A 922746-nucleotide genomic window follows, 5' to 3' on the forward strand; every position below is an offset into this window, starting at 1 on the left:
CGCAAGTGTTCGATCATATAATCAAAATGATTCAGATTTCTCCAACAATGCTGGAAGTGTTGATATTGAAGTTCTAGACAATGAAGCACCTAGCATAAGTGAATTTGATGATGTTATATTAGATATAAACACAGGATCTCCTAATATCGATTTCACGGTAAACGATGCCAATGTTAATGCGAGTAGTTTAACCGTAGTTGCAAGCAGTTCTGATCAAAGTTTGGTTCAGGATGCAAATATTACTCTTGGCGGTGGTGGCGCCAATAGATTCTTACAAATCACACCCGAAAATGGACAATTTGGTTTAGTAACTATCAGTGTTACTGTATATGACGGAACATGCAGCACAACAGAAAGCTTTGAATTGTTTGTTGGCAATGTGTGGTTGGGAAATACTACTGTTTGGGACGCTGCCAATAACTGGTCTGCAGGAGTACCTTCTGATGTGATTTCTGCTGTTATTCCTAGTAATCCTTTAGGGAGTAATTTCCCAGTAATAAATGGCACCGCTGAGGTCAACAATCTAATTATTAATGAAAATGCAAAAATCACTGTAAATGCAGGTAGAAATTTAGAAGTTTATGGTAATTTAACCAATTTAGGATCAGAATATACCGGAAATGGGAATGTAACAATGGTCGGAACTAACACCCAATGGATCATGGGTAAGGTTAACGGTTTAATCATCAATAATGGCAATGGTGTGAATCTGGAAGATGATCTTTCTACCAACAGATCTATTAATATACAAAATGGTCAGCTATACGTTGGAAATAACAGCTTAACCATCAGAAATCCTATTAGTGGAAATGCCAATAATTTGATTATGGATGCTACTTCTACTTTAAATGTTGAAGGTACAACCGCAGGAATTAGTATTCCTTCAACCATCAGCACCTTGAGAAAGTTACTATTGAATAATGGTAGTGGTTTAAGTTTGGATGGAAATATTCAAATCACGGATACAATAAGCTTATCAACCGGAACTTTCAACATTGGTAGTAATAGTTTGCAAATAAATGGATACAGTGAAAGTACAAATGGTCGATTGGCTTCAGCTAGTGGTTCTGTACTTACGATTACTTCTAATGATGATGCTGGAAAAATTATTTATGATAATAGTCTAAATGAATTATCGAGATTAGTAATAAACGTAGAAAATGGCAATTTTGAGATTGAAAATCCAGTGACAATTAATACGCAATTAGAATTAATAGCTGGGAAATTAATAAGTTCTAACGGACTTGTACATGTTAATAATACTGCAGAGAACGCATTATTAGTTTCACAAGAAGCTTTTATTGCCGGAACTTTAAGAAGATGTGTTATTGCGGGAATTGACTACACTCTTCCAGTAGGAAGTATGGATAATAAAGAGGCTGTTGAAATCCATTTCAACTCCATGTCTGAAAATAGCTGTATAGATGTATTCTTTAATGAAAGCGGTTCAAATCCAAGCTTTGTAGATATAGCCGATTTAAACCTATCGGTTGGTGGAAATTTAGTAGAGCAATTATTAGATTATGGATATTGGACAATCAATCCTACTAATGCATTAGGAGTTTATAATTATGATATTTCAGTAACTTCAAAAGGTCATCTAAACGGAAATGAAACTGGAAATCATATTCTTCTAAAACGTGAAGATTCAAGTGCTGACTGGGAGATTTTGGGAGAGTACTCAGCAAAAAATGAAGACGGAAACTTTACAAATCCAATTACAGTCAGCCGCTCAAATTTAACTGGATTTAGTGACTTTGCAATTGGCGCATCATCTGCAGGACCACTTCCAGTAGAATTAATTTACTTTGAGGCAGAGCAAAAACAAAATGGTGTTTTACTAGAATGGTCTACAGCATCCGAAAAAAACAATTCTCATTTTGAAGTTCAGAAATCTGCTAATGGAAGTGTTTTCGAAACCATAGGAATGGTAGATGGAAATGGGAATAGTTCAAATGTAATTGATTATGCTTATACTGATTTAAGTAAACATGGAAATATTAGCTACTATCGTTTACAGCAATTTGATTTTGACGGTAAATCTGAATTTTCGGATATAGTAAAAGTGGAGTTTGAATCTAAACTATTAAATATAAGCCTATCACCCAATCCTGCAACCCATTACATAAACATTAAGTTTGATAAAGAAGTAGGTAGTTCAATCATTCAATTTGTAAATGCAAGTGGGCATATTGTTAAAAAAGAAAGCCTAGAAGAGGGAACTAATGTTCAGTTAGATATTTCAGACCTTTCTACTGGTTATTATCAAATAATTATTTGGTCTGAAACTGAAAAAGGCTTAGTGTCTAGTAATAGTAAACTAATTAAAAAATAAGTAATAAAGGAGCTTAGAGCTCCTTTATTTAATTAATCCGCTTTAAAATTGTAAGATGCAGTAAATAACATAATTTGAGTTTCTCTTTTTCTGGTAAATGTCTGCTCAAAACCAGGTCCGAAATTTTCTCCCCTGAAATTACGGGTATCAAATAAATCCCTGAAGCTGGCACTTAAGGTCAATTGCTTATCAAAGAAATATCTTTGCAAACTTCCATCTATATAATAACGGGCTAAATCCCTTCCTTGCGCCTCAATCTCAGGAGCAAAATAATTACCAGTGAATTGTAAGTTAATATCCAAAGGCAAACTAATATCTGTTGTTACCTTTGCATACCAAGAAAGTCCACTATTAGGCTCCTCTGCTCCAATATTTGTACCATCAATAATAGATTGAAATATGGAATAACTAGCATTCACATTCCACCAATTAGCTATTTCCGTGGTGTTTATAAATTCCAAACCATAGAAGTTACCAGTATTCAAGTTCTGGGGACCTCGATAAGAAATACCATCCTCTACCCTTACAATCCAATCAACTTGATTATTTATTCTTCTGTAAAAGGCATTTGTTGTTAAGGTAAAACCACCATTTTGGTACATGTGCCCAAGTTCAAAAGAATTAATATACTCTGGCTGAAGATTGGGTTCTCCTACCCTTACATTTAATGAATCGGCAAAATCAGGGAATGGGTTTAAACGCCAAGCTCTAGGACGATCAATTCTTCTGGAATAAGTAGCTTTTACAGTATTATTATCATTTACATGATAAGCTAATTGCACGCTTGGAAAGAAATTCAAATATTGTTGACTATTAGACAGATCCTCTTCTTCTACTAAAGAAGTATTAACATTTGATAACTCATTCTCTAAAATTGTTTGCTCTGCTCTTAACCCGACTGCATAATTAAAATTTGGCAAGCTATCTGAATAAATACCATACAATGCATGAATCTGATCTTGATAAATGAACTTATTACTTATACTATCATAAGGACTGATTTCACCAGAATTTTCTACTAGTCCATAGATATAATCATTATCGAATTTTCTGAATATTGATTTATATCCCATTTCTAAAAGACCTCCTATAATAGGCGTTGCATAGTCCACCTGAATCACTGATGTATTTCTAAATTCATCGGTAGTACTTCCTTCCGTTCTGTTAGGATCCCCTTCAGCAATCAGTCTATTGTTATAGATGGCTATATTTTGATCTTCCACTTGATCTCGGATAGAAACACTTGCTGATGCCCTGAAAAACTTATCTTTATCATCAAAATCTCTCTCATAAATCAAAGCATTGTCATAGGTATAATTCTCTTCAGTTTCGGTATTATTTCTGACATATCGAGTCAAAAACTCTTCCGTATCAAGATTTTGTATAAACGCACTGCTGGATTGAAAATCATTTTCATCCTCCGTATTAAATACACCCTCAATACTCAGCTTATTTTGACCCCAAAAATAATCACCACCATAATTTATTGTATGTTCTTGATCCTCGTTTCTACTCTCCTGTTCTTGTCTGAAAAGTTCATTTTCACCATCAAATGAACTTCTTCTTTCAGTTTCTCTACTACCCACTCTTGGCCATTGCCTAAAGCTATAGCCACCATAAACCGCAAATTTGGTAGTCCTTCTTGATAAACTAACGTTTGCATTGGTTCGCATTCTGGTTCCCATAGTAAGTTCTGCTCTTGCAGTTGTGCCCAAGTCTTCCCCTCTTTTCAACTTTATATTTATAACACCACCATCTGAGGAAGCATCATACTTTGCATTGGGATTATTGATGATTTCAACTTCTTCAATTGCACTTGCTGGAATTTGCTCCAAATCTGAGGCTAGGGCTGAATTTCGTCCATCTATCAATACATTGGTGCTTCCACTTCCACGTAAAGACACACTTCCGTCATCAGACACATTTACTGAAGGCGTATTTCGTAAAATATCCAATAAAGTTCCTCCAACATTAGCTATGGTTTGGTCTGGTTTTATAGTCATTCCTTCCATAGTTGCCAAAACGGGTGTTTTTCTTTCGTTTCCTTTCACTACCACTTCTTCCATAATTTCTTCCTCAACAGCAAGACCTATTTCACCCACATCCAAACCACTTTCAGGAATATTTACTTGTTCTTCATGGTCTTTATAACCTACAAATGAAACCACCATTCTGTATTTACCCGATTCAATGGGTATGCTAAAACTACCATCATCTTTTGTGGTGGCACCCGTAACAGGCGAATTAGAGTTTTCTTGATAAAAAGCGACTTGCGCAAAAGGAATTACTTTCCCGGAATCTGGGTCTGAAACCACCCCTTCAACCATTGCATTTTGACAAAAAACTGGGTGTATAAATAATATGGATAATACTGAAATTAAAATATACTTCATTAGACTTTTTCTATGTCGGTACATTAAATTGAACTGCCAAGAAATGTAAAAGTTTAATTTCCTGGCCATTTTCTCAAAAACTTAATGTAAAACAAGATTTATTAAAACTATATAATCATTGTTTTCAACTCATTCATTTTAAACGTTTTGTTATTTTCCTTGTTAATGCTGAAATAATTAAAATGAATAAACAAACCTCAATCTTCTGGGGAAAGCTTTATCAGCGCCTTCTTTCAGAAAAAATGAAAGAAAGAAGCGAAAAGGTGATCATCATCATAGCTATAATTGGATTTTTTATTCATTTAAGCTTAATTATATTAAATAAAATCGGATTATTTGAATCCACTTATTCAAGCAGTCTTCTGGATAATCCAATAGCTTCTATTTATACTCCTTTTTCGTTTATTTTAGTTTATGAGGTGTATTTATTAGTGTATTTTCTTCCAAAATCCATCACCATTTATATTGGTAAGCAGTATGAAATCATTCTTTTGGTGTTAATTCGCAGATTATTTAAAGATTTATCTCAACTAGACCTAGAAAGCAGTTGGTTTAGCAGTAAGGATGATTTGCAGTTTACCTACTACATTGGAGCCTCACTTTTAATTTTCTCATTAATATTTATATTCTACTATCTAAATGGTAAAAGAGCTTCCGTTCAAAAAGGAGAAATTCCTCAAAGAGAACAGACTCAAAAATTTATTGAAACCAAGAAGAGATTTGCTGTATTGTTAATCCCTGTTTTATTTGGATTGGCTGTTTATAGTTTTGGGGATTATTTTTATCAAGTATTTTTTACTGCCTCCCATAGCATAGATTCCATTAAGGACACCAATAATATATTCTTTGATGAATTTTTTACCATTCTTATTTTAAGTGATATCTTATTGTTATTGGTATCTTATACCCATACCTCAAGTTTCCGGTCTGTCATCAGAAATTCAGGATTTGTGATTTCTACTATTTTAATTAAAATTTCCTTTAGCACGGATGGCATCTTAAATGATATATTAGTGGTTTCGGCCATCACATTCGGAGTATTGATTTTATGGATTCACAATTTCTATGAAAAAATAGAGCTCCCAAATGAAACATAATTAGATTTCCGCCATACATTTTAACTCAATTGCAATGGGCGTGGGTAAAGCGTTTACCTCTACAGTAGTTCTGCAGGGTTGTATATCTTTGAAATACTCAGCATAAACTTTATTGAAAGAGGAAAAATCTTCTTTCATATTGGTTAAAAACACTTGCACGTCCACCAATTTATCCCAGCTACTTCCACAGTCTTCCAATATCATCCTTACATTTTCAAAAACAGATTCGCACTGGGCTTCAATATCATAAGAAATAATATCTCCTTTATCATTTAGCTCAACACCTGGAATGGTTTTACTATCCTTTTTTCTGGGACCAACTCCTGATAAAAACAATAAGTTACCCACTTTACGGGCATGAGGATACAAACCAACTGGTAAAGGTGCACGGTCTGAATTTCTGATATTTTCTTGCATTATTCTACAGTTTTTGGTAATTGATTTTTCACTCTTTTTGCCTGATTTATATGTCTTTTGGTATGACGCATCATAATATACAATTGCTCTCCCACATTAAATTTCAACAATTTACTAAGAGGGCTATAAGTATGCACATGTTGATGATCATATGCACAAGCCTTGCGAGCAATACTAATGATTTCCTCTTGTAATTGTAAAAATTCTTTAAGGGTTTCTGTTCCATTTTTCACCTTATTTTCATTTGTAGGCTTGAAAATTTTAGGAGCTGGCACTTTCCATTTGTATTTTGGATCCACACCATAAAGAAACAACTTTCCAGTAATAGAAAAGTTGATAGGGTATTCAATGGTTTTGACTTCTGCTTTTTGCAATCGCTTCTCTATGTCTTTAATATAAATCGAATTTGCAATGATGATATGCTTCAAACATTCCGCAATTGACCATTTATCAGGTACGGGTTTCCAAACTAACTCTTCTTCGCTTAAATCTTGAAACTCATTGATAGTAGTTTCTTCTATTTCTTTTAAGTCTTTAATTACATCTTTTAGCCAAATCATATTTGCTTATCGGATTTTGAGGAGAAAGGTTAGTGAAATTAACACTTTATTCAATCATTGGGTAATTGCAAATAATCCAAATCATTATTAGTATCCCATAGTCGCAATACCTCTATGGTATTTGATGTGATTCTGTAAAAGATCAAGTATTTTTTCAAGGGCTTTACTCTAACATCCTTATACTCTGTGATTTTTCCAGATTCAGGAAAAAGGCTTAGTTGAAATACAGAATGATCAAATTGCTGTTCAAGTTTATAGCAATAATCAAAGTTCTTATTACGATTACTCCAATATTCGTAAATATCAAGTTTATCATAAATGGCTCTTTTAGACCATCTTATTTCTTTTTGAACCATTCCTCTACTATCCTTTTTGCCTCCTCATTTGAATGAGAACCTTCTGATTCAATAGATTGAATTCCATTTTCAATCGCATTCTTTTGATTATCAGATAATTGAAAGACATCTTTAGAATTTGACTCAAAATCAATTAAATCTATAATCTCTTTAAGCAAATCTTCATTTTCAATTTTCTGAATCCTTTGAATTAATTTTTCCTTCAACATTTTATTGTGCATTTAACAAAATAACAGAAACAAGATCATTAAAGTTGTTGAAATATAAAATTAAAACAATCATTTCTTCTGAATAAATTCATCCATTTTGGTTGAATACCAGTTACCAAAACCACGAGTCTCAATTTCATGCTGAAATCCCATTAAATGGCCTCCATCATAAATTTTTATTACTGGTTTTATATTAAATTCATATCTATTTGATTTAGCATCCTGAGCTGTGGTGATTTTGTCCTCTTTCCCTGCAAAAAGTAAAATGGGAATATCAATAGCCTTCCATTTTTGGATATAGTCTTCAGATTTAATTGGTGAAAAAGTCTCTTTTCCCTTTACAGATTTTATCCTTTGAATATGATTCTCAGGATTATAGACGAATGCATCATAAATCAGAAAGTCAATGTTCCCCTTGATTTCCTCAAAAGCATAGGTTGTTACCATCGTCCCCATTGACCATGCCCAAATACCAATGTTTTTATCTTGAAATCTACTTTTAGTGAAATCTACTATCGCTTTTAAATCATTTGAAAACTCAAGATGGAATAGATTATTTGGCTTAATTTCAAAATCAGAACTTTTGCCAAATCCTCGATAATCAAAGGTGATGACAGTATAGCCTAAATTCGCCAAAATGGAAGCATGGTAAACGTAAAAGGACATATTCCCAGCATCGGGATATGCTAAAATCAGCACCTCATCTTTCTCATTATCAGGATTAGGTGCATAAATCCAAGTATTCAAATCAAATCCGTCTTCTGTAGTAACCGTTAACTCTTCATATTCCCAACCAATGGAATGGGGAGTTAAAGTATATTCTCTATCAGGATCAATGGCTAGTAGGTTAAACGGGAGGAAAAGGAGGAATAGAATTATTTTCATGGCTATAATATATAATCTGTACATTTTTTGACTTTATAAAATTCATAGAATAGCTATAATGAACGTTCCTTAATAAATATTGCATTTATAAAATAATTCGTATTTTTATAAAAAATAATTATGGCTTTATCCTTAACAGCTAAAACAATTGACAAATATTTTGGATTTCTCTCTCAACTTGATAATCGGTCGAAAAAAAACTTGATTATCAAATTAACTGAATCTATCGAAGAAAAAGAAAAAAAAGGAATCAGTTTAAAAGATATATCAGGAGCATGGGATGATTCTCGTGAGTCAGATGAAATTATTGAAGAAATCAGAAAATCAAGAGTTGAGAAACAGGATAATATTGATTTTAATGAAATACCTACCTGATACTAATATCTGCATACATTTTTTTAGAGGGAAATTTGGTGTAGCCGAAAAATTTGAAATGGCTAAAGCTGAAAATTGTGCAATTTCAGAAATAACCTTAGCTGAACTAGTTTATGGTGCCGAAAACAGTCAGAATCCTTTAAAAAATCACAAACTTGTTGAACAATTATGCGAAATCGTTTCAGTTTTACCTATTTATGATGCAATAACCATTTATGGAAAAGAAAAAGCTCGATTAAGAAAGACTGGGAACATGATTAGTGATTTAGATTTATTTATTGGTTGTACGGCAGTTTAGAATGAATTAATTATGATTACCGAAAACACAAATGAATTTGAAAGAATTTCAGGCATAAAACTTGAAAACTGGGTTGACAGAACTAAATAAAATAAAATGCCCGAAATCATTGACCTTAGCCAAGAAATTTATGAAGGAATGCCAGTTTTTAAAGACCTTCCTCAAGTCAAAATGGAAATCCATAATTCTCATGAAGAATGGGCTGGAATTAAAAATCCTGAAAAGCGTACACCAGCTGTACATAAATTGGAATTGGGTGAACATACCGGCACTCATGTAGATGCCATAAACCACATGGCGCCACAATATGAAGGGCAATCTATTGATAAAATGCCTTTATCTATGTTCTATACAGAGGGGATTTGTTTAGACTTCTCACATAAAAATCTAGCAGAATTAATAGAACCACATGAAGTTAAATTGGCTTGCGAAAAAGCTAATGTAGAAATTAATAAAGGTGATACTGTTCTACTTTACACTGACCATTACAGGAAACATTTCAATTCGGAAAATTGGGGAAATGGCCTGGTATTTCTGCTGAAACTGCTCGTTGGTTAGGAGAGCAAAAGATTTCAGCTTTTGGGGTTGAAACCATGTCTCCAGGTGTTAGAAAAGTCTCCAATAAAGAAGTCCATGAAATTTGCGGTGAATTAGTCTTCACACATTATGAAAACATGATCAATCTGCATCAACTTATCGGAAGAGGAAGATTCCGTTTTATAGCATTTCCTTTAAAAATAAGAGGCGGAACGGGTTCTCCGGTTAGGGCTGTGGCTGTTTTTGAATAAAAAAGCGATGACCTCTCAACCATCGCTTTTTATTTCTTAGCTATTCATTATATCTTCAATCTCATCAATTTCAATCGGAATATTGCCCATCATGTCGTGATGACCATCTTTAGTGATGACTACATCATTTTCCAAACGAATGCCTAAGCCTTCATTTTGGATGTAAATACCAGGCTCAATAGTGAATACCATACCCGGTTCAAATTCTCTATAAATATTGCCCACATCATGTACATCCAAACCAATGTGGTGAGAAGTGCCGTGCATGAAATATTTTTTATATGCTGGATTTGCTGGGTCTTGATTTTTGATATCCGTTTTATCCAATAAGCCCAAGCCTAACAACTCACTTTCCATCAATTTGCCCACTTCTTTATGGTATTCAGGAATTCTGTTACCTGGTGTTAAGATTTTATAACATTCCTTCATTACCCTCAATACCGCATTATAGACATCTTTCTGGCGTTGAGTATATCTTCCGTTAACTGGAATAGCACGAGTCATATCGGCATTATAATTACCGTATTCTGCTCCCACATCCATCAATAGTAACTCACCGTCTTTGCAAACATCCTTGTTCTCTATGTAATGCAAGACACAGGCATTAGCTCCAGAGGCCACAATTGGTGTATAAGCAAATCCTTTAGAGCCTTGTCGTACAAATTCATGTAAAACCTCAGCTTCCACTTCGTATTCCTTGACTCCGGGCTTAACAAATTTCAAAGTCCTTCTGAAGGCATCCTCTGTAATTTTACAAGCTCTTTCCATTTGAGAGATTTCCTGTGGATCCTTAATCGCTCTTAAATCATATAAAATAGGCGCTGCTTTTCTGTATTGATGAGCAGGATACCTTTCTTGTAACCATTTAATGAATCGCATATCCCTAGTTTCCACAGGAGTAGCATTTCTGATATGCTCATTGGTGTTGATGAAAACTTGTTCGGCTTCTGCCATTAAAGTATTGAAAACGGTTTCAAATTGTGATAACCACATCACAGTTGGGATACCTGAGGCAGCTGTGGCTTCTTCTTTGGTGTATTTATGCCCCTCCCAAACGGCTATGTGCTCGTTGGTTTCTGTCACAAACAAAATCTCTCTCCAGTTATCATTATCAAAATCTGGAAATAAAACCAAAATGCTTTCTTCCTGATCTATTCCCGTCAAGTAGAATAAATCACTGTTTTGCCAGAAGGTCATAGTACCATCTGCATTCATGGGCATCACATCATTGGAATTGAAAACTGCCAAAGAACGAGCTGGCATTTGTTTCATGAAATTTTTGCGGTTCTTTATATAAAGAGATGAATCTAAAGTTTTGTATCTCATAAATTTAGTTTTTATATCAAATAAATCGTTTTTGCTTCGTAAATTTCAAATTTACATTTTATTATCTCATTAGACATGTTAAAACAGGCTTTTTTCAAGACAATCTTCTTCATAATCCCTTTTTATCTGCTTTCGATTGCAGTTTTAGCACAGGAGAAGTATTGGCTGGAATTTAATATTGAAGATCTCAATATAAAAAGCAGCCAAATAGAATACTTAAAGGACAGTCTAAAAAAACAATTTCCTAAAGATTTGGTGTTTCATTATCAGTCGAAATGGAATCCTGTAGTGAGTATTTCCACCAAGGAAAAAAATGTAAGCTCCTTACAAGAATATGGATTTGTGAAAAGTCTAAAAACACAAAAAGAATTACAACCTCTATCCATTGAAACTTTAACGCCAATAGAATATTCTTATGCACTGGAACAAATTAAGGCTCACTTCATAACCGATAGCATGGGATTAAGTGGTAAAGGTGTGAAAATAGGTGTAATTGATGGTGGTTTTATGGGTGCAGATGCAGAACCATCCTTAAAACACCTAATCAAGAATGAGCAGATAAAATTTTTTCAGGACTACCTTTTAAAAGGAAATGATTATCCTTTCTATGGTAAAAGAATAGCCGGAGATGACCACGGAACTCAAGTTTTAAGAATGATAGCAGGATCTGATAATGGAACTTCCATAAAATACGGTATGGCTGAAAATGCGGAGCTATATTTAGCCAGAACAGATCACGGCATAAGGGAAAGAAGGTTAGAAGAAGATTATTGGGTTCAAGCAATTGAGTTGTTCCATGAAATGGGAATTCGATTGATCAATTCCTCTCTGGGTTATACGGATGGATTTGATAAAAGAAAAGAGAACCACAGTAAGAAAGAAGTAAATGGAAAAAGCAGTATGATTACTAAAACTGCTCAAATGGCTGCAGAAAAGGGAATGCTAATCGTGAGTGCTGCGGGAAATGATGGGCATAATAAGTGGGAGATTTTGTCTCTACCTTCAGATGCAAAAGATGTATTGACTGTCGGAGCAGTTCGTTTTGATGATTGGTCTAAGATTTATTACTCTTCCATAGGGCCTGAAAAATTGGATTATATTAAACCCGATGTAGCTTGCTTTGCTGCAAATGGCACTTCATTTTCAGCTCCTGTCATTACGGGATTAGCAGCTTGTATATGGGAATATGATAGTACATTGAGCAATCTTGAAGTCATCAATCTGATTAGATCAGGCAGCCATTTAAATGAAACCCCCAATAATTATATAGGTTATGGAGTCCCAGATAGCAAAAAAATCATTGGACTCTTAAAACAAGAAACTCCACCATCAAACTTAAAATCTATTACTTCTGATAAAGATTATATTGAAATTGAAATCCCAGATGGCATTGAGGTAGTAGTGGTTTTTCATAAAGAGGATTCAAGAAATGTAATAGAACAACAAACTGTTAAAATTGAAGAAGGGCAAACCAACTTAAAAGTTGATAAAATAGATAAAGCTAAAATTTCTACTGTCGTGGCTCAAGATCAGTTGCATTTAGAAATCAAATGGGAATGAAGCTATTTAGAGACAATCTTATCAAGTTCCCTTCTTAATCTTAACAAATTTGCTTCATGGACTTCTTCCTCGGTAACCTTAATTCCTCCAAAAGTACCTGATCTTGGAGCTCCCAATAATACATTTTGAATAATTCCATTAGCATCAATAGAAAAAGTAGCTGGAAATGGAAACACACTCTGAAATTCTCCCACTTCTAATTTTAATAACTTTCCAGCATTCACTTCCTTATCAGAAGGGATCAGATGAATATTTGAATTGAATTGATCGGCATATTTCTTTAGCTTATCAGAAGTATCATGTGCCAATACAATAAAACGAACCTCAGGATATTCTAATGACAGTTTATTCAATGCTGGAATAGAGCTAATGCAAGGAGCACACCATGAAGCAAAAAATTCTAACAAAACTGGTTTTGATGCTGTCAGCAAATTAATTTCATTACCATAATAATCCTTAAAACTGTAATTACCAATTGGTACACCATTGATGGAATCAGAAAAACTATTTAATTCATAAAACTCCACTTTATCTTGATATTCTGCCCCATATTTATTTTTCATAGAAACAGCAAAGTCTTCTAATTTATCTGCATATTTCTCATCTTCTTTTGAATTACAGTTTGATAGAAGAAAGAAAGTAAAAGCAAAAAGAAAATACTTGGGTTTCATAGAATACTAGATTTTAAACAATAAAAAAGCATCTAAATTTCTTTAGATGCTCTTCAATAAATTATTATTAAGTAGCTACTTCAATACTAGAATAAATTAAAACTCAATCCAAATCTAAATGGAGTTGTTTGGGTGGCAACGGGTACCTCAGCATTATTTAAAGGACCTCTTCCAGGATTGAATAATTCAGAAAAATCATATTCAAAATGAGCTCCAAAACCTGCTATACCAATTCTAAAATGGGCTCCGTAGCGGAATTGATTTAACTCAAAGCTTTCTTTTTGCTTAATTTTCTTAGTTTGTTCGTTTTCTACATATTTGATTTTAGTTTTCCCATTAATCAAATATCCTATACTACCCCCTGCAGATAAAAATAACCCACCATCGTCAATTTTGTCTTTATTGAAATAATATCTGAATTCTAGTGGAATATTTACATAATTTGATTCAAACTTAGATTTCTCTACAAATCCATTTGGTCCAGTCAAATCCTCACCAATGGTTTGAAGCCTTACATTTCTTAATTCGTCTGTTCCTGAAACCACTCCTAAAGTTGTAGAATCACCATCAAAGGCAAATTTGTCAAAGGAGAAATTAAAGCCAGCATTAAAAGTTAATTTAGAATTAGATATTTGTATAGGATACATATATCCAATTTTGAAGGAATTATTACCAAAAGTTCTCAGATTTAAATCCTCTACGTCATTATTGTACAACATATTTAAACCAAAGGATAATGTTAAATCCCCTTTTAAATCAGGTCTAGGCCCAAAGGTATTTTTTTCCTTTAAATTTTGGGCATTTATCGTAGCCGCAGCTGTAAGTATCGTTAAAGCAAATACGAATAATTTTTTCATTGGTAATGTTTTGAATTTTACTTTTGAATAACAAAGATAGCGTTTTATGCAGAGGATAAATAAATATTTCCTTTTTCTTATAAGAAATTATTTTCTACCTTTGCAAGCTCATTAGCAAACGTAGTTAATGATAAGATATTGTTTTCAAAAGCGAAAGCAAAAACCGAATCACAAAAAATGGCCTCGTAGCATAACTGAATAGTGCACCACATTACGGCTGTGGAGGTTGCAGGTTTGAATCCTGCCGAGGTCACTAAAAAACCGCTTAGGATAATTCCAAGCGGTTTTTTTATTTAATTCCCTTTAAACTCAGGTGTTCTTTTCTCTAAAAAGGCTTTTTTTCCTTCCTTATAGTCTTCTGAAGTTCCTGCTATTTGCTGAGAGTATTTTTCATATTCCAACATATCATCTAATGATGAAGTTGCTGCTTTATTCAACATTTTCTTAATCATGCCAATTGATTTAGTTGGCGCTTTTGCAAAATAATCAGTATATGATTTTACAGCAGAATCTAATTCATCATCTTTCACTACTTTATTGACAATTCCTAACTCATAAGCCTCTTGCGCAGTAATTTTAGTACCCATTGCACATAATTCAAAAGCTTTTTGATAACCTACCAAATTAGGAAGGAAGAATGAAGAACCAGAATCAGGCACTAATCCAATATTGATGAATACTTCAATCATCTTAGAAGATTCAGCTGCCACAATCATATCAGCCGCCAAAGCTAATGAACAGCCTGCCCCTGCTGCTACTCCATTTAATCTGGCAATAATCGGTTTGGGTAATTTGCGCATTGCCCTGATGATGGGATTATATCTTTTCTCTAATGAGTTATAAAACATCTTATCATCTTCATCACGAGCAGATTTCAAATCCTGACCAGATGAAAAAGCTTTCCCCTCTCCTGTTATGACTACTACCCTTACTTCTGGGTCTTTCCCAGCTGATTTCAAAGCATCTTGAAATTCATAACTGATACCATCATTAAATGCATTGTAAAAATCAGGACGATTAAAGGTGATGGTACAAACACCATCTTGAAGTTCGTATTTTAAAAACTCGTACATTATTTATTTTTTATTAATTAAATATCAAAATTGTGAGGAAATTTACAAAAAACCCAATCAGGAAACCAAACCATACTTGTCTGCTGTCATGAGCCGCTAATTTTAATCGGGCACTTCCTACTAATCCACAAAACAAAAAGCACAAAGCAACTGCATAGTAAAAATTAGAAGGCTCCGATTTTATAAGTAGCGCTAAGTAAATTCCCGTTGCTCCAGCAATGGCAATCGAATGGGCACTTACTTTCCACCAAATGGTAATTATTGTTAAGATTATGATGCTAATGGTTACCGATAATAAAATCACGGTCACCAAATTTGGGAATCGAAATTTTTCCCAAAACAGATAAGTAGTTGCCCCATAAAAAATAGCATTAAACAAAAACGGAAAGACTCGCTCTTTTCTGTCTTCCATATTTAGATTGCTAATATTGCGGGTAAATTTCAAAAGTAAAATCCCCATCAAAGGAATGAGGAAAGTGGTCATAAAAACCATGGACATAAAACGCCAAGCCAAATCTCCAGACATATTTAAAGCATAGGGAAGAAAAAATAAAATCCCTAAGAAAATATAGCTTGGAATAAGCAAAGGTTGAAAAACTATTGATATGAAATGCGCCCAGAATTTACTCACTATAACTCTTTTCTTAATCGTGCAACAGGAATATTCAACTGCTCTCTGTATTTAGCAACTGTTCTTCGGGCAATTTGATAGCCTTTTTCCTTTAATAATTTTTCTAATTTATCATCTGATAATGGCTTACTTTTATCTTCCTTATCAATAAACTCCTTTAAGGTATTTTTCACTTCTCTGGAACTCACATCCTCTCCAGAATCCGTGGCAATTCCTTCTGAAAAGAAGAATTTCAATGGGTAAATACCAAATTCAGTTTGAACGGATTTACTATTGGCCACTCTGGAAACCGTAGAGATATCCATATCAATTTTTTCGGCTATGTCCTTCAGAATCATTGGACGCAATTTGCTTTCATCCCCTTCCCTAAAAAACTCATATTGATATTCTAAAATAGCCTGCATAGTATTTAATAGCGTAAACTGACGTTGCTTAATAGCATCAATAAACCATTTGGCAGCATCCAATTTTTGCTTAACAAAACCAACAGTCTCTTTTAATTTCTTATCTTTTTTATCGCCTTTATCGTAGGCTTTCAGCATTTCAGAATAGGAAGGACTAACCCTTAAATCGGGTGCATTTCTTGAATTTAAGGTAATAACCTGTTCACCATTTTGATTAGTTAAAATAAAATCAGGCATTAAAAATTGTGTTCTTACTGCCCCTGAACCAGAACCACCTGGCTTTGGATTTAAACGCTTGATAGTATCGATTGAATCCTTAAATAGAGATTCATCCTCAATATCGAGCTTCTTCACTATTTTTTCATAATGCTTTTTAGAAAACTCCTCAAAGCATTCATCGATGATTCGATAAGCTAACTCTACTGCATCAGATTGGTCAATTTTTCTTTCCAGTTGAAGCAATAAACATTCCTGTAAATTACGGGCAGCAATTCCTGCTGGATCAAAATCCTGAATCTTAGTCAAAACGCTTTCTACCTCATCTTCATCAGTATTCACATTTTGAGAAAATGCCAAATCGTTAACAATAGCATTGATTTCCCTACGGATATAACCATCGCTTTCAATACTTCCAATTAACTGCTTTCCGATTTTATATTGATGTTTATCTAAACCCAAAAAACCTAATTGCGTCATTAATTGGTCATTCAATGTGGTACCCATAGCAATCGGCATCTCTTTCTCCTCCTCTTGCCCATTTCCATCACCTTGCATTCTGTAGCCAGCTTCATCATCATGCAGGTAATCATCTATATCAAAATCATCTGTAGCCTCTTCTTCATAATCATCCTCTTCATAATTATCTTCTTCGGGCTCTTCTTTCCCTTCTTCCAAGGCTGGATTTATCTCCAATTCTTCCTCAATTCGTGTATCCAACTCAGCAGTAGGCACTTGTAACAGTTTTATAAACTGAATTTGCTGAGGGGACAACCTTTGTCCTAAGGATTGTGAGAGTACTAATTTTTGCATAAATCTATTTCACTAAAAATTGTGCCAATGTTCTTACTTCAAATTTATTTTAAATTCTCGAATTAAGCATTAAAAATTTAATTATATGCACATTATATCTTTGATAAAAAGCCAATAATATCGAATTTTGGCGAATTAAAATTTACAATTTATAAACGCAATAATTTTATGACTGTTCCGGCAAGAATTAAAATCAATAAACTATTATCTAGTGAAGCTACTGAACAACAAGCAAATGTGAAAGGATGGGTAAGAACGAAAAGAGGTGGAAAACCTGTTTTTTTTATTGCGCTTAATGACGGCTCCACTATTAATAACATTCAAATTGTGGCTGATCCGGAAGTAATTTCAGAAAATATTATAAAAGATATCACCACAGGTGCTGCCATTAGTGTAGTCGGAAAAGTGGTGGCTTCTCAAGGGGCAGGTCAATCCGTTGAAATTTTAGCAGAAAATATTGAGGTTTTAGGAAAAGCAGATCCTGAAAAATATCCATTGCAGCCTAAAAAGCATTCTATGGAATTTATGAGGGAAAAAGCTCACCTCAGAATGCGAAGTAGTACTTTTAGTGCGGTATTTAGAATTCGTCATTCCTTGGCTTTTGCCATCCACCAGTTCTTCCACGAAAAAGGATTCTATAATCTACATACTCCTATCATCACCGCCAATGATGCGGAAGGTGCAGGAGAAACTTTCCATGTGACTAATTTCGATCTGGATAAAATCCCGATGACGGATGATGGAAAAGTGGATTATAAGCAGGATTTCTTTGGCAAAGAAACCAATTTAACGGTTTCTGGTCAGTTGGAAGGCGAATTGAGTGCCATGGCCTTAGGTGAAATTTATACTTTCGGACCAACTTTTAGAGCTGAAAACTCCAATACTACTCGCCATTTAGCTGAATTCTGGATGGTAGAGCCTGAAATGGCATTCTACGATTTAAATGACAATATGAATTTGGCAGAGGAGATGCTAAAGTATGTGGTGAAATATGCATTGGAAAACTGCAAAGAAGATTTAGATTTCCTAGCCAATAGAGCTGATGAGGAAGATAAACAAAAACCACAAAATGAGCGTCAGGAAATGGGCTTATTGGAAAGATTACAATTCATTTTGGAAAATGATTTTGAAAAAGTAAGTTATACTGAAGCAATCGAAATCCTAAGAAACAGTAAGCCAAATAAAAAGAAAAAATTCAACTACATAATCGAAAGTTGGGGAGCAGATTTGCAATCAGAACACGAAAGGTTCTTGGTTGAAAAGCACTTTAAAAAGCCTGTGATATTATTTGATTACCCAAAAGACATCAAAGCTTTCTACATGCGTCAGAATGATGATGACAAAACGGTAGGTGCTATGGATATTTTATTCCCAGGTATTGGCGAAATAGTGGGTGGCTCACAAAGAGAAGAAAGATTAGAAAAGCTGACTCAAAGAATGAGAGAAATGGACATTCCTGAGGATGAATTATGGTGGTATTTAGACACCCGTAAATTCGGTACTGCTCCTCATAGCGGATTTGGGCTAGGTTTTGAGAGACTTATGCTTTTTGTAACAGGAATGGGAAATATTAGAGATGTGATTCCATTCCCAAGAACACCGGATAACGCAGATTTTTAGATTACTGACAGAGGCTTATTGAATAGATAAGCCTCTGTTCATTTAATTACTTTTTTAGAGCTAAGAACTACTTTTTATATGATTATTACGAACATTAAATCACTTTACGGTACAAGAGAAACCACGCAATTGCTAAGAGGAAAGGAACTAGCTGATTTCCCTTCAATAGAAAATGCATTCTTAGAGGTTAAGAATGGAATGATAGTAGATTTTGGTAAAATGGAAAATGCCAAAATAGACGGTAAAGAACTGTTCGATGCTAAAGGAAAGTCTATTTTACCAACTTTTTGTGATTCACACACACATATTGTTTTTGCCGGCAGCCGTGAAGATGAATTTGTGCACAAAATAAAGGGACTAAGCTATGCTGAAATTGCCGCTAAGGGTGGCGGGATTTTAAATTCAGCTAAACGATTGGCTAAGACTTCCGAAGATGAGCTTTTTGACCAAGCTATGGTTCGAGTTGATGAGGTAATGCACCTTGGAACTGGTGCTTTGGAAATAAAAAGTGGTTATGGATTAAGTCTGGAAGCTGAGCTCAAAATGCTTCGGGTAATCAGAAGAATAAAAGAAACAGTCAATATTCCTGTAAAATCCACATTTTTAGGTGCACATGCTTTCCCAGAGCCCTATAAAGAAAATAAAGAAGCTTATGTAAAGCTCATCATAGATGAAATGTTGCCTACCATAGCAGATGAGAAATTAGCAGATTATATTGATGTGTTCTGTGAAACAGGTTTTTTTGATGAGAAATTAAGTGAGCAAGTCCTGAATGCAGGTGCAAAATATGGATTGAAAGCAAAAATTCATGCTAACCAATTGAATAATAGCGGAGGAGTTCAACTAGGAATTAAAACCAATGCCCTTTCTGTTGACCATTTGGAAACTTTGGGTGATGAAGAAATATCATTATTGGGCAAGCATGATATTATCTCAACTTTACTACCATCCGCAGCATTTTTCCTAAGAATGGGCTTTCCTCCTGCTAGAGAATTAATTAATGCTGGAGCTGCTATTGCTTTAGCAACCGATTATAATCCAGGCTCTTCCCCAAGTGGTAATATTCCATTGCTAATTTCTTTAGCCTGTATTCAAATGAAAATGACACCTGAAGAAGCTTTTAATGCGGCTACTTTAAATGGTGCTTATGCTATGGATGTAGAAAAAGAAGTGGGTTCCATTACTAAAGGAAAAAGTGCTAACTTAATCCTCACGAAGGATATTCCATCTTTGGCTTATATGCCTTATGCATTTGGCTCTCAGAATATTGAAAAAGTTATGATAAAAGGAGAATGGATATAAATCACTTTCAACTTTTTGAGGAAAAAGATTTAAATAGCTATTTAAAGCCTAGAGAAGGAGAAACCAAAATTGGCGAAAAAATCAGCTACGGAGCTGATTTTAAGAACTCAAATGCCCGATTTGTCCTATTGGGAATTGAAGAATCCATTGGCGTTAAAGGAAATTTGGGTGTTAGTGGTACTCACACAGCTTGGGAAGCATTTTTGAATTCTTTTCTCAATATTCAGCACACCAACAAATTGAATGGTGAAGTTATTCACTTATTAGGAAATTTTAATTTTCAGGAATTGGCTAAAAATGCTAATTCTGTTGAAGATTTTAGAAAATTAGTTCCTATTATTGATGATACAGTATTTCCTTTGATACAAGAAATTTCAGAAGCAGGAAAAATTCCGATTATTATTGGCGGAAGTCATGCCAATGCTTATCCTATCATAAAGGGAGTAAGCTTATCAAAAAATGCTGCCATTAACGTGATGAATTTGGATGCGCATGCTGATTTCAGAGCTTTGGAAGGCAGACACAGTGGCAATCCTTTCAGCACTGCAAAAACAGAAGGATTTATGGCAGACTACAGCATATTAGGTTTATATGAAAATTACAACAGCCAAAATATGCTGGATGAAATGGCAAAGCATAAGGGCATTCGATACTACTACTGGGAAGATATTTATTTAAGAAAGAAAATCACTTTTGAAGATGCTCTAGCTGATTTCATACAACTCAACCAAAATAAAGCCTGCGGAATTGAATTGGATATGGACAGTATAGAAGGTGTATTAAGCTCAGCCATGACACCCTCTGGTTTTTCCACCAAAGAAGCCAGATATTATGCTTACAAAAGTGGTCATAATTTAACTCCTGCCTATTTCCATATTTGTGAAGCTGCAACCGAATTAGAAACTGGTTTAAAAGAGAATAGTACAGGTAAATTACTCTCTTATTTGGTAAGTGATTTTGTTAAGGGTGTAGAAGAGAGGTAGAAGAGAGAATCAATACTTCAAAATATCCTCCAAAGTCTTCTTCATTTGTTCCATGCAATCAGGCGTAACTTCTCCCAATTTATTAACAAATCGGTCTTTTGAGATAGAGCGGATATGAAATACCAAAACCTCTGACTTTTCCTTCAATCCATTTTTAATGTCAGGTTCTAAAACAGGATTTCCTTTATATTCTTTAATCTTGGTGGTGAGTGGACAAACTATTATTGTGCGTAAAAATTCATTAGCCAAATTTCCACTTAAAATGACAACAGGCCGAAATCCTGCTTGCTCACTTCCTTTAACAGGGTTTAAGTTCACATTCCAAATTTCAGCCTGCTTCATGCTTCATCAGTATCTTTGAGTTGCTTCCAGTAATCTTGCATACCTTCTTCTGCCACAATCATGACATCTAAGTCATCTCCTGCCATTTTGTAGGACTTAGCATATTCTGCCTTTTCTATATTTTCTAAATAGACAGTTAAGGCCTTTTCTATCAATTTATTCTTAGGCATATTCAATTCATTAGCCTTTTTGGCCAATAAATCAACGACATGTTTGGGAAGTGTTGTTGTTATATTCATGTCTATTTTATATTTGTATATCACAAATATAATACAAAATTATAGAATTAAAAATTCAATAAATTTGATTTCGCAATGAACATTAACCAATATGATGACTTATGTAAATTTATAACTAAAATGCACTGCCTCTAATTCTTCTGCAGGTTTGGTTGACCTATAAAAATCAATTGCATAATCATCATCTTTCTCGGCTTGTACAAAGACCTCTTCAAATCCACTTTGTTTGCAATATTCGTTAGCAAAAGCGATCAATTTACTACCTATCCCTTTCCTTTGATAACTTGTTGATACAGCCAAATCATAAATATGAGCAATGGGTCTTTCTGAATAATATTGATCCAGCACATATACCGTTAATCCAGCAATGACTTTTTCATTACTTTTTGCGACCACAGCAAGAAAATGTTCATTATTTAAAAGCTTTTGTAGATGAGTTTGACTTGGAACTACAAATTTTTCCATTTCAAAAACATCCTCAAATACTGAAATAAGTGCCAATAAATCATCTATTCTATTGGCTTGTATGATTTGTATTTCAGTTTCCATATCAAATCACTCTTAATATATAATAAAGCCTTATTACTCTTAACTCTGAACTCCAAAACTATCATTGCCAATCAAAGAAGGTTGATTGAATCTTCCATCTTCATCCCTATTTTCAAGGTTTAGAACACCTCGTGGGCAAACAGAGGAACAAACCCCACAACCCACACATGAAGAACGGATAATATTTTGACCTCTTTGAGCGTACCAGCGAACATCTATACCCATTTCGCAATAAGTAGAGCAATTCCCACAAGAGATACATTGGCCACCATTGGTAGTAATTCTGAACCTGGATTTAAAACGCTGAACTAAACCTAAATACGCTGCCAAGGGACAACCAAACCTACACCAAACCCTGTTACCCATAAAAGGATAAAAACCGGTACCTATCACACCAGAAAAAATAGATCCAATTCCAAAACCGTAAACCGCTCGGATACTGTAAGTATTCATACCCAAAAGTTGAGAGCTACCAGTAAAGTAAGTGTATAGCACAGCCGCTGTCATGACTACTGCAAAAACCAATACTCCATGAATTAGCCATCTTTCTATCTTCCATGCTCCTAAAGATTTATCTGATAATTGTCTGTAAGGATCCCCTAAAGTTTCAGCCAATCCTCCACAACCACATACCCAACTGCAGTACCATCGTTTACCATACAAATAGGTAAAGATTGGAACTCCCAATGTAAATAAGGCTATTCCCCAACCCAACATAAATAAGCCAATCGTACCTGCTTCAACCATTTCATTTAATCGATAGTCAAAAAAGAAGCTGTAATCCAAAGGCCACATATTCTTTAAATCCATATATGGTTGATTCAATCGAACCAGTATTTCAGGAATAACAAAGGCAAAAGCCAATTGAAAGAACATAACGGAGACAGTCCGAACCATTTGATATGGACTATGTCGGTATTTTATAATCATCCTAATACCCATTACCAAGATGGCTAAAGTGTAAAGAAATCCATACATAAACCATTGACTCGCAGGATTTCCACTTAGCATTTTACTAAGAGGATCCACCATCACAATCCATGAAGTCATATATTCTGGAAACCAGTAAAGAAACACATAAAAGCTTATTAGAAATGTTCCTAATAAGATCCCAATCCAACCTCGATTTTTGAGGGCACTATGAAAAATTCCGTCATTTTTAATTCCTGCATGCTCTGTTTTCAACTTAGGCAATAAATACATGATGGCTCCAATAATAGGAATACCAATTGCTAGAAATAACCACAACCATGGGTTTTGAACTACAGGACCAACTTCAGATTGTTTAGCAATAGTAAATGCTTTATTGTTAATATTGTCTTTACTAAATCCTTTTTGCGAAATGATGGAATTATTGACATCTGAAATTACCTTTTGTAATTGAGCAACAAGCTCTTCAGAGGACTCATACTCTCTGCCTTCCATCCATCCAGTATAATCTTTAAGCTGTTTCAATTGCCATTCCTCGGCTTCACCAGAAGGCTCTCCCAATGCTTTATCAATTGAAGATTGTTGAAAAGATTTAACATTAGCTGATTTAGCAATTTCCTCTGCCAAACTAGGATTGATTTCAAATCTAGATTTTATTTCAGTATTAGTTTCATTTAAAATTGATTTAAAATCACTGACGAAAGCAAATTGATTACTGTACTTTTTACCATATATATCTTCTGCAATTTTATCAACCGAAGTAAAAGCCTCTTCACCAATTGATTCTTTCAATACATTTTTATCTAATTGATATTGCCCTAAAAAGAACAATGACAAAAAGGTAAAAAAACCAATAGTAAAGACTACCAAACCAATTTTGTGTATTATTTTTAAACTCTTCATATTTCAATTTTAGAATAATCCCAATACTTTTTTTCTACTCAATTTCACTGCCTCATTTGGATATCTTTCATTATACATGCCCACCAATTCATCCTCATATCTTTTGAAAAATTCAGGATCAAAATTAGCCTCTTTCAGATTTTGAAAGACCTTTTTCATCGGCCATTTATCCCTTATCATTTTATCGCAAACTTCATGACGATACCTTACTCCCATCAAATTCACACCCTTTAAAGTTTTATCTTCTTTATGAAAAACTAAGCGAATAGATTTTTCTCCTTTTTCATGTTCCCAATAAAAATGCTCTTCGGTTTCTTTGTTAGGTTGATTGGCTACCTGGCCATAAGTTTGATATTCTATATCCAAAAACTTTGCGGAATTGAACCAAATCCCTGGCTGATAGGAAGTTTTTGTTCCGCAGATGGTTTGCGCAAGGGTTTCTCCATGCATTCTGCCTGTGTACCAAACTTGCTCGATTGGTTTTCTGTCCTCTGCAGGTGCTTTTTCAAACTCAGCACAATCTCCAATAGCATAAACATCAGGCTGGTTGGTCTCGAAATATTCATTGACTTTTATTCCTCTGTTGGTTTCCAAGTCCGTGTCTTTCAGAAAATCAATATTAGGTGAGACTCCTACAGTAAGCCCAACGAACTGAGCATCTAATGCTCCTCCTCCTTTTAATTTCACTCCTTTTGCTCTTCCATTTCCATCATCTATAATTTCTGTAATCTCCGAATCGAGCATCAATTTAAAACCATGTTTTCTAATGTGTCTATTGATCATTTCCGATTCTTCGGGAGGCAATACATTATTCCAGAAACTACTTTCACGAACTACAAAAGTGACCTCAATATTGCGGGTATGGAACATTTCGCCCATTTCGATACCAATCAAACCTCCTCCCACAATAACAGCCTGCCGAGTTGTTGGAGAGTATTTTTCCATCCCTTCTAAATCTTGATAACTGTAGAGTCCTTGTACTGCTTCTAAATCTTGGCCTGGCCAACCAAACTTATTGGATTTTGAACCAACAGCTAAAACCAAGACATCATACTTGATATTTTGAGAAGTTTTCAGTTTTAACTCCTTATTTGTAAAATCAATTTGCTCTACATAATCAAAAACCAAATCAATCCTATTTTTCTTCCAAAAGAAATCTTCATAAGGCTTGGTGCTTTCATATTTCATATGGCCCATATAAATGTACATCAAAGCCGTTCTAGAAAAGAAATGCTCCGTTTCAGCTGATATGATTGTGATGTTATCTTCACTATGTTTGCGGATGTGCCTTGCGGTAGTTACTCCTGAAATGCCATTTCCAATGATGACGATATTCCTCATAGGGTCTTTTTTATGGTTTTGTATAATCTCACATCAATATTAAAGCTATTAAAGCTAATCAATTGTCAATTCGAAGACAATAAAAAGTAATCCAAACTTAATAACTTATCGTATCTTGAAAAAAAACTATTAGGATCATGAAAAAATTTAATTTAATTATTGTTGTCATTTTTTTATCTAGCCTTAGCTTGATGGCATACAAACAAGAGATTAAGGAGTTTAATAAAGAAGCGGATGTATTCTTGAAAAAGTATGTCAGTGATGGAAAAGTGGATTACAAAAGATTGAAAAATAATTTTGAAGATGTCGATAAATTATACAAATCTTTGGAAACAGTTAATATTAAAGAATTAAGCAAAGATGAAACTAAAGCTTTATATATTAATGCATATAATATTATTGTAATCAGACAAATAACTGAGTACTTCCCATTGAAATCTGCTTTAGATAAAAATGGCTTCTTTGATAAGGTTAAACACAATGTAGGAGGAGAAATGCTAACATTAGATCAAATTGAAAAGGGAAAGGTAATCATCCCATTTCAAGACCCAAGGGTTCATTTTGCATTTTCCTGTGCAGCTGCAAGTTGTCCTGAATTAGCTGATTTTGCTTTTACAGCTGATAAATTAGAGGCTCAATTGAATGAAAGAACTACAAACTCAATCAATAATCCTGACTTTATAAAGGTAAATACAGGTGAAAATTCGGTAGAGCTATCCAAAATATTTAAGTGGTATGAAAGAGATTTCAAAATGAAAGCTGATGGAGCATTAGATTACATCAATCAATATAGGAAAAATAAAATCCCTGAAAATTATACCATAGATTACTATGAGTATGATTGGGCTTTAAATATTCAATAAAAACAAAACTTTCCCAGAGCTCATACTTTGGGAAAGTTTTGTTTTTTTAATCATTCTCTTCTTCACTTATTTCTTCAGTAACTTCTTCCTCAACTTCAGATGATTCGGGTGAAATGTCTCCTGAATAATTAAACACTTCAATAATAGAGCTTTCAATCACCTCAGGCACTTGGAATGAAACTAACATATTATTTAAGCTAAGATATATTCTATCGTAAGCTTCTTTTACATTTTTAGCAGTTACTATCATTTGGTTAGTGATTTTCTTTTCTTTTCCGCTTTCTTCTGCTACATAATAAACCACCTTGCATTTATGCCAGATGTCAGCATCTTCATAATGGAAAACATCTACTATTTTACTTTTGCTAATGCCAGTAATCATAAACTCACCTCTCACACGTTCACCCATTTCTTCATACATGCGAGTTTCCGCTTCCGTAAAAGAAACGGCATCAACCAAATAAGGCTCTGTAACGGACTTTAAACGACCGTTTTCATCTTCTTTTTGGTATTTTACTTTGCACAAAAACCACTGCTTCATAATCTTATTTTTCAAATTGAATTGCGAATATAAAGGAAATCAAAATCGAATGGAAATGGCTCATGAATTTGTTTTAACTTTGCCCAATGGAAAAAAGCAAAATCGTTCTCCCCTGCCCCCCTTATATCGCTCCTGTTCTAAGACAGGAAATTGAAAACCTAGGTTATAAAGTAACTCACGAAGGTCCGATTGGATGTTGCATTAGAAGGTACCAAAACCGATTGCATGCATTTAAATCTTCATCTCCGAACTGCTAATAAGGTTTTATTTCTGATCAAATCATTTAAAGCAAATAATCCAGATAAATTATATCAACAACTTTATCAAGTGAAATGGGAGGACATATTAGATGAGAATGGATATTTATGTATCACTTCCTATGTGAACAATGAAAAAATATTAAACACTCAATTTGCCAATGTTAGGGTAAAAGATGCCATAGTAGATCGATTGAAAGACAAAACTGGTACAAGACCAGATTCGGGTCCGTTAAGAGATCAAATGGTAGTTTTTCTACATTGGATGGAAGATCAAGTCTCCATATATCTTGATACTTCTGGAGAGACTATTTCCAAACATGGTTACAGAAAAATACCTGGAAAAGCCCCGATGAACGAATCATTAGCAGCAGCTACTATTTTATCTTCTAATTGGAAACCTAATCAAACATTTATCAACCCGATGTGCGGTTCAGGAACTTTAGCCATAGAAGCAGCGTGTATAGCTGCCAATAAAGCTCCAGGGCTAAATCGAGAGAAATTCGGATTTCATTACCTCAAAGGATTTGACCTGGAGGCTTGGGAGAAATTGAAAGAAGAGGCTATTCAAAATGAAAAAACAATTGAATGTAAAATTATTGCTGGTGACAACAGCAGAATGGCCATACAAGCTGCAAAGCAAAATGCGGAGGAAGCAGGTGTAGCCGATGCTATCACATTTGAGAAAAAAGATTTTAGGGATAGTACAATCCCTGAAGGAGAAGGCGTTGTTTTTCTTAACCCTGAGTATGGGGAAAGATTAGGCGAAGAACAGGAATTAGCAAATGTATATGCTCAAATAGGTGATTTCTTCAAAAGAGATTGTAAAGGAAAAACCGGCTATATATTCACTGGAAACATGAATTTAGCTAAGAAAATTGGCTTACGAACCAAAAGAAGAATCCCTTTCATGAATGCCAAAATTGAATGTAGGTTGCTGGAATATGAACTATATGCCGGAACCAAAAAAGATAAAGGCTAAAGAAATCTTTCGAAATTAATTTTCATTGGCTTATATTTAGAAAATGCAAATTAGCAAAAAGGAAAAAGAGACTATTACGAAAGCCCTTAGCTATTGGGAAAATAGTGGTTTAATTGAGGCTCAAAAGGCAAGTGAGCTTGATAAGAGTATAAAAATCAAAGCCTTCAACTGGCAATCTTTAGCTTATTATTCTTTCCTATTTGCTGTGGTAAGTTTACTCATTGCCGTAATCAGTATTTTTGCAGACAAAGCCTTACTCGATTTAATCGACTCATTAATTTCCACTTCTTACATCACAAAATCAATCACTTTCCTAGCATTGAGTGCACTGTTCTTTTGGTTTGATTATCGTTATAACTTAAAAAAAATCCGCAAAAAATACAGTAAAGAGGTTTTTGCATTTTTAGGATGTATATTCTTAGCCATTTCCACAGGTTTCATAAGCTTTATATTTGGAATGGGTGAAAATCCTGGAGTTTTCATTTTAGGATTGGCATTACTTTATTTCATATTAGCTGTATTCAGAAACAAAGAACTGCTTTGGCTCTTTGGGATAACTGCATTGGTGATTGCTTTTGGAGCCATTACCCATAACCTTGGGAAAGATAATTACTTATTTATCGGAATGAATTTCCCTTTGCGTTTCACCATTTTTGGAGCGCTAATTTTATTGGCAACATATCTCATTAAGAATTTCCAAAAATTGAAGCCTTTTGTGGAACCTACTTATTGGAGCGGACTAATTATCTTCTTCATGTCCCTTTGGTTTTTAACGATATTCGGAAATTATAATAGTTACGAAAAATGGTTAGAAATTAGACAATATTATTTGTGGTGGTACAGCTTACTTTTACTTTTAGCTAGTTTTGGTGCTATTATAATTGGAATTAAAAAAGAGGATACCTTACTCAAAAACATTGGTATTTCCTTTATTTTCTTAAATCTCTATACCCGCTATTTCGAGTATTTTTGGGATGAATTACATAAAGCACTTTTCTTTGGTATTATAGCAGTTACTTTTTGGTTGATTGGCAAGAAAGCGGAGAAAATTTGGGATAGGGAAGGAAAATAGTACATATTCTATGAATTAAAATCAGTCTACCAACATTTCCTTATTATAAGGTACAGGCAATTCTATTCTAAAACATGCTGATTTATTTTCATCCAAATGAATCTGTCCACCCAGTTTAGAAACAGCAAGCCTCACACTGTACAAACCCAATCCTAATCCTCTTTTGTGCTCAGTAGCCACAAAAAACATATTGAATATCTTATCCCTCACTTCAGGATTTATACCCAATCCAAAATCCTCAAAAATAATTTGATAGGTATTATCTCTTTTATTTTTTGAAAATTCTATTATCACATTTGGCTTTTCAGCACGCTTAGAAAATTTAATTGAATTACTAATTAAATTTGATAAAACAACCTTTAAATGAACGGAATCAGTTAAAATCTCCTCATTTTCAGCCTTCAGTTCAATATTTTTAAATTGCTGCCAATCCTCATTATCAGGTATATTCTCTTTGGCTGCATCTATAATTAGGTTTCGTAGATTATATTTTTGTAAAACTATCTTTTGTTGCTTAAGCTTATTTATCTTTTGAAGATTAAACAAAATATTATTCATTCGCTCTGCAGTCTCATTTACTTTCGTAAAATAAAATCTCGAAGCCTCTTCGTCAGTTTCTTTCAAGGCTAAATAACATAACCCTAAAATGGTGGAAACTGAACCTTTTAAATCATGAGCTGCTCTATAAAAGAAGGTATCAAATTCATGTTTGGCGATCTTCAAATCATTATTTGCCTCTCTCAATTCTTGGGTTCTTTCATCTACCATTTCTTCTAACTGAAGATTACTTAGTTTTAATTCATCATTTTGCTTTTGAATAATATCGTTTTTATGTGCAATCTCACTATTTTGTTGGCTAATCTCCTCTTTCTGGTGTGTCACTAAAGATTGATTTTCTAACAATCGCTTATTTGCAATTTCTAGCTCAGAAGTACGCTCTTCTATTTTAATTTGTAATTTCTTTCTAGATTTTTTTAAAAACCTTATTCGAAGTTGAATGTATGTTAATATTAACAGAACTAAGATTGCAATAAAAAGGACTTTAAACCAAGTAGTGGCCCAATATGGAGGAGTAACACTTATATAAAGTTCTTTAATATTGCCAGACCATTTCCCATCTGAGTTGGTGCCTTTAATTTTCAAATTATAATCACCAGATGGTAAATTAGTAAAAGAAAAATGCCTCCTATTCTTATTGTAAATCCAATTTTGATTAAAGCCCTCTAATATATATGCATATTCAATTTTATCTGTAGAAGTTAAATCAGTACTGGCAATTTCAAAGGATAATAAATAGTCATTATAATCTAATGAAATAGAATCAATAGTAAAATCATTAATCGTCTTTTCACCAGACTCGCTAATTACTTCAGCTGAAACAATATTTATTCCAGGTTCATAATCACTTTCTTTTATATCCTCTGGTCTAAATACATTTAAACCATTAAATCCACCTGCAAATATTCTTCCATCTTTGAGGGTAGTTATTGACCCCTTAACAAACTCCTCACCTTGAAGTCCATCAGAGCTGTCATAATTTTTAAATTCTTCAGTTTCAGGATTAAAATATGATATACCTTTGAATGTGGTAATCCAAAGACTTCCATTTAAATCCACAGTTATTCCTGCAATATTATTATTAACTAAGCCTTCTTCTTCAGTAAATGATTTAAAATGAATTTCACCTCCAGACTCAATCAATTTAGCTAATCCTCCTCCTCCAGTTCCTATCCATAAATTCTGATTATTATCTTCAATGATTGTCCTGATTATATTATAATTAATACTGTTAGAATCATTCTTACTATACCTAAAGTGCTTAAAATCATCGGTATCTGGTTGATACAAGTCCAATCCATAATCTGTACCCACCCAAATCCTATGTTTACTATCTAGATAAACCTTATGCACCCTATTATTAGAAAGAGATGATGGGTCATCAATATTATGTAAATATCTTTTAAATTGTTCCGTTTTCTTATCAAAGACCACTAATCCACCATCTCCTAATAAGCCAATCCAAAGCTTTCCGTCATGGGATTCGATCACACTTTCAATAAAATTAGTGGTAATTGATGTAGAGTCGCCTGCTATATTTTTATAGGATATTAATTCTCCTGTATCTCTGTTAAATTTTGACAATCCAAAATTCCACAATCCAACCCAAAGGATGTTTTCAGAATCTTCAAATAATAGCCAACCTCTGTCATCGGGGAAACCAGAAAAACTACTTAAAACTTGTTGAAATTCAATTTGATTATCATCTTCAATAATTTTATCAATCCCTGCGTCATTCGCTACATAAATATCTCCTCTACTATCCTCAAAAATGAAATTTACAGCATCATCTGAAATACTAGTTGGGTCATCCTCCTTGGGTTGATAAAGGTCAAATTTATTTTGGTTTAAATTAAAAGAAGAAACACCTCCACCATGAGTACCTAGCCAATAATTGTAAGATTCATCTTGAAAGATTTCAACAACATTATTGGAAGGCAGAGCATTAGGGCTATACTTTTTTTCATCGAAATGATTCTTTGTTTCAAAATTAGAGGTGATGTAAAATAGTCCGGAACCAAAAGTACCCAACCAAACCCCACCTTTATCATTTGGATAAATTTTACGTGCATAAACCTCATTATCAACAAACTTTAAATCTATTTGCTGAAAATTATTATTACCATCCTTTTTATAAAACAATCCACCTAATTTTGTGGCCACCCATAAAGTTCCTTGAGCATCATAATACAAATCTCTAATATCATCATCCTTTAGACCATTATCCCCTTTCTGAAATTTTTCGACTTTATAGGTTTTTGTATTTACTTTATGAAGCCCTTCACGTGTCCCAACCCAGATTTCATCATCTGCTTCTGCTTTTGATATACAATATATCACTGAATTATTTAAAACAGGAAAGTTTTCAGGAGTGTTAAATCGATTAGAAAACTCCTCATTGACAAGATTCAATTTATTCAAACCGTTTTTAGTTCCTAGCCAATAAATTGAATCCGAAAGTTGAAAAATTGTATAAATTACGTTATCGCTGATTGAATTTTCAATCTTAACATCGTGAGTAAAATGTTTAAAAACAGACTTTTTATCAAATTTATTTAATCCCCCGCCATAAGTACCTATCCATAAATTTCCATTTTTATCTTCTACAATATCTTTAACATAATTATTACTAAGGCTTGTAGAATCATCAATTCTATATTGATAGTTAAGAAAATTCTGACCATCATATCTATTCAGACCATCTTGTGTTCCCAACCACAGAAACCCATTACTCCCTTGATAAATAGTTTCGACTATATTTTGAGAAAGCCCGTCACTGACATTTATATTATCAAAATCAGTATTCTCAAGCTGATTTTGAGCCCAGACTGGAAAGGTTAAAAATTGTACTATTAACAGATATAAAAATCGCATAATTGGTTCATTAAAATATCAAAGTAGCATAATATCTTAATAAAATCAATCATTTTCGATTAACAGTTGATTCAGTACTATAAAGGTATGATTGTATTATTTGGCAATCCTATAGCTCGGAAGCTTTGTCCAAAACCATTTTAATCAGCGTATCAATAGTTTTATCTGAGTTTTTTGAAAATTGATGTGTCATCCTATTTGCTACTATTGCATTACAACTTAATACCTCATGACCCAATAATCTGCCCATAGCATAATAGCCCGCGGTTTCCATTTCAAAATTGGTCAACCATAAATCTCCATAATGGAACATTGATAGGCTTTCCGCTATATTTGGGAAGCGAATTGGAGCTCTTAATTGTCTTCCTTGCGGTGCATAGAATCCAGGACAAGTCACTGTATTTCCTATATTCATTCCATCTGAAAAATGCTTAAGTAAGGAAGAAGAACCTTCAACACAATAAGGCCTAAAGGGCAAACCAATTTCTAATTGTAATGCTGATTCTACATTAGATTCTGCCTCGGTTCTTTCTAAATCATAAAACTGCATTAAGGTATCTATTCCTATTGCAAATTGTGAGGCTAATAATGAATCAACTGGTAGGTCTTGCTGAAGACCTCCGGATGTTCCTATTCTAATGATTTTTAAGGACTTTTTCTTAGCTTTATTTTCCCTTTTCTTAAGATTTATATTCGCGAGGGCATCCAGTTCGGTCATCAAGATTTCCACATTATCGGTTCCCATCCCAGTGGACATTACCGTAAGCTTTCGTCCTTTATAGGTTCCAGTATGCGTAATAAACTCTCTTTTGTTCATTTCAAAAGTGATTTTATCAAAATATTGACTCACTTTATGGACTCTTGAAGGATCACCCACGGTAAGAATGACATCTGAAATATCCTGAGGCCTTAGACTCAAATGGTAAACGGAACCGTCCTTATTCAATATTAATTCTGACTCAGGATATTTCTTCTCCATATTTACTGAATTTTAGTCTTTTCTAATTTACCTTGAAAACCTTTATAAGGATCATAACCATTAGTGTTCTTTTGGTAATATCCTGTTCCGTTATATTCTCTTTTTTCAGGATGCTCTTTACATTCGGTAGAGCAGGCACCTTCCATTTCCCAACCGCATTTTTCACAAATAGGAACATGAACATTGCAAGTTGGATTAGCACAATTTACCATTCTGTCAGAGTTAGTTCCGCAAACAAAGCACTTAGAAACTACCTTAGGATTCACTTTGTTTACATCTACTGAAAGTCGGTTATCAAAAACATAGCATTTTCCCTCAAAATCCTCACCCTCTGCTTCTAATCCGTATTTGATAATTCCACCATGTAATTGATGAACATTTTCAAAACCCTGCTCTAATAGAAAAGCACTTGCCTTCTCACATTTTATACCTCCAGTACAATAAGTCACAATCTTTTTGCCCTTGTATTGCTCCAGCTCATTGAGTTTATCAGGGAAATCCCTAAAATTTTCAATGTCTAGTGTAACGGCATTTTTAAATCTACCCAATTCATGTTCATAATTAGAACGGACATCTAATATCACTATATCCTCCTCATTTTTAATCATTTCACGGAATTGTTCAGGCTCAACATAAGCTCCTGTTTTTTTCCTTGGGTTGATATGAGAAAGACTTGAATGTACAATTTCAGGCTTATGCCTAACATTCAGTTTTTTAAAGGTATGTTCAGGATGGAAATCTTCTTTGAAATCAGTATCTGCGAATCGAGGATCCGCTTTTACTCTTTTCATGTATTCGTCCACATTTTCTGTAGAACCCGAAACGGTTCCGTTTAGTCCCTCTTTTGAGATAATGATTCTACCTCTTAAATCGAGTTCCAAACACATTAAATGATGCTCATCCCTGAATTGATCAGGATTCTCTATTTCCGCATAGCAGTAATATAGAATTACTTTGTATTGGTTTTCTGTATTGTCCATAATTTCCTCCTTAGTGTAAATAAGGTGATTTTACAAATGTAATTAATTAATTTTCAATCGTTTGTGCTGGATTTCCAAAAACGGTTTCTCCATCTTTAACATCTCTGATCACAACTGAACCTGCTCCAATATTCGCTTTTTTTCCTATTTTCACTCCTGAAACAACTGTTACTCCAGAACCAATAAAGGTTTCTTCTCCAACAGTTACCCCACTATTTATCTGTGTCCCAGCTCCAACCTGCACATAATCCCCAAGTTCTACATTGTATTCTATGATAGCTCCAGAATGGATCAAACAGTGATTAGGGACTTTTGAATAAGCTCCTAAAACAGCTCTTGCATTGATAAAATTTCCATAACCCAAATGTGCTGAATCCGAAACAATTGCCTGCGCATGAATAGCATTAGCTGGCATTGTTTTTCTGCGGTCGTTCAGCATTTTGGTCATTTTTTTACGTGCTTTCATATTGTCTTCCGCCACAAAAGCATCGCATTTTTTTCCAATATATTTTAAATAACCGTCATCATCTGTTTCTCCCAAAACAGATACGAAATCAATCTCGGTGCCGTGCATTTCTTTATCATCATCCAAAAAGCAATAGATTTCAACATTATTGCTTTTAAAAATTTCCGCTGCAGAAGGCCCAATTCCTTTAGCTCCTAAGATTATTACAGGTTTTTTATCCATAGTTAATTTTTAGAACTGCAAAGTTAAGGTTTAAACATTCCTTGCGCAATAAAGAGGTTCCTATTTTAACTAATTAGAGCTCTTACTTTATTTATATAGAAAATTACATTAACAAATAGATATAATCAGACTTAATACAAGAAGTTGCCATTTTAAATGGAAGGACAACAATTTTAAGATCGCATAATTGCCCGTGTAACCATTACAATTACTGCAATAAGGAACATAACAATAGATATTTTATTGATACCATGCATCATTTTCAGATTGAAACTGCTGGGTGCATTGGGGTCTTTTTTACCAAATAATCTTTTAAAATAACTAAGCACAGCACCTAATTGAAAATAAGATGACCAGTGATTAGAAGTATTATTTTCTTGATTTGAATTTGATTCCTTTAACATAACTAAATTTTATTTCTAAGCTAACAACTTTAAGCCTCTTGTGGTTCTAACCATTTACCATCTTGCCTGATAATTTCGATTAATTCGTCTACTGCTTTCTCAGAAGGCACTCCCCTTTTCATAACTTCTTGGCCTTTATACAAGGTGATTTTACCTTTTCCTGAGCCTACATAGCCATAATCTGCATCCGCCATCTCACCTGGTCCGTTTACAATGCAGCCCATAATTCCGATCTTCACGCCTTTCAAATGATTAGTTCTATTTCTGATCATAGCAGTAGTTTCCTGTAAATCAAATAAGGTTCTACCACAAGATGGACAAGAGATATATTCTGTTTTGGATATTCTTGTTCTACTTGCTTGCAAAATATTAAAAGCCGTTTCGTTTATGGCTTTATCACCCCCACAGTTTTCAGCAGCTACAAAAACCCCATCACCAAAACCATCAATCAATAAGCCGCCCATATCGGTGGCTGAGTATAATTGTAGTTTTTCTAATGATAAGTCTTGATAAGCTCTACCTATCACAACCGGAACATCACAAGCTTTTTGCATCAATTCCATGAACAACCTTCGTTGCTCCGCCATTCCGTGCTTGTTATAAGTATCAATTAATAAAACAGCAGTTGGGTCATTTTTTAATCTTGATATCAATTCATCCGATAAATCAGATAAAATAGCGTATATGAAGTTTAATTTAGGGTGAGTTTCAACTCCTTCTAAATAATCTTTTGGATTGATAAAAGGGAATCTTCTTTCTTTATCTTTTTCCTTTAGCCAAATTTTATGAGAATGTACAATACCTAAAGTGCCTGGAGTTTCAAAATCTACAGTCTTATCATTGGTAAAAATGTAATCGCAAGCAAAATCAGAGATTGACCATTTATCTAAAGGAACTGAGTAATTATAACCTACACCAAAAAATGAAGCGGGTGTGATATTCTGTTTCAAAGAAAAATCAGCCATGACTATTGGCACTTCTTTACCACCAATATTAGCTACTTGTCTACTATTTCGTTTTTCATATTCATATGGATTGAACAGACAATTATCTATTAATGGAATTTCATCATGTTCTGCTCTATCATTATATCGATCTGCTAATACTTTGGCAACTGGAATTTCTTCTTCAGGTTCTTCTGTTAAGGAAACTCTAATGGTATCCCCTAAACCATCTTCAAGCAAAGTTCCAATACCCACAGAGCTTTTAATTCTTCCATCTTCAGCTTCACCAGCTTCAGTAACTCCCAAATGCAATGGATAAGGTTTTAAGCCTTCTTCATCTAGCTTTTGTACCAACAATCGATAAGCCTGCACCATCACTTGCGGATTACTGGACTTCATGGAAACTACTATATCATAGAATTCCATTTCCTCACAGATTCTGATAAATTCCAAGGCAGATTCCACCATACCAAATGGTGTATCACCATAGCGGCTCATAATACGATCCGAAAGTGAACCATGATTAGTTCCAATTCTTATAGCAGTACCATGTTCTTTGCAGATTTTAACTAATGGCTTAAATCGTTTTTTAATTCGATCCAATTCAGCCTTATAGCTATCGTCTGTATACTCTATATTTTCAAATTTCTTTTTATCGGCATAATTGCCAGGATTGACCCTTACTTTTTCGACTATTTTGGCAGCTAATTCTGCTGCATTAGGTGTGAAATGGATATCGGCTACCAAAGGAGTATTGTAACCTCTTTTCTTTAAGCCTTCTTTAATGGCTCTCAGGTTCTCTGCCTCTTTAATGGAAGGAGCAGTAATTCTTACCAATTGACAACCTGCATCTATCATTCTAATGGACTGTTCAATGGAACCTTCAGTATCCATTGTATCAATAGTGGTCATAGATTGCAGCACAATAGGATTGTCCCCTCCGATTGTTACATCGCCTACCCTAACTGGAATTGTTTTTCTGCGCTTATAAGCGACTAAACTATTACAATACTGCTGAAAATTTTTAGTTGAGATTTCCATATTTTAATTCCTTCCACCAATTTAACTACAAAGTAAACAAATTGTTAGTATAACAACTATTGTTAATTGTTTAAATTGTTGGAAAAACACTGGAAATACCTATAAAAATGGCTTTGCTACAATTTCATAATAAAATCGATAGGCTATCTGAATATTGTCATTCAATCATTTTCAATTATATCCTCTAATTTTTTGAGTCTTTTTTCCAATGTTGACAATCTATTTTCTAAAGGTGAAACAGCTTTATAAGGTTGGTAAATGCCGATCACTTTAATATATCTTTTGATATCCTTTAAAAGGATCTTAGTTCTATTAAAGAAAATAAATTCATCCGTTAGTTGGGTAATTTTACCAATTATTGATTCATAATATAATTCTATAACAAATAGCTTATTCTTTATGGGATCTTCATTTACCCCAAATATCAATTCATTGCTATTACAATAAGCATTTTCATTCAATTTAGATGCTTCTAAAATTATCAATCCATTAGGAAAAAAATTAGCGAATTCTTTATTTTCATTAAGCGACTCTCTTAGTTTATGATCAGTCAAGATATCAGGTAAAACAAATCCACTTAGTTGATTAACTGTTATATTTTTCTTTAGTAAAGTATCAATAGTTACCTGAAAAACTTCGGCTGTTTTTATAATGGTCTCTATTTTCGGTTCAGCCCTCCCCTCTTCATATGAACTAATCACTCCTCTGCTAACATCAATTACATCTGCCAATTGAGATTGAGTTAATCCTCTTACACTACGTATTTTTTTTATATTCTCACCATATTTTGACATATTCTAACAATTTAAATAACAATACTTTGCAAATAATATTATCACATAATGCAAATACTATTTGCAAATATAAATATTTTCATGGATATTGTGCTATGATTTAGCCGTCATATCAATTTAAAAAATAAAATGAACCGTAAATGGATCCCAATTTCAAGAAAGTTAAAAAGTTAGTTTTGGAGCTTGAGTCTGTAATTCTACATGAAAATGAATTGGATAGCTTATTAGTAGTGGAGAACGAAGAATTAGGGGTAAAAAACATGGTGATTGGTGTGGCATCACCAATTGTAATTATTGAGCAATACCTATTTGAAATAAAAGACGAGGGCAATATATACAAGCAATTACTTATTAAAAATCGAGACATTGTGCACGGTGCTTTTGTATTAGATGAAAAAGGCGAAAAAGTGATTTTTAGAAACACCTTACAAGTGGAAACTTTAGACCTTAAAGAATTAGAAAGCACAATTAATTCATTGGGACTATTATTATCAGAGTACTCCAATGAACTTGTTTCATTTTCAAAAAACTAAATTTCAATTATGAATGTACTAAGTAGATTATTTAAAATCGGACAAGCTGAAACCAATTCAGCAATAGATAAATTAGAAGACCCTATAAAAATGGTTGAGCAAGGCTTACGTGATATGCGTGAAAATCAAGATGCCGCCATGCGTTCTTTAGCAGAAGTTAAAGCAATGCATATAACAAGATCGAGAGAGCTCAACCAATCTAAAAGTGCAGAGGAAGATCTAAAGAACAAATCTGTGCTTTTGTTGAAAAAAGCCCAGCTAGGTGAAATTGAAAGTGAAAAAGCAGACAGTTTTGTGAAAGAAAACCTAATAAGAAAAGCACAATTGGCTAAAGAAATTCTTTTAATGAAAGATGAAGTGGCTAACCTAGAGAAGCAAGTAGCAACCTTAGAAAAAAATGTGAATAGCATAAAATCAGGTATCAACCAATGGGAAAATGAGCTAAACACTCTGAAAGCAAGAGTTAAAGTAAGCAGTGCTACTCAGAAAATCAATAAGCAAATGACTAATATGGATAGCCATAGCGTAGTTTCAATGTTAGAAAGAATGAAGAGCAAAGTAATGCAAGATGAGGCATTGTCACAAGCTTATGGTGAAATAGCTGAAGCCAGTGAAACCAATGAAGAGAAAATGAACAAAGCCATTGAAAATATTTCAGTGGAAGATGAATTAGCGCAAATGAAAAAGCAATTAGGGATATAATTTTTCAGAATGAGCAACTAGACTCAAAAAGCGAGTACGAAATTAAAACACAACTGAAAAAAATATTTTTAATTGTAAACTATGGAAAACTTAATAAATATAGCTTTTGCACCTGCTAACTTCATTTTAACTCTGTTAGCTGCATTGATGGTACTTTATTGGCTTTTGATAATTTTCACGGGCTTCGATTTAGATTTCTCAAGCCCAAATGTTGATGTTGATACAAATACAGGAGCAATAGATGCCGGTGAAATAGAAAGTCCTGGATTCTGGAACTCTTTTTTATCGTTTTTTTATATAGGTGAATTGCCGATAATGTTCATTATTACCATTGTAGTATTCTGTATGTGGTTAATTAATGTAAACATCACGGCTATACTAGGTATAGAAGATAATATATTTGGATTTCTTCTATATATACCTGGCTTAATTGTAAGTATGCTCATTACAAAAGTAGTTGCTAAGCCCTTTGTTAAGCTATATGCCCAATTTAACCATAAAGGAGAAGTAGCCATTGATTTTATTGGCAAAACAGGAAAAGTACTCGCTCCAATAGGATTCGATAAAATTGGGCAATTAGAAATACAGGTAAATGGCGATGTGATAAAAGTTTATGCTAAATCCATTGATGAAGAACAAGTTCCATTTAATGAAACAGTAATTATAATAGAAGAATCACCAGACAAGAAGTACTTTCTTGCACAGAAATATCCATAATAATTTAAACTCAAATCTTATGATTGAATCATTTTACGTAGTTGCCACAATAGGCATCGTTGTTTTATTTGGGCTAGGAATCTGGCTCATCTCAATGTACAAAAAAGTTAGCCAGGGGCGTGTTTTAGTTCGTACTGGACAAGGAGGTGTCAAAATTTTCTTTAATGCAGGTATGGTAATCCCTATTCTGCATAAAGAAGAAATCATGGACATATCTGTCAAAAAACTGGAAATATCCAGAATGATGAAAGACGGGTTGATCTGCAAGGACAATATGCGAGCAGATATTAAAGTAGCTTTCTTTGTAAGAGTCAATAAATCTGTGCAAGACATAGTGAATGTTGCGCAAACCATAGGCTGTGAAAGAGCTTCTGATCATGAAACATTAGAAAGCCTTTTTGAAGCTAAATTCTCTGAGGCACTGAAAAGTGTGGGTAAGAAGTTTGAATTCATAGAACTATATGAAGCTAGGAGAGAATTTAGAAATGAAATCATTGACATTATAGGTACAGATTTAAATGGCTATGTTTTAGATGATTGTGCCATTGATTATTTAGAACAGACTAATGTAGTAAACCTTGATGCTGACAATATCTTAGATGCTGAGGGCATCAAAAAAATTACGGAATTAACTGCTGCTCAAAAGGTTAAATCTAATTTGATCCGTAGAGATGAAGAGAAAACCATCAAAAAACAAGATGTTGAAGCTCGGGAAGCTATTTTAGAACTTGAAAAGCAACAGAAAGAAAAAGAAGAATCGCAAAGAAGGGAAATTGAAACAATTATTGCTCGTGAGCAAGCAGAAATTGATACTGTAAGCTCTCAGGAAAGGCTTAAATCTGAAGAAGTTAGAATCAGAACAGAAGAACAACTTGAAATACAAAATGAAAACAAGCTTCGTCAGGTAATTATTGCTGCTAAAAATAAGGAGAGAGCAGAAGCAGTCGAAACTGAAAGAGTTCAAAAAGATCGTGATATTGAGGCTACTGAAAGAGAAAGAATTGTCTCACTAGCTCAAATTGAGAAAGAAAAAGCAGTGGAGCTTGAAAAAAGAAATATTCAAGATGCCATCCGCGAGCGAGTGGTGATGGAGAAAACGGTTGTTGAAGAACAAGAAAAAATCAAAGATGTTGTTGCTTTAAAAGAAGCGAATAGATTAAAAGAAGTTGCAATTATTAATGCTGATAAAGAAGCAGAGCAACACTTAATTGAGGATGTAAAAGCTGCAGAATCAAGAGAGCAAGCTGCTAAGTTTGATGCCCAAAAAGTACTCATTGAAGCGGGCGCTAAGAAGGATGCTGCTGATATGGAAGCAGAAGCAAGAAAGATAATTGCAGATGCAAAAGCCAAAGAAGAAGCTACTATTGGAATGTCCGAAGCACAAGTTATGCATGCAAAAGCTGACGCCAACGAGAGACAAGGTACCGTGGATGCAATAGTAGTCGAGAAACTCGCAGAAGCAAAAAGGAAACAAGGACTAGCAGAAGCTAGTGTAATCCAAGAAAAAGCAGTTGCTGAAGCAAAAGGAATTCATGAAAAAGCTGAAGCAATGAAAAAATTGAATGATGCTGGTAAAGAACATGAAGAATTTAGACTGAAACTCAATAAAGAGAAAGAAGTACAACTTGCAGACATTGGCATACAAAAAGATATTGCTAATGCACAAGCTCAAGTACTATCTGAAGCATTTAAAACTGCGAAAATTGATATTGTCGGTGGTGATAATACTTTCTTTGACAATCTTATCAAGCAAGTTTCTAACGGAAAGGGAATTGATAAATTAGTAGAAAACTCAAATACACTTACGAGCTTCAAAGATTCTATTTTTGGTGGAAACGGTGAAAACGGTGAGCAAACTGATTTGATCGAGAAGATTAAAAATATGGCTTTCAAATATGGAGTTACAGCAGAAGATATAAAAAATCTATCTATTGCAGCTTTAATTGCCCGAGTGCAAATGAAAGCTACTGATGAAGATAAAAGCTTCTTGTCGAACATAAGTAAGTTTGTTAGTGGAATGGGTTTAGATCAAAAAAAACTACAATAAGTTAATTACCCAAAAACATAATATTTATAGGCCATCCCTATAAAAAAACATTCAGCTTTAGCTACTGGCTTTAAAAAACAGCCAGTAGCTAACTTTGAATACCAACAATTGCCAAAAAAAATCACCATTTAGGATAAGGGAATAAACCGATTATGGATAATAATATTGAAAGAGGTACCTACGAGATTATTCAAAACCGACTACAAGAGCAACGTGAAAATCTCGTTGACAAGCTTCAAAAACTAAATAAAGAACGCCAAAATATATTTGGGGCTGTCGAATTCAAACTTCTATCAAATGTTCGTATCAAAACTGAACATAATTGTCTGGCAAGAGATATTATCTCTATTGGCGATATTTGCCTATTTGGATATAATGTTAGATTAGGTCTTAAATCAATTCTTGAAATTGATGATGTATTTAGCGTATTCAAATTTGAAAACGATGAATTTCATCCTATTTCCTCAGATATATTAAAGGACGATACTTTTTCAGAAGAACTTCAGAACCTTTATAAATTCTATAGAAACACCCAATTTTCACGCTTTTTTAAAAAAGGAAGTTTTCTGTATTTGGTCTTTCAATTATCTGAAAGCCCTACCGATATCAAGGCATTTAAATGGCTTATAGAAGATGAGAAATTAACCTTTGTAGATTCACGCAGTGCCGCTGAAGTAGAATTCCCAGCGCAGCATGAGTTTGAGTGGACTAAAGCCACTAGAGACATGCAAAGAACAGGTAAAAACCCGCATATTTCTATTGCCGATAAAGTTTTTGTTGAAACAGTAAATGGTAATTTGACAATTAAAATTGAAGATAATACAGATGATGGGGAAGGAATTTATAGTGAGGATGTTGAGCAAAGAGATCAATCATTAGATGATGCTGAAGTATCCTATTGTGATTTAGGCAATTTAGTATTACTTAAAATAAAGCCTTATCTAGAAAGTAATCGCTATTTCATTTTTAACTACCGGGTTAAAAAAGTAGTTAGGGTAGATACGCTAAAAGACGCAGGAATATTGTTGCCAGATGAGCAAGGTATAATCTTGTCTAACGGCTATTATCTACAAACCGGTGAAAATAAAATATTTGATAGGCGAATAGAAGGGGTGAAATTTTTAAGAAAAATTCAATCTCCAAATGGCGAGGATTACCTATTCGTCTTTTATGAAGAGAAAAACCATGATTTCGTAATTCTCTCCTATAATGTAATCGAACAAACCGTTAAGACTCCGATATTCTGTAATGGCTACACTCTTTTTGCAAATGGGGAAATGTGTTACTTCAATACTGAAAAAGACCCAAGTAAAACTCATCTAATCCAAATTTGGCAAACACCTTATACCAAAGAATTAATTCCAAATGATGAGTTTAAAGACCATGAACTTTACAAAATAGGAAATATGCAGATTGTAAATGCCATGGCTGAAATACAAGAGCTTTTAGTTTTATTAAGTAAAGAAGACAGTTATAATGGGCTCTATGAAGACATTGAAAAAAGAAGTCAGGGCATATTAGACGGCTACTTCTGGTTAAAAAACGACTCACCCGAAGGTTTAAACCAACCTATAAAAGCGGTCAAAAAAATTGCTGTTTCTGCTATTGATGAATTTGAAAAAGTAGTAGAGATCCGTAAAAAAACCAATAACACACTAGAAGAAACAAAAGTTAAGGTAGAAAAAATATTATTTGATACCCGAAGTGCCAATTATGAAACGCTAGAACAATATGTCTCCTTGCTTTCGCAAATGAGAAGCATAAGAGGCGAGATTATTGGCTTAAAAAATTTACGCTATATTGATTTGGAGCTGGTAGAGCAAATGGAAAATCAGATAGCTGAGAGAGCTGATGAACTTTCGGAGGCATGTGTGCAATTTCTATTAAAAGACAATGCACTTGAGTACTACCAAAAACAAATGAACTCCTTAGTGGAGTCTGTTGAAAAACTCACTAAAGTAATTGATGCAAAAGAATTGGAAAAAGAGTTTGATGAGCTCTCACTTCAATTAGAATTACTAATTGATATTGTCAACAACCTTAAAGTAGAAGACACCGCTCATTCTACCCAAATTATAGAAAACATCTCATTAATATTCGCACAGCTTAATCAGCAAAGAGTTGCTCTAAACAATAAGCGTAGACAATTGGGTGAGCGTGAGGCCAGAGCAGATTTCCAAGCCCAAATGACCCTTTTTGAGCAATCAATTGTAAACTATTTAGATTTAGCAACTGACCCTCAAAAATGTGATGAATACTTAACTAAATTATCCATTCAGTTAGAAGAATTGGAAAGCAGATTTGTAGATTTTGATGAGTTTACTGAGAAAATTAGTATAAAAAGAGAATCAATTTACGCTGCTTTTGAATCAAAGAAAGTTAACCTAACTGAAGCGCGGAATAAAAAAACAAATTCTTTATTTGGATCAGCAGAACGAGTTTTAAAAGGCATTAAATCACGAGCTGCAAGCTTTGAAACTGATGTCGAAATCAATGGTTATTTCGCTTCTGATTTGATGATTGATAAAGTCCGTGATGTGGCTGAACAATTGGAGAAATTAGGTGACTCAGCAAAATCAGAAGATTTATTGAATCAACTTCAAGTATTGCAGCAAGAAGCCTTAAGAGCTCTAAAAGACAAAAAAGAGCTATTCGAAGATGGTGATAATATCATTAAATTAGGAGAATATCGATTTTCAACCAATAATCAAAAACTAGATTTGGCTCTGGTAATAAAAGAAAAAAAATATTTTTATCACTTAACAGGCACTTCTTATTACGAACCAATAGATGCTACAAAAATCCATGACTTAAAGGATGTATGGGAACAGGAACTGCCCTCAGAAAACAAAAAAGTTAATAGAACGGAATATTTAGCATGGGAAATGTTCAATAGACTTAATCAGCAAAAAAAATATACTGATTTAGAATTAAAAGAAGAAATTAATCAATACACAGCAGCAAATTATGGAGAAGGTTATGTAAAAGGGGTTCACGACCATGACGCACTCTATATTCTCAAAACCCTATTGAAAAAACACAATGATTTAGGATTATTACGTTTTTCCCCTAATATTAGGATTTTAGCTCAGTTATTTTGGCATTTTACTCATCCAGATAAAAAAGCTTATTTCAAAAAACAATTTGTGCTAGTTAATTTATTAAAACAAGCATTCCCAAATCCAAAAGAGCATACTCATTTAATAGAAAGCCTCACTGCTGCTATTCAAAATTTCACGGAAGAGAATCATCTGTTTCAAACAGTTAATACCCGTCAGGCTGCAATATATTTAGCAGAGGAACAGATTACTGATGGTTTTGTAATGGATAAAGCCGCTTTCGATATATTAAAAGCATTTAAAAAAGAACTCAAATCTAAAAATGCTGACCTAAATTTTAAGGATGCGCAAAACCAGCTAAATGACCACCCGGCAGAAAATTGGCATCTATGTAAGCAATGGGTTATTTCCTTTATTGAAAACAGTAAATATGAAAGTTCTGAGGGTACAATCAATGAGGTTGCAGGATTTATAATGACAGATTCGGCCGATAGTAAACAGGTACAGACTATCTCTGGTGTAGAAAAAATAGATAATTTAAAAGCTTTAATTAGTCATAATGAGCAGGATAATGATAAATCCACAAAATCCTATCATTTCGATTATCATGAATTTGTAAATAGGTTAACCCAGTTTGTACAGGAGGTAAAACCTCGGTATATGGAATTGCAAAAGCTTAAACATGAATTAGTTGAACAAAAAAGAAAAGCCTTAAGATTGCATGAATTCCAAACTCAGGTATTGACCTCTTTTGTAAGAAATAAATTGATCAATCAGGTATATTTTCCTTTGATAGGCGCCAATTTTGCCAAGCAAATGGGGGCTTACGGAAATGATAAGCGTACCGACCGATCTGGTATGCTATTGTTAATTTCTCCTCCTGGTTACGGTAAAACCACCTTAATGGAATATGTAGCAGATCGCTTAGGATTGATATTTATGAAAATTAATGGCCCATCAATTGGGCATGAAATCACATCTGTTGATCCTGGAGAGGCGCGAAATGCTGCTACCAGACAAGAGCTGCAAAAACTAAATCTAGCATTTGAAATGAGCGATAATGTCATGCTCTATTTAGATGATATTCAGCATTGTAATCCTGAATTTTTACAAAAATTTATTTCATTAGCAGATGGACAACGTAAAATTGAGGGAGTATTTAATGGAGAATCAAAAACCTATGATTTTAGAGGTAAGCGTTTCTGTGTAGTGATGGCTGGAAATCCATATACAGAAAGTGGAGATAAATTTCAGATTCCTGATATGTTATCCAATAGAGCTGATATTTATAATCTAGGTGATACGGCAACCAATCGTGCAGACTTATTTAGGTTAAGTTTAATAGAAAATGGTCTTACATCAAATACTTATTTAAAATCCATTACGCAATATGGTCTGGAAAATTTGTATAAGTTGGTTAAGCACATTGAAAACGATGAACAAAACATACCCGATATGGAGGGCAATCTTTCTCCTCAAGAGGTGCAAGATTGTTTGAAGGTATTGGAAAAGGTCATGTATATCAGAGATGTAGTATTAAAAGTAAATGCTCAATACATCAGTTCTGCAGCAATGAGTGATGATTATAGAGTAGAGCCTCCTTTTAAATTACAAGGTTCATATAGAGATATGAATAAACTTATGAGTCAGGTAGTTCCTATTTTAGAAGATAAAGAGGTATATCAATTATTGATAGATCACTATCAAAACGAATCTCAAACCTTAACTTCTGATGCGGAAGCCAACCTATTAAAACTAGGAGAATTAATGGACGATTTGGATGAAGATAAAGCTAAAAGATGGAATATAATAAAAGAGACCTTTGTGAAAAACAATAAAATAAAAGGTCTAGGGGATTCAGATAGAATGTCTCAAATTATTGGACAGATGACCTTATTTGTTGAAGGATTAGAAAATATTGAAAAGGCTTTAACTAATCGTAAAAATTAAGATAAATGTAATTGATTTAAAGTGATATAATATTGATGGTAATGTTAACAAATAAAAATCTATCCCTTCATCTTGTGAGGGTCTTGTCTGGAATAGAAAAAATCTGTGATATAAACGCTATCGTTTTCAATTTTATAAATTATCTTAAAATTGCGCTCAATCAATCATCTATGATTCTCTTGAAGATGTTCTAAATCATTCTCCTTTTGACCTTTGTAGGGATTTAAACCTAAGCTATCTGCACGATTGAATAAGTTCTGAATTAATTCTGAAACTTTTTCAGTAGGGATTTCTAATTGTTCAATAGCAAAATCTAATGATTCTTCAAGACTTAAAAGGGATTGGTCGGAATAAATTAACTTCATATACCCATTCTATTCCTTAATTCCTTTTCTGCCTCCTCTCTATTATAAACCTTTCCAGATTTTATGTCTTCATTAGCCTTTACTGCTCTAGATGTTAGTTTTTCTTTTAAGACAGGATCGATTTTTTGTTGCTCATCTTTAAGAACAGATTCTAGTTTTTCAATAATTTTTTCATCATTGATGGTAAGTATCCCTTGAATAAATTGAAGTTTTCTGCTTTGTATATCCATAATCCAATTTAACAATTTTAATTTATAAAGAATTCTTACAATTTAAAGGATTTTAAAACCAATATGTTTCAGTTCATCAATTCTGGAATCATCAAACCCACCCTATCCGCTCAAAAACTTCATAAACCTTTAAACCGAGATAGGCATCTGTAGCGGCATAATCAATTTGTGCCTGAGTAAGCTCTGATTTTTCCCAATTAGAAGTTTGCTGCGCTTTTGAGATTCTTTTTTCCAAAAATATTGCCGTCAGATTTTTGGCCCCGCTTTGAAGCATTCCATTTTCCCTTGCAATGGAACCAATATCCTCAAAGCCGGATGGTCTGAATTTTCTGAGTTTTTGTAGATCTTTTAAATCATCATGGATAGCAGCTCCCGTTTTAATAATAGAAGGATCCTCAAATATTCTCACTAATTCACCATGAAAACCACACATTAAATTTCGAATGAGAAAAACTTCGTCTTCAGTTGCCAATTGAATAAGTGAAACCGGATTATAATGCCCTTTTTTAAAAACGGGTTTTGCTTCAGTATCAAATCCCAAAATTTCCGCTCTCCACAGCTTAGGTATTACCTCTTCCCAATCTTTATCTTTTTCCACCAATGTAATTTCTCCCTCAAATTTCCAAAGGGGTAGATCATTGATTTCTTCTTTCGAAATCTCCTTTACAAAATTCATTTATCAGTAAATCTTCTAATTTTAATATTAAGATATGCGAATAATATGGTCATAAATGGACTTATGATATTGAAAAATGCATAAGGCGCATATGTCCAAGTAGATACTCCTAAAACTGATGATTGAGTAGCACCACAAGTATTCCACGGAATCAGAACACTGGTAACCGTACCTGAATCCTCTAATGTCCTACTCAATACTTCCGGCTTTAATCCACGCTCTCTGTAAGTCTCAGCAAACATTCTTCCTGGCACTACAATCGCCAAATATTGATCAGAAGCAGTCACATTAAAGAAAACACAAGTTCCAGCTGTAGAGGCTACTAATGAGCCAGTTGAGTTTGCCAATTTAATAATCGATGCAGTAATCACTCTTAACATATTGGTGGATTCCATTACTCCTCCAAAAACCATCGCACATACAATCAGCCAAATGGTATTTAACATACCTGCCATTCCGCCAGTGGAAAGTAATTCATTAACCATCTCATTATTAGTGGTAATACTTATATCTCCATACATAGATACCATAACAGCCTTATAAGACTGCTCGAAGAAGTTTCCAGTTCCACCAGCAATAATTTCAATTACTTGAGGCTGAAAGATAATGGCAAATGCACCCCCTAATAATGAGCCAATCAAAAGAGCTGGAATTGCAGAGATCTTTTTTACGATCATAAATATTACTGCTGCAGGGACTAAAAATAGCCATAAATTAATATTGAATTTATCCTGAATGGCCGCTTGCACTAAGCCTACTTGCTCAATATCAGTTTCGGAGCTATTCATAAAACCTAAGACCAAGAATATAATCAAAGCAATAACAATGGATGGCACGGTGGTGTAGGCCATATATTTAATATGAGTAAACAAATCTGTTCCAGCCATAGCAGGTGCAAGATTGGTAGTATCACTCAATGGAGACATTTTATCTCCAAAATAAGCTCCTGAAATAATGGCACCGGCAACAACACCTTCACTCATTCCCAAAGTTTGACCAATACCTAATAACGCCAAACCTAATGTTGCAATAGTACTCCATGAGCTACCTGTAGCCACTGATACGATAGCGCTCACCACACAAGCTGCAAAAAGGAAGATGGTAGGATTTAATATATTTAAACCATAGTAAATCATGGCTGGTACTATACCGCTTAGCAACCATGTACCTGCTAATGACCCGATCAATAACAAAATTAAAATAGAAGACATTGCCGAACTAATGCTACTTACTATGCCATCAAGCATAGTGGTTAGATTTAAAGCCAACCTTTAAGGCAATGATTGCAGCTATTCCAGCTGATAATATCAAAGCTATCTGGTTGGAACCGTCTAAAGTACCATCACCGAAAAAGTAAACATTTAAACTTAAAAGAGAGATTAAAAATATTATTGGAATCAGTGCTTGTAGTAAGCTTGGCTTGAGCTTCTTGTCCGTCATGTATGTTAAATCAAAATAATAATTTTAAATGAATTCGAAATATAATAAAAATAAGTTATCAGTCAGCAAGCAATTCGTGTAATTCCTGTCCTACTTGTGTGCCAATAGCAACACCCATCCCTCCTAGCCTTACTCCAATAGCGATTTTATCAGATACTTTTTTGATGATTGGTGATTTGGTTTTACCAAATGCCATGATTCCCGACCATTCCATATCAATTGAAAATTCTTGATTAGGTAAAATCAATTCCTTCAAATCATGTAAGATAGCCGATTTAATTTTAGGGTTAATCCCAAATTCAGTGGTATCTTCAGTAGATTTATCCAAATTTCTTCCCCCTCCAATCAACACTCTTTCCCCCACATTTCTGAAATAAAAATAGCCTTCATCATAATGAAAAACACCTTTAAATTTTAATTTTTCAACAGGATGAGTAACTAACACCATTCCTCTTCCAGGATTGATATCTTCATTATTAAACCATTTTTCTGCAAAAGCATTAGTGCAAATGGCAATATTATTTGCTTTTAATTGAAAAGATTGATTACCCAATTGACAAATTAATTTCACATCATCATGATCTTCTTCAAATTCAACCAATTCACAGCCTGTAATGATTTTAATGCCCATCTCACTACATAAAGACCACCAGCTTTTAATCATTTTACCAGTATCAATCTGGCCTTCAAAGGGATTAGAAATGATGGTTTCGATATCATTTTTATTGAAACCAAATTCATTGATCAATTTCGGTTTTAAGCTGTAAACATCATGATTAAAAATACTTCTGAGTAGTTGATTATAATGATCTAAATATTCTAAAGCAGGAAGTTCCGCTTTTCTTATAACTTCAAAGCCTCCATTCTCCTCAAAGCCAATATTCTTTTCTCCTAATATATTCCGAAGAGCTAATAATCCTTTCCATCTTTTCTCTACTAAAGCCAATTGCTCATCATTACTAAGTCCCTTTCTGTCATCAACTAATTCCGTCAGGCTTCCAAAACAAGCAAAACCAGCATTCTTTGAACTTGCTCCACTAGGAAATATTCCTCTTTCAATAATAGCAATCTCGGCTTTAGGTTTTTTCTTTTTCAAATGGTAGGCTGTAGAACACCCAACAATTCCTCCACCAACAATTATATAATCATATTTAGATAAACTTTCTCTCTCCCAAAAACTCAGCATGCATAATAAATTTTAATCATCAGTTGAAAAATAGGTCTATTTCAACGAGATTGCTGTATTAAATGAACAAAATTTTAAAAAAATCACGCTCAAATTCAATTCAATCTGATAAACAATCAATTTCATGAACTTATCATCCATTATTAACAAGGCACAGCATTCAGGATTTTATTTATGGCTTCTTAATCAAGGATTGAACAGAATGATTCCTTTCAACAAGCCTCATGGCTTTAAAATCACGGAGATTTCTCAAGATAAAATCAAAACAAAACTACCTTATAAGAAGAGGAATTTGAATCATATTAAAGGAATTCATGCCTGTGCTATGGCTACCATTTCAGAATACACTACTGGCTTGATGATTTTATACAAGCTAGATGTAAAAAAATATCGCATTATCATGCAAAAACTGGAAATGGATTATCATTTCCAGGCAAAGATGGATGCATTTGCAGAATTTTCAATTGATGATAGTTGGGTGAAAAATGAGGTTGAAAAACCTTTAGAAAAAGAAGATGCTGTGGTGATTCCTTGCGAGATAAAATTGTACGATAAAAGTAAAAACCATCTAAGCACTGGAAAAATTTACTGGCAAATTAAAGAATGGAAGAAAGTGAAGACAAAGCTTTAAAAACAAAAAGCCTGCAAAATATTAATTTTGCAGGCTTTCATTTATTTGATTTTTATATTGGCTAATTTTCAAATTCAGAAGGATAGCACTTAATATCATTACATCTTTCACGAATCATTTCATAAGCTTTCAAATCTCCTAGTTCTCCAGCTTTACTTAAGTCAAGGCAACCTTCAGAAAGTTGACCATATTCAATTCTTAAAACACCTCTTAAATAGTAGGCGTCAACATTATCACTGTCTTTTTCAATTATCTTAGTACAGTCATTTATGGCATCTTGATAAGCTTCCAACTGCTGCTTTGCTTGACCTCTTTTATAATAAGCATCTAGATTATTTTCGTTAAGCTCAATGGTTTTAGAGTAATCATTGATTGCTCCATAATAATCCTGTAACAAGTACTTAATATTTCCTCTTTCAAAATACGCCTCTGAAAAATCTGATTTTGACTCAATCGCTTTATTATAATCTTTCATTGCACCATGAACATCTGCAAATTTTTGCTTGATATTACCTCTCATATAATAAGCCTGATGTGCTTTTGGATCTAATTTAATAGCCTCATTAAAGCTCACAATAGCTTCCATATATTCCTTCTCCTCAAATTTATCGATGCCATTTTCAATAAATTCAGCAGCCTTTTTCTCTTGAGCTGATGCTATGGAAATGCAAAATCCCATTACAATACCCAAGACTAATATTTTTGATAATTGATTCATAATGATAATTAATATGTTGAATGATTTTGATTGCAATAAGTTTGCCAATATTGTAAATGAAATCAGTTCTAGTACTTTATTCAAATATAAAAATAAGTTTATACAAAATAACAGCTAATTTCAAGCTGACCTTACATACTTTATTTCTTTAAAGGAAACAACATTTTATAGTCTGCTGAGACTTTTCCCTTACTGATATTAGCTAATTTACCTTTTAAAATTCGTTTTTTAAAAGCCGAAACATGATCTGTAAAAAGTATTCCTTCAATATGATCATATTCATGTTGGATAACTCTTGCTACAAAACCATCATATTCTTCTTCGTGCTCCTCCCAATTTTCATCAAAATACTTAATTCTGATATTGGGTTTACGGTTTACATCTTCTCGAATATTTGGAATACTCAAACAACCTTCTTCAAAAGCCCACTCTTCTCCCTCTTCATCCAAAATCTGAGGATTGATAAAAGCCTGCTTTACTTTAGGCTGATCTTCCTCCTCATCAATTGGGTCAGTATCAATCACAAATAGTCTTAAATTCTTTCCAATTTGAGGAGCAGCTAAGCCAACTCCATTTGCATTATACATGGTTTCAAACATATCATCCACCAATGTTTTTACATCCATCTCACCCTTCTCAATATCTTTTCCTTTTGTTTTGAGAACTGGATGCCCATAAGCTACTATAGGATATATCATAATTTAATTTTCTTCTAAAAATTGTTGTAAAATAATTGCCGCACTAATTTTATCTATATTACCTGATTTCTTATTCCTTTGTTTCCTGTTGGAGCCAGAATGAATCATCGCTTGCATAGCTTCTTGCGAACTGAAGCTTTCATCTTGCAAATGTAAGGGCATTGTTGGGAATTTCTTCTTAAAGAGGTTAATAAATGCATCTACATGACGAGTAGCATCCGTAGCTTCTCCTTCTTCGTTGGTAGGATAACCACAAACCACAGTTTCTACTTCTTCTTTTATGAAATAATTGGTTAAATACTGAATTAAATCTTTGGAATGAACCATTTCTAATGGTGAGGCAATGATTTTCATGGGGTCTGTTACTGCTAAACCTACCCTTTTAGTACCATAATCTATTGCTAAAATTCTGGGCATTTTTAATTTAGTCGAATTAGCGAATCGAATTTCTTTCTAACTGATTTTTCCAACATTAAGGCTTTTGGAAATAGCACTTCATTCTCAATTTTGGCATGAACTTTAAGTTTTTCTTCAAACCTTTCTAATTCTGAAAAAAGTACTTTTACATTTAATGGGGAATCCTGACTTACAGGATATTGATCCATCAAAAATCGAATGCCTTTCATTTCATCATCATGCACTTCATGATCAATAGCGAATTTCTGCATATTGAAGTTGGGGTACTTATAAAAAAATGCAGATGGATTCTTCTTTTTATCCTCAATAGCCTTGAGCTGAGAAATATATTCAAAAAGCGTATCTTCTTCTTCATAAATATGATGTACGAAATCTTCCACAAATAATGGGAAAACATCTTTAATCTCTTTTTCCACAGATGCTATATGAGGAGATATGCTATTCAATTTATTTACCAATTTTACTAGAAAGGGTAAATCCTTTTTAATAAAAATAAAGTGAGCGTGTTTTAGATATGTAATGACTAAATCTATTGGAAAAGACAACAATCTAATGTTCTCAATTTCCTCATTTTGATTTATTTTCTCTAATTCTGAAACCACATAATTTAAATCAACTCCTTTTTTAGAACATACTTTTTCAAGTGAATCTTCTGCATATTCATAGTATTCAATACCTAAATAATAGAGAACGGATGCAAAAACGTAATTTTCTGCAACTAATTCCTTTATTTTCTTTTGAGAGTATTCCACATTAACTAATTTAGGTATTTTACAAAGGTAATTGAATTTTAAAGCTTTTCAATCCAACGATTTGTTAAATTGTTGCGTTATTTGTTAAAATAAAAATCTCTAAACGTGAATAATAACAAAAATAGTTCATTTCAAATCAAACTGCCCATCATCATATTCTCGACTTTGGCTGCAGGCATATTGATTGGTGCCACTATGGCAAATCCTTCTTCCAATAAAGATACTGTTTTAGAGGGAATTACAAGAATTAAAGAGATTCTTTTACAAGTTGATCAAAACTATGTTGAAGAAGTGGACACTGACAAATTGGTGAATAGTGCGATTGAAGGAATAGTAAAAGAACTTGATCCACATACTTCCTACATTCCAGCAAAAGACTTGGAAATGGTTTCGGCCGATCTAAAAGGTAATTTTGAAGGAATTGGTATTGAATTCAATATTTTTAATGACACGCTTTATGTAGTTGCGCCACTTAGTGGATGAACCGTCAGAAAGTGCAGGATTACAATCAGGAGATAAAATTATAGCCGTAGATGGTAAAAACATAGCAGGGACCGGTTTAACCAACAGACAAGTCCATGAGAATTTAAGAGGTGAAAAAGGCAGTGAGGTAAAATTAAAAATTATGAGATCGGGATTAGCTGAGCCTGTGGAATATAAAATCATTCGAGATAAAATCCCTCAATTTTCTGTGGATGTGAGTTATATGGTAGATGATGAAATCGGATATATTAAAGTAAGCCGTTTTTCTGCCACTACTTATAATGAATTTATGGAAGCCTTAAATAAATTAGAAAATCAAGGCTTGAAGAAATTGATATTGGATTTACAGGACAATCCAGGCGGTTATATGGATAAAGCTATCAGTATGGCAGATGAATTTTTAAAAGATAATGCCATGATAGTTTATACAGAGGGCAAAGAAAAAAGATACAATTCTGAAGCCAGGGCTATAAAAGAAGGGGAATTTGAAGATAACCCTTTGATTGTTTTAATAAACGAAGGAAGTGCATCTGCTTCTGAAATTGTTTCCGGTGCCATTCAAGATAATGACAGAGGTTTGATTGTTGGTAGAAGATCATTTGGCAAAGGCTTAGTTCAAATGCCAGTTCCATTAAAAGATGGTTCTGAATTGAGATTAACCATCTCAAGATATTATACACCTTCAGGAAGATCAATTCAAAAACCATTTGGTGAAAACCCTGATGAATACAGAGATGAGATGAGCTATCGCTATGAGCACGGTGAATATTTTGTTGCGGACAGTATTCAATTTGATGATTCATTAAAATACACCACTTCTGATGGAAGAATAGTATATGGTGGAGGTGGAATTATGCCCGACTATTTTGTTCCACTAGATACTACTCAAACTTCAACTTATCTAAATAGACTGTTTTTGAGCAATACCTTAAGACAATACACTTTCTCCTATTATGAGAAAAATCAAAAAATGTTGGAAAATATGGGCATGGAAGGATTCATTAAGAACTTTCAAGTAACCGACAAAATGTTAAATGAATTAACCAGCTTAGCTAAAACTAATAATGTTGAATTTAATGAGGAAGGATTTAATAAATCCAAAGAGTTGATAAAACTCTACAGCAAGGCTTACATTGCCAGAAACATTTGGAATAATGAAGGCTTCTACCCTATCTTTAATCAGCAGAATGAAGTCTTCCTAGAAGCACTTAAACTTTTTGATAGAGCTGAATCTTTGGCTAAGAAATAATTTTTTAGAACTTATAATATTATGGCATTTTACGTAAGAAAAGGAAACGTTCCACCTAAAAGACACACTCAATTCAGGCAACCAGATGGAAGTTTGTATGCAGAAGAATTGGTGAGTTCTTTGGGATTTTCAGGTATTTACTCAAATCTATATCACATCAATCCTCCAACACGAGTAAAAGAGATTAGAAAGTCTGTGGCTTATGGAACTAAGCCTGATAAAGATTTAACACTTCAGCAAATACACTTAAATACTTCTGGCGTTAAAAATACAGGCAGTGATTTTTTAGACAGCCGAAAAGTATTATTGATGAATGATGATGTTTCCATGGCGCTATGTATGCCTAGCCGCCAAAGCATGGATTATTATTATAAAAATGCTGAAGCAGATGAGTTATTGTTCATTCATGATGGCAGTGGCTATATGTATTCCCAATTTGGAAAACTAAAAATCCAAGCAGGAGATTATGTAGTGATACCAAGAACCACGATTTATAAATTAGAATGGGATACAAGTGATATTCGATATCTAGTAATAGAATCAGCAAGCCCAATTGAAACGGTAAGCCGATATAGGAATGAATTAGGTCAACTTTTAGAGCATTCTCCTTATTGCGAAAGAGATATTCATCCTCCGCAAGAGTTGATCACAGAAGAAACCAAAGGAGATTACCATGTGAAAATTAAAAAAGGTGGTTATATCCATAATTACGTATATGATCACAGTCCTTTTGATTTAGTAGGTTGGGATGGTTTTTTATATCCTTATACCCTATCCATCCATGATTTCGAACCTATTACAGGTAGAATTCATCAGCCACCTCCCGTACACCAAACTTTTCAGGCAGCAGGTTATGTGATTTGTTCTTTTGTGCCAAGGTTGTTCGATTATCACCCTGACGCCATTCCTGCACCTTACAACCACAGTAATATTGATTCTGATGAAGTATTGTATTATGTGGAAGGTAACTTTATGAGCAGAAAAGGAATCGATAGAGGTTCATTTACGCTTCATCCTGGTGGACTTCCTCACGGACCACATCCCGGAACAGTAGAAAAAAGCATAGGGGCAAAAGAAACTGAAGAACTCGCTGTAATGTTAGATACTTTCAGACCACTTTATGTTACAGAAGAAGGTAAAGACTTTATGGATAAGAAATATCCGATGAGTTGGACGGAATGATTTCTAATAGACAAATTAATATTGAACCTTGTAGGATTTATTTAAACCTACAAGGTTTTTTTGTTCTGACTGAACTGAAACTATTGATTTGTGTTCTATTTTTACTGAAAAAGAAAATATCATTTAGAAATCCATTCATGTACGCTATAGTTGATATTGAAACCACAGGAGGCTATGCAGCCCGAAACAGAATATGCGAAATCGCTATTATTTTGCATGATGGTGAAAAAGTGGTCAAAGAATATCAAACTTTAATCAATCCTGAAAGACATATCCCTCCACAATTATCAGCTATTCATGGTATAAACGACCAAATGGTGGCAGAAGCTCCTAAATTTTATGAAGAAGCTAAAACCATTCATGAATTATTAGAAGGGAATATTTTTGTAGCGCATAGTGTAAATTTTGACTACTCTTTCGTGAAAGCTGCTTTTCAAGATTTGGGATATGAGTTGAAATTGAAAAAACTCTGCACTGTCCGATTGAGTAGAAAAATTTTTCCTGGATTAAAAAGCTACAGCTTAGGAAATATTTGTGAAAATAGAGGAATAAAAATCAATGACAGACACCGAGCCTTTGGTGATGCCATTGCAACAGCAGAGCTTTTTACCCAATTGGTTCAGCATGATGGAGATGAAATCATTGAAAAATCATTAAAGAAAAATGCTTCTGTTGTTAATATACCTGAAAATCTGGAAAGAACAGTTTTTGAAGCATTGCCTGAATCGCCAGGCGTTTATTATTTCCTAAATCAGAAAAGCCAAATCATTTACGTAGGTAAAGCCAAAAACATTAAAAAGCGGGTAAGTAATCATTTTGGTGGGAGTAAGTTGGAGGTAGCCAAACAAGCTTTTCAAAGTCAAATTCATCATGTAGATTATTATTTAACTGGCAATGAATTGATTGCGCTCCTACATGAATCACATGAAATCAGAAAGAATTGGCCCCGATATAACCGAGCCCAGAAGAATAACAGCCCTGGTTATTCCATATACCTATATGAAGACAGACAAGGCTACAAAAGATTACAACTAGGCAGGAAGCAAAATGGTATGCAAAGTTTGATGCGCTTTCCCAATCATGCTTCTGGTTTTAGTTTTTTAAATGAGGTCAGCAAAAGACTAAAAATTTGTCCAAAGTTTGCTGGTATACAATCAAGTCCTGGAGCTTGTTTTGATTATAGCTTAAATCTTTGTGAAGGAGCTTGCGCTGGTGAAGAACCGGTCTCTCAGCACAATGAAAAAATTCAAGCTTTTATAGATCACTGCATAGCCGAAAAAAGTGATTATCTATTAATTGGAGATGGCAGAAATATAAATGAATCTGCTTTTGTATTAGTAGAAGAAGGATTCTATAAAGGTTTTGGTTTTTATACTCAGGAAGATACTATTGAGCACTGGGAAGAATTCAGCAATTATCTGATTCAATATCCCGACCATCCTGAAATTTATAAGATATTGAGCAGCGAACATGCTACTAAGCATTATAAGAAAATTAAGAAGGAGGTTTTTTTGAAAAGGAAGGAATCGGCTTGAAATTGGCCTTTAAGTCGAGAAAATCATGAACTCAATAGCACTTAAGAAAGTACTTTTTGCTTTCATTTTAACCCAATCTTTTTTCTTGATAAAAAAGATACAAAAAATCAAGAAAGTTTAATGTCAGCCAGAGGCTGACCAGCCTCTGGCTGGCTTCCACGCACGATGCCAACGCTGGCCCGCTAAACTTTCCTCCCTCCCGCTTTTCCGAGTTCCTCGGAAGTGGTCGAGTTAATTCTTTTGATACTTTAATGTTGAAATTTGTGATATTGTTCTCATTAAAACTTGTGATATTATCCCCTTGAAGGAACAAAAGGGGTATTTTCTAGTAGGATTAAACGAATATCAATTGCTGTTAATTTTTAAACGTACATTCGATCCTTTGGGCGCTAGGGGGCGCTAAACCTTCTTCATTTTAAACCTTTTCTTCAACTCTTCCATCTCTTCTCTGAAGCGTTTATCCACTTGCATCATGTCATTAACTGACTGTACTGCATGGATAACGGTTGAATGGTCTCTGCCACCAAAGTGGTAGCCTATTGATTTTAACGAATGATTGGTGTGTTCCTTACAGAAATACATGGAAACCTGACGAGCAATCACGATTTCTTTCTTTCTGGTTTTCGCTTTCAAATCATCAATTTTCACTGCGAAGTGTTCAGCAATTGTTTTTTGAATGAAATCGATGCCTACTTCAGACTCGATATCATGCACGATATTTTTCAAAGTCTGCTTGGCTAACTCCAAATCAATTTCCTTTCGATTTAAAGAAGCGTGGGCAATTAATGAAATCAAGACACCCTCTAATTCCCTGATATTGGTGTCAACTGAATAAGCCAAATATTCGATTACATCTTCTGGAATATGAATACCATCACTTTCCATTTTATTTTGGATAATGGCAATTCTGGTTTCCAAATCAGGTTGTTGCAAATCAGCAGTTAACCCCCATTTAAATCGGGAAAGTAATCTGTCTTCCAAGCCTTTCAAATCCCTAGGCGGGCGGTCAGAAGTCATGATGATTTGCTTACCATTCTGATGTAAATGGTTAAAAATATGGAAGAATATTTCCTGAGTTCTCTCCTTACCTCCTAAAAATTGAACATCATCAATGATTAAAGCATCAATGTGTAAGTAGTAGTTGGAAAAATCCTGAATTTTATTATTCCTTAAGGCATCGATAAACTGATTGGTAAATTTCTCGGAAGAAACATACAAAACGAATTTACCATTTAAAGTATCCTTTATTTCATTTCCAATGGCTTGCACCAGATGGGTTTTTCCCAATCCTACTCCACCATAAATCATCAATGGGTTGAAAGAAGTGATACCTGGTTTTTTTGCCACAGCATATCCAGCTGATCTAGCCAAACGGTTACAATCTCCTTCAATAAAAGTATCGAAAGTATAATTAGGATTGAGCTGAGAGTTTTGCTGACTAAAATCAACACCATTTAAAGCAAATGGATTTAGGGGTTCTTCTCTTGGTTGTTCTTTAGGCTTATTGGATTTATTATTATTCGGTAAATTGATAGTAAAAGGTTTATACTTATCATTTCCCTTATCCACTATAACCGAGTATTCCAATCTGCCTTCAGGTCCAAGCTCCTGATGAATGACTTTCCGCAAAATATGAACATAATGCTCCTCCAACCACTCATAAAAGAACTGGCTCGGCACTTGAATCGTTAAAACGTTATTTTCAAGCTTAATAGGATCAATAGGGGAAAACCAAGTATTAAAACTCTGCTCCCCTACTCCCTCCTTTATGGAGTGAAGACAATTATTCCATACTGATTGACAGTCTTTAACCATTCACACTAATACTTGACGGATTGTTTATTTGAAACCCTGATTTTATATCAGGGCTGACAAAAATGATAAAAAAATAGGGAAGAAAAAAATGCAATTTTACTTGACAAGCCATTAAATGCAATTCAGTCAATTTATGTTCATAAATCAGCTGAAAATTCTTTAAAAAATTACATTTTATTATTTAAGGTCTTTTCCCTCAATTGTTTAAATCTACGCAATATGGCAAGAATTGCGATAACATTTACCATTTATAAATTTAACATTTAAGTATAGCAGGAAATGTATTAACTTTAAACATTGAAACGACAAGATTGGAAATGAGCGACACTAAATTATTTAAAGATTTTGAAAAAAGTTCTGCCATAGATTGGAAGAATCAAATCATAAAGGAATTAAAGGATAAGCCCTTTGAAAACCTAATCAGCAAAACGCCTGAAGGAATTTCGATTCAGCCTTTTTATCATAAAGATACGGCTGAATATTCAAAAATGAATATTCAAAACCCACTGCAAAAGATGAATGAGGCTTTACCTCCTCGTTATTGGGCGAACCAAGCCAAAGTGGTAGTGAATAGTGAAAAAGAAGCCAACCAATCTGCTTTGGAAGCTTTAAACGGTGGTGCTGAAGGGATTATTTTTGTAATAGATAAAGCTGATATAAATCTGAAGACACTATTAAATGATATTCAGCCAGAATACTGCATGATTTCATTTGAATCCAGCGAACCTTATTATTCTTTAATATCTCAATATTTAAATTTCATTAGCGCACACGATATTGATAGCCATAAAATAAGCGGCTTTTATCATTGTGATATTATCGAATGCAGGGATGCAGGCATTATTGGGATAAATGATCATGACTTTGAAAGTATAGCTGAATTAATCCGACATGCAGATGAATATCCAGATTTCAAACCATTATGCATCAGCAGCAATTTATTTCATAATTCAGGTGCTAATATCACCCATGAATCAGGTTTATTGCTTTCAAAAGCAGTAGAGTTTTTTGATAAGCTGACCGATTTAAAACTGGGACTAAATCAAATTCTGAAATCCACGGTTTTTTCAGTTGCAGTAGGAAGCCATTTCTTTTTTGAAATTGCTAAGCTAAAAGCACTAAAATTCAATCTGTTGAAAATTGCAGAAGCTTACGACAGCAAGACTAATCCAGACGATCTATTTATTCATTGCAATACAAGCATCAGAACTAAATCAGCCCTTGATTTCAATGTAAACCTATTGCGTAATACCAATGAAGCCATGGCTGCTGTTTTAGGTGGATGCAATAGTTTATGGGTACAGCCACATGATGAAGCTGCTGGTAAGCCAGCTAGTAAAACTTTCAAAAGAATTGCTTTAAATGTTTCTAATATATTAAAAGAAGAATCTCACTTAGATAAGGTAGTTGACCCGACCAAAGGTAGCTACTATATTGAAAATACAATTAATGAGATTTCAACTTCTGCCTGGAAAATATTTACCGAATTTGAAGATGATGGCTCCTATAATCATCATTATGAAAACGGGAATGTCCACCAAATGATTGATACGGATGCTGGCAAAGCAGAACAAAATTTATGGGCAAGAAAAGACTTAATGATAGGCGCCAATACTTATCAATTGATAGGTGAAAAAATTAGTGCTTACTTGGATACAGAAGAAAGCGGAAAAAGCTTAGAAGCCAAAAGACTGACAGCGACAATTGAGCATATGCGATATAGAGTGGAGAAATTGGTGGAGGAAAAAGGCGAAAAAGCCAGACCAATGGCTCAAATCATTTTATTGGGAACTGACCCGATCAGCAAAGCCAAATCAGATTTTGCTTACAGCTTTTTAGGAATAGCTGGAATTGGTATTTCATCTGAGGAATTTAGAGATAGGTTGGATGAAAATAATAAACTAGATGAGAATGCAGCCATAACTGTTTTATGTTATGCTGAAACTCCTGAAAATTTAGAAGAGTACATTGCTAAACATAAAGGAATTCTATTAATAGCTGGACAAGAACCGAATGAAGAAGAATTGCAAAAAGCTGGCTTATATGGATGTATCAACCGAAAAGTTGATACCAAAAGATTTTTAGACCGATTATTAAAAGACTTAGGAATAGAACTGATATGAAACCTGATTTTTCACAGATTAAAAATATAGATATAGATAAGGCGGATCGCACAGCAACCTCAAGACCAGAATGGAAAACAGCTGAAAGCATTGTAGTTCCTCCTGTAATTGATGCCTCCACTATTGAAGGTGCTGAACATATTGGTTTTATTGCAGGAAAAGCTCCTTATTTAAGAGGTCCGTACAGTACAATGTATGTGCAAAGACCTTGGACTATTCGCCAATATGCTGGGTTTTCCACGGCTGAGGAGTCCAATGCATTTTATAGAAAGAATTTGGCAGCAGGACAAAAAGGACTTTCCGTTGCTTTTGATTTAGCCACACACAGAGGCTATGATTCCGATCATCCAAGAGTTGAAGGTGATGTTGGGAAAGCAGGAGTTGCCATCGACAGCATTTTAGATATGAAATTGCTTTTTGACCAGATTCCTTTGGATAAAATGTCAGTTTCTATGACTATGAACGGAGCGGTAATTCCGATTATGGCATTTTATATAGTAGCTGCAGAAGAGCAAGGAGTAAAACCTGAGCAACTATCAGGTACCATTCAAAATGATATTTTGAAGGAGTTTATGGTGAGGAATACTTATATCTACCCTCCTGCCCCATCTGTTCGGATTATTTCAGATATTTTCGAGTACACCAGTAAAAATATGCCGAAATTTAATTCCATCAGCATTAGTGGCTATCACATGCATGAAGCAGGCGCCACAGCAGATTTGGAATTAGCTTATACTTTGGCAGATGGATTAGAATATATCAGGGCTGGATTAAAATCGGGATTAACCATAGATAAGTTTGCCCCTCGCCTATCTTTTTTCTGGGCAATTGGCATGAACCACTTTATGGAAATTGCAAAAATGCGAGCCGGTAGATTGCTTTGGGCTAAGATTGTAAAACAATTCAATCCTGAAAATCCAAAATCTTTAGCATTAAGAACACATAGCCAAACTTCGGGCTATAGCTTAACTGAGCAAGACCCTTATAACAATGTGGCCAGAACTTATATTGAAGCAAAAGCAGCTGTTCTGGGACATACACAATCATTACACACCAATGCTCTGGATGAAGCCATTGCCTTGCCTACAGATTTCTCGGCTAGAATAGCACGAAACACACAATTATTTCTACAGAATGAGACCCAAATCACCAAGACGGTTGACCCTTGGGGAGGTTCTTATTATGTAGAATTTTTGACTGACCAACTAGTTAAGAAAGCCTGGAAATTGATAGAGGAAGTAGAAGAAATGGGCGGAATGACGAAAGCCATTGAATCAGGACTTCCTAAAATGAGAATTGAAGAAGCTTCAGCGAGAAAACAAGCAGGAATTGATTCAGGAAGGGAAGTCATAGTGGGCATAAACCGCTATCAGACGGATGAAGAGAGTGATATTGAATTACGTGAGGTAGATAATACAGCCGTTTTGAAATCTCAGGTTAAGCGACTAGAAAAATTGAAAGCGGATCGAAACGAAGCTGAAACGCAAACTGCTCTAGAGAAGTTAGCAGAATGCGCCAAATCAGGAAAAGGTAATTTATTAGAATTTGCAGTAGAGGCAGCCCGAAAAAGAGCTACATTAGGTGAAATCTCAGATGCTATGGAAAAATCATTTGGAAGACATAAAGCAACTATTCGCTCCATTCAAGGAGTTTATTCTGGAGAAGCAGGCAATAGCGATGACTTTAAAAAAGCCCAAAAGTTAGCAAATGATTTTGCTGAATTAGAAGGCAGAAGACCTAGAATTCTGATTGCAAAAATGGGGCAAGATGGACACGATAGAGGCGCTAAAGTTATTGCCACCAGTTTTGCTGATTTGGGTTTTGATGTGGACATCGGGCCATTATTCCAGACTCCTGAAGAATCAGCTATGCAGGCAGCGGAAAATGATGTCCATATTGTTGGCGCATCAAGTTTAGCTGCCGGACATAAAATGCTTATTCCTAAATTAATCAATGAATTAAAAAGGATTGGCAGAGAAGATATTATGGTAATTGCAGGTGGCGTAATTCCACCTAAAGATTATGATTTCTTATATGAAGCTGGGGTAAGTGCTGTATTTGGTCCTGGAACAAATATAGCTAAAGCAGCAAGTCAGATTTTGGAGAAGTTGATGTCTGAAGAGGAAGAAGTATAATTTAAAAAATTCTTAACAAATCAAAACCAAGCTGGTTTGATAAAATTAATCAAATATCAATATATGAAACACCTAAAACTAATATTGCCCATTACTGCCATAGCTGTAATCCTTGCCTGCGGAGGTAACACAGAGGAAAAGAAAACTGAAACGGAAGCAAAAACTCAGACTTCTGATTCAACTAAAATTGCTAGAGACAGTTTGCTTTCAACTTTAAACCTTCCTGAAGGATTTGAAATTTCTATTTACGCGGAAGTAGAAAATGCACGTTCAATGGCATTATCTGAGAGCGGGACTTTATTTGTGGGTAACAGAAGTGAAGATAAAGTGTATGCTGTTCAAGATACTGATGGTGACGGCAAAGCAGATAAAAATTATATTTTAGCGGAAGGCTTAAATATGCCCAATGGAGTCGCTTTTAAAGATGGTGACCTTTATGTAGCGGAAGTTAGTCGTATCCTGAAGTTCTCTGATATTGAAAACAATTTAGAGAACCCAGAGTATGAGGTGGTTTATGACCAATACCCAACTGATAAGCACCATGGTTGGAAATATATCGCTTTTGGTCCTGATGGTAAATTGTATGTGCCTGTTGGAGCCCCTTGCAATATTTGTAATAATCCTGATAAGCCAATTTATGCTAGTATTACCCGCATGAATCCTGATGGAACCAATATGGAAATTTATGCAGAAGGTGTTCGAAATACAGTAGGCTTCACTTGGCACCCAGAAACTCAGGATTTATACTTCACTGATAATGGAAGAGATATGATGGGAGATAATATCCCTCCTTGTGAGTTAAATGTAGCGACTGAAAAAGGGCAGCATTTTGGATATCCTTTTTGCCACGGTGGAACTATTCAAGACCCTGAATTTGGCGATAAGAGAGATTGTGATGATTTTAAAAAGCCTTATAGAAATCTTGGTCCGCATGTGGCTCCATTAGGGATCAAATTTTATACGGCTGATTTATTCCCAGTAAAATATAAAAATCAAATTTTCATAGCAGAGCACGGAAGCTGGAATCGTTCTGAAAAAATAGGATATAGAATTCAAATGGTAAGCAATACCTTGGATGGAGAGCCTACTTATAAAACATTTATTGACGGTTGGTTAAATCACGAAGAACAGGATGCTTGGGGAAGGCCAGTGGATGTTATTCTAAATGATAAAGGTGAAATGCTTATTTCTGATGATTTAGCAGGGTTGATTTATAAAGTGACTTATAAAGGATAGAACTATTATTCTAAAAGAATTGAAAAAGGTTGAGTTTTGAATAGCTCAACCTTTTTTTGTGTTTTTATTTTGATCGATTTTATAATTTTAATATCTGTAGAGACAATGTTTTTTCTTACATTTTCTTACATTCTTTTTGCTTGAACAAAAAGAAACAAAAATTCAAGAAAGTTTAATGCTTCCACCCTCAATGCCCACGCTGGCCCGCTAAATTTCCCCCCCTCCCGCTTTTCCGAGTTCCTCGGAAGTGGTCGAGTTAGTTTTTTTGGTACTTTATGGCAAAAAACCGCCATTTTGCTATAAAATACTGTTTATCCATTTTAATTCACCTTCAACTAACAATTAGGATAATCCATGGCAGAAGTGAAAACTACCATGGGTAAATTGATACTCAATCATTAGGAGGTGTAATCATAATATGCGCTCTGTGTGTTCCAGGATCCATAATCCATGCTCCTCCAGGCACTAAAGGTCTGATTGGCAAGCCTGTTGATTCTGCTGTGGCAAATGGAATATAAACCACATATCTCAAATTAGCATTCTCCACTTTTCCAGTTTCAGGATTGTATTTTCCTTCTTTTCCGGATAAGACATGAAGAGTAGTTGGATTATCAGGCATTTTCAATTTTCCAGATTTTGCTTCCTCCTCTCTTATTTCAAAAATAGCATCAGGTCTTTTGCCTTCCGCTCTCAATTCATCTCCCCTCTTCATGAAAGGATGTAAATCTTTATGATAACAGGCAACGCTAAAGCCTTCTTTATTAGGATCATCCGCAATGCAGATTTGTTCATTTGTCCCTTCTCGCAATAGCACCTTATTGCCTTCTTCATCAAAACCATAAACAGTGGCTCCCTCCTGTTTTTCAGGTGGTGCGGCTTGAACAGCAGCTGCAATTTGTCCTTCCTTATCAGGAATCTGTGCCTGACACGATAAAAGGCTAAAAATAAAAATCGGGATTAGAAAAAGTAGTTTCATAATTTCATTCTTTAGTATAAAATTTGAATACAATTTAGTTAATTAGATTTTATTCTCTAAATAAGACATAATAGATGGCAATTTTACCGCTTTCAATCCTTTCATCTTGGCACAGGATAAAGAAATAACTATTATTGTATTTCCAAAAACCATAGAAATATGAATATTAAAAATGTCACGCCTCATATAGTTGCTGTAGTTTTATTTATCATTATCAATTTAATTATGTATTGGCCTATTTTTATGGAAAATAAAGGGCTAAATCAAAATGATATATTACAAGGTGCGGGTGCTAATCAAGAAATAATTGATTATAGAGCTAAGACAGGTGAAGAAGCCTTATGGACTAATAGTATGTTTAGTGGAATGCCAGCTTATTTAATCAATGTACAATGGTCAGGTGAATTAACTTATTATGTCTATAAAGCTGTCAGCTTATGGCTACCGAGTCCGGCTAGTCATACTTTTGTGGCCATGTTAAGCTTTTATATCCTCCTATTGGTCTTCAGAGTCAATCCTTATTTGGCAATTGGAGGTGGAATTGCCTATGGTTTAAATACATTTTTTTTGATTTCAGTTGAAGCAGGACATATTTGGAAGGTAGCTGCCATTAGTTTGATGCCTGCTGTTTTAGGTGGAATAATTTTAGCCTTTAAAAAGCAATATTTATGGGCATTTATACTCACTTCTCTAGCAATGGCGATGGAAATTCGTTCCAATCATTTACAAATCACTTACTACTTATTATTAATCGTATTGGTTTTCGGACTTTTTCAATTAATCAGTGCTATTAGAAATAAAACACTCCCTGATTTCTTCAAAGCTTTTGGTGTATTGATTTTAGCTGTATTACTAGGTGTTAGCACTAATATTGGAAAAGTTTGGACTGCTTATGAATATGGCAAATATTCTATAAGAGGGCCAGCTGAATTAACCTCAAATACAGAATCATCTGGTGGTTTGGACAGGGATTATGCATTTGCTTGGAGTAATGGTATTTGGGAATCTTTCACTTTTCTAATCCCTAATTTTTACGGAGGCGCTAGCCAAGAAGAAGTTTCCATGAGCTCTGATTTAGCAGAAGGATTAAAACAAAGAGGTGTAGGAAGCGGACAAGTTAGATCAATAGTCAAAAATGTCCCTACTTATTGGGGAGATCAGCCATTTACAAGTGGCCCATATTATATGGGAGCTATCGTTATTTTTCTATTTGTTTTGGGAATAATTCTTGTCAAAGGGCCTGAAAAATGGTGGATAATTACGGCTTCCATTTTAGGCATTGTTCTATCCTGGGGGAAAAACTTTGAAGCATTTAACTACTTTATGTTTGATTATTTTCCGGGCTACAATAAATTTAGATCTGTTTCCATGACAGTTGCTATTCCTTTCCTTACAATGCCTCTATTAGGATTTTTAGGGGTCAAAAAATTGATAGAATCGGATTGGAAGGACTGCAAAAAGAAACTATTAAATGCAATAAGCATAACTGCTGGTCTTTGTTTATTAATGGTAATAGCATCATTTATGATGCGATTTAGAGGGGCTGTTGATGCTCAATTGGCAGATCAGGGATGGCCAATAAAACTGATAAGTGAACATAGAGCTTCTATGTTCAGAACAGATGCTTTTCGATCCTTCTTTTTTATCATATTGGGTGGAGGAATTCTTTATTTCTGGAAAGCCGATAAACTGAAACAAAATTTAGCCATCGGGTTATTTATTGGTGTTCTATTAATTGATTTCATTCCTGTGGGAAAACGTTATTTGAACGATGAAAATTTTCAAAAAAATGTGAAAAGCAATTTCTTTCAAAAAACTGATGCTCATCAAAGAATTTTACAGGATGATGGACATTACAGAGTTTTAAACCTGAATAACCCATTCAATGAGGCTAAAACATCTTATTATCATTCCAGTATTGGAGGCTATCATGGTGCAAAAATGAGACGCTACCAGGATTTAATCAACCTTCACATTCAACAAGAAATGAATGCTTTAATTGAAAAATTAAGAAGTGGAAGCACAGATTTAAGTGAGTTTGGAGTATTGAACATGCTTAATACCAAGTATATAAAGTTTGGAAATCAAGCTGGACAAGTCATTCAAAACAATAATAGCTTTGGAAATGCTTGGTTTGTAGAAAATATACAACCAGTGAAAAATCCTGATGAAGAAATTGAAACTTTAGGACAAATCAATCCGAATGAAACAGCTGTTATCAATCAAACTCGATTTGATATTCCTCAAGTTGATTTATCAGAAGGAAATATCAACCTGAAAAGCTATGCTCCTAATGAATTGGTATATCAATCTGATAATACCCAAACAGGTTTGGCCTTATTTTCAGAAATCTATTACCCGAAAGGATGGAAAGCTTATATAGATGGAAAAGAAGCTGAAATTTTACAGGCAAACTATGTGCTGAGAGCATTAGAAATTCCACCAGGCCAGCACGAAATCCGTTTTGAATTTAAACCAGCAGCTTATTATACTGGAAATACCATAATGATGATAGGTTCTATTATCTTGATTATAGTACTCATCGGAGGAATTGTTTATTCATTTATTTCTAAACCTGACGGTCAATGACCGACTTATTATTTGAGGACACAAAGAGCAAGGATTAAATTTTCTACCAAAGAAAATAATTCGAGGCAAAATTTAATCAGATGAAAACAAATTTGACATCCCTAATAGTCTGCACCTATAATCGACAAGAATATTTACCAGAATGTTTGAACCATTTAGCTGAGCAGTCAGCTGAAAAAGCAGATTATGAGGTCTTAATTGTAGATAATAACAGTACTGATAATACGGCAACTATTGCTCATGAATTTATAAATAGTAATCCTGATTTGAATGCTCATTACTTTTGCGAAATGAATCAAGGGTTAACTTTTGGCCGAAACAGGGGCATTAAAGAGGCAAAAGGAGAAGTATTGAGTTTTATTGATGATGATGCCTTTGTAGAATATAATTTCATCAAAGAGATAAAATCCTATTTTGATGAAAATCAGGACGTGAGCGCTATCGGAGGTAAAATTTCACCTGTTTATGAAGCAGAGGAACCAAAATGGATGTCAAAATATCTTTTAACTTTAGTTGCTGCTTTAGATATGGGAAACTCTCCTAAAAAATTTAAAGGTACCAAATTTCCTATCGGAGCCAATATGGCCTTCAGATCAAGCGTTTTTAAAAAGTATGGCCTTTTCAATACCGATTTGGGTAGACGAGGAGATGTACTAGAAGGAGGAGAAGAAAAGGAACTGTTCTTAAGGCTCAAAAAACATAAAGAAATAATTCATTATGTACCTAAAGTAAAAGTGGATCATATTATTCCTGAAAAAAGATTGACAATGGAATACATAAAAGGTTTGGGAATAGGTGTTGGTAGTAGTGAAATAAAAAGACTAAAAAGAGCTGGGACAACCAAATGGATTAATAAAATACTTAGTGAGTTAATTAAAATTTCTGCTACAATACTCTTGTTCTTTATATATTTGTTCAAAGGTAGGTTTTCTGCCGCTTCGATGTTGATTAAATTTAGGTTTTGGGTTCTAAAAGGCATGCTAAAAAAAAGAATAGTTTAACCATATGAATATTTTTAAAACGTCAATCCAAATTGCCATTGAAAATATATTTCTCACTGCTTTCTCTATTCTTAAAATTATAATTTTAGTAAGAAAAAAAGGTGCGAAAATTAATAATTTCACTACTAAAAAACATTTCATTGTGTTGGGTAATGGCCCGTCATTAGTTCATGAGCTCAAAGAAATAGACAAAATACCAAATCAAACAGAAGTGATTTGTGTTAACCACTTCCCTTCTACTGATCAATTTGAAATTATAAAACCTAATTTTTATGTTACAGGTGCTCCTGATTTATGGCTAGATGATATTGATCAAGAATTTGTTGATAACAGCAATAAATTATTTAAGAATATTGCTAAAAAAACGGAATGGGATTTTTTTTTATTTATACCATTTGAAGCAAGGAAATACAAGAGGTGGCAAAATCACCTTAAGGGAAATCCCCATATAAAAATTAAATATTACAACAATAATGCAGTGGAAGGTATAAAAAGCTTTAATTATCTTTGCTATAGAAATCAAATAGGAATGCCAAGGCCCCATAATGTTATGATTCCTTGTTTAAGTTTGTGCCTTCAGCCAAATGTAAAGGATATTTTATTGTTAGGGGTTGGACATACTTGGCTAAGAGATTTAACAGTAACTCAAAATAATGAAGTGCTACTAAATCAAAAACATTTTTATGATAAAGATACATCAAAAGCAAAGCCTTTGGATAAAAGAGGAAAAGGAAGCAGAAACCTTTATGAGGTATTAAGTAAATTTACTTTAGCCTTTTATGGTTATTTTATTATCAAGGAATATGCTGATAGTATGAATGTGAAGATTTATAATGGAACGGAAGATTCTTTCATTGATGCTTTTGAGAAAAGAAACATTGAAAATTATTTGAAAAACGTATAAGAAATGAATAAAGGATTTAATTTTAAATATAAAGTGCCTAAAACTGTTGCGGAAATAGGCTGTAATCATAAAGGCGACTTTGAAATAGCAAAAGAATTGATTGATTTGGCTAAAGAATGCAAAGCTGACTACGCCAAATTTCAAAAAAGAAACAATAAAGAATTATTATCTAAAGATCAATATGAAGCACCACATCCTAATCCAGCCAATTCTTATGGCGAAACTTATGGTGCCCATAGAGAATATTTAGAGTTTTCCGTTGAGCAGCATGCTGAACTGAAAAAATACTGCGAGAAAATTGGTGTCGGGTATGCTACTTCAGTTTGGGATGTTACATCAGCAAAAGAAATTATTTCCTTAAAGCCAGATTACATTAAGGTACCTTCAGCATGTAATAATTATTTTGATTTATTAAAAGTATTAAGGGATGAATACAAAGGTCAAGTGCACGTATCCTTTGGGATGACAAATCATAAAGAGGAAGAAGAAATAGTGTCTTTCTTTGAAGAAACTGATCAGGCAAAAAACCGATTAGTCATTTATGATTGCACCTCAGGTTATCCTGTTCCTTTTGAGGATATCTGCATGCTGGAAATCAATAGAATTTATGAAACATTTGGGGATAGAGTTGCTGAAATAGGATTTTCAGGACATCATTTAGGTATTGCAGTGGATATTGCAGCCTATACTTTAGGGGGTATGTGGATTGAAAGACATTTTACAAAAGATAGAACCTGGAAAGGGACAGATCATGCGGCTTCACTTGAACCTACAGGAATGAAAAAATTAGTGAGAGATTTACATGCTGCATATAAATCATTGACCTTTAAACCAACTGAGATTCTACCAATAGAAGAAGTTCAACGCAATAAATTAAAATTTAGGAATTGAAAAAAATAGCTTTTATACCGGTAAGAGGAGGAAGCAAATCAATTCCTTTAAAAAACATTAAATTACTTAATGGTAAACCGCTTGTTTATTATGTATCTAAGGCATTGCAGGAAAGCTTATTAGTAGATGAAGTGGTAATTGCTACAGATAGTGAAGAGATTGAATCCGTAGTGAACTCTTTCGAATTTTCTAAAGTAAAAGTTTATAGTAGAAAAAAAGAAAATGCAGATGATCAATCTTCTACTGAAAGTGTGATGTTGGAATATATTCAGGAAGCCTCACTTCAGAATAATGATATATTTATATTAGTACAGGCTACTTCTCCTTTTACTAGTTCAACAAATTTTGATGAGGCCCTAAAATTATATAAAAAAGGTGATTTTGACTCCTTGCTGACATGTGCCAGAATAAAAAGATTTTTCTGGGATGAAGATGGAAAGCCAATCAATTATGATTACAGAAACAGACCTAGAAGACAAGATTTTAAAGGAAACTTAATTGAAAACGGTGCTTTTTATATCAATTCTGTTGGAAACATAATTAAAAATAAAAATCGACTCTCAGGTAAAATAGGGATTTATGAAATGCCTGAATATACCCAACTGGAATTGGATGAACCCTGGGACTGGCAGATTGCTGAAGAGCTTATATTAAAATATAGCAACATATCTCAAAAGAACAAAAGCCCCATTAAGCTTGTTTTGTCGGATGTAGATGGAGTGCTTACAGATGCCGGAATGTATTACTCTGAAAACGGTGATGAGTTAAAGAAATTTTCTACTTATGATGGAAAAGGTTTTGAACTATTACGAAACAAAGGCATAAAAACAGGTATCATGACAGCCGAAGATGTTTCCTTGAATAGAAAAAGAGCTCAGAAACTTAAAGTAGACTTTCAATTCCATGGTATAAAAGATAAAATCTCTCAATTACAATCAATTATTCAAGAAACAGATATTAAAGCAGAGGAAATAGCCTACATTGGTGATGACATCAATGATGAGGAAGTATTAAAAGCAGTAGGATTAGCAGCATGTCCTGCAAATTCCGTCTCAAAGATTAAGGCTATTCCTAATATAATTAAACTCCAAAAATCTGGCGGAAACGGTGCATTCCGTGAATTCGTGGATGAACATATTTTAAAGCAATTCATATGAGTACTTGTAGCATTTGCGGAAGCAAAAACATCAAGGTTTTCAAGCATATTACCAGAGATGATTTTTCACTTACCTTTAAGAAATGTAAAGTATGTAATCACATCGAGCAGATTCCTGAAAAAGAAACTGATATATATACGAGTGGTGAATTTTCTGAAAAATTTAGAGATAGTGCCGTACCTTCTGCAATGAAAATCAAGGAGCTTGATAAAAGGGCACTCAAAAGATTTGATTTCTACAAAGAGTACTTTCCTGAAACAATGAATACAGCCCTTGAGATTGGCAGCTCAATTGGTTCATTTTTACATATTTTGAAATTAAATGGAGCCGAGGTTGAAGGGGTAGAACCAGATAAAACTTTTGCAGATTATTCTCAACATCAATATGGATTCTCTCAACATGGAGTCATGCTGGAAGACTATCAAACTTCTCAAAAGTTTGATTTCATTTGTTCATTCCATGTAATTGAACATGTGCCCGATCCGCATGATTTTTTGAAACGACTGAAGAATATAGCGAATGAAGGAGCCACCATATTACATGAATTCCCTTCAATGGAGATATTTTCTTGGGGTGATTTAAAAAACACGTATTGGGAACCACACTTACAATATTTTAATGCGGCAAGTGTTTATCAATTATTTTCGCAATATTTTAAAGTGGAAAAGATTGGGTATTATGGCGCTGCCCTTTTCATAGTTGCTAAAAATGAAAAACCCGAATTCAATAAAACTGTCTTTAATAAGTATAAAAGAAAAGCAGCATTAATTAAAAACTTAATAAAAGTCACCCCATCCCTAAAAATTAAGAAGAAAATAGACCTTAAGGAGTTTGGTTTTCGACTGTTTACTGAGAAAAACAATTATATTCAAAAAGCTAACTATTTTGGAAAGTACACTTTAAAAGAATTTAATTACGTAAGAAAAGAAAAAAATAAGGGAGGAAAAAAATTATTTCAACACCTAACCTACTTTAGAGGCTGGGAAAATGCTGGAGATACTGTTTTATCTAAAACAGTAAGAGATACTTTTAATCAAAAAGAGTCTATTCAATGGCAATTAAACAAAGTAACAGAAGATGTTACTGAAAAAAGCATTGTTCATTATAATAGAACTGAACATATAATTATTGGAGGTGGTGGCTTATTTCTACCTGATACTAATAAAAATGATAAAAGTGGTTGGCAATGGCCTATAAGTCCTGATTTACTTGAAAAAATTTCAGTTCCAATTTCTTTATTTGCAGTGGGGTATAATTATTTCCCAGGTCAAAAACCAAATGATTTATTTATTAATAATTTAAATGCGATTGTTAGGAAAGCCAAATTTGTTGGACTTCGAAATTCAGGTAGCATTGAAGCTGTTAAAAATTTAATAGATACTGATTTAAAAGATAAAATAGTGTTTCAGCCCTGCACAACCACAATTATAAGACAACTTAACCCAGAGCTTCCTAATAAAAAGAAATCGAAAAACATTGCAATAAATATGGCTTTCGATAGATATGAAAAAAGGTTTGGTTCAAATATTTATGTAGTGTTAGATCAAGTTGCGCTAGCCTTAAAGAAATTAGAAAAAATGGGCTATAAAATTCAACTTACAGGCCATTTGCAAGAAGATAATAAATTCCGAATTTTATTAGATAAGCATAAAGTCTCTTACCAATCGCATGTACTTCAGTTTATGACTCCTAATGAAGTGTATCAATTTTATAATGAAATGGAAATCGTTCTAGGTATGAGAGGCCATGCCCAAATGATACCATTTGGTTTGAATTGTAAAATCGTTACACTTTCTACCCATAACAAAATGAAATTTTTTGTGGATGACCTCGGAACTCCTGAATTATCGGTTGATCTTAAAGTAGATTTTTCAAGTATAAAAGATAGAATATTAAACTCTGTTGATTTATTAACAAATAAAGAAGAATACTACGCAGATCTGTTTTATCAAAAACAACTAAATTTCTATTCGATCACACAAACCAATTTAGGACAAATACTGGAAAAGTAGCTTTTTATAGGATTACAAATCATCTTTTGCGAAATAGACCTTTGCTGCCTTCATAACTTTCGGTGCAATTTAAAGGCCAATATCATAGTTGGAAAAGCCATAAGCGCATACATTCCATCAATTAATTCTATTACCGCTCCCAATGAAGCAACAGATCCCCAGATTACCAATCCGATATAAAAATACTGATACCAGCGCACATTTTGCACTCCAAACAAATAAGAAAAGCATTTTTCATCATAATATGAATACCTAAAAAGAGAGGTCACTGCAAAATTATATAAAAAAATAGTTAACAGGCCAATAACCAATTTCATTTTGGCTTTTTCAAATGCTATCGTAGGCAAAATCTGTATTATCATCAATAATTAAGGAATTGATATTTTATATTTCCCAATAGAAAAGTTGTATTATAAAAGTAATTTTTACTTTCAAGTTTAAAATTTCATCACAATGATAATAACCATTAAAACCAATACCATCTAATAATAATTAAAATTCATCTTAAAAATATCTTATCACTTAAAAGCAACTAATATTTTAGCTTTTGTTTTGTATACTTTAGCTTTTTATATATTTTTCGAAAAAATAACTAACACTATAATGCAACAAAAAAATCTACTTATACTATTTATTACAATACTCTGTATAAATATTGGATATTCCCAATCCATAAATTCTGCAGGAAATTCAAATCAATTAATAAATCATCAAATAACATGGTCTGTGGGCGATGTTTTTGCCAGTGCAAATGTAAATATTGCCAATGGGGGTTTAGCGGAAGTTATTTCAATAATTGAACAGGAAGAAAATATAACTGCAAATCAAAGTTATAATAATTTTCAATTATCAATTTACCCTAACCCTGCAAATGATCATGTTAATATAAGCTTAAGTGATAATATTAATGATGCTGAAATTCAATTAATCAATTCATCAGGAGCAGTGTTAAAAACAACTAATAAAAACCAATTGAATTCAAACACTCAAATCCCAATAGGTGACCTGGAAAACGGTATATATTTTATAACCATTTCAAACAAGAATTATAATACTAAAACATTCAAAATACTTAAAAAATGATGAGAAAATTTTACACTAGTTTAATCTTCACCCTTTTTACAAGCATACTATTTGCTCAAGCTCCTGAAGGGTTTAATTATCAAGCCCTTATTCGAAATAGCGATGGGGAAATTCTAACATCTTCTGAGGTTAATATTTTAATCGAAATAATTTCGGATTCTGAGACAGGCCCTATTATATACTCTGAGAATCATCTGATAGAAACAGACGGAAATGGAATGGTTCGATTTAACCATTGGACAAGGGACAGCAAATTCAGGTGATTTCTCAAATATTGATTGGGGAAATAATAGTCATTTTATACAGACCTCATTGGACGCAGCAGGAGGAACTGAATTTGAGACTATTGCACTCACTCAATTAATGTCCGTTCCTTATGCAGTTCATTCTAATTCAACGGGGAATTTCACTGGAAATAATTTGGAAATTAGTGGGAACGGTTCCAATGAAGATATGATAACATTAAAAAATGATAATTACAGCAGAATTTCAGCTTATGCAGCTAATGATGATTTTGAATCTGTAGCTTCATTTGTAGGACGAAGATCGGGAGGCACTATTGACAAGCCGACCAATATTAGCCCTGAGCAAAGAATTTCAGGAGTTTATGGTAGTAGTTACCTAAATAATGACTATGAGGTTTCAACTGCAATAGAATTCTTTTCAGGTAAAGAATCTGGAAATAATGGCTCATCCAGTTACATCAAATTTGGTACCACTGGTATAGGTTCAACTCAAAGGTTAGAGAGAATGAGAATTACTGAAAATGGAAATGTGGGAATTGGAACTTCGAATCCTGAATATAATCTAGAAGTAGAAGGGTCATTAAATGCAAATGAAATTTATCTTAATGGTGAATCCCTAAAAATTAATGAGATAAATAATAGACCAATTGAAGTGGTTGGTTCAGGGCAAAATGAAAATATGATAACTTTAAAAAATAATAACTACAGTAGAATTGCTGCATTTTCCGCAAGTGATGATTTTGAATCGGTAGCTTCATTTGCAGGAAGAAGGTCAGGTGGTACTGTTGATAATCCTACCAATATTAGCCCTGAGCAAAGAATTTCGGGATTATATGGTAGTAGTTACTTAAATAATGACTACGAGGTTTCAACAGCGATAGAATTCATTTCCGGAAAAGAATCTGGAAGCACTGGCACATCCAGCTACATAAAATTTGGCACCACTGGTATTGGTTCAACTCAAAGACTAGAGAGAATGAGAATTGCTGAAAACGGAAATGTGGGGATTGGAACAAATACACCTAATTATAATTTAGATGTAAATGGAACTCTAAATGTAAGCGAGATTTATCAAAATGGAGAATTGATTGATTTAAATCAAGAAATCAATGAACCAATTGAATTAGTGGGGTCAGGTCAAAACGAAAATATGATTACATTAAGAAATGATAATTATAGTAGAATTGCTGCCTATGCTGCAAATGATGATTTCGAATCTGTAGCTTCATTTGTAGGAAGAAGGTCAGGTGGTACTGTTGATAATCCTACCAATATTAGCCCTGAGCAAAGAATTTCAGGATTTTATGGAAGTAGTTACTTAAATAATGAATACGAGGTTTCAACTGCAATAGAATTCATTTCCGGAAAAGAATCTGGAAACACTGGCACATCCAGCTACATTAAATTTGGTACCACTGGTGTCGGAGCAATTCAAAGAGTGGAAAGAATGAGGATTGCTGAAAACGGAAATGTAGGTATAGGTACTACAATCCCAAAATCAAAATTGCAAGTAACTAATGGTGATATTTATATAGAAGATGCATCAAGTGGTGTTATTATGACTTCTCCAGATGGAAATTGCTGGAGAATGACAGTTGATAATACTGGAAACCCACAATTTAGTTCAATTACTTGTCCGGAATAAAATCTGAAGTTTATTAAATTATTAAAGGGAGACTGTTTAGTACTCCCTTTTTTATTTTAAATCATCCTTTGCAAAATAAAGCTTCGCTGCTTTCATGACCTTTGGTGCTAATATAAAGGCTGAAATCATGGTTGGAAAAGCCATTAAGGCATACATACCATCTATTAATCCAATCACTGCTCCTAAGGAGGCAATTGATCCCCATACTACCATTCCAATGTAAAAATACTGGTACCACCGCACATGTTGGGCTCCAAATAAATAGGAGAAACATTTACCACCATAATAAGAATAGCTAAAGAGAGAGGTAATAGCAAAAATAAATAATGCTAAAACTAACAAATACCTTCCACCCCACAGAGAATCATCAAAAGCTTTAATGGTTAAAGTTACTCCGCTTATGCCTTCCGTATGATCTTGCCATATTCCTGTAATCAAAATAGCTAGTGCCGTCATGGTACAAACAATAATAGTATCAATAGCCGGTCCCATCATGGCTACCAAGCCTTCACGAACGGGTTCATTTGTCTTGGCAGCTCCATGTGCCATTGGAGCAGTTCCTATCCCTGCTTCATTTGAGAAAGCCGCTCTTCTTGCCCCAGCAACCACTATAGCTCCAACTGCTCCACCTAAAACTGAATTAGCCGTAAATGCATCTACAAAAATAAGTTTTAAATATTGCGGTACTAATTCATAATTCAATACCAAAATTGCTATAACTGAAACTACATAAATCCCTACCATAAGAGGAACCATACGTCCTGCTACAGTTCCAATTCTTTTAATACCTCCTAAAATCACCATAGCCACTATGATAGCTAGAATGAATCCAATGGTTAATTTAATTCCAAAAGTGAGTTCAATTCCCATAGGCAATAAAAGCCCCTCTCCTATTGCAGCCGTCAACTGATTAGATTGAAAACTAGGGATAGTTCCAAACATACCGGCCACACAGAATAAAACAGCTAAAGGTTGCCATTTTTTGCCTAAACCTTCACGAATCACATACATGGGACCACCTTGCAGATGTCCAAGGGAATCTTTCCCTCTGTACATTACAGCTAAAGTGCAAGTAAAAAATTTAGTAGCCATTCCAACAAATGCACTTACCCACATCCAAAATATAGCACCAGGACCTCCCATAGTAATGGCTACCGCCACACCACTAATATTTCCCATTCCTACTGTGGCTGCTAATGCAGTAGAAAGTGCTTGGTAATGGTTGATATCTCCTTCACTTTGGTCTTTATCATATTTACCTCTTAGAATTTGAATCGCGTGTTTTAAGTAGCGAAAAGGAAGAAATCGGGAATAAAGGAGGAAAAAAAGTCCTCCTCCCATTAATAATAATAAAAGGGGCGTACCCCACATCGCATTACCAAAACCTACTAATATTTCTTTTAAAGTCATCTATTTTGAAATCTATGAATTGCTAAAGTAGTAAAGAAATAAAGAATAGAAATATTCTATAAATAAAAAAATATCCCAATGCTCGAGCAGTATAAGGATTATTGGTAAATTATGTATCTTTAAAAGATGAAAAAAAATGTCTATACTGTATTTCTCTTGCTGTTTATTAATTATTCAATATCGGCACAATCTATCAAGCTAGAAGGTCTACAGGAAAATGAATATATAGGGGATGTCAACTTAATGCCAGATTCTTCGCTCTTGGCCTTATCCGTCATCAACGACTATAATACTGTAAAGCGATACATTTATCAAAATGATCTTTGGGTTGAAGAAGAAAATTCACTCACTCAATTAATAAATAGTCTATCTAATCAACATAAACATCTACTTTTTTCTATAGACTACAAGAAATTAATAGTACTCATCACTGAAGGCAAGGAAAATAGAGCTTATCTATTCTCAAAATTAGCTGATGATAAATGGAGCCTACCAACAGAAATACTAAAAAACTTGAGAGGAGAATTTAAACATTCCCCACCAAATATTTCAGTAGACGGTCTGAAATTTTACACCACAGCTTACGGTCTTTCGGCTAATGAACTTTTAATTTATGATGCACAAAAAGAAACACTGGAAAAATCAATTAAAATTGATGAATTTGACCGAATCAATCAAATATTTCCCTTAAACAAGTCCGCTTTCATTGTAGGCGCACTAAAAAATAAGGACAAAATCGATTCCTACTTTTATATTCAGATTGAAAAGGACGGTAGCTATACCGCTCCTCTTTACATACCTGAACTAGTACCAGATAAACCTTCTGACTTATTCAAAATTTCTGTTAGTCCTTTCCCAGGAAGGATAATTGTTCAAAATCAGGAAAGTAAGCAAATCTCCATGATCGAGGTAAACGAAAGAATAGCTGACCAATGGTTTCAAAAATCGACGCCTAGGCAAGAATTCAGTCGTTTAGCAAGGCAGGAAGCTGAAGCAAATAATTACGTTTCACCAAAAGGCCAATATCATGCTCTATTAATCGGAAATAACGTTTATAAGGATCAATCGCTTAATCTTGAAAAGCCAATTGAAGATGTATTGAAATTGAAAAACATTTTGATCAGTAAATATACTTTTGAGGAAGAAAATATAAACACCTTGACCAACGCTTCTCGATCTCAAATTTTAACGGCACTTTATGAACTGCGATTAAGACTAAATCAAGATGATAATCTACTGATTTTCTATGCAGGTCATGGTTACTGGGATTCGGCAGTGGAGCAAGGATACTGGTGGCCAGTTGATGTTGAAAAGAACAATCCCTCCTGTTGGCTTTCAAATAGTGACTTGAAAGAGCAAATTAGAGCTATCTCAACAGCACATACTTTATTGATATCTGACGCATGTTTTAGTGGCGGAATATTTAAAACAAGAGGTGTTGAAGATTTAAGAGACGCCACTACAAGTATTCAACTCTTGTACCGTATGCAAAGTAGAAGAGCAATTAGTTCTGGAACTTTATCTACAGTACCCGATAAGTCTGTTTTCTTTAAATATTTATCCAAATATTTAGAGGAAAATGATACTAAATACCTACCTTCTACTGAACTGTTCACAAGTATTAGAAAAAGTGTTTTAAACAATAGTCTTACTGTTCCTCAAGATGGCGTAATCATGGGAGCTGGTGATGAAGGTGGTGATTTTATTTTCATTTCGAATAAGTAATCAAAATACTGATAACTGATTCATGATGAAATGAGGCTGTCCAAAAAGGACAGTTTTTTTTATGCCGCTATTTTCAGATACCCACATCCATTTTCACTTATTTTTTGCTGTCCATGGATTTTCGACTTAATTTCTGTGGACATTTTATGATAAGGGGCATTTTTACCAACTCTTGGTAATTCGGCATCTGATTTTGATGTTAAAATCACATTATTGGCTATCATTTTCCTGAAGTTGTGACCTATTGCCATCAACAAAAACTCTAATTCTACTTTTTCTAATCCTGAAAATGTAAAACGGTTAAATTTATTGTTGCTTTTTAATTGACCAAACACAGCCTCTGGCTCTATTGGTCTTTTACTTCTGTGCTCAAGTCCTTTTTTGCTTGTTAAGTTTTCTCTGGCCTGCCGTTTTAGAAGGTTTAATCTGTGGTTTACCTCTATTCTTCTGTTACCTATAGCCTTATGGCAAGATGTTCTCAATGGACATTGCTCGCATCTTTTTGCTTGGTAGTAAGCGACTTTAGACTCATAACCGTTAGTTGAAGTGCGTTTCCCCTCTCCAATTTTTTCCATTCTTTGCCCCATGGGGCATACGTGAAAATCTTGCTCGGCATTATAGAAGAGGTTTTGTGGAAGAAACGGGTTGTTCTTCATCTTTTTCTTTTGCTCTTTATGGAAGTAATTATACTTCACATAGGCTTCAACACCTTTTTCTTCAAGCATTTCATAATTTTCTTCGCTGCCGTATCCTGCATCGGCCACTATTTCTTTACTCTGTTTATGGTAGAGTTCTTCAAAACCGGTCAAATGTGATTTTAAAGTAGTGGTGTCACCAGGTGTTTGATGGATGGAAACATGGGTGATAAACTGATTTTCTGTTGATATTTGGGAGTTATAAGCAGGCTTTAATTGGCCGTTTTTCATGTGGTCGTCTTTCATTCTCATGAATGTGGCACCCTTATCGGTTTTGCTGTAGGATTTTCGCTTGTCCAATATTTCCAAGTCCTTTTCATACTTCTCTAACTTTGGAAGATGCTCCTCTTGAAGCTTTTGCAGTTCTTTGGCAACTTTCTTTGATGGCTCCTTTAGTTTTTTGTTGAGTAGCGAAAGTCTTTCCTTTAACTCCTTCGAATCAATTTTTTGGGGCAATTCCTCCTTATTGACTTCTTGATTGTCTGATAAAATACTCCTTTCAATATCCGATAGAACGCTATTGATTTTTGTTTCCAGCTTGTCTTTGTACTTTTCAACCGAGCCCCGCCAAACAAAGGTGTATTTATTCGATTTAGCCTCTATTTTTGTTCCGTCAATGTACTGGACATCAAGGCTGACATACCCCATTTCCACCAGCATTTTCACTACCTCTGCAAATAAGGTCTTGATCGAGTCTTTTAAAATTTTACCACGAAAATCATTGATCGTCCTGAAATCAGGAGTTGAATTTCCCGATATAAACATAAAATGAATATTCTCATGGAGTGCCTTGGCTATTTTTCTACAGGAATACACATTGGAGAGATAACTGTAAAATAAAACCTTGATCATCATCCTGGGATGATAGGCCGATGTCCCACCTCCTTTGTACTTCTTAAGAATGTCGCTGATATCCAATGAATTGACCACCGAGTCAATTAAACGGACAGGATGATTTTCAGGGATTTTATCAAAAATGTTTACTGGAAATAATTCTGGGCAATTGCCTGTTTGATTTTTAAAAACTATCTTAGCCATCGTTGTATTTTGTACGACTCTAAAATAATATTTTTAGAGAAAATCAACAAACAAAAAAGGGTGTCTCGACTTTTCGGACACCCTCAATTTTCATTTATAATAGCCGAAGTTTTAAGCCTCCATTAATTACAAACCCATCAACGGGAGCGTATATATCTCTAAACTGTGGATTTTCTATATTACCTCTATACACAGTATCAAAAGCCGTTTGCCTGGTGTCTGTAAAATTTTCAAAGTTTAGAAATACTGAAAACATTTCACTAAACCTCTTTTCAGACATTAAGCCAAAAATCCAATAGGACTGCCCTATTTCGCCATCATTTAGCTTTTGTGGACTGAAATAATATGCTTCTAATCCTAACCAGAAATTCCCATGCTTTTCATACATCAACACATTATTTAATCGATGTTTTGCTACCAGTGGCATCTGAACAGTAGCATTATTGTTGGTTCTATTAACATCTGCGAAAGTATAACCTGTGAAAAGCTTAAAATCTTCATAACCCCACTTCAAGTTTAATTCTATTCCTTTAGAATCAATAAAGCCAGCCGATTGGTTAAATTCAAATTGATTTTGAACTGGAACCAAATTCAATGGATTCTCTATTTGAGTATAGAAAAATAAAGCATTTGATGTTAACGATAACTTTTCTGTAAAGCTATAGCTATAATTTATATCAAAATTTGCTCCATAAGACCTTTCAGCCGATAATTCAGACCTATTCAGGGGTCTCACACTTTGAAACTGCAGAGTCTCAGCTTCTTCAGAAAATACGGTTGGAGTTTTATAACCTAAGCCACCTCCCATGCGAAATGTAAGCTGAGTTGTTGGGTTGTACATTAGCGATAATCTTGGTAATGGGAAAAATCCATATTGATTATTGTAATCCAATCTTAAACCACTCTCCACTGCAATATTTTCGGAGAAATCATAAGTGTTTTGCAAAAATATACCTGTGGTATTTTCCTGGAAATTATGGATAAAACCGCTACCACCTTCGCTTTGATCAAAATTATCAGTCCATAAATTTAATCCACCAATCCACTCTGAGTTTTCCATTACATAATTGAAGTTTAACTCACTAAATGAAGAAAACTGCAATCCTGAAAAACTGTAATCTGGAATTTCTATTCTTCTATCAAAATAACTAATGCTATTTTTAAAGGAAGCCTTAAAATTATCTGTAAAAGCATGATCAATTAAAACCTGACTAGAGACACGATCCGTTTCATTTAATTCATAATATGGATTATTGACATCCTCTCCATTTATAAAATTAATATTCCCACCCAAACGCTCCTCTTTCACCATATTTAAACCAATTTCTATTGTAGTTTCTTCTCTAGGATAAATGAAAAGTTTGGGATTAAGGGTGAAACGGTCAAACTCTGGTATTGCCGTTAATCCTATACCTGCTGGATCATAGGCAGTACCTTTATTATAGGATGCGAAAATTGTGGTTCCGATTTTCTCATTTCTATTGGCATAAAAACTGCTAACATCCAATCCTAATGCTGATGTTCCATTAAACATTATACTCAACTCAGGCTCACTTTTAGGATCCTTTGAAATCAAGTTAACTAATCCAGCTATGGCACCTCCACCATACAAGGTAGAGTTGGCACCTTTAATAACCTCAACCTGCTTTAAATCCAAAGGGGCTATTTGCATTAAGCTCAAACTACCTGAATAACCAGAAAAAAGTGGTAATCCATCACGCAAGAGTTGCGTATATTTTCCATCCAATCCTTGAATCCGAATACTGGAATTATAACTTGTAGCAGAGGTTTGCTGCGTTCTTATACCTGTACTTTCATTTAACAACATTCGGATATCGCCCGGTTTCATATTGCCTTTCTCCGCTAGTTCTTCCCCGGCAATCACTTCTATTCTTGTAGGAATATCATCGATGGTTCGGCTGAACCTAGTGGAACTCACTACTACCTCCTCCATTTCATCGTGCTCGTGATGAAGCTTAAATGTTAAAGTAGCAGATGGATTATCCAGCGGAAAGGTCAATCGTATGGATTGCGGCTCATATCCTACGAAACTTATTTTAAATTCGTGTTGACCAGCGGGAATATCACTGATTACAGTTTTTCCATTGGTGTCAGTTACACCTCCAAGCTATAACTTTTCAGCATAGATAGTGGCTCCTATCAATGGTTCTTCGCTTTCTTCGTCTAGTACTAAAGCGGTAAATTGGTATTGGGCATAAAGATCTAGGCTATTGATAGTCAATAGCAAAGCACTAGCAAAAAATACTTTCTTAAGCATAATAAATACAGATTAAAATAAATGAATTAATTGAATCACTTTATTTGAAAATAAAATGTTGTTGAATTCTTATTATGATATCTGCATGGGTGGCTTTAACAATCTGAAATGAGCTTCTTTTTTAAGATAAGTTTCAAGAAAAGGAGAATAGATATTTGATTTTACCAAATGATCATTAAGTGCAATTAGAGGAGTATCTATTATAATATTTCCAGTACAATTCCCACAATTAAAAAAGGGGGAACATGGAAAATCCTGTTGATGGCTCTTGGGTTTTTCATTTTCACAAGAAGTTAATTCATTATCTGTACAAAGATCTTCCTGCTCACAGCAAAACGAAAGTGAGCTGGATAATACGATCATGATGAGTATAAATGAACTAATGCTCTTCAAAGTAAAATTTCACGTTTTAATTAGTACAAAATTAGCTCATTTTCTCGTAAAGCCTAAAGCATGTATAGCTAAATCTCATATCAACTATAAAATAGAGCCTCTACCCTTCAATCAATTTCATCAATTGATCTTATAAAACCTATAAATTATTTTTATTTGGATTGATTATAAATAGTGTATATGTTTGCAATATTATTTTTAATCAATCTAAATAGACTTAAATGAAAATAATTATTACCACTCTAATTTCTTTTATGCTTGTAGCAAAGCTTTTTGCTCAGGTTAGCATTGAAATTACTGATCAAAAAGGAAAGCAATTAGAGGAAGTACTAGTTAAAATTGTAAGTACAAACTCTTCACAGGAAGACTTAAAATGGACTAATAAAAACGGGCAAACACTATCAAAACTAAATCCCCCACTCGCTATTCAAGTATCGCATTTAGATTATGAAAGTATAATCGATACCATTAAGACATCAGGAAATCACCAATTTAGACTTACCGCAAAGAATTTAAATCTTAGAGAGGTGGTCGTGACTGGACAATATGAACCAGAATCAGCAAAAAATGCGGTATATAAGGTGAGAAGTATTGGAAAGGAACGATTTGAAAGACAAGCTGCCAATGATATTCAAACCGTACTTTCTCAAGAATTAAATATCCGCTTTAGCCGGGATAATGCTACTGGTAATGCAAATTTGCAGATGCAGGGTTTAAGTGGGCAGTATGTCAAAGTTTTGGTAGATGGAATCCCGCTTAGCGGTAAAAGTGGGACAAATAATGCCATTGATCTTAATCAAATTGATGTTAATAATATTGAGCGAATTGAATTAGTGGAAGGCCCAATGGCTGTAAACTATGGAGCTGATGCTTTAGCGGGTGTTATAAATATCATTACCAAAAAAACCAATCAGGATAGACTAGCAGTAGGAATCACCATTCATGAAGAAAGTGTTGGAAATGACTATTCTTGGTTTGCTGAAGGAATTCATTCCCCTTCTGTGCAGCTAAGCGGTAAATTATCGAACCAAATTAGCGCTATGGCCAGCTCCAGAAGATATGTTTTTGGAGGCTGGGTTGGTCAAGGAAATGAAAGAAACAGAGAATGGCATCCTAAAAATCAATGGCTGCATAATGCTAAGCTTAATTATACAAATAAAAACTTAGACCTTAACTATTCCGCGCAATTGATGCAAGAGGAAATCCTTAATAGAGGAAATATTAATAACAATAATCCTTTGCTCGACCCTTTCGCCATTGATGAAAGTTACAATGCCAATCGATTGATGCATCAGCTACAAACAAATTTCGATATTGGAAACTGGAATATTCATTCTGCTAATTCATTTACAGATTATAGCAGAATAAGTACAGAATTTCAAACCAACTTGGTTACCCAAACCGAAAGATTAACTACTGACAGCCAGCAAGATACTATTTTCTATAGAGATTGGTTTAGTAGAAATACCTTTCAAGGAACTATTGCTAGCCTAGGCCAATGGAAAATAAATGGACAATTAGGTCTAGAAGTTCAATATGAACAAGCAGGTGGAACTACACTTAGCAGCGGTGATAAGGATTTATGGAATAGTGCAGTTTTCATCTCCACTGAAACAAAGTATGGCAATGCACTAAAAATCAGACCTGGAATTCGCTATACAGTCAATAGCATATTTGAAACTATTCCTACTCCAGCTCTTAATGTCAAATACAGTTTTTCAGACAAATTACAATTAAGATTGGGCTACGGTAGAGGATTTAGAGCACCGTCCATAAGAGAGCTCTATCATGAATTCATAGATGCCAATCACAACATTTTAGGTAACGAAAATCTGATTCCTGAAACATCGCACAATTTCAATGCGGATGTAAACTTTGAAATAAGCAAAGGCCAAGAATTAAATATCAGTGCCTTCTATAATGATATCAGCAATATGATTACCTATTTTATTCCTCAGCAAGCTACAGCAGCCACTACTTATCGGAATTTAGAAAGTTTTAGAACGAACGGAATCAATGCCAGATGGAATTACAATTACAAAAATTTCAATTCTAATTTAGGTTTAGCCTATATCGGTCGTTTTCAAAGACTATCCGCTGAATACGAAGTAAATGAAATGCTTTACTCCCCAGAAGCGAATGCCAACATCAACTATGAATGGCAAAAACCCAAGATTAATTTTGGCCTTTTCTACAAGTTCACCGGAGCAAATCAAGCTTACCGAGAAATCTTAAATGAAGAAAATAACACCCAAGTGGAGCTCCAACAAATGAATGCTTTTCACTGGTTAGACTTCACCCTTTCGAAGGCTTTTGATCATGGATTTCAAATATCTACTGGTATAAAAAATCTGACCAATATCACTAGCATACAAAACAACTTCACGGGAGGCGGAGCCCACAGTGGCAACAATAATGGACAAACGGCCATGGCTTACGGAAGAAGCTATTTCCTAAGAATTAATTATCAGTTTAATCAATAAAAATAAATAAAGATGAATAAAATAAGTACCATTTCTTTAATGCTCTTAAGCTTTCTAGTTGCGCTTACTGGATGTGAGGAAGAAGAGCCAGTTGCCCCTATTAACATAAATTTTAATAGTACCAGTATCAATATAAATGAGGAGAATCAAGAAGCTCAAATTGGTTTAGTCTTTTCGCGGGCTGCCAATCAAGCTGGTAATGTTTCGGTAAATATCAATACCTCAAATTTAGTTTACGGAGAGGAGAATGATTTCTATACTGAGCCAGCAGCAGAGGGCGGTGAATTGATTCTTAATTATGAATCAGGTCAGAGTGAAATTAGCTTTATTATAAAAGCAGGTAGCGGACTTAATATCGACAGCGATGAAAATATTGAATTTATGATCAACTCAGCAGAAACTTTTCAAATCGGTCAAAATGGTAGTATTGAGGTAGCCTTTTCCGAAAATTTCATAGCAGAATCAGGCACATTGGAAATGAATGCCGGTGGCCCAGAATTCACCCAGCAGGCTTTTGTTGATCTAAGCAAAATCAACTCAACTTCCATAGATAAAAACACATGGGATTTAGGTTTTTATAATGGTGATGGATACCATGTAATGCTAAATTCTACAGCGCAAGTGATGGCAAGACCACTTGACAAAACAGATTTAAGCACTGTTACTGCTGAAGATACTGTTGGCTTTGCTAGTACAATGCAAATTGGTTTTACTGCTACACCTCCTGCTGCCGCTTGGGTGGACGAACCGAATGGAGATTTTAGTCAAACAGCCATTGCCCCCATCTCTTCAAATGAAGCCGAAAACAAGGTTTACATCATCAAAAGATTGGGTGAAGGAAGGGATTGGAAAAAAGTAAAAATCACTCAAAATGGTGATGGGTATACCATTGCTTATGCAAATATCGGTTCTAACGATATCGAAACTAGCGAAATCACTAAATCAGAAAGCCATAACTTCATTCATTTTGATTTGGACAATGGAACTACTGATTTTGAGCCTAATAAAGAAAGCTGGGATTTTATGTATGGAACCTATACTGAAAAGTTCCCTTTCGGTCCGAATGAAATCCCTTACAGCTTTAATGATTTTATAATACTTAATCGTCATAATACTTCTGCTGCCATGGTAATGGTAGAAGGAAATACAACCTATGCCGATTTCAATCTGCAACAAATTGAAGAAGTCAGTTTTAATAATGCAGTTAATGCTATTGGCTCCTCTTGGAGACAAGGCGGAGGACCAAGCAGTGCACCAGCTGTTTTTGATGATAGGTTCTTTATAGTAAAGGACAGCCAAGAAAATTATTACAAAATAAGATTCATCAGCATGTATGATGAAAACAATGAAAGAGGCATTACCACTTTTGAATTTGAAATCCTGAAGTAAACATGGGAAAGTTCATTAGCATATTCTTCATAATAGCTCAGTTAAGTTTAGGGAGCTTATTTGTTTATGCAGGTGTTCGGAAATTTATACCGAGCCCTGCCCGCAAATCCTCCTCAACTGAATTGGTGCCAGGAAGCACCAAAGAACATATGATAAAATTCATAGGTGGATTAAAAGCCAATAGCTATTTCTGGCCATTTTTAGGTATAGTAGAGATAACGGCAGGCTTATTATTAGTAAGCCAGTTTTTTGCCGTTGCAGGGCCTTCCTGCTTATACCAGTAAGCTTAAATATCTTTCTATTCCATATTTTCTTAAAGCCAGATGATGTGACTGGTGGAATTATGTCGGCTCTTTATCTGCTGATCAATATTTTGATAATTACTAAAAAATACAAAAGCTTAAAATCAATTTTATACACAAATAAACCCTTTCAATTATGAAAAAAGTAAGTTTAATACTCATGCTTGCAGTATTCGTGATGAGTGCTCAAGCGCAGAAAAAGAAAAAAGCCAGCGACATTAAAGCCATAAAAGATATGTGCGGTTGCTATGAAGTGGAATTCAATTTTGCAGAGACCTTCTCTCCTATCAAAGATTACGAATACCATGATAACTACCAATCAGGAGCATTGGAATATGTATTTCCTGTTTCGGAAACCAAAGATAAAATCGTACTTCAGCATTTATTAGTGATTGGTGACACGATGATTATTAAACACTGGAGACAAGATTGGCTTTATGAAAATACTGATCTCTATTCATTTCACAAAGACAACACTTGGAAATATCAAGCATTGGATAAAAATGACGTAAAAGGACAATGGACTCAGAAAGTTTATCAAGTAGATGATGGCCCTCGCTATGAAGGAACTGCAACATGGGTTCATGTTGATGGCAAGAGCTACTGGGAAGCAAAATCAGATGCTCCGCTTCCAAGAAGAGAATTCTCTAAAAGAGATGACTATAATGTAATGGCCCGTGAAAACAGACATGAAATCACAGAATACGGATGGCTGCATGAGCAAGACAATCAAAAGGTGCTGCGTGAAGATGAAGATGAGGAAGATAAAGTATTGGCTTGGGAAAAAGGCTGGAACACTTATACTAAAACAGAGGACGATAAATGTGCGGTTGCAAAAGAATGGTGGGATGAACATGAAGCTTATTGGGCAGATGTAAGAACTGTTTGGGACGAGCTATTTGCTTCAAAGAGTACTGTGAAAATCAAGAAAAAGGTAGAAGATAAAGTCTTGTTTATGCAATTATTTGATTTGCAAGATGAGTTGTTAGCAGAAGATTACGAAAGCGAAAAAGCCCAAAAAGAAATAAAAGCAGTCATTCAAAAATATTTGGATAGTGAGCAAAGACTGACCATGAATTAAGTGATCCTTAAAATAACCCATTAAAATCAATCGATTGTAAAAAGTCCTCAGTGAGTCGGTGTTGTGGAACCCTCCACCGGCTCCTTTGAGGCACAAAAAGCCAAGTAACATGTGTGAAAATAAAAATTCCATCACCCTTTTTGAATCCGGAAGAAATAAGATAAGCTACTGTAAAGGCTGTAAAAGTTACTCTCTCATATATAAAACCACTTGTTTTAGCATACCTGAAGCACACTATGAAGAATATCACACTCTTCTAAAATCATTAAGCCCTAAAGACTTTCATTATTTTATTGAGGAAAATTATTACACTTTAATTAAAAACCCCATTTACCCAGTGGGTTTTTGCCTTTCCCCCGAAGATGCGACATCGCTTATTGAAATGATGGAACAAGCCAGATTAGTAGAGGAAGCATTTTCAATTTTATATAATTAGCGAAAAAGTTATTGATAAAATTTATTAAGATTTATTCTAAATAACTTGCAGTATAAAAACTCATCTTTCATATTTGTGTTGTTTTTAATCAATCTAAATAAATATAAAATAAGTAAATAAAATAAGATGCGTAAATTTTTACTCCCGATACTTTTATTAATCGGATTACAATCAGCTTTTGCACAGCAAAGCAATATTTCAGGTACAATTTCTAAAACTGATGGTAGCCCTATTGAATTTGTTAATGTTGCCTTAAAGGAAAAAAACACTGGCGCAGTAACTGATCAAAACGGTCAATATACAATTTCAAATATTGCTCCGGGCAGATATACATTAGTTTGCTCTTTTGTAGGCTATCAATCTGCTGAAAGAAAAATTCAAATTAAAAAAAACGAAAGCTTAAATATCAATTTCACATTGGAAGATGATGCACTTCAATTGGATGAAATTACGGTTAGCTATACCCAAAAGAATAAATTCCATAGGGACAGCAGTTTCATAGTTTCAAAATTACCTTTAAAGGATATCGAAAATCCACAGGTATATAATTCCATTCCAAAAACAATCTTGAAGGAACAAGTCGTTACCAATATGAATGATGCATTGAAAAATGCCACTGGTGTCACCCGTTTATGGGAATCTACCGGAAGAGGTGGAGATGGTGCTGAATTCTATTCCATGAGAGGATTTTCAGTGCAGCCGACTTTAGTCAATGGAATGCCCGCTATCAATAATGCTGGACTTGACCCTGCTAATGTGGAATCCATTGATATTATCAAAGGTCACTTCCGGAACATTATTTGGCAGTCCTGTAATATCATATGGAGGAATGATCAATATCACGACCAAACAGCCATATGAATCCTTTGGTGGATCAATCAATTACATTACTGGTAGCAATGGATTAAACAGAATTGCAGCAGATGTGAATTCTAAAATCACTGATCAATCTTTCGCCAGGGTTAACATGGCTTATAACAAGCAAAACTCTTTTCAAGATGCCGGTTTTATTGAATCTCTTTTTATAGCACCATCATTTAAATTTAAGTCTTCTGATAAATTAACATTCTTAGTGAATACTGAATTTCAATCTTCAGAAAGCGCTAATGCTCCAATGCTATTTTTGAATAGAAATGCTGAGCTTTCTTATGATAATATCAATGTGTTTGAAGATGTGTATAGGCGATCATTTACCTCAAATGATTTAACTATAAAGAATCCTTCTTTTGGCTTGCAAGCTCAGGCCTTATACGAGATTTCTGATTACTGGACTTCTCAAACGGTTATTTCAAGAAGCAATACAAAGGCAAACGGCTTCTATCACTATCTATGGGACTTAACAGATGGTGAAAATTTTGCCCGATACATTTCAAAACGAAATAGTGAAACGAATACTACAAACATCCAGCAAAATTTCCTTGGGGATTTCAAAATTGGTGGATTAAGAAATAGAATCGTGATAGGTTTAGATTACTATAATTCTATTCTCAGAGACAACAGTTCTGGATACGTGCAAAATGGTACGGTTAATATTCAAACACAAGAGGATACTGGTGTACTAACTGCAGCAGGAACAAATGCATTACTGGAAGAAAATTTTGCTGGGATAAATGAAGCCACCAATGAAGTGATGAGTGCCTACATTTCTGATGTAATCAATATCACTCCTGCCCTATCAGCCATGGCAAGTGTAAGAATTGATCGATTCTCAGGTAAACCCTCTATTTATGCTGCAGAACCAATAGAAGAACAATATGCCGTTTCTCCAAAATTTGGATTGGTATATCAGGTTTTGGATGAAAAACTTTCTGTTTTTGGGAATTATATGAATGGATTTGTCAACAAAGCTCCTCAGCAAGTTGCGGATGCCGATGGCTCTAACCCTAGATTGAAAAGCTTTGATCCTGAAAATGCGAACCAGTATGAAGGAGGAATTAAATCAAATTTTTTCAATAATAGAATAAGTGCATCAGCTAGTTACTACCATATTACGGTAGCCAATAGATTAATGACTGATCCAGAAAATATCAATAATTCTATCCAAGGTGGTGAAGTGGTAAGTCAAGGATATGAGGTAAGCTTAACCGCAAACCCAATTGATGGTTTTAATCTGATAGCAGGATATAGCAATAATGAGAGTGAAGTAACAGAAGATTATGAGGCTTCAGGCTATTTGGGATTGAGACCGGAAGAAGCAGGACCTGCAGAATTATTCAACTTCTGGGCAAGCTATAGCATTCCAAGTGGGGATTTAAAAGGATTAGGAATTGGTTTTGGAGGTAATGCTGCTAGTGAATACAAAACAATCAACAGAGCCAATACGGGCACCTTTGTATTACCTGCTTATCAAGTATTTAATGCTTCTCTTTCCTATTCTACTTTTCAGTATGATATCATACTAAAAGCAAACAATATAACAGATCAGCGATACTATTCAGGATGGTCAACAGTAACACCACAAAACTTAAGAAATTATTCCTTGAGTTTAAATTTTAAGTTCTGATTTCTTACACTCTCTTAAAAGTAATCAGTAACTATAAACCAATAGCTCAGGCTCAAGCCTGGGCTGTTCTGGTTTCTTCACCATTGAAAGAAAGAAAATAATGAAGAAAATAACCAATAAAATCCATCTCATTTTAGGCTTAGGATCAGGTCTAGTTGTATTTATAGTTGCTATTACAGGATGCCTGTGGGTTTTCAAAGAGGAAATAAAAGCCATCACACAAGAAGAACTCAATATTGAAAACTCGAATGATGATTTCCTCAGTATTACTGAAGCAGAGACGATTGCTCATACCGTTTATCCAGACAAATTAATACATGGCATTCTCTATGATGATACATCACAACCTATTGAGGCTATATTTTACCAAGCCGAGCCGCTATTTTATAGCTCTGTATTTATTCATCCCACTCAAGGTGATATTCTTAAAACAGAAAACCATTTAACAGGCTTCTTTGCATTTATATTAGATGGTCATATACATCTTTGGTTACCAGAAGCCATCGGAACCCAAATTGTAAAATGGTCAACAGTTCTATTTTTACTATTAGTGATAAGTGGAATTTATCTTTGGTGGCCAAGAAATAAAAAGAATAAAAAACAACGATTCAAATTTGATTGGAAATCCACAACTAAATGGAAAAGGAAAAACTTTGATCTCCACAGTATTTTTGGTTTCTATGTCAGCATATTCGCATTGATTTTTATTCTAACTGGGTTAATAATGGCTTTTCCCATCGTAAATAAAGCCGTTTACCGGGCGATGGGCGGCCAGAAAGAAGCTACCTTCCTCATTCCCGATGGTTCCAAACGTGAATCTACTGATGCGCCTAAATCCATAGACCAGCTATTGGAAAAATTACAGAAAGAATATCCTACTGCTATGGACTATGAAATTCATCTTCCTCATTCAGATTCATCCGCCATTTATGTGGAAATTTCCAATGAAGACGGAGTATTCTACAATTCTGACTTTGTATTTTTCGATCAAAACACTTTTGAAGAGATTCCTTCAGGCACTTATTACGGAAAGTATGCTCAAGCTAATATTCCAGATAAATTAATACGAATGAATTACGATACACATATAGGGGCAATTGCCGGCCTCCCTGGGAAAATAATTGCTTTTCTGGCAAGTTTAACGATTGCTTCTTTACCAGTAACAGGTTTTTTATTGTGGTACGGCAGAAAATTTAAAAAGAAGAAGAAAAAAAGAATTAAGAACAGAGAACTAGCTCAAGCCTGATAGGAAAATTAGGTAGAACTTTTTTACTAGTCCTAAATGTGGTCGGGCATAAAAATAATCCTTTATGCCTGCCCCCCTTTCATTGCTTTTTATATTTTTGCCACATGGCAACAATATCAGTTATCCAAAATAAGCTAATCAACCCACTTCAGCACTATCTTGAAGAAATAGATCTCCGAACTGATTTTCTTAAGATAGATATTGACTTTAAAAAAATCTTCCATCAAAACACTTCATATTTCGATCAATTAGCTGAGGAAATGGAACTAAAATGGGATGAGTTCCTTGAAAAGGATTTAGGTTTTTCTTTCGAGTTGCTGCATCTTCAACCTACAGAATACTATTTGTTCTTTGAGCCTGAATATCATTTCAACCGCTATAGGCTCAAAACATTAAGAAACAGTTTTTATCAAGATATCCCCTTCTTTGATTTGCAAAAATGGAGAACTTATTGTCGTTCTAAAGAAAAGGAAGCTTTTAAAGGCGGTTTAACCAATGAAATTTGGACTAATCCACTAGCTGAGAAATTACTAGGCAAAGCCGATGAGCAAGGCTATTTCGGTGGCAACGGTAGTCCAGGCTGGAAATTGCATGCCATTGCCAATTTCTGCTTAGATTTATACTGTCATCAGCATAAGATTAAATTCCTGCGATTAACTCCTTACGATAGCTTTATGGCGCAAGGAAAAATTGAATTACTAGGGAATTCATTAAAGTTAAGGAAACAAGAACAGCCCATTCAACAAATGATGAGTCGGAAAATTGGGTATGAAATTCCCGGAAATAAAAATAAGGATGAAATAGTTGATAATTAAGCTAACAATCTACCTCAAAATCGTTTATTGGTTATATGAATAAATTTCTGTTTTTCTCCTTCATTATCGTATTGATATATCTTCCCAAATTCTCATCTGGACAATGCCTTGAACAATCCACAGCCTATAAAGCAGGAGAAGAAATATGGTATGATGTCAAATACAATTGGGGCGTAATTTGGGTAGATGCTGGTGAGGTAATGTTTGCCGTAGAAGATGCCAAATGGGAAGGCTATGATGCACATTGGTTCAAAGGCTATGGCCGTTCCATGCCCAAATGGGACTGGGTGTACAAAGTACGGGATACATTCGATGCCATTGGCACACAGGAACAACTCAAACCGTTATATTTCCATAGAAATACGAGTGAAGGCAGTTATAAAGTCAACAATAAATATTGGTTTGATAAGGAAAAGGAAATCATAAAAGCAGAGGTGTATAATTCCGATGAAGAGGAACTGACCAAGAAAAAGGTTCCCTATGATGACTGTCTATGGGATGTGCTTTCTGCTATTTATTATGCTAGAAATCTCGACTTCACAAGCTATAGTTCTGAAGAAAAAATTCCATTCAATTTGATTGTAGATGGAAAAGTTCATAATCTATATGTCCGCTATTTGGGTAAAGAACAATTAGAAATGCCTGATGAAAAAGTTTATAACACCATAAAATTCAGTGCCTTATTGGTGGAAGGTACCATATTCGATGGTGGCGAAGACATGACCGTCTGGGTAACTGATGATAAAAATAAAATTCCATTAAAAGTACAGGCTAAAATACAGGTTGGCTGGGTAAAAGCATTTCTAAAAAGCACAAAAGGGTTGAAATATGGTGAAATTACCCCTGTCAATCCCTAAATTGCAGGCTGAATATGGAACAGCAAACAATAAATAATATAGCGGAGATTTGCCATCAGCAAGAAATTGAAAAAGCCATTATATCTCCAGGTAGCAGAAACGCTCCTTTAACGCTGGCATTTGTCCGACATCCTAAAATACAATGTTTTTCCATAAGCGATGAACGTTCCGCTGCTTTCATTGGAATGGGAATGGCTCAAGCTGACAGAAAGCCAGTTGCTTTAATTTGCACATCAGGATCAGCTGCGCTCAATTACGCACCCGCTATTGCTGAAGCCTATTTTCAAGAAACTCCTTTAATTGTGATTACTGCAGACCGACCACCCGAATGGATTGATCAATGGGACGGACAAACCATCCGACAAGAAAACATCTATGGCAAGCATGTTAAAAAGAGCTACAATATAGCTGTTGATTTGTCACATGCTGATGCGCAGTGGCAAACTTACAGAGTTATTAATGAAGCGGTTCTAGAAAGTAAAACAGGAGTTCAAGGACCTGTGCATATTAATATTCCATTTCGTGAACCATTCTATCCTGAAAAGTCTGAAAACTGGAATTATGATCAGAATGTTAAGATTATAAAAAGCATTGTTGGAGAAAAAAGACTGAATGAAAATCAAATCAGCCAACTTCAAGCAGAATTAAAAGAGAAGGAAAAAATTGCTTTTGTTTTAGGGCAGGACGATTATAGCGTAGAATTTTTACAAGCTCTTGATCAAACTTCCCAGCAAGTGAATATACCTATTTTTGCAGACGTTATTTCCAATGGTCATGGATTAAAAAACGCTATTCATTTGCCTGACAGTATTTGTATGTCCATGCTTAAGGATTCTAAAACTGAAGTAATTCCAGATTTAATTATCAGTTTTGGTAAAAGTATTATCTCCAAAAACCTTAAATTGTTTTTGCGAAAAAATGTAAAGGCTCAATGGCATGTACGCAATCATCACGCATTTATTTCTGACCCTTTTCAGTCATTAAGCAAACAAATTGAAGCTGAACCTATTTCCATTTTACAGCATTTAAATAAAAGTTCTTCTGCTGAATTTTTAAAATTATGGAAGGATAAAAACACAGAAGCAGAAACTAAAACCAATCAGTTTCTAAGCACTCAATCATTCAGTGAATTTTCAGCTTTACAGGATATAATTAAAAAATTACCCGAGGACAGTCATTTGCATTTGGCCAATAGCTTGAGCGTTCGATATGCCAACTTTATAGGGATAAAGCAGGGCCGAATAAAAATATGGGCAAATAGAGGCACTAGCGGAATTGATGGTTCTACAAGTACAGCCATTGGTCATGCCATTTCGCAGAAAGACCAAAATCATTTCCTTATCACAGGTGATGTAGCTTTTTTTTACGATAGAAACGCCTTCTGGCATAAATATCCGTATCCTAATTTAAAAATCATTCTGCTTAATAATCAAGGTGGCTCCATTTTCAGAATGATTAAAGGCCCAAATCAACAAGCTGAGTTAGATGAATTCTTCGAGACTGAGCAAAGACTGGATGCCAAAAGTTTATGCAGTGAATTGGGGATAGCTCACTTTTCTGCATTTGATGCAGAAAGCTTTGAAACTATTAAAGATAAATTTATGAAATATCCTCAGTCTGCCATTTTGGAAATTAAAACGGACGCCAAAATCAACCAAAAAATATTCGAAGACTTTAAAAAACAATTGATATCATGAGTAAAATTAACTGGACAACGGTAAAAAAATATACCGATATAACCTATAAAAAGGCAAATCACGTAGCCAGAATAGCATTTAATCGACCTGAGGTTCGTAATGCTTTCCGCCCAAAAACAACCGCTGAACTTTTTGATGCTTTATTGCATGCCCGAGAAGATGATGACATAGGAGTAGTTTTGTTATCTGCTGAAGGCACCTTCACCAAAAGATGGGAAATATGCATTTTGCAGTGGCGGAGACCAAAAAGCCAGAGGTGAACAAGGATATGTTGGGGATGATGGAGTTGCCCGATTGAATATTTTGGAAGTGCAAAGATTGATTCGATTTATGCCTAAAGTGGTGATCGCAGTAGTGCCAGGATGGGCCGTGGGTGGCGGTCATAGTTTGCATGTAGTTTGCGATATGACTTTAGCTAGTAAGGAGCATGCTATTTTCAAGCAAACTGATGCTGATGTCACCAGCTTTGATGGTGGTTATGGGTCAGCCTATTTAGCAAAAATGGTAGGACAAAAAAGAGCTCGTGAGATCTTCTTTTTAGGTAGAAACTATTCTGCGCAGGAAGCTTTTGATATGGGAATGGTGAATGCCGTAGTTCCGCATAATGAATTGGAAGATACTGCCTTCGATTGGGCTCAAGAAGTATTAGGTAAATCTCCTTTATCTATTCGAATGTTAAAATTTGCTTTTAATGCTACGGATGATGGCATGGTTGGTCAGCAAGTATTTGCCGGTGAAGCCACTAGGTTAGCCTATATGACGGAAGAGGCTAAAGAAGGTAGGAATGCATTTTTGGAGAAAAGAAAACCTGATTTTGAGAAGTTTAAGCGGGTTAGTAATTGAGAAGATTTAAGACTTCTTAGTCAGAATTATATAATGAGTATGAAAATATTTTTTAAAAAATTACGTATATTTAATATATGGATTGGAAAAGTCATATCATATCAGACAAGAAGATTTTATTAGGAAAACCAACAATCAAAGGGACACGAATATCTGTAGAATTCATTTTAGAAAGATTAGCTGATGGATGGACAGAAGATAAAATTTTAGAGTCTTATCCACATCTTAAAAGAACAGATATTCAAGCAGTTTTTTCCTACTTGAATGATTTTGTTAAAGATGGATTGATGGTTGAACTTAGAAATAAAATGGAAGAATGAAGTTTTTGGCAAACGAAAACATTCCATTTCCAAGTATAAAATATCTAAGAAATCTAAATATTGATATTAAGGCAATTGCAGAAATTTCTCCAGGAATATCTGATGAAGAAGTTATGAAATTAGCTATCAATGATAAAAGTACTATCATAACTTTAGACAGTGATTATGGAGAATTGATATTCAAGTATGGCTATAAACCAAAACAGGGAGTTATATATTTTAGATTATTAGAACTTGAACCTGAAGAGGTTGGCAAAGTTTTAATTCAAATGATTGAAAATAATATGGTTTTCAACAATTATCTCACTGTAGTAAATAAGAATTTCATCAGACAAAGACCATATTAATAGGTCTTGGCTACAAAGCCAAGACCTATTCTTTTTACCCCATCGCCAGCGTCCCGCTGGTGATGGATACTGGTGCCTCCGGCACGGAATAACTACTTGCTCTCCAGCATAATTTCAGCATTTCATAGCCAATAAACGCCTGAAGCGAAAGTAGTTTCCACCAGCCAAAGGCAGGCGGAAGTGTGCTTTTTTTGCTTGGCTAAAACAAATGGTGGGTGACACACTTTAGGAACCTTAATTATGATCAATTTCCTTCAGCCTCAAGCATTTTATCCTGTTTAGCAGTTTGCAAATTATACCAATCAATCTTTCTAGTAAAATACATGGTCAATCCTAAAATCACAGCTAATCCAATGCTTCCAATTAAAAGAGAATAATCGGCTAATTGAAGGGTTACATATACAAATCCATAAATTCCTATCAAGGTCAGAATAAGGACAATTACTAATTTACGAGCTTTGATAATGTACAGCGCATAAAAGGAGATCATCCCGACTATTCCAAAAGTGGAAATGGCATAGGCTAAATTAAAATTAGAATGCTCTGAGATGGAAACCAGTAAAATATAAAATAGACATAAAGCAAGCCCGACCAAGATATATTGAAATGGATGGATTTTCTTTTTATTAATAACTTCTACTAAAAAGAAAACCAAAAAGGTAAGCGCAATGGTCATGACAGAATATTTGGCTGAACGCTGAGCTTTTTTATAATCATCCACTTCATTCAGTAAATTAACGCCAAAAGCAGAAGCATCCATTTTATCTTTCATGCTCCTCCCAGACCAACTTTGAGGATAATTTCTATTCAATTCCAACACATTCCAATCTGCTATAAAACCAGCCTCAGTTACATCCCTGTTCTTTGGTAAGAAATTCCCTTTAAAACTTGGGGAAGTCCATTCCGATTGCAAATTTACTTGAGTTGTCCCTCCCACCGGAACAAAGGTTAGATCCTGGCTTCCTTGTAAAGCCACTGAAAATTTAAAATCAATTTTTTGATTCTCTTTAGAAGAAATATTCTCAGGATAAATGGTAATGCCAGACCTAATCAAATCAATTATTTTACTGCCTGATTCTACTTTTAGGCTTTCCTCTCCCCATATAAAATTGATATTGTTCCGTATACCCCTCAAATCAGAAAAGCCGATAGTAAGAAAAGCCTTTTCGTACTGAATTTCTTTTAAGTGATTTTCATCGAAGCTAATATCCATATTAAATGTTCCGTTCACATTTAAATCAGAATCATAGACCACTACATCATATATTCCCCTGTTTAATACTTGGGGCTTTAATTTACCGTTAATGATCAAATTTTGAGGTAAAACATAATGATAAACAACACTTTCTACAATTTTACCTTCCTTTTCATGCTCATATAAAAGCGGTATGGTCAAAATCGGTCCATTGATCTCTTGACTGTTTGCCCATTTACTACTGACTTCTTCAATTGCCTCTTGCTGTAGACTTTGTCTTTCAGTAATTACATCATTAATCATTGCTGAGGGTATCAGCAAAAGCAACATTAAAATTGTGATAGTTAATAGTTTTAGCATGACTGAATTTTTAAGCCAATTGCTCATTTTCTCGAATAGATTGTTTTCATTTTCCATAATATCATTATTTAAGAGCACTTTGTATTTCAAAGCATGTATACAAAAAAATTTATTTGTTGTTTAGTAATTTTTCTATTGCATCAATATGTGCTTTAAAAGCATTCTTGCCTGCTAAAGTAGCCTTATAAGTGGTGTTAGGCTTTCTGTCCACAAAATCTTTTTCAAAACTGATATATTCTTTTTTCTCTAGATTTTTAAGGTGACTGGCCAAATTTCCATCTGTAACCCCTAATAAATCTTTTAAAGAAATAAAATCTATCTTGTCATTGACCATCAAGACGGACATTATTCCCAAGCGCACTTTATTTTCAAATGCTTTATCAAGACTGTTCAGTATATTCTTCACGATCCGTACTTCAAACGCATTCTAATTCCGTAAATAATATGTAAAATCCCAAAGCCAGCAGCCCAAAAAATTAAACCATAACCTATGAAATATAACCCTATTAATCCTAATATGATTTGAGCTATTCCCAGACTTTGAATGTCGTGTAAAGTATATTTACTAGCATTGACCAAAGCCAATCCATAAAAAATTAATGTTAAAGGAGCAATTACACCCATATATCCATTAATTATTAAAATTAGGCAAACCAAGCCACCTGTAACCAATGGGATAGCTAAATTTACTAATAACAATTTAGCATGTTTATTCCATAGTTTCTGAGCTTTCTTCTTACTTGTTCGGTGGGTTAATATAATCACAGAGCCAATGGATAATATTAATGTAGCTAGAGCCAATAAAAATATATCCCTAATGGTTTCAGGAGATAAATAAACAACTTTAAAGCTATAATAATCTGTATCAAGATAGATATAATGATAAGCTATGAAAGCAGAAACTAATGCGATGATTCCCGCTACTACACCCGAAATACCACTTAAAGAAATAAAACGACCAGAGCGATCCATCATTTCTCTTATTTCCTTTATGTCTTGAAGATATTTTTCTTGATCCATTTTTTTACTTTGTAATTCAAAGTACAATGAAATAAATTAAATTTACAAATGATTGAAAAAATATTTTTATCAGAACGGACTAATTATTTCTGAAATCATCCCACCATTCTTGTCTTTTTTCCCTACGTTCTTCTCTCCTGTCCCTTCTCTCCTTTCGCCTTTTACGTTTAATTCTATCTTTTTTCCTTTTGGCTTTTGTTTCGCGCGTGATGGCGTAATGAATGGAAACAGTAGCAGGAAATTCAAACCAATCTTTATGATTGATATGATATGCAGGTTTAATATCAGCAGAAATGACTAGTGGGACAGCAGGGATTTTCCATTCTATTCCCCCCATCAAATCATAGCCATAAGTAGAGCCGTATTCTTTTAAGCCTCCTACATGAATGCCCGCTCCAAAAAATAAATTAAAACCTTGTCCAGTAATAGGTAAATGATATTTAGGAATAACTGCAAAATTGTAGGCATCTGATTCTAAATCAGTAATGGCTTCAGCACTAAAGCGGGGTAAAATTCTTTGCTTAACACTTAACCCATACCTAGCATCACCAATTCGTAATCCAACTGCTATTCCATATTTTTGAGCTGATAACTGAAAGCATATCAGCATCAAAATAAATGAGAGTTTCATTTTCATTTTGGATTAACGAAAACAATAAGGACTTAGTATTAAACTATAAAAGGCAATAAAAAGTAAAAAAAATGCCAACCCTATTCTGAGTTGGCATTTTTTTAAAGAATCTAATAATTTACCTTTTACCTCTAATTATCTCGACCCATCCATTTTGCACATTACCATCTACAGTTAATTGGTAGAAGTAGATACCATCAGGATTATCACCACCATCCCAAAGGTTGCTTGATCGGTAGTTACTATCTCTATAGACGATTGTTCCAGTTCTATTAGTTACTATCAATTCAGCACCATTATCAGGTAAATTTAATATTCTAAATACATCGTTTTTACCATCATTATTTGGCGTAAACACATTAGGAATAAATGGACTTCTGTCAAAATCAACTGTGATATCTGAAGACCCTTCACTGTCAAATACTAAACGGTTTCCATCATTACCACATCCAAACGAGTCATAGTATTCAACTTCATAAACACCTGGCAATAGATTATCAAAAGTAATGGTTTGATCTGATCCAAAATCAATTGGTTCCGAAGGCAATACATAATCTGAACTATTATTACCACCTAGAGGCGTCAATAAAAATATTTGAGCAGAATAACCATTGGCACCAGAAGTAGGCTCAACCAATCTTATACTAATAGAACCATTGGCTCTATCAGGACGAGATGTTGGCATTGGGTTCATATCGGACCTCTCTCTGTCAACCCCTGGAGGCAAATTAGGTTCAGGCACTAACTCAACATTTAATTGTGCTACAGGCGCATCAATAAACACACTTGCATTTTCAGACTCAATTAAACTATTACAATTATCAGGCTGTTGATTAAGTTTCACAATATAATCTCCTCTTGTAATCATTCCATAAATACTTTGGTCAATAATAAACCTGCCACTTTCAGGAATAGTATTAAGCGTAAATGTTTCAGTAGGATCTATATCATTCCCTTCATAAACTTCAATATTTAAAGGAATTGTTTCATCTGCTACAATATTGAATAATTCAATAGAACCAGACTCTTGGAAACAAGCCACATCATTTGATTCAATATCAAAAGAAGGAACAATGGCTCCACCATTTATCGTTACAAAATTATCTGCTGAACAAGCTTGATCATCATCAATTGCCCGTACAGTCCATCTGTATCTTGCTCCTTTTTCGAATGGAATATTATTATCAACATCAAATTGTGATATAGTGAATTCTCTACTTCCATTCGTATTTATATCTAATAAGTACTCTGAAGTAATGGTATCATTAACCTTATTTAAAATCAGATTATATGGCCCAGGTACATTATCGATAGTTGTTTGATCGATAGTAATTAAGATACCTTCTGGATCATCCACACAATTATTTTCAGGATTAATTTCAGTTACCAATGCTCTAACTTCATTTGGTGACACAATTGACCTTATATCAAATGTTTCAGAACATCCATTATCATCTGTTATAGTCAACTCATTTACATTCCTTGCCAATCCAGAAATATTTCTCTCCTCATCAAGTTCGATTACATTTCCATCAATAGAATAAACATAAGGAGCTACACCTCCGGAAACAGTTGGCACATTAATCTCACCAATTTCCTCAGCCACCGTACAACTTGCTTGTGTAATTAAAGTTATATTTCCCTCTAGATCAATCGGTTGGCTTAAGTGTTCAATTTCCACCTTAACAGATAACTCACATTCAGAAGAGCCCGCCTGATCACTTACCAATATACTTTGTCTGGCAGGTAAATTAGTAATTGGCTCACCTGAAATAAATTCTCTCCATATAGTCCCGTCCAATGAATAAAATCCACTGCTTATTCCATCTAGCTCAATTGTAGCTGAACCAGTAGATTCTCCGAAACAGGTAATATCGGTTTTATCAGTAACAGTAGCCGTAAACCCTCCAGATCTCTCAATATTAAAGTTTCTACTGCTTGGTTCGCATAATCCAGGGTTATCCACATTTGTAACTACTAATTCAAAAAGACCTAAAGTGTCTAGCTCTGTAGTCCAAGCTCCCGAATCTGTAGTAATGGAATCAACCACCACTCCAGCAGTATCTAATATTTCATAAAAATACTCGCCTTCTAATTCGAAGTTTACCAATATTTGCGCTCTTGTAGTATTACAGCTAGGCTCTACTACTGTTAAATCTAATGCACTATTGGAAACCTGAGTCGGTTCGTTAATAATGATATTCCTTACAGTGTCTACCTGACAACCACCAGAATTAGTAAAAGCCATTCCATAAGTTGCCGGAGCTAAATCTGTAAATAAACCAGTGGTATTCGTTTCAATTTCAGTATCTGTGCTATCCAATAAAACGAAATCAAAAGTTCCATCTATAGTAACCTGAATTTGGCCTACAGGATTATCGCAAGTAGCATCAGAAGTGTTGACTAATGGTAAAATAGATTGCTTTTGACCAATTAAAACTGATTTACTGTCCTCACAATCATTATCCTTATCTCTCAATATTACTTCATAATTACCTGGTAAAAAGTCTGCATCCACTTCTAGTAAATTGCCACTACCAGGATTGGTTGCAGTCACAAATATACTATCAGTAGCTGATGACTTCACCGTTACTTCTAAAGTGCTTGCATTGCTTACATTCTGAAGGAATAAGAAAATTTTACCATCTTGAACTCCTTGACATGTAGCATCCTCCGTAATTGTAGAGAATTTGGTATCCGCACATTCGAAATTTAAAAATTCAACTATTACATCCTCTGAATCAGTACAAGAAGGAATACCTGGGTCTGTTACTGTATAAGTAAAAGTATAACTGCCAGAGGCTACTGATGTAAAATCAGCATCATTACCAGTAATCACAGCACCACTAGCATCAGTATCTGTCCAAGTTCCTCCGCCATCTTGACTTCCATCTAATAAGGTTGTTAAATCAAATGGATTATTTACTAGATTTACTTCTCCAGGGGTTCCAATATAGTTTCCAGCCGTAGGTGAAGTAGGTTCTGATATTGTAAAGACATTACTTACTACCGTACAACCAGCATCATCAATAGTTAATTGATAATCCCCTGCTAAATCCAAGCCCGATAAATCTTCAGTTCCTGGGTCTGTAAATCCTGTTGGACCAGTCCAGCTATATGTTGTTGGACCTGTATATGCTCCAGTAATCACTACATCAATAGCACCTTCTGAACCACCACAAGTCTGTATGTTTGTAATATTCGTTTCAGTAGTAGCATTATCAATATCAAATGAAGCATCTTCATTTAAAATCTGAGTTAAAACAACTTCACAATTAGTGGTAATATCAGTGACAGTAATAGTGTAGTTACTTTGAGATAATCCTGGTATTGTATATGTAGCAGTTCCTGATGCTACTAAGTCAGGTGTACCTCCATCAACACTTACTTCATAATCATTCCCCACATCAGCAACATTGATTTCAATTGCACCATCAGATGATCCACAATTAGGTTCTGTAATTGTGTTAATAGTAGCAGCAATTTCATCTACTGGATCAATAGTAAAGGTTTCTGATTCTGTACAAGCTCCTTCTTCTACAAAAACTTCATAATCTCCTGGAGTCAATAAATTGTAAGAATAGGTGTCAGAAGGGTCAGCGTCAGATCTTGATCCACTTACTTCAGTGCCTGTATTCACATCTTCTATATAATAATTATAAGGTTCAGTTCCACTAGTAACTTCAATATCAATACCCCCATTATCTACTCCACATTCTGATTGTGCATCAACAGATAGAACATTAATAGTATAAGCTACTGGGTCAATTACAGTGTAAGTATCTGTAACTTCACATGCTGTATTATCAGATGTAACAACTACTGTGTAAACTCCAGCCTCTAAATTAGATATATCTCCATCTGTGGCCCCAGTTATAATATTACTATATCCGTTCGAACTAGACCAATCAAAAGTAAAAGTATCACCTGTAAATGTACTATTAGCTGTTATTTCTAGTGACCCATCAGTTGCTCCACAACCTGAAGTAGAATTGTTAGTATCCAAAGTTACTGAAAGAGAATTTACATTTACTGTTACATCTGCTGTAGCATCTGAACATCCTGCTGAGCCTACTGTGTAGGTAAATACATAGGTTCCCGCTGCTACTCCGTTAAAGTCGGCCGTTGAGGTACTCCCATCGCCCGGCTGGCTGATCGTTACCGCTTCCGGGTTTCCTATCGCTGCCGTAAAGCTTCCAGTTAACTGAGGAGTGCCTCCCAATACATTATATAAGTTAAAGGCTCCATCATTGTTACAGGCATCCGCTGTTCCGGCTGTTCCTGCATCCGGTAAAGCACTCACTTCCACCGTTAAGATGGCCGTTGATGGGCTACACCCTGCCGCTGTTACCGTATAAGTAAAAGTATAGGTGCCTATAGCGGTCGTTAAATCTGCTTCCGCTGTCGTTCCATCACCTGATTGTGTTACTATGCCGGTCGCTGGGTTACCCACATCTTCTGTAAAAGTTCCGTTGATATCTGGTGTGCCCCCTAATGCGGAATACAAATCAAATGCATTTGCATCCTCACAGGCGTCCACTGTCGCATCCAATCCTGCATCTGGTGCCTCGCTTACAGTGATCGTTACATCTGCTGTACCATCTGGACATCCTGCTGAGCCTACTGTGTAGGTAAATACATAGGTTCCCGCTGCTACTCCGTTAAAGTCGGCCGTTGAGGTACTCCCATCGCCCGGCTGGCTGATCGTTACCGCTTCCGGGTTTCCTATCGCTGCCGTAAAGCTTCCAGTTAACTGAGGAGTGCCTCCCAATACATTATATAAGTTAAAGGCTCCGCCATTGTTACAGGCATCCGCTGTTCCGGCTGTTCCTGCATCCGGTAAAGCACTCACTTCCACCGTTAAGATGGCCGTTGATGGGCTACACCCTGCCGCTGTTACCGTATAAGTAAAAGTATAGGTGCCTATAGCGGTCGTTAAATCTGCTTCCGCTGTCGTTCCATTACCTGATTGTGTTATTATGCCGGTCGCTGGGTTTCCAGCATCTTCTGTAAAAGTTCCGTTGATATCTGGTGTGCCCCCTAATGCGGAATACAAATCAAATGCATTTGCATCCTCACAGGCGTCCACTGTCGCATCCAATCCTGCATCTGGTGCCTCGCTTACAGTGATCGTTACATCTGCTGTAGCATCTGGACATCCTGCTGAGCCTACTGTGTAGGTAAATACATAGGTTCCCGCTGCTACTCCGTTAAAGTCGGCCGTTGAGGTACTCCCATCGCCCGGCTGGCTGATCGTTACCGCTTCCGGGTTTCCTATCGCTGCCGTAAAGCTTCCAGTTAACTGAGGAGTGCCTCCCAATACATTATATAAGTTAAAGGCTCCATCATTGTTACAGGCATCCGCTGTTCCGGCTGTTCCTGCATCCGGTAAAGCACTCACTTCCACCGTTAAGATGGCCGTTGATGGGCTACACCCTGCCGCTGTTACCGTATAAGTAAAAGTATAGGTGCCTATAGCGGTCGTTAAATCTGCTTCCGCTGTCGTTCCATCACCTGATTGTGTTATTATGCCGGTCGCTGGGTTTCCAGCATCTTCTGTAAAAGTTCCATTGATATCTGGTGTACCCCCTAATGCGGAATACAAATCAAATGCATTTGCATCCTCACAGGCGTCCACTGTCGCATCCAATCCTGCATCTGGTGCCTCGCTTACCGTGATCGTTACATCTGCTGTAGCATCTGGACATCCTGCTGAGCCTACTGTGTAGGTAAATACATAGGTTCCCGCTGCTACTCCGTTAAAGTCGGCCGTTGAGGTACTCCCATCGCCCGGCTGGCTGATTGTTACTGCTTCCGGGTTTCCTATCGCTGCCGTAAAGCTTCCAGTTAACTGAGGAGTGCCTCCCAATATATTATATAAGTTAAAGGCTCCATCATTGTTACAGGCATCCGCTGTTCCGGCTGTTCCTGCATCCGGTAAAGCACTCACTTCCACCGTTAAGATGGCCGTTGATGGGCTACACCCTGCCGCTGTTACCGTATAAGTAAAAGTATAGGTGCCTATAGCGGTCGTTAAATCTGCTTCCGCTGTCGTTCCATCACCTGATTGTGTTACTATGCCGGTCGCTGGGTTACCCACATCTTCTGTAAAAGTTCCGTTGATATCTGGTGTGCCCCCTAATGCGGAATACAAATCAAATGCATTTGCATCCTCACAGGCGTCCACTGTCGCATCCAATCCTGCATCTGGTGCCTCGCTTACAGTGATCGTTACATCTGCTGTAGCATCTGGACATCCTGCTGAGCCTACTGTGTAGGTAAATACATAGGTTCCCGCTGCTACTCCGTTAAAGTCGGCCGTTGAGGTACTCCCATCGCCCGGCTGGCTGATCGTTACCGCTTCCGGGTTTCCTATCGCTGCCGTAAAGCTTCCAGTTAACTGAGGAGTGCCTCCCAATACATTATATAAGTTAAAGGCTCCATCATTGTTACAGGCATCCGCTGTTCCGGCTGTTCCTGCATCCGGTAAAGCACTCACTTCCACCGTTAAGATGGCCGTTGATGGGCTACACCCTGCCGCTGTTACCGTATAAGTAAAAGTATAGGTGCCTATAGCGGTCGTTAAATCTGCTTCCGCTGTCGTTCCATCACCTGATTGTGTTACTATGCCGGTCGCTGGGTTACCCACATCTTCTGTAAAAGTTCCGTTGATATCTGGTGTGCCCCCTAATGCGGAATACAAATCAAATGCATTTGCATCCTCACAGGCGTCCACTGTCGCATCCAATCCTGCATCTGGTGCCTCGCTTACCGTGATCGTTACATCTGCTGTAGCATCTGGACATCCTGCTGAGCCTACTGTGTAGGTAAATACATAGGTTCCCGCTGCTACTCCGTTAAAGTCGGCCGTTGAGGTACTCCCATCGCCCGGCTGGCTGATCGTTACCGCTTCCGGGTTTCCTATCGCTGCCGTAAAGCTTCCAGTTAACTGAGGAGTGCCTCCCAATACATTATATAAGTTAAAGGCTCCATCATTGTTACAGGCATCCGCTGTTCCGGCTGTTCCTGCATCCGGTAAAGCACTCACTTCCACCGTTAAGATGGCCGTTGATGGGCTACACCCTGCCGCTGTTACCGTATAAGTAAAAGTATAGGTGCCTATAGCGGTCGTTAAATCTGCTTCCGCTGTCGTTCCATCACCTGATTGTGTTATTATGCCGGTCGCTGGGTTACCCACATCTTCTGTAAAAGTTCCATTGATATCTGGTGTGCCCCCTAATGCGGAATACAAATCAAATGCATTTGCATCCTCACAGGCGTCCACTGTCGCATCCAATCCTGCATCTGGTGCCTCGCTTACCGTGATCGTTACATCTGCTGTAGCATCTGGACATCCTGCTGAGCCTACTGTGTAGGTAAATACATAGGTTCCCGCTGCTACTCCGTTAAAGTCGGCCGTTGAGGTACTCCCATCGCCCGGCTGGCTGATTGTTACCGCTTCCGGGTTTCCTATCGCTGCCGTAAAGCTTCCAGTTAACTGAGGAGTGCCTCCCAATATATTATATAAGTTAAAGGCTCCATCATTGTTACAGGCATCCGCTGTTCCGGCTGTTCCTGCATCCGGTAAAGCACTCACTTCCACCGTTAAGATGGCCGTTGATGGGCTACACCCTGCCGCTGTTACCGTATAAGTAAAAGTATAGGTGCCTATAGCGGTCGTTAAATCTGCTTCCGCTGTCGTTCCATCACCTGATTGTGTTACTATGCCGGTCGCTGGGTTTCCCACATCTTCTGTAAAAGTTCCATTGATATCTGGTGTGCCCCCTAATGCGGAATACAAATCAAATGCATTTGCATCCTCACAGGCGTCCACTGTCGCATCCAATCCTGCATCTGGTGCCTCGCTTACCGTGATCGTTACATCTGCTGTAGCATCTGGACATCCTGCTGAGCCTACTGTGTAGGTAAATACATAGGTTCCCGCTGCTACTCCGTTAAAGTCGGCCGTTGAGGTACTCCCATCGCCCGGCTGGCTGATTGTTACTGCTTCCGGGTTTCCTATCGCTGCCGTAAAGCTTCCAGTTAACTGAGGAGTGCCTCCCAATATATTATATAAGTTAAAGGCTCCATCATTGTTACAGGCATCCGCTGTTCCGGCTGTTCCTGCATCCGGTAAAGCACTCACTTCCACCGTTAAGATGGCCGTTGATGGGCTACACCCTGCCGCTGTTACCGTATAAGTAAAAGTATAGGTGCCTATAGCGGTCGTTAAATCTGCTTCCGCTGTCGTTCCATCACCTGATTGTGTTATTATGCCGGTCGCTGGGTTTCCAGCATCTTCTGTAAAAGTTCCATTGATATCTGGTGTACCCCCTAATGCGGAATACAAATCAAATGCATTTGCATCCTCACAGGCGTCCACTGTCGCATCCAATCCTGCATCTGGTGCCTCGCTTACCGTGATCGTTACATCTGCTGTAGCATCTGGACATCCTGCTGAGCCTACTGTGTAGGTAAATACATAGGTTCCCGCTGCTACTCCGTTAAAGTCGGTCGTTGAGGTACTCCCATCGCCCGGCTGGCTGATCGTTACCGCTTCCGGGTTTCCTATCGCTGCCGTAAAGCTTCCAGTTAACTGAGGAGTGCCTCCCAATATATTATATAAGTTAAAGGCTCCATCATTGTTACAGGCATCCGCTGTTCCGGCTGTTCCTGCATCCGGTAAAGCACTCACTTCCACCGTTAAGATGGCCGTTGATGGGCTACACCCTGCCGCTGTTACCGTATAAGTAAAAGTATAGGTGCCTATAGCGGTCGTTAAATCTGCTTCCGCTGTCGTTCCATCACCTGATTGTGTTATTATGCCGGTCGCTGGGTTTCCAGCATCTTCTGTAAAAGTTCCATTGATATCTGGTGTACCCCCTAATGCGGAATACAAATCAAATGCATTTGCATCCTCACAGGCGTCCACTGTCGCATCCAATCCTGCATCTGGTGCCTCGCTTACCGTGATCGTTACATCTGCTGTAGCATCTGGACATCCTGCTGAGCCTACTGTGTAGGTAAATACATAGGTTCCCGCTGCTACTCCGTTAAAGTCGGCCGTTGAGGTACTCCCATCGCCCGGCTGGCTGATCGTTACCGCTTCCGGGTTTCCTATCGCTGCCGTAAAGCTTCCAGTTAACTGAGGAGTGCCTCCCAATACATTATATAAGTTAAAGGCTCCGCCATTGTTACAGGCATCCGCTGTTCCGGCTGTTCCTGCATCCGGTAAAGCACTCACTTCCACCGTTAAGATGGCCGTTGATGGGCTACACCCTGCCGCTGTTACCGTATAAGTAAAAGTATAGGTGCCTATAGCGGTCGTTAAATCTGCTTCCGCTGTCGTTCCATCACCTGATTGTGTTACTATGCCGGTCGCTGGGTTACCCACATCTTCTGTAAAAGTTCCGTTGATATCTGGTGTGCCCCCTAATGCGGAATACAAATCAAATGCATTTGCATCCTCACAGGCGTCCACTGTCGCATCCAATCCTGCATCTGGTGCCTCGCTTACAGTGATCGTTACATCTGCTGTAGCATCTGGACATCCTGCTGAGCCTACTGTGTAGGTAAATACATAGGTTCCCGCTGCTACTCCGTTAAAGTCGGCCGTTGAGGTACTCCCATCGCCCGGCTGGCTGATCGTTACCGCTTCCGGGTTTCCTATCGCTGCCGTAAAGCTTCCAGTTAACTGAGGAGTGCCTCCCAATACATTATATAAGTTAAAGGCTCCATCATTGTTACAGGCATCCGCTGTTCCGGCTGTTCCTGCATCCGGTCCAGCAGCTACAGCTATTCCTGTGATATCTGTTGTGCATCCATTATCGTCAGTAACTGTAACATCATATGTACCAGGTGAAAGTCCAGAAATATCTTGAGTAGTCTCTGCGTTGCTCCACAAATAAGTATAAGGTGGAGTTCCTCCCGTAACATCAATATCTATTGAACCAGATCCTAAATTATCACAATCATCAACAACAGTATTAACACTTGCTATTAATTCTGCTGGTTCAGTAATTATTAAACCAGTAACCAATTTTGGGAAAGCACTAGCATCATCACTTACTCTAACCCTATAAGAATTAGATCCTCCTGCAGCAGCTATTAAGTCAGGATTATCATTTGCCTTAATCCCAAAACCTGGAAATGGCGGAGTATAACTAACAGAACCATCTGACAAACTTATATTATCATTCAATTCAATTGAATTATCAGATGTACCAGTAATAGTTGCGATTGCTATTTCACTACTTCCATCCCATATAAAAAATTCGACTGTGTAAGGTGGTGTACCAGAAGAAATATTCAAAGTAATTTCACCATCAACTCCATCAAAACAGCTTACATCTTGAGTCACAGATGCATTTATAGTTAATTGAGCATTTGCTATTTGCGGAGAAATGGCAGATAATAACCCAAAAAATAAAATAAATATTGCCTTGTAAATCTTTCCCATACTTATAATTTTAATCCTGATAGTTGCCTTGTTTCGCAAAGCATGTTAGAATCTGAAAATTTTACTATAATTTTATAAACCTTACCCTTTTCTACATCAGAAAATTCAATTTCTGAATTTCCACTTCCTATCTTCTTCTCTTGAGAAAAATATTCACCTTCTTGAATATAAAATAACTCAGCAGTAAAAGAACCAGCTGTTTCGACATCTATAAGAAAACTAGTTTCTCTAATTTCTTTCATTTCAAGCTTTGAATCACATGATTTAAAATCAAAACTTGAGAGACCGATTACGGTCAAGAGACAAAAACAGAGTTTCAATATTTGAATATTCATTTCGGATTAGTTTAAAATCAAAAATACAAAAGTGTAATATTAATAATCTACAAATCTACGGTCTTTTGGTACATATCACATAAATTCGCATAAAGAAAAACATAATTAATTGAATTTACATACATACGGAACAATTTTCTTATTCGGATTTTATAGCAATTCAAATATAAGTGATTCAGTTTTCTAAACAATAAAAAACAAGTAAAACTTTAAGTACATTAACCTAACTTTCTATCAAACAGTAATTTATATCGATAATTAGAATTTTTACAAATACGGATTATCGTGGTTTCCACATAGGATAAAAGTCTTGATTTTGTATCTTTGCAGAAAATCGAAGAATTTTAAATAAAAATAATAATATGGCTTTTGATATAGACATGATTAAAGCTGTTTATGCTGGAATGAGTGAAAAGATCGCTGCAGCTAAACAGGTAGTCAACAAACCTTTAACCTTATCTGAAAAAATACTTTATTCTCATTTGTGGGATGGTAATGCTAAAAACGCATTTCAGAGAGGTAAATCTTACGTAGATTTTGCTCCTGATAGAGTCGCTATGCAGGATGCAACTGCACAAATGGCACTTTTACAATTTATGCAAGCTGGAAGAGATCAAGCTGCCGTACCTTCTACAGTACATTGCGATCACTTAATCTTAGCTAAAGAAGGTGCTAAAGAAGATTTAAGAAGCTCATTAACTGCTTCAGGTGAGGTTTTTAATTTCTTGGAATCGGTTTCTAACAAATATGGAATTGGCTTCTGGAAGCCAGGTGCAGGTATTATTCACCAAGTAGTTTTAGAAAATTATGCATTCCCTGGTGGAATGATGATAGGAACCGATTCCCATACTGTAAATGCTGGTGGTTTAGGAATGGTAGCCATTGGTGTTGGTGGAGCTGATGCTGTAGATGTTATGGCCGGAATGCCTTGGGAATTGAAATTCCCTAAATTAATCGGTGTGAAGTTGACCGGAAAATTAAACGGTTGGACTTCTGCCAAAGATGTTATATTAAAAGTTGCCGGAATCTTAACTGTAAAAGGTGGAACAGGTTCAATAGTAGAATATTTTGGCCCTGGTGCACAATCACTTTCTGCAACTGGTAAAGGAACAATCTGTAATATGGGTGCTGAAATTGGTGCTACTACCTCTACTTTCGGTTATGATGATGCTATGGAGCGTTATTTAAGATCAACTGATAGAAATGATGTTGCAGATGCAGCAAATGAAGTTCGTGAGCACCTAACAGGTGATGATGAGGTTTATGCTAACCCTGAGCAACATTTCGACCAAGTAATTGAAATTGACTTATCAACTTTAGAGCCACATGTAAATCTGTCCGATTCACGCCTGATAGAGCTACTCCAATTTCTCAATTAAAAGCTGAGGCTGAGAAAAATGGATGGCCAACTAAAGTTGAATGGGGATTGATTGGTTCTTGTACCAACTCTTCTTACGAAGATTTATCAAGAGCTTCTTCTATTGCCAAACAAGCTGTTGAAAAAGGCTTGAAAACAAAATCTGAATTTGGTATCAATCCGGGTTCTGAGCAAGTAAGATTTACTGCTGACCGTGATGGTCTTTTGAAAATATTTGAAGATTTAGACGCAACTATTTTCACCAATGCTTGCGGCCCTTGTATCGGACAATGGTCAAGAACTGGTGCTGATAAAGGCGAGAAAAACACTATAGTTCACTCTTTTAACAGAAACTTCTCTAAAAGAGCTGATGGAAACCCTAACACTCACGCATTTGTAACTTCACCAGAAATGGTGGCTGCAATTGCAATAAGCGGTGATTTAGGATTTAATCCTTTAACTGACACTTTAACAAATGAAAAAGGAGAGCAGGTAAAATTAGATCCTCCTTTTGGAGCCGAATTACCTGATGCTGGTTTCGCAGTTGAAGATAATGGATATCAAGAGCCTGCCAAAGATGGTAGCACTGTAGAAGTAAAAGTTGCTCCTGATTCTAAAAGATTACAATTATTAGAAGGTTTTGATGCTTGGGATGGTCAAAATATCACAGGTGCCAAATTACTTATCAAAGCATTAGGTAAATGTACAACTGACCATATTTCTATGGCTGGTCCTTGGTTGAGGTTCAGAGGTCACTTAGATAATATTTCTGACAACTGCTTGATTGGTGCGGTAAATGCCTTCAATGAAGAAACTAATAAAGTTAAAAGTCAGATCACTGGAGAATACGGAGCTGTTCCTGCTACTCAAAGAGAGTATAAAGCGAAAGGAATTCCGACAATAGTGGTTGGAGACCATAATTATGGAGAAGGTTCTTCAAGAGAGCATGCTGCCATGGAGCCTAGACATTTAGGTGTTAAAGCTGTTTTGGTTAAATCTTTCGCTCGTATTCATGAAACTAATTTGAAGAAGCAAGGGATGTTGGGATTAACTTTTGTTGATGAAGCTGATTACGATAAAGTGCAGGAGGATGATACTATTAACTTCCTAGACCTTGATCAGTTCGCTCCTGATAAGCCACTTACAATCGAATTTGTTCACGCAGATGGCAGCAAAGATGTTATAAAGGCAAACCATACTTATAATGATGCTCAAATTGAGTGGTTTAAAGCAGGTTCTGCATTGAATAAAATCAAAGAAGAAGCGAAAGCTAGAGGTTAATATTAAGATTATAGAATCAAGAATCAAGAATCTAGATTCAAGAGTCAGATTAAAAGGAGTTTTCATTTGAAAGCTCCTTTTTTATGCTCTATTATTTCCTGTTTTCCTCGCTGGGACACCTTAGATATTCAAATAATAAATATTTTAGTCAAATAGTCTAAAAATATCCAAAAACAAGTTAAACGAAGTTAAATAAGGGTATAATATGATAGAATCTATTTGCTTAGTTCATTAATGGCTAACTCCCCAACTTTCGCTTTAGCGAAAAAGCGGGCTGGAGGGTTCCCGAAAGCTTTCGGGAGGCGGGCAGGCGTTGGCATTTGCGGGAAGAAGCATCATTTTACCTAGTCCCGATAGGTATCGGGATTGCCAGCCAATAGCTGGTCAGCCTCTGGCCGACATACTTTTTCATCAATGGAAAAAGTATGAATGGTAAAGCTAGCATTATTATGCAAAAATCAGCAGTATTATGCTTAATTCTGCTTTCTGGGACACTATAAAATATAGAAAAAGTGCTCTTAAACCAACAAAAAGCAGTACTACAATTTTACCGAGGAAAACAGGAGATTATAGAGTCAAGAATCTAGATTCAAGAGTCAAGAGTCAGGTTAAAAAAAGTTTTCATTTGAAAGCTCCTTTTTATGTCCCATTATTTATACTCAATCCATATTTAGAGGAAATCTAATTTCAGATTATCATTCAACCCAACTTTATTAGATAATATTATGTATAATGCATACAATTGAAAAAGAAATAAACATGAAGGATTTAATAACACCTAATAGATCATTAGCGATAGAAACAGAAAAGAAACTAAATCAGCAGATTGAAATGGAAGGCAAATCATCTGCCTACTATTTATCCATGGCTTCCTGGTGTGAAACCAAAGGATATGTGAACTCAGCCAAATTCTTATACGACCATTCAGATGAAGAAAGAGGTCATATGTTGAAATTATTCAGCTACATCAACGAAGCTGGTGGACATGCAAGGCAACCTGCTATCAGTGAAATCAGACATGAATTTAACAGCTTGAGAGAAGTATTCGAGCTGATTTTAGAACATGAAATTAAAGTAACCAAATCTATTCATGAATTGGTAGATCATTGTTTCAGCACTAAAGATTTCACTACTTTCAATTTCTTGCAGTGGTTTGTTACCGAACAGAGAGAAGAAGAAACCATCTCAAGAAGAGCATTAGAAATATTCGATATCATAGGTGAAGAAGGTATGGGATTATGGCATATCGATATTGAATTAGGGAAATTGCATGGAATAGATACTGTCGAAGAGTAATTCTAGTTTCAGTTTTATTTATAAGCCCTCATGATTAATAATTGTGAGGGTTTTTATTTACCCATCCACCCCAACATATCCCCCATCAAATTTTCAAAATCCACATCATGATGGATTTCGTGTTTGGATTTTGGATAGCTTTTGAAGGTGAATAAGTTGCTGTCTTTGGCAAATTCAGCTGTTGCATCATGGGAAATGATCTTATCTAGCTGTCCGTGGGCTAAAAATACTTTGTGCTTAAATTTATGGGTATTATGAATTAGGTACTCCCCCCCTTTTGTGATGGAAGTAAATAGTTTAGCTGAAACTTTATCATGGATTAAAGGATCATTTTCGTATTTTTCAACCTCCTCTTTTATGCTGGAAATATCCTTGGCTTTTAGTCCAGATGGCTGTATTAAACTTGGAATAATATCCGCAACCCAATTCCCTAAATTCACTTTCCATTTTGGTGGATCAAAAGCCAATTTAATCCACGGTGAAGTCGCTATACCTGCAGTGATTTCATCTGATTGATCTTTTGCCAAATAATTCAAGACTATATTCCCTCCCATGCTGTGTCCATAAAGATATAATTCAGCATTCAAATAATCTACCCTGACATATCGAATAAAATACTCTATATCGGTTAATAACTGCTCCATACTTGGGGCATGTCCTTTTTTGCCTTCTGAATTGCCATGACCTCTTAAAGTTAGGGCAATAACAGAAATTCCTTTTTCATTGAAATATTCTGCTACCTTTTGAAATCTTCCAGCATGCTCTCCAAGACCATGAACTATCAAAACAATCTTCTCAGGATTTTCAGATTGTATATATTTTTGAACTTCTAATGATAAATTATCTGAAGTTTTGAAATGTGAGATTTTCTTATCCATAAAGGAATTTAATTTAATACGATATAAATAAATGCTGCAAAGGCTGCTCCGCTTAAAGGACCAATTATTGGGATCCAGCTATAAGCCCAATCGCTACTACCTTTACCTTTAATGGGTAAAATTTGATGCATTATTCTAGTGAAGTCCCGAGCTGGGTTTATAGCATAACCTGTAGTTCCTCCCAAGGCCAAACCAATCACCCATACTAAAATGGCAACAGGTAAAGCTCCCAAATCACCCAAACCAATTGGAGTGCCATTTGTATCCATCAATTGAGGCGGGGTAGAAAACAGAATAACTATAATGAGAACAAATGTTCCGATAAACTCAGAGATGAAATTCGTCTTTACGTCTCGAATGGCTGGAGCAGTGGCAAATGGAGCAAATAACAAGCCTTGATCATCTGTAGCTTCAAAATGCCTTTGATAAATTAGCCAAGCACAAAAAGAACCGAATGCTGCTCCTAAAATCTGAGCTGGAATATAAATCCACAAAAGATTCCAGGCGAAATCACCTGTCATTGCTAGTGCTAAACTTACTGCTGGATTTATGTGAGCTCCACTATGACTAACCTGCGACTACTACCGCTATAAAAACTCCAAAAGCCCAAGCAGTAGTTATTACGATCCATCCCGATTGTGTACCCTTAGTTTTGGGTAAAACTACATTGGCGACAACCCCAGAGCCCATTAATATTAATAAAAATGTACCTAAAAATTCTGCTACAAAATAGTTCATCTGTTTTTATGATTCTAACCAATCTTGGCTGCGGTCAACAGCCTTATGCCAAAAATGCAATAATTTTTTAACTTCTTCTTTATCCATTTCAGGATTATAGGATTGTTCTGCTTCCCAAAGGGATTGCAAGGCGTCCATATCTTTCCAATAACCTACTGCCAAACCTGCTAAAAAGGCTGCTCCCACCGCAGTCGTCTCGGTTATTTTTGGACGCGTAATGGTGCAATCCACCAAATCAGATTGGAATTGCATAAGAAAATTATTTTCGGAAGCTCCACCATCTACTCTCATTTCCTGTGTTTTATGTCCTGCATCTTTTTCCATGGCAGCCAAAACATCATTTACCTGATAGGCAATAGCTTCCAAAGCAGCCCGTGCCATGTGTGCTTTTGTAGTTCCTCGGGTAATTCCAAAAAATGTACCTCTAGCATCCTGATTCCAGTAAGGCGCACCTAATCCTGTTAAAGCCGGTACGAAATAAACGCCTTCATTATCTTTCAATGAAGTGGCCAAGGCTTCTGATTCACTTGCTTTGCGGAAAAGCTCCAAACCATCTCTCAACCATTGAATGGCTGCTCCTCCTATAAAAACACTGCCTTCTAATGCATATTGAACCTTATCTCCTATTTGCCAGGCAACAGTAGTCAGTAATTTATTATTGGATTTAACGGGTTCATCTCCTGTATTCATCACCAAAAAGCAACCCGTTCCATAAGTGGTTTTCGCCATTCCTTTTTCAGAGCAAAGCTGCCCGAAAAGTGCGGCTTGCTGATCTCCCGCTATTCCTGCAATAGGGATTTTATGAGAAAATAAATCGCCAGCCGTGGTGCAATAAACTTCGCTGCTTGACTTTACTTCAGGCAACATAGACTCAGGAATCTCAAACAACTCAAGTAGCTCTTTATCCCACTTTTTCTCGTGGATATTAAAAATCATGGTTCGGCTGGCATTGGTGATATCTGTGAAATGATGTTTGCCAGAAGTCAATTTATAAACCAACCAACTATCCACAGTCCCAAAACATAATTCTCCATTTTCGGCTTTAGCCCTTGCTCCGTCTACATTATCTAAAATCCATTTAATTTTAGTGGCAGAAAAATAAGCATCTATAATCAGGCCTGTTTTATCATTGATCTTTTCAGATAAGCCCTTCTTTTTTAGTTCATTGCAATAATTTGCAGTTCGTCTGTCTTGCCAGACAATGGCTTTATGAATAGGCTTTCCAGTATTTCTATCCCAAACTATGGTGGTTTCTCTTTGATTGGTTATCCCAATTCCTGCAATTTGAGTGGGTGTAATATTGGCCTTGGTGATGGCTTCTGTGGCAACTGAAGCTTGAGAAGTCCAGATTTCGTTTGCATCATGTTCTACCCAGCCTGATTGCGGGAAAAACTGTTCAAATTCTTTTTGGGCAACCGCTACTATCTCGGCTTTTTCATTGAATAAAATTGCTCTTGAGCTGGTTGTTCCCTGGTCGAGGGATAAAATATATTGAGGTTTTTCCATAGTATTTATTGTAGTTTATAAAAATAAAACTTCTACTCTTAATTCAAACAGTGATATTTTAGTTATTCTCTTTGAGCAGATATTTTACCTATTTTAAAATCATTGAATATCCAGTTTTCCTTCCTTTCTTTTTGCTTGAACAAAAAGAAACAAAAATTCAAGAAAGTTTAATGTCAGCCAGAGGCTGACCAGACTTTGGCTGGCTTCCACCCTCAATGCCCTCGCTGGCTTGTCTGCAAAAGCAGGCTTGCCTGAACAAGCTGGCCCGCTAAACTTTCCTCCCTCCCGCTTTTCCGAGTTCCTCGGAAGTGGTCGTGCTATTTCTTTTGCTACTAATTAGCGATATATCTATTTTCTACTATCAAATAAAGTTCTCAAGCACAGGGCTCACCAATCTAGGACAGGAAAACTTCGTAAGCTTTCTCAAATTGTATTCTTAATAATTGTCAAATAAACCACTTTAAGATTCAATCAAATATCGCATTGCCAATTTATTAAAATCTTTCAATTGCTTTTCAATCCATGCTACTTCTTTTCCTAATTCTTTTGCCATTACCTCTGCTACTTTAGGTGCCATATCCATACTAGCTTGAGCATCTAAAAAAAGTATTCTGATCCTTCTAGCTAACACATCCTCCACCTTCATGGCCATTTCATTTCGACAGGCAAAAATCACTTCTGCTTGTGTGTAGGGATATTTGGGATGCAAAGGCTCATTCCATTCTGAATTTTCATCCTGCAACTTTTTTATGGCGATTCTGTCGGCCCATAAACCCCTAAATAATCGATGGACTTTTCATTAGAATAGCCATGAATTTTTACATCTGCTGAGGTACTATCCTTAAGCTTTTCACCCGTTATTTTGGTAAAATACTCCACTGTATCCTCTCCCATTTTACGGAAAGTAGTCCATTTTCCACCCGTCAGCGTTATTAAATTACTATCCGATACAATGACTTTATGGCTTCGAGAAATCTCTTTCGTTTTTTCACTTTCATCTGTTGGAGCCGCAAGTGGCCTTAGACCTGCATAAACGGAAAGCACATCACTTCTTTGAGGCTTTTTGGTCAAGTACTCTTGTGCAGTTGCTAAAACAAAGTCAATCTCTTTTTCTAATGCAGCGGGTTCCAATTTTGGTTTTTTACGCATAGTATCAGTAGTACCCACCACTATTTTATCATGCCAAGGCACCGCAAATAAAACTCTACCATCACTGGTTTCTGGGATCATTAGGGCATCTTTCCCAGATAAAAACGAACGATCTAAAACCAAATGAATGCCCTGACTTGGTCGGATCATTTTCTTGGCTTTAGGATTATCTAATTGCAATATCTTATCAGCAAAAACCCCAGTAGCATTGACTACCATCTTTGCTTTAATGTCATAACTATTTTTTGAAAACTGGTCTTTGACAGAAAGTCCGGTGATTTTACCTTCGCTGTTTTTATTGAGCTGATTTACTTTGAAATAGTTCAGAATAGCTACTCCTTTTTCATCGCAGGTTTGTGCAATATTCAATGCCAATCGAGCATCATCAAATTGCCCATCATGATAAACCACACCACCTTTTAGGCCTTCTTGCTTGATGGTAGGTAAACGTTCGATGGTTTTTTTCTTTGAGATAAAAGTAGACTTTCCCAAGCTTAATTTACCTGCCATCCAATCGTACATCTTTAAACCAACAGTATATTTCAAACGATCGAAAAAAGTATAAATAGGAATTACAAAAGATTGGTTATGTGCTAAATGAGGAGCATTTTTCAATAATCTACCTCTCTCTTTTAAAGCTTCCAAAACTAAGAAAACATCTCCTTGCGCTAAATATCGAACTCCACCATGAACTAGCTTCGTACTTCTACTGCTTGTCCCCTTGGCAAAATCAGATTTTTCAAACAACGCAACACTCAATCCTCTGGAAACAGCATCTAAAGCAACACCAAGTCCGGAAGAACCTCCTCCTATCACAGCAATATCCCAAACCTTATCCGCATCTGAAATTTGCTTTATGTTTTCTTTTCTATTCATTTTGTTTCGTTTGATTCAAATATAACACTAAAAGAAACATATCAAAAGAATAAAATTACTTTTCCTTTCTTTTTGTTTGCTTTTAGTTTCTTTTTATGACTTTTAATTCTATTTTTGAATCATATGACAATCGCAGAAAGACATAAATTTATATTAGACCAACTTCAGCAAGAGGGCTTTGTTAGTGTTAGCGATTTAAGTGATTCACTAGAAGTCACTAAAGTAACGATAAGAAAAGACTTAAAGCTTTTGGAAGACAAAGGTTTGCTTTATCGTTCACATGGAAGCGCTACATTAGTTTCGCCCTATGTAAACGAAAAGCCCGTTGATGAAAAGGAATTGGTGAATGTTGAAGAAAAACAGGCGATTGCTAAAACTGCAGTTGAATCCCTGAGAATGCATGAAGCCATTATTATTGGCTCTGGAACTACGGTTGGAGCATTTGCTCAAGCTATCCCCAGAAACTCTAATCTTACAGTATTAACTTCCGCTATGAATGTGACCATGGCATTATTGGACTGCAAGGATATTGAAATCGTACAATTAGGAGGCGTAGTGAGAAAAGGCAGTTCATCAGTTGTGGGGCATTATGCCGAAGAAATGATGCAAAGTTTTGCTTGTAGCAAATTGTATTTAAGTGTAGATGGCATCAGTTTGGAACATGGCTTTACTACTTCCAATATGATGGAAGCGCATTTGAATGCAAAAATGATTGAATCCGTTCAAAAAACGATTGTTTTGGCAGATGCCAGTAAGTTTGGTAAAAAAGGATTTGGTAAAATTTGTGATCTAGAGGATGTGGATCAAATTATTACAAATAAAAGTGCTTCTAAACAATTTATTACTACATTAGAGTCAAAAGGGATTGAGGTTATTTTAGTATAATAATTGTTGTTTATCTGATTCAATATTATTAACCTAAAACACCTCCATAGTTATTAATAATCCTATATTTGCATAGCATAATAAAAATTCAAAATACCTTTGAAAAGAATCTTCATCATACTATTTCTATTCATCTTAATTTTAGCAAGCGGATACGGAATCTATTACTATTGGGATAAACAAAAAAGCTTAGATGCCTGGTCTCTAGTACCCGAAAACACCTTTTTAGTTTACGAAAATAAAAACCTCGTAAGTGCCTGGAACAACATACAAGAAAACCCCATTTGGGAAGATCTTCAAAATATTGAATATTTTGCCTCTCTAAAAGAAAATTTTGAAGCTTTAGATAGTTTATCCGGAAATAGCGGAATGTTGGATGAAGTTTTTAGGAACAATCAATTACTGATTGGGATGTCTGTGATTTCCAATGATGATTTCGATTTTGTGTTCTATCAAACTTTAAAAAACACAGAACAGATTGAAGTTATTAAGAAAATAGAATCAAAATTTAATGAATTTGAAAAATCTGAAAGGGTCTATAATAAAAATACCATTTATGAATTAAAAAGCAAAGAGAATGAAAAAACCTTTAGCTATGTCCTTTTAAGAGGGAATTTTGTAGGTAGTTTTTCACCGGTACTGGTAGAGGATGTTATCAGAAATCTGGAAAAAGATGAGGACAATTTCAAAGAAAGCATAAACGAGGTATTCAAAATCGCTAATTTCCAAGATGATTTAGGCAACCTTTACATCAATTTTGATAGGCTTGATAAAATTATAAAAGTATTTACTAGATCAAATCAAAATACTCTATTTGATATTCTTTCACGATTTTCAGAAGGTGCATTTTTAGATTTATTTATAGATAATAACGATTTATACCTAAACGGCTTCACTTTTCCGCATGATTCTGTCAGTTATCTTAATACCTACAGCAATCAGCAGGGCGGGGATGTCACTTTGGAAAATTATTTCCCTTCGAAAACAGCTTTAGTGTTGCACGAAAGATTTAATGACGCTAAGGCTTTCCAAGATGAAAAATTTAAGTTTTGGAGCAATATTGACAGTGAATTTGGTCAGAAAAGAAATCTCATTGCAGAGCAATATGATACTGATTTCAGGGAATTCCATCAATTTATGGCTGGTGAAAATGCACAAGCTGTTTTAAATAGCAACCAAAATTTAAAAGAAAATAAAAAGCTTATTTTCATCAAAATGAATGATAAAAATGAAGGCTTGAATAAATTTAACAAACTTGCTGAAGAGGCTGCAAAACAAAACCAAGATACGCTCTATTATGAATTCTATGCAGAGAATGAAATTAGGGAGTTGGTCATAGATGAATTCCCCTATTTCTTATTGGGTAAAAATTTCAAAGGGTTTTCGCACACTTTTTTCACCTCCATTGATGATGTGATGATTATCAGCAATGACATCCAATCATTAAAGGAATTAATTTTGGATATGGAAACTGAAAATACATGGGGAAAATCCATAAAAGAGAATCAGTTTATTGAAACTACCCTTCAGGAATCAAACTTAAATGTATTTATTAATTTACCTCAAGCCTGGTCATTATTGCTGAATAATCTAAATGACAAATGGAGAAATAATTTTACTCAAAACGAATTTCCAATCAAAAACTTTGACATGCTGGCCATTCAGTTCAGTCATGAAAACGACCGTTATTACAGTAATGTGGAAATCTTACATTCTGATAATAGAGTAAATAATGAAATGAAATATTTCGATGAGGTAATGCAAGTTGAAATAGACGCACCTATCATCAGTAAACCCTATGTGGTCAAAAACCATAATACAGGCCAATTTGAAACCCTAGTGCAGGATTCTGCTTTTAACCTTCATCTGATTTCAACCAATGGTGATGTTATTTGGACAGAACCATTAGAGGCTCCAATCATAGGTGATGTATTCCAAATGGATTATTATCAAAACAACAAATTGCAATATGCTTTCGCTACAACTGAAAAAGTATTCCTATTGGATAGAAATGGTATTGCATTAGAGTATTTCCCTAAGGCTTATGGTGACCAGAACATTGAAAATCAATATTTTAATATAATTGATTATGATAAAAGCAAAACCTACCGCTTGCTAATTGCTAAGGAAAATGGAGATATTTATTTAACTAGTAAATATGGTGATATGCTTGGCGATTGGAAACCTTTGAAAATGCGTGATAAAATTGCTGCCATGCCTGAACATATCAGAATTAGAAGTAAGGATTTTATGGTGGTTCTTCAGGAAAATGGAACTGTAAAAGTCATGAGTAGAAATGGCGAAATGAAGCCAAATTTCCCAATTAACATCAATGATAGATTATCTGACAATTTATTCTTCGAAATTGGAAATAGCTTTGAGACAAGCTATTTAGTGACTATTACCAATGGTGGCGCAATAGTCAAAACCAGCTTTACAGGGCAGATAAAGGAAAAGGAACAACTTTATATGCCAAATAAAGAAACCTTATTCAAAATTGTTAAGAATGCTAGTGAAAGAAGCTATATACTAGCTAGGCAAGACCTTAGCAGAGTAAGTTTATTAAAGCCTTCTGGAGAAATGATGTTTGAAAAGGATTACATCAATCAAGATGAAATGGAAATCCAATATTACGAACTAGCTCCTAATAAAGAAATCATTGCTGTAACTGATAAAAAACAAGCTTTCACTTATCTTTACACTAGTGAAGGTAAATTAATCAATCAGCAACCAATAGAAAGCATTGACGAAATAGCTATGATTTATTATAATAAAGATAATGAAGTCCATGTCTATAAGTGTCATGAAAACACCTTCAGTATACTAAAATTTAATATTTAAGAATGAGATATTTTTTAATTTTATTCATATTTTTTACTCATAGTGTTATTAGTCAAAATGAAGATACTGAGCCATTGTCTCCCAATAGCCTAGAATCTCCAAAATCTACCGTAAACATCTTTCTTAAAAACCTTCAAGAAGATGATTTTCATCCTGAAGTTGCAGCAAAAACACTTAATCCAAAATTTGTAAAAGGAAAAGACTCAGAACAAATCATCACTCAGTTAAAGCAAATTTTAGATGGCGCAGGAGTATTAATTGATATAGATGAAATTCCTGACAACCCCAATTATGCGGATTCAACTGATCAAAAAAGATACTATTTATCAGAATTCGAGTTCCCAGAAATCTACCTTGAAAGAAGTAATGGCAAATGGTATTTCAGTAAAAAGACCATTAATACGACACCAGAATTACATCAACAAGTTTATCCATTCGGTACTGATAAACTAATGAATATTTTGCCCAAAATGGGTACTCAAAAAATCTTAGGACTGCATGCCTGGCAATACTTCAGTATTTTAATCCTAATAATAATCTGCGTATTAATTCATAAAATATTAAGCTGGTTTTTTGATTGGTTAATTTATCAATTATTGAAAAATAAGGGCTATGGAAATATTGCACATGAATACATTATGCCCGTTGCAAGACCATTTAGTCTGTTAATTATAGTAGGAATTCTAGTGATTTTAGTTCCTGTACTACAATTACCGATTACATTTAATCATTACTTTATATTATTATTAAGAGCCTTGATGCCACTTTTTGGTACCATGATGGCTTACAAATTGGTAGATATCCTGGGTGAATATTTGATGAAAAAAGCCGCCCAGACGGAAACCACAATGGATGACCAGATTGTACCTATTCTCAAAAGGGTATTAAAGATTTTCGTCATTATAATTGGTTTCCTTTACATCCTCAACAATTTAAGATTTGATATTACCGCACTCCTGGCTGGTATTTCAATTGGTGGTTTGGCTTTTGCTTTGGCAGCTCAGGATACTATCAAAAACTTCTTTGGTTCTTTGATGATTTTATTTGATAAACCATTTCAAATTGGAGACTGGGTAACCGCTGGCGATATTGATGGAACTGTAGAAGAAGTAGGTTTTCGTTCAACAAGAGTCAGAACATTCAGAAACTCATTGATTACAGTGCCTAATGGCAAATTAGCAGATATGGCAGTGGACAATCATGGTTTAAGAAAATACAGAAGATTCTACACCACTATTACCATCACTTATGATACACCCACACATATAATCGAATCCTTTACTGATGGTTTGAAGAAAATAGTAGAAGAACATCCCAAAACATGGAAGGATTTTTACCATATCTATTTCAATAACATGTCTGCTTACTCTTTGGATATCATGTTCTATGTATTTTTAGACGTTCCTACATGGGGAGAGGAATTAAAATACAAGGAAGAGATTTTGTTGAGTATAATGAAATTGGCAAAACAACTGGGTGTCAATTTTGCTTTCCCTACGCAAACGTTGCATATGGAAAACTTCCCAGGACAGCCCTCGTTATCTCCAGAATATCAGGAAAAGCATCAGGTGTCAGAAAAGTTGAAAAACTTTTTTCCACCGTCAAATCCGAAATAAATTCTAATTTTAAATCAAAAGTTAAAAAGAGAAATTTATGAGCAAGTCTAATAAATACAGATTCGGCACTAAAGCCATACATGCTGGTGTTGAGCCTGACTCAGCTACTGGAGCCATCATGACTCCTATTTATCAGACCTCTACTTATGTTCAATCATCTCCAGGAGAGCATAAGGGTTATGATTATAGTCGTTCTCAAAACCCAACAAGATATGCTTTGGAAAAAAGCATTGCGGCTCTAGAGAATGCTGATTATGGACACTGCTTTGCGTCCGGACTGGCTGCAATAGATGCTGTTATCAAAACATTAAAACCAGGTGATGAAGTAATCAGCACCAATGACCTTTATGGTGGAACTTACAGAATCTTTACTCAAATATTTCAAGATTTCGGAATTCATTTCCATTTCATTGATATGTCTGAAGCTTCAAATATCGAGAAACATATCACAGAAAAAACTAAACTGATTTGGGTAGAAACTCCAACCAACCCAATGATGAATATCATTGATATAAAATCGGTTTCAGATATCGCAAAGAAACACAATATATTATCTTGTGTAGACAATACTTTTTCTACTCCTTATCTACAAAACCCATTAGATTTAGGTGCTGACATAGTGATGCATTCCTTGACAAAGTATATTGCTGGGCATTCAGATGTAATTATGGGTGCATTGGCTACAAATAATAAAGAATTATCTGAGAAATTAGCCTTCATTCAAAAGGCCAGTGGCGCTGTACCAGGCCCACAAGATTGTTTCTTGGTTTTAAGAGGCATCAAAACTTTACATCTCAGAATGCAAAGGCATTGTGAGAATGGCGCAGGGGTTGCTAACTTTTTAAAATCTCATCCTAAAGTGGACAAAGTGTTTTGGCCAGGTTTCAAAACACATCCCAATCATGATATTGCTAGCAAACAAATGCATGACTTTGGAGGTATGATTTCTTTTAGCTTGAAAGAAAATACTCAGAATGCAGCTTCAGAAATCTTAAAGAAATTTGAATTATTTAGTTTAGCCGAATCATTAGGTGGAGTTGAATCCTTGAGTGGACATCCTGCAACGATGACCCATGCCAGCATACCGAAAGCAGAGCGAGATAAAATAGGCTTATCAGATTCTTTAATTCGATTGAGCGTGGGAGTTGAAGATTTAGAGGATTTAATTCAAGATTTAAAGCAAGCATTATCTTAAACTGAAATGAAGCTAAAGCGCTACAGAAGCAAAAGAAAATATGAACCCATTTTACCAGGGCCGCGAGAATGGCCTGTGGTACGATTAAGTCGTAATAAAAAAGAATTCCTAAAAGAAGTAATTGAAGAGGCTTATGAGCGCATCAAAAGCAATACAAGAAATAAAACAGCTCTAATTGAGGAGCTAGAAACTACTTTATACAAGGAAAAAGCCAGAATTAGACAAACTCCTTGGAAAGTTGACCCCGATGATGAACATCAATTTTGGGGAAAAGTGAAAGATGAACTCCTCGAAATTTCTCAGCAGAAAGCAAAAGATGAAGATAAAGCTAACAACATTCTTCGTAGCATAATTGACCGTTATGCTCATGAAATTGCAGGGAATTTTAATACCAGCCATTACAGATTTGCACGGGGTGTGGCAACTTTTGGCTTTAACAGATTACTAAATGCCGCAAGGATAAAAAAATTAGGTGGGTTTTGGAGCAACGAGCTCACCATGAATGATAAAATCCAAATTAATGGAGAAGTTGAAAGACTCAGAACCTTAGCCAAAAAGGGAACAGTAGTGATTGTCCCTACTCATTCCAGTAATTTGGACTCGATTTTAATTGGATGGGTTATTTATACTTTAGGCCTTCCTCCTGTTATTTATGGTGCTGGACTTAATCTATTCAATATTAGCATCATATCTTATTTCATGAATAGTTTAGGTGCTTATAAGGTAGACAGGCGTAAAAAGAACATGATTTATCTTGAAACCTTGAAAGCCTATTCTGCACTGGCATTGAAAAAAGGATGTCAAAGTTTATTCTTCCCAGGCGGAACCCGCTCCAGAGATGGAAGAGTGGAGAAAGAACTAAAATTAGGACTTCTTGGAACTGCCATTGAAGCACAAAGAGCGAATTATCAAGAACATGGTAAAGAAGCAGAGAAGGTATTCATTGTACCGGTCAGCTTGAATTATCATTTTGTTTTAGAAGCTCCTAGTCTTATCCGACAATATCTGGAAAAAAGAGGTCAAGAACGCTATTATGTAGAAAATGATGAGTTTTCATCCTCCTATAAAATTATAACTTTCCTATTCAAATTCTTCACGAAAGGCTCCGATATTTCTGTTTCAATAGGTGAAGCAATGGATATCTTAGGAAATAAAGTAGATGAGGAAGGAAGAAGCTTTGATTCCAAAGGAAGGCAGATTGAACCGCAAGATTATTTCATTTTTCAAGATAAAATTACGGTCAATAAACAAAGAGAAGCTGAGTATACACGAATGCTTTCCAAAAAGATTGTGGAGCAATACAGCAAAATAGCGCGTGTTTTCTCTAGTCATTTGATTGCATTTGTTGCTTTTGAAATCATTAATAAGCATAATAAAAAACTAGACTTGTTTTCTTTATTACGCTTACCTGAAGAGGACTTGGTGATTAATTATGGTGAGTTTAGAAGTACATGCCAGAGAATAAAAAATAAAATTGATGAGCGGATTAAAGAAGGTCGAATGTCACAGGCCGAACACATGGAGGACACTATTGATAACATCATCGAACATGGTTTAATAAATTTAGGAATGTATCATTCTAAAAGACCTTTAATCAAGACAAAGGAAGGGGACATAACCACAATGGATATGAATCTTCTATATTTTTACAGAAACAGATTAGACGGATATGGGCTCGAAAAACACATTTGATAAACCTATAGGGGTTGTTGGTGCGGGTAGTTTCGGACTATCAGTAGCTAATCTTTTAGCTGAAAATTCAGAGGTTTTACTTTATGCCAGAAATCCTGAGGCACTTGAAAGCATCAATAAAAAAAGGGAATGGAATGATTATCCAATTCATCAAAACATAAAAGCCATTGATGATTTAGAGCAATTAGCTAATTCCTGTGATATCATTTTTCCTGTGGTGCCATCTGCTAATTTTAGGGAGATGATGAAAAGTCTTTCTCCTTTTCTACACCCTTACCATATTCTAATTCATGGAACCAAGGGATTAAATCTAAATCTTCCTGAAGGAAAAACTTTAGATAGCATACAAGTCCTTGAAAGGCATCATATCAAAACCATGAGTGAGCTGATCATGGACGAAAGCGTAGTGGTAAGAGTCGGTTGTTTGGCTGGCCCAAATTTGGCAAAAGAAATTGCACAAGGTTTACCTGCTGCAACTGTTGTAGCCAGTCCATTTAATGAGGTAATACAGATAGGGCAACAATTACTTAGGAGCGACAGATTTCAAGTTTATGGTAATCCTGATTTGATTGGAATTGAACTTTGTGGGGTCTTGAAAAACATCATTGCAATAGCTTCAGGTGCACTGACAGGATTAGGATTAGGGGAAAATGCTCGTTCATTATTGATTAGCCGTGGGATGGCCGAAATGATTTACTTAGGAAAAGCATTAGGTGGTGATGTTCGTTCATTTATCGGTTTGGCTGGCATAGGCGATTTGATGGCTACCTCCCACTCTACTTTAAGTAGAAATTTTACTGTAGGAAGAAGGTTGGCCGAAGGTGAAAGTTTAGAGAATATTTTAGGGGATATGCAGGAAGTAGCCGAAGGAGTAAATACCATTATGATTGCGAAAAAGATTGCGGAAAGTTTTAAAGTTCGTGCACCCATAACTGAAATATTGCATAGAGTACTATTTGAAGGGCTTACGATGGAAGAAGCGGTTCAGTATCTAATGAAATATCCACTTAATGTGGATGTAGATTTTATCTAATTCCGACTAAAGCAAATTAAAAATCCATTCTATTTCTCATATAAAATTTTATCTTTGTGGTTCGCTAAAAAATTTGGTAGCTGAAATAGATACTTGCTCGGTTTTTCAATATTTTGGACAAACCAATACAAAATATAATCAGCATACCAATTAACTTTTTAAAGCTAAAATTTAAATAAATATGGGTAAAGTAATTGCAATTGCTAATCAAAAAGGAGGAGTAGGTAAAACAACATCAGCTATTAATCTTGCGGCAAGTTTAGCTGCTTTAGAATATAAAACGCTGATTGTAGATGCCGATCCACAGGCCAATTCTACTTCTGGAATAGGTTACAATCCCAAAGAAATCGAAAGCAGTATTTATGAATGTATGGTGGACGAAGTTGACGCTCAAGACATCATAGTAGAAACTGACTTAGATTACTTGCATATTTTACCTTCTCATATCAACTTAGTAGGTGCTGAAGTTGAAATGGTGAATATTAAAAACCGTGAGGAAAGAATGCGTGATGCGCTTAAAAAAGTGCGTAAAAAATATGATTTCATTATCATTGATTGTTCTCCTTCTTTAGGTCTAATCACCATAAATGCTTTAACAGCTGCAGACTCTGTTATCATCCCTGTACAATGCGAATATTTTGCGTTAGAAGGATTAGGTAAATTGCTCAATACAATTAAGATTATCCAAACGCGTTTGAACAAAGATTTGGAAATCGAAGGCATTTTATTAACCATGTATGATGTGCGACTTAACCTTTCCAACCAGGTGGTGGACGAAGTTAAACAGCACTTTAGTAAAATGGTATTTGAAACTTTGATTCCTAGAAATATTAAATTGAGTGAGTCACCAAGTTTTGGATTACCAGCTATTGCCCATGATGCTGAAAGTAAAGGAGCAATTAGCTATTTAAATTTAGCAAAAGAAATAATTAACAATAACGGATTAGGAAAATAGCGGATGGCGAAGAAAACCAGAAAAGCATTAGGAAGAGGCTTAGGCGCTCTTTTAGAAGATTCTAACACAGATCAAAAATCATCTTCTAACAAAGAAAATAGAGATATTACTGATATCTCTAGTGGGGCTTCTATTAATGAAATCCCATTAGACCAAATTGAGGTGAATCCATTTCAGCCTCGTACTGATTTTGACAAACAAGCTTTAGAAGAATTAGCTGAGTCCATAAAAGTTCAAGGTATAATTCAACCTATTACGGTTCGAAAATTAAGCAAAGACAGTTATCAACTTATTTCTGGGGAAAGAAGAACACAGGCTTCAAAATTAGCGGGCCTTGACTCAATCCCAGCATATATCAGAATGGCTGATGACCAGCAAATGCTGGAAATGGCCTTAATTGAGAACATCCAAAGAGAAAATCTTAACTCTATTGAAATTGCCTTAAGTTATCAAAGGTTATTAACTGAATGTGACTTAAAACAAGAACAGTTAGGCGATAGAGTTGGTAAAAACAGAACCACTGTTAATAATTATCTAAGGTTATTAAAGCTTCCACCAGATATTCAATTAGCTATTAGAGATAAAAGAATTAGCATGGGTCATGCGCGCGCTATTATCAATATAGATAGTGTAGATAAGCAATTGGATGTATTCAAACGAATTCTGAAGGATGATTTATCTGTAAGGAAGGTAGAAGCCTTAGTTAGAGAATTAACTAGTGGTGAATCGAACGAAAAGGAAAAGCCAGCAAAAGCTGAGATGCCTTATGAAGCGAAGCAAGTACAAAGTAAGCTTTCTTCCCATTTTGGCACAAAAATTGGAATGAAGATCGATAAAAATAATAAAGGAGAAATTAAGATTCCATTTCTGTCGAAGGACGATTTAAATAGGATTTTAGATATTCTTTCAGTTGAATTATAAAATGCGCATTCTTTTATTCATTTTCATATTTTTAGTTTCTGTTTTGATTGTTAAGGGTCAAGAAATTCAACCTACGGATTCGACTTTTCTTCAACTTGGTGACGGAAGTGAAGATATAGAAACATTTCAAATGGAAGACACTACCCATTCTCCTAGGTTAGCAGCCTTATATTCTGCAATATTACCCGGGATGGGTCAGTTCTACAATGAAAAATATTGGAAAATTCCGATAGTCTATGCTTTAGGTGTTTTAGCTGCCTCGCAAATAAAAAATAATCATCAAAATTATCTACTCTTTTCAAATATTTACTTCAATATTAATAATGGAAATGAGGAGGAAATAGAAAATTATCTAACAAGATTTCCTAATGTGGAAAGTGCTCAACGACAAATAGATAGATACAAGAGAGATCGAGATTATTGGATTATTCTATCAGGCTTATTTTATGTACTTCAAATAGTAGATGCGACAGTAGATGCACACCTGAGAGAATTCAATATTAATCAAGATTTAAGTTTAAAAATAAAACCAAGTATTCAGAGTAGCCCATACAATAATATGCATGCAGGCTTATCATTAAATTTTAGATTAAAATAATAATGAAGATACTTTTAATTGGTCATGGAAAAATGGGTAAAGCCATCGAAGAGTTTGCCGTACAAAGAGGGCATAGCTTGGTGGCTACTGTTGATGTTAATGACACTTTAATGCCTACTTTAGCCGAACAAGCGGATGTAGCCATTGAATTTACCCATCCTGATGCAGCTTTTGAAAATATAAAATTCTGCCTTGAGCATAATTTACCAGTTTTATCAGGCACAACAGGTTGGCTGGATAAAATGCCAGAAATTGAAAAAATCTGTAAAAAAAATAATGGAACATTTCTCTATGCTTCAAATTTTTCAATTGGCGTAAATTTATTTTTTAAATTGAATAAATTTTTGGCTAAACTTATTAGTCCACAGAGTCAATATAAACCTTCCATGATTGAAGTTCATCATACTCACAAAAAAGATGCTCCAAGTGGGACAGCTATTACATTAGCGGAAGGCATCATTGATGAGCATAACAACTATAACGCTTGGAAAAATGATGCAAAAATCAAGGAAGGAGAAATTCCCATTTCTTCAGAAAGAATAGGTGAGATTCCAGGTACTCATAAAATCACATATAAATCAGAAGTTGATCAAATTAGCATTGAGCATGAAGCTTACAGCCGAGATGGGTTTGTTCAAGGTGCTGTGTTTGTAGCTGAATGGCTTCCAGACCAAAAAGGAATAGTTAATATTGATGACTTCTTAAAACTTTAGAAAATGAAAATTCCATTTTTCAATAAAAAGAAAAAACCTGCAAAGCCAAAATCTAAAGTTAGAGAATGGGTAGACGCATTGGTTTTTGCCGTAATTGCTGCCACACTGATAAGATGGGCAACTCTAGAGGCTTTTGTAATCCCTACCCCTTCTATGGAAGGAACACTTTTAGTTGGTGATTATTTATTTGTAAGTAAATTACATTACGGACCTAGGACTCCAAGAACCCCTCTACAACTTCCATTAACACACAGAAGGTTTTATGGTACTGAAGATGTTCCTGCTTATTTGGATTGGATTCAATTACCTCAGTTCAGATTACCAGGCTTTAGTGAAGTAAAAAGAAACGATGCTGTTGTTTTCAATTACCCTGAGGAATTACAATACCCTCTAGACTTAAGGGAATACTATATCAAAAGATGTGTTGGGCTTCCTGGTGATAAATTACAAGTTAAAAATTCGGAGCTATTCATAAATGATGAAAAAGCTTTCGTTCCTGAAAATATTCAATTCAGCTACTTCATTAAAACTGACCAAACTATTAGAGACCGAGTTTTTGAGGAATACAATATATGGGATAAAATGTATGAACCAGGCTACGGCTACAGGGTTCATGCAGAGCCTGAAGAGATTGAAAAAATGAAGTCACTCCCATTTGTAGATGACATCATCTTCTCTCCTACTTATAAAAATGGCGAGATTTTAAGCACAGATAGTAGCGATGTTGATCCGGCTACATTTCCAAAAACACCTGAAACCAGCTGGAATAAAGATTTTTACGGGCCGATTGAAGTCCCAAAAGAAGGGCAAACCATAAAAGTCAACCATCAAAACTTATTGATGTATGGTGATGTATTGCGTTATTACGAACATTTAGAGGATGTTCAAATTAAGAATGACAAGCTCTTTATAGATGGTCAGGAAGTAACTGAATATACCTTCTCACAAGATTATTTCTTTATGATGGGTGACAACAGACACAACTCCTGGGATAGCCGTTTCTGGGGTTTTGTGCCTAAAGACCATGTGGTTGGTAAAGCATTATTTATCTGGATGAGTATGGATCCAAATGAATCATTCTTTAGTAAAATTAGATGGGAACGTTTATTCTCTGGAATTAATTAAAATAAAAGGCTTTGTAACTGTTCATACACCATTAATAAAATGTTCAAACTGGGATTTCATTTGGCACAGCTCTTTTTTAATGTTTTTACCCAAAATCAATTATTTAAAGCAACTGAAATCCCATGAAGACTTTAAGGTGAAAACACCTTAAAGAGGGCGTAGTTGAATGAGAGATTTTCTTTACTCCGCCCCTGTTTTGGTGTTTTCACCAAAATAATCTTGAATTCAAACTAAATATTAACCCTCTTGAATTTAATTTGAGAGGGTTTTTAGTTGATAATCAATTAATAGACTTGTAAAGGTCATTTGTTATGCAGAATTTTGCGTTCCCGATGAATCGGGATATCATAGTTAACACAATATTATTCATATGAATAAAAAATCAAGCCCTTCCAACCAAGAGCTCAACAGCTATATAATTCAAGACGAAACTGAATTATTAAAACATCTTACTTCAGCTTATCCTAACAAGAAAAAAGCCCTCTTAAAATCAGTAATGGGAGGTGGTCAAATCAGAATTAACGGAGACGTTATCACTCAATTTAATCATCCACTTAAAAAGGGGGATGAGGTTCAAATAAATTGGGCTAAGCCTTCTAAAAAAGTTAAACTTCAGAAGCTTAATATTATTTATGAAGACCAAGATTTAATTGTAATTGAAAAAGAAGCCGGCCTGCTTTCCGTTGCCTCTTTGAAAGAAAAAAAGAAAAATGCAGTTCAAATTTTGAAAGAGCATATGGAAGCTATCGACCCTAGAATTAAAGTCTACATCATTCATCGATTGGAAAGAGAAGCTTCAGGAATCTTGCTTTTTGCCAAAAGCAAAGAAATACAAGAAAAGTTACAAAACCACTGGGAAGATTATGTGATTGATAGAAAATATGTAGCAATAGTTGAAGGTAAAATTAAAGAATCCTCACATACTTTAAGAAACTATTTGAGGAGCAATAAACATAATCAGGTGTTTATAGTAAATACACCTGAAAACGCAACTGAAGCTATTACGCACTTTAAATTATTAAAACAAAGCAATGCATACTCAATGCTCGAATTTAAGCTTGAAACAGGCTTTAAAAATCAAATAAGAGTTCAAATGGCGCATTATGGCTTCCCTGTAACTGGAGATAAAAAATATACAGCTAAGAAAAATCCACTAGCAAGGGTTGCTTTGCATGCTAATTTGATGGAAATTAAACATCCGATAAGCGGTGAACATTTAAAGTTCGAGTTGGTTCCTCCTTCTAACTTTAGGAATTTAGTTGCAAAAGGTTAAATTGATATTATGCCTAAAAAGAATATTCTAACTTATGGAAATTTAGCAGAAGGTTTTCAGGCTTTTATAGCTAAAGAATACCCAGAACTGAATTGTTTGCTTCCTAATGACAAACAAGAAGTAGAACGATTACTTCCAAAAGCGAATTATGTTGCGGGTTTCAACTTTTTATCCAACATGGATATAAATCACCTGAAATGGATTCATTCATTTGGCGCAGGAGTTGACAGTTTTATGGAGTTAACTCTTCCAGAGGATTGCGTTTTAACGAAAACCAAAGGAAAGATGGGCCAGAGAATGTCAGAATATTGTCTCACTTATATTTTACAGGATCTAAATAAAACTGACTTATATAAAATTAACCAGGCTACAAAAAAATGGGAACAAGTTGTTCCTAAATCCTTATCAAAACAAAGCGTGATGTTTTTCGGGACTGGAAATATTAGTACTGACATAGCCCAAGTGCTGCAGCCCATGGTCAAAAACATAGTTGGAATAAACACAAGCGGTAAAAACAAGGAATTCTTTGATGTTTGCATTTCTTTCGAAAAACTTGAATTGAGTAACATTGAGGCTAATTCTATAATTATCAATACACTTCCTGCAACAGAAAGTACACTAAATCTATTTAATGAAGACTTTTTCTCTGGACTTGAAAATGTTCTTTTTATCAATATAGGAAGGGGGAATTCTGTAAATGAAGAAGACTTAATAAAGGCATTAGACCGTAAGAATTTACGTCAAGCCATTTTGGATGTATTTAAGGAAGAACCCCTCTCTCAGGAATCTCCTTTATGGGAACATCCTCAATGTGTTGTAACACCACATATATCTGGCATCACCCTTTTAGAAGATGTTAAACAAAGCTTTAAAATAGCTTATGAGGCTATGAAGTCTGGGGATGAAAGCAAATTATTGGTAAATACTGAAAAGGGATATTGAATTTTTTAAATTAGACCTGTCAGGTTACATTCAGAATAACATGAAAATAGGAAACCTGACAGGCGAAAGGATTTTTTAGAATATTATATTAAAACGGTAATTCATCATCCTCACTTGGCGGTGGTGTTTCTTGAGGACCACTTGCCCCGCCCGTAGCCTGAGGCGGATAATTATCATTTTGTGCATTTGGAACTCCACCGACATTACCATCTGAAGCTCTATCAACAGCCCAAATTTTCACATTGGTATACCATTTTCCATTAAATTCCCTACTATCAATATTGATTTTAGCAGTTAGTTCTTCTCCTTGCTTGATGTTAAATCCATCGATCTTATCTCCCCAAACTTCAGCACAAACTTTCTTGGGATACTGCTCCTGAGTTTCAAATATATAAGACTGCTTTCTCCATTCTCCATTTCTACCTTGTCCTTTTTCTTCAGGTAAAATATCAATAACTTTTCCTTTTAATTCCATTGAAGTAATTTTAATAATTGTGGCACAAAAATGTTAAAATATATTTCCCTCACCTAATCAATTTCGGATTTTAAACACTAAAAATATTGGTTTACAAAACAGTCAGTACTTTCTTTGCAGTACAATATTGACAACAAATTATAATGATCAAAAATTTAAGAGTTTTAGCCATTTTAGAAGGTATTTCCTATTTACTACTTGGTGTTACTATGCCATTAAAATATATGATGGATATGCCACAGCCTAATTATTTTGTGGGAATGGCGCATGGCGTTTTATTTATTGGCTATTGTGGCTTAGTGCTTTTTATAGCTATCAAAAGAAATTGGACTATGAAACTTACACTTTTATCACTAGCTGCTTCTTTAATTCCATTTGGTACTTTTTATGCTGATTGGAAATGGTTTAGAAAAATGGAGAACAGTCAATAATAGTTTTATTCTCAGAGCTCTCACTCCTGGATAATCGAAGGTTTTGTCAAAAAAAATTCGATGTGAAATTCTATAAAAAAGGGAATTACAATAAAAAAGGCAGGTCTTTTATAACCTACCCTTACCCTTGTTGCATTAGATGCAATTATTTTTTTAAAGATTACAGATTTATCCAATCTAGGTTTTGTCTGAACATCTGTAAAATATTAACAAAAAAATTAAAGTCCTCTTAAATTAATTACATTTTTAGTTCAATTCGCTAGTATTTTGCATCCATATCAAGTTTGAGAGCTAAAAATATACAGGAAGTTATTTAGGGTATATAAAAAAATACCTGAAGAAGTATTCAGGTATTTTAATCGTTTAAGAGTAAGTAAAAGGATCTATTTAAAACTAGATACTCCCGAACCAGCTAAGGTTTCTGGAATGCTAGGTTTAATGACTATATCTATCCTTCTGTTAAGTTTTCTACCTGCTTGGGTTTCATTATTGGCTAATGGCTTACTTTCACCATAACCTTTAGTACTAAATCTTGATTTATCTCCAGAGGTATTTGCATTTAAATAACTAAGAACTGCATCTGCACGCTCTTGTGATAATTTTAGGTTTTGTTCGTCACCACCTTGAGAATCGGTATGTCCTTCTACAATGATGGTAGCATCGGTAAATAATCCCATTGCTTCTTGCAATTTCGTGAGCTGTGCATAATCTTCTTGCTTAATTTCTGCCTTATTCACATCAAAATTAATCCCAATCATTCTGATGATGACATCATTTTTTTGACGAAAAACCTCGGCTTCTTCTTTGCTGAAAATCATTTGTACTTGCTCGAATTTAGAATTGATCTCATTCATTCTATCTATTCGAGTCTGAAGAGCAGCTTGTCTTTTTTTACCTTCAAGTGCTTCTTCAGAAAGCGTTCCTTCCATATCAGAAATTATGCTTTGCTGTTCAGAAAGCATTGCTTTTTGGTTTTTAATAGTCATTTCTTCATTATAAAGAGATGACTCTAGGCTGGCAATTCTTTGTTTATCGTTTGTGATTTTATTTTGAATTTCAGCAAGTGAACCTTCAACTCCTTGGTCAAATCTCAAATTCATATTTAAGCTTTCTCCTATTTTTGTCAAGGGCTCATAGCTTAACAGAAGATAATCTTCAGTCTCGAAATCTTTATCATCCAATATTTCTTCTTGTTTTGCAATGTGCATGGCCAGAAGTACTTTGTATTCAGCTTCTTTGGCTAAATATCTAGCATGATCTGTATCGTATCTGTTTTCAAGCAGCTCTTTTTCCGCTTGGCTTATCAGGTTTTTAGCTTCTTCGAAAGTCTTGGGTGCTTCTTTATAAATTTTATTATCATCAGCCTGCTCTAATAATCTTTTCGCATTGGTTAAATAGTTGGCTTTAATAGATTCTAATTCAGCTTCTCTATATAAATTTGTGGCTTTACCCGCTCCTTCTTTTGCATCATCAGCATCTCCTTTTTCCAACTGTTCAGCTGCATCTTTCATTTCTTCTTCCGCATCTTGCCACATTTCTTTTACAAATTGTGAAGCTTCTGCATTCATGGCATCTCTTCTGGCGGATAGGGCACTAGAAAACATAACACTACTTACTTTGGTGTTTTCAGTAGCTTCCTGAAATTTAGCTTCAGCTTTATTAATGCTTTCTTTGATTTCTGATAACTCTCCTTCATTTTCATATTTCTTTTTAGCCTCATTATATTTTTCTAATGCTTCCCCATAAGCCCGTGGCGACAAAACATCTGCTTGAGCATTTTTTGCTTCCAACATGGATTGATTTACTTCTTGAAACAGATTTACTTGTAAATCTTGGGCTGAGAGATTTACCTGAAATAGAAATAATGTAATTAATGCCCCGGTTATTTTAATTGATAGATTTTTCATTTTCACCTTTTTTATAAAGGTCGGTTAAGGCAAAGAGTAATGTATTACATCTAAAAATTTAAATGTTACATAAATCATATGTTTAAATAGAATATAAATCTAAAAACCCTTTGAAGGTAGCAAGTAAAAGATTCCTAAAGATTTATAGGATTTAACTGAGTAGTCTAATCCCAAATAATGCTTTTCAAATAAATCCTGAAAACCAATACTATTCATTAATATATGTGTCAAAAGCTTAAAATCCTTATCTTTGCACCTTTAAATTTTTACACCTCATGGATTTAACTACTTTAAGTGCTATCAGTCCCGTTGACGGACGTTACAGAAATAAAACCCAGCAGCTTGCCCCTTATTTTTCAGAATGGGCATTGATTAAATATAGGGTTCATGTTGAAGTAGAGTATTTCATTGCGCTTTGCGAATTACCACTTCCCCAATTAAAAGAATTTGATCATACACTTTTTCCTAAAATGAGGGCACTGGCTTCTAATTTCAATGAGGAGGACGCTTTAGTGATCAAAAAAATTGAAAAAACCACCAATCATGATGTAAAGGCAGTTGAGTATTTCCTAAAACAAAAATTTGATGACTTAGGAATAGGCGCACAAAAAGAATTTATTCATTTTGGACTTACTTCTCAAGATATAAATAACACCGCCACTCCCCTTTTATTAAAGGATGCAACAGAAAAGGTGTATTATCCATTCCTCAAAGAGATTAAGGACATCTTAGCCAGTTATGCAATTGAATGGAAGGATGTGCCTATGCTTGCTAAAACCCATGGTCAGCCTGCATCTCCAACTCGATTAGGTAAAGAAATTGCAGTTTTTGAGGTGAGAATGGCAGAACAACTCAACTTAGAGAAACAAATCCCTTTTGCAGCTAAATTTGGTGGCGCAACTGGTAATTTTAATGCTCATCATGTTGCTTATCCTGAAATTGACTGGAGAGCATTTGGCAACAACTTCTGTGAAAAATATTTAGGACTGAAACGCTCAGAGCCTACTACTCAAATTGAGCATTACGATCATTTAGCTGCCCGATTTGATTCATTCAAGCGATTGAATACGATTTTGATGGATTTAAGCAAAGATATTTGGCAATACGTTAGCATGAATTATTTCAAGCAGAAAATAGCAAAAGATGAGGTTGGTTCATCCGCTATGCCTCATAAAGTAAATCCTATTGATTTTGAAAATGCTGAAGGAAATTTAGGAATCGCCAATGCTATCTTTGAGCATTTGTCAGCAAAACTTCCGATTTCAAGATTACAAAGAGATTTAACCGATTCTACAGTTTTAAGAAATATTGGAGTCCCATTAGCTCATGGATTAATTGCATTTGAATCATTGAAAAAAGGATTAGGTAAATTGGAATTAAACCCGGCAGCCATAGAACATGATCTAACAGAAAACTGGGCTGTTGTGGCTGAAGCTATTCAAACTGTTTTAAGAAGGGAAGCTTATCCTGCGCCTTATGAAGCACTAAAAGCTTTGACCCGTAAGAATGAGAAAATTACTCAGTCGACAATTTCTGAATTTATTGATAGTTTGGAAGTTTCAGATTCTATAAAAAATGAACTAAAAGATATTACGCCTTTTAATTATACAGGAATCTAATTCACGATAAATTTATTGACTGCATCCAAAAGATTTTTAGCTTTTGGTGCAGTCATATTTTCACCTTCTTCTTTATCACCAACTAAAATTCCCCTTACTCCCACTTTCTCTGCTGCCTGAATATCTCTTAATGAATCTCCAATCATAAAAGAATGTTCAGGGTCAATAGACCACTTTGCAATAGCTTTCTCAAGCATGAGGCTATTAGGCTTTCTAAGTAAGGATTCAGTTGAAATTGGATGATGGAGACAGAAGTAAATATCATCAATTAGACCGCCTGTTTGGACCTTTAAATAAGTGTGGCACTTCAACACATCTTCTTCTTTATATAATCCTTTTGCAACTCCAGCCTGATTAGTAATTACAATTAATAAATAGTCTGATTCTTTTAGAATTTTTAACGCTTCCTTAACTCCATCTAAAATTTCAAAATCATTAATCTTAAATGTATAATCACCTCTTTCCCTATTTAAAACACCGTCTCTGTCCAAAAATATACATTTATGTAATCTCATAAAATTCTTTTATTAATTGAACAGCAATATCTGAAAAGATTTTATAGTTTTGAAGTTCATTTGGATTTATGAAGGATAATTTAGTCATCATACCTACTTACAATGAGCGTGAAAATATAGAAGATATAATTCGCGCTGTTTTTTTATTATCGAAAAGATTTGATATTCTTATCATCGATGATAATTCACCTGATGGAACTGCAGAAATTGTAAGAGCACTCCAAGAGGAATATAATGGTCAGCTACATATCATTGAAAGATTAGGCAAATTAGGATTAGGAACTGCCTATATTGAAGGATTTAAATATGCTTTAAAGCATGGTTATCAATATATTTTTGAAATGGATGCTGATTTTTCTCATAATCCTTTAGACCTTTTAGAATTATTAAAATCATGTCAAAAAGATGATGTACAACTGACTATAGGTTCCCGTTATAAAACAGGTGTAAACGTAGTAAATTGGCCTATGTCTAGGGTACTAATGTCCTACATGGCTAGTAAATATGTACGATTTATTACAGGGCTACCAGTTTACGATGCAACTGCAGGATTTATTTGTTATCATCGCTCTGTTTTAGAGACAATTGAACTTGAAAAAATTAAATTTATAGGATATGCCTTCCAAATTGAAATGAAATTTAAAGCCTGGAAGCATGGTTTTGGAATTGAAGAGGTACCAATTATTTTTACAGACAGAAGTAAAGGCGTTTCAAAAATGTCAAAAAAGATATTTAAAGAAGCAATTTTCGGTGTAATTCAGATGAAAGTTAAAAGTTGGTTTAAAAAATACAAACAAGCAAATACTCCTGCTTCCACACAAAAAGCTACTGCTCAATAATTTCCTTGAGAGATTCAGGATGTATATCATGCTTACCATCGAATTCAATATGCTTTATTTCAATATTGAGTTTCTTTGTTAAATCACTTTGCTCCTTCTTCCTTTCCTCATTGATGAATTCATCATCAGTACCGCGCAGCATATAAACTTCTTTACCTTTCAATTTATCACCTAAGCCTGAAAAATCAATATCAGGGGGAAATGCCCCAGAATGTAGAATTAACCTTTCAAAATGAAAATATAATTTCTCAGCCCATCGACAAACAGTAGCAGAGCCTTGAGAAAAACCTAATAATGTAATTTTAACATCCTTTGAAACACCTGATAATACTTCATCCGCTACTGAATTCAGATAACTAATGTAATTCTCAATATCTAATAGTCTTTCTTCCTTAGTCATCCATGTACTACCGACACGTCCAGAAAAACCTTCTAAATAAAACCTAGATAAACCACCAGGAGCTATAATTACTCTATTCTTATTGGAGATAGAATTAAACTTTCTAATGAAGTATTGAGGAAGCTGCCCATAGCCATGCAAAACAAACCATATTTCTTTAGTAGCAGATGAGATGGGCTCACTTTGATAGAAAACTGCTTTCTGTTGAAAATCTACTGTTTTACGCATTAAATAAAGTAAAAATTTGAGAATAAAAAAAGCAGGTTAAACCTGCTTTATTAATCATTAAAATTATGAAAAGTAAAAGTTAACGCTTAAATCCTAGCACACTGCCTCCACAATAATTGGAGCTCCCTTCAAATGTAAAAGTTATATAATAAATTCCCGTTACCTGACATGGAAATGCAATACTAGATAAAGTAGAACCTTCATACTTAGTTGAAGCTACTTTCTTTCTATTTGAATCATACAATGTTAAAACAATGCCATCAGTTGACTCACCATCATTACATATCATTATCTGGTATGTTGCTCCTTTAGTGAAAACATAAGAATATTCCACTTTGTCTTTTGCCCCACCTTGTCCATCAATATTGTAGCTTTTCAAGAAAGTAAATCCTGACTGTAACTTAGGAATACATGCTTCCACATGTTTTTCAGTATCACACTGAGCATAAGTTTGCTGAACAGAGGCTGTTATAAATATAATTCCTAATGCAAAGATTAGCTTTTTCATATAATTTCTTAGTTAATAATGTTCTCTCTAATTTCGTAAACCTGATTTCTTATCGCTTCGATATTCTCATCATTCATTATGATTTCACTTGTGCTATTGTCCTTAACAACAAGCATGCCATCTACCACTTCGTAAGTAGGTTCACGATAAACAGTCTTAATCTCAATCTTATTAAATTCATCCTGAAGTTTCACAAATTTATCTGATAACTGCTTGATATTAGGATCGTTATCTTTATAAAAAGACATTAATAAAACCACATTATCCATAATCACCTTTTGTTCAGCTATCGTTTCTTTTAGCTGCTCGTTATCTGGATTTTTATCAGATACTCTTGACACGATATAAAGAGCTTCAAGCCATCCACCAGATAACAACAAGATACTTAAGTTAGATCTCTTCTGCTCTTGAAGATAATTATTAATATTGTTGAAATTCTTAGTTGTAATTAAAAGAAGAGAATCCAAATTCTTACTATTGGTTGCTAATCTTTTGATAGTTCCAATATCAAAAAACTGACCAATACTTAAATCATCTGCTAATGATTTGATTGAATTCAGATAAAATAAAGCATCCTGATTCTGTTCATATATATTGGTATAACCTAAATCAGTACCATAAACTCCTAAAGCCAATGCCTTTTTATAATTGCTATTATAATCAGAGATCTTTTCAGGATCATTTAGATAACTCTTATCATATTTGGTATCAGATTCTTTTAATAAAGTCGAAATCTCTAACGGAGAAGGTATCTGTTGAATAATATCAGAAATCACATCCTCAGATATAGAGGGTTCCTCAATTTTAACAGAATCCAGTACTCCGGATATTTCATCTGCCGAAGGTTTCTTCTTCGAGTCACAGGAGACTAGAAATGCAAATACTACACCTAATCCCAAGAGTATGTTTTTCATAAAAATGTTTTTTATCATAACAAAAATAGAAATTCCCTTAGTTAATACAAATTCTCTTTTTTTAAATATTTATTTTTTTGACCTTCTCTTCTATCAAGACATTGCAATAATAGAAATTTAAAAATCAAATTACGATTCTTTCTTTTTCAATTTAATGTTACCAAAGAATTTAATTGCCTTTCCAAACAGTTCAAAGTATAAGGTAATATATAAAATTAAAGACATGAACCATATTACAAGTATATTAAAATAAAATGTATCAATATATGTTCCTGCAAAATACTTTTCAGGCGCAAAGAAATGTGTCCTATAATTTAATGGGTTATTAGGTTTTGCTGGCCTATTAAAAACAGGATCAATCTGTTGAATTAATTGCCCCTTGAACTCTATTACCCTATCTTCCACCGTTAAATTCCTCACCAAATCAGCTAGGCTCTCATTATAGTACATATCTTTAGCTTCATTCAAATTAAAGTCATAAGAAGAATCATTTTCCAAATGGAACTGTAACGTTTCTTTCTTTTTAACTGCCAGATTGAATTCATTGATATAGTGATCTCTCAATTGATCAGCATAAGTACTGATCTTATCTATTTTTTCTTGATTGATAGACTCAGGATTCAATAACTTTTGCAAATCTTCCCCTTCTAAATTTCCTTTGAAAGGTTCTTTTTCCAGAGCATTATAGATTACAGTGGTTGCATACTCTGTTTCTTCAATTGCCCCTTCATCTTGATCTCCTAGATTATTTTCAATTACCCTTAATTTCTCTCTTATTTTTTTTGTTAAAAATGATGATTTAAAATCAGCAGTCTTTTCGTCTGACTCTATCTCATAGAAATATTCCTGATAACTATTATTTTTAAACATGTCTACTGCTAGTGCTTCGTACGCCCAGCGAGAAGTCATTAAATCAGCCACCACAGGAACTTTCCCTTTTGTACTTATAAAGTCATTCAATTTATCAAAACTGAATAATAAGCCACTCAAAATCATTTGAGGAATGAGCAATAATGGTATTAAAATATATACAGTTACTGCAGACTTGAAAGCTGCACTCACATTCAATCCTAATACATTTGCAAAGCAGGAAGTTGTAAATAAAATTGCCCACATGCTAAATGTGGCATCCCTTATTTCAAGTACTAAAACCCCAATTACAACATAAGTTAAAGTTTGAATAGCTGATAAAGTAAATAGAATTGTGATCTTTGAAAACAAATAACTATTCCAACTTAAATTTAAAAAGGACTCCCTTTTCAATATTTTCCTGTCCCGTATAATTTCTTCAGCACTTACTGTTAAGCCCATAAAAAGTGCTACAATAATACTCATCAACAGAAAAGCAGGTAAATTATCATTAAATCTGAAGATGTAATCTTCACCTGAAGGAGCACTTCTGTATTTTATAATAAAAGCGAGTAAGAGGGCAAGAAACGGAGCCTCAAGTAAATTGATAAGTAAATATTGCTTATTACTTAATTTTGAAAGCGTATCCCGTATAGTGAATATAACAGTCTGCTTCAATTTATTTGGAATAGACAAAGTAGACGGTGGAGCTTCTGATTCCTCTTTTACAGGCTTATGATTGAAATGATCAAGGTAGAAATCTCTCCATTGACTAGGGTTTATTTTCCGTTTATTGGTTAATTGCCCATATTCATCCACCACCTTCGCCTCTACTATATTAAATATCTGCTCTGGGTTTACATTACCACAGGTAGGGCAAACTCCTCTATCTGCATCAACTTGATTAGTTGTTTTCTTAAAATAAGTAACGGCCTCAACAGGATGACCATAAAAAATTTGATACCCACCCGTATCCATTATAATCATCTTATCAAACATTTTGTAAATGTCCGATGAAGGTTGGTGGATTACCACAAATATCAATTTCCCCTTTAGGGTTAATTCTTTTAATAAATCTATTACATTCTCTGAATCTCTGGACGATAATCCTGAGGTAGGTTCGTCCACAAACATCACCGCTGGCTCTCTAATTAGTTCCAGTGCAATATTCAATCTCTTTCTTTGCCCTCCAGAAATAGTCTTATCTAGAACCCCACCAACTCTTAAATCTTTTCTTGCTTCTAAGCCAAGATTTTCCAAAGTATCCATAACTCTTTTATGGATTTCTTCTTCTGACATTTTAGCAAAACAAAGCTTAGCGTTATAATACAAGTTTTGATAAACTGTTAATTCCTCAATTAATAAATCATCTTGAGAAACGTAGCCTATAATACCTTGCAATTGTTCTTGATCCTGATTAAGGTCGAGCCCATTAATCTTGATTTGACCTGATGTAGGTGGTTGGATACCAGCTAAAACATTCAATAAAGTTGTTTTCCCAGCACCTGAGGCTCCCATAATACCTATAAGTTCGCCCGGGCCTTCGAAAACGTTTACATTTCTTAGCCCTAATTCTCCATTAGGAAATTGTAAAACAATATCTTCAGCATTGAAAGATAAATTTACCTGCTCTGCGTCAGATAAAAATTTTCTAATCAATTCAGAATAGTATAAAGCTGCTCCTTTAGGAGTTTTTATGGTACTTCCATGTGAAAACAGATAAACAGAATCTGTTTTCATGATGAAGCCATTTAAATTGATTTCCTCACTACCTGTATATTTCACGAAGTACATGTCCACACTCCTAACATTGAGGAATAGTATTTCACCATCAATATCAGCATGAACATGGAGACCATCGTCAGCAGGAGTTTCATTATTTACAATAAGAATATCTTCAAACTGATCTAAGTCGGCAGTATCACTTTTAATGACAAAACTTTCAACTAATTTAAATTCATCTTTTACGATGTTAAAGACATTGGAAACCGTATCAATGATTTCCATTCTTTGTGGAGTGAAGTTTTTGTCAGCAGAAACCATTTCCAGAAGCTTGATAAGTACAACTACTTTTTGCTTCTGGGTTAGAGTTTTATTAATTTTTTTACAAATGGCTAAAGTTCTTACTGAATCTCTAACAGATGTAAGTTTTTTCTTTTTGGCTTTTCCGTCCTCTTCTTCTTTTTCTGGCTCTTCTCCCCAGCCTACCAATTTATCATAAAGCTCTAAATACTCTTTAATAGAGTCTTGGTCAAGCTCTTGCTGGAAAAAACCAATTACGAAATTTCTTTCCTTCTCGGTGGCTCCTCCATCCTGCTTGGTAATTATTCCAAATAATTGAGTTAAGGCTTTGAGTATCTCTTCACTCATATAAAAAGACGGTTTTTATAGCTTATTGATAAAAATAATAGGCCATTTTTATTCATGGCCCATATTAAAAAATTAATACTTAAAAGTATTAATTAATAGGTTTTAAATTCAAAAGGAATTTCAACCAACTCTGAAAATTCTTCCCCAGCCTCTTCCATATCTTCATCATCTTCATGAAAATACCAATCAATAGTTACTCCATCAATATCTTCTAAAGAGGATAAAACATCTAAGATTAATTTTGATGAGGCCGTGTTAAAATATTCTAACTTAAAAGTAAATAATGTTTCAGGATTAGGATCTTCACCATAAGCTGCTATCCAATCCAAAATAGGCTGATAAAATTCAGCCGAATCTTCGGGTAAAGAACGACCTGAAATTTCGAAAATGCCATTTCCTTTATCTAATAATATTTTCGGGGTATCCTCTGTTCCTTCAAGGTTAATGATTTCCATATTTAATTTTATGTTTTAAATTTAAAAGTTAAACTAAAATTTAGATTTTAAAATCTTAAGATTGTAGTGGTTAAAGAAAAGAAATGAAATCCTTCACCCATATCTTCAAAGTCATATTCTAGTTTTTGACCAGACTTACGCGCCATATCTACAAAACCTAAACCTGCACCACCTTTGTTAGATAAACTATTAGACTTAATAATATCTTTGTATTTTGCTTTCAAGCCGTCTTTATCTAACTCATTGATGTCATCTATTCTCTGTTTAAGAGATTCTTTAGCATCAGTATCTACTGGATTGCCACTTGTTACTACATATCGGTCATCTTCCTTCCCAATAATAAAGATAGCTGCATTGCGCTTAGCTGAAAGTGGATTAAAATCATCTGAGTGCTTAACAATATTCTGCAAGCATTCCACCATTACATTAAAAACTTTACGCTTAATGCTTGACTCCTCACCCATAGAATCCATGTTTCGCTCTGCCATCGCTAAAACTGATTTAGTAATCTCCTGAGTAAATTCCCCCTCGTAAACCAATATTAGGTTTCTGGACAGCATGGTTTTATGTAGGTCGTATATATACTTCATGTTGTTATTAGGTTAATAAGCCGTTTCAAATTATAGCCCAATTCATTTCAAGCCTTAAATTAAATAATTTTATTTATAATTAAACTTTTCCCAGTTAAAATCTAATGCCTATTAATAGCACATCATCTGTTTGTTTGTAGTCTGCCTTCCAGTTTTCCCATGCTTCATCAAATATAATATGCATTTCGTCCATTGATTTACCATGATGGTCGACTATTGTCTGTCTCAAGCGCTTAGGTCCAAATTTTCTGTTCTGCGGCCCTCCAAATTGGTCAGGGAAGCCATCAGAACAAAAGAATACAGAATCTCCTGCTTTATATTTAATTTTATGATTATCAAAGTTGGTTTGATTTCTGTAAATACCTCCTCCAATTGGGAATTTATTTCCTTTAATTTCATCCAATTCTCCATTGGCATGCAGATAATATAATGGACGATGAGCACCTGAATACTCGATTTGATTGTTCTTCTTATCAATCTTACAGAAAGCTATATCCATTCCGTCTTTGGTGGTAGAATCATCCCTATCTTGTCTTAAAGTTGAAGTAACTCCAGCATCTAGCTTATCTAATATAACACCTGGGTCACTAATCTTTTGAGATCTTACAATATCATTCAATAAGAAATAACCAATTAGTGAAATTAATGCACCAGGAACTCCATGACCTGTACAATCAACAGCAGCAATATAAATCACATCATCTACCTCAATGTACCATGGGAAATCACCACTTACTACATCCTTCGCTTTATATAAAATAAAAGAATCAGGTAGTTTCTGTCTGATAACCTGATTATTTGGAAGAATAGCACCTTGAATCCTTTTAGCATAATTAATTGACTCAGTAATTTTCTTGTTTTTACTGGCAATCTCTAATTCAATTAATTTTCTATCGGTAATATCGTGAGAAACCACCAAAATAGACTCCAATACTTTTTCCTCGTCATATTCAGGAATAGCATTTACTTGCATTACCCTATCTCCCAATTCTGATGGAAAATCTACTTCCTCTGTAACTTTCTCATTTTGCTCCCTAACTTTTTCTAATAGCTGAGCCCAAGCTTCCACTATTTTAGGTTCTATATCGGCTTCATGTAATCCTTTTTGTATTACTTCATCAGGACGTTTGCCGGTATATCTCTCGATCATTGGGTTCACATAGAAGAACTTACCTTCATTATCGATTCGAGTAATTAAATCTATAGAGTTTTCAGATAGGGCTTGCATTTTACTTCTCATGCGCTCCTCTTGTTCCGCTCTTCTTCTTTCCGTAATATCTCTGGTATTGAATATAATCCCTTGAATGGCTGGATCTTCCAATTGATTTGAACCTGTTACCTCTACCCAAACATATTCCCCATCACTATTCATGTATTGGTGTTGCATAGTAATAGATTCATCTGGATTGTCCACTAAATGTAAGAACTGCTTATGAACTTCATCCCGTGAATCTGGATGAACTTTATCCAGCTCTGTAGTATCTATTATATCCTCTTGTCTGTATCCTAAGATTTTCTCTACTGATGGTGAGATGTAACGAACAATTCCGTCTTTCTCATAAATTGTAATAACCTCAGAAGCATTTTCAAGCAATAGCTGCATACGTTTTTGCGTACGGTTCACTTCTTCGATTTGATCCTCTAGCCTTTGGTTCGTACGCTTCAGCTCTTCCTGTGTAGCTTCCATTTCCTCAGCATTCTGTCTCAATACTTCTTGCTGTTCTTGAAGCTCTTGACTCATCGTTTGTGATTCTGCCAGAAGTTTTCGAGTTCTTTCATTTACTTTAATATTGAAGACTGTTCTAGCTATAATTAAGCTGATTTCCTCAACAAATTTAATCTGACTAGAATCGAATTTATGGAATCCAGCAAATTCTAAAACACCATAAACTTTTTGATCTGTAATTAAGGGAACAATTAATATACTGCTTGGTCTCTGATCACCCAACAAACCAGAAGTTACACTTACATAATCGTAAGGTATTTCTGTTCTCAATAAAGTATCCTGTTCAATTGCAGATTGTCCAACTAAGCCTTCAGCAAATTTAAATTGCGCTTTTAAATATTTCTTTTTGTTATAGGCATAACTTGATTTCATTTCTAGAAATAAGTTATCAGTATCATCATCATTTAGAACATAGAAAGCACCTTGAATAGCATCAATTTTTTTGGTGACATACATTAAGATTTCATCTCCAAGCTGTTCTAAATCATCATTAGATCTTAGAATTTCTCCAATTTCAGCAACACCTGTAACAATCCAATTTCTTTCTTTATCTCTTTTCTCAGCTTCTTGAATTGAATCCCTCATGTTAATCAAGGAATTACCTAAAGTATCTTCTTCAGAAATAGGTTTAAAGTCAGCTTTAAAATCTCCGTCCCCGATCTGTTTAGCAAAATTAGCTGTGTTTTTTAAGGAAGATACGTATCCATCTAATATCAAAGCCATTTCACCAATCTCATCATCAGATTTTTTAGGAACACTGTTTGGTAAAATACCTTTACCTAACAGTTTTAAAGTTTCCTTTAATGATAAAATAGGATTAAGTAATACTCTGGAAAAAATTATTGAAATAATTAAGGATAAAAAAAGTATAATGACTCCAGTGTATGTAAACTTCTTAATCAAACCATTTAGTTGTTCTTTTACCTCTGCCTCATTCACATGAGATGCAATCCCCCAACCGACAGATGGAATACCATTCCAAGCTGACAATACCTCATCACCATTATAGTTTACATCTTTTGCATACCCTTTCTCACCCATTGCGGCTTTTTGAACACCAACCGAAGTTTTATCTTTTATGGAAACTGCAGATGGCGCTAAACTATCTGCTACTTGTTTTAGGGGTGAAAGAAATAATGCTTGATTTTCATTCTGAGCTGTTAAAATACTTTCATAGGTTTCAAATTCAGTAGAATTAGTTCTAATAATTTCGAAGATTGGCTCCATATTTTTGATCAAAACTAACAAACCAGCAGGGCTGTTATAATCATCAATTAAAGGCATACCGTATAAAACCAACTCATTTTCACCATATTGCTCGGGTTTGTTAAAGGTGCCTGTATTTATTGATGAATTAAAAAAATCTTCATCCAAGCCTTTTAAATTTTCACCTTTTGAAAGTGATTCTATTGAATTATTTGAATTAAAGATTATTTCTCCATTCGTATCAGTAAGTAATACTGCATAAATGGGGTAATTCTCTGCAAATGGTCTTAATTCAGATTCTACTTGATATAAAATAGCAGTTTTTAAGCTATCCGCATTCAATGTGGTGTCTTCCTCCTGATATTTCCTAATACCAGATTGAATAGATAATAAGCCTGAAATATGTTCGGCATTGCTTATTAGACCTTTAAATTGATTATCAATTTTCTCTGCTTTTTGAGAAGTGTGAGACATCAATTTATCAAAATTCAATTTCTCAATTGAATCTCGATTCATGTTATAGGTGATAAAACTAACCGTGATAACACTTACCAGTACCACAAAAAGTAGAATTGCAGTAATTTTAGTCCCGATTTTTATGTTTTTAAACATATTGAATTCTTTGATACTAAAAAATGAATTATTTTTCTTCTGTTTCTTTTTGTTTCCCCTTGCTCAAGTCATTTGCAATTAATGCCAATGATTTTTCAACTAAGATTTCATGAGATTTACTAAACTCCTTAAAAGAAGCAATTTCTGCAACTCCCAATAGTTTTTGATCTTTCATGATAGGACATAAAATTAAATGTGCAGGATTTGATTCCCCTAATCCTGACAAAATTTTAATGTATCCTTTAGGAATATCTGAGATATTAATGAGCTTTTTTTCTTTCGCAACTTGTCCTGCTAAGCCTTCTCCAAACTCATAAGACACTGTCTGACTCTCAGGTAAAACAAAGGCATAAGCTGCAAAAAGAGAGATAATATTTTTATTTCCTTTTTTATCTGCCACATAAATTGCTGCCTGACTAGCTTCTAATTGGTCAGCCAAATAGGATAGCAATTTTTCAGCTTTTAATTTATTATCAGATTCCTTTTTAATTTTAGCATTTATCTCTTTTAACTCTTCATCAACATCCCCTTCTTCACTTTTACTGTTTTTTGCCTCTTTAGAATCTTTTTTCTCCTTAAATTTTTCAATATATACTACATTACTTTCATTTTCATCATTCTTATTGAAGAGATGCAATAATATTGCAATGAATCCTAAAAATACGGACACACCCGTGAATACATAAAGTTCATCCAATACTGGTTTTAGTTCAGGTACCTCCATTAGGCTTATAAGGTGTGTCTGATTTGCAATCCGTTCTGGAAAAATAAATAGATAATAAGCTAGCCCTATAATGCTTAATGTAAAAAGCAAGGAGGTAATAAGTGCTAAATTTTTGTACAATGCTTTCATGTGTATATTACAAATTTTTTAACGTCACCCCTATAAATCAGGGAAGGTTATGGAATTAGCTATAAATTTTATTCCTACACAAAGTAGAAAAGCTATCTTCAATTAAAATATTAAGATGCCAATAATTTATGCTCATTTCATAAAAAAATACTTATGTGGTAGAAAAAAGCCGCTTTATTTAATCCGATAATTAAAAATCAGAATAATTCTAAACTCTTTTAATTAATAAAACCACATTTTATGCGCTACGATTTTTAGTCGCTCTAATTTTAAAAAAACATCTGCTTGCTATATGCAAACATCACCAAATATATATAATTGTATTGCTTTTCAGGCAATAATTTAAAAATCATTTATACAATTTATCCAATTCCTTTAAGAATTGAATAATCTCTTGAACTTTTAAAGTGTAATCAATTTCAGTTATTTTTCTTGCTGCAGTGGGCATGGTATCAATCATACATTCCTCTGGGTCTTGTATAATAGTAAGCCCTTTTCTGTCTTTAATTCTCTTCATTCCCAATGCACCATCTTTATTCGCACCTGATAATAAAATGCCAATTAATTTATCCCTATAGTTATAAGCTGCTGTTTCTAAAGTTATATCAATTGAAGGTCTTGAATTATTAAACATTTCTTCGGTAGATAAGGCAATAGAATTGCCGAGTTCTATAGAAAGGTGATAATTAGCTGGTGCTAAATACACCTTACCTCTTTTGATATTTTCCTTATCATATGGCTCAACAACGGGCTTAATACTTTTTATGGACAATGCCTCCACAAAACCATTGCGCACGTGTTTTAATCTATGCAAGCATAGGATAATAGGTAAGCTGAAATCGGCTGGAATGGAAGATAGAATTTGGGTTATCCCTTGAAAACTACCTGCTGATCCTCCGATTACTATCGCTTTATATTTATTATCAAGATTAAATCGAGCCATTGAGTACTATTTTGTACAGACCTCAGTCTTTAATTTTCTTATAAATTTTTTCCTCATTGTTTACCACAATGAACTTATTGGCGATTTCACACCAAATTAAAGATTCCTTGGAGCCGATTACTAGGTAACCATATTTGAATAAACTTTCGTGATGCTTTTTTAACACTTCATTTTGCAGGTTTTGATTAAAATAAATCATCACGTTTCTGCAGAGAATTAAATCAAATTTATTGAAGACCACACCCTGAACTAAATCATGTTCTCTGAAAGACACATTCTGGATCAAGGATTTATCCATTACTGCTTTCCCATTTTCTTCTTTAAAGTAATCTTTGAAATTATTCTTGCCTTCAAATCGGATATAGTTTTTTTCATTTAACTCCATATTTTTCATGGAGTAATGTCCTTTTTTAGCTTTTTCTAATATAACCTTATCAATATCGGTAGCAATAATTTTAGCTTTATCAAGTATCCCCATTTCCTTTAAAAGTATGGACATAGAAAATACTTCTTCACCGGAGGAGCAGCCGGCATGCCAAATACTGATAGTATTGTGATTCAATAAGATATTTGGAATCACGTTATCCCTTAATTCTCGCCAAAATGGTGGGTCGCGAAACATTTCTGTAACGTTTACAGTAATCTCCGCTATAAATTCATCAAAAAAAGACTTATCATCCTTTAGTCTTTTGATTAATAAATCAGCAGACCCAAATTTATAGAGCTCCATTATTCGAAGTATCCGTCTTCGAAAAGAGGACATGGCGTAATTGGTAAAATCATATTTGTATTGCTCCTTTACCAATTCCGTAATGCGTCTCAAATCCGATATTTCTATATCCTGTCTATTCATGTGGATTATGCATCAGTTCTACTTAAAATCATTATACTCTTTCAATTAAAGGAAAACCATTGAAAAAACATCCTTTATGTATGTTTTATGTAAAAGTTTCTATAATTCTTCCGCTTACTTAAAAAGAATTTAAGATTATTTAAATGTCTTTAATATTAAGATTAATAAATTATATCTGCAATAATAAAGAGCTGTTCTTACAAATTGTTAGACAATTTATGATTTTCGACCAATTTTTTTGCTTCTCAGTTTTTTCTGCATTTCATATTAATAACTTTGCCCTTCTGGAAACGAAAAAAAACTATGCAAAACATTTTATTATTGGGTGCAGGCAGATCTGCTACCTCATTAATCAATTACCTTAAAAAAAATGCCGAAAAGGAAGAATGGCATATTAAAATTGGAGATTTCGATATAAACTTGGCTGAAGAAAAGGCTGGTGGACATCCCAACACATCATTTATTCAATTTGACATTTTAAACGAAATTCAAACCAAAGATGAAATAGCGAAAGCTGATTTAGTGATTTCCATGTTACCGGCCCGGTTTCACCCAAAAGTTGCCACTGCTTGTGTTGATTTGGGAAAGCATATGGTGACGGCTTCTTACAACAGTCCGGAAGTAAATGATTTGTCAGACATAGCTAAAAGCAAAAACACATTGATTTTAATGGAATGTGGTCTTGATCCAGGAATAGATCATATGACAGCTATGGAAGCAATGAACAGCATCAGAAAAAAAGGTGGGAAATTAACTTCTTTCAAATCCTATACTGGTGGTTTGGTTTCTCCTGAAAGTGATAATAACCCATGGCACTATAAATTCACTTGGAATCCAAGAAATGTTGTCTTGGCAGGACAAGGAACTGCTCGATTTATAAGAAATGGCAGATACAAATACATTCCTTACCATAAACTATTCAGCAGATATGAAAAAATTGAAGTTGCAGAATTAGGAGATTTTGAGGGCTATCCAAATAGAGATTCTTTGGCCTACAGAAAGGTCTATGGAATAGAAGAAATCCCTACTTTAATTAGAGGGACTTTCAGGAAAGCTGGATTCTGTGATGCTTGGGATGTTTTTGTACAACTGGGCGTTACAGACGATACTTACAAGATGGAAGGTCTGGAAGAAATGACAAAAAGAGACTTTATAAATGCCTTCCTAAAATATGATAAATCAACTGCAGTAGAAGATAAATTATGTGAAAGCCTTCATATCAAGAAAGATTCTGATGTATTCAAAAGATTGGAATGGATGGGGATATTTGAAGACAAGCAAGTTCCAATCACAGAAGGAAGTCCTGCTCAGGTGATGCAGGCCATAATGGAAGAAAAGATGAGCCTGGATCCTGATGATAAGGATATGATTGTGATGCAGCACCAATTTGAATATGAATTGGATGGTAAAAAATATCAATTAGACTCTTCTATTGTTTCTATTGGTGACGATCAGAAAGAAACAGCCATGTCAAAAACAGTAGGCTGGCCATTGGGTATTGCCATTAAAAACATTCTAAATGGGAATATAAAATTAAGAGGTGTTCAAGTGCCAATTAAAGAGGAAATTTATGCTCCAATTTTAGAAGAATTACATGGAATGGGTGTGAGTTTTAATGAAAATGAAAGAGAAATTGATAGCTAGAATATCGTCAAGAAATCTTTCATTAATCTGATATATGAGGGATGGAAATCATTATTTTCATCCCTCACTATTACTACTTTCTTTTCTATTTTTGATTCCACTTCTCCCCTATCGTACAGATTAAAAAGCCTTATTATTTTACTTTCCGCTTGGTGTCTTAATTCAATGCTTCTCTTGCATTGAAATCCTATTGCCTTCATTTCCTTTTCAAATAATGACATTTCATAGAAAGGAAGCATAATATGTGCTTCTCCATTTTCAGCCAAATTCAAATCTATCCCCTTAGCTAATGATGTAAAAGACAGTTGATTGGTATGATAGGCTATATTCTTCCCATGATTTGTTTGAGACTGCATGTTGTTTTGAAAAAATGGAGGGTTAGAAAATATCAAATCATATTTGTGATTTGCATTAAACCAATTAAAATCGGTAAAAATGACTTCTAATCGATCCTTCCATTTAGAATTCTTAAAATTATATTGAGCCTCTTCATAAGCTAATGGGTTTATTTCTACTGCATCAATTTTAATATCAGGATATCTTTGTGCTAGCATCAAAGATAATACTCCCGTTCCTGTACCTACCTCCAAAACTGATCTTACATTTGAATAAATCTGGAGTGAAGCAGCAAAAACCGTTGCATCAGTCGTGATTTTAGCCGGACTATTTTTCTGCTGAACAGAGAATTCCTTGAATTGAAATATGGACATTATTGCTTTTTTTGGGCTCTCCTAAATATGTAAAATCCAAACAGAAAGATGATGCCAAATAAAATGACGATGTATAAATAGTTAAAATCTCTATCTGCCTGATCACCATTATTAGGTTTTCCGTAATAGGTGAAACCTGCCCAATAATAAGGTGATTTTTCTAAATTATTAACTGATTGATCTTCTAAATATGAGATTTTAGCATTTTTAATAGCTAATGAAGGAGATTGGCTATTTTGCAAATCCTCATAAAAATGATTCATTAAATTGAAAGTGGCAAAATCATTAACTTTCCATTGGGTCATTAAAATATTTTGTACTCCTGCAAAATGAAAACCTCTGGCTAAACTCATTGGTGTTGCCCCTTTAATTATTTTCCCTACCCCTGTTTCGCAAGCACTTAAAACTACCAAACTTGCCTCAAAATTCTGAGCGTAGAGTTCTGGCAAAAGTAATACGTCATCTATAAACTCTATGTAGGCAGGAACTGAAAAGCTACCACCTGAAGCATGAGTTGAAAGATGTAAAATATCAAATTGGTTTGCATTTTTAAGGAAATTAGCTTTAGTAGCATTTGCATTTCGATCTATTTTACCTTTAAACTTATCACGAATCATTTCAGCTTCCATTTCAGAACTCTTCAAGTATCGATCTGTATTCTTATAAATAGGAAAAACTCCATAGATACTTTCTAAGCTGATTCCTTTTTGATTCTGTTGATAAAATTCTAGCGATAAATTGTAAGTAATAGTGTGATCCGTCAACCAAAACGGTATTTTACTGAAATTGCTATGGTTAATTTCTTTACTAATTAGTGCTTCAAATGGCAAAAAACTTAGCAATCCATCCGGAATGATTATTAAATTCTTATTCTTCTCATTGATTTCATTTCCTAATATCTGATTAAACCTAAATGATTGACTTACGAAATGTGGAATATCATTATTTATAAGTGATGGTGACTCAAATAATTGTATGAACCGAACCAATTCATTTTTAAAATCTTCACTAGCATTATTTTTGATCCAACTGATGTTTGATTGGTCAATTTTAAAGGAATATAAATCTTCCCCTCCAAAGAAATAGTAAAGAAGTTGAGCATCATCGGCTTGTAATTGTTTCTGCAGAGAATCAAGTTTTATTGTATTTCTTAATTCAGAATGAGAATATTTCTCATTTATTAGATTTTGCACTTCACTAATTTTAAAGCTTAATTCGATAAACTTTTGATTAAGATTTGATTCACCCTCTTCATTTGGATTTGAAAATTGCTCTCTAACCAGTTCCCCAATCAAAGATTGTTGCTCTTTCAATAACTGTTGTTGAAATTGCAGCAAACTGTCATTAGGATATTGTTCAATTAAGGACTTTCTATTTAAAGAATTTTTTAAAACCCTTGCTTTATTTTGTTCTGCATAACTTAATGCCTTCCACATTAATGAGTCGTTATCAGATTTTTGAAATTCCTGATATAATAATTGCAAACACTTTTCACTCCGTTTCCTGTTGGAGGTTTGATAAATTAATTGTGATTGTGGATCGTTAATTTTGTTCATTAATAAACCCTCAACATAAAAGCTTAAATCATAGTAGCTGAGTTTAGGATTTAATCCCTCTGAATATTGGGCATATGCATCAAAAATGTCAATAAATGTATTCTCAGGATAAAGAAGAGATTTATTCTTTCTAATTTCTTCAATTTCAATATTAGGAAGTAATAATTTGAGTGCCTTATTAAGTGATTTAAGAGCACTATCTTTTTCTAATTGAATATAATGAAAACTGGATTTCTCTACATAGAATTTAGCCAATTGCCGTGGGCTCTTTCTTTCAATTAGGCGCAATTCAATCTCTTCAAAAACTTTCCCAACAGCATTAAAATCTTTCTCCTTGAGCAATAATTGCGCTTTATTTTTAAGACTGGAAATAGATTTTTCTTTCTGATTGTTTATTCTCTCTTGAGCTTCCTCATTCATCCCAAGTGCCAATAGATTGGTGGCAATATTATTTTCAATTAGTCTTTTTTGAGCATCGGTTATATTCCCATTCTCAAGATGATTTTCCAACAATTTTAGGGCTTCATGATAATTTCCAATATTATGGTAAACCACCGATAGATTAATTATTCCTGATGTGTAAGCTTCATCATTTTGATCTGATTTGGACAATTCCATATAATGGGTAATTATATTTTCTGCATCCGCAAAATTCCCAGTTATGGTCAGTAAATTCCCAAGTGGTTTCAGACAATATTCTATAATGTCATAATTCGCTAAATCAAAATTCTTGTACAGACTCCATGCTTTTTGATAGTGCTGAATAGCATCATAATGCTTTTCATATTCTTTCAAATAATAGCCCAAATTGCAACGCAAAATTAGCAAAGCCAACCGTTCCTCATCTGATTTCAGATTGGAATAACGTTCCCTGATTTTTAATTGATAAGTATTGATTGAGGTTAATGAAGGATAATCTGCAACTAACTCATCCAAATCATGATAGATGCTATCACTTAAATTTTGAGCAGTGGTCTTAAAAGAAAATAAACAGATTAATAAAACAGATATTGAGAAAATTAAAGATAACCTGCCAGACAATTCAAAAATCATAAGCTATTAAAATTTCCAACTAGCATAGAACTGCCATTGATGAGTAGGTGCTGCAAAATAAAGATGGTAACGAATACCAACACTTGGCCCAATCCTAACTTTTCCAACATTCACATCCAAGAAAGCCGCACTATTGAAATTAGTGAATGTATTACTGATAGTTTCTTGTTCAAAAGTATCTTGCTCAGGATCTCTTCTTTCAAAATCTTCAATCTCCACTACCTCTGTATATTCACCTATTGTTTCCCTTTCTTCTTTAGACCGAATATCCCATTTCACCTGTAGTCCAGCACCTACTGCTAAAAAATCTGTTAAATTATATCGATATGAAGTAGGCACTAAATAAAAACTCAAATTTTGAAATTCTGATTGTTGCTCATAATCATAAACTTCAGTAAAAAATTCATCTCTTTGAATTCTCTCAGTATAAGTCCTGTTGCTGGTAAAATTATTGGAACCAATCATGACTTCTGATTGCCAATACCCTTTATAGGCCTGATAACTAGATAATGTGGCACCAAAAAACCATTCATTATAATTTTCAAGGCTCCCAATTCGCATAACTCCTGCTTTTATTCCAACAGAAATCCCAGGTCTAAAACGAGTGGTCGCATAGTTAGTGATAATAGGTTCATTTTTATCAAAATAAATAGCCGTCTGGCTTTGAGTCTTTTGCTTCTTGATTTTACCTTTTAGCGGAATTTTATAGCTCACAAAGCCTTTAGTGGAATCATAAGAATTCACTCCTTTTTGATTGCTTCCTGGCAGATAAATATTCTTAAATGTAAAAACGATCTTATTTTCCAAAAAGGTAGTATCGAGGCAACTGTATGCCACATCTTCTTCGGGACAAATCTCACACTTTGGATAAAAATCTAAAAGTTCAATTTCCTTATGATCAAATATTTCAGGAACATCAGTTTCTAAACGAACAGTATTTGCAGGACCCTCTCCATTATTTTGAAACTGAATTTTATACTTAAAATTTTTCTGATTCCGATTTCTAAAATCCATTAAATTGGCATTTGTGGTCATCTTATTAGGATCATGAGAAGTTACAATTTCCATCTCCATTTCCTTAACACTATGATTCGCAGAATTAGAATTTGGAACATACACACTTCTAATACTTATAATGGCACTGGTGTCTTTCAGCATTTCAGGAGTAGTTCTTAATTGAAAGAAAATATTTCGCTCTTCTCCTGGCTCGAAATCAGAAAATCCAATTTGCTTCATTTCTTTAAATTCCTTTTTAGAATCTTCAATTTTCTTTTTTAGTGCCTCCTGATCGGTAGTATCCTGAATTAGTATGGGGGGTTTAAATGAAACCTCTTCATTTGATGCCAACATAGATTGGAAAGGATTAGTATCTTTTACCGCAATTCTATCTTCAGTTACAATGGGATATTCACCATGATGAGTCCTAACATCTGTTAATTGAAAATTATCAGACTTATACTTAGATTCATTATAAAAAAAATACAGCTTACCATCCATTAATTCATCATATGGATTTTTATAAGTTAAAACCACTACTAAATCTTCATTTGGAATGGGTTCTCGGTTTTTAGTGAAATCTATGATATCACCTTCATTCAAAAGAGAAGCCGAAGCATTGGATTCGGAACTTACAGTATCAATTTTTACACTTTCAGGTCTGGTTGTAGGAGTTTTACCAGCATCATAATTATTCGTCACCCACAGTTTTACATCATAAACCCCATTCTCTTTATAAGTATGTGCTGGTTTTTCTTCCTGACTAAATTCACCGTCTCCAAATTCCCAGAAAAATGTATAATATCCCTTGGGAGCCCCTGATATTTGAATTAAAGGAGGAGTATCTACATCAAAATGGACACTATTCCCTTTTACAATAGATTGAATTTTTGCTTCTCGATTAAGTGTATCATTTTGAAGCATTTGCTGGGACAAACAAATTTGCGAGCTGATAAGAAAAAGGAAAATAAATTTATACATGGACATTTAAGGAATTAGGCTCAATTTTGAAATTAATAAATTATCGGACAAAAAAATAGAATTTATCGATTAATAATACTTTTGTAATTATAGGTTATGCTTGAAAATTCCTTCTTCTCTTTCTTAAATACTCTACTACAAAAGACCAGGGAAACACAAACCATAATAAAAAGTAAAAATACCCACTTAGATTTCTTATTTGTATAAAACATGATTTAGACTTTTAAATGAGAAATGGCATTGCAATATTCTTGCAAAGCCATTTCAATAATTAGTTTCTATGGCAAGGCATCGATAGCATTATAAACATCGCTCTCAGTGCCAATTATAAAATCATCCTCTTCAAAAGTATATACATCACCATCTTCAACTGTTTGAGGCTGAATTGAATATTTCCATTCACCATCTTCTTCCGTTACAAAGATTACATGCATTTCCAATCCAATTGGAATCTCACCATAGTGCTCTGAAAAAGAATTAGCATTCTCATCGAAAGTATCTAACTGAGCTAATGCATAAGGCTCTCCATCATAGTATAAGTAAACTGAACTATTTTGAATATGATAACCATCAGGAACTATTACTTCTAAGGTTGTTTTCGGTCTTGGGTCATTGTAAAAGCGGTCAACATTAGTCCATCCAAAACCTGACAGAAAACTGTAATATTGATCACCCTCTACAAACAAGTTGCCTGCTCCATCAGCACCACCTCTATCTTCATCCCAGGCAAGGTTATCATTGTCATCAATTTGGCCATTCCAAAGGGTCATTTCTTGATCAGGTCCCCCTGTTAGGTCAGTAGGTATTACTAATTTCATATGATTTGAAATTTCCAACTGATCTCCATTTTGAGTAACATTAATATAAAACTCACCTCCAGAAATCAATAAAGCTTTACTGCCACTCTCTTTAAGCCCCATAGTAGGCTTGTTAGTAGTTACCATGCTACCTGCATCAAATATTTCAATAAATTCTAAATCTACTGTACCTGTAACATCCTCACCATTTAATTTCAATGTCCCTTCAAATATCTCAAGTGCTACTCCCTTTTCTGATTCGAATTGAATTCCATCCTCTGCTTCAAACTGCGCCTCCTGTCTGATCTGATCAATAGCTGAGGTTTGGAGCTGCCGAAACTCCTCAGTAGTGGGCGCTTCAATAATTTCATCGGGTACAACTTCATTTACGTCATCCTCATTATTGCACGCGTAAAATGATACCATTGCCAAAAGGCAGATTGCGAATAAGTTTTTTAAATTTTTCATAGTCATTTATTTTTTTGATTCGCCCTTATATCAACAGTACTTATGAGTTGTTACCCCCATTTGATATATTTTTTTTACTTTCGTATAAAAACCCCTCATTATGCCCGTGAAAAATCATCCTGATCAATTTTATATTGAAGGAATAAAGCAAAATGACAGCAAAATCATTAGGGAAATCTATGATCGCTTTTCAGAGAAAGTCATTCACTTTATTTGTAAAAATAGCGGCAATGAATCTCAGGCAGCAGATATTATCCAAGAGGTTTTAATTACCATTTTTAAACAAGCTAAAAACAGTGATTTGACCTTAATCTGTCCTTTTGATGCCTATTTTTTTCTGCTTTGTAAAAGAAAATGGCTCAATGAATTAAAAAAGAATAGTAGAACACAGGTAACAAGCGGCAGTGAACATTTATCTATAGTTGATAATGCTTCAGAAGCAGCAGAGGAAACAATACTTCTCTCAGAAAAAGAAAGTTTGTTTAATGAAATGTTTCAAAAGCTATCAGATGCATGCAAAGATTTATTGAAAGCTTCTTTTAAAATTAATAATATGGAAGAGGTAGCCAAAAATCTAGATATATCGTATGCCTACGCCAGAAAGAAAAAATCATTATGTATTGGAAAGCTTACTGAACTAGTAAGGTCATCTCCAAAATACAATTCAATTAAAAAAGACTGAATATGAAAGACCAAGACTACCAAATATTCGAATCTTACCTCATGGGTGATTTACCAGAAGATGAGGTGATTACACATGAAAAAAGACTTCAGGAGGATCAAGATTATAAAGAGTCTTTTGAAATTTACAAATCATTAAACCAGCATCTAGAAAATAAATATAAAAATGAGGAGAAATTAGAGCAGTTTGAAAATTCAGTTTCTGATATATCTGAAAACTATTTTGCTTCCAGAAAGAAAACAAAATTTGCTTGGGTGAAAATGGCAGTAGCTGCTTCCATAATAATCGCAATTGGTTTATATTTTCTATTAGGTGAGATATCCCAGCCTCAATACCAGGAAATTGCACAAATTCCAACCATCCATTTAACAGAGAGAAGTGTTGATGGAGAAATTTATTTGCAAGCTGAAAATGCTTTTAATCAAGAGCAATATTCAGAAGCAATCAAATTATTTAATCAGATTCTTGAAGAAGATAATCAGAATCAATCAATTAGCCTATACCAAGCTATTGCTTATATGGAAATTGATTCAACAAATAAAGCTAAAAAATTGTATGATAACATTATTCAGAGAGAAAATGCCTACAGTGAAGAAGCGCTATGGTATGCAGCTCTTAATGAATTAAAAAGAGAAAATTATACGGCTTGCGAAGAGTATTTATTAAAAATAAGCCCCTCTGCAAGCCGCTATGAAGATGCTAAAAACATTCTTGAAAATTTATAAAATGTAGGCAGGGCTTTTTAAAAATAGAACCTGAATGATAATCCTCCACCAAACCATAAACGAGGATCGGGTGCAAAATCTAAAGAGGGTTTCATATCGATTCCAATTACAAAGGGAATTTCTGTCAATGTATATTCTAAACCTAAAATTGCGTCTAACCCAAATGTGAAGCCTCTACCTCTATCATTAAAATAGTAATTAGGACGGGCAATTTCACCATCAAAAGCACCTATATGACCACCGGCACCATAGTACCAATTCAAATAAGGCACATCAAATGCATTGGCATGCCTTTCATATAAGCCAGTAATTTCAAAACCACCCCTGTAACCAGATAATAATCCCTCTAAGGCATCTGTTTTATTGATAAAATGTTTTCCTGTGATGGCTGTTGGAAAACCTCCTCTGAAACCAACTGCAGTTTTATAATCCTGGGCAAAAACGCTGCTTGACCCAATTAATAAAAATACTAAAATTAACAATTTCAAATTTCTCATAAACCTAAATTTTATTCAACAACTGCTGCAAACGAAATAAACATTATTCTGTTTACCTGTTTTCAAAACCTTCATCAATTAGGTGAGGACCATTTTCTGCTTTAGCAACTGCTAATCGATCGCAACGCTCATTATCAGGATTTCCTGCATGACCCTTCACCCAATGGAAGTGTAAGTCATAACCATTTGAAACCTCCAAATATTGCTTCCACAAATCAATATTTTTCTTGCCCTTAAAGCCTTTTTTAACCCAACCAGACAACCAACCCTTTGTGATAGAATCAATTACATACTTTGAATCGCTGTAGATATGAACAGGATATTTTTTAGTTTTTAAACTTTTCAAGGCTACGATAATGGCCAGTAACTCCATTCTGTTATTAGTCGTTTTTCGATATCCAGCTGAGATTTCTTTTACTTTTTCTCCAAAGCGTAATACAATACCATAGCCTCCAGGACCTGGATTTCCTAAAGCAGAGCCGTCTGTATAAATGGTAATCATTAAAAGAAGTTTTTAAATAGTTTGATAGAGATTGCCAATAGAATAATCCCAAATACTTTTCGCAATATACTAAATCCTGCCTGCCCGATTTTTCTCTCTAACCAACCACAAGTTTTTAGGACTACGAAAACCAAAATCAAGTTAATCACCACTCCTATTATGATATTGTAAGTTTGATACTCTGCCTTTAGTGAAATTAAAGTGGTCATGGTTCCAGCTCCTGCAATGAGTGGAAATGCTATCGGCATAATGGAAGCACTGCTAGCAGAAGCTTCCTCATGTTTAAACAAAACAATACCTAGCACCATTTCCATACCGATTAAGAACATCACAATGGCACCTGCAATAGCAAAGGATGCTACGTCAATTCCAAAAAGCTTTAGAATGGACTCTCCTAGGAAGAGAAAAACAATCATAATGACACCTGCCACTATCGTAGCTTTTCCAGATTGTACATGACCTAATTTTTTTCTTAGGTCAATCACAATAGGTACGGAACCTAAAATATCTATCACTGAAAATAGAATCAATGACACTGAAATAATTTCTTTAAAATTGAGCATATTGTAAAATTTTGCGCAAAAGTACGATAAGAAAATCAGCTTTCAATTCATTTTGTCAAATCGTAACAAGAAATTAATCAAGTCTATGTAGTGTTGGTTTGGAATAGCAGGAAAATTAGCAATTCGAAATGTATTATCTCTTAGGTCTCCATATCCATTCCCTAAGATAATACCTTCTTTTTCAGCCTCTTCTTTTAGTTTTTGAACAACATCAACTTCACCTTTTAGGCAAAAAACAGTATCTGATTGAAATTCATTTGAATGTACTAAAGAATTTAACTTTTTGATCTTTTGAATTTCATTGTAAAACAGATCTTTTCTTACCACCAAGTTTTGATGAATTGCTGAAATATTTTCAACATTTTGCATCAAACGATTCAGCAAAAAGACATTAGAGATATTAGGAGTATGATGGGTTTGATTATTTTGGGCATTCTTTATTATAAAATTGAAAGAATTATAATGTTCATTTTCATTAATTTCTTTGGCTTGATTTAAAGCTTTAGGACTCACGACCATTACAGCCAATCCAGCAGGTAGTCCAAAGCACTTTTGCACGGAAGCATACCAAATATCCCCTAAATCCCAATCAAACTCATAACCTGCCATAGAGGAAGTAGCATCATAAGCTATTAAACTATTGGGAAACTTAGTACGGAGTTGCTTTTGGAATTGCTCTAATATTGCAGTTCCATTTGAGGTTTCATTATGTGTGAAAGCCAATAACTCTGCATTTTTATCTACAGATTGAAGGGTTGGATTTTCTTCAAGACCGAATGATATTGCCTCGGAGGAAGAATGAATTTTTTGGGTATAACTCCACCATTTTTCACCAAATGCACCATTGAAAAAATGATAGGATTTATTTAAAATAAAAGATTGTGCAATGATTTCCCAGCATTCCGTTGCAGAAGAAACCACTACAATCTCGTAATCTAAAGGAATATTTAATTTAGATTTCAAGAGGCTTTTGGTAGTAGAAAATAATTCTTGAAAACTATCAGACCTGTGATTTCGCTCCAGAATCCCCAAATCTATAGCCTCTTGAAAATACCCAGCCACTTGTGGGTAAAGTTTTGAAGGGCCAGGGTAGAAATTATAGTTCATCTAAATTATTTGCCTGTAAACTCTGGTTTTCTTTTCTCCACAAAAGCTTTCATTCCTTCGGTTTGATCTTCAGAAGCAAAAGTTAAATAGAAGTTCTTGCGTTCGAAATGCAAACCTTCATCCAAATGCGTTTCAAATGCTCGATTAACAGATTCTTTAGCCAACTTAGCGGCAACTGGTGACATCTGTGCAATTTGCGTTGCTAATTCAGTTGCTGCTTCCAAGTACATCTCTGTAGGCACCACTTTATTGACCAAGCCATAATGCAAAGCTTCTTCAGCACTAATGAAATTACCGGTTAAGACCAACTCCATTGCTTTAGCTTTACCAATTGCTCTGGTTAACCTTTGTGTTCCGCCTGCACCTGGCATTACCCCTATTTTAATTTCAGGCTGACCAAATTTAGCAGATTCCGAAGCTACAATCATATCACAAGTCATAGCTAACTCGCAGCCACCACCTAGTGCAAAACCTGAAACTGCTGCAATTAATGGCTTTTTAGTTTTTTTGATTTGATCCCAGGTACTGAACTGGTCAACATTGAGCATATCAATTGCTGTTTTGCCTGCCATCTGTTTAATATCTGCCCCGGCCGCAAAAGCTTTTTCATTTCCTGTCAGAATAATAACTCTAACATCATCATCTTCATCCAATGCTTTTAGAGTATCCTTCAATTCAGTCATCAACTGTAAATTCAAGGCATTCAATTCCTTAGGTCTGTTAAGGTTGATAAGTGCAATATGCTTTTTATACTGTGTTTTTACTGTTATGAATTCCATAGTGTAAATATGAAAAAGCAGAGGTGTATAAAAAAGAAAAACCTTCTTTTTTCAAAGAAGGCTTTTCGTGTTAAACAGGTGTATGAATAAAATTTGTGTTTGTAATAGTATATACTTTAACCAGTGAAAAAGTAACCACCCATTAATAAATTATTTTATCTATTTAAAATAAACAAACGTAATATACTTATTTACAGGTACTTACAACTAAATAAATTTTTAAAAATTTCTGAAATAAATTGGTTTCCAGATTGAATTGATTTAAAACTACTGTACAGTTTCCTGCTCAGTACTTTCTTTTTTGCTCTCTTTGCTTCTTTTCTTCTTATCCTCAGTTAAGTAATCATTTATTTTAGATCTGATCTCTTGATTGGATAAATTGTGGTAAATGGTACCATTACGTGCAACTGATAGTTGACCAGTTTCTTCTGAAACAATCAATATAACAGTATCGGTAGCTTCTGACATCCCAATGGCTGCTTTGTGTCGCAAACCAAATTGAGCAGGCACATCTTTTTCCGTAACAGGTAAAACGCATCTTGCTGCTGTTATTCTTCCTTTATGAATAATAACGGCTCCATCATGCAATGGACTTGTTTTATTAAAAATAGAAATCAATAATCTTTTTGAAACAATAGCATCTATCAAATCACCTGATTCAGAATAAAATTTTAACTCAGAGCCTTTAGAAAGTACAATCAGAGCTCCTGTATTAGTTCCTCCTAAGGATTTGGAGGCCTCTATTAAAGGAGTAATATTAAATTCATCTCCTCTTTTCCTTTTTTTCCATGGAAGATTGGATAAAAACCCATTATCAGAATTAAATGAGGTTGTTTTTCCTAAAAGCAATAAAAATTTCCGGATTTCTTGTTGGAATAAAATAAGAACTGCAATAACTCCAACCCCCATAAATTGACCCAATATGGCTGAAAGCAATTCCATTTCTGCTGCTCTGACAACTAAATAGATCAAATAAAGGGACAAGAAACCTACAAAAATTCGGACAGCCACACTACCACGCATTAGGCTATAGACTTGAAATAACAGAAAACTAACAAGCCCTATATCTAGTATGTCAACTATACTAACTTCTAAAAACCCTATGTTAAAACCTAATATCAATTTTTCAATTTGTTAAATAATTTTACAGTCTCTGCAGCCTCTTTTACATCATGAACCCTCAAAATATTGGCTCCATTTAATAACGCAACCATATTTAAGGCGGTTGTACCATTAAGTGCATCCTTTGGTTCCGAACCTAACAGTTTATAAATCATAGACTTTCGTGAAACCCCAACTAGTAATGGATAATCTAATTCCTTAAAATAGGTCAAATTATTAAGCATTTCATAATTCTGACCTAAGCTTTTTGCAAATCCAAAGCCAGGGTCTATAATAATATCATTCACCTGTAATGAACGAAGTTGTTCAATTTTTTTACTTAACTCATAAACCACATCCTTTACCAAATGATTATATTCTGTTAAACTCTGCATAGTTGCTGGAGTACCACGCATATGCATCAATATATAAGGTACTTGAAGCTTACTAACAATTTCAAACATCTTTTCATCCAAATTCCCTCCGGAAACATCATTTATTATAGAAGCTCCATCCTCCACAGCTTGTTTCGCAATTTCAGAGCGAAAAGTATCTATTGAAATTACGATATCAGGAAACTTTTGGATTAATGTTTTGATTAAAGGAATAACTCTATCCAGCTCTTCAGACAAAGAAACCTCTTCCGCATTTGGCTTAGTGGAACATCCTCCGATATCAATGATATCCGCCCCATCTTCCAACATTTTCCCTACACTCTGTACGGCCTTATCTAGATCAATATTTCGCCCCCCATCGTAAAAAGAATCAGGGGTAGCATTAATAATGCCCATCACCTTCGGGTGAGATAAATCCATCAAGTTCCCTTTAAGGAGAAGTGTTTTTTTATGAGAAAATGCTTTATCTTTCGCTTCCAAATATTATTAAAGTAGAATTATTAAAAAAAACGTTAGTTAATGACGCAAACCGAAAGCGAATATAAGCAAGTTATTGCGCTGTGTAAAGATGTTTTTGAAAAGAAAACCAAAGATTACGGTACAGCATGGAGAATTTTAAGATTACCTTCAATCACTGACCAAATTCTTATTAAAGCTCAGCGGATTAGATCCATTCAAGAAAAAGGTGAGCAAAAAGTTGAGGAAGACATTAAAAATGAATTTATTGGCATCATCAATTATTCAATAATTGCTATAATACAGGAATCTCTTCCAAAAGATGCTCCACTTGAAATATCAGTTAAGGATTTAATGCCGAAATATGAAGAGGTTGCAGAGGAAACTTTGCAATTATTATTGAATAAAAATCATGATTATGGTGAAGCTTGGAGAGACATGAGAGTGAGCTCTATCACAGATATTATTTTAATGAAATTATATCGAGTGAAACAAATAGAAGATAATCAAGGTAAAACCATCATATCCGAGCCTATAAAGGCCAATTATCAGGATATGATTAATTATGCGGTATTTTGTTTAATCAAATTTGAAGAAGAAAGATAGTATGAAGGTAATAATCGATATTGTAAGGTACATAGTAGGTGGTTTATTCATTTTTAGCGGATTAGTTAAAGTAATTGATCCAGTCGGTACAGCTATTAAATTAGAAGAATATTTCGCTGTTTTTGCTGGTGATATCGCTGGTTTTTTCTCCGTTTTTGAACCCTATGCCTTAGTTATTGGGATAATCCTAAATGTTTTAGAAGTAACCTTAGGAGTAGCCCTAATTATTAGATGGAGAGTTAGATACACCATGAACCTACTTAGTATCTTGATTGTCTTTTTTACTTTTCTAACTTTCTATACTGCTTATTTCAATAAAGTAACGGATTGCGGTTGTTTTGGAGATGCCATTACTTTAACTCCTTGGCAATCTTTCACTAAGGATGTTATTTTAGTAATTCTGACTGGTTTCTTATACCTCAATATTAAAAAAATAAAAGAAAGCACCTTTGGACCAAAAAACATCATAGTGGTGAGTGTAACAGCCATTAGTTTCTTGCTTTGCATTTATTCTGTCAGACATTTACCGCCAATTGATTTTAGAGCTTATAAAGTAGGGACAAATATTCCTGACGCTATGGAAGCTAAAGAAAATCCGAAATTTCAATACACTTTTGAAAAAGATGGTGAAGAAATAAAATCTTATGAATATAAATCAGAAGAAGAAGGATATAAATTAGTAGGCCATGAAATTACAAATACTGAAGCATCAACTCCAAAAATCACTGATTTTGCAACATGGAATGAATCTGGTGATAAGACTGAAAATGTTTTGACTGGAAAGAAATTATGGATAGTTGCTTATGATATATCAAAAGCAAATACTGCTGGATTAATTGATATTAATGATCTTCTATCTAGACTTGGGCCTGAAATCAAGCCTATCATACTAACGTCTTCATCAGCAGAAGATGTTTTAAAAGTAAGAGCAGAAAGAGGAATGAAAACTGACTTCTATTATGCTGATGCCACTGTATTAAAAACAATTATTCGTTCAAATCCAGGATTAGTCTTGGTAGAAGATGGAACGATTAAGGCAAAATGGCATTTTAATGATGTACCAGACCCATATGACATTACAGAAAAATTAAATTGATGCGATATTTCCTAATAGGCCTACCAGGTAGTGGCAAAAGCCACTGGGGAAAGATCTGGTCAGAAAAATTAAAGGTTCCTTATTTTGATTTGGATGAAATCATCCAAAATAATGAGGGCGAAAGTATCTCAGATATTTTTAAAAACGAGGGAGAAGATTACTTTCGAAATCTAGAAACTTTTTATCTCAATAAATTAATAGATAACTATACAGCATTATTGTTATCCACAGGAGGAGGTACCCCTTGCTTTAACGATAACATCAACCTAATGAATAACAAAGGGTTAAGTATATTTTTAAATCCTTCCATAGAGGAAAATGCTGCCAGAATTTGGAAACCTGACAAGGGAAATCAAAGACCAATGTTCAATAATTGCAATTCCTTAGATGATGTTCAGAACTTATTAAATGGATTAAAAAATAAAAGGCTTTCTTTTTATAAGAAAGCCAAAATTGAATTGAAAAATTGGGATACAGAATCACTATTAAATTTAAAATGATTTCCCTAATGTGAGTCTAACACTGGATATATTGGATTCAGATGTAATTACATCACTTCCAGGATAAGCTGTGATCTCTGGATTACTAAAAGTGCTTATCCTGTAAGTAGCATCAACAAAAAATCCATTCTTTCTCATTATCCCTAGCCCAGCAGAAACTGATTGTCTATTATTATCGAAATTTCGATAAGGGTTATCAAAATAGGCAAACCCAAGTCTACCTCTTAAAATATTCCATCTACCTTCCGCTCCTACCTTTAAATTAAATGTACTTTGCAAGTCATTTCCAACATCGGGTGTATCACCTCCAAAAGCACCATTTGAACTACTATATCGAGCTGAAGCATAATCTACATATTCTAAATCAGCGGTTAGAAAACCGTACTTAGATATGAAAGCAGTGGCACCAACAGATATTTTCTGTGGTAACCTTAAACTATAAGCAGGAACTTCATTTACTACTTCCTCTTCATAGCTAATATTTTCCTCTCCTGTTTCAGGATTAAATATGAAAAAGCTTTCCATACTAATCTCCTGTGTTTCGGTTAATGAAATAAATGTAGGAGTAGTATAAGAAAAACCTAAATTCAATATATTTAACGGCTTATAAATAGCACCGATAGTAAAAGCAGCTCCAGTTCCAGATATAACAGTTTCCTCATTTAACTCCATATAATTCAATAAATTATTGGAAGGGGTTTCTCTAAAATTTCTGACTTGTCTGTAGTTTAAGAAATTTATATTTGCTGAAGCTCCTAAATACAATACATCATTATAATTAGCCCCATAAGATAAATCCAATGTAGTTAAACCACTATAACTATCTATATTCTCTGTCTGATCAGATGACTCCGTTAAATAACCATCAGTGTCTCCATCATAATCATATCGATCTACAATGAGATTATCATCATTAGTGGAGAACGTTTGAAGCAAATAGGTTTGATATGCTAAATAGGTATAAGTATCTGAATTAGCCACATCACTAATTTCATTTTGAAAATTAAACACTCTAAAACCGTCATCTGTCAAGAACGGAAATAAGGCACTTTCTGTAAAATCATAAATGATACCGTCTTGGTCTTGTTCTACAGTACCCCTATAATTTATATTATTATAAAAACTTTGCTTTTGATTTATAGCTACACCAAATGTACCTGAAATCCATTTAGAACCTGCATATTCTTCATATCTATTATGAAAAACCATCCCCATGTTAGGAATTTGAAAATTTCCTCCCATGTTTTGAGTGCTTTCCCCTTCATAACTTGCACTATAATCCCCAATTCTCAAAACTGGAGAAAAAGCCCAGGCAGACCGGTTATAAAATCCTAAACCTGCTGGATTACCAGAAATACTACTTATATCCCCACCCAAAGAAACATTTGCTCCACCTAGCCCAACAAATCTTGCAGAACCACCACCATCAGTCTGACTAAAGCGAACAGCATCAGCGGTATAAAGAGAAACTTGGGCAATGGAGTTAAAAGAGCATAATACACTTATAAATATTGTAAAGAAATATTTGAGCGTTTTCATCGGTTTAAAAGTTAATAGTGCTAAATTATTTGACAGAGTTTTTCTGTAAACTTTATAAAAAGAATAAAATTAAAGGATAAAAAAAGCACCTAAGGTTAGGTGCTTTTAAATTTTATCATCCACCTCTTCCACCTCTAGATGAAGAGCCACTTCTTGATGATCCTCCACTGCTTCTTGAGCTACTACCGGATGAACGGCTACCTGAAGAGGATCTTCCTACTGAGCTACTACTTCTTGAGCTTGAAGAAGATCTACCAAAAGAAGATGAACCTCTACTTCTACTAGAATTTGATGATCTACCGTAAGAAGAATTACTTCTACTTGATCCTGAAGATCTACCAAAGGTTGAATTACTTCTACTGGAACTATTTCCGAATGTAGTATTTCTACTACTATTGGAGCTTCTTCCAGAAGAGTAAGATGACCTATTAGTTCTTGAACTATTATAGTATCTAGAACTATTATTAGTCGCTGAATTTGTTCTACTTACACTTGAAGCATTATTTGAAACAGCTCTCCCTCTATTTCCTGAATAAGATGCAGTTCTTACATTATTATCTGAAGTTGAACGTGCATATTGTGCAGTTCTCGATGATCTACTGTAAATTGAATTACTAGTATTATTAACCCTAGCAGTTCTAGTTGCAGTCGATCTATCTGATACGTTTGCAGTTCTTGCAGATCTATCAGAAACTCTTAAAGCATTTCTACTTCTTTCAGTTCCAGCATTTCTACTCACATTATAACCATCAGATGAATTTCTAGTCCTACTACTTGCCACTCTAGCATTTGAAGCTGATCTACTTACTCTAGGGGTACTAGTATAAGTTCTACTTCTTCTATTCAAATTATTATCAGCTAAGTAATGTCCATTATAAAGGGCTGCATTGTATCCATTATAAAATCCATGTCTGTAGCCATTATTATAGCCCCAGCCATAAGATCCACCCCAAAATGGCCTTCTCCAAGGATTTCTGAAAGCATAAGGGCTTCCCCAATAGGGATCGAAAAATGGATCATAGAAAGGATCATAAAATCCTCTGCCATATCCCATAGACCAATATGAACCACCCCATGAGTTAAATCCAAATCCTACATTAAAGCCCGGACGAAACATGAATGGATCATAAAATCCTCCATACATCATTGGGTTCATTCCTCCATACATCCATGGATCATTCCATCCATACATCATTGGATTCATTCCACCATAGTAGTTATGAATTTGGGTTTGGCCGTTTCCTTGCGGATTTTGACCTCTTTTTGCAGCATTCTCATCATAGTACCAACCTTGCTCTTCAGATTGCTCCGCTGCAGGTGGTGCTTGATTCAATTCTGCATTTTTTTGTTTTTCCTTATCTTTAAGATCATCAAAACCGTTGTCAGACGATTCAAATTGATCATATGCGTAGCCTGATTTTTTCAATTCCTCAGCCTTACGCTTTTCTTCTAAGGCAATTTTCTCGTTCAATACCTTTCTATCTTTAGAGGTAAAGTACAAGTCATCATTTTCTACTTTAAGATCAGATTGTCCAAATCCGACCTCTGGCATAAAAAATATGCTAATAATTAATATAAAGCTTAAGGTTTTCATGGCTACATAATTTAATGTTTCTAATTTTACAACGATTATTATTGTAAATTGATTTCAATATATGAAAATCTATCGAGATAATAATCAATAATAATGATACAAACTTCATACCAAAATTTATAAAATGGCCAAAGTATTACCAAAAAGAAGTGAGGATTACTCACTATGGTACAATGAATTAGTAAAAAAAGCGGATTTAGCGGAGAATTCCGCAGTTAGAGGTTGCATGATCATTAAACCTTATGGATTTTCCATTTGGGAAAAAATGCAAAGGGAATTGGATGATATGTTTAAAGAAACAGGTCATCAAAATGCATATTTCCCTTTATTCATCCCTAAATCATATCTCAGCAAAGAAGCTGACCATGTGGAAGGATTTGCAAAAGAATGTGCTGTAGTCACACATTATCGTTTAAAAAATGACGAAAATGGTAAGGGAATAGTGGTAGATCCAGACGCTAAATTGGAGGAAGAGCTTATTGTAAGACCTACTTCTGAAACTATTATTTGGAACACATACCGAAATTGGGTGCAATCATATCGTGATCTACCATTATTAGTCAATCAGTGGGCTAATGTGGTTAGATGGGAAATGAGAACCCGACTGTTTTTAAGAACAGCAGAGTTTTTATGGCAAGAAGGCCATACAGCTCACGCCACTAAGCAAGAAGCCATTAAGGAAACCGAGCAAATGATTAATGTTTATGCTGATTTTGCTGAAGAATTCATGGCTTTACCGGTGATCAAAGGTCTCAAATCTGAAAGCGAAAGATTTGCAGGTGCATTGGAAACTTACTGCATAGAAGGTTTAATGCAAGATGGAAAAGCACTACAAGCAGGAACATCCCACTTTTTAGGTCAAAATTTCGCTAAAGCTTTTGATGTGAAATTTGCCACAAAAGAAGGTAAGCAAGAATACGTTTGGGGAACCTCTTGGGGAGTAAGTACGAGATTAATGGGTGCATTAGTAATGGCTCATTCAGATGATGAAGGATTGGTTTTACCTCCTCGATTGGCCCCAATTCAGGTCGTGATAGTGCCAATTTATAAAACAGAAGAAGATCAGCAAAAAATTGCTGAAGTAGCTGAAAAACTGAAAAAATCCCTAAAACTGAAAAGAATTTCTGTGAAATTTGATGACAGAGATACTCACAAGCCAGGCTTCAAATTTGCAGAATGGGAATTGAAAGGGGTTCCGTTGAGAATTGCCATAGGGCCAAGAGACTTAGAAAATGGCACAGTAGAATTGGCCAGAAGGGATACGAAAGAAAAACAAACAGTCAATATTGAAGGAATTGAATCTGTTATTGAAGACACGCTAGAGTTGATTCAGCAAAACATCTACAAGAAAGCCAAAGACTACAGAACAGCAAACACTTATAAAGTGGATACTTATGAGGAGTTTAAAACACAATTAGAAAAAACCGGTGGTTTTATAAGTGCACATTGGGACGGTACGGCCGAAACGGAAGAAAAAATAAAAGAAGAAACCAAAGCTACTATCCGTTGCATTCCATTAGATGCAAAAGAAGAAACCGGAAAATGTATTTATTCTGGTAAACCATCAAATAAAAGAGTGCTTTTTGCAAAAGCTTACTGATTTTAATTATTTTTAGCATTAATTTCACACTATGGTAGGTATAATTTTTCTTATTCTCGCAGGTTTATTGCTCATAATTGCTGAACTAATCTTTGTTCCAGGAACTACTTTTGTGGGTATAATCGGACTTTTACTCACCATAGTGGGAATCTTTATTGTATTTGATGATTATGGAAATACAGCCGGCTACTGGACTACTGCGGGTACGGCTGCAGTAACCATAATTGGCATTGTTTATAGTTTTAAATCAAAATCATGGGACAGATTTTCCTTAAAATCGAGCATACAAAGCAAAGTAAATGATGAAGATATTTTCACTTTTCAGGTTGGCGAAAAAGGAAAAACGGTTTCTGATTTAAAACCAATTGGAAAAGCCGAAATTTTTGGCAAGATTTACGAAGTCAGAAGCAAAGGCGAGTGGATAGGGGCAGGACAAGAAGTCGAAATAATCAGAATAGATTCTAAAAGAATATTTGTAGAACCAACTAAATAATATGGATACATCGTTAATTTTTATTGTAATAGCAGGAATAGTCTTATTTTTCGTATTCCTGTATTTTGTGCCTATCAACCTGTGGATAACCGCAATATTCTCAGGTGTGAAAGTAGGCTTGTTCGAACTGGTTTTTATGCGAATCAGAAAGGTTCCGCCACGAATTATAGTGGAATCGATGATTACCGCCACAAAAGCCGGCTTAGAAGTCACAACAAATGAACTGGAAACCCACTATTTAGCGGGTGGTAATGTCCCCAATGTAATTAAAGCATTAATATCTGCAGATAAAGCAAATATCACTTTAGGATTTAAGCAAGCTACAGCTATTGATTTGGCTGGTAGAGATGTTTTTGAAGCGGTGCAAATTTCGGTTAATCCGAAAGTAATCACTACTCCTAAGGTGGCTGCAGTTGCAGCTGATGGTATTCAGTTAATTGCCATAGCACGAGTTACAGTTCGAGCCAACATTCAGCAATTAGTGGGTGGTGCTGGTGAAGACACTATTTTAGCAAGGGTTGGAGAAGGTATTGTAACTTCAATCGGTTCAGCTAATTCTCATAAAAACGTATTGGAGAATCCAGATAAAATTTCAAAATTAGTATTGCAAAGAGGTTTGGATGCTGGTACTGCTTTTGAAATTCTATCTATTGATATTGCAGATGTGGATGTAGGAGCCAATATTGGAGCGAAACTACAAACTGACCAAGCATCTGCCGACTTGAAAGTAGCTGAAGCAAAAGCAGAAGAAAGAAGAGCGATGGCGGTTGCAGAAGAGCAAGAAATGAAAGCCAAAGCACAAGAAGCTAGAGCAAAAGTAATTGAAGCTGAAGCGCAAGTTCCTCAAGCAATTGCTGAATCATTCAGAAGTGGTAATTTAGGAATTATGGATTATTACAGAATGCAGAATATTCAAGCGGATACAGATATGAGAGATTCGATATCAGGAAGCGATAAAGGATCAAGTTCGGCTAAAAAATCATCTGGCGGTAAAAAAGGAGATGATAAATAAGGCATAATATTAATTCTATTAAATGGCTCAACTTGATGATAGTTGAGCCATTTTTTTTATAATAAAATTAACAGCAAGACTAAGCTTTCCTTTTTAGGGGTTGCCATTTTAAGTAGGTTCCCGAACGCCATAACCACTCTAGTGAACCGTATAAAAAATACTTGAGCCATATTCTGCTCAATAGAATCTGGAGAACAAAAATGATGATACCGAATACAAATAATTCTGTGGCACCCCAACTACTGAAAACTGATCCAAAAGCCCATGCAGAAAACAAAATGGCTCCAATGACCCCTTGCATTTCATAATTTGTCAGTGCCATTCGACCATAAGGAGATAATACGTCAAGGTATTTGCTAAAACTGCTGGTATTATACAGAATAATAAATCCCATCCCCAAAGCAGCTGAAAAAAATACTAAATTGAGATCTCCCAAAGTTTTAACCACCAACATCATCGCAGGTATATATTCATCACCCGGTCTCATTAATGACCGCACTTCTACAGCAGGCAAGAGGCTTTCAATCCAATTCAGGAAGAAGGCAGCTACTGCAAAACCGACAAACAGGAATAGATTCCGTCTTTTTCTTTCACCCAGAGTCTCAAAAAAGCGGACTCTACCCACAACCAATCCTAATATAAACAAGGCAAAAGTAACATAGCCTCGCCCATACATGCCAAACTGATAATTTAGCTTCCCTTCAAATCTTGCAGCATAATTGTGCTTTACAGAATTAATAAAAGAGGGGTTTTGGATATGCGGTGGAATTTCCCTTGCTTCAAGAGAACCGCTTTCAGTTGGGTTTTCTGCAGTTTGCGCTTTCAAGTTACTATTATGAATGCTAGACTGGATAGCTCGAGGCGTTCCAATTAGCAGAAGAGCAGCCACCAGTAGTAAACTCCAGTTTCTCAGAGAATAAAGAGGGATCAATAACAGTCCAAAAACGGCATATATGGAAATGATTTCAATACTGTAAAATGAATGGCCAACTACTCCAATCAGTAACAAAATGAACATCCTCCATATAAATCGTTTTCTAAAATCTATCCCTTTTTTAGCCGCCCTGTCCATCTGAATAAAAAAACTGAGTCCGAAAAGAAAAGCAAAAATATTGATAAACCTGCCCATAATCAGATTACTGCCAATCCATTGAATCGTTTTATCCATTTCCGGAAAGCGAGTTTGAGCTTGCTCAACTGAAACTTCAAATATTCCGAAATTTTGCAACATATGCATCAGAATAACACCCAGAAGGGCAAAACCTCTTAAAGCATCTAGGACTGTAATTCGTTTTAAAGGTTGGGTTAATGTGGTGGGTTGACTCATATTTTTCATTTTGATACACTATTTTTATATAACAAATGTAGTGTCCTCAATTCATCTCTTACTTATACAGAATACAGCTTAACCTACCAATTTTACTGTTATACTACTTCATGATCTGAAGGCTTTCTAGCCAATCCTTCACTTCACCTTTTACTTCCTTGCGTTTTTCACCCTCCATTACAAAATAGATTCCGTCTCTTTCTACTCCACCTATAGTCGAATAGCCTTCCAGAATAGTACTCTCAGGACAAAGCTCCTTTACGGTATTAAAACTACTTCCCACTCCATACCCAGCATTGGTATTAAATGGGATGACTGTTTTACCACTAAGATCATATTTGGTCAAAAAGCTTTTCATTGGTGGAGGTAATTGCATATCCCAGGTCGGGAATCCTATGAAAATGATATCATACTTTTGGATATTTTTAATGTCAGTTTTGAGAGGAGGTAAATATCCAGTTTCATTTTCTTCGTCCACTTGAGAAACTATAGCATCATAATCTTCTGGATAAGGTGTTTTCAACTCCAGTTCAACAACTTTCCCACCTACTTCCTCATAAATCATCTTGGCAACAGCCTGAGTATTATTCGTTCTGCTTAGGTACACTATTAGCACATCATCAGACTTATTTGCTTCATTCACGCTCTTATTTTCTTTAGCCTGGCTGCAAGCACTAATTGGTATAATGAAGAAAATACCGACCAAGAAATAATTAAGAAATTGCATTACACTGTAGTTATTTATCATAGTTCTACTTTGTTCAGTTTGATGCTTTTCCCCAAACCTGTCAGGTTTGTGTTTGATGTTATTGATGAACATAGTATTTTACTACTTCAATTACTTACTAAAAACCTGACAGGTTTCAACTGTTTATCCTACTTGAAAAAGTGAGGATAATCACTCCACTTATTTCCCACTATCGCCACCTAAGAGCTTCGTAAAGGAAAGAGCGCTAAGCTTCCAGTTTCCATCTTCTTTCACATATACCTCAGTCACTTCGAAAGGATTAGTGACTTCATTTCCACCGACTACAGCTAAAAGTGTAATGTTATTCAATAAAATGGCGGTATTTCCCATTACATTAACCGATACTTCTTTGACATCTGCTTTCTTATACCAAATACCTCCACTTTCAATCACACTAAGTTCCTTTTCCTTGCCCCAGCTTCCTCCCATGTGGACGAAGACTGATTGCTCATGAAATAAATCATCTAGTTGACCTACATTTTTATCCGCCATCCAATCCCATTTCTTTTTGGATAAAGCCATGATTTCCTCTTCTACATCTTTTATATTGGAAACAGTTAATTCAATACTATTAAATTCTTCCTCCTTTACTGGTTCAAGCCATTCTGTAGGCTCATTACCTGTAATGGCAAGGTAAGTAACGCCTGTCTTAGGGGTGGCGGCATGCCAATGTTCCACATCCGGTTCGCATTTCACCACATCTCCCTTTTGTACGGTTTGCACTTGCTTCCCTCTTTCCTGATAAAAACCGATGCCTTCTGTGATAATTAATTGCTGTCCGGCAGGATGCTTGTGCCAATCGAGTTTTGCTCCTTTACCAAAAACAGCCTGTACAATATTGTAATCAAAGGTTTTATTAGCGTCACTCACATGATAGAGCCAAACATCACCAGTATGGTGGACATTGGGTGCTTTTTCTCCTTGGGGAAATGTTGAATCATCTTGTGCATTTACTTGCAAGCAAAGCAATAAACTGAATAGAATAGCGGAATAACTTATGTACTTTTTCATCATAACAATATTTATATTTCAATTCGTAGTGTATTAATACTTAATCAAGTCCTTTTTCTTGTAGCCAATTGAACATAAGCTCGGCAATCTTTTCATTGTTTAAATCAGACATGGGAAAGTGACTATTCCCTTCAATTCCAATATCTGGCAAATATACCAGGGTCACATCACCGCCATATTTATTGACTACATTGCTCCATTTTTTAGCCATAGCCAAAGCTGCCCTCCATTGCTCTTGTCCTGGATATTGCACAGGCTCTGTGGGAATATAATCACCGTAATAAATAATAATCGGGATTTGTGTTAATTTCTTGAAATCCGACATGGGGACCCCTCTGGCACTTAACTTTCCACCAACATATGAAATGGGGTCTGGTATTTCATTTTCAGGAAAAACAAAATTACTGCCCGGCTCATAGGAGACAATGCCTTTTATATTATCATTTTGAAGTGCGGTTAACCATCCCTGACCTCCACTATGCGAATGAGTTACCAATATGCCAGCACCAATTTTATCAAATAATGCGGAGACTGCATTGATGTTAACTTCTATGCCGAGAGGGCCAGTATCTGGTGTCATCTGTCTGTAAAACTGGTTTAAAGCCAGTGAATCTTGAGGAAACTGGCTTCCTTTGAAAAACTCATTATCAATTCCCAATCGGAAAATCCCAAACCAGAGCTGATCATCAGGTTTGGCTGTAATAGTAGTGGGTTCTGTACTTCTCCCTGCTTTTCCTCTCCTTGGTTGATCAATCAAATAAACGGGAAACTGCTTTCTTAGGAAAATATTCTGAAAACCTCCTCTGCCATCTGGGGTAGTCTCCCAGGTTTTAGCTGATTGCCCGTAACCATGCCAAAATATCAGTGGCAGCTTACGTTTATCCTGTGGGATTTGATAGAATACATAAGCGTGATCACCGTGCAAAGTCTGTCCTTCTGAAGCTTGATTGGAAGGATTAAAATAACCATGGCTTATAGGATCAAAGGTGCCTGAAGCTTTTACAATTTCGCCACCGACCATAAAACTACCTTGTTCCTCAATAATTAAGGGTTGCTTTTGTGCATGACTTGGAAAAACGGTCATCATCAGAACCACAGCAAGAAAAGCAAAGAATGAAATGTTATTTTGATAGTACATAGTATTCTTTTTGGTCAACAAGCATAATTTACATAATTATTTGAGAAAATTTTGTTCGTCAATCATTAGCCAAGTCCTTAACTTCAATTATCAATGACAGCTACTACAAATTTGAACCTCTTCTTATTTAGATTACTTATACATTCTACTGCTATTCTTACCAATTTTACAGATTAACCAATTGAGGCGCAGGAATTAAAAAAGTATTGTATTAGTTTTGATAAAAAGTAGATGCTATGGACGAGATACAAAAATTTGAAACTGTTAGCCAATACAATGCATACAACAATCATGAAACACTACATCCTTTAGTAACGGTTGTTGATTTCTCAAAGGCTGATCCAAGGTATCTAAAAAAGACATATTTCGGTCTGTATCTTGTACTCTTGAAAGAGGTAAACTGTGGGGATTTAAGATATGGAAAACAAACTTATGATTATCAGGAAGGCACTTTGATATTCGTTGCACCTGGGCAGGTCATTTCAATTGATAATAACAACCAACTCTATCATCCCAAAGGCCATGGAATTGCTTTCCATCCAGATCTTATCAAGGGCACTTCATTGGGCAAACAGATTGATCACTATTCGTTTTTTAGCTATAAGGTAAATGAAGCACTGCATGTTTCTGAACGCGAGCGAAAAATGGTCATGGACTGTTTTTCCAAAATCAGCTATGAACTAGAGATGAATGTTGACAATCACAGCAAGAAATTAATTACCTCTAATATTGAATTGCTCTTAAATTATTGCGATAGATTTTATGACCGCCAGTTCATTACCCGTGACAATGTGCATAAAGGAATTTTGGAAAGGTTTGAAACTTTACTGAATGCTTACTTTTCTTCTGACAAACCCGAAACTATCGGTTTGCCTTCTGTGGCTTATTGCGCAGATGAACTCAACCTATCATCAAACTATTTTGGTGATTTGATTAAAAGGGAAACTGGTAAATCTGCTCATGAGTTTATTCAACTAAAATTAATTACAGTAGCAAAGGAAAGAATATTTGATCCTAATAAATCCCTTAGCCAAATTGCTTTCGACCTAGGATTTAAATATCCGCAACATTTTACCCGTGTTTTTAAACAGCAAGTGGGAATAAGCCCGAAAGAGTATCGGAATTTGAATTGAGACCAGTTCTTTCCAGAAAACTACTTATGAAGCATTGAAAAGCATTTTAATAATTGAAGAAAGTAAAATGCTTTTCTAGGATTATAGGCTGCAGCTCCTTCATATCTATATCCTAATATTTCTCATTTCCTCAATCTTTTTTCTTATTTTCGGGCATGTCTAATACAATAAAATTTCAAATTATAGATGTATTTACATCAGAACCTTTTGGTGGAAATCCTTTGGCAATATTTGATAAGGCAGATGGATTATCGGCTGAGCAAATGCTCAAGATTGCTAAAGAATTGAATTTATCCGAATCGGTTTTCCTTAATCAAGCGACAGCAGAGGCAGATGTGAAAATGAGGATTTTCACACCTGGCATGGAATTACCAACCGCAGGTCACCCCACTATCGGAACTGCTTTTTATTTATTGAAAGAAAAAGGGATTCAGCCTAAAAAGCAGAATGAATTACACTTAGAACAGAATATTGGAAATCTGAAAGTACAATATGAAAAAATTGGAAATGAGATTTCGAAAATATTAATGGAACAACCGCTTCCTAAATTTGAACAAACATTTAAGGATAAAAAATTGGTGGCATCACTTTTATCCATTGAAGAGAATGAAATTGAAGAGGATTTCCCATGCCGGATAGTAAATTGTGGAAATCCATTTTTGATGGTCCCTGTCAAGACTTTAAGTTCTGTTCAAAACCTTAGGCTCAATAATGAGCTTTTCAATGAAATACTGGACGAAATATTTATTACTGGAGTGATGGCTTTTACCTTGGAAACTGATCATCCTGATCATCTAACGCATAGCCGAATGTTTGCCCCACATATAGGTGTACCGGAAGATCCGGCAACCGGGAGCGCACACGGGCCATTAGCTTGCTATTTACACAATTACAATATGGCCGATTTGAGCGAACTGTCAATTGGTGAACAAGGCTATGAATTGGGAAGACCAAGCCAGATTAAAATGAGAATTGTGCAAGAAGATGGAAAGATATCAAAAGTGTTGGTGGGCGGTTCATGTGTTCCTATAGGAAATGGAGAAATCAGGATACCAGAATAAATGGAAAAGAGAAAAATTCTTTTTGTTTGCCCCTACCCTTTTGATGAAGCACCAAGTCAAAGATTTAGATTTGAGCAATATCTGTCAATACTCCAAAAACATGGATATCTGTATCGGTTTGCTCCTTTCTTAAACCTAAAAGCTTGGAATATTTTATATAAATCAGGCAATAGTATTCAAAAACTACTTTGGCTGAAAATATCCTTTTTAAAACGTCTAGTTTTATTATGCCAGCTCCGTCCATATCACTATATTTTTATCCATCGGGAAGCTAGCCCTATTGGCCCTCCTGTTTTTGAATGGATAATTCACTTTATTTGGAGAAAAAAAATAATCTATGATTTTGATGATGCCATCTGGCTGGAAGACCCGAATGAAAAAGGCAGCTGGAAAGCCAGAATAAAATGGAAGTCTAAAGTGAGAAGCATTTGCAAATGGAGTTACAAAGTAAGTTGTGGAAATGAATACTTGGGAGAATTTGCTAGAAAATTTAATAATTATGTAATCATCAATCCTACTACCATCAATACTGATTATCATAAAGAAATGGTGGTTTCAAAACCCAATAAAATAGTGATTGGCTGGACGGGGACTCATTCTACCATGCAATATTTAACTCCATTATTAGCTATTTTAGACAAACTTTCAGAAGAATATGATTTTGAATTACGAGTAATTTCCAACCAAAAGCCTGATTATGATGTCAACTATATGCATTTTATCCCTTGGAGGAAATTAACCGAGATAAAAGATTTAAACCAACTCGATATTGGCATCATGCCACTAACGGATGATATCTGGAGCCAAGGTAAATGTGGATTTAAATTATTGCAATATATGGCTATAAAAAAACCTATTGTTGCATCCCCTGTTGGGGTAAATAAAAAAATAATAGATGAAAGCCAAGCGGGTTTTTCAGCAGAAAGCAAAGAAGAATGGGAAAAAGCGCTTTCAGAATTACTAACTGATCATGCATTAAGAAATCAATTAGGAAAAAATGGTGAGAATTATGTAAAGAATAATTACTCAGTTCAATCAAATCAAGAAACTTTTCTGAGATTATTCAGCGAGCTTGCTTAAATATTTAAATTTTTAATTAAAAATCAATACTTTTATACATACGTACCACTAAAAATTAAAGAATATGAAAAGAATATTTACTGGAATAATAATCGCCACTTTTTTATTGGCTAATGTAGAATTCACTAAAGCTCAAAGTTTTGAGGAAGTGGTTGAATCAGGGGTTGCAGATGCAAATACTTATTTAGGCCACTATATGAATCCAGTGGCTAGCTCGATTGGAAATGGATTAGCAAATGGATGGTATAATACTGCGAAGCCGCATAAAACATTAGGCTTTGATTTAACATTTAATATAAACATGGCTACCATTCCTGATGCAGCTAAAACTTTTGAATTTGTAGAAGCAGAATACGATAATATTTCACTTGCAAATCCCGCTAATTCAAGCTTACCAACTTTTATTGGTGGAAGTACTGACCAGAATTTGGTAATAAGTGGAAACAGAGAAGTTGCAGGAGGTCAATCAATTGCTTATGACGAAACGATTGGAGCCCCGGATGGAATTTTAGATGATTTGGATTATCCAGGGCCATTAGCTATCCCTACCCCAACAGTGCAATTGGGAGTTGGTATTGTTAAAAATACTGATTTAATAATTCGATTTACCCCACAAATTAGTGTTGGTGATTTTGCATTTCAGTCTTTTGGTTTTGGAGTAAAACATGATTTCAAGCAATGGATACCAGGAATGAAACTTCTACCTTTTGATTTATCTGGATTGGTTGCATTTAACAGATTAAACACCACCTATCAAATTAATGAAGCGGAGGGACAAGTTGCAGAGTTTGGTGCAAGTGCAACCACTGTTCAGGCTATCATTTCCAAGAAGTTATTATTCTTCACACCTTATGCAGGACTTGGATTTAATATAGTTCGATCGAATTTTGCAATGAAAGGAGACTATCAGTTTGATGGAGGAAGTGAACCATACACTGTAACTGATCCAATTGATTTGTCATTTGACGGAAGCGGTGAACCAAGATTTACTATCGGTGCCAGAGTTAAAATCCTTTGGGTATTAGCTTTAAATGTTGATTATACAATCCAAAGGTACAATACATTATCTGTTGGATTAGGTTTGAACATTCGATAATAAAGTTAAGGAAAAATTTAGTTAATAGCACAAATCATACCTTTGGTCTGTGCTATTTTGCTTTTTAAGGTAAAAACATACATTGAATAATAAAATTTGATATTTTAAGTTAATATTGCAAATCAACTAAATGACAAACAATTATGAAGAGTAAATTATTAATTCTATTCGTTTTATTTTTTGCACAACAAGCTTATTCTCAGGTAGGATCGGGAAGTATGTTAATAGGTGGTAGTGCACAATTTCAAAATTCTGAAAACGCTGATTTTCAAACAATAAGAGTATTACCAAATGTGCAGTATTTTATTAGTGATAACTTTTCTGTAGGTGGTAGCCTTGGTTTCACTACGCAAAGAGACAATTTAGGAGAAGATGATTATGTAAGAACTAATACTCTTTCAATTAGCCCTGAAGCGAGGTATTATGTAGGATTGGGTGAGAATGTACATTTATACGGAGCAGCACGTTTCGGATTTGGTTTTGGTGGTTCCACTTTCATTGATGGAAACGACAGAACTGAAATAAACGATAGGTCTACTTTCAATTTAGGAATCAACCCTGGTATACTTTTTACCCCAGGATCAAGTATTGGATTTAATTTTGAATTAAATATGATTTCCTTTAGTAGAAATGCCGTAACACCTGCAGGTGGTAATACAACCACTGTATCAAATGGGTTAACGTTAGGCATCAATACATTTGCTCCAACGTTTGGTATTTACTATATCATCGGAAATTAAACTAGAAAAATCTTTAACTTAAAGCCTCACTTGATCCTATCTCGAATGAGGCTTTTTACTATTCTGAAGTCATACTTTTAAGGGTAAATAGATTTTAGCTTTAGTCCATTCCCTCTCTTTACTTTCAATATTTATAGTCCCGCCAATTTTCTTTAAAACTTCACGGCTATTGTAAAGTCCCATTCCATTTCCAGTTGAAAGTTCAGTTCCCCTATAAAACATATCAAAAATGAAAGGCTTTACTTTTTCCGAAATTCCTATCCCATTATCAGTTAATTCAATTAAATGAAAATCCTCATTTCGGGTAACTCTAATATCAATTTCAAATTTATCTTTTCTACTGTCTCTATATTGAAAACTATTTTTCAACAAACTTTTTAAAATAATACCAAACCTGTCTGAATCGGTTTTCACCTTATAATTATCAGCAATATCAAAAGTTACTTTAGGATTTATATCATAAATATTATCTACAAATAAAACCATTTGCTCCAAGACATCCCTAAGGTTTACCTCTTCCAAATTCACATGAGTATGAATATTGGTAGCCACATTGCTAATATCACTTACAAAACCATTAAGCAATCTTAAATTAAGTCTTAGGTGATGCTTTAATTCATTAACAGTTTGTACATCTGAAATCTCTATAACCTTAAGTAGACCTTCTAATGAAGCAATAGGCCCTCGAATATTATGGGAAACGCTGTAAAGGAATTTATCAAGCTCATGATTTATTTGATTTAATGCTAAATTCTGTTTAGTGATCTCTTCCGAAAAATGCATATTTTCAGTCCTATCTTCTAAAATGAAGATAAAACCTTCACCTAAATTATGTTGTTTCCCAATTGAGATGGCAGTGGCATTTATAAAAATTTCATCCGATTGTTTTACATTATGAATTACAAATGAAAAATTAACATACCCTCCTTCTTCATTTAATTTTTCAATCTTATTCCAAAATTGGGAGATATTCTTTACATAAATTGCATCTAGAAAATTGAAGTTTTTATCAACCCCACGTCCAAATAAAATTTTAAATTTTTCATTAAACCAAACTGATTCAAATTCTTTATTGGTGTGTACTAGCCCAATTGGTAAAGTATTGAATAGTTCTTTATTGATTGATATATCTTCAAATGGATGTTTTTGAAAACCGTTTTTATAATCAATATTGGGCTGAGAATTACTCAATTCAATTATTTGAATTAGTGCTTTCCTATTAGTTTGATAAATTGGATTAAATAAAAATATTTTCTCACCCTGATTGAATTGAGATGATTGAATTTCATCTTTTCCAATAATTTCGGTTTCAAAAAAGGCTAATACTTTTTCTAGCTCAACTCGGTTTTTTGCGAATTGCTGATTTACGTTTAAATACTGATGAGTATCAATATCAATAATAAACATGGGGTTTTTCCCATTTTCAAAAAAATCAGTAAAAGTCCAAAAGCCTTTTTCCATCTCGGTTTTAACGGATGAACAGTTTTTTTGATTTCTCTTCAAATCTTTTCTCAAATCCTGAATCATGAAACAAAATTAGGGCTGATAATAGGAAGAGAAAAACATGATATCAGCAAAATATTACAATCCTAGAATAGGCTATTAAAATTTTAAAGACTGAAAATCAATTAATTACCTCATATTTTTCTAAGTAATTATACTTAAAAATATAAGAAATGATTGGTATTTCTATGAAGCACCAAATTCAAAAAATTAAATTTTAATCGAAACAATACAATATGTAACTACATGGAATATTTTCAATATCACTAGCAATTTTTAAAGATTTGATGGGGTTTCATGGAATGAAGCTTATCTTTGCTTAAAGAAAAAATTTCAGGAAATATGTACGGAAATCTTCAAAAAAGACTACAAGGCGAACTTGAACAATTAGAAAAAGACGGTCTATATAAAAAAGAAAGAATAATTACCACTCCTCAGGGAGCCTCAATTAAAACTGATACTGGAAAAGAAGTTTTAAACTTTTGCTCCAATAATTATTTAGGGCTTTCCTCCCATCCAAAAGTTTTGGAAGCTGCCAAAAACACTTTGGACACACATGGATTTGGAATGTCATCTGTAAGGTTTATTTGTGGTACGCAGGATATTCATAAAGAACTCGAGAAGAAAATAGCTGACTTCTTAGGCATGGAAGATACTATACTTTACGCGGCTGCATTTGATGCAAATGGGGGTGTATTCGAACCAATTTTAGGTCCTGAGGATGCTATTATTTCAGATTCTTTAAATCATGCGTCCATTATTGATGGGGTAAGACTATGTAAGGCTGCAAGATATCGTTATCAAAATAACGATATGGCAGATTTAGAGGAACAATTGAAGAAAGCTAAGGATGCTAAAAGCAAAATCATTGTAACTGATGGCGTTTTCTCAATGGATGGCTATGTGGCGCAATTAGATAAAATTTGTGACTTAGCTGACAAATATGATGCTTTGGTAATGGTAGATGACTGCCATGCTACAGGTTTTATTGGTAAAACGGGTAGAGGCACCCATGAGCTCAACAATGTTATGGGCAGAGTGGATATTATCACAGGAACTTTAGGAAAAGCCTTAGGCGGTGCAATGGGCGGTTTCACTTCAGGCAAGAAAGAAATCATTGATATGTTGCGTCAAAAATCAAGACCTTATTTGTTTTCCAATTCCTTAGCACCTTCTATAGTAGGAGCTTCAATAGCGGTTTTTGATTTGTTGAGTAGCTCGACAGAATTGAGAGATAAATTAGAAGACAATATCAATTACTTTAAGGAAAATATTAAAAAGCAGGCTTTGACATCAAGGATGGAGATTCTGCAATTGTTCCAATTATGGTATATGATGCAGCACTATCTCAAAAATTTGCTGATAGACTTTTGGAAGAAGGCATTTATGTAATTGGTTTCTTCTATCCGGTAGTACCAAAAGAACAAGCTAGAATAAGGGTTCAACTTTCTGCAGGACATGAAAAAGAGCACTTGGACAAAGCAATTGAAGCCTTTACGAAAGTGGGGAAAGAATTGGATATTATATAAAAAAAGAAAATCCAGAGCAGTTAAAATTGCTCTGGATTACTTTACAAATCACAAATGATATATCGCTTCCTGTTTAGCTTCATATATCTTAAACATTGCCCTAATATATTCTTCCATTTCTTCTGAAACAGATTTTATTTTTTTAGAAATCTCCTTCAAATCATCCTTTTCAAACTTATCCATATCAATCAAATTGGTTAATCCTTTCATGGTAACCACTGGTCTACGCATAACATGAGAAATATCAAAAATCATCTGATCCAATACACTTCCATAAGCCTTTTGAATGGTGAAATCCTCCACTACACCTAAACAACGATATTGACTCGTCTTTACTTCTGAGATATGAAGTTTGATTAGAAAATATTTCTTCTCCCCATTCTGATTTGAACAAGAATAAACATATTCCATGCTTTGCTTATCCCTTATTTTTTGGATTAATGTAAAAAAATCAGATATAGGCATACTTAATAACTTACTCATCCTTTTTTCCACAGAACATTCAGTGGTAAAAGCCGGATGTTTACGCATTAGGTTTTTACTGAAATTATTATATAAAAGCTCAAGATCTTCATTGATTTCAACCTCAAAAAAAGAAGCAGGTAAATTTTCAAGGTTCAAATAATCTGGTAGGCTGTTTTTTTGGTTAGTTAAATAATCTCCGTATAAATGATTAATATACTCACCTATGGATTCCATATGCTTCATCATTCTATCAAATGAGTCTTCAATAGATTTGGTGAAAATCGTACCAACTATTCCTTTAACCTTATTTTTATCTACAATAGGATAAATGAATAATTGCTCCTCATTGATATATGATTTAAAAAAACTAATATTTCGAAATAGAGTATGAAATTTCACATTGGGAACAAAGATCACTTCTTGGTTCAATTTAGAGAATCGAGAATTAAAAAGATGGTGGTCAATATTTATTTGAATGTAAGAGGATCTTTCTAAATCATATAATTCATGATAGTCCTCATCCCACAATATTAAAAATGACTGAGATGCCTGGGAAAGCTCAGCTAACATTTTCAAAACCGGGTTCATCTTATTATGTAAAATTTGATGCCTAGGCTGAAAATAAGGATTGTTAAAAATTTTAGGTAAGCTCATAGGCAAGAGGTTTTGAAGTTGAGTATTCCCTATATTACATAAGTATCTTTTAATGTTCTTACAACTAAAAAAACCCTCAAAGACGGGACAAATGATACCTTAACAACAATAGGGGAGAAGTTAACTATCACTTTAAAATGTCCCGCCCTTTCGGGTGATGTCGTTAATATATAAAAAGGTCTTGGTTGAATGCGCAATGCATTATTCCTTAACTACATTTCAAAGGTAGTACAAGGAAACTTTCTAAAAAACACCATAAAAGGGGTATTTTAAATTATTTTAGGGGTATTTCAAACCCCATTTCTAGGGTAATAAAATTTACATTTTGGGTGTAATGCAGCAAATATGACTAATAATATTTAAAGATAAACTTTAAAAAAATGGTTTATTAAACACTGAATATCAATTATTTACAATCCACTACTATTAAATTGTAATTCAGCATAAAATTGAGTCAATACCTCTTTTTTTATATAAAAACACCCCATTTTTAGTGTGAATACCTCCATTTCTACAGTAAAATCTACCTACAAAATAATTTGAGAAACCCCTAAATGGGTGTTTTTCAGTAATTTAAATAAGCCTAATATTGTGGTATCAATTTAAAATGAAACACTTAACAACAATAATATGAAAGCTTTAAAAACAATTAAGTACGCATTAGTAATAGCAGCATTATTCACTTTCTCAGCTTGTGAATTAATTGAAGAGCCTAATATGGATGAAACTACTTGTACGGGTTGTAGTGAAACCCAACAAGGAGAAATTGATTAAAAGCAACCAAAACCTTTCTAATTTAGCCTCATTATTGTAATTTTATCAATGATGAGGTATTTTTTTATCTTTTTAATATTTCTCCTTCCGTTACTTGCTTTATCTCAAAGCGAAAATAAATCTTATTTAGAAATCGCTAAAAATTTTCGAACAAATAATCAATTTGACTCCTCTATTATTTATAGTGAAAAAGCACTTGAGTATTATAAAGAAACTCAGGACTCTATAAATATTGCAAATACATACAATAATTTAGGGCTTACTTACATAAAAATTAATAATAGAAAAAGTGCATTAAATAATTTCTATAAGGCTATAAAAATTAATAAAAGCATTAAAAATTATACAGACTTAATAGGGAATTATAATAATCTTGGAAATTATTACATTTCTGAAGATTTAAATTTAGCACTTCAATATTATCAAGAAGCTGAAATACTTCTACCAAAAGATAAAAAAGATAAAAAATCAGCCATTATAAATATGAATATTGGTACTATTTTCTCATCCAATGATAAAGAATATTTTAATTATGATTCTGCCGTTTATTATTATTTGAATTCTTTAGAATCTTTTAAGATAATAAAAGACTCAATTAATCTTGCTTTATTATATCATAATTTAGGCGTGTTGTATGAAAGAAAAGAAAACTATCAAGCAGGTTTAGATAGCTATAATAAATCCTTAGAAATTAATAATGCTTTAGATGATAAATACCGATTAAATCAAACTTACATGAATGTTGGTAATATTTACTTAAAACAAAAAAAATTCAAAGAAAGCCTCAATTATTATGAAAAAAGCTTAGAATTAGCTGAATACCTTGGTGATCCAAATCGAAAAATGAACCTATACTCTAATATGGTGAAAGCTAAAATGGGTATAGGCCAAGTAGAGGAGGCATCCTTATTGTTTCAAGAATACAATCATTTGCGTGACTCACTTTTCGACAGTGAAAAGATGCAGGAAGTAAAAGACTTGGAAACAAAATACGAAACTGAAAAGAAAGAAGCTGAAATAAAAGAACAACAGCTTGCCATAGCCCAGAAAAATTTTCAGAAAAACCTTTTTTTAGGCTTGAGTATTGCTTTGGTGGTCTTAATAATTTCAACCATCTGGTTCTTTATTCAAAAGCAAGAGTACTTAAAAAAGCTTAAGAACGAGGAAATCTCCAATATGAAAACCGAGCAGGAGTTGAAAGAACTCAATGCTATGATGCATGGGCAAGAAGAAGAAAGAAATAGAATTGCTAGTGATTTGCACGACCGATTGGGGGCAAGATTATCTTCCATTAAATTACTATTTCAGTCCGAGCAAAATGAAACTGCTCATATCCTTAAAAGTAAGTTATTGGATAATATCAATGAGGCCATAAAAGAAACCAGAGAAATATCCCATAACCTCTCTACCGATATGTTAACCCGCTTTGGCCTTGAAACTGCCTTAAAAGATATGGTGAGAACTATAAATGAAGCAGAAAAAATAAAAGCAGACCTTGCCATTTATGGATTACAAAAAAGACTCCCCCTAGAAGTTGAGCGCAATATCTATCACATCGCCTTAGAATTGATTAATAATACTATTAAGCATGCGGAAGCTCAAAACATCACCCTTCAAATCAGCCAATCTGAAGGAGAAATCAATGTTTTTTATGAAGATGATGGAAAAGGATTTGATGTTCAAAATGTAGTGGATTCAGGAATGGGTATGCGAAGTATTTATGCCAGAGTAAATACTATCAGTGGAGCGGTTTACTTTAATTCAAAACCAGGAAAAGGCATTAATGTAGTGATGACCATTCCAGTAAAAGAAAACATGGAGGAAGAAAAAGAAAATCAGGATGATACTACCTTAAAATCTAAAATGGCTTGATTTTTTAGCGGTTTGACGGTTCCAAAACCATCTAACCGCTATTCTGTAAAGCTAGATATGTCTCTTATCGGTCAGACGGTTCCAACCGTCAGACCGAAAGCCAACTTTGAGAGATTAAATAGTGATATTCAGTACTATTTCGACAAAGTGTGAGAATTATAAATCTCAACTTGAATCATCCAACCTAACTGGCAGATGCGGTTTGACGGTTCCAAAACCGTCTAACCGCTACTCTGCATAGCTGGATATTTCTCTTATCGGTCAGACGGTTCTAACCTTCAGACCGAAAGCAAACATTTCTATGTAAGCAATTTCAAAATTTTGTCTTCACTTATCACTTTATATGATTCTTTATAAAAATCATTTTCAGAAATCCCTATCAGTTCTTTTGCTAAATTTTGATTACACAAACTTCCATTTCTGAATCCAGCATAATCAAGAAATGATGAAAACTCCCAATCTTCCATCTTTGATACTAAACCAGCAACCATTGGGTTTTGATGAATATAATTAAAACAAATAAATGGGTAGTCTACATCTTTACCATCCAATAATTTAAATTTTGTCCTTTTTCTGAAAATAGAACCAGAATTATTTTCTTGCTTATTTATTGCTTGGGTATAACTACTGATTAGATTCCGAAATCCATTTTGCAATGAACTAATTTTAATATTTCCAGTATCTCGTTCAATAATAGAATTGCTATTTGAATAAATAAGAAAATGGAAATGATTATCCATTAAAGTATAAGCTAAAACATCACAATATGGGGCTACTAGGCTTCTAAATTTTCTTAAGAAGTATAATTTGTTTTCTCTATTGTAAAATACTTTTTCTTGATTATTCCCTTGGTTATATACGTGATAAAAGCAATTATTTAAAATTAACATACATATTCAATGATAACAGGACCTTTTAAAAAATGTAAGGTTTAAAATTGAAGAACAAAGATTACAAACTAAATTAATAATCATTTTTAATTATTACAAAGCAACCTAAGGTTGATTTAAGGGTAGAATCCTTTAAATCAAAGAGCAAAAGCGGTTTGACGGTTCCAAAACCGTCTAAAGGCTATTCTGTAAAGCTAGATATGTCTCTTATCGGTCAGACGGACTAAACCGTCAGACCGAAGGCAAACTTTGAACAATTTAATAGTGAAATTCAGTACTTTTTCAACAAAGCGTAAGAATTATAAATCTCAACTTGAATCATCCAACCTAACTCTGTAAAGTTTATACTGCGATGCAAATACAGTTAGAACCGTCTAGTCATCCTTTAAAGAGCAAGCAGTTCCATCTATTGCTTAGTTTAAACCGTGAGACCGAAGCGAAAATTTCCGCTTACCCTGCGATGTGGATGCGGTTTGACGGTTCCAAAACCGTCTAACCGCTATCTGTAAAGCTAGATGTTTCTATTATCGGTCAGACGGATTAAACCGTCAGACCGAAAGCAAACTTCGGACGATTTGATTATCAAATTCAACACTTAATTCAGCCTATATTTTTATCTTTGCCTTCTATGAAAAAATTACGCATTGTTTATATGGGCACTCCTGATTTTGCGGTGCCTGCCTTAAAGATTTTAGTAGAAAACAACTATGATATTGCGGCTGTCATAACAGCTCCCGACAAACCAAAAGGACGTGGACAAAAGCTATCGCAATCTCCAGTAAAGGAATATGCTGAATCAGCAGGACTTAAAATCATGCAGCCCACCAATTTAAAAGACCCTGATTTTCAAGCTGAATTAGCTGCTTTAGAAGCCAACCTGCAAATTGTTGTAGCTTTTAGAATGCTGCCCGAAGCAGTCTGGTCTATGCCTGAAATAGGGACATTTAATCTGCATGCTTCCCTCCTTCCTCAATACAGAGGTGCTGCCCCTATCCATTGGGCGGTTATGAATGGCGAAACCGAAACAGGCTTAACTACTTTTTTTCTCAAACATGAAATAGATACAGGCAGTATCATTCTACAGGAAAAAGAGTCTATCTCCCCTACTGATACTACTGGGGAAGTCTATAACAGGCTCATGGAAAAAGGTGCTGGTTTGGTATTAAAAACAGTGAAGGCCATTGAAAATGAGAGCTATGAGCTAAAACCTCAAGATGAAAATCAAACTTTGAAGCATGCGCCTAAGCTTTTTAAAGAAAATACAGAATTAAAATGGACAGAGCCTGCTGAAAAACTCTACAATTATGTAAGGGGATTAAATCCATTCCCAACTGCATGGGCAATTATTAACGATAAAAAATACAAAATCCATCAATCCTCCATAATTGATAAGGATTCAAAAGGTGAAGCTGGAAAATTAATCACTGACCATAAGAATTATCTTCATATTCAATGTAATCCAGGGGTTTTGGCTTTAGAAATAATTCAGCCAGAAGGCAAAAAAAGAATGGGGATTGCGGATTTTTTTAGGGGGAACAAACTCTAATTATGAATTGGTAGTCCTTTCAATAATCAAATCCGCTGTCTTTTGGGAGGTGTTTTCATCTCCCATCATATCTTTTAAAACCTTATAGTCTTTAAATACTTGATCTCTTTTTTGACCATTAGGGAGTATATGCTCCAATTCAGCAGCAATATTTTTCACAGTGAATTTCTCTTGAATCAATTCTTTTACGGCTTCTTTTTGGAGAATCAAATTCACCAATGATATAAATTCTACTTTTACTACTTTCTTAGCTATGGCATAGGATATTTTACCTGTTTTATATACTACAACTTCCGGTACATTAAACAAAGCAGTCTCCAAGGTAGCAGTACCCGAAGTCACCAAAGCAGCTTTAGCATTTGATAGTAAATCGTATGTTTCATCAAATATCAGGCTCAAATTGGGTTGATTTTCAACTTTTGCATACAACGACCTATCCAAATTTTTCACTCCAGCTACCACAAAATGCTCATGAGGGAATTCTTGGGTTACTTTTTGCAAATTATCGAGCATATGTATAACCTCTTGCTCACGACTTCCAGGTAAAACAGCTATAACATCTTTATCCTTAAAGGAGAAATCATCACTAGGCTTAAAATCACGAATAGCATCCAATAATGGGTTACCTACATAATCTACTTTAAAACCATATCGCTTATAAAAATCCTGCTCGAATGGCAGAATCACATACATATAATCGACATTCTTCTTGATTTTAAGGGCTCTTTTTTGGTTCCAGGCCCAAACTTTAGGTGAGATATAGTAGTGAACAGGAATATGATAAGCTTTTGCAAATTTTGCGATCCTCATATTAAAGCCTGCATAATCAATCAAAATAATGGCATCGGGTTTAAATGCTAAAATATCCTCCTTGCAAAACTTAATTTTTTGACGAATAGCTCCTAGGTGCTTTATCACTTCCCAGAAACCCATATAGGCCATCTCCCTGTAATGAGTTACAAGCTCTCCTCCAGCTTCTTCCATTGCATCACCTCCCCAACAGCGGATTTCCGAATCAACTTGCTGTGATTTCAGTGCTTTAATTAAATTGCTGCCATGAAGATCTCCGGAACGTTCACCAGCAATGATATAATACTTCATCTTTTAGGATTGGAGTTTTAACCTAGATAGCCTTTTTCAAAAGCCATTTTAACCATATGAGAAACATTTTTTGCTTCAAATTTCTGTAATAATAATTTTCGATATGAAGTAATGGTATTGGGAGCTAAGTCCAATTTTTCAGAAATCTCCCCTGAAGTATCCCCTTCACTTAAATGTTGTAAGATTTTTCTTTCCGTATCGGTTAATTTAACTCCTCCTTCCGACTCACCATAAACTCTCATTTTCATGGCCATTTTCGCCATTACATCCTGAGAAAAATAGGTTTTACCTTCCATTATTCTTTTAACGGCAGAAAGGATCTCTGCTTCGCTCACATTTTTGAGTACATAACCATCAACTCCAACATCCAAAGCATTTTGAATATAACCTTCCCTATCAAACATAGAAAGAATTAAAACTTTTGTTTTGGAGAATTTCTTCTTGATGATTTCAGTAGCCTCTATGCCATTTAAGACAGGCATATTCAAATCCATGATTACTACATCCACCTCATTATCAGCCAAGAAATCGAGAACCTCCTGGCCGTTTGAAACTGTTCCTAATATGGATAATTCCTTTTGATTTGATAGTATAGAGGACATACCACTTGCTAAAATTTCGTGGTCATCGGCTATTAATAATTTTATAGGATAGGAAATTTCGCTCATACTCAAATCTAAAATTATTCAATCTGACTTACAACATTATAAGTAGAATTAAATTGAATAATTTTAAGTACAGTTGATTATAAAACTACAATTTTGACAATCTATACATTTTAAACAGCTTTTTATATTTAAAATAAAAAGGAAACTATAATTTATCTAAGAAATAACCTACACAGTTTCAGCACCTACACGTGTGATATCATTATTAATATTATCGCTTTCTACCAGACCATCTCTCATTCGAATTATCCTGTGGGCATATTGTGCAATATCATCTTCATGGGTCACCATCACTATGGTATTCCCCTGATCATGCAGTAATTGAAACAATTCCATGATTTCATAAGAAGTTTTAGTATCTAAGTTTCCAGTTGGCTCATCAGCTAAAATTATACTAGGATTATTTACTAAAGCTCTGGCAATGGCTACCCTTTGTCGCTGACCACCGGAAAGTTCATTAGGCTTGTGATAAGCTCTATCCCCCAGCCCAACACTACTCAAAACCTCTAGTGCCCTTTCTTCTCTTTGAGATTTACTGAATCCAGCATAAACTAAAGGTAAGGCAACATTCTCCAAGGAAGATTGTCGTGGAAGCAAATTAAAAGTCTGGAATACGAAACCAATTTCCTTATTCCGAATTTCAGCTAAGTCATTTTCTGATGTTTCGCTTACATCTTGCCCTGCTAATTGGTAATTACCTCTAGTTGGTGTATCTAGGCAACCAATAATGTTCATTAAAGTTGATTTACCTGAACCAGAAGGCCCCATAAAAGCAACATATTCTCCTTTATCTATATTGATGGTTACTGACTTCAGTGCTTCAACTGTTTCAGTTCCCATTTTATATATCTTAGCAATGTCTTTGGTTTGGATTACAGATTGTCCCATTAATTTTATTATTCATTGATAGTTTAAGATGAAAATTTAATTCAGAAGTATGGTTTACACAATTGATTTGTGATAAACGGAAATTACCATGGCATTTGTTCCATCTCCTCCTTTATACTTTCGTATTCTTTAGAAAATTTCTCCCATTCCTCTGTCGATAATAAGCCTACTAAATCTTCATAGGCTTCTTCAGCATAATTACTCAAATTTAATTTTAAAGCTTGCAAAGCATAAGCTTTCAATAATTCAGTACTATTGGAATTTAAACGACTTGCCTGAACTAAAATTTCATAGGCTTTTTCTGTCTCATTATTTTTATTGAAATAATTTGCACTTAAAAGTATGGCTGATTCAAAGTATGGATTCTCCTGCCCAACTCTCTCCATCATTTTAATAGCATTCTCATTATCTCCTTCCTTAGTTTTTTTATACGCTTCCCAAACCAATTTATAATTATATGGATATTTTAGCAAATCATCTTCTTTGACCTCTTCCTCCAATTTTTGATCTTGAGTAATAGCAGCTAACAAGGCAAAAAGGTTGTTTTGATATATCTTTAATCCTTTTTCTTTTTCTGGTATTTTAATTGACAATAATTGATTTTTTGCTTGTTGAAAATTCTCCTTCTCAATCAAAATTTCAATCTCATTTAATTTCAATAGAGCCAGAAAAGGAGAACCATTTAATTGATTTTCAATTAATTCAATTTCGTTTTCTTGCAGTGAACTGTTAGTTTTCAACCATAAATATTTAAAGCTATCGGGAAGTTTGGATGGATTACCTTGTAAAAATTGATAAAGAGGGTCATTCTCCAGCAATTGGGTAGAAATAGATTCAGTATCCAATTGTCTTTCATATACTTGAGCAGCCTCAAACAATCTTTTATCCAAAATCAAAGCAATTGTACGATAAGTAGTAGCTTTGCTCATTTTCAGTTCCGCAGCTTCTTCAAAATGCTCTGCAGCCTCAGAATATGCTTTTTGCTCCATTAACCACATGCCATGCAATAGATAATAAAAGCCAGCATCTGAAATATTATCATTTTCTAACTGATTCATTAAACTATAAGCATTATTTATTTTACCGGCATAATTCAATCTATAGGAAGAGGCATATTTCAAGGATTTATCAAAATCTTTATTTTCAGAAAACTTACCAAGCCAATTGATGGTATCACCCTTAAAGTCCTCATTATCTATAGACTTATTTAATGTCAGATTGAAAATAAAAGAAAAATCATTGTAGGTTAGGATTTTTGGCATTTTGGGAGCCTCCAAATCAATACTATCAATAAATGCTCTTTTTCTATTAGCCAAAGCCAAATAATTAGCTTGATAAGCAATAGTTTTACCATCTAATGAAGATTGTTCAGGTAAATCTTCATCAATTCCATTCTTAGCAAATAATGCAAGTCGATTTACTGTTGCAACATTTGCGGCTACCCCTCTTTTCGCTGCTCTTTCTGCAGCATCAAAATAAATAAAAGAAGAGTCCGTCTTATTCAACTTTTCAAATATGAGCCCTTTCATATTTAAAATATAAGGATTGTCAGGAAAATCTTTTTGGGCATCTTCTAAAGTAAAGAGCGACTCAAAAATGAGATTAGAATTGATTTGAGCTTGTATTTTATTCAAATAAGATTGTACACTTGGTCTTTTGAAATTTGCCTGGGAAAAGTAAGAAGAAGCTTCCGCCCATTTTTCATTTTTATATTCTCTTTTCCCTATTTCAAAGTTATGCTTGTGAGATGTTTTGGCATATTGCCGTGCCACTTTAAAAGTTGTAGTAGCTTTTTCTTCTTCTCCTATATAGGCATAATAATCAGCCAATCCATTATAATAGCCCGAAATTGCCTGGTAGTAAGGCAAATAAGAAACTCTTAAAATCAAAACAACCACAATTCCAAAACCTACTGCCCTTACTAAATTGTATGGAATATTTACAGGTCTGAAAACCACAGGATATATCCCATGGCCAGCCTTAAGAAGTGCAACAAAATTATAAAGCACATAAAAGAAAAATAATACTCCAAAACCCAGATGAGAGAAAATAATCATATCCTCAAAAGTATCCATGAGTGGATCATTTCCATTCCTAAAAATCCAAGTCATTACGGAAAAAGCCATTATACCTAAAGCCAGATAGATATACCCTCCTAATGGTCTAAAAATCAATTGCTTTTCAATTAACTCACTTCTTTTACGGAATCCCCAAATACCGAATACTGCAGAAACACCAAATAATAAAAATTCATTAAAATAAATAATCTCAATATCTATTAAATTATCATTTTTGGCGAAAGTTAGCCCTACATAAATAAGGTAGAGCATCGTGATTACAATAAAATGCAGAAGATTTGAACTACCGTCATTATTCTTTTTGGCTGCCAGCAAATAAAGAATATGCAGAATGATATCATAGGCAACATTGAATATAAAAATAATGGTTAAAATAACTGGAACTATAATACCATGGTGAGCCATAAAGATTACAGGTGCTTCTATTGTAGAGCCCATAATTACTAATGAAAGCAAGACTATTAAAAGCACTGCAAATATGAGCCATCTTTGGAACAGTCCTGCATTTTGCTTGAAAGCATGTATATAATATCCAGTTACTAAGAAAAGACCAACAAAAAAGAAGGTAAACAACTGATTATCAATGCCAAAAATATTTAAGAATTGCAGCTTCAAAGTGATTAACCATACTACAAATACGGATTGAAAAATGATAAACCACCATCTACTTAAATAAGTGGCAGCTGTCATCAAAATACTAAAACAGCAGAAAATAACCGCTATTAGCAGATATGTACCACTTATTTGAAAGCCAGAATCTAATGAAAGAAAAGACTGGAAAATTATATAGCTTCTGGCAGGAATCTGCAGATCAAACACAAAATCCTGGACATTATGTAATGACAATTCTACACTCTGTGTTTTCCTGGCTACTTCCTTTGGGAAGGCAATATCATAACTATTGTATTGAGAATAGAAACTATAACTCATTGATAAAAAGAAAACAAAAAGGAGCACTTGATAAATGCTCCTGTATTTCCCACGCCAGTCTTTCCAAAAATTTAAATTATTCATTATTCTTTTTATTCAATTACTTTAGGTACTCTAAAATAGTCTTTATCCTTTTTAGGAGCATTTTTCAAACCATCCTCATGTGAAATTTGCCCTTTAATCTCATCTTCTCTTAATTGGTTGGTTTCAAATGTCATAGCTTGCAAGGGCTCTATATTGTTTGTATCTAGTTCCTGCAACTTCTCCACAAAAGAAAGCATATTATTCAAATCTTTCAGCATTCTTTCTTCAGATTTTTCATCGAATTGAAGTCGAGCTAAATGCGCAATTTTTTCTAATGTTTCTTTATTAATGCTCATCTTATTTGTCGGTTTGCTATTTCATTTGAAATGACATCATAAACTTTGCTTTTTAACGAAGGTATATCCTCCATATTGAGTCCTTTTGTAGGTACTGGTTTATGATAAATCATTCGCATTTTCCTTCTGCTTATTAAAGGAATTTTTTCATCCGGTAAAATTATCCAATTATCTGGAAGGCTCACAGGTACAAGTGGAATTTGTTTGGTGATTGCAGCTCGAAATGCTCCGTCTTTAAATCTACTCATTTCAGGAATTCGTTTTGATATTATTCCTCCTTCAGGAAACATCACTAAGGATCTATCTTTTCCCATTTTCTCAATTGCCTTATTCAATGCTTTATAAGAATTGGTAGGACTTGCCCTATTCACCGTGATATGCAATTTACGAAACATATAACCAAACAAGGGTACCTTGGCTAGGGAACTTTTACCTACATAAACGACAGAATGGGGTGCAAATCCAAAGCTCACAATATCTAAAAGGGAAAAATGATTGGCACAATAAACGTATTGATTCTTTGGATTAATTAACTCGATACCTTCAATTTGAGTTTTTATCCCTACCAAAAATAAGGCTACTTTAGCCCATAATTTATTAAGAAAATAACAATGCTTATGCCATGATTCTTTGGAAATAATAATCAAGAAAAAAGGAAATAATAGTAAAAATAAGCCAATGAAAACAATTGCGCACCAAAACGTGTATATCTGTTTGAAAAAATGTTGCATACTTAAAAGCCTAAAAATAGCTAATGACAAAAAATCTAAAAAATAAGGAAATTTCCATTGGCTGGGATGTTGGTGGATGGAGTGGTAAGAATCATGGTTTCTGTGTTTTGGAATCTTTAAATAACGAAATTAAGGTTTTAATAGCAACAAAATTAAATGTATACCAAATAAAAGAAAATATTGAGAGAATAATAGATGAATTTCGAAACACTCATCATATTACTTTAGGTATAGATGCCCCTTTACAATTTCCTCAATTATTTAAGAATATAATTAATCAAAACCCTATTAACATTTTCAATTCGATTCAAAGCCATGAAAAAGAAAACCCAATAGCTTGGAGAAAAACAGATTTATATATTAAAAAACATTTTGGCAAAACTCCTTTAAGTGCTTCTTTTAGCTTCTTAACTAGCAATGCCACGGTTGCTATTTCCCTAATTGGGGAGCTAAAATCGAAATATAGTGAATTCTCAGTTTTGCCTTTTGATGAGGAAAGCAGTATCAATGCAATAGAAGTCTATCCTGGATTATTAAAAAGCAATAACTTAATGAATAATCCAGTTTTCAAACAGTATCAGAAAATGATAGAAAGCAAAATTTTTGATAAGATTGAAGGATTTGACTATTACTTTCAAGTCGCAAAAGAAAAAACGGATATTGCAGATGCCGTAATATGCGCTTTATATGGATTGGGATTTAATGGTCAATATGATGCTATCCCCAAAATAAAAAATGAGATTCCAAAAGAGCATTTACATTCAGCCATAAATGAAGGTTGGATATATCATCCCGATATACTCTGATTCATTTTGAAGGCCAATTTCTTAGACTTATTATTAAAACGGATAAACAATATTATCGCAGTTACACTTAATCCAATTAATAATCCATACCAAACCCCTTGTTCACCAAATCCCAGGGAAAATGCCAATAAATATCCAGCTGGCAATCCAATCACCCAATAGGCCATAAATGTAACGGCAGTAGGTAATTTCACATCACCCATGCCCCTCAATGCTCCCAATCCAACCACCTGGATACCATCAGAAAGTTGGAACAGAGCAGCAATTATTAATAAAGAAGATGCGATGGGAATAACTTCCTGGTCGGAAGTATAGAGCATCGGTAAATAGTCATTCAATACCATAAATAGTAAACCCGTGAAACTCATGAATATTACAGCCATTAAGAAACATGTAAAAGCAGCAATACGCATAGTAGGGATATCTCGTTGACCAAGCTGATTCCCCACTCTAACCGTGGCTGCAGCTGAAATACCAGTAGCCATCATATAACTGATGGAGGCTAAATTCATAGCTACTTGATGAGAAGCCAAAGGAACTGCCCCCATCCATCCAATCATAATAGCAGCAGAAGCAAAAGCTCCTACTTCAAAAATGTATTGAAAACCTGTAGGCACTCCTAGGTTTAGTAATTGCTTAAAAGAAAGTGGATTCCAAACCGTCACTTTGAAATATTTCCAATACACGGCAAATTTCTTATAATACATAACAAATAATGCCATTACAATAGCCATTAAAATTCTCGAAATAAGGGTTGCCCAGCCTGCTCCCTCTAACCCCATTGGTTCAAAGCCTAATTTTCCAAAAATTAAAATATAATTGAGTACGACATTAATAACATTAGCACTTATGGTGATATACATTGCCTGTTTGGTCAGGGATAATCCTTCAGCAAATTGTTTGTAGGTTTGAAAAATCATAAAAGGCAATAAGGAAAATCCAATGATAGCCAGATAAGGTTTTGCCAAAACCACAACCTCTTTAGGCTGATTTAAAATATCTAATATAAAACCACCAAAGAGCAAAATCGAAAATAGAAGTAAGCCAAAAATGAGGTTGATAACAAAACTATGTTTCATATATCGCATGGCAGAACGATGATTCCCTTCGCCATCTGATTGAGCAACAAGTGGGGTTAGACCAAAAGAAATCCCAATTCCAAACATCATGGTAACACTAAAAACAGCATTTGCCACAGAAACAGCAGCTAATTCCTCGGTACCTACCCTACCTACCATTACGGAATCTGCAGTGCCTACTAAAACATGACCCAATTGACTCAAAACCACTGGGTATGCAAGTAGATAATTGCGTTTAAAATGTTCTTTAAAATCTTGGGCTTTCATTTTTTAGCATTCAAAATGCAAAACTAGCAATATTATGGAAGTAAAAGAGCATGATAGACAATTAGAATATTTGAATAAAATCAAATACATTTATAAAATAAGAGGATTCAATCTTCAATCACAAAATTGAATCTCCAATAAACTTGATTAGAAAAAACAAATACTCAGAGGAAAAGCTCAGTTAATGAGGTTTAAATTTGGTTACTTGAAAATATATAAATACAATTCTGTATAAACAACATAAAATATAAATATTTATATTATCTTTATCTTATAATAAATTGTAATAATTCAATCGTTATGGATACTGCAAAAAAACTTTTTCAACTGCTGTTCTTGGTATTTATCCTTTTTACTTTCATACATTTTGAAACAAATGCTCAGAGCGTAAAAAAGCTTAACAAATATGTAGAAAAAGCTGAGAAAAAATTTGAAAAAGGAAAATTTGAAAAGGCACTAAAATTTGCAAATAAGCTAGAAAGCAAGAGTACTCAGAAATTTGGTGCTGAAAATCAGTTTGTAGCTGTGGCAAAACTCAAAAAGGCCAAATACAATTGGGCTCTAGGACAATTTAAAAATTATTTTGAACTCAATAAAGATGCATTACTAATTAGCGAAAAAACCAATGGGAAAAACTCAATCAGTCATGGCATTAACCTAACTGATGCAGCACAAAACATGGTGAACTATGGTAATTATGTTAAAGCTTTTAACTACTTAGAGGAAGCCATTGATTTATTTGCAGACACTAATGAGGCGGATGAATTATATATGAGTGAGTTAAAACTCAAAAAAGCAGAAATTCTTATTGCTATCGGAGACTACAACAAAGCCTTAAAATTAATCAATCAAGAAGAAGCCTTCTTTTTGCAAAGAACGCTTGACAAGGATAACAACCTAAAAAATAATCAGCTTGAAAAAAGATATGAAGATGCTGCCAGAATGATTACCTTAAAAAGTAATGCCCTTAGACACAAAGGTGAAATAAGAAGAGCTGACTCAGCTTTTTCTACTGGTGAAAGCTGGATAAAGGACAAGCTTAATAAAAGGAGTAAATACTTCGCAGACCATCTTTATCATTTTGCTGAATTCTTAGAAGAAAATGGTACTAGAGATTTGCCTTATAGCTATTATAGTGATGCTTACATATATTCCATCCCATCAAATGGTTCAAACCACCCTTCAACTATTAAATATCTCGAAAAGCTAATCCTCAATACCATACGGGAAAATAATATAAGTAAAGCCATGGCTTTTTATAAAGATTTAGAAAAGATACTTAAAACGGAATTTGACAAAAGCAGCTCTCATTTCGTAAAATTAGCTACTATCTCTTTCGAATCAGACCTACGAAAAGGAGATATTAAAAAATTGGAAAAAGAAGCTTCAAAATTATCAGATGATAAAAATCTTTTACCTGAAGATCATCCCATAAGAATAGATTTATTAAATACTTTAGTCAAAGTTGCCTCAGCAAAAAACAATTATAAGAATGCTGCAGATTATTTAAATAAAATCATAGAAATTAAATCAGTACTATACGGAGATACTAGTATCACTACTGCTTACAGTAAAATAGAATTAGCTCACCATTGGGTAGATTACACTGATCAATTCGAAGAGGCAGTTTCAATCTACGATAAAGAATTCTTTGGAAAAATAGATCATCAAATCACAAACAAGCATTATAAATACGTAAACCTTTTAAATCACCTTGCTACTACCTACCAAATTGATGACGATTATGAGAAAGCTTCAAAAATATTGGATGAAGCTCTTATGGCTACTAGAATGAAATATGACAATCGAGATATTGATTTTGGTAAGGAGTTAAATTTAATCGCTGATCTACAAATCAAAATTGGAGAATATGAAAAAGCTGAAGTCAATATTGCAGAGGCTTTAAGTATACTTGAAAATTTTGATAGTGAATTTACTATAGTCTACTACATTATGGCCTTGGAAACGCAGGCCAAACTTTTATCCATTAAAGGTTATTTTGATGAAGCTGAAGATGCATTGGAATTATCTCAAAAACTGTATTCCAGAACAATTCCTAGTCCTGAGTATAATCCACTAATTGCTTCACAGGAATTAGCCTCCGTTTACCTGAAGGTAGGTGAATATGGTGAGACAGAGAGAATTCTTACGAAAGCATTAGATAGAAATGTGGAATTATATGGTGAAAATAGTCGTAAATTAATTTTACCAATGGTGGATTATGGTAGGCTACAATTGATAAAAGGTGACTATACTAAAACTGAACAACTGGGAAGAAAAGCTTTAGAAATTTCAGAAAATACTTTTGGTGAAAAGTCAACTAAAAATGCACCTGCGATACTTTTACTTGGTGAATTATACGAAACTTTAGGTGATTATGATAAATCTGAAGAATTCTATAGCAGGGCGATAACAATTCTAGAGAATCAATTTGGACGAGATCATGTGGATGTTGCCACCTCTATCTCAAAACTAGCTATTGTCAAGTTTTATGAAGGCAGTGAGGATCCTCAAGAGATTGAAGATTTGTTGTTTGAAGCCAAAACCATTATTGGTAAAAGATTCTCGGTCAAAAGTCCTCTTTATGCTGATTTATTGAAAGATATGGCTAGGTTTTTTATATCTGAAAATAAATTGGAAGATGCATTAAGCTTTTTAAAACAATCTGAAGACATATGGAAAGATAAAGCTGGCAGAAGAAATAATATTAAAGCAGCTGATATTCATATTTTAAGAGGTGACATTTTCTATAAACAGAGAAAATGGAGTGATGCTGAAAGTGAATATAAAGAAAGCCAAAAACTAAACGAAAAATTCTTTAATGACCAACATCCTGAATATGTAAAAGCTACCTCTCGTATGAGTAAGGTTTATTATATGGATGGAAATCAAAGAAAAGCAAAAAGTTATATTGAAGAGGTAATGGAAAATTACAATCTCTTCATAAAAGACTATTTCCCTGCATTAAGTGAAAGGGAAAAAACTAAATATTGGAATACCATTAGAGATGACTATGACTATTTCAATACGATGGCCTTAAGCATGCACGATCGCTATCCTGAAATGATAGAAACGGTCTACAATAATGCATTAAAAACCAAAGGACTTTTATTAAGCAGCTCTATCAAAATGCGAGAGCGAATCTTAAACAGCAATGATTCAACTTTAAAAGTACAATATTTTGATTGGCTTGATAAAAAAGAAATGCTCTCCAATGCTATCTCGATGAGTAAAGAGCAACTTAGCAATGAAAATATAAACCTAAATCAATTAGCCAGAGAAGTAGAACTAATCGAAAAATCACTTAGCCAGCAATCCGAATTATTCAGTGAGGGTATAGTGCAGCAAGAATATAACTGGGAGCAGATAAGAGGAACACTGCAACCAAACGAAGTAGCAATTGAAATGGTTAGGTTCAGACATTTCGATCACTATATCTCAGATTCAGTGGTTTATTTAATGTTAATCTTGAAAAATGATGAAAAAAGTAAACCTGAATTTGTAGTCATGGAATCTGGTAATGACATGGAATCAAAATTCTTTAATAATTACCGAAATGCCATCAAATTCAGAGTGGAAGATAAGTATTCCTATCAAAATTTTTGGGAGCCCATTGAAAAAGCAATTGGTCAAAACAAAACTATCTATTTATCACCTGACGGAGTTTACAACCAAATAAATTTGGAAGCTATTCCAATTGGAAATGACCAATATCTAATAGATAACTCAAATATTGTATTGGTAAGTAATACAAAGGATTTATATCTGAGGGAGAATAAAAGCGAAACGGCTGAAGAAGAAAAAACAGCTTTACTCTTTGGAGACCCTAAATTTTATCTTGCTTCAAGACAAGAATACATTAGTGAATTTAGATCAGGTGCTACTCAAATAAGCGATTTACCTGGGACAAAGAAAGAAATAGATGCATTAACAAAATTATTTGAGGCAAACGGATGGTTCACCTCCAATTATTTAGATGAAAAAGCAGCAGAAGAAAGGGTGAAAGAAAGCAAAAGCCCTAAGGTATTTCATATTGCCACACATGGCTTCTTTACTGAAAAAGAAGATAGAAATCAGAGCAATAGTTTTGAGAACAAACAAATGAGCGAAAACCCTTTATTAAATACAGGTTTAATGCTGAAAGGAGCAGGTGATGTATTAGCTAAAACGCGTTATAATTACAATATTGAACCAGGCATTTTAACAGCATATGAAGCCATGAATTTGAATTTAGATAAGACAGATTTGGTAGTGCTCTCAGCTTGTGAAACAGGTTTAGGAGAAGTTCATGGAGGAGAAGGTGTATTTGGGCTGCAAAGATCTTTCCTAGTAGCTGGTGCCAAAACTTTAGTGATGAGTTTATTTAAAGTTTCTGATGAAGCTACAGAGAAATTGATGGTGTCTTTCTATGAAAAATGGCTGGAAACTGGAGATAAAAGACAAGCCTTCATAGATGCCAAAAAAGAAATCCGAAATGAATATAAAGACCCAATTTACTGGGGGGCTTTTGTGATGATAGGGATTTAGGTGTTGAAGTGATTACGTTTTGAAGTTTTTATGTTTCGATGTAGGTCAGTACCGAAGGTCAGACTGGAAAATAGCTTTATACATACGTTGGGAGTTAGAAGTAGGAAGCCTAAAGTTGGGTATGTAATGATGGGCTTAGAATGATTGATTTTAAATTTTATTTTAAAGCCCTTCCAGATTTTGAAAACCTGAAAGGGCTTATTTTGAGAACTATAGAGTATTATTTCTCGATGTCCTTCTTCTAATCTCTAATGAAATTAGACCAGGTCTGAACATTGTAAGCTATCAGACTTGGTTTAATTTTATTTTCAAAAGCTTATTGCTTTAAAATCTTAGCAATTTGTTGTTTGCCTCTATGACTAACCACTATTCTGTACATTCCTTTTGGCATTTTCTTCATATCAATATCATGGCAAATACTATTGCTTTCAGCCTCATAAACCACCTTTCCATATTGATTATTTAGGCTGATTTGATATTTATCATTAGAACTTATATCGAAACTTGTAGGCTCCATCTCAACCGTCAGGGTTTCTTCAACAGGGTTAGGAGAATAAGTAAAATAACAGACAGGACTTCCACAGTCATCACCAGTAACTGTCACATATTTTGGACGGTAATTGGAAACACCACATTCATTATTAGCACGAACAGCAACAGAGCCACTGGAACTACCCGTTACCAATAAAACCTGATTACTTGTAGTTGAGGAAGTATGGTGGAAGCTCCAACCTGAAGGAATATTCCATGTATAGCTGTTTGCTTCCGCCTGCGAAGAAACGGAATAATATTCCCATGCATTGGGTACCACATTACTTGATCCTTGCATCAATGATGGATTAGCTGGCAACCTTTCTACCCATACCTCTTTTTCAACTTCAATATTTCCGCAACCATTATTTATAGTTGCTCTTATCCAACCATCACCCCTTACAGTTGATGAACTTGATTGTACTGTAACTGAATTATTATTTGAAGTAGAAATATTTATATTATTGCTTGTTTCCCAAAAAACGGTTGCACCTGTGGGTAAATTATTTAAGTTAAAACTGCTGTTAAAAGGGCAAACTGTAGAAGTTCCGGACAATGTTATGAATGCAGTTCTGTTAGTAAATAAAGAATGTGTTGAAATGATTGAATGGAAGCGTTCTGATTGTCCAATTGTAATTCTATTTAAACAACTAACGCGCGAATATGACATAATATTATTAACATCAGGACTAAAAGAAGAATCCCCTGTATAAATACAATTGGCATCAACTTTCCCGCTTAAGCAAGGATCTGCAGGTGTATCACAAACTAAATCACCACAAGTTGAACAATTAGAGCCATTAATATTCTCGGAGCAATTAAGCGGGTCATTACACCCTCTACCAGAATGGGTATGAAAAAGACCTAAACAATGTCCAAACTCATGGCTAAATACTGAAGTGCCCACATAATACCCACCTATGGCTAATGCAATACCTGGAATAGCTGAAGCTCTTGAGTATGTATCATTTGGTGATAACATATAGATGTCAATAGCATTAGAGTGAGTATTTGTATTTATAAGTTGCGAATAACTATCAAATGTTATTCCGTTATAATAAGAAGTATTTCTAATATCTGATTGGCCTATTAACCGAATAGCAATATTGTGGACTGAAAAATCCTGACAAAGAAGGTCTATCCAGTCACTAACCTGTGTATTAGTTAAACCACCTGTCCCATCTGTTTTCTTTAATACATGAACATAAATATTGATAATTTTGGCAGAATTATAAAGAGAGGATGACATTTGTCTAGAATTTATTTCATAGACTGAGTTATCTGACTCTTCTGTTTTACATTGCCAAAATTGATCAGATTGGGCGGAAATACCCTGTGAAAATAAAAAAAACAAAAAGAATGTTAGATTACAATTTTCAAAAAATTTCATGTTAAACTATTGCTTGTTGATTTCTAATATTTCGATTTCTTTATACCCAGGCAGTCTCCAACCACAATTCCAAGTCGATTCCAAAATTTTATAGCTTAATACAACCTTAAGGCTATCAATCTTAAAAACGGAATCTAAATTAACAGGTGAGTAAGAATCTTGATCATGTTGAATTAACCAACCACAGCCATCTACACTAGGATCCCCCTCATAGAAAACCAAAGCTTCCACATCTCTTTGCCCCTCAGGGATTTTGTCAATTTGCTCTTCAGGAACTTTGTCAACTGGAGATTGACTTTCGCAACCAAAAGCATAAAGGCCAAATAAAGAAAGGACCAAAATATGACATATAGTTTTATGTTTTGTAATAACTAGATTATTCATATTTTCTAATATTTTAGTTAAAACTACTTTAAAAGTGCAAAATAAACTCTACAGATACAAATGTTTGTATTATAACTTCTAGATTATATTAGCTCCTTTCAATTTAACCCACATTATTCATGAAAAGGGTATGAAAAATGAAGATAATATGTTTAAACTAATTGATTATCAATATATTAAACCAGGGTTAACCCCGATAATTTATAAAAACCTAATAGCCCAAATTTGGGTGTTTTAAAATTCATTTTTTAATATGAAAATTGTAGTGTAACTATCTAATTATTGGTTTTTTATAAATTGTCTGTCCTTCGGACGAAAAATTTATATGAATTTTTCGGGTTAAGATTCGTCTATTTTTTACCCATTTCAACTACAGAGTTCTTATCCAATGAAAGGATAAAGCCATTAATCAAGTATTCACAGACTTTTGAACTGAATATCAAAAGAGATAACTTCGTACCCAATATGTCAGTTTGAAATTTCAGACTCCTACCTACGGAGACAGTGTTGAACTTATCCCTCTTTGCGGTACTACCCTTCTCTTTATTGAAGAGAAAGGAAAATTTGTCTTTGACAAATCAGATCTTTAATTGACATTTAAGCAATAAGCTAATCGAGTTTTTATATAATAGTCATAAAAAATAACTTGCTTCCTCATATCTAGGAAAAAGAAGAAATGAAAATCCGAGAATATCCATACACTTAAGGGGGGGGGAGTAGAAGTCAATTCCTCTCTTTTTACTAATGAAGTAAAATTTTTGCTTAATTATATACTTCTATAATAATTTTAGCTTACTGGTAATACCAAGTTGCCAAGAAACAATTTTATTTCTCGCTATTCTTCTTCCAATCTCTAATGAAATTAGACCAGGTCATAGGATTTAAAAAATTATTAGGTGGGACTATGCCTGTCATTTCATAAAGACGGGCATATCTCCATTGATCATAATAGGGACTATTTTGTTCGTATTGCTTATCCAATAAACTATTAAGATCTTTTTTAAAATCATCTAATTGCCTTTTCTGAATGTCAGTTAATTCTTTCTTCACTATGGTATTTGTAAAATAATCAACATCTGGCAAAGGGTAAACCCTTACCTCTTCTAAAAGTACATTTTCCTGTACCATCAACTCAATTAAAGAATAGGTTTTCCCTTCCAATAATTTAGGGATGATAAAAGTTGAATTTTGATATCCTACACTTCTAAAGGTTATCGTATCACCAGGATAAGCTAGAAATGAGAAATACCCTGAATTATCCGCTACAGTACCACTTTTACCATCGCCAATCAAAACTGTAGTAAATGGTACAGGCTCCATATTTTCAGCATCTAGGATTACCCCTGTCATATTAATGGGGTCATCTTGCTGTGCAACAGCTGAAAAGCTGAATAAAAAAATGGAAACGAAGAATATCAGACTATTTCTCATAATATTAATTTTTGATTTTCATTATCAAGTAACTGCCTGTTTGGCTCTATTTAATGACCCCAATTGTATTTGTCCAGTGTTTCTAAACAAGCATTCAACAATTGAACGGAATCTAGTATATCTTGTTTATGAGCCATCTCAATTACTTGATGAAGATTTCTGGTTGGAATAGAAATAGCACCAGCAATTGCTCCATTTTTACCCATTCTTTGTAAACCAGCAGTATCCGTTCCACCAGCAGTTAATATTTCAGGCTGCCACTTTATGCTGTTTCTATCTGCAGTTTGTTTCATAAATTCCACCATTCTGTAATCGCATATAGTCATAGCATCTAAAACCTTAATTGCCGTTCCTGCACCTAAGGAAGTGACTTTTTCGTGCTCTTGAGCTCCAGGTAAATCAAAAGCAATAGTAGTATCCAATGCAATTCCGAAATCAGGATTAATCTTATGGGAAGCTACGTTAGCACCTCTAAGTCCTACCTCCTCTTGCACCGTAAAGACTGCATAAACATCATAGGGGTGATCTCTTAAGGTCTTTAAGGCTTCAACCAAAACAAATACAGATACTCGGTTATCAATAGATTTGCAGTTTACACAATCGCCCATTTCAATCAAGCCTCTTTCTCTGGTAACTGCATCTCCTACTGAAACTATCTTTTCTACTTCCTTTTTATCCATTCCCAGATCAATAAAGTAGTCTGTTGTTTTACTGACTTTATTTCTTTCTTCGGTGGACATCACATGAATGGGCTTTGAACCCATCACTCCTATTACATCTTTTTTGCCGTGCACAATTACGCGCTGGGCAGTAAGTGTTTTAGGGTCAAATCCACCAAGCGTTGTGAACCTCAAGAAGCCGTTGTCGTCAATATGAGTAACCATAAAGCCAATCTCATCCATATGGGCAGCTACCATTACCTTTTTGCCTTCAGGATTGCTTTTGGCTCTTTTAATGGCGTGTACGTTACCCAGGTTATCCACCTCTACTTCATCCACCAAAGATTTTACTTCGCTGATTACTAAATCTCTAATCCTTTTTTCATGCCCTGGAGCTCCTGGGGTTTCACATATTTTTGAAAGTAGTTCTATATTAAAATTTTTCATTATAGCTTATTTAATTTTTCCAAAATTAATTGAATTCGGTAGTTATCAATAATTGTGAGGGAAAAGATTCACAGAAAACAAACGGAAAGCCAAAGGCTTTTTTTTTCTTTTAACCACAGAGATCTCAAAGATTTTCACAAAGAACACAATAGAAAATAACCTTACTCATTTTCTTAATATAACATTAAGGATACGGCTTCAATTCAAGAAAAAAATAATGTACACAAGTAGTGGCAATCATTGCAGAACAATAATTACTTTCACTCACTTCTAATATTTGTCAGGCATAAAGGTAACTTTCGCCTTAGCGAAAAGCCTGATAATGGTCTTAGCTCGCTAAGAAACCTAATTCAGCAACAACACAGTCGTTAATTTTAAATGTCTTAGCGAGATGCTAAGACTAGGGTATAGTGTACATTGAACAGGAATACGATATTTGCAATTATCTTTTCGCTTTAGCGAAAATCCTATTGTTTTCCCTGCCTGCGGCAGGCAGGTTTTGCTTCTATTGTGGTAAAGAAGTATGGTTTTGAGTGTGAAATAAGGTTAGTTACTTTCTGCTAATCCATTAGGTCGTTCCTACGGAACTTGGAGGAGTGCTAGGATTTAAGTTACCATATGGTCGTCCCTCTGGGACTTAATATACAGTACTACAATCATGCAATTTGATAATAGTATTAAGACTTACTACCATTCAGCCCCAGCGGGGCTAACTTATGGTAATAATTGGACCAAACTGCTTATCTAAGCTCCGGAGGAGCGACCTTACTGCTTATTTTCGGGAAAAATAATGATATTTAGGCATAAAAAAAGCCGATTGGCGACCAATCAGCTTTACATTCAGAATCTATAAATTAAAATTATACTCTTCTGACACCAATGGCATTTAAGCCTTTTTTACCATCTGTAGTTTCGAAAGTAACTTTATCGTTTTTCTCGATATCGTCTTCTAAACCACTTACGTGAACGAAAATTTCGTTCTCTGTTTCGTCTTCAATGATAAATCCAAATCCTTTGTCTTCATTGAAGAACTTTACTGTTCCAGTACTCATAAAATAAATTGTTATTAATTATAAATTTGAGGCAATATACATTTTTTGATTTATTCTGTTACTATTGTTGGAAATTATTTTTATATGAATAAAATATGAAACAATTAATACTACTCCGCCATGCCAAGTCAAGTTGGGATTTTCCACACCTCAATGATTATGATCGCCCACTAAATGATAGAGGTAAAAGAGACGCTCCAAAAATGGCTCAATGGCTTTCTTCACAAGCTATCAATGCGGATTTGATTATCAGCAGTGGTGCTGAAAGAGCTAAAAATACAGCAATAGCTTTTCAAGCCTTATTGAATATCCCTCTGGAAATAGATGATCAACTTTATCATGCGGGCAGATCTAAATTATTGAATTTCATAAAGCAGACTGACAATAGCGTAAACTCCTTGATATTGGTAAGCCACAACCCAGGACTGAATGATTTAGCTGATTATTTGCTTTCTGGTTTCCCAGATAATATTCCTACGACTGGGATTGTGAGTTTGAAATTGAATATACAAAAATGGAGTGAAGCTTCTCCTAAGAATGCTTCGCTTGATTTTTTTCAATATCCTAAGAATTTGTGATGGTTATAATTCAAAAGATTCTGTCTGTATATCAATGTTCACGCCAGGTTCTGGATGGTGGTTTTAATTGCTCATCCTACATCATAATATGCACAAGCCTTTCCCTCATATAAAATTTTTGAAAAGCTTATTATAAAAAAAGTCTTTTAGAAATGAAGATAAAATATTTTCAAAAAAATATTCTACCACAATGCAGAGCATGGGAACGGTCTCCTAACAAAAAGGCAAACATTACCCCGCCAAAAAATGTGTAAGCCAAATTAAAGAAATAGTGACTTTGGAGGTCTCTTTTTTCATTCAGTCTCTTTCTCAAAAATATGCAGTGTATTATCTTGAGTATGTATGAACATTCTATTCTCATTTACTTGAATACTACCAATACCTCCATTTTTAGGTTTAAAGTCATGTTTGTAAACCAAATCCTGCTTATCCCAATCTAAAATACCGACTTTAGCTTTATTATCTCCTAATGTTTGAGTAAAATAAAATTTATTATTTAAGGCTGCACAACGGTGATCATGTATGGCATCAAAACCATTTGATTTTATTAATTCATTGCAGTCCCATTCCTCAATTACGAGAGTTTTCGTGTTAATACGACAAAGTGTATTTTCAAAACGTGAGGAAAAAATATAGTCACCATCTTGAAAAACTTCATAACAGACACCTTCAAACTTTTTTAATAACTTACCAGTATGAACATTTAATATATAAAGTCCTTTATTTTTATTACCAGTAATTACAAAAAATAATTTATCATGACTGCATAATATTTGACTGTGTAAGTTTCCTTTGCTTGAATTAGATAATACAGAATATTTATTACTCCAAAGTTCATTTCCATTCATTGAAATATCATGGAAGTAAATTGATCCATCCCCAGTACCTTCTTGTTCAGCTTGAACTAAGCCGTTTTCTAAAAACAATTTAGGTTCACCATGCTGAATAACTGGGACAATGATTTTACGTTCTAACTCAAAAATAATTTCATCTCTATTATCAATAGTTAAATATGATTTATAATTAGACTTATACCTATAATAAAATTTCCCTTTAATCTTTTTCTCTACACCTTTTAAAAAAGAATGAAAAAAAGTGATCTTATCCTGAAAATAATAGATACCATTACTATAACGCCCAATTTTGTTCGTGCGTTTAGCTAATTCAAGCGTTAGTATCTCTTGATAGTAAGGTAAAAACTTGAAAACCTTTAAGTAGATTCTGTCATATTTAATACAAACAATTTCTTTATCTATGTATAATACACCACCTATAATTTTTTTTACAATAAAATTCATTATTTAAAAATCAAACTACAATTTAAATTAACAAATTCATCAATTTGATTGTCAGTAACAACATCATCAGCATCACTTATCTTAAAAAATCTTCCAGCTGGCACGCATTTCGCGTTTGCCCTTCCTCAAAAATGATCATTTAACTGAATTACTTCACCTCAAATCCCTCCTTATGCTCCTCTTTTCCTAAAGTGAATTTCAATTCATATTTCCCCTTAGAAATAAAATCATCTCCTATTTTACAGTTCCAATCAACCCTTTGATAGCCTTTGGATAATTCCTCTTCCCAGGAAGTTAAACTTTTGCCTTCTTCGTTCAAAACTTCAATTTTTACTTTAGCCCTTTTGTCTGAATTATGGAATAGCGCTATTTCCATTTCTGGTAAATAAGCTTTTGAATAAGGATGCGATTTTTCTCCCCAGTTTTTGCTGAACCGGATATCATCAAGATCAAAAGTCACTAACTTATTCTCTTGATTTTGAGAAATTTTATGCAATGGCTTCACATCCGTAACATAAATGCTTCTGCCATGAGTACCTACAATTAAATCCAAATCTCTTGGATGAACTATCAAATCGTAAGTTGCCACATTTGGAATAGCTCCCATGTGCTGCCAATTTTCTCCATCATTGAAGCTAGTATACAATCCATGATCAGTTCCGATATAAAGCAAACCAGCCACTTTAGGATCTTCATAAATTACATTAACCGATTCTTGAGGTAAATCACCTGCAATTGATGTCCAATTTTTACCGAAATCAGTGCTTTTATAGACGTAATTATCAAAATTATCATTTCTATAGCCTGTCATAGAAAGATAAACCGTGGCTTCATCATGTTCTGAAGGATGAATACTGCTCACCCATAAATCTGCTGGAAGGTTATTATTGATTTTTTGAATGCTCTGCCCTTCTTTCATCAACCAAACATTGCCATCATCAGTCCCTACATAAACAGTTCCGAATTTCAATGGTGATTCAGCAATTTCCGTAATAGTTGCAAAAGGAACATTTCCTTCTTTGGCGTCATTAGTTAAATCGCCAGTCAATGCAGTCCAGTTATCGCCTTGATTTAAGCTTCTATAAACCTTCTGAGCCCCCATATAAATAATATCAGGATTGTGCTGACTCATCACTACAGGAGTTCTCCAATTAAACCTTAATCTATCTTCTCCTATATTATGATTAGGCGTGATATATTGTCTTTTTCCACTTTCTCTGTTAATTCTGAAATAGTTGCCAAACTGAAAGCCAACATAAACAATATCCGAATTTCTAGGATCAGCGCTTACGAACATTCCATCACCACCAAAAATACTTTCCCATCTTCCTCGTACATTAGGAACAGTACGAGAACTTCCCACCATGGTACCATTATCCTGTAATCCTCCGTAGATATTGTATGGTTCTTCCATATCTACATTTACGGTATAAAATTGACCTACTGACATGCTGTTTTTATGATCCCAAGTAGCTCCACCATCATAAGTGATGTAAAGTCCACCATCATTGCCCAACATAATATGCTCTTCATCTTCAGGATTAATCCACATCGCATGATGATCTACATGCACATCTCCAACTGAATCAGTTCTATTAAAAGTCTTTCCACCATCTCTGGAAACTACAATTGGAACGCCCATTACATAAATGATATCAGGATTCTGAGTAGCTATTCTGATCTCTCCGAAATAATAACCATAAGTGTAATAAACCCCCGAAAGGTCATAATCATGTGTTTTTTGCCAAGTAGCTCCCCTATCGGTTGATTTGTAGACCACAGACCCTTTCACATCTGTATCAAATAAAGCCTGATTGGCATCGCCCAAATAATCACATAAGGCTTTCGGTTTATAACTACCTGATTCAATGTCTTTTTTGACATTTACAGCATTATATTTTTCAGGAAAGTTATTATCCTTCAAATATTGATTTAAATCTTCATTGTTTAATTTAAGAAAATCCTTCACAGACATTTCCAAGAAATCAGCTGGGGCTAGTCCCTCTTGCTCTTCTTTTTCTTTTTTAGTTTCTTTTTGATAATCAATCAAGGCATATAAAATATCAGGATTAGATTGAGAAATGTCCAACCCAATTCTTCCAGTAAATTCATCATCTTCCATTCCATTCATAGATAGACTCCAGTTTTCACCGCCATCTGTTGACATATAGATTCCTGAACCTTTCCCATTTCCAACAAAATCCCAAGCATATCTCTTTCGTTCCCACATGCTTGCCCATAATAAATCAGGATTTTCCGGGTGGATGATTAGATCTATAGCTCCGGTTTTATCATCAACATACAATGTCTTTTTCCATGTTTCACCACCATCTTTGCTTTTGTAAACTCCTCTTTCTTCATTATCTGAATATAAACCTCCCATTGAAGCTACCCAAACGGTATTAGGATCTTCAGGATGAACCACAATTCTTCCAATATGCTGACTGCCAGGCAAACCGATATGTTCCCAGCTTTGGCCTTTATTAGTGGATTTATAAATACCAGAACCTGCATAACTACTTCTGCTGGAATTATTTTCTCCAGTTCCTACATATAGAATGTTTTCATCGCTAGGAGCCAATGCTATATCTCCTAAAGTAAGCGCTCCCACATTATCAAAAATTGGCTCGAAGCTGATCCCATTATTTTTAGTATGAAATAGACCACCCGAAGCATAAGCTATATAAAATTCTTTGATGTTATTTTGGTTTACTGCAATATCGACAATACGTGCCCCTTGAATTACAGGCCCGACATTTCTTGCGGGGTAATTCTTCAAAACCGAAGATTCCGCTAGTTTTTTTCTATTTTCAATTCCTTCCAGGATGGAGTTTGCATCGGTTGGTTCAACCTGACTCAATAAGAAAAAAGGTGAAAATAACAGTAAAGAAAATGCTAATAATATTCGTGTCATAGTGATGAGATTTTTGTCTATGACGAATATCGAAGATTTATTGGAATTATATCATTTAAAATATATAGTCGGGTAAAATCGAGGATAATATGAAACTCAATTCGCTTTTTTAAAATAGACTCTTACTTGAGGTTTGCTATTATCAACCTTTTGCTTTTCATACCAAATAGTATTGTTAGCAATATTGAATGTTATAAATGGTTTTTCTTGTTCTTTCTGATCATAAAACTCTATCTCTGTAAGAGAAGTATTAGCCTTCCAATACCCAACATTTTGGTCACCCTTATCACTTCCATTATAAAATCTCCCATTATCAGCTAGCAATATCCATCTTTTTGAAAAAGCATATTTATCAGTATTATCATAACCATTAATGGTCATTTTATCAATTACCCACTTTCCTATTAAAGCATCTTCTTCAGCTATCTCAATTTCAGGTAATTCCTTTTTCCTATTTAATGTGATATTAAAATGATTGTGCTTATCAGTTAAATAAATTAATTCATCAGAAGCTTTTACCTTCCATGTTTTAATATCATCAAACGGACTACCTTGCATCATAATCAATTCACTCTTATCAGGATGTACCATCCAAGCTTTTTCACTTACTGAATCGAGTAAGCCTACTTGATATGTACCCTCTTCTTTGAATATCAGGTAACGAGTATTATGATCTAAATAATCATTGATCATTTCATGGCCATTTGCTTTCACAGAAGCTACATACCATTTCCCCATCAACATTTCAGGAGGCGTAGTGTATTTACAAGCTGATAAAACTGAAATAAAAAGGATTACAATTATAAATGATTTATTCATTCAGCTAATACTTTCAGATTTGGATTCATAATATATATTAAAGTACAATTTATTCAAGAAAAAAGTTTTGTGGAAATTAATTGGAGTTTTATTTCGAAAGCCAATTGTCAAATATTATATAAGTATATTCATTTTGTAAGAGATATCAATTTTATAGATTATCTTTTCTAAGAGATTATTTAGAATACGTTATCTAAAGCAACCAATATTAGAAAAAAGCTGTTTTGTATTTAAAAATATATGAAGTAAATTATATATTGATACGTAATAACTTATTTTAACATTAGTTTTGTCTGTAAAACAAAAAGCTAATTCCTGAATAATTAAAAAAGTATGAAAGTCACATTAGATATAAATGACAACAAAGCTGCTGCTTTTCTGAATTTTGTTAAAAGCTTGGATTTCATTCATATACAAACACAGGATGATTATCAAGAGCCCACTAAAAAGGAAATTCTTGAAAGCATAAATCAGGGAATGAAAGAAGTGCAGCTTCACAAGGAAGGTAAAAAAGAGCTTCAATCTGCGAAGGATTTTCTCAATGAGCTATAAAGTACTTACTACTTCTGATTTTAAAAGAGATTCGAAAAATTTAATTAAAAAATACAAATCTCTAAAAGAAGAGTTACTAGAACTTATAGATTCACTGGAGGAAATCCCAAACCAAGGCACACCTCTTGGTAATGATTGTTATAAAATCAGACTAGGGATCAAGTCAAAAGGGAAAGGAAAGTCTGGTGGAGCAAGAGTAATTACTTGCGTTAAAATATTAGATGAATTTGTTTACTTACTCACTATTTATGATAAATCAGAAAAAGATAATATTACTGACAAAGAATTAAAAGAACTTATCAAAGGATTAGATTAACCCCTAAAACCTCACCATCATCTGTACTTTCACCTCCGATCTTGTATCCCCTTCAATTTCTTCATTGCCAGTACCCACTGTAAACCGATCTACATATCTGAACTGAGCATATCTTGCCCAGATTTGGAGCTTTTTTGAGAATTTATACTGCAATAAAGCATAAGACCGACTTCCTGTATATTGATAAGCTGGAATTGAAAATGCATAAAGCACGTCCTTTTCATAGACGTATTGCCTGTTTTCAAAATTATCGGTGTCAAAAATGGAGTAGCGTGTGCTCAATCTGAATCTTCCAAAATCAAAATTAATATCTTGAATTAATGCCATGCCATTGGAATATTCTCCTTGCAATAAGAATTCACTGAACTGAGCTCTGGTTTTAAGGGATACTATACCTTTCGGGCGAACATCTAAGTTTAATATATAATTCCTCTTTTCTGCATTCGCTAGACCGTATAGATTTGGATTACCTTCCAAATCAACATTTCGCTCTTTATTTTCCACTCTAGCTTGTGCATACAATTTTATCTGTCTGCTAAAACTATAAGCTATTCTTCCTAAAAATTCATTTCCTTTTGATGGCCTATCAGCCCTAAATCTTAACCAAGGGAAATTAAAACGATCGTAATATCCTGAAAAAGTCAACTTTTTGAATGGCTGAAATTTCATCCCCCAATAAACTCCATTTTCATTAATGTTTCTGGTGCTTTCACCAAATGCTGTTCCATAGAATGTATGAAAATCTCTGTCATAGTTTCTGACAATAAAACTAGTCTGCAAACTTGGAGTAATGGAAGCGATGAACCCACCTATTGCTCCTATTCCACCCGAACTGCTGATGGCACTTTCACCAAATAAATGGAAATTCCGCCAATAATAGTTTGCAAATAGTCCGTAATTCTGATTTTCTGTACCCCCAAATTCAAACTGATTATACTTATTGGGTTGACGGAAAAACGGTCTATCGTAAATGGTATGGATATAATTAAAGCCAATATTGAGGTTCTCTCTTTTTGTATTAAATAATAAATTACCTCCAAAATTCTGTGCTTCAATAGCATTTTTCCCAGCCAATTCCGATTCCGTTCTATGGAAGCCTGTGAGCCTAATAGACGTAAAAAACTCCTCCGCACTCTGAGCAGAGTCCAATTCAACATTTCCATTGATGGGATTATAGCTGTAAAATGTAGTAAGGTCTAAATAATCATTCAGTTCAATTGTGGTGGCTACTCCTCTAAAAAAGTTGGTCTCCAAAACTGAGGTATATGGCAGAATACCTAGATTACTTCTTCTGGCGGTGGCAACTGTTTGACTCCCCTTCCCAATGGCAAAACCTGCTCCAAATAACAAGGATTGCCCAAACTGTAATTGATAATCGCCCAAAACGATATTTTTTAGTCTTCCCTGATTTTCCAATTGTGCATGAAAAGACCAAAAATCCATTCCATATTGATCCTTGGTCGGATCCCATTTAAATTGTTCACCAGCATCTTTCTCAGTAGTGAATCCGATACTAAAATCATCCGTATGTTTTACTCTAAATCGAGTATAAATCCTGTATGGGTCTCCCAAATATTTTCTTTCTCTTTCATCGGTAGAGACATAACCCCGCTTTTCCTCTAAAGTCCTATCCGATCTAATGATCAAATAGTTATTCTCCTCATTTATAATCCTTTGCAATAAAGGACGATTATCGGCTTGTAGACCAGTTTCTCGAACTTTTACAAAAGGAAGTATTTCATAGATAGTCTTAAGATCAAATTCAGGTATAGCCTGTAATTCATAAATACTCAATAAGTCTCCATTCTTTGCCCGATGATCTAAAAATTCATTGATTTGGATATTGGAAAGTAACAGCAATGACTGCAAATCTTGTCGGTTGGCATTATTAAGGTTTATAGGCGATTGGTAGAGTTGAAACAAAGCCTCATAAATATCTTCATAATTGGTATTTTCATCTTGAACAGAGAAATTACTTTCTATAAAATCTTCCAAATCAAACTCTTGCTCTTGAGCATTAGAAATAAAACAACTCAAAATACTTAAGAATATAACCGAGTATATGAAAAGTACTTTTCTCATTTCTTCCTCAATTTATAATGCATTGAAAGACTATGAGAGAAACCCATTTCCGCATGATTACCGAGTGCGTAATCCCATTGAAAACTTAAATATTTGAAGCCTAAACCATAGAAAGACTGAAAAGAATTACTATTTACTCCTGTTCTCAAATAAAACTTATCTAAAAAATTATATTCAGCACCCAACTTAACCAAAGCTGGCTTCACAATATCTTTCTCTATTTCTCCATTCAGCATGAAATAATCCCTTGGACGATAGGAAACACCAAGTTTCAAAAGTGTAGGCACTCTTTGTTCAACTTCAACATTTAAGCTTGATTGGGTAATATTTAAGGCTTGCGCACCCACTACTAGTTGGGGAGTTATGGAAGCAATACCACCAAAATCAATGGAATAAGTTTCTTGAGTTCCAAAATCCAGTACTTGATACTGAATATAATTAAGCCTTCCACCCAATTTGATAATGCCTAGTTCTGTAGCATAGCCTAAGGAAACTTTATGTTCGTTATAGATATCATCACCAAAGCGAAAAACGTTTAAAGCAGCATGTCCAAAGGGTAATTTAGCGGTAAATCCAGCTGCCATAAAATCCATCCCAGGCATACCAAATCTATTTTCATAAGTTGCACCAGCATCTAAACTTTCGGAAGTTGTTATGCCTGCAGTATTTTGAAATGAAGCCCAATAGCCTTCCATAGTGACCGATGCATCGCCCATTCCAATAACCCTGCTTGATACAGGTGCATAGATTGATTGTGCATGACTTTGGAATATAGCAAAGAATAAGATGGGGAGTATTAGGTTGAAACTTTTCATGCACTTAATTTAATTATAAGCTGAAAGTGATTAAATTAGCTTAGAGCCATAAATAAAATGAAAGTGAAAAATTATAAAAAATATTGGATATGCGCAATTATATTAATATGCTTTCATTATAATAACTATGCTCAAACGGATTCATTATTTTATGAATCGGGAGAATTAAAGGCTTATGGGCAGACACAAAATGAGCTCAAGCATGGTGATTGGAGGTTTCTCTATCCAAATGGCGAGATAAATTCCAAAGAAGAATATAAGGAAGGTAAATTAGATGGAAGAGCCATTAACTATTATCCAAATGGACAGATTTCATCGGAAGAAAAATGGGTAAAAGGTGAACTAGAAGGTAATTCTATTTACTACCATAAAAATGGCCAGATTGAAAAGCAAGGCGAATACTTGAACAGCAGTTACCATGGCCAATGGGATTTTTTCTATGAAAATGGTAAGTTAAGGCAAATTGGCAATTATGAAAAAGGGGTTCCTGACGGCCCTTGGCAATTTTTCAATAAATCAGGTCAAATTGTGCAGACGGGTGATTATAAAGATGGAAAGGAAGATGGATTCTGGCAATATTTTGATAATAAAGGACGTAAAACCTATGAAGGTCAATATAAAAATGGAGAAAGAATAGGTGATTGGTACTATTACAACCGATTTGGAAAAAAGAAAAAGGTAGATAAATCAGAAATAGATTAAATTCCTGATTTCACATTAATGAAGAACCCCCCTTCATTTAGTGCATTGATTGAATATTCTAATCTTAGTACTGCATCATAATAAGTAACCAAATCTAAACCAGCTCCATAACTATAGATATATCGATTAGACAGCAATGGACTTACTGTCGTTCTACTACTTTCGGGTAAATTATTTTGTACATAGCCGTGGTCAAAAAACACTTTAAAATAAGCTGCAATTGGCACTTTTCTGAATTGCTTTAAGGGCATTAATTTCCCTAAATTAGCTTCAATAGAAAATAACCTTTTCTTAAATTCAGTTTTATTCATCACATAATGCTGACCTTGAATTACATAAAGTTCATAACCCTTTAATAGGTTATTAGCAAAACCAAGTCCTTGCATATTATTATATGGCTGAAATCTAGGATAACTTGTATAAGCTGAAAGCGAGGAAGCAATGTTGAAATTATATTTTAAAGGTTTAAAATGAGCTACATGTGCTTGCGCATAACCTTGATTTATATCGTTAAATATGCCTAATCCAATCTTAGCCAATCTCCCATCAATCAAAAACCCTTTTAAAGGATAATTATTCCTGTCTCTGAAATCCCTTCTGAAAATATAAGTTAGTCCAAAATAATCCTGTTCTAACTCCCCATCTCTACCTAGATAATTTTCATTAAACTGTAAGATTTCATCAACTATAGTAGTTCTAGAATAAGTCAATCGCACTGAATGGGTGTTATAATAAGATTCTCTATAATTGAAAAACAGATTACTCGTTAAGGTATTAGAAATTATCTGTCTGTCATTATCATCTCCATATATACTATCTGCATCAATAAATAATCTTTTATTCTCAATATTGGTATAGTCTAACTGATCAAGTTCACTAAATGAGAAATTCAGCCCCATTCCAAAGGTTTGATCCTTGTTGAGATAAGGGATATTATAACCGAAATAAAAACGTCTTTTAAATCCAAACTGCGCCATAGCTGATAGTTTTTCATTCAGCCCTCTTACATTAAATTGATCAAACTTAAAGCCGTATTCAAAGCGGTCGGTTGCAGCATCCTGATTAAAAAGCCAATCACTAAAATTTCTATCTGCAAGTTTAAAAATTATACTAGGCCATATATACCAACGCTCTTCAACAAAGAAAATAATCTTTACATGATTTTCACTCCCCTCAATAAATTCAAGTTCCGCATTAACTGAATTGAACAATCCTGTATTAAATATTTTATTCTCATCTAACTTAATTAGCTCCTTTAATTCTTTAAAAGGATGGCTTACGTTAGCTTGTAAATCTATTTCTCGAGTAATAATTTTTCGTTTGGTCTTTTTATTACCCTTAATTTCAATTTTTTCAATAAAAAGAATTTGATTCTGCAGACTATCTTTGGTTTTATTTATAACTTCAAGATTTCCCAATTCAGTTTCAACTGACACTTGACTTTTTGCGTTATGAAGAGAAATTAATAAAGAAAAAATAGAAATTAAGCTCAAGCTGAAAATGCTTTTCCTGCTTAAGAAATAATTGATATCAATATTTATAGTCGAAATTTTGATTACTAAATACTTTAAATTTTATAAATAGAGCAGTTGGTGAATAATATAAGAAATACAATCACAAAAATCATACGAAAGGTAGCCATTGTTCCAGTTTTATTTTATCAATATGGCATTTCACCTTTATTCCCGTCTTCTTGTCGCTTTACACCTACTTGCTCAGAATATACAAAACAGGCAATTCTAAAACATGGTTTGATAAAAGGTTCGAAATTATCAGCAAAACGGATTTCCAAATGTCATCCTTGGGGTGGTTCAGGTTATGACCCTGTACCTTAAATCCTTTTTTCTGCTTTTAAAGATTGAAATATAAAATAAAACCCAGCCAGTACTAAAGGAATACTAAGCCATTGCCCCATATTTAAGGCTAAGCCGTCTTCAAAAGCCACTTGATTTTCTTTTATAAATTCATATAGAAATCTTAAACCAAAACATGCAATCAGGAAGATACCAAAAAGTCTTCCATCTGCCAATCCGCTTCTGTTTTTATTCCACAAATAAAATAAAAGTAAGAAGATGAAAAGGCAGGATATACCTTCATATAATTGAGCTGCATGCCTCGGAACGCCATTTCCATAAGTGATAGCATATATAAATCCCCCTTTTTGACTGTATTCAAATTCAGCGTCTTTTGGGAAATTCACATGTTGACTTATATTTGATTCTTGTAATTTCTTCAACAATTGGGTTTCAGAAAACTTTTTAACGTCCTCTAATTTGTTCTTTTCATTATAAGAAACGATTAACTTTACAGGATAGTCAAAACTACTCTCAAGCGAGCCTTCAATTAAATTAGAGGATTTAATTTTTTCAACTTCAACATCTTCTATCGCACTGGTTAAATAGTTTAGCCTTAGTTCCACCTCGCGACCAAAAACAACGCCATACGCTTTATCAGTTGGCTCACCTATAATTTCTGAATTCATGAAATTACCTGTCCTTATTAAGGCACCAGTTATAGCCACCACTATCACAATCCTGTCCAATATCCATAAGTAGCTTATGTCATTGTATTTTCGAGCAAACAAATAAAGGGCAATTAAAATTCCTGCTGCTCCACCATGACTTGCTAATCCACCTTCCCAAATTTTAAGGATGTCTAAAGGATTACTTAAATATCGAGCTGGCTCGTAAAATAATACATGGCCTAGTCGCGCTCCTATGATGGTGGCTATAACCATATAAAGCGTTAACACTTCAACTTGCTTCTCCTTTTTACCTTCCTTTTTGAAGATATAAAACATCACTTGTTGAGAAATAATAAATCCTAAGGCAAAAAGTAAACCGTACCACCTTAATTCGGTAAATCCCAAATCCACAATATACGGTTTGGGTGACCACACAATATAGCTAAGCATATTCAATTTTTGTTTAGCACAAAATTAGGGTAAAAACAGAAATCTCAATGGTTTATTCTGTTTTTTCCAGTTCTTCTAATTCTTCTTTGAAAGATGAAGACAAGATTGGAAACCTACACCATGTTTTTGGATCTACATTATAGTCATCTAAATGAAAGGAAACAGCAATTCTTTCTCTTTTCCATTGATTTCGTGACCAAAGTTTGAAAAATTTCTGAATTGCAGGTTTTAAAATATTTTGATCTCCTTCCCATGAAGTTTTCAAAATCTTAAAAATCTCTACTGGAGAATATCTTTCTCTTATGGCCAGTTCTTCTATTTTTTGCAAGAGCGGATAAGGCATTAAATCCGTTTCGTCAGATTGAGATTGGTCTTCAGGTCTTAATTCTGCAGTAGGTTGAAGGCTATTGACATAACTTAAGGATTTATATCCCAGGCTATTTTCTGCCCATTCCAACCATTGAATGATAAACGGCTTGTCGATTGCTGCAATTGGAGCAATGCTCCCGCTTGTATCTCCATCCATAGTAGTATAACCAACACTGCCCTCACTCCTATTGGAAGTGGTCAATAATAAAGCATTTTTAATATTTGCCAAAATCCAAATAATAGGGGAACGAGCTCTGGCTTGAATATTTTGTAGGGCAATATCGTCCATCTCCCAGTTTAGTTTCCTACCAATATTATCTGATATTTTTTGAGTATATCCTTTTACTTCATCATCAATATTCCAATGATAAAATATAGCCCCAATTTCGTTTGCAAGTTTTTTTGCTGATTCGAAAGTAGCATAACCTGAATTTTCAGTGCTCTGATATGCAGTAGTTAAAATCCTATTGGCAATTATCTTTCTCACCTCCTTTTCGGCCTTTAGCTCCCCATACCAATCATCTTTATGAATTTTATTAAGAAATTGCTCTAAGTCAAGTTCTTCAATTCCCAAACGAATCATTTCAGCAACTAAAATAGCTGAAGTAGAAGAATCAGCACCTCCACTTAAAGAAAGAACAAAACCATTACTATAGCTTTTTCTAAGGTAATCGAATAGTGCTAAACTAACTGCTCTCCTAAATTCTTGATTAGGATTGGATTCAAATGGATCAGCAATTTTTGAATGATCTTTTTCAGTATCCCAAATCCCCAGCTGATAATTCTTGAATGACAATAATTCATTTCTGAATTTCAATTCCCCATTTTTAGCAATCATCAATTCGCCATCATAAATCATCCTACCTGCCTCATTTCCAAGAAGGTTAGCGTATATATAGGTGCACTCATACTTTTGAGAACTACTCACTACCAAATCTTGTCTGCTTAAAGATTTATCAATAGCAAAATGGCTAGCGGATGGATTGAGAATTAAATTTACTCCTCTCTTACATAATCTATTGGCTGGTCGATCTTCCCTCCAAGCATCTTCACAAATTTCAAAGCCAATTACATAATCTTCAAATTCTATTACATAATCTCCTAAAGGAATTTCTTTCCCATTCAAACTTATTTTGTCCTTTTTACCGACATCCCAAGCTGTAAACCAACGGGGCTCATAATGTACCCCGTCTCTTGCTAAATTTTGTTTTGGAATAATGTATTGAATTTCACCCTCTGAACAAAAAGCTATGCAATTGTATAGCCTACCCTCAAAATTTATGGGTAATCCAGCTGTAAAGGTAAGCTTAGGGGCATTCGGAAGTATTTTTTCAGTTAAGGTCTTTAAAGCTTTTTCCCACAACCAATCACTTAAAAATACATCCTCACAGCCATAACCACAAATGCTTAACTCTGGAAAACACAATATTTTAACTTCTTGCTTGTAAGCATCATTTAAAGCTTCTAAAATATTGTGAGCATTTCCATCCCAATCCATTGGGATTTGATTAATTGTTGCACCTGCAATTTTCATATTACTTTTTTTAGAATAACTGGTTGATGGCGTAAATCTATATAAGCTTTAATTTTCGACATGCTTTGAAGGCCGCATTTTGTTCTGCTTTCTTTTTATTAAGTCCAGCCCCTTTTGCGATTTTTTCACCATTAATTATAATAGCTGCTCTAAATTCTTTTTTCATCCCCTCCTGCCTGTAATCCTCAATGTCAAACCTTATCGATTTATTTTCTTTTTGAGACCATTCAATAAGAATACTTTTATAATTGGTATTGTTTTCAATTATCTCATCTAAATCAAAATGAGGGAGAATTAGCTTATTGATGATGAATTTTTGACAATATTTATATCCCCTGTCAATATAAACTGCACCTATGAAAGCTTCCATCATATCTCCATAGATTGATTTAAAATGATAACGGCTTCTGGAAAAATTAGATTCTAGCATTTGGCTGATTCCGATTTTTTTTGCTAATAGACTTAATGATTCACGATTTACTATTCTTGAACGAATTTCGGTGAGAAAGCCTTCATCTTTAAATGGGTATTTTTTGAAAAGGTAATCAGCTACTACAGCTCCTAGAATTGCATCACCTAAGTATTCAAGTCTCTCGTTAGAGGCTCTAAACCCATTTGGAAGAGTTTTAGCTATACTAGAATGCTGTGTAACTAGTCTAAATAATTCTAAACGAAAAGGCTTGTAGCCTACAATTGATTTAACCGCAGCTACAAGCCTTTTGTCTTTTTGATCTAATTTTTTGAAGGAAGTAAAAAATTGCCTAATCAAAGTCGGAAATTAATCTAACTTTCTTAATATGATCGAAGTATTGTGCCCTCCAAAACCGAAGGTATTGCTCAATACAGTTTTCACTTCTCTTTGTTGTGCTTTATTAAATGTGAAGTTCAATTTAGAATCGAATTCATCATCATCAGTAAAATGGTTGATCGTAGGAGGAACCATTTGTTTTTCAAGAGCAAAAATACATGCTAAAGCTTCAATTGCACCAGCAGCACCTAATAAGTGGCCCGTCATTGATTTAGTTGAGCTAATGTTTAAGTTATAAGCATGCTCTCCAAAAACTTTTTTGATAGCCATAGACTCACTTAAATCCCCTAATGGAGTAGAGGTTCCATGAACATTGATATAATCCACTGCAGTAGGATCAATTTCAGCATCCTCTAATGCATACTTCATTACATTCGTTGCTCCCAATCCCTCAGGATGTGGGGCCGTCATGTGATGAGCATCAGCAGACATTCCTCCACCAACCACTTCTGCATAAATTTTAGCCCCTCTGGCAACCGCATGGTCATATTCTTCTAGAATTAAAGCTGCGCTACCTTCTCCTAAAACAAATCCGTCTCTATCTTTATCGAAAGGACGAGATGCTGTACTCGGGTCATCATTTCTTTCAGATAATGCCTTCATAGCATTAAATCCTCCAACTCCAGATTCTGTAACAGAAGCTTCTGATCCACCAGAAATGAAAACATCCGCTTTACCTAAACGAATATAATTATAAGCATCGATCAAAGCATTTGTTGCAGATGCACAAGCTGAAACCGTTACAAAATTCGGTCCTCTAAATCCATATTTAATGGAAATTAGCCCTGCGCAAATGTCAGAGATCATCTTAGGAATGAAAAATGGATTAAAGCGAGGATTTCTATCGTTTGAAACGAAATTATCAACCTCTTCTTGAAAAGTTTTTATGCCTCCAATTCCTGAACCCCAAATCACTCCTGCCCTATCTAAATCAATTTTAGATAAGTCAAGCTTAGAATCTTGGATTGCCTGCTCAGCGGTAATCATACCATACTGAGTGAACGGATCCATTTTTCTTGCTTCCTTTCGGTCAAGATAATCCTCAGCCTGAAAGTTTTTTACTTCACAAGCGAATTGCGTTTTAAACTTGGACGCATCAAATTTAGTAATGGGACCGGCTCCGCTTGTACCCAAAGCCAAGTTCTCCCAATATTCTTCGACAGAATTTCCAATGGGCGTCAAAGCACCCAGTCCCGTTACAACTACCCTTTTTAAATTCATAAATGAATTTTGAGCTATTAAATTATTTTACGTTTTCTTCTAAGTAAGAAATGGCCTGTCCAACAGTACCAATGTTTTCGGCTTGATCATCTGGAATAGAAATGTTGAATTCCTTTTCAAACTCCATGATCAACTCCACTGTGTCCAGTGAATCTGCTCCTAAATCATTGGTGAAACTTGCTTCTGCAGTCACTTCTGACTCTTCTACTCCTAGTTTGTCAATGATAATTGCCTTTACTTTCTGTGCTATTTCAGACATTATTTTAGAATTTTAGTTTTAAATACTCCGCAAAGAAATGTATTTCCCTCATTAATGTCAAACTATTTTTTTCCTTTCGTACAAGTATTTTGCTTTCCGGGCTAACTTTACCCTACAAGTTTTAGATTAAATTGAAATATTTATAACTTAATACTATGAACAAACAACTTTGGCAAGATACTTTCAGTGTAGATTTTCAATTATTAGCTATCTCATCCTCTTTAGCTGATTTTCAAATGGCATGGCATATCAATGAACATACACATTTTTCTTTGAAAAGAGCAAAAGACCATCTTATAGAATTGAAAAAAGGTCACTATCTCAATACATCTTGCTTTCAACATCAAACAGAGAACATTTCCATAAAATTACTGAAAAATAAATTAAATGAAAGCGAAGCGTCTCAAGCTTTTCTTATTCCCGAAATGAAAAACATCGACTATTTCCTTTTAATCCAAGATGATACTGAAGAATTAGAAATACTTAATGTAAAAAGTACACTAAGTAAAATAAAAAATGTAATTTTGGTTCAAATTTTAGATGCTAACCGACTAAAATCGGTGGTTAACTTAATGACTTAAAAAGTCTAAATTAAAATTTTCCCGATAACACGCTAATGAAGCGTCCAGATAAATTCGGGATTTGTTGCGACACATAAAGAAAAAATTAAACACATGAAAAAAGAAAACATCAAATTCAACAAATCAAAAATTGTAGCAACCGTTGGCCCAGCTTCCAACACTAAAGAAATGTTACAAAAATTAGTAAAAGCGGGTGCGGATGTTTTTAGACTTAACTTCTCTCATGGTGACCATAAGGTACATCAACAAACCTTACAATATATTGAAGAGATCAATAAAGAATGGGGGACAAATATAAGTATCCTTCAAGATTTACAAGGACCTAAAATCAGGTGTGGTGAAATAAAGGACGGAAGTGTTGAAATAAAAGAAGGTGATGAACTTATCATAACCACCAAAGAAATGGTGGGGGATGCTAAAAAAGTCTCCACCACTTACCAAGGCTTACCTTCAGATGTTAAAAAAGGTGATACTATTTTAATAGATGATGGAAATATTCAGCTCGAAGTAATTTCATCTGATAAAACCGAAGTAAAAGCTAAAATTATTTATGGTGGAGATTTAAAATCTAAAAAAGGAATAAATCTACCTAATACTAATGTTTCAGCTCCCAGCTTAACAGAAAAAGATTTAGAAGATTTAAAGTTCGGTTTAAAGAATGAAGTAGATTGGATAGCTTTATCTTTTGTACGTTCAGCAGCAGATGTTCTGGATTTGAAAAACAGAATTCGATATAATGGTAAAGAATGTAAGGTGGTAGCTAAAATAGAGAAACCGGAAGCCTTAAAAGATATTGACAACATTATTGCAGCTACTGATGCTGTTATGGTGGCCCGTGGTGATTTAGGAGTGGAAATTCCGATGGAAGATGTTCCTTTAGCTCAAAAAATGATCATTAGGAAATGTAATGAAGCTTGCAAACCTGTGATAGTGGCTACTCAGATGATGGAAAGCATGATTGAAAATCCTCGTCCTACTAGAGCCGAGACTAATGATGTGGCCAATGCAATTTTAGACGGGGGTGATGCCGTAATGCTATCAGCTGAATCTGCAGCTGGACAATATCCTGTTGAATCGGTTTTGAGTATGTCCAATACTATCGCTAGCATTGAAAAACATGATTCTATTTATCATAAATATGGTCATGTCTCAAGAGAATCCATTACTTTTAATAGCGATAATTTAGTACAAACTGCCTGCAAACTAGCAGAAGAAACAAATGCAAAAGCAATTGTAGGGATGACTAAGTCAGGATATACAGCCTACAGATTAGCTAGCCATAGACCTAAAGCTGGTATATTCATTTTTACTCCCAACCATGACTTATTGGAAACCATCAATTTGGTATGGGGAGTGAGAGGATATATTTATGAAAATTATGAAAGTACTGATAAAACCTTTGAGGATATTGAAAAAACCTTAAAGAAAGACAACCATGTTCAAAGTGGAGATATTATTATTTTAATGGCTAGTATGCCTATTAAAGAGAAAAATAGAACCAATATGGTGAAAGTAACAGAGGTGAAATAAATTCATACTATTTCAAAAAAATAGCCATCGGAAAAATCCAATGGCTATTTTTTTATCCTATTCCATAGAACAAACTAAAAATATCCTCAGGTTATTTAAATTTATTTTTAAGATTTTGAAATGCATTTTTAAGACCATCTAACTGATTTTCCGCTTTGGATTTTAATTCCTCCACATCATCCTCATTAGCATTTTCTACTTTATTTATAAAATCTTTAGCATCCTCAATTTTAGATTCTAAATCCTTAGCTTCTTGACTTCCTTCCAGCTGACCTTCTGCATAGGCACCTTTAGTTTCAGCTTTCAGTTTATCAAAATCAGCTTTCCATTCTTCTACTTGTGAAACAAGTTTTTGCTTTAAAGCATCTTTAGTATCCATAATTTGTTGGTTTTTAGTTAAAAAAGTATATATTATTTAACCCATTCGAATAAATATTGTTACAAGTACACGGAATTCTAACTTATTCTCTTTTATATAACTTTCTTTTTTAGAGGGATTTCAACAAATATCAAAGTACCCTCTTTTGACTCAATAGTCATTTTTCCAGAAAGGCTTTCCGTTCTTTTATGCATATTAAAAAGGCCGAAACTTCTATCAGAATTAAGCTTTTCATCTACATCAAAACCTTTACCATTATCCTCAATTGTCAGTTGTAAAATATTATCATGATGGGTCAACTGAACAAATACTTCTGATGCCTCAGCATACTTAATGATATTGTTTAATGATTCTTGTGTAATCCTAAAAAGGTTGTATTCAATATTGAGATCAGCAATTCTTTGTTCAAGATTAGTATATAAATTAAATTCAGTATGATCTATAGAGGAGTTGAGTTCATCAATCAATTCTTTTAGTGTAGCAACAAAGCCGAAATCCTCCACAGATTTAGGTATTAATTCGTAAGCAATACTTCTTGTTTCTTGTAAACCCTTTCGTAAAAATCTAACACCACTACGAAATTTTTCAAGCTCCTTTTCGGTAATTTGAATAGAATTTTGATCCAAAGACTCAAAATTCATCAAAGATATTGTAAGCGTTTGTTGCAGACCATCATGAATATCACGAGCAATCTTACTTTTTTGTCTATCCTCCGCCTCAATAACTGCTGACATTATTTTCTCCTCATGATTTACCCTATCAGTAATATCTTGACTGACCATCAAAAATCCACTTTGTTTATCTTTTGAATGAAGTGGCCCTATGACAGTAGAAAACCATTGAAAATTTTCGTAAAAATTAAATGCCCTGGTAATAATATTATGGTTTTTTTTTGTTTCAGACACCTTAGCCATTGTTTGTAGAAACTTTTTAAGTTCATCTTCGGGCAAGAAGTTCGAAATATTCTTCCCTACACTATCTGTGGTCAAGGCACTACTATCTTGATTAATTTCAAGAATATTTCCATCCATATCAGTATGAATTATTTGTGCAGGAACATTATTGGCAATAATCTTTAGTTTTTCAGTGGTTTCTTGCAATTCTTTAAAATAGAAATCTTTCTCCCTTAATGCTTTCACCATTTTATAAGCATTATCAATATCAAATTTTAGTCCATCATAATTGTCTGATTTCTCGTGAAATCGGTATATGTTCACCTTATTGATGGCCTGAAGCATTACATCTTGATTTACTACACCAGTTAAAAGAATTCTAGCCACCTTTGGTTGAATATTCTTAATTGCTTGCAAAAATTCAATGCCATCCATCATAGGCATGATTTGATCAGTCAAAATAACATCAACTTCATTATTTTTAAGATATTCTATGGACTTATTAGGATCACTAAACCCTAAAATTTCATAATAATCTTCTAAATTAGCCTCTAGGATAGCAAGATTAATTTCATCATCGTCAAGATAAAATACTTTTGGTTTTTGATTATTATTGTCTTCCATGATACATTTTTTACAGTTGTATAAAGTTATTATTATATTTCGGAATGATAAAAGTTTTATTAGTAGATGACCACCGTTTAATAAGAGACGGCATTCGGTTTTACCTTGAAAAGGATGGGCATGACATTTCGATTGCAGGTGAAGCTAGTGATGGCAAACAGGCATTAATTTTTTTACAGAATAATCCTGAAGTGGTAGATATTATGCTTACTGATATAAGTATGCCTGAAATGAACGGTGTTGAATTGGCAACAGAAGTGAATAAAAGTTTTCCTTCTGTTAAAATCATTGCACTTACTATGATTAAGGATAGTCAGTATGTAAAACAAATGCTACAAGCTGGAGCTTCAGGTTACCTACTGAAAAATGCAAGAGAAAAAGAAATTGTGGATGCAGTGAAAGCTGTTTATAATGGGGAATCTTATTATGCACAAGAAGCTACAAAGGCCATTATGGATTTCATGAGCAAGAAAAAACAAGACTCTGATGTGGTAGCTATCTCCAAAAGAGAAAAAGAAGTTTTAAGGTTGATAATTGATGAATTAAGTAATCAGGAAATTGCAGATAAACTTTTTATAAGCATAAGAACCGTAGAAGCTCATAAAAGAAATTTAATGGAAAAAACAGGTTCAAAAACCTTAGCTGGCTTGGTTAAATATGCTATCAACAATTTCTTATTCGAAGATTTATAATCAACATAACAAAATGGAAATGAGGTTTTTATGACAAAACTTATCAACTCAATAATATATTCATTTCCAATACAATTGATTTTGAATCACTTTAAGAAAAATCAATTGCTTTTATTATGTTGGGTATTATTATTCTCAGTAATTAATGGTGGCTTCGGTAAAAGTTTGGGTATCCCTTACCTTTTTCTATCCCCTGAATATTTAAATGAAGTTAATCACCAGAGCTATTTCATTGTTGGTTTAACTTTAGGTGGTTTAATTGTCGCTTTTAATATAGCAACTTATATTTTGGACGGCTATAAGTTTCATTTTATAGGGACCATTACTAAGCCTTTCTCTAAATTTTCATTGAATAACGCTATAATCCCACTTGCTTTCTTAATTAACTACATCATTCAAATCATAAATTATCAGATGATGTATGAGTTTATGGGGTTCTGGAAAGCTTTAACTTTAAGCATTACGTTGCCATTGGGTGTTTTTGTATCCATATTCATATTACAACTCTATTTTTGGTTTACTAATAAGGATTTTCGTGAAGTATTGGCAGAAAGAGTAGAAAAAAGAATTAAGAAACTTAAAATTGGAAGAATTGCTGCGGTAAAATATCATAAGGATTTAAAAAGTAAGCAGGCAAAAGTTGAAGGATTCCTAGATCTTAGGTTAAGATGGATTAGAGTCAGTAAAAAAAGTAACCACAAAGTTTTTAATGTAATTACTGGAATTTTCGACCAAAATCACTTGAATACCGTGATTGCGGAATTATTCATTTTTATAATTATTTTAATTCTCGGAGCTTTCCGCGATTACCCTGTCTTTCAAATACCTGCTGCTGCCAGTGCGGTTCTGTTTTTAAGTATTATTTTAATGGCTATTGGAGCTATAACTTTTTGGTTTAGATCATGGGCCATTACCGGAGCAATTGCCATCTTTTTCCTTATCAACTTTCTTACAACCAGAGAATTTCTAAGTAAAACTCATTTTGCCCACGGTTTAAATTATAATACTAAAGCAGTAAATTATAATCAAAAAAACATTGATAAACTTACGAATCCAAAAGCATTAGCAAAAGATAGAACTACAACCCTAGAAGTACTTAATAATTGGAGAAGTCAATTCAGTGAAAAACCTAAAATGATACTACTTACAGCAAGTGGTGGGGGTCAAAGAGCTGCATACTGGACCATGAATGCATTGCAAAAAGCTGACAGCATTACAAATGGAAATCTATTTAAGCATACTGTGAGCATTTCTGGTGCTTCAGGTGGGTTAATTGGTGCTGCGTATTTTAGAGAATTGAAATACATGCAAAAGAAGGGTCAAACACTCAACGTCTATAACCCAAAGTACCTTAACAATATTGGAAAAGAAGCCCTTAATCCCATTATTTTTAGTCTTTTGACTAATGACATTTTTATCCGATATCAATCTTTTGAGTATGGAGGATATAGTTACCCAAAGGATAGAGGATATGCATTTGAACAAAAACTAAATAATAATTTAGAAGGCGTTCTAGATAAACGATTAAGCGACTATAAAAATGCAGAACTAAATGCAGAAATTCCTATGCTATTCTTAGCTCCAACCAGTGTAAACGATGGAAGGAAGCTATATATAACACCCAATAGCAGCTCCTATATGTCCAGTAAATCAATCAGAGATGATTCTTTGAATGCTCTTATGGATAATAGAAGTATTGACTTTTTAAGAATGTTCAAAAATCAGGATGCTAAAAACTTAAGTTTTATAACAGCACTTCGAATGAGTGCATCTTTCCCTTATATTACGCCTAATGTGAATCTTCCAAGTGAACCTAGTCTGGAAATTATGGATGCGGGATTAGCTGATAATTTTGGAGTGAGTGATGCCGTTTTATTTTTATATAACTTCAAAGATTGGATAGCAGAAAATACATCTGGGGTCATCATTTTAACTATTCGAGATTCTAAAAAAGCCGCAATAATCGAGAAAAAACAAAATTTATCTATACTCGAAAAACTATCTACCCCAATCAGCAATATTTACAATAATTGGTCGAATGTACAGGACACTCGTAATGATTTATTAATTGAATACGCTTCAGAATGGTTTCAAGGAGACTTAAACCATGCTATGCTCACTTATGATGCCGGAGTTGCCTTTTCAGATGACAGCCTTGATAAAATGAAACATATTGAAGAAAGAGCATCCTTAAACTGGAGACTAACAGGCAGGGAGAAATATAACATCAGAAATGCTATCAATAGTATAGAAAACCAAAAGACATTATATTGGCTAACTCAATCATTAGAATCATCGGCTGATTGATGCAAAACCAATCTTGTTTTAGGTAATGCATCAGGATATTTTTTTTGAATAAAGACTAGCATTTTTTCCCTCACCAAACATCTTAAATCCCATGCTGTGGGTGAATCCTTTGCTGACATCAACATTCTAATTTGCATAGTTTTTTCAGTACAATCAGTTATTTGAAGTACTTGCACGTTTTTATTCCAAAGGTCAGTTACAGCCAAAATGGATTCGAATTCTCTTCTCAATTCATCTATTGGTACGGTATAGTCCGTATACAAAAATACACTCCCAATAATATCTGTTGAATTTCTTGTCCAGTTTTGGAAGGTTTGCTCTGTAAAATAAGTGATAGGCAGAACTAATCTTCTTTGATCCCAAATTCTTACCACCACATAAGTTAAATTTATTTCCTCAATCCAACCCCACTCCTTTTCAACAAATACTGCATCGCCTATTTTAATAGGCTGAGTAAAAGCAATTTGAATGCCCGCCAATAAATTCCCGATGGTTTTTTGTGCCGCCAAACCGATAATAATACCCGCAACTCCTGCTGAAGTTAAAAAAGTAGCACCATATTTTCTTACGCCATCGAATTGTAATAAAAACAAACTTAAGCCTATCATGACAATTAGAAAAATGATGATCTTCCTAACAAATATTACCTGCGTTATTACTTGTCTTTGCTTGAGATTATCTGATTGGTTTACATTAAATTTTTGATTGAGAACATCCTGCAAAAAATAAACTAAACGAACCGCTACAATCGTAAATGAGGCTATGATTAAAGATTCTGTTATCAACAACAACCATTCCGTTAGATTTTTGTGCAATTCAAAGCTCGGAATCAAATTATGCATAATTAATCGAGTAGACGGCCGTGAGCCATAAGCCCACGGTGCGCCTCTCACACCACTGTACGTACGGGTCTCGTATACAGCGGTTCATTGAATGACTACTTGCGTCCTTAAGTAATAGGAAAGCATTGATTCATACCCTTTTCTCCTAAGTCTTGACAAAGTGATAGTGGTGATCAAGATTGGACTTTGGGCTACTGCCCAGCCTCCTTTTCTCGTCCTGCTCCATGCGTATGCCTGGCCTTTATCAATCCCTAAGCGAATTAAGTTTTTACGTTTTCTCTCTGGCTTTTTCCAGTCGTGCCAAATACAATATCGAAGTCGGTTCCTTAGCCACTCATCGAGGGCTTTGAGCTTGACTTGTATGCTCGCTAGGCGGTAATTGTTTACCCACCCCCTGCATATTTCTGCCAATTTCTTGAGACGTTCTTCAAATTTGTAGGGTCTGGTTTTCTTGGTAATCCCTTTGAGTTTACGCTTGAGCGAACCCCAACTGCTTTTCTTTGCTACCAATTGGTACTTGCCTTTATCACCTTTCTTGTAAGTAGGTACAAACCCGTGACCAAGCAACTCAAAGTTGCTCGGTCTTCTGATTCCGCTTTTCTCCCTATTGATAGGTAGTTTTAGCTTACTTTGTAAAAACAAATAAACCTCATTCCCTATCCTCTTGGCTTCTGCTTTTGATTTCGTGTATATACTGAAATCATCTGCATAGCGGACGTATCTGTATCCTTTTCTTACAAATTCCTTGTCCAGCACATCCAACATAATATTGGATAGTAATGGACTAAGGGGTGAACCTTGCGGCATTCCTTTCCTACGCTTCATTAGCTTCCCGTTAATTAATATCGGGGCTCTAAGCCATTTGCGGATTAACCTCAAGGTAGTACGGCATTTGACCTTTTGGTAGAGGAGTTCCAGTAGGACAGCATGGTCTACTTCATCGAAAAATCCCTTAAGGTCTATGTCCACTATGTCCTGATATCCATCATTGATGTACTTCAAGGCTTGTGTCACTGCCTTATGGATATTCTTCTCTGGTCTAAACCCGTAGCTGTGGTCTGCAAAGTCAAGTTCATACTTGCTCATCAACACTTGGCTAACGGATTGTTGCAGCCACCTGTCTGTTACTGTGGGAACTCCCAACAGTCTTACTTTACCATTGCTTTTGGGAATCTCAACACCTCTGATAGCTTGCGGTACATAGCGATGGTTCAGGATGTCGGTCAATATCCTGTCCCGATTAGCCTCAATATGTGAGGTTAATTCCTGGACTGGCATGCCATCTACTCCTGATGCTCCTTTATTGCGCACCACTTGGCGGTACGCTTTGAGCAGATTCTTACGCTTAAGTACTTGTTCTATCATATGCGTTAATCTGTTACAAGCTGTTTGCTTAAGGATAGGCTACCCACAATTAGCGGACTCCTATCCGAATTAAAACAGCATTCAATGTTCGGTCCTTCATTGACTTGTGAGGCTTCCCTGCTTTGCAAGGCTCGTTGCTGTCAATTACTATGACCTCTGCTGACTTCTCTTTGATGTTCCAGACATCTAGAGACCTCCCTAGGTAAGGCACTTATCTTTCTCCCTATTTCTGCTACATCTACTCAATACCACTGACAGCACGGCCTTTGCAATGATGTGCTTGCTCGACCACGGTTGTTGAGCCTCCGTATGTAGTTTCTGTTCGTCAGAACAGGGATTTGCCGTTTGGCTTCCTTCAGTCAATGAATCGCTTCAACCGACCTTGCCACTTGCTAGTATGCTTCGCTGCTCGCATACAAGGGACTTGCACCCTCAAGATAATCTGAGTATCTTTCAACTCGTGCCATGCTAGGCACACACATGGGGATGAACAAGAATATACTACCATTAAACCGGTTTTCCAGTAAACTAATGAACTCTGTATCATCCTTTTTATTGAGCAAGAAAAGTGTTTTAAAAAAAGTATAGCGAATTATAATCCCAATTACAATTGATATGGCCGTGAATAATAACAGCCTAACATACGGTTGTTCTATTCCAAACGAATTTAGATACTCAATCATCGATTCCCATTACTACTTTATATTGTTAAAATTTATTTCGGTGCAAGTACAATTTTCCTAAGATAGCCTGTCAATTTTCAGAATCAAAAAATTTTAAAGGTCATCTAAGTTTTTATTGATATAATTGCAACGAATAAAAAATCAAAACCAAATTTTGAAACTGAAAAGAAGAAGGAAATTAGTAAAGTATTTAAACATTTTAGATCAACCGATCAGGTTTAATCCTTTCGTTTTTAGTCGGATTTTTTTATTATGGGCTCTACTCGGATTAATAGGTGGGGTAATTGCTGGTGTTTATTGGATTACACTTGAATTTCTAACTCACAAATTGACGGTTTTTAGTGATTGGCAAGTAATCCCTGTAATGGCAATTTGTGGGTTTTTAGCAGGTCTCATAATTCACTTGATTGGTGATCCTGGAGAAATACATCTAATTGTAAATAATATTCGGTTCAATAAAGGGAAGCTTGACCCTAAAAACAACCCTTCAATGATACTTTCTTCTTTATTATGTGTTGCTTCGGGAGGAAGTCTTGGCCAGAAGCCCCTTTGGTACAAGTAACTGGTTCCACAGGCTCTTGGATAGGGAAATTGTTTCGGCTTAAAGGTGAAGAATTAAGATCATTAAGTATTGCTGGAATGGCATCAGGTTTTACTGCTTTATTTGGTGCTCCTTTGGGTGGTAGTTTATTTTCGTTGGAAATACTTCACCATAAACACGCAGTTGAATATTACAAAGCAATCATTCCCGCATTTGTGGCTAGTTGTTTTAGTTACCTAGTATTCGCCTTAATTATCCATTTAGGACTTGGGCCAATATGGGATTTATCAGCCTATGAGTATTCCGGGATTTTTGATTTTGGGTATGCCGTTTTGTTTGCAATGATTGGGGTTGTTTTTGGGTGGGGATTTATTTTTTGCACCAAATTATTCAAATCAATTTTCAAAAAAAGACCAATCCCTATTTATATCAAAACTTTAATTGGTGGGATTTTACTTGGTATCATTGCCTTTTATTTTCCAATAACCCGATACTTTGGACACCATGAAATTAACGAACTATTAGCAAGTGATTTTTCATTGACCTTACTGTTTGCTATTCTGATTTTTAAAATTATAGCCATTTCAATAACCGTGACTTCGGGTTGGAGAGGTGGATTTATTATTCCGCTATTTTTCGTAGGTGCAACGTTAGGTATAATCATTCACCAGATTTTCCCAGTTATTAATCTTTCATTGGCAATTGTAAGCTGTATGGCAGCTATTAATGCCTGCGTTACGCGAACTCCTATGAGTACAACCATTTTATTAGCAACACTAACAGGATTCGGACATTTCATTCCAATATTGTTTGCTAGTTTAACCGGATATTTTTTGGCTCCAAAAATACCTTTTATAAGCTCACAGATGAAGAGTGAATAATATGAAAGATAAATTAATTCCTTTAGTTTCAGACTCCATAAATTAATTAACTTCAGAATACTTTTACGCTAAATAAAGCTATCGTTTAAAATTCTTTAACTTTACGAAAAAGAGCTTAATAAAAGCTAAAATCATATTATTTTTTAGTGTAATGCTACAATTAAATGTATTAAATATATCGTCACAATTCCTGCAAAGAACACGTACATTTGAGAAACCAAAATTAAGATTTTTAAAAAAATGAATTTAACTATTGAAAACATAGTATTAGTTGGCTCACTCTTGTTATTTATAAGCATTATTGTAGGCAAGACTTCTTATAAGTTTGGAGTTCCCACCTTATTACTCTTCCTTATGATTGGAATGATAGCAGGTTCAGACGGACTTGGAATCGAATTTGATAATCCTGAAATCGCTCAATTCATTGGTATTATATCGCTTAACTTTATATTATTTTCGGGTGGTCTAGATACCCATTGGAAATCTGTTAAACCAATTTTAAAAGAAGGAATCGCATTATCGACCTTGGGCGTATTACTCACAGCAATTTCACTTGGAACTTTTGTTTGGTTGCTAACTGATTTTACGATTTACGAAAGCATGTTATTAGGTTCTATCGTTTCCTCAACAGATGCAGCAGCTGTATTTTCAATTTTACGTTCAAAAAGCCTTGCGCTTAAAACCAATCTTAGACCAACCCTCGAATTGGAAAGTGGTAGTAATGACCCGATGGCCTACGTATTGACTATTGCATTTCTGACCTTGGTAGTCAATCAAGACCAGACAATTGCCTCCATCATCCCTCTATTTCTCCAACAAATGATTTTAGGGACTGTTGCAGGTTTTGTATTTGGAAAAATCAGCAAATTCATTATCAATAAAATTAAGCTTGACTTTGAAGGTCTTTATCCTGTCTTGGTAATTGCTTTGATGTTTATTACATTCTCTGCAACAGATGCCGTTGGGGGTAATGGTTTCCTTGCCATTTACATTTGCGCAGTATATCTAGGAAACCAAGACCTTATTCATAAAAAAACCATTCTAAAAATGTTTGATGGTTTAGCTTGGCTAATGCAAATTGTGCTATTTCTTACACTGGGCTTACTTGTTTTCCCTTCCGAAGTCATTCCTTATTTAGGAATAGGAATGCTTATTTCATTGTTTCTAATTTTAATTGCTCGTCCAGTAGGGGTCTTTCTCAGCTTAATATTTTTCAGAATGAAAATGAGAAGAAGATTTTACATTTCATGGGTTGGCTTGCGTGGAGCAGTACCTATCGTATTTGCAACATATCCACTATTAGCAGGTATTGAAAAAGCCAATATGATTTTTAATATAGTATTTTTTATTTCAGTTACTTCCGTCCTAATTCAAGGAACTACTCTATCCATAGTAGCCAAATGGTTGCATGTGGCCTTACCAGAAAAGGTGAAACCTATTTCTGCTATCGATAGGTTTATATCTGATATTCCTAAAAATGCTATGAAAAAAATTAAGTTAAATTATGATTCAAATGCAGTAGGTAAAAAAATAGTTGAATTAGGGTTTCCCAAAACAGCAATAATTTCAATGATTGAAAGAAATGATAATTATACTATTCCTACTGGCGCCACAATTTTGGAAGAAAATGATATCTTAGTAATTCTTTCTGAAAATGAAAAAAGTATTGAAGAAGTTGAACAATGTCTAGAATAATTTTATTGAGCCACCATTATGACTAAAAGATTTATAATACTTGTTGACTTTTCAGAATATTCAACCAATCTCATGAAATTTGCTTGCGATTGGAGTTTGAAAACAAATGCAGAAATTCATCTAGTGCATCAAACTTTAGTTGCTCTACCAGCATTAACTGATAATCAAAGCAGACAACAAATTACGCAAGAGATCAATAATGAAGCCTTGAAAAAATTGAAAGGACTTACAAAAGATTTGATTCCTAATTCTATAAAAGTTACTTTTTCAGTTTCAGAGCGTAATTTGTATAATGTTTTACAAAAGCTAGTAGCTGAACCATTTGATAATTTAATTTTTACTGGACTGAAAGGAACAGGTTTACTCAAAAAAATATTAATGGGCAGTGTAGCACTAAAAGTCATTGATACTATACAGAATATAGTGGTGGCTATTCCTAAAGAACTAAGCAGTTTTTCACAAGAAAAAATATTTATAGCGGTAACAGAGAAGCATCCATTAAACATTCCGGAATTAAATCACTTTTTAAATTTCATAGATAACGATAAATCAAAAATTACTTTTTTTCATTTGGCTAAACCCAAAGAAAAAACAGAGAATATAGAAAACCATCTTAAAGATTTACAAGTATTATTCTCAGATAGATTTGATGCTAATTATAAAATCTTTGAAGGTGAAAACCCTTTTAAAGATATTAAGAAAGTTATAAATAGCAATATTGATGAATTGTTAGTTGTTCAAAAAGGTTCACGATTGTTAACAGACCAGCTTTTCAGGAGATTTTTAATTAATGAATTAGTATATGAAGGGCAAACACCCTTGATTGTTTTACCGTAAAACAAGGATTATGACAGACCCAACTTTACAAATGTATTTGCCTGCCTTTATGGTCATAGCAACTTGGTTAATTGTTTTTTGGAAGCAGTTTAGAAAAATATCTAGAATTCCAGAACCAGAACCTACTACCCAAAAAATAGTTGAATACAATCGCTTAAAACGCATCAGTCTGATTTTTTGGATTATCTTTTCTCTGTTTGGTGTGATGACCCTCATTTATTCTCTAGTACCTGAATTTTATTTTGTATTCTTACCGCTAGATATATTCCATCATCCTTTAATAAATGTAATAGGTTTATTAATAATGAAAATTGCTATTGTGTTAATAGTGGTTGCTCAAGTCCATATTGATAAAGAAATATATAAGTATTCACGTAACATTGAAAGTTTATCAGCAATGGAGCTTGTTCGATATTCTGAGAAAATGCTACTTACAGGTATGTTAGTTCTATTCGTTGGCTTTTTCACTACCATTACCAACATCATCGGTCTCCTACTAGTAGTGACGGGAGTTATCATTTATCTAAAATTATTTTTCTTTAATCCACCGCATCAACTTCAAAATTGAATAAATTTATTAGTCTATATTTGTTACGTGAAAGCGAATAGTATCAGAATTTTTAGTGTAATATGTTTAATGACGATTTATTGTTTTTCAATAGGCGTTGTTACAAATTCCTTTACATATTCTGATTTTCAATCCAACAAATTTTCTTCTTCACAAAAAAAAATTGTATCAGATTTTTCAACCAATCTGTTTCTTCATGCTTCTCAACATGAAAGTTCGGTTAATAACTTAAATAATTTTCCAGCCCCAACATTCAAGAACCATTCCCATGAAAATTGGGCTATAGCCAAAGCAACTGAACAGCTTTTTAATACGGAATTTTCTCAATACATCACATCCTTTTCGAGAAATATTTTAATAAACCATAGAAAATCTAACCTCATTTTTCCCTTTCAATATTTTTGGTAATTTATTTCTTCATCACTCAATATTATTCAATTGAACGATAAGGAATAATTATGAAATGTTTTGCATGTCAGCAAAACACATTTACCACTTTTAGAACACTTAAATACCAAAAGAATGGAATTAGATTGGGGAACAGCCATAATCGGCTTTGCTGCATTAGTTATATGCGCTATACCTTTTGTTTTTGATTATAGAAATAGAAATAAGAAAACAAAACACCTTAAATTATCGCTTACTAAACTCGCTGAAAAACATAATTGTGAAGTGAATCAATATGAGCTATGCGGTAATTTTATTTTAGGAATAGATGAAAACAGGAACTTTCTTTTCTTCTTTAAACAACCCAAAACAGAAGAAGGAATTTCTCAATATATTAACCTTGAAGAAATTCAGAAATGTGAGGTTGTTAAGAAAACAAAAACTGTAAAAACCGACACTGAAAATCTTACAATTGTTGAACGTGTTGAAATGAGTTTCATACCATCAAACAAAAACAAAGCAGAACAAAAAATTGAATTGTTTGACAAGGAAAAGAACATGCAATTAAACGGTGAATTACAATTCGTTGATAAATGGTCAAAACAAATTAACAAGCATCTTAAATCCAAAAAGTAAATAAAAAACAGCCCTTTAGATACTTAAAAGGGCTGTTTTTCCAATAATTCAAAAATATTCAATTTCGGTAAGCTTTAATAAAATCCACCCCTAGCTTAAGGTAGGTTAAAGTTTATCTTTTGTCTGATTAATAATATCTTTAAAAGCTTCTGTGGAAGAGAAGAAAGCATCGCTTAACTCCTGAGCAGCTATATCTCCAAAATTTTCCACTCTGGTATATTTTTCTTCCAGCTCACTTTGAAGTTTTTCCAGCTTCTCCAAATTTTCTGAAATCTCTTCCTTTCTATCTGCTTGCGCGTTTCTTGCTTCTGCTTTTAAAAGCTCAAATTCTGTCTTTAATTCATTTATTTTCTCTGTAGAAGAGTTCTTAAATTCCTCAAATTTTTCCATTAATCCGTTTGATTTAAATTAAAAAATTATTCAAATGCTGGAATACCTGTAATCTCTTTTCCTAATATCAACAAGTGAATATCATGTGTACCTTCATACGTTATAACGGACTCTAGGTTTGCCATATGTCGCATCATAGGATAGTCTCCTGTGATTCCCATACCGCCATGAATCTGTCTGGCTTCCCTTGCAATATTTAATGCCATCTCTACTGCATTACGCTTTGCCAAAGAAATTTGAGGCGTGCTTGCCTTACCCTCATCCATCAATTGAGCCAGTCTATAGTTCAATAACTGAGACTTGGTAATCTCCGTCAACATTTCAGATAACTTCTTCTGAGTTAACTGGAAAGAAGCAATTGGCTTACCGAATTGAATACGCTCTAATGAATATCTTCTAGCTGAATCATAACAATCCATTGCCGCACCGATAGCTCCCCATGCAATACCAAACCTGGCAGAATCCAAACACTTCATTGGTGCTCCTAATCCTGACTTCCCTTCCAATAAATTTTCTTTAGGAACTTTTACGTTATCGAATACTAATTCTCCAGTAGTGCTTGCTCTTAATGACCATTTCCCATGAGTCTCTGGCGTTGTGAATCCTTCCATTCCTCTTTCTACTATCAATCCATGGATTCTACCTGATTCATCCTTTGCCCAAACTACTGCTACATCGCACTTAGGAGAATTGGAAATCCACATTTTAGCTCCATTCAAAAGATAATGATCTCCTTTATCTTTAAAATTTGTAGTCATGCCACTTGGATTAGAACCATGGTCTGGCTCCGTTAATCCAAAACTCCCCAGCCATTCCCCTGATGCTAGCTTGGGTAAATATTTTTTACGCTGAGCTTCATTTCCAAATGCATAAATCGGATACATCACCAAAGAGCCTTGCACGGAAGCGGTAGAACGCATCCCTGAATCACCTCTTTCAATTTCTTGCATAATAAGTCCATAGGAGATATAATCTAATCCCCCTCCCCCATATTCTTGTGGTATTGTGGGACCAAAAGCCCCAACATCACCAAATTTCTTTACAATCTCATAAGGAAAATGAGCATTTTGTGCCCACTCTTCAATATTCGGACTGATTTCCTTTTTTACAAAATCTCTTATTGATTGCCTGATCAGTTTATGCTCTTCTGTTAGTAATCCATCTAAAGCATAAAAATCAGGTGACTCAAATTGATCGGTTGATTGATTAGTCATATATATTTAGTCGTTTTTATTTTTGTAGCTTTGTTAGCTCAATTGAATAACGCAAATTTAAAAGTATTTTCAACAATCCTTCAAAAAAGGTGAAAATTGCCAAAACACATATTTTTTAACTTATGAACAAAGATCATATCAATAAAAGTTTAGAAAAACTGAATCTTAAGTACCAATCAATGGGACAAGATTTGTCAGCCTATCTGGACGGATTACTTTTATCCAATTATACCACCTATTGGGATTATATCAATGTAGATACTTTATTGACCTTACAAAAACCCAAAACTGACTTCCCTGATGAAGAAATATTCATCATGTATCATCAAATTACAGAGCTTTATTTCAAAATGTGCTTAAATGAAATGGAGCAAATAGCCAACAACGGACAAATTATTGGTGAAAATGGAGAAGATTTAGGCTGGAATGAAAAATTAGATGTTGATTTCTTCATTAGAAGATTAAATCGCATGAACCGCTATTTCGAAACCCTGACCCAATCTTTTGACATCATGGTGGAAGGAATGGAAAAAGAACAATTTCAAAGGTTCAGAATGGCGCTTTTACCCGCAAGTGGTTTCCAATCTGCTCAATACAGGCTAATAGAATTTGCCTCCACACCATTAATCCAATTGGTAAGGAGGGAAAAGAAAAATGACTGCAAAGATGCTTCAATTGAGGAACAATATGAGCATATCTATTGGAAACAAGGTGCAACTGAAGTAGAAACAGGACAAAAAACCTTGACTTTAGAGCAATTTGAAAAAAAATACAAAAATGAATTTATCACTTGGATAAAACGTTTTGAGCAAAAAAATATCTATCAAAAATATTTATCATTAGATAAGGAATCAAAAAACAATAAAGAGCTGAAAGAAGCCATGAGGAATTTTGATTTAAATGTGAATGTTTTTTGGCCATTAGTTCATTATAAATCTGCAGTTAGGTATTTACAAGAAAAAAATAAAAATATAGCTGCTACTGGCGGAACAAATTGGCAACAATATTTGCCCCCTAGGTTTCAAAAACGTATATTTTTCTCCGAATTATGGTCAGATCAGGAAAAAGAAGAGTGGGGAAAAGGTTGGGTAATAAAACAAATTTTTGGAGAAGAATAAAATGAAGTTACTTTTCAGTGTCATGTTGATTCTAACCCCTTTTATGCTTTTTGCACAAAGCAAGGAGGTAAAAGTCTATTTTGATGATGAAAGAGAACATTTAAAAGAGCGTTATTTTGTTAAAGATTTAGATCCCAGCATCCTTTACGGATCTTATGAATCCTATTATATTTCAGGTGAGCTTAAAAGTAAAGGACAATACATTGATAATGAAACCTATGGTCAATGGAAATACTACTATGAAAGCGGAAAATTAAAAATGCAGGGGCAACTCAAGAATAATTCCAACCATGGTTTATGGTATTATTACTTTGAAAATGGAGAGCTCCGAATGGAAGGAAGAATTTATGACGGACTACGCCAAGGAGATTGGAAATATTATTATGAAACTGGCATTTTAAAAAGTGAAGGCGAATATGTGGACGACATCAAAAATGGGCTTTGGTCTTATTATACTGAAACAGGAGGTTTAAAAGCTAAGGCTATTTACAAAAAAGGGGATGGAATTTATAAGGAATTTTACTCAAATGGGAATTTAAAATCTGAAGGTTTTATAAAAGACGAAAAAAGTGATAGCCTTTGGCGAAATTATTATAAATCAGGTAGCTTAAAATCAAAAGGTAAATACTCAGAAGGTGCCAAAGAAGGAAATTGGGTTTACTTTTATGAAGATGGCACTATTTCCGGAGAAGGTGATTATATCGATAACTTAAGTCATGGAAAATGGGTTTACTATCACCCAAATGGGCAAATAAGTGCTGAAGGAGCTGAAAGAGAAGGAAAAAAAGAAGGATTTTGGAAACTCTATTTCGAAGACGGAAGATTGAAAGGTGAGGGAGTTTATGATGGAGGAAGCGGAGATTATAAAGAATTTTATGAAAGTGGAAAATTAAAATTAAAGGGAGCAGTAGTAAATGGCAAAAGCCAAGGAAAATGGGAATATTTTTATGAGTCGGGTGAAAAAGAAGGAGAAGCAGAATTTGAAAAAGGCAAAGGAGAATATACTGGATATTACCTTAATGGTGACAAAAAAATGAAAGGTACTATTGAGGAAGGTGTTAAAGTAGGTACCTGGGAATTATATGACAGCAAAGGAGAATTAGCAGGATACTACAAGCCGATTTATGAAGACTATGAACCATTATTAAGAACCGCTAAGAATAAAAATGAATTTTCAGGAAACAGTCCACAATACACCAAGCCAGACTATCGCTATAAATCAAAAGGGAACTCATACTTTAAATCAAGAAATAATGATTTCCCAACGTTAATACTACAAGCAAATCCTTTTAATATGCTTTTTGGTGATTTACAAGTTTCCTTAGAGTATAATATCCAGCAAAGGATTGGTTATGAACTTTTATATCACACCTTTAGAAATCCGTTCTTTGTCAATTCCTTAAACTTACGAGCAGGCGATAATTTTTTCGAAGGTTTCGGTTTCAGTTTCCGTCAACGCTTTTACCATAAGGACACAAAATTGGGAATGCCCTATTTTGGCCATTCTATATCCTATACCAATGTAGATCGATTTAAATATTATGAAGATATTAATCAGCAGGATGTTGTTTCAGCAGAAATGAATGCACAAGGTGTACGCTATGGCCTTTTAGTTGGAAGTAGAATTTTACAAAATTTGAATGACAATGGATTCACATTTGACATCAACTTAGGCATTAATTTCAATTACTATTTCTATGGAGAAGTAAAAAATGAAGGCCAGAAAAATGAAATTTTTGATGAATTAATCCAAAATCCATTTCAAATTCAACCCATTGTGGGGCTTTCTTTTGGCTACGTTTTTAAGCTTAAGAATGTAAAAACCCTAAATCCATAGCTCTTATTCAAATAAATAATGATAGAAAAAGAAGTAGTTCTAAAGCCAGAAGAGGCTTTCAACGAAGAAGAGGTTTTGGCAGTTATCCAGAAAAAGCTAGGATTAAAATCTGAGCAAAATTTCAGAATTGCCAAACGTTCCATTGATGCCCGTTCAAAGGAAGTGAAAGTCCGCATAAAAGTAGATATCGCAGACAATGAAGCACTCCCAAAAAGAATAAATTATAAAATTGAGGACTTGCCTAATGTTCATGATGCCAGCCAATCCGCAGTAATTATTGGCGCAGGGCCAGCAGGATTATTTGCTGCCTTGAGATTAATTGAATTGGGATGGAAACCCATTATCCTAGAAAGAGGAAAAGATGTAAGAGCCAGAAGAAGAGATTTAGCCGATATCAATAAAAAGCATATTGTAAATCCTGAAAGTAATTACTGCTTTGGTGAAGGTGGTGCAGGCACTTATTCAGATGGAAAACTCTACACTCGCTCCAAAAAAAGAGGTGATATCTATCGAATATTAGAAATATTGGTTGCCCATGGCGCCAAAGAAGACATCATGATCGATGCCCATCCCCATATTGGCACGAACAAACTGCCTAAAATTATTCAGAATATCCGCGAAAGCATTTTAATGCATGGTGGCGAAGTTCATTTTGATACAAAAGTGACAGGCTTTAATCTTGAAAAGAATGAGCTTAAATCTATTTCTACAGCTGATGGTCAGGAATTTAAAGCTGATGCTTTTATCTTAGCAACAGGTCATTCTGCAAGAGATATATTCTATTTATTGCATGAAAATAAAATCTTGATTGAAGCTAAACCTTTTGCTTTAGGTGTAAGAGTAGAACACCCACAAAAAGTTATAGACCAAATTCAATATAAATGTGAGGATAGAGGGCCTTATTTACCGGCCTCTTCTTATGCTTTAGTGCATCAGACTTATTTCAAAGATAAACAGAGAGGTGTTTTTTCCTTTTGCATGTGTCCTGGTGGTTTTATAGTTCCTGCCGCTACTGAAAGTGGCGAGGTTGTTGTAAATGGAATGAGCCCTTCAAGAAGAGATTCTCGATTTGCTAATTCAGGAATTGTGGCGGCAATTGAGCTGGAAGATATGCAAGAATATGAACATCTAGGTCCATTGAAAGGCTTAGAATTGCAAAAATCAATAGAACAAAACGCCTGCAAAATTGCAGGAAACACTCAAACTGCTCCTGCTCAAAGATTAATTGATTTTACTCAAGGACAGATGAGTAAAGATTTACCCGAAACTTCTTATCAACCTGGACTACATTCCGCCAGAATGGATGAAGTTTTACCTCCATTCATTGCAGAAAGATTAAAAACTGCTTTTAAGGCATTTGGCAAAAAAATGAAAGGCTATTTTACAAATGATGCTATTATTGTAGGAGTTGAAAGTCGAACCTCCTCCCCTGTCCGTATCCCTAGAGATAAAGAAACGTTAGAACATACAGAAACCAAAAGACTTTTCCCGTGCGGAGAAGGTGCAGGCTATGCTGGAGGAATAGTTTCAGCAGCTATGGACGGAGAAAGATGTGCGGAAAAAGTGGTAGAACTTTATAAAATCAAATCATGAGCAAAAAGACTGTAATCATAGGTGCTACTACCAATCCTTCAAGATATGCGTATTTCGCAGCAGATAGATTAACTAATGCTGGACATGAAATTGTACCAGTTGGAATTAAAAAAGGTGAAGTTTTTGGAGAAGAGATTCTGGATATCAGAGAAGCTCCAAAAGTGGAAGATGTAGATACTATTACCCTTTATTTAGGTGCTAGACACCAACCTGAATATTATGATTATCTGCTTAGCTTAAATCCCAAAAGAATCATTTTCAATCCAGGAACTGAAAATCCTGAATTGGTAAAGCTAGCTAATGAAAAAGGGATAGAAACTGAATATGCTTGTACTCTAGTGATGTTGGGCAGTGGAGTCTATTGATTTAAACTAAGGAATTAAAAAGAATAATTTGCACTTTTTATAGTAAATTAAATTACCAATAAATTTTCTCTGTTAAGATAATTAAAGCGTAATAAAGGCTTATTTTAATATTAACAGTCTTTCATTCTCACACTCCTATCTTCGTGAAAAATTAAAAAAACATGAAGATTAGAGACCTTGCTATCCGTAAAAAATTCATTCTATCCTTTTCCCTATTGCTATTTACGATGCTAATCGGTGGATTAGTTGTCGGCTATCTATGGAGTCAAGTAGATGAATATCAGCAAGTAAAATCGGATGTTGCCGAAACCATGATGCGTTTTGATAATGCACAAAAAATTGAACAGGACTTCCTCATTTTCGGCTGGAAAGAAATTGACTTTTTAGAGGATGGAAAAAGCAAATTCACCCAACAGTTTTTTAATCAGGTTGAAAAAGTTGAGAAATCATTAGAGCAAAAAACCAAATCTGAATTCGTTAATGATAAGGACTTAGCAAACGATTTTAGTTCAATCTTAATCTCCATTAATAGCTACAAAAAATCTTTTGATGACTTAAGAAAATTACTTTTCACTAGAGGTTTTAAAGATCATGGTTTAGAAGGTGAAATGAGAAGCTATGTTCATGATCTTCAAAATTGTGAATCTGCAGAAGAAAAAGTATTCGCATTTAGCCTCAGAAGACATGAAAAGGATTTTGCCTTGAGAAAGGATTTGGGCTATACCGAAAAATTACATGATACGGCAGATCAATTTATAGAGTTTGTTAAAAGTGCCAGTCCTGAAGAATTCCCGCACATGACAGACCGTTATAAAACCCAAACCATAGAGGCTATTAGAGCTTACAAAAACCACTTTGATAATATTGTACAAACTGAAATCGCTATCGGTCTCAACGAAAAATCAGGTCAATTCCTTCAACTAAATAGGAATAAAAAAGAAACCGAACCTAGGATTTCTTTACTTTATCAAAAAATTAATGAGCAAAATGAATCATTAAGACAAACCGCTTCCTTTGTAATTGGATTTACACTTTTAATTTTATTGCTTACCGTTTTTGCATTGGTATATTACCTAAGGAAAACAGTCTCCAAACCTATCATTAAGCTGGATGATATTGTGAAAAAAGTACTGGCGGGAGACAGCAATGCAGGAAAAGAGTTAATGCATGAAGGCAAGGATGAAATTGGAAGCTTGAATAGAAACTTCAGTTTGATGCTAGATAATCTCAGAGAAAATTTAAAATTAATAAAAGATAAAAATGAATCTTTAGAACTGAAAGCAAAACAAGATGAAATCAGAAGCTGGAATATTGAAGGATTAAGTCATTTCTCAGATTTAATGAAAGGAAATAATACCAACTTGGGTGAATTTGCTGATTCAATCATCAGCGAAACTGTAAAATATCTAAAAGCAAATCAAGGTGCGTTCTTTATTTTAAAAGATGAAAATGAAGAATCCATCATGGAATTAAAAGCTTGCTATGCTTTCAACAAAAAGAAATATATCCATAAAAAAATTGCAAAAGGTGAAGGCTTAATAGGGCAAACTTGGCTAGAAGGAGAAGCGATTTATATGACGGATGTTCCTTCCTCCTATATCAATATCACATCTGGATTGGGAGATGCACCTCCACGTTCCATTATGATTTTACCGCTTAAAACCGAACAACAAATTGTAGGAATTCTAGAAATTGCTTCCTTTCAAGAATTTGAAAAGCATGAACAGGAATTGCTTACTGAATTGGGCAATAGATTAGGAAGCGTAATCGAATCCATTAAAATGCAGGAGAAAACGCAAAAACTATTGGAAAAATCTCAGGAAATGACGGAGCAAATGCAAGCTCAAGAAGAGGAGATGCGCCAAAATATGGAAGAATTGCAAGCTACGCAGGAGGAAATGAATAGAAACCAAAAATCACTGAATGAGGCAATCAACTTAAAAGACTTACAAATCAATATGATGAATAGCCTTTTGGGCAAAGTTTATGAAGGTGTTATTTTCATCAATACTAATTATCAAATAGTGGCTTCCAATAATTATTTGATAGAAGACCTACATTACAATGAAAATGATTTGACGGGAAATAATCCTGAATTGATATTCAAAACTTCTTTGAAAAAGAAAATTGAAGCACTTCAAAACGAGCCGAATTTCATTTTAACAGGTGTGTCTGAAAGACAGGAAGCCAAAATCATGGATAAATTCAGTAACATCTTCGATTCCCGATTTGTGATTACTAAAATAGAGCATAAAGGAGAGGTATTCCATGCAGTGCTTTTTAATAAAAAAGAAGCGGAATATGGTAAAAGAGTATTGCAACATCTCTTTCAAACCAAGTAAAAATTAAACTTTTTGGGTAATAAACTCACTGGAATTCAAGACTTCTATTTCGCTGAAATAGAAGTCATTTTTATCTTCGGTCAATATCACTTTACATCCAACTCTTTCAGCAGCATAATATTCAAACCCATCTTCTAAATCATGAATTTTTTTATTTGTTAAAGCTTTTTCTACTCCATTTTGGTCGGCATCAGCAATATTAATATGCTGGCATAATAAAGTGATTTTCTCTTTGGCTTTTGCCTCATTTACTTTCTTGGATGTAAAGAAAAAAGCAATTGCTAAGCAAATAGGAGAAGTATAAAATTGAAACTCAGATTGACCTGCTAAACTTAAAATTCTAGCACTGTGGTTAAAAAGTGGGTATTCTTTATTGAGTACGGACACAAGGATATTGGCATCCAAAAAGACTTTCATTTTTTGGAAGATAAATATTCAGCTTTCATATCTTTTCTTTTTCGGGCTTTAGTGTGATATTCAGCTTTTCCTTCTGCAACTTGATTAACCCAATCAGCAACTGGCAATTCATCTAATGATTTATATTCACCAGTTGTGATTTGCTTGTAAAGAAACTCTGTAAGGCGTGACAAACTGATATTATTTTGCTCTGCAAATTGCTTTGCCTTGCCAATAATTTCTTCATTAAAAGATAAAGTTACTTTAGTGTCCATAATCTATTTTATTTCAATACCACCAACTTAATATTTCTATACGTATAAAACAAAAAGTAGTTAAGAATATTCCACTAACAAGTTTTTTCGCTTCAGCGAAAATTCTATTGTTTTCTTCAATATCTTTTGTGGTTAAAAAGTAATGTTTGCTTGTTCTATTATCGAAAGCATATTTCCACCACAAAAGAGACAAGAGAACACAAAAGAAAATAACCAAGGTTATTTTTCAAGAATGTAGTGAAAGTTGAGGCTTTAAAGCCAAACTTAATAATATTGAGGCTGTTTCCATGGTTGGTGTGCCACCAACCATTTCCCAAATAAGGCTATCCAGATTTTCAGCTATTATTACAGTGCCCCTTTAGTAGAAGGCAAATCATTTAGTCTACTTTCATCACGACTTACCGCCATTTTGATTGCCCGAGCCCAACCTTTAAAAATAGCTTCAATTTTATGATGTTCATTATCACCCGTAACTTGAATATCTAAATTACATTGAGCTGCATCAGAGAACGATTTAAAGAAATGAAAGAACATTTCAGTGGGCATATCCCCTACCATTTCCCTTTTGAATTCTGCTTTCCAGTTAATCCAAGGTCTTCCTCCAAAATCTATCGCTACTTGAGCTAAAGCATCATCCATAGGTAAAAGAAAACCATAACGGTAAATTCCTTTCTTATTACCTAAAGCTTCTTTAAAAGCCTCTCCCAAGGCTAAAGCTGTATCTTCAATGGTATGGTGTTCATCCACTTCCAAATCACCATCAACTTGAATAGATAAATCTAATCCTCCATGTTTCCCTAATTGATCCAACATATGGTCAAAAAACTTCAATCCAGTAGAGTTCTCAGCTTTTCCACTTCCATCTAAATTTAATTCGATTTTGATATCGGTTTCATTCGTTTTTCGTGAAATAGAAGCAGTCCTAGCTGGCATGACTATATAGCGAGCAATTTCTCTCCAATCTTTAGAAGATAATGTAGCCTCTGGCAATTCATCTCCAATAAAAATAGATTTTGCACCCAGGTTTTGAGCTAATTGGACATCTGTTTTACGATCACCTATCACATAACTATTAGCTAAATCATATTCATCTGAATAATATTGTTTCAGCATAGCTGTTCCTGGCTTGCGAGTATCTTTCCCTTCTTTCTCAAAGCTCCTATCAATATGTTGATCAGCAAATTTAATTCCTTCAATCTCCAATTGCTTTAGCATTTTATTGTGAGCTGGCCAAAAGGTATCTTCTGGATAGGATTCAGTTCCTAGCCCATCTTGATTGGTTACCATTACTAATTCATAATCTGAATTTTGAGCTATAAACTGTAGCGCACTAATAGCAAAGGGTAAGAATTCTAATTTTTCTAGAGAATCAACTTGAAAATCAGTTGGCGGTTCTTGAATAATAGTTCCGTCTCTATCTATAAATAATACTTTTTTCTTCATTTTTTAACTATTGAGATTCCAAAATTAGGGAATTGGAATTGAATTAAAACACATTCATTAAAATGATGTAAGGATAAAATTTGCAAATGCACAAAATTGTTCTGTTTATAGATAAATTTCAAAATTTTATCGAATTATTTATAATTGTAAATATGAAGTAAGTTTTTTAGCATATATTCAGGATTTGAAAGAAAAACTACAACACCTATATGCAGCTAAAACTTTTATTCGGAATAATACTTTATACAACATGTCTTTTTTTCACACACTCAAGCTTTAGTCAGGAAGTCATTCTCCATCAAGTCAATAAAGAATATCAAATCGGGAAATCTCTACAAATTTTAGTAGATAAAAAAAAGTCTATCAATTTTGAAGACATAAAGTCTGGTAAATTTGATGACAAATTTGAGAAGAGTGAAGCGGATGTACCTAATTATGCCTATTTAGATGCTAACTTTTGGTTTAAAATTAATTTGAATGACCAGTCATCTGAAGACAGCCGTTGGTATTTAGAAAGTTCTCGAACTCAAATTGATACTATAAAAATCTATTTTGAAAATGAAGAGGGCGACTATACTGAATACGCTTCAGGTGATTTATACCCTTATGACAGTAGAATAATCAAACATAAAGACTTTGTTTTCCCTATTCCAAAAACTGGAAATGGAAAAAAAACTATATATGTATGGTGCAAAGGAAATTTCTCCAAGCAGTTTCCATTCACCATAATTGAAGAACGAACATTTGCAGAAGCCTCTCATAAAACTGACCTTACTATGGGGATTCTATTCGGAGTTTTTATTGCCATGGTGATTTACAATTTGTTACTGTTCTTCAGCCTCCGTAGTCTAACCTATTTGTATTATGTCCTCTACATGGGCAGTTTTCTTTTGGCTATGATGGCTTTGACAGGTTATGGCTATGAAATGCTATTCAATTATTGGTTGCGTTTTGCCAATATCAGCAATATGTTTTTCATTGCATTGACTGTACTTTTCGCCAGTCAATTTACCAGACGATTTTTAGCGGTTAAAAAATATTCAAAGATTTTTCATTATGCGCTATTTGCTCCTGAAGCTTATAGCATCTTTTTAATTATTGTAAGCTTAACTGGAATATGGGTCGATGGATTTGTTTTATTTGCAAGTAAATCTGCAGCTTACTGTGGCATGATAGGTGTTTTAGTTTTCCTTCCAACGGGTATCGGAATTTATAGAAAAGGTTCAAGACCAGCTTACTTCTATTTAGTGGCTTGGACTGCTCTTTTTATTGGGGTAATTATTTATGTATTGAAAAATAATGCGATTTTACCTCAGAACACTTTTACAGATATGAGTATTATCATTGGGGCGGTTGCAGAAGCAATTCTTTTATCACTGGGTATGGCTGATAGAATTAAAACCCTTGAAAAAGAACAAAGAGCGGCAAGAGATAAAATGATTAGCACACTTCAAGAAAATGAAGACTTGATTAAAAATCAGAATCAGATTTTAGAGCAGAAAGTGGCAGAACGTACAAGTGAAATCATGGAAAAGAATGTAGAAATTGAACAGCAACTAGAAGAAATAGCAGCTCAACGAGATATGTTATCCGCCACAAAACTTGAGCTAGAAAGACAAAATGATAATGTGACTTCAAGTATAAATTATGCACAGCGAATTCAAAAAGCTATGCTCCCACAGGAAGACCGTATCCATCATGTTTTCAGGGAAAGCTTTATCATGTTCAGACCGAGAGATATTGTAAGTGGTGATTTTTACTGGTACACTGAAATAGAAGGTAAAAAAATATTTACTGTGGCTGATTGTACAGGGCATGGAGTTCCAGGGGCTTTTATGAGTATGATCGGAATTAATCTTCTGAATGAAATCATAAATGTGCGGAATGTAACTGATTCAGGAAGCATTTTATATAAGCTGAATGAAGGCGTACAAAAATCATTGAGCCAAGAATCATCCAGCAATAAAGATGGCATGGATATGACTTTAATCGTATTAGATGAAGAAAAGAAAACGATTCAATTCTCTGGAGCCAAAAACCCATTGATTTATGTTAAAGATGGTGAGTTTAACATTATCAAAGGAAATAATAATCCGATAGGTGGGATTTCAAAAAATGGCAATAGGGATTATGACACCCATACTATTCATTATGAAAAAGATATGATGATATATATGTTTTCTGACGGTTATCAGGATCAATTTGGCGGACCTAACGATAGAAAATTCATGGTAAAAAGATTTAAAAATCTTTTACATGATTTGGCAGATAACCCTGCTGAAAAACAGCTTGCAATTCTTAATAATGAATTAGACTGTTGGATGAAAAATACTAGACAATTAGATGATATTTTAGTGGCAGGAATAAGGCTGTAATTTACACTTACAGCCTTATTTTTAATTTTGTCTTAATTAGAAACCTCTTCCTTCTCACAAAATTCTAAATCAATAGTCCTTTTATCAATATCAGTAGCTTTAACTCTTACCGTTACGGGATCACCAAGCGTAATCATGCGTTTATTGTTCCTTCCTATGATTCTGTAATTCTTTTCATCAAATTCATAGTAATCATCCGTCATATCAACTAAACGAACCATACCTTCGCATTTAGTTTCTATGATTTCCACAAAAATACCCCATTCAGTCACACCTGTTACTAAGCCATCAAATGCTTTATCCTCCACAGAAGCCATAAATTCAACTTGCTTATATTTGATAGAAGCTCTTTCAGCATCCGAAGCTCTTTTCTCCATTTCAGAAGAATGTAAACATTTAGATTCATATTCTTCTGCATTTACAGATTTCCCTTGATCTAAATAATGCTGCAACAATCTATGCACCATCACATCAGGATAACGCCTAATAGGAGAAGTGAAGTGGGTATAATATTGAAAAGCCAGACCAAAGTGGAATGAATTTTTAGTAGTATATTTTGCCTTTGCCATGGAACGTATTGCCAGACTTTCTAAAACATTCTGCTCTGGTTTACCCTGGATTTCGTTCATTAATGAATTTAATGACTTGGCAACTGCTTTTTCTTCTATCTCTAATTCGTGACCAAATCTTTTTGCGAAAATGGAAAAAGTGCTCAATTTCTCAGGATCTGGATAATCGTGTTGACGATAAACAAAAGTCAATTTCTGGTCACCTTTTTTCTTGGTCGCAATAAATTCAGCCACTTTTCTATTGGCTAAAAGCATATACTCCTCCACCAATTTATGTGCATCCTGTCTAACTTTTGGAATAACACCTAATGGCTTTCCATTTTCATCCAGTTTGAATTTTACTTCAACCGATTCAAAAGCAATAGCCCCGTGTTTAAAGCGAGTTTCTTTTAATTTCTTTGCAATTGAATTTAGAGTTGTTAATTCTTCCGCATGATCACCAATTCCAGCTTCCAAAATTGCCTGAGCTTCTTCATAGGCAAATCTTCTATCGGAATGCGTCACCGTTCTGCCAAACCATTCATTATGAATAGTTCCATTATCATCTAGCTCAAAAACGGCTGAGAAAGTGAATTTATCTTCATTGGGTCTAAGCGAACAAAGTCCATTGGAAAGCCTTTCTGGTAACATCGGGATAGTTCTATCCACTAAATAAACTGAAGTGGCTCTGTGGAAAGCTTCATCTTCCAATAAAGTGCCTGGTTGAACATAGTAGGTTACATCCGCAATATGAATTCCGATTTCATAATGACCATTTTCCAACTTTTTAAAAGAAATAGCATCATCAAAATCCTTAGCATCTTCTGGGTCAATAGTGAAAGTTGTGGTATCACGCATATCCCTTCTTTTGGCAATTTCCTTTTCAGGTAATTGATCACTGATCTTTTCAGATTCCCTTACCACTGCCTCTGGAAATTCCATTGGCAATTCAAATTCAGCCATAATGGAATGAATTTCTGCTTCATTCTCTCCTGCTTTTCCTAAAACTCTGATTACTTTAGCTTCAGGCTTTCGATCTAAATCTCCCCAGCTTTTAATCTCAGCTATTACTTTATCCTGATGCTCTGCCCCACCCAATTTATCGTTATTGATAAAGAAATCGGTATGTATATATCGGCTGTCTGGAATCATGAAAGCATAGCGAACGGATTTGTCAATTCGTCCTACAAATTGAGTTTTCGCTCTTTCTACTACCTCAATTACCTTCCCTTCTTCCCTGCCATCTTTGTTTTTCTTAGTAACAACTACTTTTACAGTATCCTTATGAAAAGCACCTTTCAGTTTTTCGGTTTTCACAATAATATCAGTTTCCCTATCTTCAGAAATGATGTAAGCCAACCGAGGATTCACATGATCTACTTTACCAATAATAAATTCCGGTTCTTTTATAGAGACATAAGTTGCTCTGGAAGCTTTTTCAATTTTCCCTTCTTTCAGTAATTCTACTAACACTTTATCAATTAAGCGCTTCGCCTCAGCCGTATTGCTGCCAATTGCTTTGGCTATATTTCTTACTGTAAATGATTTGTCTAGATTAAAATCTAAAATTTGAAGAACTTCTTGTTTTAGTTCAGGTATGCTTTTAATTATTCTTTTAGGCTTTTTTACGCCTTTTTTATTTCTTTTTTTACTCATGTTTAAATTTAATATGTTTTGAAAAGGATGTTATTAAGTGAATATGAAGAAATCAATAAATCACTCATCCTTAACTTTAATGATTTGCTCTTCTTGCAAGATGGGTTGTCCATTCATTTTTAGGTACAATTGGCAAGTGAGCACTACATCTTTTTCACAATATTCGGCAATTCTTTTTAAATCACCTTCTTTATAATATACTTCATATACTTGACTTCCGTCAATATCGTCTTTACTTGTGGGCAAATCAAATATATGCGCCAATAAATCTAATTTTGTATAATGCTTTCGGTCTCCAAACTTCCACATTTCCAAAGTGTCAAGATAAGGCGTTTGCCAAGGCTTCAATGATGAAACGTCCAATACGGATGGAAGTTTTAAGCCATTCACCAAGATCCGTCTACAAATATATGGAATATCAAACTCTTTGATGTTATGTCCGCAAATGACGGAATTTGTATCCTCCACTTTTTGCAAAATTGGAATAAGCTTACTGAGTAACTCTGTCTCATCTTCATCTGCTAAGGTTGTGACTCTTAACTTTCTATTTTTCTCATTTCCGAACATCCAACCCAAAGAGACTACCACAATTTTCCCAAATTCCGCATAAATGCCTGCTCTAGGATAAATCTCTTCGGCTGTTTCTTCATTTCTGGTAAGAAAAGAAGCTTTATGCTGCCATAAGGATTGTTCTTTTTCGGATAAATCAGTGAAATTCTCCGTTTGAGGAACGGTTTCTATATCAATAAAAAGTATAGCCATTTTGGTTGATTTTAGGTTGATATTCGATTTAAATTATGGAAAATATTGGAAAGAAGGAAAAATGGAACCAAGAAGTTTGAAGACGATAGAGTGTCCATTGTCCATCCCTAAATAGTATTAAGGTCAGAACTGCATATCTGGGAGTTAAAAAATTTGTTAACTGGAGTTTCAAAATGTAACATATAATTTTAGGTGAGGTTAAATCAATTAAACTATAACTAAAAAATTTAACTATGGCAATTAAGAGAAAAGTAACAGCAAATTGGAAAGGAACTGCAAAGGATGGCGGAGGACAGTTAAGCAGCTCCAATAAATTTTTTGACAATACTCCTTATTCATTTAAAGGTAGATTTGAAAATGAAGATGGGAAATTAGGTACCAACCCAGAAGAGTTAATTGCTGCTGCTCATTCGGGTTGCTATGCCATGGCATTGAGCGTGGCTATTTCTCAAGCAGGTCATACGCCTGATGAAATTGATGCTCAAGCTGAAGTGGTTTTAGATAAGGAAGGTGATGGTTTTGCTATTAAAGAAATAAAATTAACAGTAAAAGGTAAAGTAAGTGGTTTGTCAGAAAAAGAATTTTTAGAAATGGCAGAAGGCGCTAAAGAAGGATGCCCTATTTCAAAAGCATTAAGCGCAGTTCCGATTTCATTGAATGCAAGCTTTGGTTCATAATTTTAAAGGCATGGCTTTACGTCATGCCTTCTTTTTTATTACCCCACTGGTTCATCTAATAAATAGAAGTCAATAAATTCTCTAACACAACCGTTGCCGCCCTTAGTATGTAAAACTAAATCTACGGTTTCTTTAACTCGTATAACTGCATCAGCAGGACAAGCAGAAAAACCTACTGAGTTCATGACTGCTAAGTCGTTGATGTCATCGCCTATAATGGCTACTTCAGATAGTTTAATGTCTAGTTTTTCACACCAATCTAAAAGGATATCAATTTTAGGCTCGCCTCCTACATATAGGTTTTTGATATTCAGCATTTCAGCACGGACTTTCACCATCTTGATTTTATGAGCGGAAGAAATAATACCCGTTTGAATGCTAAACTTCTCTAAGGCTTTTATAGCCATTCCATCTTTGGCATTGTATTTTTTGAACTGATCGCCATTTTCAGTAAAGAACATTCCCGCATCAGTCATCACACCGTCCACGTCCAAAATCAAAAGTTTGATGTTTTTAATTTTAGATTTATCGACAAACATTGGTCTGCAGAGCATATTAGCATAATCTAATTCATTTTCAGCACAAAAAAGCTTTAAATCACCTACTGAAAGTTGATCCAGTCTTTGGATGTTAAAACCATCTAAAAAATCAGCCATTGACTTTTTTTCTCTGGCTAGATACGCTTCTATGTTTCTTTTCAGTAAATCCATTGGTGTTATTTATTCAAGTCCGTAAAAGTACTAATTCTTATTGGGTTTCTATTTTAGATGTTAAATAGAATGAAAATGTTAGTCCTTAAGATTCCAGTTCTCTATTATTGCTTCCGCAGATATATCACCAATAAAAAGCTGATACTGTCGAACCAATTGGGCTTTATACATGGCACTGCCTGGAATGAATTCAATATTGTTTTCTTCGCAATAGCTTTTTAAGAAATTAGGTTTGTTATCCTTTTCGGGCATATTATGACAGAAAAGCATTTTACAATTGCTTAGCAATTCGGAAAAGCCTTTTGCCTCTAAGAAATTAGGCTGAGATGAAATAGGAGTCGCATCTACTATTAGATCATAAGGAGCTGATATTTCATCAGCTTCAATTCCTAAGTCCTCTTTTTTAGCTTTCACTTTTTCAGGATTTCTTCCCGTCAGCATGACTTTCAATCCCAATTCTTTCAACACATGATAAGCTACACCGGAAACTCCGCCATTTCCATATATCGCTGCTGTTTTAATGGAATGAGCAGTTGATTTTAAAGCCTTTTCTAAAGCAGTTTTTAAGCCAATCGCATCGGTATTGTAGCCAAAGAGTTTTCCTTGTTCATTCACCACAGTATTCACTGCCAAAGTTTTTTTAGCGATTTCTTCCACTTCATCCAGATACGGAATAATCTTGGATTTTAGTCCGTCTTTACCTGTGACAGCACCGCCTCTTGAAATAGGTGAACGTAATAGCTCAGCATAGACTTTAGCTGTAATGTCATGCGGGAAAGTAAAATACACCAAATTCCGATTGAGCTTTTGTAAAGCAGTATTATGTTTTTCAATGGAGTTGGCACTTCCTGAGGTGGAGAAAATGAATTGGGAGGTGGGATTTAGGGGCACTTGAAATGGGTTAGTTTTCATATCTATATTTTTGATATTTCTGCATTGTGACCTGTCAGGTTTTAATTAATTCAGTTGAACAATTTAGGATTGTTTATTCAATAATTGCAAATAGAAACCTGACAGGTCTAGATTAATTCTGTTTAGATGTCTTTTAAAGCACAAACGAAATTCTCTATAAATTTATCTTTGGAATTTTCTTCTAAGGCGTCTAATGACAGAAATGGATTCAAGTCTTCCAATTCTACCAATAATAAACTCCCGTCTCGTAGTTTGCAGGCATCCACTCTTTGGATTCCTCTTTTCATATTATTCCATTGAATAAATCTTTGGGCAAATTTCAAGTCTTCTTCAGTGGCTTTATAAGTTTTCAACTCCCATCTTTTGTTTTTGTTGGGTGCATAAAGTGCATATTTAAATTCATCATTAATGAAATAGAAAGAAACTTCATATTCGAAATCTATAAATGGCTGAATCAACTTTTCCTCAAGTTTTGTGTTATTTATTTCTTCTTTACTGACTTTTTCCATTCCGATGGAATCAGCCCCATTTTTGAGTTTGATGATGTATTGATCGGAATTAGGGAGTAAATGAAGTTTATCAAGACTATTAATAGTAGGGATTACAGGGAAACCTTGTTCAAATAAATCCAGTAAATATTGTTTCCCCTTCATATCTGCTTTGCCATCAAAGGAATTGAAAGTGGGGATTCCTTTTTGCTTTACGGCTTTTACAAATTCATTGAAATAGTCTTGGTAATAAGCAACTGGCCCAGTATTTCTGAAAACCATAAAATCAGCTTTATCCAAAAAAGCCAAAGCTTGTTGTGGATTGCCAATCAAAATATTGAAATGATCTTTTAGCTGAGAAGTGATATATAAATCTTCTTCATAGTAATTTCTGCCTTTGGCTGGATAGTAAAGGTCTGTGATGTAAAGTAAAGCCGGGTTCTCAGACATAATTTTTCTTTGTAATTTGGATGAGGCTGTCCAAAAAGGACAGTTTTTTTTATGCCGCTATTTTCAGATACCCACATCCATTTTCACTTATTTTTTGCTGTCCATGGATTTTCGACTTAATTTCTGTGGACATTTTATGATAAGGGGCATTTTTACCAACTCTTGGTAATTCGGCATCTGATTTTGATGTTAAAATCACATTATTGGCTATCATTTTCCTGAAGTTGTGACCTATTGCCATCAACAAAAACTCTAATTCTACTTTTTCTAATCCTGAAAATGTAAAACGGTTAAATTTATTGTTGCTTTTTAATTGACCAAACACAGCCTCTGGCTCTATTGGTCTTTTACTTCTGTGCTCAAGTCCTTTTTTGCTTGTTAAGTTTTCTCTGGCCTGCCGTTTTAGAAGGTTTAATCTGTGGTTTACCTCTATTCTTCTGTTACCTATAGCCTTATGGCAAGATGTTCTCAATGGACATTGCTCGCATCTTTTTGCTTGGTAGTAAGCGACTTTAGACTCATAACCGTTAGTTGAAGTGCGTTTCCCCTCTCCAATTTTTTCCATTCTTTGCCCCATGGGGCATACGTGAAAATCTTGCTCGGCATTATAGAAGAGGTTTTGTGGAAGAAACGGGTTGTTCTTCATCTTTTTCTTTTGCTCTTTATGGAAGTAATTATACTTCACATAGGCTTCAACACCTTTTTCTTCAAGCATTTCATAATTTTCTTCGCTGCCGTATCCTGCATCGGCCACTATTTCTTTACTCTGTTTATGGTAGAGTTCTTCAAAACCGGTCAAATGTGATTTTAAAGTAGTGGTGTCACCAGGTGTTTGATGGATGGAAACATGGGTGATAAACTGATTTTCTGTTGATATTTGGGAGTTATAAGCAGGCTTTAATTGGCCGTTTTTCATGTGGTCGTCTTTCATTCTCATGAATGTGGCACCCTTATCGGTTTTGCTGTAGGATTTTCGCTTGTCCAATATTTCCAAGTCCTTTTCATACTTCTCTAACTTTGGAAGATGCTCCTCTTGAAGCTTTTGCAGTTCTTTGGCAACTTTCTTTGATGGCTCCTTTAGTTTTTTGTTGAGTAGCGAAAGTCTTTCCTTTAACTCCTTCGAATCAATTTTTTGGGGCAATTCCTCCTTATTGACTTCTTGATTGTCTGATAAAATACTCCTTTCAATATCCGATAGAACGCTATTGATTTTTGTTTCCAGCTTGTCTTTGTACTTTTCAACCGAGCCCCGCCAAACAAAGGTGTATTTATTCGATTTAGCCTCTATTTTTGTTCCGTCAATGTACTGGACATCAAGGCTGACATACCCCATTTCCACCAGCATTTTCACTACCTCTGCAAATAAGGTCTTGATCGAGTCTTTTAAAATTTTACCACGAAAATCATTGATCGTCCTGAAATCAGGAGTTGAATTTCCCGATATAAACATAAAATGAATATTCTCATGGAGTGCCTTGGCTATTTTTCTACAGGAATACACATTGGAGAGATAACTGTAAAATAAAACCTTGATCATCATCCTGGGATGATAGGCCGATGTCCCACCTCCTTTGTATTTCTTAAGAATGTCGCTGATATCCAATGAATTGACCACCGAGTCAATTAAACGGACAGGATGATTTTCAGGGATTTTATCAAAAATGTTTACTGGAAATAATTCTGGGCAATTGCCTGTTTGATTTTTAAAAACTATCTTAGCCATCGTTGTATTTTGTACGACTCTAAAATAATATTTTTAGAGAAAATCAACAAACAAAAAAGGGTGTCTCGACTTTTCGGACACCCTCAAAGTACTTTTAAAGGTATATTAGAATGCTGTGTGCAAAATAATCCCTTGCCGTACAAAATTTTCGTTTTCATAGCCAGCAAAGTAATTCAAACGAATTGGTAAGAATGATGATGTGAGCCCAAATCCCAATTCATAATACCTTGGGCTTTCGGCAGTTTGTAAGTAGTTGGCCATAACATATGATTTCAATCCAATTTTCTTCAAGAGTGGTATTCTGCCCAGTATAGCCCCGTCAAAATCATGTTCAAAATTTGCTCCCGTAAAATAATTTGAGGTGCTGTATTGATAATATTCAAGCAGCTGGTAAGCTAATCCAAATTGCTTTTGATTTTGAATAATAAAAGTTTCATTGCCCATGAAGTGGAAATAATCAATTGGCGTTAAGTTATTGCTGTTTAAATATTGACCATAAGTAAGGCTCAATTTACTAAAACCTATAGCACCCACGTCCCAAGAATCTGATATATTTCCCCAAATTCTGGTGTATTCGCTATCCATTCTCCCTACATCCAAACCTATTTTGAAAACAGGAAACTTGGAACCCAAAGGAATTTTTCTTCCATTAATTAAATCAAATTTTCTATTGTGGTGATAGGTTAACAATAAGCTTGATTCCCATAACTCATTGGATGTAAAGTCTCTGTATTCATCTTGAATAAAAGCTTGATTTGGCATGTATGTACGAACTTCTTCCTCGCTGTACCAACTATAATCTGAGTTATTTTGCAAAGGAGACCTGCTATTGTAGGAACCTCCAAGCGATATATCCAATCCATTCAAAATTTCTCTTTTCCATTTGATCGCAATAAAATCTTTTTGATATAGCTTCAGATAATTTAATTTATTTTCTAACGAATAAGTTAAATTCCAGATGTTAGCAATAGATGTATTGCCTGATATTTGATCAACTGTGCTACCGCCCTCAATTTTAATTTCACTAATGTTTTTGGGATTCAGTTCGTAAGCAAAACCACCTTTATAGTAGAAAGTGTTACTTGCAAAACCATATCGAAGTTCACTATTCACTGCATATCTGTGATTATTTTTAAATTCATTCTTATAATGTAAATGTGGCTTGAGAACTCCTCCTTCTATTGTATTAAAAGTGAAAACACTTAAATCTAGATTCAAATTATCATTTAATTCAATTTTCTGAGTACTCATGGTTTTATTATAAAATTGCCAAGGACTCAGTTTTTCATCCCTCTTTAACTCATTCAGTAATGAATCATTTTCTTCTTTTTCGAATTTGAAAATATCATCTTTCAATACTTTAATTTTTTGGTAGGCTAAACTTTCATCCGTAGTGAGTTCAATGGGGCGTGTATTGCTCCACCATTCTTCATCTTTTTTTACTCCTTCACTTGAGACCACCTTATTTACTAACTTATTTTCTTCTGGTGTTTTAGTATCAACTTTATAATCGTAGAAGATGTTATGATAATAGATATCAGTTTTTTCACTCCCCTTATTTAAGATGAAACTGGAAGAAAAGGGAAAGTAGGTATTAATTGCATCATCATTGATATATTGAATATTGATTTCGGCATCTCCCAAAAGACTTTTTAAATATAAATGAGATTTTAAAATCCTCCAGCTTCCATCAATAATGTAAATTTCACCGGTAAAAGTAGTGCTCCCTTTCATTTTAGGAATTAATTTTATTTTATGAACCGTTTCTCCAGCTTCTTCGAACGTACCGATATAATCATAATCATAAAACCCGAATGCATCACCTGCAATAGGGGAAACAATACGGTTCATTGCCATTTGACTTCCAACCGCAAATGGCCTGTTTGTGTATAGATTAATAAAAAGGGAATTATTTTTTGTTACAGCTGATGTGTCTCCTAAAACAAGAGATGCCAATAATGTTTCCGTTTGATTTTGAATGTCGTATTGATATACTTCATTTACTGATTCGGATAAATAGAAAACCCCCTTTCTGGGAGTTAACATTGTACCAAAAAAGTTTACAGGATTCCCGCTATTACTTTCTGATTTACCAAAAAGCTTTGTGTAGATTTTATAGCTTATATTTTCATGTTCATTTAAATAAGTTTTACGTTTATCCTGTGCATTCCGAATGATTTCATAAGCAGGGTTTTCTGCCTTAGCACTGACTTCTACGGCATTTAAAAATACTTTTTCCACACTTAAGGTAGGATTAATCTCCAATCGCTCATTTGCTTTTATAGATATTTCCCGAACCTCACTTTTATACCCAATAAACTGAAAACTGATTTTATGATTGCCTGGGTTTAATTTCAGTGAATACTCTCCATCGTAATTAGTGGAAGTCCCTAGTGCTTTTCCTAAAACCACTACATTGGTGTAAGGCATATTTTCACCGGATACGGATTTTACGGTGCCATAAATCTCAGCTGATTGCGCAAATAAGGAATTATTCCATACAATCAAGAAAAGGAATATAAATCCTCTTGAAATAGCTTTAAACGGAAATCTAAAAGGATTTTTTCTCACTAAGGCTTGGTTAGAGCCAATGAAAAACTGGTGCATATTGATAGTTTGATTTTTAAAAATGTGAATATAGTTGATTTTTTGTAAGCCTTTCTAACTTTCAACTAGAGAATTAATCAATTTTAAAAATAAACCCTCCAATTCAAGGACAATTCTGAATTGGAGGGTTAATACCAAACTAAATTATGAAAATAATATTTTAATTATTGTAAATCACCTTTTACTACTTTTATTTCTTTTACAGCTTGGTTTTCAGTCAACTTTCCTGACTTCAGTTCATTAAAAGTCTTCCCTTTTACTTGCAATTCAATTGATTCAGGAATTTCACAGCCTTCGCATCTTGTAATACCCACTTTGAAAATCAATTGTTCAGTATTAGCCAAACTACTCACATTCTTGCCATATTCTATAATATTGCTCTTTAACTCTTCTTCAAATGTCGGATACATGCTTTTGATTAATTTATCTCTTTCTTCCTGCGATAAATTTTCTTTGTCTTGTGTTGGTACATTCCAACTTTCATTTCCGGCTCTTACTGAAGATACCATATCCATATAGAAAATCACTCCCAAACCATCAATTTGCTCATGAGGCATTCCGCCATTTAAATAATAAGTGTCAGACAAATCACGAGCATATAGCCTTTTTAAAATGGTTTGAAATAGGGTAATGTCCTTTTCCAGTGGTTTTACTTCTTTCTTTTCATTTACCACAATTCGACTTTTAGCTTCTTCTCTATCAATTTCCCCTTCTTGAAAAGCCCTAAGATCTTTCACCTCTGCCTCAACAGATAATCTGTTAATCTTCAATCGCTCTACTCTACCTGCATTACTGTAAAAATTCACATCTCTACCTTTTTCCATTACCAAAATCTTATCTGAGTCTTTCAGTTGACTGATGAGATGACCATAATCCAATAAGAAGTCAATAACATTTTCAGTATTTTCCATCACTTTTCCCTCTCTCATACTGTCCATTTCCTTAATTTTGAACTGAGCTCTTTCCATAGCTACAGCCGCTCTTTTTTCTAGTTCAGCTTGACGAAGCGCCAGTTCCTCTCTTCTTTCAGCCCTCTCTTTTTCCATTTCGGCTCTAGCCTCCGCCTCCAACTCTTCATCATCAATATCAATTTGGATATCTTCAATTACTTCAAAACTTTTGGCAATGGCATCAGAAATATCAGGCATTGGTGGCATCTCAGGAGCGAAAGCAAATCCAAAAATATGATTTTTTGGTAAGGATAAAATCACACCATAACCTTCAATATATTGGGTTTGCTTATCTCTACTGTCATTACTCCAGTGTCTGGAATTGCTATCATTCACCAAACTGTTCAATACCGTTTGGGCCACCTTCAAATCTTTTTCCATCTTTTGGTTATCAATTTCTTGAGCCAAAGTTGTGCCTACAAAAAGGCATAGTGCTATTATTAAACTATATTTTTTCATCGTTCTATTATTTAAATATTTAAAGCCTCATCCTTAATCCTTCTCTAAAGGAGAAGGAGAAAAAGGGGAGAGAAGTTTTAATTAAAATTTTTCTTTAAGTATTAACTTTATTTCTAGTACTAGCTTTTTCTAGTGCAAGCGTCCGCTTGTGCTTTGATTTTAAAAGTCCTTATTCAATGTTTCTGCGGTTTGACGGTTGGAACCGTCTAATCGCTATTCTACAAAAATGGTGTCTCCATTTATCGGCCAGACGGTTCCAACCGTCAGACCAAGGGTTGAGAGTTTTTTATTTTTTCTCAATAAGCCTGCTCTTCTTGTTGATTACTTGCCAGGCTATTAATCATTTGCCCTGTTTCAATTTTGAATAAATCTTTATCTGACTCCATTAATTCCATCTTAGCAAACAGATAATCCATATCCTCTTTTCGCTGTTCTTGTATGTAATCAGCAAAATTTGTCAAAAGCTTTTCTGTATACACTTGCTGTTGTTCATTGCTCTCCTTCCAGTATGTTTGCATCATTTCCACATTACTTTCCTGTAAACCAGTTAGGTAATTATTGATCAACTTCTTGTTTTGCTGACTTTGTTGGGTCAAATAACTCTCCAATTCTTGCTTATCTTCTTTTCTTTCAGCATCCAGTTTCTCTTCATAATTGCTCAAAGCCAAATTGACCATTTGCTGGATTTCCTCTTTATCCACCTGCTTATCAGGCTGAATTTCATTTTCAAAAGCAATTCTAAACGCTCCATTTTGATTACTGATTTCAAGACCTGTAAACTTGGCAGCTACCATCAAAATTAAAAGTGAGGCGGCAATTGAAAGAAACCATTTAAGTCCATTATGAGAATTATTCTTTTCAGTATTTTTATGCACATTAAAAAACGGAGGAGCGCTTATTTTTTCATCTTTCCAATTTCCCATTATTTCTTTTCCACTTTGAAAAGCATCCAATTCTTCTTTCAACTCAGGATTTTGAGTCAGTTCCTCTTCAAAAGCTCTCCTTTCTTTAGGATTTAACTCATCATAGAGATAATCCATCATTTTCGCTTTCCAATCTTCAGTTTTCATATCTTATACTTTTTTCAGTAATGTTTTCTTTTGCTAATAATTTTCTCATGTGGGAAAATGCGTAATACAATCTTGATTTGACTGTATTTTCAGAAGTGTTTAATGCTTCTGCTATTTCCCTAAATTTTAAACCTTCATACTCCTTCATGATTAAAACTTCTCTTTGATCTTTACTGAGTTGCTGAAGGCATTTGGTCAAAATATCACCCAACTCACCTTGCAAATAAGTTTGTTCCGGATTACTTTCTCCTGGCTTTGAAACTTCCCAAGCTGGGCTACTTTCTTCTTCTTGCTTAGGTAAAAGTTGGTCGAAACTCACCCACCGATGTCTTTTCCCCTTCCTACTTTCCTGTCGGCAAATATTGGTGGCGATAGTGTAAATCCATGGTTTAAACTTATCACACTCTTTTAGCTGCCCGATTTTATGATGCATCGCAATAAAAGTTTGCTGTGCGGCTTCTTGAGCTAAATCTGCTTCTCCAAAATATTTGTAAGCATAATTGTAGATGCGAGGATACCATTCCCTTACCAACTCCCCTTGGGCGTAAGTGTCACCAGTCTGAGCTTGTGATATTAAATCTTCTTTTTGCACCCCATACATCGTATTTAATTCAATTTATGACTTATTTGAATTTAGGATGATAGCTATTGTAAAAAAGTTTTAATTGATGTGATTTATTTTTGAATTGCATAATTTTAGGTTTCACATTAATTAAATTTACTTCATTTCAATAATGATCATCACCTAAAAAATAAAAAGGAGCAATGAAAGAATCTTCTTAATCCAACTGACCTAATATGATTTCCTTGGACATGTATATTGAACCACAAAAGTGACAAGAGAAACCAAAAGAAAAATTTACTACAGCAAATTTTTGAGAAAGACTCATTAGGTCTGAAGGTTTGGCTAGAAGTTCTTCAGTATTATCAATAAAGTGTATTCCAATATTTCAGCTTAGCTGAAAACTTTTGTGTTCTTTTGTTTCTCTTGTGGTTAAAATAAATTTTATCTGTTTTCACTTTCTGAAATAAGTATACCAGATTTGGTGCGTTTGATGTTATGATGATTTTAAATTAATCAAAAGTGAAAAACAGTTTTAATTCAAGCATTGGTTTGTGAAAATAGAAGCCGTATATTCATTAAAGTATTTAAGCTTCAAATAATGCCGTTAGACAAAAAATATCTAAAGCTTCTTTCAGAAAAATATCCAAATCAATTATCCGTTTCGACAAAAATTGTTTCCCTTAGTTCCATTTTAAATTTAACGAAAGGAGCGGAAATTTTTATCAGTGATGTACATGGAGAACATGAGGCCTTTCAACATTTGATGCGAAATGGATCGGGAGTCATCAAGCAAAAGATTAAGGATTTATTTAAGGATGAGCTTTCTTCAAAAGATATCGCTCAATTGGCCACGCTCATTTATTATCCTAAAGAAAAGCTGGAATTAATTAAAATGAATTCTGATAATCTGAAAGCATTTTATACTCATACTATTTTTAGATTAATAAAACTGACTAGGGATTTTGCCTCTATTTATGCCAGTAAAAAATTGCAAAGTTTATTACCCAAAGGATTTAATGAAATCATTACCGAATTAGTAGCTGAAAGAGATTTAGGCGAAGAAAATGATTATTATGAGCATTTAATTTCTAGCATAATTGAAATAGAACAAGCCGATGAACTGATTATCCAACTTTCCTTTTTCATTCAAAAATTAGCCATCCATAAAGTACATATCATAGGGGATGTATATGACAGAGGTCCTGGTGCTGAAATTATAATGGATGAGCTGATGAACCATTACTCAGTCGATTTTCAGTGGGGCAATCATGATATAGTGTGGATGGGTGCAGCCTGTGGATCGGAAGCTTGTATAGCCAATGTACTTCGGCTTTCCCTTCGCTATGCCAATACCAATACATTGGAAAGAGGCTATGGCATTAATCTATTACCTTTGGCATCCTTTGCATTAGAATATTATAAGAATGATGAGAGCATTATTTTTAACCCAAAAGTAGCGCCAGATGAAATCCACAGTAGTTCTGAAGAATGGTTGAACCGACTGATGCATAAAGCCATTTCCATCATCCAATTTAAATTGGAGCATCAACTGGTGAAACGAAGACCTGAATTTGGAATGAATGACAGGCTTTTTATGTCTGAAATTGATTTGAAAAAAGGTAACGTTCAATTAGAAGGCAAATCCTATCCTTTAAAAGATCAATACTTTCCTACCTTAGAAAATGGCTATTTAACAGAATTACATCCAGAAGAAAGGTTTTTAATGGATCAATTATTGGAATCTTTTCAGAAAAGCACAAGACTGCAAGCGCATGCCAAATTCCTATTCGAAAAAGGCAGTATGTACAAAGTTACCAATAAAAACCTATTGTATCATGGTTGTATTCCATTGAATTCAAATGGATTGTTAAAAGAAGTGAGAATTGACCATAAAGTTTATAAAGGAAAAGCATTGATGGATTATTTCGATAAGCAAGTGCAATTGGCTTTTGCGGCAAGAAATGAATCAGAAGAAAAAAAGAAGGGAGTAGATATTTTGTGGTATTTATGGGCAGGTCCCGACTCCCCAATCTTTGGAAAGCATAAAATGGCTACATTTGAGCGTTATTTTATAGATGATAAAAGCATACAAGAAGAGCATAAAAACTATTATTATACTTATCGTGATAATGCCGAAACATGCAAAATGATTCTAAAAGATTTCGGTTTAGGCCAAGATGCAGTGATTTTGAACGGCCATGTACCAGTATCAGTCAAAGAAGGCGAAAGCCCTATAAAAGGCTCTGGTAGATTAGTGGTTATAGACGGTGGATTTTCTAAAGCCTATCAAGACCAAACAGGGATAGCAGGTTTTACTTTAATGCATAATTGCTATGGTCGGCAATTAATTGCGCACGAAGCTTTTGAAAGTCAGAAAGTAGCTATTGCAGAGGAGAAAGATATTGCCTATGGTGAAGTTTTCCTCAATCAATCAGAGAGCAAACAACGCATAAGGGATGTTGATGATGGAGAAACTATTCAAGAAAGAATTGATGATTTGAAAGAGTTATTGGAAGCCTACAGAAGCGGTGAAATTAAAGAAAAGACCGTTTAAAAAACTTATTCATCAAAATACTCTATAGCTATCATTTAAAATTTAAATAATTATTTATAACCAGAAATAATTATCCTTCCGTTAAAAGTGGAAATATTAAAAAGATGGAAACGCAAATTTTAAAGAAGGAAGATTTAGTGAATGTCAACTTTACTCCAAATGAAGTTATTAAAGATCAGGAAGGGAAACAAAATTTAATGTCAGAATTGGTCAGAGCCCAAGCTTTAGGCAATTTAGAAAAGATTAAAGTAAAAATAATTTTTCAATTGAAAGAGGGAGGAAAAGGGGAAGTGGAAACAACTGTATGGGGAGTAGGTGAACACCACCTCATGCTGAAAGGTGGTATTCATCTTCCCATAAGAGCAATTGAAAAGATTATAATAATCTAAAAAGATTATTTAAACTCATTCACTGCATCACTCAAGTCATATACTTTTGCGTTTGGCAATATACTCTTTACAATACTAAATCCAGCTGCTGATCGATATCCGCCCGCGCAATGTACTATGACTGGTTTTTGCACATCAATTTCAGATGCTCTTTCCCTTAATTCTGGAAGAGGGATATTTTTAGCCGAATCAAAGAATTTTCCATCATCTACTTCAGATTTATTTCTGATATCAATGATGGTATAGGCATCAGGATTCTTTTTGAAATCTTCTAAATTCACCAGTGGATCGGACACTATCTCTCCTTTTGGGTTTATTACACCCGCCACTAAATTAGCTTCGTAACCAATTTTAGCTGCCCTGTAAATGGCAAATTCCAAATCTTTTTGATTCTCTGCAACCAAGTAGTAAGGTTCATCTGGTCCGACTATTGATCCTAACCAAGTTTCAAATTTATCTGCTTCCTTATTTTGGATATTGATAGCCCCTTTCAAATGCCCTTTTTTAAATTCTTCCTTTGCTCGGGTGTCAATAATTAATTTACCCTCTGGAATTTCAATTCCATCTTTCTTATCCGCATTTTTAACTGCCTCTTCAAGGGAAGCAGCTCCTTTTCTATTTACCTCCACACTATTGGGGAAATATTTCGGGATAAAGGATTGCCCTTCTAAGAAAGCATCCACAAATTTATCTTTATCCTTTATTTGAAAAGCCCAGTTATTTTCTTTCTCATTGGCAATGGTACTGCTTAATTCACTGCTCATATTTTTCCCACAGAGGGAACCGGCACCATGTGCAGGGTAAACAATTGTATCGTCTGATAAATCGGCAAAAACATCATTTACTGTGTCATACATCATGCCCGCCAATTCTTTTCTACTTACTTGAATATTTCCGGCTCCTTCCCTTAAATCAGGGCGCCCCACATCCCCTACAAATAAAGAATCTCCCGTGAAGACTGCTTTTTGAATACCATTTTCATCTAAGAGTAAATATGAATTATGATCAGGAGAATGTCCAGGAGTGAATAAAGCTCTAAAAGTAGCATTACCAATCTTCACTTCATCACCATGCCCAATATGTTTGAAGTCATAGTCAACTCCCACTTTTTCATTCACATAAATATCAGCTCCAAATTTCTCTTGAAGTTCTAAATGACTACTAATGAAATCGGCATGAGGATGAGTTTCAAAAACCGCTACAATTTCTGCGTTATATTGCTTTGCAAAATCTAAATAAGGTTTAATATCTCTTGATGGATCTACTAAAGCCACTTTTCCTTCACTTTCAATGGCGAAAGAACCTTGGGCTAAAGCGTCATCATAAAAATGTTTAATATTCATAATTGTTTCGTTTTTTTGCTATTAAATGGAACGGACAAATTAAAAATAGGATAGTAACATTAGTTACAGAGAGTGTTAATAAGTGAATAGGTGATTAAATGATTATATGATTAGGTTTTTAAGTGTATGATTAAAAGAATAGCTAATTCAGAAGTAATAAGATAAAACTAAAAAAGGGGCTACAAGCCCCCATTTCCCAATCAACTACTCCCCTATTATTACATAAATAACTCTTTAAAAATCATAAATGAGCCCATAATTAGCACAAACCAACCAAAGCCCTTTTTCAATTTTTGACCGTCCACTTTGGTGGATAAAAATGAGCCTATATAAATACCTGATGCGGCAATGAGCGTGAACACTCCTAAAAATGCCCAATCGATATCCCCGCCAGATTGGATATCTCCAATAAAACCAATCAATGATTTAGCGGCAATAATTAAAAGCGAAGTACCTACCGCTTCTTTCATCGGTAATTTGGCTAAAATAACCAAGGCAGGAATAATTAAAAATCCACCTCCAGCTCCGACTAAACCGGTTAGGGCTCCTACTATTACTCCTTCAATAATTATTAATGGATAATTGAATTTTTGAGGGGTATCTACATCCTTTAATTCTTTTTTCAGTTCTTTTCTATCTTTAATCATAGAGTAAGAAGCTGCTATCATTAGAAGGGCGAATAAAACCATGATTCCAATAGATTTGGTAAACTCAAATCCGTTGATGGTAAAAAAGGTATCAGGCAAAGCGGGGACCAATAATAGTCGTGTGAGGTAAACCGAAATGAAAGCGGGAATGGTAAAAACAATACCCGTTTTGTAATTAACTAATCCTTTACGAGCATAATTTACTCCTCCTAAAAGTGAACTAAAGCCGACTATAAAAAGTGAATAAGCCGTAGCCGTTACTGGATTAACTCCTAACAAATATACTAGAACGGGAACGGTCAGTATAGAACCTCCTCCTCCGATCAATCCCAAAGAAATACCAATAATGGCTGCGCTTATAAATCCTACTATCTCTATCAATGTCATAATATAAATCAATTTTTTGACAAAAGTAGAGGGTTAAAAATGCTTAAGGCGTAACAAATGTTACTGCAAAAATTGAGAAGTATAATAAATGTTATGTTTTGCTATTTAATACGCATGCAAACAGAAAAAGGCTTTAATTGTGAGAATTTAATTTAAATATTTCTTCAATTTAGAATTGAAATACTTCTCACCAGAAAATGTCCATCTGTCAACCACTATACCCTCTGGATTTACCAATATGTAATTGGGGTAGGAAATAACTTCATATTGATTTAAGAGTTCTGACTTACCAGATTCCACTTCCCACAATACTGGCCAATTGATCTCTAATTGTTTATTGGCGGCCATAGAATACCATTTGTCTATGTTATTATCTTCATTTAAAGTAATGAATTGGATATTTTGATAATCCTTCAAACTCTCAACAATATGCGGTAGTGCTTTCCAACATCGTCCGCACCAAGTTGCCGCTATATCAATTAATAAATATTGACCTCTAAAATCAGCAGTATTAAAAGCATTTCCATCTTTATCATAACCTACAAAATCTATAAAAGCTTTATTCTTTTCTAATTTATTCTTACCAATCGAATTAATGTAGGCTTGAAATTCAGGGATTAATGATAAATTATCATCTGAAATCAATTTATAAATTTCGAGAAATTCTTCATCAGAAAAACCTATAAAATTAAAGTATCTATCAATATATCTTATAGGGACAATAGAATTTCTATTTGAATTAAAAACCTCCATAAATTCTTCAAAATCAGATGCATCTTGTAAATTCTCAAAAACCACATGACTTTCCGAGCCATTAACTATTATCTTTTTTTTGAATAGACCTTGTTCAAAAAGCACATCTACTTTTCCTTCCTCATACCAAAAAGGAAATAACTTTCCTTTTGGAGAAATCAAAAAACCAAATTCAGGATTATTAACAGTTAATTCTAATTCATGGGTTTTTTTATCAGGATTAAAACCATAATTTTTGCTCTGAACATTTAAATAGTAGCCCTTAGGAATTTCCTTATTGCTTTTAATAGTAAGGTTCACTGACTTTTGAGAGAATGCCGCAAAAACAAAAAATAATAGTAAAAATAAGGTTGAATAAATCTTCATAGTTTTTTCTGGCAAAATATATAAGCAATTTAAAAAATGCAACTAACGAGTTAATTTTCCTTCCTAAAAGGAATCAAAGCCATAACCATAGCATGTTCATAATAAGCCTTTCTGTCAATTTCTCCTTTGGTTAAAATACCAACTGCTCCATCTTTTTGCTTAGAGTTTGACCGTCCGAAATACTGATCATCTGCTGCCCCGAGCTCTACTCCTCCCCTCACCATATTAGCTATAGGTTCAGGAAGGTAAAATATTGCTGTTTGTGCTTGGCTTAATTTTTCATTTGAAAGGATGACTATCCAAGCAAAAGCCTGCATGCCGAAAACATCATCATGGATTCCGCCTTCAATACCAACCCAATATTCAGCATTTGGAAACTGATCTTTTGCATTCTTTGCTCGGTTTCGAGCTCCGTCTAAAGTTTCTTTGTTCGACATCGGTTGATCTCTTACCTCAGAAGGGACTGAAATGCCTTCAAAAACGAAGCTTTCATTTTTAAACATTCTGTGAAATCCTGCCTGAGTAGCTTCAATTTTAACTGGGTTTTTAGAGGCTATGATTATTTTTTGAAACATAGTAATTTTGGAATTAACAATATTGGCCGAATATAAGAAAAGCCAGACTTTTTAGCCTGGCTTTTCAATTTGAAATTTATATTGATCTGTTATTGATATATTAAATCAAACCTGTCCAACTTCATCACTTTATCCCAAGCCGCTACAAAATCATTCACGAACATTTCTTTTGAATCAGCTTGTGCATACACTTCCGCTAAAGCTCTTAATTCAGAATGAGAACCGAAAACTAGATCTGCTCTAGTAGCTGTATATTTTTGCTCACCCGAGTTTCTATCTTTTCCGATAAATTGCTCTTTAGTATCGTCAGTAGCTTCCCATTCAGTGCTCATATCTAATAAATTCACGAAGAAATCATTAGTCAACTGCTCTTTCTTATCAGAAAAAATGCCGTGCTCAGAACCATCATAATTAGCCCCTAATGCTCTCATCCCACCAATTAAAACCGTCATTTCTGGTGGTGTTAAAGTCAATAGTTGAGCTTTATCCACTAATAATTCTTCAGTAGAAACAGAATATCTAGTTTTTAAATAGTTTCTGAAACCATCGGCCATAGGCTCTAATAAGTTCATAGACTCAATATCTACTTGCTCTTGTTTAGCATCCATTCTGCCAGGAGTAAAAGGTACTTTCACGCTATAGCCAGCATTTTGAGCTGCTTGTTCTACTGCAGCAGCACCACCTAAAACAATCATATCCGCCATTGAAATTTTTCTATTACCGGAAGTTTTATGAAAATCTGCTTGAATATCTTGGTAAGTTTTCAACACTTTTTGCAATTGTGCTGGATTGTTTACTTCCCAATCTTTCATTGGTGCTAACTGAATGTGTGCGCCATTTGCCCCTCCTCTTCTATCAGAATTTCTATAGGTAGATGCAGAAGCCCATGCTGTTGAAACCATCTCGCTAATGCTCAAATCTGAATTCAAAATTTGAGATTTTAGTTTAGTGATATCATTAGCGTTTACTAATGGGTGATCAACCGCTGGGATTGGATCTTGCCAAATGAAATCCTCTTTTGGATATTCAGGTCCTAAATAAGTAGTATTAGGTCCCATATCTCTGTGAGTTAATTTAAACCAAGCTTTTGCAAATGCATCATTGAATAAGGCAGGATTCTCTAAAAATTTGCGAGAGATCTTAGCATATTCAGGATCTTCTCTAAGAGATAAATCCGTAGTAAACATAGTGGGTTTATGCTTTTTAGTTGAATCAAAAGCATCTGGCACCATAACTTTAGGGTCTTTTGCTACCCACTGATGAGCACCTGCAGGGCTTTTGGTTAATTCCCATTCGTTCTCAAACAAACTCATCAAATAACCATGACTCCATTTTGCTGGGGTATTAGTCCATGTAACTTCCAAACCAGAAGTAATGGCATCTTTTCCTTTTCCTGATTTGTAAGTGCTTTTCCATCCAAATCCCTGCTCCTCCATATCAGCAGCGGCTGGGGCTTTTCCTACATTGTCAGCCGGACCTGCTCCATGAGCCTTTCCTAATGTATGACCACCCGCTATCAAAGCTACGGTTTCTTCATCATTCATACCCATTCTGCCGAAAGTCTCTCTAATATCATGAGCGGCTGCTATTGGATCAGGATTTCCATTGGGACCTTCTGGGTTTACATAAATTAAGCCCATTTGAACTGCTGCTAAAGGATCTTCTAAATCTCTATCTCCAGAATAACGTTCTTCATCACTCAGCCATTTTTCCTCAGAGCCCCAATAAACATCCAGTTCTGGCTCGTAAACATCTTCTCTACCCCCTGCAAATCCGATGGTTTTAAAGCCCATATCTTCTAGGGCAACATTTCCAGTTAAAATCATCAAATCAGCCCAAGAAATTTTGTTACCATATTTTTGTTTAATTGGCCACAATATTCTTCTGGCTTTGTCCAAATTCGCATTATCTGGCCAGCTATTGATAGGCGCAAATCTCTGCTGACCAGAGCGAGAACCCCCTCTACCATCTCCGGTTCTATAAGTTCCTGCGCTATGCCAAGCCATACGAATCATAAAAGGTCCGTAATGCCCATAATCAGCAGGCCACCAATCTTTTGAGTCTTTTAACGTTTTAGCAATGTCCTCTTTCAATGCATAGTAATCAAGACTGGAAAAGGCTTCCTTGTAGTCAAAATCCTCTTGCATAGGAGTTGACATATCGGAATTCTGTCTTAAAATACTCAAGTCTAATCTGTTAGGCCACCAGTCATTTAACTGGCTTGCTTTCATAGCCGATCTACTTTTTTTAGTAGCTCCGGAATAGCCGTCTGCCTCTGCAGATTTCTCTCCATCATTTTGGCATGCTGTAAACATGAATCCAATGAGGAAAATCCATAATATAGTAGTTAGTCTTTTCATATATGTTTTATTAAAAAAATTAATTTGAGCAAAAATAGAATATAAATTAGATGTACCTACAATCAATTTTGACGATTTTATAAATTGCATAATAGATAAAATCAATAATTATCAATTAAACACAATTAGATTAATAAAGCTTAATGAAAACAGTAAATGAAACATTACTTTTTTGCAATCAATCTGAGTATATCTGCTTTCCCTTTGTGAAATTCTCCTTCTGATAGGTTAGTTTCCAGTACTTGCAGGTATTCTATTTTCAATTCTTTAAAATCTTCACGAAGCATTTCCTCTGTGTAAAGCATTTCAATATTTTTAGGACCGCCCGAAGAATTATCTAATTGTTTAGGATTAAAGGCTTCCAATACCAATTTCCCGCCTGGCTTTAACCATTTGATAGCCTTCTGATGTGCAATTTTTCTTAAACCTTCCGGAAAATGGGCATAAATCAAAGCCACGACATCAGCGGTATTGTCTTTAAATTCTTTTTCAACAATATCAGCTACCTCAAAAACAGGATTTACCTTTTCTTGTTTGGCAAGAGTGCTTGCTTTTTCTTTAGCGGAAGGACTAAAATCAAAGGCATTAACTTCCCAGCCTAGTTTGGCTGCAAAAACTGCATTTCTACCTTCTCCATCGCAGGGTAAGATAATTCTTCCAATGGGTAAGAGTTTTAAAATTTCTCGCAAAAATTCATTCGGTTCAGTACCATAAATAAATTCCTGTTGCGCATATCGTTCATTCCAAAATTCTTTCATTTCTTAGATTTTAGAGACTAGCTTTAAGAAGCTAGTCTTCATTATTTAATTAATTTTGAGGTAAAAAAAGTTTACTCCCCACTAATAGTTGAACATCATCAATATGACCTGAAGCTAAGGTTTCCTCATTTATAAAATGAAGATGAATTCGACTGCCATTGTGGGTATAAATCCCTTCTTCTTGACTATTAGCCCACACACCCACTATTTTCACATTAGAATTATCAAGCTTAAATTTTCTTTTCGCTTTTTTATGAGCTTGATGTCCGTGCATACCTGCTCCTTCTTTAAACATGATATGATAATCCAAATCTTCAATCTGAGCTTCCATATAAAAAGGAAAAGACTTTTCATGATCTAAACCATTTTCAATTGCTTTTTTACGAATGAAATCTTCAATCTTTTTGAGTCCTTTTATTGGTTCTTCAACTTGCACAGCACTATATAAATCAGCACTTCCGTAAGCTAAAAAAACCGCTTTCACTACAGAATCTTTTCTGTAAACCGCTTGATTATTTTCAATAGTACCCGTATAAACCGTACCATCAAAAATTGTGATCTCGCCCTTCAGATCTTCAATTGGCCCTAAAGCCATTAATCCTTTTTTATCTTTCAGGCTGTCTAAATCCGCTTTAGCAGAAAAATCTTGCTCTTGCATCATGATATCTCTGCCTCCAGCATATTTGAGCCAAGAGGATTCTTTATTGTTTGATGGTGAACAGGCAATTAAATGGGCGATTAGAAGTAGTATGAATAATCTTTGCATGTTAGTTAAGTGGTTAAGATATAATCTAATTTAAATTAAACTTCAAACGCTAAAATTAAAAAAAGCCGGCATTAACCGGCTTTCTTTACATTCTATTTTTTCGGAATATCGCAGTTTCCACTGGAGCAACTTCCTCCACCGCAACCTTGATTAAGCAAAGCCAAAATGGAAAACAGCGCTCCTATGCCTCCTGCGAAAACATCAGACTCAGTTATCCCTACGAATACTAGATATAAGCCTATTGCCAACCTGAGCCAGCGCATAAAAGTCCAGGGGGTATGTAATATGGTATTGATCATGCTATTTTTCTATTCAGTGAAGTCCAGGCTCCACCATTATACACTTTTTCATAGCCCTTTGATTTTAAAATACTCTTGGCTGTGCCACTTCTCATTCCTGAAGCACAGCAAGTGATGATAGCTTTATCTTTATTTTTCAATTTAGATAGATTTGAATCTAAGCTTTCCACAGGAATGTTCATCGCATTTTTAATATGCCCGCCTTGGAATTCTCCCTTCGTTCTCACATCTAAAATGATAGCCCCTTCTGCTGCTACTGCTTTCAAGTCAACTGATGGGCCTAATCCGAATAATTTTCTTAAGAAACTCATAAGGCCATTGCATAATTTTCTGCTGCAAACCAAGAACCTCCATTATGGCAATTAATTCCTTTTGATTGTAAAATTTGTTGTGCCATTCCACTTCTGTTTCCTGAAGCGCAGCACAAAATAATTTCTCCCTCTGTTTTCGCAATTTCTTCAGCTCTAGCTTCTACTTCATTTAAAGGGATATTGAGTGCATCTTGTGCATGTCCCATTGCAAATTCTCCTTCTGACCTTACGTCAATTATTGTTTTATTTGAATTTTTCATTTGTATCTTCTTTTTTGAATTACAATGCTAAGTAACGGACTTTCAATTTATAGGATAGTAACAGAAGTTACAAAGGGGTTGAATAATTGAAATTGGTGAACGGCTAAAAGTGATTTGAAAATGAAACCATGAGGAATTTTATTTATTTCTAATACTATTTAAATATTCATCAGCAGTCATGACTGGAATTAAAGACTCCTTGAAATCCTTTCCATTTCTAGTAATTATAATATTACATTCAGAGTCAATTGCGCCAAAATATTGAAGCGAATTTTCAAAATCTTTAAAAGATGAGTTTAATCCTTTTTCAATTGTATGTTCATCCAGAATACATACTTCACTTAAAATTTTAAATTTCCTAAGTTTTTCCTTAGCAACTTGGGGTGATTCATATTTTGAAATTAAATAATTTACCGTAGCAAAAGAGGTTGGTGAAACTACCATTGTCAACTGTCCTATATCAGCTAATGTTGCAAGTCTTGCTACGGAATCATAAAAAGGATATCTTTCACCAAGAAAATCTAACATTACATTAGTATCAATAAAAAGCTTGTCCTTCATTTATATTTTTCGATTAGATAATCTGAATATTCCTTTTTGTAATCCACATCAGCTGGAATACTTTTCCCAGTGCTTATACTCTTAACGAATGGAGAAATTTCAAAATCATCATTGTTTTCTTCTACAGTTAATGATTTTAAGTAATACTCCACCATCCGTGAAAGACTTATTTTCTTCTCAGCAGCATATTTTTTCGCCTTTTCTATTACTTCCTGATCGAGTTTTAAGGTCAATTTTGTGTCCATAATTTCTATATTATACGTACAAATATAATAAATATAAACGTATAAAAAGATTTATATTAAGAATCATAAAGTATAAAAGTACAATACTATAACCTTGTATTAATTAGGATTAAGTTATTTTAAATTAATTATTACCATTTTTAATTAACTTTTCATGAATAATGTTCGTTAAAGTGTGTATTTACGTGTTCAAATTAAAAATGAATAATGACTATCTTATAAAATCCTTTAAAACGCATTCTTTTATGAATTTATTAAGGACCCAATTATTAATTGGGTTCAAATCATAGTATATTTTTAACCTTCAAGAAAATAATCAATTATTAATCTTCAAAACCCATTTTTATCTCCCATCTCATTTAATGAAAGTGATTTTTAACGTATATTTGCAAAATACAAAAAGCACTTTTCGATGATTCAAAGAATTCAAACCATATTTTTATTAATTGTAGGATTAGCTATGCTGGTATTTTTATTTGCGCCACTATGGCAAAAAGTGGATACTAACTCTGGAGCATCTTACACTTTAACCGCTTTTTACCTTGAAACCGTTATTACTCCTGAAGAAGGTGTGAAAAATGAATTCAATCCTTATGTAGTTCCTGGTATATTAGGAATTTTGTCTGTTTGCGTAGCTTTTATTGCCATTGGAATGTACAAAAAGAGAATGCGCCAAATTATGCTTTCCACTTTGAATTCCCTCTTAATTGGAACGGCATTGGGACTTTCTGCATACTGGTTCACTCAGGCAGAAGGCAATATATTACCTGGTATACAAGGCACTTATAGTTATGGTTTATTCTTACCAGTTATAGCTTTAGTGTTTAATTCGCTTGCTGTCCGTTTTATTAGAAAAGATGAAAGATTGGTACGATCTATGGATAGGTTAAGATAATTTATATTTAATCCTTTTGACTTCAGTATGGTTTAGATTAAATTTTTGAAATTATTACATAATCTTGTTTGTTTAATTTTTAATCTTTAACCCAATACAATTACTTTTTACTGTAAACGATGTATGTCCTTATTTTGAGGTCTACTGCATAAGGGATTAAAGAAATCACTAAACTAAGTGTAGAAATTAGTATCAAATTATTTTCTGTTAGATAAGAAATCAATTTGATATTTAAAGACTACTAAAAAATCGAACCATTACAATTATCATAAGAGGTAATATGAATAAAGGCAAAAAACTATTAATAGTGGACGATGACCCCTCATTTAATGAGATGCTCTGCAATTACCTACTAAGAAATAATTATGAAGTTGAATCTGCTCACTCAGCTCAATCAGCTTTAGAATTATTAAAAAAACATGCTTTTGATTTGGTGCTAACCGACTTTAGGTTACCCAAAATGAATGGATTAGAACTAATAGAAGTAATAAAAAAAGACCAGTCTCAGACTCCAGTAATTCTGATCACTAACTATGCAGATATAAGAACAGCCGTTCAATCCATAAAATTAGGAGCGTTCGAATTTGTGAATAAGCCAGTTAACCCTGATGAATTACTTAAGACTATTGAAAAGGCTCTTGAATCTAAATCCAAACCCAAAAACTCAGATACAAAACCAAATAAAGCGTTCACTCAAAATAAACAATATATAATAGGAAATAATCCCCATAGCCTGGAATTATGGAAGCAGGTGAACATTGTTGCTCCAACGAAAATGAGTGTTTTGATTTTGGGAGAAAGTGGGACGGGCAAAGAATACGTAGCAAAAAAAATACACGAATTAAGTAAAAGAGCTGATCAGCCTTTTATAGCCATGGATTGCGGTGTTTTATCAAAAGATTTAGCTGCTAGTGAATTTTTCGGGCATGAAAAAGGGGCATTTACAGGTGCGCTAACAGATAGAAAAGGGCAATTTGAATTAGCCAATGGTGGCACACTATTCTTGGATGAAATTGGTAATTTACCTTATGAGGTTCAAACTCAACTTTTAAGGGCATTGCAAGAAAAAGTAATTCGGAAAATAGGCGGTGATAAAGAAATAGAAATTGATGTAAGGATAATTGCCGCCACAAATGAAAAATTATCAGGAAACATACAGCAAGATGCTTTTAGGAATGATTTATATCATAGAATTAATGAATTCGAAATCTACGTTCCTTCTTTAAAAGAAAGAATGGATGATTTAGGAGAGTTTCTTGATTTTTTCTTGAAAGAAGCAAGTGAGGAATTAGGAAAAGAGGTAAATCAAATTTCGGAAGATGTACTTGAAATTTTTCAAGATTATACATGGCCAGGAAACCTAAGAGAGCTAAAAAATATCATTAAAAGAGCTGTATTATTATCCGATGCACCTACAATTGATGTACAGCATTTACCTGTTGGGTTTAATCAAAAACAAGAACTCAACTCTAAATCTTCAGAAGAAGATACGAAACCTACTCAAAATTCTGGTTTAGATTTGAAGGAAATTCAGGAAAATCAAGAAAAGGAGGCTATTAAACAAGCCCTTATTCAACACAAATACAACAAATCGAAAGCCGCAAAAGCATTGAATATTGACCGAACAACTTTATATAAGAAGATCAAATCATATAATATAGATTATTAAACTATTCAATACCTTCCACTACTTGTTTTAATTTTGGCAGTAGACTTTCTGCTTCTTCAAAAGCCCTTTCATAATTATTAAGTCCCACATAAACTTCTATGCTTTGAAAAATCTCACTATAATCTTCCAGATTGATTTGTTCAAAAGCAGATTTCATTTGATGTGCTAAAGTTGAAAGATTTTCAGCATCCTTTTGACTGATTGCTTGCTCAAACCCCTTTAATTTTTCATCTAGAGACTGCTTAAAATCTGATAATAATTTGTCATAATTGGCTTGATCTTTTCCTGCAAAAGCCCATAAGCCTTGATATTTAGGAGTTTTTTCCGTTTTCACAACTTCAACCTTATTGAAATATTGACCTAAAAGACTTAGAATATCAATGGGTTTGAATGGTTTAATGATTACATCTGAGAACCCTTTTGACAACACCTCTCCTTCTTTATTTTTCAAAACATGTGCAGTTACTGCAGCTACTGGCATTTCATAGCCTAATTTCCTTATCAACTTAAAAAACTGGACCCCATTCATACCAGGTAAACTAATGTCAGTCATAATAAAATCCACTTCTTTTTTTGTTGATTTTAAATAATCTAAAGCTTCCTCAGCGTTAATACAAACTTTAAAATCATACACACAATCTTTCAAAATGTTGATCATTAATTTTGCATTCCAGGGATCATCTTCCACTAAAAGTAAATGGATATCATATTTTCCATTTGAAATTTCATTGCTATAAACTTCCCCTTGTTGTTCGACTTTTTCAATTCCACTATCAATATGAACTGGAAAAAATAAATGAAAACGAGTTCCTGCTTCTGGAACACTTTCAACCTTAATTTCGCCACCGAAAGCTTCAATTATATCTTTACTTATGGTCAATCCCAAACCAGAGCCAGTTAAACTGCTTGATTTGGCATGTTCACCTTGCTCAAACTGTTTGAAGACAAGCTCCTTCTCAATATCTGTTATCCCCTTACCAGTATCCTCAACAACTATATGTAATTCTTGCTTGCTTTCATTTAATGACTCTAGGTAAAATATTATTTTTACGTATCCTGATTCTGTAAATTTCACCGCATTCCCAATCAAATTGATGAGGACTTGCTTCAATTTCAAACTATCAACCCATACTGAATTTTCCTTAAGTTTATCATCTACCTCTATTTCAAATTGAAGCGATTTCTCTAAAAATTTATACTTGAAAACTTGATGAAGTTCATTGGCTAAATAAGGGATGTGAACTGCTGTTTTCTCTATTTTAAAATTACCAGCATCTATTTTAGACTTTTCTAAAATATTATCTATCAATTCACTTAAATAACGATTTGATTGAGAGATAGCTGCTATATATTCCTTTTCGTTATCACGCATCTCAGCTTTAGAGAGTAAATGTGTGAAGCCCATAATATTATGAAGAGGGGTTCTGATTTCATGGCTCATTTTAGCTAAAAACCCCTCTTTAGCTTGCGCCAAATTAAGCGCCCTTTCTTTTTGAAGTTGGAGGTTTTTCCTCAGCTGGTTGGCTTTTGTGATGTCCTGAGAAATTAAAAAAAGAAAAATTGCGCTTAATAAAATCCCTACTCCACCTATTATGAAAATTCGCTGTGTTGCTTGATTAGTTTCTTCCAAAACTATGACAGAATTACGCTCATTTTTAGTACGCTCCTGTTCTAAAATTTCCCCTACAATTATCTTTATGTTATCAATCAGTTTTTGATCTTGCTCATACAACTTAAGCTCTGCATCATTAAGCTGATATTGTAAATCTATTTCTTCGGTCAAAACATCCAATAAAATTGCTTTAACTGCAATTAAAGTGGTATCAACGAAATAATCCCTGACGATACTTGTATCAATAGATAACTCTAAACTATAATCAATTTGCTCTTCAATGGTCCGTATGGTATCCACTTCTATATTGGGCTTACCAAATAATTTCCTGAAAAAACCATTTATCCCTTTGAAGTCATCTGGCTTTCTAATAATCTCTTGTCTTTCAACTGAATCTAAGGATGCAACCAATCGTTCCTTTCTTAATAATGCTTTTTCTATAAAAGCCGAATCTTGCAATTGCCTTCCAATACGTTTTAAGGCTTCGCTTGTAAAAAAAGCATTGCTTTGCTCCTTTTTTAATCTCAAAATAATATTGAGATACTCAGATTTTTCTTCAACTATCCGATTTAAAGAATCTAAGTTCTTGAGTTGGACACTATCATTTAAAAAATCACTTTCAAGTGATTGAATGTGACTCTTTACAATTTGCATCTTCTCATGATAAGAGTTTAGCATATTGCTATCATCTGTTAAAATAAAAGTATGAAAGAAATTATCCGCCTCTATTATTTCCTGAAATACCTTATTAACCTTGTTGCTTTTATCATTTGGCTCGGCTATAACCTTTATAGATTCATTTATATTAACGTAATTAAGATAACTCCAATAGAGCAGGGAAAAGGAGCTTATTCCTATGATAAGCAAGACTATAAAAACTTTTATTCTTGATGAAAACATGTATTTCTCTCCTATAATTACTTTAAATATCCTGAAACTAACAAAAACCATCCCATCAAGAGGATATATTAGTAAGTGTTTTCCAAAACAGTACAAACTTCCGCCTCAATTATTGAAAGATTTGAGAATATCCTTTTAATCAAAACGCCATAAATTGACCAATAAAAACACAAAGTGTGGATTTATCCTACATAATTAAATAATAAAAACATTAAAATAGCCCTTTTAAACTAATTAATGCAATGGTATGAATTTTGGCTTTCTAAATACAAAACTTTTTAGATTATGAAACCAAAAGACCAAAACTCAAAGGTAAATTCCGTAAACAGAAAAAACGCTTTCTTTAGCTTCTTATTTCCAATTCAACCACACTTTATGGATAGTAAAGAGGGTAGGTTTGAAAATAAAGATGCAGAATATGATAGCTTGGTTAATATAATTAAAGGATTTTTCACCCAATATTCTGGGGCAATTATTCTAATTGCTACCTTATCTCTTCTAATAAGTGGGTTAATTTCATTTTTATATTTGCAACCAGAGTTGGAGATATTGCATGATAATAGATTAAATTCAGTTTGGGGAACCGTATTCATCATTACAAGTTTATCATTATTAAGTTTTAAACTTCTTTTTTTCCTATTCATCTTAGTTAATTATTTCAAATACAAAGCTGTTAAAGCGGTTGCTCCAAATTTACTCCCTAGCTGTACTATCATTGTGCCTGCCTACAATGAGGGGGAATTGGTATGGAAAACCTTAAAGAGTCTAGCTGCTAGTGAGTACCCTGCTGATAAAATGCAAATCATTTCGATTGATGATGGAAGTAAGGATGATACCTGGGAATGGATGAAAAAAGCCAAATCAGAATTGGGTGATAGAGTGGAAATATTGCAGCAACCCAAAAATATGGGCAAAAGGCATGCTCTATATCGTGCATTTAATATGGGGATAGGAGAAGTTTTCATTACAGTCGATAGTGATTCAATTGTGAATCCTGACACTTTAAAAAATTTAGTATCTCCTTTTGTTGAAAATAAAAATTGTGGGGCAGTAGCAGGAAATGTAAGAGTGTTAAACAATAAAAAAGCTATTATCCCTAAAATGCTCAATGTGAGCTTTGCCTTTAGCTTTGAATTCATTAGGTCTGCTCAAAGTAATTTAGGCACAGTTCTTTGCACGCCTGGCGCTTTGGCTGCTTACAGAAGAGAAGCGGTTATGGGATGTTTAAACGACTGGATCAATCAATCTTTTTTTGGTAAACCTACAGATATAGGAGAAGATAGAGCGATGACCAATATGATCTTAAAACAAGGCTATGACGTTAAGTTTCAAAGCAATGCGCATGTGCTCACTAATATTCCTGAAAACTATAATAACCTTCAAAAAATGTATACACGATGGGAAAGAAGTAATGTAAGAGAAAATATCATGATGAGCAGATTTGCATTTAAGAATTTCAGAAAAGGATCTAAGTTAGGTTCTAGATTTTTACTTCTAAATCAATGGGTAAGAGTTTTGACCGCAATACCAGCAACAATACTGATGTTAATATTTATTAGCATTCACCCTCTATTATTTATTACAACTTCTTTCGTAAGTATTCTGATTTTCTCAAGTATTCCTGCATTTTTTTATGCAAAGAAACACGATATATCAGAATGCTTATGGGCCTATGCCTACAGTATGTTTTATGCCTTCGGTCTTTTTTGGATTACACCCTACGCAATAGCTACAGCTAACAAAAGAGGGTGGTTGACGAGAGGGTTAGCTCAAAAAAAATAATAGATTTAAAAACACTTCTCCTACCCAACTAATTCCCCGATTGATTCATTCAACAATTTGTAGACAAAACCAATAATTTGTTGGTTTTGTCTACAATCAATATTGTCTGATTCCATAAAATAAAATATCAGAATATATTCTTTCTCGAAATATTAAATCCTCAAGCTTTACACAATTCATAAGATTCCTGTTAATTTTTAAATTTGACATTCTATTTTAGTAAATTTGCCAACTTAGTGAAATTAAATATTCTCGTTGGCGTGATTGTTTCCTTAAAATATGATTTCATTAACCAATAGTCAGGGATTAAATTATAATAATGGTAAAACAAAATAGACTTATTATTGTCCTCATAATTTTTGTAGTCAAAGCAACAATTTCAAATGGACAAAACATCCAAAGCTATGACAGTACCTACTCCATCGACAATACAAAGTATCTTGCAAAATATGAATACTACTTAAGTGGAGAGGACACTATTTACAACGGTCAATTCAATCTCTCCCAGCAATTTGAAAATCAAGAGGATATTTATGAGTACCTCGCAGTAGATGGCGAATTTAAAGAAAACAGGGCTGATGAAAGCTGGACATTGACGGAAGGCTCTTTCGAGCCAACTGGTGATGGTTATTATAAAGATTACACCTATTCCTATAATGTAAATGGAAATGAATTTATGGCTGAAGGAAAATTCATGGTGGGCAAAAAAATTGGACTATGGAAGCTATATGATTGGCAGATTAGAGACTCCGAAATTACTGACACCACTCTGACCGCTAGCATTAATTTTGAGGATGATCAAGCTAAAGGTAAATTCCAATTAAGAATTGAAGATGACCTTTTAGAAGGTGAGCTGGGTGAAAATGAACTCACCCAAGAAACATGGTCATTCTACAGATTAAATGAGAAAGGAGATCAAAAATTATTGAAAGAATGGGTATTTGAAGCAAATAGACTGATAGCAATGCGCCTTCATGTTAATTCGGAAATACAGGAAATCAAAATAAACGACCCCTACAATGATAATTTATCAGAAGTAGAAATTATGTTGGATAATGAGTTTTTGGAAATAATCGAACTAAAAGCTAGAATAAGTAATGAAGTACTACTTGAAAAATACAAGGAGGAAGATAACATCAGCAACTTATTTTTTACGCTATTAGATAATTTAGATTTGGTTGATAAAACCTTTTCTCCCATCACCAAATCAAATATTAAACCCACTATTTCAACTAAACTAAATGCTTCAAATCTGAGTGAAGAGGAAGAAAATTTACTAGATGCCATCAATAATAAATACGAGATAAGCCTTAGAAAGACTAACACAATATTAGAAAACCCTCAAATTAATATTGCAAGCATGTCAACCAATAAGGTATCAGAATTTAAAAATGTGTTGGAACATATCAATACGCATTTTTTAAAACCCACTGAAGAGATTTTATCCTTACATGCGGACGAGCAATTAAAATTTTTTGATAGAGATAAATTAGTTCAATATAAAATCAAGCTTGAAAGTGAATCAGTTGTAAGTAATATCATTAACAAAGATTCACTTTCAGGAAATTACCAATTCCAGAGCGATATAAGTTTTCTTAATAACAATAAACAATCAAATTTATCTAAATTGGCAGACTTTTTAGATGCTTTAGACAAAGAATTAGACCAAATAGAGGAAAATTTGAAGGGATTCTTGAAAGATATTAGAAAGGAAGAAAAACTCGTGGAATTGGAAGAGGCTATGTTAGCAAAATATGAAAACACTAAATATCTAGCAGATTCGCTGATTACAGGAGAACATGATAATTTTGCTGGAATAGATGTAGCTCAAGCCATAATAGACTTTGCAGATGCAGAACTAGCCGTTTATTCCAACCTTCCAACTCCTGAAGAGAAAATTACTGCTATAGAACCATTAATCAATTGCTTTAGCAGAGCAGAAGATTTGATTTATACCATACAAAAAGCTCCAGAAAGTATATACAAAATAAATGAGGCCTATACGAAGGAAGTATTTAACCCCTATACTTTTACAAACATGGAGGAGAAATCAAAACCTCCTATTTATAAAGCTTTTAATAAATTGCTATTGCCAGGTATATTCCAAAACATGCAAAATTTAAATTGTGATAATATGAGAGCCTATCAGGCTAATTTCAAAATTTTATATGATGAAATGATTGATGTGCTAAACGAAAGCAATACGAATAGAAAGGAGAGAAAAGTGAAAAGGGCAAAGACTCCTGAAAAAGCATCTGAAATATTAGAAATGGAATTAAGCTTTTAATGGGCATGAGAAAATTTTTACTAATTATATTATTCGGCACTTGCTTTAATATTTCAGCACAGGAATTAGAACCTGAATTTGAAGACTTAAACACAAATTTATGGCTTAGTTCTTATAATAAATTCAGGATATCGGACAAACTCTATTGGGCTGGGGAAATGCATTACAGAAGAGTAGGCAGTACAGCCACCACTCCTTTTGTAGATAGAATGGCACAAGTTTACAATAGACATGGTTTAAATTATGTAGTCTCTCCAAATTTCAACTTTACCGTTGGAGGTGTTTTAAGATTAAATTTCACTCCTCAGCCTGGCAATTCCGAATATGATCCATTATATATTGAACCACGAATTTGGCATCAATATCTCTTTGTATTACCCTTTCCCAGATTTATGCTTTATAACCGAATCAGGATTGAACATCGCTGGAAAAGAGGAGCAGCAATCAGCAATGACGAATTCAAATTTGGTAACCGCTGGAGATACAATTTTTATATGAAAATACCGATCAATGGAACAAAGTTAAAGCCTGGAATCTTTTATGTATCTCCTAGTATGGAATTAATAATGCAGAGCGGAAAAAATATAGTGGGAAGCTTTGTTGAAGACTTAAGATTATATGGGAATATTGGATATATTGCTAGTCCTAGAGTGTCAAGCTCTTTAGGATTAATGTACACGACAGGGCAAAATTTAAATGACCCTGCTTTATATAAAAGAAGATTGATTTTAAGATTAAGTACCTATATTTCATTAGATTTCAGAAAAGAAGAACAAAAAATACCAACCCTCAAATTTTCAGATTAACCTAATATGGATATAATCAAAAAACTATCATTTTATGTTGCACCTCTAGTTATTGTGGGTTGCCTTATTGCTATCTTCTTTATTAGTAAAAGGAAAAACCATTTTAAGGAAGAGGCTAGTGAAAAGACCGAGCAATTGAAAAATCTTGAGCAACAAAGTGAATTATACCGTCAAAAATCAAAGGCTGATGAACTTTTCATTGCTGGCGAGTATAATGACGCAATGGAAATATATCTCGAAATAGCGGATTCCATAGATAATAACAGCTTTATGAAAAGCAGGAAAGCTACTATTGCAAGATTCAACTCCTTACGCTCAGAATTGGATAGCACACAAAGTATGAGTACTTCACAGATGGCAAATATGGAGCGTGAAATGGATAAAAGAATAACTGGAGTTGAAGAAACTTACCAAGCGAAGATAGATTCAATCAAGAGTGAATTAAATAATAAAATCACTTCATTAAATAAGACTATTGACCAAAAAGAAACTCAAATTCAAAATAAAGCTGAATTAGGGCGTCTTACATTCTATAATGCCAATGGCACCAAAATAGCTTATTTCGGAGAAGTGAAATTTGGCAAAGCCAATGGCGAGGGCGTTGGCCATTACAGTTCCAATAGCGTTTACGATGGTGATTGGAAAAACAATATGAAACATGGAAAAGGAACCTACAAATGGGTTGATGGCCATAAATATGTGGGGGAATACCAGAATGATAAAAGAGAAGGAAAAGGTACCTATTATTGGAATACTGGTGAAAAATATGAAGGCCAATGGAAAAATGACAAAAGAAATGGTCAAGGCACACTTTATGATAAAGATGGAAATGTGAAGTTGGAAGGTGAATGGAATAATGATGAATTGGTGCAGTAAAGCCTAAATATTAATTATTAATTAAAATTATTCCTTCCCTTTAATCATCTCTATCATTTTTTCAAATTTAACCTTTCCATAAAACTGAAATAATACTGAAAAAGGAAGTTCATTATTATCTGCAAAATCATTTTCATATGACTGTAAAGGAACAAAGCTATAATTAAACCTTCCGCCTATGGTGTAATTTTCATTTAAGTCATATTCCAAACCAAAAATAGTGGCATAATCCATTGCGCTTACTCGTCCCATCAGATTATCGTTTTGCTCTTGCCCATCCAATATATATTTATGATTACCACCTAAAAATACTGAAGGTTGTATACCTATATTTACAGTGAATTTTTCATCTAATAAGATTCCAAACATGATGGCAAAATCAAAATAATATAGATTGATATTATTGACATTTTCACTATCCCAATTCCATGAACCTTTCTGAGTAAATAAGGCTTCCATCTGAACAAAAAGCTTTTCTGTAGCCCCAAAATTTTTATACCCACCTAATTGTAGACCAGGTTTTAAATCATTTCTTTGCTGCCCATTCAAACCAGAAACTACTAAGCCACCTTTTAATCCATAATCCTGAGCTTTTGATTCAATTGAACAGTGAATCATACAAAAAATGAACAAGCCTACGAATACTAAAAATCTTATATTTCTCATTTTTAAAAAAATATCTTCAATGCTCTTAAAATCATTGCAAATCTATAAATTATTGTTGAGCAAATACCTTTTTCAAAATATCATTTATCCTAGCTGAAGGATTTTTCCTTATATCTTTTTCTTTCAAGGCAATTTTTTGAAACATCCCATCTAAAGCACGTTCTGTAACAAAAGAAGCCAGATCCTTCTCATCAATTGGGCTAAGCTTTAAAGCATTTATGAAATCATTCCTTTCTACATCATTGTATGTTTTTACGAAAGTACTGTATAATTGCTCACTACTTTTATTGTATACGATGGGGTCGTCCAGAACATTTTTAATGTCAGGTTTGAATGCATTAACCAGTTGATTAAAAGTTTTATCTCTCAAATAAGTCGTAGCAGCATTGTCAGTACCCTTTAAAATATTGAATCCATCTTGAACCGTCATAGAAGTGATGGCATTTACAAAAATCGGTTTGGCTTTTACCACAGCTTTTTCTGCAGCTCTATTCAAGCTGACTACCATATCTTCTTCAATGTCTTTGATTAATTCATCATAAACCTTTCTACCAGCTGAGGTAGATTTCAATTGTGAAATAGCAGATTGTAATTCTGAGGGCAAGAAAATTTTCACTGCTTCATCCCTTAAATAACCATTGGTTGCGGCCAATTGATCCACTCCAGCTTTAGTACCCACTTCCAAAGCAGATTTTAATCCTTGAATTACTTCCCTTTCCGTTAATTGCCCAGATTGTGTGGGATCTAAATCATAATCCTTTGCTACCTGTTTTAAAGTTTCGCATGAATTAAAAATTGTAATACAAAAAATGGCAAAGAAAATTAAGGCTGTACTTCTCATAATATGATATTTTTTCAGTTCATGCAATTTAAAGAAATTTTTTCTGCCAAGCTGACAGCTAATGAAGATTTAATTACAACTGGAATAAGAATTGATGATTGGGAGTAGGTAAATCAATTAGAGCCTATTAGACAATGATATTCTTGAATTTCATCCCGATAGATATTGTACACAATAGTAAGAACTAATTGATAACGAATTGAGGTATTAATTTTAGATTTCAAATAAAACAGTAACAAAATGCAAGAGAAAGGTAGTATTTCGATCCATTCGGAAAATATTTTCCCGATAATTAAGAAATTTTTATACTCTGACCATGAAGTATTCCTTCGTGAGTTGGTTTCCAATGCAGTTGATGCCACCCAAAAAATCAAAAGCTTAGGCACACTAGGTGAATATGATGGTGATTTGGGCGATTTAAGCATCGAAATTAAAATAGATAAAAAGAAAAAAACGTTGCATGTCATCGATAAAGGAATCGGTATGACAGGTGAGGAAATTAAAAAATATATTAACCAGATCGCTTTTTCTGGAGCCACTGAATTTGTGGAAAAATATAAGGAAAAAGGCGAAGGTTCAGGTATTATCGGTCACTTTGGTTTAGGTTTCTACTCTGCTTTCATGGTAGCAGATAAAGTGGAAATCAAATCTCTTTCAAGAGAAAAAGATGCCACTCCAGCACATTGGATTTGCGATGGAAGCACTGAATTTGAATTGACAGATGGCGATAAAAAAGAAAGAGGTTCTGAAATAATCTTGCACATTAATAAAGATTCAGAAGAATTTTTAGAAGAACACAGAGTTAATGAAATTTTGACAAAATATTGCAAGTTCTTGCCTGTCCCTATTATTTTCGGAGAAGAGGAAGAAACTATTAAAGAAGGTGAGGGAGATGATGCTAAAGAAAAGAAGATAACAAAGCCTAAAGTTATCAATAACATTACTCCACTTTGGACAAAGGCACCAGCTGATTTAACTGATCAAGAATACAAAGATTTCTACAAAGAACTTTATCCATTTAGTGAAGAACCATTATTCTGGATTCACCTCAATGTGGATTACCCATTCAATTTGACCGGAATTTTATATTTCCCTAAAATCAAGAATGACTTTGACATTCAGAAAAACAAAATTCAACTCTACTCTCGTCAGGTATTTATAACTGATGAAGTAAAAGATGTGGTGCCTGAATTCTTAATGTTGATGCACGGGGTAATCGATTCTCCGGATATTCCATTAAATGTATCGAGAAGTTACTTGCAGTCGGACAGCAATGTGAAAAAAATCAATAATCACATTACTAAAAAGGTTGCCGACAAACTAGCTGAACTTTACAAAAGCGATAGAAAATCATTTGAAGAAAAGTGGGAAAGCATTGGCTTATTTGTGAAGTACGGAATGATGAGTGATGATAAGTTCTATGACAAAGCCAAGAAATTCTGCTTGCTTAAAAGCATAGAGCAAGACAAATATTTCACATTAGATGAATATAAAGAAAGCATTGCTGGAAATCAGACTGACAAAGATGGTAACGTAACGATTCTTTATGCCACTAATCCTGATAAACAAGATGCATACATCACTTCAGCACAGAAAAAAGGCTATGATGTGGTTATTTTGGACAGCCCAATTGATAGCCATTTCATCAATCAGCTAGAGCAGAAATTGGAGAAAACCAATATGAAGCGAGTGGATGCTGATATTGTGGATAAATTGATTGATAAGGACGAAAAAGCAGAAAGCGTATTATCTGATGATGAAAAAGAAAAGCTGAAAAAGGTTTTTGAAGAAGCTATCAATAATTCATCCATGACAGTGGCTGTTGAAGCTTTATCACCTGATGAATTGCCAGTTTCCTTGACTATGCCTGAGTTTATGCGTAGAATGAAGGACATGCAGCAAACAGGTGGCGGAATGCCATTCATGGGCGGAATGCCAGATCAATATAATTTGACCATAAATGCAAATCATAAAATGGCTTCAAAAATATTGAAAGCTGAAAATGAAGCAGAGCAAAAGAACATTGCCAAGCAGAATTATGATTTAGCCTTACTTTCACAAAACATGCTGAATGGTAAAGATTTAACCAATTTTATCAGCCGAAGTGTGGAGATGATGGAAAAGTGATTAATTAATAATTAGTAATTGGTTAATTAGTAATTATTAATTAAAAAAAATAGAGACAGCCCGGAATTTTCAATAACTTCGGGCTGTTTTCGTTTAGCACAATATGAAGAAATTCTTACTTATATCTACCGTAATTTTCGCCATACCTCTGGCCATTTTGGCTCAAGAAGAGGAAATTCCGCAAGATAGCACGGAAACTGCAGCAGATACCGTCAGAAGAACCTTTCAATTTTTGGATGGTGCCCCTGTAACTATCGATTTGGAGACAGAAGAAGAGGAAGAGGAAGAAGAGGATAAAGAAAAGAAAGAGAAAAAAAAGCGGAACTTTTACTATGGCAAAAAAGTGCGTAAAAACTATACGCTTTCAGGCTATGGAAACAATGTAACTCGTGAATTATTTAATTACCTAAAGAAGGAATATGTGGAGCCAGATCCATACGTTAGGGATTTTTATTGGTACGATTTTCAACGAAAAGAAATCAGAAGTACTAAAAATGCAGATCCAAAATTTGCTGGGATTTTGCACGGTCCTTATGAAAAGATGAAAGATGAACAGGTTATTGAAAAAGGTATGTTTTGGAATGGACTCAAGCATGGCCGATGGATGCGATATGATAATAATGGCATTTTGATGGATAAACTCACCTATTTTAAAGGCTGGCCAATCGATTCCAAAATCACTTATTATGATGAAGAAAAAAGAGAGCATGTAAAAGAAGTTATTCCAATTGAACACGGAGAGAAAGAAGGGACTTATCTTTATTTCCATAAAAACGGACAAGTGGCCGTGCAAGGAGAATACCGATTTGATCAGAAAGTAGGGCTTTGGGCGGAATATTATGACCTAAGAAGGAGACGTAAAAAGACCATCCAATATGGTCGAGATCCTTTTGACAAAGACTTTAAGCCTTACATCAACCAAGAATGGGATGCAAAAGGCAAATTGGTATATGATAGGGAACAGTGGAATCGTAAATTTGCTTCCAAATGATTAAAAATTTACTGTTAATTGGCCTTGGTGGTGGGTTAGGAAGCATTGCAAGATATGCCACTTCTCATTTAGCTCAAAAATATTTGGCTAACTTTCTGCCATATGGCACTCTAATAGCCAATATTTTTGGCTCATTATTAATTGGAGTGTTTTTAGCTTATTTAATTGAAAACCCTTCTCAAAATTTCAAATTATTGTTGGTTACCGGCTTTTGTGGTGGCTTTACTACTTTCTCAACCTTCTCCTATGAGAATTTCAGTTATCTGCAAAATGGTCAAATCGGTTTATTCTTACTTTACGGATTTGGAAGTATTGCCATTGGTTTACTAGCTGTTTTTGTAGGCTTTAGTTTGGGTAAGTTGGCATAAAAAAAAACAATCATATTATTTAGCATTTATTCTACAATTATTCCTAAAAAAATAGGTTTATCAACAACTTTAAGTTTTACATTATTTTTATATTGTTAAAAAAAATTCCTGATTAATATATTGAAATAGTGGAATTTATACTTAATTTTTGTACAGATGTACTTTATCTCGAAATTTCTACTAAATAAGAAGGTAATTATTTTTATATTTATCTTTATAATACGCTAATTTGTAGACGAAAAAATATGATTGATAGAAAAATCGACCTGAAATTTGTAATTATCCAACTTATGAAAACACTTAATATACTTTTATTATTGCTTTTAAGTTCAGTTTCTGCTATAGCTCAAATTAACTTTAAGCAGATTCTTCCACCAGCTCCCGCACCTCAGGTTCTCCCCGTATTTGAATCAGTAGAGGAAGGCTCCATTGCTTATGCAGATGTAGATGGGGTTAATGGGCTAGATGTAATCGTAACCGGAAGTAACAGTGCTGGTGATCCTATAGCAAAACTTTACATTAATGATGGAACTGGAAATTATACTGAAAAGACAGGGACGCCTTTTGTAGGGGTTAAAGAAAGTTCTGTAGCATTTGCAGATGTAGATGACAATGGTACTCAAGATGTCTTTATTTCTGGCTACGATGGTACTAATCCTACTTCAAAACTTTATCTTAATGATGGTAATGGAAATTTCACAGATTCTGGAATTTCCAATATACTTGGGGTGAGAGAAAGTGCCATTGCCATTGCAGATGTAGATGGAGAGAATGGGTCTGATATCCTTGTCACAGGGCGAAGTGGAGCTGGTTCTTTAAAAACCGTCCTTTATATCAATGATGGTACAGGAAATTTCAGTGAAGTAGATGCAGCTAATACTTCTGAATTTGCCGATGTAAACAAAGGGGCTGTTGCATTTGCTGATATTGATGGAAATGGCACTCAAGATTTAGTGATCACTGGGTTTAGTGCAGCTTTAGATAACCCACCTGTAACTGAAATTCATCTCAATGATGGTAATGCAGATTTCACCAAATTAACAGGATCAACTTTTGAGAATGTCAGAGATAGTGACGTTGCGTTTGCTGACGTAGATGGTAATAATACAATAGATTTGTTGATTTCTGGTTTCAATGATTCTGGAGATCCTATCACAAAGCTTTACATAAATGATGGGAATGCAAATTTCACAGACGCAACCTCTACTTTTGATGGTTTAGGATATAGTACTGTCTCTTTTGCGGACGTAGATAACCAAAATGGGCCAGATATTTTAATAACTGGATCTATAAATAGTGGTAGTAATTCACCAGTGAGTAAGCTTTATATTAATGACGGTACTGGCAACTTTACTGAAGAAACTGGGACACCATTTATAAATGTTTCTAGAGGTGATGTCTCTTTTTTAGATATAAATGGTAATACTAGCCTTGACTTAGTCATTTCAGGTCGAAATAATACTAGTACCCCCGTTACTGAAGTTTATGTTAACAATGGCTCAGGAGCATTTAATCTAGCTACGGGTACTCCTTTTGAAGGCGTTTATAAAAGTGCTTCTGCTTTTGCGGATGTTGATAATGATGGCAATCAAGACGTGATTATTACTGGTGAATTTAATACAAGTACAGAAATTGCTAAACTGTATTCTAATGATGGAAGCGGTATCTTTACTGAAGTAAGCGGAACTCCTTTTACTGGAGTAGAAACGAGTGCTATAGCCTATGCAGATGTTGATGGACAAAATGGTTTAGATGTTTTAATCTCTGGATACAAAAATAATTCTTTACCATTAGCAGAACAATATTCAACTACACTGTATACTCAGAATACTAATGGTGATTTTGAAGATTCAGGTGAATCTTTTCCTGGACTAGCCTTTGGTTCAATTGCCTTTGCAGACATTGATGATGATAATGACCAAGATTTAGTCATTACAGGAGCAAATTTTAATGAATCAGTTTTTTATTCAACAAACTTATATACTAACAATGGTGATGGGACCTTCACAGATGTTACTGGTGCACCTTTTGAAGATGTTGTAAATAGCTCCATTGCTTTTGCTGATATGGATGGCGAAAATGGGCCAGACCTTATAATTTCTGGAAATTCAGCTTCAGGTGATATTACAGAGTTATACCTCAACAACGGTAGTGGAGGCTTTTCTCCTTCAGGGCAAACGTTTGATGGTGTAAGTAATGGTGCTATTGCTGTAGGTGATACAGATGGCGATGGTAGCTTGGATTTATTAGTTACTGGAAATAATATAGCTAAACTCTACACTAATGATGGAACAGTTGGAAATCCCACTTTTTCAGAAGTCACTGGAACTCCTTTTGAAGGCGTTACAAATAGTGCTGCTAAAATTGCCGACATCGATGGAGTAGATGGAAATGACATTATCATTTCGGGAGAAAACAGCAGTGGTGAGTATATTACCAAACTTTACATCAATGATGGCAGCGGAAACTTTTCAGAAGTATTAGATTTACCATTTGATGGAGTTTTTCAAGGCGATATATCCTTATCAGATGTAGATGGTGATGGACTTATAGATATCCTGCTAACGGGACGAAATAACTCTAATAATAATATTTCAAAATTGTATAGAAATATTACTGATTTCGTTCCACCTACCATTACTTCTCCAGCCACTGCTTCTGTAGACGAAAACCTAACTAGCAGTTTTTATACTGCAACTGCAGATGAAGATGTTACTTTTAGTTTAGGCAACACCAAAGATGAAGCTTTTTTCGAAATAAGTATTGATGCTCTAAGCTTCAAAACAGGCCCTGACTTTGAAACTCCGCAGGATGCCAATTCAGATAATGTCTATCTAGTTGATCTAATAGCAACAGACGAAGCAGGTAATGAAGTTACGCAAGAGGTAGCAGTAACCGTTCTTGATGTAGATGAGGATGGGCCTACTATCACTTCTCCAGCCACTGAATCTGTAGAAGAAAATGTAACAGGAACCGTTTATACCGCCACAGCTGATGTTTCAGCTACTTTTAGCTTAGGTAGCAGTAAAGATGAAGCACTATTCAATATATCAACGGATGCCATCAGCCTCAAAAGTGCTCCGAATTTTGAAATTCCAGAGGATGCAAATGAAGACAATGTGTATGAGTTAGATCTTATTGCTACGGATGGCGATGGATTCACTACCACAAAAGCTATCACTATCACGGTAACTGACCTAGACGAAATTGCTCCAGTTATCACTTCAGATGCTGCAGTATCAATTGCTGAAAATGTTACAGGAACTGTTTATACTGCTACTGCTGATGAGACTGTTACCTTCAACTTAGGCAATAGTAAAGATGAAGCACTTTTTAACTTATCTACAGATGAAATCAGTTTCAATAATTCACCAGATTTTGAAACTCCCTTAGATGCAAACGAGGATAACATTTATGAATTAGATATAACCGCAACTGATGAAGCTGGTAATACTACCACAAAAGCAATCAGTATCACAGTAACCGATGTGGATGAGCCTGGCCCCGTTATTACTTCTCCAGCTTCTGAAACTATAGAAGAAAATGTAACAGGAACTGTTTATACTGCCACAGCTGATGTTTCAGCTACTTTTAGCTTAGGGGATAATAAAGACGAAGCGCTTTTTGATTTATCAACGGATGCTATCAGCTTCAAAAGTGCTCCGGATTTTGAAACGCCATTAGATGCGAATGAAGATAATGTGTACGAGTTAGACCTTATTGCGACAGATGGTGATGGGCTATCTACTACCAAAGCAATCAGTATTACAGTAACTGATGTGGATGAGCCTGGCCCCGTTATTACTTCTCCAGCTTCTGAAACTGTAGAAGAAAACGTAACTGGAACGGTTTATACCGCTACAGCTGATGTTTCGGTTACCTTTAGCTTAGGAGATAGTAAGGATGAGGCAATTTTTGACTTATCAACGGATGCCATCAGCTTCAAAAGTGCTCCGGATTTTGAAACGCCATTAGATGCGAATGAAGATAATGTGTACGAGTTAGACCTTATTGCCACAGATGCTGATGGGCTATCTACTACCAAAGCAATTAGCATTACAGTAACCGATGTGGATGAACCTGGTCCAGTCATTACTTCTCCGGCTTCTGAAACTGTAGAAGAAAATATAACCGGAACGGTTTATAGCGCTACAGCTGATGTTTCGGTTACTTTTAGCTTAGGGGATAGTAAGGATGAAGCGCTTTTTGATTTATCAACGGATGCTATCAGCTTCAAAAGTGCTCCGGATTTTGAAACGCCTTTAGATGCAAATGAAGACAATGTGTATGAGTTAGACCTTATTGCTACAGATGGTGATGGACTCTCCACTACCAAAGCAATCAGCATTACAGTAACTGATGTGGAAGAAGAGCCACTTTCTACAGATGATGAAATTCTTTCTAAGATTTACCCTAACCCAGTAAAACACACTCTATTTATAGAGGCAGTAAATATGGCGAAAGGTACTTCTATCCATATTATGGATATTTCTGGAAGACTTCAAAAAACAATTCAATATAATGGACAAGAACAAGGAATAGATGTATCTGATCTTAAAGCTGGTTTTTACTTGCTCAAAATACACACTAACGACAAACAATTGCAGCTTAAATTTATGAAAGAGTAAATTTCAAGAATTCAAATAATCTCAAAAAGGGTAGCTCAATATGGCTACCCTTTTTTGTTGATAAAAGATTGTTAAAGTGGTTAAATATGTAGGAAGTAAATCAGCTAAGGTTAACTTTAATTCAAAGCCATAATCAACATTCCAAGACTCATTATAATCATAAGGCCATCTTCTATAATGGTTACCGTACTCATTGGTAAATTAAAAACATCTCCTAAGCATGCACATTTGATAGTTTTTTTGTCCAAAACTGTTTGTAAAACCCCTATAATACTCACGGACATTACAACAAAAGTAACACTGTTGGTAATAATTGGATTGAAATTTACCAAGAATGCAATTCCTAATATTAATTCCGTAAAAGCATAAATGTAACCCCAAGCAGGAAATTTTCTAGCAATAATGTCGTACATCAAATAACTGTCTTTAAAGCCTTTTAAGTTTAACATCTTGAAAAACGAAAAAGTCAGAAAGAAACCTGCCATAAAATGCCGCATCCATCTTGATAAATTTATGCTTTCAGCCGTAACCTCCACAAGCGCAGTTACTGAAAAAATATACAAAAAGATAAGTAAAAATGGCTTATAAGTGCTAAACCAAGACTTGCCTTGTTCCATTGCCTCATTGAGATCGATAGCAGAAATTTGATACTTTTCATCCAATACTTTCTGAAAATCGGGCAATGCAATATGTTCGTCCATTGTGATGGTAGCGGAATTATCATTCTTAGATACTTCAACAGCTGATACTTTATTGACTTTAAGCAAAGCAGATTTCACTTTAGCTTCACAGCTTCCGCAAGTCATTCCTGTAATTTGATATTTGTGTGTCATATTTTATTGATTTTTTTCTAAAGCAAAATTGACAACAAATCAGGTATAAAATGTTACGGTATTTTGGGAGTGATTTGTAAGATTTAGACCTCCTTTTTTACCGAGATGGTTGTGAATTCCCTTTTAACCGTGTCGCCCGCTTTGCTTTTCACTGTTTCAGTTTGGGTGTTAGAGGCTACTATTCTAAATGGTAGATTACCAATCAGCTGTGCTATTTTATCGCCATTATAAAAATCAAATCCATATTGAGTAAATGGCAATTCACGCATAAATTTTTCTTTAGAAAAAGTTATGTTCAGTATGCCAAATGGCTTTATCACTCTATATAATTCTAACATTAGGAATTTTGGATTGTCCCAAAAATAAATGGTGTTCACCGTAAATATTCTATCAAAATAATGATCAGAAAAAGGAATATTCAAGCCCTCATAGAAATGAAAGGAAGCCTTCTTATTATCGACAAAAGAACTGTTTATATTTTGAGCTTCCCTCATCATCAATTCCGAAGTTTCAAGTCCATAATATTTCAGATTATCGCTCCGATTTAGTAGATATTTCAAGTGACCACAGTTGCCGTGACCAAGTTCTAAAATCTTGTCATTGTCTAGGATATTTAGTTGGTCTATTGAATGACATGTCATTTTAATGTTTGTTTCGTTCATCAATTCTGCCACCTCAATGCCTTTTTTTCCATGTGGTTGCCTTAGCTGAGATGCTATTACTTTCATATCTTGATTGTCCATCACTGCAATTTTTTATAATTTAATTTCAAGCGAATTATCATAATGTTTCAGTCCGTATAAAAAACTTGGTATCTCATCAATAATATGATGAATATGGCGAACTCCCTTAGCATCATTATTTCTCATAAGATACCGAACTAGCTCAACTGCAACATAAGCCGTAATTTTTCCCTCATCTTTTCCCTGAAGGCTACATTCATACTTTTGCTTTTGTGTATTTTGTGAAATCGCCTTTACCGCAAAAATATTGCTCCCAATATTCAGCCTACTGAACAAGTAAATTAGGATATTTTGTACTTTCTTGTTACTAAATATTTTGCTTAGCCCTGTTATTCTCAATAATGCGATACATTGAGTTACTAATTTGGAATCAAATGCTATTCTCGTTCTTACTTGATTAATATTCTTAGACTTGCTGAGTATGTGTTGATCTGAAAAATTAAAAGAATAGAATTTACGTCTTCCAACAAGCTGCGTTTTTTCACCCAAAGTAAAGCTCTTTATCGTTTTTGTATTTTCTTTATCGTATAGCTTATAAGTTGAATGAATATTATCAAAGCTGTCCATCGATATGCTGCTTCTCCATGTTTTTCTCCAAGTCCCAATAAAATAAAAATATCTATAAGATTGCTATTTGGTGATTTGAGGACGCAATGTTGTGCTAATAGATTTGTGATACCAGGTGCAAGTCCCACACTTAGTGCAATAGTTATATTTTTTTGTTTTGCCCTGTTATGAAGAAGTTCAGTTTTTTCAATAAACTCTTGATTAGCTGTAATATCAACATAATGAATTTCTTTATTTATACATAAAGATACAAAATCAGTGTTCTCTTGGTCTATACACATAATTACCAAACTTACCTCACCCAAAATCTCAAAATTCTTAGGGTTAGATATGTCAATTTGATAAGGGATAACACCATTCCGAAGTGTTTTCGATAATTGTTTAGCTTTTTTTAGATTTCTCCCTGCTACAATAATTCTATTGGGGAAATACTGAGCTAAGTGCTTGCTTATTATGCTTCCTACTTTCCCATATCCTCCTATAATCAATATATTTTTTGTGCTCATTTAATTACTCTTTTGAATTCAAATCTGAAAACAAATTGAGAATTCTGTATTACATAATTTTGGGAGAGATTTATAAGATTTACAACTCTTCTAATGGCTTACGTTTGATCGATCGAAGTTTTTTAAAATGGCTGGGCGAGAGACCTGTTACTTTTTTAAACTGATTACTCAAATAAGCCACGCTGGAATAATTAAGTTGGTAGGCAATTTCACTTAGCGTAAGTTCATCATACACCAACAGTTCTTTTACCTTCTCAATTTTTTGAAGAATATAATATTTCTCAATGGTTATTCCCTCTACTTCTGAAAACAGATTGCTCAAAGAACTATAATCTTGGTGCAATTCTACTGATAAATACTCTGAAAGTGCGACTTCCAAATAGTTGCCCTTATTTTGAACTAAATCAATTATAAGATTTTTAATTTTTTCAATGATTCTAGTTTTCTTGTCATCCAAAAGGTCAAAACCTAAGGATTGGAGTTCTTGCTTGAGTTGTTCTTTTACAGCTAAAATATTATTCTCTTGAATTTCAATTTCGCCCAATTCTACTTGCACAGGATGAAGGCCTAATTTTTCGATTATCATTTTTACAACCATTTTACAACGATTGCATACCATGTTTTTAACGTATATTTTCATTTTTTGAAATTGTGATTATGGCCAATGTACATTATCCGAGCATTCATAATTTCTTGAAATTAAAACCTCATGGATAGTTTTTTAAAGCAAATGTATCATACTCACGGTATGCCTTCATATAATGTTCTATCTATTTCATTCTCTTAATCCATAGAAGCTTTTGAAGGGTGGGATTTTAAAACTATAAGATGATTTGTCAAGCTGTTTCTTTCTAGTCGAATAGACTTACTAAAATTACTTTTCTAGTCGTTTCAACTTAGAATTCAATCGAATTAACTGTTCTTAAAAAAATGAAAATATCCTTATTGCGATAACTCACATCTTATATACATTACTTCGTTCCTGAATAGCTTAAAAATCAATGAAAGTTTCTTTATTTGGTCTTGTTGGAATACTATCATATCTGCCATTGGTATATCAGGACTATTAATATTATTGAATTCCGTTAACTCTTCATTTTCTACTGAAATATTTGAAAGTTTTTCATTAATAAGATTAACATAATCAAAATCTAAGAAATATGCATTTTCTTCTCTTTCCAAAATCATGTCGATATTAGGGTCAGCATATTCTGGCTGTTTTAAATCTATAGATTTATATTTTTTTAAGAAGGCTACCATATCATCAAAGTAAAGGAAGCCTTTACCAGTCATTTCATCGATTAATTGGGTGTTTTGTGCTAAATAAGATTCGAAATTATCTTGATATTCAACCTTTTTAAACAGTCCAAGAAATCCCCCTCCTTCAATCTTCTTATAGCTGGAAAAATTTATCAGATTTTTAATGTTGCCTTTTGATATTGCTCTAAATTCTGCTGTGGTAGTGGTTTTCATTGTTTAATAGATTTTTCAATTACTAAGGGTAAAATACTATTAAAACTATAGCTTTAGCTTGCTACGATATAAATATCCATTCTATTGTTTGGTGTAAAATGAGTTTCAATGCAGTTTAGTTATTTTTGGACAATAGTTCCATTTTGTATCAAGATATTCTAGAGTTTTAGCATTTTTAACCGCATTAAGTATTCTCAAATTTAATTTTCTCTATTAAATTCTTAAAATACTCAGGGCTCCAAATAGTTAGAACATCATCATCTTTGATGAATCTAACTACATCTTCCTTAATGCTACTAAATGAAACTGAATTGATTTTCATATCTAACAGCTTTAAAAGCTGGTCATTGGAAATATTATCCTGCTGCCAGTCATTTGTGTCTTTTGCCCTAGTAAGGAAATGATTTACATCTAAAGGAATCCCCTTTTTAACATACCACTCTAAATCGTACCAATCCCTGCCCTTTACTCTGTTTTTCCACTTTCTAAATAGCAAAGCATGCATTTTACCTGCAAACAAGCTTGATTTAGTAAAGCATTTCACATAACAGGAGAATGGACGAAGTAATAGTTTTTCTTCTGTTTTAAAATTTATTGGTGGCTGTCGATCAACTTCAATTTTTATCTTTAAGGTTTTGTTTGACCTTACTCCTGTTTCTTGAATTATGTCCTCTAGAATAATTTCTTGCCATATTGTTTCAGCTTTTAAAAAAGCAGAATCAATTACTGTTTGCTTAGTCTTTTTCTTTTCTTTAATACTTACTGTCAAACCTAATGACTTAAATTCATCGATAACTGCTTTAAAATATGGCTCTATTGAAAAATTAGCATCAGGTTTAAGTAAAGAAAAATCTAAATCCTCGGATGATCTATCTAAACCGTAAAAAATACGGAGTGCAGTCCCGCCATAAAAAGCAGCTTTCTCAAAAAAATCAGTTCTTGATAGACCTGCTAAAGTAATTTCTTGCATTATTTCACGTAATGACGATAAAATCTCTTCTTCATTCTGAGGGTTATATTCCTCTATCCATTCTTTTATCATAATTCTTCAAGCATTTTAATAAGCATTTCTAAACTACTTTTTTTAGGAGCACTCGAAACCCATAATCTCATAACTTCCGTGTTTAATGTGCTTAAAACTTCACTATCCATACGAAGATCTTCTATTAGAAATTCTTGCGTTTGCTTGATGCTCCTAAGGTTGATATTAGGCGTTAGTACAATCTTATCACATAAAGCTTTTTCAGGTGATGCTAATAATATGGTTTGTTTTTGTGAAATTTTTAAACTTTTTATTCCAAAAGAATAATAAGGAGTTTTGAGTTGTTTGTAGCTAAACCGACCAACATCGGTTCTATATTTTTTTGAGGTTTTTATGGTTACTGAACTTATTTCATAGGTTCTTTCTGGTATTAAACTCCAATAAGATAATGCTGACTCTAATGAAACATAACTAGGGCCTCGAAGATGATTTGCTATTAGAAATGGTTCTGGAGTTGGTAAGTCCATTTTAGGACCAGGTATATATAGACCTCTTCTTATTGAAATGAGTTCTTTGCTTTTAAGTAGCTCACTAATTTTATCATTTGGACGCTGATAATCACTAAGTAATTTTAAAATTACATGCCTGGGAATAGGTGCCTCTGCATAGTCTTTTATCATTACCCTGAAATCCATATTGTCAATATCGCCTATTATAATCGGAATTATTCCGTTTAACTAATGTAAAAATAACATTATAATATCAAAATTAAAATATATAATCGGAATTATTCCGATTATCTAATAAATATTTTACATTATTAGCTATTGTTTGAGCTAGAATGGTTGAGAATTCTATAAATAAAATCTTTGAAAAAAAAGTAATTTCAAATTTTCTTCTTTTAATTTTGAAGAGAAGAATTGCCAATCAGAATCATTTATTGGATAGATTTTATTAAAATATTTTCTGATTTCTTTCATTTATTTTTTAGTTAGAGGATAAGGATTTACAGCAACCCAAAGGTGCCGATTTAGAGCACTTCACTTTCGCCTAAGAGAAACTTTGATAGAAGCCACAAAGCTTGATTTAACCACTGAGCCGCCACTTTTGGGTAGGTGCTATTAGTTGCTATAATTTTCTCGTATAAACCCACCTTCTGAATGAATTATTTGTCCTGTTACCCATTCTGCATTTTCACTTGCAAGAAATGAGATTAGTTTGGCAACATCTGATGGTTGTCCAAGTCGTCCCATTGGAAATCTTTCTTTAAATATCTTTTCTTGTTTATCGTCTAGCCAGCCAGTATCGGTCAAGCCCGGATTTACTGCATTTATTGTGATTCCTTTTTTTGCAATTTCCTGCGATATAGTTCTTGTCAAAGTTTCAATTGCACTTTTAGTTGTTGCGTAAGCAATTTCATCATTCATAAAACTTAAAGTTTGTCCTGAAGTCAAATTAATGATTCTGCCATTTTTCTTTACGTTGAATCGTCTAACAAATTCTGCGATTAATAAAGTTGGAACTTTAAAGTTTATGATGTAATGTTTGTCAAGCTCTTCTGCTGTAATTTTCTCAATATTTGTCTGTGTGCTATAAGTTGCATTGTTCACTAGGATTGTTGGAACACCTAATTTTTTTTCTACTTCGTTAAATAAAATTTCTATGCTTGTTTCTTCAAAAAAATCAAGTTCTAATTTCTCACATTTTACACCATATCTTCTTATTTCATCTTGAATTAAGTCGGGCTCATTGTCTTCTATATTCCAAGGCATTTGTTCGTCATATTTAGTCCAAAAAGTAAAGAATATGTCAATGCCACTTTTTGCCAATTCCACACAGATTGCTCTTCCAATTCCTTTCAGCCTGCTTGTTCCTGTAACTATTGCAATTTGTCTTTTCATTGTTGTTTATTGGGTTTCTTTATTACGGAAGCTACGCCCGCATAAAACCAGTTTGCCTTTGCGAACTATAAAAAATTAAACCTAGCAATTTATGTGGTTTCCACCAAAGCACACTGTGTTATAATATTGAACCCCCTCGACAATGAAACCTACCCGAAGTGAAAGCATAAATTACGGAACACCTGCGCAGAAAACTCAACTATAAAATGAGAAAGCAAATGGGTTTTATGCCATGTTAACTGGATTTTAATAGATTTTTTTCTTTATCAATTACAGAACTAATTATAAATAAAAATGCAGCTATGGTAACAGATACATCTGCCATATTAAATATGCCTGTATGGAGAGGCCCTAATTCTAAATACATAAAATCCGTAACACTATTATGAAGAACACGATCAATAATATTTCCAATCCCCCCACCAATGAAAAAAGTAATTGCAATAAAATTTAATTTTGAAATATCTTCCTTTTTATATAAAAAATAGAATAAATAAATCAGCACTAAAATTGGTAATAATTGAAAAATAAATAGTTTAATAGTCGGATGAAATTCTGATCCAAAGCCTAATGCAGCACCTGTATTTTCTACCTTAGTCAAAACGAAATTATCATTGACTACCTCAATTCTTTCATTGTAACTTATATTTTTTCGAACCTCATTTTTTGTAATTTGATCACAACTTATATTAGAGATCACTAGAATAAGTCCAATTAATAATTTTATCAGTCGTTTGGTTTTCATTTTTTTAGTATTTTTATTGCTTAGCTTTTTTTTAACGTTAAGAATATAGGGCGTTGAGCACTTCAAGGCTCCAAACTACCAATCTTCTCCATATTTTCTTAAAAGTAATCATTTTCAGCTTTAGCACAATTAGCTCAATGACCCATATTTAGTGTTGTGTACTGCAGTCCTTTTAATTTGAAATTGCATCATTTAATTATTCATTTAGTCCTAAAGGGGTTAATACGGTTTTTACAAAATGTTGAATAGAACCATTATCTTCGCGGTATTGATATGGAACTTTATCAAATTCTTCCCAAGCAACTTGTAAAGCGGCTAAGTATTCTGTCGTTATATTTGGAGCTCCAAAATCAACGCCTTTTGGATTTAGAAACATTTTATCGAACCAAACTCGTGCAGTAGTTGCAGCAATATTGTCAGGATAATGTGAAAATTTAAAATAGGTAGAAAGCAGCATGTCAAGTTGCCTTCTTCTAAATCGAACAGAGATTTTTGAGTTATCCGTTTGACAAATTGAATGAACACACCAACCTAGACATCTGATTGTATCTATGACACGGTTGTCTGTTTCCAGTTTTTTTGCCAAATTAAGCCAATCAGTCATTACATAGAATTGCTCGTAAATCATTTTGTGAGCAAAGGAAGGGTATTCAGAATCTCCGTTATAATCATTCTGTGTTGGAATGATTTCAAGTAGAAGGTCTGTAGAGTTTCTAAAGTAAAATAGCCACATATGCCACTCGCTATCACGATAAATAGTCTCTCTTACCATATAATTAAAGTAAACAATAGCGATGTAAATCTTGTGATTCCAAAATTCAGATTCTAAATCGTAGTCAAAATTCTTTGTTAAAAAATCTATCTGATTGGAGTCATGTTTCAGCGACTTAATCGCTCCCTCGCCCACAGGATACCAAACATGATTGTCTGCTGCCACTTTAGTATATGCAAACAATGAAAACAAGATTGGAATTTCAAAACTGTTATTCATTTCAAGTACCGATGACCTCGTACCATTCATAATTTTTAATTCTTGAATAAACAATTGGTTCTTGTTTTCGAATAAGCATTCGATATAAAGTTTGACAAGTTCTTCATTTGAAGATTCTTTGCTTTCCATCCCACTAAAAACAGTTGCAAAAAGTCTAGGGTACTTGTTTGCTGAATTGCGAACAAAATTTTCATTTTGAATTATATGCCAATATACCGAAGAGGCAAACAACATTCTCTGAGTTTTGACCAACTTTTCATATGCTTCGTCTTTGTCGGTTCTTCTTCTCAATATTATTTCAAAGCTGTCTTTTTGTGGAAGGTGAGATGTGCCTTCAAGGTATTTTTTGATATCATTAATGTGGTACTTGCTTATGTAGTTAACTAAAAGGTCAATTTCATCTTCTTTCAGATAAGTTTCATAAAGTGAAATCATGTCTTCTAAACGACTTGAAGAAAAGTAACCGAAACTTACCTTAATTATAGGGTAAGAAATAACAATTAGAGAAAGTATATATGCCCAAGTTGAACCTGGCATTCCTTTGTCAACTGTAAAAATAGATAACCAAGGAAACCAGTTAGCCTGAAGCCAGTCAAAGGACATCAAGTAATGAACTAGTATAAGAGAGGCTATTAAAACACCAAGTTCAAATCTTGAAAAGAAAAGTAGAATGAATCGTCTTTCTTTTCTGGGTATGATTGCCCACACGGCAATTGCTAATCCTAATAACGTAAGAAAGTCAGATGTCTGCATTTGTTTATAGTTTCTTTGTGCAATTCAAATCTCACAAGTTTGGTGTTTACAATATTCGATAGGGTGTGTTTGTAAAGGCACATGCTTTACAAAAGTTAAAGTTTAGGGTTTACACTATATTTTGGCTCAGCCTTATTGATAATTGTTTGTCTCTTAAATGTTTTTCATCAAAGTATCCTAAAAATACGCTTCTATAGAATACCCTCCAAATTCCATTACCTATATTTAGTTGTTGGCAGTAGTTTTTATTTATTCAATTCTCTTCAATTTGTAGGTTATTAATTCTTCTTTTGGATAATCACCTAATTTGTTCCATATTTCTACACAGTCAATGAGTCCGTCTGTTAAATGCATAGTAGTATCCGCTAGAATTCCGATGTCGGAATTAATGAGTTCAAAGTTTTCAATTTGATGATTACATTCTCCAAATAATTCCTTTAATTGACTATCGTTCAGCCTATATTTTTCAATTCCTTTTTCATATTTGAAGTACACAAAAAGTCCAACTCCTGTATGTTCTTCTTCTTTTATTGTCAAGTAATTAATTTGCTCAAAAAGTAAATCTTCAAATTTTTCGCCTTCAACACTTAACTCTAGAATTTCTGATATCAGTTCTGATTGTATCATTTTTTAATTACTTTCAACGCCACTGTATAAATTCGTGGCTGATTAAAAGTATAAAAATTTGCGTTAACTACCGAGGCAATCCGCAGGATTGGCTTATTAAATTAGTTTTCACAAATAAGTCAATCCTGCGGATTGACGAACTATCTACAAAAAGCTGAAGGAACAATAACCTACTAACAGCCATGATTTATGACAGAATGTTGTGTACAGTTTATATTAAATCCTCGTAATATGAAATTTGACACTCCTCAGTTGAAAAAGTAATGTTGTAGATAATTCCATCAGCTGTCTTGTAGAATTTAAAGTCACCTCCCTCTTTTATCCAATCTTCAGACTTTTGAATTTTTGACTTAAAATCTAAACAGTCACTTTCGTTAAATGTGAATTTGTAAAACAGTCCATAATCAGGACCTGAGTCTTCAAACCTATCCTGAATTACAATTATGGAATCTGTCAACTCAATTTTGGTAATATTCTCAAATCTGTTTTTACTTGGTGTTCGATAGTCGCATGAGGTGCATAATATCAAAAATAAAAAGATAGAAAATGTAAACTTTTGATTCATCCTTTGTTTATTAATGCAATTATCAGGTAAACTAGACAGCTAATAGAAGCCATTAAAGCCAGAAGTGATAAATTGGTCTGCTTTCTAATCCTCTTTCCGTACTCTTCTCTATCCTCTGCAGTCCATTCCATTTCACGAGAAGCAAACCTGTGGATTTCCATTTGTCGAATATCAATAAAGACAAGAAAAATTAAGTTAAGTATAGGAAAAATTGCAGTCCAAATTTTTAGTATCGGAGCTTTGTCCGGAAATGTTCCAAGAACTAAATAAACACCAATTAGCACGTTGTTAAAATTGAAAACTTTATCATGAATTCTATCAAATGCATTTTGTATTTGATTCAAGGAATTTTCAACTCTATTTTCTGCTTTAGAAATAAGTTTCTCAGATTCAGAAAATAATTCATTAGTCTCGAAGTGGGCAGAAACCTGTTTGAGGGACTGATTGATTTCTTCTAATATTTCTAATTCCTTTCTATCCATTGAATCTAATTGTACACAACAACTAAATAAAGTACACCTCAAGGTGCATTTATATCTTTTATATCATTTGCAATCTACTGAATTAATAGTTAATAAAAAAGCTTTTAAATTGACTTAAAACCAATACTAAAGGCTATAACCGTAGATTTATACATTTAATAAACGTTTAAATCTACACTTAAAATAAAAAACTAGTAGCAGTGAAAAAGCTTCACTCCAAACAAATATTATCCCATCACCTCAAAATATACAACTTCCCATAGCCTTTGGTAAAGGCTTTGTCTCCTGCGGTGGCACGTTGTTCCATAAAAGCTCCGTCTTTTCGGACTAAAACTCTATAGAGATAAACTCCATTGGCTAGTCTATCACCAAATTCATCTTTGCCGTCCCAGGCATAATCGGTGATGTTATTTCCAATATGGATTGGGCCAATTTCATCTTGTAGAATTTCCCTTACTACCCTACCCGTTACTGTCAGGATTTGGATTTTAATTTCTTGTGGCAAATCGCTACCTGTTAAAGTGAACACGAAGCGAGTACTGGTAGAAAAAGGATTTGGATATGGGTAAAAATTAGTAATAGTAGAAGCATTGATTACCTCAAATCTCACTTTGTATGGCTCCTCTCCTGCTGTGTTTTCACTGGCATCTGTTGCTTGCACACTCATCTGATACATCCCATCTTCCAGTCCATCTGGTTGATAATTAACCGTAAAAGGATTGTCTTCACTGGCTGAAACCCACTCAACATTTGAATTAGAGAAATCAATTCTTTCACTTACGCATTCTTCACAATCTCTTCTTAACTGAATTTCAATTCCTGTCGTATCCGTTTTATTTATTAAGGTATTTTCGTCCTTTAACTTGATTTGAATATAAGGGCGTGGAGAAACTATATCACCATCTAATATGGAAATACCATCAAAAGTTACCTCCACCAAAGGCGGAAGGGAATCGCCTTTCACCGTAAATAATCGGTTATAGCTTAAGAGATTATTGGTAAACCGCTTTTCCGTAAAGGGATTGTTAAAATTGAAATTTAAAATTAAATCGTTCTCTCCTATTTTGCCTCGAGTATCTACTTCTATAGAAAAAGTAGTGTCACTTTCTGCCATTAAGGGCAGAATTTGCGAATCTTCATTAAAAAACGACCTAGTTTCTCTATTGAAGAGCTGTCTTCTGTAGTTTATCGGATTATCAAATGGGTTGGGAGTTACATTGAATACTTGAAAAGATTTGGTGAAAACTTCTCCTTCTGCCAACTCAGTTGAGCTTTCAGTATTTTCCTCGGCAGGAATCAAAACTGCATCTGGAACTTCCTCATAAACCACTTGCCATGCAGACAGCTCTGCAGGAGTTAAATTATCAGGGTCTGATAAAGTAAGTCTCAATCTTAATTGCGGATATAGGTTGCCATTTACAGTCGAAATATCCAAAGGCAATGTTGCATCCGAAAACAGTAAACTTTGGTTATTTAAAGTATCTATGCCAAAAACATCTAAGCGTATATTATCACTAGCTTCCACTTGAGCATAATCAGCATTTACGCTAGTCCATGATTTGGCAGGACCAATAATTCTTGAAATGATAGAGCCAGATTCAAATCGTGCCACTAATTCTTCCGCTAGCTCCAAAGTCTGCTCATTAGTAGGTGTTGTCGATGCTTCGTCTGCAGTAATTTCATTACCATTTCCAGCTCCAGCGCCTTTTCTGCCTATTAAAATGTAAGGTTCACCATTTTGAAGATTATCAATAGCAGAAGCAGTAGCTCCCAAATCCAATAATTCTGCTCTGTTGTTTCCCCTTAAAACATTCCAAGACACGCTATCATAAGAAGTCAACAACACAAAATCATCATCTGGCAATTCATCATAGTATTTCTTAAAATATTCGGCTGGTTGATTTAATTGATTGTTCCTGATTTGATTGATGACTTGAGGCCTAATTCCACAGGAAAGTGGATCTAACACATCGAAATTACCATTTGAGAGAATTACATAAGGAACACCTGTTGATTTATCGAAGGCCACTAGATTTACCGTATTAATAGCACAGGGCCTAATTGGCTACCAGAAGTCGCGTACTGATTCCCATTTATCCTAATACTTATATCATCCTTTTCGCTGTCTGCAGGAGCTTCAACAGCCAAATCAATAATATTTTCCTCAAAACTCCAATTATCGGATATGGTCAAGCCTTCTATATTATTTTGAGTGATCTGATTTTGACTATTTTGCTTCCACCCCTGGCTTAAAGTTGCATCATACACAAAGTTTGTGGTCGTCCATTCGTCCAGTTCACCAGATTGCGGATTGGCAAACTTCGATCTCCAATAATAAACTTGCTCATCTTCACCTAATAATTCAACATCCCATTTGGCAATTACTCTTGCAGTTATATTTCCCGATTTCAGAAATGGACTATTAAAATTCTGAGTAGTGTCCAATTGAAAAATAAAATCCCGTTCTTCTGATTTTAAATCAATGGATTGAGCAGTTAAAGAGATATTTTGAGAATTAATAATGCCATCATTGTAAGGATATAAATTTAAGGTGGTTCCTAAGGAAATGAAAAATTCAATTTGAGCTGTATTATTGTTTTCATTGATTTCTTCTATTTTTCCTGCAGGATCAATAATCACTTCAAAAATATTCTGTCCAAAGCTTTCTGGCCTATCATTTACAACTATTACTCGAGCAGTATCTTGGAAATGTACTGCTGAAACATATTGCGTATCTTGAACAATGACTTCATTATTGGGTAAAGTTCTTTTCACTAAAATGCCAATAGAATCTTCATCAGTTATACCATAGTTTTTGATGATTACATCAATCCCAAATTCAGATGTTAGTGCATCAATATCTTCTCCATCTAAAGAGGCTACTTCCAAAGATTCATCTGTAATTGCATAATCAGGATTTTCTGCAGGGAAAAGTCTATAGGCAGGATCGCACATTAAATTCATTTGCTGTGCTTGCGATAAATATAAAGGTGCTGGATTGCTCCCGAAAATAGATAGATATTGATTGGTAATTTCTTTATGGACAAGCCCAATAGGTTGATTTATTAAAGTTGAATCATTATAAGCTTTTGCAAAAAAAACATCGCTATAACGTTTTAATTCATTGGAAAATCCTAAATAAGCATGTGCTAAAACACCAGTAGCCCCTTTATTGGCCGTATTCACCCAATCTTCACCAAAAGTATCAGCATTTTTTGCTATCTGATAAAAAGCCCCTGCATCGCAACCATTGATTAAGATAAAAGGGTATTTGCCCTCATTCTGGTAGCCTAGACTTTCATCGGAAACTTTCCCGATGTCAATATCTGCTGTATTAGGGCTGGAATGCCCAAAAAATGTAATCAAATTCAAGCCTTGGTTAACTTGATCAGCCACATTAATAAATTCTACCACTTGAGTGGTTTCTTTTGTAAGATTGGAATAATCTCCCCCTATGTAGGGTGAGCTTTCGAAATTTGCAAAATCGTTGATATAATTGATAAATCGATTGACTTCGAAAAAGGAAATACCGCCACTTAAATTAAGGAAATGTTTTCTCCTCAAATCATCAAAAGGACGAGCTTCCATTTCTTTAATTTTATCCAAATAATTAGCCACGATCTGGCTATTATGAGCATTCAATCTGCCAAATGAAATAGAAGCCCTATTATTTTCTGCTAAGCTAAAACCATATAGATTATCAGAACCGGGAGAACCTGCAGTGGGAACAAACTCATGATACAAATCATCTGTAATTTCGTTTCTTCTATGGTAATTATGATACCAATTCATTCCTTTTCCGATAAGGAAAACCATTTCTGTTTTGGTGTTTTGAACTAAAAATTCTGTAAACCTATAAATGGCCATAGGGGAAATTTCTCCATAATTAAATTGATCATATAACCTTAAAATATCTACCGTTAGGGTATCATACCCCCCTCCTTCTGCAGAGGCACGATAAGCGGAATAGGCTTTTACAGGATTATTATAATCCCCACTAGCACGCATTAAATCAGGGTGACTAATCACCACATAATCTGGATCTATATTATTCAGATTTCTAAAATTTACCTTCTCTATTTTTGGAGTTAAAAAATTCTGGTTTTGAAGATAAATCTTTGCACCATTGAAAGTGTTTTGGACTACTGTATTGATTTCTGAACCTACCCTATTGGTTCTCAGTAATTCAGGTTCATTGAAATCATCAATTCTGTAAAGTCGTGCACTGCTATTGGTATTAAAAAACCGTAAATATGAAGACCCTCCAGAATTTGGGTTTAGCCTAAATTGACTTCCTGATTGGTTCACCATATCGGTAGTTCTTTGGTAGTCCAGTTTTATGTATGATGCAGAAATACGATCAGCACCTTCTGCCTGAGGAATTAGCTGAACAACCATACTTCCATTATTATTGACATCTGACCATTCTAAATCAGCATTAAAAACTTCAAATTGATAATCTTCAAAATTGACTGTACCGAGTGATCTTAGAGAATTCTCAGTTGGCCCGACTAATATTTCGGTCTGATGAGGCCTCATATTTCTTCCTTGAATTAATACCTCAAGATTTGGAACTGATGCAGACTGATTGGCTTGCGAAATATTACTGATTGTGAAATTAGTAGCATTAGTAAAAGCCGAACCCGTCCAAGCTTCTCCCAAGTCAAAGGCAGAATTATAGATATCATCCTGTGGACTATATCGCTGGCCTCTATCTCCATTATTGGTATAAAGTTGAAGTTTCGACTGTTGAATAGCTTCCTCCTCTGGTAGATTTTGGGTATTATTTATGATATTTTGCTCTATCATTCTTTTTCCTGCACTACCATCCGATCTCCATGTTAAGAAATAGGCTGTAGTATCTGAAAACAGATTGTAATATTGATGTGGTTGATCATCTGGATTTTGATATAAAGGCGTATCAGAAACCCCATCATTAGACTTTCCTAAAAATTGAATAGCATCACCTTGGTCAATCCGCCCATCATTTTGACCCACTACTCTTATGGAAATTTCCTGCCCTCTGTGATACATTCTTATAGCTCGGGCATCAATGGTTGATAATGGAACACCTGCATCCAAAAGATCATTATAGTCCAATTCAAATGCAGCATTTGTCCCTACTGAAATTTTATAATAGGATTGATTGAAATTTATCCACGACTGAGGATTCTGCGCCCATGAGAAATGGGAAACTATAAATAGCGATATGAAAAATAAAAGGCTATTTCTTCGCATTCCAATTAAAAATCATAGTAAAAACATGGGAATAGAGTGATTCGGAGCTATTACCTAAATCTGTGAAAGCATAATCAATTTGGAGTACTTTATATTTGAACCCTACTCCAATATTAGCTTGGCCATTCCATCTCTCAGTGCCGTTAAAATTCTTTATTTTTTGTAGGTTGTTTCCTCCAAACCGAAGAAAAGCCATATTATCATACCCTATCTCTATGCCTGCTCTGGGATCAATTGAGAATTTATCTTCACTGATATAAGTATTTCGTTCACCATCAAAAGTAGCATCAAAATTTACTTCCGCCATGATGGAAAATTTATAAGGTAATGGCTGGGTATATGCCGTTCCTAAAACTAGTCTCGGTACAGCCATTTCAGTTGTATTTTCAGGAATTTCATTATTGGTTTGCGTATAAATATCCTCAATTAAGGAGATGTTATGATACCAGGTAGTGAACGTTCCCGTCACATCCCTTGCCACCAAGGCAACATCCAAATTCTTCCATTTATAAGCTGCTCCTAGATCAAACCCAAAGCCCCAGGCTTTAGCAAACTCCCCTACTGTCCTATGAATTATTTTAGCATTGGCACCAAATGAAAGCCCATCCAAAAATTTTAAATTACGAGCATAAGAAAATTGGAAGGCATAATCAGCGGCTGAAAAGAAACGGATATTATCATAATTCAAAGCCCCATTCGCATCATAAAGGTAACGCGTATCGGGTATATCATCCACACCAAATCTGATCAAGGAAAATCCCATCTTACTATCCTCATCAATAGAAGTAGCAAAACCAGCATAATCATAGGCTGCTATTCCTGCAAAATATTCCGCACGCATTAAATCTAATGAGTAGTCTGTTTCTAAGCTTGTTAATTTAGCTGGATTCCAATAGCCAGCAGAAGCGCCTTCCACAGAAGCTACAGTTGCTCCACCCAAAGCAAAAGCCCGTGCTCCAACTCCTATTGCCAAAAATTCATTGGCATATTTAGGCTTTGAAACCTGAGCTGACAACTCAAATGAAAGTATCAGAAATAAAAATATGTAAAGCAGTTTTTGCATTAATTCAATCTAACTCAATTAATTATCAAAATTAACAAATATCTTAAGAAAAGATTGTCTTCAATCATCATTTATAGCACTTAATTTATTAATCAGAAGTGTAGTGGTATAGAAGCTCAAAGCTGTTCATAATCGTACACATTTTTTCATTTATTGACCTCTTCCGTACAAAATTAACCTTTTAGAAATCACCTCATTTCATACTCGAAAAAATATAAAAAGTCTCCTTAGAAGATTTAAAAGCATTATTTGCTCATAAAACCAATTCTTAATAGCATTCAATTTTTTAAATGGTACACATCTTGGCATAGTATGACGAGAATTGGCATAGCGGCCATGATTAATCATCATTAAAGGATAATTTTATGATAGCAGAAAAGATAAAAGCACAATTGCGGACTGGGGTTCTGGAATATTGTGTGATGCAGATTTTGAGAAGAGGTGAAGTTTATGCCTCAGACATCATTGACGAACTCTTGGAAGAAGACCTTATCAAGGTAGAAGGTATTATTTACCCTCTACTGATGCGGTTAAAACAAGAAAATTTAGTTCAATATGAATGGAACGAAGCGCAAAATGGACTGCCTAAAAAACACTATCAATTGACTGAAAGTGGGCAAAATACCATTAAGGCATTGGATGAAACTTGGATTGAGATTAATAAATCAGCCAAAAGAATCAAGAAAAAGACTGATGAGCAATTAAAATCAACTAAGGAACCTAAAGAGGAAAATTAATTGAGAGGTAATTTCTCATTAACATTAACCTAAAAAATCTTAATTTTAAAGCAATGAAAAAGAATATAAGTATAAATATAGGAGGCATAATATTCCATATAGAGGAAGACGGCTTTGACAAGCTTAAAAACTATCTGGATGCCATTAACCGTTATTTTTCTGATTTTAAGGACAGCCAAGAAATCATTAATGATATTGAAAACCGCATAGCTGAAATTTTCTTATCCAAGCTAAAAGATGATAAACAAGTCATTGGATTGGAAGATGTAAATGCGCTCATGGTCACTTTGGGTAGTATAGAAGATTTCAAAAAAGCTGAAGAAACAGATGAAGCTTTTGAGGAAAAAACATCGGAATCCTACGAAAGCCAAGAACCAACTGGCACAAAGAGATTATATCGTGATACCAAAAGATACATTTTTGGTGGTGTAGCAGCCGGTATTGCGCATTATTTTAATATAGATGTTTTGTGGATCAGATTGTTATTCATTCTTGGATTTTTAGGGCTATTCCCATTCCATCCAACATCTCTTATTATTTTATTAGCCTATATCGTGATGTGGATATTCTTACCTGCCAATCCTGATTTGAAGGAAGATGAAAAGGTAAAGAAACTTTATAGAAGCCAGGAAAATAAAGTGATTGGTGGGGTAGCTCGTGGTTTGGCTGCCTATTTCGGAACCGATGTAGCCGTAATAAGAATCTTATTTGTTCTTTTACTTATCCCAGGTGGAGCTGGATTGATTATTTATTTGGTATTATGGTTTATAACGCCAGCAGCCAAAACGGTAACCGAGAAAATGCAGATGGAAGGAACACCAATCACGCTAAGCAATATTGAGAAAAATATAAAGAGCAGCTTAAAGGTTGAAAATGGAGAAGAAACAACTTTAGTGAAAATTTTATTGTTCCCTTTTAGATTAGTAGCTATTGTTTTAAGTGGATTAGCGAAAGCTTTAGGACCAGTATTGAATTTTATAGTAGAAGCAGCCAGAGTTATTTTAGGACTTATATTGAGTTTGTTTGGATTAGGACTAGGTGTAAGTATCATTATTCTACTTTTTGTTTCGCAAGGAATATGGTTTGAATCAGCTAACATCAATTTCTTTGATATTCCAAATGAATTAATTGCTAATACATTTTCTTTGGAATTGGTAATCGTAAGCTTCTTATTCTTGATTATTCCTGCTCTTTTTATCATGATTTCAGGAATCAGCGTAATGGCTCGTAAGTGGTTAATGAACAGAACAGTAGCCTTTTCTCTTTTAGCCGTATGGTTTATAAGTTTGATCGCTGCTGCCATCATTATTCCTACTACAGCTATGAAATTCAGAAATGATGGAGAAGTATTCGAAACCTATGAATATGATGTGCAAGATAAAGTAGCTGTTCTCAAGCTAAAAGAAGTTGGCTTTGAAGATTATGATGTCACCAACCTAAAAATTAGAGGATACGAAGGCGATAAAATAAAACTTGAGAAAAGATACAAAGCACAAGGAAGCAGCAGAATTGATGCTGAAGAAAATGCAAAAATGACTTACCATAATGTGGAAGTGAAAGATGACAGCATATTATGGTTTGATTCCAATATTCAGTTCTTGGAAGATGCTGCCTTCAGAGCCCAAAGCTTAAATATGATTTTGTATGTGCCTTATGGCCTAGAGTTTGAAATGGATAGAAAAATGAGGCATATTTTGCGAAATACTATCTATATCAATGGTTATAATGTTGGGCAAATTCATAACAATCGATGGACTTTTACGGCAAATGAAGGTTTGAATTGTCTGACTTGTTCAGAAGAAAAATCAAGTAGTAGTTTTTATAGTAGAACAGATTCAGACCGCTTTTTTGCCACACCCTTCGACTTTTCAAGTGACGCCTTTGTGCGAACTTATGACATTGTTGATTTTAGTAAAGTTTCAACTGCCACCGGAATCTTTGTTGAAATCAGACAAGGAAATGGATATGACTTCCAGGTAGTGGCTGAAGATGAAGAAGATTTAGAAGGATTCCGATATGAAATGAAAAATGAAAGATTAAAAGTTTACTTTGAAAAGAAAGATTTTGATTGGAATTTATTCTCTGGCGATTCCTGGAATTGGAAAGGAAATATTCCTGAAGTAAAATGTATCATTACGATGCCTGAATTGAAAGAATTGCAATCATCGTCTGCATCTACTGTACATGTTCTTGGGTTTAAAGGAGCTAAGCTCAATATGGATGTGAGCTCAGCTGCGAAAATTTATGCTGATATTGATTATAATATTTTAAATTTAGAGGTATCTAGTGCTTCCAAAGCAAATTTAAAGGGAAAGGTGCAAACTATGAATTTGGATATAAGCAGCGCAGCTAAAGTTGGGGCATTTGAATTGATAGTAGAAAATGCAGAAGTCGATGCTTCAAGTGCATCAAAGGTGGAGGTTTATGTAAATGGCTATTTGGATGCAAATGCCAGCAGTGCGGCAAAAATTACTTATCAGGGTCGTCCTCGCTTAGAAAGTAACAGCAGTAGTGGTGCAAAAGTATCAGCAGATTAAATATATACTAATTCAAGCCGTGGTAGTGAATCATGGCTTGAATTTATTTCCTTTCCACTGTAGTTCTCGATTTTTTTTGCATCTTGTTTCCATATTTATTTTCTATGGATGTAAGAGTAAAATTTTTAGGTGGTGCAATCAGTAACCGGTTCAAAGTACTTATTAGAAGTTGATGATTATAAAATTTTAATCGACTGTGGACTTTTTCAAGGACTTAAAAAATTAAGGTTAAGAAACTGGGAGGATTTTCCAATTGATGTAAAGGAGATTGATGCAATAATTTTAACCCATGCGCATTTAGACCATTCCGGTTATGTGCCAAGAATGGTTAAACAAGGATATAAAAAGAATGTATTCTGTACGGAAGCTACTGCAGATTTGCTGGAAATCATGTGGATGGATTCTGCTAAATTGCAGGAAGAAGAAGCTGAATTTGCCAAACAAAAAGGCTACTCCAAACACGCAAATCCTTTGGCATTATATGACCAAAAAGATGCTGAAGCTTCTTTAAAGACAATTGTTCCAAAAGCATTCGAAAAATCTTTTGATCTCAACGAAAACATCACGGTCAAATTCCACCCAGCTGGTCATATTTTAGGAGCTGCTTCAGTGGAAATAATCCTAAAAGGAGCAACTCAGGAGAAAAATATTATCTTCAGTGGTGACTTAGGACGAAATTCTGATCCTGTTCTCTTCCCTCCTACTTATTTCAAAAATTCAGATGTAGTATTTCTTGAATCTACTTATGGAGATCGATTGAATGATGTTGCTAAAGTTCAAGAGGAGTTAAAACAGCATATTTTAGATCATATGAATGAGGGAGTCATTATGATTCCAGCATTTACTGTCGGTAGAACTCAAAACTTGCTCTTCTATTTGCATGAACTCATGAGAACCGGGCAAATCCCTCATATCCCAGTCTATCTGGATAGCCCGATGGCGATAAGCGTTACGCACTTATATAAAAAATACGATAATCAGCACCGCCTACAGGATAAAGATATTTTTGATGATAAAAATTTCCATTACATCAGAGAGCATCAACAGTCCAGAACATTGGATATGCTGGAAAACAAAGCTATTATTATTTCGGCCAGTGGAATGCTGACCGGTGGAAGAATTTTGAGCCATTTATTCAAAAGGCTGGGCAATAAAAATGACCTTTTGTTAATGGTAGGCTTTCAGGCAGAAGGAACCAGAGGTAGAGATATTCTGGAAGGCAAAGAAAGTGTTAAAATCTACGGAGAAGAAGTGTCTATTAAATGTCATTTTGCTAAAATTGACGGCCTTTCAGCCCATGCCGATCAAACAGAATTGCTTGACTGGTATTCTAAATTTGAAGAAGCTTTAAAATTCACTTTCTTGGTGCATGGGGAAGTAGAAGCAATGCAAACCTTAAAAAATAAGCTAGAAGAACAAGGAACAAACAATGTTTTCATTCCTGATTATATGGAATCTTTTGAGCTCTTTTCAGGGATATAAGCTAGATAATTCTAAATTCAAAATGCAACAGACCATAATGCCAAAAATTATGACAAAAATCATTTCATTTTTAGATTGATGTCATAGTATATAAAAATAGTAACAAAAGTTACTAACTATCTGATTTTCAGTGCGTAAATTAACATAAAACTAAATTCTACAATGCTATGAAAATCGAACAAATCTACACAGGATGTCTAGCACATGCAGCATATTATATTGAAAATAACGGAGAAGCTGCCATTTTCGATCCTTTGAGAGAAGTGCAACCCTACATCGACAGAGCAACAAAAGACAAAGCAAAAATCAAGTATGTTTTTGAAACACACTTTCATGCAGACTTTGTAAGTGGTCATTTAGACTTAGCCAAAAAAACAGGAGCCAAAATTGTTTATGGAACCTACAGCCAAACCTCAATTTGAAGCTATTGTGGCACAGGACAATGATATTTTCGAAGTAGGAAATTACAAAATAAAAGTATTGCATACGCCTGGCCATACTATGGAAAGCACAACATATCTTTTAATAGATGAAAATGGCGATGACCATGGAATCATCACGGGAGACACTTTATTTATTGGAGATGTGGGAAGACCTGACTTGGCTCAACATGTGATAGAAGACTTAACAGAAGAAAAATTAGCGGGTCATTTATATGATTCCTTGCACAATAAAATCCTTCCATTGGATGATCATTTAATTGTATATCCAAACCACGGTGCTGGAAGCGCTTGTGGTAAAATGATGAGCAAGGAAACCACCGATACTTTAGGGCATCAAAAGGAAACCAATTATGCGTTACAGCCTATGGATAAGCAAGAGTTTATTGAGCAATTATTAACTGGACTTACTCCTCCACCAGGATATTTCCCTAAAAATGTATTGATGAATATTCAAGGCTATGAAAGCATAGATTCTGTAATGGAAAAAGCTAAGCGCCCTTTAAGTCCGGAGGCATTTGAAGCAGCAGCCAATGAAACTGGTGCATTAGTATTAGATACTAGAAATGCAGAAGAATTTGCGAAAGGATTTATTCCAAACAGTATCAATATCGGCTTAGATGGAAATTTTGCCATGTGGGTTGGAGAAATGATTCCAGATATTAAGCAAAAAATATTATTGATTTGTGATGAAGGCAAGGAGGAAGAAGCCATGATAAGATTATCTAGAGTGGGGTATGACAACACTATTGGATATTTGGACAGAGGCTTTAACAGTTGGAAGTATGCTCATAAAGAAATCGATAAAGTTAATCGTATGGATGCTAAAGAATTAGCTGGCATTATAGAATCGTCTCCATTAATATTTGATGTAAGAAAGAAAAGTGAATATGACTCAGAGCATATAATTGGTGCTCAAAATATCCCACTAAATCAAATCAATTCGCACTTAGCGGAACTTCCAAAAAACAAAGCATTTATAATTCATTGTGCCGGTGGTTACAGAAGCATGTTGGCAGCTTCCATATTGAAAGCTAGAGGTTGGGATAATTTTGTAGATGTGAGAGACGGGTTTACCGGAATAAAAGAAACGGATATTCCTGTATCGGAATATGTATGCCCAACTACTTTATTATAAATTATTCTATTCAAGTCATGGCTTAGAGCTTTGGCTTGAATTTAACTTATAATTTAAGATCTAGTGACACATCTGGCATTTTCATTTTTTTAATCCTAAAAAAGTCCAAGAGGATGCTTGAATTAAGAGCATCATGCATAAGACTGCAATAGCGCAAGCGTCCGCTTGTGCTTTTACCGTAGAAAATTAGTGATTTTAAAATTAAAAAGCATTTCCATACAAAAATGGTCCAAGCGGACGCTTGAACTAGTAGTATATATCTTTCATCTTAAATCCCCAAAGCAGCCTTCAACTTCGGATAACCCGTTTTACTGACAGGGATTTGCTCACCGCTTTTTAAAATTAATATGTGACTATCCTTTTTGTAGGCTTCTATTTTGGTGATTTCTGCTATTTTTACCAGATAGGATCGGTGAACTCTTACAAATGATTCCGCATCTAAATGCTCTTCAAAATAACTTAGCGTCTTGTTTTTGAGATATTTACCTTCATTTGTATAAATATTTACATAGTCATCATTAGCCTCCAAATATTTAATATCTTGAGTGGGTATGATTTTAATATCATTTCGGTCTTTCAAGACAATCCTACTCAAATATTCTTTTGGCTCTAATGAATCATTTCTCAGTAATTCTCCAACATTTTGAGCTAAACCACTTTGCCTGTATTTTTCAATTGCTTTATTAAATCGATCTTGTGAAAAAGGCTTTAACAAATAATCCACTGCATGTACTTCAAATGCTTGCAATGCATATTCATCAAATGCAGTAGTAAAAATAACTGCTGGAAGTTCTTCCAATAGCTCTAGCATCTCTAAACCGCTTATTTTCGGCATTTGAACATCGAGGAAAATTAGATCGGGCTTATGTTGTTGAATGGCTTTTAAGCCTTCAAAGCCATCATGGCATACAGCTAGCACTTCAAAATCTTTACATTCAGCTAAGTACTCCTGGATTATACCAGTTGCTAATGGTTCATCATCAATAATAATGGTTCTAATCATGATAGCTGTGGAATTAAAAGTTCAACTGTAAATTGCTGAGATGAAGCATGCGTTTTCAATAAATCATACCTCCCAAAAATAAGAAACAGTCTTCTTCGGACTGCTTCCAAACCAAATCCTGCTCCCTTAGCTTGTCCTGCCTTTGGATCAAAAGGATTTGTAATGATTATTTCAAGGTTCTTTTCTCTTTTTCTAAAATCAACTTCAATAGTTACTCCCCCGGTCAAGCCATACAAACTATGCTTTATGGCATTTTCCAATAAAGGCTGTACCAATAAATGTGGTAATTTGAGTTCGCTAATACCTTCTTCAACTTTAAAAATAACTTGTAATCGATGCCCAAATCTGACTTTTTCAATATCCGTAAAGAGATTTAGAAAACTAATTTCCTCATCAACTTTAATCCATTTATTGGCCTCTTTTTGAATAGTACCTCTCAGAAAATCTGACAACTGTAATACCATTTTCCTGGCCTTTTCAGGCTGAGATTTTACGAGTGCACTTATGGAATTTAAGCTATTAAATAGAAAGTGCGGCTGCAATTGCTGGCGTAATTGATACAATTCAGATTCTTTAGCCATTTGCTGCATCTTGACCTCTCTTTCTTCAGCTTCAGCTTGCTCTTCCAATTTTCCTTGAAAATTCAACATTAATGAATAGGCTGTAAAAATAAGTAAAATGATAAATCCACGAATTATAAAAATAGAGTTGAGAAATTCAACCTTAATGAATGGATCTGGAATTGCCCATTCAATCAAGAAATCACCTAAATACAGAATAATTAAGGAGATAACCAATGGTAAAATAAAAACCAAAATCACATTGCTTTTGGTGGGTAAATAAAATCTGAAGATGTTTTCTAGCAACAGGAACCCAAGCAATAATAACAAACTGAAAATTGTACTATCAATTAAAGCAGAAGGGAAATTTAATCCATAGTGCATCAACAAAAGCGTGCATATGCTTAACCATAGTACAAAGATACTAAGGAGCTTAATCCACGCTTTATTCTGATGCCTTATGAAATGTAAAAACATTGATAAATTTAATAGGATTTAAATTCTAATCCACCAAAATTAACTGAGCCCTTGATATATAAAATCTTTCTATCCGCTTCATCAACATTTGGAAATGCTCTTTTATCTTCAATGCCTGAAAACACATTGCTTACATCCGCTTGAATTTCCCAATGTGGTGGTATTATTAATTTAAGTCCTCCAAAAGTTACTTCTACATCTAAAACCGCACTATCTTTAATTTCAGCTTTGGATAGATCTATATCTGCCCCACCAAATGCAGTGGTTATTTTTCCACCTTTAAAATCCTTAGTGATCAATCTTCTTTGAACCGATGCAAATATGGCCTCCGCTCTTATATAATCACTTTCCACTACTTTAGCATCAGAGACTCCAATATTTTCATCAAACCCTTTATCAGTATCTATTTTAGTAAATCCAAACTTTGAGCTTCGGCTGAAAACTAAATATAATCCAACTAAAATAATTCCACCAGGCAACAAATAATCATAATATTCATCTGGAATAAAATTCTCTCTTCTAATCAGGAAAAAACTACCAATCAAAAACATAATGATTCCGAATTCATTCTTTAAACCATGTCGTATTATGGAGTAAAGTCCAATTCCGATCAAGATAAAAGGCCAGCTAAATACCCAGCTAAAGTCAATGAAATCCATTCTATCCAACAATAAAATGCTACCAATTATCAAAAGGATTACGCCAAATGACAGATTATTTTTCCCCGAGTTATGTTGTTTGTTTTTCATAAGTTCAATATTTAATGATGAAACAAACCTAATATAGATTAAAGTAAGATACTTTTGTCAATAGGTCAGAAATTCCAATTTCTAGGTGAACGGCCGAATTGAGTCGGTGAAATTTCTACAAAATAAATGTTGGACATGTAATTCGTAATTACAAAATTCCTAATTACTAATCCCCCCACTAATCCCCCAGCCAAGCTGTACCCAAGGAGAGTTTTTATTCGTAAGCAAGAAAATGAGATTTCTTTTATAACTACTTATCGCATGTTCAGTATAGTTTTCACGCTTCCAGTATTGGGCTCCTGCAATGTAAGAAACACCAAATCTTTCCCAGGATTTAAAAATCTCTCTGATCCTGCCAGCATTTTCTTCTAATAATTGCCAAGCCTCACCTTCTTTTATAAAACCACTGAAAAAAGCATGCCTGATTAACCAAGCACACCTTCCATAGTGCCAGGCCTGATCGCTTTCTGGCAAATCAAATTGATATTTCTGTACCATATCCACCACATTAGGATAACTTTTATCAATTGTATTGATACCTGAAAAAGCTTTAAACTCTTTATCGCTTTTCATCTCCCACTGAAATTGAAATGCCTTAAAAGTAACAATCTCATCAAAGTATTTTAAGGTATCAGCCATTCCCGTTAAGTCTTCAATATCATAATCTCGCTTTAAGGCCATTTTAGAAGATTCTAATTGTGTTTGTGTTCCAGCATTTCCATGGGGAAGTAAAGTATCATGTCTTTCCTTGTTAGTTTGAGCTAACATGGCGGAAGTAGCTATCAACCAAAGTTGGCGCTTATTTAAACCATCTGGATTTTCATATTTATGATAAATCATGTTTTATTCTTTATTTAAAATTAAACGGGAAATTTCAGCAAAATCAGCAAATACGTCTGGGAATTGTTTATCATATTCAATTACCTTTTGATGGTATTGCAAACTCTTCTCTTTATTGCCTATTGCCTCATAAGCAATAGCCATATAATAAGCCACCATGGTATAGCGAAAATGAGGAGTTTTCTGAATATCAAAATACACCTTACCTGCCTCAATTGTCTTCTTATGTTCAAAAATGCCTTCAAACCGATTCACTATGTTGACTGTAAAATTTTCTAGCCATTCTAATTGAGTTTCTGTTCTATATTCTTCACCTTCCATATTCGCATAATAATAAGCTGTTTTCGTTTTCCATTTTAACTCATTTTCCAAATCGCCTAAGCCATCATAAGCAAATGCAATGTAGAAAGAACGGAGAGCTAGTGAAGAATTATTGGTATCCTCTTCCATGCTTTTTGTAGTCTTATCCAATAATTTTTCAATGATCTCCTGATTCATACCGAGTTCACGCATAAAATACAACTCAAAATCAGTTGCTTCTTCATGTATCCATTCTTTTACATAAGAACAGTGAACTAAAATTTGACGGGTATAGTGAAGGCCTTCCGTATTCAAATGCAGCGACCTACATAAGCTAGTCAACCAATGCAAGGTTTCTGACCCTAAGTAAGAAGTATAGAAGTCTTTTGGCTTAGGTAACTCTTCAAATAGATCTAATCCATCTTTTAGAAGTGTGGTCTTATACTTAACATTAGTCTGTGAGGCTTCTAATTGATTAATATAATTGTACAATGAACAAGCATAATAATAAAGATGATCTTTAATAATATCTTTAGGAGGAATTATGCTAAACAACCATTTATATTCCGTGAAGGCACGTGAATAATTACCCATTCTGAAGCAGCAAATAGCTAAAATCTTGGCTGATGAAATGCTATAGCGACTTTTCTGCATATCCAGACTGATGTATTCCACAGCTTCTTCATAACGTTGCAATCGCTGACAGGCTTGAGCCATGGAATAATAAATATAAGTTGCATCTGCATTGAGTTCAAAAGCCTGCTTATAACAATCGTAAGCATGTTGAAATTCACCTACAGCATAAAAGTATTTACCCTTATGATATATACTGAGCCAGCTTTCTGGAAATTCCTCATGAAAAGTCATTATAGCCTCCCTTTTGGAAGCTATTTCATCCCATGTGAGCATATTATCAAGATAATGTTTTTTGATTTTGAACACAATCTCTCTATTGGCTGTAAGTGAAAGTGCATGATCCAATTTCTCAAAATCCTTTTCACCTGAACTACTGTATTTTTCCAGTGCCTCACTAAAAAGCAATAAAGCTTCAAGATCAGGGTATAAAGGAATCTCAGCTTTCAACTCATTAATTTCTTCAAATAAATCTAAGCTTATAAGTTGATTGAGCATGTCCAGATAAAAACCCTTATCTCTAACGACATTGGAATCATTCAGTCGCTTAGCTATATAGTGCCTAAAGGTTGAGGCAGTATAGACAATATAGGCTCCATTAAGTGGATCTGTCTTTTGCAAGTTGCGGAAAATAATCAGTGCCTCATCATATTTTTTTAACTCAAGATAAATCCTGGCCAATAAATAATACACTTTTTCGTAGTTGGGAATAATTTTCAATGTATTGATCAATTGTTCCTGAACTTTAAGCAGATTGGATTCTGCTTTGAAAAAGTACAATGCCCTTATGTACAATAACTCCCTGTCCTCAGGGTAATAGGATAAAGAAGCATTTAAAGTATTTATAAAAATAGATAATGCACCCTCTTGCCGATATTCCACACCAGCACGAAAAACAATATTGAGCATTTTTCTCCATACAAAAGCTGGCTTTTTATCATCAGGAATCTCATTAGCTAATAAGATGTATGCTTCTTTTATCTTGCCTTTTTTAAGGATATCATCTGCTGTAATCAAATGCTTAATAAGTAAATCTTTTTCAGCTAAGGTTAGAGGTTCCTCCTTTAAACACTCGACATAGAGTTCTATATCCGAATGTCCCACTTTAAGAAATGTTTCTATTTTTTTGAATTCGGCTTGTACTTCCAACACCTCTTTCCATTCATTGGAATTGAAATAATTGAGGAAGGGAAAAGCTTTTCTGATCTCGCCCAGCACGTCTGATTTAACTGCAAAGTGATAATTTAAAAACTTAATAATAGGTAAACAAAAGACATTAAGTTCGACTTCACTATGCGTTTTAGCATTGGCTATAGCAGATTTCCAAATTAATTTATTGAAGCGTAAGGCAGGATTTTGATAAATTTCTTTGAATCTTTCTACTAGTTGCTCTGGTGTGGAATATATGCTTTCGGCATCCAAAAACATAATGACTTCATTTTCATCAGAAGAATCCTTTTTTTGTGATGTAAGCTTATCTAATTCCGAAGTAGTGCGATCTACTTTAGTCACTAAAGATTTATAAGTTTCAAGGTATTTAAATACTTGCTCCAAATCTGATTCAAAATTTGCCTCCTTTACACTCTCCCTCAGAGCCTTGAAAATATATTCCTTATTATTGACAGGTGTAATACCTAATCTTTCCCAATCATTAACCATTATTAATATGTTGTTTCTACTTATTAAACCCTTCTACAAAGATATTTTATTATTGGAGGAAGGATCTTAAAAAAACAAATTTGATAAAATCCAACTAAGCCCATATCACTGTTTTTAGTGATTTTTTACTTTAGCCATTTATGGTGCTTGAAATAGTAATGGGTTAAAATATATTTGTTTTTGAATAATTACCTACTGTGATCCATCTGAACTCAATTTACTCCGAATATTAAAATGGTCGCTTTTTGTTAACATTATGCATACAATCACTAACAAAATATTGAAAGAATTTGAGCTCTTACCTTCTTTTTTTGAGGTCATGGCTAATTCTATATTAGATAATAATGAACTTACAAAAGTCTATTCCAAATTTAATTTATATGAAATAGAACCTTTCTATGCAGAACTATCCAATGACGTAATCGACCTTAATCAGGATTTATTTTTAGCTTCAGCGGAAGACTTCGATCATGATAGTGACGATTTATATGAATATTTCATCAACTTTGACTCCCAAAAAACCTATTTTAAGCGTTGGATATTTGGCCCTGAATCGAGATATGAAACCATTTTTGAGTATAAAGAGGAGTACCATAAAAGTACTACCACCTTCATCAATACTAATGGCAGCAAAGCCACAAAACTTTGCTACTTATATTTTAAGGAAGGTGTCCCACACCAATATTTTGAATGCACTGAGTATGGAATTATTGAAAAAACTTATCAAAAAGAAGGTAATCGACTTACAGGTTATAAAATAGAGAGTCCAGATAACGGAAATCGTTTAGTAGATTTCAAATACAATGAAAGTGAGATTGCCAAAATCATTCAAAAAAATCCTTTAGGCCCTGACACTCTATTGTATGAAGCTGGCCTTGATAAGAAAAACAAAGCAGACATTTTAAAGAAACTGGAAAACTTTTTAACGGAACAAATTGCGGATCAAATAGAACAAAATGTAAAAATTAAAGAACCTGTTTACTGTATTTTACTTGAATACAGCATGCAGTTTCCATTCCCTCCTACCGTTGCGTTAGGACTTGTTTCAGAGCTGGAGGATGATTTTGAAAAAGTTGAAATTTGGCAACGCTACAATGCACCTGACATGCATTACTTTTCTGAAGGTGAAAACTTATCCATTGATATTTACACAGAAACAATACAGTCTGCCTATCTATTTTGCGATAATTATACGGAAAACATTCAATGGGACGATGAAGAAGCACATAAGGCCTGGGCTGAAGAAGTATTTGAAATATACCTTAATATCTGTAAACGATTAATGCATTTTAATTTTTCTTCTTCTTTCCCAAAATCACCCCATTTTCTGGTGATGGCCAGAGAGTTTGAACAATGTAATGATGAAAAATTTTACGAGTTGTTATCTGAATACAAAAAAGATATTGGAAAGTAAATTATAATAATGAATTTAAAAAAATGGTGTTAGGCGTATATTGGTATTTCGGGTTTCCTGAAGGGCTCTATTCATATGATTATTTTAAATGGAAGCCAGGCTATGGCGGGCATGCCAATAATCCGGCTCAATTAGAAACAACAGTAAGTTGTCCAAAGCCGGAAGCACTGATATCTTCATTAAAATCACTGATACATGAAATAAATCAGGGATTTATTTACATCTACCAAAATGTCAAACAATTGAAAATAGGTACAGGAAGTTTCAATTTACATGATTTTGATTTTGAACTCATGAAGAAGGTAGAATTGATTTTAAAACAACACCAGGTGCAATTAATTAACGACTTCAGTACTAAGGTTATTCAACCCATTAAATTACATATAAAGAAAGATTATTCACCAGCCTTCCCAAATCTAAAACTGCTTAAACAAGTAAGCTCTCAAATGAAAAAGTATAATGCGGAAACCTCACTTTTGCGTCTGGATATCAACATTCCACTAAAAGAGAAAAATACTTTTTTGAATAAGTTGAAGAAAATTTCCGATGAGGAAAATATCAATGTTTTATTTTATTTAGAAAAAGATGTTGAAGAGAGCGTAAACCTGATGTTGTTTTTTGGTAATGGCAGGCAAGGCCATAATTTTAAAGAAAAGCAAAATGTGGATGCAGAAAATCTGGAAAGCAAAATTATAGCTTTAAGCCATCAATTTGGCATTGATTACCAATTTAAAGGGAGTTGGGATTACTACCCTAAAGGAGATTATAATATTGTAAAAATAGTAGACAAGGAGTTTATTATTTGATAGGTTAATGCTATTTTACTTCAATAATTTTTTGATTTTTGCTTATACAAAGTAAAAGCTATACATGGAGTTTGAAAAACTAGAAGACATACCGATTCATCTGCTAAAATCTGTAATGGAAGAGGATTATCATATCTCTGCACAGAATATTATTCAGTTGGGAGGTTATTCCAATCGTACTTTTCAGATCAAAGAAAACAATGGACAGGAATTTATAGCACGTGTAGCTCATCCTCATAAAACGGAATGGCAGCTTAACAATGAAATCTACGTATTGACCCAACTTCATGAAAATGAATATCATGCTTGCCCGAAAGTGATCGATTCAGTTAAAGGTTCAAATTTTACTTACATAAATTTCAAGACTAAAAAATGCCCGTTACAGGTGTTCGAATATATACCCGGCTTTGTAAAATACAACTGGGAGGAAAGATGCTCGAAAGCTGATTTACAAACTATTTTCACTTATTTGCCTGATTTACATGAAAAAATAGGGCTAATACCTATTAAAAACCACACCAAAGAAACTACAACAATTTCGTCTGATACTTTACTTAGTTCAGCCATTGAAAATCAGCCCATTGGCAACTATCTTGCACAGAAAGAACAATTATTTCTAAAAAAAGCAGACCGACTTACTGAACTTCAAAATGAACTCATAGCGAATTCAGAAAATTCACAATGGATACATGGAGATGTACACTTGGAAAACCTTCTTTTTATGTCTAATAATGAAGTAGCTTTTATTGATTTTGAGAATGTACAGATAGCCCCATTAGAACTGGATATTATTTTCTCGGCATTCAGAATTGCTAAAATTGGCAAGGATGACAAACAATTGAATTACCATAAAGAAGACATCCTTACAGCGATAGAAGCTTATGCCGAACAAAATAAAACTTTTATTTTTTTAGTGGAACAACTTGATGAGAAGGAACATTTGTGGAAAGCATTATTTTGCCTGGATCAGGCTTTGCTCTACCTTACTCAGGCCTACAAAGGCGTGTGGGAATTGGAAGAGGAAATCGGTTTTTTAGCATGTTTTAATGAAGTGTTAGCATATGAAGAATAGGTGTTTATTTTTGATTGAAGCAGCGCAAATTGATTCAGAATCCATACAAAAGCTGTGTAACATAGCCAAAAACTATGAAGAAGCTATTTTTGTGCTTAAAAATGCTGATCAGCTACATGAAAAGAATATAAAGAGCGGGGAACTACTGATATCGCTTCATGACATTCTTAAAACAGCATGCAAAGTACCATTTTACGTTCTGCCATTTGCAAACAAAGGAAATTCTGGGCTCTCATATTGGCTTAAATTGAAACTGCTAACACCCACTTTTACTACACTTTACAGTACGCATGAAGAAGATAGACAGGCAGTTGGTCTATTTCTCAATGGTAAATTTGAACTACTTGAATTTGAGAAAGAAGAAAATACACATTTTATAAATCCTTCACAGAACTCAATAAAACGCGGGCTTTTCATTTCTCGTGCCCAGCCTTTACACAATGGACACGCAGCAATTATTGAGCAAATGGCAGCTGAAAATGAGGAATTTATTGTTTTACTTTCCACAGCAGAACTAAGTCATTTTCCACAAAATCCATTATCAGCTGCGGAGCGACTGGAAATGCTTCACCGCTATCTGCACTTGAAATATCCGAATCAATTTTATTTAGTAGCCCTCCCCCAGAATGCTTTTACACTGGAAAATATGTACGAATTAAAGTATTTACTACCTGATTTTCAATCAGTATATGCTACCAATCCTGCTATTGTAAGTATGAGCAAAAGCATGAATATTGCAGTTAAACCACTGGACAAAAAAGTAAATATCAGTGCTACGGAAATCAGAAATAAAATACTAAAACAAGAATCCTGTAGGGAACTTGTTCCAGAAGCGATTCTAAGTTATTTACAGGAAATCAACTTTTATGAAAGGTTACAGCTGGTCAACCATCAATACGAGCGTTAATTATGTGTGGAATTGGAGGTATATTATATTCAAAGGATTCAGGAACAGCTCTACATGACCGAATTAGGCAAATGGAGCATGCCCAAATACACCGTGGTCCAGATGATCGCCAAACTGTACTGCATCAAAATCATGCTTTTTGTCATCAGAGACTGGCTTTGCTGGATGAAAAAGGTGGAAAACAGCCATTTTACGATCCATCAGGCAGATATTTGATTGTTTATAATGGCGAAATTTACAACTATGAAGCCTTACGTGCAGAATTGTCAAATTCGTATCAATTTGTTTCCCGATCAGATACAGAAGTGGTACTTGCTGCTTATCTATTTTGGGGTGAAGATTGTTTGAACAGATTTATAGGTATGTTTTCTTTCTTGATATGGGATATACATTCACAAACTGCTTTTGCCGCTGTAGATCCATTGAGTGTAAAACCATTTGTGTACTATCAATCAGGAGCTGAATTCATTTTTGCATCGGAAGTAAAAGGAATACTTGCGTGTTTGAATGAAAAGCCGAAAATTAACATTGAAGCATTGACAGAATATGTGGTAGCACCCATGCTTAGTGGAGTCGAAAGTACTATTTATGAAGGTGTTTTCATCCTACGAGGAGGCGAAAAACTCAACATTTCAAAGGAAAAAACAGTCAAATGCAGCTACTACAATTTTACCCAAAGACCAGGAATTTCAACCAGTGAACAACTCATCCGATATCTCATGGAAAATCTGGAAGAGAGCACCAAGATGTCCTTAAAAGCAGATTTTCCTGTGGGTAGTTTCTTCAGCGGAGGACTGGATTCTTCCCTTCTCAGCTCGTTGGCTGTTAAGCTGAGAGTTCCCGGTCACCAGGCTTTTACTGTCAGGTTCCAGAACCATGAGCAAATAAATTTCAATGAAAACAGCATAGTTAATTCCGATGATTTTCCTTATGCCCAAAGGCTGGCGGGGGATTTAAATCTTCCGATGGAGGCTGTTACTATCAGCAAAGAAAATATCCTGAATGGATTATCTGAATTACCGATTATTAACGACAGAATTCCAGCATGGGAGCAGGAATTCTCACAACATTTTCTATCCAAAGCAGCTTCCAAAAATTTCAAAGCTGTGCTGGTAGGCGATGCCGCTGATGAAACCCATTATGGTTATTTCTTCTTGCTCAACCCACAAGTGAATCATAGTCCTTTAGGCTTGCTTCAAAAATTCGGGGCAGAAAAGCGTTGCCGTTTTTTATCTGAAAAAATCCAAAAAGACATAAAGCCACTTGATTTTCTTAATCAAAAATATACCCAAATAGTAGAAAGTAATGGCTTTAGCTTCAATGGCAGCGAACAGGATAAAATTTTAGCTATGAGCTGCCTTATTTATAAGCGTTGGTTGGGTAGATTGCTCCATAACGGAGACATCCATTCCATGAATTTTGGTTTAGAAGCACGGGTTCCTTTTGCGAATCTGAATGTGCTGGAAGTAGAGGGCTACATTGGGCCTGCAATGGGTTTTAAAAATGGAGAAGAGAAGCATTTGCTGAAAATGGCTGCCAAAAACTGGCTTCCCGATTACATAATTAACCGAAAGAAATCAGCTTTGCCGAGAGATCCACGATTAGGCACTCAATATCAGGTAATTCTAAAAAATCTTCTTCAGGAATCGGGTGATTTTATCGAAGATTATCTCAATCTAAAAGCTTTAACTGCATTGTGTGAACAAAAAACCGTTGAAGAAAATGACCGCATGATGCTATTTAATATGATTTGTTTGCTAAAAAGAGTACAATATGATGCAAAACAATAAACGAATTCTTTTTGTGACAATACCTGAAAAAGGACATGTCAATCCTATGATTGGAGTAGCACAGGAATTGCACAATAAAGGCTATGATTTGGCTTTCTATGCGGCTGCAGACATCAGCGAGCAAGTAAAAAAAGCAGGTTTAGACATCCCTATTTACTTTGATGCACATCCTAAAACAGATCCTGAAGCATTTTTAACAAAAGGGCAGGCATTTGCAGAAAAATTGCAGGATAAAAAATGGATGCAACAATGGATCAAAACCTTATTGATAGACGCAGTTCCTAAACAAATTCCTGCATTGGAAAAGGTGGTTAATGAGTTTCAGCCTGCTCTTATTGTTACAGACCCTATGGTGTATGCCGCTGCTTTGGTGGCAGAAAATAAAAATATTCCTTGGGCAGGGATTTCTTCTTCCCTTAATCCTATTACTCCCGAAATTTGGAGTTGCGAACTGACTGAAACGCTCGATTTGTTTCAAAAAGAAAGAGAGGAGCTATTTGCAACGGCCACTAAACCTCAGTTTAAAGTAAGTGATTTGATCTCTCCTTGGCTCAATATTGTTTTTTCCACTGAGGAATATATTCCACGTAATTTGAGCCAAAACGATTTTTCATTCTATGTTGGGGCAACTTTTAATGAGGGAAATAGAGGAGATGAGCAAGGCTTTCCTTTTCACCTTTTGAAACCCAATTGTAAAAAAGTATATATGTCCTTGGGAAGTCAGGTGTATTATCATCCTCAGCTTTTTAAAACAGTGCAGGATGTATTTAAAGGCACCGAAACACAATTGATTTTTGCTGTGAATGAATTAATGAATACCTCTTTTGTGGAAGAATTATTTGATAATGTGATTGCCGTTTCATACGCGCCTCAGTTACAATTACTTCCGCATATTGATTTAATGATCAGCCATGGAGGAGCAAATTCTGTGATGGAATGTATGTCACATGGTAAACCTATCGCTTTGCTGCCAATATGTAACGACCAGTTTTTACAGGCTAAATTTGTAGAAGAAGCGCAAGTGGGAAAAGTACTTGATACAAGCAATCCTGATATTGAAAGCTATAAAAAGCAGCTACTCCCTCTTTTGAATGCTGATACATTGGAAGTCAAAAATGCGAAGAAGGTAGGAAAATCATTTGATAGCCATGAAGGCCCAAAAGAAGCGGCCGATTTGATAGCTGAATTATTTGAAAAAAGAAAACCACTGAAACCAAAGAAATCCCTTGAAAAATAAATATCTCATTATATCGCCTCATCTAGATGATGCCGTTTTAAGCTGTGGTGCTTCCATGGCGCAATGGCAGGAAAAAGGTGCTGACGTAATTGTGGCAAGTGTTTTCAGTTCCTGTGCTGATAGTAGATTGGAGCTGAAGGAGATTTATGAGACGAGAAAAAAGCAGGATATTGAAGCCCTAACATTCCTAGGAGCAAAAGCTATACATCTTGGTTTTACTGATGCGCCCTTTCGTAGCAGCAGAAGCTACTATAATTTCTCAACCATTTTGTTTCACCATGAAGATGAAGAAAGAATATTAGAGCAGTCAATAGCCACGGAAATTTCAAAAATCATTAAGGAATATACTCCTGACTCAATCCTTTTCCCCCTAGGAGTAGGTGGCCATATTGACCATCATTTAGTTTACAGAAGCAGTTTTAAACTAGATTACCCTACTGAAAAAATTCAATTTTACGAGGATCTTCCTTATGCACTAGTACCTGGCTGGACTGAAGTTAGGTTACATAAAATGGATTATAAACATGAATTAAGACCATTTTCTGATTTCCAAGGACACCTATTGGACCTTAAACTGCCTTTTTTACATAATTACACCATGGATGAAGACGATAAAAAAGCTAGCAACCTTCAATATCAAAAGGAAATAAAGTATTTAACAACAGTAAAAAAAAATACTAAAGGCAGGCTTATTCTGGATAAAATATACTTAAGTAAGCATTTTTTTGAGAAGAAATGTGAAGCTATTCTTCACTACAAAACAGAGTGGCCAATACTATTTGGAGAGTCTGAAAATATCAAAAAAGTACTTCATCCAAATACAGAAAAGCATTACACAGAATCATTCTGGAAGAAAAAATAACATTATGGAATTTATAACACAATCAACCAACACTTTAAATAAAAATTCAGTCAAATTACTGAGACAAACTGCTAAGACTGACCAAGAATTTGTGGATGCCTGGATCAGTGAAACAGATGACATTCAAAGTATAAATTTGAATGGAGTCGATCTGAAAATTTCACCTAACGGAATTTTTGGTGAGGTGGAGATACCTTCTGAAAGCAATATAGAAGAAGCCACTTCCCGATTATATGCATCTATTTTTGCTGCTTTGAGTCATTACCCTGATTATCAGCTGCTCCGTGTCTGGAATTATGTACCGAAAATATTAGAAGCATCCGAATTACAGGGCTTCAAAAATAACTATGAGGCCTTTAACAGTGGCAGGTTCAAAGCTTTTCAGGCCAGCTACGGAAAGGAGTTTTCTGATTCCATGATGCCATCAGCAAGTGCTGTCGGTTCCTCTTCAAAAATCCTCAGGATAGAATTCCTAGCAGTGAAAACAAATGTTACTTTCTTAGAAAATAAAGAGCAAACAGCAGCTAAAAACTATTCCAATAAATATGGCCAGCTTCCCCCACTTTTTAGTCGTGGAGCTATCTACAAAAATTTGAATCAAACTCTTTTAATTTCATCAGGAACTGCTAGTGTAGTGGGAGAAGATTCTGTGCATTCCGACCTTTACGACCAGGTGAATCAAAGCATTCTGAATCTTCGGATTTTAGGGAGCCAGTTTAATTTAAAGCGATATGACATCGATTATGGTTTTGCATTAGAAGATGCGGTTTTGCTCCGTACTTACTATAAAAACAAAGAAGATGAGGTGTTTTTACGAAAGTACTTAAAGAAATTGGTTTCTCCAGACTGTAAACTCTCTTTTATGCAGGCTGACATTTGCCGGGATGAACTTTTGGTGGAGATTGAAGCAGTATTTGTGAAAAAAGGAGAATTTGAGCAGAATGGAAAGGAGAAATATTTCCTGAATGATGCAGGCAAAATCCGCACTGAATCATTTGAACTGCATATTGCCGAACATTGCAATCTTCGGTGCAGGGACTGCTGCAATATTTCTCCACTCAATCCGCAAAAGTTTATGTCGGTAGCCGAAATCGAGGATATCTGCAAATTCTTAAAAGACAGCATCCAGCCCGATCTGTTCAAAATAGCAGGAGGAGAGCCTACCCTTCATCCTGAAATTGACGAGATTATCAGGATTATAAAGCAATATGAGATAGCCCCTCAAATAAGAGTGGTTTCTAATGGACTACTGGTTCATAGGATGTCGGAATACTTTTGGCATGAAATAGATCAACTCACCATTTCCAATTACAAAAGCGCCCCTGTGAAGCAAAGAAGTCTGGATTTGATAAAAGAGAAAGCCAAACAATACGGTTTTGTAACCAATATTAAATATGTAGAGCAGTTCAATGAGATTTTCCTAAAGGAACCTTTTACCGATCAAAAAGAGATTCAGCGCATTTATGACGACTGCTGGATGCGTCACAGATGCCATATTATCCGAAATGGCCGTTTCTACAAATGCACTCGTGCAGCCTATATGGATGATTATTTGTGTATCCTTAAAATTGATTCAAAATTGGGAGATACCACTTATTCGGAAGCAGATGGTATTGACATTAAACAGCCTGATTTTAAAGAAAAAGCATTGTTTTATCTTAACAATAAAAAGCCTTTAGCCTCTTGTCGTTACTGTTTGGGTGTTTCCGGAAGTTTAAGAGATAATGTACAATTGAGCAAAAAGGAAATTAGGGAGATGGTGGAGTGAGGCTTAATAAACAGAACTTGAAGTACACAAAATATTTCAAGTTCTGTTTAATTTGTTCTTTCTACCTCAAATCCTCATAATAACTTCATATACAGCAATAAATTAATTTAATAATCACTCCATAACTTATCCATAGGAATTTCAAATAGTTATGACATAACTACCTATTCAAGGAAAGCAATTATCACTACTTCTATTTCTTTAAAACAATAAAGCCTTGCTTTGGCTTTTCTTTAGAATCTAACTGGATGGTGTAGAAATAAGTACCTTCCGGTAATTCACCTGCTCCTATTTGGTTGTTTCTGTTAGCGTTGCCGTCAAAGCTGCGCGAAGTATTATTATAGCTTTTCATTGCAAAGACAATATTGCCCCATCTGTTTTTGATAATCACCTCGTTATCAGGATAATTTTCGATCCCTCCTATCACCCATGTATCGTTAATTCCATCATAATCAGGTGAAAAACCCTTTGGGATAATTACTTTTTCCACTTCAATAGTTATTTCGTCCTCTGCAACACAGCCAGCCATGCTGGTAAATGTTACAGTATAAGTAGTGGTTTCTTCTGGTGAGGCTATAGGATCAGGAATTTCAGAATTACTTAACCCCTTTGACGGTGACCAGCTAAATGTGCCTTTTGTTGAAGTAAAAACATCCAACTGATGGCTTTCACCTATTGAAATTCTTGTATCTGTACCCGCATCTACCTCCGGGAATAGACTTTCTGGAACTTTTAGATTAAAATCACAAGTGCTTTGACTTCCGTTACTATCTTCCACTATAACAGTAGCCACGGTATTTTCAAGTATCATTGTTCCTGCTTCGGGGATTTGAGTTATACTGCTAATTTCAGAACATACACTTTCAGCTTCTATTAATTCGGTAAAATCTGGCACCATAACTTCGCAATTTTCACTAGACTGAAGGTCCTGATCAGGAAGGCAAGTAAAAACTGGTGCATCTCCTGCATTTATCTGTAAAATAATAGAACATTCCGAGCTATTTCCTGATGCATCTGTTGCTGATATGGTGATTTTGGTTTCTTGGGTGAGTTCAGTACCTGCTTCAGGAGATTGCGTTAATACTGGATTTTCATCCTGGTTATCTGATACTGTTATATCATCCAGAAAATTCGGTACCTCCTTAACCGTGCATTCTACTTCCTGATCAGACAGACAAGTAATTTCAGGAGCTTCGAAATCCGTTCTTTCGATTACTTCAAAAGTACAACTTTTAGTGTTGCCACTTTCATCTGTAGCGGTTAAGGTCACGGTAATATCGGTAGTAAATTCTGTTCCGATTGCCGGTGATTGTGTGATTACGGGGTCTGAGTCACAATCATCAGTAACAGAAGCCATAGCAATATAATCTGGTAGGTTTTCGCCTGGGATCAAACTTTGCTCTTCAGGGCAATTGATGGATGGAGCTGCGGTGTCTTCTTCCCTACTCACAGTAAAACTACAACTGCTGGAATTGCCGGCTTCGTCCTCAGCTGTCATGCTGATGGTCATTCCATCTGTAAAAACCGTGCCCTCTGCAGGCGATTGTGTAATAGTTGGATCGACATCTCTGTCGTCAGTAGGCGTGACCAAAGCAGTAAAATCAGGTACTTCTGTGGCATCACAAGCAACTATTTGATCATTAAGGCAAGTGATTTCAGGTGCCTCAGTATCCGGTATTTCAGTCACCTCAAAAGTACAACTTTTTGTATTGCCACTTTCATCTGTAGCGGTTAAGGTCACGGTAATATCAGTAGTAAACTCTGTTCCGATTGCTGGTGATTGTGTGATCACTGGGTTTGGATCACAATCATCTGAAACGGAAGCCAAAGCAGTATAATCTGGTAAGTTTTCACCGGGAATCAAACTTTGCTCTTCAGGGCAACTGATGGATGGAGCTTGATTGTCTTCTTCCCTACTCACAGTAAAAGTACAACTACTAGTATTACCAGCTTCGTCTTCAGCTGTCATGTTGATGGTTATGCCATCTGTAAAAACCGTGCCCTCTGCTGGCGATTGTGTGACAGTTGGGTCGACATCTCTGTTGTCAGTAGCCGTGACCAAAGCAGTAAAATCAGGTACTTCTGTGGCATCACAAGCAACAATCTGATCAGTAGGACAAGTGATTTCAGGGGCCTCAGTATCCGGTATTTCGGTCACCTCAAAAGTACAACTTTTTGTATTGCCACTTTCATCTGTAGCGGTTAAGGTCACGGTAATATCAGTAGTAAACTCTGTTCCGATTGCTGGTGATTGTGTGATCACTGGGTCTGGGTCACAATCATCTGAAGCAGAAGTCATATCAGTATAATCTGGTAGGTTTTCGCCTGGGATCAAACTTTGCTCTTCAGGGCAACTGATGGATGGAGCTTCAGTATCTTCTTCACTTCTTACAGTAAAAGTACAACTGCTGGAATTGCCGGCTTCGTCCTCAGCTGTAATGCTGATGGTCATGCCATCTGTAAAAACCGTGCCCTCTGCAGGCGATTGTGTAATAGTTGGGTCGGCATCCCTGTCATCAGTAACTGTTATTAAATTAGTATAATCAGGTACTTCTGTGGCATCACAAGCAACAATCTGATCAGTAGGACAAGTGATTTCAGGAGCCTCAGTATCCGGTATTTCGGTCACCTCAAAAGTACAGCTTTTAGTATTGCCACTTTCATCTGTAGCGGTTAAGGTCACGGTAATATCAGTGGTAAACTCTGTTCCGATTGCCGGTGATTGTGTGATTACGGGGTCTGGATCACAATCATCTGTAGCGGAAGCCATAGCAGTATAATCTGATAGGTTTTCGCCCGGGATCAAACTTTGTTCTTCAGGGCAACTGATGGATGGAGCTGCGGTGTCTTCTTCCCTACTCACAGTAAAAGTACAACTGCTGGAATTGCCGGCTTCGTCCTCAGCTGTCATGCTGATGGTCATGCCATCTGTAAAGGTCGTACCCTCTGCAGGAGATTGCGTAACAGTTGGGTCAGCATCCCTATCATCAGTAACGGTTATTAAATCAGTATAATCAGGTACTTCTGTGGCATCGCAAGCAACAATCTGATCAGTAGGGCAAGTGATTTCAGGAGCTTCAGTATCCAGTATTTCAGTCACCTCAAAAGTACAGCTTTCCGTCTGATAGGAGTCATCAGTAGCAGTAATGGTTACTGTTAAATCACTGGTAAAGGTGGTGCCAGCTGCAGGACTTTGTGTGACTTCCGGTGCATCATCACAATCATCTGTAATCGTTATTAAATTTGTATAATCGGGAAGGGCTTCTCCTGCTTCCAGGATTTGGTTTTCCATACACTCGATGACCGGTGGTTCGGTATCCATTTCAAAATCGAATCCAAAAAAAACATAAGCCGCACCACTATGACTATCCTCGAAAGAAGCATATGATGAAGGCGCGCCTACGAGCAGGTCTGATATTCCGTCACCATTATAATCAAAATTGCCATCAAGTGAGTATCCAAATTCCTTTTCTTCTCCGTCATTTTCAATATGAAAAGCTGATTCATCATCTAGAAAATGAAAATTATCAAATCCTCTTTCACGTCCTAAATAAACATAAACTCCATCAAAAGTATCTCCAATAACTAAATCAGAAATACCATCATTATTAAAATCACCAGCTGCCATACTAGACCCAACATTAGAAGTTAAAATAAATCCTTTTGTTCCGTTTAGAGTTGATATATCAAATACTGGTTCAAAATTCCGATCATCACCAAAAAGTATATAATAATCATCATCAAAAGAACCAGTAAGGGTAACTACCACATCGTCAATCCCATCATTATTAAAATCACCCAAAGCAGATGAAGACCTACCCTTGGAAGTCATAAAACCCTTTTCTCCATCAAAATCACTTACGCTATAGGTAGTATTGAAAGGCTGATCAGAACCAAAAAATATAAAAGAATTCCCCGAAGAGGAGCCAGCACGCCCTCCGCTTTCAGATAATAAAATATCATCAATACCATCATCATTGAAATCGCCAGCACTACCTGAGCTGATTCCAAAATAATAATCTTCTGTATCGCCTAAAATATTAAACCCATTAGTTCCGTTTAGATTACTTAATTCGAAAACAGCAGGAAAATTAGAATTTCTGCCAAACACTACAAATACTCTACCGGCATTATCCTCACTACCTACCTCTGCGTAAGGTGCTCCAATAATCAGATCATCAATATTATCTCCATTCACATCACCTGCAAAACCTACTATGAGCCCTGTTAAATCACCACCATTTACTCCGCTCATCATAAAACCATTGGCTCCATTTATATCATCTAAACTTAGCTCAGCTGAAAAACCCGAACTCTTACCATAAATCACATGGACAGTACCTGCATTATGATCCTCTGATTCTCCTGTAGGATTACCATAAATAGAACTGATCATAAAATCATCAATACCATCGTTATTAATATCACCTGCATAACCAATTTCTCTTCCCGACCAAGTGCTAGTACCTTGAATAACAAATCCATTATCACCATTCAGGCTGCTTACATTGATGGAAGGATTTATATCCGTAGAGGTTCCAAATACTGCGTAAACTTCGCCAAATTCATTACCCGCATCTTGATCAGCTTTATGTGCAGAAACAATCACATCATCAAAACCATCACCATTGATATCGCCTACAGCATTCACGTCAAAACCCGTAGTATTCCCAGGGCTATTTCCTTTAATTTCAAATCCATTATTTCCATCCAAATCTGAAACAAGTAAACCTGATTCAATACATTGGCCTATTGCGAATTCAGTACAGCCAATTAACAGCAATATCAAAATAGTTTGGTGGTAAATCTTATTCATGTGTATATGTTTATTTTAAAACTGCCACAACTTGTCCCGTATTTATCAGGATGAAATCTTTGATTAAAAATTCCTGCCTGCCAGCAGACAGGCATCTTCCGTTGGTGTAAAATTCGAATATGAATTTTCAATGTCGATTTCATATTGTTTAATCAACAAATCTACCAACCCTCTCTTTCGAAAAAACCACCACAAAAGAGTATGCTGAGAAATCATTAAAAATGGTGAGTTCTATACACTTTTACTTAAGCGGACAATAAAAAAGCCTCCTCCCATTATATGAGAGAAGGCTCTTGACTTCCAAACAATCAAACTTAAGGCTTACTCCTTATCGTCTTCATAAAGATTTCCTGAAAGATCTTCCTTAGACCTGATTTTTTGGCTGTATTTACCTCTCATTAGCTTCTCTTTCGCGAACATTTTCGCCATAGCCGGTGCGCTTTTCTTAAACGTCATCGTATTGTTAATGGAAATTGAAGTAGCAAAACTTTCCACGTCATGGTCTGCACCAATGTATGTAAAAGTCCAATTATTTTGTTTCAGCTCATCAATCATTTTCTTTACCTCCTGTCCTGTATGTTCTCTTGAAGCGTTTTCTAAACCATCAGTAAGGATTGTGACTAATACATTGCATTCCATATGTTTATCTACTATTTGTCTTAGCTTATTAAAGCTGAAACCTATAGCATCGTATAAAGGAGTAGAGGCATTGGGTTTATATTTATCTTTATCAATAAGTTCTAGTTTTTCTACAGGCTCATTAAAATGTAGCTTTTTAATTCCTAAACCATTGAATGTAACCAAGGAGATAAAATGCTCCTGATCCTGATATTCTTTTGCTATTCCCTTTACAGTTTGAACAATTTCATTAAATCCATCAATAATGGTGTCTTTAATTGATCCCATTGATCCGCTTTCGTCCAAAATAATAAGATTGTGTACTTGGTGTTTTGTAACCATAATTGTGTTTTTTAAGGTGAGAAAAGAAATAAGAATACAAAGTTAAGCCTGCTTAAGATGAGAAAACACACCGAAATAAGTGATATAGAAAAATCATTAAAATAGGTGAGTTTATAAAAGTAAATCCAAAAAATTCAGCATGTAATTCTTAATCTCCAAATTGGATATTCTTTAGCTTGGCAATCATCCATAAGATAAACCAGGAATGAACATAACTACAAAGTATTATCACTGCAATTTGTTTCCACCCCCATTCTCTTTCAGTAATTAATACAAATAAAATACACATTATGATAGAGATAAGGATTGGAAAACTATAGTGAATTGGGAATTGCAATGTCTGCAGGAAATAATAAAATGGAAGTACAATGATTAAATAAATCGGCAGCCCGAAAACTGAAAACATGGCGGAGATACTAAGGGCTCCTTTAAAATCCAGTGTTTTACTCATGAAGTAAACCTCATACAAATGGAATAACGATATCATCAGAAATGGAACCAGCACCACCCCTACTAAAAAAGCGGCTACAACCTGCCACTCACATAACTTGAAAGCTATTAATATTGGGATCAGGAAAAAGAGAATTGGTAATATAAAATCCATTATCCTAGCTTTCTTTTTAATTTTTAACCGCTTAAAATCTGACATATAAATTAACTATCCATCAATTTAAATCCACACATGAAGTAATCACACCACCTTTTGTCAAAAATATCAGAAACACTCACAACTCTTCAAATCAAGATATTATCCTAAATTAATCTTCTTCAATAGTTAAACCTTTGATATCTCCTCCCAAATTAATCACAGTATGAATCTTAGGCATTTTTGGGTCAGCCATATCTAAAATAACTATTGGAAATTTTCTGTCATACGTCCATGCATAGCAAATAGCAAAATTATCAGACGCATTTATCCTTGATAAATTAAGAGTATCCTCTGCGCTTGATAAACAAAAAGCATATTGAATTTCACTCAATTTGGTATCTGCGATTGTGATAACATACCTATTGATAGCCAAAGCATAGTGTCCTGTATTAGCTTGAATTTTTTTTGAGAAAGTATATGATTCTTTGTATTTCAAATCAATAAATTCACTGGGATCATTCACGACATAGGGTGTACTTTCATTAAAATCGATAAGAAAAGATTGGTTTGAATCGAGTGTTCCTATAATGTAGTCACCTGCTTTTATTAATTTTTTTGGCGATTTATTCAAACTAACAAAATTAGTCACATGACGATTTTCGGGCACCAATATTCCACCTTCTGAAATCTGATCATTGATCCTAAACCATCTTATTACATTTTCATCCTGAAAAAGGTACAAAATAGAATCAATAATAAAAATTGATGAAAACCAGGGTTTTCGATTTGTAGGCTTTATAGTAATACCTACTCGTTCTATTTCATTCAACTTTAAATCAAGTACATAAAAGCCTTCTTCCAGTGGATTGCATGCAAATATTTTTTGGTCATAAATCGCAAAACCACCTGTGTTTTGACGTTTACCAACTACGGATATCTCGTTTTCTCCAATCTCCAGCTTCCATAAAGTAATTCCCGTTTTCTTAGCCGCAAGCATATTTATTGCTAAAACTTCCTCATTTTCTTCATCATCTTTTACTTCTATAGGAAAAGGCTTTGTTAAAACATAGAGATGAGACCCATGAATGGAAATCTGGACAGCTTCTGCTTCCAGCTTATTTGACAGAAACTTGTTTTTAGTCAGGTACACTACCGAAATGGTTCCGTCATACAAAGCAATAACAGCTTTTTCATTGTCAACCACTTCTACTACCGGTTGACTGTTTGAAGTTGATCTAATTTGTTTCATGTATATATAATTGCTTTTTCAATAGTCACTTGGCATGTCTTGCTTCCATCATCAGCTTCCATACTTTGGGTTTTAAATATTCATCCTCGGTTGGCATGCTCTGGTTTATGACAATTTAATATCTCTTGATAGAAGTTTAATAATTCAACCATAAAATTATAGGCTTAACATTTCGCTTCAATCCTACTTAATGGCTAAAATTAAAAATCACTATAAATGAGGAGGTAATCCCTAGCTTAATAAAATACTTTTGATAAATGATATGATCATTCAAAAACGAAACTGAAATCATGTTTAAAAACCTGAAATCCAATTTGGTTAAACCCTATTTAATTTTACTCCTTATGAGCACTATGGCATCCTACTCCCAAGATTATTTCTACGCTTATCCTACTTATAATGAAGCAGGTAATTTAGATGGGCTACAGCAATATTTTCATAACAAAAAAATATGGTATGAGCACCTTTATAAGGACGGGATTATTCAAGAAGCTACTGATTATTTAATAAAGGTAGAGGGTAAACAGCCATTGAAAGGCTATTTTAAAGATGGAAAACCCTATGATGGTTATTTTGTACATTCTGAAAATGATTTAGAACTTAATATTGTAGACCATTATGAGAATGGAACGCAGGTTGCCCAATATTCGAAACCAATTAGTTTTGAAGAAGGTTACAGTGGAAATACTGATTATAATGCAACTACTCTAAAAACTGATTACAAAAATGGGAAGGTTTGGAATGGTGTGCAATACCAATATTACAAATTAGAAGATCACGCTTTCCTTTTAGCAATTGAAAATTATAAAAAGGGTGAATTATTAGATATTGAATTAATGCTTGGTGCCATCCATTATGCAGAAGTATTGAATCTTACTTTTAATGAGGATGGATATACCCTAAAAAGTAATGAAAGATTTGAAAGCAAAGCTGGCAATGTAAGGGTTGCTTTTACTGATGTAGATGCTGGTAAAGTTTCATTCTCTTCTAATTCAGGATTTGAGTTCTACCAAGCCTCAATTGAAAAGAATTTTCAAAAGATGGATGGTCAAGTTACTTATTATAAAGATGGAAACTCATACAGCTATCAGCATTCTAGCCACTTCAAAATAAGTGAAGAAGTAGATGATGATGAAAGACAAAACGGAAGCATTATTTATTCAATTTTTGAAGCACTGATGGAAAGGACACCAAAAATAAGCAAAAATAATAAAAATAATTATGTGTTACTTTTTAAGGAGCAGCCAAGCGAGTTTAGCACAAAATTATTTTTAGATGAAGATGGAGCGCCTGAATTAGGAACGCTTGTTACTGCAGGTAATTCACCTCATACCTTTAGTTATTTCAAATATAAAAAAGGGAAACTCACTGAATCTAAAGAAAATTTACCCATGGAAGAATTTGAAGAACTTGCTCGATTCAATGTAGATGATTTTGTATTAGATTAAGGTTCATCTTCTGGAGAAACCACATCCCCATTCCTGAATAATAAATCTCCAGCTCTGGCATTTGCACCAGTGGCTGGGTCATGTTCCAATACAAAATTATCAGGATTTACTCCTGACAATACTTTTACATGGCCTCTGTGATAGCTATAATGATAAACATGTTTATCATCCACAGCATAATATTCTCCAACTGGCTTAAATGTAGCTGGATCAGCTCCAGGAAAAATCTCTAAAGGATTGGATGAATTATAGAAAATTGCATATACATGATGATTATCCTTGCCAAAAAACTTTTCATCAAAATGTATCAATTCAAAGCTATCAAGATCCCTAATATTATTTGCCTCATAATGTCTTACAAAAACAGCATGATTGTCTCGACCAATATAACTTTCTAATGCCTTAAAAGAGTTAGGGTCAGCATTATCAACAATATATTGATCAAAATACACATGATTTTTATCCTTTGCATAGTTATGCCCTATCCATTCAAAAGTTTCTCCATCTGAATCTTTTATTCGTTCCCATTGAGAATATGCACTATTTTTATCTTTCCAATAGATTCCATTACTACCTTCTACAGCACCGAAACTAGGAGCATCCGCATTTTTAATAATAGTAAAATCAGCATAAACACGATAAGCATCCTTACTGTAAAAGTGGGTTCCTTCCAGACTAGTAAAAGTTTGAGGATCAGCTTCTTTTAAAGGTATTCCATTTTTATAAACCTTATCAGTTGTTATGTGATAGCCTTCATTGGGTATATTACTATAAAGGTTAGATAACATTCTGGGTAAGCCATATAATTGAATAATAATTACTGCCGCTATTGAAAAACCAACACCCCATGCCAGGGGTTCAGTTCCATAAAATTTAAACCCAAAAAGTTTTATTAAAAGGAATATTAAGGCAGGATAAATGAAAAATAATATAGTAATGATAATTGAAGATTTATCATTACTAAACCCCCTGGCCGCAATCATCATCGGAGACATGATAACAATTGCAGGCCATGGGAATAGTAAAATAGTTGCAACAATATTTACAGCATAATTCATTGTACTAATCCTTGAGGCTTTTAAAACCTAAAATTATACATTTTTTAAAATTCACAGAGAAACTAACTTACCTAAACAAAAATAAATCCTATGAATTGCAATGAAGTTATACTGAAAATAAACATTACAATTACAATTGGCTTTCCACATAAGATACAATTTGTGAATCTGTATAAGCTCCAAATGAGCTTCCAGCAAGCTGTAATTTAAAGGATAAAACATTATCTGATAATTCCATTTTCAATTCTTCAGGATTATCAGTATTCGTAAGTTTAATAGTGTTTAGTTTCTCTTGCAATGCCTCCTTACCTAAATCATCAGCACAAATCTTCTTTAAAAATGAACTAATGTCGTCAAATACAATATCCAATCTGCTAAGTGGATAACTGTCATAAGCCGTAAAAGTATCCCAATCGATATCTACTTTAATATCAGATCCGGTAATCTCTTTTACTTTTGCTTCAAACTCAGGTAATTTTTCAGCTTGAATTTCCTTGGCTAAACGTTTTTCTTGTAATCCCATTTTAAAATTATGTTTGGTTTGTAATACTTTATTTAAAACAAAGCTATCATCTATAAGCTCACTAGGAATCACTAAAAAGATGCATTAAAAAAAATCACTATAAATAGTGAGTAATTAAAAGCACAAAAATAAATTAGACAAAATCATAAAGTGGGAATCAATGCACAATAATTTCTGAAATTAGAACTATGCAATTTTATGCAAAAAAAAAATTACGAACCGCAGCAGGTTCAAAACCCTCCACAATTCGTAATTCCAAAATTTCTAATTATTAATTTTTAATTATTCATTATCATAACCCTCAGGTCGTTTCCATCTCACAGGAGCTTCCGGCTCTGGCTTCATTTCGAATTCTTCAGTCTCCAGTAACTTCAATGCTTCTTCCACAGCTTTTTCCAATTGAGCATCTCTGCCTTGTAAAGCCATTTTAGGATCATCTATTACTTCCACATCAGGTGCAATACCTTCTCCTTCAACTGCCCATTCGCCATCGGTATCGTAAAAACCTCCTCTAGGTGCTACCATTCGTCCTCCATCTATAAATCTAGGCGTATCCCAGGTTCCGACCAAACCACCCCAAGTTCGAGTTCCAACTAATGGCCCTATTTCCTTTTTCTGGAACATATAAGGTAATAAATCACCACCTGAACCCGCTCTTTCATTGATAATCATCACTTTTGGCCCCCAAATTCCTGCAATAGGTGACGTCCATGGGCGATTATCTCCGGCTTTACTGTTAAAATAACCGATTGGCTCACGAGTCATAATATCAATCATATAATCAGCTGCAGAACCACCGCCATTATTTCTTTCATCCAATACCACTCCTTTTTTATCTTGCTGAGAAAAATAGTATCTGTTGAAGCTGGTAAAACCTGGGTTACTAGTGTTAGGTATATATACATAAGCCAATTTTCCATCCGACATTTCATCTACTTTTCTTCGGTTTCCTTCTACCCAATCGATATATCTTAGGCGATATTCATTGCTGACTGGCTTTACATAAACTCTTTCTGCTCCTGATTTTGAAGCAGTGCTATTGACCAATAGTGAAACTGTTCTTCCTGCAGTTTGAGCAAAATGCTCGTAGATATTTTCATTGGCAGTGATGTTTTGACCATTCACTTCCAAAATATAATCTCCTTCTTTTACCTTCTGCCCTGTTAACCCTAAGGGTGAATCAATATCAGGATTCCATTGTTCCCCATCGTAAATTTTACTGATTTTATAATAACCGTTTTCGGTTTCAAAATCAGCACCCAGCAAACCAACAGGCACTGTTTCAACATCTGGCATATCTCCACCTGAAACATAGGAATGGCCGATGGCTACTTCACCGCTTAATATATCCACTAAATAGTTTAAGTCAGTTCTGTGGTGTACATGCTCCACCCAAGGCTGGTACCAGCTATAGACTTTGTCCCAAGGAGCACCGTGTACATTATCTACATAAAGAAAATCTCGCATAAACCGCCAGCCCTCTTTGAAGATTTGTGCATATTCTGCCTTAGGTACTATATTCATTTTGGCTGAAACTGAAATTTTATCTTCAGGCTTCACTTTTCCTTTCGTTTCGCTAATATTCCAATTCCCTCCTTTTTGGAAAAGCGTATGATTTCCATTTTTGGAAAGTGACCATTTGACTTACACTCTCTTCAAAGTCTTCAGCCTTTTCCTTTTTCACATCATAAGTATGTACTTTTAATCCTTCCTTATTAGGAATAGATTCAGCAATGAAAATATTATGTTCCCTTCCACTTTTTATGAATTGATAATTTCGAGCTGGCAATTTCAAGGAAACCACTCGATCTTGGATATTACTAAAATCAATTTTTACGGCTTTCGCATCTTCTTTATCTTCCTTTTTGTCTTTTTTATCCTTGCCGTTTTCATCTTCCTTTTTTTCCTTTTCCTCTTCATCACTTTTGGGTAAATTAGGAGCCTTTCCATCAGCGCTAAGCACTACTGCATAAAGACTTCTGCTGATGGATGGATCATAAGAACTCATATCCAACCAACCAGAATTTAAGCCATAATCTGTACTTGCCAAGAAGTACAAATAATCACCAGATTGATCCCACTGTGGTGAAGTGGCATCCGCCAAAGGATCGGAAACTTGATGAGTTTGTCCAGTTTGCGTATCATAAATATAAACAGCTTTGAAATGGCTATTTTGCTGCTTTTCATAAGTAATGTAGCGACTGTCAGGTGACCAATTTGGATTTAGGGTTCGGTTTGGATGTGCATAACCATCGGTATCCACTTTTTTAATTTGTCCATTTTCTAAATTGATATACCAAATATTATAATCCGTATCGGTATAGGTAATCATATTTCCATCTGGAGACCAATCAGGTGTAAAATAGAAAGTAGGATTTTCCAAGGCATAGGATTTTTGTTTTTCACCATATTGATTGGCTACTACCAATTGATATTCACCACTTACATCTGAAAACCAAGCAATTTTATCTCCTTTAGGCGACCAAATAGGATATCGATCTGCCACACCACTACTCTTCGTAATGTTTCTCCAGCTTCCCTCCTCCTTAGGGAAAGTAAAAATATCACCTCTGTGTTCAAAAATGGCTCTTTTACCATTTGGTGAAAGATTTGGATTGCTCACATTTCCAGCTGTCACATCCTCCCACCTTTCTCTACTGAAATTCAAATCTCCTGAAACATTGATTTCCAATTGCTTACTTGATTTATCACTGGCATTTAATATATGCAAATATCCACCTTGTTCGTAGGCGATTTGTTCACCGAATGCATCCAGGCTTTTTACATCAAATTTTTTATGAAAGGTAATTTGTTCCTCTTCTTGTGTTTCTATATCATAGCTCCAAATATTGCTTACATAATCTCTTTCGGATAAATAATAAACCTTCGGTCCTATCCAAACTGGGTCAAGATGTCTTTCCTTATCTAATTGAGGGGTTCTGGTCAATTCTTGATTTTGCAAGTTCAAAATCCAGATTGGCATGGCTTGTCCGCCACGGTAATTTCTCCACTCAGGATCCCAAGAGGTGATGGGCGTATATGCTAAATAACTTCCATCAGGAGAAACCTCCCCATAAGAAGCTCTAATATCTACCAATGGTTGAGGAAAACTCCCCTCCGAGGAAACAGTATAGAGCTGAGAAGTTTTGGTAGGATGTGCTTTTCTGCCTGTTCGGAATAAAACCTCCCCTTCAGGAGTCCAGCCTTGCACAAAGTCACCGCCTGGATGATAGGTTAACCTTTTAGGTGTCCCTCCTTCTGCAGGAATTATGTAAACATCAATATTACCATCATACTGAGCTGTAAAAGCTATCCATTTTCCATCATCAGAAAAATGAGGAGCGGATTCATAACCCTCTCCGGTTGTTAATCGAACGGCATCACCACCTGAAAGAGGTGCTTTCCATAAATCATTGGCATAAACGAATACCACATGCTCAGCCGATAAAGTAGGCTGCCGTAAAAGCATAGTACCCTGGCTAAAAGCTTCTAGGGAAACAAAAGCCATCAATAAGAATAAATATATTTTCTTCATAGAAACTGATTTTTTTGATTTGAAAAGTAAGCTAAGAAATTTGAATGAAATATGGTAGAAGAATTATATGAGTGAGGCAGGAGATGATTTGTTGATGTGCTGATTTTTTGATGTGCTGATGTGCTAGTAAGCGGACAGTTTGTGCTTGTTCCGAATTGTCAGTTTTGTATATTTCATTAAAAAAATACTTTAGTTTATATTTGACTGAAAACTAAAGACCAAAATGAAAACCTTAATTGTGGGTGCTAGTGGTGCTACAGGAAAACTTTTAGTGGAGGAATTATTATCTGCAAGAAAAGAAGTTAAGATAATTGTTCGACCTACAGCAAATATTCCTGATACTTGGCTTTATAATGAGCAACTTCATATAATCCGTGGCAATATCTCAGAAATGAATCTTGAGGAGATGACTGAAATTGTTACTGATTGTGATGGGTTCGCTTCTTGCTTAGGACATAATTTGACACTTAAAGGAATGTTCGGACACCCACGCAGACTGGTAACGGAGGCAGTTCAACTTATCAGTAAAGCCATTTCAAAAAACAATCCTGCAAAAGCTGTAAAATTTGTTTTGATGAATACGGTAGGAAATCAAAATAGAGATATCAATGAGCATGTTTCCACCGCTCAAAAAATTGTGATTGCTGTAATTCGAACTCTTCTTCCTCCCCAGGCTGATAATGAAAAAGCATCTGATTATCTACGACTGCAAATTGGTCAAAAAAATCCTAAAATTGAATGGGTAACCGTTCGTCCTGATGCGCTTAACAATGAAAAAACTGTCACGGAGTATAATCTACATCCTTCCCCTATAAGAAGTGCTATTTTTAATCCTGGTGAAACAAGCAGGATTAATGTAGCCCATTTTATGACACAATTAATTCTAGATGATAATTTATGGAAAGAATGGAAAGGGAGGATGCCGGTGATTTATAATGTGGAAACATCTATCTAAAACAACTTTTCAAGTAGATTTTCACTAAATTTCAAAAAACTTTATCAACCCACGCAACCGATCGTAAACTATCTGCATCTTCTTGATGTAACCAGCAAAAATGAAAGTGTTTATCAACAAATCTAAAACGGAAGAAGACTTAATAGCAGGATGCATTAAGCAGAAAGCAAGTGCTCAGCGAGCCTTGTTTGACAAATACTCCGGAAGGATGCTAAGCCTTTGCCGAAGATACGTGAAAGATGTATTGGAAGCAGAAGGTGTGATGATAACCGCTTTCACGAAAATCTTCAAACGTATAGAACAATATACAGGAGAAGGAAATTTTGAAGGCTGGATGAAACGCATCATGGTCAATGAATCTTTACAATATCTGCGAAAGCATAAAAACATGCAACTGAACATGGATATAGAAGAAGCACATCATTTACCAAATTATGATGCCATGGAAGATTATTTGCAAACAGAAGATTTAATGCAAATGATTGCAGAACTACCGGTGGGCTATAGAACGGTTTTTAACCTCTATGCCATTGAAGGTTTTTCTCATAAGGAGATAGCCGAACAGTTAAATATTAATGAAAACACCTCCAAATCGCAATTGAGCAGAGCAAGAGTTTACTTGCAAAAACGCTTGGCTGAAATGGAACAAGAAATAGCAGTAAGTCATGGAAACTCATAAAATAGATCAATTATTTAAGCAAAAACTGGAGCGTCATAGCGATCCGGTTTCAGCCGATGCTTTTGCCAAGGTGCAAGCCCAAATGAAAGGGAAAAAGCAAAAAAAGGGATTCCCCTGGATGATAGCCGCTAGTGTTAGTATTCTTTTAGCTTTATCATTCGGATTGGTATATAATTTTAACCAGCCCGAAGAGCAAAGCTTGGCAAAAATTGAATTAAATAATTCACAGTTAAGCTTTTCGGGAAATGATATGATAGCAAAGCCTGAGATTGAAAAAGAAGAACCAATGCAAAATACTGTTCCGAATAATAAGATTTCAACACCTGCTCAAGAATCTACTCCGGATAAGCTAGTGGTAGAAGAGCATAGCCGAATGGTTTCTCTTGAAAAAGTGAATGGCTATGAAGCTAACTTTGAAATAACTAGGATACCTGAATTGAGACTAGCTCCACAAAAGCGTGAAAACAAGGTGATAGTGGAAATACATTACGCATATGCAGATCGTAAAAAAGAAAATAATTTAATAGAAAAGGGTAATAACAAGCTTAAATCACTGGCCAGTGAATTCAGTTTAGCGGATTTGAGAAGTGCTAAAAACGAATTGTTTGCTTCCGCACTTCAATTTAACCGAAAGGAAAATAATTAATAAATAAAAAAAGACAGAGATGAAAAATTTAATAAAAATATCAATGATTTTTTGCCTAGGCCTTATGAGTCATTTGGCTAGTGCAAGCGGTTGGAACTCGGATACTCTAAAAGTGATCCAAGCAAATGGAGAAATGGTAGAAATTATACTGAACAATATTCAGGATAAGGAAGAAGTGAAAGCTTTCAATTTGAAAAAAATAGTAGAAAGTATTTCAGAGAATGCAGGTGATTTACAGGATGAAGAAGTGCTCATTTCAGGAGAAAATGTAACTTATTTAATCAAGCAATCAGGGGATTACTATTACTTAAGTGAACTAAGCACCAAAAGTAATGATCAATATAAAGTTCAAATACTTAAAACCACTTCTCGAGCAGAATTAGAGAAAATAAAGGAAGATGCTTCCAAAAAAGGGATTGATATTGAATATGAAAATCTTCAAATAATTAATGGTGAAATTGAAGCTATCACCCTAAAAGTGGATTGTAATGATGGTTATTCAGGTACTGCATCCACTACCAATATGCCTGAATCGGGCATAGGCTTTATCAGAGATTACTCCGCTAATGCAGATGCTCATTTTCAAATGGGTAAAATATTTGGGAATAATGGTGATGACTCAGATAAAGGTTGGAAAAAAGAACTTAAAGATGAATTCAATACTGCATTCAATGAAGAGAAAGTAGTAGCTAAAGATAAAAACAGATTCATCCAGCATGATCATGATATTGATTTTTCAATAGGCTTAAACAACTACTTGAATTCGAACAATCAATTTCCAGACACTGATAATAAAGAATTTGCATTGGATCCTTTAACTTCATGGACTTACGGAATTCATTCCAACCATAAAATTTCAGTTAGTCCGTATGTGAAATTTAATTTTCAAATGGGGCTTTTATGGAACAACTTTGCACTAGCAGATAATAAATATCAATTTACAAAAGGGCCAGAGCAGGTACTACTCAATGATACTGAAATCTCTAGACCTGATATCAGCCCAAGTAGAAGTAAACTGAATATTACTTATTTGAATTTCAACTTAGTTCCTATGTTCCACTTCGGAAAAAGCAGTAATGCCTTCAGAATTGGAGCAGGTCCATACGGAAGTTACAGAATTGCAAGCAAGTCAAAATTCAAGTATAATGATAATGGAAAAGATGTGGTCAAAAACAATTTCCATATCAACAACTGGAAATATGGTTTGAAAGCCCAAGTAGGATGGAAAGGTGTAGACTTATTCGCTACTTACGACTTGAGTCCAGTATTTATAGAAGACAGAGGGCCAGAAGCCGATTATCCGCTAAGAGCGATATCTTTTGGAGTAATATTCTAAGCCTCACCCTTAGTCCTTCTCCAAATGGAGAAGGAAATTGGATTAAAGACAGCACAGAAAACTATTCTATGCTGTCTTTTTTATTTTAATTCTTAGATGAACTTACAAATCAAACTTAATTTATAAGATAAAATACTGCCTCTTATCTATAAAAACTTTAACTTCATCCAATAAAAGCTAAAGTGTCTTAAGAAAACATCAACTAAAATTCAAATATTACTATATTTGAAAAGATTAATAACCAAAAACAAAAACTATATGTCAACAGAAATCATCAACATCAGTAAACAGGAAGGAAATGACCATCTTTACCTGACTGATAACGAAGGTCACGCTGGTAAGGATACTATCACTACCACCGTAAAACCTGGGGATACGGTAACATGGAAACTAGACCCTAATGGAGGAATAGATCAAATCACAGGAATTACCGCAAAGCCCGGAAGTCAAAATCTTTTTTCGGAAGGTTCAGCACCAGTAGATCTAAAAGATCCTAAAACAGATTGGACAGGTACTATTGGCAAAGATGCGACTGGCACAGAATCTTATACTATTGCGTATAAGATTGGGAATCAGCAATATGCAGATGATCCTGATTTAGAAGTAAAGGACGATGGTTAAATACCAATTAATAATGAAAAAAAAGAAAACGTATCTATTGATGAGTTTTCTTTTTTTTAGTTTTCAAGTTTTTGGATTTCAATACTCCGATGTCGATAGTTTGAATAGGCTTTTAAGCACAGGGAAATTTAAGAATGATTCAGCACGCCTAGAGGTTTACGAAGAGCTATTCAAAAACTCAACCCTCTCACCAGAAATCCGACTTCAATACGCAAAAGAGGCGTATAATACAGCAAATAACATACAAAATAGTAATTGGATATTTAAAACAAATCTTGAATTAGGACATATTTATAAGAGAAAAGGAGATATAGAACAATCTCTTTCACATTATCTATCAGGATTAAAAGAAGCTGAGAAGCAAAAGAACATTGGAAGGAAGGCGTTAATATACAGTTCGCTTGGTACTTTGTATAGTGTTGGAGAGGATTTCGATAAATCACTTTACTATTTTCAATTGGGCATTGAAAATCTACGTAAAGGAAAAAGCAGAAAGGATTCGACAAATCTTGCTAGAAGTCTCCTTAATACAGGAAATTTTTACCGAACACTAGGGAAGTATGATTCTTCATTGATTTATTTTGAAGAAGCGGGTAAAATCTTCCAGAAAGTCGAGTTCTTAATGGGGACTGCCTATACTATAGGTAATATGGGTCTGGTTCACGCCCAAAAAGGCGAACATCAAGTTGCCAAAAAGAAAATGGAATTAGCTTCCACTATCCTTAAAGATATGGGAGATTTTTATCCTATAGCAGTTTATGACCTCTACATTGCAGATATCTATAAAGAAAATAATGACTTAGAACGGGCCATAGGCTATGTTCAACATAGCTTAAAAATAGCTAAAGATTATTCTTTAAAAGAGCAAATTCGGGACGCCAACTTAAAGCTATCTGAATTATATGATGCTTCGAATAATTATCAAAAAGCTTACTACCACCAAAGTCAGTACTTAACCTACCGAGACAGCATTAACAATGAAGAGAAAATACGGGAAATAGCGGACTTAAGAACTGAATATGAAGTCAACCAGCGGGAAACAGAGATTCAATTATTAAAAACGGAGCAAAGAAATCAGTATATTATATTCGCTTCAATGGCGCTTATTATCATACTATTAGGCCTTGCCAGTTTTCTCTATTATCGCAACAGTAGAAGAAAACAAACCCTCAATTCAATTTTAAAAGAGAGAAAAGAAGAGGCAGAGGCACAAAGAGACCAACTAGAAGCAATCAATGAAACCAGAGAGAAATTTCTGTCCATCATTTCTCATGATTTAATGGGGCCTATCAATTCCTTTAAGGGATTATCCGCCATTATGAAAATGAGCATAATGAATCAAGACCTTAAAGATTTACATGATATTCATGCTGTTTTTGATAAATCTATTAACAATCTTTCTGCACTTTTAACTAATTTACTGGATTGGTCCGTAACGCAGCAGGGAAATATTCCTTATCAGCCTGAAAAAATAGCACTTAAGAATTTAATGAATGAATTAATCGATCTGTTTTTTAATATGGCTGAAGGGAAAAAGATTCGATTGATTACTGATATACCAGAGAATCTTTATCTGTGGGCAGATATTAATAGTGTAAAAACCATCTTAAGAAATTTAGTGAGCAATGCCTTGAAATTCACTGATGAAAATGGTGAAATTCAATTGACAGCTGAAAAAGCTAATCCATTTATAGTGATTAAAGTGACCGACAATGGAATAGGTATGCCTCAATCAAAAATTGATATGCTACTGTCCGAAGATCACTTTGAAATTAGCCAAGGCACCAAAGGTGAAAAAGGGGTTGGTTTAGGCCTTCAGTTAGTGAAGGAGTTTGTGGATATGAATAAAGGTAAAATGGAAATTGAAAGTGAGCTTAAAAATGGCACTACTTTTATTATTTATTTGCCTGATTACGATGAAAGACAGTAGCCCTTAGCTCCCCAACCCCCCCTTTAATTCCCCCACAATGCTATTAAGTTAAGGGAATTTCCTTAACGAGTTTTTCGCTTTAGCGAAAAACCTTTTATTTTCTTTTGAACCTTTTGTGGTTAAAAAAGAATATTTGTTAATCTGTACAAACGTTAGCAAATTTCCACCACAAAAGAGACAATAGAACACAAAGGAAAATAACCAAGGTTATTTTTTTGGAATATAGCGAACGACATGGCTTCAACGTTTAACTTAACAGCATTGAATTCCACCAAAGGGGAAAACGCACGGATTGAGATTAGTGGTAAACAATAAATCTCATCAATTTTTTTTCTATCTTATAGTCAAATCATATCAAATTAAAATGCAAAAAAATTCCGTGCGTTTCCCTTCGGGGGCTAGGGGGTATTACATCTCCATCGCCAAGCTCTCCCACTCGTTTGTCAATTCCTCTAACTGCTTATTCACTTTTTCAAATTCTTGATTCACTTCAAAAAGCTTATCAGGATTTCCGTAAACAGAAGGTTTAGCCAATTCTTCTTCCAATGCTTTTTTATCCGTTTCCATCTTTTCAATAGTTGCCTCCAACTTAGATAATTCCTTTTGCTTGGCTTTCAGTTCTGCATCTTCCGGTTGATGTCTGGGCTTGGCTTGCTTTTCCTTTTTCTGCTCTTTCTTTATTTCTTCCTCTATTTTTTGGTCATCTGCTTTAGCAGCTTCTCTTTTGGCAAACCAATCTTGAAATTCATCATAAGTACCAGGATATTCTTTCACCTGATAATCTTCTATCCACCAGATTTTATTGGCCACATTCGATACAAAATATCTGTTGTGGGAAACTGTAATAAAAGAACCTTCATATTGTTGTAATGCTTGAATCAGGATGTTTTCTGATTGCATATCCAGGTGGTTGGTCGGCTCATCCAGCAAAAGAAAATTCGCATTAGAAATCATGGTTTTGGACAAAGCCACACGAGATTTTTCTCCTCCTGAAAGCACCTTGATTTTCTTAAAAACTTCTTCATCCCTGAAAAGGAAACAACCTAGTAGGTTTCTCAATTCCATTTCAGTTCGATCACTTCCCGCTTGTTTCAATTCATCCAAAATCTCATTCTGGACATTCAGTGACTCCAGCTGATGCTGCGCAAAAAAGCCGAATTCTACATTATAACCTTCTTCTCTTTTACCCTCATGCTTTTCTTCCCCAGCTATGATCCTGAGTAAAGTAGACTTCCCTTTTCCGTTTGCACCAATTAATGCAATTTTATCACCTCGTTCAATATGAGCATCTGCTCCCTCTAAAATCTTAATGTTACCATAAGATTTAGAGACTTCATTTAATCGCACAATATGACGACCTGATTTATTGTTGATATTAAAACTGAAATTGATAGTAGCATTATTATCCACCACTGCATCTACCTTATCCATTCTGTCTAGGGCTTTCACCCTAGACTGTACCTGCTTTGCCTTAGTAGCTTTAGAGCGGAAACGGCTGATAAATTGCTCTGTCTGCTTTATCTTCTGTTGCTGGTTTTCATAAGCATTTTGTTGCAATTCTGCTCTTAACGCTTTTTCTTCATTATAAAAGCTCCAATTACCAGCATATACATTCAATTGCTGTTGATCTACCTCAACTGTAATATCGATTGTTCTATTCAAAAACTCTCTATCGTGGGAAACTATGATATAAGCCCCTTCATAAGACTTTAGATAATTTTCGATCCATTGTATTGAGGGCAAATCCAAGTGGTTGGTAGGCTCATCCAACATTAAGAGGGAAGGTTTTTCAAGCAATAGCTTTGCAAGCATCACCCGCATTCTCCATCCACCAGAAAAAGTCTTGAGTGGTCGACTAAGGTCTTCTGTTTTAAAACCAATTCCTTCCAGAATTTCTTCAGCTTTAGCTTGTAAGCTATAGCCTTCCATCATTTCATATTGCTCTTGTGCTTTGGTTAGTTTATCCACCAAATCATCGGAATAATCTTCTTCCATCTTTTTTAAGATAGCTTCGATTTTTTCCTGCAATTTTAAAGCTTCCTTAAAAGCCTGCATGGCAACATGCAAAATGCTATCATCCGACTGAAAAGAAAGCAAATCCTGGTTTAAGAAACCTATGGTGCAGTCTTTACTCATCTGAACCTCACCTTTATCAGGCGTAACATCCCCATTTATGATTTTCAGCAAAGTGGATTTCCCTTGTCCATTAAGCCCGATCAAACCAATCTTATCCTTTGGCTTAATGTGTAGAGAAGCATTATCAAATAAGGCTTTATCGCCTATGTAGTAGTCTAAATTATTAATAGAAAGCATGATGCAAAATTAAGTGGGATTTTGTCAGGATAAAATGCTTTGCAGGAATAGTTGAAAATATATTTCAACATACAACAATATTTTGTTTAACACTTAACTTACAAATATTAAACAATATTAAACAATATTAAAAATCAACTGTTGCTTAGGTAAATAAAAAATATAAAAACTATGAGCAAAACAGAAGAAACACAAAGTTGGCCAGATTTAGCCATCGGATTATATGACAAGCTTACTGGCAGAAATGCAAAAATCAATTACGATTTTAATGATTTTAAAATTGGAGTACCCAAAAAAGCTGGTTCTGAAGAAAAAACAGAGTGGACTTTAAGTGGAAAATTAAGCATCACTACCGAATCTAAATGAAAAAAGTTAAACTAACAGCTGATTTAGAACTTAGTAGCAATTCAGAAACCATAGTGGTTGAGAATGATGACGATAAAAATGTATGTATAAAAATTCCTTCTACATCAGCTGTTAGTTTCCCTTTAGGTTTTCTTCTAAAGCTTAAGAGTTTTAGCAAGCTTACTCGCTATTTGAATCAAAAGATCATCATCCTATTTTCCGAAAATGAAACCATCATTATTGAAAACTGTAAAGTTAACTATTTGCGAAAATGGTTTCTTTTTAAATTACTCCTTACCACAATTTTGAAGAAAGGTATATAAAAAAACTGCATTCCCTAAATTTAGAAAATACAGTCTTTAAAGTTGATAGTAAGTGATTTTATTTCACCATTAATCTCACTTTCTTCCGTATATTTCCTTGCTTCACATCTACAATGTAGATACCTGAATTCAATTCTTGGTTAATTGGCAACGCTCTATTAAAATCCGATGGGTTATGAATAGCTTGATAATGTCTTCTTCCCTGCATATCAAAAATTGCTACCTGAACTTTCTGCTCGCCATGGAAACCAGATAATCTTAAATGAATATTTTGAGCTTGTGTTGGGTTAGGAACAGCAACCAAATTTGAGGCCTCCACTCTAATTACTTTCACCACTTCAGAATATTCAAAAGCACCATCATAATCCACTTGTCTTAATCGGTAATAAGAATCTCCAGCTAAAGGAGCATAGTCTTTGAAATCGTAATCAATGGTTTCCTTAGAATCTCCAGCTCCTTCTACTATACCTAATACTTCAAATTCTGTACCATCAAAAGAACGTTGAATTTCGAAAAAGTCATTGTTTTTCTCAGAAGCAGTTTGCCATTTTAAATCAACTCTATTTCCATTATTTTCGGCTGTGAAAAAGGTTAATTCTACTGGCAAGGAATTATTATTAGCATCGCCAGCTCCGAAAGTCACAAAGTTTGTAGAGAAATCAAATCTATTGTTTGATGTTAATTCTCCATTGCTAGCATTTCCAGATACGCTGGATTGCCCTTGATCTTCCCATTGTGAAGAAACTCCATCTTTGAATCGAACCACTCTCAATTCACTTAAGGATTGTGCAACACTAGCTGAACCATCTGCTATATTACTGCTTGGATCCCAAGAAATTTTAACATTAGCCATATTAGACCCAGCACTTGTTAATTCCCAATATTGATTCGCACTCACGACAGGATTAGAGCCTCCTAAGTCATTGGCAAGCGTTCCAATTGCAGGATTCTCCTCAGGACTTTCGCTAAAGAAAGTAGCTGTCCAATCATCAGTATTTTGAATATAACTCACTTCAATCAATCCATATCGACCACTCTGTCCTACCGGAAAAGGATCAAAATCAGATGCTGTGGAAGCATTAAGATTTCTAATTAGCGGACCGTTCACATGACTGGAAGTCTTAAAGCCAGATAGTGTTGCTGAATTTTGAATAACTAAAGAATTATCCGTATTTGTATTAATAAGTCCGTTGGTAAATTTAAGTTCTCCACTTACTTCCACATCATTATTACCACCATCAATAATTGATAATCTTCCACTAGATTTATTCACTTCTAAGATATTGAAAGCCTCCAATCCCGTAAATTGACCAGAAATAGTCTGATTAGTGGTTCCATCCATTACTATTGTGGCATTGGTAAACTCAGCATTAAAGTTGCTACCGCCATTTTTGATGATATTACCTTTTACTCTTAATTCCGAGTTGTTGGCCATTTCAAAATCACCTCCAGCAAGTTCTAAGTTTTCACAGATGTTAACACTTGTGGCGTTAGACATCACTTTCTTTCCATTACCACTTAAGATCAATCTTTTCAAATTAGTAAAGCCTTCTGCAAGAATTGTGACATCAGTTCCCAGATCGTTATTTTCATATTCCAAACCACCTCCATTTGAGCAGTTAGCATCTGGGAAGAAATCTTCATAGTCACCAGCTGGAAATGCTCCATCATCCACTAATTTCAAGGTTCCTGTCCCTTCAATTGTACCTAGGTTATGACCAAAAGTACTATTGACTTCCAAAGTGGCATTTTCTTCAATTATCACCTTTCTAAATCTTCTGAAATTATCATTCAAAATAAGAGTATAATTTCCTCTTACAACTAAATCAGGTGATTGTCCAACAGAAGGTGCAACACCACCAACAAAAGAACCTCCAACATTTACATTTCCATCAGCAATACCTGTTAAAGTTTCAAATAAGGGAACAACATTTGGAATTGCACTTCCACATAGTAAAGCATCACTATTGTCTCTAGTTATACCTGCTGTATATCTACCTTCAATAGATCCACTATTTAATCCATTATAATCATTGGTTAAATCAGATTGGAAAGTAATTGTATTTCCTACTTCATCAAATAATTGTTCAGAGTAAATCTTGTCCCAGGTGTCATCAGCATTTAATAATCTTGCAGGTGCATAATTAGTCAAATCAAGTCCTGCTCCATTATTTACGGATTCCAAGACATCATTATGATACATTGTAAAAGAGCCATCAAAATTTGTAATATTATCTGATTTCACTAACCAATAATATTGCAATACATTTTCTGTATCATCATAATCAACTGCTCCAGCACACAATTCATCATCATCATCTGTAATACCATCAGAAAAATTATCAATTGGCTTAATTGTGATAAAACCGTTACCATCAACATCAGTCGCATTTACTACTGCTGGAGTATAATTCAATAGACCAACAGGATAAACAAAGCTTCCACTGAAGTTTTCCGGATAGATTTTTTTAACACCTTTATCAATTAAACTTGTATTGACCGTAATCATATTATTGACATTGAAATCAGAAACATTAGTGCCACCTGAGCCATTTTCGAAAATGGCATCCTCATCCATAATCAATAAGTTAGAACCAATATCAAATACACCCGAAGCCAAAATCACTTTATGGTTGATTTCGAAATCATTTTGACCAGCTGTAACTTCCACACCATTACTATTGTCAATGGTAATGGTACCAAAAATACTTTGTCCAGTGTTTGAACGCGCTATATTTTGTGTTGCAGTCCCATTAAAAACGATCCCTGGTTCAGCTACTGCAGATTGATGTTCTCCATCATGTATTAAATCACCTTCTAAATTCAGTGTATTGGCATTTGTACTTAAAATACCGTTCAAAATATTTAGATTATTTTCAACAGTCACTTCATGATTTAAAGAAAGTGTACCCGCACCAGTTTTATCAACATTCCAAAAATCAATGGTTCCAGTTCCCAAAATACTTAGAGTGCCAGCAGTATTAAAGAATGTAGTTTGTTGATTAGTACCATTTCCTTGATTATTGAAAGTTCCATTCACTTCAAGATCATTTACAATCGTTAAATCCAATCCGTTGGCTGAGAAAGTTCCATTATTTTCAACTTCAAGACTATTTACAGTCAAAGGGTTAATAAATATCCTTGCATTCAAAGCATTATTCCCAGTAATTAATAAATTATTCATCGGAACAGTAGCGTTTATCCCAATTTGGTTTTGACCAACTGGAGTGGCAATTCCACCAATTGTGATGGTAGAACCAGTGAAATCATAACTATCTGGTTCTAATCGCAAGGATGCAGTAGTTGCTGAACCATTTTGTCTTTCAAGAATAAAATCCCCTCCTGAATGATTGAATTCACTTCCAGAATTTAAGATTTCAAACACTCCTCTGTTCTGCTCAGGAGCAGTATTAATTCCAAATCGAGCCGTTCCACCACTTTGAGTATATTTTAACACACCTGATGTGGAAAGCAACCCTCTTCTCACTTGAGAGCCTACCTCTAAAACCCCATCGGTGATATCAATTTCAGCATTGCCAGATACGGAATATTCGATAAAATTATTGCCATTTCCAGCTCCTGAAGCCATATCTAAAGTACCTCCACTAATGGTTAATAATCCGTCAAGGATCAAACCAGTATTATCCCCTTCGATAAGGAAATTACCATCTCTTAATTCCAATGCACCAGAGCCTGAAGAAGCATCTAGATTATTAGTGTTTGGTAACATAAAGTTAGAGCCATTTGCTAACACAATGCCCGTACCACCATTAATATCTGGTGTATTCATGATTAAAGTTCCGTTGAGGATTTCGATCGGTTGGAAAGTAGTAGTTGCGTCTGGAATGTCAAACTCTTGACCCAACTCAAATGATGAACTTTGATTTGCTCCTTTATTTATTACAATTTGATACATGTCAGCAGTATTTCCATCTGATTTAATGTAGCTATGGTCACCTTCTCCTTTAAATTCTAGAATTGCATTATTATTTGTTCCAAAGCCATTAAATAAATCGAAATTACCTGGTCTCTCTTGTTCTATATTATCATTCACTATTAATCGGTGAATAATACCGTTTTGAGTATTGTTTCTAACATTTAAATTGGAAGTGTTATTTGAACCAATAAATCTTAATCTTCCTACCTCAATTGTTCTTGCACTTCCATCATTAAATTCAACATTTCCTCCAAGATAACCACCAATTCTCAGCGCTTCCAAAACTTCTATATCTCCATTAGGACCATTATTAGTTCTTAAGGTTGTATTACCATCGATTCTCAATTCATTATTTACTAATATATCATTTTGGAAAATAGCTATTCTATTATTATTACCACCTTCAACACGAAGATTAGGAAAAATATCTGTTGGAGGAGTTATATTGTAAGTTCCATTTTGATCCAAATAATAATTATAAGTAAAATTTTCATTGGTATAAAACTCTCCAAAATCCCCAGTTATTGTAGGGTTATCTGTGGATCTATATCTTTGCATAAAAGTACCACCTGTTCCACTTATTTTACCAAAAGAAACCGTTGCATTTCTATTTACCACCAATCTTGTTGAATTATTAATAGGGTTTTCGTATACAATTTCAGCAACTTCGATATTATCACCGTTTTGTATTTCTATTGAATGTTGTGGTGATATACCACCAGTAAAACCGCCATAACCCAGTACTGCAATATCACCTTCTTGTGGCCAAGTGCCAGCTGTTGGTCTAGCGCTGTTATTATTATCATTATTATGAGGTATTAAAGACCAACTTGTACCATCTTCCCAATTTCTATCATACCAACTTTGATTGTTGGTCATTCTTGAATAATAAACTGTGGGAGCACCAACAAATCTACTAGAGACACCTGCCGTATAATTTGCACCGACTAATTCAAACCCATTAAAATCATTTTGATCAAATTCTCCGCCTGTACTGTTCCCATTAAAATGAATTACCCTAGTTCTGTTATCCTCATTTGCACTTTGGTTTCCCCCATAAGTAGAAGTAATAATATCAGTTAAATCTTCAGCTGGATCTGATTCAAAAACTCTAGTGTATGGGTTTCCATCCAAAACATACCCTGGGACATAATTATCCTCATCTGATGAAGCATAATTTGAAGGTCTATCAATTCCTGATACTACAGCACCAGAACCTCTATAATAAAATCTGAAAGCAACGGTTGGCAAATCGGTAAATCCATCATGACGAACTCTCCAATAATGTTGTAATATTTCGCCTCCACTTAAATCTGAAGTTTCCAATTCTCCGCTTACAACATTTATGCGAACATAACCATCATCAGAAAAATCTTTTACTTTCATTTGTGCTGGTCTTGTATACACAGTAGAACCACCATCATTCGTAAACCCTATAGGAAATGTAATTGGTGAAATATTATTTAATCTACTTTCTTCTGTCTCGGGAACTGTATTGCCGTTAATTTTCAGTCTTAATCCGCCATCACTTGCATTTCCATCCGTGAAAATCAACACATTTGCTACAATACCCTCATTATTGATTCTGATTAAACTATTGTTGGCTATCTCACCATTAAAAAAGTTTCCTCCTCCATTGTTGATATTCCAAATTTCATTAATTGTTAAAGTGTGGTTTTTAATATAAATACGTCCGTTCCAATATTCCATTCTCTCAATAGTGACATCACTATTAAGTTCTGCTATTGTAGCCGAACCTACATTAAACCTAATATTTCCAAAAATAGCACCATCCTCAGTATCAATAACTACTGGTGGATCTTCTCTAAACCTAATTTGAGCAATATCAGGTGTCCCTCCTGCTTCAGGATAACTTCCAGAAGCAAAATAAGTCCCCATTCTATCGTGATTGACAACATTTCCCCAGATTCTTATTGTAAATATATTTTGATCTAGCGTACCAGACCTAACTTCACCATTTCCATTTATATCAAATCGAATAGCACCATTTCCACCAGTTCTTGATATTCCTCTCAATTCGTTACCTGTATTTCTATCAAGTACTAAATTACCTAACTCCATTCTTATAGCTCCAGAACCTCCCCAATAAACAGTATCAATTGCAGACGTTCCACTTGTTTGATTAAAGTAAGTGGTATTTACTTCCGTAGGTTGATCACCTATATTATCATAAGGTTCTACCCCGCCAAAAACTGCATCATAAAACGACCATCTTCCTACATAGAAGGTTCCACCTACATAAACGTCATTCACGTTTGTTGAAGATGTAACAGCTGAAAATGTGGTAGGAAAATTACCAAAAGGATTATTATAAAACTGATCGTTATATCCACGAACAATTAAGTCCTGCAGTACTTTTAAAGGTTGACCAGATAATGTCCTAGCATTTCCTCCATTTCCGCTCGTACCTTCATTTAGAGTAAAATTTGAAACGGTTCCGTTAGTAGAAGCCATGGTTACTCTATAAAAAGGTGCTCTACTAGTAAGTTTAGCTTCATTAGCATTCGATGAAATAAAATTAACTGTACCACCACTTACGTTGACATTTCCTGGATCACTATTGATAAACACTAATCCTCTTCCTGTTGCATCACTAACATTTAATTCCCCACCCGTCATGATAAAAGCATTTTCAGGATAGGTCAATGATAATGTATAGTAATCACCTGATGGATTTATACCGTTAGTTGTCCCAATATTTACCTGACCACCATTAATTTCCAATCCACCCACATTTTCTGGGCCATTTACAGAAGTTCTAAATTGAGGAATGTTAACTATCCCACCATTTACTTTTAATAAACCTGAACCTCTTGAAGTAACTCCACTACCACTCTCGATTTGTAAAGTTCCAGCGTTCACTTCAATCTCACCATAAGGGGTAATAGCATTTCCACCAGTTTTTCTGGCAAAACCGCCATCGATTAATAACTTTGCATTTGTACCTATAGAGTAATTACCAGTAATATTTAATGGATCAACATTAATATTAGTACCCAAAACTGCTGTTCCCGTTATTAAACCAAATGCATTCTGGTTATCATTTGGAACATTAACATCACCTCCAATATTTTGATTGGCTCTACCTGTCAATACAAAATTTGTAGGTTGACTTGCAGTGAAAGTAGCAGAGTATGCAGGATCACCTTTATCAATAATAACTCTTAAGAAATAGGTCGGACCATTAGCTCTAATAGTTTGGTTTCTGTCGGTAGATAGAAAATAAACATCGGTTATCCCGTCACCTGGATCACTACCCGCTGTTTGCGTGGTTCTCTGAGAAAATCTTGCATCTCCTTCATTTGTGAAATCACCGTACAAATTGAAAGAATGTCTTACGTTTTGAGTAGAAGTAGTAATTAAACCTTCTTGAGTACTACCATTATCTTGAACTAAGACATCTCCAAAAACAGTGAATTCTCTTGCCGAAGCCGTGTTATCACCAAATTGCCAGGTTCCTTTTCTAATGGTAAAGTCACCATTCAAAGTTATATCAGCTCCTAAAATTGCTTCATCACTAGGATTAGTTAAATCAATTCTTAAATCTTTTAATGTTAAATCCTGATCAAATTCAAGTCCTGCACCGCTTACCACTAAAAGACCTCCATTTAATTCATTAGCAAAACCATTTGAACCAGTTGTTGTACCTAATGGAAAATTAGAAATACCTCCATTCCCTTTGATATCAATTGTACCTTTTCCATTAATCACATTAAAATTATGCCCTGTAGTATTATTAAGATTAATTTTACCATCTACCCTTAGGCTAGCAATTTCTATATCGTTAGTTCCGTTTTGAATATCTACGGTTCTACCGTTTCTAATCACCACATTATCCTCATCAGCAGGGATATCACCTCCCGGATTGTTAGGGGCGGGAGCAATACCCGCATCTAATGTCCATGTGTTTGGATCTGTCCAGTCTCCATTTTTTAAAACGTACCAAGTTCTACTAATTAATTGATCACCCTCTCCTACAGTATAATATCCAGATTTAATTCTATTTCCAGGAATAGAAATCACTAACTGATCTCCGTTTTCAACTGAATAACTATTAGCAAAAACTCTTTCATAATTTCCTGAATTGGCAGATCTGTACAATAAAACATAATTTGAAGGGCTACCTAATGAAAAACCCGCATCCCCAAAATCAAAAATCAAGTCCATATCAGACTCTCCATTATCAATCACATTATTCTGGCTATTTTCCAAATACAAATCCTTTCCCCATCGAGAAGTGATATTAGCTCCTAAATCGGTTGTGACACCCTCCGAATGAGCCACAGCATCATTATGGCCTATTGCAAAAAATTCCAGATTGGTATCCAATCCCCCGCTTGCTTCTCTAATCTGAAAGGCATCAGAGAATCCAGATTCAGACTTTTTTTCAGTTCCGTTTGAAGTTCCGATCGCTCTGAAATCATTAAAATAATTTGAATCAAAATCTACATATTCACCAAAAATGTCGTTTGTGATAGTTAAATCGTATTTTTCGGCTAAATAATTTTCTACAATTAATCTCTCGGCACCATTCAAGGCATCACGATATAAAATAACTTCCGCAATATCACCTTCAAAGTTTCTATTATCTCCTGTATTAAAGTTACCCAAGAATAAATCGGACACCCTATTTTCTAATGTATTGGATGCCCCTGTTTGAACACCTCCGTTGTCAGTATTCACAAAATTGCTGATGGACTGAACCGAGCCATCAAAAATAGAGCTTACAACTAGGTTAGCATCGGTTGATATAGTCGAATTTTCACTGTCAACACCACCGTCACCATCAAATCTGGCTTCGAAGCCCCCGCCTGTAGTAAAAAACACATAGGACTGTTCATTTCCATTAGAGACCCTTTTACTTAAAACACCTTCCGTACCGATTGAAGATGGAGTTCTCAACACAAAAAGTGCAGTAAGACCATCCGTATCATCCAGTAGATCATTATCTCCAATAGTCAAATATCCATTTGAAGCTCCAAAGTTTATGGATGGAAAACCGTTTAAATTGGCATTAGACCCGGTATAGTCGGCTTGTAAAGCTGGTGTTGCTTGACTAGCATCCAAATTATTTCCTGATTGATCAGCCCAAGCCGATACTTTTCCTGCAGATTGACTTATTCCAATATCTGATCGGAGCCATAAAACATTATGAGGGCCAGATGAGCCATCACCAGTACCAACTCCAGCTGGTCCTGTCTGACCTAAACCAATAAAAGGGAATAAACTGATTGAAATAATTGTTAATAGAAAGTAGAATCTTTTCATAATGGTTCTTTTTTCATGTAAGCTAACTGCAAATATACTATCATAATATCAAATTAAAGCATTTTTTAGCACGTATGTTGCTATTAATCGTTAAGAAATACGAAAAAAACGACCAAATAAGATTTTTTGCAGTTAGACGTCTTTCTAAGCTAATTAACAAATAATCGTAACAAACTCCCTACCAGTGTTTTACATAAAAAATAAAATATAAACATTTATAGCTTTGAACTTAGGATTTTGTAAGCTCCAGACTTAAAAAAACTAAAAGGATAAAATAAGACTAGCTAAAATAATCCAGCACCATGTACGTATTAGAAGTTATTTGTAAATATTATGGATGTAACTTTTCAATACACTTTCCAATCAAACCCAATAAAAAAGTTACGCCCCATCAAACTCCCATAATTGTAGGCAGTGTCAAAATATTCACCAAAACCTAAAGGTACAGTCTGATCCTGTGTACCGCTAAGGGGTGATATCTGCTGAACATTATCGAATACATTTCTAACACCTGCAAAAACCTCTATCTTTTTGAATTCTTTTCTGACTTTAAGATTATGGAGCGTAAATTCAGGAGAAAAGTCAGACCTAGAGCTTACAATTTCGCCCAATGCATTCACATCAAAAACCACAGGCATGGCAGTAGGTCCATTCCAATTAAAACTATAATTCAGTTTTATACCCAAAGGAAAACTATACTCCATAGACCCAACTGCTGACCAATCTCTAGAATAAATAATTGAATTTTCTTCTAAAATACCAATCTCATTACTTTCTGCCAGTCTAGCATTTTGCCATTGTGCACCTAAATTCAAATAAAGATTAGCCCCTAACTGATGATTAATGTTTGCACTTAGTCCTCTGGTATAAGCATAAGCTTCTGAATTAGAATAAATAATAAAACCGGGAGTATCATAATCGGGAATAATTTTGTTAGTGAAATAAGTATAAAATCCATCTAATTCAATACTTCCTTGTTGATTCCCATATGTATAAACATGTTGAAATCCTAAACCTACATTAAACGATCTTTCAGGATCTAAATCTTCTTCAATCTGCAATTCCCGCTGCCCCGAAACAAAAGCATGATCTTCAGTAAATAAATTTACTATTCTAAAGCCTGTACCACTATTAAATCGGAAATTTGTCCATTCACTCAATTGATATTGAACATTTAACCGAGGGGAGAATATCAATCCATGGCGGTTATAATAATCAAGTCTGGCACCAGAAAGTGCTTTCCAATCTTTACTGATTTTCCATTCATCTTGAACAAATATTCCTGGAATAATTTGTAAATCAGCTTGATTTCCAGCCTCACTTTCAGTTGCTGGGGAATTATCATCATAATAACTTAAGCGCTGGCTAAATCCTGATAGCACATTATGATTCCCCCATTTATTTTCATAAATAAAATTCGCAAAGGCCTGATGTTGCTCGGCTTCATAAAAGGTATCTCCATAGTAGCTGTCTTGCCAATGCTGACTAGCTGAAAATTGTAATCGGAATGGTGAATTCCCAAATTTTTTATCACCGAACAATTCCCATCTGTGAGTGTAAATACTTTCTCCATATACTTGATCACTACCCCTTAGCTGCTTATAATTCCTATTTTTAACATATTCCAATACTCCATTCCTTCTGTCTTCATAATAGTATTTACCCCCAATGGACAATTGCTTTTCTTTATTTTCAGAGAAATTGAATACCGAAAAGCGATCTCTAAGAATTACATCCGAAAATAAATCCTTATTTCGATCAACGAACTGATTTGCTACATCCCAATGTAAACCAGAAAAATGACTCCAGTCTTTAGCTTCATATTGTGTAATTAGATTTCCTTTCCATTCACCAAATTGAGAAACACTTGAGTTAAGGTTTACAGATTTTTTTTCGGCATGTGGTGTAATGATATTAATAACTCCTGCCATGGCCTCAGATCCATAAAGGGTTGATCCTGGACCTCGAACCACCTCTACTTTTTCCATCATATCGGTTGGTATGCTATTGAGGCCATAAACTGTGGCCAAATTACCGTAAATGGGAATTCCATTAATCAAAAGTGAAGTATAAGCACCTTCCAAACCGTTTATGCTGATTTCGTTGGTATAGCAAACACCACAGGCTACATTTTCTTGGATACCGTTCACCATAGAAATATTCTCCATTAAATTTCCTGAGCCTTGTGAGAAATCATTGAGAAAATCTGCTTTAAACACCTCCACTTTTACAGGCGAATTCCTTAAACTTCTAGCTTGCATTTGTCCACTAACCACCACCTCATTCAAGCCTAGTTTATCTGGAATTAATTTGATTTTATGTGATTTTGATAAATCAATTTTTTCAAGTTCAATTTTCTTCTTTTGATAGCCGACATGTGAAATCCATATTTCTTTAGATCCATCTTTAATTTTCAATACAATTTCACCGCTTTCATTTGCAGTTGCACCATAACTTAATTCAGAAACAGATGCTGTTGCAAAGGGCAATGGCTCTCCTTTTTCATCTAAAATTAATGCCTCAAAATGCTGAGCAACTGCCTCATACGCATCCATTACGGTTATAAAAAGAGAAAGTAGACAAACCGAAATTACTGTCTTCATGATTATATTTTTAGATTAATCTAAATTTATTTTAATACAAATATATTAATTAATATTAGATTACTAAATAATTAACCAAAGGTTTACCGAAAACATCATTATATTGAATACTGAATTTTTATTAACTTGCATTTCATAAAATTTCGCAAATGAGATATATTCTTTTTACAATTCTATTAATGCTTTCAATTCAATTAAAAGCTCAAGAAGATAGTATTCAAATCAATACCGATAGGCCTGGCTTTTCAGACTATCCTAAGACCATCCCTAAAGGATATTTTCAAATTGAGGCTGGGTTTTCATATGAAAGTGAGACGGTAAATCCTAGCGATAGACTTCAGCTCATAAACTGGAACAACACATTAATTAAGTATGGTTTAATCGAAGGAGTTGAGTTACGACTGAGTCAAAGTTATCAAAGCGAAAGATTATTGGAATCAGGCACTAGTCCACAGTTTATATGGCAAAGTTTTTCAGGGCCTGTTGTAGTCGGAACAAAAATTAATTTATTAAAAGAAAAAGGACTGACTCCTCAGACAGCAATTGTGGCAGAATACGGCTTTAATACTTTTAGCCCAGAGACCTTTCAAAGAAATAGCTTTTATAGAATTCAATTAACTTCAAAGTATCAATTAAATCCAGAATGGTATTTAATGGGAAATTTAGGCTTTGACAAAGGTCATAATGATTTTGGACGCCTAAGGTATACACTTAATACTGGTTATAGTTTAAGCGAAAAATTATCTGTTTATGCTGAAATATATGGTTTCCGATCCCAGCAACTTACTCCATTAAATTATTTTGATGGTGGAATTACGTATTTGATAAATCCGAAATTTCAATTAGATATTCATGCAGGCTTTGACTTGGTTCAACAAACAAATAATTTAGTAGAATATCAACAAAGCTTTTTAGCATTAGGGTTAGGCTATCTTTTCAAAATAGAGAAATGAGTTTAAAGGCGTTTTTCCATATAAACAATAAATTTGAGGCAGGTTGCGATGAGGTGGGTCGCGGTTGTTTGGCAGGACCCGTTGTGGCTGCAGCAGTTATTTTACCACAAAATTTCACTCATCCCTACTTGACTGATTCCAAAAAATTAAGTTCAAGGAAAAGAGCTGAGTTGGTAGGTATTATTAAAGAAGAAAGTATAGCATGGGCTATAGCAGAATGCAGTCCTGAAGAAATTGATCAGGTAAATATTTTAAAAGCTTCATTCTGGGCCATGCATAAAGCTTTAGATCAGTTAAAACAAAAACCTGATTTTTTATTGATAGATGGAAATCGGTTTACTCCTTATCAAGAAATTTCACATGAATGCATCATTAAAGGAGATAGTAAATACTTTAGTATAGCCGCTGCTTCTATTCTTGCAAAGGAATATCGAGACAATCTGATGCGAGAATTGTCTGTAATCCATTCACATTATGGTTGGGAACGAAATGTTGGTTATCCAACCAGGCAACATAGAGCTGGAATTCAAGAATTTGGAATAACTGAACATCATAGAAAATCATTTCAGCTATTGCCAAGGCAGTTGGAGATATTTGAGAAAGAAGTTTAATGAATTTAAATCATGAAAAAATTTAAAGTTGGCTGTGTACAAGCCACCCCTGCCTTATTCAACAAATCCAAATCCATGGATATTGTATTAAAATGGATTCTAAAAGCAGCTAATCAGAACGTTAAACTATTGGTATTTCCTGAGAGCTTTATTCCTGCTTATCCGGCTGGCTTGGGCTTCGGAACTGTGGTGGGCAGCAGAACGGAAGCAGGTAGAGATCAATTTAGGGAATATTGGGATAATAGTGTGGAAGTAGGAGCTGAAGAAACTCAACAAATTGCTGAATGGGCAAAGGAATATGAAATGTATATTACCTTAGGTATAACTGAAAGAGATTCTGTAAGCAAGACCTTATACTGCACATTGCTTTATTTTTCTCCTAATGGGAAAATGATGGGAAAACATCGAAAACTTAAACCAACTGCTGCTGAAAGATTGGTATGGGGAGAGGGTGATGGCACTACTCTTTCCACTTTTGATACTAAAATCGGAAAAATCGGAGGTTTGATTTGTTGGGAAAACTATATGCCTTTAGCACGAATGGCGATGTATCAAAAAGGTGTAGAAATTTATGTAGCTCCAACTGCAGATTCGAGAGACAGCTGGAATAGCAGTTTGATTCATATTGCCTGTGAGGGAAGATGTTATGTAATTGGATCGAATCAATTTATAAGAAATAGTGATTATCCTGAACATCTTCGAAAAGAGCTGGCAAAAGACCGACCAGAAATTCTATCGAGAGGTGGAAGTGTCATTATTTCTCCTTTAGGAAAGGTATTGGCTGGTCCTTTGTACAATGAAGAAGGATTGCTCACCGCAGAAATTGACCATGATGAAATTGTCAAAGCAAAAATGGATTTTGATGTGATTGGTCATTATGCTAGGAATGATGTTTTTGGGTTTGATGTGAATGGCCAGCCTGAAATGAGGAAGGATAGTTAATTGACAACTCGTTGAGTTTAGTCAGGCACTCGCGACACGCGAGCGCCAACTCGGAATGAGCAGTGGAATACAGACCATGACAGTGAATGTCATAAAATCTAAGCGAGATGCTTAGATTAGACAAGCGAGTTTTTGCCTATTAAAAGCACAAGCGGACGCTTGCGCTATTTGAGGACAACCTTGATGATGTGCTTATGTCGGACATTTCTTTCATGCGGTTTGACGGTTAAAACCGTCTAATAGCTATCCTAGAATACCATCTCACCCTCCAATTTACCTAACAGACGGTTCTAACCGTCAGATCGGATGCTATCAAAATGAACTTTAATATTTCAACTTTCACACCTCATATTCCCAGAAAATCCTCATTTTTGCAATCCGAAAAAATAAAAGGAATGATAAGAGGAGCCATATTGGTATTTTTAGGTGCTTGTAGTTTTGGGGTTTTAACTACTTTAGTTAAAATTTCTTACAAAGAAGGGTTTACTTTGGCAGAGGTGACTGGGGCGCAAGTATTTTTTGGAGCCGTTATTTTATGGCTCATCCTAGCAGGAAGAGCTTTATTTCAAAATATCAAATTCCATTTTACATGGAAAAACAGCTGGAAAGTATTGCTTACTGGAATAAGTACTGGATTAGTCAGTTTATGCTATTATAAATCCATCCAAGAACTTCCTGCCTCGATTGGGATACTTCTATTAATGCAATTTACCTGGATCAGCATGCTGCTGGAAATCATTATTCACCGAAAATTCCCTACTCGAATGCAATGGATTTCGGTTATCTTCATTCTTTTTGGGACTTATTTAGCTGGTAATGTTTACAGCTTAGACAATATCCCTTTTAGTTTAGAAGGTATAGGATATGGTTTTTTAGCTGGCTTTTTCTATGCAGTATTTATATGGGCAAATGGAAGGGTTGGCAATGCATTAATTCCTGTTCAGAAAAGTGCCATGATGATTACAGGTGCCTGCCTATTTATCTTTATGATTTTCCCGCCTGAATTTTTATGGAATGGAAGTTTATCTGCAGGCTTATGGTCTTGGGGATTAATCTTTGCATTATTCGGAACTGTAATTCCTCCTCTTTTCTATGCTTATGGCATTCCACAAACAGGAGTGGGGCTCAGCAGTATTTTAAGTTCTGCTGAATTACCAGTAGCGGTTTTCTTTTCTAGCTGGCTATTAGCAGAAGAAGTGACTGCTTTGCAATGGGTGGGAGTTACTACAATACTTTTGGCAATTGTAATTTCAAATATCAAGAAGGCTAAAAGCACCCTAACCCCCAAAGGGGAAAAACTTACGAAATAAGATTTACATTTTAATGCGGAGAAATTTATAAAAAGATTTTAATTATAACTTTTAATAGAGATAATATTACTTATTTACTATGATTTAAATCCGAGAGACCAATTCCCCCTTTGGGGGTTAGGGGGCTGTCCACTCAGAAGGATTATCTCGCCATTCTTTTAAAGTAGCTAACTCATCATTTTGAATTAATTTCTTTGCTAAAGCTTCTTCTAGTAAATGTGGATAATCGCTTAAGCAAACCAACTTAATATTAGCTTTCTCAAAATTTTCTACTGCCACATCAAAACCATAGGTGAAAATTGCTGCCATTCCTAAAACTTCAGCACCGGCTGATTTTAATGCTTCTGCTGCTTTAATGGAACTACCACCAGTGGAAACCAAATCTTCTACCAATACAATTTTTTGACCTTTTTCTAATTTCCCTTCTACCAAATTCTCCATTCCATGTCCTTTTGGCTTAGAACGAACGTACATAAAAGGTAAATCCAAAGATTCTGCTACCAAAACGCCTTGCGGAATTCCTGCAGTAGCAACACCTGCTATGGCTTCTGCATCAGGAAATTGTGCACGAATCACATCAGATAAATAATGTTTGATGATACTTCGGGTTTCAGGAAAAGAAAGTGCTAATCTGTTATCACAATAAATGGGAGATTTCCAGCCTGAAGCCCAGGTAAATGGTTTAGTAGGTCTAATTTGGATGGCTCCAACATCTAATAATTCTAAAGATATGGCACGTGCAATTTCTGGTTTGGCGATGGTGATCATGAAAAAGTTTTGATTTAAATACCTTGCAAATTTAGGATTTTTATTCGCAAGGCTGAAATAAAAGATAAGGTATAGTTTAAAATTACAACCTATTCTCAAACTAATTCAAGAAAAACCTCCTATCTCAATCTTATTGTAAATTCTGAGCTATTAAATTATAAATTTCCTCATCTGAAGGTCTAGGAGCATAAGCATCTATAATTCTACTGTTTTCATCAATTAGCAAGTACCTTGGGACCCCAAACAGCTTTAAGTCTTCATAAACCACATTGATATCAGATGCTTTAAGCTGAGTTCCTCCTAGCGCTTTATCCTCTATAAAATTCTCCCACTTTTCTTTATCTCTATCTACAGAAAGATAAACAAATTCGACATTCCTATCTTTAAATTGCTCCTCCAGTTTTTTAGAATAGGGCATTTGCTCTATGCAAGGAGCACACCATGTAGCCCAAACATCGAGATAAATTAATTTCCCTTTTAAATCATGCAAAGACACTATAGTAGAATCTTGTTTTTGGGCATTTAGATTAGGAATTATTGAGCCTGGATTTAAAGTTTCTGTTTCAGCCTTTAATTCAGTTAATGCCCTACTAAAATTTGATTGGTCATATTCAGATTGAAAATTCTCCAAAGCTGAGATATTTACACTGTCAAGACCCAAAAAATAAATCTTCATATAAATGGATTGTGCAATCAACCACTCCTTCATATTTTGATTAATATTACTTTTTTTGATGAGTTCTATAGCCTGTGGTAAATTATTTTTGGTACTTGAATCGGAAATCCCCTGTCTAGAAAGCTCTGGATATACAATGGCATCTATATACATTTGGACAACAAAATTACCTTCCAGATTATTTCTTTCAAATTGTAGATTAGAAATTTCAAAATCCTCATTATCTAGAAGCCAAAGAATTTCTTCATTGGGTTCTGAATATACATCATAATTGCCTAAAGTGTAATTCAGCTTATGTACCGCCATTTTGGTTTCAAAAAATCCATTTACTAATTCTGATATTTTGGGGTTTTCTATCTCTCGCTGAAGTTTTTGGTGATTATTGATGTATAAATTCTGTCTCTTTTTAAAATCATCAAATGATAATTGAAAGAAATAGGGTTTTTCGTTATCAAAAAACATTCTCTGGACATTCCTCAATTCATGATGATACTGTTCTGCCTCATTTTGCGGTTTCTCCAAACTATTTGTAAGGAATGTATGCCTCAATTGAAAACCAGGTTCAAGATAAATTATAAAAGTAGAATCTTGATATTCGAAATATGCATAAGTTTCCGACTCTAAATCGAATCTAATTTCGTTTTTTGAAGATTTAGAATCTGTTTTAGGAATTGAAATCTGTTTTTGGGAAAGTAAGTCATAATAGTATACTCTTAAACTATCTTCTTCAAACTCCTCTTCAAAAATTATTGACGTGTACTGCTTTTCCTCCTCATTGCAAGCAAAGAAACACAAACTTATAAAGAGGATTATTAAATAGGTTTTTAGACGCATAATGTAGGAGTTAACTTAAAGACTAATTAAAGTTTAAAATGTTGATTTATTGTATAACCTTGTAAAGATTTTCATTTGGGAACTTATTCCACCAAACTCAACATCCCCATTTTATCCATTTTCAATTTACCTTCATCATCTAATTTTCGAACGGCCGTAATCACTTTTTCCTTGGCATAGCCTTCAATGTTTTCAGAAAGACGTTCGATATTCAGATGGGAATCTTTTAGGATTTGTAAGATTCTTTGCTCCAAATCTTTATCCTGATGCATTGATTTTTTCTCATTAATGCAGACATCGCATACTCCACATTTTTCTTCTTTATACTCTCCAAAATATTGCAGTAATTTTAAAGTGCGGCAGACTAAATCATTTTCAACATAATTTTTCACTGCCATCAATTTCTCATATTTACTTTTCTTCCGTTCCTCCAATCGCTTTTTATTCAAAGGCAATTTATTAGCATCATGGCGTGCTTCCAAAAAGGTTAATTGAGGCGAATCAGATTTGGGTGAATAATCCATCACTCCTTCCTTATCCAAATAATTTAATTGTTTTACTACTTCCTGTGGGCTCATTTCAGCCATTTTGGCTATTTGCAATTCATTTATAAAAATCACTTGCTGATAAATATCACCACCATAAATTCGCAAAACCGTTTTAATCAACTTTTCAAATTTGGCATTGGCAATTTCATAGGCATATAAATCCTTAAAATCCAAATTAATATGTAAGCCTGAAGGTCTATAGAAGTGCTCATTCAATTGAATAAAGCCTTCTTCTTCCAGAACTTTTAGCGCATGAAAAACAGGATAGACTTCATAATTATAGTGTTGGCAGAAATCCTGAATTTCAAAATCATAGCTCTGCATCTCACCTGATCCAATTGCTATTTTAAAATAATTAGCCAGTGACTGATATAACTTTTTCAGAAAATCAAAATCAGGATGAGCAAGCTCATGCTTTTCTTCCATTTCTTTGAAATCCTGCAGGTGATATAGCGCCACTGCAAAGGCTGGTTTTTCATCACGTCCTGCCCGACCTGCTTCCTGATAATAGGATTCCAAATTATCGGGTAATTCCCAGTGAATTACGGTGCGTACATCAGGTTTATCAATACCCATTCCAAAAGCATTGGTCGCAACAATAATTCTAGTGTTTCCTTTCAACCAAGCATCCTGCTTTGCGTTTCGATCCGTTTGTGAAAGTCCAGCATGATAAAAATCTGCTGAAAATCCATTCTTCTGCAAAAGCTGCGCAATTTCTTTTGTTCGCCTACGGTTTCTTGCATAAACTACTGATGTCCCGACTATTTTCCGTAAAATTTCAAAAAGCTTGGCTTCCTTATTTTCGACTTTTCTTACCGAATAAGAAAGATTATCACGTGCGAAACTCTTTTGAAAAAGCTTCGCATTTTTGAAATTTAGCTTCTCTTGAATATCAATTTTAACATCCTCTGTTGCGGTGGCAGTTAAAGCTATGCATGGCAAATCAGGAAATAACTCGCGAAAATTAGCTATCTCCAAATATGGTGGACGAAAATCATAACCCCATTGAGAAATACAATGGGCTTCATCTATTGCCAACAGATTAAGATTCATTTTCTTCGCCCTCTCCAGAAACAACTCAGTTTTCAGTCTTTCCGGAGAAACATAAAGAAATTTATAGGCGCCATGAGCGGCATTATCAAGCAAAATATCAATTTCACGGTAAGTCATGCCTGAATAAACGGCAGCAGCCGGGATTTTTCTTCTTTTCAATTGCTCTACCTGATCTTTCATTAGAGCAATGAGTGGAGAAATTACTAAGCATAAACCTTCACTCATCAGAGCAGGCACTTGAAAACAAATAGACTTCCCTCCTCCAGTAGGCAACAAAGCCAAAGTATCATTTCCTGTGGTTATGGAATTGATAATATCCTCCTGCATACTTCTGAAGGCTTCATAGCCCCAGTACTTTTGGAGAACATCAATGGCTTTAGCGTTTTGCATTTTCAATTAAATAGTATCTAATTCTCTAATATGCTATAAATATTAATCAATTGTATATAAAAAGTAAATAGAGAAAGGAAAGATTCAGAATTAAATAGCTAAAAAAACAAATTACTTTAAGCTAAGCCCTTCAAATACAAATTAAATTCTAAAGCCGTAATAGGTTTGAATTCATCCACTTCCAAATCCTCTTTAATGTCCTCATCAAATTGCATTTTGGTCTTTTCCAGTTTTTTGTCGGGATGAACGATAAGTTCCAATCCACTATAATCAATTGGATTGACTTGCACCAAAACAATATAATCATCAAAAACTCTTTTATAATATTCGTGGACTACTGCGCTGCTTTTCATAACTTCTTTAGTAAAAATTGAACTGATTTATGTTTTAAAGGAACACTCCTGCGCCCACTGTGGACTTTGGTTTGTACAGGATAGACACAAGCGAGACGCTTGCGCCAGCTACCATAGTTGGGTGTGCCGGCTCAAGTGTTCCAACTCAAATGTATCAACAAAAGTAATCGGTCTGACGCGCTATGCGTCAGACCGAACAAAGCTTATACTGGTTCAAGCGTCTCGCTTGGACCATTTAAACTACAATATTCACAATTTTCTTAGGAACAATAATCATTTTCTTAATCGGCTTATCTTCAACCCACTTTTGAACTTTAGGATTAGCTAATACTGCCTTTTCTATTTCCTCCTTTGGTGCATCCAAAGCAAAAGTCATATTATCTCGGTGCTTTCCATTTACTGAAACAGGATAGGTGTGCTCATCTTCTTTCACAAAATCAGGATTGAATGTTGGCCATCCGGCCTCTGATACACTTCCTTTATTGCCCAATAATGACCATAACTCCTCACAAATATGAGGCGCATAAGGTGCAATAATTCTAACCAAATCACTTAAGATGGCTTTATTATTGCACTTTAGATCAGTTAAGGTATTCACGCAAATCATGAAAGTGGAAACTGATGTATTGAATGAAAAATTCTCAATGTCATATTCCGCCTTTTCGATGGCCTGATGCAGTGCTTTTAAAGCTTTTTTATCTGCTTCGCCTTCTTCTACTTTGAAGTTCCCATCCGCATCATGGAATAATCTCCAAAGTTTTTTCAAGAATTTAGCAGTTCCGTCAATTCCATTAGTATTCCAAGGTTTGAATTGCTCCAAAGCTGCCCTAGGAACATTTCATAAAGCCTCAAAGTGTCTGCTCCGTACTTTTCAATCACGTCATCCGGATTGACCACATTGTACTTGGATTTGGACATTTTCTCTACTTCCGCTCCGCAAATGTATTTTCCATCTTCTAATATAAATTCCGCATCAGCATGTTCAGGTCTCCATCTTTTAAAAGCTTCTAAATCCAAAGCATCATTATGTACTATATTGACGTCAACGTGTAGACGTTGTGTTTTATATTGCTCTTTTAATCCATAGGATACAAATTTATTTTCACCTTCTACCCTATACACAAAATTTGATCTACCCTGAATCATCCCTTGATTGATCATTTTTTGGAATGGTTCTCCTACATTGATATAGCCTAGATCATAAAGAAATTTCGTCCAGAATCGCGAGTATAATAAATGTCCTGTTGCATGCTCAGAACCTCCAATATATAAATCTACATTTTGCCAATATTTTTGCTTTTCTTCATCTACAAAAGCATCTTGATTTTGAGCATCCATATAGCGGAACATATACCAGCTAGATCCTGCCCAGCCTGGCATAGTACTTTTTTCTAATTCATAACCTTCTTCTGTTTTCCAGTTTTTAGCTCTGGCCAATGGTGGTTCTCCATCTTCAGTAGGCAAATATTTATCCACCTCAGGCAACTCCAATGGCAATTGATCTTCCTCTAATAAATAAGGAATTCCATTTTTGAAATAAACTGGAACGGGCTCACCCCAATAGCGCTGACGGCTAAAAATAGCATCTCGCATTCTGTAGTTGATTTTAGCATAGCCGATCCCCTTATCCTTCATAAAGTCAATAGCTTTCATTTGAGCATCTTTAATGCTTAAGCCAGTTAAGAAGTCAGAATTAATGATTTTATCATTTTCAACTACTTCTACTATTGGTAAATCGAAATGCTCTGCAAAAGCTTTATCTCTGTCATCATCAGAAGGAACCGCCATAACAGCACCAGTTCCATAACCTGCCAAAACATAATCTCCAATCCAAACAGGTATTTTTTCTTCTGTAAAAGGATGAACAGCATAAGCTCCAGTAAAAACTCCTGATACGCGTTTCACTTCCGTCATTCTTTCACGTTCAGAACGGTTTTTTGCAATGCTTACATATTCTTCAACATCTTGTCTTTGAGCATCAGTTGTAATTTTTTCTACTAACTCATGCTCAGGAGCTAATACCATAAAAGTAACTCCATAAATGGTATCTATTCGAGTAGTAAAAACCTCAATATTCTCCTCTTTTTCAGCTAAAGGGAAGGATAATTGAGCTCCAACCGATTTTCCAATCCAGTTACGTTGCATTTCTTTGATCGGCTCTGGCCAATCTAAATCCTCCAATCCTCTAAGCAAGCGATCAGCAAAGGCGGATATTCTCATACTCCACTGCATCATCTTTTTACGCTCTACTGGATGGCCACCTCTTTCACTATAGCCATCTTTCACTTCATCATTGGACAATACTGTGCCCAAAGCAGGACACCAATTCACAACTGCTTCTGATAAATATGCAATTCGGTATTTTAATAATATTTTTTGCTTTTCTTCCTCAGAGTAATTAAACCAATCTTCAGCAGAAAATTGCTCTATTTCTTCATCGCAAGCGGCTTTTACTAATTGGTTACCCGTTTTCTCAAAATGTTCTTCTAACACAACTATATGTCTAGCTCTGTCATCTACCAAATCATACCAGCTATTAAATAATTGCATGAAAATCCATTGTGTCCATTTGTAAAATGATGGATCGCTGGTTCGAACTTCTCTTTCCCAATCATAAGCAAAACCAATATTCTTTAATTGCTCTATATATCTATTAATATTTTGCTCTGTAGTGATAGCAGGATGCTGACCGGTTTGAATTGCATATTGCTCGGCAGGAAGTCCAAATGAATCAAATCCCATAGGATGCAGTACATTAAAACCTTGTTGTTTCTTATAGCGAGCAACAATATCTGAAGCTATGTAGCCTAATGGATGACCAACATGCAAGCCCGCTCCAGATGGATAAGGGAACATGTCTAGTGTATAATATTTTGGTTTAGTATAATCATCTGTAGCTTTGAAAACCTGGTTTTTTTCCCAGTAAGCTTGCCATTTCTTTTCGGTTTCTCTGAACTGATATTCTGACATAATTCTTTATATATTAATCTGATGGAGATTTTTAATTAATTTAAAGTGCAAAATTAAGGCTTTTGGCTTGGGAAGGAATAGAATAGTCTAATCTTTTCAAAAAAATAGCATAAAAAAAGGTGCTCGAAAGCACCTTTAATCATTAACCAACTAATCACTAAACTAAAACTAACTAAAAAATTTCTTTACTATAGGATTCGGTTCTTTGAATTGTTCATTTTTGAACTCTTGTTTTTGTGCATGACTCAAATTGGCATTGAGTTGCGAACCTAAAAGAAAAATCAAAAGGCCTACGATAATTCCTATAGCTAGGAAGAGATTTCGGCTTATATTTTTACTTCTTTCCATTTTATCCTATTTAAAATATCTTTTACAATGATTATGCCAAACCCTAAAAAGTTGCATTGATTTTTTTCTTTTTTTATTAACGAGATAAAAATTACCTTCGTATTCAAAATGTAAAAACTTATGAAAAAAATATTTTTATCAATCATGATATTGGCAGTAGGAGTTACTGCTTGTAATCAAAAAGAAAGTTCTGAACAATCTTCAGAAGTTGAAGAAAAAGTTGAAACTGAGAAAGAGGATACTTTTTTAGGTGAATCTTTTAATGTTGAAAATGTAACCACACTTGATATCTTAGTAAGGGACATGAATTCATATGATTCTGTTATGGCTGTTGTAGAAGCTAAAGTGACAGAAGTTTGTCAAGCTAAAGGTTGCTGGATGAAAGTTGATTTACCAAATGGGGAAACAATGCGTGTTACTTTCAAAGACTATGGATTCTTCATGCCGAAGGATTTGGCAGGGAAATCTGTAAAGATGATTGGAACAGCTAAAATTGAAGCAACTGATGTGGAAACTTTAAAGCATTTTGCTGAAGATGGAGGGGAATCAGAAGAAGAAATAGCTAAAATTATTGAACCTAAAATGGATTACAAATTTGTGGCTTCAGGTGTAAAAATAATGAACTAATAAGGAAAATAGAAAGGATTAGTGAGTGAGCTATAGATGATGAAATTGAAAAGCAGTTCAAATTTTAACTTGAACTGCTTTTCATTATATTTTGAGAAGTTATCTTAACGGTATAAACCCCTACTTTTATTTCTACTAAACATTCTTCTGAAGCGAAAACCACTCAAAGTACTAAATCCTCCAACAATTCCTGCCACCAAGCCAGAGATAACGACCATGAAAACCCCATCACTCAAACCAAATAACTCTGCTATCTTATTGGAAAGCATCCCATTTGAATCATTATGAATTATAAAGGATTGAATAAGCCATAGAAATCCTAGCCCGACAAATCCACTAAAAAAAGTACTTAAATTTTTACCTGCAATTAAAGCTCCTGCAAAAAAAGCACATATTGCCATTGACCACCACGGAAAATATAGTAATGAAAAATGCGATGCTACTACAATTATTATCGTTCTAATGATAAATTTCATTTTACTTTGGGTGTTAAAGTTTGAGTGAAAACAATATTGCTTAGGTCTGATGAATTGGATTTATTCTCCAATTCATAATATTCTCCATTACTCCATGATTCAATTAAATTATCATAATAGTAACTACCAGGATTCCCAGATTGCCCTCCAGGATAAACACCATAAGCTTTGATTGGCTGCTCTAAAGATACAATCATTCTCCAGGAACGAACCATGTCTTCCAGAAGTTGCATTTAATATATGTCTGTTCCCTCCAATTTGAATATTATCAGTACTAAAAGGAGCTAATCGAGCCAAATGCTGAACAGTTGTATTCTTAAAATTACTCCACGTTAATTCCTTCTCTTTAGCTGATTTCCAGTTTTCAACTGAATCAACAGCTGATTCAAAGCTCATTTGATATAAATCAGTAATACTTTCTATTTTATCAGTTTTTTGATTGTCTATAAATTTTTCTTCAGGATGCTCTTTTAAGATTTCAACTGTAACTGGCAGTTCAGGTCTTCTAACAGCAGTTTCCAAGCCATAAAATTCATCCCATAGATTCCTGTATAAGTCATCCCACAATATTTCGAAATAAGCAGGTGCTATTGCATCTTGATCAGCCATAAAATTCCAATTGGATAAGGCATCAAACGCTATTTTTTCTGGCTCACTCATATTATTACGATTCAAACTATCCAATATACTTGGTAAAATATCAGAAGCTAAAAGTGAGAAATTATCATTCTGCAATCGCATCATATCCTCAACAGTGATATTTTCCAATGTTTTAAGTTTCCTATTCAATCTTCTATTTCTGTAATGTTCAAATCCTCTGTCATAGTGATAATAGGGGTAGGTGCTATCCACAGGGATTTGATTTGCTGAACTTAAATAACCTTGTTCAGGATTTTTCATATAAGCATTATGCTCCCTTGGAATAAAACCTGCCCAATCCATATCCGCTCTGGAGCCATCCATGATAAATTTACCTTGTTCTTCCCAACGCAAAGGAAACTTACCATTAATCCATAGGGCAATATCTCCGTGAACATCTGCATAAGCAAAGTTTTGAGCAGGGCAATCGTAGTGAGTTAAAGCTGTCTCGTAATCATCATAATTTTGAGCTCTATTGAGCAAGTGGAAAGTCAATTGTTCATTCGATGGATCATGAGCTGTCCATCTCAAGGCAAAATTTGTTTTGCTGTTTTCAGATCTAAAATTTTCATCATAAACTATCGGTTCATGGTGCGTGTAATAAATAGTATCATAATAATTTTCCCCTCCACGAACTTCAAATTCCTGAATCACTTTTTGGGTCTTTAACCATTTTCCATTATAAAAATACTCTTTCTTTTCTTTGTCCTTAAAAGTTATATGGTACCAATCCCTAACATCTCTGGTAGCATTGGTTACCCCCCAAGAAACATTATCGTTAAAACCAATAATTACCCCTAGTGCCCCAGGAAGTGTTGACCCAAAAACATTTACAGTTGGTGAATTTAAATGCATAACATACCAAATTGAAGGCAGATTTAATCCTAAATGTGGGTCATTAGCTAATATTGGCTTGCCTGTTGAGGTTTTACTCCCGTGAACAGTCCAATTGTTACTTCCATTTTGAGGGTCAGGCTGTGGGGCTTTATCATAAGGAAAAAGCAGTGGAAATTCAATAGAATCAGGTCTTTCAACTTTCTCAGGGTCAAAATCCCATTTTTTACTCTTAGGGATTACAGGGTCAAAATCTTGATATCGATCTGGAAATAAAAAGTCAAATTTTTCCTTGCCTAGCATTTTTAATAATTGAGTATTTTCAGCATCACTATCACCACCTGCTAGATCATTCGCCATATATTTTAATAATAAACCAGATTTTAAATTTGACCATTTTTCAGGCTTATAATCCAAAAGTTTATATTCTATCGGAAGATCTTTATAATTAAGTGATTCAATATAATCATTAATACCTTCTGTGTATGCGTCTAAATATGGCCCAATTACAGGATCTTCTGCCATCATTTTCACTGCCTTTTCAGCTCCATATAATAGACCATTCCTTCTTTGATACCGGTCAAAATCTAAGGCATCTTTTCCTATAATTTCAGAAACTCTACCAGCAGCCGCATGAGTTTGAAACTCCATTTGCCATAATCTATTTTGTGCCGTTACATAACCTTGCGCCATATATAAATCATGATCATTATTGGCATATACATGCGGGACAAGAATGGAATCATAATGAATGCTTACCGTTTCTTTAAGGCCTGAAATAGAAGGACTTTCTTCAAAACCAACATCCAAATTTTCAGAATTGGCCCAAAAACCATTGTAAGGATCCAAAAATTTACCCAAGGGAGGAATTTGACCCCATTTATTATTGAGCAACACAACTAAAGCCAATGAAATTAGAAAGGGGAAAATAAATTTTATGAAATTCATGAGGTTTGAAGCTTTAAATCACCGCCTAATGTATAAAAAATTGGATTTATAATATAATGGATTGCTATAAAAATTCTCTGGGAGCTTTGAAACTGCTGAGGATATACAATCCGATTTAAATAAAGACAATTTTTTCATAGAAAATGAATATAAAATATTCACCTTAAGAACTAGCATTAATAGTATCTTAACTGTTTCCAAAGTTGAAATTAAGCCTGCTTTTTAATTGTTACCAAATTTTACACATTTCCATTAACGCAAATAATTTGCGTTAATGGAATATTGTCTTATATTTGCAATATAGTTGCGTTAAATTTCATTATTTATAATTTATAGCATTAATAAAATCAAATAGCAGATTTTAAATGGATTCACCTATTTATATAAGATAGGAATTGTCATTTAAAAAACATAAAATTATAGGCTGCTATTCGTCACCTAGGGAGTTGCTACAGGCTAAAATATTATTATTAAAGCCCAACCAGTCATTATCTTGTAAGGTTTTGGTTAGAACGCTGGTAAGCACTCCCTTTTTTTATTTTAGGCATTGTTTGTAAACCTTTTTTACTTACTTTAGTATATGCATCAGGCTTGGAACCGATACGCCTTTATCCGTTTTGTGCTATTCATGTCTCTTGGAATAGTTGCTGGGACTTTTCTTCCTAATTTCTTTCAAATTGTCCTGTTAATTTTTAGTGCGATAACGGTTTTATACCTTTCAGCTCAATTTTTTAGAGGCTATCAATTCCCATCCTATCAATCCGTGTCTTTTGCTGTTTTAGCTTTTTTAATCTGCTTTTCTTTTGGCTATCTAAATGCTTATTGGAAATCAGAAAAACATGATGAAGCACATTTGCTTCATGTAAATACTGATGAAATTGAAGCTTTTGAAGCCATTTTGGTTAATGCAGGTAAAAGCACTGCGAAATCGCATGGTTTTAAAGTAGAAATTCAACAAGTATTGCTTAATGATGAATGGCAGCAATATTCAGGAAATGCCATGGTGTATTTCCAAAAAGACAGCCTTTCCAAAGTCTTGAAATATGGTGATCAGTTATTAGTCAAATCAAGATTAAGGGAATTGGAAGCTCCTAAGAATCCTCTGGAGTTTAATTACAAGCGGTTTTTAGGCTTTGATCAGATTTATCATCAGCAATATGTGACTTCTGGAAAATGGCTAAAGCTAGATGAGGGCAAAGGAAATTTAATCATGGCTTATTCCATTAAAACAGGTCAATATCTGGAAGGGATAATGAACGAATACATTCAAAATGGCCGCTCTTTAGCCATTTCCAAAGCCTTAACGCTAGGAATTAAAGATGAACTCGATAATGACTTACGAAATGCTTATGCAGCCGCAGGGGCAATGCATGTTTTAGCTGTTAGTGGATTGCATGTGGGGATCATCTTTTTGATTGTTTCTACACTTCTTAAAAGATGGCAAAACCGTGAAAGAGGTAGAATCTTTTTTGCCGTTATTAATATATCTGTCTTATGGGCTTATGCTTTTATCACTGGACTTTCTCCATCTGTACAAAGAGCCGCCATGATGTTTAGTTTTATCATTTTGGCTCAAGCCATGAAAAGACAAACGAATATCTATAATACTTTGGCAGCTTCGGCTTTTGTGCTGTTGAGTTTTAACCCTTTTTTATTATTTTCGGTTGGTTTTCAGCTTTCATATTTGGCAGTTTTAGGTATCGTCTTTTTTCAGCCAAAATTGTATGGCTTGCTGCAATTTAAGTTCGTTTTATGGGATAAGATATGGGCGATTACCTGTGTTTCCATAGCTGCTCAATTAGCTACTGCTCCTTTAGGATTACTATATTTCCACCAATTTCCAACTTATTTTTTCCTTTCCAACTTGGTCGTTATTCCAGCGGCTTTTGTAATCTTAAATAGTAGTCTATTTTTAATAATCATTTCCTTCTGGGAGTGGGCAGCAGGATGGATCGGCTTTTTGATAGACCATTTTATCCAACTCATTAACTATTTGGTTTTTAGCCTTGATTATTTTCCAAATAGTACTATTGATGGTATATTCATTAATACGCCTGAAAGCTGGTTAATTTATATTGCGCTTTTCTTCATTGCGCTATTCATTTCAGAGAAGAAATTGAATTACCTGAAATTGACAGTTTTAAGCTTGTTTTTGATGAGTGTTAGTATCTGTTTACGTCAATATCATAATTTTCAAGAAAAGAAATTGATAGTGTACGATACTGGAAAACATCATGCATTGGCAATCAGGACTGGATTCTCGCAATATCTTAAAGTGGAAGAGGAATTGGCTCAAGATAAAAATAAACTCCGATTTCATGTTTACCCAAGTCAATTGCAAGCTGGAATAGCTGATTTCCATCCTGATCGATTTGAACCTGAAAATCAAAAGGAGCTTTTTGAGGATTTCTATGGATTGAAGTTGGCTATTTGGGAGGATAAGCGAATTTTTCATTGGCACCAAGAATTGGATGAAGATTTCACTTTTAATGAACCGATTGATGCAGACTTATTGATTATTAGCAATGATGCTTTGCAAAAACCAGAAAAGCTACTTGAATTTTTCAATCCCAAGAGGATTGTCCTAGATGCATCCAATTCATATTATTACATTCAAAACTTTAAAGCTAAATTTGAGAAAGAAAATTTAGACTATTACATAGTGCCCGAAAAAGGTGCTTTTGAATGGAAATTATAAACTATGGAATTAACTAAGATTGAAATTAAAGACAGAATTGGTTATATCACTCTAAACCGACCAGAAAAGAGAAATGCATTAAGCTATGAATTTGTAGGCGAGCTGAAACAAGCTTTTGCACAATTAAAGGAAGATGATAATGCAAAGTTAATAGTGCTTAGAGCAGAAGGAAAGGCTTTTTGTGCTGGGGCTGATTTAGCTTATATCCAAGGGTTACAGGGTAATACTTATGAAGAAAACCTAGAAGACTCCAATCATTTGAAAGAGCTTTTCTATGAGATTTATACTTATCCGAAAGTAGTGATAGCAGAAATTCAGGGACATGCCTTAGCTGGAGGATGTGGATTGGCTACCGTTTGTGATTTCTCCTATACCGTTCCTCATGCAAAATTTGGCTATACGGAAGTGAAAATTGGTTTTATTCCAGCCATCGTTAAGGTGTTTTTATTAAGAAAAATTGGAGAAGGAAAGTCTAAAGAACTGCTATTATCAGGGAAATTATATGAAGCTGTTGATGCCCAAAAAATGGGATTGGTCAATGAAGTGGTGGAAGCTGAAAAGCTTTCAGAAACTGTTTATGAATTTGCTCAGCAATTGATCCAAAATAATTCTGGTCAATCCATGGCTTTTACCAAGCAAATGATAGCCGAAGTGCAAGAAAAGGGATTGGAAGAAGGCTTGCAATATGCAGCAGAGCAAAATGCAAAAGCCAGAGCTTCAGAAGATTGTAAAAAAGGAATAGCGGCATTTTTAAATAAAGAAACTCCCACATGGTAATGGGAGTTTTTTGCTGTTTTTTAGAGAGTCTGATTGACAAATAAATAAATGATCAGTTTTTTTTTCCAGATTGCAACTTTATTAAAATTCAATTAGTTTTATCATAGTAATTTTAATGTTATTTTAATAATCATGAAATCATAAATTTTAGAGTCCTCAATATACTAAGCGAGGATGAAAAAAATTATTGAATTCTATGTGGCCGTTGAAAACAAACTTATACACATGAAAGAGCTATTAAAAAGGATTACTATAGATCAGGAAATTTGTCACGGAAAACCTTGTATTAGAGGAATGAGATGGCCTGTCGAAGTTATTATTGACTTGTTAGGATCAGGAATGACAAATGAAGAAATATTGGAAGACCACCCTGAGTTAGAGAAAGAAGACATCTTGGCTAGTTTAAATTTTGTTAACCTTTATTTAAAAGGTCAAACGATAAAAGATGTTGCCTAATGAAATTTTTATGTGATGTCCATATATCATATAAAATAGTTAATACATTAAAATCAATTGGATTTGATGCTATTCATGTAAATGAAATTCTCAATAAATCAGAAACTAAAGATTCCGATATCTGTGAATTCGCTGATAAGAAAGATTATGTGGTAATCACTAAAGATTCTGATTTCGAAGATTCTTATAGAGTCAAAAACACTCCTAGAAAACTTCTAAAAATAAGTTTGGGAAACATATCGAATCAATTATTGATTACAATCTTTGAAGAAAATATTGGAAATCTAAAAAGATTAGAATCAGAAAAATCATTCTTTATTGAGTTCAATAAGGATGGAATTACTTATAGACCATAAACCCAAGTAAGTAAATACTTTATTTAAAACCCCAAAACAATCCCTACCTGATTCGACCCTATTTGCACATGAGATAAAAAATCTGAAAACTGGCTACTTTGTTTGCTGTGGATGGTATGAAGAATGATATCAAATACAAAGAGAAAGCTGCCTTGCAAAATCACAGATTTACCATAGCCTTTTAATCGCTCGGGTCTAATTGTCGTATTTTTAGCTCTTTCCATTAAATAAAAACCTCCTGCTATATACGCTAAATCCAAGCCCGCATTGAAAAGTAATGTTTTCTGAAAGCTTACTTGATCATTCAATAATGCTGAAGCACTTTCAGGCATATCCCCTTTAGCTGTAAAGTAATACCCTGCTCCTGCTATTCCTAAATTCACCACATTCCAAATCAAATTCATTTCATGAAAATAAGCTGTTTGACCACTGGCTTGACTCCTACCAATTGCGCCAGTAATCATATTCCCTACAGCCCAAGTACCTAATATGGCCATACCTGTTTTTCTGATTTTCACATCCCTTTCATAAGCCTGAGCAATGCTTGTATTTTGTGAAAACACATCAAAACTGAAAAGGAATAAGCTTAAAAACAGAGTAATGAATAATTTCTTCATAGCGATTAATTATAGTGTTCTATGGCATGGTAAAATAGCCTAAATGAAAACAGTATAAGTGCTACTCCCACTATTTTGTTCATAATATTTAACCTCTTTGGCGTTACCCAAGCTCTCAATCGGTGGGAAAGAGCTACTTTTGAGAAATCAGTTATCAATAATGTCCCAATTATAGAAGAGAAAAATACAACCACTTCATTATGATCATATTGATAACTTTTGGTTACTAAAGTCATTACACCCAGCCAATAAAGCAAAACAAAAGGATTTATTCCATTTAAAATAAATCCTTTGGCAAACTGTTTAAAAAAATTCGACCTTATCGTATTTACTTTCTGTTCCTCCAGCTTTATGCTCTTTTTTCTTAGACTCAGAATTCCTGTTATTAAAATAATCAGTCCTCCTAAGACACCCATCCAAACTGAAACAGTATCATTATTTTCAAAAAGCCTTACACTAAAATACATCAGGAAGATATAGGCAGTATCAGCCACAGCAATACCTAAAGCCATATAAATCCCTGCTTTAAAACCTTTTATTATACTATTTTGAATTAATGCAAAGAATACCGGCCCCAACATTACGGCCAGCAACAAACCAAACAATACACCTTTGGTGATAACTGCAATCATATATTATTTAATGCTTTTTTCTGCTAGGAAATCTAACCAAGCTTTTTGTTTATCTCCTTTTAAAACCCTAGGGAATTTGTTTTGACCACCTACTTTCCCGCTTCTTTCCATGAATTCAATAAATACATCATTCGGAAGAACTTTAACCGTAATATCTTTTAGGGCAGCAATTCTTTCTACTTTATAATCATCGTTCAACTCCTTTAGTCGATCATCTAACTTCTCTTTTAATTTTGCCTCATCAATTCCTGTATTATCTGTTCCAACATACCAATTATGGCCAAATAAAGAACCATGTTTCACACCTAAGACTGTAAATTCCTTTAAATCAAATCCCATATCATTGGCCACATCCGAAAGTGCATGGTTCATATTATCCACAGAAAGATGCTCACCACATAAACTTAGGAAATGCTTGGTTCTACCAGTAATTACAATTTCAGAATCTGCTTTTGAAACAAATTTAATCGTATCGCCTATTAAATAGCGCCACGCACCCGAGCAAGTAGATATCAGCAAGGCATATTCCACATTTTCCTCTATTTCATCTACCATTAAAGTTTGTGGGTTTTCCAGCATATTTCCCTCATCATCAAAATTCTCTTCAGTGAAGGGAATGAATTCGTAAAATATTCCATTATTAAGCACCAATCTCATGCTATCTACACCTTGATTAGCCTGAAATGCAATAAATCCTTCTGATGCTAGATAGGTCTCTATGTAATTAATATCCCTACCTAGCAATCGCTGAAAACCCTGTTTATAGGGCTCAAAAGCAACTCCACCGTGCACATAAATCTCAAAATTCGGCCATATTTCATGAATGTTATTAAGATTATAATGCTTTATGATTTTCTCAATTAAAATCGTAATCCAGGCCGGAACCCCTGCAATAATGGTGATATTCCAATCTTTGGCCTTGAGTGTCATTTGCTCCAATTTATCTTCCCAATCTTTTCTTCTAGATATAGCCTTTCCTGGTTTGTAAAAACGTTGAAACCAGAACGGGATTCTGGAAGTGGTAATTCCGCTCAAATCACCTTCTGCATAATTTCCATTATCCTGCAGATCAGTGCTCCCTCCTACCATCAAAGTTCCGCCTTCAAATACTGAAGAAGGTAAACCTTCATAGCGAGATAGTGATAAAATTTGTCGTACACTGGTTTTTTGTATGGCTTTCACCATCTCCAAAGAAACTGGAATATGTTTGGATGAAGCCCCTGATGTGCCAGAACTTAAAGCAAAATATTTGATTGCACCGTGCCAGGTTACGTCTTTCTCACCTTCCAGACATTTATGCCACCATTCTTGATACATTTTATTATAATCATGTACCGGAACCTGAGCTTTGAAATCTTCATAAAAGCTTTTACCATCTTGTTTTTTTAAAGATTGTAATATTCCTGAGAAATTATAAGCTTTACCAAATTGCGTATTGCGGGATCCTATGATGAGTTTACGAAACTCTGCTTTCTGTAATTCAAAAGGGGGCGTATAATCCTGATCTAAACTCTCTCGAATCCGTATCCCTTGTTTAATAAGATTACCTAAAAGTGTCATTTATTTTGTGGTTGATGCTCAAAAGTTGAAAATTTAATCAATGTAAAAACTTAAACTTTTACCTTTGAAATTAATTATTAAAAAATAGTCCAATAGACAAATATATAACATTCAAAATATATAAAAATAACTTTATCATAAAGTCAATAATAATTTATTTTACCGAATTAACATTCTAAAAGGATTTCAATGAGTATAGCAGAAAATTTATCATCAGTTAAGGAGTCTTTAGGTATCTGCCATTTGGTGGCTGTGAGCAAGACCAAACCCAATGAGGATTTGATGGAAGCTTATGAGGCTGGACAAAGAGCATTAGGCGAAAATAAGGTTCAGGAACTTACCGATAAAGCTGAAGCATTACCTAAGGATATTGAATGGCATATGATTGGTCATTTGCAGCGAAATAAGGTGAAATATATTGCTCCTTTTGTACACCTTATTCATTCTGTAGATAGCGTTCGTTTGCTAAAAGAAATCAATAAACAAGGCAAAAAAATCGACAGAGTGATTCCCGTATTGCTACAAATCCATATTGCAGAGGAAGAAAATAAATACGGCTTAGATGAGCAGGAATTGCATGAATTATTGTCTTCTGAAGCTTTCAAAGAAATGGAACATGTGGAAGTGCAAGGCTTGATGGGAATGGCTACTTTTACGGATGATACTGAAAAAATAAGAAGGGAATTTAAAAGTCTGAAAAAACTATTTGATAAAACTGCCGAGCAATACAATGATGAAAAACTCAACCTGAAGGAATTATCCATGGGTATGAGCGGAGATTACGAAATAGCTATAGAAGAAGGCAGCACAATGGTTAGGATTGGGAGTAAGATTTTTGGAGAGAGGAATTGATTGAGTTGGAAGTATGAAGTTGGAAGATCGGAGTTACTTTGTACAAAATACTAACTACTCATTACTCAATACTGATGGATGAGGGTTGTTGGATGATTAGGTCAGTACTACAGGTCAGACCGGAATTAGATTAAAAATAGAAATAAAGTGGGAATTATGAAGTTGGCAGTTTTTCTAGATACTTGATACTAGCTACTCGATACTTAAAATTTAAAAAACATGACAAGTAAATTGATAATAATTGTAGGGAGTATTTCAGGTGCAATATCCGTTATTTTGGGTGCTTTTGGGGCTCATGCTTTGAAGGATAGTTTAACTGCTTCAGGTAGGCTGGAAACTTATGAAACAGCCGTAAAATATCAGATGTACCACAGTTTGGCAATGATTCTCTTAGGGATATTGATGATTCATTTTCAGCATAGATTTTTAAATTATGCTTCCTATTCATTTTTAATTGGCACCATTATTTTCTCAGGAAGTTTATATGTGCTTTGTGCTACTGGAATTACAAAATTAGGGGCTATCACTCCAATTGGTGGTTTATTTCTTATTGCTGCATGGGTGCTTTTAGCTATAGGAATTTATAAAACCGCCTAATACACTTGCCGTATAGTTTAACATGGCTAATTCGGTAAAATGTAAAAATTGCGGAGAGTGGAATACTATTGAAGGTTCAGGCAAACAGAAATGCTCTAATTGTGGTGAAATCATTCAAGATCCTACAACAGAAAGACTGGAGAAAATCAAAAAGTACAAGCAAGAGCAACTTGATAAATGGATGTTTACCATAAAAGAAGATGATAGTGCTTTCGTAAGATTTGCGAAGAAGACAGGAAATATAACTTATATAGTAATCATGTCTATTGTAGGTTTTTTCGCTTGGTTAGCTGCTGTTTTACCACTCTAAAGATGAATTTCAAGACTTTAAAACACCCACTAGTTTATCTAAGTATTTTGCTGTTTTTGGTTCACCAATTAATTGAAAAAAGCTTTAATTATTCTATTCCAATTTTACATGCCTATCTTGATGATTTAGTTTGTATGCCTATCATATTGGGACTAGGTACTCAGGTTATTCAATGGATTCATCCCGTAAAGGACTTATATTTTCTAGATAAAAATGCAATCATCATAACTGTGATTTTTTACAGCATATTGTTTGAAGGAATTTTACCATTTGTTAATCCTTCTATTTACACTGCTGATTGGATTGATATTGTATTGTATGCCTTAGGTGGAATTATGTTTTACAATTTGGTTAGCAAAAAAGTGAAGGGAGAATATTTGGCTGTTTTGAATGAGTTGTAGTTTCAAATTTAATTTTCTTCCTTTTCCTAATGGTTCAAGCGGGACGCTTGAAACAGTGGACTCGCTTTAGATTCTCCTAAATGCTATTAAGCTAAGCTTTGAATCCGTATCGTTCACTGCAATCCTAAAAAATAACCTTGGTTATTTTCTTTTGTGTTCTCTTGTTACTTTTCCCGATAAATACGGGACAAGTCGTGGTGGGGAATGTGCTACCATTGGTACAGATTAACAAACATTCTTTTTTAACCACAAAAGAGTCAAAAGAAAACAAAAGTTTTTTCGCTTTAGCGAAAAACTCGTTTAGGAAATTTCCCTAACTTAATAGTATTGAGATTCCTCCTTTGAGGGAATAAAAAGTAGGCTTTGGGGGCTAGGAGTCTTAATTCTCTTCTTCAGGAAATTTGGTTTCTTGGAGCTTATCATTGAAGTAGATTTCCGTTTTTAGCCATTCGCCTTCTTCATTAAAGTATTCCCACGCTTCAACCTTTTTATTTCCCGCATATTTAGCACTTAATGCCACTTCTCCATTTTCATGATAGTTAAAATGTTCACCATGGGCTTTCCCAAATTTATAAATGGTGGTTTCTTTTTCCTGCCCATTTTTGAAATACGAAATTTCTAATCCAGACTTTTTACCTGCCTGGTAATTTACTTCATATTTTAATTCTCCATTTGGAAAATATTTGGCAAAAGCACCATGTAGCTGACCGTTACTATAGTTTTCAATTTTTACTAAATTTCCATCTTCATCATAAAATTCCCACTCACCGAAAGGCTCATCACCTTTATAATAATTTTTAGATTTTAACTCTCCATTCTGCCAGAACTCCTCCACTTCTTTATCTTTTGCTTCATTTGAATAGATAGTTTTAGTTTTTAGCTGTCCTTCTTTATTATATTCTTTAAACTCCCCAGTTAGGAAACCCTCTTTATAATTTCGCTCTGTTTTAACATCTCCACTCGGGTAGTAAGAAATATTTTCACCGTCTAATTTTCCATTTTTATAATAACCAATTAAAAGTAAGTTACCTTCTCGGTCATAATTTTTAAATTCTCCAGTTTTTACTCCTTTTTGATTTTCAAAAACAGTCTCTAGCTGTCCATTTTCGAAAAAGGTTTTGAACTCACCACTTAACTTACCATCCACATAATGTTCTTCGGTTTTCATGTTCCCATTAGGATAATACCGTTCAGTTATGCCATTTGGTTCACCTCTTTTATAGATGATTTTCTGTGCTAAAACACCATCCGGAAAATATTCTAAAACTTCCCCATCTGGCTTTCCATCTTTAAAATCACTTTCACTTTTCAATTGACCATCTGGATAGTAGAGTTTCAGTTTTCCATTTAAAGTATCATTTTCAAAATATGCTTCTTGCAGCACATTTCCTTCTTTGCCAAAGACAACGGTCTTTCCCGTTCTGCTTCCATCTGCAAACTCAGTAGTTCGCATGAGTTTTCCATCAGGATAAAACATCTCAAACAAACCGTCCTCTTTTCCGTCTTCAAATGAGCCTTTTGCCATCAGCTCGCCACTTTCGTAATATTTTTTATAATCGCCTTCTATTTGACTGCTATCCCCATTGGATATAAAGTAAACCTCTTTGGTTTTTTTGTTTTCCGCACTATCGTAGTAATTGGAAATTTTCTGTAATTCCTGAGCACTCAAGACTTGTATAGAGAAGTAAAATAAAGAAATGAAAAGAAAATAAATTCGCATCGGAAATTTTAAATAGTATTAATGAGAAACTGCTTGTAAAGATAACTAAGAAGCTGTTAAAATATTATAGAATGATTGAAAAGTATATGGAATTCACAAATTCTTCAACAATTAAGTTCAATATCTATGTAAATTTTCAATCAAAAATAAAGTTGGTCTTATTTGCAGGGTTGAAATAATTGTTTTTAGGTTTAAAGCTTCCTAATTGCATTTGCATAACTATGCTCAATTTTTATCGTACATTAGTATTTTTAAACAAATCTACTCTTTAATGGCTATTAAGATAATTGGAATAATTTTAACCATTGCTGGTGCAATAGGATTGATTTTTGGAGTTCTGGGCATATTTGGTACTCCTTTAATCAACCTGAACTCCTGGGCTATGACTATTTTAGGATTTATATTTTTTGTTTCAGGTATTGGTATGTTAAAGAGAATAGGATAATTCAAGACGCATCAAATTCTGGAATGTCTTTGTTTGCGGTATACTTCTGAATATTATTCTAATTTCTAATGAGGTTTCAGCATTAGTTTCATAATCAATTTTGTATACTTTTTTTACATTGGAAATTACAAATTGAGTTAATGGAAAAACAGCTTGTAAAAATAAATTACAAGCTGTTGAAGTATTATAAAATTACTGTAAACTTTCTAACTACATTTTCTCAATTACAATAGCAGAAGCTCCTCCACCACCATTGCAAATACCAGCTACCCCGATTTTACCATTTTTCTGGTTTAATACAGAATATAAAGTTGTCATAATTCTAGCACCGGAAGCACCTAATGGATGACCTAATGCAACTGCACCACCGTATACATTTACTTTTTCAGGATCTAAGCCTAATTCCATATTGTTTGCAATTGCTACTGCAGAGAAAGCTTCATTGATTTCATAAAAATCAACTTCTTCTTTGCTCACTCCTGCTCTTTTCATCGCAATAGGAATAGCTAAAGATGGAGCGGTAGTAAACCAAAGTGGATCTTGAGCTGCATCACCAAAACCTCTAATTTTAGCAATTGGCTTTATGCCTAAAGCATCTGCTTTTTCTTTGCTCATCAATACCAATGCTGATGCTCCATCATTAATGGTTGAAGCATTAGCTGCAGTCACAGTTCCATCTTTTGCAAAAACAGGTCTTAAAGAAGGGATTTTTTCAAATCTTACATTTTTGAATTCTTCATCCTCTGAGATCACCAATGGATCGCCTTTTCTTTGGGGAACCTCAACTGGAACAATCTCTTCTTTGAAGCTGCCATCTTCAGTTGCTTTTGCAACTCTTTTGTAAGAATTGATAGCATATTCATCCTGCTGTTCACGGCTTATTTTCATTTCTTTGGCAGTATTGTCTGCACAATTTCCCATCGGGAATTTGTTATATACTTCCCATAAACCATCGTTTAACAGGCCGTCTACTAATTCTCCATTTCCGTATTTATAGCCATAACGAGCTTTAGGAATGTAATAAGGAATATTAGACATGCTTTCCATTCCACCAGCTACAATAGTATCAGCATGACCTAGCATGATACTTTGCGCACCAAACATCACAGATTTCATACCTGATGAACAAACTTTATTAACGGTTGTACATGGAACATTGAAGCCAATTCCAGCAGCTATGGCAGCCTGTCTTGCCGGAGCCTGACCCAAATTAGCTGATACTACATTTCCCATGAATACTTCATTCACTTCTTTAGCATCTACATTGGCTTTAGATAAAGCTCCTTTAATAGCTGCCGAACCCAAATCAATGGCACTTAAACTGGCTAAACTTCCTCCAAAACTTCCGATTGGTGTCCTTACCGCAGACACAATATATACTTCTTGCATTATTATTTTATTTTAGTCGTTTCAATGTAAAATTAATTAAAATAAGCCTTAGATAAAACCCAAACCCAGATTACCAATCAGGCTTTCCCGAATCTTGCTTTTTAGTAGCTTTCTTTCTTAGCTGCTGAAAATATTGCGATTCTTTATTTCTTAATGCTTCCAATATCATTTGGGCTTTTTCCTCAGAAATATTCATCTCATCCAATTTCTGTTTTGTACTCGGGCTCATCTCTTGCTCCTCTCCGTCCTTTTGCTCCTCACCTTCCTTTTGTTCTTGCTGCTGTTGCTGCTCCTCTTGTTCTTTTCCTTTCTCTTGCTCACTTTGCTCTCCATCTTGCTGCTCAGCATCGTCTTTTTGTTGTTGATCTTCAGCTTCCTGATCCTCCTGACTTTTCTCTTGATTTTCGTCTTGCTGTTGGTTTTCAGAATCTTCACTTTCTTTGTTTTGCTGATCCTTATTCTTCTGATCCTGCTTTTCTTGATCCTTTTGATCTTGATCTTGGTTCTGATCCTGATCCTGATTTTGCTTTTCCTGCTCCTGCATTTTCTTTTTCAACAACTCATAGTTGTAGCGGGCTTTATTATTGGTAGGATCCGTCTTCAAAGCTTCCTTAAAAAAAGAAAGTGCACTTTCATATTCTTTTTGCATTTCAGAAAGATTTCCCATCTGCAACATAGCTTTTGATTTTAATTGAGGATTTGAAGCATCCGCAACTCTTCTATAAGCATCAAAAGCATTAACTGTATCCTTTAATTGAAAATAGGCATGTGCTCTATACAACTCCGCTTCTGGACTTTCATAATTCAATGAATCTAGAAGATAAGAATAGTGCTCTACTACCTTTTCGAAATCACCATTAGAAAAGGCTTCTTCTGCTCTTTCCTTAGCCGCATTGGCTTTGGCTATTTTCCCTACAGGATCGATAGCCGATAACTGAAAAGAAGTAAATAATCCGATAAATATGATTACAATATTCTTCATATTTTAATGATTTTAAGTGTGGTCACTAAATCTAAGATTAATAAAATTATAGCTGCCATCAAGAAATAAAAATATTTATTAGCTGATACATCAACAGTTTTTGCGTCTTTTAATTCCCCTTCAATATTGTTAATTGTAGAAATTAACCTACCTACTTCGTTATCACTTTTGTTAATTTCAAAATATTCTCCATCCGTTTGATCAGCTAGATCCTCTAATGAACGAGAATCCAATTTTGTGATGATATCATTTCCGCTTTTATCTTTTCTAAAACCTCTTCGTGTTCTGATTTTACTGCCCTCTTCCGTTCCTACACCTAATGAAAATAAACGGATTCCTGAATCATTGATTTTGGAAACTGCACCTCCAGTATCATCCCCGAAATCTTCCCCATCGCTAATTAAAATAATGATTTTAGATTTCTGTTGAGTAGAAGGAGCATCTTCGGAAGTCAATTTTTCATGAGCCATATTGAGTGCACCACCAAAATCCGTGCTGCTACCCGGCACCAAGCCTGTATTTAAGGTTTCAATAAATAAATTCAGTGCATTTTGGTCGTAAGTAAGCGGACATTGTACAAAGGACTCGGAAGAAAATATTAAAAGCCCAATTCTATCAGAGTTGAAAGCATCTACTATATTTTTCAATTCATATTTGATTTTTTCTAACCTTGAAGGTGCCACATCATTTGCGTCCATGGAAGCAGATAAATCTACTGCTATCATTATATCTTTCCCTACCGCCTTGATTTCCTTTTTATCATCCCCAAAGGAAGGCCCCAGAAGTGAAACAATCAATAAAGCAAAAATGGCTGATCTCAAAAGAAATTTTGGTAGGATATTAGAGTAAGCCTGACCAACTCTTTTGGCTACAGTGAATACCCTATAAGTATAAGCCAAATAGAGCACTAAAAAAATGATGATAAATATAATCTCTTCCGCCCCGAGGGAGTGAATCCAAGTCATAGATTTTAATTTTTACAAAAATATAAAAGCAATCGTAAAGGGCAACGATGATTGCAGCTAAGATTCATAAAACGGAATAAAGATTCGCTTGTTATGTTTTTTGTAGTTTTATATCGCTTTGATGTATGCGTCAGACGGTTCTAACCGTCAGACGCTAAGCAAGAGGTCTGCAATTCACGGTCTGACGGGTTTCAAATATTATCTTTAAAGCATAAAGCTCCCCAAATGCAAAAATAATATAACAATGCTCTAATCCCGTCTGACCGTTTTGTGGCTAAAGTGTTTGATGTAAGATTAGTCTGTGATATATGCGTCAGACGGTGAAAACCGTCAGACACTGAGCAGGTGTGGTCTTTTATTGAAAGATTAATTTACTGGCTGACAGTAAGATGAAAAATATCTCGAAAAAAAGTTAGATTTATTTTGATTGCGATTTGGTATACACGAAAAACTTCCTTTATATTTGCATCACTTTTCGGAAACGAGGAGGGGATTTGAGTTAAAAACCCGGAGAGGTGGGTGAGTGGCTGAAACCACATGTTTGCTAAACATGCGTACGTGTTAAAGCGTACCGGGGGTTCGAATCCCCCTCTCTCCGCCAGAAGTTCTTATAAAAACTGTTTGCTCGGAGAAGCTAAATTACCAAAATTACAAATTGTAATTTCGGAGATAAGTTTTCAAGAGTTCTTTAAACAAAAAAGAGATTAACAATAAAATCTCGGGGTGTAGCGTAGCCCGGTATCGCGCCTCGTTTGGGACGAGGAGGTCGTAGGTTCGAATCCTGCCACCCCGACTAATAAAGCCTTATACGTAATGTATAGGGCTTTTTTTATGCTTCAAAGTGAAAATGAAAAATATCTCGGGCAGGATGAGATTATTATTAACTCATTACTTCTTAAGAATTATTGATTAGCATCATAATAATTTAATTCATTCGACTTCTTAAAGAATTCAATATACAATAGCCAATCGAATAGTAAAATCAATACAATACTTAATAATACAAACACAGTAATTCCACTACCAATGGAAAAGCTTTTCATCTTCACTATAATATCCTTATAAAATTTTTATAATATTTTTATAATATTTTTCTTAAAAATTTTTAATAGTCAACTATTCAATTTATCATTGTGATATAAAAGAGGATGTCTGTGACACCCTCTTTTAACTACTACTGCTTTAGATACTTATACACTTCCCAAATGAAGTGTAAGATCCCTAAAGCTTGTGCTACTGTCGATAGCACATCAACTAAAGTGTACATGAAAATTATATTTAAGTGTCACTCAATCGCACTAACCTATGGACTCACCCTTCATAGGTTTTTTTGTTGAGCTTACATCAAATATAGACCGATTAAAATAATTACGCAAGCTTGAAAAATTACCAACTTCTTATTGTGGATAAGTGTTTAAATTACTGTATATCAAATGTTTATACACCTATATATTAAAAAATATTTAATTATTTATATAGTTTAGAAGTGAAATATTTTTTTACAAAACTTTTCCACAAGTACAAGCAAGCTAAAATAGTGGGTTTCGGTCAAATTCATTAACTATTTTTCATAAAACATGAATTATGTTTCCATTATTTTCCGTTTATATTCATATTTTTCTAAAATAAATCAAATATAAATAAAGCAACACAAGCAAAATAAGCAAGCGTAACAAGCATATAACCACCTATAACACTTATCAATTAGATATATTTATATGTTTTGCTTGCTTTTTTATAGATTTCTTAAATCACTCTGCTTTATATTTATTACTCTAATCCTGCGTTTTTATTTGCACGTTCTTTAGTTAATTGATTTTTTAGCTGATTCTTATTTCATTTCTAATGTTTTCATTCCTAGTGTGATCTAAAAAGCATTTATCTAGACCTATTTCCAAAACATTAGACCTGAATTTTATTTAAAGCTCAATAATTTAAGTTTTTATGAGCTATAAAAATATTTTTATAGCTCATTAATTCTAATCTAATGAAAATTTATATCAATTGCTCTCTTCATATTTGGCAAATAAGTCCTATCCTACTTAAATTCGAATAAAAATCTTTATGCCAACTATTCAAAAAACCTTCCAGCTTCGCCCCTTCCCTCGCGGATTTCATTTAATAGAAAGAGAGATTGAAGACCATATGCCTCAGCTGAAAGATATCAAAGCGGGAATTGCGCATATTTTTATCCATCATACTTCTGCTGGGCTAACCTTAAATGAAAATGCCGACCCCACCGTAAGAGGAGATTTTGAAAGACATTTTAATAAAATGGTGCCAGAAAACATGGATTATTACCAACATACCCAAGAAGGGCCGGATGACATGCCTGCCCATATTAAAGCTTCCCTTTTGGGAAGTTCAGTAAGTGTGCCTATACAAAACGGCAAACTACTAACTGGAACTTGGCAAGGCGTTTATCTATGTGAGCATAGAAACCATGCAGGTGGTAGAAAAATTACGATTACGGTAATAGGGGATTAAAATCTGCAGCCCTAAGTTTAGATGCTATTGATTTTCAATTAGATTATTTTTGATTTCAGGATTTAGTTTAGTCAAATCTTTTGAGAAGGATATTTTATCCTTAGGTGAAATAAGCATACTATCTAATTTACCATATTTGTTTACCATATTTGATTTCAATTCTATCAAATGATGGAGCTGGTGAGGATAGGATACTGTTCGTCTTAGAAATCTCCTTAATATCCTTTATATCAATTGGTTTAAATGAAAAGAATCCAAATTTGATTTTTAACTGACCATTTTCAATGGTATATGATGTATTAAAAAACAAATACACTATAAAGCCATAAAGAATAATGGGGAATACCATTTTAACAAAAATGCCTTGTCCCAATCCATTTTCGATTAGGACAAATATAAATAGTAGCAATCCGTATGATACTTTAGAAGGATATTTCTTTTTCATTTTTTTATTTATAGTAAGCTGTTATGAATAAATTCTACACAAGGTAAAAAACAATCGCTTAATCTATAAAGATAATTTCTTCAGTTTCTTGGGTAAAAGTTTCTCCTGATTCTAAAGTTGCTGTTACGCTAAAGCTTGCCTTTTGATATATGCTGTCATATTCTAAAAGTGATAAGCGGAAAAGATCATATTCGCTTACATTAGATTTTATTTCAATAAGCTCTTCTATATTATAATTCTTAGATTCAGTTTTGTTCACAAAAAGATCAGTAGCATCTTTTCTTTGAGTAGAATCTTCTGAATTTATCATCATAATACTTAATTCTTCAACATAATCGGGATAAATTGGATCGGGGCCGCAATCCAAAGCTTTTGCAGTATTTAACCCAAAATTTAATAACACATTTGCGTGTGTTATCTGCCTTTCTTCATGAAGAAATGAAATAAATAACCTAAAATTTTCTTTACGAACTGAGTCTTCAATAGGAGTTAACTCATCATTGACTTCAGAATTTAATCCTAGGTTCAAATCTGTATAAACCATTTCTATTGTCGGGCCAGGGTTACAATTTCTATCACAGGACATCAAGCTTTGAAAAATAAATCCAGCAATAAGTATTGAAATTGTTTTTCTCAGCATAATCAAGGTTTTAATAATAGACTCTTTTCAGAATTAGATGGTTGTAAGCCTTAAATAATCATTGATCAACTATAGTTCGAAAAGTAAGATTTACTCGTGGTGAAAAAATCTTTTTAGTTGGAGGTAATCGATGGAGCCAATGGTTCTGAGTGGTACCTTTCATGACCAGTAAACTTCCATTTTCAAGCCAAACCTCCACTTTTTCTTTGGAGTCTTTATGCTTAAAAGTGAATTTTCGTTCTGCACCAAAACTTACTGAGGCAATTGCTCCATTCTTCTTCAAGTCTTTCTCGCCATCACTATGCCAGGCCATACCCTCTTCACCTGAATGATATAAATTCAATAAGCATGAATTATAAGTTTCACCAGATTTACGCTCTACCTCCTCCTTTATTCTTTGTAAAGCAGCTGTCCAGGGTGTAGCGTACTTAGTCACTTTTGAATAAGTGTAAGAAAATGGCTTTTGGGCATACCAAGCCACCTTACGTTTGGTAATGATTTCTTTACCAAAAATAATGGCTTTATCATGTTCCCATTCTATTTTATTTAAAAGATTGTTGTAGAAATAAGAAGACTGTTCATCATTGAATATTCGTCCATGATATTGAACTTGTCCATCGTAGGGTAAAAGGTTTTTGTTTGGATCAAAAGGCTCATCAAATAATTTCATTTTTTCAATTCCACTACAATTTCATTTTTTCTATTGAAAACCTCATAAGGTGCATTATATCCAAAAAAATAGAATTTATTGGTATAATAAATACCCTCCAATTCTAATGCGTTTTTTAGTTTGTCTTTATATTCTTCAATTTTTTTGTCATTCGCCCAACCCCCGAAAGAAATTGCAGCCATTCTTTTTGAGGGCTCCTCGCGAAATTCTATACTAGATTGATTGGGCTTTGGAAGCTTGGATTTCTCATATTTTTGAGGCACTAGAAACATCATGGTCATTGAATCTTCCAAAGACATACTAACAGGAGATGTCATGGATATTTTTTCATTTTCTTCGTTACCACCAAAAATATATCCGGCCAAAATAGAAAATCCTTTACTGGATACGTCCTTATAGTTACCACTTGGAAGCTTAACTGAGGTAAAAAGTCTAGACTCATATGTCCGGATTTCAAAATCTTCATACTTTTTCTCCACCTTATATGGATAAGTTTCAATCTTATTCTGACTACCCATAGCAAAAAGCTGAACTACAATAAAGGCTAATAAAATAATACCCGTTACTATTAAAATAATTTTCATTTTTTCTGTTGGTATGTTTTATATTACATACCGTTTCGTTTAACGATAAATCAGAATTCTCAGTTGTGTTGAAGAAATTAAAGTAACCAAATGTATATCAAATAATTACATCAATCCAATGGCACCAACAAAACGGGGATCTTGGATTCTTTTATTATCTCTTCAGAGGTGCTTCCCATAAATGCTTTATAAAGAAAATTATGATCATGATGACCAGTTATGATAAGATCAGAATTGAGTTTTTCAGCTTCTTTAATTATCATCTCAACAGTAGCGCCTTGCACCAATAGGCCTTCTGCCCTAACCCCTTTTGCTTCCAATTGTTGCGCATAATCCTGCAATAATTTATGCTCAGCTCGCAAATCATCTGCTCTGGTATCTCTAATGTATTGTGGCCCTACATCATAACCCACAAAATCAGGATCGGGCGCTGCAATATGCACCAGCCATATTTTTGCATCAAAAGCTTTAGCAAATTCATAAGCTTTATCCATCAAAAAAGCTTCCTGCTCATTAAAATCTATAGAAACCAATATATTTTTCATAGCAACACAGTTTATGATTTTACAATACTCCCTTATTTAAGTTTACGATTTCTTGTAGGAAAAGATAGAATTTAGACTTCAATCTACTACTAACTCAATGCTAAGTGCGCCATATTCTTCATTGGGAGAGTCGGTATGAATTTCATAGGTATAGTTACCGTTTTTCAATGGAGTTTCTCCAACATAATCGATAGGTTGTATCCTGAGAATGTTTCCATTAATTTCTAGCTTACCATAAGCATAGCGATATGCAGTCTCAAATACTTTATAATCTGAATTGTTTCCAGACTTTAATTCGCCAAAATTAACATCACCAGTGGTGGTATTGATAATAATATTTTCATAATCATAGATACTGGTATTAGCTAATCGTATATTAATAGCTGATTTATTGATATCACTTTCTGAACAGCTACTAAATATTGTGATAAGGGCGAGTAATATTAGCATGTTTTTCATACTTAGAATACACATACTTCATTTTTATGGTTGCATTAAAATAAGCTTGGGCAGAACAATCATATCAAATGCTAAACAAAAAAAGCCGGCTATACCGGCTTTTTTGTCTATTGTAATCTGTCAATTATCTATTTTTTAGCTTCTAGCTCCAGTCTGATTTGCTCATCCTACATCCATAATCCCTCATCCTACGCTTTAGCTAACCCACTCTTTCACATCATCCGGGCTTACACTTGGAATATCCAATTTCATTTTCTTTTTCAAACCTGAAATTTGGTGATGCAATTTGGTATGCTTGGTTTCTTTCAATTCTTCTACCGTTTTAATGCCCGCTTCCATCACCACTGGAGCCCATTCTTTAGGCACTCCTGCTGCTACGAAATCAGCTTCTGTGGCTACTTTTGCTTTCTTCTCCGGCTTCATTTGCGGGAAGAACAATACGTCTTGTATGGAATTGCTATTAGTCATAATCATACTCAAACGATCAATTCCAATACCCAAACCTGCTGTTGGCGGCATTCCGTATTCCAAAGCACGCAAGAAATCTTCATCCAATACCATGGCTTCGTCATCGCCTCTTTTACCTAATTCCAACTGCTCTTCAAATCTTTGACGCTGGTCAATTGGGTCGTTCAACTCAGAGAAAGCATTACAGATTTCTTTTCCATTACAAATGGCTTCGAATCTTTCCACCAAACCTTCTTTTGTTGGGTGCTTTTTCGCCAATGGAGACATTTCAATTGGATAATCTGTGATGAAAGTCGGTTGAATCAGTTGCGCCTCGCATTTCTCACCGAAAATCTCATCAATCAGTTTCCCTTTACCCATAGAATCATCAACAGGTACATGCAGTTTTTCTGCAGTTTTTCTTAACTCCTCTTCATTCATTTCAGAAATATCAATACCTGTAAAATGCTCAATGGCTTCATACATAGTATATCTTTTCCAAGGTCTCTGGAAATTGATGATATTCTCCCCTACTTTCACTTCTGTAGTTCCGTGAATGTCCATGGCTACTTTTTCGACCATTTCCTCCACCAAATTCATCATCCACTGATAATCTTTGTAGGCCACATACAATTCCACCTGTGTAAATTCCGGGTTATGGAACCTTGACATGCCTTCATTTCTGAAATCCTTTGCGAATTCAAAAACGCCATCATAACCACCTACAATTAATCTTTTCAGATAAAGCTCATTGGCAATCCTTAAATATAAAGTCATATCCAAGGTATTGTGATGCGTTTTAAAAGGACGAGCAGCGGCTCCACCATAAAGTGGCTGTAGAATAGGCGTTTCTACTTCCAAATAGCCTTTACCACCTAAGAAATGACGCATGGAATTCACCAATTGTGTTCTTTTCTTGAATGTATCGCGAACTTCAGGATTCACAATCATGTCCACATAACGCTGACGATATCTTTGTTCAGAATCCGTGAAAGCATCATATCTTTTAACATTACCCTGCTCATCCGTAGTTTCTTTTGTGATCGGCAAAGGCCGAAGTGATTTGGTCAGAACCGTAAGCTCTTTCACATGAATAGAAATCTCTCCCACCTGAGTAGTGAAAACATATCCTTTGATTCCGATGATATCACCGATATCCAATAATTTCTTAAAAACAGTATTGTAAAGCGTTTTATCTTCATCTGGGCAAATTTCGTCTCTATTTACATAGATCTGAATTCTTCCTGTGCTATCTTGAATTTCAGCAAATGAAGCTTTCCCCATGATCCTTTTGCTCATGAGGCGTCCTGCAATGCTTATATTTTTATAATTCAGCTTATCGCTCTCATAATTTTTCTTAATGTCCTGAGCGGAAACATTTACATCAAATGACTCTGCGGGATAAGGATTAATCCCCAGATTCGTTAATTCTTCCCTACTTTTTCTTCTTTCTATTTCCTGTTCGCTTAAATGCATCATTTTTTGCTAAAATTTGTGATATCTGTCCAAAGTATTGGATACAAAGTGCAAAGATATGTTAAGTCTATTTAAATTAGATATTTCTGACTAAGAATCTGCTAAATGTCTTTTTAGGATGATAAAAGGTAGCTTGAACATTTTGTCTTTTGTCAACCGTCTATTGGTAAGCGATTTCCGGTCTGACCTGCGGTACTGACCTATGTGCTATCATACTACATCCATCATCCTTCACCCAATTTCCATATTTTGAGACCGCGTATCTACTATTTTAATCTGCAAAGATAAGGGAAAGTATGGTAATTTTTGATAATTAAACACTAGATTCTAGAGCCCAATAACTTGGTATAAGATGAAAGATATTCACTCTGAATCAGTAAATTGACAATTGACAAAATAAGCCTTCGGCTTATTCAGTTGATAAAAAGTTCCTAATCCTCCTTCCACTCAATATTTAAGCACAATAATGGATTAGAACATTTTGTCAACTGTCTACCGTCAACTGTGTGTTTTGTGGATTATTCCCAATTCCGGTCTGACCTTCGGTACTGACCTAAGTGCTATCACCCTACATCCATCACCCAACTTTCCTACTTCCATCTTCTAACATTACATACCGCCAATCCCCCGCCAGCTGGCGGGCTAGGGGGCTTAACTCTTCCTCCTCTCTTCTTTCCGTCTCTGAATCTCTTCTTTAATCATGGAAAATTCTCTGCTGCTTTGCCCTGCCACTGAAGTATTTTCTTCAGCTCTTCTGAACAAATATGGCATTACTGATTTTACTGAACCATAAGGTACATATTTGGCTACATTATACCCCTTATCTGCCAAGTTAAATGAAATATTATCACTCATCCCATAAAGTTGAGCAAAAGCAACTCTTTCATCATTTGGTTTAATGTCATGTTTATTCATCATATAAGCTAAAAAATAGTTACTGTACTGGTTATGTGTTCCGTTGAATACATATATCTTTTCTAAATTTTCAATACAATATTCCAAAGCTGAATTGTAGTCAATATCTGTTCTTTCCTTTGATATTTGTATAGGATTTGGATAGCCCATTTCTTCTGCTCTGTCAGCCTCTTTTTCCATATAAGCACCTCTTACTAATTTGGCTCCAATGTAATACCCCTTGTCCATTGCTCTTTTATGTGCTTTTTTAAGATTTTCATACATATCTGCTCGGTACATTTGGTAGGTATTATAAATAATGGCAGTTTCTTTATTATATTTTTCCATCATTTGATAAACTATCTCATCAATAGGATCTTGTAGCCAGCTTTCTTCAGCATCAATCAATATTCTAACATTATTGTCATAAGCTGCTTTACATATTTTTTCTATCCTTTCCTTATCTTTTTGATGGATTACTTTCTCTTTTTCAGTCAGTTCTTTACCAGCTTGAATTTTCGTGAAGATTTTACCTAATGATACTCCTGAAGGTTTGAAAACACAAAATGGTAGATTATCATCATTGGCTGCACGATCAATAGTCTTTAGGACTTCATTCATTGTTTTGTCAAATCCCTTCTCGGTTTTAGCACCTTCAACTGAATAATCTAGTATAGTTCCTATTCCGTGAGAAGACAATTCATCGATAGTTCCTTGACTATCTTTAATAGAAATTCCTCCACAAAATTGATCGTATACGGTCCAATAAATAATTTTGCTTATCGGCAAATGCAAAGCAAAGCCTAATTTCACAAAAAATTTACCAATTGCTACTAACCATCCTTTACCCATCAGAGAGAAAAGCCAATATGCTTTTCTTAATTGTTTATCTGACTTACTAGTAAATGCAATGGATACATCATCAAAAATCGGGTTTGTAGTTACTTCCATAAAATTATATTAAGTCCGCAAATATAAGGAAAACGAAGTCACTTGCTTTTTGTTAAATTGATTAACTTGCAACTTTTTATAAAATATTTATGAAGATTAAAAATTGGTATTCAGGCGGTAAACCTTGGGTGATAGCGGGACCCTGCAGCGCGGAAACAGAAGAACAACTTTTAGAAACCGTTGAGCAGTTGGTTAAGAATGGATTCACCACCATTAGAGCAGGTGTATGGAAGCCAAGAACTCGACCAAACAGCTTTGAAGGAGTTGGGAAAGTAGCTTTTCCATGGATTAAAAAAGCAAAATCACTTCATCCCCACATTCAATTTGCAATTGAAGTAGCTTCAGCTGAGCATGTGGAATTAGCCTTGAAAAATGATATCGATATTCTATGGGTAGGTGCTCGTACCACTGTCAATCCATTTAATGTGCAAGAAATAGCTGAGGCAGTTAGAGGGGTAAAAGACAAACCCATTTTAGTGAAAAACCCCATTAATCCGGATTTGGCATTGTGGATGGGTGCTTTAGAAAGATTTGATGCAGTAGGCATTGAAAAATTAGGCGCAATTCACAGAGGGTTTTCTACATATCAGGAAAGCATTTACAGGAATATTCCGCTTTGGCAGATTCCAATAGAATTGAAATCTCGCTACCCTGAGTTGCTCTTGATAAACGATCCTAGTCACATTGCAGGAAAAAGGGATCTGCTTTTTGAAATTGCTCAAAAAGCCATGGATTTGCAGTATGATGGATTAATCATAGAATCCCATCGTTCACCAGATGATGCTTGGAGTGATGCAGCTCAGCAACTGACCCCGAATGCTTTAAAGGAAATGCTAAGCCACATTAAAATCAGAGAAAAAAGTTTTCCCAATAAAGATTTTAAGAATGAATTAGAGGGCATAAGAGATCAAATTGATGAAACCGATAAGGAATTATTGGAAGTTTTATCGAGACGGTTGGAACTGGTTAAAAAAGTAGGACAATATAAAAAGGATAAAAATGTTGCTATATTTCAACTGGAACGTTGGAATAAAATAATTGAAAACCGTCCTTTATGGGGCAAAAAGCTGAATTTGGATGCTGAATTTGTGAAATCCATCTATCAGGACATTCATGACGAATCCATAAGAATTCAAACTGACATCTATAATAATGAGGAATAAAAAGAAAGTTTACACGCTAGGACCTAAAGGTTCATTTCATCATCTAGCTTGTGTTGAATATTTAGGAGGGCAACAAGAAATTGAGTTTTGCGAAAGTTTTGCCGGAGTTTTTGAAGCGGTTAGAGCAGGTCATTTGGGCTGGATTGCATTATATAACAGTTTAGCTGGCATAGTTGAAAATCATGAAGCTGAAATCGAAAAGAACTTCACTTTGTTGGATGAAATGGATTATGAAGTAAAATTATGTATTTGTTCAGCCCCGGGAACTAAACTAAAGGATTTAACCAAACTCTATTCACATGAAAAAGCTTTTGGGGAAAGCAAGCGATTTATATCTGAAAAATTACCCAAAGCTGAATTAATTAAATGCTCGAGTACTTCACATGCGGCTCAGAAAGTGGCTCAAGAAAAAGAGCAAAATTCGGCTGCGATATGCCATGCAGAAACTGCTAAATTTTATGGATTGGATATTTTGGCTAATATTCCGAACAAACGAAAGAATGAGACTAGTTTTGGGTTGTTTGCGGGCTAAGAAAAGTTAGTATTTAAACTTTCTGACTAATTTTTCTTTTATATATATTTTTACCCACTCTATTTATATGATCAAGAAATTCAGGATTCTTAATTTTATGATAAATTGATAGATCAAACTTATAGGGTAACATTAAATCATCTAAATCAAACTCAATTTGATTTATTAAGCTTAAGTCAATTTCATCGCCAATTAAAGAAATATCAATGTCGGATGCGGATTTATAATTACCCATAGCTCTTGAGCCATAAAGCAGTGCTTCTTCAATTTGAGGGTAATTTGAAAAAACAGACTTTATGTTGTAAATATCTTCTTTTGTTAAACCTGAATTTTCCATTTAAAACATTTTTCCTTGTTCCCCACTTCTTTTAGATTCCATATTTTTTTGGAATTCCAAAAATGCTGGATAATAATCATTTAATATCCTATGATAAATTTCATCGGCAATATCCTCGTCATAGGTGTGAGAAGTTTTATTTCGGCTACCAATCATATCCATCCAAACTTTACCATCTGAGACAAGATTCAACTGAAATGCCTCTCTGGTAGCATCTCTACTCCCACCAACTTCAAAATTCCCTTGATATTTAGCATAATCCTTCATTACATTCCAAGCTAACTCATGGGTATATTCAAAACGCTGGATTAAGCCTTCTTTTATCATTTCATCTAAAACATCATTTAAATCATTTTCATCTAGCGTTTCTTCTTTACCTAAAACATTTTGATTGATATATTCAATGGCTTCAGAAAGCTTTTTTAACGCTTTCACATAATTTGAAAATCTCTGTTCCCACCTGATATCGTGTTCCATGTTAGATGAATTATAAATATTACAATTAAAAGTAAAGCTTAACTGTTGCAAAAGAAAATAACAACGTAAACAAAGTAATAATAATTGCTTCTTAAATAATATGACATTATCTACTTATTAGAATGAAACCCAATAGTATTACCTTCAGTGTCCATGCAAATACTGCAAAATCCATGTTCACCTATTGGTTCTTTATTTTGCAATACTTTTCCGCCTGCAGCTGTAACTCTGGATGCTTCAGCCCCACAGTCTTTGCTGGTAAAGTAGACCAATGTACCGCCAGTTCCTGGTTTCATCTCTTTGGTTTTACACAATGCACCACTGATATTAGCTCCACCTTCCGCCCAGGGAAAACTGACCATTTCCAAATCACCAAATCCTCCAGGTGTTTGCATCGGTATCATTTCGATTTGCAATACATCTTCGTAGAACTTTTGAGCTCTGCTCATATCTTCTACATAAATTTCTACCCAAGTGAATGGGTTCTTTGATTGAGTTGCCATAGTATCTAGTTTAGTTTCAATTAGGCATTATTGTTCGTTAAATTGTTAGAGTAAAAGAAATCCTTACAATCATTTACGTCTCCATAATCTTCTTTAATTCCTGTAACCCATATTCCAAATCAGCACCCAGCATTTCCTCAAAATCCATCACTACCAACATCAAATTCATAGGGTAAGCCATAGAACCATTAAAACCCCAAGTCACTTTGGTTTGATTATCCCCTACTGCTTCGAGTTTTAAATAAGCTTTGTCATTAGATTCGAATGGTTCTTTAAATCTCAATGCATAATCTATACGGTTTTTATCTATAGCTAGAATTTCTTGTTCGCCCACTCCTACTTCATCACTTTCACTTTCCCAAGCAGCTATAAAACCAACTGTTCCATCAACTCCTGTATAAGTGTTTTTCATATCAGGATCCATGGTCGCCCATTTACTAAATTGATCTTGATTCTTTAAATATTTGACATAATCAAATACTTCCTGATGCGATGCATTAATGGTGACTTCTCTAGAAACTTCATATTCTTTGTCAGCTACTGCAGCTACAACCAATGCTAAAACAATAATCCCCAGGATTGCAAATCCAATAATCTTTAGAATTTTCATAGTTCATAAGTTTAAAAAGTGTTATCGAAAATAAAAATAATATTTGAACGGCTAGAAAATATTGAAGAATAAATACGAGTGTAAATTGAAATCTTATCAAATTTAACAAACATTAAATATTGCTGAAATCATCCCTAAAGCATTGTTTTATATGAAATTCTGTTCTAAAGATTTAAACCAAATAATAAAGGCTAACGAACGTTAGATAAGTTCATTTTTACGCTTTTTTGAAAATATTTTAGAATTTTATTTTGTTTTAAAAAATCAGTACTTTACATTTGAGGCATGAGATACACACAAGGTCGATTTTATTTTTACTTTTATTTTATCCCGCTCAGACGAGTCGGTCCTTGTTATGCTATGTAATTACTAAACTAAAACATACTTCAAGCCCGGTTCGCAAGAGTCGGGCTTTTTTTTGTCCAAAATTTAAAACAACAGAAATATGAACACATTGAAAATGAAAGATTGGGGACTGGGTCTCGGAAAACATGTAGTCATAGCTGAACCTTGCTCGGTAGAAACAGAAAAGCAAATTGATGACCTTTGTAACAGCTTTGAGCGTGAACCGCAAATAGGTATGTTTCGAGGAGGAATTTGGAAACCACGTACACGCCCAGGAAACTTCGAAGGGTTGGGAGAAGAAGCTTTGCCTTGGCTTCAGAAAGTAAAAAGCAGACTGCATATTCCCGTTTGTGTTGAAGTGGCCAATACAAGCCACGTGGAAGCTGCTTTAAAACACGATATTGATGTATTATGGATTGGAGCCAGAACTACCGTTAATCCATTCTCCGTACAGGAAATAGCAGATTCATTGAGAGGAGTTGACATCCCAGTAATGGTAAAAAACCCAATTAATCCTGATTTGGCTTTATGGGTTGGGGCTTTGGAAAGAATGTATGATGTAGGCATCAATAAATTAGCGGCTATCCACAGAGGATTTGCTGATCCTTATGACAAAATATACAGAAACAAGCCTAACTGGAATTTGGCTATGCAATTGAAACTGGAATTGCCTGAAATTGAAATCATTAATGACCCTAGCCATATTTCAGGAAAATCAGAAATGGTGCAGGCTGTATCGCAAAGAGCACTTAATTTTGGAATGGACGGATTAATGATAGAAACACATCCGAACCCTGCTGAGGCATGGTCTGATGCCCGTCAGCAGTTAAATCCTGAGCAATTATTGACTTTATTAAAAGAAATTTCTTTCCGTGAGCGCATTGATTTTGAAAATCAGATTCCAGAAAATTTGAAAGAAATGCGTGATTCAATCGATCATATTGATCAAAAACTAATAGATTTACTTTCTGATCGATTCCATTTGATAGACAAAGTTGGGGCTTACAAAAAAGCACATGAATTATCTGTTTACCAAGGTGGGAGATGGAAGGATGTATTGGAAAGCAGAGTTAAGCTAGGAACTGAGAAGGATATGAGCGAGAAGTTTATGAAAAACTTGCTAATAGCCATACATGATGAATCCATTAAAAGACAGGAAAAGCAAATTGCCAACAAGGATATTGAACCTTTAACCATTATATGAGCAAAGTTTACTTTAAGGATTTAAGTTATATAAAAGAGCTTTTAGCTTCGGTGGAGCACTCACAATTGTTTGTTTTAGCGGATGAAAACAGTAAAGAACATTGTTATCCGTTGATTAAGGATTATTTGGAGTATCATCAGGTAATAGAAATAGCTTCAGGCGAAAAACATAAAACCTTGGACAGCTGCAGTTTGATTTGGAATGCGTTAACTAATGCTACGGCAGATAGAAAGGCACTCTTGATAAATTTAGGCGGTGGAGTTATTACAGATATGGGTGGTTTTTGTGCGGGTACCTATAAAAGGGGAATTCATTTTATCAATATCCCTACTACTTTGCTCTCCCAAGTTGATGCAAGCGTAGGAGCTAAAACAGGTATTGACTTTAATGGTTATAAAAACCATATCGGACTATTTTGTGAAGCTGAAGCAGTCTTAGTAAATCCTATATTTCATACAACTTTGCCTCAAGAACAATTGGTTTCAGGATATGCTGAAATGCTAAAACACGGCTTAATAGCTAATGAAAAGCATTGGCAAGATTGCCTTAACAATGGAATTGAAAAATTTAGCAATGAATTGATTCAGCAATCGGTAAAAATAAAAGAAGATGTAGTGGAAGCTGACCCAACTGAAAAAGGATTACGGAAGATTTTGAATTTTGGACATACGATCGGACATGCTATTGAAACGCATTTATTAAATACTGAAAATGAATTATTACATGGTGAGGCAATAGGATTGGGAATGATAGCAGAAGCATATATTAGTAAATCAAAAGGATTATTAAACGAGCAAGATTATCAAATAATTGTTGATGAATTAGGGGAAATTTACAAAAGCCCTAAAATCAAAAAAGCCTCTTATTCGGAGATAAAAAGGCTTTGTAAACAAGATAAAAAGAATGAAAATGGTGAACTCAATATGAGCTTACTACAAAATATCGGTAAAGCCCTATATGATATTCCTGTTGAAGAGGAACTCATAGATGAAGCTTTAAATGAAATACTATAATTTCATTTTCTCACGAAATGATTTTGCACTATGGATAGCTGAATCGCTTAGGTCGTTTAACCAATCTGTATCTAAACTATCTTCAGTGTGTCTTTTAATATTTCGCAACCGATCAGCTACAGTTTTTGAGACTTTTTTACCATTTTTACTACTCAAAAAAGCTCCTGCTGCTACCACAGTGGCAGCTCCAGCTAAAAATGAAAAAATTGATTTACTTGTGGCACTCATTTTATTTAAATTTTAAAGTTGATAGTCTATTAACGCTTAACTTATAAAAACAGTTTAAACTAATAAAGAAAATTTTGAATTATTTTATAAAACAATATAAAAATTCTATCAATCAAGAAATTTGTTCTATCAATTTACCCAGTTCAAAAAGTGAGTCGAACAGATTGTTGATTATGAATGCACTCTCTGGTGAGAAAATTACTATTGAAAATCTTTCTAGTGCAAGGGATACCCAAACTCTAATCAGGCTTTTAAAGAATGAAAAGGATTTAAACACATTTGATGTCTTGGATGCAGGAACTGCAATGCGATTTCTTACTGCCTATTTTGCAGTTTCTACGAAAAAAGAAGTAGTTATAACTGGAACGGAGCGTATGCAAAAACGTCCAATTGGAATTCTAGTAAATGCTTTAAAATCAATTGGGGCTGAAATCAGCTATGAAAATGAAGAAGGATATCCACCCTTAAGAATTAAATCTTTTCAAAAGCAAACCAGCTCAAAGATATCCATTCCTGGAAATATAAGTAGTCAATACATTTCTGCTCTATTAATGATAGCTCCTTCCCTACCGCAAGGATTGGAAATCAATATTGAACCACCCGTTTTCAGTAAGCCTTATATTGACATGACTTTGGGCTTGATGCAATTATCTGGGATTCAATATTCTCAAAATGACTATTTAATTTCCATAAAGCATCAAAATTACCAAGAGAGCAAGCAAAGCGTAGAATCAGACTGGTCAGCGGCTAGTTATTGGTTTTCAATTATTGCTCAATCCGAAATTGGAAGAAAAGTATTCTTGAAAGGATTGAAAAGTAAAAGCTTTCAAGGAGACAATGTGATAAAAGATATAGCAAAAGATTTTGGAGTTAGTTTTCAATTTCAAGAAAATGGTGTTCTGCTAGAAAAAACAGACATCGTTCGAAAAAAGACATTGAAACTGGATTTTAAAAAATGTCCTGATTTAGCTCAGACTGTTTTGCCATGTGCTGCTTCCTTAAATATTGATTTAGAAATGACGGGGTTGGAGAGCTTAAGAATTAAGGAAACAGACAGAATATCGGCTTTGCAAAATGAATTATCAAAATTCAATTGCCAACTTACAGAGCCTGAGAAAGGAACTTGGAAGCTAGAAAGTTCAATTTTCACAGCAAAAGAAAATATAGAAATAGAAACTTACGAAGATCATCGAATGGCAATGGGTTTTGCACCTTTAGCCTTAAAAACAGGAATCCAAATTAAAGATATTGAGGTAGTGAATAAATCCTACCCTAGTTTTTGGGAGGATTTAGAATTATTCGGCTTTGATTTGATTGAGCAATGAATTGAAATATTGAGGAGCTTTTAGCATTCTACTGCCATACCAGCTGAACATTTCTCCATCAACAATAATAAAATTAGCATTAGGAAATTCCTCTTTTAGCTCTTTAATATGCTTTTCTTGAAATGGAAAAGGTTCTGAGGAAAGGAATATATAATCTGGATTATCTTTTACTATTTTACTCATCTCTATTTCAGGATATCTATCTTTTTGAATAATATTTATAAATCCACAATGAGAAAGCATTTGGGAAATAAAGGTATCTGCACCAGCCCACATCCAGGGTTCCTTCCAAATACAATAGGATATTTTAAGCTTTTTAGAAGGGCTTTTTATCAAATCAAACCGCTGGCGAATACTGGAAATAATCTCTTCCGCTTTTGTAGTCTTTCCTGTTAATTCTACTATATCTGTCATCATTTTTATAGCAGAATCAAAATCAGAAACATCAGAAACATATACGGGGCAGATTTTTGAAAGCTTTTCTACATAATGCTTTACATTCTCCTCTTTACTTGCAATAATCAAATCCGGCTTTAAATCTCTTATTTTATCTAAATGCTGTTGCTTTGTACCACCAATAATTTCTTTCTCTTTTCTCCATTTAGAGGGGTGAACACAAAATTTAGTAATTCCTACAACTTTATCATCCAAGCCTAAATCATCTAAATATTCTGTAATGGAAGGGACTAAACTTATGATTCTTTCGGATTTGGAATCTAATTCAATTAAATTACCTATTTGATCTTGTATTGCAGGCATATTTTGTCAGAAAATAAATTTTAAGCATAAAAAAAACTTCATCTTTTCGGACGAAGCTTTAACTTTAATGTTTTCATTTTTTAAATGGCAATCCCCATATTAACTAATTGACTTGAAATTTTCAGATTACTATTATCAAAAGTAGATTGATTAATTTCGAATTTTAATTTTCCCCCAACTTCCCTGAAATTTATAGAAGATCCTTTTTTGCCTAAACCAGATTTATCAGTGATAATTAAAGTCGGTTTAGTATCATATTTTTCTAAAATTGTTTCAAAGTCTCTACTTTTATTAGAAGCTAAATAAATAATATGTGCATTATTTATAGCCGAAACATCTGAAACTTTAACGATTTCAGCATTTTGTCCTTTAACTTTCCTTTGGCCATATAACTTATTCAATTGTTCATAAACGTCATCATCTCCATAAACGGCAATCACAAACTCACCAGATTTAGTTTCTGCTGGCCACTCTATATATTTTATAAAGTTAAAGATCAACATGGAATGTAATTCATGAATAGGTCTTTGCGCATTAGCATTAAAAGAACTAAAACTTACAAAAACAAAGAAAAGAGCAATGAAAATTCTAAAAATATGTTTCATAATATAACTATTTCTATTCCTATGGTTAGATAAAATTAAGACTATTCTTTGGGAAAATATATTACTACATAGGAATTAGTAATTCTATTGGTCGAAATATTATATAAGTACAATTAATACTTTATATATTGTAATTTTAAATAAAAAACCCTAGCAGAAAGATTAATCCAATCTCCAGCTAGGGTAAAAAACTAAACTAAATCACTATATTTTATTATATCAAAATACCCATGCTGGATAATTGATTTGAAACTTTCAAGTTATTCCCTTTAATAGATTCTTGATTAATTTCAAATTTCAATTTACCATTAACTTCTTGGAAATTGATACAGCTTCCTCTTTTACCAAGTCCATTTTTATCAGTAATCATTAAAGTAGATTTCCCAGAGAATTTTTCCTTCGCTGCGTCAAATTCTCTACTTCTATTGCTTGATATGTAAAGGACATGTGCATTGTTAACTGAACTTACATTGTCTACATTCACCACTTTTACATTTTGACCTTTAACGGTTCTATTGGTGTAAAAATTCTGAATTGTAGAAGCAACATTCTCATCTCCTACTACAGCAATAACGAAATTTCCTGCTTTAGCTTCTGCTGGCCATTCTACATATTTAATAAAATTAAACATAAGCATAGAATGGATTTCATGGATTGGTCTATCTCCAGATTTTAAACTGAAACCAAATGCCATTAATGCGATTAAAATAAATACCCTACTGATTCTTTTCATTTCTTATTTATTGATAATTTACATCACAAAGGTAGAAGTATGATCTTTATCAGTAAATCGAAAAAGCACCAATAGCTTTCAGAAGTAATATTTTAATATATTAAGACAATTTGTATTTAAAATTGTGCTTATCTTTCAGGTTTACAACGAATAAATGTAATAAATCAATAACAGATTGTACATCCTTGCTGTGTACCATTTCAACAGTTGTATGCATGTACTTAAGTGGAAGTGATACTAAAGCCGATGGAACGCCCTCGTTGCTGTACGCAAATGCATCAGTATCAGTACCTGTAGCTCTACTAGCAGCCGACCTTTGAAAAGGAATATTTTCTTTTTCTGCCAATTCAATCAACATTTTCAGTAGGTTATTTTGCACAGCTGGCCCATAAGTCAGAACTGGCCCTTTACCTGATTTTTGATCTCCGCTTTCTATCTTGTTATAAAGTGGGGAGTGTGTATCGTGGCAAACATCTGTAATGACAGCAACATCGGGCTTAATTTGATGGGCAATCATTTCTGCACCTTTCAATCCTACCTCTTCTTGAACTGAATTAACTATGTATAATGCAAAAGGGATTTTTTCTTTATTCTCATGGATTTTACGCGCTACTTCTGCAATCATAAATCCACCAATTCTATTATCCAATGCTCTGCCTACTATATAATCTTTATCTTTCAGATACATCAATTCATCATCGAAGGTGATGACACAGCCTACATGAATGCCCATTTTCTCCACTTCCTCTTTATTATCTGCCCCCACATCTATGAAAATATTTTTCAATTCTGGCTTTATATCATTCTCTTTATTTCTAACATGAATAGCTGGCCAACCGAATATTCCTTTTACGATTCCCTTATCGGTATGGATATTAACTCTTTTAGAGGGTGCAATTTGATGATCTGAACCTCCATTTCGCACAACATAAATATATCCATCATCAGAAATGTAATTAACAAACCAAGAAATCTCATCAGCATGTGCTTCAATTACCACTTTGTATGGTGCGTCTTTATTGATGATGGCTGCTACCGTTCCATAATTGTCTTGAATAAATTCATCAGTATATGGCTTAATGTATTCTAACCAAAGCTTTTGCCCGCTGGTTTCGAATCCTGTTGGTGCTGCATTATTTAAATATTTGAAAAGAAAATCTTCTGCTATCTTATCCATAATTGAATTTTGAATTAATTAAATGTCAATGCTAAGATAAGCGTTGCTAACAGCAAAATGTTACCCAATAGTAATAAAATCTCAGAAATCCGATTTTAATTCCTACCTGCAATTAGAAATGGTAAGAGAAAAATTGCGCCAATAGTCGCAAAAGATAAACTAAATGCAAAGCCTAATATCCTAAAAGGCAAAAGAAGTAACCATATAAGTGGGTAAAGAAATAAAGCGATAATAGCTAGCGGCCAACAAATAACCAACAGTATGCACCAAAGTAAGAATTTTATCATGATTCTAAATCGTTTTTACTAATCATGATTCAATTGATGTGCCAAGAGTTAAAAAGCGGTCTATGATGGTTTTTACAAGCTATTATCTAAAATTTTGTATTACAAATGAACAGTTATATGTTCGGTTTTGTACGGTTGAGAAGTTTTAGTTAACTGAAAATTGTATTCATCATTCGATAAATCAGAAGTAAAAATTGAAAATAAAAAATCCTCAAGCTTTCTGGAAACTTGAGGATTCTTGTCCTATTGAGTTCAATTTATTTATTGATTCTTATAAACCTTGCCTTTTTTCATAACAAAATTAACGGATTCCATGGTATTGATATTTTCTGTAGGATCCTCGCTAACCGCAATAATATCTGCCATTTTGCCTTCAGAAATAGACCCATATTTATCGTATACATTGAGTAGTTTTGCTGGGGTAATAGTAGCTGAAATAATTGATTCCATAGGCTTCATACCTGCTTCCACCATATAGCCAAATTCCTTTCCGTTATTTCCATGAACAAATACTCCTGCATCGGTACCAAAAGCAATATTCACTCCCTTTTTATAAGCTTTTCCAAAAGTATCTTGAATTTTAGGGCCTATAGCTTTCGCCTTTGGAACTATCACCTCTGGATAATAACCTTCAATTTCAGCCAATTCAGCTACACTTTTACCTGCAGTAATGGTGGGCACATAATAGGCATCATACTCTTTCATTAGCTCCATAGTTTCTTCAGACATCAAAGTGCCGTGTTCTATGGTTTTAATACCTGCTCTGATGGCACGCTGCATTCCTTCATCTCCGTGTGCATGAGCAGCAGTTAGCATTCCATAATCATTTGCAGTTTCTACTATCGCCTTTAATTCATCTTCAAAGAATTGAGGATTTTGACCATTTTTAGCCATACTTAACACTCCACCTGTAGCGGTGATTTTTATTACATCAGCTCCATTTTTATAGCGTTGACGGACTGCTTTTCTAGCCTCCTCTGGACTGTTCACTACTCCTTCAGCAGGTCCAGGATTACCCATTAAATCATCTTTATAGCCGTTTGTCGGATCTGCATGTCCGCCTGTGGTAGCGATTGATTTTCCTGCTGAATAAATGGTAGGCCCTACTACATAACCCTTATTGATAGCATCTCTCAAACTACTATTCACACCACTACCGCCCAAATCACGAACTGATGTGAATCCAGCCATTAAAGTCTTTTTGGCATAAACAGTAGATTGAAAAGCCACATCTGCCTCATTTAATGTAAATCGTTTGATATAGCCATCTTTGGATGTTTCGCTCTCTAAGTGCACATGCATATCGAACAAACCTGGCATAACCGTTTTGGATTTCAAATCAATAGCTTTAGCATCATCAGGAACTTCAGAATATCCCTTTTCCACCGACTTGATTATATCTCCTTCAATAATAATGGTCATTTCTGTCAAGACTTTTGATTTCTCAACATCAATTACTTTACCGCAATGCAAATAGGTAGTTTGAGCCAGTAAACTGACACTCATAAAAACCATTAAGAAAATTAGATATAGCTTTTTCATATATATTTATATTTATTTTTTGTTATACTTTTCTAAAACTTTTAAAGTAAATCATCAGGATTATTGATGTACAATCCTAATTCCTTATCGCTTAGTTCAGGCTGTTTGTTCTCATCCTTTGCTGTTACAATTGAATTAGTAATACTACCAACTAGTCCTCTATCTAAACTCATTCGTTCAGCTATTACAGCACACATTTGAGCTTCCCTTTCATCTAGTTTGTTATCTACCAGCATCATTTGAATATACTCATAGAGGAAAATAATTTTTTCTTTAAGGGTTTCAGGTTCATGAAAATTAACTTCTGATGCCTCATCAATAATTTCATCTAATTCTTTTTCTGTTACACCATTTTTTCTTCCTAAGGCATAGAGATATCTCCTTTCTTCTTTGACAAAACGATTATCAATTTTAGCTAGCTGGTATAAATGAATTAGGTGGGAATATATTTTATCAGTAGTCAATTCAAGCTCAAATTTCATGTGTATTTATTGATTTCATATTTATCACCCCGATAACTCAGGGTATGCTATGGAATTGACAAAAATATTTAACAGGTGATTAGAATAAATTCTCCTTTAAATATATTTGCTCATTTCAATATTAAAATTTCATCACATTAAGTAGCAATATACAATTTGTTGCGGAATATTCCATCGAATTACCTTATATTGAAAATCATGAATTTTTTGGCTCATATATATCTTTCAGGTGAATCTGATGAATTGAAAATTGGAAATTTTATTGGTGATTTTGTGAAAGCTTCGGATATGGAGCATTATAGTGAAGTCATCAATCGAGGCATAAGAATGCATTGGGCCATTGATGAATTTACTGATCAACATTCTGTTGTGCAACAGAGTAAAGATAGATTAAGACCAAAATATGGGCATTATGCAGGAGTGATAGTTGATATTTATTACGATCACTTTTTGGCTAGAAACTGGAAGGATTATCATACTGAAGATTTAAGGCCTTATGTTGATAAACAATATAAAATGTTGGAAAATCATAAAAGCATATTACCCCGAAAAGTTGTACATATGCTTCCTTATATGATAAAACATGACTGGTTATATAATTACCAGTATTTTGAGGGAATTGAAAGAGTAATGCAGGGAATGGCAAACCGATCGAATTTTAATTCAAAAATGGATGAATCTGTGGTGGAATTAAAAAAATATCACAAAGAATTTGAAAAAGAATTTCAGGAATTTTTTCCTGAGTTAAAAGCATTTTGTGAAGCTTTTAAACAAAAAATATAAATGCAAGATTATTTCTAGAAAAACAAAAAAATCCTGTCGGATTTATTAAAAATAAAGTCCAACAGGATTAGTATTCATAAACTACTGAATTACAATAGCTACTTTATTTAATTTTTTAGCTTCAAGCGTATCGGTTTGAACACCTAAATTATTATTATTCATTTTACCTTTTTCGGCATGAACATGATAAACTTTAGGTTCTAAATCTTTAAAGGTGACTCTTCCTTTTTTATCTGTTACTTGGGTTTCAGCAACAGGATTTTCACTCTTTCTGTAGTCATCATTGCTACCATAAAGCGTTACTTCAGCCCCTTCTTGAATATTCCCTAAATCATCTTGAATCACAATTCTTAAATTTGTTTTCAGGAATTGGTCTTCCTCGGATTTAGGAGTAAATTGGAAGAACATAAAAGCCGACACGACTAATAAACTCAATGCAAATGTTAATTTTCTCATAGTTATTAATGTTTGGGTGATTCTACGTTTATCTATATGAAATTGTTATTAATCATTAAAATAAGGTAGTATCAGATTTTATCTATTACAATCCTAATAAATTAATTTTATCAGTAATGTTTTCATTTTGTAATTCTGAACTAAGCTTATTAAAATCCTCTTTATCGAATCTTTGATTGATTTGTCCATCTTTTAACATAAAGATCTCATCACACATATCAGTTAAACTTGAAATGATATGAGAAGAAATCAGAATTGTCTTTCCAAGAGCTTTAAGACTTTTAATCAGTTCCGAAATCATTATGTTGCTTTGAATATCCACCCCATTAAATGGCTCATCTAAAATAAAAAAGTCATTTTTTTGCAACAGGATTGCTAGCAAAGCCAATTTCTTTTTCATTCCAGTTGAATATTGAGAAGCATATCGATCCAATGGAAGGTCAAAGATGTTCTTTTTATTAATATCCTTATAACTTACACCTCTCGCATTACACATCATCATAATGTATTCTCTTGCTGTCAACTTTGGCATAAAATATGGCTCTGTCAACAACAGTCCCAAATGATTTTTTAATGGTTCATAATCTGAATCTATTCTACCTTCAAAATCTTCTAATCCAGCTATGCATTTAAATAGTGTAGTTTTACCACTCCCGTTTTCACCTACAAAACCATAGATATACCCACTATTTAATTGCAAATTGATTGTATTCAGAACCTTAGCATTACCATATGATTTAGATAGATTATATATTTTTATCATTTTAAGACTTTACTTAGGCTTTTAATAGATTGAAAATAAAAATAGGGAAATGTTATGAGGATTAATGGCGGAAAATAGAATGTCACAGAAAAAACAATGCTTTCTTTTAATCCAACTTTTTCAGGGAAGGCAGAGTATTTAATAAAAACAACAGCCATCATGAAGAATACCCCTACACCATATAAAATCAAAATTTGATAAATGTTATAGGGGAAGAAAAGTGATAGTAAAATAATTAATGGCAAATAAAGTATAGCATTAAAAACAGAGGCAACCTTTATTTTATCCCATAAGAATCGGTTTGGGTTATCTTTGTGAGTCCAAACATAAAATTCATCTTCCATAAAGGAATAGTAACTGAAAGATATCAAGAAACTTACAATAAGAGTAAATAGACCTAGATTAAAATTATCTACCTTGACAGCAATAATTGCTATTGCATAATTTAAGACTATAACTAAAAATGTTTTACGAAATCCTACAATAAATTCGAAAGGTCTCTTTTTAAAGGGTGTAGGTAGAATAAATCGAAATTTTGAATCCCATGGTAAAAGTGCCAGCAATGAACTAAATATCAATAATAATCCTGAAACCAAGAAGGCTTTACTTATCAATAAAACAATTAAAAAAGGGACTGAAATCATTAAATTTTCTAGCAATCGGATTAAATGAAATTTTTGATCTCCATAACAAATTCTTAAAAATTCATTTCTTTTAAAGTCTGCAATTCTAATAGAAAGGAATAAAGGTATTGCAAAATAAATATAACCAGCATATTCATATTTGTTGAAAAATAGCATCGATAGACCACCAAAACTAATTGAAACCAATATCCAAGCCAGAATGATATTCAATCCAGCTTCTTTCATATGTCGATTAATGATACTCCACTGTATTTGAAAGTATAATTTCACCTATGATTAAAAATTATGTAGTTAGCGTTCAAGTTAAACCTAAACAAAAAAAGCAACAAACCTTACGATCTGTTGCTTTCAATTTAGTGATTCCTAATGATTAAGCTGTGCGCCCAATCAGTTTTAAATGTCTTGTATGAGATCCCATAGCTGCCATCATTGATGGGAATTCATTGTAAGCAATATTGAACTGCTCACAAGTTTCTTTAACCAATTTATTAATAGCTGGGTAGTGAACATGACTTATTCTTGGAAATAAATGGTGTTCAACTTGAAAGTTCAAGCCACCAGTATACCAGTTTAAGACTTTACTTTTTGTTCCAAAATTGGCTGTAGTTCTAATTTGGTGAATTGCCCATTCTGTCGGGATAATTTTCTCTCCTTCAACGGGAGCATCATGAAAATCAGTCGATTCAACAACATGCGCTAATTGAAATACTACACCTATCGGTTCGATCCTGTCACTACTGAAACTATCAAATAGCCTAAAATAGTAGCTAAAACGCCTTTCATTAAAATAGGTAGAATAAAGAAAGTAGTGATGTAGGCCAATTTAGTAGCCCAAAAGATGATATGTTCTTTCACACTCATTTTAGCTAATTCTGTATTAGCTACTTTTCTGGTGAAATATTTTTTAAAGTCTTGGAAGAAAACCCAAAATGCATAAGAAGTTGCATATAAAGGATAAGCATAAACATGCTGAAATTTATGATACCACCTTCTCTTTTGGTGAGTAGAAACCCTAATAAAAGGGCCAATATTAATATCATCATCCATTCCTTCAATATTAGTAAAAGAGTGATGATTTTTATTATGTTTATTTTTCCAAATAAAAACTACCCCTCCCATTAGGTTTAAGGTTAGTCCCATCATGTAATTCACATGCTTGTTATTTGAGAAGCTACCATGAGCTCCATCATGCATAACATTAAATCCTATTGCCGCCAAATTCAATCCAAAAATTGCGCACAATGTTATAGAAAGCCAAATTGGCATACTTACAAATACGATTAAAGAATAAAGGATAGCAAAGGAAGCCAATAAAATAGTGGCTTTAGTGTAAAGTTTGCTGTTTCCCCATGTTTTCAAATCGTTTTGTTTGAAATAGGCGTCAACTTTCTTTTTCAATGTTGGGAAAAAGTTGTTGTCTGTGATTTTTGTTTTTGCTGATACTTCTTGCATAGTTTAATTTAATCTTGACTTGTTTAACGAGCAAATCAATTGTTTCGTTCATAAATTTAGAAGTAAATAATAAGCACTCATAAAATTTGGCGAATAATTCGATGAATGTGGAAAAATAAATCGATTTGTTAAGTATTTTCTTTTGAATCCTCTACAATTATTAAACAAATACGAAACTTTTGCGACTAAATTCAAAATTTCACCCAATAGAATAAATATCTAAACTTCTTACATTCATTCAAAATTTTAATTTTAAAATGGAATAATATAATTTTTATTCAGCTCTATCTAATGTTATAATAGATTCAAAACAATTGTAATTATTATAAGTTTATAAAAAATTCAATATTCAGAAATCCGGAATTACTTTAAAAGTCGTTAGTTTGACAATACATTTCTAACTTTAGATTTATCATTGTTGCAGATTGAAAAAACCAAACAACATAGCGCTCATATTTTTCAGCCGAACCAAAGCTGATGAAGCAAGGCAGAAGTCGTGGTTTAGGGTAAAGTCTAAAAACCAAGAATTAGCACAGCTTCTTATTGAGAGGGCTAGTTCTGCAATAAAAGCTTCTGGAATTCCTGTTTTTCATTTTGATGAACAAAAACAAATAGGAAACTCATTCGGAGAACGCATTGCCAATGCTTACCAGGAAGTATTTGATTTAGGATATGAGCAAGTAATTTCAGTGGGAAATGACTGTCCAGATCTAAAAAACATTAATTGGGAAGAAATAACTCAAGCATTATCATCAGGTAAATCAGTTTTAGGTCCAGACATCAGAGGTGGAGCTTACTTAATAGGAATTCAAAAAACTGAATTTGATAAAACAAAATTTGAAAACCTCAGCTGGCAAAAAAACACACTTTATAGTGGCCTTAAAGAATTTTGCTCTAGCACTTCTAAATTAACCGAGTTAACGCAATTCAGGGATCTCAACTCCCTTCATGATATTCAAATCATTTCTTTTGCTCGCACTTCAGAAGACCATTTCTTTAAATTAATTTCCCGACTTTTAATTTCCAGGATTCAATCACCAGTAGAATCCAAAACAACCCATCACGATTTTCACATTTTCAAAGACTCTCCGCTAAGAGCACCCCCTTTCTTAAAAGCATCCTAAATCCTTATTAAGAGCATTCCTGAAACTGAAGCATGTACTTCAATCTGTTGGAATACTTTTTATATCACTCATTCAACATATTAAATTTTTACAAAATTATTATGCAAAAATATTTATCCTTTTTGCTGTTAGCTGCTGGCTTGTTTTTTATTGCTTGTGATAGTCAGGAAAAATCTAAAAACTGGAAAGAAGCCTCCTGGCAGGAAATAGAACAAGAAGCAAATGGCACTAACGTCAATTTTATGATGTGGCAAGGCAGCCCTGTCATCAATGATTATATTAATAATTATGTAGCCCCTACCCTACAGGAAAAATATAATATCAAGCTTAATGTCAGTAGCGGACAAGGCCCTGAAATTGTGCAGTTGCTCATGGGAGAAAAGCAAGCAGGTTCGGAAGAAGGACAGGTTGATATAGTCTGGATAAATGGCGAAACCTTTTTTCAGTTGAGAAAAATTGAGGGGCTTTGGGGGCCTTTTACTGAAAAACTTCCCAATGCAGAATTCATCGATTTTAATGACCCCTATATCAGTATAGATTTTCAGCAAGAAACTAATGGAATGGAATGTCCTTGGGGAATTAGTCAGTTTGCATTGGTTTATGATAGTGCAAAAACTCAAAATCCACCCAAAAGTCTGGCGCAACTTGAGCAATTCATTAAAACAAATCCCGGCACCTTCACTATTTCCAATGATTTTTCGGGAATGACTTTATTAAAATGCTTTATGGCTGAATTAAGCGGTAGCCCCGATGGACTGGATGGTGCATTTAATCAGGAAAAGTACGATTCACTTTCGGCTCAATTATGGGATTACATCAATCAAAATAAAAAATATTTCTGGAAAGAAGGAAGAACTTTCCCTAAGGAGCATAGCAAAATGGACCAAATGTTTTCCAGCGGTGAAATTCTGCTTTCCTACGGCTTTAGTGAAGGCGGAATTGAAGATAAAGTGCTGCAGGGCTTATTTCCAAAAAGCACGAAAGGCTATGCATGGGAAAATGGTACCATACTGAATTCCAATTATCTAGGCATCACTTACAATTCGCAAAACAAAGCCGGGGCTATGCAAGTCATCAACTTCCTGATTTCACCGGAAGCACAATTGAAAAAAGCTGCCCCATCTGGGATGAATGCGAACACGGTTTTGGATATTTCAAAGCTTCCTGAAGATTATAAAAAGCAGTTTCAAGAAATAACGGCCAGACAATACGGCCCTTCATTGGAAGAACTTTCGGAAAATGCAATAAGAGAGCCTGCGCCTGAATATATGCTCAATATTTACGAAGATTTTAGAACATACGTCATTGAAAAATAAGGGGAAACATATCGGCTTTTTTCTTTTTGTAGTGTTTGCGGTACTACCGTTTACGCTTGCATTTGGATATGCTTTACTGTATTCTTTCGGCATCATAGGGGTAGTAAATGAAGGCTTCACTTTAGCTTTCTGGAAAGATGTTTTTACATCACACACCCTGGGGACATCCTTTTTGTATAGCGGCACCATTGCTGCCATAGGGGTAATTCTTTCTGTTGGCCTGGCCTTGTGGGTAGTGTTGAATTTCAAAGAGAGTTTCAATAATAAATATCTTTCTTTCATTATATATATGCCACTTGCAGTTCCTGGAATTGTCTCTGCCTTTTTTACTTATCAACTTTTTGCCCAATCAGGTTTCTTTTCGAGAATCAGCCATACATTTGGCTGGATTGATTCCGCCCAGCAATTTCCTGATTTGGTAAATGATAATTTAGCAATCGGCATCATCATTACTTTCATTAGCCTTTTAACGCCATTTTTCATATTGCTCTATCTCAATATTTATAAGGATGAGAGAATTGAAGAGCTCAGCCAGTTATCGAAGGCATTAGGCGCAAACAAAAAGCAAATAGCTATTCGGGTGAGCTTACCGATTATGTTAAAAAAATCATGGGTGTTGATTGTGCTTTACTTCATCTTTCTACTAGGAGCCTATGAAGTGCCTTTAATTTTAGGTCAGGAATCTCCTCAAATGCTGTCGGTATTGATTCTAAGGGAATTGAAGCAGTTTGATTTGAGTAAAATTTCGGAGGGCTATGTGATGGCTGTAGTTTATACGGTCATGATTATGCTAGTAACCCTTTTTATTTTTTCACGCAAAAAATTAAAAAACAATGCCTATTAGCCTGAGACCTTTCTTTCTGTCGGCAATGGTATTGCTGATTCTCTTTCCATTCATTTATTTGTTATGGTTATCCTTGTCTGCAGATTGGTCATATCCGAATGTATTGCCTGAATATTTCGGATTGAAAAACTGGAAAGCACTACTGGTTTCAGAAACTGGACTACTTTGGAGCTTCTTTCAATCCGTGATTATTTCAGTTTCGGTGGGCTTTACAGCCACCTTAAGTGGTTTTGTGATTAGTCGAAACATCGCCTACCATCCGAAAAAGAATACGCTTACGGTACTGAGCTATTTCCCTTACATTATTTCACCCGTGGTTTTCGGAGCATGTTTGAGCTATTTCTTTTTGAAAATGGGGATCTTCGGTCAAATGACAGGCGTAATCATTGCGCAATTCATGATAAGCTTCCCTTATGCTCTTATATTTTTCAATAGCTTTTGGGGAGAAAAAACCAAAAACATGGAAGCCTTAGTATCCACTTTAGGAGGCAACAGATTCTATAGTTTTACAAAAGTTTTACTTCCTCTTGCTAAAGGAATGTTGCTGGTTTGTTTCTTTCAAACCTTCCTTATTTCATGGTTTGAGTACGGCTTAACTTCTGTGATTGGAGTTGGAAAAGTGCAGACCTTAACCATAAAGGTATTTTTATTCATTCGAGAGTCGAATTACTTCTATGGTGCTTTAAGTTGTTGTTTGCTGATTTTACCGCCTTTGGTGCTAATGTATATCAACAAAAAATATGTATTTAATAAACTGACTTAATGTTTTTAGAAATTCAAAATATCAAAAAAAGTTTTGGCGAAGAGCAAATAGTGAAAGATTTGAATTTTTCATTAGCTCCTCATAAAACCCTGAGTGTTCTAGGCAAATCCGGTTGCGGAAAAACCAGTATGCTGAAAATCATCGGTGGGCTCTTAAAGGCCGATAGCGGGAAAATCATACTGAATGGAAATGACATCAGCTCACTGCAAGCTGAAAAGCGAAGTATAGTTTACCTCTACCAGGAAGATTTGCTATTCCCGCACTTGAATGTATTCGAAAATATCGCATTCGGGCTTCGCATCAAAAAGCAAAAAGAAGAACATATTCAAAGCAAGGTAAAGGAAATGCTTGAGCTTTTGGAACTGGGAAATCAAGGGGAGAAAATGCCTCATCAGCTTTCTGGCGGTCAAAGGCAGCGGGTTTCTTTTGGCAGAGCTATCATTATAAATCCAGCATTGCTATTGCTGGATGAGCCTTTCGGTAGCCTCGATGCCGGCACCCGCCAAAGAATGCAACAACTCTTTAAAGACATAGCTCATAAATTTAATATCACCTCACTATTTGTGACGCATGATTTGAAAGAGGCAATTCTAATGGGAGATGAAATCGCATTTATGCAAAATGGGAAACTGAAGGTTTATCAAAACAAAGAAGAATTTATTGCAGACCCATCTACGGGCGTGCAAAATGAAATAGGTTTTTGGGAAAATTTAATAACAAAAGAGCAAAAAACACCAACATTATAACACATAACTATATGGAAACTAAGAATATTTGGATAGATACAGACTTATCGGTGGGCATGAAAAGACACATCAGGGAAGGCTATTGTGATGTGGATGATGGATATGCTTTGCTGCAGCTCTTTAAAGCAGAAAATATAGATATAAAAGGCATAAGTGCGGTTTTTGGCAACACTCAAATTGATGATGCTTACAGGCTTTGTCAAAAAATGAGCACTGAATTTGCCAAAAATAAAATTCCTGTTTATAAAGGAGCAGGCACAGCCATTGACCTCCAAAATGTGGAAAGCAATGAAGCAGTAGAAGCCCTTGCCGAAGCCTTGAAGAAAGATGAATTGACCATTTTGGCAATTGGCCCTGCCAGCAATGTGGGTATTTTATTGCTGAAATATCCTGAGCTAAACAAGCAAATCAAAGAAGTGGTTTTGGTGGCAGGAAGAAGAAATCCAACTGATTACTTTAGAATAGGAAATCAAGGAAATCACGCTCGTGACTTAAATTTCGATTTAGATAATCATGCTTTCAATATCATGTTTGAGGCAGGCGTAGCGGTCACTTTATGCCCCTTTGAAATTTCAAGCAAAGTATGGGTTAAAGGGGAAGATTTAAAAGCACTGGATAATGGAGAAGCTGGCAATCAATGGTTAGCCGAACATTCTCAACCATGGTTAGACCAATGGCTCAGTCAAGGTGCTGATGGTTTTAATCCATTTGATGTGCTGGCTAGTCACTATATAATTTCGCCCGAAGATATCATCAGCGAAGATTTAAAAGCTGAACTACAAATCCATCCGGATGATACCATAAAAGAAAATGAACGCAATGTTTTCAAAAACTACTTGCTGTGTCATAAAGATGGAACCTATCCAGTGAAATATTGCCATGATGTGGTGCCCAATTATCACAAAAAACTTATGAATTCTTTAACCAAAAAAAGCTAAACCCTATGATGAAACTTGACTCACAATTAGAAACCATCAATAATTACCTGGTGGATAAAAAATGGCTCCCCGATAATGAGAAAGTAGAAAGTGTTGAAAAACCTGGGGAAGGGAACATGAACTTTACGCTAAGGTGCAAAACTTCATCTAATCTAACCTTCATTATCAAGCAAAGCCGGGATTTTGTAGAAAAATTTCCTCAGGTGCCAGCGCCAGAAGAACGCGTATTGAGAGAAGCAGAATTCTATGAAACCATAAAAGGACATGTGGATTTGAACAGCAGAACTCCAAAAATAACTGCGGTGGACAAAGAAAACCACATTATGCTAATGGAGGACTTGGGTGAAAGCAGTGATTACACTTTCCTTTATCAAGAAGGAAAAACGCTGGCAGAAACGGAATTGAAGGAAATTATGCATTTCATAGCGGATTTGCATAGCAATTTCACCACAGATAATTGCACTAACATTATTCAGAATAAGGAAATGCGAAAACTCAATCATGAGCATATCTTTAAATTTCCCTTTCAAAAGGATAATGGAATGAACCTGGACGATGTTTTACCGGGGCTGGAAGAAGTAAAACAAAACATCATTAAGCAGGATGGATTGCAACAAACACTTCAAGAACTGGGAGAAATATATTTGGCAGACGGCAAGCACTTATTGCATGGTGATTATTTCCCAGGAAGCTGGCTTAATACTACATCAGGCTTAAAAATCATAGACCCTGAGTTTTGCTTTTTTGGCCAAAGGAATTTGAAATAGGGGTATGTATGGCACATCTCTACCTGGCACAGCAACCGCATGTCTTTATTCAGAAAGCCATGGATTTTTATAAAGAGAAAGCTCCTTTTGATGATATATTGATGATGAAATTCATGGCAGTAGAAATGATGCGAAGAATTCTGGGACTGGCCCAACTTCCTATCAATCAAACACTGGAAGAAAGAAAAGCATTAGTGGAAAGAGGCGTAATGATGCTTACTAAATATTGATATCATGGAGAATAAATTTAATCAGTACGACCAAATCTACTGGGCTTTTACGCAATTATGCAACGACAAATGCCTGCATTGCTACAATAGCTCAGGTCCCCAAGGGACAAGAATTAGCGAAGAAGATTGCCTGGCCATAGTGGACAATTTACCAGATGGATTACAAAAGCTAATTCTCAGCGGTGGGGAACCACTGGCAGAAAAACAGAAATTATACGCCATTCTTCAGCGACTGCAAGAAAAATATAAAGGCAAGCTGGATGTGGCTTTACAATTCAATGGTGATTTATTGAATGAAGAAATACTGCGAAAATTGATGGAATTAGGTGTTAATCATTTTTCCATTGCAAGCATAGACCGCTATCATAAAAAGCAGGGTGCACGAAAAGAAGCCTTATCCGAATTATTTGAATCGCAAGGAATAGTGCTGAAGGCCGGACAACCAGAGCTTTCACGGGCCGAGCGGATGAAAAAGAAAAAGCAGCTGACATACGGTTTTTTTGGAGCTACAGAGGACATGTGGCTAGGAGGAAATTGGGCTAGAGGCAGAGCTTTGGAGGAAGATATCTGGCTAAAGGATGGCACTCATAACTTCTGTGCTATTCATTCAGGAGCTATTGGCTTTATGGATAACAAAGAAGCCGATGTAACACAGGAATTATCTATTCAATTATGGAAAGTCAATCCATGCTGCCCCGGAACAGTAGCACCTATGGGTGATGCTAGAAAGGAGAAGATTGCGGATATAGTCGGAAGAATGAGCAAGCATGAAGTGATGAAGAGACTCAACAAAGGCAACATTTTCGCAATTGGAGAAAGTATTGGTTTTCGAGAAGAATACGGACGGAAAAGAGCCAAAGAACTGAAAAATGTATGTCTGTGGTGTGACGAATTCTTCACTAAGCATTATGATATCAAAACCCAAAAAGCAAAATAAAATCAATTTCAACTCAACTAAAAATGAAGAAACTTATACTTATTTTATGCTATTTAATGAGCTTTAATTTGCTAGCTCAAAATAGCAATACTTATACTTCCCGCGTACTCGATCCCAAAGGAGAAGCCATTCCAGGGGCAGTGGTGAATGAAGTAGGAACGGAAAGATTTGCCGTGACCTTAAAAGATGGCAGTTTTCAGTTAAAAACTCCATCTGAGAATTTTACGCTTAGTGTACAATCCTTAGGCTTCAAAGATTTCACACTGGAAGTTCAAAATGGCCAACTACCCGAAAAAATCGCACTTTCAGAAGATTTGGAAGAGCTTGATGAAGTGGTGGTTACTGCATTAGGAATTGAGCGGGAAAAACAATCATTGGGCTCAGCTGTAACAGAAGTAGATAGTCGTGCGCTAACTGATGTTCCAATGACTAATGTAGTCAATAGTCTGGCAGGGCAAGTTGCTGGGGTTCAAATCACAAATGGTTCATCAGGCGTTGGTTCTTCTTCCAGAATTATCATCAGAGGGGAAAACTCCCTAAGCGGAAGAAATGAACCACTTTTCGTAGTAGATGGTGTACCCATTAGCAACCGCCAAATCACCAGCGACCTGGTGAATGATGGAGCTTTGCAGGAGGTTGATTATGGAAATGGCGCTGCTGAAATAAATCCAGATGATATTGCTTCCATCTCTATTTTGAAAGGAGCCGGTTCAGCAGCACTTTATGGAGCACGTGCAGCTAATGGAGTGGTTTTAATCACTACAAAAAGAGGTGAAAGAAAAGAAGGCTTCGGAGTAAGTACTAGCAGTCTCCTCACTTTTGAAACGCTTTTGACTTTACCGGACTATCAAAATGAATATGGGGGTGGTTCCAATGGCGAATATGCATTTCAAAATGGAATAGGTGCAGGAATTAATGATGGTGGTATCAGCAGCTATGGCCCTCGATTGGATATAGGGCTAATGATTCCACAATTTGACTCTCCTTCAGTAGATGTCAACGGCAATCCTGTAAGAGCGGGAGATGTGATTGCAAGAAGAAGAGCAGATGGCACTTTTACAGATATCACCCCTACTCCATGGGTTTCCCGTCCTGATAATGTAAGGAATTTCTTTGAAACGGGAATTACATCTCAGCAAAATATTGCCGTGCATTCTTCCAGCGAAAAAAGTAAGATTAGGTTAGCTTACAGTAACTTAAGGAATGAAGGTATTTTGCCTAATACTGGATTAGAAAGAGACGGAATATCTTTAAGCCTTGACCAGCAAATCAATAATCGAATCAGTATTAACTCTTATGTGAACTACATTAATTCAAGAAGTGATAACCGACCAAATCTCGGCTATGGCTATGAAAATGTAATGTACGGCTTCAACTGGACTGGTAGAAATTTCAACATCGCTTCCATGAAAGATTATTGGCAAGCTGGACAGGAAGGGGTGCAGCACTATGATTTTAATTATTTATGGCTGACCAATCCTTATTTGACCTTATTTGAAAACACTAATAGTTTTGATAAAAACAGGTTACTGGGAAACATCTCCTTGAATTATGATATCACGGACAAACTCAGTTTGAGCTTAAGAAGTGGCATAGACCGATACAATGACGAAAGGGAATTCAGAAGAGCAGTCAGCACAAATCGAAATCCTTTTGGAAGTTACAGAGAAGATAATGTAGTCTATAATGAAATGAATTCTGATCTATTATTGACCTACAGAGACCGCATTAATAATGACTTTAAATATAGCATCTCGGCAGGAGCAAATCGATTTGACCAGCAAATTTCCTATGCTTATTCTCAAGCTTCACAATTGGCTTTACCGGGCATTTATTCTTTAGCTAATTCCAGAACTCCTTTAGTAGGAAACAGTCAGGAATTCAACAAGCGTATCAACAGCATTTATGGCATAGGAAATATCAGTTATCGGTCAAAAGTATATTTGGACTTAACAGCCCGAAACGATTGGAGCAGCACATTGCCTGATGATTTTGCTTACTATTCAGCTGGCCTAAGTTTCGTTTTGGATGGATTAATGGAAACGGCTGATAACATTTCTTTTGCAAATGTTAGATTAAGTGCGGCTAGTGTAGGAAATGATACAGACCCTTATCAAACCCGCCAAACCTATGTTTTCAATCAAAATTATGGCTCTTTATTCAGGGTGACCAATGAATCACTATTGAAAAATCCTGATTTGAAGCCTGAAAGATTAAATGCTTTGGAAGCAGGGACTGAAATTCGCTTATTCAATGACCGACTACAATTTGATATCGCAACCTATCAAAATACGAGTATCGACCAAATTATTTCTCGTCCTATTTCAAATGCCTCAGGCTTTCAAAATAAAAATGAAAACGGTGGAGAAGTGAGAACCCGGGGACTGGAAGTTTTAGTAAGTGGTAGAATTATTAATAATGAAAATCTAAAATGGACAAGCTCCTTAAATTTTAACACCTATAACAGCATAGTCACTGAGTTACCAGAAGGTGTAAGTCAATATGTAACAGGAGTTGCCAATGTATTTGGAGGCTCCGGAGGCTCCAATTCTGTCTTTTATATCGCAAGAGAGAATGGACGTGTAGGCGATATGTACGGCAGTGGTTTTGTAGAAATCGAAGGTGAAACCCTTTACGAAAATGGCTTACCTGTCCAGGATGGCAACTTAAGATTATTGGGCAATTACAATCCTGCCTTTATGTTCGGATGGAATAATCAGCTTAGCTATCGGAATTTTGTACTTTCCATGCTTTGGGACTGGCGCCAGGGAGGCACTATAGTTTCCAGAACAAAGGCGCTCGGTAGCACATCTGGAGTTTTACAGGAAACCTTAGAAGGTAGAGAAAACGGAATCGTAGGTGATGGCGTGATGAATGTTGGCACAGATGAAAATCCTGAATATGTTGCTAATGATGTGAATGTTCCAGCCAGCCAGTTTTACAATAACTTCTATGACAGAGGAAATGAAGCAAGCGCTTTATATGATGCCTCTTACATCAAATTAAGGCAATTGAGCCTTTATTACACGCTTAATGGTTCCTTTGCTGAAAGGATAGGTTTTAAGAATATTAAAATCGGTTTTATCGGAAGTAACTTATTGCTATTTACCGAAAATCCACATTTCGACCCTGAACTGAATGCTTTACAGGAAACAAGCATTACATACGGAGTAGAAGATATGTCTTATCCATCTACCCGAAGCTTCGGATTCAGTATCAAAACAAATTTTTAATCCTTTTCAATCATGAGAATAATGAAAAATATAGGAATTGCAATTATGGCTTTATTGATGATAGCCTGCACCGATAATTTTGATGAAATAAATGAAAATCCCAATCTTCCTGAAACGGTGGGGCCACAATTCTTGCTATCGAATATCATTTCTGTTTCAGCAGACCGAAATACTTATGAACAAGGGTTTAGATTAGCTAATTATTTAGCCCAGTTCTCCGCTAGTGTGGAGTTTGAACGAATCGACCGCTACGAAATGGGGTCAAATAGTGAATATTGGAGCACCATTTTCCGCTTGCTTTCTGACATCCGTTCCATGCAGGAAATAGAAGGCACTAATGAAGCTTACATTGCTGTTGGAAATATCATGAGAAGTTATCTTTTCTCACAGTTGACGGATATGTACGGGGATGTTCCCTATACAGAAGCCATAAATGCACTGGATGGAAATTTGAGCCCAGCTTATGATACACAAGAAAGCATTTACATGGATACCGAAACAGGGATTCTGGCTGTTTTAGCTAGTTCAGTAGAGACTTTAAAATCTACAAACTTCAGCATCCAGGGCGATATGATGTTCAATAATGATTTGGACCAATGGATAAAATTTGCCAATTCCCTGAGGGTTAGATATTATTTGAGAGTGAGCAATAAAATTACTGACTTTTCAGCATTACAGTCCATCGTGGCAAATGAAGATTTAATGCAATCCAATGTTGATAATGCAGTGGTTCCTTATCTTTCTTCTGCCCCAAATCAATGGCCGATGTCCTTAGCCGGATTGGGACTTTATCAGGAGCATCGCATGACTCAAACTGTCGATTCTGTTTTAAGCTTATGGAATGACCCTAGAGTTGAGGTATTGTATAAACCCTCTGAGCAAAGCGTACAGGATGGAAATCCTGAATATGTGGGATTGTTAAATGGTCAAAGCAGAGAAACCATTGCTGATAAAGGAATCAATTTAAGTAATATTTCATTATTTGGCTCTATTTTCAGAGATGTTCCGGATGGAGTGGATGCACAATTTATGCAATATGCAGAGTTACAGTTTGCTTTAGCTGAGGCCTCTATTAAAGGTTTTATCTCAGGAAATGCTACAACTTATTACGAAGAAGGAATCCGAGCCTGTTTTGATTATTGGGGAGCAGCTTTACCTGCTGATTATTTCAGTAGACCTTCTATTACACTAACTGGAAATTCTGAAGAAGATTTAGTAAAAATCATGACACAGAAATGGTTGAGTCTTATAAATAATGGCCATGAGGCCTGGTTTAACGTAAGGAGAACTGGAATTCCTAAATTGCAGCCGGGTCCTGATAATCTAAATGGTGGAAGATATCCTGTAAGATATTTATATCCTGAATCAGAGCAGGCCACTAATGCGGAAAACTTTGAAGAGGCTGCCCAAAGAATAGGTGGAAACACTATCAACAGCAAAGGATGGTGGGAAGGTGGTTGATTAACAATTAATAATTGAATAATTAATAACTGGCTTGAAAGACCTGTCAAGTTTTGAAAACCTGACAGGTCTCCTCCTATTGAAATCCTAGCATAATTTGTAATTAAAAAATTCATAATTTCTTATGGAACTAATATTTGTATATAATGCCAATTCAGGCAAATGGAATGGTTATATGGACATCATGCACAAAATATTTTCACCAAAAACTTACCCTTGTAGTCTGTGTGCTATCACTTATGGCACTTTCAAAATCAGGGAGGAATGGGCTGAATTCAAAGAAACATTGGATGTACCACTGGCCTTCCTTCATAAAGATGAATGGCTGGAACAGTACGGAATTCAGGAAAAACTGCCTGCTATATTTTTAAAAGAGGGAGAAAACACCAAAAACTGGATAACAGCCGAAACGCTGGATCAGCAGGATTTGGATTCACTGAAGAATTTGATTCGAGAGAAATTGGAATTTATGAATATTAAATAAGCAGGATAATGTTTAATCCTGCCTATTTATTCTAATTCACATTGATTACAACACATCATTCGCCAGATTCGCCAATTCAGATCTTTCTCCTTTTTCAAGGGTCACATGTGCATATAATTCATGGCCTTTTACCCTATCTATCAGATAGCTTAGTCCGTTGGATTGTGAATCGAGATATGGCGTATCAATTTGATTGACATCACCTGTGAAAACAATTTTGGTGTTCTCCCCTGCCCTTGTTATAATGGTTTTCACCTCATGAGGCGTTAGGTTTTGGGCTTCATCTACTATGAAATATATATTGGATAAACTTCTCCCTCTTATATAAGCCAAAGGTTGAATGGTCAATTTTTCTTTATTGACCATATCCGTAATATTCAAAAACTCTCGTTCGTGCTCCTGGAACTGATGTTGAATGTACTTCAAATTATCCCACAACGGTTCCATGTAAGGATTCAATTTGGATTTTATATCCCCAGGGAGATAGCCAATATCTTTATTGGATAATGGTACTATGGGTCTAGCTAAAAATATCTGTTTAAAATCTTTACGCTGCTCCAGAGCCGATGCCAATGCGATTAAGGTCTTCCCTGTTCCAGCTACTCCTTGCAAAGTCATCAATTTTATTTCAGGATTTAGCAAAGCATGAATAGCAAAAGCTTGTTCTGCATTTTTGGGCATAATCCCATAAGCAGATTTTTTCTCTACTTTATCAATTTGATTCGTAATAGCATTGTAAAAACCTAAAGCTGAGTTTTTATTGCTTTTCAGTATATAAAAGGTATTGTTCATTGGCTTCTTCTTGCCCATGATATCCGCTACATCGCAATGATAAGTATCATAAAGTTTATTGATAGTTTCTGTAGTGACAGTTTCTAACTTTTGTTTACCAGAATGTAAATCACTGACATTCTTTACCTTGCCAGTTTGATAATCTTCTGAACGCAAGCCACAGCTCTTGGCTTTTAGCCTTAAGTTAATATCCTTAGTGACTAAAATGACAGTTTTATCTTTCAACTCTTTCTGAAGTTGGACTGCACTGCCTAAAATTTTATGATCGGGAATATCTTCCAGAAAAATATGATCCGTATCAATTGATTTAGGACTCGGCATCAATACCTTGAATACACCTTTAGTTTTGCCGTTAAGTGGAATCCATTCGCTTAATGAGCGGCCATCAGCCAGTTTATCAATCATTCTGATGAATTCGCGAGCTTCAAAATTCTTGGTGTCATTCCCTTTTTTGAACTGGTCCAATTCTTCTAAAACCGTGATGGGAATAGCCACATCATGCTCTGCAAAGTTCATAATGGAATCGTGGGAATAAATAATAACTGAAGTGTCGAGTACAAATACTTTCTTTTCTTTCTTAGCCTTCGCCATATATGTTAAAGTTGATATGATTTTAGAATCAATTTAAAAAATTATCGGGATTGTAAACTAAAAATCAGCTGGTAAATACTTAAAAAATATATAAGTAACAGATAATCAATTAGCTATAAAAATGAAATTAAAGATTTGGTAATGTATAAATATGAGAGACCTGAAATATTCCGTAAAATACGTAACGCAATAAATACCTGAATAATATTTATTAAACGTGAATACTATAATTTAAACCCAAAATCAAAGCCAATCCAATGGGTTCTGTTTTCTGTGGCTTTCATTATTAAAGGCAAATCCAATTGCGCTTCTTCATTGGAGAAGTATCCAATATTATATGAAACACCTGCCAACAAAGGCGGAAAATATTTTTTAAAGATATCATAGCTGAAATTCAGGGAAATCCTGCTAGTTGGCAAACCTTCTGTCCATTTTTCATTTCTTTGCATCAGATATAATAAATCGTGGGACAAGGAAACAGAATTGTAATTATTGTTTTTGTAATACTTCAGCTCCAAACCATATCCTGCAGTCCAATTGATGTTTTTATTCCAACTATAATTATAACCCACAATTAAGCGATTGAGCAAATGCTTACTGCCATTGGAAATAGTTAAATAAGTATTCATTATCTCATTAGCTGCCAAATTCCCTTCTCCATGACTGGTATTGGTATTTATCAAGCCTACAGGTATTCCTTGATTGTCTTTACTTAAATTAATTAATCCTATTTGCCAACCATGATTTTGATTGGTGATATTCATTAAGCCTAATTGAAAGTGGTCACGCATAAAGAAAAAGCCTTTTTCATACATCAAACCAGCATCAAAAGAATAATTAAACAATCCCAATTGAGCCATTGAATTCCTTTTGGGGGCATAATTAAAAATCCCCCCTATTTGTAAACCCAAAGCACCACGTTCTATAGCATTAAATAATCCAAATTGCATCCCTTGAAAAGTTTTACTTACCCTATTATAAGTTCCGATCTGCAATCCCTTCCCATCACCTTCTACTTTGTTCACTATTGCTCCGATTTGAACACCCTGAAATTCAAAATCCACTGATTTTTCAGGTCTGAAATGTAAATTTCCTGTCACATTTGAAAAAGCTGATAATTGTAATCCATTAGTATAATGAAAGGTTCGATTACTAATTCCACTAATTTGAAAACCTTGAATTGCACCAGTGTAGCCTGACAGCAAATGCAGGGACAAATTGGATAGTATATAATGACTATGCTGCGAATTATCCGCACCAGAACTGATACCCAACTGTACCTTGTGGCGGACTAATTTTTTGACTTGGGAATGGAGGTTAAAAAATGGTAAAATCAGAAAACTTAATAGTAAATAATAACGCATAATTTGTTTGTTGATAGTTAAACATAATGCGCCTGTGCTTCTACCTATTATGGTAAAGGCAAAGAAATTTCAGCTCGGTTTTAGTCCGAAATTTAAAAATGGATTTGATTTTTCTAATTAGTAATAAAGAAAAGCTCAATATCCATACACCCATAAAATGCACTCACTTTTTGAAATGCATACAAACACAAACACGATTTGAAAATAGTAGAATTGATTTTAAAAACCAATAAAGCAGTTCTAAAGTTGAAATAAGGAAGAAAAACAGTACCCAAATGGAAGTTCAAACCGTATATCAAAATAACTACCTAACAATCGGTAGGAAAAACAAAGAATTCCTTATTTTTGAATTCAGGAAACGAAAAAGAAATTAGAGCATGAGTGTCAAGACGGCTAAGAAAAATAAAACCACTATATCAAACGAAATTTTAGAAAAGGCGTATCGCTTAATGCATACTGCCAAGCGAATGGCTGAAATTTACGATGAAAATAAAGCCATAGCCTCAAAATATGTGCATAGTACTTCTCGCGGACATGAAGCTATTCAGTTGGCCGCTTCTATGCAATTAAAACCAATAGATTATCTTGCACCTTACTATAGAGATGAAAGTATTTTGTTGGGCATTGGAATGGAGCCCTATGAATTAATGCTTCAACTAATGGCCAAAAAGGATGATCCATTTTCTGGAGGTCGCTCCTATTATAATCACCCTTCTTTGAAAAGAGAAGGTATGCCAACAATTCCACACCAAAGTTCTGCTACTGGTATGCAAGTTATTCCTGCAACTGGAATGGCGCATGGTTTAAAATTCAAGGAAGAACATGGATTGGGAAGTGAAAGTGAAAAACCAGTAGTGGTTTGTTCACTAGGAGATGGTTCTGTTACAGAAGGTGAAGTTGCAGAAGCATTTCAAATGGCAGTCTTAAAGAATTTACCTATTATCTATTTGGTTCAAGATAACGACTGGGGTATTTCAGCAACAGGTAAAGAAATGCGTGCCATGGACGCTTATGAATATGCAGCTGGCTTTAAAGGCTTGAAAAGAATGCAGGCTAATGGAACCGATTTTGAAGATTCTTACAATAAAATAGGGGAAGCCATCAAGCATGTCAGAAACCGAAAAGGACCAGTTTTATTGCATGCCAATTGCCCACTTTTAGGACATCATACTTCTGGAGTTAGAAAAGAATGGTATAGAGGGGAAGAAGATTTGGAATTGCATTCAATGGGCGATCCTATTCCTAAATTTCATAAATACCTATTGCAAAATGATTTCTCAGAGGAGGAATTGAAAACACTGGAAAAAGAAGCTATAAAAACAGCCAACGAAGCTTATCAAAAAGCCTTGGACGCAGATGATGTGGATGCCAGTGAAGTGGAATTGCATGAATTTGCAGAAACGCCCATAACTGAGGAACAAGGACAACGCAAACCAAAGGGAGCTGAAAAATCAGTGATGGTAGATGCCGCCTTACATGCTGTGGATGATATTTTAAAAAATAATCCTGAAGCCCTTTTCTACGGACAAGATGTTGGGGGAACTTTAGGAGGTGTATTCCGTGAAGCCGCCAATTTAGCCAAGAAATACGGTGATGGGCGAGTATTTAATACTCCTATTCAAGAAGCTTACATCATTGGAAGTACAGCAGGTATGTCTGTGGTTGGGGCAAAACCAATTGTGGAAATTCAATTTGCTGATTATATATGGCCGGGCATGAATCAGCTGGTAGAAGAACTTTCAAAATCCTGCTATTTATCATACGGAAAATTCCCAATTCAATCACTAATTAGAGTTCCTATTGGAGCCTATGGTGGCGGTGGTCCATATCATTCAGGTTCTGTAGAATCTACATTATTAACCATAAGAGGAATTAAAGTAGTATATCCATCGAATGCCGCAGACATGAAAGGTTTGATGAAAGCAGCTTTTCATGATCCGAATCCAGTGATTATGTTGGAGCACAAAGGCCTATATTGGTCGAAAGTTCCTGGGACAGATGGGGCAAAAAACCATGAGCCGGATGATGAATACATTATTCCATTAGGTAAAGCCAGAATAGAGCAAGAAGCTGAACAGGAAATGATAGACAATGGAGAAAGTATGACCATTATCACTTATGGAATGGGAATCTATTGGGCAAAAGCTGCTTCTAAAAAATATAAAGGTCAAGTTGAAATTGTTGACTTGAGAACTTTGAATCCATTAGATTGGGAAACAGTAAAAAGCAGTGTAGAAAAACATGGAAGAGCCTTAGTTTTAACTGAAGAGCCATTAATGAATTCCTTTGCTGAATCATTAGCTGGAAGGTTAAACCAGCACTGCTTCGAATATTTGGATGCGCCTGTTAAATCTTACGGGGCATTGAATTTGCCAGCAATAGGCTTAAATGTAGAATGGGAAAAAGCCATGTTGCCAAACGCTGATAAAGTAGAGAAGCAAATTGGGGATTTGTTGGGGTATTAGCCCCCTTCCCCGCCAGCTGGCGAGGAAGACGCTCGGAATATTGTTTGGAGTTGGATAATGGGTGTGCGGCAAGAAATGTCAGTACCGAAGGTCGGACATTGGAGCGTGGGAGTGAAAGTTGGAAGCTCGAAGTGGCAAGCAAGGTATTGGATTTAAATGATTGCATCAGCTATCTCTGTACCCTGTACTTAAAACTTATAACCTATAACTTGCTACTGTTATACAAAAAAAAAGCACTCACAAAACTGCAAGTGCTCTTTGTAAAAGAAATTTAAACTTATTTATTCTTCATCTGCAGCCAATCGAACCTTGATGCCATCCATATCTGGATGTAGTCTGAGTTGACAAGCTAAACGACTATTATGTTCAGCATTGGGCAAAATATCCAATTGATCCATTTCTTGATCGCCCGGCTCATCTAAATCATCAAATCCTTCCTCCACTTTCACATGGCAAGTGGCGCATAGTGCCATTCCCCCACAGGTAGCTAGGATTGGATATTCATTGGCTTTCAGAAACTCCATTAGGCTTAAGCCCATATCGGTTGGAGCTTCTAATTCTTGCACATCGCCAGAATAATCTTGCACTTTAATTTTAATATCACTCATAATTTAACGCTTGCGGATTCTAAATTAACAAGCCACAAATATAAATTAATTAGAAAGATTCGATACCGTTTACAGTAGTATATTTGAAACTTAAGTGCTTATCCGGATAAATATGCTTGAAAGCAGATTGCGCCATTAAAGCCGCCTCATGAAAACCGCATAAAATTAATTTCAATTTGCCTTTGTAAGTATTAATATCTCCAATAGCATAAATACCTGGCACATTAGTAGAATAATCCTCAGTATTTACCTCAATCTGATTTTTATGGATGCTTAATCCCCAATCTGCAATAGGGCCTAACTTAGGGCTTAAGCCGAATAAAGGCACTAAATAATCAGCCTCTAATTCCATTTCGGATTTGTCCGCGCCTGTAACTTTAACAGAATTCAATTTACCGTTTCCGGAAAGTGAAGCCAAATTACTTTTCAATAAAAGATTGATCTTTCCTTCTTTCGCTAATTCAAAAACTTTATCTGCTGAATCAGGTGCTCCACGGAAAGTTTCATTTCTGTGAACTAAAGTGATTTTCTTAGCAATTTTAGAAAGTTCAATAGTCCAATCCAAAGCGGAGTCTCCCCCACCCGCTAAGATCACATTTTTATCCCTGAATTGCTCCGGATCTTTCACCATATAAGAAACACCCTTGCCTTCAAAATCAGCAATTTCTTTCAAAGGCGGTTTACGCGGTTCGAAACAACCTAATCCACCTGCAATGACAACCACTTTACAATCTATTTCAGTACCGTCAGAAGTTCTTAATTCAAAACCTGTGGCTGTTTTTTCTACCTTATCCAATCTTTCCCCTAAAGTAAAAGTAGGATTAAAAGGTTTGATTTGATCCATCAAATTATCTACTAATTCCTGTGCTTTCACTTCTGGAAAACCGGGAATATCATAGATAGGCTTTTGCGGATAAATCTCAGAGAGCTGTCCGCCCACTTGAGGAAGGGCATCTACCAAATGGCAACGTAACTTCAATAATCCCGCTTCAAATACTGCAAATAGACCTACTGGGCCTGCTCCGATAATGCAAATGTCAGTTTGTATCATTGTTTTTACTAAGTTATTATAAGTATAACTTCAATTCGCTGACAAAGTTCGTATAAAAATAGTTGTTTTACTAACTATATTGAAAAATATGTTTTTCTTACTCTAAAAACTGCACAATTTCTTTACAGAAGATAGTAACTGAATCAATGATATTGAGTAGAATTAAACTATTATACCAACTAAGGATAAATGTTAAATAATTCAATCCTTCCTTATTTCATCATTCTATTTCCAAAGTCCCAACCTGATATTCCAATATCATTTTTTGAAAAATAAGGGTGAATCGTGCCTGTTCCCTATTAGCTGAAGCTGTTACAAATTCTTGATTAGCTAAGGACAAATCCGCTAAGTTGGCTATACCCGCATTATAACGCTCCTCTTGCACTTTAAAAGCTTCTTCTGCAGCTTTAAAGGCAGCATTGCTTACCTCAAATCGCTTTATAGCAGCATTATAATTCAAATAAGCATTTTGCACATCTTGAAAAATAATTCTCTCTGTATTTTCGAAATCAAGTTGGGTGTTATACAAATTAACCTTTGCCCTTTCCACCCTTGCCTTGTTGATGTAATTATTGAAAATAGGAATATTCAAATTCAAACCGACAATATTATTGGGATATAAATCCAACAATTGATCTCTATAATTCAAAGTATTAAGGGAACTATATTGAGTTCCATATTCATAAAACGCACTTAAACTTGGTAAATAGCCAGCCTTTAAGCTTGCTATATTTTGATCAGCTGATTGTGTTCTATATTGCAATTGCTTTAAGTCGGCTCTATTTTCTATCGCCAAACTAAATAATTCTGCTAGCTCCAATTTTTTACCTTGAGGAATATCCATCAGTCCTTCTGAAGAAATCACATATTCTTCTAATGGATTTAGCTGTAAAATCTGAGTAAGTTGGGCTTTATCCAGCAAAAGAGTGTTTTCAGCTTCGATGTACTCCATTTCCAGTTGTTTAACACTAGCATTTTGGGTAAAGAAATCAGCTTGTGGTCTGAGTCCCGTCTTGGTAAATCCTTCAATTCGATCTAACTGCTTATTTTGGTTTTCAACATTCTTTTGAGCGATTTCTAATAATTGCTGGTCTAATAAAATTTGAAGATACTGCTGTGCGACTTGGAAAATTACATTCTGCCTTTCTCTTTCTATTCCTTCTGATTGCGCTTTATATTCCAAATCAGAAATGCGCATTTGATGCTGCCGATTGAAGCCCTCAAAAATAGATACACTGGCATTGAGTCCTCCTGATAACCTATCGGCTTGAACATTGCTAATCTCAAATCCATCTTCTACCAATTGAAATTGCTGTCCAACTTGCCTGGTTGCTCTAACATTTAGAGAAACATTGGGTAAATAGGCCATTTTAGCTTGAGTCTGATCCATCGATAGACTCTGTAATTGATTCTCTGCCTGCCTTAAGCCAATATTTTTATTCAAGCCAATAGCGATGGCCTCATGCAAGCTTATAACCTTTTGTTCCTGGTTTTGGGATATAGCGGAATAAGACAAAAAGGAAAATAGAAAGGCAAATAGTATATTTTTACGAAACATGTAATTCATTTTTAAGCGAAATATCTTTAAGAATGGCTCCATCTTCTAATTCAATAATCCTTGAGCCGTATTGTGCATTTTCTTCAGAGTGGGTCACTTGAATGATGGTGGTTCCCTGGCGGTTCAACTCCTGAAAAAGCTCCATAATTTCCTTGGATTGGGTAGAATGAAGATTTCCAGTAGGTTCATCTGCCAACAAAATAGAGGGTTTACCAATAATAGCTCTGGCTACTCCCACTACTTGCTGCTGTCCACCGGAAAGCTGAGCCGGGAACAAATCCTTTTTAGCTACTATGCCAAATTTATCCAGCATTTCCGCCACTAGACTTTTCCTTTCTGAAGATTTCACTCCTCTATAAAGCAGTGGGGTTTCTATATTTTCATAAACCGTCAGTTCATCAATAAGGTGATAGGCTTGAAAAACGAAACCAAAATGCTGCTTATGTAAAGCCGATTTCTTTTTATCATTCAATGATTCTATCTTTTCATCCAACAGATGATAAGTACCTGCCGATAGGTCATCCAGCAAGCCAATAATATTGAGCAATGAGGACTTCCCCGCACCACTAGGCCCCATAATGGTTACAAATTCACCTTTTTCAATTTGGAGGTTTAATCCTTTCAGGATAAACTGCCTTTGAAACTTATTGCTAATGTATTTATCTAAATCTGTTAATGTGATCATATCTTAGTTTTTAATGTGGTTTTTCAATTTGTATGCCACTTCAAAAATATGGCTTCAAAGGCTAATAAAGGCATATTTTATTTTAGTTATTGTTCAAAAGCGGGAGAATACGTCCGATATCGGACGGTGTTTTGTGGATTGTCAATTAAAGTTCTTTTTGAACTCTTGGACTTTCCTTTACCGATTTTCTTCTATTTATTTTTCTACCATATAACAACCTATTTTAGCTCATTAATTACTGATAGCACTACTGGTCAGTGGCATCCCGATAAGGAAACAGTCTATTTACTTTATTGTATTGTGGAATAAATGTTAAGAAATTCCCGATTTTTGTTAGGATTATATCCGTTCCTGCAAGACAATTGAGGCTTGTTGAATAAATCATCAAACAACATATGGTAGATGAGGGAAAACAAGCTTTTATCGGATTAAAATGGAAGATAAACTTTGGCTTTTTCTTAAGCAGTAAAACTTTCTGTAACTTTTTATTAACCCATCTTGTCGAATGTTTGTGAATTCACCAAAAAATATCACTCACACAAATTTTAAAAGATGAAAACTACATTAATAAAATCAGTTTTTAATATTATAATAATCTCAGGTTTTTTAACAATTTTTAATGCCTGTTCACCAAACATACATATTAGTACACTTGATGGTCAAAGTGTAAAACATTCCAAACTTACTGCTGATATAAAAAAGATAATGGAAAATGAAGAAGTTCCAGGGCTGTCCATTGCTATTATCAATAACAATGAAATTGCCTACCATGAAGTTTTTGGGGTTAGCAACTCAAAAACCAAAGATTTAATCACAAAGCAAAGCATATTTGAAGGCGCATCCCTTTCAAAACCCATATTTGCTTATTTCGCTTTAAAAATGGCTGAAAAAGGAATTATTGATTTGGACAAGCCACTTTATGAGTATCTACCACATCCTGGAATTGATGAGGAATCACAGGAAGACTATAAAATGATTACAGCTCGAATGGTATTGTCTCATCAAACAGGGTTTCCAAATCATGCCTTTAATGAAAAAATAAAGCTTGCATTCAAACCGGGAACCGACTTTAGGTATTCTGGTGAAGCTTATCAATATTTAGCTGCTGTAATTGGTATGGAAAAAGGTGTAGGATTTAAGGAAGACTTAAATGCATTGTTTCAAAAAGAGGTGACAAAACCTTTGCAAATGGAGCACACCTCCTTCATTTGGGATGATTATCTTGAAACCCATAAAGTTTATGGACATGATGAAAACGGAGAGCCGACTTTTAACAAACCTGGTCCTGGAAGATGGAGCGGCAAAACATTTAATGCATTTTCAAGCGTGCATAGCGAGGCCTCTGAATATGCTAAATTTATAATAGCCATGTTGAAGAAAGAGGGATTATCCCAAGCTACTTTCCATGAAATGCTTAAAGAGCAAACCCATTTTAAAGAAGATAATCCTTTAAGGCAAGAAATAGGACAAACGGGTTGGGGACTTGGTTTTGCACAGAAGCAAACCGAAAATTGGACCATGCATATGCATACAGGTAATAATCATGACTTTCAAGCTTATGCCATGTTTGTGCCTGAGAAAAAATATGGCTTGGTAGTGTTTACCAACAGCGATAAAATGCAGTCATTTTTGGAACATTTATCTAAGGAATTTGGCCCACTATTCTAAAATAAACTAAAGCACAATTTATAAAAGTGACTTATCTTTAATTTAAAATACAGAAGAAATGGAAAATTATCAGGACGCATTAGGCGCAATAGTACTAATGGCAGGAGTAGTTGTAGTGGTATATATTATCGCAAAATATACTTACCTAATCAAAAAAGCAATGATTGAAAAAGGACTTGTCTCTCAAACAAATTCAAGAAAAATGCAATACATTGATCTCGGTTGCATTATCGGTGGTTTGGGAATTGGGCTTATGGTTTCAACCATTTATACCTCCATGGAACTTTCAGAAGACACAACCGATCTGTTCGTTTGGGGTACTATTTTACTCTTCGGTGCTATAGGTTTGTTAGCTGCTCACTTTTTAAGAAGAAAGTTTGGCAGCTGATCATAAAGATATTGATGCTGTATTAATTGAGAAAGTAAAGAATGGTGACACAGATGCTTTTAGACAGTTGGTCGATAAGTACAAGGATGTGTCCCTTTCTTTGGCTTACTCTATATTAAAAGACAAAGCAAAAGCGGAAGATGTGCTGCAGGAAGCTTTTATGAAAGTATTTCACAAAGCAGCAAGTTTCAAACATCAGTCTGCCTTTTCAAGCTGGTTGTACCGTATTGTTGTGAATTCTTCCTATAATGAATTGAAACGCAATAAAAGTCATGTAGAACTAGAAAAAGTTAATTCAAATGACTCCGTGGTAGTTGAAAAAACTGCTTTCCAAAACCTAAAAGTGGAAGAACAAAAGAGGTATGTTGTATTGGCTTTAAATAAACTTAAACCAGATGAAGCCCTAGTCCTAAGACTTTTCTATTTATGTGAATTAAGTTTAAAAGAAGTAGAGGACATCACTGGATTTAGCACTTCAAAAGTTAAGGTGGATTTGCATAGAGGGCGAAAAAATATGGGAATCGCATTAAAGAACTTGCTGGGAAAGCAAATAAATGATTTATTGTAAAAAACACTTATTTGCTTCAAATAAGATTAACCTGAAAAGTCAATAAAAATGAAAGAGGAAATTGCAAAAAACCTGATTCAAAAGAGTAAAGTCAATACTTCAGATGATTTTACTGATAAATTGATGCTAAAAGTTGAAGCTGAAAAAGCAAGATCGGTAACAAGCACACCGAAGCTCCTGTCGTTCCGTTATCCACTATTGGCAATGATTGGTGGAATAGTCGTTTTTTTTATGATTCTGTTTTCAGGATTTATACCTAGGCTTGTGTTTTTTGACTATCACTTGCAATTGAACAAAACACCTTTCTTGATTCTACTATCTTTTCTGCTGATTATGGGGCTTAATCATATACTAAGGCTAAAAGTTAACCTGGAAAATTATCAAAAAGCTAAATCCTAATTAAAAAAATACAGGATTCGAACCTCAAAATCTCATGACAAACTCCGCTAGGTCTTGCGATGAATTAAGTCCTAATTTTTTTTTCAATCGGGTTTTAATCACTCTTAGGCTTTCTTTTTTAATGACCATCGTTTTGGATATGTCAGAAGAAGTCATTCCAAGCTTAATGAAGGCTAAATATTTCAGGTCATTCTCAGATAAGCAGGGGTAAGCACCTGAAATATTTTTATAAAAATCGGGATTGACCTTTTTAAAATGGATCATAAAATCTTCCCAGTTCTCATCAAAATTCAAGGTTTCTCTAATATAAGTAAGAACGCTCTTTAAATCCTTCCTGACATTGGGTTCTAGTTCCAGAATTTTATGTTCTATTTTATCAAAAATTGCCTTTTTCTTTTCCAGTAAAGCAGAAGATAACAACAAATTTTGTTGGATAGACTCCCTTTCTTTTTTCTCTTCCTCGGCTAATTTTCGGTCTTGAATGTTTCTAGTGCAACTTAACAGCAATACCACCTCATTTCTTTTATTATAGATGGGTTTGGTATAGCCTTCAAACCATTGATACCCATTATTTTTTGTTCGAAACAACAACTCCAACTTTTCAGGTGAGGCTACATTAGCCCCATTCATAGAGTTAGAAAGGTTCTTTATTAGAATGGGAAGATGGTCCGGGTGTATAAAATCATAGGGAACCTTTCCTTTCAAATTATCGGAAGTATAACCCATTATTTTTTCAGTAGAAGGACTGGCAAACAAATACCGACCGTCTTTCGGATGGTGCAAACAAATGACGTCAATACTATTCTCTACAATTAGTTTTAGCTTATTGATTTTCTCTTCAGCCAATAATCGAGCTAAACCTTCTCCGTCAAGGCTATTATCATTATCAATCGGTTTTAAAAGGTTTTCAGTTTCTTCCCCTCGGTATAATTGATTGTTTACTTCACTCATTTCTTCTTAATACATTACCTATAATTTTCTACCATATCCCAATACAATAATGCAAAATAATGACATCTGTTCATAATAGACATTATTAAAAATAAATAAGAGTAAAAGAATTATTTGGTAATCAAATCCATCTGTGAACATTTCTTGACTGCTCAATATAGTTTCAAAACGTAAAATTGAGATAAAATTTAAGCTTGCTAACGATTTGTTAACGCTCTTGAGAATTTACATTTGTAAGTTTTTTGACAAGCCGCTATATTTAGAAGTTTCTATAAATATGGACTGATATATTACCAAATGAATCTAAAGCACCTTACTATAATCTCTCTCTTCTTTTTATTGCTTTTAACTGCAAGTTGCCAAAACAATGCAAAATCAAACCAACAATCTGATTCAAGCATCGATAAGACTAAAAACCTAAATAATGTATTAGCAGACAGCCTCCTCCCCTATGTAAAATATAATATGGATGTTATAGCATTTACAAATGCTACAGTAGTGGATGGCACAGGTAATTCAATAAAAACCAAACAAACGATTTTGATTGAAAATGGATTGTTTAAGACCATAGACAATAATTCTACTGTAAATATCCCAGAAGGTGCAGAGATAATTGACCTCAAGGGTAAAACAATTATTCCAGGTATTATTGGAATGCACAATCATTTGCATATTCCACGGTTTCCATATGTGGGAGATGTAGCGTCAAAATTATACTTGGCATCTGGAGTCACTACTATTCAAACCTGTGGTGCAGCTTCAGCTGAGAAGGAACTTTCACTTTCCAAAAACATTGCAAATGGAACTCAAATTGGTCCTGATATTATTCCAAGCGCACCATTTATTACTGGAGAAGGTGGCAACCCCAATATGATAATCCCAAGAAATGAACAGCATCTTCGAGACACTATTCAATATTGGATAAACCAAGATATGAAATGGTTCAAGGTTTATAGAAATACGAAGCCTGAAGAATTAAAAATAATCATTGATGAAGTTCATAAAAATAAGGGTAAAGTGAGAGGGCATTTATGTTCCATAACTTTTGCAGAAGCCTCTGAAATGGGAATTGATGGAATTGAACATGGCTTGAACAGTACCAGCGACTTTAGATCCAATAAAGAACTAGGAATGTGTAACGGAGGTAGGGAATATATGGATGAGCTCATCATTGATAGCCCTGAAGTAAATAGACTACAACAATTGATGATTGACAATGACGTGGTTTTAACTTCTACCTTATCCATATTTGAAGCCAGCATCCCAAATCGGGCTTATGCCGATGAGCGAAGCATAAAAGCAATGTCGCAATATTTGAAGAAACAATATGAAGAGCGAAGAACCAATTTTGACAATCAGTTAAAGGACTCAACCAGAAATAAAAGATTGAAACGCATTATGGAGTTTGAATACCAATATTTCAAAATGGGAGGACTTTTATGCAGTGGAGTTGATGCCGGCAGACATGTGATACCTGGTTTTGGCGATCAAAGAAACTTCGAACTATTTATTGAAGCAGGTTTTACCACCGAAGAAGCTATTCAGATTATGACCAGCAATGGAGCCAAGGCATTGGAGCGAACAGATATTGGAAGCATAGAGATAGGCAAAAGAGCTGATTTTGTAATCTTAAATGGCGATTTGAAAAAAGAAGCTTCAACAATCACCAAAGTTGAAACGGTTTTTAAAAAAGGAATCGGCTATAATCCTGAATTGATTTTAAATGAAACTAATGGGCAATTTGGTAAAGATTAATTTCTAAAACTTGCCATTTAGTTTGTAAATAATAAAGGAACTATGACTAATAACCAAACAACCACTGTAAGCAAAACCAAAACTATACTTGTTTATATTGCTACCATTCTTTTAGGTTATATCCTTTTCATTATCCCTGATGTATTTTTTGGAGTAAGCAAAATAAATGGAGGTAAGATTGGAATTAATTTATTATTCATCGCCCTCTTTCAATTTATAGGTGTAACCGCCCTGCTCTATTTTTCATTAAAAACCCTTAAGAAAACCTTTAGTGACATAGGATTAAAGTTTGTAAATCTTAAAAAAGACATCTTACTGGGTTTAGGTTTCGGTGCCTTATGGACTATTCTTCAGTTCGTTTTCCTTATTCCAAACACAGGTGGGGCTAACAGAGCAGACATCAGCCATATGTTGACTATGTATGATGGCAGTATGCTAGGAGTGATCTCTTTTATAGCATTAGGCGTAATTGGGGGTGGCATTACAGAAGAGCTTTTTAACAGAGGCTATTTCATCAATGTTTTAAAAGATACCTTTAAAAATCCCAAAACCGGTTTATGGTTTTCTGCCATTTTATCCATTTTACTTTTTTCGCTAGGACATATGCCAGCTAGTGCATTGGATTGGTTTGATATTTTAGTGCCCACTATCATGTACACATTATTATTTATCTCTACGAAAAGACTCACAGCTTCCATTATAGCACATGGAATTTATAATATGTCGGCTATCATATTGACTTATTACATCTACTTTGAATAGCATTTTTAATTTAAAAAAATGAATAAACCTACTTATAAATCCATACTTCTACTGTTTCTGATATTCCTTGTGAGTATTTCAGCTTTTTCACAAAAGAGATCAATATCCATAACAATAGATGACGTTCCCAATACCAGAAAATATCTAAAAGAGAATTTCAATCCAAGGCTACTCAATATTTTGGATTCCTTAGATATCCCTTTTACCATTTTCATAAATGAAGCTAAGGTTACCAATAATGAATTTGATAATAAAAATAAGGAATTGCTAGAAATGTGGATTCAAAATAGAAATTCGATAGCTGGCAACCATTCCTACAGTCACGCCAGATATTCAGCAGTTGGTTTCGATAAATTTGTAAAGGAAATTGATGAAGGTGAAATATTAACAAAACACTACGTAAAAAAGCACGACAAAGAATTGAAATATTTCAGATTTCCCTACAATGATATGGGAGCAGATTCAACTCAGCACGTAGAAATTAGAGCATATTTAAAATCGAAGGATTATGTAATTGCACCCTTTACCGTTGAAAGTTCTGACTGGATGTATAATTATGTATATCTACATTATCTAAATAATGGAAAAATCGACAAAGCCGCAGCAATAGGTGAACAATATGTAGAAAAGACATTGGAGCTGGTGTCCTTTTATGAATCCATGGCAAATAGTATTTACAAACGCCCAGTAAAGCATATTTACCTATGCCACGACAATGCAATCAATACAGACTATATATGCGAAATAATCTCTAAACTAAAACAGGAAGATTATGAAATTGTCAGTTTTGAAGAATCCTTAACGGATCCTATTTATTTGCAGCAAGACACCTACTATAAAAAGTGGGGAATCAGTTGGTTGTACAGATGGATGGATACGCAAGAAGAACGGATAAGTTGGATGAAGCAAGAACCTGATTTGTCTAAAATTGAGAAAGAGTATGCAGAAATATTGAAAAAACAATGATACATAACTTACTGCAAAAATTAATTGATATGAAATTCATACAAATATTATTAATCACCATAGCAGCTGCCCAATTAGGATACCCTCAAAACATTGACACCAATAAGCTAGATGAATATTTCAATACTTTAGATTCCCATGATCAATTTATGGGGAGCATTGCCATATTAAAAGAAGGTGAAATCATATACAACAAGCAAACAGGATTCTGTGATATTGATACAGACCAAAAACCAAACGAGAATAGCAAATATCAAATTGGTTCCATTTCTAAAACATTTACTGCCGTACTGGTTTTCAAAGCAATAGAAGAAGGTAAATTAAGTTTATCACAAACCATTGATACCTTTTTTCCAACTATTGAAAATGCTGGAAAAATCACTATCTCTCACCTTTTAAGTCATAGAAGTGGTATTCACAATTACACCGATAATAAGAAGGAATATTTAAGCTATCATACCGACCCAAAAACAGAAAAAGAAATGGTCGAAATTATTGCTGGTGGTGGCAGTGATTTTGAGCCTGATTCAAAAGCAGCATACAGCAATTCAAACTATGTACTGCTTTCGTATATTTTGGAAAAAATATATGAAAAACCATTCGCAAAAATTTTGGAAGATGAAATTACCTCGCCTCTAAAATTAAAAAATACCCATTTTGGAGGCAAAATAAAGGTAGAGAACAACGAATGTTATGCTTATAGCCTTGATAGAAACTGGAATAAAATGGATGAAACTGATTCGTCTATTGACATGGGGGCTGGGGGAATTGTTTCCACACCAACAGATTTGGTTCGTTTTGCAGAAGCCTTATTCACAAATAAAATAATCTCTGCTGAAAATGTAGAAATGATGAAAACCATTCAGGATAAATTTGGAATGGGATTGTTTGAAATTCAGTATTATGATAAAGTAAGTTTTGGTCATAATGGAGAGATAGACGGTTTTATATCGGTCTTTAGGTATTTTCCAGATGAAAACTATGCTTTTGCAATTACTTCTAATGGCGGAAATTACAGTATGAATTCAGTTGCAGTTACAATAGTTAACAGCCTCTTCAATAAGCATTATGATATTCCTGAATTTAGAACCTATGAGCCAAAATCTAAAGAACTAAAACAGTATCTCGGACAGTATTCAAGCGAGACATTTCCTGTGCAATTAACAGTTACCAAATCGGGTAAGCAATTGTTTATCCAAGCAACTGGAGATTCTAAAATGAGCTTACAAGCAACTGCAAAAGGCGAGTTTAAATATGAGCCCGCTGGAATTAGCATTGAATTTATGACTGAGAAACAGCAAATGAAAATAACTCAGGGTGGTAAGACAAATATTTTGAACAAAGAGTAGAAGGTGACACTAAATAAAAAATTATGAAAGCACTAAAACGTAAAACAAGCTTAGCAGGATTGCTCATTATTATTGGGATGATTACTGGTGTTTTCAGTATATCATCAGTGGTAGATTCTCCTGATTATTTAACAGAAGCTGCTTCAAATGCTAATCAAGTTATCATCAGTACTATTTTTCAATTTATCTTATTGCTAACCTATTTGGCTTTTGCCATTTTATTATTTCCATTAATCAAAAGATTTAATAACGGGCTATCAATAGGCTTCTTGAGTTTTAGAATTCTAACAAGTGCGATATTGGCTTTTGGAACTATTATTTTGATGTCAATTTTAGCTTTAAGTCAAGAGTTTGTAAAAAATGCATCAGAAAGCATTTTAATATTTGAAGCTTTGGGCAATGTACTCAAAACCACACGGGATTATATAAATCATGTATTTATGGTATTAACATTGGGCATTGGCAATCTCTTGCTGTACCTATTGTTTTTAAAATCTAAATTAATACCAAAATGGCTTTCGGTTTGGGGTATATTGGGAACAGTATTATCAGTATTTGCTAGCCTATTACTTTTATTTCAGGTAGTAGAAGTGATTACACCTCAATATTTAATATTAAATGCACCAACAGCGATATTAGAACTCATTTTAGGGTTTTGGCTAATAATAAAGGGGTTTAATGAAGTATATGATTCAGAAAGCTCTGCTAACAACTTGCAAACCAACTAATAAGACATCCTTATTAAATAAAACAGATGAAAATAAAGAAAAACCTTAAGGGAATACTATTAAGTCTATTAGTACTAATTGTTGCTTTTTTAATTTATAGCCTTACTCCAAGAGTTAACAATCCCAATATGGAATTTGCAACACCATTAAACAAGTCAGATATTTTATCACAGGACTTTAAAGAAGAACTGCAGAATTTTATTCAGGATACCGCCACTAAAACTGAAATAGCAATTGCGCTCAAAAACAATGAGATTATTTTTGAAAATGGTGATACCGAAAAATTAATCAATTGTCATTCAGCAAGAAAGAGTATCATGAGCCTTTTGATAGGAATTGCAAAAGAAAAAGGCTTATTGAATTTAAATGAAAGTTTAGGAAGCTTAGGCATTGATGAAAGTAAAACCCCATTAACGCAACAAGAAAAAACAGCTACCATAAAAGATTTATTAATGGCGCGTTCTGGCGTATACCTTCAAGCTGAGGCGGAAGTGGATTACGCCAAGAATAACCGACCAAAAAGAGAGCAATACAAACCTGGAGAATACTTCTTTTATAACAATTTTGATTTCAATGTTTTAGGGGTAATCCTTGAACAAAAATCAGGAAAATCAATTGGCGAGTTTATGGAAGAGCATTTAGCAAAGCCACTAGGAATGCAAGATTTTTCTTCTTCCAATGTAGTATATGGCAGCCCTTGGCCTATTCCAAACGAATCCTTATCTGATTATCCTGTTTATTGGATATTTATGAGTGCTAGAGATTTGGCAAAAGTAGGCTCACTTGTTGCACAAAATGGAAACTATGACGATAAGCAGATTATTTCTACCGAATGGCTAGAAGAAAGTTTTAAGCCATACACCAAATTATCAGATTACAATATTAATAAAGCCCCATTGGATGCTTATGGATATTTGTGGTGGTTGGAAATGGATGAAAATATTATTTGGGCCGATGGCTATGGTGGGCAATATATGTTAATAGATCCTGTTAATAAGCTCGTATTTGTTCAAAGAAATTTCACTGGGAATTCACTTATGTCTTCCGGACTTTTTTTAATGGACGAGAATCGAGATGCATCACATAAAAATGATTTGAAGCATTTGTATGACAGAACTAAAAACTATTTAAAAAACCAAAATGAGTTATGAGAAATTTAGTCCTAAGCTTAATAACCTGCTTTTTAGCCATCATAAATCATGTTCAAGCACAGGAGGCGCCACCTTCAAACCAAACCATTATAAGACTGACGATTGTCAATGATAATAATGAAATCCTAATGCGTAAAACCCAGTATGGCTGGATGACGCCCGCAGTGTATTTTACCGAAAGACAAAATATCCATGAAGTGCTGGACAGTTTGACTGCTGTTTACGGCATAAAAACATCAGTCCCTGACTTAAGAGGATTGTTTACCTATAAATATGAATTCAAATCCACTGCAGATATGCGCCAACTTTATGTAGCCAATTATGAAAGCGGCACATTGAAACCTTCCACAAATGAGGAAGAAGTTTATTGGATGCCAATAAAAGATGCGCTAATTAAACTAGAAAGCACTGTTCCTTCACTAAAGCAAATCACTGAACAAACAATTGATCATCCCAATATTCTTTGGGGAGCTTCTTATATTTTATATAGGAAAAATGGGAATTTGAGTTCAAAAATTGAAGAGGGCTTTTATCCGCTAATGAAAAACATCAAAAAACAGTAGCATTACACTACCTAAAAATCAATCATGACATCATCAATTCAAAAAACAACATTCATAGTCTTCCTATTCTTACTTATTTCGCCATACCTCTATGCGCAAGAAAATAATTTTGATCCTCAAAAAAAATACCATCCCGACAGTTTGAAATACTGGACTACAAGTCTATTCGATGAAATAAGTAAAGCGCATCCCGGATTCTACAGCTTTACAAAAAAAGACAGATTTGATTTTTTAATCGATTCAACAAATCAAACGATTCAAAAGGAATTGACAGAGTTGGAATTTTACAGAAAACTTAAACCTTTAATTGCCCAAATCGGATGTCTTCATACAAGTATCTCACTTTCAAAAGAACACCAAGATTATTTAGATTTAACTGAGACCATGATTCCAATTGAAATCTTTATTGATTCAAATAGAAAGGTGTTTATCTCAAAAAATTATGCGTCAAATTTAAAACTTCCAATTGGAAGTGAACTTCTTTCTATTAATGGAAAGCCAATTAATACAATAATAAAAAAGCTTTTGAATAATATCCCATCAGATGGATATAATCAAACTGAGAAGATTCTATTATTAGATCACAGATTTGCATTTTGGTATCAAAGCATAATAGAGGCAAATGAAACTTTCATAATTGAAGTATCGGATAAGGAAAAAATTCAAGAGTTCACACTAAATGGAGTATCTAAGGAAAAACTACCTTCATTAGAATCCATCAAAGGCATTAACAAGAAAGCTTTAGAATTTAAATTTATTGACAATGTAGCTATTCTAAAAATAAACTCATTTGCAAAAACCGACATTAAGAATAGTAACCAAAATTTTAAAAAATTCATACAAGAAGCCTTCCAAGAAATACAATCAAATGGAATTCAAGAATTGATAATAGACCTAAGATACAATACAGGAGGAACAGATGCAAATGCTGCATTTTTAGCGTCATATTTCTTTGATCAGCCATTTAGATATTGGGACAAAATTGAAGTGACAGAGGCAATTGCAAAAGATGTTGAAGGATTTGAACGACTTTTCTATAAAAGACCAGAAAAGAATGAAGAATTATATCAATGGAAAAAAACATGGGTGACCAAAGAATTTGATTTCTATGAATTACAACAACCTTCAAAGGTTAATTATAATGGCAGTACTTATATTATATCCAACGGCCTTTGTTTGTCCTCTTGTGCTGATTTCACTGCAATACTTTCTTATAACAATAAAGCAGTGGTAGTTGGTCAGGAATCTGGAGGTGGCTATCAGGGCAATACAAGTGGTATGATGCCCGATTTCGTTATCTCGCCCGGACTACGAGTTACAATTCCTTTACATAAATATACAAATGCAGTTGATCTAACTAAAAACTTTGGAAGAGGTACAATTCCAGACCATATAATTGAACCAAGCTTTAAAGAATGGATCAATAGTAATGATGTAGAAATGGATTTCACTTTGAATTTGCTACAAAAAAAATTATAGAATAAAGGCTAGAAGTCATTTAAAATAATAATCAGAGGGGGAAAACTAAAAAGGATTCTCTAGAAAAATAAAAAGGGAAATTTGTGTTCGCCTTTCTGAAGTTCAATACAAAAACCTCAAATAATAGTAGCTTTTCCAAAGTTTGAGACTTTGGAAAAGCTACTAAACTTGATTACTCATCCTTTAAAGTTTCTGCGGGATTTAAGCGTATGGCTTTAATGGTTTGAAAGCTGATCGTGATCCATGCAATCACTAATGCAATGAGTCCGGCACCTGCAAAATACCACCATTCGGGTTCAATACTGTAAGCAAAACCTTGAAGCCAGTTTTGAGTAGCCCAAAAGCTTATAGGCAAGGCAATAATAATAGCTATCAATACCATTTTACTGAAATCAGCAGAGAGTAATTTCATAATCTGCAAGCTTCCTGCTCCCAATATTTTTCTAATGCCTATCTCCTTTTGCCTTCGCTCAGCCGTAAAAGCTGCCAATCCGAACAAGCCTAAACATGAAATAATAATGGCAATTCCGGCAAAGTAGCGTGAAAGTAAAGAGACTTTTTGCTCTGCTTGATATTGAGCCTGATAATTAGCATCTAAAAACTCATAATTTAAAGTGAAGCCTGGGTTAAAATCCTTATACAAAGACTGAATTCCTGCAAGCGATTCTTCCGTGCTGTTGGCTTTAATTTTAGCAAATATGCTCAGCATAAAACTGATATCGAAATGAAAAAGCATAGGAGAAACCTCCTCGTGTAAGGAAGAAAAATGAAAATCTTTCACTACACCAATGATCTGTTTTTCTTTACCCCACATGGTCACCGTTTTTCCGATTGGATTTTCTAAACCCATTACCTTAATGGCTGCTTCATTAAAAATAATTTTGTCTTCCTCTGCTCCATATTCATCAGAGAAGCTCCTCCCCTCTTTAATTTCAATGCCTAAAGTTTCAATCAATCCATAATATGCCCTGGCTTGTTCAAATAATATATTGCTATCAGGATCTTTGCCTTGCCAAGTTACTCCAGTAGTGGAAGCGCCACTTTTTACAATAGAATGTGTGGTTGCTGAAGCATTCAGCACTCCCGGAACGGCTTTTAATTGATTAATAAATGATTCCAAACGATTGGCTACTTCTCCTTCAATGGGGATTTTGATTACTTGCTGCCTTTCGTAACCCAGATTTTTATTCTGGACATATTCAATTTGTTTATAAACTACCCAAACGGACACTAAAAGCACGATTGAAATGACAAATTGGAAAACCACTAAGCCTTTTCTGGTCCAAAGTTCGCCTGTTGAGGTAGTCAATTTTCCTTTTAAAATGCTAACCGGCTTAAAACCGGAAAGATAAAGTGCAGGATAACTGCCAGCCAAGAGTCCTGTGAAAAGCGTAATGCCTGCTGTGGCTAACAGTAAATTAGGGGTTAGTTGAATACTCAGATTCTTATCCGTAATCGCATTAAACTGTGGCAATAGCAATAAAACAAGTAAATAAGCCACAATTAAGGAAAGAATCGTCATTGCTACTGATTCCCCAAGGTGTTGAATAATTAATTGCTTACGATTAGCACCTAAAGTCTTTTTTACGCCTATTTCCTTTAATCTTCCTGCTGCTCGGGCTGTACTTAAATTCATAAAATTGATACAGGCTATCGATAAAACAAATAATGCTATAATACCGAACAAGCGTACATATGTAATGCGTCCCCCTGCTTCTTTTCCATTTTCAAATTTTCCATGCAAATATCTGCTGGAGTACTGCTTCACAAAAGGTTCTACATTACTCCATTCTACCTTATTTTTTATCAATGGAGCTATTTTCTCATTCAGCTGAGGTACATCTGTTCCTTCAGCCAATTGCACATAAGTAAGCGCTATATAATTGCCCCAATGATTACGCTCCTGTCCCATCAAATCATCTATAAAGACAGAAAATGGAAGTACAAATTCGAAAGATTCTGTGCTGCTATCAGGTAAATCATTTATTACTGCCGAAACCTGGGCTTAGCCATTGAATTTCAAGATCTGCCATTCAAGGCTTTTGCCTATCGCTTCAGTTGTTCCAAAAAGCCTTTTGGCTAAAGATTCGGTTAAAACTATACCGCTTTTATCAGAAAGTGCTGTTTCAGCATTACCCTTTAGAAATGGGAAAGAAAATAACTGAAAATATTCCTCACCGGAAAACTTTCCTCTTGCCTTCATTTTATCCTCCCCAATAGCTAAAGAAAAACTGTCCCCAAACTCATTGGTGTCTGTATCTTCTACTGCCGTGAGCACTTCCGGAACTTCCTCTTCCAATACATCTGCCAAAAGTGCCGGGACTGGCGGTGCAGAACGGATTTCTCCTTTTTCATCATGATGTAAATAAACCTGATAAAGCTGATCATCATTTTCATGGAATTTATCGACCGAAAGCTCATCATTGACCCACAGGAAAATAAGAAGTGCACAAGCCATGCCCGTGGAAAGTCCCAAAAGGTTGATAAAGAAAGTACTTTTAAATCGCTTGAAATTACGGTAGATAATAAGAAGGTTATGTTTAAACATGATCTGTTTGCTTAAATTGAAAATAGTCTGACAGTATTTATTCAATTGAAGTGCCATAGTGTGAAATATAGCCTCATATTGCTAATAGGAAGGTTTTTGGAATTGATATGTTCGTAATTGTTGTGGGTTTGTCCGTGAGCGGTCGGTTGATTGATTTCACTTGCAGCACTATCTTTCTTCCTTTCTTTTTGCTACTATATAATAAGATTGACCGCAGGCGTCTAAAGACGCTAAAAAGTCTCGCGAAGCCGCAATGACGCAAAGTTTTCGCAAAGGGAAATTTGTGTTAACTTTTTGAATTTCAAAGACTGAGGTACTAAACCTTAGAGAAAATTTAAACGAAAGGACATTATATCTCATCTTACTATTTTGCGCCAGAGGCGCCAGTAATCATCACCATCCAGAGGATGGCGATAGCTCTTCCGCATTCTATGATAAAAGTCAAGCTTAAATCATTAAATATTATGCTGCAAATTTGTGAGTATTGATGTAGGGTGTTTGCCGGTTTATTACTGCAAATATCCTACTCAATAGCTTACATCTAATGTTATTTAATACTAGCATTTTATTTTTGCCTTCCGCTACTTTTCTATCGAAATAAGTTTTAATCTGTGGGTCATATTTTTTACTGCTGAGGGCACACATATTTAAAAGCGATTTCAACTGTTTATCTGCATGATGGTTAACCTTTGTTTTACCCCTAATCCTTGATCCAGAGCTATATTCAAAAGGTGCTACACCAGCGTAACAGGCAAGTTGTCTCCAATTATTGAAGTTTCTAAAACCATTGGTGGTGCAAATTAATTGATAAGCTGTTTGCTTCCCAACTCCAGGCACACTCTGTATCAGTTCAGCTTGGGTTTTAATTTCTTCATTTTGAACTACAACTTCTTTTATTTTCTGCTCTATTTCCTTAATTGCTTTTTGTAGTTGTTTAACGATCTTTCTGTTAATTCTCAAAGCTTCTTTAATCATTGCTTTAGGAAAGTTATTCTCATATTCTTTGCTGGTATCCAATGCTTTTAATGACTTCATTAGTTTATTTCTTTCTGCAAGTAATACTTTAATTCTTAAAATATCTGACTCTGGTAAAGAACTCAATTTGAGTTTGTGGATATGTGTTTTAGCATAAAGAGCGATATCTTTGGAATCGGTTTTATCACTTTTACCTCTGGTAAGCCCTTTGGATTTATTGATTTCAATAGGCGAAACTACCCAGTAATCCAATCCTAAAGCGCTTAAATTTAGACTTAATGGCATTGAGTAAACCCCTGTGTTTTCAAAACAGAAAAGTACCTTTTCTAAGCTCTTAAATTTTGACTTAATCTGTTTAGTAGCGGCTTTTATCCCCTTTTTATCATTATTTGAGATAAAGTGGAAACTTTGTAATGACAAATCCTCTTGAAACAAAACAGTAAAATCTAGCTTAGATTTTGATACGTCAACCCCTACGAAAATTGAATGATTTTCCATAAATTTGATTTTAGATGAATGAAAATGTTGATGTGCTTTAAAGCCTTTATTAGACCACGATGTCTATCATTCTATTTGAAGCCAATCAACTGTAAAGGAGGGACAGAGGACTAATGCGGAAGATAGGACTAATAAATATCCTTGCCAGCCTCAAAGTTCACCTCTGTCTTCCTTTAAAATAAAATTAATAAATTTTTCATTTTCAAAGTAAAGGCTAGCCTCTGTGGAAAATACTACCGCCTCTGGCGGGTTCTTGCCTCTATGGTCGGTGTGCCACCGACCATAGAAGCTCGAGCTGTGCCTATCAGTATCGGTCAGACGCTAGCAGTCTTTTCATAATTCATCTTATAATTTTGCTAAATTGCTTTTTGGCAAATGAAGGAAGCGTCAGACCGAATGACATACGGGCATCAAATCACTCATCCTTCAGCACCTCCGCAGGATTGCTGTTCGCAGCTTTAAGCGAATGTAACCCTACTATTAATAAGCTTAAAACAAGGGCTATAACGCCTGCAACAATAAAAGTCAATGCAGATAATTCCATTCGGTATTGAAAATTGCTTAGCCAATTATTCAGAAAATACCATGCTGGGTAAATGGACAGTACAAAGGCTATCGATATCAGTAAGGCGTACTCCTTGGTAATCAGGAATAAGATGTTGGATAAAGAAGCACCTAATACTTTTCTGATACTGATTTCCTTCGTCCTTTGTGCAATGGTAAAAGAAGACAGGCCAAAAAGCCCTAAACAACTAATCAGAATTGCAATCACAGTTGAGAAAATCAGTACTTTTCTTAATCGAACTTCACTTGTATAAAAGTTCTCAACCGTCTCATCCAAAAACGTAAACTCTCTCGTTTCATTAGGGTAGATATTTTTGAAAGCATCCTGCATGGCATCTACGCTGGCTCTTAAATCCACGTTTGGGGCCAGCTTAGTGTTCACTGTAAATAGATTTCTCTCATCATAACCCATCATCATAGGTCTTATAGCTGCATGCATAGACTGGGTGTGAATATTTGGGATTACTCCTACAACCGAAAGATATGTACTATCATATTCCACTTGCTTACCAAGGGCAGCATGAGCACTTTCTATCCCGAGCTTTTCCAGAGCGGCCTCGTTAATCACAATCTCAGATTCATCAAAACTGAAATTTCTTCCTGCTAAAAAGGGAACTTCGTAAAGTGAAAGGTAGCTGGTGTCGGCAGTTTTAACCTGTATGCTCACTTCTTCTTCCACACCATTAAGATCATGGGTTACTGTGCTCGTCCACATTGAGCCAGAAATTAGCATATCATTACTTAAACTAACTTTATCAACACCGGCAATCGATTCCAATTCACTTTTAAGTAATTTGGTTTTGTCTAAAGTACCTTGAAAAGGTGTGGAAATATGTAAGACTGCCTCTTTATTAAAACCAATATTTTTATTCAAAAGGAAGTCAATCTGAGAATTTATAGCCAAAACGATAATGATAAATGCAATGGAAGATCCAAACTGGAATACAATCAGATTTTTTCTCAAAAAATATTGAAAATTGGACTTGCTGTGGGTCATTCCCTTAGCCTTTATTGCTTTTATTGGACTATAGCCTGAAAGAATCATGGAGGGATAAAAACCAGATAATAGCAACACTATTAATGAAAGCACCACCAAAAATAAAGCGTTATTGAAATTCCAATAATCAAACTCAAAATCTGCAGGAAGAACCTCTTGAAAATAGGATGTTGCCAACTGACTTAATAAGGTAGCTCCTACTATGGCTAAAAGTATTATGACATAGGTCTCTACCAAAAATTGACTAATCAACTGCCTTCTAGTACTACCCATTGTTTTTCTAATCCCAACTTCCTTTGATCTCAATTTAGCTTGAGCGGTTTCTAGGTTTATAAAATTGATACATGCAATAAATAGAATAAAGAAACCAATTATTATCAACCCATTCAAGGTTGCTCTATCAGCTGAATTCCCATTGAAAGTACTAGAAAAATGTAAATTGCTAAAAGGCTCAAATTCAAATTGGGTTGTCCAATTACCATCGGGCTCTATGTATTTATCTTTGATTGCAAGCAATTCATTATCTGCTTTTGTCTTATGGTCAGGAGCCAACTTAACAAAAATTTGAGCATTTGAGCTAACAGACCCCCAGTCATCCACATTCCTCTTGGCTCGGATTTCATTATTACTTAAAAGCGTCTCATACGAAATGAAATCCGTAAAAATAAGATCCGTTTTTTGCTGCACGTCTTCCACCACTCCCGACACCATTACACGCAAGGTATCAGTATAAACTAATTCCTTACCAAGAATTGTATTTAGAGATTCATCTCCAAAATACTTTCTAGCCGAAGATTTGGTAAGCACAACAGTATTTGGTTGATCTAATGAACTTATTGCGGATCCTGCTAACCATACATACTCAAATAGAGAAAAGTACTTCTCATCAGCAAATACCACCTTAGTACTAATACCAAAATTCTCTGACTCATCAGCTGACTCAACCAAAAATCGATAGGCACTGAAGATGGGAGCAACTTCTTGAGCAGCCGACATTTCATTTTGAACCGCTTCAACCAAAGGAATGGGAGTTCCCGGATTAGGCCACTCTTCCTCTCCATTACTAGTAACAGAAGATATTCTGTAAATTCGATCTCGATCCTTTTGATGGGTATCAAAGCTATATTCATAGCTCACCAAGTTATAAACAACAAAGCAAGCAGCTATTCCTATGGATAGACCTATTACATGAATAAAAGAGCGCAAGCTGTGACGCTTGATATTTCGCAGGGCGATTTTAAGGTAGTTTAGAAACATAATGATTTAAATTAACGATTATTCGTTCTTTAAAGAATCAACCGGATTACTCACTGCCACCTTAATGGAATGATAGGCAACTGTTATCCAAGCTATAACAAATGCAGCCACTCCGGATAGCGCAAATAACTCCCAGCCGATAGAAATTCTGTATTCATAACCTTCCAACCAGCTTGAAATACCCCACCATGCTAGCGGGACCGCAATAAGAAATGCTATCAATACCAGCTTGGAGAATTGCTTAGAAAGCATTAGAACAATACCATTGACGCTGGCACCAAGCACCTTTCGTATGCCTATTTCTTTTGTTCTTTGCTCGGCCATAAAAGAGGCTAATGCGAACAAACCTAGGCAACCAATCATAATCGCGAGACCTGCAAAAACAGTAAAGATTTTACTTAGTCGTATTTCGGAATTATACATGCTGTCAAACTCCGCATCTAGAAAATTATAATTAAATGGTAAGCTAGAGGCAAACTGCTTCCATAATCCCTCAATAGCTTGTATAGAAGATTGAATATTATCAGTTTCCAGTTGAACAGCCAGTACACTGCTGTTGTCATTTAATTGGAAAGCCAATGGTCCAATATCATTTTTTAGTGATTCGTAATGAAAGTCCTTAACGACTCCTAGCACTTTGTATTTATTAAACATCTCACTTGAAAACTCGCCAGTTTCTTGATCAAATGCATTGGTTTGAATATAATTATCTCCATTCATATCCTCAAAGCCAAAAGCTCGAAAAGCTGCTTCATTAATAATCACAGCAGAGGAATCGGATGCAAGATTAGGCTTGAAATCTCGTCCCCATACTAATTCCATTTGATAGGTTTTCAAATAATCATGATCTACAGACCAAATTTGAGTACCAACTAGATTATCTTCAGTAGGCTGTTCCCCTTCACGCCAATAAGTATTATCACTTCGGTTATAACCACTGACAGGTAAAAAACCACTGTAAGAAGCCTGGCTAACATCTGGAATTTTGCGTACTTCTTCCTTAAACGCCTGCCGTTGGTCATTAAGCATATAAGCATCATTTACCAGTAAGACTCGCTCTTTTTTAAAGCCCAGCTCCTTATTTTGAATAAAATTTATTTGTTGATATATTGCGATGGTTCCAATAATTAAAAGAATACTAATGAAAAATTGAAATACGACTAAGCCACTTCTAATAAATGAATTACCAGCCCCTAAAGAAACTTTTCCTTTTAGTGTTTCAACAGGTTTAAAGGAGCTTAAATAAAAGGCTGGATAAATTCCGGCCAATATGCCCACAAAGAAAGCTCCTATAACTATACTCCCAATAAACATAAAGTTATAATCTGGCATTAATAAAACCTTGCCGGTAATGGTATTGAACATCGGCAATACCATGATCACCAAGAGAATCCCTGCAAGAATTGATATTAAACTCACCAGGATTGATTCCACCAGAAATTGTCTAATCAAATTCGATTTTCTGGAGCCTAAAGCTTTCCTTACGCCAACTTCCTTGGAGCGATTGGCTGAGCGAGCCGTAGATAAATTCATGAAATTAATGCATGCTAAAATGATGATAAAAATAGCGATAGCTGAAAATAGATAAATGTAATCTTTGTTACCCATCAGACCAATGTCAACCGTAAAATCAGAATTCAGATAAATATCTTTTAGCGATTGAATTTCTATCACATAATAGTTCCCTAAGGCTTCAAGCTCTTTCAAGCTTTTTCCCATAAATTTCATGATTTGTGGTTCCAAATACACATTTACCGCCTCATTAATCTTTGTCTGTAACACATTAGGATCAACATTATCGTCTACAGTAAAATAGGTGTAAAAATTATTGCTTGTAAAGGAAGTGTTTTCTGCCCTACTAAGATTGGCCATTGACATTAAAAAATTAGCTTGGAAATGAGAATTTGTAGGAATGTCTTCAAAAACTCCTGTAATCTTATAAGTATCTTCTCCGTCCAAAACCAATGACTTATTGATAGCACTTTGATTCGGGAAGTACTTTTTGGCCATTTGATTACTTATCGCAATGGTATTAGGTTCTTTAAACTGACGTTCTGGATTACCCTCTAAAAGTGGAAAACTAAAAACTTGAAAAAATCCGGAATCTGCAAACATCAATCCTTCTTCTTTAAAGGATTCATCAGAATCTGCACGTTTCACTAGGTAAGATCCTACCGTTCTGATTCTTACCGACTGATTTACTTCTGGTATTTCGTTATTCAAAACAGCCGCTAAAGGAGCTGGTGTAAATGGATAACTAGCTTCGTTGTCACCAATTCTTAATTCTCTAGTCGCTCTAAAAATGCTGTTTTCATGAAATTCATCATAAGAAAGTTCATTTGAAACGTATAAAAATATGAGCAAACTACAGGCCACTCCCACTGATAAACCAGTAATATTAATAATGGAGTAAAGCTTATTTTTCATAAGATTTCTCCAGGCGATTTTTAGATAGTTTTTAAACATTTTCTTAGTCTTTAAGTAGTGGCAACATCAAATTTTATTATTCTTCCTTCAAACTTTTAACTGGGTTCAGTAAGCCTGCTTTTATAGTCTGAAATGAGACGATAATTACAGTAAAAGCTATCCCAAGGGCAATTGTAATAAGGAAAACCCCAATACCTGGTGCTGATTGCATCTCAAATTGATCCAGCCATTTACTCATTAACCAATAACTTACCGGCATCGCCAGCACAATTCCTATCAGTGTGATTTTGAGAAATTCTTTGTTAAACATTAATGAAATATTATAAGCAGAAGCTCCCATCACTTTTCGGATACCAATCTCTTTCATCCTGCCAGTAATTGAAAGGGAGGCAAGTGCGAATAAGCCCATTGCAGCTATGAAAATGGCAACCAAAGAGGCTATCCCAACCATCTTACCTAGCTGTTGATCGGCTAGATACTGTCTTTGCACTACCTCATCTAAAAATGAGAAATTAAACGGTTCCTCAGGATACAATTTCACCCATTCGCTCTTCAGAGTTGATAATACAGCCTGGAAATCATCAGAGGCAGCTTTTACGTAAACCGTAGGATTTGTCCCTCCAGAAATATTCAGGGAATTGATACCCGAGAAAATGGCTTGAGGATTTAATGCAATCATCACAGGCTCAATTTTATCATAAAGTGCCGCATGGTGAAAATCCTTCATCACACCAATAATCCTATTGTTTTTAAATCCTTCTCCCTTGGCAGAATGAATTTGCTCTTGAAGCGGATTTTCCATTTTCATCAGTTGGGCAAAAGCTTCATTAATAATGACCGCACCGCTATCTGAAGGAATATCAGCTGAGAAATTTCTTCCAGCTACAAATTCCAAATCCAAAATATCTGCATATTCAGCTCCTACAAAACTGAATTTGAAGTATTGCATTTCCCCTGTTTTGTCAGGAAAACCACCCTCCCACCAGGTTTCGTTTCCATAAGTTGCATTCGCAATGGCTGCACTTTCAATTTGAGCATTTTGCTGAATCACTTTTTTATATCGATCCGCTTTTTTGAAACTCTGATCAATAATTTTAATGATGCTCTGATCAGGAATTGCGGGTACTTCCACCATCAGAATATTATCTTTGGTAAAGCCCAAATTAAATTGGTTGATTTCCTTCATTTGCTTGTACATAATAAGTGTACAAGCCAGTAAGAAAAGTGAAAGGAAAAGCTGAAATCCTAAAAGGAATTTTCGCAGCCCTTGCTTACCGAAATTAAGATTTAAACTACTCTTCAACACTGCAATTGGACGCAATTGTGAAAGAAACAAAGCCGGATATGCTCCTGCTATGAAAGTAATCAAAATGAGCAGAGCTAGGATAATAGCCAGTTGCACCGGACTAAAAATTATCTCTAGTGATTTTTCAAAAAGATTATTAAAAACAGGAAGGAATAAATTTGCTAGCACAATACCCACTATGGCAGCCGCAAAAGTCATAAGCATCGATTCCGTCATAAATTGACCAAAAAGCTGTTTATAGGCAGCGCCCATTGTTTTTCGAACGCCTACTTCCTTAGCTCTGGTTGCTGACCTGCCTATCGATAAGGTGGTGAAATTAATACAAGCAATCAATAGAATCAGCACTGCAATTCCAGAGAGAATCCACAAAAGCTTAGGATTAGTAGCAACTACTGTACTGGTTTCAATGCTGCTGTCGAGATGAATTTCCTCAAGGGATTGCAAATGCAAATTATATACATCTTCCTCTTCATCTCTTTCCACTATTTCACGGACCAAGGAAGCAAAACCAGCTTCCAAATCAGAAATACTACTTCCCTCTGCCAGTAGAACAAAACTTCCACCATAGGTATTGTGCCATCTGTCCTGGTAATCCTCTCCTATGATCGTTTTTAAGGTGGCTTCGGGTAATAAAATTTCAAAATCAAGGCTTGAATTGGACGGAGGGTTTGCCAGCACAGATTTTACTATAAAAGGCTGATAGGCTAATCCTAATTGAATAAGCAATGTTTTTCCAAGAGCATCTGTAGTACCAAAATACCTTTCTGCTACTTTTTTGGTGATCACGATTTGTGATGCATCCTCTTCATTTAAGAAAGGATTGTTTTCTCCTTTCAATGATTCAAAAGAAAAAATATCCAGGAAATCAGCACTTACAACATGGAGCTGTTGATCTATACTTTGTCCGCCTTCAATTTTGGTTAAAGCCCCAGTATTCACATAATGCGTTGCTTTTTCTACCCCATCGAATTTTGCTCTTATAGTAGTAGGGAAAGCCATTGGTGTACTTGCAGAAGTGCCTACATTTCCTTCTTCTCCTGATTCCCATAAACCACGCACGATCCTATCTTTTTTAACATGAAAATCATCAAAGGAATTTTCATGTTGAACAAATAAAAATATCAGGATACTTATTCCTAGACCTACAGATAGGCCGATGAGGTTAATTGTTGAATAAAGCTTATATTTTAATAAGTTTCTAAAGGCGATTTTTATATAGTTTTTGATCATGGCTTTATTTTTAATATCAATAATCTATGAATTATTCTTGTTTCAATGAATCCACAGGATTTCTAAAGGCTACTTTTAAGGATTGAATACTGATGGTGAAAAATGCAATAGCCAGGACCACAAAACCTGACAGGGCAAATATCCACCAGCTCACATCAATTCTGTAAGCGAAATCTTGCAGCCAGCTTTCCATGGCATACCATGCAATTGGAACAGCAATCAAAATGGAAATCAAGATGAGTTTTAAGAAATCTTTCGATAGTAAACCCACTATGTTGGTTACATTAGCTCCCAACACCTTGCGAATACCAATTTCTTTGGTGCGTTGCTGAATGATGAAAGAGGCCAGACCAAATAGTCCTAAGCAGGCTATGAATATGGTGACTCCTCCACCAATGGCAAATACATTGCTTACCCTCCTATCTTCTTTGTAAAATGCCGCCCATTGCTCATCAAGAAAATGGTATTCCATGGAAGAGAAAGTATCGAACATTTTATGTACTTTATCCGCATGTGCAAGGACTTCTTCCGTATGTTCAGAATTAAATTTTAATGAAAAGTAATCGATGCTTTGAAACGGATTGGATCTAAATCCCAAAATCATTGGCCCCACTTCGTTATGCAAAGATTCAAAGTTGAAATCTTTCACCACGCCTGCTATTTGTAATTGCTGACGGGTTCCATCATCACTTAGCTCCAAATATTTACCAATGGGATCTTCCAGTCCTAAGGTTTGAACAGCTGTTTCGTTAATAATGATATGCAATGAATCCACCGATTTATTGCCTGTGAAATTTGCTCCTTTAGTCAATTCCATTTTGTATAAATCAATCATATCTTCATCAAAGCCGATATAATTCATTTTCATGGAATCAGCACTTCCAAAGTTTTTGGTATATACTTCCTGTAAGGATTTCCACTCGCCCGGTACCCTTGAGGAAACGGCAACGCCTTCCACATAAGGAGAATTAGCATACTCGGCTTTAATGGTTTCAAAACGTTGTCTTACTTCGCCATTATTGATATCGACAATCAGCATTTGTTCATTCTCAAAACCTAAGGGAACATCTTGGATATATTGCAGCTGTCGATAAGCCACCAAAGTGGCAATGATCATCACAATGGATAATGTAAACTGAGTGCTCACCAACACCTTTCGAAGCGCAACGCTTCCCTTGCCGGTTTGCATGGCTCCTTTTAAGATGTAGGTGGTTTTTAGGCGTGACATCAGAATAGCTGGATAGCTTCCTGAAAGAAGGCCTACCACTACAGTAACACCTAAAATGAGTAAGAAAATGGTGCCGACAGTGTCCATGTTAAAAACGAAATTTTTGTCGGTAAACGAATTGAAAATGGGTAATAGCAGATCTACTAGAAAAAAGGACAGAATGAAAGCGATAAAAGCCATTAAAGTTGACTCTGAAAGGAATTGTGTGACCAACTGGTGTTGGAAAGCACCGGAAACTTTTCGAATGCCAACTTCCTTGCCTCTATCCAGGGCTTTGGCTGTTGCCAGATTCATATAATTAATACAGGCAATGAGGAGCATAAAAATCCCGATTGCCATGAAAATATAGACATAAGTGATTTCTCCTTTGTTGGTATCAACTCCATATTCAATTGAAGCAGAGTTAAAATGGATATCGGGCAGCGCTTGTAAATAGAAATCATGTTCTTCCGGTTTTTCGAAATGACTGGCTACGAAACCCTCCATTTTTTGGTGAATACTTTCTGGCTGCGCGTTTTCATTTAACAGCAGATAGGTATAGGCACCGTATTGATCCCAACTGGTGGATATTTGCTTATAAAACTCCATGCCAGTGGGAATCCCCACTAATATTTTATATTGAATATGAGAGTTCTGAGGTAGGTTTTTAATGACACCGGTCACCAAAAAATCCGTTTCTCCGCCAGATTGTAAGGTTTTACCCAATGCATCAGTAGTGCCAAACAACTTCATAGCCCATTCCTCATCTATGACTACCGCAAAAGGTTTCTCAAGTGCCGTAGCGGGATCTCCGGCTATCCACTCTAAATTAAACAGTTCAAAGAAATTAGGCTCCGCAAAGTAATAATCATGCTCTTCATAGGCTTCCTCATTGTGTTGAAACACTATTTGACCGCCAAACTTATATAAGCGTGTGTAATCCTCAATTTCCTCGTAATCATCACTCAAGACTTTACCAGTTGGTCCTGGCACCATACCGAATTCTCGTTCTCCTTCAGGACTCGTATTAATCTCAACCAGTCTGTAGAGTCTGTCCTTTTGATCATACATACTGTCATAAGAAAACTCATCAATCACCAGCATAAATAGCAGACTGCTGCAGGTAATACCTAGCGTCAGTCCTACAATATTGATGATAGAATAGGTCTTATTCTTCCACAAGTTTCTAAAGGCGATTTTTATATAGTTTTTTAGCATGGCCGTAATTTTAAATTTTGAGGTACTTTATTTCTACTATAAAACAACTCGATTGCAGGCGTCTTTGACGCTTATTATTTCTCGCGAAGACGCTAAGGCGCAAAGTTTTCGCAAAGGAAATTTTTGTTACCTAACCCCTGATCGGTGAGTCACCGACAAGGATTCAATTATTTTAATCCTCTCTAGCGACACCCCTATAATCCCCGCCAGCTGGCGGGATAGTCTCTCCGATTTAAATCAGAAGAAAACTATACGGATTATCACTATTTTCTAACATTGTAAAAGTTCAGTTATCAAACATGGAACTGCTCTCTGATATTTTCTGTCACTACTTGGCCGTCAAATAAATTGATGACTCTATGCGCATAATTGGAATCATGTGGGGAGTGCGTTACCATCACGATGGTGGTGCCTTCATTATTCAATTGTTCCAATAATTTCATTACTTCCTCGCCATTGGCTGAATCCAAATTACCGGTTGGCTCATCGGCAAGGATTACATCTGGCTTGGCTACAATGGCTCTTGAAATGGCCACCCTTTGCTGCTGTCCACCGGACAACTGCTGCGGAAAGTGATTGCGCCTGTGCATAATATTCATGCGAGTCAACACTTCTTCTACCATTGCTTTTCTTTCGGCAGAAGGCACTTTCATATAAAGCAATGGCAACTCTACATTCTCAAATACCGTCAGCTCGTCAATGAGGTTAAAGCTTTGGAAAACGAAGCCAATAGAGCCTTTTCTCAGTTGTGCTCTCTGGCGTTCTGAATATTTAGCCACTTCATGATCCACAAAATGGTATTCTCCCGAATTAGGATTATCCAACAAGCCCAAAATATTGAGCAAAGTAGATTTCCCACAACCCGAAGGGCCCATTATAGCGACAAATTCGCCTTTCTTGATTTCGATGTTAATATTATTCAAAGCCGTTGTCTCCACCTCCTCAGTAGTATAAAGCTTCGTTAAATCAACCGTTTTAATTACATGATCCATATTTTTTAAAGTTTACAAGTTATCAGGTTGGCAAGTTATCATGTTGGCAGGTTTGCAGGTTTTCATGTTTTCATGTTTGCAAGTTGCCGCGTTATGAAGTTGCCATGTCTATTGTTTCTAATTTATTAATATAATCTATTTCTATTTTTTTTACTTTATTTCTATTCCCGGTCTGACCTTCGGTACTGACCTAAGTGCTACCATCCATCACCCCTCACCCATCATCCCTCACCCCACTTTTTCCTTCTACAATCTCCAACTTTCCTCCTTAGTATTTTCAAGGCTCCAAACTCCCCGCTAGCTAGCGGGTTAGGGGGCTTCCGGTCTGACCTGCGGTACTGACCTAGGTGCTACCATCCATCATCCAACACCCATCATCCAACACCCCTCACCCTACTCCAAACTCAGCTTCTCATTATCCCCATAATTCTCATAGCCCGAGACGATCACCTGATCACCGGCTGCTAAGCCTTCCAGTACTTCGTAATAATCTATATTTTTTCTACCCAATCTGATCGGCTGTTTTACGGCCTCATCTTTATTAGCTGGATTAATGACATACGCCCAGTTGCCGCCCGTATCTTTATAAAAACCACCAACTGGCAATAATAAAGTCTCTTCTGTGGCGCCTAATTCCAATTTGATTCTTACAGTTTGCCCTCTTCTAATGCCTTCTGGACTTTCACCTTCAAAAACCATATCCACTTCAAATCTCCCATTACTGATAGTCGGGTAAATTTTATTGATGACAAGATTATACTCTCCTCCAGAAAAGGTAAAACTTCCATTTTGTCCGAGGTCTACTCTTGGTAAGTACAGCTCATCTATGGCTACCCTGATTTTGTAATTGTTCATCACATCAATTTGTCCTAAGCGCTGACCTGAACTCACTGATTGCCCTACTTCCAATTGTGGAGTAGCCAGCTGCCCGTCTCTGGAAGCTTTCAAAGTCAGGTTATTTAATATCTTGCCGACTGCATCCAAACTTCTCTGCATTCTAGCTTCAGAATTGCTCAACTGTCGCAATTGAAAAACACGGGCAACGGAATCATTCTTATAACTCCTGTAGGTCAACTGCTTGCGCTTTACATTATATTCATAATTCTCCCTTACCTCCTCAAATTCTCTTTCGGAAATCAGCTTCTGCTCAAAAAGACTTTTAAAGCGAATATATTGTGGCTTTAATAAATTTAGTTGATAATCAATTTCGGCTAATTGCGCTTGTTGACTTAAATCATTTTGGTCGAGCAATAAGCGGGTTTGTCTAAGATTATTGATTTGCTCATAAAGTTGCGTTTCCCTTTGCATCACCTCCAACTGCAAATTGGAATTGGTTAAGGTTAGAATGGTATCGCCTTTTTCCACTATGGCTCCAGACTCCCGCACAATTTCGGCTATAATTCCGCCTTCAATGGCATCCAAATAGAAAGTCTCACCTGGTTCCACATTGCCGGTAACCGGAATAAAATCCTTGAACTCGCCCATTTTCACCGTGCCTATGCTGAGTCTATCTTTATTTACATTGAGTGTAGAGCGATTATCTGCAAAAAGCAATTGGTAAACAATCAGGCTTAAAATGAGAATTCCCAAACCTATTAATAGCAACCTTTTGCCCGTCCACTTTTTTTGTACTATTTTCTTATCCATTGAAATTTATAATAATGCAAATACACTTTTACCAACTCTGTGCCAAGTATAGTAAAAGTGGCTTCAATAGTATTTAAAGGGATGTTTCGCTATTGCTATGCGTTCATAAAAGCACGGAAACGTCCGATAGCGGACGGGAGGGTTTTGTTTTGAGAGGAAGATGTTTTAATTAGAATACCGCCATGTAAAACATGTCTGGAACGGAGAGTATATTTATGGAATTTAATTTTAGAAACAGTATTGTATTTTTTAATCTCTAAATTATTTATGTTCAGTTATTCCGTCATTACTCAACTCTATGAAAGTACTTCTTTCCAAAGCATTCTTGATAATCAAAGAGTTGTTTCTGAACAAGTCAAACAACTGTCTATTTTTAAGATTTCCTGTAGTGATAAGAAATAGCTTCTTCGGCCTCTCTAATGCCATATACGAATGGTAAAAGTCAAAATCCTTGGTTACTACAATAAGATTTTCACTATCTGCATATTCAATTATTTCCATATCGGGAGTTTCATCACCTTTAGGAAGATCCTCAACATGGATAGATTCCAATCCAATTTGATTTAGAATTTCACATAGTTTTATAGGAAGCTGTGCATCCACTATTAACTTCATACTGAAATTTTAGTGTAGCTAGAATACTTTGTAACTTTCCTTGCATAGGCTAAACATGCTAAGATGTCTTCTTCTTCCAGATTAGGATAATCTTCCAAAATTTCAGCATGAGTCGATCCCGCAGATAAAAGGTCAAGTATTAAATCTACCGTGTACCGCTTGCCTCTAATAGTGGGTTTCCCATGGCATATTTCAGGATTTATGGTGATTCTATTAATATGTGCGCTTTCCATATGATGAAGTTACGAAATATTTGATTAATTCGTTTGATCGAACTGAAACTGACTATTCCCAAGCTCATCAATCGTTTTTAAAGCCTAGCTACTCTGTTGATGAATTCTAGCTTTTAGCTTGTTTTTGGAACAATTTAAAAATATGCTCAGGTATACTTCTTTTTCAAGAAGCCCGCAATTTTCATTTCAAATTTAGCATAGGGAGGAAAAATAGCACTTATAAAACCTATTAATGCTGATACAAATAAGTTAGGGCAACAAGCATCGACATTGATTTCCTGATCTCGAACTGTTATTTGAGCACCGATTAAAGAAGACTTTTGAACGACTATACTTTTTTGTGATTCAGAGCCCAAAGTATATACTGAGTAATTTGAAAATTTCGACTTTAAAGTCTCTATCAATTCATTGAAGTGTGGGAGTTGTGATCCTTGAACAATCATAGTCTTTTCATTTTCTAATTGACTAAGATACAAATTACTATTCAATTGCTATGAATTAAAATTATAAAAGCGTGCTATCTTATGCTAGCATCATGCGGAGCATGGCGTGCACGGGGGCTTGATTATAATTCTTCTATAAATCCTTACCACAGGTAGGACATTTTTCAACATCTGCTTTTTTCTTACTATTGATTTTCTCAATAAATGCTGAACTTAAAATGCCAGTAGGTAGTGCTACAAGACCAATTCCTAATAATGCTATTATGCCACTTATAAACTGACCCAAACCTGTTATCGGATAAACATCGCCATAACCAACAGTTGTGAGAGTTGCCACCGCCCACCAAAACGAAGCAATAATATTTGGAAATTTATCAGGTTGAACTTGACCCTCTATGTAGTACATAAGTGTTGATGCAATGACAAGGAGGATAAATGTTATAAATATTGTTACACCAAGATCAGAGCGTTTATCCTTAAAGACCTCTCCAATAAGTTTTAGTGAATTTGAATATCTATTGATTTTAAAAAGCCTTGTGATTCTTAGAAGTCTTAAAATTCTAATGAATCTGAGGTCAATAGGTATTATGAGTGGTAAATAAGTTGGCAAGATTGCTAGTAAATCTATAATTGCGAGAGGTGAGCTTAAGAAAGTCCCAATAGAACCAATTTTTGTTTTGCCTGGATATTTGAAATCTGCGGTATAAACTCTCAGTAAATATTCTATTGTGAAAATTACTACAGAGAAAATTTCAAAAAAGTAGAACTCCTGACTATATGTGCTTTTTATGCGTGAAAAAGACTCTAAAACTATAGCGGCAACATTCAATAATATGAGGAAGACAATAAAAAGATTAAAGGCTCTATTTGGTAGGCTGCCCTTATTATTTTCATCAACTAAATTAAATATTTTGTGTTTGAAGGTCATTTAAACTAAATATAGCTACTAATTTTCTTGAATACTGTTAAGATATTTTTTTGAAACCCATCCCTCGTTCTCTTTGTAATCTACCAAAAGCCACTTATCAGTACCATTTATAATTTTTACTGTATCACTATTTGGAATTGATGTAATAATACTAGCATTCAAGGAAGAATCAGATCTAAGATTAAGACCAGAGTTAGAACTAACCACAGCATATTTAAAATCTTTCTCATTTTCTGAAGTGTTTTCAGTGTTACTGACATTTTCATAGAAAAAAGAATATTGAGTAAAACCAACAATAGCTGCAAGTATTAAATATACTATTGCTTTAAGTTTTAATTGACTTTTTTCCTTATCAGTAGGATCAGCTTTAATATTTGTTTTTTGCTTTACAGTTCTATATCCCTCAAATCTTCTACCTGTTTTATATCTACGGTCTTGTTTATAGATACTTACTTGTGAAATATTGTAAAATGGAATGGATTTAGTTAAAATTGAACTGAGAGATTTGTATAACCAATAAAGTGGACCAACTAAAGGTATAAACAGAGAAACAATAAAACCGAAAACAGTATTTTGAATATTTAACTTAACTGGCATGGCCTTCAAACCCTCTGCCTCCACATCACCCCTAGAAATTAGGTTCTCTCTTGATTCTATATGAGCTTTACTTTGTTTATGTGAATTATCAACTATTCTAATTGGTTTGGAATGACTATCACCATAAACCCTATTACTTATCACTTTTCCACCATCTCGACCAACCTGATTGACAGCAGATCTAATAAAACCTTTAAAGAGACTATTTATAAAACTCATATTTCTTAATTTATTAAATAATGATAATAATTAACTATTTAAATAAGTGATCAGATAATCAAAATATTCTAGCTTTTTCTACCACCATGCGGAGCATAGCGGGAACGGGGGGCGTTAATTACAATATTTACCAATAAGCTCGTAAGCTTCATAATCCCTTAATTCTCCAGCCCTGCTAAAGTCTAAGCATGCATTATCTATATCATTCATTTCAATTTTAGCAAGCCCCCTATTTCTGAAAGACCTAAAATGTTTTGAATCAAGTTCTATAGCTTTATTGAAGTCTATTATTGCTCCTTTATAATCTTCTAATTTATATTTAGCTACTCCCCTGTTATTATAGGAGCTTACATTGATTGGGTCGAGTTTTATAGCTTTGGTATAATCTGCAATAGCCCCTCGGTAATCTTTGAGTTCAGATTTTGCATAGCCTCTTTCATAATATAGAAGTGCATTAGTGGAATCGAATTCAATTGCTATTGTATAGTCCGCTATACCTCCTGAGTAATCCTCTAATGCAAGCCTCAAATTACCTCTTTTGTAGTAAATCTCTTCATGTTCTGGATATATTTCTATAACTTTATTATAATCATCAATTGCTCCTTTGTAATCTTGCAATATTTCTTTGACATTCCCCCTCTTGAAATAAGCAGTATAATTATAATTCTTAGGAAGAATTTCAATAATTTTACTATAGTCAGATATTGCCCCGATATAATCTCCCAACTTTTCTTTGCTATTACCTCTATTTAAATATGCCCCCAATATTTCGGATCAGCTTCTATAGCTTTATTGTATTCTTTGATTGCTCCTTCGGCATCTCCTTCAGTGGATTTCTGTACTCCTTTTTTATTATATTCGTATTTTGTTTGTCCTATCAGATTACTGCTAAATAGAACTAGTAAAGAAAAAATTATGGTTTTCATCTCTTATCTTTTATTTAATCTTAGAGAACTGTAAAAGTTCTTAATTTATTTGAAATAATATTATCTGCTTTTTTTAATTTTAATTGAATTAGATTTGACAGTACCAAATCTACTTGTTTCGATATAAAGTCTTAGCTTTTTAATTTTTCCGTTGGATAAATGAGATAAAAAAACATTGTGTTTTATAGAAATTACTTCAGATCGATGATGTTTCATTTCTTTACTCTCAGAAAAAATATAGTATCGTCCAGTACCGTACATCATTTCTCCTAAGGTCGAATTAGGATTAATATTTCCTCTTAATTTTTTGGGTAAAATAAAATATGCAGTATTGATAGATATTTCATGACCACTAGTATTATTTATATAATAGCGGACACTAAATTCGGTATATTCTTCTCCTTGCATTCTGGAAAGATTGTGCTTCAGTTTAACTGTTAATTCTTTTGTTAATTTATTACGCCAATTATTCCTGTACGTTAGTAAGAAAGTCAGTATAGATAAAAATATCCCACCCACTATTCCAACAATAATATTTATCACATCTTTATATGCTGCTATAAACTCTGTTGTTGAGTTAATTGAATCCATTTATAAGTAATTTTTTAAATAACAACACATAAGTTTTCACTATCCAAAAACACCTGATACTTTAATTCCATATCAACTACATTTCACTCCAAACCAAAAAAAGAAAGATTGAATATTTACAGGTTTTGGTTGCCGATGAACTTGATGAATAAATGTAGGGAAATAATTATAAAATACATCCTAAAAATACAGGAGTTAATCGAAAATTAAGGGGTTTTTAGGTTTTATGAAGAAGTTTTGGGTGGAGACAGGAAGATTTAAACCCATTAATAGGCTGTCCTGAGTGAATTTCACCCTTCCTGACCCAATATTATTGCTTCCTGAGTGACTTTTGACCTTTCCTGACTCATTATTGGCTGTCCAGAGTCATTATTGACCCTTCCTGAGTGACTTTAGGGGCTTCCTGAGTCATTATTAACCCTTCCTGAGTCATTTCACCCCCTTCCTGAGTGATTATTGGGGTTTCCTGAGTGGTTTTGAGGGTTTTCTAGATCATTATTGCTCTATGTCTAAATTTTGAGGCTTTTTACTTTTCTTTTTGCATGAACAAAAAGAAACAAAAATTCTAGAAAGTTTAATGCTTCCACGCGCGATGCCAACGCTGGCCCGCTAAACTTTCCTCCCTCCCGCTTTTCCGAGTTCCTCGGAAGTTGGGCGTGTTAGTTGTTTGCTAATGAAGAATGAACTTTCGGGGTTTTTCGGCTAAAATGTGGAATAAGAAGGATTCTAAGGCTCTGGACGGATTTCATTAATAATCTTGAATTAAAACTTCTGTTGGGATTTTTAAACTGGCGTTTAATTTTCGGATCATGTCTAAGGTCAGTTTTCGTTTTTTATTCATTATTTCGCTTACTCGACTTTTAAATCCAATCATTTCCACTAAGTCTTTCTGTTTCAATCCCAATTGTTCCATCCTGAAATTTATTGCTGATATTGGGTCTGGCATTCCGATAGGGAAATTCTCGCTTTCATATTTATCAATTAAAATGGATAAAATTTCAAGTTCATCACCCTCTTTGGTTCCTCTTTTAGCATCAAAAATTATTTCTAAACGATCCAAAGCCTTTTTGTAGTCCGCTTTGCCTCTTATTGGTTTTATTTCCATTTCAAATTTCTTCTTTTATGGTTTCACCTAATTTTTCAGGATCTTTTCTGCTATCCCAAATTAAAAGAATATCTATCTGGCTTGTTTTTTCTTGATATATCATCAAATAATCGCGAACAATTTTGATTCTTATGCCCGCAATATCGGTTGGTTTTCCAATTTCTGGATGTTCTGATATGAGTGCTGCAGATTCTTTAAATAATTTAAAAAGCTTTTCTGAATAGGTAGTCGATTTGTTTCTATTAATCCAATAATCTAGTATTTCGAGTCTATCTTGTTGGGCTCGAACAGACCAAACTATTTTCTTTTTAGCCATTCTTCTACTTCCTTGTTTGCTTGTTCGTCAGATAAAAACTCTCCATTTTTTATCTGCTTTTGTGCCTCTTTAACTGCAGATTTTTGTTCCGCTGACAGTATATAAACTTCCTGTTCATCAAAGTCTATCTCCAATAACCTATATATCTCCTCCAGCTTGACCTTATCAGTCGTTAGCTGGATTTTATCTATTAGTTGTTGTTTTAAATCTACCATGTTTAAAAATAATAATTCTTATCTGAATTAACACAAATTTAGTTAGATGAATTCATTCCTTTCATTTTGTTACGATATCAGAAGATCTCCTATTTTCATGAGTTGAATTGGATTTCATCTGTTAAACGAACAACCTAAAGGCTGCTCATTTTCTCAAGATGTAGAAAGCTAATCGAAAAATAAGGGGGTTTTAGGTTTGATGAAGGGGTTTTGGTGGGAAAGGGGAATCTTAAAAATTTTTAAAGGATTTTGGCTTTTGAGCTTTTTTGAATCTTTACTGCTAAATGTCTGAAATTTTCAGGTTCTTCTTTAATCTTTTTTCTTGATAAAAAAGATAGAAAAAATCAAGACAAAATAATGCTTCATCCCGCATCCCTACGCCTGCCCGCTATTTTGTCCTCCCTCCCGCTTTTCCGAGTTCCTCGGAAGTTGGGCGTGTTAGTTCTATTCAAGCTATATAATTAAATTTATAGATTATCTCGAGAACATGCAGGGAATGACTGGAACGGAGGTGGATTTTTAGATTTTATGAAGGGGGTTTTGGTGGGAAGGGAAATGTTAAGGGTTTTCTTTATTTCTTATTCTTCATTTTCGGCAAAAGTCAATACATAGTTATTATTGTCCAAAATAGAGAATTCAGTGGCTCCGTAAAAAGTACTTTCCAGCCCTTTAATTACTTTCACTTTGTCTTTGATTTTCTCATAAAATTGTCTGATTTCTTTTATTTGGATGTACAGTAATAATGAACCGCCATTTTGCCTTGATATTTCTGGCAGTTCTGAACCCAAACTCTCGAAGGTTTGAAACATAAAACTCACCTTCCCGCAAGTCATCATTACCCATACAAAGTCGCCCTCCTCAGGAACGGACATCCCAACTTTAAATCCTATGGTTTCATAAAATTTGATAGTCTCCTCTATGTTATGAACAAAAATATTGGGTGTTAGTGAATCCATATTTATAAAGTTTTTAAATCAATTTATACTGCTTGTCTCACAAAAAAGGAAACTTCTTTGTTTAGAATGTCCTCTGTAGTCAATATTTTTAGATGTCTTCGATATTTGCCTCTTCCTTCAAGAGCTTTCTTAGGATCTTCCATTAAGTATCCTGTTGAAAATTCAAGGGTGACATGCTTCTTGTTTAAGAATAATCCGCTAAACATTTCGTCATTAAAAAAGAATACAAGTCCTCCATACATGACCTTTTCTTTGGTTTTTGGGAAAGTATTTAAAATGATGTCACGTATTTCAATGAGCATATTTGATTTGTCAGAATCAACCAATTTTATTTCGTCCAAAAAATTTTGAACTCCTTCATTTTCAGATTTTTTCATCAACAATAAATTAAAGTTTGCATATGGACACCTTTGATCTACATTCTGTATTAAATATAGCAGATTAGTTACTAAATCTGCACTCGAAAGACAGGAGTTAATCGAAAAGTAGATAGGTTTTTAGATTTAATGAAGGGGTTTTTGATGGAGGGAACTGAAGTGTTAAAGGGTTTCCTGTCAGGATTTTACCCGTCCTGTTACACTTCAACCCTTTCCTGTCAGGATGAGTGACCCTTCCTGTCGCGTTTATACCCCTTCCTGTCAGACTATTAACCTTTCCTGCGAGACTATTAAGGCTTCCTGTCGGAATTTTTCCGCTTCCTGCGGGAATTTGGAGCGTCCTGCGTGAATATTACCCCTTTCCTGCATCAGTTAGAGGGTTTCCTGCAAGGGTTAGGATGCTTCCTGCATGAACATTGACCCTTCCTGCGGGAAATTCTGGGCTTCCTGCAGGAATACTTAGGGTTTTCCTTCCTTTCCCCATAAAGTAGTCTTTGCGGTTCAATACAGCCTTCCCGATAAATACGGGACAGGTAGGCTGTCTTCCGTGTCCTTTGTGAAAAACTTAGTGCAACTCAGTGGTTAAAAGAAAACAGCCTTTGGCTGTCCTTTTGTATCTCCCTGGTTAAAAAAGGCGTCCACTGATGACCGGAAACGTCCGATATCGGACACCTTATCATAAGTCTTAAATCTGTTACTTCCAGCAAAACCACCTCCTAAACTAATTAATAAGCCATTCCTTATATTTTTCAACTTTAAATCCATTAATTTTATCAAAACGGTATAGCTTTTGACTATTTGTCATTATTAACTTGAGTTTTTTTAATGGAAGCACCTTTTCTGCGTTACGAGACCATTTTAAGATCACGGATATTTTTCTTTTTTTTAAAAAGTTAAAAAGAAAAATTCCGAGATGACGGTTCTAGCCAGTTTTAGTAGAAATTTAAAATCATTCTCAGGTTAATTATAGCAACCGAATAATTTTTTAATATAATGAATGAGCAAAAAGCAGGTACGCTACTAATTATTGATGATAACCAGGATCTTCTGAATGCTGCTAAGATTTTCCTAAAAAGGCATTTCAAAAGGGTGGACATTGAAAGCAATCCTAATTTAATTCCTACGCTACTACAAAACGATAGCTACGATATCATTTTGCTCGATATGAATTTCACTAGGGACGTAAGTACCGGACAGGAAGGCTATCACTGGCTCAATAAAATTCTGGAGATTGATCCTTCCGCAGTTGTGGTACTCATTACTGCTTATGGAGATGTCAACACGGCCGTGAAAGTCATCAAGCAGGGCGCTACTGATTTTGTATTAAAACCATGGGATAACGAAAAGCTATTAGCCACTTTACATGCCGCTTTAAAACTGAAAAATGCCGGCAATAAAGTAAGCCAACTGGAATCAACCCAAAGGCAATTATCAGCAGACATCGACAGAAGATTCAGAGATATTATTGGGGAAGGGCCTGCCATGCAGCAGGTTTTTGAAACCATCAAGAGGGTTTCGCGCACCGATGCCAATGTGCTTATTACCGGAGAAAATGGAACTGGGAAAGAACTCATTGCTCGAGCAATTCATAGAAATTCACTCCGAGATGACAAGGTTTTTGTAACGGTTGATTTAGGGGCTGTAACTGATAGCTTATTTGAAAGCGAGCTTTTTGGCCATAAAAAAGGCGCTTTTACAGACGCAAAAGATGATAGAGCAGGTCGATTTGAAGTAGCCCAAAATGGAACGCTTTTTTTAGATGAGATTGGCAATATTAGCCTTCCACAGCAAGCTAAATTGCTTACAGCTTTACAAAACAGGAAAATCACAAGGGTTGGAAGTAATAAAGAAATTGATATTGATATCCGCTTGATTAGCGCGACCAATATGCCCATTCAAGATATGATTCAATCGGGCAAATTCCGACAGGATTTGCTTTATAGAATCAATACCATCGAAATAAAATTACCTGCTTTAAGGGAAAGAGTGGAAGACATTCCGCTTTTAACGGAGCATTATATTAAATTCTATAGCAAAAAGTATAACAAAGAGATTTATAAAGTAAGTGATGCTGCCTATTCCAGAATGTGTAAATACGACTGGCCAGGCAATGTACGCGAACTGCAACACAGCATTGAAAGAGCAGTAATTTTAAGCAATCAATCAGTTTTACAGCCGGAAGATTTCTTTTTTCAATCTGCCGAACAAGAGAGTAAAAAATCAGATAAGGTGAATTTAGATCACCTGAATATTGAGGATGTTGAAAAGATCCTAATCAGAAAAGCATTGGATAAAAACTTTGGAAATATAACGCAGGCAGCACAGGATTTGGGATTGACACGTTCTTCATTGTATAGGAGATTGGAGAAATATGGGTTGTAAAAAGTGCTCGCAATTTTGAAGTGAAAACAAAAACAAGCCAAAGGCTTGAGGTGACTCTCGCCAAGACGCAAAGGCGCTAAGACCTCGCAACGTAAATTAAAAGGATACAAGAAAGGACTAGTAATTATACAAAACATAATATTAACTTTTCCTTTGCGAAAACTTTCCGGCTTTGCGCCTCCCGACTTTCAGTGCGGGACATGTTAGCGAGATTTTTTAAGCGTCAAAGACGCCTGGGCACAAATAGTCTTAAAATGAAATGATAATAAATTGATATTTAGAAAATTCAGTTTTGGTGTAATCATAAGGCTGCTACTCATATTTGTAGTGATGGCCTTTATTGCCTATTTAATTCAGGCTAACGCTAATTATTTGGGCTCTGCTATCCTTAGCATTTTACTGTTTTTTCAATTTATAGAGCTCTATCATTATGTAACCAGTATCAACAAAAAAGTGGTTCGCTTTTTAGAATCAGTGAAATATTCGGATTTCTCTTCCGGTTTTTCCACTGATAATAAGATGGGAAAATCTTTCAAAGAACTGAATAAATCATTTAATGAGGTATTGGAAGTTTTCCGTAATACTCGAGCTGAAAAAGAGCAAAATCTCATCATGCTTTCCACTATTTTGCAAAACATTCAAACTGGAATAATTAGCTTTGATGCATCCGGTGAAATAGGAGTGCTCAATAGTATGTCTAAAAAGCTTTTGTTGACTCCCCAAATCAGGAATTTATCAGATATAAAAAGAAGTCAGCCCGATATATACGATAAACTTATCAACTTAAAACCAGGGAAAAGTGACTTAATTAACGTCAATAGCGACATTAAACTTTCCCTTAACAGCACTATTCTTCGCTTGGGCACCAAAGACTGGAAAATTGTGAGCATGCATAATATTTATTCAGAATTGCAACAAAATGAGTTATATGCGTGGCAAAATCTCACCAAAGTACTTCGGCATGAAATCATGAACTCCATTACTCCTATTGCTTCATTGGTGAACTCTATGAATGACATAATAGAGGAAGACTTAATAAAGCATTCAGATTCATTTACCATGCCCTTTGAGGCTCATGATGATTTGCAACTCGGCTTGAAAACCATAGAAAGCAGAAGTCGCGGGTTGATTAATTTTATCAATGCTTATCGGGATTATACTAATATCCCAGCGCCAAAATTTGAAAAAATATCGGCCAGACAGTTGCTTTTATATATCCAAAGATTGCTTCAAGAGGATTTAAACCGTTATAAAATCGAGCTAAAATTAAACCTACCGGAAAATGATATTAGCTTATGGGCGGATGAAGAGCAACTTCAACTGATATTTATAAACCTCTTGAAAAATGCTATGGAGGCACTTTCAGAAACTGAAAAGCCTTCCATTAGCATCACCATTATCACAACGCAAAACTTTTATTATATCAATATTGAAGATAATGGAGAAGGCATAGTGCCAGAAGCTTTAGACCGCATTTTCATTCCATTTTTCACTACCAAAAAGCAAGGTTCCGGAATTGGACTGGCACTATCAAGACAAATAATGCAGCTACACAAAGGAAAGTTAAGTGTAAGTTCTACTCCTGGGGTGAGCACAACTTTTACTTTGCAATTTCCTAAAGTTAATTGATTGGGAATATGTTTTTACAACTATGTTTTCTATAACTTCTCAACCAAAACCCAGTTTTTTATATACTCCATAAAATCAATTATTTCTTATAATTATTTTAATTAAAAATCATTGAGTACCACATAATCAACATGATAAAACTTGCAAGAGTGCACACCAATATCCTAATAGTGCATGAACAATTATGTCCAAGAACTGATAAATCAGGAATAAAAATTTATATCAATGATCCAATACCTGACTTTTTCATGAATTGTTTTTATTAAAAGTAAAAATAGGGTGTATGTATTGTTCATGAAACATAATGAAACTCCGCAAAAATGTTGGATCTTTTTCAATTCACTTCTTTTAGGGCTTTTTTTTGTAGCGTATCTGAAGTAAAATACATTTCTAAAAATATCATATCAATCTTTTGTTGCTGACTTCTCTAATTTTAGATAATGAATAACCGACCAGAAGCAATTAGCTTCTTCTTTGAATACAAGCTCTTTTTTTAGTAATAAATCATATCTTTATAATACAATATATAGGAAGTTTCACAAATGTCTAGATTTTACAACTAGTGACCAAATTCAATCAAGGGATCCAAAAAGAGATTACTATCTTTAATCTAAAAAGCGGTTACCGACTATAATATGTACAAATCTCCTATTGAAGTACATTCACAACTTCCCTGATCTGTATTCTAAATCCTTCTTCTTGCAATATTGCCAGTTCAAAAGCATTCATACTCATCTGCATTTGTACAGTCTCAAGAGCGGACAAATTGCTTAAAAAATAGCTCAAATGAATTCTATTTCCTTCTTTGTCAGTTGCGTACAATGCCTTTGTCAATAATGAAGCAGTAGAACCACCTTTAGATCCTGAATGCTGTAGCCACTCCTGATTAAGTGGATTCTCCATCACAAATTCTAAAATCGGATCAAGGTGTTTGTGCACTTCTATAGGTAAAACTGATTTAGAATTGAGCTTCTCCATTAATTTCCTGTATTCTTTAGCTGTTGAAGCAGGTAATCGATCAGACCATACGTTCTGAACAGCCAATCCAAAATCTTTTAGACTATCATTTTCGAAAGTCCCATTTTTTAGTTTTTTATGGATTTGCATGCCTGCTTTTCGATACTCTCCATCACTTAAATCTCTAATGCTTTCAATGGCCTCAATATTACTTTTTTCAGGAAACAGAAAGTCTCTTACAAACAAAGAAGAAACCAAGTAATAAATAGAATCATGTTTTTCAATACCCAATAACTTTATTCGCTGATTGATATTTGCTACTCCCAATAAGTCAGTTAAGTATTCGGTATTAGCGTTAGAGCTATACTTGATCATACCCTTCGCTATTTCTGACTACGATACTATGCTATCTTTTTCTAGTTCCAGATTGTTAAGCCATGTTTTATGAGCCCCGCCATTTGTTTCAGGATAATGATACTTCTCCAAGTCTGAGACTAATAGCTTTTGATCGGGATTCAATTTCCCCTCCGCAACCTGATAGGTATATTCTATTGCAATGATTATTTTCACAGTGCTGGCAAGCGGCAGCATTTTAACTTCGTTATGCTCTGCCAGCACCGTTTCGTTTTGACTTAAACTGATCGAAATTCGATCTGGATTTTCTTTAATGAAATCTACAATCCTCTCTTTATCAGGCTTTACCATAAAGAATGCTACTCCAAAGCCTGCAGCAAGGATTAAAATAATAGCACTAACAATTATTACTGTTTTTTTAAGCATGTTCTTTTACTTTTCAGCTATTTCTAATTCTCTTTCAATTTTTTCAATATCCACAATCACGGGCCTCAAATCCTTAGCAATCGCTTTCATATTTAGTTTGTAGATATAAAAATAAAGTGCCGTTAAGAAGATAATATAAACAAGGTGACCGTAAATGTTTTCTGACAGCAAGCCTTGCAGAAAGCTATTTTCCCATTGAACATCACGGTGAAAATAAGCACTTGAAATCATAAGGAGTAAACCCGTATAAGGAGGCAACAAATACCAGTAGAAAACACTTTTCAGAAGTTTCACCTCTTCCTCTACATATCTTTTTTGTTTATTCAATTGATGTTTCAGTGTTGCACTGGTACCAAAATCAGTCTTTAATCCTCTTGTCTTTTTAAGTTTATAGATCACGTATAAGAACCAAACCGCCATCAGAAGAACTCCTGACTTAAAGAGATAATAAGGCACTTCAAAAAAAAGGTAAAGGGCGATGGGCAAGAGCAAAATGGCCAATCCTATCTCCAACTGATTCCTTTTTCTAATACTCTTATCCAACTGATTTGCTTTTCTTTTCAATTCATTAGCCAAGTCATCATAGTTGAGGTTCAACTGAATATTTCGACTAGATTCCTTCCAAATGTTTATTAAATTTTGATCATTCATAATGTTGTAATTTAGGTGTAAGACAGGCATGCAAAATTTCACGAATTCGCTTCATTTTAACCGCCACATAGTTCTCACTAATCCCAATAGTCTCACTTATTTCTCTATATGACAATTCTTCTAAAAAGAGCACAATTACTGCTTGCTCAGCTTTATTTAGTTGATTGATACAAGCCTGCAAGGCTTCATATCTACTATTTTCATCTTGAAAATTTGAGTCACCAAGCTCCTCGACTTTTATAGCATCAAGACTAGTAATCTTATCGCTTGACTTTTTATGTTTCAAGATAGATTTATAGCACACATTGAGCGCAATCCTATAAATCCAAGTACTTACTTTGGATGTCCCTTTAAAAGACGGAAGTGATTTCCATACTTGAAAAACTACCTCCTGAAACAAGTCTTCTGATTCAAAGGAATCGCTAGCATACAGTTTGCAAACTCTGTAAATGCTATGCTTATTTTTCTCAATGAGCGTTGCATATTCTTTGTCTGTCATTAATCTATCGTTATCAAAAGTCCTCCTTTGGGTTTCTACTTAGTTGGTTCCCGATTGTCGAAAAATATGACAAAAAATATTAATTATTTTGAAAAAAAATTTCGACAGGACTATTTGTGCGGTTAAATGAGGCTATTTTCTGTAGCAGAATATTGAGGTGTTGTTCTTCTGGGTGGAAAAGATAGTAATTCAATGCAAAATAGAATTACGAAAATTACTTCAAACGTATTTCTTCTATTTGCTCAATAGTTAATTTCACTTTAATTGCCGTTTTGTTTTATAAAAAATAATCTGCTCCGCTATTTCATGACGTGTAGTATCCCCTTCAGGATAATACATATCATAGTATAAATCTAAACGATGCTTTCCCTTATTGACCTTGGAGACATCCACGATTGTTAGCAAGCCATCCTGACCAGTTAAGGAGTTGCGTTGGTAAATAAAATCATCTTGCAAAAGCTTTCCATCTAGAGCCACTCCATAAAAATTTTCAAGACAGGCCATTCGTAAAGAGTCGTAAGAAACGCCTTCTTTTTCCTTGGCATTATCGTAATCACAAGCGACCATAATACGTTCTTGCTCGAATTCAGGAGTATGGACAATAAACAATTCTAAATATTCCTCATCAATAACGTAGTCACTAATATGCATTCTTTTCGAATAAAAGCCGTCCGTAACTTTTGAGCGATATTTTGACTCATCTAATCGATATTCATTTGCTCCATATGGTGCCAATGCAATAGTACGCCCAAATATAAAACCATCAGATCTTAAAAAAAGAACTGATACTACCGTAAATAAACCAAACAGAAATAAAATAAGGCTGACTTTCCATTTTTTATGATTAGAAATGATACCATAATAGATATTTCGGTACAAAAACGACAATGTTAACCATCCAGCTAACCTATGTAAAGGATAATAGACTTTGTTGAAATAAGGTATTTTTCGAAGACCACCCAAGCTAACAAAATCTGTAAAAACTAGAATGAGAAATATTGTAAGAACATTATTAAAAATTGTGTAGTCATAGTTCCCTGGAAAAACTGACTGAAATATACTAATTACACCCGCTATTATGGCTACAAACACACCAAGGCCAGCCACCCACATAAACACCAAAAAGCTAATCGCAAAAATCACACTACAGATTTTCTCTAACTTTATAATTTGCTGTTGGTAATCACCTGATTTTCGAATTGTCCGCAGATATTTATCGGGATAGTTTAAATCTTCATATTTAACTCCTGATTTATAGATATAAGATAAACCTACAAAGGCTGCCCAAACGGATCGAAATAAAATGTGAAATAGAAAACCGATGAGAAGAATAATATTGGCAAACTTTAAAATGGCAGTAAGCGCTTCATTTACTGTACCATCGGAGAAAATGGATGCCGAATTCATTTCCAAGAAGTAATTGAACTCTTCAATCAGTGGATAGATTTTGAACAATCCAAAAAGGACAATCCCAGATATTAATATTTCAGGCTCCCAGCTGCCTTCTTGAACTCTCTTTAGCCATGCAGGTGTTTTATATGCACCTTTGTCTTTCTCATTATCTTTGTTACTCATTTTTCCCAGGTTCGTTTCTATTATCCATATCAGCAGTAATCATCCATTTCCCCTCTTCTTTCCGTAAAGTCAGAATAAATTTACCCATAGCTGGCAAGCTCTCATGCCCTTTATATCCTCCAATGATATAGCCAGTTGTGCCATCTATTGAATAATCGTATGCTTCTAACACTAATCTTCCTCCTGCATTTTGGTAGGCTTCTTCAATATTGGATCTGCCCTTGGTGATCGGCTTATTGGGTCTTAAAATGTAAGCATCCTCAGTAAAAAGGTTAGCTAGTTGAGTTGCATTAGAATTTTGCCAATGTGTCTCATAATCGCGAAGTACTCGCTCTAATTCTTTGGGTGAGTCAATTGCTTGAGGATTTTCTTGTGCAGCTGCATTGCTCACTGTCACTGAAAGATTTAATAATCCAATGAGCAATAAGCACTTTAAGTTTGATGGTTTTTCCATATCAATAGATCTCTAAAGTTAAAAATAAATTGAATGATAAGGAATCACAAGCTAGCTAGTGTTTTTTTAGACTATTGAAAAAAATCTACAAATCAAACACTTAAGTAGAATACACGCTCAACAACACTCTAAAAGATTATCAGTTGTGACTATAATACAAGGAAAAACGACTACAATTATGGCAAGATATGCAATCAGTGATATACATGGATGTTATCATACCTTCAAAGAGCTGTTAAATACAATTGGGCTTAATAAAAATGATGAATTAATACTTCTGGTTGATTACATAAATCGGGGGAGTTATAGTAAAGAGGTTGTTGATTTCATTATGCAATTGGAAAGTGAAAAATATAATATTCACTGTTTAAAGGGAAATCATGAGGAGATGATATTTGATTCTATTATTTATAATGACAAAGACAATAGTGAGGATGTTACTTTAAAAAGTTTTGGAATAACAAACTTAAAAGAAATGCCGAAAAAGTATATTAATTGGTTTCTTAAACTCAAGCCTTACCACATCTCAAGTAATTATATTCTGGTGCATGCAGGCTTGGATTTCAGCAAAGAATTCTATTTGCAGAAGAACAGGAACATGTATTGGATAAGAGATTGGTATAAAGACATCGACTATAATCGCCTGGGGAATAAAAAAATCATACATGGACATCAGTCCATCACCAAAAATGACATAATTAAAATGCGAGATGACCTTGAAGAAAGTCAGGTGCTAGGAATTGATAATGGCTGCTATAAAACTGACCAAGCTGGTTTAGGAAGGCTTTGCTGCTTTAACTTGGATACCAAAGAACTTTATTTTGAACCAAATAAAGATTAAGCTGATCTTATTCTAAAATTTAATTAATTAAATGAAGATAACCTCTAAAATTGCGTACGAGTTTACTAAATTCTATTTGAATTCATGCACAATCTTATTCGGTTTCAGAGCGATTTTTTATCCTTTCTTAAATTAACTTCCATGTCATCGGGCGTCCCTTTGATGTTAATATTCAAATACCGAATTCTTTTATCATCATCAGCATAAACAATAGCATCTTCCTGATCGGGATCTACTTCTTCCTTATTTTTTCCTGCAAACAGTGATTGAAAACCCACCTGAGTTACTAAACTCAAAGGAACTCGCAAGTAGTAATCCATATTCAAATCTAATCCTTGAGTACCTGAAAGCTCCATAAACCCAAGACTTGAATTGATCTTCATCTTAGGAATTTCTAAAACACCATTTTCTAAGTTGAACTCATTTTGCAGGGTGTCAAATCTAACCAAATTCAGATTTTTATCTTTAAAATAGCCTGACATTGCTTTCAAGGGAGCAAAATTGACCAGGCTTCCTTCATAAACAGTTAGGTTCAGCTTAGCTTCACTTTTGTCAATAATTGGTGTAAAATCAGGGTAAATCAACAACTTGCTATTAATGGCACCACTTACTTTGCCATGTAAATTCTCATTAACGAAATAATCCTGTCCAAAATTTTCAAATTTAAGCAGCAGTTTATCCATGTCTAATTTATCAGCAACAATCTCACTGCTAAAATATATATGAGTGGAATCCGATCCATTGAAATAACCGCTAAGTCCAAGGGCACCATCAGCAGCTGCTAGAGACAAGGTATCTAAATATAAGTAATGGTTTTTCGTACTTCTAGCATTCATAGCAAAATCCGTTAGCCAATAGGTGTGGAAATTCAACTGCTTAATGTCGGCACTAAAATGCATATCCTTAAATGGGATCGCAAAAATATTGAAAGCTTCTGCATGGTTAGTATCTTCCTGTATGGTAGGTTCATAATTCATTAAAGCATCTAAATCCAATGCATTCGATTTAAGATCGAAGAAATTATCTCTTTTTTGTAAAGTAGAATCCTTCCCTAAAAAATAGTTCATATTAATTAAGAAATCACTTTTCCCCATTTTTCCTTGAAAATCTTCCACCAATAATTGTTCATCTTCAAAGTGAACTCTTCCTTTGAAATCTTCAAGTTTCAAAGGATGGATCTTTAATTTTGCATCGAATTCCTGCAGGTAAAAATCCGCAGATTTAAAAATGGAATCATAATGTAGATCAAGCGTTCCATGTAATTTCAAATCACGAATTTCTTCATTTTTATAATCTTCAGGCACATATCGATTACCGTCATATGTTAGCAAATCACTAGGGTGAATATAATTGGATTCTAAATCGAACTCTAGCTTAGAATCACCTTTCCTTACTTTTTGAAACCATTTAGGATAATTCAAAAGTGAGCCTGTGAAATGAAAATCAGTTTGGTCAATCTCGCCAGTGAAATCTATCAAATTAAAATTCTTTTCTGTGATGATCACATCAGCATGAAAATCATGAAAAGTATGAGCGTAATTTTTAAACTTGCCATATAAGTCCTCAATAAAAAACTCTCCTTTAGGTAAATACTCAAAGTCGGTTAACTGATCTCCAGTTGAAGCAAATGCAAGTTTTATTCTAAAATCACTCAGTATTTCTGAAGGTCTATCCTCATCAGACTCACTTTTTGGAACTAAGTCACCAAAATCTATAGTTTTGGACTCTATGTTCAAAGCCGCCATAATGGGTTTGTTTTCTCTATGGAATACAGCGGGAAAATCACTTAAGCTACCATCTATTTTAAAATCTGAGTCTGCAATTTTAAAACTTAAGGAATCCAATGTGATCAATCCATTTCGCATAATGGCATGGCCATTAGCATCCGTAACGGGACTTTCATAATCAGGAATCAAGAAATTCAAATTCTTTATAGTGAGTTCAGAATCAATACCCTCTTTTAATTTAGCTAAATTATTGGAGGGCGTATTCATATCTACTAATTCATCAAAATCCATGTCCAGTATTACTTGCCCTTTTAATCTTTGCAATCCTTCAATATTGAAAAACTGGCCTAAAAAATCCAGATGAACATCTGCATTTAAGTTTACCTTGATGTAGGGATCCTGAAAATTGCGTACCACCAATGTTCCTTGGAAAATACCTTCTTCTGGTATAGCATAGAAATTTTGCAAGGTTAAAATCATGCTTTCAACATTTCTATCTTCTCCGTTAGTAAAAGAACCTGAAAAACTAAGCTGATCTACCTTTTTATTGACACTAGTATTAAGAAAATAGGCATTTTCACACCCAAAATCAACATTAATAGCTGGCATATGACCATTAGCAGCCTTTCCTTTTACAGTGCCTGCAAAATATATTTCACCTTTATTTTCATAAGCTTTTAAAGCATCCGCTACATCATTAGGTGCAAATGCCGTAAAAACACTAAAATCAGGCTTTTCTCCATTGAACTTCAAATCTGCATTAAAATCATCATCTAAATCTACTGTACCCTCAATGCCAAAGGCAGCCTGCACCAATTTTAGTTTACTGGGCAAAACTTCTAAAAGCTTATCTGCCCTGTTAAAATCAAGCTCCAAATCTAAAATTAAGGGTTTATTAACAAAATACGTATGCTCGCCATCCACATCCAAGTCAAGGGTCATCCACGAATATACATCAGCATAAATATGTTCTTTCGCAAATCTGAATGAAGATTCAAGTTTTGTTATATGCGATATAACATCCCGTTTCAATCCTAAATCTTTGTAAATAATATCAATTTTCTTTAGGGTCAATTTCTTTAAATCAAAATAAAACTCCTCATCTTCTGTTTGAGCACTATCTTCAGAAATCAAATTTTTAGCCAATAATAAGTTAATATTACCATTCTCATCTTTGATAATATCCAAATGACCTTCGCTAATTTTTATAGTTTTCACATGGAATTGACCTTGCAATATTTCAATGATATCGAAACCTAAATACAAGTCTTTAGCTTCATAGAGTGGCTTAGTATCTTTATTTTTATTCTCGTAAAACCGAATATCCTCCAGATCAATGGACACATAAGGGAAATTGGCGAAAGGGGCTATATGTGAACCAGAAATTTCTAACTCACCTACAAAAGATTCATTTATAGACGCTAGTGATTTTTGCACAATACTGTCTTGGCTGAAATACAATACAGCAATCAGTGACACTCCTAAAACAATAGGAATAACAGGAATTAAAATCAACAATTTTAGCGTGCGCCTCGACATCTATTTTTGAAATGATATTGTAAAAAGTATATTAATTAATAATCACCAGTTTATAACAATACTTTATGATAAATCGATATACGAATATAAAAATAGTTTTAATAATTCCATAAATATTTCAAGTTATAAAAAAATAGATACTGAGAAGGAAAGTAAGTTTCATTCAGTTTGCTATGTCTTTGAAACTGTTGGTTTCCCTCTCCAAAAATTTTCTAAACTTAACTGGAGGACGATTCAGAAAAGATTCAACATTATTCGAAAGAGTAGGAGATTCTTTAAATCGAGGAAAATAATGAAGCATAATTAATACAAAAATATAGGTAAGACTCTGACCTTCTCTAAGTTTTGTAAAAATGAAGGATAATAAATTTGGGGAAATAAACTTCACGTTTTTACCTGTGACCTCACTTATTTGTTGAGCAAATTCCGAGAAACTCATCAACTCATCATTAGTCAGTTCATAAGCTCGATTTTGATGCTCAGACGGATTTAGAAGAATCTTAGCAGCTACTGCTCCCACATCATTCACATCCACGATAGTAAACTTTGCATCTCCTGCCGGCAGATAAATCTTTTCTTTCTCCACTATATCTTTTCGTAAAGTGGTGGTGAAGTTCTGCATAAAATAGGCTGGTCTCAGAAAGGTATAAGGAATCTTACTCTCCACTATCAGCTTTTCAATTTTATGATGCGGAATATAAGATTGTTTTTCAGCTCCTTGCACCGAAAGAAAAACGATATGCTTTACCCCTACTTCTTTTGCTGCTTCAATCAATGGTTTAAAAACAGCTTCAACGTCTGCGATATTGGGTGGTCTAAGCAAAAACAGGACATCTACTTCATTCAAGTAATCAGAGAATTTTTCAGGTTTCCCAAAATCAAATTCTTGTTTCAGAAAAGGAGATGGAATTTTCTCTTGTTCTTTTAGGTCTTCTGGATTCCTGATTCCAGCAATAATCTTTGCTTCAAAATCATCTTTCAAAAATGATGATAAAATTGCTTGCCCTACATTTCCTGTTGCACCAGTTATTAGAATATCCATATCAAAAAATTATTCACTTATAAAAGGCATTTGATGTTTAAACTCATCTAATTCTATTTGCTTAACTATAAAATCCGCCAAGTCTGCGCGACTTATTTTGGTAGAAGCATTCACTCCTACCCAACCTACTCTGTAATGACCCTTGGGTTTATCATTGGTTAATCTTGGCCCACGAACAATCATCCAATTCAAATTACTTTTTCGTAAAATCTCAGCATGTAGAATGGCATCTTTTAAGATTTTGGGAACTGCAACTTTCATGATAAAACGAATCATCTTGTCCGCCAACTTCGGTTTATCCATCTCTGGAAATGGGAGCCCACCACCAGAAAGAGAAATGATTTTTTCAACACCATATTGTTTCATGGCCTCTACTATATGATCTGTTCCTTTAGTTTGCAACCATTCAGGTGAACCCTTGACATGACCAAACAAACTCAAAACCACCTCTGAATCTTTAACGGCAATAAGAACATCAGAAGCATTCAAAACATCCCCTTGAATTACAGTAAGATTTGAATCCCTAATATCCACTTTATCAGGATTTCTAAGCAGGGCTTTTACTTTATAGCCTTCTTTAAGAGCTTTTTCTAAAACCAGTTTACCAGTTTGTCCGCTTCCTCCAAATAATGCTATTGTCTTCATTCTATTCAATTATTTGCTTTTCATAACGTAAAAATAAATAGATTGATAGTAGATTTTATTTGAAATTGCACTTACTTTTTTGTTAGTATAATTTTTAAAAGATCGGGTTTAAAAACAAATTTTTAATTTTGCTTTAAATGAAGGACAATAAAATACAAATAACAGCACGTTGCCCAATAAGAACAACAATGGAATTATTGGGTGGGAAGTGGAAATTATTGATTATTCAACAACTCAGAAGTGGCAAAAAAAGAAGTCATGAGCTAAAAGAGCTACTACCTGATATAAGCGAAAAAATGCTTTTTCAAGAATTAAAAATGCTTACAGAATCAGGTTTAATTTCAAAAGCAACTGTGAGTACAAAGCCTTTGAAGGTATTCTACTCTATAACCCAAATTGGAGAGAAAACCTATCCTCTTTTAAAAAGTATGCGGAATTTTGCTTTGGAGTATGAGGAATTTATTAGTGAAGATAGTTAATAAAAATCAACCATCTGAAAAGCTTAACTTCATTAGCGGTTAAATCTTTCAGGGCATTTAATCGCATCCCCTAATTTTTAATTATCTTCAAGTCGATTAAAAAAAAGATCCAAATGAAAAGCCTTTCCATCCTCCTACTTCTTTCATTTTTAAATTTCTCCTTAGCATTTTCTCAAAACCATTATGGTAAAAATGGTTTGGTAGCCAGTGCCTCCACTTACGCTTCTCAGGCTGGATTAGAAATAATCAAAGAAGGTGGAAATGCAGTGGATGCCTCTGTTGCTACTGCTTTTACTTTGGCGGTCACCTGGCCCTTTGCAGGAAATATTGGCGGTGGTGGATTTATGGTAATTCATACTGGAGATGGCGAAGTCACCACCTTCGATTTTCGTGAAAAAGCCCCTTTAGCTTCCACTAAAGATATGTTTTTAGATGAGAATGGAAATTTGAAATCAGGAAGTAATCACAATACGGCTTTGGCAATTGGGGTACCTGGAACAGTAGCTGGTCTGTATGATGCACATCAGAAATATGGGCAAATCTCTTGGGGAAAGTTAATGGATCGAGCAATTCAATTAGCTGAATTTGGATTTCCACTACCTCAATCATTGGCCAAGGATTTCTATAATTTTGCACAAAATCCTGATCGATTTCCTGAAATGCAAGAATTTATAAGGAATGATGGCAAATTAGTGGGCTTCGGGGAATATTGGAAACAACCTGCCTTAGCCAAAACTTTAAAAAATATCCAGAAAGAAGGTAAAAAAGCATTCTATGAAGGAAAAATAGCACAAACTTTAGTGGATTACATTCAATCTCAAGATGGCATTATCACCATGGAAGACCTGGCAGAATATGAATCTATTGAGAGAAAACCGATTCATTCTACTTTTAATGATTATGATTTATACGGTATGCCTTTACCTAGCTCAGGTGGAGTAGCGGTAACCCAAATGATGAATATGTGGGGACAACTGGATGAGATTCCTAAAATGGGATCAGTCCATTATTATCATACATTAGCAGAAATTATGCGCAAAGCTTTTAAAGACCGTGCTCAATATTTAGGAGATATGGATTATGCTGAAATTCCTGAATTAGAGAAATTACTATCTGAAGCCTACGCCAAAGAACTCTTAAATGAAATAGATTTTGAAAAAGCTGGGACTAGTGACAGCACTGATATTCAATTATTTTCTGAAGGTCAGGAAACTACCCATCTTTCCGTGATGGATGCAAGTGGCATGGCAGTATCTATGACTACTACATTAGAACAAGGCTATGGTGTTAAAATGCAATCTCCTGAATTGGGTTTCTTACTAAATAATGAAATGGGCGATTTCAATGCAGTACCTGGAAAAACTAACAATAGCGGACAAATAGGAACGCCTGCCAACACCATAGAACCCAGTAAGAGAATGCTTTCAAGTATGAGTCCATTCATAGTGATGAAGGATAATCAACCTTTTTTAGTAATCGGAAGCCCTGGAGGAAGAACCATTATCAATACCGTTTTTCAAACCATACTAGCCACTTTGGTTTATGATTACCCTATGAATCAATCCATTGAAGCACCCAAAGTTCATCATCAATGGTTGCCCGATCGCTTAATATATGAAGAATACAAAATGGCTCCTGAAACTTTAAACTCTTTAGAAGAAATGGGGCACGAGCTTCAAATGCGAAGTTTTTTAGGCAGACTTATGGGAATAAAGTTTAATGCAGAAACAGGTTTTATGGAAGGTGCTGCCGATAGCGGAAGTCCTGATGGAGGAGTGGCTTCTTATTAATCCAAAGCTCTCCTTTCTTCTTCTATCATACTCCAATAAATTTTATCGTCTGCATATACATAACTATCATGCATTACATATCCATTTTCATACAGTGCAATAGTATTTTCCAGTTCAATTTTAGCCTCATCCATTTTACCCTGGGCCTTTAAAGCTTTAGCCATATAAAAATGATTTTCGGCTAAGTCATTATATTCTAGCTGCTTTTCAAAATTACTTTTAGCTTTTTCTAAATCGTCAGCCTCTAAATATAAAACGCCTAAATGGATATAATCATAAATTCCAACTAGGTAATCATCAGTAGCTAATTGATTTTCAATGATTTCAATTGCTTTATCATTATTACCTAGCCCTCTGTAGCAAAGTGCGCGCACTACTTCCAAGTGATAGACCCCATTAGCGGAGTGCCCAATGTCCTCATGAGTCATTCTAGATAATTCTTCAATATCTACTATTGCACCGCCATAATCTTTAAAAAATTGATGTCTGCAGGATGCTCTATATCCCAAATTTCCAATTGGATCGTATTTCACAGCTAAATCAATAAGCCTTTTCCATTCCAAAAAATCACCACTTTTCAGATAAGCCACCGATTTTGATCTGTATGCATATGAATAAGTAGAATCTATTTCTAAGGCATTATCCATTACAATTTGAAATTCCTTACTGAACTGATAATGTCCTGTTGCATTTTCAGTTTCTTTACAAGCTTCATATTTCAGACTATCCCCCACATGTAAAAAGTAATTACAGTTAGGTTGGGCTAGAGTTAGCAAAGAAATGAAAGAAAAAATTATGGTTAAATAGAGTTTCATCGGTTTTTCGTTGGTTAAGGCATGATTTCAATAATTTTACCATCATGGATTTTAAAAATCAGATATTGATAATAATCTAGTCTCATATTGTCCATCTGATCCATTTCAATCGGAAGCCAACCATCCATTTTTTTAGTTAAATCAAGGAGCTGATTACTGATTTCAGGTTCAAATTCCATAGGTTGATACTCAGCATTCATTGACATTATGCGAAACCTACCTGTTTCACCTTTACAATTCACTATAAATCGAATTCGCAAAAGTCCACTCTTTTTTGATGAAACTGGTTTATAATGCTCCGTGAAATATTGAACTATAGCTGGTTTCTCCCCTTTGTATTGTACGCCTTTGCTGAAATTGAAATACTGCCTGATATCCTTATCTGCATAGCATAATTTAAAATCAGAATTATCTGTTTCTTCATCATATTCGATATCTCCGACCCAGCGTAAATAAGGTTCTTTTTCTTTTGCGGGATTACTATTACATGAAAACATGCAAATAGAAATAGAGATAACAACCAAAAATAGGTTCTTCAATTGAAAGGAAATAAGGTTGATAGTTTTATTAAATTTTAAGTAACTCAATTATGAAAGATTTTAATTGTACTAATCTGTACAACTCACATCCTGTAAATTTTCATCCCAACAATGGAAATCTGTATCTCCAAAATGATTTTCGCTTTTTACTCTTCCAAATTTCAATTCATTATTCCAATCAATTTCAATTAAATGACCAGATTGCGTATTAGAAATCTCAACTGAACGATTATAATCACTATTTTCATCTCGGCTATAGGCTATGTAGCTTCCATTCAAATCACCTTCTTTTTCAATAGTAAAAGTTGCATTTGCTTCTGTTTGCTCCTCATTGCGTGACCATTCGGTGCTAATCCATGCATTTGGATTTCCCGGACTTTCTATAAGAGTCCAACTACCACTATTTCCATCTAAATTTGATTCCCCTTCAAACCATAAAAAATTTTCAGGAGGATTAAATGAAGAAACTGAAGAAGTTGAAGTAGAAGTAATATAGCCTTTCCATTCCACATTACCATTAGTCACATCAGCAGTTAACCGAATGGAATAATCATTTGAATGAGCAGAAAATGAACTTTCCCACGTCCAAACACCTGCTTCAGTATCGTAAAATGGATCTTGACTAATGGTGGCTTTGAAAGCAGTGACAGGAATGGCCAAGCTACCTTTTAAAATGGCCGAATAAACGCTTACATTTATAGCTGAATAAAACCAGTTTTCAATGGTTTGGTTTCTTTGATTTCCATCCGTTTGAAAATCCTCAAAATCAGGTGCCATACTATATTCAGGTGGTAAAACCGGTTGTGGATCTTGTTTATTTTCATCATCAGAATTACATGATGCTAAAATCACCATTACACTAAAGAGTAGACTAATAAGCTTTTTCATAACATTTTCTTTTTAATTCTAATTAATAGATACAAAATAATGAGAATTAGTTGGAATCTTTTATTTCAAACGTTACGAAAGTTATTAAATTATGTGTGATTATTATTTCAGACTAGGAAAACATGCCTGCTTTTATGAAAATTTATTTAAACTATGCTAAGATAAATTCTGATAGATACTCTCCAATATTCTTTTGAATTCCTGAAAATCCTTATCCGAAAGGTTTTCCCAAGCCTTCATCCTGATTTTTTGAACTTCTGGAAGACATTCTTCTACCATGTTCTTCCCTTCTGCTGTTAAGGCAATCATAAAACTTCTTCTATCTCCAGGATGAGGCTTTCGCTCTATCAATTCCTTGGCTTTCAATAAATCAATAATGCGGGTCATGGTGGGATGATCTTTGAAAGTATTGGTGGCCAATTCCCTTTGATTCACCTCGCCTTTATCATACAATTGCTTTAAAACAGCCCACTGATCTATAGTGATCGTCCAACCTAATTCCCTAAACCTTTGCTTGGCGTATTGCTTGACCCTGCGTGCTGTTTTATCCAATAAAAATGAATATCGGCTGTATTTCTCGGCTTCTTGCATTATTAATTATTAGTATAGCAACAAAATTAATTCAAAAAACAGCAAGAAAGGGTCTTTTTGTAAATTTTCTCTTAATATTTCAATAATAAATAAGCTTTAAAAATTCCTTTGCGCTTTTATAAACTCTTTGGTAAGTATAGTTAAATGTCTTCAATAGCATTTAAAGGTATAAATCGTACCATACTTAAATAAAAGTAGCTAAGCAACCACTATGCAGAGCATGGCGGGAAGAATGGAGTTAATGAGATCTTCCTCCAATAGTTTTATAAATAGTATCCACAGCCTGTTCAGCTGCAAGGTTGAATCCAAAAAAAGTGAAAATATAAAGTAAAAAAAATATTAAAATCGGCCAAAGTGCTTCCACTAAAGAGTTTGCATTAGCTAGACCTAAAAACAAAATAAAAGCTGTAAACAGCAAAGAAAATATTAAAATTATGGGATGTATACTTACTTTTAATTTGACTAAGGTCCCATGCTCAAGCTCAATAAATTGCCCTTTTAAAGTTGGGTTCCAGGAATTTCTGTGATCAAGAATTTTTCTAAGTTTAAAACCATGTGGCCCTACTTTGCCCCTGAATTTTTTCTTATTGTCATGAAACAATTTTTTTACACGAGATTGAGTTGATATCTCTTCGGCAATACGTTCTTGAATTTCAATTATATTGAGATCCGTTTTGATCTCGTATTTTGCATATGGTATGAAATGAATTTTAGCCATATATTTTCTTTAACAATAAATAATGGTACTCCCTAGGAATTTTTTAGTGCTCCCACTTATAGAATGTTTCTGTTGTACTATCTCTCTGAGACCGAATGATCAAAGTATCATCAAGTCGCTCAATTTTATAATGAAAAGGCCTTAATAAGTGGCCTGGAATTATTGTTAAATCACTAAGACTCTTATCAACTAAAAAACTATCCTGATTAGGGGCATTGTTAGCGATTGCCAGATTTTTGTTAGATATGCCTGTTGTTGTGAAAATTTCGTAATTATATAAAAGCCCACTAGTATCTGATATAAATTCATATTCCGAAACAAACAAAGTGTCAGGAAGATCTGATTCAGAATCAATGCTTACGGAATAATACCAAATTCCTGAAAGCCTGTCTTGTTTTGATAGCTCTTTCTTCTGACATGCTGAAATTAGAACTATTAGAATAACAATATTTCGTATTTGACTATATTTTAACATCAATTCAATCTCTATAATACAAGCCTTCTGGATTATGAAACCTATAATTTCTATTCATTAGAATTAAAATTATAAAAATATTCTAGCTTTTGTTACCACCATGCGGAGCATGGCGGGAACGGGGGTACTCAGGCATATGCACTTTGAGTCTTTGTTATCTTTCACTTTTCTTTCCCGAGTAGATTTCAATTATAAGTTCATCTTCACCTGATCTCAATTCTAACCTTCCACCATTAGCAGTGTCCTTTAATTCTTTAATTACCTTGGTTGCCATAGGACCTAATCTCCTTCTGGATACAGTTTTCTTGACTTCACTGTCCCTTCCTGTTTTTCTTGAAATTACATTGACACCAGTGACTTTTGTAGCGTATTCACCAATTGCCCAAATAGCATTTGCTGAAAGGTTTTGTAACAGAGATATAGCATTCGCTTGGCTAAATACAAGGGCAACCATTGCCGCAATATCAATTTCAATAGACCCTTGCCTTAAGCTGCTAATTTTAGCTCTTACTAGAACGTCTTCTCTTCCTAGTGTTTGAGGAATATGATATTGAATCAGTTCTTTTTCTTGCTTTTCCAAATTCGCATTTTCTTCTTCTAGGGTTACTAGAGCCATTTGTTTAAGAAGTTTATGCATTTGAGACCCCAAAACTCCAATTTGTAACATGTCAAGATCATCACTAGAGAGATTTACTGAAAGTGGTGAGTCGATTTCTTTGTATTTTAGATTATTCATTGGCTATATAATGCGATTAAAAGATAACATTTGGATACTAACACAAAGCATGTCACTATCCTAAAATACCTGATACAATAATATCATATCAGCTATTCAGTCCACATTAACCAAAAAAAGAAAAATTGAATATTTACAGGTTTTGGTTGCCGATGAACTTGATGGATAAATATAGCCGATTAATTATAAAATACAGACTAAAAATACAGGAGTTAATCGAAAAGTAAGGGGGTTTTTAGATTTGATGAAGGGGTTTTGGTGAGGAAGAGGAATTCTGATGTTCGAGAGAGTTTCTGCCAATCTTTTTTCATGATAAAAAAGATAGAAAAAATCAAGAAAGTTTAATGTCAGCCAGAGGCTGACCAGCCTCTGGCTGGCTTCCACGCACCATGCCAACGCTGGCCCGCTAAACTTTCCTCCCTCCCGCTTTTCCGAGTTCCTGGGAAGTTGGGCGGGTTAGCTTTTTTATTAATGAAGAATGAACTTTCGGAGTTTTACGCTTTTTGCAGGGTTTTTAGTTTCCAAAACAAAACTTTGGAAGATTAAGGCAAGTTTTAAATCAAATAATGTCCTTTTTAACATCCTTTAGCATAATTCCAAACATTAGGAGTTTGATCGTCTGCTAAAAGTTTGACCCAACCGATTAATTCTCTAATTATTTGATCGTCTTCACCTGAACATGGATGATTTTTATATTCCTTTACTTTTACTTTACACCAAAGTCCTTGAACTTCATTAGTAGGCGTTATTTCCCAAAGGTCGCCTTTTAGGGTTTCAATTATCTTAGCTTTGACATTAGGTTCAGCTCTTAAGTTTAATCCTGGATCATTTGCGTACCATCCCATTATATTTTCTTTGGCAATCAAGTAATCCATCCATGAAGTTGTTAAAAGTCCCTTTGACTTAAGTTCATCCATACTTAGCCAATATCCTCTTTTGATTTTTAAAAATTGATGAACTCTGTCGATGTAGATCAAAGCAAAAACTTCATAACCAACCATATGTAGATTTGAAAACTCTATTTTCTCTTGAGTGTTGCCAATTTTAATTGTTGCACTATAGACATCATTACTATTATCGGGTGAGCCAAGTGTTAATTTTCCAACAATTTCGCTATCAGGAGATTCATAAATACTTAATCCAGATTTAGGAATGTAAATGCAGCATTCCTCAAAATCTTCAGAAGGCATTATAAGTCCTTTTTTCAATTCTTGACCTGACAGAATATTACTTATAAAAATTGAAATTATTAAAATGTATTGCTTCATAAAAACTTGTTAATTGAACAAAACGAAAAAGTCACTATCCTAAAACACCTGGTATAACATCAATTAAATTAATATTAACTCAGCTATTCTGTCCTACTTAACCAGAACCTGTCCTGAATCTATCAGAAAACGAAAGATTGGATGTTTATTGGCTCTGGTTGTAGATTAACTTAATGGATAAATATAGGAGATTAAATATAAAATACAGGAGATAATCGAAGAGTAGGTGGATTCTTAGATTTGAAATGGGGAAGAACAATAACCGCAAACCAGAAGTCTGCGGTTATCTAATTACTCGTAGGAACAAGTCACTAATTGACATAATTTTTTCTTGCTATCATAATCATAAAAAATAGTGAAATGCTGACCGATACTATTCACAAGTATCAGTGTAATTTTATATCTGTTACCTGTAACATTTAAAACTGTACCTTTTCTTATTTCGCTTTCAAGATTGCTTGGAGAGCTAATCCCAGCACTTGGCCCACGAGTTTTTATTCGTTCAAAAAAATGAAAGCCTTTATCTGTCCAGCTCTTATTCAGCATGTTTTTCCATTGATTATTTGTGACTTGTTTCCACAAGTTATCTATCTTACCCGATAAGGTAAACGGCTGTTGTAAATTCATAATTCTTATTCATTAAATGCATCTTCAATTTCAACTACCTTAACTCTAAAAATTTTCGGGTTCCCAATATTAGATTTAATTGTAATTCTAATATTATCGCCAGAATCATAATTGTTATAAATAAGCTTGATGCTTAAAATTTTCAATTTTTGGCGTCAAGGTCAAACGCTTTAAAGCCAATCCGGCTTTGGAATATCAGTTGCATCTCCCCAAGCTCTTTGTAGCTGTGCAGCAGCCCATTTATTGCTTGAGTCAGGTTTGCCAATATTCACAGATTTGTCTCCGTTTCGAATATTGTAATTTCCGTTCGTAAGTTTTACCAATGTCCCTCCATACTGAGCGATATAGGTTTCTAAATCTTTCTTTTTTACTTTTGACATGTTTTTAGTGTTTTAAAAGGTTAAATAATATATTGGTTTATAATGATATGTATTTCCAGCCAGTGCTAGGATCTTCTATATAGTTGCTAACTTTCCTTGAGTATATCCCTACCAAATTGGCTGATTTAATCTTTTGTGTATCCAGAACTATAGCATTGGTTTCATGAATTTGAGTAATATTGAAATTTTGCTGCTTCCCCTGCGGAATTATATCTATAGAACCCAGAGAAAGTCTATGCCCCTCCTTATTTTTAGTTCTTGCCAGAGCATTGTCAAAGGCATCGAATCCGTCTTTGGTAAACCCTATTTTCATTTGTACATTATAAGCTAGAATCATTGACGAGGGTATATTTTCCAGAATTCCATTATTGCCAAAGTAATCCGGTGAGTTTTCCATTAAATGATACCCATTATGAATAAAGAATTCAGGATAAAACCAATTCACTGGACGTAAATCTACTTTTTCTAAGCCTGAGAATTTAGCTTGAATTTGGTAAGTCCCCATTGAAAAATGTGGGCTCGTTGCCCCCTTTCTAAACGACTGTGAGTTATTGTCATTGATATACAATGGTTCATGACTTGATGCTTGTATTTCATAGGGAAAAATATTGTTGTTTTCATTATAAGTCCATTTTTGATACAAATCTGCAGGCACATCAGCTTCGAACCTGGGTGCATAGGACACGTTCTGCTTGGGTGGGTGCCGAATTGACTTCCATATTATAAAGATTGGGACCTTCAATTTTTCTAGCTCCCGTAATAAAACTGACTTCTGCCATGGCTTGAGACAAAGTGGGTACTTGACTCCCTATTGCCTTATTAAGGGGTATTGATCTTCTTTGTATCGGTTGATGCTGCTTTAGCAAATTATGGACGACACTTTCAGCTTGTTTTATTTTTTCAAGGTAATTTTGTTTTAAGTCGTTTTCACTTTCAGGATTCACATTGGATTTTTGCTTTCTCAATCCGCTTTGAATCGGATTTTCACGCTCAGCAAAAGCTTTTTCAGCTGCAATTTTTGCCAATACAGCTTTCTGATAGTTATCTTTTTTGTCCGAAGATAAGTGGGACGGTACGAGATGATTTAAAAACAAACTATAACTTGTGATGAAATCACCACTAGGTATATAGGATAAGTTATCTTCAGGAATGGAATTGCCTATATCAAATACTTCTTGGTTAACAATTGGCTTTTGATTACTAAATAAATTTACACTTAATAAAAATCCACTTTGAGCAAAAGCATATTCAGCCATCTTGCCATCTTCCAATTTTAGATACTCTAAAATCCCTTCGTATAATTTATCCATTGACTTTTCACTTAAATTAAATGATGGTGTCATAATTTGATGCTTGTCAAAAAGACCATAAGGAAGATATTAATCTCCCTTATAGTATATAAATGAGCGCTTAGTACTTATTGCTTATTACACCTAATAAGAATGGTATATCAGTATTCTCTGGTTCAATAATCACTGCGCTCGAATCATCATCATAAGTAAATTTTGACTTGTAGTTATGAGAAGATTCGGATACACTAAGATTAAATGGACCAACTCCTACTGAAAGAGAAGCGGACTGTTGGAAAGCTGTCTTCAAAGAGGAGTAGCTAGCATTATCAAGATTAATTTTGATTTTCAATCCATAACCTAATAATACTGATGACGGAATTACATGCAGGCTACCACCTTCCCCAAAAAATTGTGGGCTAGTTGAAAGCAGCTTATCTTTGTAATTTTGAATCATTCCCGGACTAAACCAGTTTGCATCTGGAGTAATGGGAAACTGCTGCATCCCATTAAATGAGATCTCACAATCGAAAGATGATTCCTCCCAATTTTGACTTACAGCAGAATACGAAGCCTGCTGATTCAGCTTCACAGAAAACCATGATCTATAGGACGCTTTTACTGATTCTGACCATCCAAAATCGCTATAGTCTCCTTTTGAAAAATTACCGGCAAGCTTTACAGATACAGGGAATTTATTCTTTACACTGGCGGTCTGCCAAGAAGAAAATGTTCCCGACAATCCACCTCCTATGCTGTAGGCAGGTCTATAAGTAGACTTTAATTGAGAAGGAAGAACAGGATTATCTGCACCTGGTAATACTTTAACACTCCCCTCAGGAGCTACGGAGCCTACTTTTACTTCCATATTATATGGATTAGAAGCGACTAAACTTTTCGCACCTGATATAGCACTTACAGCTGCTTGTGCTGCTTGGAGAGTAGAATACCCTGCTCCATACTTTTGCGTCATAAGTCCATCATATGCCGCCATTGCACCATTCAAGCTGGACTTTGCAGCTCCGTATGTAGGATAATTTGTATTTGCCCAAGTATCAAAATCTCCTTTATACGATGGATTGATATTTGTCTTGTAGTCACCAAACTGAGAATAAGCCGTTCCTTGTACCTTGATGAAATTTTCCTGACTTTCATTAAGTGCTGTCGCTGCTGAATTGATTTTACTATCCAAAGCTTTATTTGAATCCCCTCCCAAATCAATATTCTGTAAGAACAATGAGTAAGAAGTAATTAAATCTCCACCTGGAGCATAAGTAGGACTTGCTGCTGGTAGTAGATTTCCAATATCATAAATATTACTATTACTGATACCAGGGTCTGCGTTGATTACATCTGCATTCAAAGTTGTTCCAGCTATTGACATGACTTGTTTGTCCTTATCAAAATTAGGAACAGCAACTTGTGAAATTTGCTCGTAAAATTTTGACCAAATTTGGTCTGAATTAATTGCCATAAGACTGTAGTTTTAAAATTCTCCTACTCTATTGTATTGGTTTTTCGGATTTCACCATTGTTCATATTGGAACTGAATCTTCATTCAAATGAACATTACAAATAGACAGATTTATTCCAGGCAATTTTAGAGTAGAAAATACCAAATTAAAAATTCAGTATTTATACGGTATGGAGGGATTAGGGAAGGCGATGTATTTGATTAGCAATAGCATAAACCACTAAGCCTACTGTGTTTTTAGCCCCAACTTTTTCAAGAATTCTTTGTCGGTGACTTTCCACTGTTCTTTTGCTTAAAAACAGTTGATCTGCAATTTCCTGATTTGTATTTTCCTGGCAAATTAATTTTAAAACGTCAATTTCTCTGCTAGATAATTCTTGCTGAGGGTTTAAAGTAGGTTGTTTTGATTTACTTCTCATGAAATGCATCAGCATCTCTTGATCAGTTTTTGTGAAATACACTCCCTTTTCATCTACTGATTCTATAGCTTGCAAAAGCTCTTTTTTATTTGAATTTTTAGGAATAAAAGCTGAAACACCCAACTTAATCATATGGCCTAACACATTGCTCTTGTAATGAGAAGAAAGGATAATGATTTTTAAATCCGGATAATTAGCTCTCAAAGCTTCTACCAAATCAAACCCATCCATAGGTTTCATTTGAATATCTATTAAGGCAATAGTAGGAAAATCTGAATCTTGAATCTCTTCAATCGCTTGAAGAAATTCTAAACCGCTATTGGCTTTTTCAACAACATTAATATGGTCTATATTTGAAAATAAAAGAGCAAGCCCTTCTAAAATTAGAGCCTCATCATCTACTAATGCTAGATTTATAATATTACTCATTGTTTTGGATATGCTATAATTAATCTTGTGCCCTTTTCTTCTCTACTTTTCCATTTGCTTTTAGCATTAATGGATCGGATTCTACCATTGATATTACTGAGCCCCATCCCGTTTTGGACTGAGTCTTTAGTAAAACCAATACCATTATCCAATAATACCATAGCAAATAAAGAATGAGTATCACGGATATGAATTATCATCTGAGTGGCTTGGGCATGTTTAATGACATTAGTTAAGAACTCTTGCACGATACGGTAGATTTTAACTTCAAATGAAAGATCTTTTCTATTGTAATCATGATTCATTATTAATTGAATGGAAAGAGTTGCATTAACCATAGTTATTAAGGATTCAATTTCAAGAATTAACCCAAATTTTTCCAAATTGGCAGGATATAAAGAGTGAGATATAGTCCTTACCGCTTCAATTAATTCTGGAATTTGTTGACTAATTATCTCCTTAGAGCGATCATTATTCCATGTATCTTCATTATTGATCCAAAGGGAAAGAATATTTAGTTTATTCCCCACATCATCATGCAGCATTTCTGCAATCCTTTTCCGTTCGTTTTCCTGAACAACCGTGTATTGTACAGAAACTTCTTTTTGATATTCCAACTCCAATTGATGTTGTAGAGACTTTTCTCTCAATATCTTTTGAATAAAGGCTCTGTATACCGCGAAAGAGGTAGTTATGATTATCGACAGTACGATAATCATAACCACTATATATTCTATTTTGACCTCCATTTTATTAATTTGTAAAATGTGTAGATGAAACTACCGTATAACAAGGAAGATAGAATGTTATTTATAATCCAAATATTAATGTTCTGTTCTGTTAATTGGCTCATCAACAAAAATAAAAATAAGGAGATACTATAATAGAGGAATAAAGCTCCGTAAATAAACCATCTTGGATCATTTTTTTCTACCTCTTTTATATACTTAATAAGAAGAATAGCCACCAAGCAAATTATAATTAAATGAGAAATTATCTTAGCATATCCAGTGGATGCATCGTGATTAAAAAGCCATAAAACGGTGGTTTCAATAAAGATATAACTAGCAACTACTCCCATTATAATTTTCCATTTTTTAGTCGCTTTTAATTCTTTAAAACATAAGCTCATCAATATCAAAAACTCCCCTGCAAAGTATAAAGGGTATAGAAAATGTGTGTTTTTGATTTCCAAAATTGTAATTAAAAAATGATTAACTGTCTCTATTACAAGTATAAAGCCTAAATAGATAAGATACTCTTTACTTAATTCATTATTCCGCATTTTTTCATTGGTGACCCCATATACAAAAGCGGTAATCAATAAAGAATAAGAAAAGATAATAGAGCTTAGAATATAATTATTCATCAACTAATAGCACATAATCTATATCATCTTTACACAAAGGTGGGCAAGGACGCGACATATCTTGTGTATTTGTTTCAAGTGTTCCTTCTTCTTTTTGTGAACGAATAATCTCAGCAGATCTAGTTTCACCTTCTATGGCTACAAAAATTAATATGGGTAACTGTGTTTGATAAATGGAAGATTGTATAAAACCAAAGAAAGCTATTACTTCATCTTCTTTTCCATTTTCTCTCGATACATCTGAAAAAGGTACCGTAAATGTTCTAAAGATATTTTTTCCTCTAGATTTATTACATTCATAATAAAACCAGTCTAAACATTCATTTTTCCATTTTTCTATATCTTTAACCGAAGCTCTTTCAGTTATAGTTGGTTCATTATATATAGAGAAATCCGTTTGTTCACTATATTTAGTAATCTCTAAATTTTCAGAAAGTACTGTTCTTTTAGTAGTAGTGACCGTATCTGTTTGAGTGATTATTAATTGTTTATTGAGTTTTGTCAGAGTTGATATTAAATAGGAAGCGAGTTCTTTTTCTTTCCCATATTTATTTAAGGGAACCACGATTAAAATAAGCTTATCCTCATAAACTCCTATGTAGGTATGAAATTTACTATTATCATTATTTTCTTTAAGCCATTGACAATCTTTTTGATTAAAGCTGAATGCCGCGGTTGGGGATATTAAAGATTTGATTTCATTATAATTAGCTCTGGTCTTTTCCCATTTTCTGATGGCTAGAATACATTTTTCTCTTGAAAGCATGGTTTTTATGTTTAGGTATTTAGTTATTTAAATAAATCAAGTAATTATTTACATCCATTAAATTTTCTTCTAACGATCTTCAGAACTTCGAAAGAGCTTTACTTCTCATTCCAAATCCTTGAGCGTTATTAAAAAAACAATAGCTTAATTAATCTCAAACTACTCAAAACCCTACTCATAACTTTTGAAAAAAATATCTCAAAAAATTAAGGTTACTATCTATTTTACTTAGTCAAGCATAGAACAATAACACAAAAAGGTTCCTTATTCCAAAAATGATATAACGAATACATGATTATATCAGATCTAATGTTCTTATGAACCAGAACCAGTTCCAAATCTATCGAAAAAAAAGATTGAATATTTACAGGTTTTGGTTGTTGAAGAAATTAATGATTAAATATAAGTTGAAAATTATAAAACACATCTTCAAAAAACAATAATTAATCGAAAAGTAAGGGGATTTTTAGATTTGATGAAGGGAGTTTTGGTGTGGAAGGGACTTTTAATGGTTTTTAAAGGGGGGGCTCGCTTTGTAGATTGGCTTTTGAGCTTTTTTGAATCTTTAATGCTGTATGTCTGAATTTTGTAGTTTATACTTTTCCTTTTTGCTTTCCCGATGATCGCAGGACAGGGATCAAAAAGAAATCAGCCAAGCTGACCAGCCGCTGGCTTGTCTGCACAAGCAGGCCCGTTAAACTTTCCTCCTCCCCAATTTTCCCAGTTCCTCTGAAAAGGGGAGTGTTGGTTCTTTTCTAGCTGTATATTAAAATGCCTGTTATCTCTATTACTGTTTGTTTACTTACATTTCATAAACTTAAGAACCCGCAGTCATTTTACCAGGCTTTGTCCTGTTCACATTATTCCCTTTTGAAAATGCATTTCGGATTCTATTGTAATCCAGGAAATAACTCAACCTTACTGAAAGACTATTTAACTGCGGTTGATTAAATAAGTAATCAAAATTCTCATCAAAAGATTGACCGCCTCGTTGTAAGTAGCTATCCAATGCATTTCTATATAGAATCGTGATCTGACTGCCTGGTGCAAACCACCATGCAAAATTCAAATCGAGGTTCCAGGTATTAAAAGTAACATCATAAATATTTTCTCTTTCTGGTTCTTCCGTTAGTTCACCATTTTGCTCTAAACTGTAGAGTTTTGAATAGGAAGCTCCGGAATAATAATGCCTGAAAATAAGGTTTAGGGAAATCTTATCATTGAAGATGTAATTCCCCCCAATTGAGTTTTCAACTGTTATCCTATCTCGCTGACCAAAAATGATATCTTCTCCATCATTATCTACGAAGCCTTGTTCCTTATAGGAAGGATTATATAACAGACCGTATCTCAAATTAAATTTATCTGAAAATCTATAGCGCGGATTTAAACTCAGAAATATATTACTCCTACCCTCTTCAAAATATTTATACCAATCGATAAATCCTTCAAAAGCCAATTTCTTCCTGAAATCGGTATTCATCCAAATCCACTGATCATGATAGCCTGGAAATTTCACATGCCTTCCGTTCACTCTTGGCTCATAAATATCATTGGTTCCGAAAGGGGTCACTTCTAATCCGCCACCATAACTAAAAAAGTCTTTAGTGGTAAAGCTTGAATTAAAATTAAAAGTGAAGTTGCTAAATAAATCAGGGTCGAGTCTTCTGAAATAGTTAAGGTTAAAATTCAGAAACATATTGTTCAGGTTTCCTCTGGGTTGCAAATAGCGGAAGCCATAATACCCTAAATACCTAACATAATTGGTGTTAGTAGAAAAGCCTAAGTCATTAATATTGTAATCTAGAGTTCTCAAATCCAGTCTTCCTTCTAATCTGTGTTCTCCACTTATTTTGGAAACCCCAGCTTGAATTTCGGTTCCAAAAACAGTTTCCTCTTCCAAAAACCTCCAACTTCCCTCAGTACTCACACTGTAATTCCAGGTATTGGCTTTATTGGTATGACTAACATATAATCCTGTTGCGTTGGCATCTCTATAATTTCCAAGCCTACTTACATTGGTATTAACAAAGGAAAAAGAGCTATTATCTCCAAACCTTTGATCTAAGACGGTCACATTATAATTCGTATAAGGTTCCACCATTTCAGTTCTAATCTCCCCAGTCTCTTCATTTCTTATTTGTGCAAAGGCCTCATTGGTAACGGCATTGAAAAACCCAATTCCTAATCCATTTTCTGTTCTCCCCGACACCTTTGTAGCATTAATTAATTCTACAGCATTGGGTTGAAAGGCCACTTCCTCTCCTTCATTTACCGTAGGGCTAGTAGAAGGTCTGCCTCCAATCCGTCTGGAATAAAACATATCACCTTTGGAAAATAGCTCCGTACCTTCGTTGAAAAATGGCCGTTGCTCGTCAAATTGGACTTCAAATGCCGATAAATTCAACACATTATTATCGAATCGCGCTTGTCCAAAATCAGGAATCAATACCATATCCAATGTAAAGGCATCAGAAATTCCATATTTCAAATCCAATCCACCGTTAAAATTGAAATCGGTATTACCATCATAATTATTGGCGTAAGCAGAAATATAGGGCTGAAAAGATAATCTGGTCGGGGTTTTAATATTCTCGATTCCGTTGATTTCACCATCATATAAAGAATAGGCTCCTTTTTTATTATCTACATGATTCCAGCTATATCGAGTCCTTGTCCTAAAAACTTCTCTTTCCATATTGAGTCCCCATTCTTGTACTTGCTTTTTAGGGAATCGTAAAATAAAATAAGGAATAAAAACTTCTGCTACCCAGCCATCATCATTGATTTTTACTTCGCTGTACCAAACGGCATCCCATGAATTATCCTCTCTTCCATTGGTCATTTTGGCATCATACTGCACACCTGCAGCAGTTATAATAAACTGCATGCTTTGTTGGCGATCGTTATAACCATTTAATAAAATGAAAAAGAAATCATCCGCAGCAATATTATCTCTTTCTGTTAGCTCTTTTGATATTTTATCAGCTTCTGGGTCTTTCATATTAGCCGCAAAATAAACACCTAAATCATCATAGATAATCTTTACTTCAGTGGATAAGCTTTCCGGAATGGGTCTTCCATTATTAGGATTTCTTTCAACAAAATCTTTAGCTATTGGCGCCTTTTGCCATGCTAAATCGTCAAGTACTCCATCAATTTTGGGGGCTTCCGTGATCCTAGGGATGTCTATGGTTTTCCGAAAAATACTATCATTTTCTTGCGAAAAGCTAATGAAACTTAGAAAAAGTAATCCAATACAAAAAAAATACTTCAACATGCTTAAAAGTTTAACCCTAATATTAAATACCTGATGATTAAAAGCTATCTACATAAAAACAGCATAAATAGAAGTATTGGGGATAATTCTAATTAAGGTGAAAAAGTAGATTTACTTTATTGATGTTCTTCAACATTCAATAGTTGCATTCCTGCAGTTTTAATTTTACTATGCCAAAAACTAAACCAACTCACTAAATATTGTTTTAAACTCAATAGAGGCACTTTAGAAATAAAAAAAATGTTCATTTCTGGACAAAGATGAACGGATATGGACAAATAAGCCACTTTATCTCTTAATTATGAGAAAGTAGAAAGATTAAATAATTTTCAGCATGCCATGTATATCTTCTTATATTAAAAATTTATAAATTGGGACACACAAAACCTACTGACCATGAAATCATTATCAATTTTCAGCATTTTAATTTTATGTTTTTTCCTGATTAGTTGTAATAATCAACAGACAAAAGAAGAAGAAAAGGAAAAAGTCACTCAATACTCCATAGAGGAGTTTTACAATAACGTAAATTATTCTGGCGGCTATTTTTCGCATGACGAATCAAAACTTTTAGTCTCTAGTAATGCTAGTGGAATTTATAATCTTTATGCCTTGCATACTGATGGTTCTGATGTAGATACACTTTCCAATAATACTGAAGAATCATGGTTTGCCAATTCCTATTTTCCTAATGACGACCGTATTCTCTTTTCAGCAGATAAAGGCGGGAATGAAATCAGTCATATTTATTTATTGGATGAAGATGAAAATGTTACAGACCTTACCCCTGGAGAAGAGGAAAAAGCTTCTTTTATAGGCTGGAGCAAAGATTTAAAAAGTTTCAACTATACCTCCAATAAACGTGATCCTAAGTTTTTTGACATCTATGAAATGGATATTGAAAATTTTGAAAGTAAGCTGATTTTTGAAAATAATACTGGAGGGAATCCTTCAGGGATATCTGATGATAAAAGATATGTGGCTATTAGCAAGCCTATCACTACTTCTATAAATAAATTAATCGTTGTTGAAGTAGAATCTGGAGAGCAAACCAAAATTTCACCTGAAAACCCAACGGCAAGCTATGGTGCTCAGGAATTTAGCTCTGATAGCAAATTTTTATTTTACACTACAAACGATGGAAGTGAGTTCACTTATTTAAGTAGATATAATCTAGAAGATGGAAGTTCAGAAAAAGTTTATGAAACGGATTGGGATATATGGTATGCCAACTTCTCTTGGGATGATACATACAGGGTGATGGGCATAAATGAGGATGCTAAAACTTCCGTGAAAATTGCTAATACTAAAGATAATGAAGAAGTGGATATGCCAAATATTGAAGGTGGAAATATTAATGGAGTTGGCATATCGAGAAGTGAAAACAAAATGAGGTTATCAGTTGGCAGCTCCAAATCCCCAACCAATATTTATGTCTATGATTTTGAAAGTGACGAACTCAAAAAACTCACGGAATCCTTAAATCCGAATATGGATAAGGAAGATTTGGTTGAAGGTGAAGTGGTTCGTTACCCTTCATTTGATGATTTAGATATCCCTTCAATTTTGTATAAACCACATCAAGCATCAGCGGATAATAAAGTTCCTGTTTTAGTTTGGGTACATGGTGGCCCTGGGGGTCAAACTCGTTTAAATTATTCTCCATTAATCCAATATTTGGTCAATCATGGTTACGCCATTATTGGTGTAAATAATAGAGGTAGCAGTGGATATGGTAAAACATTCAACAGATTGGATGATCAGAAACATGGAGAAGATGATCTAATGGATTGTGTGTATGCAAAAGATTACCTAGCCACATTAGATTGGGCAGACACATCCAGAGTCGGGATAATTGGTGGTTCTTATGGAGGTTATATGGTAATGGCAGCACTTGCTTTTCAACCGGATGCTTTTGATGTGGGAGTCAATATTTTTGGGGTAACCAATTGGATTAGAACACTGAAATCAATTCCAAGCTGGTGGGAAGCTCAAAAGACTGCACTTTATGAAGAGTTAGGTAATCCCAATACTGAGGATTCCGTAAGACTTTATGAAATATCCCCTTTATTTCATGCTGATAAAATCACCAAGCCTGTGATGGTATTGCAGGGAAGTAATGATCCAAGGGTACTCCAAGTGGAATCCGATGAAATGGTGCAAAATGTGAAAGACAATGGAGTTCCTGTAGAATATGTATTATTTGAAGATGAAGGGCATGGCTTCCGCAAAAAGGAAAATGAAATTGAGGGTTATGGGAAGATAAAAGTGTTTTTGGATGAGTATCTGAAATAATAAAACTCTATTTTTTTAAGCAATACAAATAGTCTTCTTAGCCAGAATGATCTCTAGCTAAGAAGACTATTTTGATTTTAATCCGTAATTTTCTTAATACTCTTACCAATTTGGTCTCCTACCTCATCTAGTTCTTTACCAATTTTATCGGCTTCTTTTTCAATTTCCCTAGCTTTTTTATTGAGTTCTTCCTCTATGCCTTTTGCCTCATCATTTAATTGTTTATCCAGTCGCTTGAACTCAATCCTTAATTTAGCCATCCATTTCTTAAAATCATTGGAAGCTTTTCCTGTTTCAATGGCATTTTCACCTTTTTGGTAAGACGCTTTTAGCCCTTTAGAAATCTCCTTAGACATATCCTCTACACTAAATTTCACACTACCTTTCTCCACTTCAACTTCCATATCCTCATTATCAGATTTTACACTGAATTCGGTGCCCAAAACTTCCACTTCACCTAATTTACCTGTTACGGTAAAAGATTTGTCGGAAGGTTCAACTGAAAAATAGCATTCCCCGGAAAGAGCAACTCTACGTTGATCAAAGGCTTCTATAAATTCCAATTCTGAATAATGGTTTAGAAATACAATACTGCCATCGGGCAATTCCACCACTTCATAATTATCCTGAGTGGTGATTTTTTCTTTTGCACAAGAAGTTATTAAAACTGATAATATAAGTAAACTGAATAGGTATTTAAATTTCATGATCTTTTGATTTCGTTAAGAATAGTAAAGTTAATAGAAAAGAAATTAATTGATAAATAAACATATTGATCGCTAGCAATATTACTCTACCCTTAATCTTAATTCAATCCTTTTTAATTATGATTTGATCTTGACTACTCAACATGCCTAATTACCTTCAATGCTGTTAAATTAACCTATATTAAACATTTAGCTTTTTAACAAGCATTTCTACCACAATAGAAAGGACAACCTAAAACTGTTCTCTTTTAACCACAAAGATTCTGTGTTACTCAGTGGTTAAAGTAATAGTAGCCTTTGGCTACCTTTTGTTTTCTTTTGAATCTATTGTGGTGAAAGTATAGAAGCTATTTATTCATATTTCCTTTTCAAAACCAAAGCCGTTCTGTTCACACAATAAATCTTAATAAAATCTCCACCTTCCTTTTTAAAGCTTTCATGAATAGTGGATTGATCAATCCTTTCATATCCTCCAAATTTTGTATCATCACTGTTTAAGAGATAGAGATACTTTCCTGCTTTTGGTACCCAGAATTCATAATCAGGCACAGAATTATTTGGATGAAAATTAAAGACAAAAATCAAATTCGATCTTTCAAAAATCAATACTTTATTAGTTTCATCTACATTAAGCAAATTTGCTGGAGCTGCTTGCAGTACATTTTCTGATTTCAAGAGCTCTAGCATTGCCTTTTCAAAATCATTCAGATAATGATATTTTAATTCCTTATTATCAACCAGAGACCATTGTCTTCGGGCATATTTATAACTCCAATTATTGCCTTCCCTAGGGAAGTCCATCCATTCTGGGTGACCAAACTCATTGCCTATAAAATTCAAATAGGCTTCACCACCAGCAGAAGCCGTCACCAAGCGAATCATTTTGTGTAAAGCTATGCCTCTGTCGATAATCAAATTATCATCTCCTTTTGCCATGTGCCAATACATTTCCTTATCCATCAACCAGAAAGCCAAGGTTTTATCCCCTACCATTGCCTGATCGTGAGATTCAGCATAAGCCACGGTTTTTTCCCCGTATCTTCTATTGCCCAGCACATTCCAGATTTCTTGCATGCTCCAATCTTCATCTTGCTTATGCTTAAGCCATTTTATCCAATTATCAGGAATCCCCATTCCCAAACGATAATCAAAGCCTAAACCACCTTCTTCAATGGCTTGGCAAGTGCCTGGCATTCCACTCATATCTTCTGCTATGGTAATGGCATTGGGTTTAATTTCATGAATTAAGGTATTGGCCAACTGTAAATAGCGCACTGCATCCCAATCCACTCCATCCTTGAAATATTTATCATAATGATCGAAACTCACTCCTTCCCCATGATGATGATAAAGCATGGAAGTTACTCCATCAAAGCGAAATCCATCAAAATGAAATTCTTCCAACCAGTAATGTAAATTCGACAAGAGAAAACGAGATACTTCCTCTTTTCCATAATTAAATAATTTGGAATCCCAGCCAGTGTGATAGCCTCTAGCTCCGTGATGAAAGTATTGGTTGCCACTACCGTCAAAATCATTTAAGCCTTCAGAAAAATTCTTGACTGCATGGGAATGTACCACATCCATAATGACCGCAATTCCCATTTTATGAGCAGCATTAACTAAGGATTTCAATTCATCAGGAGTGCCGAAACGAGAAGAAGGCGCATAAAAATTAGCTACATGATAACCAAAAGAACCATAATAAGGGTGTTCGGCTACTGCCATTAGTTGAATACAATTATAACCTAAAGCCTTGATTCTTGGTAAAATATTCTCTTCGAATTCCTTGAAAGTGCCTACTCCTTCTTTTTCCTGAGCCATGCCCGGATGGCATTCATAAATCACAGGATTTTTAATATCATTTAATTTAAAATTATCATCCTTCCACTTGAATTCTTTTTCAGGAGCCCAAACTCTTCCCGTGAAATCATAATCCTGCTCATTTTGAGTGGCATATTTTATATAAGCTGGAATTCTATCATGTTTACCATTGGATGAAGTGACCCTTACTTTAACTGGGGATAGATGATTCAAGCCACCCTCTTCATTATTTTCAACTTCCCAAATCCCATTTTCACTTTTAGTCATAGGATGAGCACTTTCATCCCAATTATTAAAATCCCCTACTAAGGATAATGCTTGCGCATCGGGAGCCCATTCTTTATAAATAAAACCTGATTTATTCTTTTGAAAACCAAGCTCCTGATGTCGAGACCCATAATTAACTAAACTTCCATATTCACTTTCAATCCGTTCTAATTCAGATTTAAAATAATCAAATCGGCTTTGGATATCAGGTTCATAAGGGGCTAACCACGGATCATCTTTAATAATTTGTAACATTTTTATACTTTTAGGCTTTTCTAAAAATAAGAAAAGATTAACGAATCTTACAGTGATTGAAAATATAAGTTATAAGCTTATAAATTTATTGATAAGATTGTAGCTTTGCGATTTCCTGAAAATTTAATTAAAAAAGAAATGAGAGTAATCACAAATATGCTGGCTCCCAAAGAATATGAGAGCAAAAATGAGTCGGGCAATATCTTAAATATTGATATGTATGATGCTAAAAGTAAGGACTATTTCTCTCCTATGGAAAGTCTTTTGGCAGCATTAGCTTCTTGCGCATCAGTTGATTTGGTGGAAATGATTAAGAAAAGAAGGAAAAATCTAATGGACCTTCAAGTTGAAACTACGGGGAAAAGAAGAGAAGAACATCCAAGAGCATATGAAAGCATCCACATGATATTTACAGCCACCTCAGACAATCTAAAAGAAGATGAATTTATGAAATTGGTTGAATTGGCTGCCGGTAAATATTGCTCTGTATCTGGTACTTTAAATGTTAAGGCAACATATGAAGTTGTGATAAAAGAAATATAAAACAAAAGGCTTTCTGATCAGAAAGCCTTTTGTTTATCAGGTCACTAAACCTGTTTTATAATCTATCTTCTGATATTCTTCTTTACTTAGCTTCAAATCTCTTCGTGCATTTTGAATTTCTGGTCTGAAAAACGAACTATAAAGTAATAGGCCAGTAAATAATCCCATCAAACCATTATGATAAGTCATGGCGAAAACCGTCACTGTTATAATTTGATATATGGCCAAACCTATATATTTAACTAAAGTAGCACTTTTATATTTTCTCATTTTCGAAGTTAATTCTTCATCTTGCGCTGCCAATTTATATTGCCTATTTGCTAAAAGATGAAGGAAAACAATTTCAATAATAGCTAAAATTACAGTTACCCCTACTACAGTATCTTCTATATCTGCAGGTATACCAAGCAATTTTGCATTGCCATTTTCAGCTCTTAAAAACACCACTGCAAAAAGAAACAATGGGGCTGCCAATAAACCATAATAGGTCATTTGCAATGACTGAAAATACGACTCCCAATACTTAAAATCTGGTTTTTGACTCATAAAATAACTTAGATTATTCTTCAGAAGCTGAATCCAATAATTTTACTGCTGATAATCCTAAGTGATCAACAAGTATTTTCTTGTATTCAGTAGTATTTTTATAACCTCCATTTGCATTAAAGAATTCTTCAATAATGGGCTGCCAATCACTTGATTGTGGCATAACAAAAGCAAACTCTTCAGACCCTTCATCTCCTACTTTATGTCTTTTCAAAGGTTTCCTTTCTTTTACAGCTGATAAGTAAAAGGCTAAATCTAAATAAGATAAAGACTTTTTGTCTGACAAAATCTTATCCAACACATCAGGACTTGAATTTACATAACTGATATCCAAATCTGAGTAATAATCAGATTTCAATTTATTGATACGTTTTTCATTTAAAGTACCTTTTGCTGTATAGGCAGTAAAACCATTAAATTTTTGACCTATCTCGCTCATTGATTCCAATGTTGGCACACTGCTATGTGTAACTAAAATAGCAAAGTTGGTAATAAAAGAAGGGCTAAATAAAATTTCATTTTTCCTGGCTTCTGTCACAGTTATGTTTCCTAAACCGAACACTCCATTTTTACCGTTTTTAACACCATTATACATCGCACTAAAACTATTTCCATTACCTAAGAACCTAGCATTTAAATTTATGCCATGATTTTGACGTACATATTGTAAGAAATCATTCATGATATCAACACAAACTCCTGTCAATTTTCCACTCTGATCCTTATAAACAAATCCTGGAGTTTCCACATAAGTGAAAGTAACAGTCCCATTGCCAGCTGCTTTAGCTTTTTCATAGTTATCACCCGAAAGGTTTTGCGAGAATAAACTAAAGCTTATAGTAGATAAGCTTAGTAGTAATATTAGTTTTGAAAGCTTCATAATTAATAAAATTTAAGTGGAATATAGAATTGGATCACTTTGTAAATAAAAACATTACTCACTAGGATTCAAATTTTCTTGAGGTAAAGCGTAATCGGGCGCCAAGGATAATGCACTATTAAAATATTTTTTTGCAGATTCCTCATCTCCTTTCCCTCTGGCTATTAAACCTTGAAGGTTTTTGATAACCGCTTTAAAAGGAACCTCAATTTCATTACCTTCTTGATCTGCAGCGTAAACCTGACTACCATCTACAATTCTTTTGCCCAAAAGCAATTCAGTATTAATCATTGCATCATCATATTTTTTTAAGGCATATTGCTTTTGAATTACTTCGTAAAGCACGTAGCCATCATCCGAAATATTATAAAGCTTTTGATACATTTTTAACGCCTGATCCAAAGCTCCTAATTGATCAAAACTTTTTGCTCCTATCTGCAACATCAATTGATTATTAGGATTTTGTTTCAAAGCATCTCTCGAAACTAAAGCTGCAGAAGCATATTGATTAAATTCGAAATAGATATAAGCTAATGAATCAAGATAAGATATATTATTAGGTTCTAATGCCATCAGATCATAAATAGCATTTTTGGCTACTTGAAAATCATTGTATCTAATCGAGCTGTTGTATTTTAACCTAACTCTTTCAATATCTTCTTCATTTTGTGCCAACGAATTAAAGTTGAATACTACGAATGCTAATACTAATGTTAAAAGTAATTTTTGAGTAAATTTTCCCATTTTCATGATTTAATTTAGTTGATGACTTACCAATATTATGCCAAGATATAAATTGGCGCAATTTCTATTCTGATTTTAAATTAAGTTTCTTTCCGATTTTAAGCATAAATTCAAAAGCTTCCTCTCTATTATTTTGAATTTCCCCATCCAATATCGCTTCCTTTATTTCACTTTTTATGATTCCGATTTCTTTGCAAGGAGAAAGATTAAAAGCTTTCATGATGTCTTCACCACTCACTGGTGGTTGAAAATTTCTGACTTGATCATTTTCCTCCACCTCTTTCATTTTCTGCTCCACCTTATCAAAATTAGCTTGAAACTGCTTTACCTTATTCATGTTTTTTGAGGTAACATCAGCACGGCAGAGTGTCATTAAATCTTCAATGTCATCACCAGCTTCAAATAACAATCGTCTAACTGCATTATCGGTAATATTATCTCTAACTAATGGAATTGGCCTTAAATGAAGAAGTACTAACTTTTGAACATACTTCATTTTTTCATTTAGAGGCAGTTTCATCCTTTTGAAAATTTTAGGAACCATACGCGCTCCTTTATCTTCATGGCCGTGGAATGTCCACCCCTGCTTAGGATTAAAGCGTTTGGTAGCTGGCTTGGCAATATCATGTAAAATTGCTGCCCATCTCAACCACAAATCGCCCCCATATTCAGCAGTATTATCCAATACTTGCAAGGTATGATAAAAATTATCTTTATGCTTGAATCCGTTCTTCTCTTCTACTCCCTGCAATTCCATCATTTCTGGGAAGAATTTATCCAATAATTGAGCATGATAGAGCAACTTAAAGCCATAAGAAGGTTTCTCAGTCATGATGATTTTATTCAGTTCATCCGTGATGCGCTCTGCAGAAATAATCTTTAATCGTTCAGCATTTTTTATGATACTATCAAAAGTATTTGGAGCTATATCAAAATTTAATTGGGCAGCAAAACGAATAGCTCGCATCATCCTTAAAGGATCATCGGAAAAAGTAATATCTGGCTCCAGAGGGGTTTTTATTAGTTTTTTCTTTAAATCTTTTACTCCTCCAAAAGGATCAATTAAGGCTCCATAGTTTTCTTCATTTAAACTTATTGCTAAAGCATTAATGGTAAAATCCCTCCTATTTTGATCATCTTCTAAAGTTCCTTCTTCCACTATTGGCTTGCGACTGTCTCTCTGATAAGACTCTTTTCTTGCTCCTACAAACTCCAGTTCCCAATCACCATGATGAATACTAGCAGTACCAAAATTTTTAAAAACTTGAAACTTCTTTTTTGATCCAATATTGGCGGCTACTTCCTTGGCCAATTCAATTCCACTGCCAACGCATACAAAATCAATATCTTTTGAAGGTCGTTTTAAAATCAAATCACGTACATATCCACCTACCACATAGGCTTCTATCCCAAGCGAATGGGCGCTTTTTTTTACTAATTCAAAAACAGGATGTTGTGCAAGAAGTGCCGAGAAATTCATTATTACTACTTAGGATATTGTTTTACCAAGTATTGATATCTTAACTGTATGAAAATGCTTCATATTAAGCAATTGTAAAATTAGTATAATTTGATGATAAGAGGATGAAAATTACAAGTATTTTAACCATGGATTATGCTTTTTTATAGATTTCAATAATTGCTTTTTAGAAGAGATTGAATTAATTAGAGCCTATTAGGCAATTACACGAGAATCATTTGAATCTACTTGAAAATCAGAATCAAATGACCATCCTTTGTGTAATTTAATTTTAGATTTCATATAATAACCTGAGTTTTTATGTTGAAAATTGGCGATTAAACCTAAACAATCCTAAGCGTCATCCTCTATTTGTGGTTACAAAAAAAGCAGCCTCCTAAGAAGCTGCCTTGTACACCTGTTTATTATGACTAAGAAGGATTTATGAATAATTAATCTACGTTATCGTGCAAGAATTTATTATTGCCCAATATCTGATTATCATCATTCAAATTGAATCTTGATACATTTTGCTCTGAAGAATGAGGTACATCTCTTAATTTCACTTGCTTTCGCTTATAAGCCGGTACTTCCATTTGCTTATAGGCTTCAGGAGTGTTGGTATGTCCACCATTTAAGTTCTTCAACTTTTCAATTCTCTCAATAGAACGCTTTTTCAACATTTCCTGACGTTCTGCCTCTTTTTTATTTATATCATCCTGACTTTCGGATTTATCCACTATATCATATTCATTGGACAAGCTTTGGGTAAAGTCATCTGCATAATCACTTTCCTCTTCAGCATAATCTGGCTCTTCTTGCTTTTTTGAAGGAAAACCAAAAGAATACCCTCTTTCTTCATCAGACTGTGGACGAGATTCTTGCGTATTTCTCTTCTCAAAAGTAAATGGACTAGGCTCATTTTTTGGTTCTTGCTTAGGCCTTTCTTCCTCTTTCTCATTACCAAATAAGGTAATTTGTTTATTGGAATCTAAATCATAAACCTTTCTGGCTTCTTGATGCGGAATAGCATTTTCCTTATAACCACCTTGATCAAAACCTGTTGCAATCACCGTTACAGACAATCCTTCTCCTAAAGATTGATCCATTCCATGTCCAAAAATCACTTCAGCTTCATCACCGGCTCTCTCTTGAATATAGTCGGTGATTTCAGTCAATTCATCCATTTGCAATTCGGCTTTTTCACCTGAAATGATGGATAACAATATTTTTTGAGCTCCTAAAATATCAGTATTGTTCAATAATGGAGAAGATAAAGCTTCTTCTGCTGCTCTTAATGCCCTGCCATCTCCTTCGGTTTTGGCAGAACCCATTACTGCAGCACCGGCATTTTTCATTACCGTTTTAACATCTTCAAAATCCACGTTTACCTGACCGGGAACCGTTATGATTTCCGCTATACCTTTGGCACCGGTTGTCAATACATTATCCGCTTTCGCAAATGCATTTCCAATGGTCAGATTACCATGAACCTCCCTCAATTTATCATTGAGAATTACCAAAACAGTATCACAATTCTCCTTTAACTGACGAATTCCTTCTTCTGCTTGTCTTACCTTCTTCTTTCCTTCAAAACTAAAAGGCGAAGTGACAATCCCCACAGTCAGGATATCCATTTCCTTGGCAATACGCGCAATGACAGGTGCTGCACCAGTACCAGTGCCTCCTCCCATTCCTGCCGTAACGAAAACCATTTTAGTATCATTACCTAACAAATCACGGATTTCCTCCTTGCTTTCAAGTGCGGCATCTTTTCCTTTTTCAGGATTAGCACCAGCACCTAATCCACTTGTTAGATTAGTTCCTATTTGCAGCTTATTAGGCACAGGACTTGATTTTAAGGCTTGGGAATCTGTATTGCAGACCACAAACTCAACATCTCTGATGCCTTGGTTAAACATGTGATTAACAGCATTACTGCCACCCCCACCAACACCTATCACCTTGATGATAGATTTATGGTGTTTTGGAATTTCGAATTTATAAGCTCCTTCTGTCATAATATTCGTGTTTTATATTCTTTCGATATCAATAATCATCTTTTTCATCAAAATCATCTATCAAAAAACTCTTAGTTTTATTGATAATCTTTGAAAAGAAGTCTCCTTCTCTTTTCGCACCTTTCTGCTTGTGATTGATAAACATATTCTGATTATTCAACTTTGCTTCAAGGTATCTGTTTTCTCGCTCATCAATTGAACGATAACCTGCCAATACTAATCCTACAGATGTGGCATACATCGGGCTTTTCACAGCCTCTATTTTTGTTCTTCCTAAATGTTCGTTTGGATAACCAATTCTGGCATCCATTCCGGTTAAATATTCTACTAGTTGTCTGGCGCTGTGCATCTGCGAACCACCACCGGTGATCACAATTCCACCAGCCAAACGACCTTCATAACCGGATGCTAATATTTCTGCATGCACCAAGTCAATGATTTCTTCCATTCTTGCTTCTACTATATGCGCCAAATTTTTAATGGAAATTTCTTTTGGTGCTCTATTTCTTAATCCAGGAATCGAAACGATTTCATTTTCACTTGCTTCAGTTGAAATCGCCCTACCGAATTTGGTTTTCAATAATTCAGCTTGCTGTTGCATGACCATACAGCCCTCTTTTATATCAGAGGTAATGATATTACCGCCAAATGGAATTACACCAGTATGACGGATGATATTTTCATGGAAAATGGCAATATCTGTTGTGCCACCCCCTATATCTACTAGGCAAACTCCAGCCTCTTTTTCATCATCAGATAAAACTGCTAAGCTAGAAGCCAATGGTTCCAATATCATATTTTCAATATCCAAGCCTGCTCTTTTCACGCATTTCTGAATATTGTTAATGGAATTAATATCAGCAGTGATTACATGAAAATCAGCTTCCAATCTGATCCCCGTCATGCCTACAGGATCTTTGATTCCATCATCATAATCTACAGTATAAACTTGTGGCATTACATGGATGATCTGATTTCCAGCAGGAATTACCATGCGGTGCATATCATTGGTCAAACGATTAACATCCTCAACTGTAATTTCTTCTTCCCTATCCTCACGAGTTATGCTTCCTCTTTGGATAGAACTTCGGATATGATGACCGGCTATACCCACATTCACCACTTTTATGTCGATACCGGAATTATCTTCGGCTTCTTCTACCGCCTTTTTGATTGCCAAAATGGTTTTTTCAATATTAATGACTTTGCCTTTAACTACACCATCAGATACGGCTTTGCCCATACCCAAAACATCTAGTTTGCCATAATCATTTTTATGACCCACAATCACAACAATTTTGGTGGTTCCTATGTCTAATCCGACTACTATTTTATCATTTTGCATGTCCATGTATCAACTAATGTTATTCTATTCACAAATGATTTGTTCTTTAAACTGTAAATTTACACGATCGTATCGATTCCACCCTCTGTCTGGCAGTATCTTATCGTAAAAAATTTTAAGTTTCGATAATTTATCAGAATAATTATACACTGTCCCAAATTCGATCAACTGTTTGGTAACCTGAGGGTAAATATTAATTATTCCTCTATCATCTACTTCCAATTGCGCAAACTGCGCACTCCAAAATTTATCTTGCTCTATAAATTTTATAAAATGAAATAAATCTTTTCCGGCATCATCTGCCAGCATATCTTTCTCCAAATAAGAATTAAAAAAATCACCGGATAATACCATTACCCGAGCCGTAAATCTATCCGAGACTGGTAATATTTTACCTTGATCACTGATATAATGATCAGCTCCATTTGGATTGAAAATTCTGGCAATTGGTCTAGCTTGCACAGCATCCACCATCATATTTCCAGCTAAATCTCTATATACTTCTGCCGTTTGGATAAACTTATGAGCATTCACTCTGTCTTCCAAATCTTTTAATTTGAAATTTTCATATGGCAAATTCATTACCATTTCATTGCCATTGCTGGTCAATAAACTATTAATATCAGCTTCATTAATAAAGAAATTACCTTGCTGATTTTTAATGTTGATGATAATCTTTTTACACAGTACTTCATCCTGTTTTTTGCTTACAAAGCCAATGCTTACCACAAATATCAAAGCGGGTAAAACTATTTTTAGGACGATATTTAAACTCTTTTTAAGCTGCATGCTTCTTGTTAAACATATTTTTTAATGGTTCAACTAATTTATCTATATCTCCAGCTCCCATTGTAATGAAAACCTCTAAATCTTGATTACTTAAATAATCTATTATCGTCTCCTTTTCAACTTTGTATTTCTCATCTACCTGAATTGATTCCAATAAAATGTCACTGCTTACTCCTTCAATTGGTAATTCTCTAGCAGGATAAATATCCAATAACATTACTTCATCCGCCAAGCTTAAGCTTTGAGAAAATTCAACTGCAAAATCCTGAGTTCGAGAATACAAATGCGGTTGAAATAAAACACTTACTTTTTTTCCAGGATATAATGCTCTAACTGAAGTCAACATCGCTTGTATTTCGCTTGGATGATGTGCATAATCATCAATAAATACAAAATCATCTCTTTGTATTATGTATTCGAATCTGCGTTTTACTCCACTGTAGGTTTTTATTCCTTCTAAAATCTCTTTATCGTTCAACCCTAATTGATGTGCCACTGCAATTGATGCAACCGCATTTTCCACATTATGGAAACCCGGTACTGACAATTGGAAGCCCTTTATAATTTTATCATTCAAAGCTACATCAAACACAAATTTCGCATCTTTCACCTTTACATTTAATGCGCGTATATCTCCAGCATTTAATCCATAGGAAAAGGGCTCAGCCTTTATCTTTTTAGAAGCAATTTCTTCCCATAACCCATCTTTAATATAAGCCTGACCTTTAGGGTTTACATTCTCAAGAAAAAGAGAAAATGATTTTTTCAATTCTTCTAATTTGCCATAAATATCCAAATGATCTGCATCCGTTGAAGTGACCACTGCAATATTAGGTTTAAGTGTTAAAAATGAACGATCAAATTCATCTGCTTCTACCACTATGATTGCCTTTTTATAGTCACCTTGATTCATGACCATATTTGTGTCATAATTAGTAGTGATTCCACCTAAAAATCCTGCAATATCTTTCTTTCCGCTTTTCAGCAAATGTGCTATCATGGAACTAGTAGTGGTTTTACCATGAGTTCCAGCAACTGCCACAGTAAACATACCTTCTGTCAGCTTGCCTAAAACCTCAGACCTTTTATAAAGACTAATTCCTTTTTGTTTTAAGTAATTAAAGCCTTTATGGTCTTTTGGAATTGCAGGAGTATATACAATCAATACTTCTTTACTATTCTTAAATACAAAATCAGGCATTTTTTCAATTTCATCCTCAAAATGAATTGAAATGCCTTCACTTTCTAATTGGGTGGTTAATTTGGTTGATGTTTTATCATAGCCATAAACTTGCACCCCATTATGGTGGAACCAACGAGCCAAAGCACTCATGCCAATGCCTCCGATTCCAATGAAATATGCGCTATGTATATTTTTTATCTTCATTCAATCATTTTAAATATAATCGATACTATATTTTCTGTGGCTTTTGGTTTAGCCATTTTTTTTATGTTTTCAGAAAGCTCCTTTTGCTTTTCAGTATCTTTTAATAATTCAAAAGCCTGAGGCAACAAATCCTTTATCGATTGTGCATCAGTCACCATTAAGGCTGCATTTTCTTTAGTCAATGCTTGAGCATTCTTGGTTTGATGATCCTCTGCTACATTAGGTGAAGGCACAAATATTACAGGCTTACCCACTACTTGCAATTCTGAAACAGATAATGCCCCCGCTCTCGTAATGATAATATCAGCTGCAGCATAGGCTTCATCCATATTCTTAATAAACTCTAGTACTTTCAACTGCTTCTTATCAGCATTTTCAGATCGAGCTAGCATTTCATTATGATAAAGCTTGCCCGTTTGCCAAAGCATCTGAAAATCTTCTTTTGCTAGCAAATCCAAATTCTGCGCAATACTTTCATTTATGGTTCTTGCTCCTAAGCTTCCGCCTAAGACCAAAATTGTCTTTTTACTCTCGTCTAAATCAAAGCTTTTAATTGCCTGTGACCTTTCAGGTAATTCCAATAAGTTTTTCCTAACCGGGTTTCCTGTTAAATTCAATTTTGAGGCTGGAAAGTATTTATCCATCCTCTCATAAGCCACGCAAATTTGCTTAACCTTCTTTTTTAGCCATTTATTAGTTAAACCAGCATAAGAATTCTGTTCTTGCAGCAAACAAGGAATTCCTAAATTAGAAGCGGCTCTTAAAGTGGGTCCGCTAGCATAACCGCCTACACCTATAACTGCATCCGGCTTAAAATTCTTTACTATTTTTTTAGCTTGCTTTAAGCTATTCAACAGCTTAAACGGAAAGCTCAAATTCTTCAATGTCAAACTTCTTTGAATACCCGCTATTGGTAATCCAAAAATCTTATAGCCCGCTTCCGGCACTTTTTGCATTTCCATTTTACCTTCAGCTCCCACAAAAAGAATTTCTGCATTTGGTAGCTGCTTTTTGATTTCATCCGCAATTGCCAAGGCAGGAAAAATGTGACCACCTGTGCCGCCCCCGCTTAAAATAAATCGATATGGTTTTTGCATATCCATTTAGGCTGCTTCTTTTTTAGGTAAATTAGAAAATTGTTTTTTGCTCAAGGCATCGGGCGTTTCCTCAATTTCTCCACGACTAACACTCAAAATAATGCCCATTGCCAATCCAGTAAATAAAAGTGAGGTTCCCCCCATACTTAAAAGCGGAAGTGGTAAACCCGTTATGGGTCCTAAACCAACGGCAACACCCATATTCACCATAGCCTGAATGACTATGGCAAAACTCAGTCCTGCGGAAAGCAATCCTCCATAAGCCCTGCCACTGGCAGCCGCTGCCTTCATGCCTCTATACAGCAAAGTGAGATATAATAAAATCACTATCCCTGCACCTATCATTCCGTATTCTTCCACCACAATAGCAAAAATAAAATCGGAAAAAGCTTCCGGTAGGAAATTCCGTTGACTGCTATTTCCTGGCCCTTTCCCAGTTACTCCTCCAGTAGCCACTGCTATGTAGGACTGCTGTGCTTGAAAAGGAATATTTTCTTTATTTATGAAATTCTCAACACGGCTAATAGCTGTTTCACCCCTTTGCCCCACGACCATGGCAATACTCACTGCAAAAACACCCACAAAAGCCAGCATAGCTAAATATTTAACTGGGATTCTACCGATAAATAAAAGCAACATACAGGTTAGAAATAGTAGAATCGCAGTCGATAAATTGGTCATGGCAATTAACCCACAAATTACGCCACACCACAATAGCATAGGTATCAATGCCTTTTTAAAGTCATGAATATTTTGCTGTCTTTTGGATAACATACCCGCCAGATTGATAATCAAAGCTAATTTTGCCAAATCAGAAGGCTGAAATGACTGATTAATTAATGGTATAGTAATCCATCTTGAAGCACTGTTTAGGTTTACACCAAATTGCCATGCAAAAATCAAAAGAGGAACTGAAAGCCATAAAGCCAAACGTGATAATTTGGAATAATAGCGGTAATCAACTTTGTGTGCTACCCACATAGCAAAGAAACTCAAAAGCACTAAAAAGCTATGACGTAATAAATAGTATTCCGTATTGCCACCATATTTGAAATAAGCAATAGTTCCGGTCGCACTATACACCACTAAAATACTGAGCATACCCAAAGCGAAAACCACCGTCCAAATCACGGGATCTCCTTTTAGGTGCTTGTCAGTCCAAGCTTTTATGTTTTGAATACTTAGCATGACTGCGATATTTTTTTCAATTCTATTTCTCTTTCCAATAATTGGAATGCCAAGCGAAATTGATTCCCTCGGTCTTCATAATTCTTAAATAAATCGAAGCTTGCACAAGCAGGGGAAAGCAATACGACTTCCCTATCTTTCGATAATTTATACCCCATTTTCACAGCTTCATGCATAGATTGTGTTTCTTCGATTATAGGACATCTGCTTTTAAAATGCTCTTTTATCTTCTCATTATCTTTTCCCAAACAAATAATGGCTTTCACATTGGTGCTCACTGCATCTAACTGACTATAATCATTTCCTTTATCCACACCTCCGACTATCCAGATTATAGGTCTAGTAAAAGCATCCAAGGCATAATAAACCGCATCCACATTAGTAGCTTTGGAATCGTTTATAAATTCAATTCCATGAATATTTCCAACCGATTCCAATCGGTGTTGAATGCTTTTAAATTTCGGAAGGCTCTCCGCAATTTTTTCATTCTTAATTTTAGCGAGTTTAGCAGTTAAAATAGAAGCCATGGCATTAGTCTGGTTATGTTTTCCTTTAATTGTCAGTAAGTTTTGAGTAAAAGTATGTCTTTGTTCATTTAAATTGATGATGATACCAGATGGATTAGCATAGGCTCCATTTTGAGGTATATCTTCAGATTTTAATTCTAACAATTGAGAAGAAAATTGATGTTTTGAAAGATTCTCACTGATCAATTTATCTTCTGTATACAATAGCGCATAATCATCTTTATCCTGATTTTTGAATAAGGAGAATTTAGATGCTACATAATTTTCAACTTTATAATCATATCGATCTAAATGATCGGACGTAATATTCAATAAAATGGCAATATCTGGTTTGAAATCAACAAAACCGTCAATTTGGAAACTGCTGCATTCCAACACCCACCAATCATAATCTTGATCAACTAATTGCCCAGCCATACTTTTGCCAATATTCCCACCTAATCCTACAGACAAACCTGCTTCTTTAAGCAAGTGATAAGTCAGCATGGTAGTGGTAGATTTACCGTTCGTTCCCGTTATCGCAATGATTTTTCCTTTGGTAAATCCAAAAGCAAATTCCAGCTCATCAATTACAGAAAGATCTTTGGCTAAAGCTTTTTGAATAATCTCCACTTTAGGGGAAATTCCAGGGCTTTTGATTATTTTATGGGCATTTAAAATTAAATCTTCAGTATGTTTTCCTTCTTCAAAAGGAATTTCTGCTTGATTTAATTTTGCTTTATTAGCTTCTTTAATACTTCCAAAATCAGACACAAAAACATCATAGCCCTTTGCTTTTGCTAGCAAAGCAGCACCGGTTCCGCTTTCTCCTGCTCCCAATATGATGATTCTTTTACTCACTGTTTTTTAAGTATTTTTCTTATTTCTATTATATTTCTATCTATTTCAACTTTATTTCTACCTTATTCAATTCTATATAACTCCGGTCTGACCTTCGGTACTGACCTCTTCAAATTTCTAATTTATCTTAGTTTTAGTGTTGCTACTGAAATAATGGCCAACAAAATGCCTACAATCCAGAAGCGGTTTACAATTTTAGACTCATGAATTCCTTTCTTTTGATAGTGGTGATGCAAGGGAGACATTAAAAATACTCTTTTCCCTTCACCGTATTTCTTTTTAGTGTATTTAAAATAGCTCACCTGAATAATAACCGAGAGATTCTCAATCAAGAAAATCCCGCATAAAACAGGAATCAATAACTCCTTTCTAATCACCAATGCCAAAACAGCTATAATTCCACCTATTGACAAACTTCCTGTATCTCCCATAAAAACCTGAGCTGGATGCGTATTATACCATAAAAAGCCAACACATGCCCCCACAAAGGCCGCACAAAAAATCACAATTTCCCCACTATTGGGGATAAACATAATATTAAGGTATTGAGAGAAAATGGCGTTACCTGATACATAGGCAAAAATTGCTAAAGCTAATCCAATAATTGCGGAAGTTCCGGCCGCCAGCCCATCAATTCCATCGGTTATATTGGCTCCATTACTGACTGCAGTAACTATAAAAATAACAATCAATACATAAATAACGACTGTAGAGCCATCGGGCAGAAATGGTAAAATACTGCTATAATCAAATTCATTATTTTTGAAAAATGGAATGGTAGTCACCATTGATTTTACATCCTCATAAGAAGTTTCAGCAACCATTTCAACTCCTTCCGCAACACTTACAGGAGAACCAAATTCACGAACCGTAACATCAGGATGATAGAATAAAGTTAAGCCAACAATAAGCCCTAAACCGATTTGACCGAATACTTTAAACTTGCCTTGAAGTCCTTCCTTATTCTTTTTAAATACTTTGATATAATCATCCAAAAAGCCAATTAAGCCCATCCAAACTGTGGAAACTAAAAGTAAAATGATATAGATATTATCAATTTTAGAGAAAAGTAAAACTGGAATTACGATGGCTAAAATAATCATTATTCCACCCATGGTAGGTGTGCCCGCTTTTTCAATCTGACCATCAAGCCCTAAATCACGAACAGTTTCCCCAACTTGCTTTCTTCTCAATTTATTGATCAATTGCTTACCAAAGGTGATGGTAATCAACAAAGAAAAAAGTGTAGCCATACCTGCTCTGAAGGAGATATATTGAAACACCCCTGCCCCAAGCAAGTCCATTTTTTTATTTAAGAAGTCGAATAAATAATATAACACCTTTCTCTTTTTTATTTATTATGGATCAAATTCAACATTTCATTTACTACTTTTTTATCATCGAAATGGCTTCTTTCACCTTTTATTTCCTGATAAGTTTCGTGACCTTTTCCAGCCACCAATATGATATCTCCCTTTTGCGCAAAACTACAAGCCAATTTTATAGCCTCTTTCCGATCTGGAAGATTTGTTACTTTCCTCACTTGAGAAACCGGAACGCCTTTTTGCATATCCGCAATAATCGCTTCTGGCTCTTCAAATCTTGGATTATCAGAAGTCAAAATCACTCTATCACTAAACCTACAAGCTATTTCAGCCATCAAAGGTCTTTTAGCTGTATCTCGATTTCCTCCACAACCTACAACCGTTAAAACTTGCTCATTACCCGTTCTGATATTGTTTATTGTTTGCAATACATTTTCTAAAGCATCCGGAGTATGTGCATAATCTACCACAGCCGTAATTCCTGCATTATTTGGCACTTGCTCAAATCTTCCATTCTTCAATTCGATTTGAGATAAGTTCATTAATATTTCTTCACTTTCTTCCTCTAGCAAATGTGCAGTTGCATAAGAAGCTAAAAGGTTATAGGCATTGAAATAGCCTATTTGTCGGAACCAAACATCTTTTTGCTCTATATTAAGTTCAAGACCTTGTAATGAATTACTTAAAACTTTGGCTTTATAAGTCGCCATCATTTTTAAGGAATAAGTATATTTTGATGCTTTGCAGTTTTGCAACATCACCATTCCTCTTTTATCATCCACATTCACCAAAGCAAATGCATCGGAAGGTAAATCATCAAATAATTTCTTTTTAGCTTTTATGTAATTATCAAATGTTTTGTGATAATCTAAATGCTCATGTGAGATATTAGTAAAAACAGCTCCTGCCAATTTTAAACCTACCATTCTTTCCTGTTCGATAGCATGACTACTGGCTTCCATAAAAACAATATTACAGCCTGAATCCACCATTTTCTTTAAAAGGGAATTTAGCTGAAGTGCATCAGGCGTGGTATGTGTTGCAGGAATAACTGCATAATTAATCTGGTTTTGAACTGTGGAAATCATACCCGTATGATAGCCCAAATTCATAAACAACTGATGCAGCAAACTCACTGTTGTGGTTTTTCCATTTGTGCCTGTTACCGCAACCAATTTCAATTTTCCAGAAGGATGACCGAAATAATTATCAGCCATAATCCCAAGAGCCTTAGCCGAATTATCAGTCTGCACATAGGTGACTTCAGGATTGATTTCTGTAGGAATATCCTCACAAATAATGGCAACAGCACCTTGAGAAACAGCTTTTGATATAAATTCATGACCATCAACCTGTGTTCCTTTAATAGCAACAAAGACATCTCCGGCACCCACAATTCTAGAATCAAACTGTATGGCGTCAATAGCAATATCAGTAGCGCCAGAAATGCTGATTAATTTTACTTTATATAATATGTCTTTTAAGTTTGCCACTAACCTATTTCTAATTTTATTGTACTTCCTTTTAATGCTCTTGAACCCGGATATTGAGATTGCTTATCCACTCTACCTTTTTCACCATCCACTATAACTCTTAAACCTGTATTCTCTAATAAATACAATGCATCTCTTAATGTCATACCTCTAACATCCGGCACTAAACCTTGCTGATGCTGATTATTAGGTTCCCATTTAATTGAATTATTATGAATTGATGCACGCACCCATTCCAATTCTTGCTCATCACTATGATTTGAAACCCCTAAATAATTTAACATGGAGGATAAATCATTTTTATTGCCAGCTTGAACTACAGGAAAAATTCCAGTTTCAGGCTTTTTAGCTAATTGATATTCTTCGTGCATATTCAAATCCAATGCATAAATTTTATCAGCAATTTCTTTAAAAACTGGAGCTGCCACATCTGAACCATACTGCTGATAGCCTTTGGGATTATCCATGACTACAATTGCTGAGTATTTAGGATTATCTGCTGGAAAATAACCTGCAAATGAGGTATAATATTGTCGAACATATCGACCGTCTTTCAAACTTTGCGCTGTCCCCGTTTTACCAGCAATTTTATAATCTGCATTTTTAATATTTGAAGCAGTTCCATTTTGTACCACACCTTCCAGCATGATTTTTAATTTGTCCAACGTCTCTTTAGAACAAATTTGATCGCTTATTACACTCGTTTTGAAAGTATTAATTTTCTTGTCAGTTCTTTTAATAGATTTAACCAAAAGTGGTCGAATCATTTTTCCATTATTTGCAACTGCATTAAATAGGGTTAAAGTATGTAAAGGAGTCAGTTCCAAGCCATAACCGTAAGCCATCCAAGGTAAAGTAATTCCACTCCATTGTTTGATTGGTGGAATATTTGGTTTACCTTCTCCAATCATTTGAAATCCTAAAGGCTGTGTTACCCCCATGGTTTTTAGATAATCCAAAAACCGTTGTGGATTTTCGCGAAAGGTTTCATCAATTAATTTAGCAATGGCAATATTTGATGATTTCTCAAAAGCATCACGAATAGATATTGTCCCATATCCACCTGGTTTATGGTCTCTCACTTTATCTTTATAAAATTTATACTCCCCGTCTCCAGTATCAACTGAATCTGAAAGCTTAATATCTCTTTCTTCCAAAAGTGCCATAAAAGAGGCTAACTTAAAAGTAGAACCTGGCTCTCTTAATCCATGACTCCCTACTGCATAATTGTAAACTTCACCATATTTCCCATTTGACAGCTTCTTCAAATTAGAGATGGCTTTAATTTCACCTGTTGCTACTTCCATTACCACCACACAGCCCATATCAGCATCATGTTGGATCAGATGACGTAAAAGTGCTGATTCAGAAACATCCTGTAAATTGATGTCGATTGTGGTTTGAATATCAAACCCATCTTTTGGTCTGATTTCAGACCCATCATTTACGGGTCTCCAACTACTTCCTGATATTTTCTGAAATAATGCTTTACCGTTTGTTCCTGCTAAATATTTGTTAAAGCTATATTCTAGACCAGCCCCGTAATCGTTTTCATTTAGGAAACCGATTGTTCTAAATGCTAAGTTTGAAAAAGGTCTGAACCTTTTATCTGTTTTTGTGAAAATAATACCCCCAGACAATCTTCCTTCACGGAAAATAGGCCAAGTTTCCATCTCTTTTTTCTTCTGGTAACCAATCAATTCATTAGAAAGAAAAATATATTGCCTTCCTTTTTGTCTGGCTGAAGTGATTTTTTGTTTGTAATAAGTAGAAGTTTGCCCAAAGTTTTTGGACAGCATCAAGCTTAAAGAATCAATATTCTCTCTGAATAATTGTTCATCCGCAATGGTAGGATCGAATGCTACTTTATAAAAAGGCAAAGAAGTAGCCAACAAGCTTCCGTTATCAGAATATATATTCCCACGCGTAGCTTTCACTTCCTGATAGCTCATATTGATTTCTTCGGCCATCTTTTGCCATTTATCACCTTCCATCCACTGGATGTGAAAAATTTGGTACATAATAGCTCCAGCAAAAATGACAATCGCCAAAAATGCTAATCGTACTCTGAGCAATATGGACTTCTTAATATTCACCTTTCTCTATTACTATTTTAAATGGTGGTTTTTCCGATTCCTGTAATCCTAATTTCTTGACCTTTTTAGCAACTTCCGATTGCTTGGAAGCAAACATATATTCTGATTTCAATGTTGTATAATCTGCTCTTAAATCCTCCACTTCCTGATGAAGCTTATCTATTTTTCGAGTGGTTTTATCTGCATAATGGCTATTTCCGATATAAAAAATACCTATCGCCACTAAGAATAAAACATAAGGCAGGTAATGCACTGGTAATCCACCTTCTGCATTATTACCACCTAAAGCCTTATCCAACTTTGAGAAAATGCTTCCCGAAGCTGAATCTTTTGCTTTGTTTTTGTCCTTTTGTTTAAAAGTATTTTCGCTCATAACTTTTCAGCTATTCTTAATTTTGCACTTCTAGCTCTATTATTTACTTCTAACTCCACATCTTCAGCAGTAATAGGCTTTCGATTGATGGCTTTAAATGGTTTCAAAACATTTCCGTAGAAATCCTTTTCTTCCTCACCATCTAATTTCCCTTTATTGATGTAGTTTTTCACCAATCTATCTTCCAGACTATGGTAGCTCATTACGACTAATCTACCACCTGGCTTAATTACTTCTTCCATTTGCAATAAAGCTTCTTCCAAAGCTTTCAATTCTTCATTCACTTCAATTCTAAGTGCCTGAAAAACTTGTGCATAATATTTATTCTCTCTTCCACGCTTAGCAAATCTTCCTAAGATCTCTTTTAGCTCTCCAATTGTATTGATAGGACTAGCTGCTCTTGCTGAAACAATAGCGGATGCTAAAGTCTTAGCATTTCGAACTTCACCGTAAAGTCCAAAAATCTTATGCAAATCTGCCTCACTATATTCGTTTATCACTTGCTTGGCTGTTACGGGAGCATGTTGGTCCGATTCTCATGTCCAATTCTGCATCAAATCGAGTAGAAAAACCTCGCTCCGCTTTATTGAACTGATGTGAAGAAACTCCCAAATCAGCTAAAACTCCATCAACTTGCTTAATGCGGTATAATTTCAAATATTTTTTTACGAACCTAAAATTCGCTTGCACAAACTCAAAACCTGGATGATCAATGGCTTCAGCATTAGCTTCAGCATCTTGATCTTGATCAAATCCTAATAGTTTCCCGTCAGTTAACTTTTCTAAAATGGCTTTAGAATGACCACCACCACCAAAAGTTAAATCCACATAAATGCCGTTGGGCTTAATAGCCAATCCTTCCAGACATTGCTGTAACATAACCGGTTCGTGATATTCGCTCATAGGGATTAAGATTCAAAAAGGTGTTTCTCAGCCAAATCAGAAAATTCCTGCTGGTCTTTAATCAAGTAATCATCATATTTTGATGCATCCCAAATTTCAACTCGATTTCCCATTCCCACCACGATAGATTCCTTTTCTAATCCAGCAAAAGCCATCATATTTTTGGGGATCAAAATTCTTCCTGCACTGTCGAGTTCCACGATTGCGTTGCCTCTGAAGAAATTGCGTTGTAGATTTCTGTATTCAGCATTGAATTCATTCAAGCCAGCAATCTTTGAGAAAATCTTTTTGTATTCAAGCATCGGATAAAGAACTAAACATGGCTCGAAACCTCTGCGCACCACTAATTCATCACCGCTACCCTCGGGTAGAGCATTTTTGATCTTGGCAGGCAAGACCATCCGCCCTTTGGCGTCTAGCTTACAATCATATTCACCGGTGAAGAATGCCATGCTTATAGTTTACACAATTTCTTATATGCAAAGCTAAAACAATATGCGACATTTCATACCACTTTCCCCCACTTTTTTACACTTTTCTTCAAAAGATTACATTTTGGGCATCAAAAAGACAAGGAAAAGTCGCTCAAAATCAGTGAATGGAAGTTTTCTAATATTTTAAAACTTAGGAAATTGATACTAACATAAATTCACAACCATCTAACTACCAGTACTTTAAAATATAAGTAGTAGCATCAAGCAAATTACACAAGCTTTTGATAATCAGTTAAAAACAAATTTACAGTGAAAATTTGGGCGTGTAATATTTGAAACTTAGGATTTTGGATCAAATGATCAAAAAGTAAGCTAAAAACTAGATTAAAGCTAGAATTTCATCTCTCTCTTGGTCAAATTCAGGAGGTGGGGCAAGGTGGGAGAATTTTCCCATAAATGATAAATCGCCTGCAAAATTTCGTAATCCGAAGTTCATTTCGGCTGATTTCAAAATCATTTTTTCGGCATCTTGTCCTTGCAAAGCTTCAGCAACAGACTGCAATTTTCCAGCTGGAATTTGCAATTTTTTGAGTTTTTCAATGAGGATTTCAGATTGAAATAATTTTGCTTTTACTAGCAAAATCTGATTTAAAGCCCTTCTATTTTCCACCCTTAAAGTGTTGGTTTTAAACCTACCATCTTCAGAAATTTCAGCTATTTCCAAGACTCCGCAAAGCTTTTGAAATTGGGAATTTGTTCCTACTGCTAAAAGGATTTCTTTTTGGTCGGCTGTTTTCAGAACCGTTCCATAAGGTGCAATGTTAGGATGTTCCGCTCCCATTTTTTGTGGATTATATCCAGCAATTAAGTAATTGGTCGCTTGATTTGCTAGTGAAGCAATAGCAGATTCAAATAAAGAAACAGATACTTTTGAGCCTTCATTATTTTTCAGCAAATTGATATAAGCCAATAAAATGGCTTCTTTTAAATGATGAGCTGCCAGAACATCCACCAAGGCTACCGGCATTTTTAAAGAATTCCCATCCGGCTCTCCATTCATACTCATAAATCCGCTTTCAGCCTGAATGATGGCGTCATAGCCTACCCTGTTATCCTCATCTCCGTAACCTGTAATTTGACCATAAATGATTTTAGAATTAATTGACTTAAGCGACTGATAATCAACCTTCAATTTCTCGGCATCACCTGCTTTATAACTGGCGATTACGATATCAGATTTGGCTATTAATTTATTAAGAATGGATAAGTCTTCTCGATTCCATAAATCTAAGGCAATTGATTTTTTTCCGCTATTAGCAGCAGAGAAATAGGCTGAAATTGAACTTTCAGAATCTTCCCTTTTGAGCTTCCAAGAGCGGGTAACATCACCTTTTGTCTTAGGATTTTCGATTTTGATTACCTCAGCTCCTAGTTCAGCAAAAAATTGACCTACAGATGGCCCAGCTAAAACATTGGCTAATTCGATTACTCGTAATTCTTTGAAGATTGAGGGCATTTTGGGGGTCTATTTTTAAAACTTTGAATTAAAAGAATTATTTATTTAAACCACAACTATTCTGCAGTATTATTCTTCTGAAGATATCTACTTATTCTTTTTGCTTGAACAAAAAGAATCAAAAATTCAAGACAAAACAATGCTTCAAGGCTTGACCCAACGCTGGCCCGCTGTTTTGTCCTCCCTCCCGCACTCTTCGAGCAAATTTTGTAGGTTAAAAAAATTGCGAATATTTTATATATTTTTCATTTTCAAAGTAAAGGCTAGCCTCTGGCTAGTGGAAAATACTACCGCCTCCTGGCGGATATTAGTTTTGGAATGCCACTTTTTGCTATTAAAGCAGATTAATTTATTCCGTGCCAGAGGCACAAGTAATCATCACTAGCCGGAGGCTAGCGATAGAAAAACTATACCTCCGTCAACTTCCACCTACCCCTTTTGAACCAGATAATTGAAATTACGGCTAAAAGTGCAAAGGCAAAAACTATCCCAAGATATACGCCATCTGAACCTAAACCTAAATTATTTGCCATGAAATAGGCTAGCGGAATTTGGAAAAGCCAGAAACATACAAAATTGATGATGGTTGGGGTTTTGGTATCTCCAGCACCGTTAAATGCATGACTCAAAACCATTCCATAAGCAAAGAAAATATAACCAAAACATATATAGCGTACTGCTTTGATGGCTTCCTGTTTTACAGCTTCAACATCTGTGAAAATTCCCACAATTTCATTCGAAAAAATGTAGAAAATTACAGAAACAGAGAAAAGAAAAGCCACATTATAGCGTGCAGCCAGCCACACAGATTTTTCGGCTCGGTCAGGAAGTTTAGCACCCAAATTTTGCCCGACTAAAGTAGCTGCAGCATTACTAATTCCAAATGAAGGAAGAATAGTAAAAATTATAATTCTTAAGGCAATCGTATAGCCCGCCAAAACCTCGCTCCCGAAATTGGAAATGATTCTTACCAAAAATATCCAGCTGGCTGATTCAATAAGGAACTGCCCAACTCCACCTGAAGCAATTTTCACAATCCGAGTAAGGACTGAGAAATCAGGTTTAATGTGTTGAAATGAAACAGTTATTACGCCTGTTCCTTTCAACAAATGATAGACTTGATACAAAACTCCTACGCTTCTCCCGATGGCTGTTGCCACTGCCGCTCCAGTTACACCCATAGCCGGAACTGGCCCCAGCCAAAAATAAAAAGCGGATCTAATAACATATTCAAAATATTACTAATCCACAATGCTCGCATGGCAATTGAGGCATTTCCAGCACCACGGAAAATTCCGTTGATCAAGAACAGGAGCATGATGGTACCATTGCTGGCAAATAATATTTTAGTATACCATTTGCCTTCTTGGATTAATTCTTCCTCACCGCCCATTAAGCGCAAAACATCCTCCCCGTAGATAAATCCTGCAACGCTGAGAACTAAAGAAACAGCCAATGTTAAAATAATGGCTTGAACAGCGGTATGAGAAGCTTCCTTTTTCTTTTTCTCTCCTATTCTTCTGGCAACCATAGCTGTTGCTGCCATGCTTAAACCTATTCCTAAAGAATAAACTATGGTAATTACAGATTCTGTCAAACCCACCGTGGCAACCGCATTGGTGCTGACTTGGGCTACAAAAAATACATCAACTACCGCAAAAAGTGATTCCATCACCATTTCCAAAACCATAGGAACAGACAATAGAATAATCGCCCGACTAATTTTTATATTAGTCAAATCTTCATTGGTGCCTTTTATAGCATATTGAAGAAATAAGATATATTTTCGGATTCTTTGGAGCATTGAAATGCGAATTACGCAAAAATTTAATAATGAGTTAATTTTAACTGATTAAATTGCTGTATCTTATTTTAAATTGATAATTAAAATGAAAAATCTACTTCTTTTTTGCTTGATACTTATGACTTTAGCATGCACTTCAACCCCAGAAACCTACGAAAACATCGACTGGCAAGGTCACCGAGGAGCCAGAGGGGTTTATCCTGAAAATACCTGGTCAGCCTTTCAATATGCTATTGATCAAAACATGACTACTTTGGAAATGGATGTAGTCATCAGTAAAGATGGGAAAGTGGTTGTTTCTCATGAACCATTCTTGAATCATAAAATCTGCCTAGATACTGCTGGAAATTCAATAGCCGAAATGGAAGAAAAGGAATGGAATATTTATAAAATGACCTATGAAGAGTTGAAAAAATGCGATTGTGGTAGTATTGGAAACCCTGATTTCCCGCATCAAAAACAAGTCAGTTCCCCTAAGCCTTTGCTTTACGACATCATCAAAAATACTATTGAGTATTGCGAAAAAGAAGGTAAGGAACTCCCTTTTTTGAATGTGGAAATCAAATATGAGGATGGTAACCAAAACCAATTCCATCCGGAAATCGCAAAATTCAGCGACTTAACCTATACTATTTTGGATGCTAATTATCCAAAAGAAAAGTGGAACATTCAGTCTTTTGATTTTGACGTTTTAAAATACTTCCATATAACATACCCTAAAGTTCCTTTAGCCGCATTGGTTTATGAAAGCGGTGCTTGGGAAAAGCAGTTTGAAGAATTAGGCTTTACTCCAGAAATTTATAGTCCATATCATCAATTAGTTGATAAAAAAATGGTGACCGAGCTTCATGAAAAAGGAGTGAAAATTATCCCGTGGACTGTAAATGAAGAAAAAGATGCTGCAAGATTGCTTAAAATAGGCGTTGATGGCATCATTACAGATTATCCTGATTTAGCCGACAAATTCCGCAATAATCCTTAATTTTGCCTTGATTTTATAGATTAGAATGGTTGGTGTGCCACCAACCATGGAGCAACTTTCCCTGGTCGGTGGCACACCGACCAGTATATAAGTCAGTTAAACCTGACAAGTTTCTATAATTAAATGAGAGCAATCTCAGATTTACTAATTCCTAATTATTAATTACTAATTAAAAATTTATGTCAAACAAAAAATATGATATCTACGGAATAGGAAATGCCTTAGTGGATATTATCACAGAAGTTTCAGAAGAATTTGTACTTGAAAATAAAGTAGAAAAAGGAGTGATGACCTTAGTGGAAGAAGAGCGCCAAGCAGAGTTGCTCAACTCCATGAAAATCACAGAAGAACACATGCAAGGCGGAGGCTCTGCTGCTAACACTTTAGTCGCTGCTAGTCAATTTGGAGCCAAAGGCTTCTATTCTTGCAAAGTTGCCAATGATCTAGAAGGCACATTCTTTTTAAATGATTTAAAAACGAATGGCCTTGATACGGTTTTAACTCCTGAAACTGCGCCAGTTGGCACTACAGGGAAAGTATTGGTGATGACCACTCCTGATGCGGAACGAACCATGAATACCTTTTTAGGGATTACTTCCGATTTTTCCGAAAAAGAAATTCATGAATATGCGCTTAAAGACTCTAAATACTTGTATTTGGAAGGTTATTTAGTGACTTCAGAAAGTGGTTTGGATGCCATGAAAAAAGCCAAGAAAATAGCAGAAGAAAATGGGGTGAAAACAGCCTTAACATTCTCTGATCCTTCCATGGTGAAATATTTCAAAGAACAAATGGAATCAGTTGTTGGAGCAAGCGTAGATTTATTATTCTGTAATGAAGAAGAAGCAGCCTTATTCACTGGTGAAAATGACCCGGATAGTATTCGAGAAGAATTAAAGAAAGTAGCCAAAAGATTTGCCATCACTCAAGGTAAAAATGGAGCGATTATTTATGATGGGGATACTTTTATTGATATTGAACCCTACCAAGTAAAAGCAATAGATAGCAATGGTGCAGGTGATATGTTTGCAGGTGCATTTTTATATGCCATCACAAATGGACATAGTTATGCAGATGCTGGTAAATTAGCTTCCTTAGCAAGTTCTAAAATTGTTACTCAATTTGGCCGAGATTAACTTGGCCAGATGCTAAAGAAATTTTGAATAAATGGAAAGGTGAATAATTAATAATTACGAATTAATAATTAGGAATATAGAGCAAATAAGATAATCAGTGGATTAAAGATCTATCTTGACTTTTGATTCTTAACTCATGAATCTAAACTAATAGCCTTTGGAAGAAATTCTGAAGGCTTTTCTTTTTTTAAATGTGTTGATCCACTAAAATCATATTTCCATCTGGATCTGTAATCACAAAACTTGCTGAACCATTATCGCTTCCATCTGTTTCTTGCGCAAACTGAATACCTTTACTTTTTAAATCCTTTTCAATTGTTCTAATATCATCAAAGCCTTCAATTTTCTCTGCATTTGAATCCCAACCCGGATTGAAAGTCAAAATGTTATCTTTAAACATTCCTTGAAACAGACCAATTAAAGAATCCCCATTTTTCATGATGAGATAATTCTTTTCCATATCTCCACCAAATTTTTTAAACCCAAGCTTTTCATAAAAGCTTTTTGATTCCTGAAGATCTTTTACTGCTAAACTGACTGAAAACGCTCCTAATTTCATGATTAAAAAGTGATTTTAAATTTACTTATCCAATTTAATGAATTTTTATGAGGGTAGGTATTCTGAGGTTTTCTTTTTAATCAAAAAAATTATCGATCACAAATTCTCCAACTTCTATGCCTACTTCCAGTCCAACCTCATTATCAGTTCTGAAGTGCACCCCTCCTTCAAAACGAGATTCGGAACATTCCAATGCTAGATTACGAAATTCCTTTTCATCCTTTGGAAATAAATAGGTAAGTATTTCTGCCAATGCACCTGCCACGGTGGTATGACCAGCAGGATAGCCTGGAAAATTAGGAGTCTGAACCAGAATTGGTTTAAATGCTGGGTCATATTGAAAAGGTCGAATAGTCCAATAGTGATATTTCCCATCCCAAGCTGCTATTGTTGCATCAAAACGAGTGGTATGAAATAAGGCAGTTGCAAATGCAGATTCAAATGCATCCAAATTATACTCCAAAATTTTACGCTCAATCAAAAGGTCAAAAATCGGTTGGCTTTTCCATTTCCAAGCAATATCACTGCTTTGGTGAGTTCTATTGAATTGGCGCAGTTCTTCCATTTCCTTTTCCCAGTTTTTTGGTGGTGGCCCAGGACGGAATTGATCTTGACTTTCTAATGTTAAGGGTTTCCATTTAGCTTTCATAGGATCCCACTTACTGGGCGTTCCTAACCATAAATTTTCCCCTTTAGGCACTTCCCCTGACCAAACTTCCTCAGTACCATCATTCTTCGCATATTCAATATATTTTTTAGCTATAGCTTTCCCTATTTTAATTCCATTATCAATATCAGTTGGGAATTGTAATGCAGTCATTAATCTCGCGGACTTAAATTGTTCCAATAGAATGTCAAGTTGAGCAGTACTTTCTGGAAAATAATAAGTAATTATTTGATGAGCTGCTGATGCTGCTGCACTCCACTCACATACAAAAGAAGAATAATCATTTGGTTTGCCATATAAAGTCAGGCTATTATCAATTTCAAATGGTTTGCCCTGCTTTAATTTGGATTTATACTTGTTGACTTCTACTAATGCATCATAAATGGCCAAATGCATAATGGCCACGCGTCCTCCATTTTTATGTCCCTTATAATTATTGCTTATCTCCATCAAAATTTGATGCCATCGATAAGATGGATAAGCACTGTTCCAATACTTGATTTCCTGTAAAACTGAATCATCAATATCCTCTTGTGCTAAAGCAATTTTGCGAATAGCACTTTCAATTTGGTCTTCTTCAAGCCTATCAATTTCTGTTTCTATTGAAAACTTAAATGGTTTATAATCGAAATCCTGAGCTTTTAATAAAAAGCCCATTGGAAGTTGTAAAATTATTATGAGAAGGCATTTTAGGTTTTTGGTAAAAGACATAAAATTAACAATTAACTACTTCTTAAAGGTGATTTAATTTTCAATTTAGCTCAAAATTAAAAACTATTTCTCATCTAAAGTTAATCCTAAGCCCAGATTTTCTCCTTCATATAAATTAATTACCAACTCTTGCAATGGGAGCTGCAAGCAATTTATCAGGAATGCCAAATGCATCAGTAAACCCAATAGCATCTTGCCTAGTTTCCCAACATAATTGATTGACCATTTTGCGGATGGCTTTGGTTTTAACTCCTTCCATATAGCCTTGCTCCAAATACCAGCCCTTGTTTTGTTCAATGGTGTGCAAGGCATATAATTGACACAATTGCTGTAATGATTTTTTGCAGGCTTCATTTTGAGTGGTTTCTACTGCTAATTGAAAGCGTTCTAGCACTTTTCTTTCTATATAAGATTGTCCAACATTTATTAAGTGATGTTGCGCTACATTAACCGCATCAAATGAATCCATTCCTTCATCTATAAGTCTTTTAATACGCTGTCCTGCAGAAGCTACTATTGCTCTTTCTCTATATTTAAAAGCATTAATATGAAAATCAAAATCTAATAAATGCTTTTCATCGGTACTTCGCACTGTAATAGGATTCTTTTCGGTAAAGGAAGTTTTAGCTTGCTTACTCAAATAATTAAAAATGGTAGTGAAATTCATATCACCCATTTCTTTTTTGAATTCTGTCAATCGGCTTTTGGCAACTAGTTGCATCAAGACCGTATTATCACCTTCAAAAGTGGTATAAACATCCGTGTCATTTTTCAATGCATCAATTCTGTTTTCCGACAAATATCCTTTGCCTCCACAGGCTTCTCGGCATTCTTGCAGTGCTTCTGTCGTAAACCAGGTTCCGTAAGCCTTCATTCCAGCAGCCAAAGCTTCAATTTCTTGCCCTTCCTCCTCAGATTTAGTGAGAAAACGATTAGTTAAATATTTTAAAGCAAAATGCATGGCATAGCTTTTAGCTACTAAAGGCATTAATCTTCTTTGATGCATTCTATAATTCATAATCGGCACTTCTCCCCCACCTTCGGGACCAAATTGCTTGCGTTGGTTAGCATACCGAATCGCAATAGTCAAACCTGATTTTGCAGCTGATAAACCCGAACGAGGAATTCCTATTCTTCCTCCTACTAAAGTTCCTAACATGGTGAAAAACCGCTTGTTATCTGATGAAATGGAGCTTTGAAATTTCCCATCATCATCAACCGAAGCAAATTTATCGAGCATATCCTCTTTTGGAATCACTACCTTATTGAATGCAATTAATCCATTATCTACGCCATTTAAGCCCATTTTATGACCGCAATCTTCAATCTCTACACCAGGATGTAGTTCACCAGATTTATTTCTTAATGGAACCACAAAAGTATTGACTCCATAGTCCTCACCATCGATTATTAATTTTGCAAATACAGTAGCTTTCTGACCGTGTAAAGCAGCATTTCCAATGTATTCTTTTCTAGCATCTTGATAAGGTGTATGGATAGTAAAAGTTTTGTCTTGATGATTATAAGTAGCAGTGGTTTCCAATCCTCTTACATTTGAGCCATGGTTGGTTTCTGTCATGGCAAAACAACCCGGCAATTCCAATGAACCTATATCTTTCAAATATTTTTGATGATGCTTTTCTGTTCCCAAGAAATAAATACTCATTCCCCAAAGCCCGAACTGCACACCAAATTTTATAACCATACTCAAATCATGGTAACTCAAGGTTTCCATAATGGTGAAGTAACCTTCCATATCATCTCTTCCACCATATTCTCTAGGGAAAGCCCATGAACCATAGCCTTCTTTTGCTAATAATTTACACCACTCTAAAACTTGTTCCCTCTGGTCTGCAATTTTCTCATGTTGATGATAGGCAAATTCTGGTTTAGTTAATGTGTCCTTTACTTTTTGAATCAATTCAATTTTTGAACCATCTAAAATTTCTTGCATGAGTTTAGGATCAAAAGAAGATTTTGATTTTTGCTCTGAAGTAATGGTAGTATGACTATCCTCAAATCGGTAAGCTGCTTCATTAAAGATTAAGCCTAATTCTTCTTCTGCCTTTTGAAATTCCTCTTTATCCTTTACAGTGATTTTTAAACCCTGTCCATTTTGGTGAGATTTTACCAGCTCCATTCCTAGGGTGGTAAGGTTCTTTAAGTTCTTAGGTTTAATAAATTGAATATGATTTCTCCAATCTTTAAGTTCCTGAGCTGAGGGTTTTTGATTTGGGTTTAAGTAGTTTTCCAACAATTCAACTTCTTCCTTTTTCAACCATGATTGAGAATCGATCAGTTTTTTCATGATTTCGATATCTTTTTTGGTAAGATTGAAATCTTCCCAAAGGGTAAAATAAAGAGGTAAGAATATATAAAGATTAGGGTTTTCAGAAAATTGAGTTGAATTCAACATGCTATAAATTTTTTGGATTAAAATTCAATTTATAAACGCATGAAATGGGGCATAGTTTAGAAAGCCCCTTTCAGCCGAGAAGCTGACCAGCCTATGGCTGGAATCCCCAAGGGGGAAATTAGGTTTGTGCTTTAGATTAGGAAAGAACTATGAAAAATAAGTGGAAGTAGGATTTGGGGTGATGGATGTTTAAGGTCGCTCTTACAGAGCTTAGGTTAAGCTAGCAGATTAATGTTACCATAAGTTGACTCCGATGGAGCCATAAATTTATAGGTTTCGATTTTTTATACTAAGCCTACCATCAAAGTCAATTTTAGGAAGATTATATACAATTATTTATTGCTAATTCTAAATTTACTAACCGTTACATTAATTGAGAAAAAGGCTGTAAATGCAATTGCAATTAATACTACATAATAACTCACAAAGCCCATATTAAATCCTACCTCTCCCCCAATCTCGTAGGCAGTTTCTAGATGAAAACCGATAATCAAAGAATATATAATAGTAAAAAGATATGCTATTCCTATAAAGCTAAATAAAATCCTGAGGAAATCTTTAATACTAAGGCTGATCATGAAATTTATTTTTAAGGTTCAAGAACCTAAATAATTAAAATAATTACTTAAATACAAATACAGACCAAATTAATAGACGGAATAATTAAACAAAAACACAAAGTAAAATTATAAACAGCTATCTTAAAACACTTTATATAAAAGTAAAATTTTTTATTAATTGAAAGAACAGACTGTAATCCAAACCTTCAATTTCAATCAATTCAAAAATCTAAATTCTTGGTTATTTAAATTAAAAATTTTTACTCACAATACTGTCTCAAATAATAATTCACGCTGTCATCCCCCATATTTCTTGCTCTATCCCAATCATCACAAGCTTTAAAGTCATCTTCTAACTGATAATGAATATTACCTCTTAATTTATAAAATGAAGGATCTTCAGGATTTAATTCAATAGCTTTATCCAAATCTTTCAAGGCTGGCTGATAATTTTCTAAGACTGCTTTAACATTACCTCTATAATAATATGCTGAAGCATCTTCAGGATTTAACTGCACTACTTTGTCATAATCTTTTAATGCAGCTTCCCAATCCTCAGTTTCTTCACGTAAAATAGCTCTATTGTAATAAGCATCTGTATTTTCCGGGTCAAGTGTAATGGCTTTTGAATAATCTTCCGAAGCAAAACGAACATTTCCTAAATACAAATAACATTGCGCTCTATATAAGTAAATACTTGAATTAGAAGGATTAGCTTCTGCAGCACGATTAAAATCATCTAATGCAGCTTGATAATCTTCAACTTCCAAATAAGATCTCCCTCTTTTAAAATAAGAATCCGATTTAACCACATCGCCTTGTATAGCTCTTTCAAAGTAAGAAATAGCACCTATCCAATCTTCCAATGCATAATATGATTCGGCCTTTATGTAGAAAGCATTTGGATTTGCTTCGTCTAAATCTTCCAGCTTATCGACATCTTCTATCACACCTGCATAGTTTTCCATTTCATATCTTGCTGAGGCTCTATTTTCATAGGCTCTTGCATATTCACTATCAGTTGAAATGGCTTGGTTATAATCTTCTATAGCTTGCTCTAAATTACCACTCAGCTGTTTTGCTTTACCTCTATTATTAAAATATATCGCTTCTTCCACTCCACCTGCAATAGCAATATTATAATCATTAATTGCACCGGTCAGATCATCAAGTCTAAACTTAGTATTTCCCCTTAATGCATAAGCTTCGTAAAGTTCTTTATCAGCTGCAATAGCTAAATTGAAATCTTCTAAAGCCTTTTGCCAATTATCCAACGCATAATGAGTTTTGGCTCTTAAGAAATAAAGTTTTTCAGCTTTGCTGCCATATTCATCTGCTTTATTAAAATCAGATAATGCTACTTCATATTCTTCTTTCTGAAAATTAATTTCTCCCCTATGATAATAAGTCTGAGGGTGCTTATCTCCAAAAGTAACTGCCTGATTTAGATCACTGTATGCCTGATCCAACTCGCCCAATTGATAATAAGCATTACCTCTCCCATAAAATACATCAGCCGATTGATTTCCCGTTTGATAGGCCTGATCCATCATTTCAACGGTTTGTTCAAAATTTTCCAGATTATAATAACTTAATCCCATTGTCACGAAGGTATTGTCATCTGTTTGATTCAATTCTACTGATTTTTCAAAATCATTTAATGCCTCTTGATAAGCTTCCATTTTAAAATAGGCATTTCCTCTATTTAAAATGGCTTGTCCATAATTTTCATTGATAGAAAGTGATTGGTCATAATCTTGTATGGCTGCTTCAAATTGCTCTAATTTTGCTTTAGCTTTTCCTCTATTGTTGTAAATCACTTCATCTTTCTGCCCTAAGCCAATCGCTTCATCATAAGATTTAATAGCATCTTTAAATCTGTCTTGACGAAATAAAGTATTGGCATAATGATAATGAGTTTTAGGATTTTGGGTACCGAACCCAATAGCTCTTTGTAGAAATTTGCTAGCCTCCTCATATTGCTTTCCTTCATACAATGCATTTCCTAAATTCTCAATTACTGCTTTATCGGAAACTCCTTTATCTACCGCTTTTGTCAACTGTTCTGCTGATTGTTTGAAATTTTCCAATTCAAAAAAAGCATTTCCCATTTTGGCGTATAACTCACCTTCATTTATCCCTCCTTCTTCCGCTTTCTGAAAATCACTTATCGCCTGACGATATTCCACTTTACCATATAAAATATTTCCTTTGAAGTAGTGTAGCTCAGCATTTTTGATTCCACCACTAATTGCAGATTCCATATTGGTTAAAGCTTTATCGTATTGTTCAGTTTTGTAATAAGCTAAACCTAACATTTCCGCCACCTCAGGACTTTTCTTTTCAGTTTTTTCTAAATCAGAAATTGCAGCTGAATAATTTTCTTGTTTGTAATATGCAGAACCTCTATTTAACAATGCCTGATCATAATTAGGATCTTCAGCTAAAGCCAGATCATAATCCGCTATGGCTTCAGTAATTTTATCCTGTAAAAATTTAGCTTTTCCTCTATTATTATAAATGATGGCATCTTTTGACCCTAAGCTGATCGCTTTATCATAGGATTCAACTGCTTTTAAAAGATTTTGCTGTCGGAAATACAAATCCCCTAAAGTGGAATAAACCTCAATGTTTTGGCTTCCTTTTTCTGATGCTTTAGATAAATCCATAATAGCGGGTTCAGCAGATTTCAATTCGTAATGTGCCAGACCTCTTTTTTCATATAAAACCAGACTGTTTTCACCTTGTTCTTCCGATTTAGTTAGTGCATCAACTGCACTTTTAAAATTACCTTGCTGATATTGTGACTGCCCTAAAGCAAAATATACAGACTGATTGCTAATCCCACCTTGAATAGCTGAATTTAATGCTCTAGCGGCTTCCTCATAATTTTCTACTTGAAAATAAGATTGACCAATTAATTCATAGTTTTCCCCAGACCTGTCTCCAGACTGAAAAGCTTGGTTAAAATTCTCAATTGATGAATTATAATTCTCTTTATGGTAATAGGCTTTCCCTAAAGCTGAATACAAACCAGCTTCTTTAACACCACCCTCTTTAGCTTTTTGTAATGATGTTATTGCTGCATCCCAATTCTTGTCGGTTATTGCCAAATATCCTTTATACAAAAATAATTTCTCTCCTGAAGCACCTGCTGACATTGCCCTTTCGATATTGATTTTCGCCTCCTCTATATTTCCTGCTTCATATAAAAGCACTGCATATTGCTCAAATACATCAGGTGATTTTGCTCCAGCAGCTATAGCTTTTTTGAAATAGGATATTGCCCCTTCATTTCTATTTAATTTTTGACTAGCCATAGCTGCATTTTTGAACAGACTGCTGTCACTCACTTCAAATGATATAGCTCTTTCTAAATTTTGTAATGCTTCTTCATAAGTTCCTTTCTCAAATTGAGCTGTACCCAAAAGTTGGAAAATCATACCATCATTAGCACCTCTTTCAACAGCTGCTTTGAAATCCGCTATGGCTTTATCATTATTATCACCTTCTAGATGGGCAATTCCCCTTTTTCTATAAACTTCAGCTTCATTTTTCCCTCCATTTATTGCTTTATCGAAATTGGTAATGGCAGAAGAATAGTTTTCTGTTTGATAATAAGCTTCAGCCAATTGTAAGTAAATGTCCGCATCATCTGTGCCGGCTTGAATTGCCTTTTCATAATCTTTAATGGAGTTTTCCCAAGCCTCGGTTTTGTAATAAGCTGCTCCCCTATTTTCGAGAGCCGTTTGATAATTAGCTTTTAATCCCAATGAAGTGGTATAATCTTCAATTGCAGCTTCATACTTTTCTGTCAGAAATTTAGCTTTCCCTCTGTTGTTGAAAAGCACTTCCGACTCATAGCCTAATTTTTCAGCTTGGTCGTAAGCGGTTATTGCTTTAGCAAAAGCATCATTTTTAAAATGTGCATTTCCCAAATAATAGCTTACTTGTGGATCATCAAACTTTAATTCCACTGCTTTTTCTAAATCAGGAATTGCTTGTCCTAATTGGTCTAATTCATAATGCGAAATTCCTTTATAAGCATACCATTTAGCTTCATTTACTTTTTCATCTTTGCTTTGAGCAAAATCATTAATGGCTTCAGTATATTTATCTTGTTCGAAGTAGGCAAAAGCTCTAATGGAATATGCTCTTGGACTAGATTTAATCTTAAATGCATTCGTTAAATTACTGATGGTTTTATCATAATTCTTAGCTTCAAAAGCAGAAAACCCTGCCATTTTCCATGCAAAATCATCTTTGGGGTTTTTATTGGCAAATTCTTCAAAAGCACTCAGTGCATTAGACCAATTTTCATTTGCATATGCATTCAATGCTGATAATAAATGTTCATTTGCATTAATCCTTTGGGCGAAATTTGAAAATCCATTTGTAATAGAATTCGCTTTTTCCAAACGACTTAAATCAATCACAACAGCTCCATTCACACCTTTAGCTTCATTCAAAATGATACCTGTGATATCATTTCCTGCTAAAACTGCTGCTCCAATGGCTGATTTATTTAAATTATCAGGAATTACGACAAACTGCCCATAACCTTCAATTGCAGCTGATTTAGATACCTTTACATTGCTATTTTCTATTTTTTGAATATCCTTTGCTTGTAAAAGTTTTAAGGAACTTCCTTCCTCAAATTTCGGAGCTTTAATAGATGCTTTTTGAAATTTGGTGCTTAAGTTATTATCAACTGCAAATTTCACCAAACCAGTTGCAGGGTCGTGTGCATTGAAAGTAGAAATATTATGCACCGTGCTATCCTGAGTGAAAGCCTTAGCACTAGTCGCACCAATAAATAAATTTTGATGTGTAGCCCCTGTTCCTTGCCCATCCAAAATGATAGCAGTTCCTTTTTGCAAAGGCTGACCTGAATTATCATAAGTCTGTACAAAATACAAACTTTGCTTAGCTTGTGAAAAAGCAACTAAAGAGCTTATTAAAAAAAATAGGGTGAGTATATATCTGTATATTTTCAGCATAAATCAAAGATTTAAAAAGATTGACGAAAATTATTGAATTTTTGGCGTTTATGGAAGAAAATAACCGCTTTAGTTATTCATCTTGTTAAAAGAAATTCAGTTGAGTATATTGAGATCAAATTTAATCATTCAATAAATAAATGCATATGAAAAATACTTACCGTTATTATTTAGCCATTTTAATGTTTTTCTTTTTAGCCGCATGTGATCCTACCACTAGAAAAGCTCCTGAAGAACGTGAAGTTAAATCTGAGGAAAAGGAGAATATTAAACAAGGCCCTATCAGTTTGGTCATTCATGGAGGTGCCGGCACTATAAAACGTGAAAATATGACTGAAGAGCAAGATGCGGAATACAGAGCCAAACTTGCTGAAGCTTTAGAAGCAGGTTATGCAAAATTAGAATCAGGGGCTCCTGCAATGGATGCTGTGATCGCTGCTATTCAAATTATGGAAGAATCTCCACTTTTTAATGCGGGAGTTGGAGCTGTTTTCACTAATGAAGGTAAAAACGAATTGGATGCAGCAGTGATGGATGGCAAAACCCGAGATGCTGGAGCTGTAGCAGGTGTATCCACTATTAAAAGCCCAATTTTAGCTGCTTTATCGGTTATGGATGACAGTCCGCATGTGATGATGTCAGGAAAAGGAGCTGAAAAATTTGCAGAAGAACAAGGTTTGGAATTAGTTGATCCCGAATATTTCTTTACTCAAAATAGATATGATGCTTTGCAGAGGGTGAAGAAAAGAGAAGAAGAAAAAAATAGAAAATCAGCCTTATTAGATTTTCCAGATAGCAAGTTTGGAACAGTAGGTTGTGTAGCTTTAGATAAAAACGGAAACATAGCAGCTGGTACCTCTACAGGAGGTATGACAAATAAAAGATATGGTAGAATAGGAGATGCTCCCATAATAGCAGCCGGAACTTATGCTGACAATGAAACCTGTGGGGTTTCTGCTACTGGTCACGGAGAATATTTCATCCGCTCAGTAGTGGCCTATGATGTAGCTGCGAAAATGAAATATGCAGGTATGAGCTTGGACGCTGCAGCGAATAAAATTGTTTATGAAGAGTTAGTAGACTTTGGTGGTTCTGGTGGCTTTATAGCACTTGATAGAGCTGGAAATATCACAATGCCATTCAATACTTCAGGAATGTACAGAGGTTATATGAATGAAAAAGATTCTCCTAAGGTGTTTATTTATAAAGATGAAAAAGAATAAAAATTAAATGATTTTTATTCTTTTATAAAGCCAAATCTGAAATTCAGACTTGGCTTTTTTGTTTTTTTCAATTAGAATAAATTTTACTCATCTAAATTATAAACATAAGTACATTCATTTATTTGAAACCTAATTGTTGAATTTATGTTTACCCTACAGCTACAATTATTAAACAAAAATGGATTTTTCGAAGATTTACTCTTTTTTCTTTGGCTAAGTAATCAAACTGAATTATGTTGTAACAATTAAAAGAAATAGCCATAACAGTAATTTAAATAGCTTAAATTCAATTAAAACAATATATATTAGTTTCAAAAATTTAAAAGAACGTTAGTAATATATTATAATGATAGAGTATAGTCTTTCATCAAATTTAATTATCATATTTATAAATAATGTACTATTCTAATATTAAGGATTTCAAATGATTGATATTATACAAGTTAAATACTTTCGTCTAAAAGTGAGGAGATTATAACAGATTTGGTTGAATTAGAGCTACCTTGTAGTATTAACGAATATTTATGAACAAGAACACAGTAAAATTTAACGCAAACGACAATCCAGAATTTGTAAGCACACTAAGAAAAAGAGTAAACGAATATTTCAAGGATAATAATCTATCCAAATACGCCAATAATGCGATGAGAGCGAAAACTGTTTTCATGCTTCTATTGTACTTTATCCCTTTGGCTTTCTTGCTAAGTGGTGTAGTTACTAGTTTTGCATTAGCATTTCCACTTTATGTCATTATGGGTTTTGGTATGGCAGGTATAGGATTATGCGTAATGCATGATGCCAATCACGGGGTTTACTCCAAAAACAATAAAGTAAACAAAGTTTTAGGCTTTACCGCCAATTTCCTAGGGGCTTATCATATCAACTGGAAAATCCAGCATAATGTATTGCATCATTCCTTTACCAACATAGATGAATATGATGAAGACATTGATAAAAAAGGAATTATAAGATTCTCTCCGCATCAGGAACGTAAAGGTATATTCAAATTTCAAGCTTTTTATGCACCAATCCTTTATGGATTAATGACATTCTACTGGCTTATTGCAAAGGATATTGATCAACTCATTAGTTATAACAAAAGAGGACTTTTAAAGGGTCAGGGATTAACTTTCAAAAAAGGTTTAGGTTTAATGCTATTCAATAAAACATGGTATGTAGCGCTAACATTAGTAGCACCCATTTTAATAACAGGTATAGTTTGGTGGCAGGTCATTTTAGCCTTTTTATTGATGCAGTTTATCAGTGGACTTGTATTAGCATTGGTTTTTCAACCTGCTCACGTTATTACTGAAACTGATTTTTATCAAGTAGATGAAAAAGGTAGTGTGGAAAATAACTGGGCAGTCCATCAAATGCGAACAACCTCTAATTTCGGAAATTCTTCCAAATGGTTTTCTTGGATTGTTGGTGGTTTAAATCACCAGATCGAACACCATTTATTCCCAAATATTTGTCATATTCATTATGATAAAATTGCGCCTATTGTCAAGAAAACAGCTGCTGAATATGGTGTTCCATATCACCACCATAAATCATTTGGTGTGGCTTTAAAAAGTCACTTTACATTATTGAATCAGTTAGGAACAGGGAGTTATGATAAAAAGGTAAAGGAAATGAAATCTGCTCCTATTCCAGCGGTAGCATAATCTATTCCTAAAATATAATTAAATTATTTCTGAAATCCGTGATTTTAAGAAAGGCAAAACCTTTTCTTTGAACCACGGATTTTTACTTTGCCAGATATTATTTCTAGGTGATGGATGAGGTAATGCTAAAAATTCAGAACTATAATCTTGGAAAGATTTAACTGTCTCTGTTAGAGATTTTCTAGCCTTTTTTCCTAAATAGTAACGCTGAGCATATTGTCCCAATAATAAAGTCAGCTCTATATCAGGCATCATTTGAAAAAGTTTAGCATGCCAAAGCGGAGCACAAATCTTCATAGGTGGTAAATCACCTGATTTCCCAGTTCCAGGATAACAAAAACCCATAGGAATTAGTGCAAAGATATTTTCATCATAAAATTCATCTTTATCCACACCCAACCAATTCCTTAAATTATCACCGCTTTTATCATCCCAAGGAATTCCAGATTGATGGACAGCAATACCAGGAGCTTGTCCAATAACAGCAATTTTACTTTGAGGAGATGCCTGAACTACTGGATTAGCTCCGAGCGGAAGTTTGTATAAACATTCAGTACAATTTTTTATCTCATGAAGTAAATCATGCATAAATCAATTAATATCTCTTTTAGCAATCAAAATGTAATTTAAACCGATACTTATAATCAACCAAGCAATTGCTATTAATGCACTACTGACCTTTATAAAATCCTGAATCTCCATAAATACGTAGCGCTGAAATGGTATTTCAATAAGATTATTTACTGCATTGATTGGGAAGAGTGTGATTAACCAATGATCATCAAATTTATAATTTAAAATCCCAACAAGAGCAGGCTCCAAAAAGATGGCATAAAAACAGAGTCCGATAATGGCAAAACCAGCTTTCTTAAATAATACTGAAATTAGCATTGCTAAATTCAAAAAGGTAAGGAGTTCCAAGAAATGCGCCAGAAGAAATTCTATATCGGTCATATACAAACCAAAGTTGAATCCTGTACCATAAAAAAGCCCCATAAGTGAGCCCGATAGCCAAATCACCAGCATATTGAAAAGACTAAAAGCTACAATCATGCTTTGCTTAGCTATCAGGAATTCCGTTGGTGACATTCCATCAATAATGTTTTGTCGAATGGTTCGATAAGAATATTCATTAGTGACCGAAATGATGACTATAAAAGCCAAGAAAAATTTCAAATAAGATGCCAGGTAGGTCAAATTCTGCCAAACATCTGGGAAATTATAGAAAGGAATAATATCAGGACTTATTCCTTCAAATTCTGCCCCTGCACTAGCCATCCATGATAAAAGTAATTTCACACTACTTAATACCAACAGCAATAGTATAAAATACAGTGACGCTAATCGAATGAAGGTCTTATAGTTCTTAAGCTTTAACCATTCTATTTGTAAATATCTTAAAATCATGATTGAGCAGATAAAAGTTGTAAAAATTGCTTTTCTAGGGATTTATTGATGTAAGCTAAATGTGTTAGCACTATCCCTTTTCCAATTAAAAATTGGTGAAATTCCTGAATAGGAGTTTCTTTGGATAATTGTACTTCCAAACGTCCTAAATTATTGATTTTCATATCTATAAAAGATGGAAAACCAGCTATTACAGATTTCAAGTTTTCCAAATCTTCTGATAACAATTCCACTCCTTCATTGCCCATCAAGCTCTCTGCCACTGTGCCTTGAAATATCTTCTCCCCTTGCTTTAAAACTGCAAAATGAGTACACACTTTTTGTACTTCATCCAATAAATGACTAGCTAGAATTATAGTTTTTCCTTGCTGGGCTATATTAATAATCAACTCTCTTATTTCCGCAATTCCCTGTGGATCTAATCCGTTAGTCGGCTCATCTAAAATCAATATCTCTGGATCGGATAATAAAGCTGAGGCAATGGCTAATCTTTGTTTCATCCCTAATGAATAAGTTTTGAAAGGAGACTTAGCTCTGTGAGCCAAGCCCACCTGCTCTAAAACTTCCATAATTCTGTTTTCGGAAACTTCTTTAATCTTGCAGACAATCTTTAGATTCTGGATCCCTGATAGATAAGGATAAAAAGTAGGGCTTTCTAAAATTGCTCCTAAACGCCTTCTTTGGGCAGCAGTTGGTTCTTCTCCGAACCACTTGTACAAGCCTGAATCTTTCTGGACAACCCCTAATAAAATTCCTAGGGTAGTACTTTTCCCACTCCCGTTGGCACAGCAATCCAAAAACAGTTCCTTTTTCAACTTTTAACTCGAGATTATTAACCGCCTGAATATTTCCATATCTTTTATTCAGTCCTGAAATCTCTAATATATTTTCCGCCATAAAAAATTATTATTGAATACTGTCAGAATTTGTTTGGGTAGAATCCTTATCCATTTCTTCCCTCATTTTTTGCCATTTTTCTCTTTGCTTCTTTTTCTCTTCTTTATCCTGAATAAAGTCACCAATTGGACCTAAATCCAAATCAGCTTTCATCAAAGCTGGAACTTGCGAAATATCAAATTTCCCTTCCAGAAAACCAACAAAAAGTCCCTCCTTGGTATCTGCTGAAGCGTATAAAATATCCTCCCTTCCTTCAGGAGCTTTTATTTCGATATCTGCATTTTCTATTCTTGCGGTAAAAATGGATTCCCATTCCGTAAAATCCTGATTACTTTTCCATTCGGCATATTCTGCCTTTTTTGATTCCTCATCCCATTTGATTTGCAATACGTGAAGCTTTTTGATGTCTTTGGTAGCCTCTGCAAAATGTGGATCATTGTTGGTATTGACCATCTTCAAATTACTTGGATAAAGATTGATATTTAAGGAATGAATATCCTTTTCTTGAAGACTTTTGAGTGGGTCTTCAATTTTTTGCTCGCAAGCAACGAATATAAAAAGAGTTAATATCGATAGAATTAATAGTCGCATGATTTTGAAAATTATATTTAAACTAATGATAAATTTCACAAATATTTATTATTTGATACTGACTATCAGGTAAATACAAGTTTGTCTCATGTAATTGCCTAATAGGCTCTATTTAAATGAAAAAAGCAAGGTAAGTCTTTGCTTGCCCTTGCTAAAATTAGTTTTAATTTTTGAATTTATTTCTGGTCTTCTTCCATGTTTTCAAGTTGCTCAAGGTTTTCCATTCCTGAAATATTCAAGCCCTTTGCCATTTTAGACATTTGTTTTAGGTCAATTTCCCCGAAAATGCTAGCTGCAACGAAACTACTGTCACTTCCTACTAGCATTACCAACTCATTTACCAATCCACCTTTTTCTTGAATCAGGAATCTAATATCTGAATTTCCGTCTCTTACGGTCATCAATTCATCATAACCTTTTAAAAAGGCTGCATTTGCTTCTGAAAATAAAGCCGCTCCCTGGCTAGTTTCACTATTAGCAATCAATTTAATTCCTTTCAAGCCAGAAACCGCTTTTTTCATGGCCTCCTCTTCTTCTCCTTCTACTTCAAAGTTGGAGAATAATTCGATCATTCGCTGATTCACTGAAACTATAGTAAATGTCTCGTCTGATGAGTATTTATTATAAAATTTCATGAATTCACTATTCTGTGCTTGTGCTGCTATGCTTACTAAAGCTAATACAACTATTAATCCTATCTTTTTCATTTTTTTCGAGTTTTAAGTTTTAAGTAATAAGTTTTAAGTAATAAGTATTAGGTATTTAGATTGAATACATTCGATTCTTTCTAATTGACAGTTGATAAGAATAAGCCTTAGGCATATTCCAATTGACAAAATCCCTGTTCGTACATTTCATTCTTTACAAAGGCCGATAAAAAAACTTGTTTATTGTATTTTGTCTACCGTCAATTGTCTATTATCAACCGTCTTGCCCTTCTTTTTTCTTTTGTTTTCTTTCGGGTTGAAAAGTATTTTTCACTTTCTCTTGAGCTGTATTAATCATTTCAAGAGAGCTTAAATGCTTTTTACCGTGATTCATCATGGAAGCCATCAATTCTAAAGTTGCTTTAGCTTCTTTATAGGCTTTTTCCTCCTGCTGTGCCAATTGCTTCTGCTCTTGTTGCTTTGGCATCCACCACGTGAAGAAGCCTAAAGCGAAGACCACCAAAATGGAGGCTGCAACTTTCATCCAGTTCCAACTATCTGCCGGTTTTGACTTCTTCTGAATTGTTGCCATGATGTCATCATCAAAGCTATCATCCAGCCTTAGGTTTTGCTTAGCTTCTTCATGGCTTTCAAACCAATCCGCCATTTGCTTAAGCTCCCCTTTCAGGCTGTCCTTATTGGCTTTCAGTTCACTTTTAAACTGCATTTCATCTACTTGGCTGAGTTCACCCAACCAGTATTTTTCAAGCCATTGTTCGAGTTTTTCTAATGCCATGGTCATTTATTTTTTGCATGCTTGCTTTCAAAAATTTTCTAGAGCGGAAAAGATCAGATTTTACTTGTGCTTCAGATATTTCCAAAGTCTCTGCTATCTCCTGATAACTATTCCCTTCCACCTCTCTTAAAATGAAGACTGTTTTTTGCTTTTCGCTCAACTGCTCCATCACTTCCTGCATAATTTTCCATTGATCTTGCCAAAGGGAAATTGTGCCGGGATCTTGCCCAAAAGTCTTCTCTAATTTGAGCGAATCTTGATGCTTTTGGACTGTCTTTTTCTTCCTTAACCTATCTAAGCAAATGTTCTTTACAATTTGCATGCCCCAAGCCTCAGGATTTTCAACTGACTCCCAGTCAGCTCTTTTATCCCAAATCTTGATCAAAGCCTCTTGAGTCGCATCTTTAGCCTCCTCCTCATCTTTCAAAAAAAAGAAACCAAAGCGGAAGAGCTTACTTTTCTGGCTCAGGTAGATATTTTTAAAGTAGTTTTCTTCGCTCATTACAATAGGTAGATGCACAACTGAAGTGAAAGTTACAGAGAATTTGAATTTATTTTAAGAAATATAGTTTTAATGAATTATTTTACTGATAATCAAAAACTTATAAATACTTTTAAATTCAATTCAGATTTACTTAGTCTTATTTTCTATATACTATTTAAGTGCTAAAGATTTAACATACTTTCTTTTTGCATGAACAAAAAGAAACAAAAATTCTAGAAAGTTTAATGCTTCAACCCACAAGGCCAATGCTGGCTTGCCTGAACAAGCAGGCCCGCTAAACTTTCCTCCTTCCCGCTTTTCCGAGTTCCTCGGAAGTGGTCGTGTTAATTCACTTCTCACCAATTAACAAAAATCACACTTTTCTATTATGAGTTTACATTTAGTTTTTTTGATTAAAAAAATATGGAGGAAATCCAGTAAAGAAGTATCTTTCGAATTAAACTTTAAAAACCTCAACATGAAATTCCTATTTAGCCTAACAATACTATTATTCTCATTTAGTTTAATTCTGACAGCGCAAGAAGACAAAGCCAACCATCTTCTTTTTTGGGAAAAATTAGAGCAACACTGCGGAAAAGCTTACACTGGGAAAGTTGTGACTGCTCCTGTCCCCAAAGATTTTCAGCAGCAAGAATTAAAAATGCATTTTATATCCTGTGGTGAAGGACAGATTAGAATCCCATTTGTGGTGGGTGAAAACCGTTCTAGAACCTGGATTTTTACTTTAAATGATAACAGCATTCAATTAAAACATGATCACCGACATGAAGATGGTAGTCCTGATGATATTACGATGTATGGTGGAACAAGCCCCAATACAGGTTTTGCAAGTTTGCAGTATTTTCCTGCTGATCAAGAAACGGTTGACTTAATTCCTTATGCTGCTGGAAATGTTTGGTGGGTGAGTATATCGGATTCTACTTTTACTTATAATTTAAGAAGAGTAAGCAGCGACAAACCAATTCGAGTTGAATTTGATTTAACGGAAGAAGTGGAAGCACCAGAGGCTCCATGGGGTTGGCAAGAATAAAGCTAAAAGTCTTACTATTCTAAACTTAGAAGTAGGAAAATGAGTAATTAAATAAACAAAAACTAAATCTCATGTCCAATATTTCACTAATAATAGAAGAAAGAGCGGCCGATATTGGAAATTTCATGGTCGGACGCCTACTTCCTTTCAGACAAAAAAGGTCGGTAGGTCCCTTTGTATTCATTGACCATATGGGGCCAGCAGCCTTGAAAGATCATGAAAATTTAGATGTACCTCCACATCCACACATTGGACTTTCCACGCTAACTTATTTATTTGAGGGTGCTATTATGCATAAAGATAGCATGGGTAGTGAGATAGAAATTAAACCAGATGCCGTCAACTGGATGACGGCTGGCAAAGGCGTGGTTCACTCCGAAAGGACACCTGAATATTTAAGAAATTCAGAGAAAAGTCTTCATGGATTACAAATTTGGGTCGCACTCCCTAAAAATTTAGAACATTCCGAGCCCTCTTTTACCCATATTGAAGCAGATAAAATCCCTCATTGGCAAGAAAAAGGCCTAAGCATTAAACTTATTGCAGGAAAAGCATTTGGAAAGGAATCGCCCGTTCCTGTTCACAGTAATTTATATTTTATAGAAATTAAAAGCACTAAAAGTCAAAAGGTAAACATTGGAAATGATTTATTTGGCGAAAGTGCTCTGTATATTTTAGAGGGCAGTATTAAGAGCGAAGGCAATACCTATGACCCCAAACAAATATTAATTGCTAAAGACAGTAAATTGTGTGAATTTGAAATAGAGGAAAATACTACCATTTATATTTTTGGAGGTGAAGCCTTCCCCGAAGAACGCTATATCAATTGGAATTTCGTTTCGTCCGATAAAGATGTATTAAGACAAGCGCGACAAGATTGGATAGACCAAAAATTTCCAAAAGTACCGGGCGAAAATGAATTTGTCCCCTATCCTGATTTTAAATTGAAATAATTTTATTCATTTATTCAACCCTTAAACTTGATTATCGTATTTATATTCCATGGAACTTAAATCCATGGAATATTTATGAAAATCGAGAATGCTATAAATCATGAATTTCAAAATGAAAGCCAAAAACTGATTGCAGAATTATTGTATTCTGCCAATTGGTTAGAACATCAAATATCAAAGGCATTAAAACCACTGGATATTTCATTTCAGCAATTGAATGCTTTAAGAATAATTCATGGGCAAGTTGAGAATAAAGCGAATGTCCAAATTATCAAAGATAGAATGATTGATAATCGGTCGAATGTATCTCGCTTGCTCAATAAACTATGCGACAAAGGATTTACTCAAAAAGAGCGATGCACTATGGACCAAAGAGTGGTTTACATTGCGCTTACTGAAAAAGGCAAAGAAACTATGAAGAAAGGCAAAGAAAAGATGGAGGAAATGGATTTTTCATTGGAACAAAATAAACTCCAATTACTCAATAGTTTATTAGAAGAAATTCGAGCTAAAGAAATCATAACAAATAAACATAAATAATAAAATGGATAATAATCAAGCATTATTGAAACCAATCAAATTAGGGGAATTAGAACTTAAAAACAGGGTTATTATGGCTCCAATGACGAGAAGTCGGGCTGATAATCCAGCAAAAGTACCTACTGCTGATTTGCAAGGACTTTATTATAAACAAAGAGCATCAGCGGGTTTAATCATTACGGAAGGCTCACAGGTTTCCGAGAAAGCCGTGGGCTATATCAACACACCGGGGATTCATACAAAGGAACAAACAGAGGCTTGGAAAGAGGTAACCAAAATGGTGCATGATGAAGGTGGGAAAATATTTATCCAGCTTTGGCATGTAGGCAGAATATCACATCCTGATTTTCATAATGGAGATTTACCGCATGCCCCATCGGCTTTAAATCCAAACGCAAAATCTTTTACACCAGAAGGTTTTAAAGATACTGTCAGTCCAAAAGAAATGACACTAGAGGATATCAAACAAACCATTCAGGATTTTAAAAATGCAGCTAAAAATGCTTGGGAGGCAGGTTTTGATGGAGTAGAAATTCACTCTTCTAATGGTTATTTATTGCATCAATTTTTTAGTTCCACCTCCAATATCCGTGAGGATGAGTATGGAGGATCGATTGAAAACAGAGCGAGAATTCTTTTTGAAATCATAGATGAAATCAAAACTGTGATGCCTGAAAATAGAATTGGGTTGAGATTAAATCCTTCCTTACATGGTATTTTCGGTATGACTTTAAATGAGGTTACCATTCCAACTTTCGATTATATCATTGAAAAGTTGAATAAGTATGATTTAGCCTATTTACATCTTTCAGAACCTTTTAATGATGTATCTAATGTAGAAAATGCTGAAACAGAAATTGCCAAAAGATATCGTCCTGTTTATGAAGGTAATTTGATGGTTAACGCTCATTTTGACCAAGAGAAAGGCAATAAAGTAATTGAAGATAGAGATGCAGATATGGTAGCTTATGGAAAACCTTATATTTCAAATCCAGATTTAGTAGAGCGATTTGCCGCAAATGCAGCATTAGCAGAATATAACACGGATACATTTTACACACCAGGGCATAAAGGCTATACGGATTATCCGAAACTGCAGGAAGTAGAAAGTTAATTTTTAGTAGTTTACAGTGGTTGAGCCACCCTGATGAAAGTTAGGGTGGTTTTTTATTTGCTAGAATATTAAACTAAAATTGATATTAGTCGTGTTAAAGATTTAGCGAATGCATCATGACAATCAATTGTAATGTTGTACATTTGTAGCCCTTCAAACGGAAGGAGCAATTAATTGACATATGGGGTTGACCGGTATTGACGGTAAGTGTGAATTATGTATCAGCATGCAGGGTGGAGAATGTACATCCTTAAGTAATTCATTCGAACTATAATTGGCGAATCTAATTACGCCATGGCTGCATAATCTTAATTTTTTTAAGATAAAGCTTTAAGGGTTGAGTCCCCAAAAGGATTCCCCAGCCACATTCCTCGTTCCTTCGTTTTTCCGGGAGCGGTCAAGGAGTGTCGACAGGAGAAACTAGCGTGGTGATGCTATTAAGCCATTGCGAAACTCAAATAGTTAAGGCCTGCAACAGGACTGTTACTTTCCATAACAGGCTCGAAAACCTAATTAGTAACTAAGCATGTAGAAGATGCATCGTTTCCTTATCCGGACGAGGGTTCGAATCCCTCCAACTCCACAATAAAAGCCTCTTGATTTATTTTAAGGGGCTTTTTTGGTATATTGGGGACTACAGAAATAAATATTTAATGTATAATTATTTATTTCCTTTTAAAAAACTCAGCATAAATATTACATTCTCTTGTTTAAATTAAAAACTTTTTAGTTCTTTCTGATGTTTATTGAAAAAAGCCACCTATTCATGATCAGCAAAGACAAAATAAAAGAAATTAACGCTCGTAGAAAAACGACAAAGGGTTTTAGTCAAGAGGATTTCGATTTTGCTAGTAAAATGGCTAAACCAAAGATTATTCAAAATAAAATATTGGCTGCTACAAATATTGCTGAAATTTACGATGCCAGTATGTATATTTCCACTTCTTTCGATGGGATCTTTCCTAAAAATCCAACAATGCGTAAAAAAATGAAAGAAACAATTTTTCATTACTAATCTAAAGTCAAAGCTATAGTTTATTGAACGATAAAATTATTCATGTCTTTGCAGGTCCAAATGCAGTAGGTAAATCAACTTTAGGAGAAGAATTTGCATATTATAAGGGGATTCCATTTGTAAATCCCGAAGAAATATCTAGAAAGCAATTCTCTTTATACAAAGAAGAAATAAATTTTATCATGCTCCATCACATTATGGATATTGATATTAAGACCGCTTTAGACGATTCCGATCAAGTAATTATTGAAAGCAACCTTCATGATATAAAGGCTTACAAGTTTATTGATTATTATATTTCAAAGTATAGAGCCTCTTCTATCTGCTATTTTCATTATACTGATGACATTAACATTTTGAAAAGAAGAGCAAAACAACGACCAAAACACTTAGGTCACATGGTGCCAGAAAGTATGCTCGAAGAAAGATATAATAAATCATTCGAGCTAATAATTGAAAGAATACACAGTTTTGACGAAATTCATTTTCTTGATAATTCGAAAGAGCAAGAACGGCCAGACTTAATTTTAGAAGTCTTAGATGGAGAGTTAAATTATATTAATCAAGATTTAAGTTTTGATTGGACAAACAAAATTATTAATGAACTCACAAATTCTGAATAACAACCCTCTACAAGGGTATAAACACTACAGTACTTTAATAGTTTTTGTAAAAGAATTGAATAATAATTTTGAGAAAGTCAATTTCTATCGAAAGATTTAAGAAAGTCAAAATTCTCTTAATTAAGCTCTTACAAAATTATTTAACATTTTTCCCTATCCCCTATTTACAAATCCAATCCTTCTTCCTACCTTTGCATCGGCAAATCGGCACGACCAGCTCCTGCTGAACTCCCCCAGGACCGGAAGGTAGCAAGGGTAGGCGGTCGTAGCGGTGCGATGTTGATTTGCCATTTTTATTTCCTCTCCCCCACTTACTTCATATTTTCTGAATTTCACTCCTCAATTGAAAAGTTATTTTACAATTAATCTCTTACCTTTGTGCAAGATTAATTGAACTCAAAAATAACCTTACCAATGAAATTTTTTATTGATACCGCCAATTTAGACGAAATCAGAGAAGCCTATGACATGGGCGTTTTGGATGGAGTAACCACCAATCCTAGCCTTATGGCTAAAGAAGGCATCACTGGAGATGCTAAAATCAAAGCTCACTACAAAGCTATTTGCGATATAGTGGATAATAACGTAAGTGCTGAAGTTATCGCTACCGACTATGAAGGGATGATGAAAGAAGGTCGGGAATTAGCTAAATTAGATGATAAAATCGTAGTGAAAATTCCTATGATTAAAGATGGTGTGAAAGCCATTAAGCAATTCTCCGCTGAAGGTATCAGAACAAATTGCACTTTAGTATTCTCATCAGGTCAGGCATTATTAGCTGCCAAAGCGGGTGCTTCTTATGTTTCCCCATTTATCGGAAGATTAGATGATATTTCTACTGATGGCTTGACTTTAATTGAAGACATTATCCGAATTTATGACAATTATGCTTACGAGACTGAGGTTTTAGCGGCATCTGTTCGTCACACTATGCATTTAATCGAATGTGCCAATATGGGTGCTGATGTGGTGACATGTCCATTGAAAGTAATAACTGGATTATTGAAACATCCATTGACTGATTCTGGTTTAGCTCAATTCCTAGCTGATCATAAGAAAGGAAATCAGTAAGAGTTATTTATAATAAATATTAGATTAAATTTAAGATTGATGAATTTAAGATAATTGGCAATAAGTTGACAATAAACAATCATTAGCCTTTGGCTAACGACAGTTGACAAAGTTTTCTAATCTTTCATCTTAGAACATCAATCTTAAATCTTTTTTCTGACGTCTTGAATCTTTATTCTCGACTCTAGATTCTCAAAAAAATATGTATATTATTAAAGTAAAAGGCAAAGCAAAAATACCCGATTACATCCAGCTTAGGGATGATAATTTTGTATTAATTGCTTATTTTAGAGCTGACCGTCCGTTGAAAAATTTAGATAAATATGGATTGGAAGGCAAGGAAGACGCCTTGCAGGAAGTTATAAATCAGTTACCTTTCGGTAAAATTCAAGCTTTGGATATTTAAAAGCACTTTTTTGTGTAATTAAATTTTAGAATCTATATAATTAAAGATGTCATCATTTTCTAACGAACCCGTAATCCGCATTGAAAACGCCACTATCTTTCAAGAAGATAGAGCCATCTTAAGCGATATTTCCTTAAGTATTGGCAAAGGTGAATTTGTATATCTCATTGGCAGAACGGGAAGTGGAAAAAGCTCATTGATGAAAACGCTTTATGCCGACTTGGATTTACGTTTGGGCCAAATGGAAGTGGCGGGATTTAAAATCAATGGCATCAAATCAAAACAAATAGCACAACTTAGAAGAAAAATTAGTGTCATTTTTCAAGATTTTCAATTATTAGCTGACCGAACTGTGGCAGAAAACCTCTATTTTGTAATGAAAGCTACGGGTTGGAAAGAAAAATCAAAAATGAAAACCCGCATGGCGGATGTTTTGATGCGAGTAGGATTAGGAGCTGTCGATAACAAAATGCCTCATCAACTCTCCGGAGGAGAACAACAAAGAGTTGTGATTGCAAGGGCTCTAATTAATGAACCCGTACTATTAATAGCTGATGAGCCAACTGGAAATTTAGACCCGGAAGTATCAGAAGGCATATTCAAATTATTCACCGATATCAACAAAAGCGGTACCGCCATTTTAATGGGAACACATGACCACAGCTTTTTAGATACGCATCCTTCTCGAGTATTAAAATGTCAGCAAGGTAAATTATTAGATTCCAGTAGAGAAGACTTCGATTTCAAGAGTAATTATTAAATAGCTTAAAAAGCTGAACAATTAGATTTGTTTTTGCTTCATGAATAATGAATAAACCAGAAGCCAGACCAAAAATTCCATTAGCAGAAATAAAGATTGACACTAAAGAGGTTGAAAGCTTTCAAAACCAAGCCTTACGCCCTATCATAAAGCAGTTGCATAGCTTACTTATAGAACATTTTTCTGTATTACTTTTCTCTAAAAAAGGTGAGTATTTAAAATTCCAGAGGATAAAAAGACAAATTATATTCGATCTATTTTCCGAACAGAAATCAAATATAAGACAGAATTGAAAGGCATGATTATTGGAAATTTCACCATGTCTGAATTTCAAAAATACAATATGAGTCCAAGGCCATTTGACAAAAGAATTTATACCATAATAGAAGAAAGAATTTTGACTAATCAAAATGAACTTCAAGATCTGAGGAATTAACTTATTTTTTATGTCCTGGAGAATTCAATTCATTTCTATCAACCGGTCATCTGATGAGTACTAAGATAATTCTCTAATGAAGCGGTATCGTAAAATTGCTCCACATTAAAACCAGGTATATTTTGTGCTGATTTGTTCTTAATATTCTTCGCAGAAACTTTTGCAAATACCTCGACTGGGTCCATTAGTTGTACATGAAATAATGGCTTTCCTTTTAAATGTTTCATCAAACCAGGTATAAGGTTTTTAACTACCCATTGTTGAGAAGCCACAGAAATAACTCCCATTTTTCTGATATCCGCTACAAACTGATTAGAATCTAATTGTTGGAAAGCTTTCAATACTTCAGAATTGATTTCTATAAACTCAGCATCACTTCTTACTTTATTAGTATATTCTAAAAATAAAGCTTTCAGTCTTAGATCGTAATATATTCTAGCTGTAACATTTTCGAAAAATAATCTCTGATTCTCCATGGTTTAAGTATCATCACATCATTCATTTTAAATAATACTGTGAATATATAATAATTATCTAATATTCTAAATAAAATATATAAAAATAATGCAACTACTTAAATCTATATGATTATATACACTTAATATCTTTAATCATTAAAACATCTCATTTAAAAATTAGAACATAAGAGAAAACTTCATGAGATAACACCTATCTTAGAGAATAATCTTCATTTAAAAATCAAAAGAAAAGGGGAATAAATCAGTAGCTTTATCAATCAGAATAAACCTTCCTTGATTATCCATAAATAGAATTTCAAATTCTTTTTGATGCCTTTTTTCAAATTCCAGCATAACTTGTCTGCATCCGCCACATGGTGGTGCACTAGCCAATTCCTCAGAATTTCTTCTGCTGGCGGCTATGGCAATCCTTATAAATCTTTGATTAGGCACTTGAATCCCAGCTCTGTACATTGCTGTTCTCTCTGCACACAAACCTGCCGGAAAAGAAGTGTTTTCCTGATTAGTACCTGTAATTATTTGCCCATCCTCTAATTCTATAGCTGCTCCTACAGTAAAATTGGAATAAGGAGAGTGAGAAAATTGTCTAGCCTCTAAGGCAGAATCCCATAATTTCTGATGTTCGGTTGATAGATCATCTATTGAATCGAATGATTTATATTCTATTTGAAATTTTTCTTTATTCACAGTTTCTTGTTTATTTGATAGATTACAATATACTATATATAGAATTTTATGTTCATTAAATCTATACAATATTTTTAAAGAAGAACGTTTTTAAAGCATGAATAAAAAGTTTATAGTATATATTGCTGCAGTGGTATTTTTAGCTTCTTGCCAAAAACACCCCATCAGTCAATCACAATCTAGAAATAATCAGCAAAACCCATCTAGCCTTAACCCTGAGTCGAATAAAAACTACGGACAAAGGCCTCAAGCAAGACAGGAAACCTGGTTTTTTGGTTTATTTAAAAAGAAGAAAAAATTAAGTTGGGGAGATCAATTGATTGCTGAATATGAAGAGCGAATGGAGAATAATGCTAAAGAAAAGCGTAAAAAAGCCAAAGAAATGGAAAAGCCTCAGTATTCTGATTGGACCTATTTCGGGCATAAAAGAAAACCAAAAAAGCGTCCACCTGAAAAAATGAAATATTGCGATGAATGTGGTATTAGACATTAATTTGAGCATTTAACATCAAAAAGCCTTCTGATTTAATGGATTTGGTTATATCTTTGAAAAAATTTAATTGAATGAAGCGCAGATTTTTTCCCTTTGATAAAAACTACTTATTGGAGAATGCTCAAATGGAGCTCAAAGATTCTTTATTGAATCAAATGGTTGAAATCGTTAAAGACATTTATCTTTTGCGCTACAATCCTTTGGGACTAAAAGACAAGTCAATAGAAAAAATTCTTACTACTACTGACTTTAATCTTGAAGACCTTTCTACCTTCTACGATGAATTAGCTGGCTTTTATCGATACAAATACAGCTCTAACCAATTAGAACTTATTTTTGATGGAAGAGATCATCAAGCAAAATACAAAGACGATTGGACCGAAACTTTAAGGAAATGGATAATTGATTTCTCCAAATCAAAACATTTCCTCAAAGCAGTATTAGAAACGGCCATCTTCTATCCTGATGATAAGCAATCTCAATTAGCCTATTCAAGGTTAAAAAACTATATGACTGATCACTTTGGTATTAAAATTTATAAGCACAAAGGAATAGTACCCATGAAAATCGCCTAAGTTTTCGACTCTTGGCAAATTTCATGTCCTGAAGATGTACCAATTCTATCTGCGCCTGCTTCTATTAAATCTTTAGCTTCCTGAAAGCTCTTTATTCCACCACTTGCTTTAATGCCTACATGCTCGGGTAAAACAGAACGCATTAATTTTACATGGTCTACTTTAGCTCCTTCTGGAGCAAAACCAGTGGATGTTTTTACATAATCCGCACCTGCATCAGCGCAAATTTTACATGTATCGACAATTTCCTGTTCCGTTAGATAAGCTGTTTCGATTATAACCTTTAGAATTTTACCATTTTCGTGAGCTAGTTTCCCAAGTTTAGCAACTTCAATTTTCGGCCACATCATCTCAGATTTCACAGCAGAAATATTCAAAACTAAATCCAATTCATCGGCACCATCTTTTATGGCCTGTAGTGCCTCAGCTTCCTTAGTTTGACTCATTTGGTAACCCAATGGAAAACCAATGACCGTAATTAATTGGATTCCTGACTTTGCTATATCCCTTTTCGCCTTTTTCACCCAAAATGGGGGAACACATATTCCAAAAATGTCATTTTCTTTCGCTTCACTTAATAACATTTCAATATCATTAGAAGTTATTGTGGCTTTAAGATTCGTATGCTCAATGTAATTTTGTATATTTCTCATATTCAACATCCAATTTAAATCATGATTAAAAAGAGTATTTACTATACTTTTTTCCTATTCCTTATACTAACTGCTGAAATTAAAAAAGTTTCAGGGCAAAACTTGAAATTTGGCTTTGAAATAAATGATAACAAAAGAAGTACCACCATTCCATTCGAATTAAATAGCAACCTTATAATCGTAAATGTTCTATTTGAAGGTGTGATTCCGTTAAAATTTATTGTTGATACAGGAGTTACCAATACCGTCTTAATTGATAAATCATACAGCGACATTTTAAGTATAGAACCTGACAGAAAATTAACCTTAATTGGAGCTGCTGGTATAAAAGAAGTCGAAGCCTACATCGTAAATAGAACAAGTGTTAAAGTAGGGAAGATTACAGGAAGCAATATCCCATTATTAATTCTAAAAGAAGACTACTTAAACCTACAGAAAAATCTAGGTATAAAAATACATGGCATATTAGGCTATGATTTTTTTAAAAATTTTATTGTTAGGGTTGATTACAAAAATAAGTTGATGAAATTCTACCGTCCAGAATATTTCAATCGTCCCCTGATTTTCTATAAATCGATAGACATGAAAATTGAACAGAGCAAACCTTACATATTCCAGAAATTAAAGCTAAATGATTCAACTGAAATACTTTCTAAACTCATGATTGATACTGGTGCCTCTCATCCGCTCATGTTACATAAAAACAGCAGTGAATTGATACAACTACCTGAGAAAAATGTGCGAGATATACTTGGCGCTGGAATTGCTGGATCTATTGAGGGGCATGCTGCGAGAATTCCTCAAATTTCGTTAAATAAGTATACTTTAGAAGAAGTTGTAACCAATTATCCAGATTCTGGAGTATATCAGGACATAATTAGAAATACAGGAAGAAACGGAACTATAGGTGGAGGAGTCTTAAAAAGATTTAAACTATTTTTTGACTACGGTAATGAAAAGTTATACCTAAGAAGAAATAGTTTAATTAAAGAAGAGTTCAAACACGATATGAGTGGGATGTCTGTTGTAGCAAAAGGAGAATATTATTTGGAGCCTTATTATGAGATTGAGAGAGTGAGAGAAGATACGCCCGCATACGAAGCAGGTCTTAGAAAAGAAGACAAAATAATAAGTGTTAATGGCAACTCGGGGCTCGATCTTAGTCTAGAAAAAATAAATAAAACTTTAAGTAAAAAGGAAGGTAAAAAAATCAAAATGAAAGTAAAAAGAGGAGATGAGATACTATCCTTTAGTTTTTATCTTAAAGCATTTATATAAACATTCTTTTAATATTTCTTTTGCCAGAGTAGTACTTGAGCCTAAAGAATTGTTGCGTCTTTTTAAATTTAAGAGCATTTCTTAAAGCACTATAAATTCGTTTACTATCAATGTTTTCTTTCAATAAATATTCTTGAACACCAGAAGTTACCTCTTGTCTATTATGTGACTTTAATAAAGTAATAGAAATAGCTTCCTTGCTCAATTCATTTATTGTTTTAATAATTGCTTTTAATGGATTAATACCCATATTATCATCTAAAAGTATACAATTAGGATGAGTAAGATGAATCTTATTTAACATATCTGCATGAGAAAAAGCTGTTTCTATTCGCTTTACCTTATCCTTTAAATCAAATAACTTTTCATAAATTATACTCATTTCTAGAGGATTATTACCTACCAAAAGTACACTTATTTCATTATCAGATATTGATTTTTTCGGGATATTGATAATATTTCCACCTTTCATCTTTCTTTGTTTAATACAATAATATATTATATAAATTAAATATAATAAAGTTGATTTATATTCACTAGTAATATTCTATAACAAGCCATAATTAATCGATTAACGAATAATACAACTTTTCGGATTTTGATTGGTTTTATTATCATTATGAAGATTCTATTGACAGGAGCAAATGGTTATATAGGCAGGAGATTATTGCCAATTTTAGTAATGCAAGGACATGATGTTATCTGTCTGGTAAGGGATAAAAGGAGAATTGAACTAGAAGAAAAAATAATAGATAAGGTTCAGTTCTATGAAGCTGACTTATTAAAACCTGAACAACTGGAAGATTTACCAAAGGATATTGAAGCTTCTTATTATTTGGTTCATTCATTAGGTAGCTCTTCAAGTAGCTTCCAACAAATGGAAAAGGATACTTCTCAAAATTTTGTAGATGCGATTGATAATACAAATTGCCAACATATCATTTACTTAAGTGGAATTTCAAATGATGAATCCCTTTCCAAACATTTATCTTCTCGGAAAAATGCAGAAACCATATTAGCAAAAGCCAAAGCAAATTTAACAGTATTACGTGCAGCTATTATTATAGGCTCTGGCGGTGCTTCCTTCGAAATTATTCGTGATTTAGTAGAGAAATTACCTGTAATGGTGGCCCCAAAATGGTTAAGAACTCGATGTCAGCCCATAGCCATTCGAAATGTAATCAACTACCTTTCTGGTATAATTGGAAAAGAGCAATCCTATGGTAAAACATATGATATTGGCGGTCCTGATATATTAACTTATAAAGAGATGCTTTTAATTTTTGCCAAAGTGCGAGGATTAAAAAGATATATTATTACGCTTCCCGTTTTAACACCACGTTTAAGTTCTTATTGGCTTCATTTTGTAACTGCAACAAGCTACAAAATTGCCAGCAGCTTGGTGGATAGCATGAGAAATGAGGTGATTGTAGAAAATAAAGGAATTGAAGATATTGTTCCTCAAAAACTAATTCCTTACAGCGAAGCAGTCAAAATGGCTTTCGATAGAATTGCTCAAAATGAAGTAGTATCAAGTTGGAAAGATGCTTTTGCTAGTTCGAAAATCAATACAGAATTAATGGAGTTTGTTCAAGTCCCAACTTACGGTTGTTTTATGGATAAAAGAACCACTACGTTTGAAAGAGACCGTTCTGAAGTATTACAAAATATTTGGAAAATAGGTGGTGACCGGGGATGGTATTATTGGAATTTCCTATGGAAGTTAAGAGGATATATGGATAAAGCCGTTGGAGGGGTTGGTCTTAGAAGAGGAAGAAGAAGCCATGATCAATTAGTAGCAGGGGATTCACTTGACTTTTGGCGAGTTTTAATTGCTGACAAACAAGAAGGGCGTTTGCTCCTATTTGCTGAGATGAAATTACCAGGTGAAGCATGGCTGGAATTTAAAATTTCCAAAACTGAGGAGGGTAAAAATAAAATTACTCAAACTGCAACTTTCCGACCTCATGGTTTATTCGGTAGACTGTATTGGTACAGTATATTCATATTTCATGAATTCATTTTTAAGGGAATGATGAACAGAATTATTTCCCATCAAGATAGTGATAAAGAAGCTGTGGTGATTGGATAGTCCAATTTGACATTTTCTGAAATCAATTTATGAACAATCTCTTCCGTTTCATCTGGAAAATGCATTTTTGCATTTTGTTCTTGATTAATGAATGTTGATAGTATATTTAAATACTTCAAATGAAGGGAATCAAGTACCTCTACACCTAATTTTTTTAAAGCTACGGCATTACATTGTTGCTCGTACTGACCTTTCATTGGAATAACCAATAATTTCTTTTGTAGAAATAAGGCTTCAGAGGGTCCCTCAAAACCTGCACCGCATATAACACCTTTGCAGCTACTTAAGCTTTTCAAATATAGCTCATTTTCAATAGGAATTATTTCTACATTTTTGATAGTTCTCCTGGTAAAACTATGCTTACTAAAAACTTGAAAATGAGCTTCAATTTGTGATAAAACCTTAATAATTCTTCTATCACTATAGGCAGGAAGATATACAGTATAATGATCTCCCTCTTTTATCTCTAAAGCCCTAACTTCCTTTCGGATTATAGGGTAATGAATTTTTTCAGCATAAGTACGAAAATGAAAACCATAAACACTAGATGCAGGTGCATAATATTTTAAAATTAAATACCCCAACCAATCGGTTCTATTTGGTTTAGGCGAAAAAGGATGAATAACTGCAGATTGATGGCTTAAACTCACACATTTTTTGGCTTTCAAAAGACAAGCCCAGGCAGAAACTGGTTCAAAATCATTAATAATTAAATCATATTGCCTAACATTCAAACTTAAAATTTCATTGATTAGCCGAATGAAATTCACTCTTTTTAATGTTTTGAAGATATCTACCCCTCCTTTTTTACCAAAAATAAAACTCAAGCCCTTAAACTGATATTGGATTTCATAATTTAATTTAACTTCTGCTTGGGTTCCGCTTATTAAAATATCTAATTCTCCGTATTGTTTTAAAATAGGAATAATATCCCTCGCCCTGCTGATGTGACCATTACCTGTACCTTGTATTGCATATAAGATTTTCATAACTAATTTTTATGAAAGATATGTATACAAGATGAACTGATTATCAAGCAAAAATCATCAAATCATGAATAATTAGTCCATAAAATAAAATAGGATTTCTACATTCGATTTAAAAGCAAGCGTAACCTTTTCCATTCATTTAAGTATTTTATATTCTATATTTAAATTTTTAATACTTAATTTTGAAGTAATAAAGTGAAATTAATTCAAGTTACCATATCAGCCTTCTTTTTTGTATGCCTCTTTAATGTGGCTTTCATCCCACAACTATGCTTAGATGCAGTTGAAGATTTACAACACCAAGAAGTTAGTGATAATATCTTAGGGGAAGAATCAACCAACGGTTTGAATATCTTTGAAGAAGAAAGCAAAGAATCCTCAAAAGAAAACAATGAAGACGAAAAAAGCGGATTCAATTTAAAAGTAAATGGACACTTACGCTCTTCTATATTTAGTACCATTCATGAATCATTGGTAAATAACTTCTTTCACTCTAATCTTTACCAATCCGTTCCTATTCTAAAAATAACTCCCCCACCCAAAGCTTAATAAAGCTCTCTCAAACTGTATTGGACAAGTATGCTTGTTCAATAAATAACAACGCGGTTACTTTTTTACAATAATTCAATAATTGATAACAATGAGTGAATCAAAATTTTCAAAATTTACAGGGATTACTTTTAAACACTTCAAAAATGACTCTCTTTCGAGTTTAGTAGTATTTTTAGTGGCTATGCCATTATGCTTGGGTATCGCCTTAGCATCAGGCGCACCACTATTTTCAGGTTTGGTAACTGGAATAGTTGGTGGTGTGGTAGTTTCATTACTAAGTGGAAGTCAATTAGCTGTTTCAGGCCCAGCAGCAGGATTAGCTGTTATAGTCTATAATGCAATTGAAGACATAGGGTTTTTCGAAGGTTTCTTAGTAGCAGTAGTACTTGCTGGAGTAATCCAATTAATATTAGGCTTTCTAAAAGCCGGTACTATTGGAAATTATTTTCCTTCATCGGTAATCAAAGGAATGTTAGCCGCCATTGGTATCCTCTTAATTATTAAGCAAATACCACATGTTTTCGGTTATGATGAGGATTATTTGGGTGATTTAGACTTTTGGCAAAATAATGGTGAAAATGCCTTGAGTGCTTTGGGTTCTGCATTTAATAATATTGACCCAACTGCTTTCCTAATTGCTATTGTATCATTAATAATACTTATAGGCTGGAACTACATTAAAATTAATAGCATAAAATCAATTCCTGCTCCATTAATTGTAGTTTTTGTAGGTGTTGGGATAAATGCACTATTTATGTTTCTAGAAAACGGTATGGCTTTATCTCAAAAGCATTTGGTGACTATTCCTGTTTTAGGAGAAGATACTTCTTTCGAAAATTTATTCGTTTTTCCTGATTGGTCCGTTTTAACAAATCCTGTTATTTATACTGCTGCAGTTACAATTGCCATAGTAGCAAGTTTAGAAACTCTTTTAAGTATTGATGCAGTTGACAAATTAGATCCACAAAAAAGAAGAACACCCTTGAATAGAGAAATGAAAGCACAAGGTGTGGGTAATATAGTTGCTGGTTTGATTGGTGGATTACCTATGACAGCAGTTATTGTACGAGGTACTGTAAACATTAACTCAGGTGCGAAAACAAAATTATCAGCTTGGTTACACGGTATATTATTGATAGTTGCAATTCTTTTAATCCCAACCGTTATTAATATGATACCTTATGCAAGTTTGGCAGCAATTCTATTAGTAACTGGATATAAATTAGCCAATATTAATTTGATTAAGTCTATGTACAAAGTAGGGCCAAGTCAGTTTTATCCATTCATCATTACTATTGTAGCCATCGTTTTCACCGATTTATTAATCGGTATTATCATCGGTCTTTTAGCAGGATTCCTTAATATCTTACTCAAAAACATGAAAAATACTTATTCTTTTGATAAGGATTCTCATAAAGAAGGAGAACCTATTCGACTAGTATTATCAGATGAAGTGTCTTTCTTGAATAAGGCCAGCATGGTAAAAACTTTGGATGAAATACCTGAGAATTCAAAAGTGATTATAGATGCTAGAAAATCATCATTCATTGATTTTGATGTAATTGAAGCAATTGAATTATATACTAATGAAGGTGCTCAATATAAAAATGTTGAGGTTGAATTACTAGGCTTCGATGAATTTCACAAAAAATATAGTTTCAAATAGATGAATAATCATTTTTTCATACAAACCATAAATTTTTTTAGAAATGAGCAATTTTCATCCTTTAAAAAATTTAAAATCTGATATACCCGCCAGTATTGTAGTATTTCTTGTTGCTTTACCTCTTTGTTTAGGTATTGCATTAGCATCAGGCGCTCCTTTATATTCAGGCTTAATAGCCGGTATAGTTGGCGGTATAGTCGTTGCATCATTAAGTGGGTCCCACGCTGGAGTTAGTGGGCCTGCGGCTGGTCTAGCTGTTATAGTGCTCGCTGCCATTCAGGACCTGGGGAGTTTCGAGATTTTCTTGATGGCAGTTGTTTTAGCCGGAATTATCCAGATAGTTATGGGTTTTCTCAAAGGAGGTATCATAGCCTATTATTTTCCTTCATCGGTTATAATGGGAATGTTGTCGGGCATAGGTATCATTATTTTTATCAAGCAAATACCTCATGCTTTTGGTTACGATAGAAGCCCGGAAGGTGATTTAAGCTTTAGCAGTAATGGTGGTGAAAACACTTTTACCGAACTCCTAAATATGCTTGATTTCATAAGCCCGGGAGCCTTAATTATTACAGCTGTTTCTCTGGCAATACTTTTACTATGGGAAACTAGCTTTATGAAAAGTAAGAAAATATTCCAGTTGATACCAGGTCCTTTAGTGGCTGTAATAAGCGGAATATTCTTAAATCAGCTTTTTATTGGTATGCCGGATTTTGCACTTCGTGCAGATCAGTCTGTGAATGTTCCTTTAGCAGAAAGCTTTAGTGGGTTTTTAGGTAATTTTACATTCCCTGATTTGGCCGCATTAACAAACCCTCAAATATACATAACTGCAGTGGTAATTGCGGTAGTTGCAAGTTTGGAAACTTTATTATGTGTGGAAGCTACTGATAAGTTGGATCCATATAAGCGAGTAACCCCTACTAACCGTGAATTAAAAGCTCAGGGAGTGGGGAATATTATTTCCGGAATGATAGGCGGTTTACCAATTACACAAGTAATTGTCAGAAGTTCTGCCAATATTCAATCCGGAGGAAGAACAAAAGCATCTGCTATTATTCATGGGTTTCTATTATTAGGAAGTATTATAGCTATTCCGTATTTACTTAACCTCATTCCCCTGGCAACTTTGGCTGCCATTTTATTTATAGTAGGTTATAAATTGGCTAAACCTTCCCTTTTCAGAAAAATGTACAAACAAGGAAAGGGGCAATTTATACCATTTATTGCAACCATTTTAGGTATAGTATTTACAGATTTATTGGTGGGGCTAGGCATTGGTTTAGTAATAGCTATTTTCTATATTCTTTTAAATAACTATCAAATTACGCTTAACACCAAGCATGAGAGAAAAGAAGATGGTAAGGATTTGATGAGATTGGAATTGGCTCAGGAATTAACTTTTATCAATAAAGCAACGATACTAAAATCTTTGGCTAATATTCCTAAAAATACCAAAGTAGAAATTGATGCTAGCAATACCCGTTATATGCATCATGATATTTATGAAATTATAGAGGATTTCAGAATAAGCGCTAAAGAAAGAGATATTGAGGTGACTATTATAAACCTTACAGAGCCTGTTGAGGGGCCAACACCTCCAAAATTCACAGTTACCACTCATTCTGATGAAGGCGAAGATTTTAAAGAAAAAATAAACTAAAAAATTTAATTAAGCTTAATAAATAAGAATTATGAAGACACAAACGGAAAAAAGTCAAGCAGCACTTAACCCGCAAAAAGCACTTTCTCTTTTAGAAGAAGGAAACAAACGTTTTGTTGAAAATTTAAAGGCTGATCGTAACCATTTGGATCAAGTAAATGAAACCAGAGATGGACAATTTCCTTTTGCGATAGTCCTTAGTTGCATTGATTCTCGCGTTCCTGCTGAGCTTATTTTTGATCAGGGATTAGGAGATATTTTCAGCGTAAGAATTGCTGGAAATTTCGTGAATGAAGATATTTTAGGCAGTATGGAATTTGCCTGTAAAGTAGCAGGGTCAAAACTTATTGTAGTATTGGGCCATACTAGTTGTGGAGCCGTTAAAGGTGCTTGCGATAATGTGGAATTAGGCAATCTAACCGGTATGTTAAAAAAACTGAAGCCTGCTATGGATGCAGTATCTACAGAGGGTGAACGCAGCTCTAAAAATGTGGAATTTGTACAAAAAGTAGCCGATAAAAACGTGGAGCTAACAATCGAACAAATCAAAGAGAAAAGCCCAGTTTTAAAGGAAATGCTTGATGAAGGATCTATCGGTATTGCAGGTGGAATGTATGATGTTGCCAGTGGTGAAGTTGAGTTTTATCACAAACCTTAAACTTTAAAAAAACTAAAAGGCTGGACAAAGTTTATTCAGCCTTTTTTATTGCCATCCCTGTTCGCCCTTCAGAGGTACAAAACTGAAATTAGAAAACACTTCTTTTACAATTTTCTTTTCTGAGTCTTTAGTTAAGCGAAGCATTTGCTGTGTTGTATTATCCCCTACTGGTATCACAAGGCATCCTCCAACACTTAATTGTTCAATCAATGCTGAAGGTACACTTGGCGCACCAGCAGTTACAATGACTTTATCATAGGGAGCATGGGCAGGAATTCCTTTTGATCCATCTCCACTAAAGAAATGAGGTTTATAACCCATCTGAGGTAAAAATCTTCGGGTGCGTTCATATAAATCCTTTTGATATTCAATTGTATAAACTTTAGCCCCAAGTTCACAAAGCACACATGCCTGATAACCCGAACCCGTACCAATTTCCAAAATCTTATCCCCAGGCTTTACTTTAAGAAGTTCAGATTGGAATGCTACAGTATAAGGCTGTGAGATTGTTTGACCATGCCCGATAGGAAACGCTTTATCTTGATAAGCATGTTCTAAAAAAGCATTTTCAAAAAACACATGACGTGGAATTTTACCCATAGCCGATAAAACTCTTTCATCTTGAATGCCTTTGTCACGCAGTTTTTGAATCAATTTTCTGCGCATGCCCTGATGCTTATAACTATCTTCCATCATAAATCAAACTTATGAAAAATTCAGGATAGGAGGAGAAAAAAATTTGAAATAAAAAAACCTGCCATCTTTTAAAAGCTGGCAGGTTTAATGGGACAAGCATTATATAAGTTTTGGTGAAAACACCAAAACGTGGGAGTGGGTTGACAACTCTCCCCTTTGAAGGTGTTTTCACCTTCAAACCATGAAAAAGTATTGTTTTGGCTTTAACTTACAATTTCTAAGGAATGCTCACCGGCTCTCTTTGCAGCCTATCCTCAATCACTTTCTCAATAAGCGGAAGTGAGCTATACAATTGCTCATAATCATCAATGATGAAGTATTTAGTCTGGAACTTGTCTTTTCTGTAACTACTGTCTATGATAGCTTCCACATCATAATCAAAATGTTCTGGCTCGTCCGAAATTGAGAATTTTGTTTCTCCTGGAGAAGAAATAATCCCTGCTCCATAAATTCTTAAATCTCCTTCTTCTCTAATCAAACCAAATTCGATGGTAAACCAGTAAATTCTGCTCAACAAATGAATAGCCCAGTCATTATCCAGATGCTTTAAACCAATTTTTGCCAAGCCTTGTAAAAAATCAACAAAGGGCTGATTGGTTAGCAATGGAATGTGTCCGAACACATCATGGAACATATCCGGTTCTTCTAAGTAATCCAACTGCTCTCTAGTTCTCAACCAGGTAGTAGCAGGAAATATCCTATTGCTTAAAAGCTCAAAGAACTTATCATCATCTACTATTCCAGGAACAGCGGCTACTTGCCATCCAGTTAAGTCTTTCAAATACTTATTGGTTTCCTTGAAATTGGGAATAGCTTTTTCAGTGAAACGGATTTTATCAATTCCTTCCACAAACTCCTTCGTGGCTACTTTTTTGATGTTTTGAAACTGTCTCCCGAAAAGGATACCCCAAACTTCTTGGTCTTCGGTGGTATAATTGTCATAAATTTGCTCCATGATACTAGTAATTAATTTTCAATGTTAGTGTTTAAAATTGGGACATAAAAAAAGCCCGATTCCAATGGAATCGGGCTTGGTATATTTTCTAATTGAAATATGTCTTACATAATATGCATAACACTACCATTACCGATTCCTGTCGGGACTTGATAATAGTAATAATATGTGTTGTGCGTAAAATTCATTTTGACAAATGTAATTGCGGAAATTTTAAAAACAAATAGATTTTATAACTTTTTAAAACCCTCCGCCTTCAAAAATTATATTTTAAAGAAAAATTTGGCATCCATCTAAACAATACGTATTGATAAACAGCCAATTCGTTTCGGTTACCAATCTTTCTTCGGAAATCATAACCCAAAGGGTTTTTCCTTCCATAGGCGTTAAAAAGACCAAAAATTATATCCCAGTAAGTACTTATCCCTGACTGCTTTGTTGAATAATTAGCTGAAATATCCAGTCTGTGATAAGATGGGAAACGTGCTCCATTTCTTTCGCTATATATGGGGACAGGATCATTGTTTTCCATATAAAATCCTATGGGTAATGTAACTGGTCTTCCTGACATATACATCCAAATACTGCTGATATCCCACTTTTTATTCAGCTTATACTGTCCCAATACTCTTAAATCATGAGGTATATCAAAAGGTGCGCTATAAGTATTTCCATCATTGATATCCTGAACAGTTCTTATTGCCCTTGAATAGGTATAGCTGATATTCCCTGTCAATCTTCCTGTTTCCTTTTTAAGCAATAGTTCCGCTCCATAAGCACTGGCTGAACCAGAACGCACCTCACCTTCTACAAAGGGGTTATTTACTATTTGTGCATGGTCAACATAATCAATCTGATTTTGTATCTTCTTATAATAAGTTTCAACCGATAAAAAATAGCCTGACTTCAGACTCTGGAAAAACCCCAACCCTAAAGCATCTACTAGTAATGGATTTATATTTCTATTTACTGGAAACCAGGTTTCCAAGGAGGTGTATGATAAGGCGTTATTCTGCAATATCTGCATATATTGGGCATTGCGAGAGTAAGATGCTTTTATGGATTTATTGTCTGTAATTTTATAATTAATACTAAGTCTAGGCTCTAAATTCCAATTATTATGATAAACTCCATTATGATTAAACATAGTGTCCGTCACGGAATATGCTTCATTGTAGCTATAGAAGGTAGCATACCCATAATTTTGAAATCCAGATAAACGAATCCCATAATTAACTCCAATCATTTCAAAAATCTCTAAATCCTGAAGAGCGTAAAATCCATATTCTAGTGCAGAAATTTCTGGAATACTACTTTCAGGTTGTGATCCGTTTTTACCCGGAATAAACTGATGATCAATGATTGCCCCACCAAATTTCACAGTATTATTAGGTAAATGAAAATAGGTAATATCCCACTTCAATTGACTGTCATAAAGTCCTGTCTTCCAACTATAATTACGAGATTCATCTTCAAATTCTAAGGAATTATCATATCTGCTATATATAAAAGAAAGGTTTGAAAAGAACTTTTTATTGAGCTGAGTATTCCACCTAAGAGTAGCAGAAGAATTACCCCATTCATTAAACAGACCATCTACCGAACGAATTCTATCTTGACCATTATACAATGTCAAAAACAGTTTATTTTTATCGTTCAACTTGGTACTGAATTTTGCATTAATGTCATAGAAGGAAGGTACCAATGGTAAATTGCTTCCTGGTGAGAAAGCCATATCTATTAGACTTTTACGCAATGATAATAAATAAGACGTTTTATCCTTTTGAATAGGGCCATTTGCTGAGATTGTTGCTGCAAACGGACTTAATCCTAATGAAAAATTATTTTTATTCAGATTACCATCCTTCATTTGAGTATCCATTACGGCTGATACTCTTCCACCATACTGAGCTGGCATATTGCTTTTATAAAGATTTACATGCTTAATGGCATCAACATTAAAAACTGAAATCAATCCAAATAAATGTGATGGGTTGTAAATTGGAGCCTCATCGATCATAATTAGATTTTGATCACTCCCTCCTCCTCTTACGAACATAGCTGAAGAGCCATCACCAATGGTTTTGATGCCTGGCTTTAATTGCATGGCTTTAATCACATCTGGCTCACCAAAAACAGTAGGCATTTTTCTAATCTCAGCTATACTTAATTTATTCAAACTAAATTCATTTCTCTCAATTTCCTTCTCTCGTCCTCCTATCACTTCCACTTCCTGCATAAATTCTTTTGCAATATCGAGCTTGATATTCTGTGTTTGATCATTCTCAAGTTTGATCTCTAATTGAATGGGCTCATATCCTACATAGCTTATATAAAGTGTGTACTCATCTTCTGGTAAGGTTAATGAGTAATAGCCATAATTATTGGTTACTGTCCCTGTTGAAGGATAATTTAAAGCTACATTAGCTCCAATGAGAATTTCAGCCGATGAGGCATCTGTTATATAACCACTTATGGTAAAGTGATTTTGTGCTACAGTAATAAAAGCTGTAGAAAAGAGTAGAAAAAATAAAGTAAGTTTTAATTTCATTGATTATATCAATTAGGTCTTAGTTGAATGAATAAACTTTATTTCACAACAAGCTTTAACATTTTTCTTTTTTCTGTGTTTTCAAGTGTTAAAAAATAAATCCCAGTATTTAAAGAGTTTATTTCTAGTTCAATATTTTGAACCCCCTTTTTCACATTTACATTCATTTCAATTACAAATTGTCCATTAAAGTTAAGAATTTGAACTTTCATCAACTTTGAAATATTACTTTCAAGAGTAAGTCGTATTTTATCTGAGGCGGGATTAGGATAAAGTGATAATAGATTAGAACTTTTAAAAATATCATTATACAAGTGAGGTTTATTATAATAATCACATATCAACTTTACAGCATTAAAGGTATTTAATAAACCGCCTGAGACTGTTTTTTCTTCGAGACTTTTATGTTTATATACACTTTCTATCAATGCTTTTTTAACAAATAAGGCAGTCTCTTTTGGTTTTTCAGTAAGATCAAGTTGAAATTCTTTTATAGGTAGTGAATAGATTAAACCAATAGATGCAGATACGTAAGGAGCAGCAGCAGAAGTACCCCCAAAATAACCATAAATACCAGTATTTAACATGGTATATGAGTTTTGTCCTGTAGCTGATATATCTACATTTTCAAGGCCATAAGCTGCATCAAATACTTTTGTTCCATCTTCAAAAGAATTTGTAACTGTAATCAAAAAATCACTTTCACAAGTTGAAGGCATATCACCAACAAAATCAATATTTTCATGATTATTAGAAACTGAAGAAACCACAAGTACCCCTTCATTTCCCAAACTATCATAAATAGCACACCATTCAGGATAATCCTCCGCAAATAAATACTCCTTACCCCATGAACAATTAATCGCTATAATATTAGCTCCTTTAGCTCCATTTGATTGATTATATAATTTCTTTAACTGATAAATATAAATCAATGATTGTTGGATGCTTTCAATACTAGCCCCTTTCACTACATTCAGAAGTTTAACTGGATTGCTGTCGTAGGAATCAATTTTAAGCAATGAATTAATAATTGAATTAACAGGAGTTCCGTGCCAATCTCCTACGTCATTTCTTGAAACATCATTATTTCCCTCAGCAAAGTTCCAGCCCCAAATATCATCGATATATCCATTATGATCATCATCCTTTCCATTTGATGTTTCATTTTCATTAGCCCAAAAACTATCATGAAAATTACTCAAATCTGCTTTCACCCCGCCATCGATAACTGCAATCACTTTTTCATTTTCATTTATATAATTACTATGGAAATTAAGTACTTTATGAACATTAGCAATTTCAGACCTCAAGCTTATATCTTGAGCGGTAATTGGAAGTATAAAAACACCATACACTAGTCCTAGATAAAATAGCTTAATCATTTAGCAAATAATATAAAGATCTGCTTTCTGCTGCTATTCGGACATAAACTCTAAAAACATCAAACTCATTGTATATTGAATCTGGAAAGTAACTCCGTACTTCAACTATTTCTACAGACTGAGTACCATAAGAATGACTTAACAAATCGAAATCTTCCGTATCCTTTAAATTGAATGGCTTAGTAGTATTAAATTGACCAAAATACTCAACTTGATTTCCACTTTCACGACTTGATTCAATTATCAGCTCACTATATCCATTTAGGGAAACAAAAACAGTATCAGCATTAATAATTTCATTATTAATCTTAAATTTTATTTCTGTTGGCTTAGGGTCAGTTTCTTTACTACAGTTACATAAAATAACAAGAGCGAAAAGCATTAATAAAGGAAACGATATACTTTTAATTTTCATTTACACATATAATTAAAATACACTTCTAGTTAGCTAAAATCTTGAGATCGCCAAATTTCATTCTAATAACTTCAACATCCGAGGCATAAAAAAAACCTCGCCCTCCTTCAGATACATTCGTAAAAGTATTTCCTTTAATGGAGGAAAAAATACCTGAAGACCAATCTGTTTCATTAAAAAGCGAAATTAAATAATTGTGGTAATCAGGTGAGATCGATAATTTTAAATATTCAATTGTATCGCTAGCATTACCAGCATTTCCAAAACTTGAAAAGCCTGATGGAAAAATACCTTGTGGCAGTGAAATTGAATGGGAAAATATTTTTTGCTCTTCATTAATAATATTTCGTGGACTCAACTGCTTAAAATAACCAGTAGTGATTTTACGCTGATTGCTTATCCATATATTAGAATGGTCAAAACCAAAATTATGCTGTTTAGAAACTGTATAAATGCGTTGGTTTTCATCAACATCAATTTCATTAATAGGTATTTGATCATTTTCAATATTACTAATCATACTATCACTAGCAGTATAAGTGAAACCATTGTGTATTATGGTTAAGACATATCTTTTACCAATTTCACCTTTTATGCGATCGATCGTTTCATATTCACCAGGCTCAGATGACTCAGCATACCTAAATACATTTTCACCATCAGATAATTCCAAAACAGCATTACTAATAGGTTGAAAACCAATATCATCTAAATTAGAGGGTTCAGATAACCTGACAAATTGCTTACCATATACACTTAAGATACCTCCCTCAACAACCACTTGATTAGGTATATCAGATGTATTTCCAGTAATTTGAGTGAAATCAATTTCAGATTCAATACAGGATGAAATTGAAAAAACAGCAGATAAAAATATTAATGATTTCATAAGTAGTAAAAAGGGGCTCAATTTTATCATGATCATTATATCTTATTTCTGCACTAATTCATTCAATGTAGTCCTATATCGTCTGGCATTTAATGCAAAAAAATAACCTGTAGCACCTTTACTAAGGTTAGATTTAGTATTTCCTGCAACAGTAGAAAAAATACTTGTCCTCCAATTGGTCTCATTAAAAACAGATATTAAATATTCTCTATACTCATCAGACACAAAAGACTGAACTATTTCAACAGAGTCGGTAGGAACACCTGATATTCCCGAGCTTCTAAACCGTCCGGGAAACACGCCTTGCGGCAATGTACTTTTATGTGAATAGACTTTAAATGGACTTATTCTTAAAAGATCATGTAGGCTTATTAGTGGTATTTCAGATGAATTGGATTCTACCCATTGCCAAATATTAAAATGATTAAACCCAAAATTATGTTCATAGATTGACAGCTCAACATACTTATTTCCTTGAGCAACCCTACCATCATCATCATCATAAAGTTCACTTCGAATAAAAGGCATATCAATTTGATTCTCTTTAAAATCAGGGAACTGTTCTTTGGCCGTATAATTTACATCATTCAAATCTATTTTTAATGTATACTCAATAGCTGGGATTCCTTTTACTTTCGATTTAGATTCATAGGATTGTAATGAATCATTGTAGTTAAACTCTATTGCCTTATCCTTAAATAGTAAGCTCACCTGAGCAGAACTAATAGGTTCAAATTCAAAGGTTTCTTTAATACCTATCATAGGTTTTAAAATTTTCACCCTACAAAAGTCACTCTCATTTGATATAAAACCATCTACAAAAATCTCAACTTGATCTTCACCTGAATAATTTAAACTATCAAACCCTACTTCTTCCTCTATACATGAAAAACATGATAAAATGAAGAATGACAAATATGCATTACTGAAAAATTTAAATGGAAAAGCCCTAAACAACTTTAATACTACTGGATATTTCAAATACTTATTCATCAAAAAAACTACTGAACAGTTGATATATAGTTAAATTTAATGTCTAAAAACATCTTGAAAAAGACAATTTTATCATGAGGGTAATCAAACTTGTAAAGTTTTAATGCCATGGTTCATTTTTTAGGTTTGGCACAGAGTTTCAATATTAGTGATTCAAACTCGGCTGAAATATCGATACAATTGTAATTTATTTGTTGCAAAAAACAAAATAAAATTACATGCAAATTTCAATAAATTATGAGTTACAATTAGCATTCTGTGAAATAGCCAATTCTCCTTCTTAAAAAGTCAAAATACAAAATGACTTTATAAATATTTAAGATAGATACAGCTAGAAATAATTATAATTTCAGGAAAAAGAAAAATATTCAGAATTTATTAGCGATTTTTTGAGAGAATTGAAGAAAATCATAAATGTCCTTCTTTTTGTATCACCTTTAATTCGAACCTATACCAGTAAGAAATAATCAATAATTCTGGGATGGACAATAAAATAAAGTATTTAGAATCAAAGCTTTTACGCTTCACAAAATAACTAATAAAAAAACCCTTTATAATTTTAAAAACAAAGGGCTTTTAATTGAATTTTGTTTAAATCTTAAACGTAATTATTTAACATTACAGGCATTACCAATAGCAAGATGTCTTCATTCTCATCCATGTCAGATGGGAATAATAAACCGGCTTTGTTTGGTGCTGACATGTCGATGCTTACTTCTTTGCTATTTAGTTTATTAACATCTCGATTAAAAACTAAAAGTGTAACTAAAAGAAGGAAGAAAAGGGAATAGACTTTGTTGCTTCAAAGATAATTGGCCCTCAATATCATTTCTTTCTAAAAAATAAAAATACGGATTTTTACGATTATAGATATTAAAGATGCTGATATTCCATATCCTTTCACCTTTTCGCTTTTGTTTAATGAAATTTATACCAATATCTAGTCGATGGTAATCTCCCATCCTAAAATTATTGACATCCTCGTAGATTAAAATATTATTCATAAAATTAGGATTGTTATCATGAGGAACCTGATACTTTCCCACGGGTAAAGTAATCGGAGCACCAGATGTATAATTCCAAGTTGCTGAGAAATTTACGCCTTCTTTTACCTTAAATACTACTACTAAATCGATAGCATGCCTTCTGTCAAACTGGAACGGAAATTCTTCCCCTCCATTAATCTCATTAAACTGACGCACGGATTTAGACAGGGTATAAGTAGTCCAGGCTTGATATTTTGGCTTATTTACTTCAAACACCAACTCTGAACCGTAAGCTCTTCCTCTACCCACATTAATGTTTTCTTCTATGAAATTTGGTTGAGTTTCAAACAACAAGCCTATCTCCTGCCGTGGCATTACCAAGTTTGAATATTTCTTATAGTATAACATACCTGATATTTTAAATTCCTGAGATCGGAAATTTTTAACATAACCTACATTTAATTGTTGAGACTGCGAGGGTCTGATATTTTCGCTTGACGGCAGCCAAATATTAATTGGTGCAGTCAAACCAGTGCTGCTCAATAAATGAATATTTTGATGCATTAGGGCATAGGCAAAACTGAAAACATTTCCCTCATTAGCTTTAAATATCATATTAAATCTAGGTTCGGGTAATAGGTAAGCCTTATTTTCAACAGCAAGAATTCCTAATCTTAGTCCTGGGCTGATAGTAATCTTTTTATAAAGGCCCCAGTCAACGTGCGCATAAAAATTACTTTCATATGCACGAATAGAGCTTCTCAGATAGTTAGAATCTATTACTACATTACTATTCTCAGACTTAAACTCACTTAATTGATTCGGGAGATAAAAGTGATAGGTTTGTTGTAAACCAAAGTTTAAGGACAAATTTGTTTTTAGAAAATATTCGTAATCTAATTTTAACAATATATCATTGATGCGTGAAGTCGAGATGCTTTCATTTAAAATTTTTGGATTATTGTCGACATACTTAATTCCATTCGTAAACCTATAATTTAAAAAAGCCAGTGTAAAATTACTAAACAATTTAGGTGAATAAATATGGTTCCATCTCATCGAAACAAATTTATTCCCCCATTTTTGATAATTATTTGAGATATTATTTTCCGATTCGTTTTTGATTATATTGCCATCATCTCCAGCGTAAATACTTAAATAAAATTTATTGTTTTCATTCCAATCGTGGTTGATCTTTGCGTTTAGATCATAGAAACTGTAACCAAACGAAGTACCGTCAAAAAGCAATTTACTTAAAGGGCGCATTATCAAATCATACATAAATCTACGACCAGATATAAAAAATGATGTTTTCTCATTTTTAATTGGCCCTTGATAACTGACGCTAGACGAAATCAATCCAATTTTCGCCTTTCCTTTTTGGGTTTGTCTATCTCCCTCCAAGGTATTTACGTCTAAGACTGAAGAAAGCCTGTTACCATACTTAGCAGGAAATCCACCTTTGAACAAATCAAAATTATTAATTGCATCCGAATTGAATATTGAAACAAAACCTCCTAAATGATTGACATAATAAAGTGGAACATTATCTAGCATTATGAGATTTTCAAAATTACTACCACCTCTGACAGAAAAATCACTACTACCCTCACTGGTAGCTGTTACTCCTGGTAGAAACTGAATAGATCTAAGCACATCGGGTTCACCTCCCAACGCTGGTAACTGATTTATAGTCCTGCTTTCCAAACTCATTAAATTTACACCATAAAGATTGTGAGCATTAAAATCATTTTTACTGTATACTACTACTTCATTTAGAAAACCTTTTGGTTTAAGATGAAAATTGACTCTCCTTGAACCCTTTGGACTAGATATTAATGTATCCAGATATTTGTAGGCTGAGTGATTTATTTGAAGTAGCACACTATCTGAATTATTAATTTCAAGAGTATAAAAACCATACTGATTGGAAGCCGAAAAATTACCAGACTCTTTATCATATACAGTTGCTCCAATTATCAATTCTCCTGTCGATCTATCTTTAATAAAGCCACTGATTGTATTAATTTGTGCAGTCAGTTCTAAAGGGATTAAAACTATACATATCCAAAGAGCTAAAAAAACTAAATATTTTTTAGCATTATACCTCTGTAGAATTACTTTACAATTCATGAGCTTACTATTGTATTTTATTAACTGTATCCGAAACTATATTGGCGGCTCCGAGAACTCCATAGCCATTTAAAATATTGGAGTATACATCATTTATTTGATCAAACCCATTAACAATATCTGGTGACTGCGTATCAAGATGTTTGAATAAGGATTTCTTATAGAGATATAAATCTTCGGTTATAGATTTACATTCAACGATTAGTTTGTAATCATAATCCACCGGACCATTTTCAAAAAAGCTAACTCTGTAATAATAAATACTGATAGTTTGGCGGGTTCCATTAAACAGCCGATTTGAAAAAACGATACTATATGGAGCAAACCTTTCTATATCTTCAGCTATTATAATTGGGTCTGAATTAAAACCATAAAATATACTACCCGGATAGGGTTCCCCATTAGGATAGTACAGATCATAAAAAGCTGAAAGTTCAACTTCGTAGAATCTGGGATTATTTGAAGAGTCGTTAATTACAAATTCCACTCTGCTTACTGGTCCGAATTCACTGATGAAAACAGAATCAGTAAATTTAATATCTTCTATAACAGGTGCTTCAGGTATCAAAGTAAAAGCTTCTACTTCCTGATTATCAAAACTTATTTTGAAATGATATGAAGAATTACTATTAGCTATGATATTTGTATTGAAATATGTATCAGCCAAAATACTGGACTGAAAAATCAATTCATTATTTTCGAATAATTCTATATCAAGGTCTTCTGTCCCAATTTTTTCAGAAAGTAAATCAGACGATAAGCCAGCATAACCTTTAATTGTATCATTATCCGATAAAACAGAATAAAGTACAATCTTACTAGAATGCTTGGGTAGTTGTACATCCACATCAGAAACACAAGAAAAAAGCAAGCCCGGTAAAAGGCTTACTAATAAAAGTAAATTTATTTTCATTTAATTAGCACGAGTCTGAAGGTCTACAAGAAATTGTTGCAAAAGCACCTGCACTAGTCAACAATTGCCCATCTGATGCAGAAACATAAACTCTAAAATTATAAGCTTTCAATCTTCTAGTACTAGCGTAAGGTTTAATTTTATAGCTCTGATTATAGCCACCAGCTGAAGAGGAAACAGAATTCCCATAACAGCTTCTTTTATTTCTAAAGAAGATTGGGAAACCTTGAGTTTCTATATTCATATTTACAGCACCACCTCTACTATTCTTTCTTATTTTTCCTGTTACTGAATAATATATGCCTAACTTCAAATATCTTAGTCTATATTCAACAATACCTTGAGAAGAGCTCATTAATTCGATCCAATCGGAATTTTTAGAACTACAATAAGATAATCTTTGAGTATCATTTTCATCATATGACTCATCAAATTCGATACTTAATACCTCCTCTTCAAATGAATAAATTCTTGTAGGTTTTCTTAATTCCAGTTCTTCCTCATTCTGATAAACAAGAACAGTTTCATCATCAAAATTTAATTGAAATAATTTATTTTGAATTTGAATAACTCCATTTTCGTTAAGCAATGAATAAATTATCTCATCTTCATCATCTTCTTCAATAAACCTTCTGTTATAATTTCGTTCTGAAAAAGAAATGAAACTGTTATATAAATTATAATCTGAAATTTCCTTCAGTTTATCTTCAGACTCGGTACTTATTAAGTTGTGGAAGTCTTCAAGATGATCAAATTCATATCTGTTATTAATTATCTTATAAATACTGTCATCCTTCTTTTTCAACTCTTCATTTACATCTTCTGTACATGCTACTAGAAAAACAACAGCAAATGTTAATAATACTTGAGAAATTTTTATACGATTAAAAAAATTAGTCGTCATAATTGTTATTTTTATATTTACATTTTATTTATATAGCCTCGTACTTATGTCTTAATTTTGCGATTCAGCATATTGTACGGGGCTTATTTTATGAAATTTGTTTTAGATGATTTCGTTTTCACCTTGCAATTGGTTTATCCTTGATAAAAAATCACATCTTCAATTATTACTTATCTCCTTCATCTGCTTTCTGTGAAAAAGATGAACAATAAAATAATGAAAGATAATATATACTATATCAATAATTAAAAACAGTATAAAATAATAAGAATGATAAATTCTATAAGGTTTTAATGCCATAGCTCATTTTTTAGGTTTGGCACAGAGTTTCAATATTAGTGATTCAAACTCGGCTGAAATATCGATACAATTGTAATTTATTTGTTGCGAAAAACAAAATAAAATTACATGCAAATTTCAATAAATTATGAGTTACAATTAGGATTCTGTGAAATAGCCAATTCTCCTTCTTAAAAAGTCAAAATACAAAATGACTTTATAAATATTTAAGATAGATACAGCTAGGAATAATTATAATTTCAGGAAAAAAAATATTCAGAATTTATTAGTGATTTTTTTGAGAGAATTCATGAAAATCATAAATATCCTTCTTTTTTTATCACCTTTAATTCGAACCTATACCAGTAAGAAATAATCAATACTTCTGGGATGGACAATAAAATAAAGTATTTAGAATCTAAGCTTTAATGCTTCACAAAATAACTAATAAAAAAAACCTTTATTTTTAAAATTATAAAGGTTTTTTTTTTAAATAGGAATATTTTATTAAACGTAATTATTCAACATCACCGGCATTACCAACAGTAAGATATCTTCGTTTTCGTCCATATCGGATGGGAATAATAAACCGGCTTTGTTCGGTGCTGACATGTCAATGCTTACTTCTTTGCTGTCTAGGTTATTTAACATTTCAATTAAAAACTTAGCATTGAAGCCAATTTCAATATCATCTCCTTGGTGCTCACATGCCATGATTTCATTGGCTTCGTTGGAGAAATCTAAATCTTCAGCAAAGATTTGTAATTCACTACCATTGATTTTCAAACGCACCTGATGAGTCGTTTTATTAGCATAAATGCTAATCCTTTTCAAAGAAGCCATAAACTCTTGACGGTTGATGGTCAATTTGATGTTATTTTCAGCAGGGATTACATTTTCATAATCTGGGAAACGCTCATCAACTAATCGGCATATCAACTTAATATTATTGAACTTGAAATAAGCATTGGACATATTAAATTCCACTGCTACGTTCACATTCTCTGCCGGCAAACTATTTTTCAATAAGGATAAAGCTTTTCTAGGAATGATGATGCCTGTTCCTGAATCTGAAGCCACATCTACCCTTCTGTAACGAATCAAACGGTTACCATCAGTTGCTACGAAAGTGGTATTGGTTTCATCAAATTTCACATAAACACCACCCATAGCCGGACGTAATTCGTCATTGCTGGTAGCATAAATGGTATGATTAACAGCAGTTGCTAAAACATCTGCTGAAATATCTACTGTATCAGGATTTTCAACTTCCTGTACTTTAGGGAAATCGGTTGCATTCTCCCCTGCTAATTTATAACGACCATTATCAGAGCTAATTTCTATGCTGTATGTTTCCTCATCAATGGAGAAAGTCACCGGTTGCTCTGGTAGGTTTTTCAAAGTATCCATTAAAATCCTAGCTGGAACGGCTATGCTTCCATTTTCAGATGATTCCACATCAATCTCGGTAATCATGGAAGTTTGCAAATCCGAAGCCGTGATAGTCAAAAGACCATCTTGAATCTCAAATAAGAAATTCTCTAAAATAGGCACCATGGGATTGGTTGAAATCACCCCATTGATGGATGAAATTTGCTTTAATAATGCAGATGAGGATACTAAAAATTTCATAGTTTTTTATTTAGGGCTCGCTTTTAAAATTGATCAAAAGCTTAGCTATAAACTTCTTGATTTTGTATTACCAACAAAGTTAAAAATTAATTTGCAAATCTATACTTTATAGTGCATTAAGCAATAAAAAATTCTTAAATGGGAGGCAAAAGTTGAAAAATGGGTTTTTAAAGGGTGATGTATGTTGGAAGTGGGAAGTTTGAAGTCGGGAATTTCCTTTCACGGATTATAAAAAGGGGAATACGGTAAAATATGGTGGAAATAAGTTGAATTTAGGTTGGCATGTTATCAGGTTTTCTGGTTTGCAAGTTATGAATTAACGTATGTGATGATCCAGACACTGGTCTTAGCGTCTCGCTAAGATTCATGAAACTATTCCCATTTTACATTGGAAAATAATTTGACATTGCATTAAAATGAAATCCTTAAATCAATATAATATGCTGGTGCTGGTCTTAGCATCTCGCTAAGACTCTCACCCCAAAACTGGCTATGTCCCACAACCCATTCCCTGGGTACTGGCCGAACCAATCAACTTAGCAAGACGCTAAGACAAGGGAAGTAAATTAATCTAGATAAAAAATCTCAAGCAATCCTTTTCTTCCTTCATAATCTCGGGCACTACTATATAACCAATCCGAAGGAGTTTCAACAAATCCAGCCTTGACGGGATTATTATGAATATAATCAAGCCTTTGTTCAATTAACTCATTAGAAGTAAGCTCAATAGGATGATTGTGCTGTTGCCAAAATTGAAAATCTTTATTGTTAGACTTCTTTTTCCCTGCTCTTTGCATCATCCATATCATCCAATCCTTTCTACTTTCAAGAGGATTATTTTCCATATATTTTCTTATATGTCGGGAAGTATAACTTTTCATATCTCTAATAATATCTTCCAAATTGGATTTACCCTCACTACCAATTATCATGTGAGCATGATTTGTCATTATACACCAAGCTCCGACATTTAACCCTTTTTCATCTTGACAATGCCTGATAGATTCCAATAAAATATTACGGTACTCAATTCTTGTAAATACATCAAGCCAGTAAACGACCGTAAAAGTTACAAAGTAAAAGCTTTCTTGATTGCGTATAGCATATTTTCTTCCCATGAAAACTAAATTAATAAAAACATCAATTTTGAAAAAATTCATTACTAATTAATATGTTAATACTTTTTTGAGTCTATGCCTGGTCTTAGCGTCTCGCTAAGATTTATGAAACAATTTCCATTTTGCATTGGGAGATAATTTAACATTGCATTTATATGAAATGCTTAAATTACTTTAATGTGCCCTGAGGGTCTAAGCGAGACGCTAAGACTAGGGGTGCAATAAAATTGAAATATGATTGGGATAAAATAAAATTAATTTGATATGATATTTGGTTGTCAGGTTTAAAGACGTGATTGACGCAGAAAGGTAGATACTGGTCTTAGCGTCTCGCTAAGACTTATTGAAAAATTCTCATTTTGACATAAAATCACTATGATTTTAAGAGCTATTAAATGGGTAGTTTATATCAATCCTATGTACCTTGAATGTCTTAGCGAGACGCTAAGACTAGGGAAGTATACTCAATCTTTAACTCTTTATCTTGCATATCTCTTCATAATTCTGCTCAACAATTATTATAATTGCACATATCTCACAATCTAAATTACTTACTAATTCTACAACTTCTCCAACTCTATCCAAATCTTCTCCATCCGTTCATTCCGGATTGCTGCCCATTCCTTGCCATTGATATGGACTAGGTACGCATTAAATTCAGGATTTTTAAAGAGTTCTAATCTTAAGCTTTTGTCTTTATCCAAGCCTTCAATTTCAATGGTACCGGCTTTATCGAAACTTTCTTTTTTCTTTAAGGCTATATGATCTTCAGGTAGGAATTGATCTACAAAGAAATAATTAAAACGCTCTACGAAATTCATCACTTCTGCAGTGTCCGCTTGCTGGTTTTGGATGCGCAATAATCGATCTTCGTATTTGAATTCTACTGCTTGCTTACTGGGTCTATTGATTTTCAAACTGACCATATCCTGCCATATTCCTTCAAAAACTACACGGTCACGCCAGTCATTTTCCGGGACTTCAAAAATCCCTGCTACATAGCTTTGATAACCTGGTAATTGCACCGAATAAACATCCTCTCCTTTCACAAAATAAGACTTCATTGCTTGAAAATCTCCGCCTACAGTGTAAGAATTTACTAAGCCCTCATTTCCATAAATATTAACATTTACGCCTGAATCCAATACATTTTGCTTAATCTTAGCTGAATTCTCCCCTACTATCGGCCTTTGAATGCTGATTTGCTCCAACAATTTGAAAAACACTTGTTGCATGGAAGCATCCAGAAGATATTCCTTATTTACAGACCACGAATTTCCTGTTTTCTCTAAAGTATTACTGAAATCCTGTCCATTTAATTCGATGCGGGAAATTGTTTGATTGGCATTCTCAACAGCAAATAAATCCTTTTCAAAAGAAGTGGATTTTCTTTCATAAGGATTATAGCTGTAGGCTAAAATAGTCAATAGCACTAAAACGATCCAAACGGATAATAAGACGATATTTTTTTTAGATTGAGACTTAGCCATTGAATTTTGAATATTTTCTCTTCCTCCAATAATATCTTAAAATGCCAAAAAGTATAATCAAAACAATTGGCAAAGCTACGTTTACAAATTGTAACCATACTTTATCTTCCGATACTTTCACTTTATCTAAAGGACGGATTTTCAAATCCTTATTCCTCGAAATGATCAAGCCATCTTCATCTAATAAATAATTCAACATATTGAGAATCAATTGGTCGTTGGCAAAATTTGATGGATGCTTTGCATAAGGATCTACTCCCAAAGGAAAAGGCTTATCATTTTTTCTATCGATTTCACTCAATAATAAATCGCCATCCGAAGCGACTATTATTGAGTTGTCAACGCTTTTATTCTTTGTGTCAGAATTCTCTTTTCCTTCGGGTGGTAAACGGTTTTGATAAGCTGAAGTGAATTCACCTTCTAGTAAATAAGCTACTGGTACATTTTTCAAATTGAAATTTTCAGGCTTTATATCTTCTTTTAAATTCTCGAAACTAATGTGAATAGGTCCTTTTAATTGTCGAGTATAATCAGAAGTGAAAATTAATGGTGTTTTTTTAATTCCATTTGCTGTTACCGTATCAATTGAACTCACGAATTTCCCGTAAACGGCATTCATGTTCCGAACTATCGGATGATTAGCATATTTATTCAAAATGATATAATATGGCCAAGGCAATAATTGTATTTGCGGATCCTTACCCATATTCCCAGTTACTATAGGGAAATTTCCGCTATTAACATCCTGCAATACATCTTTATTTACTCGGACTCCATATTTGAATAATAAATCATCAAGCCCGGTTTCAATAGGTAAAGCCATAGCGCCATAATCCTTAATGGAATCCACATCCATCATCAAACCATCCAAGAAAAACAAGCTTTTTCCTCCATTCATGATAAATTGGTCAATATCATAAAGCTCGGAATTATTAAAATCCTCTGTCGGTCTTAAAAATATGGTGGCATCAAAATTGGATAGCCTTTCCGTATTTTGAACAGGAATTAAATCGTATTTAGAGCTGATGGCATCATTCAATCCCTTCAAGACTTTCCCGGAAGGAGCTCCTTTTCCTTGAAATAAAGCCACACTTTTTCTGTCTGGGCTTGCAAGGCTTTTGATAGTACTCGCTAATTCATATTCCAAATTCTCAATAGATTGAGTAATGGCTTGGCTAGCCCCTGCTGCATTATTACCATTCAATAGAATAACGGGCAAACTTCTTCCTCCATAAGAAATTTCGGCTCCTGGGAAGATCAATTTTTGGGATTTCCTTCCCTCTGCATTATCAAAAACAGTAGTAGGTTGAATCCCTTTATCCACTAAATATCTGTAAAATTCATTTCGTGCATTGGCGGAACTCGCTTCATCAGGATTGATGAAACTGTATTGCAGATTTCCATAAGCATAGGTTTTAAATTGCTCTAAAGTCTGCTTTATCGCAGTCTGCAAACGGCTGAATTCCGAATTGATATCACCTGCCAAATAAACCTCCACATATACTGGCTCTTCCAAATTTTGAAGCATAGAGATAGTTGCATCATTCATGGAATAGCGCTTTTCTTCTGTCAAATCCCAACGGAAAATCTGATGACGCATGGCAAGATTTACAAATATCACCAAGGTGAGCAAGATCAAAAATTTCAGCGTATATTCAGTTGTCTTTCTATTTAAGAATTCCATTTCCTTAGTTTTAAAACCCAAAAAGTAGCTCCTAAAAACAATGCTGTTATAGAAAGAAAATACAGGACATCTCGAAAATCAATTACTCCTTTTCCTAAGGAATCATAATGAGCCAACATTCCAATTTTCTCAACTTGAAAACCAGCATTTGCTAAAAGTGATAGATCAGCTACAGACGAGAATCCCATGAAAAAGATAAAGCTGATAAAAACCGCAATAATAAATGCCACAATCTGATTTTCAGATAAGGAAGAAGCAAATATTCCAATGCCAGTATAAGCGGAAACCAAAAACAGTAAGCCTACATAAGCGCCCATAATCCCTGCTGAATCAATATTTCCAACCGGATTACTGATATAGGACAAAGAAAAATAATAAACCAAAGTGGGAACCAATGAAATCACCACTAGCACTAATCCCGCTAAATACTTGCCTAATAATAGTTTGAGCTCTGTAATGGGTTTAGTCATCAGCAATTCAAAAGTGCCGCTTTTCGATTCTTCAGCCAAGGCTTTCATGGTGATGGCTGGAATTAAAAACATCAATACATAAGGTGCCAAATTGAAGAAAATGCCCATATCGGCATAACCATATTCAAAGATAGCGGTATCAGGGAATACCCACACCAACAACCCCATGCTGACCAAAAAAACACCCATGACCAAATAGGCAATGAGTGAATTTAAAAAGCTGTTAATTTCTTTAGTAAAAATACTCCACATAGGCTCAGTTATTTTGGGTGAGTTTGTGAAACACTTCTTCCATATTGCCTTTTTCTAATGAAATTCCGACTAAATCGACATCATTTTGGGTGACCCAATTCAAAATTTCTTTTCGGATATCTTTAGTAGTCTCCAACAAATATTCTGTTTCCGTTACCATTTTTACTGTATTGACCTCCTGATGAGTAGTCCAGAATGACAAATCAGCTTGCTTTTCCAATTCTATTTTAATGGTAAACTTCTCTTTTTCCTCTGTTAATTCATTCACGGCCTGATCTGCAACCAATTTTCCTTCTTTAATAATGATGGCTCGATTACAAAGTGCTTGTACCTCCTGCATAATATGCGTGCTAAGCAAAACTGTTTTATCCTTGCTGATCGACAATATCAAATTTCTTATTTCAATAATTTGATTGGGATCCAAACCTGTAGTGGGCTCATCTAAAATCAAAACAGAAGGATCATGCACCAAAGCTTGGGCTAATCCTACTCTTTGTCGATAACCTTTGGATAAAGCCCCAATTTGTTTGTTTTGCTCTTTTTGTAGTCCACATAATTCCACCAAATCAGCCACTCTGTTTTTCAATCCTTTGCCAGACATCCCATAGATTCCTCCACAAAAGCGCAGAAATTCATGCACGTACATATCCAGATACAAGGGATTATGTTCAGGTAAATAGCCAATATGTTTTTTGATTTCTAAGGGTTGTTGGGCTACATCAATTCCATCTACTTCCACAATTCCGGCATTACAAGGCAAAGTACCTGTGATCATTTTCATGGTAGTAGATTTCCCGGCTCCATTTGGCCCCAAAAAGCCTACAATATTCCCCTTCTTTATTTCAAAGGAAACATCATTGACAGCAGTTTGCTCTCCGTACTTTTTTATAAGACCCTTAACGAGGATGGACATTCAGAATTTTATGGTTTGTTGTTGTAATCGATGAACGCAAAAATAGTGTTTTAATTATGAAAAATTCAACTTTCCAGCGGAGTCTTAACTTCTATAAGCATCAAAGATGCTATTTAAAAATCTCGCAAAGACGCTGAGGCACAAAGTTTACGCAACGTTTATAAGAAAATTTTATAACCTAATTTAAATTAATGGTGTGCAAGTTGATTCTTCAATTATTACATATTTTTCTTTGCGAGGTCTTTGCGGCTTTGCGACTTTGCGTGAAATACCTTTTCAGCTTAGCCGAATACTACTCCAAAACCAAAGGCTCAAAACTAAAACAGATAATGAAAATGATGAGGCAAATCCATCCTAATACTTTTCTTCCAGTACTTAGTGGTCTGTCATCGGGAGCAACTGGATGCTTTACCCCAATCAATCTTCCTAACAGGAATACAAAAAGTAAATAACCGGAAAACCCTGTAACCGATGGAAATATATAAGTAGTTAAATATTGTGCTACAAACATTCCCACTGCAATCATTAAAGTAGTGGATTGTTGAAAGCCTAAGCCTTTGAATGAAAAATACAAAAAGCCTACATACATAGCACTATACAAAGCAAAATCACCCAAATCAATTCCTGCAGTAATTAATCCTAAGCCCGCTACAAAGGTGAAAATCATATAGAGCGTAAAGGCTATAATTTGATGATTCTTAGCACCAAATAGACCGTAAATCACATGACCTCCATCCAGCTGACCAATAGGAATTAAATTCAAAGCCGTAAAGAACAAAGCTAAAAAGCCTGCAAATAAATAAGGATAATGAATTATTTCCCTGTGATTAGGCAGTCGCTCAGGATCAGCAACATTTTCCTCAAACCAGCTGAATAGTAAGTTATTCCCCAAGCTGATCCCCATCATCTCCTCTCCATTATCATAGACATGATCAGCATAATCCAAGCCATACTGTTCGTATTCAGGGTGAATTTCGAAAATATATTCAGGTTCAGGCAAATTGGTGAATCCGTAGAATAATACTCCAAGTGCTACGACAAAGCCAGCAATTGGGCCAGCTATGCCAATATCGAAAAATTGTTTTCTTGATTTAATTGGACCAACTATTCTGATTAAAGCGCCCATTGTCCCGAATGAAACTGCACTCATAAATCCTAGCCAAAGTGGAAGATAATTAGGCAATGTAACTTCCACTTTATGGTATTTGGCTGTAAAAAAATGACCAAATTCATGTACGGTAAGAATGAAGAGAAAAGGAATCGAATAATGTAATCCCGCAAGAAAATCAGCCCAAGAGTAATCAGGAGAATTAAAAATAAAACGATTTGTTATCCATTCCGACCCAGCCAATGTGGTGGTAATAAATGTTAATACAAAGAGTAAAATCTTCTTTGCATAATATCGGAAATTCTTTTCTATCATATTGTAGATAATTTATGCTTCAATAAATTCATTAAACCATCATTTCTTGGGATGTGAAGTGTATGGATTCCTAATTTAGAGGCTGAATCTAAATTAGCTTGACCATCATCCATAAACAGTGCTTCTGTTGCTTCTGTTTGAGAAAGATTTAATACATTTTGATAAATCTCTTGATCAGGTTTTCTTTGATTTAAATCATGTGAAAAATATACTTCATGAAACAAATCATTTAAATGCTGATATGAAAATGAATTTGATAATATTTTATGAAATGCACTCTCATGAATGGCATTGGTATTGCTCAAGACTATGCATTTATAATTTTGCTTTAAGCTTTTAATTGATTCAATTCTATCATTCGGGATTTCGCCTAACATAGCATTCCAAGCTTGATCAATTTCATCATCTGAAGCTTTTAAATTAAAATTATCTCTTAAGCTTTGACGAAATTCATCATCGGATATCAACCCTTTTTCATATTGCTTAAAAACATCAGCCGATAAATATGCTTTTTCCACTTCCTTTTCAGACAATCCCGATAGTTGAGCAAAAGCCGAGATGGTTTTCTCAACATATAAATTAATGATTACACCTCCTAAATCGAATATGATGGTTTTAATTTTTTGCAATAGCCTAATGATTTATGAGTTGCAAATATGGCTGAAAAGGTGTTGCTAAGCAAAACTTAAATTCTAGATGTATTGATTTTATAAAATTAAAAATCGCTGTGATTTTTCTTCACCGTTTTTGAAGGAAGTCTGCAAAAAGTAAATCCCTGGCTTTAAAGTATTGGGTAGTGTAACTTCTATTTTATTCTCTCTGAAGAAAAGATTTTGCCACAAAATCTTCTTGCCTTCCTGGCTGATTATTCGAATATACTGTAATTCATCTTGACGATCTTGGGTTAAATTCAAACTAAATGAAAAATCATCTTTAATAGGGTTAGGATAAATTTTTTGACTAAGAATAGAATCAATTTCTATATCTATAATCGGATCTTCATCTTCATCTTCATCTTCTTCACCTTTGCAAACAGACAACTGTTCATCTACATTGACTCTAATATCCTGTAATCGCTTAAATACGTTCTCCCCTGGGCATAAGGTATTACAACCATCTTGATGTCCGGCTATAACGCCCAAATTTGAATTTAAAGGATGAGAACTACTTTCTAATGGATTTAATTCGTCCTTAAAAGATTTCCAACTTAAGACTTCCTCTAAACTTTCTAACATAGTCGAAGTGGGCTCAACAGTTTCATAATTTCCTAAGAGACACACCCCCATAGTATTAGAATTAGATCCACAAAAATGAGCGCCAATAACTTCATCTTGAGCTCCTGTATCAGGATCTCTACCGGCATAAATCACTCCATCAGGAGCTACTAGATAATTATACCCTATATCCGACCAACCATTTTCTTCAGTATGAAAAATGTATATATCTCGAACTGCCTGCGTGAAATCAGAAATATTATTGGAGCCTGCTGAATGATGGACTATCATATTTTCAGTGTTTGTAAAACTCCTATTGTAAGAAGGATCTGGTAGTCCGGCCCTCCATTCCGATTGTTGAATCACATTATTTAATTCACAATCATTATTCTGACTAGATTCTGATTTTCTTTGAGTGAAATTTGAATACTCTCCGCTTCCATTTACCAATATAACCTCTAAGTCATCAATATCTTCTTGGACGAATAATTCTATAGCATCTTGAGGCCTGTCAAAATGAATAAGAGTAGAGTAGAAGTAATCAGAAACTCCTTCGGTATGCGTGTCATTATTGAAATAAAGAGTATCCGAATTATAAATAAAGCCAATAGTTGAAAAATCATTAATTTGTTGGGATTTTAGGGCTATAGCAGTAAACTCAAATGATGTTTCCTGAATTATTCTTTGGTTAGCAATCAAATTAAGTGAAAAAGAGGTGTGTATATTCTCAGTTTGAGCTTTTAGCTGAATGCTTATTATAAAAATGAATACAGTAAATATTAATCGCATAATTTTTTTTCTAATGAACTAATACTATAACTGAATTAACTATTAAAATATTGAATAAGCATAAAAATAAAATAGGCTGAACCATAAAGGACAACCTATTTTATGTAATCAGTTAAAACCCTATTCCTTAATCAATTTATTAGTGCTTCTTACACCATCCTTCCATTCAATTTGCATAAAATACATTCCATCAGGATAATCACTAAGGTCTATTTCAACTTCTTGAGACTGATTTGCAAAACCAGATAATTCACGAATTAACCTTCCTTCTGGACTCAATACTTTAATACTTGAAATCATTTCTGATGCTGAAATTCTAAAACTTCCACTTGAAGGATTTGGATAGACCTTAACATTACTTAAAAGCTCTGATTTATTCGCTGTATAATTAACTTTATTAACCGTAATTTTACCATTATCAGAGAGTGCTGAAACTTCCAATGATTCTTGATCTTCTCCGGTTAATTCAAAAATTATATCTGATTCCTCATCCATTGGAACACCAGGGACATCAAACTTCACCGAATAACGACCAGCTGGTAAGTTAGGAAAGGAAAACTTCCCGTTTTCATCTGTTTCCATATAAGCAACTAATTCTCCGTTTCGAAGATTTGTTATCAAATTAACATTCCTGCTTGATCCAGTTAATCTCCTTACACTTACTCCTGCTTTTTTAACTCTTCTTCTGGGCAAAACCCTACTATTCTCTTCAAATTCTTCCTCTAGGTATCCACTAAAGTTTGAGGTTCCATTAAGCGCTTGAGGTTCACCTGTCATAATAACTAGCAAGTCTTGTAAATTACTTCTCAAGGAAATAACCTCTGCAATTTCCCAATCAATGGTATTTGAAAAATAAGTATTGAGCAATTCAGGATATTCATTCTCATTATTATCAACATACAATACATAGTCTCCCATTGCCAGGTTTTGTATTTCAAAGGTTCCATCGGTCTCTACAGTTTTAAAAAACACGCTATTGTCCAATAAAACACTGTCAAAAGCTTGCCCTTCAGAATATTCAAACAGGTAAATTTGACCCGATTCAGTTGGAGAATCATTTACATCGGTAATTGACCCACTAATACTTGCAGTTGCAATAATCCCGACTGGATTTGATTCTAATGTGAATTCGGGATCAACAGCATTAATAAGCTCATTTCGTACTACAAGTTTGTACTCGCCCATTTGTTCGAATGTTAGGGAATCATCAGAAATTGAACTACTGTTGGTTGTAATTAATTCTTCATTATTTCTATACCACTGATAGATATTATTAGATCCGTCAACTGTATACTCAATAGAAAACCTTGACCCTTGTGGTATCCTTTGATCTGCTAATTCTCCGAAATTCGCCTGATGTTTAAAAATGAATTTATCGACTACAAGATTAGCTTCCAAGGCACCATAACCCAAAGCATTCCCACTAACATCAAATAATGATAAGTATGGAAGTGTACTTAGGTCAGGAATATCCTCTATTGCATTGTTTGATAAATCGATAGTCCTCAAGCCCAACATTTCATCCATAACCTGGGGAACTGATCCTGTCAAATTATTATCAGACAAATTAATTTCCACTACACTATTGCCTTCAACAATTATATCTTGCTCATTTTCAGACCAATCTGTTGGATTATCAGAAGATGTATCCCATTTGATTGTACTCCAATCTTCGCCATTGGTAAATTCATACAATTGACGCAAGGCTTTCGCATCTCTCTCTAGACTGGATACTTTTACTTTTGCTACTGTTGATGAGATCATTAAATCAACCAACAGATTGTTTCGTACTTCAACGTGATAGGAGCCTTCGTCAGCTCTTTGCAAATTATCAAATACTAAAACAGAATCTGTTTGCCCTGATATTGGAACAGAATCCTTATACCATTGAAAAGTATTAGAAGAGGCTGTAGCAGAACTTTCCATTGTAACATCGGCACCTAATAAATCAAAATATTCTTCTTGAATACTATACTTGACATCTTGATTATCATAAACAAAAGTTGGAATGACATTAAATGGCAGTAATTCTTCGAAACTCAATTGATTCCCGCTGACGTTTAATTCATTAATATCTTCATTTAGCGATTCTAATGCGCTGATATCGGTCAAATTATTGGAAGAAAAATTAATCAAATTAACAAAATTCAATCCACTTAATTCGCTCGGAACAACTCCTTTTAATTCATTTGCCGAAAGGTCAATTGCCTTGAGTGAATCCTTTACCATCGTCAGTCCTTTCCAAGTATTTAATTTACCTGTAGTCCAATTTTGAGCATAAACCCAATCTTCACCATTTGTGTTTTTATAAAGTGCCAGCATTGCTAAGGAATCTTGCTCTAGATAATCAGAGACTGGTAATTTAATACTATTTAGAGTACTAAAATTACTTGTATCACCATCACTTGAAATTGCACGAACAAAATAGTAGTACAATTCTGAATAATCGGGCACTTGATACGTCAAGTTTTCATTTGAAACTACTATTAATGAATCATTTTCTTCCAGAGAGCTTGTGTCACTATTTAGACCAACATATATTTGATATTGAGTTGCTGATGAAACCACATCCCAAGACAAGTCAAAACTTATTGAAGTTACATTTGAAGTAGTAATTGCTGCTGGCGGAGAAATGACTCCTTCATCTCCATCCGAGCCGTTATCTTCACCACCATCTTCATCTCCACCATCCTGGTCATCGTTCTCTTCATCGGAATAATAAATAGCTAATTGTTCATCCACATTTACCCGTATCTGTGGCAACAAATTGTAAATATTTTCACCAGGGCATAATGTCCCGCAGCCATCTCGATGACCAGCAATCACATCCAAATCTGGGTTAAGTGGATGAAAGTCATTTCCTAACACATTTAAACTATCTTTAAATGCTTTACAAGTAATGACACTTTCTAAGCTTTCCAACATACTTGTAGAAGGTTCTACAGTTTCATAGTTACCTAGAAGACAAACACCCATGGTATTAGAATTTGAACTACAAAAATGGGCGCCCATAACCTCATCCTGATTACCATCTTCTGGGTCTCTCCCAGCGTAAACTACTCCGTTAGGAGCAACTAAATAGTTATACCCTATGTCAGACCAGCCATTTTCTTGTGTATGAAATATATAAATATCACGAACTGCCTGAGTAAAATCAGTAATATTATTCGAGCCAGCGGAATGATGAATAATGATGTTTTCAGTTGTCGTATAAATCCTTTCATATGAAGGTTCAGGAAGTCCTGTCCTCCATTCTGATTGTTGAATAATCTCAGGTAATACACATTCATTTTTAGCAGAAGACACTAATCTACCTTCAGAAAAATTTGAGTATTCTCCGCTTCCGTTTATCAATATAACCTCTAGGTCATTAATATTTTCTGGAATGTTTAGTTCAACTGACTTCAAAGTCTGATTAAAATGAATTAAACTAGAGTAGAAATACTCAGAATTTTCGTTGGAATGTAAGTCATTGTTAAAATTTACAGTGTCTTCCTTATATATAAATCCAATTTTAGAAAAATCATCAATCTCTTTTGATTTGAGAGCAATAGCCGTAAAACTAAATTGAGTCGATTGCATTAACCTTTGACTATTACCTAAAGAAAGTGGAAAAGAGGTGTGTATATTCTCAGTTTGAGCTTTTAGTTGAATGCTTATTATAAAAATGAATACAGTAAATATTAATCGCATATTTTTTTCTAATGAACTAATACTGTAAATTAATTAACTATTAAAACATTAAATTAGCATAAAAATAAAATAGGCTACCCCAAAAAGGCCAGCCTATTCTATGTAATCCGATAAAAACCTATTCTTTAATCAATTTATTAGTGCTTCTTACACCATCCTTCCATTCAATTTGCATAAAATACATTCCATCAGGATAATCGCTAAGGTCTATTTCAACTTCTTGAGACTGATTTGTAAAACCAGACAACTCATGAATAAGCCTTCCTTCTGGACTTAATACCTTAATATTTGAAATCGATTCTGTTATTGAAATTCTAAAACTTCCAGTTGAAGGATTTGGATAAACCTTTACATTACTTAAAAGCTCTGATTTATTCGCTGTATAATTAACTTTATTAACCGTAATTTTACCATTATCAGAGAGTGCTGAAACTTCCAATGATTCTTGATCTTCTCCGGTTAATTCAAAAATTATATCTGATTCCTCATCCATTGGAACACCAGGGACATCAAACTTCACCGAATAACGACCAGCTGGTAAGTTAGGAAAGGAAAACTCCCCGTTTTCATCTGTTTCCATATAAGCAACTAATTCTCCATTTTGAAGATGTGTTTTCAGATTAACATCTCTACTTGAACCAACTAATTTTCTAACACTTACACCTGCTTTTTTAACCCTTCTTCTAGGCAAAACCCTGCTATTCTCTTCAAATTCTTCCTCTAAATATCCACTAAAGTTTGAAGTTCCATTAAGAGCTTGAGGTTCACCTGCCATAGTAATTTGCAAGTCTTGTAAATTACTTCTCAAGGAAATAACTTCTGCAACTTCCCAATCAATAGTATTCTGAAAATAAGTATTGAGTAATTCAGGATATTCATTCTCATTATTATCAACATACAATACATAGTCCCCTAATGCCAGGTTCTGAATTTCAAAAACTCCATCAGCCCCTAAGATTTCAAAAAACTCATTATTATCCAATAAAACGCTATCAAAAGCTTGCCCTTCAATATACTCAAACAAGTAAATTTGACCACTTTCAGTTAGGAAATCATTTGCATCAGCCACACTACCGCTTATATTTGCTGTAGCTATGATTTGAACAGAACTTGATTCCAAAGTGAATTCTGGATCAACAGCATTAATCAATTCATTTTTCACCTCCAAGGTGTATATTCCCATCATATCGAAAGTAAGTGAATCTGAGCTAATAACATTCGAGTTAGCGTTATCGATAGGTTCATTATTCAAAAACCATTGATAGGTGTTATTTTCTCCCGCCACATCATACTCAAGCGAAAAGTTCGATCCTTGGGGTAGTTTCTGATCATTTAAACTTCCAAAATTAGCCTGATCGTTAAAAATAAACCCATCAATCACTACATTTGGTATTAAATCATCATAACCCAGCGCATTTCCACTTACATCTAATAATGCTAAGTTTGGTAATGAAGTTAAATTCGTTAGATCTTCTATTGCATTATTTGAAAGATTAAGTGATCTCAATCCCAAAACTTCGTTCAACACATCTGGAACTGAACCAGTAAGATTATTTTCAGGTAAATTTATTTCCACAACCCTATTGTCTTCCACTATTACATCCTGTTCATTAGCTGACCATTCAGTAGGATCATCAGATGAAGTATCCCAAGTGATAGAACTCCAATTCTCACCATTTGTCGACTCATAAAATTGACGTAAGGCCTCTATATCTCTCTCTAATGAGGAAACCTTAACTTCAATTGGGGTAGATGAAATTAATAATTCTCCCAATAGATCATTTCCCACCTCAACATAATACACTCCTTCATCTGCTTTTTGTAGATTATTGAGTACTAATACAGAATCTGTTTCACCTTCAATTTGAACAGAATCCTTAAACCATTGGAAAGTATTTGAGGATGCTGGAGCTTCAATGTGAATAGAAGCATCAGCACCTAAAAAGTCAATATATTCATCAGGAAGAAAATAATTGAAATTTTGATTATTGTAATTAAAAGCAGGAAGACTATTAAATGGCTCTAATTCTTCAAAACTTAATTCATTCCTACTGACATTTAAATTGCCAATTCCACCAACTAAAGGTTCTAAAGCGGCTATGTTAGTTATAGTGTTATTGGATAGATCAATTTCATTTATAAAATTCAAATCACTAATTACATCTGGAACCGCTCCTCCAATTTGGTTAGAAGCAAGATTAATAGTTTTTAAAGAATCATTAGTCATACTCAAACCTTCCCAAGTATTCAATTTTCCAGTAAGCCAATTCTGATTATTACTCCAGTTCTCACCATTTGCATTTTCATAAAATGAGACCATAGCTAAAGAATCCTGAACTAAATATTCAGAAACAGGTAATTTGATACTAGCTTGAGTACTAAAACTACTGGTATCCCCACCACTTGAAATAGCTCGTACATAATAATAATACAATTCTGAATATTGTGGAGCTTGATAATAAGTCGTGCTATCGGAAGAAACTATAAATAACGAATCATTCTCAGCTATGGAAGTGGTATCATTATTTAAACCTACATATACTTGATATTTATCAGCAGAAAAAACATTATCCCACGATAAATCGAAACCTACTGATGAGATATTGCTAGCTGTAACATTAGAAGGTGATTCAATATCAATAGCAACTGTAAAAGTGAATTCTTCTTGTAAATTTACTCCAGCCCCGCCATCATTGGGCATACCAGAACCAATTACAGTGCCATCAGCATAAAAAATTTCATAAGTATTATTGTCCCATGAATTATATCCGTCATCATAAGCTTCAAATCGGTAAGTAGCACCATCAACCAAGCATAAGCTATCTGTTTCTATAGTTGAGCCCAAAAAAAATGGCTCTTTTGAAGCTATTGTGGTGCCTGAACTCTCCTCAATAAGTGAGTACCATACCTCCTCTTGATTAGTCCCTGAAGTAGGGTCTATTTCAATAATTACCAATGTCTCATTCACGCTACACTGAGCATTCAATTGAAATTGTAATAAACTACATGAAATTATTAGCAGTAAAAATTTCCTCATCATTCTTTCCTATATATTATTTTAAAAATAGCGGACAGACACATTAGGGTCGCACACATTTAATTATACGTAAATAACAAAAATATATTGTATTAATCCTAATTAATATTTTTTTATTACTATTTTTTTGTATTACATTTATGTTTTAGCAAGCAACAATTTTTAATATGAAAAACATAATTTTCTTACTTTTCATCTTTCTACAATTTTTAAGTAGCCATAGTAATGCACAGAATCTGGAATCAGATCTTTTCAAAAATATGGAAATCGCATTCAATTCGGAAGAATACGAAAAGATTTTAGATAAAGAGACCGAAATCCTCTATCATTTAAATGAAAACTCAGATTCAATTTCTGCAGAACTACTATATTATTTAGGAGACGCCTATTTAGCTTATGATAGTTTAGACAAAGCCTTGGACATCATGGAGAAAGAATTGGAAGTACGAAAACAACTTCCCAATACTGATCCAATCCTGATTGCAGACATACATGATAACTTAGCATATTACCTTCAGCTAAATAATAATTTCCAAAAAGCTAAAGAATATTTCACTATATCTTCTGAGCTCTATAAAGAAAACCTTGGGATTTCCAGTCCTTCTTATGTGGAAAGTAGAATTGAGCTTGCTAAAACCCATGGATTATTGGGTAAGCATAGAATTGTAATGGATATATTGGAAGACTTACTTAAAATCGAGTTTGTAAAAGAAGAATACCATTATATTGTAAACAAAGAATTAGGTATGGCTTACTTTGATATTGGCTACTATTCTAAATCTGAAAAAATTTTAAAAGACAATCTACAATTCATAAAAAACAACTTTGGGCAGGAAAGTGTAGAGTATGCTGAAGGATTGGTAACTTTAGCGATCCCATATTACTACCGTTCCCAATATTCCGAAGCAGAATTACTCTATACACAAGCGTTAGATATTCTCTCTAAAATATCAGTCGAAGAAACCTTAAAAATAAATGCAAAGAATAACCTAGCATTACTTTATTGGAAAATAGGTTTATATAATGAAGCATTAAAAATTTTCGAAGAAATTATGGGTAATGAGCCAACTTTAAGTAATGCTGGTACTTATGCTAATTACGCTCAAAATTTAATCGCCACTAATCAAAAGGAAAAAGCAGTTATATATTTTAATAAGGCTCTTGAAATCATAAAAGAGGTATTGGGATTAGAAAGTGAATTATACATTAGAGTTTTAAAAGAAAAAGCCTTAGCACTTAATCAAAGTAATGATTTAGATAATTACTATAAACTAATGAAGGAGAGTTTTTTAGCTTCTCAAGAGATTTTGGACAAAAGCAATCCTGAATATTCTAAATATGAATTGAAATGGGGGATAGCTAATTTCAGAATGAACAATATTGAAAAAGCCGAAAAACATATTACTTCTGCTCATCAATTACGTTCTAAATATTTAAATAAAAATCACCCTCTTTATGCGGAGTCAAGCAAAGAATTAGCTGAATTAAGTTGGTTTAAGAACAATCCTAAAAAAGCAAAAAGCTATTTTAATAAAACCTTTGATAATTATTTTGCACAAATAGAAGCTTATTTTCCTGCTTTAAGTGAACAACAAAAAGCTAATTTTTATACTAATACCCTAAGGACAACATTTGAGGAGTTTAATTCTTTTGCAATTGCTTATAAAGACAATTATCCTTCCTTATTAGGTGAGATGTATGATTATCAATTGTCTACCAAAGGTTTGATTATGTATGCTACGGCTAAAGCCAGAAAAAACATCTTAAATAGTGACGATTTCGAATTGAAAGAAAAATATCAAAGTTGGATTGGTACAAAAGAATTGATTTCTCAATTATATTCCATGTCTGAAGAGGAACTTCAGCAACAAGATTTGAAACTAGATTCTTTAATATCCGAATCAAATGAATTAGAAAAAGAATTGAGTAGAAGTTCAGCTGAATTTGCAGAAGCTTATGAAGCCAGAAACTACACATGGAAAGATGTTCAGGCTCAATTAAAAGAAGGCGAGGCAGCTATTGAAATGATTCGTTTTAGGGAGTTCACTCCTGATAGCAGTGGATTATTTAAAGACAAAGTAAATTATGCCGGGCTACTGATAGATAAAAATTCAAAGCACCCAGAATTAATATTATTCGAAAATGGACTTGAATTAGAGAATAAATACATCAAGAATTATAGAAATGCAATTCGATATCAGGTAAAAGACAACTATAGTTATGATTTTTACTGGAAACCTATCGCAAAAGAAACCAAACAATACGATAAACTATATTTTTCTCCTGATGGGATTTATAATCAAATCAGTGTAAATGTATTATTTAATAATGAAACTGAAAAGTATGTATTAGAAGAACAAAATGTACAATTGCTCACCAATACAAAAGATTTAATTGCCTATCGTGAGGAAAAATCCAGTTCTAATTTAGCTTCAAGTCCAACACTTTTCGGTTTCCCTAATTACAATAAAGGCATAAATGAATCAATGGATGAAAGTGAAACCGATGCCAGCAAAATAGTTGAAAATGCTAGTTTAAATAGAGGTTTAAGAGGAAGTTTACAAAGATATATCAGAGGAAATTCCTTAGTCACTGCTTTACCAGGAACGAAAGAGGAGGTTAATAAAATTGGTTCGATTTATGAAAGCAGTGATTTTCAACAACCCAAAACCTATCTAGAGAACGAGGCAGATGAAATTCAATTAAAAAGTGTGCAAAACCCACAAGTACTCCATATAGCAACACACGGCTTTTTTCTTGAAGACAATGAAACCACCAATAATGAGCAAGATGATAAATACAGCGAAAACCCTCTCTTGAAATCTGGTTTAATAATGGCTGGTGCTAATTCATTTATTGCAAGTGGGTTAAATCAAGGAGCTCGACAAGATGGGATTTTAACAGCTTATGAAGCCATGAATTTAAATTTAAAGAATACAGAACTTGTGGTTCTTTCTGCTTGCGAAACTGGTTTGGGGGATTTGAAAAATGGTGAAGGAGTTTATGGATTAAGAAGAGCATTTCAAGTAGCAGGAGCAGATGCCATAATCATGAGTTTATGGTCTGTTGATGATGAGGCAACCCAAGAACTTATGACGGCTTTCTACCAAAATTGGTTAGGAGGAAAAGATAAATTAACTGCTTTTAATGATGCTCAAAAAACCATAAAGGAAAAATACAAAACTCCTTTTTATTGGGGTGCATTTGTAATGGTAGGAGAATAAAAATTTTTATAAAATCATTTTTAAGAAAGGCTTCGATTTTGTTCGAAGCCTTTTTAATTTTGTACTATGCCTAAAGAAAAAAAGTGGATTATAGCACCAGAACCTGCCCCCAATAAAGTTGATGACTTAAGTCAAGCAATCAATATTAATCCTATCCTTTCTAAAATATTGATAAACAGAGGTGTTACTAATTTCTCTCAGGCAAAATCATATTTTAGACCATCAATTGAGCACTGCCATGATCCATTTTTAATGAAGGATATGTCAGTGGCTGTCAATAGATTAATAAAAGCTGTTGAAAGTAAAGAGGCTATTTTAATTTATGGCGACTATGATGTGGATGGATCCACCTCAGTTTCCATGATGTACAGCTTTCTAAAAAGCTATTGTGAAAAGCTACATTATTATATTCCTGATAGATATCTGGAGGGGTATGGAATCTCAAAAAAAGGGATTGATTATGCAGAAGAAGAGAATTGCAGCCTCATTATTTCCCTAGATTGTGGAATAAAAGCATTAGATCAGGTAGATTATTCAAACTCAAAGAATATTGACTTCATCATTTGCGATCACCATAATCCTGGGCAAAACTTACCTAAAGCAATAGCAGTATTAGATCCAAAACGAAAAGATTGTTCTTATCCTTATAAAGAATTATCAGGTTGTGGGGTTGGCTTTAAACTTATTCAAGCTTTTTGCATACAAAAAAACATCCCAGAGCATCATGCTTTTGAATTGCTCGATTTAGTTGCCATAAGTATTGCAGCAGATATTGTAGAAGTGACAGGTGAAAATAGAATCCTGGCATTTTATGGATTAGAAAAAATAAATTTTAATCCAAGACCAGGGATTAAAGCACTTCTTCAAGCTTCTGGATTAAAAGAAAAAATCACTATTTCTAACTTAGTCTTTCAACTTGGCCAAGAATAAATGCCGCAGGAAGAATTGACCATGCCCATTTAGCTGTAAGACTTTTAACAGCAATTCATGAAGATGAAGCTTTGATTATTGCGGAGAATGTCTCCAACAAAAATAACACTAGAAAAGATTTCGATCAGAATATTACAAGCGAAGCATTGACCACTATTGAAGAGAGCAGTGAAATGTTAATGGCCAAAAGCACAGTGCTTTTCAATAAAAATTGGCATAAAGGAGTGATTGGAATAGTAGCTTCAAGATGCATTGAGCATCATTACCGTCCAACAATCATTATGACTGAATCCAATGGGAAAGCAACTGGTTCAGCCCGATCGGTAGATGGCTTTGACCTTTATTCCGCTATTGAATCCTGCAAAGAACATTTAGATCAGTTTGGAGGACATAAACACGCTGCAGGTTTAACATTGCAAATAGATAAAATCCCAAATTTTTCAGCAGCCTTTGAAGAAGCAGTTCAAAAAAGTATAACTGAAGATCAACTGATCCCTAAAGTTCATATTGATAGTTATATAGAAATAGACCAAATCACAGATAAATTTTATTCTATTTTAAGCCAAATGGATCCTTTTGGGCCAGCCAATATGCAACCAGTTTTTGCTGCAAGAGACTTAAGCATTTTGGGAGACCCCCTTATCCTTAAAGAAAAACATTTAAAACTTACCGTTAAAAATAAGAATGGCAACAGGAAAATTAATGCTATTGGTTTTGGATTGGCGGAATATAAAACGCTTATTAAGGAATCGAATAATTTTGAATTGGCGTTTACCATACAAGAAAATCATTTTAATGGTACAAAATCTTTACAGCTTTATCTAAAAGATATCCGCATTGAATGATTATTTTCGTTAATTTGCTAATTAGGTATGTTTGTTGCTTTAATGCATCAGAACAAAAAAATAAAAATGATATTAAAAGCTGAAAATCTAGTAAAAATATATTCTAAGAGGACGGTAGTGAACCATATTTCCGTTAGCGTTGAACAGGGGGAAATAGTGGGTCTTTTAGGGCCTAATGGGGCAGGTAAAACGACTTCCTTTTATATGATAGTAGGTTTAGTAAAGCCAAATTCAGGACACATATATCTAGACGATAAAAACATTACTGGTTTGCCGATGTACAAAAGGGCAAAGAAAGGAGTAGGATATTTAGCTCAGGAAGCTTCTGTTTTTAGATCTCTTACGGTGGAAGAAAACCTTATGGCTGTATTGGAAATGAGAAAAATTAGTAAAGCTGCCAAAAAGGAAAAAATGGAAAGCCTTTTAGACGAATTTAGTTTAAATCATGTTCGTAAAAACAAAGGTATGGTGCTTTCTGGTGGAGAAAGAAGAAGAACAGAAATTGCACGAGCTTTAGCCATGGATCCAAGTTTTATTTTGCTTGATGAACCCTTTGCAGGGGTTGACCCAATTGCAGTAGAGGAAATTCAAACTATAGTAGGGAGATTAAAAGAAAAAAATATTGGCATTCTAATAACCGACCATAATGTAAATGAAACCCTCTCTATCACTGACAGAGCCTATTTAATGTTTGAAGGAAAGCTCCTTAAAGCTGGTACTGCTGAAGAATTAGCAAATGACGAACAAGTGCGAAGAGTTTATTTAGGCAAACATTTCGAATTAAAGAGAAAACTATAAGCTATGGAATTCCTTCACTCTATAATGACATGGGTAATGAAGAAAAGGATTCACGAGGTGGAGCTTTTCATGAAATATCCAAACGAAATGCAAAGTGAAGTACTTCAAAAACTGATTTATAGAGCTAGGAATACAAAATTCGGGAAGGAATACCGATTTGAAGAATTAAAAAACTTCAAAGATTACCAAGAGCGAGTTCCTTTACATACTTATGAAGAAATATTCCCTTATATAGACCAACTTTTAAAAGGAGATCAAAATATTCTGTGGCCTACAGAAATCAGATGGTTTTCAAAATCCTCCGGAACCACTAATGATAGAAGTAAATTCATCCCCGTTTCAGATGAAGCTTTGGAAGATTGTCATTTTAAAGGTGGCAAAGATTTATTATCCATTTACCTAAACAACAACCCAGACTCCCGGCTTTTTACCGGAAAAAACCTAAGCATAGGGGGAAGTCAACAGGTCAATCAATTCGACAATAACTCCAATTCATTTTATGGAGATGTTTCAGCGGTGATTATGAAAAATCTCCCATTTTGGGTACAAATCATCAGGACGCCAAGCTTGGAAATAGCCTTGATGGACGAATGGGAAGGTAAAATTGAAGCCATGGCCAAAGCCACTATGAAGGAGGACGTCACAAGCCTTACAGGTGTGCCCACTTGGACAGTAGTGCTATTGCAAAGAATACTCGAACTAAGCGGAAAAGATGATATTTCAGAAGTTTGGCCTAATCTAGAATTATTTATTCATGGAGCTGTTTCTTTCGTGCCTTACCAACCTCTTTTTAGGGATTTAATCAAATCTCCTAAGATGAGTTATCTGGAAACTTACAATGCTTCTGAAGGATTTTTTGGGATCCAAGACCGAAAAGATTCAGATGAAATGCTTTTAATGCTGGATTATGGAATCTTCTATGAGTTTATCCCATTGGAAAATGCTGACCAAAAGCAACCCAAAACAATCCGCTTAGATGAGGTAGAACTTCATAAAGTATATGAAATAGTTATTAGTACCAATGCTGGTTTATGGAGATATAGAATTGGAGATACAATCAGATTTACCTCTTTAAATCCATACAGAATTAAAATCAGCGGTCGTACTAAGCATTTTATCAATGCATTTGGTGAGGAGTTGATGATAGAAAATGCTGAAAAGGCAATTGCTACAGCTTGCAACAAAACCGGTGTAATCATTGATAATTTCACTGCTGCGCCTAAATATTTAGAGCAAGGTAAAAGTGGGGCTCATGAATGGGTAATTGAATTTTCAAAAGTGCCAGATAATCTGGATGAATTTGCTCATACATTGGATGATGAGATAAGAAAAATAAATTCTGATTACGATGCCAAAAGACATAAAGACATTGCCCTACACTGCTTAGTGATTCACAAAGTTCCTCAAGGCACATTTTATGAATGGATGAGGAAAAGAGGCAAATTGGGTGGTCAGAATAAAGTACCAAGGCTATCTAATAATAGAAAATATCTGGATGACTTACTAGAAATGGTCGTCAAAAATTAAAAAGCACAGCTGCCATTGACAACTGTGCTTTATTATACTTCTCTATTAACCTGAGTTCGATTCTTATTTAGGATTCAGACCGCCTATAAATAGTGAGTTTCAACTAAAAATTCTGAAGCAATAGCGGGCTATTGTAAAGAATTTTTAGGAAGAAAATCGCTGTTTACAGGTGGAATAGGAAAAGCTTTTCCATATAATCAAATATACTGCGTTGTCTTCCCTCGATATAGCCCACTATATCTTCTAAAAGATGCCTTGTCTATTGAATGGATGCCAGCCATAGGCTGGTCACCCCTTGGGTGAAAAATCTGAATTTACAAATTAGAGTCGAACTCAGGTTATTAAGTTCCTAAAAATCGAAGCCTAAAAAGAATTGCAATACTGAATTCTTCCCATTGTCTAATCCTCTATCATCTGGTGCAACATTGTTTAATCCATAATTGTACCTCACACCAGCAGTACCCCCTGTAAAATCAAATCCTACTCCAGCTGCAACACCATAGTCAAAAGTATTAAAATCATCCCTGTCATATTCTTCTACACTGTTAATACTTCCGTCTCCATCCACATCCTTTACTTTAGCTGCAATTAAAGTAGCTGCATATGGACCAGCACTGAAATATAAATTCTCCCCTACATGAATGTTTGCTAAAACAGGAATCTCGATATATGATAAGTTATATCTATACTTTCCACTTCCGCTAAAAAAGTTATCATAATTGATTTGAGATCCTTTTAAACTGTAATTTATTTCTGGCTGAATACTGACTTGCTCAGAAATACCTTTTCGAAAATAAATCCCTACAGCAAAACCTGGTTTTGTATTTTCATCATTTACTTCATCCACATATAAATTAGAGAGGTTCAATGAGGCTCTAATACCTGTTTGATCTGATTGAGCTTTCACAAAAAATGAACTCAATATTAAAAATGGCAACACAAAAATTATTTTATTCATCTTATTAAAAAGTTTGGTTATACTTAGTGTAAGCGTATTTTATTAGGCTTTGTTACAAATGATTTTATTTTTGATACAATTAAAATTCGTAGAAAATCAAATTTAAGAAACGAAACTGACTGAGTATCAAATAAAAAAAGCTAACGGATAAGTTAGCTTTTGTAAATAATTTCAGATGGATAAATTATGATGCCCACTTAATAGTACAGCCTATCGCTTTGGTTTTCTTTTCTGGAACTTCGCTTCCGTTTAAAATTGCATCAACTGCATCTTCAACATATTTTTTATCTGCTCTCTCAGCTGATTTAGTGTTATTATCAATAGCTCCTATGTATTTCACAGTCTTATCTGCATCCAAAACGTAAACATGCGGAGTGTTTGTGGCGCCATAAGCTTTAGTAATTTCCTGGGTTTCATCATAAACATAGGGAAATGGAAAACCCTTTTCCTTAGCCCTCACAATCATCTTTTCGAAAGAATCTTTAGGGGATTTCTCATCATCATTTGGATTGATGGCAATTACTGGCACGCCTTTATCGGCATATTTCTCATGAAGTTCAATAATTCTATCTTCATAAGCGACTGAATACGGGCAGGTGTTGCACGTAAAAATTACCATAAAACCCTTCGCATCTTCATAAGAATCCATCGAAACCATTTTTCCATCTACATTCTTAAGGGAAAAATCTCTTGCTTTGTCCCCCACTTCGTAACCACCTTTCTTAAAACTAAAAGCCATTAAGGCAATTAGCATCAACGATAATGAAATTAACTTTTTCATATGTATATTAATTTAGTTTTTGTTTTATCAATTCTTCCAATTCGCCTTCATGAAATTCCTTTTCATAAAAATATTTTTTACCATCTTTGATAATTACAGTAGCGGGTATAGCTCCCGACCATTCGGGTGATACTTTATCAATCCATGAATTATAATCCACATCATCTATTAAATAAAGTCCTGAAGGATTAAGTTTTTTCTTTTGGGCAAATTTCTCAGCCTTAGCAGCATTTTCTGAAAAATCAATACTCATATAAATGAATTCAGCATCTGGAAATTGACTTTGAGCATTCACAAAATAAGGAAGTTCTTTAAGACAAGGTTTGCACCAAGTAGCCCAAAAGTTGATTACTTTAATTTTTTCGGAACCCGAATTCTTCATTATATTTTCTAGCTCAGGTACTTTAATGATTTTCAGGTCTCCATTTTGAGCCAAAATCTCACTATTTATTAGTAGAGACAAAGATAAAAAAAGGGTGAAAGTGAATTTTAACATAGCAGATTGATAACGATTATTTTTAAAATTTGTTGAAATAAAACAACTTAAACCAGTATTTAAAATTAGCTTTAAAAAATTTCCAAAATCTCTTCTTTGGGTATTTTCATAAGACTAATTCGTTCTTTAGCACCCGCAATAGTAATTTTTGAAAGTAGAGCTAAAGCTTCATCAGCAGTAGGAATTATCCTTACTATTTCTAAAGGGTCGGTTCCACCAATATACTTAATGGCTATTAGTTCCCCAGATGAATTATCATAAAAATTCAGTTTTATCCTCCCATCCAAAGTAGCATAAGCATTTACTAAATAATTTGAAGTACCTATAGAATATGATGCTGATTCAGCTTTTTGGACGCGCAACCTATCTTGAATTACTTCTCCACTCAATTCTTGTAAATTAATAGTATCATTTAATAAAGGCTGATAATTATTTACAAAGAATGACTGATTTTCAAATACATAATTAGCTGCTAATAAACCATTTCCATAAGGGGTCAGCGAATTCAAGGCATTATTTTGAGAAGTGCTGATTAGTCCAGTTTGTATTCCCTGATCATTCGTAAAGGTCAGGCTCATTCCATCCTCTTTAAGTGAATTAAAATAAATTGCTGAGCCAGCATTATAGGATCCTACAAAAAAATCTGCCCTATTAGCATTTTGAAAAGCCTCCAATTTTTGATGTGCATTTTTGATACTGTCATATCTCCTAGCCCATTCCATAGCAAAACCATCTTGTATTTTGCTTAAAACAGTTCCTGTAGTGTCATTATAAGTGAGTAATAAATAAGTATTTAGATTTAAATTATTAAAAGCCAAAGGCCTTCTATAAGATGTATAATTCCTTAGAGGTTCAATAGATTGTTCCAGATCATTTATTTCAAAAAGAGTAGCTGTATAATCAGGTAGAGAACTTCCTATAAAATAATAATTATTGCCTTGTCTTATTAAATCAGGTACTGCTTTTACAAACTGGGATTCCAATTGCCTACTCCATTGAAAATCACCTCTATTGTTAATTTTTAAAACAAAAATAGTCTCATTAGCCAAAGATGATAATACCAAGAAACCCCCATCATCCGTTTCAATTGCATCTAAAGGAATATAATCCAGCCCCTCTTCAGGATTATCGAATATGCTATTAAATTTTTCTGTAGGGGTGAATTCTATTAAATCCTCCGTACATGAAGAAAGAAGAAACAAGGTTGATATAATAAAAAATAGGTTCTTCATATTTCAACCGGCATAAATTCTTTCTTGCTTAAATACTTCAATGGAAAAATCACCCCAATTATAGCTTCAACAGATTGAAAACTAAAATCATCCATTACATCATAGGCTTGATTTTGAAGGTTCTCATTTACATATCGAGCCTTTTGATTATTGGCATTACTTAAGCCTTGTCTAAAATTTGCTTCAGCAGTTAAATAAAATGTACCAACCCTAAACCTAGCTCCGCCTCCTATAAATGCACCTACCATAGTTGGAGACATGATGGATTTAATATCCTCATTTCTATCAAATTCTCGACTTTCTACACCATTCTGAGTAGTGAATTTCGAATACTCTTTATCGGCATTGAGTAAAACTGAAAAATTTATACCAATTTGAGCAAATGGGACAATTGCAGGCACCGTTGGTTTTTTATTTGATTTATCCCAAAAACGACTATTAACTTTTCTAAACATATACCGGAAAAAGATCGGGACATCTAAGTAATTTAGATTATGGTTGTGGATGAAATTAACACTTCTATTAGAGCCTGGTTGCTCTTGAGTGTATTGGAAGCGAATTTGATTAACAGAAGCATTAAAACCTAAAACTAAGCGCTGTTCAAATTGATACATAAAAGTAATTCCATAAAGAACACCTACATTCTCAGCTTCTTGATATTGTTTATCATAGAGTCCCTCATCCAAACTATTTGTCGGCTTAATTAAGGAATATCTGTTAATTACATTAATTGCATTATAGTTGGCCCCAGCTCGCAATCCAACATAAAACTGGGAATTCTTAAATGGATTTTTATTTAGCTTATCCCAAACAGATTGTGCTTGGCAAAATGCCGTTGAAAGCAAAAATAGTATAATATAAAAACACTTTAACATCATTTTATTACCATCCACCTTAATAAATATCTTACTTTTTAAATTATCATCAAAATAAATGAAGTGTTCGTTCGCACTATCTTTTTACTAACTTTGTAATCTGAAAGAAACTATGCAAGAAGATATATCAAAAAACGAGCAAGAAGATGATGGATTGTTTGAACATCATCAAATAAAAGTTGATCCTAAACAGGATTTATTAAGAATAGATAAATTCCTGATGGATAGGCTTCCGAATGTTACGCGAAACAAAGTGCAAAAAGCTATTAAGGATGGCTTTGTTCAAGTGAATGGCGAATCTATTAAATCGAATTACAAAATTCATCCTAATGATAATATCCGTATTGCCTTACCTGAACCTCCCCGAGACACAGAAGTAAAACCAGAAAACATCCCTTTAGATATAGTATATGAAGATTCCGATTTCCTCATAGTGAATAAAGAAGCAGGAATGGTAGTACATCCCGCTCATCAAAATTGGGAAGGTACCTTGGTGAATGCACTGGCATATCATTTCCAGCAACTGCCTGAAATGCAAGGCAATGAAGGTAGGCCAGGCCTTGTACACAGAATTGATAAAGATACTTCAGGGCTTTTGGTGATAGCGAAGACCGAGAAATCCATGCCCCATCTAGCTAAACAATTTTTCGATCACAGCATTGAAAGGACTTATTATGCCTTGGTTTGGGGTGAAATGGAAGATGATGAAGGAACAATTGATGTAAATTTAGGCAGAAGCTTTAAGGACAGAAGAATTACGGATGCCTTCCCGGAAGGGGATTTTGGAAGAACTGCAATTACCCACTACAAGGTGTTGGAAAGATTAAGATATGTGACACTCATTCAGTGTAACCTAGAAACTGGAAGAACTCACCAAATTCGTGCTCATATGAAATATATTGGTCATCCATTATTTAATGATGCTACATATGGAGGTGATAGAATATTAAAAGGAACTCAATTTTCGAAGTATAAATCATTTGTGGACAATTGTTTTAAAATAATTCCAAGACAAGCTTTACATGCCAAATCATTGGGATTTATCCATCCATCTCAAAATAAGGCGGTTCATTTTGATTCTGAATTACCTCAGGATTTCAAGGAAGTATTAGAAAAATGGAAGCATTACATCCAATTCCATTAATCACTCGTAGTTAAAAGTGAATCAAATACTTTTTTTTATTTATGAAGACTACATTTTTTTTAATTATTACTGGATTACTAATTATTAGCTCATGCAATCTTCAAGAAAAAATTGATGACATTACTACTTTCAATATCCGTAATTCTGCAGAATTTACTATTCCCTCTTCATCAGTTATAAATTTACCAATTGATATTGGCACACCTGATGTTAACACTTCTTCTGAGCAAAGTTTTGAGAATAATAATACCAGAGCAGATTTAGTTGAGAATGTGAATCTAAGTGAGCTTACACTTTCCATTACAAATCCTAATGATAGAACCTTTAGCTTTGTAAAGAGCATTGAAATTTATATTTCTAATGACTCAGAAGGGGCAACTTTAATTGCTGAAATCCAAGATATTCCAGAGGATGTTGGCAACGAACTAGAAATGGAAACTACCGGTGCTAGTTTGGACGAGTACATCAAAGAGGATCGTTATGATCTGCAATTTGAAGTTGTAACTAGAGAAACAGTAAATTCAGATACAGATCTTAAAGCCGACATGGTATTTGAAGTAAGAGCGAAAACGCTATAATTCGCTCTCTGCCAATCCCTCTACTTTCAATTTATTCCTCACAGGATTGGCATACATAGCCAATAGTGGGTCTTTTAATTCATTGAAATTAGCAGAAAAATTTTCAGCTTGCTTATGTAGGTAGGCTTCAAATTTTTCTGCTTCTTCTTTCGTATAATGATCAGAAAAACGTTCATCATATAACCAATCATACGCAATAAAATTATTTGGCCAAAGTTTGTAGCTTTTATGAACCCGTTCGTCTATCAAATCGGCTAATGCCTGCATTTGATCATTTTTATTTTTTATTTCACGAATTTCCTGCAATTTTTCATCCACTATTTTCCCGATGGAAATATGAACCCTGCCCTTCACTCCTGTTATGCCGGCAATCATACTTTGCAAATCATCTTCAGGTGTTTTTTCAATGGTTTTACCCGCCATTTTAGAAGCCACTTCACGAGCTTTTAAAACATCACAAGGGTCATATTCATAAGAAATGGCCATTGGGGCAATTCTTAATGGCGCATAGTTTTCATAAAAATCTTTCCCTCCACTTAAACCAATCATTTTCAACAAACCTTGTTGCGTTTGATCATCACCATCTTTGGTTCTACCCTCGCGCTGGGCAATCCAAATGGAAGTTTTTCTTTCTAAAATAGTATGTCGGATATAAGATGATAAGGTCTGAGAATAGGAATACATTTCCCTAGGCGGGATATTTCTATTGACAATAAAATTCTTATTTAGTTTTGCCAGATCGGTTACCCATTGGTTCACTAAAAGGTTATTCCCTATCGCCACTTCAGTAGTATCTAGCTCCAATTCAAACAATAGGACATTTAGAATGGTGGAATCCAGCACTATATCCCTATGATTGGAAATAAATAAATAAGATTTATCCGGATTAATTTTGTCAAAACCATCATGAGAAATGCCATCCGAACTATTATCAAGCACCCTACGCGCAGTAGGATACATCATTACCTTTTGGAAATCTTTCACGCTTTTCACATCAGCCAAAGCTTCCTTCAGCTGATCCATAGATTTCTCAGGAAAAACTCTTTTAGTAACTTGATCAAAAAATGGATGCTGAATCAAGCGCTGAACGGCTTCATTCACTTCTGAATCATTATAAGGTCTAATCGAATCAAATGCTTCCAAATACTCCATAGATAAAAAATAGAAACACGAAATAAGCGAATTTTATGATAAAAACCGTGAAATACTGTAAAAATTGCCAGTTTGAATATTTTCAAGTAAAACTAAAAAACTTCACAAACTATTAACAAACACTTAATAATAAGTCGGTTATAAATTCCTACATTTGTAAAAACATAAAAACTTGATCAATGCTAAAAGTTAGCCCGAATTTCCACCAAGGCATTAATTTTATTCAAATTTCAAGCTTGCCTTACGAACAACAAGAGCTTTTTGCTTCATGGGTTCCTCAATCAGCTAAAATGAATTTGGAAATCAATAACATTTCCCTTCCGGATTGTGTGGAGTATCAGGATTATGCCTATTGGTTTGATTTTCAGTATCAAAACCAAAATTCCTTATTGGAATCAAGTCTTTAATAATCCCATTCAAATTTATAGCTTTGCGGTAAATGCCAATCAATGGATTACCAAAAAGAACTCATTACCGTTTCCCAGAAATTAATTCCTGATTTTGAAATCAGTGAGGAACAATCATTCAATAAAGAAAGCTTTATTAATAAGCTTAGCCCCTATATTTCCCACCTATTAGATAATGACTTTCAAAAACTGGTGCAGATAATGTACCGCATTGATGTGTCGGAAAAAGAATTTGCCTTAACTTTGCAACCTGGAAATGCAGAAATCCCTGAAAAGCTGGCGGAAATGATATATGACCGCCTTTGTTTGAAGGCAAAAATAAGAGCAGAATACAAAGCAAAATAAATCTGTCAGCGACCGAACTATTACTCGAGCACTGATATAGCAATTGTTGAATTCATTGCCAAACAAAATGTTTTGAGCTAAAATTATAAAAATGTTGAAGATTGCAGTTGATTTTGATGGCACTATAGTAGAAGACCGTTACCCAGGTATCGGCAAGCCTCAATTATTTGCTTTTGAAACTTTAAAAGCTTTGCAACAGCAACAACATCAGCTGATTTTGTGGACTGTTCGGGAGGGGAAATCTTTGCAAGAAGCCGTTGATTTTTGCAAAAAGCATGGGGTAGAATTTTATGCAGTGAACAAAAATTTTCCTGAAGAAATACTGGAACCTGAGCAAAGCCGAAAATTAATAGTCGACTTTTTTATTGATGACAGAAATATTGGAGGATTTTTAGGATGGAGCAAAGTTTGGGAACTATTAGGAAATAATCCAGTTGAATACACACTTCCTAAAAAGAGCTTTTGGGAAAAATTAAAAGACTTGATGAGATGATTCATTTGAAAACGAAAGAAGAAATTGAAATAATGCGAAAAAGCGCATTGCTGGTATCCAAGACCTTAGGACTAATGGCTGAAATGCTTGAACCTGGGATTTCTACTTTGGAACTGGATAAAAAAGCAGAAGAATTTATAAGAGATCATGGTGGTGAACCAGGATTTTTAGGTTTATATGATTTCCCAAATACGCTGTGCATGAGCCCTAATGAGCAGGTAGTTCATGGTTTCCCAAATAACGATCCTTTGAAAGAGGGCGATATCATTTCTATTGATTGTGGTGTTAAAATGAATGGATTCTATGGTGACCATGCCTACACCTTTGCTGTGGGAGAAGTAAAACCTGAAATAGAACAATTACTAAAAGTCACCAAAGAATCTTTGTATTTGGGCATTGAAGAATGCAAAGCTGGCAATAGAATTGGCGATATTGGTTTTGCCATACAACAACATGCCGAGAAACACGGCTACGGAGTGGTAAGAGAGCTAGTTGGTCATGGTCTGGGCAGAAAAATGCACGAATCTCCTGAAGTTCCTAATTATGGAAAAAGAGGCCGGGGAGCCAAACTAAAAGAAGGCATGGTCTTGGCCATTGAGCCTATGATTAATTTGGGCGGAAGAAGCATTAAGCAATTAGCTGATGGCTGGTCAATCGTAACGGCAGATGGAAGATATTCGGCTCATTTCGAGCATGATGTAGCGATAGTAGATGGCAAACCTGATATTCTTTCGACTTTTGATTATGTGGAAGAGGCTTTAAAGAAAAAAGGTGCCCTTTTAGTTTAATTACGAATTAAATTCAGAAATGTCGGACATTTCTTTAATAGCTTAATAGATCAAGCGTTTATCGATTAGTTGGCAAATATTAGATTTATTAAGAATTTTCGAATGCCAGATATTGAAAGCATTCCAAATCGATAAATGTCCGACCTTTTCAAAGTCTGACATAAGCATAGATATTTCCTCGGTCTGACGCTTATTACCCATTAAATTCAAAGAAATAAGTTTGTCTTTTATGAGAGAGTTTAATCAGGATTATTAAAGCGTCCGACCGATATAGCACACCCTTTTGATTTAGCGATTAGACGGTACCACCGCAAAATCAGTGAAATCTAAATCTAATTACAATTTCAACTATTTTATTTTAGAATAATGGACTAACCGTCAAATCGCTTTCAATCCTTCTGCCAAAACCCTGTGGACAATCCCCAAGTTGGCGCACGCGTTTCGCGTGTGCCTGTCCCCTCACTAAACTTCTGATTTTTTTATTAGGACGCTTATATTTGCGGTAAAAAACCTTATAACCGTCCACCCTTGCAGGTGTTTTCACCCGCAAGTTTTAAGGCCCTCAATCCTTCTCCCAAAGTCCAGTGGGTACAATCTCCAATACATGCCCTTCAGAGTCTTCAAAATAAGCTGAGAGTTTTCCGTTGGGCCATTCATGCTCGTAGGTAATTTTAATTCCTTTTTCTTCTAGTTCTGCCTTAGCGGAATCATAATCATCAGCTGGGACTTCAAAGGCAATATGTTGCTTCCCTCTAGCAAAATGTGGTGGTGGAACATCCTGGTCTTCACTAAAATCAGGATTAAAGCAAAGCAAAACCGAGTTTCCTGAGCGAAAAAAAATCAACTTTTCTGGTGCATGGGTGATTACAGGTAAACCTAGTTTCCCATGATAAAAATCTTTAGCTTTATCTAGATCTTTAATGTAAAGACAAGTCTCTTTTATTTGATTGATTTGCATAAAATCAATTTATGGAATTTTGATTGTAATTACGAATCAACTCTCAGAAATGTCAGACATTTGTATTTTTAGCCAGGTAAGTTAATTTGTATGGTTCTTATAGCTACTATTGAATGTCAGACATCGGGTTTAACTAGATAATTAATGTCCGACTTTTTCAAGGTCTGACATAAGCACGGAACTTCCTTTGGTCTGACACTTAATCTATCTTAGAATTTATAATCAAATAGCTTTGAGGAAGTTCCAAAGGAACGAACTTATGTTAAGATTCTTTTCGTGCCTAAATGTCAAATGTAATTAAACACAAAAAAATCAAGACCAGAGCTTCTTAGCTATGAGTTTAAATGCAAAACTTTTATTTGAATTTAATTGACTGTATGTAGATGATAAGGTCGCTCCTATGGAGCTTGGGATTTTCTAACAGTTTTTTAGTTACCATAAGTAGGCTCCTACGGAGCCATAGAACATCATTTCACTGTTGGCACACACATATCGCGTCTGCCAATTGACCCAAAACACCTACCAAACTCTAAATTATTTCTTCTTCTTAAAAACCCTCGCTATCCATCTTGGCAATACAATCGCACCTAAAAACAGGTACGGGTAATAAGTCATCAAACGCCAGAAAATATTGGTGATGAAAGTAACCGAACCTAAATCTTCTTTAAAGAATTGGGTAAAAATAAATTCAGCTGTTCCGCTACTACCCGGAGTAGGTGAAACCAACATCGTAATCCAAATCACTACATGACGGGCAAATATGACGATGTGATCGAAAAAACTTTGGTTAGAGAAAGCTTCAATTACACAATTCAACATGGCATAACGAGCAGTCCATATAAAAATAGTCGAAAGCGAAATCTTTAACCAATAAGTAAAATTCCTTCCTCTTAACTCTTTGGAAGCCAACATGATTTCAGAGCCTTGTTCATAAGCTCCCTGCCGCCATCTTCTTAAAAATTTTATGGAAGTTATTTTAAGTAAAATCCATCTAAACCATCTTGGATTTACTAAAACAGCAAAAGCCATTACAAAAGTGTAAACTGCTATTAAGGAATAACTTACTATAAACAATGTAGGCAAACTTCTGCCTAATTGCGTTTCTATCATTGAATTTTGAGGAAAAATATGACCTGAGGCTATCAAATAAACAATGGGAGCCATCACCACAAAATAAAGATTATCGAAAATGGCGGTAATCATGGTGTAAGCCAAGGCTTTTCCCAATTTCAAGCCTTCTTTCATCAAAATGAAAACAGCTACAGCAGTACCCCCAACAACTGAAGGCGTCACGGCAGAAGCAAATTCCCAAAGGATGATGACATAAATACTACTTTTCCAAGTCAGTCTTTTACCCGTTATCATGCGAATACGGTATACATAACCTACATCACGAGCAAATAAAACCAAAAAGGCAAGAGCCACAGGAATAATTTCTGCCTCAAAAATTAAGGATAGATTTTCAACTGTTACAGTATCATCTTGATAGAATAAAAAAGCTACAATGGATACGCCCAGCAATACAGGAATCCATACCTTATTGGGGTTAAGGGTTTTGAAAATTTTCTCCTTCTCTAACTTCATTCAGCAACTGTTTCAATTTTTTCGAGCCAGAAATTATTAAAGCCCTCTCCTACCGTAATAGTAATCAAGGCACTTTGCAATAGCTCCAATATGGCCAGAAAATTAAAAATCACCGCTATCTTCTCGGGTTTCTCTTCTATAAATTTGGTAAAGGCTAACTTTCCATCTCTCTCCAATTTTCCTATGATATGATCTTTTTGACCTTCGATGGTGTAGGGATATTGAACTACCTTATGGGAAGGTTTGTTTTTTTCGAGTTCATAGCGTGCCATCACATCCCTAAAAACCCTTAAAAGTTTATATAAATCTACATTCTGTAATTCCGCCTCCACGTTAATGGTTTCAGAAAGAGACCTTACTTCTCTTTTTACGTTTCCTCTCTTCTCCTTCTCCTGCATTTTGCCTTCCATGTCCGAAAGCTCCTGCAAAACAGATTTGTATTTTTTGTATTCCAAAAGATGACGAACCAATTCCTCTCTAGGATCAATTTCATTACCTTCTTCATCGATCTGAGGACGAGGCAATAACATTTTTGCTTTTATGCGCATCAGTGTAGAAGCCACCAAAATAAATTCACTAGCCACTTCTATATTCATTTGCTCTAAGTGCTTTAAATAATCCAAAAAATCATTGGTGATTTTGGATATAGGAATATCGTAAATATCCAATTCATCCCTTTCAATGAAGAAAAGTAGTAAATCAAAAGGGCCTTCAAAAAGTGGAAGTTTTATTTCAAAACTCAATTGCGATGGTCATTTAAGCGTTCAACAATTTCAAAGATAATCGAATTTGAAAAGATTGCAGGTGATTAGCAGGATTTTATTGTAAATTTGCCTTTAATAAAACAAAAATTTCGGTAATTTGTGGATTCGAAAAGTTGCCCATGGAGACCTTATTAATTGAGAATACACTATGCAATGATTGAATTTAACTTCCTAAATAAAAAAAGGGAGGTAAAAATTTTATCAAACAAAACATTTACTAATAGTATTTGTTTTCTGCTTTAAACATTTTAAGACATTATGCTTATTCAACCCGGAGAACTTTTATCAAAGATTGACAGCCCTGCTGATCTCAGGAAACTCAATCAATCTCAATTAGTCCAATTAAGCCAAGAATTAAGACAGTTTATAATTGATAATGTATCGATATATGGTGGTCATTTTGGTGCAAGTTTGGGTGTTGTAGAACTCACTACAGCTCTTCATTATGTATTCAATACGCCAGAAGATCAAGTAATTTGGGATGTAGGTCATCAGGCTTATGGGCATAAAATCTTAACGGGAAGAAAAGAAAGATTCCATACTAACCGGGTTTATGGAGGAATGTCTGGTTTCCCTAAAAGAAAAGAAAGCGAATATGATGCTTTTGGTGTAGGACACTCTTCCACCTCCATTTCAGCTGCTTTGGGTATGGCTTTAGCCTCTAACCTAAAAGGCGAATTTGATAAGCAACACATTGCCGTAATCGGAGATGGTGCCATGACAGGTGGAATGGCTTTCGAAGGTATGAACCATGCCGGTGCTTCAGATGCCAATATGATAATCATTTTAAATGATAATTGTATGTCAATTGACCCAAATGTTGGGGCATTAAAAGAATATTTAACCGACATCACCACATCGCATACCTATAATAGAATGCGTGATGATGTTTGGAAATTATTAGGCAAAGTAAGCGGTTTTGGAAAAAGTGCCCAAGAGGTTGTAGGCAAATTAGAGAATAGCATAAAATCATTCCTTTTAAAGCAAAGTAACTTATTTGAATCACTTAATTTAAGATATTTGGCCCAGTTGATGGGCATGATGTGAATCATTTGGTTCATGTTTTAAGAGACCTTAAAGATATCCCAGGGCCTAAAGTATTGCATTGTGTCACTACAAAAGGTAAAGGATTTGGACCAGCGGAAAAAGACCAAACTAAGTGGCATGCTCCAGGAAAATTTGACAAAATAACAGGAGAAATTCAGAAAAAACCTGTAGACAAACCTTCTGCTCCAAAATATCAAGAAGTTTTTGGTCACACTATAGTAGAGTTGGCCGAGCAGAATGATAAAATTGTTGGAGTGACACCAGCTATGCCTTCAGGATCTTCATTAAATATAATGATGAAGGCCATGCCCGATAGAGCTTTTGATGTGGGGATAGCTGAACAACATGCTGTAACTTTTTCTGCTGGATTAGCGACTCAAGGATTGATTCCTTTTTGCAATATTTATAGTACGTTCATGCAAAGAGGATATGATCAGGTAATTCATGATGTATGTATTCAAGATTTACCAGTAAACTTCTTCTTAGACAGAGCAGGCTTTGCAGGAGCTGACGGCCCTACCCATCACGGAAACTATGATATCGCTTTTATGCGATGCATACCAAATATGATAGTGGCTGCCCCAATGAATGAATCCGAACTAAGAAATATGATGTTCACTTCTCAACTTCCAAGAGAAGGAAAGGCATTTACTATCCGTTATCCAAGAGGTAAAGGCGTAATGCCTGAATGGAGGACTCCAATGGAAGCTATGGAAATTGGTACTGGGAGACAAGTAAAAGAAGGGAAAGATATTGCTATTTTAAGCATTGGTCATATTGGAAATTATGCAATGGAAGCAGCTGAAAAACTTGCCGAAGAAGGTGTTGATGCAGCAGTTTTTGATATGCGATTTGTAAAACCTTTGGACGAAAAATTATTGCATCGGGTATTTTCCCAATATAAAAAGGTAATAACCATAGAAGATGGATGCCTAATGGGAGGATTTGGTAGTGCAATTCTTGAATTTATGGCAGAAAATGATTATTCTTCACAAGTGAAACGTTTGGGTATTCCAGATAAAGTTATTGAGCATGGTGAGCAACATGAGCTTCATGCAGAATGCAACTTTGATCCGGAAGGCATTTTTACCACAGCGCTTCAAATGGTTGAACATTCATTACATGCTAAACTATGACCATTCACTATGAAGTTTCCGGAAAAGGTTATCCGGTAGTTTTTTTGTACGGTTATGGGGAAACCCATAAAATATGGAATCACTACAGGGAAAAATTATCTAAAAAATACAAGGTAATTACCCCTGATTTGCCTGGTTTTGGAAAGAGTGATAGTTTGCCATATGAGCATAGTCTTGATATGGTGGCTAATTCTATCTATGATTGCCTTAAAAAGCTGAATGTCTCAGAATGTATTATTATGGGTCATTCTTTAGGGGGGTATGTCACACTTGAAATAGCCAAAAGGTTTCCTAATATTGTTTCTCATATTGGACTGATTCATTCCACTGCTCTATCTGATACAGATGAGAAAAAAGAAGGCAGAGAAAAATCAATAGAATTTATACAAAGACATGGAGTAGAAAAATTCATCCAGAGTTTTGTTCCTATGCTTTTTGGTGAGAAACATCGAGACAGATTAAAAGACACCATCCAATCCATAGTGGAGGAAGGAAGCAAAATTCCTGAAAAAACACTTACCGATTATATGCTTGCAATGCGTGATCGGAATGATAGTTTAGACTTCATTAAAGAATTTGAGGGGTCTATCCTATTTATATATGGTGAGAAAGACAGCAGTATCCCAGTTGCATCCAGTAAATCGCAAATTAAATTTATGAAGCATCCCTATTTGAAAAACTTACCAGATACTGGTCATATGGGAATGTTTGAAGAAGAGGAAGAGGTTTATCAGGCTATTTCTAAATTTATAGAAGTTACTCATAAGTAAAAAAATAGTTGACAATTGACAAATTTTAGCAAAGCTAAAATCAGTTGACAAGAGGCTTACTAAGCATAAAAAAAGTAACCTAAATTCGTAATTACTCTTCAGCTAAAGCCTGTTCCCAATCCCAGGCAGATTTGAGCATTTCGTCCAATCCTCTTTTGGTTTTGAAATTTAGTTCTTTTGCGGCTTTTGTAGTATCGGCATAAACAGCTTCTACATCTCCTGGTCTTCTGTCCACTATTTCACAAGGGACTTTCATTCCGGTAGTTTTCTCAAAGCTTTTCACCATTTCTAAAACTGAATAACCGTTACCTGAACCTATATTAAATACATTAAAGGATTTATCAGATTGCTTAATAGCAAATTCCATGGCATTAATATGAGCTTCTGCTACATCAGAAACATGGATGTAATCACGAACACAAGTGCCATCAGGAGTATTCCAATCACCCCCGAAAATATTAAGTTTTTCTCTTTTTCCAGTAGCGGTTTCGGTAATAAATGGCACTAAATGATGAGGTGGGCCTGACTGAAACTCTCCGATTATAGATGATTTATGAGCTCCAATCGGATTAAAATATCTTAAAGACACCACTTTTATAGGGTGAGCTATGCTTGCATCCTTTAAAATATCCTCACATACTTTTTTAGTATTTCCATAAGGAGAAATAGCAGGTTTTATGGGTGCATCTTCACTTACTGGCAGTTGATCCGGATTACCATATACCGTGCAAGAAGAGGAAAACACAATAGGTTTTACATCAAACTCATTCATGCATTCCAGCAAATTGATAGTGGAAGTTAGATTATTGAAATAATAATGTAATGGCTGTTCTACTGATTCTCCTACTAATAAAGCAGCTGCAAAATGAATTACTCCTAAAATTTGATTATTATTGCTCCAAAAAACTTCTTGCAATTGCTCTTTGTCCCGCATTTCAACTTGTTGGAATTCAGGACGCTTACCCGTAATTTTTTCAAGTCTATCCAAAACAGAAATGTCGCTATTTGAAAGATTATCTATAATCAAAGGTTCGTATCCTTGATTCATTAATTCTATCACGGTATGAGAACCTATATAGCCTAATCCGCCCGTAACCAGTACTTTATTCGCCATTATTTTACTATATATTTTTCAAAATCTTTATGCTCTTTTTGGAACAATTTTTCTTTGTCAAGAGATTTAAAGTATTCGTAAGTAATTTTTAAACCTTCTTGCCTGCTGACCTTTGGCTCCCAGCCCAATAATTCTTTTGCTTTGGTAATATCTGGCTGCCTTTTCTTAGGATCATCTTTTGGAAGATCTTTATATACCACTTTTTGCGTAGTCCCCGTCAATTTAATTATTTCCTCAGCAAATTCCGAGATCGTAATCTCATCAGGGTTCCCTACATTTACAGGATGTGTGTGATCACTCAACAATAATCTATAAATGCCTTCCACCAAATCATCCACATAGCAAAACGAGCGGGTTTGAGAGCCGTCTCCAAAAATGGTCAAATCTTCTCCTCTTAAAGCTTGCCCAATAAATGCAGGCAATACCCTGCCATCATTCAACCTCATTCTTGGGCCATAGGTATTGAAAATTCTTACTATTCGTGTTTCTAATTGATGATAAGTATGGTATGCCATCGTAATGGATTCCATAAAGCGCTTGGCTTCATCATATACTCCACGACTGACCAATCGGATTAACATTTCCATAGTAATCTTCTGTTTGTGGGTGAACCAATGGATCACCATACACTTCAGACGTTGAGGCCACTAAAATCCTAGCCTTTTTATCTTTTGCAAGTCCCAATAAATTGTGCGTACCATGCGCCCCTACCTTCAAGGTTTGAATCGGTATTTTCAAATAATCAATAGGGCTGGCAGGAGATGCAAAATGTAAAATATATTTTAAATCACCGGAAACGTGCACATACTTGGAGACATCATGATGATAGAATTCGAAATTTTCATTCCCCATCAAATGGGCTATGTTGTCCATTGACCCTGTAATCAGGTTATCCATCCCAATTACATCATAGCCCTCTTTTATAAATCGGTCACACAAATGTGAACCCAAAAATCCTGCTGCCCCTGTAATTAATATTCGTTCTTTAGCCATAGCCATTATCTTCCTATACTAAAATAAGTAAAGCCTAATTCTTTCATATGCTCTACTTCATATAAATTCCTACCGTCCAAAATCAACGGCTCGTTCAGTTCATTTTTGATTTCATTGAAATCAGGTGTTCTGAAAACTGGCCATTCCGTCATAATCATCAAGGCATCCGCTCCTTTTAATGCTTCACTTGGATTTTTGGAATAAACAATCTTGTCACCCAATTGTCCTTTTACATTCTCCATCGCCTCTGGATCGTATGCTTGCACTTTTGCACCTGCTGCTAATAAAGCTTCAATATTATACAATGCCGGTGCTTCCCTGATATCATCTGTATTCGGCTTGAATGCCAAGCCCCACATCGCAATGGTCTTGCCTTTTAAATCATTCTTGAAATAGCCATTTAAGTTATCCATCAAGCGGGTTTTTTGGGTGGTGTTCACTTCCATTACCGCATTTAGTATCTTAAAATCATAATTGGCATCCTTAGCCGATTTTGCCAATGCCTGGACATCTTTTGGAAAGCAACTCCCTCCATAACCAATTCCAGCAAATAAAAATCTCTTACCGATCCTGGTATCAGTACCAATTCCTTTACGCACCATGTCTACGTTGGCACCCAAGAGTTCACAAATATTGGCAATCTCATTCATAAAGGTAATCTTGGTGGCCAAAAATGAGTTGGCGGCATATTTGGTCAGTTCTGCTGACTTTTCATCCATAAAGATGACAGGATTGCCTTGCCTTACCAACGGGGCATACAATCTTTCCATGATCTTGGTAGCCCGTTCAGATTGGGTCCCAATCACAACTCTCTCAGGCTTCATGAAATCATCCACGGCCACCCCTTCCCTTAAGAATTCGGGGTTGGAAACCACATCAAAATCCACTTTGGCATTTTTTGCTATAGCAGTATGCACTTTATCGGCAGTACCTACCGGCACTGTACTTTTATCCACCACGACTGCATAATTCTCCAGAATATGGCCCAAATCATCGGCTACTTTCAACACATATTGCAAATCAGCGGCACCGTCTCCTCCTGGAGGTGTTGGTAATGCCAAGAAAATGACCTCAGCTCCTTTAATTCCCTCTGCAAGATCAGTGGTGAAATCCAATCTGTTTTGTTTTACATTTCTTTCAAAGATTACTTCAAGACCAGGCTCATATATGGTTACTTTTCCTGACTGCAATTTTTTAACTTTTGCTTCATCTATATCCACACAAGTAACATGATTGCCGGTCTCCGCAAAACATGTCCCCGTTACTAATCCTACATAACCTGTGCCTATTACTGCTATTTTCATTTAATGATAGTTTAACTTGATGAAAGTTGAATTTAATGATAGTTACCTATTAATTATAAAAATTATAGATACATCTCTTTTTATAATTTTACTTTTTTAAAAATGTATACCCAATAATAAATGTGTTATTATGAAGTACTAATTCCTCATAAACCCTTTGATTAAGTATATTTTGAGGATCTCTTCTATATTCTAATATCAATTTTTTCCATTTAAACCCAAAACCAGCATTCAAATTAAACTTAGTTTGAGCATCATGATATTGACCAAAATCTAAATCAACAAATGAATTACCCATATTTAAAGTTAATTGAGTTTTGAAATTTAAAAATATTAATAAATCATCTGATAAGTAAAATTTATATCTAATCCCTAAAGGAATATCCAACGAATAGACTTGAAACTCGTAATTTCGTTCTAATCCTTGGTCAATTACTGTATTAGAAGAAGCTATATACTTAAATGTAGGCTCTGTAATTAATGACCATTTAAATTTATTAGCTTTAATAGGAATTTCTAATTCAATTCCAAAAGTGGAAGCAAGATCAGAAGGGAAATCTATTGTATTTGATGAGTTTGAAGAGCGAAATATGTATTGGCTATTTGCTAAATTCAAACCCAGTTTAACAGAGTAACTTTTTTGAGATTTATCATCAAAATTTTTCTCTTCATATTTGACAACATTAGTTCCTAAACAGTTATTAATTTGTTCAAAATAGTAGATTAAATTTGATTCATTTAATTTATCATTAATTGCACGATTGTTTAATTCCGTACTTTGACATTCGTTTATCCTTAAAAGTTGTTTTATATACTCTTGACTTGTTGCAATATTATCATCATTTACATAATACCGCTTGTCAATTAATTGCCTAATTTCATTATCTGGGCCAGAGTAAAAAAACTTTTTTCTATTATCCTTTTCAGAAAAATAAAGTGAATATTCAGATTCAACTAAAACTTTTAATAATCGAACATTTTCTGTATATACTAAATCATTATTATATGCTATTTTACTAGAATTATTATCAGATATATCTTCTTTAACTATAGTATTAATGAATTTCACTTCATCTGAAATTCTTAACATCTTCAATTCATCAATTGACAATTCTTTCTTCTCATTACTATCATTAATTTTAATTGTAAATGATTCTGGAAAATTCGTCCATCCTTTATTTTTTACAAGACATTTTACAGTATCATTTTGATTATCAACATAGTATCCCTTCTCAAATTTTACTTGAGCATGTGCTTTCAAAACAAATAATGATGAAAATATAAAGAGTATTAATATTCTTTTCAAAACTAAATAAGTTTAATTGCTAATTCAAAAACTTAAATTTAGTACAAAATTTATTTAAAAATTGATAATGTAAATAAAGATTTTAAAAATCAATCACTATACCCAAATTAGGTAATAAAGAACTATTACTTACATCAGCAATTCTCACCAATTCTCGTGGTTGTTGTACTTCCCCATTATCATTTCTTCTTAAGCCAAAATTAGGTTCTGATGGTAAATCTTGAACAAAAGCATTTTGTACTTCAAAAAAGATATTGAAAGTCCAATTATCAAAATTCCACTTCTTATCAATCCTTATATCCGTTTGATTAAATGGATCTAGCAATAAGTCTCCTTGACGAGAATAATCTCTGATGATATTTGGATAAGATTGTAAAGTAGCATCCTGATCGACTGGTGCTAATGGTGTTTTTCCTAAATAGCGAACACGAGCACTTAACTCCCAGTTATTACCAAACTTATAACCTCCTGTGAAAGTTAATAAATTTCTATTATCCCATGTTGAGCGTAAATATTCATCTTTATCAAAACCAGTGAACTCACTTCTATACAAGGTATAAGCTAAGATTGCATAAAAATCCTTGGTTAATTTTCGCTGATAAAGAAATTCCATTCCATAAGTTCTTCCTAAACCAACGCTTTCAATATTTTCATTACCCAATACTGAAAAACCTCCACCCAAATTAGCTAATGAAACACTATCTACTACTGAAACTGGGTAATTATCATATTTCTTATAAAAACCTTCTATGCTGAAACGCGAAGAGGGAGTTACCAAATATTCAATTCCAGCAACCAAATGATCACTTTGAATGTATTCAGCATCTTTATTGGCATATGTATTATTTTGGTCAGTAAATCCTAAAATAGTATAGGGCGGAATTTTATAATATCTACCCACAGAAGCATTCACTGTCCATTTTCTTTTTTCATCAAAAGTGTAAGAAGCGGAGAATCTTGGGCTAAAAGTTCTATAGAATTCATTCCCTGTTTCTGTAAAAGTATTTCCATCCACTCTAAAACCTGCCGACAAACCTAACCTATCATTTACAAAGTTTCGTGAAGCTTGAGCATTTACTCCATAGCGGGTGAAATTCAGGCTATTTTCATAACTAAAGCCTCTGTTTTCATCTATCAATTCAGAATTGTTAGAATATATAGCTTCTTGCACTATAAATCCTGTATTGAAAGTCCAGTCTTCTAAAAATTTAGTCAAGTTATAACGCAATTTAACTTCTTGTTCTTGAGAATTATTGCTAAACACTAAACCTTCTTGATTTACATTATCCTCAAATTGTTCGAATTGGTTATTCAAAATATTAGTGCTCAAAGCAGTGGTCATAAATCCAGAATTATCTTTAAATCTACGTTTCCAGCTTAATCCTGAAGTAGTGCTCCACTGTTGAATGACAGGAATCTGATCTAAAACAGCTTGTTGCTCTGCATCAAAATCATCTGGCGCATTGATGGTTAAATCATCAACAGAACCCACACCAGTAAAAACCAGCTCATTGTAATCGTCAAACTTATGAGTCAATTTATATTGATAATCCCAATAATCAGGTAAAAATGGTAAATCAATAGCCTGAAATAATAACTGTAAATATGACCTTCTCACAGAAGCAATAAATGAAGTATTACTTTTCTCTTCATCTTTCTTTTTAAATAAAGGGCCTTCTGTGGTAACGGCAGCTTCGCTACTACTCAATCTGAAATTATTTCTAAACTCTCTCCTGTTTCCATCACGTTGGTCGAATTGTAGTACTCCTGAAAGTACGTTATCATATTGGCTAGCAAATGCACTGGATGATAATGTCACACCCTCGAAAAAAGATACATTTAGCAAACCTACTGGACCACCAGCACTCCCTTGGGTGCTGAAGTGATTGATATTTGGAATCTCAATTCCATCTAAATAATATACATTTTCATTTGGCGCACCTCCTCGAATAATAATATCATTTCGAAAACCACCAACCGAACCACTTACACCTGGTAAAGACTGAGCAACTTTTGCAATATCATTATTTCCGCCAGGATAAGTAGCAATTTCCTCTGGGGATAATTTCTGTATTGAAAGTGGCGTTTCTTCATTTTTCTTAAATGGATTTGCTCGTACAGTAACTCCTTCTAATTGCTCTACATCTTCAGATAATTCAAAATTCACATTAGGAATTCCACCGGAACGCACTGTAACATTGAATTTCGAAGATTTTTCATATCCTACAAAAGATGCGGTTACGGTATAAGATTTAGGTTCTATATCCTTAATTTCATAATAGCCTTCAACATTTGTTACTGCACCTAACTCTGTTCCTTCGATAATTACAGTGGCTCCAATTAAAGGCTCTTCTGTTTTAGCATCTTTTACATAGCCACCAAAACTCGCTTTCCCTTGCCCAAAAAGTGATTGAGGTAAAGTCATAAAAACTATAACAGTACCTATTAACCCAAAAATGTTACGTTTCATTTTTAATATTTAAGTTTAAGATTTAATATTATTACAAATTCATAACATTTTTGTTACAAAGTTGTTTTAATATTATAATAAAATTTTTTCAAAAAATGTTAGACAATGGAATTAAACTGCTTCAACTCTATCAGGATTTCTTAAAAAAGAATCCAAATGCTACTATAAGTGAGTTTGGAAAAAGTTTGATCGAGGATGAGCAGAAAGAAAATATTGGAAATGAGATAGAAGAAATGAGTAAAAAAATGCCTTTTCCATTTCCTGCGAATTCACCAGACGAATATATTGGCTGGGCATGGGGAAGATTGATGAGCTTTACTCAAATTTGGGAAAAGAAAGCTTTCGCTGACCAAACTATCCATAATTTAACTGAATTTGGAGTAGCTTTATTTGTGATGAGCCATGAAGGCTGTAGTAAATCAGAGGTAGCTAGTCATTCTCTTCAAGAGAAAACCACCATATTTGAAACTATCAAAAGATTGGTGAAAAATGGAATCCTGGAAGAAAAAGCAAATGAAACGGATAAAAGGAGTAAGCATTTAAAACTTACTGAAAAAGGAAAAATTGAGAGTTTTTCAGTAATGAATAGAGCTAATGAAGTCAGTCAACATTTGGTAGGTAATTTAAATAAATCTGAAAAAGTAAAGCTCTTTGATTCACTAATAAAGCTTGATGGATATCACCAGCATTGTTATCTGAAGTATAAAAATGAGGATTGGGAGAAGTTGAAGGAGGAGATGTTGGATTAAAAATAAATTTAATAGTCTCGGAATTTAAGCTTGTATTGAGATTGATAATACTATAGAATGCTTTCAATTCCTTAGTAGCTTATTACCTTTCTCTTCAAAAACTAATAACTAGCCCGCAGGCGTCTTTGACGCTAAAAATTTCTCGCTAAGGCGCAGAGTCGTAAAGTTTTCGCAAAGGATAGTATGTGTTTCCATGTCTTTAAAAACCGCTTTTCTCATTAATTTTACGTTGCGAGGTCTTAGCGTCTTTGCGTCTCTGCGAGAGATACCTCAAGCCTTTGGCTTGTATAAAATTTCGACTTTGCCTAATAAGAAGGCTTAGGCTTTTTCATTATCTCAAAAGGGGTTATGCATAAATAATACAATTTTATCTCCCTTGAGGTTTAATTCAAGATTAAGCCTTGCTTTTCTCCTCTTTAGGCTCGTATTTTTTTGGTGCGTAAAGAAAACCAAAAGCTTCTGCGCCTTCTTTGGTGTGTACTTCGTGGTGAATGTAATGCGCTCTCATCATTCTTTTCAGATAAGAATTTTTGGCTTTGAATTTTAGTTTCACTCTTCTGTGCACTAAAATATCATGAAATAAAACATAGAACACTCCATAACAAGCCACTCCTATTCCTACAAACAACAACCATCTTACTTCTGGAAATTCAATTCCAGCCATAATTAATGCTGCAGATGGAACGCTAAATACCACCGCAAACAAATCATTTCTTTCTAGCTTATGGTTATGTACTTTATGATGGGATTTGTGCCAAGTCCATAGGAAACCATGCATGATATATTTATGAGTAAACCAAGCCACACCTTCCATAAAGAAGAAGGTTCCAACAACTAAAAAGGCATAAAATAATATGGTCAAAACTTCTGACATGAATGCAAATTAAAAAGAATTGAACTTAAAATTTCAATAATTCATCTCGAACTTGCTCCATCAACCACATTGGAGTTGAAGTGGCACCGCAAATTCCTACTGAATCATTTTCTGCAAACCAGCTTTTATCTAATTCGGTAGTGTTTGAGATGAAATATGTATTAGGATTTTTATCCTTGCATACATTATACAAAACCTTTCCATTCGATGATTTTGTTCCCGAAACGAAGATAACTTTATCAAATTCTCCTGCAAAGGACTTAAGTTCTTTGTCTCTATTGGAAACTTGTCGGCAAATGGTGTCATTAGCATTTACACTAATCCCCGCTTCAGTAAGCGTTTCTTTTATTTTATAGAAATTATCAGTGCTTTTGGTAGTTTGACTGTATAAGGTCATTTCTCTTGGCAAACTATCAATATCCAGTTCACTTATATCCTGAAATACAACTGCTTCCTGATTGGTTTGCCCTAATAAACCTTCAACCTCAGCATGACCGTGTTTCCCATAAATATAGATTTGCTCTTTTTTATCGAAAGAGTTTTTTATCCTGTTCTGTAGTTTCAAAACCACAGGACAAGAGGCATCCACTAAAGTAAGGTTATTTTCAATTGCTAATTTGTAGGTGGAAGGCGGTTCACCATGGGCACGGATTAAAACTTTTTCATCTCTTAATTCCTGTAAAGCTTCACGATCTATAATTTTCAAACCTTTAGCTTCAAGTCTCTTTACCTCCTCATCATTATGCACAATATCTCCTAGACAATAAAGATAGCCTTGCTCATCGAGCATATCTTCTGCCATTTCAATGGCATAAACTACACCAAAGCAGAATCCAGAGCTATTATCTATTTTAACATTTAAGTTCATCATGGGGATATTTTTAGAGCGTATTGAACTGATGTTTTACATAACTACCCAACAGTAGAAATAGTTTTTTAGAATCGCGAACTCTTACTCTTTCCTCTAAAATTTTATTAGGTGGAAATCGCTTAATCTTATCAAATAATTTCAAATAATAAGTATAAGCTAAGTAAACTCCCCATCTAGCGCCTCTTGGCAATTTTACTATTCCTTCATACGCATGGTCGAAATCTTTTTGTATATCGGCTTCAATTTTTTCTTTATGCGATATTGAAAAATCATTGAAATCCACTCCAGGAAAGTAAACCCTTCCTCTCTCATAATAATCTGATTTTATATCACGAAGAAAATTTACTTTTTGAAAAGCCGAACCTAAACTTTTTGCCGGTGGCAATAACTTTTGATATTCTTCTTCATCACCCTCACAAAAAATCTTTAAACACATTAACCCAACTACTTCGGCTGAACCATAAATATATTCTTCATAAGAGGATTGTTCATAGTCAATATCCAATAAATCCATTTCCATGCTATGTAGAAATGCTTCAATTAATTTATGATCAATTTGATATTCATTCACGACCATCTGAAAGCAATGTAAAACAGGATTTAAACTGATTTTATTTTCAATTGCCTCGTAGGTTTGCGCCTTGAAATCTTTTAAAAGGGCAGCTTTATCTTTTTCATGAAAGGTATCTACAATTTCATCCGCATAACGAACGAAACCATAAATAGCATAAATAGGATAATGAAATTTCTTATCAAGACTTTTTATACCTAAGCTGAAAGATGTACTATATCTATTCGTAATCAGCTTACTGCATTCAAAGGTGGTTTGGTTAAATAGTTCTCTAGCATCCATGCTCTTAATTCTTATTGAAATCCTTCATCACCTCTTTCCCAACTACCTGTCCTGATATCAATGATGGAGGTACTCCTGGGCCAGGAACAGTTAACTGTCCAGCGTAATAAAAGTTTTTCAGTTTCTTGTTTTTTAAAGCCGGTTTTAAAATAGCCGTTTGCTTTAAAGTATTAGCTAAACCATAAGCATTTCCTTTAAATGAGTGATAGTCATTTATAAAATCATTATGTGCATAGCTCCGCTTATAAGTTACATATTTCTTAATGTCTTCTCCTAATATTTTCTCCATTCTATTCATAATGAGGTCAAAATACTTTTCTCTAATTTCCTCATTATCTTCTAAGCCTGGTGCAACAGGCATTAGAATAAATATATTTTCCTTGCCCTCAGGCGCTACAGAATCATCCGTTTTAGAAGGGGCACTTACGTAAAATAAAGGTTCATTCGGCCATTTTGGGGTTTCATAAATTTCTTGGGCATGAGGGCCAAAATCATGATCGAAAAATAAATTATGGTGAACCAAGCCTTCAATTCTTTTATCTATGCCTAAGTAGAAAATTAAAGAAGAAGGCGCCATTGTTCGGCTTTCCCAATATTTGGAATTATAATTTCTAAAGTTCTCAGGAAGAATTTTTTGGTCGGTATGCTCGTAATCAGCAGATGAAACAACTACATCTGCCTCATATGTTTCAGTTTTGGTTATTACTCTTTTGGCTAAGTTCCCTTCACAATCAACAGACAACACTTCCTGATCGGATATAAACTTCACTCCCTTTTCTTCAGCAAGTTTTACCATTCCCTCTACAATTTTATGCATTCCTCCTTTTGGGTACCACGTCCCAAGGCTGATATCAGCATAATTCATTAAGCTATAAAGTGCGGGGGTATTTTCTGGAAGAGCTCCTAAGAAAAGAATTGGGAATTCCATCAAACGAATGATGCGATCATTCTTAAAAAACTTTCTAACGTGACTATAAATGGAAGAAAAAATATCCATTCTCACCATATCAAAAAGTAATTTGACACTCATAAATTCGGTTAGCGAACGACCTGGTTTATAAACTAAATCATTGATTCCTTTTTCGTATTTATAAGCTGCTTGCGCTAAGAATTTGTCAAGTTGTTCACCACTGCCTGGTTCAAGTTCTTCCAACATATTTTTGAATTCCTGCATATTTGCAGGCACTTTCAAAATATCATATTTTCCGAAAAGTACGTGGTAAGAAGGGTCTAGTCTTTGGAGCTCGTAGTAATCAGTTACTTTTTTACCAAAAGTCTCAAAATACTTTTCAAAAACATCAGGCATCCAATACCAACTTGGCCCCATATCAAAAGTAAAGCCCTCAGCTTTGAACTGACGGGCTCGTCCTCCTAAATCTTTATTTTTTTCTAAGACTGTTACATCACAGCCCTCATTGGCTAAGTAAGTTGCAGTAGATAAACCTGCAAAACCAGAACCAATTACTACTACTTTTTTATTTGCCATTAAATGTTGTTGTTAAGCATAAATCTTAAGAGCATCTTTCAATTCCTTTCTGGCAATATGGATTCTATTTTTAACAGTTCCAATTGGAATTTCTAATTTTTCAGCAATTTCATGATATTTAAATCCTCTGTAGTGCATCATGAATGGCTCTTTATAAACATCATCCAATTTAGAAATTTGACTTACTATATCCGCCATTGCAAAAGAACCATAAGCAGAATTTTGAGCTATATTTTCTGTCGAATTTATAAAGTGTAAATTTTCAGTGGTATCAATGAAAGTTTTTCTTCTTACCATTCTTTGGTAATTCGTGATGAAAGTATTTTTCATGATAGTAAACAACCATGCCTTTAAATTAGTACCCTCTGAGAATTTCTCTCGGTTTGAAAATGCTTTCAATACAGTTTCCTGAATTAAATCATTTGCCTGCTCCATGTCCTTCGTCAGCCTTAATGCGAAAGGTTTCATAGATTTCGTCATGTTATTAATCGCGTAACCAAATTCTAATGCTGTCATGATTGTCAGTGTTTAATGTTGTTTAACAAATCTATAATTTAATTAAACAATAACCAAATATTTTGTTTAATTATTTTTTATTTTTATTAAACATAACTAGACTTTTTATATTTATTATTAGCTAATAAATAGGCCTGTGCTCTATTAAGGCTGATTAAACGGATGTTTTTGTATGTAGATACATTAAATTTAAAAGTTTAATAAATGTTGAACAAAAAGGGATTTTTCTTAAGTTTTATTCATCATTATACTTAAGCTTAATCAAATTTGCGGTTTGGAAAAAAAAATTAATGACTGGAAACTTAAAAATAAGGGTATAAAAAAAGCCATCCTTTCGGATAGCTTAGAATTTAAAATTGAGAATTATTTCTTATTCATATTTCATGTTTTTTTGACCCTCTGGCCTTTTGGGGGAAAGTTCAATATCTTTTTCCTTAATGAAGTCAAGTAAATCTTCCATTTTCATAATGAATTCTACATTCTTCTTTCTTTTGATATCTTGACCTATAATCTGAAAACCTCCTACAAATAAGGTAGCACTACTAAATAGGTCTGCAACTTCATCTATATACTCTTGAACTTCAGATTTTTTTGGTGCTGCAGTACAAATAGTTAATACATAATCAGGTTGATGAATTTCCCTAACAGAATATAAGTCTGATTTTGGAAGATTTTGACCTAAATAAATAACTTTAAACTTTCGAGCCCTCAATAAGAATGAGGCAAACATTAACGACAACTCGTGTAATTCCCCTTCTGGTAAATATAATAACCATTTACCCTTAGATTCTCTTTCCGTGACGTATTGCCCATCTATGGCTACTGTCATTTTCTGACGAATTAAATTGGAAATGAAATGTTCTTGCGCTGGCAAAATACTACCGGTTTGCCATAACATCCCTATTTTGGCTAAAAATGGATATATAATATTCAACATGGTTCTTTCAAAACCATATTTTAGAATATTATTATTTAAAATACTCTCGAATCTATCTTCATCCATATCGATCATACTCAATGTTAATGAGTTGATTTGATCTGGAAATCTGAGATTTGTTTCTGCTATTTTTAAAACTTCTTTCCCAAGCTCATCTTCACTCATTTTGGCTATTTTGGATATTTTGTATCCATTTTCCTTAAGAGTAGAGATGTTTAACACCAATTTTAAATCTTCGTCACTGTAATAACGAATATTTGTATCGGTCCTCTTTGGTTCGATGAAATTATAACGTTGCTCCCAAATCCTGAGGGTATGTGCTTTAATACCTGATAGGTGCTCTAAATCTTTAATTGAATAACTACTCACTTTGCTTCTCTCCTTTCTACTTACCTGTTTAAATTAAAGTTTACTTCTTATAATCAATATGTTTTGGGTTGATAAGTAAAAAAATAACCACAAGACGTTAAAAATGTTTTTTAGAAACGATATTAAGTTTCAAATTTGTAAAAAAAAATTGAAAAACACCATGATAATTTATAATGTTACAGTGAATGTTGAGAAAGAGGTAGAAAATATCTGGGTAAATTGGATGAAGGAAATCCATATTCCTGATATTTTAGCAACTGGTTTTTTCCACGATCATAAAATGCTGAGACTATTGAATGAAACGGAAGGAGAAGGTGAGACTTATGCCATTCAGTATTTTACAGATGAGTTGAATAAACTGGAGAAATATATGACTGAGGAAGCTCCAAGATTAAGGGATGAACACAACAAGAAATTTCAAGATAAGTGTGTTTCTTTTAGAACTTTCTTAGAAACAGTATAAAAAGAGAAAGCTGTCTCAACTAAATTAAGACAGCTTTCAATATACAGCATTTAATTTTAATTATTGTACTGCAGCAAGTGCATTTAGATTTCCATATCCAAAATCAGAATTTCTGTTCGGATAAAAATCAGATGACTCCCTGAGTTTTTGTAATACTTGATCTCTGTTCCAGGATGGATTCTTAGACCAAACTAAAGCTGCAATACCCGCAGTAGTGGCTGTAGCCACGGATGACCCTCCTACAGTTGAAGGCTGATTTCCGCTCATAGCCACTGATAAAGGATGCGCATCAGATCCAGCTTTTTCCATAATTGCAGTAAAATCAACTTTACTACCTGAATGACAAGTGTTACATCTTTTATACTGCCCTTCTTTTACACCCGTAACAGCAACTGTTTCATTCATATTAGCAGGGAAGATAACTCCAAACCAATTAGTCCAGCTTGTAGAAGTACCAGCAGCAGCAAAAATCAACTTACCTCTTCCATAAGCATAACGAATTCCATCGGCTACTTTAGAATTATTAAAGACATCTCCAATAGACATACTAATGATTTTCACATCAGAGTGATTGCCGAGATATACTAAAGCTTCAGTAACTCCATCTTTTTCATTTCCACCATTTACTATTACATCACTTGTGCCTCTAACACCCACTAAGTTAGCATTATAAGCTACGCCCACTGCAGAACCATCATTACTTCTCGGAGCAGTAGCTACACCTGCCATTGAAGTACCATGACCACACTTATCATCTGGGCCATCATATTTTTTCCACCACCATGAACCCGTTTGGTAAGTTCCTTTTCTTTCAACTGTTCTATTTTGTGAATATCCTGAATTAAATTGATTATCTAATTTATCTTGATCAGGCGATAAACCTGTATCAATCATCCCAATTGTAATCCCTGCACCTGTGCTATAATTCCAAGCCTGGTCAATACCCATTTGCGGATAATTCCATGACATTTTAGCACCTGGAGCAATATCTGTATAAAGACCAGCTAAATTATTGTTTGGGTCATTTGAACAACCTGAATCACTATATCGCTCATTTTCGCCATATTTTTGAAAATCAACCTCATAACTTAATGGCTCAACATAACGAACGTTATCCAGTGAACGTAATCTATTGATTACCTCTAAATCATAAATCTTCATTTCAACAAAAGGCAATATTTCATGCGAAAAATTAGGCAAGTCCGCATCTGTGATATTTTTTTGCCTTTTCCTTTCGATTACCGAACGGGTTTCTTCAATAATATCCGTTCTTGAATTCACCCAATTAGGATCTTGTACATTAATTGAAGTAATTCTTTCATTAATGTTGCTTTCACCTGCTGCTAAGTATCCTACAGTTAGAATACTATCAGAATGAACTAAGGCACTCCACAATTGAACATCGTTAAGCTCTGACCAATTGAATTCATTCTTTTCCTCTAATGCGCTTTTAATAATTGCATCAATTGTTTCTTTGGGGACAATCTCAATCTCTTGTTCTGGCTGAACATTATCATCCAATACGCTTAAGTCTTCATCATCTTGCGAACAAGACCATAAAAGGGCTGAAGCTAATAATACTGTTAAAATTTTTCTCATTTCCATTGTGATTAGTTTTGGTTTTAATTTATGCTGTATGCAGAGTAATTTCCGAAACTTAAATTTAACTTACAAGTGTTTGTTAGAATTAAATTTGTATTTATCTAAGAAATAAGGAATTAAAATACACAGAAAAGTGCTTTAATTCCTTATTGAGTTAAATTTTTGAAACTTAAAAATTGAGGGTATTGAAAAACTCAATATGCTGAAAATGAAATGCTTTTAATGAAAAAACGAAATACTGATTTTATCAATCACTTTTTTAATAGCAAAAGGGCACAAATGCTTATAAACAACTAGTTCTTCTCAAAATAAACTTTTTTGCCATCATACTTAATCATGTATTGGCCTTTGGGAAGCTTTCTGATATCACAAGAAACATCTTTTCCTCTTTTTATTATCTTACTATTGTCATTATAAAGCAAATAACTTACTTCTTGTGTGAATTCTATAATCCAATTGTCTTCATCAATGGCATGGCTAATTTCTTCCTTATCCGAATAAAAATTAAAACTTTCTGAAAAATTAACCTCCATTTTTGGGTCATGATATTGAACTCTGTACAAATTATCACCTTGTATATGGTCAAGTTCAATACTGTGCTGATTAATGAATATCCCACCTTTTGTTTTAATAGTGTCTAGTGGCATCCATCCATCATCCATATTTTTTTCAACGATATAGAATCCTTCTTTAGATTCCTTTGTAGTTATCCAAATAATTTGATCTTCATCCACATAAACTTTTAACCAGCTAAATTTCAGATCATTTTCAATAACCTCAGGATTTGTCAATTCTGGTTGACAATCATCATGATGAACAATTCGGATTACAACCCTTGTATCCATCTCAAGATCTTGCATATCTATTTCAAATGCTGATATTTCGGGGTTTTCAACTACTAATTCGCCATTCAAATAAATTTTTTCTATACAAAAGCCTGCATCCTGACCTAAATAGGGATTTCTCACGAATACATTTTCACCATGAAAGAAGCCTCGAAAATAGCTGTCCTTGGCCTCTACGGCTGATGACAAACAGAAACATAAAAATATGAGGAATGAATATTTTTTCATGATAATTTACTTATCGATCACTCATATCTTAATGATTCGATAGGATCTAATTTGGAAGCTTTATAAGCTGGATAATAACCTGATATTAAGCCTACAATAATACAAATTATCACACCCACAATCATCCATAGCCATGGCACCACAAAACCACCGCCTTCACCAATTAGGGCCGATATCCCGTTACCGATACTTATACCTAAAATTATTCCTGCAATTCCTCCAATTTGACAGATTACAATAGCTTCCCATAAAAACTGTAAACGTATTTTCGTAGGAGAAGCACCAATGGCTTTTCGAATACCTATTTCCCGAGTCCTTTCAGTTACAGAAACCATCATGATATTCATTAAACCTATTGAAGCACCCAAAAGAGTAATAGCTCCGATGGCAAATCCTCCTATTCTTAGATATCCAGCTATTTCCTCCATTCTTTCTGCTAAAGATTCACTTTTTTGAATATTAAAAGAGTTTTCTTGACCTATGCCATCTCCTCTAATTCCACGCATTACACCAGTTGCTTCAGCTATACCTTGCTCCATCAAAATAGGATCAGGAAGAGAAACTGTTATATTATATTGTAGAGTATTGTTGGCAAACAAGGTTGATAATCCAACTGGAATTAATACAGACTGGTCTGCACCACCTCCACCCATACCACCTTGCTCTTCTAACACACCAATAACCTTGAAACGAGCACCAAAAAATGAGATGTCTTCATTTATTGGATTAACATTTTCTTTAAATAATTTATCAACCACATTAGCACCTAGAATTACGACTCCACTATTATTCTGAATCTCTAAGGGCGAAAAGTTCCTACCATTATCGATATCATATGCTTTTTGAATTAAATAATTTTCATCTGCAGCATATACATCTATGGTTGGTGTGGTCTTTTCAGATTTGTATTTCAGCTCAGCACTGCCCGTCATTCTGGTATATAATGAGACATCTCCTACATAATTATATTTACTCTTAAACTGAACAGCTTCTTTGTAACCAATAGGCTCATAACTTTTTTCTTTTTTTCCATCAGAAGTACTTCTTCTACCATCTAAACCTCTAGCTTCAATGTCGAAATTATTAGCACCTAATCCAGCTAAATTTCCACTTACAGAATTTTGTATTCCATCAATAGCGGTAAGTATCCCTACCAAAGCAGTTATACCAATTGCAATAATTGCAGCGGTCAAAATCGTTCTCAATCGATTCCCTTTAATCGATCTAACGCCTTCCTTAATATTTTCCAGATAATCCAAAAGCAGTTATTTTTTTGTAAATTTTAGCAATTTAATGTGATTATTCACGATATATTACATAAAAGTAAGAAACTTTGATTTGAAACTCCATTTATTATATTTAGTTATATATTTAAAAATAGATTAATATTAATATGATTCATAAAATTTTCCTTTACATATTCATTATTTTCCTTTCAGCTCAAAGTTTGAATGCCAATCAAATTTTAGTTCCTATGGATAAAGAGCAGTCCAATCATTTAAAAGCATATGGAGTTGCCTTTTGGATATTGGAGAAAGAAATACCCGTAGATTGGTTATTAAACCATAGAGGTGGTAGTTTTATGATTGAAAGCAGACAATCAATTATTAACGAGCTGATTATCAGAGGGGTTTCGTATGAAATCATATCCGATGCTGCGGCTAACAATATGCTGGACGAAATTGCAAGCCCCTCCTCCAATATGGATGCCATGCGATTGGATAAGGTGCCTAAAATTGCAGTATACTCTCCCAAATCAAAACAGCCTTGGGACGATGCTGTAACACTGGTGTTAACATATGCTGAAATACCCTATGATGTGATTTTCGATGATGAAATTATGACTGAAGGGCTTTCAGAATATGATTGGTTGCATTTACACCATGAAGATTTCACTGGTCAATACGGAAAATTTTATAGAAGTTATGCCAATCAACCTTGGTATATAGAGCAACAAAAGGAATACGAAGCCATGGCCAAAAAGCATGGTTTTAGAAAAGTATCACAATTAAAGCTAGCTATCACACAGAAAATCCGAGGTTTTGTCAATAAAGGAGGATTCCTATTTGCCATGTGTTCTGCCACGGACACTTATGATATAGCTTTGGCAGCGGAAGGAGTTGATATAGCTGCTAGAATGTATGATGGTGATCCTGCAGACCCAAATGCACAAGAAAAACTAGACTATGAGCAAACTTTGGCTTTTGAGGATTTCAAACTGGAAATGAATCCGCTCGAATACGAATATTCCAATATTGACCAAAATCAAATTGACCGCCCAGGAATGAAAGAGGGGAATGATTTCTTTACCCTATTCGAATTTTCTGCCAAATGGGATCCTATACCTACTATGCTTACCCAAAATCATGAAAAGCTGGTCAAAGGTTTTATGGGGCAGACTACTGCCTATAGAAAATCATTAATTAAACCAGATGTAGTGATATTAGGAGAAAACACTTCCATAGAGGAAGCCCGATATATTCATGGAATTTTCGGCAAAGGTTTTTGGACTTTTTATGGTGGGCACGACCCGGAAGATTACCAGCATTTTGTAGGAGAGCCACCAACTGATTTAAATTTACATCCTAATTCTCCAGGCTATCGATTGATTTTAAATAACATCTTATTCCCCGCTGCGAAAAAGAAAAAGAAAAAGACTTAATTAGTTAAATGCAATTATAACATTTTACTAATTCTTCTGTTAACAAATTAAATTTCTAGGAATTATGATAAAAAATCAGTTATTATTAAACAGAATTCTTACTCTACTTTTAGCCTTTTAATTGATAACCGTCAAAATAAATATATTCATATATTTATATTTAAATTAAATATCTCATGATTTATTAAATCGGTTAAAATACAGTATTTCAAATAGTTACATCTTTTCTTGTTTATGAAATTTCAGAACATACCTTTGCGAGCTGAAAATTTAATTTAACTCTAAAAAGTACAAGAAATGAAAACTACTACTACTAAAAACAATTCTAAAGTAAACACAGAAAAAGAACAATTAGTAAAGAGAATTATTAGGAAAAATAATTCAATGCAGTCTGTATGTATGACGCTTTGTGAAAGTCACTAATCAATTTACCTAGAGTAAAATGACTCAAGAAATTGCCAAATGCAATAAAGTGTTATTATCTGCGCTAGATTGTAATGAAGACAACATAATCATTGATGGCTTCATGGAAAGATATTCTGTAAACCGAGAGGAAGCAGAAGAAATCTTGCTCGAAACCAAAAAATGGCTATGGTTAGCTTCAGAAAACATTAAAGAGAAGAAAGGCTTTCGACTTTTTATTGATAATTCTTTGTTAATCATTGACGAAATGTGGCATAATTTTATTTTACATACTCGTCTCTATCAAAAATTTTGCAATGAAAAGCTGAATTTATTTGTGCATCACGAGCCTACACCTGCTTCCGAAAAAATAATAGGGTTTGACAGTAAGGAAGAGAAACAGAAATTCCAGAACATACAGGAAGAAAAATTGAGTCAGCAATTGTCTTATATCTATGATAAGTTAGGAGCTGAAACAGTCAGTAAATGGTATGAAGAATTTCCTGAGAAATTCAATACAAAGAAAATTCAAGCTTTAAAAAGATAAGCCTCCTTTCTTAAAACTTACCATAAGACGGCAGTTGTAATATCATTTACACCTGCCGTTTTTTTTATTCCTATATATAACAAAAAAATCATAGCAATAGCCTCCATATATCTTAAAGGCTTCAAGATTTTGGAAATTATTCTATATATTTCAAATTCATAGAATTATTACAAAAGAACTTGAAAGCAAGAGTTAAACATATTAATAATACCCTTGTGACTGTTAAAGCCATAGCAGTCATTTTGATTTTTTGTTTATTGACTTTTAAATCTTCTATAGGCCTTAACCAATCCTATTTTTCCCCTATGATGCAACATTATTCCGCTAAAGATTATAAAGCCGGAATATCCAATTGGGATATGCTGCAAACTGAAGACGGTTTATTATATTTTGCCAATTTAAATGGGATTTTACGCTTTGATGGAAAAGAATGGCGATATATTAAAATAGCAGGAGGTAAATTTGCCCGTAATATCCATAAAGATTACAGGGGTAGAATATTTGTGGGAAGCAATGATGAATTTGGGTTTTTGGATAATGACAGCTTGGGAAATACATATTATCAATCCATGAATGAAAATCTAAAACTTGAAAGGTTTGGGATTATACTGCAAATTTTAAGTATTGAAGAAAATGTGTACTTTATCACACGAAAATATTTAATTCGATTGAATCAAGATGGGTACAAACATTGGGAATTAAATAGGGGAATTGGCGGATTTACTTACCAAAATAATCTTTACATCAAAGAAGTCAATCAACCTTTATTAAAGCTTACAAATGATAGCTTAATTAGTATTTCAGGAACAAATAAAACCAAACCTGCAATAATTAGAAGTAATATTACTGACGGTAAAAAATCAAATGAAAAATACATTATTGGTACAAGCCAAAACAAGGGATATATTTTTAGAAATGACTCAATTTTAGAATTGAAAAACCAATATCCATTTGGCAATTCAATACTCTCCTTAAGTCGAAGAAATTTGATTAACAAATCTATTTGGGCATCCTCAGCAAATAAAGGAATTTTTAACTTTAATATTGGAGATTCAGTCTTTAACCATTTAGATGTTGAAAAAGGCTTACCTACTAATATTAATTTAAATATTTACTCAGATAATCAAAATGGAGTCTGGACTTTGCACCAAGAAGGTATTACGAGAATTCAGTCGGATAAAAAATTAATGCATTGGGGTGGTAGCTCAAAATCAAATTTAATTATCAATAAAATATCATATGTAAACGATCAAGTTTATCTCTCAACTTTAGATGGGCTCTACATTTTCAATGAAGAACTAATACTTGAACGCATCAAAAATACTGAAGATAGGCTTTTTAGCATCTCTCAAGTTCAAGATTTTGTTATTTCGTTAGGTGACAATGGACTTTATAAAATTAAAGAATCTGAACTAATCAATACCATTCCAATTAAGGGCGGAACAAATGCCTTTCTTGCAGAAAACAATCAGCTTTACATTAATACTTTTAGGGATGGAATTATTCACTACTCAATTGATACTGATGAAGTAAAACCTTTTATTCCAGAAATAAGTGGCTTTTGCAATAGTATATTAAGTTTAGGCTCAAAACATTGGCTAAGCTATAAATCAGAGGGCATTTATTTAATTAAGGAAAATAATGAAAATCCTAAATGGCAGTTTTTTAATCAAAATCATGGGTTACCAGATGTTAATGCTATTACTATTTTAAAGTCTATAGATGATGAAATTCTTTTTACTACCTCAAAAGGGTTTTACACTTTAAATGACAACCCCAAAGCTGATTCCAGTAATCTATTTATACCCCATTCCAAAATCACTGATGAAGAATTAAATATCAGCAATATAGACCAAGACAAATCTGGAAATTATTGGCTGACCGTAATTGAAGAGTCCCAAAAGCAAGTGGTTTTAAAACTTGAAAGAAAAAAAGACGGTAGTTATCAAAGAGTGGACAAGCCTTTGAAAGCTATACCTAACCAAAATTTTTCTACTATTTATGTAGACGAAGTTGAAGACAGTGTAGTATGGATTGCTGGAAATGAAGGTTTATATAGATATGATGAAAAGGTGAAGGTGGATTTAGAGATCCCTTTCAACACTTTTATAAAGAAAGTAAGTCTTAATGATTCTGTTCTTTCGCAAGGATTATATAAAGAATATAGGTCTACAGACAGTATCCCGACTTTAGTAATCGATCAGCCTAATGAATCTATTCCAAAAATCGAATTTTCAGATAATAACATTAAATTTGAATTTAGTGCTCTCTATTATGAACAACCAGAACGAAACCAATACTCCTATTACCTTCAAGGCTTTGATAAGGAATGGTCGGCATGGTCAAGTATGAACACTAAAGAGTATACAAATTTACCAGCAGGCAACTATCAATTTAAAGTGAAATCCAAAAATTTATACGATACAGAAGGAAATACTGCTGTTTATAAATTTAAAATTCTACCCCCATGGTATCAAACTACTTGGGCATATTTTCTATTTAGTATAATAGTTGTAAGTATCATTTGGCTTTTGATGCTAGCCTATACTTACAGAGTCCGACAGCATAGAAAAAGACTTAAATTGATAGTGGCTGATCGTACTTTTGAAGTGATCCAACAGAAGAAGGTTATAGAGAAGCAATTGCTAAAAATGTCAAATCTGAATGAGGAAATTAGCCAACAGCGAGATGACATCTTAGAAAAAAATCAGGAATTGGAAAGCTCCCAAGAGGAAGTTATAGCAATCAACAATAAACTACAGGAACTTAATCATGCTTTAGAAGCTAGAGTTGAGAAAAGAACGGCCAAAATAAAAGACACCATTCAAAAACTTCAACAAACTAATAAGGATTTAGATACTTTCACCTATAAAACTTCGCACGATTTAAAAGGCCCAATCAGTAGAATAAAAGGAATATTAGCATTAGCGAGATTTGAAAATCCAGAATCCAAGGCCGATAAATATTTGGACTTGATTGAAAAAACCACCAAAGAGATGGATATTCTTTTGAGTAAATTAACTCAAGTGCACAATATCTATAACTCAAAAGTTGAATACAAACCTATCGACATCCCGACCATCTTTACGGAAGTAATGGAGAAAATCAGTCCGTTGGTAGAGCAATCCAAATTCAAGTTTCAGTTTGATTTGAAAAATGAAAACGAGCTCAAAACGGATGAAAAAATGATGGAGTTGATTCTGCTCAACTTGCTTGAAAATGCTCTGATATATGCAGATGATGAAAAATCAAAACAAATTATAAAGTTAAGCACAGAACGAAAAGGGAATACTTTCTACCTCTCCATTGAAGATAATGGCTTAGGTATACCTGAAAAGCAATTACCTAGAATTTTTGAAATGTTCTATAGAGGATCTGAAAAATCTATTGGAAATGGACTGGGATTGTATTTGGTTAAGGTTGCAGTGGAGAAAATAGGCGGCAAGCTTAGTTGTGAGACGAAAGAATTTGAATTTACTCGATTTATCATTGAATTCCCCTTAAAAGAGAAATGATTTAATGTCAAAAGATTATAAGGTTTAGCTTAAAAAGCAATGCTCAAAAGTAAATGGCCATTGCTCATTAGAGTGCTAACAAATATTTCATTGCAAAATCATTGTAAATTCTAGACTCACGAGGTAAAATCCAGAACTAGTCAAGTATTGTAAACTCCTCTTGATTAATACTACAAACCTTCAAAACCAAATAATATCCCGATAAATGCGGGACAGGTCTTGCTCGAAGAGGGCGGGAAGGAGGACAAAAGGCGGGCCAGCGTAGGTATTTAGCGATGAAGCATCTTTTTGTTCCCGAGGATTCGGGACAAAAAGGAAAAGTAAAAACTACAAAATATAATTTTAGGTATAAGTCTATATTTAATATCCAAAACCTCAGATTTCCTCTAAACCAAAGCTTTTTGAGGTTTTAGATATGATAAAATATCAGAATAAGGACTTTATATTTGCTATAATAAAAATTAGAGTTTCATTTTAATTTTCAAGAGAAGCCTATTGTAAGACCTTTTACCGTCTGAGACATCTTCATGAGAGTTTCATTATTTAGTAGCACTAAAACAATGAACTGATTCTTCAAGAACTAACTTATTATCAGTAGATAATTCACAAAGTCTTTTTAATACTTAACAATCCTGCTTAGCTCATCTAGGAATAGCATAAATCTCTTCCTGCCTACCATCGATATAATAGATATCTTCCCCATCAAAAAAGGCTTCTTCTTCCAACATGATTCGGATTTCTTTATTCCATTCTTTAATGAAGACCGCAGCATTCAATTCTATAGAATAAGTGGTGTTTGGGTATAAAGGATAATCCCCACTTCCAGGAACTCCACCTTGCGAATCCCACATACCTATAGTTGGCCCAGCCGCATGGCCATGATAGCCAATTGGATGAGTATAAATAGTAGGTTTCAACCCTTCTGCTTTGGCTTCTTTTAAAGCCGCCAATAACATTTCATTACCTGTTCTACCAGTTTTAAATTGGTTGGTTAAATGATCTTGAACACTTTTCCCTTCTTCAAATGCTTTTACTAAATAATTGGGAATTCTACTTTCTCCAGGCTTTAAAACATAAGCATGTTGTTGTGTATCTGTATTTAGTCTCAAATAAGTGATTCCAAAATCGACATGTAATAAATCTCCAGGTTGAATGATTTGTAAATCAGGTCTTTTGCTAAAACTTCTCAAGTGATCAAAACTTTCTGGATCTGCTCTTTGAACATCCACTGTTGGATGAAACCAGGTCTTTAATCCTAACTTGTTGATTTCTTGGCGATACCACCATACTAAATCATCTGTAGTGCTCACCCCTGGCGTTATTGCCTCCAATGAAAACCCTTTTGCAATTATTTTATGAGCAACATTGCATAATTGTTCATAAATCACTCTTTCCCTTTCTGTGCGGGTTTCCAGCCATCCTACTGCCAATTTCTCAGCAGAAACTACTTTTTTTTGTTGCGATTTCGGCAATGCTTCCATCAATAAATCATATTCAGATTTTACTAATCCATCGGCATGCGAAAAATCATTGGACATATTTAACCCTATCTTCTTAGGGTTCTTTTCTTCAATAATTTCTGCTAACCTTTTCCATTGGTCAGGCTGCGTATCGGGGTTCCAGGCTCTTTTGAAAATCTCACCCACATCATATCTCGCAACTGCTTGAGTTTGCAATTCCGCTCCCTTTTCAGGCTGATAAATTACCAGCATAGTGGTTCTTCGTGCAGCCATCCAAGTGGAAGGCAACATGGTTTTGATAACAGGGTCTTCATTATATTCGCTAGAAATTACAAGCCACATATCGATACCTGTTCGTTCCATGATTTCGGGAAGAACAGTCTCAAAACGTTCAGCTAAAATTTCATCCTCCACTTTTGCTTGCTCTTCTAAGTTAAGAATTTCAGGATATTGAGCTAAACTGCTATAAGTAATGAAAAACGACACTAAAAGAGAATATATAAATTTGATTTTCATATGGTAGTTGGGATTAATTTTCCTTTTAATTTAAACTGAATGGAAATTTTAGCAAACCTATAAAACAGGAGTAAAAAGTATTTAAAAACGTTAGTTAATTGATTTCAGTAAGGACAGTATAACTATTCAATTTCCCGTTTTTATCGTATTGTTCACTTCTGACTACACCAACATTTTTAGCTATCCATTCCACATTTTTGGTTTCTCTTGTAATCATTGCATCCAATTTTATAATTGAGTTGATTTTCCAAGCTTCATAAGTCCCTGCAGGTACTTCAATATTTTCTTTTGCCATTACTTTTCTGTCCTGAATTTTAATTTCCATATTCATCTGCATTGGTTCAGCAATTGTCATATTAACACCTCCATCTTCCAAATATTGACCAACTTCCAAATTTTCTGGAATTGTAATAGCTTCAAATTCCATTTCTACGTCCATATTTTTAAAACCTTCCATAGTTTCTTCAGGAATATATTTGGACATATCCATTTCTACCACACCATCTTTACAAGTAAATTCTACTTCTTTTTCCATTACAACCTTATCCTTTTTATCATAAGAAATGAGCATCACATTGGCAATTAACATTCCATCCTCCTCATCTAAGGATAAAACTTCATAACTTTGTTTTCCTTGATATTTATCTTTGGCATTATAATTTGCAGTTGTCCATTTCCTACCTTCTTCCAATAAGAAATATGGATTACAATCTGATTGTGCCCACGATTTAAATGGGATTGATAAGATAAGAATTAATGCAAGTCCTTTCAGTAAATTTTTCATGATTTGGTGATTTAGTTTTCACCAAATTACAATTTTATCTTGATAGTGGCAATAATGTTTAAGTTGTGGAAAATTTTAATTTATAGATTTTCGACTTGTTTGGCACAAGCGAGACGCTTGCCAGGGGAGATTGAAAAGAATGCTTTTTTATAGGATTTTAACAATAACTTTTAATCCAACAACTCCGCCTGCATCTTCTCCACCACCTCAGCCTTCAATTGAGGCAACTCTTTTTGGGTTAAACCTATGGTCGATATAGGAGCCAATAATTTTACATATACTTTCCCAGGATTCATAACGAAACTACTGGGTTTCATTAGTTTAGCTGCACCTTTAATGACAACAGGTAAGATAGGAGCTTGGGCATCAATCGCTATTCGGAAAGCACCATCGTAAAATCCTTGAAGGGGCTTATCAGTTCGGTTCATGGTTCCTTCTGGAAATACCAAAATGGAATTTTCATTTCTCAAGACTTCGTTTAGGCGATCTTTACTTCTCTGCCTGCTTTGAGGATTTGACCTATCCACTACTTCTGTAATAGTTTTAATAATAATTCCGAAAATGGGGATTTTGGTTAATTCCTTTTTTGCCAAAGCTTTGAATGGAGCATCAATTGCCTGTGGGATGGCAGGAGTATCCAGAAAGGAAGTATGATTTGAGATAATCACATAATTCTGACCTTTTTCGAAGTTCTTTTTACCTTCTACTTTATAAATGATACGATTAAAAAAGCTGAAAAGAAATGACCATAAACGAATGGCCTTAAAGCTTAACCTACTCCCTTTTTTACTAATCAGTGATGGAATAATAAAAAAAGGAAAAAGGATTATCATGAAAACATGAAAAATCAGTAGCGCCCAAACGGTATAGATGAATTGGAAAAATTTCAGCATTTATTCTGTAATAAAATTATGATTTGTAAGGACAAAGATGCTGAATTTTCCTGTTTTAGGTGTAATTTTATTGGAAATATATGATTAGACACTAATGAACAAAAAGATATCTACCATTTTATCTAGAGCTACCAACACCCCTATAATCCCCTCCAGGGGATAGTTCTCACAGATTAATATCAACTGAAATGAATAAGCTATTTCAATTTTTTCTAAATACTTAAACCAAAAATTAGATAAATTGGTGTCAATCAAATCATTAACCATCTTGATCCAGAAGATTCCTGATAATTTCTTCCGCTTCGCTTCAGAAATTTCAGGAATGACGGACTAATCGAATAATTCTAGTTCTTAAAATCACCTACTAAACATAATAAAAGCACCCCAGTAATAAGGATGTTTATATTCATTTAACATAGCCAATTGAGCTGAACGGAAAGCATCTGGTATTGCTTTACCTTGTACATTTTCTCTGTAAAAACCTGACATTAGTTTTTGAGTAGCGGTATCATCCACTTTCCATAAACTCATCACTAATGATTCAGCTCCCGCTACTATAAAAGCTCTTTGCAGACCATATACGCCCTCTCCTGCTTTCACATCACCTTTTCCTGTTTCACAAGCAGAAAGCACTACCATTTCCGTATTATTCAAATTTAGATTAATGGCTTCATAAGCTGAGAAAAATCCGTTATTACTTTGATTAAATGATTGCGAACTTCCTGAGCTTTCTTCTGCTCCAGCTCCCGTGAGCAATAAGCCTGAGCGTAATAATGGATTCTGTCTGATGTATTGCAATTGCACTCCGAACAAATTATCATTTGACTGTTTATCTTCCAAAAAGTAACCATGACTAGCCAAATGCAGATATTTGGGAGATTTTACTTGCTTTAAATTCGATTCATTGGCTTCATTGCTCAGATATTTTTGCATTTTCATGCTAGGAGAAAGGTAATTTGAAATGTCTTCTATTTCCTTTCTTGTGCCTGGCAATTGTGCTATACTTTGGCTATTAAAATTAGGATCTCCCATCAAAAATGCTGTTTGTTGACCAGCCGATTGAGTCGATTTTTTAAATAGAATATCATTTGGATGACCTATATAGCGGATATCATGATCTTGAATCAAATACTTTCCATTTGGTTGCTGCAGCGTATTCATATTCACCTGATTGTAAATCCCATCGGGTGAAATATAGATTCTGCTGGTATTACCAATTTCATTTTCTATTTTCTTCCAATATTGTGCATAAGAATAATCATCTTTCATTTTTTGATTAATGACATTATTGTAATAAGCATAATATCTATTTTCTAACAGATTACCCTCTTTATTGATTACGATTTTGGGTTTACTAGTTCCTTTTTTTAAAACCACATATGCATATGCATTTTTAGTTGTGAGTTGCTTATCAAAAATCGGATATTGTACGATTTCCACTATCACCTGATCAGTTTTCAAGCTATTCAAAAGGGTTCTATAATCCGTATTTCTACCCTCATAAGCACTTGAAAATGCTTCTGATCTTACTGATAAATCTTTCTCTGTTTGATTGGTAGCATTTTCCAATGAATCTACATTTAGGGATTGCTCCTCAATTTCCTCATCACTTAGAGCATAGGCATTAGCGAGTTGTTGCTTCTGATCCAGCCATTGTTCATAAAGTGCAGTTAACTCTTCATCATTTTGGTTAAAAATTGTATTTCTCAAAGCCGTGGACGCACTTAATAGAATCCCTTTGGTAGCTAATCTATATTCCATAAAATTCTCTAAAAGCTCAGGATAATCTTGGTAATTTTCTAATGCAAAATTATAGAACCTGAAAAACCGAGGTTTGAGTTGCTCCCAGTATTTGGTTTTTTCAGCTTCGCTTAAAGCTGGAAAATAGTCTTTTATAAATTCCTGACTTGTTCCCATCACTCTTTTGAAATAGCTATTAGCTGATTCCGTTTGACCATTAGCCCAAAACCATAAAGCCATATCTTCCTGACTTTTCACAACTTTGGGATGCGCTTTGGATAGCTTTCTTTCTCTAGTATAAAGTGCCGATTGCAATAAGGGTTCAGCTTTTTCATTTTCTCCTAAAAAGCGATAAAGATTTCCTAAATCAGATTGCGTTCCTGCAGTGGTTAAGTGTTCAGCTCCGAACTCATCTTCATAAATTTCCAATGCCAATGTTAAAGCCTCCTCAGCTTTGTCATACTCTCCTTTTTCCATATATAATGCTGCAATATTGGATTTCATATGCGCATAATCAGGATCATTCTTAGCATTCAGTTTTAACCTACTCTCCTGTAAATCTAGTACTTCTTGAAATGTATTTTCAGCAGTTTCTAAATCACCATTTTCTTGTTCGAGAATGGCTCTGTTAGTCAAAAATTGAAGGTAAGTACTGTTTTTCTCTGTTAAACTCTCTTTGGCTATATCATTACATTCGTGCATTAATCCTAAGGCTTCATCAGCTCTGCCCATGTATTGATTTAAGATGGCTTTGTTATTTAGATAAATGGCATAAGGCAGCATTTCACTTTCCTTTTCTGCATTCAAGTTTCTACCTAATTGTTGAATGATTTTTTCTGCCTCAATAAAATTTCCTAAATTAATTTGAAGCACTCCATAATTATTTAATTCAGCCAAATAGCCTATACTTTCTTTTCCTTGCAGCTCTTCCCAGCCATCTAAAGCTTTTTGAGTGAATTCTTCTGCTTTAGTATAGCGCCCCATATCACTATATAGCAAGCCTAAAAGCCCAATAGATTTAAGGTAATTAGGCTCATTGGTTCCCGATATTTGTTCATATTTTAGTTTGGCTAATTTCAAATTCGTTTCAGCCATAAACTGATTACCCATTTTATAATTCAGACGACCAAAATCATAAATATCCCTTGCTTCTTGCAAATCAGTCTGAGGCTCATCATCCCTCAACAAAAAATTAGCAGTTTTAATCAAACCTTCTCCCTTTTGTTGGTTTTCAAATGATTCAGTTTTATCCAAAAATGCTATCGCATAGTTAAAAGAAAGCGTATCATAACTCTCACGCTTTTCCTCCGTTTTTTCTGTTAGTTTTTCTTTCACTAGTTTCTCGGCCTGTTTTTTAAGTACATTTCCAACTCCAAATTGCGCTAAGGAATTATGAGTACACATGGTTAATGACAGGACAAAAAAGGTTTTAAAAAATATTTTTAAGTGAAAAGACATGGCTAAGAATTCGTTTTGTTTTTGATAATGCTAATAAAAATGAACAATTTTCATAAAAATAAGTAAAATAATTAGTGATATATCCATAACAAAAGCTAAGAAATTTAATTTCTGAACAATTTTTTAATATGATGAAAAAAATACGAATGCCTAAGATAGTCCCTGATTATAAAAACAGGGAAAAAATTATCTTAAGAGACTTTTTAGCCTTAGAAAGAACTACTCTAGCCAATGAGAGAACACTATTTGCTTATATCCGAACAAGCCTTTACCTAATTTTAGGTGGTATAGCCTTTTTGAAGATGGAAAGTTTGCAAACCGTGCAATGGCTGGCCTATTTATCATTTGGTATAAGTTTCCTTATGATAATTTATGGTTTGATTCGTTATTTCAAATTAAAACGTAAACTTCAAAAGTTTTATGATGAGGATCAAATGCGTCAATTTGAAGAAGAAGAGGAAAAACCAGAGGCGGAGTAATTTTTCTTGTAATTTTTAATTAGTTTGGAAATTAGTGTTTGTACCTTTGTAACCGAATTCAGATTATACCTTTATGTATCCAATCAAAAAAGTAATTATAGGATTAGATTTAAGTGAATTAGATCAAACTATGGTTGAATTTGCAGATTTTTTATCAAATGCATCAGCTGTAGAAGATATCTATTTTGTAAATGTTATCAAAAACCTTTATATCCCTAAAGAGGTATTGAAAGAGTTTCCTGATATGGTGGAAAATGCCATAAAAGAAAGGAAAGAAGAGATGGAGAAGAAGTTTGAGAAATTCAGTAAAGGAGAACACAAATCAAAATTTCATTTCAGTGTTTTAACTGGAAAAATTGCGGATAGCATTTTAAAATTCACTAAAGAGAAAGATATAGATCTAATTGTAATGGGCAGAAGAGAAAAAGCTGAGCAAAGTGGGTCTCTTTCTCAACGTTTGGCAAGAAGGGCAGCTTGTAGCCTTTTGATTATTCCTGAAGGAACAAATGCCAAAATGGATAGAATATTAGTCCCTAGTGATTTCTCTGAATATTCAAAATTAGCTTTAGAAGAAGCTATTAATATTGCACGCTCTAATCAAAATTCTACTGAAATTACTATTCAAAATGTATTTACTGTTCCTACAGGATATCATTACACTGGAAAATCTTTCGAGGAATTTACAGAAGTGATGAGGGAAAATGCTGTTAAAAATTATAAAAAATTTATCAGTAAAATTGATACAAAAGATATAAAAATAAATGCCGTTTATTCACAGGATACGAATGAAGATGTAACCACAGATATGGTTGAAAAAGCCCATGAAATAAATGCAAATGCTATTATAGTAGGAGCAAAAGGGAGAACTGCCACAACTGCTTTTTTTCTGGGAAGCATAGCAGAAAGATTAATCCAATTAGACAATGATATTCCCCTAATGATTGTAAGACCGAAAGGTAAGAATGCTGGATTTCTGGAATTCTTAAAAGAATTGTAATGCGTAAAACCATAGAAAAATTTTACGGTTGGCTTTTTGCTGATAAAGAAAGTGATGAGGAAGTTCCTTATGCCAATAAACGCTTTATGTTCTGGTTTTCCATCATCAGCTTTGCCATAGTGCTATTTTTCATCATAAAAGATGTTATTAAAAACATCCAAAACGTGCCACAATAATGCAGCACATTTCTCTTACAGACCTTAATTTATTAATAAAAGATACGCTAAACACACAACTGGAGCCATCCTATTGGGTAGTAGCAGAGATTGGAGAGCTAAGAGAAGCCCGCAATGGTCATTGTTACATTGAATTTGTTGAAAAAGACGAAGAAAGCAATCAATTGCTTTCCAAGAGCAGAGCTACTATTTGGTCTTACAGCTACAGAAGCATTAGTGCTTGGTTTCAATCTATAACTGGAGAAAGTCTAAAAGCTGGAATGACGGTTTTGGCAAATGTTCAGATTCAATTTCATGAAGTTTACGGATTAAGTCTTAATGTAAAAGATATTGATCCCAATTTTACTTTGGGCGAAAGGGCAAGAAAAAAGCAAGAGATCATTGCTCAATTGAAAGAAGATGGTGTTTTTGAGATGAATAAAAGCCATGCTTTGCCTATGGTGCCTCAGCGCATTGCCATTATCAGTGCTGAATCTGCAGCAGGCTATGGAGATTTCATGAACCAAATCTTAGACAACGATTATCAATATAAATTGCAAAGCAAGCTTTTTGTAGCTACCATGCAGGGAGACAAAGCAGCACAAACGATTATCTCTGCACTACATCAAATCCATGAGCAGATGGAAAATTTTGATGCGGTGGTGCTGATTCGAGGCGGTGGTGCTCAAGTGGATTTGGATTGCTTTGATGATTATGAATTAGCTGCTCATATAGCGCAATTTCCTATACCAGTTTTTACTGGGATTGGTCATGAACGTGATGAAACTATTTGCGATTTAGTGGCGCATACCAAATTAAAAACTCCGACTGCGGTTGCTGAATTTTTGATCAGGGGTATGAGGATTTATGAAGAGAAAATCAATCTAGCAACACAGAACATATTAGCTCATCTCAATCAAAAAGTAGAAAGAGAGCAGCATAAATTGAATGATCGAAAGCATTCGATGCGTTATGCTTTAAAAAAGCATTTCAATAAAGCGGAAAATCAATTAGGCCGTTATCAGCAGAAATTGCAATATGATGTTCGTAAAAGCTTCCAAAACACTCATCAGAAATTAGAGATTTACGAAAAAACACTAGAATTAATCAATCCTGAAACGGTATTCAAAAAAGGCTATTCCTACACCAGCCTGAATGGAAAAAGTATTATGGGGCAGAAGTTGAAAAAAGGAGATGAGTTGAAAACTATAACAGCTAAGCAGGAAATTAAAAGTACAGTTAAAACTGCCGAGAATAGAGATTAGAAAATGCAAATCAACAGCCTAAGACTGTTTTTTCTTTAACCACTAAGATCTCCAAGAATTTCACAAAGAACACAAAGGAATAGCCAAAGGCTACTTAATTTTTAAAGTTTTGTGAAATTTAGTGAAAAGCATTGTGGTTAGTCTTTAAATCTATTTGTTAATTGAATTTAATACTAAATTACTAATTATCAAATTATTAATTACTAATCACCTCCCATAGCCTTCCATAATCCCCAGTCCAAAAAGTGCGAAATCATATTTTACTGGATCATTAGCATCCATTTTTCTTAAGGCTTGAGTGAGTTCTTCTGCGGTTTGCCAGTCGGTTTGCTTTCTTTGGATTAAGCCTAGTTTTCGGGCTACTCTATCCACATGCAAATCACAAGGACAAATTAATTCTGCAGGTTTTATCTTCTGCCAGATTCCAAAATCAACGCCTCTATCATCTTGCCTTACCATCCATCTCAAGAACATATTGATTCTTTTACAAGCTGATTTTCGCTCAGGAGTAGCAATGTGTTTACGGGTTCTTTGAGGAGCTAATTCGGAGGTGAAAAAGAAATGGTGGAAAGAAATCAAGCTTTGCTTCATAAATTCAGAATCAGAAGATTTTCCTAATAGAAAAGCTTCCTCTAGGCTATCGTATTTCTGATAAAATTCTTTGAAGAAATGAATAAAATAAAGAGTGTCAATATCATTGAAAGTCCTGTGCTTGAAATGCATTAAGTCTTTCAAATCATTTTCAGAATGGTTTAAGATAAATTCATGCGGACTATTACCCATCATCGCCATCAACTCTTTGCATTTATTGATAATGGTTTTGCGCTGTCCCCAAGCTAAAATGGAAGCAAAAAAAGCAGAGATTTCGATATCCTGCTTTTTTTCAAATAAATGTGGAATGCTAACGGGATCATCTGCAATAAAATCAGGACGATTATACAAATCATATTTTTCATCCAGCAAGGACTTTACTTCCTCGAAGCGCTTCATTTTTAATCTTTCAAAGGAAGATAGCTAATTTCAACAGGGAATTTATAATCTACTCCACCCAGCTTTTCAAATGCTTTTTTGGAGATTCGGATAATTACTTTTTCATCAACTCCAGTGTTCGGTAATTTTCCTAAAACCCTCACAAAAACGATTTGATCATTTAAATCATTCCTTACCTGCATGATAGTCCCAATTTTGGCAGTTCTATGCAATGCCAAATATTTCTCTGTTCCTTCTGAGCCTTCAATTACTTCAGCAACCCCTTTTTCCTCTATCTTATCAATTTTAGGCATATCATCTTCCTCCACTGTAAAGTACGCTTTGGTATCTTGTTTTTGTGGATTTTCAGATCGCTTTGGTTTCGGATTATCGAATTCCGGCTTCTCTACTTCTTCTTCAATTTTAACATCTGCCATTAAAGCATCAGGATTTTTAATGTATAATTTTTGCCCTCGGCTTAATTGATAATTATCTAAACTATTCCATTTTCTTAAGTCTTCTACTTCAACTCCATACTTATCAGATAAGCTATACAGTGTCTCTCCTGATTCAACTGTATGTATGCGTGATTCATCAACTTCTATAGATTCATTATTTTGCTTTTTATCCACATCAGCTGATTTTTCTTCTTCAATTTTTGGCGGTACAATTTTGATGACTTCACCTCCAAAAAATGGTTCTTTGAATTTATTCCATTCTTTTAATTTCGCTTCTTTCAGGCCATACATATTGGCAATCTTTTTATAAGTTTCACCTTCTTTGGCATTATGAAATGTTTGTACACTTGGAGTTTGATATTGAGATTTTGGCTTTTCCTCCTTTTGCTTTTTAGAAGAATCAGCTTTTATAATTAATTTCTGGCCAACAGCAATATTATTATCCTTTAAATCATTAAGCTCAATAATTTCACTTTGTGTAACATCATATTTTTTAGAAATACTATAAATGGTTTCACCCATATCCACAATGTGAGTGATTTGCTCTTTATCATTAGCTTCTCTATTTACATTATCTTGCTTTTCATCTGAAGTTGATTGAGTTGGTTTACTCACCCATAATTTTTGACCTATATCCAAATTAGTAGATTGCAATTCATTCCACTTCATAATATCATTTTGACTTATATCATATTTTTTTGAAATTGAATATATCGTCTCTCCTGCTTCAACAGTATGTTGCTTAGCATTCGACTTAGGTATGCTTACACCCCCAGAGGTTGTGAATTCTTCTTCTTTATAAGGAATTAAAAGCTCTCGACCAATCTGGTCAATTTTATAACCATCTTTCTCTTGAGGGTTAACATCTTGAATTTCAGCTACTGAAACATGATAACGTTTACCCAAAGAATAAAGGGTTTCTTTCGGCTCAAGTTTATGTATGATATATTTTTCTCCATCAATAACTTTGATCCCTACTGAATCAACTGCGATAGCTTTTGCATTGATAGAGGTAATTAATATAACTAATAAACAAATAAATGAAATTTTGATTTTCATGCTTTTTTAAGGTATTCGATTGCTTTACAAAAATGGTTATTATGTAATGATAAGTAAAATAAAACTGAGTTTTAATTCATAATTAAATAAATTAAACGTGAATTTGACTTAAGCATTATAGATTTTAACATTTAAAAAAATTTAATTTTAATCTATGGCTAAAATAATCATTATTCTTCATTTCAACCTTTTAATTTTGACAAGAAATTCGAGTATGTGGCACAAAATAAATTGACAATCAAAATAACATAAAAGAAAAATTATAAAAATGTCGTTGTATATTATTGTTGCTTAAATACTAATCTCTTAAATTGAATGCATAATTTCTATACATGAAAAAAATCACCCTTATTTTATTTGTTATGGGAATATTTCAAATCCCACTTTTTGCTGATACAACTGATACGAAGCAAGAAATCTTCATAATGGAAATAAAGGATCAAATTGATGCCAGGACCAAAAGATATGTTGATTTAGCTTTACAAGAGGCAAAGGATAGAAATTCCACGCACATTATCATTGAAATGAATACCTATGGGGGCGCACTTTATGATGCTGATGAAATCCGTTCCGCTCTTTTAAATTTAGATATCCCCGTTTATGTCTTTATAGATAATAATGCTGCATCAGCTGGTGCACTTATTTCAATAGCTTGCGATAGTATTTACATGGCACCAGGAGGTAGCATAGGAGCAGCAACTGTGGTGAATCAAACTGGGGAAGCAGCTCCAGACAAATATCAATCTTACATGCGTTCAATAATGAGATCCACCGCTGAGGCTTCAGGCAGGGATCCTAGAATTGCAGAGGCCATGGTAGATGAAAAAATAGAAATAGAAGGAATATCTAAAGCAGGTGAGGTCATCACATTTTCCACTTCCGAAGCAATGAAATATGGATTTTGTGAAGGTGAATTTAACAATACAACTGATTTATTAACGCACTTGAAATTAGACATCACTAAAGTTCATCGCTATGAAATGAGTAATACTGAAGCAATCATTTCTTTTTTCATAAACCCTTTTATTAGTGGGATTTTAATATTAATTATAATAGGCGGAATATATTTTGAGTTGCAAACACCTGGTGTTGGTTTTCCAATAATGGCTTCAATTATAGCCTTAGTACTTTATTTAGTCCCTTATTACTTAAATGGACTAGCTGAAAACTGGGAAATATTAGCCTTCATTATTGGCCTCATTTTAATAGCTATTGAGGTGTTCGTAATCCCTGGCTTCGGAATATTCGGCATTCTAGGATTGATATTAACTTTGGGTTCCTTGGTTTTTATGATGTTGAATAACGAAATGTTTGATTTTGAATTTGTGCCAAGCGAGAATATTACAAGAGCACTGTTAACTACTCTAACAGGTCTGTTCGGTAGCATTATTTTAATGTTTTTTGGAGGAGTTCGATTAACCAACAGTAAATTTTTTAAAAGAGTAGCCTTGCAAGGAGTTCAAGCCAAAACCGAAGGTTATTCATCACGGTTTATTAAAGCGGGTTTAGCAGGTAAAACAGGTACTGTGTTTTCAGTTTTGAGACCAAGTGGAAAAGTGGAAATTGAAGGAGAGTTGTATGATGCTAATACAAGAGGCGAATATTTAGAACAAGGAGAAAAAATAGTGGTGGTAGATGAAAGTGGAACGAGTTTAAAAGTAAAAAAAGCTGAAAACTAAAAAAATATGGACATAATAGGAATTATCCCAGCGCGATACGCCTCAACCAGATTTCCTGGAAAGCCTTTAGTGGATATAGGTGGGAAGACCATGATCCAAAGAGTAGTGGAGCAATGTAAAAAAAGCCCCGTACTAAAAAAAGTAGTTGTAGCCACTGATGATGACCGAATATTTGATCATGTAAAAGGACTTGGGCATGAAGTTTATATGACAAGTTCAGATCATAAAAATGGAACCGAAAGATGTCATGAAGCATTAAAATTAGATGGTGGTAGTTATGATTTCGTAATTAACATTCAAGGAGATGAACCTTTTATTGATCCAGAACAAATTGCTTTATTAGCTAGTGTGCTAAATAGAAAAACTGAAATTGCTACTTTAATTAAAAATATAGATGATTTAGAAGATCTTCAAAATCCTAATGTCATTAAAGCACTTAAAGCAGATAGTGGATTAGCCCTCTATTTCTCTCGTTCCCCAATACCACACATGCGTAACATTCCTACTGACGACTGGATGAAAAGCCATCAGCATTACAAACATATTGGTATCTATGCTTATAGGGTTGATATATTAGCTAAATTAGTAACCCTATCACCTACTCCTTTAGAGCTGGCTGAATCTTTAGAGCAATTACGATGGATAGAAAATGGATTTAGAATAAGAACAGCAATTACTCCAATAGAAACTATTGGAATTGATGCACCTGAGGATTTGGAAAAGGCACTGAAAGAGATGCAACTATGAAGGAAAAATTAATAAATGGTCACACACATATTCTACTAAAAAATGACAAAAGTGAGGTAGAGACGGTAAGTATAAAAAGTGAGGAATTCTATTTATCAATGAATAAGCGTAGATCAGTACGGGATTTTTCAAAGCAAAACATTCCTAAGGAAGTTATAGAAAATATAGTAAAAACAGCTTCTACAGCACCATCTGGCGCTCACAAACAACCTTGGACATTCTGCATCATTTCAAATCCTGATCTTAAAAGTAAAATTAGAGAAGCAGCAGAAAAAGAAGAATATGAAAGCTATCAAAACCGAATGAGCGAGCAGTGGCTAAAGGATTTGGAGCCTATTGGCACAGATTGGGAAAAGCCATTTCTAGAAACTGTTCCGTACATCATAGTGGTTTTTAAAAAGATTTATGATGAGGAAGAAGGACAAAAGAAAACTAATTATTATGTAAATGAATCAGTTGGAATTGCTTGTGGATTTTTAATTGCTGCTATTCACCAAGCTGGTTTAGCAACACTGACTCATACGCCTAGCCCTATGAATTTTTTAACTGAGATTCTAGAAAGACCTAAAAACGAAAGGCCCTATTTATTATTACCAGTTGGCTATCCAGCTGAAGAAACTTATGTCCCTAAGCTCGAAAGGAAAGGCTTAGAGGAAGTAGCTCAGTTTTATAAATAAACACCTTAGAGCGTGATTTTCTGCTCTCCTTCAATAAGGAGAATATGACAACAATCTTTGCCTATAACCACTTTGTGCTTTACAATTGTATCCCCATTTTTAATTCCAAAAAAAGTAGCTTCTCTACCTTCAAAATTAACACTGTCCATTTCTCCATCTGTAGCAATTGGATAAAAACCTTCTTCTAATTGTGTTAACTCTTCATCAATAGTAACATTAAAATCTTGAAATTCTGTATAATAGCTATCTAATTGAACTGGATTACCCTCTTGATCTAAAATTTGCAATTTCAACACCTTGAATTCCATAGTGCAGATTATGTCTGGCTCACAAGGATTATCTTTTGCACTTTTATTCTGGTCTTGACAAGTTGCTGCTAAAGAAAAAAAGCAGAATATTATAAATAGATTTTTCATTACTCCTCAATTACAATTTTATTATCTCCTTCAATCAATTGAACATGACAACAATCATGCCCGATCACCATTTGATGCTCAACCAAATTTTTTCCATCTTTTTCTCCTACAAAAATAAAAGTCGTTCCTTCTCTATTTAATTCTTCTAGTTCCGCGTCAGTAATTACAGGGTAAGTACCACTCCCAAGTTGAAAATCATCTAAATCAAATTCAAACTTTTTCCTGGAATCAAGGAAAGTATAAAAATCATCCAAAACAACTGGTTCTCCCTGTGGAGTAGTGATTTCAAGTAAAATTAACCTGAATTCTTCTGTGCAGATCCTAGATTCAAGATTACAATCATCATTATTTACAGCATCTTCTTCACAAGAAAAAAATGTTAATGCCATAAAGGCTAACAGCACTTGTAAACTCTTGAATTTCATGTCATTACTTTTATTCCTAACGATGCCTTTCTTCTAATATTTTTATCACATCCTGTAATTTATAGCCTTTAGCTTGCAATAAAATCAGATAATGAAATAATAGGTCAGCCGATTCATTTAAGAATAATTCTTCATTATCATCTTTGGCTTCTATTACAACCTCAACAGCTTCCTCTCCCACTTTTTGAGCAATTTTATTGATGCCTTTGTCAAATAAACTCTTTACATAAGATTTTTCACTATCTCCATTTTTCCTTCCTTCAATTACTGCTTCTAACTGATTGATGAAACCAATCCCTTCATTTTTCTCATTCCAGCAAGTATCAGCGCCTGTGTGGCAAGTTGGGCCATCAGGTCTTGCTTTAATTAAAAAAGTATCTTGGTCACAATCCAAAGATATATCCACCAAATGAAGGTAATTGGAGGATGACTCCCCTTTTGTCCATAGTCTTTCCTTTGATCTGCTATAAAAAGTAACCTTTCCGGTTAACTGGGTTTTTTCTAAAGCCTCTTCATTCATGTAGCCTAACATTAAGACTTTGCCTGTTATGGAATCTTGAATGATAGCAGGAAGTAAACCATTTTCACCTTTTGAAAAATCGGGATTTTGCATATCTAAAATTATTAAAATCTAAAGATTAGATTCTTGTAGGTATATTTTTATTCTTTAAAAATGTTTTTAATTCAGGAATTCCAATTTCTTTAAAATGAAATATACTGGCAGCTAAAGCCGCATCGGATTTCCCATTTGTAAAGGTATCACAAAAATGTTGCATATTCCCAGCACCGCCCGAAGCAATCACTGGAACATTCACTAAAGATGATATTTTGGACAATAACTCATTCGCAAAACCCGCTTTAGTACCATCATGATCCATGGAAGTCAATAAAATTTCACCTGCGCCTAATTTGACTGCTTTTTGAATCCAAGCTTCTGTTTCCAGTTCAGTTGGTTTTGAACCACCATGAGTATGCACTATATTTCTATCTCCTACTTTTCTGGAATCTACTGCCACAACTATACACTGCGAGCCAAATTCATCCGCCATCTCCTTTATGATTTGCGGATTTCGAACTGCTGCTGAATTAACTGATACTTTATCAGCTCCTGCAGCTAAAAGAACAGAAACATCTTCCACAGTACTTATTCCACCACCTACTGTGAATGGAATATTAATGGCTTCTGCTACTTTTTCAACCAGCTCTACCAATGTTTTCCTTTTTTCATTGGTAGCGGTAATGTCCAAAAACACTAATTCATCTGCGCCTTCTTCAGCATAAATTTTAGCCAGCTCAACAGGGTCACCTGCATCTCTTAACTCTAAAAAATTGACACCTTTTACGGTACGACCATTTTTGATATCTAAACAAGGAATTATTCTTTTAGTCAGCATACTATTGAAACTGCTTTAAATCTGATAAGTTTATTCTCTTTTCATATATAGCTTTCCCCACAATAACACCATAAACATTCATTTTTTCCAATGTATAGAGGTCTTCTAATTTACTTACTCCACCACTTGCTATTAATTTGACATCGGGAAATCTATCTAATATATCTTGATACAATTGATTAGAAGTACCTTGCAAAGCACCATCTTTAGAAACATCCGTGCAAATCACATATTTCAGTCCCTTTGCTAAATAATGCTCCAAGAAATCAAAAATATGTTTTTCTGAGCTCTCTTGCCATCCATGGATCGCTATATGTTCAGCTTTCACATCTGCACCCAATATGATCTTTTCACCACCAAATTCCTCAATCCATTCGGTAAATAAAGCTTCATTTTTTACCGCAATACTTCCTCCAGTTATTTGGTTAGCACCAGCATCAAAGACCGCTTTCAAATCTTCAGTACTTTGAACACCTCCACCAAAATCTATAGTCAAATTAGTATTATTAGCTATTGATTTCAGCACCTCCAAATTCACTACTTTTTTAGCTTTTGCACCGTCTAAATCTACCAAATGTAATCTCTGGATTCCAGCTGCTTCAAATTCCTTTGCTACTTCCAAAGGATTGTCATTGTACTCTGTTTTTTGATTGTAATCACCCTTTGTAAGGCGAACACATTTTCCATCTATAATATCAATGGCCGGTATTATATGCATCATCTTATAATTCGAATAAAAAATTCTTTAAAAACTGTTGGCCAGCCTCTGCACTTTTTTCGGGGTGAGGCTGTATGGCATAGAAATTATCTTTCTTTAAAACATTACTGAAAGGCAACATATATTCCGTTTGAGAAATTGTTTGAGTACACACTTCAGCATAATAGGAATGCACAAAATAGAAATATGCAGGTGATTTTATTCCTTGAAAAATAATATCCTCTGATAAGCTTCCAATGTTCCATCCCATATGAGGGACTTTTAAGTCATCCGGAAACTTTTTCACTTTTGCATTAAAAATCCCTAAGCATTCTGTATCACCTTCCTCTGAATGACTACACAATAATTGTAATCCTAAACAAATACCTAAAAAAGGATTTTCTATAGATTGAATCACTTTATCGAGACCTCTTTCCCTCAGATATTTCATAGCTGATTTAGCTTCTCCTTGTCCTGGAAAAATCACCCTATCCGCAGCCAAAATTTCATCAGGATTATCTGTTAAATTTCCTTCTATACCTAATCGCTTTAATGCCAACATCACCGACTTAATATTGCCAGCATTATATTTTATAATAGCTACTTTCATTTAAATTTTAAAGATTAGCACACCTAATACATCTTGAACTAGCAGGCATCAACAATAATCTATTTATATTGATTTCGTTTCCACAGCTCGAACATTTACCAAATTTTGGAGAATCATAAATTGAAAGCCATCTTTTTAAGCCATTTAATTCACTTTCTGCTTTCTGGATTTGTGATTCACTAATCGCTTTATTATTAATGTAATCCATTCGGCTCAATCTTCCTACTGCATTATCCAATCCTTGCGGCTTACTTGCTTCCTTCAACTCCTTTATGGAAGCTTTTAATTCTACTAGTTTGGCTTCCATCTTTTCTTTCAATTGTAGTCTCTCTTCTTCAGTCATAAATTCTATTTTCATCACTAAAAACTGCAAGTTACTAATTGTATTCTTAACCTATGACAATATTGTGATGAAGCTCATTTTTTATTTTATATATACAAGAACTTATTTATATGTACCTACGTTTAATGTTAATACATATATTTTTTAAAACTTAATACAATAGCGTCCTAAATAAAGAGAGGGGTTTAAGTTTTATCCCAAAATATTAATTTTGGGTTGACACAAAAACCACAAAACCCCTCATGAGCAATATTACACTTTTTGCACAGATTATTAAAAAAATTGACCGTTCAAAATTCAATAATTTAGCTAGGGGAAAACAGACCGATAAAGCCAATAAAGGATTTAACAGTTGGACACATCTAGTCTCTATGTTGTTCTGTCATTTTGCCAAGGCTACTTCGGTCAGAGATATATCCAACGGCATGCGTTCGGCAACAGGTAACCTGAATCATCTAGGTGTTGAACAAGCCCCTTCAAAGTCAAGTATAAGTTATCAAAACAAGCGTAGAGATGCTAGTTTGTTCAAAGACCTCTATTACAGTTTGCTTAATTCTTTAGGACAGCAGATAGGTGTAAAGCGAACAAAGCTCAAAATAAAAGTCCCGGTTTACCTGTTGGACTCCACTGTAATCAGTCTATGTCTGTCAGTATTTGACTGGGCTACTTTCCGCACCAAAAAGGGGGCTGTAAAAATGCACACATTACTGGATTATGACGGTAAACTGCCTGTTTATGTCAATATTACCGAGGGTAGCGTGGGCGATAACAAAGGGGCTTATGATATCCCTCTGGAGAAAGGCTCAGTGATCGTGGCTGACAGATATTATAATGATTTCCCCATGCTCAACATTTGGGACAGCAAAGGGGTAAACTTCGTGATCAGGCACAAGGGGAACCTTAAATTTGAAATGGTGAAGGAAAGAGAACTGCCCAACAACACAGCACAGCATATCTTAAAGGATGAAGAAATAATCCTCACCGGTTACCAATCAAAGAAAAAATACCCTGATAAGCTTAGAAGAGTGGCAGTATGGGACGATGAAAATCAGCAAACCATTGAGATCATCACCAATAATTTTAAATGGGCGGCTCAAACCATAGGTGACCTCTACAAGTCAAGATGGGAAATAGAGGTGTTTTTCAGGGATATTAAACAGTTGCTACATATCAAAACTTTCATTGGTACTTCTGAAAATGCTGTTATGATACAGATATGGACTGCCCTTATTACCATACTTCTACTTAAAGTAATGAAGCACCAAGCGAAATACAACTGGTACCTTTCTAATTTGGTGGCATTTATCAGGCTTAACGTGTTTGTTAAAATAAAACTTCAAAAATGGCTGGACAAACCCTTTGAGGATCCGCCCAAAGTACAAAATCAAGGCGTACAGGGGGACCTTTTTCCTGATTATGGATAAAGCTGGACTAAACAGCAGTAGAAGTAGGCTTTTATCGCAATTTTAAATTATTTAGGACAGCATTGAACTTAATATAAATAACAATTATGGCAACTAAATGGAATATCGATCCAACCCACAGTGAAGTACAATTTAAAATAAAGCACTTGGTAATTTCAACTGTAACAGGTCAATTTAACAAATTTGAAGGAAGCTTAGAATCCGATAATGATGATTTTGATGGTGCAAAAGCTGAGTTTCAATTAGAATCTGCTAGCATTGATACAAACGTAACTGACAGAGATAACCACCTTAAATCAGCTGAATTCTTTGATGCTGAAAAATTTCCTTACATCAAATTTACTAATGGAAAATTAACTAAATCTGGTAATAATTATAAATTAATGGGAGATTTAACCATTAAGGATAATACTAAACCAATCACTTTAGATGTAGAATATGGTGGTTCTATGGTTGATGGATATGGACAAAACAAAGCAGGTTTTGAAATTACTGGTAAAATCAACAGAAAAGAATTTGGCTTAACATGGAATGCCGTAACTGAGGCTGGTGGAGTAGTGGTTGGAGATGACGTTAGGTTAATACTGAACGTCCAAGTAACACAATCCTGAGCCACAAGATAAAAAGGGGAACGATAAATTGCTCCCCTTTCTATTTTTATCAATAAAATAAATATTTTTTACCTTCTTCTACCACCAAAATTAAAAAGGCCACCTCCACGTCTTCTAGGCTTAATATTGTATTGCTTACCACCTACACCAAAAACTCTATTTAAGAATTCTCCTTGAATGTAAAATTCAGCTCTTACATTAAAAATCAAATAATAATCATTACTATCTGGATTACCTCTTACATTGTTCCGACTTGTTCCAGTAGGATCAGATAATGCTGCCGCTGTTACATCTTCAGGAACAGTTAAATCAAATAAATCCTCGTCTGGATAGAACCTCCCACTTACATCATCCAAATAATCATTAAAAGTAATTCGGTTACTTATTTGGGCTGTCACATCTATGAAATCAGTTACTTTTACCCTAACACCAACTCCAACGGGAATAACCATAGCAAATCGACCATACGTATTAGGTCTTTCTGTCTGGTATTGCCTTAAAGAAACCATCTCGCCTGCTCTGGGTGCTCTAATTGTATCTCCTCCAATATATGCAAATTCAGGCACTTCAGCTCTTGGATCGAATAATAAAACTCCCACCCCAGCAACTATATAAGGATTAATCAATCTCCTCTGAGTAAATCGATTAGCTGTTGGAAATAGTGAAATAGTCCCTGTTGCACTTAATTCTAGATTATTAGATACAAATGACAATCCTCTTGACCTTGTGTTTAGCTCAGGATCTATATCTTGATCATCTCCTGAAAGTTGAAAAGCCATAAGATTTACACCTGCTTGAATCCTGTTCGTAAATCGGTATTGTAATCCTCCAACAATATTAAGTTTTGTATCAAAATAAGAACCAGGATTGGTCAAATCACCCAAACTTCTTGCATAACCAAGCCCACCAGTAGCCATCCAACGTCTATTTATTCGATTGGAATAGAAACTTTGCGCAAAAAGCTCTGCGCCTAACATTAATAGAATCGATATAAGGAGTGCTCTCTTCATAATATTTTACCAATAACAAATATAAATATATTTTTAGAATATATCATAATGGATATTTATTATCCTTACAAAAAATGAAAACACAAATAATTAAGTGCTTTCTAAACTTTTTGCCTTATAAGATATATACTATTCCATCTATTTTTTGTTTTTTTGGGTATGTTAAAATTAGCAGCTATTGACATTGGATCCAATGCCATCAGAATTCAATTAACCAGAGTAACGCAATACCAAGGTAATATTACTTTCAAAAGGCTGGAATATGTTCGTTTCCCACTTAGATTAGGACAAGATGTCTTTACTACAGGAAGAATCAGCGAACAATCAAAGGTTAAGTTCCTTAAATTAATGCAAGCCTTTAAAATACTCATTGATTTATATGAAGTAGATGATTATATGGGCTGTGCCACTTCTGCTATGCGTGAAGCTGAAAATGGAAAATATTTAATTGATCAAGTTAAAGCAGAATTAGATTTAGAAATAGACATTATTGACGGTGATAAGGAAGCATATATGATCAATAAAGCTATATTCCCCTATATGGATGATAAAGCTTACTTACATATCGATGTGGGTGGTGGAAGTACCGAGTTCAATTTCTATGAGAATAATGAAAAACTATTGTCCAAATCATTTAGAATTGGTTCGGTAAGACACTTGGAAACAGATAGCTCCCATCATATGTGGGATGAAATGAAGAATTGGATTGAGCAAAAAGTGATCAAAAAATCAGTTAAAATTCATGCTATAGGAACAGGTGGAAACATCAATAAAGTGCAGGATTTGGCAGGTAAAAAAGCTGGGAAGCCCATCGGCCTAAAAAAAGTTAAGGAGACACAGGCTTATATCAAAAACTTTGATATGGATGAAAGAATCAACAAATTACAGTTGAATCCAGATAGGGCTGATGTCATCATTCCCGCATTAGACATTTATATTAATGCGATGGTTTGGTCAAAATCTCCAAGTATTATTGTACCAGATAGCGGATTAAAAGATGGGATAATGCAAGTGCTATATGAGCGAAATAAAGAGATGTTAAAATAATCTATTTGGCCGCAACAGCCTCCACCTCAACCAATAATTCAGGACGAGCTAATTTGTAAACACCAATAGTTGATCGTGCTACTTTGTTGGGATTTTCATCATTATTAAAATACTCCCCATAAGCTTTAAACCAAGCATCCCAATCAATTTTTCCCATTTCATCAGGTGCTAAGTACACTCTTAGGAAGAATACATCATTCATGCTATAACCTTCTGCCTCAATGGTTTCTTTTATTCTCTTTAAAGTACCAATACTTTGCTGGTAAGTATCTCCATATTTAGACATATCCCCTTCAGGAGCATCTGGATTCAAAACTTCGCTAACTAAACCTGATGTAAAGAAAACGTCTTTCCCAGAAGGTACATAAACACCCTTTAAAATACTAGATTCAGGTCTGTCAACTCTTTTGATTTCACTTGATTTCTTTTCGTTTTGGCATGAAAATGCAACGACAACTACAAAAAGTAAAATAAGGCTATTTTTCATCATCGGAATTTTTAAATGTGAAACGTTTTATAATTGACAATTGAAGAATAAAAATATTATCATTGTTTTCAGAATTTCCGAAAGTAGAAATATTATCCAAATAATCTGTTTGAGGATTTAAAAATCCTGTTCTAAGCTGGATTCCAAAATCATTTGGCAAAAAATAATAGGCATTGAGAGTGGTAGGCAATAAAACTGTGAAATTTGAATAATCCTCTCCAGAAGAGCGGCTATCCAGCTGATCAGCTAAATTCACATTTTCTCTATCATAAACTGCAAATCGCATGAATCCAAAGCCTTGAGACAAATAAATAGAATAATTTGGATTTTTGATGAGGTGAATACTAGGCTCAACATGCAATGACTGGTAATTTGTTATGGCAAAATCATTAATTTGAAATTCGCTTTGGTCAAAAAAACGTACTTCTCGATTTTCGGATTGAACCTCTCCAGCACTAAACCAAAACCCAACATTTAACCAACGATTTGGGGTAAACTGCATAAATGCAGAAAGTTGAACTCCTGGTTTTTTATAGGAAGGTTCTAAATCTGTTTTGGGTATACTAGCTCCAAAACTAATTCCGGCAAACTTAGTGAAAGTGGAATCATCTTGCCCTGAAACAGAAAAAGCAAGCAGGAAACTTAATAAAGTCAATATTCCGGCTTGCTTTGTCATATGTATAAATTAGGATTTATTTACTTAACACTTTTCAATTTAGTGAAATCATAATCATCCAAAAACTTAGTAGTGAAATTACCAGATTTAAAAATCTCATTGTCCATCATTTCAATATGGAATGGAATGGTAGTCTTCACCCCTTCAATTACAAATTCACTCAAAGCTCTCTTCATTCTTACCATCACTTCTTCTCGAGATTGACCTGAAACGATCAATTTGGCAATCATTGAATCATAGAATGGAGGAATAGTATAACCTGCGTAAACATGGCTATCAATCCTTACTCCATGGCCGCCTGGCAAATGAAGATTCGTGATTTTACCTGGGCTTGGTCTGAAACCATTTGCAGGATCTTCTGCATTAATTCTACATTCCATTGCAAAAAGTTGCGGGAAGTAGTTTTCTCCAGAAATAGTCATTCCGGCAGCTACTTTAATTTGCTCCTTTATTAAATCAAAATTTGTTACTTCTTCAGTGATAGGATGCTCAACTTGAATACGCGTATTCATTTCCATGAAATAGAAATTATTATGCTTATCTAAAAGGAATTCGATTGTACCGGCACCTTCATATCCAACAGCTTCCGCACCTGCAATTGCCGCCTTTCCCATTGCGTCACGCAATTCATCTGTCATTACCGGACAAGGCGTTTCTTCAATCAATTTTTGATGCCTTCTTTGGATAGAGCAATCTCTTTCAGATAAGTGACAGGCCTTACCGTTCTTATCGCCCACAACCTGAATTTCAACATGGCGAGGCTCTTCAACAAATTTCTCTAAATAAAGTCCTTCGTTTCCGAAAGATGCCCCAGCTTCTTGACGAGCTGAATCCCAAGCTTTCTTAAACTCTTCTTCATTGTTTACGATACGCATCCCTTTACCTCCACCACCTGCTGTGGCTTTTAGTATTACAGGGTACCCCATATCTTTGGCAATTTTCTTACCTTCTTCGATGGATTCTAATAATCCTTCAGAACCAGGAATAGTAGGAACTCCTGCAGCTTTCATAGTAGCTTTTGCAGTAGCTTTATCCCCCATTTTGCTGATCATTTCTGGGTCAGCACCAATGAATTTAATACCATATTCACCGCATATTTTTGAAAATTCGGCATTTTCGGATAAAAATCCATAACCTGGATGAATGGCATCTGCATTAGTAATTTCCGCTGCAGAAATAATATTTGGAATATTTAAATACGAATCCTTACTGGCAGCTGGGCCGATGCAAACGGCTTCATCCGCAAAGCGAACATGCAAACTGTCTTTATCAGCTGTGGAATAAACTGCCACTGTGCTGATTCCCATTTCTTTGCAAGTTCTGATGATTCGCAAAGCTATTTCACCTCTATTGGCAATTAATATCTTTTTAAACACGATTTCTTTATTTTAATGAAACATTGAGTAATTCTTGATTTCTTAAACCTATCAAGAAGGATCCACTAAGAATAATGGTTGATCGTATTCAACAGGTGTTGCATTATCTACCAAAATCTTCACAATTTTACCAGAAATATCTGACTCAATTTCATTGAATAATTTCATTGCTTCAACTATACACACTGTATCACCAGCTTTTACTGAATCTCCTACATTTACGAAAGCAGGGTTGTCAGGATTTGGCGTTCTATAGAATGTACCAATCATTGGTGATTTGATAGCTACATATTTATCATCATCAGAAGCGGCAGATTTTTCTTCTCCACCTGCACTTGGTGCTGGGGCTGCTGGAGCTGGGCTTGGTGAAGGAGCTGGTGCTGCTGCAGGTTGCGGAGCCGGTGCTGCCGATTGAATCACTTTAGCTTCCGTATTCTTTTTAACTTTAATTTTAAATTCTTCAGTTTCTATATTTACTTCATCCAATCCGGATTTAGAAATAAAATCAATTAGGTCTTGAATCTCTTTCGCTTTCATAGCTGTTGGTTTAGTTAAAAGTCAAAATTTTTAAATTATTATTTATTTTTCACCCTTTCCGCATAAGAACGGGTTCTAGTATCTACTTTAATAAGTTCATCTTGATCGATGAACAAAGGTACTTTAATTTCAGCACCTGTTTCTACAGTTGCTGGCTTGGTGGCATTTGTTGCAGTATCCCCTTTAATTCCTGGTTCTGTATATGTTACTTTCATTTCTACGAAAGGCGGTAACTCACAACTTAAGGGTTTCTCAGTTTCTGCATGGATTAGAATATCCACTTCCTGACCTTCTTTATATAAATCCACATTTTCTATTACTTCGTCTGGTATAGAAATTTGTTCAAAAGTTTCGGTATCCATGAAGTGCATACCTATGTCATCTTTATACAAAAACTGATGCGGTCTTCTTTCTATTCTTGCTGTAGTGACTTTATGACCAGAAGTAAAAGTATTATCCAATACTTTTCCTGTTGTAAGACTTTTCAATTTAGTCCTTACAAAAGCTGGTCCTTTACCCGGCTTCACATGCTGAAATTCAACTATTGTGAATAAATCATGATTATATTCTATGCAAAGACCATTTTTAAAATCAGAAGTATCTGCCATATATTGTAAACTTTAATTTAATAAAATTATTTAGAATCGTAAGCCCATTTAATATAAACGGAGCCCCAAGTAAATCCACCACCAAAGGCAGCCAAAACGATGTTATCTCCTCTTTTCATCTGACTCTCATACTCCCATAAACATAACGGGATTGTACCACTTGTAGTGTTTCCATATTTATGGATATTAAGCATTACCTTATCGGAACTCACTCCCATTCGGTTTGCCGTAGCATCAATAATTCGTTTATTTGCTTGATGAGGTACTAGCCATGCTACGTCATCAGAAGTTAAATTATTTTTAGCCATGATATCTGCAGCCACCTCTGCCATATTGGTAACGGCAAATTTAAAAACTTGACTGCCTTCTTGATAAACATAATGCTCACGAGCATCTAAGGTTTGATGTGAAGCAGGTTTTCTACTACCTCCTGCTTTCATATGAAGAAATTGTTCGCCAGAACCATCAGTATGTAGAATTGAATCTTTTATTCCGTAACCTTCAGTGTCGGGCTCAAGTAAAACTGCCCCTCCACCATCTCCGAAGATGATGCAAGTTTGTCTGTCTTCATAATCAATAATAGAAGACATTTTATCAGCTCCTACTACCACTACTTTCTTGTATTTACCTGTTTCAATAAATTGAGAAGCTGTAGAAAGAGCAAAAATAAAGCCTGAGCATGCTGCTTGTAAATCGTAACTAAAAGCATTTACAGCTCCAACATTATTACTAATCACATTTGCAGTTGCGGGGAAAAGCATATCAGGGGTGGTAGTAGCACAAATCAATAGATCAATATCTTCTGCTTTGTTACCTGTTTTCTCCAGTAATCCTTTTACGGCTTGAGTTCCTATTACTGAAGTTCCTTGGTTTTCACCTTTAAGAATTCTTCTTTCTTTTATTCCGGTACGAGATGTTATCCATTCATCATTGGTTTCTACCATGGTCTCCAACTCTTTGTTGGTCAACACATAATCAGGCACCCACCCATGAACTCCGGTAATAGCTGCAGTTATTTTTGTCATGTTTTGATTGTAGTTTCTATGGCTATTTCAGTTGCTAATATATGTAATATTGATTTGAAGCCCGACAAAAATCTAAGAAATGCATGGGGTTGCAAATAATCAACAAACAAATTTTTTAGAATAATTAAATTTAAACATGATAGAATGCCAAAAATAAAAATTTCTCAAAAAACATAGCCAATAAAAAAAGCTTTGCCGCTAAGCAAAGCTTTAAGATTTTTAACTGACTGAATTAAGCCAATACTTCTTTTTCCATTACTACATTACCTTTGTAGTAAAGTTTACCTTCATGCCAGAAAGCTCTGTGTGGCAAATGCGCCTCGCCTGTAGTAGGACAAATCGCCAATAATTTTGCCGTTCCTTTTTTGTGAGTCCTTCTTTTATCTCTTCTAGTTCTGGATATTTTTCTCTTAGGATGCGCCATTTTATTCTAAATTTTAATTCTTATTTCCTTTTTTCAAATTTTTTAATGCTGCCCATCTTGGGTCAATGTTTTCTTCCTCTTCCTCAATTTCCTCTTCAGCATCATCTATATAAACATAGTCATTATGCTCTTCGTCTTCCTCAATTTCATCTGGATGCAACTTTTTCAAAGGTATCTGCAAAGCAATAGTTTCGTATATGAAATGCCCTACATTTATCACCTGCGTGTTTTTTGTAATGACCATTACATCTTCTTCCAACTCTTGCTCTTCCTCCCCATATTTATACAACAACTTTTTGTTGATTTCTATAGGATATTGAAATGGCTCTAAGCTTCTGTCACTGATTAAATCAATATAACCTGAGAAATCTAAATTCAACTCCATTAGATTTTCTCTTTTATCTAATAGCGCTTGCACTTTAACTTCTCCGCTTTCAACCAATTCACCTTCAAACTCACTGAAAAAGGCTGAATTTACTTTAAATTCATATTCATGCTGCTTGATTCCAAGCTTATAAACCTGAATGTCGAAATCCTTCAACTTTTCCATCCCATCTGAATTAAGAGCGCAAAGATAAAAATATTATTTGATATTACTAAACTGCTTTAAGAATATTCTTTTCTATTCTTAATGATATCGATTGCCAAGAACAAGGCTTGACGCATAGAAGTTTCGTCCGCTAAGCCTTTTCCTGTTAAATCATAAGCTGTACCATGATCAGGTGAAGTTCTCACAAAAGGTAATCCAGCTGTGAAATTAACTCCATTTGAAAAAGCCAATGTTTTAAACGGAATTAAGCCTTGGTCATGATACATCGCCAAAACGGCATCAAAATTTTTATATTGTTGATTTCCAAAGAAACCATCAGCAGGGAAAGGGCCAAATACTAACTTCCCTTTTTCTTTCCTTTTTTCAATCAATGGCTTAATCATTTCTTCTTCCTCATTCCCTATCACACCACCATCACCAGCATGCGGGTTTAATCCTAAAACAGCAATTCTAGGTTTTTTAATCCCGAAATCATGTTTCAAAGACTTCTCAAGAACATCCAGTTTACTATCAATTTTTTCTGCAGTTATTTTTTCACTCACTTCTTTGATTGGAATATGACCTGTTACCACCCCTACTCTCAAATCTCCATCTACTAATAACATCAAGCTATCTTTTACTCCTGCCTGTTGAGCTAGATATTCTGTATGTCCCGCAAACTTAAAATCCTCAGATTGGATATTATGTTTGTTGATAGGCGCTGTAACTATTGCATCAACTTTCCCTTCCATTGCATCTTCAACTGCTTTTTTAATACTTATAAAGGCATATTTTCCAGCTTCTTCGGAAGATTGCCCCATGGTGATATTCACAGTTTCTTCCCACAGATTCAAAACATTGAGCTTTTTATCGCTCAATTCTTCCAGCTTTTTTAGTTGAAAATAATTGAAATCCCGAATATTTAATGCCTTTCTATAATAAGAAAGGATTTTACCTGAACCATATACCACTGGAGTCATCATTTTTATAATTCTCGGGTCTTCCAAAGATTTAATGATCACTTCAGGGGAGATACTATTTACATCTCCGATAGTAATAGCAATAGTAGGTTTAGTAAGTTCTTCCATATCTTAAATACGCGCTTGAAGTCGAATTCGAAAATAATTATGATTAAATTCTGTGCAATTTAGTTTTTTTTTATCTGCTTTGAAAAATGAAGGGAGTTAGAGCGAAAAAACATTTAGGCCAACATTTTTTAAAAGACCAAAATATAGCCCAAAAAATAGTAGAAAGCCTAAGCGGGCATAAAAACTATCAAAAGCTTTTAGAGATTGGGCCTGGCACAGGTGTGCTTAGTAATTTTTTAATTGATAGAGCTGAATATGAGCTTCTATTTATGGATGTTGACCAAGAATCAGTCGACTACCTTCAAAATCTATATCCTGATTATAAAGACAAAATCATAAAAGAGGATTTCTTAAGAATCGATTTAGGGCATTATTATAAAGAGCCTTTCGGAATTATAGGGAATTTCCCCTACAATATTTCCTCACAAATATTTTTTAAGGTCTTAGAATATAGAAACCAGATTCCTGAGGTTGTGGGCATGATACAGAAAGAAGTTGCCGAGCGTATTGCTGCAAAAGAAGGCAATAAAACATACGGGATTTTAAGTGTACTGCTGCAAGCTTTTTATGATGTAGAATATCTGTTCTCTGTGCCTCCCAATGTTTTTAACCCTCCACCAAAAGTGACTTCTGCAGTATTGCGTTTGAAAAGAAACGAAACTCAAACTTTAGACTGTGATGAGAAGTTGTTTTTCAGGGTCGTAAAGCAAGGCTTTAATAATAGAAGAAAAACTTTACGTAATGCTTTAAAAACTTTCAATTTATCCGATGAAATAAAGTCATTAGATTTGTTGGATAAACGAGCAGAGCAATTGACCGTTAGTGATTTTGTGGAATTGACAAACCATATTGCCCATGGAGAATCTTGAGGAAAAAGAACATATTGACCAATTTGAGCTTTCGAAGGAGTATTTGGAAAAATTGCAGCTTGCTATTAACGAGCGAGACGAAAACTTTATCAAAAACACTTTAGAAGGAATTAATCCGGCAGATATCTCCACTATCTTATTAGAGTTCGATACTGAAGAATCTCGATATATATTAGATGTTTTAGAGAATCAAGTTAGTGCTGAAGTAATCAATGACTTGGATGAGGATGACCGTTCCAAATACCTTAAAGGGTTTGAGACTTCTGAGATAGCTGCAATGCTAAACGAACTTGATTCGGATGATGCGGTGGACATCATTAATGAGTTGCCATTAAAAGACAGAGAAGAAGTAATTGCTTCTTTGGAAAATAAAGAAAAAGCAAAGAACATCCTAGATCTTTTACGCTATGAGGAAGACGTAGCGGGTGGTTTGATGGCAAAAGAGCTCATCAAAGCCAATGTCAACTGGTCTATTAATCAATGTATAGAAGAAATCAGAAGACAGGCTGAAAATGTAGAGAAAATCTACTCTGTTTATGTGGTGGATAATCAAAATGTTTTATTGGGAAGAGTTTCTTTAAAGAAAATCATTTTGGCCGATGACCATCTGAAGGTAAAAGACCTATATGATGATGATGTGATATCTGTAGAAACCTATATGGATGAAGTAGATGTTGCAGAAGTCATGAGGAAATATGATTTGGATGCAGTACCAGTAGTGAATGTTCAGGGCAAATTGATGGGGCGCATTACCATTGATGATATCGTGGATGTAATTACGGAATTAGCAGAAGAGGAAAGACAGATGATGGCTGGTATTTCTGAAGATGTAGAGGAAGATGATAGTGTTTGGATGCTGACAAGAGCTCGCTTACCTTGGCTTATCATAGGTATGTTTGGTGGACTTTTAGGAGCTCAATTTATAAGCGTTTTTGAAGAAGATATTTTAATAGTTCCAGCCATGGCATTTTTCATTCCGCTGATTACAGCAACTGGTGGTAATGTCGGAATACAATCCTCTTCCATTGTCTTGCAAAGTTTGGCTAGCAAATCTGTTTTTGATGATTCCTTTCTAAAAAGAATTCTCAAAGTTTTGGCAGTTGCCATTTTAAATGGAATTGTGATTGCTGGAATTGTGATGGGAATGAACCTTATATTAGGTCAGGATATACGATTAGCAATAGTAGTTTCAATAGCACTATTTAACGTAGTTTTATTAGCTTCTTTTATGGGAACAGTCACTCCTTTGGTGTTAGATAAATTAGGAATTAATCCTGCTTTGGCTGCTGGCCCATTTATTACCACTGCCAATGATTTATTAGGTTTACTAGTATATTTTACTGTAGCTCATTTCCTTATTTAAAATTAAAATGAAAGTACTTATTATAGATGAAATGCATGAAAGTATTACGGCTTTGTTGAATGATATCAACTTAGAAGTAGATTATATGCCTAAAATAAAGCGTGAGGAAATTATTTCCATAATTGAAAATTATGAGGGACTAATAGTGAGAAGTAAAACGCATATTGATGCTGAATTACTAAAAAATGCTAATAAACTTGTATTTGTAGCTCGTGCTGGAGCTGGTGTAGATAATGTTGAAGTAGAAGAATTAGATAAAAGAAACATTCAACTACTAAATGCGCCCGAAGGAAATAGAGATGCATTAGCTGAACATGCAATAGGAATGTTGCTATCTCTTTTCAATAAAATCAATACGGCTGATCAAGAGGTGCGTGAAGGAAAATGGGATAGAGAGGGAAATAGAGGGGTTGAATTGATGGGCAAAACCGTTGGCTTATTAGGCTTTGGTAATATGGGGGCAGCTTTTGCTAAAAGGTTAAGCAGTTTTGGTTGTGAAATATTAGCATTTGATGCTGAAAAATCAGGTTTTTCAAATAAATATGTACAGGAAGTCAGCTTAGATATGCTAAAAGAAAAATCTCAAATTTTGAGTTTACATATCCCAATGAATGCTCAAAACAAGGGCATTGTTAATGATGATTTCCTTTCTGAATTTAAAAAATTAGAGTATGTAATTAACACTTCAAGAGGCGAAGTATTAATTTTAAAAGATTTACTAAACCTTTTAAAATCAAAAAAAATAAAAGGAGCTGCCTTAGATGTATTAGAAAATGAAAAAATAAACTCACTAAACCAGAATGAGCTATCTGTATTTCAGGAACTTACAGAGTTAAAGCAGGTAATATTCACTCCTCATATTGCTGGTTGGTCAATTGAATCATATGAAAAAATAAATAAAGTTTTAAGCCAAAAAATTAAATTATTGGTCGAAAAAAGAGACAAATAATAGATTTAAATACCAAGAAATAACAAAATAGCTATAAATTAGAGGACAGAAATCTATTGATCAATAGTACTACTCATGAGTAAAAGTGAATTAAAATACGCATTAGAAGAAAAAATTAAAAACATAACGAAGAAGCCAATTCTAACTTCCGTTATCGTTCTTGCTTTTCTAGCTATTTTAGTATTAGGTTTGAGTTTGCCCTACTATTTAGATGATTTCAGAGGTTTCTTTAAGGAAGTATTAGCGGAAGCGCATGGTATGCTTTTCGACATAGCCATAATCGGTATTTTAATTTATTGGCTTAGAGAAAACGGTGAAAAACAGCTTAGAATCAAAATGTATAAAGATGAAATTGATGATTTCCGTCAATGGGAATCAGAAGAAGCTGCATTTAGAACCGTAGGTAATATTAAAAGATTAAACCGGCATAAAATCACGGAAATCAATTTGGTGAATTGCCATTTAACAAAAACAAATATGAGTCATGTTGATTTGCGTGGTTCAAATTTAAACTCCTCTAATTTTAGTCATGCCAATGCAATAGAATGCAATTTTTCAGGCACTAGAGCAAATCAAACAAATTTTGAAAATGCTAAAATGAATCAAGCAAATTTTGAGGGCGCTTTTGCAAGTGGTGCAAATTTTAAAGATACTTTTTTGATCAAAGCTAATTTCAAGAATGCATTTTTAATAAAATCTGATTTTTCAAACGCTTATTTAATGGAAGCAGATTTAAGTAATTGTCATCTTACTGGAGCCTCTTTTGATGAAGCCAGCCTTTATAAAGCTAATTTGAAAGGTGCTGAAGGTATTACTGCCGAGCAATTAAAATCTGTAAAAACCCTTTACTTGGCTGAGCTTGATGATGACATCAAAAGTGAGATTCAAGAGAAATATCCTGAACTTTTAGGTAAATAGAACGTTAGCTTCTTCATCTTGTTTTCAATGTTAATTTCTTATATATTTGTATAAATATTTAGAAACAAGATAGACGGCTCATGCAAAACTGTGCCGTTTTTTATTTTATAGAAATCTCAATTTTTAATAACGATGAGTAAAGTATCATACTACACAGAAGAAGGTTTAAGAAAAATGAAGGAAGAGCTCCATCATTTAAAAACCGTGGAAAGACCTAAAGCCTCTGCTGACATTGCAGAAGCAAGGGACAAAGGAGACTTAAGCGAGAATGCAGAATATGATGCTGCTAAAGAGGCTCAAGGTTTACTTGAAATGAAAATAAATAAATTGGAAACCGTTGTGGCCAATGCAAGAGTAATCAAGGAGTCTGATGTGGACACTTCTAAAGTTGGACTTTTAACTAAAGCCAAGATTAAGAACAAAAAGAATGGTATGGAAGTGACTTACACTATGGTTTCAGAAGAAGAAGCTAATTTGAAAGAAGGTAAAATATCTATCAAATCGCCAATTGGAAAAGGAATAATGGGCAAAAAAGTAGGTGATATTGCAGAAGTTGATGCCCCTGCAGGTAAAATGGAATTTGAAATTTTAGATATTAGTCTGTAATATATTCTTTTGCTGGCTCTAATGAATTTTTTTAGAGCTAGCAAATCTTTAACCCCACATTAAAATGGCAAGTATATTCACTAAAATAATTAATAGAGAAATACCAGGACATATAGTTGCTGAAAATGATAACTATATAGCTTTTTTAGATATCAATCCATTGGTTGAAGGCCATGTACTAGTAGTGCCTAAACAAGAAATTGATTATATTTTTGATCTGAATGATGATGTACTTTCAGGATTGCATTTATTTGCAAAGGAAGTTGCAAAAGCAATTGAGGCATCAGTAGAATGTAAAAGAATAGGAGTAGCTGTAATAGGATTAGAAGTTCCTCATGTACATGTTCATTTAGTTCCTCTAAACTCAATGAACGATATCAACTTCAATAAAGAAAAATTAAATCCAAGTGAAGAAGAACTAAGCAAAATAGCTGATAAAATAAAAAATAATTTTTGATCGCTACTACCAATATGCAGGCTTTTCACTTACACTGTTAGGATATAACGAACAATCATAACAGTAATCTTGTATTGGATCATTTGGTCTAAAAGGTCTACAACCAGATATCACACTATTTGGTGAATCTATATCATAAGGAGAAACTCTAACTCTTTTACTCGAGACAGCAGAAGTCATAAAATATCCTAATACATTTTCTTCCTGATTTGTAATACATTTTATATTACTACCAATTTGGGCAGGTAAAGCGGAAAAGATCGATCCATCATTATTGTATTGTTGCTCAACAAGTCTCCAAAAATTATATGCACCAGCATTCATTGATTTTAATTGCACTTGAAAACTATAGTCAGTAACAAATCTATAACCTTTTTCAAGGAAAGTAATTTCAAATTTTTCTTTAAGACTGTTATTTGTAAAGGAATCATCATAAAGATTAATATCTAATGTGGATGATTCCATCCTCCAGCAGTATTCATGTAAACTATCTTGAGGTGCCGATTTGAATTGAAAAGTACCTTCCCAATCTATTTTAAAAAAATCTTGATCTGGAGTATCTTTAAAATCACAATAAAACTTCAATCCAGTGATAGGCCTAGACCGTCCGTCAACTAATTCAAATACTTTTTCTTTATTAAAATAAACTGATTCTACTTCACCAGTTGGCATTATTTTTTCAAAACTTGATTCATATACCTTTTCATCTTGCGTACTGATTCTTAGCTTGTATGATTCATTAACCTCACCTACAAATTCGGCAGGACAAGATTTATAAATACCTGGTTTTTCTTCTGCAAATTGATATTGATTACCCTTTGAGTCAATAACCTCCACAAGGGCATTAGTTTCTTTTTCAGGTTGACCAGATTCGTAGTTTGAAGTTCTGCTTAATTGTACTGTATAATTCTCTAACTGATCTGTTACTTCAGCATAGACAACTAAACTCGTACCATCATTCTTAATTTCAACTTCTAATGGATCAATGCATGCTGAAAATAAGGTGAAAACGAGTATAATTGTGATTAATTTTTTCAACATATTAGAAATTAAAGTTATAGGTTACAGAAGGAAATGGAATACCTAAAATAGCTAATTGATAACCCTGTGGTGGAGCTCCATTTCTATCTCTGAAGAAGACAGAAAAAGGATTTTTTCGACCATAAACATTATATAATCCTACAGTCCAACTACTATCAATTTTCTGACCAGTATTATCAGGATCCCAGTTTAATGACAAATCAAGCCTATGGTAATCCGGTATTCTATATTGATTACGCTTTGAAAATTCAGCTACAGAAACATCACCAATATCATATTTACTTATTGGAATACTTACTGGCCTTCCTGTACTGTAGGTGAAATTAGCACTTACACTCCATTCCTTATCCATTTTATATGTAAATATTGTGGTTAAATCGTGTGGTTTATCAAAGTAAGCAGGGTACATCTCTCCATCATTTATTTTTTCTTCTTCAAATTCACCTGAAGCTTGAAATAGGGAACGTGAGTAAGTATAGCTTAACCTACCAGAGAAATCCCCCTTAGTTTTATTGATAGAAAATTCAGCTCCATATGAATAGCCATTTCCATTAACTAATTGAGTTTCTACAAATTCATTTAATAAAAGATTAGCTCCTTCTTTATAGTCAATAGAATTTTGAGTGTTTTTATAATATATTTCAGTGGAAGTTTCAAACAAGCCATTTTGAAAGTTTTGAAAATAACCTAAGGATACTTGATCACCTATTTGCGGTTTGATATTTGGATTACTCAATTTATAAATATCAGTTGGGACGACAGCAGCATTATTTGCAATTAAATGCATATATTGCCTTGTTCGCTGATAGCCAAACTTTAAAGATTTTGTTTCAGATAACTCATAATTGACAGAAAATCTGGGTTCAATCCCCCCATAACCATTGATAATTTCATTACTCTCATACAGCGTTGTTTCCACTACATTTTGAGGTGACTTAGTACTATTATTGCCATATTCGTAGATAGTATATTCGCCTATCTTATTGAATAAACTATACCTAGCACCAATTATGAATTTAAAATCTCCATAATTGAAGTTATCTTCAATAAAAAAAACCCATTCTCTTCCCCTATCTAGCTCTAGCTCTTTGGCTATAATTATCGACTCTTGTCCATTAGGCCTTAAATCACCAGGGTTCAATTGATATTCATTAAATTCAGCACCCCATTCTATATAATGACTGGGTAAATCAGCCCCTAAATATATTTTGGCAGCACGATTTTCACTTCCTATATCTAATACAAATTCCTGATTACTGAAATTTCCATTGACTTGCGAAAAGTTGTTAGAGTAGGTCGCTAAGCTAGTTAAATTAAAAATTTCATTTATTTCCTGTTGGTACTTTAAGGTAGATGAAATATTTCCATAACGATAGGTGGTATCTGCAGAAAATGCAAACTCATCAGCACCATGATATATTGAATAGCTAATCCTACTATTATCTGATATTTTCCAACTTAATTTTGAATTCAAGTCGTAAAATGATGCTGAACTATTCTCAATTTGAGGATTATTTACAGCCTTAATTATCCAGTCAGAATAGGTTGTTCTTCCAGATAACATAAAACCTAATTTATCCTTAATTATAGGTGTCTGAAGGGTTAATCTACTGGAAATTATTCCAGCTCCACCACTGATATTTAATGAATCTTTAATAGGATCTTGCGTTTCAACTGATAGTACAGAAGAAATTCTACCTCCATATCGTGCTGGTATACTGCCTTTATAAAGAGTAACATCCTCTATAACATCCTGATTGAAGACTGAGAAAAAACCAAATAGATGAGAAGTAAAGAAAATTGGAGCACCATCTAACAAAACTAGATTTTGTCCCACAGAACCTCCTCTTACATTAATACCTCCTGATCCTTCACCGATTGAACTAATCCCAGGCAATGTAATTATGCTTTTTATGACATCAACTTCTCCCATCATAGGTGGAATTTCCTTGATAGATTTGATTGACATCCGTTCAATACCCATTGAAGCTGATTTCAGATTGGAAACATCACCACTTGACCTAACGGTAATTTCAGATAGCTGCTGTACATCCTCAACCATCTGAAAATTCAAATTAATATTTCGAGAAACTTTAAGATTTCTTTCAATGGTCTTTTTACCAACTGCAGATATAATGATTTTATGAGTACCTTCTTTTAAATTAAAAGAAAATTGACCATTTATATCAGCTATTACACCTTCTTTCCCATTATTCCATGAAATAGAGGCTCCAACGATTGGTTCTTTACTTCCTTTTTCAATGATAGTACCTGAAACTCTGAATTGGTCACTTTGTTGAGCTCTGGCAAAAGGAATACTTACAAAAAATATAAAATAAATTATTAAAAAGTTACGCATGTTGATGTTTTCACAAAACAAGCAATAGCTGTTTAATTTTACTAATTGATTTAAATTATTTTGATAGTCGGTGTTTTTTCGATGTAGGCAAAATGAATATTCATGGACATTTACTTTGCTCTAGTTTGTGATTATACCAAATAAAAAACCGTAGCAATCTTAATTGCTACGGTTTTTTAAATTAATTTTTGTTAGCCTATTCAATTTCTACATCTTCTACATTTCTAAAGACTATCTCTTCATTCTCCATTTCGATTAGAACAGTGCTATCATTACTGATTTCTCCACTTAGAATTTGCTTAGACAATTCATTTAAAATTGTTCTTTGCATCACCCTTTTCAATGGCCGAGCTCCAAATTGAGGATCATATCCAATTCTACCTAAATAATCGAGTACATCCTGTGTCGCATCTATTTGGATACCATTTTCCTTCAATCTCATTTGAACTTCTTTCCATTGAATAGTTACAATTTGTCGCAATATCTGCTCATTCAATGGTTCAAACATTATGGTTTCATCAATTCTGTTTAAAAATTCAGGCTTTACAGATTTCTTAAGCAATTCAAAAACCTCATTTTTAGTTTCTGCTAAAACCTGATCTTTTTTCCATTCATCACCACTATAATTTTCGGGGCTTAGTCGATCTTGAATTAAGCTAGAACCAATGTTAGTGGTCATAATTATAATGGTATTCTTGAAATTGGCTAATCTACCTTTATTATCAGTCAAACGACCATCATCCAATACCTGCAATAAAATATTAAACGTGTCTGGATGAGCTTTTTCAATCTCATCTAATAGGATAACAGAATATGGCTTTCTTCTTACAGCCTCTGTAAGCTGACCGCCCTCATCATATCCTACGTAACCTGGAGGCGCACCTACCAATCGGCTGACTGCATGTCTTTCTTGATATTCCGACATATCGATTCTAACCATTGCATTGTCATCATTAAAGAGATATTCTGCAAGTGCTTTAGCCAACTCAGTTTTACCCACCCCAGTAGTACCCATAAAAATAAAGGATCCAATTGGTTTCCTAGGGTCTTGCAATCCAGCTCTACTTCGCCTAACTGCATCTGATAAAGCAGCTATCGCCTCTCTTTGGCCAGCTACTCTCCTACCTAATTCTTCCTCTAAGTGCAATAACTTCTCACGGTCACTTTGGAGCATTTTCGTGACAGGAATTCCAGTCCATCGAGCTACAATTTCTGCAATTTCCTCTGAACCAACTTCTTCTTTCAAAAGCGTATGACTTGAGTTTTGCATCTCTTTCATTTTGCTTTGGAATTCATTGAGTTTTGCTTCAGCTTCAGATAATTTACCATATCTGATTTCGGCTACTTTCCCAAAATCACCGGAACGCTCAGCTTGTTCAGCCTCCAATTTCAGTTTATCAATATGTTCCTTTTGCTTTTGAATACCTTGAATAACTTCTTTTTCACTTTCCCATTTCGCTCGTAAATCTTTACGCTTTTCCTCCAGGTCAGCCAATTCCCTATTCACTGTAGCTTCTTTGTCCTTATTTTTCTCCCTACGCATGGCTTCTCGCTCGATCTCCAACTGCATGATTTTACGATTTAGCTCATCTAGTTCTTCAGGTAAAGAATCAATCTCAATTCTCATTTTTGAAGCTGCCTCATCCATTAAATCTATGGCCTTGTCCGGTAGAAAACGATCAGAGATATATCGGCTAGAAAGTTCTACTGCCGCTATTACAGCATCATCTTTAATTCTAACCCCATGATGCACCTCATATTTATCCTTAATCCCTCTCAAAATAGAAATAGCATCTTCCTGAGAAGGTTCATCTACGTTAACCGCTTGAAATCTTCTTTCTAGCGCTTTATCCTTTTCTACATATTTTTGATATTCTTTTAAGGTTGTGGCGCCAATTGCATGCAACTCCCCTCTTGCCAAAGCAGGTTTCAATAAATTAGCTGCATCCATAGCACCTTCTCCACCACCAGCTCCAATTAAGGTATGTATCTCATCAATAAATAAAATTATTTGCCCGTCAGAGTCTGTTACTTCTTTAATAACAGATTTTAATCTTTCCTCAAATTCTCCTTTATATTTGGCTCCAGCCACTAAAAGTCCCATATCTAAGGATATCAATATTTTTTCCTTTAGGTTTTCAGGAACATCTCCATCCACAATTCTTTGAGCCATTCCTTCCACAATGGCTGTTTTACCAACACCAGGCTCTCCCAATAATATTGGATTGTTTTTGGTCAGTACGTGAGAGGATTTGTAAAACTCTTCTTATTTCCTCATCCCTTCCGATGACAGGATCGATTTTACCTGCCTTGGCTTGTTCGTTGAGGTTAATTGAATAACGCTCTAAAGAACGGTATTTTGACTCAGCATTTTGATCTTTTACAGAATCTCCGCCTCTAAGTTCCTTTATAGCTTTTATTAAATCTTTTTCAGCAAAGCCAGCATCCTTCAATAAACTTGAAGTTTTGTCTCCTGTCTTTAAAATTCCTAAAATTAAATGCTCAATAGCCACATAATCATCCTTAAATTCTTTTAAGAATTTTTTAGCTTCAGTCATTGCTTTATGAGCATCGTTTGAAAGATAAGGCTGAGCTCCACTTACTTTAGGATAGCTCTCCACCAACTCTTCTAATTTATTATCAAGAAATGCTTTGTTAATATTCAACTTCTTGTTTACAAAGGTGAGCACATTCTCATCAGTTTGCTGAATTGCTTTAAGGAGATGTCCAGTCTCAATGGCTTGTTGACCATTACCCATTGCAATTTCAGCAGCCTTTTGAATGGCCTCTTGCGATTTTATAGTATATTCGTTTAAGTTCATTTTTGTAAGATTTGATTTTCAATACAAGCTTTCTACAACAATTCCTTTACCATTTCAATAATACTGACTTTATGACTTATTTTAAGTTTGAATTTAAACTTTTCAAGACTTTCTGACATTATTCAAGCTTTTAACATTGATATACATGCCAAAAATTGTACTTATATCACCTTATTTGTTTAAAAAGGGGTTCATATACAGGAAGTAAAAACTTAAAATAGAATTATTTCAATATCTTTACATTTAAGATTAAATATTTTCCACCCCATGAAATACCTATATTTTCTCATTTTTTTATTGATCAGTAGTTATTCTATTTTGGCCAAGAGGGAGATGTTCCATTAAATCATTATAAGGTTCCCATATCAACACAGGATTATAATTTTAATGATCTTAAAATTGATGGACAAGGCAGATTATTAGTAGCCTACAAAAAAGGGATACTTCAATTTGATGGCAATTCATGGTTAAAAATTGAAATTTCTAGTAGTCCAATTAAATTTCTTGAGTTAAAAGAAAGTACAATTGTTTTGGCTAAAGATGGGATTTATAAAATGAGAGAGGATATGTTTCATCAAAATAAACTAGAAAAACTCCTTTCTATTCCTATTATTTCACCAGTCGTTGATTTAATTCATTTTGACAATAAATATTATTTACTCCTTGATGAAAAAATCCATATTCTAGATGAAGATTTCAAAAAAACAGATGTTTATGAGTCTCAATTAGGCTATAAAGATGTTTTTGTATTTAACGAAAAACTTTATGCTTTTGAGGATAATTATTTATTGGAAAATATAGATGGCACCTGGGTGGACTTAAATTTATACGCCCCTCAAAACACTGATTTTTTATTCTCAATAAAAGGTACAAATAGTTTATACTTCGCTTATGACAACGGTGATTTTTATTCTTTTGACGGACAAGATTTTGCCCCATACTCATCAGAATTAAATGAATATCTTAATGAAAACTATCCTATTTCAGGTAAATTATTTAATCATAAACTTATTATTTCTACACTAAGTGGTGGAGTAGTTTTAGCTGAAGAAAAATCTGGGGAGATAGTTTCTACCATTCAAAATTATAATGGTTTACCTACGAATGAAGTCACTGCACTAACTATGGATCGTCAGAACGGTTTGTGGTTAGCCCATCCATATGGCTTGTCGAGGGCATCAATAAATATTCCGCTTTCTGATTTTCAATTCTATCCTGGTTTAGATGGTTTACCAGAGGCAACATTGATCAGAAACGATACTTTTTGGGTTGGCTCCACTGAGGGGTTATTTTATTTAAAGGAAGTGAAGGATTATGAAACCCTTCAAAAAAAACTGGTTCAGAAAGTAAAAATAGCTACCCCTAATGAACCAAAGGTTGAAAAAGAAGCGAAATCAGACAATTTCCTGGAAGACTTATTCAGTTTTGGAGAGAATGATGCTCAAGAGGAATTCATAAGCGAAGAATTAAAAAAATATAGGACAATATATCGTAATGATGGAATTAGATTTAAGGCACTAAGAAAAAAGCTTGAGGAAAAAGAGCAACAATTGAGAGATTCTATTCGAAATACAGTAGACGAAAATTCTAAATCTAAAAAATCAGGTTCCAGTCCAAAATATCGTTCAATAGTTAAAACGATAGACATCAGCAGACTAAAATCAATTGATTTTGAGTATCAAAAAATCAGTGAGGTTGCAGGACAAATAGAAACTATATTAGATACTGATTATGGCTTAATTGCCAGAAGTAATACTGGAATTTTCTTAGTAGATAGACAAGAAGTTATAAAAATTTCAAACCTTAAAATGGTTAAAAAACTCTACTCCCAATTTGGAAAAAGAATTTTATGGTTGACTCATGAACAAGGATTGTTTAGTCTTGATTTATCTAATCCTGAAAACACATTAACAAAACATTCAAATAATATTTTCCACGATCTACTCATTAAAAATGATAAGTTAATAGCAGTTGGAGATAATATTCTAGAAATCTTTAGAATTGATGGACAGTCCTTAAATACTTCAAAAAAGCTGGATATCTCGAATAATTTCTCGGAAGAGTTAGTCATTTATACTCAAGAAAACAAAGTTAAACTAATACGCTCAGATGCCATTTTAGAACTCGACTTAGTTTCATATCAATTAAAAATTGATTCTTTATTCAAATCACCTCTAAAATATTTCTTAAAAGATCAAAAAAACAATGTTTGGCTATTGTCATCAAATGATGAGTGGAGTACATTGAATAGTCAATTATCTTTTCAAGCTATCAAATGGATGCATATTGTTCCTGCTGTAAAGAATATTAATATGGTAAATGACTCTACTATATTTTTTACCACTGATGAACAAATTATTCGATGGAAATCGAGTAATAAGGAAAATTATCCTTTACCCAAAACATTTATTGATGCTGTTATGGTTGAAAATAAATGGGTTGAAAGTGATGAATTTATTGAATTAAAACATGGGCAAAATAATTTAAAAGTAATACTTAGTACTCCAGAATACTTATTTAAGGAAGAGGTGGAATATCAATATTTTGTAAAAGGATTAATGGATGATTGGTCTTCTTGGTCGAAAAATAGAGAAATCGACTTCCCTTACATTCCGACTGGTGATTATAAGTTACAAATTAAAGCTAAAACCATACTTAATAGCGAAATAAGTAATTTCGATCTTTATTTTGAAGTTTTACCGCCTTATTGGCAAACCTGGTGGTTTTATATCATAGAAATAGTGTTTTTTAGCATATTAATTATAATATCAATTCGGTTAAACACAACTAATCAAAGTTCATATCTTACTAAGACTTTCACTTTTCTGACCTTAATTTTAATTTTAGAATTTTTTGCAACAATATTTGAAAATAATTTAGAAGGGTATGTTGATGAGTCTCCAGTGTACACTTTTGCCATCAATGTGGTTTTAGCCTTATCCATCACACCTATTGAAAGAGGTATCTCTAAATTATTAGTTATCATAAATTCAAAAAGAAGTAAAAAATTAATATCTGAAATGAGAAAAAATCAAATAAAGAATAAAAATGAGTAGAGTAAAAATTGATGAGCCTGAGAACTATTTATTTTCAGCTAAAATAACCACAAGGATTACTGATTTAAACTATGGTGGTCATGTCGGCAATGATCGGATTTTTGCTTTTATGCATGATGCCAGAGTTCAATTCCTTAAATCATTAGGGTACGAAAGTGAATTGGATATTGATGGATTGGGAAATATTCAAACCGATGCTGCCATAAGCTATAAAGCGGAAGTATTTGCTCATGAGGAATTAGCCATTGAAATTGGAATCAAAGACCTCAATAAATATGGATGTGATTTTGTTTATCGTTTCAAGAAATTAGATGGAAAAATAGCAGCAATTGGAAAAACCGGTATAATATTCTTTGATTATGAAAAAAGAAAAATTGCCAATATGCCCGAATCTTTTCAAAAGAAAATAGAGTAGTCAGGTTTTATCTATTACCTGACTACATTTACTCCACCCCTTTGTTCATAAGTTCTACCATCTTCATCTGTACTTTTGAAGTTGATAATATACGCATATAATCCTTGAGGGACTTCAACACCATTTAAATCAGTGGCATCCCATTCAAAGTTTTTATCGTTCGATTGATAAACTATAGTACCCCATCTATTAAAAATAATTATCTGGAATTCACCTACATATTCGTTAGCAAAAACTCTAAAAGCTCTGTTCTGAGCGACAGAACTTGCTGGTCTAACAGCATTTGGAGCAAACACTTTCGGCTGACAATCTTCTAAAACTGTAGTAGATATATCATATTCACAACCAGCAGCTGTTAATATTACTCTGTATTCTCCTGGCTCATTTGCTATCACAGTTCTGCTATTAGAAGTACTTCCATTTGGCAATGTCCAAGTATAGCTACCAAAAGAACCAGGGTCTAAGGTAACTGTTCTTTCTGCTTCTAAGCCTGTCGGACAAATAAAATACGTATTTTGAATTTCAGGCTCAAAGATTTCTTGAACAGTTAAATCTCTATTGATAATAACAGGATCACATCCACCAGGCCCATTGTCATTTGCTGTAAAAGTATAAGATCCTGACTCAGTAATATTCCATTCCAGAGAGCTTTGCGAATTGTCTACAGTAGGGATGTTTACTCCTGCAGCATTTGTTAGGGTAACATTATATTCTCCGCTGGCTCCGCTAACAATACCTCTTAATAAAATGGTACCATCTTCACAGTTCACTTCTGATTCCAAACTTGCTTCTAATGGCTCATAATTTTCTTCTACATTTATTGACATTTGTTCGGCACAAGAAATGTTTCCATTTGGACTAACTGTAACCGTAAATGTTCCAGTTTGATTCACTGTAATGCTTTGTCCTTGTGAACCATTACTCCAATTAAAAGTGAAATCATTTGGATCTTGTCCATCTAAAATAGCCGTTAGCGTCCTACCACCATCACAATCTATAGTATTTTCAATATCTAAAATATTAGCTTGAGGGCTTAATTCAACATTAATTGTAGCAGTTGATGGACAAAATGATCCTTCAGTAGCAGTGACCTCATATACCCCGGCAGTAACATTTGATGAGTCCGCTGGATTTGGTGATATACTATATGTCGCATTAGCATTTAATCCTTCCAAATATCCGTACAGGTCGTATCCTGAACCGCACCCGAACACATTATCATCTGGATTAAAGCTTACTGAATCTGGTAATTGGAGATCAAAAGTAGCAACACCTAAACAACCAGTACCATCCTGATCGGTTACTTCTATACTATATGTCCCTTCGCTTAGACCATTTACTGTAAATACTGAATCAGCTGATGTTCCATTCTGCTCTACATTTCCTTCCTGATTAAGAATCTCCCATACAAAATCAGCTTTAAGCGTATCAGCATTTTGCGTAAGTGTAACCTCTATAGACTGATTATTAGGTTCACAATCTGCAGTTTGATTTACACTTACATTAAATTCAGAATTTGTTAATGCTACTGTCTCTGTTGTGCTACAGTTTGTCAAATTATCAGTAACAGTGATATTATAAGTTCCTGCAGCTAAATTACTTCCAATAGTTTCGCCATCTGGAACTGTTGTTGGCCCAGACCATGAAATATTTAGATCATTAGAACCACCATTAACACTTATCTCTATTTCTCCATCGCTACTTCCACAAGTTGGGCTAGTAGTATTATCAATAATAATAACTGGGTTTTCATTAACAACTACCTCTATTTCATCCTCGGCAAAACAATCAGGATCGAGCGGGTCAGGAATTTCTACCCTTACCATAAAAGTACCTGGAATACTTGTATCCACATTGAAATTCTGTCCACTAGCAGATTGCTCAACGTCATCCACAAACCAACGATAATTATTTGCATTGCCTCCAGCACTTAACCTAAGATTTTCATCTTGACATAAAGTTCTATCTCCACCTAAATCAACATCATATGGACGAACCTGCAAAAATTTCCGCAGTTGAAATACAGCCATTTTCACTTGTAATTGTAACAGTATAATTTCCAGTTTCGGTTACATCAATAGTTTGAGTTGTATCTCCCGTACTCCATAAATATGAATGACCTGGTTCATCTACAATATCTTCTCCCAAAGTCAAAGTACTTCCACAGAAAGTTCTTGGAGTAACAACATTGCTTACATCTGGACTAGGAAATAATTCAAAATTCTCAACCAAAAGCTCATCATAACCACACTCATTAGTTATTCTTAAAGAAGCTTCATAAACACCAGGATCTAACTCAATATCTAAAGTATCATTTTGATTATTGGATGTATAGGCACTGCTACTACTTCCTTCCGGTGTTATAGTCCAGCTAAATTGATCGAAGTTAGTTTTCCCTACCCCTTGTAAAATAATAGGATCGGATGTACAACCTGCAATAACATTAATAGAAGGCTCCTGATTAGGAGTAGATAAATTTTGCACAAAATTAGGAAGGCCTAATCTACTTGTTCTGCCTGCTAAGTTAAAGGGTTGTAATGTTGCCGCTAAATTTTCGCCATTTTCAGGTGAAAACCTTTGATCCGGAGAACCAATGGTATAAACTTCAGGACTATTATTAGCGGCAATATAAATTTGCCCATTTGGCCCTGTTTGTAAAGCTCCAGCTTCAAAATTCAGCTCTGCTACAGTAACACTATCTGGATTTTCAATCTCCTCAATAGTATAATCATCATCAACTGGAATTTGAAGTAGAAGTGAGTTTAATCCATCATTGATGGTTGCATAAAGTAAATTACTGCTAGGAGAAAATTCTATTCCGTATACTGTTCCACCAAAATTGACATCCAAAAGTGCTTCTTCCCAATTTTCAACACTATCTCTTCTTAGAAAATCTATAAAGGCACCTCCAGAATTATATGCTTGAGCCACTTTGTCTCCACCCGCAGCATATTTCAAATAACCATTAGAAGACGAATTAGAGAAATAATCGCTTCCCTGTGATATGTATTCTGCTGCATTTATACCTTGATCATTTACAGGATATAATCTGTAACTGTTGCTACCTAATTCATGAGTTAGCACATTGGTATTTTCAACACCTTGAGCAGCCACTTTCTCAGTACTTCTACTATAAATTTTACGATCTTTCAAAACAACATCTCCTAAGCCATTATTTAATTTCATATCCACCAAAGCATAGGAAAATACATTATCACCAGAACTTACATCATCATTAAGAAAAAGATAATAAAGTGAAGGATCAGAACCGTGAGCCACCGCTATAACTCCTTGGGATGAAGCTGGATCACCTCCTAATTCAGTACCATTTCCCATAACATTATGCTCTGAATCCCAGATCACATCACCATTGGTATAAAATAATAAATCACCATTATCATCTGAAACTGTGGTACACCCTTCCTCTGCTTCAATATTTCCATCTGTGACGGCTACAGGTCATGCATCTCCATTAAAATCTATTCCAGCCCCATCTCCAAAATACCAAAAGTTGGATAGCTGTTTTTGCTCCTCAAATAAAGTTAGCTCAAAACTTGCTGTTACTGTACAATTCCCTACTGTTACCGCAGCTGTATAAACACCAGATTGTTGGAAGGTAGCGGTCCCATCACCATTATCAGTGAATTTTTCAGGGTCAGGATTTATCCAAACTACCTCATCAGGATCAGACCCGTCAGAAAGTGTAGGCCCATAATTCTCTAAGGGTAATTCACAAACGGTAGTATCTTGTAGCTGAACTTCTGAATCAAATTGGTTCACGGTTACGGCTGCAGTGTCAATTATTAAATTTCCGCCTGCATTTATGGTTAAAACAACATTGTATTGCCCTGCCTCTTCATATATAACATTAGGACTGATTGCGTCTGAAGTCTGACCATCTCCAAAATCCCAAGAAAGAGAAGTTATATCGTCCAAATCGCTATAATCAGCAAAAAATGAAACGGGATTATTCTGGCAAATTGACGCATTGAGTGCTGAGGTATACCAATCAAACCGAACATTACCATCAATTAAAGCTGGTGGTGCCACATTAGGAAAATTTCTAGCTTGTCCGAAAGAGTTGTTGTTAAATAAGTCCCATTCAACTGTTAAGGAATCAGGAACTGAATCTGCTTCCAATACTCTACTTAAAAATTCATCGGCCCCATTATTATATAGAAAATATAAATTACCATCAGGGCCATTTTTAAGGGCATCTACATTGGAGACCGTTCTGTTTAAAACATTTTCAGAAGTTGCACTATCTAGATTTAACTGAATGAGTCGACCTTCTCCGGTATTAGTATTATTTCGGCTGTAGTATAAATTTCTTCCGCCAACTGACCATTCTAAATCAGTTATAACCTGATTTATAGCGCCTGTATTCGGAAGAATTTCTTCATTTTGGAAAACAGGATTTGAAATATCTGACAAATCCAATTCCAATAAAATAAGATTTTTAGGATTTCCATTTACATTAGCTGAAGACAATGCTAATTGAATGGTATCGCTTTCGGGTGACCTGAAAGAAACATTAGTCAAACTAAAATCAATTGAAAAATTATGATCCGCTACACTTAAAAGGCTCCCATCATTCTGAATTTGAGCCATTTCCAACCTATTTTCTGATTGAAAAAGCAAGAAGTATTCATCTCCAATTTTGTAAGAATTAACAAACTCACTTAGATTAGAAAAACCTGTACCTTGAGCAGAAGCAGTCACTTCCCCAAAATCTCCTAAAGACATATCTACGCTTAATTGCTGTAAGTCACCGGAGGCATTGATTATGTAGACATAAAAAATATCATCATTCGGGTTATTAGAGGGTGCTATGGCAACTGGATGTCTTAAAGTAATATCTCCTCCTAATGAATTTCCACCAGGCAATACATCATGATTTTTGCCATAAACTACATTTCCATCAGTATAAAAAAGTAATTGACCATCGACAGCATTTGCAGCAACAGCTGAACCTTGGTTCCCGAAAGGGGTAGCTTGAGATTCAATAAATAAGGATTGTCTATCATCATTTCTATCAAATTGGATAGCATCATTGTTATTTCCGAAAAACCAAAATGATTCAGAAAAATCCTGTGCATCTGCTATTTGAGCTGAAAACAACAGGGAAACAAACAAAAACTTCAATATTTTATTATTCATACTATCGAGAGTTGGCAACTATAAACTGTTTAACGTAAAATGATCAAGATAAATTTTCTTTTTTAAGAAATATATGATTTATCATAAATGAACGTTTGTGATATTAAATCGAAATTTAAAAATAAATAGATAAACGCGAGAACAATTTACTGTTTTTCAATTTTTTAACAGAATTTTATAAAATTTTTATTTTGATTATCTCACTTTATTAGTTATTTCCTATCTTTCGATAAATTTTGAAATTAAATTTGTGTTGTGCCGTATAATTTAAAGAGAAAGAATTTATTCATATTAATGCTTTTTGGAGCATTATTCATAAACTCAATAGAAGTTAAGGCTCAGGATCCGCAATTCTCTCAGTTTTATGCGGCTCCTCTGTATTTGAATCCAGCTTTTGCTGGAAATACTCAAATGAGCCGTGCTGGGATTAACTACAGAAACCAATGGCCTAGCATAAACGCTAATTTTGTAACCTACTCTGCTTATTTCGATCATTATTTTGACAGACTAAGAAGTGGAGTTGGTCTTATCATCTCAAGAGATGAAGAAGGCATTGCAGGTTTAAGATCAACTTCAGTAGGCGCACAATATGCTTATCAATTAAGGTTAACCGATCAACTTACATTCAGACCTGGAGTGCAAGTAGGGGTTTACAACCGAAATTTGAATTTTGACCGATTGACTTTTGGGGATCAATGGGATCCTGAAACACAGACTTTTATAAACCCTACTGGAGAAACAGCAGCAGGGCCAAGTAAAACATTTTTAGATCTTTCTTTTGGAGGTGTACTTTATTCTGAAAATTTCTGGTTTGGATATTCTGTTTTTCATCTAAACGAACCCAATCAATCTATTTTAGGAGAAGAAAGTAGGCTACCTATGAAGCATTCCTTTCATGCAGGTTATAAAATTCCTTTAAAAACTGGATACAGAAAAGGATTTACAAGAAGCGGAGACGAAAGAAGTCTTACCCCAACAGCACAATATAAAATGCAAGGTGGATTTCAGCAATTAGACTTAGGTCTTTACAGTACTTTAGAACCTATGGTGGTTGGTCTTTGGTACAGAGGAATTCCTTTTGATACGCCAAATGGATTCTCAGCCTCCGAATCATTAGTTTTTTTAGTAGGGTATAATTATGAGAAATTAGCGATAGGTTACAGTTTTGATTATACCTTATCCGATTTAGGAATTAGAAGTGGTGGTGCTCATGAGATTTCTATCACCTATGTACTCTCACTTACAGATCCTCGCAGACCTCCTGCTGATAAATTAGTAATGCCTTGTCCTAAATTTTAAATTAGTTTATGATTTTTAATTCCGATCAATTTTTTACGATCATCATTTGGGTCGTAGTTTTAGACTATGCCTTAAATACAGTAATTGATTTATTAAATTACAAAAAAGCCAACTCCAAACTACCTACTGATTTAAAGGATATTTTTGACGAAGAAAAATATGATAAAGCAGTACAGTATCAGCGCGTAAACACAAAGTTCGGACTATGGAGCGGTTTATCAAGTTTGATAATTATGCTGCTGGTACTAATTTTTGGCATTTTTGGAGATTTGGATTCTTATGTAAGACTTCATTTTGAATCCGTCATCACTCAAACCTTAGCTTTCTTCGGGATAATTTACATAATAAATGATATTTGGAATATCCCCTGGCAGTGGTATTCTACCTTTAAAATCGAAGAAAAATTCGGATTTAATAAAATGACCCCATCCCTATTCTGGAAAGATAAGTTGAAAAATTATTTATTGACCATTATAGTAGGCGGGATTTTGCTTAGCGTGCTTGTATTCTTAATTACATGGATTGGCCAATCCTTTTGGTGGATATTTTGGCTAGTCATTACAGTTTTTATGATAGGAGCTAATTTTTTCTATACCAGCTGGATTTTACCATTGTTCAATAAACTAGTCCCGCTTGAGCAAGGCTCACTAAGAGAAAAAATACTGGCATATGGGAAATCTGTAAACTTTCCTATTGAGAACATCTACATAATGGATGGCTCCAAGAGATCCTCAAAGGCAAATGCATTCTTTTCAGGTTTCGGAAAAAGAAAAAAAATAGTGCTTTTCGATACACTTATGGAAAAGCATACCGAAGAGGAATTGGTAGCTATATTAGCACATGAGGTAGGACATAATAAAAAGAAACATACAATTTCAGGGATGATTAGTGGAGTATTGCAATCGGGTGCTATGCTTTTCATTATGTCATTTATGGTTTTTAATCCTGCATTAAGCCAAGCTTTAGGAGCCGAACATCTAAGTTTTCCTGTAAATTTTATTGCTTTTGGAATTATTTATACACCCATCAGCCTAATTTTATCCTTATTTTCAAATTTTATTAGTCGAAAACATGAATTTCAGGCAGATGAATTTGCCACAATTACTTACAATGGAGAAGCATTGCAAAATGCTCTTAAAAAGCTATCAGTGGATAGTTTGAGCAATTTAAAACCTCATAAATGGTATGTATTCTTCCATTACTCACATCCTCCTTTGTTACAAAGACTAAAAGCTATCGATAAGCACAAATAATGATAGTATTATTTTTAAAGAAAAAATTTATCTTTATGGCACAATAGTACTAAAACCACTATAAATGATTATATTTCTTATCATAAACAAGTGAAATATTAATCCGTTGGAAAAAGTATTATTTAAGCTATAAACAAGCTGAAAATAATTTTAAAGTATATTATTATGAAAAAATCACTTATACTATTATTCTGCCTAAGCATCTCAACTATGGTTTTTAGTCAACAGAATAAAATAGATGACTTGATCTATAGAGGTGAAAATCTTTTTAAAATTCAAAATTATGAAGGCGCAGCAAAATCCTTGTCTGAAGCGGTGGAGTTAGGTGCTAATGAGCCCTATGTCAATTATATGCTAGGGGTATCCTACTTAAAGATGTCAAATGCTACTGATCAATTAAAGGCATCTGGTATTTTTGAAAATCTAGAAAAGCAAGGAGGTTTGTCTGAATTGCCAGATGATGTCTATTTCTATATGGCTGAAGCATTTCACAAAAACTTAAGTGTGGAAAAAGCCTCGAAATATTATAATCAATATTTAAATTCCTTAAGCGAAAGTGATAAAAAAACCAGAGCAGAAGTTGAGTTAGAATTGACAAAAGTTGAAAATGCTAAAAGATTATTGGGGCAGAAAAAGGATATAAATATTCAAAGAATGGCTCCTCCAATCAACTCGGAATTCACAGAATATAACCCAGTGGTTTCTGCAGATCAATCCGTAATGGCTTTTACTTCATTAAGACCAAATTCAAGAACTGGAAGAGCTGCTGAAGAAGTCTATATCACTTATAAAGGATCAGGTGATTGGGGCGAGCCAAATAAAATCGAAATTAGAACGGACGAAAATGTTGGAACCGCAGGTATTTCAGCTGATGGTCAGCAAATGTTGGTATTCATAGGTTCTGGAAATAAAGGAAACCTATATATCATGAGAAAAGAAGGAGATGGATGGAGTCAACCTTCAGCTATTGAAGGCTTAAATTCCCGCGATTTAGAAAGTACTGGATCCATCACACCTGACGGAAAGAAAATTTATTTTGCCAGCAACCGCCCAGGTGGCTACGGTGGAATGGATATATGGGTAGCCGAAAATATGGGTAATGACAAATGGGGTAATATTAAAAACCTCGGACCTGAAGTAAACACCAAGTATGATGAAGATGCTCCATTTATTCATCCGGATATGAAAACTTTATATTTTACTTCAAATGGAGAAAATTCCATGGGGGGTAGAGATATTTTTAAAACAAATGTATTAGGAGGAAAATGGACAACACCTGAGAATATGGGTTACCCTATCAACACACCTTTAAACGATAACTATTTTACCTTATCCGCTGATGGTAGTAAAGGTTATTTTTCCTCTGACAGACAAGGAGGATACGGTGGGCAAGATATTTACATATTTGATATGCCTGAGAAATATGCCAATATCCCACTAACCATGTTAAAAGGTAAAATAACAGCAGGAGAAGAAAGGCAGCCTGTTCCTACTAAAATTAAATTAGTAGATAATGAAAATAACACTAAGGTGGACTATGTATATGATCCTGACCCGGAAACTGGAAACTATTTAATCATTTTACCCCCAGGTAAAAATTATGATTTAATTATAGAATCGGATGGATACTTACCTTATACTTTAAATATTAACGTGCCTAATCAGACATATTTCTATGAATTATATCAAAGAATTAATTTAAATCTGATTAAGCAATTTGATGTGGTAGTAGGTCAAGAAGTTTCAGTTAATAATGCATTTTATGATACTAAACAAGAAGGTACTTACACACCAAGACAAGCCAATGAGGCAATGCTCGTGCAAAGCGATAGTCTGGATGTTTATGATATGATGGATGCCATCATTGCTGCAGAAGATACTGCTGCCTTTAATTATATGATGGATCTGATGTATTCTGTTAATCCAATTGAGGATGTGGATTTTTCAGAAAATAAAGATGAAATGGAAATTGCCAGCAGAACTTATTACTACGATGAAAGTGATACAACTACTCTGAAGAGCAGGGTTGTAGAGGGTGAAACGATTTATTCTTTACCTACCATGTATGTAACAGAAGAAGCTGCAAAACAGAAGAAAGAAAAAGCTCAAAAACCAGAAGCAACATATGACAAATCACTTTTAGAGCCTGTTTATAAAATCTATTTCGATGTAGGAGCTGCAAATTTCGATGATAAATATAAAGATCAACTACAAGAAATATATGAGCATCTCAAAGAAAATGATGCGTTAGGGATTCAAATTTCAGGTTACGCTTCAGCAGAGGGTGATCCTGAGTTTAACCGAAAACTATCTAATAAAAGAGCTATTGAAGTGGTGAATTTCTTTAACTATAAAGGTGTAGTAAGAAGAAGAATTATAGCCAAAGGATATGGTTCTACAAAAGCAGATACCAAAAATGCTGCAGAAAACAGAAGAGTTGAAGTTCAAATTGTTGACCTTAATAAGGTAGATCGATAGAACTTAATAAGTATAAAAATATTCAAGGCTATCCTTTTAAGGATGGCCTTTTTTATGCCCAAAAATTATAGTTTGCCCTCAAAAAATTCGTTTTTCATCTTACCTATCCTATCTTTGAAAGATTATAATTTGATGATACTATGGGAAATAACAATATGGAAAAACCTGTTTATACTAAACCGACCAATAAAGGAAAAAACGAATTATTAGCTCAGAAAAATGAAGACGCCTTAAAAGGTGGAGGTGAAGACAGAATAGAAGCTCAGCATAAAAAAGGAAAATTAACGGCTAGGGAAAGAATTGAGCTTTTGATGGACGAAGGTTCATTTGAAGAGATTGGAAAGTTTGTAATGCACCGTTGCAAGGATTTCGGACTTGAAAATCAACATTATCCAGGAGATGGTGTAGTAACTGGTTATGGAACCATCTCAGGAAGGCTTACTTATGTTTTTAGTCAAGATTTCACAGTTTTTGGAGGTTCCCTCTCTGAAACCCACGCAGAAAAAATTGTTAAAATTATGGAGATGGCCATGAAAAACGGAGCTCCTGTAATAGGTTTGAATGATTCGGGTGGAGCCAGAATTCAGGAAGGCGTAGTTTCTTTAGGTGGATATGCAGATATTTTTTACAGAAATGTAAGAGCCTCAGGCGTTGTACCTCAAATATCTGCTATTATGGGTCCATGTGCTGGGGGAGCTGTTTATTCTCCAGCAATGACTGATTTTATCATGATGGTGGAAAACACAAGTTATATGTTTGTGACCGGCCCTAATGTGGTAAAAACAGTTACCCAAGAAAATGTTACTTCAGAAGAATTAGGAGGTGCTAGCACGCATAGCACTAAAAGTGGCGTAACGCATTTCTCATGTGCCAATGAACTGGAATGTATTAATAACATCAAAAGGTTATTGAGCTATGTTCCTCAAAATTGTGAGGACCCTGCCCCTACCGTTCCTTATGAACTAAAGGAGGATGAAAGTAGAAAAGGCTTAAACGATATCATTCCTGATAATCCGAATCAGCCTTATGATATGCGAGAGGTTATAGAGGGCACTGTTGATGACAACAGCTTCTTTGAAGTACATAAAAACTATGCAGAAAACATAGTGGTAGGATTTGCCCATTTAGCTGGTAGAAGTATAGGTATAGTAGGAAACCAACCTGCTTCTTTAGCTGGAGTGTTAGATAATGATGCCAGTAAAAAAGCTGCTCGTTTTGTACGTTTCTGTGATAGTTTCAATATTCCTTTATTGGTATTTGAAGATGTTCCTGGCTTCCTTCCTGGTACTGATCAAGAATGGAATGGAATTATTTCTAATGGAGCTAAGTTACTTTATGCATTTAGTGAGGCTACAGTTCCAAGAGTAACGGTAATTACCAGAAAAGCTTATGGTGGTGCTTATGATGTTATGAACTCAAAGCATATTGGTGCTGATATGAATTACGCATGGCCAACGGCAGAAATTGCGGTGATGGGTGCTAAAGGAGCTGCCGAAATCATTTTCCGTAAGGAAATTGCTGCTGCAGATGATAAAGAAGCCAAGCTTGCTGAAAAAGTGGAAGAATATACTGAAAAGTTTGCCAATCCATACAGAGCAGCTCATAGAGGATATATTGATGAAGTAATCCTTCCGTCTAACACCAGATCGAAATTGATTAAAGCATTTTCTATGTTAGAAAATAAGGTGGACAAATTGCCTAAGAAAAAACATGGAAATATTCCATTATAATTGAAGAGCCTCCTTTTTGGAGGCTTTTTTTATTTATCAGCTAAATTGAGTGCGCTTTGACGGTTTTTACCGTCAAAGCGCTTAATGGTAGCATACCAGAAAATCGCTTAATGGTAGCATACCAGAAAATCGCTCAGACACTATTGTTGCATTGATTAAAATAATGGTTATTCCGTTAGGAATAAATCAACTCCTCAATTTTTATAAGCGTCAGAACGAAGCAAACTTTGTAGATATTTTCTTATTAAGAATTTTTTGAATGTAACATCAGTTACAATGTTCTGAACAGCTTTAGCCCTATCTTTGTTAAAGAAGTCAAATAAGAAAAATGGAATACATCGATATTTTTATCACCTCATTTAAAGACTATGCCCGCTACGTGGGCAATGAGGTTTTAAATCCACATTGGGGTAATTATTTGTATTGGTTAATTGGGATATCTATTTTCTTTTATGCCTTGGAATTAACTATGCCTTGGAGAAAAGATCAGCCTAAGATCAGAAAAGATTTTTGGCTGGATGCTTTCTATATGTTTTTCAATTTCTTTCTTTTCTCATTGGTTGGCTATTATGCTTTTTCCAATGTATTCGTCCAGCTTTTCAACGACTTTTTAGCATTATTTGGGGTGAAAAACCTAGTCGCTATTGAAATTAATACCTGGCCAGTTTGGGCGCAGTTATTGACTTTATTCATATTAAGAGACTTCATACATTGGAATGTACATAGATTGTTACATAGAGTTCCAGCCCTTTGGGAATTCCATAAAGTACATCATTCCGTTGAGCAAATGGGCTTTGCCGCACATTTACGTTTTCATTGGATGGAAACAATCGTTTACAGAACTATTGAATATATTCCATTAGCCATGATTGGTTTCGGAATTCAAGAGTTTTTATTGGTTCATTTGTTTGCCTTGGCAATAGGTCATTTTAACCATTCAAACATCCGGGTTCCTTTAGGACCTTTGAAATATATTTTCAATAATCCACAAATGCATATTTGGCATCATGCTAAACACATTCCATCCAAAACAGGAGTCAATTTTGGGATTTCATTAAGTATATGGGATTATATATTCCAAACACATTATATTCCTAAAGATGGAAGAGACGAGCCTTTGGGTTTTGACGATATGGATAAGTTTCCTTCTGAATTGAAAGACCAATTAGTTTATGGTTTTAAGCGGAAAAAGAAAAAAATTGAGGAATAATTCTGTCATTCCTTAAATTGAGAATGTGAAAGAAAAAATATTTTATTAATTCATTCAAATTATATTGCGCAATTACGTGCAATTCCGTAACATTGCAATCCGAAAAACAGACAGCCAGTCGGTTGTATATTTTCAGGGCCTATAGCTCAGCTGGTTAGAGCACTTGACTCATAATCAAGTGGTCCCTGGTTCGAGTCCAGGTGCGCACATATAAATGCCTCAGAAGTCATTCTGGGGCTTTTTTGGTTATAGAAGTATTGTTTACAAAATCAAAATGTAAGTTTTAAAGGATCAATCCGAAATAAATTAGTCATTTTATACATAAAATATCACTTTTCACTATATCCCACATACAACTATTGTAATAAAAAGTATCATCTATATCCAGCACATCCTCCGGAAAATATCATCCTACTTTGACTTATTAAGCAAATTCTTACTAATATCAAGCTCTGGAAACACGATCCTAGGCTATAAAGTGTCCTGCTTATTGCTTTTTATCTTTAATTAGAGCTACACGATAAATACAAAAAAGACCGATATAGATAAAAAAAACAAATATCACTGAATATTGTGATAGCTTTTAAATGAATAAAGCTTTCTTTTGTAAAAGAATTATAGATTTATACAGAACTATTGCCAGTACCATGCCTGTTTTACTTAAATATTTCTTCCTGCTTCTGCTATTTTTACTAACATCTAGCATAAAAGCACAAGAATCAAAAGAAAAAGAATTAAATGATTTGCTAAGGCTTTTTGCTGCCAATTCTACAAAATCACCTCAGAAGGCAGCGGAATATGCCAATCAAATGTTAGCGCTTAGCATAGAATATCAGTTGCCTCTTCACACGGCCAAAGCACATTATGCACTAGGAAATTTAGCCTTTAAACAGGGGGATTTCGACTCCACAATTTTTCAGATTAGAAAAGCTATAAACTATTTAGAAGAACTAGAGATTGAAAAAGGACGTTCGGCTTGCTACAATTTACTGGCGGTATCCTACAAAAATCAGGGTAAACTAGCAGAGGCTATGCAGAATTTCGAAATTTGTCTGCAGTATGCCAATAAAACAGGAAATCAAAAAAGTGTGGCCAATGCTTACCAAAACATCAGCCTAGTTTATTTTCAGCAACAAAAATATGTAGATGCCGCTAAAAATCTCGACAGGGCACTAGCCGAATACACATCAATAGATGATTATGCAGGCATCATCTCTACCAAATTCAACTTCGCCAATATTATGAAAGAGCAGGGTAAATACGAGAAGGCAAGGCAATTTTATAAAGAAGTGTTGGAATTCCATCAAAAGGAAGGTAATGAAATAAAGGAGGCTCATGTAGGAATTAATATGGCGCAAATTTTATTGGAAGAAGAAAAATATGAAGAGGCTTTACCACAGCTCTTGGCCACAAAACAGAAGCTGGAAACACTCAATCTCGAAGCTGATTTGGGCTTGGTCTTAAATGACCTGGGCATTTGCATGCAAAAGTTGGCAAGAAATGATGAAGCTATTCAATATTTTCAGGAGGCATTATTGTATATTGAAGAAAACCCTGATGTTTACTACAATACCGAACTTTATCAAAATCTCTACAGCTTGTATGCAGAAAAGGGACAATACAAAATTGCACTACAGTTCCTAGAGAAAAAAGTAAGCCAAAATGAAAAGCAAAATTCCCTCGAAATAGAAAAGCATGTAGCATCACTCCAAGAACAATACGAAACCAGACTAAAAGAGGCTCAAATTACCCTACTTGAAAAGGAGAAATCCTTAAAGGAAGTGGAATTGGAAAATGCAGCTATCAGCCTGAAAAAACAACAAATGACAAGAAATATATTGTTCATAGGCTTCCTGATTGTACTCACTGCCTTAATTATTATTAGATATTTCTATAAGGAAAAGATAAGGTATCAGCAGAAATTGGCAAGAAAGCAAGAGGAAATAAATCTTCAAAAAACCATTGAACTAAAAAAAGATTTTCGATTAAGAACAATTGAACAATATCAAGAAGGGCAACAACAGGAAAGGTCAAGAATTGCACGTGAAATACACGATGGAATTGGAAGTGAATTAGCTGGACTGAAATTAGCTTTTGAGCAATATTTGGGAAGAGAATCTGAAAATAAAGAGTCCCAAAGAATACTGACTGGCATACGCAATGCATGCCATGATTTACGAGCTGTATCTCATAAACTACACCCTCCTGCATTTGCTCAAACAGGCTTTTGTGATTTTCTGGAAGACTTTATCAATCAAAATTCAAAAGCATCAGGAATCGATATCCAAGCTATTTTCTTTCCTCGTGAGGCAATTGATGCTTTGCAAGAAGATTTATTGGCAGATGTCTATAGAATACTGCAGGAACTGATCAATAACATAATAAAACACTCAAAAGCAACAAGTTCCGAATTACAGCTTACCCTTCATGACAGTTATCTTAATATTGTTGTTACAGATGACGGAATAGGTATTCAAAAGGACGCTTCCATTAAGGGAATTGGGCTGCGGAACATCAAGGAAAGGTTGCTTAGCAGAAACGGAAGCCTGGAGATTGATTCTTCAGAGCAGGGAACCATAACCAATATTGATATAGATATCGTAAAATCCACAGAAAAAAATGAAACTAAAGTATAACTTAATTATAGCTGATGACCATGTGATGTTCCTTGATGGACTTCACAGTATACTTTCGGAAATGGAAGAAGTAGGGCAAATTCATCTGGCTACGGAAGGCACCCAGGTTCTCAGGCTTTTAAATCAGTTTGATGACATTGACATGGTAATCAGCGACATCAATATGCCTAAAATGGATGGGATCCAATTGCTTTCAGAAGTAAAAAAAAACAGCCCTCATATAAAATATTTTATATTAAGCATGTTGGACGATGTGCGTACTATCAATAAAGTAGTACAAAAAGAAGCCGATGGTTACATACTAAAATTTGCTGATAAGGAAGAACTAAAAGATGCTGTAAAAGATGTATTGAAGGGGAATCGCCACTATTCCAACAAGGTGAAAGAAAAGTATATGGAAAGTAAGTTTGAAAGAAAGCAAAACAGTCATATTGAGCTATCAAAGCGAGAAAAAGAAATATTAAAGCTATTGATGGAGGAGTTTACATCCAAAGAGATATCCGATAAACTTTTTATTTCTATAAACACAGTAGAAACACACAGAAAAAACATTCTACTAAAAACTGGCTGTAAAACTACAGTAGGAGCTGTTAAATTCGCTATCGACAATGGATATTATGATGAGTAAGCTCAAATTATTTCATTGTTATTCTAAATATCAAACCTTAACCCGCATTATTCATGAAATGGGCATGACAAATAAGTTAATAAATTTAAAACCATTGATTATCAGTATATTACAACAGGGTTAACCCCGATAATTTATAAAAGCCTAATAGTCCAAATTTGGGTGTTTTAAAATTCATGTTTTTATATGGAGATTTTAATGTAACTACCTAATAATCGGGTTTTTATAAATCGCCTATCTTTCGGACAAAAAATTCATTTGAATTTTTCGGGTTAACAAAAATGTATGTTTTTAATCGTAAAACCCACTACTCGAAAGACTCACTGAAAACCATGACTTTTTCATTTCACGGCTACTGGGTAAAAGCAGCAGTGGGCTAAACTGTACTTTTACATTAGTTAAAAACATAAAATCATAAGCAATGGGATTACAAGAAAAAAAAGCTGCCAAAGTCATAAAAGAACAATATTTTAATGACTATCAAAAAGAATTAAACCAAATAGCAGGGAAAGAATTACCTATAGAAATCAATTGGGATTCATTCGATCTTAATTCAATAAAATTTATACCAAGCGTATGTTTACAGCGTACAGTAGATGCTTTTAAAGACGTCTGTGCTGACGATTTTGGAAAAGAAGCTATTCAGGAAAATGTAAATAAAATTGTAGTTAACAATATCGATCCCAATACCGCTGCAGAGAATAAAAGTATTGGTTTAGATAGTGGTGTATTAATCATAAACGCCAGCTATGGCGGACATCATACAGGCTTTTTTACTGACCTAGACATTAAAAACTACTTAGAGAGTAATTTATAAGCATTTAGTCAATTTAGTTTAGGTAAGTAGTGATGAAGAAGTGCTGTCCGCTGGGGCAGTGCTTTTTTTATGCTGTTCTAAAAAACACCTTAATAAAACGTTATGCTCAAACTTTTTGGAATTAACTATAATATCAGCAGCATAACTCTAGCCTATTAGCCTTTCGTTAAAGATTTTACAGATCAAAAGCTAAGCATTTTGCTATTGAAATGTTGAAGAAGGAACACCCTTTAGCATCACTGTTTTTAATTCGTAATAAAAATTGCTGTAGAGAAAAGTTGAATAGACCAGACTTTCCCATTCTAAACTCAATCCTTAAAGGAACTGATAAGCAGCAAATGTGTAACGGACTCGATAACAACTAGCATAAATCAAGCCTTGCAAGGGGTGATGTCAGTTAAAAGTAAGGATGCTATCGCAAAGAGAATTTCCAAACTTGATTTTTTAGTAAAAGTCATTCGCATAAAAAACGAAAATAGACCAATGCAAAACCCAAATAGCATAAAACAAAAAGGGTTGTACTTTATCTAGCGCAACCCTTTTATAATCTCTCTTTCAATAGAAATCATTTATCATCTATAATATTGACCCCATCAATAGTCAAAACCTTTACCAATAAGGCGAAATCTGAGCCATAGCTATAACCTGATCCCTTACTATATGTCCCACTTTGACTACCTACCCTTGCTTGTTCAAAATTAATTTTTCTCACTACCTCATTAGTAAATATATCAATAATGGATATTTCCCCGCTCAAATATTTTGGCGACCGTGCCATCCATTGCAGTAAAAACTTATCCACTTTCCCAGATATAACACAATTCAACCCCACAGAAGCATCCATTTTTTGATCTGCTATGGAATCAGTATGATAATCAGTACTAAAATAATAAGAGATATTCTCAAGTTGATAGGAACGTTTTTCACTATTAGGCCCTTCATACAAATCCATTGATATCTTGTAATTCGTCTGATTGCTTTGTGCAATAGCCTGAGAAAAAAACAGGATGGATAATACGGTAATTATTAAAATTTGCTTCTTCATTTTCATTATGTTTTATAGTTTTTCTTCAATTGCTTCCTGTAAAGCTCTAGCTTTCCAAGCCATCTGTGGGGCTTTATCTATTTTAAATTCTACCGACAAAAGATTTTCTTCCAAGGAAAGTTTATTTTCCTTTCCTAGACTGAGTTTTAGCAGACTTATGCTCTTCTCTAAAGCTTGTTTTCCCAAATCTGTGGATGAAATCTCCTTAATCACCTCCACCACCATCTTCATAAAAATTTTAGCATAAAACTGTTCTAAGTCAGTATTCAATGCTGATAAATCAAATTCCAAGTTGATTTTTCTTTGTGAAAGGACAGCCTGGGCATCATTTAATTTCCTTTTTAACTCTAAAGAGGAAGGTACATCATCTGCTCTTGGAATAAATTCCAGCTGACCATCAGAAAGAGCATGAAGCCAATTATTTGCTTTATGTACTTCAATGCTTTGCACACTTAAGCTACTGCAGTATTTTAGTTCAGACTTGCCCTCAATGAAGCTGCCCAAAAGCACTTCTTCATTTTCGAAATTATAGTTCAACAAATAACCGCTCAATATATTCCCACCACTAAGTCCAATGCTTAAGTAGGGTAAATCTGGCTTTTCCTTGTGCGCCTCCATTTTAACCAATTCATATAATTCTTTTATTATTTGTTCAGGACGATGCGCCTTTAGCTTTAATAGAGTTCCTAAATTCATGGCTGCATTTTTTAAAGTTAATGTCACAAAGATGAGAGCCTTCCTTTTTATTTTACTCACTGTTTCCAGTGATATTGGATATTCACTTTGAATAGGTATTAGCCTCTGAGTGAGAGAAAATACCTTTGCTTTATCATCAATTAAAATCAGAAAGCATGGGTATTTCGAAATTACTATCAAACATTTTAAGAGCTAAAGGACTTGAAGATCACCATATAGAAGCATTGGAAGAATCTGGCATTAACACTAAGGAGGATTTTGCACTAGTTGGGGATCATCAGACCTTAACAGATATTACAGGGTTAGAAGAAAAAGTAAGCAAAAAAGTGATGGTATGGGCAGTGGGCTTGGCTCCTGCTACAAAACCCGAAGAAGTTGAACAGGTATCTTCCTCTCCAATCGTAGTGGAAAGTTCTGATATTGTAAAATGCGTTCACTGCAATGCCAAACAACCGAATGACTATAAAACTGGAGATTTATGCCTTTCCTGTGGCAACCAAGCGGAGCCTGTTCAAAATTGTCATTGGTGCTTAAGCTCTGGTCCTGGAAAATACTGTAGAAGCTGTGGGTCTGAATTTGTAGGCTCTTCCGATTTTGAAATTGCACTTTATCTAAAACGTGAAGGAGAATCGAAGAGAGCAATAGTTGCTAAAGTAAAAGACATGGACTCGCAAGAAAAAGAAAATATGTGGGCAAAAATCAGAAGAGCAAGATAATATGAGCTTAGTAATTTACTGCGAAAAATGTGATACCAAACAACCTAAGGACTGGAAACCTGGTGACTTATGTACGGAATGTGGTTCCGCAGTGCGTGAGGAGCAACGCTGCTCGTGGTGTGTAAAGCTTACCCCAAAAGGTAAATTCTGTAAACACTGTGGTAATGAGGTTCAACCTGATCAGTATTTTGGGGCTGCCCGAATCCTGAAAAACCTGGGGATTAACCAGCTTGAATTGACCGCAAAACTGCAGGAACTGCCAGCCGCCAAACTTGAGCAATATCAAAGGCAATACAATAGGCATTATGCCATTGTAGAGCGTTCACTCCAGGACATCAGGCGACTGGAGCAGGTGCTCATCGTAAAAGGACAGGAAAAATTCTCCCTTGCAGAAGAAGCTCTTTTGCAGAGAATTCCTTTTGATGACAATTACCTTCAAAAAGCTGAAGATTATTGTACGACTACCATTAAGGATGATGAGTCTTTTCTAGAGAACCGGGAAAAGCTCCTCTCCCCTATTGGTAAACAATTAGCTGAAATAGCCTGCCTAAGATGGCTGCCTAAAAGGAATTGGACAGGCTTGCATAGCACTTCCCAACTCATAATGGACAATATATCTTCAAAATATTGTTCAAACAAGGTAGAGTTTGCTTTATTCCTTGGTCACCTTAACACATTTGACCCACAATTTGATTGGAGTCCTTTTCAGAACAATCAGCAGTTTTTAGATATTTTACTGCAGGTTTTAATCCCAATTTTAGATATCCCCTACTTAAAACCATATGCTGCAGTAGCCTTGATGCACAGCATGCAGCAGTTAGAGGAGACTTCCTATCAGCAATACAATCAATTAGAACATCTTGCTAATGAAGCTCTTGATCATGCTGATCAAGCCCTACAATTAGCGGCAGCCCTACTATTTCAGAAAGAAGAGGTTATAGCGGTGATAGCCCGCAAAGAATCTGCTGTTGGTGGCTTGGCAGTACGCTGGCTGCTGGATCACAACTCCGCTCATTTATTGGAAATGGTGCAGGGCAATACCCTAACTAAAACACAATTCAATGTGTTGGAATCATGTTTCAAAGAAGTAAGCAATGATTATTGGGAAGAATTGGCTTACTGGAAAGCTCAAAAAAAGCGAGTAAATGAAAGGCAAAGGGAACAAAGAGCCCAGCTGTTGCAAGAAGATCACGAACAGGAAGAGTTCACGCAATTTGAACTGAAAATAGCTCGCGAAAATGAAAAATTACAAGATGAAAAACCAAAGATACGTGCCTATCATAGCTCTTTCGCCAAACTAAGCCCATATGTACTCAACCAACTCTTGGATAAACGCAGCTTTGATGAGATTGCTTCTGCGGAGCAAGAGGAAGAGCCTTTAACCAATAGCCTACTGCGCTTTGTGGGGCATTTCGGCTCCTATTCGCAACAGGAATTGGATACACTTACTGAAAACATTCACTACTACAAACAGGAAGATAACTTAAAGCACTTATTTTCTAACTCCCCAGTCGAAGGACTGGACTATTCCCATGCCGAAAGACTATACTTTTCCAAGACAGATGCATTTAAGGATTTTAAAAAAGGGTTTGAGCAACTAGCTGCTTGGACAAGCTTAATGGATTTAGGCTATTATCCTCCCCTTCCTGCCCTGGAAAATGCCTTGTTATTTTTAAAAGTTCATCATACAACTGTTGCTTTTAAAGAGGATAAAGCAAGGGACATCATGTTAAATGCACTAGATTATTTGCTAGAAGCACCTACAGAAATTTCCTTTCATACCGCTAAGTATGTGATGACTCAAGTATTGGACATCAGCAATTTTATGCTATCGGAATGGTATGCTGATATGGCCCTGAGAAGAAATTTCTGTAATAGCGGTCATTACTTCGTTCAGGACAGCAATAAAGTATTCAAATTCCAGGCGGACGATGATTTTATCCAGCATTTTTTCGAAGGGAGTTATGAACGCTTCATGGAAACTTATAATCGTGTAATCGCTTTGAAAAGCCAGTCTACTTTTATGGAAAACTGGATTTCCCGCAAACCTGATGCACTAGCCAGCTTTCTGGAGCAAAACCCTGAAATAGCCATAGAATCCTTAAAAAACCATAAAACAGCTATCATCTATTCTCATCAGGGTATTTTAAATATTAAAAGCGAAGAGGGCCACTATCCTATGATTAAAGCCTTGGGCCTCAAAAAATGGGACATGGGCGATGTGATTTTATATTACCACAGAACAGGAGATTTATTCTACAATCAACCTGAGACCTGCTTGCAACGGCTCACTGAATGGATGACTGCTGATGGAGGCAAAAACTTCTACAGCCCGAATTTTGAGAAATATGTTCAACACTTCTTTACTTTTTCAGCAAAAACAGAACAAATGCCTTTTGGTATGCTGGAGTTATGGCTGCACGAAGCTGCAGCCTCCACTTTAAGTAGAAAGAAAAAGAAGTTTTATGATGACAGGTTTAGTTCGCTAGTACCTAATCTCTATAGCAGACCTTTGGTTACTGTGCAGCTACATGGAGAGACTTTTCCACTTAATTCTGACTATATTATAGAAAATACTTTTCAAGGCTTTGGTAATTTTCTAAATTATATAGATATCAATTTCACTTATGGTTTAACCCCACTAACCAATAGGTTTTGTTTGCATGTGCTTTTTCATGCTAAAGAAAGGCTGATTGAATATTGCCAGACCGATCAGGAGCAACTACGAACATTATTGTACGCCTTAATTGCTTTGGCAAGGCATCCTGACAATGAGAAAAACCACAAAGAAGACTGGTTAGAAGGTTTAGTTGATACTTTATTTGCTTTAGAAGCCGGCCTGGAGAATAAGGTTGAGCTGATCAATAATGTATGGTCATTGGGAGGATTGCATTTCAGCATTACTAATAAGGTTTATGGTTATGTAAAAGTAGCCATGACTAAATACATCAAGCAATCTGGAAGTGAAGGAGTAAGATTAGTGTACAATTTCTTCGAAGATTACTTTTATAGCAATGGAAGCGATGTTAGATGGGTGAAAGAAGTACTGGACAGCACAGTGAAAGAAATTGCAGCTGCCATTCAAAGCAATGAAGCCTTATGGTTTGATATTGGCAACTTAGTATTGCGGTTTTTATCAAAAGAACAATTAATTCCCACGGGGGAAAGCGAGCCCAAACGCATACTGGACAAGCTTTCTGCTCATTTCATTTCAGTATTGAGTGAAATTCCTGAAGAAGATTTTCCTCAGAAATTCATTAATACTCTTTTTGATCATCTAACATCGAAACAGATCAGCGGAGTAACTGCCATAAAATGGAAGAGCTTCCTGGAAAAGAGAGGTTTTGAGCCTGCATTGGTAAAAGTATCCGGGAATACTGAAATGGATAATACCCAAGAGGTAGAAGCAAATGAAAGTAAATTGGAAGTTCCTGATGAGATCCATTACGATCAGGAAAAAATGTACATGAACCTAAGCCAAATCAGTATGATGATGGGGAGTTTCAAAGTGGAGCAGGAACAAATGAATATTCTGATCAACCACCTGCCTTATTACAAAAAGGACAAAGCTGACAACCCTATGTTACATTCAATACTGATGATGAAACAGGCAGATATTATTGAATTTTTGAAAGATGATGCAAGCATCGCCATCCAATTATACCAAGCACTTTTTGAAATTTTAATTGATCCACTGTGTGCTCCTGATCGAACCTTTCCCATCTTATGGACAAATGAGTACTATGGTTTTACCAACTCTTTTGGAAGGCTCCATCTTTGCACAGCAATATATCAGTTCAATTGAAGCTATGCTAAATGCAGGCGCATATAGTAAAGCACATACGGAAATGCTGAATAATTTATTAGATCAAATGAAAACCCAACAAGAAAGTTAAAATGAAAAACCCTCATATATCAGAAGACTTATATTTCGGGCTGGAGCTATCCACACTTGCCATGAGCCAGTTTAAGGACTATGACCCTAATACTATTTTTGGGTTTACGGAACCAGTAGAAAGTTTTATAAATTATATCAAATCCAAGCTCCGTTTACAAAAAATCACCAATTTAAAAGAAGCAAAAGACATGCTGTTCTTTTATGCTAATGACAAAATGTACAATAACTTATTCAGCAAACTAAGAGCTCAAATCAATTTAATGACGCTTTCAGAGTATCAAGAGCATTTAGAGGGTGTAGAAAACCCTATTGATTATAAGCGCTATCAATTAGTGAAAACCTACCAATTTGATTTAGGGAGGCAGGGAATTAAAGCATATGATGTAAGTGAATATGTGAAATTGACAAGGCTTTGTGGACTCTGTGGTTTACTGAGTGAAAATGAGGTAAGGAACAGAATTTGGGATATTGCCATTATAACAAAAAAGTGGTTCACATCATGGAACGATTTTCATAAAGCCGTTATGATAGGCGAGCAATTTGCAGAAGCTTATGGTCATCAGAACCATAATATACTTGCCCCTGAAGTAAGAAGCCATAACCTATGGTATAAATTGTCGAATGAGGCGAAGTTGGAGCACAGTCCCTTTTTAGGACAGCAGTTATTTTCAGATGGAATAGTTAATCACTGAACCTAAAAATAACTTAGTGACATCAGCCTGCCTATCACAATTCAGCTAACATAAAAATAATTAAATGAACACTATATTCGAACTACAGATAAAAGAAGTAAAAGAGGCTCTTCTCGAGAGGGATATAACCTCTGCTACTCTAAAGCAGGAAGAAGCCAGTGAAATTTTGGAAAGTTTTTCAACTGAAGAAGTTGATAAAAACCTTCCTTTAATAGGGTTGTTCCACCGGTTGTCCATAAGCCTTTTACAAAACCTGCACCAAAAACAGGCAGTTGGGGATTTGTATGAAAAACTTATTGTACATCTGGAAGAATTGAAAAAGCTTGATTTGGCAACTGCTGATGATTACTTAAAGATAAGTTGCCATACCGAGAAACTGGACATATCTATTTTAGAAGATATACTTTTGAAAGAGCCAGAACATGCGCAGTTGATCCGTGATTTGGGAAAGTATTATCTGCGAAAGCAAGAACATGAGAAAGCATGGATATGTTTACGAAAGGCGAAAGACCTTTGCCCAGAGGATCGCTCCACAGCCGCAAACCTCTATGAGTGCTGCCGAAAATATACGGATAATTTACTGGATGACAACACGCTTAATATTAATCAGGCAGAGAAATTGTTAAAGCTATATACAGAAATATATGATAGCAATTCTTGTCTGGAAGTATTGAATGGTCCTATTGGGAAGCAATTACCCATGGAAGTAAAAGAAAATTATCTAGCTATATCCTATTTCAGATTAGCTAAATACAGTGAAGCTTTAGCACTTTGGCGTAAGCTCCATGAAAAAGACAAGTTGAATTCAATCAGTAGAATTGCTTTTGCAGAATTTGAAGCCATGAACGGAAACATAGAAATGGTAACGGATTTATTGAACCACCAAACAGAATTCAAAAAAAGTGATTTCTCTTCAGCAACCAAAATTAATGATCTATTGGCCATTTGGAATGTCGGTAGCAGTAAAAGTGAAGCTCTGCATGCTTATGCTCTCTTAGGGCATGTAAATCTGCAACAAAACAATTCAGACAAAGCTGAAGCTATTGTTAAAGAAGGTTTAGAATTAAAGCCAGACGATGTTGCTCTTCTTTTGATCCTTGTTAAAGTTTATATTTTACAAAATAAGTCCTATCAAGCTATTATCACACTGAATTTCGCACGTAAATCAGGGCTTAGCGAGCCGAAATTTCTGCTGGAAACGGCAGCATTATATTTTCGCTGGGCGGAATGGCGAGAGGCTTTGGATTTGATCAACCAATACCACAGCATAGACCTAGGCACTCCTGATAGCAGCTATATAGGAGGAGTAGCCGCCAGGAATATTGGAGAAACGACAAATGCCTACCAACTATTGAATTTATGCATCACTGGTTTTCAGTCACATGCATTAACCATTGATGCTCTGTATCAAAGAGCTACCATGTCCCGATCCGTCTTTAGATTTGAGGAAGCCATGCAGGATGTGGAATGGGCCATACGAAATGTAAGTGAAGAGAATATTCTTCATAGGAAGTTCAAAATACTAAAAGGTGACCTGTTGTTCAACTTAGGGCAATACGAAGCATCTTATAAAAGTTTAATACAGACTCATCGGCAACAAGCTTTGGAGGATCAGCCCTTATTGTATTTGCAGATGTTGGTACATTCTGGATTTGGAAAAGAAGATGGAAGGCCAGAAAATTTACCAATTTTAAGTAATGAAAGCATAATCCAGCATCCGCAGGATGCACTTGACCATATATATAATGGTAAAGTGCAAATTATGTTAAAACAATACTTGGATGCAGCAAAATCATTTGTTAATGCTGCTGATGAAGGCTATTTACCAGAAATACACTATAAAAAAGCTTTTGACATGGCAAAGAAGGCTGAAGCCAGAGAATATTTGATTGAGCTTTATCACGTCATGGAGAAAAAATTTATATTGGACTTTAACACTACTGCCATTTACGCCTTTGCTTTATACAAAACAGAAAAATATGAGGCAACCATTTCTGCTTATGAAGCCATGGCTTACAAATATCCTGAAATGACGCAAAGCAAGGAAAGCAGGAAAATATGGAGCCATACGATTGCTCATAGTTTTCAGAAGCTGGGCCAATATAAAGAAGCCATTCAGTTTTATGGTATTTTATTGTCGCACATGGAAATTCACGACAAAGGTTTTATGAAAAGACTACAGGAAATAGCAGAGCAAAGATCAGACAGAGATGATTTTAGCCGATATAGCTTATTGCAGTATATGAAATTTGAAAATATTGCTTTAAGTGAAAAGGAACAGAAAAGTTTAGAAGCCCTTGAAATACAGATGAATGCCATACGTTTTTAACTATGGTGATTAACAGAATCTACTTGGAAAAATCAGGATTTAACAAATTTGGCTATTTTCACTTTCTGATTCATGTATTATTACAATTGAAATTAGGTTGTTAAAAATGAAAAACATTCTTCTACTGCTTTTATTAATGGCGCATACATTTTCTTCTTACAGCCAACAAGATAAAAGCTGGACGGCATTTTATGATAAAGATTCAGGGCTGATGGGTTTTAAAGATAGCTCAGGAGATGTTAAAATAAAGCCAAAATTTATGGGCTTTACTGTAGCCAAGAAATTTGATGACATTATTGCGGTAATGGAACAAAAAGAAGATGAATATGTCAGCTATCATTTAACAAAAGCAGGTAAGATAGTTGGCCGTGACAGTCTATTTATTTCTGACAATTCCGCTGATTGCGAAAACGAGGGCTTCATCCGTTTTCAGGATCATAAAACTGGAAATACAGGAATGCTAAACAGTAAAGGAGAAGTAGTTATACCTGCTGAATACAATGCACTGTCCCAGGCAAGGAACGGATACATAATTGCTTTAAAGGGAGCCAAAAAATCCTTTTGGGACAAAAAGAAGCATTCGGGCTGCAATCATTTTAGCTGGAAAGGCGGGCAAACTTTTCTTTTGGATACCGCCAATCAAATGATCATAGAAGATTTTAAGAACGAATCTGTACTCGATTTTTACTCCCTTGATATTATTGAAAAAAAAGTAGATGATCCAAACAGGGAGGTTTATAAGGCAAAAAATGACAAGTATTACTCTTTCATTGCTTTTAAAAAGACTTTTGAAAACTGGTTAGATAATGAAGTTTTAGACTCTTTATCAAGAGAGCAATTATTGGCGGCAACTTATGACAGTATATATTTCTGGATAGATAACAGTGGCTGGCTAACGCACCCTAAAGATTATTTTATAGACCAACACTATGACTTGCTTAAAAGTCGGCTTTTAGCTATTCGAAAAGAAGGTGCTGATTACTTTATTTCAGTGGACGGATTGAATCCTTATAATTTCGAAACATCGGAATTTGATCAATATTTTAACAACTGTAGTGAAGCCAAATACTGGAAGTACCCTTTGATGACCCTGGTGATTAGCCATGGCAAAGGAGAGGATTATTTTCAAGACCACATCAGTTTCCTAAAAACAGAGGAAGGATACCAACTGATACAGCTCACACTTAGAAATACAGAAGAATGATAGTGAATTGATTGGCAGCAGTGAAATTTATATGCTATCATCAACACAATCCGGACTAAAATATTGCACTTGCAAATGACTATATTGTAAATCCTAATGGACCAATTGAAAAGTAAAGCTTCAGTCCATAATAGTTGATTTATTATTTGAACTACCATACAAAGAAATCCTCAATGTAAAGCAATTTAAATGCTACTATACCAACAGATGAATTAATTTGCACCATACTGTTGAAGATTAGAATTATACTTATACCTTAAATGAATAAAATAAAAACTAAAACTGTAATTATGAAAAAAAGATTTTTAACAATCGCTTTATTAACCCTTGTAAATTTAACAGTCTTCGGACAAGTTGATACAGAATACGGTAAAACCCTTCAAAAAATGTTTGAAGTCTCAGGTACAGAACAGACTTACCAAACTGTCATTAAACAAATAATTACTATGTACAAACAACAATATCCTCTTATAGAACTAGAAATCTGGGATGATTTAGCAAAGGAATTCACTAAAACATCCCTGAATGAGTTGACTGATATGTTAGTTCCTGTTTATTCCAAATATATGACAATAGCAGACCTAGAAGAGCTAATCAAATTCTACGAAACCCCGGTAGGGAAGAAATTCGCCAAAAACACACCTTTGATAATGCAAGAATCTATGCAGGTAGGTCAACAATGGGGAATGGAAATTAGCCATGATTTTGAGAAAAAAATGGAAGAAAAGGGTTACTAAACCTGTCACATACACGAAACTATCTATTATTGTGATATGATGATTGTTAACCTGAGTTCGATTATTAATTTAGGATTCAGACCGTTTGTAAATAGTGAGTTTCAACTAAAAATTTTGAAGCAATAGCGGGCTATTGTAAGAAATTTTTAGGAAGAAAATCGCTGTTTACAAGCGGAATCAGAAAAACTTTCCCATAAAACCCAATATACAGCGTTGTCTTTCTTCGATATAGCTCGCTATATCTTCAAAAAGACGCCTTGTCTATTGAATGGATGCCAGCCATAGGCTGGTCACCCCTTGGGTGAAAAATCTGAATTTCCAAATTAATGTCGAACTCAGGTTATTAAGTATTGCATGCTTCCATAAAGCTTCGCAGCATCTTGATAATGAAGTAACTCCGAAATCCTGAAAGTTAATATTGCTAAATATTATTGACAAATGTTTAGTAAAAAGATAAAAAAGAGAACAGTTCTAAAAGCAGATAACAACAATAACTTGATTTCAGGAAGTATATCGAACCACAACAAAAAACCTCAACAAATTCAAATTAGTTGAGGTTTTTTCATTTTAATGCTACTTAATTCTTTATAATCTTAAATACACTCAATTTTCCAGTTTCAGATCTTAAATAGTAAACTCCTTCATCTAGTTCAGTTAAATCAACTTCCTGACTTTGTTCTGCATTTAAAGTGAAAATTTTAACTACAGCTCCATTAGAAGAGATGATGGATACCTCTTGCTCCCTTCCAAAATAATCATTTATAAATAAAATTCCACTAGTTGGATTTGGATATAAATTAAAATTCAAATCTGTATTCTCATTTCCTAAAACAGTACTAATATCAAAATCGACTATTCCGCTTTCATTTAAATATACCGTAACACTCAATTCAATCATTTGCTCTTCAAACGGCAATTCGAAAGTAGTAGAAGCTTGATCAAGACCTGGAATATCAATTAAAAACTCATAATTTCCTTGAGGTAATTCTTCCATTTCAAAAGCACCTGAATCATCAGTAACCGCTACGCTTACTATTTCTTTTGTGGATTCATCTAATAAGTAAATCACTAATTCACTGATGCCTTCCCCACTTTTCTGGTCACCAATTGAAATTCTTGAAGTTGAGGACTCTTCTGATTTTACTACCTGCCCATTAATTTGTCCATTTCCTTTTGCCTCTCCCCTCTTGGCCTTCATTTTCATTCTTAAGTTCAAATCATTATTTACTCTAATTATTGAAGCATCTTTATTAAAATGGGTGTTAGCATAATAAGTAGGGAAAATACCCAAAGTTTGACTTCCTGTTGGAATGATTTGCAAAATATAATCATCAGAAGGAACATTACGAAAGCTTAACTCTCCATTGGTAAATTCTACTCTTTGAAAAAGGCCTCCATTTACATGAAATAACTTTGCCAATCCTTCTTCTAATGGATTATCATCAGGTCTTAAAACATCTACTGAGATATTGAATGCACCTATAACTGTAACTGTTTTAATAACTTCGGCACTATTTAAGGTATCATTTCCTGATTGAAAAGCCTTCACTTCCACTATTGATTCATTAGTTAAGACTAAGTTGTTATTTAAAATACTAGCTGATCCACTTTCAACACTAAACTTAACTGGTAGCCCGCTTGAAGATGTTGCCTCCAAAGGATAAGGTGATTGAGCCTGGCTCAAAGTATCCGGTAGATTAAATGTAATCGTTTGATCTTCTTTTACAATGGTTGCTTTATCCACAGTAACTTCCCAGTCCTGAGATGAAATGCCATCTTGTGCTGTTACTGTGTATATAACTGTCTCTGTAAAATCCATTGCTTCATTGGAATCCGGATTAATGCTTGCTCCTTCTGAAATTTCAATTTCTGGCACTAAATTCCTTATATCAGTTAATCCATCCACTTCAATTTCAACAGTATGATTTGAAGTATCTTTAAGAGCAGGCCCTTGGAATTAGGTAAATCAAAGCTAAGAATATCAGTTGCCGTATTTGATTTGGTAAAGATTTCACTTATCAATTCAGTACTACAGCCAGAAGCTATATCTACTATTTCAACCTTGTAATTACCCGCATTGAGGCTATCAATAATGATTTCTGTTGAAATACTAGTAATGGTTTTATAGGTATCACCATTTAAGAAAACCTCATAATTACGATTTGCCCTACTAACTTCAATTGTTATGCTTCCACTCTTTGTATTTCCAAAATCTGTATCTTCTGTATTTAATATGCTAGCATTGAATGAAGCTGAATCGACAACTTCCACCGTTTGCGCATCAGTTAAACAATTTCTATTATTATTCATTGCTTGCACGGTATAAAAACCCGCCTCTAAATTTTCAAGTACCGGTTCAGTATAAGAAAAATGAGTTTCACTTTTCACTTCTGAACCTTCATACCAATAGAAAGTATAATCGCTTTCTGCATCCAGATCCACAGTTGCTTCAACTCTACCATTTAACGGGGAACAGTTGGTGACAGGGTCTGCAATTAAGCTCATAGAAGGTAGAAAGATATTACTTTCAACAACAAAGCTTTCGGATGTTTTGCAACTACTTTCTTTATCAATCACATTTACCATATAATTACCTGTTTGTAAACTATCTATAGAATAGCCTACCCCAATAGAAGTAGTTGAGCCAGCATTTTCTAAATACCACGCAACATAATAATCTGAAGAATCACCTTCAACAGTTATTAAAGCCTCCCCGTTAGGAATATTATTATCGCAAGAACTATTTTCAATTACATGTAATTCATCTATCACTGGAAAGCTTGCAGTATTAATGTCTACACTTACCAAAGGAGACTCACATTTTGTAGCAGAATCAATAGCAATGACAGAGTATGTTCCTTCTGCTAAATTATTTATAGTAGCTCCTGTGTAATCTGGTTCTGGCTTCTCAACACTTCCAATAAACCATTCAAAAGTATAGCCAGAGGTTGATCCAGCTACAGAAGCACTAACACTTCCAGAATTGGTATCGGAACACACAATATCAGTTGTTGAAGTCATTACATTTGGTGTTTCAGTCTCATCAGGGACTTGTGCGGATTCAATGGTTTGACAACCCGTTGTTTTTTCAGTAACCAAGACAGTATAAGTTCCAGATGGTAAATCAGTTGCCATATGACTATTACTAATTTGTAATCCACCCCCAACAGTATTTCCTTCGTACCATTCATACTCATAATTTCCAATAGGATCACCTCCATTAAGTGATACAGTCAATTTGCCATTTGGATTTTGGCAGTTTGAATTACCTGCATTCACCGTTATATCAGCCTCAATATTCCTTACACTATTACCTACTACAACCTGAATAGTATCTGAACTACAACCAGCTGCTTTTTCTTTAGCAAAAACAGTGTAAGTGCCTGCACTTAAACCCGTATAGTTAGAACCAGTGTAATCTGGTGTGTCGTCCACTGTAGTTCCATTAAACCAATGAAAATCAAAATCAGCCGTTACTTCAGTGCCATCCATTAAATAGAAGGCTCTTATAGAGCCATTTGGCCCTACACTAGTTACAGAACAGGTGACATTGTCGACTACTTCTGTTGATATTTCAAATGGAAATAAAGTAACCGTTGAGGACACTATATTATTTTCATAATCACATTCTAGGAAATTAGAATTTGGAAAACTAATGGGTGTAGGGATAGTAGTACCAGCGTCATTTAAGACAGCATGAAGGGTGAAATTCCCGCCTGTTCCGTTTACTGTAATATCCTGAGCGGAAAAAGTTTCTCCAACTGAAAAATTACTTAGCGTAATCAATTCAGTATTGAGTTTATTAGCACCTGCCACCAATGGATCACCATCATAAAATGTGACTGGTATTTGTCCGGAAATAGCTACATCTCCATTATTTTCAAAGTCAAAGCTCACCGTAAAATCTTGTGCTAAACAGCTAGAGGCATTAATCGTCAAGCTTGATTCAATAAGATTTAATTCAGGGGCTGCATTGGCATAACAACCATCAGAAGTAAGTAAAGGTGCTTGATTTAAAAAGTTATTTAGTGGGCGATTTGGCCCAAATGTGCAAACCCCATCTGAAAATACTAATTGATGCTTTTGTTGATTTTGAGGTACAGTCAAATCGTCATTGATATTGACATTAAAATAAGCATGCTGATTCCATACTTTCCTGGATGGTACCCAAGGCTCACCTCCAGATTTATAAACTCTAACCTCAGCAGGAGTATTTAATCCCAAACTTCTTCCTGGAGTGCCAGGGCTATGATCTTCACTTACACAAGTAACACAGATTTCAGTTGAGCCATCAGCATCTACATCGGCTACTATAGGGTATTCAACGGAAGTTCTTGAACGGCAATGAATTTGGGTGTTTATACTACCGTCATTTCCGTTCATAATATATAAATAATCCTCATCACGATATACAATCTCTGACTTACCATCTCCATTGAAATCAAATAAAGTAGCCCCCGTTATCCCTGATGTTTCTTCATTTACCTCAGCTGGATTAGGATTACCAACTTGATCAACCCATAATGATTCCCAGTTTTCATCTAATGCATAAAGATATTTTCCTGAAACAAATGCAGCATTTAACTGACCATCACCATTCAAATCAGCAATATTCACTCTGCCCATTCCTCGAGCCCAACCAAACTGATAATCACCAGTGCCTCTTGGATCATTAAATTTCTTGACGGTATTATTAATTACATCCCAAAGAAAAACAGTTGATACATTTCCTCCATCAGCACCCGTAACGATTACATCCAAATTACCATCCAGATTATAATCAGCAACAGAAGTGGTTGCACTTTGGGCTGATTGATAACTTCCATTTTTTATTTGATAGGGTGAAGGCATGGTAGCTAGAAGTGTTAAATTGCCTGAATCTTCAACTCTACTGTTAAGGTTTACTGCATAAATTTTATTACCTAAAACCAATTCTAAATCATCATCTCCCACTATGTCAACGGCCACTACTCCACTTGGTATAGCATTCCAATCGGTTCCGGAATTTACTACTAAACGAGTTCCTGTTAATGGGTCTCTAATTTCATCTTTATAATACAATTCAGCTTGACCGTCATGGTCGAAATCTGCAAAGCCTAAAAATACAGGGTCATTGTAAAGTCGCTCGGAAGTCCATAAGAGGTTTAGCTCACAATCAAAAGCACTTATCGTGTAATTATTATTAGCAATTTCATTTATAATAAATACCTCTCCACAGTTATCATCTTCAATATTGGCAATTGCAGCCGATCTGAAACTCGGATTATTGGTTGTGGCTTGGTGTTTAATAGTGGCATCATCACCGTTTAACAGAAAAATTCTATCATTATGAAGGTTAGTTGAAAGTATTTCTGGTAGCCCATCCCGGTCCAAATCGCCTATGGCTATTCTACTTAAATTAAGTGAAGCATCATTTCTTGATTGATAGCCTAATTCAAGCGTAAATTGAGGGAATTGGGAGGGTTCAGCTTCACAGGACGCATCATTTCCCATGTAAAAGCCATCACATGCTGCATCTGATACACAATCTCCATCGAAACAGTCTATAAAGCCATCCCCATCATTGTCGATACCATCATTACAAATTTCTTGGGCGTTACTAAAGCTTAAAAAGAATAAGGAAAAAACGAATAATAAAAAAATCTTTCTCAAGGCAGTCTGAATTTGAAAAGTTATCGGAACTATAAAATTAAAATAGTTCGCAATATATTAAATCTTTAAGATAATGACTTAGAAATTTGCAGTAAATACTTTCAATATCACAAAAAAGTTGATTTAATATAATAAGTGAGTACGAATCTGTTATTAAATCACGAGCAGTGATAGACAAATCTATCAAAATATTAGACTACGAAAAATGATTAAAGAGCTAAAAGTATAACCTAATTGGATAATTATCTCCTTTTACATTTAATTTAAAATAAAATTATTATAGTTTTAACTTTGAATAATATTGTAAAGCTATCAAATCGTTGGCCACAAATAAAACCTTTATGAAAACGAACCTCCTTCTACTCCTAATAATCATCTTAGTTTCCTGTAATGGAAATAAAGAAAATAATTCTGACACTACTACTGAACCAATAGCTGATAATCAGGAGCTAATCGATATTTATCAAAACGACCAGGGAGATCGACAAACCGATAATATTAATTGGGGAGAGGTTATGGTAAGAGATAGTTTAAGAAGAAAAAGAGTGAATGAATTACTTGATTCCAATAAAGTGAGAACTTCAAACGACTATCAGAACGCTGCAATGGTTTTTCAGCATGGAGGAGATTCTACCTCCTATGCCAAAGCAGTTAAGTTTATGAAAAAAGCTATTGAATTAGATTCAACTACTAACAAATGGTTATTGGCCGCTGCAACTGACAGATACCTCTTAAGCATAGGGAAACCACAAATTTACGGGACACAGTATATAAAAATGAGAGGTGAACCCTGGGAACTTCAGGAGATTGATACTACTCAGATTACTGACGCTGAAAGAATTGAATTTGGAGTAGAAACTTTAGCTCAACAAAGAGAAAAAGTTAAAAGGATGAACAGTGAAAGACTGTCAGAATAACTCAAATACTTAAAGCAATAATTGAAAAATTCATTTAGGTATCAAGCAATTCATTTTACTATTTTTGATATACAAAATAGAAGATACCAATCTTAAACAGGCTTATGTATAATCTCCCATACCACAAAGAAGAAAACGAACAGCTCATTAAGGAATTCATGGAGCAATATCCCTTTGCTTTTTTAACAGGATGCGATTCAAAAAATAAGCCTATTGCCACACAAGTACCGATTTTTATAGAAGAAATAGAAGGCAAAAAGGTCTTAAGAGGGCATATTATGAGAAATTCCGATCACCACAAGGCTTTTTTGCATAATGAAAATGTACTTGCAGTTTTTACTGGTAAGCACACTTACGTAAGCGCTACTTGGTATAGCAATCCTAATACTGCCTCTACTTGGAATTATATGAGTGTCCATATAAAAGGAATTATCAAATTTCTTGATGATAGTGAATTGGAAGATGTGCTGAGACTAACATCACTACATTTTGAAGATCAAAACCATCAGTCTGAGACTGTTTTCGATAACCTACCGCAGCAGTTTAAACAAAAAGTAATGGGTGCCATTGTTGGATTTGAAATAGAAATAAAAAAGATGGACACTGTTTTCAAATTAAGTCAAGAGAAGGATGAAGAAAGCTACCAAAACATTATTAAGAAGCTTAAGGAACAAGATGAGGATGGCCGAGTAATCGCAGCTGAAATGGAGAAAAGAGCAAAAGATATTTTTCCTGAGAATGAATAAAATAAATTATCCTAAAGAGGATTACATGGAATTCTGTTTGCTAGAATGAATACTAAACACCAAAAAAGTTAATCTATAGGTAATTACATCTAAGATTATTAGTTTTAAACAGCTAAGCTGAAAATTATCAAAACTTAATAACACAAAATGAAAAGAACCATCTTTACCATCACTCTAAGCCTTTTAATTGCTTTTACGGCATTTGCACAAGAAACTGTTTTGAAGCCAGTTTATTTACGAAATTCAATGGATTCAATTGCTCAAGAGCAGTTTAATCAAAGCTTAGAAACACTCTTTTCAGAAATCATTCAAGGCAAAATAAATGAAGATTTACTTACTCCAAAAAGGGCTGAGTTAACTAAATCAATACTTCAAGAATTTGTAACCTTCGAATCAAGAAAGGATAGCGCAGCAGCCGCAACTCAGGATAAACAATTGATTAACATTTATCCCATTTCAGATAATGAATATTTTCTGTCTGTAGCCTATGTGAATGGAGAATTAACACCAAATCCCATAATTTTTTACACTATAGATTTAATTGCCACAAAGACAGGGGATAATTTCACTTTTTCAGTTCCAGTAGATTATCTAACCCGATATTGGAAAACTCAAACTGTAGGGAATATCAGCTATCATTATAGAGGTGAACTAAACACAGAAAGAGCCAAAATATTTGATGAGAAAAACACTATAATCGCTGAGAAATTGGGAGTAGAACCTGAGAAATTAGACTTCTATATGTGTGATCATTATCAGGAAATCATGGAGTTATTAGGATTCAATTATTCTCTAACTTCAAATGGACAATATAGAGATGGTTATGGTGTAGATGCCAAAACTATTTTTTCTGTGATGGATAATGAGGATTTTTCACATGATATGTTCCATTACTATTCGGGTAAAATAAACGAGCGCATCAATAGAAATTGGATTACAGAAGAAGGTATTGCATATGCTTGGGGAAATGCTTACTACACAGACGAAGAAGGAGAAATGATTACACATTCCCAATTGGTAAAAGAGTTAAAAAATTATCTAACACAAAATCCTGATACTGATCTTTTTGAGCTCTTTAGTAAAGACATAAAAATATTCAAGCATTTAGCGCCTGAAGTTTCAACTCGATCTACCATTTCTGGAATCATTGCAATGGAAGTGGAAAAGCAAAAAGGAAAAGAGGGTATTTCAGCCTTAATCAATGCTGGAAGTCAAGATAGATTGAAAAATTATTTGACCGCAACAGATGATTTGATCGGAATAAATGAAAAGAATTTCGATGTAAAAGTAAAGGAATTGATTCTTGAAAATTGATTTAAACTAGCTTGTCAATAAACGATAACAATTTTATGAATTGAAAAACCCCTGCTTTCAGAATGTATATGAAAAATAAAAACTCTCCTGCTTTACTCTCTGAGAAACATAATTATTCACAGCACAAATTAATTTAGCCGAATAATTTACAGTATCTAGGAATAAGGTTACCCTGATTTAAATAAAAGAATAATAAGATAGAATTTATTTATTAAGGTTATTTATAGCTAACTCCCCCACTTTCGCCTTAAGCGAAAAAGCGGGCTGGAAGGTAAAATGGCGGGCAGGCGTAGGCATTTGCGTGAAGTAGCATCATTTTACCTAGTCCCGATAACTATCGGGATTGCCAGCCAATAGCTGGTCAGCCTCTGGCCGACATACTTTTTCATCAATGGAAAAAGTATGAATGATAAAGCTAGTATTAAAATGCAGCGTTTTAATTTTACCAATTAAAACAGCAAAAAGGAAAAGAGGGTGTTTCTGCCTTAATCAATGCTGGAAGTCAGGATAGATTGAAAAGTTATTTGACCGCGACAAATGATTTGATTGGGATTAATGAAAAGAATTTTGACGCAAAAGTAAGAGAATTGATTCTTGTAAATTGATTTAAACTAGCTTATCTATTTACGATAATAAAAGTATGAGCTAAAAAAACTGGCTTCAAAATGTATATGAAAAATAAAAACCCTGACTGTTTTGATCTATCATCGGCACAAAACTGATGTTTTCATTTTTCTTGAAAGGGTTAAAGTTTTTAAGCGGTTCTAAATAGTAAACCACTTCAGTTGCCAATATGCCTATGCCTGCTCCTACTAATACATCCGATATCCAGTGTCGGTCATTCATCATTCTGAAGGCACTTGTTGTAGTGGAAAAGAAATATCCGCTATAAGCTAAAAAAGGTGCGCTATCCCTGAACTCATGCATTAAAACACTAGCATTGGTAAAGGAAAAGGAGGTATGGCCTGAAGGAAATGAATCATTGGTGGAATTATCTGGCCTTGTTTTTAGCGTAATCCTCTTTAAACCTTGTGTTATTGCTGCAGATATAACATTTGATATAAATAGATATTTAGATTGATCAAACCAATGATTTTTAGCTTTTACACCTAAGGCATCTGCAATATACATTTCTGCAATGGGTACGAGTTGGAAATAATCATCAATTTGCAATTGAAAATCATTACCCACTTTTGCTCTTATATCATATCTCAAATCCTTTTCGAACTGACTATTATTAGCAATAATCCCTGCTGTTATCATGGACAAAGGCAGTGTAGAACTTTTTAAAAAGCTTTCCTTTGTTTCCAGAGAATCTGAATCTTTTTCAGCAAAATCCTGAGCTTCAAGATTGAGGATATTAAAGCAAAAAATGAGTACAAGTATAAATTTCATTATATATATTTCTATTAACCCAATCCGTTAATTTAGTATATGCATTGCTTTTGAATCATGCGTTAAGAAATACAGTGGACAGAAAATAAATTCACCTTTTATCTTTTAAATATCTAGCACAACTCCTGCAAAATATAATTATATACATTTTTTGCTTTGCATTGGATGTAGTTTAACTTCACTAAATTTAATTCCTCGCAATTAACCAATTCCGATGAAAATAGTCAGGATAATTTTCAAATATGTTTTATATTTTCTATTAATCCCCATTTCATATGTAGCTGTTTCTTTTATATTAGGTGCTATCACAGTTGACAGAAGTGAAACCCAAGAAAGCTCTGATAAAACCATATATCTAGCCTCAAATGGTGTTCACTTAGATATTGTCTTACCAAAGGAAAGTATAGATTCGTTATTATTAGCTGATTTAATTTATAATGCTAATGAGGACTATTTAGCGTTCGGATGGGGTGATGAAAACTTCTATTTAAACACTCCTACATGGGGGGATTTGACCATGAAAACTGCCATAAAAGCTGTTTTCTTTAAGAGCCCATCATTAATTCATATCACTCGTTTCCGGAATAAACAAAGAGATTGGATTGAAATTAAGATAACAAAAACAGAACTCAGGAGATTAAACAGCTATATATTTCAGACTTTTATACTAAATAAAAATCAAGAGAAAATTTTACTGAAAGATCAGGGATATACTTTAAGGGATGATTTTTATAAAGCAAAGGGACACTTCTACTTATTTAAAACTTGTAATTCTTGGGTGAACACAGGCTTCAAAGAGAGTGGATTAAAAGCTTGTTTGTGGACTCCTTTTGATTTTGGCCTTATGAATAAGTATAAATAACTTTAAACAAATTGGCAAAGTGAGCAAAATTAGTCCTAATTTTTTACGATTTCTGATCTCACTACCTACAAAAATCTTATCTCGAAAGAATTACCTTCTTAGTATTTAAAAAATCTTACTTAGTCGAATAGGCTTAGTATATTGAAAATAATTGATCTAATATTGTATCAACAAATTTGGTGGAATAGTCTCATCAACTAAAAGAAAGTTCACCTTCTCATCATCCATCATTTTATCTTACATTTTTAAAATGATTACCCATGAAAATTTTATTGGTAGAAGACAATGAAATAGATGTTATTCTAACCACTTCCTACCTGGAAGAAACTTATGAGGAATTAAAGCTTGAAGTTGTTACGAATGGAGCTGATGCAATTGATTTCTTATTACAGCAACATGAACATTCACATTTTGATGAACCTGATTTGGTTCTTTTAGACTTAAACTTACCCAAAATTGATGGTTTAGAAGTCTTACAGGTTATAAAAAACACTCCAAATAAGAGCCATATTCCATTTATCATTTTATCCACCTCTATTTTAAATTCAGATAAAAATTTTGCACTTGAAAACGGAGCGCTTTCCTATATGGAAAAGCCATTGGATGTAGAATGCTTGAAAAAAATTATCTCTAATAATAGCATTTTAACTAAGGATTGATTTTGTTGCCTGCTGTCAAACTAAAATGGGATGAAAGCAGCAACACTGGCAGAGATTAAAAAAGAACTGAAGCACAAATCAGAGGAGGAGTTATTATTCTATTGTTTAAGTTTATCAAGATTTAAAAAGGAGAATAAAGAACTTCTTACTTATCTATTGTTTGAGGCTTCAGATGAGGAAAGCTATATCCAATCAGTTAAAGCTGAAATTGACCTACAATTCTCCGATATCAATAACCAGAATTACTATTGGATGAAGAAGACCACAAGAAAAGTATTAAGGCTTACAAGGAAATATATTCGCTATTCTAAAAAGAAAACAACCGAGGTAGAATTACTGATCTATTTTTGTCAGAAAATGCTCTCATTGTCCCCATCTATTAAAGAAAATACAGTTTTGAATAATTTATATGAACGCCTGATCGTATCCATCCGCAAAACCATATCTAAAATGGAAGAAGATTTGCAGTATGATTATACTCTTCAACTCGATGAAATACTAGTAAAGAAGTAAAAATAATAACAAACAACTTTCAACTTTTTTAAAGATTTTAGAACAGCTATTAGAAAGTTATTCTAGAGTATAAATTTGATATCATTGAATAGAACCATGACACTCAATTAGAATTTTAACAGAAAATACCTTCAGATATTATGATCCATTATTAACCTACAACAGTTAAAGAAATTCAGAAACTAAAACATCAATAATGCCAAAATAAAATCGCTAGCCAGATTGAAGGGAAAGTAAATCATTTCCAAATCCATTACTAAAACATTCTGAAATCATAATAAAAATCATTTACTTTTACAGGATAAACTAAACCTTAAATGAACAAAAAATCATTCCTCCTAATTTTGATTTCAATAGTTTGGATATCAAAAGGATTTGCTCAACTTAATCATGCTATAAAAGCTGAAGTTGCTTACCTTCAATTTGGATTTAATACGCTGAATGTTGATCCAGGACCAATTGGAAAGGATACAATTTAAATAATGAAAATGGGATAGATTTCACTATCGTAAACTCACTTAATTTCAAAAATAAATTCTTAGCTGGAGTTGGCATTGCTTACTTAAATTTTGAAGGGATTAATGGAGTATCCTTATTTTCTGATTTTGAATACTTACCATTAAAAACCAGATTAACTCCATTGATTAATTTGAAAATCGGCTATAGCCATATTTGGAATCAGTATGAAAACGGCAAAGGGACAGGCTTAACAGAATTTAATCTCGGTCTCAATTTCAGACTCTCTGAAAAAATAGATATCTACTCTAAATCTGGTTTTTTAATGACGCAACAATCTTTTTTAGTACCTATCAGAATAGGTATGAAATTCTGTAGAAATTAACTCAAAATCTCCCCAATTGGATTAGATCAAGAATTTTAAAGTGGTTAGAAAAAGAATATATCAAAACATTCTTTTGCAATCTATTTAGAATTTTTACGATTATAAAATAGGGTGAAAAACAATTTAAAAACAACTATGTTAATAGGCATGAAATTTGTTTAACCCATACCTAAAGAATTATAACCTTAATAAATTATCAACCATGAATAAAATTATAAATATTTCGGTTTTCGCTTTACTATTATTATTTACTAGCTGCGCAACGCTTTTTACAGGCACTAAGCAAAAAGTTTCCATTGATTCAGATCCACAAGGTGCTGAAGTAATAATTGATGGTCAAAAACTAGGGGTTACTCCAACAAAGGTCAAAGTAGATAGAGAGTTGGATGCACTACTTTATGGAGGTAAAGAAATTCAATTAATTTTGGATGGCTATAGAAATCTCGGTTATGAATTAGATGCTAGATTAAACACAGTGTCTATCATAAATTTTGTAAACCCTCTATTTTGGGGAATCGACATAGCCACTGGAGCAGTTACAAAATATGATAATTATTATAATTTTAGATTGAGGCCAATAGAAGGAAAAACTAACAATCCATACACCTCAAACAACATGGATAAATATGAAAAATTACTCAGTCTAAAAAAGTTATTAGAAGAAGGTGTAATTACACAGGAAGAATTTGAAAAAGAAAAAACTAAAATTCTTGGGGAAGAATAAAATAAATGGGTTTCAACTATTACCTCAATAAAGTAATACTACCTGATCTTGCAATTCCACTTTCCTCACATCTAATTACATAGTAATAGACTCCATCTGGGACTGGACTTCCGTTAGAAGTCCCTTCCCAATCATTTTTGTAAGGCTTAGCTTCATAAATTTTATTCCCTTGTTGGTCGTAAATTTCAACGCCACATTGGGTGAAGTTTTCTATATTTTCTATTTCCCAGAATTGCGCAATGGCATCATTATTAGGAGAAAAGAATTTCATTGGAGTTATTCTATCCCCAATATTTGTTTGTTCATCTACCTCAATTACAATTTCTGCACTTCCAAAACAACCATTTTCATCTTGCCCTTCCACTTTGATTGTAGTAGTTGTTGATGGAGCAATTTCTATTTCATCATCTGTGAAATTTAATACCGTAGAATCCATAGTCCACTCATGATTAACTAAACCTGAGGCCGTAATAGAAACTGTATCTCCTTGACTAATAGCCATACTGGAAGCGGTTAGTGTTACATCAGGAATAGGAAATTCATCAATTGAAATTTCAGAAACCCCTTCACAACCATTTTCATCTGAAACATTTACAGAATATGTGCCCCCTTCACTTACTGTTATGGTTGAGCTAGTTTCTCCTGTATCCCATTCATAGGATTCGAATGAATCATCTACTGACAAAACCACACTGTCTCCTTCACAAATAGAATTAGCAGTAGCATTAATGGCTACATTAAGTGCTCCATTGATAACAATTTCTTGAGAAATTTGTGATGAACAGGAAGAAAAACCACCATAAGAAACATCTAAAGTGACCTCATATGTTCCTGATGAATTGTAGGCATGTGTAGGGTTTTGATCTGTCGATGTATTTCCATCACCAAAATCCCAATCATATTGAGCAATTGATTCATCTGCTACTGTTGATTCATTTGTAAAATCTATGGGCACTTCAATACAAGCAGTGGAAGGTAAGCTAAAGTTTACATCAGGTGGTGCTAAAAATGCTATTTCTAAAGTATCGGAATAAATCTTAGGGCAGAAGGTGTTTACTTCATCGGTAATTTCAACATAATAATCACCAGAATTGGGTGGATTAAAAGAGGCAGAAGTAGCACCAGAAATCGGAGATGCGCCTTCATACCATTGAAAGCTAAAATCAGGATTATTTGGACTTACATTAAGATTAACTGTTTCACCTTCACAATAAGTACCTGCACCCGATTGCTCTATCAAAAAATTTGGGGCAGAAATTACATCGACCACAATGCTTTTAGTTTCTATTATACAGCTGCCAGCATAAACATCCAGATAATAACGACCAGCTTTATTTGCATTAAAATTCTCAACATCAACACTTAGACCCGCTTTGGTGAAGTCTTGTGGTCCTCGCCATTCGTAAGTTGTTGCGCCAACATCAGTTGAAGTCAAGGTAAGAGTACCTCCGCTACAAACGGGATCATTAGCACTAATATCAGCACTAGGCAAAGCGCCAGCTGAGGTGATATTAACCTCAATTGCTTCTGATATTTCAGCGCAACTTCCTTCATCAGAAATTATTGTAACAGTATAGTTACCTGAAGCTGAAGCGTCATTCAATTCTATAAAACTATCTGGTCCAGACTTCACTGTAGTTCCATCTTGTTGCCATTCATAGGTCAAACCTTCAATATCTTGCGTTTGTAAAACTGTTGGATTCCCTTCACAGGCATTAATTGGACCTTCTGGTGTTATCAAGGGTTTAATACACCTATTATTTCTTAATATAGAGATTTTTGAAGATGGGATATTATTGCTTTCATCATCCACACTAGAAAAAACAATATCTGGTTTACTATCTCCATCAATATCACCAATTCTCACATTTCTATTGATAAAATCAACAGGCAAAGACACTTTTGTGAAATTTAATCCCCCAGAGCCATCATTGTTTAATAGATTCACCGTTTTATCATCACCAATGGTAGAAACTATCATATCAATATTATTATCCCCGTCCATATCACCAAAATCAAGCCCCCACGGTCTAAGGTCAGTGAATATACTCTGAGCGGAACCAAATTGTGGTGTGTCTCCAGTGCCACTAGTTTGATTAGTAAACAATACAACGGATGAACTTAAAAATAAAGTAGCTACAATGTCTGGTTTATTATCATTATTAAAGTCCCCAACTTTAAGATTAACCAGAGTACCCGATGTATTAAATTGTTCAAAATCACTAAAGGAAAAATCTCCAGGACTACTTTTATTAGTCGCTATATAAAAACCTCCTCCATCTGATAGGAATTGATTTGTTATGATCTCGGGTTTACCATCCCCATTTAAATCTTCTACATCTAATCCAGCCGTACTTCCAGCATTATTAACAGTTAGCTCTATAATATTTCCATCAAATGAAAGATTACCACCTGAAGAGGTATTTTTAACAATATAAATTTTATTACTCGTTTGATTGGAAACCACTAAATCTGGTTTTCCATCAAGATCCATGTCTTTTATCACAACACGTTTGGTTGATGCACCAGCTATAGGAATATCTTGAATATTAAAATTTGGACTACCGGGAGTACTAGTATTAACTAAAATAATTAGTCTATTCCCATCGTTCCCCTCTGTAAACACTACTTCAGGTTTACCATCTCCATTAAGATCTCCAGCAGTAAGATTTAAACTTGGTGCACCTAGGTTGAGTTCTCTAGGCACCATACTAATATTGTCAGGAGTACTTACGTTTTGTAATAGTGTGGCTTTATTAGAATTTGAATTTGAGCCTATTATGTCATTTTTACCATCTCCATCAATATCACTTATAGTAACATCATAATGCCCACTTTCGGCATCGAAATTAAGTTGCGTATCAAAATCAGAACTTTCTAATCCTTGTTCTCCTCCATAGCTAAGCATAAAGTGATCTCCACTATAATAGAAACGAGTAGAAGAGTTAAAGATGCTAATATTGTCATAGGTAGCTCCACTAGGTACCTGAACTTCAATCAATTGATCGGAAACGCTTATTATATTTCCTTCAACACTTCCGAAAAAAACTTTATCAGCCCCATCAAAACCATTCCCTTTAATATCAACCAACTGGCCTGAGTATCCACTTTTTGGAGTTATAGATTCCACAGAAGTCGTTTGTCCAAAAACAAATTGATTAGCAATTATTACTAAGCAAAATAAAAGAAAATATTTAGGTGAGAATTTCTTCATATCGATACATAAATCATTTCAGTACCATTAATTTACGTCAACAACAATAACTTTAACATCCTTAAAGTTCAATAATTCTTCTGCTGCTTTTTTGTCTTTATTAGCATCCCTTCTTGAGAATGTTTCATAAATATATACATAATAAACTCCGTTTTTCTCATTATAAAAAATATCTGCTGTAATATCTTCGTCCTTTTTCAACTTTTTCACTAAACGATCTGCAGCATTGAAGTCCCTAAATTCTTCTACCACAACATAATATTTCTTTTGTTGTATTTGACCTTCTTCCCCACCCAATTGTACATCTTGACTTGAGAACCTTGGTGCCTTTTCTTGTGACCTTTCAAGCGTTCTTAACTTAGGTCTTTCAACAAGTTTTTTAATTTTATCACCTAATGTGAATCTAAGTTGAATTTCGTGCGATCCGTTCGCAATTCCATTAACTAATTTGCTTGAAGGTTCATAGGCATAGCTAAACTCCAGCTTTTTCATCTTAAAACCCACAATCCCAGACATTCCATAGTTAAGCCGGTAAGAAGCCCCAACCCAGAAAAGCTCATTAAAACTTAGAGTACTTAGCAATTCTATTCTTTGCCCAACCAGATCAGAATACTGATAGAGTGCATAAATTTGAAAAGGCGAATAGATATCATCCATTCTAACACGGCTTTTAAATTTACCATTATATCTGGTGACAAACTTATAATCAATACGTTTCTTGTAATAGGCCATCAAAGTAACCTCGCCAAAAGGGGATAATTCAAAAGCTTCAAAGTTCTGAGCATTAGAATACTGAGGTTGGAATAACCTAGGCAAGGAAGCTCCAAAGTTAATTCCACTTGCAGTTTCTAACTTCAATCCAACATTTGAAATAGGCTGGATATTATTGTCAAGAAAATTTGAAATGGCTGGATCACTTAAGTCTTGAATTTGAGAAAAGTCAATACTATTAGCTGTAAGTCCACCAGAAATCCCGAAATGGAGAGTTGCTGTTTTGGTTAGATCAACATAATAAGAATAAGTAACTAAAAAATCATTAGTTGATAAAAGCCCCCTATTAAAATTCCGTAACGTAGCACCCAATCCATATTTTTTATAGTCAAAGGGTGACTCAAATGTTAGGGTTGTTACCACTGGAGCTCCCTCTACTCCTCTCCATTGTTGTCTATGATTTAAAGATACATTTCTAAAAGGATAAGCGGCTGCCTCTGCTGGATTATATAAATAAGGGGTTGTATAAAAATGGTTGTAAACAGGTAAGTCTTGCGCAATGGAGGAAAGCACACTAAAAAATAAAGAAAACAATAATGCAAAGATAAACTTAAACATAGAAAGGGGTTAACTTTTATTCTTTCCTTCTGTAAATGACCAAATAACAATTAATTACATAACAAAAAGCCAAGATATTAAATACCTATTCAATTAGCAGCATATTAAATCACAAATTTAATATTTTTTTTAAGCATTTTTTAATGGATAGTGTATACATTTCGTTAATTTTAGGGTTGGATTACACCTATTTATGAATAAACTTAAGATAAATAAAAAGAAATATTTTAAATTAAATAAGGCTATTGTTATCCCAGTGTTAATTATAGTGCTTTATATTTTTAATATAGAACAAATAAATGCCCAAATATTTATTGGAGCTAAATCTGGTGCTAGAGTTTCATTATTAAAATATGAAGATTTAGCAAAAGAAGACTTTAAAAGAAAACCTTTTTTTGGATACAGTGCTGGCTTGGTTACGGCCTTTAAAGTACAGAAAAGGTTCTTACTTCAATTAGATATTTTATATACTCAGGAAGGAAAAAAAATAGACGGAGTTAGTGACCCTTCCATACAAAATTATGCTAAATACCATTATTTAAACACCCCAGTAGTTTACAAATTAGATTTTATTGAGTCTCTAGGCAGTAGGACATTCAAATGGTATGTGGGAGCTGGCCCAAATGTTAATTTTTGGTTGGGAGGAAAAGGCAAGTTAAAGTCAGTTGAATTGCAAGAGGAAAGTATCGATCAACTCGATTACACTATCATTTTTGAAAACAAGCCCGCTAATCCAGAATTTGGAGCTTTATACATCGAAGAACCCAATAGATTACAAGTTGGATTAATTCTTTCAACTGGTATTGTACTTGAACCTAATCCAGGTCAATCCATAATGATTGATTTCAGGTATGAATGGGGACACAGCTATTTGGCAACTACTGAAGGCAGGTTTACAAATGTAACTGCCTATGAAGATGATTTTACTGCAACAAGTCAAGCATTTCAGATATCTGTTGCTTATATTTTTGATATAATCAATAAAGGGAAAAAAGTAAAAAAGATGTACTATGAAAATAAATAAACTCCTTGAAATTGATAGTTTAATTCATAAGAGCATTTTAAAAAACATCGCTTTAATACCTTATCTATAGTTTTTATCTTCTTAATAGAATTTTCTATTACATTAATAGAGAATACATGCCATTTCATCGATATTTTAATAAATATCATCGAATTTATTACATATGTGGCTAATGTTCACTAATAGTTAAGTCTTATTCTCAACTTTTTTATTAATATGCAAGACAAATCAAATCCTTAAAGTTATATTGGTTCGTAAATTCATACTACTATGAAAAAAATTTTACTTTTATCAGTTTTTGCATTATTTTCAATAAGTTATATTCAAGCTCAAGAGATTTGTAATGACGGAGTAGACAATGATGGAGATGGTCTTATTGATTGTTTTGATGGCGATTGTTCAGATAATAGCGATTGCGATGGTTTCTACCTTGGGAACGATGCCTCATGTGAAGCCGAGCCCTCAGAATTTCCTCAATTTACTTTGCAATTAGGCTATCAGTCTAGAAATGATGCTTCACTTAATTTAAGCAGAATAGCAATAGGTGATTTAGATCGAGATTCAATACCTGAAATTTTATCCACTAACAGATATGATGATCGAATTTTTATTTTAAATGGTGATGATGCCACTATAAAACATCAAGCTACCACCAATAATCCAAGTTTCAGATCTGCTGCAGTTGCGAATCTTGAAGATGATAACTGCGCAGAAGTATTTATCATTAATGAGAATTCAACTAATAATTATACTATAAGCGCATTCGATTGTGAATTGAATTTATTATGGACCTCTGAACGATTATATAATGATCCTGTATTTTTGAGTTTCGCAGATTTCGATCGGGACGGCCAAGCAGAAATGTATTATAAGGATGAAATTAGAGACCCTCTCACAGGAACTCGTTTAGTAGAAAATTCTGGAACCAGCTGGAATGCTTTGCCAAGTGGTGGAGTAGCAGTTGACATAGTGGGGGATGATGATTTAGAACTGGTTCTAGGAAATAGGATTTACTCCGTAGAACTAAATGCTAGGACGGTTGATGCAGGCACATTAACAACTGTAGCCACCATGCCTTCACCCTATCAAACGAAAAATGGGAGTTATCAATCAGCCCAAAGTGCAACTACATCTGTGGCCGATTATAATTTGGATGGTAATTTGGATGTAATCGTTACAGGTGCTGACGGAGGAAATGTATCAACTGTTTTTCTTTGGGATGTAATTAATAATAACGTTAAGAAATTTAGTGATCCAAGAGGTACTGGTGCTTATCAATTTGGTTGGGTTCGAGGAATGGGTAGAGTTAATATTGCTGACTTGGATGGGGATGGACAATTAAATGCCGCCTTTGTATCAGGAAAATACCTTTACGCTCTAGATGAAAATTGGGAAGCCTTATGGGTTGATGCATTAGGTGACCCTGCTCCAGCTGACGTAAATGAAGAAACATCAGGAATTACGGGCTGTACCTTATTTGATTTTAATGGTGATGGAAAATCAGAAGTAGTCTACAGGGATGAAGATTATCTTTACATCCTCAACGGAAATGATGGAAGTATAAACACCCAAATCTATTGCCGTTCAAGAACTTCTGTTGAATATCCTATAGTAGCCGATGTAGATGCTGATGGCTCAACTGAAATCTGTGTAGTTTGTACAAGTAATGATCATAGACCTGGCACTCCAGGAAGAAGTTTGAGTTTAAATACTCCTGCTGAGGTTAGAGTCTATAAATCTGGGGGTGAGCCATGGGTGCCAGCCAGAAGAGTATGGAACCAACACGCATATTTCAATGTGAATGTCAATGATGATTTAACCATACCTCAAAATCAACAAAAACATCAATTGATATTTTCAGACGGGGTTTGTTCAACTGGCCCTAATCGACCATTAAATAGCTTTTTAAATCAATCTCCATTTTTAAGTTCAGATGGCTGTCCAACTTATGCTTCACCAGATTTAAATATAATTGAATCTTCTTTTTCAGTAACTCCACCTGTTTGCCCTGAAGAAGATTTCACCATCAGCTTCGATTATGAAAACATAGGGGATGTACCTTTATCAGGTGATGTACCAATCACCTTTTATGATGGAGATCCTTTAGTTGCTGGAACTAATAAACTAAACACTATATTAATACCGCTTAGTAACTTTGCTGTTGGGAGTTTAGGCTCTGCAGTTGACATAGTAGTAAATGGTACAGGTGGCCCATTTACACTTTATGCTGTAATGAATGATAATGGTTCCTCTACTCCGACACCAATAGAACTTCCAAATTCTAATTTTTTGGAATGTGACTATGCAAATAATATTATTTCAGCTGAAATAAATCCTACTCCTTTTACACTTTCAACCGAAAGTACTAACAATATAACTTGTTCTTCTGGAGGCGTTCCTCCTAATGGTTCGGCAAGAGTTTTTAGATTAGTCAGCGGGACAGAAGTAACAGCCGATTATGATTTCTTTTGGTTTGATGGAACTACTGTGGATGGCACACCTGACTATACCGGTGCAATCTATACTGGTTTGAGTGCAGGAACTTATACCGTTTTTGCTTCTGATAAAATAGCAGGATGTAGCTCTGATACAGTTCAAGTAGTTATTGAGGATAGTACCAGAACAATTAATGCCGATATTACATTAGATAGAGGAAACGATAATTGTAAAAATCCTAATGGGAAATTAACAGTTAGTGTTAACGGTGGGGAACCTGTAGGAAATTATGAATATGAATGGTATGAAGGAAATACAGTGGGTGGTGGTTTACAAATAAGTAACAGCCATGTTGCTACTGGATTGGAATCAGCTACATATACTGTTTTGGTCACTGAAAAAGCAACTGGATGTCAAACCATTGAATCCTTAGAAGTACCAGATAATACCGTTACTCCCGATGTCACGGCTACAGCAACTGATATTGAATGTACTGAAACCAATTCAGGAAGTCTTTCTGCTAATGTAGGTGGGGCAACCACTGGATATACTTTCGAATGGTATGAAGGAACAAGTGAAAAGCCAACACCTGACTACACTGGAAGCACGGTGAATGGTTTACCAAAAGGAAGTTACACAGTTAAAGTAACTGACAACAGTACTGATTGCGAATCAGAGCTTGTTACTGTAGTTATTGATCAAACGCTTTCTCCTGAAATAGATGATATATCAAGCACAGAAAATAATTCATGTGATAGCAGCAATCCAAATGGAACCGTAACGGTTTCAATAGTGGGTAATACCTCAGAACACACCATAGAATGGTTTGCTGGCGGAAGTACCACTACTGCTGTTATTGGAACAGGAGTTTCAGTAGATGGATTAGCTGGTGGTGAATATACTGTAAGAGTGACTAATGATGATACAGGTTGTGCTGTTACTGACAGAATCACTCTTAACAATAACATAGTTATACCAGAACTAAGCGCTACTTCAGACCCTGTCACAACTTGTTCACCACTTAATGGTAGAGTTGAGGCATCTGTCGATATAGGTGATGTAAGTGATTATACGTTCTTTTGGTATGATGGTACTTCAGTAAAATCTGAAACTGACCACTCTGAAACAGTAAATGTTTTAGATGAGTTAGCGCCAGGTTTTTATACTGTCCAAGCATTAAATAACAATAGAAATTGTTTAACTGACCCTATAACAATTGAAGTGGAAGATGAAGCTATCATTGCAATAACTCAAACAAATGATGTTATTGCACTCCCAAATGATTGCCAAACAGATAATGGTGTTTTAGAAGTCGAGGCAAGTTCACCTAATAATAGCTCTGGCTTTCTATATGAATGGTATGCTGGATCAACGGCAACTGGAACTGCATTTTTCTCTGAAACCATAGTTTCAGGCCCTTCTCAGGCTACGGATTTAACATCAGGTCTTTATACAGTTGTTGCAACAGATTTAGATAACCAATGTTCTAATTCGCAAGTATTCGATTTACCATTTGCAGATGCACCTAATTTAGATACTTTATCGGTCACAAATGCCACTACTTGCGAACCTAATGATGAAGGTAGTATTACCGTAGAATTAACGCCTACCACAGCAGCTATTGATGAAGGTGATTATACCCTAAATATATATAAAGGTGATGATGTAAATGTCGCTCCCTATGATAGCCAAGGAGGAATTAACGGCACTTCAACCTATACATTCTCAGGACTGGGTGATGGTAATTATATTATTGAGGCTATATCCATTCCAGCCTTAGGTAGTTGTTCAGTTTATACATTTGCGGAAGTTGAATTAGAGGTTACAGACCCAATTGTGAATGTGGTCAATAGAATTCCCAATACAAATTGTGAAGATCCTTTTGCCAATGGTTCCATAGAAGTTAGTGTAGACAATGGATCTGATGCATCATTTTTCACATTTAACTGGTTTGAGGGTAATGATACCTCTACCCCACTAGGAACAAACATTGGGAGTACTTCTGGAACAAATGGTGAAATTGCCGAAGGTTTGATTGGTGGAAGTTACACAGTAGAAGTGACAAACGATTCTACTGAATGTTCTACAATTCGAACTTTCAGCATAGTAGATAACCCTGTGGTAGTATCTATACCTTCAAGTGATATAGAAATTTCCAATATTACCAGATGTGATATAAACGATAGTGAGGTGACAATTACCAATGTTTATGAAAATGGAATAGTGGCTGATATGAGTGACTATACTTTCACTTGGTATGATGCCGATGATAATATATTACCTAACAACACAAATACAATTAGTAATCTTGAGGAAGGCACTTATTTTGTTAGAGCAAAAAACACCAATACAGGATGTGAAACCTCATTAATTGAATTTTCTATTGAAAATGAGATTGTTGAACCTTCTATAAGCCTGGATTTCACTAACCCAGAAAGATGTGCTATTAATTCTCCAATAGCAGGGGAATTACATGTTACTGCTACAGCTCCTTCTGCTACATTCTCTTACACTTGGTATAATGGTGAAGAGGTTTCTGGAACTGTTGCTCAAACTGGACCTGATTATGTAGATTTGACTGAAGGTTTTTATACAGTAGAAATTTTCGACAGTCTTTCAAATTGTTCTTACATAGAAACTTACGAATTAGTAACAGAAATAAATACGGTTAATATTTCAACATCTGTAAATGCTGTTACGAATTGTGATTCCCCTAATGGTTCTGTATTCGCTACGGTTACCTCCGATGGAAATTATACTTATAATTGGACTGATGCCAATGGAAACTCAATTGGGACCACCAAAGAGATAAGCTCACTTCCAGAAGGAGAGTATACAGTTGTGGCAACTGACACCACAGATTCTTTTTGCGAGGCTACTGCAACCGTGGAAGTTCTTAATGAGCAGATCATACCTCAGATTACATTAACAGAAATTGCACCGTTAACAGTTTGTGATTTATCAAGAGCAAATGGAGCTGCAAATGCTTCTGTAGATGGTGAGTTTATTGGGTATACATTCGAATGGTTTGAAGGCAATTCAGCTTCTGGCAACATTATTCATGTTGGACCTGAGTATTCTCAAATGGAAAATATAACCTATACTGTCAGAGTCACAGATAATGTAACTCAATGCGTTAATGAGGAGAGCATCACTATTTCTGATGATATACCAGAAGTTGAAGATCCCACAATAGAAGTAATTGCCAATGACACCCATTGCCAAATCGATAATGGAGAGTTGAGAGTTGATGTAGGTGGGAATACAGGTAATTACATATTCAACTGGTATAGAGGAGATGATGCAAATGGTTCCGCATTCGCTACTGGAGATATAATTAGAGATTTATCAGAAGGAGAATACACAGTAGTGGCAACTGATGTAAGAACTGGATGTGACTCGGAACCAATAACAGCAGAGATAATAGAAGATTTAACTTATCCTGAGTTAGAAACTGAAACCACAGAGGCAAACTGTAATCAAGATAATGGCTCTGCCTCCGTCTTTGTCACTAGTGACATTGACATTGCTAGAATAGAATGGTTTACTAGTTCGGGTACTTTTGTTACCAGAGGACCTAATATGACAGGTGTTTCAGCAGGAGACTATATTGTAAGTGTAATAACTTTAAATGGCTGTAAAGTTGAACAAGAAGTTAATATACTATCAGAAATTAATGCTTTTAATGGTATCTCAAGAAATGGCGATAATGCAAACAGTTTTTTCAAAATCGAATGTATAACATTATACCCAGACAATATTGTAAAAATTTACAATAGAGCTGGAACATTAGTATACCAAGAAGAAGGCTATAACAATAATGACATTAAATTTGATGGTGTATCTAATCGAGGGATAAATGTAATGGGAGAAAATCTACCTGATGGCACCTATTTTTATATAATTGATAAAAGAGATGGTTCAAAGCCTAAAAACGGCTATTTAGAAATTGTAAACTAAAATTATGTATAACATTATAGCGTTTTATTCATCGTTCTCTAAAAGTAAATAAAAAAAGATAAAATCCCCATTTCTGTTAATGTGATTTAAGAGCATTAAGAATGATGAATAAAACGTTGTTGGACTGAGCCGATGGGACTATGGGCATTGTATGTGTGTACTAGCTGCCGAAGCCTCACCCTGCCAATAGATAGCAGGGTTTTTGCCAGTTGGATGCTGATTTTGAGGGCTCGGTTTCATGCTAAGCTTTATTTATTAGACGTAGTTTTCCTGTTGAAGCTTTTCTCGCTTCTTGTAAAAGCTACAATCTTTCAAAGAACTGTCGGTTAGTTTAATACTAGCCAGGTGTTTTCTGTTTTGGCAACGGTACTGCCTTCATACTTTTTGTCTTGCATTTAGGACATTCAGCAGGGTCGTTCCCTGTTATTTGCCTGTACACTTCCAGGCCGTTGAGCCCTTCCAGCACAGGAAAGTAGGTGACCTTATTAATGATAAGGTTACAGTCTTCCCTGGCCTGTTTAAGGTTGGACAAGGACATAAAACCAAAATACCTGATTTTGCAAAACCCGTCAGGCAGGACATGCTGCATGAACCTTCTTATAAATTCTTTCGCCTCTAGGCTCATCACTTTTTTCAAGCCACCACAACGGTAGTCTTTATACCAAAAGCTCACCTTTCCATTTTGATGGCTTTTGATCCTTTGGTTACTTATGGCGACCCTATGGGTGTAATTACCTAAGTAATTAATGAGATTTTCCGAGCATTTAAAAGGCTTTTCGCTGTAAACCACCCATTTGGTCTTATAACACTGCTGTTTTAATTGTTCAAAGTGGGTGCCTTTAGGTATTTTGAGCCGGTCATTCTTGAAGGATGCTTCTAACAGCTTGAGTAAAAGACCCCTAAACACAGCACTTAGCACCTTCACGGGCAAGAAATAGTTGGGGTTGGAAGGAATCCATTCCCTTCCATCTTCGGTCAATCCTCCCGCAGGCACTATCATATGGATATGCGGGTGATAATCCAGGTTTTGTCCCCAGGTATGTAATATTGATACCGCACCTGCCTTTGCCCCCAGATACTTGGGGGTTTTGGCGCACTGCATCAAGGATTGGCCAGCTGCTTTAAAAAGTGCGCCATAAGTCAATTTTTGATTAATATAAAACAGCTTGTTCAAGCAGTGAGGCACGGTAAAGACCAAATGAAAATACTTGGTGGCAGGCAGGTTTGAAGCCAGTTTGTCGACCCATTTGGCCTTTCTTATAAATTGGCATTTTGGACAATGTCGGTTTCTGCACGAGTTGTAGGCCTGCTGATTGTACCCACAATTATCACAGCTGTTAATATGCCCTCCCATAGAGGCACTCCTGCATTGGGTGATGGCCTGATAGGCTTTCTTTTGTACGGGGCAGAGTTTTGCGGTATTCAAATAATCCGCTGCGTGTTCAATGAAGATATCAGCCAGTTCTGTTTTCTGTCTTTTGTTTTCCATCGCACCATTTTTAAACTTTCATATTGTCTAGAGGGGAGCAAACACTAGCTGGGTCTAGCTTAGTAAGATGCAGGTAGGCCGTAGTGGTCTTTAGCGAGGTATGCCCCATAAATTGCTGTATCAGCCGTAAGTTCACGCCTTGCTCCAACAGGTGTGTGGCAAAAGTGTGGCGCAGGGTATGGAAGGACACCGCTTTTTTAATACCGGCAAGTTCGAGCTTGTTCTTTACGATTTTAGCCAGAGTGGTTTCTGACAGAGGCTTCCCTTTGCTGTTTTGAGGTTCAAACAGGTACTTCTCGGGACGTGCAAATTTATAATAAATACGCAGTACCTCAAGTGTCTTGCGTGAGAGTAATGTGTAACGGTCTTTCTTGCCTTTACCCTGCATGACCCGAACCTGCATTCTTTGAGAGTCGATATGATTAGGCAGCAGGTTCAAAAGCTCATTTCTCCGCAAGCCTGATGAATAGGCCAACATAATAATAGCCTTATGTTTTAAGTTGCGGTTCACGTTGATCAGCCTTTCCATTTCCTCAATGGAGAGGACGATCGGAAGCCTTTTAGATTTTCTAGGACGTCTAATCTTAAAATCTTCCCACTCCCTTCCCAAAACATCGGTCTGCACTATTTTAAATGCACTGATGTACTGGTTCACAGTAGAGGCTGACAGGCCTTTTTCTATCACTACCTTGTGAAGGTAGTCTTTAAACTGTGAAAGGGTGATGGTCTCGAGCGGTAAACTGCTCACTTTGGCCATGTGGGACATCAGTGAACAATAGGTGTTTACTGTGCGAAAACTGTAATTCCGGAATTCCAGCTCTCTTTTGAGATGCTCTAAGGCATTGCTTTTTGTTTGAGTTTTCATAATGGTAACTTGTTTGTTTACCATTACAATTTAATCATACCTCATTTTACCGTTTCCAGGAAGAAACGGTTTAGTTCAACAAGTATTTTAAAAGCAAGTCTTTTTACATTATAGTTTCCTTGTTGTTGTTAACAGGAACTTTAAAGGCTCAACAATACCCAATATACTCACAATATATTTTTAATGGGCTTATTTTAAACCCTGCATATGCCGGAAGTCATGTTCAACTAAGTGCTTCCGCTATGTATAGAAATCAATGGGTGAACTTTGAAGGTGCTCCTAAAACCTTATTTTTTAGTGCACATACCTCTCTGATGAATGAAAAAATGGGCTTAGGGCTACTTATTAATGACGACCGAATTGGTAGTTATTCTAATCAGAATATCTACGGCAGTTATTCTTTCATCATTAAAACCCCTAAGGGTAAATTGGCAATGGGTGTACAGGCTGGTCTCAATGTTCTAACAGCAGACTTTAGGGATCTTAATTTGGATGATATGGGTGATGAATCTTTTGCTAACGTAAGCGGAAACCTTAAGCCAAATTTTGGAACTGGTGTTTATTTTTATAATAAAAAGATGTTTGCTGGTTTTTCTGTTCCATTTTTATTGAATAATGGATTTGGTGATGTAAATCTTGAAAACACCTTTAATGAAATAAGAGCAGCAAGATATTATTATTTAACAGGAGGCTTAATGCTTCCGTTAAATCTTAATAAAACAGTCCATATTCAACCATCGGTTCTTATTAGAGGTCAAGAAGGCGCACCTCTCAACTTTGATATAAATACTAGTTTTGTCTTCTATGATTTATTAAATGTAGGGGTTTCATATAGAAATATTGATGCAGTCGTTTCATATATTGACTTTAAATTAACTGAGTCTTTTCACTTTAGCTATTCTTATGATTGGACTACCTCTGACATTAGAAAAGCTTCGAATGGTACTCATGAATTTATGATTAATTATAGAGTCCGTTTAAGAAATGTGCATGATGATGTAATATGCCCAAAGTTTAATGATTTTATGTAATCGTTTCCAAACATATTCTACGGGCTTGAATCTTTAAAGAAATATAATTTTATTAATTTATGGTAATGGTAAATGGACCAAAACTCTAAACTTTGGTGCGAAAATTAATTCAGTACATGATGAATATCTACCTACCATCCGACCACAAATTAGGCAATTTACGAATGATTTAATGATCCTTTCTTCCAAAAAGCCAGATGGTTTGGCTGGTCTTGATTTGTATTAGGTTGGTATCGATAAAATCAAATTATAAAACCATCCTATCAGTTTATATTTTATATAGCTAGGAACAATCTCCCTTTATCTTTTTTTCCAAAAAAACTATTCTTCAAGCTAAGAGTTAATATTAATAAGTCGTTAAAATGTCATTTAGTGATCTTTAACTGATGAAATTAATTTTTTTACTCCTTTTTTGGAGTATAATTTATTAGTTTAAAGTTTCTATGGAAAATTATCTTAATCGTTACCAAGAAATTAGAAAAACAACTGAAAGCATTTGTGAACCTTTAGCGACAGAGGATTATGTTGCTCAGCCTATATCGGATGTGAGTCCGCCTAAGTGGCATTTGGCACATACCACCTGGTTTTTCGAAACTTTTTTACTAAAAGAATTTTCTAAAGATTACAGAGAATTTCATCCTCAATTTGCTTTCCTTTTTAATAGCTATTACGTGAGTGCAGGTGAAAGAATGTTGCGGCCAACAGAGGAAATATGACGCGTCCAACGGTTGAGGAAATATATCAATACAGAAAATATGTGGATGTAGCCGTTAGAGAATTACTATCTCACATCATTACGGATGAGATGAAAAATATCCTTGAGATTGGCTTCAATCACGAACAACAACATCAGGAATTACTGTTTTATGACATCAAATATATTTTAGGACACAATCCCCTTTTCCCAGCTTACGATAAGGGCTTTGAAGAATATTTCACCGAAGACTGGGAGCACGATTGGGTACACATTAATAAAGGAAATTACAAAATTGGCTTTGAAGGAAAAGGCTTTTCATTTGACAATGAACACAATTACCATGAAGTACATTTGGAAGGTGCAAAAATCAGCAACCGACTAGTCACCAATGGTGAATATGCTGAATTTATTGAAGCCAAAGGCTATGAAAAGCATGAATACTGGCATTCTGATGCCAGAGCGTGGTTAGAAGAAACTGAGATTTCCGCTCCATTATACTGGCATAAAATAGAAGGAAATTGGCATTACTATACTTTAGCCGGTTTAAAACCTATCAATAAAGATGCTCCTTTAATGCATATCAGCTTTTATGAAGCCTATGCTTTCGCAGAATGGAAAGGCATGCGTTTACCAACTGAATTTGAGTGGGAAACAGCTGCTAATTTATTCGACTGGGGAAAAAGATGGGAGCATACGGGAAGTGCATATCTTCCCTATCCAAGCTATACAAAGCCAGCAGGTGCTATTGGAGAGTACAATGGCAAATTTATGGTGAATCAAATGGTGATGCGGGGTTCATCACGCGCCACTTCATTAAATCATTCAAGAAAAACATATAGAAACTTCTTTCACCCACATTTGCAGTGGCATTTTAGTGGGATAAGATTAGCACAAGATTTATGACAACAAACACAACCGAAAAAAAAATAAGCTTTTCAGTGGCAGAAGCTGTAAAAGAAAGACTTACACAAAAAGAAAAATCACTGCCAAGCTGGTTGTTTTATGATGCCGAAGGTGACCGCCTTTTTCAAGAAATCATGAATATGCCGGAATATTATCTCACAAATTGTGAATATGATATATTCCAAAAACATAAAGATGATATTTTATCCATTATTTCTGCAGATGCAGCGGGTTTTAATCTGATAGAATTTGGAGCTGGTGATGGCATGAAAACAGAGATCTTATTAAAGCATTTTGTTAAGCAAAATGCTACTTTCAATTACAAGCCAGTAGATATTTCAGAAAATGTGCTGAGTTTATTGCAGGAAAGAATGCAAAAATCAATTCCTGATTTGGATATAAAACCTATCAATAAAGAATATTTTTCTGCTCTGGATACGCTTAATGAAGACAGGAAAAATCCAATGGTTGTGCTTTTTATGGGTGGAAATATTGGGAATTTTGAAATTGAGGATGCACAATCATTTGTAAATCAAATTGCCAATAAATTGAGACCTGGTGATAGAATCATTATGGGTTTTGATATGAAAAAAGATCCTGAGATGATTAGAAGTGCATACAATGACGCTCAAGGTATCACGCGCCAGTTTAATATGAATCTGCTTACAAGATTAAATAATGAATTAGATGCCGATTTTGATTTGGAGCAATTCAAACATTATCCATCTTATGATCCTCAAACGGGAACCACGAAGAGTTTTTTAATTTCTCAAAAAAAGCAAACTGTTGAATTAAAAGCCATTGATACCACTATCCATTTCAAAGCCTGGGAGCACATTCATGTAGAAGTATCCCAAAAATTCGATGAAGATATGATTGAAAATATGGCTAAAGAAGCCGGCTTAACAGTTGAAAAATATTTTTATGATGAAAAGAAATATTTTGCTGATGTTGTGATGAGGAAATGAAAAGTATAAATCTTACTACACACTCCTCTGTTTCGGTGTTTTCACCGAAACTTAATCTATAAAGGTTGACAAACCTTCACTGGTCTTAGCGTCTCGCTAAGATCTTGCCCCAGTTCCTTTAAGTCTTAGCGAGACGCTAAGACTAGGTGGGAAGTATCCCAAAAATTCGATGAAGATATGATTGAAAATATGGCTACGGAAGCTGGCTTGACCGTTGAAAAGTATTTTTATGATGATAAGGAATACTTTGCGGATGTGGTGATGAGGAAATAGTTAAACCCCTAAAAATTTGCTGGTCTTAGCGTCTCGCTAAGACCTTGCCCTCGTTCCCATCACTTTAAGTCTTAGCGAGACGCTAAGACTAGGTAGGGTTGTCCCAGCCTTTGGCTGTCCTTATTTTTTCTTAATTTCTTTGCGGCTTGGCTTTTTGCGGTTAACTACCGATGACTATCCTCATCTTCCAAAATACTCAAATAACTTTCATATCGGCTAGGCGCAATTTTCCCTTCTTCCATGGCTTCACGGAAAGCACAGCCCGGCTCATGAGTATGCGTGCAATTGTTAAATCTACATTCCCCTATATACTCCCGCATCTCAGGGAAATAATGGCTTAGCTCCTCATTGCCTATATCCCACAACCCCAGTTCTTTAATGCCCGGAGTATCGATTACGAAAGTGCCTTTCCAAGCTTCAAACATTTCAGCAAATGTAGTGGTATGTATACCTTTACCAACTGATTCCGATACCTCCCCTATTCTTTGCTCAATATGAGGCGAAATCAAATTCAGTAAAGTAGATTTTCCTACTCCCGAATGACCTGCAAAAAGCGAAGTTTTCCCTTCCAAAACAGCTTTCAATTCCTCTATCCCTATATTTTCCTCCGCGGATACTAGCAACACTTTATAGCCTAATTCCTGATAATCAAATTTGAGCGCTTCATAATATTCCAATCCCTCCTCATCCAATAAATCTGCTTTGTTAAATACCAAAACAGCAGGAATTCTGAAGGACTCACAACTCACTAAAAATCGGTCAATAAAACCCAAACTCGTTCTTGGGAATGCCAAAGTCACTATTAAAATAGCTTGATCAATGTTGGCAGCCAGCCGATGGCTGTGCTTTTTTTTGCGTGTTGATTTCCTAATGATATAATTTTCCCTAGGGAGTACATCCTTAATAATGGCTTCCGTATCATTTTCAGGTGCAATATTCACCCAATCGCCCACCGCCACAGGGTTGGTGACTTTTTCATCATCCAAGCGGAGCTTACCTCTCAGTCGGCACTCATAAAATTTTCCCTCCGCCAATACAGTGTACCAGCTCCCTGTCGATTTAAAAACTCTTCCCTTCATCATGATAGCTTCATTTTTTGAATGATAGGTGCAATATGCTTCATAATCTTATCCTTTGCTCCAATATTTTGATTGACATATTCCAAAGCTCTTTGGGAAGATTCCTCAATTTTAAAGTCATCTGAATTCATAATAGATAAAAATTCCTGAGCATTTGCTACTTTAAAAGCAGCTTTAGCATCTAATAAATCCAATGCTTCCTGAAATTTACGGTAATTTTTATTTCCGAAAAATACGGGCAAGCCAAAACAAGCGGCTTCCAAAGTATTATGCAATCCATCTCCATAAGCTCCACCTATAAAAGCTATTTTACCATATTGATATAAGGAAGAAAGCATTCCTATATTGTCAATTAGGATCACTCTTGGTTTCGTTGTTGCTTCAGAATCTATTTTGCTGTAACGACTAGTAGGAATTTTCAAAACCTCCTCATGCAGTTTTAAATTGGCTTCACTAATATCGTGTGGGGCAATAATGGCTTTCCATTCAGGATTTTGTTGTAAAAAAGGTGCAATTACTTTTATGTCGGGCTCCCACGTACTTCCTCCTATTAAAACAGACTGATCTTTGGAAAATTCAGCAAACATTTCCTGAGGTTTCACACTATCGGTTATCGATTTCACTCTATCGAATCTTGTATCACCACTTACGCTCACATTATGAATATGAATGCCTTTAAGTAAAGCAGCCACCGTTTTGTTTTGCACAAAAATATGGTCGAACTGCTTTAATATTTTTCTGTAAAAGCCTCCGTAGAATTTAAAAAACCGCTGATTGGAACGAAATATAGCGGAAACTGAATAAACCCAGCAATCCGCTTCCGATAATATTTTAAGGTGATAATGCCAGAATTCATATTTTACAAAAAATGCCAGTTTGGGTTGGGTAATTTTTACAAATCGCTCAGCATTTTCAGCGGTATCCAATGGCATATAGCAAATATGGTCTGCCAATTCATAGTTTTTACGCACTTCATAACCCGAAGGTGAAAAGAAAGTCAATAAAACAAAGAAGTTAGGATATTCTTTCTTTAAAGCTTCAATCAATGGTCTGCCTTGTTCAAATTCACCCAAAGAAGCACAATGAAACCAAACTACTGGCTGGTCAACAGATTTAAACTTCTCCTCCAACTGAGGAAACAAATCTTTCCGACCTTCTACAAACTTTTTGGATTTGGCATTTATCAACGCATGGATTTTTACCCCTACGCCTAACAATGAAATACCCAATCGATAAAAGAATTCACCCATGCGGTAAAATTAAGGGGAAAAATTTATGATAAAGAATGAATTGGGGATTTAAATATCAATAGATAAAACTTTAGATAAGGCTTCTTTTACTGAATCAGAGATTCCTGATCCAACTTCGCCTATATTTTTTACAAATCTTTCCTCTGAAACAGAACGAATTTGAAAACAATCAGCTGAAGAAACTTTTGATAAATTATTATTTGAATCAGGTACTATTTTAACCATCCAAGGTACCTCCTCGTACCTCGGTTTCCAATCTGTAAATGGAACAATTACCTTTAATGGTAATTTTCCTAATAAATCATCATTGACAATCAACGCAGGTCTAGTCTTTTTTATTTCTGCTCCAAGAGTGGGATTAAGGTTAATCAGCCAAATTTCATTTTGCTTCATAAAAATCATCAAAATCGATTGAAGTAAAGGCAGTTAACTCTTTATTAGTTTTGTATTCAACCAACATTTCTTCAACTGCATTTGCCATTTTAGCTTTACTATCTTTTTCTAAAGATTCCTTTATTAATTTTAAAATCTCCTTCTTTTCATTTGATGACAAAAGTGATATTTCTTGCAGAACTTCTTCCTTGCTCATTTTTTTTGTAGTCATTTAAGAATTAAACATATAAAATATCATTTAAAGTTCAAAACTCACCCCTTCCTCCTCACAAAAACAGCCACCAAAGCCGAAGTTACAGCCCCTATTACAAGAGCTAACACAGCACTTTGCCACAGATAATTCTTCAAATTGAAATACGCATCTGCCTCTTCTTGAGTACTTAGTCCTTGATTTACCGCGTATGCTGATGCATTCTCAAAATACTCAGGCGAAATCAAATCATGGGTTACCATTTGGCTGAAAGGAGTTAAAATCACCACCACTGCTGTAATGATCATGCCTGAAACAAAACCTTGCTTCCAACTCATTACATTATTATAATGCTTTTTGCGTTTTTCCAATAAGGCAAATACATAAACTAGAATAGCCGGAATCGCCACAAAATTGGTATAAGTCGCATGATCTGCGATCTTTTCATCATGCCAGCCCATGGCTTTCTCAAAATACATCCAAATGAGCATCATAATCACAAAGATTAATCCCCATTTAATTTCAATTAGTCGTTTCTTCATGTTTAGGTTTTCGTTGTTGACTTACTAAATATACTCCAAAAAATATCATCAATGCAAATAGGGCTTTCTCCCATTTGAAAACTTCTTGTCCGATTAGAATGGTGATAAAAGTGGCAAAAACAGGCTGCAAATAAATATAATAACCCACTATAGTAGAATTCACATGCTTTAAAGCCATTGCATTTAATAAATACGCTAAAAATGTAGTCCCTATAATTACATAAACTATGCTCCACCATATTCCTGCTGGAAAAGCTTGAAATTCCACATCAAAAATCGGTACTATTCCAAAAGGAACAATCATCAAAGTCCCGAAAAGAAATACCCATTTCACTACCGTGATAGGTTCATATCTTTGCATTAAGGGTTTTACCATCACCAAATAGATCGCATAGAAAGTAGCGTTGAGGAAAATAAAAATATCCCCTAAAAAGGCATCATTTTCTAAGCTGACTTCTTTATTCAGCACTAATAAAACCACTCCAAATGCTCCTATGAGGATTCCGATAACTTTACGCCAAGTGATCATCTCGTTCAGCAACCAGAAAGAAATTGCCAACACTATAATTGGATTAGCCGTCATAATGATGCTGGCATTTACAGGGCTCGTCAAGCTTAAGCCATTGAAGAAAATCAGCTGATTTCCCATTACACCAAAAACCGCACATTTGGCAAAAAGCCAATAATCTTTCTTTCTAATTACTTTTTCTGAGGAAGTTAACTCATGATAAATCCAGAAAAGAATAGTTGCTACCGTTGCCCTCAATAAAATAAAAGCATTGGGACTCATATAATTAGGCATCACGCCTTTGGCGATGACATAATTTGCGCCATAGATTAAACCTACTAGCGCCAGTGCTCCATGAATTTGCCAGGTCTTATTCATTTGGCAAAAGTAAGGGATTATATGGATATTGCAGATTATAAATTTACAAGCTTATGATATTCGGAGAAGATAAACCACTGGCAGAAAGAATGCGCCCAACTAAACTGGAAGAATTAGTCGGACAACAGCATTTGGTAGGCGAAAAAGGAGTTTTAAGATTGACTATTGCTCAAGGAAAAGTGCCTTCCATGATTTTTTGGGGACCTCCGGGAGTGGGCAAAACCACCATTGCCAATATTATTGCCAATCAGGTGAAAGCTCCATTTCAAACTTTAAGTGCAATAAGTGCAGGAGTTAAAGATGTTAGGGAAGTCATTCAAAGAGCCTCCCGATCAGGAAAAATCATTTTATTTATAGATGAAATTCACCGTTTTAATAAATCACAGCAAGATGCTTTACTAGGCGCAGTAGAAAAAGGTGTTATTACTCTGATTGGTGCCACTACTGAAAACCCATCATTTGAGGTTAATTCAGCTTTGCTTTCTCGCTGTCAGGTTTATACGCTAAAAGCTCTGGAATTAGAGGATTTAAAAGGATTGCTGAATACCGCTTTAGCAAATGATGAAAAATTAAAAGAGCTCAATATTGAAATAAAGGAATACGAAGCTTTGATTCAGCTTTCAGGTGGTGATGCCAGAAAACTTTTAAATTTATTTGAATTAGTAATTGATGCTTATGGAAAAGATGAAAAAATCAAAATCACCAATGAGCAAGTCCGAGAAATCGCTCAGAATAGAATGGCAATTTATGATAAGTCTGGCGAACAGCATTATGATATTATTTCAGCATTTATCAAAAGCATCAGGGGAAGTGACCCCAATGCCGCACTTTATTGGCTGGCCAGAATGATAGAAGGTGGAGAAGATGTGAAATTCATTGCCCGAAGATTATTAATCTCTGCTTCAGAAGATATTGGCCTGGCAAATCCAAATGCTTTATTGATTGCAACTAATACATTTCAAGCGGTTAGCATGATTGGCTATCCAGAAGCAGAAATAGTATTGGCACAATGTGTTACTTACCTCGCATGCTCACCAAAAAGTAATGCTTCCTACATGGCAATTAAAAAAGCTAGGCAGTTAGTTCGAGAAACTGGTGATTTATCGGTTCCATTGCATTTGCGAAACGCTCCTACCAAATTGATGAAAGATATGAATTATGGTAGCGGATATAAATATTCTCATGACTTTCCTGGAAATTTTGCGTACCAAGAATTTATGCCAGAAGAAATCAGTAAAAACACCCTATATGAGCCTCAGGACAATGTTAGAGAGAAAGATTTTCGACAAAAGCTACAAAATCTTTGGCGAAAGAAGTATAATTATGACTAATCTAAGAATTATGGTATTTTTTTTATTAATTTAATTACCTACCTTTAATTTTAATATAAATAAGCACAAACTATAACTAAACAAGAACATGGATCCAAAACTGGAAAAGTGGAAAGAGATCGAGTTTAATGTGGATTTACCGCATGCTAAATACGAAGTCTCGAATTACGGAAGGATAAAAAGTTATTCGACTCGTGAAACCGGAAAAATCATCAAAGGATCAAATGTGAATGGCTATCAAGCTATCATGGTTCGATTTGACAAAAGAATTACACAAAGTTACTATGTACATCGTCTGGTTGCTGAATCATTTATACCAAAAGACAATGATAATCAAGTGTATGTAACGCATTTAGACTATGATAAGTCTAATAATCATTTAAGTAATTTGAAATGGGTTTCTGAAAGAGAATTAGCTGATCATAATAACAAAAACCCTAAAGTTTTAAAGAAAAGGGTTACAGGTTATAAATTAACCGAATCAGATGTGAAAGTGATCAAAAAAATGCTGAAAAATGAAAAGACTAGATATAGTCAAATCGCTCGTCAGTTTGGAATCACACACACACAATTAAACAGAATTAGAAAAGGACACAATTGGGGACATGTAACTATTGATGATTAATTAACATCACTATTATTTAAGTTTAATAGCATGCATACTTTAATTAGTATCATGCTTTTTTATTTTAAAAAGCTAATTTACTTCACCAATCATAAAATTATCCTACCTATTGCAAAAGCTTCAAGCAATACAATTGTTTATCCCGTAATTCTGCGCTAATTTTAGGCTCAAATTGGTTTATAATATGCAAAGAGATAATATAATATTCGACCTCATAAAGAAGGAGCAAAAAAGACAGGAAACTGGTATTGAATTAATCGCATCAGAAAATTTCACTTCGCCTGAAGTGATGGAAGCAATGGGAAGCGTATTGACCAATAAATATGCTGAAGGCTTACCAGGTAAAAGATATTATGGAGGATGTGAAGTTGTAGATGAGGTTGAAAATCTAGCAATCGATAGGGTTAAAGAATTATTTGGCGCAAGCTGGGCCAATGTTCAACCTCACTCAGGAGCACAAGCAAATGCAGCCGTTATGCTAGCTTGCTTAAATCCTGGAGATAAAATTTTAGGTTTTGACTTATCACATGGGGGACACTTAACTCATGGCTCTCCTGTTAATTTCTCAGGAAAATTATATCAGCCTTCATTTTATGGAGTGGAAGAGGAAACTGGTTTAATCGACTGGGATAAAGTGGAGGCTACAGCCAAAAAAGAAAAGCCCAAAATGATCATTTGCGGTGCATCAGCATACAGCCGTGAATGGAATTATAAAATATTAAGAGAAGTTGCAGATGAAGTAGGTGCAATTTTATTAGCAGATATTTCTCACCCTAGTGGTTTAATTGCTAGAGGCTTATTAGATGATCCTTTAGATTATTGCCATATTGTAACCACCACAACTCACAAAACTTTGCGTGAACCAAGAGGTGGCCTAATCATGATGCGTGATGATTTTGAAAATCCATTTGGGTACAAAAATCCAAAAGGAGAATTACGTAAAATGACACAATTGTTGGATTCGGGAGTATTTCCTGGAACACAAGGCGGTCCTTTGGAACATGTTATCGCTGCTAAAGCAGTAGCTTTTGGCCAGTGTTTAACTGAAGATTATTTCAATTACATCCTTCAAGTAAAGAAAAATGCTGAAGTAATGGCTAAAGCATTTATGGAAAGAGATTATAAAATCATTTCTGGAGGAACGGATAATCACTTAATGTTAATTGATTTACGATCTAAGGGCATTACGGGTAAAATTGCAGAAGCTGTCTTAGGTGAAGCAGATATTACCATTAATAAAAACATGGTGCCTTTTGATGATAAATCACCATTTGTTACTTCTGGTATGAGAATCGGAACTGCAGCCATTACCTCAAGAGGATTGGTAGAAGCTGACATGGAAAAAATAGTGAATTTCATCGATACAGTGATCACTCAACATGAAGATAAGCAAAAAATTGCTTCAGTGAAAAATGAGATTAATGAATGGATGGTAGAGTTTCCATTATTCAAATAATTCTGAAATGCTTGATAATCACAAGCAATCATCAAATTTTTATCTAATTTTAATTTAGATTTCATATAACAATATATGCCAGCAGATCAACCACAAGCGGAGATGAGCTTTTTAGATCATCTGGAAGCCTTTCGATGGCATATCGTAAGGGCTTTGTCCGCTGTTGTAATTTTATCTATTGTAGCCTTTGCTTCTAAAGAATTTGTCTTTGGAACCTTGATATTAGGGCCTTCCAGACCTGATTTCTGGTTTTACCAAATGGCTTGTCAACTGGGGCAAACTGTAGCGAATTCAACTGCATTTTGTATAGATGAATTGCCTTTCATTATTCAAAGTAGAAAAATGACAGGGCAGTTTAGCATGCACATTACTTCCTCAATCGTATTAGGAATTATAGTGGCTTTCCCTTACTTTTTCTGGGAAATGTGGCGATTTGTAAGTCCTGCTTTATATGAAAAGGAAAAGAAAACGAGTAGAGGTGCTACATTCTTTGTAAGTTTACTATTTATGTCTGGAGTACTATTTGGCTATTATATAGTTTCCCCTATTTCCATTAACTTCTTGGCAAATTATCAGGTGGATGCTTCCGTTTTAAATGAGTTTGATATTACTTCATATGTATCGACTTTAACCATGCTAGTTTTAGCATGTGGCTTGATGTTTCAGTTGCCAATGGTGATACTTTTTATGAGTAAAGCTGGAATTATTAACCCACAGATTCTAAAACAATACAGGAAAATAGCCATTGTGGTAATTTTGGTGATCAGTGCTTTCATTACTCCACCAGATCCGATAAGCCAATTGCTGATTTCCTTTCCGCTTTTAATATTATATGAAATAAGTATTTATATTTCTGCAGTTATCCATAAAAGGAAAGATAAAAAAGAAGCAGAATTAAAGAAATTAGAGGAATAGCTAAAATAAAGTAATATGCTTTTTGCCGACATACCAGGACTTACTGACTTAAAAGAACAACTGATAAAGGGTGTGAAATCTGGTAAAATTGCGCATGCCCAACTATTCTGGGGGAAATCAGGAGCGGCTAATTTACCAATGGCTTTGGCTTATGCTACTTATTTAAATTGCGAAAATCCATCTGAACATGATGCTTGTGGAGAGTGTAATTCCTGCCACAAAAATGCAAAATACATTCATCCAGATTTTCAATTTTCATTTCCAACTGCTGCCAATGACAGCATAAAAGGTGATGACTCGAAGTTGAGCAATAATTTCATGAAATACTGGAGATCTTTTCTGTTAAAAGATCCTTTTGCTTCAGCTTCAAATTGGATAGATCATATTGGAACTGGAAACAAACAGCTCAATATTGCTAAGGATGAAAGTAAAAACATTATTAGAAATCTTTCTCTAAAAGCATTTGAGGGAAAATATAAGGTGATGCTGATTTGGTTGCCAGAATACCTACACCCTTCAGCCGCCAATGCACTTTTGAAGATTATTGAAGAGCCTTCCGATAAAACGGTGTTTTTATTGGTCTCCAATAATAGAGAAAAATTAATTGGTACCATCATTTCGAGAACACAAGCGGTTCATGTGCCCAACTATTCTGATGAAGAAGTAAAAGACATTCTTGTTTCAAAATATGAAGTTGCTGAGAACCAAGCTAAACAATTAGCCCATATTGCTCAAGGTGATTTGCATAAGGCAGTTGAATTGATTGATGATGTTTCAGATGATGCACAACAAGAATTTGAGCAATGGATGCGGGAATGCTGGGCAAATGATTACACCAAATTGGTAAAGCGTTCTGATGATTTTCACAAATGGGGCAAAATGAATCAACAGCAATGGCTTGTCCATGCTGAGAACATCTTGAGAGAATCATTAGTGGCATTAATGCAAAGCACAGAACTGATGAGGGTTCCAGATGAACACGAACAGTTTGTGATGAAATTCAGCAAAACTCTAAGCTTGGAAAAAATTGCTCAAATGAATGAAATCCTCAACAAAGCCATTTACTATTTGGAAAGAAACGCCAGTGCGAAAATGACTTTGCTAAATGTTTCTTTGCAATTATCTGCTATTTTAAGACGGAAGTGACAGAAAGCCTGAGGCTTTTTTTTATAACCACAGAGTTGCACGAAGGATTTCAGGAAGGGCTCAAAGGATAGTCATATTGAAAAGGAAAAAGAAGTTTTATATTAAAAATCTAACAGGAATACCACTTTTTTTATCAAATCTTTTATAGTAAAAACCCATTCTCAGCTTTGGCTGGTTCAGGGATATTATCATCCTTAATCATTTCCCTTAGATCAATTTCTATAGTTCTGGAGATGGCGGTGATGGGAACATCATTATAAGTTCCCTCAAATGGATTTTCTGAATAATCACCAATTTTTTCCATTAGGAAAAACACCCATATCACAAGAGCTGACAATAATGGAGAAATCCAATACATCCATTCCGCCATATTTTTAAAGATGTCCAACATCCCAAAAGGCACTAAAAATGCAAAAACAAAGGTAAGCCAAAGAGCAGTGGAAGCATATTGCCTTGGAAATGGAAATGTTTTTATTCTTTCTGATTTACCTTGACCATTATAAAATTCACTAAGCAAATGATGAAATTCCATATGACGAAAATCCTCAAAATGGTTTTGATTTCTTAACTCCTGAAGCCTCTCGGATTGCTTTCTCATGATTTGGGTTGCCACATTAGTACTCTAACTATAAGTAGCCAATTCTTCTTGAGAAATAAATTTTAAAAGTTCAGCATCCAATTTATGAATGTAGGCATCACAAACTGTGGCACTAAAAAGCTTATTTAACCTCATACCTTTATGCTCCCATTCCTTGCTTAACCTTAATTGATACCGCAGAGCAGTTAGCCAAGCAAGATGTCGATAGATTAATTCTTTTTTAATTTCATCTGAATTAACTCCACTCACAAAACTGCAAACCGCTGCTCCAAATGATCTACTATTATTTACAATCTCACCCCAAATTTTTCTTGCTTCCCATGTTCGATCATATGAACTATTGTTTTTAAAACCTAAGTAAAATGCCACTGCAATACCAATAACACTTAAGGGTTGCCAAGGCAAATTAAAACTCAAATCAAAAATATAAGCTAAAAATGAGATGATAAATGCATACACTAAACCCCATAAAAAAGGCTTTCCTGACCATTTGAAAGTCATCCAAAAGCCATAATTTCTATTTACATACATGTGAAGATCATTTTGATTATATACTATTATAAACTTAGAAATAATTTTTAATAAATACACTTTCAGCATTAAATCCTTTAAAGTACTATGATGAGCATATTTTTCTATGGTAAACATTGAAGCCAGATATTGATTAATACTATATATAATTTTAATAACTTCAGATTATGAAATAATACAATAGACTTATGCCTAAATTTCATTTAATACTGATTCTTATATTTTCCTCATTTTCATTATCCGGGCAAATACTACATTATGAGAATTTTGCCGTAATTCTGGATACAACAAAGCATGTGAAAGGAAATATTGTCCCTAGCTTTCAATTTCAAAACCTAAAGGAGGATTTGATAAAATTTGAGAATACTGCGGATTTTTCACTTCTATTCGAGAAAAATGCCATGACTATTGCCAATAAAGTAGAGCTTTCCCGATTTGGGGATGAGACATTCGAAAGCGGTGGATATTTATACATTGAATACAGAAGAATACAAGACACCCTACCTTTCGCACTTGAACCTTATTTTCAGGCTCATTGGAATGAAGTCAGAGGGTTAGATAGAAAATATGCAGCTGGATTTAACCTTCGGTGGAGAGTTTTATACAAAAAGAATTCCGGGATTTTTGCTGGAATTGGGCCTTTCTATGAATTTGAAAGATGGGATTACAGAGGAGTACCAGATTCGGAAACAATTCCAAACCCTGCCAATCCAATCACCAATGAGTTGGTCAGATTAGGGAGTTACATCAGCTACAAACAAAGACTGGCTGATAAGTTTTTGTTGGATTTCAGTATTTACTATCAAGATGATATCCAAAGTTTATTTGATACTCCAAGAGCAGGGAGTAGCTCTAGGATAACATACAAACTGACCCAGTATTTAGGGTTGACCTTACTTTACCAAAACATGTATGATCCAAGCCCTGTTGTACCAATTGATGAATTATATCACAATGTAACTTTCAGCTTTAGCATAAATATCTAAAATAGCCAAAGGCTGCTTAATTTAACCACACAGTAACACAGAGAATATCTCAAAGGACACTGAGGAGAAGTCCTATTTAAACTGAACCAATATTTGCTTATCAACAGGCATTGAAACAATTCTTAATTATAAATAAAAAATCAGTTCTCTTCGTGCAACTCAGTGTAAAAACTCAGTGAACATTGTGGTTAAAAAAAGGTGGTTTAATATCAGTAAACTATGCCGAAGACCTGATACAATTCTTGGTCTTTTCCTCTAATTTCAGAGATCACTCTTAATCCGTTTTCTGTTTCTTCAATTTTTACTAATCCGTAATTTAAACTATTTACAATATTTCCAATTCTGTGCTGGTTAATTTCCTTTGGTTCTTCTTTCCATGTATGTGTTAAACCACTGGAAGTAACATCAATTAATGGATACTTAATACCCTCCAATTTAATCCTTGAAATTTCAGCTATATGCCTATCTCCACTTAAAAGCAAAGCAGCACTTGGTTGCTTTTCTTGAACCAAATCAAAAAGCTTTTGACGTTCTTGAGGGAAATTAGCCCATTTTTCATAGGCATGTTCCTCAGAAATAAATTGAATACCACTAGCAATTATATATAAAGAAACCTCATCATCTGAAAGCTCATTATTTAACCAATTCCACTGTTTTTCTCCTAAGATAGTGCCCTCTTCATTTTTTTTATATACTCTATTAATTCGCTCTAAATCATCTCTGTGATACCTTGCGTCTAACAATATCACTCTGATAGTATGCGATTTCCACTTTAAATCATAAGATGAATAAACCCCTTCTCTTTCTCTTCTAGAATCTTCCTCAGAAACATCAAAAAAATCTAAAAACAGTTGCTGACTTTCTTCTTTATATTCATATTCCTTTCCAGCATCATTTCTTCCATAATCGTGATCATCCCAAACGCCTATTACGGGCATTGCCTTTCTTAATTTTTTATAGTCTTCTTGATTTTTTTGGAATTCATACTTTTCTTCCAATACTTTCATATCATCCGTGTCACCATAGATATTGTCACCCAAAAACATAAATAAATCTGGATTATGATTCATGATGGGTTGCCATAATGGTTGATCCGAATTTTGACGATTGCAAGATCCAAAAGCTAATGTTAAAGTCTTTTTATTTTCAATCTCAAATGTTTGATCTTGTGCAAAAAGGGAAGAAAAGGTTAATGAAACGATTAATGACAGAAGTATTAGTTTTCGCATTTTATAGTGGGTTAGATTTTCTATTACGATGCTAATTTATGGGAATTATGAGGTAATACCTTTATGTAAAGGTTAACTTTAAAATAATTCTTTGAGAAATAATCTTTTTAAGAAGTAGAAAAAAGATTCTAACAGCAATGTGTTAATAATACTGAGAAGAGGAACCTAAGGAGCCACAATTTTGAATAACATATTAATTCTCTCAGAATCATAGAGATTAAGTGCTTGCTGTAATCTTCTAGATGCCAATTTGTAATCCTTATTATGCATTGCTATCAAGCCCTGATTGAAATATTGCAGTGCGCTTAATTCTCTTAAGCTTATTTCCTTATATATTGTTTTAGAATTTGGTTGTCCATAAACTGAGGAGCCTAAAGACTCATTTTGATTTAATTGAGCAGAATTAAGCTTGGGCAGAAAATCTGCTTTAAATTCTTTAATCTCTTCTGAATCTGAAACAAGTCCATTTCTAGGATCAGTAGTTTCAAAAATAACCTCTTTACCATTCGCTTCAGCTATAATAAAAACATGATAATCAGTTTCAATTATGCTGTGCTCTATATCAAAATATTTAAGTAAAACTGAATAAGTTATACTTGCCGAAACACAATCATAGCTTCCGTCTTCCATTAAATTCGTGAAGGTTGTGCCTTTATTATATTCCTTTAAAAGTTTTTGGTGGGTTTTGTAAAAAAGATATTCCAGAAAATACTCTGCATCTGCATTAGACTTCCTTTCGAGTTTTCTTACTAATCTGTTCCATTGATTATGCTTCTCAAAATTTTCAACAGAAGATATAAAAGCAATATCGTCCAATAATTCTTCATTCTTTGGATTGAAATTTTGAGCATTCAATGAGCTATTAAAGCACAATAATGTTGCAAGCATTCCAAATAGAATAGCAGAAAAATAGTTTCGATATAGTTTTTTGATAGATTCCAATATTAACGAATTGTTAACAAATAACGATTTATCATTATATAAAGTTAACAATTAATTAATAAAAATAATAAAAAGGTAATATAAAAGATGAAATTCAATTATTTTAAGGTGCTGGCTGCTAGACTAATAGCCTGATATTCTATAATTCATCTACATTATTAAGGTAATAATCTGCTTGTGTTAACAAATCTTCCTTTTCATCATTAGATTTTTTATCCCAGGTTCGATACATCAAGGAAATACGCTGGTTTTTCTCTAGTTTATCTCGATGGGTGTTATAGAAATTCCAGTACAGACTGTTAAAAGGACATGCTTTTTCACCTACTTTCTTTTTATGGTCATAATAACAATTAGAGCAGTAATTACTCATTTTATGCATATAATTTGCACTTGAGAGATAAGGCTTAGAACCCACAATACCCCCATCTGCAAACTGACTCATGCCACGTGTATTCGTGATTTCCACCCACTCAATTGCATCTATATAAATTCCTAAATACCATTTATCCACTTCATCGGGATCGGTCATATTTAATAATGCAAAATTCCCAGTTACCATCAATCGCTGAATATGGTGTGCATAAGCGTCTGATAAAGATTGTTTAATGGATTTCTCCATGCATTTCATTTTGGTTTTGCCTGTCCAATAAAAATCGGGGAGTTTTCTGCTGTGCTCAAAATAATTTTTCTTCGAATACTCAGGCATTTTAGCCCAGTAAATTCCTCGCATATACTCTCGCCAACCAATTACTTGCCTGATGTAACCTTCTACCTGCGCAATATTGATATTATCTGAATTCTCCTCCCAAGCCTCAATTACTTTTTCTACCAATTCTTTAGGCATAATCAGTTTGGAATTCAAGGCAAATGAAATTCTGGAATGGAACAGAAATTTTTCTTCTGTATGCATCGAATCTTGATAGGTCCCGAAATATGGTAACAACTCTCGGCAAAAATAGCGGGCAAACTGTAAAGCTTGCTTTCTATCTATAGGCCAGTGAAAGTTTTCATCATCAATGCTTCCTATAGTCTTAATCCCAGCCTTTTCAATATCTTTTACAACCTCTGAAACATCAGTTTTATAACTATAAGCGGGTGTAATAGGAACTTCTCCTTTATATTTATTTCTATTTTCATGATCGAAATTCCACTTCCCTCCAACTGGTTCTTTCCCTTCCATGAGAATATCATGATCTCTTCTCATTTTTCGATAGAAGTTTTCCATCAAAAACTGCTTTTTACCTTTAAAAAATTCAGCTATATCGTTCCTTTTGGTGAGAAAATGTTCTGTATCAACTGCATTCGTGGAAATAGATAATTCCTTACAAAGTTTCTTTATCTGCTCATCTAATCTATATTCATCAGGCAATAAATATTCAAAGTGCTCAACCCCATGTTTTTCTATGAGTTTTTTGATGTTTTCTGATAAAGACTGCTCATTATCAGCATCATTAATTTTTAAATAAATAAAGTCATGTCCTTTACTTTTCATTTCATTTGAAAAGGCTCTCATAGCAGAAAAAAAGGCTACTACTTTTTGAATATGGTGAGTCACATAATCAGTTTCCTGACGCATTTCCATCATCACATAAACCACATTATCTTCCGCTTCTGCAAACCACGAATGTCTTTCATTTAGTTGATCACCTAAAACAAGTCTTAAGGTCTTTTTCATAATTCAAATTTGAATATCAACCCCGATAGTTAACAATTGTTAATAAATGATGACCAGTAATTGCATTAAAGAAAGATTAATGCCATTAATCCTAAAAAAATAATTGAATACCACACCTTATTCTTTAACTGTCGTTAATAATTTATAAATTTACAGTAGTATAAAATCAAGATTAAAATTATGAAAAAGCTATTAATCGTCTTAGGCAGTATTATTGCACTTTTTGTCCTGACTATCGTTTTGGTCCCTATCCTTTTTAAAGACAGAATTATTTCTGCCGTACAGACGGAAATCGATAAATCCATAAATGCAAAAGTAAATTTCGAACCCTCTAAAATAAGAATTTCATTACTTTCGGATTTTCCAAACTTGACATTAGGTGTCCAGGACTTTTCTATCACAGGAAAGGAAACTTTTGATGGCGACACCCTTTTTGCTGCTAAGGATTTTTCGGTAGAAATGGATATAGTAGCCATTATAAAAGGAGATCCTATTAATATTAAAGGGATTATGTTGGATCAACCACTTATTAATATTTTGGTTTTGGAAGATGGCTCAGCAAATTATGACATCACCTACCCTTCTGAAGAAGAGGAAGAAGAAACCACCTCAGAGGAAGAATTAAAAATTGGAATAGATCATTGGGAAATCAAGAATGGAAGGATTAATTATTTTGATCAAATGAGTGATGTGGCACTTTCACTTATAGATGTAAACCATACAGGGAATGGCGATTTCACCCAATCTGTTTTTGATATGGAAACCAAAACAAGTGCTGAGGATTTTTCATTTGCTTACGGTGGCGATGTTTATGTTGCCCATAAAAGCTTGGAAGCTGATTTGCTTTTGGGAATGGATATGGACAGTATGAAATTCACATTTAAAGATGCAAAGGCAACCTTGAATGAATTTCATTTGAATTTTGATGGCTTTTTTGCCATGCCTACCGATGATTATGAAATGGATATCAACTTTGCAACCACTGATACTCAATTCAAAAACATTCTTTCTTTAGTGCCAGGCATGTATGCCGATGGTTTTGATGATTTGGAAACCCGAGGTGAATTTGATTTCTCAGGATTTATAAAAGGCGTATATAGCGATACTCGTATGCCATCTTTTGCCGTAGATTTAATTGTGAGAGATGCTTTTGTGAAATCACCAGATGTACCTCTTCCAATTGAAAAAATAGCAATGGAAATGCATGCTAAATCTGAATCAGGCGACCTAAAAGATGGATTTCTTGAACTAAAAGATTTTGGTTTGACAATAGATAAAGATAGATTCACAGCGCAAGCGGTAGTCAATAATTTCGATTCTCCAATTTGGGATTTAAGCATGCAAGGAGCATTAAACTTGGATATAATTTCAGAAATTGAACCTTCAGAAGATTTCAAAATAGGCGGTATTATCAATGCTAATATTAATTCAAAAGGATCCTATGCTGATGTAGAGAAAGAAGATTATACCAAGCTAGAAACCACTGGTAATCTTAAAATGCAAAACTTTTCTTATGCTGAAAAAAACGCACCTGATTTTATTATCTCTAATGCGGATATGAATTTCAATCCTGAATCAGTTAACCTAACTACTTTAAAAGGAAATTACGGTAAAAGTGATTTCAGTTTGAATGGAAGCATAAGCAATTATATCGCTTATGCCATTGATGATAGTGCAGTCATTAAAGGGAATATGAGATTAACTTCTACACTTTTGGACATAAATGAAATGATGGGCGTTTCGGAAGATACAGAGGAAACTACTGAAGACACTACCGCAATGGAAGTAGTGGTAATTCCAAAAAACATTGATTTCATTTTTGATGCTACAGCTCAAACTATCAAATACGATAATTTCGAAATGAAAAATGCTGTAGGACAAATAAAAGTAAAAGACGGTATCTTGACACTTGATCCTCTGAAAGTAGATATGCTTGAAGGAAATATTAAAATAACAGGCTTATATAATAGTCAAGATGAGTATGAACCTAAATTTGATTTCCGTTTAGATATTTCGCAATTAAGCATTCCTGCGACTTTTAAAAATGTAGTGACCGTCCAAAAATTTGTACCGATTGCTGAAAAAATGGAAGGGAAATTCAGTACTGACTTCTCAATCAATGGATTATTAACACAAGAAATGATGCCAGATTTTGAGACTGTGCAAGGATCAGGTTTAATCAAAATTATAAATGCTGCAGTAAAAGATTCTAAAGTAATCAATGGAGTTACATCTTTATCTAAATTAGATAATACTGATGAAGTAGTACTTGATGATGTTAGTGTTCAGGCTAAAATTAAAGATGGTAGATTTAGTGTAGACCCCTTTGATGTTAAAATGGGTAAATATAAAGCTACTGTAGATGGAAGTACAGGATTAGCCGGAGATATTGCCTATAATCTAAAATTAAATGTACCAACTGGCAGTATGGGACAAGCAGCCAACACAGCCATTTCTAATTTATTAGGAAGTAAAGTGGAAGCTGTCGGAAGCTCTGTAAATTTAAATTTCAATATAGGTGGTACTTATGATGACCCTAAAGTGAAATTAGGAAAAACTACAACTGAAGGTGGAAGCTCAGTAACTTCCTCTGCAAAAGAACAAGTAAATGATAAGATTAATGAAGAAAAAGAAAAGCTGAAAGCTGAGGTAGAAGATAAAGCACAAGCTGCTAAGGACAGTGCAAAAGCAGAAGCTGAAAGATTGAAGAAGAAAGCTGAAGAAGAAGCCAAAAAGAAAGCAGAGGAAGAAAAAGAAAAAATGAAAGATAAAGCCAAAAACAAATTGAAAGATATGTTTGGAGACGGTGAATGAAGGCTTCATTTCTATTAAATCATAATAAAATAAAAAAATGAAACAACTTCTATATGCAGGAACATGTATGTTCCTGCTTCTTGTTTCTGCCTGTGAAAACTCCAAAAAGACAGAAAATAAAAAAGAAAACAATTTAACGTTTGGAATCAAGGATTCTGTCAGTCTAAATATTCTCGCTGATCCATTACTTTCGGATGTCAGCAAAAATGGAGATAAAATAATATTTCTTGACTGGGCATCTGAAGAATACATTACCATTGATAGAAAAGGGAAAATTTTAGGTAGATTTTCTAAAAATGAAGACCTGCCAGATAATCCTGGGTTTTTATTCCGTTTGCCAGGAATCAGAAATTCCGAAGAAATAGTTTTATATGGAATGAACGGAATCTTTTATTTTGATTTCAATGGTAAATTAATCAGGAAACAGAAAAGTCCGGCCAAGCAATGCGGGAATTATGGCTGGACTAATTGGTCGAAATATAAAGTTTATTGAAGCATATGGAGAAGAATTTTTGTTATTTAACACCTTGAGGGATTTTGATAGCTATCCAGGTGAAAAAGAATATTATGAAAGGTTTAAAGGCATTGAACTGGTGAATATCAAGAAAGATACTTCTTATAATTTAGGCCATATTCCTGATAGCAGTATTTTTAGAAAAGGTAAGGCTTATTATTCATCTGATTACGATCCAGTAGCACACCTTGAAAACAAAAAATTCTATCAAGCTTTTGCAGCTGAGCCAATCCTATACCAATACACTCTTAATTCAGATTTTAGCTTATCACCTGATACAGCAATAAATTTAAATGTTAAAATGCATTTACCCATTGAAGGATTTCCTTTAAATGAATTCAATAAGGGTAGTGTGACATTTCGTGGTGATATCTCCGCCATAAGACAAATTGAAACTTTAGATCAATATATCTTAATTAATTACAGCCCTGGTATTCCAGAAGAGGAATTGGAAGAGGTCAAAGTTGAATATCCTGATGACTTCCAATTAGGTTATAGGAAATTGAGAGAAAAATATTATTCTCAAATTTTAATCCTACATAAAGAAACCCATGAACAATTGGCTAATCTTAAATTCCCAGAAAATGTATCTAAAGAAGGGTTTATAGTAACCAAAGATGGAATATGGTTTCAAAGAAAAGAGAATTTTGAGGAAGAGGAAAATTTTGCAAGGTTTTACTTATATAATTTACTAAAGGATTGATGAACATCACTTCTGTTGAACTTGGGCTCTTTTCATGAATCTTCCTTATTTATGAAATAAGGCTCATCTCTGAGCTGTAGAATTCAAAACATTAACCTATAATTATATAGCAATTATTACATTAGAAAAAGCCATACTTTCCAAACAAAATATTTTAAAATCGTAAGCAGAGAAGAGAGGTGAAATTTCATTGCTTTTGGTAAGGCAAACTGAAATATTTACCTAATTTTAGATTTTTATTTTTCATAGCGTAAAATTATTACAGATTATGCCAACAGCAATTTATAAGGTACCTATTCCGAAAAACGAACCGGTAAATAGTTATGCACCAGGAACTCCTGAAAGAGAATCTTTACAAGCTAAGCTTAAAGAATTAAGAGCACAGGAAGTAGATGTTCCGATGTATATTGGTGCTGAAGAGGTTAGAACAGGGAAAACACTTCCTTTAAACCCTCCTCATGATCATCAACATAAATTAGGACAGTTTCATGAAGGTGATGGTAGTCATGTAGAACAAGCTATTAAAGCTGCATTAGCCGCAAAACAAGAATGGGCTGATTTACATTGGCAACAACGAGCTTCTGTTTTCTTAAAAGCAGCTGATTTAATTGCAGGTCCTTATAGAGATAAAATAAATGCTGCTACCATGTTAGGGCAGTCTAAAAATGCCTATCAAGCGGAAATTGATTCTGCTTGTGAATTAGCAGATTTCCTAAGGTTCAATGTAAAATACATGACCGAAATTTATGAAGAACAGCCATTTTCTCCTGATGGTGTTTGGAATAGAATGGAATACAGACCTTTGGAAGGATTTGTATTTGCCTTAACTCCATTCAACTTTACCGCTATTGCTGGTAACTTACCTTCAAGTGCAGCTTTAATGGGAAATACGGTAGTTTGGAAACCAGCTTATTCTCAAATCTATGCTGCAAATGTAGTGATGGAAATTTTCAAAGAAGCTGGTGTACCTGATGGAGTTATCAACTTAATTTTCGTTGATCTGAACCTACCACTGGTGATATTATCTTCAAGCATCCTGAATTTGCAGGAATACACTTTACAGGAAGTACTGGCGTATTCCAAAATATATGGAAAATGATAGGCGAAAACATTGAAAAATATAAATCATATCCAAGAATAGTAGGTGAAACTGGTGGTAAAGATTTCATCTTAGCACATAAAACGGCAGATCCGAAGCAAGTGGCTACTGCCATCACAAGAGGTGCTTTTGAATTTCAAGGACAAAAATGTTCCGCTGCTTCAAGAGTTTATATAGCCAATAACATTTGGGATAAAGTAAAAGAAAACTTGGTGGCAGACATCAAAGATATCAAAATGGGTGGTCCAGAAGATTTTGAAAATTTCTTCAATGCAGTAATTGATAGAAAGGCATATGATAAAATCAAAGGATATATCGACCAAGCAAAAGAAAGTAATGTTGCTGAAGTAATTGCAGGCGGTGAATGTGATGATTCTAAAGGATATTTCATTCAGCCTACTGTTATCGTTACTAAAGATCCTCAGTATGTAACTATGCAGGAAGAAATCTTCGGACCAGTAGTAACCATTTATGTTTATGAAGCTGAGAATTTCGAAGAAACTTTAACACTAGTGGATGAAACTTCTCCTTATGCATTAACTGGAGCTATCTTCAGTAATGATCGTTACATTATTGAGAGAGCAACCAAACGCTTAAGTCAGGCGGCAGGTAACTTCTATGTAAATGATAAACCAACAGGAGCTGTGGTAAATCAAAATCCATTTGGAGGTGCTAGAAAATCAGGAACAAATGACAAAGCAGGTTCTAAATTGAATTTATTAAGATGGTGTTCGGCAAGAATGGTAAAAGAAACATTCGTAACGCCTACTGATTACAAGTATCCATTCATGGGAGAATAAGAATCTACACATTAGATTTAAAATATAAGACTAAGCCTTCGGAAGTAATTTCGGAGGCTTTTTTAATTCCATTCCTTTTTTCTAATACCAAAATATCCCCTCTTGTCCTCTCCGAAAACCATCTCAAAAATTTAATATTAGCTCTACTAATAGATGTAATATTTGTATTATATTCGCATTAAATTTATAAAATAGTTAAAATTAAACCAATCAACTTATGATGAAAAGACTTATAATCGGGTCTATGTGTTTATTGATGTCTTTTGGCTCAATAGCACAAAAAAAGGAGATCGAATTTACAGAATTCGATTTAGATAATGGAATGCATGTGATCTTGCATCAAGATAATACTACTCCAATTGTGGTCGTTTCCGTAATGTACCATGTAGGATCAAAAAATGAAAATCCTGAAAGAACTGGCTTTGCCCATTTCTTCGAGCATTTATTATTTGAAGGTTCTAAAAACATTGAAAGAGGTGAATTTGATAAATATATCACCAATGCGGGTGGTGTGAACAATGCTAACACCTCTAATGACAGAACATACTACTATGAAGTTTTACCTTCCAACCAGTTGAAATTGGGCTTGTGGCTAGAATCTGAAAGGTTGATGCACGCTCAAATACAAGAAATTGGAGTTGAAACTCAACGAGAAGTAGTAAAGGAGGAGAAAAGACAACGATATGACAACCAGCCATACGGAACGTTCATTCCTGAAATTATGAAACGCGCTTATACTGAACATCCTTACCAATGGACTCCAATAGGTTCACTAGAGCATTTAAACGAAGCTTCATTAGACGAATTCGTTGAGTTCTATGAGACTTTCTACGTTCCTGAAAATGCGACATTATCTATAGCGGGTGATATCGAAATCGAGGAAGCTAAAAAGTTAATCAAAGACTATTTTGGTCCGATTCCTAGAGGAGGAAAAGAAATTCCAAGACCGGATATAGTAGAGCCGAAACAGAAAGAGGAAGTTCGTGACACAATATACGACAATATTCAATTACCTGCTCTTTTTCAAGCATACCATACACCAGCGCAAGGCACTAAAGATTCTTATGCTTTAGAAATGCTAAGCACGGTGCTTTCAGGTGGTCAATCAGCTAGAATGTACAAGTCTCTAGTTGATGAACAGCAAAAAGCATTGCAAATCTCTTCCTTCCCTTTCTCTACTGAAGATCCTGGCTTGTACTTGTTAATTGGAATACCTACTGTTGGTGGCGATTTAAAGGAACTAGAAGCAGGAATTGACGCTGAAATCAAAAAGGTACAAGAAGAACTAATTACAGAAAGAGAGTTTGAAAAAATCAGAAACCAAAAGGAAAATGATTTTATAACTGGAAACAGTAGAATGACCGGTATTGCTGAAAGCTTAGCTAACTACCATGTTTATTATGGAGATGCTAACTTAATTAATAAAGAGATCGATCGATTTATGGATGTTACTAGAGAAGATATTAAGCGAGTAGCAAACGAATATCTTACTGAGGAAAACAGAGTGGTATTATATTATTTACCAAAATCTCAACAAAACCAATAAGTCCTTCACTTAATAATTGAAAAAAGATGATTAAAAAGATATATATAAGTTTCATTTTCGCCCTAGCTGCAAGTGTTGCATTTGCACAGGTTGATAGAACAAAAGCTCCGGAACCAAGTCCAGCAAAGGAAATAAACATAGGTGAACCCACTACTTTCACCTTAAAAAATGGATTGAAAGTATTTGTGGTAGAAAATCACAAATTGCCTAGAGTGGCTTTTTCATTAACATTCGATCGTGATCCAGTTTTAGAAGGAGATAAAGCTGGCTATGTAAGCATGGCAGGTCAGATGTTGATGAAAGGAACTGAAAACCGTACTAAAGCTGAGTTAGATGAAGATATTGATTTCATTGGAGCTAATATTAATACATATTCAACAGGAATGTATGCCACTTCATTAACTAAACATCAAGATAAATTAATTGAATTAATGAAGGATGTTTTATTCAATCCTTCCTTTCCTGAGGAAGAATTAGATAAACTGAAAAAGCAAACCTTATCTGCTTTAGCTGCTTCTAAGGATGATCCGAATGCGATTGCATCTAATGTAAGAGGTAAATTGGTATATGGAGACGAGCATCCTTATGGTGAGTTTGAAACCGAAGAATCAGTAGAGAACATCACTTTAGAAGAAATTAAGAATTATTATAGCAGTTATTTCAGACCGAATATTGGTTATTTGGCAATCGTAGGGGACATCACTCCTAAAGAAGCTAAAAAATTGATCAAAAAGAACTTTTCTGATTGGGAAAAAGGAGAAGTACCAACAGCTGAATATGAGATGCCAACTCCTCCTGAGAAAACTTATGTTGCTTTAGTAGATAGAGAAGCATCAGTTCAATCAGTTGTTAACGTAACTTATCCAGTAAATCTACCAATTGGTAGTGAAGAAGTAATTACCGCAAGAGTTTTAAATCAAATTCTAGGTGGTGGATTTTCATCTAGGTTAATGCAAAATTTAAGAGAAGATAATGCATTCACTTATGGAGCAAGATCTTCTTTAAGCGCTGACAAATTAGTGGGTAGCTTTAATGCAAGTGCTAGCGTTAGAAATGAAGTGACGGATAGTGCTGTGCATGAATTTATGGCTGAATTAATGAAAATCAATGAGGAAGGTGTAACCCAAGATGAACTAGATGCGGCTAAAGCTTCTATTTCAGGAAGCTTTGCCCGTTCATTGGAGAGTCCGCAAACTGTGGCTTCTTTCGCAATTAATACTGCCCGATATAACCTACCTAAGGATTATTATGCAAACTATTTGAAAAATTTAGAAGCGGTTACTTTAGAAGATGTTAAAGCTGCCGCTCAAAAATATATCATGCCTAATAATGCTAATATATTGGTGGTTGGAAAAGGAGAAGATGTAGCTGAGAAACTAGAGCGATTTGGTGAAGTAAAATACATCAATAGAAAAGGTGAAGAATATGATCCAAATGACAAAAGTGCAATGCCAGCTGATTTGACAGCAGAAAAAGTGATGGAGAATTATTTTGAAGCTTTGGGTGGCAAAGATAAAATTGAAGCTGTTAAGTCAATTAAAACAGTTTATAACGCAAGCGTTCAAGGCCAAAACATTAGTATTATTGAAGTGAAAAATAACAGTAATTATAAGCAAGAAGTGGCAATGGGGACTATGGTTATGAGCAAAACCCTAGTGAATGGTGATGATGTGAAAGTATTATCTCAAGGACAAGAAGTTCCATTGCCAGAGGAAGCTAAAAAAGGCTTGAAATTTGGAGCGAAAATATTTCCTGAGTTGCATTATGCAGAAATGGGTGTCACCATTGAACTTAAAAATGTAGAAGAAATAAATGGAAAGCCAGCCTATGGAGTGGCAGTTACGCTACCTTCTGGACAGACTACTACTTCTTACTTTGATGCTGAATCAGGACTTAAGGTGAAATCATCTTCAGCACAAGGTTCAGAGGAAATTAAAAGTTATAAAGAAGTAGATGGAATAATGATTCCTGAAAAAAGAGCTATTTCTCAAGGATTTCAAATGAATGCTGATTTGGAATCTGCTGAAATTAATGTAGAAATTAAAGAAGATACTTTTAACTAAGTATTAACTTTTAAAAGCCCGTAAGACTCTCAAATCTTACGGGTTTTTTTTAGAAATTTAATTTTCAGTCAATACTTACCTATTATAATATTGAAAAATTGTAATTATTATGCTGCATTTCTGGCTGCATTTACAATCCCAAACATACTTCTCAATATGAGTTTTTTAAATATCTCCTCATCTTCAGCATTCTTAACTCCTTCACTTAATTTTTGAATGGCATATTGTTGTATGGTAATTAAAGGCAATACGATTTTCTCTCTTATGGCAATAGATGCCTGTGACACTGGAGCTTCATGCAAAATTCCTTTTTTACCACTTATTTCATCCAATTCTTCTTTACTTAGATCGAATTCCTTTTTCATCAATTGCCAAAATTCACCATAATCTTTATCCCTTCCTAAATAAGCTGTGGCTGGATAAAATGATTTAGCGATGGATTGCATGGAATTCCCTAAAAGCGTTCTGAAAAATAGAGAATCAGTATATAGTTGTTTGATATCCTTTTCCTTGCCTTTATTTTTAAGCGTACTAAGTGCTGTACCAACTCCGTAAAATCCTGGAATATTCTGCTTCATTTGTGCCCAGGCACCTACGAAAGGAATTGCTCTTAAGTCTTCAAATTTAAGTTCACCTTTTTTCCCTCTACTAGTTGGTCTACTTCCGATGTTGGTATCTCCAAAATATTTTAAAGGCGTTACATTACTTAAGTAACTGGTAAATTTATCATGTCCTTTAAAATCTTTGTAAAGCTTATAGGCAATTTCCGCCAAGTGATTTAACAACTCTCGCTCTTCCTCATTGAGCATTCTATTATCTTCAGCAAACAAATGGTTTTCTAATCCTGCTGAAAGCAATTGCTCCATATTGTATCGGCAAGAACCTACTTTCCCATAATTTGAACTGATTGTTTGTCCTTGTATGGTAACTTGCACTTCTTCATCCTCAATATTAGATCCTAAAGACGCATAAAAATCATGCATATTACCTCCACCTCTGGCAGGAGTTCACCCCTACCATCAAAGAAAATAACCTTAATACCATATTCTCTAGAAATTTCAGTAAGGGCTTCTTTTGCCTGAAAAATTGACCAATTAGCACGCAAATACCCACCATCCTTTGTTCCATCAGAAAAACCTACCATGATGGTCTGCTTATCTCCTCTACTTTTTAAATGCTCACGATAGGCGGGTATTTCATATAATTGCTTCATGATACCTGATGCATTTGCCAAGTCATCTATAGTTTCAAATAAAGGAACAACATCCAATGAATTATAAGCATTAGCACTTAATTTAATTCGTGCTAACTGGAAGACTTCCATTACATGCAAAGCTGATTGGCAATTACTAATAATATAACGGTGACAAGCCCTGTTTCCATTTCTTTTCTTCACCTCTTCTAATGCATCAAAGCTTTTCAACATTTCTTGATGGAAATCATCATAAATACTTATATCTGTAGGAAGATTATTAAAACTTAGTAAATGATTAATTTTATCTTCCTCTTGCATTTTCTCATATTGGCCAATAATGCTTTTATCATCTTCATGCCTTAAAATATCCTCCCATAAAGCATCATGTTTACGGCTATCCTGCCTTATATCCATAATTGAAAAATGAAATCCGAATACTCTTACTTTCAAAATAAATTTTTCTAAAAGTTCAGAAAATATTCCGTTGTGATCATTTCTAAGGTTATGAAGAGCTGCTTTTAAGACTTCAATTAATTCCTCAGGATGCTTAAATCCTTTGATTTTATTCCCATATAAAGCATTATACACCTTCTGTTCAGCTTCTAGTATTTTATTTTCAACTCCTTTAAAAGTTAGCCTTCTTCTTATAGCACGTAAATCCCTATAGTAGCACTTTAAAATAGTCTCTCTTAGTCTGTCGGCTACTTTAACAGTAATATCATGCGTTACAAATGGATTGCCATCCCTATCGCCACCAGGCCAAAATCCAACAGTTAATAAATCAGGGTTAATCCAATCTTCCCAAGGCTCATCAAGTTCCTCCACTAAGTCATAGAGAATTGCCGGAATACTTTTGTAAAATACATTTTCCAAATACCAACAAAGACTCACTGCCTCATCATAAGGACTCGGTTTTTCTTTATTTATAAATGGGGTTTTACCTAACTGTAACATCAGGGAGTTTATAGCTGCCAAATCGTCTTTTCTAATAGCCGCTTCCAAATCAGTATTGATAGCCAATACATTGCCAGGATAAAACTGAGTAGGGTGTGCTGTTAAAACAATTCTTACAGAAAAGGTCTTTAACTTCTCCTTAAGATTTTCCATTTTATTGGTGTGCCTGACCCTACCAATCAATTCTTTTATCGACCCTTTTCCTTTCACATTAAATATTTTCTCAAAGGCAGCATCTTCTATAGAGTCAAAAAGTAAAACTTGTCTTTCAACATATTGAATCAATTGAAAAAGTAATTGATGAAGCTTCTTTTCCTCTTTATCACCTAAAATCTCTTGTTTAAATTGATTGATAATCTCTACAGGATCTTTTCCACTTTCAAAGCCTTGCGTACTTAATTGCTCTAGCATAGGCAGCAAAGTACCCGTCCTGTAAATATGGTCATAGGGTAAATCAAGAAAAAGACTGTTATAAGCTGTATATCGAGTTGCAACTTCATCTTTATAGTTCGATTTTTTCATATAATTTAATTTTTAAGGTGAAAAAGGAAGGGAGTCCTTAGGTAATTTACGCTTTATACTTAATTATACTCAATTAGAACTGGTATGTTTTATGAATAAGAGGATTAAAAGAAAAATATAATCTCATTAAAATGTTACTCATCAAAACCTGGTCGAATAAACTTCATTGCATCAGGAAATTCAGTATGAATCATTTTTTGAAGCTTCTGTAACAATGCTAATAGAGGAAGTATTTCATCCTGATGGTCAGGAAAAAACCTGAACAATAGACCCCAAGCAGCAATAGACCTTTCAATTGAAATAAGTGTGATTTTTGCAGTTCCATTATAACTACGCTCTTCAGGCGGAAATTCTGTGTCCTCAAATTCCTTATCCATATTTTCCATCATTAATCTGTTACATTTAGCAGGAATAAAGAACATATACCATCTGATAATTTCAATAGCTTCTTTAAACTTATTTAGATTTTGATAAGCCTCATCTTCAAGCCCTAAATCAAATTTATTTAATTCAACCTCATACTTTTCTTGAATAAATTTCGAATCCAATATGCGTTCGCAATCTTTTGGGTATTGCCCTGATAATTTAGATATAGGGTGGTTTTCTCCTTCCAGCCTTTGCTCTTCTTTCTCTTGATTGATTTTATCCCATTCTTCATCGGGTATGGCATTTAGATCAATTCCTTTTTCTTTGGCCAATTCATCGATCAACTCTATGGATTTAGTAAATTGCTCTTTAATGCCTTCCCAAAAATCAGGTTTAATGCCTTTTTGCTCTTGTTCCAACATATCAAGCTCACGCTCTCCCACCGCACAACGGGCTATGTAGGGGCATTTTTTACACCACCTGTCACACCAATTATGAATTCCGGAAATATTCTCTTGATTAGACATAGTCTTATACAAAATTATTGAGCTTTTGAAATTGATAACTTGCTAAGAAACCAAATAAATATTTTTGAACAACCTCCTTTAAGGTAAATTAAAAATTATGATGTTATACAATTTCATAATAATATTAATTAGTTACAAAATTCAATAATTGAACGAGTTAAAAAATCAGAATCAACTTTTTCTATAGGATGTTGACAATTTGGAAAGACTTGTAATTGACCATTGGATAAAGCTTTATGAAAAGCAACTGTTTCATCTAAGCTTACCATATTATCTTTATCTCCCAATCCCAATCGAACTGGTAAATCAATAGTTGAAATATTATTGGTATTCAAAATAGGATTTCGACCTAATTCCAGCATCATATCGGCTGTTTGATTGCATAAACTCACCCAGTTTTCCCCATGAAGAGTTTTAAGGTGCTGTGCAAATAGAGGTACTTTTTCCTGGATTTTATCAGGATTCAGCATTTTACTTTCCTGCTCTGCCTGCTTAGGATTCCAATCCAACTTAGAGCCCAAAGTCATAATGCCATCAAAGTATTCAGGTTTTCTAAGAGCTAAAGCGAGTGCTGCATATCCTCCCATACTAAAACCAAACACATATGCAGATTGGATTTCATGCTTTTGAAAAACAGCTTCTAAATCTTCTACTAAATCATTCATGGTAAAGCTAGAGTCGGCTTCTGATCTATTTCCATGCCATCTGAAATCAGGCACAATCAAATTAAAATCCTTTGATAAATATGGAATAAGCGCATCAAATGATTTTGAGCTACCTAAAGCACCATGTAGAAGAATTAGATTCTTTTTCATAAGTATTTTGTTGCAATTTGAAATACTAATATAAGTCTTGTTGCATTTTAAACAAACCTACAATTGTTCTTTAGGAGTATCCATTTCAGACATTTCTGTGGTGTGCTATTAATATATAGAAACTTATAACAACTCTTCAGACTACAAATAACCTGCTAGCCAATAGGCACTATAGCCCATCCACTCTTTAAACAAAATATGCCACTTCATTAAAGCTTCGTAAGAAGGAAGAAACATGGACGGGCTAATCAATTCATCAGTAGTAAGAAACACTGTTGAATATGATTGTACATTAAAGCCAACTTTATTAAAACATCCTGTGGCTCTTGGCATGTGAGAAGCACCTGTGATCAATAAAATTTCAGTTTGTGAACCAATATAATCCGAAGCAAAACGTGCGCTTTCAACCGTATTTCTAGATTGATCCTCTATGATGACCTTATCCATTGGAAATTGAATAGATTCCAAATAGTTTGAAAGTACTCTGGCTTCTTGCAAATCTTTTCTTAAAGCAGTAGCCCCTCCTCCAGAAATATATAAAGTATCAATAATCCCCTGTTGATGCAGCATGATGGCTTGTAACAACCTATCCGCATTTTGATTGAAATAAACCCTATCTTTTGGCTCTTTTAGGGTATTGGTCATTCCAGTCAATAGAACCCCATAATTAAACTTTTGGCTTTTGATTTTTTCAAGATTAGCAGGCTCTGTTTGCCAAGCTTTTAGGAAGGAGTTAGCTAAAAAATCATTTGTGAAAATGACAAATAATGCAAAACCTAAAATGGCTAAATACTTTCTATATCTCCATTTTCTGAAAATGAAAAAGGTCAACCAGACTAATCCAATTAAAGTAGCTGGCATCAATAAAAAGCTGATGGTTTTAGAAAGGATGAAGAACATATTTGAATGATCTTAACTTTTCCAAGGTTTTAAACTTTGGAAAAGTTATTATTATCTACTGGTAGATTCCTTTATACTGATCTCTTTTGACTGTGCAATTGATCCAACCTTCATCTAAATCTGCTCCTATACTTTTATAAAATTCAATAGAAGGTTCATTCCAGTCCAATACTTGCCAGGTACATAGCCTACAATTTTGTTCATCTGCTTCCTGAAGGATAGCGTTTAATAATTTCCTACCATAGCCATTTCCTCTTTCCGATTCTGTTATGATTAAATCCTCCAAATACAGAACTTTACCATTCCAAGTGGAATAACGGAAATAATATAAGGCAATGCCCACAATTCCATTTTCAGTTTCAGCTACAAATAATCCATAGGCAGGATTTTCACCAAATCCATCTTTAATCAGCTCCTCCTCATCTACCACTACAGCATCAGGCTCACGTTCGTAAACTGCGAGTTCTTGAATTAACTCTAAAGTTCTTGGGATATCTTTTTCGGTTGCTCTTCTTATAGTTACGCTCATAAAAATAAAATTAACCTCAAAGTGGCTAAGGCGCAAAGATTATTTGAAAATAAATCGACAGTTGACAATATACAATTGACAAAAGTCTTAAATCTCAAATAGGATATCAAAAAAATATTATATCCAGAAAGAATTCAGTATTTTTAATTAAGTAGAACTCAAATGCTTTAGAAGACGTTTTAATATAAAAATATTATTGATGAGCACGCATGAAGAATTTCAAAAGAAGATAAATAAGAGCCTAAATCAGATGGATGCAAAAATCTCATTTTTAAATGAGGGTGTAAAAGGATTGGGAGAGGCTTTTAAAGAATTTGAAGCTGACATAACTGAGTTTATGGCTTTTTCTGCTGAAAACTATGCAGATCATGAAAAAAGAATAAAATAGTTAGAGAAGAAAATCTGATTCTAATCTGAAACAAATTACAAATCCTTTAATAAAAAAACTGGAGATGGGGAATCTAGAGCCTTTGAAGCTTTTTCTGATTATTCAGCCATTTCCATAGCCTTCTTAGATTTCCTGTATAAGAAATTATTAAAGATATTTCTTTTGGCAAAACGATAAGGCTTGTCAGAATTCAGCAATTTAGAATAAACATTTTTATTAACCCCAAAGTATTCATAGGTGGTTCCATCAAGAAAGGTAACCTCTAACAATAAGCCTTTATGTCTGAAATCCAGAATATTTGATTCAGTGGTGGTTTTAGTGTATTCAGCCAGATTTGCTTCTTTAGTTTCGGGAGCTATGCTGATTAGAAAATGATAGCCATCAATTATCTGTTGACTTTTAATTTCTGCTTCTTCTGCTTTTGGATCATTAGCTTGAAATTTATCAGGATGCCATTCTTTTACTAAATTTCTATAAGTTGATTTTAATGTCTTAAGATCAATAGGGCCTTCTACATTAAATAATTTTTTGTACTCGTTAATACGCTTCATATAGGTAATTTCTCAATTGGAGTGCAAAGGTAAGCAATTAATCCTCCGTTATTTCCTCTTATTCAAAATATAGATTTTTAGATAATCATTTAATGACGCTTTTAGTAATCATTGGCAATCTCAATCATCTTTAAATAATCTTCAACAAGCGTTTTATCCAGAGTAGAAGGATCTATCTTACTCAACAATAATTTTAGTTGTTGAACGGCTGCAATTCGATCTGGTAATTCATCATCATCTATACAACTTATTAAATCAATACAAGCATCGTATTTTATAGCACTACTCTTAGGAATAAGCTCTATTCCTGCCATTAAGGACTGTAAACTTACGGTTTGGCCATGACTATCACGTAAAAAATTTGATAAATCAAGAATTAGGTTTTCTAAAGAATCTGTTTTAAAACTAGCAAGATTATCTTCGATGATGGTTTTTGCCTTTTTCTTCGTAAAAGTAGTATCAGTTTCGGGCGGTTTGTCAAAATAACCTACAAGCAAGCCCATCACCAAATGAAAAGGATTCAGGCTAAGCTGTTCTTTCTTATCGAATTTTGATTTCTCTTCAGTAGTAAGAAAATAAGGTAGGCTAAAATCTTGACTTGCATTCAAGCGCTTTCCAAGTGCAGATTCCTGATCAAAATGCTTCCAGATGACTGCATATTTTTCTGATTTCATAAATAATATGATTTACATTTAGGTGGCGAATGCAAAACTGCAATGATTCTTTAGTTTTAGCAAAAAATAATATGAGCTAAATATCTACAGAAATAAAACAATCGCAAAATGATAGTAAGTTTGAGAACATAAAATAGACCTTAGATATAAATCTAAGGTCTTCGAATAGTTTTCTGTTGGTTAAAATAAACCTTTCAGGTTTTGACTCTAATTACATTTCCTCTTTAAAAGGTTGTAAATTCATATTATACCAAGCAAAAGCGTACTTATCTGCAATTCCATCAATAATTTTATCAGTTGGCTTTCCTGCACCATGACCTGCATTGGTTTCTATTCTAATCAAAACCGGACTTTCACCGGCATGCTTGGCTTGTAGTTCTGCTGCAAATTTAAATGAATGAGCGGGCACTACCCTATCATCATGATCAGCTGTGGTGACCATGGTGGCCGGATATTTCACACCTTCTTTCACATTATGAACTGGAGAATACCCTTTTAAATATTCAAACATCTCTTTGCTATCCTCTGCAGTTCCATAATCATAAGCCCAACCTGCTCCAGCCGTAAAGGTATGATATCTTAACATATCCATTACCCCTACAGCAGGGAAAGCTACTTGCATCAAATCAGGTCGCTGCGTCATAGTAGCCCCTACCAGTAATCCGCCATTAGAACCACCTGAAATGGCTAGCTTATCAGAACTAGTATAGCCTTTATCTATGAGATATTCTGCTGCTGCAATAAAGTCATCAAATACATTTTGCTTTTGCATTTTTGTACCCGCTTTATGCCATTTTTCTCCATATTCTCCACCTCCTCTTAGGTTTGGCTGAGCGTAGATACCGCCATTTTCTAACCAAACCAATCGGGCTACACTGAAGCTTGGACGCAAACTCACATTAAATCCGCCATAAGCATAAAGCTCCGTTGGGTTTTTGCCATTTAATTCAATTCCTTTTTTATGGGTAATAAACATCGGGATTTTAGTACCATCCTTACTTTCATAAAATACTTGCTCTGTTTCATAATCTTCAGGATTGAAATCTATTTCGGGCTTCCAATACAGTTCAGAAGTCCCTTTTTCAATATCATATTCGAAAATAGCTGAAGGATAAGTGAAAGAAGTGAAGCTATAATATAATTTTTCATCTTCTTTTTCAGCACCAAAACCGCCAGCAGTTCCAATTCCAGGTAATTCTACTTGACGAACTTTATTGCCATCATAATCAAATTGATGAATTTCAGTTTTCACATCCACCAAATAATTAGCAAAAATATAACCACCTGCTGTACCAACATTCAATACATTTTCTGTTTCCGGAATTACATCCTTATAATTTTCGGTAGAAGGATTATTGGCATCCACTTCTACCAATCTTTTATTGGGCGCATTTAAATTCGTTTCAATTAATAATCTATTGCCATCATTGTCCAATACAGAATGCTCGCTATCAAACCCTTCTGCTATTGGAACAATTGGATTACTCCAGTCTGATAAATCTTTCACATACAATTCATTCCCACTAGTACTTTCGGAGGCTGAAATAAATAAGAACTTTTCATCATCGCTCACATAACCACCAATGTATCTTCTTGGCGTTTCACTTCCACCAAAAATCAGCTCGTCCTCAGATTGAGGAGTATTGAGTTTGTGGTAATATAATTTGTGCTCCTGAGTTTTAGCAGAAAGTTCACTTCCCTCTGGTTTGTCATAACTGCTGTAAAAAAAGCCTTCATTTCCTTTCCACGATACACCACTAAATTTCACATTTTGAATGGTATCTTCTACAATAGATTTATCTTCCGTATTCATTACGATAACCTTTCTCCAATCAGAACCTCCTTCAGAAATTGAATAAGCCAAAAGACTTCCATCTTTGGTGAAGGAAGTTCCTGCCAAGGAAGTTGTGGCATCATCCGAAAAAGTATTAGGATCAAGGAATATGCTTTCCTCACCCTCTAATCCTTTTTTACGATATACTACCCACTGATTTTGTAAGCCATCATTTTTATAGGTGTAATAATAATCACCATGCTTTCTTGGAGCACTTTCCTTTGCGTAATTCCAAAGCTCGGTCAGCCTAGCTTCTATTTTATCTCGGAAAGGAATATTATTTAAATAGCCGAAAGTCACCTCATTTTGTGCTTTTACCCATTCTGCTGTTTGTTCCGATCGGTCATCTTCCAGCCAACGATACGGATCCGGCACTTCTATACCAAAATAGTTATCTACTGTATCCACCTTAGCTGTTTCAGGATAATCTTTAATCTCCATTTTCTGATTTTGTTCACCACTATTGCAGGCAAAGATTGCCAATGCAAGTGGAAAAGCCCATATTTTCTTCATGATTGTAAAGTTAAAATTTGAACTAAAATAAGGGCTTTTCGGGAGAATATCAGCAGTTTTATAAAAGCGGTGGATGTTGGGGATGGTGGGTACAATTTATTTAAATTCTACACTGAGAGAGTACCACTATTAAAAACATAGCATCCTAGAAAAGGTCTTCAGCATCTAATATTGATTTCCGAAATAAATCAGTTTATTATAATTACCTTTATTAAGCTCATTTCTGCAACTAAAAACTAGTAAATAAATTGCAACAAAGCAGTACATATACAATTTGCTTGGATAAATGATATACTAAATGGAACAACTAAAGAATTAAAATTATGAAAATCGGAAAAATAATTTTATTACTAATCATCAGCTTTATTATAGCTTTTCCTGCTGTAAGTCAAGAAAAGCCTTGGATGCTTGGGCCATTTGAAAGAGCAGAAAATCAAAAACCTATTATAGAACCAACTGATCAATCAACTTTTGATGATCCAATGACAGGTAAAACTGTAAAATGGGAGTCTATGGCTACATTTAATCCAGCCGCAATTGTAAAAGACGGAAAAATTCATGTACTCTACAGAGCTGAAGAAAAGCTAGGTGAACAAGAAATTGGCGGACATACATCAAGAATTGGATTGGCAGTATCTGAAGATGGTAAAAAATATAGTAGAAAAGAATCCCCTATTTTTTATCCTGATAATGACGAACAAAAGCAATTTGAATGGACTGGTGGTACTGAGGATCCGAGAATAGTAGAGACCTCGGAAGGAACCTATGTTCTTACTTATACTCAGTGGAATAGAGAATATCCACGATTAGCAGTTGCCACCTCAAAAGATTTGAGAACATGGAAAAAACACGGCCTATTTTTAAAACCTGGAAGGAAAGTAAATATCATAATGTGGAGACTAAGTCGGGAGCTATAGTCACAGAGATTAAGGATGGAAAGTTAGTGGCCGCCAAAATCAATGGGGAGTATTGGATGTATTATGGTGTGCCACATATTTGGCTTGCTAGTTCGGAAGATTTAATTCACTGGGAACCAGTTGAAACTCATGAAGGCAAGCTTGCACCTGTTCTTAGTCCTAGACCTGGATATTTTGATTCGTGGTTGGTAGAGGCAAGTCACTCCCCCAGTATTGACAGAAAATGGCATTGTAGTCATTTACAATGCAGGAAACTCTAACCTTATAGGGATAAAGGATTTAGGCAATCGAGTTTATACAGGTGGTCAAGCACTTTATGATGCCAATGAACCGTGGAAATTACTTGACCGCACTAACTCTCCTTTTATAAAACCTGAAAAAAGTTTTGAAAAATCAGGACAATATGCAGATGGAACAACTTTTTTAGAAGGTTTAGTATTGTTCAATGGAACATGGCTACTTTATTATGGTACGGCAGATAGCATGGTTGGGGTAGTAAGTTGGTTTGAAGAGTAAGAAATCAAATTTTACTGAAAAAAGAATCGGAATTAATTAAAATCAACCGCACTTCATCTTCTTTATTAAACTCACTAATATTAGCTAAAGCTATATTAATTGCATCCTTTGAAATGTCTTCCAGCATTCTTGTCCAAAATATCACAATCACTATCTCCTTTTCTGATGATAAATCAACTTCATCAATCACCTCATGTAGCTTAGTAAAACGAGGGTATTCAGTCAAATCCTTAACCGCTGAACGAGGGATAAAAGAGTCAAACCTTTGTTGATAATTCCAATCCAGATTTTTCATACTTCCTTTTGCATAACAATTTGCATGAAAAGAGGCTAAATCTAAATTCTCAAAATAATGAATCTGTATCGGCTGACTCAGATCTTTTTTGATAGAATCATTTTCATGTTCTCTGAAAGATTGGAAAGCTAAAGAATCAATGACGAATTTCTCTGTTTGAATATCCTTAAAATCTATAGAGGAATAGAATTGATCTATCTTAACTTCATTGACTCCTTCTATTTGATTAATCCCATACATTTTACTCATTAAAGAAGTGCAAGAGGACAAACTAAAAAATAGTAAGAGGGAATAAACTACAACTGAGAATAAAGATTTAGTCATGAAAAAATGCTTCTTAATATTAGTGATATCACTACTTTTTTAATTCTTAAACCCATCAAGCTCACACTTCACAATAGCCAAATTATCCCCATCTTCATAGTCTTGAATTAGTTTGAGCAGTTCTTGATTTAACTTACTTTGTGATGATTTTTGCAAGTCCGCACTTTCTATTTTTTCATGCTGAGCTTCCAAGTTTACTATGAAGTAAATATGTTTTTCGTCTAAGACTATTGGCCTATGATAATATCCAATTTTTTCATCTACTCGCAATCCAAAAACATCATTATCTATTTTATCATAAACCTTTGTTTCCTTTGTTTTAGTGCTGGTATAGATATGGAAACGCTTTTCATTTTTCAAAGCAGATGTAAACATGAATTGCTCATTTAATAATATATCGCCTACACCATAAGCATATCCACTTTTGGCCATAGATTGGGAAAACTCTCTCACATCTTGATAAGATTTATTTAGAAGTTCTTCAGGAATAGTATGTTTTCCAAAATTTAGATAAGTAGAATCAATAATCGAGTTTTCATTCAATTGATAAACAAATGGATTATAAAATTGAAAAAAGGATGCAGGTTTTTGCATAAAATTCCTTGATTCGATAAAATTCATAAAATCTGCTTTATTTTCATTAAAAGGAAAATAAGTATTCAGAATTTCATCGCGATTCTTATCCCAAACTAAAAGTTGATACCCATATTTTGGAGCGTAAAAATTTCCCCCATAAAGGAAATAATCTTCCCCATTCAAGCTTATCAAACTACTTGCACCTTGTAATTGCTTATTCTGATAAACAGACAAAAGCTCCCCTTCAAAGTTATAGGTCAATATTTTTCCAGCTTGGCCATCTAATAACTCAATTTGGCCATCAGGATTAATGAAAAAATTACTCAATTTCTGATATTGATTTGGCCCCTCCCCTTTAGCTGATATGGCAATTTCTTCACCTGAAACCATATTTTTAATCAATAAGTAATCCAAACCCCATCCGCAATGCATTACTAAGTAATCATTGTGAACATCTACTTTCATAAGATTATCGACCACCAAACTGTCAGAAAAATAAATAACATCCTTAAGCTTGAAATGATCACTTATTTTAAGGGTTTGAGCTTCATCTAAATCAATTTTTATAGATTTAAAGGAAGATTCTTTACCTTCCTTTTGATCTCCACATGAAATAATTAAAAAACTAAAAGCTACTAAGTACAAAATTCGAATCATAGATTTAATTTCAGAATTGGATAAAATAGATATCTTAATTTTACTTTAATAATTTTTTTAACTCCTTATCCTCCACTTCCAACAAGCCTACCTTAGGTAATCTTTTAGTCAATTCTCTCCAGTTGGCATCTTCTTTATAAATTTCCTGCAGCATTTCTGTTGCTCTTTCTATTTTCCCATCATTTGCTAATGTGATGGCCGTCCAATATTGCATCTCAAGATTTTTAGGGAACATTTCCATGGCAGCATTATATTCATTCATAGCCTTTTGCATTTTTCCCTTTTCCACAAAATAATCGCCTTGGTTCATATGCTCATAAGCTCTGTAAACTTTCACCAATCTGTTTAATTCTTGAACTGGATTTTGATGGTCGTCTACTCTTAAATCCAATACCCTATCATTCCACGGTTCATCCGAAGCTTCTGCTTTTACCACCAAAAGTGCTGCGGATTGCTTTCCTCTAATATCTCCGCCTTGCGCTTGTGCGGCTTCCAATACTTTAACCATTCTCTCTGCCAAAGGCAAATTACTGTGTTTTTTCCAAGCTTCTTCCATTTCAGGAACCACGGTATCGTTCAGCATCATATTGGCTTGCACTGAAAAATCATCACCATTGGCATGCCCAGCTTCATCTATACATTTTGCTCCAGTGTGAGTGGCTACTCTTCCTTTCGCATCTAGAATGGCTACTTGACGAAATGCCTTTCCATCGTCATTGTTCAGCAAACTATCTAAAGCCTCTTGTGGACTTAACCCAGCCTTTAACATGGCTAGTCCTCTTAAACCGAATGATTTATTGGTGAAAGATTGAGTTGCCACTACTCCTACTCCAGCTTCACCCCAGGAAACTGCAGTTCCAACACTAAACCAATGACTTTGAACTGCCACAGCCATTTCCCCTGTTTCTGCATCTCTGGCAACAATAGAATAAGTATGTGCTAAAGGATCATTTGGTCTATTTAATTGACTTAATGCTTCGAAACTGAAAGAAAAGAATAAGATTATTAAGTATATATTTTTCATAGTTATAGTGATTTAAGAATAGATCATTAGTGTATACTATTTAAGAAATTTGATAAAATCTGATTATAACCTTCCTGATTATCATGTAAAGTAGAATGACCTGCTCCTTCCACCACTTTAAAAGTTGAATTAGGTGTCAAGTTGCTAAAGTATTTCACTGTTTGAGGTCGGGCTTCGTCATATTGTCCTGTAACAAATAAAGTGGGCACTTTTATTTTACTTAAGCTTTCGGTTCTGTCAAAATTCTTCAAAGTCCCAGTACATCTAAACTCACTTGGTCCCCACATATAATTATAGATTACTCCATTTCCTGAAACTTCTACAGTATCTAATGGATGAGCCTTTTTGGAAGACCTTAATCCAAATTGACTCCAATAATAGGCGTCTGCTTTTTGATAATCTTCACTGTTGTATTCTCCCGTTTCATTAGCCTCATTGATAACTTCCTGTGTTTCTTTTGGTAAGGTTTTGATCAGTGTATCCGCATCTGCCTCCCATCTTGGTGTGCTTATAAGCGGACTACTTAAAATCATTCCTTTAATGCCTTCAGGATATTGAAGGTAATATTCAACAGCTAGTGCACCTCCCCAAGAGTGGCCTAATAAATAAAATTCATCCAATTCCAATGAGTCTTTTACTGCTTTTACTTGCTGAACAAAATGGTCAACTGTCATTAAGGTAGTATCGGTATGATAATCAGATCTTCCGCCACCTAACTGGTCAAACAAAATCACTTTTCTATCCTCATTTTGTGGGCTTAATTGATAAAAATAGCGATGCGTACCACCTGGGCCACCATGTAAAGTTAAGATAGGTGCATACCCTCCTTCTCCCATAACTTTATACCAAATTTTACCGCCTTCAACCTGAATTTTACCTTCATGAACCGAAAGTTGATCTTGAGATTCTTGTGATTGGCAACTAAATATTAGAAGTAATGAAAGAAAGGTTAGCAATGTATTTTTCATAAATGGGAAATTAAAATTGAACTTTAAATTAGTTAATTATTTTCAAAATCATAAAAATTAAATTTCTAATTCGTATCTATAAATCAACAGAAACACCATATTATGGTAATTACCCTATCAAATGCTAAATCCCTGTGTCATAGGCTTTGCATTAAAGTAAGTTAACAGCTAACCTTGAAATCATACTACATAAGAAAAGAATACTATACTTTTCCAGTTAAAGCTGAAAATCTTACAGAAATTTGAAGGTGAAAACACCTTCAAAGGGAGTAGTAGATGAGAAATTTTGAGATATTAGTTTTGACTTCAGTAGACAAGTAATCACAAAATTTCAAGCATAAAAAAACGCATGAAGCAAGGCTCCATGCGTTTAAAAATAAGAATTAAAATTTTCCTATTTCACAATAAAGTTTGTGCTAACAGGCTCTTTCACTGTATTCGCCTTCAAGATATACATTCCTTTTTCTAAAGTACTTACATCAATCACATTGATCTCTTTATCAGAAGTAATAGATTTTACTAATGCACCATTACTGCTATAAATCTGAATTCCTTTAGATGCATCAATGTTTTTAATGTTAACATTTAACTTATCCTGAGCCGGATTAGGATACAAACTGTAAATCGCAAGGTTATCTTCATTACCTAATGCTTCACCGCTTAGGTCATTTGAAGTAGCCACCATGCTTGAAGTACTGTTTGTGATATTAACTGTATAATCTTCAACTTCTCCATAAGCAAAAGCTTCGCAAGAAGTTGCTTGTGAGTTATACTTCATAGTCACTCTCATTCTAGTAGGACCAGTCAAAGCAGTTGAAGGAATATTTAAAGTAGCACTTAGTAAATTACTGCTACTTGAGGAACCGTTAACCAATCTCTCACCTGAACTGAACTCACCATCTTGATTTAAATCAATCCATATGCTCCAATATTCAGTGTAACTACTTCCGCTAAATGCTGCCTGAACATTCATAGTAGTAGAAGTTCCTCTTGGTAAATCAGCTGAAAGGTTTGTAAAGTCAGCATATCCTCCATTGTCTCCGCTGGTATTATCAATGCTACCTAATACTACTCTTTGAATCCACTCATAGCTTGAGTTATTTCCCTGAGAATCACAATATTCTAATTGGACTGGTGCTTCAGTCGTAAATTGACTTGAACTTGAGTAATTACTATTGCTAGAAGAGCAATTACTTCTTACTTGCCATTCATATTGAGTATCAGCTGTCAAACCTGAAACATTCACACTATTACTAGAAGCTGAAACAGTACTCCAAGAGCTTGTTCCTGCTACTCTGATTCTTACTGTATAATCATTTGCAGCGCTTTCACTTGACCAAGCTAAAGTTGCTGTAGTTTCTCCTATACTTGAAGAGGATAAACTTGAAGGCACTGTACACACTTCAGGACTTCCAGTCGTGATATTTACCGTATAATCTTCTACTTCACCGTAAGAAAAAGATTCACAAGCTGTTGGCACACCATTATATTTCATTGAAACTCTCATGGTAGTATTTCCTTCCAATGCTCCTGAAGGAACCGTGAAACTTCCACTTACAGGGGTGTTGTTGGTAGCAGATTGCGTCCAAACTTGTTCACCTGCATCAGAAAAATCTCCATCCTGATTATAATCGATCCATACACTATAACCTTCATTATATACAGTTCCTGTCCATTCCGGAGTTACAGTGATCGTATTAGCATCGCCTTTACCTAAATCAGTAGATTGAGAAGTGAAATCAGCATAACCAGAACTAGCAGCACCAGAAGAATTATCAAGGCTTCCTAATTGTACACGACCGATATATTCATCAGAAACATTATTTCCGTTAGAATCACAATATACCAATTGAACTTCAGTGGTAGTAAAGCTTACGCTTGAAGAATAAGCAGAAGAAGTTCCATCAGAACACTTGCTTCTTACTTGTGCCTCATACTGTGTAGTGGAGCTTAAGCCAGAAAGTGTAATTGAACTTGATGAAGTGCTTTCAGTGGTCCAAGAAGAAGTACCTGATACTCTATAACGAACATCATAAGTAGTACCGCTTACAGCATCCCAATCTAAATCAGCACTATTAGAACCTACGTTTGAAGCAGAAAAGCTTGTAGGAGTAGTCGCTTCACAAGCTACAGGATCTCCAGAAATACCTGTTACTACTAAAGAAAAGTCTTGGCTTCCACTTGCTAAAGAACCTTTATGAGTAACTGTAATAGTATAAGATCCACTTGCATTATTAATATCCACTCTTTCAAAAGGATCAACATTATTATCACCTTTTGAATTACTATTTACTCCAGTTAATCTATATGGTGAGTAAGTAGTTGAATTCTGAGTTACTCTGATATCTAAATCGTTTACCAATACTGGGGTGTTGTCATTTGTTGTTCCAGTGTTAGCAGTTCCACCTTGGTCAGTCCAAGAAATAGAAGCTAGTAATGGGCTATTTCCATTTGATTCAACAGTAATAGAATAAGATTCACCACTATTTAAAGTTAATTCTTCTACTTTAGAATCATCACCTGCACCTGAAATAGCTTCAGCAGCTCTTTTAGCATTCATTAATCCCCAACCCCAAACAGCGTCAGGACCAGAAATACCTGCATCATCAGCAGTATGTAAAACCAAGCCTTTAATTGTTGCCGCTCTGGCATAGTTTCCGAACACATTATTTGCATGCTCTTGTAAAACCAAAATAGAACCTGCTACATTAGGAGATGCCATTGAGGTTCCTGTGATAGAATTATATGCTGAATTACTGCTCTCATATGTTGAGTAAACTCCAGTTCCGTTTCCAGTAATGTCTGGCTTAATTCTAAAATCATCAGTTGGCCCCTCACTTGAGGAACTATTGATACTCACTCCAATTAAATTTCCATTGCTATCAATATTAGCATCTTGTGCATTGGCTACTACCAAATTATTTTTAGCAGTAGAATGACCAGATAATTTATCAAATGAGCTATTGCCATTTAATGGGCTGCCATTATAACTATTTTGATTCCCATCATTACCAGCGGCTACAACCATCATATAATATGGAGAATTATACATCAAATCATCCCAATCTCTTGATTCAGCTATATATGCACCAAAATACCAATCAGGTAATTGATCACCTCTATAGCCATAGGAATGATTAGAAACCAACATTCCATTTGCTGCTGCATTTGTAGCTTCAGAAAGATCACTATTCCAGTCATATCCTACTGCATTAGCATAAGGAGCCATACCTTTTGCATCAGCCTGAACACCTGATGCTATTATAGTTCCTGTTACGTGAGCAGCATGAAAATTCAATGTACTTGAACCATCTCCAACTGAAAAACGATTAGAACCGCCAGGGCCATCATATTCTTGATGAGAGGCACGAGCTAATCCACCATCCCAAACATGGGCAGTCATATTTATCTCCGTTAAGATTAAGTCCTAATCCTCCACCTGAATTAAGAAAATTAGTTCTTGTGGATTTAGCAGCATCAACATTATAGGTGATATAATAAATTGGTTCACCAGTGGCTGTTACTTTTTGTAGCTCCGCATATCGACCATCTTCAAATTTCATTTTAACTTCCCAACCTTTTTGTTGAGCCATTTGAAGAGCTTCCTCTTTTTCTTTTTGGGCTTTGGTTGAAAAGCTTTGCTCCAATTCTCTCAACAACTGTGTGTTGTATTGATTGGTAATCTTAGCTTTTTGTTGAACCGTTTGAGCCATAACGGAACTTGCTAAAAACAAGCAACTTATGGTCAATAAATTTAGTTTAGTAAAGATTGTATTCATTTCATTTAGTTTTTGTTAAAGAACCACTGAATAACTTATCCAGCGTATTGCAAAAAAAGTAAATATAATTATTCTAATATTCATTATTTAGCTACAAAGGTCATCTAAACTGGAAGTCTTCTAAAAACATAATTAAAGAAGGTTTAAACATCACCCTATTAGATGTAAGTACATATAAATTGCGGAATATTTTTAAAGAAAGGAAACTGATATCGAAAAAAGAATCACGCTTATCAACTATTGACATCTTATATAGGGTTTTGGTCTATTTTTGGGTTATTTATATTCATTTAATTACAATTATAAGAATTTTATTCTTGAAAATTAAAAATTATAGCAATAAATATTTTGTTTGGCCAATTTGAATAAAATCAGTTTTTATGAATAATTAGCTTAAAACCATTTTAAAAAAGGAATTTATAAGATGTAATATTTTAAAAAAATTTTAAATTTTTATCCCCATGTTTTAACGGAAAAGTTATATTATTTTGACATTCAAAAACAAAAAACAAAATGACAATAATTGAATTTTTCTAACACAAATAGGGTTTCCAATAATTATATTTTTTCTAAAGTCGAGTATTATGTCTTAAATTAATATATTTCATTTTCAAAAATTAACCACAGCTACTATGAAATTCTTACACCTATTAATTACTTTCTTATTTTTCTATTCTGCCTATTCATTTTGTCAGTATTATCCTGATCACAAATGGGAAAGAAAATCAGCTTCATCGCTTAATATGAACCAAGAGCTTTTAGACAGTGCTGTTCAAATTGCCAATCAGAATGAAAACGCTGTTAATAGAGATTTAAGAATAGCGATTATTGAGGCTTTTTCCAGAGAACCTAATTTTGAAATTCTTGGCAAAGTGAAAGAAAGAGACGGGCCTGCAGGATTAATTATTAAAGATGGATATATAGTAGCTGAATGGGGAGATATTAATAGAGTAGATATGACCTTTAGTGTTACTAAGAGTTACCTTTCTACTGTTGCTGGATTGGCACTGGATAAAAATCTTATCCATAATATAAATGATAAAGTCTATAATTATGTATGGGATGGCACTTTTAGTGGTGAACATAATAAAAAAATAAGCTGGGATCATCTTCTTACTCAATCTTCAGATTGGTCTGGTCAGCAATTTGGCCTTTATGATTGGTCAGATCGTCCTCCCGGAGATGGTGGAATTGACGATTGGCGAGCAAGAAAATTAAACGAGCCAGGCACTTATTATAAGTATAATGACATAAGGGTAAATGTATTAGCTTATTCACTTTTACAAGTTTGGAGAAAATCCCTTCCTCAGGTTTTAAAGGAGGAAATTATGAATCCTATAGGAGCCTCTACTACTTGGCGGTGGCTCGGGTATCATAATTCATATGTAAATGTAGACGGCTTACAAGTTCAATCTGTTAGTGGCGGTGGTCATTTTGGAGGCGGTATTTTCATTAATTCATTAGATCATGCCAGGTTTGGACTACTTTTCTTAAGAAATGGGAAGTGGAATGATCAACAATTAATTTCTGAAGATTGGGTAAAAAGTGTTCAGAAATCTTCACAGGCAAATCCAGACTATGGTTATTTATGGTGGAATAATAGCCAAGAGTCATGGGAAGGAGTTAGCAAAGAAGTTTATTATGCAGCTGGCTTTGGAGGAAATTATATCATCATAGATGAAGCAAACGATTTGGTAGTAGTGACAAGATGGATAGATAACTCTAAAATTGATGATGTGATGAGGTTGGTTCAAAAATCTGTAGAATGAAGCACTTCTTAACAATTTATTTCCTTCTACTTTTCTCGATCCATTCAAACTTTGTATTTGGTCAATCCACTTATCAAAATGGATTTGTCGTCACTAACGAAAATGATACAATTTTTGGTCAATTAAGAGATAGAAGCCCTGAACCATTCGGTAAAATTTTCAATAAAGTGAGAATGAAAGGTTTTTGGATCTTTGATAGAAGATTCGGACCTAAAGATTTGAATTCCTACACTATAGGTAAAGATGTTTATGAATCAATTTGGTATGATAGCTACACCGAATTATTCACTGTTTTTCATGTAAGCGTACCCAATCGAGGTGAAAGAGTTTTTATGAGGTTAGCAGTAAATGGAAATGTTAAATTATATTGGGATGAATACAGAGACCCTGAAAGCGGCTATGAATTAGAAATTCCTTTCTTCAAAAAAGTAAATTCTGATGAAATGATTCGTGTCACTCAAGGTATTTTTGGTTTTAAGAAAAAGCATTTGGCCAATTTTTTTTCAGATTGCCCTGATCTAGTACAAAAAATGCATGACGGCTATTTTGAAGTACCTGAGCATATGGCTGAATTTTACAATGAAAATTGTCATTAGTACAAACAAGATCTACAATCTACCCACCCACATCTAAGGTGTTAAACAACTTTCTTTCCTAGGGTTCTCTTGAAAATTAAAACGTGACTCTAATTATCATTCAAAGCAAATATAAAGTCTCATTTTTTGAAATTTTATCATATCTAAAACCTCAAAAAGCTTTGATTTAGAGGAAATCTGAGGTTTTAGATATTAAATCTAGATTTATACCCAAAATTATATCTTGTAGTTTCTACTTTTCCTTTTTGTCCCGAATGCTCGGGAACAAAAAGATGCTTCATCGCTACATACCATCGCTGGCCCGCCTTTTTGTCCTCCTGCCCGCCCTCTTCGAGCAAGACCTGTCCCGTATTTATCGGGATATTATTTAGTTTTGAAGATTGGTAGTATTAATCAAGAGAGGCCTTCCTAAGAAATTATAAATTCTAATGCATCTTCAGGTTTAGAGCATAGTTTTACGGGTCGATTTGTTACTTTTATTATCGTATTTAAATAATACTTCTTAAAAGGTGATGCATCCGTAACCACTCCTGTTTTATCAATACCTTTTTCTTTACCTCTAGGTGAAAAGTCTTTTTCAAAATGCTTTCTGGCGGCAACTGGAACAACTCCTTGTTGTCTTATGTCACTATAAAATCCTATTACCTTTTTTCCTTTAACATCCTCAAAAAGCTGGTTAAATAAATTGATGTATTCCTCCTCTGTAAACGATCCATGCCATTTTACACCTACCACCTTTATTTCTTCATCATAATAGGTTGTAGCATATTTGTATTGGCTAAGTATATTACCATCATTCACTAATTTATCTTCACTTATTTTTATAGAATCCATATTGCTTTAATTATTTATCAAACAGAAATAATTTAATAAAATAAGGTGTTACTCTCAATAATATACTTGGATTTATTTCCAGAAGAGCATGGAATAAGTCTTTTTCCCCTTTACAAAAAATTGATTTATAATAGATTTTTTAAAAATCTCAGTATGTTTTAAGCCAGAATTACTACTTTGAATATAATCACTCTTCATTTGTTTAAAATCACGGTGCGCTTTTAATATAGCATTTGCATTGGCTTTTTTTCCTTTAGCAATAAATTGAATAGCAGCTAAAATATCTAACCTCTTCCTTCTATTTTTAATAGAGTTAAATTCTGCTTTACTTAAATTTTTATAGAGCAATAACCAATTGTTACGGAAATTAAGATAAGTCTTAAATGGACTTTCAGCTGTCAAAGTACCACCTCCTACATGAAAAACAGTGCTGTCTCCGCAATAATGAATCTGGTATCCAGCATTTTTAGCCCTCCAACAAAAGTCAATTTCTTCCATATGGGCAAAGAATTTCTCATCTAATCCACCCAAGTCATGAAAAGCTTGAGATTTCACAAAAAGACAAGCCCCAGTTGCCCAAAAAACAGGAATACTATTGTCATATTGCCCTGTGTCTTTTTCTAAATGGGAAAAAATTCTTCCTCTACAAAAAGGATACCCTAAATGGTCTATAAAACCACCTGCAGCTCCTGCATATTCAAAAAGTTCTTTATTGTGATAGGATTTAATTTTGGGCTGGCAAGCAACTATTTTTTCGTTTTGCTTCATTACGGCAATCACGGGTTCTATCCAATTTGGAGTAGTCTCAACATCGGAATTTAATAGAACATAAAAATCTGTTTTGACTTTATCTAAGGCAAAATTATAACCTCCAGCATAGCCCAAATTTTCGGGTATTTCAATAAGTTTTATTTCAGGAAAATGAGATTTAAGGTAATTGACAGAATCATCGGTAGAAGCATTATCGGCTACTATTACCTGGTGGGGACTAGAGTTTTTAATTACATTCGGCAGGAATTTCTCAAGAAAATCCCTGCCGTTAAAATTAAGTATGACTACTGCAACGCTATCAGCCATTGAACATATTGCCTAAATCCATCCCTGGAATATTAGGGAGTGCTCCATCGGTAGCTTTTCTCATTTCTTCCTTTGCCAGTACATCAACTTCTTCCATGGCTTTGTTTACAGCCGCAACAGTTAAGTCCTGGATCATCTCTTTATCGTTTTCGTTCACTAGGGAGCTATCTATTTCTATGCTAACTAGCTGCTTTTTACCATTCACTTTTGCCTTCACCATTCCAGCTCCTGCTTCTCCTTCTGCTGTGATGTGAACAAGATTTTCCTGAGCTTCCTTTACTTTACCCTGAACTTCTTTAATCTGTCCCATCATCTTCATCATATCAAACATATCTATCTTATTAAATTAAAAACACCACTTTTATAATACTCTTCTCCGTATTTATCTTTTACACGCACAGTGTAACTGTAAGTTCCCTCAGGTGCAGGTCGATTAGTCAAATATCCATCCCAACCCTCTTCTATGGAATTACTTCTAAAAATTAATGTCCCCCATCTGTTGTAGACACTAAACTCCACTTCTGAAATGAATTTCCCTACTACTTTAATTTCTTCATTCAATCCATCAGTATTAGGCGTAAATCCAGTTGGAACAAAGAAACTTGAAGGAATCTTAAATCTCACTAAATTCGAAGTGGCTACCAAACCACTTTCAGAATAGGCCTCAACTTGATAAAAAGTTAGCTGATCTTCACTTTGTGCTATATCTTCACTATGAATTATTTCCTTACCCACATTTACTTCATCCAGCAAATTCATATTACCATCGTATTTCTTTATAACGTAATTTTGCAGAAGTGAATCAAAGCCAGTATAAGAATTCCAATCAAAATTTATAATTGATTCTTCTTGACTAAGCTTTAATAAAATATTAGAGGCTGTAGTAGTCACCCTTGAGCTTTCACCACAGCGATTTAGATACACAACTGAATAATAATAATTCCTTTCATCAAAGGCTATTCCTTCATCAACATATGAAGGAACGCTGGTTGAATCTAATCTAGAAAAATCATCATCAAGGCTTCTCTTTTTATAGATGATAAACTGATCTGGCTCTAGACCACCAGGAAGATCCCAAGTTAGTTCTAGTTCAGTATCAGATAATACATTTATGGCAATTTGATTGATAGGAATTGCTGGTGCACCTGTTATTGCTGTTAATTGTTTGGAGAGGGAAATGACTTCTACTCCACTTTCATCTGAAGCTATTACCTGGTATTGATTGGTTTCACCGCATAAAATATTTTCATCCACATAAGGAGCGTCTCCTGAAAAGATTACTTCTCCATTCTTCACTATATCTGAATTTTGAAAACTGAAATGATTCCAGTCCAATAAACTACCTTCTAATTCTACAGAAGCCGAAAATCTAATGGTACACACTTCGTTCGATAACAGTTCCTGATTGTTGCAGTTACTTATACTTATGATTCTAACACAATAAAAATCAGTGTTTAAATCTCTATTTTGAAAAGTATAAGTCCCTCCTTCCGATTCTGAAAATGTGGTGATATTTTGAAAATCACCATCCTCATTTTGTTTTATTTGTAACTGATAAATTTGATTGGGATTAAGTGTGTAATCAATTTCAAAACTATTTTCTGTTAAAATTTCAAGCCGACTTATTGAAGCTGCTTCTTCAGTTTGATCTTCAGGTATAAATGTTTTAGTGAATTCATTATTATTACAATTACTATTTCCTGAAGCATCAAATGAACCTACAGCCGATAGAGTGTATTCTTGCGTAGGGTCTGCATATTGATATCTAAAAGGGAAATCATTAATTGAGTATTCTTGTGGGGGACTTCCATCACCAAAATCAAAGGTGTAGAGATCAAAACTTTCTTGTTGTGCATTTACATCTAAAACTAATGCTTCATCACAAGTAGAAAGTGCAACAAAAGGAGTTGAAGGCTCTATGATTTCTATAGAAATGCTATCGTAGATTTGAGTATTGGATAATTGCCGTAAAAACAATATATCATACACTCCTGCTTCTTGGTATGTAAACCTGTAATCTTCAGCTGTTTGTACTGGATCACCAAAACACGCATTATTGGCTCCTATATCTGATAGATTTGCATCAAAACAAATGAAAATTGTACCAGTAGTATCGCTAGGAGTAACTTTAATTTGCGTTGATTCACAACCTTTCAAAAAATCTACGGTAAATAATTCGTTCTCACTGGGAAAATTACCCTGAGCCAACAAAACAACCGGATTAATAAAAAGCAATAAAATAATTAATAATTTTCTCAAGCTTTTTGGGTTTTAATAAAATGAACCGCTTTAACAATATCTTTATGAAGAATTCTATCTTCTTCTATTAACGGAACTTGTTGCCTAAAATTACGAATTATTTCTTCTAAATGTGAACTTGTTTTCAGTGGTCTCCTAAATTTTATGGCTTGTGAGGCATTTATCAATTCTATAGCCAGTACTTGATAGGTGTTTTCTACCACTTTATATAGCTTAGTAGCCGCATTTGCACCCATACTCACATGGTCTTCCTGACCATTAGATGAAACTATACTATCAACAGAAGCGGGCGTACATAATTGCTTACTTTGGCTTACTAAACTTGCTGCACTGTATTGCGGAATCATCAACCCAGAATTCAATCCAGGATTCATCACTAAGAAATCCGGCAATCCCCTGCTTCCCGAGATTAATTGATAAGTCCTTCTTTCAGATATGCTCCCTAATTCAGCCAATGCTATAGCAAGGAAATCCATAGAAATTGCTAGTGGTTGTCCATGAAAATTTCCACCAGAAATAATTTCACCCTCCTCAGGGAAAATATTCGGGTTATCTGTAACACCAGCTAATTCTTTTCCAACTATATTCTTCACATAATTAATGGCATCAAAGCTTGCCCCATGCACTTGCGGAATGCATCGGAAACTATAAGGATCCTGCACATGCACTTTGCTTTGCTTAATAATTTCGCTTCCGTTGAGCAACTCCAAAATCTTTTCAGCTACTATTTTTTGGCCATCCTGATTTCGAATCAAATGAATTTTTGAGTCAAATGGTTCTGGACGCCCATCAAATGCATCTAAGGATAATGCACTTATAGTATTCGCCCAATTGAAAATATCTTCAGAGGCTAAAACCGCATGAACTCCAAAAGCATTCATAAATTGAGTCCCATTCAATAAAGCTAATCCTTCCTTTGCTTTTAAGTGAATAGGCTCCCATTGCATTTTAGCCAACAAATTTTCTCCAGTAATTTTTTCTCCTTTAAAAAATACTTCTCCTTTTCCGATTAAAGGCAAAGATAAATGTGCTAAAGGTGCCAAATCCCCTGAAGCACCCAAGGAACCAGATTCATAGATCACAGGAAGGATATCTTCATTGTAGAAATCTAGTAATCTTTCTACAGTTGCCAGCTGAACACCACTATGTCCATATAATAAGGATTGAATTTTAAGCAATAGCATAATTTTAACTATGCGACTGTCAATCTGGGGGCCTGTACCACAAGCATGTGACATCACCAAATTAGATTGCAATTGCTCCAAATCAGCTTTGGATATATTACGACTATAGAGTGAGCCAAAACCAGTATTGACCCCATAAATTGGGTCTTCGGAAGACTGAATATGCTCGTCTAAAAATTTCCGGCAATTTACAATTGCGTCCACGGCCTTATCTGATAATTTTAACTTTTTATCCTCAGTTAAAATGCTTCTTATTTCAGATAGTGTTAGGTCATGCTCGCCAAGTACAAAAAAATTACTCATATCCTAAAAATCGTTTTAAAATGCTTTCTGCATTTAAGCTTTCCTGGCTTCCTTCTTTCATGTTTTTGAAAGTTAAATCTCCAGTTTTCATTTCTTCTGAACCTACTAAAATCACAAATGGAATTTGCTTATCATTCGCATATTTCATTTGTTTTTTCAACTTAACAGGTTCAGGGTAAAGTTCAGCTTTTACATTGGCAGTTCTTAATCTGTGTAATATTTTCAAGCAATATTTCCAGCTGTCTTCATCAAAACTCACCATCAAGACTTCGGTGCTGCTTTCTGCATTTTCTGGGTATAGATCCAGTTCCTCCAGTACATCATAAATTCTATCTACTCCAAAAGAAATTCCTACACCCGACACATCAGGCAAGCCAAAAGTATCAGTTAAACCATCATATCTTCCTCCTCCACAAATACTTCCCATTTCTACATTTTTGGGCTTTACTTCAAATATGGCTCCTGTATAATAAGAAAGTCCGCGGGCTAAGGTCACATCCAATTCCAGCTGAGGAACTTTTGCACCAAAGGATTCTAATATTTCAAATACTTCATTAAGCTCAGACAATCCTTTCTGACCAATATCAGAATCTTTCAGGAAGTCTTTTAAGAAATTTAATTGCTCTGTATTATTACCACTTAAATTAAATAATGGCGATAAGGTATCAATGGCTGATTGAGCAAATCCTCTTTCTATCAATTCCTCTTTTACTTTCTCTTCTCCAATTTTGTCCAATTTGTCAATAGCCACTGCAAAATCAGTTTCTTTGCCTTCAGCACCCATCACTTCCACTATGCCTGATAATATTTTTCGGTTATTGATTTTGATGGCATAATCCAGACTGTTGGCTTTTTTGGTTTGCAAGTTTTTGAAAACTTCCTGTATCATCAAAACAATTTCTGCCTCACAAAGCATGGAGTTGGTACCAATAGCATCTGCATCGCATTGGAAAAACTCTCTGTACCTTCCTTTTTGTGGACGATCTGCCCTCCAAACTGGCTGGATTTGATAACGCTTAAAAGGAAAAGTCAAATTATGCTGATGCATCACTACAAAGCGAGCAAAAGGCACAGTTAAATCATATCTAAGACCTTTTTCGGAAATTTTTGGCTGAAGTGATTTAGAATCATTTCTATCTTCTTCTTTAGTTTTAGATAGAAAATCTCCCGAATTCAAGATTTTAAAAAGCAATTGATCTCCCTCATCTCCATATTTCCCTTGCAATACGCTTAAATTCTCCATTGCAGGGGTTTCTATAGGTGCATAACCATATTTTTGGTATACTTTTTTGATAGTATCCAGAATAAAATGTCTTTTGGCCATTTCAGCTGGTCCAAAATCACGCGTTCCTTTAGGTAAAGAGGGTTTCTGTTTGCTCATTTTATAATTTGATTTGGGGCAAATCTACGAAATTTTGTTTGAACTAAGTTTGGATGTGTAGAGGTATTGAGGTGTTGATTTTTCAATCTACTGAAGTATGATAAAAATATTGTGGAATTAAATGGAAACATAATTAAAGCCTACATTTCCATTTATTGAAACCATCCATTGTCTTCATTCTCAAATCTATTTTAAAATAAACTAAAAGTACTTAGTTGCTCAATAAAACGCATAATAACTCCTGGCCAAATTGCAATTGTAATTATAACACCATATAAAGCTCCGAATAAATGGGCATCGTGGTTCACATTATCACCTTGCTGTTTACCTTTATAATAGGAATAAATAACATAAATAGCTCCAAAAATAAAGCCTGGTAGGCATAATATTCCATACAAACATAAATCGGTCATGGGATTAAACAGTATACTGCTAAAGACTACAGCTGACACGGCTCCTGATGCACCTAAAGCATTATAATTAGGGTTTTCTTTATGTTTAATTAAGCTTGGGATGTCTGAAATGACTATGGCTGTTAAATATAGACCAACATAGAGCAATGTTCCATAGTTGGTTAATTGATTAAAATAATATTCCACTGCATCTCCGAAGAAATAGAGTGTGATCATATTAAAAGCTAAGTGGATATAATCTGCATGCAGAAAGCCAGAAGTTATCATTCTATAGTATTGCTTTCTATAAACCACCTGATAAGGATTGAACATCCAAGCATACATTCTGGATCGATTACTAAAGGTAGGAATACTAATTATACAGGTAACGATGATGATAATTAAGGTAGTACTCATTATTGTTCTCTATTGATAAGGTAATTGAAAAAATCTTTGATAATGATCTTCTTTTCAGAAGGGGCATCCAAATCTTCTAAATTCTTGAATGCCTTCTCAAAATATTCATTCATTTTAGCTTCGGTAAGTTCTTTGATGCTGAGTTTATCATAAATGTCTTTCACTGCATTTACTTTTTCCTCTTTATCAAAGTCCTTTGCCATTAGCCACTTTTTAAGCTCAGTACCATTTTCTCCTGAGGCTAATTTTTTGGCTTTAATTAAGAGATAAGTCTTTTTATTAGCAATGATATCCCCTCCTACTTGCTTACCAAACTTATCTTGGTCTGCATAAACATCCAGTAAATCATCCATCAACTGAAATCCAATCCCCGCATTTACTCCCATTTGATAGAGCAAGGCTTGATCAGCTTCGTTATCCATCGCTAAAATACCGCCATATTCAAGACTGAAACCTAAAAGAACTGCAGTTTTCAAGCGAATCATTTCGATATAATCGGCTTCATGAACTTCCTCTTGCTCTTCAAAATTCATATCGATCTGCTGCCCTTCGCAAACTTCAATGGCACATTGATTGAATTTCTCTAGAATCTCAGTCAATTTCTCTTTTGGACAATATTTAATTATTTGTTGATAGGCTTTTACCAACATTACATCACCAGAAAGAATAGCTACAGGGTCATTCCACTTTTCATGTACAGTTTGCTGCCCTCTTCTTAAAGGTGCATTATCCATAATATCATCATGCATCAAAGTGAAGTTATGAAATATCTCAACCGCTATAGAAGCAGGAATAACTTCCTTTATATTATCCTTGTATAGCTGATAGGACAACAAACTTAGAAGCGGACGCATCCTTTTCCCACCCAAAGACATAATATATCGAATAGGCTCGTAAAGCTCTTGAGGTTTATCTCCAAAATTTTCCTTTTCAATAGCTGAATTAATGGAAACAATATAATCTTTTACGGATTGGTTCATGCTTTTTATTAAAATTAGAAGCCTAAAGATATGGCATTAAAAAGGGATATAAAAAGTAAATTTTACGAGAGGAAAATAGTAGACACATTCAAAATAATAAATAGAGAAAATTGATAACTCAATTATAAATATCAATGGAAACATTTAAACGCTTGATTGCTATTCAAATTTTTGAAACTTACCTTTGCACTTTGAATTCGTAAACGAAGTTAAAATCTTCAATATATCTAGCTAAAAACCAATACAAAGTGGTTTTCAACTATATTTATTTAAATGATTAAAATCATTTAATCGAAAGAGAAATTAATTCGTATACGAAAAACATCATTTGTATTAATGCGTTATAATAGAATTAGTTAATTAATAATTTTCAACAATAAATTAAATAATAGAATATGTCTTTAGTAGGAAAAAAAGCACCAGTATTCAAAACAGGAGCAGTACTTAACGGAGAGGAAATCGTAGAAGAATTTTCTTTAGAGCAATATATTGGCAAAAAAGATGTGATTTTCTTCTTTTACCCAAAAGATTTTACTTTCGTTTGCCCAACTGAAATATTGGCTTTCCAAGAAAAATTAGCTGAGTTTGAAAAAAGAGGTGTTGCCGTTGTAGGTGCCTCTACTGATACTGAAGAAACTCACTTAGCATGGTTATTAACTCCACAAGAAAACGGTGGAATTGAAGGTGTAAATTACCCTTTAGTAGCTGATGCATCTAAAACAATCGCTAATAACTTTGGCGTATTAGCAGGTGACTGGAATTACAATGAAGAAGGAGAATTGATCTTCGAGGGAGCTCCAGTTGCATTCAGAGGAACATTCTTCATCGATAAAGAAGGAATCGTTCGTCATGAAACAATCAACGATTTACCTTTAGGTAGAAACATTGATGAGATGTTGAGAATTGTTGATGCATGGCAACATGTTGAAAAATATGGTGAAGTTTGTCCTGCAAACTGGGAAGAAGGAAAAGAAGCTATGGAAGAATCAAGAGAAAGCGTTTCTTCTTATTTAGCGAAAAACAAAAAATAATTTGAATTGATTGTAGTATTAAAAACCTGCTCGGGAAACTGAGCAGGTTTTTTTATGGATTTTAAAACCAAGAAATTTTATAGTCATCATACTCATCTCCTTCTGCAACAGAATTTAGATATTCCACTTTTGGGCTTACCACTTTAGTCTTTCTTATCAACTCATCTAATAATCCGAATTGCAAAGTACTATTGAAAGTCTGCGTCCTGCGCATGACAATATGTTTAGAGCCTGATTCCAGAATCTGCCATCCTCTTCCATCCGGATCTTTAATCATCATTGAAGCTACTTTTACCAATCCTTCCATCATTTGCTTTGGAGTCGCATCACTAGTAATTAAGCCATTTGCTAACATACCTGAGTAAGCTGTGGCACCTATCCTTCTGCCTAATCTACGAGTATTGGCTTGTCCTATTTGTGATTCAATCCAATTACACATAGAATTATAAATTTCCATCGGTACAAATTTCATGGCGCTAGACATGTCAAGCCCATCTGCCATTTTTTTCAATTCCTTTTGAAATGATTCCTTTCCTTCATAAAGATCAATTACATCTTTAACAAATGCGGACGAAAGCGTTACCCCTACTGTTGAATTATTCATATCTATTCTTTTTTAATTCAAATATAAAAGAATGATTAAATTATAATAAAGGGGGAAATCACGTAATTTTGACTAAGTAATTTTACCTATATTAATTTTTTGTATAATTATTTTAACAAAAAAGATGGGGGATATTAAACAAAAAAAAAGAAAGCCCTGTTGAACTCCCTTTTTTATTGGACAATTTGACTCCAGTTGCTAACTTAAGGAACTGCAAAGAGCAGACTGTATTCATACCAAACAATTATAAAATTACAAATACAGCTTAGTAAATTAATCTCATCTAACAGCAAAAAGCAATTAGAACGTTTTTGAACCGTCAAACCACCCTGCATATTTTAGGCTTGCATCTCAGAGCTTACTCATTTCTTCTTTAACAAAATTCATCAATTCGCTGATATTCTTTTTACTGAAATCGAATTTGATATTTGCTGCTTCGTAAACTTCTGGAATTGACTTTGTATAGCCCATTTTCAAGGCATTCATATATGAATCTAAACCTTTTTTAGGGTCTGTTTTATAATTTTTCCAGACTGCCACTGCACCCAATTGTGCCATTCCATATTCTATATAATAAAATGGCACTTCATATAAATGCAATTGCTTCTGCCACAAATTATCCTTGAATTTCTCAAGACCAGACCAATCGGTTATGGAATCTGAAAAATCATCCAGAATATCATTCCAAGCCTTGGTTCTTTCCTCCACGGAATGCTCTGGGTTTTCATAAATCCAATGCTGAAATTTATCAATTGTAGCCACCCAAGGAAGTGTCTCAATAATTCCTTCTAAATGTTCTGTTTTGGCTCTTTTTAAATCCTCTTCATTATCGAAAAAAGTATCCCAATAATCAAGCGTTATCAACTCCATACTCATGGAGGCCAATTCTGCCACTTCGGATGGAGGATTTTTGAAGTCATTCAATTCCAAATCATTCATTAGGAAAGAATGCACGGCATGTCCTCCTTCATGCAATAGAGTCACCATATCACGCAAAGTGGAAGTCGCATTCATAAAGATGAAAGGAACTCCTGTTTCGGAAAGCGGATAATTATAGCCTCCTGGGGATTTCCCTTTTCTGGAATCCAAATCAAGATGTTTCATTTCCACCATCTTTACTAAGCAATCACCCAAAAACGGATCCAATTTATTGAAAACTTTAATGGTTTTATCGGTCAGATCATCAGCTCCATTAAAAGGCTCTAAAGCTTCTTTCCCTGAACTGTCTACTGCTTTATCCCATGGTCTCAATGTATCCAATCCTAGCTTTTTCTTTCTATCCTTTGCGGTTTCATCTAGTAAGGGCACAATTTCTGACTTAACGGATTCATGGAAATCAAAACAATCCTGTGGGGAATAATCAAAGCGACCCATGGATGCGAACATAAAATCCCTGTAATTTTCAAATCCAGCATTTTTCGCCACTTCGGTTCTTAATTTCACCAATTCGCTAAATAGATTATCCAATTTCTCTTTATCCTCTAACCTTCTGGAAGAGATTTTGCGATAGATTTCTTCCCTTAACTCCCTATCGGTGGCTTGTAATTTTACTGCTGCTTGTTGTAGGGTCAGTTCCTGCCCATCATACTCAATATCCATTGCCCCAGAAATAGAACCATATTTTTGAGAAAGGCTTGCAATCTCGGTTTCCAATGGAATATTTTCCTCTCTGAAGATTTTTACATCTTTCTCCATTTCCCGAATCATGATGTTATAGCCTTCTTTCTCTCTTACTGATGCCAAATAAGGAGAAGACAAAGCCTTTTTGTTTAGCTCATCGCTATAAGGCGCAATATGGGGTTGGATATTACGAACAAAATCTTCAAATGATGCCGCTAATTTTTCATCCGTAGTATCGCAAGTCATTTTAATATAACGCCAGGCCATATCTTCAGAAACCACGGCTTCCAATTCGCTTAAGTTAGCAAACCAATTTTCTAAATCCTGAGCTGAATTAATTTCTTCTTCCAATAATTTATCAAAATAGGGTTTTAAAGTCTCCCAGTCTTTTACTTTAAAATCCTTAGGTAAAAATTGTCTTTCTTTTATTTCGAATTCCATGTTTAGTATTTTAAAATTTTTAGATTACTAATAGTTAATTAAAAATGAATTTAACTACCTAGATGAAGGTCTCAATGCTATTAAAGCCTTATCTTTAATACAATCCTCAAAAATAACCTTGGTTATTTTCTTTATGTTCTTTTGTAACTTTTCCCGATAAATACGGGACAAGTCGTGGTAAAGAGTAATATTAGGTTTTCCTATTAACAGTTGCACATTTCTACCACAAAAGAAAACAATAGGTTTTTCGCTCTAGCGAAAAACTCGTTAAGGAAATTTCCTTAACATGATAGCATGACAGTATATATGGATACAAAAAAAGAGGACAGTTGTCCCCTTTATTTTTTACTCATTATTTGATAAAAAGTTATCCTATTTCAATTTTCACATCTGCAGATGTAGGGTGACCTACACAGTTTAAGACAAAGCCTTCTTCCTTTTCTGCATCTGATAAACCTTCATCTTCTTCCATGTGGACAGTTCCAGATAATAATTTACCTCTACAAGCGGTGCATAATCCACTTTGGCAAGAGAATGGTAAATCGATATCTAAATCTAAAGCAGTTTCTAATATCGATTTATCTGCCGGAACAGGGAATTTGTATTCTTCGCCATCAAACAAAATGGTTACTTCATATTCCTCACCTTGAGCCTCCTCACCTGTTTTCTTTTCTGCTTTGTCTATAGTTCCTTGAACGAAGCTTTCTTTATAAACATTGGCTTTATCAACTCCAAAATTTTCAAGATACTGCTCCACATTCTTCATCATTCCTTCTGTACACATTAAATACTGTGTTTGGTCATTTCCCCAATTAGGAATCCTGTCTAGTATTTTTTGTAGCATTTCCTCATTCAACAAACCCGACTCACCTTGCCAATTGATAGGTGCATCATCCAGCACATGGATAACATGCATTCTACCTTCATATTCATCCTCTAGTTTATCAAATTCTTGCTTGAATATTACAGATTCCAGATTTCTGTTAGCATAAATCAATGAAATAATACTGTCTGGCTCTGCATGAAGAATAGATTTTGAAATTCCCATCATAGGTGTGATTCCACTACCACCCGCAAACATAATAAGGTGACGCTTTTTATTGGCATCTACCGTAGTGGTGAAATTACCCATAGGCTCCAACACCTGAATTTTATCTCCTGCTTTAAGATTGTCATTTAAATGATTGGACATCCTGCCATTTTCCACTCTTTTCACTGTAACGGCTGGATATTCATCCACTAAAGGAGAGGTACATAATGAATATGCCCTTCTCACACTTTCTCCTTCTATGTCGGTGATGAGTGTTAAAAATTGACCAGCAGTATAACTCAATTCCCATTCAGGCTGTTCAAATTCAATCACAATAGCATCCGCTGTTGCATTGATGACTTGACGAACCGTCAATTCCTTATATCTTTTCGATTTTTTATCTTCTTTATTCTCTTTCTTTTTGAAAAAATTAAATGCCATGCTTTTTAAATTTTTATTTGAGATAACTCAAAGTTTCCACAATAGTTAAGCAAAATTAACAAGCTTTAACAATTTTCACTTATTAATTCCAAAAATGCTTTGAAATTCATTTCATTTATAAACTTTTCAGCTTGGCATATAGTTACAAAAAGAAAACAGAATTATGGCAAGAGCAAATATAAAACTCATAAAAGCAATTAGAACGGCTGCCCGAAAAATTCAAGAGGGTACTCATTATCAATGGGGACATATGGGCGGATGCAATTGCGGGCATTTAGCCCAAGAATTAACGCCTTACAGCAAAAGGGAAATTCATGAATATGCGATGAGAAAATCTGGCGACTGGACTGATCAGGTCGAAGATTATTGCGGCTCCAGTGCCATGCCTATGGATGAAATCATTTCTAGCATGATGGATTCAGGCTTGGAAAGAAAAGACATGATTGACTTGGAGAGATTGAAAAACCAGGAAGTAAGAAGGATTATGGGTACAAGAGGCGTAAAACTATATCATAATAGCAAAGAAGATGTGGTGGATTATATGCTTGCTTGGGCAGATTTATTAGAAGAGAAGTTACTGGCAGACATCAAACTTCCTGTAAATATGGAATATGAAAAAGAAGCTGCTCTTTAATTAAAAAAATACTTTATGTAACAAAAAAGGCTGCTTTAATTAAAAAGCAGCCTTTTTTAAACTCTAAATCAAATAATTATGCCATTTGAGCATCAATTTTATCAGCTAAAACTTGCTTTGGAACAGCGCCAATTTGCTTATCTACTACTTCTCCTCCTTTAAAAACCAATAAAGTAGGGATGCTTCTGATTCCAAATTTTGCAGATACATTAGGGTTTTCGTCAACGTTAACTTTGCCTATAACCGCTTTGCCGTCATAATCTCCGGCTAATTCTTCTACTAATGGACCAATCATTTTACAAGGTCCACACCACTCTGCCCAGAAATCAACCAAAACTGGCTGATCTGATTTTAATATTTCTTCAAAATTGCTGTCAGTTATTTCTACAGTACTTGCCATCTTATTTTCTATTTAATTTATTTCTAATTTATGCTTTTGAAAACGTAAAGATAGAAAAAATTGTTGCTACACACATTTCTATTTCAGTAACATATGTCACATCTGCGACTATTATGTGGGAGATTAAGAATAATAAAAATTAAAACCCCCATAAATAGAGCCAAAATCAACAAATAGTGATGATTTCAATTGATAAAATTGATTTGACTATCACAAATTTCTATTTAAAGCTCCTCTTGAACTTTACCACATTTCAACATTTTGTCCCCAAAATAAGGGTTCCGGATTTCTTCTTTGTCGCTTAACCAAAATGCGCCTTCGTTATTAAAAGCCATCGGGCAAAACTGCTTATAGACAGTTTGATCTTTGCTTTCGGCATTTTCTTTCACTAAAACATAAACCTGCTGGCTTAAATCATCAAAATCAGATCTGATTTCTTCAACATCTTCTTTTCCATGCATTTCCTTAGTCAAGGATTTCATTTGCTCTAATTCAGAACCGATATTTTCCAATAACTTAGCTAAAGCAGATTTTGCTTCTGCAGCATCTGTTTGCACTAGTGCATCCTTTACGCTAAAATAAGAAGATAAAATACTTTTCAGTTGCTCAGAACTTACTTCTGAAGTAGAAGCTTGCATTACTTTTTCTTCCTTTGGCGCTTCTTCAGCAGTTTGACTTTCTGATTTTTTCTCTTGGCTGCAGCCTAATGTTAAAACTGCAAAGGCTACTAAACTTATGATTACTCTCTTCATTTTATTTTTATTTACTTTGGTTACAAATTTAATCTTTCTTTTGTGATTTTTTAGACTTTTTCTTTCGCTTCCTCTTGGTGGTGACGAAAAATAATAAAAAGCCCGAACTTACTGTCAGCAATCCAAAAACTGAAAATGCTCGGATTAAAGTATTATTGAAATCATCCCTAGTTTCATAATCCATGGTATGGGTCATCCATAGAAAATCAAACCAGCGCCAATCTCTATGTCTTACAGTTTGGAAATCACCATTTTTAGCATCAATATAGGCTTTTAGGGATTCCGCTCCATCAAATTTAATTTGCCAAACGGGTAATTTTCTACCTCTAAACTCGTGATGAGCACCTGTTTCAGTCAGAAAATTCACGTTTTTAATCTGATATTCAGCTTTTATTCTATTCCTCGCTATGGATTTGGCTTCCTCCTCAGTTATTTTTGTTTTGAGCTTACCGCTTTCTGCATGAATTAAAACAGAATCATTTACCCAGTAATAGGCTTCTTGATTAAGAAATTTCAATTCCATTGAATGGATTTCCATCGTATCGGAAAGCAAATTTAAGCTTTGAGAATTAACAGACTTTTTCCCAGATGCCTCTTCTAGAAAATGGTCTCCATGAATTTCATCCAAATCAGTCCAGGTGAAATAAAGCCCACTGATGGTCCAAAATAAAAATTGAATACCAATTAAAACACCTAAATATCGGTGGGTTTTTCGAATATAATATTTATTGTTTTTTCTCATTTTTATCAAAAAGCCTCAAATTTAATTGATTTTCTTTTTCACTTCTCCACATCTCAGCATACTTTCTCCAAAATATGGATTCACAATAGGCTCCTCTTTGCTCAACCAATCAGCTCCTTTGTCATTATCCGCCATTGGACAATGCTGTAAATAGAGTGTTTCAGAAATTGGACTAAAAGTTTCTGTCACTTGAATCATCCAATCCGATAGGGCGATGAAATTTTTACGCAAGTCCTCAATATTATCATGATGGTGAATATGTTCTAATACTTTCTCCATTTTACCATGGTAACTCATCCATTTTTCGTGGGCATCATCTTTAAATGCTTTCATGTCAATTTTACCAAAAACAGCTTTTAAATCCTCTACTTTGGCTTTTGCAGTTTCAAAATCGTCCTCCGTTAAAGCATCTTTCAACTCAAAATATTTAGTATAAAGCGGGTTTAATTCAACTTTAGCATCATCTGAAATATCAATTTGATCTCCTTCCCCTTTATCCGCACTCATCATACTTGTTTTGCCAGAAAGCTGTGCCGCTGCATCTATACTAAACACACCTTGAACTGCGATTTCCTCGCCTTCTTCTAATCCTTTTTCAATCACAAAAGCATCATTTAAAGGCAATCCTAACTCCACACTTCTCATGACAAAGCTCACTCCTTTTTCCGTATCTTCCTGCACATAGACCACTGACTTTTTACCCGTCCACATCACAGCAGATTTAGGCACAACAACTGCTAATTCGGAGTCATTTTTGAACTGAATATTTCCCTTAACCAACATCTCAGGCTTCAATTTACCCTCTACATTTTGAATCTCTGCTCGGGCTTTAGCTACTCTACTTTGAGGATTCAAAGTTGGGTCTATAAAATTTATTTTGCCTGAAAATTCCTCATTAGGAAAGGATGAAATAGTAAAATTCACTTCGCTCCCCAACTTAACAAAAGGAATATCTCTTTCATAAACGTCAAAAAGAACCCATACGCTAGAAAGATTATTGACATCAAATAAGGATTGTCCTAGCTTCACATAGTCTCCTTCCTTTACCTTCTTTTCAGTTACATAGCCAGAATAATCCGCCCTCAATTCAAATTGCTCTTTTGGCTTTCCTGAAGCAATAATACTTTCAATTTGAGCATCTGTCAGTTTCCAATTTTTCAATTTTTCTTTAGAAGCTGCGAAAAGCTGCGGCTGATTATCCTTATCCTGATAAGCTTGAAGTAACTCTTCTTGAGCCGTTAATAATTCAGGAGAATAAAGAAATGCCACTACCTGACCTTTTTGAACATATTCGCCAACGTAATTCACCCTCAAGTCTTCAACTCTTCCGGGGAAATGTGCTGTTTGTGCATAGTTCGATCGCTCATCTTCTTGAATTTTGGCCGTCAATCTGATATCTTTTTCGACTGCTTTTCGCTCCACTTTGGATGTGCTTACTTGCGCTAATTTCATAGCCGTAGCCGACATGCTAATGGCATCTTCACTTAGCACATCATCTCCGTCTGCTTCATCCAATGGGATTAAATCCATTCCACAGATTGGGCAATCGCCTGGTTCGTTCTGTCTCACCGATGGATGCATGGAACATGTCCAGACTTCAGGTGATGAAGTGCTGGAGTGTTGATGTACCTCTTCCTGATGTGCTAATTTATCGATATGCTGATTTGCTGATGAGTTCAGAAAATAGCCAACAATTGCGCCAATTGAGACACTTATCACTACTATTATAATGGTGGATTTATTGATTTTCATGATTTATATTTTCTGCTAGTGGAAATAATCTTTGTCAATAACTTTTGAATAGAAAGTAGCATTGTTTTCATTTCAATAGTTGGATTTGGGTAACTTGCTGCTTTTTCGCATAGCAACAACCAATAATCCGTTTCTTCTGCTTCTTTATGTGAAATTTTTAATTTATGTATAAAGTCTGCCTTACTCTCACAACTTTGAGCTTCCCTAATATTTGCACCTATGCTTGTACCAGCTTTCAATAATTGTCTAGCAATAACATATTTTCTTCTCTCCTCTAGTAATTCTGAATAATTTATAATCTGTAATGCAAATTCAAAACTTAGTTCTAATACTTCATTTCTCTTTTTCATAATTAATTCTTTTTAAATCATACAATAATTTAAATGACATTCATTAATTGGTTTAGCCTCAACCATCAGCATATCAGCACATCAAAACATCATCTCATCTGCTAATTAGATAGTTATACTTCTGAATTGCTATGCTGAATTCAGATTCAGCCTTAGCTTTTAACTTCCTGTATTTTAAAAACTGTTGTTGGATTCGTAAAACCTCCTCAAAATCAGCTCCTGAACTGGAATAACTCTTCCATATAATTTCCAATGTGTTTTCCGTTTTCTTGATTTGTCGCTCGTACAAATTCAATAATTCAAGTTGCTTTTCGATCTCATAAACAGTGGATTCATAATCTGTGTCCAACTGGTTTTTTACATTTTGTATTTGCAACTCATAACTTTCCTGCATAAGTTGAACTTCCTTCTTTTGAGCATTGTATTTCTTTCTAAAAATTGGCAAACTCACAGTCACCATTGGCATCAATACATCCTTACCATTGTCTGCCATGTCCATATCCTGCCTTTCTCCTACAATCACATAATCCAGACCCAAGCCAATTTTAGGTAAGCCTTGCTTTTGAGCCACTCTTTCATTCGCCTCAGCAGATTGCATTTTGTATTCTAATGACTGAATTAATGGATGATCATCAAAAAGGGAATCTTTCACCAGCGAAGGTTCGAAATTTACGCTATTTAATTCTTCTGGAATTTCTAGCTCAATTTCTTCATTGAGTACGTTTTGAAAAGCAGTCAGTAATGGTTTCTCTTTTTGCTCTAGTATTTCAAGATTGGTTTCTGCATCATCAATCATGATATCAACTCTCAGTACATCTACCATACTACCACTTGAACTACTGAATTTTCGCTCGGCTAATGATTTATAAGATTTAAGGATTTCAATATTCTCTTTTTCTATCTGTACTAATTTTTTCAGCTCATAAAGCGGGTAATATTGAGAGGCTACTTCCCAATATAATTTATTTCGTGCATCTAAAAAAGATTGAAACTTAGCTTCTGCTTCCAACGCTACTACATTTTCCTGTGCTTTTAAGGTTCCAAACCAGGGAAACATTTGCGTCAAGCTAAATCGAGCCAATTGTGGGCCTACTCGGGTTTCAACTGGAGAAATGAAATACCCAATGGACAAATTAGGATCTGCCAAAGAAGAAGCCTGAGGCAATTTCTGCAGTACTGCTTCGTAGGCTTTGTATTCGGCCTGAAGTTTCGGATTATTCTCTACAGCAATTTTGAAATATTTATCTATTGAAGAATCACTATTTTGAGCATTTCCAGAAAACGAAAGTAACTGCAAGAAACCAATAGAAATAGATAGAAATATTTGGAAATATTTGGAAATATTTGGCTGTTCCATCTTATTGGTGATATATGTAGATATATATAGTCGTATCATTTTTGCTTGCTTTTATAAGTTGAGGAAATAAAGTTGTTAAGTTTTACTTCCAGTTTTTGGTGTATAATTTTCACTTCATCGAAATCAGAAAGTGAAATAAAATCTCGTTCCAGCATAATTTCAGACCAGTGATTAACAGCTTCTGAAAGCGAGCCTCTTGAGATATAATAAAATCGAATTTTATCTAAATAGTGAAACCTGGCATAACCTTCCGCTATATTAGCCCCGACAGAATCAGCAGAAGTAATAAATTGGTCACCTACCGTTTTCTTTTGTTGAAAATTGAGTTTTGAATAAATCCTCCAGCATATTCGTGACAATTCTCTACTTAATTGATAAACCTCTAAATCCTTTAAGGGTATGTAGTTTTTATCTGCCATGATATTCAATTTTTTCGTTCTTATTTAGCCATCAGACGGCAGGTTTTAAATATTGACTGCTTTATTAAAGTTTATCAATTTATAAAGCCTAAAACCGTCAGATGGCACTTCATATTTCTACTTTATTTCAATTTCTTCTAGTCTTTCTTTAGCCATCAGACGGTATTTTCACATATTAAGTGCATCAATCAAACAACTGTAGCACTCTTTAATACCTCAAACCGTCAGATGGCTCTAACTCAATTATATTTCTACTTTATTTCAATTATATTTCCACCTTATTTCAATCTATTTCTATTCTATTTCAACCTTACCTCTATTTATTTCTTTTAATCTTCCATTCCTCCTTCATAGCATAAAGCACCGGAATCAAAAAGTATGTAAGTGCCGCCATCAACATTCCTCCAAATGCAGGAATTGCCATAGGTACCATAATATCAGAACCTTTGCCTGTTGAAGTCAGAATTGGAAGCAATGCAATTATGGTTGTGGTGGAAGTCATTACTGCAGGCTTTATTCTTTTTTGTCCTGCTTCAATTACTGCACTCCTAATTCCTTTAATATTGTCGGTCTTGTTTTTATCGAAACTTTGATCGAGGTAAGTCGCCATTACTACTCCATCATCAGTTGCTATTCCAAAGAGTGCAATAAAACCTACCCAAACAGCTACACTCAAATTGATTGTACTGATTTGGAATAAGGATCTAAAATTGATATCAAACCATTCAAAATTGAAAAACCAATCTTGTCCGTAGAGCCAGAGCATTATAAAGCCACCGCTAAATGCCAGAGCTATTCCCGAGAAGACCATGAAACTGGTCAGTACAGACTTAAACTGGAAATAAAGAATCAAGAAAATGACCAAAAGTACAATTGGTACAATTATACTCAGTCTTTTCTCAGCACGCACCTGGTTTTCATAGCTACCAGAGAATTTATAATTCACGCCTTTCGGTACTTCCAATTCACCATTATCAATTTTCTCTTGAATCAGATTTCGGGAATCTTCTACTGCTGTTACTTCTGCAAAGCCATCTTTCTTATCAAATAAGACATAACCTACTAAAAAAGTATTCTCACTTTTTATTGCTTGTGGACCACGTTCATATTCGATATCCAGAATTTGCCCTAATGGAATTTGAGCGCCAGTTGGAGTAGAAATCAACATGCGTGAAAGCTCCTCCGGATTTTCTCTCAACTCTCTCGGGTAACGCACTCTTACCGGAAAACGCTCCCTACCTTCTACTGTGTTAGTGACCGTCATGCCACCAATTGCGGTTTCAATAAATTGCTGAACATCCTCTATACTTAAGCCGTAGCGAGCAATTTCTTCTCTATTGATATCCAAAAGCATATAAGGTTTTCCCACAATTCTATCGGCAAATACTGCTTCTGATTTAACAGAAGGAACTTCTTGCAGAATATTTTCTAGTTGCAATGAAAAGGATTCTATGGTTCGTAAATCCGGACCAAAAACTTTAATCCCCATAGGTGCTCTCATGCCAGTTTGAAGCATCACCAATCGCGTTTCAATTGGCTGAAGCTTAGGTGCAGAAGTCACTCCTGGAATTTTAGTCACCTTAGCAATTTCATTCCAAATATCATCAGGACTTTTGATTTCATCTCGCCAATTTCGGAAGTACTGACCATCTGAATCTTTTACCAAATATCCTTTAAAATTACCTCCAACTTGAGTTGAAATTTTATTTTGCAACTCATCACCTAGAGCTTTTCCTTCCTCATCAGTGAATTTTCTAGCTTTAGTATTAAAGAATAATTTTTGGGAATTCCCATTTGAATCATAATCCAAATCAGATAATTTATTATCTGTGCTGATTTGAAAATCGCCTATTTCATTAACCTTAAACCTTTGCCTCTTTCCCTTTCCATTCAGAATATATTCCGGCTTATAATTAATGACATTCTCGAACATCGAAACCGGTGCAGGATCTAGGGCAGATTCTACTCTTCCAAGTTTTCCCACAGTGAGTTCCACTTCAGGAATATTAGTCAACATCATATCCAATTGACCTAAAACTTTTCTGTTGTATTCCACACCAGAATGCGGCATGGAAGTCGGCATTAATAAGAAACTACCTTCATCCAAGGTAGGCATAAACTCCTCTCCTATTCCAGGGAAAGTTTCGGCTATTGCTGACCAAACCTTAGTTTCTTGCACATCCCAACCGACTTTTTCAAAGCCCTTAGATACAAAGCCAAAAACAGTATTAAATCCTAACCAGATTACAATTCCCAAAAGAATGAAAAAGATTGGAATGGATAGAAAAGTCTTTTTATTTTCTAAACAAAGACTCAGTATGTTTTTGTAATAAGTTTCAATTAGAATAAATAAGGCTAAAATCACACCTACAATTACGGCTACAAAAATGAAATTACTGATGAGAGATTTAGCAGATCCCAGCGGAAGCCAATACTCAGCTAACAGCCACAACACTGCAAAAACAGCAATAATCAAATCTGAGCGTTTCAGAATCCAAGCAAGGACATTAAGTAATTTAACTTCCTTTTTTACAATTATCTGATTTACAATTCCAAATAAACCAAATAGCAAAACAACTACTCCTGCCCAGGTATAGCCGAATATCAAGCCTAATAAACCAAGTAAAATCAAACCTGGATTTGCGAATTTATTGAATGTCTTATTTTTAATTTTAAAGCCAAAAAAGACATGAGCTAAAGCAGGCAGTATTAATAAACTCACCACCAATGCAGCTACCAAAGCAAAAGTTTTTGTGAAAGCCAAAGGACTAAATAATTTCCCTTCCGCTGCTTGCAAAGTAAATACAGGAATAAAACTGACTATAGTGGTAGAAACTGCAGTCAAAATTGCTCCTGAAACTTCCGATGCACCATTATAAATGGTCTCAATTAGTTTTTGCTCTTTGGGAGCATCATCCAAATGCTTGATAACATTTTCAGTCAGAATAATCCCCAAATCGACCATGGTTCCGATGGCAATGGCAATACCCGAAAGTGCAACTATATTCGCATCCACTCCGAAATAGCGCATGGCAATGAAAACCATTAAAACGGCTATGGGTAATAATGAAGAAATTAAAATAGAGGCACGCAATCGATAAACCATAATGGTAATGACCAAAATGGAAATCAGAATCTGTAAAGTCAGCGCATCTTCAAGCGTTCCTAAAGTCTCATATATCAGTTCAGACCTATCATAAAAAGGAACGATAGTCAAAGTACTTTTTGTACCATCCGCCAAGGTTTTACTTGGCATTCCGGGAGCTATCTCTTCAATTTTATCTTTGACATTATTAATAACCTGCAAAGGATTGGCACCATACCGTGCTACTACTACTCCACCTACAACTTCAGCACCATCCTTATCCAAAATCCCTCTTCTAGTTGCTGGACCGAGAGAAACTGTTGCTATATCTTTAATTTGAATTGGGGTATTGTCCACTACAGCTACCACTGCAGATTCAATATCTTCAATATTTTCTATATAGCCTAAACCTCTTACTAAGTATTCCGCCTGATTAATTTCAATGGTTTTAGCTCCCACATCTCGGTTTGAATTCTTTACCGCACTCATAACCTTGGTCAGTGGGATATTATAAACTTTAAGTGCATCAGGATCTACATCAATTTGATATTCTTTAACGAATCCTCCAATGGAGGCTACTTCAGAAACATTCTCAGCGGCATTTAGTCCATATTTAACATAGAAATCCTGCACTGAGCGAATTTCATGTAAATCCCAGCCCCCAGTTGGATTGCCGTCTTCATCCCTGCCTTCTATGGTATACCAATAAACCTGTCCCAAGGCAGTAGCATCAGGACCTAATGTCGGTTGAACGGATTCAGGCAAAAGTCCACCAGAAATAGAATTTAGCTTTTCAAGAATTCGAGAGCGTGTCCAATAAAATTCCTTTTCTTCATCAAAAATTATGTAAATACTAGAAAAGCCGAAAATGGAAGAACTCCGGATGGTTTTCACTCCGGGAATCCCCAATAAATAAGTAGTTAAAGGATAGGAAATTTGATCTTCAATATCCTGAGGTGAACGACCAGGCCATTGCGTAAACACAATTTACTGGTTTTCACCATAATTTGGAATTGCATCTACCGGAACGGGATCAGAAGGTAAGATATTAACATTCCACCCAAAAGGTGCCACGGCAATACCCCAGGCTACCAATCCGATTAATAGTAAAAAAGGTGACTAACTTATTATATAAGAAATATTTGATGATTCGATTTAACATAAAAATACCATTGATTTAAACATAGAAAATTGAACCGAGGGAAATTCCCCTTCGATTACTTGTTTAAAACAATGGTAGTATTAAATCAAAAAGCTTTGGTAAAGTACTTGTAAAGGTGCTTTGTAGAGCGGTGGACTGTCAAAAATCAGGATTGATGATTGCGCTTGAGTATCTAAAGGATTAGAGAATAAATAATTCACCAAAACATAGATTACAGAAACAAAAGAAGAACCTGATTTTAATATAGAATTGCTTTCTTTTTGTTGCTGAATATCATCCACTGCTACTTTTTGTGTTTCAGTTTTGCAACAATCTTCATTTTCAGCTTCATGCTTGTGGCAAGGAGGCATTTCTTTATCCTCTGAATGATGCGTGCAATGTTTATCCAGTTCAGCAAAAGCCACTTCCTGCAAAGCATCACCACAATAATGTTTATACATTACTGCACCTAAACTAGTGCTGAGAATCAACACCGATAGTAAAATGGCTAATATGGATTTTTGCTTTAACACGAATCTTTATTACGTTCGTAAATTTAAAAGGTTTTATTGGAATTAAAAAAAATATAAACCACTGAAAAACAATTACCTACATTTTTTCTATCATTTCCTTTACATGCTGATCAGCAGAAAACATATTTTCATATACCTCTTTAATTTTTAAATCTTTATCCAATAAATAAGTAACTCTTCTGTTCATTCCTATAACAGGTATAGTTGCCTTGAAAAGCTTGGCTACTTTTCCCTTGGGGTCACTTAATAATTCAAATGGCAGTTTATTTTCTTTTTTAAATTTGTGATGTGAATCAATAGTATCCTGACTGATTCCTACCACCTTAACATTCAAATCCCTAAATTCAGAAAAGGCATCTCTAAATTCACAAACTTCTGCTGTGCACACTTTGGTGAAATTTTTAGGATAGAAGAATAGGATAATAGGCTCCCCTGCCTGTTCTGATAATTTAAATTTATTTTCTGATGTTGATTCCAATTGAAAATCGGGTGCTTTTTGTTGTTCTTTTAAAGGCATATAAATTTTTTAATATATTGATTCAAACTATTTTGAATTCAAATGGTTTATTAAATAGTTATTCAGATAACAATTTAGTTTTCATGTTCAATTAGGTTTGGCAACACGTTGAAAGGCGTGTTGCTTTTCTTTTTTTATCGATTACAAATAGTTTTATAAGCACAATAAGTGCAATTTTCCAGTTTATCCGTTTGTTCAAATGGCTGCTCGCTCACAAATATTTCCGTCAAAATATTTTTCAATCCTTTTTCAAAACCCTCCATCAAAAGTTCTGCATTATTCAACTCATTTTTATTCAATTTCAACTTTTCAGAGAAATCAGACTTAAATATTCCTTTCCCATTATATAAGCCAGGAACAACATTTTTCACTCCATCATATTCATTACTTTTGATGTATAGATATGAATAAATAAGTGTCTGCATAGCCGCACCATTTCTATCTTTATGATCGCGGTCGAATAAACTTTCAACATCAGGAAATTTAACTTCATCTCCTCCTGATTTATAATCAATCACTCTTATACTATTATCCTTCTCATCAAGCCTATCAATGGAACCTTTAATTCTAATATCCTTGCCACCTTCTAATTCTATTTTATGCTCATATTCTCCCTCAACTTTTTTGACTGTAAACGGAGCAATTTGAACATCATAATTCAAAATTTGAACTACCATTCGTTTCACAACATCTCTAATGATGATATTTCTACCTTCAAATTCAAACTCTGAAACTTTATCCTTTTTGCCGTATAGTTCTGCAAACTCCTCTTTTATGAATTTGTCTATATCCTTCTTTAATAAGATGATTTTATTGGCATCCAATAGTTGATCTAGAACTGAACCATATAATTTTTCCATAACATGGTGGAGAATATTGCCAAAATCGGCTGCATCTAAATCTTCGCTGACTTCATCCCTTTCTTTTAAACCCGCTATATATCGGAAATAAAATTGTAATCGACAATTCAAATAAGTCTTCAAAGCAGAGGCAGAGAGGAATCTTTTCTCATTATAGGAATTCAAAATCTCCCAAATTGCCTCATTTTTCTCTATGGTGATGGGAACCGGAGAAGCTGCCTGTGGATCTTGATTAAGGCTTTGTAATTTTACTTTTTGAGTCTGAATACCCAATTCATACTGCAATTGCAACAGATAACGACTCGGTTCGCCCCCTTTTCCACCACTGTTATCGCTATTATACATTAAATGCATCTGGCTAGAGCGTTGTAAGAGTCGATTAAATAAATAGGCATAAATAGCATCTCTTTGCTCTAATGTTGGCAATCCGTATGCTTTCCGAATATTATAGGGAATGAAAGATTGACTGTTTGCTCCGCCCGGAAAATTATCTTCGCTCATGCTCAGGAAATAGATATTTTCAAAGTCTAGATTTCGCGATTCCAATACTCCCATAATTTGAATACCTTCCAATGGTTCACCTGAAAACGGCACTCTGATAGATTGAATAATTCGATTGAATAAACGAATGAAAGCATTTATATCCAAAGCCAATTGAAACTCACTAATGATTTGTTCCAACTGATTAATCTGTTTATAAATTTCAGATATAAACTCTTGCTCAGTGGATTCTATTTGCTCTTGGTGAACATATTGTAATATGGTTCTTAAGTAAAAGAAATAATTCTCAGAACCATCCTTAAATAGGATTTCCAAAAGTGGATTTTCTTCTTCATTTCCAGAATACAAATCTTTCAATTCCAGCCGGATAATATTGTTGGATTCAATATGTTGGATTTTAGTTTTGGCAACTTCACCCAATAAATTTCCCACAAAAGGATGCTTTAAGATTTTCAAGACATCTCTATGGTTAAAAGTAATTTTACCAGCCTCTTCTCTTTTGTTCTTTTGTAGATAGAGGCAAATATTCATCAATTGATAAATAGAAGCAAAGCGAAGCGGATAACCCATAGTAACATTCACCTTTTGGATTTCCTCTGGCAAAGCATATAAAACTGGGAAAAGTAAACTTTCATCTCCTAAAATGATAGCCGTTTTTTCTGGCTGTTCTATATTTTGCTCCGAAAGTAATTGACCTAAAAATTTTGCCTGTGCAATATTTCCTTTTACTTCAGTAATATTGATTTGTGGCGTTTCATGAATAATTCTATCAGGCATCTCTTCTGGAAAAGTTTTACCTAAAACAGTGTGCTTTGAATATTCCCTAAAGAAATTACCAGCTTCTTGCATAGTATTTTCGGGAGAAGCATAATAAGTATCCATATCCCAAAAAATCTGAGCGCCATTTTTCACTGCTTCTGAAATAATATTCTCCTCCGTTTTGGTCAATGCATTGAATCCAGCAAAAATCAAATGCCCTGAAATCTGAACGTCTCCAGCTTTTAACTTCTCAGCATAATCTCTATACAGCATGCCATTATAAGCTTGATTCTCATCTTTCAATTTTTGCTTGAAATCCTGATAAACTGGAAAAAGTATATTCCAATTTCGGGCAAATTTTTCTTGAGCGTCTTTAGGTTTAGCTTCAAAACTTTTCCAGAATTTTTCAATCAACTGAACCTGTTCCTCAGTTAAGAAATCTGTGTCTGCCAGTTTTTTCCACTCTAATAAATTTGCAAAAAGTGGTCGAGCATCAGCCATATAATGGTCTACATCATTGAAATCTTTCACCAGCATATCGCCCCAAAAATAGAACTGCTCAAAGTCCTCTTTAAATGGCGCATGCTTTTGAAAAACTTCATGTAGAGAAAAAACTAAACTCAGCTGATCGGGTACTGCAAAATCACTTTTTTGGCGAACAAAATCTTCAATAGCCATGGCCTCAGGTGCCCATATGGGTTGGTCAATTAGTTTTCGAAGTGCACGGTTAAAAAATAGACCCGCCCTTCTATTTGGGAAAATGACGGTGTAGTTGGAAATGTCTTTTCCTAATTGGGTAAATAATGTATGGGCTAATTCTTCTAAAAATGTGTTTTGCATTGTCTGTTTTAATGTACGCTGTTTATCAATTATATGATCATGTACCGGCTATATTTTTTCTAGAGTAAAATTACACCTCAGCTTTCAAGCAATACGGTCACTCCTACGGAGCTTAGTATTCAGGTTTTTATACTCATTACCATAATTAGACCCCTCTGGGGCCTTGATTGTCAATTTTCTTTCCATAATAATAATTGCTATTTCTATTTTCAACTTAATTCAGAATCAAAAACTTACTGTACATTTTAAGTCCCATCGGGACGAACTTATGGTAATTCAAATCTTAGCTCGCTCACAAGTTCCGTAGGAACGACCTTACCATTTCCCGTATAAAATTAGCATATACTAATCTCAAAGGTTTTAATTAGAAATAGACCAAAAACCCTTAAATTATCAATTCTCAATCCAAAACCTAAACCTCTTCTATCTCCAAAGGATTTAAGTAGGCAATGTGGGCTGTGACTTTTTCATAGCCCATTTTCTTTAAAGTATTTCTATAAAAATTAAGCTGATTTTTATCTTGTTCGGATTTTTTACCTGTTTTAAAATCTAATATTCTCGCCTCATTATTTTTAAGCAAAACCCTATCCAGTCGGATTAATGAACCATCAGTTAGTAGAACAGGCACTTCTGTTTTCACTTCCCAATCCGTTTCAAACCAAGGCAATAAGTCACTTCCTTTTTGAAGATTATCTTTCACAAGTTTCTGAATAGATTCATAATCTTCTGTATTCAGCATTTTCTCGGCTTTAACTTTTTCTAGTAAACTTGGAATTTCAGATAAATCATTCAGTTGGGAAAAAATGTCATGAACGTAAATCCCCAAATCCGTTTTGGACAAACCTGAGTCATCCATTATTAAGGTTTGAGAATGCTTAATCTGTAATTTTTCATGCCAATTATGACTTTCATAATAAGTCAAATCCACTGAAACCGTTGAAAATGCTTCTGCTTTTTCTTCTTTATCTTTTGCCATTAATGCAAAATCAGAATCCTGACCTATAGTTAATTTGAATTCATCTTCATTCCAATCTTCATGCGTTCCAGAAAACTCTAAAAGAAGATTGGAAATATACCTTGGATCACTTTTAGCCTTAGTATTGACTAAAAGTGCATTTCCTGCTCGGGTCATTGCAACGTACAACAAATTGAGGTTATCTAAATAACTTTTAACTTCTTCCTCCCAATAGGCATGAGCAAATACAGAATCTTTTAAAGATGAAGATTGCTTTAAAGGTAAATAAGGAATCTCTGAAAATTGTGTGTCTTCTGTATTGACCCATAGCGTAGGAGCCATGATAGCACTAGGACTTAATGTCCATTCCAAAAGTGGGATCATGCAGATTTTAAATTCCAATCCTTTGGCTTTATGGATAGTCATCAGCCTTGCTGAATTTTCATTGGATTGTAATTTGATGGCATAAGAGTAGCTATTTTGTTCCCACCATTCCATAAAATCAGGGATTCCCCCTTTATTCCCGAAATCTAATAACACATCTTGAAATGCAGATAAATAGGCTTTTTCTTTCTTTATTTCTTTCAACCTGAATAGCTGAATGAGTTTTTCACTCATTTCCAATAAACTCAAACTCATTAATTCTTTCTGTGCAGATAAAAACGCTTCTGGCAAGAAATCATCATTACCGTCTACCTTTACAATTTCATGAATTAGCGCATTGTCCTCATTGATAATTTTCTGATAGTAGAATTTAATTTGAGCCAGAGCAATTTTATCAGCTGTATATAAATACTGAAAGCAGTTCAATATGAAATTTACAATGTGAGCACTAGACAGTAGTAATGTCTCATCAGAAATAACATTGTAATCATAATCCTTTGCCTTTTGGGGATTCTCATTTTTATACTGCTCCAGAAAATCTTGAATTTCAATTCCTTCTGATTTTCTTCTTACCAAAATACCAACATCCTTGAGTTGGATACCTGCTTCTTGCAAACGTTCTAAATCAAACACAAATTTCTCTAAAGCCTTTTCCTTCCAGCTGATTTTATCTCCTTCTTCTGTTTCATCTTCCTCAAAAAACTGTAATTCTACAAATCCATTATAAGGATAATCTTTTTTCTTTTGCTGAACCACCTCATTGTAGGCATCTGGCAGATCCTGCAACAAATACTCAACTTCGGCTGTAAAATTATTCTTGTCTTTATTAACCGCATTTGATTTGATAATAGAAGGTAAAGCAGTAAATAAATTATTATTGAAATCTATAACATTAGGTTTGCTTCGAAAATTATGACTTAATGCATCTTCGTGATAAAAGGCAGGAGAAATGTCTTCTTTCAAGCCCTTTAATAATAATCTCCAATCACCACCACGCCACCGGTAAATGGATTGTTTTACATCACCTACGACCAAGTTTTCATTTCCTTCTGCGAGTGAATTTTCCACTAAGGGTTTAAAATTCTGCCACTGCAAAGTGGATGTATCCTGAAACTCATCAATCAAAAAATGGTCATAAAAACTACCCATCTTTTCATACACAAATGGACTTTCAGCAGGGTCTGTCCCGATTATTTGATTCAAAAACTGAGTGGTATCAGAGAGAAATTGAATCCCCTCTTCCTTTTTATAGTCCTGCATTCTTTGATTGAAATGCTGGGTGATCCCTATTAAATAAATATTTTTCAAAATATTTTCAGCAGAACGATATTCACCAAGGTTTTTTTGAATGTATTGAATAGCTTCATGGAAAAAATCTATTAAGCCTTCGGATGCCGTTTGAAGAATAAGTTCTTTTTTCTTAGAAGTCTTGGCAGCTAAAGTTTCACCATTAGATTCTAAGGCTTTTTGGACTGTAGCATTTACTAAATCGCTTAACTCGTATTTATTCTTTGTTTTACTTTCCTTACTGATCTTATTGAAAAAATTAGGTGCAGACCTTCCTTTCCCGCTAAAATCATCAAGAGTTAAGCCTTTGCTTTCAATAAGATTAAAAGCATTTTTACTGATTCCATCCAAAATGTTTTCAAATTGGGCAATAATTTTATTGAGCTTGTCTTTAAATACTTTCAGCTTCTCATAATCACTGATTTCTTTATTCAAGGCATTTTCAATGATTTTAAAATCATCTTTCATTAATTCCTCTGTAAAGGATAGAATGTCTCTCCTAACATCCCATTTACCTTTATCTTCCAACTTATTGATAGAGAAATCTATGATCCAATTTTTTAAAGCAGCATGTTTTGGTTCACTGATATCCTCCATTAGTAAATCAAGAACTGCTTGTCTGACTTCATCCGTATTTAGAAGTAATTCTCCATCACCTTGAAGACTTAATTCCCTTGCGAATGATCGCATAACATTCTGAAAGAATCGATCGATGGTTTGAACAGAAAATCGACTATAATTATGGAGTATTGAAATTAAAAGTTGTTGAGATTGACTTTGCAATTGAGAATCAGAAAAACCTAGGATACTTTTTAGTTGCTCTCCCATATCAGAGGGAGCATTACCAGAAAAATCAAAGAGATTCTGAATAATCCGCTCTTTCATTTCCTGAGTCGCTTTATTGGTAAAAGTAACCGCTAATATTTTTTTGAAATGATCAGGGTTTTGAAAGGCTAATTTTAAATATTCTCTGGTGAGTGTAAAAGTTTTCCCACTACCAGCAGATGATTTATAAACCGTGAACAGATTTTCCTTATGCATAAAGGAAAATTAAGGTAAGTTACACTAAATTAAAAGTGCTTAGTTTAATATATTCATTAAAATCACAGAAGAGGCTACAATACATTCAATACAGATAATTATAGTCGAAACTATATCTCCCACAGAACTTGTATTGATTATCGATTTATATTTTGCTTTTACATTCAAAACTTCTCCCCTAGTCATTTTAATCTTTTTATTTTAAAACAAATATAATAACCTACATTGATGAGTAAAAATACAAGTTTAATAATATTGCAATTTTAATTTTTTATTAATATTTAATATGTTTTAATTTATATTTCAATGGTAATTAAAAAAATTAATGATTCTTTTATAACTTATTTATTACATATCTTCAAAACCACTAACACCTCCAGAAACAATAAATTTCATTGCATTTGTGCTATTCACATCCCAAGGATGAATTAGATCATTTTTTACGACAATTATATTACCTGAAAAATTATAGGAATGGGGCATATAAACAGAACAATAGCCAGTTAATGCAACTTTACTTAAATCGTTCTGAGTAATAAAACCTGGTTTAAATATTTTGCCTGCTTCATCAAATTGCACCATAACAGGCTCATTGAATTTCTTCTTATCACCCACAAAGGCACCTACTAAATCTTTTATGGAATTATAAATTAGGCTTAATAATGGAATCTTTTTGATAATTTGTTCGAACATCTCGAAAAAGGGCTTCATGAAATATGTTGACCCTAAATATCCTATACCAACAATGGCCGATATCAAAATTATTATACCAAGGCCTGGAATATTAACTGGTAATAACCCATCGAGCCAGTTAAAAACTGCTTGTATTACTAAAAGTGTAAAAGCAATTGGTGCTACGAATAATAGCCCCCTAAAAAAATAGCTTGCAATTTTTGTAAATATCTTTTGTCTCATAATAAAAATAAAGTAACAATAAGTCTAGAACGAAAAAAGCCTTGATGAAGTCCATCAAGGCTTTGAAAATATCAAATTAAATCTTTAATTAAATTGAAATCCCCATAAAAGACATAAATGCTATCCCCATTAATCCAGTGATTAACATGGTGATTCCTAATCCTTTTAAACCATCTGGTACATTAGAATATTTCAATCTTTCACGAATAGCAGCTAAAGCAATAATTGCTAAGAACCATCCTATTCCTGAAGAAAAGCCATAAACAGCTGATTCAGCTAATCCATATTCTCTTTGGGCCATGAATAAAGATGAACCCAAAATTGCACAGTTTACAGCAATTAATGGTAGAAATATACCTAAAGAGCCATATAGAGCTGGAGATGTTTTTTCAATAACCATCTCAACCAATTGCACCATAGATGCAATTACAGCAATGTACATGATAAAGCTTAAGAAGCTTAAATCTACTGTAGCTAAATCTTTACTTAACCATGTAAGTGCTCCTTCATTTAATACATACTCAGCCAAGAACCAGTTAGTTGGAACTGTGATAGTCAAAACGAAAACTACAGCCAATCCTAAACCGAAAGCAGTGCTTACTTTTTTAGAAACCGCCAAAAAAGAACACATACCTAAGAAATAGGCGAAAACCATGTTCTCTATAAAAATTGATTTTATTCCTAAGTTAATTAAATCCATTGTATAAAAATTTTAGCGATTAATTTTCTACGTAACCTGTTTTATTTCTTTGAACCCAAATGATGAGCCCTAATATAAAGAAGGCACCAACCGGGGTTACCATAATACCATTTGCCTGATAGTCCATTCCAACCCAGCCATCTGCGGTGAAACCAATAGCTTCAAATACATTAAAACCAAATATTGCACCTGATCCAAATAATTCTCTAAAGAAAGCAACAGCTAATATAATCCAAGCATATCCCAATCCACTACCTAAACCATCAAGTATAGAATCATAGGGTTTGTTAGCTAAAGCAAATGCTTCCAAACGTCCCATTATAATACAGTTTGTGATAATCAAACCAACAAATACACTTAGCTCTTTATACATATCATAAGCAAAAGCTTGTAATACTTCATTTACTAAAGTCACCAAAGTTGCAATAACCGCCAATTGAACAATAATCCTTACTCGGTTAGGGATTAATTTCCTGATTAATGAAATGGTTAAGTTTGAAAAAACTATCACAAAAATAACCGCAATTGACATTACCATTGTTGGTTTCATCTGTGTAGTTACTGCCAAAGCAGAACAAATACCTAATACCTGAATGGTAATCGGGTTATCGTCATTTAACGGATCGGTAACAATCTTTTTCCTTCTTTTGGAAAGAAAAGCTTCCGATTCTTTTTTTACCGGTTTATCTACAGTTTCTGTACTCATATCTTTAATTTCTTTAAATTATAAAGTGGCAGTAGCACCTTTTTTGTTAAAATATGATTGGTAATGCTTAAAGTAATTTTTTAACATATCATTTAAACCATTACCAGTAATTGTGGCTCCTGACATTCCGTCAACATGGTGCTCATCCAATTTACTTTCAGGATTATTTTCCCCTTTAAGCATTTTAACTGACACTAATTCTCCTTGATCGTTATATAATTTTTTACCTTCAAATCTAGCTTGAACTTGATCTTCAGTAATTCTAGCACCTAATCCTGGAGTTTCACCTGCGTGAGCAAATACAGCTCCTTTAATGGTTTTTCCTTCCGTATCCAAAGCGATATAACCCCAAATATTATCCCATAATCCGCTACCATAAACAGGAAGAATATAAGATTCTATCTCTTCTCCTCCATCTTTGCCATAATATTTAAACACAGGATAAAGTCTTTCTTCAGGTGCATTTTTGTATTGTTTTTCAACACTTACATCTTCAGCTACTAGCTCTTCGCCTTTTTTATTTTCGGTTACAATATTGCCTTCGTAATCTGTTACTTCAGATTTTATGGCTTTATCGTACGTTTCAATTACATCCATCTCTGGTGTAACTTCCAATACAGCACCAAGAATTTGTTTTTTAGTATCCAACTCTATTGACTTTTGCTGAATAGGTCCTAAACCTTCAGAAGTAGCTGCCAATAATCCGCCCAATACAATTGTTAGTATGACGGAAAATAATATTACGTAATAATTAGACTGTCGCACGTTTTAACCTCCTCTTTTTATTAGATTCAACAACATAATGATCAATTAATGGAGCAAACACATTCATTAAAAGAATGGCTAGCATAATTCCTTCTGGATAAGCAGGGTTAACAACTCTTATAATTACAGTTAAAATCCCTATCAAGAATCCATAAATCCATTTACCAGTTTCTGTATGGGATGCTGATACAGGATCAGTTGCCATAAATACAGCTCCAAAAGCTAAACCTCCTATTACTAAATGATAATGAGCAGGCATTTCCATAAAGGCATTAACACCAATTGCATTAAATCCTAAGCCCATTAACCAAGCCCCAGCAAATACACTAAAGATGATTTTCCAGCTTCCAACTCCAGTAATAATCAGGATTGCAGCTCCAATCAATACCATTAGTGTTGAAGTTTCTCCAATTGAACCAGGTATTGCTCCAATGAACATGTTTTTGAAAGAATACATTCCTTCAGCCCAGAAGCTTGAGAATGATTCCATTACAGTTCCTGTTCCATTTAAAGCTGTGTCATATGCAACTGCTAATGCTGTAGCTCCAGAATATCCATCAACAGCAGTAGCATCTCCTAAATAAGTCCAAACCTCACCAGAAATATCAGTAGGATAAGCAAAATATAAAAATGCTCTAGCGGTTAAGGCAACATTTAAAACATTCATACCTGTTCCACCAAAAACTTCTTTAGCAATAATTACAGCAAAAATTGTAGCTAATGCTACTTGCCATAAAGGAATACTTGGAGGCATAATTAAGGCAATCAACATACCTGTTACCAAATAGCCTTCATTTACTGGGTGATTTCGAATGACGCAGATTGCAAATTCAGTACCTAGCCCTACTGCATAAGAAACAATTATGATTGGAATAGCTTGAATTGCACCAATCCCAATTTTTTGAATAAAGGTTGCAGTTTCACCTAGTGCTAAAAAATGCTGATGACCAATGTTCCAGATTCCAAATAACAAACAAGGAATCATTGCGATAACCACTGTAATCATGGTTCTCTTCAAATCATTAGCATCTCTAACTTGCACTCCTTTTTTACCCGTTACCAATTTTGGTCTAAAAAGAATGGTTCTGTGCCCTTCGTACAATGTATAGTACTTCTCGTATTTCCCCCCTTTCTCAAAAAGAGGTTCAATTTTATCGAAGAATTTTTGTATTGGATTCATATTTTATAGTATGATTATATTTACTGGTATTAACCCTATGGATCAATTACCTTTTATCCATTTATCATTAAATTGATTCCTTTTCTTAAGATGGCTTGTAACTCATGCTTAGAAACATCAATAAACTCACATAATGCCACATCTTCTTCTATTAATTCGAAGATGCCTAAAGCTTCCATCTCATCATAATCTTCCGCCATTATAGCTTTGAACAAATAGTTAGGCAATATATCCATTGGAAGAACTTTTTCAAACTCACCAGTTAAGACAAATGCCCTTTCCTCTCCATTGGTATTAGTATTTAATACATATTCTTTCTTTTTGTTCAAGAAAGACAATAAACCAATAGCTCTGTGGATACTTAATTTTGAAGTTGTAGGCTTTATCCAACCTAATAATTCTTCAAAATCACCTTCTGGAACAACAGTTATTTGCTCGTCATAGTATCCTAAATACCCATCAGCATCAATTCGTTCCCCAGTTAATGGATTTCCTGAAATATATCTTACATGGTCTCCAGAAATATTGTCTTTAATAATATTCTTTATTGAAGCTCCCACATAGGTTTGATAATATTGAGGCTCGCTTACTTCAGAACCAGTTAAGGCCACTTTTTTAGAAGCATCATATCTTCCTGATAGGAAAAGCTTACCAATCTGGATTACTCCATAAGGTTTAACTGTCCAAGCAATATCCCCCTTATTTATCGGGTCAATATGATGAATCTGAACACCAACATTACCTGATGGATGCTTACCTGAAAATTTATTGATTTGAACACCTTCGGCTTGACTGAACATTTTCAACATTTCTTTATCCTCAGAAATATTGATATGTACTTTCCCTTCAGTGAATTTTTTAATTACCTCAAGACCAGCTGCAAAAGCTTCCTCCTCTTCTTTATAAATGAAGTTATAATCTGGAGCTAATGGGTGTGTATCAAATGCAGAAATGAAAATTGCTTTTGGCGAATCTTCAGGATTAGCTACAATACCATAAGGTCTTTGGATAATATTAGGCCAAACACCGCTTTTAAGCATTGTTTCTTTAGCTTTATCAGCATCTAATGATTTGAGATCTGATTTGGAATGACTCCCGAAATCTTCAAATTCATTTTCTTTATCCGCTAAAATTCTTAATTCTAATAACTTTCGCTTTTCCCCTCTTTTGATTTCAGCTACTTCTCCACTTACCGGAGAACAGTATAATACATCTGGAGCCATTTTATCGTAGATCAAAGGAGATCCTGCTTTAACAGCGTCACCTTCTTCTACTAATAACTTTGGCCTTGTAATGGCTGGGAAATCAGTAGGTTTAATCGCGAATGTTTCTGGTTTAGGCGCATTTGATATTTTGTTCTCAGCTTTTCCTGCTAAGTTGATATCAAAACCTTTTTTAAGTTTAATGGTATGAGACATGTCTTTATTTAACAATGAACCCTTATTTGAAATTGAGGCAAAATTAAGAATTATTTTGCTAAAAAAAATCTTTTAATACAATAATACTGTACATAATTAATTCAACTGAAAACTTTTTGATTAACAGCTTAAGAGACTTTCGTGTTCAATATTTTCTACAAATTTTTTAACTTTTTCCATTAACCACATAGGAGTTGAAGTTGCTCCGCATATTCCGACTGTTTTTTGACCTTCAAACCAAAGTGGATCTATCTCCTCTTCGTTTTCAACAAAATAACTGTTGGGGTTTTGAGCTTTACAAACCTGATAAAGTGCTTTTCCATTAGAGCTTTTCTTTCCACTCACAAACAAAACCACATCATGTTGCTTAGAGAATTCATTTAATTTTGGTTCTCTATTAGAAACTTGCCTACAAATACTATCATTAGCATTAAAAGAAGCTGATTTTTCTTCTTTTAAATCCGCTTGAGCCTGCTTTAATCTATTTTCAATCTTCTCCTTTATGTCATAAAAGCCTGTTGTACTTTTTGTGGTCTGACTAAATAAAGTAACTGGTCTTTTGAAATCTATCTTTTCAAGATCCGATTCATCCATAACAATAATTGCATTACCATTGGTTTGACCATCTAAACCTGTTACTTCCGCATGACCCTTCTTACCATAAATAACAATCTGTCCTTTATCAGTACACATTTTATCATGTGCATTTTTCACTCTATTTTGCAATTTTAAAACTACAGGACAACTTGCATCAATCAGTTCAATGTTGTTTTCCATAGCAATACGATAGGTTTCAGGTGGCTCACCATGGGCTCTAATTAAAACTTTGCAGTCATTAAGGTGCTTTAAATCCTCATGATTAATTACTCTTAAGCCTTTATTGTATAGTCTTTTGACTTCCATATCGTTGTGGACAATATCACCCAAACAATATAGTTTCCCAGATTCCTCCATTGCATCTTCTGCCATTCTTATAGCATATTCAACTCCGAAGCAATAGCCAGAATCTTGATCTATGGTCACTTTCAATTTAGTCATCGTATTTAATCATTTTTTCAGTTGCCAATTGGAGAACGTATTCTACCTGCTCTGGCAATGTTAATTCACTGGTATCCAAAATGTAAGCATCTTCAGGAATAATCAAAGGATTCTCTTTCCTCTCTGAATCCATTTTATCTCGAGCTAATAAATTTTCTTCGATTTCAGGAATTGGCACTAATTGGTCTTTTTCCAATAATTCTGCTTGTCTTCGCTCTGCTCTCACTTTCAAATTAGCTTGCATGAAAATCTTCAACTCTGCATCCGGAAAAACATTTGAACCAATATCTCTTCCATCCATCACTACTCCTTTTTTCTTTCCTAATTTCCGTTGCTGACTTACCATGTTTTTTCTCACATCAGGTATTGCACTTACGGCACTAACCTGATTAGATATATACATTTTTCGGATTTCCTCTTCAACATTTAACCCATTCAAATAAGTTTCACTAGAAGCCTTTCTTTCATTAAAATTGAAAGTAATGTTAATATTATCGATAGCCTTGGACACCTCTTTTGGGTTATCAATTGTAACATAATTCTGATGAAAATACAAAGTCACCGCTCTATACATTGCCCCAGAATCAATATAACTATAGCCTAGCTGACTTGCTACTTCCTTAGCCGTACTACTTTTCCCACAAGCTGAAAATCCATCTATTGCAATAACTATTTTTCTCATTTTAACAATCTTTAACCGGGCAAGGCAAGGGTTTTTTCTTAGGCATTGATTTACGACCACCATTATTTACGCAGGCCGATAAAAATAAGCTTATGATAAGTAAGAATATAAAATTCAATTTTATAGCTTTTTTGAGCATCAATTTCTCCTATTCTGATACGGACACAAATATAACGGATAAGCAAGGAAATTCATGAATTATTCGATGAAATACTCAATTATATTTACTTATCTGAAAAGTTAAGCTTGAACTAATCAATTGATAATCAATTATGCTAACAAGCTTTTCATGAATAAAGCGGGGTTAAGATGAATTCTTGATTTTTAAAGTAACAACAATTACGCTCATGCCGTGTTAATTACATAAACAATCAAAAAAACTATGAAAAAGGATTCAATTGAATATAACGGACTTATAGGTGGAATTATAGTTTTTATTGGCCTTGTGGCTTACTTTCTTATTATGAATGCAGTTGGATTAGGACATAATCTAGAACTTAGAGCTTTAAATATTATTATAATGGGGGCTGGAGTTTTTTATTCCATTAAGTCGATTCATGATAAAAACGACAATTTTGATTATTTCAAAGGTATCGGAACTGGAATGTTTACCGCTGTGAGTTCATCATTGGCGTTTGCTATTTTTATATTTATATACTTATTATCTAATTCTGAATTTTTAGAAGAAATAAAAAACGTTGAACCTTTTGGGAATTATCTTAATGCATTTTTAATTTCTTTTATAATTATAATGGAGGGCTCAGGTTCTGGATTTTTCTTGAGCTATGGAGTAATGCAATGGTATAAAAAAAGAACTCCAGAAAAATTTTTGAAGGAGCAAAGAGAAAATAAAGATTCGAAATAGTGCATTTGAAGCAATTCTTGATAATTCATATGAAGGTATAGAAATGGAATATAAAAGAGGTAAAGCAGAAGAATTTTTTAGCAAGACAGGCAAAAAAATAGATGATTTGTTTTCAGAAATCAGTCAAAGCAATATTTCTGAAAAGCTTGAATTAAAAGAGCGTTTAAATGAACTTAAGCGAAATAAAGAATCCTTAGAAAAAGATTTCAATGAGTTTACAGAAGATAATAAGGAGGTCTTTAAAGATATAGCAAACAGTTTTGAGGAATCCTTCGATGATATTAAAAACCTGTTCCGGAAAAAGAAAAATCAGAAAGGATAACCTATTCCTATATTTAAAGCTGGCCCATAATTCTGCCTTGTACCTAAATTCCATTCACTTATTGTCCATCGCTCACCAGGATCTCGTGCAGGATCGTACAATTTAAAGGCGAAATCAAAGCGCAGGATCAAAAAAGAAAAATCTATTCTTAAACCAAAACCAGTGCCTATGGCAATTTCTTTATAGAATCGATCAAATTGAAATACACTTCCTGGTTTACCATTTTCAGAAAAAGACCAAACGTTACCTGCATCAAGAAAGAGCGCACCGTCCAGAAAATTGATCAAGTTACGCCTTACCTCAAAACTAGTCTCAAATATTATTTCTCCTGGCTGTTCAAAACTATAAATAAAATTCCCTTCATCATTTGTTTCCACATAACTTCCAGGACCTAAACGCCTGGGCGCCCAAGCTCTAATACTATTACTACCTCCTGCAAAATAATACTTTTCATATGGTAAAATATCCTGAGAAAAATCACCATATGGCTTCGCTGCCCCAATATGGAATCGATATGCAAAGGTGCTTTCTCTTCCATAAGGAATATAAGTTCTGTAGTCGATAGATGCTTTCAAAAATTGAAAATAAGCTAAAGAATCATCATTTATGTTTCTACTAATGACATTTACATTTAATAAATTGCCACCGGTTTCTGCAAAGAATTTTATGAAACTTGCTCGGCTGTTAGCTTGTCCATAGTTATTGAAATTTTTAGAAATATTGATAGAACTGCTGGAGACAAATGATGGCAGAAATGATCTACTGAGCTGTTCTCCAAAGACAGTTTGCTCCTCTAAAGCGTCCCTAAAATCTTCTTCTAAATCAGATTCAATTAAATTGACATCAGTAATAGTCAAATCAAATATCCATCTCTTTTTATTTTGCCATGAATAACCATAAGAAGCATTCAAATTACTTCTTACATATTCAGGACGATCGGTAAAATTAAATCCAATACCTGTTTTAGTTTTAGGATTTAATAATGCAAATTTAGATTTCAACTGAGTTCCCAATGGGAATAAAAAATGTGGAAAAGTAAGGGATAAATTAGCTCTTGCTTCTGTGGCTGTAGTAACTTGTGTTTGATCAGATAAATTTGCCACTCCTTCAAAACCTAAGCGTCCTGAAAGTTCCATTATTTCAATTCCACCAAATGGATTTCTATTTTTCAGAGACACATTATAAAAAGGGCCAGGTAATCCAAAAGTTACATTAACATTGACACCCAACTCATTACTTAACTGATACTTCTCTAATGGACTGGTAAAGATATTGGCCACAAAATCCCCTCCAGCCGTATCAAATTTTATATTCACAAATCGAAACATATCTAAGTTAGCTAACTGACGCTGGGTACTTAGGGTATTTTCCAAACTGTAATATTCACCTGGCCTCAGAAAAACTCTCTGATCCAAAACCTTCTTTCTGTAAGCTTGCTCATAATAAAAATAATTGATCGAATTAAATGGTTCTAATTTACGGCTGCTTCCTCCTACTTGTGTATTTACGTCCGTTGTAAAATTGACTCTATCTAATTTATAGCGCTTATGATTATTTTCATCCTGTGGTTTATTGATTAAAATTTCTAAAGCCATGGATGTGGTATCTGGGTCTCTATATACATTGAATTCAACAAATTGTCTTGAAAAAGTATAATACCCTTTATCTTTCATAATATTTTCGATTCTTTCACGCTCTTCTGTCAATTTACTTTGGTCATAATTATCACCTGCTTTTACCAAACTATTTCTTCGAGCACCAACTAGTACACTCATCATTACCCTATCGCCACCTGTATCATAAAAAACTGTATCAATTAAATAGGATTTATTTTCTTCAATTTGATAGGTTATGATCGCTCTATTGTCATTAACTCCTTTATATTTTACTTCATAATCCACCTTGGCATCGAAAAATCCTTTAGATTCCATAAAGAGTTGAATTTGATCAGTAGTATTTTGAGCTACAGCAGAATCAAAGATAGATAAAGGTTCTCCCCATCTCATGAAAAGGTTTCCTTCTTCTAACTTTGTAGAGAACTTTTCATTTTTCTTATTCAATTTCCTTTCAAGCCTGGTCGCTTTATTAAGGTTATCCGCTTCTCTAGCCGTTTGTATTCTTTTAGTTATTTCTTCCTCTGTTTTTTGCTTTTCTTTTTCAACTTCCTCCTCATCATAATATCTTTTGCCCACTTCATAAAAAGCCACATAAGGGGAAATTGGCAATAGAAGAATTCTTCTATTAGCTTTTTGAGTAAATAAATTATCTAATCTATCGGAAGAAATATTTTCATTACCTTTAATTTTCTGCTTGTAAAGAAGCTTTTCATCTTTTTTCAAATAACTTGTGCCCACACAAGAAGTGAAAAATATGATGCTGACCAGCAGAAAGAATTTTATTAATTTTATAATCAATTTCAGTGCTATCGAATAAATGCTTACTAAGAATAATACAAAGTTCATCAAATCTCTTCAATTAAAGAAATTCAGACAAAAAGAAGGTCTATTTATTGTTGAAGGAGGCAAAAATACCATTGAATTATTACACTCTCCCTATAAAATAAAATCTTTATTAGTTACTGAAGACTTTTTGAATATACACCAAAAAGAAGTATTGAGTTCTGAAATTGAGCCAATAATTGTAAAAGAAAAAGAATTAAGTTCATTAGGATCATTTCAAAGCAATACGGATGCATTGGCTGTCGTACATGAAAAAGTACCTCCAAAATATGATGAGAGCGGGTTTGATTTGGTGCTAGATGACATAAGAGACCCAGGCAATTTGGGTACTATCATCAGATTAGCAGATTGGTATGGCATCAAAAACATCATTTGCTCAGAAACTACTGCAGAATTTTACAACCCAAAAGTGATTAGTGCTTCTATGGGTTCCATTTTCAGGACTAATTTGTACCGAAGAGATTTGAAAGGATTTTTAGGAGAAAATAAGCACCGAAAAATTTACGGTGCTTTATTGGAAGGAAAAAATGTGCACCAAGTTAAATTCGAAGCTGATGGACTGTTAGTAATTGGAAATGAATCGCATGGGATTCATCAGGACATTATTCCATCGATTTCAGATAAAGTAACCATTCCTAAAATTGGTCATGCAGAATCTTTAAATGCCGCTATGGCTACGGCTATTATTTGTGATAATGTTTTTAGAGATTATTAATTTTCAAGCACAAAAAAACCTGTTTACATTAAGCAAACAGGTTCAGATTATTTTTATAAATTTTTAATTATGCGCCAGCTTCAATAGTAGCTTTCATAGTAAAAGTAATAGTATAATCCATTTGAGCACCTGCATTTCCAGTAAGAGTGATATTCATTAAAGATCCATCATCAAGTACATATACTTCAACTACCTCTTTCAGCTGACGAACATACTCTGGGTCAAGAGAATTTAATTGTTCTTCAAATGTTGAACCACTAAGAACCCCCGATCCAGTTGATACTTTGGTACTGCCAGCATCAAATTGAAGCTGTAAATCAGTAGGAATTGCACTGCCTTCTGCTAAATTATCAACTACTACAAAGTTAAAAGAATCAACTGTAAAATCCTTCATCTGCTCACGTCTTTCGTCAATCTCATCAGATGCTACATCAACTTGTTCTACAATTTCAAAAGCACCAGTTTCTGTACTTGATACTCGAAAAGTTTTTGTAATATCAGTTGGGACATCAATAGTAATTTCTTCTGATAAATCTTCACAAGAGATTGCAGTTAAACTGAATAATAAGGTAAGTGATACTGTATAAATCAATAAATTCTTAAATGTGCTCATAATTTTCTTCTTTTATGTTATGATTCAAAAGTACAACTAATTATAAAAATAATATATTATAATAGACTAAACGATCACATTTTTCGATGAACTGCATTAATTTATAGGTCTTAACAATCTCTGGTTTGTAAGAATCCATCATGTTTAAAAAATTAAATTTAATGCTTCCATAATACATAAGTTTAAATTACGTTTGTAGTTAGATTTTATGCATACTATCAACCTAATTCGAACTATATGAAAAACTGCATATTACTGATTTCACTAATTAGTTTCAGTCTATATTCTCATGCTCAAAATAGAATAAGCGGTTATATAAAAGATGCCAAAACAGGGGAGAACTTAATTGGTGCCAATATATGGCAACCCTCCACAAAAAAAGGTACCTCAGCCAATTCCTATGGCTTTTATAGTTTAAATATCCCTGGAGACACCGCTATCATTGAAGTTTCTTATGTTGGATATGCCACTGTCAGAAAATTTATAGAATTAAAGGGCCCCACTACTCTTAATTTTGAATTAGAGTTATCTGATGAATTATCGGAAGTGGTGGTAAAAGGATCACGCCCTGATTTGGAACTCACCAAAATGAGCAGCATGAAAATCAGTGCTCAGGACATTAAAGCTATTCCTGCCTTATTGGGTGAGGTAGATGTATTAAAAACGATCCAATTAATGCCGGGTGTGCAAAGTGGCTCAGAGGGAAGTAGTGGAATTTATGTTAGAGGCGGTGGTCCCGATCAAAATTTAATTTTGTTGGATGGCGTGCCCGTTTATAATGCATCTCATTTATTCGGCTTCTTTTCAGTATTCAATGCCGATGCCATAAGCAATGTGGAAGTCATAAAAGGAGGATTTCCAGCCCGATACGGAGGAAGGCTTTCATCGGTTATAGACATCAATATGAAAGATGGAAATATGAAAAACTGGCAAGCTGAAGGAGGCATAGGCTTGATATCTTCCAGGTTATCAGTTGAGGGGCCAATCAAAAAAGATAAAGGTTCTATTATCCTTTCTGGAAGAAGGACTTATATAGATATTTTGGCTAGACCATTAATTAGAGCCAGCACGGATGATATAGACTTAGGCTATTTCTTTCATGATTTTAATGCAAAAGCCAACTACAAATTTTCTGATAAGGACAGAGTTTATATAAGTGCTTATACGGGTAAGGATAAATTTTATGCCAGGGATGAATATGAGTTTGACAATGGAGGTACTATAAACGAATATAAAGATGAAGCAGGCATTCAATGGGGTAATTTTACCACAGCAGGAAGATGGAACCACTTATTCTCAAATCAATTATTTTTAAATACTACAGCTACTTACAGTCAATATAGCTTTGATTTATTTAATGAGAGCTATTCACGCTATGCTACACCTGATGAGGAAATAGAGGAGAATTTCTATTCTGAATACACCTCTGGAATTAAAGATTACGGTTTAAAATTCGATTTTGATTATTACCTAAACAATGGTCATTCTTTAAAATTTGGTGCTAATTATATATACCATATTTTTCAGCCAGAAGCTTTTAATTTTGAAGCTGATTTTGAAGCTGATTTTGATTCCCCTAATTCAAAACCCATTTATGGAAATGAATTCTCGATTTATGTGGAAGATGAATTTGAACCTATTTCAAAATTAAAAGTAAATGCAGGCATACATGCATCAGCTTTTAGAGTAAAAGAAGAATTTTATCCTTCTTTTCAACCAAGGGTTAGTGCGAGATATTTAGTCAACAATAAATTATCTTTTAAAGCATCCTATGCTGAAATGGCTCAATTTCTACATTTGCTAACAAACTCAGGAATTGGATTACCGACAGATTTATGGGTTCCCGTTACAGACAATATTAAACCACAATATGCTCAACAAACTGCAATCGGGATGTCATCTTTAATAGCAGATGGTAAATATGACTTCTCCGTTGAAGGTTATTATAAAAACATGAACAATTTGATTGAATATAAAGAAGGTTCTAATTTTCTGAATTTAGATGAAAGTTGGGAAGATAAAGTAGCAGTTGGAGATGGATGGAGCTATGGTGCTGAATTCCTGTTCAGGAAAAAAGAGGGGAATTTCAATGGATGGATTGGCTATACATTATCCTATAACAACAGACAATTCGATAATTTAAATTTTGGAAGAGTGTTCCCTTATAAGTATGACAGGAGACATGATATAAGTGTGGTAACCAATTATAGAATAAATGAAAAATGGGAAATTAGTGGCACCTGGGTATATGGCACAGGAAATGCTATAACTCTTCCGATTGCAAAAATTGCTCCTATTTCAGAAAGACCAAGACCCGATGATGGAAATTATTATGGAGATAATGATTTATACCAATATAGTGATCGAAATGCATACAGAATGCCTGCTTATCACAGAGCAGATTTTGGGATTACGAGACATAAAGAAAAAGACTGGGGAAGCTCAAGTTGGACAGTGAGTATTTATAATCTTTACAACAGACAAAACCCTTTTTATGTTGGTACTACAACAAACAGCATTGGGGAAACATCTTTTAGCCAAATCAGTCTTTTTCAATTGATCCCTTCCTTTACTTACAACTTTAAATTCAGACCTCATGAAAAATAATCTAAAGCTTATATTGCTGTCATTAATCATATTCTTAGGATGTGAAAAAGAAGTCGAATTAGATATCGATGAAAATGAATCAAAATTAGTATTAAATGCTTGGCTAAAAACAGGAAAATATCCTCAAGTTGAAATTAATCGATCTACTTTTATTTTTGATAAAAGAGGAACTTCTAAAATCAATAATGCAGAAGTAATCTTATTTGAAAACAATGAAGAAGTGGGATTTTTGGAGCATTATGAAGGAGGTTTTTACCGAAACGAAAACATTGAAATAAAACCAAATGCTGAATATAAAATTATTGCAAAAGTCGATGGTTTTGAGGATGTTTCTGCTATCGAAAAATCTTCAAAAGATTTCACTGAGAATGATTATAGTTTTGAATATAAATCGGAAGAAGTAATTGACCAATTTGGATCTGGCAATCGATCAGAAATCAAATTTACTTTCAAAGATAATGCCTCCTCTGAAGATTATTATTTATTTCAATTAAAACACTCCTCTAAAAGATGGGAAATAGATAATCCTGAAGACACCTCTTATAATGAAGCTTACACCTATTTAGAATCATCAGATTTACAAATAGAACAAATTTACTTAGCGGGAATGGGCGGATTGAAAGTGCTGAAAGATGAACTTTTTAATGGGAATGAGTACACCATTCGATTTAAAACAAACAACCTTTCAAATGACTTTTATAGTGATGAGGAATATAGTGGCACTTCTGAATATTTCTTTGAAGTCCATAAAATTAGTAAATCTTTTTATTTGTATTTGAAAAGCTTAGAATATAACCAATATCCTGATCCATTTACTGAACCAACACAAATTTACACTAATGTAGAAAATGGTTATGGAATTTTAGCTACCTCTGCTCTTATTGAAATACCAATTGAGGTAGAAGGTGATGAAGATTTAAATGAGTAATTCAATAGGTAAATATCTAATTATAATAGGTGCCTGCATCGTTTTTACAGGCATCATTATTTATTTTTTCTATGACAAACTGCAATGGATTGGGAAATTACCTGGTGATATTAGAATAGAGAAGGAAAATTTTAGGTTCTATTTTCCGATCACAACTATGCTGTTGGCTAGTTTGGTAGTTTCTGTATTAATAAAAATTATTCAGAGATTTTTTTAGTAGATGTAGTATGGACAAAAAGCCAAATACTTTACTATTCGGCTTTTTAGAAATTAACCCACATAATTCATGAAAAGGGTATAAAAAATGCAGAAGTTCTAACTCCTTTAATTAGCCAAAATATAATACTTATTCCGAATTATCAGCATAAGGTATTGAGGCTTTTTAAGTAGGGTAGTCTTGCTAAATACCTAAAGATCTCAAAAACCAAATAAAGTTTGCTCGGAGAGAGCGGGAAGGAGGACAAAAAGGCGGGGAGGGTGCTGGATTGAAGCGTGGAAGCATCTTTTTGTCTTGACTTTTTGTTTCTTTTTTGTCAAGAAAAAAGAAAGTAAGAGAAAATTTGGAAATGAAATACTAAAAACGGAATAAGAAACCCCGCTTTTTTACCAAAAGCCTATTTTTTGAGGGTCATTACTGCTAAAAAATTTTCATAAAATGCTATATAAAAGCATAGTTAAGAGTTTTAATACAAGATCAATTATCATGAGAAGCGTAAGTAGACTCTACTTAAAAGCAAGCAACGCTAGAAGTGAATAGACATCATAAGAAAAACACCTATTATAAAATGGAACAAGAATAAGTTTACAACTTAAATTTTCTTGTATAAGAAAGAGTTGGAAATGTAACAAAGGTAGAACCTCCACTATAACTAAAGGTATCCCAGTCTGAAGAATTATAGGGTGCTGGTACATCCGAATTTACGATAAGCATATGAGTCAATCCAAGTTGCCAACTCACCAATTCATTATTTTTTCTTACAAACCGGATTCCTGTTAGGCCATACCAAATATTCCTACGGATATTGTATTCTCCCTCTTGAAAAATAACTGATCCATCAGGTAAAAAAGTTTGTCTGTAGGCAAACTCTGTTGATTTGAAATTGAATAAATAGTTCTCAGTTAAGAAATAAAAATATTTTCCTGCCCTAACAATGCCTGAGAGATTTCCCACCACGGAAGAACTTTGTTCGGAATTATTACCAGGGTCAAAAAACAAATGCCCACCACCCAATGTGATATTGGAATGATTGTTTCCATACGTATAGGTTGCAAAAGCAAGATTACCAAAAAAGTTGGTACCATAGGTTCCTAACATTAACATGTCCCCAATGGCAAAATGAGAGTTTTCTTGTATAGGAATACTATACTTTGCTGTAATATAAACAGGCAATCCAATTATAGTAGTCCCCATACCAACTGTTAATCGATCAGTTACACCATACTGAAGATCATGTGACAAAAAATAAAGGGTATTGTAATACAATTCTCTTTTCTTTAATGGACGAGCTGAAGGAGCAAAGAAATAGCGTGAATCGTGTTCTGAAATCATCGAGTCAGGATGAATGTCTGGTTCAGAGTCTGCAGTATATGATTCTGATTCATCATAATTTGGATTATCAATAATATCCCGAATATTGTAAAAAATGATTACAGCTCTTTCTTCACTAGGTGAAGAATTTAGATTTGAACCTGCAAAAACAGAGCCTAATAATTGATTATCACAGTCCTCAACTTCAATTCTATATCCTTTGTCCGTTTTTAATATAGAAGAAAAATAATAATTACATTTTTCTTTAAAATCAACAGAATTAGTGAGGTACAAATTCTTTTCTAAAAATTTCTTTTGAAGTATATTTTCAACTTCATGGTTTATCACTGAAGTCCTATCATCAATAACAATTTTATTTTGTGCAAGCACAGAAAATGACAAAATAAAGAAAAACAGAATGCAGAAAGATTGAAAGATTGATTTCATAAAACAATTGATAGTTCACTATGAAATTAAAGCTTTAGTATTAATAATCAAACAATGCTATACTTTTTATTTATATTTTTTTTACAACTTCATACTCTTCAACCTCAAGCTATTCAATACCACTGAAACAGAACTAAATGCCATTGCTGCTCCAGCTATCATAGGATTTAATAAAAAACCAGTGAAAGGATAAAGCAAACCTGCTGCCAAAGGAATTCCGATTATGTTATAGATAAATGCCCAGAATAAGTTTTGCTTGATTCCTCTGATTGTTAATTGAGATAAATGAAATGCTTTGGGTAAATTTTGTAAGTCCGAGCCTATCAAAGTCATTTTAGCAACATCAATGGCAATATCAGAACCTTTACCCATAGCAATGCTAACATCTGCTTGCGCCAGGGCTTCAGAATCATTAATTCCATCGCCCACCATAGCCACTACTTTGCCTTTGGATTGCAATTCTTTAACAAAATTAGACTTATCGGCAGGCATTAAATGCGCTTTCAAATGCTGAATTCCAACAGCATCTGCTACAGCTCTGGCGGTTTTCTCCGCATCTCCTGTCAGCATATATACATCCATTCCCCTATCGCGCAATTGCTGAATACTTAATTTTGCATTCTCTTTTATTTTATCGGCTATGCCAATCAATGCTAGAATTTGATTTCCATCTGCAAAATAAATCACCGTCTGACCTTGAGATTCCCATTGATCTGCCAATATTAAAATCTCATCATTGATCTCAATATTTTGCTCACTCATGAGTGCATGATTCCCAACAAAATAAATGAGCTCACCCGATTTAGCTTTCACTCCCCTACCTGAAATGCTTTCAAAAGCATCCATATTTACTGCCTGTAAATCAACTGATTTTAATTTATTTAGAACCGCTTCAGCCAAAGGATGCTCACTTTTGGCTTCAATTTGATATAAAATCGATTTGAGTTGCTCATTTTCGGATAACCATTTCTGATTAACCACTGATGGCATTCCTTCCGTAATGGTTCCTGTTTTATCCAAGATAATGGCATCTGCCTGATAAGCTTTTTCCAAACTCTCCGCATCCCGAATGAGCATATTATTTTCCGCTCCTTTTCCTACTCCTACCATAATGGCAGTTGGTGTTGCTAAACCAAGTGCGCATGGACAAGCAATCACCAGAACAGTTATAGCCGAAAGCATTCCTTGAGTGAGCGCATTATCTCCTCCAAAAATTTGCCAGAGAATGAAAGTTAAAATAGCAATCCCGATTACAGCCGGTACAAATATTCCAGCTATTTTATCTACCAATTTTTGAACTGGTGCTTTACTTCCCTGCGCTTCTTTTACTCGATCAATAATGGATGCTAATAAAGTATCTCCTCCAACTTTCTCCGCTTTGAAAGTAAAGCTTCCTTTTTGATTGATGGTACCCGCAAAAACCTTTGCCCCTTCAATCTTCTGAACTGGAACGGGCTCTCCGGTTATCATGCTTTCGTTCACATAAGAATCCCCACTAAGCACTTTACCATCCACAGGAATTTTATCGCCTGGTTTTACTAAAATTTCAAATCCTTCTTTTACTGCATTGATTGGAATTTCTTCTTCTTTCCCATTTACTAAAACGATTAGAGTTTTAGGTTGCAAGCCAATCAATTTCTTCAAAGCTGAGGATGTATTGGTTTTGGCTTTTTCTTCCAAGTATTTCCCTAATGAAATAAAGGTGATAATGACTACTGCTGCTTCATAATAAACATGGGCTTCCAGGCCTCTTTGTAGCCAAAATTCTGGATAAAAGGTATTAAAAACACTCAGTATGAATGCAATACCCGTACTTAGAGCCACCAAAGTATCCATATTGGCTTTTCCGTGAGTAGCTTGCTTCCAGGCTCCGGTAAAAAAATGACCTCCGAAATAGAATAAAACAATGGCGGATAAAGGCAGCGAAATATAATGTCCTGTTTCCCAGTTCATGAAAAACATTCCGATGATGAAAACTGGAATGGAGAGAATGGCAGAACCAATCAAGCTTTTTTTGATTTTGAGAAACTGCTTCATTTGCTCCTCTTCCTGCCTCTCTGCTACATTATCTTCTTCCATGATAGCATCATAGCCAACACCTTGCAAAGCAGTTTTTAAATCTTCTAGTGAAACTTCATCAGGGTTAAAAGTTGCCCAGGCGGTATGCGTGGCGAAATTCACATCAGCATCTGTCACTCCTTTTGTACTTTTCAATGTGGAGCCAACACTTGTAGCGCAAGCTGCACAGCTCATGCCAGTTACTGGAAATGTTTTTTTGATAGTATTGGATTCAACTTTTTCAGCCATATATCTTTTCCCTTACGGAAATATTAAAATCTTCAAAATAATATATAAACAATTTTTCATATATTACGATATGAAAGTGATGGAAGTTCAAAAGAATGATAAAAAATTAGCGGCTATGGCAAAAGTATTGAAAGCTGTTGCCAATCATAATAGATTAAGGATTGTTCAGCTCTTACTTGATAATGGCGAAATGACTGTGAATGAAATCTGTGAAAAGTTGGAAAACTGTGAACAATCGCTTTTATCGCATCATTTGGCGGCTTTAAAAGAAGCTGGGGTTTTAAGTTCAAGAAGAGATGGACGCAAGATTTTTTATTCCTCAGCCAAAAAAGAAATAGAAAATTTATTGAGTTGTATTGAAAATTGTTGTGATACAGAATAAGAAATGCCGTTAATCAAACTATTAACTATTATAAAAGCAGACAAAAATATTGTTTTCGACCTTTCAAGAAGTATTGATTTACACAAAACATCAACTAATCATACAAATGAAGAGGCAATAGGAGGCAGAACTGAAGGGTTGATAAAAATTAATGAAAGTGTAACTTGGAGAGCCAAACATTTAGGAATTTATCAAATACTTACAACCAAAATTACTGAATTCAAGAGACCAGAATATTTTTGTGACGAAATGGTTAAAGGTGCTTTTAAAGAATTTAAGCACGAACATCACTTTAAAGAAATTAAAAATGGAACCCTAATGACTGATCATTTCGAATACATATCACCATTAGGAATTTTAGGTAAGTTGGCAGATAAAATTTTTCTGAAAAAATATATGATTGATTTACTTGAAAAGCGAAATCAAACTATTAAAGAATTTGCAGAATCTGATAAGTGGAAAGAAATAATTAAATAAATGAACGAAAAAATAAAAGAAGTATTAGAAAGAACACCTTTTGAACCTGAACTTAAAGAAGAAATCTTAAAATCGGGTCGCTTGAAAAAAGCTAAAGCAGGGCAAACGGTCATCACACCAGATGATGAGGCGCAAGAAATGCCTTTGGTGATGTCAGGTTTATTGAGAGTGATGCGAAATGATGACAATGGAAATGAAGTATTTCTTTATTATTTAGAAGGAGGAGAAACTTGTGCCATGTCTATTACTTGTTGTCTGGAGGGGAAAAGAAGTTCGTTTCATGTGGTAGCTGAAGAAGATTCGGAATTATGGATGATGCCCGTTTCCAATTTGGATAATTGGATTACAAAATACCCAAGCTTCAGAAGATTTGTTTTCAATTCTTATCAAACCAGATTTGATGAATTATTGCATACTATCGACAGCATGGTATTTATGAATTTGGACGAAAGGCTCTATAATTATCTACTGGATAAAAAAATTGCAAGCGGTTCATTTGAAATTAAGAAAACACATCAACAAATTGCAAATGAATTGAATACTTCAAGAGTTGTAATTTCAAGGCTTCTTAAGAAATTGGAGAAGGAAGATAAAATAGAGCAAAGAAGAAATTATATAGAAATTCTTTAAAAAAGACTTTATAAATCCGATTAAATGGCATTTTAAATCAATCAGTAACTGATGTTACAATCCACTTTTTAAGACTGCCGTATATTTGTAGAAGTTTAAAAAAAGAAAATTATTTAGAGTTATGAACATAGAACAAATTTATACAGGATGCTTGGCGCAAGGCGCATATTATATTGAGAGCAACGGAGAAGCTGCTATCATAGATCCTTTGAGAGAATCTGCTCCTTATATTGAAAAAGCAGAAAAAGACGGAGCTAAAATCAAATATATATTTGAGACTCACTTTCATGCAGATTTCGTTTCCGGTCATGTTGATTTAGCAGAAAAAACAGGAGCAACCATCGTTTATGGACCAGGTGCCAAAACAGATTTCAAAATGCATGAAGCTACAGACGGTGAAATCTTTGAAATTGGAGATATAAAAATCAAAGTTTTACATACGCCTGGTCATACTTTAGAAAGTACCACTTACTTATTACTAGATAAAGAAGGAAAAGAAAAGGCAATCTTCAGTGGTGATACTTTATTTATTGGCGATGTAGGACGTCCTGATTTGGCACAAAAAGCTGGAAAAATCACGCAGGAAGATTTAGCTGGAATGCTTTTCGATAGCTTGAGAAATAAAATCATGACTTTACCTGATGATGTAGTGGTATATCCTGCTCATGGTGCTGGTTCTGCCTGTGGTAAAAATATGAGTAAAGAAACTACTGACCTTTTAGGCAATCAGAAGAAAACAAACTATGCCTTGAGAGCGGATATGACTAAAGAGGAATTTATTGCGGAAGTTACGGATGGTTTATTACCTCCTCCACAATATTTTGCTCAGAACGTAGCTATGAACAAATCTGCAGACACTTCAGGTTTAGATAAAATCTTAGAAAAAGGTAATGTAGGCTTAGATGTTGAGACATTTGAAGCAATGGCAAATCATGAAGGTGCATTAGTATTGGATACACGTCATCAAGAAGAATTTGCTAAAGAACATATTCCAAATTCTATCTTCATTGGAATTGACGGAAGCTTTGCTCCTTGGGTAGGCGCTTTAATTCCTGATTTACAACAGCCGATTGTATTCATTGCTGAAGAAGGGCGTGAAGAAGAGATCGTAACGCGTTTATCAAGAGTTGGATACGATAATACTTTGGGCTATTTGAAAGGTGGAGTTAGTGCATGGAAAGCAGCAGGAAAAGAAACTGATAGCGTTAAATCTATCCCAGCTACGGAATTTGCTTCTGCAATAAAATCTGGTGATTTAACTGTATTGGACGTAAGAAAGCCATCAGAATTCCAATCAGAGCATGTTGAAGATGCACAAAATTTCCCATTAGATTATATCAATGATAATTTTGATGAGTTAGATAAAGAGCAGACTTATCATGTGCATTGTGCTGGAGGATACCGCTCCATGATTGCGGCTTCTATCATGAAATCAAGAGGAATTCATAATTTAGTGGATATTGCAGGTGGATTTAAAGCCATCAGCGAAACGGACATCCCTAAAACAGATTATGTTTGTCCTTCAACATTAAAATAAATAGTAATAAATTCTAACATTAGAGGCTCCCTTAATTTTTAAGCGAGCCTCTTTTTTAAACATTTTTATATGAAATTTTATTCATATATATTATTCTTGATTTTTACGCCAATCTTCTTGCAGGCGCAGAATAACCATCAACAATTTGAGTCTATAGATTCGGTTAAACATGGTTCATTCAATCCGAATGAAGCTCACAGTTTTCATGAATGGTTTAAAAAAGGGCATGTTAGCGGATTGTTTAGAAGCAATACTATTCAAACCTACAGACCAGAAAGCAAAAATTTTAGTGCAGCATCAGGTTTGGGTGGAAGAATTTACTATCACAGTGCTTATTGGCATGGTTTTCAGATGGGAATTGGAGGGATTTACACCTACAATATTCTTTCAACAGACTTAAGTGATTCAACCAGAAATCCTTATACACCAAAATGGGAACGTCAATTATTTGATTTGGAAGATCCAAATAATAAACATGATTTAGACCGGCTTGAAGAGCTTTTTATAAAATATCGCTACAAAGATTCCTATATTAAAGTAGGGAAAATGTTGTTAAACACACCTCTTGTAAATCCTCAAGATTCCAGAATGAAGCCTTCCGCATTTCAAGGAATTTGGTTAGATTGGAATGAAGGCCATCGTTTTGAAATCAATGGAGGATTTTTCAATAAAGTTTCTCCCCGATCTACTACCGAATGGATAAGCATAAGCGAAAGTATAGGTCTTTATGACCACTTAATTGACCCTGAAAAAGAACATCATGCTATCTCTACACAAGGGCTTGGATTATTAGGGGGCCATTATTTACCAAATGAAAAGATTAGCTTACATTCTTGGCAATACTATATTGACAATATAAGTTTCGTCTCTTTTAATCAATTGGAATATACCCAAAACTCAATAAAATTGGGTGTTCAGTATTTATTTCAAAATTCATTGAGTGAAAATCATTTTCTTGAAAAAAATCACAAGGCTCAACTCTTATCAGGGCAATTAAAATGGATTGGAACAACATGGCAAATATCTTACAACCAAACCATTAGCTTGACTGAGAATGCTTTAAAGTTTCCAAGTGAATGGGGAGCGGAACCATTTTATACGTTTATAAGCCGTCATAGGATTGAAGGCTTAGATCAGGTAAACAGTCAAGCACTTAAGATGGATTTTCAGCCTATTGAAAGCTGGTCTTCTTTGAATATAGGACTGTATGGAGTGCATAGTAGCTTCAATCAAAATAAAAAAGAAAGTTCCCTAACTCAATTAAGCTTAGATATTCAAACTCATTTAAAAGAGGATTGGAAAAACCTTAAAATCAGATTTTTAAATTCTTATTTTATGACTGAAGGATTTAGTGAAAGTTCATTTTTACATGAAGATATATTTCATTCACAATTGATTGTGAACTATAAATTTTAGCTTAAACCTGAGTTCGATTATAATTTAGGATTCAGAACGCCTGTAAATAGTGAGTTTCAACTAAAAATTCTGAAGCAATAGCGGGCTATTGCAAGGGATTTTTAGGAAGAAAATCGCTGTTTAGAGGCGGGATAGGAAAAGCTTTTCCATATAATCTAATATACTGCGTTATCTTCCCTCGAAATAGCTCGCTATATCTTCTAAAAGACGCCTTGTCTTTTGAATGGATGTCAGCCATAGGCTGGTCACCCCTTGGGTGAAAAATCTGAATTTATAAATTAGAGTCGAACTCAGGTTTTAAGCTTTTCTCAATTTCAAAATTACGGTAGTCCCACTTTTTCCATCGCTTTCAATATCAATTTTACCTTTCATTTTTTTAACAAATTTAATGACAATAGAAAATCCCAACCCATTTCCAGCTTCATTAGCAGTCCCTGTACTACTTGCTATATGTTTTCCCTCCAAGACCTTATGAATAACTTTTGAGCTCATGCCAACTCCAGTATCAGTTATATCAATTTTGATATAAGCCCCTTCGTTAATGGCTTTTAATCGAATTTCACCTCCTTTTTTAGTAAACTTCACAGCATTGGAAATCAAGTTTCTAAAAATGGTCAACAATGCATTTTCATCAGCCAGTACCTTAAACTCTTCATCAATTTCATTTACAATTTTGATATCTTTTTCATCCAATTGATAATCAAATATTTCAATTGTTTTCTCAGAAATATCTCTTACTGTCAATTTTTCTATATTAAAAATAAAATCTCCCTTCTGACTAAAAGTCCATGACAATAATTGGTTAGTGAGTACTGAAATGTTTTGCACCGACTGTGTGAGATAATTAAAATATTGAGATTTTCTTTTTTCATCTGGCTCAATTTTTAATAGGTTTAGCATTGCTCCAATATTGCCAATTGGCCCTTTTAAATCATGCGCAATAATTCCAAATAATTTATCTTTGCTATTGTTCGCAATAACTAAAGTCTGTTTTGCTCTATATAATCTAACGGCTAAAAACAATAATATAAGTAAGAATAAAATAATCAGGAATCCTATTACATATTGTAACCGGATTAAATCTTTCTGAGCACTTAGCTTTTCCTCTTTTTCAGAATTCTGGATTAATAAATCTTGATTTTCTTTATTCCTCTTTTCTACATCGTGTAGCGTTTTAATTTCTTCCAACTGCCGCGTTCTTTCCAATGCTATGAGAGAATCTTTTTCAACACTATGCATTTGATGATATGCGTAAGCCTTATCATAAAAACCCTGCTCTGCATAATTCTCAGCAATTAATCTGTAAACCTTTTCCTTTTCACGAGTTTCTGTCGTCTCCTCCATCATTTGTAAGGACTTATCATAGTAGAACAAACCACTATCGTAAGCTTGAGTTAGGGTATGAATTTCTCCTAAAGTATAATAACTATAAATCAAAACAGAACGATATTGATGTTCTTCCTGAATATGAACTGCCTTATAAAGTAGGGCTAAAGCTTGTTGATATTGACCTAACTCCATTTTAGGTTCAGCTAAATTGCCCAGTGTTATCGATAGTCGAAATGTATTATCTCCCTCTTCATTAATAGCTAATGACCTTTCGTAATTACCAATTGCATCTTGATATTTCCCTTGAAAACAATCTACTATACCTAAATATTCATAATTGGAAGCTATATTTAAAGAATCATTTGTTTGAAAGGCGTATTCCAACATCTTTTGATAATAGGCCCTGGCTATATCATATTTTTTTATGCTTACGTATATCCCTGCCAGGATATTGGTTGCCTCAATGAGATGGGTGGTATCTTTAAGTTCCTCAAAAATGCGAATACCCTCCAAAATTTCCTCTATGGACTTTACATTATCTGTCATCCTCCATAAGGAATGTGCTATTCCAATCTGTGCCTTCCCATAATAGAATTTATTTTGAGCATCAATAGCAATTGATTTTAAAACCTCATAATTCTTCAAGGCGACAGGATATTCACCGGTTATGTATAGTGCATCGGAATAATTAAGGTGGTATTTTAATTTGTCCTCTTCAGAATCAAATTTTACTAAATCTGCTTCAAATTCTGAATAATACTCAATTGCGCACTGATAATTTTCAGCCACAAAACAGGAATCTCCCTTTTGAATACCCCCCCCATAATCTTTAACTTCCTGTTCAAGGGTAAGTGCAACATGTAGAAAAAGCAAGTTTAAAAATATAATCACAATAGTTTAATAAAGTAAAACTCAAATTAAGCTATTGTGACTAAATTCAATAGATATTTTAGCTATTTTTTTCCTTTTAGTTTTTCGTATTCTCGTTCAACAGCATTGTAGGAGTTATTAACATATACTCCAAGAAAATGAAAAATAATCCCTATGCCCCAACCTAATGTCATCCATGCAGGCCAGGGAAGAAAGAAACTGCCATAACTACTTCCGAAACTTCCTGTAAAATACCATAACAACCAAACTAGTACATTCACCGAAAGGTAAGTTGTTAGGTGTCGTTTAAATCCAACTCTAGCTTCCGCGAGTTTCCATAATTCCTCATCTCTGTTTTCCATAATACTTATTTAAATTGATTTTATAAATTTGATGCTTAATACGGTTTAACTGACTATCAATTACTTTTTATCTGTTATTAATCATTCACAATATTGAATATTATACCAGCATATAAACTCCTTCTGGTCAGATAATTGGAATTATAGCTACTGTAATCATAAATGTAGCTGATCGAGTTTTCATTTTTGAAATCAAAGACATTGGCTACATTTATAAATACAAGACCATTTAGTTTACTTGATAATTGAAACAACTTGCTTGCTCCTAAAGAGAAATTTGTATAAGGGTTAAAGAAGTTAGGCGATGATTGCTCTTGAGGTGCAAATACATCTAAGCTTGAAATAAATTGAGCACCATTCACTAATTGAAAAGTATTTCCTCTGAAGGCTTGAAATGAAGCATTCAAATTCCATCCTGGGTAAGGAATATACTTTAAAAAAGTACGTGCGAACCATTCCCAATTGCTATTTTGATTATAAAATGAAGCTGATTGATCTAGCTGAAATTTCTGTTTACAGAAAAAACTTAATCTACTCTCGCTGCCGGCAATTGAGCTATCTCCATGATTTCGGAAAAAACTTTGATGCAGTGCCCAGCCCTTTTGTTTGAAATCCAAATCAATACTTGATTGAGCCTGTTCTATTATTTGAGGATCAGTATCTATGCGAGTTTGGTAATATTTTCCATGGCCTAACTTCAACTGCAGGCTTTTATTTATTTTCCATAAATAATTGAACTGATAGCTCCACAATTGCTGGCGACTGTTCGGAATATAAGCTATTCGCATTCCTGAACCGAATGCATGTTCACCCCATTTTTTTCGGCCATACAGATAATACTCGTGACTTTGCAGCTGTTCTTTTGAATCAATTGCAGTTGAGGGATGTTCAGGTGCCAACGCATAAGCAAAAGCGGGAACCCTACCCTGAAATCTACTATTTTAGTTCCAGTAGGCATAGCCTGTTTTAAATACATCACCCTTTTTACTATAAGTGAAATTTGCCGATGCATAGGGATCATTGTTTTGTGAACTATATTCTAGATTACCAAAATGATAGTGGTTTTGGCTAAATGAATTGCCTGCAACCACTGAGGCTTGCCAAGCCCCAAAATCCTGTATCCACTGAGCAGTGGTGATGCTTCGTTCAGCATTTTGTAAAAATCCATCTTGATAGCTGGGATGTTCAAAATTGAAATTATACGAATCAACTAATCCATACTGGTAGATCTTAAGAGATCCCCATGACTGATGGGTGGTGAAAAGCGCACCGCCTTCGTAGGCATTAAAACTATTGATATCTTCAAAATTACGTGTATTGACTCCCTTTAAGATTTCATCAAACTGATAATTTCCAAAAACCCCTAAATTAGATTTTTCTCCAAGCTTTCCACGAACTGAATATCCTAGGTTGGCCATAGATATACTAGCAGTATGTTGCCAATAGTCTGGAAATCGATCTGCTAGTTCCAGCACTACAGTACCGGAGGTAGCTTGACCATATTCTACCGGTGGATTTCCTGGAAAAACGGTAGCACTTTTTAGAAAATCGGTGTTGAAAATACTAAGTGTTCCAGTATTCGTTAATTGTGCATATTTAACAGGATTCTTTAAAGGAACCCCATTCAAGAAGTAACCGGTTTGTTGCGGTGAAGCACCCCTAAATGCTACGGCCGCATTTTCATCCTTCGTAGTTGATGACATCTGTGTATTGATAGCTACCAAAGCATCTGCTTTAGAGTTCGGATTTGTATAAATATCCAAGGGTTGCAATTTTTCGAAAGCGAAGTTTTCAGCTCCTAAAACGCTGGCCTTTACCTCAACACTTTCCAACTGTTGGGAAAAAGGTTCCATATTAATCAGGATATTATCATCCTGCTCAGCTACAATAAGTACCCTTTCTTTATATCCAATAAAACTGCAAACTAAGGTATCGCCTATGTTAAGACCCGCTATTTTAAAGTAGCCATGGCTATTTGTCACAGCATTGATGTTATAATTGCTTTTCATCCAGACATGGGCTCCGGGAAGCGGTTCATCATTTGAAACGATCTTCCCAGAGATTGATATTTGCCCCAAGACACTGTTCAAGGTAAAAATCCAGCCCATTAAACACAACAACTTCTTCATCATTGAAAACTGTTTTATTGATCAATTTAAATGCTAATTTTATTTGCTTGCTTGAGCTTGAGGCAATAGTTGAGAGGATACCCATTTAAAGTTAGGCTCAACAGTTAAAGCCTTCTCGAACGTTTCAATTGCTTTATCCTTTTGACCAATGGATTGGTATGCCTGACCTAAACTAGCCAGTGTATTAATGTATAGCCATCCTTGATAATTTGCCTTTTCATATAGCGCTATTGCTTTTTCAAAGGCCTCGACTGCAGCTTCTTTATCACCACCAAAAGTTTCTGGGGTATAGAATAGTGAAGTTCCTGAAATCATATTGACAATCGGTGAATCACTATTCTTCTCTAAAGCACTTTCAATTGCACTTGAGCTTTTAGGACCATAATACATGCCTTTCCAAGGAGAATAGGCCATGATAAAACCATAGATGGAAGATCGAAGTGCCATCGCTTCTGCCTTATGAATTCCTTGCTCTTCTAGACTTTCAAGGTATTCTAAAGCGGGATCAACAAATTCATCAAACTTTTCCTCATTGGATGAAACCATTGTATTATTCAAAATCCCATAATAAGCAATGGCTTTCTCTAAAGACCAATCATTCTCATTCTGATCAAGTGCTGATTCCCATAAACTCTGACTGCTCAATAGGTAAGCTTTATACATTAAACTATCTACTTTCTGCGCTTTGCTCAATTGTGCATTGATTACAATCATCAAAACAACTGCTAAAATTATTCTAAACTTTTTCATAATAAACTACTTTATTTTATAAACTATATTAAGATAAAAAAAGACTTATAAAAGTCTTATTGATTTTCTTAAACCTCAATCGGTTGGCTTGATATAGGATCTTAATGCATTTAAATAATTTTCAAATGCATCAACTCCTTGATCTGTAATACTACAACTGGTATGAGGGTAATTATCCTTAAAGGTCTTCTCAACCTTTATGTAACCTGCATCTTTTAATTTATTCACCTGCACACTCAAATTACCTGAAGTAGCATCTGTTTTTTCTTTAATAAAATTAAAGTCCGCTTTTTCAACATTCATTAATAAGCTCATGACTGCCAATCTTAACTGGGAATGTAATAATGGGTCTAATGGATCAAACATGATACTATTTGGTATTTTTAAGCAAATGACCTGGGATTACAAAGCTGCAAACAATAGCAAATGCCAATAAAAGAATTTGATATTCAAAGTTCAAATATGCAGCAACTATTCCACACAAAACACTAATAACTCCACCAATTGCCAGTGGTTTAAATTTAATGATTCCTGCAGTTGAAATAGTAGCAATACCATATAAAAACATAAAAATAGGATAAACTACATTCATACCGAATTGGGGACTAATCACTAATAAAGCTAAGATTACAAACAAAAATCCTAACCAAATATAGCTTAACGCCCTATCGATATAAGTATGCACTTTCTTCTTTTTACTCTTTCTAGCAAAATAGACGGTATTAATTACACCTAAAACAGGCATACTTAACCAAACATAATAAGCTTCCCTGAATTCCAAATGATATTGTAACACATAATGAATTAAAGCTGAAATAGCCACTGCATAACCCCACATTAAATAGATGCCCCTATCCTCTGAAAGATTGTACTTTGAACTGTTGACCATCTCTGAGATGATATTCAAACTTTCTTCTACTTTTATTTTTTCTTGTCCCATTTTCTTAATTATAGTTTCCCAAAATTTAAACTTAATTTGATACCAAAATTATTTAAGTCTTGCTCATTTAATACTGCATCCGCATTTAGATAGGCAATTCTATAATAAAGTCCAGCTGATAAATGCATTATTTTGTTAATAGAATACCACACTTTTACATTGGGCTCAATAAAGAAAAAATCCTCCTCAACATCATCCATCGCATAGCCACCTGAACCTGTTAAAACATCTCCTCCTACTCTAATTGATTCTTTCACTTCATTAAAATATCCAAACATAAAACCGCCATAACCCAATGAATTCAATTCACCTGAAACTGAATACACTGAATTTGCACTACCATAACCAGCACCTCCGATATAAAAATTTGAATTGATTACCCAAGCTCCACCACCTCCAATCATTAATAAATTACCGTTGCTCGTGAATTCAGATGCTGCATGGACTCCACCGAAGCCGCCTTGCGCACTCACCCTTTCAGCTCCAAGAGCTGATACTGCGAAAACTAACACTAGAATAAATAAACGTTTCATAGCCTTCCTTTTTAACCAACATTACAAATGTAATTTAGTTTATTATATAAACCAAATTATTAAATAAATAATGTTGAAAATTTTAGGAAATTATTTTCAGACAACAGTTTTAAGGAGGTTCCAAAGCATAAGCTTTTTGGAAGAGTCTTTATTAAGCTCTGCTAGGTCATGCGCATAGATGGCATTTCCTTTATTAATTTTCAGAATAGAATATTCAGATGATTGAACAAATTGATTATGAAATGAAAGGAACAACTTTAAATGTTGGATAGATTTTAATTGTTGAGGGTGTTCTTGAATAATTTCATATTGCCCCTCCTCTATATTAATAGCTTTCAATAATTTATTGAGAGTTTCCTTTTCTGGATTCTCTAAGTTTTCACTCACCAAAATCACCACTTCCTTTTGAGGGGTTTTTGGTTCCTCTGGTTTTGATTTAATTTCTTCTTGGGGTTCTTGAACAGTTTTAGCAACAGTATCTTCCTGCTCTATAATATATTCATTACTATCCTCTTTTTCTTGAAATACAAAAAGCTGATCACCATCAAATAGTTGAGCTAAGTAGTCTTTTTCTATTTCCATTATTCATCTAATTTAAAAATAGATTTTAATTCTGTGGCTTCTTCTGGCTTCATTCTTTTTCCTAAAACTAACCGCAGTTGCCTTCGTCTCAACGCACCATCAAATAACTCTTGTTCCTCTTCTGTTTCAGGAATTAATTCTGGTACATCTATAGGTCTACCCGATTGATCCACGGCTACGAAGGTGAAGAAAGCGGAGTTTGAAGGATATTTTTTTCCTGAAGGAATATTTTCCCCTTTAACCACAATATGAACCTCAACTGAAGAACTAAAAGCCCTTGTTACTTTAGCCTCCAAAGTCACCACATCGCCTAGTGCAATTGGGTGCTGAAAAGAAATATTATCAACAGAGGCCGTAACCACAATTCTGTTACAATGCTTTTGTGCAGCAATGGCAGAAACAATATCCATCCAATGCATTAATCGACCACCCATTAAGTTATTCAACGGGTTAGTGTCATTAGGCAATACCAATTCGGTCATGATGGTATAAGTATCTTTTGGGTTTTTTGCTTGTTTTGCCATATTTAATCTGATTTGTCACAAAGATAAAACATAGATTGCAAACCGACTTCTTAAAATCAGAATTACCTATCATTAAGTTGAAAGTTTCTACTTAAATAAACTAAGGCAATTGTGAGAAAACAAATTGATTTTTTTATCTTGATGTATTAATGATGACCTCTATAGAATAGCAATCACTTAGCATACATGAAACTTGAGGAAAAAGACTGGACAATTCCACTCATATATTTATTTGCAGGCATAATTTGGATTGGTTTAAGTGACGAACTTCTTTTCTTTCTAGCAGATAAATTTGATCTAAGCTCAAATTCAGTGAATACTTTAAGTCAGTGGAAAGGATTTTTCTATGTTGCGCTCACAACAATACTTTTATACTACCTCATTAACAGAAAAACAAAATCCATTGAGTTTGTAAAAAATGACTTCAGAAGGTTGTTTCAAGACAATCCGAACCCTATGTATATTTTTGAAATTAACTCTCAAAATATTTTACTTGCCAACAAAGCAGCTAGTAATCAATATGGTTATTCAATTGCAGAGCTAAGTCAATTAAACCTAAACGACTTAAGGCCAAACTCTGAAAAGAATAAATTACAAGTACATTTAGAGAATTTGAATGAAGAATTTTCTGATAGTGGAGAGTGGCTACATCAAGACAAATTTGGGAATTACTTTTATGTCAACATTTATTCGCATAGAACATTATACAAAGGGAAAGATTGTAGAATAGTAAACGCCATAAATGTGAATAAAAAAATTCTTGCGGAATTAGAACGGGAGAACTTTGAAAAAGCATTGGATAAAGCAGCACTAGTTTCCATAACGAATATCACAGGAAATATAGAAGAAGTTAACAGTGAATTCTGTAGAGTTAGTGGCTATAGCAAAAATGAGCTTATTGGTCAACCGATTGAAATTTTAGAATCAGATTATCATAGTCCGAAATTCTGGAATGATATGTGGCAAAAAATTAAAACTGGCCAAATTTGGAGAGCAGATATTAAAAATAAAACTAAGACAGGCGAATTTTATTGGGTTGACATTATCATTAGTCCTATAAAAAATCATAAAGGCGAGGTGTATAAATTTATGTCCATTAGCTATGATATAACAGAAAAGAAGAGGCTTGAAATCAATCAACAAAAATTGTTAGATGACTTTACAGATTATGCTTTCCAAACTTCTCATGAACTTCGAGGCCCCTTAACCAGCATGATGGGATTAACCAGCTTATTTGAAAAATATGAAGACCCAGCTTACCTGGTTGAAAAGTTAAAAGCAACAGCAGAGCAAATGGATGTTGTTATTAGAAAAATGAATGATAGCTTAAGTAGAACCGCTTTAGACCTTATTCTTGATAAAAGAGATCATCAATCTTCTGGATAAGGCACATAAACGAAACTTGTCATATCCGTATCAATCACAAATAAGCAGCAAAATTCATCGGGATTCTTATAAGCTTGTTTAAATTCCTCTACTTTATCCTCATCTATTATCTTTCTTTGAACAAATTCATCCAAATAAGTGATGAAATAATTCCAAGTAAGGTTTAATTCCCCGGCACCAATCAATACCTGTCCAACCGGTTGCTCTGTTTTACAAATAGGAAAAATTGGGAAATCAGAAAATCCACGTTTTCTTACTGCATAGGATGCTTCTTTCAAGGTGTCTGAAATGGCAACAAAATCTTCGGTTATTGTCCCTAAATATTTTCCGCTTAATTCGGGGTTATTATCCATAATATACTCTTCAATTTTAAAGCATTGCTTCGTCTGCAAAGCTATAATATTTATCTTCTGCAAAAACAATATGGTCCAATACCGGGATATCCAATAATTGTCCACTTTCCTTCATTTTTCTGGTTAAACGAACATCTTCCTCACTAGGGTTACGATTACCAGATGGATGGTTATGAGCTAAAATTAAAGCGGAGGCCATTTGATCAATTGCCTCCTTAAAAATAACTTTTACATCCGCAACGGTACCAGAAATCCCGCCACTACTTACTCTTTTCATCCGAATCACTCGATTTGCCCGGTTCATCATAATCACCCAAAATTCTTCATGGTGCAAATCAAGCATTACTGATTTCAATAAATTATAAGCATCTTGAGAAGAAACAATTTTTGGCTTTTCCTGAACAGCTGACTCTTTCCTTCTCCTGCCAAGCTCTAAGGCTGCTATTATAGAAATTGCCTTTGCTTGACCAATTCCTTTGAACTTCATTAATTCTTTTACTGAGAATTTCGCCAGATGATTTAAATCATTATTAACTCCAGATAAAATATTTTTACCCACATCTATGGCTGATAAAGATTGAGTACCGGAACCAATTAAAATAGCAATTAACTCTGCATCTGACAAAACACTCCTACCATGAGTCAATAACTTTTCTCTAGGTCTATCGGCTTCTGCCCAGCTTTTAATGCTAGAAACGGCTGAATACTGTTCATTTTCCATTTGGGATCATTAAGGTTGAAACTTATTATGACAACTATTCTACTTGACAAGATCAAGTAACAATTCAATTGTAAGAATAAATAATAAAAAAACTTATCATTTTTTTATCACTATAATAATCCCAAAAATATCAAATTAGGACAAACTAAAAAGCCTCAACTGATGGAGTTGAGGCTTAAGATAGAAATCTTAAAAGTTCTTAAGCTAATTTAGCTACGTGCTTGGCTAATTTAGACTTGTTATTATCCGCCTTTTTTCTGTGGATAATGTTCTTTTTTGCCAATCTGTCTAACATTGAAGTTACAGTTTTCAACAATTCTTCTGCTTGCGCTTTGTCTTCTGTAGCTCTCAATCTACGGATATATGTTCTCGTAGTTTTAGCCTGATATCTGTTTCTCAAACGTCTTGATGCACTTGAGCGAATTCTTTTTAATGCTGACTTGTGATTTGCCATATTGATTTATGTCTATTGAAATTCTTGCTTTCTTTTTAAGGACTGCAAATTTAAAAGAATTTGTTTTACTAAACAAAGCCTTATCATCAATATCCCTATTTATTTTAAGAAATAATGATAAATTCTGAAAATACGCTTCCTTTTCATATAAAAGATTTACAAAAATACGCTTATTTATTGGAATTTCAGCTATTGATTTGATTTCTGTTTTATGGTTTTTATAATTACTATTTTTAATATTGTATCTCTATTAACCAAAATCATAAGATGAAACCTACCAATCTAAAATCAGTAATTCTAGTTTTACTATTTTTTTCATTTTCTTCTAACGCTATCAAAAAACCTCATTGGGGTTTCTTTGCCCACCAAAAAATCAATCGATTAGCTGTCTTTACTCTTCCTCCTGAGATGATTACATTTTACAAACATAATATTCAATATATAACCGAAAATGCTGTAAACCCAGACAGAAGACGTTATGCGGTTGATTACGAAGCGCCCAGACATTATATCGATTTAGATGTTTATGGAGATAGCGCTATCTACAAAATGCCACGCTACTGGAATGATGCAATTGAAGAATACACAGAAGATACTTTACAAGCTTATGGAATAGTTCCTTGGCATGTACATTTGGTCACCTATCAATTGACTGAGGCATTTAAAGAGAATAATGCAGAAGAAATATTAAGATACTCAGCTGACCTTGGGCATTATATAGCCGATGCCAATGTCCCTTTGCATACTACTGAAAATTATAACGGGCAATTGACAGGTCAATATGGAATTCATGGCTTTTGGGAATCTCGACTTCCAGAATTGTTTTCAGATGAATATGACTTTTTTATTGGCAAAGCTGATTATGTTGACAATACGCAATTAACCATCTGGGATGCAGTAAAAGAGGCACATTTAGCCTTGGATTCGGTCTTTAGTTTTGAGAAAAAACTAACCAAGAAAATGGATGATGATAGGAAATACAGTTCTGAACTAAGAGGGAGCGTTAATATAAAAGTATACTCCAGGGATTTTTCCAAAGCCTATCATAAAATGCTTAGCGGACAAGTGGAAAGAAGAATGCGGAATTCCATTAAAATGGTGGGGAATTATTGGTACACTGCATGGGTTAATGCAGGACAGCCAAATTTGGATATCCTAATCGATGAGCGTGCAATCTTTCATAATGAAGCAAACATCCCACAAACTTCTGAAAAAAAATTAAGACAACATGAAAGTGGGGTTGAAGATTGAACGAATAAGCTGCAAATAGAAATTATTCAATTTATTTGAACTATTTTTAGATAGCATTCCAACTTCAGATTAAGAATAATCGTCAACTGAATATAACCTAATAAGCATGAAAAGATTTTTACCATTTATATTCTTTTTGGCAGTAATGAGCTCTTGTGATGAAGAAAATTTATCATTGCCCACTCCTGTAGAACTTACCTTTATTGCGGAGCCTTTACAAACGTTAAATAATAATCTCATAGTTGATGGAGTAGAAATCAATATTTCGAGATTAGAAATTGATGGCACGAGAGATGCTGGCGGTAATGTTCTTTTAGAACGGCAATTTAATCAAGAAGATGGTTATATAGATTTAAGATCTCAAATCAATAATAAAATATTGATTGACATCCCGCAAGGCATTTATAATAGTTTGAAATTTCGACTGAATTTTCAAAGAGATGAGGAAGAACGGGAGGAAATTACAGAAGAGCTTACTGAATGGCTGGAAGAAGAATATGAGGAGGATGATGAAGAAAGGAATGAAGATTTAGGAGATATTATCGAAGAATATTTAGAAGATGTTAATCCAGCTTTTTTATTTACTGCAACTGCCAATAGAAATGGCACTACCTTCAAGATTATTATGCCATTGAACGAATCTGTTATTTTCGATATCCCTTTTATTAATAATGATGGGGAAAGAAATATTTCCTTAATTAAGGATCAAAGACAAGAATTTGAATTGGTATTCAATCCTGATTATTGGTTTTCTATCACGAGTTTTGACGCACTTAACAATGCACAAAAAGGCATAATTGAGGAAGAAGAGTATGTGTTTTTACACAAACAAGTAAATCCAGCCTTATATTCTTTAATAATTGGAAGAATAGAGGAGTCAACAGTGGTAAAGACTAAATGACAGAAAATAATGACAGCATGCAGGTGGATGCTGAGTTAAAAGAGCTCATTGACGCCAGCAAAGAAAATAATCGATTAGCACAAGAAAAATTGTACAGGAAATTTGCCAAACCATTTTTTCATATTGCATTGAGTTATTGTGCCGATAGGGAAGCTGCAAAAGAGGTTCTTCAGGAGAGCTTTATCAAAATTTTTAAAAGTCTGGGTCAATATAACTTTGAAGGTGCTTTTGAAGGATGGATGAGAAGAATTCTGGTAAATACTTCAATTGATTATCACAGAAAGAATTCTAAGATGTCTTTTTACACAGATATAAATGATGTAAAAGTAGCTGATAAATTAGAATGGTTTGATCCAGGAGGGAGTAAAATTAATACAGATGCGATTTTAGATGAAGTGAAAAAATTACCTGAGGGGGCTCGGATGGTCTTCAATTTATTTGCTATTGAGGGATATTCCCATAAAGAAATAGCCATAAAAATGCACATCAGTGAAAGCACTTCTAAATCGCAATATGCAAGAGCAAAAAGCTTATTGTCAAGTTGGTTGAAAACAGAATACCATGGCTAAGATTAGCTTTGAAAATCTATATCGAAAAATTGTAAAGGGGTTTAATGACAACCCACCTGAATCTGTATGGCAAAATATCCAAGATGAATTGGATATAGATGAGGTATGGTCTCAATTAGATAATCAACTCCCTTCCTCCGCTACCAAAACAAACTACTCATCAGTAAGACAAATTGTAAACTATGCCCTTTTCTTTTTGCTGATTTTCTTCTTCAAAAACAATTCAGATCAGCAATTATCATCTTCCTATTTAATAGCCGATAACAATCAGGAAACTTTACTTTTAGAAGAAACCACTAAAAAAGAAATTGATACTGAACAGGAGAAAGATGAAAGTTTAATTGCAACTAATAAGGAGATCGAAGATACCGAGGCTCCAACTAAAAAAGAGTTGATACAAAAAAAATCAATTGATCAGAATAAAGTATCAGAAAATAGCAACCCAACTCAAATTTTAGATAACAAGAATAATGATATTGTAGAGAAGATTATATCTGATTTAACCAAGACTGAAAATTTTGAGGATGTAAAAAATGATGAAAGTTATTCCTCTATTCAGAATTCTATATTAAATTATTTAAATCCCATTCCAGCGGATTTTGAGTCCATTCTTATAGTAAACTTTCCAGAGGCACTACCAATAGACAGTATTCCTTCTATTAATACCTCAGATTATAAAAATCCATTTATAAAATTCAGTGGTATTGGGGCTGTAGGCAATATGAAAAATTCATGGATAATCAATAATGCTACCAGAGCTTCATTCAACAATGAATCTTTAATCAACACTGAAATTACTTACACCAATGACTTTGGGTTGTCCAGTCAATTTACTATCCGATCACAGCAGATAATTCAGCTGTCCTACTGGTTTAGAGCTAGAAATACTCAAAATTATTTTCAATACTATAATGCAAACTATAGCAGAAAAGAATTTATAATCACCTATCAGTCTTTCTCAATTGATCTTTTGCAGCCTTTATTTTCTACAAATAATTATTTAATCTTCGGATTTCAATTAGCAAAAATAGGATCTGTTGAGGAAACATTAGCGGGCAATTTTTCTGACCTCAGCAATAATTATTCTGACTGGAATTATGGAGTTGATCTAGGCCTTCAAAAGAAATTCAAGCTTCATCCTAAGCTATCATTTCAGCCTGCTTTAAGGTTTCACTATGGGCTGAACAATATATTTGTTGGAAATGAATTCGTGCCGAGGGAGTTTGATTACACCCGTCCAGCCTCCATTTCACTTGATTTCAGATTCTTTTATCATTTTATAAAATAAATTTTAACCCATTACGTCTTTTGGAAACCTTGCTTCGTCTTGGTAGCAGAAGTATATGAATTAAAATTTAAATATTATGAAAAAGAACAATTTAAAAGGTGCTCTTAATTTTTGGGGATCAAAAGTTTTAGTAGCGATGATGGGTGTAGCATTTTTAGCATCATGTAACAATGATGAAAATGTAGCCACAAATCAGGATAACACAGTAATTAAATTGAGTGCTGCTTACAACACAAACACAGCTCAAAGAACAGTAAACGATATAGTAATCAATTCTTTCATCGTAAATATTGAAGAAATTGAATTGGAAGTCGATGACGATGATGAATCTGAAGGCCCATATGTAAGCGACATTGAATTAGACGGACCATTTGTTGTCAATTTAATTGAAGGGAATAATGGTATAGAACAAACTTTAGCTGAGGTAGATTTACCAGAAGGAAATTATGAAGAAATTGAATTCTCAATAAATGAAAGCGAAGATTCTGATAGTGAAATATTTGAAAAATCCTTTATTATTAATGGGACTATTAACGGGACTCCTTTTGAATTTTGGCATGATGAGGATATAGACTTTGAGATTGAATTTGAAAACGGCATGCTTACTCTTGAGCAGGCTTCCGCTACTCTAATCAATCTTCAATTTGATTTAAACAGCCTATTTTCATTAGTGGACATCTCTGGAGCTACTGACGGAAATGAAGATGGAATTATTCAAATAAATCCATTGGATGAGGACGGAAACAAAGACTTGGCCGATGATATAATAGATGTTATTGATGATATTGCTGATGCATTCGAGGACGAATTTGACGATGATGATGAAGAAGAGGATGGCGAGGACGAAGATTAATTCCCCAAATATTCATTAGAAAGAAGGCTGGCTCAGAAAAATGAGCCAGCCTTTCTTTTTCCTAATGTGTCTAAAAATAATAAGAATAATAACCCTTCACTCCTTTTTTGTTCACGCCCTGAATCATCACTTTACCTTTTACTTCTTCCAAAATATCCGATAATTCTTTGGGGTTATTTACTGCTTTGCTATTGATTGCTGTAATAATAAAACCTTCATCAATATTAAGCCTTTTGAAAAAGCCATTCTTTACATCGGTTACTCTCACACCGCTATTTATGTCTAAAAGATCTTTTTCTGCAGTTGATACAGATTCAAACTCTGCACCAAGCGATTTAGAAAAATATACATCCCTTTTGAGCAATTCAGTAGTGTTCTCACTATTAGTCAAAATCAATTCTTTTTGAATCATTTTTCCTTTCCTTTCTAGGGTGAGATACAGTTTATCACCAGGAGAAAGCATGCTTAATTTCTCTTCAAATTCTGCATGTGTGCTTATGTCTTCACCATTAAATTCGCGAATGATGTCTCCCTCTTGCAATTTCACATTATCAGCAGCACCATTTTCACGGATATAGCTTACAACTACTCCATCTAGATTATCTACTCCTAAGTTATCACCTAATTCTGGGGTTAAAGATTTCACCTCAGCACCCAGAAATGCTTTTTGAACCATACCATATTCAATAATATCAGTAGCAATTTTTTTAGCTATATCAATTGGAACGGCAAAACCATATCCTGCATAGGAACCTGTTCTAGATAATATAGCAGTATTAATCCCTACTAGCTCTCCTTCAGGATTTACCAAAGCCCCTCCACTATTACCAGGGTTAATAGCTGCATCCGTTTGAATAAAAGATTCAATAGGGAAATTACTTTTTAAAATATTGAGTTCTCTACCTTTTGCACTTACAATTCCTGCTGTTACGGTTGAAGTCAAATTAAAAGGATTTCCTACTGCCAACACCCAAGAACCTACTTTTAAATCTTTGGAAGAACCTAATTTTATAGCTGGTAAATTATTATCATCAATTTTTAATACCGCCAAATCTGTTGAAGGATCGCGCCCAACCAATTTCGCTTTATAAGTGCGTTTTTTCCTAACTACCTCAATTTCGTCTGCACCATCAATAACATGATTGTTGGTAATAATATAACCATCAGATTTGAAGATAACACCAGAACCTGAGCCCACTTGTTGCATACTACCACTTCCGCCAAGCCATAAATCTAACCATGAGCTTCTGCCATATGCTTCTGACACAGTTTTAATATATACCACACTTTCCCTACTGTTTTTAGAAGCTTCTACAAAATCAATTTCGGGAATAGAATTGAAATTTTTGGAATTAGTCTCTCCATAATTCTCAAGAGCAACATTATTAATTGGCGTTTGAAAAGCTGAATCACTATTTTTTAATTCTTGCTCACCATTCGTTAATTGATAAATCAACAATGCCCCAATTACTCCTCCTATAAATGCACTAAGTGTTGTTTTCAAATATTGATTCATGTTTCTTCTCTTTAATCAAATATCTATTTAATGTTTTATTATGACATATATTGTGCCGAATATCATTACGGAAAAGAAAAAACTTCTGTTTAGAAATATATGCAAAAAAAGGCAGCCCAATCAGACTGCCTTTACCCAGCATATATTGTTAACCTAAACTGGATATTATCCTCCCGCCCTATTCAATTCTTCTAAATTCGTATTGCGTTGACGTGCTTTAAATTCTTCTCCTTTGCTAAATCTATATCGTAATGAAAATCCAATGCTTTGCTGTCCGAAATACTGACTGATTTCATTGATGTTACCATTAAAGTTAGAATTACCCTCAAATCTTCTTGTTCTGAAAATATCAGTTATATTTAATGAGGCATCTAATTTCTTGTTCAAGAAGCTTTTCTTTACTGCGAAATCAATTCCCCATTGCTCACCAATTGCATATAATCCCCAAACAGTATTTGATCTATAGTCAGCATTCAATTCTAGCTTAAAGTCATTTGGAAGCATAAAGGTATTTCCTGCTCTTGCAAAAGCTGAAGTCGCATTGTTTTCCACTTGGTTTCCATTTAAGTAAGTGGTGAATTCTTGATGAAAAACTGATAAATTACCGTTGATCGACCACCATTTAAAAGGCTGAAATGGAATTACTGCAGTAGCACTATAATTTACCTGGTCATCAATATTTTGTTGTATAAAAACCGTTGTACCATCCTCAGGATTTTGTTGAGGAACCTCTGCAATAAAATCACTAGTTAAGCCATAGTTAAGCACTAAATTATATTGCCCTAAAATGGTTTGTGTAACGGACATAGAATGCGTTAACTGTGGTTTTAAGTAAGGATTACCTTGTGCCCAAGTATAGGGATCCAAATACATGACAAATGGATTCAGATTGCTGTAATTTGGTCTGTCAATTCTTCTGCTATAATTATAATTTACTTGATACCCTTTGGAAACATTATGTTGCATGAAGATACTCGGAAAAAGATTAAAATAATTTCTTTCATTTACTGTATTCAAAGTCAAAGATTCTCCTTCAGAATACGTTTGCTCTGCTCTTAATCCAACTTTATAGGAAAGCTTTTCACCTAATTTACCTGCAAAGCTAGAATACCCTGCAAAAATCTGCTCTGTATAAACAAAGTGATTGGTTCTTTCAGGATCTAATGTTCTCTGATTATCCTCAATTTCATAGAAATTTATTTCATTATCAGAAACCACATGACTGGCCTTTATACCTGATTCTACCTTAATTTTCTTAAATAATTTACCCTCATAATCGACTTGAGCTGAGTAAATATCATAAGCGAAAGGGTTTTCGTTTTCTAATCGTTCTACTGCATTAGGCTCTGAGCTTCCTTCCTGAAAATATCTATTCGTAAAAGAAGACCCACCATCATTAAATAATTTCACATAATTTAAATCGGCAGTTATTTTTGTGCCGTTAGTATCCAACTTATGGACATAATGTAAATTACCTTGAGTATTCAAGAATCTGTAGTCTATTTGATTATCTGAATTAATCATAAATTCATTAGCCCCTTGTTCCAAATCTGTATCGATATTGAAATCATGGTAAACATCCTGACCATACACATTAAACATCACGCCTACTGATTGCATCTCATTAATATCATAATCAGTTCCCACTCTTAAAGATGGGATCACTCTGTTTACATATTCCTTACCTGTCTGGTCAAAAATAGTGGTCACACCGTTATTTTGAGTGATCTCTCTATAGAAACCCGCATCCCTAATCCTTCCTCTTTGAGATAAATCTGCATTTATAAAAGAATTCCAGTCGCCCTTTTTGTGGTTCAATTGCAAGCCAGTATTATAATTTTGCATTTCATTATATCTATAGCCTGCATTCACGCTTCCATTTACTCCCTGAATATTATTTTTCTTCAAAGTGATATTGATAATACCTGCATTACCTTCAGCATCATATTTAGCGGATGGATTATTGATGATTTCTATCGTTTTGATATTGTCTGCAGACATTCCCTGTAGCATATTTTGCAAATCAGCTGCTGATAAATAAGACCTTCTGCCGTCAATCATAACCTGAACACCAGATTTTCCATTGAGCTGAATATTACCATCCTGATCTACAAATACTCCTGGGGATTTTTCTAAAACCTCATAAGCTGTAGCACCTGCTGCCATAGCAGTTCCTTCAACGGAAACCACCATTTTATCAGCCTCAACAATCACTTGTGGTCGCATGGCTTTCACTTCTACTGCATCCATCACTTTTACATCTTCTTCCAACTTGATCGTAGAAAAATCAATAGTAGAATTGTTTTCATTTACAGTTATACTTTTAGAAAGATATGTTTCAAAACCTACAGCTGAAATCTTCAAATAATAATCACCATATTTCACATTGATATTAAATTGACCTTCAGCATCGGTGATACTTCCAGTTAATAAACTCGAATCCGAAGATTGATAAACCGCCACATTACTATAAGGAAGTGGCGCATCCTGATTGTCTTTCAATACACCTTTGATCATTCCATTTTGCGCTTGGGCAAATGATGTTAAAAAAAGTGTTAGGGTAAATAGAGTTAAAATAGTTTTCATGTTCTTAAGCGTTTGCATGTTTTGTTCTTTAGTTAATAGATGCGTTCATGCTAGCTCTCGATGCACGGAATGTGCCATATTCTGTAAGTGGCCAAATTCGGGTTTAGAAGGTGATTTTATCAAAAACCAGAAAAAAGAGTGTTCATTATTGAACATTAAATAGATTCAAAAGCGAACAAAGAAGGGGAAATTATAAATCTCTTGGTAGGATAGTTTTAAATAAAAGTAAAGCATGAGCCTTATCATGCTTTACTCTACTGAATTAAATAATATTTAAATCTTTACCGATTTCCTCAACTTGATTCAGTGTATGCTTCAATTGTTCAATAGAGAATCCAGCCGTAATTGTCATTCGAACACGAGTAAGTTTCCTTGGAACAGCAGGATATGGAACTGGATTTACAAAAATATTTCTTAGGTGAAGTTGATAGGTCATTTCTTTCACTTTATTATCATCACCAATTATGATCGGGAAAATAGCAGTTTCAGCATTTCCGATATTAAAACCTGCTTTCAGCAACCTATTTTTCACATACTGAATATTTTCCCAAAGTTTATCTTGCCCAGCTTCGTTCTTTTCTATCAGTTTTAAACCTTCTAAAGAGGCAGAAACAGCAGGTAAATAAGGAGAAGTTGAAAACATATAGGACCTACTATTATATTTTAAATAATTAATTAATTTTTGAGAGGCTGATACAAAGCCCCCTACAGCACCTACTGATTTACTAAGCGTTCCAGTAATTATATCAACCTTACCTTCTAAACCAAAGTGATCTACGGTTCCTTTCCCATTTTTACCAATTACACCTGTAGCATGGGCTTCATCAACTAAAACCCAAGCGCCATAGTAATGAGCAACATCCAAAATTTCAGGTAAATTACATATATCGCCATCCATTGAATAAACGCCATCAACCACTACCAATTTATTGATATATTTATTTTGGACACTTTTTAATACCTTTTCTAAAGAAACAGGATCATTATGAGCAAAGAATTTTTTATTGGAGCCTTTACTTCCATCTATCAAACTAGCATGCGAAAACATATCATATATTGCTATGTCCTTATGGCCAAGCAAGCCTGAAATAGTTCCCACATTTGCCGCATAGCCAGAAGTATAAACAATTGAAGCTTCCATAGCTTTCATTGAGGCTATTTTTTCCTGAAGTTCCTTTATTATGCGCATGGTGCCACTTAATAAAGGTGCTCCACCAGCGCCTCCTCCATATTGCTCAGCCACTTCTTTAACTTTTTCCCAAATTCTTTTATCCTGTGTTAGATTGAGATAATCATTAGAAGCAAAATTGAGCATTTCTCTTATATCTCCCGTTTCAGGATCAACTACTTGGGAGATTATCTTTGAACCATCTATGGATTCTCTTTCATATAAAAAACGATTGCTTTTTTTCATATCAGAGAACCAACTATTCATCATATCCATTCTGCTCTCCCACTCTGCATATTCGAGCTTCGGATCACCAGTGAAATTGAACAGTGAATATTTATTTGCATCTATTTCTCCAGCTGGAGAAATATCGAAATACATGTGGTCTATTTGTTCTTGGTCAAAAAGGTGATAGTGCTTCCTAGAAGGAGTTGGGATTAAAGACATATTGCAAAATTTTGGTTTAATATTAAATAACAATTATAAGAAATCGAACCAGCATAAATCAACTCCATTTCATTTATTTATCAAGTTATTTTATTAACTATTCTAAGGTAAAAATGTTAAACTCATGTCTTTGTCTAACATCCAGCCAGTTATGCTAAAGCGCCTTTTATAAGACATTAAAACTTCATGTTCCAACTCACTTCTAAATAGTAATAAACGACCTGCAAGAGGTTTGACAATTTCTGTTTTATCATCTAAATAAAGTGCCAATTCTCCACCATGACCTTCTTGCCAATTTTCATTAAGATAAAGGACAAAAGAAATAACTCGGTGAGCATTTTGTTGAAATCTATCGACATGTTTTTTATAAAAAGTATTTTCAGGATAGATGGCAAAGTGAGTTTCGAAATCTTTCAACCCTAAAAAACAAGTTTCATTAAGGGTATTCTTCAATAACTCAACTTTATCTAGAAATTGATGAATAATCTTATGTTCATTTTTCCTGTCCAACCATTGAATATAATCTCCACGAATGCTTTTATCTAACTGAAACAAAGCCTGTTTTCCTATACCTGCTTTTTTAAAAGCTCCTGATTGATTTCCTTCATTAGCAATTGAAACCAGTTTACCTACCTCTTCATAGGAAACAAAATCATCCCAAACGAAGTATCCTGAACCGCTTAATTCATCGATAGCGAGATTTAATTTTTCTATATTGTTCATTTAACGGCAAAAATACATAATAAACTTATTAAGTTGATAAAATTATTGCTACCCGTTATGTATAATTGCAGTAAAACTTGCATTTTTTTTCCTCGTTAAAAATAAGGAAAGTAAGTTTCAAACAAGTTATTATCCTTTCAGCCAAACCTAGAATTTTTTTAATAAAAACATTTATTAATTTATGTCATCAGGAAAAGGTGAAGCTGTATTATATTTTGATTTACATTTCAAATTGGCTAATAATCCAGATGAAATAATTACCTTTTTGAACCAATTTGAAAATTCAGAAATCAATCAATCTAACTTTTACGGTAAAATAAAATTTCAGTCTTTAACTGATATAATTGGACGCAGTAACCAGTTAGAAGGAAAGGAGAATGCATTTCAACAAGAGCTTAACAGCATGTTTGATGAAATAAAATTGGAAATTTGCAGGAGATTGAGAGTAATGATGTCTTTTGACAAAACAAGCGGGCTTTTTAAGGCCGATTGGCAAAAAATCAGAGTATTTGAATCACTTTTAATTGACCTCAAGCAACAAGGTATGTTTGATATGATTAAGTCATTTATTGAAGATAACCAATTAAGCTTAGGAAAACGATTCCGTTTTGAAGAAAAATATAAGCCTTTCACTCCGAAATTAGATGATAAAAGCTCTAAAAATCATCATAAAGCTGAATTTAAGCCAATTAACAAGAAGTCACTTCCAAAATACATAATTTGGCTCAATAGCCTTGAACAGGATAAAGCTTTCCCTAAATCAGGAAGGATGGATACTAAAAAATATGAAAAATTAATAAATGAATTGCCACAAGAATTAATTTTTGAAAAGATTGCACCAAAAATAATAGCTGCCAACACTTTTGATTTTAATGTAGCCGCAAACAATTCAGCGCCCTTTGAAGAAATTTTTAATTTAGATAATTACCATCTAAAGCTGGTGAATGAAAATTAACCATCAATTCGTATTTACTGAAATCTCGTCCTTTTTCAGCTTATCTACAATTAAACTACTAGCACCAATAATTGGGGCGGATTGATTCTGTAATTGAGAGGAGATTACACGGACCTTTCCTTTAAAGACTGGCATTAAGTTTAACTCTAAATGCTCTTTTACGGGGTTAAAAATTAAATCGCCTGCCTGAGATAAGCCACCAAAAATAAAAATAGCTTCTGGGTCAGTATGAATCACAGTATCGGCTAGTTTAGTACCCAAAATCCGACCGGTATATTGAAAAGCTTGTTTGGCAATAATATCACCTTTCAATGCATACTTTGTAATCATTTCCGGACTCAATTCATCAAAACTTACGGATCTTAGTGCACTATCTTCAGTATAATCTGCTAATAATTTATAGATAGTTCTTTTAATGCCGGTTGCGGAAACATAAGTCTCTAAACATCCTCGTTTTCCGCAGCCACAAAATCTTCCATTTCCATAGGTAACAGTGGTATGCCCTAGCTCACCAGCAAAACCATTTGCACCATTTACCAACTGTCCATTGCTTACTATTCCGGCACCCAAACCGGTTCCTAGCGTAATCACAATAAAATCTTTCATCCCTTTGGCTCCGCCAAAAATCATTTCTCCTACTGCAGCGGCATTGGCATCATTGGTTACAACAGTTGGTACATCAAATTCATCCTCCAAAGTTTTAGCTAAGGGCAAAATCCCTTTCCACCTTAAATTGGGGGCATGTTCAATTGTCCCCTTGTGATAATTGGCATTAGGTGCTCCAACTCCAATTCCAATCAAATTATGTTTTTCAGGATCTAAGCCTTTTCTTATTTCATTTGATAGCAAATGAATATAATCTGCAAAAACTGCTTCTGTTTGAGTTGGAATTGCACCTTGATATAAAACTTTACCATCCAAAGTAACAATTCCGAATTTAGTTCCTGTTCCTCCTATATCGATCCCAATGCTAACTTTCATACTGCTTTGCTTAATATTTAAAATCATCTAGTTTGAATGCACAAACTGATAACATCAATTTTTATAATGTTTCTTTATTAAATACCCTACTAATAAATCAATTGGCTCTTCTATAAATATTCCTTTAATCAAATTAAATTCTGATACCACTTCATTTACAATTTCTTCGAAAAAGTAAGGTACTGAGCCTACAAAATGAACTGGAAGATTTTCATAGTTTTTGACACTACAGATATACGTTTTCACAAATTCAGAGATACTCTCTTTGACCATTTCCTTAAGATAAGGATGATCAATTCTTTCCTTTATGAACTGGCTAAAACCACTTAAATAAACATTCGCATATGGCTTTATGTACACATTTAAGAGTATTTCTTCTTTATTCAAGTGGAACTCTTGCTCTAAATCTCTAGAGATTTCTTCAGGAAGTTGTTTCTTTAAGAACTTACTCAACAGAAGCTTGCCAAAATGACTTCTACTGCCTTCATCACCTAAAATGTAATCCATTCCGCTTACTTCTTGCCGAACAATATCACCATCAAAATGACAAGCATTAGAACCCGTTCCCATTAATGCTGTAATGGAAGGTTCCCCACTAAAGGTTGCAAAAGCGGCCGCCACTATATCTTCTTTTACATAAAGGTGAGATTTATTGAAAACCATAGAAAGCCCTCTTTCTACCATGGCTGCAAAATGCTTGCTTGAACATCCTGCACCAAAATAATAGACTACTTCTATATCTGATTTATAGTCAATTATTTCAGAACCTAGTGATTTGACTATGTCACTAATAGCTACATCATCCATAAAAAAAGGATTGATGCCTTTAGTGCTTTTCTTTACTAAAGTTTTATTGGCATCAACTAACTGCCAATCGCATTTTGTGGAACCACTAGTACCTATTAAAATCATAACTTAAATTGATAAAATTTTAGCAATTCTTAAATCATCCTTATGAATATCTTTAGGCTGATTCATAATCTTTTCAAAATCATTGAAAATAATTTCATGATGACTAATTCCCACCATACTATCAGTTTTACCTTGATCCAAACCTTCAACAGCTGCAACTCCCATTTTACTCGCCAAAACCCTATCAAAATAAGTAGGGCTTCCTCCTCTCTGAAGATGTCCTAATATAGTCACTTTTGTGTCAAAATAGGAAGATTTTTCCTTCACTTTTTGAGCAATTTCCATGGCCGAACCTGACTTCCCGCCTTCTGCCACTATCACTAAACTAGAGGTTTTTTTCTTTTTCCCTCCTTTATTTAATTTCTCAACTAACTCATCTATGGAAGTCTCTTCCTCAGGTATGATGATGGAAACTGCTCCACCAGCGATCCCACTATTAATGGCGATATAACCTGAGTCTCTCCCCATTACCTCTATAAAAAATAGACGGTTGTGAGACAGTGCAGTATCCCTGATTTTATCGATTGCCTCAACTGCCGTATTGGTAGCCGTATCATAACCAATCGTATAGTCAGTTCCAGGAATATCATTGTCAATAGTGCCAGGTATACAGATATAAGGCATTCCATGCTCTAAGAATAAATGATGCATACCTGTAAATGAGCCATCGCCTCCAATCCCTATTAGTCCATCAATATTATGTTTCTTCAACTGATCAAAAGCTTTTTTCCTTCCTTCCGGAGTTCTAAATTCTTTAGAACGCGCTGATTTCAACATGGTGCCGCCTCTCTGCAAAATATTAGCAACAGAACGAACATTCATTTCTTCAAAATCGCCCTCTATCATCCCCTCGTAACCGCGATAAATTCCTACTATTTCTTTATTATAAAAAATACCCGCCCTAACTACGGCACGTATAGCAGCATTCATTCCTGGGGCATCGCCTCCAGAAGTAAAAACACCTATTCGATTCATCTTATTCATTTGAATGTAATTGATCTTTAAATGCCAGCCCGAATTACAAAGGCAGGCTATGGAATTCGCTATAACTATTCATCAAGTGGTTAACTTACATTTACCTATGAAAATTATGCTCATTTCATCAAAAAAATTGTTCAGCTCGCCAAAGATAGTGTAATGTGTACACTTAGCCAATACAATTTTACTATCTTTGCATTACTAATTGAATAGAAACATGTCAGAATTCCATTACAATCCGCATATTTCGGTTGACTGCGTCATATTTGGCTTTGATGATGAAAAGATCAATATTTTATTGATAAAGAGAAAGCAAGAGGGGGAAAATATTTATGCATTACCAGGAGATTTAGTCCAAAAAGGAGAAGACTTGGATGTGGCTGCGAATAGGGTTCTTTACGAACTTACAGGACTAGAAAATTTATACTTAGAACAATTCAAAACATTTGGGTCACCAGATAGGACATCTGATCCAGTTGATGTTGAATGGATTAAATCAGTTAGAGAACATCCTGAAGCCCGAGTAATAACCGTTGCCTATAATTCTTTAGTGAAAACTGAGGATTTTGATTATAGACCTTCTTCATTTGCGGAAGAAGTTTTGTGGCACCCAATTGAAAAACCACAGAAACTGGGTTTTGATCATAATGAGATTGCTAATACTGGCTGGGCTATGTTAAGGGAGAAAATCAAAAGAGAGCCTATTATTGCCTTTTCTTTATTACCTGAAAAATTTACTTTAAGACAATTACAAACACTTTATGAAGCCATAGTTGGCCTGGAATTGGACAAGAGAAATTTTAGGAAACGAATGCTGAGAAATAAATTTTTGGTTCCTATGAATGAAAAAGAAACGGGTGTATCTCACAAACCTGCACAATATTATCGTTTTGATGATGCAATTTACAAAGATGATTTTGCTAAAGATCAATGGTTTTTATTCTAAAAATTTTGTTTGTTCTACCTTCCGATAAATCATTTAGCTAAATTACGCTAAATAAAATTTTCAAAGTGGATTAATTATGTGTGGTATTGCAGGGGTTTGGTCAAAAAATGGTGCTTTAAAGAAAGAGGAATTCAACAAAGCTCTTTTTTTAATGAATCACAGAGGGCCAGACGAAAACCATTCTATCAAAACTGCCAATATCAATCTAGGAACTCAGAGATTAAAAATAATAGGAATTGAAAGTGGTCAACAACCCATGACCGATAGTCAAGGCCACTATTTAGCTTTTAATGGAGCCATTTATAATTATCCTGAGCTTGCTTCCTCCATTCGCTTCTCTTCAGAATCAGATACTGAAATCTTATTTCAACACTTATTACAAAAAGGAATTGAGGCTAGCTTAGAAAAGCTGAGAGGAATGTTTGCTTTTGCCTTCTACAATGAAAAGGAAAATAGCTTTTTACTAGTAAGAGATAGAATGGGGCAAAAACCTCTATATTATTATCAAGATGAAAACTATTTGATTTTTGCTTCTGAACTAAAGAGTTTGAAAAAATTAATGGAGCTATGTAATCTAGTAGTTCAAATTAATGAAAATGCCATTTATCAATATCTATGCTTCTCTAATATCCCAGAACCTGAAACAATTTATAAAAATGTATATGCAGTCCCTCCTGCCCATTATCTAAAATATCAAAATGGGAGCTTAAACATATCAACCTACTGGAAACATCAATATTTACCTAAAGATAAAATCTCATTTGCTGATGCAAAAGTTAGAACACAGCAAACCATAGAAGAATCTGTCAAAATTAGATTAAGAGCTGATGTAAGCAAAGGCTTATTTCTATCAGGCGGTTGGGACAGCTCAGTAATAGCCTATGAAGCTTCCAAACATGAACAAAATTTACAAGCATTTACAGTAGAATACCCTTTTCAAACCACTCAAAATGAAAGTTTAATCGCTAACGAAACTGCCAATCAATTTGGGTTGAAACACCAAATAATTAAGATCGAAGAAAATCCTCTCACTTTACTAGAGAAATCAATCAGGATATTCGATCAACCGCTGGCAGACAGTAGTGCACTTCCTAATTTGGCAATCGCTGAATCTGCTTCTCAGCATGTGAAGGTAATGTTGAATGGAGATGGAGGGGATGAACTTTTTGGTGGTTACAGAAGGTATTTTACTGCTAAAAATATTCAAAAACTTTCATTTGCTAAACATTTAAAGGACATCCTTCCTTTTGCTAATAGACGTTCCAAATTAGGCTTTTTTAATCGCATTTCTAGAATTGCAGCCTTGCCATCGGCTGAAAGATATTTGCTTTATACTACAGATATGTTTCAAGATGCTGATATCTCCAATTTCTGGAAAAGACCGAATGAAATCAAAAACTCATCTTTTGAATTAATAAATAAACACTTTGATTCCAGACTTTCAGACCTCGATCAACTCATGAATTGGGATAGAAATTTTAATCTACTCTCAGGAATTTTAGTAAAAATGGACAGGGCAAGTATGGCCTATTCTATAGAGGCGCGCTCGCCATTTTTAGATCATCAACTTTTTGAAATCAGCAGCCCACTACCCGACTCATTCAAAATTTCAGGTTTTAGTAGAAAGCATTTATTAAAATCTATATATGCTGATAAACTTCCTCAGTCAGTAACTCAAGCACCTAAAACCTCATTTGAAGCGCCACTGGAAAATTGGCTAAAACATGATTTTAATGAGCCTTTGAAGGATTTGCTTTTTAATCCTCAAGCAAAAGTATATCAGTATGTAAAATATACAGAAATCATGATGCTTATGAAAGGTGAAAAATACAAAGAAAGGAACACTAACTATATGATTTATGCTCTACTTGTTTTAGAAATGTGGTTGCAAGAGAACGACTGATATCGTTAAGATGATGAAATTAACCTTCTTCTTAGGGAATAATATGTTCGGAAATGCGAATAATTAACTGCAAAATGAGACAACCAGAAAGCCTAAGGCTTTTTCTTTTAACCACTAAATTTCTCTAAGTTGTTCACAAAGAGGTCACAAAGTTAGAGCTAAAGCTGTTGATCGATTCTTTCTGTGCTAAATCCCTTATTTAAAGTCATCTCACCCAAAAACAATCAGCATTACCTTACATTATCTTTGAGAATCTTAGTGTATGTCTCTGTGTAACTCAGTGGTTAAAGTGATAGTAGCCTTTGGCTACCTTTTTGGTAGAAATATGTCTTAATTTTATAGTATTTAGGAGAAGAATGAAGAAGTGAGGCTTAATTAAACTTACTTTATCGAATTTGAGTTAGCGACTAATCATAAAACATTTGAATATTCAGAAAACTTTAGCAAAATTCGGGCATGAGTTACAAAGAAGTTGACCCGAAATCCATCAAGACACCAGAATTACATGGCTTATTATTGGGAGCAATTGCACCCAGACCCATTGCATTTGCTAGCACAATTGACAATGAAGGAAAAGTAAACCTTAGCCCTTTTAGCTTTTTTAATGTATTTGGTGCTAATCCACCCATTTTAATTTTTTCCCCAGCCCGAAGAGGCAGAAACAATACTACAAAGCATTCTTATGAAAATGTAAAAGAAGTGGCTGAGGTGGTAATCAATATTGCTAACTACCCTATGGTAGAGCAAATGTCATTGGCTTCTACAGAATATGATAAAGGAGTGAATGAATTTATAAAAGCTGGATTTACAGAAGCAAAATCAACTAAAGTGAAGCCTCCTAGAGTTGCTGAATCACCCGTTGCATTTGAATGTAAAGTAAATCAGGTAATAGAAACAGGAGAAGAAGGTGGAGCAGGTAATTTGGTGATTTGTGAGGTGATCCATATTCATGTGGATGAAGGGATTTTGGATGATAATGGAAAAATTGACCCTTTTAAATTAGATCCCATTGGGAGATTGGGTGGTAATTGGTACAGCAGATCTAAAAAAGCTTTATTCGAAGTAGAAAAACCTTTACAAAAACTCGGAATTGGAGTGGATGCCTTGCCAGAAGATATTAGAAATAGTAGCATTTTAACAGGAAATGACTTGGGTAAACTTGGAAATATTGAAAGAATACCTAGTGAAGATGATTTAAAGGAAATATCATTACCATCCAGCTACAAAAAAATAAAAAGCAAATCAGATTCAAAAGAATTACATCAAATAGCTCATCAATTATTGGAAAAGAATAAATTAATTGAAGCCTGGAAAGTTCTATTAAGTGAGTTTTAAAATTTAAGTAATACAATAAGTTTTCTTTCGGATTTTAATGATCTGATAATTTCTGATTGAATTTCATTTATAAGGATACTTTTTGATATTTAAATTCCCTTGACCATTTTTGATAGCATGGGCTATGCATAATGGGCGAACTATAGAATTCAATCCTTTCAAACTTAATTTTATCTTATCTTTCGAAATCTCACTTTCCAAAAAATAATAAATTTCGGTAGTTCCATATTTGGTATGAGGTAATAAATCTGCATGTTTTGTCATTTCTGACCATAAAGTATCTTTTACTGAAAAAACATACACTCTACGTACTGGACCAGTATTATTTCCATTTCTTTCAAAGGCCAGCTCTTTAAAATCACCTTTTAATGAATTAATATTTTCAGTTGATAAGAGGGAGTAAAAAATCAACGCAACAACAATTACCGCAATTAATAAAATTATTTTTTTCATCCACTTTTCTTTCTTATGAACGGTGTATATAAAAATACCGCTCATGTATTAAACATAGTAAATATACGCTTTAAGGCGATTATAATTTTAGTTTATTTGCTGAAAATATTAAATTAAAATATGTTGAACTTTTAAATATTATGATTGAAATGAAATTTTATACCAAAAACAACCTTGACAGAGTGATTTGTAAGACTGAGTACCACCCAGACGAAAATTGGATTTATTGTGATTGGGAAGGATACGCCAACGTAGATGCGGTTAAAAGCTGGGGCTTAGAATTTGCAGACTTAATAAAAAAAACCAAATGTCCTTCTTTATTAAATGACGACAGTAAATCAACTGGTCCGTGGACTCAAGCCATGGAGTGGATTGAGTCCGTTTTGATTCCAAAAGTTATTGATGCAGGATTAAAATATTATGCACATGTTGTCTCTCAAAATACATTTTCTGAAATGTCAGCAAAAGAATTACACATGAATATTGGTGGGCAATTAGAAATGGCTACGTTTAAAACTGTGGATGAGGCAAAAGAATGGTTGAAGTCTAAGCAATCTTAAAAAAACACGACCACAAAAAGGTAAGCTTTTTAAATAGAAAAGCTTACCTTTTTTCTTCTAAATGAACTTCACAGCGCTGATTTACTATTAATTCCTTTTGTTTTTCTAAAGTGAAACCTGATTTTTCAGCTTCCATTTGTTCCTGATAGCCTTTTCTTAATTGCTTTCTTTTTACTGCTTCAGCAAACCTTCTCACATCATCTTTTGAGTTCAATATCAAGGAGGGGACAGTCATCAAACTTCCATCTTCATTTTTGGCTACCATAGTGAAATAGCTAGTGTTAGTGTGCTTCACCAAACCGGATTTCACATTCTCAGCTATCACTTTTATACCAATAATCATACTGGAATTACCCACATAATTAACTGAAGCCATCATAGAAACTAAATCCCCTACTTCTACAGGCTGTAGGAAATCTACATTATCAACCGAAACCGTAACACAATAAGCGCCACTGTGCTTGGTGGCAGTAGCATATGCTACCTTATCCATCAAGGAAAGTAAAATCCCACCATGGATTTTTCCTCCAAAATTGGCATATGATGGAATCATTAATTCGGTAATGGTCGTTCTTGAATTTTCGGCTGATTTTGCTTTCATAGGTAAAAAATAATTGAGTTTTCAATTTAAGGAATTTTTAAGAAAGCATAACATTATTCTAACCACTCAACAATAATGATTTTCTTTCGTTATCCGTGCAAAATATTTTTTTCACCATCGTAATATCTTAAAAAATCAAGCCCAATATGTATTTGATAAAACCTCTATTTTTTTTATCCATCTTATTCGTATCATTTAAGGTTTTACCTCAATCTACTTTAGAACAAGCAGAAAATTATTTTGATAAAAAACATGAAAACATAAGAAATGGACTAG

The 922746-nt window shown here is 34.5% G+C and carries 780 protein-coding genes, 3 tRNA genes, 2 other RNA genes and 20 pseudogenes (2 of these 805 cut by a window edge); 331 read left to right on the forward strand and 474 right to left on the reverse strand.

Features of this window, described 5'->3' with window-relative positions; all coding sequences use genetic code 11:
* On the forward strand, window positions 1-2335 hold the 3' end of the coding sequence (locus tag ABWH96_RS14600) for a T9SS type A sorting domain-containing protein (RefSeq protein ID WP_375578255.1). Its footprint begins 2789 nt before the window's first position; only the last 2335 of its 5124 coding nucleotides appear in the window; the start codon falls outside the window, past its left edge; the stop codon is at window positions 2333-2335.
* A gap of 32 nt (window positions 2336-2367) precedes the next feature.
* On the opposite strand, the gene ABWH96_RS14605 is transcribed toward ABWH96_RS14600, so the two are convergent.
* A complete protein-coding gene (locus tag ABWH96_RS14605) occupies window positions 2368-4728 on the reverse strand; it encodes a TonB-dependent receptor domain-containing protein (protein ID WP_375578256.1) in 2361 nt (786 codons plus the stop codon).
* Between the two features lie 182 nt (window positions 4729-4910).
* Between ABWH96_RS14605 and ABWH96_RS14610 the strand changes: the two genes are divergently transcribed.
* Window positions 4911-5825: a hypothetical protein gene (locus tag ABWH96_RS14610; protein ID WP_375578257.1), complete on the forward strand. Its 915-nt coding sequence runs from the start codon at window positions 4911-4913 to the stop codon at window positions 5823-5825.
* Here ABWH96_RS14610 and ABWH96_RS14615 read toward each other — a convergent pair whose 3' ends face one another.
* The 5 genes from ABWH96_RS14615 to ABWH96_RS14635 all read right to left on the reverse strand — a co-directional run bounded on the left by ABWH96_RS14615 (window position 5826) and on the right by ABWH96_RS14635 (window position 8276).
* Window positions 5826-6242 (reverse strand): RidA family protein, encoded by a 417-nt coding sequence (locus tag ABWH96_RS14615; protein WP_375578258.1) that lies wholly within the window; start codon window positions 6240-6242, stop codon window positions 5826-5828.
* Window positions 6242-6802: a DinB family protein gene (locus ABWH96_RS14620; protein ID WP_375578259.1), complete on the reverse strand. Its 561-nt coding sequence runs from the start codon at window positions 6800-6802 to the stop codon at window positions 6242-6244. Before ABWH96_RS14620 ends, ABWH96_RS14615 begins: the two co-directional genes overlap by 1 nt.
* A gap of 50 nt (window positions 6803-6852) precedes the next feature.
* A complete protein-coding gene (locus tag ABWH96_RS14625) occupies window positions 6853-7158 on the reverse strand; it encodes a type II toxin-antitoxin system RelE/ParE family toxin (protein WP_375578260.1) in 306 nt (101 codons plus the stop codon).
* On the reverse strand, window positions 7140-7367 hold the full coding sequence (locus ABWH96_RS14630) for a hypothetical protein (protein WP_375578261.1): 228 nt from the start codon (window positions 7365-7367) through the stop codon (window positions 7140-7142). Before ABWH96_RS14630 ends, ABWH96_RS14625 begins: the two co-directional genes overlap by 19 nt.
* Before the next feature lie 69 nt (window positions 7368-7436).
* Window positions 7437-8276: an alpha/beta hydrolase gene (locus ABWH96_RS14635; RefSeq protein WP_375578262.1), complete on the reverse strand. Its 840-nt coding sequence runs from the start codon at window positions 8274-8276 to the stop codon at window positions 7437-7439.
* Window positions 8277-8372: 96 nt separating this feature from the next.
* Here ABWH96_RS14635 and ABWH96_RS14640 point away from each other — a divergent pair, with 96 nt between their 5' ends.
* From ABWH96_RS14640 to ABWH96_RS14655, 4 genes are all read left to right on the forward strand, one after another.
* Window positions 8373-8627, forward strand: coding sequence for a hypothetical protein (locus ABWH96_RS14640; protein WP_375578263.1), 255 nt, complete (start codon window positions 8373-8375; stop codon window positions 8625-8627).
* Entirely contained in the window at window positions 8611-8925 is a 315-nt protein-coding gene (locus ABWH96_RS14645) for a PIN domain-containing protein (protein WP_375578264.1), read from the forward strand. The genes ABWH96_RS14640 and ABWH96_RS14645 overlap by 17 nt, the downstream gene beginning before the upstream one ends.
* A gap of 96 nt (window positions 8926-9021) precedes the next feature.
* Window positions 9022-9483, forward strand: a complete 462-nt coding sequence (locus tag ABWH96_RS14650; protein WP_375578265.1) for a cyclase family protein — start codon at window positions 9022-9024, stop codon at window positions 9481-9483.
* Entirely contained in the window at window positions 9438-9713 is a 276-nt protein-coding gene (locus ABWH96_RS14655; RefSeq protein ID WP_375578266.1) for a cyclase family protein, read from the forward strand. The genes ABWH96_RS14650 and ABWH96_RS14655 overlap by 46 nt, the downstream gene beginning before the upstream one ends.
* Before the next feature lie 36 nt (window positions 9714-9749).
* Here the strand turns inward: ABWH96_RS14655 and ABWH96_RS14660 are convergent, their stop codons facing one another.
* A complete protein-coding gene (locus ABWH96_RS14660; RefSeq protein WP_375578267.1) occupies window positions 9750-11039 on the reverse strand; it encodes an aminopeptidase P N-terminal domain-containing protein in 1290 nt (429 codons plus the stop codon).
* Window positions 11040-11114: 75 nt separating this feature from the next.
* Between ABWH96_RS14660 and ABWH96_RS14665 the strand changes: the two genes are divergently transcribed.
* On the forward strand, window positions 11115-12599 hold the full coding sequence (locus tag ABWH96_RS14665) for a S8 family serine peptidase (protein WP_375578268.1): 1485 nt from the start codon (window positions 11115-11117) through the stop codon (window positions 12597-12599).
* Between the two features lie 2 nt (window positions 12600-12601).
* Here the strand turns inward: ABWH96_RS14665 and ABWH96_RS14670 are convergent, their stop codons facing one another.
* Window positions 12602-13270 (reverse strand): TlpA family protein disulfide reductase, encoded by a 669-nt coding sequence (locus tag ABWH96_RS14670; protein ID WP_375578269.1) that lies wholly within the window; start codon window positions 13268-13270, stop codon window positions 12602-12604.
* 86 nt (window positions 13271-13356) lie between these two features.
* Window positions 13357-14127 (reverse strand): porin family protein, encoded by a 771-nt coding sequence (locus tag ABWH96_RS14675; protein WP_375578270.1) that lies wholly within the window; start codon window positions 14125-14127, stop codon window positions 13357-13359.
* 179 nt (window positions 14128-14306) lie between these two features.
* Between ABWH96_RS14675 and ABWH96_RS14680 the strand changes: the two genes are divergently transcribed.
* A tRNA-Arg gene (locus tag ABWH96_RS14680) sits at window positions 14307-14380 on the forward strand.
* Between the two features lie 40 nt (window positions 14381-14420).
* Here ABWH96_RS14680 and ABWH96_RS14685 read toward each other — a convergent pair.
* Genes ABWH96_RS14685 through rpoN form a run of 3 tightly spaced genes read right to left on the reverse strand, consistent with a single transcriptional unit; the run spans window position 14421 to window position 17264 of the window.
* A complete protein-coding gene (locus ABWH96_RS14685) occupies window positions 14421-15200 on the reverse strand; it encodes an enoyl-CoA hydratase/isomerase family protein (protein WP_375578271.1) in 780 nt (259 codons plus the stop codon).
* Window positions 15201-15213: 13 nt separating this feature from the next.
* Window positions 15214-15831 carry a PA-phosphatase gene (locus ABWH96_RS14690; RefSeq protein WP_375578272.1) on the reverse strand — a complete coding sequence of 206 codons (618 nt, stop codon included), beginning with the start codon at window positions 15829-15831 and terminating at the stop codon, window positions 15214-15216.
* Window positions 15831-17264, reverse strand: coding sequence for an RNA polymerase factor sigma-54 (gene rpoN, locus ABWH96_RS14695; protein WP_375578273.1), 1434 nt, complete (start codon window positions 17262-17264; stop codon window positions 15831-15833). The genes ABWH96_RS14690 and rpoN overlap by 1 nt, the downstream gene beginning before the upstream one ends.
* A 168-nt stretch (window positions 17265-17432) precedes the next feature.
* Between rpoN and asnS the strand changes: the two genes are divergently transcribed.
* From asnS to ABWH96_RS14710, 3 genes are all read left to right on the forward strand, one after another.
* Complete coding sequence (gene asnS, locus ABWH96_RS14700) at window positions 17433-18884, forward strand: asparagine--tRNA ligase (protein WP_375578274.1); 1452 nt, start codon at window positions 17433-17435, stop codon at window positions 18882-18884.
* A 78-nt stretch (window positions 18885-18962) separates the two neighbouring features.
* A complete protein-coding gene (gene hutI / locus ABWH96_RS14705) occupies window positions 18963-20186 on the forward strand; it encodes an imidazolonepropionase (protein ID WP_375578275.1) in 1224 nt (407 codons plus the stop codon).
* A complete protein-coding gene (locus ABWH96_RS14710; RefSeq protein WP_375578276.1) occupies window positions 20177-21169 on the forward strand; it encodes a formimidoylglutamase in 993 nt (330 codons plus the stop codon). The genes hutI and ABWH96_RS14710 overlap by 10 nt, the downstream gene beginning before the upstream one ends.
* 9 nt (window positions 21170-21178) lie before the next feature.
* Here ABWH96_RS14710 and ABWH96_RS14715 read toward each other — a convergent pair whose 3' ends face one another.
* From ABWH96_RS14715 to ABWH96_RS14735, 5 genes are all read right to left on the reverse strand, one after another.
* Window positions 21179-21511, reverse strand: coding sequence for a type II toxin-antitoxin system PemK/MazF family toxin (locus ABWH96_RS14715; RefSeq protein ID WP_375578277.1), 333 nt, complete (start codon window positions 21509-21511; stop codon window positions 21179-21181).
* On the reverse strand, window positions 21508-21750 hold the full coding sequence (locus tag ABWH96_RS14720) for a CopG family transcriptional regulator (protein WP_375578278.1): 243 nt from the start codon (window positions 21748-21750) through the stop codon (window positions 21508-21510). The genes ABWH96_RS14715 and ABWH96_RS14720 overlap by 4 nt, the downstream gene beginning before the upstream one ends.
* A 99-nt stretch (window positions 21751-21849) precedes the next feature.
* Window positions 21850-22299 (reverse strand): GNAT family N-acetyltransferase, encoded by a 450-nt coding sequence (locus tag ABWH96_RS14725; RefSeq protein ID WP_375578279.1) that lies wholly within the window; start codon window positions 22297-22299, stop codon window positions 21850-21852.
* 39 nt (window positions 22300-22338) lie between these two features.
* Window positions 22339-24132, reverse strand: a complete 1794-nt coding sequence (locus tag ABWH96_RS14730) for a 4Fe-4S binding protein (RefSeq protein WP_375578280.1) — start codon at window positions 24130-24132, stop codon at window positions 22339-22341.
* Between the two features lie 9 nt (window positions 24133-24141).
* Complete coding sequence (locus tag ABWH96_RS14735; protein WP_375578281.1) at window positions 24142-25473, reverse strand: NAD(P)/FAD-dependent oxidoreductase; 1332 nt, start codon at window positions 25471-25473, stop codon at window positions 24142-24144.
* 191 nt (window positions 25474-25664) lie between these two features.
* On the opposite strand from ABWH96_RS14735, the gene ABWH96_RS14740 reads away from it, so the two are divergent.
* Window positions 25665-26336, forward strand: a complete 672-nt coding sequence (locus ABWH96_RS14740) for a DUF547 domain-containing protein (RefSeq protein WP_375578282.1) — start codon at window positions 25665-25667, stop codon at window positions 26334-26336.
* A 46-nt stretch (window positions 26337-26382) separates the two neighbouring features.
* Here ABWH96_RS14740 and ABWH96_RS14745 read toward each other — a convergent pair whose 3' ends face one another.
* A complete protein-coding gene (locus tag ABWH96_RS14745) occupies window positions 26383-26877 on the reverse strand; it encodes a DUF4494 domain-containing protein (RefSeq protein WP_375578283.1) in 495 nt (164 codons plus the stop codon).
* A gap of 225 nt (window positions 26878-27102) precedes the next feature.
* On the opposite strand from ABWH96_RS14745, the gene ABWH96_RS14750 reads away from it, so the two are divergent.
* Complete coding sequence (locus ABWH96_RS14750; RefSeq protein ID WP_375578284.1) at window positions 27103-28116, forward strand: class I SAM-dependent RNA methyltransferase; 1014 nt, start codon at window positions 27103-27105, stop codon at window positions 28114-28116.
* 43 nt (window positions 28117-28159) lie between these two features.
* Window positions 28160-29188, forward strand: coding sequence for a hypothetical protein (locus ABWH96_RS14755; RefSeq protein WP_375578285.1), 1029 nt, complete (start codon window positions 28160-28162; stop codon window positions 29186-29188).
* A 21-nt stretch (window positions 29189-29209) separates the two neighbouring features.
* On the opposite strand, the gene ABWH96_RS14760 is transcribed toward ABWH96_RS14755, so the two are convergent.
* From ABWH96_RS14760 to ABWH96_RS14790, 7 genes are all read right to left on the reverse strand, one after another.
* The gene (locus tag ABWH96_RS14760; protein ID WP_375578286.1) at window positions 29210-32620 is read right to left on the reverse strand and encodes a two-component regulator propeller domain-containing protein; all 3411 of its coding nucleotides are present in this window, start codon (window positions 32618-32620) and stop codon (window positions 29210-29212) included.
* Between the two features lie 109 nt (window positions 32621-32729).
* Window positions 32730-33599, reverse strand: a complete 870-nt coding sequence (locus ABWH96_RS14765; protein WP_375578287.1) for a nucleoside phosphorylase — start codon at window positions 33597-33599, stop codon at window positions 32730-32732.
* A gap of 2 nt (window positions 33600-33601) precedes the next feature.
* On the reverse strand, window positions 33602-34579 hold the full coding sequence (locus ABWH96_RS14770) for a rhodanese-related sulfurtransferase (protein ID WP_375578288.1): 978 nt from the start codon (window positions 34577-34579) through the stop codon (window positions 33602-33604).
* A gap of 46 nt (window positions 34580-34625) precedes the next feature.
* Window positions 34626-35267 (reverse strand): acetyltransferase, encoded by a 642-nt coding sequence (locus ABWH96_RS14775; RefSeq protein ID WP_375578289.1) that lies wholly within the window; start codon window positions 35265-35267, stop codon window positions 34626-34628.
* 173 nt (window positions 35268-35440) lie between these two features.
* Window positions 35441-35671 carry a DUF6728 family protein gene (locus tag ABWH96_RS14780; protein ID WP_375578290.1) on the reverse strand — a complete coding sequence of 77 codons (231 nt, stop codon included), beginning with the start codon at window positions 35669-35671 and terminating at the stop codon, window positions 35441-35443.
* A 29-nt stretch (window positions 35672-35700) separates the two neighbouring features.
* A complete protein-coding gene (gene ispG, locus ABWH96_RS14785) occupies window positions 35701-37656 on the reverse strand; it encodes a (E)-4-hydroxy-3-methylbut-2-enyl-diphosphate synthase (protein ID WP_375578291.1) in 1956 nt (651 codons plus the stop codon).
* Window positions 37657-37817: 161 nt separating this feature from the next.
* Window positions 37818-38450: a helix-turn-helix domain-containing protein gene (locus ABWH96_RS14790; protein ID WP_375578292.1), complete on the reverse strand. Its 633-nt coding sequence runs from the start codon at window positions 38448-38450 to the stop codon at window positions 37818-37820.
* A gap of 140 nt (window positions 38451-38590) precedes the next feature.
* On the opposite strand from ABWH96_RS14790, the gene ABWH96_RS14795 reads away from it, so the two are divergent.
* The 5 genes from ABWH96_RS14795 to ABWH96_RS14815 all read left to right on the forward strand — a co-directional run bounded on the left by ABWH96_RS14795 (window position 38591) and on the right by ABWH96_RS14815 (window position 47458).
* The gene (locus ABWH96_RS14795) at window positions 38591-38983 is read left to right on the forward strand and encodes a molecular chaperone Tir (RefSeq protein ID WP_375578293.1); all 393 of its coding nucleotides are present in this window, start codon (window positions 38591-38593) and stop codon (window positions 38981-38983) included.
* Between the two features lie 9 nt (window positions 38984-38992).
* Window positions 38993-39685: a PspA/IM30 family protein gene (locus tag ABWH96_RS14800; RefSeq protein WP_375578294.1), complete on the forward strand. Its 693-nt coding sequence runs from the start codon at window positions 38993-38995 to the stop codon at window positions 39683-39685.
* 81 nt (window positions 39686-39766) lie between these two features.
* Window positions 39767-40402: a hypothetical protein gene (locus ABWH96_RS14805; protein ID WP_375578295.1), complete on the forward strand. Its 636-nt coding sequence runs from the start codon at window positions 39767-39769 to the stop codon at window positions 40400-40402.
* 19 nt (window positions 40403-40421) lie between these two features.
* Entirely contained in the window at window positions 40422-42449 is a 2028-nt protein-coding gene (locus tag ABWH96_RS14810; RefSeq protein WP_375578296.1) for a flotillin family protein, read from the forward strand.
* 152 nt (window positions 42450-42601) lie between these two features.
* Window positions 42602-47458, forward strand: coding sequence for a DNA repair ATPase (locus tag ABWH96_RS14815; RefSeq protein WP_375578297.1), 4857 nt, complete (start codon window positions 42602-42604; stop codon window positions 47456-47458).
* A gap of 164 nt (window positions 47459-47622) precedes the next feature.
* Here the strand turns inward: ABWH96_RS14815 and ABWH96_RS14820 are convergent, their stop codons facing one another.
* The 5 genes and pseudogenes from ABWH96_RS14820 to ABWH96_RS14840 form a co-directional block, all read right to left on the reverse strand.
* Window positions 47623-47823, reverse strand: a complete 201-nt coding sequence (locus ABWH96_RS14820; RefSeq protein WP_375578298.1) for a hypothetical protein — start codon at window positions 47821-47823, stop codon at window positions 47623-47625.
* Window positions 47820-48053 carry a hypothetical protein gene (locus ABWH96_RS14825; protein WP_375578299.1) on the reverse strand — a complete coding sequence of 78 codons (234 nt, stop codon included), beginning with the start codon at window positions 48051-48053 and terminating at the stop codon, window positions 47820-47822. The genes ABWH96_RS14820 and ABWH96_RS14825 overlap by 4 nt, the downstream gene beginning before the upstream one ends.
* Before the next feature lie 91 nt (window positions 48054-48144).
* Window positions 48145-48729 (reverse strand): 3'-5' exonuclease, encoded by a 585-nt coding sequence (locus tag ABWH96_RS14830; RefSeq protein WP_375578300.1) that lies wholly within the window; start codon window positions 48727-48729, stop codon window positions 48145-48147.
* Window positions 48726-50169, reverse strand: a pseudogene (gene nhaC, locus ABWH96_RS14835) (Na+/H+ antiporter NhaC). The gene ABWH96_RS14830 and the pseudogene nhaC overlap by 4 nt, the downstream one beginning before the upstream one ends.
* A gap of 58 nt (window positions 50170-50227) precedes the next feature.
* Window positions 50228-51355, reverse strand: coding sequence for an NAD(P)/FAD-dependent oxidoreductase (locus tag ABWH96_RS14840; RefSeq protein WP_375578301.1), 1128 nt, complete (start codon window positions 51353-51355; stop codon window positions 50228-50230).
* Between the two features lie 124 nt (window positions 51356-51479).
* On the opposite strand from ABWH96_RS14840, the gene ABWH96_RS14845 reads away from it, so the two are divergent.
* On the forward strand, window positions 51480-51986 hold the full coding sequence (locus tag ABWH96_RS14845) for a DUF4442 domain-containing protein (RefSeq protein WP_375578302.1): 507 nt from the start codon (window positions 51480-51482) through the stop codon (window positions 51984-51986).
* Window positions 51987-52047: 61 nt separating this feature from the next.
* Here the strand turns inward: ABWH96_RS14845 and ABWH96_RS14850 are convergent, their stop codons facing one another.
* The 4 genes from ABWH96_RS14850 to ABWH96_RS14865 form a co-directional block, all read right to left on the reverse strand.
* Window positions 52048-52704 carry a tetratricopeptide repeat protein gene (locus ABWH96_RS14850; protein ID WP_375578303.1) on the reverse strand — a complete coding sequence of 219 codons (657 nt, stop codon included), beginning with the start codon at window positions 52702-52704 and terminating at the stop codon, window positions 52048-52050.
* 140 nt (window positions 52705-52844) lie between these two features.
* Window positions 52845-53402, reverse strand: coding sequence for a peptide deformylase (def, locus tag ABWH96_RS14855; RefSeq protein ID WP_375578304.1), 558 nt, complete (start codon window positions 53400-53402; stop codon window positions 52845-52847).
* A gap of 3 nt (window positions 53403-53405) precedes the next feature.
* The gene (gene ruvX, locus ABWH96_RS14860) at window positions 53406-53819 is read right to left on the reverse strand and encodes a Holliday junction resolvase RuvX (RefSeq protein WP_375578305.1); all 414 of its coding nucleotides are present in this window, start codon (window positions 53817-53819) and stop codon (window positions 53406-53408) included.
* A 2-nt stretch (window positions 53820-53821) separates the two neighbouring features.
* The gene (locus ABWH96_RS14865) at window positions 53822-54571 is read right to left on the reverse strand and encodes an iron-sulfur cluster repair di-iron protein (protein WP_375578306.1); all 750 of its coding nucleotides are present in this window, start codon (window positions 54569-54571) and stop codon (window positions 53822-53824) included.
* Between the two features lie 105 nt (window positions 54572-54676).
* Between ABWH96_RS14865 and ABWH96_RS14870 the strand changes: the two genes are divergently transcribed.
* The 4 genes from ABWH96_RS14870 to ABWH96_RS14885 all read left to right on the forward strand — a co-directional run bounded on the left by ABWH96_RS14870 (window position 54677) and on the right by ABWH96_RS14885 (window position 59020).
* A complete protein-coding gene (locus tag ABWH96_RS14870; RefSeq protein ID WP_375578307.1) occupies window positions 54677-55054 on the forward strand; it encodes a S41 family peptidase in 378 nt (125 codons plus the stop codon).
* Window positions 55047-56303, forward strand: coding sequence for a S41 family peptidase (locus ABWH96_RS14875; protein WP_375578308.1), 1257 nt, complete (start codon window positions 55047-55049; stop codon window positions 56301-56303). The genes ABWH96_RS14870 and ABWH96_RS14875 overlap by 8 nt, the downstream gene beginning before the upstream one ends.
* Window positions 56304-56324: 21 nt before the next feature.
* The gene (locus tag ABWH96_RS14880) at window positions 56325-57485 is read left to right on the forward strand and encodes a homogentisate 1,2-dioxygenase (protein ID WP_375578309.1); all 1161 of its coding nucleotides are present in this window, start codon (window positions 56325-56327) and stop codon (window positions 57483-57485) included.
* Window positions 57486-57622: 137 nt separating this feature from the next.
* Window positions 57623-59020 carry an exonuclease domain-containing protein gene (locus ABWH96_RS14885; RefSeq protein WP_375578310.1) on the forward strand — a complete coding sequence of 466 codons (1398 nt, stop codon included), beginning with the start codon at window positions 57623-57625 and terminating at the stop codon, window positions 59018-59020.
* 399 nt (window positions 59021-59419) lie between these two features.
* Here ABWH96_RS14885 and dnaA read toward each other — a convergent pair whose 3' ends face one another.
* Window positions 59420-60835 (reverse strand): chromosomal replication initiator protein DnaA, encoded by a 1416-nt coding sequence (dnaA, locus tag ABWH96_RS14890; protein WP_375578311.1) that lies wholly within the window; start codon window positions 60833-60835, stop codon window positions 59420-59422.
* A gap of 317 nt (window positions 60836-61152) precedes the next feature.
* Between dnaA and ABWH96_RS14895 the strand changes: the two genes are divergently transcribed.
* From ABWH96_RS14895 to ABWH96_RS14905, 3 genes are all read left to right on the forward strand, one after another.
* Window positions 61153-62958 (forward strand): methylmalonyl-CoA mutase family protein, encoded by a 1806-nt coding sequence (locus tag ABWH96_RS14895; RefSeq protein ID WP_375578312.1) that lies wholly within the window; start codon window positions 61153-61155, stop codon window positions 62956-62958.
* Window positions 62955-65093: a methylmalonyl-CoA mutase gene (gene scpA, locus ABWH96_RS14900; protein ID WP_375578313.1), complete on the forward strand. Its 2139-nt coding sequence runs from the start codon at window positions 62955-62957 to the stop codon at window positions 65091-65093. Before ABWH96_RS14895 ends, scpA begins: the two co-directional genes overlap by 4 nt.
* A gap of 63 nt (window positions 65094-65156) precedes the next feature.
* Window positions 65157-66329, forward strand: a complete 1173-nt coding sequence (locus ABWH96_RS14905) for a PQQ-dependent sugar dehydrogenase (RefSeq protein WP_375578314.1) — start codon at window positions 65157-65159, stop codon at window positions 66327-66329.
* Between the two features lie 391 nt (window positions 66330-66720).
* Here ABWH96_RS14905 and ABWH96_RS14910 read toward each other — a convergent pair whose 3' ends face one another.
* Window positions 66721-67305 (reverse strand): hypothetical protein, encoded by a 585-nt coding sequence (locus ABWH96_RS14910; RefSeq protein ID WP_375578315.1) that lies wholly within the window; start codon window positions 67303-67305, stop codon window positions 66721-66723.
* A 159-nt stretch (window positions 67306-67464) separates the two neighbouring features.
* Between ABWH96_RS14910 and ABWH96_RS14915 the strand changes: the two genes are divergently transcribed.
* The 6 genes from ABWH96_RS14915 (at window position 67465) to ABWH96_RS14940 (ending at window position 75859) form a co-directional block, all read left to right on the forward strand.
* Window positions 67465-69894 carry a YfhO family protein gene (locus tag ABWH96_RS14915; RefSeq protein WP_375578316.1) on the forward strand — a complete coding sequence of 810 codons (2430 nt, stop codon included), beginning with the start codon at window positions 67465-67467 and terminating at the stop codon, window positions 69892-69894.
* A gap of 80 nt (window positions 69895-69974) precedes the next feature.
* The gene (locus ABWH96_RS14920) at window positions 69975-70895 is read left to right on the forward strand and encodes a glycosyltransferase (protein WP_375578317.1); all 921 of its coding nucleotides are present in this window, start codon (window positions 69975-69977) and stop codon (window positions 70893-70895) included.
* A 4-nt stretch (window positions 70896-70899) separates the two neighbouring features.
* A complete protein-coding gene (locus ABWH96_RS14925) occupies window positions 70900-71799 on the forward strand; it encodes a hypothetical protein (RefSeq protein ID WP_375578318.1) in 900 nt (299 codons plus the stop codon).
* 3 nt (window positions 71800-71802) lie between these two features.
* Window positions 71803-72690, forward strand: coding sequence for an N-acetylneuraminate synthase family protein (locus ABWH96_RS14930; RefSeq protein WP_375578319.1), 888 nt, complete (start codon window positions 71803-71805; stop codon window positions 72688-72690).
* Complete coding sequence (locus tag ABWH96_RS14935) at window positions 72687-73847, forward strand: cytidylyltransferase domain-containing protein (RefSeq protein ID WP_375578320.1); 1161 nt, start codon at window positions 72687-72689, stop codon at window positions 73845-73847. Before ABWH96_RS14930 ends, ABWH96_RS14935 begins: the two co-directional genes overlap by 4 nt.
* Entirely contained in the window at window positions 73844-75859 is a 2016-nt protein-coding gene (locus ABWH96_RS14940) for a polysaccharide pyruvyl transferase family protein (RefSeq protein WP_375578321.1), read from the forward strand. The genes ABWH96_RS14935 and ABWH96_RS14940 overlap by 4 nt, the downstream gene beginning before the upstream one ends.
* A 50-nt stretch (window positions 75860-75909) precedes the next feature.
* On the opposite strand, the gene ABWH96_RS14945 is transcribed toward ABWH96_RS14940, so the two are convergent.
* On the reverse strand, window positions 75910-76221 hold the full coding sequence (locus tag ABWH96_RS14945) for an alanine:cation symporter family protein (protein ID WP_375578322.1): 312 nt from the start codon (window positions 76219-76221) through the stop codon (window positions 75910-75912).
* Window positions 76222-76462: 241 nt separating this feature from the next.
* On the opposite strand from ABWH96_RS14945, the gene ABWH96_RS14950 reads away from it, so the two are divergent.
* Genes ABWH96_RS14950 through ABWH96_RS14960 form a run of 3 tightly spaced genes read left to right on the forward strand, consistent with a single transcriptional unit; the run spans window position 76463 to window position 78832 of the window.
* Entirely contained in the window at window positions 76463-76942 is a 480-nt protein-coding gene (locus ABWH96_RS14950) for a T9SS type A sorting domain-containing protein (protein WP_375578323.1), read from the forward strand.
* Entirely contained in the window at window positions 76939-77205 is a 267-nt protein-coding gene (locus tag ABWH96_RS14955; RefSeq protein ID WP_375578324.1) for a hypothetical protein, read from the forward strand. Before ABWH96_RS14950 ends, ABWH96_RS14955 begins: the two co-directional genes overlap by 4 nt.
* Window positions 77156-78832, forward strand: coding sequence for a hypothetical protein (locus ABWH96_RS14960; RefSeq protein WP_375578325.1), 1677 nt, complete (start codon window positions 77156-77158; stop codon window positions 78830-78832). The genes ABWH96_RS14955 and ABWH96_RS14960 overlap by 50 nt, the downstream gene beginning before the upstream one ends.
* Before the next feature lie 51 nt (window positions 78833-78883).
* On the opposite strand, the gene ABWH96_RS14965 is transcribed toward ABWH96_RS14960, so the two are convergent.
* A complete protein-coding gene (locus tag ABWH96_RS14965) occupies window positions 78884-80242 on the reverse strand; it encodes an alanine/glycine:cation symporter family protein (RefSeq protein WP_375578326.1) in 1359 nt (452 codons plus the stop codon).
* Window positions 80243-80368: 126 nt separating this feature from the next.
* Here ABWH96_RS14965 and ABWH96_RS14970 point away from each other — a divergent pair, with 126 nt between their 5' ends.
* Window positions 80369-81967, forward strand: coding sequence for a caspase domain-containing protein (locus ABWH96_RS14970; protein ID WP_375578327.1), 1599 nt, complete (start codon window positions 80369-80371; stop codon window positions 81965-81967).
* Window positions 81968-82188: 221 nt separating this feature from the next.
* On the opposite strand, the pseudogene ABWH96_RS14975 reads toward ABWH96_RS14970, so the two are convergent.
* From ABWH96_RS14975 to ABWH96_RS14985, 3 genes and pseudogenes are all read right to left on the reverse strand, one after another.
* Window positions 82189-83700, reverse strand: a pseudogene (locus ABWH96_RS14975) (IS1182 family transposase); the annotation flags it as partial.
* A gap of 94 nt (window positions 83701-83794) precedes the next feature.
* Window positions 83795-85792, reverse strand: coding sequence for a TonB-dependent receptor domain-containing protein (locus ABWH96_RS14980; protein ID WP_375581491.1), 1998 nt, complete (start codon window positions 85790-85792; stop codon window positions 83795-83797).
* 36 nt (window positions 85793-85828) lie between these two features.
* Window positions 85829-85978 carry a hypothetical protein gene (locus ABWH96_RS14985; protein WP_375578328.1) on the reverse strand — a complete coding sequence of 50 codons (150 nt, stop codon included), beginning with the start codon at window positions 85976-85978 and terminating at the stop codon, window positions 85829-85831.
* A 614-nt stretch (window positions 85979-86592) separates the two neighbouring features.
* Here ABWH96_RS14985 and ABWH96_RS14990 point away from each other — a divergent pair.
* The 14 genes and pseudogenes from ABWH96_RS14990 to ABWH96_RS15055 all read left to right on the forward strand — a co-directional run bounded on the left by ABWH96_RS14990 (window position 86593) and on the right by ABWH96_RS15055 (window position 100690).
* Window positions 86593-88854: a TonB-dependent receptor plug domain-containing protein gene (locus ABWH96_RS14990; protein ID WP_375578329.1), complete on the forward strand. Its 2262-nt coding sequence runs from the start codon at window positions 86593-86595 to the stop codon at window positions 88852-88854.
* 12 nt (window positions 88855-88866) lie between these two features.
* On the forward strand, window positions 88867-90243 hold the full coding sequence (locus ABWH96_RS14995) for an HmuY family protein (RefSeq protein ID WP_375578330.1): 1377 nt from the start codon (window positions 88867-88869) through the stop codon (window positions 90241-90243).
* A gap of 2 nt (window positions 90244-90245) precedes the next feature.
* Entirely contained in the window at window positions 90246-90527 is a 282-nt protein-coding gene (locus ABWH96_RS15000) for a hypothetical protein (RefSeq protein WP_375578331.1), read from the forward strand.
* Window positions 90528-90681: 154 nt separating this feature from the next.
* Complete coding sequence (locus ABWH96_RS15005) at window positions 90682-91626, forward strand: DUF6607 family protein (protein ID WP_375578332.1); 945 nt, start codon at window positions 90682-90684, stop codon at window positions 91624-91626.
* 109 nt (window positions 91627-91735) lie between these two features.
* Window positions 91736-92062 carry a DUF6686 family protein gene (locus ABWH96_RS15010; RefSeq protein ID WP_375578333.1) on the forward strand — a complete coding sequence of 109 codons (327 nt, stop codon included), beginning with the start codon at window positions 91736-91738 and terminating at the stop codon, window positions 92060-92062.
* A gap of 126 nt (window positions 92063-92188) precedes the next feature.
* Window positions 92189-92923, forward strand: coding sequence for a carboxypeptidase-like regulatory domain-containing protein (locus ABWH96_RS15015; protein WP_375578334.1), 735 nt, complete (start codon window positions 92189-92191; stop codon window positions 92921-92923).
* A complete protein-coding gene (locus ABWH96_RS15020; RefSeq protein WP_375578335.1) occupies window positions 92892-94565 on the forward strand; it encodes a TonB-dependent siderophore receptor in 1674 nt (557 codons plus the stop codon). Before ABWH96_RS15015 ends, ABWH96_RS15020 begins: the two co-directional genes overlap by 32 nt.
* Before the next feature lie 100 nt (window positions 94566-94665).
* Window positions 94666-95811, forward strand: coding sequence for a PepSY-associated TM helix domain-containing protein (locus ABWH96_RS15025; RefSeq protein WP_375578336.1), 1146 nt, complete (start codon window positions 94666-94668; stop codon window positions 95809-95811).
* Between the two features lie 104 nt (window positions 95812-95915).
* On the forward strand, window positions 95916-96626 hold the full coding sequence (locus ABWH96_RS15030) for a hypothetical protein (RefSeq protein WP_375578337.1): 711 nt from the start codon (window positions 95916-95918) through the stop codon (window positions 96624-96626).
* A 35-nt stretch (window positions 96627-96661) separates the two neighbouring features.
* The gene (locus ABWH96_RS15035) at window positions 96662-97483 is read left to right on the forward strand and encodes a DUF3108 domain-containing protein (protein ID WP_375578338.1); all 822 of its coding nucleotides are present in this window, start codon (window positions 96662-96664) and stop codon (window positions 97481-97483) included.
* Between the two features lie 14 nt (window positions 97484-97497).
* Entirely contained in the window at window positions 97498-99180 is a 1683-nt protein-coding gene (gene menD, locus ABWH96_RS15040; protein ID WP_375578339.1) for a 2-succinyl-5-enolpyruvyl-6-hydroxy-3-cyclohexene-1-carboxylic-acid synthase, read from the forward strand.
* A pseudogene (locus tag ABWH96_RS15045) lies at window positions 99177-100023 on the forward strand (1,4-dihydroxy-2-naphthoyl-CoA synthase). The gene menD and the pseudogene ABWH96_RS15045 overlap by 4 nt, the downstream one beginning before the upstream one ends.
* Window positions 100024-100100: 77 nt before the next feature.
* Window positions 100101-100343: a DUF433 domain-containing protein gene (locus ABWH96_RS15050; protein WP_375578340.1), complete on the forward strand. Its 243-nt coding sequence runs from the start codon at window positions 100101-100103 to the stop codon at window positions 100341-100343.
* A complete protein-coding gene (locus ABWH96_RS15055) occupies window positions 100340-100690 on the forward strand; it encodes a DUF5615 family PIN-like protein (RefSeq protein ID WP_375578341.1) in 351 nt (116 codons plus the stop codon). Before ABWH96_RS15050 ends, ABWH96_RS15055 begins: the two co-directional genes overlap by 4 nt.
* A gap of 244 nt (window positions 100691-100934) precedes the next feature.
* Here the strand turns inward: ABWH96_RS15055 and creD are convergent, their stop codons facing one another.
* The 6 genes from creD to ABWH96_RS15085 form a co-directional block, all read right to left on the reverse strand.
* Complete coding sequence (creD, locus tag ABWH96_RS15060) at window positions 100935-102302, reverse strand: cell envelope integrity protein CreD (protein WP_375578342.1); 1368 nt, start codon at window positions 102300-102302, stop codon at window positions 100935-100937.
* Between the two features lie 52 nt (window positions 102303-102354).
* On the reverse strand, window positions 102355-102651 hold the full coding sequence (locus ABWH96_RS15065) for a winged helix-turn-helix domain-containing protein (protein WP_375578343.1): 297 nt from the start codon (window positions 102649-102651) through the stop codon (window positions 102355-102357).
* Window positions 102648-103265, reverse strand: coding sequence for a hypothetical protein (locus ABWH96_RS15070; RefSeq protein ID WP_375578344.1), 618 nt, complete (start codon window positions 103263-103265; stop codon window positions 102648-102650). The genes ABWH96_RS15065 and ABWH96_RS15070 overlap by 4 nt, the downstream gene beginning before the upstream one ends.
* A 79-nt stretch (window positions 103266-103344) precedes the next feature.
* A complete protein-coding gene (locus tag ABWH96_RS15075; RefSeq protein ID WP_375578345.1) occupies window positions 103345-103896 on the reverse strand; it encodes a hypothetical protein in 552 nt (183 codons plus the stop codon).
* A gap of 118 nt (window positions 103897-104014) precedes the next feature.
* Window positions 104015-114355: a gliding motility-associated C-terminal domain-containing protein gene (locus tag ABWH96_RS15080; protein ID WP_375578346.1), complete on the reverse strand. Its 10341-nt coding sequence runs from the start codon at window positions 114353-114355 to the stop codon at window positions 104015-104017.
* 2 nt (window positions 114356-114357) lie between these two features.
* A complete protein-coding gene (locus ABWH96_RS15085) occupies window positions 114358-114597 on the reverse strand; it encodes a hypothetical protein (RefSeq protein WP_375578347.1) in 240 nt (79 codons plus the stop codon).
* Between the two features lie 455 nt (window positions 114598-115052).
* Here ABWH96_RS15085 and ABWH96_RS15090 point away from each other — a divergent pair.
* Together ABWH96_RS15090 and ABWH96_RS15095 are read left to right on the forward strand one after the other, a co-directional pair.
* Window positions 115053-117328: pseudogene (locus ABWH96_RS15090) on the forward strand (aconitate hydratase).
* Window positions 117329-118087: 759 nt separating this feature from the next.
* Window positions 118088-118624, forward strand: a complete 537-nt coding sequence (locus ABWH96_RS15095; protein ID WP_375578348.1) for a ferritin — start codon at window positions 118088-118090, stop codon at window positions 118622-118624.
* A gap of 53 nt (window positions 118625-118677) precedes the next feature.
* Here the strand turns inward: ABWH96_RS15095 and ABWH96_RS15100 are convergent, their stop codons facing one another.
* The 4 genes and pseudogenes from ABWH96_RS15100 to ABWH96_RS15115 all read right to left on the reverse strand — a co-directional run bounded on the left by ABWH96_RS15100 (window position 118678) and on the right by ABWH96_RS15115 (window position 123771).
* Window positions 118678-119502: an alpha/beta hydrolase gene (locus tag ABWH96_RS15100; protein ID WP_375578349.1), complete on the reverse strand. Its 825-nt coding sequence runs from the start codon at window positions 119500-119502 to the stop codon at window positions 118678-118680.
* Between the two features lie 8 nt (window positions 119503-119510).
* A pseudogene (locus ABWH96_RS15105) lies at window positions 119511-120240 on the reverse strand (MIP/aquaporin family protein).
* 6 nt (window positions 120241-120246) lie between these two features.
* The gene (gene glpK / locus ABWH96_RS15110; RefSeq protein WP_375578350.1) at window positions 120247-121746 is read right to left on the reverse strand and encodes a glycerol kinase GlpK; all 1500 of its coding nucleotides are present in this window, start codon (window positions 121744-121746) and stop codon (window positions 120247-120249) included.
* A 460-nt stretch (window positions 121747-122206) separates the two neighbouring features.
* Window positions 122207-123771, reverse strand: a pseudogene (locus ABWH96_RS15115) (glycerol-3-phosphate dehydrogenase/oxidase).
* Window positions 123772-123894: 123 nt separating this feature from the next.
* Between ABWH96_RS15115 and ABWH96_RS15120 the strand changes: the two are divergent.
* The 13 genes from ABWH96_RS15120 (at window position 123895) to ABWH96_RS15180 (ending at window position 139560) form a co-directional block, all read left to right on the forward strand.
* Complete coding sequence (locus ABWH96_RS15120) at window positions 123895-124656, forward strand: DeoR/GlpR family DNA-binding transcription regulator (protein WP_375578351.1); 762 nt, start codon at window positions 123895-123897, stop codon at window positions 124654-124656.
* Between the two features lie 99 nt (window positions 124657-124755).
* Complete coding sequence (locus ABWH96_RS15125; RefSeq protein ID WP_375578352.1) at window positions 124756-127497, forward strand: hypothetical protein; 2742 nt, start codon at window positions 124756-124758, stop codon at window positions 127495-127497.
* 2 nt (window positions 127498-127499) lie between these two features.
* Window positions 127500-129113 carry a mechanosensitive ion channel family protein gene (locus ABWH96_RS15130; protein WP_375578353.1) on the forward strand — a complete coding sequence of 538 codons (1614 nt, stop codon included), beginning with the start codon at window positions 127500-127502 and terminating at the stop codon, window positions 129111-129113.
* Between the two features lie 37 nt (window positions 129114-129150).
* Window positions 129151-130308 (forward strand): cystathionine gamma-synthase, encoded by a 1158-nt coding sequence (locus tag ABWH96_RS15135; protein WP_375578354.1) that lies wholly within the window; start codon window positions 129151-129153, stop codon window positions 130306-130308.
* A gap of 6 nt (window positions 130309-130314) precedes the next feature.
* Window positions 130315-132000: a 1-acyl-sn-glycerol-3-phosphate acyltransferase gene (locus ABWH96_RS15140; protein WP_375578355.1), complete on the forward strand. Its 1686-nt coding sequence runs from the start codon at window positions 130315-130317 to the stop codon at window positions 131998-132000.
* Entirely contained in the window at window positions 131978-133033 is a 1056-nt protein-coding gene (locus tag ABWH96_RS15145) for an NAD(P)H-dependent glycerol-3-phosphate dehydrogenase (RefSeq protein WP_375578356.1), read from the forward strand. Before ABWH96_RS15140 ends, ABWH96_RS15145 begins: the two co-directional genes overlap by 23 nt.
* Before the next feature lie 181 nt (window positions 133034-133214).
* Window positions 133215-133988, forward strand: coding sequence for a ParA family protein (locus tag ABWH96_RS15150; RefSeq protein WP_013455864.1), 774 nt, complete (start codon window positions 133215-133217; stop codon window positions 133986-133988).
* A 3-nt stretch (window positions 133989-133991) separates the two neighbouring features.
* On the forward strand, window positions 133992-134909 hold the full coding sequence (locus ABWH96_RS15155) for a ParB/RepB/Spo0J family partition protein (protein WP_375578357.1): 918 nt from the start codon (window positions 133992-133994) through the stop codon (window positions 134907-134909).
* Window position 134910: 1 nt separating this feature from the next.
* On the forward strand, window positions 134911-135507 hold the full coding sequence (locus ABWH96_RS15160) for a DUF5683 domain-containing protein (protein WP_375578358.1): 597 nt from the start codon (window positions 134911-134913) through the stop codon (window positions 135505-135507).
* Window positions 135508-135509: 2 nt separating this feature from the next.
* Window positions 135510-136220 (forward strand): 4-hydroxy-tetrahydrodipicolinate reductase, encoded by a 711-nt coding sequence (gene dapB, locus ABWH96_RS15165; RefSeq protein WP_375578359.1) that lies wholly within the window; start codon window positions 135510-135512, stop codon window positions 136218-136220.
* 3 nt (window positions 136221-136223) lie between these two features.
* Entirely contained in the window at window positions 136224-137345 is a 1122-nt protein-coding gene (gene lepB / locus ABWH96_RS15170; protein ID WP_375578360.1) for a signal peptidase I, read from the forward strand.
* 370 nt (window positions 137346-137715) lie between these two features.
* Entirely contained in the window at window positions 137716-138618 is a 903-nt protein-coding gene (locus ABWH96_RS15175) for a pseudouridine synthase (RefSeq protein WP_375578361.1), read from the forward strand.
* Window positions 138619-138627: 9 nt separating this feature from the next.
* Complete coding sequence (locus ABWH96_RS15180) at window positions 138628-139560, forward strand: D-2-hydroxyacid dehydrogenase (RefSeq protein ID WP_375578362.1); 933 nt, start codon at window positions 138628-138630, stop codon at window positions 139558-139560.
* 88 nt (window positions 139561-139648) lie between these two features.
* Here ABWH96_RS15180 and ABWH96_RS15185 read toward each other — a convergent pair whose 3' ends face one another.
* On the reverse strand, window positions 139649-140035 hold the full coding sequence (locus ABWH96_RS15185) for a DUF3127 domain-containing protein (protein ID WP_375578363.1): 387 nt from the start codon (window positions 140033-140035) through the stop codon (window positions 139649-139651).
* Between the two features lie 143 nt (window positions 140036-140178).
* Between ABWH96_RS15185 and ABWH96_RS15190 the strand changes: the two genes are divergently transcribed.
* Window positions 140179-140466 carry a DUF3817 domain-containing protein gene (locus tag ABWH96_RS15190; protein ID WP_375578364.1) on the forward strand — a complete coding sequence of 96 codons (288 nt, stop codon included), beginning with the start codon at window positions 140179-140181 and terminating at the stop codon, window positions 140464-140466.
* A gap of 383 nt (window positions 140467-140849) precedes the next feature.
* On the opposite strand, the gene ABWH96_RS15195 is transcribed toward ABWH96_RS15190, so the two are convergent.
* Entirely contained in the window at window positions 140850-142373 is a 1524-nt protein-coding gene (locus tag ABWH96_RS15195; protein WP_375578365.1) for an OmpA family protein, read from the reverse strand.
* A 275-nt stretch (window positions 142374-142648) separates the two neighbouring features.
* Here ABWH96_RS15195 and purB point away from each other — a divergent pair, with 275 nt between their 5' ends.
* A complete protein-coding gene (purB, locus tag ABWH96_RS15200) occupies window positions 142649-143992 on the forward strand; it encodes an adenylosuccinate lyase (protein ID WP_375578366.1) in 1344 nt (447 codons plus the stop codon).
* On the opposite strand, the gene ABWH96_RS15205 is transcribed toward purB, so the two are convergent.
* Window positions 143989-144507: a D-glycero-alpha-D-manno-heptose-1,7-bisphosphate 7-phosphatase gene (locus ABWH96_RS15205; RefSeq protein WP_375578367.1), complete on the reverse strand. Its 519-nt coding sequence runs from the start codon at window positions 144505-144507 to the stop codon at window positions 143989-143991. The genes purB and ABWH96_RS15205 overlap by 4 nt on opposite strands.
* 68 nt (window positions 144508-144575) lie before the next feature.
* Here ABWH96_RS15205 and ABWH96_RS15210 point away from each other — a divergent pair, with 68 nt between their 5' ends.
* The gene (locus ABWH96_RS15210) at window positions 144576-145346 is read left to right on the forward strand and encodes a polyprenol monophosphomannose synthase (protein WP_375578368.1); all 771 of its coding nucleotides are present in this window, start codon (window positions 144576-144578) and stop codon (window positions 145344-145346) included.
* Here the strand turns inward: ABWH96_RS15210 and ABWH96_RS15215 are convergent.
* The 10 genes from ABWH96_RS15215 to ABWH96_RS15260 all read right to left on the reverse strand — a co-directional run bounded on the left by ABWH96_RS15215 (window position 145333) and on the right by ABWH96_RS15260 (window position 157853).
* The gene (locus tag ABWH96_RS15215) at window positions 145333-145974 is read right to left on the reverse strand and encodes an alpha/beta hydrolase (RefSeq protein ID WP_375578369.1); all 642 of its coding nucleotides are present in this window, start codon (window positions 145972-145974) and stop codon (window positions 145333-145335) included. The two genes, ABWH96_RS15210 and ABWH96_RS15215, sit on opposite strands and share 14 nt — an antisense overlap.
* Window positions 145975-146053: 79 nt before the next feature.
* Window positions 146054-146482, reverse strand: a complete 429-nt coding sequence (locus ABWH96_RS15220) for a hypothetical protein (protein ID WP_375578370.1) — start codon at window positions 146480-146482, stop codon at window positions 146054-146056.
* A gap of 8 nt (window positions 146483-146490) precedes the next feature.
* Window positions 146491-147396, reverse strand: a complete 906-nt coding sequence (locus ABWH96_RS15225) for a hypothetical protein (RefSeq protein ID WP_375578371.1) — start codon at window positions 147394-147396, stop codon at window positions 146491-146493.
* 129 nt (window positions 147397-147525) lie between these two features.
* Complete coding sequence (locus ABWH96_RS15230) at window positions 147526-150615, reverse strand: ATP-binding cassette domain-containing protein (RefSeq protein WP_375578372.1); 3090 nt, start codon at window positions 150613-150615, stop codon at window positions 147526-147528.
* 92 nt (window positions 150616-150707) lie between these two features.
* Window positions 150708-151070: a DUF1987 domain-containing protein gene (locus ABWH96_RS15235; RefSeq protein WP_085516968.1), complete on the reverse strand. Its 363-nt coding sequence runs from the start codon at window positions 151068-151070 to the stop codon at window positions 150708-150710.
* A 47-nt stretch (window positions 151071-151117) separates the two neighbouring features.
* Entirely contained in the window at window positions 151118-151660 is a 543-nt protein-coding gene (locus ABWH96_RS15240; protein ID WP_375578373.1) for a SiaB family protein kinase, read from the reverse strand.
* A 94-nt stretch (window positions 151661-151754) separates the two neighbouring features.
* On the reverse strand, window positions 151755-155204 hold the full coding sequence (locus ABWH96_RS15245; protein ID WP_375578374.1) for a PAS domain S-box protein: 3450 nt from the start codon (window positions 155202-155204) through the stop codon (window positions 151755-151757).
* Window positions 155205-155232: 28 nt separating this feature from the next.
* Complete coding sequence (locus tag ABWH96_RS15250; protein ID WP_375578375.1) at window positions 155233-156057, reverse strand: GAF domain-containing protein; 825 nt, start codon at window positions 156055-156057, stop codon at window positions 155233-155235.
* A 349-nt stretch (window positions 156058-156406) separates the two neighbouring features.
* Window positions 156407-157000 (reverse strand): chemotaxis protein CheB, encoded by a 594-nt coding sequence (locus ABWH96_RS15255; protein ID WP_375578376.1) that lies wholly within the window; start codon window positions 156998-157000, stop codon window positions 156407-156409.
* 22 nt (window positions 157001-157022) lie between these two features.
* On the reverse strand, window positions 157023-157853 hold the full coding sequence (locus ABWH96_RS15260; RefSeq protein WP_375578377.1) for a CheR family methyltransferase: 831 nt from the start codon (window positions 157851-157853) through the stop codon (window positions 157023-157025).
* Between the two features lie 303 nt (window positions 157854-158156).
* On the opposite strand from ABWH96_RS15260, the gene ABWH96_RS15265 reads away from it, so the two are divergent.
* Entirely contained in the window at window positions 158157-159497 is a 1341-nt protein-coding gene (locus tag ABWH96_RS15265; RefSeq protein WP_375578378.1) for a saccharopine dehydrogenase family protein, read from the forward strand.
* Here the strand turns inward: ABWH96_RS15265 and ABWH96_RS15270 are convergent.
* From ABWH96_RS15270 to ABWH96_RS15285, 4 genes are all read right to left on the reverse strand, one after another.
* The gene (locus tag ABWH96_RS15270; protein WP_375578379.1) at window positions 159494-160207 is read right to left on the reverse strand and encodes a tRNA1(Val) (adenine(37)-N6)-methyltransferase; all 714 of its coding nucleotides are present in this window, start codon (window positions 160205-160207) and stop codon (window positions 159494-159496) included. The genes ABWH96_RS15265 and ABWH96_RS15270 overlap by 4 nt on opposite strands.
* Window positions 160207-162816: a CHAT domain-containing protein gene (locus ABWH96_RS15275; protein ID WP_375578380.1), complete on the reverse strand. Its 2610-nt coding sequence runs from the start codon at window positions 162814-162816 to the stop codon at window positions 160207-160209. The genes ABWH96_RS15270 and ABWH96_RS15275 overlap by 1 nt, the downstream gene beginning before the upstream one ends.
* Window positions 162817-162822: 6 nt before the next feature.
* A complete protein-coding gene (locus ABWH96_RS15280; RefSeq protein ID WP_375578381.1) occupies window positions 162823-164793 on the reverse strand; it encodes a PKD domain-containing protein in 1971 nt (656 codons plus the stop codon).
* 278 nt (window positions 164794-165071) lie between these two features.
* Window positions 165072-166058, reverse strand: coding sequence for a hypothetical protein (locus tag ABWH96_RS15285; protein WP_375578382.1), 987 nt, complete (start codon window positions 166056-166058; stop codon window positions 165072-165074).
* Window positions 166059-166158: 100 nt separating this feature from the next.
* Between ABWH96_RS15285 and ABWH96_RS15290 the strand changes: the two genes are divergently transcribed.
* Both ABWH96_RS15290 and ABWH96_RS15295 read left to right on the forward strand, forming a co-directional pair.
* Complete coding sequence (locus ABWH96_RS15290; RefSeq protein ID WP_375578383.1) at window positions 166159-166740, forward strand: RNA polymerase sigma factor; 582 nt, start codon at window positions 166159-166161, stop codon at window positions 166738-166740.
* Between the two features lie 2 nt (window positions 166741-166742).
* Window positions 166743-167465 carry a tetratricopeptide repeat protein gene (locus ABWH96_RS15295; RefSeq protein ID WP_375578384.1) on the forward strand — a complete coding sequence of 241 codons (723 nt, stop codon included), beginning with the start codon at window positions 166743-166745 and terminating at the stop codon, window positions 167463-167465.
* Between the two features lie 17 nt (window positions 167466-167482).
* Here the strand turns inward: ABWH96_RS15295 and ABWH96_RS15300 are convergent, their stop codons facing one another.
* From ABWH96_RS15300 to folP, 7 genes are all read right to left on the reverse strand, one after another.
* The gene (locus ABWH96_RS15300) at window positions 167483-167962 is read right to left on the reverse strand and encodes a hypothetical protein (RefSeq protein WP_375578385.1); all 480 of its coding nucleotides are present in this window, start codon (window positions 167960-167962) and stop codon (window positions 167483-167485) included.
* A gap of 52 nt (window positions 167963-168014) precedes the next feature.
* Entirely contained in the window at window positions 168015-168464 is a 450-nt protein-coding gene (gene rnhA / locus ABWH96_RS15305) for a ribonuclease HI (RefSeq protein ID WP_375578386.1), read from the reverse strand.
* Entirely contained in the window at window positions 168464-169027 is a 564-nt protein-coding gene (locus ABWH96_RS15310) for a MarC family protein (protein ID WP_308347104.1), read from the reverse strand. Before ABWH96_RS15310 ends, rnhA begins: the two co-directional genes overlap by 1 nt.
* Window positions 169028-169069: 42 nt before the next feature.
* Window positions 169070-170134 (reverse strand): aminotransferase class V-fold PLP-dependent enzyme, encoded by a 1065-nt coding sequence (locus ABWH96_RS15315; protein WP_375578387.1) that lies wholly within the window; start codon window positions 170132-170134, stop codon window positions 169070-169072.
* Between the two features lie 5 nt (window positions 170135-170139).
* Window positions 170140-170913, reverse strand: coding sequence for an enoyl-CoA hydratase-related protein (locus ABWH96_RS15320; protein ID WP_375578388.1), 774 nt, complete (start codon window positions 170911-170913; stop codon window positions 170140-170142).
* Window positions 170914-171180: 267 nt separating this feature from the next.
* Entirely contained in the window at window positions 171181-172035 is an 855-nt protein-coding gene (gene cdaA / locus ABWH96_RS15325) for a diadenylate cyclase CdaA (protein WP_375578389.1), read from the reverse strand.
* Complete coding sequence (gene folP, locus ABWH96_RS15330; RefSeq protein WP_375578390.1) at window positions 172032-172829, reverse strand: dihydropteroate synthase; 798 nt, start codon at window positions 172827-172829, stop codon at window positions 172032-172034. Before folP ends, cdaA begins: the two co-directional genes overlap by 4 nt.
* Window positions 172830-172928: 99 nt before the next feature.
* On the opposite strand from folP, the gene ABWH96_RS15335 reads away from it, so the two are divergent.
* Genes ABWH96_RS15335 through ABWH96_RS15345 form a run of 3 tightly spaced genes read left to right on the forward strand, consistent with a single transcriptional unit; the run spans window position 172929 to window position 175067 of the window.
* A complete protein-coding gene (locus ABWH96_RS15335; protein ID WP_375578391.1) occupies window positions 172929-173471 on the forward strand; it encodes a DUF1599 domain-containing protein in 543 nt (180 codons plus the stop codon).
* Between the two features lies 1 nt (window position 173472).
* A complete protein-coding gene (locus ABWH96_RS15340) occupies window positions 173473-174567 on the forward strand; it encodes a BT_3928 family protein (protein WP_375578392.1) in 1095 nt (364 codons plus the stop codon).
* A complete protein-coding gene (locus ABWH96_RS15345; protein ID WP_375578393.1) occupies window positions 174567-175067 on the forward strand; it encodes a shikimate kinase in 501 nt (166 codons plus the stop codon). The genes ABWH96_RS15340 and ABWH96_RS15345 overlap by 1 nt, the downstream gene beginning before the upstream one ends.
* On the opposite strand, the gene ABWH96_RS15350 is transcribed toward ABWH96_RS15345, so the two are convergent.
* Together ABWH96_RS15350 and ABWH96_RS15355 are read right to left on the reverse strand one after the other, a co-directional pair.
* Entirely contained in the window at window positions 175059-176606 is a 1548-nt protein-coding gene (locus tag ABWH96_RS15350; RefSeq protein WP_375578394.1) for an OmpP1/FadL family transporter, read from the reverse strand. The genes ABWH96_RS15345 and ABWH96_RS15350 overlap by 9 nt on opposite strands.
* A 115-nt stretch (window positions 176607-176721) precedes the next feature.
* On the reverse strand, window positions 176722-178200 hold the full coding sequence (locus ABWH96_RS15355) for a hypothetical protein (RefSeq protein WP_375578395.1): 1479 nt from the start codon (window positions 178198-178200) through the stop codon (window positions 176722-176724).
* Window positions 178201-178324: 124 nt separating this feature from the next.
* Here ABWH96_RS15355 and proS point away from each other — a divergent pair, with 124 nt between their 5' ends.
* Genes proS through floA form a run of 3 tightly spaced genes read left to right on the forward strand, consistent with a single transcriptional unit; the run spans window position 178325 to window position 181305 of the window.
* Entirely contained in the window at window positions 178325-179800 is a 1476-nt protein-coding gene (gene proS, locus ABWH96_RS15360; RefSeq protein WP_375578396.1) for a proline--tRNA ligase, read from the forward strand.
* Between the two features lie 31 nt (window positions 179801-179831).
* Window positions 179832-180293 (forward strand): NfeD family protein, encoded by a 462-nt coding sequence (locus ABWH96_RS15365; protein ID WP_375578397.1) that lies wholly within the window; start codon window positions 179832-179834, stop codon window positions 180291-180293.
* Window position 180294: 1 nt separating this feature from the next.
* Window positions 180295-181305 (forward strand): flotillin-like protein FloA, encoded by a 1011-nt coding sequence (gene floA, locus ABWH96_RS15370; protein ID WP_013455820.1) that lies wholly within the window; start codon window positions 180295-180297, stop codon window positions 181303-181305.
* A 79-nt stretch (window positions 181306-181384) separates the two neighbouring features.
* On the opposite strand, the gene ABWH96_RS15375 is transcribed toward floA, so the two are convergent.
* The 4 genes from ABWH96_RS15375 to ABWH96_RS15390 form a co-directional block, all read right to left on the reverse strand.
* A complete protein-coding gene (locus tag ABWH96_RS15375; protein WP_375578398.1) occupies window positions 181385-182632 on the reverse strand; it encodes a DUF418 domain-containing protein in 1248 nt (415 codons plus the stop codon).
* A 103-nt stretch (window positions 182633-182735) separates the two neighbouring features.
* Entirely contained in the window at window positions 182736-183452 is a 717-nt protein-coding gene (locus tag ABWH96_RS15380) for a flavodoxin family protein (RefSeq protein ID WP_375578399.1), read from the reverse strand.
* A gap of 87 nt (window positions 183453-183539) precedes the next feature.
* Window positions 183540-184394 (reverse strand): DUF4440 domain-containing protein, encoded by an 855-nt coding sequence (locus ABWH96_RS15385; protein ID WP_375578400.1) that lies wholly within the window; start codon window positions 184392-184394, stop codon window positions 183540-183542.
* Window positions 184395-184431: 37 nt separating this feature from the next.
* On the reverse strand, window positions 184432-185529 hold the full coding sequence (locus ABWH96_RS15390; protein ID WP_375578401.1) for an alpha/beta fold hydrolase: 1098 nt from the start codon (window positions 185527-185529) through the stop codon (window positions 184432-184434).
* 236 nt (window positions 185530-185765) lie between these two features.
* On the opposite strand from ABWH96_RS15390, the gene ABWH96_RS15395 reads away from it, so the two are divergent.
* From ABWH96_RS15395 to ABWH96_RS15415, 5 genes are all read left to right on the forward strand, one after another.
* The gene (locus ABWH96_RS15395; protein WP_375578402.1) at window positions 185766-186662 is read left to right on the forward strand and encodes a helix-turn-helix domain-containing protein; all 897 of its coding nucleotides are present in this window, start codon (window positions 185766-185768) and stop codon (window positions 186660-186662) included.
* A 155-nt stretch (window positions 186663-186817) separates the two neighbouring features.
* Window positions 186818-187723: a PhzF family phenazine biosynthesis protein gene (locus ABWH96_RS15400; protein ID WP_375578403.1), complete on the forward strand. Its 906-nt coding sequence runs from the start codon at window positions 186818-186820 to the stop codon at window positions 187721-187723.
* Window positions 187724-188803: a glycosyltransferase gene (locus ABWH96_RS15405; protein WP_375578404.1), complete on the forward strand. Its 1080-nt coding sequence runs from the start codon at window positions 187724-187726 to the stop codon at window positions 188801-188803.
* 64 nt (window positions 188804-188867) lie between these two features.
* Window positions 188868-189899, forward strand: a complete 1032-nt coding sequence (locus ABWH96_RS15410) for a DUF6588 family protein (protein ID WP_375578405.1) — start codon at window positions 188868-188870, stop codon at window positions 189897-189899.
* A gap of 143 nt (window positions 189900-190042) precedes the next feature.
* The gene (locus ABWH96_RS15415; protein WP_375578406.1) at window positions 190043-190639 is read left to right on the forward strand and encodes an outer membrane beta-barrel protein; all 597 of its coding nucleotides are present in this window, start codon (window positions 190043-190045) and stop codon (window positions 190637-190639) included.
* Window positions 190640-190708: 69 nt separating this feature from the next.
* On the opposite strand, the gene ABWH96_RS15420 is transcribed toward ABWH96_RS15415, so the two are convergent.
* Window positions 190709-192166, reverse strand: coding sequence for a sensor histidine kinase (locus tag ABWH96_RS15420; protein ID WP_375578407.1), 1458 nt, complete (start codon window positions 192164-192166; stop codon window positions 190709-190711).
* Window positions 192167-192484: 318 nt separating this feature from the next.
* Here ABWH96_RS15420 and kbl point away from each other — a divergent pair.
* Window positions 192485-193671 (forward strand): annotated as a pseudogene (gene kbl, locus ABWH96_RS15425) (glycine C-acetyltransferase).
* Window positions 193672-193719: 48 nt separating this feature from the next.
* Here the strand turns inward: kbl and ABWH96_RS15430 are convergent.
* Entirely contained in the window at window positions 193720-194790 is a 1071-nt protein-coding gene (locus ABWH96_RS15430) for a hypothetical protein (protein WP_375578408.1), read from the reverse strand.
* Between the two features lie 630 nt (window positions 194791-195420).
* Here ABWH96_RS15430 and ABWH96_RS15435 point away from each other — a divergent pair.
* Together ABWH96_RS15435 and ABWH96_RS15440 are read left to right on the forward strand one after the other, a co-directional pair.
* On the forward strand, window positions 195421-195564 hold the full coding sequence (locus tag ABWH96_RS15435) for a hypothetical protein (protein ID WP_375578409.1): 144 nt from the start codon (window positions 195421-195423) through the stop codon (window positions 195562-195564).
* Window positions 195565-195612: 48 nt separating this feature from the next.
* Window positions 195613-197436, forward strand: a complete 1824-nt coding sequence (locus ABWH96_RS15440; protein WP_375578410.1) for a tetratricopeptide repeat protein — start codon at window positions 195613-195615, stop codon at window positions 197434-197436.
* A gap of 299 nt (window positions 197437-197735) precedes the next feature.
* Here the strand turns inward: ABWH96_RS15440 and ABWH96_RS15445 are convergent, their stop codons facing one another.
* Window positions 197736-198326, reverse strand: a complete 591-nt coding sequence (locus ABWH96_RS15445; RefSeq protein ID WP_375578411.1) for a transposase — start codon at window positions 198324-198326, stop codon at window positions 197736-197738.
* 628 nt (window positions 198327-198954) lie between these two features.
* Here ABWH96_RS15445 and fmt point away from each other — a divergent pair.
* On the forward strand, window positions 198955-199872 hold the full coding sequence (gene fmt / locus ABWH96_RS15450; protein ID WP_375578412.1) for a methionyl-tRNA formyltransferase: 918 nt from the start codon (window positions 198955-198957) through the stop codon (window positions 199870-199872).
* Here the strand turns inward: fmt and lpxB are convergent, their stop codons facing one another.
* From lpxB to ABWH96_RS15480, 6 genes are all read right to left on the reverse strand, one after another.
* Window positions 199873-200973: a lipid-A-disaccharide synthase gene (lpxB, locus tag ABWH96_RS15455; RefSeq protein WP_375578413.1), complete on the reverse strand. Its 1101-nt coding sequence runs from the start codon at window positions 200971-200973 to the stop codon at window positions 199873-199875.
* A 17-nt stretch (window positions 200974-200990) separates the two neighbouring features.
* A complete protein-coding gene (locus tag ABWH96_RS15460) occupies window positions 200991-201641 on the reverse strand; it encodes a response regulator (protein WP_375578414.1) in 651 nt (216 codons plus the stop codon).
* Window positions 201642-201809: 168 nt separating this feature from the next.
* Window positions 201810-202529, reverse strand: a complete 720-nt coding sequence (locus tag ABWH96_RS15465) for an ABC transporter ATP-binding protein (RefSeq protein ID WP_375578415.1) — start codon at window positions 202527-202529, stop codon at window positions 201810-201812.
* Between the two features lie 83 nt (window positions 202530-202612).
* Window positions 202613-205621, reverse strand: a complete 3009-nt coding sequence (locus ABWH96_RS15470) for a hypothetical protein (protein ID WP_375578416.1) — start codon at window positions 205619-205621, stop codon at window positions 202613-202615.
* Window positions 205622-205629: 8 nt separating this feature from the next.
* The gene (gene gatC, locus ABWH96_RS15475) at window positions 205630-205917 is read right to left on the reverse strand and encodes an Asp-tRNA(Asn)/Glu-tRNA(Gln) amidotransferase subunit GatC (protein ID WP_375578417.1); all 288 of its coding nucleotides are present in this window, start codon (window positions 205915-205917) and stop codon (window positions 205630-205632) included.
* Window positions 205914-206648 carry a lysophospholipid acyltransferase family protein gene (locus ABWH96_RS15480; RefSeq protein ID WP_375578418.1) on the reverse strand — a complete coding sequence of 245 codons (735 nt, stop codon included), beginning with the start codon at window positions 206646-206648 and terminating at the stop codon, window positions 205914-205916. Before ABWH96_RS15480 ends, gatC begins: the two co-directional genes overlap by 4 nt.
* Before the next feature lie 23 nt (window positions 206649-206671).
* On the opposite strand from ABWH96_RS15480, the gene ABWH96_RS15485 reads away from it, so the two are divergent.
* Window positions 206672-207454, forward strand: coding sequence for a hypothetical protein (locus tag ABWH96_RS15485; RefSeq protein ID WP_375578419.1), 783 nt, complete (start codon window positions 206672-206674; stop codon window positions 207452-207454).
* On the opposite strand, the gene ABWH96_RS15490 is transcribed toward ABWH96_RS15485, so the two are convergent.
* Window positions 207436-208800 (reverse strand): MATE family efflux transporter, encoded by a 1365-nt coding sequence (locus ABWH96_RS15490; RefSeq protein WP_375578420.1) that lies wholly within the window; start codon window positions 208798-208800, stop codon window positions 207436-207438. The two genes, ABWH96_RS15485 and ABWH96_RS15490, sit on opposite strands and share 19 nt — an antisense overlap.
* Before the next feature lie 300 nt (window positions 208801-209100).
* On the opposite strand from ABWH96_RS15490, the gene ABWH96_RS15495 reads away from it, so the two are divergent.
* Window positions 209101-213327 carry a CHAT domain-containing protein gene (locus ABWH96_RS15495; protein ID WP_375578421.1) on the forward strand — a complete coding sequence of 1409 codons (4227 nt, stop codon included), beginning with the start codon at window positions 209101-209103 and terminating at the stop codon, window positions 213325-213327.
* 316 nt (window positions 213328-213643) lie between these two features.
* On the opposite strand, the gene ABWH96_RS15500 is transcribed toward ABWH96_RS15495, so the two are convergent.
* From ABWH96_RS15500 to ABWH96_RS15520, 5 genes are all read right to left on the reverse strand, one after another.
* Complete coding sequence (locus tag ABWH96_RS15500; protein WP_375578422.1) at window positions 213644-215107, reverse strand: T9SS type A sorting domain-containing protein; 1464 nt, start codon at window positions 215105-215107, stop codon at window positions 213644-213646.
* Between the two features lie 147 nt (window positions 215108-215254).
* Window positions 215255-215632 carry a hypothetical protein gene (locus ABWH96_RS15505; protein WP_375578423.1) on the reverse strand — a complete coding sequence of 126 codons (378 nt, stop codon included), beginning with the start codon at window positions 215630-215632 and terminating at the stop codon, window positions 215255-215257.
* An 825-nt stretch (window positions 215633-216457) separates the two neighbouring features.
* The gene (locus ABWH96_RS15510) at window positions 216458-217063 is read right to left on the reverse strand and encodes a carboxypeptidase-like regulatory domain-containing protein (RefSeq protein WP_375578424.1); all 606 of its coding nucleotides are present in this window, start codon (window positions 217061-217063) and stop codon (window positions 216458-216460) included.
* A gap of 50 nt (window positions 217064-217113) precedes the next feature.
* Window positions 217114-218169 carry a M42 family metallopeptidase gene (locus ABWH96_RS15515; protein ID WP_375578425.1) on the reverse strand — a complete coding sequence of 352 codons (1056 nt, stop codon included), beginning with the start codon at window positions 218167-218169 and terminating at the stop codon, window positions 217114-217116.
* 860 nt (window positions 218170-219029) lie between these two features.
* On the reverse strand, window positions 219030-219221 hold the full coding sequence (locus ABWH96_RS15520; RefSeq protein WP_013453300.1) for a cold-shock protein: 192 nt from the start codon (window positions 219219-219221) through the stop codon (window positions 219030-219032).
* Between the two features lie 95 nt (window positions 219222-219316).
* Here ABWH96_RS15520 and ABWH96_RS15525 point away from each other — a divergent pair, with 95 nt between their 5' ends.
* Window positions 219317-219799 carry a histidine phosphatase family protein gene (locus ABWH96_RS15525; RefSeq protein WP_375578426.1) on the forward strand — a complete coding sequence of 161 codons (483 nt, stop codon included), beginning with the start codon at window positions 219317-219319 and terminating at the stop codon, window positions 219797-219799.
* Window positions 219800-220092: 293 nt separating this feature from the next.
* Here the strand turns inward: ABWH96_RS15525 and ABWH96_RS15530 are convergent, their stop codons facing one another.
* The 3 genes from ABWH96_RS15530 to ABWH96_RS15540 all read right to left on the reverse strand — a co-directional run bounded on the left by ABWH96_RS15530 (window position 220093) and on the right by ABWH96_RS15540 (window position 224830).
* The gene (locus ABWH96_RS15530; protein ID WP_375578427.1) at window positions 220093-221097 is read right to left on the reverse strand and encodes a hypothetical protein; all 1005 of its coding nucleotides are present in this window, start codon (window positions 221095-221097) and stop codon (window positions 220093-220095) included.
* A gap of 148 nt (window positions 221098-221245) precedes the next feature.
* Window positions 221246-224011 (reverse strand): WD40/YVTN/BNR-like repeat-containing protein, encoded by a 2766-nt coding sequence (locus ABWH96_RS15535; protein WP_375578428.1) that lies wholly within the window; start codon window positions 224009-224011, stop codon window positions 221246-221248.
* A 96-nt stretch (window positions 224012-224107) separates the two neighbouring features.
* A complete protein-coding gene (locus ABWH96_RS15540) occupies window positions 224108-224830 on the reverse strand; it encodes a hypothetical protein (RefSeq protein WP_375578429.1) in 723 nt (240 codons plus the stop codon).
* 333 nt (window positions 224831-225163) lie between these two features.
* Between ABWH96_RS15540 and ABWH96_RS15545 the strand changes: the two genes are divergently transcribed.
* Window positions 225164-225382 (forward strand): hypothetical protein, encoded by a 219-nt coding sequence (locus ABWH96_RS15545; protein ID WP_375578430.1) that lies wholly within the window; start codon window positions 225164-225166, stop codon window positions 225380-225382.
* Complete coding sequence (locus ABWH96_RS15550) at window positions 225372-225698, forward strand: type II toxin-antitoxin system RelE/ParE family toxin (protein ID WP_375578431.1); 327 nt, start codon at window positions 225372-225374, stop codon at window positions 225696-225698. The genes ABWH96_RS15545 and ABWH96_RS15550 overlap by 11 nt, the downstream gene beginning before the upstream one ends.
* A gap of 3 nt (window positions 225699-225701) precedes the next feature.
* On the opposite strand, the gene ABWH96_RS15555 is transcribed toward ABWH96_RS15550, so the two are convergent.
* A complete protein-coding gene (locus tag ABWH96_RS15555) occupies window positions 225702-227780 on the reverse strand; it encodes a hypothetical protein (RefSeq protein WP_375578432.1) in 2079 nt (692 codons plus the stop codon).
* The gene (locus ABWH96_RS15560; RefSeq protein WP_375578433.1) at window positions 227777-228595 is read right to left on the reverse strand and encodes a hypothetical protein; all 819 of its coding nucleotides are present in this window, start codon (window positions 228593-228595) and stop codon (window positions 227777-227779) included. The genes ABWH96_RS15555 and ABWH96_RS15560 overlap by 4 nt, the downstream gene beginning before the upstream one ends.
* Before the next feature lie 63 nt (window positions 228596-228658).
* Between ABWH96_RS15560 and ABWH96_RS15565 the strand changes: the two genes are divergently transcribed.
* Entirely contained in the window at window positions 228659-229297 is a 639-nt protein-coding gene (locus ABWH96_RS15565; protein ID WP_375578434.1) for a toxin-antitoxin system YwqK family antitoxin, read from the forward strand.
* Here the strand turns inward: ABWH96_RS15565 and ABWH96_RS15570 are convergent.
* Window positions 229294-230733: a POTRA domain-containing protein gene (locus ABWH96_RS15570; protein WP_375578435.1), complete on the reverse strand. Its 1440-nt coding sequence runs from the start codon at window positions 230731-230733 to the stop codon at window positions 229294-229296. The two genes, ABWH96_RS15565 and ABWH96_RS15570, sit on opposite strands and share 4 nt — an antisense overlap.
* A gap of 177 nt (window positions 230734-230910) precedes the next feature.
* Between ABWH96_RS15570 and yidD the strand changes: the two genes are divergently transcribed.
* Entirely contained in the window at window positions 230911-231132 is a 222-nt protein-coding gene (gene yidD / locus ABWH96_RS15575; protein WP_375581492.1) for a membrane protein insertion efficiency factor YidD, read from the forward strand.
* Here yidD and lgt read toward each other — a convergent pair.
* The 5 genes from lgt to ABWH96_RS15600 are packed head-to-tail and all read right to left on the reverse strand — an operon-like array spanning window position 231129 to window position 236402.
* Window positions 231129-232211 carry a prolipoprotein diacylglyceryl transferase gene (lgt, locus tag ABWH96_RS15580; RefSeq protein WP_375578436.1) on the reverse strand — a complete coding sequence of 361 codons (1083 nt, stop codon included), beginning with the start codon at window positions 232209-232211 and terminating at the stop codon, window positions 231129-231131. The genes yidD and lgt overlap by 4 nt on opposite strands.
* A 52-nt stretch (window positions 232212-232263) precedes the next feature.
* Window positions 232264-234114, reverse strand: a complete 1851-nt coding sequence (locus tag ABWH96_RS15585) for a nitrilase-related carbon-nitrogen hydrolase (protein WP_375578437.1) — start codon at window positions 234112-234114, stop codon at window positions 232264-232266.
* A gap of 37 nt (window positions 234115-234151) precedes the next feature.
* The gene (rnc, locus tag ABWH96_RS15590; RefSeq protein ID WP_375578438.1) at window positions 234152-234883 is read right to left on the reverse strand and encodes a ribonuclease III; all 732 of its coding nucleotides are present in this window, start codon (window positions 234881-234883) and stop codon (window positions 234152-234154) included.
* Window positions 234884-234892: 9 nt separating this feature from the next.
* Complete coding sequence (fabF, locus tag ABWH96_RS15595) at window positions 234893-236143, reverse strand: beta-ketoacyl-ACP synthase II (RefSeq protein WP_375578439.1); 1251 nt, start codon at window positions 236141-236143, stop codon at window positions 234893-234895.
* A gap of 22 nt (window positions 236144-236165) precedes the next feature.
* On the reverse strand, window positions 236166-236402 hold the full coding sequence (locus ABWH96_RS15600; RefSeq protein ID WP_013453317.1) for an acyl carrier protein: 237 nt from the start codon (window positions 236400-236402) through the stop codon (window positions 236166-236168).
* 155 nt (window positions 236403-236557) lie between these two features.
* On the opposite strand from ABWH96_RS15600, the gene ABWH96_RS15605 reads away from it, so the two are divergent.
* Window positions 236558-236983 carry an IPExxxVDY family protein gene (locus ABWH96_RS15605; protein WP_375578440.1) on the forward strand — a complete coding sequence of 142 codons (426 nt, stop codon included), beginning with the start codon at window positions 236558-236560 and terminating at the stop codon, window positions 236981-236983.
* A 93-nt stretch (window positions 236984-237076) separates the two neighbouring features.
* Window positions 237077-238513: a pyruvate kinase gene (gene pyk / locus ABWH96_RS15610; RefSeq protein WP_375578441.1), complete on the forward strand. Its 1437-nt coding sequence runs from the start codon at window positions 237077-237079 to the stop codon at window positions 238511-238513.
* 91 nt (window positions 238514-238604) lie between these two features.
* On the opposite strand, the gene ABWH96_RS15615 is transcribed toward pyk, so the two are convergent.
* Both ABWH96_RS15615 and ABWH96_RS15620 read right to left on the reverse strand, forming a co-directional pair.
* On the reverse strand, window positions 238605-238892 hold the full coding sequence (locus ABWH96_RS15615) for a hypothetical protein (RefSeq protein WP_375578442.1): 288 nt from the start codon (window positions 238890-238892) through the stop codon (window positions 238605-238607).
* Between the two features lie 92 nt (window positions 238893-238984).
* Entirely contained in the window at window positions 238985-240409 is a 1425-nt protein-coding gene (locus ABWH96_RS15620) for a response regulator (RefSeq protein ID WP_375578443.1), read from the reverse strand.
* A gap of 44 nt (window positions 240410-240453) precedes the next feature.
* Here ABWH96_RS15620 and ABWH96_RS15625 point away from each other — a divergent pair, with 44 nt between their 5' ends.
* Window positions 240454-241101 (forward strand): response regulator, encoded by a 648-nt coding sequence (locus ABWH96_RS15625; RefSeq protein WP_375578444.1) that lies wholly within the window; start codon window positions 240454-240456, stop codon window positions 241099-241101.
* A 30-nt stretch (window positions 241102-241131) separates the two neighbouring features.
* Window positions 241132-243408: a patatin-like phospholipase family protein gene (locus ABWH96_RS15630; protein ID WP_375578445.1), complete on the forward strand. Its 2277-nt coding sequence runs from the start codon at window positions 241132-241134 to the stop codon at window positions 243406-243408.
* Here the strand turns inward: ABWH96_RS15630 and ABWH96_RS15635 are convergent.
* Window positions 243381-244250 carry a mechanosensitive ion channel family protein gene (locus tag ABWH96_RS15635; RefSeq protein WP_375578446.1) on the reverse strand — a complete coding sequence of 290 codons (870 nt, stop codon included), beginning with the start codon at window positions 244248-244250 and terminating at the stop codon, window positions 243381-243383. The genes ABWH96_RS15630 and ABWH96_RS15635 overlap by 28 nt on opposite strands.
* 84 nt (window positions 244251-244334) lie before the next feature.
* On the reverse strand, window positions 244335-245615 hold the full coding sequence (gene ltrA, locus ABWH96_RS15640; RefSeq protein ID WP_375578447.1) for a group II intron reverse transcriptase/maturase: 1281 nt from the start codon (window positions 245613-245615) through the stop codon (window positions 244335-244337).
* 837 nt (window positions 245616-246452) lie between these two features.
* Here ltrA and ABWH96_RS15645 point away from each other — a divergent pair.
* From ABWH96_RS15645 to ABWH96_RS15670, 6 genes are all read left to right on the forward strand, one after another.
* Window positions 246453-246860: a hypothetical protein gene (locus ABWH96_RS15645; protein WP_375578448.1), complete on the forward strand. Its 408-nt coding sequence runs from the start codon at window positions 246453-246455 to the stop codon at window positions 246858-246860.
* 29 nt (window positions 246861-246889) lie between these two features.
* Window positions 246890-247720: a chloride channel protein gene (locus ABWH96_RS15650; protein WP_375578449.1), complete on the forward strand. Its 831-nt coding sequence runs from the start codon at window positions 246890-246892 to the stop codon at window positions 247718-247720.
* Window positions 247721-247960: 240 nt separating this feature from the next.
* Window positions 247961-249415 (forward strand): potassium/proton antiporter, encoded by a 1455-nt coding sequence (locus tag ABWH96_RS15655; RefSeq protein WP_375578450.1) that lies wholly within the window; start codon window positions 247961-247963, stop codon window positions 249413-249415.
* A 72-nt stretch (window positions 249416-249487) separates the two neighbouring features.
* Window positions 249488-250252: a universal stress protein gene (locus ABWH96_RS15660; RefSeq protein ID WP_375578451.1), complete on the forward strand. Its 765-nt coding sequence runs from the start codon at window positions 249488-249490 to the stop codon at window positions 250250-250252.
* Between the two features lie 10 nt (window positions 250253-250262).
* Complete coding sequence (locus ABWH96_RS15665) at window positions 250263-250820, forward strand: hypothetical protein (RefSeq protein ID WP_375578452.1); 558 nt, start codon at window positions 250263-250265, stop codon at window positions 250818-250820.
* A 522-nt stretch (window positions 250821-251342) separates the two neighbouring features.
* Window positions 251343-251843 carry a hypothetical protein gene (locus ABWH96_RS15670; protein ID WP_375578453.1) on the forward strand — a complete coding sequence of 167 codons (501 nt, stop codon included), beginning with the start codon at window positions 251343-251345 and terminating at the stop codon, window positions 251841-251843.
* Window positions 251844-251948: 105 nt separating this feature from the next.
* Here the strand turns inward: ABWH96_RS15670 and ABWH96_RS15675 are convergent, their stop codons facing one another.
* Entirely contained in the window at window positions 251949-252233 is a 285-nt protein-coding gene (locus tag ABWH96_RS15675; protein WP_375578454.1) for a hypothetical protein, read from the reverse strand.
* 26 nt (window positions 252234-252259) lie between these two features.
* Complete coding sequence (locus tag ABWH96_RS15680) at window positions 252260-253447, reverse strand: acyl-CoA dehydrogenase family protein (protein ID WP_375578455.1); 1188 nt, start codon at window positions 253445-253447, stop codon at window positions 252260-252262.
* A gap of 122 nt (window positions 253448-253569) precedes the next feature.
* Between ABWH96_RS15680 and ABWH96_RS15685 the strand changes: the two genes are divergently transcribed.
* The 5 genes from ABWH96_RS15685 (at window position 253570) to ABWH96_RS15705 (ending at window position 260702) form a co-directional block, all read left to right on the forward strand.
* Window positions 253570-254565, forward strand: a complete 996-nt coding sequence (locus ABWH96_RS15685; protein ID WP_375578456.1) for a tryptophan 2,3-dioxygenase family protein — start codon at window positions 253570-253572, stop codon at window positions 254563-254565.
* A 1-nt stretch (window position 254566) separates the two neighbouring features.
* Window positions 254567-256402 carry a toxin-antitoxin system YwqK family antitoxin gene (locus tag ABWH96_RS15690; protein ID WP_375578457.1) on the forward strand — a complete coding sequence of 612 codons (1836 nt, stop codon included), beginning with the start codon at window positions 254567-254569 and terminating at the stop codon, window positions 256400-256402.
* 18 nt (window positions 256403-256420) lie between these two features.
* The gene (locus ABWH96_RS15695; protein WP_375578458.1) at window positions 256421-257995 is read left to right on the forward strand and encodes an NAD(P)/FAD-dependent oxidoreductase; all 1575 of its coding nucleotides are present in this window, start codon (window positions 256421-256423) and stop codon (window positions 257993-257995) included.
* Window positions 257992-258360 carry a CoA-binding protein gene (locus ABWH96_RS15700; RefSeq protein ID WP_375578459.1) on the forward strand — a complete coding sequence of 123 codons (369 nt, stop codon included), beginning with the start codon at window positions 257992-257994 and terminating at the stop codon, window positions 258358-258360. Before ABWH96_RS15695 ends, ABWH96_RS15700 begins: the two co-directional genes overlap by 4 nt.
* A 161-nt stretch (window positions 258361-258521) precedes the next feature.
* Complete coding sequence (locus tag ABWH96_RS15705) at window positions 258522-260702, forward strand: GAF domain-containing protein (RefSeq protein ID WP_375578460.1); 2181 nt, start codon at window positions 258522-258524, stop codon at window positions 260700-260702.
* A 3-nt stretch (window positions 260703-260705) separates the two neighbouring features.
* Here ABWH96_RS15705 and ABWH96_RS15710 read toward each other — a convergent pair whose 3' ends face one another.
* From ABWH96_RS15710 to hisB, 3 genes are all read right to left on the reverse strand, one after another.
* Window positions 260706-261119, reverse strand: coding sequence for a PIN domain-containing protein (locus ABWH96_RS15710; protein ID WP_375578461.1), 414 nt, complete (start codon window positions 261117-261119; stop codon window positions 260706-260708).
* Entirely contained in the window at window positions 261116-261373 is a 258-nt protein-coding gene (locus ABWH96_RS15715; protein WP_308349032.1) for a DUF6364 family protein, read from the reverse strand. The genes ABWH96_RS15710 and ABWH96_RS15715 overlap by 4 nt, the downstream gene beginning before the upstream one ends.
* 345 nt (window positions 261374-261718) lie before the next feature.
* Window positions 261719-262816 (reverse strand): bifunctional histidinol-phosphatase/imidazoleglycerol-phosphate dehydratase HisB, encoded by a 1098-nt coding sequence (gene hisB / locus ABWH96_RS15720; RefSeq protein WP_375578462.1) that lies wholly within the window; start codon window positions 262814-262816, stop codon window positions 261719-261721.
* 209 nt (window positions 262817-263025) lie between these two features.
* Between hisB and ABWH96_RS15725 the strand changes: the two genes are divergently transcribed.
* Window positions 263026-265191: a 7TM diverse intracellular signaling domain-containing protein gene (locus ABWH96_RS15725; protein WP_375578463.1), complete on the forward strand. Its 2166-nt coding sequence runs from the start codon at window positions 263026-263028 to the stop codon at window positions 265189-265191.
* Between the two features lie 32 nt (window positions 265192-265223).
* On the opposite strand, the gene rnr is transcribed toward ABWH96_RS15725, so the two are convergent.
* Window positions 265224-267395 (reverse strand): ribonuclease R, encoded by a 2172-nt coding sequence (gene rnr, locus ABWH96_RS15730; RefSeq protein WP_375578464.1) that lies wholly within the window; start codon window positions 267393-267395, stop codon window positions 265224-265226.
* Between the two features lie 60 nt (window positions 267396-267455).
* Window positions 267456-268157 (reverse strand): 3'-5' exonuclease, encoded by a 702-nt coding sequence (locus tag ABWH96_RS15735; RefSeq protein ID WP_375578465.1) that lies wholly within the window; start codon window positions 268155-268157, stop codon window positions 267456-267458.
* A gap of 233 nt (window positions 268158-268390) precedes the next feature.
* Between ABWH96_RS15735 and ABWH96_RS15740 the strand changes: the two genes are divergently transcribed.
* Window positions 268391-268834 carry an OsmC family protein gene (locus ABWH96_RS15740; protein WP_375578466.1) on the forward strand — a complete coding sequence of 148 codons (444 nt, stop codon included), beginning with the start codon at window positions 268391-268393 and terminating at the stop codon, window positions 268832-268834.
* 38 nt (window positions 268835-268872) lie between these two features.
* Here the strand turns inward: ABWH96_RS15740 and ABWH96_RS15745 are convergent, their stop codons facing one another.
* The 8 genes and pseudogenes from ABWH96_RS15745 to ABWH96_RS15780 form a co-directional block, all read right to left on the reverse strand.
* The gene (locus ABWH96_RS15745) at window positions 268873-269544 is read right to left on the reverse strand and encodes a KdsC family phosphatase (protein ID WP_375578467.1); all 672 of its coding nucleotides are present in this window, start codon (window positions 269542-269544) and stop codon (window positions 268873-268875) included.
* 78 nt (window positions 269545-269622) lie between these two features.
* Window positions 269623-270456: a shikimate dehydrogenase family protein gene (locus ABWH96_RS15750; RefSeq protein WP_375578468.1), complete on the reverse strand. Its 834-nt coding sequence runs from the start codon at window positions 270454-270456 to the stop codon at window positions 269623-269625.
* Window positions 270457-270578: 122 nt separating this feature from the next.
* Complete coding sequence (locus ABWH96_RS15755) at window positions 270579-271394, reverse strand: hypothetical protein (RefSeq protein ID WP_375578469.1); 816 nt, start codon at window positions 271392-271394, stop codon at window positions 270579-270581.
* A gap of 211 nt (window positions 271395-271605) precedes the next feature.
* Window positions 271606-273117 (reverse strand): annotated as a pseudogene (locus ABWH96_RS15760) (IS1182 family transposase); the annotation flags it as partial.
* Between the two features lie 105 nt (window positions 273118-273222).
* Window positions 273223-275724, reverse strand: coding sequence for a DUF5686 and carboxypeptidase regulatory-like domain-containing protein (locus tag ABWH96_RS15765; RefSeq protein WP_375578470.1), 2502 nt, complete (start codon window positions 275722-275724; stop codon window positions 273223-273225).
* Between the two features lie 164 nt (window positions 275725-275888).
* Window positions 275889-277133, reverse strand: a complete 1245-nt coding sequence (locus tag ABWH96_RS15770; protein WP_375578471.1) for a hypothetical protein — start codon at window positions 277131-277133, stop codon at window positions 275889-275891.
* Window positions 277134-277429: 296 nt separating this feature from the next.
* Window positions 277430-278203, reverse strand: a complete 774-nt coding sequence (locus tag ABWH96_RS15775) for an anti-sigma factor family protein (protein WP_375578472.1) — start codon at window positions 278201-278203, stop codon at window positions 277430-277432.
* The gene (locus tag ABWH96_RS15780; RefSeq protein WP_375578473.1) at window positions 278193-278795 is read right to left on the reverse strand and encodes an RNA polymerase sigma factor; all 603 of its coding nucleotides are present in this window, start codon (window positions 278793-278795) and stop codon (window positions 278193-278195) included. The genes ABWH96_RS15775 and ABWH96_RS15780 overlap by 11 nt, the downstream gene beginning before the upstream one ends.
* A gap of 571 nt (window positions 278796-279366) precedes the next feature.
* Here ABWH96_RS15780 and ABWH96_RS15785 point away from each other — a divergent pair.
* Together ABWH96_RS15785 and ABWH96_RS15790 are read left to right on the forward strand one after the other, a co-directional pair.
* A complete protein-coding gene (locus tag ABWH96_RS15785; RefSeq protein WP_375578474.1) occupies window positions 279367-281322 on the forward strand; it encodes a fructose-1,6-bisphosphatase in 1956 nt (651 codons plus the stop codon).
* Between the two features lie 104 nt (window positions 281323-281426).
* Window positions 281427-281711 (forward strand): hypothetical protein, encoded by a 285-nt coding sequence (locus ABWH96_RS15790; protein WP_375578475.1) that lies wholly within the window; start codon window positions 281427-281429, stop codon window positions 281709-281711.
* Between the two features lie 5 nt (window positions 281712-281716).
* Here ABWH96_RS15790 and ABWH96_RS15795 read toward each other — a convergent pair whose 3' ends face one another.
* The 12 genes from ABWH96_RS15795 to ABWH96_RS15850 all read right to left on the reverse strand — a co-directional run bounded on the left by ABWH96_RS15795 (window position 281717) and on the right by ABWH96_RS15850 (window position 291342).
* On the reverse strand, window positions 281717-283054 hold the full coding sequence (locus ABWH96_RS15795) for a rhodanese-like domain-containing protein (RefSeq protein WP_375578476.1): 1338 nt from the start codon (window positions 283052-283054) through the stop codon (window positions 281717-281719).
* A 218-nt stretch (window positions 283055-283272) separates the two neighbouring features.
* Window positions 283273-284088 (reverse strand): sulfite exporter TauE/SafE family protein, encoded by an 816-nt coding sequence (locus ABWH96_RS15800; protein WP_375578477.1) that lies wholly within the window; start codon window positions 284086-284088, stop codon window positions 283273-283275.
* Between the two features lie 147 nt (window positions 284089-284235).
* Window positions 284236-285207: a TlpA family protein disulfide reductase gene (locus ABWH96_RS15805; RefSeq protein ID WP_375578478.1), complete on the reverse strand. Its 972-nt coding sequence runs from the start codon at window positions 285205-285207 to the stop codon at window positions 284236-284238.
* Window positions 285208-285257: 50 nt separating this feature from the next.
* Window positions 285258-285782 (reverse strand): inosine/xanthosine triphosphatase, encoded by a 525-nt coding sequence (yjjX, locus tag ABWH96_RS15810; protein ID WP_375578479.1) that lies wholly within the window; start codon window positions 285780-285782, stop codon window positions 285258-285260.
* Between the two features lie 89 nt (window positions 285783-285871).
* Window positions 285872-288097 (reverse strand): catalase/peroxidase HPI, encoded by a 2226-nt coding sequence (gene katG / locus ABWH96_RS15815; protein ID WP_375581493.1) that lies wholly within the window; start codon window positions 288095-288097, stop codon window positions 285872-285874.
* 209 nt (window positions 288098-288306) lie between these two features.
* Window positions 288307-288900, reverse strand: coding sequence for a class I SAM-dependent methyltransferase (locus ABWH96_RS15820; protein ID WP_375578480.1), 594 nt, complete (start codon window positions 288898-288900; stop codon window positions 288307-288309).
* Between the two features lie 49 nt (window positions 288901-288949).
* Complete coding sequence (locus ABWH96_RS15825) at window positions 288950-289666, reverse strand: acetolactate decarboxylase (protein WP_375578481.1); 717 nt, start codon at window positions 289664-289666, stop codon at window positions 288950-288952.
* A gap of 92 nt (window positions 289667-289758) precedes the next feature.
* The gene (locus ABWH96_RS15830) at window positions 289759-289965 is read right to left on the reverse strand and encodes a hypothetical protein (protein ID WP_375578482.1); all 207 of its coding nucleotides are present in this window, start codon (window positions 289963-289965) and stop codon (window positions 289759-289761) included.
* Window positions 289962-290276, reverse strand: coding sequence for a rhodanese-like domain-containing protein (locus ABWH96_RS15835; RefSeq protein ID WP_375578483.1), 315 nt, complete (start codon window positions 290274-290276; stop codon window positions 289962-289964). Before ABWH96_RS15835 ends, ABWH96_RS15830 begins: the two co-directional genes overlap by 4 nt.
* Window positions 290273-290536, reverse strand: a complete 264-nt coding sequence (locus tag ABWH96_RS15840) for a rhodanese-like domain-containing protein (protein WP_375578484.1) — start codon at window positions 290534-290536, stop codon at window positions 290273-290275. Before ABWH96_RS15840 ends, ABWH96_RS15835 begins: the two co-directional genes overlap by 4 nt.
* 138 nt (window positions 290537-290674) lie before the next feature.
* The gene (locus ABWH96_RS15845) at window positions 290675-291097 is read right to left on the reverse strand and encodes a type II toxin-antitoxin system VapC family toxin (RefSeq protein WP_375578485.1); all 423 of its coding nucleotides are present in this window, start codon (window positions 291095-291097) and stop codon (window positions 290675-290677) included.
* Window positions 291094-291342, reverse strand: a complete 249-nt coding sequence (locus tag ABWH96_RS15850) for a DUF6364 family protein (protein ID WP_375578486.1) — start codon at window positions 291340-291342, stop codon at window positions 291094-291096. The genes ABWH96_RS15845 and ABWH96_RS15850 overlap by 4 nt, the downstream gene beginning before the upstream one ends.
* A gap of 412 nt (window positions 291343-291754) precedes the next feature.
* Between ABWH96_RS15850 and ABWH96_RS15855 the strand changes: the two genes are divergently transcribed.
* Together ABWH96_RS15855 and ABWH96_RS15860 are read left to right on the forward strand one after the other, a co-directional pair.
* On the forward strand, window positions 291755-292237 hold the full coding sequence (locus ABWH96_RS15855) for a DUF4293 domain-containing protein (RefSeq protein ID WP_375578487.1): 483 nt from the start codon (window positions 291755-291757) through the stop codon (window positions 292235-292237).
* Window positions 292238-292517: 280 nt separating this feature from the next.
* A complete protein-coding gene (locus ABWH96_RS15860) occupies window positions 292518-293906 on the forward strand; it encodes a sigma-54-dependent transcriptional regulator (protein WP_375578488.1) in 1389 nt (462 codons plus the stop codon).
* A gap of 1 nt (window position 293907) precedes the next feature.
* Here ABWH96_RS15860 and ABWH96_RS15865 read toward each other — a convergent pair whose 3' ends face one another.
* Window positions 293908-296418 (reverse strand): ATP-binding protein, encoded by a 2511-nt coding sequence (locus ABWH96_RS15865; RefSeq protein ID WP_375578489.1) that lies wholly within the window; start codon window positions 296416-296418, stop codon window positions 293908-293910.
* Window positions 296419-296703: 285 nt separating this feature from the next.
* Between ABWH96_RS15865 and ABWH96_RS15870 the strand changes: the two genes are divergently transcribed.
* From ABWH96_RS15870 to ABWH96_RS15885, 4 genes are all read left to right on the forward strand, one after another.
* Entirely contained in the window at window positions 296704-298200 is a 1497-nt protein-coding gene (locus ABWH96_RS15870) for a glycosyltransferase (protein WP_375578490.1), read from the forward strand.
* Between the two features lie 319 nt (window positions 298201-298519).
* A complete protein-coding gene (locus tag ABWH96_RS15875) occupies window positions 298520-300487 on the forward strand; it encodes a hypothetical protein (protein ID WP_375578491.1) in 1968 nt (655 codons plus the stop codon).
* Between the two features lie 5 nt (window positions 300488-300492).
* On the forward strand, window positions 300493-301293 hold the full coding sequence (locus tag ABWH96_RS15880; RefSeq protein WP_375578492.1) for a DUF2490 domain-containing protein: 801 nt from the start codon (window positions 300493-300495) through the stop codon (window positions 301291-301293).
* Window positions 301294-301299: 6 nt separating this feature from the next.
* Entirely contained in the window at window positions 301300-302169 is an 870-nt protein-coding gene (locus ABWH96_RS15885) for a hypothetical protein (protein ID WP_375578493.1), read from the forward strand.
* 27 nt (window positions 302170-302196) lie between these two features.
* Here ABWH96_RS15885 and ABWH96_RS15890 read toward each other — a convergent pair whose 3' ends face one another.
* Together ABWH96_RS15890 and ABWH96_RS15895 are read right to left on the reverse strand one after the other, a co-directional pair.
* Window positions 302197-302835 (reverse strand): outer membrane beta-barrel protein, encoded by a 639-nt coding sequence (locus tag ABWH96_RS15890; protein WP_375578494.1) that lies wholly within the window; start codon window positions 302833-302835, stop codon window positions 302197-302199.
* A gap of 49 nt (window positions 302836-302884) precedes the next feature.
* On the reverse strand, window positions 302885-303676 hold the full coding sequence (locus ABWH96_RS15895; protein WP_375578495.1) for a DUF4197 domain-containing protein: 792 nt from the start codon (window positions 303674-303676) through the stop codon (window positions 302885-302887).
* Between the two features lie 240 nt (window positions 303677-303916).
* Here ABWH96_RS15895 and htpG point away from each other — a divergent pair, with 240 nt between their 5' ends.
* The 4 genes from htpG (at window position 303917) to ABWH96_RS15915 (ending at window position 311790) form a co-directional block, all read left to right on the forward strand.
* Window positions 303917-305803, forward strand: a complete 1887-nt coding sequence (gene htpG, locus ABWH96_RS15900) for a molecular chaperone HtpG (protein ID WP_375578496.1) — start codon at window positions 303917-303919, stop codon at window positions 305801-305803.
* A gap of 103 nt (window positions 305804-305906) precedes the next feature.
* The gene (locus tag ABWH96_RS15905) at window positions 305907-306794 is read left to right on the forward strand and encodes a toxin-antitoxin system YwqK family antitoxin (protein WP_375578497.1); all 888 of its coding nucleotides are present in this window, start codon (window positions 305907-305909) and stop codon (window positions 306792-306794) included.
* On the forward strand, window positions 306791-307162 hold the full coding sequence (gene crcB, locus ABWH96_RS15910; protein WP_375578498.1) for a fluoride efflux transporter CrcB: 372 nt from the start codon (window positions 306791-306793) through the stop codon (window positions 307160-307162). Before ABWH96_RS15905 ends, crcB begins: the two co-directional genes overlap by 4 nt.
* A 290-nt stretch (window positions 307163-307452) precedes the next feature.
* Entirely contained in the window at window positions 307453-311790 is a 4338-nt protein-coding gene (locus ABWH96_RS15915) for an FG-GAP-like repeat-containing protein (RefSeq protein WP_375578499.1), read from the forward strand.
* 116 nt (window positions 311791-311906) lie between these two features.
* On the opposite strand, the gene ABWH96_RS15920 is transcribed toward ABWH96_RS15915, so the two are convergent.
* The 17 genes from ABWH96_RS15920 to ABWH96_RS16000 all read right to left on the reverse strand — a co-directional run bounded on the left by ABWH96_RS15920 (window position 311907) and on the right by ABWH96_RS16000 (window position 329259).
* Window positions 311907-312623, reverse strand: a complete 717-nt coding sequence (locus ABWH96_RS15920) for a heavy-metal-associated domain-containing protein (protein WP_375578500.1) — start codon at window positions 312621-312623, stop codon at window positions 311907-311909.
* Between the two features lie 83 nt (window positions 312624-312706).
* On the reverse strand, window positions 312707-313366 hold the full coding sequence (locus ABWH96_RS15925; protein ID WP_375578501.1) for a class I SAM-dependent methyltransferase: 660 nt from the start codon (window positions 313364-313366) through the stop codon (window positions 312707-312709).
* Between the two features lie 12 nt (window positions 313367-313378).
* The gene (locus ABWH96_RS15930; RefSeq protein ID WP_375581508.1) at window positions 313379-313933 is read right to left on the reverse strand and encodes a hypothetical protein; all 555 of its coding nucleotides are present in this window, start codon (window positions 313931-313933) and stop codon (window positions 313379-313381) included.
* Window positions 313867-314439, reverse strand: coding sequence for a saccharopine dehydrogenase NADP-binding domain-containing protein (locus ABWH96_RS15935; protein WP_375578502.1), 573 nt, complete (start codon window positions 314437-314439; stop codon window positions 313867-313869). Before ABWH96_RS15935 ends, ABWH96_RS15930 begins: the two co-directional genes overlap by 67 nt.
* Window positions 314440-314518: 79 nt before the next feature.
* Window positions 314519-315025 (reverse strand): helix-turn-helix domain-containing protein, encoded by a 507-nt coding sequence (locus ABWH96_RS15940; protein WP_375578503.1) that lies wholly within the window; start codon window positions 315023-315025, stop codon window positions 314519-314521.
* Window positions 315026-315381: 356 nt separating this feature from the next.
* Complete coding sequence (locus tag ABWH96_RS15945; protein ID WP_375578504.1) at window positions 315382-315912, reverse strand: hypothetical protein; 531 nt, start codon at window positions 315910-315912, stop codon at window positions 315382-315384.
* A 184-nt stretch (window positions 315913-316096) separates the two neighbouring features.
* Window positions 316097-316954: a nucleotidyl transferase AbiEii/AbiGii toxin family protein gene (locus ABWH96_RS15950; RefSeq protein WP_375578505.1), complete on the reverse strand. Its 858-nt coding sequence runs from the start codon at window positions 316952-316954 to the stop codon at window positions 316097-316099.
* Window positions 316951-317574 (reverse strand): hypothetical protein, encoded by a 624-nt coding sequence (locus ABWH96_RS15955; RefSeq protein WP_375578506.1) that lies wholly within the window; start codon window positions 317572-317574, stop codon window positions 316951-316953. The genes ABWH96_RS15950 and ABWH96_RS15955 overlap by 4 nt, the downstream gene beginning before the upstream one ends.
* 441 nt (window positions 317575-318015) lie before the next feature.
* Window positions 318016-318795: an SDR family oxidoreductase gene (locus tag ABWH96_RS15960; protein WP_375578507.1), complete on the reverse strand. Its 780-nt coding sequence runs from the start codon at window positions 318793-318795 to the stop codon at window positions 318016-318018.
* 235 nt (window positions 318796-319030) lie between these two features.
* Window positions 319031-319540, reverse strand: coding sequence for a signal peptidase II (gene lspA / locus ABWH96_RS15965; RefSeq protein WP_375578508.1), 510 nt, complete (start codon window positions 319538-319540; stop codon window positions 319031-319033).
* A gap of 196 nt (window positions 319541-319736) precedes the next feature.
* On the reverse strand, window positions 319737-321284 hold the full coding sequence (locus tag ABWH96_RS15970; protein WP_375578509.1) for a hypothetical protein: 1548 nt from the start codon (window positions 321282-321284) through the stop codon (window positions 319737-319739).
* Window positions 321285-321533: 249 nt separating this feature from the next.
* Complete coding sequence (locus tag ABWH96_RS15975; protein WP_375578510.1) at window positions 321534-321911, reverse strand: hypothetical protein; 378 nt, start codon at window positions 321909-321911, stop codon at window positions 321534-321536.
* 211 nt (window positions 321912-322122) lie between these two features.
* The gene (locus tag ABWH96_RS15980; protein WP_375578511.1) at window positions 322123-322476 is read right to left on the reverse strand and encodes a hypothetical protein; all 354 of its coding nucleotides are present in this window, start codon (window positions 322474-322476) and stop codon (window positions 322123-322125) included.
* Complete coding sequence (locus tag ABWH96_RS15985) at window positions 322473-322958, reverse strand: hypothetical protein (protein ID WP_375578512.1); 486 nt, start codon at window positions 322956-322958, stop codon at window positions 322473-322475. The genes ABWH96_RS15980 and ABWH96_RS15985 overlap by 4 nt, the downstream gene beginning before the upstream one ends.
* A gap of 235 nt (window positions 322959-323193) precedes the next feature.
* Window positions 323194-324987 (reverse strand): interleukin-like EMT inducer domain-containing protein, encoded by a 1794-nt coding sequence (locus ABWH96_RS15990; RefSeq protein ID WP_375578513.1) that lies wholly within the window; start codon window positions 324985-324987, stop codon window positions 323194-323196.
* Window positions 324988-324992: 5 nt separating this feature from the next.
* Window positions 324993-328196, reverse strand: a complete 3204-nt coding sequence (locus ABWH96_RS15995; protein ID WP_375578514.1) for a C25 family cysteine peptidase — start codon at window positions 328194-328196, stop codon at window positions 324993-324995.
* Window positions 328183-329259 carry a PorV/PorQ family protein gene (locus ABWH96_RS16000; RefSeq protein WP_375578515.1) on the reverse strand — a complete coding sequence of 359 codons (1077 nt, stop codon included), beginning with the start codon at window positions 329257-329259 and terminating at the stop codon, window positions 328183-328185. Before ABWH96_RS16000 ends, ABWH96_RS15995 begins: the two co-directional genes overlap by 14 nt.
* A gap of 365 nt (window positions 329260-329624) precedes the next feature.
* Here ABWH96_RS16000 and ABWH96_RS16005 point away from each other — a divergent pair, with 365 nt between their 5' ends.
* The 4 genes and pseudogenes from ABWH96_RS16005 to ABWH96_RS16020 all read left to right on the forward strand — a co-directional run bounded on the left by ABWH96_RS16005 (window position 329625) and on the right by ABWH96_RS16020 (window position 335593).
* On the forward strand, window positions 329625-329996 hold the full coding sequence (locus tag ABWH96_RS16005; protein WP_375578516.1) for a PadR family transcriptional regulator: 372 nt from the start codon (window positions 329625-329627) through the stop codon (window positions 329994-329996).
* Window positions 329997-330049: 53 nt separating this feature from the next.
* A complete protein-coding gene (locus ABWH96_RS16010; protein WP_375578517.1) occupies window positions 330050-332533 on the forward strand; it encodes a PspC domain-containing protein in 2484 nt (827 codons plus the stop codon).
* 132 nt (window positions 332534-332665) lie between these two features.
* Window positions 332666-334015, forward strand: a complete 1350-nt coding sequence (locus tag ABWH96_RS16015; protein ID WP_375578518.1) for an MBL fold metallo-hydrolase RNA specificity domain-containing protein — start codon at window positions 332666-332668, stop codon at window positions 334013-334015.
* 167 nt (window positions 334016-334182) lie between these two features.
* Window positions 334183-335593: pseudogene (locus ABWH96_RS16020) on the forward strand (rhodanese-like domain-containing protein).
* A 268-nt stretch (window positions 335594-335861) separates the two neighbouring features.
* Here the strand turns inward: ABWH96_RS16020 and ABWH96_RS16025 are convergent.
* The 5 genes from ABWH96_RS16025 to ABWH96_RS16045 form a co-directional block, all read right to left on the reverse strand.
* Window positions 335862-336596: a LytR/AlgR family response regulator transcription factor gene (locus ABWH96_RS16025; protein ID WP_375578519.1), complete on the reverse strand. Its 735-nt coding sequence runs from the start codon at window positions 336594-336596 to the stop codon at window positions 335862-335864.
* A complete protein-coding gene (locus ABWH96_RS16030; RefSeq protein ID WP_375578520.1) occupies window positions 336593-337540 on the reverse strand; it encodes a sensor histidine kinase in 948 nt (315 codons plus the stop codon). The genes ABWH96_RS16025 and ABWH96_RS16030 overlap by 4 nt, the downstream gene beginning before the upstream one ends.
* A 101-nt stretch (window positions 337541-337641) precedes the next feature.
* Window positions 337642-338382: a LiaI-LiaF-like domain-containing protein gene (locus ABWH96_RS16035; RefSeq protein WP_375578521.1), complete on the reverse strand. Its 741-nt coding sequence runs from the start codon at window positions 338380-338382 to the stop codon at window positions 337642-337644.
* Between the two features lie 159 nt (window positions 338383-338541).
* Window positions 338542-339222, reverse strand: a complete 681-nt coding sequence (locus ABWH96_RS16040; RefSeq protein ID WP_375578522.1) for a DUF1266 domain-containing protein — start codon at window positions 339220-339222, stop codon at window positions 338542-338544.
* 3 nt (window positions 339223-339225) lie between these two features.
* On the reverse strand, window positions 339226-341814 hold the full coding sequence (locus tag ABWH96_RS16045) for a hypothetical protein (protein ID WP_375578523.1): 2589 nt from the start codon (window positions 341812-341814) through the stop codon (window positions 339226-339228).
* Window positions 341815-342070: 256 nt separating this feature from the next.
* Here ABWH96_RS16045 and ABWH96_RS16050 point away from each other — a divergent pair, with 256 nt between their 5' ends.
* The 8 genes from ABWH96_RS16050 (at window position 342071) to ABWH96_RS16085 (ending at window position 351670) form a co-directional block, all read left to right on the forward strand.
* Window positions 342071-343228 (forward strand): hypothetical protein, encoded by a 1158-nt coding sequence (locus tag ABWH96_RS16050; protein ID WP_375578524.1) that lies wholly within the window; start codon window positions 342071-342073, stop codon window positions 343226-343228.
* A 23-nt stretch (window positions 343229-343251) separates the two neighbouring features.
* Window positions 343252-344034 carry a hypothetical protein gene (locus tag ABWH96_RS16055; RefSeq protein WP_375578525.1) on the forward strand — a complete coding sequence of 261 codons (783 nt, stop codon included), beginning with the start codon at window positions 343252-343254 and terminating at the stop codon, window positions 344032-344034.
* Window positions 344035-344098: 64 nt separating this feature from the next.
* Complete coding sequence (locus ABWH96_RS16060) at window positions 344099-345106, forward strand: aminoglycoside phosphotransferase family protein (protein ID WP_375578526.1); 1008 nt, start codon at window positions 344099-344101, stop codon at window positions 345104-345106.
* Window positions 345096-346013 (forward strand): adenylyltransferase/cytidyltransferase family protein, encoded by a 918-nt coding sequence (locus ABWH96_RS16065; RefSeq protein WP_375578527.1) that lies wholly within the window; start codon window positions 345096-345098, stop codon window positions 346011-346013. Before ABWH96_RS16060 ends, ABWH96_RS16065 begins: the two co-directional genes overlap by 11 nt.
* A gap of 2 nt (window positions 346014-346015) precedes the next feature.
* Complete coding sequence (asnB, locus tag ABWH96_RS16070; protein WP_375578528.1) at window positions 346016-347803, forward strand: asparagine synthase (glutamine-hydrolyzing); 1788 nt, start codon at window positions 346016-346018, stop codon at window positions 347801-347803.
* Window positions 347787-349040 (forward strand): glycosyltransferase, encoded by a 1254-nt coding sequence (locus ABWH96_RS16075; protein WP_375578529.1) that lies wholly within the window; start codon window positions 347787-347789, stop codon window positions 349038-349040. The genes asnB (ABWH96_RS16070) and ABWH96_RS16075 overlap by 17 nt, the downstream gene beginning before the upstream one ends.
* Window positions 349030-349902, forward strand: coding sequence for a PIG-L deacetylase family protein (locus ABWH96_RS16080; RefSeq protein ID WP_375578530.1), 873 nt, complete (start codon window positions 349030-349032; stop codon window positions 349900-349902). The genes ABWH96_RS16075 and ABWH96_RS16080 overlap by 11 nt, the downstream gene beginning before the upstream one ends.
* A 4-nt stretch (window positions 349903-349906) precedes the next feature.
* Window positions 349907-351670: a radical SAM protein gene (locus ABWH96_RS16085; protein WP_375578531.1), complete on the forward strand. Its 1764-nt coding sequence runs from the start codon at window positions 349907-349909 to the stop codon at window positions 351668-351670.
* A 193-nt stretch (window positions 351671-351863) separates the two neighbouring features.
* Here ABWH96_RS16085 and ABWH96_RS16090 read toward each other — a convergent pair whose 3' ends face one another.
* The 4 genes from ABWH96_RS16090 to ABWH96_RS16105 all read right to left on the reverse strand — a co-directional run bounded on the left by ABWH96_RS16090 (window position 351864) and on the right by ABWH96_RS16105 (window position 359284).
* The gene (locus tag ABWH96_RS16090) at window positions 351864-356486 is read right to left on the reverse strand and encodes an HYR domain-containing protein (RefSeq protein WP_375578532.1); all 4623 of its coding nucleotides are present in this window, start codon (window positions 356484-356486) and stop codon (window positions 351864-351866) included.
* A gap of 321 nt (window positions 356487-356807) precedes the next feature.
* Complete coding sequence (locus ABWH96_RS16095) at window positions 356808-357446, reverse strand: VWA domain-containing protein (protein ID WP_375578533.1); 639 nt, start codon at window positions 357444-357446, stop codon at window positions 356808-356810.
* 148 nt (window positions 357447-357594) lie between these two features.
* A complete protein-coding gene (locus tag ABWH96_RS16100; RefSeq protein ID WP_375578534.1) occupies window positions 357595-358050 on the reverse strand; it encodes a hypothetical protein in 456 nt (151 codons plus the stop codon).
* A gap of 154 nt (window positions 358051-358204) precedes the next feature.
* Window positions 358205-359284, reverse strand: coding sequence for a hypothetical protein (locus ABWH96_RS16105; protein ID WP_375578535.1), 1080 nt, complete (start codon window positions 359282-359284; stop codon window positions 358205-358207).
* A gap of 344 nt (window positions 359285-359628) precedes the next feature.
* On the opposite strand from ABWH96_RS16105, the gene ABWH96_RS16110 reads away from it, so the two are divergent.
* Window positions 359629-360732, forward strand: a complete 1104-nt coding sequence (locus ABWH96_RS16110) for a hypothetical protein (protein ID WP_375578536.1) — start codon at window positions 359629-359631, stop codon at window positions 360730-360732.
* On the opposite strand, the gene ABWH96_RS16115 is transcribed toward ABWH96_RS16110, so the two are convergent.
* From ABWH96_RS16115 to ABWH96_RS16130, 4 genes are all read right to left on the reverse strand, one after another.
* Window positions 360729-361790: a DKNYY domain-containing protein gene (locus ABWH96_RS16115; RefSeq protein ID WP_375578537.1), complete on the reverse strand. Its 1062-nt coding sequence runs from the start codon at window positions 361788-361790 to the stop codon at window positions 360729-360731. The genes ABWH96_RS16110 and ABWH96_RS16115 overlap by 4 nt on opposite strands.
* Before the next feature lie 130 nt (window positions 361791-361920).
* Window positions 361921-362313, reverse strand: a complete 393-nt coding sequence (locus ABWH96_RS16120) for a hypothetical protein (protein WP_375578538.1) — start codon at window positions 362311-362313, stop codon at window positions 361921-361923.
* Window positions 362314-362595: 282 nt separating this feature from the next.
* Window positions 362596-363873 carry a PDZ domain-containing protein gene (locus ABWH96_RS16125; RefSeq protein ID WP_375578539.1) on the reverse strand — a complete coding sequence of 426 codons (1278 nt, stop codon included), beginning with the start codon at window positions 363871-363873 and terminating at the stop codon, window positions 362596-362598.
* Between the two features lie 16 nt (window positions 363874-363889).
* Complete coding sequence (locus ABWH96_RS16130; protein ID WP_375578540.1) at window positions 363890-365848, reverse strand: hypothetical protein; 1959 nt, start codon at window positions 365846-365848, stop codon at window positions 363890-363892.
* A 223-nt stretch (window positions 365849-366071) separates the two neighbouring features.
* Here ABWH96_RS16130 and ABWH96_RS16135 point away from each other — a divergent pair, with 223 nt between their 5' ends.
* The 6 genes from ABWH96_RS16135 to ABWH96_RS16160 all read left to right on the forward strand — a co-directional run bounded on the left by ABWH96_RS16135 (window position 366072) and on the right by ABWH96_RS16160 (window position 372015).
* Complete coding sequence (locus tag ABWH96_RS16135; protein WP_375578541.1) at window positions 366072-366803, forward strand: NAD(P)-dependent oxidoreductase; 732 nt, start codon at window positions 366072-366074, stop codon at window positions 366801-366803.
* 100 nt (window positions 366804-366903) lie between these two features.
* On the forward strand, window positions 366904-367482 hold the full coding sequence (locus ABWH96_RS16140) for an RNA polymerase sigma factor (protein WP_375578542.1): 579 nt from the start codon (window positions 366904-366906) through the stop codon (window positions 367480-367482).
* On the forward strand, window positions 367469-368128 hold the full coding sequence (locus ABWH96_RS16145; protein WP_375578543.1) for a hypothetical protein: 660 nt from the start codon (window positions 367469-367471) through the stop codon (window positions 368126-368128). The genes ABWH96_RS16140 and ABWH96_RS16145 overlap by 14 nt, the downstream gene beginning before the upstream one ends.
* 19 nt (window positions 368129-368147) lie before the next feature.
* Window positions 368148-369464, forward strand: coding sequence for an outer membrane beta-barrel protein (locus ABWH96_RS16150; protein WP_375578544.1), 1317 nt, complete (start codon window positions 368148-368150; stop codon window positions 369462-369464).
* 225 nt (window positions 369465-369689) lie between these two features.
* On the forward strand, window positions 369690-370085 hold the full coding sequence (locus tag ABWH96_RS16155) for a hypothetical protein (RefSeq protein WP_375578545.1): 396 nt from the start codon (window positions 369690-369692) through the stop codon (window positions 370083-370085).
* Window positions 370086-370098: 13 nt separating this feature from the next.
* A complete protein-coding gene (locus ABWH96_RS16160; RefSeq protein ID WP_375578546.1) occupies window positions 370099-372015 on the forward strand; it encodes an ATP-binding protein in 1917 nt (638 codons plus the stop codon).
* A 408-nt stretch (window positions 372016-372423) separates the two neighbouring features.
* Here ABWH96_RS16160 and ABWH96_RS16165 read toward each other — a convergent pair whose 3' ends face one another.
* Window positions 372424-374328 (reverse strand): ABC-F family ATP-binding cassette domain-containing protein, encoded by a 1905-nt coding sequence (locus tag ABWH96_RS16165; protein ID WP_375578547.1) that lies wholly within the window; start codon window positions 374326-374328, stop codon window positions 372424-372426.
* 171 nt (window positions 374329-374499) lie between these two features.
* Here ABWH96_RS16165 and ABWH96_RS16170 point away from each other — a divergent pair, with 171 nt between their 5' ends.
* Both ABWH96_RS16170 and ABWH96_RS16175 read left to right on the forward strand, forming a co-directional pair.
* The gene (locus ABWH96_RS16170; RefSeq protein WP_375578548.1) at window positions 374500-374694 is read left to right on the forward strand and encodes a hypothetical protein; all 195 of its coding nucleotides are present in this window, start codon (window positions 374500-374502) and stop codon (window positions 374692-374694) included.
* Window positions 374691-374996 carry a hypothetical protein gene (locus tag ABWH96_RS16175; RefSeq protein WP_375578549.1) on the forward strand — a complete coding sequence of 102 codons (306 nt, stop codon included), beginning with the start codon at window positions 374691-374693 and terminating at the stop codon, window positions 374994-374996. Before ABWH96_RS16170 ends, ABWH96_RS16175 begins: the two co-directional genes overlap by 4 nt.
* Before the next feature lie 58 nt (window positions 374997-375054).
* On the opposite strand, the gene ABWH96_RS16180 is transcribed toward ABWH96_RS16175, so the two are convergent.
* Entirely contained in the window at window positions 375055-384222 is a 9168-nt protein-coding gene (locus ABWH96_RS16180; protein ID WP_375578550.1) for a T9SS type A sorting domain-containing protein, read from the reverse strand.
* A gap of 347 nt (window positions 384223-384569) precedes the next feature.
* Entirely contained in the window at window positions 384570-386825 is a 2256-nt protein-coding gene (locus ABWH96_RS16185; protein ID WP_375578551.1) for a TonB-dependent receptor domain-containing protein, read from the reverse strand.
* A 149-nt stretch (window positions 386826-386974) separates the two neighbouring features.
* Between ABWH96_RS16185 and ABWH96_RS16190 the strand changes: the two genes are divergently transcribed.
* The 4 genes from ABWH96_RS16190 to ABWH96_RS16205 all read left to right on the forward strand — a co-directional run bounded on the left by ABWH96_RS16190 (window position 386975) and on the right by ABWH96_RS16205 (window position 390641).
* Window positions 386975-387778, forward strand: coding sequence for a transporter (locus ABWH96_RS16190; protein WP_375578552.1), 804 nt, complete (start codon window positions 386975-386977; stop codon window positions 387776-387778).
* Window positions 387775-388389, forward strand: coding sequence for a ribonuclease HII (locus ABWH96_RS16195; RefSeq protein ID WP_375578553.1), 615 nt, complete (start codon window positions 387775-387777; stop codon window positions 388387-388389). The genes ABWH96_RS16190 and ABWH96_RS16195 overlap by 4 nt, the downstream gene beginning before the upstream one ends.
* Before the next feature lie 12 nt (window positions 388390-388401).
* A complete protein-coding gene (locus ABWH96_RS16200) occupies window positions 388402-389331 on the forward strand; it encodes a carbon-nitrogen hydrolase family protein (RefSeq protein WP_375578554.1) in 930 nt (309 codons plus the stop codon).
* Between the two features lie 317 nt (window positions 389332-389648).
* Window positions 389649-390641 (forward strand): DMT family transporter, encoded by a 993-nt coding sequence (locus ABWH96_RS16205; RefSeq protein ID WP_375578555.1) that lies wholly within the window; start codon window positions 389649-389651, stop codon window positions 390639-390641.
* Between the two features lie 117 nt (window positions 390642-390758).
* On the opposite strand, the gene pyrE is transcribed toward ABWH96_RS16205, so the two are convergent.
* The 6 genes and pseudogenes from pyrE to ABWH96_RS16235 all read right to left on the reverse strand — a co-directional run bounded on the left by pyrE (window position 390759) and on the right by ABWH96_RS16235 (window position 398581).
* Window positions 390759-391409, reverse strand: a complete 651-nt coding sequence (pyrE, locus tag ABWH96_RS16210; protein ID WP_375578556.1) for an orotate phosphoribosyltransferase — start codon at window positions 391407-391409, stop codon at window positions 390759-390761.
* Between the two features lie 130 nt (window positions 391410-391539).
* Complete coding sequence (locus tag ABWH96_RS16215) at window positions 391540-392919, reverse strand: TlpA family protein disulfide reductase (protein ID WP_375578557.1); 1380 nt, start codon at window positions 392917-392919, stop codon at window positions 391540-391542.
* Between the two features lie 83 nt (window positions 392920-393002).
* Window positions 393003-394910, reverse strand: a complete 1908-nt coding sequence (locus tag ABWH96_RS16220) for a RecQ family ATP-dependent DNA helicase (protein ID WP_375578558.1) — start codon at window positions 394908-394910, stop codon at window positions 393003-393005.
* 116 nt (window positions 394911-395026) lie between these two features.
* On the reverse strand, window positions 395027-395263 hold the full coding sequence (locus tag ABWH96_RS16225) for a hypothetical protein (RefSeq protein WP_375578559.1): 237 nt from the start codon (window positions 395261-395263) through the stop codon (window positions 395027-395029).
* Window positions 395264-395498: 235 nt separating this feature from the next.
* A pseudogene (gene leuS / locus ABWH96_RS16230) lies at window positions 395499-398233 on the reverse strand (leucine--tRNA ligase).
* Between the two features lie 168 nt (window positions 398234-398401).
* Window positions 398402-398581, reverse strand: coding sequence for a hypothetical protein (locus tag ABWH96_RS16235; RefSeq protein WP_375578560.1), 180 nt, complete (start codon window positions 398579-398581; stop codon window positions 398402-398404).
* Between the two features lie 120 nt (window positions 398582-398701).
* Here ABWH96_RS16235 and ABWH96_RS16240 point away from each other — a divergent pair, with 120 nt between their 5' ends.
* Window positions 398702-399208: a DUF4920 domain-containing protein gene (locus ABWH96_RS16240; protein ID WP_375578561.1), complete on the forward strand. Its 507-nt coding sequence runs from the start codon at window positions 398702-398704 to the stop codon at window positions 399206-399208.
* Between the two features lie 104 nt (window positions 399209-399312).
* Here the strand turns inward: ABWH96_RS16240 and ABWH96_RS16245 are convergent, their stop codons facing one another.
* The gene (locus ABWH96_RS16245) at window positions 399313-399684 is read right to left on the reverse strand and encodes a hypothetical protein (protein ID WP_375578562.1); all 372 of its coding nucleotides are present in this window, start codon (window positions 399682-399684) and stop codon (window positions 399313-399315) included.
* Window positions 399681-402105: pseudogene (locus ABWH96_RS16250) on the reverse strand (penicillin acylase family protein). The gene ABWH96_RS16245 and the pseudogene ABWH96_RS16250 overlap by 4 nt, the downstream one beginning before the upstream one ends.
* 580 nt (window positions 402106-402685) lie before the next feature.
* On the opposite strand from ABWH96_RS16250, the gene ABWH96_RS16255 reads away from it, so the two are divergent.
* The 4 genes from ABWH96_RS16255 (at window position 402686) to ABWH96_RS16270 (ending at window position 406392) form a co-directional block, all read left to right on the forward strand.
* A complete protein-coding gene (locus ABWH96_RS16255) occupies window positions 402686-404803 on the forward strand; it encodes a ComEC/Rec2 family competence protein (RefSeq protein ID WP_375578563.1) in 2118 nt (705 codons plus the stop codon).
* 3 nt (window positions 404804-404806) lie between these two features.
* Window positions 404807-405580 carry an enoyl-CoA hydratase/isomerase family protein gene (locus ABWH96_RS16260; protein WP_375578564.1) on the forward strand — a complete coding sequence of 258 codons (774 nt, stop codon included), beginning with the start codon at window positions 404807-404809 and terminating at the stop codon, window positions 405578-405580.
* A 225-nt stretch (window positions 405581-405805) separates the two neighbouring features.
* Window positions 405806-406036: a DUF433 domain-containing protein gene (locus tag ABWH96_RS16265; RefSeq protein WP_375578565.1), complete on the forward strand. Its 231-nt coding sequence runs from the start codon at window positions 405806-405808 to the stop codon at window positions 406034-406036.
* On the forward strand, window positions 406036-406392 hold the full coding sequence (locus ABWH96_RS16270; protein ID WP_375578566.1) for a DUF5615 family PIN-like protein: 357 nt from the start codon (window positions 406036-406038) through the stop codon (window positions 406390-406392). The genes ABWH96_RS16265 and ABWH96_RS16270 overlap by 1 nt, the downstream gene beginning before the upstream one ends.
* Window positions 406393-406415: 23 nt before the next feature.
* Here ABWH96_RS16270 and ABWH96_RS16275 read toward each other — a convergent pair whose 3' ends face one another.
* From ABWH96_RS16275 to ABWH96_RS16285, 3 genes are read right to left on the reverse strand one after another with little or no spacing between them, the layout of a single operon-like run.
* Complete coding sequence (locus ABWH96_RS16275) at window positions 406416-407009, reverse strand: DUF6992 family protein (protein WP_375578567.1); 594 nt, start codon at window positions 407007-407009, stop codon at window positions 406416-406418.
* Window positions 407010-407014: 5 nt separating this feature from the next.
* Complete coding sequence (locus ABWH96_RS16280; RefSeq protein WP_375578568.1) at window positions 407015-407641, reverse strand: LysE family translocator; 627 nt, start codon at window positions 407639-407641, stop codon at window positions 407015-407017.
* Between the two features lie 3 nt (window positions 407642-407644).
* Window positions 407645-409201 carry a GH3 auxin-responsive promoter family protein gene (locus ABWH96_RS16285; RefSeq protein ID WP_375578569.1) on the reverse strand — a complete coding sequence of 519 codons (1557 nt, stop codon included), beginning with the start codon at window positions 409199-409201 and terminating at the stop codon, window positions 407645-407647.
* Window positions 409202-409390: 189 nt separating this feature from the next.
* Between ABWH96_RS16285 and ABWH96_RS16290 the strand changes: the two genes are divergently transcribed.
* The 4 genes from ABWH96_RS16290 to ABWH96_RS16305 all read left to right on the forward strand — a co-directional run bounded on the left by ABWH96_RS16290 (window position 409391) and on the right by ABWH96_RS16305 (window position 411361).
* A complete protein-coding gene (locus ABWH96_RS16290) occupies window positions 409391-410053 on the forward strand; it encodes a YggS family pyridoxal phosphate-dependent enzyme (RefSeq protein WP_375578570.1) in 663 nt (220 codons plus the stop codon).
* 219 nt (window positions 410054-410272) lie between these two features.
* Window positions 410273-410650 (forward strand): DUF423 domain-containing protein, encoded by a 378-nt coding sequence (locus ABWH96_RS16295; protein WP_375578571.1) that lies wholly within the window; start codon window positions 410273-410275, stop codon window positions 410648-410650.
* 22 nt (window positions 410651-410672) lie between these two features.
* Complete coding sequence (locus tag ABWH96_RS16300; protein ID WP_375578572.1) at window positions 410673-410960, forward strand: hypothetical protein; 288 nt, start codon at window positions 410673-410675, stop codon at window positions 410958-410960.
* Between the two features lie 2 nt (window positions 410961-410962).
* The gene (locus ABWH96_RS16305) at window positions 410963-411361 is read left to right on the forward strand and encodes a magnesium citrate secondary transporter (protein ID WP_375578573.1); all 399 of its coding nucleotides are present in this window, start codon (window positions 410963-410965) and stop codon (window positions 411359-411361) included.
* A gap of 379 nt (window positions 411362-411740) precedes the next feature.
* On the opposite strand, the gene ABWH96_RS16310 is transcribed toward ABWH96_RS16305, so the two are convergent.
* Entirely contained in the window at window positions 411741-413081 is a 1341-nt protein-coding gene (locus ABWH96_RS16310; RefSeq protein WP_375578574.1) for a toxin-antitoxin system YwqK family antitoxin, read from the reverse strand.
* A 271-nt stretch (window positions 413082-413352) separates the two neighbouring features.
* Here ABWH96_RS16310 and ABWH96_RS16315 point away from each other — a divergent pair, with 271 nt between their 5' ends.
* Entirely contained in the window at window positions 413353-413526 is a 174-nt protein-coding gene (locus ABWH96_RS16315) for a hypothetical protein (protein ID WP_375578575.1), read from the forward strand.
* Window positions 413527-413736: 210 nt separating this feature from the next.
* Here the strand turns inward: ABWH96_RS16315 and ABWH96_RS16320 are convergent, their stop codons facing one another.
* From ABWH96_RS16320 to ABWH96_RS16330, 3 genes are all read right to left on the reverse strand, one after another.
* Window positions 413737-414915, reverse strand: coding sequence for an acetyl-CoA C-acyltransferase (locus ABWH96_RS16320; protein ID WP_375578576.1), 1179 nt, complete (start codon window positions 414913-414915; stop codon window positions 413737-413739).
* 70 nt (window positions 414916-414985) lie between these two features.
* A complete protein-coding gene (locus ABWH96_RS16325; RefSeq protein WP_375578577.1) occupies window positions 414986-415897 on the reverse strand; it encodes a hypothetical protein in 912 nt (303 codons plus the stop codon).
* A complete protein-coding gene (locus tag ABWH96_RS16330) occupies window positions 415894-416862 on the reverse strand; it encodes a VWA domain-containing protein (RefSeq protein WP_375578578.1) in 969 nt (322 codons plus the stop codon). The genes ABWH96_RS16325 and ABWH96_RS16330 overlap by 4 nt, the downstream gene beginning before the upstream one ends.
* Window positions 416863-417371: 509 nt before the next feature.
* On the opposite strand from ABWH96_RS16330, the gene ABWH96_RS16335 reads away from it, so the two are divergent.
* The 3 genes from ABWH96_RS16335 (at window position 417372) to ABWH96_RS16345 (ending at window position 419349) form a co-directional block, all read left to right on the forward strand.
* A tRNA-Ser gene (locus ABWH96_RS16335) sits at window positions 417372-417463 on the forward strand.
* 118 nt (window positions 417464-417581) lie between these two features.
* A tRNA-Pro gene (locus ABWH96_RS16340) sits at window positions 417582-417655 on the forward strand.
* 1271 nt (window positions 417656-418926) lie between these two features.
* Window positions 418927-419349, forward strand: coding sequence for a secondary thiamine-phosphate synthase enzyme YjbQ (locus ABWH96_RS16345; protein ID WP_375578579.1), 423 nt, complete (start codon window positions 418927-418929; stop codon window positions 419347-419349).
* A gap of 127 nt (window positions 419350-419476) precedes the next feature.
* On the opposite strand, the gene ABWH96_RS16350 is transcribed toward ABWH96_RS16345, so the two are convergent.
* The 8 genes from ABWH96_RS16350 to ABWH96_RS16385 all read right to left on the reverse strand — a co-directional run bounded on the left by ABWH96_RS16350 (window position 419477) and on the right by ABWH96_RS16385 (window position 426460).
* A complete protein-coding gene (locus ABWH96_RS16350) occupies window positions 419477-419794 on the reverse strand; it encodes a PH domain-containing protein (protein WP_375578580.1) in 318 nt (105 codons plus the stop codon).
* Between the two features lie 58 nt (window positions 419795-419852).
* The gene (locus ABWH96_RS16355; RefSeq protein ID WP_375578581.1) at window positions 419853-420434 is read right to left on the reverse strand and encodes a hypothetical protein; all 582 of its coding nucleotides are present in this window, start codon (window positions 420432-420434) and stop codon (window positions 419853-419855) included.
* A 58-nt stretch (window positions 420435-420492) separates the two neighbouring features.
* Window positions 420493-421104 carry an alpha-ketoglutarate-dependent dioxygenase AlkB gene (locus ABWH96_RS16360; RefSeq protein WP_375578582.1) on the reverse strand — a complete coding sequence of 204 codons (612 nt, stop codon included), beginning with the start codon at window positions 421102-421104 and terminating at the stop codon, window positions 420493-420495.
* Complete coding sequence (locus tag ABWH96_RS16365; RefSeq protein ID WP_375578583.1) at window positions 421101-421688, reverse strand: heme-binding protein; 588 nt, start codon at window positions 421686-421688, stop codon at window positions 421101-421103. The genes ABWH96_RS16360 and ABWH96_RS16365 overlap by 4 nt, the downstream gene beginning before the upstream one ends.
* 110 nt (window positions 421689-421798) lie before the next feature.
* Window positions 421799-422233, reverse strand: a complete 435-nt coding sequence (locus tag ABWH96_RS16370; protein WP_375578584.1) for a universal stress protein — start codon at window positions 422231-422233, stop codon at window positions 421799-421801.
* A gap of 78 nt (window positions 422234-422311) precedes the next feature.
* Window positions 422312-422683 carry a hypothetical protein gene (locus tag ABWH96_RS16375; protein WP_375578585.1) on the reverse strand — a complete coding sequence of 124 codons (372 nt, stop codon included), beginning with the start codon at window positions 422681-422683 and terminating at the stop codon, window positions 422312-422314.
* 204 nt (window positions 422684-422887) lie between these two features.
* Complete coding sequence (gene lysS, locus ABWH96_RS16380; RefSeq protein ID WP_375581494.1) at window positions 422888-424615, reverse strand: lysine--tRNA ligase; 1728 nt, start codon at window positions 424613-424615, stop codon at window positions 422888-422890.
* Between the two features lie 651 nt (window positions 424616-425266).
* Window positions 425267-426460 (reverse strand): proline dehydrogenase family protein, encoded by a 1194-nt coding sequence (locus ABWH96_RS16385; protein ID WP_375578586.1) that lies wholly within the window; start codon window positions 426458-426460, stop codon window positions 425267-425269.
* 89 nt (window positions 426461-426549) lie between these two features.
* On the opposite strand from ABWH96_RS16385, the gene ABWH96_RS16390 reads away from it, so the two are divergent.
* Window positions 426550-427623, forward strand: a complete 1074-nt coding sequence (locus ABWH96_RS16390) for a chorismate mutase (protein ID WP_375578587.1) — start codon at window positions 426550-426552, stop codon at window positions 427621-427623.
* Window positions 427613-428155, forward strand: coding sequence for a prephenate dehydratase domain-containing protein (locus ABWH96_RS16395; protein WP_375578588.1), 543 nt, complete (start codon window positions 427613-427615; stop codon window positions 428153-428155). Before ABWH96_RS16390 ends, ABWH96_RS16395 begins: the two co-directional genes overlap by 11 nt.
* Window positions 428156-428168: 13 nt before the next feature.
* Here the strand turns inward: ABWH96_RS16395 and ABWH96_RS16400 are convergent, their stop codons facing one another.
* From ABWH96_RS16400 to ABWH96_RS16415, 4 genes are all read right to left on the reverse strand, one after another.
* Window positions 428169-428492 carry a nucleotidyltransferase domain-containing protein gene (locus tag ABWH96_RS16400; RefSeq protein WP_375578589.1) on the reverse strand — a complete coding sequence of 108 codons (324 nt, stop codon included), beginning with the start codon at window positions 428490-428492 and terminating at the stop codon, window positions 428169-428171.
* On the reverse strand, window positions 428493-428969 hold the full coding sequence (locus ABWH96_RS16405) for a nucleotidyltransferase substrate binding protein (RefSeq protein ID WP_375578590.1): 477 nt from the start codon (window positions 428967-428969) through the stop codon (window positions 428493-428495).
* Window positions 428970-429079: 110 nt separating this feature from the next.
* Complete coding sequence (locus ABWH96_RS16410) at window positions 429080-429472, reverse strand: VOC family protein (protein ID WP_375578591.1); 393 nt, start codon at window positions 429470-429472, stop codon at window positions 429080-429082.
* 73 nt (window positions 429473-429545) lie between these two features.
* Complete coding sequence (locus tag ABWH96_RS16415) at window positions 429546-430082, reverse strand: SRPBCC family protein (RefSeq protein ID WP_375578592.1); 537 nt, start codon at window positions 430080-430082, stop codon at window positions 429546-429548.
* A gap of 445 nt (window positions 430083-430527) precedes the next feature.
* Between ABWH96_RS16415 and ABWH96_RS16420 the strand changes: the two genes are divergently transcribed.
* The gene (locus tag ABWH96_RS16420; protein ID WP_375578593.1) at window positions 430528-431631 is read left to right on the forward strand and encodes a chorismate mutase; all 1104 of its coding nucleotides are present in this window, start codon (window positions 430528-430530) and stop codon (window positions 431629-431631) included.
* Window positions 431628-432644 (forward strand): 3-dehydroquinate synthase, encoded by a 1017-nt coding sequence (gene aroB, locus ABWH96_RS16425; RefSeq protein ID WP_375578594.1) that lies wholly within the window; start codon window positions 431628-431630, stop codon window positions 432642-432644. Before ABWH96_RS16420 ends, aroB begins: the two co-directional genes overlap by 4 nt.
* Here aroB and ABWH96_RS16430 read toward each other — a convergent pair.
* Window positions 432639-432872, reverse strand: coding sequence for a hypothetical protein (locus ABWH96_RS16430; RefSeq protein WP_375578595.1), 234 nt, complete (start codon window positions 432870-432872; stop codon window positions 432639-432641). The two genes, aroB and ABWH96_RS16430, sit on opposite strands and share 6 nt — an antisense overlap.
* A 74-nt stretch (window positions 432873-432946) precedes the next feature.
* On the opposite strand from ABWH96_RS16430, the gene ABWH96_RS16435 reads away from it, so the two are divergent.
* Window positions 432947-434197: a 3-phosphoshikimate 1-carboxyvinyltransferase gene (locus ABWH96_RS16435; protein WP_375578596.1), complete on the forward strand. Its 1251-nt coding sequence runs from the start codon at window positions 432947-432949 to the stop codon at window positions 434195-434197.
* On the opposite strand, the gene ABWH96_RS16440 is transcribed toward ABWH96_RS16435, so the two are convergent.
* The 6 genes from ABWH96_RS16440 to ABWH96_RS16465 all read right to left on the reverse strand — a co-directional run bounded on the left by ABWH96_RS16440 (window position 434168) and on the right by ABWH96_RS16465 (window position 439782).
* Entirely contained in the window at window positions 434168-434956 is a 789-nt protein-coding gene (locus ABWH96_RS16440) for an ABC transporter substrate-binding protein (RefSeq protein WP_375578597.1), read from the reverse strand. The genes ABWH96_RS16435 and ABWH96_RS16440 overlap by 30 nt on opposite strands.
* Before the next feature lie 80 nt (window positions 434957-435036).
* The gene (locus ABWH96_RS16445; protein WP_375578598.1) at window positions 435037-435561 is read right to left on the reverse strand and encodes a YfiR family protein; all 525 of its coding nucleotides are present in this window, start codon (window positions 435559-435561) and stop codon (window positions 435037-435039) included.
* A 214-nt stretch (window positions 435562-435775) separates the two neighbouring features.
* Complete coding sequence (locus tag ABWH96_RS16450) at window positions 435776-436294, reverse strand: YfiR family protein (RefSeq protein WP_375578599.1); 519 nt, start codon at window positions 436292-436294, stop codon at window positions 435776-435778.
* 100 nt (window positions 436295-436394) lie between these two features.
* Window positions 436395-437471 (reverse strand): M42 family metallopeptidase, encoded by a 1077-nt coding sequence (locus ABWH96_RS16455; protein ID WP_375578600.1) that lies wholly within the window; start codon window positions 437469-437471, stop codon window positions 436395-436397.
* A 548-nt stretch (window positions 437472-438019) separates the two neighbouring features.
* Complete coding sequence (locus tag ABWH96_RS16460; protein ID WP_375578601.1) at window positions 438020-439300, reverse strand: amidohydrolase family protein; 1281 nt, start codon at window positions 439298-439300, stop codon at window positions 438020-438022.
* Between the two features lie 41 nt (window positions 439301-439341).
* Complete coding sequence (locus tag ABWH96_RS16465) at window positions 439342-439782, reverse strand: hypothetical protein (RefSeq protein WP_375578602.1); 441 nt, start codon at window positions 439780-439782, stop codon at window positions 439342-439344.
* 198 nt (window positions 439783-439980) lie between these two features.
* On the opposite strand from ABWH96_RS16465, the gene ABWH96_RS16470 reads away from it, so the two are divergent.
* Window positions 439981-440565 (forward strand): ACP phosphodiesterase, encoded by a 585-nt coding sequence (locus ABWH96_RS16470; protein WP_375578603.1) that lies wholly within the window; start codon window positions 439981-439983, stop codon window positions 440563-440565.
* Between the two features lie 81 nt (window positions 440566-440646).
* On the opposite strand, the gene ABWH96_RS16475 is transcribed toward ABWH96_RS16470, so the two are convergent.
* The 5 genes from ABWH96_RS16475 to ABWH96_RS16495 all read right to left on the reverse strand — a co-directional run bounded on the left by ABWH96_RS16475 (window position 440647) and on the right by ABWH96_RS16495 (window position 443880).
* Window positions 440647-441021, reverse strand: a complete 375-nt coding sequence (locus ABWH96_RS16475; protein WP_375578604.1) for a carboxypeptidase regulatory-like domain-containing protein — start codon at window positions 441019-441021, stop codon at window positions 440647-440649.
* 85 nt (window positions 441022-441106) lie between these two features.
* Window positions 441107-441784: an ATP-binding cassette domain-containing protein gene (locus tag ABWH96_RS16480; RefSeq protein WP_375578605.1), complete on the reverse strand. Its 678-nt coding sequence runs from the start codon at window positions 441782-441784 to the stop codon at window positions 441107-441109.
* Entirely contained in the window at window positions 441781-442698 is a 918-nt protein-coding gene (locus ABWH96_RS16485) for a hypothetical protein (protein WP_375578606.1), read from the reverse strand. Before ABWH96_RS16485 ends, ABWH96_RS16480 begins: the two co-directional genes overlap by 4 nt.
* Window positions 442699-442798: 100 nt before the next feature.
* Window positions 442799-443251 (reverse strand): fatty acid desaturase, encoded by a 453-nt coding sequence (locus ABWH96_RS16490; RefSeq protein ID WP_375581495.1) that lies wholly within the window; start codon window positions 443249-443251, stop codon window positions 442799-442801.
* Window positions 443143-443880, reverse strand: a complete 738-nt coding sequence (locus tag ABWH96_RS16495; RefSeq protein WP_375578607.1) for a fatty acid desaturase family protein — start codon at window positions 443878-443880, stop codon at window positions 443143-443145. The genes ABWH96_RS16490 and ABWH96_RS16495 overlap by 109 nt, the downstream gene beginning before the upstream one ends.
* Before the next feature lie 425 nt (window positions 443881-444305).
* Between ABWH96_RS16495 and ABWH96_RS16500 the strand changes: the two genes are divergently transcribed.
* The 12 genes from ABWH96_RS16500 (at window position 444306) to ABWH96_RS16555 (ending at window position 456723) form a co-directional block, all read left to right on the forward strand.
* Window positions 444306-445004 carry a DUF2064 domain-containing protein gene (locus ABWH96_RS16500; protein WP_375578608.1) on the forward strand — a complete coding sequence of 233 codons (699 nt, stop codon included), beginning with the start codon at window positions 444306-444308 and terminating at the stop codon, window positions 445002-445004.
* 101 nt (window positions 445005-445105) lie between these two features.
* Window positions 445106-446320, forward strand: coding sequence for an ABC transporter substrate-binding protein (locus ABWH96_RS16505; RefSeq protein ID WP_375578609.1), 1215 nt, complete (start codon window positions 445106-445108; stop codon window positions 446318-446320).
* Complete coding sequence (locus ABWH96_RS16510) at window positions 446310-447164, forward strand: ABC transporter permease (RefSeq protein WP_375578610.1); 855 nt, start codon at window positions 446310-446312, stop codon at window positions 447162-447164. Before ABWH96_RS16505 ends, ABWH96_RS16510 begins: the two co-directional genes overlap by 11 nt.
* Complete coding sequence (locus ABWH96_RS16515; RefSeq protein ID WP_375578611.1) at window positions 447154-447927, forward strand: ABC transporter permease; 774 nt, start codon at window positions 447154-447156, stop codon at window positions 447925-447927. Before ABWH96_RS16510 ends, ABWH96_RS16515 begins: the two co-directional genes overlap by 11 nt.
* Window positions 447927-448673, forward strand: coding sequence for an ABC transporter ATP-binding protein (locus tag ABWH96_RS16520; protein ID WP_375578612.1), 747 nt, complete (start codon window positions 447927-447929; stop codon window positions 448671-448673). Before ABWH96_RS16515 ends, ABWH96_RS16520 begins: the two co-directional genes overlap by 1 nt.
* An 11-nt stretch (window positions 448674-448684) precedes the next feature.
* On the forward strand, window positions 448685-449611 hold the full coding sequence (locus ABWH96_RS16525; protein WP_375578613.1) for a nucleoside hydrolase: 927 nt from the start codon (window positions 448685-448687) through the stop codon (window positions 449609-449611).
* A 5-nt stretch (window positions 449612-449616) separates the two neighbouring features.
* On the forward strand, window positions 449617-450378 hold the full coding sequence (locus ABWH96_RS16530; RefSeq protein WP_375578614.1) for a phosphotransferase: 762 nt from the start codon (window positions 449617-449619) through the stop codon (window positions 450376-450378).
* A gap of 8 nt (window positions 450379-450386) precedes the next feature.
* On the forward strand, window positions 450387-450608 hold the full coding sequence (locus ABWH96_RS16535) for a hypothetical protein (RefSeq protein ID WP_375578615.1): 222 nt from the start codon (window positions 450387-450389) through the stop codon (window positions 450606-450608).
* Between the two features lie 4 nt (window positions 450609-450612).
* Window positions 450613-451545 carry a radical SAM protein gene (locus ABWH96_RS16540; RefSeq protein WP_375578616.1) on the forward strand — a complete coding sequence of 311 codons (933 nt, stop codon included), beginning with the start codon at window positions 450613-450615 and terminating at the stop codon, window positions 451543-451545.
* Window positions 451546-451568: 23 nt separating this feature from the next.
* A complete protein-coding gene (locus tag ABWH96_RS16545; RefSeq protein ID WP_375578617.1) occupies window positions 451569-454778 on the forward strand; it encodes a SusC/RagA family TonB-linked outer membrane protein in 3210 nt (1069 codons plus the stop codon).
* 21 nt (window positions 454779-454799) lie between these two features.
* Window positions 454800-456239, forward strand: a complete 1440-nt coding sequence (locus ABWH96_RS16550) for a SusD/RagB family nutrient-binding outer membrane lipoprotein (RefSeq protein WP_375578618.1) — start codon at window positions 454800-454802, stop codon at window positions 456237-456239.
* 124 nt (window positions 456240-456363) lie between these two features.
* Entirely contained in the window at window positions 456364-456723 is a 360-nt protein-coding gene (locus ABWH96_RS16555; protein WP_375578619.1) for a hypothetical protein, read from the forward strand.
* 45 nt (window positions 456724-456768) lie between these two features.
* Here ABWH96_RS16555 and ABWH96_RS16560 read toward each other — a convergent pair whose 3' ends face one another.
* Both ABWH96_RS16560 and ABWH96_RS16565 read right to left on the reverse strand, forming a co-directional pair.
* Window positions 456769-458106, reverse strand: coding sequence for a PhoH family protein (locus ABWH96_RS16560; protein WP_375578620.1), 1338 nt, complete (start codon window positions 458104-458106; stop codon window positions 456769-456771).
* A gap of 224 nt (window positions 458107-458330) precedes the next feature.
* On the reverse strand, window positions 458331-459470 hold the full coding sequence (locus ABWH96_RS16565; RefSeq protein ID WP_375578621.1) for a hypothetical protein: 1140 nt from the start codon (window positions 459468-459470) through the stop codon (window positions 458331-458333).
* Window positions 459471-459847: 377 nt separating this feature from the next.
* Between ABWH96_RS16565 and ABWH96_RS16570 the strand changes: the two genes are divergently transcribed.
* Window positions 459848-461935: a thiamine pyrophosphate-dependent enzyme gene (locus ABWH96_RS16570; protein WP_375578622.1), complete on the forward strand. Its 2088-nt coding sequence runs from the start codon at window positions 459848-459850 to the stop codon at window positions 461933-461935.
* 281 nt (window positions 461936-462216) lie between these two features.
* Here the strand turns inward: ABWH96_RS16570 and ABWH96_RS16575 are convergent, their stop codons facing one another.
* From ABWH96_RS16575 to ABWH96_RS16590, 4 genes are all read right to left on the reverse strand, one after another.
* Window positions 462217-462543: a 2Fe-2S iron-sulfur cluster-binding protein gene (locus tag ABWH96_RS16575; protein WP_375578623.1), complete on the reverse strand. Its 327-nt coding sequence runs from the start codon at window positions 462541-462543 to the stop codon at window positions 462217-462219.
* 49 nt (window positions 462544-462592) lie between these two features.
* Complete coding sequence (locus tag ABWH96_RS16580; RefSeq protein WP_375578624.1) at window positions 462593-463594, reverse strand: NAD(P)/FAD-dependent oxidoreductase; 1002 nt, start codon at window positions 463592-463594, stop codon at window positions 462593-462595.
* Between the two features lie 220 nt (window positions 463595-463814).
* Window positions 463815-465152, reverse strand: coding sequence for a TolC family protein (locus tag ABWH96_RS16585; protein WP_375578625.1), 1338 nt, complete (start codon window positions 465150-465152; stop codon window positions 463815-463817).
* Window positions 465142-465837: an ABC transporter ATP-binding protein gene (locus ABWH96_RS16590; RefSeq protein ID WP_375578626.1), complete on the reverse strand. Its 696-nt coding sequence runs from the start codon at window positions 465835-465837 to the stop codon at window positions 465142-465144. The genes ABWH96_RS16585 and ABWH96_RS16590 overlap by 11 nt, the downstream gene beginning before the upstream one ends.
* A 552-nt stretch (window positions 465838-466389) precedes the next feature.
* Between ABWH96_RS16590 and ABWH96_RS16595 the strand changes: the two genes are divergently transcribed.
* From ABWH96_RS16595 to ABWH96_RS16610, 4 genes are read left to right on the forward strand one after another with little or no spacing between them, the layout of a single operon-like run.
* Window positions 466390-467505 (forward strand): serine hydrolase domain-containing protein, encoded by a 1116-nt coding sequence (locus ABWH96_RS16595; protein ID WP_375578627.1) that lies wholly within the window; start codon window positions 466390-466392, stop codon window positions 467503-467505.
* A gap of 58 nt (window positions 467506-467563) precedes the next feature.
* Window positions 467564-467893: a hypothetical protein gene (locus ABWH96_RS16600; protein WP_375578628.1), complete on the forward strand. Its 330-nt coding sequence runs from the start codon at window positions 467564-467566 to the stop codon at window positions 467891-467893.
* Window positions 467883-468461: an RNA polymerase sigma factor gene (locus ABWH96_RS16605; RefSeq protein WP_375578629.1), complete on the forward strand. Its 579-nt coding sequence runs from the start codon at window positions 467883-467885 to the stop codon at window positions 468459-468461. The genes ABWH96_RS16600 and ABWH96_RS16605 overlap by 11 nt, the downstream gene beginning before the upstream one ends.
* Window positions 468462-468509: 48 nt before the next feature.
* A complete protein-coding gene (locus ABWH96_RS16610) occupies window positions 468510-468860 on the forward strand; it encodes a hypothetical protein (protein ID WP_375578630.1) in 351 nt (116 codons plus the stop codon).
* Between the two features lie 24 nt (window positions 468861-468884).
* Here the strand turns inward: ABWH96_RS16610 and ABWH96_RS16615 are convergent, their stop codons facing one another.
* Complete coding sequence (locus ABWH96_RS16615; protein WP_375578631.1) at window positions 468885-469811, reverse strand: PAS domain S-box protein; 927 nt, start codon at window positions 469809-469811, stop codon at window positions 468885-468887.
* Between the two features lie 297 nt (window positions 469812-470108).
* Here ABWH96_RS16615 and ABWH96_RS16620 point away from each other — a divergent pair, with 297 nt between their 5' ends.
* Genes ABWH96_RS16620 through ABWH96_RS16655 form a run of 8 tightly spaced genes read left to right on the forward strand, consistent with a single transcriptional unit; the run spans window position 470109 to window position 478564 of the window.
* Complete coding sequence (locus ABWH96_RS16620) at window positions 470109-471566, forward strand: amidohydrolase family protein (RefSeq protein ID WP_375578632.1); 1458 nt, start codon at window positions 470109-470111, stop codon at window positions 471564-471566.
* A gap of 42 nt (window positions 471567-471608) precedes the next feature.
* Window positions 471609-472328 carry a lysostaphin resistance A-like protein gene (locus tag ABWH96_RS16625; RefSeq protein ID WP_375578633.1) on the forward strand — a complete coding sequence of 240 codons (720 nt, stop codon included), beginning with the start codon at window positions 471609-471611 and terminating at the stop codon, window positions 472326-472328.
* An 18-nt stretch (window positions 472329-472346) separates the two neighbouring features.
* Window positions 472347-473294 (forward strand): polysaccharide deacetylase family protein, encoded by a 948-nt coding sequence (locus ABWH96_RS16630; protein ID WP_375578634.1) that lies wholly within the window; start codon window positions 472347-472349, stop codon window positions 473292-473294.
* Window positions 473295-473323: 29 nt separating this feature from the next.
* Window positions 473324-474643: a serine hydrolase domain-containing protein gene (locus ABWH96_RS16635; protein WP_375578635.1), complete on the forward strand. Its 1320-nt coding sequence runs from the start codon at window positions 473324-473326 to the stop codon at window positions 474641-474643.
* 23 nt (window positions 474644-474666) lie between these two features.
* Window positions 474667-475371, forward strand: coding sequence for a DUF4386 domain-containing protein (locus tag ABWH96_RS16640; RefSeq protein WP_375578636.1), 705 nt, complete (start codon window positions 474667-474669; stop codon window positions 475369-475371).
* A gap of 26 nt (window positions 475372-475397) precedes the next feature.
* Window positions 475398-476522: a serine hydrolase domain-containing protein gene (locus tag ABWH96_RS16645; protein ID WP_375578637.1), complete on the forward strand. Its 1125-nt coding sequence runs from the start codon at window positions 475398-475400 to the stop codon at window positions 476520-476522.
* Window positions 476519-477085, forward strand: coding sequence for a hypothetical protein (locus ABWH96_RS16650; RefSeq protein WP_375578638.1), 567 nt, complete (start codon window positions 476519-476521; stop codon window positions 477083-477085). The genes ABWH96_RS16645 and ABWH96_RS16650 overlap by 4 nt, the downstream gene beginning before the upstream one ends.
* A 24-nt stretch (window positions 477086-477109) precedes the next feature.
* On the forward strand, window positions 477110-478564 hold the full coding sequence (locus ABWH96_RS16655; protein WP_375578639.1) for a S41 family peptidase: 1455 nt from the start codon (window positions 477110-477112) through the stop codon (window positions 478562-478564).
* Between the two features lie 172 nt (window positions 478565-478736).
* On the opposite strand, the gene ABWH96_RS16660 is transcribed toward ABWH96_RS16655, so the two are convergent.
* From ABWH96_RS16660 to ABWH96_RS16775, 24 genes are all read right to left on the reverse strand, one after another.
* The gene (locus ABWH96_RS16660; protein ID WP_375578640.1) at window positions 478737-480476 is read right to left on the reverse strand and encodes an FtsX-like permease family protein; all 1740 of its coding nucleotides are present in this window, start codon (window positions 480474-480476) and stop codon (window positions 478737-478739) included.
* 93 nt (window positions 480477-480569) lie between these two features.
* Window positions 480570-481112 (reverse strand): ABC transporter permease, encoded by a 543-nt coding sequence (locus ABWH96_RS16665; RefSeq protein WP_375578641.1) that lies wholly within the window; start codon window positions 481110-481112, stop codon window positions 480570-480572.
* 462 nt (window positions 481113-481574) lie between these two features.
* Window positions 481575-482585 carry an IS110 family transposase gene (locus tag ABWH96_RS16670; RefSeq protein ID WP_375578642.1) on the reverse strand — a complete coding sequence of 337 codons (1011 nt, stop codon included), beginning with the start codon at window positions 482583-482585 and terminating at the stop codon, window positions 481575-481577.
* A 415-nt stretch (window positions 482586-483000) separates the two neighbouring features.
* Window positions 483001-485403 (reverse strand): ABC transporter permease, encoded by a 2403-nt coding sequence (locus ABWH96_RS16675; RefSeq protein ID WP_375578643.1) that lies wholly within the window; start codon window positions 485401-485403, stop codon window positions 483001-483003.
* An 18-nt stretch (window positions 485404-485421) separates the two neighbouring features.
* A complete protein-coding gene (locus ABWH96_RS16680) occupies window positions 485422-487869 on the reverse strand; it encodes an FtsX-like permease family protein (protein WP_375578644.1) in 2448 nt (815 codons plus the stop codon).
* Between the two features lie 37 nt (window positions 487870-487906).
* Window positions 487907-490366 carry an ABC transporter permease gene (locus ABWH96_RS16685; RefSeq protein WP_375578645.1) on the reverse strand — a complete coding sequence of 820 codons (2460 nt, stop codon included), beginning with the start codon at window positions 490364-490366 and terminating at the stop codon, window positions 487907-487909.
* 31 nt (window positions 490367-490397) lie between these two features.
* Window positions 490398-492791, reverse strand: a complete 2394-nt coding sequence (locus ABWH96_RS16690; RefSeq protein ID WP_375578646.1) for an ABC transporter permease — start codon at window positions 492789-492791, stop codon at window positions 490398-490400.
* 293 nt (window positions 492792-493084) lie between these two features.
* A complete protein-coding gene (locus tag ABWH96_RS16695; protein WP_375578647.1) occupies window positions 493085-493783 on the reverse strand; it encodes an ABC transporter ATP-binding protein in 699 nt (232 codons plus the stop codon).
* A 393-nt stretch (window positions 493784-494176) separates the two neighbouring features.
* Window positions 494177-495430: an efflux RND transporter periplasmic adaptor subunit gene (locus tag ABWH96_RS16700; protein ID WP_375578648.1), complete on the reverse strand. Its 1254-nt coding sequence runs from the start codon at window positions 495428-495430 to the stop codon at window positions 494177-494179.
* A gap of 261 nt (window positions 495431-495691) precedes the next feature.
* The gene (locus ABWH96_RS16705; RefSeq protein WP_375578649.1) at window positions 495692-496045 is read right to left on the reverse strand and encodes a DUF5615 family PIN-like protein; all 354 of its coding nucleotides are present in this window, start codon (window positions 496043-496045) and stop codon (window positions 495692-495694) included.
* Complete coding sequence (locus tag ABWH96_RS16710; protein ID WP_375578650.1) at window positions 496042-496278, reverse strand: DUF433 domain-containing protein; 237 nt, start codon at window positions 496276-496278, stop codon at window positions 496042-496044. The genes ABWH96_RS16705 and ABWH96_RS16710 overlap by 4 nt, the downstream gene beginning before the upstream one ends.
* A gap of 146 nt (window positions 496279-496424) precedes the next feature.
* Window positions 496425-496721, reverse strand: coding sequence for a hypothetical protein (locus tag ABWH96_RS16715; RefSeq protein WP_375578651.1), 297 nt, complete (start codon window positions 496719-496721; stop codon window positions 496425-496427).
* Window positions 496722-496854: 133 nt separating this feature from the next.
* Window positions 496855-497649, reverse strand: a complete 795-nt coding sequence (locus tag ABWH96_RS16720) for an ion transporter (RefSeq protein ID WP_375578652.1) — start codon at window positions 497647-497649, stop codon at window positions 496855-496857.
* 18 nt (window positions 497650-497667) lie between these two features.
* The gene (locus ABWH96_RS16725) at window positions 497668-498465 is read right to left on the reverse strand and encodes an SH3 domain-containing protein (RefSeq protein WP_375578653.1); all 798 of its coding nucleotides are present in this window, start codon (window positions 498463-498465) and stop codon (window positions 497668-497670) included.
* A 114-nt stretch (window positions 498466-498579) separates the two neighbouring features.
* A complete protein-coding gene (locus ABWH96_RS16730) occupies window positions 498580-499230 on the reverse strand; it encodes a tetratricopeptide repeat protein (protein ID WP_375578654.1) in 651 nt (216 codons plus the stop codon).
* Window positions 499215-499391, reverse strand: a complete 177-nt coding sequence (locus ABWH96_RS16735) for a hypothetical protein (protein ID WP_375578655.1) — start codon at window positions 499389-499391, stop codon at window positions 499215-499217. Before ABWH96_RS16735 ends, ABWH96_RS16730 begins: the two co-directional genes overlap by 16 nt.
* 60 nt (window positions 499392-499451) lie before the next feature.
* The gene (locus tag ABWH96_RS16740) at window positions 499452-499982 is read right to left on the reverse strand and encodes a hypothetical protein (RefSeq protein WP_375578656.1); all 531 of its coding nucleotides are present in this window, start codon (window positions 499980-499982) and stop codon (window positions 499452-499454) included.
* Between the two features lie 748 nt (window positions 499983-500730).
* The gene (locus ABWH96_RS16745; protein WP_375578657.1) at window positions 500731-501087 is read right to left on the reverse strand and encodes a type II toxin-antitoxin system HigA family antitoxin; all 357 of its coding nucleotides are present in this window, start codon (window positions 501085-501087) and stop codon (window positions 500731-500733) included.
* A gap of 1 nt (window position 501088) precedes the next feature.
* Complete coding sequence (locus ABWH96_RS16750) at window positions 501089-501403, reverse strand: type II toxin-antitoxin system RelE/ParE family toxin (protein ID WP_375578658.1); 315 nt, start codon at window positions 501401-501403, stop codon at window positions 501089-501091.
* Complete coding sequence (locus ABWH96_RS16755) at window positions 501385-501618, reverse strand: hypothetical protein (protein ID WP_375578659.1); 234 nt, start codon at window positions 501616-501618, stop codon at window positions 501385-501387. The genes ABWH96_RS16750 and ABWH96_RS16755 overlap by 19 nt, the downstream gene beginning before the upstream one ends.
* A 578-nt stretch (window positions 501619-502196) precedes the next feature.
* The gene (locus ABWH96_RS16760) at window positions 502197-502574 is read right to left on the reverse strand and encodes a VOC family protein (protein WP_375578660.1); all 378 of its coding nucleotides are present in this window, start codon (window positions 502572-502574) and stop codon (window positions 502197-502199) included.
* 23 nt (window positions 502575-502597) lie between these two features.
* Complete coding sequence (locus ABWH96_RS16765; protein WP_375578661.1) at window positions 502598-502951, reverse strand: DUF1801 domain-containing protein; 354 nt, start codon at window positions 502949-502951, stop codon at window positions 502598-502600.
* 352 nt (window positions 502952-503303) lie between these two features.
* Window positions 503304-503435, reverse strand: a complete 132-nt coding sequence (locus tag ABWH96_RS16770) for a hypothetical protein (RefSeq protein ID WP_375578662.1) — start codon at window positions 503433-503435, stop codon at window positions 503304-503306.
* 98 nt (window positions 503436-503533) lie between these two features.
* The gene (locus ABWH96_RS16775) at window positions 503534-503704 is read right to left on the reverse strand and encodes a hypothetical protein (protein WP_375578663.1); all 171 of its coding nucleotides are present in this window, start codon (window positions 503702-503704) and stop codon (window positions 503534-503536) included.
* Between the two features lie 240 nt (window positions 503705-503944).
* On the opposite strand from ABWH96_RS16775, the gene ABWH96_RS16780 reads away from it, so the two are divergent.
* Window positions 503945-505333 (forward strand): sigma-54-dependent transcriptional regulator, encoded by a 1389-nt coding sequence (locus ABWH96_RS16780; protein ID WP_375578664.1) that lies wholly within the window; start codon window positions 503945-503947, stop codon window positions 505331-505333.
* 270 nt (window positions 505334-505603) lie between these two features.
* Window positions 505604-506962 carry a PAS domain-containing sensor histidine kinase gene (locus ABWH96_RS16785; RefSeq protein WP_375578665.1) on the forward strand — a complete coding sequence of 453 codons (1359 nt, stop codon included), beginning with the start codon at window positions 505604-505606 and terminating at the stop codon, window positions 506960-506962.
* Between the two features lie 648 nt (window positions 506963-507610).
* On the opposite strand, the gene ABWH96_RS16790 is transcribed toward ABWH96_RS16785, so the two are convergent.
* The 6 genes from ABWH96_RS16790 to ABWH96_RS16815 all read right to left on the reverse strand — a co-directional run bounded on the left by ABWH96_RS16790 (window position 507611) and on the right by ABWH96_RS16815 (window position 511878).
* Complete coding sequence (locus ABWH96_RS16790) at window positions 507611-508294, reverse strand: hypothetical protein (RefSeq protein WP_375578666.1); 684 nt, start codon at window positions 508292-508294, stop codon at window positions 507611-507613.
* 18 nt (window positions 508295-508312) lie between these two features.
* Window positions 508313-508699, reverse strand: a complete 387-nt coding sequence (locus ABWH96_RS16795; protein ID WP_375578667.1) for a serine hydrolase — start codon at window positions 508697-508699, stop codon at window positions 508313-508315.
* A gap of 6 nt (window positions 508700-508705) precedes the next feature.
* On the reverse strand, window positions 508706-509350 hold the full coding sequence (locus tag ABWH96_RS16800; RefSeq protein WP_375578668.1) for a hypothetical protein: 645 nt from the start codon (window positions 509348-509350) through the stop codon (window positions 508706-508708).
* The gene (locus ABWH96_RS16805) at window positions 509343-509849 is read right to left on the reverse strand and encodes an RNA polymerase sigma factor (RefSeq protein WP_375578669.1); all 507 of its coding nucleotides are present in this window, start codon (window positions 509847-509849) and stop codon (window positions 509343-509345) included. The genes ABWH96_RS16800 and ABWH96_RS16805 overlap by 8 nt, the downstream gene beginning before the upstream one ends.
* Before the next feature lie 255 nt (window positions 509850-510104).
* Complete coding sequence (locus ABWH96_RS16810; RefSeq protein ID WP_375578670.1) at window positions 510105-511424, reverse strand: hypothetical protein; 1320 nt, start codon at window positions 511422-511424, stop codon at window positions 510105-510107.
* Window positions 511417-511878 carry a YybH family protein gene (locus tag ABWH96_RS16815; RefSeq protein ID WP_375578671.1) on the reverse strand — a complete coding sequence of 154 codons (462 nt, stop codon included), beginning with the start codon at window positions 511876-511878 and terminating at the stop codon, window positions 511417-511419. Before ABWH96_RS16815 ends, ABWH96_RS16810 begins: the two co-directional genes overlap by 8 nt.
* A gap of 178 nt (window positions 511879-512056) precedes the next feature.
* Between ABWH96_RS16815 and ABWH96_RS16820 the strand changes: the two genes are divergently transcribed.
* Window positions 512057-512719: a metallophosphoesterase family protein gene (locus ABWH96_RS16820; protein WP_375578672.1), complete on the forward strand. Its 663-nt coding sequence runs from the start codon at window positions 512057-512059 to the stop codon at window positions 512717-512719.
* A gap of 104 nt (window positions 512720-512823) precedes the next feature.
* On the opposite strand, the gene ABWH96_RS16825 is transcribed toward ABWH96_RS16820, so the two are convergent.
* The 3 genes from ABWH96_RS16825 to ABWH96_RS16835 form a co-directional block, all read right to left on the reverse strand.
* Window positions 512824-515985: an AsmA-like C-terminal region-containing protein gene (locus tag ABWH96_RS16825; RefSeq protein WP_375578673.1), complete on the reverse strand. Its 3162-nt coding sequence runs from the start codon at window positions 515983-515985 to the stop codon at window positions 512824-512826.
* 163 nt (window positions 515986-516148) lie between these two features.
* Complete coding sequence (locus ABWH96_RS16830) at window positions 516149-517027, reverse strand: NmrA family NAD(P)-binding protein (RefSeq protein WP_375578674.1); 879 nt, start codon at window positions 517025-517027, stop codon at window positions 516149-516151.
* Between the two features lie 9 nt (window positions 517028-517036).
* The gene (locus ABWH96_RS16835; protein ID WP_375578675.1) at window positions 517037-517672 is read right to left on the reverse strand and encodes an NAD(P)-dependent oxidoreductase; all 636 of its coding nucleotides are present in this window, start codon (window positions 517670-517672) and stop codon (window positions 517037-517039) included.
* 137 nt (window positions 517673-517809) lie between these two features.
* On the opposite strand from ABWH96_RS16835, the gene ABWH96_RS16840 reads away from it, so the two are divergent.
* Window positions 517810-518151 carry a winged helix-turn-helix transcriptional regulator gene (locus tag ABWH96_RS16840; protein ID WP_375578676.1) on the forward strand — a complete coding sequence of 114 codons (342 nt, stop codon included), beginning with the start codon at window positions 517810-517812 and terminating at the stop codon, window positions 518149-518151.
* A 113-nt stretch (window positions 518152-518264) separates the two neighbouring features.
* Complete coding sequence (gene ggt, locus ABWH96_RS16845; protein ID WP_375578677.1) at window positions 518265-519941, forward strand: gamma-glutamyltransferase; 1677 nt, start codon at window positions 518265-518267, stop codon at window positions 519939-519941.
* On the opposite strand, the gene ABWH96_RS16850 is transcribed toward ggt, so the two are convergent.
* The 18 genes from ABWH96_RS16850 to ABWH96_RS16935 all read right to left on the reverse strand — a co-directional run bounded on the left by ABWH96_RS16850 (window position 519938) and on the right by ABWH96_RS16935 (window position 536004).
* Window positions 519938-520756: a tetratricopeptide repeat protein gene (locus ABWH96_RS16850; RefSeq protein WP_375578678.1), complete on the reverse strand. Its 819-nt coding sequence runs from the start codon at window positions 520754-520756 to the stop codon at window positions 519938-519940. The genes ggt and ABWH96_RS16850 overlap by 4 nt on opposite strands.
* 14 nt (window positions 520757-520770) lie before the next feature.
* Entirely contained in the window at window positions 520771-521343 is a 573-nt protein-coding gene (locus ABWH96_RS16855) for a hypothetical protein (RefSeq protein ID WP_375578679.1), read from the reverse strand.
* A gap of 21 nt (window positions 521344-521364) precedes the next feature.
* Window positions 521365-522183, reverse strand: coding sequence for a hypothetical protein (locus ABWH96_RS16860; protein WP_375578680.1), 819 nt, complete (start codon window positions 522181-522183; stop codon window positions 521365-521367).
* Window positions 522184-522339: 156 nt separating this feature from the next.
* On the reverse strand, window positions 522340-522774 hold the full coding sequence (locus ABWH96_RS16865) for a MarR family winged helix-turn-helix transcriptional regulator (protein WP_375578681.1): 435 nt from the start codon (window positions 522772-522774) through the stop codon (window positions 522340-522342).
* Between the two features lie 238 nt (window positions 522775-523012).
* Window positions 523013-523492 (reverse strand): hypothetical protein, encoded by a 480-nt coding sequence (locus ABWH96_RS16870; RefSeq protein WP_375578682.1) that lies wholly within the window; start codon window positions 523490-523492, stop codon window positions 523013-523015.
* A 43-nt stretch (window positions 523493-523535) separates the two neighbouring features.
* Window positions 523536-523967, reverse strand: a complete 432-nt coding sequence (locus ABWH96_RS16875; protein WP_375578683.1) for a hypothetical protein — start codon at window positions 523965-523967, stop codon at window positions 523536-523538.
* 154 nt (window positions 523968-524121) lie between these two features.
* A complete protein-coding gene (locus ABWH96_RS16880; RefSeq protein WP_375578684.1) occupies window positions 524122-524703 on the reverse strand; it encodes a hypothetical protein in 582 nt (193 codons plus the stop codon).
* Window positions 524704-525278: 575 nt separating this feature from the next.
* Window positions 525279-525971 carry an SH3 domain-containing protein gene (locus ABWH96_RS16885; RefSeq protein WP_375578685.1) on the reverse strand — a complete coding sequence of 231 codons (693 nt, stop codon included), beginning with the start codon at window positions 525969-525971 and terminating at the stop codon, window positions 525279-525281.
* Between the two features lie 291 nt (window positions 525972-526262).
* Window positions 526263-526598, reverse strand: a complete 336-nt coding sequence (locus ABWH96_RS16890; protein ID WP_375578686.1) for a hypothetical protein — start codon at window positions 526596-526598, stop codon at window positions 526263-526265.
* A gap of 170 nt (window positions 526599-526768) precedes the next feature.
* Window positions 526769-526978, reverse strand: a complete 210-nt coding sequence (locus ABWH96_RS16895; RefSeq protein WP_375578687.1) for a hypothetical protein — start codon at window positions 526976-526978, stop codon at window positions 526769-526771.
* 37 nt (window positions 526979-527015) lie between these two features.
* Window positions 527016-527663, reverse strand: coding sequence for a hypothetical protein (locus ABWH96_RS16900; RefSeq protein ID WP_375578688.1), 648 nt, complete (start codon window positions 527661-527663; stop codon window positions 527016-527018).
* Complete coding sequence (locus ABWH96_RS16905) at window positions 527635-528288, reverse strand: hypothetical protein (protein WP_375578689.1); 654 nt, start codon at window positions 528286-528288, stop codon at window positions 527635-527637. The genes ABWH96_RS16900 and ABWH96_RS16905 overlap by 29 nt, the downstream gene beginning before the upstream one ends.
* 100 nt (window positions 528289-528388) lie before the next feature.
* Entirely contained in the window at window positions 528389-529741 is a 1353-nt protein-coding gene (locus tag ABWH96_RS16910) for a hypothetical protein (protein WP_375578690.1), read from the reverse strand.
* 179 nt (window positions 529742-529920) lie between these two features.
* Window positions 529921-530589, reverse strand: a complete 669-nt coding sequence (locus ABWH96_RS16915) for a response regulator transcription factor (RefSeq protein ID WP_375578691.1) — start codon at window positions 530587-530589, stop codon at window positions 529921-529923.
* Window positions 530586-531338 carry a sensor histidine kinase gene (locus tag ABWH96_RS16920; RefSeq protein WP_375578692.1) on the reverse strand — a complete coding sequence of 251 codons (753 nt, stop codon included), beginning with the start codon at window positions 531336-531338 and terminating at the stop codon, window positions 530586-530588. The genes ABWH96_RS16915 and ABWH96_RS16920 overlap by 4 nt, the downstream gene beginning before the upstream one ends.
* Entirely contained in the window at window positions 531323-531958 is a 636-nt protein-coding gene (locus ABWH96_RS16925) for a hypothetical protein (protein ID WP_375578693.1), read from the reverse strand. Before ABWH96_RS16925 ends, ABWH96_RS16920 begins: the two co-directional genes overlap by 16 nt.
* Window positions 531951-532724 (reverse strand): hypothetical protein, encoded by a 774-nt coding sequence (locus tag ABWH96_RS16930; RefSeq protein WP_375578694.1) that lies wholly within the window; start codon window positions 532722-532724, stop codon window positions 531951-531953. The genes ABWH96_RS16925 and ABWH96_RS16930 overlap by 8 nt, the downstream gene beginning before the upstream one ends.
* Before the next feature lie 817 nt (window positions 532725-533541).
* Window positions 533542-536004 carry a DUF5916 domain-containing protein gene (locus ABWH96_RS16935; RefSeq protein ID WP_375578695.1) on the reverse strand — a complete coding sequence of 821 codons (2463 nt, stop codon included), beginning with the start codon at window positions 536002-536004 and terminating at the stop codon, window positions 533542-533544.
* A gap of 396 nt (window positions 536005-536400) precedes the next feature.
* Between ABWH96_RS16935 and ABWH96_RS16940 the strand changes: the two genes are divergently transcribed.
* A complete protein-coding gene (locus ABWH96_RS16940) occupies window positions 536401-538299 on the forward strand; it encodes an alpha/beta fold hydrolase (protein WP_375578696.1) in 1899 nt (632 codons plus the stop codon).
* A gap of 77 nt (window positions 538300-538376) precedes the next feature.
* Here ABWH96_RS16940 and ABWH96_RS16945 read toward each other — a convergent pair whose 3' ends face one another.
* Together ABWH96_RS16945 and ABWH96_RS16950 are read right to left on the reverse strand one after the other, a co-directional pair.
* Window positions 538377-539006 (reverse strand): FecR family protein, encoded by a 630-nt coding sequence (locus ABWH96_RS16945; protein WP_375578697.1) that lies wholly within the window; start codon window positions 539004-539006, stop codon window positions 538377-538379.
* Between the two features lie 351 nt (window positions 539007-539357).
* The gene (locus ABWH96_RS16950) at window positions 539358-541352 is read right to left on the reverse strand and encodes an alpha-amylase family glycosyl hydrolase (RefSeq protein WP_375578698.1); all 1995 of its coding nucleotides are present in this window, start codon (window positions 541350-541352) and stop codon (window positions 539358-539360) included.
* A gap of 138 nt (window positions 541353-541490) precedes the next feature.
* Between ABWH96_RS16950 and ABWH96_RS16955 the strand changes: the two genes are divergently transcribed.
* Window positions 541491-541895, forward strand: a complete 405-nt coding sequence (locus ABWH96_RS16955) for an OsmC family protein (RefSeq protein WP_375578699.1) — start codon at window positions 541491-541493, stop codon at window positions 541893-541895.
* A gap of 36 nt (window positions 541896-541931) precedes the next feature.
* Here the strand turns inward: ABWH96_RS16955 and ABWH96_RS16960 are convergent, their stop codons facing one another.
* The 20 genes and pseudogenes from ABWH96_RS16960 to ABWH96_RS17055 form a co-directional block, all read right to left on the reverse strand.
* Window positions 541932-542441 carry a hypothetical protein gene (locus ABWH96_RS16960; RefSeq protein ID WP_375578700.1) on the reverse strand — a complete coding sequence of 170 codons (510 nt, stop codon included), beginning with the start codon at window positions 542439-542441 and terminating at the stop codon, window positions 541932-541934.
* A 13-nt stretch (window positions 542442-542454) separates the two neighbouring features.
* Window positions 542455-543321, reverse strand: a complete 867-nt coding sequence (locus ABWH96_RS16965; RefSeq protein WP_375578701.1) for a substrate-binding periplasmic protein — start codon at window positions 543319-543321, stop codon at window positions 542455-542457.
* A 54-nt stretch (window positions 543322-543375) separates the two neighbouring features.
* Window positions 543376-544065, reverse strand: coding sequence for a tetratricopeptide repeat protein (locus ABWH96_RS16970; protein WP_375578702.1), 690 nt, complete (start codon window positions 544063-544065; stop codon window positions 543376-543378).
* A 64-nt stretch (window positions 544066-544129) separates the two neighbouring features.
* Entirely contained in the window at window positions 544130-545545 is a 1416-nt protein-coding gene (locus ABWH96_RS16975; protein WP_375578703.1) for a CCA tRNA nucleotidyltransferase, read from the reverse strand.
* Window positions 545546-545976: 431 nt separating this feature from the next.
* Window positions 545977-547545, reverse strand: coding sequence for a cell division protein FtsZ (gene ftsZ / locus ABWH96_RS16980; RefSeq protein WP_375578704.1), 1569 nt, complete (start codon window positions 547543-547545; stop codon window positions 545977-545979).
* Between the two features lie 28 nt (window positions 547546-547573).
* The gene (ftsA, locus tag ABWH96_RS16985) at window positions 547574-548890 is read right to left on the reverse strand and encodes a cell division protein FtsA (protein WP_375578705.1); all 1317 of its coding nucleotides are present in this window, start codon (window positions 548888-548890) and stop codon (window positions 547574-547576) included.
* A gap of 24 nt (window positions 548891-548914) precedes the next feature.
* On the reverse strand, window positions 548915-549679 hold the full coding sequence (locus tag ABWH96_RS16990; RefSeq protein WP_375578706.1) for a cell division protein FtsQ/DivIB: 765 nt from the start codon (window positions 549677-549679) through the stop codon (window positions 548915-548917).
* Window positions 549669-551066 carry a UDP-N-acetylmuramate--L-alanine ligase gene (gene murC, locus ABWH96_RS16995; RefSeq protein WP_375578707.1) on the reverse strand — a complete coding sequence of 466 codons (1398 nt, stop codon included), beginning with the start codon at window positions 551064-551066 and terminating at the stop codon, window positions 549669-549671. Before murC ends, ABWH96_RS16990 begins: the two co-directional genes overlap by 11 nt.
* Window positions 551063-552169, reverse strand: coding sequence for an undecaprenyldiphospho-muramoylpentapeptide beta-N-acetylglucosaminyltransferase (gene murG / locus ABWH96_RS17000; protein WP_375578708.1), 1107 nt, complete (start codon window positions 552167-552169; stop codon window positions 551063-551065). The genes murC and murG overlap by 4 nt, the downstream gene beginning before the upstream one ends.
* The gene (locus tag ABWH96_RS17005; protein ID WP_375578709.1) at window positions 552170-553351 is read right to left on the reverse strand and encodes an FtsW/RodA/SpoVE family cell cycle protein; all 1182 of its coding nucleotides are present in this window, start codon (window positions 553349-553351) and stop codon (window positions 552170-552172) included.
* On the reverse strand, window positions 553345-554718 hold the full coding sequence (gene murD, locus ABWH96_RS17010) for a UDP-N-acetylmuramoyl-L-alanine--D-glutamate ligase (RefSeq protein ID WP_375578710.1): 1374 nt from the start codon (window positions 554716-554718) through the stop codon (window positions 553345-553347). Before murD ends, ABWH96_RS17005 begins: the two co-directional genes overlap by 7 nt.
* 122 nt (window positions 554719-554840) lie before the next feature.
* Window positions 554841-556058 (reverse strand): phospho-N-acetylmuramoyl-pentapeptide-transferase, encoded by a 1218-nt coding sequence (gene mraY / locus ABWH96_RS17015; protein ID WP_375578711.1) that lies wholly within the window; start codon window positions 556056-556058, stop codon window positions 554841-554843.
* Between the two features lie 11 nt (window positions 556059-556069).
* A complete protein-coding gene (locus ABWH96_RS17020) occupies window positions 556070-557536 on the reverse strand; it encodes a UDP-N-acetylmuramoyl-L-alanyl-D-glutamate--2,6-diaminopimelate ligase (protein WP_375578712.1) in 1467 nt (488 codons plus the stop codon).
* The gene (locus ABWH96_RS17025) at window positions 557536-559632 is read right to left on the reverse strand and encodes a penicillin-binding protein (protein WP_375578713.1); all 2097 of its coding nucleotides are present in this window, start codon (window positions 559630-559632) and stop codon (window positions 557536-557538) included. The genes ABWH96_RS17020 and ABWH96_RS17025 overlap by 1 nt, the downstream gene beginning before the upstream one ends.
* Window positions 559622-560005 (reverse strand): FtsL-like putative cell division protein, encoded by a 384-nt coding sequence (locus ABWH96_RS17030; RefSeq protein ID WP_375578714.1) that lies wholly within the window; start codon window positions 560003-560005, stop codon window positions 559622-559624. The genes ABWH96_RS17025 and ABWH96_RS17030 overlap by 11 nt, the downstream gene beginning before the upstream one ends.
* Window positions 560002-560908: pseudogene (rsmH, locus tag ABWH96_RS17035) on the reverse strand (16S rRNA (cytosine(1402)-N(4))-methyltransferase RsmH). Before rsmH ends, ABWH96_RS17030 begins: the two are co-directional and overlap by 4 nt.
* Window positions 560909-560913: 5 nt before the next feature.
* The gene (gene mraZ, locus ABWH96_RS17040) at window positions 560914-561360 is read right to left on the reverse strand and encodes a division/cell wall cluster transcriptional repressor MraZ (protein WP_013455401.1); all 447 of its coding nucleotides are present in this window, start codon (window positions 561358-561360) and stop codon (window positions 560914-560916) included.
* 361 nt (window positions 561361-561721) lie between these two features.
* Window positions 561722-562858 (reverse strand): CaiB/BaiF CoA transferase family protein, encoded by a 1137-nt coding sequence (locus tag ABWH96_RS17045; protein WP_375578715.1) that lies wholly within the window; start codon window positions 562856-562858, stop codon window positions 561722-561724.
* Window positions 562859-563265: 407 nt separating this feature from the next.
* Window positions 563266-564039, reverse strand: a complete 774-nt coding sequence (locus ABWH96_RS17050) for an MATE family efflux transporter (RefSeq protein ID WP_375578716.1) — start codon at window positions 564037-564039, stop codon at window positions 563266-563268.
* Window positions 564030-564662, reverse strand: a complete 633-nt coding sequence (locus ABWH96_RS17055; protein ID WP_375578717.1) for an MATE family efflux transporter — start codon at window positions 564660-564662, stop codon at window positions 564030-564032. Before ABWH96_RS17055 ends, ABWH96_RS17050 begins: the two co-directional genes overlap by 10 nt.
* Window positions 564663-564747: 85 nt before the next feature.
* Between ABWH96_RS17055 and ABWH96_RS17060 the strand changes: the two genes are divergently transcribed.
* Entirely contained in the window at window positions 564748-565644 is an 897-nt protein-coding gene (locus ABWH96_RS17060) for a glycerophosphodiester phosphodiesterase family protein (RefSeq protein ID WP_375578718.1), read from the forward strand.
* 179 nt (window positions 565645-565823) lie between these two features.
* Window positions 565824-566827, forward strand: a pseudogene (locus ABWH96_RS17065) (adenosine kinase).
* A gap of 140 nt (window positions 566828-566967) precedes the next feature.
* Here the strand turns inward: ABWH96_RS17065 and ABWH96_RS17070 are convergent.
* The 5 genes from ABWH96_RS17070 to ABWH96_RS17090 all read right to left on the reverse strand — a co-directional run bounded on the left by ABWH96_RS17070 (window position 566968) and on the right by ABWH96_RS17090 (window position 576693).
* Complete coding sequence (locus tag ABWH96_RS17070; protein ID WP_375578719.1) at window positions 566968-567339, reverse strand: VOC family protein; 372 nt, start codon at window positions 567337-567339, stop codon at window positions 566968-566970.
* Window positions 567340-567415: 76 nt separating this feature from the next.
* Window positions 567416-568717: a vanadium-dependent haloperoxidase gene (locus ABWH96_RS17075; RefSeq protein WP_375578720.1), complete on the reverse strand. Its 1302-nt coding sequence runs from the start codon at window positions 568715-568717 to the stop codon at window positions 567416-567418.
* A 115-nt stretch (window positions 568718-568832) separates the two neighbouring features.
* Window positions 568833-571133, reverse strand: coding sequence for an acyl-CoA dehydrogenase (locus tag ABWH96_RS17080; RefSeq protein WP_375578721.1), 2301 nt, complete (start codon window positions 571131-571133; stop codon window positions 568833-568835).
* A 332-nt stretch (window positions 571134-571465) separates the two neighbouring features.
* Entirely contained in the window at window positions 571466-571711 is a 246-nt protein-coding gene (locus ABWH96_RS17085; protein ID WP_375578722.1) for a hypothetical protein, read from the reverse strand.
* A gap of 242 nt (window positions 571712-571953) precedes the next feature.
* Complete coding sequence (locus ABWH96_RS17090; protein ID WP_375578723.1) at window positions 571954-576693, reverse strand: tetratricopeptide repeat protein; 4740 nt, start codon at window positions 576691-576693, stop codon at window positions 571954-571956.
* A 146-nt stretch (window positions 576694-576839) separates the two neighbouring features.
* On the opposite strand from ABWH96_RS17090, the gene ABWH96_RS17095 reads away from it, so the two are divergent.
* Together ABWH96_RS17095 and ABWH96_RS17100 are read left to right on the forward strand one after the other, a co-directional pair.
* On the forward strand, window positions 576840-577916 hold the full coding sequence (locus ABWH96_RS17095; RefSeq protein ID WP_375578724.1) for an isoaspartyl peptidase/L-asparaginase family protein: 1077 nt from the start codon (window positions 576840-576842) through the stop codon (window positions 577914-577916).
* A 524-nt stretch (window positions 577917-578440) separates the two neighbouring features.
* On the forward strand, window positions 578441-579583 hold the full coding sequence (locus tag ABWH96_RS17100; RefSeq protein ID WP_375578725.1) for a fatty acid desaturase family protein: 1143 nt from the start codon (window positions 578441-578443) through the stop codon (window positions 579581-579583).
* An 18-nt stretch (window positions 579584-579601) separates the two neighbouring features.
* Here ABWH96_RS17100 and ABWH96_RS17105 read toward each other — a convergent pair whose 3' ends face one another.
* The 7 genes from ABWH96_RS17105 to ABWH96_RS17135 form a co-directional block, all read right to left on the reverse strand.
* Window positions 579602-580171, reverse strand: a complete 570-nt coding sequence (locus ABWH96_RS17105; RefSeq protein WP_375578726.1) for a uracil-DNA glycosylase family protein — start codon at window positions 580169-580171, stop codon at window positions 579602-579604.
* A 3-nt stretch (window positions 580172-580174) separates the two neighbouring features.
* Window positions 580175-580882 carry a hypothetical protein gene (locus ABWH96_RS17110; RefSeq protein ID WP_375578727.1) on the reverse strand — a complete coding sequence of 236 codons (708 nt, stop codon included), beginning with the start codon at window positions 580880-580882 and terminating at the stop codon, window positions 580175-580177.
* 104 nt (window positions 580883-580986) lie between these two features.
* Entirely contained in the window at window positions 580987-581805 is an 819-nt protein-coding gene (locus ABWH96_RS17115) for an ABC transporter ATP-binding protein (RefSeq protein ID WP_375578728.1), read from the reverse strand.
* Window positions 581806-581896: 91 nt separating this feature from the next.
* A complete protein-coding gene (locus tag ABWH96_RS17120; RefSeq protein ID WP_375578729.1) occupies window positions 581897-582478 on the reverse strand; it encodes a DUF4252 domain-containing protein in 582 nt (193 codons plus the stop codon).
* 176 nt (window positions 582479-582654) lie between these two features.
* Window positions 582655-583185: a DUF4252 domain-containing protein gene (locus ABWH96_RS17125; RefSeq protein ID WP_375578730.1), complete on the reverse strand. Its 531-nt coding sequence runs from the start codon at window positions 583183-583185 to the stop codon at window positions 582655-582657.
* A 214-nt stretch (window positions 583186-583399) separates the two neighbouring features.
* Window positions 583400-583921 (reverse strand): hypothetical protein, encoded by a 522-nt coding sequence (locus tag ABWH96_RS17130; protein ID WP_375578731.1) that lies wholly within the window; start codon window positions 583919-583921, stop codon window positions 583400-583402.
* The gene (locus ABWH96_RS17135; RefSeq protein WP_375578732.1) at window positions 583890-584423 is read right to left on the reverse strand and encodes an RNA polymerase sigma factor; all 534 of its coding nucleotides are present in this window, start codon (window positions 584421-584423) and stop codon (window positions 583890-583892) included. The genes ABWH96_RS17130 and ABWH96_RS17135 overlap by 32 nt, the downstream gene beginning before the upstream one ends.
* 460 nt (window positions 584424-584883) lie before the next feature.
* Between ABWH96_RS17135 and ABWH96_RS17140 the strand changes: the two genes are divergently transcribed.
* From ABWH96_RS17140 to ABWH96_RS17195, 12 genes are all read left to right on the forward strand, one after another.
* Complete coding sequence (locus tag ABWH96_RS17140; protein ID WP_375578733.1) at window positions 584884-585456, forward strand: hypothetical protein; 573 nt, start codon at window positions 584884-584886, stop codon at window positions 585454-585456.
* A 71-nt stretch (window positions 585457-585527) separates the two neighbouring features.
* On the forward strand, window positions 585528-586409 hold the full coding sequence (locus ABWH96_RS17145; RefSeq protein ID WP_375578734.1) for a pirin family protein: 882 nt from the start codon (window positions 585528-585530) through the stop codon (window positions 586407-586409).
* A 75-nt stretch (window positions 586410-586484) separates the two neighbouring features.
* The gene (locus tag ABWH96_RS17150; protein ID WP_375578735.1) at window positions 586485-586949 is read left to right on the forward strand and encodes a MarR family winged helix-turn-helix transcriptional regulator; all 465 of its coding nucleotides are present in this window, start codon (window positions 586485-586487) and stop codon (window positions 586947-586949) included.
* 4 nt (window positions 586950-586953) lie between these two features.
* Entirely contained in the window at window positions 586954-588063 is a 1110-nt protein-coding gene (locus ABWH96_RS17155; protein ID WP_375578736.1) for an alkene reductase, read from the forward strand.
* A gap of 183 nt (window positions 588064-588246) precedes the next feature.
* Window positions 588247-588649: a transfer-messenger RNA gene (gene ssrA, locus ABWH96_RS17160) on the forward strand.
* A 180-nt stretch (window positions 588650-588829) separates the two neighbouring features.
* Window positions 588830-589078: a hypothetical protein gene (locus ABWH96_RS17165; protein WP_375578737.1), complete on the forward strand. Its 249-nt coding sequence runs from the start codon at window positions 588830-588832 to the stop codon at window positions 589076-589078.
* Window positions 589079-589101: 23 nt separating this feature from the next.
* Window positions 589102-589701: a hypothetical protein gene (locus tag ABWH96_RS17170; protein WP_375578738.1), complete on the forward strand. Its 600-nt coding sequence runs from the start codon at window positions 589102-589104 to the stop codon at window positions 589699-589701.
* Window positions 589702-589897: 196 nt separating this feature from the next.
* Window positions 589898-589995: signal recognition particle sRNA small type (gene ffs, locus ABWH96_RS17175), an RNA gene on the forward strand.
* A 120-nt stretch (window positions 589996-590115) separates the two neighbouring features.
* Window positions 590116-590772, forward strand: a complete 657-nt coding sequence (gene fsa, locus ABWH96_RS17180) for a fructose-6-phosphate aldolase (protein ID WP_375578739.1) — start codon at window positions 590116-590118, stop codon at window positions 590770-590772.
* Between the two features lie 202 nt (window positions 590773-590974).
* Window positions 590975-591178 carry a fructose-6-phosphate aldolase gene (locus ABWH96_RS17185; RefSeq protein WP_375578740.1) on the forward strand — a complete coding sequence of 68 codons (204 nt, stop codon included), beginning with the start codon at window positions 590975-590977 and terminating at the stop codon, window positions 591176-591178.
* A gap of 46 nt (window positions 591179-591224) precedes the next feature.
* Window positions 591225-591938: a cell division ATP-binding protein FtsE gene (locus ABWH96_RS17190; protein ID WP_375578741.1), complete on the forward strand. Its 714-nt coding sequence runs from the start codon at window positions 591225-591227 to the stop codon at window positions 591936-591938.
* A gap of 47 nt (window positions 591939-591985) precedes the next feature.
* On the forward strand, window positions 591986-592231 hold the full coding sequence (locus ABWH96_RS17195; RefSeq protein ID WP_375578742.1) for a hypothetical protein: 246 nt from the start codon (window positions 591986-591988) through the stop codon (window positions 592229-592231).
* Between the two features lie 181 nt (window positions 592232-592412).
* Here ABWH96_RS17195 and ABWH96_RS17200 read toward each other — a convergent pair whose 3' ends face one another.
* Both ABWH96_RS17200 and cdd read right to left on the reverse strand, forming a co-directional pair.
* Entirely contained in the window at window positions 592413-592850 is a 438-nt protein-coding gene (locus ABWH96_RS17200) for a hypothetical protein (protein WP_375578743.1), read from the reverse strand.
* A gap of 216 nt (window positions 592851-593066) precedes the next feature.
* Window positions 593067-593540 (reverse strand): cytidine deaminase, encoded by a 474-nt coding sequence (gene cdd / locus ABWH96_RS17205; RefSeq protein WP_375578744.1) that lies wholly within the window; start codon window positions 593538-593540, stop codon window positions 593067-593069.
* A gap of 97 nt (window positions 593541-593637) precedes the next feature.
* Here cdd and ABWH96_RS17210 point away from each other — a divergent pair, with 97 nt between their 5' ends.
* Together ABWH96_RS17210 and ABWH96_RS17215 are read left to right on the forward strand one after the other, a co-directional pair.
* Window positions 593638-594033: a hypothetical protein gene (locus ABWH96_RS17210; protein ID WP_375578745.1), complete on the forward strand. Its 396-nt coding sequence runs from the start codon at window positions 593638-593640 to the stop codon at window positions 594031-594033.
* Window positions 594034-594104: 71 nt separating this feature from the next.
* On the forward strand, window positions 594105-594608 hold the full coding sequence (locus tag ABWH96_RS17215) for a hypothetical protein (protein ID WP_375578746.1): 504 nt from the start codon (window positions 594105-594107) through the stop codon (window positions 594606-594608).
* On the opposite strand, the gene deoC is transcribed toward ABWH96_RS17215, so the two are convergent.
* Complete coding sequence (deoC, locus tag ABWH96_RS17220) at window positions 594605-595261, reverse strand: deoxyribose-phosphate aldolase (protein WP_375578747.1); 657 nt, start codon at window positions 595259-595261, stop codon at window positions 594605-594607. The two genes, ABWH96_RS17215 and deoC, sit on opposite strands and share 4 nt — an antisense overlap.
* Window positions 595262-595282: 21 nt before the next feature.
* Between deoC and ABWH96_RS17225 the strand changes: the two genes are divergently transcribed.
* The gene (locus ABWH96_RS17225; protein ID WP_375578748.1) at window positions 595283-596539 is read left to right on the forward strand and encodes an aspartyl protease family protein; all 1257 of its coding nucleotides are present in this window, start codon (window positions 595283-595285) and stop codon (window positions 596537-596539) included.
* On the opposite strand, the gene ABWH96_RS17230 is transcribed toward ABWH96_RS17225, so the two are convergent.
* Window positions 596532-597011 (reverse strand): hypothetical protein, encoded by a 480-nt coding sequence (locus tag ABWH96_RS17230; RefSeq protein ID WP_375578749.1) that lies wholly within the window; start codon window positions 597009-597011, stop codon window positions 596532-596534. The two genes, ABWH96_RS17225 and ABWH96_RS17230, sit on opposite strands and share 8 nt — an antisense overlap.
* A 147-nt stretch (window positions 597012-597158) precedes the next feature.
* Between ABWH96_RS17230 and ABWH96_RS17235 the strand changes: the two genes are divergently transcribed.
* Window positions 597159-598631 carry an SDR family oxidoreductase gene (locus tag ABWH96_RS17235; protein ID WP_375578750.1) on the forward strand — a complete coding sequence of 491 codons (1473 nt, stop codon included), beginning with the start codon at window positions 597159-597161 and terminating at the stop codon, window positions 598629-598631.
* On the opposite strand, the gene ABWH96_RS17240 is transcribed toward ABWH96_RS17235, so the two are convergent.
* Entirely contained in the window at window positions 598595-599620 is a 1026-nt protein-coding gene (locus ABWH96_RS17240; RefSeq protein WP_375578751.1) for a glycosyltransferase family protein, read from the reverse strand. The genes ABWH96_RS17235 and ABWH96_RS17240 overlap by 37 nt on opposite strands.
* A 195-nt stretch (window positions 599621-599815) precedes the next feature.
* Between ABWH96_RS17240 and ABWH96_RS17245 the strand changes: the two genes are divergently transcribed.
* The 4 genes from ABWH96_RS17245 to ABWH96_RS17260 all read left to right on the forward strand — a co-directional run bounded on the left by ABWH96_RS17245 (window position 599816) and on the right by ABWH96_RS17260 (window position 604159).
* On the forward strand, window positions 599816-600169 hold the full coding sequence (locus ABWH96_RS17245; protein ID WP_375578752.1) for a hypothetical protein: 354 nt from the start codon (window positions 599816-599818) through the stop codon (window positions 600167-600169).
* 91 nt (window positions 600170-600260) lie between these two features.
* Complete coding sequence (locus tag ABWH96_RS17250) at window positions 600261-601838, forward strand: SulP family inorganic anion transporter (protein WP_375578753.1); 1578 nt, start codon at window positions 600261-600263, stop codon at window positions 601836-601838.
* A gap of 43 nt (window positions 601839-601881) precedes the next feature.
* Window positions 601882-603501 carry a SulP family inorganic anion transporter gene (locus ABWH96_RS17255; protein WP_375578754.1) on the forward strand — a complete coding sequence of 540 codons (1620 nt, stop codon included), beginning with the start codon at window positions 601882-601884 and terminating at the stop codon, window positions 603499-603501.
* A 31-nt stretch (window positions 603502-603532) separates the two neighbouring features.
* Window positions 603533-604159, forward strand: coding sequence for a carbonic anhydrase family protein (locus ABWH96_RS17260; RefSeq protein WP_375578755.1), 627 nt, complete (start codon window positions 603533-603535; stop codon window positions 604157-604159).
* A 45-nt stretch (window positions 604160-604204) separates the two neighbouring features.
* On the opposite strand, the gene ABWH96_RS17265 is transcribed toward ABWH96_RS17260, so the two are convergent.
* The 22 genes and pseudogenes from ABWH96_RS17265 to ABWH96_RS17370 all read right to left on the reverse strand — a co-directional run bounded on the left by ABWH96_RS17265 (window position 604205) and on the right by ABWH96_RS17370 (window position 634904).
* A complete protein-coding gene (locus tag ABWH96_RS17265; protein ID WP_375581496.1) occupies window positions 604205-604852 on the reverse strand; it encodes a protein-L-isoaspartate(D-aspartate) O-methyltransferase in 648 nt (215 codons plus the stop codon).
* A 220-nt stretch (window positions 604853-605072) separates the two neighbouring features.
* Window positions 605073-605810: a phenylalanine 4-monooxygenase gene (locus ABWH96_RS17270; protein WP_375578756.1), complete on the reverse strand. Its 738-nt coding sequence runs from the start codon at window positions 605808-605810 to the stop codon at window positions 605073-605075.
* Window positions 605811-606066: 256 nt separating this feature from the next.
* Window positions 606067-608361, reverse strand: a complete 2295-nt coding sequence (locus ABWH96_RS17275) for a carboxypeptidase-like regulatory domain-containing protein (RefSeq protein ID WP_375578757.1) — start codon at window positions 608359-608361, stop codon at window positions 606067-606069.
* 38 nt (window positions 608362-608399) lie between these two features.
* Window positions 608400-609746 (reverse strand): S8/S53 family peptidase, encoded by a 1347-nt coding sequence (locus ABWH96_RS17280; protein WP_375578758.1) that lies wholly within the window; start codon window positions 609744-609746, stop codon window positions 608400-608402.
* Window positions 609739-610161 carry a hypothetical protein gene (locus ABWH96_RS17285; RefSeq protein WP_375578759.1) on the reverse strand — a complete coding sequence of 141 codons (423 nt, stop codon included), beginning with the start codon at window positions 610159-610161 and terminating at the stop codon, window positions 609739-609741. Before ABWH96_RS17285 ends, ABWH96_RS17280 begins: the two co-directional genes overlap by 8 nt.
* Before the next feature lie 25 nt (window positions 610162-610186).
* Window positions 610187-611050 (reverse strand): DUF4249 family protein, encoded by an 864-nt coding sequence (locus tag ABWH96_RS17290; RefSeq protein WP_375578760.1) that lies wholly within the window; start codon window positions 611048-611050, stop codon window positions 610187-610189.
* 42 nt (window positions 611051-611092) lie between these two features.
* On the reverse strand, window positions 611093-612043 hold the full coding sequence (locus ABWH96_RS17295) for a hypothetical protein (RefSeq protein WP_375578761.1): 951 nt from the start codon (window positions 612041-612043) through the stop codon (window positions 611093-611095).
* Window positions 612044-612641: 598 nt separating this feature from the next.
* Window positions 612642-612782, reverse strand: a pseudogene (locus ABWH96_RS17300) (DNA polymerase III subunit beta); the annotation flags it as partial.
* A gap of 7 nt (window positions 612783-612789) precedes the next feature.
* Entirely contained in the window at window positions 612790-615162 is a 2373-nt protein-coding gene (locus ABWH96_RS17305) for a carboxypeptidase-like regulatory domain-containing protein (RefSeq protein WP_375578762.1), read from the reverse strand.
* Between the two features lie 7 nt (window positions 615163-615169).
* Window positions 615170-616075: a DUF4249 family protein gene (locus ABWH96_RS17310; protein ID WP_375578763.1), complete on the reverse strand. Its 906-nt coding sequence runs from the start codon at window positions 616073-616075 to the stop codon at window positions 615170-615172.
* Between the two features lie 4 nt (window positions 616076-616079).
* A complete protein-coding gene (locus ABWH96_RS17315; RefSeq protein WP_375578764.1) occupies window positions 616080-616979 on the reverse strand; it encodes a hypothetical protein in 900 nt (299 codons plus the stop codon).
* Between the two features lie 786 nt (window positions 616980-617765).
* Entirely contained in the window at window positions 617766-618890 is a 1125-nt protein-coding gene (gene dnaN, locus ABWH96_RS17320) for a DNA polymerase III subunit beta (protein ID WP_375578765.1), read from the reverse strand.
* 566 nt (window positions 618891-619456) lie between these two features.
* Complete coding sequence (locus tag ABWH96_RS17325; protein ID WP_375578766.1) at window positions 619457-620008, reverse strand: transposase; 552 nt, start codon at window positions 620006-620008, stop codon at window positions 619457-619459.
* A 560-nt stretch (window positions 620009-620568) separates the two neighbouring features.
* Window positions 620569-621498 carry a hypothetical protein gene (locus tag ABWH96_RS17330; RefSeq protein WP_375578767.1) on the reverse strand — a complete coding sequence of 310 codons (930 nt, stop codon included), beginning with the start codon at window positions 621496-621498 and terminating at the stop codon, window positions 620569-620571.
* A complete protein-coding gene (gene gldG, locus ABWH96_RS17335; protein WP_375578768.1) occupies window positions 621491-623182 on the reverse strand; it encodes a gliding motility-associated ABC transporter substrate-binding protein GldG in 1692 nt (563 codons plus the stop codon). The genes ABWH96_RS17330 and gldG overlap by 8 nt, the downstream gene beginning before the upstream one ends.
* On the reverse strand, window positions 623170-623904 hold the full coding sequence (gene gldF / locus ABWH96_RS17340) for a gliding motility-associated ABC transporter permease subunit GldF (protein ID WP_375578769.1): 735 nt from the start codon (window positions 623902-623904) through the stop codon (window positions 623170-623172). The genes gldG and gldF overlap by 13 nt, the downstream gene beginning before the upstream one ends.
* Before the next feature lie 4 nt (window positions 623905-623908).
* Window positions 623909-624817, reverse strand: a complete 909-nt coding sequence (gene gldA, locus ABWH96_RS17345; RefSeq protein WP_375578770.1) for a gliding motility-associated ABC transporter ATP-binding subunit GldA — start codon at window positions 624815-624817, stop codon at window positions 623909-623911.
* Between the two features lie 292 nt (window positions 624818-625109).
* Window positions 625110-626240, reverse strand: a complete 1131-nt coding sequence (locus tag ABWH96_RS17350; RefSeq protein ID WP_375578771.1) for a site-2 protease family protein — start codon at window positions 626238-626240, stop codon at window positions 625110-625112.
* Window positions 626237-626869 carry an HAD family hydrolase gene (locus tag ABWH96_RS17355; RefSeq protein WP_375578772.1) on the reverse strand — a complete coding sequence of 211 codons (633 nt, stop codon included), beginning with the start codon at window positions 626867-626869 and terminating at the stop codon, window positions 626237-626239. Before ABWH96_RS17355 ends, ABWH96_RS17350 begins: the two co-directional genes overlap by 4 nt.
* A gap of 78 nt (window positions 626870-626947) precedes the next feature.
* Window positions 626948-628243 carry an N-acetylmuramoyl-L-alanine amidase gene (locus tag ABWH96_RS17360; RefSeq protein ID WP_375578773.1) on the reverse strand — a complete coding sequence of 432 codons (1296 nt, stop codon included), beginning with the start codon at window positions 628241-628243 and terminating at the stop codon, window positions 626948-626950.
* A 120-nt stretch (window positions 628244-628363) separates the two neighbouring features.
* Window positions 628364-631936, reverse strand: coding sequence for a T9SS type A sorting domain-containing protein (locus ABWH96_RS17365; protein ID WP_375578774.1), 3573 nt, complete (start codon window positions 631934-631936; stop codon window positions 628364-628366).
* Between the two features lie 118 nt (window positions 631937-632054).
* Complete coding sequence (locus ABWH96_RS17370) at window positions 632055-634904, reverse strand: T9SS type A sorting domain-containing protein (RefSeq protein WP_375578775.1); 2850 nt, start codon at window positions 634902-634904, stop codon at window positions 632055-632057.
* A gap of 236 nt (window positions 634905-635140) precedes the next feature.
* Here ABWH96_RS17370 and ABWH96_RS17375 point away from each other — a divergent pair, with 236 nt between their 5' ends.
* From ABWH96_RS17375 to ABWH96_RS17395, 5 genes are all read left to right on the forward strand, one after another.
* Entirely contained in the window at window positions 635141-638197 is a 3057-nt protein-coding gene (locus tag ABWH96_RS17375; RefSeq protein WP_375578776.1) for a CHAT domain-containing protein, read from the forward strand.
* A 66-nt stretch (window positions 638198-638263) separates the two neighbouring features.
* Window positions 638264-639127 carry a DHH family phosphoesterase gene (locus ABWH96_RS17380; RefSeq protein ID WP_375578777.1) on the forward strand — a complete coding sequence of 288 codons (864 nt, stop codon included), beginning with the start codon at window positions 638264-638266 and terminating at the stop codon, window positions 639125-639127.
* Between the two features lie 71 nt (window positions 639128-639198).
* On the forward strand, window positions 639199-639972 hold the full coding sequence (locus ABWH96_RS17385) for a DHHA1 domain-containing protein (RefSeq protein WP_375578778.1): 774 nt from the start codon (window positions 639199-639201) through the stop codon (window positions 639970-639972).
* A gap of 66 nt (window positions 639973-640038) precedes the next feature.
* Entirely contained in the window at window positions 640039-640770 is a 732-nt protein-coding gene (gene lptB / locus ABWH96_RS17390; RefSeq protein WP_375578779.1) for an LPS export ABC transporter ATP-binding protein, read from the forward strand.
* 36 nt (window positions 640771-640806) lie between these two features.
* Window positions 640807-642297: a GH3 auxin-responsive promoter family protein gene (locus ABWH96_RS17395; protein ID WP_375578780.1), complete on the forward strand. Its 1491-nt coding sequence runs from the start codon at window positions 640807-640809 to the stop codon at window positions 642295-642297.
* Between the two features lie 349 nt (window positions 642298-642646).
* Here the strand turns inward: ABWH96_RS17395 and ABWH96_RS17400 are convergent, their stop codons facing one another.
* From ABWH96_RS17400 to ABWH96_RS17420, 5 genes are all read right to left on the reverse strand, one after another.
* Window positions 642647-643255: a porin family protein gene (locus ABWH96_RS17400; RefSeq protein WP_375578781.1), complete on the reverse strand. Its 609-nt coding sequence runs from the start codon at window positions 643253-643255 to the stop codon at window positions 642647-642649.
* 184 nt (window positions 643256-643439) lie between these two features.
* Window positions 643440-644036 (reverse strand): thioredoxin family protein, encoded by a 597-nt coding sequence (locus tag ABWH96_RS17405; protein WP_375578782.1) that lies wholly within the window; start codon window positions 644034-644036, stop codon window positions 643440-643442.
* 7 nt (window positions 644037-644043) lie between these two features.
* Window positions 644044-644472 (reverse strand): TlpA family protein disulfide reductase, encoded by a 429-nt coding sequence (locus ABWH96_RS17410; protein ID WP_375578783.1) that lies wholly within the window; start codon window positions 644470-644472, stop codon window positions 644044-644046.
* Window positions 644473-644603: 131 nt separating this feature from the next.
* Window positions 644604-645764 carry a hypothetical protein gene (locus ABWH96_RS17415; protein WP_375578784.1) on the reverse strand — a complete coding sequence of 387 codons (1161 nt, stop codon included), beginning with the start codon at window positions 645762-645764 and terminating at the stop codon, window positions 644604-644606.
* Window positions 645761-646609 (reverse strand): outer membrane beta-barrel protein, encoded by an 849-nt coding sequence (locus ABWH96_RS17420; RefSeq protein WP_375578785.1) that lies wholly within the window; start codon window positions 646607-646609, stop codon window positions 645761-645763. The genes ABWH96_RS17415 and ABWH96_RS17420 overlap by 4 nt, the downstream gene beginning before the upstream one ends.
* A 142-nt stretch (window positions 646610-646751) precedes the next feature.
* Here ABWH96_RS17420 and ABWH96_RS17425 point away from each other — a divergent pair, with 142 nt between their 5' ends.
* Window positions 646752-647783, forward strand: a complete 1032-nt coding sequence (locus tag ABWH96_RS17425) for an RluA family pseudouridine synthase (RefSeq protein WP_375578786.1) — start codon at window positions 646752-646754, stop codon at window positions 647781-647783.
* Between the two features lie 41 nt (window positions 647784-647824).
* Entirely contained in the window at window positions 647825-648361 is a 537-nt protein-coding gene (locus ABWH96_RS17430; protein ID WP_375578787.1) for a hypothetical protein, read from the forward strand.
* On the opposite strand, the gene ABWH96_RS17435 is transcribed toward ABWH96_RS17430, so the two are convergent.
* Window positions 648356-649513, reverse strand: a complete 1158-nt coding sequence (locus ABWH96_RS17435; RefSeq protein ID WP_375578788.1) for a 1-acyl-sn-glycerol-3-phosphate acyltransferase — start codon at window positions 649511-649513, stop codon at window positions 648356-648358. The two genes, ABWH96_RS17430 and ABWH96_RS17435, sit on opposite strands and share 6 nt — an antisense overlap.
* Window positions 649514-649692: 179 nt before the next feature.
* Here ABWH96_RS17435 and ABWH96_RS17440 point away from each other — a divergent pair, with 179 nt between their 5' ends.
* The 4 genes from ABWH96_RS17440 (at window position 649693) to map (ending at window position 651546) form a co-directional block, all read left to right on the forward strand.
* The gene (locus tag ABWH96_RS17440; protein ID WP_375578789.1) at window positions 649693-649920 is read left to right on the forward strand and encodes a hypothetical protein; all 228 of its coding nucleotides are present in this window, start codon (window positions 649693-649695) and stop codon (window positions 649918-649920) included.
* Window positions 649921-649962: 42 nt separating this feature from the next.
* Window positions 649963-650265, forward strand: a complete 303-nt coding sequence (locus ABWH96_RS17445) for a hypothetical protein (protein WP_375578790.1) — start codon at window positions 649963-649965, stop codon at window positions 650263-650265.
* A 91-nt stretch (window positions 650266-650356) separates the two neighbouring features.
* Entirely contained in the window at window positions 650357-650758 is a 402-nt protein-coding gene (locus ABWH96_RS17450; RefSeq protein ID WP_375578791.1) for a BT0820 family HAD-type phosphatase, read from the forward strand.
* Window positions 650755-651546 carry a type I methionyl aminopeptidase gene (map, locus tag ABWH96_RS17455; protein WP_375581497.1) on the forward strand — a complete coding sequence of 264 codons (792 nt, stop codon included), beginning with the start codon at window positions 650755-650757 and terminating at the stop codon, window positions 651544-651546. Before ABWH96_RS17450 ends, map begins: the two co-directional genes overlap by 4 nt.
* Window positions 651547-652108: 562 nt before the next feature.
* On the opposite strand, the gene ABWH96_RS17460 is transcribed toward map, so the two are convergent.
* From ABWH96_RS17460 to ABWH96_RS17470, 3 genes are all read right to left on the reverse strand, one after another.
* Window positions 652109-652504, reverse strand: a complete 396-nt coding sequence (locus ABWH96_RS17460) for a VOC family protein (RefSeq protein ID WP_375578792.1) — start codon at window positions 652502-652504, stop codon at window positions 652109-652111.
* Between the two features lie 534 nt (window positions 652505-653038).
* Window positions 653039-654088, reverse strand: a complete 1050-nt coding sequence (locus tag ABWH96_RS17465; RefSeq protein ID WP_375578793.1) for a YbhN family protein — start codon at window positions 654086-654088, stop codon at window positions 653039-653041.
* Window positions 654085-654831, reverse strand: coding sequence for a segregation and condensation protein A (locus ABWH96_RS17470; RefSeq protein WP_375578794.1), 747 nt, complete (start codon window positions 654829-654831; stop codon window positions 654085-654087). Before ABWH96_RS17470 ends, ABWH96_RS17465 begins: the two co-directional genes overlap by 4 nt.
* A gap of 279 nt (window positions 654832-655110) precedes the next feature.
* Here ABWH96_RS17470 and dxs point away from each other — a divergent pair.
* Window positions 655111-657035 (forward strand): annotated as a pseudogene (gene dxs / locus ABWH96_RS17475) (1-deoxy-D-xylulose-5-phosphate synthase).
* Window positions 657032-657805, forward strand: coding sequence for an alpha/beta fold hydrolase (locus ABWH96_RS17480; RefSeq protein WP_375578795.1), 774 nt, complete (start codon window positions 657032-657034; stop codon window positions 657803-657805). Before dxs ends, ABWH96_RS17480 begins: the two are co-directional and overlap by 4 nt.
* Before the next feature lie 91 nt (window positions 657806-657896).
* On the opposite strand, the gene galE is transcribed toward ABWH96_RS17480, so the two are convergent.
* The 5 genes and pseudogenes from galE to ABWH96_RS17505 form a co-directional block, all read right to left on the reverse strand.
* A complete protein-coding gene (gene galE, locus ABWH96_RS17485; RefSeq protein ID WP_375578796.1) occupies window positions 657897-658919 on the reverse strand; it encodes a UDP-glucose 4-epimerase GalE in 1023 nt (340 codons plus the stop codon).
* Window positions 658919-659912: pseudogene (locus tag ABWH96_RS17490) on the reverse strand (UDP-glucuronic acid decarboxylase family protein). The gene galE and the pseudogene ABWH96_RS17490 overlap by 1 nt, the downstream one beginning before the upstream one ends.
* 5 nt (window positions 659913-659917) lie before the next feature.
* Window positions 659918-661216: a UDP-glucose dehydrogenase family protein gene (locus ABWH96_RS17495; protein ID WP_375578797.1), complete on the reverse strand. Its 1299-nt coding sequence runs from the start codon at window positions 661214-661216 to the stop codon at window positions 659918-659920.
* Between the two features lie 88 nt (window positions 661217-661304).
* Window positions 661305-662522: an outer membrane beta-barrel protein gene (locus ABWH96_RS17500; protein WP_375578798.1), complete on the reverse strand. Its 1218-nt coding sequence runs from the start codon at window positions 662520-662522 to the stop codon at window positions 661305-661307.
* An 82-nt stretch (window positions 662523-662604) separates the two neighbouring features.
* Window positions 662605-664992 (reverse strand): carboxypeptidase-like regulatory domain-containing protein, encoded by a 2388-nt coding sequence (locus ABWH96_RS17505; RefSeq protein ID WP_375578799.1) that lies wholly within the window; start codon window positions 664990-664992, stop codon window positions 662605-662607.
* 95 nt (window positions 664993-665087) lie between these two features.
* On the opposite strand from ABWH96_RS17505, the gene ABWH96_RS17510 reads away from it, so the two are divergent.
* The gene (locus tag ABWH96_RS17510; RefSeq protein WP_375578800.1) at window positions 665088-665741 is read left to right on the forward strand and encodes a MarR family winged helix-turn-helix transcriptional regulator; all 654 of its coding nucleotides are present in this window, start codon (window positions 665088-665090) and stop codon (window positions 665739-665741) included.
* A 394-nt stretch (window positions 665742-666135) separates the two neighbouring features.
* Here ABWH96_RS17510 and ABWH96_RS17515 read toward each other — a convergent pair whose 3' ends face one another.
* The 6 genes from ABWH96_RS17515 to ABWH96_RS17540 form a co-directional block, all read right to left on the reverse strand.
* On the reverse strand, window positions 666136-666615 hold the full coding sequence (locus ABWH96_RS17515; RefSeq protein WP_375578801.1) for a beta-carotene hydroxylase: 480 nt from the start codon (window positions 666613-666615) through the stop codon (window positions 666136-666138).
* A 25-nt stretch (window positions 666616-666640) separates the two neighbouring features.
* On the reverse strand, window positions 666641-667486 hold the full coding sequence (locus ABWH96_RS17520; protein ID WP_375578802.1) for a 4-hydroxy-3-methylbut-2-enyl diphosphate reductase: 846 nt from the start codon (window positions 667484-667486) through the stop codon (window positions 666641-666643).
* A 10-nt stretch (window positions 667487-667496) separates the two neighbouring features.
* The gene (locus ABWH96_RS17525) at window positions 667497-668339 is read right to left on the reverse strand and encodes a phytoene/squalene synthase family protein (RefSeq protein WP_375578803.1); all 843 of its coding nucleotides are present in this window, start codon (window positions 668337-668339) and stop codon (window positions 667497-667499) included.
* 4 nt (window positions 668340-668343) lie between these two features.
* Entirely contained in the window at window positions 668344-669825 is a 1482-nt protein-coding gene (locus ABWH96_RS17530; RefSeq protein WP_375578804.1) for a phytoene desaturase family protein, read from the reverse strand.
* 12 nt (window positions 669826-669837) lie between these two features.
* On the reverse strand, window positions 669838-670341 hold the full coding sequence (locus tag ABWH96_RS17535) for an RNA polymerase sigma factor (protein WP_013453610.1): 504 nt from the start codon (window positions 670339-670341) through the stop codon (window positions 669838-669840).
* A gap of 370 nt (window positions 670342-670711) precedes the next feature.
* A complete protein-coding gene (locus ABWH96_RS17540) occupies window positions 670712-671647 on the reverse strand; it encodes a MerR family transcriptional regulator (protein ID WP_375578805.1) in 936 nt (311 codons plus the stop codon).
* Window positions 671648-671807: 160 nt separating this feature from the next.
* On the opposite strand from ABWH96_RS17540, the gene ABWH96_RS17545 reads away from it, so the two are divergent.
* On the forward strand, window positions 671808-672110 hold the full coding sequence (locus ABWH96_RS17545) for a DUF4286 family protein (protein WP_375578806.1): 303 nt from the start codon (window positions 671808-671810) through the stop codon (window positions 672108-672110).
* 60 nt (window positions 672111-672170) lie between these two features.
* On the opposite strand, the gene ABWH96_RS17550 is transcribed toward ABWH96_RS17545, so the two are convergent.
* From ABWH96_RS17550 to ABWH96_RS17560, 3 genes are all read right to left on the reverse strand, one after another.
* Entirely contained in the window at window positions 672171-673709 is a 1539-nt protein-coding gene (locus tag ABWH96_RS17550; protein WP_375578807.1) for a S8 family serine peptidase, read from the reverse strand.
* 296 nt (window positions 673710-674005) lie between these two features.
* Window positions 674006-674785 carry a hypothetical protein gene (locus ABWH96_RS17555; RefSeq protein WP_375578808.1) on the reverse strand — a complete coding sequence of 260 codons (780 nt, stop codon included), beginning with the start codon at window positions 674783-674785 and terminating at the stop codon, window positions 674006-674008.
* A 17-nt stretch (window positions 674786-674802) separates the two neighbouring features.
* Entirely contained in the window at window positions 674803-676044 is a 1242-nt protein-coding gene (locus ABWH96_RS17560) for an ABC transporter permease (protein WP_375578809.1), read from the reverse strand.
* Window positions 676045-676178: 134 nt separating this feature from the next.
* Between ABWH96_RS17560 and ABWH96_RS17565 the strand changes: the two genes are divergently transcribed.
* The 3 genes from ABWH96_RS17565 to ABWH96_RS17575 all read left to right on the forward strand — a co-directional run bounded on the left by ABWH96_RS17565 (window position 676179) and on the right by ABWH96_RS17575 (window position 681911).
* On the forward strand, window positions 676179-677447 hold the full coding sequence (locus tag ABWH96_RS17565) for an asparagine synthetase B (RefSeq protein ID WP_375578810.1): 1269 nt from the start codon (window positions 676179-676181) through the stop codon (window positions 677445-677447).
* Between the two features lie 442 nt (window positions 677448-677889).
* The gene (locus ABWH96_RS17570) at window positions 677890-678396 is read left to right on the forward strand and encodes a hypothetical protein (RefSeq protein ID WP_375578811.1); all 507 of its coding nucleotides are present in this window, start codon (window positions 677890-677892) and stop codon (window positions 678394-678396) included.
* Window positions 678397-678701: 305 nt separating this feature from the next.
* Window positions 678702-681911: an ATP-binding protein gene (locus ABWH96_RS17575; protein ID WP_375578812.1), complete on the forward strand. Its 3210-nt coding sequence runs from the start codon at window positions 678702-678704 to the stop codon at window positions 681909-681911.
* Window positions 681912-682552: 641 nt separating this feature from the next.
* Here ABWH96_RS17575 and ABWH96_RS17580 read toward each other — a convergent pair.
* The 4 genes from ABWH96_RS17580 to ABWH96_RS17595 form a co-directional block, all read right to left on the reverse strand.
* On the reverse strand, window positions 682553-683887 hold the full coding sequence (locus ABWH96_RS17580) for a M24 family metallopeptidase (RefSeq protein ID WP_375578813.1): 1335 nt from the start codon (window positions 683885-683887) through the stop codon (window positions 682553-682555).
* A gap of 94 nt (window positions 683888-683981) precedes the next feature.
* Entirely contained in the window at window positions 683982-684671 is a 690-nt protein-coding gene (locus ABWH96_RS17585) for a hypothetical protein (RefSeq protein WP_375578814.1), read from the reverse strand.
* 170 nt (window positions 684672-684841) lie between these two features.
* Window positions 684842-685564, reverse strand: coding sequence for a lysophospholipid acyltransferase family protein (locus tag ABWH96_RS17590; RefSeq protein WP_375578815.1), 723 nt, complete (start codon window positions 685562-685564; stop codon window positions 684842-684844).
* A 357-nt stretch (window positions 685565-685921) separates the two neighbouring features.
* The gene (locus ABWH96_RS17595; protein ID WP_375578816.1) at window positions 685922-688708 is read right to left on the reverse strand and encodes a CHAT domain-containing protein; all 2787 of its coding nucleotides are present in this window, start codon (window positions 688706-688708) and stop codon (window positions 685922-685924) included.
* Between the two features lie 200 nt (window positions 688709-688908).
* Here ABWH96_RS17595 and ABWH96_RS17600 point away from each other — a divergent pair, with 200 nt between their 5' ends.
* The 4 genes from ABWH96_RS17600 to xseA all read left to right on the forward strand — a co-directional run bounded on the left by ABWH96_RS17600 (window position 688909) and on the right by xseA (window position 691658).
* Window positions 688909-689241: a DUF202 domain-containing protein gene (locus ABWH96_RS17600; RefSeq protein WP_375578817.1), complete on the forward strand. Its 333-nt coding sequence runs from the start codon at window positions 688909-688911 to the stop codon at window positions 689239-689241.
* Between the two features lie 73 nt (window positions 689242-689314).
* Window positions 689315-690238: a universal stress protein gene (locus tag ABWH96_RS17605; protein ID WP_375578818.1), complete on the forward strand. Its 924-nt coding sequence runs from the start codon at window positions 689315-689317 to the stop codon at window positions 690236-690238.
* Window positions 690238-690414 (forward strand): hypothetical protein, encoded by a 177-nt coding sequence (locus tag ABWH96_RS17610; RefSeq protein WP_375578819.1) that lies wholly within the window; start codon window positions 690238-690240, stop codon window positions 690412-690414. Before ABWH96_RS17605 ends, ABWH96_RS17610 begins: the two co-directional genes overlap by 1 nt.
* A complete protein-coding gene (xseA, locus tag ABWH96_RS17615; protein ID WP_375578820.1) occupies window positions 690414-691658 on the forward strand; it encodes an exodeoxyribonuclease VII large subunit in 1245 nt (414 codons plus the stop codon). Before ABWH96_RS17610 ends, xseA begins: the two co-directional genes overlap by 1 nt.
* A 207-nt stretch (window positions 691659-691865) precedes the next feature.
* Here xseA and ABWH96_RS17620 read toward each other — a convergent pair whose 3' ends face one another.
* Entirely contained in the window at window positions 691866-692648 is a 783-nt protein-coding gene (locus ABWH96_RS17620; RefSeq protein WP_375578821.1) for a TIGR02757 family protein, read from the reverse strand.
* Between the two features lie 2 nt (window positions 692649-692650).
* Window positions 692651-694144 (reverse strand): LysM peptidoglycan-binding domain-containing protein, encoded by a 1494-nt coding sequence (locus ABWH96_RS17625; protein WP_375578822.1) that lies wholly within the window; start codon window positions 694142-694144, stop codon window positions 692651-692653.
* 332 nt (window positions 694145-694476) lie between these two features.
* Between ABWH96_RS17625 and ABWH96_RS17630 the strand changes: the two genes are divergently transcribed.
* The 3 genes from ABWH96_RS17630 to ABWH96_RS17640 are packed head-to-tail and all read left to right on the forward strand — an operon-like array spanning window position 694477 to window position 697247.
* The gene (locus ABWH96_RS17630) at window positions 694477-695823 is read left to right on the forward strand and encodes a nodulation protein NfeD (protein ID WP_375578823.1); all 1347 of its coding nucleotides are present in this window, start codon (window positions 694477-694479) and stop codon (window positions 695821-695823) included.
* Window positions 695824-695829: 6 nt separating this feature from the next.
* Window positions 695830-696570 (forward strand): 3-deoxy-manno-octulosonate cytidylyltransferase, encoded by a 741-nt coding sequence (gene kdsB, locus ABWH96_RS17635; protein WP_375578824.1) that lies wholly within the window; start codon window positions 695830-695832, stop codon window positions 696568-696570.
* Window positions 696567-697247, forward strand: a complete 681-nt coding sequence (locus ABWH96_RS17640) for a nitroreductase family protein (protein WP_375578825.1) — start codon at window positions 696567-696569, stop codon at window positions 697245-697247. The genes kdsB and ABWH96_RS17640 overlap by 4 nt, the downstream gene beginning before the upstream one ends.
* A 5-nt stretch (window positions 697248-697252) precedes the next feature.
* Here the strand turns inward: ABWH96_RS17640 and ABWH96_RS17645 are convergent, their stop codons facing one another.
* Genes ABWH96_RS17645 through ABWH96_RS17675 form a run of 7 tightly spaced genes read right to left on the reverse strand, consistent with a single transcriptional unit; the run spans window position 697253 to window position 701132 of the window.
* Window positions 697253-697663 carry a hypothetical protein gene (locus ABWH96_RS17645; protein ID WP_375578826.1) on the reverse strand — a complete coding sequence of 137 codons (411 nt, stop codon included), beginning with the start codon at window positions 697661-697663 and terminating at the stop codon, window positions 697253-697255.
* Window positions 697663-698088 carry a hypothetical protein gene (locus tag ABWH96_RS17650; protein ID WP_375578827.1) on the reverse strand — a complete coding sequence of 142 codons (426 nt, stop codon included), beginning with the start codon at window positions 698086-698088 and terminating at the stop codon, window positions 697663-697665. The genes ABWH96_RS17645 and ABWH96_RS17650 overlap by 1 nt, the downstream gene beginning before the upstream one ends.
* A 16-nt stretch (window positions 698089-698104) precedes the next feature.
* Entirely contained in the window at window positions 698105-698701 is a 597-nt protein-coding gene (hisIE, locus tag ABWH96_RS17655; protein ID WP_375578828.1) for a bifunctional phosphoribosyl-AMP cyclohydrolase/phosphoribosyl-ATP diphosphatase HisIE, read from the reverse strand.
* A 25-nt stretch (window positions 698702-698726) separates the two neighbouring features.
* Window positions 698727-699482, reverse strand: a complete 756-nt coding sequence (hisF, locus tag ABWH96_RS17660; protein ID WP_375578829.1) for an imidazole glycerol phosphate synthase subunit HisF — start codon at window positions 699480-699482, stop codon at window positions 698727-698729.
* Between the two features lies 1 nt (window position 699483).
* Window positions 699484-700200 (reverse strand): 1-(5-phosphoribosyl)-5-[(5-phosphoribosylamino)methylideneamino]imidazole-4-carboxamide isomerase, encoded by a 717-nt coding sequence (gene hisA, locus ABWH96_RS17665; protein ID WP_375581498.1) that lies wholly within the window; start codon window positions 700198-700200, stop codon window positions 699484-699486.
* Between the two features lie 4 nt (window positions 700201-700204).
* Entirely contained in the window at window positions 700205-700789 is a 585-nt protein-coding gene (gene hisH, locus ABWH96_RS17670) for an imidazole glycerol phosphate synthase subunit HisH (protein ID WP_375578830.1), read from the reverse strand.
* Window positions 700790-700796: 7 nt separating this feature from the next.
* Window positions 700797-701132, reverse strand: coding sequence for a TraR/DksA family transcriptional regulator (locus tag ABWH96_RS17675; RefSeq protein WP_375578831.1), 336 nt, complete (start codon window positions 701130-701132; stop codon window positions 700797-700799).
* A gap of 242 nt (window positions 701133-701374) precedes the next feature.
* Between ABWH96_RS17675 and ABWH96_RS17680 the strand changes: the two genes are divergently transcribed.
* Window positions 701375-702556, forward strand: coding sequence for an IS4 family transposase (locus ABWH96_RS17680; protein ID WP_375578832.1), 1182 nt, complete (start codon window positions 701375-701377; stop codon window positions 702554-702556).
* An 86-nt stretch (window positions 702557-702642) separates the two neighbouring features.
* Window positions 702643-703167, forward strand: a complete 525-nt coding sequence (locus tag ABWH96_RS17685; protein ID WP_375578833.1) for a YceI family protein — start codon at window positions 702643-702645, stop codon at window positions 703165-703167.
* 68 nt (window positions 703168-703235) lie between these two features.
* On the opposite strand, the gene ABWH96_RS17690 is transcribed toward ABWH96_RS17685, so the two are convergent.
* Complete coding sequence (locus ABWH96_RS17690) at window positions 703236-704177, reverse strand: hypothetical protein (RefSeq protein ID WP_375578834.1); 942 nt, start codon at window positions 704175-704177, stop codon at window positions 703236-703238.
* 159 nt (window positions 704178-704336) lie between these two features.
* Here ABWH96_RS17690 and ABWH96_RS17695 point away from each other — a divergent pair, with 159 nt between their 5' ends.
* Window positions 704337-705224 (forward strand): Ppx/GppA phosphatase family protein, encoded by an 888-nt coding sequence (locus ABWH96_RS17695; RefSeq protein WP_375578835.1) that lies wholly within the window; start codon window positions 704337-704339, stop codon window positions 705222-705224.
* A 1-nt stretch (window position 705225) separates the two neighbouring features.
* On the opposite strand, the gene ABWH96_RS17700 is transcribed toward ABWH96_RS17695, so the two are convergent.
* The 9 genes from ABWH96_RS17700 to pdxA all read right to left on the reverse strand — a co-directional run bounded on the left by ABWH96_RS17700 (window position 705226) and on the right by pdxA (window position 711974).
* Complete coding sequence (locus ABWH96_RS17700) at window positions 705226-705714, reverse strand: RidA family protein (RefSeq protein ID WP_375578836.1); 489 nt, start codon at window positions 705712-705714, stop codon at window positions 705226-705228.
* Entirely contained in the window at window positions 705701-706387 is a 687-nt protein-coding gene (locus tag ABWH96_RS17705; protein ID WP_375578837.1) for a hypothetical protein, read from the reverse strand. Before ABWH96_RS17705 ends, ABWH96_RS17700 begins: the two co-directional genes overlap by 14 nt.
* 20 nt (window positions 706388-706407) lie before the next feature.
* Window positions 706408-707763, reverse strand: coding sequence for an acetyl-CoA carboxylase biotin carboxylase subunit (accC, locus tag ABWH96_RS17710; protein WP_375578838.1), 1356 nt, complete (start codon window positions 707761-707763; stop codon window positions 706408-706410).
* A 51-nt stretch (window positions 707764-707814) separates the two neighbouring features.
* A complete protein-coding gene (gene accB, locus ABWH96_RS17715) occupies window positions 707815-708300 on the reverse strand; it encodes an acetyl-CoA carboxylase biotin carboxyl carrier protein (protein ID WP_375578839.1) in 486 nt (161 codons plus the stop codon).
* Window positions 708301-708338: 38 nt separating this feature from the next.
* Entirely contained in the window at window positions 708339-708908 is a 570-nt protein-coding gene (efp, locus tag ABWH96_RS17720; RefSeq protein WP_375578840.1) for an elongation factor P, read from the reverse strand.
* A gap of 26 nt (window positions 708909-708934) precedes the next feature.
* Window positions 708935-709933, reverse strand: coding sequence for a beta-ketoacyl-ACP synthase III (locus tag ABWH96_RS17725; RefSeq protein WP_375578841.1), 999 nt, complete (start codon window positions 709931-709933; stop codon window positions 708935-708937).
* A gap of 232 nt (window positions 709934-710165) precedes the next feature.
* Entirely contained in the window at window positions 710166-710357 is a 192-nt protein-coding gene (rpmF, locus tag ABWH96_RS17730; RefSeq protein ID WP_013455314.1) for a 50S ribosomal protein L32, read from the reverse strand.
* A 13-nt stretch (window positions 710358-710370) separates the two neighbouring features.
* Window positions 710371-710907 carry a DUF177 domain-containing protein gene (locus tag ABWH96_RS17735; protein WP_375578842.1) on the reverse strand — a complete coding sequence of 179 codons (537 nt, stop codon included), beginning with the start codon at window positions 710905-710907 and terminating at the stop codon, window positions 710371-710373.
* Window positions 710908-710963: 56 nt separating this feature from the next.
* Window positions 710964-711974: a 4-hydroxythreonine-4-phosphate dehydrogenase PdxA gene (gene pdxA, locus ABWH96_RS17740; protein WP_013455312.1), complete on the reverse strand. Its 1011-nt coding sequence runs from the start codon at window positions 711972-711974 to the stop codon at window positions 710964-710966.
* A gap of 86 nt (window positions 711975-712060) precedes the next feature.
* On the opposite strand from pdxA, the gene rsmA reads away from it, so the two are divergent.
* The 6 genes from rsmA to ABWH96_RS17770 all read left to right on the forward strand — a co-directional run bounded on the left by rsmA (window position 712061) and on the right by ABWH96_RS17770 (window position 717136).
* Window positions 712061-712843, forward strand: coding sequence for a 16S rRNA (adenine(1518)-N(6)/adenine(1519)-N(6))-dimethyltransferase RsmA (gene rsmA, locus ABWH96_RS17745; RefSeq protein ID WP_375578843.1), 783 nt, complete (start codon window positions 712061-712063; stop codon window positions 712841-712843).
* Window positions 712830-714206, forward strand: coding sequence for a magnesium transporter (gene mgtE / locus ABWH96_RS17750; RefSeq protein WP_375578844.1), 1377 nt, complete (start codon window positions 712830-712832; stop codon window positions 714204-714206). The genes rsmA and mgtE overlap by 14 nt, the downstream gene beginning before the upstream one ends.
* A gap of 7 nt (window positions 714207-714213) precedes the next feature.
* Complete coding sequence (locus ABWH96_RS17755; RefSeq protein WP_375578845.1) at window positions 714214-715155, forward strand: NAD(P)-dependent oxidoreductase; 942 nt, start codon at window positions 714214-714216, stop codon at window positions 715153-715155.
* A gap of 75 nt (window positions 715156-715230) precedes the next feature.
* Window positions 715231-716073: a pentapeptide repeat-containing protein gene (locus ABWH96_RS17760; protein ID WP_375578846.1), complete on the forward strand. Its 843-nt coding sequence runs from the start codon at window positions 715231-715233 to the stop codon at window positions 716071-716073.
* 132 nt (window positions 716074-716205) lie between these two features.
* On the forward strand, window positions 716206-716679 hold the full coding sequence (gene greA / locus ABWH96_RS17765; RefSeq protein ID WP_085516658.1) for a transcription elongation factor GreA: 474 nt from the start codon (window positions 716206-716208) through the stop codon (window positions 716677-716679).
* Between the two features lie 64 nt (window positions 716680-716743).
* On the forward strand, window positions 716744-717136 hold the full coding sequence (locus tag ABWH96_RS17770; protein ID WP_375578847.1) for an HIT family protein: 393 nt from the start codon (window positions 716744-716746) through the stop codon (window positions 717134-717136).
* A gap of 6 nt (window positions 717137-717142) precedes the next feature.
* Here the strand turns inward: ABWH96_RS17770 and ABWH96_RS17775 are convergent, their stop codons facing one another.
* From ABWH96_RS17775 to clpB, 3 genes and pseudogenes are all read right to left on the reverse strand, one after another.
* Window positions 717143-718177: a DUF4249 domain-containing protein gene (locus tag ABWH96_RS17775; RefSeq protein ID WP_375578848.1), complete on the reverse strand. Its 1035-nt coding sequence runs from the start codon at window positions 718175-718177 to the stop codon at window positions 717143-717145.
* Between the two features lies 1 nt (window position 718178).
* Window positions 718179-720536, reverse strand: coding sequence for a carboxypeptidase-like regulatory domain-containing protein (locus ABWH96_RS17780; RefSeq protein WP_375578849.1), 2358 nt, complete (start codon window positions 720534-720536; stop codon window positions 718179-718181).
* Window positions 720537-720732: 196 nt separating this feature from the next.
* A pseudogene (gene clpB, locus ABWH96_RS17785) lies at window positions 720733-723358 on the reverse strand (ATP-dependent chaperone ClpB).
* 566 nt (window positions 723359-723924) lie between these two features.
* Here clpB and ABWH96_RS17790 point away from each other — a divergent pair.
* Window positions 723925-726414 carry a triple tyrosine motif-containing protein gene (locus ABWH96_RS17790; RefSeq protein WP_375578850.1) on the forward strand — a complete coding sequence of 830 codons (2490 nt, stop codon included), beginning with the start codon at window positions 723925-723927 and terminating at the stop codon, window positions 726412-726414.
* Complete coding sequence (locus ABWH96_RS17795) at window positions 726407-726829, forward strand: thioesterase family protein (protein ID WP_375578851.1); 423 nt, start codon at window positions 726407-726409, stop codon at window positions 726827-726829. Before ABWH96_RS17790 ends, ABWH96_RS17795 begins: the two co-directional genes overlap by 8 nt.
* Before the next feature lie 14 nt (window positions 726830-726843).
* Here ABWH96_RS17795 and ABWH96_RS17800 read toward each other — a convergent pair whose 3' ends face one another.
* The 3 genes from ABWH96_RS17800 to ABWH96_RS17810 all read right to left on the reverse strand — a co-directional run bounded on the left by ABWH96_RS17800 (window position 726844) and on the right by ABWH96_RS17810 (window position 731989).
* Window positions 726844-728859: a gliding motility-associated C-terminal domain-containing protein gene (locus ABWH96_RS17800; RefSeq protein WP_375578852.1), complete on the reverse strand. Its 2016-nt coding sequence runs from the start codon at window positions 728857-728859 to the stop codon at window positions 726844-726846.
* Window positions 728813-730192, reverse strand: a complete 1380-nt coding sequence (locus ABWH96_RS17805) for a hypothetical protein (protein WP_375578853.1) — start codon at window positions 730190-730192, stop codon at window positions 728813-728815. The genes ABWH96_RS17800 and ABWH96_RS17805 overlap by 47 nt, the downstream gene beginning before the upstream one ends.
* Before the next feature lie 96 nt (window positions 730193-730288).
* Window positions 730289-731989, reverse strand: coding sequence for a PKD domain-containing protein (locus tag ABWH96_RS17810; protein WP_375578854.1), 1701 nt, complete (start codon window positions 731987-731989; stop codon window positions 730289-730291).
* 255 nt (window positions 731990-732244) lie between these two features.
* Between ABWH96_RS17810 and ABWH96_RS17815 the strand changes: the two genes are divergently transcribed.
* From ABWH96_RS17815 to ABWH96_RS17850, 8 genes are all read left to right on the forward strand, one after another.
* The gene (locus ABWH96_RS17815; RefSeq protein WP_375578855.1) at window positions 732245-733288 is read left to right on the forward strand and encodes a type IX secretion system membrane protein PorP/SprF; all 1044 of its coding nucleotides are present in this window, start codon (window positions 732245-732247) and stop codon (window positions 733286-733288) included.
* Window positions 733289-733296: 8 nt separating this feature from the next.
* Window positions 733297-734541, forward strand: coding sequence for a M48 family metallopeptidase (locus ABWH96_RS17820; protein WP_375578856.1), 1245 nt, complete (start codon window positions 733297-733299; stop codon window positions 734539-734541).
* A gap of 165 nt (window positions 734542-734706) precedes the next feature.
* Window positions 734707-737019: an OmpA family protein gene (locus tag ABWH96_RS17825; protein WP_375578857.1), complete on the forward strand. Its 2313-nt coding sequence runs from the start codon at window positions 734707-734709 to the stop codon at window positions 737017-737019.
* A 140-nt stretch (window positions 737020-737159) separates the two neighbouring features.
* Window positions 737160-738749: an acyl-CoA carboxylase subunit beta gene (locus tag ABWH96_RS17830; RefSeq protein ID WP_375578858.1), complete on the forward strand. Its 1590-nt coding sequence runs from the start codon at window positions 737160-737162 to the stop codon at window positions 738747-738749.
* A gap of 328 nt (window positions 738750-739077) precedes the next feature.
* On the forward strand, window positions 739078-739959 hold the full coding sequence (locus ABWH96_RS17835; RefSeq protein ID WP_375578859.1) for a sterol desaturase family protein: 882 nt from the start codon (window positions 739078-739080) through the stop codon (window positions 739957-739959).
* A gap of 587 nt (window positions 739960-740546) precedes the next feature.
* Complete coding sequence (locus ABWH96_RS17840) at window positions 740547-742595, forward strand: tetratricopeptide repeat protein (RefSeq protein WP_375578860.1); 2049 nt, start codon at window positions 740547-740549, stop codon at window positions 742593-742595.
* A complete protein-coding gene (locus tag ABWH96_RS17845; protein ID WP_375578861.1) occupies window positions 742579-743223 on the forward strand; it encodes a response regulator in 645 nt (214 codons plus the stop codon). Before ABWH96_RS17840 ends, ABWH96_RS17845 begins: the two co-directional genes overlap by 17 nt.
* A gap of 421 nt (window positions 743224-743644) precedes the next feature.
* Window positions 743645-744040: a hypothetical protein gene (locus ABWH96_RS17850; protein ID WP_375578862.1), complete on the forward strand. Its 396-nt coding sequence runs from the start codon at window positions 743645-743647 to the stop codon at window positions 744038-744040.
* Between the two features lie 565 nt (window positions 744041-744605).
* On the opposite strand, the gene tssD is transcribed toward ABWH96_RS17850, so the two are convergent.
* Both tssD and ABWH96_RS17860 read right to left on the reverse strand, forming a co-directional pair.
* Window positions 744606-745085: a type VI secretion system tube protein TssD gene (gene tssD / locus ABWH96_RS17855; protein WP_375578863.1), complete on the reverse strand. Its 480-nt coding sequence runs from the start codon at window positions 745083-745085 to the stop codon at window positions 744606-744608.
* 12 nt (window positions 745086-745097) lie between these two features.
* On the reverse strand, window positions 745098-745781 hold the full coding sequence (locus ABWH96_RS17860; RefSeq protein WP_375578864.1) for a hypothetical protein: 684 nt from the start codon (window positions 745779-745781) through the stop codon (window positions 745098-745100).
* Window positions 745782-745936: 155 nt separating this feature from the next.
* On the opposite strand from ABWH96_RS17860, the gene ABWH96_RS17865 reads away from it, so the two are divergent.
* The 6 genes from ABWH96_RS17865 to ABWH96_RS17890 all read left to right on the forward strand — a co-directional run bounded on the left by ABWH96_RS17865 (window position 745937) and on the right by ABWH96_RS17890 (window position 755357).
* Window positions 745937-746497: a hypothetical protein gene (locus ABWH96_RS17865; RefSeq protein ID WP_375578865.1), complete on the forward strand. Its 561-nt coding sequence runs from the start codon at window positions 745937-745939 to the stop codon at window positions 746495-746497.
* 1 nt (window position 746498) lies between these two features.
* Complete coding sequence (locus tag ABWH96_RS17870; protein ID WP_375578866.1) at window positions 746499-750302, forward strand: zinc ribbon domain-containing protein; 3804 nt, start codon at window positions 746499-746501, stop codon at window positions 750300-750302.
* Window positions 750303-750394: 92 nt separating this feature from the next.
* A complete protein-coding gene (locus ABWH96_RS17875) occupies window positions 750395-751087 on the forward strand; it encodes a DUF1266 domain-containing protein (RefSeq protein WP_375578867.1) in 693 nt (230 codons plus the stop codon).
* 64 nt (window positions 751088-751151) lie between these two features.
* Window positions 751152-753416, forward strand: coding sequence for a hypothetical protein (locus ABWH96_RS17880; protein ID WP_375578868.1), 2265 nt, complete (start codon window positions 751152-751154; stop codon window positions 753414-753416).
* Between the two features lie 106 nt (window positions 753417-753522).
* Window positions 753523-754620, forward strand: coding sequence for a WG repeat-containing protein (locus ABWH96_RS17885; RefSeq protein ID WP_375578869.1), 1098 nt, complete (start codon window positions 753523-753525; stop codon window positions 754618-754620).
* Window positions 754621-754910: 290 nt separating this feature from the next.
* Window positions 754911-755357, forward strand: a complete 447-nt coding sequence (locus ABWH96_RS17890; RefSeq protein ID WP_375578870.1) for a DUF2059 domain-containing protein — start codon at window positions 754911-754913, stop codon at window positions 755355-755357.
* A 577-nt stretch (window positions 755358-755934) separates the two neighbouring features.
* Here ABWH96_RS17890 and ABWH96_RS17895 read toward each other — a convergent pair.
* Window positions 755935-757263 (reverse strand): T9SS type A sorting domain-containing protein, encoded by a 1329-nt coding sequence (locus ABWH96_RS17895; RefSeq protein WP_375578871.1) that lies wholly within the window; start codon window positions 757261-757263, stop codon window positions 755935-755937.
* Complete coding sequence (locus tag ABWH96_RS17900) at window positions 757251-761009, reverse strand: FG-GAP-like repeat-containing protein (RefSeq protein ID WP_375578872.1); 3759 nt, start codon at window positions 761007-761009, stop codon at window positions 757251-757253. Before ABWH96_RS17900 ends, ABWH96_RS17895 begins: the two co-directional genes overlap by 13 nt.
* Window positions 761010-761350: 341 nt before the next feature.
* Between ABWH96_RS17900 and ABWH96_RS17905 the strand changes: the two genes are divergently transcribed.
* The 3 genes from ABWH96_RS17905 (at window position 761351) to ABWH96_RS17915 (ending at window position 763986) form a co-directional block, all read left to right on the forward strand.
* On the forward strand, window positions 761351-761926 hold the full coding sequence (locus ABWH96_RS17905; RefSeq protein ID WP_375578873.1) for a hypothetical protein: 576 nt from the start codon (window positions 761351-761353) through the stop codon (window positions 761924-761926).
* Between the two features lie 104 nt (window positions 761927-762030).
* Window positions 762031-762672 (forward strand): FMN-binding negative transcriptional regulator, encoded by a 642-nt coding sequence (locus ABWH96_RS17910; protein ID WP_375578874.1) that lies wholly within the window; start codon window positions 762031-762033, stop codon window positions 762670-762672.
* Between the two features lie 147 nt (window positions 762673-762819).
* The gene (locus ABWH96_RS17915) at window positions 762820-763986 is read left to right on the forward strand and encodes a hypothetical protein (RefSeq protein ID WP_375578875.1); all 1167 of its coding nucleotides are present in this window, start codon (window positions 762820-762822) and stop codon (window positions 763984-763986) included.
* A 660-nt stretch (window positions 763987-764646) separates the two neighbouring features.
* Here ABWH96_RS17915 and ABWH96_RS17920 read toward each other — a convergent pair.
* Window positions 764647-765381 (reverse strand): phosphatase PAP2 family protein, encoded by a 735-nt coding sequence (locus tag ABWH96_RS17920; protein WP_375578876.1) that lies wholly within the window; start codon window positions 765379-765381, stop codon window positions 764647-764649.
* 214 nt (window positions 765382-765595) lie between these two features.
* Here ABWH96_RS17920 and ABWH96_RS17925 point away from each other — a divergent pair, with 214 nt between their 5' ends.
* The 5 genes from ABWH96_RS17925 (at window position 765596) to ABWH96_RS17945 (ending at window position 768980) form a co-directional block, all read left to right on the forward strand.
* Window positions 765596-766243, forward strand: coding sequence for a DUF2459 domain-containing protein (locus ABWH96_RS17925; RefSeq protein WP_375578877.1), 648 nt, complete (start codon window positions 765596-765598; stop codon window positions 766241-766243).
* Window positions 766244-766503: 260 nt separating this feature from the next.
* Entirely contained in the window at window positions 766504-766902 is a 399-nt protein-coding gene (locus tag ABWH96_RS17930; RefSeq protein ID WP_375578878.1) for a response regulator, read from the forward strand.
* Between the two features lie 30 nt (window positions 766903-766932).
* On the forward strand, window positions 766933-767415 hold the full coding sequence (locus tag ABWH96_RS17935; protein WP_375578879.1) for a hypothetical protein: 483 nt from the start codon (window positions 766933-766935) through the stop codon (window positions 767413-767415).
* Between the two features lie 317 nt (window positions 767416-767732).
* On the forward strand, window positions 767733-767894 hold the full coding sequence (locus tag ABWH96_RS17940; protein ID WP_375578880.1) for a hypothetical protein: 162 nt from the start codon (window positions 767733-767735) through the stop codon (window positions 767892-767894).
* A gap of 564 nt (window positions 767895-768458) precedes the next feature.
* Window positions 768459-768980 carry a PEGA domain-containing protein gene (locus ABWH96_RS17945; protein WP_375578881.1) on the forward strand — a complete coding sequence of 174 codons (522 nt, stop codon included), beginning with the start codon at window positions 768459-768461 and terminating at the stop codon, window positions 768978-768980.
* A gap of 19 nt (window positions 768981-768999) precedes the next feature.
* Here ABWH96_RS17945 and ABWH96_RS17950 read toward each other — a convergent pair whose 3' ends face one another.
* Entirely contained in the window at window positions 769000-772194 is a 3195-nt protein-coding gene (locus tag ABWH96_RS17950; protein WP_375578882.1) for an FG-GAP-like repeat-containing protein, read from the reverse strand.
* Between the two features lie 27 nt (window positions 772195-772221).
* Window positions 772222-773523, reverse strand: coding sequence for a PorP/SprF family type IX secretion system membrane protein (locus ABWH96_RS17955; protein ID WP_375578883.1), 1302 nt, complete (start codon window positions 773521-773523; stop codon window positions 772222-772224).
* A 193-nt stretch (window positions 773524-773716) separates the two neighbouring features.
* Between ABWH96_RS17955 and ABWH96_RS17960 the strand changes: the two genes are divergently transcribed.
* Window positions 773717-774547, forward strand: coding sequence for an outer membrane beta-barrel protein (locus tag ABWH96_RS17960; protein WP_375578884.1), 831 nt, complete (start codon window positions 773717-773719; stop codon window positions 774545-774547).
* Window positions 774548-774817: 270 nt separating this feature from the next.
* Window positions 774818-780943, forward strand: coding sequence for a gliding motility-associated C-terminal domain-containing protein (locus ABWH96_RS17965; RefSeq protein ID WP_375578885.1), 6126 nt, complete (start codon window positions 774818-774820; stop codon window positions 780941-780943).
* Between the two features lie 337 nt (window positions 780944-781280).
* On the opposite strand, the gene ABWH96_RS17970 is transcribed toward ABWH96_RS17965, so the two are convergent.
* Window positions 781281-782432 (reverse strand): IS91 family transposase, encoded by a 1152-nt coding sequence (locus tag ABWH96_RS17970; protein ID WP_375578886.1) that lies wholly within the window; start codon window positions 782430-782432, stop codon window positions 781281-781283.
* Between the two features lie 10 nt (window positions 782433-782442).
* Window positions 782443-783297 (reverse strand): tyrosine-type recombinase/integrase, encoded by an 855-nt coding sequence (locus ABWH96_RS17975; protein WP_375578887.1) that lies wholly within the window; start codon window positions 783295-783297, stop codon window positions 782443-782445.
* A 125-nt stretch (window positions 783298-783422) separates the two neighbouring features.
* On the opposite strand from ABWH96_RS17975, the gene ABWH96_RS17980 reads away from it, so the two are divergent.
* From ABWH96_RS17980 to ABWH96_RS18000, 5 genes are all read left to right on the forward strand, one after another.
* Complete coding sequence (locus tag ABWH96_RS17980) at window positions 783423-784328, forward strand: type IX secretion system membrane protein PorP/SprF (protein ID WP_375578888.1); 906 nt, start codon at window positions 783423-783425, stop codon at window positions 784326-784328.
* A 443-nt stretch (window positions 784329-784771) separates the two neighbouring features.
* Entirely contained in the window at window positions 784772-785044 is a 273-nt protein-coding gene (locus ABWH96_RS17985; RefSeq protein ID WP_375578889.1) for a DinB family protein, read from the forward strand.
* A complete protein-coding gene (locus ABWH96_RS17990) occupies window positions 785041-785928 on the forward strand; it encodes an SUMF1/EgtB/PvdO family nonheme iron enzyme (RefSeq protein WP_375578890.1) in 888 nt (295 codons plus the stop codon). The genes ABWH96_RS17985 and ABWH96_RS17990 overlap by 4 nt, the downstream gene beginning before the upstream one ends.
* Window positions 785925-786896 carry an L-histidine N(alpha)-methyltransferase gene (egtD, locus tag ABWH96_RS17995; RefSeq protein WP_375578891.1) on the forward strand — a complete coding sequence of 324 codons (972 nt, stop codon included), beginning with the start codon at window positions 785925-785927 and terminating at the stop codon, window positions 786894-786896. Before ABWH96_RS17990 ends, egtD begins: the two co-directional genes overlap by 4 nt.
* A gap of 177 nt (window positions 786897-787073) precedes the next feature.
* On the forward strand, window positions 787074-787169 hold the full coding sequence (locus ABWH96_RS18000; protein ID WP_375578892.1) for a hypothetical protein: 96 nt from the start codon (window positions 787074-787076) through the stop codon (window positions 787167-787169).
* A 164-nt stretch (window positions 787170-787333) separates the two neighbouring features.
* Here ABWH96_RS18000 and rsgA read toward each other — a convergent pair whose 3' ends face one another.
* Genes rsgA through ABWH96_RS18030 form a run of 6 tightly spaced genes read right to left on the reverse strand, consistent with a single transcriptional unit; the run spans window position 787334 to window position 791509 of the window.
* Window positions 787334-788251, reverse strand: coding sequence for a ribosome small subunit-dependent GTPase A (gene rsgA / locus ABWH96_RS18005; RefSeq protein ID WP_375578893.1), 918 nt, complete (start codon window positions 788249-788251; stop codon window positions 787334-787336).
* Window positions 788248-789498: a 3-deoxy-D-manno-octulosonic acid transferase gene (locus ABWH96_RS18010; RefSeq protein WP_375578894.1), complete on the reverse strand. Its 1251-nt coding sequence runs from the start codon at window positions 789496-789498 to the stop codon at window positions 788248-788250. Before ABWH96_RS18010 ends, rsgA begins: the two co-directional genes overlap by 4 nt.
* 48 nt (window positions 789499-789546) lie before the next feature.
* Complete coding sequence (locus ABWH96_RS18015) at window positions 789547-789891, reverse strand: type II toxin-antitoxin system PemK/MazF family toxin (RefSeq protein ID WP_375578895.1); 345 nt, start codon at window positions 789889-789891, stop codon at window positions 789547-789549.
* A complete protein-coding gene (locus ABWH96_RS18020) occupies window positions 789878-790087 on the reverse strand; it encodes a hypothetical protein (RefSeq protein WP_375578896.1) in 210 nt (69 codons plus the stop codon). The genes ABWH96_RS18015 and ABWH96_RS18020 overlap by 14 nt, the downstream gene beginning before the upstream one ends.
* Window positions 790088-790143: 56 nt before the next feature.
* The gene (locus ABWH96_RS18025; RefSeq protein WP_375578897.1) at window positions 790144-790623 is read right to left on the reverse strand and encodes a DUF4199 domain-containing protein; all 480 of its coding nucleotides are present in this window, start codon (window positions 790621-790623) and stop codon (window positions 790144-790146) included.
* Window positions 790604-791509: a DMT family transporter gene (locus tag ABWH96_RS18030; protein WP_375578898.1), complete on the reverse strand. Its 906-nt coding sequence runs from the start codon at window positions 791507-791509 to the stop codon at window positions 790604-790606. Before ABWH96_RS18030 ends, ABWH96_RS18025 begins: the two co-directional genes overlap by 20 nt.
* 53 nt (window positions 791510-791562) lie before the next feature.
* Here ABWH96_RS18030 and ABWH96_RS18035 point away from each other — a divergent pair, with 53 nt between their 5' ends.
* From ABWH96_RS18035 to ABWH96_RS18055, 5 genes are all read left to right on the forward strand, one after another.
* Window positions 791563-792840, forward strand: coding sequence for a replication-associated recombination protein A (locus ABWH96_RS18035; protein WP_375578899.1), 1278 nt, complete (start codon window positions 791563-791565; stop codon window positions 792838-792840).
* An 88-nt stretch (window positions 792841-792928) separates the two neighbouring features.
* Window positions 792929-793465: an NUMOD4 domain-containing protein gene (locus ABWH96_RS18040; RefSeq protein WP_308349428.1), complete on the forward strand. Its 537-nt coding sequence runs from the start codon at window positions 792929-792931 to the stop codon at window positions 793463-793465.
* A gap of 184 nt (window positions 793466-793649) precedes the next feature.
* Window positions 793650-794921, forward strand: coding sequence for a serine hydroxymethyltransferase (glyA, locus tag ABWH96_RS18045; RefSeq protein ID WP_375578900.1), 1272 nt, complete (start codon window positions 793650-793652; stop codon window positions 794919-794921).
* Between the two features lie 75 nt (window positions 794922-794996).
* Window positions 794997-795836 (forward strand): twin-arginine translocase subunit TatC, encoded by an 840-nt coding sequence (gene tatC / locus ABWH96_RS18050; protein WP_375578901.1) that lies wholly within the window; start codon window positions 794997-794999, stop codon window positions 795834-795836.
* A gap of 15 nt (window positions 795837-795851) precedes the next feature.
* Complete coding sequence (locus ABWH96_RS18055; protein ID WP_375578902.1) at window positions 795852-796982, forward strand: ATP-binding protein; 1131 nt, start codon at window positions 795852-795854, stop codon at window positions 796980-796982.
* Between the two features lie 142 nt (window positions 796983-797124).
* Here ABWH96_RS18055 and ABWH96_RS18060 read toward each other — a convergent pair.
* Window positions 797125-798228: pseudogene (locus tag ABWH96_RS18060) on the reverse strand (bestrophin family protein).
* A gap of 71 nt (window positions 798229-798299) precedes the next feature.
* Between ABWH96_RS18060 and ABWH96_RS18065 the strand changes: the two are divergent.
* Window positions 798300-799097: a hypothetical protein gene (locus ABWH96_RS18065; protein ID WP_375578903.1), complete on the forward strand. Its 798-nt coding sequence runs from the start codon at window positions 798300-798302 to the stop codon at window positions 799095-799097.
* Between the two features lie 209 nt (window positions 799098-799306).
* On the opposite strand, the gene ABWH96_RS18070 is transcribed toward ABWH96_RS18065, so the two are convergent.
* From ABWH96_RS18070 to ABWH96_RS18080, 3 genes are all read right to left on the reverse strand, one after another.
* Window positions 799307-800326, reverse strand: coding sequence for an alkaline phosphatase D family protein (locus ABWH96_RS18070; protein ID WP_375578904.1), 1020 nt, complete (start codon window positions 800324-800326; stop codon window positions 799307-799309).
* 165 nt (window positions 800327-800491) lie between these two features.
* Window positions 800492-801268: a hypothetical protein gene (locus ABWH96_RS18075; protein ID WP_375578905.1), complete on the reverse strand. Its 777-nt coding sequence runs from the start codon at window positions 801266-801268 to the stop codon at window positions 800492-800494.
* 139 nt (window positions 801269-801407) lie between these two features.
* Complete coding sequence (locus ABWH96_RS18080; RefSeq protein ID WP_375578906.1) at window positions 801408-802943, reverse strand: cryptochrome/photolyase family protein; 1536 nt, start codon at window positions 802941-802943, stop codon at window positions 801408-801410.
* A gap of 180 nt (window positions 802944-803123) precedes the next feature.
* Here ABWH96_RS18080 and ABWH96_RS18085 point away from each other — a divergent pair, with 180 nt between their 5' ends.
* The 6 genes and pseudogenes from ABWH96_RS18085 to ABWH96_RS18110 all read left to right on the forward strand — a co-directional run bounded on the left by ABWH96_RS18085 (window position 803124) and on the right by ABWH96_RS18110 (window position 812482).
* Window positions 803124-805757: an AsmA-like C-terminal region-containing protein gene (locus tag ABWH96_RS18085; RefSeq protein WP_375578907.1), complete on the forward strand. Its 2634-nt coding sequence runs from the start codon at window positions 803124-803126 to the stop codon at window positions 805755-805757.
* Window positions 805758-805794: 37 nt separating this feature from the next.
* Window positions 805795-806250, forward strand: coding sequence for a hypothetical protein (locus ABWH96_RS18090; protein WP_375578908.1), 456 nt, complete (start codon window positions 805795-805797; stop codon window positions 806248-806250).
* Window positions 806213-806974 (forward strand): hypothetical protein, encoded by a 762-nt coding sequence (locus ABWH96_RS18095; protein ID WP_375578909.1) that lies wholly within the window; start codon window positions 806213-806215, stop codon window positions 806972-806974. Before ABWH96_RS18090 ends, ABWH96_RS18095 begins: the two co-directional genes overlap by 38 nt.
* 268 nt (window positions 806975-807242) lie before the next feature.
* Window positions 807243-808873, forward strand: a pseudogene (gene pruA, locus ABWH96_RS18100) (L-glutamate gamma-semialdehyde dehydrogenase).
* A gap of 217 nt (window positions 808874-809090) precedes the next feature.
* Window positions 809091-810419 (forward strand): M16 family metallopeptidase, encoded by a 1329-nt coding sequence (locus tag ABWH96_RS18105; protein ID WP_375578910.1) that lies wholly within the window; start codon window positions 809091-809093, stop codon window positions 810417-810419.
* 26 nt (window positions 810420-810445) lie between these two features.
* A complete protein-coding gene (locus tag ABWH96_RS18110; RefSeq protein ID WP_375578911.1) occupies window positions 810446-812482 on the forward strand; it encodes a M16 family metallopeptidase in 2037 nt (678 codons plus the stop codon).
* Between the two features lie 107 nt (window positions 812483-812589).
* Here ABWH96_RS18110 and ABWH96_RS18115 read toward each other — a convergent pair.
* The 5 genes and pseudogenes from ABWH96_RS18115 to ABWH96_RS18135 all read right to left on the reverse strand — a co-directional run bounded on the left by ABWH96_RS18115 (window position 812590) and on the right by ABWH96_RS18135 (window position 818290).
* Window positions 812590-815153: pseudogene (locus ABWH96_RS18115) on the reverse strand (phosphoenolpyruvate carboxylase).
* A gap of 134 nt (window positions 815154-815287) precedes the next feature.
* Complete coding sequence (locus ABWH96_RS18120; protein WP_375578912.1) at window positions 815288-816046, reverse strand: hypothetical protein; 759 nt, start codon at window positions 816044-816046, stop codon at window positions 815288-815290.
* Window positions 816047-816174: 128 nt separating this feature from the next.
* Window positions 816175-816861, reverse strand: a complete 687-nt coding sequence (locus ABWH96_RS18125) for an alpha/beta fold hydrolase (RefSeq protein WP_375578913.1) — start codon at window positions 816859-816861, stop codon at window positions 816175-816177.
* Between the two features lie 141 nt (window positions 816862-817002).
* Window positions 817003-817761 (reverse strand): YdcF family protein, encoded by a 759-nt coding sequence (locus ABWH96_RS18130; RefSeq protein WP_375578914.1) that lies wholly within the window; start codon window positions 817759-817761, stop codon window positions 817003-817005.
* A 55-nt stretch (window positions 817762-817816) separates the two neighbouring features.
* Complete coding sequence (locus ABWH96_RS18135) at window positions 817817-818290, reverse strand: GNAT family N-acetyltransferase (protein ID WP_375578915.1); 474 nt, start codon at window positions 818288-818290, stop codon at window positions 817817-817819.
* A gap of 199 nt (window positions 818291-818489) precedes the next feature.
* On the opposite strand from ABWH96_RS18135, the gene ABWH96_RS18140 reads away from it, so the two are divergent.
* Window positions 818490-818678, forward strand: a complete 189-nt coding sequence (locus tag ABWH96_RS18140) for a hypothetical protein (protein WP_375578916.1) — start codon at window positions 818490-818492, stop codon at window positions 818676-818678.
* Between the two features lie 98 nt (window positions 818679-818776).
* On the opposite strand, the gene ABWH96_RS18145 is transcribed toward ABWH96_RS18140, so the two are convergent.
* From ABWH96_RS18145 to ABWH96_RS18155, 3 genes are all read right to left on the reverse strand, one after another.
* On the reverse strand, window positions 818777-819229 hold the full coding sequence (locus tag ABWH96_RS18145) for a KTSC domain-containing protein (RefSeq protein ID WP_375578917.1): 453 nt from the start codon (window positions 819227-819229) through the stop codon (window positions 818777-818779).
* 101 nt (window positions 819230-819330) lie between these two features.
* Window positions 819331-819903, reverse strand: a complete 573-nt coding sequence (locus ABWH96_RS18150; protein WP_375578918.1) for a hypothetical protein — start codon at window positions 819901-819903, stop codon at window positions 819331-819333.
* Window positions 819904-820114: 211 nt separating this feature from the next.
* A complete protein-coding gene (locus ABWH96_RS18155) occupies window positions 820115-822250 on the reverse strand; it encodes a prolyl oligopeptidase family protein (protein ID WP_375578919.1) in 2136 nt (711 codons plus the stop codon).
* 323 nt (window positions 822251-822573) lie between these two features.
* Between ABWH96_RS18155 and ABWH96_RS18160 the strand changes: the two genes are divergently transcribed.
* The 3 genes from ABWH96_RS18160 to ABWH96_RS18170 are packed head-to-tail and all read left to right on the forward strand — an operon-like array spanning window position 822574 to window position 823683.
* On the forward strand, window positions 822574-823167 hold the full coding sequence (locus ABWH96_RS18160; RefSeq protein ID WP_375578920.1) for a hypothetical protein: 594 nt from the start codon (window positions 822574-822576) through the stop codon (window positions 823165-823167).
* A complete protein-coding gene (locus ABWH96_RS18165; protein ID WP_375578921.1) occupies window positions 823143-823427 on the forward strand; it encodes a hypothetical protein in 285 nt (94 codons plus the stop codon). The genes ABWH96_RS18160 and ABWH96_RS18165 overlap by 25 nt, the downstream gene beginning before the upstream one ends.
* Window positions 823381-823683: a hypothetical protein gene (locus ABWH96_RS18170; RefSeq protein WP_375578922.1), complete on the forward strand. Its 303-nt coding sequence runs from the start codon at window positions 823381-823383 to the stop codon at window positions 823681-823683. Before ABWH96_RS18165 ends, ABWH96_RS18170 begins: the two co-directional genes overlap by 47 nt.
* Window positions 823684-823687: 4 nt before the next feature.
* Here the strand turns inward: ABWH96_RS18170 and ABWH96_RS18175 are convergent, their stop codons facing one another.
* The 6 genes from ABWH96_RS18175 to ABWH96_RS18200 all read right to left on the reverse strand — a co-directional run bounded on the left by ABWH96_RS18175 (window position 823688) and on the right by ABWH96_RS18200 (window position 831306).
* A complete protein-coding gene (locus ABWH96_RS18175) occupies window positions 823688-824302 on the reverse strand; it encodes a hypothetical protein (protein ID WP_375578923.1) in 615 nt (204 codons plus the stop codon).
* A 39-nt stretch (window positions 824303-824341) separates the two neighbouring features.
* Window positions 824342-825535: a hypothetical protein gene (locus ABWH96_RS18180; protein ID WP_375578924.1), complete on the reverse strand. Its 1194-nt coding sequence runs from the start codon at window positions 825533-825535 to the stop codon at window positions 824342-824344.
* A gap of 40 nt (window positions 825536-825575) precedes the next feature.
* Entirely contained in the window at window positions 825576-826559 is a 984-nt protein-coding gene (locus tag ABWH96_RS18185; protein WP_375578925.1) for a DUF1028 domain-containing protein, read from the reverse strand.
* A 26-nt stretch (window positions 826560-826585) separates the two neighbouring features.
* Window positions 826586-827527: a proline iminopeptidase-family hydrolase gene (locus ABWH96_RS18190; protein WP_375578926.1), complete on the reverse strand. Its 942-nt coding sequence runs from the start codon at window positions 827525-827527 to the stop codon at window positions 826586-826588.
* Window positions 827528-827921: 394 nt separating this feature from the next.
* The gene (locus ABWH96_RS18195) at window positions 827922-830930 is read right to left on the reverse strand and encodes a GEVED domain-containing protein (RefSeq protein WP_375578927.1); all 3009 of its coding nucleotides are present in this window, start codon (window positions 830928-830930) and stop codon (window positions 827922-827924) included.
* Window positions 830875-831306, reverse strand: coding sequence for a hypothetical protein (locus ABWH96_RS18200; protein ID WP_375578928.1), 432 nt, complete (start codon window positions 831304-831306; stop codon window positions 830875-830877). The genes ABWH96_RS18195 and ABWH96_RS18200 overlap by 56 nt, the downstream gene beginning before the upstream one ends.
* 632 nt (window positions 831307-831938) lie before the next feature.
* On the opposite strand from ABWH96_RS18200, the gene ABWH96_RS18205 reads away from it, so the two are divergent.
* Both ABWH96_RS18205 and ABWH96_RS18210 read left to right on the forward strand, forming a co-directional pair.
* The gene (locus tag ABWH96_RS18205) at window positions 831939-833075 is read left to right on the forward strand and encodes a serine hydrolase domain-containing protein (protein ID WP_375578929.1); all 1137 of its coding nucleotides are present in this window, start codon (window positions 831939-831941) and stop codon (window positions 833073-833075) included.
* The gene (locus ABWH96_RS18210; protein ID WP_375578930.1) at window positions 833072-833671 is read left to right on the forward strand and encodes a hypothetical protein; all 600 of its coding nucleotides are present in this window, start codon (window positions 833072-833074) and stop codon (window positions 833669-833671) included. The genes ABWH96_RS18205 and ABWH96_RS18210 overlap by 4 nt, the downstream gene beginning before the upstream one ends.
* 408 nt (window positions 833672-834079) lie before the next feature.
* On the opposite strand, the gene ABWH96_RS18215 is transcribed toward ABWH96_RS18210, so the two are convergent.
* From ABWH96_RS18215 to ABWH96_RS18250, 8 genes are all read right to left on the reverse strand, one after another.
* Window positions 834080-834505 (reverse strand): STAS/SEC14 domain-containing protein, encoded by a 426-nt coding sequence (locus tag ABWH96_RS18215; protein ID WP_375578931.1) that lies wholly within the window; start codon window positions 834503-834505, stop codon window positions 834080-834082.
* Window positions 834506-834577: 72 nt separating this feature from the next.
* On the reverse strand, window positions 834578-835582 hold the full coding sequence (locus tag ABWH96_RS18220) for a glycosyltransferase family 2 protein (RefSeq protein ID WP_375578932.1): 1005 nt from the start codon (window positions 835580-835582) through the stop codon (window positions 834578-834580).
* A complete protein-coding gene (locus ABWH96_RS18225) occupies window positions 835575-835913 on the reverse strand; it encodes a YbaB/EbfC family nucleoid-associated protein (protein ID WP_375578933.1) in 339 nt (112 codons plus the stop codon). The genes ABWH96_RS18220 and ABWH96_RS18225 overlap by 8 nt, the downstream gene beginning before the upstream one ends.
* A 2-nt stretch (window positions 835914-835915) precedes the next feature.
* Window positions 835916-837841, reverse strand: coding sequence for a gliding motility-associated C-terminal domain-containing protein (locus ABWH96_RS18230; protein WP_375578934.1), 1926 nt, complete (start codon window positions 837839-837841; stop codon window positions 835916-835918).
* Window positions 837838-839328: a histidine ammonia-lyase gene (gene hutH, locus ABWH96_RS18235; protein ID WP_375578935.1), complete on the reverse strand. Its 1491-nt coding sequence runs from the start codon at window positions 839326-839328 to the stop codon at window positions 837838-837840. Before hutH ends, ABWH96_RS18230 begins: the two co-directional genes overlap by 4 nt.
* The gene (gene hisS / locus ABWH96_RS18240; protein WP_375578936.1) at window positions 839321-840709 is read right to left on the reverse strand and encodes a histidine--tRNA ligase; all 1389 of its coding nucleotides are present in this window, start codon (window positions 840707-840709) and stop codon (window positions 839321-839323) included. The genes hutH and hisS overlap by 8 nt, the downstream gene beginning before the upstream one ends.
* 191 nt (window positions 840710-840900) lie before the next feature.
* Window positions 840901-841518, reverse strand: coding sequence for a rhomboid family intramembrane serine protease (locus tag ABWH96_RS18245; protein WP_375578937.1), 618 nt, complete (start codon window positions 841516-841518; stop codon window positions 840901-840903).
* Complete coding sequence (locus ABWH96_RS18250) at window positions 841518-842498, reverse strand: polyprenyl synthetase family protein (protein WP_375578938.1); 981 nt, start codon at window positions 842496-842498, stop codon at window positions 841518-841520. The genes ABWH96_RS18245 and ABWH96_RS18250 overlap by 1 nt, the downstream gene beginning before the upstream one ends.
* A gap of 395 nt (window positions 842499-842893) precedes the next feature.
* Between ABWH96_RS18250 and ABWH96_RS18255 the strand changes: the two genes are divergently transcribed.
* Window positions 842894-843529: a peroxiredoxin gene (locus ABWH96_RS18255; protein ID WP_375578939.1), complete on the forward strand. Its 636-nt coding sequence runs from the start codon at window positions 842894-842896 to the stop codon at window positions 843527-843529.
* A gap of 61 nt (window positions 843530-843590) precedes the next feature.
* On the opposite strand, the gene ABWH96_RS18260 is transcribed toward ABWH96_RS18255, so the two are convergent.
* The 3 genes from ABWH96_RS18260 to ABWH96_RS18270 all read right to left on the reverse strand — a co-directional run bounded on the left by ABWH96_RS18260 (window position 843591) and on the right by ABWH96_RS18270 (window position 847665).
* Window positions 843591-844133 (reverse strand): hypothetical protein, encoded by a 543-nt coding sequence (locus ABWH96_RS18260; protein ID WP_375578940.1) that lies wholly within the window; start codon window positions 844131-844133, stop codon window positions 843591-843593.
* Window positions 844134-844484: 351 nt separating this feature from the next.
* Window positions 844485-846194, reverse strand: coding sequence for a M3 family oligoendopeptidase (locus ABWH96_RS18265; protein ID WP_375578941.1), 1710 nt, complete (start codon window positions 846192-846194; stop codon window positions 844485-844487).
* A gap of 367 nt (window positions 846195-846561) precedes the next feature.
* Entirely contained in the window at window positions 846562-847665 is a 1104-nt protein-coding gene (locus ABWH96_RS18270; protein ID WP_375578942.1) for a 2Fe-2S iron-sulfur cluster-binding protein, read from the reverse strand.
* A gap of 163 nt (window positions 847666-847828) precedes the next feature.
* On the opposite strand from ABWH96_RS18270, the gene ABWH96_RS18275 reads away from it, so the two are divergent.
* A complete protein-coding gene (locus ABWH96_RS18275) occupies window positions 847829-848299 on the forward strand; it encodes a hypothetical protein (protein WP_375578943.1) in 471 nt (156 codons plus the stop codon).
* Between the two features lie 76 nt (window positions 848300-848375).
* On the opposite strand, the gene trxA is transcribed toward ABWH96_RS18275, so the two are convergent.
* From trxA to cmk, 20 genes are all read right to left on the reverse strand, one after another.
* On the reverse strand, window positions 848376-848699 hold the full coding sequence (gene trxA, locus ABWH96_RS18280; protein ID WP_013453673.1) for a thioredoxin: 324 nt from the start codon (window positions 848697-848699) through the stop codon (window positions 848376-848378).
* Window positions 848700-848923: 224 nt separating this feature from the next.
* Window positions 848924-849451 carry a DUF3347 domain-containing protein gene (locus tag ABWH96_RS18285; protein ID WP_375578944.1) on the reverse strand — a complete coding sequence of 176 codons (528 nt, stop codon included), beginning with the start codon at window positions 849449-849451 and terminating at the stop codon, window positions 848924-848926.
* A 28-nt stretch (window positions 849452-849479) separates the two neighbouring features.
* A complete protein-coding gene (locus tag ABWH96_RS18290) occupies window positions 849480-850193 on the reverse strand; it encodes a hypothetical protein (protein ID WP_375578945.1) in 714 nt (237 codons plus the stop codon).
* Between the two features lie 21 nt (window positions 850194-850214).
* Window positions 850215-851945 (reverse strand): efflux RND transporter periplasmic adaptor subunit, encoded by a 1731-nt coding sequence (locus tag ABWH96_RS18295; RefSeq protein ID WP_375578946.1) that lies wholly within the window; start codon window positions 851943-851945, stop codon window positions 850215-850217.
* Window positions 851942-852295, reverse strand: a complete 354-nt coding sequence (locus tag ABWH96_RS18300; RefSeq protein WP_375578947.1) for a four helix bundle protein — start codon at window positions 852293-852295, stop codon at window positions 851942-851944. Before ABWH96_RS18300 ends, ABWH96_RS18295 begins: the two co-directional genes overlap by 4 nt.
* A gap of 94 nt (window positions 852296-852389) precedes the next feature.
* A complete protein-coding gene (locus ABWH96_RS18305) occupies window positions 852390-853691 on the reverse strand; it encodes a TolC family protein (protein ID WP_375578948.1) in 1302 nt (433 codons plus the stop codon).
* Window positions 853688-854071, reverse strand: coding sequence for a four helix bundle protein (locus ABWH96_RS18310; protein WP_375578949.1), 384 nt, complete (start codon window positions 854069-854071; stop codon window positions 853688-853690). The genes ABWH96_RS18305 and ABWH96_RS18310 overlap by 4 nt, the downstream gene beginning before the upstream one ends.
* Before the next feature lie 316 nt (window positions 854072-854387).
* Window positions 854388-858140: an efflux RND transporter permease subunit gene (locus ABWH96_RS18315; RefSeq protein ID WP_375578950.1), complete on the reverse strand. Its 3753-nt coding sequence runs from the start codon at window positions 858138-858140 to the stop codon at window positions 854388-854390.
* 258 nt (window positions 858141-858398) lie between these two features.
* A complete protein-coding gene (locus ABWH96_RS18320) occupies window positions 858399-858830 on the reverse strand; it encodes a hypothetical protein (RefSeq protein WP_375578951.1) in 432 nt (143 codons plus the stop codon).
* Between the two features lie 76 nt (window positions 858831-858906).
* Complete coding sequence (locus ABWH96_RS18325; protein WP_375578952.1) at window positions 858907-859347, reverse strand: peroxiredoxin; 441 nt, start codon at window positions 859345-859347, stop codon at window positions 858907-858909.
* A gap of 134 nt (window positions 859348-859481) precedes the next feature.
* Window positions 859482-862307: a PD-(D/E)XK nuclease family protein gene (locus tag ABWH96_RS18330; RefSeq protein WP_375578953.1), complete on the reverse strand. Its 2826-nt coding sequence runs from the start codon at window positions 862305-862307 to the stop codon at window positions 859482-859484.
* A 412-nt stretch (window positions 862308-862719) separates the two neighbouring features.
* Window positions 862720-865974, reverse strand: coding sequence for a UvrD-helicase domain-containing protein (locus ABWH96_RS18335; RefSeq protein WP_375578954.1), 3255 nt, complete (start codon window positions 865972-865974; stop codon window positions 862720-862722).
* 348 nt (window positions 865975-866322) lie between these two features.
* Window positions 866323-866889: a DUF502 domain-containing protein gene (locus ABWH96_RS18340; protein WP_375578955.1), complete on the reverse strand. Its 567-nt coding sequence runs from the start codon at window positions 866887-866889 to the stop codon at window positions 866323-866325.
* A gap of 88 nt (window positions 866890-866977) precedes the next feature.
* On the reverse strand, window positions 866978-867589 hold the full coding sequence (gene nqrE, locus ABWH96_RS18345; RefSeq protein WP_308351036.1) for an NADH:ubiquinone reductase (Na(+)-transporting) subunit E: 612 nt from the start codon (window positions 867587-867589) through the stop codon (window positions 866978-866980).
* 19 nt (window positions 867590-867608) lie between these two features.
* A complete protein-coding gene (locus tag ABWH96_RS18350; protein ID WP_375578956.1) occupies window positions 867609-868295 on the reverse strand; it encodes an NADH:ubiquinone reductase (Na(+)-transporting) subunit D in 687 nt (228 codons plus the stop codon).
* Window positions 868296-868313: 18 nt separating this feature from the next.
* Window positions 868314-869060 carry an NADH:ubiquinone reductase (Na(+)-transporting) subunit C gene (nqrC, locus tag ABWH96_RS18355; protein WP_375578957.1) on the reverse strand — a complete coding sequence of 249 codons (747 nt, stop codon included), beginning with the start codon at window positions 869058-869060 and terminating at the stop codon, window positions 868314-868316.
* Window positions 869047-870240 carry an NADH:ubiquinone reductase (Na(+)-transporting) subunit B gene (locus tag ABWH96_RS18360; RefSeq protein ID WP_375578958.1) on the reverse strand — a complete coding sequence of 398 codons (1194 nt, stop codon included), beginning with the start codon at window positions 870238-870240 and terminating at the stop codon, window positions 869047-869049. The genes nqrC and ABWH96_RS18360 overlap by 14 nt, the downstream gene beginning before the upstream one ends.
* A 53-nt stretch (window positions 870241-870293) precedes the next feature.
* Window positions 870294-871658: a Na(+)-translocating NADH-quinone reductase subunit A gene (locus ABWH96_RS18365; protein ID WP_375581499.1), complete on the reverse strand. Its 1365-nt coding sequence runs from the start codon at window positions 871656-871658 to the stop codon at window positions 870294-870296.
* 120 nt (window positions 871659-871778) lie between these two features.
* Window positions 871779-872687: a 4-hydroxy-3-methylbut-2-enyl diphosphate reductase gene (locus tag ABWH96_RS18370; protein ID WP_375581500.1), complete on the reverse strand. Its 909-nt coding sequence runs from the start codon at window positions 872685-872687 to the stop codon at window positions 871779-871781.
* Window position 872688: 1 nt separating this feature from the next.
* The gene (cmk, locus tag ABWH96_RS18375) at window positions 872689-873378 is read right to left on the reverse strand and encodes a (d)CMP kinase (RefSeq protein WP_375578959.1); all 690 of its coding nucleotides are present in this window, start codon (window positions 873376-873378) and stop codon (window positions 872689-872691) included.
* A 382-nt stretch (window positions 873379-873760) separates the two neighbouring features.
* Here cmk and ABWH96_RS18380 point away from each other — a divergent pair, with 382 nt between their 5' ends.
* Together ABWH96_RS18380 and ABWH96_RS18385 are read left to right on the forward strand one after the other, a co-directional pair.
* On the forward strand, window positions 873761-874243 hold the full coding sequence (locus tag ABWH96_RS18380) for a DUF4199 domain-containing protein (RefSeq protein WP_375578960.1): 483 nt from the start codon (window positions 873761-873763) through the stop codon (window positions 874241-874243).
* 43 nt (window positions 874244-874286) lie between these two features.
* Window positions 874287-874565 (forward strand): hypothetical protein, encoded by a 279-nt coding sequence (locus ABWH96_RS18385; protein ID WP_375578961.1) that lies wholly within the window; start codon window positions 874287-874289, stop codon window positions 874563-874565.
* On the opposite strand, the gene ABWH96_RS18390 is transcribed toward ABWH96_RS18385, so the two are convergent.
* Window positions 874553-877027, reverse strand: a complete 2475-nt coding sequence (locus ABWH96_RS18390) for a BamA/TamA family outer membrane protein (RefSeq protein WP_375578962.1) — start codon at window positions 877025-877027, stop codon at window positions 874553-874555. The genes ABWH96_RS18385 and ABWH96_RS18390 overlap by 13 nt on opposite strands.
* On the opposite strand from ABWH96_RS18390, the gene ABWH96_RS18395 reads away from it, so the two are divergent.
* A complete protein-coding gene (locus tag ABWH96_RS18395; protein ID WP_375578963.1) occupies window positions 876999-877739 on the forward strand; it encodes an RNA methyltransferase in 741 nt (246 codons plus the stop codon). The two genes, ABWH96_RS18390 and ABWH96_RS18395, sit on opposite strands and share 29 nt — an antisense overlap.
* Before the next feature lie 67 nt (window positions 877740-877806).
* Here ABWH96_RS18395 and ABWH96_RS18400 read toward each other — a convergent pair whose 3' ends face one another.
* The gene (locus tag ABWH96_RS18400) at window positions 877807-878352 is read right to left on the reverse strand and encodes a hypothetical protein (RefSeq protein WP_375578964.1); all 546 of its coding nucleotides are present in this window, start codon (window positions 878350-878352) and stop codon (window positions 877807-877809) included.
* 237 nt (window positions 878353-878589) lie between these two features.
* Between ABWH96_RS18400 and ABWH96_RS18405 the strand changes: the two genes are divergently transcribed.
* Genes ABWH96_RS18405 through ABWH96_RS18415 form a run of 3 tightly spaced genes read left to right on the forward strand, consistent with a single transcriptional unit; the run spans window position 878590 to window position 882104 of the window.
* On the forward strand, window positions 878590-880959 hold the full coding sequence (locus ABWH96_RS18405) for a carboxypeptidase-like regulatory domain-containing protein (protein WP_375578965.1): 2370 nt from the start codon (window positions 878590-878592) through the stop codon (window positions 880957-880959).
* Window positions 880949-881887 carry a DUF4249 domain-containing protein gene (locus ABWH96_RS18410; RefSeq protein ID WP_375578966.1) on the forward strand — a complete coding sequence of 313 codons (939 nt, stop codon included), beginning with the start codon at window positions 880949-880951 and terminating at the stop codon, window positions 881885-881887. The genes ABWH96_RS18405 and ABWH96_RS18410 overlap by 11 nt, the downstream gene beginning before the upstream one ends.
* On the forward strand, window positions 881880-882104 hold the full coding sequence (locus ABWH96_RS18415; protein WP_375578967.1) for a DUF2905 domain-containing protein: 225 nt from the start codon (window positions 881880-881882) through the stop codon (window positions 882102-882104). Before ABWH96_RS18410 ends, ABWH96_RS18415 begins: the two co-directional genes overlap by 8 nt.
* Before the next feature lie 585 nt (window positions 882105-882689).
* On the opposite strand, the gene ABWH96_RS18420 is transcribed toward ABWH96_RS18415, so the two are convergent.
* The gene (locus tag ABWH96_RS18420; protein ID WP_375578968.1) at window positions 882690-883862 is read right to left on the reverse strand and encodes a hypothetical protein; all 1173 of its coding nucleotides are present in this window, start codon (window positions 883860-883862) and stop codon (window positions 882690-882692) included.
* 81 nt (window positions 883863-883943) lie between these two features.
* The gene (locus ABWH96_RS18425) at window positions 883944-886169 is read right to left on the reverse strand and encodes a heavy metal translocating P-type ATPase (RefSeq protein ID WP_375578969.1); all 2226 of its coding nucleotides are present in this window, start codon (window positions 886167-886169) and stop codon (window positions 883944-883946) included.
* Between the two features lie 79 nt (window positions 886170-886248).
* Here ABWH96_RS18425 and ABWH96_RS18430 point away from each other — a divergent pair, with 79 nt between their 5' ends.
* The 5 genes from ABWH96_RS18430 to ABWH96_RS18450 all read left to right on the forward strand — a co-directional run bounded on the left by ABWH96_RS18430 (window position 886249) and on the right by ABWH96_RS18450 (window position 890611).
* On the forward strand, window positions 886249-886551 hold the full coding sequence (locus ABWH96_RS18430) for an ArsR/SmtB family transcription factor (protein WP_375578970.1): 303 nt from the start codon (window positions 886249-886251) through the stop codon (window positions 886549-886551).
* A gap of 3 nt (window positions 886552-886554) precedes the next feature.
* Window positions 886555-887028, forward strand: a complete 474-nt coding sequence (locus ABWH96_RS18435; protein ID WP_375578971.1) for a cell division protein — start codon at window positions 886555-886557, stop codon at window positions 887026-887028.
* The gene (locus tag ABWH96_RS18440) at window positions 887029-887658 is read left to right on the forward strand and encodes a Crp/Fnr family transcriptional regulator (RefSeq protein ID WP_375578972.1); all 630 of its coding nucleotides are present in this window, start codon (window positions 887029-887031) and stop codon (window positions 887656-887658) included.
* A 121-nt stretch (window positions 887659-887779) separates the two neighbouring features.
* Window positions 887780-889195 carry a rhodanese-like domain-containing protein gene (locus ABWH96_RS18445; RefSeq protein WP_375578973.1) on the forward strand — a complete coding sequence of 472 codons (1416 nt, stop codon included), beginning with the start codon at window positions 887780-887782 and terminating at the stop codon, window positions 889193-889195.
* Window positions 889196-889264: 69 nt separating this feature from the next.
* On the forward strand, window positions 889265-890611 hold the full coding sequence (locus ABWH96_RS18450; RefSeq protein WP_375578974.1) for an OprD family outer membrane porin: 1347 nt from the start codon (window positions 889265-889267) through the stop codon (window positions 890609-890611).
* Window positions 890612-890908: 297 nt separating this feature from the next.
* Here ABWH96_RS18450 and ABWH96_RS18455 read toward each other — a convergent pair whose 3' ends face one another.
* From ABWH96_RS18455 to ABWH96_RS18500, 10 genes are all read right to left on the reverse strand, one after another.
* Window positions 890909-892831 (reverse strand): tetratricopeptide repeat protein, encoded by a 1923-nt coding sequence (locus ABWH96_RS18455; RefSeq protein WP_375578975.1) that lies wholly within the window; start codon window positions 892829-892831, stop codon window positions 890909-890911.
* 62 nt (window positions 892832-892893) lie between these two features.
* Window positions 892894-893172: a 2TM domain-containing protein gene (locus ABWH96_RS18460; RefSeq protein WP_375578976.1), complete on the reverse strand. Its 279-nt coding sequence runs from the start codon at window positions 893170-893172 to the stop codon at window positions 892894-892896.
* A gap of 77 nt (window positions 893173-893249) precedes the next feature.
* Complete coding sequence (locus ABWH96_RS18465) at window positions 893250-894071, reverse strand: hypothetical protein (RefSeq protein ID WP_375578977.1); 822 nt, start codon at window positions 894069-894071, stop codon at window positions 893250-893252.
* A gap of 42 nt (window positions 894072-894113) precedes the next feature.
* On the reverse strand, window positions 894114-895304 hold the full coding sequence (locus ABWH96_RS18470) for a carboxypeptidase-like regulatory domain-containing protein (protein ID WP_375578978.1): 1191 nt from the start codon (window positions 895302-895304) through the stop codon (window positions 894114-894116).
* 36 nt (window positions 895305-895340) lie between these two features.
* The gene (locus ABWH96_RS18475; RefSeq protein ID WP_375578979.1) at window positions 895341-896051 is read right to left on the reverse strand and encodes a tetratricopeptide repeat protein; all 711 of its coding nucleotides are present in this window, start codon (window positions 896049-896051) and stop codon (window positions 895341-895343) included.
* A 75-nt stretch (window positions 896052-896126) separates the two neighbouring features.
* Window positions 896127-896417 carry a winged helix-turn-helix domain-containing protein gene (locus tag ABWH96_RS18480; protein ID WP_375578980.1) on the reverse strand — a complete coding sequence of 97 codons (291 nt, stop codon included), beginning with the start codon at window positions 896415-896417 and terminating at the stop codon, window positions 896127-896129.
* Between the two features lie 4 nt (window positions 896418-896421).
* On the reverse strand, window positions 896422-896991 hold the full coding sequence (locus ABWH96_RS18485) for a hypothetical protein (RefSeq protein ID WP_375578981.1): 570 nt from the start codon (window positions 896989-896991) through the stop codon (window positions 896422-896424).
* Window positions 896992-896999: 8 nt separating this feature from the next.
* Window positions 897000-897524 (reverse strand): hypothetical protein, encoded by a 525-nt coding sequence (locus tag ABWH96_RS18490; RefSeq protein ID WP_375578982.1) that lies wholly within the window; start codon window positions 897522-897524, stop codon window positions 897000-897002.
* 96 nt (window positions 897525-897620) lie between these two features.
* Window positions 897621-898106, reverse strand: a complete 486-nt coding sequence (locus ABWH96_RS18495) for a hypothetical protein (RefSeq protein WP_375578983.1) — start codon at window positions 898104-898106, stop codon at window positions 897621-897623.
* The gene (locus ABWH96_RS18500) at window positions 898106-898630 is read right to left on the reverse strand and encodes an acyl-CoA thioesterase (protein WP_375578984.1); all 525 of its coding nucleotides are present in this window, start codon (window positions 898628-898630) and stop codon (window positions 898106-898108) included. Before ABWH96_RS18500 ends, ABWH96_RS18495 begins: the two co-directional genes overlap by 1 nt.
* A 186-nt stretch (window positions 898631-898816) precedes the next feature.
* Here ABWH96_RS18500 and ABWH96_RS18505 point away from each other — a divergent pair, with 186 nt between their 5' ends.
* Window positions 898817-900016, forward strand: a complete 1200-nt coding sequence (locus ABWH96_RS18505; RefSeq protein WP_375578985.1) for a PAS domain S-box protein — start codon at window positions 898817-898819, stop codon at window positions 900014-900016.
* Here ABWH96_RS18505 and ABWH96_RS18510 read toward each other — a convergent pair.
* The 3 genes from ABWH96_RS18510 to rpsT form a co-directional block, all read right to left on the reverse strand.
* Window positions 900001-900369 carry a hypothetical protein gene (locus ABWH96_RS18510; RefSeq protein ID WP_375578986.1) on the reverse strand — a complete coding sequence of 123 codons (369 nt, stop codon included), beginning with the start codon at window positions 900367-900369 and terminating at the stop codon, window positions 900001-900003. The two genes, ABWH96_RS18505 and ABWH96_RS18510, sit on opposite strands and share 16 nt — an antisense overlap.
* A gap of 16 nt (window positions 900370-900385) precedes the next feature.
* Complete coding sequence (gene radC, locus ABWH96_RS18515; protein ID WP_375578987.1) at window positions 900386-901090, reverse strand: DNA repair protein RadC; 705 nt, start codon at window positions 901088-901090, stop codon at window positions 900386-900388.
* A 199-nt stretch (window positions 901091-901289) separates the two neighbouring features.
* Window positions 901290-901544, reverse strand: a complete 255-nt coding sequence (gene rpsT / locus ABWH96_RS18520; RefSeq protein ID WP_375578988.1) for a 30S ribosomal protein S20 — start codon at window positions 901542-901544, stop codon at window positions 901290-901292.
* A gap of 267 nt (window positions 901545-901811) precedes the next feature.
* Between rpsT and ABWH96_RS18525 the strand changes: the two genes are divergently transcribed.
* The 5 genes from ABWH96_RS18525 to ABWH96_RS18545 all read left to right on the forward strand — a co-directional run bounded on the left by ABWH96_RS18525 (window position 901812) and on the right by ABWH96_RS18545 (window position 906406).
* Window positions 901812-902795: a zinc dependent phospholipase C family protein gene (locus ABWH96_RS18525; protein WP_375578989.1), complete on the forward strand. Its 984-nt coding sequence runs from the start codon at window positions 901812-901814 to the stop codon at window positions 902793-902795.
* Window positions 902796-902901: 106 nt separating this feature from the next.
* Window positions 902902-903696, forward strand: a complete 795-nt coding sequence (locus ABWH96_RS18530; RefSeq protein ID WP_375578990.1) for a hypothetical protein — start codon at window positions 902902-902904, stop codon at window positions 903694-903696.
* Window positions 903693-904265 carry an RNA polymerase sigma factor gene (locus ABWH96_RS18535; RefSeq protein ID WP_375578991.1) on the forward strand — a complete coding sequence of 191 codons (573 nt, stop codon included), beginning with the start codon at window positions 903693-903695 and terminating at the stop codon, window positions 904263-904265. The genes ABWH96_RS18530 and ABWH96_RS18535 overlap by 4 nt, the downstream gene beginning before the upstream one ends.
* Window positions 904258-905553, forward strand: a complete 1296-nt coding sequence (locus ABWH96_RS18540) for a hypothetical protein (protein WP_375578992.1) — start codon at window positions 904258-904260, stop codon at window positions 905551-905553. The genes ABWH96_RS18535 and ABWH96_RS18540 overlap by 8 nt, the downstream gene beginning before the upstream one ends.
* Before the next feature lie 76 nt (window positions 905554-905629).
* Entirely contained in the window at window positions 905630-906406 is a 777-nt protein-coding gene (locus ABWH96_RS18545) for a DUF4382 domain-containing protein (RefSeq protein WP_375578993.1), read from the forward strand.
* Window positions 906407-906476: 70 nt separating this feature from the next.
* Here ABWH96_RS18545 and ABWH96_RS18550 read toward each other — a convergent pair whose 3' ends face one another.
* The 4 genes from ABWH96_RS18550 to ABWH96_RS18565 all read right to left on the reverse strand — a co-directional run bounded on the left by ABWH96_RS18550 (window position 906477) and on the right by ABWH96_RS18565 (window position 912846).
* Complete coding sequence (locus ABWH96_RS18550) at window positions 906477-907922, reverse strand: S1C family serine protease (RefSeq protein ID WP_375578994.1); 1446 nt, start codon at window positions 907920-907922, stop codon at window positions 906477-906479.
* A gap of 165 nt (window positions 907923-908087) precedes the next feature.
* A complete protein-coding gene (locus ABWH96_RS18555) occupies window positions 908088-910508 on the reverse strand; it encodes an outer membrane beta-barrel protein (protein ID WP_375578995.1) in 2421 nt (806 codons plus the stop codon).
* A 262-nt stretch (window positions 910509-910770) separates the two neighbouring features.
* Window positions 910771-912123 (reverse strand): aminotransferase class I/II-fold pyridoxal phosphate-dependent enzyme, encoded by a 1353-nt coding sequence (locus ABWH96_RS18560; protein WP_375578996.1) that lies wholly within the window; start codon window positions 912121-912123, stop codon window positions 910771-910773.
* 102 nt (window positions 912124-912225) lie between these two features.
* Window positions 912226-912846 carry a 2OG-Fe(II) oxygenase gene (locus ABWH96_RS18565; RefSeq protein WP_375578997.1) on the reverse strand — a complete coding sequence of 207 codons (621 nt, stop codon included), beginning with the start codon at window positions 912844-912846 and terminating at the stop codon, window positions 912226-912228.
* A 181-nt stretch (window positions 912847-913027) separates the two neighbouring features.
* Here ABWH96_RS18565 and ABWH96_RS18570 point away from each other — a divergent pair, with 181 nt between their 5' ends.
* On the forward strand, window positions 913028-913801 hold the full coding sequence (locus tag ABWH96_RS18570) for a hypothetical protein (protein WP_375578998.1): 774 nt from the start codon (window positions 913028-913030) through the stop codon (window positions 913799-913801).
* 3 nt (window positions 913802-913804) lie between these two features.
* Here ABWH96_RS18570 and ABWH96_RS18575 read toward each other — a convergent pair whose 3' ends face one another.
* The 3 genes from ABWH96_RS18575 to pfkA are packed head-to-tail and all read right to left on the reverse strand — an operon-like array spanning window position 913805 to window position 916669.
* Window positions 913805-914782, reverse strand: a complete 978-nt coding sequence (locus ABWH96_RS18575) for an ROK family protein (RefSeq protein WP_375578999.1) — start codon at window positions 914780-914782, stop codon at window positions 913805-913807.
* A 54-nt stretch (window positions 914783-914836) separates the two neighbouring features.
* The gene (locus tag ABWH96_RS18580) at window positions 914837-915694 is read right to left on the reverse strand and encodes a hypothetical protein (RefSeq protein ID WP_375579000.1); all 858 of its coding nucleotides are present in this window, start codon (window positions 915692-915694) and stop codon (window positions 914837-914839) included.
* Between the two features lie 3 nt (window positions 915695-915697).
* The gene (pfkA, locus tag ABWH96_RS18585) at window positions 915698-916669 is read right to left on the reverse strand and encodes a 6-phosphofructokinase (protein WP_375579001.1); all 972 of its coding nucleotides are present in this window, start codon (window positions 916667-916669) and stop codon (window positions 915698-915700) included.
* Between the two features lie 220 nt (window positions 916670-916889).
* Here pfkA and ABWH96_RS18590 point away from each other — a divergent pair, with 220 nt between their 5' ends.
* The 3 genes from ABWH96_RS18590 to ABWH96_RS18600 all read left to right on the forward strand — a co-directional run bounded on the left by ABWH96_RS18590 (window position 916890) and on the right by ABWH96_RS18600 (window position 920856).
* Complete coding sequence (locus ABWH96_RS18590; RefSeq protein ID WP_375579002.1) at window positions 916890-917618, forward strand: NUDIX domain-containing protein; 729 nt, start codon at window positions 916890-916892, stop codon at window positions 917616-917618.
* Window positions 917619-917694: 76 nt separating this feature from the next.
* A complete protein-coding gene (gene asnB / locus ABWH96_RS18595) occupies window positions 917695-919521 on the forward strand; it encodes an asparagine synthase (glutamine-hydrolyzing) (protein WP_375579003.1) in 1827 nt (608 codons plus the stop codon).
* Between the two features lie 456 nt (window positions 919522-919977).
* A complete protein-coding gene (locus tag ABWH96_RS18600; RefSeq protein WP_375579004.1) occupies window positions 919978-920856 on the forward strand; it encodes a flavin reductase family protein in 879 nt (292 codons plus the stop codon).
* Between the two features lie 63 nt (window positions 920857-920919).
* Here the strand turns inward: ABWH96_RS18600 and ABWH96_RS18605 are convergent, their stop codons facing one another.
* On the reverse strand, window positions 920920-921354 hold the full coding sequence (locus ABWH96_RS18605; protein ID WP_375579005.1) for a hypothetical protein: 435 nt from the start codon (window positions 921352-921354) through the stop codon (window positions 920920-920922).
* A 104-nt stretch (window positions 921355-921458) separates the two neighbouring features.
* Here ABWH96_RS18605 and ABWH96_RS18610 point away from each other — a divergent pair, with 104 nt between their 5' ends.
* Entirely contained in the window at window positions 921459-921869 is a 411-nt protein-coding gene (locus ABWH96_RS18610; RefSeq protein ID WP_375579006.1) for a hypothetical protein, read from the forward strand.
* A 43-nt stretch (window positions 921870-921912) separates the two neighbouring features.
* Here ABWH96_RS18610 and ABWH96_RS18615 read toward each other — a convergent pair whose 3' ends face one another.
* Window positions 921913-922470 (reverse strand): acyl-CoA thioesterase, encoded by a 558-nt coding sequence (locus tag ABWH96_RS18615; RefSeq protein ID WP_375579007.1) that lies wholly within the window; start codon window positions 922468-922470, stop codon window positions 921913-921915.
* A 146-nt stretch (window positions 922471-922616) separates the two neighbouring features.
* Here ABWH96_RS18615 and ABWH96_RS18620 point away from each other — a divergent pair, with 146 nt between their 5' ends.
* Window positions 922617-922746: the beginning of a hypothetical protein gene (locus ABWH96_RS18620; protein WP_375579008.1), read on the forward strand. The gene runs 635 nt beyond the window's last position; the window shows 130 of its 765 coding nt (coding positions 1-130); its start codon is at window positions 922617-922619; its stop codon lies beyond the right edge, outside the window.

It is taken from the genome of Marivirga tractuosa (genome assembly GCF_042140215.1).
In the GTDB taxonomy this organism is placed as follows: domain Bacteria; phylum Bacteroidota; class Bacteroidia; order Cytophagales; family Cyclobacteriaceae; genus Marivirga; species Marivirga tractuosa_A.

Bases quoted from the DNA above. Each gene is read 5' to 3' on its own strand.
- ABWH96_RS14605 (WP_375578256.1), bottom strand. From the start codon at position 4,728: ATGAAGTATATTTTAATTTCAGTATTATCCATATTATTTATACACCCA.
- ABWH96_RS14610 (WP_375578257.1), top strand. From the start codon at position 4,911: ATGAATAAACAAACCTCAATCTTCTGGGGAAAGCTTTATCAGCGCCTT.
- ABWH96_RS14615 (WP_375578258.1), bottom strand. From the start codon at position 6,242: ATGCAAGAAAATATCAGAAATTCAGACCGTGCACCTTTACCAGTTGGT.
- ABWH96_RS14620 (WP_375578259.1), bottom strand. From the start codon at position 6,802: ATGATTTGGCTAAAAGATGTAATTAAAGACTTAAAAGAAATAGAAGAA.
- ABWH96_RS14625 (WP_375578260.1), bottom strand. From the start codon at position 7,158: ATGGTTCAAAAAGAAATAAGATGGTCTAAAAGAGCCATTTATGATAAA.
- ABWH96_RS14630 (WP_375578261.1), bottom strand. From the start codon at position 7,367: ATGTTGAAGGAAAAATTAATTCAAAGGATTCAGAAAATTGAAAATGAA.
- ABWH96_RS14635 (WP_375578262.1), bottom strand. From the start codon at position 8,276: ATGTACAGATTATATATTATAGCCATGAAAATAATTCTATTCCTCCTT.
- ABWH96_RS14640 (WP_375578263.1), top strand. From the start codon at position 8,373: ATGGCTTTATCCTTAACAGCTAAAACAATTGACAAATATTTTGGATTT.
- ABWH96_RS14645 (WP_375578264.1), top strand. From the start codon at position 8,611: ATGAAATACCTACCTGATACTAATATCTGCATACATTTTTTTAGAGGG.
- ABWH96_RS14650 (WP_375578265.1), top strand. From the start codon at position 9,022: ATGCCCGAAATCATTGACCTTAGCCAAGAAATTTATGAAGGAATGCCA.
- ABWH96_RS14660 (WP_375578267.1), bottom strand. From the start codon at position 11,039: ATGAGATACAAAACTTTAGATTCATCTCTTTATATAAAGAACCGCAAA.
- ABWH96_RS14665 (WP_375578268.1), top strand. From the start codon at position 11,115: ATGTTAAAACAGGCTTTTTTCAAGACAATCTTCTTCATAATCCCTTTT.
- ABWH96_RS14670 (WP_375578269.1), bottom strand. From the start codon at position 13,270: ATGAAACCCAAGTATTTTCTTTTTGCTTTTACTTTCTTTCTTCTATCA.
- ABWH96_RS14675 (WP_375578270.1), bottom strand. From the start codon at position 14,127: ATGAAAAAATTATTCGTATTTGCTTTAACGATACTTACAGCTGCGGCT.
- ABWH96_RS14685 (WP_375578271.1), bottom strand. From the start codon at position 15,200: ATGTACGAGTTTTTAAAATACGAACTTCAAGATGGTGTTTGTACCATC.
- rpoN (WP_375578273.1), bottom strand. From the start codon at position 17,264: ATGCAAAAATTAGTACTCTCACAATCCTTAGGACAAAGGTTGTCCCCT.
- asnS (WP_375578274.1), top strand. From the start codon at position 17,433: ATGACTGTTCCGGCAAGAATTAAAATCAATAAACTATTATCTAGTGAA.
- hutI (WP_375578275.1), top strand. From the start codon at position 18,963: ATGATTATTACGAACATTAAATCACTTTACGGTACAAGAGAAACCACG.
- ABWH96_RS14710 (WP_375578276.1), top strand. From the start codon at position 20,177: ATGGATATAAATCACTTTCAACTTTTTGAGGAAAAAGATTTAAATAGC.
- ABWH96_RS14715 (WP_375578277.1), bottom strand. From the start codon at position 21,511: ATGAAGCAGGCTGAAATTTGGAATGTGAACTTAAACCCTGTTAAAGGA.
- ABWH96_RS14720 (WP_375578278.1), bottom strand. From the start codon at position 21,750: ATGAATATAACAACAACACTTCCCAAACATGTCGTTGATTTATTGGCC.
- ABWH96_RS14725 (WP_375578279.1), bottom strand. From the start codon at position 22,299: ATGGAAACTGAAATACAAATCATACAAGCCAATAGAATAGATGATTTA.
- ABWH96_RS14730 (WP_375578280.1), bottom strand. From the start codon at position 24,132: ATGAAGAGTTTAAAAATAATACACAAAATTGGTTTGGTAGTCTTTACT.
- ABWH96_RS14735 (WP_375578281.1), bottom strand. From the start codon at position 25,473: ATGAGGAATATCGTCATCATTGGAAATGGCATTTCAGGAGTAACTACC.
- ABWH96_RS14740 (WP_375578282.1), top strand. From the start codon at position 25,665: ATGGCATACAAACAAGAGATTAAGGAGTTTAATAAAGAAGCGGATGTA.
- ABWH96_RS14745 (WP_375578283.1), bottom strand. From the start codon at position 26,877: ATGAAGCAGTGGTTTTTGTGCAAAGTAAAATACCAAAAAGAAGATGAA.
- ABWH96_RS14750 (WP_375578284.1), top strand. From the start codon at position 27,103: ATGCATTTAAATCTTCATCTCCGAACTGCTAATAAGGTTTTATTTCTG.
- ABWH96_RS14755 (WP_375578285.1), top strand. From the start codon at position 28,160: ATGCAAATTAGCAAAAAGGAAAAAGAGACTATTACGAAAGCCCTTAGC.
- ABWH96_RS14760 (WP_375578286.1), bottom strand. From the start codon at position 32,620: ATGCGATTTTTATATCTGTTAATAGTACAATTTTTAACCTTTCCAGTC.
- ABWH96_RS14765 (WP_375578287.1), bottom strand. From the start codon at position 33,599: ATGGAGAAGAAATATCCTGAGTCAGAATTAATATTGAATAAGGACGGT.
- ABWH96_RS14770 (WP_375578288.1), bottom strand. From the start codon at position 34,579: ATGGACAATACAGAAAACCAATACAAAGTAATTCTATATTACTGCTAT.
- ABWH96_RS14775 (WP_375578289.1), bottom strand. From the start codon at position 35,267: ATGGATAAAAAACCTGTAATAATCTTAGGAGCTAAAGGAATTGGGCCT.
- ABWH96_RS14780 (WP_375578290.1), bottom strand. From the start codon at position 35,671: ATGTTAAAGGAATCAAATTCAAATCAAGAAAATAATACTTCTAATCAC.
- ispG (WP_375578291.1), bottom strand. From the start codon at position 37,656: ATGGAAATCTCAACTAAAAATTTTCAGCAGTATTGTAATAGTTTAGTC.
- ABWH96_RS14790 (WP_375578292.1), bottom strand. From the start codon at position 38,450: ATGTCAAAATATGGTGAGAATATAAAAAAAATACGTAGTGTAAGAGGA.
- ABWH96_RS14795 (WP_375578293.1), top strand. From the start codon at position 38,591: ATGGATCCCAATTTCAAGAAAGTTAAAAAGTTAGTTTTGGAGCTTGAG.
- ABWH96_RS14800 (WP_375578294.1), top strand. From the start codon at position 38,993: ATGAATGTACTAAGTAGATTATTTAAAATCGGACAAGCTGAAACCAAT.
- ABWH96_RS14805 (WP_375578295.1), top strand. From the start codon at position 39,767: ATGGAAAACTTAATAAATATAGCTTTTGCACCTGCTAACTTCATTTTA.
- ABWH96_RS14810 (WP_375578296.1), top strand. From the start codon at position 40,422: ATGATTGAATCATTTTACGTAGTTGCCACAATAGGCATCGTTGTTTTA.
- ABWH96_RS14815 (WP_375578297.1), top strand. From the start codon at position 42,602: ATGGATAATAATATTGAAAGAGGTACCTACGAGATTATTCAAAACCGA.
- ABWH96_RS14820 (WP_375578298.1), bottom strand. From the start codon at position 47,823: ATGAAGTTAATTTATTCCGACCAATCCCTTTTAAGTCTTGAAGAATCA.
- ABWH96_RS14825 (WP_375578299.1), bottom strand. From the start codon at position 48,053: ATGGATATACAAAGCAGAAAACTTCAATTTATTCAAGGGATACTTACC.
- ABWH96_RS14830 (WP_375578300.1), bottom strand. From the start codon at position 48,729: ATGAATTTTGTAAAGGAGATTTCGAAAGAAGAAATCAATGATCTACCC.
- ABWH96_RS14840 (WP_375578301.1), bottom strand. From the start codon at position 51,355: ATGCTGAGTTTTTGGGAGAGAGAAAGTTTATCTAAATATGATTATATA.
- ABWH96_RS14845 (WP_375578302.1), top strand. From the start codon at position 51,480: ATGAACTTATCATCCATTATTAACAAGGCACAGCATTCAGGATTTTAT.
- ABWH96_RS14850 (WP_375578303.1), bottom strand. From the start codon at position 52,704: ATGAATCAATTATCAAAAATATTAGTCTTGGGTATTGTAATGGGATTT.
- def (WP_375578304.1), bottom strand. From the start codon at position 53,402: ATGATATATCCTATAGTAGCTTATGGGCATCCAGTTCTCAAAACAAAA.
- ruvX (WP_375578305.1), bottom strand. From the start codon at position 53,819: ATGCCCAGAATTTTAGCAATAGATTATGGTACTAAAAGGGTAGGTTTA.
- ABWH96_RS14880 (WP_375578309.1), top strand. From the start codon at position 56,325: ATGGCATTTTACGTAAGAAAAGGAAACGTTCCACCTAAAAGACACACT.
- ABWH96_RS14885 (WP_375578310.1), top strand. From the start codon at position 57,623: ATGTACGCTATAGTTGATATTGAAACCACAGGAGGCTATGCAGCCCGA.
- dnaA (WP_375578311.1), bottom strand. From the start codon at position 60,835: ATGGTTAAAGACTGTCAATCAGTATGGAATAATTGTCTTCACTCCATA.
- ABWH96_RS14895 (WP_375578312.1), top strand. From the start codon at position 61,153: ATGAGCGACACTAAATTATTTAAAGATTTTGAAAAAAGTTCTGCCATA.
- scpA (WP_375578313.1), top strand. From the start codon at position 62,955: ATGAAACCTGATTTTTCACAGATTAAAAATATAGATATAGATAAGGCG.
- ABWH96_RS14905 (WP_375578314.1), top strand. From the start codon at position 65,157: ATGAAACACCTAAAACTAATATTGCCCATTACTGCCATAGCTGTAATC.
- ABWH96_RS14910 (WP_375578315.1), bottom strand. From the start codon at position 67,305: ATGAAACTACTTTTTCTAATCCCGATTTTTATTTTTAGCCTTTTATCG.
- ABWH96_RS14915 (WP_375578316.1), top strand. From the start codon at position 67,465: ATGAATATTAAAAATGTCACGCCTCATATAGTTGCTGTAGTTTTATTT.
- ABWH96_RS14920 (WP_375578317.1), top strand. From the start codon at position 69,975: ATGAAAACAAATTTGACATCCCTAATAGTCTGCACCTATAATCGACAA.
- ABWH96_RS14925 (WP_375578318.1), top strand. From the start codon at position 70,900: ATGAATATTTTTAAAACGTCAATCCAAATTGCCATTGAAAATATATTT.
- ABWH96_RS14930 (WP_375578319.1), top strand. From the start codon at position 71,803: ATGAATAAAGGATTTAATTTTAAATATAAAGTGCCTAAAACTGTTGCG.
- ABWH96_RS14940 (WP_375578321.1), top strand. From the start codon at position 73,844: ATGAGTACTTGTAGCATTTGCGGAAGCAAAAACATCAAGGTTTTCAAG.
- ABWH96_RS14945 (WP_375578322.1), bottom strand. From the start codon at position 76,221: ATGATAATACAGATTTTGCCTACGATAGCATTTGAAAAAGCCAAAATG.
- ABWH96_RS14950 (WP_375578323.1), top strand. From the start codon at position 76,463: ATGCAACAAAAAAATCTACTTATACTATTTATTACAATACTCTGTATA.
- ABWH96_RS14955 (WP_375578324.1), top strand. From the start codon at position 76,939: ATGATGAGAAAATTTTACACTAGTTTAATCTTCACCCTTTTTACAAGC.
- ABWH96_RS14960 (WP_375578325.1), top strand. From the start codon at position 77,156: ATGGAATGGTTCGATTTAACCATTGGACAAGGGACAGCAAATTCAGGT.
- ABWH96_RS14965 (WP_375578326.1), bottom strand. From the start codon at position 80,242: ATGACTTTAAAAGAAATATTAGTAGGTTTTGGTAATGCGATGTGGGGT.
- ABWH96_RS14970 (WP_375578327.1), top strand. From the start codon at position 80,369: ATGAAAAAAAATGTCTATACTGTATTTCTCTTGCTGTTTATTAATTAT.
- ABWH96_RS14985 (WP_375578328.1), bottom strand. From the start codon at position 85,978: ATGCTTAAGAAAGTATTTTTTGCTAGTGCTTTGCTATTGACTATCAAT.
- ABWH96_RS14990 (WP_375578329.1), top strand. From the start codon at position 86,593: ATGAAAATAATTATTACCACTCTAATTTCTTTTATGCTTGTAGCAAAG.
- ABWH96_RS14995 (WP_375578330.1), top strand. From the start codon at position 88,867: ATGAATAAAATAAGTACCATTTCTTTAATGCTCTTAAGCTTTCTAGTT.
- ABWH96_RS15000 (WP_375578331.1), top strand. From the start codon at position 90,246: ATGGGAAAGTTCATTAGCATATTCTTCATAATAGCTCAGTTAAGTTTA.
- ABWH96_RS15005 (WP_375578332.1), top strand. From the start codon at position 90,682: ATGAAAAAAGTAAGTTTAATACTCATGCTTGCAGTATTCGTGATGAGT.
- ABWH96_RS15010 (WP_375578333.1), top strand. From the start codon at position 91,736: ATGTGTGAAAATAAAAATTCCATCACCCTTTTTGAATCCGGAAGAAAT.
- ABWH96_RS15015 (WP_375578334.1), top strand. From the start codon at position 92,189: ATGCGTAAATTTTTACTCCCGATACTTTTATTAATCGGATTACAATCA.
- ABWH96_RS15020 (WP_375578335.1), top strand. From the start codon at position 92,892: ATGATCAATATCACGACCAAACAGCCATATGAATCCTTTGGTGGATCA.
- ABWH96_RS15025 (WP_375578336.1), top strand. From the start codon at position 94,666: ATGAAGAAAATAACCAATAAAATCCATCTCATTTTAGGCTTAGGATCA.
- ABWH96_RS15030 (WP_375578337.1), top strand. From the start codon at position 95,916: ATGGCAACAATATCAGTTATCCAAAATAAGCTAATCAACCCACTTCAG.
- ABWH96_RS15035 (WP_375578338.1), top strand. From the start codon at position 96,662: ATGAATAAATTTCTGTTTTTCTCCTTCATTATCGTATTGATATATCTT.
- menD (WP_375578339.1), top strand. From the start codon at position 97,498: ATGGAACAGCAAACAATAAATAATATAGCGGAGATTTGCCATCAGCAA.
- ABWH96_RS15050 (WP_375578340.1), top strand. From the start codon at position 100,101: ATGGATTGGAAAAGTCATATCATATCAGACAAGAAGATTTTATTAGGA.
- ABWH96_RS15055 (WP_375578341.1), top strand. From the start codon at position 100,340: ATGAAGTTTTTGGCAAACGAAAACATTCCATTTCCAAGTATAAAATAT.
- creD (WP_375578342.1), bottom strand. From the start codon at position 102,302: ATGGAAAATGAAAACAATCTATTCGAGAAAATGAGCAATTGGCTTAAA.
- ABWH96_RS15070 (WP_375578344.1), bottom strand. From the start codon at position 103,265: ATGGATCAAGAAAAATATCTTCAAGACATAAAGGAAATAAGAGAAATG.
- ABWH96_RS15075 (WP_375578345.1), bottom strand. From the start codon at position 103,896: ATGAAACTCTCATTTATTTTGATGCTGATATGCTTTCAGTTATCAGCT.
- ABWH96_RS15080 (WP_375578346.1), bottom strand. From the start codon at position 114,355: ATGGGAAAGATTTACAAGGCAATATTTATTTTATTTTTTGGGTTATTA.
- ABWH96_RS15085 (WP_375578347.1), bottom strand. From the start codon at position 114,597: ATGAAAGAAATTAGAGAAACTAGTTTTCTTATAGATGTCGAAACAGCT.
- ABWH96_RS15095 (WP_375578348.1), top strand. From the start codon at position 118,088: ATGAAGGATTTAATAACACCTAATAGATCATTAGCGATAGAAACAGAA.
- ABWH96_RS15100 (WP_375578349.1), bottom strand. From the start codon at position 119,502: ATGGATAAGAAAATCTCACATTTCAAAACTTCAGATAATTTATCATTA.
- glpK (WP_375578350.1), bottom strand. From the start codon at position 121,746: ATGGAAAAACCTCAATATATTTTATCCCTCGACCAGGGAACAACCAGC.
- ABWH96_RS15120 (WP_375578351.1), top strand. From the start codon at position 123,895: ATGACAATCGCAGAAAGACATAAATTTATATTAGACCAACTTCAGCAA.
- ABWH96_RS15130 (WP_375578353.1), top strand. From the start codon at position 127,500: ATGAGATATTTTTTAATTTTATTCATATTTTTTACTCATAGTGTTATT.
- ABWH96_RS15135 (WP_375578354.1), top strand. From the start codon at position 129,151: ATGAGCAAGTCTAATAAATACAGATTCGGCACTAAAGCCATACATGCT.
- ABWH96_RS15140 (WP_375578355.1), top strand. From the start codon at position 130,315: ATGAAGCTAAAGCGCTACAGAAGCAAAAGAAAATATGAACCCATTTTA.
- ABWH96_RS15145 (WP_375578356.1), top strand. From the start codon at position 131,978: ATGGGCTCGAAAAACACATTTGATAAACCTATAGGGGTTGTTGGTGCG.
- ABWH96_RS15150 (WP_013455864.1), top strand. From the start codon at position 133,215: ATGGGTAAAGTAATTGCAATTGCTAATCAAAAAGGAGGAGTAGGTAAA.
- ABWH96_RS15155 (WP_375578357.1), top strand. From the start codon at position 133,992: ATGGCGAAGAAAACCAGAAAAGCATTAGGAAGAGGCTTAGGCGCTCTT.
- ABWH96_RS15160 (WP_375578358.1), top strand. From the start codon at position 134,911: ATGCGCATTCTTTTATTCATTTTCATATTTTTAGTTTCTGTTTTGATT.
- dapB (WP_375578359.1), top strand. From the start codon at position 135,510: ATGAAGATACTTTTAATTGGTCATGGAAAAATGGGTAAAGCCATCGAA.
- lepB (WP_375578360.1), top strand. From the start codon at position 136,224: ATGAAAATTCCATTTTTCAATAAAAAGAAAAAACCTGCAAAGCCAAAA.
- ABWH96_RS15175 (WP_375578361.1), top strand. From the start codon at position 137,716: ATGAATAAAAAATCAAGCCCTTCCAACCAAGAGCTCAACAGCTATATA.
- ABWH96_RS15180 (WP_375578362.1), top strand. From the start codon at position 138,628: ATGCCTAAAAAGAATATTCTAACTTATGGAAATTTAGCAGAAGGTTTT.
- ABWH96_RS15185 (WP_375578363.1), bottom strand. From the start codon at position 140,035: ATGGAATTAAAAGGAAAAGTTATTGATATTTTACCTGAAGAAAAAGGA.
- ABWH96_RS15190 (WP_375578364.1), top strand. From the start codon at position 140,179: ATGATCAAAAATTTAAGAGTTTTAGCCATTTTAGAAGGTATTTCCTAT.
- ABWH96_RS15195 (WP_375578365.1), bottom strand. From the start codon at position 142,373: ATGAAAAATCTATCAATTAAAATAACCGGGGCATTAATTACATTATTT.
- purB (WP_375578366.1), top strand. From the start codon at position 142,649: ATGGATTTAACTACTTTAAGTGCTATCAGTCCCGTTGACGGACGTTAC.
- ABWH96_RS15205 (WP_375578367.1), bottom strand. From the start codon at position 144,507: ATGAGATTACATAAATGTATATTTTTGGACAGAGACGGTGTTTTAAAT.
- ABWH96_RS15210 (WP_375578368.1), top strand. From the start codon at position 144,576: ATGAAGGATAATTTAGTCATCATACCTACTTACAATGAGCGTGAAAAT.
- ABWH96_RS15215 (WP_375578369.1), bottom strand. From the start codon at position 145,974: ATGCGTAAAACAGTAGATTTTCAACAGAAAGCAGTTTTCTATCAAAGT.
- ABWH96_RS15220 (WP_375578370.1), bottom strand. From the start codon at position 146,482: ATGAAAAAGCTAATCTTTGCATTAGGAATTATATTTATAACAGCCTCT.
- ABWH96_RS15225 (WP_375578371.1), bottom strand. From the start codon at position 147,396: ATGAAAAACATACTCTTGGGATTAGGTGTAGTATTTGCATTTCTAGTC.
- ABWH96_RS15230 (WP_375578372.1), bottom strand. From the start codon at position 150,615: ATGAGTGAAGAGATACTCAAAGCCTTAACTCAATTATTTGGAATAATT.
- ABWH96_RS15235 (WP_085516968.1), bottom strand. From the start codon at position 151,070: ATGGAAATCATTAACCTTGAAGGAACAGAGGATACCCCGAAAATATTA.
- ABWH96_RS15240 (WP_375578373.1), bottom strand. From the start codon at position 151,660: ATGAAGTATATATACGACCTACATAAAACCATGCTGTCCAGAAACCTA.
- ABWH96_RS15245 (WP_375578374.1), bottom strand. From the start codon at position 155,204: ATGTTTAAAAACATAAAAATCGGGACTAAAATTACTGCAATTCTACTT.
- ABWH96_RS15250 (WP_375578375.1), bottom strand. From the start codon at position 156,057: ATGAAAGCATTGTACAAAAATTTAGCACTTATTACCTCCTTGCTTTTT.
- ABWH96_RS15255 (WP_375578376.1), bottom strand. From the start codon at position 157,000: ATGGCTCGATTTAATCTTGATAATAAATATAAAGCGATAGTAATCGGA.
- ABWH96_RS15260 (WP_375578377.1), bottom strand. From the start codon at position 157,853: ATGAATAGACAGGATATAGAAATATCGGATTTGAGACGCATTACGGAA.
- ABWH96_RS15265 (WP_375578378.1), top strand. From the start codon at position 158,157: ATGCAAAACATTTTATTATTGGGTGCAGGCAGATCTGCTACCTCATTA.
- ABWH96_RS15270 (WP_375578379.1), bottom strand. From the start codon at position 160,207: ATGTCCATATTTCAATTCAAGGAATTCTCTGTTCAGCAGAAAAATAGT.
- ABWH96_RS15275 (WP_375578380.1), bottom strand. From the start codon at position 162,816: ATGATTTTTGAATTGTCTGGCAGGTTATCTTTAATTTTCTCAATATCT.
- ABWH96_RS15280 (WP_375578381.1), bottom strand. From the start codon at position 164,793: ATGTATAAATTTATTTTCCTTTTTCTTATCAGCTCGCAAATTTGTTTG.
- ABWH96_RS15285 (WP_375578382.1), bottom strand. From the start codon at position 166,058: ATGAAAAATTTAAAAAACTTATTCGCAATCTGCCTTTTGGCAATGGTA.
- ABWH96_RS15290 (WP_375578383.1), top strand. From the start codon at position 166,159: ATGCCCGTGAAAAATCATCCTGATCAATTTTATATTGAAGGAATAAAG.
- ABWH96_RS15295 (WP_375578384.1), top strand. From the start codon at position 166,743: ATGAAAGACCAAGACTACCAAATATTCGAATCTTACCTCATGGGTGAT.
- ABWH96_RS15300 (WP_375578385.1), bottom strand. From the start codon at position 167,962: ATGAGAAATTTGAAATTGTTAATTTTAGTATTTTTATTAATTGGGTCA.
- rnhA (WP_375578386.1), bottom strand. From the start codon at position 168,464: ATGATTACCATTTATACAGACGGCTCTGCTTTAGGAAATCCAGGTCCT.
- ABWH96_RS15310 (WP_308347104.1), bottom strand. From the start codon at position 169,027: ATGCTCAATTTTAAAGAAATTATTTCAGTGTCATTGATTCTATTTTCA.
- ABWH96_RS15315 (WP_375578387.1), bottom strand. From the start codon at position 170,134: ATGAACTATAATTTCTACCCTGGCCCTTCAAAACTTTACCCACAAGTG.
- ABWH96_RS15320 (WP_375578388.1), bottom strand. From the start codon at position 170,913: ATGGAATTCATAACAGTAAAAACACAGTATAAAAAGCATATTGCACTT.
- folP (WP_375578390.1), bottom strand. From the start codon at position 172,829: ATGGATTTATCTCACCCGAAGGTGATGGGCATTATTAATGCTACCCCT.
- ABWH96_RS15335 (WP_375578391.1), top strand. From the start codon at position 172,929: ATGACGCAAACCGAAAGCGAATATAAGCAAGTTATTGCGCTGTGTAAA.
- ABWH96_RS15340 (WP_375578392.1), top strand. From the start codon at position 173,473: ATGAAGGTAATAATCGATATTGTAAGGTACATAGTAGGTGGTTTATTC.
- ABWH96_RS15345 (WP_375578393.1), top strand. From the start codon at position 174,567: ATGCGATATTTCCTAATAGGCCTACCAGGTAGTGGCAAAAGCCACTGG.
- ABWH96_RS15350 (WP_375578394.1), bottom strand. From the start codon at position 176,606: ATGAAAACGCTCAAATATTTCTTTACAATATTTATAAGTGTATTATGC.
- ABWH96_RS15355 (WP_375578395.1), bottom strand. From the start codon at position 178,200: ATGAAAACCTTAAGCTTTATATTAATTATTAGCATATTTTTTATGCCA.
- proS (WP_375578396.1), top strand. From the start codon at position 178,325: ATGGCCAAAGTATTACCAAAAAGAAGTGAGGATTACTCACTATGGTAC.
- ABWH96_RS15365 (WP_375578397.1), top strand. From the start codon at position 179,832: ATGGTAGGTATAATTTTTCTTATTCTCGCAGGTTTATTGCTCATAATT.
- floA (WP_013455820.1), top strand. From the start codon at position 180,295: ATGGATACATCGTTAATTTTTATTGTAATAGCAGGAATAGTCTTATTT.
- ABWH96_RS15375 (WP_375578398.1), bottom strand. From the start codon at position 182,632: ATGAGTCAACCCACCACATTAACCCAACCTTTAAAACGAATTACAGTC.
- ABWH96_RS15380 (WP_375578399.1), bottom strand. From the start codon at position 183,452: ATGTTCATCAATAACATCAAACACAAACCTGACAGGTTTGGGGAAAAG.
- ABWH96_RS15385 (WP_375578400.1), bottom strand. From the start codon at position 184,394: ATGATGAAAAAGTACATAAGTTATTCCGCTATTCTATTCAGTTTATTG.
- ABWH96_RS15390 (WP_375578401.1), bottom strand. From the start codon at position 185,529: ATGTACTATCAAAATAACATTTCATTCTTTGCTTTTCTTGCTGTGGTT.
- ABWH96_RS15395 (WP_375578402.1), top strand. From the start codon at position 185,766: ATGGACGAGATACAAAAATTTGAAACTGTTAGCCAATACAATGCATAC.
- ABWH96_RS15400 (WP_375578403.1), top strand. From the start codon at position 186,818: ATGTCTAATACAATAAAATTTCAAATTATAGATGTATTTACATCAGAA.
- ABWH96_RS15405 (WP_375578404.1), top strand. From the start codon at position 187,724: ATGGAAAAGAGAAAAATTCTTTTTGTTTGCCCCTACCCTTTTGATGAA.
- ABWH96_RS15410 (WP_375578405.1), top strand. From the start codon at position 188,868: ATGAAAAGAATATTTACTGGAATAATAATCGCCACTTTTTTATTGGCT.
- ABWH96_RS15415 (WP_375578406.1), top strand. From the start codon at position 190,043: ATGAAGAGTAAATTATTAATTCTATTCGTTTTATTTTTTGCACAACAA.
- ABWH96_RS15420 (WP_375578407.1), bottom strand. From the start codon at position 192,166: ATGATTCAGGATTTGAGAAAAGATTTGAAGAGAAATCAAAAAAACTGT.
- ABWH96_RS15430 (WP_375578408.1), bottom strand. From the start codon at position 194,790: ATGAGCTTACCTAAAATTTTTAACAATCCTTATTTTCAGCCTAGGCAT.
- ABWH96_RS15435 (WP_375578409.1), top strand. From the start codon at position 195,421: ATGAAAGCTTTAAAAACAATTAAGTACGCATTAGTAATAGCAGCATTA.
- ABWH96_RS15440 (WP_375578410.1), top strand. From the start codon at position 195,613: ATGATGAGGTATTTTTTTATCTTTTTAATATTTCTCCTTCCGTTACTT.
- ABWH96_RS15445 (WP_375578411.1), bottom strand. From the start codon at position 198,326: ATGTTAATTTTAAATAATTGCTTTTATCACGTATATAACCAAGGGAAT.
- fmt (WP_375578412.1), top strand. From the start codon at position 198,955: ATGAAAAAATTACGCATTGTTTATATGGGCACTCCTGATTTTGCGGTG.
- lpxB (WP_375578413.1), bottom strand. From the start codon at position 200,973: ATGAAGTATTATATCATTGCTGGTGAACGTTCCGGAGATCTTCATGGC.
- ABWH96_RS15460 (WP_375578414.1), bottom strand. From the start codon at position 201,641: ATGAGCGAAATTTCCTATCCTATAAAATTATTAATAGCCGATGACCAC.
- ABWH96_RS15465 (WP_375578415.1), bottom strand. From the start codon at position 202,529: ATGGGACAATCTGTAATCCAAACCAAAGACATTGCTAAGATATATAAA.
- ABWH96_RS15470 (WP_375578416.1), bottom strand. From the start codon at position 205,621: ATGAATAATTTAAATTTTTGGAAAGACTGGCGTGGGAAATACAGGAGC.
- gatC (WP_375578417.1), bottom strand. From the start codon at position 205,917: ATGAGCATTAATAAAGAAACATTAGAAAAAATTGCGCATTTAGCTCGA.
- ABWH96_RS15480 (WP_375578418.1), bottom strand. From the start codon at position 206,648: ATGCAACATTTTTTCAAACAGATATACACGTTTTGGTGCGCAATTGTT.
- ABWH96_RS15485 (WP_375578419.1), top strand. From the start codon at position 206,672: ATGACAAAAAATCTAAAAAATAAGGAAATTTCCATTGGCTGGGATGTT.
- ABWH96_RS15490 (WP_375578420.1), bottom strand. From the start codon at position 208,800: ATGAAAGCCCAAGATTTTAAAGAACATTTTAAACGCAATTATCTACTT.
- ABWH96_RS15495 (WP_375578421.1), top strand. From the start codon at position 209,101: ATGGATACTGCAAAAAAACTTTTTCAACTGCTGTTCTTGGTATTTATC.
- ABWH96_RS15500 (WP_375578422.1), bottom strand. From the start codon at position 215,107: ATGTCATCCTCTCTTTATAATTCTGCCAAAATTATCAATATTTATGTT.
- ABWH96_RS15505 (WP_375578423.1), bottom strand. From the start codon at position 215,632: ATGAATAATCTAGTTATTACAAAACATAAAACTATATGTCATATTTTG.
- ABWH96_RS15510 (WP_375578424.1), bottom strand. From the start codon at position 217,063: ATGAGAAATAGTCTGATATTCTTCGTTTCCATTTTTTTATTCAGCTTT.
- ABWH96_RS15515 (WP_375578425.1), bottom strand. From the start codon at position 218,169: ATGAAAAATTTTAATATAGAACTACTTTCAAAAATATGTGAAACCCCA.
- ABWH96_RS15520 (WP_013453300.1), bottom strand. From the start codon at position 219,221: ATGAGTACTGGAACAGTAAAGTTCTTCAATGAAGACAAAGGATTTGGA.
- ABWH96_RS15525 (WP_375578426.1), top strand. From the start codon at position 219,317: ATGAAACAATTAATACTACTCCGCCATGCCAAGTCAAGTTGGGATTTT.
- ABWH96_RS15530 (WP_375578427.1), bottom strand. From the start codon at position 221,097: ATGAATTTTATTGTAAAAAAAATTATAGGTGGTGTATTATACATAGAT.
- ABWH96_RS15535 (WP_375578428.1), bottom strand. From the start codon at position 224,011: ATGACACGAATATTATTAGCATTTTCTTTACTGTTATTTTCACCTTTT.
- ABWH96_RS15540 (WP_375578429.1), bottom strand. From the start codon at position 224,830: ATGAATAAATCATTTATAATTGTAATCCTTTTTATTTCAGTTTTATCA.
- ABWH96_RS15545 (WP_375578430.1), top strand. From the start codon at position 225,164: ATGAAAGTCACATTAGATATAAATGACAACAAAGCTGCTGCTTTTCTG.
- ABWH96_RS15550 (WP_375578431.1), top strand. From the start codon at position 225,372: ATGAGCTATAAAGTACTTACTACTTCTGATTTTAAAAGAGATTCGAAA.
- ABWH96_RS15555 (WP_375578432.1), bottom strand. From the start codon at position 227,780: ATGAGAAAAGTACTTTTCATATACTCGGTTATATTCTTAAGTATTTTG.
- ABWH96_RS15560 (WP_375578433.1), bottom strand. From the start codon at position 228,595: ATGAAAAGTTTCAACCTAATACTCCCCATCTTATTCTTTGCTATATTC.
- lgt (WP_375578436.1), bottom strand. From the start codon at position 232,211: ATGCTTAGCTATATTGTGTGGTCACCCAAACCGTATATTGTGGATTTG.
- ABWH96_RS15585 (WP_375578437.1), bottom strand. From the start codon at position 234,114: ATGAAAATTGCAGGTGCAACAATTAATCAAATCCCAATGGATTGGGAT.
- fabF (WP_375578439.1), bottom strand. From the start codon at position 236,143: ATGAATTTAAAAAGGGTAGTTGTAACGGGACTGGGTGCTTTGACGCCC.
- ABWH96_RS15600 (WP_013453317.1), bottom strand. From the start codon at position 236,402: ATGTCTGAAATAGCACAGAAAGTAAAGGCAATTATCATTGACAAACTA.
- ABWH96_RS15605 (WP_375578440.1), top strand. From the start codon at position 236,558: ATGAACAAACAACTTTGGCAAGATACTTTCAGTGTAGATTTTCAATTA.
- pyk (WP_375578441.1), top strand. From the start codon at position 237,077: ATGAAAAAAGAAAACATCAAATTCAACAAATCAAAAATTGTAGCAACC.
- ABWH96_RS15615 (WP_375578442.1), bottom strand. From the start codon at position 238,892: ATGGATACTAAAGATGCTTTAAAGCAAAAACTTGTTTCACAAGTAGAA.
- ABWH96_RS15620 (WP_375578443.1), bottom strand. From the start codon at position 240,409: ATGGAAGACAATAATAATCAAAAACCAAAAGTATTTTATCTTGACGAT.
- ABWH96_RS15625 (WP_375578444.1), top strand. From the start codon at position 240,454: ATGATAAAAGTTTTATTAGTAGATGACCACCGTTTAATAAGAGACGGC.
- ABWH96_RS15630 (WP_375578445.1), top strand. From the start codon at position 241,132: ATGACAAAACTTATCAACTCAATAATATATTCATTTCCAATACAATTG.
- ABWH96_RS15635 (WP_375578446.1), bottom strand. From the start codon at position 244,250: ATGCATAATTTGATTCCGAGCTTTGAATTGCACAAAAATCTAACGGAA.
- ltrA (WP_375578447.1), bottom strand. From the start codon at position 245,615: ATGATAGAACAAGTACTTAAGCGTAAGAATCTGCTCAAAGCGTACCGC.
- ABWH96_RS15655 (WP_375578450.1), top strand. From the start codon at position 247,961: ATGAATTTAACTATTGAAAACATAGTATTAGTTGGCTCACTCTTGTTA.
- ABWH96_RS15660 (WP_375578451.1), top strand. From the start codon at position 249,488: ATGAAATTTGCTTGCGATTGGAGTTTGAAAACAAATGCAGAAATTCAT.
- ABWH96_RS15665 (WP_375578452.1), top strand. From the start codon at position 250,263: ATGACAGACCCAACTTTACAAATGTATTTGCCTGCCTTTATGGTCATA.
- ABWH96_RS15670 (WP_375578453.1), top strand. From the start codon at position 251,343: ATGGAATTAGATTGGGGAACAGCCATAATCGGCTTTGCTGCATTAGTT.
- ABWH96_RS15675 (WP_375578454.1), bottom strand. From the start codon at position 252,233: ATGGAAAAATTTGAGGAATTTAAGAACTCTTCTACAGAGAAAATAAAT.
- ABWH96_RS15680 (WP_375578455.1), bottom strand. From the start codon at position 253,447: ATGACTAATCAATCAACCGATCAATTTGAGTCACCTGATTTTTATGCT.
- ABWH96_RS15685 (WP_375578456.1), top strand. From the start codon at position 253,570: ATGAACAAAGATCATATCAATAAAAGTTTAGAAAAACTGAATCTTAAG.
- ABWH96_RS15690 (WP_375578457.1), top strand. From the start codon at position 254,567: ATGAAGTTACTTTTCAGTGTCATGTTGATTCTAACCCCTTTTATGCTT.
- ABWH96_RS15695 (WP_375578458.1), top strand. From the start codon at position 256,421: ATGATAGAAAAAGAAGTAGTTCTAAAGCCAGAAGAGGCTTTCAACGAA.
- ABWH96_RS15700 (WP_375578459.1), top strand. From the start codon at position 257,992: ATGAGCAAAAAGACTGTAATCATAGGTGCTACTACCAATCCTTCAAGA.
- ABWH96_RS15705 (WP_375578460.1), top strand. From the start codon at position 258,522: ATGAAGATTAGAGACCTTGCTATCCGTAAAAAATTCATTCTATCCTTT.
- ABWH96_RS15710 (WP_375578461.1), bottom strand. From the start codon at position 261,119: ATGAAAGTCTTTTTGGATGCCAATATCCTTGTGTCCGTACTCAATAAA.
- ABWH96_RS15715 (WP_308349032.1), bottom strand. From the start codon at position 261,373: ATGGACACTAAAGTAACTTTATCTTTTAATGAAGAAATTATTGGCAAG.
- hisB (WP_375578462.1), bottom strand. From the start codon at position 262,816: ATGAAGAAAAAAGTATTATTTATAGATAGAGACGGAACTATTATTCAA.
- ABWH96_RS15725 (WP_375578463.1), top strand. From the start codon at position 263,026: ATGCAGCTAAAACTTTTATTCGGAATAATACTTTATACAACATGTCTT.
- rnr (WP_375578464.1), bottom strand. From the start codon at position 267,395: ATGAGTAAAAAAAGAAATAAAAAAGGCGTAAAAAAGCCTAAAAGAATA.
- ABWH96_RS15735 (WP_375578465.1), bottom strand. From the start codon at position 268,157: ATGGCTATACTTTTTATTGATATAGAAACCGTTCCTCAAACGGAGAAT.
- ABWH96_RS15740 (WP_375578466.1), top strand. From the start codon at position 268,391: ATGGCAATTAAGAGAAAAGTAACAGCAAATTGGAAAGGAACTGCAAAG.
- ABWH96_RS15745 (WP_375578467.1), bottom strand. From the start codon at position 269,544: ATGGATTTACTGAAAAGAAACATAGAAGCGTATCTAGCCAGAGAAAAA.
- ABWH96_RS15750 (WP_375578468.1), bottom strand. From the start codon at position 270,456: ATGAAAACTAACCCATTTCAAGTGCCCCTAAATCCCACCTCCCAATTC.
- ABWH96_RS15755 (WP_375578469.1), bottom strand. From the start codon at position 271,394: ATGTCTGAGAACCCGGCTTTACTTTACATCACAGACCTTTACTATCCA.
- ABWH96_RS15765 (WP_375578470.1), bottom strand. From the start codon at position 275,724: ATGCACCAGTTTTTCATTGGCTCTAACCAAGCCTTAGTGAGAAAAAAT.
- ABWH96_RS15770 (WP_375578471.1), bottom strand. From the start codon at position 277,133: ATGAAAAAATATAGTTTAATAATAGCACTATGCCTTTTTGTAGGCACA.
- ABWH96_RS15775 (WP_375578472.1), bottom strand. From the start codon at position 278,203: ATGAAAACTGAAGATTGGAAAGCGAAAATGATGGATTATCTCTATGAT.
- ABWH96_RS15785 (WP_375578474.1), top strand. From the start codon at position 279,367: ATGCCGTTAGACAAAAAATATCTAAAGCTTCTTTCAGAAAAATATCCA.
- ABWH96_RS15790 (WP_375578475.1), top strand. From the start codon at position 281,427: ATGGAAACGCAAATTTTAAAGAAGGAAGATTTAGTGAATGTCAACTTT.
- ABWH96_RS15795 (WP_375578476.1), bottom strand. From the start codon at position 283,054: ATGAATATTAAACATTTTTATGATGACGCTTTAGCCCAAGGTTCTTTC.
- ABWH96_RS15800 (WP_375578477.1), bottom strand. From the start codon at position 284,088: ATGACATTGATAGAGATAGTAGGATTTATAAGCGCAGCCATTATTGGT.
- ABWH96_RS15805 (WP_375578478.1), bottom strand. From the start codon at position 285,207: ATGAAGATTTATTCAACCTTATTTTTACTATTATTTTTTGTTTTTGCG.
- yjjX (WP_375578479.1), bottom strand. From the start codon at position 285,782: ATGTTTCAAAAAATAATCATAGCCTCTAAAAACCCAGTTAAAATTGAA.
- katG (WP_375581493.1), bottom strand. From the start codon at position 288,097: ATGTTTACAGCATGCCAAAATGATGGAGAGAAATCTGCAGAGGCAGAC.
- ABWH96_RS15820 (WP_375578480.1), bottom strand. From the start codon at position 288,900: ATGAAAGAATTTTGGAATGAACGATATGCGCAACAGGAATTTATTTAT.
- ABWH96_RS15825 (WP_375578481.1), bottom strand. From the start codon at position 289,666: ATGCAAAGATTATTCATACTACTTCTAATCGCCCATTTAATTGCCTGT.
- ABWH96_RS15830 (WP_375578482.1), bottom strand. From the start codon at position 289,965: ATGATCAATACCATATTACATACCCCCTGGACTTTTATGCGCTGGCTC.
- ABWH96_RS15835 (WP_375578483.1), bottom strand. From the start codon at position 290,276: ATGAGTTTCTTAAGAAAATTATTCGGATTAGGCCCATCAGTTGACTTG.
- ABWH96_RS15840 (WP_375578484.1), bottom strand. From the start codon at position 290,536: ATGAAAAATTCAAATAAAACAATAATTGACGTAAGGTCAGAAGGAGAA.
- ABWH96_RS15845 (WP_375578485.1), bottom strand. From the start codon at position 291,097: ATGAAGGACAAGCTTTTTATTGATACTAATGTAATGTTAGATTTTCTT.
- ABWH96_RS15850 (WP_375578486.1), bottom strand. From the start codon at position 291,342: ATGGACACAAAATTGACCTTAAAACTCGATCAGGAAGTAATAGAAAAG.
- ABWH96_RS15855 (WP_375578487.1), top strand. From the start codon at position 291,755: ATGATTCAAAGAATTCAAACCATATTTTTATTAATTGTAGGATTAGCT.
- ABWH96_RS15860 (WP_375578488.1), top strand. From the start codon at position 292,518: ATGAATAAAGGCAAAAAACTATTAATAGTGGACGATGACCCCTCATTT.
- ABWH96_RS15865 (WP_375578489.1), bottom strand. From the start codon at position 296,418: ATGTTTTCATCAAGAATAAAAGTTTTTATAGTCTTGCTTATCATAGGA.
- ABWH96_RS15870 (WP_375578490.1), top strand. From the start codon at position 296,704: ATGAAACCAAAAGACCAAAACTCAAAGGTAAATTCCGTAAACAGAAAA.
- ABWH96_RS15875 (WP_375578491.1), top strand. From the start codon at position 298,520: ATGGTAAAACAAAATAGACTTATTATTGTCCTCATAATTTTTGTAGTC.
- ABWH96_RS15880 (WP_375578492.1), top strand. From the start codon at position 300,493: ATGAGAAAATTTTTACTAATTATATTATTCGGCACTTGCTTTAATATT.
- ABWH96_RS15885 (WP_375578493.1), top strand. From the start codon at position 301,300: ATGGATATAATCAAAAAACTATCATTTTATGTTGCACCTCTAGTTATT.
- ABWH96_RS15890 (WP_375578494.1), bottom strand. From the start codon at position 302,835: ATGAGAAATATAAGATTTTTAGTATTCGTAGGCTTGTTCATTTTTTGT.
- ABWH96_RS15895 (WP_375578495.1), bottom strand. From the start codon at position 303,676: ATGAGAAGTACAGCCTTAATTTTCTTTGCCATTTTTTGTATTACAATT.
- htpG (WP_375578496.1), top strand. From the start codon at position 303,917: ATGCAAGAGAAAGGTAGTATTTCGATCCATTCGGAAAATATTTTCCCG.
- ABWH96_RS15905 (WP_375578497.1), top strand. From the start codon at position 305,907: ATGAAGAAATTCTTACTTATATCTACCGTAATTTTCGCCATACCTCTG.
- crcB (WP_375578498.1), top strand. From the start codon at position 306,791: ATGATTAAAAATTTACTGTTAATTGGCCTTGGTGGTGGGTTAGGAAGC.
- ABWH96_RS15915 (WP_375578499.1), top strand. From the start codon at position 307,453: ATGAAAACACTTAATATACTTTTATTATTGCTTTTAAGTTCAGTTTCT.
- ABWH96_RS15920 (WP_375578500.1), bottom strand. From the start codon at position 312,623: ATGACACACAAATATCAAATTACAGGAATGACTTGCGGAAGCTGTGAA.
- ABWH96_RS15925 (WP_375578501.1), bottom strand. From the start codon at position 313,366: ATGGACAATCAAGATATGAAAGTAATAGCATCTCAGCTAAGGCAACCA.
- ABWH96_RS15930 (WP_375581508.1), bottom strand. From the start codon at position 313,933: ATGGACAGCTTTGATAATATTCATTCAACTTATAAGCTATACGATAAA.
- ABWH96_RS15935 (WP_375578502.1), bottom strand. From the start codon at position 314,439: ATGAGCACAAAAAATATATTGATTATAGGAGGATATGGGAAAGTAGGA.
- ABWH96_RS15940 (WP_375578503.1), bottom strand. From the start codon at position 315,025: ATGATAATCGAAAAATTAGGCCTTCATCCTGTGCAAGTAGAATTGGGC.
- ABWH96_RS15945 (WP_375578504.1), bottom strand. From the start codon at position 315,912: ATGAAAACCACTACCACAGCAGAATTTAGAGCAATATCAAAAGGCAAC.
- ABWH96_RS15950 (WP_375578505.1), bottom strand. From the start codon at position 316,954: ATGATAAAAGAATGGATAGAGGAATATAACCCTCAGAATGAAGAAGAG.
- ABWH96_RS15955 (WP_375578506.1), bottom strand. From the start codon at position 317,574: ATGATAAAAGACTATGCAGAGGCACCTATTCCCAGGCATGTAATTTTA.
- ABWH96_RS15960 (WP_375578507.1), bottom strand. From the start codon at position 318,795: ATGAAAAGACAAATTGCAATAGTTACAGGAACAAGCAGGCTGAAAGGA.
- lspA (WP_375578508.1), bottom strand. From the start codon at position 319,540: ATGAAAACCAAACGACTGATAAAATTATTAATTGGACTTATTCTAGTG.
- ABWH96_RS15970 (WP_375578509.1), bottom strand. From the start codon at position 321,284: ATGCAGACATCTGACTTTCTTACGTTATTAGGATTAGCAATTGCCGTG.
- ABWH96_RS15975 (WP_375578510.1), bottom strand. From the start codon at position 321,911: ATGATACAATCAGAACTGATATCAGAAATTCTAGAGTTAAGTGTTGAA.
- ABWH96_RS15980 (WP_375578511.1), bottom strand. From the start codon at position 322,476: ATGAATCAAAAGTTTACATTTTCTATCTTTTTATTTTTGATATTATGC.
- ABWH96_RS15985 (WP_375578512.1), bottom strand. From the start codon at position 322,958: ATGGATAGAAAGGAATTAGAAATATTAGAAGAAATCAATCAGTCCCTC.
- ABWH96_RS15995 (WP_375578514.1), bottom strand. From the start codon at position 328,196: ATGCGAAGAAATAGCCTTTTATTTTTCATATCGCTATTTATAGTTTCC.
- ABWH96_RS16000 (WP_375578515.1), bottom strand. From the start codon at position 329,259: ATGCAAAAACTGCTTTACATATTTTTATTTCTGATACTTTCATTTGAG.
- ABWH96_RS16005 (WP_375578516.1), top strand. From the start codon at position 329,625: ATGATAGCAGAAAAGATAAAAGCACAATTGCGGACTGGGGTTCTGGAA.
- ABWH96_RS16010 (WP_375578517.1), top strand. From the start codon at position 330,050: ATGAAAAAGAATATAAGTATAAATATAGGAGGCATAATATTCCATATA.
- ABWH96_RS16025 (WP_375578519.1), bottom strand. From the start codon at position 336,596: ATGATTAGAACCATTATTATTGATGATGAACCATTAGCAACTGGTATA.
- ABWH96_RS16030 (WP_375578520.1), bottom strand. From the start codon at position 337,540: ATGCACTATGGATTAAATTTCCCTTCTGCTTTAATTGATAGTACAATT.
- ABWH96_RS16035 (WP_375578521.1), bottom strand. From the start codon at position 338,382: ATGAAAAACAAACAACATAACTCGGGGAAAAATAATCTGTCATTTGGC.
- ABWH96_RS16040 (WP_375578522.1), bottom strand. From the start codon at position 339,222: ATGATTTATCATAAATATGAAAATCCAGATGGTTTAAATAAGCGCCAA.
- ABWH96_RS16045 (WP_375578523.1), bottom strand. From the start codon at position 341,814: ATGGTTAATGATTGGGAAAGATTAGGTATTACACCTGTCAATAATAAG.
- ABWH96_RS16050 (WP_375578524.1), top strand. From the start codon at position 342,071: ATGCATACAATCACTAACAAAATATTGAAAGAATTTGAGCTCTTACCT.
- ABWH96_RS16055 (WP_375578525.1), top strand. From the start codon at position 343,252: ATGGTGTTAGGCGTATATTGGTATTTCGGGTTTCCTGAAGGGCTCTAT.
- ABWH96_RS16060 (WP_375578526.1), top strand. From the start codon at position 344,099: ATGGAGTTTGAAAAACTAGAAGACATACCGATTCATCTGCTAAAATCT.
- ABWH96_RS16065 (WP_375578527.1), top strand. From the start codon at position 345,096: ATGAAGAATAGGTGTTTATTTTTGATTGAAGCAGCGCAAATTGATTCA.
- asnB (WP_375578528.1), top strand. From the start codon at position 346,016: ATGTGTGGAATTGGAGGTATATTATATTCAAAGGATTCAGGAACAGCT.
- ABWH96_RS16075 (WP_375578529.1), top strand. From the start codon at position 347,787: ATGATGCAAAACAATAAACGAATTCTTTTTGTGACAATACCTGAAAAA.
- ABWH96_RS16085 (WP_375578531.1), top strand. From the start codon at position 349,907: ATGGAATTTATAACACAATCAACCAACACTTTAAATAAAAATTCAGTC.
- ABWH96_RS16090 (WP_375578532.1), bottom strand. From the start codon at position 356,486: ATGAATAAGATTTACCACCAAACTATTTTGATATTGCTGTTAATTGGC.
- ABWH96_RS16095 (WP_375578533.1), bottom strand. From the start codon at position 357,446: ATGGTTACAAAACACCAAGTACACAATCTTATTATTTTGGACGAAAGC.
- ABWH96_RS16100 (WP_375578534.1), bottom strand. From the start codon at position 358,050: ATGGATTTTATATTACCAATTCTCTTTTTCCTGATCCCAATATTAATA.
- ABWH96_RS16105 (WP_375578535.1), bottom strand. From the start codon at position 359,284: ATGAAACAAATTAGATCAACTTCAAACAGTCAACCGGTAGTAGAAGTG.
- ABWH96_RS16110 (WP_375578536.1), top strand. From the start codon at position 359,629: ATGAGCACTATGGCATCCTACTCCCAAGATTATTTCTACGCTTATCCT.
- ABWH96_RS16115 (WP_375578537.1), bottom strand. From the start codon at position 361,790: ATGAATTATGCTGTAAATATTGTTGCAACTATTTTACTATTCCCATGG.
- ABWH96_RS16120 (WP_375578538.1), bottom strand. From the start codon at position 362,313: ATGGGATTACAAGAAAAACGTTTAGCCAAGGAAATTCAAGCTGAAAAA.
- ABWH96_RS16130 (WP_375578540.1), bottom strand. From the start codon at position 365,848: ATGAAGAAAATATATTTATTCTTATTGATGGCTTTTGTTTCCCTAGAA.
- ABWH96_RS16135 (WP_375578541.1), top strand. From the start codon at position 366,072: ATGAAAACCTTAATTGTGGGTGCTAGTGGTGCTACAGGAAAACTTTTA.
- ABWH96_RS16140 (WP_375578542.1), top strand. From the start codon at position 366,904: ATGAAAGTGTTTATCAACAAATCTAAAACGGAAGAAGACTTAATAGCA.
- ABWH96_RS16145 (WP_375578543.1), top strand. From the start codon at position 367,469: ATGGAAACTCATAAAATAGATCAATTATTTAAGCAAAAACTGGAGCGT.
- ABWH96_RS16150 (WP_375578544.1), top strand. From the start codon at position 368,148: ATGAAAAATTTAATAAAAATATCAATGATTTTTTGCCTAGGCCTTATG.
- ABWH96_RS16160 (WP_375578546.1), top strand. From the start codon at position 370,099: ATGAAAAAAAAGAAAACGTATCTATTGATGAGTTTTCTTTTTTTTAGT.
- ABWH96_RS16165 (WP_375578547.1), bottom strand. From the start codon at position 374,328: ATGCTTTCTATTAATAATTTAGACTACTACATAGGCGATAAAGCCTTA.
- ABWH96_RS16170 (WP_375578548.1), top strand. From the start codon at position 374,500: ATGAGCAAAACAGAAGAAACACAAAGTTGGCCAGATTTAGCCATCGGA.
- ABWH96_RS16175 (WP_375578549.1), top strand. From the start codon at position 374,691: ATGAAAAAAGTTAAACTAACAGCTGATTTAGAACTTAGTAGCAATTCA.
- ABWH96_RS16180 (WP_375578550.1), bottom strand. From the start codon at position 384,222: ATGAAAAGATTCTACTTTCTATTAACAATTATTTCAATCAGTTTATTC.
- ABWH96_RS16185 (WP_375578551.1), bottom strand. From the start codon at position 386,825: ATGAAGACAGTAATTTCGGTTTGTCTACTTTCTCTTTTTATAACCGTA.
- ABWH96_RS16190 (WP_375578552.1), top strand. From the start codon at position 386,975: ATGAGATATATTCTTTTTACAATTCTATTAATGCTTTCAATTCAATTA.
- ABWH96_RS16195 (WP_375578553.1), top strand. From the start codon at position 387,775: ATGAGTTTAAAGGCGTTTTTCCATATAAACAATAAATTTGAGGCAGGT.
- ABWH96_RS16200 (WP_375578554.1), top strand. From the start codon at position 388,402: ATGAAAAAATTTAAAGTTGGCTGTGTACAAGCCACCCCTGCCTTATTC.
- ABWH96_RS16205 (WP_375578555.1), top strand. From the start codon at position 389,649: ATGAACTTTAATATTTCAACTTTCACACCTCATATTCCCAGAAAATCC.
- pyrE (WP_375578556.1), bottom strand. From the start codon at position 391,409: ATGATCACCATCGCCAAACCAGAAATTGCACGTGCCATATCTTTAGAA.
- ABWH96_RS16215 (WP_375578557.1), bottom strand. From the start codon at position 392,919: ATGCGTCTAAAAACCTATTTAATAATCCTCTTTATAAGTTTGTGTTTC.
- ABWH96_RS16220 (WP_375578558.1), bottom strand. From the start codon at position 394,910: ATGCAAAACGCTAAAGCCATTGATGTTCTCCAAAAGTACTGGGGCTAT.
- ABWH96_RS16225 (WP_375578559.1), bottom strand. From the start codon at position 395,263: ATGAAAAGCAGCGCAGTAGTCCACGAATATTATAAAAGAGTTTTTGAT.
- ABWH96_RS16235 (WP_375578560.1), bottom strand. From the start codon at position 398,581: ATGGAAAGAAGTAAAAATATAAGCCGAAATCTCTTCCTAGCTATAGGA.
- ABWH96_RS16240 (WP_375578561.1), top strand. From the start codon at position 398,702: ATGAAAAAAATATTTTTATCAATCATGATATTGGCAGTAGGAGTTACT.
- ABWH96_RS16245 (WP_375578562.1), bottom strand. From the start codon at position 399,684: ATGAAATTTATCATTAGAACGATAATAATTGTAGTAGCATCGCATTTT.
- ABWH96_RS16255 (WP_375578563.1), top strand. From the start codon at position 402,686: ATGCATCAGGCTTGGAACCGATACGCCTTTATCCGTTTTGTGCTATTC.
- ABWH96_RS16260 (WP_375578564.1), top strand. From the start codon at position 404,807: ATGGAATTAACTAAGATTGAAATTAAAGACAGAATTGGTTATATCACT.
- ABWH96_RS16265 (WP_375578565.1), top strand. From the start codon at position 405,806: ATGAAAGAGCTATTAAAAAGGATTACTATAGATCAGGAAATTTGTCAC.
- ABWH96_RS16270 (WP_375578566.1), top strand. From the start codon at position 406,036: ATGAAATTTTTATGTGATGTCCATATATCATATAAAATAGTTAATACA.
- ABWH96_RS16275 (WP_375578567.1), bottom strand. From the start codon at position 407,009: ATGAAGAAATTATTCATTACTCTGTTTTTAAGCTTATTCCTTTTCAGT.
- ABWH96_RS16280 (WP_375578568.1), bottom strand. From the start codon at position 407,641: ATGATTGCAGTTATCACCAAAGGTGTATTGTTTGGTTTGTTGCTGGCC.
- ABWH96_RS16285 (WP_375578569.1), bottom strand. From the start codon at position 409,201: ATGACACTTTTAGGTAATCTTATTAAACAAGGGATACGGATTCGAGAG.
- ABWH96_RS16290 (WP_375578570.1), top strand. From the start codon at position 409,391: ATGAGTATAGCAGAAAATTTATCATCAGTTAAGGAGTCTTTAGGTATC.
- ABWH96_RS16295 (WP_375578571.1), top strand. From the start codon at position 410,273: ATGACAAGTAAATTGATAATAATTGTAGGGAGTATTTCAGGTGCAATA.
- ABWH96_RS16300 (WP_375578572.1), top strand. From the start codon at position 410,673: ATGGCTAATTCGGTAAAATGTAAAAATTGCGGAGAGTGGAATACTATT.
- ABWH96_RS16305 (WP_375578573.1), top strand. From the start codon at position 410,963: ATGAATTTCAAGACTTTAAAACACCCACTAGTTTATCTAAGTATTTTG.
- ABWH96_RS16310 (WP_375578574.1), bottom strand. From the start codon at position 413,081: ATGCGAATTTATTTTCTTTTCATTTCTTTATTTTACTTCTCTATACAA.
- ABWH96_RS16315 (WP_375578575.1), top strand. From the start codon at position 413,353: ATGGCTATTAAGATAATTGGAATAATTTTAACCATTGCTGGTGCAATA.
- ABWH96_RS16320 (WP_375578576.1), bottom strand. From the start codon at position 414,915: ATGCAAGAAGTATATATTGTGTCTGCGGTAAGGACACCAATCGGAAGT.
- ABWH96_RS16325 (WP_375578577.1), bottom strand. From the start codon at position 415,897: ATGAAGAATATTGTAATCATATTTATCGGATTATTTACTTCTTTTCAG.
- ABWH96_RS16330 (WP_375578578.1), bottom strand. From the start codon at position 416,862: ATGACTTGGATTCACTCCCTCGGGGCGGAAGAGATTATATTTATCATC.
- ABWH96_RS16345 (WP_375578579.1), top strand. From the start codon at position 418,927: ATGCCAACTATTCAAAAAACCTTCCAGCTTCGCCCCTTCCCTCGCGGA.
- ABWH96_RS16350 (WP_375578580.1), bottom strand. From the start codon at position 419,794: ATGAAAAAGAAATATCCTTCTAAAGTATCATACGGATTGCTACTATTT.
- ABWH96_RS16355 (WP_375578581.1), bottom strand. From the start codon at position 420,434: ATGCTGAGAAAAACAATTTCAATACTTATTGCTGGATTTATTTTTCAA.
- ABWH96_RS16360 (WP_375578582.1), bottom strand. From the start codon at position 421,104: ATGAAATTATTTGATGAGCCTTTTGATCCAAACAAAAACCTTTTACCC.
- ABWH96_RS16365 (WP_375578583.1), bottom strand. From the start codon at position 421,688: ATGAAAATTATTTTAATAGTAACGGGTATTATTTTATTAGCCTTTATT.
- ABWH96_RS16370 (WP_375578584.1), bottom strand. From the start codon at position 422,233: ATGAAAAATATATTGGTTTCTATAGATTTTAATGAGCAGGAAGCTTTT.
- ABWH96_RS16375 (WP_375578585.1), bottom strand. From the start codon at position 422,683: ATGCTAATATTACTCGCCCTTATCACAATATTTAGTAGCTGTTCAGAA.
- lysS (WP_375581494.1), bottom strand. From the start codon at position 424,615: ATGCATTTAAGCGAACAGGAAATAGAAAGAAGAAAAAGTAGGGAAGAA.
- ABWH96_RS16385 (WP_375578586.1), bottom strand. From the start codon at position 426,460: ATGGAAGTAACTACAAACCCGATTTTTGATGATGTATCCATTGCATTT.
- ABWH96_RS16390 (WP_375578587.1), top strand. From the start codon at position 426,550: ATGAAGATTAAAAATTGGTATTCAGGCGGTAAACCTTGGGTGATAGCG.
- ABWH96_RS16395 (WP_375578588.1), top strand. From the start codon at position 427,613: ATGAGGAATAAAAAGAAAGTTTACACGCTAGGACCTAAAGGTTCATTT.
- ABWH96_RS16400 (WP_375578589.1), bottom strand. From the start codon at position 428,492: ATGGAAAATTCAGGTTTAACAAAAGAAGATATTTACAACATAAAGTCT.
- ABWH96_RS16405 (WP_375578590.1), bottom strand. From the start codon at position 428,969: ATGGAACACGATATCAGGTGGGAACAGAGATTTTCAAATTATGTGAAA.
- ABWH96_RS16410 (WP_375578591.1), bottom strand. From the start codon at position 429,472: ATGGCAACTCAATCAAAGAACCCATTCACTTGGGTAGAAATTTATGTA.
- ABWH96_RS16415 (WP_375578592.1), bottom strand. From the start codon at position 430,082: ATGAAAATTCTAAAGATTATTGGATTTGCAATCCTGGGGATTATTGTT.
- ABWH96_RS16420 (WP_375578593.1), top strand. From the start codon at position 430,528: ATGAACACATTGAAAATGAAAGATTGGGGACTGGGTCTCGGAAAACAT.
- aroB (WP_375578594.1), top strand. From the start codon at position 431,628: ATGAGCAAAGTTTACTTTAAGGATTTAAGTTATATAAAAGAGCTTTTA.
- ABWH96_RS16430 (WP_375578595.1), bottom strand. From the start codon at position 432,872: ATGAGTGCCACAAGTAAATCAATTTTTTCATTTTTAGCTGGAGCTGCC.
- ABWH96_RS16440 (WP_375578597.1), bottom strand. From the start codon at position 434,956: ATGCCTGCAATACAAGATCAAATAGGTAATTTAATTGAATTAGATTCC.
- ABWH96_RS16445 (WP_375578598.1), bottom strand. From the start codon at position 435,561: ATGAAACATATTTTTAGAATTTTCATTGCTCTTTTCTTTGTTTTTGTA.
- ABWH96_RS16450 (WP_375578599.1), bottom strand. From the start codon at position 436,294: ATGAAAAGAATCAGTAGGGTATTTATTTTAATCGCATTAATGGCATTT.
- ABWH96_RS16455 (WP_375578600.1), bottom strand. From the start codon at position 437,471: ATGGATAAGATAGCAGAAGATTTTCTTTTCAAATATTTAAATAATGCA.
- ABWH96_RS16460 (WP_375578601.1), bottom strand. From the start codon at position 439,300: ATGAAAAAGCTATATCTAATTTTCTTAATGGTTTTTATGAGTGTCAGT.
- ABWH96_RS16465 (WP_375578602.1), bottom strand. From the start codon at position 439,782: ATGAAATTTGAGCTTGAATTGACTACTGATAAAATATATTCCCACCTA.
- ABWH96_RS16470 (WP_375578603.1), top strand. From the start codon at position 439,981: ATGAATTTTTTGGCTCATATATATCTTTCAGGTGAATCTGATGAATTG.
- ABWH96_RS16475 (WP_375578604.1), bottom strand. From the start codon at position 441,021: ATGAGAAAATTAACATTTGCATTGAGTTTATTAGTCGTGTCGGCTTTT.
- ABWH96_RS16480 (WP_375578605.1), bottom strand. From the start codon at position 441,784: ATGATAAAAATATATAATCTATCTAAATCATATGGTAATGCTAAGGTT.
- ABWH96_RS16495 (WP_375578607.1), bottom strand. From the start codon at position 443,880: ATGCAAGAAGTATCAGCAAAAACAAAAATCACAGACAACAACTTTTTC.
- ABWH96_RS16505 (WP_375578609.1), top strand. From the start codon at position 445,106: ATGCAAAAATATTTATCCTTTTTGCTGTTAGCTGCTGGCTTGTTTTTT.
- ABWH96_RS16515 (WP_375578611.1), top strand. From the start codon at position 447,154: ATGCCTATTAGCCTGAGACCTTTCTTTCTGTCGGCAATGGTATTGCTG.
- ABWH96_RS16520 (WP_375578612.1), top strand. From the start codon at position 447,927: ATGTTTTTAGAAATTCAAAATATCAAAAAAAGTTTTGGCGAAGAGCAA.
- ABWH96_RS16525 (WP_375578613.1), top strand. From the start codon at position 448,685: ATGGAAACTAAGAATATTTGGATAGATACAGACTTATCGGTGGGCATG.
- ABWH96_RS16530 (WP_375578614.1), top strand. From the start codon at position 449,617: ATGATGAAACTTGACTCACAATTAGAAACCATCAATAATTACCTGGTG.
- ABWH96_RS16535 (WP_375578615.1), top strand. From the start codon at position 450,387: ATGGCACATCTCTACCTGGCACAGCAACCGCATGTCTTTATTCAGAAA.
- ABWH96_RS16540 (WP_375578616.1), top strand. From the start codon at position 450,613: ATGGAGAATAAATTTAATCAGTACGACCAAATCTACTGGGCTTTTACG.
- ABWH96_RS16545 (WP_375578617.1), top strand. From the start codon at position 451,569: ATGAAGAAACTTATACTTATTTTATGCTATTTAATGAGCTTTAATTTG.
- ABWH96_RS16550 (WP_375578618.1), top strand. From the start codon at position 454,800: ATGAAAAATATAGGAATTGCAATTATGGCTTTATTGATGATAGCCTGC.
- ABWH96_RS16555 (WP_375578619.1), top strand. From the start codon at position 456,364: ATGGAACTAATATTTGTATATAATGCCAATTCAGGCAAATGGAATGGT.
- ABWH96_RS16560 (WP_375578620.1), bottom strand. From the start codon at position 458,106: ATGGCGAAGGCTAAGAAAGAAAAGAAAGTATTTGTACTCGACACTTCA.
- ABWH96_RS16565 (WP_375578621.1), bottom strand. From the start codon at position 459,470: ATGCGTTATTATTTACTATTAAGTTTTCTGATTTTACCATTTTTTAAC.
- ABWH96_RS16570 (WP_375578622.1), top strand. From the start codon at position 459,848: ATGAGTGTCAAGACGGCTAAGAAAAATAAAACCACTATATCAAACGAA.
- ABWH96_RS16575 (WP_375578623.1), bottom strand. From the start codon at position 462,543: ATGAGTGATATTAAAATTAAAGTGCAAGATTATTCTGGCGATGTGCAA.
- ABWH96_RS16580 (WP_375578624.1), bottom strand. From the start codon at position 463,594: ATGATACAAACTGACATTTGCATTATCGGAGCAGGCCCAGTAGGTCTA.
- ABWH96_RS16585 (WP_375578625.1), bottom strand. From the start codon at position 465,152: ATGTTTCGTAAAAATATACTATTTGCCTTTCTATTTTCCTTTTTGTCT.
- ABWH96_RS16590 (WP_375578626.1), bottom strand. From the start codon at position 465,837: ATGATCACATTAACAGATTTAGATAAATACATTAGCAATAAGTTTCAA.
- ABWH96_RS16595 (WP_375578627.1), top strand. From the start codon at position 466,390: ATGAAAACTACATTAATAAAATCAGTTTTTAATATTATAATAATCTCA.
- ABWH96_RS16600 (WP_375578628.1), top strand. From the start codon at position 467,564: ATGGAAAATTATCAGGACGCATTAGGCGCAATAGTACTAATGGCAGGA.
- ABWH96_RS16610 (WP_375578630.1), top strand. From the start codon at position 468,510: ATGAAAGAGGAAATTGCAAAAAACCTGATTCAAAAGAGTAAAGTCAAT.
- ABWH96_RS16615 (WP_375578631.1), bottom strand. From the start codon at position 469,811: ATGAGTGAAGTAAACAATCAATTATACCGAGGGGAAGAAACTGAAAAC.
- ABWH96_RS16620 (WP_375578632.1), top strand. From the start codon at position 470,109: ATGAATCTAAAGCACCTTACTATAATCTCTCTCTTCTTTTTATTGCTT.
- ABWH96_RS16625 (WP_375578633.1), top strand. From the start codon at position 471,609: ATGACTAATAACCAAACAACCACTGTAAGCAAAACCAAAACTATACTT.
- ABWH96_RS16630 (WP_375578634.1), top strand. From the start codon at position 472,347: ATGAATAAACCTACTTATAAATCCATACTTCTACTGTTTCTGATATTC.
- ABWH96_RS16635 (WP_375578635.1), top strand. From the start codon at position 473,324: ATGAAATTCATACAAATATTATTAATCACCATAGCAGCTGCCCAATTA.
- ABWH96_RS16640 (WP_375578636.1), top strand. From the start codon at position 474,667: ATGAAAGCACTAAAACGTAAAACAAGCTTAGCAGGATTGCTCATTATT.
- ABWH96_RS16645 (WP_375578637.1), top strand. From the start codon at position 475,398: ATGAAAATAAAGAAAAACCTTAAGGGAATACTATTAAGTCTATTAGTA.
- ABWH96_RS16650 (WP_375578638.1), top strand. From the start codon at position 476,519: ATGAGAAATTTAGTCCTAAGCTTAATAACCTGCTTTTTAGCCATCATA.
- ABWH96_RS16655 (WP_375578639.1), top strand. From the start codon at position 477,110: ATGACATCATCAATTCAAAAAACAACATTCATAGTCTTCCTATTCTTA.
- ABWH96_RS16660 (WP_375578640.1), bottom strand. From the start codon at position 480,476: ATGGGACAGGAGCGTAATCATTGGGGCAATTATATAGCGCTTACTTAT.
- ABWH96_RS16665 (WP_375578641.1), bottom strand. From the start codon at position 481,112: ATGTTTAAACATAACCTTCTTATTATCTACCGTAATTTCAAGCGATTT.
- ABWH96_RS16670 (WP_375578642.1), bottom strand. From the start codon at position 482,585: ATGGAAAATCATTCAATTTTCGTAGGGGTTGACGTATCAAAATCTAAG.
- ABWH96_RS16675 (WP_375578643.1), bottom strand. From the start codon at position 485,403: ATGTTTCTAAACTACCTTAAAATCGCCCTGCGAAATATCAAGCGTCAC.
- ABWH96_RS16680 (WP_375578644.1), bottom strand. From the start codon at position 487,869: ATGTTTAAAAACTATCTAAAAATCGCCTGGAGAAATCTTATGAAAAAT.
- ABWH96_RS16685 (WP_375578645.1), bottom strand. From the start codon at position 490,366: ATGATCAAAAACTATATAAAAATCGCCTTTAGAAACTTATTAAAATAT.
- ABWH96_RS16690 (WP_375578646.1), bottom strand. From the start codon at position 492,791: ATGCTAAAAAACTATATAAAAATCGCCTTTAGAAACTTGTGGAAGAAT.
- ABWH96_RS16695 (WP_375578647.1), bottom strand. From the start codon at position 493,783: ATGGATCATGTAATTAAAACGGTTGATTTAACGAAGCTTTATACTACT.
- ABWH96_RS16700 (WP_375578648.1), bottom strand. From the start codon at position 495,430: ATGGATAAGAAAATAGTACAAAAAAAGTGGACGGGCAAAAGGTTGCTA.
- ABWH96_RS16705 (WP_375578649.1), bottom strand. From the start codon at position 496,045: ATGAAGTTAATAGTGGATGCACAGCTTCCTATAAAACTATGTGAAATT.
- ABWH96_RS16710 (WP_375578650.1), bottom strand. From the start codon at position 496,278: ATGGAAAGCGCACATATTAATAGAATCACCATAAATCCTGAAATATGC.
- ABWH96_RS16715 (WP_375578651.1), bottom strand. From the start codon at position 496,721: ATGATTGTTCAAGGATCACAACTCCCACACTTCAATGAATTGATAGAG.
- ABWH96_RS16720 (WP_375578652.1), bottom strand. From the start codon at position 497,649: ATGACCTTCAAACACAAAATATTTAATTTAGTTGATGAAAATAATAAG.
- ABWH96_RS16725 (WP_375578653.1), bottom strand. From the start codon at position 498,465: ATGAGTTTTATAAATAGTCTCTTTAAAGGTTTTATTAGATCTGCTGTC.
- ABWH96_RS16735 (WP_375578655.1), bottom strand. From the start codon at position 499,391: ATGAAAACCATAATTTTTTCTTTACTAGTTCTATTTAGCAGTAATCTG.
- ABWH96_RS16740 (WP_375578656.1), bottom strand. From the start codon at position 499,982: ATGGATTCAATTAACTCAACAACAGAGTTTATAGCAGCATATAAAGAT.
- ABWH96_RS16745 (WP_375578657.1), bottom strand. From the start codon at position 501,087: ATGGAAATAAAACCAATAAGAGGCAAAGCGGACTACAAAAAGGCTTTG.
- ABWH96_RS16750 (WP_375578658.1), bottom strand. From the start codon at position 501,403: ATGGCTAAAAAGAAAATAGTTTGGTCTGTTCGAGCCCAACAAGATAGA.
- ABWH96_RS16755 (WP_375578659.1), bottom strand. From the start codon at position 501,618: ATGGTAGATTTAAAACAACAACTAATAGATAAAATCCAGCTAACGACT.
- ABWH96_RS16760 (WP_375578660.1), bottom strand. From the start codon at position 502,574: ATGGATTCACTAACACCCAATATTTTTGTTCATAACATAGAGGAGACT.
- ABWH96_RS16765 (WP_375578661.1), bottom strand. From the start codon at position 502,951: ATGAAAAAATCTGAAAATGAAGGAGTTCAAAATTTTTTGGACGAAATA.
- ABWH96_RS16770 (WP_375578662.1), bottom strand. From the start codon at position 503,435: ATGGGGAAAGGAAGGAAAACCCTAAGTATTCCTGCAGGAAGCCCAGAA.
- ABWH96_RS16780 (WP_375578664.1), top strand. From the start codon at position 503,945: ATGAATGAGCAAAAAGCAGGTACGCTACTAATTATTGATGATAACCAG.
- ABWH96_RS16790 (WP_375578666.1), bottom strand. From the start codon at position 508,294: ATGATCAAGTATAGCTCTAACGCTAATACCGAATACTTAACTGACTTA.
- ABWH96_RS16795 (WP_375578667.1), bottom strand. From the start codon at position 508,699: ATGCTTAAAAAAACAGTAATAATTGTTAGTGCTATTATTTTAATCCTT.
- ABWH96_RS16800 (WP_375578668.1), bottom strand. From the start codon at position 509,350: ATGAATGATCAAAATTTAATAAACATTTGGAAGGAATCTAGTCGAAAT.
- ABWH96_RS16805 (WP_375578669.1), bottom strand. From the start codon at position 509,849: ATGACAGACAAAGAATATGCAACGCTCATTGAGAAAAATAAGCATAGC.
- ABWH96_RS16810 (WP_375578670.1), bottom strand. From the start codon at position 511,424: ATGAGTAACAAAGATAATGAGAAAGACAAAGGTGCATATAAAACACCT.
- ABWH96_RS16815 (WP_375578671.1), bottom strand. From the start codon at position 511,878: ATGGAAAAACCATCAAACTTAAAGTGCTTATTGCTCATTGGATTATTA.
- ABWH96_RS16820 (WP_375578672.1), top strand. From the start codon at position 512,057: ATGGCAAGATATGCAATCAGTGATATACATGGATGTTATCATACCTTC.
- ABWH96_RS16825 (WP_375578673.1), bottom strand. From the start codon at position 515,985: ATGTCGAGGCGCACGCTAAAATTGTTGATTTTAATTCCTGTTATTCCT.
- ABWH96_RS16830 (WP_375578674.1), bottom strand. From the start codon at position 517,027: ATGGATATTCTAATAACTGGTGCAACAGGAAATGTAGGGCAAGCAATT.
- ABWH96_RS16835 (WP_375578675.1), bottom strand. From the start codon at position 517,672: ATGAAGACAATAGCATTATTTGGAGGAAGCGGACAAACTGGTAAACTG.
- ABWH96_RS16840 (WP_375578676.1), top strand. From the start codon at position 517,810: ATGAAGGACAATAAAATACAAATAACAGCACGTTGCCCAATAAGAACA.
- ggt (WP_375578677.1), top strand. From the start codon at position 518,265: ATGAAAAGCCTTTCCATCCTCCTACTTCTTTCATTTTTAAATTTCTCC.
- ABWH96_RS16850 (WP_375578678.1), bottom strand. From the start codon at position 520,756: ATGAAACTCTATTTAACCATAATTTTTTCTTTCATTTCTTTGCTAACT.
- ABWH96_RS16860 (WP_375578680.1), bottom strand. From the start codon at position 522,183: ATGAAAAAGCTTATTAGTCTACTCTTTAGTGTAATGGTGATTTTAGCA.
- ABWH96_RS16865 (WP_375578681.1), bottom strand. From the start codon at position 522,774: ATGCAAGAAGCCGAGAAATACAGCCGATATTCATTTTTATTGGATAAA.
- ABWH96_RS16870 (WP_375578682.1), bottom strand. From the start codon at position 523,492: ATGGCTAAAATTCATTTCATACCATATGCAAAATACGAGATCAAAACG.
- ABWH96_RS16875 (WP_375578683.1), bottom strand. From the start codon at position 523,967: ATGTTAAAATATAGTCAAATACGAAATATTGTTATTCTAATAGTTCTA.
- ABWH96_RS16880 (WP_375578684.1), bottom strand. From the start codon at position 524,703: ATGAATAATCTAAAATACAAAGAAATCGACTCACCACTTTCAGTAAAT.
- ABWH96_RS16885 (WP_375578685.1), bottom strand. From the start codon at position 525,971: ATGAAGCAATACATTTTAATAATTTCAATTTTTATAAGTAATATTCTG.
- ABWH96_RS16890 (WP_375578686.1), bottom strand. From the start codon at position 526,598: ATGAATTTACAACAGCCGTTTACCTTATCGGGTAAGATAGATAACTTG.
- ABWH96_RS16895 (WP_375578687.1), bottom strand. From the start codon at position 526,978: ATGTCAAAAGTAAAAAAGAAAGATTTAGAAACCTATATCGCTCAGTAT.
- ABWH96_RS16905 (WP_375578689.1), bottom strand. From the start codon at position 528,288: ATGGATAAATTATACGAAGGGATTTTAGAGTATCTAAAATTGGAAGAT.
- ABWH96_RS16910 (WP_375578690.1), bottom strand. From the start codon at position 529,741: ATGGCAATTAATTCAGACCAAATTTGGTCAAAATTTTACGAGCAAATT.
- ABWH96_RS16915 (WP_375578691.1), bottom strand. From the start codon at position 530,589: ATGAGTAATATTATAAATCTAGCATTAGTAGATGATGAGGCTCTAATT.
- ABWH96_RS16920 (WP_375578692.1), bottom strand. From the start codon at position 531,338: ATGGAGGTCAAAATAGAATATATAGTGGTTATGATTATCGTACTGTCG.
- ABWH96_RS16925 (WP_375578693.1), bottom strand. From the start codon at position 531,958: ATGAATAATTATATTCTAAGCTCTATTATCTTTTCTTATTCTTTATTG.
- ABWH96_RS16930 (WP_375578694.1), bottom strand. From the start codon at position 532,724: ATGCTTTCAAGAGAAAAATGTATTCTAGCCATCAGAAAATGGGAAAAG.
- ABWH96_RS16935 (WP_375578695.1), bottom strand. From the start codon at position 536,004: ATGTTGAAGTATTTTTTTTGTATTGGATTACTTTTTCTAAGTTTCATT.
- ABWH96_RS16940 (WP_375578696.1), top strand. From the start codon at position 536,401: ATGAAATCATTATCAATTTTCAGCATTTTAATTTTATGTTTTTTCCTG.
- ABWH96_RS16945 (WP_375578697.1), bottom strand. From the start codon at position 539,006: ATGAAATTTAAATACCTATTCAGTTTACTTATATTATCAGTTTTAATA.
- ABWH96_RS16950 (WP_375578698.1), bottom strand. From the start codon at position 541,352: ATGTTACAAATTATTAAAGATGATCCGTGGTTAGCCCCTTATGAACCT.
- ABWH96_RS16955 (WP_375578699.1), top strand. From the start codon at position 541,491: ATGAGAGTAATCACAAATATGCTGGCTCCCAAAGAATATGAGAGCAAA.
- ABWH96_RS16960 (WP_375578700.1), bottom strand. From the start codon at position 542,441: ATGAGTCAAAAACCAGATTTTAAGTATTGGGAGTCGTATTTTCAGTCA.
- ABWH96_RS16965 (WP_375578701.1), bottom strand. From the start codon at position 543,321: ATGAAGCTTTCAAAACTAATATTACTACTAAGCTTATCTACTATAAGC.
- ABWH96_RS16970 (WP_375578702.1), bottom strand. From the start codon at position 544,065: ATGGGAAAATTTACTCAAAAATTACTTTTAACATTAGTATTAGCATTC.
- ABWH96_RS16975 (WP_375578703.1), bottom strand. From the start codon at position 545,545: ATGAATTTCTCGGCACTTCTTGCACAACATCCTGTTTTTGAATTAGTA.
- ftsZ (WP_375578704.1), bottom strand. From the start codon at position 547,545: ATGACAGAAGGAGCTTATAAATTCGAAATTCCAAAACACCATAAATCT.
- ftsA (WP_375578705.1), bottom strand. From the start codon at position 548,890: ATGCAAAATGATAAAATAGTAGTCGGATTAGACATAGGAACCACCAAA.
- ABWH96_RS16990 (WP_375578706.1), bottom strand. From the start codon at position 549,679: ATGCAGCTTAAAAAGAGTTTAAATATCGTCCTAAAAATAGTTTTACCC.
- murC (WP_375578707.1), bottom strand. From the start codon at position 551,066: ATGAAGATAAAAAATATACATAGCGCATATTTCATTGGAATCGGAGGC.
- murG (WP_375578708.1), bottom strand. From the start codon at position 552,169: ATGGATATGCAAAAACCATATCGATTTATTTTAAGCGGGGGCGGCACA.
- ABWH96_RS17005 (WP_375578709.1), bottom strand. From the start codon at position 553,351: ATGCTAAGTATTCAAAACATAAAAGCTTGGACTGACAAGCACCTAAAA.
- ABWH96_RS17030 (WP_375578714.1), bottom strand. From the start codon at position 560,005: ATGAGCGAAAATACTTTTAAACAAAAGGACAAAAACAAAGCAAAAGAT.
- mraZ (WP_013455401.1), bottom strand. From the start codon at position 561,360: ATGGCATTCTTCACCGGTGAATATGATTGTAAGCTAGACGCCAAAGGG.
- ABWH96_RS17045 (WP_375578715.1), bottom strand. From the start codon at position 562,858: ATGCCCTCAATCTTCAAAGAATTACGAGTAATCGAATTAGCCAATGTT.
- ABWH96_RS17050 (WP_375578716.1), bottom strand. From the start codon at position 564,039: ATGGGTGTAACTGGAGCGGCAGTGGCAACAGCCATCGGGAGAAGCGTA.
- ABWH96_RS17055 (WP_375578717.1), bottom strand. From the start codon at position 564,662: ATGCTCCAAAGAATCCGAAAATATATCTTATTTCTTCAATATGCTATA.
- ABWH96_RS17060 (WP_375578718.1), top strand. From the start codon at position 564,748: ATGAAAAATCTACTTCTTTTTTGCTTGATACTTATGACTTTAGCATGC.
- ABWH96_RS17070 (WP_375578719.1), bottom strand. From the start codon at position 567,339: ATGAAATTAGGAGCGTTTTCAGTCAGTTTAGCAGTAAAAGATCTTCAG.
- ABWH96_RS17075 (WP_375578720.1), bottom strand. From the start codon at position 568,717: ATGTCTTTTACCAAAAACCTAAAATGCCTTCTCATAATAATTTTACAA.
- ABWH96_RS17080 (WP_375578721.1), bottom strand. From the start codon at position 571,133: ATGTTGAATTCAACTCAATTTTCTGAAAACCCTAATCTTTATATATTC.
- ABWH96_RS17085 (WP_375578722.1), bottom strand. From the start codon at position 571,711: ATGATCAGCCTTAGTATTAAAGATTTCCTCAGGATTTTATTTAGCTTT.
- ABWH96_RS17090 (WP_375578723.1), bottom strand. From the start codon at position 576,693: ATGCTGAAAATATACAGATATATACTCACCCTATTTTTTTTAATAAGC.
- ABWH96_RS17095 (WP_375578724.1), top strand. From the start codon at position 576,840: ATGAAAAATACTTACCGTTATTATTTAGCCATTTTAATGTTTTTCTTT.
- ABWH96_RS17100 (WP_375578725.1), top strand. From the start codon at position 578,441: ATGAACAAGAACACAGTAAAATTTAACGCAAACGACAATCCAGAATTT.
- ABWH96_RS17105 (WP_375578726.1), bottom strand. From the start codon at position 580,171: ATGCATGATTTACTTCATGAGATAAAAAATTGTACTGAATGTTTATAC.
- ABWH96_RS17120 (WP_375578729.1), bottom strand. From the start codon at position 582,478: ATGCGACTATTAATTCTATCGATATTAACTCTTTTTATATTCGTTGCT.
- ABWH96_RS17125 (WP_375578730.1), bottom strand. From the start codon at position 583,185: ATGAAAAAGATAGGATTAATAGTTGTATTAGCTTTAGTAAGCATAGCA.
- ABWH96_RS17130 (WP_375578731.1), bottom strand. From the start codon at position 583,921: ATGGCATTAGAAAAACTCGAACAATGGCTTGAAAAATACTGGTTGGGT.
- ABWH96_RS17135 (WP_375578732.1), bottom strand. From the start codon at position 584,423: ATGAGCGAAGAAAACTACTTTAAAAATATCTACCTGAGCCAGAAAAGT.
- ABWH96_RS17140 (WP_375578733.1), top strand. From the start codon at position 584,884: ATGAAATTCCTATTTAGCCTAACAATACTATTATTCTCATTTAGTTTA.
- ABWH96_RS17145 (WP_375578734.1), top strand. From the start codon at position 585,528: ATGTCCAATATTTCACTAATAATAGAAGAAAGAGCGGCCGATATTGGA.
- ABWH96_RS17150 (WP_375578735.1), top strand. From the start codon at position 586,485: ATGAAAATCGAGAATGCTATAAATCATGAATTTCAAAATGAAAGCCAA.
- ABWH96_RS17155 (WP_375578736.1), top strand. From the start codon at position 586,954: ATGGATAATAATCAAGCATTATTGAAACCAATCAAATTAGGGGAATTA.
- ABWH96_RS17165 (WP_375578737.1), top strand. From the start codon at position 588,830: ATGATCAGCAAAGACAAAATAAAAGAAATTAACGCTCGTAGAAAAACG.
- fsa (WP_375578739.1), top strand. From the start codon at position 590,116: ATGAAATTTTTTATTGATACCGCCAATTTAGACGAAATCAGAGAAGCC.
- ABWH96_RS17185 (WP_375578740.1), top strand. From the start codon at position 590,975: ATGTATATTATTAAAGTAAAAGGCAAAGCAAAAATACCCGATTACATC.
- ABWH96_RS17190 (WP_375578741.1), top strand. From the start codon at position 591,225: ATGTCATCATTTTCTAACGAACCCGTAATCCGCATTGAAAACGCCACT.
- ABWH96_RS17195 (WP_375578742.1), top strand. From the start codon at position 591,986: ATGAATAAACCAGAAGCCAGACCAAAAATTCCATTAGCAGAAATAAAG.
- ABWH96_RS17200 (WP_375578743.1), bottom strand. From the start codon at position 592,850: ATGGAGAATCAGAGATTATTTTTCGAAAATGTTACAGCTAGAATATAT.
- ABWH96_RS17210 (WP_375578745.1), top strand. From the start codon at position 593,638: ATGAATAAAAAGTTTATAGTATATATTGCTGCAGTGGTATTTTTAGCT.
- ABWH96_RS17215 (WP_375578746.1), top strand. From the start codon at position 594,105: ATGAAGCGCAGATTTTTTCCCTTTGATAAAAACTACTTATTGGAGAAT.
- deoC (WP_375578747.1), bottom strand. From the start codon at position 595,261: ATGAGAAATATACAAAATTACATTGAGCATACGAATCTTAAAGCCACA.
- ABWH96_RS17225 (WP_375578748.1), top strand. From the start codon at position 595,283: ATGATTAAAAAGAGTATTTACTATACTTTTTTCCTATTCCTTATACTA.
- ABWH96_RS17230 (WP_375578749.1), bottom strand. From the start codon at position 597,011: ATGAAAGGTGGAAATATTATCAATATCCCGAAAAAATCAATATCTGAT.
- ABWH96_RS17235 (WP_375578750.1), top strand. From the start codon at position 597,159: ATGAAGATTCTATTGACAGGAGCAAATGGTTATATAGGCAGGAGATTA.
- ABWH96_RS17240 (WP_375578751.1), bottom strand. From the start codon at position 599,620: ATGAAAATCTTATATGCAATACAAGGTACAGGTAATGGTCACATCAGC.
- ABWH96_RS17250 (WP_375578753.1), top strand. From the start codon at position 600,261: ATGAGTGAATCAAAATTTTCAAAATTTACAGGGATTACTTTTAAACAC.
- ABWH96_RS17255 (WP_375578754.1), top strand. From the start codon at position 601,882: ATGAGCAATTTTCATCCTTTAAAAAATTTAAAATCTGATATACCCGCC.
- ABWH96_RS17260 (WP_375578755.1), top strand. From the start codon at position 603,533: ATGAAGACACAAACGGAAAAAAGTCAAGCAGCACTTAACCCGCAAAAA.
- ABWH96_RS17265 (WP_375581496.1), bottom strand. From the start codon at position 604,852: ATGGAAGATAGTTATAAGCATCAGGGCATGCGCAGAAAATTGATTCAA.
- ABWH96_RS17270 (WP_375578756.1), bottom strand. From the start codon at position 605,810: ATGGAGCAAATTTATGACAATTATACCACCGAAGACCAAGAAGTTTGG.
- ABWH96_RS17275 (WP_375578757.1), bottom strand. From the start codon at position 608,361: ATGAAATTAAAACTTACTTTATTTTTTCTACTCTTTTCTACAGCTTTT.
- ABWH96_RS17280 (WP_375578758.1), bottom strand. From the start codon at position 609,746: ATGATTAAGCTATTTTATCTAGGACTAGTGTATGGTGTTTTTATACTT.
- ABWH96_RS17285 (WP_375578759.1), bottom strand. From the start codon at position 610,161: ATGAAAATTAAAAGTATATCGTTTCCTTTATTAATGCTTTTCGCTCTT.
- ABWH96_RS17290 (WP_375578760.1), bottom strand. From the start codon at position 611,050: ATGAAATCATTAATATTTTTATCTGCTGTTTTTTCAATTTCATCCTGT.
- ABWH96_RS17295 (WP_375578761.1), bottom strand. From the start codon at position 612,043: ATGAATAAGTATTTGAAATATCCAGTAGTATTAAAGTTGTTTAGGGCT.
- ABWH96_RS17305 (WP_375578762.1), bottom strand. From the start codon at position 615,162: ATGAATTGTAAAGTAATTCTACAGAGGTATAATGCTAAAAAATATTTA.
- ABWH96_RS17310 (WP_375578763.1), bottom strand. From the start codon at position 616,075: ATGAAAATAAATTTACTTTTATTAGTAAGCCTTTTACCGGGCTTGCTT.
- ABWH96_RS17315 (WP_375578764.1), bottom strand. From the start codon at position 616,979: ATGACGACTAATTTTTTTAATCGTATAAAAATTTCTCAAGTATTATTA.
- dnaN (WP_375578765.1), bottom strand. From the start codon at position 618,890: ATGAAATTTTTAGTATCCTCATCTGCATTATTAAAGCAAATTTCATCC.
- ABWH96_RS17325 (WP_375578766.1), bottom strand. From the start codon at position 620,008: ATGGGAAGAAAATATGCTATACGCAATCAAGAAAGCTTTTACTTTGTA.
- ABWH96_RS17330 (WP_375578767.1), bottom strand. From the start codon at position 621,498: ATGGCTAAGTCTCAATCTAAAAAAAATATCGTCTTATTATCCGTTTGG.
- gldG (WP_375578768.1), bottom strand. From the start codon at position 623,182: ATGGAATTCTTAAATAGAAAGACAACTGAATATACGCTGAAATTTTTG.
- gldF (WP_375578769.1), bottom strand. From the start codon at position 623,904: ATGTGGAGTATTTTTACTAAAGAAATTAACAGCTTTTTAAATTCACTC.
- gldA (WP_375578770.1), bottom strand. From the start codon at position 624,817: ATGTCCATCCTCGTTAAGGGTCTTATAAAAAAGTACGGAGAGCAAACT.
- ABWH96_RS17350 (WP_375578771.1), bottom strand. From the start codon at position 626,240: ATGATAGAAAAGAATTTCCGATATTATGCAAAGAAGATTTTACTCTTT.
- ABWH96_RS17360 (WP_375578773.1), bottom strand. From the start codon at position 628,243: ATGCGATTAATATTTACTGTATTCATTTTTATAATAAGCATTCAGCTA.
- ABWH96_RS17365 (WP_375578774.1), bottom strand. From the start codon at position 631,936: ATGCGATTAATATTTACTGTATTCATTTTTATAATAAGCATTCAACTA.
- ABWH96_RS17375 (WP_375578776.1), top strand. From the start codon at position 635,141: ATGAAAAACATAATTTTCTTACTTTTCATCTTTCTACAATTTTTAAGT.
- ABWH96_RS17380 (WP_375578777.1), top strand. From the start codon at position 638,264: ATGCCTAAAGAAAAAAAGTGGATTATAGCACCAGAACCTGCCCCCAAT.
- lptB (WP_375578779.1), top strand. From the start codon at position 640,039: ATGATATTAAAAGCTGAAAATCTAGTAAAAATATATTCTAAGAGGACG.
- ABWH96_RS17395 (WP_375578780.1), top strand. From the start codon at position 640,807: ATGAAGAAAAGGATTCACGAGGTGGAGCTTTTCATGAAATATCCAAAC.
- ABWH96_RS17400 (WP_375578781.1), bottom strand. From the start codon at position 643,255: ATGAATAAAATAATTTTTGTGTTGCCATTTTTAATATTGAGTTCATTT.
- ABWH96_RS17405 (WP_375578782.1), bottom strand. From the start codon at position 644,036: ATGAAAAAGTTAATTTCATTATCGTTGATGCTAATTGCCTTAATGGCT.
- ABWH96_RS17415 (WP_375578784.1), bottom strand. From the start codon at position 645,764: ATGAAGAACCTATTTTTTATTATATCAACCTTGTTTCTTCTTTCTTCA.
- ABWH96_RS17425 (WP_375578786.1), top strand. From the start codon at position 646,752: ATGCAAGAAGATATATCAAAAAACGAGCAAGAAGATGATGGATTGTTT.
- ABWH96_RS17430 (WP_375578787.1), top strand. From the start codon at position 647,825: ATGAAGACTACATTTTTTTTAATTATTACTGGATTACTAATTATTAGC.
- ABWH96_RS17435 (WP_375578788.1), bottom strand. From the start codon at position 649,513: ATGGAGTATTTGGAAGCATTTGATTCGATTAGACCTTATAATGATTCA.
- ABWH96_RS17440 (WP_375578789.1), top strand. From the start codon at position 649,693: ATGCTAAAAGTTAGCCCGAATTTCCACCAAGGCATTAATTTTATTCAA.
- ABWH96_RS17445 (WP_375578790.1), top strand. From the start codon at position 649,963: ATGGATTACCAAAAAGAACTCATTACCGTTTCCCAGAAATTAATTCCT.
- ABWH96_RS17450 (WP_375578791.1), top strand. From the start codon at position 650,357: ATGTTGAAGATTGCAGTTGATTTTGATGGCACTATAGTAGAAGACCGT.
- map (WP_375581497.1), top strand. From the start codon at position 650,755: ATGATTCATTTGAAAACGAAAGAAGAAATTGAAATAATGCGAAAAAGC.
- ABWH96_RS17460 (WP_375578792.1), bottom strand. From the start codon at position 652,504: ATGCAAATCAATCAAATAAAAGAGACTTGTCTTTACATTAAAGATCTA.
- ABWH96_RS17465 (WP_375578793.1), bottom strand. From the start codon at position 654,088: ATGAAGTTAGAGAAGGAGAAAATTTTCAAAACCCTTAACCCCAATAAG.
- ABWH96_RS17480 (WP_375578795.1), top strand. From the start codon at position 657,032: ATGACCATTCACTATGAAGTTTCCGGAAAAGGTTATCCGGTAGTTTTT.
- galE (WP_375578796.1), bottom strand. From the start codon at position 658,919: ATGGCGAATAAAGTACTGGTTACGGGCGGATTAGGCTATATAGGTTCT.
- ABWH96_RS17495 (WP_375578797.1), bottom strand. From the start codon at position 661,216: ATGAAAATAGCAGTAATAGGCACAGGTTATGTAGGATTAGTAACGGGG.
- ABWH96_RS17505 (WP_375578799.1), bottom strand. From the start codon at position 664,992: ATGAAACGTAACATTTTTGGGTTAATAGGTACTGTTATAGTTTTTATG.
- ABWH96_RS17510 (WP_375578800.1), top strand. From the start codon at position 665,088: ATGTTAGACAATGGAATTAAACTGCTTCAACTCTATCAGGATTTCTTA.
- ABWH96_RS17515 (WP_375578801.1), bottom strand. From the start codon at position 666,615: ATGTCAGAAGTTTTGACCATATTATTTTATGCCTTTTTAGTTGTTGGA.
- ABWH96_RS17520 (WP_375578802.1), bottom strand. From the start codon at position 667,486: ATGATGAACTTAAATGTTAAAATAGATAATAGCTCTGGATTCTGCTTT.
- ABWH96_RS17525 (WP_375578803.1), bottom strand. From the start codon at position 668,339: ATGGATGCTAGAGAACTATTTAACCAAACCACCTTTGAATGCAGTAAG.
- ABWH96_RS17530 (WP_375578804.1), bottom strand. From the start codon at position 669,825: ATGGCAAATAAAAAAGTAGTAGTAATTGGTTCTGGTTTTGCAGGTTTA.
- ABWH96_RS17535 (WP_013453610.1), bottom strand. From the start codon at position 670,341: ATGACAGCATTAGAATTTGGTTACGCGATTAATAACATGACGAAATCT.
- ABWH96_RS17545 (WP_375578806.1), top strand. From the start codon at position 671,808: ATGATAATTTATAATGTTACAGTGAATGTTGAGAAAGAGGTAGAAAAT.
- ABWH96_RS17550 (WP_375578807.1), bottom strand. From the start codon at position 673,709: ATGAGAAAAATTTTAACAGTATTATTAGCTTCAGCCCTTTTATGGTCT.
- ABWH96_RS17555 (WP_375578808.1), bottom strand. From the start codon at position 674,785: ATGAAAAAATATTCATTCCTCATATTTTTATGTTTCTGTTTGTCATCA.
- ABWH96_RS17565 (WP_375578810.1), top strand. From the start codon at position 676,179: ATGATTCATAAAATTTTCCTTTACATATTCATTATTTTCCTTTCAGCT.
- ABWH96_RS17570 (WP_375578811.1), top strand. From the start codon at position 677,890: ATGACTCAAGAAATTGCCAAATGCAATAAAGTGTTATTATCTGCGCTA.
- ABWH96_RS17575 (WP_375578812.1), top strand. From the start codon at position 678,702: ATGATGCAACATTATTCCGCTAAAGATTATAAAGCCGGAATATCCAAT.
- ABWH96_RS17580 (WP_375578813.1), bottom strand. From the start codon at position 683,887: ATGAAAATCAAATTTATATATTCTCTTTTAGTGTCGTTTTTCATTACT.
- ABWH96_RS17585 (WP_375578814.1), bottom strand. From the start codon at position 684,671: ATGAAAAATTTACTGAAAGGACTTGCATTAATTCTTATCTTATCAATC.
- ABWH96_RS17590 (WP_375578815.1), bottom strand. From the start codon at position 685,564: ATGCTGAAATTTTTCCAATTCATCTATACCGTTTGGGCGCTACTGATT.
- ABWH96_RS17595 (WP_375578816.1), bottom strand. From the start codon at position 688,708: ATGTGTACTCATAATTCCTTAGCGCAATTTGGAGTTGGAAATGTACTT.
- ABWH96_RS17600 (WP_375578817.1), top strand. From the start codon at position 688,909: ATGCCTAAGATAGTCCCTGATTATAAAAACAGGGAAAAAATTATCTTA.
- ABWH96_RS17605 (WP_375578818.1), top strand. From the start codon at position 689,315: ATGTATCCAATCAAAAAAGTAATTATAGGATTAGATTTAAGTGAATTA.
- ABWH96_RS17610 (WP_375578819.1), top strand. From the start codon at position 690,238: ATGCGTAAAACCATAGAAAAATTTTACGGTTGGCTTTTTGCTGATAAA.
- xseA (WP_375578820.1), top strand. From the start codon at position 690,414: ATGCAGCACATTTCTCTTACAGACCTTAATTTATTAATAAAAGATACG.
- ABWH96_RS17620 (WP_375578821.1), bottom strand. From the start codon at position 692,648: ATGAAGCGCTTCGAGGAAGTAAAGTCCTTGCTGGATGAAAAATATGAT.
- ABWH96_RS17625 (WP_375578822.1), bottom strand. From the start codon at position 694,144: ATGAAAATCAAAATTTCATTTATTTGTTTATTAGTTATATTAATTACC.
- ABWH96_RS17630 (WP_375578823.1), top strand. From the start codon at position 694,477: ATGAAAAAAATCACCCTTATTTTATTTGTTATGGGAATATTTCAAATC.
- kdsB (WP_375578824.1), top strand. From the start codon at position 695,830: ATGGACATAATAGGAATTATCCCAGCGCGATACGCCTCAACCAGATTT.
- ABWH96_RS17640 (WP_375578825.1), top strand. From the start codon at position 696,567: ATGAAGGAAAAATTAATAAATGGTCACACACATATTCTACTAAAAAAT.
- ABWH96_RS17645 (WP_375578826.1), bottom strand. From the start codon at position 697,663: ATGAAAAATCTATTTATAATATTCTGCTTTTTTTCTTTAGCAGCAACT.
- ABWH96_RS17650 (WP_375578827.1), bottom strand. From the start codon at position 698,088: ATGAAATTCAAGAGTTTACAAGTGCTGTTAGCCTTTATGGCATTAACA.
- hisIE (WP_375578828.1), bottom strand. From the start codon at position 698,701: ATGCAAAATCCCGATTTTTCAAAAGGTGAAAATGGTTTACTTCCTGCT.
- hisF (WP_375578829.1), bottom strand. From the start codon at position 699,482: ATGCTGACTAAAAGAATAATTCCTTGTTTAGATATCAAAAATGGTCGT.
- hisA (WP_375581498.1), bottom strand. From the start codon at position 700,200: ATGCATATAATACCGGCCATTGATATTATAGATGGAAAATGTGTTCGC.
- hisH (WP_375578830.1), bottom strand. From the start codon at position 700,789: ATGAAAGTAGCTATTATAAAATATAATGCTGGCAATATTAAGTCGGTG.
- ABWH96_RS17675 (WP_375578831.1), bottom strand. From the start codon at position 701,132: ATGACTGAAGAAGAGAGACTACAATTGAAAGAAAAGATGGAAGCCAAA.
- ABWH96_RS17680 (WP_375578832.1), top strand. From the start codon at position 701,375: ATGAGCAATATTACACTTTTTGCACAGATTATTAAAAAAATTGACCGT.
- ABWH96_RS17685 (WP_375578833.1), top strand. From the start codon at position 702,643: ATGGCAACTAAATGGAATATCGATCCAACCCACAGTGAAGTACAATTT.
- ABWH96_RS17690 (WP_375578834.1), bottom strand. From the start codon at position 704,177: ATGAAGAGAGCACTCCTTATATCGATTCTATTAATGTTAGGCGCAGAG.
- ABWH96_RS17695 (WP_375578835.1), top strand. From the start codon at position 704,337: ATGTTAAAATTAGCAGCTATTGACATTGGATCCAATGCCATCAGAATT.
- ABWH96_RS17700 (WP_375578836.1), bottom strand. From the start codon at position 705,714: ATGATGAAAAATAGCCTTATTTTACTTTTTGTAGTTGTCGTTGCATTT.
- ABWH96_RS17705 (WP_375578837.1), bottom strand. From the start codon at position 706,387: ATGACAAAGCAAGCCGGAATATTGACTTTATTAAGTTTCCTGCTTGCT.
- accB (WP_375578839.1), bottom strand. From the start codon at position 708,300: ATGAAAGCGAAAGAGATTCAAGACCTAATTGATTTTATTTCTAAATCC.
- efp (WP_375578840.1), bottom strand. From the start codon at position 708,908: ATGGCAGATACTTCTGATTTTAAAAATGGTCTTTGCATAGAATATAAT.
- ABWH96_RS17725 (WP_375578841.1), bottom strand. From the start codon at position 709,933: ATGACAAAAATAACTGCAGCTATTACCGGAGTTCATGGGTGGGTGCCT.
- rpmF (WP_013455314.1), bottom strand. From the start codon at position 710,357: ATGGCGCATCCTAAGAGAAAAATATCCAGAACTAGAAGAGATAAAAGA.
- ABWH96_RS17735 (WP_375578842.1), bottom strand. From the start codon at position 710,907: ATGGAAAAGTTGAAGGATTTCGACATTCAGGTTTATAAGCTTGGAATC.
- pdxA (WP_013455312.1), bottom strand. From the start codon at position 711,974: ATGGAAGAACTTACTAAACCTACTATTGCTATTACTATCGGAGATGTA.
- rsmA (WP_375578843.1), top strand. From the start codon at position 712,061: ATGAAGGGAGTTAGAGCGAAAAAACATTTAGGCCAACATTTTTTAAAA.
- mgtE (WP_375578844.1), top strand. From the start codon at position 712,830: ATGGAGAATCTTGAGGAAAAAGAACATATTGACCAATTTGAGCTTTCG.
- ABWH96_RS17755 (WP_375578845.1), top strand. From the start codon at position 714,214: ATGAAAGTACTTATTATAGATGAAATGCATGAAAGTATTACGGCTTTG.
- ABWH96_RS17760 (WP_375578846.1), top strand. From the start codon at position 715,231: ATGAGTAAAAGTGAATTAAAATACGCATTAGAAGAAAAAATTAAAAAC.
- greA (WP_085516658.1), top strand. From the start codon at position 716,206: ATGAGTAAAGTATCATACTACACAGAAGAAGGTTTAAGAAAAATGAAG.
- ABWH96_RS17770 (WP_375578847.1), top strand. From the start codon at position 716,744: ATGGCAAGTATATTCACTAAAATAATTAATAGAGAAATACCAGGACAT.
- ABWH96_RS17775 (WP_375578848.1), bottom strand. From the start codon at position 718,177: ATGTTGAAAAAATTAATCACAATTATACTCGTTTTCACCTTATTTTCA.
- ABWH96_RS17780 (WP_375578849.1), bottom strand. From the start codon at position 720,536: ATGCGTAACTTTTTAATAATTTATTTTATATTTTTTGTAAGTATTCCT.
- ABWH96_RS17790 (WP_375578850.1), top strand. From the start codon at position 723,925: ATGTTTCATCAAAATAAACTAGAAAAACTCCTTTCTATTCCTATTATT.
- ABWH96_RS17795 (WP_375578851.1), top strand. From the start codon at position 726,407: ATGAGTAGAGTAAAAATTGATGAGCCTGAGAACTATTTATTTTCAGCT.
- ABWH96_RS17800 (WP_375578852.1), bottom strand. From the start codon at position 728,859: ATGGCTGTATTTCAACTGCGGAAATTTTTGCAGGTTCGTCCATATGAT.
- ABWH96_RS17810 (WP_375578854.1), bottom strand. From the start codon at position 731,989: ATGAATAATAAAATATTGAAGTTTTTGTTTGTTTCCCTGTTGTTTTCA.
- ABWH96_RS17820 (WP_375578856.1), top strand. From the start codon at position 733,297: ATGATTTTTAATTCCGATCAATTTTTTACGATCATCATTTGGGTCGTA.
- ABWH96_RS17825 (WP_375578857.1), top strand. From the start codon at position 734,707: ATGAAAAAATCACTTATACTATTATTCTGCCTAAGCATCTCAACTATG.
- ABWH96_RS17830 (WP_375578858.1), top strand. From the start codon at position 737,160: ATGGGAAATAACAATATGGAAAAACCTGTTTATACTAAACCGACCAAT.
- ABWH96_RS17835 (WP_375578859.1), top strand. From the start codon at position 739,078: ATGGAATACATCGATATTTTTATCACCTCATTTAAAGACTATGCCCGC.
- ABWH96_RS17840 (WP_375578860.1), top strand. From the start codon at position 740,547: ATGAATAAAGCTTTCTTTTGTAAAAGAATTATAGATTTATACAGAACT.
- ABWH96_RS17845 (WP_375578861.1), top strand. From the start codon at position 742,579: ATGAAACTAAAGTATAACTTAATTATAGCTGATGACCATGTGATGTTC.
- ABWH96_RS17850 (WP_375578862.1), top strand. From the start codon at position 743,645: ATGGGATTACAAGAAAAAAAAGCTGCCAAAGTCATAAAAGAACAATAT.
- tssD (WP_375578863.1), bottom strand. From the start codon at position 745,085: ATGAAGAAGCAAATTTTAATAATTACCGTATTATCCATCCTGTTTTTT.
- ABWH96_RS17860 (WP_375578864.1), bottom strand. From the start codon at position 745,781: ATGAATTTAGGAACTCTATTAAAGCTAAAGGCGCATCGTCCTGAACAA.
- ABWH96_RS17865 (WP_375578865.1), top strand. From the start codon at position 745,937: ATGGGTATTTCGAAATTACTATCAAACATTTTAAGAGCTAAAGGACTT.
- ABWH96_RS17870 (WP_375578866.1), top strand. From the start codon at position 746,499: ATGAGCTTAGTAATTTACTGCGAAAAATGTGATACCAAACAACCTAAG.
- ABWH96_RS17875 (WP_375578867.1), top strand. From the start codon at position 750,395: ATGAAAAACCCTCATATATCAGAAGACTTATATTTCGGGCTGGAGCTA.
- ABWH96_RS17880 (WP_375578868.1), top strand. From the start codon at position 751,152: ATGAACACTATATTCGAACTACAGATAAAAGAAGTAAAAGAGGCTCTT.
- ABWH96_RS17885 (WP_375578869.1), top strand. From the start codon at position 753,523: ATGAAAAACATTCTTCTACTGCTTTTATTAATGGCGCATACATTTTCT.
- ABWH96_RS17890 (WP_375578870.1), top strand. From the start codon at position 754,911: ATGAAAAAAAGATTTTTAACAATCGCTTTATTAACCCTTGTAAATTTA.
- ABWH96_RS17905 (WP_375578873.1), top strand. From the start codon at position 761,351: ATGAAAACGAACCTCCTTCTACTCCTAATAATCATCTTAGTTTCCTGT.
- ABWH96_RS17910 (WP_375578874.1), top strand. From the start codon at position 762,031: ATGTATAATCTCCCATACCACAAAGAAGAAAACGAACAGCTCATTAAG.
- ABWH96_RS17915 (WP_375578875.1), top strand. From the start codon at position 762,820: ATGAAAAGAACCATCTTTACCATCACTCTAAGCCTTTTAATTGCTTTT.
- ABWH96_RS17920 (WP_375578876.1), bottom strand. From the start codon at position 765,381: ATGAAATTTATACTTGTACTCATTTTTTGCTTTAATATCCTCAATCTT.
- ABWH96_RS17925 (WP_375578877.1), top strand. From the start codon at position 765,596: ATGAAAATAGTCAGGATAATTTTCAAATATGTTTTATATTTTCTATTA.
- ABWH96_RS17930 (WP_375578878.1), top strand. From the start codon at position 766,504: ATGAAAATTTTATTGGTAGAAGACAATGAAATAGATGTTATTCTAACC.
- ABWH96_RS17935 (WP_375578879.1), top strand. From the start codon at position 766,933: ATGAAAGCAGCAACACTGGCAGAGATTAAAAAAGAACTGAAGCACAAA.
- ABWH96_RS17940 (WP_375578880.1), top strand. From the start codon at position 767,733: ATGAACAAAAAATCATTCCTCCTAATTTTGATTTCAATAGTTTGGATA.
- ABWH96_RS17945 (WP_375578881.1), top strand. From the start codon at position 768,459: ATGAATAAAATTATAAATATTTCGGTTTTCGCTTTACTATTATTATTT.
- ABWH96_RS17950 (WP_375578882.1), bottom strand. From the start codon at position 772,194: ATGAAGAAATTCTCACCTAAATATTTTCTTTTATTTTGCTTAGTAATA.
- ABWH96_RS17955 (WP_375578883.1), bottom strand. From the start codon at position 773,523: ATGTTTAAGTTTATCTTTGCATTATTGTTTTCTTTATTTTTTAGTGTG.
- ABWH96_RS17960 (WP_375578884.1), top strand. From the start codon at position 773,717: ATGAATAAACTTAAGATAAATAAAAAGAAATATTTTAAATTAAATAAG.
- ABWH96_RS17965 (WP_375578885.1), top strand. From the start codon at position 774,818: ATGAAAAAAATTTTACTTTTATCAGTTTTTGCATTATTTTCAATAAGT.
- ABWH96_RS17970 (WP_375578886.1), bottom strand. From the start codon at position 782,432: ATGGAAAACAAAAGACAGAAAACAGAACTGGCTGATATCTTCATTGAA.
- ABWH96_RS17975 (WP_375578887.1), bottom strand. From the start codon at position 783,297: ATGAAAACTCAAACAAAAAGCAATGCCTTAGAGCATCTCAAAAGAGAG.
- ABWH96_RS17985 (WP_375578889.1), top strand. From the start codon at position 784,772: ATGGAAAATTATCTTAATCGTTACCAAGAAATTAGAAAAACAACTGAA.
- ABWH96_RS17990 (WP_375578890.1), top strand. From the start codon at position 785,041: ATGACGCGTCCAACGGTTGAGGAAATATATCAATACAGAAAATATGTG.
- egtD (WP_375578891.1), top strand. From the start codon at position 785,925: ATGACAACAAACACAACCGAAAAAAAAATAAGCTTTTCAGTGGCAGAA.
- ABWH96_RS18000 (WP_375578892.1), top strand. From the start codon at position 787,074: ATGATTGAAAATATGGCTACGGAAGCTGGCTTGACCGTTGAAAAGTAT.
- rsgA (WP_375578893.1), bottom strand. From the start codon at position 788,251: ATGATGAAGGGAAGAGTTTTTAAATCGACAGGGAGCTGGTACACTGTA.
- ABWH96_RS18010 (WP_375578894.1), bottom strand. From the start codon at position 789,498: ATGGGTGAATTCTTTTATCGATTGGGTATTTCATTGTTAGGCGTAGGG.
- ABWH96_RS18015 (WP_375578895.1), bottom strand. From the start codon at position 789,891: ATGAAGCAAAATGAAATTTGGCTGATTAACCTTAATCCCACTCTTGGA.
- ABWH96_RS18020 (WP_375578896.1), bottom strand. From the start codon at position 790,087: ATGAGCAAGGAAGAAGTTCTGCAAGAAATATCACTTTTGTCATCAAAT.
- ABWH96_RS18025 (WP_375578897.1), bottom strand. From the start codon at position 790,623: ATGAAGAAACGACTAATTGAAATTAAATGGGGATTAATCTTTGTGATT.
- ABWH96_RS18030 (WP_375578898.1), bottom strand. From the start codon at position 791,509: ATGAATAAGACCTGGCAAATTCATGGAGCACTGGCGCTAGTAGGTTTA.
- ABWH96_RS18035 (WP_375578899.1), top strand. From the start codon at position 791,563: ATGATATTCGGAGAAGATAAACCACTGGCAGAAAGAATGCGCCCAACT.
- ABWH96_RS18040 (WP_308349428.1), top strand. From the start codon at position 792,929: ATGGATCCAAAACTGGAAAAGTGGAAAGAGATCGAGTTTAATGTGGAT.
- glyA (WP_375578900.1), top strand. From the start codon at position 793,650: ATGCAAAGAGATAATATAATATTCGACCTCATAAAGAAGGAGCAAAAA.
- tatC (WP_375578901.1), top strand. From the start codon at position 794,997: ATGCCAGCAGATCAACCACAAGCGGAGATGAGCTTTTTAGATCATCTG.
- ABWH96_RS18055 (WP_375578902.1), top strand. From the start codon at position 795,852: ATGCTTTTTGCCGACATACCAGGACTTACTGACTTAAAAGAACAACTG.
- ABWH96_RS18065 (WP_375578903.1), top strand. From the start codon at position 798,300: ATGCCTAAATTTCATTTAATACTGATTCTTATATTTTCCTCATTTTCA.
- ABWH96_RS18070 (WP_375578904.1), bottom strand. From the start codon at position 800,326: ATGCGAAAACTAATACTTCTGTCATTAATCGTTTCATTAACCTTTTCT.
- ABWH96_RS18080 (WP_375578906.1), bottom strand. From the start codon at position 802,943: ATGAAAAAGACCTTAAGACTTGTTTTAGGTGATCAACTAAATGAAAGA.
- ABWH96_RS18085 (WP_375578907.1), top strand. From the start codon at position 803,124: ATGAAAAAGCTATTAATCGTCTTAGGCAGTATTATTGCACTTTTTGTC.
- ABWH96_RS18090 (WP_375578908.1), top strand. From the start codon at position 805,795: ATGAAACAACTTCTATATGCAGGAACATGTATGTTCCTGCTTCTTGTT.
- ABWH96_RS18095 (WP_375578909.1), top strand. From the start codon at position 806,213: ATGGCTGGACTAATTGGTCGAAATATAAAGTTTATTGAAGCATATGGA.
- ABWH96_RS18105 (WP_375578910.1), top strand. From the start codon at position 809,091: ATGATGAAAAGACTTATAATCGGGTCTATGTGTTTATTGATGTCTTTT.
- ABWH96_RS18110 (WP_375578911.1), top strand. From the start codon at position 810,446: ATGATTAAAAAGATATATATAAGTTTCATTTTCGCCCTAGCTGCAAGT.
- ABWH96_RS18120 (WP_375578912.1), bottom strand. From the start codon at position 816,046: ATGTCTAATCAAGAGAATATTTCCGGAATTCATAATTGGTGTGACAGG.
- ABWH96_RS18125 (WP_375578913.1), bottom strand. From the start codon at position 816,861: ATGAAAAAGAATCTAATTCTTCTACATGGTGCTTTAGGTAGCTCAAAA.
- ABWH96_RS18130 (WP_375578914.1), bottom strand. From the start codon at position 817,761: ATGTTCTTCATCCTTTCTAAAACCATCAGCTTTTTATTGATGCCAGCT.
- ABWH96_RS18135 (WP_375578915.1), bottom strand. From the start codon at position 818,290: ATGAGCGTAACTATAAGAAGAGCAACCGAAAAAGATATCCCAAGAACT.
- ABWH96_RS18140 (WP_375578916.1), top strand. From the start codon at position 818,490: ATGAGCACGCATGAAGAATTTCAAAAGAAGATAAATAAGAGCCTAAAT.
- ABWH96_RS18145 (WP_375578917.1), bottom strand. From the start codon at position 819,229: ATGAAGCGTATTAACGAGTACAAAAAATTATTTAATGTAGAAGGCCCT.
- ABWH96_RS18150 (WP_375578918.1), bottom strand. From the start codon at position 819,903: ATGAAATCAGAAAAATATGCAGTCATCTGGAAGCATTTTGATCAGGAA.
- ABWH96_RS18155 (WP_375578919.1), bottom strand. From the start codon at position 822,250: ATGAAGAAAATATGGGCTTTTCCACTTGCATTGGCAATCTTTGCCTGC.
- ABWH96_RS18160 (WP_375578920.1), top strand. From the start codon at position 822,574: ATGAAAATCGGAAAAATAATTTTATTACTAATCATCAGCTTTATTATA.
- ABWH96_RS18175 (WP_375578923.1), bottom strand. From the start codon at position 824,302: ATGACTAAATCTTTATTCTCAGTTGTAGTTTATTCCCTCTTACTATTT.
- ABWH96_RS18180 (WP_375578924.1), bottom strand. From the start codon at position 825,535: ATGATTCGAATTTTGTACTTAGTAGCTTTTAGTTTTTTAATTATTTCA.
- ABWH96_RS18185 (WP_375578925.1), bottom strand. From the start codon at position 826,559: ATGAAAAATATATACTTAATAATCTTATTCTTTTCTTTCAGTTTCGAA.
- ABWH96_RS18190 (WP_375578926.1), bottom strand. From the start codon at position 827,527: ATGAAAAATACATTGCTAACCTTTCTTTCATTACTTCTAATATTTAGT.
- ABWH96_RS18195 (WP_375578927.1), bottom strand. From the start codon at position 830,930: ATGACTGCCCATGTTTGGGATGGTGGATTAGCTCGTGCCTCTCATCAA.
- ABWH96_RS18200 (WP_375578928.1), bottom strand. From the start codon at position 831,306: ATGAATACAATCTTTACTAAACTAAATTTATTGACCATAAGTTGCTTG.
- ABWH96_RS18205 (WP_375578929.1), top strand. From the start codon at position 831,939: ATGAAATTCTTACACCTATTAATTACTTTCTTATTTTTCTATTCTGCC.
- ABWH96_RS18210 (WP_375578930.1), top strand. From the start codon at position 833,072: ATGAAGCACTTCTTAACAATTTATTTCCTTCTACTTTTCTCGATCCAT.
- ABWH96_RS18215 (WP_375578931.1), bottom strand. From the start codon at position 834,505: ATGGATTCTATAAAAATAAGTGAAGATAAATTAGTGAATGATGGTAAT.
- ABWH96_RS18220 (WP_375578932.1), bottom strand. From the start codon at position 835,582: ATGGCTGATAGCGTTGCAGTAGTCATACTTAATTTTAACGGCAGGGAT.
- ABWH96_RS18225 (WP_375578933.1), bottom strand. From the start codon at position 835,913: ATGTTTGATATGATGAAGATGATGGGACAGATTAAAGAAGTTCAGGGT.
- hutH (WP_375578935.1), bottom strand. From the start codon at position 839,328: ATGAGTAATTTTTTTGTACTTGGCGAGCATGACCTAACACTATCTGAA.
- hisS (WP_375578936.1), bottom strand. From the start codon at position 840,709: ATGAGCAAACAGAAACCCTCTTTACCTAAAGGAACGCGTGATTTTGGA.
- ABWH96_RS18245 (WP_375578937.1), bottom strand. From the start codon at position 841,518: ATGAGTACTACCTTAATTATCATCATCGTTACCTGTATAATTAGTATT.
- ABWH96_RS18250 (WP_375578938.1), bottom strand. From the start codon at position 842,498: ATGAACCAATCCGTAAAAGATTATATTGTTTCCATTAATTCAGCTATT.
- ABWH96_RS18255 (WP_375578939.1), top strand. From the start codon at position 842,894: ATGTCTTTAGTAGGAAAAAAAGCACCAGTATTCAAAACAGGAGCAGTA.
- ABWH96_RS18260 (WP_375578940.1), bottom strand. From the start codon at position 844,133: ATGAATAATTCAACAGTAGGGGTAACGCTTTCGTCCGCATTTGTTAAA.
- ABWH96_RS18265 (WP_375578941.1), bottom strand. From the start codon at position 846,194: ATGGAATTCGAAATAAAAGAAAGACAATTTTTACCTAAGGATTTTAAA.
- ABWH96_RS18270 (WP_375578942.1), bottom strand. From the start codon at position 847,665: ATGGCATTTAATTTTTTCAAAAAGAAAGAGAATAAAGAAGATAAAAAA.
- ABWH96_RS18275 (WP_375578943.1), top strand. From the start codon at position 847,829: ATGGCAAGAGCAAATATAAAACTCATAAAAGCAATTAGAACGGCTGCC.
- trxA (WP_013453673.1), bottom strand. From the start codon at position 848,699: ATGGCAAGTACTGTAGAAATAACTGACAGCAATTTTGAAGAAATATTA.
- ABWH96_RS18285 (WP_375578944.1), bottom strand. From the start codon at position 849,451: ATGAAGAGAGTAATCATAAGTTTAGTAGCCTTTGCAGTTTTAACATTA.
- ABWH96_RS18290 (WP_375578945.1), bottom strand. From the start codon at position 850,193: ATGAGAAAAAACAATAAATATTATATTCGAAAAACCCACCGATATTTA.
- ABWH96_RS18295 (WP_375578946.1), bottom strand. From the start codon at position 851,945: ATGAAAATCAATAAATCCACCATTATAATAGTAGTGATAAGTGTCTCA.
- ABWH96_RS18300 (WP_375578947.1), bottom strand. From the start codon at position 852,295: ATGAAAAAGAGAAATGAAGTATTAGAACTAAGTTTTGAATTTGCATTA.
- ABWH96_RS18305 (WP_375578948.1), bottom strand. From the start codon at position 853,691: ATGATACGACTATATATATCTACATATATCACCAATAAGATGGAACAG.
- ABWH96_RS18310 (WP_375578949.1), bottom strand. From the start codon at position 854,071: ATGGCAGATAAAAACTACATACCCTTAAAGGATTTAGAGGTTTATCAA.
- ABWH96_RS18325 (WP_375578952.1), bottom strand. From the start codon at position 859,347: ATGCCTTTAAAAGAACAACAAAAAGCACCCGATTTTCAATTGGAATCA.
- ABWH96_RS18330 (WP_375578953.1), bottom strand. From the start codon at position 862,307: ATGCAAAACACATTTTTAGAAGAATTAGCCCATACATTATTTACCCAA.
- ABWH96_RS18335 (WP_375578954.1), bottom strand. From the start codon at position 865,974: ATGCATAAGGAAAATCTGTTCACGGTTTATAAATCATCTGCTGGTAGT.
- ABWH96_RS18340 (WP_375578955.1), bottom strand. From the start codon at position 866,889: ATGAGACAAAAGATATTTACAAAAATTGCAAGCTATTTTTTTAGGGGG.
- nqrE (WP_308351036.1), bottom strand. From the start codon at position 867,589: ATGGATTTAATTAACTTAGGAATAAAATCAATTTTTATAGAGAACATG.
- ABWH96_RS18350 (WP_375578956.1), bottom strand. From the start codon at position 868,295: ATGAGTACAGAAACTGTAGATAAACCGGTAAAAAAAGAATCGGAAGCT.
- ABWH96_RS18360 (WP_375578958.1), bottom strand. From the start codon at position 870,240: ATGAATCCAATACAAAAATTCTTCGATAAAATTGAACCTCTTTTTGAG.
- ABWH96_RS18365 (WP_375581499.1), bottom strand. From the start codon at position 871,658: ATGTCTCATACCATTAAACTTAAAAAAGGTTTTGATATCAACTTAGCA.
- cmk (WP_375578959.1), bottom strand. From the start codon at position 873,378: ATGAGAAAAATAGTTATTGCAATAGATGGATTTTCAGCTTGTGGGAAA.
- ABWH96_RS18380 (WP_375578960.1), top strand. From the start codon at position 873,761: ATGAAAAAGGATTCAATTGAATATAACGGACTTATAGGTGGAATTATA.
- ABWH96_RS18385 (WP_375578961.1), top strand. From the start codon at position 874,287: ATGGAATATAAAAGAGGTAAAGCAGAAGAATTTTTTAGCAAGACAGGC.
- ABWH96_RS18395 (WP_375578963.1), top strand. From the start codon at position 876,999: ATGCTTACTAAGAATAATACAAAGTTCATCAAATCTCTTCAATTAAAG.
- ABWH96_RS18390 (WP_375578962.1), bottom strand. From the start codon at position 877,027: ATGAACTTTGTATTATTCTTAGTAAGCATTTATTCGATAGCACTGAAA.
- ABWH96_RS18400 (WP_375578964.1), bottom strand. From the start codon at position 878,352: ATGAGCACATTTAAGAATTTATTGATTTATACAGTATCACTTACCTTA.
- ABWH96_RS18405 (WP_375578965.1), top strand. From the start codon at position 878,590: ATGAAAAACTGCATATTACTGATTTCACTAATTAGTTTCAGTCTATAT.
- ABWH96_RS18410 (WP_375578966.1), top strand. From the start codon at position 880,949: ATGAAAAATAATCTAAAGCTTATATTGCTGTCATTAATCATATTCTTA.
- ABWH96_RS18415 (WP_375578967.1), top strand. From the start codon at position 881,880: ATGAGTAATTCAATAGGTAAATATCTAATTATAATAGGTGCCTGCATC.
- ABWH96_RS18420 (WP_375578968.1), bottom strand. From the start codon at position 883,862: ATGAAATCAATCTTTCAATCTTTCTGCATTCTGTTTTTCTTTATTTTG.
- ABWH96_RS18425 (WP_375578969.1), bottom strand. From the start codon at position 886,169: ATGGCTGAAAAAGTTGAATCCAATACTATCAAAAAAACATTTCCAGTA.
- ABWH96_RS18430 (WP_375578970.1), top strand. From the start codon at position 886,249: ATGGAAGTTCAAAAGAATGATAAAAAATTAGCGGCTATGGCAAAAGTA.
- ABWH96_RS18435 (WP_375578971.1), top strand. From the start codon at position 886,555: ATGCCGTTAATCAAACTATTAACTATTATAAAAGCAGACAAAAATATT.
- ABWH96_RS18440 (WP_375578972.1), top strand. From the start codon at position 887,029: ATGAACGAAAAAATAAAAGAAGTATTAGAAAGAACACCTTTTGAACCT.
- ABWH96_RS18445 (WP_375578973.1), top strand. From the start codon at position 887,780: ATGAACATAGAACAAATTTATACAGGATGCTTGGCGCAAGGCGCATAT.
- ABWH96_RS18450 (WP_375578974.1), top strand. From the start codon at position 889,265: ATGAAATTTTATTCATATATATTATTCTTGATTTTTACGCCAATCTTC.
- ABWH96_RS18460 (WP_375578976.1), bottom strand. From the start codon at position 893,172: ATGGAAAACAGAGATGAGGAATTATGGAAACTCGCGGAAGCTAGAGTT.
- ABWH96_RS18470 (WP_375578978.1), bottom strand. From the start codon at position 895,304: ATGATGAAGAAGTTGTTGTGTTTAATGGGCTGGATTTTTACCTTGAAC.
- ABWH96_RS18475 (WP_375578979.1), bottom strand. From the start codon at position 896,051: ATGAAAAAGTTTAGAATAATTTTAGCAGTTGTTTTGATGATTGTAATC.
- ABWH96_RS18480 (WP_375578980.1), bottom strand. From the start codon at position 896,417: ATGTTTGATCCATTAGACCCATTATTACATTCCCAGTTAAGATTGGCA.
- ABWH96_RS18485 (WP_375578981.1), bottom strand. From the start codon at position 896,991: ATGGGACAAGAAAAAATAAAAGTAGAAGAAAGTTTGAATATCATCTCA.
- ABWH96_RS18490 (WP_375578982.1), bottom strand. From the start codon at position 897,524: ATGAAACGTTTATTTATTCTAGTGTTAGTTTTCGCAGTATCAGCTCTT.
- ABWH96_RS18495 (WP_375578983.1), bottom strand. From the start codon at position 898,106: ATGGAAATAGAAAAAGACTACTTAGCTCAACTATTTGATGGTGATCAG.
- ABWH96_RS18500 (WP_375578984.1), bottom strand. From the start codon at position 898,630: ATGGCAAAACAAGCAAAAAACCCAAAAGATACTTATACCATCATGACC.
- ABWH96_RS18505 (WP_375578985.1), top strand. From the start codon at position 898,817: ATGAAACTTGAGGAAAAAGACTGGACAATTCCACTCATATATTTATTT.
- ABWH96_RS18510 (WP_375578986.1), bottom strand. From the start codon at position 900,369: ATGGATAATAACCCCGAATTAAGCGGAAAATATTTAGGGACAATAACC.
- radC (WP_375578987.1), bottom strand. From the start codon at position 901,090: ATGGAAAATGAACAGTATTCAGCCGTTTCTAGCATTAAAAGCTGGGCA.
- rpsT (WP_375578988.1), bottom strand. From the start codon at position 901,544: ATGGCAAATCACAAGTCAGCATTAAAAAGAATTCGCTCAAGTGCATCA.
- ABWH96_RS18525 (WP_375578989.1), top strand. From the start codon at position 901,812: ATGAAACCTACCAATCTAAAATCAGTAATTCTAGTTTTACTATTTTTT.
- ABWH96_RS18530 (WP_375578990.1), top strand. From the start codon at position 902,902: ATGAAAAGATTTTTACCATTTATATTCTTTTTGGCAGTAATGAGCTCT.
- ABWH96_RS18535 (WP_375578991.1), top strand. From the start codon at position 903,693: ATGACAGAAAATAATGACAGCATGCAGGTGGATGCTGAGTTAAAAGAG.
- ABWH96_RS18540 (WP_375578992.1), top strand. From the start codon at position 904,258: ATGGCTAAGATTAGCTTTGAAAATCTATATCGAAAAATTGTAAAGGGG.
- ABWH96_RS18545 (WP_375578993.1), top strand. From the start codon at position 905,630: ATGAAAAAGAACAATTTAAAAGGTGCTCTTAATTTTTGGGGATCAAAA.
- ABWH96_RS18550 (WP_375578994.1), bottom strand. From the start codon at position 907,922: ATGAATCAATATTTGAAAACAACACTTAGTGCATTTATAGGAGGAGTA.
- ABWH96_RS18555 (WP_375578995.1), bottom strand. From the start codon at position 910,508: ATGAAAACTATTTTAACTCTATTTACCCTAACACTTTTTTTAACATCA.
- ABWH96_RS18560 (WP_375578996.1), bottom strand. From the start codon at position 912,123: ATGTCTTTAATCCCAACTCCTTCTAGGAAGCACTATCACCTTTTTGAC.
- ABWH96_RS18565 (WP_375578997.1), bottom strand. From the start codon at position 912,846: ATGAACAATATAGAAAAATTAAATCTCGCTATCGATGAATTAAGCGGT.
- ABWH96_RS18570 (WP_375578998.1), top strand. From the start codon at position 913,028: ATGTCATCAGGAAAAGGTGAAGCTGTATTATATTTTGATTTACATTTC.
- ABWH96_RS18575 (WP_375578999.1), bottom strand. From the start codon at position 914,782: ATGAAAGTTAGCATTGGGATCGATATAGGAGGAACAGGAACTAAATTC.
- ABWH96_RS18580 (WP_375579000.1), bottom strand. From the start codon at position 915,694: ATGATTTTAATAGGTACTAGTGGTTCCACAAAATGCGATTGGCAGTTA.
- pfkA (WP_375579001.1), bottom strand. From the start codon at position 916,669: ATGAATCGAATAGGTGTTTTTACTTCTGGAGGCGATGCCCCAGGAATG.
- ABWH96_RS18590 (WP_375579002.1), top strand. From the start codon at position 916,890: ATGTCAGAATTCCATTACAATCCGCATATTTCGGTTGACTGCGTCATA.
- asnB (WP_375579003.1), top strand. From the start codon at position 917,695: ATGTGTGGTATTGCAGGGGTTTGGTCAAAAAATGGTGCTTTAAAGAAA.
- ABWH96_RS18600 (WP_375579004.1), top strand. From the start codon at position 919,978: ATGAGTTACAAAGAAGTTGACCCGAAATCCATCAAGACACCAGAATTA.
- ABWH96_RS18605 (WP_375579005.1), bottom strand. From the start codon at position 921,354: ATGAGCGGTATTTTTATATACACCGTTCATAAGAAAGAAAAGTGGATG.
- ABWH96_RS18610 (WP_375579006.1), top strand. From the start codon at position 921,459: ATGAAATTTTATACCAAAAACAACCTTGACAGAGTGATTTGTAAGACT.
- ABWH96_RS18615 (WP_375579007.1), bottom strand. From the start codon at position 922,470: ATGAAAGCAAAATCAGCCGAAAATTCAAGAACGACCATTACCGAATTA.